Annotated in this window: 851 protein-coding genes, 22 tRNA genes, 8 pseudogenes and 2 riboswitches (2 of these 883 running past the window's edge); of the genes and pseudogenes, 497 read left to right on the forward strand and 384 right to left on the reverse strand. The window is 61.2% G+C overall.

What is annotated here, in order from left to right:
* Positions 1-274, reverse strand: partial view of a hypothetical protein gene (locus tag RB548_RS05125; RefSeq protein ID WP_331373949.1) — the 5' end (the start) only. It extends 920 nt beyond the left edge of the window; only the first 274 of its 1,194 coding nucleotides appear in the window; its start codon is at positions 272-274; its stop codon lies beyond the left edge, outside the window.
* Between the two features lie 504 nt (positions 275-778).
* Between RB548_RS05125 and parC the strand changes: the two genes are divergently transcribed.
* Complete coding sequence (gene parC / locus RB548_RS05130; RefSeq protein WP_331373950.1) at positions 779-3,055, forward strand: DNA topoisomerase IV subunit A; 2,277 nt, start codon at positions 779-781, stop codon at positions 3,053-3,055.
* Between the two features lie 268 nt (positions 3,056-3,323).
* Positions 3,324-3,653: an ArsR/SmtB family transcription factor gene (locus RB548_RS05135; protein ID WP_331373951.1), complete on the forward strand. Its 330-nt coding sequence runs from the start codon at positions 3,324-3,326 to the stop codon at positions 3,651-3,653.
* Between the two features lie 126 nt (positions 3,654-3,779).
* Here RB548_RS05135 and RB548_RS05140 read toward each other — a convergent pair whose 3' ends face one another.
* From RB548_RS05140 to hemB, 4 genes are all read right to left on the reverse strand, one after another.
* The gene (locus RB548_RS05140; protein ID WP_331373952.1) at positions 3,780-4,682 is read right to left on the reverse strand and encodes a DMT family transporter; all 903 of its coding nucleotides are present in this window, start codon (positions 4,680-4,682) and stop codon (positions 3,780-3,782) included.
* Between the two features lie 3 nt (positions 4,683-4,685).
* Positions 4,686-5,459, reverse strand: a complete 774-nt coding sequence (locus RB548_RS05145) for an arginyltransferase (protein ID WP_331373953.1) — start codon at positions 5,457-5,459, stop codon at positions 4,686-4,688.
* Between the two features lie 141 nt (positions 5,460-5,600).
* Positions 5,601-6,065 carry an RDD family protein gene (locus tag RB548_RS05150; protein WP_331373954.1) on the reverse strand — a complete coding sequence of 155 codons (465 nt, stop codon included), beginning with the start codon at positions 6,063-6,065 and terminating at the stop codon, positions 5,601-5,603.
* Positions 6,066-6,144: 79 nt separating this feature from the next.
* Positions 6,145-7,158: a porphobilinogen synthase gene (hemB, locus tag RB548_RS05155; protein WP_331373955.1), complete on the reverse strand. Its 1,014-nt coding sequence runs from the start codon at positions 7,156-7,158 to the stop codon at positions 6,145-6,147.
* Positions 7,159-7,385: 227 nt separating this feature from the next.
* On the opposite strand from hemB, the gene RB548_RS05160 reads away from it, so the two are divergent.
* The 7 genes from RB548_RS05160 (at position 7,386) to RB548_RS05190 (ending at position 13,956) form a co-directional block, all read left to right on the forward strand.
* A complete protein-coding gene (locus RB548_RS05160; protein WP_331373956.1) occupies positions 7,386-7,823 on the forward strand; it encodes a DUF6163 family protein in 438 nt (145 codons plus the stop codon).
* Positions 7,824-7,953: 130 nt separating this feature from the next.
* On the forward strand, positions 7,954-8,466 hold the full coding sequence (gene ldtR, locus RB548_RS05165; RefSeq protein ID WP_180940688.1) for a transcriptional regulator LdtR: 513 nt from the start codon (positions 7,954-7,956) through the stop codon (positions 8,464-8,466).
* A 473-nt stretch (positions 8,467-8,939) separates the two neighbouring features.
* Positions 8,940-10,265 (forward strand): L,D-transpeptidase family protein, encoded by a 1,326-nt coding sequence (locus RB548_RS05170; RefSeq protein ID WP_331373957.1) that lies wholly within the window; start codon positions 8,940-8,942, stop codon positions 10,263-10,265.
* A gap of 182 nt (positions 10,266-10,447) precedes the next feature.
* Positions 10,448-11,743, forward strand: coding sequence for a serine hydroxymethyltransferase (gene glyA / locus RB548_RS05175; RefSeq protein WP_331373958.1), 1,296 nt, complete (start codon positions 10,448-10,450; stop codon positions 11,741-11,743).
* 12 nt (positions 11,744-11,755) lie between these two features.
* Entirely contained in the window at positions 11,756-12,229 is a 474-nt protein-coding gene (gene nrdR, locus RB548_RS05180) for a transcriptional regulator NrdR (RefSeq protein ID WP_003529310.1), read from the forward strand.
* Between the two features lie 18 nt (positions 12,230-12,247).
* The gene (gene ribD, locus RB548_RS05185; protein ID WP_331373959.1) at positions 12,248-13,336 is read left to right on the forward strand and encodes a bifunctional diaminohydroxyphosphoribosylaminopyrimidine deaminase/5-amino-6-(5-phosphoribosylamino)uracil reductase RibD; all 1,089 of its coding nucleotides are present in this window, start codon (positions 12,248-12,250) and stop codon (positions 13,334-13,336) included.
* Complete coding sequence (locus RB548_RS05190) at positions 13,336-13,956, forward strand: riboflavin synthase (protein ID WP_331373960.1); 621 nt, start codon at positions 13,336-13,338, stop codon at positions 13,954-13,956. Before ribD ends, RB548_RS05190 begins: the two co-directional genes overlap by 1 nt.
* A 62-nt stretch (positions 13,957-14,018) precedes the next feature.
* Here the strand turns inward: RB548_RS05190 and RB548_RS05195 are convergent, their stop codons facing one another.
* The 3 genes from RB548_RS05195 to RB548_RS05205 form a co-directional block, all read right to left on the reverse strand.
* A complete protein-coding gene (locus RB548_RS05195; protein WP_331373961.1) occupies positions 14,019-14,369 on the reverse strand; it encodes a hypothetical protein in 351 nt (116 codons plus the stop codon).
* Positions 14,370-14,642: 273 nt separating this feature from the next.
* Positions 14,643-15,179 (reverse strand): GNAT family N-acetyltransferase, encoded by a 537-nt coding sequence (locus RB548_RS05200; RefSeq protein WP_331373962.1) that lies wholly within the window; start codon positions 15,177-15,179, stop codon positions 14,643-14,645.
* Between the two features lie 33 nt (positions 15,180-15,212).
* The gene (locus RB548_RS05205; protein ID WP_331373963.1) at positions 15,213-15,716 is read right to left on the reverse strand and encodes a cupin domain-containing protein; all 504 of its coding nucleotides are present in this window, start codon (positions 15,714-15,716) and stop codon (positions 15,213-15,215) included.
* Positions 15,717-15,993: 277 nt separating this feature from the next.
* Between RB548_RS05205 and ribH the strand changes: the two genes are divergently transcribed.
* The 4 genes from ribH (at position 15,994) to RB548_RS05225 (ending at position 20,509) form a co-directional block, all read left to right on the forward strand.
* Entirely contained in the window at positions 15,994-16,455 is a 462-nt protein-coding gene (gene ribH / locus RB548_RS05210) for a 6,7-dimethyl-8-ribityllumazine synthase (RefSeq protein ID WP_331373964.1), read from the forward strand.
* Positions 16,452-16,931 carry a transcription antitermination factor NusB gene (nusB, locus tag RB548_RS05215; RefSeq protein ID WP_331373965.1) on the forward strand — a complete coding sequence of 160 codons (480 nt, stop codon included), beginning with the start codon at positions 16,452-16,454 and terminating at the stop codon, positions 16,929-16,931. Before ribH ends, nusB begins: the two co-directional genes overlap by 4 nt.
* Before the next feature lie 29 nt (positions 16,932-16,960).
* The gene (locus RB548_RS05220; protein WP_408642411.1) at positions 16,961-18,166 is read left to right on the forward strand and encodes an MFS transporter; all 1,206 of its coding nucleotides are present in this window, start codon (positions 16,961-16,963) and stop codon (positions 18,164-18,166) included.
* A 207-nt stretch (positions 18,167-18,373) separates the two neighbouring features.
* The gene (locus RB548_RS05225) at positions 18,374-20,509 is read left to right on the forward strand and encodes a sodium-translocating pyrophosphatase (RefSeq protein ID WP_331373967.1); all 2,136 of its coding nucleotides are present in this window, start codon (positions 18,374-18,376) and stop codon (positions 20,507-20,509) included.
* A 280-nt stretch (positions 20,510-20,789) separates the two neighbouring features.
* On the opposite strand, the gene RB548_RS05230 is transcribed toward RB548_RS05225, so the two are convergent.
* Positions 20,790-21,299 carry an outer membrane protein assembly factor BamE gene (locus tag RB548_RS05230; protein ID WP_331373968.1) on the reverse strand — a complete coding sequence of 170 codons (510 nt, stop codon included), beginning with the start codon at positions 21,297-21,299 and terminating at the stop codon, positions 20,790-20,792.
* A 136-nt stretch (positions 21,300-21,435) separates the two neighbouring features.
* Here RB548_RS05230 and RB548_RS05235 point away from each other — a divergent pair, with 136 nt between their 5' ends.
* From RB548_RS05235 to RB548_RS05260, 6 genes are all read left to right on the forward strand, one after another.
* Positions 21,436-21,972 carry a ubiquinol-cytochrome C chaperone family protein gene (locus tag RB548_RS05235; RefSeq protein WP_331374887.1) on the forward strand — a complete coding sequence of 179 codons (537 nt, stop codon included), beginning with the start codon at positions 21,436-21,438 and terminating at the stop codon, positions 21,970-21,972.
* 86 nt (positions 21,973-22,058) lie between these two features.
* Positions 22,059-22,610: a YceD family protein gene (locus tag RB548_RS05240; RefSeq protein ID WP_331373969.1), complete on the forward strand. Its 552-nt coding sequence runs from the start codon at positions 22,059-22,061 to the stop codon at positions 22,608-22,610.
* 199 nt (positions 22,611-22,809) lie between these two features.
* Positions 22,810-23,853, forward strand: coding sequence for a phosphate acyltransferase PlsX (plsX, locus tag RB548_RS05245; protein ID WP_184108528.1), 1,044 nt, complete (start codon positions 22,810-22,812; stop codon positions 23,851-23,853).
* 18 nt (positions 23,854-23,871) lie between these two features.
* Positions 23,872-24,843: a beta-ketoacyl-ACP synthase III gene (locus tag RB548_RS05250; RefSeq protein WP_331373970.1), complete on the forward strand. Its 972-nt coding sequence runs from the start codon at positions 23,872-23,874 to the stop codon at positions 24,841-24,843.
* Between the two features lie 94 nt (positions 24,844-24,937).
* On the forward strand, positions 24,938-25,276 hold the full coding sequence (locus RB548_RS05255) for an integration host factor subunit alpha (protein ID WP_331373971.1): 339 nt from the start codon (positions 24,938-24,940) through the stop codon (positions 25,274-25,276).
* A 136-nt stretch (positions 25,277-25,412) separates the two neighbouring features.
* Positions 25,413-25,946, forward strand: a complete 534-nt coding sequence (locus RB548_RS05260; RefSeq protein WP_180940717.1) for a MerR family transcriptional regulator — start codon at positions 25,413-25,415, stop codon at positions 25,944-25,946.
* 57 nt (positions 25,947-26,003) lie between these two features.
* On the opposite strand, the gene RB548_RS05265 is transcribed toward RB548_RS05260, so the two are convergent.
* The gene (locus RB548_RS05265) at positions 26,004-26,399 is read right to left on the reverse strand and encodes a hypothetical protein (protein WP_331373972.1); all 396 of its coding nucleotides are present in this window, start codon (positions 26,397-26,399) and stop codon (positions 26,004-26,006) included.
* A gap of 336 nt (positions 26,400-26,735) precedes the next feature.
* Between RB548_RS05265 and RB548_RS05270 the strand changes: the two genes are divergently transcribed.
* Positions 26,736-26,812, forward strand: a tRNA-Pro gene (locus RB548_RS05270).
* A gap of 286 nt (positions 26,813-27,098) precedes the next feature.
* Positions 27,099-27,305, forward strand: a complete 207-nt coding sequence (locus tag RB548_RS05275; RefSeq protein WP_331373973.1) for a hypothetical protein — start codon at positions 27,099-27,101, stop codon at positions 27,303-27,305.
* Positions 27,306-27,493: 188 nt separating this feature from the next.
* Here RB548_RS05275 and RB548_RS05280 read toward each other — a convergent pair whose 3' ends face one another.
* Genes RB548_RS05280 through RB548_RS05300 form a run of 5 tightly spaced genes read right to left on the reverse strand, consistent with a single transcriptional unit; the run spans position 27,494 to position 33,282 of the window.
* Positions 27,494-28,666 carry a glycosyltransferase family 4 protein gene (locus RB548_RS05280; RefSeq protein ID WP_331374888.1) on the reverse strand — a complete coding sequence of 391 codons (1,173 nt, stop codon included), beginning with the start codon at positions 28,664-28,666 and terminating at the stop codon, positions 27,494-27,496.
* 2 nt (positions 28,667-28,668) lie between these two features.
* Complete coding sequence (locus RB548_RS05285; protein WP_331373974.1) at positions 28,669-29,913, reverse strand: O-antigen ligase family protein; 1,245 nt, start codon at positions 29,911-29,913, stop codon at positions 28,669-28,671.
* Positions 29,910-31,472 carry an undecaprenyl-phosphate glucose phosphotransferase gene (locus RB548_RS05290; RefSeq protein WP_331373975.1) on the reverse strand — a complete coding sequence of 521 codons (1,563 nt, stop codon included), beginning with the start codon at positions 31,470-31,472 and terminating at the stop codon, positions 29,910-29,912. Before RB548_RS05290 ends, RB548_RS05285 begins: the two co-directional genes overlap by 4 nt.
* Positions 31,473-31,531: 59 nt before the next feature.
* Complete coding sequence (locus tag RB548_RS05295) at positions 31,532-32,701, reverse strand: glycosyltransferase family 4 protein (RefSeq protein ID WP_331373976.1); 1,170 nt, start codon at positions 32,699-32,701, stop codon at positions 31,532-31,534.
* A gap of 5 nt (positions 32,702-32,706) precedes the next feature.
* Positions 32,707-33,282, reverse strand: coding sequence for a polysaccharide biosynthesis/export family protein (locus RB548_RS05300; protein WP_331373977.1), 576 nt, complete (start codon positions 33,280-33,282; stop codon positions 32,707-32,709).
* 196 nt (positions 33,283-33,478) lie between these two features.
* Here RB548_RS05300 and RB548_RS05305 point away from each other — a divergent pair, with 196 nt between their 5' ends.
* On the forward strand, positions 33,479-35,617 hold the full coding sequence (locus RB548_RS05305) for a GumC family protein (RefSeq protein WP_331373978.1): 2,139 nt from the start codon (positions 33,479-33,481) through the stop codon (positions 35,615-35,617).
* A gap of 24 nt (positions 35,618-35,641) precedes the next feature.
* Here RB548_RS05305 and RB548_RS05310 read toward each other — a convergent pair whose 3' ends face one another.
* From RB548_RS05310 to RB548_RS05320, 3 genes are all read right to left on the reverse strand, one after another.
* Positions 35,642-36,778 carry a GNAT family N-acetyltransferase gene (locus RB548_RS05310; RefSeq protein WP_331374889.1) on the reverse strand — a complete coding sequence of 379 codons (1,137 nt, stop codon included), beginning with the start codon at positions 36,776-36,778 and terminating at the stop codon, positions 35,642-35,644.
* Positions 36,779-37,133: 355 nt separating this feature from the next.
* Positions 37,134-37,874: a metallophosphoesterase family protein gene (locus tag RB548_RS05315; protein ID WP_331373979.1), complete on the reverse strand. Its 741-nt coding sequence runs from the start codon at positions 37,872-37,874 to the stop codon at positions 37,134-37,136.
* Positions 37,875-37,890: 16 nt separating this feature from the next.
* The gene (locus tag RB548_RS05320) at positions 37,891-38,103 is read right to left on the reverse strand and encodes a DUF2842 domain-containing protein (protein WP_180940733.1); all 213 of its coding nucleotides are present in this window, start codon (positions 38,101-38,103) and stop codon (positions 37,891-37,893) included.
* 267 nt (positions 38,104-38,370) lie between these two features.
* Here RB548_RS05320 and RB548_RS05325 point away from each other — a divergent pair, with 267 nt between their 5' ends.
* The gene (locus tag RB548_RS05325) at positions 38,371-39,474 is read left to right on the forward strand and encodes a COX15/CtaA family protein (RefSeq protein ID WP_331373980.1); all 1,104 of its coding nucleotides are present in this window, start codon (positions 38,371-38,373) and stop codon (positions 39,472-39,474) included.
* Positions 39,475-39,547: 73 nt separating this feature from the next.
* Here RB548_RS05325 and argC read toward each other — a convergent pair whose 3' ends face one another.
* The 3 genes from argC to RB548_RS05340 all read right to left on the reverse strand — a co-directional run bounded on the left by argC (position 39,548) and on the right by RB548_RS05340 (position 42,413).
* The gene (gene argC / locus RB548_RS05330; RefSeq protein ID WP_331373981.1) at positions 39,548-40,480 is read right to left on the reverse strand and encodes an N-acetyl-gamma-glutamyl-phosphate reductase; all 933 of its coding nucleotides are present in this window, start codon (positions 40,478-40,480) and stop codon (positions 39,548-39,550) included.
* 88 nt (positions 40,481-40,568) lie between these two features.
* Positions 40,569-41,525, reverse strand: a complete 957-nt coding sequence (gene speB, locus RB548_RS05335) for an agmatinase (protein WP_331373982.1) — start codon at positions 41,523-41,525, stop codon at positions 40,569-40,571.
* Between the two features lie 96 nt (positions 41,526-41,621).
* Positions 41,622-42,413 carry a phenylalanine 4-monooxygenase gene (locus RB548_RS05340; protein WP_331373983.1) on the reverse strand — a complete coding sequence of 264 codons (792 nt, stop codon included), beginning with the start codon at positions 42,411-42,413 and terminating at the stop codon, positions 41,622-41,624.
* Between the two features lie 112 nt (positions 42,414-42,525).
* On the opposite strand from RB548_RS05340, the gene RB548_RS05345 reads away from it, so the two are divergent.
* Positions 42,526-42,999, forward strand: coding sequence for an Lrp/AsnC family transcriptional regulator (locus tag RB548_RS05345; protein WP_331373984.1), 474 nt, complete (start codon positions 42,526-42,528; stop codon positions 42,997-42,999).
* A 113-nt stretch (positions 43,000-43,112) separates the two neighbouring features.
* Here RB548_RS05345 and rpsI read toward each other — a convergent pair whose 3' ends face one another.
* The 3 genes from rpsI to RB548_RS05360 form a co-directional block, all read right to left on the reverse strand.
* Entirely contained in the window at positions 43,113-43,580 is a 468-nt protein-coding gene (gene rpsI, locus RB548_RS05350; protein ID WP_136504255.1) for a 30S ribosomal protein S9, read from the reverse strand.
* A 2-nt stretch (positions 43,581-43,582) separates the two neighbouring features.
* Complete coding sequence (gene rplM, locus RB548_RS05355; RefSeq protein WP_064240798.1) at positions 43,583-44,047, reverse strand: 50S ribosomal protein L13; 465 nt, start codon at positions 44,045-44,047, stop codon at positions 43,583-43,585.
* 225 nt (positions 44,048-44,272) lie between these two features.
* On the reverse strand, positions 44,273-44,704 hold the full coding sequence (locus RB548_RS05360; protein ID WP_331373985.1) for a PaaI family thioesterase: 432 nt from the start codon (positions 44,702-44,704) through the stop codon (positions 44,273-44,275).
* A 150-nt stretch (positions 44,705-44,854) separates the two neighbouring features.
* Here RB548_RS05360 and RB548_RS05365 point away from each other — a divergent pair, with 150 nt between their 5' ends.
* Positions 44,855-45,676 (forward strand): enoyl-CoA hydratase, encoded by an 822-nt coding sequence (locus RB548_RS05365; RefSeq protein WP_331374890.1) that lies wholly within the window; start codon positions 44,855-44,857, stop codon positions 45,674-45,676.
* A 3-nt stretch (positions 45,677-45,679) separates the two neighbouring features.
* Here RB548_RS05365 and RB548_RS05370 read toward each other — a convergent pair whose 3' ends face one another.
* Positions 45,680-46,516, reverse strand: a complete 837-nt coding sequence (locus tag RB548_RS05370) for an EamA family transporter (protein ID WP_331373986.1) — start codon at positions 46,514-46,516, stop codon at positions 45,680-45,682.
* 198 nt (positions 46,517-46,714) lie between these two features.
* Between RB548_RS05370 and RB548_RS05375 the strand changes: the two genes are divergently transcribed.
* The 3 genes from RB548_RS05375 (at position 46,715) to RB548_RS05385 (ending at position 48,904) form a co-directional block, all read left to right on the forward strand.
* Entirely contained in the window at positions 46,715-47,143 is a 429-nt protein-coding gene (locus RB548_RS05375) for a CoA-binding protein (protein ID WP_331373987.1), read from the forward strand.
* A gap of 117 nt (positions 47,144-47,260) precedes the next feature.
* Positions 47,261-48,544, forward strand: coding sequence for an O-acetylhomoserine aminocarboxypropyltransferase (locus RB548_RS05380; RefSeq protein ID WP_331373988.1), 1,284 nt, complete (start codon positions 47,261-47,263; stop codon positions 48,542-48,544).
* Between the two features lie 15 nt (positions 48,545-48,559).
* The gene (locus RB548_RS05385) at positions 48,560-48,904 is read left to right on the forward strand and encodes a cupin domain-containing protein (RefSeq protein ID WP_331373989.1); all 345 of its coding nucleotides are present in this window, start codon (positions 48,560-48,562) and stop codon (positions 48,902-48,904) included.
* 23 nt (positions 48,905-48,927) lie between these two features.
* On the opposite strand, the gene RB548_RS05390 is transcribed toward RB548_RS05385, so the two are convergent.
* Positions 48,928-49,386, reverse strand: a complete 459-nt coding sequence (locus RB548_RS05390; RefSeq protein ID WP_331373990.1) for a MarR family winged helix-turn-helix transcriptional regulator — start codon at positions 49,384-49,386, stop codon at positions 48,928-48,930.
* Between the two features lie 221 nt (positions 49,387-49,607).
* On the opposite strand from RB548_RS05390, the gene RB548_RS05395 reads away from it, so the two are divergent.
* On the forward strand, positions 49,608-50,423 hold the full coding sequence (locus RB548_RS05395; RefSeq protein ID WP_331373991.1) for an SDR family NAD(P)-dependent oxidoreductase: 816 nt from the start codon (positions 49,608-49,610) through the stop codon (positions 50,421-50,423).
* 30 nt (positions 50,424-50,453) lie between these two features.
* Here the strand turns inward: RB548_RS05395 and RB548_RS05400 are convergent, their stop codons facing one another.
* A complete protein-coding gene (locus RB548_RS05400) occupies positions 50,454-51,701 on the reverse strand; it encodes a cytochrome P450 (protein WP_331373992.1) in 1,248 nt (415 codons plus the stop codon).
* 215 nt (positions 51,702-51,916) lie between these two features.
* Between RB548_RS05400 and RB548_RS05405 the strand changes: the two genes are divergently transcribed.
* The 7 genes from RB548_RS05405 (at position 51,917) to RB548_RS05435 (ending at position 62,602) form a co-directional block, all read left to right on the forward strand.
* Positions 51,917-52,774 (forward strand): endonuclease/exonuclease/phosphatase family protein, encoded by an 858-nt coding sequence (locus RB548_RS05405; RefSeq protein ID WP_331374891.1) that lies wholly within the window; start codon positions 51,917-51,919, stop codon positions 52,772-52,774.
* A 20-nt stretch (positions 52,775-52,794) separates the two neighbouring features.
* Positions 52,795-54,354 carry a phospholipase D family protein gene (locus RB548_RS05410; RefSeq protein ID WP_331373993.1) on the forward strand — a complete coding sequence of 520 codons (1,560 nt, stop codon included), beginning with the start codon at positions 52,795-52,797 and terminating at the stop codon, positions 54,352-54,354.
* A 249-nt stretch (positions 54,355-54,603) separates the two neighbouring features.
* Positions 54,604-55,236 (forward strand): ATP-dependent Clp endopeptidase proteolytic subunit ClpP, encoded by a 633-nt coding sequence (clpP, locus tag RB548_RS05415; protein ID WP_153436929.1) that lies wholly within the window; start codon positions 54,604-54,606, stop codon positions 55,234-55,236.
* A 289-nt stretch (positions 55,237-55,525) separates the two neighbouring features.
* Entirely contained in the window at positions 55,526-56,803 is a 1,278-nt protein-coding gene (gene clpX / locus RB548_RS05420; protein WP_136504267.1) for an ATP-dependent Clp protease ATP-binding subunit ClpX, read from the forward strand.
* A gap of 370 nt (positions 56,804-57,173) precedes the next feature.
* Positions 57,174-59,594, forward strand: a complete 2,421-nt coding sequence (gene lon, locus RB548_RS05425; protein WP_331373994.1) for an endopeptidase La — start codon at positions 57,174-57,176, stop codon at positions 59,592-59,594.
* Positions 59,595-59,815: 221 nt separating this feature from the next.
* Entirely contained in the window at positions 59,816-60,088 is a 273-nt protein-coding gene (gene hupB, locus RB548_RS05430; protein ID WP_136504269.1) for a DNA-binding protein HupB, read from the forward strand.
* A gap of 318 nt (positions 60,089-60,406) precedes the next feature.
* Positions 60,407-62,602, forward strand: a complete 2,196-nt coding sequence (locus tag RB548_RS05435; protein ID WP_331373995.1) for an esterase-like activity of phytase family protein — start codon at positions 60,407-60,409, stop codon at positions 62,600-62,602.
* Between the two features lie 222 nt (positions 62,603-62,824).
* Here RB548_RS05435 and RB548_RS05440 read toward each other — a convergent pair whose 3' ends face one another.
* Positions 62,825-63,298 (reverse strand): MarR family winged helix-turn-helix transcriptional regulator, encoded by a 474-nt coding sequence (locus RB548_RS05440; RefSeq protein ID WP_331373996.1) that lies wholly within the window; start codon positions 63,296-63,298, stop codon positions 62,825-62,827.
* A 391-nt stretch (positions 63,299-63,689) separates the two neighbouring features.
* Between RB548_RS05440 and RB548_RS05445 the strand changes: the two genes are divergently transcribed.
* The 3 genes from RB548_RS05445 to RB548_RS05455 are packed head-to-tail and all read left to right on the forward strand — an operon-like array spanning position 63,690 to position 68,903.
* Positions 63,690-64,967 carry a metallophosphoesterase family protein gene (locus RB548_RS05445; protein ID WP_331374892.1) on the forward strand — a complete coding sequence of 426 codons (1,278 nt, stop codon included), beginning with the start codon at positions 63,690-63,692 and terminating at the stop codon, positions 64,965-64,967.
* Positions 64,967-68,446: an ATP-binding protein gene (locus RB548_RS05450; RefSeq protein WP_331373997.1), complete on the forward strand. Its 3,480-nt coding sequence runs from the start codon at positions 64,967-64,969 to the stop codon at positions 68,444-68,446. The genes RB548_RS05445 and RB548_RS05450 overlap by 1 nt, the downstream gene beginning before the upstream one ends.
* Before the next feature lie 58 nt (positions 68,447-68,504).
* A complete protein-coding gene (locus tag RB548_RS05455) occupies positions 68,505-68,903 on the forward strand; it encodes a (R)-mandelonitrile lyase (RefSeq protein WP_331373998.1) in 399 nt (132 codons plus the stop codon).
* A gap of 66 nt (positions 68,904-68,969) precedes the next feature.
* Here the strand turns inward: RB548_RS05455 and RB548_RS05460 are convergent.
* Positions 68,970-69,045: transfer RNA gene (locus tag RB548_RS05460), tRNA-Val, on the reverse strand.
* A 445-nt stretch (positions 69,046-69,490) separates the two neighbouring features.
* On the opposite strand from RB548_RS05460, the gene RB548_RS05465 reads away from it, so the two are divergent.
* From RB548_RS05465 to RB548_RS05585, 25 genes are all read left to right on the forward strand, one after another.
* Positions 69,491-69,567, forward strand: a tRNA-Asp gene (locus RB548_RS05465).
* Positions 69,568-69,639: 72 nt separating this feature from the next.
* Positions 69,640-69,716 (forward strand) — tRNA-Asp (locus tag RB548_RS05470).
* 303 nt (positions 69,717-70,019) lie between these two features.
* Positions 70,020-70,385 carry an NADH-quinone oxidoreductase subunit A gene (locus RB548_RS05475; protein ID WP_180940768.1) on the forward strand — a complete coding sequence of 122 codons (366 nt, stop codon included), beginning with the start codon at positions 70,020-70,022 and terminating at the stop codon, positions 70,383-70,385.
* The gene (locus RB548_RS05480) at positions 70,376-70,954 is read left to right on the forward strand and encodes a NuoB/complex I 20 kDa subunit family protein (RefSeq protein ID WP_180940769.1); all 579 of its coding nucleotides are present in this window, start codon (positions 70,376-70,378) and stop codon (positions 70,952-70,954) included. Before RB548_RS05475 ends, RB548_RS05480 begins: the two co-directional genes overlap by 10 nt.
* A gap of 18 nt (positions 70,955-70,972) precedes the next feature.
* Entirely contained in the window at positions 70,973-71,578 is a 606-nt protein-coding gene (locus RB548_RS05485; RefSeq protein WP_331373999.1) for an NADH-quinone oxidoreductase subunit C, read from the forward strand.
* Between the two features lie 57 nt (positions 71,579-71,635).
* The gene (locus RB548_RS05490) at positions 71,636-72,826 is read left to right on the forward strand and encodes an NADH-quinone oxidoreductase subunit D (protein ID WP_331374000.1); all 1,191 of its coding nucleotides are present in this window, start codon (positions 71,636-71,638) and stop codon (positions 72,824-72,826) included.
* Positions 72,826-73,080 carry a hypothetical protein gene (locus RB548_RS05495; RefSeq protein ID WP_136504278.1) on the forward strand — a complete coding sequence of 85 codons (255 nt, stop codon included), beginning with the start codon at positions 72,826-72,828 and terminating at the stop codon, positions 73,078-73,080. The genes RB548_RS05490 and RB548_RS05495 overlap by 1 nt, the downstream gene beginning before the upstream one ends.
* Positions 73,081-73,096: 16 nt before the next feature.
* On the forward strand, positions 73,097-74,242 hold the full coding sequence (locus RB548_RS05500; protein ID WP_331374001.1) for an NADH-quinone oxidoreductase subunit E: 1,146 nt from the start codon (positions 73,097-73,099) through the stop codon (positions 74,240-74,242).
* An 11-nt stretch (positions 74,243-74,253) separates the two neighbouring features.
* Entirely contained in the window at positions 74,254-75,558 is a 1,305-nt protein-coding gene (gene nuoF / locus RB548_RS05505; RefSeq protein ID WP_225104942.1) for an NADH-quinone oxidoreductase subunit NuoF, read from the forward strand.
* Between the two features lie 6 nt (positions 75,559-75,564).
* On the forward strand, positions 75,565-76,200 hold the full coding sequence (locus RB548_RS05510; protein ID WP_331374002.1) for a helix-hairpin-helix domain-containing protein: 636 nt from the start codon (positions 75,565-75,567) through the stop codon (positions 76,198-76,200).
* 118 nt (positions 76,201-76,318) lie between these two features.
* Positions 76,319-78,400 carry an NADH-quinone oxidoreductase subunit NuoG gene (gene nuoG / locus RB548_RS05515; protein ID WP_331374003.1) on the forward strand — a complete coding sequence of 694 codons (2,082 nt, stop codon included), beginning with the start codon at positions 76,319-76,321 and terminating at the stop codon, positions 78,398-78,400.
* A 20-nt stretch (positions 78,401-78,420) separates the two neighbouring features.
* Positions 78,421-79,464 carry an NADH-quinone oxidoreductase subunit NuoH gene (gene nuoH / locus RB548_RS05520; RefSeq protein WP_331374004.1) on the forward strand — a complete coding sequence of 348 codons (1,044 nt, stop codon included), beginning with the start codon at positions 78,421-78,423 and terminating at the stop codon, positions 79,462-79,464.
* 65 nt (positions 79,465-79,529) lie between these two features.
* Positions 79,530-80,021: an NADH-quinone oxidoreductase subunit NuoI gene (gene nuoI, locus RB548_RS05525; RefSeq protein ID WP_331374005.1), complete on the forward strand. Its 492-nt coding sequence runs from the start codon at positions 79,530-79,532 to the stop codon at positions 80,019-80,021.
* 145 nt (positions 80,022-80,166) lie between these two features.
* On the forward strand, positions 80,167-80,781 hold the full coding sequence (locus RB548_RS05530) for an NADH-quinone oxidoreductase subunit J (RefSeq protein ID WP_331374893.1): 615 nt from the start codon (positions 80,167-80,169) through the stop codon (positions 80,779-80,781).
* Between the two features lie 28 nt (positions 80,782-80,809).
* Positions 80,810-81,118 carry an NADH-quinone oxidoreductase subunit NuoK gene (gene nuoK, locus RB548_RS05535; protein WP_180940777.1) on the forward strand — a complete coding sequence of 103 codons (309 nt, stop codon included), beginning with the start codon at positions 80,810-80,812 and terminating at the stop codon, positions 81,116-81,118.
* 7 nt (positions 81,119-81,125) lie between these two features.
* Positions 81,126-83,120: an NADH-quinone oxidoreductase subunit L gene (gene nuoL, locus RB548_RS05540; protein WP_331374006.1), complete on the forward strand. Its 1,995-nt coding sequence runs from the start codon at positions 81,126-81,128 to the stop codon at positions 83,118-83,120.
* The gene (locus RB548_RS05545) at positions 83,120-84,631 is read left to right on the forward strand and encodes an NADH-quinone oxidoreductase subunit M (protein WP_331374007.1); all 1,512 of its coding nucleotides are present in this window, start codon (positions 83,120-83,122) and stop codon (positions 84,629-84,631) included. The genes nuoL and RB548_RS05545 overlap by 1 nt, the downstream gene beginning before the upstream one ends.
* Before the next feature lie 19 nt (positions 84,632-84,650).
* On the forward strand, positions 84,651-86,096 hold the full coding sequence (gene nuoN / locus RB548_RS05550; protein ID WP_331374008.1) for an NADH-quinone oxidoreductase subunit NuoN: 1,446 nt from the start codon (positions 84,651-84,653) through the stop codon (positions 86,094-86,096).
* Positions 86,093-86,860: a biotin--[acetyl-CoA-carboxylase] ligase gene (locus RB548_RS05555; protein WP_331374009.1), complete on the forward strand. Its 768-nt coding sequence runs from the start codon at positions 86,093-86,095 to the stop codon at positions 86,858-86,860. The genes nuoN and RB548_RS05555 overlap by 4 nt, the downstream gene beginning before the upstream one ends.
* 25 nt (positions 86,861-86,885) lie before the next feature.
* The gene (locus RB548_RS05560; protein ID WP_331374010.1) at positions 86,886-88,553 is read left to right on the forward strand and encodes a ribonuclease J; all 1,668 of its coding nucleotides are present in this window, start codon (positions 86,886-86,888) and stop codon (positions 88,551-88,553) included.
* Between the two features lie 63 nt (positions 88,554-88,616).
* Positions 88,617-89,021, forward strand: coding sequence for a methylmalonyl-CoA epimerase (mce, locus tag RB548_RS05565; RefSeq protein WP_331374011.1), 405 nt, complete (start codon positions 88,617-88,619; stop codon positions 89,019-89,021).
* 236 nt (positions 89,022-89,257) lie between these two features.
* Positions 89,258-89,527, forward strand: a complete 270-nt coding sequence (locus RB548_RS05570; protein ID WP_331374012.1) for a DUF1467 family protein — start codon at positions 89,258-89,260, stop codon at positions 89,525-89,527.
* Between the two features lie 802 nt (positions 89,528-90,329).
* Positions 90,330-91,658, forward strand: coding sequence for a proline--tRNA ligase (gene proS / locus RB548_RS05575; protein WP_331374013.1), 1,329 nt, complete (start codon positions 90,330-90,332; stop codon positions 91,656-91,658).
* Between the two features lie 15 nt (positions 91,659-91,673).
* Positions 91,674-92,987, forward strand: coding sequence for a lipoprotein-releasing ABC transporter permease subunit (locus tag RB548_RS05580; protein WP_331374014.1), 1,314 nt, complete (start codon positions 91,674-91,676; stop codon positions 92,985-92,987).
* Between the two features lie 18 nt (positions 92,988-93,005).
* Positions 93,006-93,692, forward strand: coding sequence for an ABC transporter ATP-binding protein (locus RB548_RS05585; RefSeq protein WP_331374015.1), 687 nt, complete (start codon positions 93,006-93,008; stop codon positions 93,690-93,692).
* A gap of 79 nt (positions 93,693-93,771) precedes the next feature.
* Here RB548_RS05585 and RB548_RS05590 read toward each other — a convergent pair whose 3' ends face one another.
* Positions 93,772-94,239: a DUF5680 domain-containing protein gene (locus RB548_RS05590; protein WP_331374016.1), complete on the reverse strand. Its 468-nt coding sequence runs from the start codon at positions 94,237-94,239 to the stop codon at positions 93,772-93,774.
* 516 nt (positions 94,240-94,755) lie between these two features.
* On the opposite strand from RB548_RS05590, the gene dnaE reads away from it, so the two are divergent.
* Positions 94,756-98,250 (forward strand): DNA polymerase III subunit alpha, encoded by a 3,495-nt coding sequence (dnaE, locus tag RB548_RS05595; protein ID WP_331374017.1) that lies wholly within the window; start codon positions 94,756-94,758, stop codon positions 98,248-98,250.
* 176 nt (positions 98,251-98,426) lie between these two features.
* Here dnaE and RB548_RS05600 read toward each other — a convergent pair whose 3' ends face one another.
* A complete protein-coding gene (locus RB548_RS05600; RefSeq protein WP_331374894.1) occupies positions 98,427-99,653 on the reverse strand; it encodes a L,D-transpeptidase family protein in 1,227 nt (408 codons plus the stop codon).
* Between the two features lie 193 nt (positions 99,654-99,846).
* Positions 99,847-101,139 (reverse strand): DNA polymerase IV, encoded by a 1,293-nt coding sequence (locus tag RB548_RS05605; protein ID WP_331374018.1) that lies wholly within the window; start codon positions 101,137-101,139, stop codon positions 99,847-99,849.
* Between the two features lie 75 nt (positions 101,140-101,214).
* Between RB548_RS05605 and RB548_RS05610 the strand changes: the two genes are divergently transcribed.
* Positions 101,215-101,802, forward strand: coding sequence for a GNAT family N-acetyltransferase (locus RB548_RS05610; RefSeq protein WP_331374019.1), 588 nt, complete (start codon positions 101,215-101,217; stop codon positions 101,800-101,802).
* Between the two features lie 74 nt (positions 101,803-101,876).
* Here RB548_RS05610 and RB548_RS05615 read toward each other — a convergent pair whose 3' ends face one another.
* A complete protein-coding gene (locus tag RB548_RS05615; protein ID WP_331374020.1) occupies positions 101,877-102,533 on the reverse strand; it encodes a hypothetical protein in 657 nt (218 codons plus the stop codon).
* Positions 102,534-102,535: 2 nt separating this feature from the next.
* Positions 102,536-102,808 carry a DUF3572 domain-containing protein gene (locus tag RB548_RS05620; RefSeq protein ID WP_331374021.1) on the reverse strand — a complete coding sequence of 91 codons (273 nt, stop codon included), beginning with the start codon at positions 102,806-102,808 and terminating at the stop codon, positions 102,536-102,538.
* A gap of 156 nt (positions 102,809-102,964) precedes the next feature.
* On the opposite strand from RB548_RS05620, the gene RB548_RS05625 reads away from it, so the two are divergent.
* The gene (locus tag RB548_RS05625; protein ID WP_037382972.1) at positions 102,965-103,336 is read left to right on the forward strand and encodes a response regulator; all 372 of its coding nucleotides are present in this window, start codon (positions 102,965-102,967) and stop codon (positions 103,334-103,336) included.
* 17 nt (positions 103,337-103,353) lie between these two features.
* Positions 103,354-104,721 (forward strand): PleD family two-component system response regulator, encoded by a 1,368-nt coding sequence (locus RB548_RS05630; RefSeq protein ID WP_331374022.1) that lies wholly within the window; start codon positions 103,354-103,356, stop codon positions 104,719-104,721.
* A gap of 553 nt (positions 104,722-105,274) precedes the next feature.
* On the opposite strand, the gene rpmG is transcribed toward RB548_RS05630, so the two are convergent.
* The 10 genes from rpmG to RB548_RS05680 all read right to left on the reverse strand — a co-directional run bounded on the left by rpmG (position 105,275) and on the right by RB548_RS05680 (position 117,243).
* The gene (gene rpmG, locus RB548_RS05635) at positions 105,275-105,442 is read right to left on the reverse strand and encodes a 50S ribosomal protein L33 (protein WP_153436600.1); all 168 of its coding nucleotides are present in this window, start codon (positions 105,440-105,442) and stop codon (positions 105,275-105,277) included.
* A 93-nt stretch (positions 105,443-105,535) separates the two neighbouring features.
* The gene (locus RB548_RS05640) at positions 105,536-106,720 is read right to left on the reverse strand and encodes an MFS transporter (RefSeq protein ID WP_331374023.1); all 1,185 of its coding nucleotides are present in this window, start codon (positions 106,718-106,720) and stop codon (positions 105,536-105,538) included.
* Positions 106,721-106,733: 13 nt separating this feature from the next.
* Positions 106,734-107,450 carry an NUDIX hydrolase gene (locus RB548_RS05645; protein ID WP_331374024.1) on the reverse strand — a complete coding sequence of 239 codons (717 nt, stop codon included), beginning with the start codon at positions 107,448-107,450 and terminating at the stop codon, positions 106,734-106,736.
* On the reverse strand, positions 107,447-107,902 hold the full coding sequence (locus tag RB548_RS05650; protein WP_331374025.1) for a DUF983 domain-containing protein: 456 nt from the start codon (positions 107,900-107,902) through the stop codon (positions 107,447-107,449). Before RB548_RS05650 ends, RB548_RS05645 begins: the two co-directional genes overlap by 4 nt.
* 41 nt (positions 107,903-107,943) lie before the next feature.
* Positions 107,944-110,313 carry a ribonuclease R gene (gene rnr / locus RB548_RS05655; protein ID WP_331374026.1) on the reverse strand — a complete coding sequence of 790 codons (2,370 nt, stop codon included), beginning with the start codon at positions 110,311-110,313 and terminating at the stop codon, positions 107,944-107,946.
* 2 nt (positions 110,314-110,315) lie between these two features.
* The gene (topA, locus tag RB548_RS05660) at positions 110,316-112,991 is read right to left on the reverse strand and encodes a type I DNA topoisomerase (protein WP_331374027.1); all 2,676 of its coding nucleotides are present in this window, start codon (positions 112,989-112,991) and stop codon (positions 110,316-110,318) included.
* Positions 112,992-113,220: 229 nt separating this feature from the next.
* Positions 113,221-114,375, reverse strand: coding sequence for a DNA-processing protein DprA (gene dprA, locus RB548_RS05665; RefSeq protein ID WP_331374028.1), 1,155 nt, complete (start codon positions 114,373-114,375; stop codon positions 113,221-113,223).
* Positions 114,372-114,983: a glycerol-3-phosphate 1-O-acyltransferase PlsY gene (gene plsY / locus RB548_RS05670; protein ID WP_331374029.1), complete on the reverse strand. Its 612-nt coding sequence runs from the start codon at positions 114,981-114,983 to the stop codon at positions 114,372-114,374. The genes dprA and plsY overlap by 4 nt, the downstream gene beginning before the upstream one ends.
* A 29-nt stretch (positions 114,984-115,012) precedes the next feature.
* Complete coding sequence (locus RB548_RS05675) at positions 115,013-116,305, reverse strand: dihydroorotase (RefSeq protein WP_331374030.1); 1,293 nt, start codon at positions 116,303-116,305, stop codon at positions 115,013-115,015.
* Positions 116,302-117,243 (reverse strand): aspartate carbamoyltransferase catalytic subunit, encoded by a 942-nt coding sequence (locus RB548_RS05680; protein ID WP_331374031.1) that lies wholly within the window; start codon positions 117,241-117,243, stop codon positions 116,302-116,304. Before RB548_RS05680 ends, RB548_RS05675 begins: the two co-directional genes overlap by 4 nt.
* Positions 117,244-117,392: 149 nt before the next feature.
* Between RB548_RS05680 and RB548_RS05685 the strand changes: the two genes are divergently transcribed.
* Positions 117,393-119,045 carry an acyl-CoA dehydrogenase family protein gene (locus RB548_RS05685; protein WP_331374032.1) on the forward strand — a complete coding sequence of 551 codons (1,653 nt, stop codon included), beginning with the start codon at positions 117,393-117,395 and terminating at the stop codon, positions 119,043-119,045.
* Here RB548_RS05685 and RB548_RS05690 read toward each other — a convergent pair.
* The gene (locus RB548_RS05690) at positions 119,027-119,962 is read right to left on the reverse strand and encodes an AEC family transporter (protein WP_331374033.1); all 936 of its coding nucleotides are present in this window, start codon (positions 119,960-119,962) and stop codon (positions 119,027-119,029) included. The genes RB548_RS05685 and RB548_RS05690 overlap by 19 nt on opposite strands.
* Positions 119,963-120,187: 225 nt before the next feature.
* Positions 120,188-121,000: a hypothetical protein gene (locus tag RB548_RS05695; protein ID WP_331374034.1), complete on the reverse strand. Its 813-nt coding sequence runs from the start codon at positions 120,998-121,000 to the stop codon at positions 120,188-120,190.
* A 385-nt stretch (positions 121,001-121,385) separates the two neighbouring features.
* Between RB548_RS05695 and RB548_RS05700 the strand changes: the two genes are divergently transcribed.
* Positions 121,386-121,541 carry a hypothetical protein gene (locus RB548_RS05700; RefSeq protein ID WP_331374035.1) on the forward strand — a complete coding sequence of 52 codons (156 nt, stop codon included), beginning with the start codon at positions 121,386-121,388 and terminating at the stop codon, positions 121,539-121,541.
* A complete protein-coding gene (locus RB548_RS05705) occupies positions 121,538-121,876 on the forward strand; it encodes a DUF6105 family protein (RefSeq protein WP_331374036.1) in 339 nt (112 codons plus the stop codon). Before RB548_RS05700 ends, RB548_RS05705 begins: the two co-directional genes overlap by 4 nt.
* On the opposite strand, the gene ruvX is transcribed toward RB548_RS05705, so the two are convergent.
* Complete coding sequence (gene ruvX / locus RB548_RS05710) at positions 121,825-122,307, reverse strand: Holliday junction resolvase RuvX (protein ID WP_331374037.1); 483 nt, start codon at positions 122,305-122,307, stop codon at positions 121,825-121,827. The genes RB548_RS05705 and ruvX overlap by 52 nt on opposite strands.
* A gap of 147 nt (positions 122,308-122,454) precedes the next feature.
* On the opposite strand from ruvX, the gene RB548_RS05715 reads away from it, so the two are divergent.
* From RB548_RS05715 to RB548_RS05735, 5 genes are all read left to right on the forward strand, one after another.
* A complete protein-coding gene (locus RB548_RS05715; RefSeq protein WP_331374038.1) occupies positions 122,455-123,159 on the forward strand; it encodes a metal-dependent hydrolase in 705 nt (234 codons plus the stop codon).
* 94 nt (positions 123,160-123,253) lie between these two features.
* Positions 123,254-123,541, forward strand: a complete 288-nt coding sequence (gatC, locus tag RB548_RS05720; protein ID WP_331374039.1) for an Asp-tRNA(Asn)/Glu-tRNA(Gln) amidotransferase subunit GatC — start codon at positions 123,254-123,256, stop codon at positions 123,539-123,541.
* Between the two features lie 51 nt (positions 123,542-123,592).
* Positions 123,593-125,074: an Asp-tRNA(Asn)/Glu-tRNA(Gln) amidotransferase subunit GatA gene (gene gatA / locus RB548_RS05725; RefSeq protein WP_331374040.1), complete on the forward strand. Its 1,482-nt coding sequence runs from the start codon at positions 123,593-123,595 to the stop codon at positions 125,072-125,074.
* A 45-nt stretch (positions 125,075-125,119) separates the two neighbouring features.
* The gene (locus tag RB548_RS05730; protein WP_331374041.1) at positions 125,120-125,653 is read left to right on the forward strand and encodes a GNAT family N-acetyltransferase; all 534 of its coding nucleotides are present in this window, start codon (positions 125,120-125,122) and stop codon (positions 125,651-125,653) included.
* A gap of 293 nt (positions 125,654-125,946) precedes the next feature.
* Positions 125,947-127,290: a GGDEF domain-containing protein gene (locus RB548_RS05735; RefSeq protein WP_331374042.1), complete on the forward strand. Its 1,344-nt coding sequence runs from the start codon at positions 125,947-125,949 to the stop codon at positions 127,288-127,290.
* 74 nt (positions 127,291-127,364) lie between these two features.
* On the opposite strand, the gene RB548_RS05740 is transcribed toward RB548_RS05735, so the two are convergent.
* Positions 127,365-127,619 (reverse strand): YjhX family toxin, encoded by a 255-nt coding sequence (locus tag RB548_RS05740; RefSeq protein WP_331374043.1) that lies wholly within the window; start codon positions 127,617-127,619, stop codon positions 127,365-127,367.
* Positions 127,620-127,795: 176 nt separating this feature from the next.
* A complete protein-coding gene (locus tag RB548_RS05745) occupies positions 127,796-128,110 on the reverse strand; it encodes a DUF1294 domain-containing protein (RefSeq protein WP_331374044.1) in 315 nt (104 codons plus the stop codon).
* Between the two features lie 151 nt (positions 128,111-128,261).
* On the opposite strand from RB548_RS05745, the gene gatB reads away from it, so the two are divergent.
* The 5 genes from gatB to RB548_RS05770 all read left to right on the forward strand — a co-directional run bounded on the left by gatB (position 128,262) and on the right by RB548_RS05770 (position 132,105).
* A complete protein-coding gene (gene gatB / locus RB548_RS05750; RefSeq protein WP_331374045.1) occupies positions 128,262-129,764 on the forward strand; it encodes an Asp-tRNA(Asn)/Glu-tRNA(Gln) amidotransferase subunit GatB in 1,503 nt (500 codons plus the stop codon).
* Between the two features lie 7 nt (positions 129,765-129,771).
* A complete protein-coding gene (locus tag RB548_RS05755; RefSeq protein WP_331374046.1) occupies positions 129,772-130,269 on the forward strand; it encodes a GNAT family N-acetyltransferase in 498 nt (165 codons plus the stop codon).
* Positions 130,270-130,473: 204 nt separating this feature from the next.
* Complete coding sequence (locus RB548_RS05760) at positions 130,474-130,938, forward strand: GNAT family N-acetyltransferase (protein WP_331374047.1); 465 nt, start codon at positions 130,474-130,476, stop codon at positions 130,936-130,938.
* 108 nt (positions 130,939-131,046) lie between these two features.
* A complete protein-coding gene (locus RB548_RS05765) occupies positions 131,047-131,442 on the forward strand; it encodes an NADH:ubiquinone oxidoreductase subunit NDUFA12 (RefSeq protein WP_331374048.1) in 396 nt (131 codons plus the stop codon).
* A gap of 210 nt (positions 131,443-131,652) precedes the next feature.
* Entirely contained in the window at positions 131,653-132,105 is a 453-nt protein-coding gene (locus tag RB548_RS05770; RefSeq protein ID WP_331374049.1) for a DUF2155 domain-containing protein, read from the forward strand.
* Between the two features lie 175 nt (positions 132,106-132,280).
* Here RB548_RS05770 and aat read toward each other — a convergent pair whose 3' ends face one another.
* The 5 genes from aat to RB548_RS05795 all read right to left on the reverse strand — a co-directional run bounded on the left by aat (position 132,281) and on the right by RB548_RS05795 (position 136,131).
* A complete protein-coding gene (gene aat, locus RB548_RS05775) occupies positions 132,281-132,895 on the reverse strand; it encodes a leucyl/phenylalanyl-tRNA--protein transferase (protein ID WP_331374050.1) in 615 nt (204 codons plus the stop codon).
* A 9-nt stretch (positions 132,896-132,904) separates the two neighbouring features.
* Entirely contained in the window at positions 132,905-134,248 is a 1,344-nt protein-coding gene (accC, locus tag RB548_RS05780; RefSeq protein WP_331374051.1) for an acetyl-CoA carboxylase biotin carboxylase subunit, read from the reverse strand.
* Positions 134,249-134,260: 12 nt separating this feature from the next.
* Complete coding sequence (gene accB, locus RB548_RS05785; protein ID WP_331374052.1) at positions 134,261-134,737, reverse strand: acetyl-CoA carboxylase biotin carboxyl carrier protein; 477 nt, start codon at positions 134,735-134,737, stop codon at positions 134,261-134,263.
* A 24-nt stretch (positions 134,738-134,761) separates the two neighbouring features.
* Positions 134,762-135,208, reverse strand: coding sequence for a type II 3-dehydroquinate dehydratase (aroQ, locus tag RB548_RS05790; protein ID WP_331374053.1), 447 nt, complete (start codon positions 135,206-135,208; stop codon positions 134,762-134,764).
* A gap of 158 nt (positions 135,209-135,366) precedes the next feature.
* The gene (locus tag RB548_RS05795; protein WP_331374054.1) at positions 135,367-136,131 is read right to left on the reverse strand and encodes a DsbA family protein; all 765 of its coding nucleotides are present in this window, start codon (positions 136,129-136,131) and stop codon (positions 135,367-135,369) included.
* 335 nt (positions 136,132-136,466) lie between these two features.
* Here RB548_RS05795 and RB548_RS05800 point away from each other — a divergent pair, with 335 nt between their 5' ends.
* Positions 136,467-137,624, forward strand: a complete 1,158-nt coding sequence (locus RB548_RS05800) for a pyridoxal phosphate-dependent aminotransferase (RefSeq protein WP_331374055.1) — start codon at positions 136,467-136,469, stop codon at positions 137,622-137,624.
* Positions 137,625-137,876: 252 nt separating this feature from the next.
* On the opposite strand, the gene RB548_RS05805 is transcribed toward RB548_RS05800, so the two are convergent.
* Positions 137,877-140,663, reverse strand: coding sequence for an Rne/Rng family ribonuclease (locus RB548_RS05805; RefSeq protein ID WP_331374056.1), 2,787 nt, complete (start codon positions 140,661-140,663; stop codon positions 137,877-137,879).
* 829 nt (positions 140,664-141,492) lie between these two features.
* Between RB548_RS05805 and RB548_RS05810 the strand changes: the two genes are divergently transcribed.
* From RB548_RS05810 to prfB, 3 genes are all read left to right on the forward strand, one after another.
* Positions 141,493-142,650: an N-acetylmuramoyl-L-alanine amidase gene (locus RB548_RS05810; protein ID WP_331374057.1), complete on the forward strand. Its 1,158-nt coding sequence runs from the start codon at positions 141,493-141,495 to the stop codon at positions 142,648-142,650.
* A gap of 377 nt (positions 142,651-143,027) precedes the next feature.
* Positions 143,028-145,481, forward strand: coding sequence for a penicillin-binding protein 1A (locus RB548_RS05815; RefSeq protein WP_331374058.1), 2,454 nt, complete (start codon positions 143,028-143,030; stop codon positions 145,479-145,481).
* A 152-nt stretch (positions 145,482-145,633) separates the two neighbouring features.
* Positions 145,634-146,765 (forward strand): peptide chain release factor 2 gene (prfB, locus tag RB548_RS05820; protein WP_331374059.1). Its coding sequence is split into 2 segments (ribosomal slippage): positions 145,634-145,702 and positions 145,704-146,765, totalling 1,131 coding nucleotides; the frame shifts between segments, so codons are not numbered across the junction.
* A 122-nt stretch (positions 146,766-146,887) separates the two neighbouring features.
* On the opposite strand, the gene RB548_RS05825 is transcribed toward prfB, so the two are convergent.
* Together RB548_RS05825 and RB548_RS05830 are read right to left on the reverse strand one after the other, a co-directional pair.
* The gene (locus tag RB548_RS05825; protein ID WP_331374060.1) at positions 146,888-147,397 is read right to left on the reverse strand and encodes a hypothetical protein; all 510 of its coding nucleotides are present in this window, start codon (positions 147,395-147,397) and stop codon (positions 146,888-146,890) included.
* A gap of 89 nt (positions 147,398-147,486) precedes the next feature.
* The gene (locus RB548_RS05830) at positions 147,487-148,260 is read right to left on the reverse strand and encodes an NAD kinase (protein WP_331374061.1); all 774 of its coding nucleotides are present in this window, start codon (positions 148,258-148,260) and stop codon (positions 147,487-147,489) included.
* A gap of 154 nt (positions 148,261-148,414) precedes the next feature.
* Between RB548_RS05830 and RB548_RS05835 the strand changes: the two genes are divergently transcribed.
* Positions 148,415-148,490: transfer RNA gene (locus tag RB548_RS05835), tRNA-Thr, on the forward strand.
* 45 nt (positions 148,491-148,535) lie between these two features.
* On the opposite strand, the gene RB548_RS05840 is transcribed toward RB548_RS05835, so the two are convergent.
* Entirely contained in the window at positions 148,536-149,477 is a 942-nt protein-coding gene (locus RB548_RS05840; protein WP_331374062.1) for a LysR family transcriptional regulator, read from the reverse strand.
* Positions 149,478-149,611: 134 nt separating this feature from the next.
* On the opposite strand from RB548_RS05840, the gene RB548_RS05845 reads away from it, so the two are divergent.
* Positions 149,612-150,232, forward strand: coding sequence for an FMN-dependent NADH-azoreductase (locus RB548_RS05845; RefSeq protein WP_331374063.1), 621 nt, complete (start codon positions 149,612-149,614; stop codon positions 150,230-150,232).
* 109 nt (positions 150,233-150,341) lie between these two features.
* Positions 150,342-150,614, forward strand: a complete 273-nt coding sequence (locus tag RB548_RS05850) for a hypothetical protein (RefSeq protein ID WP_331374064.1) — start codon at positions 150,342-150,344, stop codon at positions 150,612-150,614.
* A gap of 13 nt (positions 150,615-150,627) precedes the next feature.
* Here the strand turns inward: RB548_RS05850 and RB548_RS05855 are convergent, their stop codons facing one another.
* A complete protein-coding gene (locus tag RB548_RS05855; protein ID WP_331374065.1) occupies positions 150,628-151,503 on the reverse strand; it encodes a TrmH family RNA methyltransferase in 876 nt (291 codons plus the stop codon).
* A gap of 214 nt (positions 151,504-151,717) precedes the next feature.
* Here RB548_RS05855 and RB548_RS05860 point away from each other — a divergent pair.
* From RB548_RS05860 to rpoC, 14 genes are all read left to right on the forward strand, one after another.
* Positions 151,718-151,802 (forward strand) — tRNA-Tyr (locus tag RB548_RS05860).
* A 23-nt stretch (positions 151,803-151,825) separates the two neighbouring features.
* Positions 151,826-151,899, forward strand: a tRNA-Gly gene (locus RB548_RS05865).
* Between the two features lie 262 nt (positions 151,900-152,161).
* The gene (gene tuf, locus RB548_RS05870; RefSeq protein WP_153442062.1) at positions 152,162-153,337 is read left to right on the forward strand and encodes an elongation factor Tu; all 1,176 of its coding nucleotides are present in this window, start codon (positions 152,162-152,164) and stop codon (positions 153,335-153,337) included.
* Between the two features lie 339 nt (positions 153,338-153,676).
* Positions 153,677-154,342 carry a hypothetical protein gene (locus tag RB548_RS05875; RefSeq protein WP_331374066.1) on the forward strand — a complete coding sequence of 222 codons (666 nt, stop codon included), beginning with the start codon at positions 153,677-153,679 and terminating at the stop codon, positions 154,340-154,342.
* Between the two features lie 121 nt (positions 154,343-154,463).
* Complete coding sequence (locus tag RB548_RS05880; RefSeq protein WP_331374067.1) at positions 154,464-155,357, forward strand: NAD-dependent epimerase/dehydratase family protein; 894 nt, start codon at positions 154,464-154,466, stop codon at positions 155,355-155,357.
* Between the two features lie 169 nt (positions 155,358-155,526).
* Positions 155,527-155,602 (forward strand) — tRNA-Trp (locus RB548_RS05885).
* 200 nt (positions 155,603-155,802) lie between these two features.
* Positions 155,803-156,003 (forward strand): preprotein translocase subunit SecE, encoded by a 201-nt coding sequence (gene secE / locus RB548_RS05890; RefSeq protein WP_331374068.1) that lies wholly within the window; start codon positions 155,803-155,805, stop codon positions 156,001-156,003.
* 16 nt (positions 156,004-156,019) lie between these two features.
* Positions 156,020-156,550, forward strand: coding sequence for a transcription termination/antitermination protein NusG (nusG, locus tag RB548_RS05895; protein ID WP_136504340.1), 531 nt, complete (start codon positions 156,020-156,022; stop codon positions 156,548-156,550).
* A gap of 217 nt (positions 156,551-156,767) precedes the next feature.
* Positions 156,768-157,196: a 50S ribosomal protein L11 gene (gene rplK / locus RB548_RS05900; RefSeq protein ID WP_283963208.1), complete on the forward strand. Its 429-nt coding sequence runs from the start codon at positions 156,768-156,770 to the stop codon at positions 157,194-157,196.
* Positions 157,197-157,200: 4 nt separating this feature from the next.
* A complete protein-coding gene (gene rplA / locus RB548_RS05905; RefSeq protein WP_331374069.1) occupies positions 157,201-157,899 on the forward strand; it encodes a 50S ribosomal protein L1 in 699 nt (232 codons plus the stop codon).
* Between the two features lie 328 nt (positions 157,900-158,227).
* On the forward strand, positions 158,228-158,746 hold the full coding sequence (rplJ, locus tag RB548_RS05910) for a 50S ribosomal protein L10 (RefSeq protein ID WP_331374070.1): 519 nt from the start codon (positions 158,228-158,230) through the stop codon (positions 158,744-158,746).
* A gap of 58 nt (positions 158,747-158,804) precedes the next feature.
* Positions 158,805-159,188, forward strand: a complete 384-nt coding sequence (gene rplL, locus RB548_RS05915; protein WP_012707747.1) for a 50S ribosomal protein L7/L12 — start codon at positions 158,805-158,807, stop codon at positions 159,186-159,188.
* Positions 159,189-159,453: 265 nt separating this feature from the next.
* Positions 159,454-163,596 (forward strand): DNA-directed RNA polymerase subunit beta, encoded by a 4,143-nt coding sequence (rpoB, locus tag RB548_RS05920; RefSeq protein WP_331374071.1) that lies wholly within the window; start codon positions 159,454-159,456, stop codon positions 163,594-163,596.
* Positions 163,597-163,779: 183 nt separating this feature from the next.
* Positions 163,780-167,985, forward strand: coding sequence for a DNA-directed RNA polymerase subunit beta' (gene rpoC, locus RB548_RS05925; RefSeq protein ID WP_331374072.1), 4,206 nt, complete (start codon positions 163,780-163,782; stop codon positions 167,983-167,985).
* Between the two features lie 111 nt (positions 167,986-168,096).
* On the opposite strand, the gene RB548_RS05930 is transcribed toward rpoC, so the two are convergent.
* Positions 168,097-168,393, reverse strand: a complete 297-nt coding sequence (locus tag RB548_RS05930; protein ID WP_136504346.1) for a transcriptional regulator — start codon at positions 168,391-168,393, stop codon at positions 168,097-168,099.
* A 573-nt stretch (positions 168,394-168,966) separates the two neighbouring features.
* Here RB548_RS05930 and rpsL point away from each other — a divergent pair.
* The 31 genes from rpsL (at position 168,967) to rplQ (ending at position 188,120) form a co-directional block, all read left to right on the forward strand.
* Complete coding sequence (gene rpsL / locus RB548_RS05935; protein ID WP_003507760.1) at positions 168,967-169,338, forward strand: 30S ribosomal protein S12; 372 nt, start codon at positions 168,967-168,969, stop codon at positions 169,336-169,338.
* Positions 169,339-169,395: 57 nt separating this feature from the next.
* On the forward strand, positions 169,396-169,866 hold the full coding sequence (gene rpsG / locus RB548_RS05940; RefSeq protein ID WP_153439690.1) for a 30S ribosomal protein S7: 471 nt from the start codon (positions 169,396-169,398) through the stop codon (positions 169,864-169,866).
* A gap of 30 nt (positions 169,867-169,896) precedes the next feature.
* The gene (gene fusA, locus RB548_RS05945; RefSeq protein WP_331374073.1) at positions 169,897-171,996 is read left to right on the forward strand and encodes an elongation factor G; all 2,100 of its coding nucleotides are present in this window, start codon (positions 169,897-169,899) and stop codon (positions 171,994-171,996) included.
* Positions 171,997-172,067: 71 nt separating this feature from the next.
* Positions 172,068-173,243, forward strand: coding sequence for an elongation factor Tu (gene tuf / locus RB548_RS05950; protein WP_153442062.1), 1,176 nt, complete (start codon positions 172,068-172,070; stop codon positions 173,241-173,243).
* 145 nt (positions 173,244-173,388) lie between these two features.
* A complete protein-coding gene (gene rpsJ, locus RB548_RS05955) occupies positions 173,389-173,697 on the forward strand; it encodes a 30S ribosomal protein S10 (RefSeq protein ID WP_003507767.1) in 309 nt (102 codons plus the stop codon).
* A gap of 119 nt (positions 173,698-173,816) precedes the next feature.
* A complete protein-coding gene (rplC, locus tag RB548_RS05960; protein ID WP_331374074.1) occupies positions 173,817-174,503 on the forward strand; it encodes a 50S ribosomal protein L3 in 687 nt (228 codons plus the stop codon).
* A 12-nt stretch (positions 174,504-174,515) separates the two neighbouring features.
* Positions 174,516-175,136 carry a 50S ribosomal protein L4 gene (gene rplD, locus RB548_RS05965; RefSeq protein WP_331374075.1) on the forward strand — a complete coding sequence of 207 codons (621 nt, stop codon included), beginning with the start codon at positions 174,516-174,518 and terminating at the stop codon, positions 175,134-175,136.
* Positions 175,133-175,426, forward strand: a complete 294-nt coding sequence (locus tag RB548_RS05970; RefSeq protein ID WP_066875657.1) for a 50S ribosomal protein L23 — start codon at positions 175,133-175,135, stop codon at positions 175,424-175,426. The genes rplD and RB548_RS05970 overlap by 4 nt, the downstream gene beginning before the upstream one ends.
* 43 nt (positions 175,427-175,469) lie before the next feature.
* The gene (gene rplB / locus RB548_RS05975; protein ID WP_283998176.1) at positions 175,470-176,306 is read left to right on the forward strand and encodes a 50S ribosomal protein L2; all 837 of its coding nucleotides are present in this window, start codon (positions 175,470-175,472) and stop codon (positions 176,304-176,306) included.
* Positions 176,307-176,321: 15 nt separating this feature from the next.
* Positions 176,322-176,600 (forward strand): 30S ribosomal protein S19, encoded by a 279-nt coding sequence (rpsS, locus tag RB548_RS05980; RefSeq protein ID WP_018239488.1) that lies wholly within the window; start codon positions 176,322-176,324, stop codon positions 176,598-176,600.
* Between the two features lie 2 nt (positions 176,601-176,602).
* Positions 176,603-176,992: a 50S ribosomal protein L22 gene (gene rplV, locus RB548_RS05985; RefSeq protein WP_136504353.1), complete on the forward strand. Its 390-nt coding sequence runs from the start codon at positions 176,603-176,605 to the stop codon at positions 176,990-176,992.
* Entirely contained in the window at positions 176,992-177,723 is a 732-nt protein-coding gene (gene rpsC, locus RB548_RS05990) for a 30S ribosomal protein S3 (RefSeq protein ID WP_180940843.1), read from the forward strand. Before rplV ends, rpsC begins: the two co-directional genes overlap by 1 nt.
* A gap of 38 nt (positions 177,724-177,761) precedes the next feature.
* The gene (gene rplP / locus RB548_RS05995; protein WP_011975175.1) at positions 177,762-178,175 is read left to right on the forward strand and encodes a 50S ribosomal protein L16; all 414 of its coding nucleotides are present in this window, start codon (positions 177,762-177,764) and stop codon (positions 178,173-178,175) included.
* Between the two features lie 12 nt (positions 178,176-178,187).
* A complete protein-coding gene (gene rpmC / locus RB548_RS06000; protein ID WP_153442057.1) occupies positions 178,188-178,388 on the forward strand; it encodes a 50S ribosomal protein L29 in 201 nt (66 codons plus the stop codon).
* Positions 178,389-178,400: 12 nt separating this feature from the next.
* Positions 178,401-178,637: a 30S ribosomal protein S17 gene (rpsQ, locus tag RB548_RS06005; protein WP_018239490.1), complete on the forward strand. Its 237-nt coding sequence runs from the start codon at positions 178,401-178,403 to the stop codon at positions 178,635-178,637.
* A gap of 178 nt (positions 178,638-178,815) precedes the next feature.
* Positions 178,816-179,184 (forward strand): 50S ribosomal protein L14, encoded by a 369-nt coding sequence (gene rplN / locus RB548_RS06010; protein WP_012707761.1) that lies wholly within the window; start codon positions 178,816-178,818, stop codon positions 179,182-179,184.
* A gap of 14 nt (positions 179,185-179,198) precedes the next feature.
* Positions 179,199-179,510 carry a 50S ribosomal protein L24 gene (gene rplX / locus RB548_RS06015; RefSeq protein ID WP_331374076.1) on the forward strand — a complete coding sequence of 104 codons (312 nt, stop codon included), beginning with the start codon at positions 179,199-179,201 and terminating at the stop codon, positions 179,508-179,510.
* Entirely contained in the window at positions 179,503-180,060 is a 558-nt protein-coding gene (rplE, locus tag RB548_RS06020) for a 50S ribosomal protein L5 (RefSeq protein ID WP_331374077.1), read from the forward strand. Before rplX ends, rplE begins: the two co-directional genes overlap by 8 nt.
* A gap of 34 nt (positions 180,061-180,094) precedes the next feature.
* Complete coding sequence (gene rpsN, locus RB548_RS06025; protein WP_153442056.1) at positions 180,095-180,400, forward strand: 30S ribosomal protein S14; 306 nt, start codon at positions 180,095-180,097, stop codon at positions 180,398-180,400.
* A 12-nt stretch (positions 180,401-180,412) separates the two neighbouring features.
* Positions 180,413-180,811 carry a 30S ribosomal protein S8 gene (gene rpsH, locus RB548_RS06030; protein WP_136504358.1) on the forward strand — a complete coding sequence of 133 codons (399 nt, stop codon included), beginning with the start codon at positions 180,413-180,415 and terminating at the stop codon, positions 180,809-180,811.
* Positions 180,812-180,851: 40 nt separating this feature from the next.
* Complete coding sequence (gene rplF / locus RB548_RS06035) at positions 180,852-181,385, forward strand: 50S ribosomal protein L6 (protein WP_153442055.1); 534 nt, start codon at positions 180,852-180,854, stop codon at positions 181,383-181,385.
* 12 nt (positions 181,386-181,397) lie between these two features.
* Positions 181,398-181,760 (forward strand): 50S ribosomal protein L18, encoded by a 363-nt coding sequence (gene rplR / locus RB548_RS06040; protein WP_136504360.1) that lies wholly within the window; start codon positions 181,398-181,400, stop codon positions 181,758-181,760.
* 134 nt (positions 181,761-181,894) lie between these two features.
* Positions 181,895-182,464: a 30S ribosomal protein S5 gene (rpsE, locus tag RB548_RS06045; protein WP_280659414.1), complete on the forward strand. Its 570-nt coding sequence runs from the start codon at positions 181,895-181,897 to the stop codon at positions 182,462-182,464.
* Positions 182,465-182,476: 12 nt separating this feature from the next.
* On the forward strand, positions 182,477-182,680 hold the full coding sequence (gene rpmD / locus RB548_RS06050; protein WP_026617379.1) for a 50S ribosomal protein L30: 204 nt from the start codon (positions 182,477-182,479) through the stop codon (positions 182,678-182,680).
* Positions 182,681-182,693: 13 nt separating this feature from the next.
* Positions 182,694-183,164, forward strand: coding sequence for a 50S ribosomal protein L15 (gene rplO, locus RB548_RS06055; protein ID WP_331374078.1), 471 nt, complete (start codon positions 182,694-182,696; stop codon positions 183,162-183,164).
* A 234-nt stretch (positions 183,165-183,398) separates the two neighbouring features.
* Positions 183,399-184,739 (forward strand): preprotein translocase subunit SecY, encoded by a 1,341-nt coding sequence (gene secY / locus RB548_RS06060; protein ID WP_331374079.1) that lies wholly within the window; start codon positions 183,399-183,401, stop codon positions 184,737-184,739.
* A complete protein-coding gene (locus RB548_RS06065; protein WP_331374080.1) occupies positions 184,736-185,314 on the forward strand; it encodes an adenylate kinase in 579 nt (192 codons plus the stop codon). The genes secY and RB548_RS06065 overlap by 4 nt, the downstream gene beginning before the upstream one ends.
* 233 nt (positions 185,315-185,547) lie before the next feature.
* Positions 185,548-185,916 (forward strand): 30S ribosomal protein S13, encoded by a 369-nt coding sequence (gene rpsM, locus RB548_RS06070; protein ID WP_136504365.1) that lies wholly within the window; start codon positions 185,548-185,550, stop codon positions 185,914-185,916.
* Between the two features lie 230 nt (positions 185,917-186,146).
* On the forward strand, positions 186,147-186,536 hold the full coding sequence (gene rpsK / locus RB548_RS06075) for a 30S ribosomal protein S11 (RefSeq protein ID WP_003536496.1): 390 nt from the start codon (positions 186,147-186,149) through the stop codon (positions 186,534-186,536).
* 103 nt (positions 186,537-186,639) lie between these two features.
* On the forward strand, positions 186,640-187,650 hold the full coding sequence (locus tag RB548_RS06080; protein WP_180940848.1) for a DNA-directed RNA polymerase subunit alpha: 1,011 nt from the start codon (positions 186,640-186,642) through the stop codon (positions 187,648-187,650).
* Positions 187,651-187,694: 44 nt separating this feature from the next.
* A complete protein-coding gene (rplQ, locus tag RB548_RS06085) occupies positions 187,695-188,120 on the forward strand; it encodes a 50S ribosomal protein L17 (protein WP_331374081.1) in 426 nt (141 codons plus the stop codon).
* Between the two features lie 44 nt (positions 188,121-188,164).
* Here rplQ and msrQ read toward each other — a convergent pair whose 3' ends face one another.
* Together msrQ and msrP are read right to left on the reverse strand one after the other, a co-directional pair.
* Entirely contained in the window at positions 188,165-188,821 is a 657-nt protein-coding gene (gene msrQ / locus RB548_RS06090) for a protein-methionine-sulfoxide reductase heme-binding subunit MsrQ (RefSeq protein WP_331374082.1), read from the reverse strand.
* A 2-nt stretch (positions 188,822-188,823) separates the two neighbouring features.
* Positions 188,824-189,765, reverse strand: coding sequence for a protein-methionine-sulfoxide reductase catalytic subunit MsrP (msrP, locus tag RB548_RS06095; RefSeq protein WP_331374083.1), 942 nt, complete (start codon positions 189,763-189,765; stop codon positions 188,824-188,826).
* 184 nt (positions 189,766-189,949) lie between these two features.
* Between msrP and RB548_RS06100 the strand changes: the two genes are divergently transcribed.
* From RB548_RS06100 to sugE, 3 genes are all read left to right on the forward strand, one after another.
* The gene (locus tag RB548_RS06100; RefSeq protein WP_331374084.1) at positions 189,950-191,347 is read left to right on the forward strand and encodes a DegQ family serine endoprotease; all 1,398 of its coding nucleotides are present in this window, start codon (positions 189,950-189,952) and stop codon (positions 191,345-191,347) included.
* A complete protein-coding gene (locus RB548_RS06105) occupies positions 191,344-192,654 on the forward strand; it encodes a replication-associated recombination protein A (RefSeq protein ID WP_331374085.1) in 1,311 nt (436 codons plus the stop codon). The genes RB548_RS06100 and RB548_RS06105 overlap by 4 nt, the downstream gene beginning before the upstream one ends.
* A gap of 259 nt (positions 192,655-192,913) precedes the next feature.
* Complete coding sequence (gene sugE / locus RB548_RS06110) at positions 192,914-193,228, forward strand: quaternary ammonium compound efflux SMR transporter SugE (RefSeq protein WP_331374086.1); 315 nt, start codon at positions 192,914-192,916, stop codon at positions 193,226-193,228.
* Between the two features lie 48 nt (positions 193,229-193,276).
* Here the strand turns inward: sugE and RB548_RS06115 are convergent, their stop codons facing one another.
* The 4 genes from RB548_RS06115 to crcB form a co-directional block, all read right to left on the reverse strand.
* A complete protein-coding gene (locus RB548_RS06115) occupies positions 193,277-194,062 on the reverse strand; it encodes an ATP12 family chaperone protein (RefSeq protein WP_331374087.1) in 786 nt (261 codons plus the stop codon).
* Entirely contained in the window at positions 194,055-194,720 is a 666-nt protein-coding gene (locus RB548_RS06120; RefSeq protein WP_331374088.1) for an HAD-IA family hydrolase, read from the reverse strand. The genes RB548_RS06115 and RB548_RS06120 overlap by 8 nt, the downstream gene beginning before the upstream one ends.
* Positions 194,720-195,712: an RluA family pseudouridine synthase gene (locus RB548_RS06125; protein WP_331374089.1), complete on the reverse strand. Its 993-nt coding sequence runs from the start codon at positions 195,710-195,712 to the stop codon at positions 194,720-194,722. Before RB548_RS06125 ends, RB548_RS06120 begins: the two co-directional genes overlap by 1 nt.
* Before the next feature lie 81 nt (positions 195,713-195,793).
* Entirely contained in the window at positions 195,794-196,171 is a 378-nt protein-coding gene (crcB, locus tag RB548_RS06130; protein WP_331374090.1) for a fluoride efflux transporter CrcB, read from the reverse strand.
* A 129-nt stretch (positions 196,172-196,300) separates the two neighbouring features.
* On the opposite strand from crcB, the gene RB548_RS06135 reads away from it, so the two are divergent.
* Positions 196,301-196,612 (forward strand): DUF1883 domain-containing protein, encoded by a 312-nt coding sequence (locus RB548_RS06135; protein ID WP_331374091.1) that lies wholly within the window; start codon positions 196,301-196,303, stop codon positions 196,610-196,612.
* Positions 196,613-196,751: 139 nt separating this feature from the next.
* Here the strand turns inward: RB548_RS06135 and fghA are convergent, their stop codons facing one another.
* The 5 genes from fghA to RB548_RS06160 all read right to left on the reverse strand — a co-directional run bounded on the left by fghA (position 196,752) and on the right by RB548_RS06160 (position 200,596).
* Positions 196,752-197,585 (reverse strand): S-formylglutathione hydrolase, encoded by an 834-nt coding sequence (gene fghA / locus RB548_RS06140; RefSeq protein WP_331374092.1) that lies wholly within the window; start codon positions 197,583-197,585, stop codon positions 196,752-196,754.
* A gap of 27 nt (positions 197,586-197,612) precedes the next feature.
* Positions 197,613-198,260: a DUF1345 domain-containing protein gene (locus RB548_RS06145; RefSeq protein ID WP_331374093.1), complete on the reverse strand. Its 648-nt coding sequence runs from the start codon at positions 198,258-198,260 to the stop codon at positions 197,613-197,615.
* Positions 198,261-198,400: 140 nt separating this feature from the next.
* Entirely contained in the window at positions 198,401-198,841 is a 441-nt protein-coding gene (locus RB548_RS06150; protein ID WP_331374094.1) for a YaiI/YqxD family protein, read from the reverse strand.
* A 78-nt stretch (positions 198,842-198,919) separates the two neighbouring features.
* Positions 198,920-200,047, reverse strand: a complete 1,128-nt coding sequence (locus RB548_RS06155; protein WP_331374095.1) for an S-(hydroxymethyl)glutathione dehydrogenase/class III alcohol dehydrogenase — start codon at positions 200,045-200,047, stop codon at positions 198,920-198,922.
* Positions 200,048-200,185: 138 nt separating this feature from the next.
* Positions 200,186-200,596: a helix-turn-helix domain-containing protein gene (locus RB548_RS06160; RefSeq protein WP_331374096.1), complete on the reverse strand. Its 411-nt coding sequence runs from the start codon at positions 200,594-200,596 to the stop codon at positions 200,186-200,188.
* A 281-nt stretch (positions 200,597-200,877) separates the two neighbouring features.
* Between RB548_RS06160 and RB548_RS06165 the strand changes: the two genes are divergently transcribed.
* Positions 200,878-201,771 carry a DMT family transporter gene (locus RB548_RS06165; protein WP_331374895.1) on the forward strand — a complete coding sequence of 298 codons (894 nt, stop codon included), beginning with the start codon at positions 200,878-200,880 and terminating at the stop codon, positions 201,769-201,771.
* A gap of 51 nt (positions 201,772-201,822) precedes the next feature.
* Here RB548_RS06165 and lipB read toward each other — a convergent pair whose 3' ends face one another.
* Positions 201,823-202,569: a lipoyl(octanoyl) transferase LipB gene (lipB, locus tag RB548_RS06170; protein ID WP_331374097.1), complete on the reverse strand. Its 747-nt coding sequence runs from the start codon at positions 202,567-202,569 to the stop codon at positions 201,823-201,825.
* A gap of 193 nt (positions 202,570-202,762) precedes the next feature.
* On the opposite strand from lipB, the gene RB548_RS06175 reads away from it, so the two are divergent.
* The 4 genes from RB548_RS06175 (at position 202,763) to RB548_RS06190 (ending at position 208,568) form a co-directional block, all read left to right on the forward strand.
* Positions 202,763-202,847: transfer RNA gene (locus RB548_RS06175), tRNA-Leu, on the forward strand.
* 870 nt (positions 202,848-203,717) lie between these two features.
* Positions 203,718-205,667 carry a PrkA family serine protein kinase gene (locus RB548_RS06180; RefSeq protein ID WP_331374098.1) on the forward strand — a complete coding sequence of 650 codons (1,950 nt, stop codon included), beginning with the start codon at positions 203,718-203,720 and terminating at the stop codon, positions 205,665-205,667.
* A 25-nt stretch (positions 205,668-205,692) separates the two neighbouring features.
* A complete protein-coding gene (locus tag RB548_RS06185; protein WP_331374099.1) occupies positions 205,693-207,018 on the forward strand; it encodes a YeaH/YhbH family protein in 1,326 nt (441 codons plus the stop codon).
* A 2-nt stretch (positions 207,019-207,020) separates the two neighbouring features.
* Complete coding sequence (locus RB548_RS06190) at positions 207,021-208,568, forward strand: SpoVR family protein (RefSeq protein ID WP_331374100.1); 1,548 nt, start codon at positions 207,021-207,023, stop codon at positions 208,566-208,568.
* A 7-nt stretch (positions 208,569-208,575) separates the two neighbouring features.
* On the opposite strand, the gene RB548_RS06195 is transcribed toward RB548_RS06190, so the two are convergent.
* The 3 genes from RB548_RS06195 to RB548_RS06205 form a co-directional block, all read right to left on the reverse strand.
* Complete coding sequence (locus RB548_RS06195) at positions 208,576-208,950, reverse strand: hypothetical protein (RefSeq protein ID WP_331374101.1); 375 nt, start codon at positions 208,948-208,950, stop codon at positions 208,576-208,578.
* A gap of 103 nt (positions 208,951-209,053) precedes the next feature.
* On the reverse strand, positions 209,054-209,314 hold the full coding sequence (locus RB548_RS06200) for a hypothetical protein (protein WP_331374102.1): 261 nt from the start codon (positions 209,312-209,314) through the stop codon (positions 209,054-209,056).
* A 254-nt stretch (positions 209,315-209,568) separates the two neighbouring features.
* On the reverse strand, positions 209,569-210,072 hold the full coding sequence (locus RB548_RS06205; protein WP_331374103.1) for a peptide deformylase: 504 nt from the start codon (positions 210,070-210,072) through the stop codon (positions 209,569-209,571).
* A 453-nt stretch (positions 210,073-210,525) separates the two neighbouring features.
* Between RB548_RS06205 and mgtE the strand changes: the two genes are divergently transcribed.
* Entirely contained in the window at positions 210,526-211,944 is a 1,419-nt protein-coding gene (gene mgtE / locus RB548_RS06210; RefSeq protein WP_331374104.1) for a magnesium transporter, read from the forward strand.
* Positions 211,945-212,017: 73 nt separating this feature from the next.
* On the forward strand, positions 212,018-212,404 hold the full coding sequence (locus tag RB548_RS06215) for a MerR family transcriptional regulator (RefSeq protein ID WP_136504391.1): 387 nt from the start codon (positions 212,018-212,020) through the stop codon (positions 212,402-212,404).
* Positions 212,405-212,566: 162 nt separating this feature from the next.
* Here the strand turns inward: RB548_RS06215 and RB548_RS06220 are convergent, their stop codons facing one another.
* The 3 genes from RB548_RS06220 to RB548_RS06230 form a co-directional block, all read right to left on the reverse strand.
* On the reverse strand, positions 212,567-213,040 hold the full coding sequence (locus tag RB548_RS06220) for a methyltransferase family protein (RefSeq protein WP_331374105.1): 474 nt from the start codon (positions 213,038-213,040) through the stop codon (positions 212,567-212,569).
* Between the two features lie 3 nt (positions 213,041-213,043).
* Positions 213,044-214,054, reverse strand: a complete 1,011-nt coding sequence (locus RB548_RS06225) for a heparan-alpha-glucosaminide N-acetyltransferase (RefSeq protein ID WP_331374106.1) — start codon at positions 214,052-214,054, stop codon at positions 213,044-213,046.
* 108 nt (positions 214,055-214,162) lie between these two features.
* Complete coding sequence (locus RB548_RS06230) at positions 214,163-214,867, reverse strand: DUF599 domain-containing protein (protein WP_331374107.1); 705 nt, start codon at positions 214,865-214,867, stop codon at positions 214,163-214,165.
* Between the two features lie 624 nt (positions 214,868-215,491).
* Here RB548_RS06230 and RB548_RS06235 point away from each other — a divergent pair.
* Entirely contained in the window at positions 215,492-216,892 is a 1,401-nt protein-coding gene (locus RB548_RS06235) for an L-serine ammonia-lyase (protein ID WP_331374108.1), read from the forward strand.
* 154 nt (positions 216,893-217,046) lie between these two features.
* Positions 217,047-217,484: a DUF1489 family protein gene (locus RB548_RS06240; RefSeq protein WP_331374109.1), complete on the forward strand. Its 438-nt coding sequence runs from the start codon at positions 217,047-217,049 to the stop codon at positions 217,482-217,484.
* 106 nt (positions 217,485-217,590) lie between these two features.
* Here RB548_RS06240 and RB548_RS06245 read toward each other — a convergent pair whose 3' ends face one another.
* From RB548_RS06245 to RB548_RS06270, 6 genes are all read right to left on the reverse strand, one after another.
* Positions 217,591-217,860, reverse strand: coding sequence for a hypothetical protein (locus RB548_RS06245; RefSeq protein ID WP_331374110.1), 270 nt, complete (start codon positions 217,858-217,860; stop codon positions 217,591-217,593).
* Between the two features lie 78 nt (positions 217,861-217,938).
* The gene (locus RB548_RS06250) at positions 217,939-219,429 is read right to left on the reverse strand and encodes a D-alanyl-D-alanine carboxypeptidase (protein WP_331374111.1); all 1,491 of its coding nucleotides are present in this window, start codon (positions 219,427-219,429) and stop codon (positions 217,939-217,941) included.
* A gap of 181 nt (positions 219,430-219,610) precedes the next feature.
* Positions 219,611-220,342 carry a hypothetical protein gene (locus tag RB548_RS06255; protein ID WP_331374112.1) on the reverse strand — a complete coding sequence of 244 codons (732 nt, stop codon included), beginning with the start codon at positions 220,340-220,342 and terminating at the stop codon, positions 219,611-219,613.
* A gap of 281 nt (positions 220,343-220,623) precedes the next feature.
* Positions 220,624-221,232 (reverse strand): transglutaminase-like cysteine peptidase, encoded by a 609-nt coding sequence (locus tag RB548_RS06260; protein WP_331374113.1) that lies wholly within the window; start codon positions 221,230-221,232, stop codon positions 220,624-220,626.
* A 609-nt stretch (positions 221,233-221,841) separates the two neighbouring features.
* The gene (locus tag RB548_RS06265) at positions 221,842-222,450 is read right to left on the reverse strand and encodes a PilZ domain-containing protein (RefSeq protein ID WP_331374114.1); all 609 of its coding nucleotides are present in this window, start codon (positions 222,448-222,450) and stop codon (positions 221,842-221,844) included.
* 93 nt (positions 222,451-222,543) lie between these two features.
* Positions 222,544-223,155, reverse strand: coding sequence for a PAS domain-containing protein (locus RB548_RS06270; RefSeq protein ID WP_331374115.1), 612 nt, complete (start codon positions 223,153-223,155; stop codon positions 222,544-222,546).
* A 345-nt stretch (positions 223,156-223,500) separates the two neighbouring features.
* Between RB548_RS06270 and RB548_RS06275 the strand changes: the two genes are divergently transcribed.
* Both RB548_RS06275 and RB548_RS06280 read left to right on the forward strand, forming a co-directional pair.
* Complete coding sequence (locus RB548_RS06275) at positions 223,501-224,232, forward strand: rhomboid family intramembrane serine protease (RefSeq protein ID WP_331374116.1); 732 nt, start codon at positions 223,501-223,503, stop codon at positions 224,230-224,232.
* A 536-nt stretch (positions 224,233-224,768) separates the two neighbouring features.
* Positions 224,769-225,197, forward strand: a complete 429-nt coding sequence (locus RB548_RS06280) for a CBS domain-containing protein (RefSeq protein ID WP_331374117.1) — start codon at positions 224,769-224,771, stop codon at positions 225,195-225,197.
* A gap of 127 nt (positions 225,198-225,324) precedes the next feature.
* On the opposite strand, the gene RB548_RS06285 is transcribed toward RB548_RS06280, so the two are convergent.
* The 3 genes from RB548_RS06285 to folE all read right to left on the reverse strand — a co-directional run bounded on the left by RB548_RS06285 (position 225,325) and on the right by folE (position 227,683).
* Positions 225,325-226,287, reverse strand: coding sequence for a patatin-like phospholipase family protein (locus RB548_RS06285; protein WP_331374118.1), 963 nt, complete (start codon positions 226,285-226,287; stop codon positions 225,325-225,327).
* 302 nt (positions 226,288-226,589) lie between these two features.
* A complete protein-coding gene (hisI, locus tag RB548_RS06290; RefSeq protein ID WP_331374119.1) occupies positions 226,590-227,042 on the reverse strand; it encodes a phosphoribosyl-AMP cyclohydrolase in 453 nt (150 codons plus the stop codon).
* A 23-nt stretch (positions 227,043-227,065) separates the two neighbouring features.
* Positions 227,066-227,683 (reverse strand): GTP cyclohydrolase I FolE, encoded by a 618-nt coding sequence (gene folE, locus RB548_RS06295; protein ID WP_225167185.1) that lies wholly within the window; start codon positions 227,681-227,683, stop codon positions 227,066-227,068.
* 340 nt (positions 227,684-228,023) lie between these two features.
* Between folE and RB548_RS06300 the strand changes: the two genes are divergently transcribed.
* The 6 genes from RB548_RS06300 (at position 228,024) to RB548_RS06325 (ending at position 232,962) form a co-directional block, all read left to right on the forward strand.
* A complete protein-coding gene (locus tag RB548_RS06300; protein ID WP_331374120.1) occupies positions 228,024-228,470 on the forward strand; it encodes an iron-sulfur cluster assembly scaffold protein in 447 nt (148 codons plus the stop codon).
* Between the two features lie 3 nt (positions 228,471-228,473).
* The gene (yidD, locus tag RB548_RS06305; RefSeq protein ID WP_331374121.1) at positions 228,474-228,824 is read left to right on the forward strand and encodes a membrane protein insertion efficiency factor YidD; all 351 of its coding nucleotides are present in this window, start codon (positions 228,474-228,476) and stop codon (positions 228,822-228,824) included.
* Positions 228,825-228,843: 19 nt separating this feature from the next.
* A complete protein-coding gene (locus tag RB548_RS06310; RefSeq protein ID WP_331374122.1) occupies positions 228,844-229,263 on the forward strand; it encodes a DUF2267 domain-containing protein in 420 nt (139 codons plus the stop codon).
* 7 nt (positions 229,264-229,270) lie between these two features.
* Positions 229,271-229,807 carry a DUF1697 domain-containing protein gene (locus tag RB548_RS06315; RefSeq protein WP_331374123.1) on the forward strand — a complete coding sequence of 179 codons (537 nt, stop codon included), beginning with the start codon at positions 229,271-229,273 and terminating at the stop codon, positions 229,805-229,807.
* A 130-nt stretch (positions 229,808-229,937) separates the two neighbouring features.
* On the forward strand, positions 229,938-231,920 hold the full coding sequence (gene thrS, locus RB548_RS06320; RefSeq protein ID WP_331374124.1) for a threonine--tRNA ligase: 1,983 nt from the start codon (positions 229,938-229,940) through the stop codon (positions 231,918-231,920).
* 202 nt (positions 231,921-232,122) lie between these two features.
* Entirely contained in the window at positions 232,123-232,962 is an 840-nt protein-coding gene (locus RB548_RS06325; protein ID WP_331374125.1) for a lysophospholipid acyltransferase family protein, read from the forward strand.
* 40 nt (positions 232,963-233,002) lie between these two features.
* Here RB548_RS06325 and RB548_RS06330 read toward each other — a convergent pair whose 3' ends face one another.
* Complete coding sequence (locus tag RB548_RS06330) at positions 233,003-234,004, reverse strand: hypothetical protein (RefSeq protein ID WP_331374126.1); 1,002 nt, start codon at positions 234,002-234,004, stop codon at positions 233,003-233,005.
* Between the two features lie 100 nt (positions 234,005-234,104).
* Between RB548_RS06330 and RB548_RS06335 the strand changes: the two genes are divergently transcribed.
* Positions 234,105-234,689 carry a nitroreductase family protein gene (locus RB548_RS06335; protein WP_331374127.1) on the forward strand — a complete coding sequence of 195 codons (585 nt, stop codon included), beginning with the start codon at positions 234,105-234,107 and terminating at the stop codon, positions 234,687-234,689.
* A complete protein-coding gene (locus tag RB548_RS06340; RefSeq protein WP_331374128.1) occupies positions 234,689-235,291 on the forward strand; it encodes a flavin reductase family protein in 603 nt (200 codons plus the stop codon). Before RB548_RS06335 ends, RB548_RS06340 begins: the two co-directional genes overlap by 1 nt.
* A gap of 32 nt (positions 235,292-235,323) precedes the next feature.
* Here the strand turns inward: RB548_RS06340 and RB548_RS06345 are convergent, their stop codons facing one another.
* Positions 235,324-236,061 (reverse strand): aldolase/citrate lyase family protein, encoded by a 738-nt coding sequence (locus RB548_RS06345; RefSeq protein WP_331374129.1) that lies wholly within the window; start codon positions 236,059-236,061, stop codon positions 235,324-235,326.
* A 72-nt stretch (positions 236,062-236,133) separates the two neighbouring features.
* Between RB548_RS06345 and RB548_RS06350 the strand changes: the two genes are divergently transcribed.
* The gene (locus RB548_RS06350; RefSeq protein ID WP_331374130.1) at positions 236,134-237,273 is read left to right on the forward strand and encodes a DUF2336 domain-containing protein; all 1,140 of its coding nucleotides are present in this window, start codon (positions 236,134-236,136) and stop codon (positions 237,271-237,273) included.
* 31 nt (positions 237,274-237,304) lie between these two features.
* Here the strand turns inward: RB548_RS06350 and RB548_RS06355 are convergent, their stop codons facing one another.
* Positions 237,305-237,742, reverse strand: a complete 438-nt coding sequence (locus tag RB548_RS06355; RefSeq protein ID WP_331374131.1) for a hypothetical protein — start codon at positions 237,740-237,742, stop codon at positions 237,305-237,307.
* 247 nt (positions 237,743-237,989) lie between these two features.
* Between RB548_RS06355 and RB548_RS06360 the strand changes: the two genes are divergently transcribed.
* The gene (locus RB548_RS06360) at positions 237,990-238,460 is read left to right on the forward strand and encodes a GNAT family N-acetyltransferase (protein WP_331374132.1); all 471 of its coding nucleotides are present in this window, start codon (positions 237,990-237,992) and stop codon (positions 238,458-238,460) included.
* An 81-nt stretch (positions 238,461-238,541) separates the two neighbouring features.
* On the opposite strand, the gene parE is transcribed toward RB548_RS06360, so the two are convergent.
* A complete protein-coding gene (gene parE, locus RB548_RS06365) occupies positions 238,542-240,605 on the reverse strand; it encodes a DNA topoisomerase IV subunit B (protein WP_331374133.1) in 2,064 nt (687 codons plus the stop codon).
* A gap of 211 nt (positions 240,606-240,816) precedes the next feature.
* On the opposite strand from parE, the gene RB548_RS06370 reads away from it, so the two are divergent.
* Positions 240,817-241,746 carry an alpha/beta hydrolase gene (locus tag RB548_RS06370; protein WP_331374134.1) on the forward strand — a complete coding sequence of 310 codons (930 nt, stop codon included), beginning with the start codon at positions 240,817-240,819 and terminating at the stop codon, positions 241,744-241,746.
* A 22-nt stretch (positions 241,747-241,768) separates the two neighbouring features.
* Positions 241,769-243,091: an FAD-binding oxidoreductase gene (locus RB548_RS06375; protein ID WP_331374135.1), complete on the forward strand. Its 1,323-nt coding sequence runs from the start codon at positions 241,769-241,771 to the stop codon at positions 243,089-243,091.
* A gap of 9 nt (positions 243,092-243,100) precedes the next feature.
* Here RB548_RS06375 and RB548_RS06380 read toward each other — a convergent pair whose 3' ends face one another.
* Complete coding sequence (locus tag RB548_RS06380) at positions 243,101-243,700, reverse strand: YceI family protein (protein WP_331374136.1); 600 nt, start codon at positions 243,698-243,700, stop codon at positions 243,101-243,103.
* Positions 243,701-243,703: 3 nt separating this feature from the next.
* Positions 243,704-244,324, reverse strand: a complete 621-nt coding sequence (locus RB548_RS06385) for a cytochrome b (protein WP_331374137.1) — start codon at positions 244,322-244,324, stop codon at positions 243,704-243,706.
* Positions 244,325-244,547: 223 nt separating this feature from the next.
* Between RB548_RS06385 and tpiA the strand changes: the two genes are divergently transcribed.
* From tpiA to RB548_RS06470, 17 genes are all read left to right on the forward strand, one after another.
* The gene (tpiA, locus tag RB548_RS06390; RefSeq protein ID WP_331374138.1) at positions 244,548-245,318 is read left to right on the forward strand and encodes a triose-phosphate isomerase; all 771 of its coding nucleotides are present in this window, start codon (positions 244,548-244,550) and stop codon (positions 245,316-245,318) included.
* Between the two features lie 133 nt (positions 245,319-245,451).
* A complete protein-coding gene (gene secG, locus RB548_RS06395; RefSeq protein WP_331374139.1) occupies positions 245,452-245,919 on the forward strand; it encodes a preprotein translocase subunit SecG in 468 nt (155 codons plus the stop codon).
* 137 nt (positions 245,920-246,056) lie between these two features.
* Positions 246,057-247,694, forward strand: a complete 1,638-nt coding sequence (locus RB548_RS06400; protein ID WP_331374896.1) for a CTP synthase — start codon at positions 246,057-246,059, stop codon at positions 247,692-247,694.
* 155 nt (positions 247,695-247,849) lie between these two features.
* Positions 247,850-248,740, forward strand: a complete 891-nt coding sequence (locus RB548_RS06405; RefSeq protein ID WP_331374140.1) for a VOC family protein — start codon at positions 247,850-247,852, stop codon at positions 248,738-248,740.
* Positions 248,740-249,582 carry a 3-deoxy-8-phosphooctulonate synthase gene (gene kdsA, locus RB548_RS06410; RefSeq protein WP_331374141.1) on the forward strand — a complete coding sequence of 281 codons (843 nt, stop codon included), beginning with the start codon at positions 248,740-248,742 and terminating at the stop codon, positions 249,580-249,582. The genes RB548_RS06405 and kdsA overlap by 1 nt, the downstream gene beginning before the upstream one ends.
* A gap of 130 nt (positions 249,583-249,712) precedes the next feature.
* Positions 249,713-250,987, forward strand: coding sequence for a phosphopyruvate hydratase (gene eno / locus RB548_RS06415; protein WP_331374142.1), 1,275 nt, complete (start codon positions 249,713-249,715; stop codon positions 250,985-250,987).
* Positions 250,988-251,268: 281 nt separating this feature from the next.
* Positions 251,269-251,589, forward strand: a complete 321-nt coding sequence (locus RB548_RS06420) for an FtsB family cell division protein (RefSeq protein WP_331374143.1) — start codon at positions 251,269-251,271, stop codon at positions 251,587-251,589.
* A gap of 134 nt (positions 251,590-251,723) precedes the next feature.
* Positions 251,724-252,770 (forward strand): pyruvate dehydrogenase (acetyl-transferring) E1 component subunit alpha, encoded by a 1,047-nt coding sequence (gene pdhA, locus RB548_RS06425; RefSeq protein ID WP_331374144.1) that lies wholly within the window; start codon positions 251,724-251,726, stop codon positions 252,768-252,770.
* A 17-nt stretch (positions 252,771-252,787) separates the two neighbouring features.
* Positions 252,788-254,161, forward strand: a complete 1,374-nt coding sequence (locus RB548_RS06430; RefSeq protein WP_331374145.1) for a pyruvate dehydrogenase complex E1 component subunit beta — start codon at positions 252,788-252,790, stop codon at positions 254,159-254,161.
* A gap of 15 nt (positions 254,162-254,176) precedes the next feature.
* Positions 254,177-255,514, forward strand: coding sequence for a pyruvate dehydrogenase complex dihydrolipoamide acetyltransferase (locus tag RB548_RS06435; RefSeq protein WP_331374146.1), 1,338 nt, complete (start codon positions 254,177-254,179; stop codon positions 255,512-255,514).
* 56 nt (positions 255,515-255,570) lie between these two features.
* Positions 255,571-256,212: an SGNH/GDSL hydrolase family protein gene (locus RB548_RS06440; protein ID WP_331374147.1), complete on the forward strand. Its 642-nt coding sequence runs from the start codon at positions 255,571-255,573 to the stop codon at positions 256,210-256,212.
* Between the two features lie 2 nt (positions 256,213-256,214).
* Positions 256,215-256,796, forward strand: a complete 582-nt coding sequence (locus tag RB548_RS06445) for a GNAT family N-acetyltransferase (RefSeq protein WP_331374148.1) — start codon at positions 256,215-256,217, stop codon at positions 256,794-256,796.
* An 18-nt stretch (positions 256,797-256,814) separates the two neighbouring features.
* Entirely contained in the window at positions 256,815-258,260 is a 1,446-nt protein-coding gene (lpdA, locus tag RB548_RS06450; RefSeq protein WP_331374149.1) for a dihydrolipoyl dehydrogenase, read from the forward strand.
* Between the two features lie 75 nt (positions 258,261-258,335).
* Complete coding sequence (locus tag RB548_RS06455; protein WP_180940923.1) at positions 258,336-258,587, forward strand: GlsB/YeaQ/YmgE family stress response membrane protein; 252 nt, start codon at positions 258,336-258,338, stop codon at positions 258,585-258,587.
* Between the two features lie 133 nt (positions 258,588-258,720).
* Positions 258,721-259,692, forward strand: coding sequence for a lipoyl synthase (lipA, locus tag RB548_RS06460; RefSeq protein ID WP_331374150.1), 972 nt, complete (start codon positions 258,721-258,723; stop codon positions 259,690-259,692).
* 76 nt (positions 259,693-259,768) lie between these two features.
* Entirely contained in the window at positions 259,769-260,326 is a 558-nt protein-coding gene (locus RB548_RS06465; RefSeq protein ID WP_331374151.1) for a P-loop NTPase family protein, read from the forward strand.
* A 9-nt stretch (positions 260,327-260,335) separates the two neighbouring features.
* Positions 260,336-260,785, forward strand: a complete 450-nt coding sequence (locus tag RB548_RS06470) for a type II toxin-antitoxin system RatA family toxin (protein WP_331374152.1) — start codon at positions 260,336-260,338, stop codon at positions 260,783-260,785.
* Here RB548_RS06470 and RB548_RS06475 read toward each other — a convergent pair.
* Both RB548_RS06475 and RB548_RS06480 read right to left on the reverse strand, forming a co-directional pair.
* Complete coding sequence (locus tag RB548_RS06475; protein ID WP_331374897.1) at positions 260,773-261,270, reverse strand: CinA family protein; 498 nt, start codon at positions 261,268-261,270, stop codon at positions 260,773-260,775. The two genes, RB548_RS06470 and RB548_RS06475, sit on opposite strands and share 13 nt — an antisense overlap.
* Entirely contained in the window at positions 261,270-262,505 is a 1,236-nt protein-coding gene (locus tag RB548_RS06480; RefSeq protein ID WP_408642398.1) for a bifunctional 2-C-methyl-D-erythritol 4-phosphate cytidylyltransferase/2-C-methyl-D-erythritol 2,4-cyclodiphosphate synthase, read from the reverse strand. Before RB548_RS06480 ends, RB548_RS06475 begins: the two co-directional genes overlap by 1 nt.
* A 248-nt stretch (positions 262,506-262,753) precedes the next feature.
* On the opposite strand from RB548_RS06480, the gene dusB reads away from it, so the two are divergent.
* From dusB to hflX, 9 genes are all read left to right on the forward strand, one after another.
* Positions 262,754-263,782, forward strand: a complete 1,029-nt coding sequence (dusB, locus tag RB548_RS06485) for a tRNA dihydrouridine synthase DusB (RefSeq protein ID WP_331374153.1) — start codon at positions 262,754-262,756, stop codon at positions 263,780-263,782.
* Positions 263,779-264,936 carry a two-component system sensor histidine kinase NtrB gene (locus RB548_RS06490; RefSeq protein ID WP_331374154.1) on the forward strand — a complete coding sequence of 386 codons (1,158 nt, stop codon included), beginning with the start codon at positions 263,779-263,781 and terminating at the stop codon, positions 264,934-264,936. The genes dusB and RB548_RS06490 overlap by 4 nt, the downstream gene beginning before the upstream one ends.
* Positions 264,933-266,387, forward strand: a complete 1,455-nt coding sequence (gene ntrC, locus RB548_RS06495) for a nitrogen regulation protein NR(I) (RefSeq protein WP_331374155.1) — start codon at positions 264,933-264,935, stop codon at positions 266,385-266,387. The genes RB548_RS06490 and ntrC overlap by 4 nt, the downstream gene beginning before the upstream one ends.
* A gap of 165 nt (positions 266,388-266,552) precedes the next feature.
* Positions 266,553-268,868, forward strand: a complete 2,316-nt coding sequence (locus tag RB548_RS06500; RefSeq protein WP_331374156.1) for a sensor histidine kinase NtrY-like — start codon at positions 266,553-266,555, stop codon at positions 268,866-268,868.
* Positions 268,858-270,222: a two-component system response regulator NtrX gene (gene ntrX, locus RB548_RS06505; RefSeq protein ID WP_153442334.1), complete on the forward strand. Its 1,365-nt coding sequence runs from the start codon at positions 268,858-268,860 to the stop codon at positions 270,220-270,222. The genes RB548_RS06500 and ntrX overlap by 11 nt, the downstream gene beginning before the upstream one ends.
* 167 nt (positions 270,223-270,389) lie before the next feature.
* Positions 270,390-271,766: a Trk system potassium transporter TrkA gene (gene trkA, locus RB548_RS06510; RefSeq protein WP_331374157.1), complete on the forward strand. Its 1,377-nt coding sequence runs from the start codon at positions 270,390-270,392 to the stop codon at positions 271,764-271,766.
* Between the two features lie 12 nt (positions 271,767-271,778).
* Complete coding sequence (locus tag RB548_RS06515) at positions 271,779-272,642, forward strand: D-amino-acid transaminase (protein ID WP_331374158.1); 864 nt, start codon at positions 271,779-271,781, stop codon at positions 272,640-272,642.
* 110 nt (positions 272,643-272,752) lie between these two features.
* The gene (hfq, locus tag RB548_RS06520) at positions 272,753-272,995 is read left to right on the forward strand and encodes an RNA chaperone Hfq (protein WP_003535434.1); all 243 of its coding nucleotides are present in this window, start codon (positions 272,753-272,755) and stop codon (positions 272,993-272,995) included.
* A gap of 6 nt (positions 272,996-273,001) precedes the next feature.
* On the forward strand, positions 273,002-274,399 hold the full coding sequence (hflX, locus tag RB548_RS06525) for a GTPase HflX (RefSeq protein WP_331374159.1): 1,398 nt from the start codon (positions 273,002-273,004) through the stop codon (positions 274,397-274,399).
* Between the two features lie 24 nt (positions 274,400-274,423).
* On the opposite strand, the gene mazG is transcribed toward hflX, so the two are convergent.
* Together mazG and RB548_RS06535 are read right to left on the reverse strand one after the other, a co-directional pair.
* Positions 274,424-275,257 (reverse strand): nucleoside triphosphate pyrophosphohydrolase, encoded by an 834-nt coding sequence (mazG, locus tag RB548_RS06530; protein ID WP_331374160.1) that lies wholly within the window; start codon positions 275,255-275,257, stop codon positions 274,424-274,426.
* A 3-nt stretch (positions 275,258-275,260) separates the two neighbouring features.
* Entirely contained in the window at positions 275,261-275,848 is a 588-nt protein-coding gene (locus RB548_RS06535) for a nucleoside deaminase (protein WP_331374161.1), read from the reverse strand.
* Positions 275,849-276,080: 232 nt separating this feature from the next.
* Here RB548_RS06535 and cysG point away from each other — a divergent pair, with 232 nt between their 5' ends.
* The 5 genes from cysG to RB548_RS06560 all read left to right on the forward strand — a co-directional run bounded on the left by cysG (position 276,081) and on the right by RB548_RS06560 (position 281,027).
* A complete protein-coding gene (gene cysG / locus RB548_RS06540) occupies positions 276,081-277,535 on the forward strand; it encodes a siroheme synthase CysG (protein ID WP_331374162.1) in 1,455 nt (484 codons plus the stop codon).
* A 15-nt stretch (positions 277,536-277,550) separates the two neighbouring features.
* A complete protein-coding gene (locus RB548_RS06545) occupies positions 277,551-277,865 on the forward strand; it encodes a DUF2849 domain-containing protein (RefSeq protein WP_331374163.1) in 315 nt (104 codons plus the stop codon).
* A 14-nt stretch (positions 277,866-277,879) separates the two neighbouring features.
* Entirely contained in the window at positions 277,880-279,553 is a 1,674-nt protein-coding gene (locus tag RB548_RS06550; protein ID WP_331374164.1) for a nitrite/sulfite reductase, read from the forward strand.
* Positions 279,554-279,568: 15 nt separating this feature from the next.
* On the forward strand, positions 279,569-280,069 hold the full coding sequence (locus tag RB548_RS06555; protein ID WP_331374165.1) for a DUF934 domain-containing protein: 501 nt from the start codon (positions 279,569-279,571) through the stop codon (positions 280,067-280,069).
* Between the two features lie 145 nt (positions 280,070-280,214).
* Positions 280,215-281,027, forward strand: a complete 813-nt coding sequence (locus RB548_RS06560) for a ferredoxin--NADP reductase (RefSeq protein ID WP_331374166.1) — start codon at positions 280,215-280,217, stop codon at positions 281,025-281,027.
* Positions 281,028-281,299: 272 nt separating this feature from the next.
* Here the strand turns inward: RB548_RS06560 and RB548_RS06565 are convergent, their stop codons facing one another.
* The 5 genes from RB548_RS06565 to RB548_RS06585 all read right to left on the reverse strand — a co-directional run bounded on the left by RB548_RS06565 (position 281,300) and on the right by RB548_RS06585 (position 286,450).
* Positions 281,300-281,917, reverse strand: coding sequence for a GntR family transcriptional regulator (locus RB548_RS06565; RefSeq protein ID WP_331374900.1), 618 nt, complete (start codon positions 281,915-281,917; stop codon positions 281,300-281,302).
* Positions 281,918-282,189: 272 nt separating this feature from the next.
* Positions 282,190-282,966, reverse strand: a complete 777-nt coding sequence (locus RB548_RS06570; protein WP_331374167.1) for an amino acid ABC transporter ATP-binding protein — start codon at positions 282,964-282,966, stop codon at positions 282,190-282,192.
* 13 nt (positions 282,967-282,979) lie between these two features.
* Positions 282,980-284,134 (reverse strand): amino acid ABC transporter permease, encoded by a 1,155-nt coding sequence (locus RB548_RS06575; protein WP_331374168.1) that lies wholly within the window; start codon positions 284,132-284,134, stop codon positions 282,980-282,982.
* 4 nt (positions 284,135-284,138) lie between these two features.
* Positions 284,139-285,332, reverse strand: coding sequence for an amino acid ABC transporter permease (locus RB548_RS06580; protein WP_331374169.1), 1,194 nt, complete (start codon positions 285,330-285,332; stop codon positions 284,139-284,141).
* 92 nt (positions 285,333-285,424) lie between these two features.
* Entirely contained in the window at positions 285,425-286,450 is a 1,026-nt protein-coding gene (locus RB548_RS06585; protein ID WP_331374170.1) for an amino acid ABC transporter substrate-binding protein, read from the reverse strand.
* Between the two features lie 337 nt (positions 286,451-286,787).
* Here RB548_RS06585 and RB548_RS06590 point away from each other — a divergent pair, with 337 nt between their 5' ends.
* Positions 286,788-287,978, forward strand: a complete 1,191-nt coding sequence (locus RB548_RS06590; protein WP_331374171.1) for a cystathionine beta-lyase — start codon at positions 286,788-286,790, stop codon at positions 287,976-287,978.
* Positions 287,979-287,982: 4 nt separating this feature from the next.
* On the opposite strand, the gene RB548_RS06595 is transcribed toward RB548_RS06590, so the two are convergent.
* On the reverse strand, positions 287,983-289,155 hold the full coding sequence (locus RB548_RS06595) for an FAD-dependent monooxygenase (RefSeq protein ID WP_331374172.1): 1,173 nt from the start codon (positions 289,153-289,155) through the stop codon (positions 287,983-287,985).
* A gap of 28 nt (positions 289,156-289,183) precedes the next feature.
* The gene (locus RB548_RS06600) at positions 289,184-289,429 is read right to left on the reverse strand and encodes a zinc-finger domain-containing protein (protein ID WP_180940950.1); all 246 of its coding nucleotides are present in this window, start codon (positions 289,427-289,429) and stop codon (positions 289,184-289,186) included.
* Between the two features lie 182 nt (positions 289,430-289,611).
* Here RB548_RS06600 and RB548_RS06605 point away from each other — a divergent pair, with 182 nt between their 5' ends.
* The 8 genes from RB548_RS06605 (at position 289,612) to RB548_RS06640 (ending at position 296,690) form a co-directional block, all read left to right on the forward strand.
* Positions 289,612-290,397, forward strand: coding sequence for an alpha/beta fold hydrolase (locus RB548_RS06605; RefSeq protein WP_331374173.1), 786 nt, complete (start codon positions 289,612-289,614; stop codon positions 290,395-290,397).
* Between the two features lie 103 nt (positions 290,398-290,500).
* The gene (gene cysE / locus RB548_RS06610) at positions 290,501-291,328 is read left to right on the forward strand and encodes a serine O-acetyltransferase (RefSeq protein ID WP_283964354.1); all 828 of its coding nucleotides are present in this window, start codon (positions 290,501-290,503) and stop codon (positions 291,326-291,328) included.
* 239 nt (positions 291,329-291,567) lie between these two features.
* Positions 291,568-291,771, forward strand: coding sequence for a DUF3126 family protein (locus tag RB548_RS06615; protein ID WP_034854672.1), 204 nt, complete (start codon positions 291,568-291,570; stop codon positions 291,769-291,771).
* A gap of 228 nt (positions 291,772-291,999) precedes the next feature.
* Positions 292,000-292,353 (forward strand): phasin family protein, encoded by a 354-nt coding sequence (locus RB548_RS06620; RefSeq protein WP_331374174.1) that lies wholly within the window; start codon positions 292,000-292,002, stop codon positions 292,351-292,353.
* A 238-nt stretch (positions 292,354-292,591) separates the two neighbouring features.
* On the forward strand, positions 292,592-292,945 hold the full coding sequence (gene clpS / locus RB548_RS06625) for an ATP-dependent Clp protease adapter ClpS (RefSeq protein ID WP_331374175.1): 354 nt from the start codon (positions 292,592-292,594) through the stop codon (positions 292,943-292,945).
* Positions 292,946-292,954: 9 nt separating this feature from the next.
* Positions 292,955-295,465, forward strand: a complete 2,511-nt coding sequence (clpA, locus tag RB548_RS06630; RefSeq protein WP_331374176.1) for an ATP-dependent Clp protease ATP-binding subunit ClpA — start codon at positions 292,955-292,957, stop codon at positions 295,463-295,465.
* 146 nt (positions 295,466-295,611) lie between these two features.
* Complete coding sequence (locus RB548_RS06635) at positions 295,612-296,349, forward strand: AzlC family ABC transporter permease (protein ID WP_331374177.1); 738 nt, start codon at positions 295,612-295,614, stop codon at positions 296,347-296,349.
* Positions 296,346-296,690, forward strand: coding sequence for an AzlD domain-containing protein (locus tag RB548_RS06640; RefSeq protein ID WP_331374178.1), 345 nt, complete (start codon positions 296,346-296,348; stop codon positions 296,688-296,690). Before RB548_RS06635 ends, RB548_RS06640 begins: the two co-directional genes overlap by 4 nt.
* Positions 296,691-296,705: 15 nt before the next feature.
* Here RB548_RS06640 and RB548_RS06645 read toward each other — a convergent pair whose 3' ends face one another.
* The 4 genes from RB548_RS06645 to RB548_RS06660 form a co-directional block, all read right to left on the reverse strand.
* On the reverse strand, positions 296,706-297,125 hold the full coding sequence (locus RB548_RS06645) for an HIT family protein (protein ID WP_331374179.1): 420 nt from the start codon (positions 297,123-297,125) through the stop codon (positions 296,706-296,708).
* Between the two features lie 166 nt (positions 297,126-297,291).
* Entirely contained in the window at positions 297,292-298,470 is a 1,179-nt protein-coding gene (locus RB548_RS06650) for a GNAT family N-acetyltransferase (RefSeq protein ID WP_331374180.1), read from the reverse strand.
* Between the two features lie 4 nt (positions 298,471-298,474).
* The gene (locus tag RB548_RS06655) at positions 298,475-299,200 is read right to left on the reverse strand and encodes a glycerophosphodiester phosphodiesterase (protein WP_331374181.1); all 726 of its coding nucleotides are present in this window, start codon (positions 299,198-299,200) and stop codon (positions 298,475-298,477) included.
* Positions 299,201-299,213: 13 nt separating this feature from the next.
* Positions 299,214-299,681, reverse strand: a complete 468-nt coding sequence (locus RB548_RS06660; protein WP_331374182.1) for a RidA family protein — start codon at positions 299,679-299,681, stop codon at positions 299,214-299,216.
* A gap of 145 nt (positions 299,682-299,826) precedes the next feature.
* On the opposite strand from RB548_RS06660, the gene RB548_RS06665 reads away from it, so the two are divergent.
* From RB548_RS06665 to lpxB, 14 genes are all read left to right on the forward strand, one after another.
* Entirely contained in the window at positions 299,827-300,654 is an 828-nt protein-coding gene (locus RB548_RS06665) for a cell envelope integrity EipB family protein (RefSeq protein ID WP_331374183.1), read from the forward strand.
* A gap of 182 nt (positions 300,655-300,836) precedes the next feature.
* Positions 300,837-301,604 carry a 30S ribosomal protein S2 gene (gene rpsB / locus RB548_RS06670; RefSeq protein ID WP_283965003.1) on the forward strand — a complete coding sequence of 256 codons (768 nt, stop codon included), beginning with the start codon at positions 300,837-300,839 and terminating at the stop codon, positions 301,602-301,604.
* A 343-nt stretch (positions 301,605-301,947) separates the two neighbouring features.
* Positions 301,948-302,871 (forward strand): translation elongation factor Ts, encoded by a 924-nt coding sequence (gene tsf, locus RB548_RS06675; RefSeq protein WP_331374184.1) that lies wholly within the window; start codon positions 301,948-301,950, stop codon positions 302,869-302,871.
* A gap of 192 nt (positions 302,872-303,063) precedes the next feature.
* Complete coding sequence (pyrH, locus tag RB548_RS06680) at positions 303,064-303,786, forward strand: UMP kinase (RefSeq protein WP_331374185.1); 723 nt, start codon at positions 303,064-303,066, stop codon at positions 303,784-303,786.
* Between the two features lie 49 nt (positions 303,787-303,835).
* Positions 303,836-304,396 carry a ribosome recycling factor gene (frr, locus tag RB548_RS06685; RefSeq protein WP_331374186.1) on the forward strand — a complete coding sequence of 187 codons (561 nt, stop codon included), beginning with the start codon at positions 303,836-303,838 and terminating at the stop codon, positions 304,394-304,396.
* Between the two features lie 37 nt (positions 304,397-304,433).
* Positions 304,434-305,177 carry an isoprenyl transferase gene (locus RB548_RS06690; RefSeq protein ID WP_331374187.1) on the forward strand — a complete coding sequence of 248 codons (744 nt, stop codon included), beginning with the start codon at positions 304,434-304,436 and terminating at the stop codon, positions 305,175-305,177.
* Positions 305,177-306,010: a phosphatidate cytidylyltransferase gene (locus RB548_RS06695; protein ID WP_331374188.1), complete on the forward strand. Its 834-nt coding sequence runs from the start codon at positions 305,177-305,179 to the stop codon at positions 306,008-306,010. The genes RB548_RS06690 and RB548_RS06695 overlap by 1 nt, the downstream gene beginning before the upstream one ends.
* Before the next feature lie 134 nt (positions 306,011-306,144).
* Complete coding sequence (gene rseP, locus RB548_RS06700) at positions 306,145-307,269, forward strand: RIP metalloprotease RseP (RefSeq protein ID WP_331374189.1); 1,125 nt, start codon at positions 306,145-306,147, stop codon at positions 307,267-307,269.
* Between the two features lie 402 nt (positions 307,270-307,671).
* Complete coding sequence (gene bamA / locus RB548_RS06705) at positions 307,672-310,002, forward strand: outer membrane protein assembly factor BamA (RefSeq protein WP_331374190.1); 2,331 nt, start codon at positions 307,672-307,674, stop codon at positions 310,000-310,002.
* Positions 310,003-310,048: 46 nt separating this feature from the next.
* Complete coding sequence (gene lpxD / locus RB548_RS06710) at positions 310,049-311,113, forward strand: UDP-3-O-(3-hydroxymyristoyl)glucosamine N-acyltransferase (RefSeq protein ID WP_331374901.1); 1,065 nt, start codon at positions 310,049-310,051, stop codon at positions 311,111-311,113.
* On the forward strand, positions 311,106-311,570 hold the full coding sequence (gene fabZ, locus RB548_RS06715; RefSeq protein WP_136504485.1) for a 3-hydroxyacyl-ACP dehydratase FabZ: 465 nt from the start codon (positions 311,106-311,108) through the stop codon (positions 311,568-311,570). Before lpxD ends, fabZ begins: the two co-directional genes overlap by 8 nt.
* Before the next feature lie 2 nt (positions 311,571-311,572).
* Positions 311,573-312,385: an acyl-ACP--UDP-N-acetylglucosamine O-acyltransferase gene (gene lpxA / locus RB548_RS06720; RefSeq protein WP_408642399.1), complete on the forward strand. Its 813-nt coding sequence runs from the start codon at positions 311,573-311,575 to the stop codon at positions 312,383-312,385.
* Between the two features lie 5 nt (positions 312,386-312,390).
* Entirely contained in the window at positions 312,391-313,257 is an 867-nt protein-coding gene (locus RB548_RS06725) for an LpxI family protein (protein ID WP_331374191.1), read from the forward strand.
* Between the two features lie 125 nt (positions 313,258-313,382).
* Complete coding sequence (gene lpxB, locus RB548_RS06730; protein ID WP_331374192.1) at positions 313,383-314,564, forward strand: lipid-A-disaccharide synthase; 1,182 nt, start codon at positions 313,383-313,385, stop codon at positions 314,562-314,564.
* 30 nt (positions 314,565-314,594) lie between these two features.
* Here the strand turns inward: lpxB and gltA are convergent, their stop codons facing one another.
* The gene (gltA, locus tag RB548_RS06735; RefSeq protein WP_331374193.1) at positions 314,595-315,884 is read right to left on the reverse strand and encodes a citrate synthase; all 1,290 of its coding nucleotides are present in this window, start codon (positions 315,882-315,884) and stop codon (positions 314,595-314,597) included.
* A gap of 356 nt (positions 315,885-316,240) precedes the next feature.
* On the opposite strand from gltA, the gene RB548_RS06740 reads away from it, so the two are divergent.
* From RB548_RS06740 to exoR, 9 genes are all read left to right on the forward strand, one after another.
* Positions 316,241-318,643, forward strand: a complete 2,403-nt coding sequence (locus RB548_RS06740) for a ComEC/Rec2 family competence protein (RefSeq protein ID WP_408642412.1) — start codon at positions 316,241-316,243, stop codon at positions 318,641-318,643.
* 181 nt (positions 318,644-318,824) lie between these two features.
* A complete protein-coding gene (gene exbB / locus RB548_RS06745) occupies positions 318,825-319,820 on the forward strand; it encodes a tonB-system energizer ExbB (protein WP_331374194.1) in 996 nt (331 codons plus the stop codon).
* 4 nt (positions 319,821-319,824) lie between these two features.
* On the forward strand, positions 319,825-320,250 hold the full coding sequence (exbD, locus tag RB548_RS06750; RefSeq protein ID WP_331374195.1) for a TonB system transport protein ExbD: 426 nt from the start codon (positions 319,825-319,827) through the stop codon (positions 320,248-320,250).
* Between the two features lie 323 nt (positions 320,251-320,573).
* Positions 320,574-321,233 carry a protein-L-isoaspartate O-methyltransferase family protein gene (locus tag RB548_RS06755; RefSeq protein WP_331374196.1) on the forward strand — a complete coding sequence of 220 codons (660 nt, stop codon included), beginning with the start codon at positions 320,574-320,576 and terminating at the stop codon, positions 321,231-321,233.
* 280 nt (positions 321,234-321,513) lie between these two features.
* Positions 321,514-322,884 carry an outer membrane channel protein TolC gene (gene tolC, locus RB548_RS06760; RefSeq protein WP_331374197.1) on the forward strand — a complete coding sequence of 457 codons (1,371 nt, stop codon included), beginning with the start codon at positions 321,514-321,516 and terminating at the stop codon, positions 322,882-322,884.
* Positions 322,885-323,060: 176 nt separating this feature from the next.
* On the forward strand, positions 323,061-323,864 hold the full coding sequence (locus tag RB548_RS06765) for a PopZ family protein (protein WP_331374198.1): 804 nt from the start codon (positions 323,061-323,063) through the stop codon (positions 323,862-323,864).
* A 130-nt stretch (positions 323,865-323,994) separates the two neighbouring features.
* Positions 323,995-326,838 carry a valine--tRNA ligase gene (locus RB548_RS06770; RefSeq protein ID WP_331374199.1) on the forward strand — a complete coding sequence of 948 codons (2,844 nt, stop codon included), beginning with the start codon at positions 323,995-323,997 and terminating at the stop codon, positions 326,836-326,838.
* A 484-nt stretch (positions 326,839-327,322) separates the two neighbouring features.
* Entirely contained in the window at positions 327,323-328,570 is a 1,248-nt protein-coding gene (locus RB548_RS06775) for an OmpP1/FadL family transporter (RefSeq protein WP_331374200.1), read from the forward strand.
* A gap of 478 nt (positions 328,571-329,048) precedes the next feature.
* Complete coding sequence (gene exoR / locus RB548_RS06780) at positions 329,049-329,855, forward strand: exopolysaccharide production regulator ExoR (protein ID WP_331374201.1); 807 nt, start codon at positions 329,049-329,051, stop codon at positions 329,853-329,855.
* Between the two features lie 13 nt (positions 329,856-329,868).
* Here exoR and xth read toward each other — a convergent pair whose 3' ends face one another.
* Positions 329,869-330,660: an exodeoxyribonuclease III gene (gene xth / locus RB548_RS06785; RefSeq protein ID WP_331374202.1), complete on the reverse strand. Its 792-nt coding sequence runs from the start codon at positions 330,658-330,660 to the stop codon at positions 329,869-329,871.
* Between the two features lie 310 nt (positions 330,661-330,970).
* On the opposite strand from xth, the gene RB548_RS06790 reads away from it, so the two are divergent.
* Positions 330,971-332,434: a phospholipase D-like domain-containing protein gene (locus RB548_RS06790; protein ID WP_331374203.1), complete on the forward strand. Its 1,464-nt coding sequence runs from the start codon at positions 330,971-330,973 to the stop codon at positions 332,432-332,434.
* A 139-nt stretch (positions 332,435-332,573) separates the two neighbouring features.
* Here the strand turns inward: RB548_RS06790 and erpA are convergent, their stop codons facing one another.
* Positions 332,574-332,906, reverse strand: a complete 333-nt coding sequence (erpA, locus tag RB548_RS06795; protein ID WP_225106111.1) for an iron-sulfur cluster insertion protein ErpA — start codon at positions 332,904-332,906, stop codon at positions 332,574-332,576.
* A gap of 213 nt (positions 332,907-333,119) precedes the next feature.
* Between erpA and RB548_RS06800 the strand changes: the two genes are divergently transcribed.
* From RB548_RS06800 to RB548_RS06870, 15 genes are all read left to right on the forward strand, one after another.
* On the forward strand, positions 333,120-334,337 hold the full coding sequence (locus tag RB548_RS06800) for a deoxyguanosinetriphosphate triphosphohydrolase (RefSeq protein ID WP_331374204.1): 1,218 nt from the start codon (positions 333,120-333,122) through the stop codon (positions 334,335-334,337).
* 98 nt (positions 334,338-334,435) lie between these two features.
* Positions 334,436-336,196 carry an arginine--tRNA ligase gene (argS, locus tag RB548_RS06805; protein WP_331374205.1) on the forward strand — a complete coding sequence of 587 codons (1,761 nt, stop codon included), beginning with the start codon at positions 334,436-334,438 and terminating at the stop codon, positions 336,194-336,196.
* A 63-nt stretch (positions 336,197-336,259) separates the two neighbouring features.
* Positions 336,260-339,229 (forward strand): SPOR domain-containing protein, encoded by a 2,970-nt coding sequence (locus tag RB548_RS06810; protein WP_331374206.1) that lies wholly within the window; start codon positions 336,260-336,262, stop codon positions 339,227-339,229.
* A 139-nt stretch (positions 339,230-339,368) separates the two neighbouring features.
* Entirely contained in the window at positions 339,369-340,385 is a 1,017-nt protein-coding gene (gene nagZ, locus RB548_RS06815) for a beta-N-acetylhexosaminidase (RefSeq protein ID WP_331374207.1), read from the forward strand.
* 73 nt (positions 340,386-340,458) lie between these two features.
* Complete coding sequence (locus RB548_RS06820) at positions 340,459-341,277, forward strand: segregation and condensation protein A (protein WP_331374904.1); 819 nt, start codon at positions 340,459-340,461, stop codon at positions 341,275-341,277.
* A complete protein-coding gene (gene scpB, locus RB548_RS06825) occupies positions 341,270-341,998 on the forward strand; it encodes an SMC-Scp complex subunit ScpB (RefSeq protein WP_331374208.1) in 729 nt (242 codons plus the stop codon). Before RB548_RS06820 ends, scpB begins: the two co-directional genes overlap by 8 nt.
* 79 nt (positions 341,999-342,077) lie before the next feature.
* Positions 342,078-343,187, forward strand: coding sequence for an ABC transporter ATP-binding protein (locus RB548_RS06830; RefSeq protein ID WP_331374209.1), 1,110 nt, complete (start codon positions 342,078-342,080; stop codon positions 343,185-343,187).
* Positions 343,188-343,279: 92 nt separating this feature from the next.
* Positions 343,280-343,486, forward strand: coding sequence for a twin-arginine translocase TatA/TatE family subunit (locus RB548_RS06835; protein WP_331374210.1), 207 nt, complete (start codon positions 343,280-343,282; stop codon positions 343,484-343,486).
* Positions 343,487-343,560: 74 nt separating this feature from the next.
* Positions 343,561-344,187: a Sec-independent protein translocase protein TatB gene (tatB, locus tag RB548_RS06840; protein WP_331374211.1), complete on the forward strand. Its 627-nt coding sequence runs from the start codon at positions 343,561-343,563 to the stop codon at positions 344,185-344,187.
* Entirely contained in the window at positions 344,184-345,026 is an 843-nt protein-coding gene (gene tatC / locus RB548_RS06845) for a twin-arginine translocase subunit TatC (protein WP_331374212.1), read from the forward strand. The genes tatB and tatC overlap by 4 nt, the downstream gene beginning before the upstream one ends.
* A gap of 152 nt (positions 345,027-345,178) precedes the next feature.
* On the forward strand, positions 345,179-346,462 hold the full coding sequence (gene serS, locus RB548_RS06850) for a serine--tRNA ligase (RefSeq protein ID WP_331374213.1): 1,284 nt from the start codon (positions 345,179-345,181) through the stop codon (positions 346,460-346,462).
* A 26-nt stretch (positions 346,463-346,488) separates the two neighbouring features.
* Complete coding sequence (gene surE / locus RB548_RS06855) at positions 346,489-347,259, forward strand: 5'/3'-nucleotidase SurE (RefSeq protein WP_331374905.1); 771 nt, start codon at positions 346,489-346,491, stop codon at positions 347,257-347,259.
* A gap of 35 nt (positions 347,260-347,294) precedes the next feature.
* Complete coding sequence (locus tag RB548_RS06860; protein WP_408642413.1) at positions 347,295-347,909, forward strand: protein-L-isoaspartate(D-aspartate) O-methyltransferase; 615 nt, start codon at positions 347,295-347,297, stop codon at positions 347,907-347,909.
* A 286-nt stretch (positions 347,910-348,195) separates the two neighbouring features.
* A complete protein-coding gene (locus tag RB548_RS06865; RefSeq protein ID WP_331374215.1) occupies positions 348,196-348,846 on the forward strand; it encodes a biotin biosynthesis protein BioC in 651 nt (216 codons plus the stop codon).
* Between the two features lie 153 nt (positions 348,847-348,999).
* Positions 349,000-350,538 carry a peptidoglycan DD-metalloendopeptidase family protein gene (locus RB548_RS06870; protein ID WP_331374216.1) on the forward strand — a complete coding sequence of 513 codons (1,539 nt, stop codon included), beginning with the start codon at positions 349,000-349,002 and terminating at the stop codon, positions 350,536-350,538.
* Positions 350,539-350,624: 86 nt separating this feature from the next.
* On the opposite strand, the gene RB548_RS06875 is transcribed toward RB548_RS06870, so the two are convergent.
* Positions 350,625-351,500, reverse strand: coding sequence for an ATP-binding protein (locus RB548_RS06875; protein WP_331374906.1), 876 nt, complete (start codon positions 351,498-351,500; stop codon positions 350,625-350,627).
* A 315-nt stretch (positions 351,501-351,815) separates the two neighbouring features.
* Between RB548_RS06875 and yajC the strand changes: the two genes are divergently transcribed.
* From yajC to RB548_RS06900, 5 genes are all read left to right on the forward strand, one after another.
* Positions 351,816-352,148, forward strand: coding sequence for a preprotein translocase subunit YajC (gene yajC, locus RB548_RS06880; protein ID WP_136504516.1), 333 nt, complete (start codon positions 351,816-351,818; stop codon positions 352,146-352,148).
* Between the two features lie 50 nt (positions 352,149-352,198).
* Entirely contained in the window at positions 352,199-354,769 is a 2,571-nt protein-coding gene (gene secDF / locus RB548_RS06885) for a protein translocase subunit SecDF (RefSeq protein WP_331374217.1), read from the forward strand.
* Positions 354,770-354,771: 2 nt separating this feature from the next.
* A complete protein-coding gene (locus RB548_RS06890) occupies positions 354,772-355,158 on the forward strand; it encodes an Mth938-like domain-containing protein (RefSeq protein WP_331374218.1) in 387 nt (128 codons plus the stop codon).
* Positions 355,159-355,176: 18 nt separating this feature from the next.
* Entirely contained in the window at positions 355,177-356,019 is an 843-nt protein-coding gene (locus RB548_RS06895) for a phytoene/squalene synthase family protein (protein WP_331374219.1), read from the forward strand.
* A gap of 96 nt (positions 356,020-356,115) precedes the next feature.
* The gene (locus RB548_RS06900) at positions 356,116-356,580 is read left to right on the forward strand and encodes a hypothetical protein (protein ID WP_331374220.1); all 465 of its coding nucleotides are present in this window, start codon (positions 356,116-356,118) and stop codon (positions 356,578-356,580) included.
* On the opposite strand, the gene trmFO is transcribed toward RB548_RS06900, so the two are convergent.
* The 3 genes from trmFO to RB548_RS06910 all read right to left on the reverse strand — a co-directional run bounded on the left by trmFO (position 356,577) and on the right by RB548_RS06910 (position 358,806).
* Positions 356,577-358,004, reverse strand: a complete 1,428-nt coding sequence (gene trmFO, locus RB548_RS06905; protein WP_331374221.1) for a methylenetetrahydrofolate--tRNA-(uracil(54)-C(5))-methyltransferase (FADH(2)-oxidizing) TrmFO — start codon at positions 358,002-358,004, stop codon at positions 356,577-356,579. The genes RB548_RS06900 and trmFO overlap by 4 nt on opposite strands.
* Positions 358,005-358,102: 98 nt before the next feature.
* On the reverse strand, positions 358,103-358,246 hold the full coding sequence (locus RB548_RS32135) for a DUF1127 domain-containing protein (RefSeq protein ID WP_408642400.1): 144 nt from the start codon (positions 358,244-358,246) through the stop codon (positions 358,103-358,105).
* A 416-nt stretch (positions 358,247-358,662) separates the two neighbouring features.
* Complete coding sequence (locus RB548_RS06910) at positions 358,663-358,806, reverse strand: DUF1127 domain-containing protein (protein ID WP_280732995.1); 144 nt, start codon at positions 358,804-358,806, stop codon at positions 358,663-358,665.
* Positions 358,807-359,778: 972 nt separating this feature from the next.
* On the opposite strand from RB548_RS06910, the gene RB548_RS06915 reads away from it, so the two are divergent.
* The 4 genes from RB548_RS06915 to tig all read left to right on the forward strand — a co-directional run bounded on the left by RB548_RS06915 (position 359,779) and on the right by tig (position 363,454).
* Positions 359,779-360,882, forward strand: a complete 1,104-nt coding sequence (locus RB548_RS06915) for a DUF2157 domain-containing protein (RefSeq protein WP_331374222.1) — start codon at positions 359,779-359,781, stop codon at positions 360,880-360,882.
* On the forward strand, positions 360,879-361,472 hold the full coding sequence (locus RB548_RS06920) for a GDYXXLXY domain-containing protein (protein WP_331374223.1): 594 nt from the start codon (positions 360,879-360,881) through the stop codon (positions 361,470-361,472). Before RB548_RS06915 ends, RB548_RS06920 begins: the two co-directional genes overlap by 4 nt.
* Positions 361,473-361,711: 239 nt before the next feature.
* A tRNA-Leu gene (locus tag RB548_RS06925) sits at positions 361,712-361,796 on the forward strand.
* A 176-nt stretch (positions 361,797-361,972) separates the two neighbouring features.
* A complete protein-coding gene (tig, locus tag RB548_RS06930) occupies positions 361,973-363,454 on the forward strand; it encodes a trigger factor (protein ID WP_331374224.1) in 1,482 nt (493 codons plus the stop codon).
* 109 nt (positions 363,455-363,563) lie between these two features.
* Here tig and sthA read toward each other — a convergent pair whose 3' ends face one another.
* Complete coding sequence (gene sthA, locus RB548_RS06935; protein WP_331374225.1) at positions 363,564-364,967, reverse strand: Si-specific NAD(P)(+) transhydrogenase; 1,404 nt, start codon at positions 364,965-364,967, stop codon at positions 363,564-363,566.
* Between sthA and RB548_RS06940 the strand changes: the two genes are divergently transcribed.
* Entirely contained in the window at positions 364,966-366,276 is a 1,311-nt protein-coding gene (locus RB548_RS06940; RefSeq protein WP_331374226.1) for a magnesium and cobalt transport protein CorA, read from the forward strand. The two genes, sthA and RB548_RS06940, sit on opposite strands and share 2 nt — an antisense overlap.
* A gap of 41 nt (positions 366,277-366,317) precedes the next feature.
* On the opposite strand, the gene radC is transcribed toward RB548_RS06940, so the two are convergent.
* The 4 genes from radC to phaC are packed head-to-tail and all read right to left on the reverse strand — an operon-like array spanning position 366,318 to position 370,550.
* Positions 366,318-367,106, reverse strand: coding sequence for a RadC family protein (radC, locus tag RB548_RS06945; protein ID WP_331374227.1), 789 nt, complete (start codon positions 367,104-367,106; stop codon positions 366,318-366,320).
* A complete protein-coding gene (map, locus tag RB548_RS06950) occupies positions 367,103-367,942 on the reverse strand; it encodes a type I methionyl aminopeptidase (protein ID WP_331374229.1) in 840 nt (279 codons plus the stop codon). Before map ends, radC begins: the two co-directional genes overlap by 4 nt.
* Before the next feature lie 29 nt (positions 367,943-367,971).
* Positions 367,972-368,691 carry a DNA/RNA nuclease SfsA gene (gene sfsA / locus RB548_RS06955; protein ID WP_331374230.1) on the reverse strand — a complete coding sequence of 240 codons (720 nt, stop codon included), beginning with the start codon at positions 368,689-368,691 and terminating at the stop codon, positions 367,972-367,974.
* Between the two features lie 11 nt (positions 368,692-368,702).
* The gene (gene phaC, locus RB548_RS06960) at positions 368,703-370,550 is read right to left on the reverse strand and encodes a poly(3-hydroxyalkanoate) polymerase subunit PhaC (RefSeq protein WP_331374231.1); all 1,848 of its coding nucleotides are present in this window, start codon (positions 370,548-370,550) and stop codon (positions 368,703-368,705) included.
* Between the two features lie 212 nt (positions 370,551-370,762).
* Here phaC and RB548_RS06965 point away from each other — a divergent pair, with 212 nt between their 5' ends.
* The 4 genes from RB548_RS06965 to recJ all read left to right on the forward strand — a co-directional run bounded on the left by RB548_RS06965 (position 370,763) and on the right by recJ (position 375,748).
* Positions 370,763-371,068 (forward strand): SHOCT domain-containing protein, encoded by a 306-nt coding sequence (locus RB548_RS06965; RefSeq protein WP_331374232.1) that lies wholly within the window; start codon positions 370,763-370,765, stop codon positions 371,066-371,068.
* A gap of 125 nt (positions 371,069-371,193) precedes the next feature.
* Positions 371,194-372,411, forward strand: a complete 1,218-nt coding sequence (locus RB548_RS06970; protein ID WP_331374233.1) for an LL-diaminopimelate aminotransferase — start codon at positions 371,194-371,196, stop codon at positions 372,409-372,411.
* Positions 372,412-372,490: 79 nt separating this feature from the next.
* Positions 372,491-373,813: a homoserine dehydrogenase gene (locus tag RB548_RS06975; protein ID WP_331374234.1), complete on the forward strand. Its 1,323-nt coding sequence runs from the start codon at positions 372,491-372,493 to the stop codon at positions 373,811-373,813.
* Positions 373,814-373,945: 132 nt separating this feature from the next.
* Positions 373,946-375,748, forward strand: coding sequence for a single-stranded-DNA-specific exonuclease RecJ (gene recJ, locus RB548_RS06980; RefSeq protein WP_331374235.1), 1,803 nt, complete (start codon positions 373,946-373,948; stop codon positions 375,746-375,748).
* Positions 375,749-375,803: 55 nt separating this feature from the next.
* Here recJ and RB548_RS06985 read toward each other — a convergent pair whose 3' ends face one another.
* The 7 genes from RB548_RS06985 to RB548_RS07015 all read right to left on the reverse strand — a co-directional run bounded on the left by RB548_RS06985 (position 375,804) and on the right by RB548_RS07015 (position 379,350).
* Positions 375,804-376,076: a hypothetical protein gene (locus RB548_RS06985; protein ID WP_331374236.1), complete on the reverse strand. Its 273-nt coding sequence runs from the start codon at positions 376,074-376,076 to the stop codon at positions 375,804-375,806.
* Positions 376,077-376,263: 187 nt separating this feature from the next.
* Positions 376,264-376,339 (reverse strand) — tRNA-Glu (locus tag RB548_RS06990).
* A 165-nt stretch (positions 376,340-376,504) separates the two neighbouring features.
* Positions 376,505-376,579 (reverse strand) — tRNA-Glu (locus RB548_RS06995).
* A 107-nt stretch (positions 376,580-376,686) separates the two neighbouring features.
* Positions 376,687-376,762: transfer RNA gene (locus RB548_RS07000), tRNA-Glu, on the reverse strand.
* Positions 376,763-376,935: 173 nt separating this feature from the next.
* A tRNA-Glu gene (locus RB548_RS07005) sits at positions 376,936-377,011 on the reverse strand.
* Positions 377,012-377,152: 141 nt separating this feature from the next.
* The gene (locus RB548_RS07010) at positions 377,153-378,499 is read right to left on the reverse strand and encodes a D-Ala-D-Ala carboxypeptidase family metallohydrolase (protein ID WP_331374238.1); all 1,347 of its coding nucleotides are present in this window, start codon (positions 378,497-378,499) and stop codon (positions 377,153-377,155) included.
* Positions 378,500-378,909: 410 nt separating this feature from the next.
* Complete coding sequence (locus RB548_RS07015; RefSeq protein WP_331374239.1) at positions 378,910-379,350, reverse strand: VOC family protein; 441 nt, start codon at positions 379,348-379,350, stop codon at positions 378,910-378,912.
* Between the two features lie 194 nt (positions 379,351-379,544).
* Here RB548_RS07015 and RB548_RS07020 point away from each other — a divergent pair, with 194 nt between their 5' ends.
* From RB548_RS07020 to RB548_RS07040, 5 genes are all read left to right on the forward strand, one after another.
* Positions 379,545-380,123 carry a cold-shock protein gene (locus RB548_RS07020; protein ID WP_136507073.1) on the forward strand — a complete coding sequence of 193 codons (579 nt, stop codon included), beginning with the start codon at positions 379,545-379,547 and terminating at the stop codon, positions 380,121-380,123.
* Positions 380,123-380,602, forward strand: coding sequence for a DUF192 domain-containing protein (locus tag RB548_RS07025; protein WP_331374240.1), 480 nt, complete (start codon positions 380,123-380,125; stop codon positions 380,600-380,602). Before RB548_RS07020 ends, RB548_RS07025 begins: the two co-directional genes overlap by 1 nt.
* Before the next feature lie 89 nt (positions 380,603-380,691).
* Positions 380,692-380,768: transfer RNA gene (locus RB548_RS07030), tRNA-Pro, on the forward strand.
* Positions 380,769-381,176: 408 nt separating this feature from the next.
* On the forward strand, positions 381,177-381,482 hold the full coding sequence (locus tag RB548_RS07035; protein WP_136507071.1) for an ETC complex I subunit: 306 nt from the start codon (positions 381,177-381,179) through the stop codon (positions 381,480-381,482).
* 37 nt (positions 381,483-381,519) lie between these two features.
* Positions 381,520-381,596 (forward strand) — tRNA-Arg (locus tag RB548_RS07040).
* Positions 381,597-381,692: 96 nt separating this feature from the next.
* On the opposite strand, the gene RB548_RS07045 is transcribed toward RB548_RS07040, so the two are convergent.
* Positions 381,693-382,724, reverse strand: coding sequence for a sterol desaturase family protein (locus RB548_RS07045; protein ID WP_331374241.1), 1,032 nt, complete (start codon positions 382,722-382,724; stop codon positions 381,693-381,695).
* A gap of 396 nt (positions 382,725-383,120) precedes the next feature.
* On the opposite strand from RB548_RS07045, the gene RB548_RS07050 reads away from it, so the two are divergent.
* The 7 genes from RB548_RS07050 (at position 383,121) to RB548_RS07080 (ending at position 387,250) form a co-directional block, all read left to right on the forward strand.
* Complete coding sequence (locus RB548_RS07050) at positions 383,121-383,255, forward strand: hypothetical protein (protein WP_331375057.1); 135 nt, start codon at positions 383,121-383,123, stop codon at positions 383,253-383,255.
* Between the two features lie 895 nt (positions 383,256-384,150).
* Entirely contained in the window at positions 384,151-384,912 is a 762-nt protein-coding gene (locus RB548_RS07055) for a DUF1236 domain-containing protein (RefSeq protein ID WP_331374907.1), read from the forward strand.
* A gap of 153 nt (positions 384,913-385,065) precedes the next feature.
* Positions 385,066-385,299 (forward strand): hypothetical protein, encoded by a 234-nt coding sequence (locus RB548_RS07060; protein WP_331374242.1) that lies wholly within the window; start codon positions 385,066-385,068, stop codon positions 385,297-385,299.
* Positions 385,281-385,481: a hypothetical protein gene (locus RB548_RS07065; protein WP_331374243.1), complete on the forward strand. Its 201-nt coding sequence runs from the start codon at positions 385,281-385,283 to the stop codon at positions 385,479-385,481. The genes RB548_RS07060 and RB548_RS07065 overlap by 19 nt, the downstream gene beginning before the upstream one ends.
* Before the next feature lie 159 nt (positions 385,482-385,640).
* On the forward strand, positions 385,641-385,973 hold the full coding sequence (locus RB548_RS07070) for a hypothetical protein (protein ID WP_331374244.1): 333 nt from the start codon (positions 385,641-385,643) through the stop codon (positions 385,971-385,973).
* A 456-nt stretch (positions 385,974-386,429) separates the two neighbouring features.
* Positions 386,430-386,888, forward strand: a complete 459-nt coding sequence (locus RB548_RS07075) for a BA14K family protein (protein ID WP_331374245.1) — start codon at positions 386,430-386,432, stop codon at positions 386,886-386,888.
* Between the two features lie 131 nt (positions 386,889-387,019).
* A complete protein-coding gene (locus tag RB548_RS07080; RefSeq protein WP_331374246.1) occupies positions 387,020-387,250 on the forward strand; it encodes a hypothetical protein in 231 nt (76 codons plus the stop codon).
* Positions 387,251-387,493: 243 nt separating this feature from the next.
* On the opposite strand, the gene RB548_RS07085 is transcribed toward RB548_RS07080, so the two are convergent.
* The gene (locus RB548_RS07085; RefSeq protein ID WP_331374247.1) at positions 387,494-387,757 is read right to left on the reverse strand and encodes a hypothetical protein; all 264 of its coding nucleotides are present in this window, start codon (positions 387,755-387,757) and stop codon (positions 387,494-387,496) included.
* A 247-nt stretch (positions 387,758-388,004) separates the two neighbouring features.
* On the reverse strand, positions 388,005-388,652 hold the full coding sequence (locus RB548_RS07090; RefSeq protein WP_331374248.1) for an outer membrane protein: 648 nt from the start codon (positions 388,650-388,652) through the stop codon (positions 388,005-388,007).
* Positions 388,653-388,928: 276 nt separating this feature from the next.
* Here RB548_RS07090 and RB548_RS07095 point away from each other — a divergent pair, with 276 nt between their 5' ends.
* Positions 388,929-389,969, forward strand: coding sequence for a GlxA family transcriptional regulator (locus RB548_RS07095; RefSeq protein ID WP_331374249.1), 1,041 nt, complete (start codon positions 388,929-388,931; stop codon positions 389,967-389,969).
* 3 nt (positions 389,970-389,972) lie between these two features.
* Here RB548_RS07095 and RB548_RS07100 read toward each other — a convergent pair whose 3' ends face one another.
* Positions 389,973-390,281: a hypothetical protein gene (locus tag RB548_RS07100; protein ID WP_331374250.1), complete on the reverse strand. Its 309-nt coding sequence runs from the start codon at positions 390,279-390,281 to the stop codon at positions 389,973-389,975.
* 497 nt (positions 390,282-390,778) lie between these two features.
* Between RB548_RS07100 and RB548_RS07105 the strand changes: the two genes are divergently transcribed.
* The 3 genes from RB548_RS07105 (at position 390,779) to RB548_RS07115 (ending at position 393,623) form a co-directional block, all read left to right on the forward strand.
* Positions 390,779-391,951, forward strand: coding sequence for a tyrosine-type recombinase/integrase (locus RB548_RS07105; RefSeq protein ID WP_331374251.1), 1,173 nt, complete (start codon positions 390,779-390,781; stop codon positions 391,949-391,951).
* A gap of 163 nt (positions 391,952-392,114) precedes the next feature.
* Positions 392,115-392,321, forward strand: coding sequence for a helix-turn-helix transcriptional regulator (locus RB548_RS07110; RefSeq protein WP_331374252.1), 207 nt, complete (start codon positions 392,115-392,117; stop codon positions 392,319-392,321).
* A 162-nt stretch (positions 392,322-392,483) separates the two neighbouring features.
* Entirely contained in the window at positions 392,484-393,623 is a 1,140-nt protein-coding gene (locus RB548_RS07115; protein WP_331374253.1) for a bifunctional DNA primase/polymerase, read from the forward strand.
* A gap of 396 nt (positions 393,624-394,019) precedes the next feature.
* Here RB548_RS07115 and RB548_RS07120 read toward each other — a convergent pair whose 3' ends face one another.
* The gene (locus RB548_RS07120; protein WP_331374254.1) at positions 394,020-394,295 is read right to left on the reverse strand and encodes a hypothetical protein; all 276 of its coding nucleotides are present in this window, start codon (positions 394,293-394,295) and stop codon (positions 394,020-394,022) included.
* Between the two features lie 558 nt (positions 394,296-394,853).
* On the opposite strand from RB548_RS07120, the gene RB548_RS07125 reads away from it, so the two are divergent.
* The 3 genes and pseudogenes from RB548_RS07125 (at position 394,854) to RB548_RS07135 (ending at position 399,259) form a co-directional block, all read left to right on the forward strand.
* Positions 394,854-396,521, forward strand: a complete 1,668-nt coding sequence (locus RB548_RS07125; protein ID WP_331374255.1) for an arylsulfatase — start codon at positions 394,854-394,856, stop codon at positions 396,519-396,521.
* 52 nt (positions 396,522-396,573) lie between these two features.
* A pseudogene (locus RB548_RS07130) lies at positions 396,574-396,761 on the forward strand (hypothetical protein); the annotation flags it as partial.
* A 200-nt stretch (positions 396,762-396,961) separates the two neighbouring features.
* A complete protein-coding gene (locus tag RB548_RS07135; protein WP_408642401.1) occupies positions 396,962-399,259 on the forward strand; it encodes a tetratricopeptide repeat protein in 2,298 nt (765 codons plus the stop codon).
* A gap of 1,154 nt (positions 399,260-400,413) precedes the next feature.
* Here RB548_RS07135 and RB548_RS07140 read toward each other — a convergent pair.
* Positions 400,414-400,489 (reverse strand) — tRNA-Lys (locus RB548_RS07140).
* A 302-nt stretch (positions 400,490-400,791) separates the two neighbouring features.
* Here RB548_RS07140 and RB548_RS07145 point away from each other — a divergent pair.
* Both RB548_RS07145 and RB548_RS07150 read left to right on the forward strand, forming a co-directional pair.
* Entirely contained in the window at positions 400,792-401,538 is a 747-nt protein-coding gene (locus RB548_RS07145) for a cytochrome c biogenesis CcdA family protein (RefSeq protein WP_331374257.1), read from the forward strand.
* A 27-nt stretch (positions 401,539-401,565) separates the two neighbouring features.
* Complete coding sequence (locus RB548_RS07150; protein WP_331374258.1) at positions 401,566-402,528, forward strand: AEC family transporter; 963 nt, start codon at positions 401,566-401,568, stop codon at positions 402,526-402,528.
* On the opposite strand, the gene RB548_RS07155 is transcribed toward RB548_RS07150, so the two are convergent.
* Entirely contained in the window at positions 402,496-403,710 is a 1,215-nt protein-coding gene (locus tag RB548_RS07155; protein ID WP_331374259.1) for a UbiH/UbiF family hydroxylase, read from the reverse strand. The genes RB548_RS07150 and RB548_RS07155 overlap by 33 nt on opposite strands.
* A gap of 383 nt (positions 403,711-404,093) precedes the next feature.
* Between RB548_RS07155 and pcsA the strand changes: the two genes are divergently transcribed.
* The 8 genes from pcsA (at position 404,094) to RB548_RS07195 (ending at position 412,983) form a co-directional block, all read left to right on the forward strand.
* On the forward strand, positions 404,094-404,819 hold the full coding sequence (gene pcsA / locus RB548_RS07160; RefSeq protein WP_331374260.1) for a phosphatidylcholine synthase: 726 nt from the start codon (positions 404,094-404,096) through the stop codon (positions 404,817-404,819).
* Between the two features lie 9 nt (positions 404,820-404,828).
* Entirely contained in the window at positions 404,829-405,806 is a 978-nt protein-coding gene (locus RB548_RS07165; RefSeq protein WP_331374261.1) for a quinone oxidoreductase family protein, read from the forward strand.
* Between the two features lie 49 nt (positions 405,807-405,855).
* On the forward strand, positions 405,856-407,430 hold the full coding sequence (locus RB548_RS07170; protein WP_331374262.1) for an ABC transporter ATP-binding protein: 1,575 nt from the start codon (positions 405,856-405,858) through the stop codon (positions 407,428-407,430).
* Complete coding sequence (locus tag RB548_RS07175; protein WP_331374263.1) at positions 407,420-408,514, forward strand: ABC transporter permease; 1,095 nt, start codon at positions 407,420-407,422, stop codon at positions 408,512-408,514. Before RB548_RS07170 ends, RB548_RS07175 begins: the two co-directional genes overlap by 11 nt.
* Positions 408,514-409,434, forward strand: a complete 921-nt coding sequence (locus RB548_RS07180) for an ABC transporter permease (RefSeq protein ID WP_331374264.1) — start codon at positions 408,514-408,516, stop codon at positions 409,432-409,434. Before RB548_RS07175 ends, RB548_RS07180 begins: the two co-directional genes overlap by 1 nt.
* A 44-nt stretch (positions 409,435-409,478) precedes the next feature.
* Positions 409,479-410,549, forward strand: coding sequence for a BMP family ABC transporter substrate-binding protein (locus RB548_RS07185; protein WP_331374265.1), 1,071 nt, complete (start codon positions 409,479-409,481; stop codon positions 410,547-410,549).
* 293 nt (positions 410,550-410,842) lie between these two features.
* The gene (locus tag RB548_RS07190) at positions 410,843-411,565 is read left to right on the forward strand and encodes a FadR/GntR family transcriptional regulator (protein WP_331374908.1); all 723 of its coding nucleotides are present in this window, start codon (positions 410,843-410,845) and stop codon (positions 411,563-411,565) included.
* Positions 411,566-411,690: 125 nt separating this feature from the next.
* The gene (locus tag RB548_RS07195; RefSeq protein ID WP_331374266.1) at positions 411,691-412,983 is read left to right on the forward strand and encodes a hemolysin family protein; all 1,293 of its coding nucleotides are present in this window, start codon (positions 411,691-411,693) and stop codon (positions 412,981-412,983) included.
* 306 nt (positions 412,984-413,289) lie between these two features.
* Here RB548_RS07195 and RB548_RS07200 read toward each other — a convergent pair whose 3' ends face one another.
* From RB548_RS07200 to RB548_RS07220, 5 genes are read right to left on the reverse strand one after another with little or no spacing between them, the layout of a single operon-like run.
* Positions 413,290-414,501, reverse strand: coding sequence for a molybdopterin molybdotransferase MoeA (locus tag RB548_RS07200; protein ID WP_331374267.1), 1,212 nt, complete (start codon positions 414,499-414,501; stop codon positions 413,290-413,292).
* The gene (gene moaC / locus RB548_RS07205) at positions 414,501-414,995 is read right to left on the reverse strand and encodes a cyclic pyranopterin monophosphate synthase MoaC (RefSeq protein WP_331374268.1); all 495 of its coding nucleotides are present in this window, start codon (positions 414,993-414,995) and stop codon (positions 414,501-414,503) included. The genes RB548_RS07200 and moaC overlap by 1 nt, the downstream gene beginning before the upstream one ends.
* Positions 414,995-415,810, reverse strand: coding sequence for an indole-3-glycerol phosphate synthase TrpC (gene trpC / locus RB548_RS07210; RefSeq protein WP_331374269.1), 816 nt, complete (start codon positions 415,808-415,810; stop codon positions 414,995-414,997). Before trpC ends, moaC begins: the two co-directional genes overlap by 1 nt.
* Before the next feature lie 15 nt (positions 415,811-415,825).
* Entirely contained in the window at positions 415,826-416,839 is a 1,014-nt protein-coding gene (gene trpD, locus RB548_RS07215) for an anthranilate phosphoribosyltransferase (RefSeq protein WP_331374270.1), read from the reverse strand.
* A 34-nt stretch (positions 416,840-416,873) separates the two neighbouring features.
* Positions 416,874-418,766: a peptidylprolyl isomerase gene (locus RB548_RS07220; protein WP_331374271.1), complete on the reverse strand. Its 1,893-nt coding sequence runs from the start codon at positions 418,764-418,766 to the stop codon at positions 416,874-416,876.
* Between the two features lie 381 nt (positions 418,767-419,147).
* Here RB548_RS07220 and RB548_RS07225 point away from each other — a divergent pair, with 381 nt between their 5' ends.
* The 5 genes from RB548_RS07225 to RB548_RS07245 all read left to right on the forward strand — a co-directional run bounded on the left by RB548_RS07225 (position 419,148) and on the right by RB548_RS07245 (position 425,492).
* Positions 419,148-420,794, forward strand: coding sequence for a Na/Pi cotransporter family protein (locus tag RB548_RS07225; RefSeq protein ID WP_331374272.1), 1,647 nt, complete (start codon positions 419,148-419,150; stop codon positions 420,792-420,794).
* 152 nt (positions 420,795-420,946) lie between these two features.
* Positions 420,947-422,317 (forward strand): bifunctional UDP-N-acetylglucosamine diphosphorylase/glucosamine-1-phosphate N-acetyltransferase GlmU, encoded by a 1,371-nt coding sequence (glmU, locus tag RB548_RS07230; protein WP_331374273.1) that lies wholly within the window; start codon positions 420,947-420,949, stop codon positions 422,315-422,317.
* A gap of 143 nt (positions 422,318-422,460) precedes the next feature.
* Positions 422,461-424,287: a glutamine--fructose-6-phosphate transaminase (isomerizing) gene (gene glmS, locus RB548_RS07235; RefSeq protein ID WP_331374274.1), complete on the forward strand. Its 1,827-nt coding sequence runs from the start codon at positions 422,461-422,463 to the stop codon at positions 424,285-424,287.
* A complete protein-coding gene (locus RB548_RS07240; RefSeq protein ID WP_331374275.1) occupies positions 424,284-424,781 on the forward strand; it encodes a GNAT family N-acetyltransferase in 498 nt (165 codons plus the stop codon). Before glmS ends, RB548_RS07240 begins: the two co-directional genes overlap by 4 nt.
* Positions 424,782-424,799: 18 nt before the next feature.
* Positions 424,800-425,492, forward strand: coding sequence for a DUF502 domain-containing protein (locus tag RB548_RS07245; RefSeq protein ID WP_331374276.1), 693 nt, complete (start codon positions 424,800-424,802; stop codon positions 425,490-425,492).
* A 112-nt stretch (positions 425,493-425,604) separates the two neighbouring features.
* Here RB548_RS07245 and recG read toward each other — a convergent pair whose 3' ends face one another.
* Positions 425,605-427,710, reverse strand: coding sequence for an ATP-dependent DNA helicase RecG (gene recG, locus RB548_RS07250; RefSeq protein ID WP_331374277.1), 2,106 nt, complete (start codon positions 427,708-427,710; stop codon positions 425,605-425,607).
* Positions 427,711-427,831: 121 nt separating this feature from the next.
* On the opposite strand from recG, the gene RB548_RS07255 reads away from it, so the two are divergent.
* Both RB548_RS07255 and mfd read left to right on the forward strand, forming a co-directional pair.
* On the forward strand, positions 427,832-428,137 hold the full coding sequence (locus RB548_RS07255; protein WP_331374278.1) for an FAD assembly factor SdhE: 306 nt from the start codon (positions 427,832-427,834) through the stop codon (positions 428,135-428,137).
* 9 nt (positions 428,138-428,146) lie between these two features.
* Positions 428,147-431,656: a transcription-repair coupling factor gene (gene mfd / locus RB548_RS07260; protein ID WP_331374279.1), complete on the forward strand. Its 3,510-nt coding sequence runs from the start codon at positions 428,147-428,149 to the stop codon at positions 431,654-431,656.
* 101 nt (positions 431,657-431,757) lie between these two features.
* Here the strand turns inward: mfd and RB548_RS07265 are convergent, their stop codons facing one another.
* Both RB548_RS07265 and RB548_RS07270 read right to left on the reverse strand, forming a co-directional pair.
* A complete protein-coding gene (locus RB548_RS07265; protein ID WP_331374280.1) occupies positions 431,758-432,423 on the reverse strand; it encodes a DsbA family oxidoreductase in 666 nt (221 codons plus the stop codon).
* A 186-nt stretch (positions 432,424-432,609) separates the two neighbouring features.
* Positions 432,610-434,424 (reverse strand): extracellular solute-binding protein, encoded by a 1,815-nt coding sequence (locus RB548_RS07270; protein ID WP_331374281.1) that lies wholly within the window; start codon positions 434,422-434,424, stop codon positions 432,610-432,612.
* Between the two features lie 406 nt (positions 434,425-434,830).
* On the opposite strand from RB548_RS07270, the gene RB548_RS07275 reads away from it, so the two are divergent.
* Entirely contained in the window at positions 434,831-435,454 is a 624-nt protein-coding gene (locus RB548_RS07275; protein ID WP_331374282.1) for an invasion associated locus B family protein, read from the forward strand.
* A 304-nt stretch (positions 435,455-435,758) separates the two neighbouring features.
* On the opposite strand, the gene hspQ is transcribed toward RB548_RS07275, so the two are convergent.
* The 3 genes from hspQ to RB548_RS07290 all read right to left on the reverse strand — a co-directional run bounded on the left by hspQ (position 435,759) and on the right by RB548_RS07290 (position 438,094).
* Positions 435,759-436,088 carry a heat shock protein HspQ gene (hspQ, locus tag RB548_RS07280; protein ID WP_331374283.1) on the reverse strand — a complete coding sequence of 110 codons (330 nt, stop codon included), beginning with the start codon at positions 436,086-436,088 and terminating at the stop codon, positions 435,759-435,761.
* Positions 436,089-436,259: 171 nt separating this feature from the next.
* A complete protein-coding gene (glnA, locus tag RB548_RS07285; protein ID WP_153436440.1) occupies positions 436,260-437,669 on the reverse strand; it encodes a type I glutamate--ammonia ligase in 1,410 nt (469 codons plus the stop codon).
* An 86-nt stretch (positions 437,670-437,755) separates the two neighbouring features.
* Positions 437,756-438,094: a P-II family nitrogen regulator gene (locus RB548_RS07290; RefSeq protein WP_003528058.1), complete on the reverse strand. Its 339-nt coding sequence runs from the start codon at positions 438,092-438,094 to the stop codon at positions 437,756-437,758.
* Between the two features lie 437 nt (positions 438,095-438,531).
* Here RB548_RS07290 and RB548_RS07295 point away from each other — a divergent pair, with 437 nt between their 5' ends.
* A complete protein-coding gene (locus RB548_RS07295; protein ID WP_331374284.1) occupies positions 438,532-440,007 on the forward strand; it encodes an NAD(P)H-hydrate dehydratase in 1,476 nt (491 codons plus the stop codon).
* 93 nt (positions 440,008-440,100) lie between these two features.
* Here the strand turns inward: RB548_RS07295 and gpt are convergent, their stop codons facing one another.
* Positions 440,101-440,598 carry a xanthine phosphoribosyltransferase gene (gene gpt, locus RB548_RS07300; protein WP_331374285.1) on the reverse strand — a complete coding sequence of 166 codons (498 nt, stop codon included), beginning with the start codon at positions 440,596-440,598 and terminating at the stop codon, positions 440,101-440,103.
* A gap of 201 nt (positions 440,599-440,799) precedes the next feature.
* Positions 440,800-441,546 (reverse strand): competence/damage-inducible protein A, encoded by a 747-nt coding sequence (locus RB548_RS07305; protein ID WP_331374286.1) that lies wholly within the window; start codon positions 441,544-441,546, stop codon positions 440,800-440,802.
* A gap of 499 nt (positions 441,547-442,045) precedes the next feature.
* Here RB548_RS07305 and RB548_RS07310 point away from each other — a divergent pair, with 499 nt between their 5' ends.
* Positions 442,046-442,288 carry a DUF2188 domain-containing protein gene (locus tag RB548_RS07310; protein WP_331374287.1) on the forward strand — a complete coding sequence of 81 codons (243 nt, stop codon included), beginning with the start codon at positions 442,046-442,048 and terminating at the stop codon, positions 442,286-442,288.
* A gap of 89 nt (positions 442,289-442,377) precedes the next feature.
* Positions 442,378-442,596, forward strand: coding sequence for a hypothetical protein (locus RB548_RS07315; protein ID WP_331374288.1), 219 nt, complete (start codon positions 442,378-442,380; stop codon positions 442,594-442,596).
* Between the two features lie 127 nt (positions 442,597-442,723).
* On the opposite strand, the gene RB548_RS07320 is transcribed toward RB548_RS07315, so the two are convergent.
* From RB548_RS07320 to RB548_RS07330, 3 genes are all read right to left on the reverse strand, one after another.
* On the reverse strand, positions 442,724-443,092 hold the full coding sequence (locus tag RB548_RS07320) for a VOC family protein (protein ID WP_331374909.1): 369 nt from the start codon (positions 443,090-443,092) through the stop codon (positions 442,724-442,726).
* A 186-nt stretch (positions 443,093-443,278) separates the two neighbouring features.
* Complete coding sequence (locus RB548_RS07325) at positions 443,279-443,452, reverse strand: hypothetical protein (RefSeq protein ID WP_331374289.1); 174 nt, start codon at positions 443,450-443,452, stop codon at positions 443,279-443,281.
* Complete coding sequence (locus RB548_RS07330) at positions 443,452-443,691, reverse strand: hypothetical protein (protein ID WP_331374290.1); 240 nt, start codon at positions 443,689-443,691, stop codon at positions 443,452-443,454. The genes RB548_RS07325 and RB548_RS07330 overlap by 1 nt, the downstream gene beginning before the upstream one ends.
* Positions 443,692-443,947: 256 nt before the next feature.
* Here RB548_RS07330 and RB548_RS07335 point away from each other — a divergent pair.
* Positions 443,948-444,032, forward strand: a tRNA-Leu gene (locus RB548_RS07335).
* 666 nt (positions 444,033-444,698) lie between these two features.
* On the opposite strand, the pseudogene RB548_RS07340 reads toward RB548_RS07335, so the two are convergent.
* Both RB548_RS07340 and RB548_RS07345 read right to left on the reverse strand, forming a co-directional pair.
* Positions 444,699-445,097, reverse strand: a pseudogene (locus RB548_RS07340) (ATP-dependent DNA ligase); the annotation flags it as partial.
* Positions 445,098-445,303: 206 nt separating this feature from the next.
* On the reverse strand, positions 445,304-446,044 hold the full coding sequence (locus RB548_RS07345; protein WP_331374291.1) for an SDR family NAD(P)-dependent oxidoreductase: 741 nt from the start codon (positions 446,042-446,044) through the stop codon (positions 445,304-445,306).
* A 133-nt stretch (positions 446,045-446,177) separates the two neighbouring features.
* On the opposite strand from RB548_RS07345, the gene RB548_RS07350 reads away from it, so the two are divergent.
* Positions 446,178-446,843: a TetR/AcrR family transcriptional regulator gene (locus RB548_RS07350; RefSeq protein WP_331374292.1), complete on the forward strand. Its 666-nt coding sequence runs from the start codon at positions 446,178-446,180 to the stop codon at positions 446,841-446,843.
* A 32-nt stretch (positions 446,844-446,875) separates the two neighbouring features.
* On the opposite strand, the gene RB548_RS07355 is transcribed toward RB548_RS07350, so the two are convergent.
* Together RB548_RS07355 and RB548_RS07360 are read right to left on the reverse strand one after the other, a co-directional pair.
* The gene (locus RB548_RS07355; RefSeq protein ID WP_331374293.1) at positions 446,876-447,583 is read right to left on the reverse strand and encodes an alpha/beta fold hydrolase; all 708 of its coding nucleotides are present in this window, start codon (positions 447,581-447,583) and stop codon (positions 446,876-446,878) included.
* 83 nt (positions 447,584-447,666) lie between these two features.
* Entirely contained in the window at positions 447,667-448,569 is a 903-nt protein-coding gene (locus tag RB548_RS07360) for a DMT family transporter (RefSeq protein WP_331374294.1), read from the reverse strand.
* A 91-nt stretch (positions 448,570-448,660) separates the two neighbouring features.
* On the opposite strand from RB548_RS07360, the gene RB548_RS07365 reads away from it, so the two are divergent.
* On the forward strand, positions 448,661-449,560 hold the full coding sequence (locus RB548_RS07365) for a LysR family transcriptional regulator (RefSeq protein WP_331374295.1): 900 nt from the start codon (positions 448,661-448,663) through the stop codon (positions 449,558-449,560).
* A 17-nt stretch (positions 449,561-449,577) separates the two neighbouring features.
* On the opposite strand, the pseudogene RB548_RS07370 reads toward RB548_RS07365, so the two are convergent.
* From RB548_RS07370 to RB548_RS07385, 4 genes and pseudogenes are all read right to left on the reverse strand, one after another.
* Positions 449,578-449,870: pseudogene (locus RB548_RS07370) on the reverse strand (winged helix-turn-helix transcriptional regulator); the annotation flags it as partial.
* A gap of 350 nt (positions 449,871-450,220) precedes the next feature.
* Positions 450,221-450,925: an HAD family hydrolase gene (locus RB548_RS07375; protein ID WP_331374296.1), complete on the reverse strand. Its 705-nt coding sequence runs from the start codon at positions 450,923-450,925 to the stop codon at positions 450,221-450,223.
* A gap of 3 nt (positions 450,926-450,928) precedes the next feature.
* Positions 450,929-451,519: a hypothetical protein gene (locus RB548_RS07380; protein WP_331374297.1), complete on the reverse strand. Its 591-nt coding sequence runs from the start codon at positions 451,517-451,519 to the stop codon at positions 450,929-450,931.
* 90 nt (positions 451,520-451,609) lie between these two features.
* A pseudogene (locus RB548_RS07385) lies at positions 451,610-453,051 on the reverse strand (TrkH family potassium uptake protein).
* A gap of 162 nt (positions 453,052-453,213) precedes the next feature.
* On the opposite strand from RB548_RS07385, the gene ilvA reads away from it, so the two are divergent.
* A complete protein-coding gene (ilvA, locus tag RB548_RS07390; protein ID WP_331374298.1) occupies positions 453,214-454,461 on the forward strand; it encodes a threonine ammonia-lyase in 1,248 nt (415 codons plus the stop codon).
* A 79-nt stretch (positions 454,462-454,540) separates the two neighbouring features.
* A complete protein-coding gene (locus RB548_RS07395) occupies positions 454,541-454,861 on the forward strand; it encodes an HlyU family transcriptional regulator (RefSeq protein WP_331374299.1) in 321 nt (106 codons plus the stop codon).
* Positions 454,862-455,042: 181 nt separating this feature from the next.
* Here the strand turns inward: RB548_RS07395 and RB548_RS07400 are convergent, their stop codons facing one another.
* Complete coding sequence (locus RB548_RS07400; protein WP_331374910.1) at positions 455,043-457,016, reverse strand: bifunctional 2',3'-cyclic-nucleotide 2'-phosphodiesterase/3'-nucleotidase; 1,974 nt, start codon at positions 457,014-457,016, stop codon at positions 455,043-455,045.
* Positions 457,017-457,199: 183 nt separating this feature from the next.
* Positions 457,200-457,661 (reverse strand): Lrp/AsnC family transcriptional regulator, encoded by a 462-nt coding sequence (locus tag RB548_RS07405; protein WP_225109939.1) that lies wholly within the window; start codon positions 457,659-457,661, stop codon positions 457,200-457,202.
* 156 nt (positions 457,662-457,817) lie between these two features.
* On the opposite strand from RB548_RS07405, the gene ald reads away from it, so the two are divergent.
* Positions 457,818-458,936, forward strand: coding sequence for an alanine dehydrogenase (gene ald, locus RB548_RS07410; protein ID WP_331374300.1), 1,119 nt, complete (start codon positions 457,818-457,820; stop codon positions 458,934-458,936).
* 69 nt (positions 458,937-459,005) lie between these two features.
* On the opposite strand, the gene RB548_RS07415 is transcribed toward ald, so the two are convergent.
* From RB548_RS07415 to RB548_RS07435, 5 genes are all read right to left on the reverse strand, one after another.
* Complete coding sequence (locus RB548_RS07415; protein ID WP_331374301.1) at positions 459,006-459,473, reverse strand: DUF1203 domain-containing protein; 468 nt, start codon at positions 459,471-459,473, stop codon at positions 459,006-459,008.
* A 169-nt stretch (positions 459,474-459,642) separates the two neighbouring features.
* Positions 459,643-460,206, reverse strand: a complete 564-nt coding sequence (locus RB548_RS07420; RefSeq protein WP_331374302.1) for a GNAT family N-acetyltransferase — start codon at positions 460,204-460,206, stop codon at positions 459,643-459,645.
* Positions 460,207-460,211: 5 nt separating this feature from the next.
* A complete protein-coding gene (gene sseA, locus RB548_RS07425) occupies positions 460,212-461,075 on the reverse strand; it encodes a 3-mercaptopyruvate sulfurtransferase (RefSeq protein WP_331374303.1) in 864 nt (287 codons plus the stop codon).
* Between the two features lie 18 nt (positions 461,076-461,093).
* Entirely contained in the window at positions 461,094-461,843 is a 750-nt protein-coding gene (locus tag RB548_RS07430; RefSeq protein WP_331374304.1) for an alanyl-tRNA editing protein, read from the reverse strand.
* A gap of 8 nt (positions 461,844-461,851) precedes the next feature.
* The gene (locus RB548_RS07435; RefSeq protein WP_331374305.1) at positions 461,852-462,892 is read right to left on the reverse strand and encodes a cysteine synthase A; all 1,041 of its coding nucleotides are present in this window, start codon (positions 462,890-462,892) and stop codon (positions 461,852-461,854) included.
* A 322-nt stretch (positions 462,893-463,214) separates the two neighbouring features.
* On the opposite strand from RB548_RS07435, the gene RB548_RS07440 reads away from it, so the two are divergent.
* Positions 463,215-464,060, forward strand: coding sequence for an SDR family NAD(P)-dependent oxidoreductase (locus tag RB548_RS07440; RefSeq protein ID WP_331374306.1), 846 nt, complete (start codon positions 463,215-463,217; stop codon positions 464,058-464,060).
* On the opposite strand, the gene RB548_RS07445 is transcribed toward RB548_RS07440, so the two are convergent.
* The 3 genes from RB548_RS07445 to RB548_RS07455 all read right to left on the reverse strand — a co-directional run bounded on the left by RB548_RS07445 (position 464,048) and on the right by RB548_RS07455 (position 464,878).
* Positions 464,048-464,374 (reverse strand): SMR family transporter, encoded by a 327-nt coding sequence (locus tag RB548_RS07445; protein ID WP_331374307.1) that lies wholly within the window; start codon positions 464,372-464,374, stop codon positions 464,048-464,050. The two genes, RB548_RS07440 and RB548_RS07445, sit on opposite strands and share 13 nt — an antisense overlap.
* Positions 464,371-464,727, reverse strand: coding sequence for an SMR family transporter (locus RB548_RS07450; protein ID WP_331374308.1), 357 nt, complete (start codon positions 464,725-464,727; stop codon positions 464,371-464,373). Before RB548_RS07450 ends, RB548_RS07445 begins: the two co-directional genes overlap by 4 nt.
* A gap of 76 nt (positions 464,728-464,803) precedes the next feature.
* Positions 464,804-464,878 (reverse strand) — tRNA-Asn (locus RB548_RS07455).
* Between the two features lie 139 nt (positions 464,879-465,017).
* Between RB548_RS07455 and RB548_RS07460 the strand changes: the two genes are divergently transcribed.
* Positions 465,018-465,311: a hypothetical protein gene (locus RB548_RS07460; protein ID WP_331374309.1), complete on the forward strand. Its 294-nt coding sequence runs from the start codon at positions 465,018-465,020 to the stop codon at positions 465,309-465,311.
* A gap of 159 nt (positions 465,312-465,470) precedes the next feature.
* Positions 465,471-465,544: transfer RNA gene (locus RB548_RS07465), tRNA-Cys, on the forward strand.
* A gap of 294 nt (positions 465,545-465,838) precedes the next feature.
* Here RB548_RS07465 and lexA read toward each other — a convergent pair.
* Together lexA and RB548_RS07475 are read right to left on the reverse strand one after the other, a co-directional pair.
* Positions 465,839-466,558, reverse strand: a complete 720-nt coding sequence (gene lexA / locus RB548_RS07470; protein ID WP_331374310.1) for a transcriptional repressor LexA — start codon at positions 466,556-466,558, stop codon at positions 465,839-465,841.
* Positions 466,559-466,738: 180 nt separating this feature from the next.
* Positions 466,739-467,680, reverse strand: coding sequence for a LysR family transcriptional regulator (locus RB548_RS07475; RefSeq protein WP_331374311.1), 942 nt, complete (start codon positions 467,678-467,680; stop codon positions 466,739-466,741).
* Positions 467,681-468,027: 347 nt separating this feature from the next.
* Between RB548_RS07475 and RB548_RS07480 the strand changes: the two genes are divergently transcribed.
* The 8 genes from RB548_RS07480 to RB548_RS07515 all read left to right on the forward strand — a co-directional run bounded on the left by RB548_RS07480 (position 468,028) and on the right by RB548_RS07515 (position 477,884).
* Positions 468,028-468,891 (forward strand): NAD(P)-dependent oxidoreductase, encoded by an 864-nt coding sequence (locus RB548_RS07480; RefSeq protein WP_331374312.1) that lies wholly within the window; start codon positions 468,028-468,030, stop codon positions 468,889-468,891.
* A gap of 42 nt (positions 468,892-468,933) precedes the next feature.
* The gene (locus RB548_RS07485) at positions 468,934-470,037 is read left to right on the forward strand and encodes a mandelate racemase/muconate lactonizing enzyme family protein (RefSeq protein ID WP_331374313.1); all 1,104 of its coding nucleotides are present in this window, start codon (positions 468,934-468,936) and stop codon (positions 470,035-470,037) included.
* Positions 470,038-470,053: 16 nt separating this feature from the next.
* On the forward strand, positions 470,054-471,256 hold the full coding sequence (locus tag RB548_RS07490; RefSeq protein ID WP_331374314.1) for a thiolase family protein: 1,203 nt from the start codon (positions 470,054-470,056) through the stop codon (positions 471,254-471,256).
* A complete protein-coding gene (locus RB548_RS07495) occupies positions 471,253-471,714 on the forward strand; it encodes a Zn-ribbon domain-containing OB-fold protein (protein ID WP_331374315.1) in 462 nt (153 codons plus the stop codon). Before RB548_RS07490 ends, RB548_RS07495 begins: the two co-directional genes overlap by 4 nt.
* Before the next feature lie 8 nt (positions 471,715-471,722).
* Positions 471,723-473,891 (forward strand): acetate--CoA ligase family protein, encoded by a 2,169-nt coding sequence (locus tag RB548_RS07500; protein ID WP_331374316.1) that lies wholly within the window; start codon positions 471,723-471,725, stop codon positions 473,889-473,891.
* A gap of 43 nt (positions 473,892-473,934) precedes the next feature.
* Positions 473,935-474,951 (forward strand): ABC transporter substrate-binding protein, encoded by a 1,017-nt coding sequence (locus tag RB548_RS07505; protein WP_331374317.1) that lies wholly within the window; start codon positions 473,935-473,937, stop codon positions 474,949-474,951.
* A 65-nt stretch (positions 474,952-475,016) separates the two neighbouring features.
* Positions 475,017-476,744: an ABC transporter permease gene (locus tag RB548_RS07510; protein ID WP_331374318.1), complete on the forward strand. Its 1,728-nt coding sequence runs from the start codon at positions 475,017-475,019 to the stop codon at positions 476,742-476,744.
* 24 nt (positions 476,745-476,768) lie between these two features.
* Entirely contained in the window at positions 476,769-477,884 is a 1,116-nt protein-coding gene (locus RB548_RS07515) for an ABC transporter ATP-binding protein (protein WP_331374319.1), read from the forward strand.
* A gap of 125 nt (positions 477,885-478,009) precedes the next feature.
* On the opposite strand, the gene RB548_RS07520 is transcribed toward RB548_RS07515, so the two are convergent.
* Complete coding sequence (locus RB548_RS07520; RefSeq protein WP_331374320.1) at positions 478,010-478,216, reverse strand: hypothetical protein; 207 nt, start codon at positions 478,214-478,216, stop codon at positions 478,010-478,012.
* A 317-nt stretch (positions 478,217-478,533) separates the two neighbouring features.
* The gene (locus RB548_RS07525) at positions 478,534-479,115 is read right to left on the reverse strand and encodes a hypothetical protein (RefSeq protein WP_331374321.1); all 582 of its coding nucleotides are present in this window, start codon (positions 479,113-479,115) and stop codon (positions 478,534-478,536) included.
* 696 nt (positions 479,116-479,811) lie between these two features.
* Between RB548_RS07525 and RB548_RS07530 the strand changes: the two genes are divergently transcribed.
* The gene (locus RB548_RS07530) at positions 479,812-480,108 is read left to right on the forward strand and encodes a hypothetical protein (RefSeq protein ID WP_331374322.1); all 297 of its coding nucleotides are present in this window, start codon (positions 479,812-479,814) and stop codon (positions 480,106-480,108) included.
* 239 nt (positions 480,109-480,347) lie between these two features.
* Here the strand turns inward: RB548_RS07530 and RB548_RS07535 are convergent, their stop codons facing one another.
* The gene (locus RB548_RS07535) at positions 480,348-481,883 is read right to left on the reverse strand and encodes a beta-ketoacyl-ACP synthase (RefSeq protein ID WP_331374323.1); all 1,536 of its coding nucleotides are present in this window, start codon (positions 481,881-481,883) and stop codon (positions 480,348-480,350) included.
* Between the two features lie 48 nt (positions 481,884-481,931).
* Positions 481,932-482,537, reverse strand: a complete 606-nt coding sequence (locus RB548_RS07540) for a TetR/AcrR family transcriptional regulator (RefSeq protein ID WP_331374324.1) — start codon at positions 482,535-482,537, stop codon at positions 481,932-481,934.
* Positions 482,538-482,991: 454 nt separating this feature from the next.
* Between RB548_RS07540 and RB548_RS07545 the strand changes: the two genes are divergently transcribed.
* The 6 genes from RB548_RS07545 (at position 482,992) to RB548_RS07565 (ending at position 488,833) form a co-directional block, all read left to right on the forward strand.
* Positions 482,992-484,185 (forward strand): tyrosine-type recombinase/integrase, encoded by a 1,194-nt coding sequence (locus RB548_RS07545; protein WP_331374325.1) that lies wholly within the window; start codon positions 482,992-482,994, stop codon positions 484,183-484,185.
* A complete protein-coding gene (locus tag RB548_RS07550) occupies positions 484,182-485,153 on the forward strand; it encodes a hypothetical protein (RefSeq protein WP_331374326.1) in 972 nt (323 codons plus the stop codon). Before RB548_RS07545 ends, RB548_RS07550 begins: the two co-directional genes overlap by 4 nt.
* Positions 485,154-485,298: 145 nt before the next feature.
* The gene (locus tag RB548_RS32140) at positions 485,299-485,511 is read left to right on the forward strand and encodes a helix-turn-helix transcriptional regulator (protein WP_408642414.1); all 213 of its coding nucleotides are present in this window, start codon (positions 485,299-485,301) and stop codon (positions 485,509-485,511) included.
* Between the two features lie 160 nt (positions 485,512-485,671).
* Entirely contained in the window at positions 485,672-486,070 is a 399-nt protein-coding gene (locus RB548_RS07555) for a hypothetical protein (protein WP_331374327.1), read from the forward strand.
* Positions 486,054-487,049, forward strand: coding sequence for a DUF7146 domain-containing protein (locus RB548_RS07560; protein WP_331374328.1), 996 nt, complete (start codon positions 486,054-486,056; stop codon positions 487,047-487,049). The genes RB548_RS07555 and RB548_RS07560 overlap by 17 nt, the downstream gene beginning before the upstream one ends.
* Positions 487,046-488,833: a DNA primase family protein gene (locus RB548_RS07565; RefSeq protein ID WP_331374329.1), complete on the forward strand. Its 1,788-nt coding sequence runs from the start codon at positions 487,046-487,048 to the stop codon at positions 488,831-488,833. Before RB548_RS07560 ends, RB548_RS07565 begins: the two co-directional genes overlap by 4 nt.
* A 271-nt stretch (positions 488,834-489,104) precedes the next feature.
* Here the strand turns inward: RB548_RS07565 and RB548_RS07570 are convergent, their stop codons facing one another.
* The gene (locus tag RB548_RS07570) at positions 489,105-489,314 is read right to left on the reverse strand and encodes a hypothetical protein (protein WP_331374330.1); all 210 of its coding nucleotides are present in this window, start codon (positions 489,312-489,314) and stop codon (positions 489,105-489,107) included.
* Positions 489,315-490,706: 1,392 nt separating this feature from the next.
* On the opposite strand from RB548_RS07570, the gene RB548_RS07575 reads away from it, so the two are divergent.
* The 3 genes from RB548_RS07575 (at position 490,707) to RB548_RS07585 (ending at position 494,003) form a co-directional block, all read left to right on the forward strand.
* Complete coding sequence (locus tag RB548_RS07575; protein WP_331374911.1) at positions 490,707-491,189, forward strand: BA14K family protein; 483 nt, start codon at positions 490,707-490,709, stop codon at positions 491,187-491,189.
* A 468-nt stretch (positions 491,190-491,657) separates the two neighbouring features.
* A complete protein-coding gene (locus tag RB548_RS07580; RefSeq protein ID WP_331374331.1) occupies positions 491,658-492,599 on the forward strand; it encodes a hypothetical protein in 942 nt (313 codons plus the stop codon).
* 54 nt (positions 492,600-492,653) lie between these two features.
* The gene (locus RB548_RS07585; protein ID WP_331374332.1) at positions 492,654-494,003 is read left to right on the forward strand and encodes an AlbA family DNA-binding domain-containing protein; all 1,350 of its coding nucleotides are present in this window, start codon (positions 492,654-492,656) and stop codon (positions 494,001-494,003) included.
* Positions 494,004-494,414: 411 nt separating this feature from the next.
* On the opposite strand, the gene RB548_RS07590 is transcribed toward RB548_RS07585, so the two are convergent.
* The 6 genes from RB548_RS07590 to RB548_RS07615 form a co-directional block, all read right to left on the reverse strand.
* Positions 494,415-494,999, reverse strand: coding sequence for a plasmid pRiA4b ORF-3 family protein (locus RB548_RS07590; RefSeq protein WP_331372419.1), 585 nt, complete (start codon positions 494,997-494,999; stop codon positions 494,415-494,417).
* A gap of 2 nt (positions 495,000-495,001) precedes the next feature.
* A complete protein-coding gene (tnpC, locus tag RB548_RS07595; RefSeq protein ID WP_331372418.1) occupies positions 495,002-496,654 on the reverse strand; it encodes an IS66 family transposase in 1,653 nt (550 codons plus the stop codon).
* 78 nt (positions 496,655-496,732) lie between these two features.
* Entirely contained in the window at positions 496,733-497,080 is a 348-nt protein-coding gene (tnpB, locus tag RB548_RS07600) for an IS66 family insertion sequence element accessory protein TnpB (RefSeq protein WP_041414013.1), read from the reverse strand.
* Positions 497,077-497,415 carry an IS66-like element accessory protein TnpA gene (gene tnpA / locus RB548_RS07605; RefSeq protein ID WP_331372417.1) on the reverse strand — a complete coding sequence of 113 codons (339 nt, stop codon included), beginning with the start codon at positions 497,413-497,415 and terminating at the stop codon, positions 497,077-497,079. Before tnpA ends, tnpB begins: the two co-directional genes overlap by 4 nt.
* A 30-nt stretch (positions 497,416-497,445) precedes the next feature.
* The gene (locus RB548_RS07610) at positions 497,446-499,347 is read right to left on the reverse strand and encodes an NACHT domain-containing protein (RefSeq protein WP_331374912.1); all 1,902 of its coding nucleotides are present in this window, start codon (positions 499,345-499,347) and stop codon (positions 497,446-497,448) included.
* Between the two features lie 370 nt (positions 499,348-499,717).
* Positions 499,718-499,807, reverse strand: a tRNA-Ser gene (locus RB548_RS07615).
* Between the two features lie 298 nt (positions 499,808-500,105).
* Between RB548_RS07615 and RB548_RS07620 the strand changes: the two genes are divergently transcribed.
* The 4 genes from RB548_RS07620 to RB548_RS07635 all read left to right on the forward strand — a co-directional run bounded on the left by RB548_RS07620 (position 500,106) and on the right by RB548_RS07635 (position 504,246).
* Positions 500,106-501,140 carry a septal ring lytic transglycosylase RlpA family protein gene (locus RB548_RS07620; RefSeq protein WP_331374333.1) on the forward strand — a complete coding sequence of 345 codons (1,035 nt, stop codon included), beginning with the start codon at positions 500,106-500,108 and terminating at the stop codon, positions 501,138-501,140.
* Between the two features lie 63 nt (positions 501,141-501,203).
* Positions 501,204-502,358 carry a D-alanyl-D-alanine carboxypeptidase family protein gene (locus RB548_RS07625; RefSeq protein WP_331374334.1) on the forward strand — a complete coding sequence of 385 codons (1,155 nt, stop codon included), beginning with the start codon at positions 501,204-501,206 and terminating at the stop codon, positions 502,356-502,358.
* 179 nt (positions 502,359-502,537) lie between these two features.
* Positions 502,538-503,218 carry a dTMP kinase gene (gene tmk / locus RB548_RS07630; RefSeq protein WP_331374335.1) on the forward strand — a complete coding sequence of 227 codons (681 nt, stop codon included), beginning with the start codon at positions 502,538-502,540 and terminating at the stop codon, positions 503,216-503,218.
* Positions 503,215-504,246: a DNA polymerase III subunit delta' gene (locus RB548_RS07635; protein ID WP_331374336.1), complete on the forward strand. Its 1,032-nt coding sequence runs from the start codon at positions 503,215-503,217 to the stop codon at positions 504,244-504,246. The genes tmk and RB548_RS07635 overlap by 4 nt, the downstream gene beginning before the upstream one ends.
* Here RB548_RS07635 and RB548_RS07640 read toward each other — a convergent pair.
* Complete coding sequence (locus RB548_RS07640; protein WP_331374337.1) at positions 504,241-504,546, reverse strand: nucleoside triphosphate pyrophosphohydrolase family protein; 306 nt, start codon at positions 504,544-504,546, stop codon at positions 504,241-504,243. The genes RB548_RS07635 and RB548_RS07640 overlap by 6 nt on opposite strands.
* 184 nt (positions 504,547-504,730) lie before the next feature.
* Here RB548_RS07640 and metG point away from each other — a divergent pair, with 184 nt between their 5' ends.
* The 6 genes and pseudogenes from metG to RB548_RS07670 all read left to right on the forward strand — a co-directional run bounded on the left by metG (position 504,731) and on the right by RB548_RS07670 (position 510,871).
* Positions 504,731-506,281 (forward strand): methionine--tRNA ligase, encoded by a 1,551-nt coding sequence (metG, locus tag RB548_RS07645; RefSeq protein ID WP_331374338.1) that lies wholly within the window; start codon positions 504,731-504,733, stop codon positions 506,279-506,281.
* A gap of 13 nt (positions 506,282-506,294) precedes the next feature.
* Entirely contained in the window at positions 506,295-507,074 is a 780-nt protein-coding gene (locus tag RB548_RS07650) for a TatD family hydrolase (RefSeq protein ID WP_331374339.1), read from the forward strand.
* 1 nt (position 507,075) lies between these two features.
* Entirely contained in the window at positions 507,076-507,912 is an 837-nt protein-coding gene (locus RB548_RS07655) for an MBL fold metallo-hydrolase (RefSeq protein ID WP_331374340.1), read from the forward strand.
* Positions 507,913-508,160: 248 nt separating this feature from the next.
* A complete protein-coding gene (locus RB548_RS07660) occupies positions 508,161-509,588 on the forward strand; it encodes an ISNCY family transposase (protein WP_331374341.1) in 1,428 nt (475 codons plus the stop codon).
* A 286-nt stretch (positions 509,589-509,874) separates the two neighbouring features.
* Positions 509,875-510,013 (forward strand): annotated as a pseudogene (locus RB548_RS32335) (helix-turn-helix domain-containing protein); the annotation flags it as partial.
* 438 nt (positions 510,014-510,451) lie between these two features.
* A complete protein-coding gene (locus RB548_RS07670) occupies positions 510,452-510,871 on the forward strand; it encodes a DUF4864 domain-containing protein (RefSeq protein ID WP_331374342.1) in 420 nt (139 codons plus the stop codon).
* A 15-nt stretch (positions 510,872-510,886) separates the two neighbouring features.
* On the opposite strand, the gene tgt is transcribed toward RB548_RS07670, so the two are convergent.
* From tgt to RB548_RS07710, 8 genes are all read right to left on the reverse strand, one after another.
* The gene (gene tgt / locus RB548_RS07675; RefSeq protein ID WP_331374343.1) at positions 510,887-512,017 is read right to left on the reverse strand and encodes a tRNA guanosine(34) transglycosylase Tgt; all 1,131 of its coding nucleotides are present in this window, start codon (positions 512,015-512,017) and stop codon (positions 510,887-510,889) included.
* On the reverse strand, positions 512,018-513,100 hold the full coding sequence (gene queA, locus RB548_RS07680) for a tRNA preQ1(34) S-adenosylmethionine ribosyltransferase-isomerase QueA (RefSeq protein WP_331374344.1): 1,083 nt from the start codon (positions 513,098-513,100) through the stop codon (positions 512,018-512,020).
* Between the two features lie 76 nt (positions 513,101-513,176).
* Complete coding sequence (locus RB548_RS07685; protein ID WP_331374345.1) at positions 513,177-513,686, reverse strand: peptidylprolyl isomerase; 510 nt, start codon at positions 513,684-513,686, stop codon at positions 513,177-513,179.
* 23 nt (positions 513,687-513,709) lie between these two features.
* Positions 513,710-514,282, reverse strand: a complete 573-nt coding sequence (locus RB548_RS07690; protein ID WP_331374346.1) for a peptidylprolyl isomerase — start codon at positions 514,280-514,282, stop codon at positions 513,710-513,712.
* 35 nt (positions 514,283-514,317) lie between these two features.
* Positions 514,318-514,812 (reverse strand): pantetheine-phosphate adenylyltransferase, encoded by a 495-nt coding sequence (gene coaD, locus RB548_RS07695; protein ID WP_331374347.1) that lies wholly within the window; start codon positions 514,810-514,812, stop codon positions 514,318-514,320.
* 520 nt (positions 514,813-515,332) lie between these two features.
* A complete protein-coding gene (locus RB548_RS07700) occupies positions 515,333-516,730 on the reverse strand; it encodes an MATE family efflux transporter (protein ID WP_331374348.1) in 1,398 nt (465 codons plus the stop codon).
* A gap of 250 nt (positions 516,731-516,980) precedes the next feature.
* Positions 516,981-518,270: a TCR/Tet family MFS transporter gene (locus RB548_RS07705; RefSeq protein ID WP_331374349.1), complete on the reverse strand. Its 1,290-nt coding sequence runs from the start codon at positions 518,268-518,270 to the stop codon at positions 516,981-516,983.
* Between the two features lie 157 nt (positions 518,271-518,427).
* On the reverse strand, positions 518,428-519,336 hold the full coding sequence (locus RB548_RS07710) for a LysR family transcriptional regulator (RefSeq protein ID WP_331374350.1): 909 nt from the start codon (positions 519,334-519,336) through the stop codon (positions 518,428-518,430).
* A gap of 118 nt (positions 519,337-519,454) precedes the next feature.
* On the opposite strand from RB548_RS07710, the gene RB548_RS07715 reads away from it, so the two are divergent.
* Positions 519,455-520,453: an aldo/keto reductase gene (locus RB548_RS07715; protein WP_331374351.1), complete on the forward strand. Its 999-nt coding sequence runs from the start codon at positions 519,455-519,457 to the stop codon at positions 520,451-520,453.
* 48 nt (positions 520,454-520,501) lie between these two features.
* On the opposite strand, the gene ypfJ is transcribed toward RB548_RS07715, so the two are convergent.
* Positions 520,502-521,446, reverse strand: a complete 945-nt coding sequence (ypfJ, locus tag RB548_RS07720) for a KPN_02809 family neutral zinc metallopeptidase (protein WP_331374352.1) — start codon at positions 521,444-521,446, stop codon at positions 520,502-520,504.
* A 387-nt stretch (positions 521,447-521,833) separates the two neighbouring features.
* Between ypfJ and carB the strand changes: the two genes are divergently transcribed.
* The 3 genes from carB (at position 521,834) to RB548_RS07735 (ending at position 527,370) form a co-directional block, all read left to right on the forward strand.
* A complete protein-coding gene (carB, locus tag RB548_RS07725) occupies positions 521,834-525,322 on the forward strand; it encodes a carbamoyl-phosphate synthase large subunit (RefSeq protein ID WP_331374353.1) in 3,489 nt (1,162 codons plus the stop codon).
* 357 nt (positions 525,323-525,679) lie between these two features.
* Positions 525,680-526,156, forward strand: coding sequence for a transcription elongation factor GreA (gene greA, locus RB548_RS07730; protein ID WP_180941283.1), 477 nt, complete (start codon positions 525,680-525,682; stop codon positions 526,154-526,156).
* 158 nt (positions 526,157-526,314) lie between these two features.
* Positions 526,315-527,370, forward strand: a complete 1,056-nt coding sequence (locus RB548_RS07735) for a glycosyltransferase family 4 protein (RefSeq protein ID WP_331374354.1) — start codon at positions 526,315-526,317, stop codon at positions 527,368-527,370.
* Positions 527,371-527,385: 15 nt separating this feature from the next.
* Here RB548_RS07735 and RB548_RS07740 read toward each other — a convergent pair whose 3' ends face one another.
* From RB548_RS07740 to RB548_RS07755, 4 genes are all read right to left on the reverse strand, one after another.
* The gene (locus tag RB548_RS07740; protein ID WP_331374355.1) at positions 527,386-528,408 is read right to left on the reverse strand and encodes a glycosyltransferase; all 1,023 of its coding nucleotides are present in this window, start codon (positions 528,406-528,408) and stop codon (positions 527,386-527,388) included.
* Positions 528,405-529,436, reverse strand: coding sequence for a glycosyltransferase (locus RB548_RS07745; protein ID WP_331374356.1), 1,032 nt, complete (start codon positions 529,434-529,436; stop codon positions 528,405-528,407). The genes RB548_RS07740 and RB548_RS07745 overlap by 4 nt, the downstream gene beginning before the upstream one ends.
* A 42-nt stretch (positions 529,437-529,478) precedes the next feature.
* Positions 529,479-530,291 carry a glycosyltransferase family 2 protein gene (locus RB548_RS07750; protein WP_331374357.1) on the reverse strand — a complete coding sequence of 271 codons (813 nt, stop codon included), beginning with the start codon at positions 530,289-530,291 and terminating at the stop codon, positions 529,479-529,481.
* A gap of 143 nt (positions 530,292-530,434) precedes the next feature.
* Positions 530,435-530,905 carry an Lrp/AsnC family transcriptional regulator gene (locus RB548_RS07755; protein ID WP_331374358.1) on the reverse strand — a complete coding sequence of 157 codons (471 nt, stop codon included), beginning with the start codon at positions 530,903-530,905 and terminating at the stop codon, positions 530,435-530,437.
* A gap of 613 nt (positions 530,906-531,518) precedes the next feature.
* Here RB548_RS07755 and trxB point away from each other — a divergent pair.
* The 7 genes from trxB to RB548_RS07790 all read left to right on the forward strand — a co-directional run bounded on the left by trxB (position 531,519) and on the right by RB548_RS07790 (position 538,250).
* Positions 531,519-532,493 (forward strand): thioredoxin-disulfide reductase, encoded by a 975-nt coding sequence (gene trxB / locus RB548_RS07760; RefSeq protein ID WP_331374359.1) that lies wholly within the window; start codon positions 531,519-531,521, stop codon positions 532,491-532,493.
* A 119-nt stretch (positions 532,494-532,612) separates the two neighbouring features.
* Positions 532,613-533,509 carry a LysR family transcriptional regulator VtlR gene (locus RB548_RS07765; RefSeq protein ID WP_331374360.1) on the forward strand — a complete coding sequence of 299 codons (897 nt, stop codon included), beginning with the start codon at positions 532,613-532,615 and terminating at the stop codon, positions 533,507-533,509.
* Positions 533,510-534,288: 779 nt separating this feature from the next.
* Positions 534,289-534,579 carry an ArsR/SmtB family transcription factor gene (locus RB548_RS07770; protein WP_331374361.1) on the forward strand — a complete coding sequence of 97 codons (291 nt, stop codon included), beginning with the start codon at positions 534,289-534,291 and terminating at the stop codon, positions 534,577-534,579.
* Positions 534,580-534,625: 46 nt separating this feature from the next.
* Positions 534,626-535,747 (forward strand): alkene reductase, encoded by a 1,122-nt coding sequence (locus RB548_RS07775; RefSeq protein ID WP_331374362.1) that lies wholly within the window; start codon positions 534,626-534,628, stop codon positions 535,745-535,747.
* A 71-nt stretch (positions 535,748-535,818) separates the two neighbouring features.
* On the forward strand, positions 535,819-536,613 hold the full coding sequence (locus RB548_RS07780) for an aminoglycoside phosphotransferase family protein (RefSeq protein ID WP_331374363.1): 795 nt from the start codon (positions 535,819-535,821) through the stop codon (positions 536,611-536,613).
* Between the two features lie 67 nt (positions 536,614-536,680).
* Positions 536,681-537,190 carry a GNAT family N-acetyltransferase gene (locus RB548_RS07785; RefSeq protein WP_331374364.1) on the forward strand — a complete coding sequence of 170 codons (510 nt, stop codon included), beginning with the start codon at positions 536,681-536,683 and terminating at the stop codon, positions 537,188-537,190.
* A gap of 73 nt (positions 537,191-537,263) precedes the next feature.
* A complete protein-coding gene (locus RB548_RS07790; RefSeq protein ID WP_331374365.1) occupies positions 537,264-538,250 on the forward strand; it encodes a transglycosylase SLT domain-containing protein in 987 nt (328 codons plus the stop codon).
* Here the strand turns inward: RB548_RS07790 and RB548_RS07795 are convergent.
* A complete protein-coding gene (locus RB548_RS07795) occupies positions 538,240-539,274 on the reverse strand; it encodes an NAD-dependent epimerase/dehydratase family protein (protein ID WP_331374366.1) in 1,035 nt (344 codons plus the stop codon). The genes RB548_RS07790 and RB548_RS07795 overlap by 11 nt on opposite strands.
* Positions 539,275-539,366: 92 nt before the next feature.
* Between RB548_RS07795 and RB548_RS07800 the strand changes: the two genes are divergently transcribed.
* Complete coding sequence (locus RB548_RS07800; RefSeq protein WP_331374367.1) at positions 539,367-540,260, forward strand: LysR family transcriptional regulator; 894 nt, start codon at positions 539,367-539,369, stop codon at positions 540,258-540,260.
* 71 nt (positions 540,261-540,331) lie between these two features.
* On the opposite strand, the gene gyrA is transcribed toward RB548_RS07800, so the two are convergent.
* Positions 540,332-543,112 carry a DNA gyrase subunit A gene (gene gyrA, locus RB548_RS07805; RefSeq protein WP_331374368.1) on the reverse strand — a complete coding sequence of 927 codons (2,781 nt, stop codon included), beginning with the start codon at positions 543,110-543,112 and terminating at the stop codon, positions 540,332-540,334.
* Between the two features lie 330 nt (positions 543,113-543,442).
* Between gyrA and RB548_RS07810 the strand changes: the two genes are divergently transcribed.
* Positions 543,443-544,072: a MarC family protein gene (locus RB548_RS07810; RefSeq protein ID WP_331374369.1), complete on the forward strand. Its 630-nt coding sequence runs from the start codon at positions 543,443-543,445 to the stop codon at positions 544,070-544,072.
* Between the two features lie 199 nt (positions 544,073-544,271).
* Here RB548_RS07810 and RB548_RS07815 read toward each other — a convergent pair whose 3' ends face one another.
* On the reverse strand, positions 544,272-544,796 hold the full coding sequence (locus tag RB548_RS07815; RefSeq protein WP_331374370.1) for a single-stranded DNA-binding protein: 525 nt from the start codon (positions 544,794-544,796) through the stop codon (positions 544,272-544,274).
* A gap of 283 nt (positions 544,797-545,079) precedes the next feature.
* On the opposite strand from RB548_RS07815, the gene uvrA reads away from it, so the two are divergent.
* The 6 genes from uvrA (at position 545,080) to RB548_RS07845 (ending at position 555,169) form a co-directional block, all read left to right on the forward strand.
* Positions 545,080-548,001 (forward strand): excinuclease ABC subunit UvrA, encoded by a 2,922-nt coding sequence (gene uvrA / locus RB548_RS07820; protein WP_331374913.1) that lies wholly within the window; start codon positions 545,080-545,082, stop codon positions 547,999-548,001.
* Positions 548,002-548,191: 190 nt separating this feature from the next.
* Entirely contained in the window at positions 548,192-548,995 is an 804-nt protein-coding gene (locus tag RB548_RS07825) for a DUF72 domain-containing protein (protein ID WP_331374371.1), read from the forward strand.
* Between the two features lie 738 nt (positions 548,996-549,733).
* A complete protein-coding gene (locus RB548_RS07830; protein WP_331374372.1) occupies positions 549,734-553,531 on the forward strand; it encodes a vitamin B12-dependent ribonucleotide reductase in 3,798 nt (1,265 codons plus the stop codon).
* Positions 553,532-553,807: 276 nt separating this feature from the next.
* Entirely contained in the window at positions 553,808-554,272 is a 465-nt protein-coding gene (locus RB548_RS07835) for a cupin domain-containing protein (protein ID WP_331374373.1), read from the forward strand.
* A gap of 266 nt (positions 554,273-554,538) precedes the next feature.
* A tRNA-Ala gene (locus tag RB548_RS07840) sits at positions 554,539-554,614 on the forward strand.
* Between the two features lie 126 nt (positions 554,615-554,740).
* A complete protein-coding gene (locus tag RB548_RS07845) occupies positions 554,741-555,169 on the forward strand; it encodes a GNAT family N-acetyltransferase (protein WP_331374374.1) in 429 nt (142 codons plus the stop codon).
* 766 nt (positions 555,170-555,935) lie between these two features.
* On the opposite strand, the gene RB548_RS07850 is transcribed toward RB548_RS07845, so the two are convergent.
* Entirely contained in the window at positions 555,936-556,877 is a 942-nt protein-coding gene (locus RB548_RS07850) for an alpha/beta fold hydrolase (RefSeq protein ID WP_331374375.1), read from the reverse strand.
* Between the two features lie 240 nt (positions 556,878-557,117).
* Between RB548_RS07850 and RB548_RS07855 the strand changes: the two genes are divergently transcribed.
* The gene (locus RB548_RS07855; protein ID WP_331374376.1) at positions 557,118-557,492 is read left to right on the forward strand and encodes a hypothetical protein; all 375 of its coding nucleotides are present in this window, start codon (positions 557,118-557,120) and stop codon (positions 557,490-557,492) included.
* A 16-nt stretch (positions 557,493-557,508) separates the two neighbouring features.
* On the opposite strand, the gene RB548_RS07860 is transcribed toward RB548_RS07855, so the two are convergent.
* Both RB548_RS07860 and RB548_RS07865 read right to left on the reverse strand, forming a co-directional pair.
* Positions 557,509-558,174 (reverse strand): copper chaperone PCu(A)C, encoded by a 666-nt coding sequence (locus RB548_RS07860; protein ID WP_331374377.1) that lies wholly within the window; start codon positions 558,172-558,174, stop codon positions 557,509-557,511.
* A gap of 77 nt (positions 558,175-558,251) precedes the next feature.
* A complete protein-coding gene (locus tag RB548_RS07865; protein WP_331374378.1) occupies positions 558,252-558,659 on the reverse strand; it encodes a hypothetical protein in 408 nt (135 codons plus the stop codon).
* Positions 558,660-558,821: 162 nt separating this feature from the next.
* A riboswitch (glycine riboswitch) is annotated at positions 558,822-558,909 on the forward strand.
* A 117-nt stretch (positions 558,910-559,026) separates the two neighbouring features.
* Between RB548_RS07865 and gcvT the strand changes: the two genes are divergently transcribed.
* Genes gcvT through gcvP form a run of 3 tightly spaced genes read left to right on the forward strand, consistent with a single transcriptional unit; the run spans position 559,027 to position 563,433 of the window.
* Complete coding sequence (gene gcvT, locus RB548_RS07870) at positions 559,027-560,190, forward strand: glycine cleavage system aminomethyltransferase GcvT (protein WP_408642402.1); 1,164 nt, start codon at positions 559,027-559,029, stop codon at positions 560,188-560,190.
* A 16-nt stretch (positions 560,191-560,206) separates the two neighbouring features.
* Entirely contained in the window at positions 560,207-560,569 is a 363-nt protein-coding gene (gene gcvH / locus RB548_RS07875; RefSeq protein WP_283965735.1) for a glycine cleavage system protein GcvH, read from the forward strand.
* A complete protein-coding gene (gene gcvP / locus RB548_RS07880; RefSeq protein WP_331374380.1) occupies positions 560,569-563,433 on the forward strand; it encodes an aminomethyl-transferring glycine dehydrogenase in 2,865 nt (954 codons plus the stop codon). Before gcvH ends, gcvP begins: the two co-directional genes overlap by 1 nt.
* 117 nt (positions 563,434-563,550) lie before the next feature.
* Here gcvP and sufA read toward each other — a convergent pair whose 3' ends face one another.
* The 7 genes from sufA to RB548_RS07915 all read right to left on the reverse strand — a co-directional run bounded on the left by sufA (position 563,551) and on the right by RB548_RS07915 (position 570,608).
* A complete protein-coding gene (gene sufA, locus RB548_RS07885) occupies positions 563,551-563,943 on the reverse strand; it encodes a Fe-S cluster assembly scaffold SufA (RefSeq protein WP_331374914.1) in 393 nt (130 codons plus the stop codon).
* A 97-nt stretch (positions 563,944-564,040) separates the two neighbouring features.
* A complete protein-coding gene (locus RB548_RS07890; RefSeq protein WP_331374381.1) occupies positions 564,041-564,421 on the reverse strand; it encodes an SUF system Fe-S cluster assembly protein in 381 nt (126 codons plus the stop codon).
* 10 nt (positions 564,422-564,431) lie between these two features.
* Positions 564,432-565,673, reverse strand: coding sequence for a cysteine desulfurase (locus RB548_RS07895; RefSeq protein WP_331374382.1), 1,242 nt, complete (start codon positions 565,671-565,673; stop codon positions 564,432-564,434).
* Positions 565,674-565,686: 13 nt separating this feature from the next.
* The gene (sufD, locus tag RB548_RS07900; RefSeq protein ID WP_331374383.1) at positions 565,687-566,964 is read right to left on the reverse strand and encodes a Fe-S cluster assembly protein SufD; all 1,278 of its coding nucleotides are present in this window, start codon (positions 566,962-566,964) and stop codon (positions 565,687-565,689) included.
* Positions 566,965-566,986: 22 nt separating this feature from the next.
* Positions 566,987-567,742 (reverse strand): Fe-S cluster assembly ATPase SufC, encoded by a 756-nt coding sequence (gene sufC / locus RB548_RS07905; RefSeq protein WP_225106978.1) that lies wholly within the window; start codon positions 567,740-567,742, stop codon positions 566,987-566,989.
* A gap of 77 nt (positions 567,743-567,819) precedes the next feature.
* Positions 567,820-569,289 carry a Fe-S cluster assembly protein SufB gene (gene sufB, locus RB548_RS07910; RefSeq protein WP_331374384.1) on the reverse strand — a complete coding sequence of 490 codons (1,470 nt, stop codon included), beginning with the start codon at positions 569,287-569,289 and terminating at the stop codon, positions 567,820-567,822.
* Positions 569,290-569,441: 152 nt separating this feature from the next.
* Positions 569,442-570,608, reverse strand: a complete 1,167-nt coding sequence (locus tag RB548_RS07915; RefSeq protein ID WP_331374385.1) for a cysteine desulfurase family protein — start codon at positions 570,606-570,608, stop codon at positions 569,442-569,444.
* A gap of 224 nt (positions 570,609-570,832) precedes the next feature.
* Here RB548_RS07915 and RB548_RS07920 point away from each other — a divergent pair, with 224 nt between their 5' ends.
* Complete coding sequence (locus RB548_RS07920; RefSeq protein WP_331374386.1) at positions 570,833-571,510, forward strand: alpha/beta hydrolase; 678 nt, start codon at positions 570,833-570,835, stop codon at positions 571,508-571,510.
* Positions 571,511-571,684: 174 nt separating this feature from the next.
* On the opposite strand, the gene RB548_RS07925 is transcribed toward RB548_RS07920, so the two are convergent.
* A complete protein-coding gene (locus RB548_RS07925) occupies positions 571,685-572,884 on the reverse strand; it encodes a GGDEF domain-containing protein (protein WP_331374388.1) in 1,200 nt (399 codons plus the stop codon).
* Positions 572,885-573,038: 154 nt separating this feature from the next.
* Positions 573,039-574,187, reverse strand: coding sequence for an anhydro-N-acetylmuramic acid kinase (locus RB548_RS07930; RefSeq protein WP_331374389.1), 1,149 nt, complete (start codon positions 574,185-574,187; stop codon positions 573,039-573,041).
* Between the two features lie 171 nt (positions 574,188-574,358).
* Between RB548_RS07930 and tyrS the strand changes: the two genes are divergently transcribed.
* Positions 574,359-575,609: a tyrosine--tRNA ligase gene (gene tyrS, locus RB548_RS07935; protein WP_331374390.1), complete on the forward strand. Its 1,251-nt coding sequence runs from the start codon at positions 574,359-574,361 to the stop codon at positions 575,607-575,609.
* A 130-nt stretch (positions 575,610-575,739) separates the two neighbouring features.
* Here the strand turns inward: tyrS and RB548_RS07940 are convergent, their stop codons facing one another.
* Positions 575,740-579,126, reverse strand: coding sequence for a YhdP family protein (locus RB548_RS07940; RefSeq protein ID WP_331374391.1), 3,387 nt, complete (start codon positions 579,124-579,126; stop codon positions 575,740-575,742).
* Between the two features lie 318 nt (positions 579,127-579,444).
* Here RB548_RS07940 and RB548_RS07945 point away from each other — a divergent pair, with 318 nt between their 5' ends.
* The 5 genes from RB548_RS07945 to RB548_RS07965 all read left to right on the forward strand — a co-directional run bounded on the left by RB548_RS07945 (position 579,445) and on the right by RB548_RS07965 (position 584,294).
* On the forward strand, positions 579,445-579,912 hold the full coding sequence (locus RB548_RS07945) for a peroxiredoxin (protein WP_331374392.1): 468 nt from the start codon (positions 579,445-579,447) through the stop codon (positions 579,910-579,912).
* A 17-nt stretch (positions 579,913-579,929) separates the two neighbouring features.
* The gene (locus RB548_RS07950) at positions 579,930-580,757 is read left to right on the forward strand and encodes a ferritin-like domain-containing protein (protein ID WP_331374393.1); all 828 of its coding nucleotides are present in this window, start codon (positions 579,930-579,932) and stop codon (positions 580,755-580,757) included.
* A gap of 93 nt (positions 580,758-580,850) precedes the next feature.
* A complete protein-coding gene (locus RB548_RS07955) occupies positions 580,851-582,170 on the forward strand; it encodes a M23 family metallopeptidase (protein ID WP_331374394.1) in 1,320 nt (439 codons plus the stop codon).
* Between the two features lie 196 nt (positions 582,171-582,366).
* Positions 582,367-583,875: a DEAD/DEAH box helicase gene (locus RB548_RS07960; RefSeq protein ID WP_331374395.1), complete on the forward strand. Its 1,509-nt coding sequence runs from the start codon at positions 582,367-582,369 to the stop codon at positions 583,873-583,875.
* An 11-nt stretch (positions 583,876-583,886) separates the two neighbouring features.
* Positions 583,887-584,294, forward strand: a complete 408-nt coding sequence (locus RB548_RS07965; RefSeq protein ID WP_331374396.1) for an NUDIX hydrolase — start codon at positions 583,887-583,889, stop codon at positions 584,292-584,294.
* Positions 584,295-584,327: 33 nt separating this feature from the next.
* Here the strand turns inward: RB548_RS07965 and RB548_RS07970 are convergent, their stop codons facing one another.
* From RB548_RS07970 to RB548_RS08000, 7 genes are read right to left on the reverse strand one after another with little or no spacing between them, the layout of a single operon-like run.
* The gene (locus RB548_RS07970; RefSeq protein WP_331374397.1) at positions 584,328-584,645 is read right to left on the reverse strand and encodes a TfoX/Sxy family protein; all 318 of its coding nucleotides are present in this window, start codon (positions 584,643-584,645) and stop codon (positions 584,328-584,330) included.
* Positions 584,646-584,647: 2 nt separating this feature from the next.
* Positions 584,648-586,264, reverse strand: a complete 1,617-nt coding sequence (locus RB548_RS07975) for a molybdopterin-binding/glycosyltransferase family 2 protein (protein WP_331374398.1) — start codon at positions 586,262-586,264, stop codon at positions 584,648-584,650.
* Positions 586,261-586,968 (reverse strand): XdhC family protein, encoded by a 708-nt coding sequence (locus RB548_RS07980; protein ID WP_331374399.1) that lies wholly within the window; start codon positions 586,966-586,968, stop codon positions 586,261-586,263. The genes RB548_RS07975 and RB548_RS07980 overlap by 4 nt, the downstream gene beginning before the upstream one ends.
* A 2-nt stretch (positions 586,969-586,970) precedes the next feature.
* Positions 586,971-587,303, reverse strand: a complete 333-nt coding sequence (locus RB548_RS07985; protein WP_331374400.1) for an XdhC family protein — start codon at positions 587,301-587,303, stop codon at positions 586,971-586,973.
* A gap of 23 nt (positions 587,304-587,326) precedes the next feature.
* Positions 587,327-588,583 (reverse strand): vWA domain-containing protein, encoded by a 1,257-nt coding sequence (locus tag RB548_RS07990; RefSeq protein ID WP_331374401.1) that lies wholly within the window; start codon positions 588,581-588,583, stop codon positions 587,327-587,329.
* 5 nt (positions 588,584-588,588) lie between these two features.
* Positions 588,589-589,518, reverse strand: coding sequence for an AAA family ATPase (locus tag RB548_RS07995; protein ID WP_331374402.1), 930 nt, complete (start codon positions 589,516-589,518; stop codon positions 588,589-588,591).
* 24 nt (positions 589,519-589,542) lie between these two features.
* On the reverse strand, positions 589,543-590,070 hold the full coding sequence (locus RB548_RS08000; protein ID WP_331374403.1) for a flavin reductase family protein: 528 nt from the start codon (positions 590,068-590,070) through the stop codon (positions 589,543-589,545).
* Between the two features lie 158 nt (positions 590,071-590,228).
* On the opposite strand from RB548_RS08000, the gene RB548_RS08005 reads away from it, so the two are divergent.
* The 7 genes from RB548_RS08005 to RB548_RS08035 all read left to right on the forward strand — a co-directional run bounded on the left by RB548_RS08005 (position 590,229) and on the right by RB548_RS08035 (position 596,214).
* Positions 590,229-591,317: a branched-chain amino acid ABC transporter substrate-binding protein gene (locus RB548_RS08005; protein WP_331374404.1), complete on the forward strand. Its 1,089-nt coding sequence runs from the start codon at positions 590,229-590,231 to the stop codon at positions 591,315-591,317.
* Positions 591,314-592,327: a P1 family peptidase gene (locus tag RB548_RS08010; protein WP_331374405.1), complete on the forward strand. Its 1,014-nt coding sequence runs from the start codon at positions 591,314-591,316 to the stop codon at positions 592,325-592,327. The genes RB548_RS08005 and RB548_RS08010 overlap by 4 nt, the downstream gene beginning before the upstream one ends.
* A 73-nt stretch (positions 592,328-592,400) precedes the next feature.
* A complete protein-coding gene (gene rpe, locus RB548_RS08015; RefSeq protein ID WP_331374406.1) occupies positions 592,401-593,078 on the forward strand; it encodes a ribulose-phosphate 3-epimerase in 678 nt (225 codons plus the stop codon).
* Positions 593,075-593,818: a DUF2259 domain-containing protein gene (locus tag RB548_RS08020; RefSeq protein ID WP_331374407.1), complete on the forward strand. Its 744-nt coding sequence runs from the start codon at positions 593,075-593,077 to the stop codon at positions 593,816-593,818. The genes rpe and RB548_RS08020 overlap by 4 nt, the downstream gene beginning before the upstream one ends.
* Positions 593,815-594,375 carry a hypothetical protein gene (locus RB548_RS08025; protein WP_331374408.1) on the forward strand — a complete coding sequence of 187 codons (561 nt, stop codon included), beginning with the start codon at positions 593,815-593,817 and terminating at the stop codon, positions 594,373-594,375. The genes RB548_RS08020 and RB548_RS08025 overlap by 4 nt, the downstream gene beginning before the upstream one ends.
* Before the next feature lie 62 nt (positions 594,376-594,437).
* Positions 594,438-595,739: an adenylosuccinate lyase gene (gene purB / locus RB548_RS08030; protein WP_331374409.1), complete on the forward strand. Its 1,302-nt coding sequence runs from the start codon at positions 594,438-594,440 to the stop codon at positions 595,737-595,739.
* Between the two features lie 166 nt (positions 595,740-595,905).
* Positions 595,906-596,214: a PilZ domain-containing protein gene (locus tag RB548_RS08035; RefSeq protein WP_331374410.1), complete on the forward strand. Its 309-nt coding sequence runs from the start codon at positions 595,906-595,908 to the stop codon at positions 596,212-596,214.
* A 103-nt stretch (positions 596,215-596,317) separates the two neighbouring features.
* Here the strand turns inward: RB548_RS08035 and RB548_RS08040 are convergent, their stop codons facing one another.
* Positions 596,318-597,133 (reverse strand): DUF2189 domain-containing protein, encoded by an 816-nt coding sequence (locus RB548_RS08040; RefSeq protein WP_331374411.1) that lies wholly within the window; start codon positions 597,131-597,133, stop codon positions 596,318-596,320.
* 158 nt (positions 597,134-597,291) lie between these two features.
* Between RB548_RS08040 and RB548_RS08045 the strand changes: the two genes are divergently transcribed.
* Together RB548_RS08045 and RB548_RS08050 are read left to right on the forward strand one after the other, a co-directional pair.
* On the forward strand, positions 597,292-597,846 hold the full coding sequence (locus RB548_RS08045) for an RBBP9/YdeN family alpha/beta hydrolase (protein ID WP_331374412.1): 555 nt from the start codon (positions 597,292-597,294) through the stop codon (positions 597,844-597,846).
* Positions 597,847-597,935: 89 nt separating this feature from the next.
* Positions 597,936-600,473, forward strand: a complete 2,538-nt coding sequence (locus RB548_RS08050; RefSeq protein WP_331374413.1) for a sensor domain-containing protein — start codon at positions 597,936-597,938, stop codon at positions 600,471-600,473.
* 98 nt (positions 600,474-600,571) lie between these two features.
* Here RB548_RS08050 and RB548_RS08055 read toward each other — a convergent pair whose 3' ends face one another.
* The gene (locus RB548_RS08055; RefSeq protein WP_331374414.1) at positions 600,572-600,886 is read right to left on the reverse strand and encodes a DUF1476 domain-containing protein; all 315 of its coding nucleotides are present in this window, start codon (positions 600,884-600,886) and stop codon (positions 600,572-600,574) included.
* A 232-nt stretch (positions 600,887-601,118) separates the two neighbouring features.
* Here RB548_RS08055 and purC point away from each other — a divergent pair, with 232 nt between their 5' ends.
* The 4 genes from purC to RB548_RS08075 all read left to right on the forward strand — a co-directional run bounded on the left by purC (position 601,119) and on the right by RB548_RS08075 (position 603,435).
* On the forward strand, positions 601,119-601,883 hold the full coding sequence (gene purC, locus RB548_RS08060) for a phosphoribosylaminoimidazolesuccinocarboxamide synthase (protein ID WP_180941342.1): 765 nt from the start codon (positions 601,119-601,121) through the stop codon (positions 601,881-601,883).
* 20 nt (positions 601,884-601,903) lie between these two features.
* Positions 601,904-602,146 (forward strand): phosphoribosylformylglycinamidine synthase subunit PurS, encoded by a 243-nt coding sequence (gene purS, locus RB548_RS08065; RefSeq protein ID WP_025427152.1) that lies wholly within the window; start codon positions 601,904-601,906, stop codon positions 602,144-602,146.
* A gap of 154 nt (positions 602,147-602,300) precedes the next feature.
* Positions 602,301-602,972: a phosphoribosylformylglycinamidine synthase subunit PurQ gene (purQ, locus tag RB548_RS08070; RefSeq protein WP_331374415.1), complete on the forward strand. Its 672-nt coding sequence runs from the start codon at positions 602,301-602,303 to the stop codon at positions 602,970-602,972.
* Positions 602,973-603,027: 55 nt separating this feature from the next.
* Positions 603,028-603,435 carry a hypothetical protein gene (locus RB548_RS08075; protein WP_331374416.1) on the forward strand — a complete coding sequence of 136 codons (408 nt, stop codon included), beginning with the start codon at positions 603,028-603,030 and terminating at the stop codon, positions 603,433-603,435.
* Positions 603,436-603,460: 25 nt separating this feature from the next.
* Here RB548_RS08075 and RB548_RS08080 read toward each other — a convergent pair whose 3' ends face one another.
* On the reverse strand, positions 603,461-603,772 hold the full coding sequence (locus RB548_RS08080) for a DUF1330 domain-containing protein (RefSeq protein WP_331374417.1): 312 nt from the start codon (positions 603,770-603,772) through the stop codon (positions 603,461-603,463).
* Positions 603,773-603,881: 109 nt separating this feature from the next.
* Positions 603,882-604,148, reverse strand: a complete 267-nt coding sequence (locus RB548_RS08085; protein WP_331374418.1) for a DUF1127 domain-containing protein — start codon at positions 604,146-604,148, stop codon at positions 603,882-603,884.
* 83 nt (positions 604,149-604,231) lie between these two features.
* On the opposite strand from RB548_RS08085, the gene RB548_RS08090 reads away from it, so the two are divergent.
* The 8 genes from RB548_RS08090 (at position 604,232) to RB548_RS08125 (ending at position 612,936) form a co-directional block, all read left to right on the forward strand.
* A complete protein-coding gene (locus RB548_RS08090) occupies positions 604,232-605,650 on the forward strand; it encodes an aminotransferase-like domain-containing protein (protein ID WP_331374419.1) in 1,419 nt (472 codons plus the stop codon).
* 86 nt (positions 605,651-605,736) lie between these two features.
* Complete coding sequence (locus RB548_RS08095) at positions 605,737-606,330, forward strand: acyloxyacyl hydrolase (RefSeq protein WP_331374420.1); 594 nt, start codon at positions 605,737-605,739, stop codon at positions 606,328-606,330.
* Between the two features lie 240 nt (positions 606,331-606,570).
* Positions 606,571-608,802: a phosphoribosylformylglycinamidine synthase subunit PurL gene (gene purL, locus RB548_RS08100; RefSeq protein WP_331374421.1), complete on the forward strand. Its 2,232-nt coding sequence runs from the start codon at positions 606,571-606,573 to the stop codon at positions 608,800-608,802.
* A gap of 126 nt (positions 608,803-608,928) precedes the next feature.
* Positions 608,929-609,162, forward strand: a complete 234-nt coding sequence (locus tag RB548_RS08105) for a BolA family protein (RefSeq protein WP_057248940.1) — start codon at positions 608,929-608,931, stop codon at positions 609,160-609,162.
* Between the two features lie 6 nt (positions 609,163-609,168).
* Positions 609,169-609,414 (forward strand): hypothetical protein, encoded by a 246-nt coding sequence (locus RB548_RS08110; protein ID WP_331374422.1) that lies wholly within the window; start codon positions 609,169-609,171, stop codon positions 609,412-609,414.
* 134 nt (positions 609,415-609,548) lie between these two features.
* Positions 609,549-609,884, forward strand: coding sequence for a Grx4 family monothiol glutaredoxin (grxD, locus tag RB548_RS08115; protein WP_153440927.1), 336 nt, complete (start codon positions 609,549-609,551; stop codon positions 609,882-609,884).
* 412 nt (positions 609,885-610,296) lie between these two features.
* Positions 610,297-611,535, forward strand: coding sequence for a multidrug effflux MFS transporter (locus RB548_RS08120; RefSeq protein ID WP_331374423.1), 1,239 nt, complete (start codon positions 610,297-610,299; stop codon positions 611,533-611,535).
* Between the two features lie 93 nt (positions 611,536-611,628).
* Positions 611,629-612,936, forward strand: a complete 1,308-nt coding sequence (locus RB548_RS08125) for a multidrug effflux MFS transporter (protein ID WP_331374424.1) — start codon at positions 611,629-611,631, stop codon at positions 612,934-612,936.
* Between the two features lie 143 nt (positions 612,937-613,079).
* Here RB548_RS08125 and RB548_RS08130 read toward each other — a convergent pair whose 3' ends face one another.
* A complete protein-coding gene (locus RB548_RS08130; RefSeq protein WP_331374425.1) occupies positions 613,080-613,529 on the reverse strand; it encodes a cupin domain-containing protein in 450 nt (149 codons plus the stop codon).
* Positions 613,530-613,652: 123 nt separating this feature from the next.
* On the opposite strand from RB548_RS08130, the gene RB548_RS08135 reads away from it, so the two are divergent.
* Positions 613,653-614,576 (forward strand): LysR family transcriptional regulator, encoded by a 924-nt coding sequence (locus tag RB548_RS08135; protein WP_331374426.1) that lies wholly within the window; start codon positions 613,653-613,655, stop codon positions 614,574-614,576.
* Between the two features lie 102 nt (positions 614,577-614,678).
* On the opposite strand, the gene RB548_RS08140 is transcribed toward RB548_RS08135, so the two are convergent.
* From RB548_RS08140 to RB548_RS08170, 7 genes are all read right to left on the reverse strand, one after another.
* Positions 614,679-615,503 carry an inositol monophosphatase family protein gene (locus RB548_RS08140; RefSeq protein ID WP_331374427.1) on the reverse strand — a complete coding sequence of 275 codons (825 nt, stop codon included), beginning with the start codon at positions 615,501-615,503 and terminating at the stop codon, positions 614,679-614,681.
* On the reverse strand, positions 615,500-616,384 hold the full coding sequence (ttcA, locus tag RB548_RS08145; RefSeq protein WP_331374428.1) for a tRNA 2-thiocytidine(32) synthetase TtcA: 885 nt from the start codon (positions 616,382-616,384) through the stop codon (positions 615,500-615,502). The genes RB548_RS08140 and ttcA overlap by 4 nt, the downstream gene beginning before the upstream one ends.
* Positions 616,385-616,492: 108 nt before the next feature.
* Positions 616,493-617,440, reverse strand: a complete 948-nt coding sequence (locus RB548_RS08150) for a glutaminase (RefSeq protein WP_331374429.1) — start codon at positions 617,438-617,440, stop codon at positions 616,493-616,495.
* A gap of 96 nt (positions 617,441-617,536) precedes the next feature.
* Positions 617,537-618,154, reverse strand: a complete 618-nt coding sequence (rpsD, locus tag RB548_RS08155) for a 30S ribosomal protein S4 (RefSeq protein WP_173513251.1) — start codon at positions 618,152-618,154, stop codon at positions 617,537-617,539.
* 342 nt (positions 618,155-618,496) lie between these two features.
* A complete protein-coding gene (locus RB548_RS08160) occupies positions 618,497-620,011 on the reverse strand; it encodes an ATP-binding protein (RefSeq protein WP_331374430.1) in 1,515 nt (504 codons plus the stop codon).
* 123 nt (positions 620,012-620,134) lie between these two features.
* Complete coding sequence (gene murI, locus RB548_RS08165; protein WP_331374431.1) at positions 620,135-620,932, reverse strand: glutamate racemase; 798 nt, start codon at positions 620,930-620,932, stop codon at positions 620,135-620,137.
* A complete protein-coding gene (locus tag RB548_RS08170; protein WP_331374432.1) occupies positions 620,919-621,749 on the reverse strand; it encodes an RNA methyltransferase in 831 nt (276 codons plus the stop codon). Before RB548_RS08170 ends, murI begins: the two co-directional genes overlap by 14 nt.
* 272 nt (positions 621,750-622,021) lie before the next feature.
* On the opposite strand from RB548_RS08170, the gene RB548_RS08175 reads away from it, so the two are divergent.
* From RB548_RS08175 to RB548_RS08185, 3 genes are all read left to right on the forward strand, one after another.
* Positions 622,022-623,236 (forward strand): NADP-dependent isocitrate dehydrogenase, encoded by a 1,215-nt coding sequence (locus RB548_RS08175; protein WP_331374433.1) that lies wholly within the window; start codon positions 622,022-622,024, stop codon positions 623,234-623,236.
* Between the two features lie 232 nt (positions 623,237-623,468).
* Positions 623,469-624,227: an HAD-IIB family hydrolase gene (locus tag RB548_RS08180; protein ID WP_331374434.1), complete on the forward strand. Its 759-nt coding sequence runs from the start codon at positions 623,469-623,471 to the stop codon at positions 624,225-624,227.
* Positions 624,228-624,429: 202 nt separating this feature from the next.
* Entirely contained in the window at positions 624,430-626,088 is a 1,659-nt protein-coding gene (locus tag RB548_RS08185) for a SulP family inorganic anion transporter (RefSeq protein ID WP_331374435.1), read from the forward strand.
* 148 nt (positions 626,089-626,236) lie between these two features.
* Here RB548_RS08185 and alaS read toward each other — a convergent pair whose 3' ends face one another.
* Positions 626,237-628,900 (reverse strand): alanine--tRNA ligase, encoded by a 2,664-nt coding sequence (gene alaS, locus RB548_RS08190; RefSeq protein ID WP_331374436.1) that lies wholly within the window; start codon positions 628,898-628,900, stop codon positions 626,237-626,239.
* A 224-nt stretch (positions 628,901-629,124) separates the two neighbouring features.
* Positions 629,125-630,216 carry a recombinase RecA gene (recA, locus tag RB548_RS08195; RefSeq protein ID WP_136505560.1) on the reverse strand — a complete coding sequence of 364 codons (1,092 nt, stop codon included), beginning with the start codon at positions 630,214-630,216 and terminating at the stop codon, positions 629,125-629,127.
* 269 nt (positions 630,217-630,485) lie between these two features.
* Between recA and RB548_RS08200 the strand changes: the two genes are divergently transcribed.
* Both RB548_RS08200 and RB548_RS08205 read left to right on the forward strand, forming a co-directional pair.
* Positions 630,486-631,433 (forward strand): carbohydrate kinase family protein, encoded by a 948-nt coding sequence (locus tag RB548_RS08200; protein ID WP_331374437.1) that lies wholly within the window; start codon positions 630,486-630,488, stop codon positions 631,431-631,433.
* 134 nt (positions 631,434-631,567) lie between these two features.
* Complete coding sequence (locus RB548_RS08205; RefSeq protein WP_331374438.1) at positions 631,568-632,497, forward strand: pseudouridine-5'-phosphate glycosidase; 930 nt, start codon at positions 631,568-631,570, stop codon at positions 632,495-632,497.
* A gap of 74 nt (positions 632,498-632,571) precedes the next feature.
* Here RB548_RS08205 and cckA read toward each other — a convergent pair whose 3' ends face one another.
* On the reverse strand, positions 632,572-635,175 hold the full coding sequence (gene cckA / locus RB548_RS08210; RefSeq protein ID WP_331374439.1) for a cell cycle histidine kinase CckA: 2,604 nt from the start codon (positions 635,173-635,175) through the stop codon (positions 632,572-632,574).
* Between the two features lie 373 nt (positions 635,176-635,548).
* Between cckA and RB548_RS08215 the strand changes: the two genes are divergently transcribed.
* On the forward strand, positions 635,549-636,553 hold the full coding sequence (locus tag RB548_RS08215) for a flagellar biosynthetic protein FliO (RefSeq protein ID WP_331374440.1): 1,005 nt from the start codon (positions 635,549-635,551) through the stop codon (positions 636,551-636,553).
* A 109-nt stretch (positions 636,554-636,662) separates the two neighbouring features.
* On the opposite strand, the gene dksA is transcribed toward RB548_RS08215, so the two are convergent.
* A complete protein-coding gene (gene dksA, locus RB548_RS08220; protein WP_136505565.1) occupies positions 636,663-637,082 on the reverse strand; it encodes an RNA polymerase-binding protein DksA in 420 nt (139 codons plus the stop codon).
* 402 nt (positions 637,083-637,484) lie between these two features.
* Here dksA and RB548_RS08225 point away from each other — a divergent pair, with 402 nt between their 5' ends.
* From RB548_RS08225 to RB548_RS08235, 3 genes are all read left to right on the forward strand, one after another.
* Complete coding sequence (locus tag RB548_RS08225; protein WP_331374441.1) at positions 637,485-638,021, forward strand: SixA phosphatase family protein; 537 nt, start codon at positions 637,485-637,487, stop codon at positions 638,019-638,021.
* Between the two features lie 162 nt (positions 638,022-638,183).
* Positions 638,184-639,680 (forward strand): YcjX family GTP-binding protein, encoded by a 1,497-nt coding sequence (locus tag RB548_RS08230; RefSeq protein WP_331374442.1) that lies wholly within the window; start codon positions 638,184-638,186, stop codon positions 639,678-639,680.
* The gene (locus RB548_RS08235; RefSeq protein WP_331374443.1) at positions 639,677-640,753 is read left to right on the forward strand and encodes a YcjF family protein; all 1,077 of its coding nucleotides are present in this window, start codon (positions 639,677-639,679) and stop codon (positions 640,751-640,753) included. The genes RB548_RS08230 and RB548_RS08235 overlap by 4 nt, the downstream gene beginning before the upstream one ends.
* Before the next feature lie 63 nt (positions 640,754-640,816).
* Here the strand turns inward: RB548_RS08235 and RB548_RS08240 are convergent, their stop codons facing one another.
* Both RB548_RS08240 and RB548_RS08245 read right to left on the reverse strand, forming a co-directional pair.
* The gene (locus tag RB548_RS08240; RefSeq protein WP_331374444.1) at positions 640,817-641,608 is read right to left on the reverse strand and encodes a molybdopterin-binding protein; all 792 of its coding nucleotides are present in this window, start codon (positions 641,606-641,608) and stop codon (positions 640,817-640,819) included.
* Positions 641,605-642,465 carry a cytochrome b/b6 domain-containing protein gene (locus tag RB548_RS08245; RefSeq protein WP_408642403.1) on the reverse strand — a complete coding sequence of 287 codons (861 nt, stop codon included), beginning with the start codon at positions 642,463-642,465 and terminating at the stop codon, positions 641,605-641,607. The genes RB548_RS08240 and RB548_RS08245 overlap by 4 nt, the downstream gene beginning before the upstream one ends.
* A gap of 239 nt (positions 642,466-642,704) precedes the next feature.
* Here RB548_RS08245 and RB548_RS08250 point away from each other — a divergent pair, with 239 nt between their 5' ends.
* A complete protein-coding gene (locus RB548_RS08250) occupies positions 642,705-643,256 on the forward strand; it encodes a hypothetical protein (protein WP_331374445.1) in 552 nt (183 codons plus the stop codon).
* A gap of 166 nt (positions 643,257-643,422) precedes the next feature.
* Here the strand turns inward: RB548_RS08250 and folK are convergent, their stop codons facing one another.
* The 3 genes from folK to folP are packed head-to-tail and all read right to left on the reverse strand — an operon-like array spanning position 643,423 to position 645,171.
* Positions 643,423-643,947 carry a 2-amino-4-hydroxy-6-hydroxymethyldihydropteridine diphosphokinase gene (gene folK, locus RB548_RS08255; RefSeq protein WP_331374446.1) on the reverse strand — a complete coding sequence of 175 codons (525 nt, stop codon included), beginning with the start codon at positions 643,945-643,947 and terminating at the stop codon, positions 643,423-643,425.
* Positions 643,934-644,305 (reverse strand): dihydroneopterin aldolase, encoded by a 372-nt coding sequence (gene folB / locus RB548_RS08260; protein ID WP_331374447.1) that lies wholly within the window; start codon positions 644,303-644,305, stop codon positions 643,934-643,936. The genes folK and folB overlap by 14 nt, the downstream gene beginning before the upstream one ends.
* The gene (gene folP / locus RB548_RS08265; RefSeq protein WP_331374448.1) at positions 644,302-645,171 is read right to left on the reverse strand and encodes a dihydropteroate synthase; all 870 of its coding nucleotides are present in this window, start codon (positions 645,169-645,171) and stop codon (positions 644,302-644,304) included. The genes folB and folP overlap by 4 nt, the downstream gene beginning before the upstream one ends.
* 204 nt (positions 645,172-645,375) lie before the next feature.
* Between folP and RB548_RS08270 the strand changes: the two genes are divergently transcribed.
* On the forward strand, positions 645,376-646,002 hold the full coding sequence (locus RB548_RS08270; protein ID WP_331374449.1) for a DUF922 domain-containing Zn-dependent protease: 627 nt from the start codon (positions 645,376-645,378) through the stop codon (positions 646,000-646,002).
* A 502-nt stretch (positions 646,003-646,504) separates the two neighbouring features.
* Here the strand turns inward: RB548_RS08270 and RB548_RS08275 are convergent.
* Genes RB548_RS08275 through RB548_RS08285 form a run of 3 tightly spaced genes read right to left on the reverse strand, consistent with a single transcriptional unit; the run spans position 646,505 to position 647,392 of the window.
* Positions 646,505-646,825, reverse strand: a complete 321-nt coding sequence (locus tag RB548_RS08275; protein ID WP_331374450.1) for a 2Fe-2S iron-sulfur cluster-binding protein — start codon at positions 646,823-646,825, stop codon at positions 646,505-646,507.
* Positions 646,822-647,004 (reverse strand): hypothetical protein, encoded by a 183-nt coding sequence (locus RB548_RS08280; protein ID WP_331374451.1) that lies wholly within the window; start codon positions 647,002-647,004, stop codon positions 646,822-646,824. The genes RB548_RS08275 and RB548_RS08280 overlap by 4 nt, the downstream gene beginning before the upstream one ends.
* A gap of 22 nt (positions 647,005-647,026) precedes the next feature.
* Positions 647,027-647,392, reverse strand: coding sequence for an Hpt domain-containing protein (locus RB548_RS08285; RefSeq protein ID WP_331374452.1), 366 nt, complete (start codon positions 647,390-647,392; stop codon positions 647,027-647,029).
* 516 nt (positions 647,393-647,908) lie between these two features.
* Between RB548_RS08285 and RB548_RS08290 the strand changes: the two genes are divergently transcribed.
* Positions 647,909-653,995, forward strand: coding sequence for an apolipoprotein A-IV repeat region-like domain-containing protein (locus tag RB548_RS08290; protein ID WP_331374454.1), 6,087 nt, complete (start codon positions 647,909-647,911; stop codon positions 653,993-653,995).
* A gap of 302 nt (positions 653,996-654,297) precedes the next feature.
* Complete coding sequence (locus tag RB548_RS08295; protein ID WP_331374455.1) at positions 654,298-654,720, forward strand: VOC family protein; 423 nt, start codon at positions 654,298-654,300, stop codon at positions 654,718-654,720.
* Positions 654,721-654,885: 165 nt separating this feature from the next.
* Here RB548_RS08295 and RB548_RS08300 read toward each other — a convergent pair whose 3' ends face one another.
* The 5 genes from RB548_RS08300 to RB548_RS08320 all read right to left on the reverse strand — a co-directional run bounded on the left by RB548_RS08300 (position 654,886) and on the right by RB548_RS08320 (position 661,898).
* Positions 654,886-655,758, reverse strand: coding sequence for a cytochrome c1 (locus RB548_RS08300; RefSeq protein ID WP_331374456.1), 873 nt, complete (start codon positions 655,756-655,758; stop codon positions 654,886-654,888).
* Positions 655,759-655,790: 32 nt separating this feature from the next.
* A complete protein-coding gene (locus tag RB548_RS08305) occupies positions 655,791-657,071 on the reverse strand; it encodes a cytochrome b (RefSeq protein ID WP_180937762.1) in 1,281 nt (426 codons plus the stop codon).
* A 14-nt stretch (positions 657,072-657,085) separates the two neighbouring features.
* Entirely contained in the window at positions 657,086-657,664 is a 579-nt protein-coding gene (gene petA / locus RB548_RS08310; RefSeq protein ID WP_331374457.1) for a ubiquinol-cytochrome c reductase iron-sulfur subunit, read from the reverse strand.
* Between the two features lie 362 nt (positions 657,665-658,026).
* Entirely contained in the window at positions 658,027-659,892 is a 1,866-nt protein-coding gene (locus RB548_RS08315; RefSeq protein WP_331374458.1) for an ABC transporter ATP-binding protein, read from the reverse strand.
* 152 nt (positions 659,893-660,044) lie between these two features.
* Entirely contained in the window at positions 660,045-661,898 is a 1,854-nt protein-coding gene (locus RB548_RS08320) for an ABC transporter ATP-binding protein (RefSeq protein WP_331374459.1), read from the reverse strand.
* 469 nt (positions 661,899-662,367) lie between these two features.
* Between RB548_RS08320 and RB548_RS08325 the strand changes: the two genes are divergently transcribed.
* Positions 662,368-662,829 (forward strand): tRNA (cytidine(34)-2'-O)-methyltransferase, encoded by a 462-nt coding sequence (locus RB548_RS08325; RefSeq protein WP_331374460.1) that lies wholly within the window; start codon positions 662,368-662,370, stop codon positions 662,827-662,829.
* Between the two features lie 17 nt (positions 662,830-662,846).
* On the opposite strand, the gene RB548_RS08330 is transcribed toward RB548_RS08325, so the two are convergent.
* Together RB548_RS08330 and RB548_RS08335 are read right to left on the reverse strand one after the other, a co-directional pair.
* A complete protein-coding gene (locus RB548_RS08330; RefSeq protein ID WP_331374461.1) occupies positions 662,847-664,085 on the reverse strand; it encodes an MFS transporter in 1,239 nt (412 codons plus the stop codon).
* Complete coding sequence (locus tag RB548_RS08335; RefSeq protein ID WP_331374462.1) at positions 664,082-664,657, reverse strand: NADPH-dependent FMN reductase; 576 nt, start codon at positions 664,655-664,657, stop codon at positions 664,082-664,084. Before RB548_RS08335 ends, RB548_RS08330 begins: the two co-directional genes overlap by 4 nt.
* A 78-nt stretch (positions 664,658-664,735) precedes the next feature.
* Between RB548_RS08335 and soxR the strand changes: the two genes are divergently transcribed.
* Complete coding sequence (soxR, locus tag RB548_RS08340; RefSeq protein WP_331374463.1) at positions 664,736-665,209, forward strand: redox-sensitive transcriptional activator SoxR; 474 nt, start codon at positions 664,736-664,738, stop codon at positions 665,207-665,209.
* On the opposite strand, the gene RB548_RS08345 is transcribed toward soxR, so the two are convergent.
* Together RB548_RS08345 and RB548_RS08350 are read right to left on the reverse strand one after the other, a co-directional pair.
* Entirely contained in the window at positions 665,206-666,387 is a 1,182-nt protein-coding gene (locus RB548_RS08345; RefSeq protein WP_331374464.1) for an MFS transporter, read from the reverse strand. The genes soxR and RB548_RS08345 overlap by 4 nt on opposite strands.
* A 153-nt stretch (positions 666,388-666,540) precedes the next feature.
* A complete protein-coding gene (locus tag RB548_RS08350; protein ID WP_331374465.1) occupies positions 666,541-666,801 on the reverse strand; it encodes a hypothetical protein in 261 nt (86 codons plus the stop codon).
* Positions 666,802-667,020: 219 nt separating this feature from the next.
* Between RB548_RS08350 and hemF the strand changes: the two genes are divergently transcribed.
* On the forward strand, positions 667,021-667,932 hold the full coding sequence (hemF, locus tag RB548_RS08355; RefSeq protein WP_331374466.1) for an oxygen-dependent coproporphyrinogen oxidase: 912 nt from the start codon (positions 667,021-667,023) through the stop codon (positions 667,930-667,932).
* A gap of 191 nt (positions 667,933-668,123) precedes the next feature.
* Positions 668,124-668,402: a BON domain-containing protein gene (locus RB548_RS08360; protein ID WP_331374467.1), complete on the forward strand. Its 279-nt coding sequence runs from the start codon at positions 668,124-668,126 to the stop codon at positions 668,400-668,402.
* 54 nt (positions 668,403-668,456) lie between these two features.
* Here RB548_RS08360 and RB548_RS08365 read toward each other — a convergent pair whose 3' ends face one another.
* From RB548_RS08365 to RB548_RS08380, 4 genes are all read right to left on the reverse strand, one after another.
* Positions 668,457-669,074, reverse strand: coding sequence for an ABC-type transport auxiliary lipoprotein family protein (locus RB548_RS08365; protein ID WP_331374468.1), 618 nt, complete (start codon positions 669,072-669,074; stop codon positions 668,457-668,459).
* Between the two features lie 85 nt (positions 669,075-669,159).
* Positions 669,160-670,530 (reverse strand): MlaD family protein, encoded by a 1,371-nt coding sequence (locus tag RB548_RS08370; RefSeq protein WP_331374469.1) that lies wholly within the window; start codon positions 670,528-670,530, stop codon positions 669,160-669,162.
* A gap of 300 nt (positions 670,531-670,830) precedes the next feature.
* Complete coding sequence (locus tag RB548_RS08375; protein WP_331374470.1) at positions 670,831-671,643, reverse strand: ABC transporter ATP-binding protein; 813 nt, start codon at positions 671,641-671,643, stop codon at positions 670,831-670,833.
* Positions 671,644-671,655: 12 nt separating this feature from the next.
* The gene (locus RB548_RS08380; RefSeq protein ID WP_331374471.1) at positions 671,656-672,810 is read right to left on the reverse strand and encodes an ABC transporter permease; all 1,155 of its coding nucleotides are present in this window, start codon (positions 672,808-672,810) and stop codon (positions 671,656-671,658) included.
* Between the two features lie 197 nt (positions 672,811-673,007).
* Between RB548_RS08380 and dgcA the strand changes: the two genes are divergently transcribed.
* Positions 673,008-673,991, forward strand: coding sequence for an N-acetyl-D-Glu racemase DgcA (gene dgcA / locus RB548_RS08385; RefSeq protein ID WP_331374472.1), 984 nt, complete (start codon positions 673,008-673,010; stop codon positions 673,989-673,991).
* Here the strand turns inward: dgcA and RB548_RS08390 are convergent.
* Entirely contained in the window at positions 673,943-675,163 is a 1,221-nt protein-coding gene (locus tag RB548_RS08390) for an MFS transporter (protein WP_331374473.1), read from the reverse strand. The two genes, dgcA and RB548_RS08390, sit on opposite strands and share 49 nt — an antisense overlap.
* A gap of 243 nt (positions 675,164-675,406) precedes the next feature.
* Positions 675,407-676,252, reverse strand: coding sequence for a UDP-2,3-diacylglucosamine diphosphatase (locus RB548_RS08395; RefSeq protein WP_331374474.1), 846 nt, complete (start codon positions 676,250-676,252; stop codon positions 675,407-675,409).
* A 175-nt stretch (positions 676,253-676,427) separates the two neighbouring features.
* Between RB548_RS08395 and RB548_RS08400 the strand changes: the two genes are divergently transcribed.
* The 4 genes from RB548_RS08400 to RB548_RS08415 all read left to right on the forward strand — a co-directional run bounded on the left by RB548_RS08400 (position 676,428) and on the right by RB548_RS08415 (position 681,764).
* Positions 676,428-678,740 carry an NADP-dependent malic enzyme gene (locus tag RB548_RS08400; RefSeq protein WP_331374475.1) on the forward strand — a complete coding sequence of 771 codons (2,313 nt, stop codon included), beginning with the start codon at positions 676,428-676,430 and terminating at the stop codon, positions 678,738-678,740.
* Positions 678,741-678,910: 170 nt separating this feature from the next.
* The gene (locus RB548_RS08405; protein ID WP_331374476.1) at positions 678,911-679,648 is read left to right on the forward strand and encodes a helix-turn-helix transcriptional regulator; all 738 of its coding nucleotides are present in this window, start codon (positions 678,911-678,913) and stop codon (positions 679,646-679,648) included.
* A 155-nt stretch (positions 679,649-679,803) separates the two neighbouring features.
* Positions 679,804-680,448: an acyl-homoserine-lactone synthase gene (locus RB548_RS08410; protein WP_331374477.1), complete on the forward strand. Its 645-nt coding sequence runs from the start codon at positions 679,804-679,806 to the stop codon at positions 680,446-680,448.
* Positions 680,449-680,594: 146 nt separating this feature from the next.
* Positions 680,595-681,764 (forward strand): DUF2865 domain-containing protein, encoded by a 1,170-nt coding sequence (locus RB548_RS08415; RefSeq protein ID WP_408642404.1) that lies wholly within the window; start codon positions 680,595-680,597, stop codon positions 681,762-681,764.
* An 82-nt stretch (positions 681,765-681,846) separates the two neighbouring features.
* Here the strand turns inward: RB548_RS08415 and bluB are convergent, their stop codons facing one another.
* The 6 genes from bluB to RB548_RS08445 form a co-directional block, all read right to left on the reverse strand.
* Positions 681,847-682,545, reverse strand: coding sequence for a 5,6-dimethylbenzimidazole synthase (gene bluB / locus RB548_RS08420; RefSeq protein ID WP_331374478.1), 699 nt, complete (start codon positions 682,543-682,545; stop codon positions 681,847-681,849).
* 44 nt (positions 682,546-682,589) lie between these two features.
* Positions 682,590-682,802: riboswitch (cobalamin riboswitch) on the reverse strand.
* Positions 682,803-682,879: 77 nt separating this feature from the next.
* On the reverse strand, positions 682,880-683,701 hold the full coding sequence (locus RB548_RS08425) for an SDR family oxidoreductase (RefSeq protein ID WP_331374479.1): 822 nt from the start codon (positions 683,699-683,701) through the stop codon (positions 682,880-682,882).
* 75 nt (positions 683,702-683,776) lie between these two features.
* A complete protein-coding gene (locus RB548_RS08430; protein ID WP_331374480.1) occupies positions 683,777-684,970 on the reverse strand; it encodes a phytanoyl-CoA dioxygenase family protein in 1,194 nt (397 codons plus the stop codon).
* A 74-nt stretch (positions 684,971-685,044) separates the two neighbouring features.
* Complete coding sequence (locus RB548_RS08435) at positions 685,045-686,784, reverse strand: ankyrin repeat domain-containing protein (protein WP_331374481.1); 1,740 nt, start codon at positions 686,782-686,784, stop codon at positions 685,045-685,047.
* Positions 686,785-687,136: 352 nt separating this feature from the next.
* Complete coding sequence (locus RB548_RS08440) at positions 687,137-687,961, reverse strand: TolB family protein (RefSeq protein ID WP_331374482.1); 825 nt, start codon at positions 687,959-687,961, stop codon at positions 687,137-687,139.
* A gap of 2 nt (positions 687,962-687,963) precedes the next feature.
* Positions 687,964-689,646, reverse strand: a complete 1,683-nt coding sequence (locus RB548_RS08445; RefSeq protein WP_331374483.1) for an NAD+ synthase — start codon at positions 689,644-689,646, stop codon at positions 687,964-687,966.
* Between the two features lie 267 nt (positions 689,647-689,913).
* Here RB548_RS08445 and RB548_RS08450 point away from each other — a divergent pair, with 267 nt between their 5' ends.
* Together RB548_RS08450 and RB548_RS08455 are read left to right on the forward strand one after the other, a co-directional pair.
* Positions 689,914-691,836 carry an LTA synthase family protein gene (locus RB548_RS08450; RefSeq protein WP_331374484.1) on the forward strand — a complete coding sequence of 641 codons (1,923 nt, stop codon included), beginning with the start codon at positions 689,914-689,916 and terminating at the stop codon, positions 691,834-691,836.
* Positions 691,837-692,339: 503 nt separating this feature from the next.
* Positions 692,340-693,245 (forward strand): hypothetical protein, encoded by a 906-nt coding sequence (locus RB548_RS08455; protein WP_331374485.1) that lies wholly within the window; start codon positions 692,340-692,342, stop codon positions 693,243-693,245.
* Between the two features lie 111 nt (positions 693,246-693,356).
* On the opposite strand, the gene RB548_RS08460 is transcribed toward RB548_RS08455, so the two are convergent.
* The 5 genes from RB548_RS08460 to rpiA all read right to left on the reverse strand — a co-directional run bounded on the left by RB548_RS08460 (position 693,357) and on the right by rpiA (position 698,493).
* Complete coding sequence (locus RB548_RS08460; protein WP_331374486.1) at positions 693,357-693,752, reverse strand: GFA family protein; 396 nt, start codon at positions 693,750-693,752, stop codon at positions 693,357-693,359.
* Between the two features lie 237 nt (positions 693,753-693,989).
* On the reverse strand, positions 693,990-695,363 hold the full coding sequence (locus RB548_RS08465) for a class II 3-deoxy-7-phosphoheptulonate synthase (protein WP_331374487.1): 1,374 nt from the start codon (positions 695,361-695,363) through the stop codon (positions 693,990-693,992).
* Positions 695,364-695,569: 206 nt separating this feature from the next.
* Positions 695,570-696,961, reverse strand: a complete 1,392-nt coding sequence (gor, locus tag RB548_RS08470; RefSeq protein WP_331374488.1) for a glutathione-disulfide reductase — start codon at positions 696,959-696,961, stop codon at positions 695,570-695,572.
* A 166-nt stretch (positions 696,962-697,127) separates the two neighbouring features.
* Entirely contained in the window at positions 697,128-697,676 is a 549-nt protein-coding gene (locus tag RB548_RS08475) for a DUF2059 domain-containing protein (protein WP_331374489.1), read from the reverse strand.
* Positions 697,677-697,797: 121 nt separating this feature from the next.
* Entirely contained in the window at positions 697,798-698,493 is a 696-nt protein-coding gene (gene rpiA, locus RB548_RS08480; RefSeq protein ID WP_331374917.1) for a ribose-5-phosphate isomerase RpiA, read from the reverse strand.
* Between the two features lie 325 nt (positions 698,494-698,818).
* On the opposite strand from rpiA, the gene RB548_RS08485 reads away from it, so the two are divergent.
* Complete coding sequence (locus RB548_RS08485; protein WP_331374490.1) at positions 698,819-699,502, forward strand: HAD family hydrolase; 684 nt, start codon at positions 698,819-698,821, stop codon at positions 699,500-699,502.
* A gap of 86 nt (positions 699,503-699,588) precedes the next feature.
* A pseudogene (locus RB548_RS08490) lies at positions 699,589-700,346 on the forward strand (IS5 family transposase).
* 131 nt (positions 700,347-700,477) lie between these two features.
* Here the strand turns inward: RB548_RS08490 and RB548_RS08495 are convergent.
* A complete protein-coding gene (locus RB548_RS08495; protein WP_331374491.1) occupies positions 700,478-702,376 on the reverse strand; it encodes a L,D-transpeptidase family protein in 1,899 nt (632 codons plus the stop codon).
* A 397-nt stretch (positions 702,377-702,773) separates the two neighbouring features.
* Here RB548_RS08495 and fumC point away from each other — a divergent pair, with 397 nt between their 5' ends.
* On the forward strand, positions 702,774-704,267 hold the full coding sequence (gene fumC, locus RB548_RS08500) for a class II fumarate hydratase (RefSeq protein ID WP_408642405.1): 1,494 nt from the start codon (positions 702,774-702,776) through the stop codon (positions 704,265-704,267).
* A 275-nt stretch (positions 704,268-704,542) separates the two neighbouring features.
* Positions 704,543-705,613, forward strand: coding sequence for a GGDEF domain-containing protein (locus RB548_RS08505; RefSeq protein ID WP_331374493.1), 1,071 nt, complete (start codon positions 704,543-704,545; stop codon positions 705,611-705,613).
* A 44-nt stretch (positions 705,614-705,657) separates the two neighbouring features.
* Here RB548_RS08505 and RB548_RS08510 read toward each other — a convergent pair whose 3' ends face one another.
* Together RB548_RS08510 and RB548_RS08515 are read right to left on the reverse strand one after the other, a co-directional pair.
* Positions 705,658-706,266, reverse strand: coding sequence for a pyridoxamine 5'-phosphate oxidase family protein (locus tag RB548_RS08510; protein ID WP_331374494.1), 609 nt, complete (start codon positions 706,264-706,266; stop codon positions 705,658-705,660).
* Positions 706,267-706,333: 67 nt separating this feature from the next.
* Entirely contained in the window at positions 706,334-707,251 is a 918-nt protein-coding gene (locus RB548_RS08515) for an alpha/beta fold hydrolase (RefSeq protein ID WP_331374495.1), read from the reverse strand.
* Positions 707,252-707,298: 47 nt separating this feature from the next.
* Between RB548_RS08515 and RB548_RS08520 the strand changes: the two genes are divergently transcribed.
* A complete protein-coding gene (locus tag RB548_RS08520) occupies positions 707,299-707,778 on the forward strand; it encodes a MarR family winged helix-turn-helix transcriptional regulator (protein ID WP_331374496.1) in 480 nt (159 codons plus the stop codon).
* Positions 707,779-707,787: 9 nt separating this feature from the next.
* Here the strand turns inward: RB548_RS08520 and RB548_RS08525 are convergent, their stop codons facing one another.
* On the reverse strand, positions 707,788-708,162 hold the full coding sequence (locus RB548_RS08525) for a DUF971 domain-containing protein (protein ID WP_331374497.1): 375 nt from the start codon (positions 708,160-708,162) through the stop codon (positions 707,788-707,790).
* A gap of 391 nt (positions 708,163-708,553) precedes the next feature.
* Here RB548_RS08525 and moaA point away from each other — a divergent pair, with 391 nt between their 5' ends.
* Positions 708,554-709,603, forward strand: a complete 1,050-nt coding sequence (gene moaA / locus RB548_RS08530; protein WP_331374498.1) for a GTP 3',8-cyclase MoaA — start codon at positions 708,554-708,556, stop codon at positions 709,601-709,603.
* A gap of 197 nt (positions 709,604-709,800) precedes the next feature.
* Here the strand turns inward: moaA and RB548_RS08535 are convergent, their stop codons facing one another.
* The gene (locus tag RB548_RS08535; protein WP_331374499.1) at positions 709,801-712,350 is read right to left on the reverse strand and encodes a methyl-accepting chemotaxis protein; all 2,550 of its coding nucleotides are present in this window, start codon (positions 712,348-712,350) and stop codon (positions 709,801-709,803) included.
* Between the two features lie 420 nt (positions 712,351-712,770).
* On the opposite strand from RB548_RS08535, the gene RB548_RS08540 reads away from it, so the two are divergent.
* From RB548_RS08540 to mobB, 3 genes are read left to right on the forward strand one after another with little or no spacing between them, the layout of a single operon-like run.
* Entirely contained in the window at positions 712,771-713,679 is a 909-nt protein-coding gene (locus tag RB548_RS08540; RefSeq protein WP_331374500.1) for a DMT family transporter, read from the forward strand.
* A gap of 12 nt (positions 713,680-713,691) precedes the next feature.
* Entirely contained in the window at positions 713,692-714,351 is a 660-nt protein-coding gene (gene mobA, locus RB548_RS08545; protein ID WP_331374501.1) for a molybdenum cofactor guanylyltransferase MobA, read from the forward strand.
* Positions 714,348-714,860: a molybdopterin-guanine dinucleotide biosynthesis protein B gene (gene mobB / locus RB548_RS08550; RefSeq protein ID WP_331374502.1), complete on the forward strand. Its 513-nt coding sequence runs from the start codon at positions 714,348-714,350 to the stop codon at positions 714,858-714,860. Before mobA ends, mobB begins: the two co-directional genes overlap by 4 nt.
* A gap of 145 nt (positions 714,861-715,005) precedes the next feature.
* On the opposite strand, the gene RB548_RS08555 is transcribed toward mobB, so the two are convergent.
* Complete coding sequence (locus RB548_RS08555; RefSeq protein WP_331374503.1) at positions 715,006-717,258, reverse strand: OmpA family protein; 2,253 nt, start codon at positions 717,256-717,258, stop codon at positions 715,006-715,008.
* 402 nt (positions 717,259-717,660) lie between these two features.
* On the opposite strand from RB548_RS08555, the gene RB548_RS08560 reads away from it, so the two are divergent.
* The 4 genes from RB548_RS08560 (at position 717,661) to RB548_RS08575 (ending at position 720,830) form a co-directional block, all read left to right on the forward strand.
* Positions 717,661-718,443, forward strand: coding sequence for an ABC transporter substrate-binding protein (locus tag RB548_RS08560; protein ID WP_331374504.1), 783 nt, complete (start codon positions 717,661-717,663; stop codon positions 718,441-718,443).
* A gap of 267 nt (positions 718,444-718,710) precedes the next feature.
* Positions 718,711-719,514, forward strand: coding sequence for an ABC transporter permease (locus tag RB548_RS08565; protein ID WP_331374505.1), 804 nt, complete (start codon positions 718,711-718,713; stop codon positions 719,512-719,514).
* Positions 719,511-720,341, forward strand: a complete 831-nt coding sequence (locus tag RB548_RS08570) for an ABC transporter permease (RefSeq protein WP_331374507.1) — start codon at positions 719,511-719,513, stop codon at positions 720,339-720,341. The genes RB548_RS08565 and RB548_RS08570 overlap by 4 nt, the downstream gene beginning before the upstream one ends.
* Before the next feature lie 222 nt (positions 720,342-720,563).
* Positions 720,564-720,830, forward strand: a complete 267-nt coding sequence (locus tag RB548_RS08575; protein WP_331374508.1) for an usg protein — start codon at positions 720,564-720,566, stop codon at positions 720,828-720,830.
* A 129-nt stretch (positions 720,831-720,959) separates the two neighbouring features.
* Here RB548_RS08575 and RB548_RS08580 read toward each other — a convergent pair whose 3' ends face one another.
* On the reverse strand, positions 720,960-721,691 hold the full coding sequence (locus RB548_RS08580) for a DUF2270 domain-containing protein (RefSeq protein ID WP_331374509.1): 732 nt from the start codon (positions 721,689-721,691) through the stop codon (positions 720,960-720,962).
* A 215-nt stretch (positions 721,692-721,906) separates the two neighbouring features.
* Between RB548_RS08580 and RB548_RS08585 the strand changes: the two genes are divergently transcribed.
* The 4 genes from RB548_RS08585 to RB548_RS08600 all read left to right on the forward strand — a co-directional run bounded on the left by RB548_RS08585 (position 721,907) and on the right by RB548_RS08600 (position 725,716).
* Positions 721,907-722,734 carry a methyltransferase gene (locus tag RB548_RS08585; RefSeq protein ID WP_331374510.1) on the forward strand — a complete coding sequence of 276 codons (828 nt, stop codon included), beginning with the start codon at positions 721,907-721,909 and terminating at the stop codon, positions 722,732-722,734.
* A 48-nt stretch (positions 722,735-722,782) separates the two neighbouring features.
* Positions 722,783-724,078, forward strand: coding sequence for an MgtC/SapB family protein (locus tag RB548_RS08590; RefSeq protein ID WP_331374511.1), 1,296 nt, complete (start codon positions 722,783-722,785; stop codon positions 724,076-724,078).
* A 73-nt stretch (positions 724,079-724,151) separates the two neighbouring features.
* A complete protein-coding gene (locus RB548_RS08595) occupies positions 724,152-725,021 on the forward strand; it encodes an NAD(P)-dependent oxidoreductase (protein ID WP_331374512.1) in 870 nt (289 codons plus the stop codon).
* Positions 725,018-725,716: a DNA alkylation repair protein gene (locus tag RB548_RS08600; RefSeq protein WP_331374513.1), complete on the forward strand. Its 699-nt coding sequence runs from the start codon at positions 725,018-725,020 to the stop codon at positions 725,714-725,716. Before RB548_RS08595 ends, RB548_RS08600 begins: the two co-directional genes overlap by 4 nt.
* Positions 725,717-725,904: 188 nt before the next feature.
* On the opposite strand, the gene RB548_RS08605 is transcribed toward RB548_RS08600, so the two are convergent.
* The 4 genes from RB548_RS08605 to RB548_RS08620 form a co-directional block, all read right to left on the reverse strand.
* A complete protein-coding gene (locus RB548_RS08605) occupies positions 725,905-727,254 on the reverse strand; it encodes a ferredoxin reductase family protein (protein WP_331374514.1) in 1,350 nt (449 codons plus the stop codon).
* A gap of 352 nt (positions 727,255-727,606) precedes the next feature.
* Positions 727,607-728,095, reverse strand: a complete 489-nt coding sequence (locus tag RB548_RS08610) for an Lrp/AsnC family transcriptional regulator (RefSeq protein ID WP_331374515.1) — start codon at positions 728,093-728,095, stop codon at positions 727,607-727,609.
* A gap of 64 nt (positions 728,096-728,159) precedes the next feature.
* A complete protein-coding gene (locus RB548_RS08615; RefSeq protein ID WP_331374516.1) occupies positions 728,160-728,798 on the reverse strand; it encodes a uracil-DNA glycosylase family protein in 639 nt (212 codons plus the stop codon).
* Positions 728,788-729,498 carry a thermonuclease family protein gene (locus RB548_RS08620; RefSeq protein ID WP_331374517.1) on the reverse strand — a complete coding sequence of 237 codons (711 nt, stop codon included), beginning with the start codon at positions 729,496-729,498 and terminating at the stop codon, positions 728,788-728,790. Before RB548_RS08620 ends, RB548_RS08615 begins: the two co-directional genes overlap by 11 nt.
* A 152-nt stretch (positions 729,499-729,650) precedes the next feature.
* On the opposite strand from RB548_RS08620, the gene RB548_RS08625 reads away from it, so the two are divergent.
* Positions 729,651-731,186, forward strand: a complete 1,536-nt coding sequence (locus tag RB548_RS08625; RefSeq protein ID WP_331374518.1) for a sensor histidine kinase — start codon at positions 729,651-729,653, stop codon at positions 731,184-731,186.
* Positions 731,187-731,198: 12 nt separating this feature from the next.
* Here RB548_RS08625 and RB548_RS08630 read toward each other — a convergent pair whose 3' ends face one another.
* Both RB548_RS08630 and cobT read right to left on the reverse strand, forming a co-directional pair.
* Positions 731,199-731,612 carry a diacylglycerol kinase gene (locus RB548_RS08630; protein ID WP_331374519.1) on the reverse strand — a complete coding sequence of 138 codons (414 nt, stop codon included), beginning with the start codon at positions 731,610-731,612 and terminating at the stop codon, positions 731,199-731,201.
* Positions 731,613-731,884: 272 nt separating this feature from the next.
* The gene (gene cobT, locus RB548_RS08635; RefSeq protein WP_331374520.1) at positions 731,885-732,901 is read right to left on the reverse strand and encodes a nicotinate-nucleotide--dimethylbenzimidazole phosphoribosyltransferase; all 1,017 of its coding nucleotides are present in this window, start codon (positions 732,899-732,901) and stop codon (positions 731,885-731,887) included.
* A 254-nt stretch (positions 732,902-733,155) separates the two neighbouring features.
* On the opposite strand from cobT, the gene RB548_RS08640 reads away from it, so the two are divergent.
* The 3 genes from RB548_RS08640 to RB548_RS08650 all read left to right on the forward strand — a co-directional run bounded on the left by RB548_RS08640 (position 733,156) and on the right by RB548_RS08650 (position 735,049).
* Positions 733,156-733,944 carry an adenosylcobinamide-GDP ribazoletransferase gene (locus tag RB548_RS08640; protein ID WP_331374521.1) on the forward strand — a complete coding sequence of 263 codons (789 nt, stop codon included), beginning with the start codon at positions 733,156-733,158 and terminating at the stop codon, positions 733,942-733,944.
* Between the two features lie 185 nt (positions 733,945-734,129).
* Positions 734,130-734,351, forward strand: a complete 222-nt coding sequence (locus RB548_RS08645; protein WP_331374522.1) for a DUF1289 domain-containing protein — start codon at positions 734,130-734,132, stop codon at positions 734,349-734,351.
* Entirely contained in the window at positions 734,348-735,049 is a 702-nt protein-coding gene (locus RB548_RS08650) for a TIGR02281 family clan AA aspartic protease (RefSeq protein ID WP_331374523.1), read from the forward strand. The genes RB548_RS08645 and RB548_RS08650 overlap by 4 nt, the downstream gene beginning before the upstream one ends.
* A 106-nt stretch (positions 735,050-735,155) precedes the next feature.
* Here the strand turns inward: RB548_RS08650 and RB548_RS08655 are convergent, their stop codons facing one another.
* The 10 genes from RB548_RS08655 to RB548_RS08700 all read right to left on the reverse strand — a co-directional run bounded on the left by RB548_RS08655 (position 735,156) and on the right by RB548_RS08700 (position 744,605).
* On the reverse strand, positions 735,156-735,917 hold the full coding sequence (locus tag RB548_RS08655) for an ABC transporter permease (RefSeq protein WP_331374524.1): 762 nt from the start codon (positions 735,915-735,917) through the stop codon (positions 735,156-735,158).
* A complete protein-coding gene (locus tag RB548_RS08660; protein WP_331374525.1) occupies positions 735,914-736,840 on the reverse strand; it encodes an ABC transporter ATP-binding protein in 927 nt (308 codons plus the stop codon). The genes RB548_RS08655 and RB548_RS08660 overlap by 4 nt, the downstream gene beginning before the upstream one ends.
* Positions 736,841-737,015: 175 nt before the next feature.
* Positions 737,016-737,489: a YeeE/YedE family protein gene (locus RB548_RS08665; protein WP_331374526.1), complete on the reverse strand. Its 474-nt coding sequence runs from the start codon at positions 737,487-737,489 to the stop codon at positions 737,016-737,018.
* Positions 737,486-737,893 (reverse strand): YeeE/YedE family protein, encoded by a 408-nt coding sequence (locus RB548_RS08670; RefSeq protein WP_331374527.1) that lies wholly within the window; start codon positions 737,891-737,893, stop codon positions 737,486-737,488. Before RB548_RS08670 ends, RB548_RS08665 begins: the two co-directional genes overlap by 4 nt.
* Positions 737,890-738,222 (reverse strand): sulfite-sensing transcriptional repressor BigR, encoded by a 333-nt coding sequence (bigR, locus tag RB548_RS08675; protein ID WP_331374528.1) that lies wholly within the window; start codon positions 738,220-738,222, stop codon positions 737,890-737,892. The genes RB548_RS08670 and bigR overlap by 4 nt, the downstream gene beginning before the upstream one ends.
* A gap of 12 nt (positions 738,223-738,234) precedes the next feature.
* Positions 738,235-739,347, reverse strand: a complete 1,113-nt coding sequence (locus RB548_RS08680) for an MBL fold metallo-hydrolase (RefSeq protein ID WP_331374529.1) — start codon at positions 739,345-739,347, stop codon at positions 738,235-738,237.
* A complete protein-coding gene (locus RB548_RS08685; RefSeq protein WP_331374530.1) occupies positions 739,259-740,080 on the reverse strand; it encodes a sulfite exporter TauE/SafE family protein in 822 nt (273 codons plus the stop codon). The genes RB548_RS08680 and RB548_RS08685 overlap by 89 nt, the downstream gene beginning before the upstream one ends.
* Positions 740,081-740,324: 244 nt before the next feature.
* A complete protein-coding gene (locus RB548_RS08690; RefSeq protein ID WP_331374531.1) occupies positions 740,325-741,566 on the reverse strand; it encodes an extensin-like domain-containing protein in 1,242 nt (413 codons plus the stop codon).
* A gap of 367 nt (positions 741,567-741,933) precedes the next feature.
* Positions 741,934-742,482, reverse strand: coding sequence for a Kazal-type serine protease inhibitor domain-containing protein (locus RB548_RS08695; protein ID WP_408642406.1), 549 nt, complete (start codon positions 742,480-742,482; stop codon positions 741,934-741,936).
* A gap of 308 nt (positions 742,483-742,790) precedes the next feature.
* Positions 742,791-744,605: a methyl-accepting chemotaxis protein gene (locus tag RB548_RS08700; RefSeq protein ID WP_331374533.1), complete on the reverse strand. Its 1,815-nt coding sequence runs from the start codon at positions 744,603-744,605 to the stop codon at positions 742,791-742,793.
* Positions 744,606-744,817: 212 nt separating this feature from the next.
* Between RB548_RS08700 and RB548_RS08705 the strand changes: the two genes are divergently transcribed.
* Positions 744,818-745,204 carry an acyl-CoA thioesterase gene (locus tag RB548_RS08705; RefSeq protein ID WP_331374534.1) on the forward strand — a complete coding sequence of 129 codons (387 nt, stop codon included), beginning with the start codon at positions 744,818-744,820 and terminating at the stop codon, positions 745,202-745,204.
* A gap of 4 nt (positions 745,205-745,208) precedes the next feature.
* Positions 745,209-745,799 carry a hypothetical protein gene (locus RB548_RS08710; protein ID WP_331374535.1) on the forward strand — a complete coding sequence of 197 codons (591 nt, stop codon included), beginning with the start codon at positions 745,209-745,211 and terminating at the stop codon, positions 745,797-745,799.
* A 178-nt stretch (positions 745,800-745,977) separates the two neighbouring features.
* Here RB548_RS08710 and RB548_RS08715 read toward each other — a convergent pair whose 3' ends face one another.
* Entirely contained in the window at positions 745,978-746,331 is a 354-nt protein-coding gene (locus RB548_RS08715; RefSeq protein ID WP_136505716.1) for a DMT family protein, read from the reverse strand.
* Between the two features lie 259 nt (positions 746,332-746,590).
* On the opposite strand from RB548_RS08715, the gene uvrB reads away from it, so the two are divergent.
* Positions 746,591-749,611: an excinuclease ABC subunit UvrB gene (uvrB, locus tag RB548_RS08720; protein ID WP_331374536.1), complete on the forward strand. Its 3,021-nt coding sequence runs from the start codon at positions 746,591-746,593 to the stop codon at positions 749,609-749,611.
* Between the two features lie 131 nt (positions 749,612-749,742).
* Here the strand turns inward: uvrB and RB548_RS08725 are convergent, their stop codons facing one another.
* A complete protein-coding gene (locus RB548_RS08725) occupies positions 749,743-750,360 on the reverse strand; it encodes a J domain-containing protein (protein WP_331374918.1) in 618 nt (205 codons plus the stop codon).
* Between the two features lie 503 nt (positions 750,361-750,863).
* Here RB548_RS08725 and RB548_RS08730 point away from each other — a divergent pair.
* Complete coding sequence (locus tag RB548_RS08730; protein ID WP_069458369.1) at positions 750,864-751,076, forward strand: cold-shock protein; 213 nt, start codon at positions 750,864-750,866, stop codon at positions 751,074-751,076.
* A gap of 481 nt (positions 751,077-751,557) precedes the next feature.
* Here RB548_RS08730 and dusA read toward each other — a convergent pair whose 3' ends face one another.
* Positions 751,558-752,697: a tRNA dihydrouridine(20/20a) synthase DusA gene (dusA, locus tag RB548_RS08735; RefSeq protein WP_331374537.1), complete on the reverse strand. Its 1,140-nt coding sequence runs from the start codon at positions 752,695-752,697 to the stop codon at positions 751,558-751,560.
* A gap of 495 nt (positions 752,698-753,192) precedes the next feature.
* Here dusA and RB548_RS08740 point away from each other — a divergent pair, with 495 nt between their 5' ends.
* The gene (locus tag RB548_RS08740) at positions 753,193-753,615 is read left to right on the forward strand and encodes a YciI family protein (RefSeq protein WP_331374538.1); all 423 of its coding nucleotides are present in this window, start codon (positions 753,193-753,195) and stop codon (positions 753,613-753,615) included.
* 34 nt (positions 753,616-753,649) lie between these two features.
* Here RB548_RS08740 and RB548_RS08745 read toward each other — a convergent pair whose 3' ends face one another.
* Positions 753,650-753,829, reverse strand: coding sequence for a hypothetical protein (locus tag RB548_RS08745; protein WP_331374539.1), 180 nt, complete (start codon positions 753,827-753,829; stop codon positions 753,650-753,652).
* On the opposite strand from RB548_RS08745, the gene RB548_RS08750 reads away from it, so the two are divergent.
* Positions 753,822-754,067 (forward strand): hypothetical protein, encoded by a 246-nt coding sequence (locus RB548_RS08750; RefSeq protein ID WP_331374540.1) that lies wholly within the window; start codon positions 753,822-753,824, stop codon positions 754,065-754,067. The two genes, RB548_RS08745 and RB548_RS08750, sit on opposite strands and share 8 nt — an antisense overlap.
* A 19-nt stretch (positions 754,068-754,086) precedes the next feature.
* Here the strand turns inward: RB548_RS08750 and RB548_RS08755 are convergent, their stop codons facing one another.
* Complete coding sequence (locus RB548_RS08755) at positions 754,087-754,518, reverse strand: DUF4174 domain-containing protein (RefSeq protein WP_331374541.1); 432 nt, start codon at positions 754,516-754,518, stop codon at positions 754,087-754,089.
* A gap of 415 nt (positions 754,519-754,933) precedes the next feature.
* Between RB548_RS08755 and RB548_RS08760 the strand changes: the two genes are divergently transcribed.
* The 4 genes from RB548_RS08760 (at position 754,934) to RB548_RS08775 (ending at position 757,225) form a co-directional block, all read left to right on the forward strand.
* Entirely contained in the window at positions 754,934-755,173 is a 240-nt protein-coding gene (locus tag RB548_RS08760; protein WP_331374542.1) for a DUF982 domain-containing protein, read from the forward strand.
* 306 nt (positions 755,174-755,479) lie between these two features.
* On the forward strand, positions 755,480-755,686 hold the full coding sequence (locus RB548_RS08765) for a hypothetical protein (protein WP_136510096.1): 207 nt from the start codon (positions 755,480-755,482) through the stop codon (positions 755,684-755,686).
* Between the two features lie 197 nt (positions 755,687-755,883).
* Positions 755,884-756,570: a fumarylacetoacetate hydrolase family protein gene (locus RB548_RS08770; RefSeq protein ID WP_331374543.1), complete on the forward strand. Its 687-nt coding sequence runs from the start codon at positions 755,884-755,886 to the stop codon at positions 756,568-756,570.
* 124 nt (positions 756,571-756,694) lie between these two features.
* Entirely contained in the window at positions 756,695-757,225 is a 531-nt protein-coding gene (locus tag RB548_RS08775) for a gamma carbonic anhydrase family protein (RefSeq protein WP_331374544.1), read from the forward strand.
* 10 nt (positions 757,226-757,235) lie between these two features.
* Here RB548_RS08775 and RB548_RS08780 read toward each other — a convergent pair whose 3' ends face one another.
* From RB548_RS08780 to RB548_RS08790, 3 genes are read right to left on the reverse strand one after another with little or no spacing between them, the layout of a single operon-like run.
* Positions 757,236-757,631 carry a Fur family transcriptional regulator gene (locus RB548_RS08780; protein WP_331374545.1) on the reverse strand — a complete coding sequence of 132 codons (396 nt, stop codon included), beginning with the start codon at positions 757,629-757,631 and terminating at the stop codon, positions 757,236-757,238.
* Positions 757,631-758,458 carry a zinc ABC transporter permease subunit ZnuB gene (znuB, locus tag RB548_RS08785; protein ID WP_331374546.1) on the reverse strand — a complete coding sequence of 276 codons (828 nt, stop codon included), beginning with the start codon at positions 758,456-758,458 and terminating at the stop codon, positions 757,631-757,633. Before znuB ends, RB548_RS08780 begins: the two co-directional genes overlap by 1 nt.
* Positions 758,451-759,359 carry an ATP-binding cassette domain-containing protein gene (locus RB548_RS08790; RefSeq protein ID WP_331374547.1) on the reverse strand — a complete coding sequence of 303 codons (909 nt, stop codon included), beginning with the start codon at positions 759,357-759,359 and terminating at the stop codon, positions 758,451-758,453. The genes znuB and RB548_RS08790 overlap by 8 nt, the downstream gene beginning before the upstream one ends.
* 149 nt (positions 759,360-759,508) lie before the next feature.
* On the opposite strand from RB548_RS08790, the gene znuA reads away from it, so the two are divergent.
* Entirely contained in the window at positions 759,509-760,489 is a 981-nt protein-coding gene (gene znuA, locus RB548_RS08795; RefSeq protein WP_331374548.1) for a zinc ABC transporter substrate-binding protein ZnuA, read from the forward strand.
* A gap of 214 nt (positions 760,490-760,703) precedes the next feature.
* On the opposite strand, the pseudogene RB548_RS08800 reads toward znuA, so the two are convergent.
* Positions 760,704-761,073: pseudogene (locus RB548_RS08800) on the reverse strand (RcnB family protein).
* A 129-nt stretch (positions 761,074-761,202) separates the two neighbouring features.
* On the reverse strand, positions 761,203-762,822 hold the full coding sequence (locus RB548_RS08805) for a glycoside hydrolase family 43 protein (protein ID WP_331374549.1): 1,620 nt from the start codon (positions 762,820-762,822) through the stop codon (positions 761,203-761,205).
* A gap of 471 nt (positions 762,823-763,293) precedes the next feature.
* Between RB548_RS08805 and RB548_RS08810 the strand changes: the two genes are divergently transcribed.
* Together RB548_RS08810 and RB548_RS08815 are read left to right on the forward strand one after the other, a co-directional pair.
* Positions 763,294-763,869, forward strand: a complete 576-nt coding sequence (locus tag RB548_RS08810; RefSeq protein WP_331374550.1) for a TRAP transporter small permease subunit — start codon at positions 763,294-763,296, stop codon at positions 763,867-763,869.
* Positions 763,866-765,656: a TRAP transporter large permease gene (locus RB548_RS08815; RefSeq protein WP_331374551.1), complete on the forward strand. Its 1,791-nt coding sequence runs from the start codon at positions 763,866-763,868 to the stop codon at positions 765,654-765,656. Before RB548_RS08810 ends, RB548_RS08815 begins: the two co-directional genes overlap by 4 nt.
* 236 nt (positions 765,657-765,892) lie before the next feature.
* Here the strand turns inward: RB548_RS08815 and RB548_RS08820 are convergent, their stop codons facing one another.
* From RB548_RS08820 to RB548_RS08865, 10 genes are all read right to left on the reverse strand, one after another.
* On the reverse strand, positions 765,893-766,999 hold the full coding sequence (locus tag RB548_RS08820) for a TRAP transporter substrate-binding protein (protein WP_331374552.1): 1,107 nt from the start codon (positions 766,997-766,999) through the stop codon (positions 765,893-765,895).
* A 282-nt stretch (positions 767,000-767,281) separates the two neighbouring features.
* Positions 767,282-768,310: an L-glyceraldehyde 3-phosphate reductase gene (mgrA, locus tag RB548_RS08825; protein WP_331374553.1), complete on the reverse strand. Its 1,029-nt coding sequence runs from the start codon at positions 768,308-768,310 to the stop codon at positions 767,282-767,284.
* A gap of 187 nt (positions 768,311-768,497) precedes the next feature.
* Positions 768,498-769,634, reverse strand: coding sequence for a Gfo/Idh/MocA family protein (locus tag RB548_RS08830; protein ID WP_331374554.1), 1,137 nt, complete (start codon positions 769,632-769,634; stop codon positions 768,498-768,500).
* A 14-nt stretch (positions 769,635-769,648) separates the two neighbouring features.
* Positions 769,649-770,410: a sugar phosphate isomerase/epimerase family protein gene (locus RB548_RS08835; RefSeq protein WP_331374555.1), complete on the reverse strand. Its 762-nt coding sequence runs from the start codon at positions 770,408-770,410 to the stop codon at positions 769,649-769,651.
* Between the two features lie 58 nt (positions 770,411-770,468).
* Positions 770,469-771,167 carry a D-lyxose/D-mannose family sugar isomerase gene (locus RB548_RS08840; protein ID WP_331374556.1) on the reverse strand — a complete coding sequence of 233 codons (699 nt, stop codon included), beginning with the start codon at positions 771,165-771,167 and terminating at the stop codon, positions 770,469-770,471.
* Between the two features lie 5 nt (positions 771,168-771,172).
* Positions 771,173-773,647 carry a beta-mannosidase gene (locus RB548_RS08845; protein WP_331374557.1) on the reverse strand — a complete coding sequence of 825 codons (2,475 nt, stop codon included), beginning with the start codon at positions 773,645-773,647 and terminating at the stop codon, positions 771,173-771,175.
* A 95-nt stretch (positions 773,648-773,742) separates the two neighbouring features.
* A complete protein-coding gene (locus tag RB548_RS08850; RefSeq protein ID WP_331374558.1) occupies positions 773,743-774,828 on the reverse strand; it encodes an ABC transporter ATP-binding protein in 1,086 nt (361 codons plus the stop codon).
* 6 nt (positions 774,829-774,834) lie between these two features.
* The gene (locus RB548_RS08855) at positions 774,835-775,716 is read right to left on the reverse strand and encodes a carbohydrate ABC transporter permease (protein ID WP_331374919.1); all 882 of its coding nucleotides are present in this window, start codon (positions 775,714-775,716) and stop codon (positions 774,835-774,837) included.
* Between the two features lie 55 nt (positions 775,717-775,771).
* Positions 775,772-776,680 carry a carbohydrate ABC transporter permease gene (locus tag RB548_RS08860; RefSeq protein ID WP_331374559.1) on the reverse strand — a complete coding sequence of 303 codons (909 nt, stop codon included), beginning with the start codon at positions 776,678-776,680 and terminating at the stop codon, positions 775,772-775,774.
* Positions 776,681-776,988: 308 nt separating this feature from the next.
* Positions 776,989-778,224 (reverse strand): ABC transporter substrate-binding protein, encoded by a 1,236-nt coding sequence (locus tag RB548_RS08865; RefSeq protein WP_331374560.1) that lies wholly within the window; start codon positions 778,222-778,224, stop codon positions 776,989-776,991.
* A gap of 504 nt (positions 778,225-778,728) precedes the next feature.
* Between RB548_RS08865 and RB548_RS08870 the strand changes: the two genes are divergently transcribed.
* Positions 778,729-779,790, forward strand: coding sequence for a LacI family transcriptional regulator (locus RB548_RS08870; protein WP_331374561.1), 1,062 nt, complete (start codon positions 778,729-778,731; stop codon positions 779,788-779,790).
* A 56-nt stretch (positions 779,791-779,846) separates the two neighbouring features.
* Here the strand turns inward: RB548_RS08870 and RB548_RS08875 are convergent, their stop codons facing one another.
* From RB548_RS08875 to ccoG, 6 genes are all read right to left on the reverse strand, one after another.
* Positions 779,847-780,203 (reverse strand): hypothetical protein, encoded by a 357-nt coding sequence (locus RB548_RS08875; RefSeq protein ID WP_331374562.1) that lies wholly within the window; start codon positions 780,201-780,203, stop codon positions 779,847-779,849.
* A gap of 307 nt (positions 780,204-780,510) precedes the next feature.
* Positions 780,511-781,941: an NADP-dependent phosphogluconate dehydrogenase gene (gndA, locus tag RB548_RS08880; protein ID WP_331374563.1), complete on the reverse strand. Its 1,431-nt coding sequence runs from the start codon at positions 781,939-781,941 to the stop codon at positions 780,511-780,513.
* Between the two features lie 177 nt (positions 781,942-782,118).
* Positions 782,119-782,277 carry a cbb3-type cytochrome oxidase assembly protein CcoS gene (gene ccoS, locus RB548_RS08885; RefSeq protein ID WP_331374564.1) on the reverse strand — a complete coding sequence of 53 codons (159 nt, stop codon included), beginning with the start codon at positions 782,275-782,277 and terminating at the stop codon, positions 782,119-782,121.
* A complete protein-coding gene (locus RB548_RS08890; protein ID WP_331374565.1) occupies positions 782,274-784,559 on the reverse strand; it encodes a cation-translocating P-type ATPase in 2,286 nt (761 codons plus the stop codon). The genes ccoS and RB548_RS08890 overlap by 4 nt, the downstream gene beginning before the upstream one ends.
* The gene (locus RB548_RS08895) at positions 784,556-785,050 is read right to left on the reverse strand and encodes a FixH family protein (protein WP_331374566.1); all 495 of its coding nucleotides are present in this window, start codon (positions 785,048-785,050) and stop codon (positions 784,556-784,558) included. The genes RB548_RS08890 and RB548_RS08895 overlap by 4 nt, the downstream gene beginning before the upstream one ends.
* The gene (ccoG, locus tag RB548_RS08900) at positions 785,047-786,621 is read right to left on the reverse strand and encodes a cytochrome c oxidase accessory protein CcoG (protein WP_331374567.1); all 1,575 of its coding nucleotides are present in this window, start codon (positions 786,619-786,621) and stop codon (positions 785,047-785,049) included. The genes RB548_RS08895 and ccoG overlap by 4 nt, the downstream gene beginning before the upstream one ends.
* Before the next feature lie 298 nt (positions 786,622-786,919).
* On the opposite strand from ccoG, the gene RB548_RS08905 reads away from it, so the two are divergent.
* The 4 genes from RB548_RS08905 to RB548_RS08920 all read left to right on the forward strand — a co-directional run bounded on the left by RB548_RS08905 (position 786,920) and on the right by RB548_RS08920 (position 789,333).
* Entirely contained in the window at positions 786,920-787,591 is a 672-nt protein-coding gene (locus RB548_RS08905) for a hypothetical protein (protein ID WP_331374568.1), read from the forward strand.
* A gap of 127 nt (positions 787,592-787,718) precedes the next feature.
* Positions 787,719-788,324: a BRCT domain-containing protein gene (locus tag RB548_RS08910; protein ID WP_331374569.1), complete on the forward strand. Its 606-nt coding sequence runs from the start codon at positions 787,719-787,721 to the stop codon at positions 788,322-788,324.
* Between the two features lie 216 nt (positions 788,325-788,540).
* Positions 788,541-788,942, forward strand: a complete 402-nt coding sequence (locus RB548_RS08915; RefSeq protein ID WP_331374570.1) for an SRPBCC family protein — start codon at positions 788,541-788,543, stop codon at positions 788,940-788,942.
* Positions 788,943-788,979: 37 nt separating this feature from the next.
* Positions 788,980-789,333 carry a VOC family protein gene (locus tag RB548_RS08920; protein WP_331374571.1) on the forward strand — a complete coding sequence of 118 codons (354 nt, stop codon included), beginning with the start codon at positions 788,980-788,982 and terminating at the stop codon, positions 789,331-789,333.
* Between the two features lie 405 nt (positions 789,334-789,738).
* Here the strand turns inward: RB548_RS08920 and ccoP are convergent, their stop codons facing one another.
* The 4 genes from ccoP to ccoN are packed head-to-tail and all read right to left on the reverse strand — an operon-like array spanning position 789,739 to position 793,135.
* Positions 789,739-790,602, reverse strand: coding sequence for a cytochrome-c oxidase, cbb3-type subunit III (ccoP, locus tag RB548_RS08925; protein ID WP_331374572.1), 864 nt, complete (start codon positions 790,600-790,602; stop codon positions 789,739-789,741).
* 3 nt (positions 790,603-790,605) lie between these two features.
* A complete protein-coding gene (locus RB548_RS08930) occupies positions 790,606-790,758 on the reverse strand; it encodes a cbb3-type cytochrome c oxidase subunit 3 (RefSeq protein ID WP_331374573.1) in 153 nt (50 codons plus the stop codon).
* 13 nt (positions 790,759-790,771) lie between these two features.
* Positions 790,772-791,503, reverse strand: a complete 732-nt coding sequence (ccoO, locus tag RB548_RS08935; protein WP_331374574.1) for a cytochrome-c oxidase, cbb3-type subunit II — start codon at positions 791,501-791,503, stop codon at positions 790,772-790,774.
* A gap of 12 nt (positions 791,504-791,515) precedes the next feature.
* Complete coding sequence (gene ccoN / locus RB548_RS08940; protein ID WP_331374575.1) at positions 791,516-793,135, reverse strand: cytochrome-c oxidase, cbb3-type subunit I; 1,620 nt, start codon at positions 793,133-793,135, stop codon at positions 791,516-791,518.
* A gap of 193 nt (positions 793,136-793,328) precedes the next feature.
* Here ccoN and RB548_RS08945 point away from each other — a divergent pair, with 193 nt between their 5' ends.
* Positions 793,329-793,847, forward strand: a complete 519-nt coding sequence (locus tag RB548_RS08945) for a hemerythrin domain-containing protein (protein WP_331374576.1) — start codon at positions 793,329-793,331, stop codon at positions 793,845-793,847.
* 81 nt (positions 793,848-793,928) lie between these two features.
* Here RB548_RS08945 and RB548_RS08950 read toward each other — a convergent pair whose 3' ends face one another.
* Positions 793,929-794,639: a PAS domain-containing protein gene (locus RB548_RS08950; protein ID WP_331374577.1), complete on the reverse strand. Its 711-nt coding sequence runs from the start codon at positions 794,637-794,639 to the stop codon at positions 793,929-793,931.
* Positions 794,640-794,732: 93 nt separating this feature from the next.
* Between RB548_RS08950 and RB548_RS08955 the strand changes: the two genes are divergently transcribed.
* The 3 genes from RB548_RS08955 to RB548_RS08965 are packed head-to-tail and all read left to right on the forward strand — an operon-like array spanning position 794,733 to position 799,436.
* Positions 794,733-795,032, forward strand: coding sequence for a hypothetical protein (locus RB548_RS08955; protein WP_331374578.1), 300 nt, complete (start codon positions 794,733-794,735; stop codon positions 795,030-795,032).
* Positions 795,029-796,411: a hypothetical protein gene (locus tag RB548_RS08960; protein WP_331374579.1), complete on the forward strand. Its 1,383-nt coding sequence runs from the start codon at positions 795,029-795,031 to the stop codon at positions 796,409-796,411. Before RB548_RS08955 ends, RB548_RS08960 begins: the two co-directional genes overlap by 4 nt.
* A gap of 28 nt (positions 796,412-796,439) precedes the next feature.
* Entirely contained in the window at positions 796,440-799,436 is a 2,997-nt protein-coding gene (locus tag RB548_RS08965) for an AAA family ATPase (protein WP_331374580.1), read from the forward strand.
* On the opposite strand, the gene RB548_RS08970 is transcribed toward RB548_RS08965, so the two are convergent.
* From RB548_RS08970 to hemN, 7 genes are all read right to left on the reverse strand, one after another.
* Positions 799,437-800,360, reverse strand: a complete 924-nt coding sequence (locus RB548_RS08970) for a lipid A biosynthesis lauroyl acyltransferase (protein ID WP_331374581.1) — start codon at positions 800,358-800,360, stop codon at positions 799,437-799,439. It lies immediately after the preceding gene.
* Between the two features lie 11 nt (positions 800,361-800,371).
* On the reverse strand, positions 800,372-801,400 hold the full coding sequence (locus tag RB548_RS08975; RefSeq protein ID WP_331374582.1) for a zinc-binding dehydrogenase: 1,029 nt from the start codon (positions 801,398-801,400) through the stop codon (positions 800,372-800,374).
* Positions 801,401-801,629: 229 nt separating this feature from the next.
* A complete protein-coding gene (locus RB548_RS08980; protein ID WP_331374583.1) occupies positions 801,630-802,913 on the reverse strand; it encodes a beta-ketoacyl-ACP synthase in 1,284 nt (427 codons plus the stop codon).
* A gap of 13 nt (positions 802,914-802,926) precedes the next feature.
* The gene (locus tag RB548_RS08985) at positions 802,927-804,129 is read right to left on the reverse strand and encodes a beta-ketoacyl-ACP synthase (protein WP_331374584.1); all 1,203 of its coding nucleotides are present in this window, start codon (positions 804,127-804,129) and stop codon (positions 802,927-802,929) included.
* 2 nt (positions 804,130-804,131) lie between these two features.
* Positions 804,132-804,608: a 3-hydroxyacyl-ACP dehydratase FabZ family protein gene (locus RB548_RS08990; protein ID WP_331374585.1), complete on the reverse strand. Its 477-nt coding sequence runs from the start codon at positions 804,606-804,608 to the stop codon at positions 804,132-804,134.
* 224 nt (positions 804,609-804,832) lie between these two features.
* On the reverse strand, positions 804,833-805,120 hold the full coding sequence (locus RB548_RS08995) for an acyl carrier protein (protein WP_010969581.1): 288 nt from the start codon (positions 805,118-805,120) through the stop codon (positions 804,833-804,835).
* 111 nt (positions 805,121-805,231) lie between these two features.
* On the reverse strand, positions 805,232-806,581 hold the full coding sequence (hemN, locus tag RB548_RS09000; RefSeq protein ID WP_331374586.1) for an oxygen-independent coproporphyrinogen III oxidase: 1,350 nt from the start codon (positions 806,579-806,581) through the stop codon (positions 805,232-805,234).
* Positions 806,582-806,796: 215 nt separating this feature from the next.
* On the opposite strand from hemN, the gene RB548_RS09005 reads away from it, so the two are divergent.
* Positions 806,797-807,534 (forward strand): Crp/Fnr family transcriptional regulator, encoded by a 738-nt coding sequence (locus RB548_RS09005; RefSeq protein WP_331374587.1) that lies wholly within the window; start codon positions 806,797-806,799, stop codon positions 807,532-807,534.
* A gap of 285 nt (positions 807,535-807,819) precedes the next feature.
* Here the strand turns inward: RB548_RS09005 and cbiB are convergent, their stop codons facing one another.
* The 7 genes from cbiB to RB548_RS09040 all read right to left on the reverse strand — a co-directional run bounded on the left by cbiB (position 807,820) and on the right by RB548_RS09040 (position 813,635).
* Complete coding sequence (gene cbiB, locus RB548_RS09010) at positions 807,820-808,803, reverse strand: adenosylcobinamide-phosphate synthase CbiB (RefSeq protein WP_331374588.1); 984 nt, start codon at positions 808,801-808,803, stop codon at positions 807,820-807,822.
* Positions 808,804-809,805, reverse strand: a complete 1,002-nt coding sequence (gene cobD, locus RB548_RS09015) for a threonine-phosphate decarboxylase CobD (RefSeq protein WP_331374589.1) — start codon at positions 809,803-809,805, stop codon at positions 808,804-808,806. It lies immediately after the preceding gene.
* A complete protein-coding gene (locus RB548_RS09020) occupies positions 809,802-811,106 on the reverse strand; it encodes a cobyrinate a,c-diamide synthase (protein WP_331374590.1) in 1,305 nt (434 codons plus the stop codon). The genes cobD and RB548_RS09020 overlap by 4 nt, the downstream gene beginning before the upstream one ends.
* On the reverse strand, positions 811,103-811,945 hold the full coding sequence (cobA, locus tag RB548_RS09025; RefSeq protein WP_331374591.1) for a uroporphyrinogen-III C-methyltransferase: 843 nt from the start codon (positions 811,943-811,945) through the stop codon (positions 811,103-811,105). Before cobA ends, RB548_RS09020 begins: the two co-directional genes overlap by 4 nt.
* A 136-nt stretch (positions 811,946-812,081) precedes the next feature.
* Positions 812,082-812,537 carry a cobalamin biosynthesis protein gene (locus tag RB548_RS09030; protein WP_331374592.1) on the reverse strand — a complete coding sequence of 152 codons (456 nt, stop codon included), beginning with the start codon at positions 812,535-812,537 and terminating at the stop codon, positions 812,082-812,084.
* A gap of 341 nt (positions 812,538-812,878) precedes the next feature.
* Complete coding sequence (locus RB548_RS09035) at positions 812,879-813,157, reverse strand: hypothetical protein (RefSeq protein ID WP_331374593.1); 279 nt, start codon at positions 813,155-813,157, stop codon at positions 812,879-812,881.
* Positions 813,158-813,359: 202 nt separating this feature from the next.
* Positions 813,360-813,635 carry a hypothetical protein gene (locus RB548_RS09040; protein WP_331374594.1) on the reverse strand — a complete coding sequence of 92 codons (276 nt, stop codon included), beginning with the start codon at positions 813,633-813,635 and terminating at the stop codon, positions 813,360-813,362.
* A 439-nt stretch (positions 813,636-814,074) separates the two neighbouring features.
* On the opposite strand from RB548_RS09040, the gene RB548_RS09045 reads away from it, so the two are divergent.
* Positions 814,075-814,341 (forward strand): hypothetical protein, encoded by a 267-nt coding sequence (locus RB548_RS09045; RefSeq protein WP_331374595.1) that lies wholly within the window; start codon positions 814,075-814,077, stop codon positions 814,339-814,341.
* Positions 814,342-814,499: 158 nt separating this feature from the next.
* A complete protein-coding gene (locus RB548_RS09050) occupies positions 814,500-815,285 on the forward strand; it encodes a TSUP family transporter (RefSeq protein ID WP_331374596.1) in 786 nt (261 codons plus the stop codon).
* 12 nt (positions 815,286-815,297) lie between these two features.
* Here RB548_RS09050 and RB548_RS09055 read toward each other — a convergent pair.
* The 7 genes and pseudogenes from RB548_RS09055 to RB548_RS09085 form a co-directional block, all read right to left on the reverse strand.
* A pseudogene (locus tag RB548_RS09055) lies at positions 815,298-815,705 on the reverse strand (EamA family transporter); the annotation flags it as partial.
* Between the two features lie 118 nt (positions 815,706-815,823).
* Positions 815,824-816,468, reverse strand: a complete 645-nt coding sequence (cobO, locus tag RB548_RS09060; protein WP_331374597.1) for a cob(I)yrinic acid a,c-diamide adenosyltransferase — start codon at positions 816,466-816,468, stop codon at positions 815,824-815,826.
* A 12-nt stretch (positions 816,469-816,480) separates the two neighbouring features.
* Positions 816,481-820,494 (reverse strand): cobaltochelatase subunit CobN, encoded by a 4,014-nt coding sequence (gene cobN / locus RB548_RS09065; RefSeq protein ID WP_331374598.1) that lies wholly within the window; start codon positions 820,492-820,494, stop codon positions 816,481-816,483.
* Between the two features lie 11 nt (positions 820,495-820,505).
* Positions 820,506-821,570: a cobalamin biosynthesis protein CobW gene (gene cobW, locus RB548_RS09070; protein WP_331374599.1), complete on the reverse strand. Its 1,065-nt coding sequence runs from the start codon at positions 821,568-821,570 to the stop codon at positions 820,506-820,508.
* A gap of 3 nt (positions 821,571-821,573) precedes the next feature.
* Positions 821,574-822,101: a bifunctional adenosylcobinamide kinase/adenosylcobinamide-phosphate guanylyltransferase gene (gene cobU / locus RB548_RS09075; RefSeq protein ID WP_331374600.1), complete on the reverse strand. Its 528-nt coding sequence runs from the start codon at positions 822,099-822,101 to the stop codon at positions 821,574-821,576.
* 627 nt (positions 822,102-822,728) lie between these two features.
* On the reverse strand, positions 822,729-824,486 hold the full coding sequence (locus RB548_RS09080) for an adenylate/guanylate cyclase domain-containing protein (protein WP_331374601.1): 1,758 nt from the start codon (positions 824,484-824,486) through the stop codon (positions 822,729-822,731).
* A gap of 129 nt (positions 824,487-824,615) precedes the next feature.
* Positions 824,616-826,088 carry a cobyric acid synthase gene (locus RB548_RS09085; RefSeq protein ID WP_331374602.1) on the reverse strand — a complete coding sequence of 491 codons (1,473 nt, stop codon included), beginning with the start codon at positions 826,086-826,088 and terminating at the stop codon, positions 824,616-824,618.
* A 351-nt stretch (positions 826,089-826,439) separates the two neighbouring features.
* Here RB548_RS09085 and RB548_RS09090 point away from each other — a divergent pair, with 351 nt between their 5' ends.
* The 4 genes from RB548_RS09090 to RB548_RS09105 all read left to right on the forward strand — a co-directional run bounded on the left by RB548_RS09090 (position 826,440) and on the right by RB548_RS09105 (position 830,578).
* Positions 826,440-826,583 carry a hypothetical protein gene (locus tag RB548_RS09090; RefSeq protein ID WP_331374603.1) on the forward strand — a complete coding sequence of 48 codons (144 nt, stop codon included), beginning with the start codon at positions 826,440-826,442 and terminating at the stop codon, positions 826,581-826,583.
* A gap of 832 nt (positions 826,584-827,415) precedes the next feature.
* Complete coding sequence (locus tag RB548_RS09095) at positions 827,416-828,414, forward strand: ABC transporter substrate-binding protein (RefSeq protein ID WP_331374604.1); 999 nt, start codon at positions 827,416-827,418, stop codon at positions 828,412-828,414.
* 216 nt (positions 828,415-828,630) lie between these two features.
* Positions 828,631-829,539 (forward strand): ABC transporter permease, encoded by a 909-nt coding sequence (locus RB548_RS09100; protein ID WP_331374605.1) that lies wholly within the window; start codon positions 828,631-828,633, stop codon positions 829,537-829,539.
* Positions 829,532-830,578, forward strand: a complete 1,047-nt coding sequence (locus RB548_RS09105; protein WP_331374606.1) for a quaternary amine ABC transporter ATP-binding protein — start codon at positions 829,532-829,534, stop codon at positions 830,576-830,578. Before RB548_RS09100 ends, RB548_RS09105 begins: the two co-directional genes overlap by 8 nt.
* 78 nt (positions 830,579-830,656) lie before the next feature.
* Here RB548_RS09105 and RB548_RS09110 read toward each other — a convergent pair whose 3' ends face one another.
* Positions 830,657-831,061, reverse strand: a complete 405-nt coding sequence (locus RB548_RS09110; RefSeq protein WP_331374607.1) for a tautomerase family protein — start codon at positions 831,059-831,061, stop codon at positions 830,657-830,659.
* A gap of 105 nt (positions 831,062-831,166) precedes the next feature.
* Between RB548_RS09110 and RB548_RS09115 the strand changes: the two genes are divergently transcribed.
* From RB548_RS09115 to RB548_RS09125, 3 genes are all read left to right on the forward strand, one after another.
* Entirely contained in the window at positions 831,167-832,042 is an 876-nt protein-coding gene (locus tag RB548_RS09115) for a LysR substrate-binding domain-containing protein (RefSeq protein WP_331374608.1), read from the forward strand.
* Between the two features lie 97 nt (positions 832,043-832,139).
* Complete coding sequence (gene bmt, locus RB548_RS09120; protein WP_331374609.1) at positions 832,140-833,156, forward strand: betaine--homocysteine S-methyltransferase; 1,017 nt, start codon at positions 832,140-832,142, stop codon at positions 833,154-833,156.
* 212 nt (positions 833,157-833,368) lie between these two features.
* Positions 833,369-833,716: a hypothetical protein gene (locus RB548_RS09125; protein ID WP_331374610.1), complete on the forward strand. Its 348-nt coding sequence runs from the start codon at positions 833,369-833,371 to the stop codon at positions 833,714-833,716.
* A 212-nt stretch (positions 833,717-833,928) separates the two neighbouring features.
* Here RB548_RS09125 and RB548_RS09130 read toward each other — a convergent pair whose 3' ends face one another.
* From RB548_RS09130 to RB548_RS09150, 5 genes are all read right to left on the reverse strand, one after another.
* Entirely contained in the window at positions 833,929-835,938 is a 2,010-nt protein-coding gene (locus RB548_RS09130; protein WP_331374611.1) for a vWA domain-containing protein, read from the reverse strand.
* A 2-nt stretch (positions 835,939-835,940) separates the two neighbouring features.
* Positions 835,941-836,468 (reverse strand): RNA polymerase sigma factor, encoded by a 528-nt coding sequence (locus RB548_RS09135; protein WP_331374612.1) that lies wholly within the window; start codon positions 836,466-836,468, stop codon positions 835,941-835,943.
* A gap of 89 nt (positions 836,469-836,557) precedes the next feature.
* A complete protein-coding gene (locus RB548_RS09140; protein WP_331374920.1) occupies positions 836,558-837,325 on the reverse strand; it encodes a phosphodiester glycosidase family protein in 768 nt (255 codons plus the stop codon).
* A gap of 251 nt (positions 837,326-837,576) precedes the next feature.
* Positions 837,577-838,275 (reverse strand): 4Fe-4S dicluster domain-containing protein, encoded by a 699-nt coding sequence (locus RB548_RS09145; RefSeq protein ID WP_331374613.1) that lies wholly within the window; start codon positions 838,273-838,275, stop codon positions 837,577-837,579.
* A gap of 107 nt (positions 838,276-838,382) precedes the next feature.
* Positions 838,383-839,957 (reverse strand): trimethylamine methyltransferase family protein, encoded by a 1,575-nt coding sequence (locus RB548_RS09150; RefSeq protein ID WP_331374614.1) that lies wholly within the window; start codon positions 839,955-839,957, stop codon positions 838,383-838,385.
* Between the two features lie 530 nt (positions 839,958-840,487).
* Between RB548_RS09150 and RB548_RS09155 the strand changes: the two genes are divergently transcribed.
* A complete protein-coding gene (locus RB548_RS09155) occupies positions 840,488-841,186 on the forward strand; it encodes a corrinoid protein (RefSeq protein WP_331374615.1) in 699 nt (232 codons plus the stop codon).
* A 123-nt stretch (positions 841,187-841,309) separates the two neighbouring features.
* Here the strand turns inward: RB548_RS09155 and RB548_RS09160 are convergent, their stop codons facing one another.
* A complete protein-coding gene (locus tag RB548_RS09160; protein WP_225107206.1) occupies positions 841,310-841,468 on the reverse strand; it encodes an entericidin domain-containing protein in 159 nt (52 codons plus the stop codon).
* Positions 841,469-841,507: 39 nt separating this feature from the next.
* Between RB548_RS09160 and RB548_RS09165 the strand changes: the two genes are divergently transcribed.
* The 10 genes from RB548_RS09165 to RB548_RS09210 all read left to right on the forward strand — a co-directional run bounded on the left by RB548_RS09165 (position 841,508) and on the right by RB548_RS09210 (position 849,867).
* A complete protein-coding gene (locus RB548_RS09165; RefSeq protein ID WP_331374616.1) occupies positions 841,508-842,128 on the forward strand; it encodes a DUF1638 domain-containing protein in 621 nt (206 codons plus the stop codon).
* A gap of 239 nt (positions 842,129-842,367) precedes the next feature.
* Entirely contained in the window at positions 842,368-842,565 is a 198-nt protein-coding gene (locus tag RB548_RS09170) for a hypothetical protein (RefSeq protein WP_331374617.1), read from the forward strand.
* Between the two features lie 370 nt (positions 842,566-842,935).
* Positions 842,936-843,124, forward strand: coding sequence for a hypothetical protein (locus tag RB548_RS09175; protein ID WP_331374618.1), 189 nt, complete (start codon positions 842,936-842,938; stop codon positions 843,122-843,124).
* A gap of 733 nt (positions 843,125-843,857) precedes the next feature.
* On the forward strand, positions 843,858-844,160 hold the full coding sequence (locus RB548_RS09180; protein ID WP_331374619.1) for a virulence factor: 303 nt from the start codon (positions 843,858-843,860) through the stop codon (positions 844,158-844,160).
* On the forward strand, positions 844,153-844,740 hold the full coding sequence (locus RB548_RS09185; RefSeq protein ID WP_331374620.1) for a methylenetetrahydrofolate reductase C-terminal domain-containing protein: 588 nt from the start codon (positions 844,153-844,155) through the stop codon (positions 844,738-844,740). Before RB548_RS09180 ends, RB548_RS09185 begins: the two co-directional genes overlap by 8 nt.
* On the forward strand, positions 844,737-845,828 hold the full coding sequence (locus tag RB548_RS09190) for a methylenetetrahydrofolate reductase (RefSeq protein ID WP_331374621.1): 1,092 nt from the start codon (positions 844,737-844,739) through the stop codon (positions 845,826-845,828). Before RB548_RS09185 ends, RB548_RS09190 begins: the two co-directional genes overlap by 4 nt.
* 114 nt (positions 845,829-845,942) lie before the next feature.
* Complete coding sequence (locus RB548_RS09195; RefSeq protein WP_066873494.1) at positions 845,943-846,905, forward strand: methyltetrahydrofolate cobalamin methyltransferase; 963 nt, start codon at positions 845,943-845,945, stop codon at positions 846,903-846,905.
* Positions 846,906-846,948: 43 nt separating this feature from the next.
* Positions 846,949-847,251, forward strand: a complete 303-nt coding sequence (locus RB548_RS09200) for a hypothetical protein (RefSeq protein ID WP_331374622.1) — start codon at positions 846,949-846,951, stop codon at positions 847,249-847,251.
* 41 nt (positions 847,252-847,292) lie between these two features.
* Entirely contained in the window at positions 847,293-847,634 is a 342-nt protein-coding gene (locus RB548_RS09205) for a hypothetical protein (RefSeq protein WP_331374623.1), read from the forward strand.
* A gap of 160 nt (positions 847,635-847,794) precedes the next feature.
* Positions 847,795-849,867: an ASKHA domain-containing protein gene (locus RB548_RS09210; RefSeq protein ID WP_331374624.1), complete on the forward strand. Its 2,073-nt coding sequence runs from the start codon at positions 847,795-847,797 to the stop codon at positions 849,865-849,867.
* Between the two features lie 57 nt (positions 849,868-849,924).
* Here the strand turns inward: RB548_RS09210 and RB548_RS09215 are convergent, their stop codons facing one another.
* Positions 849,925-850,404 (reverse strand): Lrp/AsnC family transcriptional regulator, encoded by a 480-nt coding sequence (locus tag RB548_RS09215; protein ID WP_408642407.1) that lies wholly within the window; start codon positions 850,402-850,404, stop codon positions 849,925-849,927.
* A 139-nt stretch (positions 850,405-850,543) separates the two neighbouring features.
* Here RB548_RS09215 and RB548_RS09220 point away from each other — a divergent pair, with 139 nt between their 5' ends.
* The 6 genes from RB548_RS09220 (at position 850,544) to RB548_RS09245 (ending at position 856,077) form a co-directional block, all read left to right on the forward strand.
* The gene (locus RB548_RS09220) at positions 850,544-851,758 is read left to right on the forward strand and encodes a diaminopropionate ammonia-lyase (protein ID WP_331374626.1); all 1,215 of its coding nucleotides are present in this window, start codon (positions 850,544-850,546) and stop codon (positions 851,756-851,758) included.
* Positions 851,755-852,990, forward strand: coding sequence for a Zn-dependent hydrolase (locus tag RB548_RS09225; protein ID WP_331374627.1), 1,236 nt, complete (start codon positions 851,755-851,757; stop codon positions 852,988-852,990). The genes RB548_RS09220 and RB548_RS09225 overlap by 4 nt, the downstream gene beginning before the upstream one ends.
* 12 nt (positions 852,991-853,002) lie before the next feature.
* Positions 853,003-854,157, forward strand: coding sequence for a M20 aminoacylase family protein (locus tag RB548_RS09230; RefSeq protein WP_331374628.1), 1,155 nt, complete (start codon positions 853,003-853,005; stop codon positions 854,155-854,157).
* 198 nt (positions 854,158-854,355) lie between these two features.
* Complete coding sequence (locus RB548_RS09235) at positions 854,356-854,961, forward strand: adenylate/guanylate cyclase domain-containing protein (protein WP_331374629.1); 606 nt, start codon at positions 854,356-854,358, stop codon at positions 854,959-854,961.
* A complete protein-coding gene (locus RB548_RS09240; protein ID WP_331374630.1) occupies positions 854,895-855,653 on the forward strand; it encodes a hypothetical protein in 759 nt (252 codons plus the stop codon). Before RB548_RS09235 ends, RB548_RS09240 begins: the two co-directional genes overlap by 67 nt.
* A gap of 58 nt (positions 855,654-855,711) precedes the next feature.
* Entirely contained in the window at positions 855,712-856,077 is a 366-nt protein-coding gene (locus tag RB548_RS09245) for a hypothetical protein (RefSeq protein ID WP_331374631.1), read from the forward strand.
* A gap of 36 nt (positions 856,078-856,113) precedes the next feature.
* Here the strand turns inward: RB548_RS09245 and RB548_RS09250 are convergent, their stop codons facing one another.
* The gene (locus RB548_RS09250; protein ID WP_331374632.1) at positions 856,114-858,099 is read right to left on the reverse strand and encodes a BTAD domain-containing putative transcriptional regulator; all 1,986 of its coding nucleotides are present in this window, start codon (positions 858,097-858,099) and stop codon (positions 856,114-856,116) included.
* Between the two features lie 171 nt (positions 858,100-858,270).
* Here RB548_RS09250 and RB548_RS09255 point away from each other — a divergent pair, with 171 nt between their 5' ends.
* The gene (locus RB548_RS09255; RefSeq protein ID WP_331374634.1) at positions 858,271-858,522 is read left to right on the forward strand and encodes a hypothetical protein; all 252 of its coding nucleotides are present in this window, start codon (positions 858,271-858,273) and stop codon (positions 858,520-858,522) included.
* A gap of 13 nt (positions 858,523-858,535) precedes the next feature.
* Here the strand turns inward: RB548_RS09255 and RB548_RS09260 are convergent, their stop codons facing one another.
* The 3 genes from RB548_RS09260 to RB548_RS09270 all read right to left on the reverse strand — a co-directional run bounded on the left by RB548_RS09260 (position 858,536) and on the right by RB548_RS09270 (position 860,455).
* Positions 858,536-859,003, reverse strand: coding sequence for an SRPBCC family protein (locus RB548_RS09260; RefSeq protein ID WP_331374635.1), 468 nt, complete (start codon positions 859,001-859,003; stop codon positions 858,536-858,538).
* Between the two features lie 26 nt (positions 859,004-859,029).
* Positions 859,030-859,341, reverse strand: a complete 312-nt coding sequence (locus tag RB548_RS09265; protein ID WP_331374636.1) for an ArsR/SmtB family transcription factor — start codon at positions 859,339-859,341, stop codon at positions 859,030-859,032.
* 217 nt (positions 859,342-859,558) lie between these two features.
* On the reverse strand, positions 859,559-860,455 hold the full coding sequence (locus RB548_RS09270) for a LysR substrate-binding domain-containing protein (RefSeq protein ID WP_331374637.1): 897 nt from the start codon (positions 860,453-860,455) through the stop codon (positions 859,559-859,561).
* A gap of 231 nt (positions 860,456-860,686) precedes the next feature.
* Between RB548_RS09270 and RB548_RS09275 the strand changes: the two genes are divergently transcribed.
* Entirely contained in the window at positions 860,687-861,034 is a 348-nt protein-coding gene (locus RB548_RS09275; RefSeq protein WP_331374638.1) for a hypothetical protein, read from the forward strand.
* A 123-nt stretch (positions 861,035-861,157) separates the two neighbouring features.
* Complete coding sequence (locus RB548_RS09280; protein WP_331374639.1) at positions 861,158-861,361, forward strand: hypothetical protein; 204 nt, start codon at positions 861,158-861,160, stop codon at positions 861,359-861,361.
* A 100-nt stretch (positions 861,362-861,461) separates the two neighbouring features.
* On the opposite strand, the gene RB548_RS09285 is transcribed toward RB548_RS09280, so the two are convergent.
* Positions 861,462-862,169: a DUF1194 domain-containing protein gene (locus RB548_RS09285; protein WP_331374640.1), complete on the reverse strand. Its 708-nt coding sequence runs from the start codon at positions 862,167-862,169 to the stop codon at positions 861,462-861,464.
* A gap of 108 nt (positions 862,170-862,277) precedes the next feature.
* Here RB548_RS09285 and RB548_RS09290 point away from each other — a divergent pair, with 108 nt between their 5' ends.
* Complete coding sequence (locus RB548_RS09290; RefSeq protein ID WP_331374641.1) at positions 862,278-864,212, forward strand: BTAD domain-containing putative transcriptional regulator; 1,935 nt, start codon at positions 862,278-862,280, stop codon at positions 864,210-864,212.
* Between the two features lie 9 nt (positions 864,213-864,221).
* Here RB548_RS09290 and RB548_RS09295 read toward each other — a convergent pair whose 3' ends face one another.
* The 3 genes from RB548_RS09295 to RB548_RS09305 form a co-directional block, all read right to left on the reverse strand.
* Positions 864,222-865,295, reverse strand: a complete 1,074-nt coding sequence (locus RB548_RS09295) for a GGDEF domain-containing protein (protein ID WP_331374642.1) — start codon at positions 865,293-865,295, stop codon at positions 864,222-864,224.
* A 255-nt stretch (positions 865,296-865,550) separates the two neighbouring features.
* A complete protein-coding gene (gene dmeF / locus RB548_RS09300; RefSeq protein WP_331374643.1) occupies positions 865,551-866,516 on the reverse strand; it encodes a CDF family Co(II)/Ni(II) efflux transporter DmeF in 966 nt (321 codons plus the stop codon).
* A complete protein-coding gene (locus RB548_RS09305; protein WP_331374644.1) occupies positions 866,513-866,803 on the reverse strand; it encodes a metal/formaldehyde-sensitive transcriptional repressor in 291 nt (96 codons plus the stop codon). The genes dmeF and RB548_RS09305 overlap by 4 nt, the downstream gene beginning before the upstream one ends.
* 438 nt (positions 866,804-867,241) lie before the next feature.
* Between RB548_RS09305 and RB548_RS09310 the strand changes: the two genes are divergently transcribed.
* A complete protein-coding gene (locus RB548_RS09310) occupies positions 867,242-868,246 on the forward strand; it encodes a GlxA family transcriptional regulator (RefSeq protein WP_180937943.1) in 1,005 nt (334 codons plus the stop codon).
* 256 nt (positions 868,247-868,502) lie between these two features.
* On the opposite strand, the gene RB548_RS09315 is transcribed toward RB548_RS09310, so the two are convergent.
* Positions 868,503-869,747 carry a GGDEF domain-containing response regulator gene (locus RB548_RS09315; protein ID WP_331374645.1) on the reverse strand — a complete coding sequence of 415 codons (1,245 nt, stop codon included), beginning with the start codon at positions 869,745-869,747 and terminating at the stop codon, positions 868,503-868,505.
* Between the two features lie 415 nt (positions 869,748-870,162).
* Positions 870,163-870,996 carry a response regulator gene (locus RB548_RS09320; protein ID WP_331374646.1) on the reverse strand — a complete coding sequence of 278 codons (834 nt, stop codon included), beginning with the start codon at positions 870,994-870,996 and terminating at the stop codon, positions 870,163-870,165.
* Positions 870,997-871,263: 267 nt separating this feature from the next.
* Here RB548_RS09320 and RB548_RS09325 point away from each other — a divergent pair, with 267 nt between their 5' ends.
* Positions 871,264-872,097: a Hint domain-containing protein gene (locus RB548_RS09325; protein ID WP_331374647.1), complete on the forward strand. Its 834-nt coding sequence runs from the start codon at positions 871,264-871,266 to the stop codon at positions 872,095-872,097.
* A gap of 316 nt (positions 872,098-872,413) precedes the next feature.
* On the opposite strand, the gene RB548_RS09330 is transcribed toward RB548_RS09325, so the two are convergent.
* Positions 872,414-874,030 (reverse strand): SMc04171 family calcium-binding repeat protein, encoded by a 1,617-nt coding sequence (locus RB548_RS09330; RefSeq protein WP_331374648.1) that lies wholly within the window; start codon positions 874,028-874,030, stop codon positions 872,414-872,416.
* A 287-nt stretch (positions 874,031-874,317) separates the two neighbouring features.
* On the opposite strand from RB548_RS09330, the gene RB548_RS09335 reads away from it, so the two are divergent.
* The 3 genes from RB548_RS09335 to RB548_RS09345 all read left to right on the forward strand — a co-directional run bounded on the left by RB548_RS09335 (position 874,318) and on the right by RB548_RS09345 (position 876,534).
* Positions 874,318-875,727: an adenylate/guanylate cyclase domain-containing protein gene (locus tag RB548_RS09335; RefSeq protein WP_331374649.1), complete on the forward strand. Its 1,410-nt coding sequence runs from the start codon at positions 874,318-874,320 to the stop codon at positions 875,725-875,727.
* Between the two features lie 84 nt (positions 875,728-875,811).
* A complete protein-coding gene (locus RB548_RS09340) occupies positions 875,812-876,057 on the forward strand; it encodes a hypothetical protein (RefSeq protein WP_331374650.1) in 246 nt (81 codons plus the stop codon).
* A 69-nt stretch (positions 876,058-876,126) separates the two neighbouring features.
* On the forward strand, positions 876,127-876,534 hold the full coding sequence (locus RB548_RS09345; RefSeq protein WP_331374651.1) for a GFA family protein: 408 nt from the start codon (positions 876,127-876,129) through the stop codon (positions 876,532-876,534).
* Positions 876,535-876,643: 109 nt separating this feature from the next.
* On the opposite strand, the gene RB548_RS09350 is transcribed toward RB548_RS09345, so the two are convergent.
* The 4 genes from RB548_RS09350 to RB548_RS09365 all read right to left on the reverse strand — a co-directional run bounded on the left by RB548_RS09350 (position 876,644) and on the right by RB548_RS09365 (position 880,313).
* On the reverse strand, positions 876,644-877,324 hold the full coding sequence (locus RB548_RS09350; protein WP_331374652.1) for a peroxiredoxin-like family protein: 681 nt from the start codon (positions 877,322-877,324) through the stop codon (positions 876,644-876,646).
* Positions 877,325-877,408: 84 nt separating this feature from the next.
* Positions 877,409-878,476, reverse strand: coding sequence for a cyclic nucleotide-gated ion channel (locus tag RB548_RS09355; RefSeq protein WP_331374653.1), 1,068 nt, complete (start codon positions 878,474-878,476; stop codon positions 877,409-877,411).
* 100 nt (positions 878,477-878,576) lie between these two features.
* Positions 878,577-879,140: a DinB family protein gene (locus RB548_RS09360; RefSeq protein ID WP_331374654.1), complete on the reverse strand. Its 564-nt coding sequence runs from the start codon at positions 879,138-879,140 to the stop codon at positions 878,577-878,579.
* Between the two features lie 93 nt (positions 879,141-879,233).
* Positions 879,234-880,313, reverse strand: a complete 1,080-nt coding sequence (locus tag RB548_RS09365; RefSeq protein ID WP_331374655.1) for a class I SAM-dependent methyltransferase — start codon at positions 880,311-880,313, stop codon at positions 879,234-879,236.
* 169 nt (positions 880,314-880,482) lie between these two features.
* Here RB548_RS09365 and RB548_RS09370 point away from each other — a divergent pair, with 169 nt between their 5' ends.
* From RB548_RS09370 to RB548_RS09380, 3 genes are all read left to right on the forward strand, one after another.
* On the forward strand, positions 880,483-881,532 hold the full coding sequence (locus tag RB548_RS09370; protein WP_331374656.1) for a GlxA family transcriptional regulator: 1,050 nt from the start codon (positions 880,483-880,485) through the stop codon (positions 881,530-881,532).
* A 221-nt stretch (positions 881,533-881,753) separates the two neighbouring features.
* Positions 881,754-882,413, forward strand: a complete 660-nt coding sequence (locus RB548_RS09375) for a dihydrofolate reductase family protein (RefSeq protein WP_331374657.1) — start codon at positions 881,754-881,756, stop codon at positions 882,411-882,413.
* Between the two features lie 147 nt (positions 882,414-882,560).
* Positions 882,561-882,980: a CBS domain-containing protein gene (locus tag RB548_RS09380; protein ID WP_331374658.1), complete on the forward strand. Its 420-nt coding sequence runs from the start codon at positions 882,561-882,563 to the stop codon at positions 882,978-882,980.
* A 268-nt stretch (positions 882,981-883,248) separates the two neighbouring features.
* Here the strand turns inward: RB548_RS09380 and RB548_RS09385 are convergent, their stop codons facing one another.
* Complete coding sequence (locus tag RB548_RS09385; RefSeq protein WP_331374659.1) at positions 883,249-883,512, reverse strand: hypothetical protein; 264 nt, start codon at positions 883,510-883,512, stop codon at positions 883,249-883,251.
* A gap of 459 nt (positions 883,513-883,971) precedes the next feature.
* Between RB548_RS09385 and RB548_RS09390 the strand changes: the two genes are divergently transcribed.
* Complete coding sequence (locus RB548_RS09390; protein WP_331374660.1) at positions 883,972-884,907, forward strand: FecR family protein; 936 nt, start codon at positions 883,972-883,974, stop codon at positions 884,905-884,907.
* A 57-nt stretch (positions 884,908-884,964) separates the two neighbouring features.
* Here RB548_RS09390 and RB548_RS09395 read toward each other — a convergent pair whose 3' ends face one another.
* From RB548_RS09395 to RB548_RS09420, 6 genes are all read right to left on the reverse strand, one after another.
* On the reverse strand, positions 884,965-887,127 hold the full coding sequence (locus tag RB548_RS09395) for a CHASE2 domain-containing protein (RefSeq protein WP_331374661.1): 2,163 nt from the start codon (positions 887,125-887,127) through the stop codon (positions 884,965-884,967).
* A 219-nt stretch (positions 887,128-887,346) separates the two neighbouring features.
* Entirely contained in the window at positions 887,347-888,501 is a 1,155-nt protein-coding gene (locus RB548_RS09400; RefSeq protein ID WP_331374662.1) for a transporter substrate-binding domain-containing protein, read from the reverse strand.
* A 104-nt stretch (positions 888,502-888,605) separates the two neighbouring features.
* Positions 888,606-889,205, reverse strand: a complete 600-nt coding sequence (locus RB548_RS09405; RefSeq protein WP_331374663.1) for a YdeI/OmpD-associated family protein — start codon at positions 889,203-889,205, stop codon at positions 888,606-888,608.
* Positions 889,206-889,729: 524 nt separating this feature from the next.
* Positions 889,730-891,958: a xanthine dehydrogenase family protein molybdopterin-binding subunit gene (locus tag RB548_RS09410; protein WP_331374664.1), complete on the reverse strand. Its 2,229-nt coding sequence runs from the start codon at positions 891,956-891,958 to the stop codon at positions 889,730-889,732.
* Complete coding sequence (locus RB548_RS09415; RefSeq protein ID WP_331374665.1) at positions 891,955-892,932, reverse strand: FAD binding domain-containing protein; 978 nt, start codon at positions 892,930-892,932, stop codon at positions 891,955-891,957. The genes RB548_RS09410 and RB548_RS09415 overlap by 4 nt, the downstream gene beginning before the upstream one ends.
* Before the next feature lie 2 nt (positions 892,933-892,934).
* On the reverse strand, positions 892,935-893,498 hold the full coding sequence (locus tag RB548_RS09420) for a (2Fe-2S)-binding protein (protein WP_331374921.1): 564 nt from the start codon (positions 893,496-893,498) through the stop codon (positions 892,935-892,937).
* 315 nt (positions 893,499-893,813) lie between these two features.
* On the opposite strand from RB548_RS09420, the gene RB548_RS09425 reads away from it, so the two are divergent.
* A complete protein-coding gene (locus RB548_RS09425) occupies positions 893,814-894,722 on the forward strand; it encodes a helix-turn-helix transcriptional regulator (RefSeq protein ID WP_331374666.1) in 909 nt (302 codons plus the stop codon).
* A gap of 76 nt (positions 894,723-894,798) precedes the next feature.
* On the opposite strand, the gene RB548_RS09430 is transcribed toward RB548_RS09425, so the two are convergent.
* Positions 894,799-895,425, reverse strand: coding sequence for a hypothetical protein (locus RB548_RS09430; protein WP_331374667.1), 627 nt, complete (start codon positions 895,423-895,425; stop codon positions 894,799-894,801).
* 229 nt (positions 895,426-895,654) lie between these two features.
* On the opposite strand from RB548_RS09430, the gene ppk2 (RB548_RS09435) reads away from it, so the two are divergent.
* A complete protein-coding gene (gene ppk2 / locus RB548_RS09435) occupies positions 895,655-896,575 on the forward strand; it encodes a polyphosphate kinase 2 (RefSeq protein ID WP_331374668.1) in 921 nt (306 codons plus the stop codon).
* A gap of 116 nt (positions 896,576-896,691) precedes the next feature.
* Here the strand turns inward: ppk2 (RB548_RS09435) and RB548_RS09440 are convergent, their stop codons facing one another.
* Positions 896,692-897,123 (reverse strand): DUF4168 domain-containing protein, encoded by a 432-nt coding sequence (locus RB548_RS09440; RefSeq protein WP_331374922.1) that lies wholly within the window; start codon positions 897,121-897,123, stop codon positions 896,692-896,694.
* Positions 897,124-897,664: 541 nt separating this feature from the next.
* Positions 897,665-900,193: a mechanosensitive ion channel family protein gene (locus tag RB548_RS09445; RefSeq protein WP_331374923.1), complete on the reverse strand. Its 2,529-nt coding sequence runs from the start codon at positions 900,191-900,193 to the stop codon at positions 897,665-897,667.
* Between the two features lie 656 nt (positions 900,194-900,849).
* On the opposite strand from RB548_RS09445, the gene RB548_RS09450 reads away from it, so the two are divergent.
* The 4 genes from RB548_RS09450 (at position 900,850) to ppk2 (RB548_RS09465) (ending at position 905,234) form a co-directional block, all read left to right on the forward strand.
* Positions 900,850-901,347 carry a hypothetical protein gene (locus RB548_RS09450; protein WP_331374669.1) on the forward strand — a complete coding sequence of 166 codons (498 nt, stop codon included), beginning with the start codon at positions 900,850-900,852 and terminating at the stop codon, positions 901,345-901,347.
* 3 nt (positions 901,348-901,350) lie between these two features.
* Entirely contained in the window at positions 901,351-902,580 is a 1,230-nt protein-coding gene (locus tag RB548_RS09455; protein ID WP_331374670.1) for an HlyD family secretion protein, read from the forward strand.
* A 16-nt stretch (positions 902,581-902,596) separates the two neighbouring features.
* Complete coding sequence (locus tag RB548_RS09460; RefSeq protein ID WP_331374671.1) at positions 902,597-904,297, forward strand: SulP family inorganic anion transporter; 1,701 nt, start codon at positions 902,597-902,599, stop codon at positions 904,295-904,297.
* A gap of 70 nt (positions 904,298-904,367) precedes the next feature.
* Positions 904,368-905,234, forward strand: a complete 867-nt coding sequence (gene ppk2 / locus RB548_RS09465; RefSeq protein ID WP_331374672.1) for a polyphosphate kinase 2 — start codon at positions 904,368-904,370, stop codon at positions 905,232-905,234.
* Between the two features lie 90 nt (positions 905,235-905,324).
* Here the strand turns inward: ppk2 (RB548_RS09465) and RB548_RS09470 are convergent, their stop codons facing one another.
* Positions 905,325-905,795, reverse strand: coding sequence for a histidine kinase (locus RB548_RS09470; RefSeq protein WP_331374673.1), 471 nt, complete (start codon positions 905,793-905,795; stop codon positions 905,325-905,327).
* 331 nt (positions 905,796-906,126) lie between these two features.
* Between RB548_RS09470 and RB548_RS09475 the strand changes: the two genes are divergently transcribed.
* On the forward strand, positions 906,127-906,294 hold the full coding sequence (locus RB548_RS09475; RefSeq protein ID WP_331374674.1) for a hypothetical protein: 168 nt from the start codon (positions 906,127-906,129) through the stop codon (positions 906,292-906,294).
* Between the two features lie 171 nt (positions 906,295-906,465).
* Here RB548_RS09475 and RB548_RS09480 read toward each other — a convergent pair whose 3' ends face one another.
* The 3 genes from RB548_RS09480 to RB548_RS09490 all read right to left on the reverse strand — a co-directional run bounded on the left by RB548_RS09480 (position 906,466) and on the right by RB548_RS09490 (position 908,249).
* Positions 906,466-906,930 carry a GFA family protein gene (locus RB548_RS09480; RefSeq protein ID WP_331374675.1) on the reverse strand — a complete coding sequence of 155 codons (465 nt, stop codon included), beginning with the start codon at positions 906,928-906,930 and terminating at the stop codon, positions 906,466-906,468.
* A 52-nt stretch (positions 906,931-906,982) separates the two neighbouring features.
* Positions 906,983-907,543 carry a DUF924 family protein gene (locus RB548_RS09485; protein ID WP_331374676.1) on the reverse strand — a complete coding sequence of 187 codons (561 nt, stop codon included), beginning with the start codon at positions 907,541-907,543 and terminating at the stop codon, positions 906,983-906,985.
* A gap of 232 nt (positions 907,544-907,775) precedes the next feature.
* A complete protein-coding gene (locus RB548_RS09490) occupies positions 907,776-908,249 on the reverse strand; it encodes an Lrp/AsnC family transcriptional regulator (RefSeq protein ID WP_331374677.1) in 474 nt (157 codons plus the stop codon).
* A gap of 211 nt (positions 908,250-908,460) precedes the next feature.
* On the opposite strand from RB548_RS09490, the gene RB548_RS09495 reads away from it, so the two are divergent.
* The gene (locus RB548_RS09495; protein WP_331374678.1) at positions 908,461-909,012 is read left to right on the forward strand and encodes an RBBP9/YdeN family alpha/beta hydrolase; all 552 of its coding nucleotides are present in this window, start codon (positions 908,461-908,463) and stop codon (positions 909,010-909,012) included.
* Positions 909,013-909,059: 47 nt separating this feature from the next.
* Here RB548_RS09495 and RB548_RS09500 read toward each other — a convergent pair whose 3' ends face one another.
* The 4 genes from RB548_RS09500 to RB548_RS09515 all read right to left on the reverse strand — a co-directional run.
* Positions 909,060-910,064 carry a FecCD family ABC transporter permease gene (locus tag RB548_RS09500; protein ID WP_331374679.1) on the reverse strand — a complete coding sequence of 335 codons (1,005 nt, stop codon included), beginning with the start codon at positions 910,062-910,064 and terminating at the stop codon, positions 909,060-909,062.
* A 482-nt stretch (positions 910,065-910,546) separates the two neighbouring features.
* Entirely contained in the window at positions 910,547-911,497 is a 951-nt protein-coding gene (locus RB548_RS09505) for an ABC transporter substrate-binding protein (protein ID WP_331374680.1), read from the reverse strand.
* Positions 911,494-912,354: an ABC transporter ATP-binding protein gene (locus RB548_RS09510; protein WP_331374681.1), complete on the reverse strand. Its 861-nt coding sequence runs from the start codon at positions 912,352-912,354 to the stop codon at positions 911,494-911,496. Before RB548_RS09510 ends, RB548_RS09505 begins: the two co-directional genes overlap by 4 nt.
* A 19-nt stretch (positions 912,355-912,373) precedes the next feature.
* On the reverse strand, positions 912,374-912,636 hold the 3' portion of the coding sequence (locus tag RB548_RS09515; RefSeq protein ID WP_331374682.1) for a DUF1636 family protein. Its footprint extends 148 nt past the window's final position; 263 of the gene's 411 nt are visible here — the last part of the coding sequence; the start codon falls outside the window, past its right edge; its stop codon occupies positions 912,374-912,376.

The raw sequence follows: 912,636 nt of genomic DNA on the forward strand, positions 1-912,636 counted from the left end.
CGCCATCCTCGCTCTCCTCGACACCTTCGAAGGTGACGTTACCGATGTTGGCTGCCTCTCCGGGATTTGCTGCCGTCTGCAGCTTGACGCCGGTCACCGTGACCACGTCGCCGTTCACGTCCGCCTTGTCGAAGCGGATCGACGTGCCGTTGGCGGACAGAGCCGCATCAAGCTTCTTCATCATGTCCGCGCCATCCAGGGCGAAGGCGGGGCCGGCAAGTGTGAGAAGGGCGGCGCTCGCCATCATCAGGCGGATCTTGCGCGTATGCGTCATTATCGAGTTCCTTATCAAAAATGTTTGATGTGAAGCTGTTTCTGGGATCGGTTATCGCTAATCTGAGTGATCTCTGCGCGATCCGTCAACTGCCCCGATGGAGCCTGAACGATCCCTGCGACGGTCGGCTTGCCCCTTGCGGACAGCCTGACATCTCGAACGCGGATACCCTCACTCGAATCCTCAATTTCAAATCGGCCAAATCAGCACACCCTGAAGCTAATACGAAACAGGGCAGAATTATATTCGCCAGATTGGATGGTGCTAGTTCCCCGCGGATCATCGTTTCCGGAACCTTACCGCTGTGGGCGGTCGTAGACACGACGCGTCCTACTGCATATTTACTTAAATCGTTGTCGATTTAAGTAAATATGCAGCGATTCAAAATGCTACAGCGTCCTTCGCGTGTTTCATAAGACGCGCGGCGCTGTAGAGGCCGTGTTCTCCACAACGCGGTGCCTTGAAATTCTTGCCGTTGGCGACCGGTTGCGGTAGCAAGAGGGCATGGGACAAAGCCTTTTGCCGCCATCGGGCGGGGACGACAACATTCAGCCGGTTGACCTCAAGGCGGCGCTGGAAGAGCGCTATCTCGCCTATGCCCTGTCAACCATCATGCATCGCGCACTGCCGGATGTTCGCGACGGCCTGAAACCCGTCCACCGCCGCATCATCCACGCCATGAGCGAGATGGGGCTGAGACCCAATTCCTCATTCAAGAAATGCGCGCGCATCGTCGGCGACGTCATCGGTAAGTTCCACCCGCATGGCGACCAGTCCGTCTACGATGCTCTTGTGCGCCTCGCGCAGGACTTCTCGCAGCGTTACCCGGTCGTCGATGGACAGGGCAACTTCGGCAACATCGATGGCGACAACGCTGCCGCCTATCGTTACACCGAAGCGAAGATGACGGAGGTTGCGGCCCTTCTCCTCGAAGGCATCGATCAGGACGCCGTCGATTTCCGCCCGACCTATAACGAGGAAGACCAGGAGCCGGTCGTGCTTCCCGGCGCTTTCCCCAACCTTCTCGCGAACGGCGCGTCGGGTATCGCCGTGGGGATGGCGACTTCCATTCCGCCGCACAACGCCCATGAACTTTGCGACGCGGCCCTTTATCTCATCCGTCATCCGGATGCGACGGTCGAGGACCTGCTGTTCGATCCCGCCAACCCCCAGAAGGGTGGCATCGAGGGACCGGACTTGCCGACGGGCGGCGTGATCGTCGAAAGCCGGGCAAGCATGATCGAGTCCTACCGGACGGGTCGCGGCGGCTTCCGGGTTCGCGCACGCTGGGTTTCGGAGGATCTGGGCCGCGGCGGCTATCAGATCGTCGTCACGGAGATTCCCTATCAGGTCCAGAAGTCGCGGTTGATCGAGAAGATCGCCGAGTTGCTGGTCGCCCGCAAATTGCCGCTGCTCGAGGACATTCGCGACGAATCGGCCGAAGACGTGCGAATCGTGCTCGTGCCAAAGAGCCGCTCGGTCGATGCTGGCCTGCTGATGGAGTCGCTGTTCAAGCTGACCGAGCTCGAAAGCCGTATTTCGCTCAACATGAACGTGCTCTCGATGGGCCGCGTGCCGCGCGTCATGGCGTTGAACGAGGTGCTGACGGAGTGGCTGGCTCATCGCCGTGAAGTGTTGCAGCGGCGCTCGCGCCATCGGCTGGCCGCAATCAACCGCCGGCTGGAAATTCTCGGCGGCTATCTTGTCGCCTACCTCAATATCGACGAGGTGATCCGCATCATCCGCGAGGAGGACGAGCCGAAGGCGGTGATGATGGAGCGTTTCACGCTCACCGATCTCCAGGCCGAATCGATCCTCAACATGCGGCTGCGCTCCTTGCGCAAGCTCGAAGAGTTCGAGATCCGCACCGAATTCGACGCGCTGTCGAAGGAAAAGGCGGAGATCGAGGCGTTGCTCGCATCGGACGAGAAGCAGTGGCAGGCCGTTGCCTGGGAAATCGGCGAGGTCAAGAAGAAGTTCGCGAAGGCGACTGAACTCGGCAAGCGTCGCAGCACTTTCGCCGATGCCCCGGAGGCCGATGTCGAGGCCATTCAGCAGGCGATGATCGAGAAGGAACCGATCACTGTCGTCATTTCGGAAAAAGGCTGGATCCGCGCCCTGAAGGGGCACATTTCCGACACGTCATCGCTCCAGTTCAAGGAGGGAGACGCGCTGAAAGTGGCGTTCCCGGCGCAGACGACGGACAAGATCCTCGTCTTCACGACGGGCGGCAAGGTCTACACCCTTGGCGGCGACAAGCTGCCCGGCGGGCGCGGCCACGGCGAACCCTTGCGCATCATGGTCGACATGGAGAACGATCAGGACGTCCTGACCGCCCTGGTCCATGATCCGGCACGCAAGCTCATCATTTCATCCGCTGCAGGAAACGGTTTTGTCGTCACCGAAAGCGATATCGTCGCCAATACCCGCAAGGGAAAGCAGGTGATGAACGTCGGCATGCCGGACGAAGCGAAACTCGTGGTTCCCGTCAAGGGCGATCACGTGGCGGTCGTCGGCGAAAACCGCAAGATGCTTGTTTTTCCATTGGTGCAGATCCCCGAAATGGCGCGCGGCAAGGGCGTCCGGCTGCAGCGCTACAAGGATGGCGGCATTTCCGACATTCGATGCTTTACGATTGCGGAGGGTCTCACCTGGGAAGACAGCGCGGGTCGCGTCTTCACCAAGATGAAGGATGAGCTGATCGAGTGGCTCGGCGACCGTGCCGCAGCCGGACGAACCGTGCCGAAGGGCTTTCCGCGGAGCGGCAAGTTCAACGGCTGATCCACCGCGCCATGCGTCTTCAGACGCATAAGGGTCGCACTACAGCGCCGTGCGTCCTTCAGGACGCACAAAGGACGCTGTAAGTCTTTGAATCTACGCATCGTGCTTTCCAAAAATCGATTCCGATTTTCGGGCCGATGCGCTAGCACTTTGAATTACTGCATATTTTGTCCTTAAATCGGCTCAGATTTGAAGAAATATGCAGTCGAAGGCGCCGCTGACGGATTGCCTTCGTGGTTCAATGTTCCTCTCCAGAGGGGTGAATGTCATGGCCTCCGCTCTTGACGCAACCTTGCTGGCTCTTGCCGATCCGATACGCCGCCGCATATTCGAGGTCTTGTTTGCGGGCGCGACGCGCGTCGCGGAGATCGCCGCTGCCGTCGGTATGAAACGGGATGATCTCTCCGGGCATCTTGCCATCATGGAAAGCGCAGGTCTGATTGCCCGGCAGCAGAGGGAGGGCGGGGAGATCGTCACCGCCGATCCGGCGCCGCTCGAGATCGCGGCAAAGTGGATCAATACCAATCGCGAACTCTGGACGATGCGTTCCCAGATGCAGGGCGTTTCGCACGAACCCGGACCCGGCGGGGCGCAGTGATCGGGCATTGCTCTGCAACGCCGCGCGTCTTGTCAGACGCGCAACGGACGCTGTGGCACTTTGAAACGCTGCATGTTTTATCCTTGAATCGGCTCCAGTTTAAGGAAACATGCAGTCGAGGTGAGCCTATCCCAGTTCCGCACATTGCATCTGCGCCTTCATCGCCCTGTAGCGCATCTGCCAGAGCGAATGGCCGATCAGGGCGAGGATGAGGACGGCTCCTCCAAGGAGCGTCTGCGTCGTCGGCGTTTCCGAAAAGACGATCCACACCCAGATCGGAGCGAGGATCGTCTCCAGCAGATAGAACATGCCGACCTCCGGCGCGGAAAGATACCGCGGGCCCGTCGCGAGGCAGAAGAAGGCGAGGGGGATCACCACCAAGCCGTTGAAGAGAATGTAGCCGGGTTCTGCAATCGAAAGGCCGCTCGACGGCAGGAGCAGGAAGGCGGCAACGGCGGGGAAGATTGCGGTCGTCAGCGGCACCAGCGCCATGTCTCGGCCGCTCTTGCGGGCGATGGTTATTGCGCCTGCCAGCAGGAAGGCCGAGCAGGCGGCCATCGCGTCGCCGAAGAGGTGTCCGCTTTCGAGCCCGTCCTGCACGATCACCCCGACGCCGAAAACCATAACGGCCATCGTCAGCAGCGTGGCGTTCGAGGGCCGTTCCTTGAGGAAGATCCAGGAGAGGATCGCCGCGAACATCGACGTGAAGGCAAGTACGAAGACGACGTTCGCCGTCGAGGTGTTGAACACGGCGAGCAGGAAGGTGAAGGAGTTGATGGCGTAGAAGAGACCGGCGATCAGACCCGCCTTACCGGGGATCAAGGCAACGCGGCGGCCAAGGACACGATTGAGCACGAACCAGGCGGCAAGTGCGACGAAGAAGGTTGAAAGACTGCGCAAGGCGAGAATCGACCACACCTCGCCGTTCGCCGAACGGATGAGCGGAATGTCGAAGGAAAGGGCGAGGCCGCCGAGGCCGGTGATGGCAAGGCCGCGCCGGTGCCGGGCGGCGTCAAAGGAAGGTGTCAATTCTCAGTCCGTTTCGGTGGATGCGTCATCGGCAGAATAGCGCTCCCAACCGCGGGCCATAAGGTGCTCCTGCGGCAAAAACTTTGTTTTATACCCCATTTTGCGCGACCCCTTGACCCAGTAACCGAGATAGACGTGGGGCAGGCCGCGCTCCTTCGCCCGGCGAATATGATCGAGAATCATGTACGTGCCGAGCGAACGCTCGGAGAGCGCCGGATCAAAGAAGGAATAGACCATCGACAGGCCGTCGCCCATTCGGTCGGTCAGGGCCGTGGCGATCAAGGGGCCTTTGGCCTTTTCGTTGACGCCGTCGCCTTCGATCCGCAAGCGGTATTCGATGATCTTCGTATGCACATGGGTGTCTTCGACCATCATGGCGTAATCGAGCACCGACATGTCGGACATGCCCCCCTTCTGATGCCGCCGGTCGAGATAGCGGCGGAAGAGGTTGTATTGTTCACTCGAGGGCTCGGCGGGGTATTCGGCCGAGATCACGTCGCGATTGGTGGCGAGCACCCGCCGCATCGAACGCGTCGGCGCGAACTCGTTCGCAAGGATGCGCACCGAGATGCAGGCGCGACAGGTTTCGCAGGCCGGCCGGTAGGCTATGTTCTGGGAGCGGCGGAAGCCTCCCTGCGTCAGGAGGTCGTTCAGTTCCGGGGCCCGTTCGCCCACCATGTGGGTGAAGACCTTTCGCTCCATCTCGTTCGGCAGGTACGGGCAGGGTGCCGGCGCAGTCAGGTAGAATTGTGGAGACGGTGCGGTCTGCGTGTTCATCGAACGTGGGGGCCACTCTTCGTGCGGTTACTCATCGCAATAGCATGGCCTAAGAATGAAAAACGTCAACTCACTCGTTTAGGCATTCCTCACGGAATTGGTGCCTTGCCGCCCGTAGGGCGCAGGGATAACCCGCAGGCATTAATACATATCACGGCGAACCGTGACCGTGCCGATCAGGAGGTCATGCAAAAGCCGGCCGCGGTCTGTGAAGAGACCGATGAGCAGGATGAGCGGTGTCAACAGCGCGTTGGCGATCCAGAAGATCACCAGATGGACGATCGCCGTCAGAAAATCCATCGGCCGTCCGTCCGTGCGGGCGATCGCCACGCCCATGATTCTCATGCCCGGCGAGGCTTGATCGCGGCCGCCGACCGTCAGCCCGAAATAAAGCATCGCCACAAGCGCAAAGAGCACGGGATAGAGGAGGAATCCGAGGCCGAGCGTGAGAATGCCCAGGAAAAACACGACGACCGCCGCCGGAATCCAGAGCAGGGCGATGATCACGTAGTCGATGATGAAGGCAAACACTCGCCGCGACAGCACGCCCTGATAGGCGCGCCAGTCATCGCTCGGGAATCTCACTTGTTCGTTATGCATGCTCATCAGCGTGCCTCACATTGTTGCCGATCAGATATGGGGAATGAGCCTCGACAAAACAACGCTCGCTGAATGCGGATGCCACTCAACGCTTTGCCAGGATGCGCGCCACTTCGACCGCAAAATAGCTCAATATCCCGTCGCAGCCCGCCCGCTTGAAAGCAAGCAGCGTTTCCAGCATGACTCGTTCGCCATCGATCCAGCCATTGGCCGCAGCTGCCTTCACCTGCGCATATTCGCCGGAAACCTGGTAGGCGAAAACCGGCAGGCCAAAGGCCTCCTTCATCCGCCAGCAGATGTCGAGATACGGCAGGCCTGGCTTGACCATGAGCATGTCGGCACCTTCCTCGACATCGAGCGCGGCATCGCGGATCGCCTCGGTACCGTTGGCCGGGTCGATGTAATAGGTCTTCTTGTCGCCCTTCAGCAGACCGCCGGTGCCGATTGCCTCACGGTACGGGCCGTAGAAGGCGGAGGCGAATTTCGTCGCGTAGGACATGATGCCGACATTCTGGTGGCCGGCGGCGTCGAGCGCCTCCCGGATCGCGCCGATGCGCCCGTCCATCATTTCAGACGGGGCAATGATGTCCGATCCGGCATCGGCCTGCGTCACCGCGGCTCTGGCGACGACCTCCACGGTTTCATCGTTTACGATCTCGCCGTCACGGAGGATGCCGTCATGGCCATGGCTCGTGAAGGGGTCGAGCGCGACGTCGGTGATGACGCCGATGTTCGGCACCGCCTTCTTGATCGCGCGGGTCGCCTCGTTGATCAGATTGTCGGCGGCGAGGCTGTTGGAGCCAGTTTCGTCACGCAGCGCCATGTCGATGTTCGGGAACGTGGCAACCGCCGGGATACCAAAGTCGGCCGCCTCTTTCACCGCCTCGACCGCCTTGTCGACGCTCATGCGGTTCACGCCCGGCATGGCGTCGATCGGCTGGACGATGCCGCTGCCCGGCACGATGAAGATCGGCCAGATCAGGTCGTCGACGGTCAGGCGGTTTTCCTGCACCAGCCGTCGCGTCCAGTCCGCCTTGCGGTTGCGGCGCATGCGGCGGTGTCCCGTTATCCTGTCCACAAGATTTGTCTTGTCGTTCATCGCGCCCCTTCCTTCTTCATTTGCACTGCAGAACGCGCTTTACCATGTACCGCCGTCGGTTGAAAACTGCACAGCCCCATCGTCGGCTGCGGCATTTGCTCCCGTCTTTCCCTGCGGCATGTTTTTCGTTGCGCGTCTGATTAGGCGCACGGCGCCGTAGGGCGGCGCGCGAGCCTCGCAGTACTTGCCGGTAGATCTGAGGAAGTACTCGGCCTATGTTGCCGCGCATGCTTCACGATTCTGCTCATGTGCCGAAGCCCTCGCTGACCGAAGTGCTCTTCGGCTGGTTCCTGCGCCTGGTGTCGGCGTCCTGCTTCTGGTTCGCCCTGAACTATTGGGCGATGCTCATCGGATTTTCCCACAACGGCGCCGGCCGGTTTGATCTGCTGCCGCCGGAGTGGCGCGCCGCGGCCACCGCCCTTGCCGTCGTCTATCCGGTCGCTGCAATCGGCCTATGGCTTTTGGTTTCCTGGGGGCCCGTTGTCTGGGTGCTCGCCGCGGCAATCGAAATCGCCGTGCATGAGTTCTACCCTGGCATTTTCGGCGCGCGGCCTTTGCTTTTCGTGCTCCACGGGGCTGTCGCCGTAACCTTCGTTCTTTTCCGCATTGCGCTTTTCGTGCAGCGACTGCGGCAGGCGCGGAAGGTAAGGGTTGATTCACCCTGAGACACGCTCGCCCGACGGTAAGTTCATGTTAAGGCTGCGGTTTAAGTAGAATTTTATACGTATTCGATAGGGTCTCACTCAAGGCGGGAAGACAAACAGACACCGCCAAACAAAACAGTGAGGCAGTCAAATGAACACGAAAATGAAGCCGCAGGCAGTTGCGCCCCGAGACCCGCAGGAAGAAACGATCCGTGGTCTTTACATGGAATCCCTTCACCTTGTCGAGCGTCTGCACCGCCGCCTGCTCGACGTCATCAAGGACGAGTTCGACCGTCAGGGCCGCAGCGACGTCAATGCCGTCCAGGCGCTGTTGCTCTTCAACATCGGCAACTCCGAACTGACCGCCGGCGAACTCCGCTCGCGTGGCTATTATCTCGGCTCGAACGTTTCCTACAACGTCAAGAAGCTGGTCGATCTGGGTCTCATCAACCACCAGCGCTCCCGTGTCGACCGCCGCTCGGTCCGCATCAGCCTGACCGAAGAGGGCCAGGACATCGCCGAAACCGTCGCGAAACTCTACGAGCGCCACATCGGTTCGATCCAGAAGGTCGGCGGCATCGGCTCCGACGAATTCACCCAGATGAACAAGCTCCTGCAGCGTCTCGACCGCTTCTGGAACGACCAGATCCTCTATCGCCTCTGATCAAATCGCAAACCTCCAGTTCAAGGGTCGGGCGCAACCCCTGCGTGTCCGACCTTTGCTGTGTTCTGTCGTCGTCGTCGCTCCCATAAGTCCGTCGCCGGGCGCGAATGTGGCTGGGATCGGCAGCCGTCTGAATCCCGAGACACGAATTGGCCATATTGCTGTGGGAGCGACGCTTCGATGCCGCAGGTTTGCTCTCGGGTTACGACGGGGATTCGTTTCGTGTTCCGCCTGCCGGCTGGATGCTTTCGCGCGCACTACTGCATGATTCCTTAAATCGGAATCGATTTTAAGGGCAAAATCATTGCAGCAGTTCAAAGTGCTACAGCGACCTCTCCGCGTCCGATTGGAGGCGCGGCGCTGTAACGTGAACCGACGTGAGAGCTAGGTGGCACAGGGGTTAACCTTTGTTAACCACGTTCGTGCTAGGGCTCGGGCAGCGCGCCTATCGGCGCATTGGGATGGTAGGGACTATGTCGAAAAAGAACGGGATTGATGCTTTCTCGCGCCGTGCATTTCTGCGCTCGGCCGCAAGTTTCGGCGCCGCCGCATGGGCGGGCGCCGCCAGCGCGCAGGATGCTCTGAACGAGATCATCAATTCACCGCGCCGCGGTTCCTGGGATGACCAGTTCGACGCCAAGGCATCGCGCACGGCGACGGCCGTTCTTTCCAACACGCCGGTCTTCGGGCCCGAAACGATCAGCCATCTCCAGCAGGCGATCTATGACTATCAGCAAATCGTTGCTGCCGGCGGTTGGCCGATGGTCACGACCTCGGTGAAGCTGGAGCTGGGGGTCACCGATCCCTCCGTTCAGCAACTGCGCCAGCGCCTGATGGTTTCCGGCGACCTGCCGCGTTCGGCCGGTGTCTCCTCTTCCTTCGATTCCTACGTCGACGGTGCGGTGAAGCGCTTCCAGGCGCGCCACGGCCTGCCGGCCGACGGCGTCATCGGCGAATACACGTTGAAAGCGTTGAACGTCGATGCGACGACTCGCCTTGGCCAGCTTGAAACCAACCTTGTTCGCCTCCAGTCGATGTCCGGTGATCTCGGTCGCCGCTATGTGATGGTCAACATTCCGGCCGCCTATATCGAGGCCGTCGAGAATGGTCGGGTGGTGCTGCGCCACACCGCAATCGTCGGCAAGATCGACCGCCAGTCGCCGATTCTCAATTCGAAGATCTACGAGGTGATCCTCAATCCTTACTGGACCGCGCCGCGCTCGATCGTCCAGAAGGACATCATGCCGCTGATGCGCAAGGACCCGACCTATCTCGAGCGCAATGCGATCCGTCTTTTCGATGGCAGCGGCAACGAGGTTTCGCCAGAGACGGTGGACTGGAACGCCGAGAAGGCGCCGAACCTGATGTTCCGGCAGGATCCGGGCAAGATCAACGCGATGTCGTCGACGAAGATCAACTTCCACAACGAGCACGCGGTCTACATGCACGACACGCCGCAGCAGGGCTTGTTCAACAAGCTGATGCGGTTCGAGTCATCGGGCTGCGTGCGCGTCCAGAACGTGCGCGACCTCTCGACCTGGCTTCTGAAAGAAACGCCTGGCTGGTCCCGTCAGCAGATGGAGGCGACGATCAAGTCCGGCGTCAATACGCCGATCACGCTCGCGGAGGAAGTCCCGGTTTACTTCACCTATGTCACCGCCTGGTCGGCAAAAGACCGGGTCGTACAGTTCCGCGACGACATCTATCAGCGCGACGGTGCTGCCGAGCTCGCGCTCCAGACGACAACGGGAATCGAGCAGTCGGCAGGCGCCATCGAACAGGACGCTTTGCCGCAATAAGCAAACTCCCGACTTCACCGACAAAGGCCGCGCATCTCAACGAGCGCGGCCTTTTTCTTGGCGTGCGCGCAGAGTCGTTCGGCGCGGCGGATGGTGGAAATGGCGCAAACCGCACAGCGGATATTGCTCTCCGCGTGCGAGGAAGCTAAAGAACGACCACCTTTGAGAGGAGCCTCGAGCCGATGCTTGCACAAACCAATGACGCCTTCTTCACCCGCTCTCTTGCGGAAAGCGATCCGGAGATCTTCGGTGCAATCGAGAAGGAGCTGGGGCGCCAGCGCCACGAGATCGAGCTGATCGCCTCCGAGAACATTGTCTCGCGCGCGGTGCTCGAGGCCCAAGGCTCGATCATGACGAACAAATACGCCGAGGGCTATCCGGGCAAGCGCTACTACGGCGGCTGCCAGTTCGTCGACATCGCCGAGGAACTGGCGATCGAACGCGCCAAGAAGCTCTTCGGCGTCAACTTCGCCAACGTCCAGCCGAACTCCGGTTCGCAGATGAACCAGGCGGTTTTCCTGGCGCTGCTGCAGCCGGGCGACACCTTCATGGGCCTCGATCTCAACTCCGGTGGTCACCTGACCCATGGCTCGCCGGTCAACATGTCCGGTAAGTGGTTCAACGTCGTTTCCTACGGCGTCCGCGCGGACGATCACCTGCTCGACATGGACGACGTCGCCGAGAAGGCCCGCAAGCACAAGCCGAAGCTCATCATCGCCGGCGGTACCGCCTATTCGCGCATCTGGGACTGGAAGCGCTTCCGCGAAATCGCCGATGAAGTCGGCGCCTGGCTGATGGTGGACATGGCCCATATCGCTGGTCTCGTTGCCGGCGGCCAGCATCCCTCTCCGTTCCCGCATTGCCACGTCGCGACGACGACGACGCACAAGTCGCTGCGCGGTCCGCGCGGCGGCATGGTGCTCACGAATGACGAGGACATCGCCAAGAAAATCAACTCGGCCGTCTTCCCCGGTCTCCAGGGCGGCCCGCTGATGCACGTGATCGCGGCCAAGGCCGTTGCGCTCGGCGAGGCCCTGCAGCCCTCCTTCAAGGAATATACGGCCCAGATCGTTAAGAATGCCCGCGCGCTTGCCGAAACGCTGAAGGCCAGCGGCCTCGACATCGTTTCGGGCGGTACCGACAATCACTTGATGCTCGTTGACCTGCGCAAGAAGAACGCGACCGGTAAGCGGGCGGAAGCCGCGCTCGGCCGCGCCTATATCACCTGCAACAAGAACGGCATTCCCTTCGATCCGGAAAAGCCCTTCGTCACGTCGGGCGTGCGCCTCGGTGCGCCGGCCGGCACGACGCGCGGCTTCAAGGAAGCCGAGTTCAAGGAAATCGGCGAGTTGATCGTCGAGGTGCTTGACGGCCTGAAGGTCGCCAATTCCGACGAGGGCAACGCTGCCGTCGAAGCTGGAGTGCGCGAGAAGGTGATCAAGCTCACCGACCGGTTCCCGATGTACAGCTACATGTGATCGGACGGCTGCATGCGCTGCCCCTATTGCGGTTCCGAAGACAGCCAGGTGAAGGATTCCCGTCCGGCAGAGGACGGGAATGCCATTCGCCGCCGCCGCATCTGCCCGGATTGCGGCGGCCGCTTCACGACCTTCGAGCGGGTGCAGCTGCGTGAGCTGATGATTATTAAGAAAACCGGCCGGAAGGTGCCTTTCGACCGGGACAAGCTGCTCCGTTCATTCGAAATTGCCCTCAGGAAACGCCCCGTCGATCGGGACCGCATCGAGCGCGCGGTGTCGGGCATCGTCCGCCGGCTTGAGAGTTCAGGCGAAACGGAAATCCCTTCCGAAGAAATCGGTCTGCAGGTGCTCGAGGCCCTGAAGAGCCTCGACGATGTCGCCTTCGTCCGCTACGCGTCGGTCTATCGCGATTTCTCGCACGCGGAAGATTTCGAGAAAGTCATCGCGGAGATCAGCGCCAAGATCGCGCGCGATCCCGGCGAATAGGCCCAAGCGGAGCAAAGCATGACAGCGCCGACGCGCGAGGACGAAAGGTTCATGGCGGCGGCGCTGCGCCTCGCCCGGCGCAATCTCGGCCAGACGTCGGCGAACCCTTCTGTCGCCTGCATCATCGTCAAGGACGGAACGATTGTGGGAAGGGCTGTTACAGCGCCGGGGGGACGCCCGCATGCCGAGACGCAGGCGCTCGCCGAAGCCGGGGAGAAGGCGGAAGGAGCAACCGCCTATGTCACGCTCGAGCCTTGCTCGCATCACGGCAAGACGCCGCCTTGCGCCGACGCTTTGATCGCCTCCGGTGTCGCACGCGTCGTCATTTCAATTCTCGACCCGGACGAGCGTGTTGCCGGACGCGGCGTGGTGATGCTGCGCGACGCGGGCATTGCCGCCGACATCGGCACGCTCCATCGCGACGGAGAGCGGGCGCTTGAGGCCTACCTCATGCGTCAGCGCATGAAACGCCCGCATGTGACCCTGAAGCTTGCGGTTTCCCGGGATGGAATGATCGGCCGCACGGGGGAGGGGCAGGTTCGGATTACTGGCACCGTTTCGCGTGCGCGAGTACAGGTGCTGCGCGCGGAGACCGACGCGATATTGGTCGGCATCGGCACGGCGGCCGCCGATGATCCGGAACTGACCGTGCGATTGCCGGGATTGGAAGACCGCTCCCCGATCCGTATCGTTCTCGATCGTCGTCTCGATCTGCCAGTCCGCTCGAATCTCGTCCGTTCGGCGCGAGATGTTCCGGTGATTGCCGTGGCCGATGCGAGGCTCGATGAGGAAGCTGCCAAGCGTCGCGCTGTGCTCGAGGCCGCTGGCGTGGAGGTGCTGGACGCCGACAGCATTCCAGACCTTTTGACGGCGCTTGCCTCCCGCGGCATTTCCTCGCTGCTGGTCGAAGGTGGCGCGCGGGCGGCGCGCGCGTTCCTCGATGCTGATCTTGTCGACCGTATCCTGCTCTTCGTCGGCCCGATCAGCATTGGCAGAGATGGGATTCGATCCCCATTTGATCGGCAGTCTGTTCCGGCCGGTTTCGTGCTTCGACGGACGGCGCGCTATGGCGACGATATTTTCGAGGATTATGAGAGAGACATCTGATGTTCACAGGCATTGTCACCGATATCGGTACGGTTGAGGCCGTCACGCCACTGAAAGAAGGCATCAAGCTTCGGGTTGCCACCAACTTTGACCCGAAGACGATCGATTTGGGCGCTTCCATCGCCCATTCGGGCGTATGCCTGACGGTCACCGCGCTGCCAGAGGCAGGCAGCAATGAGCGGTGGTTCGAGGTCGAGGCGTGGGAAGAGGCACTTCGGCTGACGACGATCGCCGGATGGCAAGAGGGCACACGCATCAATTTGGAGCGCTCCTTGAAGATCGGTGACGAGCTTGGCGGCCATCTTGTGTCCGGCCACGTGGACGACAGGGCCGAAATCTTCTCCGTCGAGCCGGAAGGCGACGCGGTGCGCTTCCGGCTACGCGCGCCGGAGCATCTTGCCAGGTTCGTGGCGCCCAAGGGCTCCGTCGCCCTCGACGGAACCTCGCTCACCGTCAACAAGGTGGACGGAGCCGAGTTCGACGTGCTCCTGATCCGTCATTCGCTCGAAGTCACCACGTGGGGCGAACGGCGGGCCGGCGATCTTGTCAACTTCGAGGTTGATACGATGGCGCGTTACGCGGCACGGCTGGCAGAATTTCCCGCGCCCAGGGCGGAATAACAATAGCGGAAATGAATCCGCCCCTGACAAGCGGGGGCGGATTCAGTTGCTAGGGCACGGTTTCAACGCACATAGAGCGTGAGACTACCGTCGGCCGCCTGCGCTGCGCCGGCGATGTTGTTCATCTCGACATCGCGTGCCTTCAGCTTGGCGGCGCGCGCCCTGTTGCCGTCGACCGCGGCATGGAGGGCTGCCATCTGTTGTGGCGTTTCCGCGTCGATCCTGGCGCGGGTTTCGCTCATCCGGCTTAGCGTGTCGACGTCGACGATCCTGAAATTGTCGCCCTTGAGGTTTCGAACGGTCCGATCGATCTGGTTCGGCCAGTTCATATAGACACCGGCCGCGTAAGAGATGCCGCCGAAACTCAAGGCGGAGAGGGTGGCGATGACGGAGATTTTCGCAAAGCGGTTCATAGTCATGCTCCTTTGAACGCCCGCGGGTCTCCGGCGCGTCTTCAACGGGCAGAGGCGTCCCGCGATGGCCAGCACCCATCCCTTGCGGGTGAGGTCACCCACAGCGAAAGAGGCGCGTGACTGTTTCGACTGGTTGAGGCGGCGCTCCCGTCGCGCGACCGAGAGTTACGTCGTTTCAACGTTGATACGCTGGGCCGGAATGTGGCCCTTTCGAGGGCATAACGCTCTGAAAAATAATTAAAATTTGTTCATGTTCGCGAACCGGGGGGCAGTCTAGGCCGCGGACTTAAGGCGCCGTTCGAACAAGATCACGTGGTTGCCGTGATAGGTTGTGCGCCAGAACTCCGCAAAGCCATGCTTGGCGGCCACCCGGATCGACGCCTGGTTGCCGATGTCGATGACACAGGTCTTCTTCAAGGCCGGAAATTGACGATCGGCCCAGGCGAGGGCCGCGGTCACCGCCTCCGTTGCCAGCCCTTGGCCATGCGTTCTGGGGGAAAGCGCCCAGCCCATTTCCATTGTGCCTTCGAGGGACGGCGTGATCATGCGATGGGCGTCGTGGAAGCCGGCTTCGCCGATGAAGGCACCGGTTGCCTTCTCCTGAATTGCGAAGAAGCCGAAGCCGAAATAGTGCCACATGCCGACCTGGCGCAGGAAGCGTGTCCAGGACTGTTCGCGCGAATAGGGGATGCCGCCGATGTAGCGCGTGACCTCCTCGTCGGCGAACAACGCGGTATAGGCGGCAAAATCGTCGCGCCGGTAGGGGCGCAGCAGAAGTCGTTCGGTTTCGATGGTGGGAATGCTGTGCATGTTTCGATCCAGATTCTTGCGGGGGAGTTAAAGTCAGGCGCCAGGTTCGCCGTCCCAGTAGTCGGTTGTGGATGCGGAGCGGCCGATAAACCGGAATGAAGCGGCTGGCGAACCGGGACGCCGTGTCTTTGCCAGGAATTTGCCGGAGTCGGGATATTCGCAGATCTCCGTGGCCGCCATCGTCGAGATGGAGAGGTATTTGAGCGCTATCGTGCCCGTGTTGATCAGATGATGCGCTGTTTCCGGCCCACCGGCCGGCGCGCCCAGCACGTCGCCGGGACCGACTTCGTGGCGTTCGTTGCCGAAGCGATAGGTTCCCTCTCCCTCCAGGATGATGAACAGCTCCTCCTCGACATGATGGTTGTGAAAGGGACAGCCGGATTTCCCCGGCGGCACCTCGCCGTAGCCGATGGCCAGATCCTTGAGGCCGAGGAGAGCGCCGAAAGAAACGTCGCTCGACTCGAAAAACGAGCCGCGCTGCCAGTGCTCGAGTTTGAGGTTCTTCAGGTTGACGATCGGCTTTCGCGCTTCCGTCATCGTGTTCCTCCTATTTTCGCAACGTCGCCATCGCCATCGCCATCGCCGAAAGTGGGACAGCTCCGCCTTGCAGAATCGACGCTACTGCACCTAAGGTTTAGGTGCAATCAAAGCTGTTGCAAGCGAATACGGTCCTGCGGGCGCCGGCGCCGCAAGGAGCACCGGCGCGGCAAATGGCCTCCGGCTGGCGGAATTTGCTTGCCATTCTCCGTCGGGCATGGTTTGACCGCCGCCTGCGCCGGTCAGTCCGGCCCAAATTTTCAAAGACAGGTGATCCATGGCGAAGACCAAGTCCGCCCACATCCTGATTGTGGAAGCGCGCTTCTATGATGATATGGCCGACGCCTTGCTCGACGGTGCAAAGCACGCGCTCGATGCGGCCGGCGCGACTTATGATATTGTGACAGTTCCGGGGGCGTTGGAAATTCCCGCGGCGATTGCCATGGCGCTCGACGGCGCCGACGAGGGCGGCACCGAATATGACGGCTTCGTCGCGCTCGGCATGGTTATCCGCGGCGAGACCTACCATTTCGACATCGTCGCGAACGAATCTTCGCGTGCCCTGATGGATCTCGCCGTCAGCGAAAGCCTTGCGCTCGGCAACGGCATTCTGACGGTTGAGAATGATGACCAGGCATGGGCACGCGCCCGCCGGTCGGAAGGCGACAAGGGTGGTTTCGCTGCGCGTGCGGCGCTGACCATGATCGAACTGAAAGAGAAATTGGGCGCAGAACAGTGACGAAGACTCCCTCGGAACAGCCGCTGAAGCAGGTCAACCAGCGTGGTGCCGCGCGCCTTGCAGCGGTCCAGGCGCTTTATCAGATGGATGTCGGCGGCACCGGCGTCTTGGAGATCGTCGCCGAATACGAAGAGCACCGGCTCGGTCGGGAACTGGACGGAGAGACATACCTGAAGGCGGACGCCTCGTGGTTCCGTTCTATCGTGTCCGGCGTCGTGCGCGACCAGCGCATGCTCGACCCGCTGATCGGCGCCGCCCTTCAGGACGATTGGGCACTGTCCCGGCTCGACTCCACCGTCCGTGCGATCCTGCGCGCCGGTACCTTCGAGATGCTCGAGCGCAAGGATGTCCCGGTTCCGGTAATCGTCACCGAATATGTCGAGATCGCCAAGGCCTTCTTCGAGGATGAGGAGCCCAAGCTCGTCAACGCAGTTCTCGACCGGATCGCCAAGCAGGTCCGCGGCCAGCGGAAATAGCAAAAATGGTGGCAGCGACTGCGGAAGACATGGGGGCGGTTCTCATCGAGGCACGCCGCAACGTCTTTCTCTTGACACTCGCGCAAGCGCTGCTCGGCGTGGTCGGGCCGATCAGCTTCGCCGTCGGCGGCGTCGCCGGTCACCAGCTCCTCGGCGAAGACAAGTCGCTTGCGACCGCACCGCTCACCGGCTTCAACGTGGGCATGGCGCTCGGTGTCGTTCTTGCTGCGACGCTGTCTCGGCTTGTCGGGAGGCGCTTCGCTTTCATCGGTGGCGCCGTCATCGCCGCATTCGGCGGGCTGATTGCAGCCGCGGCGCTCTTCCGCGACAGTTTCTGGCTGTTCACATTCGCCTTGGCTGTTCTCGGCTCCTCCAGCGGCTTCACGCAAAAACTCCGCTTCGCGGCAGCCGACGCATCGCCCTCCTTCTACAAGCCGAAGGCGATTTCCTGGATATTGGGCGGCGGCATCATCTCGGCGATACTCGGGCCGCAGATCGTCATTTTCGCCGGTGACTACTTCGCGCCCGTATGGTTTGCCGGTGCTTTCGTGGCCCTGCTGCCGGTCTGCCTTGCGGCCATTGTCTTTTTTGTGCCTCTTCGCCTGCCGGATACCAGAAGCGTTTCGGGTCTGCACGCCACCGCGCCGGTTCGGCCGCTGCGCGAGATCGTCGGTAACCAGCGCTTCCTGACAGGCATGATCTGTGGTGTTTCCGCCTATGCGCTGATGACCTTCATGATGACCGGGGCACCGGTCGCCATGGTCGTCGGCTGCGGTTTTTCGACCGACCTCGCGACACTCGGAATACAATGGCATGTGCTCGCGATGTTCGGCCCGAGTTTTGCGACGGGCTGGCTCATCGCCCGCTTCGGCGCGGAGCGCATCGTGGCCTGCGGCTTCATGCTGCTTCTGGCCTGCGCGGCGATCGCTCACATGGGGGTGGCGCTTTGGAATTTCTGGGGTGCACTCGTTCTCCTCGGGCTCGGCTGGAATTTCGCGTTCATCGGCTCGACCGCAATTGTGGCGCAGAGCTATCGGCCGCATGAGGCGGACAAGGTTCAGGGCTTCCACGATATCGTGCTGTTTTCGACGGTCGCCAGCGCGTCCTTCGCCTCAGGCAAGGTGCTTTCCGCCTATGGATGGGACGTGCTCAACGCCGTCATCTGGCCGGTTGCTGGCATCTGCCTCTTCCTCCTTTTCATGCTGATGCGGAGGAACCGGCGCGTTGCCGGCTGACCGCTCGCGCCTGCGGCTAACCAAAATCTTCCAACTCCCTCCAAACGGCATCACGCCGGTAATTTCAGGGGCTTGACGATCCACATTCGCGCCCGCACTCTGGCCGCGCCGCGAGGGGTGCTGCTCGAGGAGGCGGCGCGCGATTCGCGGATTGAGGGGCCTGCGGGAGGGAGTGAGCCTGCAGGTTGAAACGGAGGATAGTGCGAAATGACCTTACTTTTAGGCGTTATCGCATGCGGGTTGCTCTCGGTGGCCTATGCCATCTGGGCGACGCAGTCGGTGCTTGCCGCCGACCAGGGGAACGCCCGCATGCAGGAGATCGCAGGCTTTATCAGGGAGGGGGCGCAGGCCTACCTCACACGTCAATACAGGACCATTGCCATCGTCGGTGTCGTCGTTTTCATCGCCGCGTGGATACTTCTCTCGAGTGCTGCCGCAATCGGCTTCCTGATCGGTGCGGTGTTGTCGGGCGCGGCGGGTTTCATCGGCATGCATGTCTCGGTCAGGGCCAATGTTCGCACGGCCCAGGCCGCATCGGTCAGCCTTGCCTCCGGTCTCGATATCGCCTTCAAATCCGGCGCGATCACCGGCCTGTTGGTGGCCGGCCTGGCCCTGCTCGGTGTCTCGGTCTACTACCTCATCCTGACAGCGGGCTTCGGGCACGAGCCGGCCTCGCGTGAGGTTATCGATGCGCTTGTGGCGCTCGGCTTCGGCGCATCGCTGATCTCCATCTTCGCCCGCCTCGGCGGCGGCATCTTCACCAAAGGGGCGGACGTCGGCGGCGATCTCGTCGGCAAGGTGGAAGCGGGCATTCCGGAAGACGACCCGCGCAACCCGGCGACCATCGCGGACAACGTTGGCGACAATGTCGGCGACTGCGCAGGGATGGCGGCGGACCTCTTCGAAACCTATGCGGTTTCGGTCGTGGCGACCATGGTACTGGCATCGATCTTTTTCGCCGGTACGCCGCTGCTCGCTACGGTGATGATCTATCCGCTGGCGATCTGCGCGGCTTGCATCATCACCTCGATCATCGGTACGTTCTTCGTGAAACTCGGCGCCAACGGCTCGATCATGGGCGCGCTTTACCGCGGGCTGATCGTCACCGGTGCGCTCTCGATCATCGGTCTTGGCGCCGCGACATCGCTGACGATCGGCTGGGGCTCGATCGGGGCGGTCGCCGGCAAAGACGTCACCGGCTGGGGTCTGTTCATCTGCGGCATCCTGGGCCTTGTCGTCACCGCACTGATCGTCGTGATCACCGAATACTACACCGGCACCAACAAGCGGCCGGTGAACTCGATTGCACAGGCCTCCGTTACCGGTCACGGCACCAACGTGATCCAGGGACTCGCCGTCTCGCTGGAGTCGACAGCATTGCCGGCGATCGTCATCGTCGGCGGCATCATCGCCACCTATCAGCTTGCCGGCCTCTTCGGCACCGGCATTGCGGTCACTGCCATGCTCGGTCTCGCCGGAATGATCGTGGCGCTCGATGCCTTCGGTCCTGTGACAGACAATGCCGGCGGGATCGCCGAAATGTCGCATCTGCCGCCGGAAGTGCGCAAGTCGACCGACGCGCTCGATGCCGTCGGCAACACGACCAAGGCCGTGACCAAGGGCTATGCGATCGGTTCCGCGGGCCTCGGCGCTCTCGTGCTTTTCGCGGCCTATTCGAACGACCTTACCTACTTCGCCGCCAATGGCGACAAGCATCCTTATTTCGCCGATGTGGGCACGATCTCGTTTGATCTGTCCAACCCCTATGTGGTCGCCGGCCTGATCTTCGGTGGTCTCATTCCCTATCTTTTTGGCGGCATCGCAATGACATCCGTTGGCAGGGCGGCTGGCTCTATCGTCGAGGAAGTGCGCCGGCAGTTCAAGGAAAAGCCGGGCATTATGGAAGGCAAGGACCGGCCCGACTATGGACGCGCCGTCGATCTGCTGACCAAGGCCGCGATCCGCGAGATGATCGTTCCTTCTTTGCTGCCGGTGCTGGCACCGATCGTCGTCTATTTCGGCGTGCTGCTGCTTTCCGGCTCGAAGGCCTCGGCTTTCGCAGCGCTCGGGGCGTCGCTTCTCGGCGTTATCGTCAACGGCCTGTTCGTAGCCGTGTCGATGACCTCCGGGGGCGGGGCATGGGACAATGCCAAGAAGAGCTTCGAGGACGGTTTCGTCGACAAGAATGGCACACGCCACATGAAGGGTTCCGATGCCCACAAGGCTTCGGTCACCGGCGATACGGTCGGCGATCCCTACAAGGATACGGCTGGCCCGGCGGTCAACCCGGCAATCAAGATCACCAATATCGTCGCGTTGCTGTTGCTGGCTGTTCTAGCCTGACCACGCTGCGCAAAACAAAAACGCCCGCGAACGTTGTTCGCGGGCTCTTTGCGTGTCATGGCTCACTACTGCATGTTGCCTTTAATCGTAGCCGATTAAAGGACAAGAACATGCAGCAATTCAAAGCGCTACAGCGTCCTTTGCGCGTCTGAAAAGACGCGCGGCGCTGTAGATCATGATGACTTCAGGTCTAATCGACCTAAAGTCATAAACGTGATTAATTCTAATAAGTTAGAGCGGGATGCGGGCGGAAACCGCGCACACTTTTCCTCATCCCGCCCTAGTACTTGCCGAGGTCCTTGAACAGGTTTCGCGCCGCTGCCTGTCCGGCGCCTGGGCCGCTCAGGAGCTGGCCGAGGAAACTCGTTTCCTTGCCGCCGGTCGGCGTCGTGCGCGACAGCATGTCGAAGACCTTGCCGTCCTTCATCGTGTAATGGGCGAGCTGGCTGACGACGCCTTCCTTGTCGAAATAGACGGCGAGGATCGACTGGTCGATGAGCTTCGGCTTCATGAACGCGACCGGCCGCCTGCGCGTCTGCGAGATGTAATAGAAGACCTCGTTGTCGAAGGTGGCTGTCGTCGAAGGCGTGCCAAGAGAGAGCAGCACCTGCTCGCGGCTCGATCCGACCGGAACAAGATTCAGCGTTTCCTGGTCGACGACATAGCCCTGATGCAGGACCTCGCCCATATTCGCCGTCGTGCAGGCGGCAAGCGTGCTTGTGCAAAGGGAAGCCACGAGCACGGCACGGCCCAGAACATTCAGGTTTGATATCAAATACCGCTTCGACAAGGACTGTTCCCCTGGAGTAACGATGGCAGATCCGCCATTGCAATTCGTGCCTGCTTCGGTAAACCAGCTTCGGCTATCATGCAATAACGTCGTGGGCGCCGCCCACATTTCGAGAAAGCCAGAGCTGGGCTTTGTGATGATTTTTGGACTGTTCAAGAGAAAAAGCGGCAATATTGCGATTGTGGAGCGCCAATATGCGTTGCTGACCGCCGCCGCACGCCAGCCGTTTCTGTACACCGACCTTGCTGTCCCCGACACGGTCATGGGCCGCTTCGAGATGTTGTCGGCAATCCTGATTCTCTATTTTCGGCGGACACGCGCCTCCGCGCGCACCGGACACGAGATTGCGCAGGAAATCGTCGATGCCTTTTTCGAAGACGTCGACCACTCGATCCGCGAACTCGGCGTCGGTGACGTAGGCGTCCCGAAGAAGATGAAAAAGTTCGCCGGCATGTTCTACGGCCGCCTCGAATCCTACGCCGCCGCGCTCGAGCAAAGGGATGGCGAGGCCTTGGCCGCCGCGCTCCGCCGCAACTTCCATCCGGACGCCCCCGAAGGGCCGTCGATGGACGGACTGGCCGCCTATCTTCTGGCCACCGAAGCGGCCCTGTCCGAGATGCCGGAAGAGGTGGTCGAAGCGGGCCAGTTGCGCATACCGCCGGCGGGAGCGTAATAGGCCGATAGCGATGCCGCCCGAAGATTGCGCTCGGCGGTTTATGCGCGGCATGTTGCTCCGATGCCGCGAGGAAGGATCCTGTCATGAAAGACGATAGCAAACCGGCGTTCTCCTACCCGGTGAAGGTGGGACACATCTCGGCAAACGCGGTCAGCGTTCATCTTTGGGCGAACGAGGCCGAGTGCCGGGCGCTTGCCAAGCTCTGGAATGTCGAAGAAGTACTCTCGCTTGCCGCTGATCTACAGATTGCGCGCTGGAAGAAAGACGGAGTGAAGATCAAGGGTGACGTCGTCGCCCGCGTTGTCCAGTCCTGCGTGGTGACGCTCGAACCGGTCGAAGCGGAGATAAACGAGCCCGTCGAGGCGATTTTCGTGCCGGAAGGATCGCGGCTTGCACGCCAGGCGCACAATGATGGTGGCGAGATGGTACTCGATCCGGATGGTCCGGACATTCCCGACACCTTTGCCGGTGATACCATAGATGCGGGCGTTGTGGTCAGCGAACATGTCGCCCTCGCTATCGATCCCTATCCGCGCAAGGAAGGCGCGGCCTTCGGTGAGCGTATCGAAAGCTCTGCGGAGGATGACAAGCGACCGAACCCGTTTGCCGCGCTGAAGGACTGGAAAAAGGATTGAAACGGCGAAAGCCGCGCTTACAATTCGGTTGTCACGCAGACGAAAAGCAGTATTTTGGCCCGACTCCAGCCGATGGGGCCGATGCGCCGTGACGTCGCATGTTGGCTCAAGCGTCAGAAGGAACAAGGATCGCCCCGCGTGAAAAGAGATGCGCAGGGCGAGACGCGTTGCGTGGGCAGGAAAAAAGGATAAGACACGCGTGGTCAGAATTTCACTTGACGTGATGGGGGGCGACTATGGTCCTGAAGTCGTCATCCCGGGCGCAGCAAGAGCGCTCGAACGTCATCCGGACATAAGATTCGTCTTGTTCGGTCAGGAAGCGCGATGCGCCGAGCTTCTGGCCAAGTATCCGAAGCTGAATGCAGCGAGCACTTTCAACGATTGCGAAATCGCCGTCGGCATGGATGAAAAGCCCAGCCAGGCGCTCCGGCGTGGACGCGGCAAGTCGAGCATGTGGAAGGCGATCGACGCGATCAATGCCGGCGAGGCGGACGTTGTCGTTTCCGCAGGCAATACGGGCGCCCTAATGGCGATGTCCGTCTTCTGTCTCAGAACCATGCAGGGGATCCAGCGCCCTGCGATTGCCGCCATCTGGCCGACGCTCAAGGGGGAAAGCATCGTCCTCGACGTTGGCGCGACGATCGGCGCGGACGCACAGCAGCTCATGGATTTCGCTTTGATGGGCGGCGCGATGGCTCGCGCACTGTTCGAGGTCGAACATCCTTCGGTCGGCTTGCTCAATGTCGGCGTGGAAGAAATCAAAGGTCAGGAAGAGGTCAAGGAGGCCGGACGGCTCATCCGCGAGGCCAACATCGAGGGCATCGACTATTACGGTTTCGTTGAGGGCGACGATATCGGCCGTGGAACCGTCGATGTCGTCGTCACCGAAGGCTTCTCCGGCAATATCGCCTTGAAGGCGGCCGAAGGAACGGCGCGCCAGATTGCCGAATATTTGCGCGCGGCAATGTCGCGTACTTTGCTCGCGAAGATAGGTTACGTGTTCGCCAAGGGCGCCTTCGATCGGCTGCGTGAAAAGATGGATCCGCGGAAGGTCAACGGTGGCGTCTTCCTCGGCCTCAATGGTGTCGTCATCAAGAGCCACGGTGGCACCGACGCTGAGGGTTTCGCGGCCGCGATCGATGTCGGCTACGACATGGTAAAGAACGGCCTCAAGGCCAAGATAGAAAGCGACCTGGCGAAATATCACGGCGCGCAGCCGTCAGAATCCCTCCCGCCGGCATGAATGATGAGGTTTGAGTAAATGATCCGTTCCGTCGTTCGCGGCTTCGGGGCAGCACTGCCGAAGCGAGTGATGACCAACAAGGAAATGGAATCGAAGGTCGACACGTCCGACGAATGGATTGTGCAGCGGACCGGGATTCGCCAGCGTTACATCGCAGGCGAGGGCGAAACGACGGCATCGCTCGGAGAAAGTGCCGCGCGCGTCGCGCTTGCGAGGGCTAATCTGACGGCAGACGATCTGGACCTGATCGTCGTCGCCACATCGACTCCGGACAACACGTTTCCGGCGACGGCGGTGAACATCCAGAACCGCCTCGGCATGCGGCATGGAGCGGCCTTCGACCTGCAGGCGGTCTGTTCCGGCTTCGTCTATGCGGTGGCAACAGCGGACGCCTATATCCGCGGCGGCCTCGCCAAGCGGGCTCTGGTGATTGGAGCCGAAACGTTCTCGCGCCTCCTCGACTGGTCCGATCGCACGACCTGTGTCCTCTTTGGCGACGGTGCCGGCGCGATCATCCTTGAAGCCCAGGATGGCTTGGGCACGAATGCCGATCGCGGCGTGCTGACGGCCCAACTACGCTCCGATGGCATTCATGGCGACAAGCTTTACGTCGACGGTGGCCCGTCGACCACCGGAACCGTGGGCCATCTCAGGATGGAAGGGCGCGAGGTGTTCAAGCATGCCGTCGGCATGATCACGGATGTGATCGAGGCGGCTTTCGAAGCAACGGGAACGACCGCGGACGACGTTGACTGGCTTGTTCCGCATCAGGCCAATCGGCGCATCATCGATGGCTCGGCAAAGAAGCTGGGTATCCCGCTCGATAAGGTTGTGGTGACGGTCGACGTCCATGGCAATACCTCGGCTGCCTCCATCCCGCTCGCACTTGATACCGCGGCCGCCGACGGGCGGATCAAAAAAGGCGACCTCGTCATGCTCGAGGCCATGGGCGGCGGCTTCACCTGGGGCTCTGTTCTCATCCGGTGGTAAAGAAAATAATGAAGCACCGCAGGCGCTTGACCGCAAAAGGCAAGGGCAATAGTCTTCGTTCGCTGATCGGCATGCCAGACATCGGTGGGGGAAGATGAGCGGAAAAACAGTAACACGGGCGGACTTGGCTGAATCGGTTTTTCGCAAGGTGGGCCTGTCTCGGACAGAGTCGGCCGAACTCGTGGAAACGGTCATTGATGAAATATGCAACGCAATCGTGCGTGGCGAGAGCGTGAAGCTGTCTTCCTTTGCGACTTTCCAGGTGCGCGACAAGAATGAGCGCATCGGGCGCAATCCGAAAACCGGCGAGGAAGTTCCGATTTCACCGCGACGGGTGATGACCTTCAAGGCGTCCAACGTATTGAAGCAGCGCGTGCTGAAGGCCCATTTGAGCCGCAAGGCCAAGCAGAGGCCGGCCTCTCCGGCGCCCTGACCCCTTGCTGGAAACCACAAATGTGGTTGAAAACCTGTCCATAACCCATTGAAATGGGCGCGACTCGTGCGATCATCGCGCGGTGACCCGTCCATTGCGGTGCTGACAAGCCGCGTGTTCTGTAAATGGGGATGATATGGACAAAAGCCCGGACGCCTTCCGCACAATCAGCGAGGTCGCAGACGAGCTCGATCTGCCGCAACATGTCTTGCGTTTCTGGGAGACACGATTCCAGCAGATCAAGCCGATGAAGCGGGGCGGGGGTCGGCGGTACTATCGTCCGGAGGACGTCGATCTCCTCAAGGGCATTCGCCATCTCCTTTACGATCACGGCTACACGATCAAGGGCGTGCAAAAGCTCCTGAAGGCCAACGGCAACAAGTTCGTCGCGGCGATTGCAAGCGGCGATCTCGCGACTGTCGAAGCACTCGCTGCATCCAGCAACGAAGAGCCGCAACCGCCAAAGGTCGGTGTCGCCGACGAGGACCAGATTGTCGGCCGGGCGAAGGCTCCGGCAGGCCGGCGGTTTTTCTCCTTCGGTGGTGGAGGTGGCGACGACGCGGAGATATCGATCGGCAAGGCTTCCGTAAGCAAGGAAGACCGGGCGCTATTGCAGGAGGCGCTTTACGATCTTCTGGAATGCAAGCGGCTGCTCGATCAGGTGCGGTGAAACCGCGGTCGCCAGCGGCGTCCATTGATCGTGTGGTTGGCGGCTACCAGTGTCAGCTTATTTTGATCCGCGCGGCTTGGAAGTGCCGTCCGGTAGACCCGGGGTGAAGGCGAGCGCAGGGAAATGAATATGCTCAAGGATAGCAAAACCCTCTGCCGGAGGCTTCGCAGTAGGCGCGATTTGCATCGCCGCCGAGAGCTGATCGAGATATTCCAGCGCCTCATGAGCCGCCAGGACTGTTAGCATCCTGCCGTCAGCCTGGCCTGCCCGCTGCAGGTCGTTCCTTGTATTCTCCACCGTCTCCCGGACGAAGCCTCGCGGGTCTTCGCTCTGTGAGGCGGCCCATTGGAGCAGGTGGCACATCATGATTTCATTCACCCGCAAGGCGGCGACGGTTTGACCAAGCAGGAGCGTCAGTTTCTGAAGCTTGTCTTCGTTTACTTTCCGGGACATCTGTCTTTTTCCGCCGTTTGGTTTTCGTTCCTTTCTGGAGCTTCGCGACGGCCAGCGAAATGCGCGGCTGCTCTCAACGGCATGGACCGAACGGCACCGCGCCGGCTTTTGTTCCCCGTGGGTCGGTCGGGTGTCGCCCGGCCTCGATCCCGTAAGTGCCCGTCGGCAAACTTCGTCGCATCGCATTGGCGTGGGGCGATCGTGCGGTTGTTGGGCGAAGGCGCTTGGTCCATGAAGGTTCGTCTGACGTATCCACGCGGTTGGTTCGTTTTTCCTGTCGACATCGAATTTCGGGCTTGCGCTCCCAGCGTTGAGAATATAGGGGTTTTCTCGGTTCGGAGCGTAGCGCAGCCCGGTAGCGCACTTGACTGGGGGTCAAGGGGTCGCTGGTTCAAGTCCAGTCGCTCCGACCATTTAATCCCTTGGCAACGCCCTTCGCCATGACCGTCCGGCTACCGCGTCGTTGACGGTAAAACTCCATCAGTCCAAGCAAAACTCCCTAAGTCCGTGAGAAAACCCTGCGTCGCGCGACAGGCAGGCTCGCTGTACCGGCTGGGCGCGTGGTGCTTACCTGGGTCTCGCTGGCACTGCGGCGCATTTCTACGACCCCCGATCACAACCGAACGGAGAACGGTTTTGTGATTTGGTCGGGGCCGCGGCGGCGGATAGACTGCGGCCGCAACAACAAGGAGAAGCCTCATGAAGACGATCCTCGTATTTGCAGCCGCCTTTGCTTTATCGACAACAGTGGCTTCCGCCGAGTGTATCGGCCACTCCAAGACCACTGCCTCTGTAGACGAAGAGATGACCACGGCGAGCGTCACCAAGGCCGAACAGTCGACGCCGGCGGAGGAGATCCTTCTGCAGCAGAAACAGCAGCAGGAAGAGCGACAGGCGGAACAATAGGCCAAATAACGTCGGATGCCGGGCCTCCCTGACGGGCATGGCGTACAGCATCCGACGCCTCTCGACGAACAACCCCCAATCCCGTTTCGCCCCCGGGCGCTGCGTAGCAATTCAAAGTGCTAGCGTCGTTTTGCGCGTCTGATAGGACGCGCGGCGCTGTAGTGTCTGTCTTGCGGATAGGTGGTCGTTCAGGGTCGCTGGCGCGCCGACAAACGGCGGTATAATTCTTCCGTCCGGTCAAGCATCACATCGAGTGTGAAACGATCCGTGCGGACCTCGGCCGCCTTGAGAAGCGCGGGATAGCTTTCCGGATTTGCAGCCGCGACCATCGTTTTCGTGAGCTGCGAAACATCATCGCTGTTGGGAATGATGAAGCCGTTCTCGCCGTTGTCGATGACGGTTTTTGCGCCGCCGACATCGGAAATGATGATCGGTCTGCCCGCAGCCGCGGCTTCCAGCATGACATAGGACATCGCTTCATAGCGGCTCGGAATGACGACGAGATCAAAGGCGGCCATTGCCTGAGGACCGGTAAAGGCCGAGGTCAGGTGAATTCGGTTTTGCAACCCGCTTGCCGCGATTGCGCGGCGAAGCTCGTCCTCCAGTTCGCCGGAACCGACCATCACGAGATAGCTGTTCTTGACCGACGATACCGCGCCTTTGAAGGCGTCCATGAGCCGCTCCGGCGCTTTCTGGCTGGAAAGACGGCCAATGAAGCCGAAGACAAAGGCGTCTGCGGGAATCCCGAAGCTTGCGCGAACCGTCTTCGCCAAGTCGGGCGAGGGGGGCGAAACCCCGTTGACGATCACGGACATTCGTTGCTCGGGCATGCCGAGTGACAATGCATGTGCGCGCTCGTCGTCGGAAACGGTAATGAGGTGATCGGTGAAAAACCACGCCAAGGCCCACTCGATGGCGCCATAGATCAAACGCCCGCCACGATCAAGCGCCGGGTCCATCGTCCGGAAGGCATGTGGGGTGTAGATACGCGGAGCGTGACGCCCGGGCAGCCGCAGGCGTATGAGGGCGCCCGCCTTGGAGCTATGGCCGTGCACGATGTCGAACGGTCCCGCGGTACGGCTGATGCGCTGAATGGCGCGAAAGGCCGACAGGTCGGACGGTCCGGGCGCGCGCTCCATATCGACTGCGTGGACGGCGGGCAGGTCGATGGCCTTGAGTTCCCGGACAAAACCGTCTTCCGCCCGTACCGGCGAATAGATCGCCTCGACGTGATGGCCGCGAGCCTGCATGCCGCGGCAAATATCGAGGAAATGCCGACCGGACCCGCCTCCGCTTGGCTCCAGCACTTCGAGTAGGCGCAGCGGACGGGCCGACGAAGCGTCGGTTGCGGACGTGTCCATGGTCATGTTTGCCTTCCGGCGCGGGCGCGCCTTTGAAAGCGAAATTCGAGCGCGGCACATCCCCAGACGATGCCAAGCAGCATGTAGAAATGACGCCAATGGTCCGTGTCGATGACGTTGCCGACACCAACATGGCCGATCAGCGTGACCCACGCAATCATCAGGTACGGTTGCCATGGCCGGTCGAGCAGGAGGAAGCGGAAGCCCAACGAAAGCGTCCATGCGATCAGCGTCACGTAGGCGATCCAGCCGATCCAGCCGTAGGACGTCAGGCACTTCAGCCAGATATTGTGTTCGTCTTCCGGGAAGATGGTACTGAAGACCAGAGGCCCGATGCCGAGCGGCCTTTCCATAGCCATGAGAAACCCGATCCGGTGCCGGTCGAACCGCCCGAGATGCCCGCCATCATATTCCTGAACAAGCTGGGAACGGCTCGAGAAGAGGGTGGCGACCTGCTCGGACTGCAGGGCGGCCGCGAGTGCGGCGACGATGAAGAGCGCGCCGCAGAGCGCCAGCACCAGGATACGCAAGCGGAAGAGGCCGCTTCGCTCCTTTAGCAGCATGACGAAGACAAAGGCGACGACGCAAAAGAGATTGAGTGCCCAGGCCGCTCGCGAGAACGAGAGGAAAACGCCGAGCGCCAGGATGAGGAGTCCGACGATCTTCGCCGGAGCCCGGCGGATCGGCTGGGTAAGGAGGCCGTGGATGAGATAAAGCGCCGGCGCGGCGAGGAATGGGCCGAAAACGTTCGGGTCCTGGAACGCTCCCTTCGCGCGGTCGTAGAGCGTGAAGTTGGCGCCGCCCGGTATTGCCCCGAAATAGCCGAGAACACCGAGGAGCGCCGTGATGACCGCGGCAGCAACCCAAGCATTGAAGATCAGCCGCAGTCTTTGGTGCCGATCTTCGATGATCGCTGCGAAGAAGACAGCCGAGAGCGCGAGGAAGCCGGAGACGGCCATATACATCGGCCCGGTGGCGAGGTCCGCCATTACGGTCAGCGACAGCATGCCGCCAACCATGAACAGCACGAGCAGCGACAGCAGCGGCGCCACATAGCGGGAAATCTTCAGCCCGAAGAGTGCCCACAGGCCGATGAGGCACGCCATGAAGAGCTCGTAGGGCGCGGGCTCGGCGATGACGAAGCCGGAAAGAAAGACCGCGACCGTCACCAGGCCGGAACCGACGAGCGAAATCGTCGCGAACTGCGGGCGAAGGACGACTGGCGGGGATGCGCTCGCGGAGATCAATAGGCGTTGTCCGTGTTGAGCAACCGCAACGGCGTCAGGACAAGGATCTTCAGATCCAAGAGCAGCGACCAGTTTTCGATGTAGTAGAGGTCGAAAGCGGTGCGGAACCGGATCTTTTCGTCATTGTCGATCTCGCCGCGCCAACCGTTGATTTGTGCCCAGCCGGTCACCCCGGGCTTTACGCGATGGCGGGCGAAATAGCCCTCGACGACATCGGAATAGGTTCGGTTCCGGGTTTGCGCCAGAACGGCATGGGGCCGCGGGCCGACCAGCGAGAGTTCGCCCTTCAACACGTTGAAGATCTGCGGCAGCTCGTCGATCGAAGACTTGCGCAGGAAGCGTCCGACGGGGGTAACGCGCGGGTCTCCCTTGGTGACGGCGCTGCGAGCGGTCGGATCGCTCATATGCGCATACATCGAGCGGAACTTGTAAACCTCGATTGTTTCGTTGTTGAAGCCGTGTCGAGCCTGCTTGAAGATGATCGGCCCTGGAGACGTGACCTTGACGGCGACAGCGGCGGCAAGCATTACCGGCCATAGGAGAATAAGCGCGACCACGCTGAAAAAAATGTCGAAACAGCGCTTCGCCACGGAGTCCCAATCGGCGATCGGCTTGTCGAAGATGTCGAGCATCGGAACCTCTCCGACATGCGAATAGCTGCGCGGTCGGAAGCGTAGGTTGTTGGCGTGTGCCGCCAGCCGGATGTCGACCGGCAGAATCCAGAGCTTCCTCAACAGTTCGAGAATACGTTTTTCGGCAGTCAGCGGCAGCGAGATGATCAGCATGTCGATCCTCGCAAGCCGCGCGAATTCGACGAGTTCGTTGACCGTCCCCAATTTCGGGTAGCCGGCGATCATGTTTGGTGATCGCCGCTCGTCGCGATCGTCGAAGATGCCGCAGATGCGGATGTCATTGTCGGGCTGATGTTCGATCGTGCGGATCAGGTCCTTCGCCGGCTGACCGCCACCGACGATGACCGCACGACGTTCCATAGTGCCGTTTCGGGACCAGTGGCGGATCGAATAGGCGATGAAGGCGCGTTGGGCGATAAGGAAGAGCGCGCCGCCAATGAACCATCCCGCGATCCAGACGCGGGAATATTGATGCCCGGATTTCAGAAAGAAGAGCGCGAGCGCAATCGCGCCGAAGGCGGTCGCCCAGGCGCCAAGAACCCGCGGCGACATTCGCAGCCAGGCCCGGAGCGCCGGCACCTGATAGCCATCGGCGATCTGGACGGCCGCCACGGCGAGTGCCGAGCCGCCGGCGAGAATTGCAAGATAGACGGGCAGTTGTTCGACGGCCGGCTGCACATAGTAGGCGTTGATGCCATAACCGATGGCGAAGAGAACGCAGAAATCGAGCAGCCGGATCAGGCCGGTGATCATGGCAGGCGAATAGGTGTCGGCGCGAAACTGAAGGGCGATCTGTCGAGCCAGCGGATTAAGCTCCGTGGCGCCTTTCTCTCCGATCGTCTCTTCGGGGGCGGCCGTCCGAATCTCGGAGATCTTCTTGCGAAGCGCTTCCGGATTGAATGCTTCGGGCCTCTCGTAGTGGTTCATGGTCTCTTTCCGGCGCTGAAGTCCCTGCGCCCGGATAGCAGAAAGCCACTAAGAAACGCTTACGTTGTAAGCAACTGTCCTCGCGCACCGGCCGCACCGCCTGCCAGATCGCGATATAGCCGCATCACGCTCTTCGTCATAACCGACGCGGCGAAGCGGGATTTGAACGCCTGGGGATCCGGCATCATTCTTTCGGGCCAGTCCTCTTCGACGATCGTGGCGGCCATGATCGCAGCGAGCGAATCGACCTTGGGTTCGGCAAGAGCACCGCTGTCGGCGCCGAAAACCTCCGGGATCCCGCCGACCCTTGTTGCGACGACGGGTTTACCGGCAGCAAGCGCCTCGAGAACTATGTAGGGCATCGCTTCCGCCCGCGACGGGATGACGACCGTGCGTGCAAGTGCGAAGGCTTCTCGCGCCTTCATGGCCGGCAGCATCTTGATGCGCCGCCCCAGCCCCTTGCGCAGCTTCATCTCCGCGTATTGCTGCTGTTGCGGACCGTCGCCGATCATCAGGGCGGAGAGGGGGCGGCCGGCGATCCGCTCCGCCGCGGCAAAACTCTCCACAAACAGGTCGGGACCCTTGAGGTCCCGCATCATACCGATATACAGAAAATCCACTGCGTCGGGCGCAACCGGAACGGGATCGAATTCGCGGTCGTCGATGCCGTTGTAAATCAGTTCGCTACGACCGGGCGGCCGGCCTACCTTTGCGAAATAGGTTTGGCGTTCGTAATCGCAGACGAAGACGAGTGCGTCGGTGAGGCGCTCCTGCAGCCGCTCGAGACGGAAAATCGCTCGACCTTTCAACGATCCTGTATCGTAATGGAGGCTGCCGCCATGGGGCGAATAGAGGCGGGCTACGCGATACTTGTTGACCCGCAAGGCTGAACCGATGATGCGCGCAAGGACGCCACCTTTGGCGCCGTGCCCGTGCAGCACATCCGGTTGCAAACTTCTGATTTCCTTGTAGCTGCGCCAAAGGGCGACGATGTCGGATGGCCCGATGGCGCGGTGAATGGGCAGGCGCACGATTCCGAGCGCCAGATAGGGGCGGATCGCATCGAACAGGGCGTCCTCATGGGCGCCACCGGTCGTGCTGTCGCACAGGATTCCGACCTCGTGTCCGGCATCGGCGTGGGCTTCGGCAAGATCGCGCACGTGCCGGAATATGCCGCCGACCGGCGATCTGAAGCAATGAAGGATGCGCAGTGGACGTTCGCTCTGCATGGATGTCAGAACAGCCGTTCGCGGACATAGATCGTGTCGCCGGCCATGACCGGATCGGAAATCGGCACGCGGCCGGTAATGATGCGGCCGTTGATCTTGCGGGTGATATCGGCGTTCGACTGGTTCGCACGCGGCGAGAAGCCGCCGGCCACTGCGATCGCATTCTGGACCGTCATACCGGGAACGTAGCTATATTGGCCCGCCTGGCCGACTTCGCCCATGATGAACACCGAGCGATAGCGGTCCACCTCGATCGTGACGTCCGGATCCCGGAGAAAGCCTTCGCGCAGCTTTGCGGCGATCATGCCTTCCAGTTCCGGCAATGTATGGCCACGCGACGGTATGGCGCCGATCAGCGGGAAGGCGACATAGCCGGCCTGATCGACGGTATAGGTGCCGCTGAGACCGGCCTGTTCGAACACGTTGATGCGAAGGCGGTCGCCGCTGTCCAGCCTGTAGGGCTGAATGGTGGCCTCGCTGAACGCTTTGGGAGCCGGCTGGTAGCTCGTGCAGCCGCCGACCACTGCCGACAATATCGCCAATGCGATAGCGCGTGCTGTCTTCTTGCCTGCGGTCGACATGCGGGTCATGGGCTCCGGAAACGATCACCTCTGGCGACGTTATCGGTCCGTTAGGGTTAATAGCCGGTAAACTCGCCCAGGAATTTTGATAGGGCGTCGGCAAGGCGTGCCACCTTAGGGTTGTGTTCATCATTAACCCTTGCGTTACCATGTTCCTTTACTTTCCGGCCGAATGAAGAAGCTTCGGAGTTGAGGCATGTCGAGCATCGACGGCGGGCAGCAGGATGTGGATATAGATCTCGGTGGCCTCTTTCGTGCCGTTTGGGAGCGGCGAACCCGGGTTCTGCTCGCCACGGCGTGCGTCGCGGTCGCAGCTTTCGCCACCGCGACGATGATCGCTCCACAATATCAGAGTGAAGCGCGACTGCTGATCGAATCGCGCGAGCCGGAGTTCAGCGGAAGGAACCAGATTGCCCCCGCGGGATCCGAACGGGTTTTCGATGAATCGGGTATTTCAAGCCAGGTTCAAGTGCTGCGCTCCGCCGATCTGATCAAGCAGGTGGCGCGCAACATGAAGCTGCATGAACGCAAGGAGTTCGATCCTTCGGCCGAACCCTCGGCGCTCTCCGATCTTCTGGTGATGCTCGGCGTCAGAAAGAACCCCCTCGACTTGCCGCCCGAAGAGCGGGTGTTGAAGGAGTTCGACTCCAAGTTACAGGTCTATCAGGTCGAAAAGTCGCGGGTGATCGCCATCGCCTTCACCTCGAAAGACTCCAAGCTCGCGGCGGCCATCCCCGATGAGATGGCAAAGGTCTACTTATCCCTGCAAAGCGGCGCGAAACTCGACTCGAATTCGGAGGCAAGCCGCTGGCTGGAACCGGAAATCGCTAACCTTCGCGAAAAGGTGCGCGAGGCCGAGGCAAAAGTTGCGGCCTACCGTGCCTCGTCCGGCCTGCTGCCGACGGGCCAGACAGAAAACTTCGCCACGCGTGAGCTCACCGACATTTCGAGCGAGCTCGCCCGCGTGCGCGGCGAGCGGGCCAATGCCGAGGCACGCGCGAAAGGCGTGCGGACGGCGCTCGCCGACGGCCGTGCGCCGGACACGCTGACCGACGTCACCGGCTCGCAGATGATCCAACGGTTGAAGGAAAACGAAGCCAACGTCCGGGCGCAGATTGCGGATCTGTCGACGTCATTGCTCGACGGCCACCCGCGGCTCAAGGCATTGAAGTCGCAGCTTGAAGGCATCAGAGAGCAAATCCGCACGGAGACCCGCAAGGTTCTCGTCAGCCTCGAGAACGAAGCGAAGGTCGGGCAGTTGCGCGAAGAACAGGTGCTGCAGCGCCTCAACACGCTGAAGGCACAATCCGCGCAGGCGGGAGAGGAAGAGGTCGGCTTGCGCGCGCTGGAGCGCGAAGCAACCGCGCAGCGGCAGCTTCTCGAAACCTATCTCGCACGGTACAGGGAGGCGACATCGCGCACGGTTGCAAACGCAACGCCGGCGGATGCGCGCGTGATTTCGAATGCGGTTGTTCCAAGCACCCCGGACTTCCCCAAGATAATGCCGATCACGGTGGTCGCGGCCCTCGCCACCTTGCTGATCAGTTGTGTCGTCATCATGCTCGGCGAACTCTTCAGCGGACGGGCGCTTAAGCCCGTTTCGGTTGCGGAACCGGACGCTTCCGAACAATTGCCCGCCATTCCGGTGGAACCGGAGTCCGCGGAGCCGATGCTCGCGCTTGCGGACACCGAAGCGGCGGAACAAGACCGTGAATCCGCGGGGGATACGAAGGCAGCGGAGAGCGATTTCTCGATCGAGTTCGTTGCCGCTCACCTTCTCGACCAGAACGTCCGGATAGCCGTTTCCGTATCGCCGGGCGGCGACGAAGGGTCGACGGCGACTGTGATGCTGGCGCGGCTCCTGGCGGAGGACGGCCAGAAAGTCGTTCTCATCGATCTTTCCGGCTCGGCTTGCCCGACGCGGCTGATGGCACAATCGTCGGCGCTGCCGGGAATAACGAACCTGCTGTCGGGTGAAGTCGCCTTCGGCGAATCGATACACGCGGACCGCTTCTCGGAAGCGCATATCGTTCCCCGGGGGGATTCCGACCCGCGGACAGCAATGCGCGGCATCGAGCGGCTACAGATGATCATCGACGCGCTCACCAATGCCTATGATCTGGTCCTGATCGAGTGTGGGCCGGCGGACGCCGGCGCTGTATCCAGAATTGCCCGGCGAGAGGGGACGGAGATCATATTGTCGGCTTCGTCCGTCAGCGAAGAGCGGATTGTGGAGCTGCTCACAGATTTCGGCGAGGCAGGATACCGCAACATCGTGCTGATGACCGGTCAGCGCGAAAGCGACCCCGATTTTCCGGATCGCCACGCGGCCTGAAGCGCACGCGCGCCGTTCAGACGCTCAATGCTCGTCCGCCGCAACCGCCGGCTTCTGCACTGATTGACAGCGCTGGCGCAGCCGCTGGACGAATGCGTAGGATGCTTTGTTGGTCTTTATCAGCCGCTTGGCCAGCATTGCTCCGCGATAAAAATTGGCAGCCAGGTATCCGCGGAGCGTCACGGGAAGGACGATGTCCCGCAACCGGGTTTCGATTGTGCACCACGAGCGTTTGTAGGGCTGATCGCCAATCCCGAAATCGAAGAGCGCCACGCCTTCGAGACACAGCCGCTCGATTATCCTGTAAAATAACAACTCTCCCGGGCTGCTGTCGGCGGCAATCTCCTCGTCAATCGAGCCGAACTGGCAGATGACATGATCGCCCTTGCGCGAAAGGCCGGCGATCGCAAGGATCCGGCCCTCATGCTCGTCCTTGAGGCGAATCGCGTTTAGCTCCAGCAACTGGCCGTCCGCCGCCTGACCGCGCTGCGCAAGCTGACGGAAGAAGGCGCGTGTTTTGGCATCCTGAAACACGTCCGGCAGGCCATGCGCCTCGAAGCGTGCCGCCTTCTGGTGGAAAAAGGTTTCCAGAAGCGCGTGCGCTTCCGATGTCTCGCGGGCGACCACGTAGTCGTAGCCGCCAAGGACGGCGAGGCGCCGCTCCGATATCCGCATCTTCTTGCGTCGCCGCTTTGCGTTGAGCTGTGCCAGCGTACGTTCGATATTCCTGAGGAGCGGCAGTTGGAATGAGGAGTCGGCATTCTGCAAGGCGGGCAGCGCGGCAAGCGGGTGAACCTTCCCGCGCCACGTTTCCGGCGTCTTGTCGAGCGTGACGATATCCGCGAACCCTCGCAGCTGGCGTTTGATTCCGCAGGTGAGCACGCGCACGAGTTCCGTAGGCGGCGTTGCATCCTGATCGGCAAACAAACCGGTGTTGAGATTGCTGTGATCGGAGCCGATAAGCCGCGCCGTGCGGAAGAGGCGTCCCCGGTCGATTTCGAGCGGCAGGATAAAGAGCGTTTGCCGGCCGCGCGCAGCGCGAACGAACAGCGTCTGACGCTCGTGCGTTTTCCGCCATGCGGCGCACCAGTCGAAGCTCTGGTGCAGCGAGTTCTGGCCGTTCTCGTCCAGTACGCGCCACTCCGCTTCGAGCGTGTCCATGTCGGTGTGGATGGAGACCGTTATCTTTTCGGCGTCTTGTGCTTTTGAACACTGGGTCGAGACGCGATCACTCGGCAGCTGGTCGTCCAACGACGTCAAAGTAAAACAGGCATTCGTCATTTCATCTACCGTTCGGAAGCGGGCTCGTGCATCCATTGAAGCGTAGATGTCGCTACATTCGGCTTAATTTCGAGCCGAGTGGCGGCTCTTTCGCGGGCGACGGCAGAATGCGGTTAGCAAAGCATGAACCTCACGCCAGTAAGCTCGTGTTCCGCGGGGCGGTCGACAAGGTGACGCGAAACATAGCTGTAATCACCGGCGCGGACCTCCGCGCGTTGGAACACGCGCAGTAGCGTCAGTCGAGGAAGCCGGTCGCAAGCGCCCTTGCCCATTCGGGACGGTTGCGACATGCGGCAAGGCGCGACATGGTCATATGATCATAGCGTACGCAACGGAAGGTGACATTCCAGTCGCCGGCAGTGCGTTCGATGATGGCATAGCGCGCGTCCGGCGAACCGGTTTCGACCTTGTGGGGAACGGGCTCGTCGTCGTCATAGCCCGGGCAGCCGACGCTGCCGGGGTTGACGACGAGGCGGCCGTCGGCGAGCCGGACGGCCCGCGGAATGTGCGTATGGCCGCAAAGGATCACGGGATAGTCGATGTCAGCGGCGAAGCTCTCGATGATGTCGCGTCCCGCCATGTGGACTACGCCATCGGCCGTCAACGTTTCCAGCCAGTAGGTTTCATCGCTGCGCGGCGTGCCGTGACAAAGGAAAAGCGCATCTCGATAGACCAAGGTTTCAGGCAGAGCCGCAAGCCACGCAAGGTGAGACGGTTCAAGCTGGTCATGCGCGGCACGGTCGGAAGGCCCCATACGGGCGGGATCGAGCGTGAGGAGATAACGATCGTGGTTGCCGCGGATCGCGGGGATGTCGTGTTTGCTCAGGATATCGGCGGTTCGCGCGGCGTTGAGCGGACCGCTCAGATGATCGCCGAGGTTGACGATCTCCGCGATCCCCTGCGCGGCGATGTCGGCAAGCACCGCCTCGAGCGCGAGGTCGTTGCCGTGAATATCGGAGATAACCGCGATCCTCATCTCATGCCCCCGGCAATCAGCGGTTCTTGGCGGGCTTTTCCATCCACTTGATGATCAGCATCGCGGGGAGGATCCACAGCAGGCCCGTCAGGAAGAAATAGATGAGATGCACCCACCAGGGCGATGTTCCGAGCAGCAGCGAAGCGAAGGTTATGGCTGCCAGCGCGTAAACGATGACAAGGATGATGATGAGGATCGTGCCGATCAGTTTTCTGAGGCGTACGGGCATTTCATTTCTTTCGGATGGCTGCGCTTCACTACAGCGCCGCGCGTCTTATCAGACGCGGCAAGGACGCTGCAGCACTTTGAATCACTGCATGTTTCCTCAAATCGACTGGCGATTTAAGGAATCATGCAGTAGCCGCGACGGCATGCCGCAAAGGCCTCGGCCTTGTTTTGCACGGCACTCTGGTGCAAATCAACGGCTTTCGGGGCCGGCCGAGTGGCTACCTTGCCGCAGGTATGGCGGCGTCCCGGCGAGAAATGAGGAAAAGCCATGGCCCACGTCGAGTTGGCGACAGAACAGACGCTCCTGAGGGAGATCGGCAGGACAGAGCGCAACCGTCGGCAGATCCGCGGCTGGCTCGCGGTCGTTCTCTTCGCTCTGTTTGCCCTGGTGCTCGTCGGCGGTGCGACGCGCTTGACCGAATCCGGTCTATCGATCACCGAGTGGAAGCCCATTCATGGTGTCATTCCGCCGCTTTCCGCCGAGGAATGGGAAGAGGAGTTCCGCCTCTATCAGCGCATTCCGCAATACGAACAGCTCAACAAGGGCATGACGGTCGAGGAGTTCAAGACGATCTTCTGGTGGGAGTGGGCGCATCGATTGTTGGCGCGCACCATCGGCGTGATCTTCGCGCTGCCGCTTTTCTTCTTCTGGGTAACGGGTCGGATCGAACGACGCTTGAGGTGGCCTCTTCTCGGCATTCTGGCGCTCGGCGGCTTCCAGGGCTTCATCGGCTGGTGGATGGTCTCCTCCGGCCTCGTCGAACGCACCGAGGTCAGCCAGTACCGGCTGGCCACGCACCTCGTCATCGCCTGCCTGATCTTTGCGGGCTGCATGTGGATCCTGCGCGGTCTTTGCCAGCACTCGGGCGAGGCCGCCCCGACGAAAACGTCGCGATCGATGGCGGCAATCCTCGCTGTCATGAGCCTGTTCCAGATCTATCTCGGCGCGCTGGTGGCCGGTCTCGATGCAGGTTTCACTTACAATACCTGGCCGCTGATGGACGGCGCGATCATTCCGGGAGGGCTGTTCGTACAGCAACCCGCCTGGATCAATCTCTTCGAGAACCCGAAGACGGTGCAATTCTTCCACCGTGCCGGCGCCTATCTGCTGTTCGCACTGGCACTGGTGCACATGCTTGCTTCATTGCGGGCGGCGCCGGAAACGACGCATGCGCGACGCTCGGTGGTCCTCTTCGCCCTGGTAACGATCCAGGCGATGATCGGCATCACGACGCTCGTGCTGGAGGTGCCGATCGGCTGGGGCGTGCTGCACCAGGCGGGCGCGCTGGTCGTGCTCGGCTTCGCCATCGCCCATTGGCGCGGCTTCGTCGGCGAGTACCCGAAATCGACGGCGATCGAGCTCCGCAACTAAGCAAACGTGCAACGGCGAAAAAAAAGCCCCCCGGCAGGCGACTGTCGGGGGATCTGTTTTTTCACTGCTTCATTCAGGCCGAAAGCATCAAGTCCATGTTCTGGACGGCGGCACCCGACGCGCCTTTGCCGAGATTGTCGAGCAGGGCGACGAGGTTGACATGGGTCCCGCCGCTCGTTCCGAAGACAAAAATCTTCATCGTGTCCTTGCCTGCGAGTTCCGTCGCGTCGATGCGGGCGAGCTGCGCGCTTTCGGCAAGCGGGGCAACCTCGACGATCGACTGGCCGGCATAGTGCTCCACGAGTGCTGCATGGATGCTTTCAAGCGTCGCGCCGGCGGCGAGGTCATCGAGATACAGCGGCACCTGCACGATCATGCCCTGCGGGAATTTGCCGACGGACGGCGAGAAGATCGGCGCGCGTTCGAGCAGGCCGTGCATCTTCATTTCCGGGACATGCTTGTGCTTGAGCGTCAGGCCGTAGAGGAAATGCGGGGCGCTGATGTGGTCCGGGTTCTTCTCGTCCTCCATCTGCGCGATCATCTGCTTGCCGCCACCGGTATAGCCGGAAACCGCATTGACGGTCACCGGATAGCCGTCCGGCAGGATACCCGCCTGGCGCAGCGGCCGGATCAGGCCGATGGCGCCGGTCGGGTAGCAGCCGGGGTTTGCAACATGCCGCGCTTCGCGGATCTTGCCGGGCTGCGCCTTGTCCATTTCGGCGAAGCCATAGGCCCAGTCAGGCGCGACGCGATGTGCGGTCGACGTGTCGATGATACGTACGCGATTGTTGCCGGCGACCATCGATACGGCTTCGCGCGAGGCGTCGTCCGGTAGGCAGAGAATGGCGATGTCGGCACCGTTGAGCAGGTCCTCGCGCATCGCGGCGTTGCGGCGCTCCGCTTCCGGGATCGACAGCAGTTCGACATCCGTACGACCGGCCATGCGGGTGCGGATCTGCAGCCCCGTGGTGCCGTGTTCGCCATCGATGAAGATCTTCGGTTTCATGATTTACCTGTTCCTGCAGACGGTTACGGAAATTTTCCGGAATCAGTCTGGCATAGAATTGAATCAATTTCTTAGCGGTCGCTGCGAATTAGCCTCGCCTTTCCGCGAGCCATTCGGCGCGCAGGCCCAGCATATACATGGCGATGGTCGAGCCAGCAATGGCGGTCATGTCGGCGTGGTCATAAGCAGGCGCCACCTCGACGACGTCGCTGCCGGCGATGTGGAGAGCACCGAGCTTGCGCAGCACCGAAAGGATCTTCGCGCTGGACGGACCGCCCGCCACCGGCGTACCGGTACCAGGCGCGTAGGCCGGGTCGAGGCAGTCTATATCGAAGGTGAGATAGGCGGGCTGGCTGCCGACGTGCCGAACGATCGTGTCGGCGATCTCCTCGGCGCGCATGTCCTCGACCTCGTAGCCGTAGATGATCCTGATGCCGCAATCCTCGGGGGCGTGCGTCCTGATGCCGATCTGGATCGAACGCTCGGCGTCGATCAACCCCTCTCGCACGGCGCGACCGACAAAGGAGCCATGGTCGATGCGGCCCTTCTCGTCGGGCCAGGTATCCTGATGGGCGTCGAACTGAACGAGGGCGAGGGGGCCATGCAGGGCGGCGTGAGCCTTGAGTATGGGATATGTGACGAAATGGTCGCCACCGAGCGTCAGCAGGTAGGCGCCGGATTTCAGGATCTTCGCCGCCTCATACTCGATCGTCGCCGGCGTCTTGGTGTGATTGCCGTAGTCGAGCAGGCAGTCGCCATAGTCGATCGTCGCCATGTCGGCGAAGAGATCGCGCTCGAACGGATATTGCGGATCGTTGTCGAAGATCGCGGAGGCGCGGCGGATCGCCTGCGGTCCGAAACGGGCGCCGGGGCGGTTGGAGGTCGCTGCGTCGAAGGGAATGCCCCAGACGACTGTGTCCACGCCCTTCAATTGCTTGGTGTATTTCCGCCGCATGAAGGAAAGGATACCGGCATGGGTGGGATCGGACGCCGCCGCCGTCAGTGATCTTGCCGTGATCGCGTGGTCGATCGTCTTGTTTGCCATGCCCGTCTCCCGTCAGATTGACGGGACGTTGGACAATCGATGCCGGCAAGGCAAGAGCTTGCCGGCAAAATCATGTGCATTCGAAGGGGCAGGCCCCTAGGACGCCTTGGCCTCGAAGGTCGGCGCAAAATCGCCAAGCCTTTTGGCTTCATTGATCCGAGCCGCGATGTCCGCCTCGATGACCGTCTCGAGCTGGGCGAAGCTATCGATGACGTAGTAGATCGGCTGGACGATATCGATGCGGTAGGGCGTTCGCAGCACGCTCATCAGATCGAAGGGGCGGAATTCGCAGTCCATCGTCTCCATGGCATGGCGCGCCTCGCTCGTTGACGAGACGATACCCGCGCCGTAGCTGCGCCGGCCCTTCGGTGTGTTGATCATGCCGAACTCCACCGTGAACCAGAAGAAGCGGAACAGATGCCACGAATACTCCTTGCCGAGCTTGACCGCCTTCTGGCCGAAGCGCCGGACGAAGTTGGCATAGCTCTGGTTTGTCAGCAGCGGGCAATGGCCGAAGACCTCGTGGAAGAGGTCCGGTTCCTCGATATAGTCGATGTGCTCCCGCCGGCGCATGAAGGTCGCGAGCGGGAACTTGCCCTGCGACAGAAGCTCATAGAAGCGCGAAGGCGGAATGAGCGCCGGGACACCCTCGACGCCGAAGCCGGTGGTTTCGGCGAGTCTTCGGTTGACGTCCTTAAGCTGCGGGACATGGTCCGGATTGAGGCCGAGGGTCCGCACGCCTTCGAGATATTCGTCGCACGCCTTGTCGGCAAGCAGCTTGATCTGCCGCCGATAGAGTTCGCCCCAGACCGCATCTTCCTCCGGTGTGTAGAGATAGGTGCCGTCCGGTTCCGGCAGTTTCGCGGTGTAGGTGCTTTGCTTGGTCATGACGTCTCCTCATTCGTCAGAACAGATTACTGTTGCAATTGTATCCCCAACGGGCTGAGTATTTGTTTCACAGTTGCCGGTTGTCGGCTTCCTGGCGGGAGGAAATTTCGAAATGCCGTCAGAATTGAAGGAATCGTTCCAACCGTTGCGCCGATTGCTTCGCCTGATCCAGGCCGACGGCGGCCAGTCGCTCGCGGAACTGGCCGAGAAGGCCGGCATGTCGCAAAGCTCGGCCTGGCGTCGGCTGCAGGAACTCGAGGCGGATGGCGTGATCCGCAAGCGCGTGGCGCTGCTCGATCCGGCAAAGCTGGATCTGAAGCTTTGCATCATCGCCCATGTCACACTCGAGGATCACCACGACGAGGCGATCGCCTCGTTCTCGGCCGTGGTCAGGGACAGGCCGGAAATCATGGAATGTTACGCGCTCTCCGGGACGTTCGACTATATGCTGAAGATCCGGGCGACAGATGTGGAAAGCTACGACGCGTTCATGACGCGCTATCTGATGCGTAATCCGCATGTGCGGACTGTGGTGTCGAGCTTCGTGCTGAGGGAACTCAAGTCGACCACGGAACTGCCGATCTGACTTGAAGCTACCCAATTCCGGCTGGAGAGCCGCTGCGTGACTTTCCGGAATTGCTCTGAACGAAAAAAGGCCGGGACATGCCCGGCCTTTGCAAGTGCAGTAACTGCCAGCGATTAACGCTTGGAGAACTGGAACGAACGGCGTGCCTTTGCACGGCCGTACTTCTTGCGCTCAACCACGCGGCTGTCGCGGGTGAGGAAGCCGCCGCGCTTCAGAACCGAGCGCAGGCCCGGTTCGAAGTAGGTGAGAGCCTTGGCGATACCGTGACGAACGGCACCGGCCTGGCCGGAGAGGCCGCCGCCGGCAACGGTCGCGTCGATGTCGAACTGGCCGTCACGGGCAGCAGCGACGATCGGTTGCTGCAGGATCATCTGCAGAACCGGGCGAGCGAAATAAGCCGCATAGGGCTTGCCGTTGATGGTGATCTTGCCGGAGCCGGGCTTGACCCAGACGCGGGCGACAGCGTCCTTGCGCTTGCCGGTCGCGTAGGAACGGCCCTGCGCGTCGACCTTCTTGACGTGAACCGGAGCAGCCGGTTCCGCGGTCGTGGCGATATCCTTGAGAGCGGAAAGGTCAGCCATTATCAGGCGCTCCTTGTGTTCTTGCTGTTCAGCTTGGCGACGTCAAGGACGGTCGGCTGCTGTGCTTCATGCGGGTGGTTGGAGCCGGCGTAGACACGCAGGTTCTTCATCTGGCGACGGCCGAGCGGACCGCGCGGAACCATGCGCTCAACGGCCTTCTCGATGACGCGCTCCGGGAAGCGGCCTTCGATGATCTGGCGCGCGGTGCGCTCCTTGATGCCGCCCGGGTAACCGGTGTGCCAGTAGTACTTCTTATCGGTGTACTTCTTGCCGGTGAGAACGGCCTTCTCGGCGTTGATCACGATGACGTTGTCGCCGTCGTCAACATGGGGGGTGAAGGTGGCCTTGTGCTTGCCGCGCAGGCGATTTGCGATGATGGAAGCGAGGCGACCGACAACGAGGCCTTCGGCGTCGATGAGGATCCACTTCTTCTCCACCTCTGCAGGCTTCTGAACGAAGGTTGCCATATCTAAACTCTTTCTTTGGACCCGGAAGCGTACCGCCGGGCGTTTCTTGTTGCTTGGTTTGACCCGCGGGGCGGGTCAAAAAAGAAGGCGGCCCGAAGGGGACCGCGATCTGCGGGCAGCTTATACGCAAGTGCGAAAATGCCGTCAAGGACATCTTCTCGTACCACGGAAAAGAATACTTTTGAAAATCAACCACTTACATGTGTGGTGTGATGGTACCACAATTTAGCGCGGCGGAATCGAATAGGTGGCGGTGGCGTGAGCAACCAATTCGTCGCTGCCGACGGGCGTTATCGAAGCGTCGAGAACGGCAAGCCGCTTGCCAAGTTTCAGGATCCGGCAGGTGCATTCGAGCGGCTCCGGCTCCGGCTTTCTCAGGAAATTGATGTTCAGGTTGGTGGTGACGGCAAGAGCAATCGGGCCGATATGCGCAATCAACGCGATATAGGCGGATACGTCAGCAAGGGCGAACAATGTCGGGCCGGACACTGTGCCGCCGGGACGGATGTGTCGTTCGTTCGGATCGAGCCGCATCGTTGCAAAGCCCGGCCCGGCACCGGTCACGGCGAAGACCTTGCCGTCCGTATGGACTTGCGGAAAATCGGTATCGAGAAAGCTGTTCAACTCGTCGACGGTCATGATCGGCTGCAGCTTCATCGCCTTCCTCCTCTTATCTGCCCTCGTTACAGGATGTCCGCGCCGATCGCGCAAGCTGGAAAATGGTCTTAGGCCAAATGGCTTCGGGGTTGAAAGAGCGGCTTGAGCGGCGTACCACGCATCGCCAACGGCAATCATTCGGAGAAGGTTATGGCGGACGTCGTTTCATTCAGGAAGGAAGAGCCGAACGGCTTGCTGCTGCGCGAGGTAAACGGACCGGTCCTGCGGCTGACGCTCAACAATCAGCCGGCGAATGTGCTCTCGATTGCCTTGATGGAAGCACTTCTGGCCGAGTTGGATGCAGTCGGCGGCTCGAAGGACATCAAGGTGATCGTGATTGCGGCTGCGGGCAAGCTCTTTTCGGCCGGTCACGATCTCAAGGAAATGACCCTGCATCGCGCTGACGAAGATCGCGGCCGGGCCTTTTTTGAGCGCACGATCCGGCTCGCTGCGGACCTGATGTTGAAGATCACCCGGTTGCCCCAGGCGGTGATCGCCGAGATCGACGGTCTCGCGACGGCCGCCGGCTGCCAGTTGGTGGCAAGCTGCGATCTGGCGATCTGCACGGACAGTTCGACCTTCTGTACGCCGGGCGTGAATATCGGTCTGTTCTGTTCGACGCCGATGGTTGCGCTCTCCCGCGCCGCGCACCGCAAGCAGGCGATGGAGATGCTGTTGACCGGCGAAACGATCGACGCCTCCACAGCCAAGGATTTCGGCCTCGTCAATCGCATCGTGCCGCAGCAGTATCTGCGCCAGGTGGTGGACAAATACGCCGCCGTCATTGCCTCGAAGTCGCCGCAGGCGCTGAAAATCGGCAAGGAAGCCTTCTATCAGCAGGCTGAACTGCCATTGGCGGATGCTTATGACTATGCCGTCGGCGTGATGGTCGAGAACATGCTCGCGGGCGACGCGGAAGAAGGTATAGGAGCCTTTCTCGGCAAGCGCATGCCGGAGTGGAAGGAAGACTGATCGTCAGGCAAGCTTGAGGAGCAATGCGCCGAGCGCGATGGCCGATGCGGCAGCGATGCGCCAGATGCTGACGCGCTCCTTGAGGAACACCACCGAGATCACGACCGCGAAGAGGATCGATGTTTCGCGAAGCGCCGCGACCGTTGCGACCGGCGCCTTGGTCATCGCCCAAAGCGCGAGCCCGTAGGCGCCGATCGACCCGGCGCCGCCGATCAGTCCGCGCCGCCAGTAATGATGGACATGGCGCAGCACCGGCTTGACGCCGCGGCGGACAAACGCCCAGGCGAAGAGAAGCACCGGTGGCAGCAAAGCCATCCATAGCGTATAGGAAATCGCGTTGCCGGAAATCCGCGCGCCGATACCGTCGACATAGGTGTAGCATGCGATCACGCAGGCATTGGCGAGCGCCAACAGGATCGCATGCCTGCCGCCCTTGCGGGATTCGAATGCGAGTGTGAGGACGCCGGCGCAAATCGTCATGATTCCGGCGACGGCCCCGCGGCTCAGTTCCTCACCGACGACGATGCTGCTCGTCGAGGCGACGATGAGCGGTGCGACACCGCGCATCAGCGGATAGACGAGGCCGATGTCACCGGCGCGATAGGATGCCGCGACCAACTGGAAATAGACGAACTGGAAGACCGCCGAAACCAGGATGAAGGGCCAAGCTTCGGAGTTGGGGAGCGACAGGAACGGCAGGAAAGGCACGGCCACCGCCGCGGCGCCGAGCGCAACCATGGCGGCATCCAGCGACTTTTCCGAACCGGCCTTGACGAGTGCATTCCAGGTTGCGTGCAGAAGCGCCCCGAAGAGGACAAGCACGATAACATCAAGCGGCAAAATGAACCTCGGCGGGGACGATGTGAGCGCTCCCGGGTTGTGGAGCGGCGCCGGGCGAAAAGCAATCGGATTCGATCAGGCGAAGCCGAAATGCCGGCGCGGCTGTTGAAATGGTGAACGATCCCGCCCACGTTCGGTTGACTTGTCGGCGTGCGGGGCCAAGTATCCGCGCGTACGAACAATCCCTGGATGTGCAGCATGAATCACGACATCTATCCGGATTTTTATCTCGCCGACATCCTGCGCACGACGAAGACGATCGCCCTGGTCGGTGCCTCGCCAAAGAGCGAGCGGCCGAGTCACCGCGTGATGGCATTTCTGTTGCGCAAGGGATATCGCGTGATTCCGGTCAATCCGGGTCAGGCCGGCCGGACGATCCTTGACCAGCCCGTCGTGGCGAGGCTCGCGGATATCGACGAGCCTGTCGACATGGTCGATGTCTTCCGCGCCGCCTACGCACTGCCCGCGCTCGTCGACGAAATCCTCGAGCTTCCGTCCTTGCCGAGGGTGATATGGGGACAACTGTCCGTGCGGGACGACGAGGCTGCCGCCAAGGCGGAGGCCGCCGGGATCAAGGTCGTCATGGACCGCTGCCCAGCGATCGAGTATCCGCGACTCATAGGCTGACTGCATGATGCCGTAATCTGAGGCGTTCGACCGATAAATCATGCAACAATACAAAGTGCTCAGTGACCTTGCGGGTCTGATAAGACGCGCGGCGCCGGAGGGCTCAGGGAGGAATGAATGACGAAGGCCGGTCCCGGTTTCAGCACGCTTGCAATTCATGCTGGGGCCCAGCCTGACCCGACAACCGGCGCGCGGGCGACGCCGATTTACCAGACGACGAGCTTCGTTTTCGACGACACCGATCACGCCGGCGCACTTTTCGGCCTGCAGCAGTTCGGCAACATCTACACCCGGATCATGAATCCGACGCAAGCCGTGTTGGAAGAGCGCATCGCCGCACTCGAGGGCGGCACGGCTGCACTTGCTGTCGCTTCGGGACATGCGGCACAGCTTCTCGTGTTCCACACGATCATGGGGCCGGGCGACAACTTCGTCGCCGCGAAGCAGCTCTATGGCGGCTCCGTCAACCAGTTCGGCCATGCCTTCAAATCGTTCGACTGGCAGGTTCGCTGGGCGGACTGCGCGGATCCTGCAAGCTTCGATGCCAGGATCGATGAGCGAACCAAGGCAATATTCATCGAAAGTCTCGCCAATCCTGGTGGCACCTTCGTCGATATCGCGGCGATCGCCGAGGTGGCGCGCAGACATAGCCTGCCGTTGATCGTCGACAACACAATGGCGACACCCTATCTGCTGCGGCCGCTGGAGCACGGCGCGGACATCGTCGTTCACTCGCTCACCAAGTTCATCGGCGGCCACGGCAATTCGATGGGCGGGATCATCGTCGATGGCGGCACCTTCGACTGGTCGAAGCCGGGAAAATACCCGCTTCTTTCCAAACCGCGCCCGGAATATGCCGGCGTCGTGCTGCAGGAGGCCTTCGGCAATTTCGCGTTCGCCATCGCGGCGCGCGTGCTCGGCCTGCGCGATTTCGGGCCGGCGATCTCGCCGTTCAACGCCTTCATGATCCTGACCGGCATCGAGACGCTGCCGCTCCGGATGCAGCGCCACTGCGACAATGCCCTTGCGGTTGCAAGGTGGCTGAAGGAACACGACAAGGTATCCTGGGTTCGCTATTCCGGTCTCGACGATGATCCGAACAAGGCGCTTCAGAAGCGCTATTCCCCGAAGGGGGCGGGTGCGGTCTTCACCTTTGGTCTGGAAGGCGGTTACGAGGCTGGAAGACGCTTCGTCGAAGGGCTCGAACTGTTCTCGCACCTCGCCAATATCGGTGACACGCGGTCGCTCGTCATCCACCCGGCATCGACCACGCATCGCCAGCTCACGCCGGAACAGCAGGTCGCGGCCGGCGCTGGGCCTGACGTCATCCGCCTTTCCATCGGCATCGAGGACGTTGCCGACATACTTGCCGACCTTGAACAGTCCCTTGCGAAGATCTGAAGCGGTGGTGCACCCATGACCAGTTTCCTAAAGTTCGATCTGTCTTCCGTCGAAGCGGAACTTGGCGCGCCAGCGTCCGACCGGCTGATTTCCGGGAATCCCGAGTTTCGCACCTGGAACTTGGAGGAGGCGGGCGGCGCCCTCTATGCGGGCATATGGGAAGCGACGCCCGGAAAGGGGCGGATCGTTTACGACGAATGGGAGTATTTCCACATCCTGTCCGGTCATTCGATCGTAACCGAAGAAGGGCATGAGCCCGTTCACCTGCGGGCCGGCGACAGCATGGTCCTCAGACCTGGCTTCAAGGGAATCTGGGAAGTCGTTGAAACGACTCGCAAGGACTATGTCATCCGCCTGTAATCGCGCTACGCCGCGATCAATGCTCAGCCACTTCTATAGGTATCGGCAAAGCTGCTCGCTGCGATCAGGTTCAGGTCCTTGCGCAGCGCTTCGGACTGCGCCTTGCCGTAGCTTTTATCAAAACGGGCCTGCGCTTCCGTCCATAATGCCAGCGCTTCCTCTTGTTTCCTTAAGCCGAGTGGGGTGAGTTGCACCCGTTTCACGCGGCGGTCATTTCGATCGGGCACGAGTTCGACGTAGCCGTCGCGAACGAGCGGCTTCAGTGTGTGGCCGAGCGCCGAGAGATCCATGACCATGAGGTCGGCGAGCGTCTTTAGCGAGGCGTCACCGCTTCGCCAGATCTGGCTCAGCAGAGAGAATTGCGTGATCTTGAGGCCGCTTGCGGCGAGGACATCATCATAAAGCTGGCTCAGTTGGCGCGAAGCGCGCCTCAACGCAGTGTTGGTGCAGACGTCCCATACGCCGATATCGTCTTTCGTCACCGATCGCCTCCTCTGCGCTGCCGCGCTAGAGCATCCTGCTTTCACGTGGGTTCACTGAAAGCAGAAGGATGCTCTAGATTCAAAACTTTGGAGCGTCCGTTGCGCGTTCATTTGAACGCGCGGCGCTCTAGCACTTTCGTAGTGTCTCCCTTGTCGAGCGTCCAGTTGCGGCTTATATAGTGGCATATGCCAGTAAATCGAAGCCACGAACGGAGTGAGAAATGAATGCAGCAGTCTACAAGGGAACGGCGCTGGTCACCGGCGCCTCTTCCGGTATCGGCGCCACCTATGCGGACCGTCTGGCGCAACGCGGGCATAATCTCGTTCTGGTCGCACGTGATGAAAAGCGCCTGCGCGAACTCGCCGCCCGCCTTGGCACGCAATACGGCGTAAAAATCGATGTCCTCAGAGCGGATTTGACGTCGAAGGAAGATGTGCGAACTGTCGAGAAACGGTTGCGCGAAGACGAGGCGATCGAGCTTCTCGTCAACAATGCCGGTATCGGGCCGAAGGGACCGCTGTTGAACGACGACCCTGACTATCTCGACACCATGATCGACCTCAACGTCGTCGCCGTAAACCGTCTTGCAGTCGCCGCAGCCCAGGTCTTTGCCGAACGCGGCAGGGGTGCAATCATCAATATCGCCTCGGTCGTCGCGCTCGTTCCAGAGCGCTTCAACGGCACGTACAATGCAAGCAAGGCATTCGTGCTCAACCTCACGCAAGCGATCAATGCGGAAGTCGCCGACAAGGGCGTGAAGGTTCAAGCCGTCTTGCCGGGCCTCACCCGCACGGAGATCTTCGAACGCGCGGGCGTGTCGTCGAGCCGGTTCGATCCGTCGATGGTCATGGATGTGACCGACATGGTCGATGCGGCCCTTGCGGGCTTCGATCAGGGCGAACTGATCACGATTCCCTCACTGCCGGATCCGCGCGACTGGCAGGCTTTCTTCGAGGCGCGCATGGTGCTCGCACCCAATCTCTCTCACGACCGCCCGGCGGAGCGCTACGGCGTGCGGCGGGCCGAGGCTGTCTAACCCAATCTCTGCCGCCGCTCGATCCGCCGGCTACCAGATGAGATCCAGGCGATCCAGGCCGTGGAAATGGAAGCTATCCTTGACATGCGGCTCGTTCTTGAGCCGCATGCCCGGCAGGCGTCGGAAAAGGATCGGCAGGGAAAGCTTGAGTTCGAGGCGCGCGAGCGGCGCACCGATGCAAAAGTGCAGACCCGCACCGAACGAAACATTCGGGCCTTCGTCGCGATCCGGTCTGAACGTGCCGGGTGCCGAGAACTTCCGCGGATCGACATTGGCCGCACCCAGCATCAGCCCGATCTTGTCACCCTTCCTGAGGGCGATGCCGTCCTCGAGCTCGATATCCGCCAGCACATAGCGCTGGAAGATATGCAGCGGTGCCGCGAAGCGCAGGCATTCTTCGACAGTCCGTTCCGTCGATTCCTCGGTTGCGAAGAGTTCAGCCGGGGAAAGACCCGATTGAAGGATCGTGCGCACGGCATTACCGATCTGATGGACCGTTGCCTCGTGACCGGCATTCAAGAGCAACACGGTCGTCGAGATCAGTTCGGCGTCCGACAGTCGCTCCCCATCCTTCTCCGAAACGATCATATGCGTCAGCAGGTCGTCGCCCGGATCAGAGCGCTTTTCAGCGATGACGTCGCTCAGATAGGCGGCGAATTCGGCGGACGCCTGATTGGCGTCGAGCTCCGTTTCGAAGGTCGGATTGAAGACGTACATCCGGACCATGCGATGCGACCAGTCGAGAAGGCGAGGGGCCGCGTCCACTGGAATCCCCAGCATGCGCGCGATGATGGTCACCGGGATCGTCTCGGCATACGTCTTCAGCAATTCGACCTCGCCGTTCTTCTCGAAACTATCGATGACGGCGTGCGAAAGCGTCTCTATCTCGGGTCTAAGCTGTTCGATCTGCCGCGAAACAAAAGCGCGGTTGACGAGCGTCCTCAGCCGCGTGTGCGCCGGCGGCTCCAGTTCCAGCAGCGAATGCGCCTCCAGCGCATCGAAATCCTTCAGATGCGGTTTCGGCTCGGGCATTCCAAGTTCGTCGCGCGTCGCGACATGCAGGATCTGGCGACCGAAACGGCGGTCACGCAGAAGGCCGTTCACCTGATCATAGCCGGCAAAATACCATTGCTGCCGTTCCTCCCAGAAGAAGGCCGGACATTGCGCATGGAGGGCCGCATAGGCCGGGAGCGGATTGCGGAAGAAGTCCGGATTGCGAACGTCGAGAGAAACGCGACGGCTGGAACCGTTGATCGAAATACCGGGAACTTCGGGCATGACTCAACTCTTCACGTATGGGTAGACTCGCTGCTTCATCTGCATCTCTATTGCGCCGGACGCCGGTGCCGCAAGCGTAATCGGTCGACGCACGTGTGGTGCAGGCTGTCGATGTGAGATCAATGGTCCTGAACGAACAAGATGCGTGGCCCGGACTTTTTCGGTAGCACGGGCCTACCTATTTGAGCATGATGCGGCAGCAAGCAGGGAGCGGCATGGCAAAAGTTCATAACAGTTTATCCGCGGGCATCCTGGCGGCGATCCGCAAGCGACGGCCCACGGTCGTGGGGCGTGATGCGGCGGTGGATCGCGGGGACATCGTCATAGCTTCCTACAATATCCATAAATGCGTCGGCACCGATGGCCGGTTTGATCCGGCGCGCACCGGCCAGGTCATCAGCGAGATCGGCGCGGATATTGTCGCCCTGCAGGAAGCGGATCAGCGCTTCGGCGAACGTGCCGGCCTTCTCGATCTCGAACACCTGCGGCGTGAGGCGCATCTGGTATCGGTGCCGATTTCACCCTTTTCCGCCAAAGGGCACGGCTGGCACGGTAACGTCCTCTTGCTGAGAGAAGGGGCGGTTTCTGACATCCGCCAGTTGAAGCTGCCCGGTGTCGAGCCGCGCGGCGCCCTCGTGGTCGACCTCGACCTCAAGGCCGGACCGCTACGGGTGATCGCCGCCCACCTTGGACTGTTGCGTCACTCCCGAGCCCAGCAGGCCGAAGCCATTCTGCGTGCTGCCGCCGACGGGGTCGGTCGACCAACGCTGCTTATCGGCGACCTCAACGAATGGCGCATGGGCAAGCGTTCATCACTCAAGTTTCTGAGCCCGACCTTTGATCCCTCGCACGCGACGGTCGCCAGTTTTCCGTCGCGTTTTCCGCTGCTTCCGCTCGATCGGGTGCTTGGTAATCCGCATCATCTGGTGACGTCCGTGGCGGTGCATGACTCGCCGCTCGCGCGTATTGCCTCGGACCATCTGCCGGTAAAGGCATCGATTGACCTGAAGGCCGTTCACAAAAGCGAAAACGATCCGGGTCGCGCCGAGTTGATCGGGACGGATTCGGCTTAAGCAGGCTGAGGCGGCGTGCGATGGTGTCTTGGATTGCGGTTTCTCTCGCCGTTGTGATCGCCGTCGCCGGTGCGGCGATCCTCTACGTCTACGGGCGGCTCGGACGTCGTCCGCAGGCACAGCCCTCCTTTGCGCTGCCTGTCGCCGAGAACGAAACGGAGATCGACATGGACATCGGTCTGCTCCTGCTCGATCACCCTCACCAGAGCGGCGTGGCGTTGATATCCGACAACATAGAGGCCTTTGTCGCGAGGGCGCACGCCGCACGGCGAGCCGGGCGCAGCCTCGACCTGCAATATTATTACTGGAAGGACGATCTGACCGGGTTTCTGCTGACCCGCGAACTCGTCATGGCCGCCGACCGCGGCGTGCGTGTTCGATTGCTGCTCGACGATATCAATGCGGGGATCCATGATCGCCTGTGCATCTCGCTTGATGCCCATCCGAATATCGACGTGCGCCTGTTCAATCCAAGCCGGGCGCGGACAGACCGCTTTCGCCGCGGCTTCGAGATGGCTATCCGGGCGTTCAGCGCGACACGCCGCATGCACAACAAACTGTGGGTAGCGGACGGGCGGTTGGCGATTGCCGGCGGGCGCAATATTGGCGATGCCTATTTCGACGCGGCCGAACTCTCGAACTTTCGCGATCTGGATGTGTGGATGAGTGGACCGGTCGTCGATCAGGCGACAGAGATGTTCGATCGCTATTGGAACAGCGCCTCCGTCCTGCCGATCGCGGCGCTGCGTACGCCGCGCAAGCAATTTCTGCCGGCGCTGCGTGAAACGCTCGATGCGTTTGCCCGCATCCCCGCCGCGCGGTTCTACCTGGAACAGGTCGGCAAGGCGGTCGCAGAGAAGGGGTGCTTTCGGGGCAGCCGCCCGCTCCACCGGAGCGCGGATGTCCGTATTGCCTTCGATCCGCCTGAAAAGGCGCTGATGCAGAAGCGCCAGAACTGGCTGCTGCGTGAACTCTTTCCACTGATCAACGCCGCCAAGCGTGATCTGCGCATCATCTCCCCCTACTTCATCCCGGGCGCCGAAGGAACGCGCGAACTGACAGCGCTCGCCAAGAAGGGGGCGAAGGTGGCCGTGCTGACGAATTCGCTCGCCGCCACGGACGTCGCGGCTGTACATGGTGGCTATATGAAATATCGCAAAGGGCTGCTGCGCGGCGGAATAGATCTGTTCGAACTCAAGGAGCGTGGCGATTTCATCGACCGTCACCGCATGTCTCTGTTCGGCGCCCGCAATGCAAGCCTGCACACCAAGGCCTTCGTCATCGACGGGATGATCGGATATGTCGGCTCGATGAATTTCGATCCGCGTTCGGCCTCGCTCAACACGGAAATGGGGGTCGTATTTTCGGATGAGGCTCTGGCTAAAGAACTTCAGTCGATATTCGACGACGAGACATTGCCGGAGATGAGTTATAGGCTGGCGTTGGAGAATGGCAGGCCGGTCTGGCGTGATCGCTCGAACCGAACGGAAAGATTGCTGCGGCGCGAGCCGGATGCCGGTATTCTTCGGCGGCTGATCGCCGGAGCAATCCGCTTCTTGCCGCTGGAGTCCCAACTATGAAAGCGCGACGTTTCAAGCGCGGCGAGCTTTACCGATCGTTTACCGATGCGTCCGCAATGCATGTGAGCAATCGGGGAAGGCGGGCATGTGGAGGAGGGCGGACCTTGAGGCGGATGGCCCGCGACCATTATGCCTATCGAATGTTCGCGACTTGAAGTGAAGGGCATTGACACTCTATGTAAGGATAGAGGCTTATCCGATGATTCCCGGTCCGCGAGGGATTGCGGCCCCGATTGATGAAGGTTCGATATGAGAAATCCAGTTGATACGGCCATGGCGCTGGTGCCGATGGTTGTTGAGCAGACCAACCGCGGCGAACGTTCTTACGATATCTATTCGCGCCTGCTCAAGGAGCGGATCATCTTTCTGACAGGCCCGGTCGAAGATCAGATGGCAACGCTTGTATGCGCCCAGCTGCTTTTCCTCGAGGCTGAAAATCCGAAAAAGGAAATCGCGCTCTACATCAATTCGCCCGGCGGCGTCGTGACGGCCGGCATGGCGATCTACGATACGATGCAGTTCATCAAGCCGGCTGTCTCGACGCTCTGCATCGGACAGGCGGCATCCATGGGTTCGCTGTTGTTGGCGGCGGGTCACAAGGACATGCGTTTCGCGACGCCCAATTCCCGCATCATGGTGCATCAGCCTTCCGGCGGCTTCCAGGGGCAGGCGTCCGATATCGAGCGGCATGCGAGAGACATTCTGAAGATGAAGCGCCGGCTGAACGAGGTCTATGTCAAGCATTGCGGACGGACCTATGAAGAGGTCGAACAGACGCTCGATCGCGACCATTTCATGAGCTCCGAGGAGGCTCTGGACTGGGGTCTGATCGACAAGGTCATCACGTCGCGTGAGGCAGCCGAAGGCGCCGAACAGGCTTGATTTCAAGCTTTTGTGTCACCACCGATGCAATTGTGACACATTTGTAATAGCTAAGGGGCTTTATCGACAGGGTAAAGCCGTTAATATGAACCAAAGCGCTGTGTCGGAGTTTCGAAACACGGTGCTCGGGTTTCGGCGGGAGAGTCGTTGCGGCCGAAATTCAGGCGATTGCCTGGTACGGTGAGTACTCCCAAGAACCTTGCGATGGGTGGCAAGCTTTTACGCAAGGCGAATTGAGTGGTCCGGGATATCTTTCCGAAGGTGTCCGGCGTGCTGGAAGGAAGTGGAAATGAGCAAGGTCAGCGGTAGCAACGGCGGTGACTCGAAAAATACCCTCTATTGTTCGTTTTGCGGCAAGAGCCAGCATGAGGTTCGCAAGCTGATCGCAGGGCCGACCGTGTTCATCTGCGACGAATGCGTCGAACTTTGCATGGACATCATCCGCGAAGAGAACAAGACCTCGATGGTCAAGTCGCGCGATGGCGTTCCCACTCCGCAGGAAATCATCAAGGTTCTCGACGAATATGTCATCGGCCAGCAGCAGGCCAAGCGCATCCTGTCGGTCGCCGTTCACAACCATTACAAGCGCCTCGCGCATGCCGCGAAAAGCAGCGACGTGGAACTGGCAAAATCGAACATCATGCTCGTCGGGCCGACCGGTTGCGGCAAGACTTACCTGGCGCAGACCCTGGCGCGGATCATCGACGTTCCCTTCACCATGGCCGACGCGACGACCTTGACGGAAGCGGGCTATGTTGGCGAGGACGTCGAGAACATCATCCTGAAGCTGCTGCAGGCCGCCGACTACAATGTCGAGCGTGCTCAGCGCGGCATCGTCTATATCGACGAAGTCGACAAGATTTCGCGCAAGTCGGACAATCCTTCAATCACCCGCGACGTCTCCGGCGAAGGCGTGCAGCAGGCCCTCTTGAAGATCATGGAAGGCACTGTTGCGTCGGTACCGCCGCAGGGTGGCCGCAAACATCCGCAGCAGGAGTTCCTGCAGGTGGACACGACGAACATCCTGTTCATCTGCGGCGGCGCCTTTGCTGGGCTCGACAAGATCATTTCGGCTCGTGGTGAAAAGACGTCGATCGGCTTCGGTGCCACGGTGCGCGCTCCCGAAGATCGCCGCGTGGGCGAGGTATTGCGGGAGCTTGAGCCGGAAGATCTGGTCAAGTTCGGCCTGATCCCCGAGTTCATCGGCCGTCTGCCGGTTCTGGCAACACTCGAGGATCTCGATGAGGATGCACTGATCCAGATTCTTTCGGAGCCGAAGAACGCCCTGGTCAAGCAGTATCAGCGCCTGTTCGAAATGGAGGACGTCGAGTTGACCTTCCACGAGGACGCGCTGCGCGAAATCGCTCGACGCGCCATCGTGCGCAAGACCGGTGCTCGCGGCCTGCGCTCCATCATGGAAAAGATTCTGCTCGACACGATGTTCGAACTGCCGACCCTCGAAGGCGTTCGCGAGGTTGTGATATCGGATGAGGTGGTCAAGGGAACCGCACGACCGCTCTACATCTACTCGGAGCGGTCCGAAGAGAAGACCAACGTTTCGGCGTAGTCGCTCTCTCACGAATGTTTGAAAAGCCCGCCGCGAGCGGGCTTTTTCATTTCGTGCACATAGCTGTTGAGATGGGGCCTCTGCCCGTTCGATTTAATGAAACTTTGGTTGCTAAAGTGCAGTAACAACGCGATGATGCGACGATTCAGTGAAGGCCCGTTCGCTGCCTGTCGTTGATGTTTCGGCGTCCTTCCGCAAGGTCCGCAACAGCGTTCAAGCGTAAGGGACGGGAACTGTTCATGAAAGGGAGACTGCGCCGTACCTTGAAAAGGCCGCTGTTGCACTCCACTTTCATGAAGAAAAAATGACAGCCGGGAGTGCCATAGGGCTCCCGGGAACGGGCCCGAAATCGGGACGGAAAGGAAATGACATGACGAACAAAACGTCCTCGGCGACTGAAAGTGCGACCTATCCGGTTCTGCCGCTGCGTGACATCGTGGTCTTCCCGCACATGATCGTGCCGCTCTTCGTCGGGCGGGAGAAGTCGATCCGCGCGCTGGAAGAAGTCATGGGCACCGACAAGCAGATCATGCTTGCCACCCAGATCAACGCCACCGACGACGATCCGGAACCTTCCGCCATCTATCATGTCGGAACCATCGCAAACGTCTTGCAACTGCTGAAGCTGCCAGACGGGACGGTCAAGGTTCTCGTCGAAGGCCGTGCGCGTGCGGAGATCGATCGCTATACGCAGCGCGAGGAATTCTATGAAGCGCAGGCCCGTGCGCTCCACGAACCGGAAGAAGATCCGGTCGAGATCGAAGCGCTGAGCCGCTCGGTGGTGTCCGAATTCGAGAGCTACGTAAAGCTCAACAAGAAGATTTCTCCCGAGGTCGTCGGCGTCGCAAGCCAGATCGAAGACTATTCGAAGCTTGCCGACACGGTCGCATCGCACCTCTCCATCAAGATCGTCGAAAAGCAGGAGATGCTGGAGACGACGAGCGTGAAGATGCGCCTCGAAAAGGCGCTCGGCTTCATGGAAGGTGAGATTTCGGTCCTGCAGGTCGAAAAGCGCATCCGTTCGCGCGTAAAGCGCCAGATGGAGAAGACCCAGCGCGAGTACTACCTCAACGAACAGATGAAGGCGATCCAGAAGGAGCTTGGCGACAGCGAGGACGGCCGCGACGAGATGGCCGAAATCGAAGAGCGCATTGCCAAGACCAAGCTGTCCAAGGAGGCGCGCGAGAAGGCCGATGCGGAACTGAAGAAGCTGCGCCAGATGAGCCCGATGTCCGCGGAGGCGACCGTCGTGCGCAACTATCTGGACTGGCTGCTTGGTATGCCGTGGGGCAGGAAGTCCAAGATCAAGACCGACCTCAACCATGCCGAGAAGGTGCTCGATACCGACCACTTCGGCCTGGACAAGGTCAAGGAGCGCATCGTCGAGTACCTGGCGGTGCAGGCGCGTTCGTCCAAGATCAAGGGCCCGATCCTGTGCCTCGTCGGCCCTCCCGGCGTCGGCAAGACCTCGCTCGCCAAGTCGATCGCGAAGGCAACGGGCCGTGAATACATTCGCATGGCGCTTGGCGGCGTTCGCGACGAGGCTGAGATCCGCGGCCACCGCCGCACTTATATCGGCTCGATGCCCGGTAAGATCGTCCAGTCGATGAAGAAGGCGAAGAAGTCCAACCCGCTCTTCCTGCTCGACGAGGTCGACAAGATGGGCCAGGACTTCCGCGGCGACCCGTCCTCGGCATTGCTGGAAGTGCTCGATCCGGAACAGAACTCGACCTTCATGGATCACTACCTGGAAGTCGAATATGACCTCTCGAACGTGATGTTCATCACCACCGCGAATACGCTGAATATTCCGGCGCCGCTGATGGACCGCATGGAAGTGATCCGGATCGCGGGTTATACCGAAGAGGAAAAGCTGGAGATCGCAAAGCGGCACCTGTTGCCGAAGGCGATACGCGACCACGCGCTGCAGCCGAAGGAATTCTCGGTGACCGACGATGCGCTGATGGCCGTCATCCAGACCTATACGCGTGAGGCCGGCGTCCGTAATTTCGAGCGCGAACTGATGAAGCTCGCCCGCAAGGCTGTGACCGAGATCCTCAAGGGCAAGGCCAAGAAGGTCGAAGTGACGGCGGAAAACATCGCCGACTATCTCGGTGTGCCGCGGTTCCGCCACGGCGAGGCCGAGCGCGACGATCAGGTCGGCGTGGTGACGGGATTGGCCTGGACCGAGGTCGGCGGCGAATTGCTGACGATCGAAGGCGTCATGATGCCTGGCAAGGGCCGAATGACGGTGACCGGCAACCTGCGTGACGTGATGAAGGAATCGATTTCGGCGGCGGCATCCTATGTCCGTTCGCGTGCGATCGATTTCGGCATCGAGCCGCCGCTCTTCGACAAGCGCGACATCCACGTGCACTTGCCCGAAGGTGCGACGCCCAAGGACGGGCCGTCGGCGGGTGTTGCAATGGCGACGGCCATTGTCTCGGTGATGACCGGCATTCCGATCTCCAAGGACGTAGCGATGACCGGCGAGATCACCCTGCGGGGTCGCGTGCTGCCGATCGGTGGTCTGAAGGAGAAGCTGTTGGCGGCTCTGCGCGGCGGTATCAAGAAGGTGCTGATCCCCGAGGAGAACGCCAAGGATCTCGCCGAGATCCCGGACAATGTGAAGAACAACCTCGAAATCATCCCCGTTTCGCGGATGGGCGAGGTGCTCGAACATGCCCTGACGCGTCGCCCCGAACCGATCGAGTGGGACCCGGCGAACCAGCCGGCGCCGGTCGCATCGGTCGATTCGCAGGACGAAGCCGGCGCTTCGATCGCGCACTGATCAAGCCCGGGAAGGGGCGGGGGACTGTGTCCCGCTTGCGCCCCTCGCCAGAAAAACAAGGAAGACCGGCACTTTGCCGGTCTTTTTTGTTGTAAAAACCCTCCGCAAGCCTTGCATTCCAAGGGATTAGGCGCAATTGGGAATGGCAAGACGTGGGCGATGCGCAAGCTGCCCCGGCTTAACAAGACAGTCGTTTCGAACCAATTGAAAGGGGTGGAAACATGAACAAAAATGAGCTCGTGTCTGCCGTTGCTGAGAAGGCCGGACTTTCCAAGACCGATGCGTCTTCTGCAGTTGATGCAGTTTTCGAGACCATCCAGGCTGAACTGAAGAACGGTGGCGATATCCGCCTCGTCGGTTTCGGCAACTTCTCCGTGACCCGCCGCGAAGCCTCGAAGGGCCGCAACCCGTCCACGGGCGCGGAAGTCGACATCCCGGCCCGCAACGTGCCGAAGTTCACGGCCGGCAAAGGCCTCAAGGACGCTGTCAACTAATCTGGTGTTTGCGGGTTCCAGAACCCGGGCGAACATCTCATTATACCCTGTTTTGCCGTTTCCCTTGTGAGAACATAGGCAGCAGAGAGGTTCATGTTTCATCTGCCGCGGCGCCGCTTGATGGCGGAGGCAAGCAAGCAGATCAACTGAGGCCCGGTTCGCCCGGGCCTCTTTTCGTTTCCGCCTCCGTGTCATTGAGCTGTTACACGACGGTTGCAAAAGCCTCCCATCCGGCGCGTAAAACGATCAGCGATTCCGGATGCCAACAGCGGCACAGTGCAGGGGCTATTTGCCATGTGTCGCGACACGGAGGGACACATGAAGACATTTTCAATCACCACAGCATTGGCGGCAGCGCTCGCCGCATCGACGGCATCTGCCGTCCACGCAGACCAGGTTTTCAACCGCATCGCATCCTTTGCCGTCGCGGATAATCTTCCGGAAGGTGCGGATCGCAAAGCCGCGACCTCGGCCGAAATCATAACGGCAAGCGAAGACGGCAACACGCTCATCTATTCCGACAGTCCCGGAAAGCGCATCGGCTTCATCGACATCACCGATGCTAAGGCACCGAAGGCAGGCGGCATCGTATCTTTCGATGGCGAGCCGACGTCCGTTGCAGTCGCTGGCGCGAAGGCGCTTGTTGCCGTCAATACGCGCGAAAGCTTCACCAAGCCCTCCGGCCTCATCGCTGTCGTCGACCTTGCGACGAAGAAGATCGACACGACCTGCGACCTTGGCGGACAGCCGGACTCGGTTGCGGTCAACAAGGACAAGACGCTTGCCGCAATCGCGATCGAGAACGAGCGTGACGAGGACGTGAACGACGGCAAGATTCCGCAGATGCCGGCCGGCGATATCGTCATCCTCTCTCTGAAGGACGGCGTCGCGGATTGCTCGAGCATCAAGCATGTGGCGCTGACCGGTCTCGCCGAGATAGCCGGCGAAGATCCGGAGCCGGAATTCGTCGCCTTCAACGGCAAGGACGAAATCGCCCTGACGCTGCAGGAAAACAATCACCTCGTCATCATCGACGGCAAGTCCGCGAGCGTAAAGGCGCATTTCTCCGCAGGCACCGTCGATCTCAAGAACATCGACACCAAGCGTGACGGCGCCATCTCGTTCACCGGCGAGCAGGCCGGCGTAAAGCGGGAACCGGATGCCGTGAAGTGGCTCGACGACAACCGCCTGGTTGTTGCCAACGAGGGCGACTACGAAGGCGGCGCGCGCGGCTTCACCATCTTCGATACGACCGGCAAGGTACTGTTCGAATCCGGTGCAGCCCTCGAACATGCGATCGCGGCGATCGGCCACCACCCCGAGAAGCGGTCGTCGGCAAAGGGTGCCGAGCCGGAAGGCATGGAACTGGCGCAATACGGCGAAGACAGGCTCTTCTTCGTGCTCACCGAGCGCGCCTCGATCGTCGGCGTCTACAAGGACACCGGCGCCGAGCCGGAACTGCTGCAACTCCTGCCGTCTGGGATTGGACCCGAGGGCGCCGTTGCCATCCCGGGTCGCAATCTGTTTGCGACCGCCAACGAGACTGACCTCGTCGAGGACGGCGGTGCGCGGGCACACGTGATGATCTATGAACGTGGGGAGGGCGAGCCGGCCTATCCGCAGATCCGCTCGGCGGAGAAGGACGGCCTGCCGATCGGCTTCGGGGCGCTCTCCGGTCTCGCGGCTGTTGCAGAGAAGCCGGGTTTCTTGCGCGCTGTCAGCGACTCCGTATTTTCGTCGCAGCCGACGATCTTTACGATCGATGCCACGCAGAAGCCCACTCTGATCACGGAAGCGCTACGGGTCACCCGCGACGGCGCTCCCGCGCAGAAGCTCGACATCGAAGGCGTCGCCAATGATGGCGAAGGCGGCTTCTGGCTCGCCTCCGAAGGTGATGCGGACAAGCTCTACAGCCATGCGCTCTTGCACGTGAACAAGAAGGGCGAGATCAAGCAAGAAATCGCGATCCCGGCAGAGCTGCGTGCAAGCGAGACCCGTTCTGGCTTCGAGGGTATCGCGACGGTGGGCGAAGGGGACAACCAAGTCCTTTGGATGGTGGTCCAGCGTGAATGGAAGGATGACGAGAAGGGCTTTGTCAAGCTCGTCTCCTACAAGCCGGCGAGCAAGGAGTGGGGCGCCGTGCGCTATCCGCTCGACAAATCGGAAGAAGGCTGGGTCGGCCTTTCGGAAATCGCCGTCCACGGCGACTATGCCTATGTTATCGAGCGCGACAACCTGATCGGGCAAGCGGCCAAGCTGAAGAAGCTCTACCGCATCGCGCTTGCCGACCTGAAGCCGGCTGCACTCGGCGGCGAGCTGCCGATCGTCAAGAAGGAAGAGGTGCGCGACCTCATTCCGGAGCTCAAGGCGCTGAACGGCTACGTCGTCGACAAGGTCGAGGGCTTTACCGTCGACGCGGCAGGAAACGGTTATGTCGTGACGGACAACGATGGCGTCGACGACTCCTCCGGCGAAACCCTGTTCTTCTCCATCGGCGCCATCGACGCGATGTAAGCGTAGACGCCTGGAGAAAAGGAAGGGGCCGGACATGATGTCCCGGCCCCTTCCTGATTCTTGCGAGCGTTTCAGCGTCGTATGCCGCCTGCAGCACCGCGCGTAGACGCGCAAAGGACGCTAGATCATTTCATTGTTTCTTTGAAACAGTGAAATGATCTAACCATTTGAAATTACGCAATTCCGGACGGAAAACCGTTCCACACTTTTCCTGGAATTGCTCTACCGCGCGACGGCCACCTCTGCGTCTTCGGCCTCTTCCTTGCGTTTGCGGATTTCGTCGGTCTTTTCCACCAGCTTGCTGACAATGTCGTAAAGCTGGTCGAGTTGCTCGTCGTCGAGCGCCGAGAAGATTTCCTCGATGAGCTGCTTGCGCGGATGTTCGGCCGCTTCGAGCACGACCCGGCCGGTCTCGGTGATCGAGACGATCTTCGCGCGACGGTCCTCCGGATCAGGTTTTCTCATCACCAGACGGTCGCGCTCCAGTCCGTCGATCGCCTCGGTGACGGTCCGCGGCGCGAAGTTGAGCGCACAGGCGATATCCGTGGATCGGCAAGGACCGAGCTTGCTCAGAAAGAACAGGAACTTGCTTCGGGCAAGCGATACGCCTTCCTCCGTCATCGACTCGTTCACCAACCGATGAACGCGATGATAAAGTTCGAACAGCTTGTCGGAAACTTCGAATGTCTTCTTCATGACCTTCATAGATATATGTTGAGGTGCCATGTCAAATGGCAGTAACACTATTGATAGTTACAATTGGCACATTTGTCGACAAAAACCTCCTAATTCTTAAGGCGTGTTAGATCAGCGAAAAGAAACGGCGCGTTGTCGGGGCGATTGTGCGGTCGGCCAGCCAGATCGTACAGGCTTGGCGCAGTCACCAGACAAGCGATCATCGCCAGTGACGCCGAAGATTTTGCTGCTGCAAATCGACCTCGACTTAAGGACAAAGACATACAGCAATTCAAAGTGCTACAGCGTCCTTTGCGCGTCTGATAAGACGCGCGGCGCTGTAGTGTGATCATCTGTGGCCGACCGGTTGGGCGGCATTGACGGGCGAGGTAGCGCCGGGCCATGGTCGGCTATGCCCTTCCGCTTCGTCCACACAGCAGATCTCCACCTCGATTCACCCTTGCGCAGCCTGGCTCTCAGAAATGGGGAACTCGCCGACCTCGTGCGCGGAGCAACCCGCAGCGCATTGGCAAGCATCGTCGATCTATGCCTCGCCGAAAGCGTCGACGCGCTGCTGATTGCCGGCGACCTCTATGATGGTAGCCAGACTTCCATGAACACCGCGCTTTTCCTCGCCGGTGAATTGCGTCGTCTGGACGAGGCCGGGATCCGGACATTCGTCATTCGCGGCAACCACGACGCTCAGTCCCAGGTGACGCGTGAGTTGACCTTGCCACCGTCGGTTCACGTCTTCCAGGGGCGAAGCAAGCCGGTGCTTGCCAAGATGCTGGCAAGCGGCAGAACGGTTCACATTCACGGGGTGAGCTTCGCCAATCCGCATGCACCCGAGAGCCTCCTGCCGTCATTTCATCCGCCGATCGCCGACGCGATCAACATCGGCATGCTGCACACGAGCCTTTCCGGCTCGCAGGGCCATGATCGCTACGCGCCCTGCAGCGTCGCCGATCTCCAGCGGCACGGTTTCGACTATTGGGCGCTCGGCCATGTCCACCAGCGCCAGGTGCACAGCGAACAGCCCTTCATCGTCATGCCGGGCATGCCGCAGGGCCGCGACATCAACGAGGCGGGTGCCAAGGGCGTGACCGTCGCCTCGATCGACGATAACGGCCGCGTGGAGATAGAGGAGCGGCCGATCGGCGTGGCCGTGTTCGAGCGGCTATCCGTGGATGTCACGGGCGCGGTGGAGTGGCGCGATGTACTGGATCTGGCGACCCGTGCAGTCACTCGCCTTCGGCATGAGATATCGGCGCAGAATCTCATCCTGCGCCTATCGTTGGCGGGGACCTCTCCGCTTGCCTGGCGTCTGAGACGGGACGCCGATCTCCTGCAAACCGAACTCACAAACATTTCTGCCGGGCTAAGCGGATGCTGGGTGGAGAAAATCGACCTTCTCTGCCGGGAGCCGCGAGTGCAGGACGATCGGCCGTCCAGGGAGCCGGTGGAGGAACTTGCCTCCCTCGTCGAAAACGACGTGCTGCCGGCGTTCGGCTTTCGCGAAGAAATAAGAACTGTCGCCGAAGAACTCTTGCAGCAGCTGCCGCCTGAGTTGCGACAGACGCTGGCGCGCGATGAGGGTGCGCTTGAAGAACTGGTGATGAATGCCGGACTCATGGGAAGTGCGGATGTGCTGGCGCATCTCCACGGCGCCGCCGCGAAGGGTGGCGACTGATGCGGCTTCAGCAACTCGATCTGGTGCGTTACGGAAAGTTCACCGCGCGCAGCCTCGATTTCGGTAATGCCAAACCCGGGCAACCGGACTTTCATCTGGTTTACGGTCCGAACGAGGCCGGCAAGTCGACCTTGTTTTCCGGTTTCCTCGATCTGCTTTTCGGGATCGAGCGCCTCAGCCCCTATGGTTTCCTGCACCCCTATCAGACGATGCGCGTCGGAGGCATCGTGGAAACCGCCGGCCGGCGACATCACGCCTATCGCGTCAAGCGCAACGCAAACAGCTTGATTGGCCCCGACGAGCAGCCGCTGCCGGAAAATCTCTTTTCGGCCGCCCTCGGCTCTATCGATCGCGCAACCTATCGCATGATGTTTTCGCTGGACGATGACAGCATCGAAGAGGGCGGGGAGAGCATTCTGAAGAGCGAGGGCGAGCTTGGTTCGCTGTTGTTTTCGGCGAGTTCCGGCCTGCCGGACAGCAGTACCGTATTGGCGACCTTGCGCGCCGAGGCAGATGCCTTCTACAGGCCGCAAGGACGCAAGCACGAACTCGCCGAACTTAGGGGGGCGCTCGACACGCTGAAGGCCGAGCGCAACGCGATCGATATCAACGCCCGCGAATACGCGTCGCTTCGCAAGACGGTGGCAAGTGCCCGTGAGCGCCATGACGGCGCGACAGCGCAGCGCGCGGAACTGCGCGTTGCACGGGACCGGACACGCGCTGAGCTCGACTGCATGCCACTTCTCGGTCGGCTTCGCGGCGTGCGAGAAGATCTCGCCCGCCGAGAAGCTCTGCCGCTGCCGCCTTCGCAATGGTGGAGCGACCTACCGACGCTCCGCAAAACGGAAACGGAAATCGCCGCCCGGTTTTCGCAACTGAACGAAGAGTTGCGCCGCCGACGCGAAGAACTGGAAGGCCTGCCTCTGGACGAGCTGGCGCTGGCGCTTGCTGAGCGGTTCGATATGCTCCGCGAAACTGCGCTCGATGCGCGCTATCTTACGGCAGCGCGCGACATGCCGTCTCGTATCGAGGAGCTTGCCGTTACGTCAGCCGGTATCGAGGCCTGTCTTGTCCGCCTCGGTCAAAAAGGCCATCCCGATCCTGCCGCCCTCCTTCTGCCTGCGGCAGCCGGCGCCCGGCTGCAGGATCTCGTGCGGCGTCACGCGACGCTCGCCGAGAGGTTTTCGTCCGCGCGCGAGGAGGCGGGGAAAGCGAACCGTGAGTGGCAGGAGGCTGACCGGGATCTCGCCCGGCTCGATGGAAGCAGGAGAGACCTCAGCCATCTCGCGGAACGCCTGCGGCTGGCGCGACAGAGCGACTGCCTGCTTCGACAACAGGCAGCAAGCCGGGAAATCGATCGGCTGGAGGGGGAACTTGTCGACAAGCTCGATGGGTTGCGACCGTTTGAGGGAAGCGCCGACGAGCTTGCGGCGGTCTGTGTCCCGGCGCCTGGTGTGGTCGAGGCTTGGCGGGCGGAAGCGGCATTGCAGGCAGAACGGCGACTGCGTCTCGATGCCAGGATTGCAGACGAAAGCGAACGCCAGGCTGGAGACGAAGCCCGTTTTGCGGTGCTCAACTCTTTCGGCGGCGCCGTGGACGACGCGGCTGCAAGTGAGCTGCGCCAGCGGCGCGATCTTGCCTGGCAGGAGCATCGGCTCCATCTGGATGACGTCACTGCGGGAGCCTTCGAGACGCTGCTGAAGGAGGACGACCGAGCAATCGCGTTCCGGCTCGGACAGGCGGAACGGGTCGCGGAGTTGCGCGGCCTGACATGCATGATTACCGAACGTCGCGCCCGCCTGCGCGAGCTTGACGAGCAAAGACGCGTGGCGGTCAGCGAACGCCGGGAATTGGACGCGGCGGTGGGGCGGGCCGCCAGCGCTTGCGGTTTACCCAGCGTCACGCTGTTGCCGCAACTGGAAGCCTGGTTGGCGACACGTGCCGCCGCGCTCGAAATCCGGGCGGCTTTGCGCGCGACGCGTCTGCAGCACGAGCGGGCGGTGAGCGAAGAAGCGACAACGGTTCGCGCACTGCAGGACGAGCTTGCAGGCGTTGGAGCGAGCGAGAACTTGCCGGTGCGTCTCGATGGCTTGCTCGCCGCCGCGGAGCGTGTCGTCTCCGAGGCGCAGACGGCTGCCGCCGCCCATCGTGCCGCTGCTGAACAGCATCGCCGAGCCTCGGAATCGCTGGAAAACCGGGAGATTACGCTCGAGATCGCAGAGGCTGAAATGGCCGCCTGGCAGCGTGAATGGCACGAGGCGCTTAGAGGGACCTGGCTCGCAGGACAAATCGAGCAGCCAAATCCACAGGAGCCAAGTCCACAAGAGATTGGGCCGATGCTTGCAGTCCTGCAGGACTTCGACAAGCTGATGCAGCGCAAAGCCGATCTCGATCACCGAATCGCGGGCATGCGCAAGGACCAGATCGCGTTCGCTGAGGCGGTTTCAAATCTGGCTGAAGCATTCGGGTTGCGGGAGCGCACCGATGATCCCCTGATGCTCTTTACCGCCTTGCACGACCGGATCGGTCTCGCTCATCAGCAGCAAGAGCGCCGCGGGGCGGCGATCGTCAGCATCGAGCGAATGGAAGACGACCTGCAAAGGCTGCAAGCGGAAGAGCGGCGCCATATCTGCGCGAAGCAGGTCGTGCTCGATTTCTTCGGCTGCCTCACGCTTGACGAAGCCGGCGCTTGCCTTGACGCAGTGCGCGAGCAGGAGAGGTTGCGGCAAAGGCTCGCCGAACTCGAGGACGATCTTGTCACGCGGCTCGACGTCGGTACCTGTGACGAGGCCGAGGCGATGCTGGCAGCGGTTGACGAGACGGCCCTGCGGCACGAACTCGCCAGGTTGGAAGGAGCGATTGACGCTGCTGACCGCGATGTCAGCGAATTGCACGCGGAGGTATGGACGCGGGAAAAGGCGCTTGCAGATGTCGAAGGCGGGGACGGGGTCGCTGCATTGGAGCAGCGGCGCCGAACGCTGCTTCTCGACATCGAAAACAAGGCGGTCGGTTATTTGCGATTGAAGGCAGGGCTGATTGCGGCGGAGCAGGCGCTACGGCTGTTTCGCGAACGCCACCGCAGCGCCATGATGCAACGGGCGTCTCGGATGTTCATGCAGATCAGCGGCGGCGAATATTCCGGTCTCTCCACGCATGCGGACAAGGGGCAGGAGTTCCTGATCGCCAATGTCGCCTCGGGCGGTTCGAAGCTCGCCGGCGATCTTTCGAAGGGCACGCGGTTCCAGCTCTATCTCGCTCTTCGAATCGCCGGCTACCACGAGGTTGCTGCCGCCCGGGAGGCGCTGCCGTTTATCGCCGACGACATCATGGAAACATTCGACGACGATCGCGCCGGTCGTGCGTTTGAATTGATGGCGGAGATGGCACGCGTCGGACAGGTGATCTATCTTACGCATCACGAGCACCTTTGCGATGTCGCGCGGGACGCTTGCCCGTCGGTAACCATTCACAGGCTGTAGCGAAGCGCCGGCTTCACGCTGTCTTGGACGTTGGATCTACAATACGGAGGACCCACGGATGGAAATCATGGAATGTGGATCGCGGCCTTCGGTGCGGGGCGCGACGGAGTATTTCACCGGATCGGTGCGGCAAGACCCGGTACTGGAGGCACCTGAGCCGGCGTGCGTTCGTGTCGTCACCGTGACCTTCGAGCCCGGCGCACGCACCGCCTGGCATACGCATCCGCTTGGCCAGACGCTGATCGTGACGGCTGGCCGCGGACTGGCGCAAAGCTGGGGCGGGACGCTACGCGAGATTCGCGCGGGCGACGTCGTGTGGTTTCCTCCGGGCGAAAAACACTGGCACGGCGCCGGCCCGGACACGGCGATGACCCATATCGCTATTCAGGAGGCACTCGACGGCAAAGTGGTGGATTGGCTCGAACACGTGACAGTCGAGCAGTATAGCGGAACGTGATGGGCAGGGACTGTCGAAGCGGGTGCATGCCATCGCACTCAAATCGCTGACAATGTCGGAATGAAATGGTGGGCGATGAGAGACTCGAACTCCCGACATCCTCGGTGTAAACGAGGCGCTCTACCAACTGAGCTAATCGCCCTCTCGCGTTTCGAACAAGCGTGTCCGCCGCGTCGGTGGGCGTGATCTATGCGCAACCGGGAAAAACCGCAAGAGCAATTGCAAGGTTTTTTCGAATTTTTTTGTGAGCGCGGATTTCGCGCCGGGACGTATTGCTATCGCTTGTGGACAATTTCCCGCGGGATGTGCGGTTGTCTTCAGTGAGGGGCATGGCTCCCATATGGGCCGGCCGGCGCGCCCGGAGGAAAGCATGCAAAGATGTCGGATGGCGCTTGCCCAATGGCGTCTCGGGTCATGCCTGATTCCATGTCGCCAATCGGGCTGTGGATCAAAATCCGCTCCGTCACGGATTTGTCTTCAAACATGCTTGACACCCAAATGCGAACCGCTTAGTTAGCCGCTCATCGAACGGCAGGGCCGCTTTGATGCGGGGCGCACGAAAGTCGCTCCGGCCTAGTCAAGATGATGCGGGTGTAGCTCAGTCGGTTAGAGTGCCGGCCTGTCACGCCGGAGGTCGCGGGTTCGAGCCCCGTCACTCGCGCCACTCTTGAAAGGTAAAGCAGCGGCATTCTCAAAATGTGCCGATGATGTAATAATGGCCGCATGGCCATGATGCGCGGGTGTAGCTCAGTCGGTTAGAGTGCCGGCCTGTCACGCCGGAGGTCGCGGGTTCGAGCCCCGTCACTCGCGCCATTTCTCCTGTCTTTCGATGCGGTCTGGTGGCGCGGAATCCGGCGTTTCGCATTGCGGCAATCTGTCTCGGTGCGCCATGATCCGGCGACAAAGCTCGTCCATTGCCGCAAATGCGCGCTTTGACGCTCATGTGCCGAATGATGCCGCGTCATCCTGTGTCGCGAACCGGTTTAAATGCCCGTTGAAGGCTTGCGCGCGGGCGCGGCCTGCGCTAACCACTCTGGCGTTGCAACATATTTTTCGGCCTGCGATTTGTTGTTCTAGCGCTTCTCCGGCGCTCTCCGCAGGCAGGGACGGATAACAATGACTGAACTTCTCGGTTCCTATGTTCCGATCGCGATTTTCATTGGAATCGCTCTTGTGATCGGCCTCGCACTCTTGGTCGCCCCCTTTGCTGTTGCCTTCAAGGCGCCCGATTCGGAAAAGCTGTCGGCCTACGAGTGCGGCTTCAACGCGTTCGACGACGCCCGCATGAAGTTCGACATCCGTTTCTATCTCGTGTCGATCCTCTTCATCATCTTCGACCTGGAAGTGGCGTTCCTCTTCCCCTGGGCCGTTTCGTTCAGGGACATGGGCTGGTTCGGCTTCTGGTCGATGATGGTCTTCCTCCTGGTGCTGACGGTCGGCTTTATCTATGAATGGAAGAAGGGAGCGCTGGAATGGAATTGACCTCCGGCACCACGCTCGTTGCGCCGCAGCCGAAGGGGATCATCGATCCCGCGACCGGCAAGCCGATCGGCAGCAATGACGCTTTCTTCGGCGAGATCAACAACGAGCTCGCCGACAAGGGTTTTCTCGTTACCTCGACCGACGAACTGATCAACTGGGCCCGCACCGGTTCGCTGATGTGGATGACCTTCGGTCTTGCCTGCTGCGCCGTCGAGATGATGCAGATGTCGATGCCGCGCTACGACGCCGAGCGCTTCGGCTTCGCGCCGCGCGCCTCGCCGCGCCAGTCCGACGTCATGATCGTCGCCGGTACGCTGACCAACAAGATGGCGCCTGCGCTTCGCAAGGTCTACGACCAGATGCCGGAGCCGCGCTATGTCATCTCGATGGGTTCCTGCGCCAACGGCGGCGGCTACTATCACTATTCCTATTCGGTCGTACGTGGTTGCGACCGCGTCGTGCCCGTCGACATCTATGTGCCAGGCTGTCCTCCCACGGCAGAAGCGCTGCTTTACGGCGTGCTTCTGCTGCAGAAGAAGATCCGCCGGACCGGCACGATCGAGCGCTAAGGGCAGGGGGTCTTTAAGATGAGTGAAGCCCTGAACGAGCTTGCCTCCTATCTTCGCGAGACGCGCGGTGCGCTGATCGCCGATGCAGAGATCAAATTCGGCGAGCTGACGGTAACGGTCAAGGCAGAACATGTCGTCGCGCTACTGACGTTCCTGCGTGACGACGTGCAGTGCGCCTTCGTCAACCTGGTGGACGTCTGCGGCGTCGACTGGCCGCAGCGGCCGGACCGTTTCGATGTCGTCTATCACTTGCTGTCCCCGCGGCAGAACCTGCGTATCCGCGTTAAGGTCCAGACCGCTGAAGGCGAGCCTGTGCCGTCGGCGACTGCCGTCTATCCGGGCGCGGACTGGTTCGAGCGGGAAGCCTACGACATGTACGGCATTCTCTTTACCGGACATCCGGATCTGCGCCGCATTCTGACGGATTACGGCTTCGAGGGCCATCCGCTGCGCAAGGACTTCCCGGTGACCGGCTTCGTCGAGGTGCGTTATGACGACGAGGTCAAGCGCGTCGTCTATGAGCCCGTCGAATTGAAGCAGGAATTCCGGAATTTCGATTTCCTTTCGCCGTGGGAAGGGACCGAGTATGTCCTGCCCGGCGATGAGAAGGCGAAGGCACGGTAAGACTAAGTCGGCCCGTGACGATCCGCCGAGGATGTCATCCGGCCTGGAGCAATCGGTATGACCGAACACAACGTCCGCAACTTCAACATCAACTTTGGCCCGCAGCATCCGGCGGCGCACGGCGTTCTTCGCCTGGTGCTCGAGCTTGATGGCGAAATCGTCGAGCGCGTCGATCCGCATATCGGTCTGTTGCATCGCGGCACCGAAAAGCTGATCGAGACCAAAACCTATCTGCAGGCTGTGCCCTATTTCGACCGGCTCGACTATGTCGCGCCGATGAACCAGGAACATGCCTTCGCGCTTGCGGTGGAGCGGCTGACGGGCACGGAAGTGCCGATCCGCGGCCAGCTCATCCGTGTTCTTTATTCGGAAATTGGCCGCATCCTCTCGCATCTTCTCAACGTCACCACGCAGGCGATGGACGTCGGTGCGCTGACGCCGCCGCTCTGGGGTTTCGAAGAGCGCGAGAAGCTGATGGTCTTCTACGAACGCGCCTGCGGCGCCCGCATGCACTCGGCCTATATTCGGCCGGGCGGCGTGCATCAGGACCTGCCGCATCAGCTGGTCGAGGATATCGGCAAGTGGATCGATCCGTTCCTGAAGACCGTCGACGATATCGACGAGTTGCTCACCGGAAACCGCATCTTCAAGCAGCGCAACGTCGACATCGGCGTCGTCAAGCTGGAGGATGCCTGGGCCTGGGGCTTCTCCGGCGTCATGGTGCGCGGCTCGGGCGCCGCCTGGGACCTGCGCCGCGCGCAGCCCTATGAATGCTATTCCGATCTCGAATTCGATATCCCGATCGGGAAGAACGGCGACTGCTACGACCGCTACCTGATCCGTATGATCGAGATGCGCCAGTCGGCGAGGATCATGCGCCAATGCGTGAACCGTCTGCTCGGCGACGCGAAGGCGGGGCCGGTCTCGTCGATGGACGGCAAGATCGTGCCGCCGAAGCGCGGCGAGATGAAGCGCTCGATGGAAGCATTGATCCACCACTTCAAGCTCTATACCGAGGGCTACCACGTGCCGGCCGGCGAAGTTTACGCCGCAGTCGAAGCGCCGAAGGGCGAGTTCGGCGTCTATCTTGTCTCCGACGGTTCGAACAAGCCGTACCGGTGCAAGATCCGTGCCCCGGGCTACGCGCATCTGCAGGCCATGGACTTCATCTGTCGCGGACACCAGCTCGCCGACGTCTCGGCTGTGCTGGGCTCCCTGGATATCGTTTTTGGCGAGGTAGACCGCTGATGCGTCTGGCGCCGCTTGCCGTTCTAGGGCTTCTTGCGTTCACTTCTGCGGCTTTCGCGCAGGAGGACGTGAACAGCGCGTCGTCCGAGGCTTTGCGCGGCGGCTCCATGTCCGCGCTCCTGTCGAAGGGCTATGAGATCAAGGCCGCGGTCGCCAACGGCACGCGTTACATCGTATTTTTGCAGAAAGACCAGTCAGCCTATGCCTGCGAATTCGTCTCGGTGGCGAAATCGCGGTGCGGTTCGATTAACTGATAAGGTATTCACTAGAATGTCCGTTCGTCGACTAGCCGAAGACACTGTCCAGCCAGTAAGCTTTGCGTTCAACAAAGCGAATGCTGCCTGGGCCAAGGCAACGATCAAGAAATATCCGAAGGGCCGCGAGCAGTCGGCGGTCATTCCCTTGCTGATGCGCGCTCAGGAGCAGGACGGCTGGGTGACGAAGGCGGCGATCGAGTCGGTCGCAGACATGCTTGGCATGCCCTACATCCGCGTTCTCGAAGTCGCGACCTTCTACACGCAGTTCCAGCTGAAGCCCGTCGGTACGCGCGCGCATGTGCAGGTTTGCGGAACAACGCCGTGCATGCTGCGTGGCGCTGAGGACCTGATCAATGTATGCAAGGGCAAGATCGCCTCGGAGCCCTTCGCTCTGAACGAGAGCGGCACCCTGTCGTGGGAAGAGGTCGAATGTCAGGGCGCCTGCGTCAACGCACCGATGGTGATGATCTTCAAGGACACGTTCGAAGACCTGACGCCCGAGCGTTTGGAACAGATCATCGACAGTTTCGAAGCAGGTAAGGGCACAGAGGTCACGCCTGGCCCGCAGATCGATCGCGTCTATTCTGCGCCTATTGGTGGTCCGACCACATTGCTGACACGGGATCCGGCGACGAAAAATAACCCCGCACCGGCTAACGCCGCACTGGCCAACCCCGGCCGGGCGAAGAAGGCCCCGAGCGAGCCGGCCGTCAGCATCCCGCCGGCGAATGCGGCGAGGGCGAAGACCGCAAGCGCGGTTACCAACCCGACATTGAAGACGCCGGTCACCGCAAAGAAAGAAGCGGCCGCCATCGCCAAGATCGAAGGCGAGACCGTCGACAAGTCCAAGCCGGCGGTTGCGGGCCGGCCCTCGCTTGAAGACAAGAACCGCCCGGCGGGTATCGAGAAGCCGGTGGCCATCGACGATCTCAAACTGATCTCGGGCGTCGGCCCCAAGATCGAGGCCACCCTGCATGAGATCGGCATCTACACGTTTGCGCAGGTTGCCTCCTGGACAAAGGCCGAACGCGAATGGGTCGACGGGTATCTGAATTTCAAGGGCCGCATCGAGCGCGATGACTGGGTCAAGCAGGCCAAGGCGCTCGCCAAGGGCGGCGAAGCCGAATACATCAAGGTTTTCGGCAAGAAGCCGCGGTAAAGAGGTGAACCATGCTAAGAGATGAAGACCGCATCTTTACCAATCTCTACGGCCTCAAGGACAAGTCCCTGAAGGGCGCCATGGCGCGCGGCCATTGGGACGGCACCAAGCAGATCCTGGAAAAAGGCCGCGACTGGATCATTAACGAAATGAAGGCGTCGGGCCTTCGCGGCCGCGGTGGCGCCGGCTTCCCGACCGGGCTGAAGTGGTCCTTCATGCCGAAGGAAAGCGACGGACGGCCGCATTACCTGGTGGTCAACGCCGACGAGTCGGAGCCCGGCACCTGCAAGGACCGCGACATCATGCGCCACGATCCGCACACGCTGATCGAAGGCTGTCTGGTCGCGAGCTTCGCCATGGGCGCCCATACCGCATACATCTACGTGCGCGGCGAATATATTCGCGAGCGCGAGGCGCTGCAGGCGGCGATCGACGAATGCTATGACGCGGGTCTGCTCGGCAAGAACAACAAGCACGGCTGGGACATGGACATCTACGTCCATCACGGCGCCGGCGCCTATATCTGCGGTGAAGAGACCGCATTGCTCGAAAGCCTCGAAGGCAAGAAGGGACAACCGCGGCTGAAGCCGCCGTTCCCGGCGAACATGGGTCTCTACGGCTGCCCGACGACCGTCAACAATGTCGAATCGATCGCGGTCGCCCCGACCATCCTGCGCCGTGGCGCGAGCTGGTTTTCCTCGATTGGCCGTCCGAACAATGTCGGCACGAAGCTGTTCATGATCTCCGGCCACGTCAACAAGCCGTGCACGGTCGAAGAGGCGATGGGCATCACGTTCCGCGAGCTGATCGAAAAGCATGCGGGCGGTATCCGTGGCGGCTGGGACAACCTCTTGGCGGTCATTCCGGGCGGTGCGTCGTGCCCGGTCGTCAAGGCCGAAGACATCATCGACTGCCCGATGGACTTCGACGGTCTGCGCGAAGTCAAGTCGTCCTTCGGCACGGCTGCCGCGATCGTCATGGACAGGTCCACCGACATCATCAAGGCGATCGCCCGCATCTCGGCATTCTTCAAGCACGAGAGCTGCGGCCAGTGCACGCCTTGCCGTGAGGGTACGGGCTGGATGTGGCGGGTGATGGAGCGCATGGTGCAGGGCCGCGCGCAGAAGCGCGAGATCGACATGCTTTTCGACGTGACGAAGCAGATCGAGGGTCACACCATCTGTGCGCTCGGCGATGCGGCCGCCTGGCCGGTCCAGGGTCTCATCCGCAACTTCCGCCCCGAGATCGAAAAGCGCATCGACGAATACACACGCAACGCGACGTCGCACGGCGCGGTGCTCGAAGCAGCGGAGTAACGACCGATGGCCGGGACACGTAAGGACGGACAAAGCATGGAAAAGGCCGGCGTAGTCATTCCATTCGCGCGTTCCCTCGACGTAGACCCGGCCGATCCGTTCGGCATGGCCGAGTGGATGAAAAACATGCCGAACCTTCCGCTGCACCCGCTGATTGCGCACCCGACGGCGGCCGTCGCGGCCGCAACTGCGCTGGGGTTCGGCCTCTCGAGTCACATCGCCGGCATCATGTTCGGGGCCATGCAGGGCGCTGTCGGTGCGATGCAGAAAGGTATTTCGGCGCCGGCACAGCCGGAAGCCGCCGAGCCCAAGCCTGCGCCTGCGCCGACCAAGCGGGCGGTGCAGCAAGCTCCGGAAGCCTCGCCGGCTCCGGTTGTTGCGCGATCTCCCAAGGTGTCGAAGCCGAAGGCGAGGACGCCAGCCAAGGTGGCAAAGCAGGATGCCGCCGATGACCTCAAGCGGATTTCCGGCATCGGTCCGAAGCTCGAGCAGGTCTTGAACGCCAGGGGCATTCGCCGCTTTGCCGACATCGCCGCCTGGAGCGCGGCGGAGGTGGCGCGGTTGGACAAGGAACTCGGTTTCGATGGCCGCATCCTGCGCGACGATTGGGTAGGGCAGGCGAAGGCGCTCAAGGGCGCGTGATGAAAGATTAACAGGCGATGACCCTTGGTTAGCGGCCATCACCAGCAAGCCGCGTGGCTGTAAAGGAATTGTCTGCCGCCGAGGGGCAGGCGGACGGAAGACAGGATTGAGTGCGAAGATGGCAAAGCTGAAAGTCGACGGAAAAGAGATCGAGGTCCCGGATCATTTCACCCTGCTGCAGGCGTGTGAAGAGGCCGGCGCCGAGGTTCCGCGCTTCTGTTTCCACGAGCGGCTTTCGGTCGCCGGCAACTGCCGCATGTGTCTGGTCGAAGTGAAGGGCGGACCGCCGAAGCCGGCAGCCTCCTGCGCGATGGGTGTGCGCGATCTGCGCCCCGGCCCGAATGGCGAGGTGCCGGAAGTCTTCACGACCACGCCGATGGTCAAGAAGGCGCGCGAAGGCGTCATGGAATTCCTGCTGATCAACCATCCGCTCGACTGCCCGATCTGCGATCAGGGCGGTGAGTGCGACCTGCAGGACCAGGCCATGGCCTTCGGCATCGATTCGTCGCGCTACCAGGAAAACAAGCGCGCGGTCGAGGACAAGTACATCGGCCCGCTGGTGAAGACGGTGATGAACCGTTGCATCCACTGCACGCGCTGCGTCCGCTTCACGACGGAAGTCGCCGGCATTGCCGAGCTTGGCCTCATCGGCCGCGGCGAGGACGCCGAGATCACCACCTATCTCGAACAGGCGATGACCTCCGAACTGCAGGGCAATGTCGTCGACCTCTGCCCGGTCGGCGCCCTGACCTCGAAGCCCTTCGCCTTCACGGCCCGTCCCTGGGAACTGAACAAGACCGAGTCGATCGACGTCATGGACGCGCTTGGCTCGGCGATCCGCGTCGACACGCGCGGCCGCGAAGTGATGCGCATCATGCCGCGCGTCAACGAGGACATCAACGAGGAGTGGATCTCCGACAAGACCCGCTTCATCTGGGATGGCCTGAAGACGCAGCGTCTCGACCGTCCCTACGTCAAGAAGGATGGCCGTCTTCAGCCTGCAAGCTGGAGCGATGCGTTCCAGGCGATCAAGGCTGCCGTCGCCAACACTTCGGGCGACAAGATCGGCGCGATTGCCGGCGACCTCGCTTCCGTCGAGGAAATGTACGCTCTGAAGGAGCTCGTCGCGTCGCTCGGCTCTGAGAATGTCGACTGCCGACAGGATGGTGCCGCGCTCGACCCGTCGCTCGGCCGCGCCAGCTACATCTTCAATCCGACGATCCAGGGTATTGAAAACGCCGATGCGCTGCTTATCATCGGCTCCAATCCGCGCTTCGAAGCGTCGGTGCTCAATGCGCGTATCCGCAAGCGCTACCGCATGGGCAATTTCCCGATCGCCGCGATCGGCGAACAGAGCGAGTTGCGGTACGAATACGAATATCTCGGCGCGGGCAGCGAAACGCTTGCCGACCTCCTTTCCGGCAAGGCCAAGTTCTTCGCGACCTTGAAGAAGGCTGAGCGGCCGCTGATCATCATCGGCCAGGGCGCGCTGGCAGGGGAGGGCGGCGCAGCCGTCCTCGCCAACGCGGCAAAACTGGCGGTCGCGGTTGGCGCAGTCGGCGCGGACTGGAACGGCTTTGCCGTGCTTCACACCGCAGCCTCGCGCGTCGGCGGTCTCGATCTTGGCTTCGTCCCCGGCAAGGGCGGCAAGGCGGCGGCCGAAACGGTCGGCAGCGCCGACGTACTTTTCCTGCTTGGCGCGGATGAGATTGATCTTTCGAAGCGCAAGGCCGGCTTCACCGTCTATATTGGTTCGCACGGCGACAACGGCGCACATGCGGCCGATGTCATTCTACCGGGCGCGACCTACACGGAGAAATCCGGGACCTGGGTGAACACCGAAGGCCGGGTACAGGTTGGTAACCGCGCGGGCTTCGCCCCGGGCGACGCACGCGAAGACTGGGCCATCATCCGCGCGCTATCCGATGTGCTCGGCCGGAAGTTGCCCTTTGATTCGCTTGGCGAATTGCGCGCGAAGCTCTACGCCGCGCATCCCCATTTCGCGGAAATCGATGCGATCGCGGCCGGCGACAGCGATGAAATTGCCGCACTCGCGCAAAAAGCAGGTGAGATGGCGAAATCCTCGTTTGCGTCTCCGGTCAAAGACTTCTATTTGACGAACCCGATAGCGCGCGCATCCGCCGTTATGGCCGAATGCTCGGCTTTGGCACGCAACAATTTCAAAGCTGCGGCGGAATGAGCGCGAGGGAATAGAATATCATGGACGCTTTCGTTTCGACCTATGTCTGGCCTGCGATCATCATGGTCGCCCAGTCGCTGCTGCTGCTGGTCGCGCTGCTGCTCTTCATCGCTTACATTCTGCTGGCCGACCGCAAGATCTGGGCGGCCGTGCAGCTGCGCCGTGGTCCGAATGTCGTCGGTCCGTGGGGATTGTTTCAGTCCTTCGCCGACCTCCTGAAGTTCGTTTTCAAGGAGCCGGTCATTCCGGCAGGTGCGAACAAGACGGTCTTCCTTCTTGCTCCACTGGTCTCGGTGACGCTTGCGCTTGCTGCCTGGGCGGTCATTCCGCTCAACGCGAACTGGGTGATCGCGAACATCAACGTCGGCATCCTCTTCGTCTTCGCCATATCTTCTCTCGAAGTTTATGGCATCATCATGGGCGGCTGGGCGTCGAACTCGAAGTATCCCTTCCTCGGCGCCTTGCGTTCCGCCGCGCAGATGGTGTCCTACGAAGTCTCGATTGGCTTTGTCATCGTGACGGTTCTGCTTTGCGTTGGCTCGCTCAACCTGACGGATATCGTCACTGCGCAGACCGACGGCCTCGGAACGATGATCGGCCTGCCGGCTTCCTTCCTTGACTGGCATTGGCTGTCGCTCTTCCCGATGTTCATCGTGTTCTTCATCTCGGCCCTTGCCGAGACGAACCGTCCGCCGTTCGATCTGCCCGAAGCCGAATCCGAACTCGTCGCCGGCTTCATGGTCGAATACGGCTCGACCCCGTACATGATGTTCATGCTCGGCGAATATGCGGCGATCTGCCTGATGTGCGCGCTGACGACGATCCTGTTTCTCGGCGGCTGGCTCCCCCCGCTCGACGTGTGGTTCCTGAACTGGGTCCCGGGCATCATCTGGTTCGTGCTGAAGGCCTCGTTCGTGTTCTTCATGTTCGCGATGGTCAAGGCGTTCGTGCCGCGTTACCGCTACGACCAGTTGATGCGCCTCGGCTGGAAGGTCTTCCTTCCGCTCTCGCTCGCCATGGTCGTCATCGTCGCATTCGTTTTGAAGCTGATGGGGTGGGCTTGATGTCCGCTCAAAGCTTCGCTGCATACCGCCGGCTGCTCCCAGGCCGGCAAGTTTGGAGGTAAATGATGGCCGGTCTTTCGCAAGCCGTCAGTTCGCTTTTCCTCAAGGAGTTCGTCGGCGCTTTCTTTTTGTCGATGCGCTATTTCTTCGGGCCGAAGGCGACGTTGAACTATCCTTTCGAAAAGGGGCCAGTCAGCCCGCGTTTCCGCGGCGAACATGCGCTTCGCCGTTATCCGAACGGGGAAGAGCGCTGCATCGCCTGCAAGCTGTGCGAGGCGATCTGTCCTGCCCAGGCAATCACCATCGAGGCGGGCCCGCGCCGTAACGACGGCACGCGCCGCACGGTGCGTTACGACATCGACATGGTGAAGTGCATTTATTGCGGGTTCTGCCAGGAAGCCTGTCCGGTCGACGCCATCGTCGAGGGACCGAACTTCGAATTCGCCACCGAAACGCGCGAAGAGCTTTACTACGACAAGGAAAAGCTGCTCGCCAACGGCGACCGGTGGGAACGGGAAATCGCGCGCAACATCGCGATGGACTCGCCCTACCGCTGAGGCTATCTGCGTGACGCTGCATCGCGCCGCTTGAAGAGCGGCGCATGTGAAACAGGTATTGGGCGCTGGCCGGACCGTGTCCGGCTTTGCCCGTGGAGTGGGGGCAGGCGCCTTCACGCCGAGCAAGACGAAAAAGGCACCGATCATGGGTCTGCAGGCTCTTTTTTTCTATCTCTTTGCCTTCATTGCGGTGGCATCGGCATTCATGGTCATTGCAGCTAAGAACCCGGTTTACTCGGTTCTGTTCCTGATCCTGACCTTCTTCAACGCGGCGGGGCTCTTCCTGCTGACGGGGGCCGAGTTCCTGGCAATGATCCTGCTCGTCGTCTATGTCGGCGCGGTGGCGGTTCTGTTCCTTTTCGTCGTGATGATGCTCGACATCGATTTCGCTGAACTGCGCGCAGGTGTGCTTGAATATGCACCGATCGGCGCGCTGATCGGGTTGATCCTTGCGGCCGAACTTATCATCGTCGTCGGCGGAGCGACGTTCTCGCCGGAAATCGCCAAGGGCATCGCGATGCCGATCCCGCCGGTTGCCGAGCGGACCAATACGGCCGCGCTCGGCGACGTTCTCTACACGCATTACATCTACTTCTTCCAGATCGCGGGGCTCGTGCTGCTCGTCGCCATGATCGGCGCCATCGTGCTGACGCTGCGCCACCGCGAGAACATCAAGCGCCAGAGCATTCCGCGGCAAGTTGCCCGCGCGCCCGAGACCGCCGTCGAGGTGGTCACGGTCAAGCCCGGGCAGGGCATCTAATCCGGACGCGAGGTCGAGGAACTACAACATGGAAATCGGAATTTCCCACTATCTGACCGTCAGCGCCATCCTGTTCACGCTCGGCGTTTTCGGCATCTTTCTCAACCGGAAGAACGTCATCATCATCCTGATGTCGGTGGAACTCATTCTGCTCTCGGTCAACATCAATATGGTGGCCTTCTCGGCCTTCCTCAACGACATCACCGGTCAGGTCTTCGCGCTGTTCATTCTAACCGTGGCGGCGGCCGAGGCGGCCATCGGGCTTGCAATTCTCGTCGTCTTCTATCGCAACCGCGGCTCGATCGCCGTCGAAGACGTCAACATGATGAAGGGCTGATTGGGCTATGGACACCATTATCAAGGCAATCGTCTTTCTGCCTCTGATCGGCTTTCTCGTTGCTGGTCTTCTCGGCACGCAGATCGGTGCCAAGGCATCCGAATATGTGACCACCGGCCTGATGCTCGTTGCGGTCGCACTGTCCTGGCTCGTTTTCTTCAACATCGCGCTCGGCGAAGAGGAGATGATCAAGGTCTCGGTGTTGCGCTGGATCCAGTCCGGCGGATTGGATGTCGAATGGGCCTTCCGGGTCGACACCCTGACGGCCGTCATGTTCGTGGTCGTCAACACAGTCTCGTCGCTCGTGCATGTCTATTCGATCGGATACATGCATCATGATCCGAACCGGCCGCGCTTCTTCGCCTATCTGTCGCTCTTCACCTTTGCGATGCTGATGCTGATCACGTCGGACAACCTCTTGCAGATGTTCTTCGGCTGGGAAGGCGTGGGCCTTGCGTCCTATCTGCTGATCGGCTTCTGGTACAAGAAGCCTTCCGCCAACGCGGCGGCGATCAAAGCCTTCATCGTCAACCGTGTCGGCGACTTCGGCTTCTCGCTCGGCATCTTCTTGGTCTTCGTGCTCTTCGGTTCGATCAATCTCGAAACCGTCTTTGCCGCCGCGCAGAGTTACCTGCCGGCAGAAGGCGCCGAAGCGGGGGAAGCCGTCGTCACGCTCTTCGGCATGCAGCTCGACAAGGCGAATGCTGTGACGGCCGCCTGCCTGCTGCTCTTCATGGGCGCGATGGGCAAGTCGGCACAGTTCCTGCTGCACACCTGGCTCCCGGACGCCATGGAAGGCCCGACGCCGGTGTCGGCCCTCATCCATGCCGCAACCATGGTCACCGCCGGTGTCTTCCTCGTCGCCCGCATGTCGCCGCTCTTCGAACTCTCGCCAGATGCGTTGACGGTCGTCACGCTGATCGGCGCCATCACGGCCTTCTTTGCCGCGACCGTCGGCCTTGTGCAGAATGACATCAAGCGCGTCATCGCCTATTCGACCTGCTCGCAGCTCGGCTACATGTTCGTGGCTCTCGGCGTCGGCGCCTATGGCGCTGCCATCTTCCACCTCTTCACGCACGCTTTCTTCAAGGCGCTGCTGTTCCTTGGTGCCGGTTCGGTGATCCACGCCGTCGATGGCGAGCAGGACATGCGCTACATGGGCGGCTTGCGCACGCACATCCCGGTCACCTACTGGATGATGTTCATCGGCACGATTGCGCTGACGGGCGTCGGCATCCCCGGCACCGTTTTCGGTACGGCCGGCTTCTTCTCGAAGGACGCGATCATCGAGTCGACCTTCGCCTCGCATAGCGCCGTCTCCAGCTTCGCCTTCATCCTTCTGGTGATCGCCGCCCTGTTTACTAGCTTCTATTCGTGGCGCCTGACTTTCATGACCTTCCACGGCAGACCGCGGGCTTCTTCGGACGTCATGCATCACGTCCATGAATCTCCGCAGGTGATGTTGGTGCCGCTCTATATCCTGGCCGCCGGCGCGCTCGTCGCAGGCTTCCTGTTCCACGATTATTTCTACGGCCACCACTATGTCGAGTTCTGGCAGGGCTCTCTCTTCACGCTGCCTGAAAACGAAATTCTCGAGGAATACCACCACGTTCCGCTTTGGGTGAAATGGAGCCCGTTCGTGGCGATGGCGCTCGGCCTCTACACCGCCTGGTACATGTACATCCGCTCGCCGGAGACGCCGAAGTACCTCGCCAATCAGCACCGTGGTCTCTACCAGTTCCTGCTCAACAAGTGGTATTTCGACGAGCTCTACGATTTCCTCTTTGTGCGCACAGCGAAGCGTCTCGGCACCTTCCTCTGGAAGGAGGGTGACGGCCGGGTGATCGACGGCTTTGGACCGAATGGTGTTGCGGCGCGTGTCCTCGACGTGACCGATCGCGTCGTGCGGATGCAGACCGGTTACCTTTATCACTACGCGTTCGCCATGCTGATCGGCATCGCTGCGCTCGTTACATGGATGATGCTCGGGAGTTCCTTCTGATGACCGATTGGCCCGTACTTTCCGCGGTCACCTTCATGCCGCTGGTCGGCGTTCTGCTTCTCTTGCTGACAAGGGAAGACAGCGTCTACGGCCGCCGCAACATCCTGAACGTATCGCTGCTGACGACGATCTTCACCTTCGCCGTGTCGCTCTACATCTGGTACCAGTTCGACCCGTCGAACCCCGGCTTCCAGATGATCGAGAAGCGTGAATGGCTCGGCACAGGGATCTCCTATCACCTCGGCATCGATGGCATTTCCGTGCTGTTCGTTCCGCTGACCGCGCTCTTGATGCCGTTCTGCGTGCTGGCGAGCTGGCTCACGATCGAGAAGCGACTGAAGGAATACATGATCGCGTTTCTGATCCTGGAAACGCTGATGCTCGGTGTCTTCGTGTCGCTCGATATCGTGCTTTTCTACGTGTTCTTCGAAGCAGGCCTCATTCCGATGTTCATCATCATCGGCGTCTGGGGCGGCAGGGATCGCGTCTATGCGAGCTACAAGTTCTTCCTCTACACGTTGCTTGGCTCGGTGCTGATGCTGCTCGCCATCATGGCGATGTACTGGCAGGCGGGCACGACCGACATCACCGAACTGCTGGCCTACAAGTTCCCGCGCGGGATGCAGACTTGGCTGTGGCTCGCCTTCTTCGCCTCTTTCGCGGTGAAGATGCCGATGTGGCCGGTTCACACGTGGCTTCCCGACGCGCACGTTCAGGCGCCGACCGCGGGTTCGGTCATTCTGGCCGGCATCCTCTTGAAGCTCGGCGGGTACGGCTTCCTGCGTTTCTCGCTGCCGATGTTCCCGCTCGCTTCGGACTATTTCGCTCCGTTTGTGTTCACGCTGTCGATCATCGCGATCATCTACACCTCGCTGGTGGCGATGATGCAGACCGACATCAAGAAGCTGATCGCCTATTCCTCGGTGGCGCACATGGGCTATGTGACCATGGGCACGTTTGCCGCCAATACGCAGGGCGTGCAGGGCGCCATCTTCCAGATGCTGTCGCACGGCGTCGTCTCGGGCGCGCTCTTCCTTTGCGTCGGCGTCGTCTATGACCGGCTGCATACCCGCGAGATCGCTGCCTATGGCGGCCTCGTCAACAACATGCCGAAATATGCGGTCGCTTTCATGGTCTTCACCATGGCGAACGTCGGACTTCCCGGCACCTCGGGCTTCGTCGGCGAAGTGCTGACGCTCGTGGGCGCCTTCCGTGCCAATACGTGGGTAGCCTTCTTCGCGACCAGCGGCGTCATTCTCTCGGCCGCCTATGCCCTCTGGCTCTATCGCCGGGTGATTTTCGGTGCGCTCGAAAAGGAAAGCCTGAAGGCGCTCCTCGATCTATCGGCACGTGAGAAGCTTATCCTCTATCCGCTGGTGATCCTGACGATCTTCTTCGGTGTCTATCCGGCGCCGGTCTTCGATGCGACCGCGGCCTCGGTGGATCTGCTCGTCAACAACTACTCCGCAGCCCTGCAGGCAGCGCAAGACGTTGCGCTTTCGGTGCAATGACCACAGGACGTGACTGGACATGACTGCTGAAACCCTCTTCGCAAGCCTGCAACTCTCGGTTCCCGAGCTGATCCTCGCGGCCGGCGCCATGGTGCTGTTGATGATTGGCGTCTTTTCGAGCGAAAGGTCGGCCACGCCAACGGTAACGGGACTTGCCGTCGCACTGCTGATCATCGCCGGGCTGTGGCTCGTCCTGAAGACGGGCGAGGGTGAGGCCTATGGCGGCGCCTTCCTTTCCGATCCATTCGCCAGGTTCATGAAGGTCCTGGCGCTAATCGGCTCGATTACGGCGATGGTGATGACGGTCGGGCATGCCCGTTCGGCGCAGATCGATCGCTTCGAGTTTCCGGTACTGTTGGTGCTCGCGACCCTCGGCATGCTGCTGATGATCTCCGCCAACGACCTGATCTCGCTCTACCTGTCGCTGGAACTGCAGTCGCTGGCGCTCTACGTCGTGGCGGCGATCAATCGTGACAGCGTCCGTTCGACCGAAGCCGGGTTGAAATACTTCGTTCTCGGCGCTCTGTCGTCGGGCATGCTGCTTTACGGCATGTCGCTCGTCTACGGCTTCACCGGCCATACCGGCTTCGACGAGATCGCCGCGGCACTGACGGCGGAAGGCCGTTCGCTGGGCCTCGTTTTCGGCCTGGTCTTCATCCTCGCGGGCCTTGCCTTCAAGATTTCCGCAGTTCCTTTCCACATGTGGACGCCGGACGTCTATGAGGGTGCACCGACCCCGGTTACCGCCTTCTTCGCAGCCGCGCCGAAGGTGGCTGCGATGTCGATCCTCGTCCGCATCGTCATCAACGCCTTCGAACCGGTGGTGGCGGACTGGCAGCAGATCGTCGTCTTCATCTCGATTGCTTCCATGCTGCTCGGTGCCTTCGCGGCAATCGGCCAGAGGAACATCAAGCGGCTGATGGCCTATTCCTCGATCGGTCACATGGGCTATGCCCTGGTCGGCCTTGCGGCCGGCTCGATGGCCGGGGTGCGTGGTGTGATCCTCTATATGCTGATCTACATGATCATGACGCTCGGCACCTTCGCCTGCATTCTGGCCATGCGCCGCAAGGAAGGCGAGTACGTCGAGAATATCGATGACCTCGCCGGCCTCTCGCAGACCAATCCGTTTATGGCGTCGGTTCTCACGGTCCTGATGTTCTCGCTGGCAGGTATCCCGCCGCTTGCAGGTTTCTTCGCGAAGTATTTCGTGTTCGTCGCCGCAATCGAGGCGCATCTCTACGCACTCGCGATCATCGGCGTACTCGCGTCTGTCGTCGGTGCCTATTATTACCTGCGCGTCATCAAGGTGATGTGGTTCGATGAAGCCACGGGTGAGTTCGCGCGCACCGCCGGCGAGCTGCGTCTTGTCTTCGGCCTCTCCGGTCTGTTCGTTATCGGATACGTGCTGATCGGCGGACCGCTTGGAAGCGCCGCGGAAGCTGCGGCCCGGACCTTCTTTTGACCGGCCGGAAAGGCGGCGGCCGGATTTCGCCTGACGACTTCCGGCACGTCGCGCTCGCCGAGACCGTCTCGACCAACAGTGAGTGCCTGGCGAAGGCGCGCGAAGGTGATGCGGGCAATCTCTGGATCACTGCCGGGCGCCAGACCGGAGGCCGCGGCCGTCGAGGCCGCGCATGGGTTTCCGAACCCGGCAATCTCTACGCATCGCTGCTTCTCATCGATCCGGCGCCGATCGCGCGCTTGCATTCCCTGCCTCTTGCCGTCGCGGTGGCAGCGCATCGGGCGATCCGGACTGTGATGCCGCCGGCCGCAGCGCCGGTTGAGATCAAGTGGCCGAACGACATCCTCGTCGATGGCAAGAAGGTATGCGGCATTCTTCTCGAAGGAGAAGAGCTTGCTGATGGCCGCCGGGCACTGGTCGTCGGCTTCGGAGTGAATGTCGGTGTCGCGCCGGAGGGGGCGCTCTATCCAGCGACGTCTCTTCGTCGTGAAGGGTCGTCGGCGTCGGCAGAAGAGCTGTTTGCACACCTTTTTCTCGCCGTGGCCGAGATGCTCTCGCTCTGGGATCGCAGCGCGGGCATCGCCAAGATCATTGAGCTTTGGCGTTCGGCGGCGCGCGGGATCGGCGAGACGATCACCGTCAACCTGCCGGATCGGTCGATTTCGGGCCGCTTTGCCGGTATTGATCAGGACGGCCGATTGTTGCTCGACACGGGCGCCGGCACACAGCAGGCGATTGCCGCCGGTGATGTATTTTTTGGATGATTGAAGAATAGGGGCGCGCAAAGATATGGCGCAGGAAGAAGAACTGGTGTTCTTGCCGCTCGGCGGCGTCGGCGAAATCGGCATGAACCTTGGCCTTTATGGCTACGGCCGGCCGGGCAACCGCCAGTGGATCATGGTCGATTGCGGCGTGACTTTTCCCGGCCCGGAACTGCCTGGCGTCGAACTGGTCTTGCCGGATATCGCCTTCCTCGCCGAGGAGCGCCGCAATCTGAAGGCGATCATCATCACGCATGCGCATGAGGACCACTACGGTGCGCTGAACGACCTTTGGCCGGGTCTCAACGTTCCGGTCTATGCCTCGCCCTTTACAGCCGGCATGCTTGAGGCGAAGCGCGATTTCGAAAAGAGCCGTGGCGAAATTCCGATCACGATCTTCAAGCAGGGAGACCGGATCAATATCGGCCCCTTCAGCATCGAGGCGGTCGGGGTCAACCATTCGATCCCCGAGCCGATGTCGCTCGTTATCCGGACGCCGCTCGGCACCGTTGTGCACACCGGCGACTGGAAGATCGATCTCGAGCCGTCGCTCGGTCCGATCACGGATGAGGCGCGTTTCCGCCAGATCGGCGAGGAAGGCGTGTTGGCGCTCGTCTGCGACTCCACCAATGCGCTTCGCGACGGCGTTTCGCCCTCCGAACGGCAGGTTTCCGAAAGTCTCGCCAAGATCATCGCCGATGCCGAGGGTCGTGTTGGCATCACCACGTTCTCCTCCAACGTCGGCCGCATTCGCTCGGTCGCCGAAGCGGCGGAGGCAGCGGGCAGGGAGGTGCTGCTGCTCGGCAGTTCCATGAAACGCGTCGTCGACGTGGCGAGGGACCTTGGCCTGATGGAAGGGCTGAAGCCGTTCCTGGCGGAGGACGAGTTCGGCTATATTCCACGCGACAAGGTCGTCGTGATCCTGACCGGCAGCCAAGGAGAGCCGCGGGCAGCGCTCGCCAAGATCGCCCGGGATGAGATGCGCAATGTGGCATTTTCCGCCGGTGACACGATCGTCTTCTCTTCACGAACCATTCCGGGCAACGAGAAGGCGATCAACGATATCAAGAATGGTCTGATCGAGCAGGGCATTCACATCATCACCGACAGCGAGGCGCTGGTGCATGTTTCCGGCCACCCGCGGCGCAATGAGCTGCAGCAGATGTACCAGTGGGTCAAGCCCCAGATCGTGGTGCCCGTCCACGGCGAGGCAGCCCACCTGACGGCACATGCCGAACTGGCGCTGCATTCCGGGATCGCCAGCGTACCGCGGCTGCGCAACGGTGAAATCCTGCGCCTGGCGCCCGGCCCTGCGGAAGTGATCGACGAGGCGCCGCACGGTCGCATCTACAAGGACGGAACGCTGATCGGCGACTTCGATGAGATGGGCATCGGCGAGCGGCGCAAGCTCTCCTTTGCCGGCCACGTCTCCGTCAATGTCGTGCTCGATAACCGCTATGATTTCCTCGGCGATCCGGTCGTCGTACCGATTGGACTTCCGGAATTCGACGACGAGGGCGAGGACATGGGCGATACGCTCTACGATGCCGTGCTCGGCGCCGTGGAAAGCATCCCTCGGGCGAAGCGGAAGGATCTCGCTATGTTGCAGGAAGCGGTTCGTCGTGCGGTGCGCAGTACCGCCAATCAGGTGTGGGGCAAGAAGCCGCTCGTCACGGTCTTTGTTACAAAAGTCTGATTTCCTCACCGGAAGACGCGACGTAAACCCTCGGCCTTGGTCTTTTTGGGAAGGGAGCATGCGATGCTGGGAAGGGTAAATCACGTCGCGATCGCCGTGCCGGATTTGGCGGCGGCAGCTGAAAGTTATCGTGCGACGCTCGGTGCAAACATCACCGAGCCGCAGGCGCTCCCCGAACACGGTGTCACGGTCGTGTTCGTAACGCTCCCGAACACCAAGGTGGAACTGCTGGAACCCCTGGGCGAGGCATCCCCGATTGCCGCCTTCCTTGCGAAAAACCCGGCCGGCGGCATGCACCACATTTGTTATGAGGTGACAGACATCATAGCGGCTCGCGACCGGTTGAAGGCGGCGGGTGCGCGAGTCCTCGGCGATGGAACGCCGAAAATCGGCGCCCATGGCAAACCGGTCCTCTTCCTGCATCCCAAGGACTTTCAGGGCACCCTGATCGAACTGGAAGAGGTGTGACAGTCGGGCGCGGCCCACTTGTTTGCCGGTTGGGCCGAGTGGCGTTATAAGGCGGACGCGATGGCCTTGCGGCAATTTCGGCGGAAGCGCGCCGGCGCCACTGCATGTTTCCTTAAATCGCAGCCGATTTGAGGGTAAAGACATGCAGCAATTTAAAGTGCTGCAGCGTTCCTTTGCGCGTCTGATAGGACGCGCGGCGCTGTAGGTCCATCCAGCGATATGAATCGAGATCCGCAATGTCCGCTTTTTCGACCCTTGCCATCTACTTCATCATCTGGTGGCTGACGCTCTTTGCCGTTCTGCCGCTCGGAGTGCGGACGCAAGCGGAGGAAAACGACATTGTTCCTGGCAGTGTCGAAAGCGCTCCGGCGCGGTTTCGTGCATTGCGCGTCGTGCTGCTGACGACTGTCATCGCTGCTGCCATTCATCTCGGTTGGTACATCGTTTCGGTCAAACTGGGATACGGGATCGATTCCATCCCGCGGTTCGCACCGGAGTTTTACTGAACGGTGCCACGTCCTACCGCGCCGCTCGTCCAATCTGACGCGCGAAGGACGTTGCAGCAGGCGGTCGGGCAAAAAACGTGCCACCGGGCAAAAGCCCATCGCCGAATTCGTAGCCGGGCAATTATCTTTGGTGGTTCGGAGGGGCACAGACGGCGCTCCCGCCGGAGCCCCGGCGTCAATGGGAAATTCTCAACTTGACAGCCAGAGAATTGACATATTTTAAGAGTGCTTCGGTGAAGGGGACGGTCACGAAAAGCAAAAAAAAACAAGGCGTAAAGCCTTGTTTTTTAAGTTTCGCGTGATCTTCAATCCGTTTCCGGCGGCAGCGAACGAGCGCGCCTAAGATCTTATCCTCCCAAGACTTGACCGCGAATTTCGGCAAGAATTTGGTCTTCTTGCCTGTTTTGTGAGCCGAAATTAGCTCAAACATTGGGCGCTGTCATCTGCTTTTTTTGCATTTTTGCTACAGTCGGGCAATTTTTTTCCGTTGACAGGAGCCGCCCTTGTCCTGTTACTACCGTGCTCTTTTGACGCAGGCTAACGCTCAGCATTTCCTGTCAAATGCCATCTATTATGTGGTTTTCTTCCGGCCACGGCAGGGTTTTCATCCGCGCGCGAAGCGGTTATGAACGCTGAGCTCGAAATGCTTTCCGTCGGCCGTGTCGGGGGAGAAAATCAAGAGTACGATCTCCGTAAGGCAAAGCCGCTTCTCCCTGCTCAGGCGAAGACGGCCGCCGAAGCACAACGTCATTTCGCCCGAATCCGCCGATAGTGCGAAGTCCACCAAGTTCTGGAACCCGTCATGCGCCTGTCCCGCTTTTTCATGCCCATCTTGAAGGAAAATCCGAAGGAAGCGGAAATCGTTTCCCACCGCCTCATGCTGCGGACGGGCATGGTCCGCCAGCAATCTGCCGGCATCTACACATGGCTGCCGCTTGGCAAGCGCGTGCTCGACAAGGTCAACGCGATCATTCGCGAAGAGCAGAACCGCTCCGGCGCGATCGAGCTCCTGATGCCGACGCTGCAGTCGGCGGAGTTGTGGCAGGAGAGCGGGCGCTACGATGCCTATGGCAAGGAGATGCTGCGCATCAAGGACCGGCAGGACCGGCCGATGCTCTATGGCCCGACGAACGAGGAGATGATCACGGACGTGTTCCGCTCCTACGTGAAGTCCTATCGTGACCTGCCGCTCAATCTCTATCACATTCAGTTGAAGTTCCGTGACGAGATCCGTCCGCGTTTCGGCACGATGCGCTCGCGCGAGTTCCTGATGAAGGATGCCTATTCCTTCGATCTTGATCGCGAAGGGGCGGAGCACGCCTATAACCGGATGTTTGCCGCCTATTTGCGCACCTTCGCCCGCATGGGCCTGCGTGCCATCCCGATGCGCGCCGATACCGGTCCGATCGGCGGCAATCTCAGCCACGAGTTCATCATCCTTGCCGACACTGGTGAATCCGAAGTCTTCTGCCACAAGGACTTCCTCGGTTTCGACATTCCGGGAGAGGATACCAATTTTGACGACGTCGCCGGCCTGAAGGCGATCTTCGAGAAGTGGACGTCGCGTTATGCGGCAACCTCGGAAATGCATGACGAGGCGGCCTTCGACGCTGTTCCCGAGGGCGAGCGCCTGTCGGCGCGCGGCATTGAGGTCGGCCACATCTTCTACTTCGGCACAAAGTATTCCGAAGCGATGGGCGCGAAGGTACTCGGACCGGACGGCAAGGAGCACACCGTGCACATGGGCTCCTACGGGATCGGACCGACCCGTCTCGTGCCCGCGATCATCGAGGCGTCGCACGACGAAAACGGCATCATCTGGCCGAAGTCGATCGCGCCGTTCGATGTCGTCGTCATCAACATGAAAGCGGGTGATGCCGCTTGCGATGCGGCCAGCGGCACGCTCTACTCGGGACTCGGGAAGGCTGGATTCGACGTGCTTCTGGACGATACCGATGATCGCGCCGGTGCGAAGTTTGCGACCGCCGACCTTATTGGTGTTCCGGTTCAGATCATCGTCGGACCGCGTTCGGTTGCGAACGGCGAAGTCGAGGTCAAGGACCGCAAGACCGGCGAGCGCGAGATGATGACGATCGAAGCCGCGATCAACAAGCTGGCTGCGACGAGATAAAGGACGAAGGAAGCGATGATGGCCGCGGCGACGGAAGACCAGGTGCAGGCTGCTGCTCAGTCTGGGGTGCCTTCCAGCCGTCCCTTTTCCGCGTTCGAGCGCATGGTGGCCTGGCGCTATCTGCGCTCGCGACGGAAGGAAGCCTTCATCTCGGTGATCGCCGGCTTTTCCTTCATCGGCATCATGCTGGGTGTCGCGACGCTGATCATCGTCATGGCGGTGATGAACGGATTCCGCACCGAACTCATTTCCCGGATCCTCGGCATGAACGGTCATATCATCGTGCAACCGCTCGATGGCCCGCTGACCAACTATGCCGAGCTGGCCAACAAGTTTTCGGCCGTACCGGGTGTGACCATGGCGATCCCGATGGTCGAGGGACAGGTTCTCGCCCAGGGCTACGGTGACGCGTCGACAGGCGCCCTCGTTCGAGGGGTCCGTGCCGACGACCTCTCGAAGCTGAAATCCATCTCCGAGCACATTCAGTCCGGCGATTTGGTCGGCTTTGCGTCCGGCAGCGGTGTCGCAATCGGTTCGCGCATGGCCGAACAATTGGGGATCCGTGTCGGCGGCACGATCACGCTGACCTCGCCGAATGGCGATGTGACACCCATGGGCATGAACCCGCGTGTCAAGGCCTATACCGTCTCGGCGATCTTCGAAATCGGCATGTCGGAATATGACGCAACGATCGTCTTCATGCCGCTCGAGGAGGCGCAGCTTTACTTCAATGCCGAGGGTCTCGTCCAATCGATCGAAATTTTCGCCGAGCATCCGGACGCGGTCGATGCCTTGCGCAAGCCTATTGAAGATGCGGCCGGCCGGCAGATCTTCATCACCGACTGGCGCGATCGCAACAAAACCTTCTTCTCCGCGCTCGAGGTCGAGCGCAACGTTATGTTCATGATCCTGACGCTGATCGTGCTGGTGGCGGCCTTGAACATCATTTCCGGTCTCATCATGCTGGTGAAGGACAAGGGCAGCGACATTGCGATCCTCAGAACGATGGGCGCGACGTCCGGATCGGTGATGCGCATCTTCTTCATGACCGGGGCCGCCATCGGGGTTGCCGGCACGATCGCCGGCGTGCTCCTCGGCGTCGTCGTCTGCCTCAATATCGAATCGATTCGCCAGTTCTTCTCGTGGGCTTCGGGGACGACGCTCTTCAATCCGGAGCTCTATTTCCTGAGCCAGCTTCCCGCCGATATGAATGCGGACGAAACGATCGCCGTCGTCGTCATGGCAATCGCCCTTTCCTTCCTTGCCACGATCTTCCCGGCCTGGCGTGCGTCGCGCCTCGATCCGGTGCAGGCCCTGCGGTACGAATAACAAGGACAAGAACGCAAAATGAATGCGCGTGTGGCACTGCAGCTCTCTGGCATCGAGCGGCATTACGGAGAGGGCGAGACCTACCTGCCGATCCTCAAGGGGGTAGATTTCACGCTGCGAAGCGGCGAGACCGTCGCGCTCGTGGCGCCCTCCGGGACCGGCAAGTCGACGCTCCTACATGTCGCCGGCCTGCTCGAGCACCCCGACGCAGGCGAGGTCGTCGTGAACGGATTGGCTTGCAACGGGCTCAGCGACGACCGGCGCACGGCGATCCGGCGCAAGGAGATCGGGTTCGTCTATCAGTTCCACCATCTCCTGCCGGAATTCTCGGCGCTGGAGAACATCATGATGCCGCAACTGATCGCCGGCCTTCCGAAGGCGGAAGCGGCGAAGAGAGCCGCCGCATTGCTCGACTATATGCGTATCGGCCACCGTGGCAGCCATCGGCCGGCCGAGCTCTCCGGTGGCGAGCAGCAGCGTGTCGCCATCGCCCGCGGCGTGGCCAATGCGCCGCTCGTTCTCCTGGCCGATGAGCCGACCGGCAATCTCGATCCCGAGACCGCCGGTTATGTGTTCGAGGCGATGGAGGCGCTGGCGCGCCAGTCGGGACTTGCGGCACTAATTGCGACGCACAACCATGAACTCGCCTCCCTCATGGACCGCCGTGTAACGATCGAGGACGGGAAGGTCGTCGAACTGAAGTAGCCTCAAGGCGCCGCCCTACGCGGATTCGAAATGCTATGGCGCGCTTTGCGGGTCTGAAAAGATGCGCGCCGCGGCAGCGTCAGGGGACGATGAGTCCGCCGCGATAATCGAGCTCGTAGGCTTCTTCGCCATCGACGAAAATGACCTCGCGTCCGGAAAAGTGATCGGTGCCGCCGCGGCTGCTGTCGATATAGCAACCATAGGCGTGCTGGTATTCCATACCGCCGAGGAAATGGCGCTTGTCGTTATACATCGTCCGTAATGCCGCCTTGATGACGGCGCCGGCCCGTCGCGCATCGATCAAATCCGGACGAGTGATGCGGCCGAAATAATTCATCGCCCAGCGCGGGTTGCCATCGTGCCAGACAGCTTCCTGGCCGGCAAAATCCGTTCCGCCGAAATAGCTGTCGAGATAACGCCACGCGCCGCGCTGGTGCCCAATATCGCGCGAGCCGGGCCTGCAGGCGGGAAGTGCAGCTCCGTCGCCGACATAGGTCTTCGATTTCGCCTCGACAATAAAGTCGGTGAGTTCCTCGATGCTGAACATCAGCGTTCTCCCATTCTCGCCAGCGAAGATGCCGCAACGCAGCCAGCTTGTAAAGAACAAAAAGAGAACAAACTCTCGTATCTGACGCCCTTGCTTCGCGTCGATCGGTGAGTGGCGGCGACCTGATGCATTCAATGCGGGCCGGCTCACATGCTCACACTCGCGGTCCCCGATGCTGTTGCCGTGGCGTATTAACCATGAGCTTTGAATTGCGGGATCTTTTATGCGGGCTTGCTTGACTATGGAACAAAAATAGAACAAAAGAAAAACAATAGCGGAAAAGGAGCCATGTTATGACTGATTTCGTTCGTGATCTCGCCGCCTTCGCCTCGATGAGCTTGTTCATCGCCAGCATCTCGGTGATTGCGCTGGGGTTGTGACACTTCGGCCCCGGCACGCCGAATCAGCGCTTCCCGGATGCAATGTTGAAAAAGACGGCAGTTCCGGTCGTTACGCTGGACATCAAGGACCGGAAACGGGATATCCTCTGCTCCGAACGGGAATCGGAGTGCAACGATGGCGAATGACGAGAGCCTTGGGCAGGGCGCAACTGCGACGGATCCGCAGTTCGTACACTTGCGTGTGCATTCGGCCTTCTCGCTGCTCGAGGGTGCGCTGCCGCTGAAGAAAGTCATCGGCAAGGCTGTAGCGGATGACCAGCCGGCTATTGGCATCGCCGACACCAACAATCTCTTTGCTGCGCTCGAATTTTCGCAGAAGGCGGCGGATGACGGCTTGCAGCCGATCATCGGCTGCCAGTTGTCGATCGACATGGAAGACGAGGCGGAAGCCGAACGGCGCGGTCATCATCATCAGCTTGTGAAGCTGCCGTCGCTCGTGCTGATCGCCGCAACCGACACTGGTTACGTCCGGCTCGTCGACCTCGTCAGCCGCGCCTATCTCGACGGCGAGGGCAGCCAGGCAGCACGAATAACGCGGTCATGGCTGGCCGAGGGCGGGACGGATGGTCTGATCGCGCTGACGGGGGCGGCGAGCGGCCCGATCGACATGGCATTGAAGGCGGGCTCATCGGCTGTGGCCGAGTCCCGCCTCAAGGCGTTGATCGAGCTCTTCGGCGACCGGCTCTATATGGAACTTCAGCGGCACGGCAATTATGACCGGCGCCACGAGAGCCGTATGATCGAACTCGCCTATCGCCTTGATGTGCCGCTGGTGGCGACAAACGAGGCGTTCTTTCCCGCACCGGCTGACTACGACGCGCACGACGCTCTGATGGCGGTCGCGCACAACGCAATGGTTTCGGACGACAGCCGTTTCCGGCTGACCCCGGACCATTATCTGAAGAGCCGCAAGCAGATGGCGGCGCTCTTCGCCGATCTCCCGGAAGCCCTGGAGAACACGATCGAGATCGCCCGGCGCTGCTCCTTTATGCTGAAGACGCGCGGGCCGATCCTGCCGCGTTTCACCGGGGCTTCGGGAGACCCGGAGGAAGCAGAGCGTGCGGAAGCTGCGGAGCTTCGCCGACAGGCGGAGGAGGGGCTGGAGCATCGCCTGGCGAAGCTCGGAATGGCGCCCGGCTACAAGGAAGAGGATTATCGCGAGCGGTTGGCGTTCGAGCTCGGCGTCATCGAACGGATGAAGTTTCCGGGCTACTTCCTGATCGTTTCCGACTTCATCAAATGGGCCAAGCAGCATGACATCCCCGTCGGCCCGGGCCGCGGCTCCGGTGCGGGATCGCTCGTTGCCTATGCGCTGACGATCACCGACGTCGATCCGATGCGTTTCTCGCTGCTGTTCGAACGCTTCCTCAACCCGGAACGTGTGTCGATGCCGGACTTCGATATCGACTTCTGCCAGGACCGGCGTGAAGAGGTCATCCGCTACGTTCAGGGCAAATACGGGCGCGAGCAGGTGGCGCAGATCATCACCTTCGGATCGCTGCAGGCGCGTGCGGCGCTGCGCGATGTCGGCCGCGTGCTCGAGATGCCCTATGGTCAGGTCGACAAGATCTGCAAGCTGGTACCGAATAACCCCGCCAATCCGACGCCGCTTTCGAAAGCGATCGAGGAGGAGCCGCGGCTGCAGGAAGAGGCGGAGAAGGAGCCGGTCGTGGCCCGCCTTCTCGATATCGCCCAGAAGATCGAGGGCCTCTACCGCCATGCCTCGACGCACGCCGCCGGCATCGTCATCGGCGATCGGCCGCTCTCGAAGCTGGTGCCGATGTACCGCGATCCGCGCTCGGACATGCCGGTCACCCAGTTCAACATGAAATGGGTGGAGCAGGCTGGCCTCGTCAAATTCGACTTCCTCGGCCTGAAAACGCTGACGGTGTTGAAGACCGCGGTCGATTTTGTCGCCAAGCGCGGCATTCATATCGATCTTGCGAGCATTCCGCTGGACGACGTGAAGACCTACGAGATGCTTTCCCGCGGCGAGACGGTCGGCGTGTTCCAGGTCGAAAGCGCCGGCATGCGCAAGGCGCTGATCGGCATGCGCCCGGACTGCATCGAGGACATCATTGCCCTTGTTGCGCTCTACCGCCCGGGCCCGATGGAAAACATCCCGGTCTACAACGCCCGCAAGCACGGCGAGGAAGAGATCGAGTCGATTCACCCGAAGATCGATTACCTGCTGAAGGAGACGCAGGGCGTCATCGTCTACCAGGAGCAGGTGATGCAGATCGCCCAGGTGCTGTCGGGCTACTCGCTCGGCGAGGCCGATCTGTTGCGTCGCGCCATGGGCAAGAAGATCAAGGAGGAGATGGACAAGCAGCGCGCCCGCTTTGTCGACGGCGCCGTCAAGAACGAGGTGTCGAAACCCCAGGCCGACCTGATCTTCGACCTGCTTGCGAAATTCGCCAATTACGGCTTCAACAAGTCGCACGCGGCCGCCTACGCCATCGTCTCTTACCAGACCGCCTACATGAAGGCGCATTATCCGGTCGAGTTCCTCGCCGCGTCGATGACGCTCGATATGTCCAACACGGAAAAGATCAACGATTTCCGGCAGGACGCAATGCGCCTCGGTATCGAAGTGATCGCGCCGTCGGTGCAGACCTCCTTCCGCCCTTTCGAGACCGGCGACAACCGCATCTATTATTCGCTTGCGGCGATCAAAGGGGTAGGCGAGTCGGCCGTTGAGCATGTCGTTGCCGTTCGCGGCGAGCGGCCCTTTGCGAGCCTCGAGGACTTCTGCCTCCGGATCGACCCGAAGCTTCTGAACAGGCGCGTCTTCGAAAGCCTGATCTCCGCCGGCGCTTTCGATTGCTTCGGCTACGACCGGGCCGAACTCATTGGCGGCCTCGACCGGGTCCTGGGTTTTGCCCAGCGTGCGCAGGAAAACAAGATGAGCGGCCAGAGCGACATGTTCGGCGCCGGTGCCGCCACGGGACCGGAGAGGATCGCGCTGCCGGCCTATACGCCTTGGCTCGCGTCCGAGAAGCTTCACCGGGAGTTCCAGGTGCTCGGCTTCTATCTTTCGGCCCACCCGCTCGACACCTACAACAAGCTGTTGGCGAAGATGCGCGTGCAGACATTTGCCGATTTCGCCGCCGCCGTGAAACAGGGGGCGACCGCCGGGCGTCTGGCGGGAACGGTGACTTCGAAGCAGGAGCGCAAGACACGCACAGGCAACAAGATGGGAATCGTCGCCTTTTCCGATGCGTCGGGCCAGTTCGAGGCCGTTCTCTTCTCGGAAATGCTGAACCAGTATCGCGACCTCCTGGAGGCCGGGAAATCGCTGGTGATGACGGTAGCCGCCGAGGAGCGGCCGGAAGGCATCGGCCTTCGCATCCAGACTTTGCGATCTCTCGAGGAGGAATCGCTGCAGATGCAGAAGGCGCTGCGGGTTTTTGTGCGGGATGCCGGTCCGCTGCGCTCCATCGCCTCCCATCTCAACACGAAGGGCGACGGTCTCGTTTCCTTCGTGGTTATCAAGGAAAACGGCCAGCGGGAGATCGAGGTCGAGCTCAACGAGAAATACCGGATTTCGCCGGAGATCGCCGCGGCGCTGCGCTCGGCCCCCGGCGTCGTCGACGTCGAGCTTGTCTAGAGCGCCGTGCGTTCAAGTGAACGCACAAAGGACGCTCTAGCACTTTGATTCTAGAGCATCTTATCCGCTTTCAGTGAATCCACTTGAAAGCGGGATGCTCTAGCGCATCGGCCCAAAAATCGGAATCGATTTTCGGAAAGCACGATGCGTAGATTCAAAGAGCCGAGCTGGGGCCGTCAGCGCGCAGAAGTGCGTGTGATGGTGATGAAATCCGTTCCCTCGCCGGTTTCCTGTCCGCTCTCCGCATCGGAGATCGACAAGGACGATCCGTTGACGAGAAGACCTGCTATCCGCGCCCGCACGTCAGGGGACACCGCGAGCCGGCCCAGCGTCGCTTGGAGCGCATTGGGCGCCGAAGCATCAGCGTCAACCGAAATGCCGAGGCGTTTTTTCATCGACACCGGAAGGTGATTTTCCAGGGAAACGCCAAACCATTTGCCGATGCCGCTTGCTCCGTCGTGATGCTGGAACTGCAGGAAATGCGTTCCCAACGCGGCTTCCGGCTGCTCGATGTCGACGTCGGCGGAGAAGAGCGGTTGGAACCGCTGACGCACGAGCAAGATGCCGTTCGACGGCTTTTCGCGGCCGGCCTTGCGGAACACTTTGTCGATCAGGTCCGGCGTTATTTTGCCGTCAGGTGGAAGACCCTCGGCGGACTGGAATGCGCGCACTGCGTCAAACGTGGCGGGACCGGTCCAGCCATCCGGGACGCCGGCATCAAAGCCGAGGCTGTTAAGCAGCGCCTGCAACTCGCGGACGGTGTCGCGGGTGCTGCGCCGCGTGATCAAGATGCGGATCGGTGCCTGCGATTGGCTGGAAGCGGTCGGGACCGAAGCCGTCTTGATCATTGCCACTTCGAGTGAGTCGGTTTCCTTCTGGCTGAGCGCCGGACGCAGGGGAACGTCGGAAAGGGGTACCGGCCTTTCCTCAAGCGCCTGCTTCGGCTGGAAAAGCGTCGCACTCGAAACCTCGATAGGAACCACCTGTCGATCCGATATCAGAACGTGCATTCCGTGCCGGGTCATCCTGAACAGACTTGCCGCAAATTTGCTGGGCAGCCGCACGCAACCGTGGGAAGCCGGGTATTTCGGTACATGGTCTGAGCCATGGAGCGCAATTCCGGACCAGGTCAGCCGCTGCATGAAAGGCATTGGCGCGTTCGAATAGATGTTGGACTTGTGGCGGCGGCGTTTCTCGAGAATCGAGAAGATACCCGTCGGCGTCGAATGGCCGGCTTTTCCGGTCGATACCTTCGAGGTGGCTACGACGACACTGCCGTCGTAGACGACGATCGAGTGCTGCTGCGTCGAGATGATCACCTGCAGCGGTTGATCGCTGGCTGCAGTGACGGACGACGCCGACGCCAGCAGGAGGGCGAACCCGCCTCCGAGAGTGAAACGCAAAACCATACTCTCACTCCAACGCAAGAACTGTCGAGTGAGCGTATCCGCCAATATTTAAGGAATTCAATCAGTGCGAGCGAGCCTACAGCGCCGTGCTCCTTTCAGACGCACAAGGGTCGCTGTAGCACTTTGAATTGCTGCATGTTTTGGCCCTCAATCGGCTTCATCAAGGAAACTGCAGGAGGCGATCGCTTCATTGATCGCGGCGCCGGTGGCCGAAGGTGTAGCCGGTCTCGACGGTCGTCTTGCCGAACTTGTCGCGCAGCTTGTTGATGGCGTCTTCGGCGGCGGCACGCCTCGTCGCCGCCGGATCCACCAGATCCGGCGGGTCGGCAAGTCCGGGATCGGACAGGTCGCTGACGCCGATGCCGATCAGCCTGTATCGCGTGCCGTCGACTTCCTTTTCCAGAAGCTGGAGGCCGGTGCGGAAGATACGATCCGCCAGACGTGTCGGGCTGTCGAGCCGCCGGTTGCGCGTGCGAAGCTTGAAGTCGGCGGTTTTGAGCTTGAGGACGACGGTTTGTCCGGCGAGTTCTGACTTGCGCAGCCGCAGTGCCACCTGCTCGCTGAGCCGCCTGAGATGCGGCACCAGTTCCTCGGGGCGCGAGAGGTCATCGTTGAACGTGGTTTCCGACGACACGCTCTTGGCTTCCCCGTCGGTCTCCACGATCCGCTCGTCCAGGCCGCGCGAGAGGCGGTAGAGCCTTTGGCCCATCGTGCCGTAGCGGCGCATCAGGTCGGCCTCCTCCATCATCTGCAACTGGCCGATCGTGCGGATGCCGTCGCGTTCGAGTGTCGCGGCAAAGGCCTTGCCGACGCCCCAGATCAGTGTGACCGGACGCTCTTTCAGGAAGTCCACGGCCTCGGCCTGACCGATGACGGAAAATCCTCGCGGCTTCTGCAGGTCGGAGGCGACCTTGGCGAGGAACTTGCAGTAGGACAGACCAACCGAGACGGTGATGCCGATCTCCTGCTCCACCCGCTTGGCGAATCGGGCGAGCGTTCGGGCCGGCGGATCATGATGAAGCCGCTCGGTGCCGCTGAGGTCGAGGAAGGCTTCGTCGATCGACAGCGGCTGCACAAGCGGCGTCAGTTCCAGCATCAGCGACCGTACTTCGCGCCCGACACGCGAATATTTCTCCATGTTCGGCTTGATCACGACCGCCTGCGGACAGGCTTCCAGCGCCTTGAACATCGGCATGGCGGAGCGGACACCGTGAATGCGGGCGATGTAGCAGGCAGTCGAAACGACGCCGCGTTTGCCGCCGCCGATAATCACCGGCTTGTCGGCTAGCTCCGGATCGTCACGCTTCTCGATCGAGGCATAGAAGGCGTCGCAGTCGATATGCGCGAGCGTCAGCTTGTAGAGTTCGGAGTGGCGAAGAAGCCGCGGGCTGCCGCAGGATAGACACCGTCGCGCCCCGGCAGCCTGCTCCTTGAGGCAGTCTCGGCAGAAGCCAGGAATCGATGCAGCGCTGTCGGGCATATCCGGAACAAATGTTGAACGCGGCGACTTTACGCTCTACGCTACTGAGTCTCAAGGCGGAGATCGGAGGCCGTTTTGGATATCACCCTTGAATTCGAACCGGTCACGGCGCGGCGCTGGCGGGACTTCGAACAGCTCTTCGGCCGGCAGGGCGCCTTCTGCGGCTGCTGGTGCGTCGCACTGCGACTGCCGCACGCCATCCGCACCCGCATGTCCCCCGACGAGCGCAAGGGCTTCATCAAGGATCGGATCGCAGTTGGACCGCCGCCCGGTATCCTCGGATATTGCGAGGGCGCGCCGGTTGCCTGGGTGCAGGTCGGCCCGCGTCATGACGTCCCTCAATTCAATTCGCCGCGCACGGTCTCGCGCCCGCTTCGCGACCACGAGGCCGAGGATCCATCGGTTTGGGCGCTGAGTTGTCTATTTCTTCTGCCGCGGCTGCGCGGCAACGGATTGAGCCACCGCCTGCTTGGTGCGGCGATCGACCACGCGCGGGCCGGGCACGCCCGCTTTCTCGACGCATGCCCGATCGACCACGCCAAGCAGTCGAAATCGGCGACGCTCTGCATCGGCTCCACGGCGATCTTTGACATTGCCGGTTTCGCGACGGTTGCGCGGCGCAAGGACGGCAGACCGCTGATGCGATTGGACTTGAGCCGATGAGCATCGTCGCTGGAAATCGGCGGGCCTCCGACGTGGTGGCAGCAGCGCGCCGACAGAGCCGCTTGAAGCGTGGCTCAGCTCCGCGGCGCCCAGCGTCCGAAGTGAGCTCGGATCAGCGGCGCGGCCTCCGCCCAGTCCGCAGCCGCATGGATGCCGACATCGGGTACCGGGGCGAGAGCGCGAAATTCGGTGTTCGCCATCAGGTTTATCAGAAGACAGGAAGGTGCGTGATCCCTTACCGAATGGAGATTGCGCAGAATGTCGTCGATGAAGACGACAGGGAGTTCGCGGCCGCCGTGCAGGTGGTTCACAAGCGGGCCCTTGGGTTCCTCGGAGGCGAGCAGCGGATAGGGGAGGCCGAGGGCGTCGAGCAACGCGCGCCGCCTGGCTGCGTGCCGCGGTGGCATCGCGGTCAGAAACACGATGTCCGCCTCGGCGGAGAGTTCCGCAAGGGTGTTGACCACCAGCGCAGCCGGTGTCTGCCATTGCTCCTGCGCATCATAGAAGGCGTCGAGCAGCGCCTTCACAGTGGTCTCGCTCGCTGTTTCGCCGCTCTGCAGATCGACGATGTTGCCGGTCAGGCGGAAGGAGTGGGGCAACAGCCTGTGCTGACGGCTTTCGAGGAAGAGTTTGAACGGTGTCAGGAATTCAAGGACGACTTCATCGACATCGCTGACGATCAGGGGGCGGTGCCCCAGATGAACGACGTCTTCGGGTCGGTCAGCGGTCATGCTCAGCTGTCCTCGAAATCCGAGGCGCCGGAGAGAACGAGGTGTGCCCGGACCACGTCCTCCGGCCGCGTTTGCGTCGCTGCGCAAAAAGCGATCAGCGTCGGTTCGTGGTCCATCAGGAAAGCGACCAAACCGCCCATGAAACCCGGCTCACCGATTGCCGTGCGCAACGAACCGGGATCGGTGCCGGTCAGGGCGAGGAAGCGGGAGAGAAGGTCGGGTTCATCGGCGAGCCAGGCGAGGATGGCGATTGCAGTTTCGTCAGCGCTCTTCATGGTGTCGAACCTCTCGTCATCTTGCGCCCGGAATTACCTATTTTTCAACCAAATAGCGCTAGTCTTGCGACTGAGGAAATGGGCCGAGTCGTTGAGTGTGCAACTTATATGTCCTCAGTGGACTTGCAAGGCGGCGGCGGACAGCAAGGTATCGACATGCCCAAACAGGTGATGATTGTTGAGGACAACGAGCTGAATATGAAGCTCTTCCGCGACCTGATTGAGGCTTCTGGCTATCAGACGATCCAGACGCGCAACGGCATGGAGGCGCTCGAGCTTGCGCGCAAGCACCGGCCCGACCTGATCCTGATGGACATCCAGTTGCCCGAGGTTTCCGGTTTGGAAGTCACGAAGTGGCTCAAAGAAGACGACGAGCTTCACGTCATTCCGGTCATTGCCGTGACCGCGTTCGCCATGAAGGGCGATGAGGAGCGTATTCGCCAGGGTGGTTGCGAAGCCTATGTCTCCAAACCGATTTCGGTTCCGAAATTCATCGAAACGATCAAGACCTATCTGGGCGATGCCTGAGCGGCGGGAAACTTGAGATGACAGCACGCATCCTCGTCGTCGATGACGTACCAGCCAATGTGAAGCTCCTGGAGGCGCGGCTGCTGGCTGAATATTTTGACGTCCTGACGGCAGGGGACGGGCAATCTGCCTTGGCGATCTGCGAAAAGACGCCCGTAGACCTGGTGCTGCTCGATATCATGATGCCGGGCATGGATGGGTTCGAGGTCTGCGAGAGGCTGAAGGCGAACAGCCGGACCGCACATATTCCGGTGGTGATGGTGACGGCGCTCGACCAGCCGTCCGATCGGGTGCGTGGACTGAAGGCAGGTGCCGACGACTTCCTCACCAAACCGGTCAACGATCTGCAACTGATGTCGCGGGTCAAAAGCCTGGTACGGCTGAAGAATGTCAGCGACGAATTGCGCCTTCGCGCGCAAACGGCACATACGATCGGTCTGCAGGACCTTGAGCGCCCAGATCGCCCGGATGAGCCGGGTCACATTCTGCTGGTCGACGCGCGCGCCTCGTCCCAGGAGCGGCTTCTGCGGGCGCTGAAACCGATCGCCGACGTCTCGGTGATATCGGATCCTCAGGCGGCCTTGTTCGAGGCGGCCGAAAGCAATTTTGATCTCGTCATCGTCAACGCGAACTTTGACGACTACGATCCGCTGCGCTTGTGCTCGCAATTGCGTTCGCTGGAGCGCACACGCTTCATTCCGATCCTGCTGGTCACCGAGCAGGGGCGTGACGAGATGGTCGTTCGCGCGCTAGAGCTTGGCGTAACGGACTATGTGATGCGCCCTGTCGATCCCAATGAGCTTGTGGCTCGCTCGCTGACGCAGATCCGCCGCAAACATTGCAATGACCGGCTGCGGGCGAGCGTCCAGCAGACGATCGAACTGGCGATCACCGACGATCTCACGGGCCTGCACAACCGGCGTTACCTGGACAATCATCTGAAGCTGTTGATGGACCGTGCCGCTGCCCGCGGTCGGCCGCTTTCCATCTGCATTACCGATATCGACCGCTTCAAACACATCAACGATACCTACGGTCACGACGCGGGAGACGAAGTCCTGCGCGAGTTTGCCAATCGTGTGCGTGCGACTGTCCGGGGTGCGGACCTCGCATGCCGGTTTGGTGGCGAGGAATTCGTGATCGTCATGCCGGACACCACTCCAGAAATGGCGGCGATCGTCGCCGAACGCCTTCGTCTGATGGTTGAGAGCCGGGCGTTCGCCATTCCCCAGGCTGACACCGTTCATTCCGTCACGGCGTCCCTCGGCATCTCCAGCCTCAGAGCGGAGGGCGATACGCCGGAAGCGTTGTTGAAGCGCGCCGACATGGCGCTCTATCAGGCCAAAAACAACGGGCGCAACAGGGTTGTGGCGGCTGCCGCCTAACCTTGAAGGCAGCAAGTAACGCGGTCGATCGGCCGCGATTAGAATGCTCTTTTCAGGCTCTTGTTAAGTTTCTTTAAAGTTGTATTCTCCGCTGCGCCGCTGGTGCTGGGGCAAAGCATTTCCATAAGCGGCAGATTCGGCATTGTCCGAATATGAGACAGAATTAACCAAACGCCGAGCAACCTTGTTCCGGCGATTAAGAATTCGTTGATTTTTTTTTATTTTCAGGCAATGCTGATACGCATGGAAGCGTGACTTCCATCACCAATCGGTTACCCCATGATGCTCAGGTCCGCCGCATCTCCTGGGTCGTGGGGTCGGTCGGCTGTCTCTCGATGCTCGCGGATTCCTCGTGCCGCAGTCGGAAGGCAGCCGACCCCCTTTCAAAACGCCGCTTCGCAAGAGGCGGCGTTTTTCGTTTCAGTTCAGTAAGATAGAGCTGTTCGACGCTGCGGTTGGTGCGCCTTTTTGAGGCAGCGGCTGAAGACAACAGGCCAAAGAAAAAGCGCCGAACCTCGCGGCTCGGCGCTTTAAGGAGACTGAAACGCTGATCTTACTTGATCTTCGTTTCCTTGAACTCGACGTGCTTCTTCGCGATCGGATCGTATTTGGTCTTCGTCATCTTTTCCGTCATCGTACGGCTGTTCTTGGTCGTGACGTAGAAGAAACCCGTGTCGGCCGTCGACAGCAGCTTGATCTTGATGGTGGTAGCTTTCGCCATGGTCGTCCTGCCTTTATAAAAATGAAAGCCGTGGACAACCGGTTGCGGGCCACGGTCAAGGTTGGCGCGAAACTACAAATCGCGACCGAAAAGTCAAGGCCGTTTTGGATTCAAAACGATCCGGACCACCGAAAGCGCAACATAAAGCCCGAAGAATGCTGCGATTGCCCAGGCAAAGCCGCTGTTGCCGGTGACGTCGATTGCGGCGCCGATCACCTGCGGGCCGGCAACTGTGCCGACGGCGTAGGAGAAAACAAAGGCGGCATTGGCTGCCGCAAGATCGGCGCCCTGAAGCCGGGAGCCCAGGTGGCTCAGGCCGACTGTGTAGAGGCCCGAAACGCATCCGCCCCAGAACAACAGCACCAGGGCCATCAGGATCCAGCTTTCGACCAGCATCGGGAGACAGAGGGCGCCGATGAAGCCAATCAGCGTCATCGCCGAGAGAAGCGTACGGCGATCCTTCACGTGGTCGGAAAGCATGCCGAGAGGAATCTGGAAGATGAAGTTTCCGATTCCCATGACCGTCAACAGCAGCGCTGCCTGCGATTCGGTAAAGCCTGCCCGCGTGCCGAAAATCGGGAACAGCGAGAGACCGCCCGATTCGACGGCGCCGAAAATGAAGACCGCGGCGGTCGCCGTGGGCACGAGGAACACATAGCGCATGAAATGGCGCTCGGGCTTCTCGTCGAGGACGGGGCTTTCGTTACGCGCCAGAAAGATCGGTATGGCCGCAAGCAGGATCACGCCGGCGCCGACGGCGAAGGGCAATATCCCCTCGCTGCCGAGGATCGAAAAGAGCAGGGGGCCACTCGCGAAACCGAGCGAAAGCACAGTGCCGTAGATACCGAGCACGAAACCGCGCCGGTTTGGCGGCGCCGTCGCGTTGATCCAGAATTCCGATAGGATGAAAAGTACGGTGATCGCGCCGTGGAAGACGACCCGCAAGGGGAACCACAGCCAGAAATTCGTGATGTAGTAAAAACCGAGCGCGCTCGTCGCCGCAAACAGTATCGCCAGGAGCATTGTCGGCGCGACGCCGTGACGATGCGCGAACTTCGTCGTGAACGGGGCGGCCGCCATGGACGCGAGACCGGCCATTGCCGAGTTGAACCCGATCAGTGTCGAGGGGATGCCGCGCTTCTCCATGATGATGCTGAGCAACGGCAGCCCCAGGCCGATGGCAATGCCGACCGCCGAGATTGCAGCTACCGCCGCAATCAGCGAAAGCCAGTGAATTTCGTCAACCGGTGCAGGCGTACCGGACGGCGGCTTTGACATTCGAAAAGAACCCTTAGAGGAGCATGCGGACAAAGCGCCCACGGCGCATGAAGTAAAACGGCACCGACCTTTCACGAGGAAGGGAGGGATCCGATTCGAGGCTGCTCCTCAGGTCCGCAAGGATCGTGGCGGTGATTTCCGGTATTTGGAGGGGTGGAAGGTTGTTCACGTCGATCCACTGCAAATCCTGAAGCTCCCGGCTTTCCAGAATCAGCGAAGCGTCGATGTCGGCCTCATCCGCAAAAACCGCGAAGAAACGTGTGTCGAACCGCCTCGAGTGTCCCGGAGGAGTGATGGCCCGAGCCATATAGCGTAAGTTTGCGAGATCGGGAAGGAAGGGGAGGCCGGCGCCCGGTTCGAGGTTTGGCTTGCCGACGCGGACGCCGGCCTCTTCGTAAAGCTCCCTCAAGGCGGCCAGAGCAAGCGCCCGCGCCCGTGCGTCGGTCAGCGGTCGTCCTTCGACCGACTTCAGCAACTGCAAAACGGCGGGATGGAGATCGCCTGAAAAGCCCAGCCGATGGTCGGACGGATCGCGCCGGCCGCCGGGAAAGACATAGAGGTCGGGCATGAAGGCATGGGCGCTGTGGCGCTTTCCCATGAGCACACGAATGCGCGCGTCCGACCGGTCGAGCACCATGATGGAAGCGGCGTCCCGTGGTCTTACGGGCCGGCTTCCCGGGGAGCGGGATTGTGGCGAAGCTGCGTTGCCATCACGGCGGTCCGACGTCATGCCGAGGCGTCTCGCGGCGGGAGGACGTCTTCCGGAGCATCCTCCTTGCCGCCGAAACCATGCATCTTCAGTGCCCACTGCAGCCCAATGACGGCACCCTTGACCGGCTGCAGCAGTGCAACGGAGCTGGCAAGCGTGACCGGTGCCCAGATCGCCAGATGCTGCCAGGTCGAAAGCGGGAGCACGAGGTCGGTCATCATATAGCCGGCGAGCACGGCGTGGCCGACGATCGTGACGACGATATAAGGTGGAAAGTCGTCGGCGCGATGATGATCCATGCGCTCTCCGCACGCAGCACAGGCATCGACAGACTTGATGAAGGCCCGGAAAAGGCGCGCATCGCCACAGGCGGGGCAGCGGCCGATCAGGCCGCGCTTGATCGAGCGCATGACGGGACGGTCTTCGTCCTTCATTCCGCCAAGACGGAGCTCCTCGGTGGCCGCTGTCTTCATACCGATATCCTTCATATCCGACACCGCATTCCTGTCGGCTGCTATCGCCTGCCTCGCGGTGCCCGCGTTCCCGGTCGCTTGCGCGCGCCGGGTCGATCGCGACGGCCGGCCTTGTGGAAGGAGCGTGTTGCGGTCGGCATCTTTCGCCCTTCGCTCAACATCTCGAAGCGGAGCGCGCCGGCAAGCGGCACGGCCTCTTCCAGTTTGACGCGCACCGGATCTCCGAGGCGATAGCCGAGCCCGGATTTTTCGCCCGACAGGGCCTGATGGGCCTCGTCATAGATGTAATAGTCGCGTCCGAGCGTAGATATAGGGATAAAGCCGTCGGCGCCATAGGCGGGAAGAGTGACAAAAAGTCCCGCCTTGGTGACACCCGAGACGCGCCCGTCGAATTCCTCGCCGATGCGTCCGTTCAGGTGATGCGCGATCAACCGATCGATCGTATCGCGCTCGGCCGCCATCGCGCGCCGCTCGAAGGTGGAAATCTCCGCGGCGATATCGTCAAGCGCACCTCCCTCTTGCGGCGTCGTGCCGCCCGAGCCGAGGCCGAGCGCGGTGACGAGGGCGCGATGCACGACCAGATCGGCATAGCGACGGATAGGAGAGGTGAAGTGTGCATACTTCATCAGGTTCAGGCCGAAATGCCCGATATTTTCCGGGCTGTAGAGCGCCTGGCTTTGCGAGCGCAGCACCATTTCGTTGACCATCGTCTCGTAGGGTTTTCCCTCGGCCTTCGACAGGACGCCGTTGAAATGGTTCGAGCGCATGTTGCCGCCCTTGACGAGCGAGATGTCGAGCGTCGCCAGGAATTCGCGAAGCGTCTCCTGCTTTGCAAGCGATGGCTGGTCGTGAACGCGATAGATCAGCGCCTGCTGCTTCTGTTCCAGCGTCTCTGCCGCGGCGACATTCGCCTGGATCATCATTTCCTCGATCAGCTTGTGCGCGTCGAGGCGTTCCGGCACGAAGACGCGGTCGACGGTGCCGTCCGGCTTCAGGATGATCTTGCGCTCCGGCATGTTGAGTTCGAGCGGCTGGCGCCGGTCGCGTCCGCGCGTGAGTATGCGGTGGGCCTCCCAGAGCGGCTTGAGGATCGTTTCCAGGATCGCTCCGGTCTTGTCGTCCGGCGCCCCGTCGATTGCGGCCTGGGCCTGGTTGTAAGAAAGCTTGGCGGCGCTGCGCATCATGATGCGGTGGAACGTGTGTCCGGCCTTGCGACCCTCTTTCGAAAACCGCATCCGGACAGCGAGCGCGGGGCGGTCGACACCTTCCTTCAGCGAGCAGAGATCGTTGGAAATGCGCTCGGGCAGCATCGGCACGACACGGTCGGGAAAATAGACCGAATTCCCGCGCTTCAACGCTTCGAGGTCGAGTGCAGACTTTGGCTGGACATACCAGGAGACGTCGGCAATCGCGACAGTGACGACCACGCCACCCGGATTGTCGGGTAAAGGATCGGGCTCCGCATAGACGGCGTCGTCATGGTCCTTGGCGTCCGCCGGATCGATGGTGATCAGTGGCAGCGAGCGCCAGTCCTCGCGGTGTTCCATGGTCGCCGGCCGTGCTGCCTCCGCCTCTTTCAGCACCCGCTCGGAAAAGACGTAGGGAATCCCATGCGCGTGGATGGCGATCATCGAGATCGCCTTCTCCGATGCAACGGAGCCGATGACGTTCTGCACCTGTGCGCGCGGCAGGCCATACCGCCCGATGCGGGCAAGATGCACCTCCACGAGATCGCCGTCCTGAGCGTTACCGGTGAAATCCGGGTCGACGAGGATCTCTTCGCCGCGCTTGTCGATCGGCATCAGCCGCCCGCCGCCGCCAGGAGTGGGGCGAAAGACGCCGAGTACGGCATCCTTGCGCTTGTCGAGGACCTTGATGATGCGCGCCGTATAGGCGGGACCGCCGCGGTCCTTCGAGGGAAATATCTTCGCCAGCACACGGTCGCCGAGACCGCCGACGGGTGCCTTGCCCTTCGCCTTGCCGACAGCGGATTGCTTGATAAGGACCGCGGGGGCGACGCCGTTGTCGTCCAGCCACTCCGCCGGTCGGCCGATCAATTCGCCATCGATGTCACGTATTGTGATGTCGAGGACCGTGACGGGCGGCAGACCGCCCGGACGAACGAGCGATTTGCGCTTCTTCTCGACCAGGCCGTCCTCTTCCAGCGAGCGCAACAATGCCTTCAGTTCGACGCGTGCCTCTCCCTTCAGGCCGAAGGCCTTGGCGATTTCCCGCTTTGAGGCCTGCTGCGGGTTCTCGGCGATGAAGCGCATCAGCACATCGCGCGGCGGAACGGCGCCGTGAATGATCGTCTCCCTTTCGGCGGCAGGTGCCCCCTTGGCCGCCCGGCCGTTCTTCTTGACTGCGCCCTTTCCGGGCCGTTCGGTCGGGTCGCGCGGGATTCTGGTCAACGTCAGTCCTTCTTGGCCTTCGCGGCCGTTTTCGATTTCGCCTTGGCGGCGGTCTTCGGCTTCGCGGTTTTTGTTGCGCCGTTCGAAGCGGCCTTAGTGGTCTTTGCCGTCGTTGACTTCGCCTTGGTCGCCTTGCCTTTCGTCGCACCGCCCTTGGCCGCGCGTTCGGCAATGAGCGCCAGCGCCTCTTCGACGGTCACGGATTGTGGATCCTTGCCCTTCGGCAGCGTCGCGTTGACCTTGCCCCAGTTGACATAGGGGCCGAACCGCCCGTCGCGCACGGTGATCGCGCCTCCGTCCGGGTGTTCTCCGAGTTCCTTGAGCGCCGCGGCAGCGGTGCGCCCGCGGGAGCCGTTGGCGCCCTTCGACTGCTTGTCCGCGAGCACCGAAACCGCCCGGTTAAGCCCAATCGCGAAGACATCCTCGATCGAGTCCAGGTTGGCATAGGTGCCGTTGTGTAGCACGAAGGGTCCGTAGCGGCCGAGACCGGTGGAGATCATCTTGCCGGTTTCCGGATGCGCGCCGATGTCGCGCGGCAGTGACAGCAGCGCAATGGCCTTTTCATGGTCGATCGATGCCGGCGTCCAGCCCTTCGGCAGGCTCGAGCGCTTTGCATCCTTGCCTTCGCCCCGCTGGACATAAGGGCCGAAGCGGCCGCTGCGCAACGTGATTTCCTCGCCGGTATGTGGATCCTTGCCGAGGCTCAGAGGCTCGTTCGACGCGGAAGCTTCCGCATCGCCGTTGGTTTCGGAGGAAAGCTGGCGCGTGTAGTTGCACTCCGGGTAATTGGAGCAGCCGACGAACGCACCGTATTTGCCGAGCTTCAGCGAGAGTTTTCCTGTTCCGCAGACCTGGCAGATGCGCGGATCACTGCCGTCTTCCCGCTTCGGGAAGACGAGCGGCGCCAGTTCCTCGTTGAGGGCATCGAGCACGTTGGTGACGCGCAGTTCCTTGGTATCTTCGATCTGCGAGAAGAAGTCTTTCCAGAACTCGCGCAGGACGTCCTTCCAATTGAGGTCGCCGGCGGAAATCTGATCGAGCTTCTCCTCCAGAGACGCCGTGAAATCATATTCCACATAGCGCGTGAAGAAACTCTCCAGAAAGGCTGTTACAAGGCGGCCCTTGGCCTGGGGCACCAGCTTGCGCTTGTCGGTCGTCACATAGTCCCGGTCAAGGAGGGTCGTGACGGTTGCGGCATAGGTCGAAGGACGGCCGATGCCGAGTTCTTCCATCTTCTTGATCAGCGTCGCTTCCGAGTAGCGCGGCGGCGGCTCAGTGAAGTGCTGGGTGGCGTTGATCTTCTGCTTGGCGAGGTTCTCCCGCGCGTTGATCTCTGGCAGGCGGCCGCCCTCGTCACCGTCATCGGCCTGCTCGCCATCTTCCTTCATATCGGTGTAGGCGGCGATGAAGCCGTCGAATCGGATCACCGAACCGGTGGCCCTGAGGCCGGCCTTCTTGCCGCCGTTGTCGGCGATGATCTCGGCGGTCGTCCGCTCGATTTCGGCCGAAGCCATCTGGCTCGCAATGCCACGCTTCCAGACGAGATCGTAGAGTTTGAGCATATCGCCGTCGAGGAAGCGGCGCACCTGGTCGGGTGAGCGGTTGAAGTCCGTCGGGCGGATGGCCTCGTGCGCTTCCTGGGCGTTTTTCGCCTTGGTGGAATAGAAGCGCGGCTTCTCCGGCAGGTACCGCTCGCCGAACTGGCTGCCGATCGCCCGGCGCGCAGCGTCGATCGCCTCGGGTGCCATCTGTACGCCGTCGGTACGCATATAGGTGATGAGACCGACGGTCTCGCCGCCGATATCGACGCCCTCGTAGAGCTTCTGCGCCACCTGCATCGTGCGGGAGGCCGAGAAGCCGAGCTTGGAGGAAGCCGCCTGCTGCAGCGTCGAGGTGGTGAAGGGCGGCGCCGGATTGCGCTTGACCGGCTTTGCCTCGACGCTCTCGACCACATAGCTCGCGCCATCGAGAAGGGTCTTCAGCCGGTTGGCCTCATCGCCATTGCCGATTGCCTTTGGCTGCAGCCGCTTGCCGTCGGACGAGACGAGACGTGCTTCGAATTCGTCGCCGCGCGGCGTCTTCAGGAGCGCCGAAATATTCCAGTATTCCTCCGTGACGAAACGTTCGATTTCCGCTTCGCGATCGCAGACGAGACGCAGTGCCACCGATTGCACACGGCCGGCCGAGCGAGCGCCCGGCAACTTGCGCCAGAGGACCGGGGAAAGGTTGAACCCGACGAGATAGTCGAGCGCGCGTCTGGCGAGGTAGGCGTCGACCAGCGAGATATCGATATCGCGAGGCTCGGCCATTGCATCGAGCACGGCTTTTTTCGTGATCGCGTTGAAGACAACGCGCCTCACCGGCTTGTCGCCGATGACCTTCTTCTTCTTGAGAAGGTCCAGCACATGCCAGGAGATCGCCTCGCCCTCGCGATCCGGGTCGGTTGCGAGAATCAGGCCGTCCGACGATTTCACGGCGTCGGCGATGTCCTTCATGCGTTTCGCCGAAGCGCCGTCGACCTCCCAGGACATCTCGAAGTCTTCGTCCGGCCGCACCGATCCATCCTTGGCCGGCAGGTCCCGCACGTGGCCGAACGAAGCAAGCACCTTGTAGCCGGGGCCCAGGTACTTGTTGATCGTCTTGGCCTTGGAAGGCGATTCCACCACTACAACATTCATCGTCATTCTCTGAGACAATCTCTTTTGGCGAAGCGCAAATGCTGCGCGCCGGATGTTGACGCCACGAAATGGACAGGGATTCGGGCGCGGTCAAGGGGTTTCATTGAAAATAGCAACATCCCCATGGACCGCAACCAAATGGCAACATCCGAGATTTCGCAACCGAAGGTCGTTCTCTCGGCATGTTTGCATGTGCTTCGATGGCGCGTGACGTGTTTGTACCGGCTGGTCAATCTTTGGGGACGAGAGACACCAGGTTTGCCCCATGCCGGCAGAGTTGGCCCGCGAGATCCAGTTCCAGAAGCACGAGGTGGACCTGCGAGGCCGAGATCGCGGTGTGGCGGATGATATCGTCGATTTCGACCGGCGTCGGCCCGAGCGCTTCGATGATGCGGTCACGCTCGCTGTCGTCCGGTGTCGCGGGAGCGGTGCGTGTGGTCTCGACCGTCGGCTCCTTGATGTCCAGGCGCGTCAGGAGGTCGTGTCGCGTGAGCGGCGCCAGCGCCTCCAGAACGTCGGCAGAGGACGTCGTAACGGTCGCGCCCTGTTTCAAGAGATCGTTCGTGCCGTGGCAGCGCGGATCGAGTGGCGATCCGGGAACGGCGAAGACCAGCCTGCCGAAGTCGGCGGCATAGCGTGCGGTGATCAGCGAGCCCGACCGATTGGCCGCCTCGACGACGGTAACGCCAAGGCTGACGCCAGCGATAAGCCGGTTTCTCCGCGGAAAATCGCGCGCACGGGGTTCCCAGCCGAAGGGCATTTCACTGATCGCCAGTCCTTTGCCGGATGTGATCTCGTCCAACAGCCCGATATTCTCCGGCGGATAGGGCTGGTCGAGGCCGCCGGCGAGCGCAGCGATCGTGCCGGTCCGGAGACTTGCGCGATGCGCGGCCGTGTCGATGCCGCGGGCAAGCCCCGAGGTGATGACATAGCCTGCCGCCCCCGCATCGCGCGCGATCATGGCCGCGAACTTCGCTCCACTCACGGACGCATTGCGCGAACCGACAATACCGAGGGAGGGCCGCGTCGCTGCCCGGGCGTTGCCCTTCATGGCAAGCAGCGGCGGAGCGCCGTCGATCTCTCTCAATGCCTGCGGATAGTCCGGCTCGCCGATCCCGACGAAAACGGCACCAAATCGGTGCGCCGCCTCGAGTTCGCGTTCCGCATCTGCCGCGGTCGCTATGCGAAATGCGCGATCCGAGCCACCCCGCCGGGAAAGGTCGGGCAACGCGTCAAGTGCCGCCTCTGCCGTGCCGAAGTGATTGATCAGGTCCCGGAAGGTGGCGGGACCGACATTGTCGCTGCGAATCAGCCGCAGCCAGGCGATTCTCTGCCGTTCCGTCAGCGCGATTCCTGTTCGTTCGCCGCTGACGTTCAATGTCATCCCTTTTCTCCGATCCGGCTCTCGGTGCCGTTCAGCAATCGCTGGATATTGGTGCGATGCTTGATCCAGGTGATGGCGGTCATGATTGCGAACAGCAGCGCCACTTTTTCGTATCCGGTCGCATAAAGCGCCGCTGGCGTGACGACTGTCGCCGTGAGCGCGCTCAGCGACGAGTAACGCGTGATCTTGGCCATGGCGAGCCAGATTGCACCGAAGACGAGCACCATGACCGGTGCAAGGCCCAGCAACACGCCGATATAGGTTGCGACGCCCTTGCCGCCCTTGAACGAGAGCCAGACCGGATAAAGATGTCCGAGGAAAGCGGCAAGGCCGGCGGCAAGGCCAGCCTCGATGCCCCAAAGGGAGGCGATGGCGGCAGCGGCTGTGCCCTTGAGCGCATCGAGGAGGAGGGTCGCCGCGGCAAGCTTCTTGTTGCCGGTTCGAAGCACGTTCGTCGCGCCGATGTTGCCCGAGCCTATCTTGCGGACATCACCGAGGCCTGCCATGCGGGTGAGAATGAGGCCGAAGGGGATCGACCCTAGAAGATACCCGAAGACGAGACATGCAAATGTCGCGGGCAGCCCGAGCTGCCAGGATAATAGTTCCACCGGTTCCTCCCCGCCTAACAGCTCCGGTTTTACGCTGAATGCACCAGCTTGCCCGCAACATAAGTTTGGACGACCCGGCCGGTAAAGCGGGCATTTTCAAAAGGCGTGTTTTTCGAGCGAGAAACCAGCGCCTTCTCATAGAGGATCCAAGGCTCGTCGAGGTCGAGAACCGTGATGTCGGCCTTCGCTCCCGGCTTCAGCGTGCCCGCGTCGAGGCCGAAGATCGCGGCCGGGCGCGTCGACATCGCATCGATCAGCCGCATCAGCGGCACTTGGCCGCTGTGGTAGAGCCGAAGGGCTGCTGCCGCCAGGGTTTCAAGGCCGATCGCGCCGTCGGCGGCGTCGGAGAAGGGCAGGCGCTTCGTGTCGACATCCTGCGGATCATGCGACGATACGATGATGTCGATCGTCCCGTTTGCAAGTGCCTCGGCCATGGCGACGCGGTCGTCTTCGCCGCGCAGCGGAGGCGACAGCTTGAAGAAGGTCCGGTATTCGCCGATGTCGTTCTCGTTCAGCGTCAGATGATTGATCGAGATGCCACATGTGACGTTGGTGCCGCGCTCCCGCGCGACGCGCACGGCGTCTGCCGACTCGGGTACGGAAATCTCCGCGGCGTGGTAGGCGGCCTTGGTCAATCCGGCGACGCGAAGGTCGCGTTCGAGCGGAATGATCTCTGCTTCGCGCGGCACGCCCGGAAGGCCGAGCCAGCTCGCGAGCAAGCCTTCGTTCATGACGCCGTTGGCGCCAAGATATTTGTCGCGGGCCTCAAGCGCGACGACCGCACCGAATTCGCGCGCGTAGGTCATCGCGCGGCGCAGCACCAGCGTGTCGTGAACCGGTTGTCGGCCGTTGGTGAAGCAGACGGCGCCCGCGTCGCGAAGCAGTCCGATTTCGGTCATCTCTTCGCCGAGCAGCCCTTTGGTAAGGGCTGCAGCCGGGTGAATGTTGACGAGCGCCTTGTCGCGCGCCGTCTTCTGCACGAATTCGACGAGGGCAATTTCATCGATGACAGGGTCGGTGTCCGGCATGGCGATGAACGAAGTGACGCCGCCCGTCGCTGCGGCCCGGGAGGCCGACTCGATCGTCTCGCGATGCTCGCTTCCGGGCTCGCCGACGAAGACGCGCGCATCGACGAGGCCCGGAACGGCCGTGAGGCTGGCGCAGTCCTTGACGAAAGCGCCGTCCGGAGCGCCCTGGTTCTGGGCATCGCTGCCGGCTGCAAGGATGCGGCCATCGCTGCCGACGATGATCGTGCCCGTTTCGTCGAGATTGCGCGAAGGGTCGACAATGCGCAGGTTTTTCAGAACGAGTGGTCTGGTCATAGGCGCGGCCCCTGGTTCTGCGAGAGGAGAAGCGTTTCCATCACGGCCATGCGCACGGCGACGCCCATTTCGACCTGCTGTTCGATAACACTCTGCGGGCCGTCGGCGATTTCGGAGGCGATCTCCACGCCGCGGTTCATCGGCCCCGGGTGCATCACCAACGCATCGTCCTTTGCCGCTTTCAGCTTTTCAGCGTCGAGGCCGTAGTAGTGGAAATATTCCCGTACCGACGGCACGAAGGAGCCGGCCATGCGCTCGCGCTGCAGCCGCAGCATCATGACGACATCCGCGTCCTTCAATCCTTCTGCCATGGAATGGTAGACCTCGACGCCCATCTGCGCGATGCCGGAGGGAAGCAGCGTCGCCGGGGCGACAACGCGCACGCGGGCTCCCATCTCATTGAGCAGCAGGATGTTGGATCGGGCGACGCGCGAGTGCAGCACGTCTCCGCAGATCGCGACGATGATCCGCGAGAGCTTGCCCTTGGCGCGACGGATCGTCAGTGCGTCGAGTAGCGCCTGGGTCGGATGTTCGTGCTGACCGTCGCCAGCATTGACGACCGAGCAGGAGACTTTCTGGGCAAGCAGTGCCGCTGCGCCCGCCGAAGAGTGGCGCACGACCAGCACGTCGGGATGCATCGCGTTCAGCGTCATCGCCGTGTCGATCAGCGTCTCGCCCTTCTTTACCGAGGAATTGCCAACCGACATGTTCATCACGTCGGCGCCAAGCCGCTTACCGGCAAGTTCGAACGAGGATTGCGTCCGGGTCGAGGCTTCGAAAAAGAGATTGATCTGCGTCAGCCCACGCAGCGAGGAGGTTTTCTTCTCCCTCTGCCGGGAGATCTTGACGGCTTCGTCGGCGCGATCGAGCAGGAGCGTGATGTCCTGTTCCGTGAGGCCCTTGATGCCGAGCAGGTGGCGATGCGGGAAAGTGATCATGAGCCGCCCTTGCACTCTATAAATTGGCTCGCTCTATAAAGCGTGGTACCGGGCCGGGCAAGCGGCGCACGACCCCTTCCGCAGAAAACTTGCATGGGGCTTCCGGCCCGCCTGTTTCGCACCCACGAAACTTGCGCTAGAACCGGCCCATGAATCAGATGAACCGGACTGAACAGAAACTCGCCGAGCTGAACCAGCCCAAACCCTGGTCCGGTGTCAACGCCTATCGCTCCGATCCTCTCGTCGTCGATATCACGTCGAGCATGCCGAAGACGTTGCGCGACGAATTCGACGCGCTCGGGCGTTACGTCACCTCGCCGGAGGCGCAGGAACTGGCGCGCATGGCCAATGAGGGCGTGCCGAAACTGAAGACCCACGGCCCCCGCGGCGAGCGCCTCGACGTGGTCGAATTCCATCCGGCCTGGCACGCACTGATGCGCCGTTCGATGACGACGGGTCTGCATTCGTCCGCCTGGGAGAACCTGGCGGATGAAAGAGGCCGCTCGCACAAGGCGAGGGCGATCCGCTTCTACCTGACGGCACAACTCGAATGCGGTCATCTCTGCCCACTGACGATGACGAGTGCGTCGGTTGCCGCCATCACCGCCTCTCCGGCGGTCCAGAAGGAATGGGCGCCGAAGATCCTCTCGCGCAAATATGACTCCTCCAATCGCCCGTGGATGCAAAAATCCGCCGTCACCATCGGCATGGGCATGACGGAGAAGCAGGGCGGCACAGATGTCCGGGCCAACACGTCGACCGCAGAGCGCGTGGGAGAGGGCATCTACCGTCTGAACGGCCACAAGTGGTTCATGTCCGCGCCGATGAGCGATGCATTCGTGATGCTCGCCCAGACGCGCGACGGGCTCGGCTGCTTCCTGGTGCCGAGGCTGCTCGAGGATGGTTCCGCCAACGGACTGCGCTTCCAGCGCCTGAAGGATAAACTCGGCAATCGCTCCAACGCCTCGTCGGAGGTCGAGTTTTCCGACACGTTCGGTTTCGTGCTCGGAACGCCCGACGCTGGCATCCGCACGATTCTCGACATGGTGACATTGACGCGGCTCGACTGCGCGCTCGCTTCCGCCGGCATGATGCGGGCGTCGCTCGCCGAAGCGGTACACCATACCCGCGGCCGCAAGGTCTTTGGCAAGACGCTCATCAGCCAGCCGATGATGACGCGGGTTCTGGCCGACATGGCGCTCGACGTCGCCGCGGCAAGCGCGCTGTCGTTCCGCCTTGCCGATGCTTTCGACAAGGCCCATGGCAGCGCCGAGGATGCCGCCTATGCCCGCATCATGACGCCGGTCGCGAAATACTGGTGCTGCAAGATCGCTCCCGGTTTGATCTACGAGGCGATGGAATGCCTCGGCGGCAACGGCTATGTCGAGGAGCGCGCGCTTGCCCGGCATTATCGCGAGGCGCCGGTCAACGCCATCTGGGAGGGATCGGGCAACGTCATGGCGCTCGACGTGCTGCGTGTGCTCGGACGCCGCAAGGAGTTGTTCGAGCAACTCTTCGGCATCTTCAGCCGCGATCTCGGCCCGTCCGGCCGCAAGACGATCGACGTTCTGCGCGCCGCCATGTCGCTCTGCGAGCGCGACGAAGGCGCGGCCCGCATGCTGGTCGAGCAGCTTGCGCTCGCGGCCGCGGCTGCCGAGCTCTACCGGCTCGGCGCGGGACGCATCGCCGACGCGTTCCTCGAGTCGCGGCTCGCGGCGGGCTGGCGCTCGACCTACGGCATGCTCGATTCACGCTTCGACTCCGCCTACGTGCTCGACCTGCTCTATCCGGCCGCGACGTAGCCGGTAGCGGCAAGCACGAGCGGTATCGTGAAGAAGGATACGACCGTCTGAACCGTCGCGACCGCGGCATAGAGTTCTGCATCTCCCCCCATCTGCTTGGCGAGAAGATAGCCGTTCATGGCGGTCGGCACTGCCGCGCCGAGCGCGATGACGAGCAGCGCATCGCCGCGGATGCCGAGCAGGAGGCTTGCTCCGACCATAAAGGCCGGCATGACAATTAGCTTGAGCGCGACCGCCAATATCGCGGCGCCGCTCGGCCTCAACGCATCGGCAATCTTGAGACCGGCGCCGACCATGATCAGGCCCAGGCTGAGCGAGGCCGTCGCGAGCATACCGATCGCCGTCATCACCGGTCCATAGAGCTCTATACCGACGATGTTGAATAATATGCCGAGCGCCGACGAGATGATCAAAGGATTGGTGATGATCTTCAGGAAGAAGAGGCCGAGACCGCGACCGCCGCCGCCGAACCAGACGAGTACGCCGACATTGTAGAAATTGATCGGGATGATGATCAGCGTCATCACCAGCGCGGTCAAGCTGAGCCCGATCTCGCCGTAGAGCTTTTGCGCGATGGCGAGCGCGATGAAGGCGTTCCAGCGCGTTGCGGTCTGAAAGATCGATGTGAAGGTGGCGCCGGAGATCTGATGGCTGCGCAGGAGCGGCCAGCTCAGAAGGAGTGCGGCCGACATCGCAGTAACGCTGCCAATCGTCGCAATCGCGGTCGCGTCGGCCTTGATTCCGGTGAAATCCGCCTCGGCCAAGGTCGAGAAGAGCAGCGCGGGGAAAAGAATATAGTAGCCGAACTGCTCCAACCCGATCCAAAGCCCCTGGTCGATGAGTTTCGAGCGCCGAAGCCATACTCCGAGAAGCACGAGTACGAAGATAGGCAGAATGCTCTCGAAGATGACGGTCATGACGGGTCCATGCACAAACGAAGGGCCCACGCATAGTTCGCAGCATCGCCACTCGCAAGCCGAACTTGCTGCGGGCGCGATAAGCTATGTAGCGGTTCCGGCGATGACACGCTTGCCGGTCAACGAGGAAACGCTCTCCTCGATGGCGGTGCCGGGGGTCAACATCCTGCGGGGAGGTGCTGGCGTCGACACGCCGCCACAAGGCGGCGGGGTAATGCAGGATTATTATACCTCGGTCAGAGCCGCAGCTTCTCTGCTGTAAGCCTTCTGAACGCTTCCGTCTTCGTTGTAAGTCGTTAACGAGCCATCTTCTCCATAGCTAAGCATCTTCTGCCCGCTCTTGGAGTAAATCTCGAAGGGTTCGATTTTCGCCTCTCCTTTCTCATTATAAGTGAGCTTGAGGCTAGAACCGAAAATTTCAGAGAGGCGATCACTTGCTGAAGAAACGAACTGCTCAGCCCTGTAAGTTCTTTCAATCTGCATTGCGCTGTATGCAGCCTCTTTTTGATAAAGCGCATCGCTCGTAAAATATTTGACTTCCCGATCGACTTTTTCGGCGTCCTCGCCGTTAGCAATCCTGTCCGCACCCCACTGTGCGTATTTGGCATTATATTCCTCGCGCGTCGGAACAACGTTATCCGCATCAAAACGAGTGTTGTAAACTTCTACGCTCCCAATGGCCCGCCGTACAATCGCCTCGGCATTTTCCACCGATGGCTTGACGGGCGTGAAAGCAATCAACGGATCATCATAGTTGAAACTGTTGACGACTGCCGCGCTAGTTGCGCTCGTGGTGGCGCTGGAGATCTCCGAAGAGACGGAGCCACCGACCGCACGCGGAGCGTCGGCGACCTTCTCCGAAGCCTTCGCCTTCGCAGTCGCCGAGGCGACCGCGTCGGTTGCCGTGCCATTGGTTGTTGCCCGCCCGGAAACGATATCCAGAATGGCATCGGCAGCGTTGCCGGATGCGTTCTGCGCGAGGGATGTGCTCTGCGTGAGGATAGTCAATGCAGCGGAATTCGCGGAAATTACCGTCATTACGGCACCCATCTCTCGTCCCGGGAGGACCTTCATTGGGCCGGGATACTCGTGATGCCATCCGATATTCATTTCGGCTGCGTGGAGATTCGAGGCACAACCATGCGGGGAAGTTTCTTAAGGAAAGGTAACCGTGGCTATGCTCAGAATAGCCACCTGACACAGGAAACTCCAGCGCCTAGGTGCTCCGCAGTTCTGGAAAACCCACTCTCATGTCGGCCGTCTCAGCAGACGGACGCGCAGCACAATCGTGCGTCGCGCCTCGCGCCGTAAGCTACCGCGTCTCTGTGAATATTAACCTTAACAAATGGTTTACGTTGCGGGCGCGCGCCCAAGAGTGGAGATTGGCCGTGCAATTCGAGGAAATCGGGAACGGAGCGGTTCGGTGAGAACTGGCTTGCTGATTATCATGATGATGTTTTTCGCGGGACTGCCGCTCGACATCGGGAAGCTCGCGGCCGCCCTTTTGCTGTTCGTGATGGCCGAGCGGGCGCTCTATCCGCTGTTCCGCCGCCAGGTCGCGGAAAGGGGAAGCGCATGAAGTGGCTCCTGATCTTTTGGGCTGCCCCGGTCACGCTCCTGACCGGCTGGTACGGTCTTTCCTATTACGACATGAGCTTCGGCGTCTTCATGTTGACGCGTCAGGCGCATGACCTGGTGTTCGCGATCTACGGTCACGTGCTCGGAATTCCGCCCGAAACCATTCCGCCGCTGGTCGCACGGGCGATGGTGGTGGATAGCGCCATCGTATTCGCGCTTGTCGCCTTGAGGAAACGCCGCCAGATCGTCGCCTGGTACCGACGCCGTTTCGGCGCGCCGTCCGCTCAATCTCGGGAGGCGTTTGCGAGCGATGCCAATCTGTCGAGCGCTCCCTGAAGAATGAAGGAGGCGGCGGCGGAGTCGATGCGCTCGGCCCGCTTCTTCCGGGATACGTCCATCTCGATCAGCACCCGCTCCGCCGCGACCGTCGAGAGCCGCTCGTCCCAGAGCACGAAGGGAATATCCGTCTTCTCTCCCATGTTTCTGACAAAGGCGCGCGTCGCCTGGCAGCGCGGTCCCTCGGTCCCGTCCATGTTGACCGGCAACCCGATGACAAAGGCCGCGATCTTTTCCTTTGCTGCCACGGACAGAAGCGCTTCCGCATCGACGCCGAACTTGACGCGCCGGATCACGTCGCGCGGCGTCGCGAAGCGCCGTCCGAGATCGGAGACCGACAGCCCGATCGTCTTGGTGCCGAGATCAAGACCGGCAATCGCCTGGTTCGGCGGCAAAGACGCTGCCAGTTCTTCGGTTGTAAGAATTGCCATGGGATTTCCCGATTCGATCTTTCCACTTGTGTCGTTTGATCCATATGCTTGTCCGACACATAAATCATCAGAGCGGTCCGCCTGACCTTTAAAAACGATCATGTCATGTCGCTTCGCTCAAACGTACCGTGATCCAAGGAGAACGTCATGAAGATCAAATGGCTCGGCCATTCCGCCTTCCACGTCGAGACGGCGAAGGCCAAAATCCTGATCGACCCCTTCTTCACCGGAAATCCGGCATTTCGCGAAAGCGAGCGCAAGGCGGCAACCGCGGGGCTAACGCATATCCTGCTCACGCATGGCCATGGCGACCATGTCGGCGACACCGTCGCGATCGCCAAGGAAACCGGAGCCACGGTAGTCGGCAATTTCGACCTTTGCATGTGGCTCGGACGGCAGGGCGTGTCGAAGATGGATCCGGGCAACACCGGCGGGACGATCCAGCTTGGCGCTTTCTCGGTGACCTTCGTCACTGCGCTTCATTCCTCGGCGCAGATCACCGAAGACGGCGTTTCCCATTCGCTCGGAAGCGCCGGCGGCCTGGTGCTTCACTTCGACGACGAGCCGACACTCTATCATATGGGCGACACGGATATCTTCTCGGACATGGCGCTGGTCCACGAACTGCATGAGCCGGACATCGGCATCGTGCCGATCGGCGACCGTTTCACCATGGGCGGCGCCGTCGCCGCGCTTGCCTGCCAGCGCTATTTCAAGTTCAACACTGCCATTCCCTGCCATTACGGCTCGTTCCCGATCATCGACCAGACGCCGCAGACCTTCGTCGCCGGCATGGACGGTGCATCGACGCTGGTCGCGACGCCGGACGTCGGTGGGGTCGTCACTCTCTGAAGAACGACAAGGCCTAGTCCGGCGACATTCGCCCGTTGCACGTTGTGCAACTCGTCTTTATAGCGGGGGAAACTTTGAGATACCGGAGACGATCATGTCCGTAGACCTTGCCACCGTAAAGCGCGTCGCGCGCCTTGCCCGCATCGCTGTCAGCGAAGAGGAAGCCGCACGGATGATGGGCGAGCTCAATGGCATTCTCGGCTTCGTCGAGCAGCTTTCCGAGGTGAATGTCGACGGTGTCGAGCCGATGACTTCGGTCACGCCGATGAACATGAGGAAGCGCACCGACACCGTCGCCGACGGCGACAAGGCTGCCGACATCGTTGCCAATGCGCCGAATTCGGACCGCAACTTCTTCCTCGTCCCGAAGGTGGTCGAGTAAAGAAACCGCCTCACGCCCTGACGTTTCCGATTGCGAAAGCCCGATTGCACCATGACCGAACTTACCAGCCTCACGATCGCCGAAGCCCGCGCGAAGCTTTCCGCCAAGGAAATCACAGCGGTCGAATTGACGGATGCCTACATCGCCGCGATCGAGGCGGCCAATGACACGATCAACGCCTACGTCGCCGTGACGCCGGAGAAGGCGCGCGAGATGGCCAGGGCGTCTGATGCCCGTATCGCAAGCGGCAAAGCCGGTGCCTTGGAAGGCATTCCGCTCGGCATCAAGGATCTTTTCGGCACCGAAGACGTCCACACGCAGGCCTGCAGCCACATTCTCGACGGCTTCCAGCCGCGCTACGAATCGACCGTCACCCAGAACCTTTGGAACGACGGCGCTGTCATGCTCGGCAAGCTCAACATGGACGAGTTCGCGATGGGCTCCTCCAACGAGACGTCCTACTACGGACCCGTCAAGAACCCGTGGCGCGCCACGAGTTCCAACCTGGACCTCGTGCCGGGCGGCTCCTCCGGCGGTTCGGCGGCGGCGGTCGCGGCCCATCTCTGCGCCGGCGCGACGGCGACGGACACGGGCGGCTCGATCCGCCAGCCGGCCGCCTTCACCGGCACTGTCGGCATCAAGCCGACCTACGGCCGCTGCTCGCGCTGGGGCGTCGTCGCCTTTGCTTCCTCGCTCGACCAGGCCGGCCCGATCGCGCGCGACGTGCGTGACGCGGCGATCCTCCTGAAGTCGATGGCCAGTGTGGATCCGAAGGACACGACCTCCGTCGACTTGCCCGTGCCGGATTATGAGGCGTCGATCGGCAAGTCGATCAAGGGCATGAAGATTGGTATCCCGAAGGAATACCGCGTCGACGGCATGCCGGAGGAAATCGAGGCGCTCTGGCAGCAGGGCATTGCCTGGCTGAAAGACGCCGGTGCCGAGATCGTCGACATCTCGCTGCCGCACACGAAATACGCCCTGCCGGCGTATTACATCGTCGCGCCCGCCGAGGCGTCGTCGAACCTTGCGCGCTATGACGGTGTCCGCTATGGCCTGCGCGTCGACGGCAAGGACATCATCGACATGTATGAGAAGACGCGCGCTGCCGGCTTCGGCCAGGAAGTCAAGCGCCGCATCATGATCGGCACCTATGTGCTCTCCGCCGGCTACTACGACGCCTATTACCTGCGCGCGCAAAAGGTTCGCACTCTGATCAAGCGCGACTTCGAGCTCGTTTTCGATGCAGGCGTCGACGCGATCCTGACGCCGGCAACACCGTCCTCGGCCTTCGGGATTGCGGACGAGGACCTCGCGACCGATCCGGTCAAGATGTACCTGAACGACATCTTCACCGTCACGGTGAACATGGCGGGGCTGCCGGGCATTGCGGTGCCGGGCGGGCTTGATCGGAAGGGCCTTCCGCTCGGTCTGCAGCTCATCGGCAAGCCGTTCGAGGAAGAAACGCTGTTCAAGACGGCGCATGTCATCGAACAGGCGGCGGGCCGCTTCACACCGTCCAAGTGGTGGTAACGTCGAGCGGACCTGCTCGTCGCTGGCCACACTGCGGAATGAATGATGTGGTGGAGCGGAAAGGGGCCGCTCCATGTTAACCGTCCGCCACGCCGTCAAGGCGAAGTTCGACTTCTCGCGGACATCGGTCTCAGGGCCTGGGAACAGGCCGTTTCCGGGCTCGCCGACGCGGCGAAAATGCGCCGCCTTGCGGAGCAGGCTTTTGACACGTTCCTCGCTCGCCATTGGCACATCGTCCTGTTGATCGAAGGAGGCGGCTGCATCCGCGGCTGGGCGGCTCGCGAAGATCTCGATGAGACGATCTCCGACCTATGGATCGATCCGGAATCTCAGGGCAGGGGTCTCGGTGCCTTTCTGCTTGCGGATATCGAGCGGCGAATAGCGGCGGACGGATTCGCTGCCGCAATCGCCAGAACGCATGCGCAAAATGCTTCCGCCGTCGCTTTTTTTCAGAGACACGGTTATCGCGTGAACTGGCTATCGACCGCCTATTCGCAGAAACTCGATCGTGACGTCGAATTCATCGGCCTGAGCAAACCGTTCATTTCAGACTCGATCGAAGAACTTCCTCAGGATTAAATTAAGGAGAACGGAGCACCGGGGTGTCGCTCGACAATCCCGCTTTCACGGATGCTGCGTTTCCCAGATTGCATGGCTCGGGGCCACCTTATTCACACCTCGTTCACCAGTTCTGAAATATTAGGTCCCATGAAATTACGTAGCGACGTGGGGGACGCTCGTTGCAAGCATTTGATAATAGTATTGAACGATTGACGTTTGTTAAGTCTTGCTTTCATCCGTTTCTGATTGTCTGCCTCGGACTGATCGTATTCATCGCGTCTCTGCTCGGTATTTTCAGCCGACCGGTGGGAATGCTGGCTTCGATCTGGCCCGCAAACGCGATCTTGCTTGGTTTGATGCTGCGCATCCCGTCGCTGGCCTCGCCGGCGGGCTGGCTCTCGGCGGCGGCGGGCTATGTGATGGCCGACCTCGTCACGGGAACCGATTTTTGGCAGGCGATCGGTCTGAATGCCGCCAACCTGGTCAGCGCAGGCCTCGGCTATGGCCTTTTCATGCGCCTCCGCGAGGAGGATCGCCGTTTACGACGGCCGCTCTCCGTCCTCTACATGTTCGCCGTCGCAGTAGTCGCCGGTGTTTGCGCATCCGTGGTCGGCGCTGTTGCCAGCGTGCGATTTTTCGGTGAACCCGCCTGGACTGCATACCTTTCATGGCTGACAACGGATCTGGTCAACTACACAGTTGTGGTTCCAGTATTCCAAACCATGCCGTCTCTTGTTCGTAGATCGCGAAGGGCGGCGTTTCTGAAGCGCGGCCAGGCACTGGCAACACATCCGCTGCCCGTCATCCTTCTCGCACTCTCCTGCGGTGCCGCTTTGATCGTCGGCGGTCCGGGCGCCATCGCCTTCCCGGTTCCAGCATTGATTTGGTGCGCGCTGAGCTATGGTCTCTTCGCGACCACGACGTTGACGATGATCGTCAGCCTTTTGACACAGGTGGCCGTTGCCTCCGGCGCCTTGCGTCTTGGCGTGAGCGGGGTTGCCGAAGCGACGCTGACATCGACCCGGCTCGGGGTAACTCTGCTTGCCCTCGGGCCCTTGACGGTGGCGAGCATCGACACGGCGCGCCGCAGCCTGATCGCCCGTCTTTCGCATGCGGTCGACTACGATTTTCTTACGCAGTGTCTGGCGCGCGGGGCTTTCATGGCGCGTGCGAACAGCTTGATCGCGCGGCTGGAAAAAAGCAACGAACCTGCCTATGCCATGATGATCGACATCGATCATTTCAAGGCCATCAATGATACCCATGGACATGCTGTCGGGGACCATGTCTTGCAGATCGTGGCGCGGACCATCCGTGCCAACCTGCGGGCTGGTGATGTCTTCGGGCGACTTGGCGGGGAGGAATTCGCGGTGATGCTCGCGCGCCAATCTCCCGAGGACGCGAGGGATGTGGCCGAGCGCGTTTTGCACGCCGTACGGTCGGCGGCCATCGATCTTGCGCACGGCGGCAGGTTGAACGTTACAGCCAGCATCGGCATCGCAACGTCGGCACCGCCGGAGACGGGCCTTACGCACCTGCTGTCGCAAGCCGATGTCTGTCTCTATGGCGCCAAAGCGGCAGGACGGGATCGCGTCGTCGGACTGATTTCCACCGCGGAAAGAGGGACTTTCCGAGAGAAGACCGCCAAAAACTGAGGCCGGATGATGCGTGCCGCATTCACCGATGCCCCGGAGTTGGTAGCCTCCGGGGTAGAGTGGTCCTCGACTGCTCAGCGGTTGTTGAGTTCCGATCTGACGAGATAGAGGCCGCGCTCCGTGATGCGGTAGGGCTTGCCGCCCGAGGACTTGATCGCCCTTTTGCGTTTGAGCTTTCGGAAAAGCTCAAGGTCGACGCCGGGATAGACCCAGCCGTCGCGTGTGAAGCAGCGGATTTCGGCGATTGCCTTGCCGTCGCGGGTGATTTCGATGCGGCCGCCCTGGGCCAGATAATGAAGAATGCGCTGTTCGGCGCGCGAAATATCCATGGTTTGAGTGTTCCGGAATGGCGTTCGTGAGAACGCAGGAAAACGTTCCGCACATCCTGGGATGAGCGGGGTTCACGTTTCCGGCCCGTGCGCGCAAGTCATGGTGACTGCGGGCAGGGCCCTTACCGGGACTCAGACTGAAAGAACATCAAGACTCCATTCGGATGCCGACTCTTCTATGAAATGGTCGCCCAGGCGTCAAGAAGTGACAGCAACTCTGGATCTGTAAGAATAGTGGCGACAACCAGGCTGACGTGGAACGTGACAATGGCGAGAAGCAAGGTCCGGAACGGTTCCTTGCGTGTCTTGTGCCGATGAACATAACACGCGGCGAGCGCACCGAGAGAGCCGCCGGCAATGGCAACCGTCAGCAACATGCGCTCTGACACGCGCCAAGCGTTCCGTTGCGCCGCCCGTTTGTCCAGCCAGTACAAGCAATAGGTGGCGAGGTTGACACTCGCGAGCGCGATGAGGGGTATCGTTAGCGACATGAAACATATTAGGCACGAGGTCCCCAAGGCTTCATTAAACGCGGCCGGTGGTCGCGGCAGCCCGACTTCCCGGGCCTTACAAGCCTTGCACCGGAGGTCCAATTGCTCTACCGAGAAACCTCGTAATTCAGGCTTCAAAGAAGAGCATGACATGAGCATTGTCGACGTCCGCACTCCCGATCCGAAACGCTTCATCCCCGGCGCTACCGGCGACTGGGAAGTCATCATCGGCATGGAGGTCCATGCCCAGGTGCTCAGCAATTCGAAGCTGTTCTCGGGGGCGTCGACGGAATTCGGCAATGCGCCCAATGCCAATGTCTCGCTCGTCGATGCCGCGATGCCGGGCATGTTGCCGGTCATCAACGAGGAGTGCGTCAGGCAGGCGGTTCGCACCGGCCTCGGCCTCAAGGCCAAGATCAACAATCGCTCGATCTTCGACCGGAAGAACTACTTTTATCCGGACCTGCCGCAGGGCTATCAGATCTCGCAGTACAAGGATCCGATCGTCGGCGAAGGCAAGATCATCATCTCCATTGGGCCGGACCGCCAGGGGCAATTCGAAGATGTCGAGATCGGCATCGAACGCCTGCATCTGGAGCAGGATGCCGGAAAATCGATGCACGACCAGCATCCGTCCATGTCCTATGTCGATCTCAACCGCTCGGGCGTCGCGTTGATGGAAATCGTCTCGAAGCCGGACTTGCGGTCGTCGGACGAGGCGAAGGCGTATCTCACCAAGCTGCGTTCGATCGTACGCTACCTCGGTACCTGCGACGGCAACATGGACGAAGGCTCGATGCGGGCCGACGTCAACGTTTCTGTTCGCCGCCCCGGCGAAGCGTTCGGAACGCGCTGCGAGATCAAGAACGTCAACTCGATCCGCTTCGTCGGCCAGGCGATCGAATACGAGGCGCGCCGTCAGATCGCTATCCTCGAAGATGGTGGCGTCATCGACCAGGAGACCCGGCTCTTCGACGCCAACAAGGGCGAGACCCGCTCGATGCGTTCGAAGGAAGAGGCGCACGACTATCGCTACTTCCCCGACCCCGACCTCCTGCCGCTCGAATTCGACGACGCTTTCGTGGAGGCGCTCAAGACCGATCTGCCGGAATTGCCCGACGATAAGAAGGAACGTTTCGTCCGCGACCTGGGCCTCTCCGTCTACGATGCTTCCGTTCTCGTCTCTGAGAAGGCGATCGCCGACTATTTCGAGGCCGTAGCCGAAGGTCGCGATGGCAAGATAGCCGCGAACTGGGTCATCAACGACCTGTTGGGCGCCTTGAACAAAGCCGGCAAAACCATTGAAGAGACTCCGGTTTCGCCAGCCCAGCTCGGCGGCATCATCGACCTCATCAAGGCCGAGACCATCTCCGGCAAGATCGCGAAGGACCTCTTCGAAATCATCTGGAACGAGGGTGGCGATCCGGCGGAAATCGTCGAAGCCCGCGGTATGAAGCAGGTCACCGACACCGGTGCGATCGAACAGGCAGTCGATGAAATCATCGCCGCCAATCCGGACCAGGTGGAAAAGGCCAAGGCAAAGCCTTCGCTCGCCGGCTGGTTTGTCGGCCAGGTGATGAAAGCGACCGGCGGCAAGGCCAATCCGCAGGCCGTCCAGGCCCTCGTCAAGGCCAAGCTCGGCATCGAGGAGTGACGTGACGATGTTCTTCGTCCGCACGGCCAGCGAGCGCGACCTGGAAAAGGTCCGTGCCTTGCTGGCTGCGACGTGGCATGCGACCTACGACACGTATTACGGCGCCGACAAGGTCAATGAACTGACCGCCAGATGGCATTCGGTCGACGCGCTGAGAAAGCGGCTGCAACGAAAGAATGCCGAATTCGTCGTTGCCGATAATGGCAGCGAACTTGCCGGCATGGGTTATGCGGCGATGTCGGACACGCTGGCGAAGACGGTCGTCCTTCACCAGCTTTACGTCCTCCCGAAATATCAGAGGCAGGGCATCGGCCGCGATATGTTCGCCGAACTCGAAACCTGCTTTCCCGATGCGGAGCGCATGCGCTTGGAAGTCGAGCCGCAGAACCTTCCCGCTCTGGCGTTTTATCGGGCGCATGGTTTTGCCGAAGTCGGAACGGCGGCGAATTGCGGAGACGAGCAATCGGGCGTGCCCGCGCTGATCCTTGAGAAGAGGCTTTCCTAGAGCATCTCGCTTTCAAGCGGAATCACTGAAAGCGGATAAGATGCTCTAGAATCAAAGTGCTAGAGCGTCCTTTGTGCGTTCACTTGAACGCACGGCGCTCTAGCCGTCGCGATCGATAGGTACGCGATGCACGTCGGTTGTCATGAAACTGTTGCCTCCTGCTGATTGTTGCGCGGCAGGATGAAGAGCACAGGAAATCCGGAAATGATGATCGACCTCGAGATCCGCCAAGCCGAGCGCCGCGACCTGCCTGCGATCATTGCCCTCTTTGCGAACGACCGATTGGGCGGGCACGGCGACACGACCGACCCGGAAGCCTTCGGTGACTATCTTGCCGCATTCGAAGAGATCAGTCGATCGCCCCATCAGATGCTGTATGTGGCCCACCTCGGTGGCGAGGTCGTCGGGACGTTTCAGACTGCGCTTCTGACATCGCTTCCTGGCCGTGGCAGCTCGAGCCTGGTTATCGAGGCCGTGCAAACGCGCGAAGACATGCGCGGCCGCGGCATCGGCGAACGCATGGTTCGTCACGCGATTGCGCAGGCGCGGGCGCAGGGAGCGTCAAAGGTTCAGCTGACCTCCAACGTCGTGCGCGCCGATGCGCATCGTTTCTACGAGCGCCTTGGTTTCGAGCGCAGTCATTACGGCTTCAAGATGCGGGTGAAATGACTGGAGGCAAAGCGGAATCACTGGACAAGGCGGGAGTGGCGGGGCATAAGCGGGAGCATGATATTGATGTCCGGCTGCCTTTCCAACGGCCGGTGAAGGAAGACACTCATGAAGCTTCTGCTGCAGATTTTCACCTGGTGGAATGAACAGACGATCGCTACGCGTTTTCATACCTGGCGTTTTGGCAAGCGCGTGGGTGAGGACGAATTCGGCAACGTCTACTATCAGGGTGGCACGGATTCTGAAGGTCGCACGCGACGCTGGGTGATCTACAACGGGCCTGCCGAGGCTTCAGCTATCCCGCCCGGCTGGCACGGCTGGATGCATCACCGCACGGACATTTCCCCTGCTGACGAGAAATACGCCCCAAGGGCGTGGCAGAAGCCGCATCGTTCGAACCAGACCGGCACGCCGAACGCCTATCGCCCAAAAGGATCGATCGTCGGCGCGGGCGAGCGCCCGCGGGTGACCGGCGACTACGACGCCTGGACGCCGCGCTCCTGAGTTGCGGTTTCACCCACGCAGGATGCGAACGAATCCCGTCGATCACGGCGCAGCCACATTTCGGGTTTAGCGCCTGAACCTGGAGCAGCTCCGGGCTGGCGCAGGAGTCGGTTAGTCATCCGGAAAAGCGGAAACGAAGAGTTCGAGTTGGTGTTTTAATCGGAAACGAACGTTCCAAGGACGAATAGGACGCGCGGGAGACTGGCGAAAATGGCAGGTTTCTGTCTGCAGAATTGGATCGGCCTGGCGGCCCGTCGAGCAGGTCTTGCGCTTCTGATGGCGCTGCCGTTGATGTCCACCACCGACATCGCGCGGGCAACGCGACTTTCCAGTTCGGTCGCCGTCTTTTCCGGTATCGACAAGATCACCGGCCGCATCACCACGTTCGACGTCTATATCGGCGAAACCGTGCAATTCGGCGCGCTGCAGGTTACCCCGCGCGTCTGCTACAGCCGCGACGACACCGAGGCGCCGAAGACGACGACTTTCGTGGAGGTCGACGAGATCACGCTTGATCGCAAGATCAGGCGCATCTTCACTGGCTGGATGTTCGCTGACAGCCCGGGCCTGAATGCGGTCGAGCACCCTGTCTATGACGTTTGGCTGCAGTCCTGCAAGGCGACCTCCGACCTGCCGCCGCCGGACACGGCGGCGAAGCAATAATCCTCGGCGACAATCGGTAAACGCCGGGTTTCATCCGATAGGTGGGGATCGTTGCCCGCCGTTGGTCGGGCGGCTAGATCATTTCATTGTTTCTTTGAAACATTGAAATGATCTAACTCTTTGAAATTACGCAATTCCGGACGGAAAACCGTTACACACTTTTCCTGGAATTGCTCTAAAACGTCAGATCCCGCGAGGCCATCGCTTTCGCCAGCAAAATCTCGTACTCAGCTTTGGGCACGTCGATTGCACCGAAGGATTTCAGGTGCTCGGTCGTGAACTGCGTGTCGAGGAGTTGAAATCCCTTCGCCCGCAGCCGTTCGACAAGATGGACGAGGCAAATCTTCGAGGCATCGGTGCGCAGCGAGAACATGCTCTCGCCGAAGAAGGCGGCACCGAGCGAGACCCCATAGAGGCCGCCTACAAGGGCCTTATCCTGCCATGCTTCGACGCTGTGAGCGTAGCCCATACGGTGAAGGGCGGCGTAGAGCGAACGGATCTTGTCGTTGATCCAGGTCGTCGGCCGGTCCGGCGCGGGCCTCGCGCATCCATCGATCACTGCTTCGAAAGCGGTGTTGTAGCGGATCTTGAACGGGTGCCGACGGATAGTCTTCGCCAGGCTGCGTGAAATGTGAAAGGAATCGAGCGGTATGATCCCGCGTATTTCCGGCTCGACCCAGAAGAGTTCCGGGTCGTCGGCCGAGTCGGCCATCGGGAAGAGGCCGATCGAATAGGCGCGCAACAACATGTCCGGCGTTATGTCCGGTTGTTTGCTGCGCGTCCCTTTCAAGTCTTCGTCCTATGCGGATGTTGCGGCCAGATGATGCTCCAGCCAGTGGATGTCATAGTCACCGTTGGCGATGTCCTGATTATTGATCAGGTCCTGGAACAGCGGCAGCGTCGTCTTGATGCCGTCGATGACGAACTCATCGAGCACGCGGCGAAGCCGCATCATGCACTCGACGCGCGTCCGGCCGTGTACGATCAGCTTGCCGATCAGACTGTCGTAATAGGGCGGAATGCGGTAGCCCTGATAGGCGCCGCTGTCGACGCGCACGCCGAGGCCGCCCGGCGCGTGGAAATGCGTGATTGTGCCCGGGGAGGGAACGAAGGTACGCGGGTCCTCCGCATTGATGCGGCACTCGATCGCGTGGCCCGAGAAGACGACATCTTCCTGCTTGACTGAGAGACCGGCGCCGGACGCGACGCGAATCTGCTCGTGCACGAGATCGATGCCGGTGATTGCTTCGGTAATCGGATGCTCTACCTGCAGTCGCGTGTTCATTTCGATGAAATAGAACTCGCCGTCCTCGTAGAGGAACTCGATCGTGCCGGCGCCGCGATATTTCATCTTTTTCATCGCATCGGCACAGATCTGGCCGATCTTCATGCGCTGGTCGACGTTGAGGGCAGGGGAGTTGGCTTCTTCCCAGACCTTCTGGTGACGGCGCTGCAGCGAGCAGTCGCGCTCGCCGAGATGGATCGCATTGCCTTCGCCGTCGCCGACGATCTGGACTTCGATATGGCGCGGCTTGCCGAGAAACTTTTCCATATAGACGGCGTCGTTGCCGAACGCTGCTGCCGCTTCGGCGCGCGCCGTCGCGACGGCATGCTCGAGATCAGCTTCGGTTCTTGCAACCTTCATCCCGCGCCCGCCGCCGCCAGCCGTCGCCTTGATCAGCACCGGGAAGCCGATCTGGCGGGCAACCTCAAGGGCGTTCTCGGGCTTCACCTCGCCCTCGGAGCCGGGAACGACTGGAATGCCCAGCGCTTCGGCCGTCTTCTTGGCGGTGATCTTGTCACCCATCAAACGGATGTGCTCGGCCGTCGGGCCGATGAAAGTGATGTCGTGGGCGTCGAGGATGTCCGCGAACTTGGCGTTCTCCGACAGGAAGCCGTAGCCGGGATGCACGGCATCCGCGCCGGTGATTTCACAGGCGGCGACGATCTGATGAATATTCAGATAGCTCTCGCGCGACGGCGGCGGTCCGATGCAGACGCTTTCGTCCGCGAGACGAACATGCATCGCGTCGCTGTCAGCCGTCGAATGCACGGCAACGGTTGCGATGCCGAGCTCCTTGCAGGCGCGCAGCACCCGCAGGGCGATTTCGCCGCGATTGGCAATGAGGATTTTCGAGATCATCGCCACCGTGCCTTACTCGATCACGATCAGGGGTTCGCCATATTCGACCGGGGCCGCGTCCTGAACGAGAATTTCGGTGACCTTGCCGGCGCGTGGTGCCGGAATCTGGTTCATCGTTTTCATCGCCTCGATGATCAGGATTGTCTGGCCTTCCTTGACCATCGCGCCGACTTCGATGAAGGGGCGGGCGCCGGGGGCCGGAGACAGATAGGCCGTCCCGACCATGGGGGCGGTTACGGCATTCTTGGAGCTGCGGCCGCTCTCGGCAGCCGGCTGAGGTGCCACGGCGGGCTGCGCGGCGGCAACCGGGAGCGGGGCCTGGTAGGTGGGCATTGCCGGCATCGACATCGCGACAGGCGTTCCGTTGCGCGAAACGCGGATGCGCAAGTCTTCCTGCTCCACTTCGATCTCGGTCAGGTCGGTATCCTTGAGGATATTGGCGAGATCGCGGATCAGCGCCTGGTCGATACCCGGTTTCTTTTCAGCCATGGGAATATGAGCCTCGTGTTCTTCTTATTTCGACTTGTCCGTCAGGTTCTTTAGCGCATGCAGCGCCAGAATGTAACTCTGTGCGCCGAAGCCGCAGATCACACCCTTGACGGCTGGGGCGATCATCGACTTGTGGCGGAATTCCTCGCGCGCGTGGATATTGGAAAGATGCAGTTCCACCACGGGAACCGTAATCGCACGAATTGCGTCATGCATCGCAATCGACGTGTGGCCATAGGCGCCGGGGTTGATCGCGACGCCCGCGGCCTTGTCGCCGGCTTCGTGCAGCCAGTCGACAAGGGTGCCTTCGTGGTTCGATTGTCGGAAATCGACGTCGAAGCCCAGCACCTTTCCCTCCGACTTGCACATGGCCTCGATATCGGAGAGCGTTTGGCCGCCATAAATGCCCGGTTCGCGCTTGCCGAGCGCGTTCAGGTTGGGGCCGTTCAGCACAAAAATCGTCGAGGGCATAAGGGAGTCCGGTCCGATGATGGAGGGTTACCTATAGACTGATGGTCCCGCGAGGAAAAGCCCCTTGGGTCCCCGGGGGATTTGTCCACAAGCGATGGCGTTTTTGAGGGAGCGCGACCTGAGGAAGCCGCTTCGCATGCTTGCGGTGTCTCGTGGCTTCAGCAGACTGTCTTGCCGCAGCTGCGCATGTTTTCCACCTTCGTGGCGATCTCGTCGGCCCCAACGGCCCCGAAGACGGCTTCGTTGCCGATCACATAGGATGGTGTGCCGGTGATGCCGAGTTCATTTGCGAGCGAATAGGCCTCGCGCACCGCAGAGTCCTGCGGCTCCTTTTCCATTTTCGCACGCAGTTGCTCTTCGGTGACGCCGAGTTTCGCCGCAATGGCAATCGCCGTTTCCTCCGTCGCGCGTTCCTCGCCGCCGAGCAGAGCCCGGTGGAAATCACCGTATTTCTCGGGGGCGATCAGACGGAAAGCGGCGCTGACCTTATGGGCTGCAAGGGAATCGGGTCCGAGGATCGGCAGCTCTTTCAGCACGAAACGGACGTTCTTGTCCGTCTTGAGGATTTGATCCATGTCGGAGAGCGCCCGTTTGCAGTAGCCGCAATTGTAATCGTAGAACTCGACGATCGTTACATCACCGTCAGGATTGCCGAGGGTGATGTCGTATTTGGATTGGAAGATCGCCTTCTTGTTCGCGGCGATCGCCGCTTCGGCCGCTTCTTGCTGCTTGGCGCGCTGCTTGGCCGAAAGCGCCTCCTGCACTTCGAGCATGACCTCCGGATTGGCGAGTAGATACTCCTTGATGAAGGCGCCGAACTCTTCCTTCTGCTTTGCATCGAGCGCGGCGGCCGTCTGCGGCAAGGCTACGCTGGCAGCAAGAGCAAGCAGCGTTCCGACGGCAATCATCTTCTTGAAGGTCATTCTTTCCTCGTTGTCTTTCCGTACTCTGTCTGTCGTTCATTTCGCACGGCTGCGTCAATGTGCGTGTTTGAAAGACAACAATTTTCCAAGATTCGCGCACTCTCTTGCCGCGAGCATAGGGTGTGCCGCGGCGAAACGAAACGGCAAAATCGGCGGAAATGCGACACTCTCGCACTTGTGAAGGGCGAAATGATCAGGCAAAGGGGCGCGGACACGGTCCCGCTTCTACAGCGCCGCGCGTCTTATCGGACGCGCAAAGGACGCTGTAGAACTTTGAATGGCTGCATGTTTTAAGTCGACCACGATTTAGGGAAACATGCAGCAGAGGATTTCCATTGACACAAATGTCGAAACGCAGCGCCGTCGAGCCCTTTCATGCCATGGATGTGCTGGCGGAAGCCACGCGGCGGCGCGATGCCGGCCACCCAGTCATCTCGATGGCGGTCGGGCAACCGGTCCATCCAGCCCCGAAGGCGGCACTTGAAGCAGCAAGGCGTGCCCTCGAGCATGGCCGTCTGGGCTACACGGACGCACTCGGCACGCTGTCGTTGAAAACCGCAATTGCCCGCCACTATCACGGCCGCCATGGCATCACCCTCGATCCGCAGCGGATTGCGGTCACGACGGGCTCGTCGGCCGGCTTCAATCTGGCGTTCCTCGCGCTCTTCGATCCGGGTGATTGCGTCGCGATCGCCCGTCCGGGATATCCGGCGTATCGCAACATCTTGCAGGCGTTGGGTCTGACCGTCGTCGAGGTCGAGGCGGGCAGGGAGACCGGCTTCACTTTGAAGCCGGAAAGCCTCGCGCATGCGGCCGAGCGCATCGGCAGGCCGCTCAAGGGCGTCCTTCTGGCAAGCCCGGCTAACCCCACGGGGACGGTGACGGGGCGAGCGGGTCTCAAGGCGCTCGCGGACTATTGCCGGACCGAGCGGATCACCTTCATTTCCGACGAGATCTATCACGGGCTGACGTTCGTCGGCGAAGAGGCCACCGCGCTCGAGGTGACCGACAACGTGGTCGTGATCAACTCCTTCTCGAAATACTATTGCATGACCGGTTGGCGGATCGGCTGGATGGTATTGCCCGAGGCGCAGGTGCGCGGCTTCGAGCGCCTGGCGCAGAGCCTCTATATTTCGCCGCCGGAACTCTCCCAGATCGCCGCCGAGGCGGCGCTCAACGCACATGAAGAACTGGATGGCTACAAGGCAGCCTATGCCGCCAACCGCGAACTGCTGATGACGCGCCTGCCGCAAATCGGCCTTGCGATCGCCTCGCCGATGGATGGCGCTTTCTATTCCTATGTCGACGTCAGCCGGTTCACCAATGACAGCATGGCCTTTGCGCGCCGGATGCTGGCCGAGATCAATGTGGCGGCGACACCGGGTTTCGATTTCGATCCCGTGGAAGGGCACCGGACGATGCGCTTCTCCTATGCCGGATCCGCAGCCGAGATGTCGGAGGCAATGGATCGCGTCGCCCGCTGGCTGGCCTGATCGAACGCCGTTTCAATTGGTTACGGCCGGGCCGTGTCTGGAATCTTCGCGGCTCCACCGCATTGAAACACATGCGTCAGTTGCCGTAGCGGGCAAAGAAAAAGCCCGGAGGGAAGCCGGGCTTTTCGTATCCGTCACTCGGTCCTACAGCACCGCGCGTCTTATCAGACGCGCAAAGGACGCTGTAGCACCATGAATTGCTGCATATTTTTAGCCTTAAGTCGGTGGCGATTTAAGGAAACATGCAGTGGCTCAGAAGAAGCCGCGACGTTGCCACCAGCCGCCCTTTTTCGGCTTCGGAGGCTCCTCGTCGTTGTTCTCCGTTTTGCTCGAAACATTCGAGGTGATGACCGGTTCGGACGCGATCGTCGCCAAGTCACGATTGGCCCTGGTGGACTTTGTCTCTCCGAGATCGGCTTCGGCATCCTCGACGGCTTCTGCCGCGGGATCTGCAGTCTCCGACTGTGCTTCGACAGCTTCCTGGGCCGCCTCGTCAGCGTCCGCGTCGGAGGCTTTCGCCGCCTTCTTTCGAGTGCGCTTCGGCTTGGCCGGCTTTACTTCCTCCGACACCATTTCCACGAATGCAGCCTCGGCTGGAACCGCGTCTGCGACTACGGTTTCAGCTTCTACCGCTACGTCCACAGCTGCGTCTTCCTCGCCGGCCTCCGCGGCGAGGTCGCCAGTGGCTTCACCTTCAGTCGATTCCAGCTTGTTGCGGCGGCCGCCACGCTTGCCGCGGCGACGGCGCTTGCGCTTCTGTTCGCTATCGTCCGCTTCAGCGGCAGCCTCCAGGGCCTCATCCTCGCCTTCGGCATCCTCGGCTTCGTCGGCCACGCTCTCCGGTGACTCGTCAGCTTCGGCTGCGACTGCTTCTGGTGCCTGACCGCCGCCCTTGCCACGGCGGCGGCGACGGCGCTTGCGTTTGCGGCCGCCTTGTTCGTCGGCCTGCTGCGCCTTTGCCTGCTCCGGACGCTCGGCCGCGGCTTCTTCCGCTTCCTCCTCGTCCAGATCGTCCTCGATCACGATGTCTTCTTCTTCCGGTTCCGGTTCGAAATGCAGAAGCTGTTCGATCTTGACCGGATTCTCGACCGGCTCGCCCCGGTCGATCGCGAAATGCTGCGCGCCGACATGGGCATCGGCCTCGATGATGATCGAGACGCCGAAGCGCTGTTCGTAATCCATGATCGTGCCGCGCTTCTGGTTGAGCAGGTACAGCGCGATTTCGGGGATCGTGCGCACGGTGATGTCGTGCGTCGTGTTCTTGAGCAGGTACTCCTCGATGCCGCGCAACACGTGCAGCGCGACAGAGGACTGCGAGCGGACGTGACCGGTGCCGTTGCAGTGCGGGCAGGTCTGCATCGTGCTCTCGAGAACCGAGGCACGGATGCGCTGGCGCGACATTTCGAGCAGGCCGAAATGCGAGATCCGGCCGACCTGTATGCGTGCTCTGTCGTTCTTCAGGCAGTCCTTGAGCTTCTTCTCGACGGCGCGGTTGTTGCGCTTCTCCTCCATGTCGATGAAGTCGATGACGACAAGCCCGGCAAGGTCGCGCAGGCGCAACTGCCGCGCCACTTCCTCGGCAGCCTCCAGGTTGGTCTGGAGGGCGGTATCCTCGATCGAGTGCTCGCGGGTCGACCTGCCGGAGTTGACGTCGATCGAAACGAGCGCTTCGGTCTGGTTAATGATGATATAGCCGCCCGACTTCAGCGTTACCTGCGGCTGCAGCATGCGATCGAGCTGCGCCTCGATACCGGAGCGCGAGAAGATCGGATGCACGTCGCGATAGGGCTGCACGACCTTCGCATGGCTCGGCATCAGCATTTTCATGAAGCCCTTGGCTTCCTTGTAGCCTTCCTCGCCGGAAACGATGATCTCGCCGATGTCCTTGTTGTAGAGATCACGGATCGAACGCTTGATCAGGCTGCCTTCCTCGTAGACGAGGCACGGTGCCGTCGAATTCAGCGTCAGCGTGCGGACGTTTTCCCACAGGCGCATCAGATACTCGAAGTCGCGCTTGATCTCGACCTTAGTCCGGTTGGCCCCGGCCGTGCGCAGGATCACGCCCATGCCCTGCGGTACTTCGAGGCCGCGGGCGATTTCCTTCAGGCGCTTGCGGTCCTGGAGGTTGGTGATCTTGCGGGAAATGCCCCCGCCGCGGGCGGTGTTCGGCATCAGAACCGAGTAGCGACCCGCGAGCGAGAGATAGGTCGTGAGCGCAGCACCCTTGTTGCCGCGTTCTTCCTTGGCAACCTGGACCAGCAGGATCTGCCGGCGCTTGATCACTTCCTGAATGCGATATTGCTTGCGGGGTTTGCGGATCTGACGGTCCGGCACCTCTTCCATAGCGTCTTCGGCGCCGACGGATTCGATGATTTCCTTTTCGCCGTCATGGGCGTCGTCGTCATCATCGTCGTCGTCGCGGCGACGGCGTGTATCGACATCTTCGGAAATCGAATCGGTGTCGACCATGGCGGCCATCTCGCCGCCGCCCTCTTCGCCGGCGTCCTGGCTCTCGGCCGTCTCTGAAGCTTCCTCCGCGGCCTTCGCCTTGGTGCGGCGGGTGCGCTTCGGCTTTGCTTTCGCCTTCGGCTTTTCGACGGCGGTTTCGACTTCTGCCGGCGCCTCGGCGGTTGCTTCGACAACCTCGGACACCTCGGCAACCTCTGCAACGGTTTCCGGCTCGGCTTCGACCGGTGACGGCTTCTGCTCGCTTGCCGTGTCGACCGGCTCGACGTCGTCGTCGCGGCGGGCCTCTTCGGCCTCCGCCTTCAAAAGCGCCTGACGATCGGCGAGGGGGATCTGATAGTAGTCCGGATGGATTTCGGCGAAAGCCAGAAACCCGTGGCGGTTGCCGCCGTAGTCAACGAAGGCGGCCTGGAGCGAAGGCTCCACCCTGGTCACCTTGGCCAGGTAAATATTGCCGCGGATCTGCTTCTTATGTTCCGATTCGAAGTCGAATTCTTCTATGCGGTTCCCGCGAACGACAACGACGCGCGTCTCCTCTGCGTGAGACGCATCGATAAGCATTTTCTCTGCCATCTAAGCTGTGCTCCTCGGCGCAACAGTGAAACGGCAGACAGACCTGCTTCCTTGGGAAGGCTGTCAAACACGTCGAAAGCTGCGCCGGATGTGAAAGGTCCTGTTTGGTGCAGGCGATGGTGCAGCAGCCAGACGGCAGCCGGAACGGTAATGTCCCGGGGCCTCTTTACTGCTGACCGATACTGCTGAGTCACATCAAAGACCAAACAAGAATGCCAATGTCCTGGACCTCCAAGGGGAGGCCCGATGAATGCGCCCGCTTGCGGGCATCTGGTGAAAATCACCGTCAAGAACTCCGGCCACCGCCGGAAATTTGCGATCCAGTATACGGGGAGGAAATGCAGCGACGGCGGATGAATACCTGCGGCCGCGTAAGGCATGATACGTTTGCAACCGGCACTTCCGGTTCGATCATTCCTGGCGCAAAGCTTCTCTAAAAGCTCCGGCTGCCCGGCCGACGATTCTATCCCGTCAACACTTTCTCCTTGTGACGCTTTTATGGTTTCTATGTCACATTGGCAAGGGAAAAGCCTTTGCCGCCACAATATTGATCGATTCGCTTGCCCCGGTGAAATCAATCGATAAGGAACGCATTCGCACCGGCGAGTCGCGTTGCGACGGGCCATCATGAGGGTTTTGTCAAGATTTGGTTAACCATGAGGGCTCATTGGTTGAGGGGTTGATGGTTTTGCCGGAAGGCAGGCCGCTGGTATCTGAAGAAATTTGTGGGGAGCCCGGGGTGATGCCTTCGGCGAAACGTCTGTGTTCTTTGCGATCTGTAACGTCGTGGCGTCACGCTCTGCGTGCGGTCTTCTTTGCACTCGCTGCGATGACCGCCAGCGCCGCCGACTTGAGGGCCGCCGAACCGCTGCTCGCCTTCGGTGCCCGGATTGCTGGCGACGATGCCCGCACGCGCATCGTGGTGGAATTCGATCGCAAGCCGGAATTCTCGATCCATTACGTCGCAAATCCGGTCCGCGTCATCGTTGACTTGCCGGAGACGTCCTTCGGGCTGAAGCCGGAGAGCCTGGAACCACGCGGGCTTTTCGACGCCATCCGCTATGGGGGAATGGGGGTAGGCACGTCGCGGCTCGTCTTGTCCGCCAAAGGGCCGGTCGAAGTCAGCCATGTGGAAGTGAAGCCGGAAGAAGATGGCAAGAGCTTCCGGCTCGTCCTTGATGCCGAAAGGATCGACCAGGCCCGCTTCGATGAACTTCTCAACGGCCAGCAGTGGACGGGAACGATGCGTGCGGTAAAGACCGATCGGCCGGTCGCCGTCGTGAAGGATCCCGGCGCCTTTGTCATTGCTGTCGACCCTGGCCATGGCGGCATCGATACGGGCGCAATCGGCAACGTCACCAAGACCGAGGAAAAGCATGTGACGCTCGCCTTCGCTGAAGAACTGGTCGCGACGCTCAAGCGCGAAGCCGGTATCGAGGCATTCCTGACACGCGAGCGCGACGAGTTTCTGTCGCTGCCGCAGCGTGTGCAGATCGCGCGGCAGAAGGGCGCCAATCTGTTCATCTCCGTTCACGCCGACACGCTGAAACAGAAGGACATTCGCGGGGCCACGGTCTACACCATTTCCGACAAGGCATCCGACCATCTCGCAGCCAATCTCGCCGAACGCGAAAACCTGTCCGACGAGATCGCCGGCGTACCGCTGCAAAGTGAGCCGGCGGAAGTGGCGGACATCCTGATTGACCTTACGCGCCGCGAAACCCAAGCCTTCTCGGTCAATCTGGCGCGCACCGTCGTTTCGTCCTTCGAAGGCCAGATCAAGCTGATCAACAATCCGCATCGTCACGCGGGTTTCCGCGTCCTGCAGGCGCCGGACGTGCCCTCCGTCCTGCTCGAACTGGGCTTCCTTTCGAACAAGGACGATGAGAAGCAGTTGCTCGATCCGGAATGGCGCAAGAGGGTGTCGAGTCTGCTTGGGGTGGCCGTTCGACGCTATCGCGAGACGGCGGTCGCGAACGGAGGCTAGTCAAATCCAGGTTCGGCACACTCGGCTGCACCGGGCGGTGCGCGCGCGGCGTGCGGGAAGTGATTTGTGTCGCCCGGGTAACAGCGATATGCTTTTCAACAGGATGCGCACGGGATAATCGGAGACCAGCCCTATTTTACTCACAATCCGGGCACTTAGGAAAAAGGTGCCCGGATTTGTTGGGAAACAGTGTTGATGCTTGGCCTTCCTCGCCATATGAGGAAGCGGCAGAAACGCGTAGCCGCAATACCAGACGATTTCTGACGAACAGTTTGGCGAGGTCGATTTCGTTTACGAGAACACGAGGCCTTCGGGCCTTCGCATCATGCGACGACGACCTGGCAATGGGACGATAATTAGGTACCGGTATCTGACTGATGATCAGACTGATTGGATATTTTTTCGGCATTGGTGCGTTTCTGCTGCTTGGCATCGCGGCGGCCGTCGCGATCTACCTTGGTGCCATCACCAAGGACCTGCCGGACTACGAGGTATTGGCCAAATACGCGCCGCCGGTAACCACGCGCTTCCACGCCGGTAATGGCGCCCTGATGGCCGAATATGCCCGCGAGCGTCGCCTCTACCTACCGATCCAGGCGATTCCGGACCGCGTCAAGGCAGCTTTCATTTCTGCCGAAGACAAGAATTTCTACCAGCATCCCGGTGTTGACATCACCGGTCTTTTTCGCGCCATCGCCGTCAATGTACAGAACTTCGGCTCCGGCCGGCGCCCGGTCGGCGCTTCGACGATCACCCAGCAGGTCGCGAAGAACTTCCTGCTGACCTCTGATCAAACCATCGATCGCAAGATCAAGGAAGCAATCCTCTCCTTCCGCATCGAGCAGGCCTACAGCAAGGATCGAATCCTCGAACTCTATCTCAACGAGATCTTCTTCGGCCTGAACTCCTACGGGATCGCCGGCGCCGCGCTGACCTATTTCGACAAGTCGGTGACCGAACTGACCGTTGCCGAGACCGCCTATCTCGCTGCATTGCCGAAAGGGCCGGCCAACTATCATCCCTTCCGCAAGACGGAAGCGGCGATCGAGCGCCGCAACTGGGTGATCGACCGGATGGTGGAAAACGGCTACGTGACCAAGACAGACGGGGAAGATTCGAAGAGGCAGCCGCTTGGAGTCAACCCGCGTCGCGGTGGCGCTCATCTTTTCGCATCGGACTTCTTCGCCGAGGAAGTGCGCCGTCAGATCATCCAGAAGTATGGAGACAACGCTCTCTACGAGGGCGGCCTTTCGGTGCGCACGTCGCTTGATCCGCATTTGCAGATCGTGGCGCGCAAGGCGCTGCAGGACGGGCTCCTGAACTATGACGAGCGCCGCGGCTTCCATGGCCCGATCAAGACGATTGAGATCGGCGGCGACTGGGGCGAACCGCTCGGAACGATCGCCGCCCTCAGCGATGTGCCGGAATGGAAGCTGGCGGTTGTCCTTTCGGTCGATACGGAAGGGGCGGAGATTGGTATCCAGCCGGAGAAGGAAGCATCCGGCAAGATCGTTCCGGAGCGCGAGACGGGGCACATCTCGGCAAAGAACATGCAATGGGCCTACCGTTCCGCCGGTGGCCAGCGCAAGACCGCCAAGTCGCCGGAAGGCGTGCTCGGCCCGGGTGACGTCGTCTATGTCGAGCCGACAGGCGAAGAGGGCGAATATCGACTGCGGCAGCCGCCGAAGGTGCAGGGCGGGCTGGTTGCGATGGACCCGCATACCGGCCGCGTGCTGGCGATGGTAGGCGGCTTCTCCTATGGCCAGTCGGAGTTCAACCGTGCGACGCAAGCGATGCGCCAGCCCGGTTCGTCCTTCAAGCCCTTCGTCTACGCCGCCGCGCTCGACAACGGCTATACGCCGGCCTCGGTTATCCTCGATGCGCCCATCGAGATTGTTGCCGGCGGCCAGGTCTGGCGGCCCGAGAACTACGGCGGCGGCTCTGCCGGTCCTTCGACCCTGCGTCTCGGCATCGAGAAGTCGCGTAACCTGATGACCGTGCGCCTTGCCAACGACATGGGCATGAACATCGTTGCCGAATATGCCGAGCGTTTCGGAATCTATGACAAGATGCCGCCGCTGCTTTCGATGTCGCTCGGCTCGGGCGAGACCACAGTGCTGCGCATGGTTTCGGCCTATGCCGTCATTGCCAATGGCGGCAAGCAGATCAAGCCGTCACTGATCGACCGGATCCAGGACCGTTATGGCAAGACCATCTTCCGCCACGAGGATCGGACCTGCGACAACTGCAACGCCGATGACTGGGACAGTCAGGAAGAGCCGGTGCTGACGGACAACCGTGAGCAGGTCCTCGATCCGATGACGTCCTATCAGATCACATCGATGATGGAAGGCGTCATCACGCGTGGTACCGCGGCCGGCAAGATCAAGCTCGATCGTCCGATCGCCGGCAAGACAGGCACGACCAACGACGAGAAGGATGCCTGGTTCGTGGGCTATACGCCCGATCTGGTGGCCGGCCTTTATCTCGGTTTCGATGATCCGGCGCCGCTCGGTCGCGGGGCGACCGGCGGCAGTCTTTCGGCGCCGATCTTCAACGCCTTCATCCAGGAGGCGGTCAAGGGCACGCGTCCCAGCAAGTTCGTGGTGCCGGAAGGCATGAGCCTCATTCCTGTCAACCGAAAGACAGGCATGGCGGCGGTCGAAGGCGAGCCGGATACGATCATCGAGGCGTTCAAGCCGGGCACAGGCCCCGCCGATTCCTTCTCCGTCATCGGCGGTCTCGATCAATATGTGCCGCCGGAGGAGATCCTGAGGAACTCGCCGCAGGCGAACCAGGCGGTGACTTCCGGCTCGAACGGCCTGTTCTGACCCTTTCTTTCCAATACATGTCGCCCAAAAGTGTGCAGCGGTTTTGGGATAACGACATGCACAGATAAGATGCCCCGCCCGTCGCCTTTACATCGGCGGCGGGCGTCGCTATTTGAGCGTCACGTTTTTACGGGTTCACAAGAAGCAGGAACATGCGAAGCGAAATCGAGAACATTGTCGACGAAATCAAGCAGGCCATAAGCCTGCTGAGGAGGCATCTTTGACTGGGACCAGGCGATAAGACGACTGGACTGGTTGAACAACAAGGCGGAGGATCCGTCGCTCTGGAACGATGCCGCCGAGGCGCAGAAACTGATGCGCGAGCGCCAACAGCTCGACGACGGCATAAACGGTCTGCGCCGCTTCGAGCAACAGCTTAGTGACAATATCGAGCTGATCGAACTCGGCGAAGAAGAAGGCGATGCAGCGATTGTTGCGGACGCCGAGGAAGCCCTGAGACAGCTGCGCAACGAAGCCACGAAGAAGCAGGTCGAGGCCATGCTTTCGGGCGAGGCGGATCAGAACGACACCTATCTCGAAGTCCATTCGGGCGCGGGCGGCACGGAAAGCCAGGACTGGGCGAACATGCTGCTGCGCATGTATACGCGCTGGGCCGAGCGCCAGGGCTATAAGGTGGAGCTCATGGAAATCCAGGACGGGGAAGAGGCGGGCATCAAGTCCGCAACGCTTCTCGTCAAGGGTCACAACGCCTATGGCTGGCTGAAGACGGAATCGGGCGTGCACCGCCTTGTCCGTATCTCGCCCTATGACAGCAACGCCCGGCGGCACACGTCGTTCTCGTCCATCTGGGTCTACCCGGTCGTCGACGATTCGATTCAGATCGATATCAACGAAAGCGACTGCCGGATCGACACTTACCGTTCCTCGGGCGCTGGTGGCCAGCACGTCAACACGACCGATTCCGCCGTGCGCATCACGCACATGCCGAGCGGTATCGTGGTGCAGTGCCAGCAGGAGCGCTCGCAGCACAAGAACCGGGCCAAGGCCTGGGACATGCTGCGCGCGCGGCTTTACGAGGCCGAGCTCAAGAAGCGCGAGGAGGCGGCGAACGCCGAGGCGGCCTCCAAGACAGATATCGGTTGGGGTCACCAGATCCGTTCCTATGTTCTCCAGCCCTACCAGTTGGTGAAGGACTTGCGGACGGGCATCGAGAGCACGAGCCCCGGCGATGTGCTCGATGGCGAACTGAACGACTTCATGGAGGCGGCTCTTGCCCACCGCGTGCAGGGTGGTGCGGATGCCGTTGTCGAAGACCTGAACTAAAGCAGTTCCGGGAAAAGTGTGTAACGGTTTTCCGTCCGGAATTTCGTCGTTTCAACAGCTCATGTTCGACTGGATGATCGGAGGCCGGGTGCTTGCGCCCGGCCTTTTATATTGTCGCGATGTCAGTTTGTTGCACGCTCAATCTTGATGTCGCCGACATCGTCGATGACCACGGTCCAGGATTCCGGCTCCTTGGCCGAAGGGTCCGTCTTCAGATAGACGGTTGCGAACATCCCCGGTTGCGGGGTGATGCCGGTCGATGTTTCCGGCCGAATGTCGGTGACGTAAGGCTTCAATGCGGTGAATTCTTCCAGCTCCGCCGACGAAACCACTTCAGGGCCGGCGGGCGTCGAGGCGATTTGCTGAATGTGCACCTGGGCGGTGCCGTCGCTCTGGCGAACGGCAATTAGCTTGTAGTAGCCGCGCTTCCCGCTCGAGCTTCCCTGCGAACCGGAAGTAGTGCCGCCGGCGTTTTCCTCCGCACCATCCTGCAAAAGCGCGGCGCCGCTTTCCTCCCAATAACCGGTGCTGGTTACGAAGGTAATATTTGAGGGAAGCATGGCGGATTCTTGCGCCCGCAAGTTGCTTGTGGGCAGGGCGAGGCAAAGTGAGAGAAGCAGGGCTCTGTACATCGGTCGACGCATCCTCCTGAAATGTCTGATCAGCGGGGCCGGCGGCTACCGTTTTGGACCATATCACACCCGTCTTGCAACGTGCGATTTCAATTGGAGAATTGCTCGGCCAGAATGCGGTCGGACCAGGAGTGATCCGGGTCGGAGAGGATGCGGGCTGTCAGTTTTTCGGATTCGGCAATCCTAACCTTGACGACCGACTTTACCTCCTGGTGATCGGCGACCGCATTGACCGGCCGCTTGTCGGCTTCCAGGATCTCGATCTCGACGGTGACATGATTGGGCAGCAGGGCTCCGCGCCAGCGCCGCGGGCGGAACGGGCTGACGGGTGTCAGCGCCAGCAGCGGCGCTTCCAGCGGCAGGATCGGCCCGTGCGCGGAGAGGTTGTATGCCGTCGAGCCGGCCGGTGTTGCCAAGAGAAGGCCGTCACAGGTCAGTTCCTCAAGCCTCGTCTTGCCGTCGATGATGACCTTCAGTTTGGCGGCCTGATAGGATTGGCGAAACAGATAGACTTCGTTGATCGCCAATGCCGTGAATACGTTGCCGTTGACGTCGGTTGTCCGCATCTCAAGCGGGTGAAAGGCGTTCTCGACAGCCCGCTCGATGCGGCGATGCAGGTCTTCCGTGCTGTAGCGGTTCATCAGAAAGCCGACCGAGCCACGGTTCATGCCATAGACAAGCTTGCCGGTGTTCATCGTCTTGTGCAGCGTATGCAGCATAAAGCCGTCACCGCCGAGTGCGACGATCACATCGGCTTCGTCCGCTTCGTGATTGCCATAAATGGCCTTGAGATCCTTGGCCGCCTTTTGCGCCTCTGCTGCCGGAGAGGCGAGGAAGGCGAGTGAGTTGAACTTGCGGGCCATGAAACTCAGTCCGTCGTCGTGAAAGGGCAGGGCGATTGGGTTGCTAACCCCATTTTCTGGCACGGCCTTGCCGCGAACGCATCCGAAAAATTGGGAGAAGTCGCATTTTTGCTTTACACGGAATCAGAATATGATAACTGCCAGCGCGGCAAGTGCCCTTATAGCTCAGTTGGTAGAGCGGCTGATTTGTAATCAGTAGGTCGGGAGTTCGAGTCTCTCTGGGGGCACCATTTTTCAACGGCTTGGCCCCATTCCCATTCATTCAGCTTCTGATTTCAGATGTCGAACGATGCCGCCGGTCTCGGGTCGAACTCGCCGCAGCGCGCCATGGCAGTGAACAGGTTCTCCGCGAGATAGTCGATCAGCGCGCGCGTTGCGGGCAGCAGACCGCGGCGCGAGGGAAAGACGAGGTGGACCATCACATCGCCCGATGTCCATTCCGGCAGGACCGGAACGAGGACGCCGGTGCGGAAGGCGCGTTCGCAAATGTGGTCCGGCAAAAGCGCTATTCCCATACCCTCGATCGCGGCGCGCTCAAGAATGAGGAAATCGCTGCAACCGATGATAGGCCGGTGCGCGATTTCGATTGCGGTTCCGTCGGTATGAAGCAGTCGCCAGGTGTCGTTGGTGTGTTGCTCGTTCGTCGAAAGCGTTGGCATCTGGGCAAGATTGTCGATGGTGATGCCATTGAGACGTGCGAGAAGCGTCGGGCTTCCCGCAAGCCGCTGGCGTACCGTGCCGAACTGGCGCACGATCAATTGACTGTCGGTGTCAAGCTGTTCGCGGGCGCGCAGAGCGACATCGATTCGCTCTTCGACCAGATCAAGGCGCCTGTTGGTCGTCGTAATCAGCAAGCGAACGCCGGGATATCGGCGATGAAAGCCCGGCAGGATATCCGCCAGCATCGGCGTGAAGCCAAACGGGCAGCCGAGTCGGACGATCCCCGTCGGCTCGGCGCGAACCGCCGCAATTTCGGCTTCGGCCGCCTCGACGCCTTCCAGCAATCCCTGGCAATGCTCGTAAAAGACGGTCCCGATTTCGGTCATGCGCAGCTTGCGCGTCGAGCGCTCGAGCAGACGGACGCCAAGTTGTTCTTCCAGGCGCGAGACATGCTTGCTGAGCTTCGATTTTGGGATGTTCAGGTCTCGCGCTGCTGCGCTGAAGCCGTTGTTTCTTACGACGGCCGCGAAGAGAGCGATGTCATTAAGGTCCTGCAATCCTGCCTCCCAAGCCCTTTTTACGCGTTGATTGTTTCTATCAGGAAACAGAATGTCAAATATCTGCGCACTTATCCTGCGATTGTTTTCCGATCATATGAGGGACACCGCAACGCAACATAAAGGTGCCTCCCATGAAAGTCCTTCATATCGACTCCGGCATTCTCGGAGAACATTCGGTTTCCCGCCGCCTGACAGCGGCGATCGTCTCGCAGATCAAGGCCGACCGGCCGGATGCCGAGATCACCTATCGCGACCTCGTGGCCAACGGCGTGCAGCACCTCACTGGTTCGCAGATCATGGCCCCGGCCGACCTCGGTGGCGTCGAGCCGGCTCTCGCCGCCGACGTTCAGAGCGGTCGCCGGATGCTGGAAGAATTCCTGGCTGCCGACACGATCGTCATTGGTGCGCCGATGTACAACTTCTCCATTCCGAGCCAGTTGAAGGCCTGGATCGATCGCCTCGCCGTCGCCGGCAAGACCTTCCGCTACACCGAAGCTGGCCCGGAAGGGCTTGCCAAGGGTAAAAAGGTCATCATTGCCTCGACCCGCGGCGGACATTATTCCGCTGGCCCGGCTGCTGCCATGGACCATCAGGAGAGCTACCTGAGGACGGTTTTCGGCTTCTTCGGCATCACCGACGTCGAATTCGTGCGGGCCGAGGGGCTCAATCTCGGTGACGATTCGAAGCAGTTCGCGATTGCCGAGGCCGAAAAGGTGATCACTGCCGGCAACGTCCTTCGCCTGGCGAGCTAAGACGTTCATCTGGACCGTGGAATATCGGTTCGTTGCGGAGAATGCCGGCTGTGAAAGCAGCCGGCATTCTCCGTTTTTGCTGGTCGCCGTTTCGCGCTAATATCCGCATATGGAACGTCTGCGCGCGATGCCGATAGCAACGCTGTGGCTGGCGGCGATCATGGCCGCCGGAAGCGTTCTTGCGGCCCCTCCTGATCGGCGCTGCACTTGTCGCAATCGCGACGGATCAACATACGCGGTTGGTCAGACCGCATGCATCAGGGTGGGCGACGTCTCCTATCTGGCCCGCTGCGAAATGGATCTCAACGTGACGACGTGGAGGAAGGTGCGCGACGGTTGCCCGACCGCTCAAATCGGAACGGCGGAAGTCCCGCTTGATTGAAGCCCCGCGCCGTCTAAATCTTCAAAAACTGTCGTGCCGCATACATGGCGATCGCCGCAGCGTTCGAGACGTTCAGCGATTTGATTGCTCCCGGCATGTCAAGGCGAGCAAGCGCCCTTACCGTCTGACGCGTCTTCTGCCGCAATCCCTTGCCCTCCGACCCCAATACGAGGGCGATCCTGTTGCCGGCGAAAGTACCTTCAAGCGGTTCCGGGCCCTCCGAATCGAGACCGATTGTCAGAAAACCGAGCTTGTGCAGTTCGTCTATCGCGTCGGCGAGGTTGGTGATCTGGATGTAGGGGATCAGCTCCAGCGCGCCGGAAGCGGATTTTGCCAGGACACCCGACTCGGTCGGGCTGTGGCGCATCGTGGTAATGAGTGCCCCGGCATCGAAGGCGACCGCGGAGCGCATGATTGCGCCGACATTGTGGGGATCGGTCACCTGGTCGAGCACCAGAATCAGCGGGCAGTCGCGCAGCGCTTCAAGACTGCGGTGCGGCAACGGCCGCGTTTCCAGCATCACGCCCTGGTGGATGGCGTCCGGGCCGAGAATCCTGTCCAGGTCCTGCGGCGTCACGACCTCGGTCGGAAAGGGAAGCGCGGCGTGGTCGCCGAGTTCCAACCGGGCGGCCGCGTTCTGAGTTACCGAGAGGCGAACGATTTTCCGGTCCGGATTGTCGAGGGCGGCGCGAACCGTATGCAGACCGTAGAGAAGCACCTGCTCGGGCGCGAGCGCCGGAGGTTTCCAATCGGCAGGCATCTTCTTGCGTTTGTCCTGTCTGGGCGTGGGGATCTCGCCGCGCTCGCGCCGGGCGTCGCGGTGGGCGCGCCGGAGATTGGCATAATGGGTGTCCTTGGCGCTCTTGTCGCCGCTCTTGTCCTTGCTCATGTGCGTCTTATAGTGACGTTCGATCGCCGTTGGAAACGCTTTCGGCGATGTTCGCCGGCGCTGCTGTGGAGAATTTCTGAAATTTTGCGTTTCGCCGTGTTGACAGGACGAAGGAGGGCGGTCATATACCCGGCGCAGATCGCGAGGCGGCAGCAAATGTCGCCGCTTCCTTCACGATCTCAAATGCTTGGTCGATTGATCCCGACAGAATAATGGAGGGATGCCCGAGTGGTTAAAGGGGACGGACTGTAAATCCGTTGGCTCAGCCTACGTTGGTTCAAATCCAACTCCCTCCACCATTCTGTTTCAGGATCGAAGGCCCGCGGGTATAGCTCAATGGTAGAGCAGCAGCCTTCCAAGCTGAATACGCGGGTTCGATTCCCGCTACCCGCTCCAGCTCATTCCGTCATCGCAAAGACAGCTCAGACAGCGCTTCAAGTAAACGTCGCATGTCGATGATTGTGTTTATGTTCGCGCGTTCGAATTGTCGCTGCGCCGGTATCCGGCACGCCGTTTGATCCCGAAGCGCTGAGCGGCTGTGCAGCACCGTCCCGGCGCACACAATTAAGTCTTGCGCAAATCCCGCGAAACCCTTAAACGGCTCGACAAACCGGCCCAGCCGGCTGATCCATCTTATTTGACCACAGGAAACGTACCCATGGCAAAGAGCAAATTTGAGCGCAACAAGCCGCACGTTAACATTGGCACGATTGGCCACGTTGACCATGGCAAGACGTCGCTGACGGCAGCGATCACGAAGTACTTCGGCGAGTTCAAGGCGTATGACCAGATCGACGCTGCGCCGGAAGAAAAGGCCCGTGGTATCACGATTTCGACGGCGCACGTCGAATACGAGACGCCGAACCGTCACTATGCGCACGTCGACTGCCCCGGCCACGCCGACTACGTGAAGAACATGATCACCGGTGCGGCGCAGATGGACGGCGCGATCCTGGTTGTTTCGGCTGCCGACGGCCCGATGCCGCAGACCCGCGAGCACATCCTGCTCGCCCGCCAGGTCGGCGTTCCGGCGATCGTCGTGTTCCTCAACAAGGTCGACCAGGTCGACGACGCCGAGCTGCTCGAGCTCGTCGAGCTCGAAGTTCGCGAGCTGCTGTCGTCCTACGAATTCCCGGGCGACGACATTCCGATCATCAAGGGCTCGGCGCTCGCCGCGCTTGAAGATAGCGACAAGAAGATCGGCGAAGACGCGATCCGCGAGCTGATGGCCGCGGTTGACGCCTACATCCCGACGCCGGAGCGCCCGATCGACCTGCCGTTCCTGATGCCGATCGAAGACGTGTTCTCGATCTCGGGCCGCGGTACGGTTGTGACCGGTCGCGTCGAGCGCGGCATCATCAAGGTCGGCGAGGAAGTCGAGATCGTCGGCATCCGTCCGACGACGAAGACGACCTGCACGGGCGTTGAAATGTTCCGCAAGCTGCTCGACCAGGGCCAGGCCGGCGACAACATCGGCGCGCTCTTGCGCGGTGTCGACCGCAACGGCGTCGAGCGCGGCCAGATCCTGTGCAAGCCGGGTTCGGTCACGCCGCACACGAAGTTCAAGGCGGAAGCCTACATCCTGACGAAGGAAGAAGGTGGCCGTCATACGCCGTTCTTCACCAACTACCGTCCGCAGTTCTACTTCCGCACGACGGACGTGACCGGCATCGTGACGCTGCCGGAAGGCACGGAAATGGTGATGCCGGGCGACAACGTGACGGTTGACGTCGAGCTGATCGTGCCGATCGCGATGGAAGAAAAGCTGCGCTTCGCGATCCGCGAAGGCGGCCGCACCGTCGGCGCAGGCATCGTCGCCTCCATCATCAAGTAATGATCGCAAGGACGATGCCGTCAGCTGCCGACGGCAGCAAGGAAGGTGCAAATGGCGCGCAAGCGCGATTTGCAGGCGGCGCAGGCATCGTCGCCTCCATCATCAAGTAATTTCGGCTAGCCCGGATTTCGAAGGCCCCGCAGGCAACTGCGGGGTCTTCTGTCTTTGGTGGTGAACACCGAACCCGCGTCTGTTTTGGGCCCGATGTACGTAACAGCGCTCGCGGGATCCGCTGTGCGCGGTCGCCGACGAGCATAAGGTCGTCACAGATCTGATTTATCTTCCGAACCTTGCGATTTGCCGGAATGGCAACGGTTTTGACCGAGGATCGGAATCCCAATGAAAAGACGCATTGCTACGCGCCTTGCCGCGGTCGGCATCGCTTTTGTTTGTGTGTGGGCCGCCCCTCCGCGAACAGCGTCAGCCGCCGATGATGCCCCGCTTATCTGGGCGCCCGCAAAGACCGGGGCCAATGCCTACAGGCTGCGGCTCGGCGTGCGTTTCCCCTGGCGCTGGGATACGACAGCAGGGGCCGAGTTCTCGATGGGGGCGGCGCAGTCGGGGAAGATCACTCCGCCGGCCGCGCCGGTGCGCCTCTGGGGGGCGCTTTCGCGCAAGAGCGGGCGGGTGTCTACGCGCTCCTCGCAAGTCAGCTTGGACTTCAACGCCTTGAGTGGCGCCGGCAATGTGGGCGCCGCCACCGCGCGCACATGGATGGTGACGCCGACAGTCGATGCGGAGGTCCACCGTAGCATTGCCCTCCAGTGCAATGCCTACGAGAACAGTTGCGCCAAGCCGCGGCTGACGCAAACGGCCCGGCTGACGTCTCCGGCGACCCGGACGTCAATTGTCGCGCAGGGTGAGCTTTCCAGCGAGGGTGTCAACAGCGTGAGCCGCATTGGCTTCGAACAGAAGTTCGGCAATCTGCAGCTCGGCGCCGCTGTGGTCGACCCGTTGCTGGCGCCACGCAGCGTGTTCGATATCCGCTACAGCCTGAAATGGTGAGGCGGCGAACGCCCGCCCTTCAGGTATCGCGCGCGGTGCCCGGGGCGGTGCGCAAGGCAAGCGCATCTTGTGCAAAGGCGCAAAGCGCATAACTATTACTTTGTTTTTGTGGGGAGGCGTCATGAAGAAGCGGATTCTCTTTTCCGGCGGCGCAGGCAAGGCCGGGCGGCATGCGGTACCTTATCTCGTCGAAGCGGGTTATGAGGTGCACAATGTCGACCTTGTTCCGCTCGACAGCCCCGGTGTCACCAACCTGATCGCCGACATCACCGACAGCGGCCAGATGTTTAATGCGCTCTCGATGCATCGGGACTTTCCCGATCTCGATCAGGGGCCGCGGCCCTTCGATGCAGTCGTTCACTTTGCTGCCATTCCGCGCATTCTCATCAAGCCGGATAACGAGACCTTCCGGGTCAACGTTATGGGCACTTACAATGTGATCGAAGCGGCGGTGAAACTCGGCATACGCAAGATCATCGTTGCCTCGAGCGAGACGACCTACGGTGTCTGCTTTGCCGAGGGCCATCGCGATTTCCACCATTTCCCGCTCGAGGAGGACTACGACGTCAACCCGATGGACTCCTACGGTCTTTCCAAGGTGGTGAACGAGAAGACGGCCCGCGCCTTTGCGGAGCGCTCGGGGTTCGACATCTACGCATTGCGCATTGGCAACGTGATCGAGCCGCATGAATATGCGAACTTCCCGCACTACTTCGCCAATCCAGAAATCCGGAAAAGGATTGCCTGGAGCTATATCGACGCGCGCGACCTCGGCCAGATCGTCAAGCTCTGCATAGAGAAGGACGGCCTCGGCTTTGCGATATTCAACGCTGCGAACGACACCGTCTCGGCCAATACGCCTTCCCGTGAACTCGCCAAGCGGTTTTATCCGAATGTTCCCTTCAAGAAAGAGATCGGCGAGTTCGAAGGCCTTCTCTCGAACAGGAAGATTCGCGAGGTCCTCGGGTTCAAGGAGGAACACGACTGGCGGAAATACGTCCGGGTGGAGAACTGAAGCGCCGCGACCGTCTGCGGCCTCGACGATGTCTCAGGCGGTCCACGAAATTTTCTTCGAACTTTTTACCCTTTTGTCGCGAATGCGCTTGAAAGCGTGCGGCAAACTGAATAAGAAGCCGCAGACTTGAGACGCGTGCGGGCCTTTTGACCGGTCGTTGTCTCTGTCTAGGGGTATAGCTCAGTTGGTAGAGCGGCGGTCTCCAAAACCGCAGGTCGGGGGTTCGAGCCCCTCTGCCCCTGCCAGTTTTCGTCATTCTTGCCTCATCGTCGGAATTCGGCCAGAATGAACAGAGTAGGGCGGCGCGGCCGTCTTTTTATATTCACAAAAAAGACTGATTGGCTCTTGTGGTTTTCGGAATCGGTCTTTATGTAGGGTCCAAACAGACACGCGGTGCGTGGGGCTGAATCATCGGCTTTACGCGCCGTAATGGCGTGAGCATTTTATGGCATCCAAAACGAATCCGTTCACGTTTCTGCAGCAGGTTCGCTCTGAAACGTCAAAAGTGACTTGGCCTTCACGGCGCGAGACGATGATCTCGACGCTGATGGTCTTAGTCATGGTCTCTTTTGCCGCCGCCTTTTTCTTTGGTGCGGACCAGTTGATGGGCTGGCTGATGAGCCTCGTCCTCAACGTTGGCGCTTGATTGGGTGGAGAGTAGCATGGCTGCGCGCTGGTATATCGTTCACGCCTATTCGAATTTCGAAAAGAAGGTCGCCGAGTCGATCGAGGAGAAGGCCAAGCAGAAGGGTCTGGATCACCTTTTCGAGAAGATCCTGGTTCCGACCGAAAAGGTCGTCGAGATTCGCCGCGGCCGCAAGGTTGACTCGGAGCGCAAGTTCTTTCCGGGCTACGTGCTTGTTCGCGCCAATCTGACCGATGAGGCCTATCACCTCATCAAGAATACGCCGAAGGTCACGGGCTTCCTCGGAACCGACAGCAAGCCCGTTCCGATTCCGGATCATGAGGCCGAGCGGATCCTTGGTCAGGTCCAGGAAGGTGTTGACCGTCCCAAGCCGTCGGTTTCCTTCGAGATCGGCGAGCAGGTCCGGGTATCGGATGGTCCGTTCGCATCCTTCAACGGCATCGTTCAGGATGTTGATGAAGAGCGGTCACGTTTGAAGGTCGAGGTCTCGATCTTTGGTCGCGCGACCCCTGTCGAGCTGGAATATGGCCAGGTCGAAAAGGTCTGAAAAATACAGGTTTAAAAGGGATGGAGCGAGTCGATTGGCTTGTTCCGGCGGAGTGATCCGCATGCGCGTGGGAGGTGTCCGGTCTTAGCCGGGTCGGTTTATCCGCACCACGCAACCGCAGCCGCCGGTCGAAGGGCCGGCAAACGGCCGGGTGACCGGCTCAACAGCTCCTCTTCCGGTTTGACCGTATAGGGGGGGCATTCAGAGGCAGAGAGAAATGGCTAAGAAAGTTGCAGGCCAGCTCAAGCTGCAGGTGAAGGCCGGCTCGGCGAATCCGTCGCCGCCGATCGGTCCTGCGCTTGGTCAGCGTGGCATTAACATCATGGAATTCTGCAAGGCGTTCAATGCCGCCACGCAGGAAATGGAAAAGGGTATGCCGATTCCGGTCGTCATCACCTATTACCAGGACAAGTCTTTCACCTTCATCATGAAGCAGCCGCCGGTCAGCTACTTCCTGAAGCGTGAAGCAAAGATCCAGTCGGGCTCGAAGACCCCGGGCAAGGCCAAGGCCGGCTCGATCTCCAAGGCTCAGATCCGCACGATCGCGGAGGCCAAGATGAAGGACCTCAATGCGGCCGATGTTGAAGGCGCAATGGCAATGGTCGAGGGCTCTGCCCGCTCCATGGGCCTGGAAGTGACGGGCTAAGACCATGGCGAAGATTGCAAAGCGTGTACAGAAGTCCCGCGAGGGCATCGATCCGGCGAAGATCTACGGCCTCGGTGAAGCCGTAACGCTGGTCAAGGAGCGTGCGACGGCAAAGTTCGATGAAACCATCGAAGTCGCCATGAACCTCGGCGTTGACCCGCGCCATGCCGACCAGATGGTCCGCGGCGTTGTCAACCTGCCGAACGGCACCGGCCGCTCGGTTCGCGTTGCCGTTTTCGCGCGCGGCGCCAAGGCTGACGAAGCCAAGGCTGCCGGTGCTGATATCGTCGGCGCCGAAGATCTCGTCGAGATCGTCCAGGGCGGCAAGATCGATTTCGATCGCTGCATCGCTACCCCGGACATGATGCCGCTCGTCGGTCGTCTCGGTAAGGTTCTCGGCCCGCGTGGCATGATGCCGAACCCGAAGGTCGGCACGGTCACCATGGACGTTGCCGCCGCCGTCAAGGCCTCCAAGGGTGGTGCGGTCGAGTTCCGCGTCGAAAAGGCCGGTATCGTCCACGCAGGCGTCGGCAAGGCGTCCTTCGATGCCAAGGCACTGGAAGAAAACATCCGCGCCTTCGCTGATGCGGTGATCAAGGCAAAGCCGACTGGTGCCAAGGGCAACTACGTCAAGCGCGTAGCGATCTCCTCGACCATGGGGCCGGGCCTGAAGATCGATCCCGCGACCCTCAGCGTCGCCTGATAATTCCGGGCTTCGGCCCGAAACCGAATTTCCGGCCTTTCGGGGCCGGAAATATCCGGACCCAGGTCCGGAACTCCTGTCCGAGATTGCGGGTGGTTTTACCTTAATCACCATTGCCCGCATGAGACGGGTAAGACCTGAATTTTGAACAACGTCACTGGCGTCGAAATTCGGTTCGAACCTCGCTTGCCTTGTGTCAGACCCGGCTCTCCCGGGAACGCCAAGGGACAGGATCCTTAAGCGTTGCTTGGGATCGAGCATGATCCCGGGTGACAAAGGCAAACCCGGCAGGGCTGCTTGAAGCAACCCTGTCAACTGGAGACAGACAGTGGAAAGAGCGGAAAAACGCGAATTCGTCACGGAGCTGAACGAAGTCTTCAAGGCTTCCGGTTCGGTTGTCGTGGCCCACTATGCTGGTGTCACAGTTGCGCAGATGAACGACTTCCGTTCGAAGATGCGCGCTGCTGGCGGCACCGTCAAAGTCGCGAAAAACCGCCTGGCCAAGATCGCTCTTCAGGGCACGGAGTCTGAAGGGATGACCGATCTCTTCACGGGACAGACGCTGATTGCTTTCAGCGCCGACCCGATGACGGCTCCGAAGGTCGTCATGGATTTCGCCAAGACCAACGACAAGCTCGTTGTTCTCGGTGGCGCCATGGGTGCAACCACGCTCAACGCCGAAGCAGTCAAGTCGCTTGCGACGCTGCCTTCGCTGGACGAGCTGCGCGCGAAGCTGCTGGGCCTTCTCAATGCCCCGGCAACCCGCGTCGCGACGGTTGTCGCAGCACCGGCAAGCCAGCTTGCTCGCGTGTTCTCGGCCTATGCCAAGAAGGACGAAGCCGCCTGAGGCGGAATTTCGCTGTTGTATTTAAAACCAGTTCGAACCGAACAAAAGGAAAAGTAAAATGGCTGATCTCGCAAAGATCGTTGAAGACCTCTCCTCGCTGACCGTCCTGGAAGCTGCTGAGCTTTCCAAGCTGCTCGAAGAAAAGTGGGGCGTTTCTGCCGCTGCTCCGGTGGCCGTTGCTGCTGCTGGCGGTGCTGCTGGCGGTGCTGCCGCTGCTGCTGAGGAAGAAAAGACCGAGTTCGACGTCATCCTGACGGATGCCGGCGCGAACAAGATCAACGTCATCAAGGAAGTCCGCGCCATCACCGGCCTCGGCCTCAAGGAAGCCAAGGACCTCGTCGAAGGCGCTCCGAAGGCTGTCAAGGAAGCTGTTTCCAAGGCTGAAGCGGCTGACCTCAAGAAGAAGCTCGAAGACGCTGGCGCCAAGGTTGACGTCAAGTAATTCGACGAAATGCAAAGGAGGGGTGGCCGTATGGCCGCCTCTCTTTGACCGTTTTTGGAACATATTACCCAAAAGCCTGTCGAAAACGGCTTTTGGGTAATGGGTTCTTCAAGAGGATGGTCTCGAACGGAAGGCAGCACAGCAATCCGCGCTGGGCGTTTTCCCGAAGTTGGACGAGATTGAACAACTCATTGATTGACGGGGTCGACTGGCCATCGGTTCCCGTCCGTTGCAGGCCCGGATGCAAGATTGACAAGGAGCGACGATGGCTCAGACCCTTTCGTTTAACGGTCGCAGGCGCGTACGCAAGTTTTTTGGTAAAATTCCAGAAGTCGCGGAGATGCCGAACCTCATCGAGGTTCAGAAGGCGTCCTACGACCAATTTCTTATGGTTGAAGAGCCTAAAGGCGGACGCCCTGATGAGGGCCTTCAAGCCGTTTTCAAGTCGGTATTCCCGATCAAGGATTTCTCGGGCGCTTCGATGCTCGAGTTCGTATCCTACGAATTCGAGCCGCCGAAATTCGACGTCGAGGAATGCCGCCAGCGCGACCTGACGTATGCGGCACCGCTGAAGGTGACGCTGCGCCTGATCGTGTTCGATATTGACGAAGACACCGGCGCAAAGTCGATCAAGGACATCAAGGAGCAGAACGTCTACATGGGCGACATGCCGCTCATGACGGACAACGGTACCTTCATCGTCAACGGCACCGAACGCGTCATCGTCTCGCAGATGCACCGCTCTCCCGGCGTGTTCTTCGATCACGACAAGGGCAAGAGCCATTCGTCCGGCAAGCTGCTCTTTGCAGCGCGCGTCATTCCTTATCGCGGCTCGTGGCTCGACATCGAATTCGACGCCAAGGACATCGTGCATGCCCGCATCGACCGTCGCCGCAAGATTCCGGTGACGTCGCTGCTGATGGCGCTCGGCATGGACGGCGAAGAGATCCTCGACACCTTCTACACGAAGTCGCTCTACCAGCGCGACGGCGAAGGCTGGCGCGTGCCGTTCCAGCCGGATGCCCTGAAGGGTCAGAAGGCGATCACCGACATGATCGACGCCGATACCGGCGAAGTTGTCGTTGAAGCCGGCAAGAAGCTTACGCCGCGCCTGCTCCGCCAGCTGCAGGAGAAGGGTCTGAAGGCTCTCAAGGCCACCGACGACGATCTCTACGGCAACTACCTCGCCGAAGACGTGGTCAACTACGGAACGGGTGAGATCTATCTCGAAGCCGGCGACGAGATCGACGAGAAGACGCTTCCCGTCATCCTTTCGGCAGGCTTCGACGAGATCCCGGTTCTCGACATCGACCACATCAATGTCGGTGCCTATATCCGCAACACCCTTGCCGCCGACAAGAACGAAAACCGCCAGGATGCGCTGTTCGACATCTATCGCGTCATGCGCCCGGGCGAACCGCCGACCATGGATTCTGCCGAAGCCATGTTCAACACGCTGTTCTTCGACGCCGAGCGCTATGATCTCTCGGCTGTCGGTCGCGTGAAGATGAACATGCGTCTGGACCTCGACGTTCCGGACACCGTTCGCACGCTCCGCAAGGAAGACATTCTTGCTGTCGTCAAGATGCTCGTCGAGCTGCGTGACGGCAAGGGTGAGATCGACGACATCGACAACCTCGGCAACCGCCGCGTTCGCTCGGTCGGCGAGCTCATGGAGAACCAGTATCGCCTCGGTCTCCTGCGCATGGAGCGCGCGATCAAGGAACGCATGTCCTCGATAGAGATCGACACGGTCATGCCGCAGGATCTGATCAACGCAAAGCCGGCAGCTGCCGCCGTTCGCGAATTCTTCGGTTCCTCGCAGCTGTCGCAGTTCATGGACCAGGTGAACCCGCTTTCGGAAATCACCCACAAGCGTCGCCTTTCGGCTCTCGGCCCGGGTGGTCTTACCCGCGAGCGCGCGGGCTTCGAGGTGCGCGACGTTCACCCGACCCATTACGGCCGCATCTGCCCGATCGAAACGCCGGAAGGCCCGAACATCGGTCTGATCAACTCGCTGGCAACCTTCGCTCGCGTCAACAAGTACGGCTTCATCGAGAGCCCGTACCGCAAGATCGTCGACGGCAAGGTCACGAACGACGTCGTCTATCTGTCGGCGATGGAAGAGGCGAAGTACCACGTCGCGCAAGCGAACTCGGTGCTGGACGACGATGGCTCCTTTGCGGAAGAATTCGTCGTTTGCCGTCACTCCGGCGAAGTTATGCTGGCGCCGCGCGACAACATCAACCTGATGGACGTTTCGCCGAAGCAGCTCGTGTCCGTCGCCGCCGCGCTCATCCCGTTCCTTGAGAACGACGACGCCAACCGCGCACTGATGGGCTCGAACATGCAGCGCCAGGCCGTGCCTCTGCTGCGTGCGGAAGCCCCGTTCGTCGGTACCGGCATGGAACCGGTCGTTGCCCGCGACTCCGGCGCCGCGATCGCTGCCCGCCGCGGCGGTGTGGTCGACCAGGTCGATGCGACGCGTATCGTTATCCGCGCCACCGAGGACCTCGATCCGTCGAAGTCGGGCGTCGATATCTATCGCCTGCAGAAGTTCCAGCGCTCGAACCAGAACACCTGCGTCAACCAGCGTCCGCTGGTCACCGTCGGCGACGTTTTGAACAAGGGCGACATCATCGCGGACGGTCCTTCGACCGACCTCGGCGATCTGGCGCTCGGCCGCAACGCGCTCGTCGCGTTCATGCCGTGGAACGGCTACAACTACGAAGACTCGATCCTGCTTTCCGAGCGGATCGTGCGCGACGACGTGTTCACCTCCATCCACATCGAAGAATTCGAAGTGATGGCGCGCGACACCAAGCTTGGTCCGGAAGAAATCACCCGCGACATTCCGAACGTCTCGGAAGAAGCGCTGAAGAACCTCGACGAAGCCGGTATCGTCTATATCGGTGCCGAAGTTCAGCCGGGCGATATCCTCGTCGGCAAGATCACGCCGAAGGGTGAAAGCCCGATGACGCCGGAAGAAAAGCTTCTGCGCGCCATCTTCGGTGAGAAGGCCTCGGATGTCCGTGACACGTCCATGCGCATGCCGCCGGGCACCTTCGGCACGGTCGTCGAAGTGCGCGTCTTCAACCGCCACGGCGTGGAGAAGGACGAGCGCGCGATGGCGATCGAGCGCGAGGAGATCGAACGCCTTGCCAAGGACCGCGACGACGAGCAGGCGATCCTCGACCGCAACGTCTATGCACGTCTGGTAGACATGCTGCGCGGTCACGTCGCTGTGGCTGGTCCGAAGGGCTTCAAGAAAGGCACCGAGCTTTCCAACGCCGTCGTCAGCGAATATCCGCGCTCGCAGTGGTGGATGTTCGCCGTCGAGGACGAAAAGGCTCAGGGCGAGATCGAAGCACTCCGCGCCCAGTACGACGAATCCAAGTCGCGCCTTGAACAGCGCTTCATGGACAAGGTCGAGAAGGTCCAGCGCGGCGACGAAATGCCCCCGGGCGTGATGAAGATGGTCAAGGTCTTCGTCGCGGTAAAGCGCAAGATTCAGCCGGGCGACAAGATGGCCGGCCGTCACGGCAACAAGGGTGTCGTGTCGCGCATCGTGCCGATCGAAGACATGCCGTTCCTGGAAGACGGTACGCATGTCGACGTGGTGCTGAACCCGCTCGGCGTGCCGTCGCGCATGAACGTCGGCCAGATCCTCGAAACCCATCTCGGCTGGGCTTGCGCCGGCATGGGCAAGAAGATTGGCGCGATGCTGGACGCGTATCACGAGAACGGCGACATCAAGCCGCTCCGCGCGACGATCGATGACGTCATCGGATCGGGTCCGAAGGGCGAGCCGATCAAGCAGTACGACGACGAGTCCGTCGTTCGGCTTGCCGAGCAGACCCGCCGCGGCGTATCGATCGCAACGCCGGTCTTCGACGGTGCTGTCGAGGCCGACGTGAACGAGATGCTGAACAAGGCAGGTCTCAAGGTGACCGGCCAGTCGACACTCTTCGACGGCCGTACCGGCGAACCGTTCGATCGTCAGGTGACCGTGGGCTACATCTACATGCTGAAGCTCAACCACCTGGTCGACGACAAGATCCACGCCCGTTCGATCGGTCCTTACTCGCTCGTCACCCAGCAGCCGCTGGGCGGCAAGGCGCAGTTCGGCGGTCAGCGTTTCGGCGAAATGGAGGTCTGGGCGCTGGAAGCTTACGGCGCCGCCTACACGCTCCAGGAAATGCTGACGGTCAAGTCGGACGACGTTGCTGGCCGCACCAAGGTCTACGAAGCGATCGTCCGGGGCGACGACACCTTCGAGGCGGGCATTCCGGAGAGCTTCAACGTTCTCGTCAAGGAAATGCGCTCGCTGGGCCTCAGCGTCGAACTCGAAAACTCGAAAGTCGACGACGTCAGCGCCGCGGCGCAACTGCCGGACGCAGCAGAGTAAGACGACATCAGGTGCGTGCCGCTTCAGGCACGCACCGTTTCCGCCGCAGGGCAGTTTATTGTCCACGGCAGGAACAGGGCCGCACCCGATGCGGTTTTAGCTGTTTATAGGGCAGGGGCTGGCGCCCGGGATTTGCCGGCACCCCGCCAAGCTCAGGGCGTAATGCCCGCAAAGGAGACAGGCATGAACCAAGAGGTCATGAATCTTTTCAATCCGCAGGTGCCTGCACAGACTTTCGATTCCATCCGGATTTCGATCGCCTCGCCGGAGAAGATTCTTTCCTGGTCTTACGGCGAGATCAAGAAGCCGGAGACGATCAACTATCGTACCTTCAAGCCGGAACGCGACGGTCTGTTCTGTGCCCGCATCTTCGGTCCGATCAAGGATTACGAATGCTTGTGCGGCAAGTACAAGCGCATGAAGTACAAGGGCATCATCTGCGAAAAGTGCGGCGTCGAAGTTACGCTGTCGCGCGTTCGCCGTGAGCGCATGGGCCACATCGAGCTCGCAGCGCCCGTTGCCCATATCTGGTTCCTGAAGTCGCTGCCGAGCCGTATCGCCACGCTGCTCGACATGACGCTGAAGGATATCGAACGCGTCCTCTATTTCGAAAACTACATCGTCACCGAACCGGGCCTGACTTCGCTCAAGGAAAACCAGCTCCTCAGCGAAGAAGAGTACATGCTCGCCGTTGACGAGTTCGGCGAAGACCAGTTCACCGCGATGATCGGCGCCGAGGCGATCTACGAGATGCTCGCTTCGATGAATCTCGAGAAGATCGCCGGTGACCTACGTTCGGAAATGGCCGAGACGACCTCGGATCTGAAGCAGAAGAAGCTGATGAAGCGGCTGAAGATCGTCGAGAACTTCATGGAATCCGGCAACCGTCCGGAATGGATGATCATGAAGGTCGTTCCGGTGATCCCGCCGGATCTGCGTCCGCTCGTGCCGCTCGACGGCGGCCGTTTCGCGACGTCGGATCTGAACGATCTCTATCGCCGCGTCATCAACCGTAACAACCGTCTGAAGCGGCTGATCGAGCTGCGCGCGCCGGGCATCATCATCCGCAACGAAAAGCGCATGCTGCAGGAATCCGTCGATGCGCTGTTCGACAACGGCCGCCGCGGCCGCGTCATCACCGGCGCCAACAAGCGTCCGCTGAAGTCGCTCTCCGATATGCTGAAGGGCAAGCAGGGCCGGTTCCGCCAGAACCTGCTCGGCAAGCGCGTCGACTATTCCGGCCGCTCGGTCATCGTGACCGGTCCGGAACTCAAGCTGCACCAGTGCGGCCTGCCGAAGAAGATGGCGCTCGAACTCTTCAAGCCGTTCATCTACGCCCGCCTCGACGCCAAGGGTTATTCCTCGACCGTCAAGCAGGCCAAGAAGCTCGTCGAAAAGGAAAAGCCGGAAGTCTGGGATATCCTCGACGAGGTCATCCGCGAGCATCCGGTTCTCCTGAACCGCGCACCGACGCTGCACCGCCTGGGCATCCAGGCCTTCGAACCGATCCTGGTCGAAGGCAAGGCGATCCAGTTGCATCCGCTCGTCTGCACCGCCTTCAACGCCGACTTCGACGGCGACCAGATGGCCGTTCACGTGCCGCTGTCGCTCGAAGCCCAGCTTGAAGCGCGCGTCCTGATGATGTCGACGAACAACATCCTGCATCCGGCGAACGGTGCACCGATCATCGTCCCGTCGCAGGACATGGTTCTCGGCCTCTACTATCTGTCGATCATGAACCAGAATGAGCCGGGCGAAGGCATGGCTTTCTCCGACATGGGCGAACTGCACCATGCTCTGGAAACCAAGGCTGTGACGCTGCATGCCAAGATCCGTGGCCGTTACAAGACCGTCGACGCCGAGGGCAACCGGGTTTCGAAGATCTTTGAAACGACGCCTGGTCGCATGATCATCGGCGAGCTTCTGCCGAAGAACCCGAACATCCCGTTCGACATCTGCAACCAGGAGATGACCAAGAAGAACATCTCCAAGATGATCGACACCGTCTACCGCCATTGCGGCCAGAAGGACACGGTCATCTTCTGCGACCGGATCATGCAGCTCGGATTCTCGCATGCATGCCGCGCCGGCATTTCGTTCGGCAAGGACGACATGGTGATTCCGGACACCAAGGTGAAGATCGTCGGCGATACCGAAGCGCTCGTGAAGGAATACGAGCAGCAGTACAACGACGGCCTCATCACTCAGGGCGAGAAGTACAACAAGGTTGTCGACGCCTGGGGCAAGGCAACCGAAAAGGTCGCCGAAGAGATGATGGCGCGCATCAAGGCGGTCGAGTTCGACGATAACGGCCGCCAGAAGCCGATGAACTCGATCTACATGATGTCGCACTCGGGTGCTCGTGGTTCGCCGAACCAGATGCGCCAGCTGGGCGGCATGCGCGGCCTCATGGCCAAGCCGTCGGGCGAAATCATCGAAACGCCGATCATTTCGAACTTCAAGGAAGGCCTGACCGTGAACGAGTACTTCAACTCGACGCACGGCGCCCGTAAGGGTCTGGCGGACACCGCCTTGAAGACCGCGAACTCCGGTTACCTGACCCGTCGTCTCGTCGACGTCGCGCAGGACTGCATTGTCACGCACACGGACTGCGGCACCGACAAGGGCCTCACCATGACGGCGATCGTTGATGCCGGTCAGGTCGTTGCCTCGCTCGGCCAGCGCATCCTGGGCCGTACCGCGCTTGACAACATCGACAACCCGGTCACCGGCGATCGCATCGTCGACGCCGGCAAGATGATCCTGGAAGCCGATGTCGTCGAGATCGAGAAGGCCGGCATTCAGTCGGTTCGCATCCGCTCGGCGCTGACCTGCGAGATCCAGACCGGTGTCTGCGGTGTTTGCTACGGTCGCGATCTTGCTCGCGGTACGCCTGTCAACATGGGCGAGGCAGTCGGCGTCATCGCGGCGCAGTCGATCGGCGAGCCGGGCACGCAGCTGACCATGCGTACGTTCCACCTGGGTGGCACGGCGACCGTGGTCGACCAGTCGTTCCTGGAAGCGTCCTATGAAGGCACGGTTCAGATCAAGAACCGCAACATGCTGCGCAACTCCGATGGTGCACTTGTTGCCATGGGCCGCAACATGGCGATCCAGATCCTGGACGAACGCGGTGTCGAGCGGTCCTCGCAGCGTGTTGCCTATGGTTCGAAGATCTTCGTCGACGATGGCGACAAGGTGAAGCGCGGCCAGCGTCTCGCCGAATGGGACCCCTACACCCGTCCGATGATGACGGAAGTCGAAGGTACCGTTCACTTCGAGGACGTGGTCGACGGCATCTCCGTGCTCGAAGCGACGGACGAGTCGACCGGCATCACCAAGCGCCAGGTTATCGACTGGCGTTCGACGCCGCGCGGCACCGACCTCAAGCCGGCGATCGTCATCAAGGACAAGAACGGCGCCATCGCCAAGCTGTCGCGTGGTGGTGAAGCTCGCTTCATGCTCTCGGTTGACGCGATCCTCTCGGTCGAACCGGGGCAGAAGGTCAGCCAGGGCGACGTGCTTGCCCGTTCACCGCTCGAAAGCGCCAAGACCAAGGACATCACCGGCGGTCTGCCGCGCGTTGCCGAACTCTTCGAGGCTCGTCGTCCGAAGGATCACGCCATCATCGCGGAGATCGATGGTACGGTCCGCTTCGGCCGCGACTACAAGAACAAGCGTCGCGTGCTGATCGAGCCGGCGGAAGACGGTGTCGAGCCGGTCGAATACCTGATCCCGAAGGGCAAGCCCTTCCATCTTCAGGATGGCGACTACATCGAGAAGGGCGACTACATCCTCGATGGCAACCCGGCACCGCACGACATTCTGGCGATCAAGGGCGTGGAAGCGCTGGCTTCCTACCTCGTGAACGAAATCCAGGAAGTCTACCGCCTGCAGGGCGTTGTCATCAACGACAAGCACATCGAAGTCATCGTCCGTCAGATGCTGCAGAAGGTCGAAATCACCGACGCCGGTGACTCGAGCTATATCGTCGGCGACAACGTCGACCGCATCGAGCTCGAGGACGTCAACGATGCGCTGCTCGCGGAAGGCAAGAAGCCGGCCGTTGGCGATCCGGTTCTGCTTGGTATCACCAAGGCGTCGCTGCAGACGCCATCCTTCATCTCGGCCGCTTCGTTCCAGGAAACCACCAAGGTCCTGACCGAGGCCGCAGTTGCCGGCAAGATGGACGGTCTGCAGGGGCTCAAGGAAAACGTCATTGTCGGCCGCCTCATTCCGGCCGGTACCGGCGGCACCATGACGCAGATCCGCCGCATCGCCACGGCGCGCGACGAGATGATCCTCGAAGAGCGCCGCAAGGGCACCGGTGCGGATGCGGCGACCCCGATGCTCGCCGACATGGCGAACGAGAACGCCGCGGCCGAATAAGCGCAAGGGGAGGGCGCGACGAGCGCCCGCCCTTTAAAAAACGAAGAAGCCGCTCCGAGCGATCGGGGCGGCTTCATGTTTCTGGGCGTTGAGATCGCGCGGCGCGCCGGGTTATGCGAAGCGAATGATCGCTACCTCGCCCTCGAGCGCGCCCTGGTAGGCGGAGGCGTGCGGCTCCTCGTCCGGGATATCCGTCAAGGTTCCGATCTGGTCGAGATCTGCCTGGAGGAAGCCTTCTTCGGCTAAGGCGTTAAGTGCCTCGCGCACGGCGGTGTCGTCGTCGGGCGCCCTGAGCATCACATGGATGTCGATACCCTCGTCGTCGCCGTCGGCTTCATAGGCCTTGCCGATGATGATGAAAACCAGCGGTTCGTCTGGCACGTTGTCGTTGTCCGGCGTAACGGGCATGGGATGTCCTTTCGAGTTTCGACGATCTTAGCGTGCTTTTCGACTGCGCGCGAAAGAAATAGGAAAAATAGGATAAGCAGGAGAGAATCAGCCGACCGGCTTCGCCGGCCCATGATCGTGGAAAACGTTCAGAAAGAAGTTGCTGATTCCTTAATTGCGAAGGACAATACCCGGGTTAAGGCGCCACGTTTGCGACCACTGCCGGACCGAGGCGCTGCCAAAGCCTTGTTTTCCAGGCATGGCAGGGCTGCGCGAGCCAGAATATTTCTTAATTGCCCTTGACGGATGGCCCCGAAATCAGTACACCCCGCCGCATCGGAGCCCATGTGAGGCTGGCTGGTTCGGAACGTCGCGTTCTGGAGTTCGCCTCAAACAAGGTTCGAAACGCACGCTGAAGACAAAATGCTGCACGCAAGACGCGCGAAATAGTGCGTCCTCTGCTTTTGGTGGGGCCATCTGCGAAAAGGCGGATCGGCCCTCGTTTTGCGCATTTCATAGGCGTTCGAGACCGCCGGCGACGGCAACGATCCGCCCGAAAGGGTAACGAGACAAGATTTTGCAAGGGATGGTTACATGCCTACCGTAAACCAGCTGATCCGCAAGCCGCGTCAGGCACAGGTAAAGCGCAACAAGGTTCCTGCTCTGCAGGAAAACCCGCAGAAGCGCGGCGTTTGCACCCGCGTCTACACGACGACCCCGAAGAAGCCGAACTCGGCTCTGCGTAAGGTTGCAAAGATCCGCCTGACGAACGGCTTCGAAGTTATCGGCTACATTCCGGGTGAAGGTCACAACCTGCAGGAGCACTCCGTGGTCATGATCCGCGGCGGCCGCGTAAAGGACCTTCCGGGTGTTCGTTACCACATCATCCGTGGCGTTCTCGATACGCAGGGTGTGAAGAACCGCAAGCAGCGCCGCTCCAAGTACGGCGCAAAGCGTCCGAAATAACATCGCAACCGGCGCCATTTCGCTGGTCAAGTTTTTAAAAGTTGAGAGACGAGAAGTATGTCCCGACGTCACAGAGCAGAAAAGCGTGAGATCAACCCGGATCCGAAGTTCGGTGATCTGGTTGTCACGAAGTTCATGAACGCAATCATGCTGCACGGCAAGAAGTCCGTTGCTGAAAGCATTGTCTATGGTGCTTTCGATGCGGTCCAGTCGAAGCTGAAACAGGAACCGATCGCCGTGTTCCACTCCGCGCTCGACAACATTGCTCCGCACGTTGAAGTGCGTTCGCGCCGCGTCGGTGGTGCTACCTACCAGGTTCCGGTCGATGTCCGTCCGGAGCGTCGCCAGGCCCTCGCCATTCGCTGGCTGATTGCGGCCGCACGCAAGCGCAATGAAACGACCATGGTCGATCGCCTCTGCGGCGAACTCATGGACGCAGCGAACAACCGTGGCAGCGCCGTGAAGAAGCGCGAAGACACCCACAAGATGGCTGACGCCAACCGTGCGTTCTCGCACTACCGTTGGTAATCTGGAACAGGTCCTGAAAGGCAGTCTCTCATGGCTCGCGAATATAAAATCGAAGATTACCGAAATTTCGGTATCATGGCGCACATCGACGCCGGCAAGACGACGACGACCGAGCGTATCCTCTACTACACCGGCAAGTCCCACAAGATCGGCGAAGTCCACGACGGCGCCGCGACCATGGACTGGATGGAGCAGGAGCAGGAACGCGGCATCACGATCACGTCTGCTGCCACCACGACCTTCTGGAAGGGCCGTGACGGCAAGATGCGCCGCTTCAACATCATTGACACCCCCGGCCACGTTGACTTCACCATCGAAGTCGAGCGTTCGCTGCGCGTTCTCGACGGCGCTATCGCGCTGCTCGATGCCAACGCCGGTGTTGAGCCGCAGACCGAAACCGTCTGGCGTCAGGCTGAGAAGTATCATGTTCCGCGCATGATCTTCTGCAACAAGATGGACAAGACCGGTGCGGATTTCTACCGCTCTGTCGAGATGATCAAGACCCGTCTCGGCGCAACGGCCGTCGTTATGCAGCTGCCGATCGGCGCCGAAAGCGAATTCAAGGGCGTTATCGATCTGATCGAGATGAATGCTCTCGTCTGGCGTGATGAATCGCTCGGCGCCCAGTGGGACGTCGTCGAAATTCCGGCCGACATGAAGGAAAAGGCTGAAGAATACCGCGAAAAGCTGATCGAGACCGTTGTCGAGATCGACGAAGCGGCAATGGAAGCCTACCTGGAAGGCAACTATCCGGACAACGACAAGATCCGGGAGCTGGTTCGTCGCGGCACGATCGACGTGAAGTTCCACCCGATGTTCTGCGGCACGGCCTTCAAGAACAAGGGCGTCCAGCCGCTGCTCGACGCCGTCGTCGACTACCTGCCGTCCCCGGTCGATATTCCGGCGATCAAGGGCATCGACGTCAAGACCGAAGGCGAAATCACCCGTAAGGCTGATGACAACGAGCCGCTCTCGATGCTGGCGTTCAAGATCATGAACGACCCCTTCGTCGGCTCGCTGACCTTCGCCCGCATCTATTCCGGCAAGCTCGAAAAGGGCACGTCGGTCATGAATACGGTCAAGGAAAAGCGCGAGCGCGTCGGCCGTATGCTGCAGATGCACTCGAACTCGCGTGAAGACATTGAAGAGGCCTTCGCTGGCGACATCGTTGCGCTTGCGGGTCTCAAGGAAACCACCACGGGCGACACGCTGTGCGATCCGCTGAAGCCGGTTATCCTCGAGCGCATGGAATTCCCCGAGCCGGTCATCCAGATCGCGATCGAGCCGAAGACCAAGGGCGACCAGGAAAAGATGGGCCTCGCGCTCAACCGCCTGGCTGCAGAGGATCCGTCCTTCCGCGTCAAGACCGACGAGGAATCCGGCCAGACGATCATCGCCGGCATGGGCGAACTTCACCTCGACATCATCGTCGACCGCATGCGCCGCGAGTTCAAGGTGGAAGCGTCGGTTGGTGCTCCGCAGGTTGCTTACCGTGAAACCATCACGCGTCAGCACGAAGAAGACTACACGCACAAGAAGCAGTCCGGTGGTACCGGTCAGTTCGCGCGCGTCAAGATCGTCTTCGAACCGAACCCGGAAGGCGAAGATTTCGTGTTCGAATCCAAGATCGTCGGTGGTGCTGTTCCGAAGGAATACATCCCGGGTGTTCAGAAGGGTATCGAAAGCGTTCTGTCCTCGGGTCCGCTCGCTGGCTTCCCGATGCTGGGTGTCAAGGCGACGCTCATCGACGGCGCGTTCCACGACGTCGACTCGTCCGTCCTGGCGTTCGAAATCGCTTCGCGTGCCTGCTTCCGTGAAGCCGCAAAGAAGGCCGGTGCTCAGCTCCTCGAGCCGATCATGAAGGTCGAGGTTGTCACGCCGGAAGATTACGTCGGTGACGTGATTGGTGACCTGAACTCCCGCCGTGGCCAGATCCAGGGTCAGGAATCGCGCGGCGTCGCCGTGGTGATCAATGCCCACGTGCCGCTCGCGAACATGTTCAAGTACGTGGACAACCTGCGCTCGATGTCGCAGGGCCGCGCTCAGTACACGATGCTGTTCGATCACTACGCGCCGGTTCCGTCGAACGTCGCGCAGGAAATCCAGGCGAAGTATTCCGGTCAGAAGTGACCGGAATAACCTCGCGCTGAAACAGAATGAAAAGATTTCCCCTCTAGGGGACAGAAAACGGAGAGCCGGAAATGGCAAAGAGCAAATTTGAGCGCAACAAGCCGCACGTTAACATTGGCACGATTGGCCACGTTGACCATGGCAAGACGTCGCTGACGGCGGCGATCACGAAGTACTTCGGCGAGTTCAAGGCGTATGACCAGATCGACGCTGCGCCGGAAGAAAAGGCCCGTGGTATCACGATTTCGACGGCGCACGTCGAATACGAGACGCCGAACCGTCACTATGCGCACGTCGACTGCCCCGGCCACGCCGACTACGTGAAGAACATGATCACCGGTGCGGCGCAGATGGACGGCGCGATCCTGGTTGTTTCGGCTGCCGACGGCCCGATGCCGCAGACCCGCGAGCACATCCTGCTCGCCCGCCAGGTCGGCGTTCCGGCGATCGTCGTGTTCCTCAACAAGGTCGACCAGGTCGACGACGCCGAGCTGCTCGAGCTCGTCGAGCTCGAAGTTCGCGAGCTGCTGTCGTCCTACGAATTCCCGGGCGACGACATTCCGATCATCAAGGGCTCGGCGCTCGCCGCGCTTGAAGATAGCGACAAGAAGATCGGCGAAGACGCGATCCGCGAGCTGATGGCCGCGGTTGACGCCTACATCCCGACGCCGGAGCGCCCGATCGACCTGCCGTTCCTGATGCCGATCGAAGACGTGTTCTCGATCTCGGGCCGCGGTACGGTTGTGACCGGTCGCGTCGAGCGCGGCATCATCAAGGTCGGCGAGGAAGTCGAGATCGTCGGCATCCGTCCGACGACGAAGACGACCTGCACGGGCGTTGAAATGTTCCGCAAGCTGCTCGACCAGGGCCAGGCCGGCGACAACATCGGCGCGCTCTTGCGCGGTGTCGACCGCAACGGCGTCGAGCGCGGCCAGATCCTGTGCAAGCCGGGTTCGGTCACGCCGCACACGAAGTTCAAGGCGGAAGCCTACATCCTGACGAAGGAAGAAGGTGGCCGTCATACGCCGTTCTTCACCAACTACCGTCCGCAGTTCTACTTCCGCACGACGGACGTGACCGGCATCGTGACGCTGCCGGAAGGCACGGAAATGGTGATGCCGGGCGACAACGTGACGGTTGACGTCGAGCTGATCGTGCCGATCGCGATGGAAGAAAAGCTGCGCTTCGCGATCCGCGAAGGCGGCCGCACCGTCGGCGCAGGCATCGTCGCCTCCATCATCAAGTAACAAGAAAACGGCTTGGCCGTTTCGGCAGGGACATGGTCTCCCATGTCCCTGCGATTTTTGAAAGAAGCGGCAGAGCGTAACGAATTCAGAAGTTTAAGTGTGTGCCTTCAAGGGCATACCGGAAACACGAGCAAGGACAAGTCGAATGAACGGCCAGAATATCCGCATCCGCCTCAAGGCGTTTGATCACCGGATCCTCGATGCCTCCACGCGCGAAATCGTGTCGACGGCCAAGCGCACCGGTGCGAGTGTGCGCGGGCCCGTGCCGCTTCCGACCCGGATTGAAAAATTCACGGTCAACCGGTCGCCGCACGTCGACAAGAAGAGCCGCGAACAGTTCGAGATGCGCACGCACAAGCGCCTTCTCGATATCGTTGATCCGACCCCTCAGACGGTTGATGCGCTGATGAAGCTCGATCTGGCCGCTGGCGTCGACGTCGAGATCAAGCTCTAAGGTCCGGCGCAAGCCGAAATAACAAGGAAGGTACGTGGAGTTTTCCAACGGCTTCCAGGAACAGGAAACCGGAAGGTGCAAGGCACCGGACGGGAACCCTAAACAAGAGGCGTGAACCGATGCGTTCAGGTGTGATTGCACAGAAGGTGGGAATGACCCGCGTCTACAACGACGCCGGCGAGCATATCCCGGTAACAGTATTGCGGCTGGAGAACTGCCAGGTAGTGGCCCACCGCACGGAAGAGAAGAACGGCTATACCGCAGTTCAGCTGGGTGCCGGCCGTTCCAAGGTCAAGAATACGCCGAAGGCCATGCGCGGCCATTTTGCCGCTGCAAACGTCGAGCCGAAGGCGAAGCTCGTCGAGTTCCGCGTTTCCGCGGACAACATGATCGACGTTGGCTCCGAGCTGACGGCCAGCCACTTCGTCGCAGGCCAGCTCGTCGACGTCACCGGTACGACGATCGGTAAGGGCTTTGCCGGCGCTATCAAGCGCCACAACTTCGGCGGTCTGCGCGCCACTCACGGCGTTTCCGTATCGCACCGCTCGCATGGTTCTACCGGTTCCAACCAGGATCCGGGCCGTGTTTGGAAGGGCAAGCGCATGGCCGGCCACATGGGCCAGACCCGCGTTACCACCCAGAACCTGGAAGTCGTATCGACGGACGAAGACCGCGGCCTGATCCTGGTCAAGGGTGCAGTCCCCGGCTCCAAGGGGGCCTGGATCGTCGTTCGCGACGCAATCAAGTCCGGCACCCCGGAAGGCGCTCCGCGCCCGGCCGGCGTGCGCGCCGAAGCATCGAAGTAAGGGAGCCGAATAATGGATCTCACCGTCAAAACCCTCGAGGGCAAGGACGCGGGAAAGGTTTCCCTTTCTGACGCCATTTTCGGCCTCGAACCCCGTGAAGACATCATCGCCCGCGTCGTTCGCTGGCAGCTCGCCAAGAAGCAGCAGGGCACGCACAAGGCCAAGGGACGCGCAGAAGTTTCGCGCACCGGCGCCAAGATGTACAAGCAGAAGGGTACGGGCCGCGCCCGCCACCACTCCGCTCGTGCTCCGCAGTTCCGCGGCGGTGGCAAGGCTCATGGCCCGGTTGTCCGCAGCCACGCTCACGACCTTCCAAAGAAGGTCCGCGCGCTCGGCCTGCGCCATGCGCTCTCGGCCAAGCTGAAGGCAGAAGAGATCATCGTCATTGACGATCTCGTTGCCAAGGAAGCAAAGACGAAGGCTCTCGCCGGCGTGTTCGCGTCGCTCGGCCTCACCAACGCTCTGATCATCGGCGGTGCCGAGATCGAGAGCAACTTCAAGCTCGCAGCCCAGAACATCCCGAACGTGGACGTTCTGCCGGTTCAGGGCATCAACGTTTACGACATTCTGCGCCGTGGCAAGCTCGTACTTTCCAAGGCTGCCGTACAAGCTCTGGAGGAGCGGTTCAAATGACGGATCTTCGCCACTATGACGTGATCGTGTCTCCCTCGATCACCGAAAAGTCGACGCTGGTTTCCGAACAGAACCAGGTCGTCTTCAACGTCGCCAAGGGCGCTTCGAAGCCTGAGATCAAGGCTGCTGTCGAAGCTCTGTTCGGCGTCAAGGTCACGGCCGTGAACACGCTCCTCCGCAAGGGTAAGCTGAAGCGTTTCCGCGGTTTTGCCGGGAAGCAGAAGGACGTGAAGAAGGCGATCGTCACGCTCGCCGAGGGTCAGTCCATCGACGTCTCCACCGGTCTCTAACGGATAGGCCCATTAGGGTAAAAACCCAAAAGGGAACAAGAAAATGGCATTGAAAAGTTTCAATCCGACGACCCCGAGCCAGCGTCAGCTGGTCATCGTAGACCGGTCCGGCCTCTACAAGGGCAAGCCGGTCAAGGCGTTGACCGAGGGCCTGTCCTCCAAGGGCGGTCGCAACAACCTGGGCCGCATCACCGTCCGCTTCCAGGGCGGCGGTCACAAGCGGTCCTACCGTCTGGTCGACTTCAAGCGTCGCAAGTTCGACGTTGAAGGCACGGTCGAGCGTCTGGAATATGACCCGAACCGCACCGCCTTCATCGCGCTTGTCAACTATGCCGACGGCGAACAGGCCTACATCCTCGCTCCGCAGCGCCTTGCTGCCGGGGACAAGGTCATCGCTTCGGAGAAGGCCGTTGACGTCAAGCCCGGCAACACGATGCCGCTGCAGTTCATTCCGGTTGGTTCCATCATCCACAACGTGGAGATGAAGCCGGGCAAGGGCGGCCAGATGGCCCGCTCCGCCGGAACCTACGCGCAGCTCGTCGGCCGCGACCAGGGCATGGCGATCCTTCGCCTCAACTCGGGCGAGCAGCGCCTGGTGCACGGCTCTTGCCTTGCTTCGATTGGCGCTGTATCGAACCCCGATCACGGCAATATCAATGACGGCAAGGCTGGTCGTTCGCGCTGGCGCGGTAAGAAGCCGCACGTTCGCGGCGTCGTCATGAACCCGGTTGACCACCCGCACGGCGGTGGTGAAGGCCGCACCTCCGGTGGCCGTCACCCGGTTACCCCGTGGGGTAAGCCGACGAAGGGTAAGCGCACGCGCTCCAACAAGTCGACCGACAAGTTCATCATGCGCTCGCGTCACCAGAAGAAGAAGTAAGAGAGGAAGTCTCGAATGACTCGTTCAGTATGGAAAGGTCCGTTCGTTGACGGTTATCTTCTCAAGAAGGCTGAGAAGGTCCGGGAAGGCGGTCGTAACGAAGTGATCAAGATTTGGAGCCGGCGCTCCACGATCCTTCCGCAGTTTGTCGGCCTCACCTTCGGCGTCTACAACGGCAGCAAGCACGTCCCGGTCAGCGTCAACGAAGACATGGTCGGACATAAGTTTGGTGAATTCTCTCCGACCCGGACCTACTACGGTCATGGCGCGGACAAGAAGGCAAAGAGGAAGTAACAATGGGCAAGGCAAAAGCCGAACGCCGGCTGAAGGATAATGAGGCGCAGGCAATTGCGCGCACGATCCGCGTCAGCCCCCAGAAGCTCAACCTCGTTGCTGCGATGATCCGCGGCAAGAAGGTTGACCGCGCTCTGGCCGAACTCGAGTTCTCGCGCAAGCGCATCGCAGATACGGTCAAGAAGACGCTTGAATCTGCGATCGCAAACGCGGAGAACAACCACGATCTCGACGTTGATTCGCTGATCGTCGCTGAAGCTTACGTTGGCAAGTCGATCGTGATGAAGCGCTTCCACGCCCGTGGTCGCGGCCGTGCATCGCGCGTCGAAAAGCCGTTCTCTCACTTGACGATCGTCGTTCGTGAAGTGGAAGCCAAAGGGGAGGCCGCATAATGGGCCAGAAAATCAATCCGATCGGTTTCCGTCTCGGCATCAACCGGACCTGGGACAGCCGTTGGTTCGCTGACAACGCTGAATACGGTCAGCTGCTTCATGAAGACCTGAAGATCCGTGCATACCTGATGGAAGAGCTGAAGGCTGCCGGCATCGCCAAGGTGGTGATCGAGCGTCCGCACAAGAAGTGCCGTGTGACGATCCACTCTGCACGTCCGGGCCTGATCATCGGCAAGAAGGGCGCCGACATCGAAAAGCTGCGCAGGAAGCTTTCCGAGATGACCAATTCCGAAACGCACCTCAACATCGTTGAAGTGCGCAAGCCGGAAGTCGACGCAACCCTCGTTGCGCAGTCGATCGCCCAGCAGCTTGAGCGCCGCGTGGCGTTCCGCCGTGCGATGAAGCGTGCTGTTCAGTCGGCCATGCGGCTTGGCGCCGAAGGCATCAAGATCACCTGCGCCGGTCGTCTCGGCGGTGCGGAAATCGCACGTACCGAATGGTACCGCGAAGGCCGCGTTCCGCTGCACACTCTGCGTGCGGACATCGACTATGGCACGGCCGAAGCGGAAACCGCTTTCGGTATCTGCGGCATCAAGGTCTGGATCTTCAAGGGCGAAATCCTTGAGCACGATCCGATGGCTTCCGAGCGTCGCGCGACCGAGAGTGACAACCAGGGCCCTGGCAGCCGTGATCGCGACCGCGATCGTGACCGCCGTCGTGAAAACGCGTAACATTCGCGTTTGGCAGCCAATATCGGAGAAGTAAAAAAATGTTGCAGCCAAAGCGTACGAAGTATCGCAAGCAGTTCAAGGGCCGCATCAAGGGCGTAGCCAAGGGCGGGTCTGATCTCGCCTTCGGCGAATTCGGCCTGAAGGCTCAGGAACCGAACCGCGTCAATGCGCGCGAGATCGAAGCGGCCCGCCGCGCGATCACTCGCCACATGAAGCGCGCCGGCCGCGTTTGGATCCGTGTGTTCCCGGACGTTCCGGTCACCGCCAAGCCGACCGAAGTCCGCATGGGTAAGGGTAAGGGTTCGGTCGAATACTGGGCATGCAAGGTCAAGCCCGGCCGTATGATGTTCGAGATCGATGGTGTCAGCGAAGAACTCGCCCGTGAGGCACTTCGTCTTGGCGCTGCCAAGCTCTCTGTCAAGACGCGCTTCGTGCAGCGTATCGCAGAGTAAGGAGTGAAGCTCATGAAAGCCGCAGATGTTCGCGCTCTGAGCGCCGATCAACTCAACGAAGAGCTTGCCAAGCTGAAGAAGGAGCAGTTCAATCTGCGCTTCCAGAAGGCAACCGGCCAGCTCGAGAAGTCTTCGCGTATCAACGAAGTCCGCAAGGACATCGCACGCATTAAAACAATTGCCCGCCAGAAGGCGGCAGAAGCCAAGGCCTAAGGACCAGAAAATATGCCGAAACGCATTCTGCAGGGCACCGTCGTCAGCGACAAGAACGACAAGACCGTCGTCGTCAGGGTCGAGCGCCGCTTTGCGCACCCGATCCTCCAGAAGACCGTTCGCCGTTCCAAGAAGTACAAGGCCCACGACGAGAACAACCAGTACAAGGTCGGTGACGTCGTTTCCATCGAGGAATGCGCGCCGATCTCCAAGGATAAGCGCTGGACGGTGGTTTCCGCCCAGGCTTGATTTCTGCAGGTTTTGACCGCGAGACCCTTGCGTCTCGGGCAAATATCTGTATGAAGCACGCAATTAAAGCTGAGGAACGCTCGAGTCCGGGCGTTCTTTTGCTTTGAGATGAGCACAGTAAGCCGGGCGAGGGGGTTTCGACCCAACCGGCCTGGTAACAACAAGAAGGCGACCTGACATGATTCAGATGCAAACAAACCTCGACGTGGCGGATAATTCCGGCGCACGTCGTGTCATGTGCATCAAGGTGCTGGGCGGCTCCAAGCGCAAGTATGCGTCGATCGGCGACATCATTGTCGTTTCGATCAAGGAAGCCATTCCCCGCGGCCGCGTGAAGAAGGGTGACGTCATGAAGGCTGTTGTCGTTCGCACTGCGAAGGACATCCGCCGTCCGGATGGCAGTGTCATCCGCTTCGACACCAACGCAGCCGTTCTTATCGATAACAAGAAAGAGCCGATCGGCACCCGTATCTTCGGACCGGTTCCGCGCGAACTCCGCGCCAAGAACCACATGAAGATCATCTCGCTGGCTCCGGAAGTACTCTAAGGGAGCGTTGAGAGATGCAGAAGATTCGCAAAGGCGACAAGGTTGTCGTTCTCACCGGTAAGGACAAGGGCCGTACCGGCGAAGTAATCCAGGTCATGCCGAAGGAAGACCGGGCTGTCGTGCGTGGCGTCAACATGGTGAAGCGTCACCAGCGCCAGACCCAGAGCCAGGAAGCGGGCATCATCAACAAGGAAGCCCCGATCCATCTTTCGAACATCGCGGTCGCCGATCCGAAGGACGGCAAGCCGACCCGCGTCGGCTTCAAGATCGACGGTGACAAGAAGGTCCGCGTGGCCAAGCGTTCGGGAGTAGTGATCGATGGCTAAGACCGCTTATGAGCCGCGGCTCAAGAAGGAATATGTAGAGCGCATCCGCAAGGCGATGCAGGAGAAGTTCTCCTACGCCAACGAAATGCAGATCCCGCGCCTCGACAAGATCGTCATCAACATGGGTGTTGGCGAGGCGACCGGCGACTCCAAGAAGCCGACCGTTGCTGCTGCCGACCTCGCTGCGATTGCTGGCCAGAAGCCGGTGGTCACCCGCGCTCGCAACTCCATCGCTGGCTTCAAGGTCCGCGAGGGCATGCCGATTGGCGCCAAGGTTACCCTGCGCGGCGTTCGGATGTATGAGTTCCTGGATCGTCTCGTGAACATCGCTCTTCCGCGTGTTCGCGACTTCCGTGGCCTCAATCCGAAGTCCTTCGATGGTCGTGGCAACTTCGCCATGGGCATCAAGGAGCACATTGTGTTCCCTGAGATCAACTACGACAAGGTTGATCAGATGTGGGGCATGGACATCATCGTTTGCACGACGGCAACTAACGACGACGAAGCTCGCGCTCTGCTCACAGAGTTCAACTTCCCGTTCCGTCAGTAATCCGTAACGACAAGCGTAAAGAAGGATAACTGTTATGGCGAAAACGAGCGCAGTCGAAAAGAATAAGCGCCGCCGCAAACTGGTTGCCGGGCAAGCGTCCAAGCGCGCTGCATTGAAGGCAATCATCATGAACCAGTCTCTGCCGATCGAAGAGCGGTTCAAGGCAACCCTCAAGCTGGCAGAACTGCCGCGTGATGGCTCCAAGACCCGCATCCGCAACCGCTGCGAAGTGACCGGCCGTCCGCGTGCCTACTATCGCAAACTTCGTATGTCGCGTATTGCGCTTCGCGAACTGGGCAACCTCGGCAAGGTGCCGGGCGTCGTCAAGTCGAGCTGGTAAGGAGACGGGCACATGGCAATGACTGATCCCTTGGGCGATATGCTCACCCGTATCCGCAACGGCGCCGCGCGCCGCAAGTCCAGCGTTTCGACGCCGGCTTCCAAGCTCCGCGCACGCGTTCTGGATGTCCTTCAGGCTGAAGGCTACATCCGCGGATACTCCGAAGTCGAATTCGGCAACGGCAAGTCCGAGCTGAACATCGAACTGAAATACTACGAAGGCTCGTCCGTGATCCGCGAGATCGCACGCGTCTCCAAGCCGGGCCGCCGGGTCTATGTCTCGGTCAAGTCCATTCCGCAGGTCGCGAACGGCCTCGGCATCACCATCCTTTCGACCCCGAAGGGCGTGATGGCCGATCATCAGGCACGCGAACAGAATGTTGGTGGCGAGGTTCTTTGCTCGGTCTTCTAAGGCCGGGCAGGATCTCCATAGCGAACAGACAGGTATAAAAATGTCTCGTATCGGTAAGAAACCCGTTCAAGTTCCGGCAGGCGTCACGGCTAGCGTTGATGGCCAGAAGGTAACGGCGAAGGGTCCGAAGGGCGAACTGTTCTTCGTCGCAAACGACGAAGTCTCGGTAAAGCTCGAAAACAACACGGTTGTCGTTCAGCCGCTCAATGAGAGCAAGGATGCTCGTTCGAAGTGGGGCATGTCCCGCACGATGATCGAGAACATCTTCAAGGGCGTGAAGGACGGCTACGAGCGCAAGCTCGAGATCAACGGCGTCGGCTACCGCGCATCGATGCAGGGCAAGAACCTGCAGCTGGCGCTCGGCTTCAGCCACGACGTGGTCTACCAGACTCCGGAAGGCATCACGATCGCTGTGCCGAAGCCGACGGAAATCGTCGTCACCGGCATCAACAAGCAGCAGGTCGGCCAGGTTGCAGCGGAAATCCGCGAATACCGCGGCCCCGAGCCCTACAAGGGCAAGGGCGTCAAGTATGCCGAAGAGCGGATTGTCCGCAAAGAAGGCAAGAAGAAGTAAGGATCACGCGAAATGGCTAGCAGGAAAGATACTCTTGTGCGTCGCGCCAGCCGCGTGCGCCGTCAAATCAAGGCGGTCGCCAATGGCCGCCCGCGCCTGTCGGTTCATCGCTCGTCGAAGAACATCTATGCGCAGATCATCGATGATGTTGCCGGCAAGACGCTTGCTTCCGCATCGACCCTCGACACGGATCTGCGGTCTTCGCTGAAGACCGGCGCTGACACCGCAGCCGCTACGGCTGTCGGCAAGCTCCTCGCAGAGCGTGCATCCAAGGCGGGCGTCAAGGACGTTGTCTTTGACCGCGGCGCCTTCATCTACCACGGCCGCATCAAGGCGCTGGCCGAGGCAGCTCGCGAAGGCGGCCTGAACTTCTAACGTTCACCGCCCGAGCCGCAACGCTCGGGCGGAAACCGGCTTCGTAATACCCCCGGCCGCTTCGATTTCGAAGGAAGTGAAGCGGCCTTCGTCAATCTGCCGATTGCACCCGGAAAAGAAAAAGGAAAAGGACAATGGCACAAGAAAGAAGAGGCTCTCGCGAAGATCGCCAGAGCCGCGAAGAGCGCGACAGCGAATTTGTCGATAAGCTCGTCGCTATCAACCGCGTCGCCAAGGTGGTGAAGGGCGGTCGTCGTTTCGGTTTCGCAGCTCTCGTCGTCGTCGGCGACCAGAAGGGCCGCGTTGGCTTCGGTCATGGCAAGGCGCGCGAAGTGCCGGAAGCCATCCGCAAGGCAACGGAAGCCGCCAAGCGCGACCTGATCTTCGTCCCGCTGCGTGGTGGCCGCACATTGCATCACGACGTCCATGGCCGTCACGGCGCCGGCAAGGTGCTGCTGCGCTCGGCTAAAGCCGGTACCGGTATCATCGCCGGTGGTCCGATGCGCGCCGTCTTTGAAACGCTCGGCGTTCACGACGTCGTCGCCAAGTCGACCGGTTCGTCGAACCCTTACAACATGGTTCGCGCGACGTTCGACGCGCTCAAGAACCAGATGCACCCGAAGGACATCGCGGCACAGCGCGGCATGAAGTACGCCACGCTCCAGGCTCGCCGCGTTTCCGCCGGCGTTGCTTCCGAAGAATAAGGGAGCTGACTGATGGCTAAGAAAGAAGTTGCCAAGAAGACGGTTACCGTCGAGCAGATCGGTAGCCCCATTCGCCGTCCGGCCGTACAGCGTCAGACGCTCATCGGCCTGGGCCTCAACAAGATGCACCGGGTTCGCACGCTGGAAGACACTCCGGCCGTTCGCGGCATGATCCGGGCCGTCCAGCACCTCGTTCGCGTCGTCGACGAGAAGTGAGGGGGATCCAGAAATGAAACTGAATGAAATCAAGGACAACGAAGGCGCGACCAAGAACCGCAAGCGTCTTGGCCGTGGTATCGGTTCCGGCTCCGGCAAGACTGCCGGCCGCGGTGTGAAGGGTCAGAAGGCTCGTTCGGGCGTTGCCATCAACGGCTTCGAAGGCGGCCAGATGCCGATCTACCGTCGTCTGCCGAAGCGCGGCTTCAACAACATCTTCGCTTCGGAGTTCGTTGTCGTGTCGCTGGGCCGCATCCAGGCTGCCGTCGATGCCAAGAAGCTCGACGCGTCGAAGACCGTCGATGCTGCTGCGCTCAAGGCTGCCGGGGTTATCCGCCGCGAGAAGGACGGCGTTCGCGTTCTCGCTGATGGCGAACTGAAGGCGAAGGTCTCGCTCGAAGTTGCCGGCGCGTCCAAGTCGGCAATCGAGAAGATCGAAAAGGCCGGTGGTTCGGTCAAGCTGCTTGCAGCAGCCGCAGAATAATGTGACTGATGAACCGCCCGGGGTGCTTCACTCCGGGCGGTTTTGCTCCCATATGTGAGCCTCACGTCCGAGGCGGCGAATCGCTCGCTGTATCGGACATAACGGAAACCACGGTGAGGCATCCGATTGCAGCGACAATCGCCTCGCGTCCGGTTTTCAAGAACGAAGACTTTCTTTTTCCGGAACTGACCGGGTTTTCCCGCTGATTCCGAAATTTGGTACGCGGAGAATCGCATGGCTTCTGCAGCGGAACAGCTTGCCTCGAACCTGAATTTTTCGACTTTCGCCAAGGCGGAGGATCTGAAAAAGCGTCTTTGGTTCACTCTTGGCGCGCTACTGGTTTATCGCCTTGGCACCTATATCCCGCTGCCCGGCCTCAACCCGGATGCGTTCGCGCAGGCCTTCCAGGGCCAGAGCGGTGGTATTCTCGGCCTCTTCAACATGTTCTCGGGCGGCGCGGTTGAACGCATGGCGATCTTCGCGCTCGGCATCATGCCCTACATTTCCGCTTCGATCATCGTGCAGCTCATGACTTCGGTCGTGCCGGCGCTCGAGCAACTGAAGAAGGAAGGTGAGCAGGGCCGCAAGATCATCAACCAGTACACCCGTTATGGCACGGTGCTGCTCGGCGCGATGCAGGCCTACGGCATTGCCATTGGCCTAGAGAGCGGCAGCGGTCTGGTCATCGATCCAGGCTGGTTCTTCCGCATTTCCACCGTGATCTCGCTGCTCGGCGGCACCATGTTCCTGATGTGGCTCGGCGAACAGATCACCTCGCGCGGCATTGGCAACGGCATCTCGCTGATCATCTTTGCCGGTATTGTTGCAGCGCTGCCGTCGGCGCTGGCCGGCACACTCGAACTCGGCCGCACCGGCGCCCTTTCGACACCGCTTATTCTCGCGATCATCGTCATGGTCGTGGCTGTGATTGCGCTGATCGTCTTTGTCGAGCGCGCCCAGCGCCGCTTGCTGATCCAGTACCCGAAGCGCCAGGTGGGCAACCGGATGTTCCAGGGCGATACGTCGCACCTGCCGCTGAAGCTCAACACGTCGGGCGTCATTCCGGCGATCTTTGCGTCTTCGCTGCTTCTCTTGCCGGCGACCCTGGCTGGCTTCGCCAACGCTGCCACGCTGCCCGGATGGGCGACGGCGATCGTCAGCGCGCTCGGTCACGGCCAGCCGCTCTACATGCTGTTCTACGGCGGCATGATTGCCTTCTTCGCCTTCTTCTACACCGCGATCGTGTTCAATCCGAAGGACACGGCGGACAATCTGAAGAAGCACGGCGGCTTTATTCCGGGTATTCGCCCGGGCGAACGGACGGCGGAATACATTGACTTCGTGCTGACCCGCATCACGGTGATCGGCGCGATCTACCTGATCTTCGTATGCATCCTGCCCGAAATCCTCATCTCGCAGACCGGCGTGCCGTTCTACCTTGGTGGTACGTCGCTTTTGATTGTTGTCAGCGTGACCCTTGATACGGTAGCACAGATCCAGGGTCACCTCATTGCTCAGCAATATGAGGGGCTGATCAAGAAGTCGAAGCTGCGCGGAGGAAAGAGGGGACGATGAGATTGATTTTTTTGGGACCGCCGGGCGCTGGCAAGGGGACACAGGCCAAGCTTCTGACGGAGAGATACGGCATCCCGCAGCTTTCCACAGGTGACATGCTGCGGGCGGCCGTGGCTCAGGCGACCGAAGTGGGCAAGCGGGCGAAGGCTGTCATGGATGCCGGCCAGCTCGTTTCCGACGAGATCGTCAATGAAATCGTCTCTGACCGGATCGACGCGCCGGACTGCGCCAAGGGGTTTATCCTCGACGGCTATCCGCGCACCGTGCCGCAAGCCGTGGCGCTTGACCGGATGCTCGAAAGCAAGGGCCTGAAGCTCGATGCCGTCATCGAGCTGAAAGTCGACGAGGCAGCTCTTGTGCGGCGGATGGAGAATCGCGTAGCGGAAACCGTCGCGGCCGGCGGCACTGTTCGCTCCGACGACAATCCGGAAGCCTTCAAGTGTCGCCTGACGGAATATCGCGAGAAGACGGCGCCATTGTCGGAATACTATGCCGGTACCGGTCAATTGAAGACTGTGGACGGCATGGCCGACGTGAATACGGTCACCGCCGAAATCGAGAAGATTCTGGCTTAGACATTCGTCTTTGCCAAAATGGAACCGCCGGGGGAGTTGACTTTTCCGGCCGATTCCTCCAAAGACAGCGTCAACTCGCGACATGAGAAGCGATCGGCGCGGTCTTCAAAGCAATGAAGTCCGGGTACGGTCGTTTTTGACGTGTCTCGAACCTCAATTAACGTGCGGCTCTTCGAGGTCGCGTAACGAAGCACCTATTGCCGGATGGCAACTGGAACGCAAGGAGAATAGACGTGGCACGTATCGCTGGCGTCAACATCCCGACGGCAAAGCGCGTCGTCATCGCGCTGACCTACATTCACGGGATCGGCCCGAAATTCGCGCAGGAAATCATCGAAAAGGTCGGCATCCCGTCTGACCGTCGCGTACACCAGCTGACGGACGCTGAAGTTCTTCAGATCCGCGAAACGATCGACCGCGATTACCAGGTCGAAGGTGACCTGCGTCGCGAAACCGCGATGAACATCAAGCGCCTGATGGACCTCGGCTGCTACCGTGGCCTTCGCCATCGTCGTGGTCTGCCGGTGCGCGGTCAGCGCACGCACACCAACGCCCGCACCCGCAAGGGTCCGGCAAAGGCGATCGCCGGCAAGAAGAAGTAATTTCCCGAAAAGGGAAAGCGGGAGGCTGGCGTCGTGCGCCGGCCTCCTTTTTCAGTTTGGGAAGGCGATTTCGCCTGACTGTTGCGGACCGGGATCGGTACCGCGAAATCTCCGCCGGGCCGGCGCGCTGGCTCGGCAAGAAGTGAAGATGCAGGGCAGGGGACGAACAATCCTTTTCCCGGTGGAGCCGCTGGAATTACGGCGGTGCAGAGATCTAAGAAAGGGATCCAATGGCCAAGGAAGCCACCCGCGTTCGCCGCCGCGAGCGCAAGAACATCACGTCTGGCGTCGCACACGTCAATTCGTCGTTCAACAACACGATGATCACCATCACCGACGCGCAGGGCAACGCAATCGCCTGGTCGTCCGCCGGTGCAAAAGGTTTCAAGGGTTCGCGTAAGTCGACCCCGTTTGCCGCTCAGATCGCCGCTGAAGACTGCGCCAAGAAGGCCCAGGAACACGGCATGAAGTCGCTGGAAGTGGAAGTTTGCGGTCCGGGTTCGGGTCGTGAATCCGCACTTCGCGCGCTGCAGGCTGCGGGCTTCATGATCACCTCGATCCGCGATGTGACCCCGATCCCGCACAACGGCTGCCGCCCGCGCAAGAAGCGTCGCGTCTGATCATATGCATTCAACATCCCGGTGAGAGCGTCCAGGCGCTCTCCCGGTCTTCGGGGCTCGGTTGTCACGATTGGATGGTGGCAACGAACGGAAGGCAGAAAACATGATCCAGAAAAATTGGCAGGAATTGATCAAGCCGAACAAGGTGGAGTTCGCCTCCTCCGGCCGCACCAGGGCAACGCTGGTCGCGGAGCCGCTTGAACGCGGCTTTGGCCTGACGCTCGGCAACGCGCTTCGCCGCGTGCTCTTGTCGTCGCTGCGCGGTGCTGCCGTCACCGCAGTGCAGATCGACGGCGTGCTGCACGAGTTCTCCTCTATCCCGGGCGTCCGGGAAGACGTGACGGACATCGTGCTCAACATCAAGGAAATCGCCATCAAGATGGATGGCGACGACGCAAAGCGCATGGTCGTGCGCAAGCAGGGCCCGGGCGTTGTAACGGCCGGTGACATCCAGACGGTTGGCGACATCGAAATCCTCAACCCGAACCATGTGATCTGCACGCTCGACGAGGGCGCCGAGATCCGTATGGAGTTCACCGTCAACAACGGCAAGGGCTACGTGCCGGCTGACCGTAACCGCTCGGAAGATGCGCCGATCGGCCTCATTCCGGTCGACAGCCTGTACTCGCCGGTCAAGAAGGTCTCCTACAAGGTGGAAAACACCCGTGAAGGCCAGGTTCTCGACTATGACAAGCTGACGATGTCCATCGAAACGGATGGCTCTGTCACCGGTGAAGATGCGATCGCCTTTGCGGCCCGCATCCTTCAGGACCAGCTGTCGGTTTTCGTCAACTTCGACGAGCCGCAGAAGGAAGCAGAGGAAGAGGCAGTCACCGAACTCGCCTTCAACCCGGCGCTTCTCAAGAAGGTCGACGAACTGGAGCTTTCCGTCCGTTCGGCCAACTGCCTGAAGAACGACAACATCGTCTATATCGGCGACCTCATTCAGAAGACCGAAGCAGAAATGCTCCGAACGCCGAATTTTGGTCGCAAGTCGCTCAACGAAATCAAGGAAGTTCTCGCTTCCATGGGCCTGCACCTCGGCATGGAAGTGCCGTCCTGGCCGCCTGAGAACATCGAAGATCTCGCCAAGCGTTACGAAGACCAATACTAACCATTAGACTGCGGGCGGATGCCTGCAAGTGAAGGAGAATAGCCATGCGCCACGGTAAAGCCGGCCGCAAGCTGAATAGAACCGCCAGCCACCGCAAGGCGATGTTTGCCAATATGGCAGCTTCGCTGATCGAACATGAGCAGATCGTGACGACCCTGCCGAAGGCAAAGGAAATCCGCCCGATCGTTGAAAAGCTTGTCACGCTCGGCAAGCGCGGCGACCTGCATGCCCGCCGTCAGGCGATCTCGCAGATCCGCGACGTTGCCGTTGTCTCGAAGCTGTTCGACACGATTGCGTCGCGTTATGCCACCCGCAACGGCGGCTACCTGCGCATCATGAAGGCAGGCTTCCGTCACGGCGACAACGCCGCGCTCGCTGTCATCGAGTTCGTTGATCGCGATGTCGATGCCAAGGGTGCAAAGGACCGCGTTCGCGTTGCAGCCGAAGCTGAGGCAGCCGAAGCAGCCTGATCGGCAATACAAGCGATCAAAAAGTTGGAGCGGCCGGGTGATCGTCACCCGGCCGCTTTTTCCATTGCGGGACGTGCCGGAACAGCCTGCCGGCGCCTCCAACGAAGGAGGCGCGTTCGAACCGCCCTCCAGGCAAGCAGCACCGCAACGAGGCTGAGATAAAGCATCTGCTCCGGCCCTACGACCTTCACAGCCATAGCGAAATGAAGAGCGCCGGCGGCCGCGATCACATAGACGAGCCGATGAAGTTTGTTCCATCGCTGCCCGAACCGACGGATCGACCAGTTGTTCGACGTGGCCGCAAGGGGAAGCAACATGACGAGCGCGGCCATCCCGATGGTTATGAAGGGCCGGCGGGCGATATCGGCGATGATCGGCTGGATGCGCAGCGTCTGGTCCAGCACCATATAGGCCAGGAAGTGCATCAGCACGTAGTAGAAGGCGAGCAGGCCGAGGGCGCGGCGGTATCTCAGCCAGTTTATTCCGAAAAGGTCGCGGATCGGCGTGATCGTCAGCGTCGCGACGAGGAAACGCAGCGCCCAAAGGCCAAGAAAGTGCTCGAACTCCTTGACGGCGTTGCCGGGGAGTTGTCCGGTTGCGCCGAGGTAGAAGGCCGATATTGCCGGGCAGAAGCCGAGCGCATAGAGCACCCAGACAGAAGGGCCATGGAAGCGTTTCGGCAAAGCGGGGAGGGCGGCCATCGTCAGAAATTCGCCTTGAGGTCCATGCCGGCATAAAGGCCGGCGACTTCGTCTCCATAACCGTTGAAGGCGAGCGTATCGCGTCGGTTGGCGCCGAAGAAGCCGCCCTCGCCGATGCGGTTCTCCGTCGCCTGGCTCCAGCGCGGGTGATCGACAGCAGGGTTCACATTGGCATAGAAGCCATATTCGTTCGGTGCAGCGAGGTTCCAGGTGCAAGGCGGGGGCGTCTCGGTCAGCGAGATTCGCACGATCGATTTGATGCCCTTGAAGCCGTATTTCCAAGGCACCACCAGCCGAATCGGCGCCCCATTCTGGTTCGGCAGCGTCTTGCCGTAGAGGCCGACCGAAAGGATCGTCAGCGGGTGTCGCGCCTCGTCCAGCCTCAGGCCTTCGCGGTAGGGCCATTCCAGCGGCTGAAAATAGCCAGCCTGGCCGGGCATTTCTTCCGGCCTCACGACGGTCTCGAAGGCGACATATTTGGCGCTTCCGAGCGGCTCGACCTTGTCGAGAAGGGTCGCCAGCGGAAAGCCTATCCACGGGATGACCATGGACCAGGCTTCGACGCAGCGCATGCGATAGATCCGCTCTTCGAGCGGGAAGGCCAGAAGTTCCTCGAGCCCGAATTCCTTCGGTTTGCCGACCAAGCCGTCGACCTTTACCGTCCAGGGTGAAGGCTTGAAGCTTGCTGAATTGGCGGAGGGATCGCCTTTGCCTGTGCCGAATTCGTAGTAGTTGTTGTAGCTCGTCGCGTCTTCTTCGGACGTCGTGGCGTCGTCGAGCTTATAGGGGCTCGTCGCTGCCTTGAGGGCGGCCGCATGAGCGGCCGCCGCTCCGCCTAAAACCACGCCGCCGATCGCCGTCGCCAGAAACGTTCGTCGATTGAGGAAGAAGCGTTCGGGGGTGATCTCGGACGCAGCGATACGCGGCGGGCGGTAGGCGGGCATGGAACCTCCTCGGTGAAGATCGGCGTTTATGAGCGATCAGATGAGCAAAGTTTCAATCACTGGAAAAGGTGCGGGAAACCACGTTTTCGTGTGTCGTCCGTGAGCGTTAGCCTGTTCGGCCGTTTGCCTTTTTTCTTGCGAAATCCTATCTGATCGTAGCGGCAACGAAAGGGAGAAATGATACATGATCTTTGGCCGTCGAGCACTGGTGACACTTGTCCTTGCCGCTGCAATGTCCGTCCCTGCGGTTGCGCAGGACGCCAGGGCCGTGCCCGAATCCCGCGCCGAGATGCAGCTTTCCTTTGCGCCGTTGGTCAAGCAGACGGCGAATGCCGTGGTTAACGTTTATGCCGAGCGGGCCGTCGAGCGGCGATCGATTTTTGCCGGAGATCCCTTCTTCGAGGAGTTCTTCGGCCAACGCATGCCGAACAGGACCGAAAAGCAGTCGTCGCTCGGCTCCGGCGTGATCGTCGGCCGGAACGGCGTCGTGGTCACGAACAATCACGTTATCGAAGGGGCAGACGACATCAAGGTCGCGCTTGCCGACGGTCGCGAGCTCCCCTGCAAGATCATGCTCAAGGATGACCGCGTGGACCTTGCCGTCCTGAAGATCCAGTCGGACGGCCCGTTCGACATCATTCCGATCGGCGATTCCGATGCCGTCGAGGTAGGCGATCTGGTGCTGGCGATGGGCAATCCCTTTGGCGTCGGCCAAACCGTGACAAGCGGCATCGTCTCGGCGCTTGCCCGCAACCAGATCACGTCCGGTGATTTCGGCTTCTTCATCCAGACGGACGCCGCCATCAACCCCGGCAATTCCGGCGGCGGCCTGATCGACATGAACGGGCAGCTGATCGGCATCAATACCGCGATCTTTTCGAGGGGGGGCGGCTCCAACGGCGTTGGCTTCGCGATACCCGCCAATCTGGTCAAGGCCTTTGTCGCCTCCGCGGAGGGCGGCGGCGGCTCGTTCATCCGTCCCTTCATCGGCGCCACCTTCGAACCGGTCACGTCTGAGGTGGCGGAGGCGCTCGGCCTTGACCGGGCGCGTGGCGCATTGGTGACGGCCGTCGCCGCTGACGGCCCGGCCGCAGCCGCCGGCATGAAGCCGGGTCAGGTTGTTACCGCAGTCAACGGCATTTCCGTCGAACACCCGGACGCGCTCGGCTATCGTCTGACGACCGTCGGCATCGGTCATGAAGCCCGTGTGACGATCTCTGAAAATGGAGAGACGCGCGACGTCGTCCTCAAGCTCGAGCAGGCACCGGAGACTTCGCCGCGTGACGAGCGGCTGATCGAAGGGCGCAATCCGTTCGCCGGTGCTGTCGTGGCAAATCTTTCCCCGCGGCTCGCCGAAGAGTTGCGCATGCCGACTTCGCTCAGAGGTGTTGTCGTGACCGAGATCAACCGAGGCTCGCCCGCAGCCCGCATCGGCCTCGAGCCGAAGGACATTGTCCGGTCGGTCAACGGAACGGAGATCGATACGTCGAAGACGCTCGAGAGCGTCACGGCCGAAGACGCATCCTTGTGGCGAGTCGAGATCGAGCGCGACGGCCAGACCATTCGGCAGTTCTTCAAATGAGCGACCTCTTCTCTCCAGTTGAACCACCGGAAATGGCATCGGCGAGGCCGCTTGCCGATCGACTGCGGCCGCGCACGCTCGCCGAAGTCACGGGGCAGGAGCACCTGACCGGCGAGGATGGTGCTCTCACACGCATGATAGCGTCCGGTTCACTGGGGTCGATGATCTTTTGGGGGCCGCCAGGGACCGGCAAGACGACCGTCGCCCGCCTGCTCTCCGGAGAGGCAGGCCTCGCCTTCGAGCAGATCTCGGCGATCTTCTCCGGCGTCGCGGATCTCAAGAAAGTGTTCGATTCTGCGCGTGCGAGACGGATGTCGGGCCGCCAGACGCTGCTGTTCGTGGACGAGATCCATCGCTTCAATCGCGCCCAGCAGGATAGCTTCCTGCCGGTCATGGAAGACGGAACGGTGATCCTCGTCGGCGCGACGACCGAGAACCCGTCTTTCGAGCTCAATGCCGCGCTCCTGTCACGGGCGCGTGTCTTGACCTTCAAGCCGCTTGACGAGGCGAGCCTGGAGGAGCTCCTGCGACGCGCCGAGCAGGCGGTGGGCAAACCTCTGCCGCTTGACGAGGATGCCCGCGCCAGTCTCCTCCGCATGGCAGACGGCGACGGGCGTGCGGTGCTGACGCTCGCCGAGGAAGTCTGGCGCGCCGCGCGTCGGGATGAAATCTTCGACGCCAATGCCCTGCAGAACATCGTCCAGCGTCGCGCGCCCGTTTACGACAAGGGGCAGGATGGGCACTACAATCTGATCTCGGCGCTCCATAAATCCGTTCGCGGCTCGGATCCGGATGCCGCGCTTTATTATCTCTGCCGCATGTTCGATGCCGGTGAGGACCCGCTTTATATCGGCAGGCGACTGGTGCGCATGGCCGTCGAAGACATCGGTCTAGCCGACCCCCAGGCACTGGTGATCTGCAACGCAGCCAAGGATGCCTATGACTATCTCGGCTCACCGGAAGGAGAGCTTGCTCTGGCCGAAGCCTGTGTCTATGTCGCGACGGCGCCGAAGTCGAACGCGGTCTACACGGCCTACAAGTCGGCGATGCGCGCGGCGAAGGAAAATGGCTCGCTGCTTCCTCCGAAACATATCCTGAACGCTCCGACAAAGCTCATGAAGGGCGAGGGCTACGGCGAGGGGTATCGTTACGACCACGACGAGCCCGACGCATTTTCGGGGCAGGATTATTTTCCGGAGAAGATGGGCCGAAGGACCTTCTACGATCCACCTGAGCGCGGCTTCGAACGCGAGCTGCGCAAGCGGCTTGAATGGTGGGCGAAACTTCGGCGCGAGCGAAACTCTTGAGAGCAATCCCAGAAAAAGTGTGTAGCGGTTTTCCGTCCGGAATTGCGTAGCTTCAAAGAGTTGGGTCCTTTCACTTAATGAAACGATGAAATGATCCAAGGAGAGATTTGCCCGCGGTGCAGGGCAGGCTTGCCGGAAGACAACTTGCTGCCCGCGCTCTCTCGTGGCATAGAAACCGCATTGCAGACGGCTGCACGGGTACGATTTTGTCGCCCCGAACATCCGCGGGGACGGCCTCGCTCCAGAACAGGAGTTTGAAATGGCCTGGATCACCCTTCTGCTTGCCGGCATCCTCGAAATCGGCTGGGCAATCGGTCTCAAATACACCGACGGTTTTACGCGGCTCACACCAACGGTGCTGACCGTCGGATCGATGATTCTGAGCGTCGTGCTTCTTGGTATTGCCGTTCGTTCGCTGCCGCTCGGCACGGCCTATGCCGTATGGACCGGCATCGGCACTGTCGGCACCGTCGTGCTTGGCATTTTCTTTTTTGCGGAGCCGGCGACGTTCATTCGTCTTGGCTGCATCGGCCTGATTGTTGCCGGTATCGCCGGTCTCAAGCTTTTCGCCTAACTCTGCGTGATTTGCCTGTCTTTAGGGCAGGCAAATCCATGCTCGACGCTATCTCAAGGCGTCGAGCGCCGCTGCGGCCGCCTGCGTTTCCTGCCACCGGCTTTCGCGGCGCTGGAAGGCTTCTTCATCGGTTCCCCAATGTTCGATCTGCCAGTCCTCGTCGACATGAGCGGCAGTCCAGGCTTCCGCTGCCGTCAGTCGTCCCATGGCGAAGGCGAGCGCGAGCAGCGCGGATCCGGTGAGTGTCGTCAAAGTGTGCAAGCAAGTAAGTCCGAGCGGCGTCGCGAAGGCGCGCAGACCCTCGGCATAGGCCGAGATTGCCTCTCGAGGTTGCTCTTGGTGGATCACGCCTTCGATCAGAATGAAACGGGCGCCGAGCGATTGAGCGGCCCAGTCGAGGATCGGGTTCCAGAGATCGTGCTGACGTGTGACCAGCCCCTCGGGGCTGTCGGCACGATAGCAAAGGAGGTCGCTGCCGGCGAAACGCAGGATATCGTCGAACACTGCGCGGTGATCGAGCGCCACTCCGTCGATAGCGGTATTGACGATGCGTGTAATCGGCATTCCCGCCGGATCGATGACGTCGGACTGCGCATCCCACTCGGCCACCAGCAGTTCTGCAAGCTTGCGGGTCGGAACCGCAAGCGGATGCTTTGCCGGTGTGCGCACGGCGCGGCCGTCAAGGAGGACGGCATGAGCACCATCCTCCGCGGCGCGGACGCTCACGACCTTGTAGAAGCGCTTTGCCAGCGGCTTTTGCATCTGGATCTGTGCACGCCGCACGGGATCTTCGTGGCTCAAGGCCGCGCTCAACTCATCGCGTATATCAGGCATGGTTGCGCTCCATCCATTCGATTATGTCTGCCGGTACGTGGGCAACGTGGTCGGCGCCAGCTTCGACCAGAGCTGGCACGCTTGCGTAACCCCAGGCGACCCCGAGAGCATGCGCGCCGGCCGCCTTCGCCATCTGCATATCATAGATGGCGTCGCCGATGACGATCGTGTCCCTCGCATCGACGCCTGCTTCCGCACAACATTCCATGACCATGGCCGGGTGCGGTTTGGACGGGCAGTCGTCGGCGGTCCGGGAAACGAAGAAGATCTTGTCGAGGCCATGCGTGGCCGAAATGTGCGTGAGCCCCCGCCGCGATTTTCCGGTAACGGCGCCGATCAGCAATTCATCGCGCGCGGCAAGCGTCTGCAATAGCTCGGCAATGCCGGGAAACAGCTCTTCTTGAAAGCCCGCTTCAGCCCGCACCGAAGCGAAGATCTCCTTGTAATGTGCCGTCATTGTGACCGCATGGTCGTCGACATGTTCACGGCCCAACAGGCGGGCGATCGCGATGTCGAGCGTCAAGCCGATGATCGCCTTGGTCGCCTCGGTCGTCGGGCGGGGATGGTCAAAGGCCTCAAAAGTGCGAGCCATTACTTCATGGATCAGCGCGACGCTGTCGACCAGCGTCCCGTCGCAATCAAAAAGCACGAGCTTCATCAATCGTCCTCGTCGGCGGTGTTCTCGTCGAAACCGAGCAGGTTCCAGCTCTGCACCATATGTGGGGGCAGGGGAGCCGTGACCTTCAGCCGACCGCCGTTCGGGTGCGGAATATCGATATGTCGGGCATGCAGATGCAGCCGATTCTGGATGCCGCCGGGGAAGGTCCAGTTAATGTCCGCCTCGAAGTATTTCGGATCTCCAATGATCGGGTGCCCGATGTGGGCGGCGTGGACGCGGAGTTGGTGGGTGCGTCCGGTATAGGGCTCCATTTCGAGCCAGGCCAGATTTTGCCCGGCCTGCTCGACGATGCGATAGTAGGAAATCGCGTGGTCCGCGCCCTCGTCGCCGTGCTTGGCGATCCGCATGCGGTCGCCGTCCGGCGTCTGTTCCTTGACGAGCCAGGTGGAAATGCGGTCCTCGCGCTTGCGCGGTACACCCTTGACCAGGGCCCAATAGGTCTTCTTGGTGTCACGCTCACGGAAGGCGGCGGTCAATTGCTGCGCAGCGCCGCGCGTACGAGCGATGACGAGGACGCCCGAGGTGTCGCGGTCGAGACGGTGCACCAGTCGTGGCTTTTCACCCTTCTGGTTCGTCCACGCTTCGAGCATCTTGTCGATGTGGCGACTGACGCCGGAGCCGCCCTGCACGGCAAGGCCGGCGGGCTTATTGAGCACGATCACCTTGGCATCTTCGTGGAGCACCATGCGCGACAGCAGTTCGCCATCAGGCGAATGGCGCAGGTCCCGACCACCGATCGGGCCTGTCTTGGTATCCTTGGCATCGACGCCGAGGGGTGGAATGCGGATCGTCTGGCCCGGCTGCACACGCGTGTCGGATTTTGCCCGGGCGCCATCCACGCGGATCTGGCCGGAACGCAGCAGCTTCTGCAGCGGACCGAAGCCGAGCCCGGGGAAATGCACCTTGAACCAGCGGTCGAGGCGCATTCCCGCCTCGTCACCGTCGACTTGCCTGTGTTCTATGCCTGCCATCTGCCGAAATCCTGTTCTTCTACAGCGCCGCGCGTCTTGTCAAACGCGCGAAGAGCGCTGTAGCACATTGAATTGCTGGCTTTAGACCATTGCGCGCATCAGGGCCAGTCCGGCGAAGACTGCAAGGATGGAAAGAACGACGCTTGCCAGAATATAGGCGACCCCGAGCGCCGGTTGGCCGTGCTCCAGCAGCGTTATCGTGTCCAGCGAGAAGGCGGAGAATGTGGTGTAGCCCCCAAGCACGCCGGTGATCAGGAACACGCGCATCTCCGGAGACGCCCCCATCTTGTGCATGATCAACTCCGCTAGGAAACCGATCAGGAACGAGCCGCTGACGTTTACCAACAAGGTGCCCCAGGGAAAGGCGGGACCGAACCGATGGAGCGTCCAGAGGCCGACGAGATAACGTAGCACAGAGCCCAGCGCGCCACCGGCGCCGACGAGCAGGATATGGAACATGAAGCCGATTTCCGTTGGGGAAATGAGGATGGTGGTTGGGATGGCGCTACGCGACCGGTGCAAAACCATTCGTTAAGCGGCGCTCGCTAGCATTGTGAGAAATGTCTTATGTTTCCGGTCCAGGTGGCGATGACAAAAAGAGCATTGAACTATACCCATTACGACCTCAAGGAACAAAGGGCCGGCACCACGATCGAAGTGACGCTGTCCGCCGTCGCCAACGTACGGCTCATGACTGCGGACAACTTCACCCGTTACACGGAGACACTGAAGCATCAGTTTGTTGGCGGCGTCGCGCGAAAATCGCCGCTTCGCCTGACCATCCCGGCAACCGCCCATTGGCATCTCGTCATCGACATGGAAGGTCACCACGGGCTTGCCCAGTCGAGCGTGCGCTTGGTCGAGACGGCTGGCCAGCCACGCTTCCAATCCATGTCGTGACTACAGCGCCGCGCGTCCTATCAGACGCGCAAAGGGCGCTGTAGCACTTTGAATTGCTGCATGTTTTTATCCTTAACTCGGCTACGATTTAAGGAAATATGCAGTGACGCTGCCGGCTCGCATCCCATACGATCGTTTCTCAGCCGAGCCGCTCGGCATGCCACTTCAGATGATCGTCCATGAAGGTCGATATGAAATAGTAGGAATGGTCGTAACGCTCATGCATCCGGAGCGTCAGCCCGATTCCGGTTCCCTTTGTCGCCTCCTCGAACAACCAGGGGCGCAGGCCGTTCTCAAGGAACCCGTCCGCCTTCCCCTGGTCGATCAGGAACTCCGGGAAACGTGCCCCATCCTTGACCAATGCACAGGCATCGTACTGCCGCCAGGCGGTTTTGTCCGGGCCGAGGTATTTCTCGAAGGCACCGACCGACCAGTCGGCCGTCGATGGTTCCACGATCGGCGCAAAGGCCGAGCAGCTCTTGAACCGCTCGGGATGCTTCAGGGCGATCGTCATCGCCCCGTGCCCGCCCATCGAATGACCAAAAATGCCCTGGCGGCTCATGTCCATGCGGAAATGCTGGCTGGCGAAGGCGGGTAGCTCTTCGGTGATGTATGTGTACATTTGATAATGTTCGGCCCAGGGCATTTCCGTTGCGTCGAGATAGAAGCCGGCACCCTTGCCCATCTGCCAGTTGGTCAGTTCGTCCGGCACATCGCTGCCGCGCGGGCTTGTATCCGGGCAGACGACGATAAGGCCGAGCTCCGAGGCCATGCGACGATATTCTCCCTTTTCCATCACGTTCGCGTGGGTGCAGGTGAGGCCGGACAGGTACCATAGAACAGGGCGCGGCTCGCTGATCGCCTGCGGCGGCACATAGACGGCAAAAGTCATTTCGCCCCTGCAGGCAGCTGAATCATGGGAAAAGACGCCCTGCATGCCGCCAAAGGCCGTGTTTTGCGAGATAACTTTCATGGGACTCTCCTTGAAATGGATCAGGCGTCAGCCGGCTAGCTGGACAGCCGCATTGACGGCCGCGGCGACCAGCACGGTGTTGAAGAAGAAGGAAACAACGGCATGTGCCAGATTGATCCGACGCATCGCCGTTGTGGTGATCGCCACATCCGATGTTTGCGCAGTCATGCCGATGACGAAGGCAAAATAGAGAAAGTCATAACCGCAGGGCATGTCCGTTTCCGGAAACATCAGTCCGCGCGCTGGCTCCATCGGCTGGCGGGTTTCATCGGCCAACCAATAGACGTGCGCGTAATGCATTGCGGCCATGGTGTGGATCGTCGCCCAGCCGAGTGCGACGGAGGCAAAGGCGAGGGGCAGTTCGATGGCAGTGCCCTGATCCTGTCGATTGAGCGCCAGGAAAAGCGATAGCAGCGAGACGGCAGCCGCAGCAAGCGTAACCAGGAAAATCGCCGCTTCAGGTTCGTCAGTGCTATGCGCATGATGTTCGAGATAGGTTCCGGTCAAGCGCCTGAGCCGCGCGACCGCCTTGATAAGGTAAACACAGAAGAACGTGATTGCCGCGATCTCCAGGGAAAAACGTGGAGCAACCACCAGCGAGACCGGCAGGCTCGCCAAGGCGCAGCCAAGCGCAGTGTAGAATGGCCAATGTCGCAGCCGTGTCGTCCGTGTCATCGAGCGGCCTCTGATCTTCGCGGGATTCAGCCTGCATTGCCGCGCGTCTTATCAGACGCGCAAAGAACGCTGTAGCACTTTGAATCGCTGCATGTTTTTATCCTTAAATCGGCTACGATATAAGGAACATGCAGTAGCTCTCATCTTTTGGCTTGGCGGCAGAGCCGGTCAATCGTGACCAGGAAGGCTGAGCGGTCCCTTGGTGTGAAGGCTGCATTGTAGCCTTTGCTTTCGCCGGTTTCCCGTAAGTGTGCGCCGAGGTCGCGCATGGCCGAGGCCATGCCGATGTTGCTCTTGTCGAAGAGCCGACCGGAAGGTCCGGTGACGAGGGCACCAGCGGCGACACAGCGTGCGGCGAGCGGAACGTCCGCCGTAACCACGATATCGCCTTCTCCCGCGCGTTCGGCAATCCAGTTGTCGGCGGCGTCAAAGCCTGCCGAAACGATGACGTTATGCACCATCGGGTCTCGCGATGGGCGCAGGCCGGAATTGGCGACGAAGGTCACCTCGAAGCCGTGGCGTTCCGCTACCTTCAGAATTTCCGCCTTCACAGGACAGGCGTCCGCATCGACGAAGATCATCTTGTACACACTTCCTAATAGCCACAAAGCACCGGAATTCAACCGATTCCGGTGCTTTGTTGGTTTGAGGCCGACAGCTCAGTAGATCACGACCGAGCGGATGCTCTCGCCGGAGTGCATCAGCTCAAAACCCTTGTTAATGTCGTCGAGCGGCAGCGTGTGGGTGATCATCGGGTCGATTTCGATCTTGCCCTCCATGTACCAGTCGACGATCTTCGGCACGTCGGTGCGCCCGCGCGCGCCGCCAAAGGCGGTGCCCATCCAGGTGCGGCCGGTGACCAGCTGGAACGGCCGGGTGGATATCTCCTGGCCGGCGCCGGCCACGCCGATGATCACCGACTTGCCCCAGCCGCGATGCGAGGCTTCGAGCGCCTGGCGCATCACCTTGACATTGCCGGTGCAGTCGAAGGTGTAGTCGGCGCCGCCGAACTGGTCGGCGCCGCGCTTGGTCATGTTGACAAGATGGGCCACGAGGTCGTCGCCGACCTCCTTCGGATTGACGAAGTGGGTCATGCCGAACTTCTCGCCCCAGGGCTTCTTGTCGTTGTTCAAATCGACGCCGATGATCATGTCGGCACCGGCAAGGCGCAGCCCCTGGATGACGTTGAGGCCGATGCCGCCGAGACCGAAGACGATCGCGGTCGACCCCATTTCGACCTTGGCGGTGTTGATCACCGCGCCGACGCCGGTGGTGACGCCGCAGCCGATGTAGCAGATCTTGTCGAACGGGGCGTCGGGATTGACCTTGGCGACGGCGATCTCCGGCAGCACGGTGAAGTTCGCAAAGGTCGAGCAGCCCATGTAGTGGTGGATCTTGTCCTTGCCGATCGAAAAGCGCGAGGTGCCGTCCGGCATCAGCCCTTGGCCTTGCGTGGCGCGGATGGCGGTGCACAGATTGGTCTTGCGGCTGAGGCACGACGGGCAGGCGCGGCATTCCGGGGTGTAGAGCGGGATGACGTGGTCGCCCTTCTTCACCGAAGTGACGCCGGGGCCGACGTCGACGACGATGCCGGCGCCCTCGTGGCCGAGGATCGCCGGGAACAGCCCTTCCGGGTCGGCCCCCGACAGGGTGAAATCGTCGGTGTGGCAGATGCCGGTCGCCTTGACCTCGACCAGCACCTCGCCGGCCTTCGGCCCTTCGAGCTGAACCGTCATGATTTCGAGTGGTTTGCCGGCCTGAGTGGCGACGGCGGCGCGTACGTCCATGTCTCTTCTCCCTTTGATTTTAAATGCTTTGCTGGCAGCGGCTGCGATCGTCAACGTTGTGGCAGTCGGGTGCGCTAAGCTGGAATCGGCGATAGACTATTCTACTACGTTAAATGGAATGCGGGCGGAAAACGCGCTTCAGCCTCCTCTTGGACGAACGGTCTGCTGAATGCGATCGAGTTCCGCTTCGAGCGCGGCGATGGCTTCGCCGGTCTGAGCATGCAATTTCTTGACAAGATCGAGTTGCTCCCGAAGGGCCTCTTTCGAGCCCATGCCGGCATCGTCATCAGGGGCGCGGCCGATGCCGGCAATCAGCCAGGCCGGCGTGACCCCGAGTACGCCGGCCAGCATGAACAGGCGATTGGTGCGAGGTTCGGCACGGTCGCGTTCCCATGCCGCGACGGTTTCGCACCGCACGCCAAGCCGGTCCGCAAGTTCCCTCATGGAAAGATTCGCGGCGTCACGCGCTCTCCAGATGCGCCCCCCAAGCGTGTCGCCGTCTCCTGTCTCGCGAAGGCGGGCGATCATGGTTTCGGTGGATAAGCGCATGGCTCTCTCCTTTGGCACAGTTACGTTCAAAGGTTCCGGATGATTGCCGGAAGCGCCCCTGGCTTCCAGCTGCGGGGCGAAGGTGGAATCAGCTTATAGGCATTGCCGTGTCGACGGACCACCTCGGAACGTCAAAAACGCGGCCAAATGCGGCTGTCTGTCCAGCGCGTCGCCAAGGCACATTGAAACCTCGACGAAACAAGCTAAGTTTCGGCACCGAAATCGGAAATCTGCCTGTGAACGAGTATTCTCCAACGGCCGTCGCGCCGCACAATCCGGTCATGCGCGGCGTGGCGATCATGATCTTCGCCATGCTCATCCTGCCCTGCATGGATGCGATTGCGAAATATATGGCGGTCTATGAGGGCATGTCGCCCGGTCAGGTGACCTTCTACCGCTTCTTCTTTCAACTGATATCGACGGCGCCGTTGTTGTTTTCGGCCGGCGGGCTGCGGGCGTTTTATCCGAAGCGGCCCTGGCCGAACATTCTACGCGGTATACTGCTCGCCGCGGCGGCGCTCTTTTTCTTCGTTTCCGTGAAATACATGCCGCTCGCGGATGTGTTCGCCATCTACTTCGTCGAGCCGTTCATTTTGACATGCCTTTCGGCGCTGATCCTGCGCGAGAAAGTGGGATGGCGGCGATGGTCGGCGATCGCAGTCGGCTTCGGTGGTGCGATGGTTGTCATCCAGCCGAGCTTTGCCGTCTTCGGCCTGAAGTCGTTGCTGCCGGTCGCCTGCGCCTTCCTCTTTGCCTGCTACCTCTTCCTCAACCGCGCCCTTGGCAGCGCCGATCCGCCGCTGACGATGCAGACGATCGCAGGCATAGGCGGGACACTGTTCATGGCGGCGGTGATCGCCGTCGGCAATGGGTTCGGTGCCGTCGATTTCGTACCGTCGCTACCGCAATCGGCGCTCGGCTGGATGCTCGTCGTGGTACTCGGGACCATTTCCGGCTGGGGACATCTCCTTGTCGTCAAGGCATTTCAGGCCGCGCCGATATCGCTCCTGGCACCATTCCATTATTTCGAGATCGTCTCGGCGACGGCGCTCGGCTACATCGTTTTTGGAGATTTTCCGACGCCATCGAAGTGGCTCGGCATTCTCGTAATCGTCGCATCCGGGCTGTACATCATCTGGCGCGAGAGGCAGGTGCAGAAGCGAAAGCGGGCGTAAGTTCGCCGGCCACCATTACGAATATACCGAATTATGCGCCGATAGCCCGATCTAGGCGAGCGGCGCCAATGGTTGGCGACAGTCGCCTTCGACGCGTGTCGGCCCAAAGACTGTTTCGAATGCCTCCCTCAGTCGAATGTCGACGTCGGGCATCATGACCGGCAGGCCAAGATCGACCAGGCTGGTGACACCGAAGCCGCGGATGCCGCAGGGCACGATACCGCCGAAGTGATCGAGGTCCGGATCGACGTTCAGCGCGAGGCCATGAAAGCTCACCCATTTGCGCAGCCGGATGCCGATCGCGGCGATCTTATCTTCGGCCGCGGATCCGTCGGGCAGTGGCGGCTTTTCCGGACGGCGCACCCATACGCCCACCCGGTCTTCGCGGCGTTCGCCTTTGACGTTCATCGAATCGAGCGTGTTGATGATGACCGCCTCGAGTGCTGCGACAAAGGCGCGCACATCCTGACGGCGCCGCTTTAGGTCAAGCATGACATAGACGACTCTTTGACCCGGACCGTGATAGGTGTATTCGCCGCCCCGGCCGGTCGCATAGACCGGGAAACGGTCAGGCATCACCAGGTCCGAGACGTCGGCGCTTGTGCCCGCCGTATAAAGTGGAGGGTGCTCGACCAGCCAAACCAGTTCGTCCGCTGTGCCAGCGGCAATGGCCGCGGCTTCCCGTTCCATGGTTTCGACCGCTTCTGGATAGTCGACGAGGGAAGGGGCAATGCGCCAGCGCACTGCCGGCGATCCTGGCGGTGCAAACATGTTTTGGTCGAGATTGTCGCGCTGCATGAGGCCCTATTCCTGGTTTTTCCGCCTCCGTAAATGGGATGGCGCGCGCCAAGAGTCCAGCATTTCCAGCGCTTCGCGAGGGTGCTGTTGAAATAGTTTCTTTTCTCGTCAAATTTCTGTCGTCTTGCCCTTGTGCACCCCAAATGCTTTTGCTACATGCAGCCCCGCCGACGCAATCGGCACCTACCACGATGCGGTCGTGGCGGAATTGGTAGACGCGCAGCGTTGAGGTCGCTGTGGGGCAACCCGTGGAAGTTCGAGTCTTCTCGACCGCACCAAATTGAATTGAAAAAGCCCCCGTAACCGTCCGGTTCTACGGGGTTTTTTATTTCAGACTTCGAATTTGCATGCGCCGATGCATGATCCTTTAAATCGGAATCGATTTAAGGACAAATCATGCGGAAACTCAAAGCTCCGCAGCGCCCTTTGCGCGTCTGATTAGACGCTCGGCGCTGTAGTGCCGTTGTTCCGGCACCGCCGCGCAGCGCCGCAGCTGCAGGACGTCACTCCTACTGCGACGCCGGAGCTCAAAGCGAACGTCTCCGGTAGCACCCGCGACCAAAATGCCATATTGTGTTGCTAAGGAGATCCACAGGCGGCGTCGCCGACGCAAGTCTACGAGCAAGCGAGTGGGGTCGCCGCCGCGCTGTGCCAGATCTGGCCATGGGGTCTCTGCAGCATTTCCGCCCGGCCCGAGTTCGGGCCACGGAGACGAAGGCGAGTTGTGTTTCGCCCGCGCACCGGTTCTGCAGGGACTCTGCCGCGGGGGAAATAGCCGTTCGTCGAAAAATCGGAAAAGTGGACAGAGACTGGACGCGAATCCGCTCGCCATCGCGGAATTGTGAAAAGCGGTCAATATGATGGGGTGACAGAGCGGCGAACCTGCTGCATGATTTCCTATATCCGATTCGACTTTACGGATAAGACCTGTAGCAATTCAAAGCATTACGGTGCCCGTTGCGCCATTTGGAAAGCGCCGCGCGCCGTAAGGAAGATGCGGGTGCTCACCGTTGGCCACTGCTTAGGCATCCGCTAGCTAAACCGCAACGTGTTGAGGAACTTTGGAGGCAGGAAACAGTTCACTGTAAGCAGGGAGCCAACAGGCAGCGAACCCGTCTCGGTTGACCGGCCTCCCGCGGGAGAGCGTGATGACAAGGAGTGAATCTGACGTCTTCGATCTCTTTTCAGAGATCTATACGAGTGCAGCGCAGGAAGAGATAAGTCTGCAAGAATATCTCCTCGCCTGCCGCGACGACAAGAGTATGTACGCCACCGCGCAGGAGCGCATGGTGGAGGCCATCGGAGAGCCGACCCTCGTCGATACGAGCGCGGACGAGCGTCTCGGGCGAATCTTCGCCAATCGAACCATCAAGATCTATCCCTCATTCTCTGACTTCTATGGCATGGAGGATACGATCGAGCGGATTGTCGGCTATTTCCGCTATGCCGCGCAGGGCCTCGAAGAGCGCAAGCAAATTCTCTACCTCCTCGGGCCGGTTGGCGGCGGCAAATCCTCGTTGGCGGAGCGGCTCAAGAAGCTGATGGAGGCGCGCCCCATCTACACTTTGATGGTCAACGGCAAGATCAGCCCGGTCTTCGAATCCCCGCTCGGTCTGTTCCACCCGGAACGCATGGCCGATCTTCTCGAGGACAAGTATGGAATCGCCAGACGGCGGCTCACCGGCCTGATCTCGCCTTGGGCGGCCAAGCGGCTGGACGAAGTCGGCGGCGACATTTCGAAATTCAGCGTCGTCAAACTGATGCCATCCCGCTTGCGCCAGATCGCCATCGCGAAGACCGAGCCCGGCGACGAAAATAACCAGGATGTCTCCTCGCTCGTCGGCAAGGTCGATATTCGCCAGCTCGAAAACTACAGCCAGGCCGACCCGGACGCCTATTCCTACAGCGGCGGGCTGAACCGCACCACACAGGGGCTGCTTGAGTTCGTGGAGATGTTCAAGGCGCCGATCAAAGTCCTCCACCCGCTGCTAACGGCGACCCAGGAGGGGAATTACAACGGCACCGAGAATTTCGGCGCGTTTCCCTACCAGGGCACCGTCCTGGCGCATTCCAACGAATCCGAGTGGCTGCAATTCAAGAACAACAAGAACAATGAGGCGTTCCTCGACCGCATTCTGGTGGTCAAGGTGCCCTATTGCCTACGCGTTACGGAAGAGAAGCTGATCTACGAGAAACTCCTACGTGAAAGTGAGTTGGTCGACAATCCTTGCGCGCCGGAAGTTCTGGAGTGCTTGAGCCGGTTCACGGTGTCGACCCGCCTTGCTCCCCATGAGAACTCTCCGCTTTATACGAAGATGCGGGTCTATGACGGCGAGAACCTGAAAGACACGGATCCGAAGGCAAAGTCGGTGCAGGAATATCGCGACGCCGCCGGCGTCGACGAGGGCATGACGGGCATCAGCACCCGCTTTGCCTTCAAGGTGTTGTCGGAGACTTTCAACTACGACACCAAGGAGGTCGCCGCCGATCCCGTGCATTTGATGTACATCATGGAGCAGGCGATCAAACGCGAGCAGTTTGCCAAGGAAATCGAGGCAGGCTATCTCGACTTCATCAAGTCGGAATTGGCGACGCGCTATGCCGAATTCATAGGCCATGAGATCCAGAAGGCCTATCTGGAATCCTATAGCGAATACGGTCAGAACTTGTTCGACCGGTACATCGCCTATGCGGACGCATGGCTTGAGGACCAGGACTTCAAGGATCCCGACACCGGACAGATCCTCAATCGCAAGGTACTCGACAGCGAACTGTCGCAGATCGAGAAACCGGCGGGAATCGCCAATCCGAAGGATTTCCGTAACGAGGTCGTAAAGTTCACGTTGCGTGCCCGGGCCAAGAACAGCGGCCGCAATCCTTCCTGGACGAGTTATGAAAAGCTGCGCGAAGTCATTGAAAAGCGTATGTTCGGCCAGGTCGAGGATCTGCTGCCGGTCATCAGTTTCGGCTCCAAGAAGGACAGTTCCACCGAGAAGCAGCATGCCGAGTTCGTCCAGCGCATGATCGAACGCGGATATACCGAACGGCAGGTTCGGCGGCTCGTCGACTGGTACATGCGAGTGAACAAGGCGGGCTAAAGATGCGTACGTTGGGGGTTTGCCAATGCCGAATTTCATCGACCGCCGCCTTAATCCAAAGGACAAGAGCCTTGGCAACCGGCGGCGTTTCCTGAAACGGGCGCGGGAAGAGCTGAAACGGACGATCAAGGAACAGATCAAAGCAGGCAAGATCGCGGACGTGGATGCGGAACACCGCGTGCCCATGCCCGAACGCGGCGTCGGCGAACCATCCTTCCAGCCTTCCCCAAGCACCGGCGAGAGACAGTATATCCTGCCCGGCAATCATGAGTTCACGCCGGGCGATCGCATCCCGAAACCAAGTGCACGCGGCGGCGCCTCGGGCGCCGGCGCAGGAACTGGCGAGAGCGAAGACGACTTCCAGTTCGTGCTGTCGCGCGACGAAGTCCTCGATCTTTTTTTCGAGGACCTTGAGCTTCCGGATATGGTGAAGCTCAATCTCAAGGAGTCGGTAGCGTTCAAGCCTCGTCGGGCCGGTTTTGCGACATCGGGATCGCCCACCAATATCAATGTGGGGCGCACGATGCGCAACAGCTATGGCCGCCGTATCGCGCTCAGGCGGCCCAGCCGTGCGGACGTGGCCACGATCGCCGACGAAATTGCCAGGCTGGAGGCGGAATCGAATGCCAGTAGCGCCCACCAGAAACGCATCGAGGCGTTGCGCCAGGAACTGGACAAGCTAGAGCGCCGCCGCCGCCGCATTGCTTATGTCGACCCGGTCGACATCCGCTTCAATCGTTTCGAGCCACAGCCGCTGCCGAATGCAAGCGCGGTGATGTTTTGCCTCATGGATGTCTCTGCCTCGATGGGCGAGCGGGAGAAGGATCTGGCCAAGCGCTTCTTCGTCCTGCTGCATCTGTTCCTCAAGCGGCGCTACAAGCGAATAGACATCGTCTTTATTCGCCACACGGATGAGGCGGGTGAGGTCGACGAAAATACCTTTTTCTACAGCAAGCAGAGCGGCGGCACGGTTGTTTCCACGGCCATCGAGGAGATGCTCCGTATCATTGAGGAACGTTATCCGGCGCGTGAATGGAACATTTACGCTGCTCAGGCCTCCGACGGGGAGAACAGCGCCGGGGATTCGGACCTTTGCGTTTCGCTTCTCCACCGGCAGGTGATGCGCCTTTGCCAATATTATGCCTATGTTGAAATCATAGATGAGCGCGAGACGGAGATTTTCGGTACGACCGACAACGGCACGTCCCTCTGGCGCGCCTATCGCACGGTCGACAGTGAATGGTCGAATTTCCAGATGACCCGGATTGCGAGACCGTCGGACATCTATCCGGTTTTCCGGAAGCTTTTCGCCAGGCAGCCAACCATGCAACTGCGCACTGAAAGGCGATAGGAATGCCCAAGGGCGCAGCCTCAAACCTTCTGTTTCACGATTCCGATTGGAATTTCGAGACGCTGTCGCGCACCTATGATGCGATCGAAACGATCGCGCTGGATGAACTGCATCTCGACGTCTATCCGAACCAACTCGAGATCATCTCCTCCGAGCAGATGCTCGACGCCTATTCTTCGGTGGGGATGCCGCTGATGTACCAGCACTGGTCCTTCGGCAAGCGCTTCGTTTTCGAGGAACACCTCTATCGCAAGGGCCGCCGCGGCCTTGCCTATGAACTGGTCATCAACTCCAACCCCTGCATCACCTATCTGATGGAGGAAAACACCATGGCCATGCAGGCCCTGGTGACGGCGCACGCGGCCTTTGGCCACAACCACTTTTTCAAGAACAACTATCTGTTCCAGCAGTGGACCGATGCCAGCGCGATCCTCAGCTATATGGAGTTTGCCAAGAAATATATCACCAAATGCGAGGAGCGGTACGGAACGTCCGAGGTCGAGGTCATCCTCGATTCCGCCCACGCACTCATGGATCAAGGCGTCTTCCGATATCGTCGTCCACCGCGGCTTTCATCCGAGAAAGAGCGCGAGCGCGCCCGAGAGCGGCTCGAATACGAAGAGCAGACCTACAGCGATTTATGGAGAACGCTGCCGCCCTCACCGGACGGGCACAACTCCAAGGAGGCGGAGCGCGACGCTTCGGAGCGGAAGAAGGCGCTCAACCTGCCCGAAGAAAATCTGCTCTATTTTCTGGAAAAAACCAGCCTGATCCTGGAGCCCTGGCAGCGGGAGCTCCTGCGTATCGTTCGCGTCATCGCCCAGTACTTCTATCCACAGCGGCAGACGAAGGTGATGAACGAGGGATGTGCGACCTTCGTGCACTACACGATCATGAACAGGCTTTTCGATCAGGGCAGGATCAGCGAAGGCTCCATGCTGGAAATGCTCCACAGCCACTCCAACGTGGTCTTTCAGCCATCCTTCGACGACCCGCGCTTTCCGGGCATCAATCCCTATGCGCTGGGATTTGCCATGATGCAGGATATCCAGCGCGTCTGCACGGATCCGACACCGGAAGATCGTGATTGGTTTCCCGAGATCGCCGGCAGCGGCAATTGGCGGGAGACGCTGATCGACGCCTGGGCGAACCACCGGGACGAATCCTTCATCCTGCAATATTTGAGCCCGGCATTGATCCGCAAATTCAGGCTGTTCCTGCTGACGGACGAGGCCGGCGACAACTACTGCGAGGTTGCCTCGATCCATAATGAGCGCGGCTACCAGACCATACGCACTGCGCTTGCGCGCAGCTATGATGTCGCGGCGAACCAGTCGGACATCCAGGTCGTGGATGTCGATCTCCTGGGCGATCGCCACCTTCGGCTGCAGCACAACGTGAAGAACGGCATACTCCTGGACGAAGCGAGCCGCGACGCCACGCTTCGTCACGTGCGCCATCTTTGGGGGTACGACGTCAGCCTCGCCGGCGTCGATGCGGAAACGGACGACGTACTCTATGAGTGCTCGACTGCGCCGACTTCCGAATAGATGATCGTTATTTCCCCGTGCCGCCAGGCGAGGTTTGCTGCGACGGCCCAACGGTTCCCGACGGCGCGGCAGGATCCCTGTCGGTCGGGTAGGCTTGGCCGTCGGCGGGGGCGGGTGTCTGGTTGCCGACACTGCCGGTGCGCTCGGACGATGGAGCAGGCGGCGTCTGCTCAGTTTGCGTCGCCCGATCGCTATCGTTGCTTTCGCCCCAGAGTTCGACAGCGCCCCACGCAAGCAGGACGAGAAACAGTCCGCCTGTGAGCACCGCCAGAACACGGAGGCCGAGGCCGCCCGGTCTGGTTTCCTGGGCCGAGAATTCTTCCCTGTCCGCATCATGTGTTTTCGAGACCGGATCGCCGCGTTCATCGAGATACTTGGCCATCAGATAATCTCCATTGATCTCTACCAATGGAAAACGAGGCGGCGATCACAATGTTCCGGGCCGCGACGACGTCGTGACAGCTTCGCCCTTGAACGGCTCGCCGTCAGGGCGCCCAGCTGTCCTGGACGTTGCGACGAACGAGCTTGTAGGAATGATCCGGCTGGACTTCGTATGTTTCGAAAACCATGGTGCCCTGATGCAGGAAACGGTGCTGTATCATCGTGCCGGGCGCTGCTTGCGTTCTGCGCGACGCCGCCTTCTCGCCATAAGTGAAGCTGCCGGGGAGGGGCTCCAGATCAGGTGAAGCGGCCGTGCACCCGGCCAGGGCTAATGCAACAATGGGTATCAGGCGTAAGGCTTTCATTTTGTATCCTTGATGAATCGTATTGTCGGCGATCCCAGCTGGACTACAGCGCCGCGCGTCTTATCAGACGCGCAAAGTACGTGGTAGCACTTTGAATTGCCGCATGTTTTTATCCTTAAATTGGATACGATTTAATGCATGTCGCTCAAAAGTGTGCAGCGGTTTTGGGACAACGACATGCATGAAAACAAAGACCAAAAGCGCGTCGCATGAGGCCGTTTGAAGGCGACGCGCTTAGGGGAACTGCAGTAGGGTCACCGCTCACCTCTGGTCATTTTTTCGAACCGCTTGACCGCGCGTTCGCGTTTTAGCCGGGAGAGGCGCTGCGTCCAGAAAATACCGGCGAGCTGGTCGATCTCGTGCTGCAGGCAGATCGCCATCAGTCCTTCTGCATATTCTTGCAGCGTGTCACCGGATAGCGATTGATAGCGCACGCGCACCGCGCACGGCCGCTCGACTTCCTCTGAAATGCCGGGCATCGAGACGCTGCCTTCCGCGTGCCGCATCAGGTCATGGGATTGCCAGATAATCTCCGGATTGGCGAAGACCCGCGAGCCGCTTCCCCGATCCAGCTCGATCACCGTCAGCCGTCGCAGAACGCCTACATGATTTGCAGTAATGCCGATCCCCGGGGCGGCGTGCATCGTCTCGAGAAGGTCGCTTGCCAGTTGCCGAAGATCGTCGTCGAAATGTTCGATCGTTTCCGCCGCGGTGGCGAGCGCCGCGTGCGGAAAGCGTACGATGGGGAGAATAGCCATCCTGGCCCCTACTGCATGTTTCCTTATGTCCTAGCCGATTTAAGAATAAGAACATGCAGCAATTCAAGGTACTACAGCGTCCTGATAAGACGCGCGGCGCCGTAGTCTCGGCAGGCATCTGCCTTTTCGGCTCCTTGACCTACGGCTTTCATATGCGTTTGCAACAGCTTGCGCAAAACTTTCGCCGGCTCTTCATTCGCACCCTCTGCCCTGTGGACCTCGCGGAAGCTTTGCGCTACTGCATGACTTCCGGGGTCGGAATCGATCCGAGGATAAAATCACGCAGCAATTCAAAGTGTTACAGCGACTTTGCGGGGAGGAGGCGGGGGCGTTGTAGCAAGGCAGGTCGCCGTTGCCTTTCGAGGGCGTGGCAGTCATTTGGAATGGCGCGCTCGCCTTTCGGGATCTTCGTCCCATTTGATTCGGGCGGCTTTGTTTTTCGAGGGCGGCTCAATGAGCAATATCGGCGACGACGACCGTTCGGAAGAAACCACCGCCTATGACGGCTCGGATATCTATGCCGACGACGGCTCTGTGCGCTCCGACTTCCTCATGCATGTCGGCGCCGCGATTGCCGATCGCGACACGATCTATCTGCGTCAGCACGTCGCTGGCCTTCACGCTTCCGAACTTGGCGATCTTCTGGAAGCTATCCAGCCGGAACAACGGCTGGCGCTCGTCTCGCTGCTCGGCAAGGAGTTCGATCTCGCGGCGCTGACCGAGGTCGACGAGGCCATACGTCTTGACATCGTCGAGCACCTGCCCAACGAGCAGATCGCCGAGGCGATCGGAGAGATGGACTCCGACGACGCGGTCTACATTCTGGAGGATCTGGATCAGGAGGATCAGGAGGAGATCCTCGCCAAGTTGCCGTTCACCGAACGCGTTCGGCTGCGTCGCTCGCTCGACTATCCCGAAAGCACTGCCGGCCGGCGCATGCAGACGGAATTCGTCGCGGTGCCGCCGTTCTGGACGGTGGGTCAGACGATCGACTATATGCGCGAGGACGAAGACCTTCCCGACAGTTTCACGCAGATCTTCGTCATCGATCCGACGTTCAAGCTTCTCGGAACCGTCGATCTCGACCGTGTGCTTCGCACCAAGCGGTCGATCAAGGTCGATGCCATCATGCGCGACACCAGCCACGCCATTCCCGCCGAGATGGATCAGGAAGAGGCGGCTCAACTCTTCGAACAGTACGACCTCCTGTCGGCCGCCGTTGTCGACGACAACGAGCGACTGGTAGGCGTACTGACCATTGACGACGTGGTCGACGTGATCCAGGAAGAGGCGGAAGAGGACCTGCTGCGCCTGAGCGGCGTCGGCGACGAGGAATTGTCGGACTCCGTTGCCGAGGCCTCGCGCTCGCGGGTGCCGTGGCTCTTCGTCAACTCGATGACGGCCTGCATATCCGCCTCGGTGATTGGCCTTTTCGACGCGACCATCCAGCAGATCGTGGCCTTGGCCATCCTGATGCCGATTGTGGCCGGCATGGGCGGCAACGCGGGTTCGCAGACCATGACAGTGACCGTCCGTGCGCTCGCGACCCGCGGCCTCGACATTCACAATGCGCCGCGCATCATCCGCCGCGAAGCGGGGGTAGGGCTCCTGAACGGCATGATTTTCGGGACGTTCATCGGTGTGGTTGCGGGCCTGTGGTTTCAGGATCCGAATATAGGCGGCATTATCGCGACGGCAATGTTGATCAACATGATGGCGGCAGCGCTCGCAGGCATCATGATTCCGCTTCTCCTTGAAAAATCCGGTGCCGATCCGGCCGTTTCTTCGGCGGTTTTCGTGACGGCGGTTACCGACATAACCGGCTTCTTCAGCTTTCTCGGCATCGCCACCTGGTGGTTCCACATCCAGTGATGGCCGCTGCGTTGTTTGACTTTTACGTCAAAGTCAACGATAGTGATGCCTCGGAGTTTGATGGGACGGCGGCGTGAACAAATACTATAGCATCACCGAGCTAACGCGGGAATTCGGCATCTCAACCAGAACGCTGCGCTTCTACGAGGATGAAGGCCTTATTCATCCGGAGCGCCGCGGCCGCACACGACTCTTTCGGCCGGCGGACCGTCACCTCATCAAGGAAATCCTGCGCGGCCGGCGCATCGGTTTCACCATTGCCGAAATTCGCGAGATCATCCAGGTCTACAAGGATCCGCCGGGCGAGATGGGCCAGCTCCAGCTCCTGATGACGCGCGTCGAGGAAAAGCGCGAGGAACTGCGGCAGAAGCGCAAGGATATCGATGATACGCTCGCCGAGCTCGACAATGTCGAGGAAGCCTGCCTGACGCGTCTCGCGGAGATCGGCGTTGGCACCTAATGCATGTTGCCCAAAAGTGTGCGGCGGTTTTGGGGCAACGACATGCATAAAAAACAAAGACCTGAAGGGCGTCGCATGAACTCGATTGAATGCGACGCGCTTTAAGGCGGGCGAATTGGTTTGTTCAAAGGTGGCCGGGTGCCACCTTTTTTGCTTTCGGCCTCAGATCCACCGAGCGGTGCGACGGCAATAGCGTTCGAATTCGAAACCGAAGCGCGACAGCAGATGTCTCTCTTCATTGCGGATGACAAAGACGGTCATCAGCGCGACAGCCGCCATCGCCGCGATAAAAAGCCATGGGTTGGCCGTTATCAATCCAATGCCGATCATCAGCAGCGTGTAACCGAGATATATCGGATTGCGCGTGAAGCGAAAAGGGCCGCAGGTAACGAGGCAGGTGGCGCACCGGGTTGGCAGGATCGCGGTATGCCGGTCCAGCAGCGTCTTGACGGCCCAAAGGTCGATGGAGATCGCCGTGAAGATCAGTGCGCCGCCAATGAGCCACGCAAACCAGCCGTGCCCATTCGCCACCGGGATCGGGAAGAAACGATTGACCATCAAAGCAGTCAGGACTGCCGCGCCATAAAGCACGGCGGGCCAGGGGAAATTCAGCGGCTTGGCACGATAGGCATTCATGTCCTAGTCCCCTGATTGCACGTCCATTGTGCATTGACGGGCGATTCGCGCAATGCGTTCGTCCGTGTTCACGTCGATCTTGCCCATGTTTAAGTCCTGGAAAAGGCTTTGTTCTTTCAACCGGTCGAGCGTGCAGCCGCAGAAGGCTTCGCACGGCGCGGTGGGGTCTGCGCGGTTGCAGGCCGCCACGCAGTTTGCGCGGTAGGCTTGTTCCGGGTCGGGCGCTGCGGCGGGTGCGATCTGGGCAACGAGATAGACGAGGCCGATGAGCAGCGGCTGGTGTGCGAGGTATATGGCCAGACTGTGACGGCCGCCGAAGGCGAGCGGCCTGATCCACAGGTTGCTTTCCTCCCGTTTGGTGGACGTCCCTCGGTTGACAAGCAAGGGGTGAAGCAGCTTTGCCGTTCCGATGCCGATCAGGAAGGGGGCAAGCCAGGGAAGGAGAGGCACGTAGTCGTTCGAACGCGGGATCGTCTCGGAAAGCCCAACCCACCACAGCAGCGGCACATCGAAGATCGCCGAGCGCAGGTAGAGCGGCGCAGCGAAGGCCGCCGCGGCGGCAACAAAGGAGACGATCGCGGGAAGTGGCAGGAACAGGAGGCCGACAAGGCTTGCCGCCGCGATCGAATGAAGGATTCCGAAGAAGATGAAAGAATTCGGGATGGCAAACCAGGTCGCAACGCTGATCAGCAACGCAGCGCCAGCGATCTTCACGAAGCGGCGCGCAAAGGCGCGCGGACGAAAATTCGGCCGCTGGCCGAGCACCAGGCTGTAGCCCGCCAGAAACAGGAAACTGCTCGCGATGAGGCGGGCGAAAAGCCGCCAGCCGCCCGTCGCCGCCGTCCCCGCCGCCACATAACCGAAGAATTCGAGATCCCAGACGAAATGATAAATCGCCATGGCGACGAGCGCCGAGCCCCGGAGCGCGTCCAGAAGAGCGATCCGATGACGCTTTTTGGTCTCGGGCGATGCGCGTCGAGTCTCGGTAACCGTTGTTGCTGTGTTTTCCGACATCGGCTCTTGCCATCCTGTTTTCGCGATAAGTTCGCATGTCTGGCTTGCGCCGGCCACGCGTGGATGTTCTTCGAATGAGGAGCAGCGCGTATTACTTTGGCGCAGATCTTAGTGCTTGGAAGCCTCGGAGGCATCCTCGACGAGAGCGTCTCTCGCCTCGGAGAAGAACTGTCGACGGACCAGCACGAAGATGACGAAGCCGGTCAGAACGATGAAGACATAGGGGCTGATGAACCAGCCGAGATAGCCGATCGACAGGAAGATCGCCCTCAGTCCGGCATTGAAATGTTTGGCGGCCAGGATGTTCATGCGGATTGCCCGCTCGGCGGCCTGCTCAGCCGCTTGCCGGTCGCGCGTCATGTCCGCCGTCATCGGAACGCCGCCCATCAGGATGGAGCAATAGTTGAACAGGCGATAGGACCAGCCGAATTTGAAGAAGGAGTAGCCGAAGAGGCAGGTGAGGCCGCCGACCTTCAGCTCGAAACCTGTCCGGCCGCCGCGGAAAACCTGCGGAAGGTCGTTGAAGATCATCTGCACCTGGTCGGTCGCTCCGAGCAGCGCGAAACAGCCGCCGAGCGCGAAGATGGTGGTCGAGGCAAAAAAGGCGGTGCCCGCCTGCAACCCGGCGATGATCTGCGTGTCGATCATTTTCAGGTCGCGGTTGAGCGAGTTGCGAATCCATCGTCGGCGGTTTTCGTTCATCAGCCGGGTCAGGCTGACACGCTTGAATTTGCGCCGGGCGTCGGTTGCCCAGTTGAAGCCGCCCCATAACAGGACGAAGATGCCGAGTGCGATGTAATCTTCGAAGGTCATGCACGCGTTTTTGGCATGGCTGTTTGAAAATGCAAGATCGGCGCCCCTGTATGCCTTGCCGATCGACTCTGTTCGGCGAATTAGGCGCTCTCCCGTGCTGTTTGGGGCCTCTGTCGCCTTGACACGATTTTGCCATATTTCGACGTTGCGGCGCTACACATTCTTCAGTATGCATGGCGCATGCGCGGGCAGCGAATGCAACGCCCGCCGACCTCTGGGCACTCGGAGACATCATGGACAATACAATACAGAAGTCGTGCTGGGGCGTGACTGTTCGCGCCTTGGCTGGCTTCGTCGGCGTTCTCGTCCTGGCCTATCTTTTCGGCGGCCTTTGAGATCGAGGCATTCCATCAGGGCGACGCGGTCCCAAGGACCGCGTCGTTCTGATTCTATAGCGACCTTCTCGCGACGCGCTTTGCATCATGTCGCACGAACAGAATCGGATGTCGGTTGATCGCCTGATCAATGGGGATGGGATAGCTTACGGTTTGATCCTATATCTATGGAATAGCCGACATCGCTGGCTCTCGAAGAGGAGCCGAGTGGGCGTCGGCCTTGTAATCATCGGCTGGCGCTTCGGGTGGCGTACCTGACGGCGTTTCCGTGCTCCGGGGCAGGCAGTTTATGTTTCTTTCCGTCTTCGACGTCTTCAAGATCGGTATTGGTCCTTCGAGTTCGCACACGATGGGGCCGATGTCGGCGGCAAACAGGTTTCTCGACCTCATCCTTTCCGATGACTGGCCGCGACCGACACATGCCAGCGTCGCCGCCATCAAGGTCAGTCTGCACGGTTCGCTTGCCCATACGGGCATCGGCCACGGCACCGGCCGCGCGGTTATCCTCGGGCTGATGGGCGAGCGTCCGGATCTCGTCGATCCCGACAGCATGGATGCAATCATCGACGAGGTGGAACGCTCTGGCCGCATCACGCCCGCCGGACATCCGCCTTACGCGTTCCAACCGAAGACAGACCTCGTTTTCGACAAAAAAGTCCCTCTGCCCGGCCACGCCAACGGTATGTCCTTCTCCGCCCTTGATCGCGACGGGCGGCTGCTCTTGAAGCGGATCTACTATTCGATCGGCGGCGGTTTCGTCGTGACCGACACGGAGCTCGAGGCGATGCGCGCCGCCAAGAACAAGCCGGCGGCCGTAAAGGTGCCTTATCCCTTCGCGACGGCGCAGCAGATGCTCGATATGGCTGCTCGTTCGGGGCTCACCATTGCCCAGATGAAGCGGGCGAACGAAGAGGGCACTATGTCGAGGGAAAAACTCGACGCCGGCCTGGATCGCATCTGGGAAGCGATGAAGAGTTGCATCGACCGGGGTTTGAGCCAGGACGGCATCATGCCGGGCGGCCTGAAGGTTCGCCGCCGTGCGCGTTCGATCCACGACAAGCTTCAGGAGGAGTGGCGATCCAACAAGACCAACCCGCTGCTCGCAAACGATTGGCTGAGCGTTTATGCGATGGCGGTCAACGAGGAGAATGCGGCCGGTGGTCGGGTCGTGACCTCGCCGACGAATGGCGCCGCTGGCGTCGTCCCGGCGACCATCCGCTATTATCTCCATTTCCATGATGACGCCGATCAGGAGGGCATCCGCGATTACCTACTGACCGCCGCAGCCGTTGGCGGCATTATCAAGCACAATGCTTCGATCTCCGGCGCGGAGGTCGGCTGTCAAGGCGAGGTCGGCTCGGCTTCCGCGATGGCGGCTGCGGGCCTTGCCGCCGTGATGGGGGGCACGCCGGAGCAGATCGAGAACGCCGCTGAGATCGCGCTCGAACACCACCTTGGCATGACCTGCGATCCTGTCGCCGGTCTCGTGCAGGTGCCGTGCATCGAGCGCAACGCCCTTGGTGCCGTCAAGGCAGTGACGGCGGCCTCGCTCGCCCTCAAGGGCGATGGCAAACACTTCGTGCCGCTCGACGCCTGCATCGAGACCATGCGGCAGACCGGCGTGGACATGAATGAGAAATACAAGGAAACCTCCACTGGCGGTCTCGCGGTGAACGTCGTCGAGTGCTGACGCGTCCGCGTTGCGGGAGCGGTGAGGCGGGAGGCAACGCCTTTTCTGCCCCAATCCTGCCATAGGATCAGGAGGTCGGCTGGTGGGCGCTCCTGTGGACGAACTGGTTCAAGACGCTTGACCACGGTTGGCGGACGGGTGTTCAAAGTTTCTCATGGCGTTGCATCTCATAAAGCTCTGTGTCGGCGCAGAATCGGTCGAGGACTTGCGCGATTGGGTGTCGCGCAAGGCGCTGGCTGCGATTGCGGCCGGGCAGGAGCCCCACTCGTTCCATACGACCCGGATGGTTCCGAAACGTACTGAGGAACTCCTTGCCGGCGGTTCACTCTATTGGGTGATCAAGGGGCATGTGCAGGCCCGGCAGGCTTTGATTGGTATCGAAACATTCACTGACGGCGAGGGCATCGTCCGCTGCAATCTCATCCTCGGACCGGAAGTGGTTGAAACCGAACTCCAGCCGCGCCGGGCTTTCCAAGGATGGCGCTACCTGCAGGACAAGGAGGCACCGCGCGACCTGGCTTCGCTTTCCTCCGGCGAGGCGGACATGCCGCTGGAACTCAGGCGCGAACTGGCGGAACTCGGTCTTCTCTAAGCAATTTCAGGAAAAGTGTGTAACGGCTTTCCGTCCGGAGTTGCGTAATATCAAAGAGTTAGATCACTTCATGTTTCAGTGAAACGGTGAAATGATCTACTGCATGTCAGTGGATGCGCAATCGGAGCGGATAGCGACGGCCGGGCGCAGTCACATGCAGGTGGATGCCGGCGCGCGGCTGGGTCGAGCGCCATGCACGCGCACCATGCGTTAAAAGCATGCTGACGAGATCGCGCGTCTTCGCTTTCGAGCGGTTCAAGCCGATGTCGGCGATGCGCATTGCGGCCTCATGTAGGGGATGCAGACCAATGCGCGAAGACTTCATCTTCTTTCCCGGCATCGTGGTAACACCGGGAACATTCTCGTTCACTGCCATGACCAACCTCGTTACGCTGTACAAATCCGAGGAAGACGGCCGGGCGAAACGCACCCGGTCGTCAGAAAGTCGTGTTCGTTACTGCTGGCTCGCCCAGCAAGCGAAACCCTTCTTCTTCAAAACCTTGCATGCATTGACGGCCTTGTCCTGGTCGTCGAAGCCGCCGAAACGTGCGCGGTAGACTTGGCCACCGCCGTTCGAGAAGGCGACGGTAAACGGTGTCGCATTGCGCAGCATCTTGCCGCCCTTCTCCTTGGCGTTGCCGAGAAGCGTCATTGCCTGCGCTTTGTCGGGTGTAGCACCGATCTGGATGACCCAACCCTGCGGTTGCGCGTCTGCTTCCGGCTGGGTCTCAGCCCTGGCAGCAACCGAGTTGGTGATCTGCGTGTCGACATCCGCGGCCGCCGGCTGTGCGGCGAGCTTGGCGCTTTGGGCTTCGAGCGTGTTCGGCACGATCTTGCCGGTAAGCACCGGATTGTCGGACACCGGCTGCGTTGCCGCGTAGGCCATTTCCATACGGCTTGAGCTTTCGCCACTGTAGCGGAAATCCGGAACCGGGCCGGTGTTGGGCAGATCCATTGCAGCCGAGGCGACCGCGACGGGCGCTGCCGCCGGCTTCACTTCAGCCTGCGCGACGGCCGCGACGGGCGGTTCGGCGGTCGGCGCTTCCGCGATGAGGTTGCCCCCGCCGCGGCGTGAGGCGGCCGGCATGTATTTGGCGACGAGCTTGCGCATCTGGGCGTCGCGGGAACCACCGGACGTCCCGCCCAGTACGACCGCGACGATGCTGCGTCCGTCGAGCTGTGCCGAGGTCACCAGGTTGAAACCCGATGCGCGGGTATAACCGGTCTTGATGCCGTCGACCCCGCGGACACTGCCAACAAGGCGGTTATGGTTGCCGATGGTCTGCTTGCCGAAACGGAAGCTCCGCGTAGAGAAATAGTCATAATATTGGGGAAAGTGCTGCCGTAGTGCGATGCCGAGCCGCGCCTGGTCACGGGCCGTCGTCTTCTGGTCCGGGTTCGGTAGGCCGTTGGCGTTGCGATAGGTCGTGTGCGTCATGCCGAGCGCGCGCGCCTTGTTGGTCATCATCCGGGCAAAACGCTGTTCGGAACCGCCCAGAAGCTCACCGAGCGCCGTAGCAGCGTCGTTGGCGGAGCGCGTCACCAGCGAAAGGATCGCCTGCTCGACGGTGATCGACTGGCCGGCTCGCACACCCAATTTGGATGGAGGCTCTGCCGCGGCGTTCTTGGAGAACGTAACCGGCGTGGACTTGCTGATCCGTCCGGCTTCGAGCGCTTCGAACGCCAGATACAGCGTCATCATCTTGGTGAGAGAAGCCGGATAGCGCAACTCGTCCGCATCCTCACCGTAAAGCACCTTGCCGGTCTTGGCATCGACGACAATACCGGCGTATTTCGGATTGGCCATTGCCGGGGCGGTGAGAGCCAATACGGCAATGGCGCCGGCGAGGACAATCCGTCCTGCGATCTTTGAAAAGGCGCCAAGCGGGCGTTTCGCGATATCAAAAAAAACGGATTGAGACACTACGCTGCTCTTTATTCTCATGTCATGGATGCCGTCCGGACGCGTCGCCGGGAACGATCGTTCCTGCGACAGTATCGGGATAGCGTTACCAATCGGTTTATGATGAATGATTGGTTTCCCAGGGCGGGCCGTTTGTTCGGGAACGGCACCGGTCGACCCAAACGGGTCGGCGCTTCGCCTGCAACACGACTCTTGGACAAAATCAGGGCGCCAGTCGGCTGCGAACGAAGGTTTCCACGGAATCATCGATCATCCGCCATTGCGGCAGCAGCTTGCTTGAAAAGCGGTAGAGAACGGTGAGATCCTTGCCAACATGCACGTCGCGCTGGCAGTCGGCGCTGGTCGATGCCTCAGTGTCCGCGGGCAGGGTGCAGCGCAAGACGTAGGGCGATCGCCCGGCACGGTCCGCGGTGAAGAAAACTTCGCCAGCGTAGCTTGTAGTCGACTTGGCGTCGTGCCGGATCAGGTCGGCGGGGCCGGGCTGCACCTCTTCGCTGAGGATGTGGCGATATATAGGCTCCAGCCGTCCCGACATGTCTTGCGACATCGTGCTCTGCGAGAGTTGCAGAAAGATCAGGTTTTCCGGCCGGTTGATATAGTTGAACAGGTCCCGGCTGTTCTCGCCGTAGCCCTCTAGCGTCGGCCAGGTCAGGTAAAGGTCGATGCGCTCGGCAATGCTGGTCGCGCGCTGGCTTTCGAAGCGGATGATGTTGGCCGGTAGTCGCAGGTGATCCTGTCCGATGAAGATGTCGTAGATCTCTTGACTGGAGGTGTGTCCGGCGAGCACGAGCTTTTCTCCAAGCCGGTGTCCGGAAAACGAAACGATCGTGGTCAGTGCCGCCAGCAGAACGACGACGGCGGTAACCTTGTAGACAAAACGCGGCGAGAGGAGTGGCGAAAATTCCGGTTCGGGGCAACTCGATGGCGCATTCATGCAGGATCGTCCGTCGCGGCGGCTTGTTGCTTTTGTTGTGCGTTCTCTCCGGCCTTGAGGAAAGCAAGTGATCGGCCGGGGATGTCGCCATCGACGGTCGTTGAAGATGGTTAATTTTCGATGAAACGCGCCTCGGGTCAGGGCCGGCCGGGCGACGCCTTGGAAAAGAAAAAGCCGGTCCCGGGGACAACGGAACCGGCGGGCTTGGGTCTGACACGGGGACGCGGAATTGACCGAAGCCCGATAGTTTCGTCGGTGGATGGGAGTTCGATGGAGCGCCCCTATTGCGTCTTTACGCTGCCGACTGCCACGGCGCGGCCGTCCTGCAGTTTCACCCAACGCCCGGCATTTTCGGAAGACTGCCGCTTCAGGAACGTGTACTCGGTCTCCGACCAGCGAAGCACCTTGCTGCGCATGTTGTCGAGGATGAAGTCGCCGCGGTCGGTGCGAACGGTCAAAACCGCATGGCCGTCACCGTTCGGTTGCAGCACGACGGTGATCAACAGATCGGCGGCAGAAAAGCCGCTCTCGATCAGCTTGCGGCGCTTGAGGAGCACATAGTCCTCGCAATCGCCGACGGCGTCCGGATAGGACCATTCTTCTTCGACGCCATGGATTTCCATATCGGTCATCGGGGTCACGGCCCGGTTGACCTCATAGTTGACCTCGAGAATTTTCTGCCATCCCTCGCGGGTCAGCACCATCGGGCCGCCGTCGGTTCCATTGACGGTGCATTCGGACGCATTGCGCTTGCAAAATTCGTAGTGACCGATCGGCGGATTGGTGGTGCCGCCCACCGCGATGTTCGCCGGAAGGGCGAAGGCTGCCTCGGTCAGGAAGCCGACGAAAAGGGCGGCGACCGCAATCGTCTTGGTGATGGCTTTGTGCATTGTTGTCTCCCCGTTATGGTTCGACAATGGCACAGAGTTTTTTATCTGCGGCGAAGAAGCGAGGTAAAAACAAGTACAAATAAGAATAGTATGCGCAGAAAATAAGAATAAAAAACCGATCAAATAATAATAAATATCGATTCAAATTTTAATGAAATTTCCCCTGCTTGGAGAGCCTACGGAGCGGCGCAACATTGTTATCATGCTGAAAAACAGCGGTAATTTTAACGAGAAGAGCCGCTCGTGGCTGGAGTGGTTGTGCCGATGAGCTAGGCGTATTGCGAGATCTGAAGCCGCCGAAAGAGACTGCTAAGAACGGGATTTACGTCCAATTCTGCGCTGAAAGGGGCAAGACGCGGGAAATTATTCCGGAAAATATTTGAGAAACGCTCGACCGACATGTCAGGGTGGAGACATGCTCACGCCGGAAAAAGCTCATCGCGTTCACAATGGCTCCTATCGGACGGTCGCCGGTGAACGATCGTCATCGCGTGAAGACGCCATTGCCCGGCGGCCGCACCGTGGTGTCCACTTGGCGGAGCCGTGTGAAGCACGGGGAAATATCAGAGATATTCTCTGCGGCGGCCAACGGGGCATGCCGCCGATGGCTCAAAGGAATTCGGCCAGGGCTTCGCGAGATTGAATGCCGGAGAATTCGACCGCCACGCCTTCCTGGAAATGCCGGACGATCCTGCCCTTCATGTTGCCGAGCTTGACCGGGGTCCCGATCGCGGGCCGGGTTTCGATGTCGATCGCGGCGCCGGAGAGGGAGAGGTCAATAATGCGGCAGACGTATTTTTCGCCGGTACCGAACGTGAGTTCGGTCAGAATCTTGCGCGGTACGAGGCGGTCATGGCGCCGGTCCTCCGGCAGGCCGAGCTCATGCTTGTTGGCGATCCATGTGAGTTGCGCCGCCAGCTTCTCGCGCTTGCGCTCCGTCGCGTTGAGCTGGATGACGAAAGCGTGGTCAGCGAGCCGCGACACGGTGCCTTCGAGACGCCCGACATGCTCGATGTAGGCGATGATCCGCTCGCCGGCGCGTGGGCGGGCGGGCGAGGAAAAGAGCACGTCGCCTGGCGACATGTCGACCGCGGTGCAATCAAATTCATCGCGATTGGCAAGCATCAGCCTTCCCAAAAGATTTACCGAAACGCGCTGAAAGGCACTTTCCTGGTGCGGCTTCGGGCCGGTGTTTTGTGCGTGCTGAAACGAGAACATGGTCACTCTGCAATCGAAGTATCCTTGCCTGTGAAATTATAGGCGGTCTCGGTTAATAGAAGGTTGGCCCGCGATTGGCTGCCTTCTCAGGGCTCAGCGTTCCCGTCCGCCTTCGAAGATACGCAGATGCTGGACCTTGCGGCCGATTTCTTCACGTCGCGTTGTGGCACCGGCAGCATGGGCTGCCTCAGCCACGTCCGAACGACCGCCGCGCCCGCTGTCGAGAATTTGCAGGCCTTGTGCGACAAGGCATTCAATCGGCGTCATATGCAGCCATGAAGGGCGCGACAGCGGCGCCAGCGAACCGAGGATGCGGTCGCTGCCGCCCTGCGGCGATCCGAGCGGCGTCAGCAGCAACTCGGTCTCCAGCCGCTCACCGCCTGCCGTCAGACCGCAGGCAGAGAGGGCCGCGAGCGAGCGTTGCGTCATGACCTGATCGGCGATGCGGACGGCTTCGTTCGCTTCGCCGGCGGGCCACAGCGCGGCAAACGGCTGGCCACGCAATTCTCGACCGAAAAGAGCGCAGACATGGGTGCCGGCGAGCCGGAAGCGAATGTCACCGCTTGGCTGCCGTTCAAGGATGAACAGGCTTGGCAGCAACGCACAAATATCTTGAGGTTCTATCTCGTCGCGGCGGGGGAGGTCCCGTTCACCCCGCAATGTGTTCCAATATCGGAACAGCTCTATCGTTGTTTTGTTGCGCATGATGGCCCATTCATTCCGTCGATCCGGGCTCCGACTGCTCCTAATTGGCACAGCGGGCGCGGCCCCTTCGATTTCAGAAATGGTGGAGCGATTTTCGTGCCACGCCGATATTAAGGTTAACGATCGGTTTCGATTGCGCTCGGCGCCGCCTGCTGGCACTTAGACGTCATCACTTCACGAAGGTTTGCCTTCAGCACGCAATTGAAGCTCGGTATAAGGGCTTACCGGCCGTTCAGTTTTTACTGGACGGTCTTTTTTTGTTTGCATATGCCTTCGCGCTATCCGGTGGCGGTACTGCCGTAGAACCTGATCGCGAACGCGCAGCAGCGATGGAAGAGAGCAGGCATGGAACGAGATCAGTTAGCGACACCAGCGGAAACGGATGCCGAGAGTGACACGGCCCGCGGCCGCGAACCCGCGTTCAACCTGCCGGCGGGGCTAACCGGCATCCTCTTGTTTCTCATCGCTGTTCACGCGTTGAGAACCTATCTCCTCTCGGCGGCCGCCGATCAGGAACTGATCCTGAACTTCGCCTTCCTGCCCGTTCGTTACACCCTCCCGCTTTCGGAACAAGGGCTCGTCTGGCTCTGGACGCCGGTCACCTATTCGTTTCTGCATGGCAGTTGGGAGCATCTCATCTTCAATATCTTCTGGATGGTTGCTTTCGGGGCGCCGGTCGTGCGGCGCATCGGCATGGTGCGCCTGGCCGTGTTCTGGTGCCTTTCGGCGGCGGCCGCCGTTGCGTTGCACACGGTATTTCATTGGGGTGAAATTATCGTCGTGGTTGGCGCCTCCGGGGTTGTTTCCGGTTTCATGGGGGCGGCCGCACGTTTCGTGTTCTCGCCGAGCGGCCGCATCAGCCGCCAGTTCGCGCATCTCAACCGGCGACTTTCGCTAACCGAAACGCTTGCCAACCGCTCGGTGCTGGTCTTCACCGGTATCTGGTTCCTGACCAATTTTCTGGTCGGGCTCGGTGTGTTTTCCGTTGGCGGTGCCGGGAGTGTCGCCTGGGAAGCGCATATCGGCGGGTTCCTCTTCGGCTTTCTCCTGTTCGGGTTCTTTGATCCGCGCGACTAAGACTACGGATACCGCCCGCATCCGTGTATGGGCCTGGTCTGTCGCTGATGTCTGTCTGTAACCTGCGAAAAAACAGTCGCATTTATGATCCCGAATTGTTTCAAGACGGATTCACAAATGTGATGCCTGACGGACCCCGGCGCTTGAGTGACAAGGCTTGATTTCACAAGGTCGCTGGAGCACCATTCCCTACGGTCGCCTGCTGCATGTATCTTTAAATCGCAACCGATTTAAGGATAAACATGCAGCAATTTAGAGTGCTACAGCGTCCTTGTGCGTCTGATAAGGCGCGCGGTGCTGTAAACGGCGAGCGTGCAAGGCTGGGTGTCGGCCGGGTTTCGTGCAGGAGAGGCGCGAGGGCGATGATCGACATCGGATACTGGGGCGGGTTCCTGCGGCAACTCTGCATAGATCTTTGATTGTGCAGAGGCTCGGGGTGTTACAGCGACCATCAAGCTACGCTCGGCGCTGCAAGCACAAGAGACGGCCAGAACCTCTTCCCACCGGCCCGGCGTAGTATAACGGGAGATGTGTGGATGTCAGTAAGAGCGATTCTCAACGAAAAAGGCCACAACGTCGTGACTGTGACGCCCGATGTGACAGTTCATCAGGCTGCGACCTTTCTACATGACAATCGTATCGGGGCGGTCGTCGTTGTCGATCCGGACGATCAAATCGTCGGCATTCTGACGGAGCGTGATATCGTGGCTTCGATCGCCAAATATGGTGCTACCTGTCTCGATAGCCCGGTTTCTTCCGTCATGTGGCAGAACGTCTATTGCTGCCGGGAGGAAATGTCCATTGCTACGCTGATGGAAATGATGAGCAAGCTGCGCGCACGCCACTTGCCGGTGGAAAGGGAAGGTCGGCTGGCTGGCATCGTTTCTATCGGTGACGTGGTGAAGCACCATATCCGCGCAATGGAGCACGAGACCGAACAGATCAAGGCTTATATCGCAGGTTAAAGCGAAGGGCGGTGCGATGCCGCCCTCCACACGCACCTACAGCGCCGCGTGTTATCAGATCTCAATAGTGTCTCGAGACGCTATGCAGTTATGAAGATGCGAGGATCGGCCGGCGCGCTTCATGCGTTTAGCGTACCAGCACTTCCTGCATGCGTCGGATCTCCGCGAGCTTCGCCTTCGCTTCGTGATAGCCACGGTCGATCGCCTCGCCGGCGCGATGAAATTCCGAAAGACCTATGTCGTTGAGCTTTGGATGAAGGGCGAGATCGGGTGGATCGCCGGCAAGCCTGGCGCGCGAGATACGATCCTGGATGATGTTGAAGGCCTGTACCATGACGCTCGTCATGCCGAGACGCGCAGAGTAGGGGGTGCCGTCCTTGATCGGCGCATCCACGGCTTCCATGCCGGCGTTGTGCTTGACGACGGCCGACCGTCCGTAGAGATCGTAATTGAGGTTGACCGCGACGACGAGTTGCTGCTCGTGAGCGCGGCACACCGAAACCGGAACCGGATTGACCAAAGCGCCATCGACGAGGACGCGGCCATTGGCGCTGATCGGCTCGAAAATGCCAGGGAGCGCATAGGACGCGCGGATAGCGGTTATAAGCGAACCCTTTTCGATCCAGACTTCATGGCCGCTGTGAACTTCGGTGGCGACGGCAATGAAGGGACGATCGAGATCCTCGATATTGAAGCCCTTCAGGTGCTCCTGCATGCGTTTGGTCAGTCGCAGGCCGCCGAACAAACCGCCGCCCCCGATCGCAAAATCGAGCAAGCCGGCGATGCGCCGCACGGTGAGAGAACGGGCGAAGGCCTCCAATTCGTCCAGTTTGCCGGCGAGGTAGCAGCCGCCCACGAGGGCGCCGATGGACGTGCCGGCAATCATGCCGACCTCGATACCTTCCTCATCAAGTGCCCGCAGCACGCCGATATGCGCCCAGCCGCGCGCTGCACCGCCGCCCAGGGCTATCGCGATTTTCGGTTTCGTCGGTAGGGGAGCGGGTGCTGGTGGAGCAGTTGTGAGCGAAGATCCATCGGGGTCGGATAGATCGGTAATCTGGTTGCTACGCGTGAATGTCCAGTTCAACATCCGGCACCTCCAACATCGCCGAATAGACTAATAAATGCGCGCGTCTTGTAGGAGGCCCTGCCAAGCCGGCGATGGTGCCGTCTTGTTATAATTCATTGCTGAAAGACCGGCACCCCAACTGAGATATACCACCGATCCCGTCGTCAATCTTGGCGGGAGCGATAAACATTAGATACAGCCTGCAACACTTTTCGCTTCGCCGCAGTTTCGACGGTAACCGTCTTCATGATTAATGATTAGGCGCCCGTTTGGTTGCCAAAAAATAAATATAGCACGTGGTTGCACCAAGAAAACGCAGATGCTTAATTTTTGCTGTAAACCGTTGCCGGATCGAAATGCCGGTGGTTGTCCGTGATCGTCACCGTGGCTTTGCCCTCTTCGACGCCGACGGTGCGGTAGAAGCAAGAGCGGCGGCCCGTGTGGCATGTGGCGTCATGGCCGGCCACCGACACCTTCAGCCAAATGGCGTCCTGATCGCAATCGGTTCGTATTTCCTGAACGGTCTGCAGGTTGCCCGAACTCTCGCCCTTCTTCCACAGACCCTTGCGCGAACGGCTGTAGTAGTGCGCAACGCCGGTTTCAATGGTCAGGGCCAGTGCCTCGGCGTTCATATGGGCGACCATCAGCAACTCGCCGTCGTGCGCATCGGTGACGACAGCGGTAACGAGTCCTTTCTCGTCGAAGCGCGGGGTAAAGGCCGGCCCGGCCTCCAGCACGGCCTTGTCTTCCGAGGGGGCGTCGAAGGTGAGCGCCATAATTTAAGCTCCTTGGCTGGAGCTTACTTGAAGCCCCGCAGCATGGTCATGAAACGAGCCTGTTCGGCCGGATCGGTTTGGAAGCTACCGGTAAATGTCGTCGTCAGCGTTGTCGAGCCCTGCTTCTGAACGCCGCGCATCGCCATGCACATATGCTCCGCCTCGATCATGACCGCAACGCCGCGCGGCGCGAGCGTTTCGTCGATCGCCTTGGCGATCTGTGCCGTCATCGTCTCCTGCGTCTGCAGCCGGCGGGCATAGATGTCGACGACACGGGCGATCTTGGAAAGACCGAGCACACGACCGTTCGGCATATAGGCGACATGCGCCTTGCCGATGATTGGCACCATGTGATGCTCGCAGTGGGAGAAGAACGGAATGTCCTTCACCAGCACCATATCGTCATAGCCAGCGACTTCCTCGAAGGTCCTTCCGAGGACATCTTCTGCCGCGAGCTCGTAGCCGCCGAACAGTTCCTTGTACGCTTTGACGACACGTGCCGGCGTATCTTTGAGACCCTCGCGTTCCGGATCGTCGCCAGCCCAGCGCAGCAGCACGCGAACAGCTTCCTCGGCCTCCTTCTGGGTCGGCCGGCCGCTGGCATCATCGAGCAAAGGAAAATTCTTCACTATGGCGTCCATAATGGCCCCTTTAAGCAATACGGGATTGCTGACGTTTTATCTTTCGGACAACTCGCCACTGGCCATTCGCCTAACCCTGCAGGCTTGGGTTCCGTTGGCGGGCTCCGGGGCTTTCGGGTCCTGGCTTAGCAGTGCACTGGACCGTCCGGCACGGTTTCCCAAACAACAGGCGACTAGATGGTCCCTTGCGGAACTGTCGCCCCAACACGACATAGCATATAGTATGGTGCCACATGGATGAAAGAGGCCGGATGTGCAGTGCGGTGCTTTTTTCCTGTGTACCGGAGAAAATCATGCGCCAATTACCCAAAACCGCGAAAAATGAGCCGGATCGCGTCAAATGATGGATGACATCTACAACAACAGAATTCTCGAATTCGCTGGCAACATCCCCCGCATCGGAATGTTGGCGGAAGCCGACGCCGAAGCGGCGGCACATTCGAAGTTGTGCGGCTCGAAAGTAAGGATCTGGCTGAAGATGGAGGGCGACGTCGTGACCGACTTTGCCCACGACGTAAAGGCGTGCGCCCTTGGACAGGCTTCGTCCTCGATCATGGCGCGCCATGTCGTCGGCGCGAACGCCGGTGAAATCCGAAGAGCCCGAGAGGACATGCTGGCCATGCTCAAGGCGGACGGCGAGGGCCCGTCGGGCCGCTTCGAGGACATGCGTTTCCTGAGGCCCGTCCGGGACTACAAGGCGCGCCATGCCTCGACCATGCTCACTTTCGATGCCGTGGTCGACGCCATAGGCCAGATAGAAGCAAGGCGGCTTGCCGCCGCGGTCTGAGCAATGTGCGCTGAGCCTCACCACGATCATGCCGTCCGCCCGGCGGTTCGCACCAGGGGGCGGAACTGGTCCGGCCCGTTTCGCAAGACGCCGGGTCGGCTACTCGGCATGGCCCTCATTCGCGCCTATCAGCTGACGCTGTCGAGTTTCATCGGCAACGCGTGCCGGCATTTGCCGACCTGCTCGGAATACGGATTCGAGGCGATTGCCCGCCATGGCCTCTGGGCCGGCGGCTGGATGACACTCTTTCGCGTGGCGCGATGCGGCCCTGGGGGAACCCATGGATTTGATCCGGTGCCGGAAGAGCTGACATCAAGCCAGAACTGGTATGCGCCATGGCGCTACTGGCAGTAGACGAGGAGGCCCGGCTACCATGACGATACCGATGGAATACTGGCAGGCTTCTGCGGATTTCGACCGGTTTATTCTGGACGTGCGCGATATCGCCGGCCTTCAGACCACCAATGAGGCCTATACAATGGTGGAGGCGGTGCTGCAGACTTTCCGCCGGCGCCTCGATGTTCCCGAGGCGCTGCTTTTCGCAAACGTGTTGCCGCCGGTGCTTCGGGCGATCTTTGTCGCCGACTGGGATCTGGAGGAGCCGCAGATGCCCTTCGCCGGTCGCTTTGCGATGACGCGCGAGGTGCAATCGCTCCGCCCCGATCACAACCTTTCTCCGGATACCGCAATCGCTGACGTTGCGGCGGCGTTGCGTCGGAACGTTGACGAAACGACGCTGGATCGCGTGCTGGCGCGGCTGCCTGCGGGTGCGACCGATTTCTGGCGGGCGTGACCGGACGATGAGCTATGTGGCGTTGCTGCACAGCATTATCCTTGGCGACAAACGGCGTGTCGTCATGACTGACCTGCGGGCCATGGCGGAGCGTCTCGGCTATCTCGCGCCACGCACCCTTGTCGCCACAGGCAACATCGTATTTGACGCGCCCGACAAACCCATTGCCGACATCGAGGCCGAGCTGGATTCGGCGTTTGCCGTGACGTTCGGTCGCCACGTCGACATTATCGCGCGGCGCGGGGAGGATTGGCGGGGGCTTGTCGCCAGCAACCCGTTTTCCGCCGAAAGCGAGGCAGATCCGACCCGTGTCCATGTTCGGGTGATGCGCTCACCACTTCACCCGGACGTGCTCGAAATGTTCCGCGCCCATTGTTCGAGGGGTGAGCGTATGGAAATCGTCCGCGGCGACCTCTGGGTGGATTTCGGCGGAAAAGCAAGCGAGTCGAAGCTGCCTGGCATCTTGACCACCAAGCGGTTAGGCGTCGGTACATTCCGCAACTGGAACACGGTGCGGGGACTGCGCGACATGCTGTCCGGTTGAACGGGCTCTCCTTTACTCGACCGTCAAAAACATTTATCAGGCGCGCGTCAATAATCGGCGGCTGCAGTCATGCAGAAGCCCGGCAACCATACCACCCGCATTCGTTGGCGGGACTGGATAGGAGATCATAATGTCGCATACCGTTTCCCTTACATTTCCTGATGGCTCCGTTCGCGAATTCGCTGCCGGTACGACCGGTCGCGATGTGGCCGAGTCGATTTCCAAGTCGCTCGTCAAGAAGGCTGTCGCGATCGCGCTCGATGGCGAGCTGCGCGACCTTTCGGACGCCGTGACCGATGGTCGGATCGAGATCGTCACGCGCGAAGACAAGCGCTCGCTCGAGCTTATTCGTCACGACGCCGCCCACGTGATGGCCGAGGCAGTGCAGGAACTGTGGCCGGGAACGCAGGTGACCATCGGCCCTGTCATCGATAACGGCTTCTATTACGACTTCGCCAAGAACGAGCCCTTCACGCCCGACGATCTGCCCGTCATCGAGAAGAAGATGAAGGAGATCATCGCGCGCAACAAACCCTTCACCAAGGAGATCTGGTCGCGCGAGAGAGCGAAGGAGGTCTTTGCCGCCAAGGGCGAGGACTACAAGGTCGAACTCGTCGATGCCATTCCCGAAGGCCAGGACCTCAAGATCTACTACCAGGGCGACTGGTTCGACCTTTGCCGTGGGCCGCACATGGCTTCAACGGGCCAGATCGGCACGGCTTTCAAGCTGATGAAGGTGGCCGGCGCCTACTGGCGCGGCGACAGCAACAATCCGATGCTGACGCGCATCTACGGCACCGCATGGCACACGCAGGAAGAGCTGGACCAATATCTGCACGTGCTTGCCGAAGCCGAAAAGCGCGACCACCGGCGCCTTGGCCGAGAAATGGACCTTTTCCATTTCCAGGAAGAGGGGCCTGGCGTCGTCTTCTGGCACGGCAAGGGCTGGCGTGTGTTCCAGACGCTGGTCGCCTATATGCGGCGCCGACTTGCCAACACCTATCAGGAAGTCAACGCACCGCAGGTACTGGACAAATCGCTATGGGAGACCTCGGGTCACTGGGGCTGGTACCGTGACAACATGTTCAAGGTGACCGTTGCCGGCGACGAGACGGATGATGATCGCGTCTTTGCACTGAAACCAATGAACTGCCCAGGTCACATCCAGATCTTCAAGCACGGCCTGAAGTCCTACCGCGAATTGCCGGTCCGGCTCGCCGAGTTCGGCAACGTCCACCGTTACGAGCCGTCGGGCGCGCTTCACGGTCTCATGCGCGTGCGCGGCTTCACGCAGGACGACGCGCATGTCTTCTGCACCGACGAGCAGATGGCGGCCGAATGCCTGCGTATCAACGACCTGATCCTGTCGGTCTACGAGGACTTTGGTTTCAAGGAAGTCGTGGTCAAGCTGTCGACGCGGCCGGAAAAGCGCGTCGGCTCCGATGCCCTCTGGGATCGTGCCGAGGCAGTGATGACGGACGTGCTGAAGACGATCGAGGCGCAGTCCGAAGGCCGAATCAAGACCGGCATCCTGCCGGGCGAGGGGGCGTTCTACGGCCCGAAATTCGAATACACGCTGAAGGACGCCATCGGCCGTGAATGGCAATGCGGCACGACTCAGGTCGACTTCAACCTGCCGGAGCGGTTCGGTGCCTTCTACATCGACAAGGATTCGGAAAAGCGCCAGCCGGTGATGATCCACCGGGCAATTTGCGGGTCGATGGAACGTTTCCTAGGCATCCTGATCGAAAACTTCGCCGGTCACATGCCGCTCTGGATCTCACCGTTGCAGGTCGTGGTCGCGACGATCACGTCCGAAGCCGACGACTACGGCCGCGAGGTTGCAGCGCTTCTGCGTGAGGCGGGACTTACCGTGGAAACGGACTTCCGCAACGAGAAGATCAACTACAAGGTCCGTGAGCATTCGGTGACGAAGGTGCCCGTGATCGTCGTCTGCGGCAAGCGCGAAGCGGAAGAGCGTTCGGTCAACATCCGTCGCCTCGGCTCGCAGGCGCAGACGGCGATGTCACTCGACGAAGCGATCGCTTCGCTCTCGGCGGAGGCGATGGCGCCGGATCTCAAGCGCAAGGCGGAAAAGAAAGCCCGGGGCTAGCGCCCCGGACTTACTGCATGTTTCCTTAAATCGGAGTCGATCTAAGGACAAAAACGTGCAGCAATTCAAAGTGCTACAGCGACCTTTGTACGCCCGAAAAGGCGCACGGCGCGGTAGCTCTGTCAGAAAACTGTAATGTTCCGGGACTATTCCGATAAAGGGCGCCGCCCAGGACGGGCGGGCAAGTGTGAAGCGGTTTTCCGTGCAATTCAAAGAATTGTCCTATGCGAATGAGAATGATCCGCGCCTGAAGCGTTGGTTCATTCGTTCCGTCGAGGGCCTGTCCGGCCGCAACCGCTACGCCAGGCTCTATGCGCGCTGGCGCGCCGAAATCGTCGGCAAGAGCGATCGCGTCTTCGGCGACATGCTGCAATTGATCGACGTGCGCATGCGCGTTCAGGGTGAATGGCCGCCCCGCCAATTGCCCGATACGCCGCTCGTCATCGTCGCCAATCATCCCTTCGGCATCGGCGATGGCATTGCCGTTCTTTCTCTGGCCGAACAACTCGGCCGTCCGTTCCGGGTGTTGATTCACAACGAACTCCTCAAGGTGCCGGAGATCGCACCCTATTCACTCCCCGTATCGTTCGAGGAGACGAAGGAGGCGTTGGCGCTCAACATGGCGACGCGGCACGAGGCGGTGCGGCTGTTGAAGGAGGGGGTAACGATCGTCGTTTTCCCCGCCGGCGGCGTTGCGACGGCGAGGAGGGGATTCGGCAAAGCCGAGGATCTGCCGTGGAAGATGTTCCCGGCGAGGCTGATCCAGGCTGCCCGGGCAAGCGTCATTCCGATCTACTTCGAGGGGCAGAACGGGCGGCTCTTTCATCTCGCCAGCAAGGTATCGCTGACACTCAGGCTTTCATTGCTGATCCGCGAATTCCGGCGGCTGTCGGGCACGACGATCGCCGCTCGCATCGGCTGCGTCCTCCCTTGGGACGAATTGTGTGCACATGGCGATCGCAAGGACCTGCTTGCCCGGATCTACGATGCGGTGTTCTCGATGGCGCCGCCGCGCCGCCGTCTTCTCAAGCGCGCCGGGTGACGTAGCGTCAGTAGATTGCCGTTGGGAACGGTCGTTCGCGTCAATCTTGCGCTTCCGCGTCGGCGGCCGTATTGGCCGCGTCATTCCCGTTTAGCAGCACTTCCACGTCGGTGTTGACGCCGGCCTTCACGGCGAAATCGCGCTGATAGATCTTGTCCTTGTTGCGCGCCACGGCGGTGTAGCCCCCTTCGGCGAGAACGAGCGTCGGAAATGCGCCGACGCTTTCGCTGACGACGTCGCCTGAGGAGGTGAGGATCGACCAGGCCGTATCGGCGATCGCTTCGCCGCCCGCCTCCGAGACGAGCTTCAATGTCAGTTTCGCCGCGCGGTGCTGGATCGTCGCTTCGGTCAATTTGCCGCCTTCCACCTGAATGTCGGCGCGGATCACGGCATTGACCGAGCCGTAATCGGAGACGACGTGATAGGTTCCGGCATTGAGCCGGATGACGGTGTTGGGCTTGACGTCGGCGATGATCAGAGCGCGCTCCCCGTCTTCCTTCACGTCGGAGGAAAAGATAGAGAAACTGAGTTCGTTCGGCGGGATGCGGACGTCGCTGCCGGAGACGGCATTAAGCTTCACGCCGCCGGCGTCGAGCACCAGCACCTGCTTGTCGAGGTTGCCTTGTTCGGGAACGCGGATCTTGCGGGTGGCGCCCGCCCGGCCAAAGGCGACGTTGACGAAATATTCGCCCGGCACAAGCGTGAAGGCTGTCGAACCACCCTCGGACGTCGCAAGCAACGGCAGCTTTCCGTCGCTGCCGGGAATCGGGCTGAAGACCCGCCACGTCAGGCCCGATTCGACCGGCTCACCTTTCGCGGTCAACAAGGCCTCAAGCTTCACGTCCTTGACTTCACCGCCCTGAGTCGGGTCGGAAATCAGCGGGTTGAAACTTGTGAGCTTCGGCATTTTGCGAGTGCCGGTGATCGACGGGAAGCTCTTGAAGGCGTCGGTCGGATCTTCCGCAAGCGCATGTCCGACACCGGCACTGACGAGCATGATCGCCAAAACGGTACTCGGAAAAATACGATGACGGACGCGCATGAGACCTGTTGACTTCCTGACTGGGTGACTCCACTTGAGACGCCGGTATGGCATTTTCGTGGCTGTCGGTCCGGCGGCAAATTAGTGGAATTCAGGCAATATGAAAACCGAAATAAAACTTGTCGATTACCTCGCCTCCCGCAGGTCCATCCCCGCTTTCCAGATGGGCCTCCCGGGCCCAAGCAAAGCGGAAGTCGAAGAGATGCTGAAGCTCGCTTCGCGCGTGCCGGACCACGGCAAGCTCACCCCATGGCGCTTTATCGTCTACCGCGGTGAGGAAAGGGCACGCATCAGCGCCGAACTGAAGAAGATGGCGCTCGCCGCCAGGCCGGATCTGCCAGAGGATCTGATCAAGGTGGAAGAGACGCGGCTCACGCGCGCTCCGGTCGTTGTCGCCGTGGTCAGCAAGGCCGCGCCGCACTTCAAGATCCCCGAATGGGAGCAGGTGATGTCGGCGGGCGCTGTCTGCCTCAACCTGCTGATGGCTGCGAATGCGCTCGGTTATTCTTCCAACTGGCTCACCGAGTGGTTCGCCTTCGACGAAAGGGCCTATCCGCTGCTGGGTGTCGAGCCGGGCGAAAGGGTCGCCGGGTTCATTCATATCGGCACGGCCACGGTGCCGCCGACTGAACGCCCACGGCCCGAACTCGCCGACATCGTCACCTGGGTCGGAGACGAAACCTGATGTTCTACGACACGGCCGCGAATCGGCATGGCCTGCCGCACGATCCCTTCAAGGCCATCGTGTCGCCGCGGCCAATCGGCTGGATCGGCACACGGGCTGCGGACGGCTCGCAAAACCTCGCGCCCTATTCTTTCTTCAACGCAATCAGCGATCGCCCGAAGCTCGTGATGTTTTCATCGAGCACTTACAAGGATTCCGTGCGCAACATCGAGGAAACCGGCGACTTCACGGCAAGCTTTGCCAGCCGCAACCTGAGTGCGGCCGTCAATCTGACTTCGGTTGCCGCACCGCGCGGCGAAAGCGAGTTCGAAATCGCGGGTCTGACGCCCGTCGAGGGCACCCTTGTCAAGGCGCCGTTCGTCGGTGAGGCCTTCGCGGCACTCGAATGCCGAATGACGGAAATATTGCGGCCCAAGGGCCTCGATGGCGTGACCTCCGACAGCTACGTCGTTTTCGGTGAAGTCGTGGGCATTCATATCCGCGACGAGGCGATCCGCGACGGCCGGTTTGACGCAGCGACCGTCCGGCCGCTTGCTCGGCTCGGCTACATGGATTACTGCGACGGCGGCGACGTCTTCGAAATGGTGCGGCCCAGGCGCTGAAACCATATTGCTGTCGGCCTGCAGTGCCGGTTCTATCGATGGGCGGCGGGGCAGGGCGACAGCTGTGTCGATGCGCCGAGCAAGGTAACCTGCCGCGGCGACCGCGCTATGACGGCCGCAAAGCCGTTCCTTAGACTCATCGCGCAAAGCCGTCTGACGGCAGCCTCGTCGGTCGCGTGCTCCGGCAGCATGTCATAGGCTGCAATGCCGGCCTCCCGTGCCCTAAGCACGGCCGCCACGCGGCCGGCGACAATAACGGATACCGTGTCCCCTTCGTCGGACGGCTCGCTGCATCCGGCGGACTCGGCAAGCAATGACGCACTGAAGATGAGCGCCTTGAGGCGCGATGACGTTCCCGTCAGCGCGTGAGGCGACAACACGCTTTGCGGTGTCGTTGCATATTCCGGCAATATCGCCACGCTCCCGGCCGCGATACCGGCGATCGCTTCGGCGACGTTCAGAAGCACATCCAGCTTCTGGACATCGGCTGGCCCGCGACATCCGGCAAGGACGATGCCGTCGATCGTCGACGCAAGGATCCTGTCGAGTTCCGTTTCGGTGACGTTCTCGACCGGTCCGATCCGGACGAAACGGCGCGGCGAGGCCGTACGGGTGGCGGTCGTGTCTGAAGCCATATCCCGCATGGCGTCGCCGCCGGTCGCGTCGAACACGATGGCCTGAACTGCATCGAGGATATCCGCCTCCGGGAGCGATGCCGACGCTGGCAGGTAGAGGAGCGGCTTCATGGTTTGCTGGCGGTTAACAGACATGGTGAACCAATCTTAAACCTTTGACCGCTAGGCTTCGAACATTGGGGCTGTTCGGTGTCTAGTGGGGCATAGGTGATCATACAAGCATTTCTTCGCTGGGCGGAAACGGCGAGAACGAACGATCGCGCCCGCGCCGCAAGCGCGCTCGGCCGAGCCTATATCGAAGCAGAGACAAACGGGATCGACCGGCGCGCCGCCGAAATGGCGATGACCTTTCTGCTCGACGATCCTTCGCCGAACGTGCGGCGCTCCTTGGTCGAGGCGCTTGCCGATTGCTCCGCGGTGCCGCGTGCCATTATCTTGGCGCTCGCGGAAGACCAACCCGAGATCGCCTATGTCGCCATTTCCCGTTCGCCGGTGTTGACCGATGAAGACCTCGTTGATTTGGCAGCGCGAGGAACGGCCGAGACGCGCGCCTTGATCGCAGCCCGCAGTGTCGTGTCCCGCTCCGTCGCGGCGGCTATCGCCGAAATCGGCGGCGAGGAAGAGGTGTTGATCCTGCTTGAGAACGAAGGCGCGATGCTGTCGCGCTGGTCATTGAAGAGGATCGCCAACCGTCTTGGACATGCGGCGGCCGTGCGTGATCGATTGCTGGCACGCGCCGACCTGCCGGGCGAGGCCCGCCATGAGCTTGTCGAAAAGGTCGGCGCGGCGCTCGCGCTTTGCGGACTCGTGCAAGCCGCAATCGGGGAAGGGCGAGTGCAGCGCGTCGCCCGAGAGGCCTGCGACACGGCTGCCCTCGTCATCATCGAGGCGGCCTCGCAAAAGGAGTTGCCTGAACTTGCCGCCCATCTGCGCGAGGCAGGTCGCTTGACGCCCGCTTTCCTCCTGCACGCGCTCTGCAGCGGCAGAACAGAATTCTTCTCCGCCGCTATCGTCGATCTTTCAGGTGTCGCGGAAAAACGCGTGCGTGCGATCCTTTCTGGTGGTCGCGTCCATCCGATCCGCGCTCTTTTCGAATGTGCCGGGTTGGGTCGGGACGTGAGCGAAGCCTTCGCGGAGGCCGTGCTTCTCTGGCGAAAGGACTTGGGCGCAGACCCGTATGGCGCTCAGCAATCAGTGGCCGCTGCCCTCCTTGCGCACATTCGCCGCCAGCCGAGGCCTTCGGCAGCCTTGAGTGCGATAGCCGAACTCGTGGAACGCCTCGCCTTTGCCGAGCAGCGGCAAACGGCTCGCAACTATGCGCTCCTGGCTGCCCGCCACGCTGCTTGACCAGTTCGACTGCGGATTGAGGCTGAAAGTGTCAGTCGCCGAAACGGCGCGCGACCCAGGAATAACCATCCTCGATGTAGTGGACGGGCGCGCTGACGATCGCCCTTAGCCTCTCCCGATCCGGAACTGCGCCGCTGAGCAATGCCAAGGCGCGCTTCGGCATGCCCGGTTTCGCTCCGGTCGGCTGCGGTTGCGCTGGTGCTTGCGGCGGCAACGCGGCCGTCTGCTGCGGGGCGGCGGCAATGTCCGGTTGAGGGACGGTGGATGCCATCATATCCGGTCCCGAGGTCTCGCAGACGGCAACGACGACCGGATAGTTGTTGTTGGAAAACTTGGGAAGCTCCTGCTGGGATTCCGTGTCGCAATGGGCGATCGACTGCCAGCTGCCGTTGACGGTCGAGATATAGTGGCACTGGCTGACATTGTCGTCGCATCCGAGGATGGTCATGACGATGAGTGCGGCTTTCATGGTCTCTCCGGTGTTTGAGCGGCTGCGACTGCACAGTCTGGCCACCGTTATGACTGACCGATTCTCTCCGGAGTAGGGCAAAGTTATTGCGGTGCCAAAAAAAAATGTTTCCGCTTGTTATCCGTTTTGAGATCTCCAATCCGCAATCTTGCGTCATTTGTCGTATTGGACAGTTCGAAATCAGGAGCTATCCATTGCGGCGCGATCCAAGTGTCGCGCCGCAAGACTTCTGTTGAGGATATGAAAATTGACCGCTGTCACCATTGCCGAGGAAAACCCCCGCCAGCCGGCCGTCGTCCGTCTGCTTGAACTGTCCGATGCTTACGCGGCATCGCTTTATCCTGCCGAAAGCAATCACCTGGTCGATCTCTCCACGCTGGAAAAGCCGACAGTTTCCTTTTTCGTCGCGAGGCGGCATGGTGAAATCGTCGGTTGCTGCGCGCTCGTGGAAGCGGGCGACGGCACGGCTGAAATCAAGCGGATGTTCGTCGATCCCGAAGCGAGGGGCCTCAAGGTCGGCAAGCATCTCCTTGCGGCCCTTGAAGCCAAGGCCGAGGCGATCGGAGTTGGCGCAATCCGGCTGGAGACGGGCATCTACCAGCCGGAAGCAATAGGCCTCTACAAGGCGTTCGGCTACGTGGAACGCCCGCCGTTCGGCAGCTATTTGCCCGATCCCCTGAGCCTGTTCATGGAAAAGCCGGTGCGGCGGGCAGCCTGAACGCGAAGACAATCCTTACCGATCGCCCTCCGCCCCCAACCTCCTGACGGAAAACGGTTCCACGCTTTTCCTGGAATTGCTCTAGATGTCCAGATTGTCGGCAAATACGGCACGTTCCTGGATGAAGCGGAAGCGGGCGTCGGCCTTGGTTCCCATCAGATTGTCGACGGCCTCGCGCGTGCCCTCGAAATCGACGTCGTCGATCTCGACCTTGAGCAGCGTCCGGTTTGCAGGGTCCATGGTGGTTTCCTTGAGCTGCGCGGGCAACATCTCGCCAAGACCCTTGAACCGGCCGACTTCAACCTTGCCGCGGCCGTTGAACTCGGTGCGCATCAGTTCCTCGCGATGCGCATCGTCGCGCGCATAGAACGTTTTCGAGCCTTGGCTGAGGCGATAGAGCGGCGGAACCGCGAGGTAGAGGTGACCGCCGCGGATGAGCTCCGGCATCTCCTGATAGAAGAAGGTGATGAGCAGTGACGCGATGTGTGCGCCGTCGACATCGGCGTCGGTCATGATGATGACGCGCTCGTAGCGCAGATCCTCATCCCGATATTTCGATCGGGAGCCGCAGCCAAGCGCCTGGATCAGATCGGCGATCTGCTGGTTGGCGCTGAGCTTTTCGCGCCCGGCGCTGGCGACGTTCAAGATCTTGCCGCGCAGCGGCAGGATGGCCTGGTTTGCGCGATTGCGCGCTTGCTTCGCCGAGCCGCCTGCCGAGTCGCCTTCCACGATGAAGAGCTCGGCGCCTTCCGCCGTGTTCTGCGAGCAGTCAGCGAGCTTGCCCGGCAGACGCAGCTTGCGCACCGCCGTCTTGCGGTTGACTTCCTTTTCCTTGCGCCGGCGAACGCGCTCCTCCGCGCGCTCGATCACCCAGTCAAGAAGCTTCGCCGCTTCCGCAGGATTGTCGGCGAGGTAGTGGTCGAAGGGATCGCGCAGGGCGGTTTCGACGATGCGCTGCGCCTCGACGGTCGCCAGCTTGTCCTTGGTCTGGCCGACGAATTCCGGCTCACGGATGAACACCGAGAGCATGCCGGCCGCCGAGATCATCACGTCGTCCGTTGTGACGATCGCCGCCCGCTTGTTCTGGGTCAGCTCGGCGTAGTTCTTGAGCCCCTTGGTAAGCGCAATGCGGAAGCCCGCCTCATGCGTTCCGCCTTCCGGGGTCGGGATCGTGTTGCAGTAGGAGTGGATCTGCTGGTCGCCGCCATACCAGGTGACGGCCCATTCAAGTGAACCGTGGCCGCCGGATTTTTCCGATTTGCCGGCAAAGATTTCACGCGTGACGGTGAATTCCTTGCCGAGCGTCGCGGCGAGATAGTCCTTCAGACCGCCCGGGAAATGGAAGACCGCCTTGTCCGGGATCTCCGAACCTTCCGGCAACAGCGATGGATCGCAGGACCAACGGATTTCAACGCCGCCGAAGAGATAGGCCTTGGAGCGGGCCATTCGGAAGAGCCGCGCCGGCTCGAAATGCGCGTGCGGCCCGAAAATCTGCGGATCCGGATGGAAACGCACTTTCGTACCGCGACGATTGTGAACGTCGCCAAGGTCCTCGAGGCCGCCCTGCGGGATCCCGCGCGAAAAGCGCTGACGGTAGAGCTTTCGGTTGCGCGCGACCTCGACCTCGAGAGAGTCCGACAACGCGTTGACGACCGAGACACCGACGCCATGCAGACCGCCGGAGGTTTCGTAGGCCTTGCCGTCGAACTTGCCGCCGGCATGCAGCACCGTCATGACCACTTCGAGCGTCGACTTGTTGGGGAACTTCGGATGGTTTTCGACCGGGATGCCGCGGCCATTGTCGGTAACGGTCAGGAAGCCTTCGGCATCGAGGCTGACCTCGATGAAATTCGCATGTCCCGCGACCGCCTCGTCCATCGAGTTGTCGATGACTTCGGCGAAGAGATGATGCAGCGCCTTCTCATCCGTGCCGCCGATATACATGCCGGGACGGCGCCGCACAGGTTCCAGGCCCTCGAGCACCTCGATCGCCGAGGCGTCATAGTCGCTGCCATCGCTGCTCCTCGGTGCAGGGCGCGGTCCTTCGCCGCCGGCAGGTGGTGCAGGCTTGCGCGAAGGCGCATTGGCTTCCGCCGGCTTCGGCTTCGGGGGCATTGCGGAAAAGAGGTCGCTGCTGTCGTCCATGGGGTCGTTCGGATCGTTCCTGTCGTCTGGCGTCGCGAAGGCACATAGCAAGAGCCGGACGCTGCCGCCATCTTTGTGTCGCGCGAATCACCCGAATTTTGCCAGAGTATTGCGCCAGGCGCGAACAAAAGGCGAATTCCGGTATCTTGGGCAGGCAGAATACCGTAAGAGCGTCGGCAATCTGCTTCAGTGTTGCTTTGCGGAAATGGCAATGGCAAGGCACCTGCCTAATGAGGGAGCCCGTCGGCTGTTTATGTCCACAACTGTTTTTTCCGCCCGGCGCTTGATGCCCGCACTTATGCTCCCGAGCCTTCTTCTTGTCGGCTTCGCTGCCGAGGCGGCGGCCCTGAAGCCATACAAGGACGAACTGTTCGCCTATGGCAATGTGCTCGAAGAGGCCGATGGCGGCGATTTCCGTGTCATCGACTACAAGGAACTGCGCGATATCAACGGCCGCGACCAGATCCCGGAACGGCGCGTCAAGCGCGCCTACGTCTCCCTTGGCATCAAGAGCGCACAGGTCAATGAGACGCTCGACCTTGGGGGGCTCTCGCTCGATGTCATGCGCGTCGGCCCCGATCGCGGCGCCGCATTCACGGTGATCTTCATCCACGGCCGCGGTGGCGACCGGCGTCTCGGTGCCAACGATTTTTCCTTCGGCGGTAACTTCAATCGCCTCAAGAATCTCGCCGCCGCCAATGGCGGCACCTATTATGCGCCCAGCGTGCGGTCCTTCGATGCCGCAGGCGTGGCCGATGTCTCGGCGCTGATCCGCTTCGCGGCCGAGCGTTCCGGCGGCGGGCCGGTCGTGCTCTCCTGCGCATCGATGGGGAGCTTCATCTGCTGGGGCGTCGCGCGCGACCAGACAGCGGTGTCGGCTCTCGGTGGCATGATGATCATGGGGGGCGCCTCCGATCCGAGCTTTGCAGAGAGTGCCGCCTATAAGGCGCGGTTGCCGATGTTTTTCAGCCACGGCAGCCGCGACAGCGTTTATCGTGCCGAGGATCAGGTTGCGCTCTATCGCTCGCTCAAGTCGAAGGATTATCCGACACGCTTCGTGCTGTTCGAGACGGGTTCGCATGGCACGCCGGTACGCATGACCGACTGGCGCGATGCACTGAACTGGATCGCGAGCCGATAGGAAATTCTGAAGTGGACCCGCGATGAAGATGGATGAGTTTGGGCGTTCCGATCCGACAGAGCGTCGGCCGCAGCGGACCGTGTCGCCGGACGATTACGAGGATCGGATCGGCTCGATCGAACCGATGGCATACCTGCCTTTGGGCAGTGGTCTAAGTTTCGGCGACAGCCGCCGCAACGATCGCGGCACTCTCATTGACGGTTCGAGACACAACCGCATTCTGGCCTTCGATCCGGGAACGGGGCGGATTTCGTGCGAGGGTGGCGTCACACTCCACGACATCCTTCTGCGAGCGATCCCGCACCGCTTCTTTCTGCCGGTGACTCCGGGCACGGCTTTCGCGACAATCGGCGGTGCCGTCGCCAATGACGTCCACGGCAAGAACCACCATGCTCGCGGCACCTTCGGCAATCATGTCCAGCGCATTACGCTGCTGCGTTCGACCGGCGAACGGCTGGTTTGCTCAGCCGAGGAGAACGCCGACCTCTTTGCCGCGACGATCGGGGGCATCGGGCTGACGGGCCTGATACTTACGGTCGATCTTCGGCTGATGAAGGTGCCGTCGCCGCATATCCAGCAGCATGTGATCCGCTTCGACAACCTCGACGACTATTTCGCACGCGTCGAGCGCGTCGACGAAGAGCATGAATATTCAATGGCCTGGATCGACCAGCTCGCGACCGGGCGTCGTATGGGAAGGGGCCTTTTTCTTGCCGGTGATCACGCAGATGGATCCTGCGAGTTTCCCGATATTCCCAAGAGATTGCCGCTTTCCGTACCGTTCTCCCTGCCGTTCAATCCCCTGAACACGGTGACCATGAGGGCAGTGAACGAATACCGCTTTCGTCGGGAAAGGCGCGCTGAGACCATTTCGACGATGACATGGAACTCCTACTTCCATCCGCTGGATGAGATCGGTTCCTGGCATCGGCTCTATGGCCCAGGCGGGCCGCGCCAGCATCAGAGTGTCTATCCTTCGGAGAATGCGCCGGAAACCACCGCGCGGCTACTGGAGACAGCGCGCCGCGCCGGGCATGCATCGTTTCTGACGGTGCTGAGACGCTTTGGAGACATCGCCTCGTGCGGCCCTCTTTCATTTGCGCGACCCGGTTTTGCCTTGACGTTGGATTTAGCCAATCGAGGTGAAGCAACGGCTACCCTCTTGGATGCTCTTGACCGCATCGTCGTGGACGCTGGAGGCGCGGTAAATCCCTGCTTTGACACGCGGATGAGCCCGGAAGTCTTCGAAGCTTCGTTTCCCCACTGGGAAAAGCTCGAGGCGTTGCGCGACCCCGCCATGGCGTCGGACTTCTGGCGGCGCACTGCGCTGAGCTTGAAGAGATGAGGGCAGGGATCAACGCCTCTGCCCTCTTATGTTCATGTCGAACTTGACCACGTTGGAGTAGATCGGTGTTCCGACGTCCATGCCGTAGGGTGCGCGGCGGATGCTGCCGCGGATGGTAAAAGCGATCGAGCGCTTGTTCCAGTCGGTGAGCGTCACCTCAAAGCGCTCCTTGCGGGCCTTGCCGCGAGCCGTCAGCGTACCCACCACGGTTGCCGAATCGGCTCCGGTCTGTGTGACGCTGGTGGATCGGAAGGTCACCGTCTGATAGTTGGCCGTGTCGAAGACGGCGCTTGAGCGCAGGAAGTCCTCGACCCGTCGCTCACTGGACTTTACGCTCTCCGGATAGAGGGTGAACTCGACCGAAGACCGTTCGATGTTGCTGCCATCTATCCGGAAGCCGCCGGAGAACTTTGCGAACTTGCCGGCAATGCCGCCGCCGCCTCCGGCCTGCGCGACGCTGAACTGGACGGTCGAAGAGCTGGCGATGCGGTAGTTGCCGGCCGCGTCGGCAAGCGCCGGAGCGGCCGCTGCAGCCGCCGGCGTCGTTGCCATGGCGAGAAGCGCGAACGACCATATCGCATTAAAAAAAGGCCTGCGTGGAGTCATCATGGATCATTTCCTCTCGACGATGGTGTCGTCGTTCTCTTGAGTGTTGAATGTCTTGGCATCGCTTGGGCGGGGGCTAGGGCGAAGCATGCGGACGAGGACTTCGTCTCGCCGCAGGAAATGATGGTAGAACGCCGCCGCCGCGTGCCCCGCGACCAGCCCAAGCGTAAGATAGGCGAGCAGCGCGTGGGCGAAGGTCCAGAAAGCCTCCGAAGCTTCCGATTGCCGGAGCGGCAGATGCGGAATGACGATCAAATTGAAATAGAAGCTTGGGATATTCAGCGTCGAAGTCGACACGACGGCCCAGCCGCCCAGCGCCACGATCAGCGCGAGAACAATCAGCGCCCTATGCATGATCTGGGCCGCCGTATGCTCCAGCGGGCCGAGGCCCGGAGGGGGAGCCGGACTGCGTTCGATGGACCACCACACGGCCCGAAGGACCGCCAGTCCCAGCACGGTGAAGCCGAAGGATTTGTGCCACTGATAGAGGGAGAACTGCAAAGCCGGATCGATCTCGGTGCGTCGCATGACGAAGCCGAGAAGGATGAGGCCGAGGATCAGCACCGCAATCGTCCAGTGGAGGACGATCGTCACCGCGCCATATCCTCTCTCGCTGTTGCGCAACATAGCGCTCTCCGGGTGAAGAAGCCAATTCCTCCTCGCCACCGTACAGTCACCCTTATGAGACGCCCAAAGCTTGGCTTTTATTCGCTCCGTGGTTCAATTCGCGTTGAACGAACTGGCACAACGGCGGCGCGAAGGCCGGAATAATCCGGTCCGGGTGCTTTTTTTTGCCCGGGCGATTTGCTAGGCCGCTTGCCGGAGAAGAGACCCGACACGGAGGAATTTCATGACGCCCGATATCCGCCCGCTCGTTGCCGGAAACTGGAAGATGAACGGAACACGCGCCTCGCTCGGCCAGATCAAGGCGATGGCGGAGGGCGTCAAGGGCAGTCTGTCCGAGAAGGTGGAAACGCTGATCTGCCCGCCGGCAACGCTGCTCTACGTCGCAACCGCACTTTGCGACGACAGTCCTCTGATGATCGGCGCCCAGGATTGCCATCAGAAACAATCCGGTGCCCACACGGGAGATATTTCCGCCGAGATGATCGCCGATTGCTTCGGCACTCATGTCATCGTCGGCCATTCCGAACGCCGCACAGATCATGCCGAGAGCGACGCACTGGTGCGCGCCAAGACCGAAGCCGCTCATGCGGCCGGCCTTCTCGCCATCGTTTGCGTCGGCGAAACCGGCGAGGAGCGCAAGGACGGCAAGACACTCGACGTCCTGAAGCGCCAGCTCGCCGAAAGCGTGCCGGATGGCGCGACTGCGGAGAGCACCGTCATCGCCTACGAGCCCGTCTGGGCGATTGGCACAGGCCTGACGCCGACGGCGTCCGATGTCGAGGAAGCTCATGCCTTCATGCGCAGCGAACTGGTCTCGCGCTTCGGCGCCGCCGGCGCCAAGATGCGGATCCTCTATGGCGGTTCGGTCAAGCCCGGCAACGCCAAGGAGTTGATGGGAGTTGCCAATGTGGACGGTGCCCTGATCGGCGGTGCGAGCTTGAAAGCGGAAGACTTTCTCGCCATCTACAGCGCATATGAAGAATTGACCGCCTGATTGCTCTCCCGCGCCGGCAGGGGCTTGGAATAGCGAACGGCTTGGTATAAACAGGCGCCAAATTTGCGCCCGGCCTTGCCGTGTTTCGCGCCGGGTTTGATTCGTGTGCCCAAGAGGGCAGGACTGGAAGCTGATGCAGACCGTACTACTCGTCATTTATCTCATGGTCGTCGTCGCCCTGATCGGCGTCGTTCTCATCCAGCGTTCCGAAGGCGGCGGTCTCGGTATTGGCGGCGGTTCGGGCTTCATGTCTGCTCGCGGTACGGCCAACGCGCTGACCCGCACGACAGCCGTTCTCGCCTTGCTCTTCTTCGGCCTGGCGCTCGCAATGGGCATTCTCTCCCGCTATGAGCCGCAGGCGACTGACATTCTCGACCGGATTCCGGGCACGAGTTCGAGCGGCGGTGGTGTCCTCGATTCGCTGGGCGGTGGTCAGACGCCTCCGGCTGGCGGCAACACGCAGCAGCCGGCTAACGGCGCCGCGCCGACCGATGGTGCTGCTCCCGCGGGTCAGGCACCCGCCGGTGCCGCACCGGCGCCCCAGGCGCCCGCAAACGGCGCCAACGGCAATACGGGATCGCAAGTTCCGAGCGGCCAGTAACGCCGCAAATCAGAAGAACCCACCGGCGGATGCTTCATCCGCCGGTTTTGTTTTGTGTGAAATCCGTCCCCTCCCAAGACGAAAAATTCCTGAAAGCGAATTTTTCGGTGGCGGAATCGTTTGTGAAAAGGTATCCGGTGACTCCCATGGCGCGATATGTATTCATCACTGGCGGCGTGGTTTCCTCCCTCGGTAAAGGCATCGCTGCGGCCGCTCTTGGAGCGTTGCTGCAGGCGCGTGGCTACCGGGTGAGACTGCGTAAGCTCGACCCCTACCTCAACGTCGATCCGGGCACGATGAGCCCGACCCAGCACGGTGAGGTGTTCGTCACCGACGACGGGGCGGAGACAGATCTCGATCTCGGTCACTACGAGCGCTTCACGGGGCGTTCGGCCACGAAGACCGACAACATCACGACCGGTCGGATCTACAAGAACATCATCGACAAGGAGCGGCGCGGCGACTATCTCGGCGCGACGGTTCAGGTGATCCCGCACGTCACCAATGAAATCAAGAATTTCGTCACCGAGGGCAATGACGATTACGACTTCGTCATTTGCGAGATCGGCGGTACCGTCGGCGACATCGAAGCGATGCCGTTTATGGAGGCGATCCGCCAGCTCGGCAACGATCTGCCGCGCGGCACCGCCGTCTACGTCCATCTGACGCTGATGCCCTATATCCCGGCGGCGGGCGAGCTCAAGACCAAGCCGACGCAGCATTCGGTCAAGGAACTGCAGGCGCTCGGCATCCATCCGGACATCCTGCTCGTTCGCGCCGATCGCGAGATCCCGGAAGCCGAGCGTCGCAAGCTGTCGCTCTTCTGCAACGTTCGTCAGTCCGCCGTAATCCAGGCGCTCGATGTCGCCTCGATCTATGATGTGCCGATCGCCTATCACAAGGAGGGCCTCGACAACGAGGTTCTCGCCGCGTTCGGTATAGAGCCGGCGCCGAAGCCGCGCATGGAGGCCTGGGAGAACGTCGCCCATCGCATCCGTACGCCGGAAGGCGAAGTCACGATCGCCATCGTCGGCAAGTATACCGGCCTCAAGGACGCCTATAAGTCGCTGATCGAGGCGCTCTATCACGGCGGCATCGCCAATCAAGTCAAGGTCAAGCTTGAATGGATCGAGTCGGAAATCTTCGAAAAGGAAGATCCGGCGCCTTATCTCGAAAAGGTTCACGGCATCCTCGTCCCCGGCGGGTTCGGCGAACGCGGCTCCGAAGGCAAGATCAACGCCGCCCGCTTTGCGCGGGAGCGGAAGGTGCCCTATTTCGGCATCTGCTTCGGGATGCAGATGGCGGTGGTCGAGGCCGCCCGCAATCTCGCCGGCATCGAGAAGGCCTCTTCGACCGAATTCGGCCCGACCAAGGAGCCGGTCGTCGGCCTGATGACCGAATGGGTGAAGGGCAACGAACTTGAAAAGCGTTCGGCGTCCGGCGATCTCGGCGGCACCATGCGGCTCGGCGCCTATCGGGCAACCCTCAAGCAGAATACCAAGATAGCCGACATCTACGGATCGACGGATATCTCCGAGCGGCATCGCCACCGTTACGAGGTCAATATCGATTACAAGGAGCGGCTGGAAGCCTGTGGCCTCGTCTTCTCCGGCATGTCGCCAGACGGCGTCTTGCCTGAGACGGTCGAATATCAGGACCATCCCTGGTTCATCGGCGTTCAGTACCACCCGGAACTGAAGTCTCGGCCGCTCGATCCGCACCCGCTGTTTGCGAGCTTCGTCGAGGCGGCGCTGGAGCAGTCACGTCTCGTCTGACGCGTCACTGGTCAGGCTCTCGTTCTTTGCGGCCGGTCCTCGAGGACCGGCCGTTTCCGTTTTCGGTATGGCCCGGCGCCTACCGAACGGCCGCGCTTGCAATCAGCTGGCAAAAGTTGCAAACAGCGACGGAACCGGCCATCAGGGAACACGCCATGAGCTTATCCAAGCGCACCACCCGCCCGCTCGATCATCTCGTGCTGCCGGTGGTCGAGCTTGCGCAAGCGAGGCGGCGTTTGAGCGATCTCGGCTTTGTGGTCGCCGACGATGCACGCCATCCCTTCGGCACCGAGAATGCGTGCGTGTTCTTCGCCGACAACACCTATCTGGAGCCGCTTGCCATCGCGTCACGCGAGGAGTGTGAGGAGGCGGCGCTCGCGGGCAATGCCTTTGTCGCGCGCGACCAGGCGTTCCGCTTCCGTCAGGGCCCCGAAGGCCTGTCGGCGATCGTTGTTGGAACATCTGATGCCGCGTCCGATCATATGCGGTTTCGCGCAAGCGGCATCTCCGGCGGCGACATGCTGGAGTTCTCGCGGCCGATGCGGCTGCCGGACGGCCGGGAAGGCCTTGGCTCCTTCCGGCTGGCTTTTGCCGCCGATCTCCGCTCCCCGGATTTCTTCCTCTTCAGTTGTCAGCGCATTCGTGCCCTGCCGGTCGACCAGACCGCGCTTCAACGTCATGAAAACGGCGTCCTTGGCATTGCCGAAGTCGTGCTGTCGGAACCCAATCCCACCGATTTCCAGTATCTGCTGCAGGAGGGCGTCGATGACCGTGAGGTTTCGGCTCACTCCTTCGGCATGGATATTCAAACCGGCAATGCCAAGCTTACGGTGCTGAACGTTGCCGGAATGGAGGCCTTTTTCGGCCGTTCGGTTAATGGCGCCGAACGCGGCCTGCGCGGGCGCGCCGTCGTGTTCCGTGTCGCCGATATCGAGGCGACGCGCGCGCTCTTCGCCAGGAACGATATCGAGTTTGCAGAAATGGGCGGGCGCCTCATTGTCCCGGAAGCGCCGGGGCAAGGGGTGATTTTCGCATTTGGAGTGTGATGATGGAAACCAATGCCAGGGTTGTCGTCGGCGAGGGTGCCGGCCAGGTGGTCTTTTCGCAGAAGGAGCGGCTGGCGCTGATTGCCGGTCCCTGCCAGATGGAGAGCCGCGACCATGCCTTCATGATAGCGGGAAAGCTCGTCGAGCTCTGCAAGTCGCTCGGTCTCGGTCTCGTGTACAAGTCTTCTTTCGACAAGGCGAACCGCACCTCGCTCTCCGGCAAGCGCGGCATCGGACTCGAAAGCGCAATGGAGATTTTTGCCGACCTCAAGAAGGAGTTTGGCTTTCCGGTATTGACCGACATTCACACCGAAGAGCAATGCGCGATCGTCGCTGAGACGGTCGATATCCTGCAGATCCCGGCCTTTCTGTCGCGGCAGACCGACCTGCTCGTCGCGGCAGCCAATACCGGCCGCACGATCAACGTCAAGAAGGGCCAGTTCCTCGCGCCCTGGGATATGAAGAACGTGCTTGCCAAATTCACGATGAGCGGCAATCCGAATGTCCTTTTGTGCGAGCGCGGAGCTTCGTTCGGCTACAACACGCTGGTCTCCGACATGCGCTCGCTGCCGATCATGGCGGCACTGGGCGCGCCGGTGATCTTTGACGCCACCCATTCGGTGCAGCAGCCGGGCGGGCAGGGCGGATCGTCCGGTGGCCAGCGCGAGTTCGTCGAGACCCTGGCGCGCGCGGCGGTCGCTGTCGGCGTGGCCGGTGTCTTCATCGAGACCCACGAAGACCCTGACAACGCGCCTTCGGATGGCCCCAATATGGTGCACTTGAAGGATATGCCGCGGCTTCTCGAGAAGCTGCTTGCCTTCGATCGGATCGCCAAGGCCTGAGTGGGCCTTCGTGAAATTTTTATGAACCGCAAGGGCGCTTTGGCATTTGCATTCCGCGCGCCGTTGTAATTTCGGGGCCATGAATTAAGACAGGCCCGACCATACCGTCGTCCTAACCAGGGAAGAGATCATGACTGCAATCATCGACATCATCGGCCGCGAAATTCTGGATAGCCGCGGCAACCCGACCGTCGAGGTCGACGTTCATCTCGAAGACGGTAGTTTCGGCCGTGCGGCTGTTCCGTCGGGCGCCTCGACCGGTGCCCACGAGGCAGTCGAGCTGCGCGATGGCGGCACCCGCTACCTCGGCAAGGGTGTCGAGCGCGCGGTCGAAGCGGTCAATGGAGAGATCTTCGAGGCGATCGGTGGCCTGGACGCCGAAAACCAGATTCAGATCGACAAGACCATGATCGAGCTCGACGGCACGGCGAACAAGTCACGCCTCGGCGCCAACGCCATTCTCGGCGTCTCCCTGGCGGTTGCGAAGGCCGCGGCCGAAGCGGCAGGCCTGCCGCTCTACCGCTATGTCGGCGGCCCCAACGCACATCTCCTGCCGGTTCCGATGATGAATATCATCAACGGCGGTGCGCATGCCGACAACCCGATCGACTTCCAGGAGTTCATGATCATGTCGGTCGGCGCGGAAACGCTGAAGGACGCCGTGCGCATGGGCTCGGAAGTCTTCCACACGCTGAAGAAGCAGCTGGCTGCCGATGGCCACAACACCAATGTCGGCGACGAAGGTGGCTTCGCGCCGGGCCTGGCTTCCGCACCTGCTGCCCTCGACTTCATCATGAAGTCGATCGAGAAGGCCGGCTACAAGCCGGGCGAGGATATGTATGTTGCGCTCGACTGCGCCTCGACGGAGTTCTTCAAGGACGGCAAGTACGTGCTGGAAGGCGAGGGCCGCACGCTCGAGCCGGGAGCCATGGCGGAATATCTCGCCGAACTCGCCGCCAAGTATCCGATCATCTCGATCGAGGACGGTATGGCCGAGGACGACTGGGACGGCTGGAAGGCGTTGACCGACAAGATCGGCTCCAAGGTTCAGCTCGTCGGCGACGATCTCTTCGTCACCAACTCGGCTCGCCTGCGCGACGGCATCAAGATGGGCGTCGCCAACTCCATCCTGGTCAAGGTCAACCAGATCGGCTCGCTCTCCGAAACGCTCGATGCGGTCGAGACGGCCCACAAGGCCCGCTACACCGCCGTGATGTCGCACCGTTCCGGCGAAACCGAGGACTCGACGATTGCCGATCTCGCCGTCGCTACCAATTGCGGGCAAATCAAGACCGGCTCTCTCGCGCGCTCCGACCGGCTTGCCAAGTACAACCAGCTGATCCGCATCGAGGAGCAGCTCGGCCTGCAGGCAAAATACGCCGGCCGCTTGATCCTGCGCGGTTAATAGCGTCCGGCAGCAGAATCCGGGCATTCAGTCCGCTGATTGCCCCTCATCCCGCTGCCGCGACCTTCTCCCCGTCTAGACGGGGAGAAGGGACTCGTGGCGCTGCCTCAGTCCCCTCGGGGAGAGGGTTAGGGCGAGGGCGGAGTCACATCCGTTTCCGCTTGTCTTTATCCCGTCTGCCTCATGGCAGGCGGGTTTCCTTTTCCTTGCCATTCATGGTCAACGGTCGGTTAATCAATCGACGTTAGTCTTCCCTCGTATTGCGTATCAGGGCATGGACCATGTGGACACGGCATCACAAGAAACGGAGATTGGGGCGGCTGGTTGTGCCGGTCATGGCGGTCGCCTTTCTTTCCTATTTCGGCTATCATTCGATCCATGGAGGCTACGGCCTGAGGGCGACGGAGGAGTTCGACCGCCAGATTGCCGTGCGGCAAGCCCGATTGGATGAGCTCACTCATCAGCGAAAAATCCTGGAAAAGGAGGTCCAGCTGATGAGCGACGGTTCGCTGGAACGAGACATGCTGGATGAGAAGGCTCGCCTCGCGCTCAACATGTCGCGGAGCGACGAGATCGTTATTTTTCATCGCGAACAAAATTAACCTAAATTCGGTTAATTTAAAATTCAGAATGAAAATCAAATAGTTACACAGAATGATAGCCATGCAAATATGGCATTGCTGTGTTGCTCTTCTTTCCCTATGGTACGGCAAAGGCTAACCATTGGGAGGAATGAATGGCTCCGCGAAAAACCGCGTCCGTCTCCAGCCGCAAGACCGCTGCCAAGTCCGCAAAAAGGGACTTCGCCGGCGGCACGATCGCCGAATTCTCCAAGGAAGATGATCTCAAAGCCTACCGCGAAATGCTGTTGATCCGGCGTTTCGAGGAAAAGGCCGGCCAGCTTTACGGCATGGGCTTCATCGGCGGCTTCTGTCACCTCTATATCGGCCAGGAAGCCGTCGTGGTCGGCATGCAACTGGCGCTCAAGGAAGGTGATCAGGTCATCACCGGTTACCGTGATCACGGCCACATGCTCGCCTGCGGGATGAGCGCACGCGGCGTGATGGCGGAACTGACCGGCCGTCGCGGCGGCCTTTCCAAGGGGAAAGGCGGCTCGATGCACATGTTCTCCAAGGAAAAGCATTTTTATGGTGGCCACGGCATCGTCGGCGCGCAGGTGTCGCTCGGCACGGGCCTTGCCTTCGCAAACAAGTACCGCGGCAACGACAATGTCAGTCTCGCCTATTTCGGCGACGGTGCTGCCAACCAGGGCCAGGTCTACGAGAGCTTCAACATGGCTGCTCTCTGGAAGTTGCCGGTGATCTACATCGTCGAAAACAACCGTTACGCCATGGGAACGTCCGTGTCCCGTGCATCGGCGCAGACCGATTTCTCGCAGCGCGGCGCCTCCTTCGGGATTCCCGGTTATCAGGTGGACGGCATGGATGTTCGCGCCGTCAAGGCGGCAGCCGACGAAGCGGTTCAACATTGCCGTTCCGGCAAAGGTCCGATCATCCTCGAGATGCTGACCTATCGCTATCGCGGCCACTCGATGTCCGACCCGGCGAAGTACCGGTCGAAGGACGAAGTGCAGAAGATGCGCTCCGAGCATGACCCGATCGAGCAGGTAAAGGCCCGGCTTACGGAAAAGGGCTGGGCGACCGAGGACGAACTGAAGCAGATCGACAAGGATGTTCGCGACATCGTTGCGGACAGTGCCGATTTCGCCCAGTCTGATCCGGAGCCGGATGCGTCCGAGCTCTACACCGACATCCTGCTTTGATCCGGGGAGGCACAAACATGCCAGTAGAAATTCTCATGCCCGCCCTTTCCCCGACGATGGAGGAAGGCACGCTCTCCAAATGGCTGAAGAACGAGGGGGACAAGGTGTCCTCGGGCGACGTCATTGCCGAGATCGAGACCGACAAGGCGACCATGGAAGTGGAAGCGGTCGATGAGGGCACGATCGGCAAGCTCCTGATCGCCGCCGGCACCGAAGGCGTGAAGGTCAATACGCCGATCGCCGTGCTGCTGCAGGATGGCGAGGCTGCCGGCGACATTGCAACGGCGAAGGCCGAGGCGCCGAAGCCGGCTGTGAATGAAGCGCCCGCCGCGGCGCCAGCCCCGGCCCCTATTGCCGCTCAGCCGAAGGCGGAAATTCCTGCCGACCCGGCGATCCCCGCGGGAACGGAAATGGTGTCGATGACGGTGCGCGAGGCGCTTCGCGATGCGATGGCCGAGGAGATGCGCGCCAGTGACGACGTCTTCGTCATGGGTGAGGAAGTCGCCGAATACCAGGGCGCTTACAAGATCACCCAGGGTCTGCTGCAGGAGTTCGGCCCGCGTCGCGTGGTCGACACCCCGATCACCGAACATGGTTTTGCCGGCGTCGGCGTCGGCGCGGCAATGACGGGCCTGCGGCCGATCGTCGAGTTCATGACCTTCAACTTCGCCATGCAGGCGATCGACCAGATCATCAACTCGGCTGCCAAGACGCTCTATATGTCGGGCGGGCAGATGGGCGCGCCGATCGTCTTCCGCGGCCCGAGCGGTGCGGCAGCCCGCGTCGCCGCACAGCACTCGCAGTGCTATGCCGCCTGGTACAGCCACATCCCGGGCCTCAAGGTCGTCATGCCGTACACGGCCGCTGACGCGAAAGGCCTCTTGAAGGCGGCGATCCGCGATCCGAACCCGGTGATTTTCCTCGAAAACGAAATCCTTTACGGTCACTCGTTCGAGGTCCCGAAGCTCGATGATTTCGTGCTGCCGATCGGCAAGGCCCGCATTCATCGCTTCGGCAAGGACGCAACCATCGTTTCCTTCGGCATCGGCATGACCTATGCGGTCAAGGCAGCGGCCGAGCTCGAAGCGCAGGGCATCGACGTCGAGCTCATCGACCTTCGCACGATCCGCCCGATGGATCTTCCGACAGTGATCGAGTCAGTGAAGAAGACCGGCCGTTTGGTCACCGTGGAAGAGGGCTACCCGCAGTCCTCGGTCGGCACTGAAATCGCCACCCGCGTCATGCAGCAGGCCTTCGACTATCTCGATGCGCCGATCTTGACGATCGCCGGCAAGGATGTGCCGATGCCCTATGCCGCAAACCTCGAAAAGCTGGCACTGCCAAGTGTCGCCGAGGTCGTCGATGCCGTGAAATCCGTTTGCTACAAATAATGGGAGGGCGCTTCGATGCCAATCAACATCACGATGCCTGCCCTCTCTCCGACTATGGAAGAAGGCAATCTGGCCAAGTGGCTGGTCAAGGAAGGCGACAAGGTCAAGTCCGGCGATGTCATTGCCGAGATCGAAACCGACAAGGCGACCATGGAAGTGGAAGCCGTCGATGAAGGCACGGTTGCCAAGATCGTCGTGCCGGCTGGCACGGATGGCGTCAAGGTCAACGCCCTGATCGCCGTTCTGGCCGCCGATGGCGAGGACGTGGCGACGGCCGCGAAGGGCAATGGCGCGGCCGCGCCGGCACCCGCAGCAAAAGCCGAAGAACCAGCTCCGGCAGCACCAGCAGCTGCGCCGGCACCGGCCGCGGCACAGCCGGCAGTATCGCCCGCCCCCGCCCCCGCCGCAGCCGATGGCAAGCGGGTCTTCTCTTCGCCGCTGGCGCGCCGCCTTGCCAAGGAAGCGGGCATCGACCTCTCGGCAATCGCCGGGTCCGGCCCGTATGGCCGCGTCGTCAAGAAGGACGTCGAGGCCGCCGTCGTCGGCGGCGGCGCCAAACCGGCCGCAGCGCCCGCGGAAGCGGCTGCACCCGCTCCGGCGGCGCTCGCCAAGGGCATGTCCGAGGATGCCGTGCTCAAGCTCTTCGAGCCGGGTTCCTACGAACTCGTCCCGCATGACGGCATGCGCAAGACCATTGCCAAGCGCCTGCAGGAATCGAAGCAGACAATCCCGCATTTCTATGTTTCGATCGATTGCGAGCTCGACGCCCTACTTGCGCTTCGCGCACAGCTGAATGCCGCTGCTCCGGAGAAGGATGGCAAGTCCGTCTACAAGCTCTCGGTCAACGACATGGTGATCAAGGCGCTGGCGCTGGCGCTGCGCGACGTTCCGGACGCCAACGTCTCCTGGACCGACTCGAACATGGTCAAGCACAAGCACGCCGATGTCGGAGTTGCGGTCTCGATCCCCGGCGGTTTGATCACGCCGATCATCCGCCAGGCAGAGTTGAAGAGCCTTTCGGCCATCTCCAACGAGATGAAGGACTTCGGCAAGCGCGCCAAGGAGCGCAAGCTGAAGCCGGAAGAATACCAGGGCGGCACAACGGCCGTCTCCAACATGGGCATGATGGGCGTCAAGAACTTCGCCGCCGTCGTCAACCCGCCGCATGCGACCATCCTCGCGGTCGGTGCCGGCGAGGAGCGCGTCGTCGTCAAGAACAAGGAAATGGTCGTCGCCAACATGATGACCGTGACGCTCTCCACCGACCATCGCTGCGTCGATGGCGCGCTCGGCGCCGAGCTGCTCGCCGCCTTCAAGCGCTACATCGAAAACCCGATGGGCATGCTGGTCTGATGCGATCCGGACCGGCTATCCAAGCCGGTCCATTCCCCTAAATGCGGGCACAAGCGATGAAGACAGTCCTTTGCTATGGTGACAGTCTGACCTGGGGCTATGACGCGAGCGGCCTCGGCCGGCACGCGTTGCAGGATCGCTGGCCGAGCGTGCTGCAAAAGGCGCTTGGTTCGGACGTGCACGTGATCGCGGAAGGGCTGAACGGCCGCACGACAGCCTATGACGATCATCTCGCGGATTGCGACCGCAACGGGGCCCGCGTCCTGCCGACCGTGCTCCACAGCCACGCGCCCATCGATCTCATGATCTTTTTACTTGGCACCAACGACATGAAGCCGATGATCCACGGCACGGCCTTCGGTGCTGTCAAAGGGATCGCGCGCCTCGTCAATCTCGTCCGGCGGCACGACTGGCCGGTGGAGGCCGAGGAGGGGCCGGACATCCTCATCGTCTCGCCGCCGCCGCTTTGCGAAACCGCGAACAGCGCCTTCGCAGCAATGTATGCGGGCGCTATCGAGCAGTCGGCGATGCTGGCGCCGCTTTACCGCGATCTCGCCGACGAGCTCGATTGCGGCTTTTTCGATGCCGGCTCCGTGGCACAGACCACGCCGCTCGATGGCGTGCATCTCGACGCCGACAACACCCGCGCGATCGGCCGGGGATTGGAACCGGTCGTGCGGATGATGCTCGGGCTCTGACCATGACGGCTGGCGTGACCCTCAGGCCGGCAAGGCGAAGCGAGGCAGCGGAGCTCGCCGTCCTGATTGACATCGCCTCGCACGGATTTGCCGCGTGGCTCTGGTATGGCGGTGTTTTGCGCGGCGTTGCCGAGACGGCGTTCGAACACGGACGCAACAAGCTTCGCGAAGATGTGGGGCGGGGCACATGGTGCGACGCGATCGTTGCCGAAGTTGAGGACGAAATCGCGGGTGTAGCCGTCTCCTACGCAATCGACCCGTCCGTCCACGAAATCGAGGCGAAACATCAGGTGCTCGTCCCGCTGCTTGCTCTGCAGAAGCAGGTTGTCGGCCATTGGTTCATCGATAGCCTCGGGGTCTACAAGCATCGCCGCGGCCGGGGAATCGGCCGCGCATTGCTGGAACATGAGATTGCCCGCGCCGGATCGGCGCCGGTGAGCCTGATCACCGAAAGCCACAATGAAAGGGCTCAGGCGCTTTACAGGATCAACGGCTTCGAGGAGGTGGTGCGCATTGAAGCCGTGCCGCTTTTCGAAGACAGCAGGAAACACGACTGGGTGCTTTTCACCCGAAAGGTCGCTTGAGACAAAGGCAGGAAACATATGGCTGAGAATTACGACGTCATCGTTATCGGTTCGGGTCCGGGGGGCTATGTCACTGCCATCCGTTCGGCGCAGCTTGGCTTGAAGACGGCGATCGTCGAGCGCGAGCACCTCGGCGGCATTTGCCTGAATTGGGGTTGCATCCCGACCAAGGCACTCTTGCGCTCGGCCGAAATTCTCGACCATGCCAACCATGCCAAGAACTACGGCCTGACGCTCGAAGGCAAGATGACCGCCAACGTCAAGGAGGTCGTCGGCCGGTCGCGCGCCGTCTCTGCGCGGTTAACCGGCGGCGTCGCCTTCCTCATGAAGAAGAACAAGGTCGATGTGATCTGGGGCGAGGCGAAGCTCACCAAACCCGGCGAGATCGTCGTCGGTGCGCCCTCGAAGCCGGCGGTCCAGCCGCAAAATCCGGTTCCGAAAGGCGTCAAGGGCGAAGGCACCTATACGGCCAAGCACATCATCATTGCGACCGGCGCCCGGCCGCGCGCACTTCCCGGCATCGAGCCGGACGGCAAGCTGATCTGGACCTATTTCGAGGCGATGAAGCCCGAGGAGATGCCGAAGACTATGCTGGTCATGGGCTCCGGCGCGATCGGCATCGAGTTTGCAAGCTTCTACAAGTCGATGGGCGTTGACGTCACCGTCGTCGAGCTCTTGTCGCAGGTCATGCCCGTCGAGGATGCGGAGATTTCCGCCTTCGCCCGCAAGCAGCTCGAAAAACGCGGCATGAAGATCTTCACCGATGCCAAGGTGACGAAGGTCGAGAAGGGCGCGAACGACGTGACCGCGCATGTCGAAACAAAGGACGGCAAGGTCACGCAGATCAAGGCGGATCGCTTGATTTCTGCCGTCGGCGTCCAGGGCAATATCGAAAACTTGGGCCTCGAGGCGCTGGGCGTCGAGACCAGCCGCGGCTGCATCGTCACCGACGGCTACGGCAAAACCAATGTTGCCGGGATCTATGCGATCGGCGACGTCGCCGGGCCGCCGATGCTGGCACATAAGGCCGAACATGAGGGTGTGATCTGCGTCGAGAAGATCGCCGGCGTGCCGGGCGTTCATGCGCTCGACAAGAACAAGATCCCGGGCTGCACCTACTGCGACCCGCAGGTTGCCTCCGTGGGCCTCACCGAGGCGAAGGCCAAGGAACTCGGCCGCGAGATTCGCGTCGGCCGCTTCAGCTTCGGTGCCAACGGCAAGGCGATCGCGCTCGGCGAGGATCAGGGTCTGGTCAAGACGATCTTCGACAAGAAGACCGGCGAGCTTTTGGGTGCGCACATGGTCGGCGCCGAGGTGACCGAACTCATCCAGGGCTTCGTCGTTGCCATGAACCTGGAGACGACCGAGGAAGAGCTGATGCACACGATCTTCCCGCATCCGACTCTCTCGGAGATGATGAAGGAAAGCGTGCTCGACGCCTACGGCCGGGTATTGAACGCCTGATGACGTGCAGTCGCCCGGAACTTGCGGTATACTCACGCACTGATTGTGTGGCATCTTCAGTGCTCGGAGGTTGTCATGAGCGTGAACGGCGTGGGTATTCTGGCGGCGATCATCATCGGCGGGCTGGCGGGTTGGCTTGCGGAGAGATTTATGAACAGTCAGATGGGACTGTTCGCCAATATTATTCTCGGCATCATCGGCGCGGTCGTCCTGAACTTCATCCTGGCCGCCTTCGGCATGGCCTATACGGGCTGGCTCGCCTATTTGGTCATCGGCTTCATCGGCGCCTGCCTGTTGATTGCCGCTGGGCGCGCCGTCCGAAGGTAGCGCCACGCGAGCCATGCGTCTGCTGTCAGGCCGCCTTGCAACTGGTGGCCTGACTTTTCCTGTCGGGCCGTCTATATAGATCGAAAATGGGCAGTCGGCGCCAAGCCGCGCCCGCCGCGACAAAGGAAAACACATGGTAACGCTTTTCGATGCTGTTTCGGATCGGGCGCAACGCGTCCGTCACCCGGAAAAGGCGCACAAGCCCGACACGGAAGTCCTGCGCAAGCCGGATTGGATCCGCGTTAAGGCGCCGATGTCGAAGGGATACATGGAAACCCGTTCGATCGTGAAGGGCAACAACCTCGTCACCGTCTGCGAGGAAGCTGGCTGCCCGAACATCGGCGAATGTTGGGATAAGAAACACGCGACCTTCATGATCATGGGCGAGATCTGCACGCGCGCCTGTGCTTTCTGCAACGTCTCGACCGGCAAGCCGAATGCGCTCGACATGGAGGAGCCCGCCAACATCGCCAAGGCGGTCAAGCAGATGGGGCTCAGCCACGTCGTCATCACCTCCGTCGACCGCGACGATCTCGATGACGGTGGCGCCGAACACTTTGAAAAGGTTATCTTTGCGATCCGCGAGGCCTCTCCGGAAACGACCATCGAGATCCTGACTCCCGACTTTCTGCGCAAACCCGGCGCGCTGGAGCGCGTGGTCGCCGCCAAGCCAGACGTGTTCAATCACAATCTCGAAACGGTCGCCTCGAACTATCTGACCGTCCGTCCGGGCGCCCGCTATTTCCATTCGATGCGGCTCTTGCAGCGCGTGAAGGAACTGGATCCGTCCATGTTCACCAAGTCCGGCATCATGGTCGGCCTCGGCGAGGAACGGAACGAGGTGCTGCAATTGATGGACGATTTGCGCACCGCCGACGTCGACTTCCTGACGATCGGCCAGTACCTGCAGCCGACCCGCAAGCACCACAAGGTCGAGAAATTCGTGACGCCCGAGGAATTCAAGTCCTACGAGACGGTCGCCTACACGAAGGGCTTCCTGATGGTTTCCTCAAGTCCGCTGACACGCTCGTCGCATCACGCCGGCGATGATTTCGCACGGCTGAGGGCGGCACGCGAGAAGAAGCTCCTGGCCGAAGCGGAATAATTCAGTCTACTGCCGGTGAAAAACAGCCGCGGCGTATCTTCGTCGCGGTTCTTCTATTTGAGGCGAAAGCGGGCAGATGACGGACACGACGCGAGTTGCATCGATTCTCTCGGACGCAAAACGTGTGTTGGTCATTGGCTGCTCGGGCGGTGGCAAGACGACACTTGCCCGCCGGCTGTCGGAACACTGTGACCTCCCTTTTGTTTCGATGGACAGAGAATTCTTTTGGCTGCCGGGATGGACTTCCAGAGCGCGGGAGGAACAAAGAAACCTCATCGCCGCCAAGGTCGCTGAAGCGCGGTGGGTGATGGACGGGACCAATCCGTCGACCTTCGATCTGCGACTGCCTCGCGCCGACGTCGTGCTCTGGGTGAGAATGCCGCGCTTGCTGTGCCTGATAGGTGTGACGCGGCGTTGGCTGAAATGGCGAGGGGCGGCACGGCCGGAAATGGCCGAAGGATGTCCGGAGCGGGTGAGTTGGGAGTTCGTCCGCTACATCTGGACTTTCGAGCGCAAATCCGTTCCACGGATCGAAGAAGGCCTGCAGGAGCACGGACCAGGCGTTCCAGTCCTGCAGATAAGAAGCCGGGCACAAATGCGCGCGCTGCTTGAACTTCTCGCGGCGCGCGCTTAACTGCAAGTCATGCCGCACTTTGAAACCAACCACGTCGTCAAGCATTCGGCCGACCAGATGTTCGATCTCGTCGCCGACGTCGAGCGCTACCCGCAGTTTCTGCCGCTTTGCGAGGCCTTGAGCGTGCGCTCACGCAAGGAGCGCGATGGCAAGGTATTGCTGCTGGCCGATATGACGGTCGGTTACAAGGCTATCCGCGAGACCTTCACGACTCAGGTTCTGCTCAACAAGGCCGAGCGGAAGATCGACGTCAATTATATCGACGGACCGTTCAAATATCTCGACAACGAGTGGCGCTTCGAACCGACCAGCGAGAAGCTGTCGATCGTGCATTTTTACATCGATTACGAATTCAAGAGCCGGCTTTTGGGCGCCTTGATGGGTTCCATGTTCGACCGGGCGTTCCGCATGTTTTCGGAAGCCTTCGAAAAGCGCGCCGACGAGGTCTACGCTTGCTGAGAGATGTCTGCGAGGAGCTCGAGTGCGGTTCTGACGGTTGCCAGTCGAACCACGTCGCGGCCGACCTCGCCATAGCGCATCTCGCGGTGAAGCGTCGCGCCTTTCCGGCTCGCCGCGGCCAGGTGCACGAGCCCTACCGGTTTCTCCACCGAGCCACCACCGGGGCCGGCGATCCCCGTCACGGCGACAGCAACATCCGCCCCTGAATGGAAGACTGCGCCGCGTGCCATTTCGATAGCCGTCTCGCGCGAGACGGCGCCGTGGGCGGCAAGCGTCGCGAGTTCGATCCCGAGCATCTGTATCTTGGCGTCGTTGGAATAAGTGACGAAACCACGGTCGACGACGAGCGACGAGCCGGCAATTTCCGTCAACGCACCCGCAATCAGACCGCCCGTGCAGGACTCCGCCGTCGCGACCTTCAGGTTGCGTGCGGTAAGATCCGTGACGATCTCCCGCGCTTTCTGTTCTATATCGGCTGGCCACATCATGCGTTGCTCCCAGGTACATAGACGACCGTTGCAGTGGCGATTGCCGCGATACCTTCGTTGCGGCCGACGAAACCGAGCTTTTCGTTGGTGGTCGCCTTGATCGAGCAGCGGTCGATGGAGATGCCGAGCATTGCTGCCAGGTTCTCTCGCATCTGGTGGCGGTGTGGCCCGACCTTGGGCGCTTCGGCGATCAGCGATATGTCCGCATTGGTGATTATGCCGCCACGCTTGCGCACGATGCGCGCCGCGTGCTCCAGGAAGATACGCGAAGGCGCACCCTTCCATTGCGGATCCGACGGTGGGAAGTGATCGCCGATATCGCCTGCGCCGCAGGTCGCGAGAAGTGCATCGGTCAGCGCATGCAGCGCGACGTCGGCATCGGAATGGCCCGAGAGTTTGCGGTCGTGCGGGATGAATACGCCGCAAAGCGTGACGCCGTCGCCTTCGATGAGTTGGTGCACGTCGTAGCCATTGCCGGTTCGCACGTCGGGAATCGCGCTGCCTTTGAGCCTTTCATCAGCCATCGAAATATCCCTCCGCAGCGTCAGCTTGATATTGTCCACCGCACCCTCGACCAGGACAACGGGAATGCCCGCCCATTCTGCAATGGACGCATCATCGGTAAAATCCACTTTTGCGCCGGCATTGGCTGCGCGGTGCGCGGAAAGGATCGCTTCCAGCATGAAGCATTGCGGCGTCTGTGCCGCGTAGAGACCAGCCCGCGCGACAGTCTCCTGCACGACTCCATCTGCGCCGGCGCGCTTCAATGTATCGGCGACCGCTATCGCCGGTAGGACCGCATCGGCACCGCCCAGCAGCGCTTGACGGCAGCGATCGAGCAGCGCGTGGTCTGCAAACGGGCGCACCGCGTCGTGGATCATGACGTACTTGGCGCCGGCAGCCGCAATCGCCTCCAGGCCCGCAAGGACCGAAAGCTGTCGCGTCGCTCCTCCATGCACCACGATCAAATCAGCCGGCGCGGGCACGCCCTTCAGAGCAGAGGCAAAGAGTTCCGTGTCGTCCGGATGAATGACGACAACGATCGGTCCCGTTCCGGCCCATGTCGCGAAAGTGTCAAGCGTATGGGCGATAACGGGGCGCCCGCCGATCGTCCGGTACTGCTTTGGCCCTTCGGCCGATTGGCCGGCGCGCTCGCCGCGGCCGGCCGCGACGATGACGACACCACAGGAGAACTGTTCTTCAGGCTGCATCTTATGTATGTGGTCCCGCATTTCGACGCTCTTTCGCTCTGGTCTACCGCGACGGCCCGGCCATTGCCAGCCCTACAGCGCCGTGCGTCTTTTCAGACGCACAAAGGTCGCTGTAGCACTTTGAGTTGCTGCATGTCTTCGTCCTTAAATCGGCTCCGATTTAAGGTGGCATGCAGTACCCATTGCCGGCCATGTGGGGAATTTTGTCGGGGGCGTGGAAATCGCTTGGCAAGCCGAATAACAATGTCTAAAAATAGTGCAAGAAGAACATGTGCCTGAAAGATATGCATTTGCCACCATCGGCCCTGTCATCGTCGCTCCGGATTGGGAAAGTTGAAATCCGCAACCGGGTGGCGCTCGCGCCGATGTCGGGGGTGACCGATTTGCCTTTCCGTATGCTCGCCTGGCGTTTCGGCGCCGGATTTGTGGTGACGGAAATGGTCGCCAGTCGCGAACTGGTCTGTAACGCCACCGAATCCTGGGCGCGGCTGAAGAATTCCGGCATCGAGCCGCATATCGTCCAGCTCGCAGGCCGAGAGGCGCACTGGATGGCGGAAGCCGCAAGGATCGTCGAGGCGAATGGTGCTGACATTATCGACATCAATATGGGCTGCCCAGCCAAGAAAGTGACCGGTGGCTATTCCGGTTCGGCACTGATGCGGGACCCCGATCATGCCTTGTCGCTTATCGAGGCGACCGTCGGGGCCGTTTCCGTGCCGGTAACGCTGAAGATGCGGCTCGGATGGGATGAAAATTCAATCAATGCTCCATTGATCGCGCGAAGGGCTGAAGAGGCGGGTGTGCAGGCCATCACCATCCACGGACGCACCCGGATGCAATTTTACAGTGGCAAAGCGGACTGGGACGCGATCCGTGCGGTTCGTGACGTCATCTCGGTCCCTCTGATCGCCAACGGCGACGTCGATACCGTGGCGGATGCCACGGAAATCCTGCGCCGGTCGGGTGCCGACGCCGTCATGGTGGGGCGGTCATCGCAGGGGCGGCCATGGCACGCCGGTGTTCTTGCTGGCGCTCGTCTTCATCCCGATGCGTTGGAGATCGCGCGGATTTTCGCCGAGCACTACGACATGATGCTCGAATTCTATGGGCCTCAGATTGGCCTTCGGCACGCTCGCAAGCATGTCGGCTGGTACACCGAGCGTTTCGCGCCGAACCTCTCGTCCGCGGACAAGGCGGCGATCCTGACGTCCACCGATCCGGCTCTGGTCAGCGATCGGGCCGCTGCCGCGATCGCGAATTGCGACGTCGCACCGGTCAAGGAGGAGTTGGCGGCATGACGGACAAGGCAACGGCGATAGAGCCGACGGGCGATGCGAACGACCTTTCCATGGCGGTGCTGAACGCGATCCAGAACCCCGTCATCCTGGTCGATGAAAATGGCCTTGTGGCCTTCGCCAATTGGGAGGCCGAGTCCTTCTTCGGCGCCAGCGCCAATCATCTCGCCCGTCACAATATCAGCGCCTTCATTCCATTCGGCAGTCCGCTTCTGACTTTGATCGATCAGGTTCGCGAGCGGCGGGCACCTGTCAACGAATACCGCGTCGATCTGAGTTCGCCGCGTCTCGGCGCCGACAAGCTTGTCGATCTTTATGTCGCGCCGGTTCTTTCCACGCCAGGATCTGTGGTCATCGTCTTCCAGGAACGCTCGATGGCCGACAAGATCGACCGGCAACTGACCCATCGAGGCGCTGCGCGATCGGTGACCGGTCTCGCCTCGATGTTGGCGCACGAGATCAAGAACCCGCTTTCCGGCATTCGCGGTGCCGCGCAACTTCTCGAGACGTCGGTCAATGACGAGGACCGGGCCCTGACGCGGCTGATCTGCGACGAGACGGACCGCATCGTATCGCTCGTCGACCGTATGGAGGTCTTCTCTGACGAAAGGCCTGTCGATCGCGTACCGCTCAATATTCATTCCGTACTCGATCACGTGAAGGCGATCGCCAGGGCTGGCTTTGCCCGCGGGATCAAGGTTTCGGAGAACTATGACCCGTCGCTGCCGCCGGTCTACGCCAATCGCGACCAGCTCGTTCAGGTATTCCTCAATCTGATCAAGAATGCCGCCGAGGCGATCGGTGATCGGGCGGACGGCGAGATCATGCTGACGACGGCCTATCGCCCCGGCATTCGCCTTTCTGTTGCCGGCACCCGCGAAAAGATCTCGTTGCCGCTGGAGTTCTGTGTGCACGACAACGGACCCGGCGTTCCCTCGGACCTGCTGCCGCACCTTTTCGACCCCTTCATTACAACGAAGACGAATGGCTCGGGCCTCGGTCTGGCACTGGTCGCCAAGATCATTGGCGGCCACGGGGGCATTGTCGAGTGCGACAGCCAGCACAGCCGCACTACCTTCCGTGTTCTGATGCCGGCGTCCAAGGGACCCGCGGCGGATGACGACGAAATTCCGATGACAAAAGGAAACATTGCATGACGGGCGCTACGATTCTCGTCGCGGATGACGATGCCGCCATTCGCACCGTGCTCAACCAGGCCTTGAGCCGCGCCGGCTATGATGTGCGCATCACCTCCAATGCGGCGACGCTGTGGCGCTGGATTGCCGCCGGCGACGGCGATCTCGTCGTGACTGACGTCGTGATGCCGGACGAGAACGCCTTCGATCTCCTGCCACGGATCAAGAAGGCGAGGCCGGATCTGCCCGTGCTCGTGATGAGCGCGCAGAACACGTTCATGACGGCCATCAAGGCGTCCGAAAAGGGAGCCTACGACTACCTGCCGAAGCCCTTCGACCTAACGGAACTGATCGGCATCATCGGCCGGGCGCTCGCCGAGCCGAAGCGCCGTCCCTCCAGGATCGACGATGATTCGCAGGACGGGATGCCGCTTGTTGGTCGCTCGGCTGCAATGCAGGAAATCTACCGCGTGCTCGCGCGGCTGATGCAGACGGACCTGACATTGATGATCACCGGAGAATCGGGAACCGGCAAGGAACTGGTCGCGCGAGCATTGCACGACTACGGCAAGCGCAGGAATGGCCCCTTCGTTGCGATCAACATGGCGGCGATCCCTCGCGACCTTATCGAATCGGAGCTGTTCGGCCACGAGAAGGGTGCCTTTACCGGCGCCCAGACGCGCTCGACCGGCCGTTTCGAGCAGGCCGAAGGTGGGACGCTCTTCCTCGATGAAATCGGCGACATGCCGATGGATGCCCAAACCAGGCTCCTGCGCGTGTTGCAGCAGGGCGAGTATACAACCGTTGGCGGGCGGACGCCGATCCGTTCGGACGTGCGGATCGTCGCCGCGACGAACAAGGACCTGAAACAGTCGATCAATCAGGGGCTTTTCCGCGAAGACCTCTACTATCGCTTGAACGTCGTGCCGCTGCGCTTGCCGCCGCTCAGGGACCGGGCGGAAGATATCCCCGATCTTGTCCGCCATTTCGTCCAGCAGGCCGAAAAGGAAGGGCTCGACGTCAAGCGTTTCGACCAGGAAGCACTGGAACTGATGAAGACGCATCCGTGGCCCGGCAATGTGCGAGAGCTCGAAAATCTCGTGCGGAGACTGACGGCGCTTTATCCCCAGGACGTGATCACCAAGGAAATCATCGAGAACGAGTTACGCTCCGAGACTCCCGACAGCCCGATCGAGAGGTCGGCGAACCGCTCCGGTTCGATGTCGATCTCGCAGGCGGTCGAAGAGAACATGAGGCAGTATTTTGCCAGTTTCGGCGATGCCCTGCCGCCATCGGGCCTCTATGATCGGGTACTCGCCGAGATGGAGTATCCGTTGATCCTCGCAGCCCTGACGGCGACCCGAGGCAATCAGATCAAGGCCGCCGATCTTCTCGGCCTCAACCGAAACACACTGCGCAAGAAGATTCGCGAACTCGGTGTCTCCGTGTACCGCAGTTCACGCAGTGCTTGACTGAGATGCAACACCGTTGCATTTTCGCCACAATGCGTTGCTTGAACGTCCAATAGCGTCGATTCGTTGTGTTGTCATTGGAGGCGACCCAACCGGTTGAGGCACGCCGATGCTGTTTGGGGTTGGGCGTTACGGTCAGTTTCTTTGACCCGGGAAAGTTCGCATATGCCGGTGCCGTCGGGCGCCGGTTTGGGGGAAGCGTTTTACATGGTGGACGGAATGGCCCTGCCATTGGGCACAGAGGACAGGGTCGCAACTGTCCAGGATCGGCGGGCGTCCTTCGCCCTGCCTGGATTGATGCTCGCCACCGGCGCGCTGATCTGTGCCACCTTGTCGCTGCTCGTTCTCCTCGGCCTCACCCCCATTCGGCCGGAACGAAACATCGTCATCGCCTGCGCGGGCATCAACGGCGTCTTCGTCGTGGGCCTGATCTACCTGATCGCACGCGAAATCCTCAGACTGCTGAGGGCGCGCAGCAAGGGAAGGGCGGCAGCACGGCTGCATGTGCGCATCGTCGCGCTGTTTTCGATCGTCGCGATAACGCCGGCGATTCTGGTGGCAATCTTTGCCAGCATTACGCTCGATGTCGGGCTCGATCGCTGGTTCTCGCTGCGCACACAGGCGATTGTTCGCTCGTCGCTGAACGTTGCGCAGGCCTACGTGCTCGAGAACGCCAGCTACCTGCAAGGCCAGACAGTGTCGATGGCCAACGATCTCGAGCGCAACCGTCAACTCTACAGCCTCGATCGCACGGGCTTCACCGAATTGATGACGCGCCAGGCGAGGGGGCGCGGCATGCTTGGCGCCTTCCTGGTACGCGCCGACGGCAGCGCCATCCTTCAGGCGAATATCTCGACCGAGAAACCGCTGCCGGCTATTCCGGCCGATGCCCTCAAAAGCACCGTTTCCGGCCAGCCGACGCTTATTCCTCCCGGTGTGACAAACCTCGTCGGCGCCGTCATTCCGCTCGACAATATACCCGGAACGTACCTCTACACGGTCCGCAACGTCGATCCCGAAGTGATGCGTTCGATGCGGCTGATGGAGGAGAACACGGCCGAATACAAGGCGCTGGAAGCGGGCCGCACCTCGCTTCAGATCGCCTTCGGCGTCCTTTATATCGGCTTTGCTCTCATCGTCCTGCTGGCGGCGATCTGGACGGCGATAGCGGTTGCCGATCGCATCGTGCGGCCGATCCGGCAACTGATCGGCGCCGCGGACAGCGTTGCCTCCGGCAATCTCGATGTGGTCGTTCCTGTGCGTGCCGTCGACGGCGACGTGGGCAACCTGTCGCGCACCTTCAACAAGATGGTCAGCGAGATCCGTACGCAACAGGAGCAGATCCTCGTGGCGAAGGACGAAGTGGACCAGCGCCGCCGCTTTATCGAGGCGGTGCTTTCGGGCGTCACCGCGGCCGTCATCGGCGTCGGCAAGGACCGTCGCATCACCATTGCCAATCCCTCGTCGGAAGAGTTTCTGCGGAAGGCCGCGCCGGGACTGCTGGGCGCTAGCCTCAGCGAGGTTGCGCCGGAGATCGATGCCGTGCTGGTCGAGGCTGAAAGCCGGTATCGTAACGATTACCGCAAGCAGATCAACATCATGCGCGGCGGAACCGAGCGCACCCTGAACGTCCAGGTGACGAGGGAGGAGGGCGATGAGTCGCACGGTTCCTACGTCATCACCATCGACGATATCACCGATCTGGTGATTGCGCAGCGGTCGACCGCATGGGCCGACGTGGCCCGCCGCATCGCGCACGAGATCAAGAATCCGTTGACACCGATCCAGCTTTCGGCGGAGCGCTTGAGGCGCCGCTATGGCAAGCAGATCGACCAGCAGGACAGGGCCGTCTTCGACCAGTGCACCGATACTATCGTGCGCCAGGTCGAAGATATCGGCCGGATGGTCGACGAATTTTCCGCCTTTGCGCGGATGCCGAAGCCGACGAAAGAAAAATCCGATCTGCGATCGATCCTCAAGGATGCCGTTTTCCTGCGCGAGATGGGCAACAATCACATCACCTTCGTTCGCGATTTCGGCGACGAGCCGCTCGAAGGCCAATTCGACGGCCGCATGCTCGGCCAGGCTTTCGGCAACATCGTCAAGAATGCGGTGGAGGCGATCGAGGCTGTCCCTGCCGGAGCGTCGCGGGGGGCGCCGACAATCGCCGTCCGTTCCCGTCGCGACGGCGCTTCCGGCCGTTTCGTTGTCGACGTCATCGATAACGGCAAGGGGCTGCCGACCGAGAACCGGCACAGAATTCTGGAGCCATACATGACGATGCGCGAAAAGGGCACCGGTCTCGGTCTCGCAATCGTCAAGAAAATCATCGAGGACCATGGCGGACAATTGGAACTGCACGACGCACCGGTGGATTTCGACGGCGGCGTCGGGGCAATGATCCGCGTGATCCTGCCGCCTGCCGGGGAAACCGGGGGCGAAGGTACTGTAAAGGACAAGGGTAATACCAATGGCGGCTGATATTCTGGTTGTGGACGACGAGGAGGACATCCGGGAGATCGTCTCGGGGATCCTGTCGGACGAAGGTCATGAGACCCGGACGGCTTTCGATAGCGACAGTGCGCTTGCGGCGATCAACGATCGCGTGCCGCGATTGGTTTTCCTCGACATCTGGATGCAGGGCAGCCGTCTTGACGGACTGGCGCTGCTCGACGAGATCAAGAGCCGCCATCCCGATCTGCCGGTGGTAATGATTTCCGGTCACGGCAACATCGAGACGGCCGTTTCCGCCATCAAGCGCGGCGCTTACGATTTTATCGAGAAGCCGTTCAAGGCGGACCGGCTGATTCTCATCGCCGAACGGGCTCTGGAGAATTCCAAGCTGAAGCGCGAAGTCTCGGAATTGAAGAAGAAGTCCGGCGACCCGGTGGAACTCATCGGAACGTCCGTCGCCGTGTCGCAGTTGCGCCAGACGATCGAAAAGGTGGCGCCTACGAACAGCCGGATCATGATCCAGGGGCCTTCGGGTTCCGGCAAGGAACTCGTCGCGCGCATGATCCACCGCAAATCCACGCGTGCCTCCGGCCCGTTCGTCGCGCTCAACGCCGCGGCGATCACCCCGGATCGCATGGAGGTCGCGCTTTTCGGCACGGAGGGCACGCCTGGCCAACCGCGCCGCACGGGCGCGCTGGAAGAGGCCCATGGCGGCATTCTCTATCTCGACGAAATCGGCGAAATGCCGCGGGAAACGCAAAACAAGATCCTGCGCGTGCTGGTCGACCAGCAGTTCGAGCGCGTCGGCGGTTCGAAGCGCGTCAAGGTGGATGTGCGCATCATCTCCTCGACCGCCTACAATCTCGAGAATATGATTTCCGAAGGCCTGTTCCGCGAGGACCTGTTCCACCGGCTCGCGGTGATTCCGGTGCGTGTCCCGGCGCTTGCGGAACGGCGTGAGGACATTCCCTTCCTTGTGGATATGTTCATGCGCCAGGTGAGCGAGCAGGCCGGCATCCGCCCGCGCAAGATCGGCGAGGACGCGCTCGCCGTCCTGCAGGCGCATGACTGGCCGGGCAATATCCGCCAGTTGCGCAACAACATCGAACGTCTGATGATTCTCGCCCGCAGCGACGGCCCTGACACGCCGATCACTGCCGACATGCTGCCGACCGAGGTTGGCGACACGCTGCCCAAGATTTCCGCACAGGGCGACCAGCACATCATGACCTTGCCGCTGCGCGAGGCCCGCGAAATGTTCGAGCGCGATTATCTGATCGCCCAGATCAACCGATTCGGCGGAAACATCTCGCGTACGGCGGAGTTCGTCGGCATGGAACGTTCCGCGCTTCATCGCAAGCTGAAGTCGCTGGGCGTCTGATCCGGAGCGGCTTGCGGCGGTTTTTGCCGCTACAGCGCGGCGCGTCCAATCGGACGTGCAAACGCCGCTGTAGCACTTAGAATCGCTGCATGATTCTGTCCTTAAATCGGTTCCGATTTAAGGAATCACGCAGTAGCCGCTGCAGCGTGTGGGATGAAGGAACGGCGATGAAAGTGGTCATATGCGGCGCAGGACAGGTCGGCTACGGCATTGCCGAGCGCCTGTCGCAGGAAAACAACGACGTCTCGGTGATCGATACGTCCGCCGCACTGATCGCCCATATCACCGAAACCTTGGATGTGCGCGGCTATGTCGGCCACGGTGCGCATCCGGATGTTTTGGCGAAAGCCGGTGCCGATCAGGCTGACATGATCATCGCCGTGACGCTTTTCGACGAGGTCAATATCGTCGCCTGCGAGGTCGCGCACGCGATCTTCAACGTGCCGACAAAGGTTGCTCGGATCCGCGCACAAAACTATCTCGCACCGGAATATTCGGACCTTTTCTCGCGGGAGAATGTCCCGATCGACGTGACGATTTCGCCCGAGATCGAGGTTGGGCGTCTTGTTCTTCGGCGCATTTCCTTTCCGGGCGCGACCGACGTGGTCCGCTTCGCCGAAGACCGCATTGCGATGGTCGCGATCGAGTGCATGGAAGACTGCCCGGTCGTCGACACGCCGCTACAGCAGCTGAGCGAGCTTTTTCCGGACCTTCTGGCGACCGTTACGGGCATCTTCCGGAACGGAAAGCTCATCGTCCCCCACTCCTCCGATCAATTGCAGACGGGCGATCTCGCCTATGTCGTCTGCGATCGGGATCATACCCGCCGCACGCTGGGGCTGTTCGGACATGAGGAGCAGGAGGCGCGACGGATCATCATCATGGGCGGCGGCAATATCGGCTATTTCGTCGCGCGCATGATAGAGGAGCAGCAGCCCCGCATGCGCGTCAAACTCATTGAGAACGATCGCGACCGAGCGGTGCTTCTGGCCGACAAGCTCAGCAACACGGTCGTCTTGAACGGTTCGGCGATGGACCAGCGGATCCTGATGCAGGCGGATGTTCAGGAAGCCGATCTCGTGGTCGCCCTCACCAACAATGATCAGATCAACATTCTCGGCAGCATGATGGCGAAGCGCCTGGGCGCGAAGTCGACCCTGGTCCTGATCAACGAGCCGGCCTACCAGGGTTTCGCCGGCACGGCCGGTGTCGACGCGTATATCAACCCCCGGGCAGTGACCATCTCCCGCGTCCTGCAGCATGTCAGGAAGGGCCGCATCCGGTCGGTCTATGCGGTGCAGAACGGCATGGCGGAAGTGATCGAGGCCGAAGCGCTCGAGACGTCGCCGCTGGTTGGAAAGGCCTTGCGCGAGCTTGAACTGCCGGACGGCATCCGCATCGGTGCGCTCTATCGCGACAGGACTTTCATTCGGCCTGACGGCACTACGAGGATAAAGGCGAGGGATCGCGTCGTTCTTTTTGCAGCCGCCGACGCCGTGCGCCACGTCGAACAGCTTTTCCGAGTCAGTATCCAATATTTCTGAGGTCTCGCCCCAATGCCGAGAATTGCCTATGTCAATGGCGCTTACGTGCCGCATTCAGAAGCTGCCGTTCACGTCGAGGACCGCGGCTACCAGTTCGCGGACGGCGTCTACGAAGTTTGCGAGGTCCGGCACGGCTTTATCGTGGACCTCAGCCGGCATTTGAACCGCCTCGACCGATCCTTGAGGGAACTGCAGATCGGCTGGCCGATGAGCCGCGCGGCGTTGACCCACGTCATTCGCGAGGTGTTGCGCAGGAACCGGGTGCGCAACGGGCTTTTTTACCTGCAGGTGACCCGCGGCGTGGCGCGCCGCGACCATGCCTTCCCGGCAAAGGACACACCACCGTCGCTTGTCGTTACGGCCAAGCGGACGGATGCCGCCGCAATCGCGAAGAAGAATGCCGAAGGGATCGCGGCGATAACGGTGCCGGAAAATCGTTGGGATCGGGTCGACATCAAGTCGGTCGGTCTTCTGCCGAACGTGCTCGCACGCCAGAAGGCGAGGGAAGTCGGAGCCCAAGAGGCGATTTTCGTCGATGCCGACGGTCTCGTTAAAGAGGGGGCGGCGACGAATGTCTGGATCGTCGATGGCGACGGCACCCTGCGCACTCGTCCGGCGGAACATGGCATTCTACGGGGCATAACCCGGAGGACGCTGATGGACGTGGCGAAGCCGCTTGGCCTGAAGATCGAGGAAAAGCCATTCTCGGTGGAGGAGATGCTAACGGCACGCGAAGTGTTCGTTACCGCGGCGACCAGCATCTGCTTTCCCGTCGTCTCCATTGACGGAAAGACGATCGGCAATGGTCATCCGGGAAGCATAGCACAGAATATTCGCGAAGCCTTTTTCGACATTGCGGAAAAGACATTGATTTGATACCAAACTTGGAGAGGCGTCGGGGACGGATACTGTGACGCTTCGAAACGCAGAATTTGACAAAATGCACCGGCGTCAAAAAGGCCGGCAAATAAGAAAGAAGCGGCGCGATGGCGGAACGTTCTCAAAACTTGCAGGATCTCTTTCTCAATACGGTCCGCAAGCAAAAGATTTCATTGACCATTTTCCTGATTAACGGCGTCAAATTGACGGGTGTGGTCACATCTTTTGACAATTTCTGTGTATTGCTGCGCCGCGACGGCCACTCTCAGCTCGTCTACAAGCACGCCATCTCGACGATCATGCCGGGTCAGCCCTTGCAGATGTTCGAGAATGAGGAAGCCGCATCCTGACGGGACGTGAGGACCATTACCAAGCGTGATTCAAAATCGTCGTCGATCATCCCGGAGCTGGAACGGCTCCGTGATGACATGCGCGCGGTCGTCGTCGTTCCGGTCCTGAAGAAGACCGGAAAGCCAGCGGCCGAGATTCTGGCTGTGCCAGTGACGCGCTCCGACGAAAGCCGTCTGGAAGAGGCCACGGGCCTCGCGCTTGCCATCGATCTCGACGTCGTGCACGGAACGATCGTTCCGGTCGCCCAGCCGAAGCCCGGCACCTTGCTGGGCAGTGGCAAGATCGAGGAGATCGGCCATATCCTGAACGAAAAGGATGCCGGGCTCGTGATCGTCGATCATCCCCTGACCCCGGTGCAGCAGCGCAACCTCGAGAAGGAATGGAACGCCAAGGTCATCGACCGGACGGGCCTCATTTTGGAAATCTTCGGGCGGCGCGCCTCCACCAAGGAAGGCACGCTTCAGGTCGATCGCGCGCATCTCAACTATCAGAAGGGCAGACTGGTCAGAAGCTGGACCCACCTTGAGCGCCAGCGCGGCGGTGCGGGCTTCATGGGCGGTCCCGGTGAAACGCAGATCGAGGCCGACCGCCGCCTGCTGCAGGAGAAGATTGTTCGGCTGGAGCGCGAATTGGAGCAGGTGCGGCGCACCCGGCAGCTTCATCGTTCGAAGCGCAAGAAGGTGCCGCACCCGATCGTGGCGTTGGTCGGCTACACGAACGCCGGCAAATCGACGCTCTTCAACCGGATGACCGGCGCCGGCGTGTTGGCCGAGGACATGCTTTTCGCAACGCTCGATCCGACGCTCAGGCGTCTCAAGCTGCCGCATGGCCGAATGGTCATTCTTTCCGACACGGTCGGTTTCATCTCTGATTTGCCGACCCACCTTGTCGCGGCCTTCCGGGCGACACTTGAAGAAGTGCTCGAAGCGGACCTGATTCTGCACGTGCGCGACCTTTCCGATGCGGACAACCAGGCACAGGCGAGCGACGTATTGCGCATCCTTGCTGATCTTGGCATTGACGAGAAGGAAGGCGCTGCGCGCATCGTCGAGGTCTGGAACAAGATCGATAAGCTCGAGCCGGAGGTGCGCGAGGCGCTCGTGAAGAAGGCGGCAAGCACGCCGAATACGGTCGCCGCTTCTGCGGTGACCGGCGAGGGCGTCGATCACCTGCTCGCCGAGATCGGCCGCCGTCTTTCGGGTGTCTTGACCGAGTGCACGGTCGTACTCGGCCTCGACCAACTGCAACTGTTGCCCTGGGTCTATGAGCACTCGATCGTCGACGGCCGAGAGGACCTTGAAGACGGAAGGGTCAGCCTTGACCTGCGCCTGACCGAGGGCGAGGCTGCAGAGCTTGAACGGCGGCTCGGCAACGGACCGAAACCGGTCGAAGAGGACTGGTAAGGAAGCTGACGCACCGGCATCCCGTTACGTCAGCTGGCGCTCGATGGCCTTTGCTGCCTGCCAGAGTTCCTCCATGCGCTCCAGCGAGGCGGCGTCAAGCGTCTCGCCACCTGCTTCCAGCTCCTGTTCGATATGGCCGAAGCGGCGGCGGAACTTGGTATTGGTGCCGCGGAGCGCCATTTCCGGATCGGTGCCGACATGGCGGCCGATATTGACGACGGCGAAGAACAGATCGCCGAGCTCGTCGGCGACCTTTCGCTGGTCGCCATCCTTGAGCGCCTGCCGCAGTTCGGTGATCTCCTCCTCGATCTTGTCGAGGATCGGCTCGGGCTTCGACCAGTCGAAGCCGACTTTTGCCGCGCGTTCCTGCAGCTTGAGCGCTTCGACCAGGGCCGGAAAGCTGCGTTGCACGGAACCGAGGTGGCCGGCATCGGGATCCTGCGGCAGACCTCGCCGCATCCGCCGCTGCCGCCGGTCCGCCTTTTCCGCTCGCTTGATCTCATCCCACTGCAGCTTGACCGCCTCGGGCGTATCGGCGTCGGAGCGGGCGAAGACGTGCGGATGGCGACGGATCATCTTGCGGGTCACGGCTTCGACGACATCGCCGAACGAGAACTCGCCGGCTTCTTCCGCCATGCGGGCGTGAAAGACCACCTGGAGCAGAAGGTCACCGAGTTCGTCGCAGAGATCGTCCATGTCGTGGCGCTCGATCGCGTCGGCGACCTCGTAGGCTTCTTCGATCGTGTAGGGCTTTATCGTCTCGAAGGTCTGGACGATGTCCCAAGGGCAGCCCGTGTCCGGCTGGCGGAGCGCCACCATGATGTCGAGCAGGCGTTGAATGTCGCGAGAAGGTTCCATGGCTCAGTTCAGCGGTATGGCGTTCTGGTCCTTGCCGGCCTGATAGTCCTCAGACAGGCGGTGATAGCGCTCGCGGATACGAGCGTCCTGCGCGGCGAGTCTTTCCTTGGTCTGTGGGTCGGCGTCGCGCGTCAGTGCCGCTATCGACGCCGATTTCCAGAAGGCGTTTTCCTGTGCATAGCCGCCCGGCTCCAGCCGGAAGACCTCCTTCAGGATCTTCAGGTCGTGAGGGATAGAGAAGCTATCGCGCGAATCCTCGTGGCTGAAGAAATAGTAGAAATTGTCGAACCCCGCCCAGGTGATCGCGGAGAGACACATCGAGCAGGGCTCATGGGTCGAGAGAAAGATGAGCTCCCGCGTATCGGACTTGTCGGACATCTCGTAAAAGCGCTTGAGCGTATGGACTTCGCCGTGCCACAGCGGATTTTCCGTCTCGTTGTTGGTTTCGGCAAGCACCAGCGAAAGATCGGACTTGCGCAGGATCGCCGCGCCGAACACCTTGTTGCCGGCAGCAACACCCTTTTCGGTCAGCGGCAGGATATCGTCTTCGATTACCGTCAAGAGGCGTTCGGCCAATTCCGACTGTTTCATCTTCTCTGCTCCCCGCGAATATCGCCGGCATTTAACGGAGGTCGGCCCCCCGGCGCAATGGCCGAGCCCGGCCCGCAGCGCCCGTGTGTCGCCGGAGATATTTACTCAAAATGGCTGACTGTCGAGCAAAACAATACGTGGCCGGAAAAGCATTGAAATTTCTGTTTCTTCAATTGTTGCCGGCTATGGGAGATATTCGCCGCAGCCTGTAGAAGGAGCCGTTCTCTCAGTGATGTCGCAGCAACTGTCCTTTTTCCCGACATTCTTTAGCGTCGCGCAGAAGCGTGTGGCGGTGTTCGGCAATGGGGACGAGGCTTTCGCGAAGGTGCGGCTGCTTCTGAATACTGAGGCGCGCATCGTCGTATACGCGGATGCGCCGGAGAATGCCTTCGAGAAATTCCTCACGGCCAACGGCCTCGAGACCATCCGAGAAACCTTTGCCGCGCATCAGGTTGAGGGCGCCGTCCTGGTGTTTGCGGCGACTGGCGATGCATCTGCCGACCGGGCGATCGTCAGCGCCGCGCGGGAGCGAAAGATCCCCGCGAATGCCGTCGATCAGCCGGACTATTGCGATTTCCTGACGCCGGCACTCGTGAACCGGGCTCCGGTCGCCGTGGCGATCGGAACCGAAGGGGCCGGCCCCGTTCTGGCGCAGATGATTCGCGCCCAGATCGATCAATTGCTCTCCCCGTCGCTTGGCATGGTCGCGTCCCTGGCAGCGAACTATCGTGATGCGGTCGAGCGACTTGTGCCGCGCGGTGTTGCGCGCCGCGTCTTCTGGCGGCGTTTCTTTTCGGGGCCGGTCGCCGATCAGGTTGCGCTTGGCGATGTCGCCGCGGCGCGCCGCGAGGCGTCGCGGCTGCTCGATGGCGCGGGTAGCGTTCCTGGCCACGTCTGGTTGGTCGGCGCTGGTCCGGGTGCGGAGGATTTGCTGACGCTTCGCGCGCAGCGCGTGATGATGGAGGCCGATGCGATCGTCTACGATGCGCTCGTGCCGCAGGCGATCGTCGATATGGGGCGCCGCGATGCCGAGCGCCTTTCGGTCGGCAAGCGCAAGGGCTGCCACACTAAATCGCAGGACGAAATCAATCAGTTGCTGGTGAAGCTCGCCGGCGAGGGCAAGCGTGTCGTGCGGCTGAAATCCGGCGACCCGCTGATCTTCGGTCGAGCCGGCGAGGAAATGGCTGCCCTGCGGGACGCCGGGATCAGCTATGAGATCGTCCCCGGCATCACCTCTGCATTTGCGGCGGCAGCAGACTTCGAGCTGCCGCTGACGCTTCGTGGTGTCGCGTCGTCGCTGGTCTTCACGACCGGACATGACCTTGCAGGTGATGTGCTGCCCGACTGGGCGCGGCTTGCCGTGTCGGGTGCAACAATTGCAGTCTATATGGGGCGTAGCGTCGCCGCTTCGGTTGCCGGGCGGCTCATGCAGGCGGGCCTGCCTCCGGAGACGACTGTGGCCGTGGTCGAGAACGCCAGCCGCGCCGAACGGCGGCTGTTGCACGGAATTCTGCGTGACCTGCCGGACCTCGAGACCCGCACTGAACTCGACGGCCCCGTCATGGTGATCATTGGTGATGCGGTTGCGGGTGCAAATTTCGGCCGGTCGGAGCCGCTTGCTGCCGGGCGGCGGCAGGGCACTGGGGCCAGGGATGCTTCTGGCGCTGAACGCGCCGAACAGATTTGATTGAGGATGACGCGAATGGTGGACAAGGTCTTGACGGCAAACCGACTGGCGGATGGCATATCCGTCTGGCTCGACGCCTCCGGCAATTGGGTGGAGTCGCTACAGGAGGCCTTCGTCGCGCGCCATGCCGAGGCCGTCGCGGCGCTTGAAGCGACTGGAAGGCGCTCCTTCGACGAGAATAAAGTGGTAGACGTCAACGTTATCGACGTCGAGGAAGTCGATGGCACGCTTCGCCCGGTGCGCATGCGCGAGCGCATCCGCGCCGAAGGCCCGTCGATCGCCTATGCTCCGGGATATCGTGGGCTTTCCGGCCCGAAAGTTGCTGCCTGAGGACCTGACACCCTATGTACCGTTACGACGAATTCGATCACGCCTTCGTTTCTGCACGCGTCGAGCAGTTCCGCGATCAGGTCCAGCGGCGGCTGTCCGGTGAACTGGCCGAGGATGCCTTCAAGCCGCTGCGCCTGATGAACGGCGTCTATCTGCAACTGCATGCCTATATGCTCCGCGTTGCCATTCCCTATGGCACGCTGTCGAGCCGGCAGATGCGGATGCTCGCTCATATCGCCCGCAAATATGACCGCGGCTATGGGCATTTCACCACACGCCAGAACATCCAGTACAACTGGCCTCGTCTTTCCGACACGCCAGACATCCTCGAGGAACTGGCAAGCGTCGAAATGCACGCGCTGCAGACCTCGGGCAACTGCATTCGCAACGTGACGGCGGATCACTTTTCCGGCGCGGCTGTCGACGAGGTTGCCGACCCGCGCCCCTACGCGGAGATTCTTCGTCAGTGGTCGAGTGTGCACCCGGAATTCTCGTTCCTGCCGCGCAAGTTTAAGATCGCCGTGACCGGTGCCGAGCGCGACCGTGCGGCGATCCAGGTGCACGATATCGGCTTGCACCTGAAAAAGGACGAGCAGGGTAGGCTGGGCTTTGCCGTCTATGTGGGTGGTGGGCAGGGCAGGACCCCGCTGATCGCCAAGAAGATCCGCGACTTCCTGCCCGAAGAGGACCTGCTCTCGTACACGACGGCGATCATGCGCGTTTACAACCTCTATGGCCGCCGCGACAACAAATACAAGGCGCGCATCAAGATTCTGGTGCATGAAACCGGTGCCGAGGAGCTTGCTCGCCAGGTGGAGATCGAGTTCGCCAAGCTCAAGGACACCGAGCTGAAGCTGCCGGATGCCGACATCCAGGCGATTTCTGCCTATTTTGCGCCGGCAGCCCTACCGAACCGCCCGGAAGGCTGGGGCAATCTCGCGCGATGGAAGAAAGCCGATCCGGAGTTCGCGCGCTGGGTTCACCAGAACGTGCAGCCGCACAAGCATCCGGACTACGGCATGGTGACCATTTCGCTGAAGCCGATCGGCGGTATCCCGGGCGATGCGAGCGACGCACAGATGGATGCGGTCGCGGACATCGCCGAGGAATACGCGTTCGACGAAATCCGCGTCAGCCACGAGCAGAACCTGATCCTGCCGCATGTGGCGCTCGCCGACCTGGAGCCGGTCTACCGCGCGCTCGTCGCAGCGGGTCTCGCGACGGCCAATGCCGGGCTGATCACCGATATCATCGCCTGCCCGGGGCTCGACTATTGCGCGCTCGCCAATGCGCGTTCGATCCCGGTCGCTCAGGAGATCTCGAACCGTTTCGGCTCGCCCGAGCGGCAGGCCGAGATCGGGGAACTCAAGATCAAAATCTCCGGTTGCATCAATGCCTGCGGACACCATCACGTCGGCCATATCGGCCTCTTGGGCGTCGAGAAGAAGGGTGCGGAGCTCTACCAGATCACGCTTGGCGGCTCTGGAGACGAGAACACGTCGATCGGGGAAATCATCGGCCGCGGTTTCGAGCCGGAAACAGTCACCGATGCCGTCGAAACGATCGTCGATACTTATCTTGGCCTGCGCCGGGACAAGACGGAGACCTTCCTGGAGGCTTATCGCCGGGTTGGACCACAGCCGTTCAAGGATGCGCTCTACGGCGGCAGTGCTCAGGAAGCCGCTTGAGGCAGGGACGAGAACATGACGAAAATTTGGAAAGAAACCGGCTTTGTGAACGATGATCCCTGGGTCGTCGAGACGGAGGAAGCCAAGGCCGGGTCGAACGAAAAGGCGATACTCGGTCTGGACGCCTTCATCGACGTGGTCTCCACCAGCGACGCGCGTGAGCTAGGCGTATTGATCGCGCCCGCCGACGACGTCACGCGGTTGGCGCCACACCTCGATCGGATCGCCCTTGTCGCCGTTGCGTTTCCGGCTTTCAATGACGGTCGCGCCTTCAGCCACGCGTCGCTGCTTCGTTCGCGGCTTGGCTTCGAAGGGGAAGTCCGGGCGGTCGGCGATGTACTGATCGACCAGATCCCGCTGATGCTGCGTTGTGGTATCGGGAGTTTCGCGGTGACGAATGCGACGGCGATCAAGCGGCTCTCGGATGGCCGCTTGCCCGGCATCGCCAATCACTATCAGCCGACTGCCAGGCCATCTTCGGACGCCAAATCCTACAGTTGGCGGCGCGTTTCTTAAAAAAGACGCACCCGCGACAGTGTGAAGCAAGCCGAAATCTTCGAAAGCGACTATATTTGGAAGGGATTTCCTTTCAATCGAGTGCGGCTTGGAATATCCGCTCATACTTGATAGACAGGGTCACCATTACAGGACTGTAGCCACGATGAATGCTCCGGCAAAAACGGAAGATTTCGCGATCCAGGCACCGGCAGGTGTCTTTGTCGAGACGGTCACGAGTGTTGCGCACTATACGGACCGGCTCTTCCGTTTCCGTATGACGCGTCCCCAGGAGTTTCGTTTCCGCTCCGGCGAATTCGCGATGATTGGCCTGATGGTCGGTGACAAGCCCGTCTATCGCGCCTATTCGGTTGCGAGCCCGGCATGGGACGAGGAACTCGAGTTCTTCTCGATCAAGGTTCCGGACGGTCCGTTGACGTCGCACCTGCAGAAGATCAAGCCGGGCGATCAGGTCCTGATGCGCAAGAAGCCGACCGGCACGCTCGTGCTCGACGCGCTGGTCCCCGGCCGCAGGCTTTACATGTTCTCGACCGGTACCGGCATTGCCCCCTTTGCGAGCCTCATCCGCGACCCAGAGACATACGAAAAGTTCGAGGAAGTCATTCTTACGCATACCTGCCGTGACGTGGCGGAGCTGAAATACGGCTTCGACCTCATGGACGAGATTCGCAATCATGAGTTCCTGAACGAGATTGTCGGCGGCAAGCTTCGCCACTATGCGACGGTGACGCGCGAGGACTATCCGTTCAAGGGCCGGATCACCGACCTGATGACCAACGGTAAGTTCTTTGCGGATCTGGGTCTCCCGCCGCTTGATCCGGCGATCGATCGCGGCATGATCTGCGGCTCCACGGCAATGCTGAAGGACACCAAGGAAATTCTGGAAGCTGCCGGCTTGACGGAAGGTGCGAACAACAAACCTGCCGAATTTGTCATCGAGCGCGCATTCGTCGGCTGACGTCGTGGCTGCTGAGATATCGTATCAACAAAGAGGCGTGTCTCCGGATGCGCCTCTCTTCGTTTGTGCCCCCGGGGTTCACGTCCGTGGGGCCGCGCGCTGCAAGGGTGATCTGAAACTGTTGCCAGCGCGCGATGTCGGGGTCCTCATGGATCACCTCAAGAGCGCTGCGGCGCCGCGCAGCCGGGCGGCCGCCAAAATCGGTCTTCGGCCAGCATATGCGGGGCTGAAGATCGGCGGCCTGTTGTCGAAGGCTTGAGCCGTAGACGACATCAAGCCTTCGCCAGATAATCCATCAATCCGCACATAGCATCAGCGGCGCCGTCGCCGTCCGCCGCCTGAATCGCGCGCATCACCCTGACGTGGCGCTCTACCGATGCCTTCATTTTTTCCGGTGCGGCCGACGCGAACCATATGCGGCGCGCGTGGGTCTGCAACGGTGCGAGCGCCGCCGTCAAAAATCGGTTCGGACAGGCGTCTTCCATGATCTCGTCGAACATCTTGTCGGCGACGAGGAAACCCTCCATGTCCCCTTGATCCGAACACGTTGTCATCGCCCACTCGCAGCCGTTGATCGCCTGGCGAATCTCGGGGGACGCGTTCTGTGCCACAAGGGCGGCTGCCAGCGGCTCCAGCCGTTGGCGCGTCTCCATCACATGGGCACGATCCTCCGGCCGGATCGTCGTGATCTGCAGTCCCACTCGAGCACGAATGTCGATGAGCCCTTGCCAGGCCAGTTTTTGGATCGCTTCTCGGACGGGGGTGCGGCCATGCTCGGCAAGTTCGATGAGTTGGCGCTCGGTAACGAGTGATCCGGGCTTGAGCTTCAGCGTGACGATGAGGCGTTCGAGCGCGAGATAGGCGAGGTGGGCCTGGGACTGGACTAGCATATGCATCCCGCAGTTTCTGATATATCAGAGATTGGCACAGATTGGAAAGGGTAGCAAGCAAGCTGATATATCAGAGCCGAGGAGGCCTCTGGCGCGGAGTATTTCCGGCAGTAATCACCAAATTCACGCCCGAAGGCAAGTTCGACAGAGCGGAGATGGCGTGCCTTGCGCTGCAGTCCGACGCCCATGGCGAGGGCCGTGTGGCGACAATGAAACGAGAACGGCCCGCCAGGTGTTGGCGGGCCGTTCTCGTTCGACTCATATCGTCGATGTCAGTGCAGGATCTGACTCAGGAACAGCTTGGTGCGCTCGTGCTGCGGATGGTCGAAGAATTCGGCCGGCGAGTTCTGTTCGACGATCTGGCCCTGGTCCATGAAGATCACGCGGTTGGCGACCTGACGCGCAAAGCCCATTTCATGGGTCACGCAGAGCATCGTCATGCCTTCCTCGGCGAGGCCGACCATGGTGTCCAGCACTTCCTTGATCATTTCCGGGTCGAGCGCCGAAGTCGGCTCGTCGAAAAGCATGATCTTCGGATTCATGCACAGCGAGCGTGCAATCGCCACACGCTGCTGCTGACCGCCCGAAAGCTGGCCAGGATACTTGTGTGCCTGCTCGGGAATCTTGACGCGTCTGAGGAAATGCATCGCGATTTCCTCGGCCTGTTTCTTCGGCATCTTGCGCACCCAGATCGGTGCAAGCGTGCAGTTTTCGAGGATCGTCAGATGCGGAAACAGGTTGAAGTGCTGGAAAACCATGCCGACTTCCCGGCGCACTTCATCGATCTTTTTCAGGTCGTTGGTGAGTTCGATTCCATCGACGACGATCTTGCCCTTCTGGTGCTCCTCAAGGCGATTGATGCAGCGAATCATCGTCGATTTGCCGGAGCCCGACGGGCCGGCAATGACGATGCGCTCGCCGCGCATCACCTTGAGATTGATGTCGCGCAACACGTGGAAGTCACCGTACCACTTGTTCATGTTGGTAATTTCAATCGCAACATCCGTGGTGGACACGGTCATTTTCGACGCGGCGGCAGTGTTTGCCATTTGTTTCCCCTTTTTATCGTTGGCTCTTGTCGAGCACGCGTTCCATGAAGCCTGAATAGCGCGACATGCCGAAGCAGAAAAGCCAGAATACGAAGCCTGCGAAGATTAGACCCGTCAGCGGTGTTACAGCGCTCGACCAGTTTGTATCGGCAAAGTTCAGTTTGACGATCCCAAGCAAGTCGAACATGCCGATGATCGAGACGAGCGACGTGTCCTTGAACAGGCCGATGAAGGTGTTGACGATGCCGGGAATCACCAGCTTCAGCGCCTGCGGCAGAATGATGAGGTTCATCTTCTGCCAATAGCTGAGGCCGAGCGAATCGGCACCCTCGAATTGACCCTTCGGAATGGCCTGCAGGCCGCCGCGCACGACTTCCGCCATGTAGGCGGACGCGAAGAGCGACACACCGATGAGCGCGCGCAGGAACTTGTCGAAGGTGACGCCCTGCGGCAGGAACAGCGGCAGCATCACGCTTGCCATGAACAGAACCGTAATCAGCGGAACGCCGCGCACCATTTCGATGAAGGCGGTGCAGAGCATCTTGATCACCGGCATGTTGGATCGCCGCCCGAGCGCGAGCAGAATGCCCAACGGCAGTGATACCGCAATCCCGACAAACGAGAGCGCGAGGGTGACCATGAGGCCACCCCACAGCGGTGTCTCGACGTGCGCGAGGCCAAGCCAGCCGCCGGGCAGCAGGATGGTGGCGATGATCGGCAGGACGACCAGCAGCAGAACAGCGTTCAACCCCTTGTAGGGAACCTTCGGGATCAGCATCGGCACTAGGAACAGCACGAAAAGTATGCCGACGAGCGCCGGGCGCCACCGTTCATCGAGCGGATAGCGACCGAAGACGAACTGTCCGAACTTGGCATTGACGAAAGCCCAGCAGGCACCGCTCCAATCTTCCGGCTGCGAGCCGCCTTGCGCAAGGGTGGCGCAGACACCGCGACCGCCGCCCGTCCAGGCCGCGTCAATGAAGAGCCACTTAATCGCCGGCGGCACCAGCCATGCCAGGATGAGCAGGCTGATGATCGTCAGGATCGTGTCCTTCGGCGTGGCGAAGAGGTTCTTCCTGAGCCAAAGCGCAATGCCGGTCTCCAGCGCCGGGGCGGGTGAGGCTTCGACCATCGAAGCGCGAACGAAACTTGCTTCGTGTGTGCTCATGATCTCACCTCTCCACCAGCGCCATACGGGCGTTGTACCAGTTCATGAACAGCGACGTCGCAAGGCTCAAGCTGAGATAGACGATGAGCCAGATGCTGACCACTTCGATAGACTGTCCGGTCTGGTTGAGGATCGTACCGCCGACGGCGACGAGATCCGCATAGCCGACGGCAACCGCCAACGAAGAGTTCTTGGTGAGGTTGAGATACTGACTGGTCAATGGCGGGATGATGATCCGCATTGCCTGCGGCACGATGACGAGCCGCGTTGTCAGCCTCGGGCGGATGCCAAGTGCATGGGCCGCTTCTGTCTGCCCCTTTGAAACGCCGCGGATCCCGGCCCGCACGATCTCGGCGATGAAGGCAGCGGTGTAGAAGGACAGAGCGAGGTAAAGGGCCATGAATTCCGGCCCGACGACAGAGCCGCCCGTCAGGTTGAATTTGCCCGCAATCGGGACGTCGAACGTGAGCGGTGCGCCGGTGGCGAGGAACGTGACCAGCGGCAGGCCGATGACCAACCCGAGCACCGTCCACAACACCGGAAAGCGCTGCCCGGTCGCTGCTTGTCGCTGCCTGGCATACCGCGCGACGAGAAAGCTCGCAGCAACAGCAATAAGGAACGCGAGGATCGTATATTGAGACCCTTCTCCGAGGATGGGTCTCGGGAAGGCCACGCCGCGATTGCTCACAAAGATATTGAGGGGCAGGGCGAGCGCGTCCCGCGCCTGCGGCAGGATCGCCAGAACGCCGCTGTACCAGAAGAAGATGACAAGCAGCGGCGGGATGTTGCGGAACACCTCGACATAGGCAAGCGACAGCTTGGCGATGATCCAGTTGTGCGAAAGGCGTCCGATGCCGACGACGAAGCCGATGATCGTCGCGGTGACGATACCGGTAATCGCCACCAGCAGTGTGTTGACGAAACCGACAACCAGTGCGCGGCCGTAACTGGAATCGCTCGTGAAGGCGATCAGCGACTGTCCGACATCGAACCCCGACCGGCTGTTCAGGAAGCCGTAGCCGGATGCGATATTTGCACGCCTCAGGTTCTCGACCGTGTTATCGACGATCCAGTAGACGAGAGCCGCGAGTATGATGATGGTGATCGCCTGGTAGAATATTCCGCGCACCTGAGGATCGTTGATGATCGATCCCGAGGATTTGCTTTTGTCAGGCGCATTCGTGACGCCAATGGCCATGCAATGCCTCTTTCCCCAATCCGCCCTTGCCGGGCGTTCTTATTCTTAAAACGGAGGAGCGGCTTGCCACTCCTCCGAGATCGTGAGAGCGATCAGCGAACCGGCGGAGCGTACTGGATGCCGCCCTTGTTCCAGAGCGCGTTCAGGCCGCGCTCGATCTTCAGCGGGCTGCCGGCGCCGATGTTGCGATCGAAGATTTCGCCGTAGTTGCCGACGGCCTTGATGACGTTGACGGCCCACTCGTTGGTGAGGCCGAGGTCTGTACCGATCTTGCTGTCGGCTTCGACGCCGAGGAAGCGCTGTACGTCAGGGTTGGTCGACTTCTTCATTTCTTCGACGTTCGCCTGGGTGACGCCGAATTCCTCGGCCTGTAACAGCGCGAAGTGAACCCAGCTCACGATATCGAACCACTGGTCGTCACCCTGGCGGACGGCCGGGCCAAGCGGCTCCTTGGAGATGATTTCCGGCAGGATCACGTGATCGTCCGGCTTCGAGAGCGTCAGGCGCAGTGCATACAGACCGGACTGGTCGGTCGTGTAGACGTCGCAACGGCCCGCGTCATAAGCCGCGTCCACCTCTTCGAGCTTCTCGAAGACCACCGGATTGTACTGCAGGTTGTTCGACTTGAAGTAGTCGGCGAGGTTCAACTCGGTCGTCGTGCCGGTCTGGACGCAGACGGCGGCGCCGGAGAGTTCGAGCGCGGACTTCACGTTGAGTTCCTTGCGCACCATGAAGCCCTGGCCGTCGTAATAGTTGACCGGGCGGAAGTTGAAGCCGAGCGCCGTGTCGCGGTTGATCGTCCAGGTCGTGTTGCGCGCCAGGAGGTCGACTTCGCCGGACTGCAGCGCCGGGAAACGCTCCTTTGCGGAGGTCGGCGTGTACTTCACCTTGCTGCCGTCACCAAAAACGGCCGCCGCGATCGCCTTGCAATAATCTACGTCGAAACCAGCCCAGTTACCCGAAGCATCGGGTGCGGCGAAGCCGGCGAGACCCGTGTTCACGCCGCACTGGACGAAGCCCTTGGCCTTCACGTCATCAAGGGTTGCCGCAGATGCCGCATTTGCGCCAATCCCCATGACAGCAGCGCCAACAAGGGCTGTCAGAATTCTTCTTGCCATTTTTTTGAACCTTTTCGGTTGTCGTTTGTTCCCGTCTGCACAGGCGCGCTCCGTAGGCGCGTGCAGCCTCCGCCACCCTCCTGGCGTGAGTGCAATCTATCTCATGCTCAAAATCCACAAGGGTCAAGAGATGTTGCCGATTTTCTGATTTTGCATGTGAAAAACCCGAACTTCGCCAGAAGTTTAGGCAGTTTCTTGCCAGAAAATCGTTTTCTTTGAACAAAAAACGGCCAGTCCGGCATTTTGCAGAGACCTCGCCGTTCACAGGAATTTTCCCTTGACCCGGCGGGTGCCGCGTTCGATGAGTTAGCGTCGAATTTAAACAGCGGATTTTTCAATGGCAGACAAGATCAGCGCGCTCAAGGAATCGGGCATCAACACCCGTCTGGCGCACACTGGCAACAACCCCTCGGACTTCCACGGTTTCGTCAACCCGCCGGTGGTGCACGCTTCCACCGTGCTGTTTCCGAACGCCAGGACCATGGAAAGCCGGGCGCAGAAATATACTTACGGAACGCGCGGCACGCCGACGACCGATGCGCTTTGCGAGGCGATCAATGAGCTCGAGGGCGCTGCCGGAACGATTCTCGTGCCCTCGGGCCTGGCGGCGGTCACGGTACCGTTCCTGACCTATCTGTCGGCCGGGGACCACGCGCTCATCGTTGATTCGGTCTATTTCCCGACGCGGCATTTCTGCGACACGATGCTGAAGCGCCTCGGCGTCACCGTCGAATACTACGATCCGATGATCGGTGCCGGCATTGAAAGCCTGATCCGGCCGAACACGCGCCTGGTGCATACCGAGGCGCCAGGCTCGAATACGTTCGAAATGCAGGACATCCGCGCGATCGCAGCCGCGGCGCACCGCCACGGATGCGTCGTGACGATGGACAATACCTGGGCGACGCCGGTTTATTTCCGCCCGCTCGATCATGGCGTCGATGTTTCGATCCATGCGGCCACGAAATATCCGTCTGGCCATTCGGACGTGCTGTTCGGAACCGTGTCGGCCAACGTCGCCCATTGGCCGGCGCTGACCGAGGCGATGGTCACGCTCGGCGTTTGCGTATCGCCGGACGACAGCTACCAGATTCTCAGAGGCCTGCGCACGATGGGGATTCGCCTGGAACGGCATCAGGCGAGTGCGCTGGCGATCGCAGAGTGGCTGGAGAGCCGCGACGAGGTTGCGCGCGTGCTGCATCCGGCGCTGCCGAGCTTTCCGGGTTACGACCTCTGGAAGCGCGACTTCGGCGGGGCGAGCGGGATCTTCTCCTTCGTGCTGAAGGCCGACAGCCCCGAATTGTTCCGTGCCAAGGCCCATGCCTTCCTGGATGCGCTGTCGCTCTTCGGCCTCGGCTACTCCTGGGGCGGCTTCGAAAGCCTCGCCGTTCACGTCAACCTGTCCGACCGCAAGGTGGCGAAGGCTCCGTCGGAAGGGCCGGTGATCCGATTGCAGATCGGGCTGGAAGACGTTCCGGATATCCGTCGCGACATCGAAGCAGGCTTCGCTGCCGCCAACGCTGTCTAACAGTTCAGCGTTCCGGGGCACCGTAGCCGTAAAGCCAGTCGAAGTCGGCGGCGAGCGATTCGGGCCCCTTGAGCGCGAGGACCAGATCACGGCCGAGACGGACCGGCCCCCGGGCGTGATAGGCGAACCGGTTGAAGGCGGCCCGCTTTCGCACGCGATCGATCCGCGACCTTCGCGCGCGATCAAATCCGGCAAATGCGGAGGGGACATCCTGGCTTTCGGCGAGGCAGCGCGCGAGTTCCCGGGCATCCTCGATCGCCATCGCGGCGCCCTGGGCGGCAAATGGCGTCATCGCATGGGCTGCGTCGCCGATGAGGATGGTTCTCGTCCCGTCGTGCCATGCACCGTCCCCGACGGTGCACAAGGGCCAGTAGCTCGCTGCGGTCGCGTTCGTGAGCAGCGCGCGCAGCTTGGGATGCCAGCCGTCGAAGGCTGCTGCAAGCTCACGCCGTCTCTCCTCGGAATCCTTGCCGATCCACACGCTGTCGCCTGCCTTGCCCTCGACGATCGCCACCAGGTTGAAGGCGCCGACTTCCTTGATCGGATAGGCGACGAGATGCGCATTCGCGCCGAGAAAGGCGGTGACACGGTCCTCAGACAGAGGCGCGGTCACCTCCGCGCGCGGCACCATCAGGCGCCAGGCGATGTTGCCCGAGAACTGTACGGGGCCGGCGCCGGCGATGGACGTTCTTGTGCGTGACCAGATCCCATCGGCGCCGACGATTACCGACGGGCGTCGTGCCATCGCGCGATCGATTGCCGCTTCCGGGTCGCTCTCGATCCGGAATCCGAGGTGAACGCGGCAGCGTGGTTCGGCTGCAACTGCGTCCAATAGGATCTTTTGCAGGCTGGCGCGGTGCAGGACACCATAGGGAGCCGCCCAGCGGTTGCGGGCGAAGGAGGCGGCCGGCACGCTTGCGAGCGAGCGCAGCGAACGGCCGTCGAGAAGTGCGACCGAATCCGGCTCGCTCCAGACAGCTTCAAGGGCAGGGAGCAGGCCGAGATCGATCAGAACACGTGACGCGTTCGGCGACAATTGCAGCCCGGCGCCCACCTCTTTCAAGGAGTCGGCCTGTTCGAATATTTCCGTCTCGAAACCCTGCCGGGCGAGACAGAGAGCCGCCGTCAGGCCGGCGATACCGGCCCCGACAATCGCGACCGGACCAGCGTGTTGCATCGATCTCGTACCGCTAAGCTGCGACGACTTAGGCCGCCTTGCTGGTGAAGAGGCATCCCGGAGGGTTTGTCTCCGTTGCCTTCAGCGAAGGGTTGTAGCGATAGAGCGTCGAACAATAGGAGCAGACCTTCTCGTTGTCGTCGCCCATGTCGATGAAGATGTGGGGGTGGTCGAAGGGAACGGATGCGCCCGTGCACATGAATTCCTTGACGCCGATTTCGATCGCCTGGTGTCCGCCGTCATTCTGAAAATGGGGGATGCTGTGGCCGGCCATGTCATGCTCCGCTGAATGCAAGTCTTTGGATTATAAATTTGGCGGCACCATAGTGAGCTTTGCCGCAAATGTGTAGCGGCAAACATGCCGCGCCTGTGGGTTTTTGAAGGCCCGGGGGTTTCAAGCGACGGCGTTACAACCTAGTTTGCGCCAAAAACAGAACACCCTTCAGGAAATGAAACATGGATCTGACCCCGCCGCCATTTACGCGCTTCGTGCATGAGGGACTGGAGATCGCCTTTTTCGACGAAGGCGACCCATCGGGAGATCCCATCCTGCTCATTCACGGTTTCGCTTCGAGCGCCAATGTCAACTGGGTGTATCCGGGTTGGTTGAAGACGCTGGGCGATGCCGGCTACCGGGTTATCGCGCTGGACAATCGCGGCCATGGAAAGAGCAGCAAGCCTTACGATCCTTCGCTCTACCATCCGCAACAGATGGCAGGGGACGCTGCGGCACTTCTTGCGCATCTCGGGATCGGCGAAGCGCATGTCATGGGCTATTCGATGGGCGCGCGCATTTCGGCATTCCTGGCGCTGGCACATCCCGATCGCGTGCGCTCGCTTGTGTTTGGCGGCCTCGGTATAGGCATGGTGACCGGGGTCGGAGACTGGGACCCTATCGCCGACGCGCTGCTTGCGCCGTCGCTGGAGAGCGTGACGCATCCGCGCGGACGAATGTTTCGCGCTTTTGCCGATCAGACCAAGAGCGATCGCCAGGCGCTAGCGGCTTGCATTTCCACCTCGCGCGATCTTCTGTCGCCCGAAGATGTGGCCCGCATCGACGTGCCGGTACTGATCGGTGTCGGTACGAAGGACGAGATTGCCGGATCGGCGCAGGAACTTGCAGCGCTTATGCCGAAGGCAAAGGCGCTCGACATTCCTGGGCGCGACCATATGCTGGCGGTCGGCGACCGGGTGTTCAAGAACGCCGTGCTCGAATTCCTTGGCGAGGTTGGGCGAGCGTAAAGCCGTTCCACGACTCGTGGCTGAAATGTGGCGCACCCATTTATGTCGACCGGGAATTACCCTATATTCGAATAATTGATCGATCATGAAAGGGAGAGCGACTATGGTCGCCAAGACCGAACTGCGCCATACGGAATCGTTCAAGGCGATAGACCCCATCTGGGACAGCCTGCGCGAGGAAGCCCGCGTCGCTGCCGAGCGGGATCCGATGTTGGCAGCGTTCTTGTATTCGACCGTTGTCAATCAGCACTCCCTCGAAGAGGCTGTGATTTACCGGATCTGCGAACGGCTGGATCATCCGGACCTGCAGGCAAATCTGCTCCACCAGACCTTTTCCGAAATGCTGGAGGACTGGCCTGAATGGGGCACGATCCTTCGCGTCGACATCCAGGCCGTCTATGATCGTGATCCGGCGTGCACGCGGTTCATCGAACCCGTGCTCTATTTCAAGGGATTCCACGCAATCCAGACGCATCGCCTTGCCCACTGGCTGTGGAAGCGCGGACGGAAGGATTTCGCGTTGTATCTGCAGAGCCGTTCCTCGAGCGTTTATCAGACCGACATCAACCCTGCCGCCCGAATCGGGCGCGGCATCTTCCTTGATCACGCAACCGGGCTGGTGGTCGGTGAAACGGCAACCATCGGTGACAATGTGTCGATCCTGCATGGGGTGACACTCGGCGGCACCGGCAAGGAGGGCAGCGATCGCCATCCCAAGATCGGTGACGGCGTGTTGATTGGCGCGGGCGCAAAGATACTCGGCAACATCCACATCGGGCATTGCTCGCGCGTTGCGGCTGGCTCAGTGGTCCTGAAGCCGGTACCTCCAAAGACAACTGTGGCAGGCGTTCCGGCAAAGGTCGTCGGCGAGGCTGGATGTTCCGAGCCGTCGCGCCAGATGGACCAGATCCTGGCCAGTTTCGACATCTGAGCGCCGGCGCTGCCGCGCCTCGCAAATTCCGGCGACCGGATGCGATTAGGCGGCATGACGACCGTGCGGGCGGTTTTCCGCCCGCGTCGAGTTCGCGCTTTGCAGAAAATCGGACAGAAATTCAAAACGATAAGATGACTTCGCTAATCTGAAGGGGACGTCCGGCACTCAAGTGGGTTTACACTTGGTAATTCCGCATGCGAGAAGCGCCGCAAATCAAACATCTACGGAGAGAAGATTTGAAGCCCGAAGAGATCCGAAAGCTTGAAGCCTATTTCAAGCGCACCTTCAACCAGTCGATGGTCGTCAAGGCGCGGCCGAAGAAGGACGAGTCCGCGGAGGTCTATCTCGGCGACGAATTTCTCGGTGTCGTTTTCCGTGACGAAGAGGATGGGGAGCTTTCGTACAATTTCTCGATGGCAATTCTCGACATCGATCTGTGAGATTAAGATTATCCGTCGATCTTTCGACCCGGTTCTGAGCGATCAGGCCGGGTTTTTCATTAAAAGTCATATTAATGCGCCCGCGCGAAAAAAAATCGCAGGATTAGCTGCGGATTTTCATCAAGTCGTTGCAAGAACAGTGTTTTATTGCGTTGCACACAGAACTTGACTTTTTGTGCACCGCACATAGACTGACAAGCAGTTAAGCCGTCTAAAGGAGACACCCCGATGTTTAACTTCGACGATGCCAACAAGAAAAGCAAAGAAGCTATTGATGTCGCTGTCAAAAGCTATTCGGCCCTGACCAAGGGTTTCCAGGCCATTGCGACGGAAGCAGCGGACTATTCGAAGAAGTCCTTCGAAGACGGAATTGCCCATTTCGAAAAGCTTACCAATGCCAAGAGCATGGAAGCTGCTTTCGAGCTTCAAACCAATTATGTGAAGGCAAGCTACGAAGGCTTTGTGGCAGAGGCAACGAAGATCGGCGAGATGTATGCCGATCTCGCCAAGGATGCCTATAAGCCTTACGAGGCGCCGGTCGCCAAGGCGACCGCAGCAGTCAAGTCTGCCGCCGCGGCCTGACGACAAGGACCATCGCCATCGCAAGAGGGCCGGTCGCGGTTGCCGCGGCCGGCCTTCTTGCGTTTCGAAATACTGCCGCTTGTGACCGAAGAAAGTTGATCAATCTTGTGTTTCGCCGTGCGAATATGATTGCAGTGCGTTGGTTCGGCCTTAAAATTCAGAAACGAACCATTAGATAAGGACAAGCATGCCGCAGCCACGTTCGTTGGAAGCGCGGCTGTACGAGGAATGAACAAGAATGATCGCCATGCCGGTCCGGATGCAGCAGGGAAGCGAAGGAGACGGAGGCGGCGCCAGTCGTGGCACCTCCGTTATCACGCGCACCAAGCAGAAGACCAAAAAGCCGAGTTTGTATCGCGTTCTGCTTTTGAATGACGATTACACGCCGATGGAATTCGTCATCCATATTCTGGAGCGCTTCTTCCAGAAGGATCGGGAAGAAGCGACCCGCATCATGCTCCACGTCCACAACCACGGTGTGGGAGAGTGCGGCGTCTTCACCTACGAAGTCGCCGAAACCAAGGTGACGCAGGTGATGGATTTCGCCAGGCAGCACCAGCATCCGTTGCAATGCGTCATGGAAAAGAAATGAGGAACTAACGTGCCAACATTTTCGCCCAGCCTCGAAAAGGCGCTGCATCAGGCACTGACTTTTGCCAACGAGCGCCACCATGAATATGCGACGCTCGAGCACCTGCTACTGGCATTGATCGACGATGCCGATGCGGCTGCGGTGATGGGCGCGTGCAACGTAAATCTCGAAGCGCTTCGCAAGACCGTGACGGACTATGTCGACAACGAACTGTCGAATCTTGTCACAGGCTATGACGAAGACTCCAAGCCGACCGCCGGCTTTCAACGCGTGATCCAGCGTGCGGTCATCCACGTGCAATCCTCCGGCAGGGAGGAAGTGACGGGCGCCAACGTGCTGGTGGCGATCTTCGCCGAGCGCGAAAGCCACGCCGCCTATTTCCTCCAGGAGCAGGAGATGACCCGCTACGACGCGGTCAATTTCATTTCCCATGGCATCGGCAAGCGACCGGGGAGCTCCGAATCGCGGCCGGTGCGCGGCGCCGAAGATCAGGACTCCGAGCAGAAGGCGCCCCGCGAAAGCGATGAGGCCGGTCCGAAGAAACAACAGGACGCGCTGACCGCCTACTGCGTGAACCTCAACGAGAAGGCGAAGTCCGGAAAGATCGATCCGCTGATCGGCCGGCATGCCGAGGTCAATCGCACGATCCAGGTGCTTTGCCGTAGGTCCAAGAACAACCCGCTCTATGTCGGCGACCCTGGCGTCGGCAAGACGGCGATTGCCGAGGGCCTTGCCAAGCGCATCGTCGAAAAGAAGGTGCCCGAGGCGCTCGAGGACGCCACGATCTTCTCGCTCGACATGGGAACGCTGCTTGCTGGAACGCGCTACCGCGGTGACTTCGAGGAGCGCCTGAAGCAGGTCGTGAAGGAACTTGAGGACTATCCGGGCGCCGTGCTCTTCATCGACGAGATCCACACCGTGATCGGCGCCGGCGCCACGTCGGGCGGCGCGATGGATGCGTCCAACCTTCTGAAGCCGGCGCTCTCCACGGGGGCGATCCGCTGCATCGGTTCGACGACCTACAAGGAATACCGCCAGTTCTTCGAGAAGGATCGCGCACTTGTGCGCCGGTTCCAGAAGATCGACGTCAACGAGCCGACGATTGCCGACGCGATCGAGATCATGAGGGGGCTGAAGCCGTATTTCGAGGACTATCATCACCTCAAATACTCGAACGACGCCATCAAGGCGGCGGTCGAGCTTTCCGCCCGCTACATCAACGATCGGAAACTGCCGGATAAAGCGATCGACGTGATCGACGAGTCCGGTGCCGCCCAGATGCTGCTCCCCGCTGGCAAGCGTCGCAAGCTGATCACCGAGAAGGAGATCGAGGCGACGATCGCGACGATGGCGCGCATTCCGCCGAAGACCGTTTCCAAGGACGATGAAGCCGTTCTCGCCAACCTCGAGAAGGAGCTGAGGTCCGTGGTCTATGGCCAGGACCTGGCGATCGAGGCGCTCGCCTCGTCGATCAAGCTGGCGCGTGCCGGCCTTCGGGAACCGAACAAGCCGATCGGCTGCTATGTCTTCTCCGGCCCGACCGGTGTCGGCAAGACCGAAGTGGCCAAGCAACTGGCGGCGTCGCTCGGTGTCGAGCTTCTGCGTTTCGACATGTCGGAATACATGGAGCGGCACACGGTGTCGCGGCTGCTCGGGGCACCTCCCGGCTATGTCGGCTTCGACCAGGGCGGTCTCCTGACCGACGGCGTCGACCAGCATCCGCACTGCGTGCTGCTGCTCGATGAGATCGAGAAGGCGCATCCGGATCTGTTCAACATCCTCCTGCAGGTAATGGACCATGGTTCGCTGACCGATCACAACGGCAAGAAGATCGACTTCCGCAACGTCATCCTGATTATGACGACCAATGCGGGCGCCTCCGATATGGCACGGCCGGCGATCGGCTTTGGCTCGTCGAAGCGTGAGGGCGAGGACATCGAGGCGCTGAACAGGCTGTTTACGCCGGAATTCCGCAACCGATTGGATGCGGTCATTCCGTTCAGCTCGCTGCCGACGCCGGTCATCCACCAGGTCGTGCAGAAGTTCGTCATGCAGCTCGAGACGCAGCTTGCCGAACGCAACGTGACCTTCGACCTCGCGCCGGACGCCATCGCCTGGCTCGCCGAGAAGGGATACGACGAAAAGATGGGCGCTCGGCCGCTGGCTCGCGTCATCCAGGAAAACATCAAGAAGCCGCTCGCCGACGAAATCCTCTTCGGCAAGCTGAAGAAGGGTGGCGTCGTCAAGGTGACGATCGGCACGAAGGAGGACGGCAGCAAGGGGCTGATCCTTGATGCGGTGCCGGAAACGGCACCCATCAAGCCGAAGGCTGAAGTCTCGCGTCCGGCAGGCAAGGGGGCCAAGCCCAAGAAGGGCGACGAGAAGGAAACCGTTGCCGCCGACAGCGAGCCGAAGACAAAGGCAAAGAAGGGTGCGGCGAAGGCATCCTCCAAGGACAGCAAAGCCGGCGCGGCTCCGCTGAAGGGGCGGACGGTTCCCAAGGTACCGCGCAAGAAGTAACGCCATTGCCATTGAACCAGACAGTGCCGGGTGAAGCTCACCCGGCACTGTCGCGTTTTACAGTCATTCGAAGTGCTACAGCGACCCTTGTCCGTTTGATCGGATGCGCGGCGTTGTAGGTGAGTAAGCGTCGCTTGCAGGTATTCATGGAACGCGTTGAAGACGATCGATCATCTCTTGCCTGGTTCCTGACCGGCGCACGCGGCATTTTCAGCATGCCTGCCATCATCCTGATGCTTTCCTTTGTCGGGTTTTGCTCGCTGACTGCACAGGCCGGCATCCCGCCCGAGCAGGTGGTGTTCATGACGGGTATTGTCTGGGCACTGCCGGCAAAAGTTATCCTCGTCAGTTCGATCCTCAGCGGCGCGAGCCTCGCCACGGCGTTTCTCGCAGTGACGCTCTCGTCGGTGCGGCTTATGCCGATGGTCGCGGCCCTCGTCCCGGAACTGCGCACGCCGAAGACGCCGACATGGCTGCTGCTCGTGTTGTCGCATTTCATCGCGATCACAGCGTGGGTGTTTGCGATGGAGCACGTACAGCAGGTGCCGCGTGCGCACCGGGCAACCTTCTTCGCTGGCTTCGGGATCACGCTCGTCGCTGCAAACATGACGCTGGTGGCGGTCGTCTATAGTCTCGTTGCGGACTTCCCTCCGATCATTGCCGGTTGCCTCTTCTTTCTGACGCCGGTCTATTTCCTCACTTCGATCTGGAGTTCGGCGCGTCACCGGGTGGTCTATCTGGCGCTTGTCGTCGGCCTCGTTGCGGGACCGCTTTTCTATTGGCTGCTGCCGGAGTTCGACATCCTGCTCGCAGGCGTCGGCGGCGGAACGCTGGCCTGGTTCGTCGAACGGCGCTGGCGCTTGCGACGAGAGGCGGGCGCATGACGTGGCTGGAGGGTTGGTGGGCCTATATCTTCATTGCGATTGCAGGCTGGCTCGCGACCGATGTTTGGCGATGGCTAGGCGTGCTCGCCGGCAAGCGGCTCCGCGAGGATTCCGAGGCGTTGAACTGGGTGAGGGCGGTGGCGACGGCGCTGGTCGCGGCGGTGATCGCGAAGCTTGTCCTCTACCCGACCGGCGTGCTGGAGCAGTCACCTCTGTGGCTGCGCCTGGGGGCCGTGGTGCTTGGCGCAATTGCGTTTTTCCTCGCCCGTCAAAAGCCGGCGGTCGGCATCGCAACGGCAATCGCGACACTCGCCGCCGGACTCTGGTGGCTGGGGTTTTAGGCCGCTTCTCCCGCCTCAGAGAGCCTGTCGAATCTTTTCCGCGTTCGCCGCAAGCACCGCACCGTCTTCCATACTGCCGGAATGCGGCTTCAGCGGAATGCCGTGGCGGCGCGGGATGACATGGAAGTGCAGATGGAAGACCGATTGGCCGGCGGGCGCTTCGTTGAACTGCATGATTGTCACGCCGTCGGCGTCAAAGGCTTCCTTGGCCGCAATGGCAATCTTTTGAACCGTACCGATCAGCGAGGGCAGCGTTGATGCGTCGGCGTCGAGGATGTTGCGCGAAGGGGTTTTAGGCAGCACCAGGACATGGCCCTCCGCCTGAGGCATCACATCCATGAAGGCGACGGTGGCATCATCTTCGTAGACCTGGTGCGATGGAATTTCGCCCCGCAAGATCTTTGCAAAGATGTTGTTCGTGTCATACGCGCTCATTTTCGTTTCCTCGTATTGTCGCGCCGGCACCGGCCGGGGTCCCGTCAGTCGTCCCAGATCACGATGATTTTGGGTCGAATCGGCCTAAAATCAAAAACGTGATCGATTCTAATAAGTTAGAGCGGGATGTGGGCGGAAAACCGCGCACACTTTTCCTCATCCCGCGCTAGCGCTCACCTTTGCGGAAAGGTCCGTGCTCCGCAAGAAACTCGCTGGTTTCTTCCACATCGCGGCGTTCGCGTTCGAGATAATCGGCGACGGCGCGGGCGAGTCCCGGGTGAGTGATAAAGTGCGCCGAATGCGTGGTGACGGGCATGTAGCCGCGGGCAAGCTTGTGCTCTCCCTGCGCCCCCGCCTCGACGCGCTTCAACCCCTTGGCTATCGCGAAATCGATCGCCTGGTGGTAGCAGACCTCGAAATGCAGGAACGGGTGGTCCTCGATACAGCCCCAGTGCCGGCCGTAGAGTGCGTCACCGCCGATGAAGTTGATGGCGCCGGCGATATAGCGGCCGCCGCGCTTGGCCATGACAAGCAAAATGTCGTCGGCCATCCTTTCACCGATCAGCGAATAGAAGGAGCGAGTGAGATAGGGTCGGCCCCATTTGCGCCCGCCGGTATCCATATAGAAGGCGAAGAACTGGTCCCAGATCGCCTCGGTCAGGTCCCCGCCGGTCAACCAATCGATGGTTATGCCGTTTTCGACGGCTGTCCGGCGTTCCTTTTTCAGCGCCTTGCGCTTTCGGGATGCGAGGGTCTCCAGAAAGTCGTCGTAGGATCCGTAGCCTTCATTGGTGAAATGAAACTGCTGGTCGGTTCGATGAAGGAAGCCCGCCCGCTCGAAGGCCGGCATTTCGTCGGCCGGTACGAAGGTGACATGAGCCGAGGAGACGCCGTGGCGGCGCGCAAGCTCCTTCAGTCCTGCGGCGAGCGCATCGCGAACCGGACGCGGATCGCGCCCCTCTGTCGTAAGCAGGCGCGGTCCGGTGACCGGCGTGAAGGGTACGGAGGATTGCAGCTTCGGATAATAGCGGCCGCCCGCCCGCTCGAAGGCGTCCGCCCACCCATGGTCGAAGACGTATTCGCCCTGGCTGTGGCTTTTCATGTAGCACGCAAGGGCGCCGCGCAGGAAACCATCCGCATCTTCCATCAACAGGTGTTGCCCGAGCCATCCCGTTTCCGCGGTCGCGGAACCTGATTCCTCCAGCGCCGACAGATAAGCGTGCGAGAGGAAGGGATTGTAGGGAACGCTTGTACTCGCCTTCGAAGCACCGGCGAGCCGATTCCAGTTCGCCGGCGAGATCGAGGTGAAAGAGTGTTCTATGCGGATGTTGATGGCGTCTGTCATGACCTTAGGAAATCATGGTTTCCCTTGGATCGAAACCCTCGAACGTCATCTGGTCGGCATGCGCGAAGCTGTACTCCTCTGCCTGCCGATCGCGCACTGTCCAGGTAATGATGGTGCGTCCGAGCGCACGTTCCTTGCTGATAAAGGGGTTCGGCAGATCGCCGTAGAAATAGGAGATGAAATCGAGGCCGAGCTGCATCGCCTCCTCGTGCACGAAGAAGGTTTCCGGATCGCGGCCCCCTGCCGTGAGGCCGAGCGGATAGGGCGCCTCGAGCGCCTTCAGGTCCTTGAGCAGCCAATGATCGAAGCTCATCAGCGCCACGTGGCCCTTATAGCCCTCGAGCGTATCGAGCACCGCGGCTGCAAAGCCTTCGTCGTCGTCCCTTCGCCCCTTGAGTTCGATGATGAGCGGCACGCGACCATCGACGAGGCGGAGCATCTGCGACAGCGTCGGCACCTTGTCCTTGGTGCCGCCGACCGACATCAGCCCCAGTTCCCCCGCCGTCCTTGCCCGGACGTCTCCTTTGATTCCGCAGAGCCGCTCGGTGTTGTCGTCATGAAAGACGACCGGAACACTGTCGGCGGTATATTGCAGGTCGCATTCAATGGCGAACCCTGCTTCGGCGGCGCGGGAAAACGCCGAAAGCGTATTTTCCCAAACCTCCCGGTTCATGTCGTGAAAGCCCCGATGGGCGATCGGTTGGGCCTTGAGCCAGGAAATATCCTTCATGAGATTCCCCGGATCAGGCGATTTCGATGGCGGCATCGATTTCGACGGCCGCGTTGAAGGGCAGGGCAGCCATGCCCACCGCTGCTCGCGCATGTTTGCCGGCTTCGCCGAGCACGGTGGCGAGCAGGTTGGATGCGCCGTTGATGACGAGGTGTTGTTCGGCGAATTCGGGAACGGATGCGACAAAGCCGTTGATCTTCACGAGACGACGAATGCGCCCGAGGTCGCCGGAAAGCGCTGCCTTCGCCTGCGCCAGGATGTTGATCGCGCAGAGTTCTGCAGCACGCTGGGCGGTCGCGACATCGACATCCTTGCCGACATGTCCCGTTATGGCAACGTTGCCGCGTTCCATAGGCAACTGCCCGGAAATATAGAGCATCGAGCCGCTGATGACGTAGGGAACATAGTTCGCTGCAGGTGCTGCGGCCTGGGGCAGGGTGATGCCAAGGTCGGCAAGGCGCGTTTCGATCTCTGCGGACATGGAAGGCTCCGTTGTTGTCTTTTGTGATAAAATCCGGCATGCAAGCTGGATCGGGACAGGCATCATCTTTTTCGTCGCGGATCTGCCTCGCTTCTGCCGACAGTTTGTTTATAGCATTGCCGGCGAGTGCAACAGGAGGAAACGGATGTTTCGTACAGGCTTCGGTCTTGCCAGTTTTGGAAGCGTCTGTCTCGCGGCAATGACGGCCTTGGGCGCCGATGCTGCCGATGCGAGCGCGCTTGCGCCCCACCGCGCCGTTTACGATCTGGAGCTGAAGGATGCGTCCGATCGCTCGGGCATTTCGAGCATGTACGGTCGCATGGTCTATGAATTCAACGGCTCGGCCTGCGAGGGTTACACCGTCAGTTTCAGGTTCATGACCCAGGTCGATACCGGAGAGGAAGTTCGCCTCACGGACCAGCAGACGACCACCTACGAGGATATGCGCAACCGCAACTTCCGCTTTCTGACGCGTTCTTTCACCGACGAGAAGCTCGACAAGGAAGTCCGCGGCAGTGCGCATGAAGACAAGACCGGGGTCAAGGTCGAACTGACGGCACCGGACAAGCGCGAGGTGGCGCTCGCCGAAAGCCGTTTCCCGACCGAGCACATGTTGGAAGTGATCGCTCGGGCGAAGAAGGGTGACGCGTTTTTCGAGTCGCGCATCTTCGACGGGTCCGATACGGGCGACAAGACGCTGATCACTTCGACCTTCGTCGGCAAGCCGCGCAAGCCGGCGCCGGATGACGCCGATGTCGGCAAGGCCGGAAAGCTCGCGGCCGAGAATTACTGGCCAGTGACGATCTCCTACTTCAACGACGACAGGAGCGGAGACGCGCAGCCCATCTACAGCATGTCGTTCAAGCTTTATGAAAACGGAGTCACGCGCGACCTGACGATGGATTATGGAGATTTCGTGCTCAGCGGAAAGCTCGCCAACCTCGAAGTCTTCAACGCGGAAGACTGCAAATAGGAAAGAACCGCACAAAACTGACTTCCAGTCTTGATTTATCGGGCAGTTGCGGTTAAGGGGCTGCCCATTCCACACGTGAGGCATGGGATTTTCCGGGAGAAATCCGGATTGTTCCGCCGGTGGGCGCAGCAATGATGCGCTCGACGCCTTGCGGAGGTTCAACCGGAAAAGGAGACAAAGGCATGGCATTGCCTGATTTTACTATGCGCCAGCTTCTCGAAGCCGGCGTTCACTTCGGCCACCAGACGCATCGCTGGAACCCGAAGATGAAGCCGTACATCTTCGGCGATCGTAACAACGTCCACATCATCGACCTCGCCCAGACCGTTCCGATGCTGTCGCGCGCCCTGCAGGTTGTCAGCGACACCGTCGCCAACGGCGGCCGCGTGCTTTTCGTCGGCACGAAGCGCCAGGCTTCGGAAATCATCGCCGACGCCGCGAAGCGCTCTGCCCAGTACTACGTCAATGCTCGCTGGCTCGGCGGCATGATGACCAACTGGAAGACGATTTCCAACTCGATCCAGCGCCTGCGCAAGCTCGACGACATCCTCGCTTCGGAAGCCTCGGGCTTCACGAAGAAGGAGCGCCTGAACCTCGAGCGTGAGCGCGAGAAGCTGAACCGTGCACTTGGCGGTATCCGCGACATGGGCGGCACGCCGGACCTGATGTTCATCATCGACACCAACAAGGAATCGATCGCGATCGACGAAGCCAAGCGCCTTGGCATTCCGGTCGTTGCCGTCATCGACTCCAACTGTGATCCGGACCAGATCGACTATGCGATCCCGGGCAATGACGACGCATCGCGTGCCATCGCTCTCTATTGCGATCTCATCGCTCGCGCCGCCATCGACGGCATCGCCCGTCAGCAGGGTGCTGCTGGCCGCGATCTCGGTGCATCGGTCGAGGTTCCGGTCGAGCCGGCTCTCGACGAATCGTCCGAGGCCTGATCTGGCCGGACGGTGGCTCTACAGCGCCGCGCGTCCACCAGACGCGCAAAGGACGCTGTAGCACTTTGAATTGCTGCATGTTTTATTCCGAGATCGGGCTAAACACGCAGGGCCGCCGTACCCAATGACATGTCGGATGAGGCCGTTTGTGATGGAAATCTGAACGGCCTCGTTCTTTTCAGCCGGAAATGGCGCGATCGGGCCCGAGAATATCTCGCCCATGCATCATCGCGATGGAGCGTTCATCACGATGTCACATTGAAAAGCCATTCCCTGCCAAAACCTCCTGGCATTGCGCCACTGACAGTGAGCGCGCCAGCCAAACAGACAAAGAGGCAAAAAGATGAGTGTTACTGCCGCAATGGTGAAGGAACTGCGCGAAAAGACCGGCGCAGGCATGATGGATTGCAAGAAGGCGCTTGCTGAAACCAATGGCGACATGGAAGCGGCGATCGACTGGCTGCGCGCCAAGGGCATCGCCAAGGCCGACAAGAAGTCTGGCCGCACGGCTGCCGAAGGCCTCATCGGCATCGCCAGCGCCGGCAACAAGGCCGTAGTCGTCGAGATCAACTCGGAAACGGACTTCGTCGCCCGCAACGACGCCTTCCAGGACCTCGTTCGCGGCGTTGCAGCTGTTGCTGTCGGAACCGACGGATCGGTCGACGCAATCGGCGCTGCCAAGTATCCTGCTACCGGCAAGTCCGTTGCCGATACGATCACCGACGCGATTGCGACGATCGGCGAAAACATGACGCTGCGCCGCGCCGCGCTGCTGTCGGTCGACGATGGCGTCGTCGCGACCTACATCCACAATTCGGTTGCCGACGGCCTCGGCAAGCTCGGTGTACTGGTCGCTCTCAAGTCGACCGGTGACAAGGAAGCCCTGAACGTGATCGGCCGTCAGGTTGCCATGCACGTTGCTGCGACCAACCCTCTGGCGGTTCGCCCGAGCGAAATCGACCCCGCAGTCGCCGAACGCGAGCGCAACGTCTTCATCGAACAGTCGCGCGCTTCGGGCAAGCCGGACAACATCATCGAGAAGATGGTCGAAGGCCGCATGCGCAAGTTCTTCGAGGAAGTCGCCCTTCTCTCGCAGGCTTTCGTCATGAACCCCGACCAGACCGTCGAGGCGGCGATCAAGGACGCGGAAAAGACCGTCGGTGCGCCGATCGAGGTTGCCGGCATCGCGCGTCTGCTGCTCGGCGAAGGCGTTCAGAAGGAAGAGTCCGATTTCGCTGCGGAAGTCGCCGCGGCTGCCAAGGGCTGATTTCTTCACCCTTATTGGGAAAACATGGGGGCATCGCGTGACAACGCGATGCCCTTCGTGTATCCGGCATTCGTCAAAGCGTCGGACCCGCCGGTTTTTTGCCCGAGCGGTCGATACCGCGCAATACAATATATCCCTATGCCGCTGTGCACCCCCTTCCGCACAGGCGTGCCGATCTGTTCAGGAGCGATGATGTCGGCCAAGCCAATCTACAAGCGTGTTCTTCTCAAAGCCTCCGGTGAAGCCTTGATGGGAAGCCAGGGCTTCGGCATCGATGTGGCGGTCGCCGACCGGATCGCATCGGATATCGCCGAAGCGCGCGCCATGGGCGTCGAAGTCGGCGTGGTTGTCGGCGGCGGCAACATCTTCCGTGGCGTCGCAGTCGCCTCGAAGGGGGGCGACCGGGTAACCGGCGACCACATGGGTATGCTGGCGACGGTGATCAATGCGCTCGCCCTGGCGACGTCGCTGCGCAAGCTGGACATCGACACCGTCGTGCTTTCGGCCATCGCAATGCCGGAAATTTGTGAGAGTTTTTCGCAGCGCGCGACCCTATATCATCTCTCGCTTGGCCGCGTGGTCATCTTCGCCGGAGGCACCGGCAATCCGTTCTTCACGACGGATTCCGCCGCAGCGCTTCGCGCAGCGGAGATGGGCGCAGAAGCGATCTTCAAGGGAACGCAGGTTGACGGCATCTACTCGGCCGATCCGAAGAAGGACCCGACGGCTACCCGGTTCGATCGCCTCACGCACAGCGAGGTTCTGGAGAGGGGATTGGCCGTGATGGACGTTGCCGCGGTGGCTCTCGCACGCGAAAATGCCATTCCGATCGTCGTTTTCTCGATCCACGAGAAGGGCGGTTTTGCGGAGATATTGACCGGCGGCGGCCATGCCACCATCGTTACGGACAATTGACAGTTTGAAGGCCTCCGGGCCACTGAAGACAGAACGGGAGTCTTGAACCATGAGTGAAGGTGTGGACCTGAAGGAATTGAAACGCCGCATGGACGGAGCGATCTCCGCATTCAAGCATGACATCGCGTCGCTTCGCACCGGCCGCGCATCGGCCAATGTTCTCGATCCGGTAACCGTCGAAGCCTACGGCTCGCGCATGCCGTTGAACCAGGTGGCCAACATCACGGTTCCGGAGTCGCGGATGCTGTCCGTTTCGGTATGGGACAAATCCATGGTTGGCGCCGTTGAGCGCGCCATCCGGGAATCGAATCTCGGATTGAACCCGATCGTTGACGGCCAGAACCTGCGTATTCCGCTGCCGGAACTGAACGAGGAGCGCCGCAAGTCTCTCGTCAAGGTGGCGCATGACTACGCCGAGAAAAGCAAGGTGGCGGTCCGCCATGTTCGCCGTGACGGCATGGACGACCTGAAAAAAGCCGAAAAGGATGGCGAGATCGGGCAGGATATCCACCGCGCTCAGTCGGAACGCGTACAAAAGATGACCGACGAAACGATTTCCGAGATCGACCGCTTGCTCGCCGATAAGGAAAAGGAAATCATGCAGGTCTGACGCGTCGATGATCTGAGTCTCTTTTTTCGGACCGCCAATGCAAGAGTTCATCCCCGCAAACGTACCGAATCACGTTGCCATCATCATGGACGGCAACGGACGATGGGCGAACGCGCGTGGACTGCCGCGCACGATGGGACATCGAAAAGGCGTTGAAGCCGTGCGGGCCGCGGTAAAGACGGCCGCCGAACTCGGCATTCGCTATTTGACGCTTTTCGCATTCTCGTCGGAAAACTGGAGCAGGCCCGAGGCCGAGGTCACGGACCTCATGGGCCTGCTTAAGGCGTTCATACGACGGGATCTCGCCGATCTGCATCGCGAGAACGTCCGCATCCGCGTCATCGGCGACCGCGCAAATCTCAGGGGTGACATTCTGCCGTTGCTGATCGAGGCAGAGGAAACGACGAGTGCGAACACCGGGATCACCTTGGTGATCGCATTCAACTATGGCGCGAGAGACGAGTTGGCAAGGGCGATGCGCCGTCTAGCGACAGAGGTGGCAGCCGGTCGCCTCCGCCCGGACGAGATCACAGCGGAGACGATCTCCGCAACGATCGACACCGCGGGCATTCCCGATCCGGACCTCATCCTGCGGACGAGCGGCGAAGAACGCCTCTCCAACTTTCTGCTTTGGCAAGGAGCCTATTCGGAATTGCTGTTCATTCCCGAACTTTGGCCGGATTTCACGCGCGAGACATTCCTTGCCGCCATCGAAAAATATGCCAGCCGCGAACGCCGTTTCGGCGGCCTCTCGCAACCGACGCTGGCGGTCGGCTCCTGATGCAGGCTGAACTCAAGCTACGCATCGCCTCCGGGGTAGTGCTTGCGGCGGTCGCCCTTGGTGCGACTTGGGCGGGTGGCCTTGCCTTCCAGCTCCTGTCCGTCGCGATCGGCCTACTGGTCTATTACGAATGGTCGACCATTACCAAGCTCAGTGAGAGCGACTTTCAGGGCAATGCGTTCGGGTGGCTTTCCCAGGCCGTGATCGCAATCCTCGTCCTGTTTGACTATATCCATCTCAGCCTGCCGGTCCTAGCGGCCTGTTCGGTTCTCGCCGGGCTTTGGGTGGTGATCCGCAAGACGAGCTGGTGGCTACCCGGTGGCATCGTCTATGCCGGTTTGACGGCGGTTTCGCTCGCGGCAATCCGCGGCGCCGATTATCTCGGCCTGGTAGCGATGCTTTTCGTGTTCGCAGTCGTTTGGGGGACGGATATCTTCGCTTATTTTACCGGCAGGGCAATCGGTGGACCGAAGCTGGCGCCGGCCATCTCGCCTGGGAAAACCTGGTCGGGAGCGCTGGGCGGGACGACCTGCGGCGTCCTTGCGGGTGTTGTCGTCTTCATGGCTCATTTCTCCCTGCAGGATTTGCGCATTCCGATCATCGCGCTCGTGCTGTCCGTCGCCAGCCAGATCGGGGATCTGTTCGAGTCTTTCATCAAGCGTCGTTTCGGCGTCAAGGATTCGAGCCGGCTTATTCCCGGACATGGCGGGGTCATGGACCGGGTCGACGGATTGATATTCGCCTGTGTCGCCGCGTTGGTTCTGGTGTTGGCGCAGATCCTGTCTGCCGGCGGGCGCGCCGTCGCCTTCGGTTCGGTCCTGTTGGGCCTTTGAGGCCGGTTGTTTAATCCCTTAAGTCGAAATTGGATTGAAGGTAGATTATATAAGGATGCAACATGTGACAGCGGCGGCCGCGCATCTCGAGGACGCGCGCGATGCCGCAGCAGCGGATGCGTTAGGAAATGCCAATGAGCCTTCTGCTTGAAAATCTGCAATACGCTATGCCCACCTTCCTGTTCCTGCTGACCCTCTTGGTGTTCGTTCATGAGCTGGGACACTACCTGGTGGGCCGCTGGTCCGGCATCCGTATTCTCGCCTTTTCCGTCGGCTTCGGACCAGAGCTTTTCGGCTGGACCGATCGTCACGGCACCAGATGGAAATTCTGCGCGATTCCGCTCGGCGGCTATGTGAAATTCTTCGGCGACGACGATGCAGCGAGTACGCCCGACTATCGGCGTCTCGAGTCAATCGCGCCGGAAGATCGGGCGCGCACGTTCCTGGGAGCGAAGCTTTGGAAGAGGGCCGCGACCGTCGCCGCCGGACCAATTGCCAATTTCGTGCTGGCCATTGCAATCTTTGCCGTTCTCTTTTCCGTTTACGGGCGGGCCGTTGCCGATCCGGTCGTGGCCTTGGTCGCGCCGGGGAGCGCGGCAGAGAAGGCAGGCGTAAAGCTGGGTGACAGGCTTGTTTCAATCGACGGAACGCCGATTGTCACCTTTGACGACGTGCGACGTTACGTCAGTGTCCGCCCCGAACTGCCGATCACGGTGCGCGTTGAGCGCGATGGTTCCCCGATCGACCTGCAGATGGTGCCGCAGCGCACCGAATCGGTCGACCCGCTGGGAAACAAGGTGGAAGAGGGCAAGATCGGCATCGGTACCAACCAGGAGGTCGGCAACTTCCGAATCGAGACCTATGGGCCGCTGGAGGCGGTCGGGCAGGGAGCGCTGCAAAGCTGGCGCATTGTCACCGGCACGTTCGACTATCTGTCGAACCTGGTCGTTGGCCGGATGAAGGCCGATCAGGTGGGCGGACCGATCCGCATTGCCCAGATTTCCGGGCAGATGGCCAAGCTTGGCGTTGCCGAAGTGCTGAATTTCGCAGCCGTTCTCTCAGTTTCTATAGGATTGCTTAACCTCATGCCCGTGCCCGTGCTTGATGGCGGCCATCTCATGTTCTATGCGGTGGAGGCGTTGCGCGGCAAACCGGTCGGGCCTGCGGCACAGGACATCGCTTTCCGCATCGGATTTGCGATGGTGCTGATGCTTACGGTCTTTGCGGCGTGGAACGACATCAACTGGCTTTTCGGCTGAAACGGGATCCCGAAGACGTGAGGCGTTGTCTCTGAAACGCCGCGCGTCCAATCAGACTCGCAAAGGACGCTGTAGCACTTTGAATTGCTGCATGTTTCCTCAAATCGGCGACGATCTGAGGAAACATGCAGCAGGCTTTTGGCTCTTCCTGCCTTCCGGGGTCCTTGGGAGGGACGGAACAACCTTTCGGATATTGTGAACGAGCGACGCGCAATGGCTTGCGCGGCAAGGATTTGTTTACGATAAGTCGAATCCGTAGTGGCGGTTAAGCCACGGTTCGAATTGAAGTAAACAGAATTTAACTAGCTGGCTTGCTTGTATGGCAAAAGCGGGTAAAACGGCAACCGTGACCGGAGTCGGTACGAAATTGCCGCGGGACGTTGGGAAAAGGTAAGATTTAGCATGAAAGCTGGTTCAAGGTTTTTGAACGCGGTGTCGGCGTTTGCGCTGTCAGCAAGCATGGTTGCCACGGGTACCGGTGTTGGGGTGTTCGCAGGCACGTCCGTTGCACAAGCCGCGGTCATCAATCGGGTTGAAGTGCGGGGCGCAACGCGCGTAAGCGCGGACACCGTGCGCGCAAACATAACGATTGTCCCGGGTAGGAACTTCAGCAACGCCGATATCGATGCTTCGGTGAAGCGCCTTTATGCCACGGGATATTTCTCCGACGTGAGCATCAATGTCGCCGGCGGCACGCTCGTTGTCACCGTCAGCGAAAACCAGCTCGTCAACCAGGTCGTCTTCAACGGTAACCGCAAGATCAAGGACGATAAGCTCCAGGGTGTGGTGCGGACTCAGTCGCTCGGTCCTTACAGTGAGGCAACCGTCGAAAGCGATATCCAGGCTATCAAGGCCGCCTATGCTGCGATTGGTCGTAGCGACGTCACCGTCACGACGCAGGTCGTGCCGATTGCCGAAGGCCGCGTGAACATTGCCTTTGTCATCAACGAGGGCGAGCGCACGAAGATTTCCCAGATCAATTTCGTCGGCAACGAAGCTTACAGCGATGGCCGGCTGCAGTCGGTGATAGCGACCAAGGAATCGGGCATTTTCTCGTTCCTGACCCGTAAGGACGTTTACAATCCGGACAAGCTGCGCGCCGACGAAGAGCTGCTGCGTCAGTTCTATTACAACCGCGGCTATGCCGACTTCCAGGTTATCTCGTCCGACGCGACGCTGAATGAAGAGACCAACGAATACGCGGTGACGATCACCGTCGAGGAAGGTCCGCGGTACGACTTCGGTGCAGTCAATGTCGAGTCGACGGTCGAAGGTATCGACGCCGAAGAGTTGAGGGGGCTGATCCAGAGCCGGGAAGGTTCCGTCTATAAGGCGAAGGATGTTCAAGACACGATGAGCGAAATTTCGAAGCGTGTTGCTTCGGAGGGCTATCCGTTCGCTCGCGTGACGCCGCGTGGCAACCGTGACCTTGCCAATCACACGATCGCCGTCGACTATCTGGTCGACCAGGGTGAGCGCGCCTACGTCGAGCGCATTGAGATCCGTGGCAACACGCGCACGCGTGACTACGTTATTCGCCGCGAGTTCGACGTCGGTGAAGGCGATGCCTTCAACCAGGAGATGGTCGCTCGCGCTAAGCGCCGGCTCGAGGCTCTCGGCTATTTCTCGAGCGTAAACATTTCCACGCAGCCAGGCAGCGCTGCGGACCGTGTCGTGATCGTTGTCGATGTGCAGGACCAGTCGACCGGTTCGTTCGGCATCGGTGGTGGTTATTCCGCCGGCAGCGGCGGTGGCTTCCTCGTCGAAGCCTCGATCGAGGAAAAGAACTTCCTTGGTCGCGGGCAATATATTCGTCTTGCCGCCGGCAAGGGTGAAGACAGCCAAACTTACAACGTGTCGTTTACCGAGCCTTATTTCCTCGGTTACCGTCTGGCCGCGGGTTTCGATCTGTTCAAGAACGAAAACGACTTTGACGACGATAACTACAGCTACAACGACCAGGGCTTCAGCCTGCGCGTAACTGCGCCGATCACGGAGGCCCTGTCGACGACGCTGCGCTATAACTACACGGAGTTCGAATACTTCGGTGACAAGGACGAGTTGTCGACGCCCTATGACCGCGCGATCGATGGCAGCCCGTGGACCCGCTCGTCGATCTCGCAGTCGGTCACCTACAACACGCTGGATGACGCTCAGCTTCCGCACGAGGGTATCCTCGCGTCGGTCACGCAGGAATTCGCCGGCCTTGGCGGCACGTCCGATTTCTACAAGCTGACGGGTAAGGCCAAGTGGTATTACACGGTGAACGACGAGGCAGACATCATCGCATCGCTCAGCGGAAGTGCTGGTCACTTGTTCGAGACGTCCGGTTCGATGGAAGTCTTCGACCAATTCCAATTGGGTAGTAACGATATCCGTGGCTTTGAGCGCAACGGTCTCGGTCCGCGCGTCAACAACGGCGACGCGCTGGGCGGTACGACCTACTTTACGGCCTCTGCGGAAGCGTCGTTCCCCTTGCCTGGTATCCCACGTGATAGCGGTTTCCGCGGTGCGCTGTTCGTCGATGCCGGCACGCTTTATGGCAACGACGTCGACGTTGGTCCCGGCGAATCCGTTCGTGGTGACGATGCCTCGTTGCGCGCCTCTGTCGGTGTCGGCCTGATCTGGGCGTCGCCCTTTGGTCCGCTGCGTGTGGATTACGCTGTCCCGGTCGCGAAGGAAGATTTCGACGAAATCCAGAACTTCAAGTTCGGCATTAACTCGTCGTTCTGATAAAGAGCAGTCCAGAACTGCTGTCCAAAATCGTTCTGGAGTGTCTATGGAACAGAACTGGTTTTTTCCGCCCCATCAAGGGATTCGTTTGGGTGACCTGGCGAATCGGATTGGGGCGGAGTTGTCGGATGCCGCTGCGGCGGATCGCTTGATCCACGCGGTCGCGCCAGTTTACCGCGCCAAATCGGGCGATGTCTGCTATATGCTTTCGCGTAAGAACCGCGACGAGCTGAACGATTGTCATGCCTCGGCAATCATTTGCGACAAGGCGATATCTTCGATTGTTCCGGATCACGTTCCGGTTCTCCTGACCGCGAAGCCGCATACGGCCTTCGCTCTCGCGGGCGCCCTGCTCCATGAAATGGCCATGCGCCCATCCTACAACACAAGCGAGCGGGGCATCGCTGCGGGTGCGTTTGTCGATCCGACAGCCCGACTCGAGGCGGGTGTAGATATTGAGCCGATGGCGGTGATCGGTGCCGGCGCCGAGATCGGCGGCGGAACGCGGATTGCTGCGGGAGCCGTCATCGGGCCGAATGTCCGAATTGGCCGTGATTGCACGATTTCCGCCGGAGCCAGTGTTCTTTGTGCGCTGATCGGCAACAACGTCATCATTCATCCCGGCGCGCGCATTGGCCAGGACGGCTTTGGCTACGCACCAGGCCCCCGGGGCGGAATGATCAAGATCGTTCAGGTCGGTCGCGTGATCATCCAGGATCACGTCGAGATCGGTGCCAACACCACAGTCGATCGCGGCACCATGGATGATACCGTGATCGGCGAGGGCACGAAGATCGACAACCTCGTCCAGATCGGGCACAACGTCCGCATCGGTCGCTATTGCGGCATCGTCAGCCAGGTCGGCATCGCCGGTAGCACGAAGATTGGCGACGGCGTGATGATCGGCGGCGGAACCGGCGTCAATGGCCATATCACGATCGGAGATGGCGTGCAGATCGCCGCGATGAGCGGTGTGGCGAGCGACGTGCCGGCCGGAGAGCGCTACGGCGGCATTCCCGCACGCCCGATGCGGGATTTTCTCCGTGACATCGCCGAGATGGCGATGCGCGCCAGCGAACGACAGAAGAACAAGGGTGGCAAGGATGAATGAGGCTGCAACGGTACTCGGCACGGCGGATATTCAGGAAATCCTGACACTTCTTCCCCATCGCTACCCATTCCTGCTTGTCGATCGCATCATCGCGATCGACTCCGACAATTCGGCGATCGGGATCAAGAACGTGACGGCGAACGAACCGCATTTCACGGGACATTTTCCGGAAAAGCCGATCATGCCGGGCGTACTGCTGATCGAAGGCATGGCGCAGACCGCCGGCGCCATCTGCGCCCGCAAGACCGGGATCGGCGACAACCTCGTGTACTTCATGACCATCGACAATGCCCGCTTCCGCAAGCCCGTCGTGCCGGGAGACCGGGTCGAATTCCATGTCGTGAAGCAGAAGCAACGTGGCAATATCTGGAAATTTCACTGTGATGCAAAAGTTGACGGGCAACTTGTCGCGGAAGCTGATATCGGCGCGATGATTGTCAGCAAGGAAGACGCCTGAAAATGATTGCATCGACTGCCAAGATCCACCCGTCGTCTGTTATCGAAGATGGGGCGGTGATCGGAGAGAACGCGAAGGTCGGTCCGTTTTGTCATATCGGGCCGAACGTCGTTCTGGGAGAAGACGTCGAACTCCTGAGCCACGTCGTTGTCATCGGGCGTACGACGGTCGGCAAGAGGACGAAAATCTTCCCGTCCGCCGTCATCGGCGGTGACTCGCAAAGCGTGCATCACAGCGCCTTGAACACGACGCTGGTCATTGGCGAGAACTGCACCATCCGCGAAGGTGTGACGATGAACACGGGCACCGTTGAGCACGGGGGCACCACTGTCGTTGGCAACAACAACCTGTTTCTTGCCAATTCTCACGTCGCGCACGATTGCCGGCTCGGAAATAATATCATCCTGTCCAACAATGTGATGCTGGCGGGGCACGTGATCGTTGGCGACCGCGCCATTCTCGGCGGTGGGTCGGCGGTTCACCAGTTCACGCGCATTGGCAGGCAGGCCTTTATCGGAGGGCTCTCGGCCGTCAGCTACGATGTCATTCCTTATGGTATGCTCAACGGCAACCCCGGCGTTCTGAGCGGTCTCAATGTCGTCGGCATGACGCGCGCTGGCATCGAGCGCGCGACGATCCATGCCGTGCGGCGGGCGTACAAGCAGATTTTCGAGGGTCCGGAATCGATCCGTGCCAATGCTGCGGCGATCCGGCAGGAGTACCTCGATTGCGCGCCGGCGCTCGAGATCCTCGATTTCATCACCGCAGAAAGCGATCGCGCGCTGTCATCGCCGAACCGCGGCAATAGAGGTTGACTGCAGTGGTAGCCCGCACCCTGCCGGGTACAGGGGGCAGGTTGGCGATCATTGCCGGCGCCGGCGCGCTGCCGCATCACGTGGCGGAGGCCGCGCGGCGACAGGGCGAAGATCCCTTCATAATTGCGCTGTCGCGCGAGGCGGACGCCGACTGGACGGGGTTCGACCACTCCATTCTGGCAATCGGCGATTTTGCCGGGATCAGCCGAACCTTCGAGAAAGAGGGCATCGATCGCGTTGTGCTCTCCGGCGGGGTTCGACGTCGACCGGAATGGCGTGATATCCGCCCCACCTTAAGGACACTCGCCACGGTCCCGAGCGTGCTTCGGACTCTGATGTCTGGTGGTGACGACGCGGTCTTGCGAATGGCAATGGATCTCATCGAAGCGAGTGGCGCCCGCGTCATCGGCGCACAGGAGGTCGTGCCCAATCTTCTCGCAGACACCGGGCCGCTCGGAGCCCACATGCCGACGGATGACGATCGGCGGGACATAGAAGCGGGGATCGCCGCTGCCAACGCACTGGGGGCGCTCGACGTCGGGCAGGGCGCCGTCGCCGTCGGCGGCAGGGTGGTCGCACTCGAGGGCGCTGAAGGCACTGATGCGATGCTGGCTCGCGTTGCCGCGCTGAAGGTGGAGGGGCGGGTCTCGACCCGCCGTCGCGGGGTTCTCGTCAAGCTTTGCAAGCCGCAGCAGGATGAACGCGCGGATCTACCCTCTATTGGTCCCTCCACGGTCGCCGGCGCCGAGGCAGCAGGCCTTGCAGGCATCGCGGTCGAAGCGGGCAGGGCACTTGTTCTCGAGCGTTCGCAGCTCGTCGAGAAGGCGGATAAGGGTGGCCTGTTCATCCTGGGTGTCGAGCGTGGAGGCTAGAGCGGGATGAGGAAAAGAGTGTTCGGTTTTCCGCCCGCATCCCGCTCCAACTCTTTAGGATCGATGACGTTTATGATTCTGGGTCGGTTCGGCCCAAGATCATCGTGATCAAGGAGCCGTCGACGATGGGCAAGGGCTACAAACTGGCCGTAATAGCCGGAGAAGTCTCCGGAGACTTGCTCGGTGCCGATCTGGTGCGCGCACTTCGCCCCCGCCTTGGAGGCTCGCTTGAACTCGTCGGTGTCGGTGGCGAGGCGCTCGAAGCCGAGGGGCTGACATCGCTGTTCGACTATTCCGAATTGTCGATCATGGGCTTTTCGCAGGTCCTTGCACGTTTGCCGAAGCTCATCCTGCGCATCCGCCAGACAGCGCGCGCAATCATCGCGGCTCGGCCGGATGCATTGCTGATCATTGACAGCCCGGATTTTACCCATCGGGTGGCGCGGCGTGTACGCACCGCGCTGCCACATCTGCCGGTGATCAATTACGTTTGCCCGAGCGTCTGGGCGTGGAAGCCCGAGCGCGCGCCGCGCATGCGTGCCTATGTCGATCACGTGCTCGCGGTCCTGCCGTTCGAGCCGGAGGTGATGCGCGCGCTCGATGGCCCGCCGACTACCTATGTCGGGCACCGCCTTGCGTCCGACATCAATGTATTGGCGGTTCGCGCCCGCCAGCGCGAAAAACAGCAGGCGGAACGGCCGCAGGGGCCCGCGACCTGTCTCCTGCTTCCGGGGTCGCGCGGGAGCGAAGTCAGCCGCCTATTGCCGATCTTTGGTGAGACCGTCGAGGAACTGGCGGCGCGCCATCCACGCACGCGCTTTCTGCTGCCGACTGTTCCCCGGCAGGAGCGGCGCGTGAAGGAACTGACGGCATCGTGGAAGGTGCAGCCCGAAATATCGGTTGCGACGGACAGGAAGTGGGAGGCCTTTGAAAAGGCCGATGCCGCGCTTGCCGCTTCCGGAACGGTCGTTCTCGAGCTGGCGCTTGCCGGCATTCCCGTCGTTTCAACCTACAGAGCCGATTGGCTCGTCAGTTTCCTGCATTCTCGGATTCGGATATGGACGGCGGCACTTCCAAACCTCATCGCCGATTTTCCCGTCGTACCGGAATATTTCAACAAGACGATCCGGCCAGCGGCGCTGACGCGTTGGTTCGAGCGGCTTTCGAGCGACACGCCACAACGGCGTGCGATGCTTGACGGTTTTGCCATCGTGCAACAGCGCATGGCTACCGACCGCCCGCCCGGCGACAAGGCCGCGGAAATCGTCTTCGATTATCTCGAAAGGAAAAAGCCCGGCCATCTCTGACCGGGCTTCTTGATTTAAAGGGATATCCGCTCAGCGCTTCGAGACGGGGACGTAGTCGCGCTGCGGCGCACCGACATAGAGCTGACGCGGGCGACCGATGCGCTGTTCCGGGTCCTCGATCATCTCGTTCCACTGCGCGATCCAGCCGACGGTGCGGGCGAGGGCGAAGAGCACCGTGAACATGGTGGTGGGGAAGCCCAGTGCCTTCAGCGTGATGCCGGAATAGAAGTCGATGTTCGGATAAAGCTTCTTTTCGATGAAATATTCATCGGTCAGCGCGATGCGCTCGAGTTCCATCGCCACTTCGAGCAGCGGATCGTCCTTGTGGCCGAGCTCGGCGAGAACCTCATGCGTCGTCTTCTGCATGATCTTCGCGCGCGGATCGTAGTGCTTGTAGACGCGATGGCCAAAGCCCATCAGGCGGAACGGGTCGTTCTTGTCCTTGGCCTTGGCGATATATTCCGGAATGCGGTCGACCGTGCCGATTTCCGCGAGCATGTTGAGTGCCGCCTCGTTGGCGCCGCCATGCGCCGGTCCCCAGAGGCAGGCGATGCCGGCCGCGATACATGCAAACGGGTTTGCGCCCGACGAGCCGGCGAGGCGGACGGTAGAGGTCGATGCATTCTGTTCGTGATCGGCGTGCAGGATAAAGATCCGATCCATCGCGCGCGCGAGAACCGGGTTCACGACATATTCCTCGCAAGGAACCGCAAAGCACATGCGCAGGAAGTTCGACGCGTAGTCGAGGTCGTTCTTCGGATAAACGAACGGCTGGCCAATGTGATATTTGTAGGCCATGGCGGCAATCGTCGGCATCTTCGCGATCATGCGCAGCGACGCGACCATGCGCTGGTGCGGGTCGGTGATGTCCGTCGAGTCGTGATAGAAGGCAGACAAGGCGCCGACGCAGCCGCACATGACGGCCATCGGGTGCGCGTCGCGACGGAAGCCGGTGAAGAAGCGCGACATCTGTTCGTGGACCATCGTGTGGTGGGTCACGCGATAGTCGAAGTCGTCCTTCTGAGCCTTGGTCGGTAGTTCACCGTAGAGGAGCAGGTAGCACACTTCAAGGAAGTCGCCGTGCTCGGCAAGCTGTTCGATCGGATAGCCGCGATGGAGAAGCACGCCCTCGTCACCATCGATGTAGGTGATCTTGGATTCACACGACGCCGTCGACGTAAAGCCGGGATCGTAAGTGAACATCTTCGTCTGCTTGTAGAGCGATCCGATATCGACGACGGCCGGCCCAATGGATCCCGATCGCACTGGCAGTTCCGCCGATTTTCCATCGAATGTTACAACCGCGCCTTTTTCTGTCATGGGAGCCTCCGTCTTATGGCAACGTGACACAGCGAAATGCCACGAAAATTGAACGTTGCGAATTTGCTATATGATTTATTTTCGACTGCCAAGCTGTACGAAAGGCAAATTGGTGCGATGCGAAAACGTGCATATGGCGACGCAATAATCGCATGTTATGGGCAGATGTCCAATCAGATCAATGATCGTTAATCTGATAATGCGGTACCATTCTATATAGCTGTGCTGATTTTTTGTGCAGTTTATCTTCCGGTTGCAATGTGGCGACGTTGACTGCAGGATCGGCCGACAGCCGCAGTGGGGTAGAGCGGACGGGAATGGGGACGGAAGAGCGAGGGCCGACGACGCGCGACGCGATGTACTGTGCATCGCCTTTTATCGGCAGCCAAGTCGCCGTTCATGCCACCGACGCGCTGATAATGCGGGCCAGTCGCCGGCTGTCACTAGCACTGAATGGTTCGCCACTGGGGTACAGGATCCCTGCGGCTGCCGCTTCGATCGTCCGGCGATTGCGCGCTGCCGCAGAGGAGGAAGCCGATTTTGGGCACGGCTTCGTGCTGATCCCGGTGCTTCTGACGCTCGGCTCCCTCTTCTGGTTCGCGCTGCCGTATGACGTCGGAATCGCCAAACTTGCACCGCTGCTTTGCGTTTTCGGCATATCGGCGCTTCTCTGCCGAGGGGGCTTCGCGCCTTGGCGACCGATCGCGGTCGTGCCGTTCGCCGTCGTTGCCGGCATGTTGCTGGCAGCCGCGGAGACCGCGCGCCTCGGCACGGTCATTCTCGATGACCCGGTGACGACGAGCATTCGCGGAAGCGTGTTGTCGCGCGAGCAGGATGATAAGGGGCGTTGGCGATATCTGGTCGAGATCGAGGAAACGTCCAGACCGCGGCTGCGCAGGCCGCCCGCGAGGGCAACACTGCTGGCGCGAAGTCGCCACGAAGGGCTCCCGGTCGGGGCGATCATCGAGGGAAAAGCGCGCCTTTCTCGGCCTTCGGGACCCGCGCTGCCCGGCTTGAACGATTTTGCCTTCGACGCCTTCTTCAAGGGCGTTGGAGCGGTCGGGTTTTTCTACGGCGCTCCACGACAGATGCCGGACGCCGATGTTGCCTCGTCTCGCAGCGACACGTCGTCGTTGGCCCAAGGCAAGGCTTTTCTTGCTGGCGTGCGTGAAGCCGTTGGAGACCGGATCCGCACTGTGGTCGGCGGCGATACGGGTGCGATTGCGGCGGCGCTCATCACTGCCGAAGAGCGAGCCATCAGCCGCGATACCGTCGAAACCCTGCGAGCCGCCGGCCTGTCGCACGTCCTGGCTATTTCGGGGCTGAACATGGTCCTGGCGGCAGGGACCTTTCTCGTTGGCGCGCGGACGCTGCTAAGCCTGGTTCCGGGTCTCGCCGAGCGGCTGCCGGTCAAGAAGATCGCCGCAGCGGGCGCCCTGGTGATGGTCCTGCTCTATATACTGATCGCCGGTGGTGCAGTCTCGGCGCTTCGCTCCTGGATCATGATCTCCATCATGCTCGTGGCAGTCTTTTTCGACCGCGTTTCGATCAGCCTGCGGAATGTCGCCCTGGCGGCAATCGTCATTATCGCCTGGACACCGTCCGCGGTTGCCGGGCCGGGCTTTCAGATGTCCTTCGCGGCCACCCTGGCCCTTGTGGCGGGCTACGCTCGCTGGCGCGAATATCGAATGCGGGAACGGGAGAGCATGACTGGCGGGCACCGCTGGGAGCCGGCGTCCAATTTTGCCATAGGCAGCGTCGCCACGTCTCTCATCGGCGGCTTGGCGACGGCAGTCTATGCCGCCGCCCATTTTCATCGGTTGCCGGCCTATGGATTGATCGCCAACGTCCTCGCCACGCCATTGATAAGCATTCTCATCATGCCGTTCGGCTTGTTCGCCATGCTGCTTATGCCGTTCGGGCTTGAATACTATCCCCTGGCGGTGATGGGGCAGGGGCTGGATTGGATGCTCGCGGTGGCGCGCTACGTAGCGTCGTTCGATGGAGAGTGGGTGACGGGGCGGGTGGGCGCGACCGGTTTTGCGCTGACGGCGTTCGGCGGCATTGTGCTGTGTGTGCTGCGAACGCGGCTGGCGCTCTTTGGTGCGGTATTGATCGTGTTCGGCGGCACGGTGATCGCCTGGGAGCGCCAGGCCCAACGTCCCTCGGTCGTGATATCGGAAGATGGCCAGTTGGTTGGGCTGATCGCCGAAGACGCCATCGCCACCAACCGGCCCCGGCCGCCGGACTTTATCTTCTCGCAATGGCAACGGGCGCTTGCCGTCCGCAATCATGTTGCGCCTGTCGTCGAAATTTCCTCCGCTTCAGCTGCAAAATCGGAACCGCGTAGCCATACGGAAAGCGCAGCGAACGTGGCTGAAATCCTGTCGTCCGTCAAAGCGGGCGGCTTTCTCTGCCGCAAGGGCGAATGGTGCGTCGGCCGCAGCCACGAGGGCTGGACCATCGCCATCGTCGACGCCCCCGAACTCTTTCCGTCCTTATGCGAGGCAGCAGACATCGTCATCGCAGCCACCCGTCGGCCGTTGCCGGCCTGCAGATCGAGCCGGGCACTGATTGTGACAGCCGAGACTCTGCGGCGAAGCGGCGCGATCGAAATTTATGTCGATGAGACCCAGGCCGTAGCGCCGCCCCGCATGCGGGTGGCGAATTCGTTCGCGTCCACTGAGAGGCCATGGCAACGTCATCGCCGGTATGACTGGCGCAGCAACGACTTCCACGACGAGCAAGGCACTCTCTAGACTTGCCCGATAGCGTCGGAAGATGCGACCGGGTCATTATTCTTGATTATTTTACTCCACAAATCCTTGCCATTCGGTCATAGTTCGTCGTAAAGAGCCTGCGAAGGCACGCAGGCTTGGCCGTCCCCTGGTTGCATCGCAGCCAGGCGGCAACACAGGCGCACAATATGTGAGGAACGAGATGTCACACCGGACCCGGCCGCAATTGATTCTGTTGTTGGCGGCAACGCTCGCCATTTCACTTGTCGGCGCGGTTTCGACAGGCTTCGCCCAAGCGGTGCGGCAAGATCCCTCCGCAGCGGTTGCCGGGCAAACACAGGACGCGGCGGCGCCCGCCGTTACGGGACCGGCTGCCACCGACGGCGGCCAAGCGAGTGTCCCGGCTGCGCCAGCGCAGCCTGCGTCTGTCGACGCGTCGGGCGCAAGCGCCAATCCGGTCCTTCCGCATGATCTTTCGCCGATCGGTATGTTTCTTGCTGCCGATATCGTCGTCAAGAGCGTGATGATCGGCCTGGCGCTGGCATCGGTCATCACCTGGGCGATCTTCCTGGTGAAGACGATAGAACTCGTCGGTGCAAAATCACGGCTGAAGCGCGCGGTCCGAGTGCTCAGCGCAGCGAACGGCCTCGCCGAGGTCAAGATCGGGGTCGACCGCAAGGCCGGCGTTGCTGCGGAAATGGTCGCGGCAGCGGTCGACGAAATGGCCCGTTCGGAGGCGGTTCTGGATCATGCGCCGGCCACCGGCATCAAAGAGCGCGTGTCGTCACTACTCGGCCGCATCGAGATTCGCGCTGGCAAGAGGATGAGCGGCGGCACCGGCATTCTGGCATCGATCGGCTCGGTTGGTCCCTTCGTCGGGTTGTTCGGTACGGTTTGGGGGATCATGAATTCGTTTATCGGCATCAGCAAAGCGCAGACGACCAACCTGACGATTGTAGCGCCCGGTATTGCCGAGGCTTTGCTGGCGACGGCCATCGGCCTCGTCGCGGCCATCCCAGCGGTGGTGATATACAACTACTTCGCCCGGTCCGTGGGCGGCTACAAGCTCATCCTGGCGGATGCGGCAGCAGCGGTGGAGCGATTGGTGAGCCGCGACCTCGACCATCGACATGTGCGCAAGACGCAGCCGCACAGGCGCGACGGCTATGTCGACGCTTCGATAACCAGGATCGGATAAGGCGATGGCGGGAAGGATTTCCGAAAGCGGCGGCGATCTCGACGAGAACAGCGAGATCAACGTGACGCCCTTCATCGACGTCATGCTCGTCCTGCTGATTATCTTCATGGTTGCTGCCCCCTTGGCGACCGTCGAAATGAAGGTCGACCTGCCGCAATCCGTGGCCAAGCCCACGCCAAGGGACGACAAGCCGATTTTCGTGACGCTGAAGTCGGACTTGACGCTGGCGATCGGCAACGAGGAAACGGCGCGCGAAAGCTTCGTTTCGGAACTCAATCGGATAACCAACGGGAGCACCGAAACACGCGTGCTGCTGCGCGCGGATCGCTTGGTCGATTACGGCGAACTGATGACGGTGATGAATCTCATTCAAGGCGCAGGCTATGGCAAGATCGCCCTTGTCGGTCTCGAGGCGGCGCCCGGGCGCTAGGCACCCGCAGCCCTTGGCTTTGTTGTCGCGACGCTCCGAGGGAGTGTTTAATTGAAAGCGAATCTTTGAGCGATCCGCTCTGAGTGGCCGCCCGATTACCAGGCACGTCGTTGCCCTCTTTCGTTACAGAGATGCTGCGGTTTTTGTCATGAGCCGTTGCCATCCTTCCCTTTTTGCTAGCCGAAATGCCGCTGTCGCTTGAAACCGGCGGTGCGCCGATTTATGAGCTTAGGCAACGGGCTGCGCATCGGCAGCCAGATGCAAGATCGCGCGGAATTCCCGGACACCGGCGCCGCGCCTATCCGGGACACGAGGGCAGTATCATGAACTTCGAAGCAGCGCGCATTAAGATGGTCGACAATCAGGTCCGGACCACGGATGTGACCTCCCATTCGGTGCTGTCCGCCTTCCTTTCCGTTCCTCGCGAGGAGTTCGTGCCCGCGAAATTAAAGGAACTGGCCTATATCGATGCCGACATCGAACTCGTTGGCGGCACCGAGCCGCGCTATCTGATGGAGCCATCGCCGCTTGCAAAGCTGTTGCAGCTCGCCGGTATCTCCAAGTCTGACGTTGTGCTCGAGATTGGTTGCGGAACCGGTTACGCCTCGGCATTGCTATCTCTGATTGCCGGCTCGGTCGTCGCATTGGAGAGCGACGAGGGGCTGGCCGCGACGGCGACGGCGACGCTCGCGCGCCTGGGCTATGACAATATTGCGGTGGTGACCGGTAATCTTGCCGAAGGCTACGCCGCAGAATCGCCCTATGACGTGATTTTCGTCAACGGCGCCGTGGAAACGATACCCGCTGGCCTTTTCGGGCAACTGCGCGACGGCGGGCGCCTCGTGGCGGTTGAAGGATTTGGTAACGCATCTCGTGCGAAAGTTTATGTGCGCGGATTCGGCAGGATCTCGGAACGGTCGGACTTCAACACGGCCGTCAAGCCTCTTCCCGGGTTTCGCCGCGAGCGTTCTTTTATTTTCTGAGGCACCTCATATTGGTGACGCTCAACATAGAAGTGTTGTCACCAAAATCGCAATGTTGCCAATTGGCAACGTATCCTCTGTTTCTTTTTGAAATGACTGCTGAGAGCGTCAGTGGACTGTTGTCGCAAGACCGAATCCGGGGTTCAAAGAGCGCAGGGGTAGTGATTTGCTCGCCAACGGGTGGCACGAGCACGTCACCTCGGTAGTTGTGCAGGCCGCCCGGAGCGGACTTGCTGGTATTTGCGGGGCGGCGCAGCTGCCTCGGCTGATCGGAGGGAAGATGGTGTCGATTGTCCGCAAAGCAGCCTTGTGGGCGGCTGTCTCGACCAGTGTGCTGATCGCGCCGCACGCGGCGCTCGCAGAGACGATCGCCGGCGCAATGGCGAAGGCCTATGCGAACAACCCGGATCTCAACGCCGCACGCGCCGGACTTCGCGCCACCGATGAAGGGGTTCCGATCGCCAAGTCCGCCTTCCGGCCTCAGGTTGCGGCCTCCGCGACCGGCACGCTGACCCGTTCAGACATTGAGAAAACCGGCACGCTCGATACGCACAGCGGTCAGATCGGGATTAGCATCACCCAGATGATTTTCGACGGATTTCAGACGCTGAACAACGTCAGAGCCGCCGAATCGAATGTCTTCTCCAGCCGTGAGACGCTGAAGGCGAACGAGATCCAGATCCTCCTTGCAGCGGCGCAGGCCTATGCCAACATCGCACGCGACCAGCAGGTCGTTTCAATTCGCAGGCAGAACCTTGCGTTCCTTAGAGAACAGTTGAACGCCTCGCAAGCTCGCCTCGAGGTCGGTGAAGGCACCCGCACGGATGTGAGCCAGGCGGAGGCGGAACTCGCCAACGCGCAGTCCTTGCTGGTAAGCGCGATCGCCCAGTTGAAGCAGAGCGAAGCGGTCTACGTGCAGATTGTCGGCGCGGCTCCCGCGGGAATCAGGCAGCCGGCGCCGGCCAGCAAGAGCATGCCGAGATCCCTCGATCAGGCCGTGGCTACAGGCTTGCGGGAAAATCCGCAGATTTTGGCTGCGCAATACGCCGTCGATTCGGCAGGCTTCCAGGTGAAGTCGGCAGAAGGCACGATGCTGCCCGGCGTCGTCCTGCAGGGGGCGGTGACGCGCAACACCGGCAATGTCGGCAGCGGCTTGGACGATACCACCGCGAGCGTAACAGCGCGGCTGGAAGTGCCGATCTATCAGGGCGGCGCTGAATATGGACAGATCCGCCAGGCGAAGGAAATCCTGGGACAGCAGCGGATCCTCGTCGATTCCGCGCGCGCTTCAGTTCAACAGACCGTCGTCTCGGCCTACGCCCAGCTTGATTCCGCTCTCGCCCGAATCACCGCAAGCCGGTCGCAGATTTCGGCTGCCAATCTCGCCCTCGAGGGCGTCATCGAAGAACGAAAGGTCGGCCAGCGCACGACACTCGACGTGCTCGACTCACAACAGGACGTTCTGGACGCGCAAGAGGCGCTCGCTGGCGCGCAGCGCGACGCCGTCGTCGCGAGCTATTCGCTGCTCGCCGCCATGGGCCGGTTGACTGTCAAGACGCAAGGTCTCGCGGTTGCCGAATATCGCTCCGAAGAGCACTACGAAGCCGTCAAGGACAAGTGGTTCGGTTTGCGGACCGTCGATGGCCGCTGAGCGCATGTTATCGCGCGGGGGCAGACGGCATCTGCCCCCAAAAACAAATCTGTGCAAGAATCTCCATGGTTGATTCGTGACGTTTGTTTCGTTCGCGAACTCACCTAAGGTCTGTTTGAAATCGGCACGCGGACGCTTTGCAAGTCCGTGATTGGCCGCACCAAACGAGGATGGAAATGGCACAGCTCAATGTCGCGCGTGAACCTTCGATGGACGAGATTCTGGCGTCCATTCGCAAGATCATCGAGAACAACGAGCCTGGGCAGATAGGGTCCTCTGTCCGGCACGAGTTCGAAGACGAAACCGATGACGACATCGAACTGACAATCGACTCGGAAATCGAGGCCGCCGCGTTTGGCGCATCCGAAGAGCCCCGTCCGTCGACAAAGACGCAGCCCTATGTGTCTGCTGCCGATGCAACCGGCAATACGGCAGAAACCCAGGCTTCGCCGCAGCCGCCGCTTTCCCTCGCCGACGTCGCGGCAAGGGTGAGAGCCGCCTCCGAACGTCACGCGGTGAACTATGCTTCAAAGGATCACGTCGGCCCGGCCCCTACGTCTCCGGTGCAGGATAATCCGGTAATTACTTCGCGAATGGCGGCGGTCTCTTCGCCTGCGACTCCGGTAAACGCGGGCGTCAGGAAGTCGGAAGACGAGCCTGTCGGGGATGTTGCTGCAGAGCGGATGGTTCCCGAGCCCGGCGCGTCGTCACAGGCGGCGACCATTCGGGAGAAAGTGGCCGACACCGAAGAGACGCCGCTGGGCGCGATCGTGTCGCCGGCGGTCAGCCGCCAGGTGGCGCGCTCATTCGAAGACCTTGCCCATGCTGTCGAGCAGGGACCCAGGCGTTCCTTCGACGAGATTGCGGAAGCGATGCTTCGACCAATGCTGCAGGAGTGGCTGGATGATAATCTGCCAACCTTGGTCGAGCGTTTGGTGCGCGAGGAAATCGAACGCGTCGCGCGCGGTCCTCGTCGCTGACGCGGGCTTCTGCGGAGAGCCAAAGTCGCGGGCGTAATCGCTTGCGGCTTTTTTGCCGTTTGTGTTGACTTGCGCTGGGCCTTCCGGTTTACAAAACGCTGACATCAATCTCCAAAAAACTGGCCGAAAAATGCTTGATAAGACCTACGATTCCGCAGCCGTCGACCCGCGTATCGCCAAGAAGTGGGACGAAGAAAACGCGTTTCGTGCGGGCGCCGGCTCAAAGCCCGGCGCCGACAGCTTCTGCATTGTGATTCCGCCGCCGAACGTGACGGGCTCGTTGCATATGGGCCATGCGCTGAACAACACGCTGCAGGACATCATGGTGCGTTTCGAGCGTATGCGCGGTAAGGATGTGCTCTGGCAGCCGGGCATGGATCACGCCGGCATCGCCACGCAGATGGTCGTCGAGCGTCAGCTCGCGCAAAGAAAACTGCCCGGCCGGCGCGATATGGGGCGCGAGGCGTTCGTCGAAAAGGTCTGGGAGTGGAAGGCCGAGTCCGGTGGTCTGATCTTCAACCAGTTGAAGCGGCTGGGGGCGTCGTGCGACTGGTCGCGCGAACGCTTTACAATGGACGACGGTTTGTCCGAGGCCGTAATCGAGGTCTTTGTCAGCCTCTATAAGGAAGGCCTGATTTATCGCGACAAACGTCTTGTCAACTGGGACCCGAAGCTGCAGACGGCGATCTCGGATATCGAAGTCGAGCAGGTCGAGGTCAATGGCCATCTCTGGCATTTGCGGTATCCGCTGGAAGAGGGCGTTACATACCAGCATCCCGTGGCCTTTGATGAAGACGGCAACGCGACGGAATGGGAGACCCGCGACTATCTCGTCGTTGCCACGACCCGTCCGGAGACGATGCTCGGCGATACCGGCGTTGCGGTTCATCCGGATGACGTTCGCTATAAGGGTATTGTCGGCAAGCACGTAATCCTGCCGATCGTCGGGCGACAGATTCCGATCGTTGCGGATGAATACCCTGATCCGGCGACTGGCACCGGCGCCGTCAAGATGACGCCGGCCCACGACTTCAACGACTTTGATGTAGGCAAACGGAGAGGGCTTCGCCAGGTCAATGTCCTGACGGCGGACGGGCGGATCACGATCAAGAACAACGAGGACTTCCTTGAAGGCCTCGATCACCCGGCTGCGCTTCACGGCGCCTGGGATCAGCTCGAAGGCAAGGACCGTTTCGAGGCCCGCAAGCTGATCGTCGAGATCCTCGAAGAGGCGGGGCTCGTCGATCACATCGAGCCGCACAGGCACACCGTGCCGCATGGCGACCGCGGCGGCGTGCCGATCGAGCCGCGGCTGACCGAGCAATGGTATGTCGATGCCAAGACCTTGGCCAGGCCCGCGATCGCCGCGGTCAGGGAGGGCCGGACCAACTTCGTTCCGAAGAGCTGGGAAAAGACCTATTTCGAATGGATGGAGAACATCCAGCCCTGGTGCATTTCGCGCCAGCTCTGGTGGGGGCATCAGATACCCGCGTGGTACGGTCCCGACGGCCAGATCTTCGTCGAGAAGACGGAGGAGGAGGCGCTGCATGCCGCGATCCAGCATTACATCGCGCATGAAGGGCCGATGAAGGCCTATGTCGAAGATCTTCTCGAAAACTTCAAGCCGGGCGAAATCCTGACGCGCGACGAGGATGTGCTCGACACATGGTTCTCGTCGGCGCTCTGGCCGTTCTCGACGCTCGGATGGCCCAACGAAACGTCGGAACTCGAAAGATACTACCAGACGGATGTTCTGGTGACGGGCTTCGACATCATCTTCTTCTGGGTCGCCCGCATGATGATGATGGGTCTTCATTTCATGAAGGACGCCGACGGCACGCCCGTCGAACCGTTCCACACGGTTTATGTCCACGCGCTCGTTCGCGACAAGAACGGCCAGAAGATGTCGAAGTCGAAAGGCAACGTCATCGATCCATTGGAACTGATGGACGAATATGGCGCCGACGCGCTGCGCTTCACCTTGGCGATCATGGCGGCGCAGGGGCGCGACGTGAAACTCGACCCGGCCCGCATTGCCGGCTACCGCAACTTCGGCACCAAGCTCTGGAATGCCACGCGTTTCGCCGAGATGAATGGCGTGACGAGCAGCGAAGGGTTCATTCCCGAAGCTACGTCGCTGACCATCAACCGCTGGATTCTGACCGAGCTTTCGCGAACGATCCGCGACGTGACGGAGGCGATCGACGGATACCGCTTCAACGAAGCGGCCGGCGGCCTCTATCGTTTTGTCTGGAACCAGTTCTGCGACTGGTACCTTGAATTGCTGAAGCCCGTTTTCAACGGCGACGACCAGGAGGCCAAGCGCGAGTCGCAGGCCTGCGTCGCTTACGTATTGGACGAGACTTACAAGCTCTTGCATCCGTTCATGCCCTTCATGACGGAGGAGCTTTGGGAGAAGACCGCTGGCCCCGGACGCGAGCGTGATACGTTGCTGTGCCATGCCGAGTGGCCCTCCGCTTTCTACGCGGATGATGCCGCCGCCGACGAAATCAACTGGTTGATCGATTTGGTCTCGGGCATTCGCTCGGTGCGGGCGGAAATGAACGTTCCGCCGGCGGCGACGGCGCCGCTCGTGATCGTCGGTGCAAATGGACTGACGAGCGAGCGCCTTGACCGGCATGCCTCCGCAATAAAGCGCCTGGCGAGAGTGGAGAGCGTTGAGCACGCTGCTGTGGCGCCGCGCGGCAGCGCCCAGATCGTCGTTGCCGAAGCGACCGCCTGCCTGCCGCTCGGCAACCTTATCGATCTTGCGGCAGAGAGGATCCGGCTGGAGAAGGCAATCGCCAAGGTTGAGGTCGAGCGCGAGAGAATTCTCGTCAAGCTCGCCAACGCGAAGTTTGTCGCCAACGCGAAGGCCGAGTTGGTCGAGGCGGAGCGCGAAAGGCTCGTGGAACTGGACCAGCAAAAGGATTCGCTTGGGGTCGCGCTCAGCCGCGTGTCGGAAGCGGGTTAAAGCAAGGAACAGGCAACGTATTTTCGCCTGGAGTTTCGTCGCTTTACCACAATATGCAGAAGAAATCGCAATCCGCGGTAGAAATGCCGCGGATTTTCTATTCTGTACCAGGATATTCGAATCAGCCGTGGATCCAACGCGATTGAACGCTGCAATACACGCTTTAGTTTTATTGACCGCCTGTCCAAAGATGCTTGCGTCTTGATGGCGCAAAAAGCGAAATTGTTGTTCCTCGGTCACACTTCGGCGTAGAAGTGGAATATTTTTTTCAACTATCCCGTATGTTTGCCTGTCGGTTGGAAAACCGTTCCGGGATTCTCAGATTGTGTCTAGATCTTGAAATTCTTACGTAAATTTGATGGCCGATCCGCTGGCGAATCCCGTCAGTCCGCGGTTTGCCATTTCACGTAATCGTGAGGATACTCCCCGCCAAGCGCGACATGAGGTGGATTGTCGCACACTGAAAGTGCAGGGGAGGAGCTTAATGGCTCAAATTGGAATGAAGAAGGGCGTTTTGGCGATCGTCGCCGGAATGCTCGTGGTATCGGCTGCGCACGCTGGGGGGCTTGAGCGCAGCGGTTATAATATCGATCTGTTGTTCGACCCGTCGGATTATGCCGCCGAAGCAACGGCGACCTACGTCAATCCGCAGCGCGAACTGAACAACGTTACGGACATCAACCCTGCGAATGGTATCGGATCCAACGGGATAGGCGGCGGCAGCACCACCGTGGAAGATACCGAAAGTTATTGGGCGCCCCGCATAGGTGTAAAGGCTGGTTTGGGTGACAGTATTGACTGTATGGCGGACTACTCTCAGCCTTGGGGCGCCCACACCAATCCCGGCAAGAACTGGATGGGGGCGAACGACAATATTGAAACGAAGGTCGAAAGCGACAACTACGCGGCGACTTGCTCCTACAAATGGGAAATGGGGCCGGGCTTCGTTCGCGTTATTGGCGGTGGCTTCTACCAGGAAGTTAGTGGCTTCAAGGATCGGCTTGTCGCGCCGGCAATTGCAGTTGCGCCGCTGACCGGTATTGGTCGGCTCGAGCTCGAGGGCGACGGCTGGGGATGGAGGGCCGGTGTAGCCTATGAGATTCCGGAATACGCGATGCGCGCGAGTCTCGTTTACAACAGCAAGGTGGACCTGGACAATTTATCCGGATTCATCGACCTGACGCAGTTTGCATTTCCCACTCCGTTCGGCCCGATCAGGGGTACCAAGTACGACGTTTCCGGGTCGGCCTCGATGCCGGATTCGTTGGAGCTCAAGGTGCAGTCCGGCATCGCTCCCAACTGGCTGGCATTCGGTTCTGTGAAGTGGACCGATTGGAGCCAGTTGCAGGTACTTGAATTCTGCCCGGCGACGGTATCGCCACTCACGCCGTGCACGAGCCTTGATCTCTTGTATCGTGACGGCTGGACCATCACAGGCGGTATCGGTCACAAGTTCAACGACCAGTGGAGCGGCGCCCTCAGCCTTACGTGGGACCGTGGAACTAGTACAGGCGTCGGCACACAGACTGACACCTGGACCCTCGGCACCGGCGTATCGTACACGCCAACGGAGAATGTCGAACTCCGGCTTGCAGGTGCCGTCGGTATTCTGACAAGCGGCGAGTCCGGCCCGACGACCCACAATGGTGAGGTGTTCGGTGACGAGGTGACCTACGACTTCGACAACGATTTCGTCGGTGCGATCTCAACATCGCTAAAGGTCAGGTTCTGATCCCATCGATCGGAGTGTTTGAGGCCCGGTTTTCCCCGGGCCTTCCTTTTATCGGCGCGGGGTATTTTTCGGCTGACGGCACCACTTATGAGCGTTCGCGAATGTGACGATTCAGCAACACATTTGCTGCTATGGTTTGCTAGTATCGTGGCCGGTTCAACAATGTCCATTTCCCGCCACAAAATGAGAGCAGCGATGATAGCAGCAAATGTGCGATCGAGTGCAGTACCTGCGTTTTGAGGTGAATTGAGTTTGCGTGCTGTCATGACATCCCGTCGCAATTGGCATCAAACGCCTTGCCGATCGTTGGTCGGCGTTGGGGGAGGAGATGCGCGGGAAAATTTAGCGACAGATGCGCATGGTCTGAGCCTTGCTAGGGATTTGTGAGCACTCGAATGGCAAGCAACCGTGCACAGATTGATGTTTGCAGCGGTGGTGAGTTCGGCGTTGCCGGCTGGAACGGAAGAAATTGATTGTGATGCTCGCGGGTGAATTCAAGTCGCTTAGGGTTGCGGTACTCGGTGTGTCGCTGGCGGTTGGTGCCTCCACCGCAGGGCCGGCGCGAGCGTTCGATCCGGGAGCCGGCATTTCCAAGGAATCGGGCCCTTTTGCTCTCTTCAAGTTTGGCTTCTCCGCCTACAAGAACGGCAGGAAAGATGAGGCGGTCGAGGCCTATCGCTATGCCGCCGAAAAAGGGCATACGGGATCGCGCTGGGCGCTCGCAAATATGTACGCCTATGGCGACGGGGTCACCGAGAACGATCTAGAAGCGTTCAAGATCTACAGCGAAATTGCCCAGCAGGGCGTCGAACCCGGGTCTGAAGACACGGGTTATTTCGTCAATGCGCTGATCTCGCTTGCCGGATACTATCGGCGCGGCATTCCCGACAGCCCGGTGAAGATCGACCTGGCACAGGCCCGACAGTTGTATTTCCAGGCGGCGTCGACGTTTGGTGTCGCGGAGGCGCAGTTCCAGCTGGCGCGCATGCTGCTTTCGGGCGAGGGCGGCAACGTCAACGTTCAACAGGCCAAGAAATGGTTGAACCGCGCACGCAAGAATGGCCATGCCGGAGCCATGGGTGTTTTCGGAAACGTCATCTTTCAGGAAGGCCAGACCGTTCGTGGCCTTGCCTATATGACCGCCGCGCTCGACCAGTGTTCGCCGAAGGACAAGCCCTGGCTGCAGTCGATGCAGGAGCAGGCTTTCTCGCTGGCGACTGAAGACGACCGTCGCGTGGCGATCACCATGTCCCAGAACATGCACCTGCAGGGCGACGACGACTAGATCAGCCCTGCGGCTATGCCGGTTCGAAGGCGAATTCGCCTGCTACCGGCACATGGTCTGACGGTTTTTCCCAGGAGCGCACGTGCTTTTCTATCGACGTGGACAAGAGCTTGTCGGCTGCCTCGGGTGACATCATAAGGTGATCAATGCGAATGCCGAAATTTTTCGGCCAGCATCCGGCCTGGTAATCCCAGAATGAATAGAGCGGCACGTCGTCCGAGGTGGCGCGCACGGCGTCCGTGAATCCGAGATTGCGAAGGCGCCGGAAAGCCGCCCGCGTTTCCGGCAGGAAGAGCGCGTCGTTCTGCCAGACCTTGACGTCCCAGCAGTCGTGGGCTTCCGGTATGACATTGTAGTCGCCGGCGAGAATGAGCGGTTCTTCGAGCCTCAGCCTTTGCGCCGCGAAGGTCGCGAGACGCTGCATCCAACTCAGCTTGTAGGGGTATTTTTCGCTGTCGACGGGATTTCCGTTCGGCAGGTAGAGGCAACACACGCGGATCACGCCGTCCTTCACCGAGAAGACGCCCTCTATGAAGCGTGCCTGCTCGTCCAATTCGTCTCCCGGCAGGCCGCGGTTGACTTCGTCTGGCCGTATTTTCGAGAGCAGTGCAACGCCGTTGAAACCCTTCTGGCCGTGCGTTTCCACGTGGTAGCCGAGTGATTCGATCTCACTCCTCGGGAATGCCTCGTCCACTGACTTGATTTCCTGGAGGCAGGCAATATCCGGGTTCGATTCCTTCAGCCAGGCGACGAGGCCGTCGAGGCGCGCCTTGGCGCCGTTGATGTTCCAGGTGGCAATCTTCATGGGCCAGCATCGCCTTTCTTATCGCTGAATCCTTGCGGACGTTTCGTTGTAGCGGCTGCGGATTCTTTTGACAAATCCGATACCTGCAACTTCGGTGGCGCCTACAGCGCCGCGCGTCTAATCAGACGCGCAAAGGACGCTGCAGCACTTTGAGTTGCTGCATGTTTTTGTCCTTAAATCGGCTAAGATCTAAGGAAACATGCAGTAGAGACGCCATCGGACGCGGCGCGACCTCGCTCGCCGTCGCGTCGCATTTCTGCTCGCGGTTGCAGGAATTGATTCCGCCCTGTCTCGGTCTATAGTCCCGCGCATGATCGCGTTCGTCGAAAACTACTGGCCGCATTTTCTGGCGCTGCTTTCCTTCGCCTTGGGCATACCGGCGATCGTTCACGCAGCGATGACCAAGGACGATGTGCGTGCCGCCGCCGGCTGGGTCGGCGTCGTTCTCCTGTCGCCGGTGATAGGGGCGGTGGTCTACGCGGTTGCGGGCATCAATCGCATTCGTCGTACATCCATCGGCCTGCAGCGCTCGTTGTTGCGCCCGCGAGGTGCTGATCAATTCGGCCGTTACGACGTGACGCATGACGAAATCGCCAGCCGCTTCGGACATCGCTTCGCCGCAATGAAAATGCTGGGCGACAGGGTCGCGCGGCACGCGATGTCGACGGGAAACCACATTACCATGTTGGAAGGTGGTGACACCGTCTATGCCGCAATGCTTGAGGAAATTGCCGGTGCGCGCCGCAGCATCCTCATCGAAAGCTACATATTTGACAGGGATGCGATCGGCCTGCGCTTTGCCGATGCGCTTATCGCTACCGCTAAGCGCGGCGTCAGCGTCAGGGTTTTGATCGATGCGGTCGGCGCGCGCTATTCGGTGCCGAGCATCGTCAGCTATCTGAAGGAGGGCGGAGTACCGACCGCGGTCTTCAACGGCAACATCATCATGGGGCTGAGACTGCCCTATGCGAATCTCAGAACCCACCGGAAGATTCTGGTGGCCGATGGCGTTGTCGCGTTCGCCGGGGGCATGAACATTCGCGCAGGCTTCACGACCGAAGTGGCGGGAAAGGAGGCCTCGTTCGACACGCATTTCCGTGTCACAGGACCCGTTGTTGCCGACATTTTTCAGGTCGCTGCGGAGGATTGGCAATTTTCAAGCGGAGAGAGCCTCGAGGGCGACGAATGGAAGATCGGGGTGCCGGAGGACATACCGGATACGCCTCCGCTCCTCATGCGCGCGGTTCCGTCCGGACCGGACAGCACGAATGAGACCAATCACAAGATGCTGATGGGCGCCTTCTCGGTTGCGCGCAAGCATATTCGCCTGATGTCGCCGTATTTTCTTCCGGACAAGGAACTGGTCAGCGCCTTGGTGACCGCCGCCCGCAGGGGCGTGGAAGTGGACATCGTCGTGCCGGCAGTCAACAATCTGACGCTCATCGACAGGGCAATGACCGCCCAGTTCGACCAGGTTCTCAAGGGCCATTGCCGAGTGTGGCGGGCGCAGGGAGCGTTCAACCATTCCAAGCTGATGGTCGTCGATGAGCGTTGGACCTATGTCGGTTCGAGCAATCTCGACCCGCGCTCGCTGCGCCTCAATTTCGAATTCGATCTCGAGGTCCTCGACGACGCGTTCGCGCAGGCCGTCAGCAACAAGATCTGTGCGGCATTGACTTTGGCGCAGGAGGTTACCCTTGCGGGATTGCGCAATCAGCCTTTCCCGAATCGTCTGGCGAACCGCCTGCTTTGGCTGGGGTCACCCTACCTTTAGCCACTGCATGTATCCTTAAATCGAGCCGATTTAAGGATAAAACCTGCGGCAATTCAAAGTGCTACAGCGTCCTTTGTGCGTCTGGAAAGACGCACGGCGCTGCAGGCCTTGCTTGCGGGAGGTGAAGCGCTGACCTTCGTCAGATTGAAAAGCTCGTCCCGCAGCCGCAGCTTGCAACGGCATTCGGATTCTTGATCTGAAAGGACTGGCCGAGCAGGTTATCGACGAAATCGATTTCCGAGCCGCCCATATAGATGAGGGACAGGCTGTCGATCAGAACCTTGGCGCTTCCCTTTTCGAGCACCAGATCATCATCGTTTTCAGCGTCGACCAGATCGAATTTGTAGGAAAAACCGGAGCAGCCGCCACCTTCGACGGAGACGCGCATCGCGCTCTTGTTCTTCTCCGCCTGGAGAATTGCGGCGATGCGCTTGGCAGCCGCATCGGAAAGGGTGACTGTTTCCTGTGTCATCGGTGCCTCCTGCCGGGGTCAAGAACCGGAGAGATTCGTTTTCGCGCTTGGCCCCCAAGAGTTCAGCCGAAAAATCGGCCTGAAAACTTCCTGCCAAACCATTGATCTGTCTTCAGGACCCTCACGACAGTTCGCCGCGGCTTTCCTGTAGCGTACACTATAGGTATGAAGGCTTGAATGTCTCGTCAATGGGACGGCCGGCACAGGTGAGAAATGACTTTCGACAGACAGGCCCTCGGCTTCGGTTACGGCGAGCATGCCGTCTTTGCGTCTGATCCTTGGGTTACGCGCGGCAGGCTCTATCCCGAAGCGGGGAGCCCGACACGCTCCGATTTCCAGCGCGACCGCGATCGCATCGTCCATACGACGGCGTTCCGCCGGTTAAAGCACAAGACGCAAGTATTCATCGCTGCGGATGGCGACCACTACCGCACCCGCCTTACGCACACGATCGAAGTTGCGCAGATCGCACGCGCGCTGGCACGCGCCCTGAAGCTGGACGAGGATCTCGCGGAGGGCGTCGCCCTTGTACATGACTTCGGCCACACGCCCTTCGGGCATACCGGTGAGGACGCGCTGCACGAGGTACTGAAGCCCTATGGCGGCTTTGATCACAACGCGCAGTCGCTGCGCATCGTCACCAAGTTGGAGCGACGCTACGCGGAATTCGATGGACTGAACCTTACGTGGGAAAGCCTCGAAGGTCTCGTCAAGCACAACGGCCCGCTGATGACCCTGGCCAGTGAGGGCACGCGAGGTCCGGTCCCGCAGCCGATCCTCGACTATTGCGTCCTGCACGATCTCGAGCTTGCGAGCTTTGCAAGCCTTGAGGCCCAGGTCGCGGCCATCGCCGACGACATCGCCTACAATACCCATGACATAGACGATGGGCTGCGGGCAGGATATCTCACCTTCGATATGCTGCAGGAGGTTCCATTCCTCGCACGGTTGATGCGCGAGGTCCATGATCGCTATCCGGGACTGGAAAGCAGCCGCTTCACGCATGAGATCATGAGGCGCCAGATCACTGCGATGGTGGAGGACGTCATTGGCGTGGCTCAGGCGCGCCTGCGCGAGGTCCGGCCGCAAAGCGCGGGCGACGTGCGGCTGGCAGGCCGGGTGATCGCCACGTTCTCGGAGGAGATGAGCGAGACCGACCGGCAGATCAAACATCTTCTGATGACACGAATCTACCGCCATCCGGAGGTGATGCGGGTGCGGCAGGGAGCAGCCTCGATCGTCACCGATCTCTACTGTGCCTTCATGGCCGATCCGCTCTTGATGAAGGAACACTACTGGATCGACCAGATCGTCGGGATGGCGGAACCGGCCCGGGCGCGCCACGTGGGAGATTACCTCGCGGGGATGACGGACACTTTCGCGATCAGTGCGCATAGGCGCTTGTTTGACCACACGCCTGATTTGCGCTAGTGACGCCCCCGCCCGGAGGCTGCAGGTTCATAGGAACCCGGCCTCCTTTTGAATTTTGCGCCATTCTCCAGTTTGGCTGGAAAAAGCGGACGGATCAGATGAACCTTTTCACAGACTTCGAATCAAGAATTAAAAATATTCTAGAAGCGCTTGATATCGTGCGTGAAAAGCGATCTGAACTTGATTTCGGGCGTATCAATATCGAGCCACCGCGCGACGCAAGTCACGGCGATGTGGCGACCAATGCCGCCATGGTTCTCGCAAAATCGCTCGGCATGAATCCGCGCGCGCTTGCCGACCTCATCGTCGAGAAGCTGCGGCAGGATCCGGAAATCACCGAGGTTACCGTTGCCGGACCGGGCTTCATCAACGTTCGCTTGTCGGTTTCCTATTGGCAGAAGCTCCTGGCCTCCGTCGTGAGGGCCGGCACCGACTACGGCCGCAGCACCGTCGGTGCGGGACGCAAGGTGAATGTCGAATACGTTTCCGCCAACCCGACGGGGCCGATGCATGTTGGGCATTGCCGTGGCGCGGTTGTCGGCGATGCGCTGGCCAATCTTCTTGCCTTTGCCGGCTACGACGTGGCCAAGGAATATTACATCAACGATGCGGGCTCGCAGATCGATGTTCTGGCGCGTTCGGCGTTCCTGCGGTATCGGCAGGCACTCGGCGAGGAGATTGGGGAGATCCCGGCGGGCCTCTATCCCGGTGACTATCTCGTGCCGGTCGGTGAGGCGCTGGCGGATGAATTCGGCACAAGCCTGCGGATCATGCCGGACGACAAGTGGATGCCGCTCGTCAAGGAGCGCGTGATCGACGCGATGATGGCGATGATCCGCGAGGACCTGGCGGCGCTGAACGTCCATCACGATGTCTTCTTCTCCGAGCGGACGCTGCACGACAACAACGCAACGCGAATCCGCACCGCGATCAACGACCTGACTTTCAAGGGACATGTCTACAAGGGCACGCTGCCGCCTCCGAAGGGACAGTTGCCGGAGGATTGGGAGGACCGCGAGCAGACGCTGTTTCGTTCGACGGAAGTCGGCGACGACATCGACCGTCCTTTGATCAAGTCAGACGGCAGTTATACCTATTTCGCGGCCGACGTTGCTTACTTCAAGGACAAGTTCGACCGCGGCTTCAACGAGATGATCTATGTGCTTGGCGCCGACCACGGCGGCTACGTCAAGCGGCTGGAAGCACTGGCGCGCGCCGTGTCGGGCGGGACGGCGAAGCTGACTGTGCTGCTTTGCCAACTCGTCAAGCTCTATCGCGGCGGCGAGCCGGTGAAGATGTCCAAGCGGTCCGGCGACTTCGTGACGCTCCGCGACGTTGTCGATGAAGTCGGCCGGGATCCTGTTCGCTTCATGATGATCTACCGGAAGAACACCGAGCCTCTCGACTTCGATTTCGCCAAGGTGACCGAACAGTCGAAGGATAACCCGGTCTTCTACGTACAATATGCGCATGCACGCTGCAGCTCAGTGTTCCGCCAGGCGGCGGATGCGTTCCCTGATCTTGATTTCTCGTCGCTTGATCTTGCCGCGGCAGTGACGGGAGCGATCGTTGATCCTGCCGAGATGCAGCTTGTCGCCAAGCTCGCAGAATATCCGCGCGTCATCGAGGCTGCGGCACTCTCGCAGGAGCCTCACCGAATCGCTTTTTATCTGTATGATCTTGCCGCAGCCTTCCACGGACACTGGAACAAAGGTAAAGAAAATCCAGAATTACGTTTTGTTAACGATAAGAACAGAGAATTAAGCATTGCCAGACTCGGGCTGGTGCATGCTGTCGCCTCGGTATTGAAGTCGGGCCTGTCTATTACGGGCACCTCAGCACCGGAAGAGATGCGGTAGGTATTGTCACCATTTCCCCACAAAGCACTGGCAAACGAACGCAGGCAATTGTGAGTGGAGAGTATGGCAGACAAACAATTCGCACGAAGCGGGCCGGCAGAATTCGATGTTTTGGCCGACGATGATCCGTTGAGCGAACTTGCCCGCATTGTCGGTTACGATGCTCGGCCAGCCGTTCAGCAATTGCAGGAACTGCAGCGACACCAAGAGGCCGTTCGGCGGGACCCCGCGTTCGATCTCGAGGAAGAGCTTCTTCGCGAGTTTGATAGCTATGACGCTCCGCGTGCCGTTGCGGTTCACCCGGATAGCGGGCTTGTCGAGCATCCGGTCGCTGGCGGCGTGACGGAGCAGCATCGCGCCGACGCTTCCACTCCCGTTGAGCCCGTTGCCGAGCACGCTGTTGCTGCGGTTGAGGATCGCGGTTCTCCGGTTTCCGAACCGGCCGAGGATCGACACAACGACCTTGCTTCGCTTGCGCCCGCTATCGATGCGGTGACGCCGGCCGATCTCGATGCCGTCGACGTCGCGGACTTGGCGGAAGTCGATCCGCCGGTCGATCTGGAACGCGAGCTCGAACTCTCGCTCGGTTACGAAGATCTGTCGCTTCCGCAGGACACGCAAGCTTCCGAAGCCAGCGGCGCGAGCGGTACCATCCAGTCGCACTCTGCACGGAATGACGCGTTCGAAGCGCCCGCCTTTGAGGCCATGCATGTACCGCTTTCACTCCATGCAGCTGTCGCTTGGACCGCCGAACCTGCCGCGAGCTCAGACGCTCTCTTTATCGACATGGCTGATGAGCTTGCCAGAAGCAATGAAGCGGTGGTTGCGCCGGTCGACAATGCGGCCGCAGCACGGGCTGCGGTCTCGTTTGGCTCCGCGGACGAGGTCGACCAACTGCTTGCTGATGTCGAGCGTTTTCCTGTGCCGGTCGCGACAGGTCTGGTGGCGGCAGCCGTGGAAGCCCATCCGGCGATCCATGCACGCCCCGCTGCGCCTGTGAACGCTGCGCCCGTAAAGAAGAGCAGCTATCCTTTCAAGCCCACCTTCAGTCGTGCGACGCCGGTCGCGTCTGCCTCCGGCGCATCGCAACAGCGCGCCTTTGCCGCTCCGATCGTCGAGCCGGTCGTCGCAAAAGTTTCTGCCGCGCCAGCCGCTTCGACAGTGCCAACGCCGGAGCCGGTTCAGGAAGTGGCTGCGGTCGAGCCGGAACCCAGCTTCGACATCGAGGATTTCGAGCTGGAACTGTCGGATCTCGCCCTGGATATCGACCCGCCGAAGGCTGATGCACGGCAAGACGTCCAGGCAACAGTGGCGCAGCCCGTCGTCGCGCATCCTGCATTGGTCGAGCCGGCGGCGCAGCCCTTCCTGCAGGCGCTGTCGGTCCCAGCTGAAGCCGAAGTCCCCCGCGACGAGCCGCAGGCATCAACGGAGGTGATTGCAGAGGAAGAAGAACCCGCCGAAAGCGCGTTGCCGTTCGATCCCGCAATGATCGCCGAGCCGGAAAGCGGCGTGACGCCGATCGCGGAAGTCGACGTGCCGCAGTTGCCGGCGCTGGAAGTCGAAGAAAAACCAGCCGCCTATGCGACTGACTACGATCTCGATATCGACGCGGAAATGGCGCAGCTCTTCGGAACCCCTGCGGCGGCGCCCCGGGATGGTTCGCGCGTCGAGGATCACGGCGCTCATGCAGCAGCACTTCCAGCCGCAGCGAAGACAAGTCCTCAGGCGTCGGTAGTCGATGATTTCGACGAATTCGAAAAGGCGATGGAAGAGGACTTCCAGCGTTCGATGGCTGAACGTCAACACGCGACACAAGACACGGAGCGTTTGGCACCGGGACCGGGGCGGGCTTCGGAATATGCAGAGCAGGGCTATGGCCGCCGCGCCCAGCGCACGATGCTCTTGGCCGCCAGCGTAGCGGGCGTCATCATCCTCGGCGGTGCGGGGGTCTATGCCTGGATGGGGGGCAGCACTGCAGCCCTGACTGGTGACGGTCCGAAAATCATCCTGGCGGACAAGAACCCGGTAAAGGTCGTCCCGGAAGAAAAGGGCGGCAAGACCGTACCGAACCAGGACAAGGCCGTCTACGATCGGGTCGCCGGAGCTCAGGGAGATGCCCCGCGCCAGGAGGCGTTGGTCTCCTCGACCGAAGAGCCGATGGATGTGGTCCAGAAAACGCTGACGCCGGAGACTTTGCCGCTGGAAGGCAGCGATGATGCCGACGCAATGACGGCCCCGGCAGATGATGGGGAAGTGGCGCGCCTGCTGCCCGATGGAGACACGAGCGATGCCGCTACGGCCGAGGAGGAAAAAGCTCCTGCCGTGGCGCCGCGCAAGGTCCGTACGATGATCGTCAAGCCCGATGGCACGCTGGTCGCTCGCGAAGAGCCGGTGGCTCCGCCGACCAACGACGCGACGGCGAGTGTTGACAATCAATCCATTCCCGCGACCGCTTCCGGACAGGCTGCGGCTGTGGGGTCCAAGGGTGAGGCGATTGTCGCGGATGCCGGATCTGAACTGCGTCCCAGCGGGCAACAACAGGCCGCCGGTGTCGAAAAGGTTGCGCTGGCTGCGCCAAGCGATGCTCCCATCGAGGAGGTCGCTGTACGCAGCGTGAAGACAACAGCGATCGGTGGCCAACCGGCCCCTGTGCCACAGACGCGTCCGACGAGCCAAGCCGATGCCGGTGCCTCGGCGAATGTAGCGAAAACGCCGGCGGAAAACGAAACAGCGATGACAGCGGCGAATGCAGCGCCGGCCGCGCCGCTTGCGACCGCTTCCGTTCCCGCCGGCAGCTACGTGATCCAGATCGCCTCGCTGCCTTCGGAAGCCGAAGCGCAGAAGAGCTACAACAGCCTTTCCGCGAAGTTCGCCAGTGTCATCGGCGGCCGCGGCGTCGACATTCGCAAGGCCGAGATCGCCGGCAAGGGAACCTACTATCGCGTGCGTATTCCGGCCGGTTCTCGGGAGGAGGCCAATGCCCTTTGCTCTCGCTACAAGAGCGCTGGCGGAAGCTGCCTGGTTACGAAGTAAGTCCGGCAAAGATCAACAAGACGGGGCGCGGCAGAAATGTCGCGCTCTTTTCTTTTGGAACGACGCTTTGTCTGTGAATGATCGAGGAACTGCGGCTTTGTGACTTCGCGTCGAACGGTGCGCGCACTATGATTCTGACATGAGCGAATCAAAAGCATTTATCTCCGGCTGCAAAGGCCTTTCCCTGACCGATGAAGAGCGTAGGTTCTTCGACGGCGAGCGCCCGTGGGGCTTCATCCTTTTCGGCCGCAACATCGGCGAAGAAAATCAGATCTCCGATCTCGTCGCCGCGCTGCGCGACACCATCGGCAATCCGAATGCCCCGGTGCTGATCGATCAGGAGGGCGGCCGCGTCCAGCGCATCCGGCCGCCGCTGGTCCAGCAATACCCGAACGGTGCCGCGATCGGCGAGATATATCGCCGCGACCGGGAGCAGGGCCTGCGCGCCGCATGGCTCATGGGACGCCTCCATGCTTTCGACCTGATGCGGTTTGGAATCACGGTCGACTGCCTGCCGGTCCTCGACGTGCCGGTGCCTGGCAGCCACGATGTCATAGGCAACCGGGCCTATGGGCATGATCCGGAGACAGTGACCGCGATCGGCCGTGCGATGAGCGAGGGACTGAAATCGGGTGGCATGCTGCCGGTGATGAAGCACATGCCCGGCCATGGCCGCACGTTCGTGGATTCACACCATAACCTGCCGGTTGTGGAAGCTGGTCTCGAGGAATTGCAGCGAAGCGACTTTCTTCCCTTTATCGCCATGAAGGACGAAGTCATGGCCATGTCGGCGCATATGGTCTTTACTGCGATCGATCCCGACAATCCGGCAACGACCTCACCAAAGGTTGTCAGCGAAATCATTCGCGGCCATATCGGTTTCGACGGGCTTTTGATGTCGGACGATGTTTCGATGAATGCGCTTGCCGGGGACATGGCTGCTCGCGCCCGCGGCATTATTGGCGCCGGTCTTGATCTCGTCTTGCATTGTCATGGCATAATGGAAGAGATGAGGGCCGTTGCGGATGTCGTTCCGGTCCTGTCGGGCGATCGGCTGCGTCGGGCAAGGGCCGCGGAGGCGGCTTTCCGGAAACCGGACAATGCGGACCAGGATGCGTTAAGGGCGGAGTTCAACGCCATGTTCGCCTTGGCTTAGGGGAAGGCGACGGAAAGGCAAGTTGGTGAGCAATCCGGGCGAATGGCAGGGACAAGCTGGCACAAAGGCGCCGATGGAGCCTTTGTGGGAAGCCGAGGCGGCCGATCGCGGACTGCACGAGGAAGCCCTCGTCGTCGACCTTGCCGGGTTCGAAGGCCCGCTCGACCTGCTTCTGCATCTTGCGCGCAGTCAACGCGTCGATCTTTCCCGTATCTCCGTGCTGGCGCTTGCGGAACAATACATCGCCTTCATAGAGCGCGCCCGTTCGATCCGCATCGAGCTTGCGGCCGACTATCTCGTCATGGCCGCGTGGCTTGCCTACCTCAAGTCCCGCCTTCTGCTTCCGCAACAGGCCAAGGATGAGGGGCCCTCCGGCGAGGAGATGGCTTCGGCGCTGGCGTTCCGGCTGAAGCGCCTCGAAGCGATGCGCGATGCCGCAACGAGGCTCGTCAACGGAAACCGGCTCGGCCGCGATGTCTTCGCGCGCGGTGCGCCGGAACATATCGTTGCCGAAAAGAAATCGGGTTACGACGCGTCCCTCTATGACCTGCTGACCGCCTATGCGAGCCTCAGGCAGCGTCAGGCGATAACGCAGGTGACGATCGAAAAGCGCCATGTCTGGTCGTTGGCCGATGCACGCCTGATCCTGGCGCGGATGATCGGCGGTCTCGACGAATGGACTGCGCTCGATCATTTTCTCATCCGCTACATGACGAACCCGAAAGAACGCGCAACGGCGATTGCGAGCTCGTTTGCCGCGTCGCTCGAAATGGTTCGCGAGGGAAGGTTGGAAATCCGGCAGGACGGCGCCTTCTCCCCCATATATCTTCGGCGTGGACCAAAGCCGATCGACGCGGCGACCCTGGCGGAAATGGAGGCAGCGCGTGGCTGAAGCGCAGAAGTACTTGCCGGGAATGCCCGACGAAGAGGAGGCGCACGAAGCGATTACCCTCGATCCTAGGCTGGAACGGGAAGCTGAACGGATCGCGGAGGCGCTGGTCTTCGCATCGGCCCAGCCCGTTTCCGAGACCTATCTCGCGAGCCGGCTTCCCCGTGGCGCCGACGTCGGGCGGATCATGGCAAGGCTGAAGGCAGCTTATGCCTCGCGCGGCGTCAATCTTGTCCAGGTCGCCGACCACTGGGCGTTCCGCACCGCCGGCGATCTCTCCTTCGTCGTTCAGACGGACGAGCAGGAAGTCAGGAAACTGTCGCGGGCCGCCCTCGAGGTGCTGGCGATCATCGCCTATCACCAGCCGGTTACGCGCGCGGAAATCGAGGACATACGCGGCGTACAGACGTCGAAGGGGACACTCGACGTGCTGATGGAGGCGGGCTGGGTGCGTTTTCGCGGGCGCAGGCGGACCCCGGGACGGCCTGTCACATTCGGAACGACGCGGGATTTCCTCGATCAGTTCGGCCTCGAGGAAATTCGCGATCTCCCCGGTATCGAAGAATTGAAAGGTGCCGGCCTCCTTTCCGGGCGCGTTCCCTCCAACCTGCATATTCCGGTTCCCGCCAGCGAGGACGAACTCTCCGAGAACGAGGATCCCATTACGCAAATGGACCTTGAAGAACTCGGCCTCTTGACACCGAAGGCTGAAGAAGACGATTAAAATCCTGACTAGGAATATCGGCTTTAGATCCGGGTACCGGCATTTCGCCGCGAACCTTCGGTTCAAGGAATGAGTGAGCATGGTTTCAGACCCACACAACGGCGCCGTCATGGCAACGCGACGGTCCGGGGTGTCTTTCGCGGCAAGCCTGGCATTCGAGGATATCAGCCACCGCTATCATTCCAAGGAAACGATCAAGGGCGTCACACTCACGGCTAAAGCCGGCGAAGTGCTTTGTCTGCTCGGCCCGTCGGGATCGGGCAAGACGACATTGCTGCGCATCGCGGCAGGCATCGAGATGCAGACCGGCGGCCGCCTCCTCCTGAACGGACAGGAAATTTCCGGCCCGTCCGTCTTTCTGCCGCCCGAGAAGCGCGGCGTCGGATTGATGTTTCAGGATTTCGCGCTTTTTCCTCACTTGACGATCCGCGACAACGTCAGCTTCGGATTGACGGCCTTGCCCAAGAAGGAGGCGCTGATACAGGCGGATGCGGCTCTGGAGCGTGTTGGCCTCCTGCATTACGCCGACCGTTATCCTCATGTGCTTTCGGGCGGCGAGCAACAGCGCGTGGCACTTGCCCGCGCTCTTGCCCCGCGGCCTGCCGTGTTGCTGATGGACGAACCCTTCTCGGGTCTCGACTCTCGCCTCAAGGATTCAATCCGCGCCGATACGCTCGCCATTCTGCGCGAGACCCGTGCAACGGCGATCGTCGTGACCCATGACGCCGAGGAGGCGATGCGCATGGCCGATCGCATCGCCCTGTTGAAGGACGGGCGTCTGGTTCAGGTCGGTACGGCCGATGAGCTCTATCGCAAACCGCGCAATCTTTTTGCGGCCGGCTTCTTTTCCGAGATAAATGTCTTTGATGCGCGTGTGCAGGGCGGCCGCGTCGAAACGCCGCTCGGAGACGTGCCCGCGGGGCACTACAAAGAGGGTCAGCCCCTGAGCGTCGCAGTCAGGCTCTCGGGCGTTCACCTCAAGGAGGAGGGCGGCGACATTCCTGCGCGCATCCTGTCGAGGCGCTTTCTGGGCGTCGTCGAACTGTTGGAGCTTGCCGTGCCGCAATTCGAGCGTACAGTGCGGGCACGTATCCGCGCCGATCTGTTGCCGCAAGGATTGCGTGACGTCACGCTTTCCGTTAACGAGCGCGACATATTGCTGTTTGAAAAAGACGCCTCAACATCCTAGGGTCCGTCGGGAATGAGGGCTTGCCAGGGGCACGCCTGAAAATTGACAACGTGATGGGCTCTGATTGAATGAGGCCCTAAGGGAGTAAGTGCATGGGTTCCTTTAGCATCTGGCATTGGCTGATCGTCCTGGTGGTGATCCTGCTGCTGTTCGGCCGCGGCAAGATTCCGGAACTGATGGGTGATGTCGCCAAGGGCATCAAGAGCTTCAAGAAGGGCATGAGCGAAGACGAGGCCGCTCCGACCGACAAGACGATCGACGGCAAGACCGTCGAGCACAAGTCTGACGAAGTCCGCTAACGAACAAAAGCTGGCGAGACCAGGCGGACTATTCCGCCCGGTCGATCGCGTCACGGTTTTTTAGGGCACGTTGGATGTTTGATATCGGCTGGACCGAGCTTGTTGTTATCGCAATCGTCCTGATTGTCGTCGTTGGACCGAAGGATCTGCCGCCAATGCTGCGGGCCTTTGGGCGCATGACGTCCAAGATGCGCGGGATGGCCGCGGATTTCCGCCATCAATTCGACGAGGCCTTGCGCGAAGCCGATCTGGATGAGGTGCGCAAGACGATCAGCGATGCGCAGAGTCTCAATCCGACTACGGCGCTGCGGGACGCCATGAACCCGCTGCGCCAGCTCGGAAACGAGATCAAGTCCGATCTGCAGAGGGCGACAACGCCGGACAAGCCTGCGCAACCGGAGCCGGTGCAGCCTGCGGCCGCAGCGGCGAAGGCCGAAGCGCCCGTGGAGGCCACGGCAAAGCCTGCGGAGGTTCCCGCTGTAGCCGCAAGCGAACCGAAAATAGAAGCGAAAACGGCGAAAAGCGTCGGCAAGACCAAAGCCGCGCCCGCACTATCGAAGAAGTCTGCCGCGGTAACGGCCCGGAAAACCGCAACCAAGCCGCCGGCAAAGAAAGTAGCGCCGACCGGCGAGGGGCAGGCTGAGACCAAGACCAAGACGCAGAAGGCGCGCGCGACTTCGCGCAAGAAAGGTGACGCATGAGCGGCGATATCGAGGACCGGCCGCAGCCACTGATCGAGCACCTCATCGAGTTGCGCACGAGGCTGATGTGGGCGGTTGGCGCATTTTTTATCGCCTTTCTCGTATGCTTTTATTTTGCCAAGCAGCTGTTCAACTTTCTCGTCCTGCCGTTCAAGTGGGCGGTGAGCTGGGCCGGCCTCAGCCATCGCAATGTTGAGCTTATTTACACGGCACCGCAGGAATTCTTCTTCACCCAGATCAAGGTTGCGATGTTTGGCGCTCTGGTGATTGCCTTTCCGGTCATCGCCTCGCAGATCTACAAGTTTGTCGCGCCCGGTCTCTACAAGAACGAACGCGCAGCCTTCCTGCCGTTCCTGATCGCTTCGCCGGTTCTGTTTCTCATCGGCGGCGCGCTGGTCTATTTCTTCTTCACGCCCATGGTCATGTGGTTCTTCCTGGCCATGGAGCAGGGCGGCGGCGAAGGGCAGGTTGCAATCCAGCTCCTGCCGAAGGTATCGGAATATCTGAGCCTGATCATGTCGTTGGTGTTCGCCTTCGGCTTGGTCTTCCAGCTGCCCGTTGTCACCACGCTGCTAGCGCGCGTCGGTTTCGTCACGGCTCAGGGGCTCGCCGAGAAGCGCAAATATGCGATCGTCATCGCCTTCGTCGTCGCGGCCGTTTTGACACCGCCCGATCCCGTGTCACAGATCGGTCTTGCGCTGCCAGCCATCCTTCTCTACGAAATTTCCATCTATACGGCGCGACTCGTCGAAAGGCAGCGCGAGCGAGACGCTCTCGCACGCGAGGTCGCATCTTCGCAGGAAAGTTCCTCCGAGACGACCGGACCCGCGAAGGGCTGACTGTCTGACGTTCTCGCGCCGTGACCTACAGCACCGCGCATCTCTTCGGACGCGCAAACGTCGCTGTAGCACTTTGAATCGCAGCATGAGTTCTCCTTAAATCAGGCCCGATTTGAGGAGAACTCATGCCGTAAACAACGCGTGGGACGATTATGCTCGATATCAAATGGATCCGTGAGAATGCCGCTGCGCTTGACGACGCCTTAGCGAAACGGGGTGCGGAGCCGTTGTCTCAGTCCTTGATCGCGCTCGATGAGCGTCGTCGCGCCATTCTTCTGTCGCTGCAGGACATGCAGTCGCGCCGCAACGCCGCCTCCAAGGAAATCGGTGCGGCCATGGCGCAGAAGAACAGTGAACTTGCCGAAAAGCTCAAGGCCGAAGTTGCTGACCTCAAGGACACCATGCCTGCGGTCGAGGAAGAAAGCCGTCGGATCGAGGCCGAGCTTTCGGATGCCTTGTCGCGCATTCCGAATGTCCCGCTCGACGATGTTCCAGTCGGTGCCGATGAGGCGGCCAACGTCGTGACACGGATTGTCGGTGCAAAACCGACCTGGAACCACAAGCCGCTCGAGCATTTCGAAATCGGCGAGGCGTTGGGGCTCTTGGATTTCGAAGGTGCCACGCGGATCGCCGGCTCGCGCTTCACGATTGTGAAGGGGCAGCTCGCCCGCCTGGAACGGGCGCTTGGCCAGTTCATGCTCGACCTGCATACGCAGGAACACGGATATGTCGAGATCCAGCCGCCGCTGCTCGTCCGTGACGACGCGATGTACGGCACCGGGCAGTTGCCGAAGTTTGCGGACGATCTCTTCCGCACGACGGATGAACGTTGGTTGATCCCGACGGCGGAAGTTCCGTTGACGAACATGGTTCGCGAGCAGATCCTCGATGGAGAGAAGCTGCCGTTGCGGTTCACCGCCTTGACACCGTGCTTCCGTTCGGAGGCGGGTTCTGCCGGGCGCGATACCCGCGGAATGCTGCGTCAGCATCAGTTCAACAAGGTGGAACTGGTCTCGATCACCGATGCGGAAAGCTCGATTGACGAACACGAGCGGATGACCGCCTGCGCGGAAGAGGTGTTGAAGCGCCTGGGGCTGCACTATCGGGTCATGACGCTCTCGACCGGCGACATGGGCTTCGGCGCGCGCAAGACCTATGATCTTGAGGTCTGGCTGCCGGGACAGGATACCTACCGCGAGATCTCGTCCTGCTCGGTCTGCGGTGATTTCCAGGCGCGCCGCATCAACGCGCGATACCGCACCAAGGAGGAGAAAGGAACGAAATTCGTTCACACGTTGAACGGCTCCGGTGTTGCGGTTGGCCGCGCGCTGATAGCCGTCATCGAGAATTATCTGAACGAAGATGGCTCCGTCGCGGTGCCGGATGTTCTTGTTCCCTATATGGGCGGCCAGCGGCGCATCGAAAAAGCCGCCTGAACGCGAGGAAGCGGATGAAAACCGGAATGCGCATCCTGCTGACGAACGACGACGGCATTCACGCCGAAGGGCTCTCCGTGCTGGAGAGGATCGCACGGACGATTTCCGACGATGTGTGGGTGGTTGCCCCTGAAGTGGATCAAAGCGGTCTCGCCCATTCGCTGACGCTCTCGGAGCCCTTGCGCTTGCGGCAGGTTTCGGAGCGGCATTTTGCCCTCCGGGGAACGCCGACGGATTGCGTGATCATGGCGGTGCGGCAAATTCTCGACTGCAAGCCGGATCTCGTCCTTTCGGGAGTGAACGTCGGAGCGAACCTTGCCGATGACGTCACCTATTCCGGAACCGTCGCCGGGGCTATCGAAGGCACTCTGCAAGGCATCCGTTCGATCGCGCTCAGCCAGGCCTATCAACATACGACCGACAGGGCCGTATCATGGGATGTGGTCGAGACCCATGCGCCGGCCCTCATCCGTACGCTGATGAACGTTACGTTGCCCGACGGAACGTTGATCAATCTGAATTTCCCCAATTGTCCGGCCGACGCGGTGGCCGGAACGGACGTCACATCACAGGGGAAGCTTGAATTCGGATTGAGCATCGACGAGCGCGTGGATGGCCGCGGATTTCCCTATTTCTGGCTGCGCTTCGGCGAGCGCGCCGGCGATTTTCGCGCCGGAACCGACATTTACGCTTTGCGCGAGAATCGGATTTCGGTAACCCCGCTTAAACTGGATATGACCGACTATACCGTCCAGGATCGCATCGCGCGCGCATTGCGGGAAGGGACTGTCGCTTGAACGGACGCGTTTCGCAGCAGGAGGGCTTCGCAGCGATGGTGCTGCGACTGCGCGGAGAAGGCATGGCAAATCATGACCTGCTGAAGGCGGTGGAACAGACACCGCGCAGTCAGTTTGCCCCGCCGCAATACCAGGCTGATGCCTATTCCCAGCGATTGATACCGCTCGATTGCGGGTCGTTCATGGAAGGCTACGATTTCGCCGTGCGGCTGCTGCATTGCCTCAACATCAAGCCGGGGCAGCGTATCCTGGAGGTCGGCACAGGCAGCGGCTTCACCGCGGGGGTGATGGGGCGTATTGCCGAACGGGTATTGACGATCGATCGATATCAGACGCTGGTGAGTTCTGCGCAAAAGAACCTGGAAAAGGCCGGCATTCGCAACGTCGTCGTCAGGCAGGCCGACGGTAGCGCGGGCGTACCAGGTGAGGGCACGTTCGACCGCATTCTGATAACCACAGCATTCAACAGCTTGCCCCGCATGTTTTCCGACCATCTGGTCTCTGGCGGTACCTTGCTGGTCCCGATCATGATGAGCGAAACGCTCTGCCGGATCGTTCGCGTCAACCGCACCGGCAGCCGGTTCGATCGCGAGGATCTTTTCGACGCGCCTTACCTTCCGATCGTGCCGCAACTAGCATCATTTCTTTGATGCGCATGGCCGACCCTATCTACACAGATGACAGGCTGGCCGCACTCTACGATCACCTTAATCCCGCTGGGCCAGGGAGCTCGGAAATCATCGTGGTTGCCGGTTGACTCCGGTGGACACATTGTTCCTGGCCATTTCTCCGATAGCGAATGGTTAATGCGCTCTTAACAAAATACAGTTTCGCGCAAGCTTGCCGGCCTAGGCCAGAGTAGCACGACGGATTTTGGGCGCGATACGCGCTTGTTCTGCATTTCTTGTTGGATCGTGCATATGACGGAGACGGCAGATGCAGATTGCAAACAGGTTGACTGCGGCAACGGCCGGCGACGGCTTGGGCAATCTCGCTGGGCGCTCGGCCGGCCAGGTCGCAACCGGCAACAAAGATGAGAACAGCGCGCAAGCCGCGCAAACGGGTTTCTTCGATCCAACGCCGCGGATCTCTCTTTCGGTTGACGCACTCCTCTATCTCAGTCGAACAAAAAAATCGCCGGAACGATTGCCAGCCCTAACGAGGGAGGAGTGGAACAACAATCCTTCGCCCCAGTTGGCATCACGCGAGTACCAGGCCTTTGGTAGATTCGCGGAGACCGGCGACTACAAGGCTTACTATGGAGCCTTCATCGATTATTACGACAGTCTTCGTCCGGAGGACCAGAACAGCCTGCGCTATTTCGGGACACGCGAGGCAGCTGTTGCCGGTTTGCGATCGCTTGAATACGACGCCGAAAGCGGTCTCGATGTGGAAGCCAATTTCCAGGCCCTGGTCAGCGTTTTCCTCGACGAGGATAAGGCTGTCCATGCGGACGCACCGTCCTCGGCTTTGCGGACCGAAGGTGGGGGTCTTGACTGGAACAAATCCAACATCAGCTACGAAGACCAGCCGCCGGAGCCCAGATCCGTGTCGGAGATGGAGCGGCTTTATTCCAAGCTCTTCTAAGCCGTGTTTCATGTGTCTTTCCGCGCCAGGCAAGGAAAGACGCGCCGGCTATGGTTAGCATTTCGTCAAATTGAGTGCCGCCCTTAACCGGGCGGTAACTCTAATGCGCTTTAATCATTCCACAGCGAGTTGCGTTCGGAGTGGGTAAGCGTCATGCGTAAATTTGTATCTCCTAGTGCAGGGAAGTCCACGATCCGCCTGTGTGCGGCGATCTTGCTGGCAGGCGCTGCCACCGGTTGCAGCTCGGATGTCAGCCGCTTCAGCGGGCTTTTTTCAAGATCTGACGACATAACGACCAGTTCCATCCCGCAGAGTACGATGCCGGTGCCGCGCGGTGATGTGGCCGCCGGGCAGTTTGCGGCTGCCCCGTCTGGTGGAGCCGATGCGTCCTACGGTCAGCCATATCCGGTTGCTGGTCAGAACGCTGGTTATAATCCGGCGCCCGTCTCCAGTGCGCGTGTCGCCTCGACGCCGATGAGTGTTCAGCGCACGGTGCTGGCGGATCCCTCCACGACAGCGCCGCAACCGCAACCGCAGGCGCTTCCAACGCAACGGCAGGCGCAGCCGGTCGCCGTCGCCAAGGCCGAGACTCTACCTGCAACGACCAGGGAGGCGGCGAGCAAGGGCGGTTGGGGCACCCAGAACGCGCCCTCCGTCATGGTTCGTCCAGGCGATACCGTCGCCACCCTCTCCAAGCGGTTTGGAGTTCCGGAGAAGGAAATACTCAGGGTAAATGGATTGAAATCCGCCGGTCAGGTAGAGCCCGGTCAGCGCCTTGTGATTCCGACGTTCGGTGTCGCGAGCAGTGCTGCGAAGGCGGCCGCCTCCAACTCGATCGCCGATATCGAGAACGGAAAGCAGCGGCCGTCGCCGCTGCCGGCGGACAAGCGCGAAGCGGCGATCCTTCCCGGCCAATCGCAATCCCGTGAAAAGAACGAAAGCCGCAGCGATGTCGCCGCAGGCAAGCTTGCGTCCAAGGGCGAAGGCAGCGGCGACGGCCTCTATACCGTCAAGCCGGGCGACTCGTTGAACCGCATCGCCAAGGCGAACGGTGTACCTGTCAGCGCCTTGAAACAGGCAAACGGCCTGACCGCCGAGGCGATCCGCATCGGCCAGAAACTGAAGATGCCGGGTGCCGCCAATGCTGCGACGGATCCAATGGCGACGGCCTCGATGCCGACCAAGAAGGCGGAGACCAAAGTCGCTTCGCTCGACCAGGGCAAACCTGCGGAATACAAGCCGCCAGTGGCCAAAGAGAGCGTTTCGGAAGTCGCAACCAAGACGGATATCGACGAGGACCTGCCGAAGTCGACCGGTATCAGCAAGTACCGCTGGCCGGTGCGTGGCGCGGTCGTTGCCGGATACGGTGCGAATGTCGACGGCAACCGCAACGACGGCATCAACATCTCTGCGCCGCAAGGAACACCGATCAAGGCAGCCGAGAACGGTGTGGTCATCTACTCCGGCAGCAGTTTGAAGGAACTGGGCAACGCCGTTCTGGTGCGCCATGACGACGGCACGGTCACGGTCTACGGCAATGCCTCGGAACTCAAGGTGCAGCGCGGGCAGAAGGTGCAGCGCGGACAGACGCTTGCTGCCTCCGGCATGAGCGGCAGGGCGACCCAGCCGCAGGTGCATTTCGAGGTGCGCAAGAATGCGACCCCGGTGAACCCGGCGACCTATCTCGAATAGAGCAATTCTACAGCGCCGCGCGCCTTACCAAAATGTGTAACGGCTCTCTGCTCGGGAACTGCGTAGTTTCAAAAAGTTAGCCGAAGCTATGCCGGATCGTCGAGCTGCCGGCGGAGCCGGCCGGCCAGATCCTGAATGAACTGCCAGGCGACGCGGCCGGATCTCGATCCCCGCGTCGTTGCCCATTCCAGCGCGTCTGCATGGAGCATCTCTCGCTCGACGCTCAGATCGTAGTAACGGGCGTATCCGTCGATCATTGCCAGGTAATCGTCCTGGCTGCACTTGTAGAAACCCAGCCATAGGCCGAAGCGGTCCGACAGCGAGACCTTCTCCTCGACCGCCTCCGATGGATTTATCGCGGTCGATTGTTCGTTTTCCATCATGTTGCGCGGCAACAGGTGCCGGCGGTTGGAGGTGGCGTAGAGCAGAACGTTGGCGGGGCGGCCTTCCACACCGCCGTCGAGAACTGCTTTCAGCGACTTATATGAGGTGTCGTCGTGGTCGAAGGAAAGGTCATCGCAGAAGACGATGACAGGCATCGGCGCCGCCTTGAGGATCTCCATCAGTACCGGCAGAGTCGAGATGTCTTCGCGGTGCACTTCGACAAGTTTCAGGGCCGCGCCGGTTTCGCGTGCGACCCGCGCATGGACCGCCTTGACCAGCGAAGACTTGCCCATGCCGCGCGCGCCCCAAAGGAGCACGTTGTTGGCCGGATAACCTTCGGCGAAACGAAGCGTGTTGTCGAAAAGGATGTCACGAACGTGATCGACCCCCGTGATCAGGGTGAGGTCGATGCGGTTAGGCTTCGCCACCGCCTGCAGGTGGCGACTAACGGGCGCCCAGACGAAACATTCTGCCTGGCTCCAGTCGTTCACGGCAGGCGCCGGGCCCGCGATCCGTTCGATAGCCGCCGAAAGCTTCTGCATCTCGTTGATCAGTACGTCGATCTTGTTTTCCTGCATCTGCTTGTCTCCGGTATTCACTCGGCGCTCCACCTGGCGCTTCGCATATTTGTAATTCATTGAATTGCCGTACGGTTTACCTCCGGAAAGTGTCCGTGGAGGAAACCGCGCGGCAGCTTTTTTCCGGTAGCACGACGGTTTGCGCTGGAAAAGGCCAAGCACGAGTGCTCGGGGGGTTCTCCTCCCGCGGAATTTGTGTCAGAGGCAGGTGAAACGGATAGGGGGCCGCCGATTTGCGTCGCGGCATTGCGTCCCTATATTCCGGCGGATTTCGCGCGGGGAAGATCCGCGCAACTTGAACTCAAGGAGCGATCGATGTTCATTACCGAAGCTTTTGCGCAGACCGGTGCCCCGAGCGCGGGCGGTGCAGACATTTTGATGTCCATTCTGCCCTTCCTCCTGATCTTTGTTGTCATGTATTTCCTGATCATCCGGCCGCAGCGTGCGCAGATGAAGCGTCGCGAAGAGTTGTTGAAGAACATTCGTCGTGGCGATCAGGTAGTCACCGGTGGCGGCATCGTTGGCAAGGTTACCAAGGTGGTCGATGATGCGGAACTCGAAGTCGAGATCGCCGATGGCATCAAGGTTCGCGTCGTCCGCAGCGGGATTTCCGAAGTTCGCGTAAAGGGCGAACCGGTCAAGGAATAATCCGGGCACGAACCGCAACCGGCAGAGCCGGCGAATGGAGCATTCAGAGCATGCCCAAGTTCTCGCCGCTGAAAAACGCGATCATCTGGCTCGTCGTCCTGGCCGGTTTTGTTTTTGCTCTACCGAATCTGTTCTCCAGGGAAGAGCTTGCGGAATGGCCCGCGTGGTTGCCGCAACGGCAGGTACCGCTCGGGCTCGATCTCCAGGGCGGTTCCGACTTCACGCTGAGGGTGGTCCGCGACGACATCATCGCGGAACGGCTCGAAACCACGATCGACGCAATCGGCAAAGCGCTCCGGAATGCCGATATCGCCTATATGGGCCTGTCCGGCAGCGGCCAGGCGATCCAGTTCCGGGTTCGCGATGCGACGAAGGTCTCGGTCGCGCGCGATGCATTGCGCCAGCTGACCGCTCCCGTCGATAGCGCCGGCCTCATTCGGAATCAGATTCAAGAACTGGTTTCGGAAGGGGCGGAGCAGGGCGAGGCGGTTCGGCTGCGGCTTACCGACGAGGGGATCGACCTTAGGGTGGCGTCGGCGGTGACCGAAGCCATCGATGTAGTTCGCCGACGTATTGGCGAAGTCAGTATTGCTGAACCGTCGATACGGCGGCGCGGAAACGATCGTCTCGTCGTTCAAGTGTCCGGATTGGACGATCCGCAACGACTGAAGGATCTCCTCAGCCAGCGCGCCGAGCTCACCTTCCGGTGGCTCGATCCATCGATGCCGGTACAGCAGGCTGTCGATGCACGGCCGCCGGCGGCAAGTGAAATTCTCTATTCGCTCGACGATCCGCCGGTTCCCTATCTGGTCGAAAGACGAGCATTCGTCGCGGCCGACGATTTCGTCGAGGCGCAACCCGATTACGATCCGACAACCGGAGATCCAGTCGTCAGTTTCAAGCTCGGCGCCGACGCGCTGGCACGCATAACACCGCTTTTGGAAGCCGATTCCAGACGGCAGTTTGCGATCGTGCTCGACGGGCAAGTGGTGTCGACACCAGCGCTCGCCGACGCAATTACAGGCGACGTCGGCCGGATCTCGGGAAATTTGTCCGAGGACGGTGCTAAGAACCTCGCCGCCTTGATGCGCGCGGGACCGCTACCGGCGAACCTCACCGTGGTCGAGGAGCGTACCGTCGGCCCCGGTGTCGGAACTGACGCCATTACAAGCGCGCTCAAGGCCGGCATGATCGCCGCGCTCGCTGTCGCAGCGTGCATGATCGCGTTCTATGGCTTCTTTGGCGCGATCGCGGTGGTCGCGGTCATCGTGAACGTGGTGCTGATCATTGCGGCGCTCTCCCTTATCGGCGCGACTTTGACCTTGCCGGGGATTGCGGGGATCATCCTCACGATCGGCGTGGCGGTCGACTCGAACGTTCTCATCTACGAGCGCCTTCGCGAGGAGGCGCGCGGTCCCGGACCGCTGCGAAAGGCGCTCGACACCGGCTTTTCACGAGTCTTCAGCAGCATCGTCGATGCCAACCTGACGATGGCGATCGCCGGGGCCATTCTTTTCTATTTCGGCTCCGGCGCCTTTCGCGGTTTCGCCGTGACGCTTGCGATCGGAAGCGTGACGACGATCCTGACCGCCCACAGCCTGACTCGCCGTCTGGTCCGCGGATGGTATCGCCGCCGCCGGCCCCAGCGATTGCCGAGGGGCATCCGCACAGGCTTCTTCAGCGAGGCGGACTTTCGGTTCATGGCGATCCGTAATCCGGTCTTCATCCTGATGGCAGCGCTATCGCTTGCTTCGCTCATCTTGCTGGTCAGCCTAGGCCCCGACTTTGGGGCGGATTTCAAGGGCGGGTCGATAATCGAGCTTCGGGCGAAGTCCGGTGTCGCCGATAGCACGGATATCCAGGCTCGTCTTGACGAGTTGAACCTCGGGGAAGTCCGGGTTCAAGAACTCGGCACGGAACGAGACGTCCTCGTCCGCGTTCCCTCACAGGAGGCCGGTGACAATGCCGAGCAAACCGCGATCGGATTGGTGCGCGCTGAGCTGGAGGATCAATACACCTTTCGTCGGGTGGAGGTTGTCGGGCCGGCCGCTTCCGACGAGTTGACGCGAGCCGGCAGCCTCGGCATCGGTGCGGCGGTCTTGGCCATTCTGCTCTATGTCTGGATCCGGTTCGAATGGCGATTTGCGCTCGGCGCGATGATAGCAACCGTGCATGACGTGTTGCTGACCGTTGGCTTTCTTGTCGTCACGCGTACCGAGTTCAATCTTGCGAGCATTGCCGCTTTGCTGACCATCGTCTGCTATTCGCTGAACGATACCGTCGTGATTTACGATCGCATCCGTGAGAATTACGTGCGCTATCAAAGGATGTCGCTCTCGGTACTGATCGATGCGTCGATCAACCAGACGCTTTCGCGCACCGTTCTGACGGCTGTAACGACGATACTGGCGCTTGCAGCGCTCTATCTGTTCGGCGACGGCTTGCTTCGCTCTTTCGCCATGACGTTGCTTTTCGGTGTGGTTGTCGGAACGCTCTCGTCGATTTATATCGCTGGCCCGGTTCTCATACTCTTCAACCGCCGAGGCGGCCGGGCCAAGGGCGGGCAGAGTCCCGCTCGCGGTGACGATGAGCCGGCGAACACGGCAACAGGGACGGCCTGACAATGGCAAAAGGCATCGAAATTCGCGAAGCGCACTTCCCCGGGCGGGCGCCGATAGACGCTTATGGAAACGGCGGCTTCCGCTTCGCCGACATGTCTCACCGCGGTTCGGTCCTCATGTTGCCGTCCGGTATCTATGCGTGGGACGTGGTTGAGGGTGATCCGCTTTCTGTGGACAAATTCAAGCGTGTGCTGGACGAAGCGCGTGAGATCGAAGTGCTGCTTGTGGGGACGGGTCGCGAAATCCGCCCCTTGCCGGCGGAGCTGAAAGCGGCCTTGCGAGCGCAGAACATCTCCTCCGATCCGATGAGCACCGGGGCGGCGGTTAGAACCTATAACGTGATGCTCGCCGAAGCGCGTGCTGTCGCCGCGGCCCTGATCGCGGTGTGATTTCGAAGGAAGCTGTGCGTGCAAGAGGCCGATACCCAGATTCTCGCAACCTTGCGGGACACAGATCGCGATCGTTACCTGGCTTGCCTGCTTTCCCCACCTGAGAAGCGACGGTCGCTTGCGGCTCTCTATGCGTTCTACGCGGAAATCGCCCGGGTGCGCGACTTGATACACGAGCCGCTACCGGGCGAAATTCGCTTGCAATGGTGGCGTGACGTTCTCTCGAACGAGCAATCGAGCGGCGAGGGGCATCCGCTCGCGGAGGCGCTTCTGCAATGCGTCCGCGAACATCATCTGCCCGTCGCAGTGCTCGAGAACATGATCGATGCGCGAATTTTCGATCTTTACGACGATCCGATGCAGGACAGGTCGGCGCTGGAAGGTTACGCCGGTGAAACGGCATCTGCCCTCATCCAGCTTTCTTCGCTGATCCTTGATCCGTCGAACGCGGCGAAATCGGCTGAGGCCGCCGGGCATGCCGGTGTCGCGCAGACGATCGCCGGCCTCCTCTTGCTTATGCCAATTCATCACCGGCGCGGCCAGGTCTATCTTCCTGCAGATCTCCTGCGCGCGACAGGGTTAGACCGGGAAGCTTTTCTGGCCGCCGGCGACAGCCATGCCGTCGATAGGGCGATCCAGGCATTCTGCGGCCTGGGCAGGGATCATCTTACGAAGGCGCGTCAAGGCATCGGCTCGATCTCTTCGCAGAATTTCTTCGCCTTCCTTCCGGTGGCATTGGCCGAACCGGTGTTCGACCGGGCGGAAAAGGCGGGAGCGCGTCTCCTTGAGCAGCCTATCCAGCCGCCCCAATGGCAGCGGCAATGGCGAATGTGGCGCGCGACCCGGAGCAAGCGCTTCTGAGCCGGGCTTGGAGTTGCATTTGGTCAAGCTGGCGCAAGTCTCACATCGTATAGGCAGGAGCGACTGGATTCATGCCGTCCAAAAGGGGCCCGTGTGATGTTGTGGCTGTTGCTCATCGTGGTGGTCGTCGCCGTCGGAGCGTTCTACATCAGGATGAACGCCCGTGCCGAACGGGATTTCGACAATCCTGACGCGGGCTTGGCAATGGTGGAGTTTGGCCGCGCTTTCCCTGATGAGGCCATCCGCGCCTTGCATTCGACGATCGACCGGAAGGCGATCTTTCTTCGACTGCACGATGGCAAGGCCGGGTTTATCCAATCGCACGGCACGCATTACGTCTGCTACGTCATTCATCCGGGCAAGGTGCGGGTGAACAGTTCCGACAGCGGACGCGGATTGATCGTGCACTTTCCGGATTTCGCCTATCTGGATAACGACTTCGAGTTCCGGACCGCCGCCGAGGCGGCAGAGGTCTCGCTCTGGCTGCTCGGCAGCTTCAGCCCGAAATCGGAATTCAGCGATGAGCCGCCGGCAGCCCAGGCGGCCCAGGCGAGCGACTAAGCGGTCTTCAGTGCAGGAACGGCGAGCCAGTTTGCGCAATCGCTGAGCGCGCGCGATGCCGTCGCCTGCTTTTTTGCCAGGGCCTTCTCCTTGCCGCGAAAACGCTTGGCGCCTTCCGGCTTGGTCAACGCGCCCGGTTCCAGCGGCGGAAACAGACCGAAGTTGACGTTCATCGGCTGGAAGGAGCGCTTGCCCGGTTCGTCGTCGGAGACGATGTGTCCGCCGGTGATGTGATTGAGCAACGCGCCGAACGCCGTCGTTTGCGGCGGCGGCACTAACGGCTCGCCCTTTCGCTCGGCGGCCGCGAACCGACCGGCAAGCAGGCCGATGCTGGCGCTCTCCACATAGCCTTCGCAACCGGTGATCTGGCCGGCAAACCGTAGGCCCGGTCGGGACTTGAGCGCTAAGGTCGAATCGAGCAGCGTCGGCGAGTTGATATAGGTATTGCGATGGAGGCCACCGAGCCGGGCGAACTCGGCCTTCTCAAGCCCGGGGATCAGCCGGAAGACCTCCGCCTGCGCACCGTATTTCAGCTTCGTCTGGAAGCCGACCATGTTGTAGAGCGTGCCAAGCGCGTTGTCCTGCCTGAGCTGTACGACGGCATACGGCTTGACCGCGGGATTGTGCGCGTTGGTCAGCCCCATGGGTTTCATCGGGCCGTGGCGCAGCGTTTCGCGTCCGCGTTCTGCCATAACCTCGATCGGGAGGCAGCCGTCGAAATAGGGGGTGCCTTCCCATTCCTTGAACCCGGTCTTGTCGCCGGCGATCAAGGCATCGACAAAGGCGTTATATTGCTCCTCGGTCATCGGACAGTTGATGTAGTCCTTGCCGGTGCCGCCAGGGCCGACCTTGTCATAGCGCGACTGGTGCCAGCAGATATCCATGTCGATCGTATCGGTGTAGACGATCGGGGCGATTGCGTCGAAAAACGCGAGCGCATCGGCGCCTGTTTCCTCGCGGATCGCCTCAGCCAAGGCCGGCGCGGTGAGGGGACCGGTGGCGATGATCGCAAGATCCCATTCCCTCGGCGGCAGCCCGGTGACCTCCTCACGAACGACCGTGATCAGGGGGTGACTGTCTATCGCGGCGCTGACGGCCGCCGAAAAACCGTCGCGGTCGACGGCAAGCGCTCCACCGGCGGGAACCTGGTTACGGTCGGCAGCCTGCATGATCAGCGAGCCCGCGAGCCGCATTTCCGCGTGCAGCACGCCCACGGCGTTGCTGGTCGCGTCGTCGGAGCGGAACGAGTTGGAGCAGACGAGTTCGGCAAGGCCGTCGGTCTTGTGCGCGTCGGTGCCGCGCACACCGCGCATCTCGTGCAGGATTACCGGAACGCCGGCCTGGGCGATCTGCCACGCGGCTTCCGACCCGGCGAGGCCGCCGCCGACGACATGAATGGGGGAAAAGGAAGTGTTCGCTGTCATGGGCGGCTTCCTATCACAGCCGCCTCCCGGTTCCAATTGCGAAGAAACGAAAACGGCGCCATCAGGCGCCGTCTTGTATGATTGGATGTTCGCTCCGATTAGCGGAAGGAACGAGCCGCAATGTTGCGGATATCGTAGCGGGTGATGCCGATATCGCTGAGCGCGTGGTTCGAGAGATTGCCGAGCTCGGCGACGGTGCGGCGGTAGTTGATCCAGCTTTTTGCAATGCGAATCGGGTTCATCGTCGTGTCCTCAAGATAAGTTTGTCGCGACAGTGATTTGTCTGCGTCGTTGGGGTCCTTATACGCTTGTCTAATTGGAAGATGGAGTGCAAAGAAAATGCATCTGCTATGCGTTTGTGCAGAGCATCGCCGATTTCGTAAGCACCGCGCTCTCGCCGCTCGAAAACGCGTCACAAGTTAAAAGTTGGCTAAATTACTCGACTACGCGTTAATCTCTTGTGTTTTCGACAGTTTTTGCGCTGCGCCGGCGCCGAAGGCCTTTTTCAGAAGGGAGCGGCCGATGAGCGCTCGATCGGTGCGCCGAGCGACTTTTCGCAGTCGCAAAACGGCGGCGTGTACGCGTCGGCCAGGGCGAAAGAAAAACGCCCTCCGGCGGGACCGAAGGGCGTTCCAGAAATGGGTGGTCGTGCTTTGGCTTACTTGACAGCCTGACGAGCAACGTAGGGAATGTCGCCGCGGCCGATGCCGAGGTCGTTCAGTTCACGGTCGCTCATGCGGCCGAGTTCGTTGCAGGTCTGACGATACTTGCGCCAGTTGTTGAAAGAACGTGCGAGGTTCATGATCCTATCCTTTCTAGGGTCGTTTGCCAGCGCTTTGTCTCTCTTGCTGGCCGTCATCTGATGGTTTGAAATATAATCGATTTGATCGGCAGTTACAGAGACAATGCTGCATCGCACCCATGCGTCAATTGCAATCCTTTACCTTCCCGTTAACTCGCCTTTAACGATTGCCGCTTTGCCGCGTCGCCGGTGCGGTCCGACGGCTGCAGGAGCATGGGTTGAAAACGGGTGAAGACGCGCAAAAAACAACGCCCGCTGGGGGAGGAGGTCCAGCGGGCGTTGCTTGTCCTGATTGGCAACCGGGAGGAGGAGTGTCGCCAATCCGTATCGGGTTGCGCTGGGAGGAGGAGTGCGCTGCCCGATCGATGGTTGTAAAATATGCTGTGGTACGCGTTTTGTGTAGAGGCGCACACCGAATGGCACCCATGCATTTCACGCATGCCTTGAGCGCGCAACACGGCAAAACTGCTGCAATATTGTGCAATCGGGCAGGTTTCTCGCGACTTAATGGGCAGGCAGGAGGGGCAAAGCAAAACGCCCGCTGGGGGAGGAGATCCAGCGGGCGTCATGTAAGTGATTGGCAACCGGGAGGAGGAGTGTTGCCAATCTTATCGGAGAAGCGTTGGGAGGAGGAGTACGCTGCTCCGAATTCATCGAGCTTCCGCTCGGGTCTTTCCGGGTTCCGGAGGCGGGCGACCAGTCCCGCCGGCGTCCGTTTGGCTCATCACCTCTCGTCGCCTTGGATGGTGTGAATATAGCCATCCTAAATCGATTTGTGCAGTGCAATATATGCATGGAAGATATGCGGCGCGCGCAATCCCGTTGCAGGCTCGCATAAGTGAGGTGATCTCGCGGCAGCAACGAACGCCCCATTGTTTTCTCTCGCCATTTTTACTGATTTGTTATTCTCTAAAACCGGCTGAGGCGTTGGGATGGCGCCCACATGGCCGGGGGCACAGGTCCGGAGGTGAGATGTATCGCGGACGCATGGAACGAGATCTGAAGCGCTGGGTGGATCTCGGCCTGCTTCCCCAGTCGTCGGCTAGCGCGATGCTCGCAGAATATGATGCGCGCGAGTCCACTTTCAGCGTCGGCCGTGTCCTGTTGGCGCTGGCGGCGCTATTGCTTTCGGCCTCGCTCTTGCTGCTCCTCGCGGCGAATTGGGAAGCGCTGCCGCGTCTTGCCAGGGTCGCGGGCGTCGTCCTCTTGATCTGGCTCTTCCATTTTCTGGCTGCCTATTTCCTCGGGCGTGGAGCCAAGGCGGTTGGCGCGGCACTGCTCATTCTCGGCACGATGTCCTTTGGTGCCGGCATCGCGCTGGTCGGCCAGATGTACCATCTGTCGGGCGACGCGGCGGATGCGATGCTTCTGTGGTTCGCCGGGGCGTGCCTGTCAGCAGCGGCCTTCGCGTCGGCTGCCGTCACGACGATTGCCGCATGCCTTGCCTGGGCGTTTCTTGTTACGCTGTTCGAAAGCGGAGGACTTGTTCCGGTGGTCGAGTCCTATTTCTGGCTCGTGCCGGTCCTGGCGGTCATCGTGCTCACGCTGGTCCGCTACACCGATGCGGGGCGCACGCGCCATTTGGCTTATCTTCTAGGCGTCGCCTGGCTGGGCGCGCTCTACGTCGACAACCCGGAGATCTGGCTCGCAACCTCCTTCTTCGCCGCCGGCTTGATCGCCTTTCTGCTCGCGTCGCTGCCGCGATCGCCGCTGTATGGCCTGGCTTCCGAGGCTGGTTCCGCACCTTCGTTCTATCCGTTTGCGGTCGCCGTCATCGGGCTGGTGGCTTTGCAAAGCGAAGCAAGAGGCGCTTGGGCAGAGATCGCCGTCGGCGTCGGCCTGCTTGCCTTAGCGCTCGTAGGCATCGGTATTGCCGGTGCGCGCAACGGCGCAGTTCGGTACTTGGCCTACGCGGTATTTGCCGCGGAGATATTGTATCTGGCTTTCGAGACGCTTGGATCGATCCTTGGCACATCAGGATTCTTCCTCATTGCCGGAGTAGTCGTTGCGCTTGTGGCGTGGCTCGTCATCCGAGTTGAGCGCAGGCTTGGGCAAGCGGGGGAGGCTTCCCGATGAGCGGTGCTTGGTTTGTCGCGCGCCGGCGCAATCCCTTCGTGGCGGCCCTCGTGGTCGCTGTGCTGCAGACCGTCGTGCTTGGATACATGATCGAAAGCCGCGCTTCGATCCTGCGCAACGGCAAGGATGTGCATCTCAGAAGTGCGCCTATCGATCCGCGCGACCTCTTGCGCGGTGACTATGTGACTCTAAGCTACGATATCTCTCGCATTTCGCCGGACATCATCGCAGGCGGTTTGCCCGAGGAGGCCACGAGGGCGGTGCTCTTCGTGCGGCTCAAAGAGCAGCCGGACGGCTTCTGGGGGCCGGTAGAGGCATCGTTTGGTCCACTCGCGCAAGCCACGGACAGCATCGTGATCAGATCGCTGCCGTTCTCGTACTATCCCTCGTCCGGCGCGCCACCGCCAACGTTCTTTCCGAACTACGGAATCGAGCGCTATTACGTGCCGGAAGGCGAGGGCCGTGTCCTCGAAAACGCGCGCAGCACCCATGCGCTTTCGGTCAACGTGCGTGTGGATCCGGATGGGCGCGCCCAAATCCGGCAGGTTTCCATAGATGGGGCGCAGGCGTACGAGGAGCCGCTTTATTGATGGCGCACCGCCGCGAAGGAACTTCATTTTCTTGCCGGTTTCTTGGTTCAGAATAATCAAGGCAACGGCGAAGACGCGGGCGTGCATGGTCGCGCATTTTCTCTTTGATCCGGCATAAACGAGTGATATAGAGACGCCGCGCTCGGGAAAGCCCGAACCCTTCGCATGTCCAGAATATCCGCGGTGCTCCCGCTGGTTGTCTTGCGGGAAATGCGATCAGGCGGTGTGGTTGTCTGAACGCGGGTATGGTGAAATTGGTAGACACGCCAGATTTAGGTTCTGGTGCCGCAAGGCGTGGGAGTTCAAGTCTCTCTACCCGCACCAGGACAACAGGTAGCCAAACGTCGGAATTCGACGGTGAAGAGGGTAGGCGGAGTGCCATTTTGCTTGCAAAACGGTCAAGGAATTGCGTAAAGCCACTCCCGGCAAATGGATCGGCTCACGTGCTCGCCAGGCCTTTCGAGGCAAGAGCACTGTCAACGTGAAATGAAGGTTTGAACATGCAGGTTATCGAAACGCTCGCTCAAGGGCTGAAGCGCGAACTCAAGGTCGTTATCCCGGCCAAGGACATGGAAGCTCGGATGAATGAGCGTCTGGCCGAAGTGAAGGACCGCGTCCGCATCAACGGCTTCCGTCCGGGCAAGGTGCCGGTTGCGCATCTGAAGAAGGTTTACGGCAAGTCGATCATGGCTGATCTCGTCAACGAGATCGTTCGTGACAAGCCGACCGAAATCCTGACGGAGCGCGGCGAAAAGTCGGCAACGCAGCCGGAAATCGCGATGACCGAGGACGAGGCGGAAGCCAACAAGATCCTCAATGCCGAGGCCGATCTCGAATTCACGGTTGCCTATGAGGTTATCCCGAAGTTCGAGCTCAAGGATGTAAGCGGCATCAAGGTTGTTCGCGAAGTCGTCGATATCGCGGAAGACGAGGTCAACGAGCAGATTCTGCGCATCGCCGAAAGCGCCCGCACCTACGAATCCAAGAAGGGCAAGGCCGCCAATGGCGACCGCGTCACCATCGACTATCTCGGCAAGGTCGACGGCGTTGCCTTCGACGGCGGCAAGGATGAGGACGCGGAACTGGTGCTCGGCTCCAACCGCTTCATCCCGGGCTTCGAAGAGCAGCTCGTCGACGTCAAGGCCGGTGACGAAAAGACGATCACCGTAACCTTCCCGGCCGACTATCCGGCCGCAAACCTTGCCGGCAAGGAAGCAACCTTCGACATTACCGTGAAGGACGTCGCCGCCGCCGCTGCGCTCGAAATCAACGACGAACTCGCCACAAAGCTTGGCCTCGAATCGGCCGACAAACTGAAGGAAATCGTTCGCGGTCAGATCGAAAGCCAGTACGGCTCGGTCACCCGCCAGAAGGTCAAGCGCCAGATTCTCGACCAGCTTGACGAGCTCTACCAGTTCGAGACGCCGGAGCGCCTCGTCGACGCCGAATTCGAAAACATCTGGCGCCAAATCAACACCGATCTCCAGCAGGCCGGCAAGACCTTCGCCGATGAAGAGACGACGGAAGAGGAAGCGCGCGCCGAGTATCGCAAGCTCGCCGAGCGTCGTGTCCGCCTCGGTCTCGTTCTCTCCGAAATCGGCGAAAAGGCTGGCGTTCAGGTGAGCGATGACGAAATGCAGCGCTCGCTGTTCGAACAGCTGCGCCAGTTCCCGGGCCAGGAAAAGCAGATCCTCGACTACTTCAAGAACACCCCCGGCGCCGCCGCTTCGCTGCGCGCACCGCTGTTCGAAGAGAAGGTCGTAGATCACCTGCTTTCCGAAATCTCGGTAACCGACAAGTCGGTTTCCAAGGAAGAGCTGATGGCTGACGACGAGGAAGCCGAAGGCAAGCCGGCCGCCAAGAAGGCGCCTGCCAAGAAGAAGGCTGCGGCAAAGGCCGAAGCTGCTGAAGGCGAGGAAGCCGCGGCACCGAAGAAGAAGGCCCCGGCGAAGAAGAAGGCTGCTGACGAGAGCGCCGAATAATCGGTTCCTTCTGCGAGAATTCGAAGAGGCCGCCTTTCAGGGCGGCCTTTTTCTTTGTGAAAGAAGAAGCGCCGAAGCGGCGGCTGAAGAAGAAGCCATGAAAGCGGCGTTAGGCCGTCTTGATTTCGCCCATGCGGTTCCAGGCGTCGAGACCGGCGATCTTGTAGGCTTCGGCGAGCGTCGGATAGTTGAATGTGTTTTCAACGAAATACTCGACGGTGCCCTTCAGATTGAGGACCGCCTGGCCGATGTGCACCAGCTCAGTCGCGCCTTCCCCGATGATGTGGACACCCAGCAAACGCCGGGTCTTTAGCGAGAAGATCATTTTCAGCAGACCGGCATCAAGCCCCATGATGTGCCCGCGCGACGTTTCCCGGAACCGCGCGATGCCGCATTCGTAAGGAATACCACGCTCCTTGACCTCTTCCTCGGAGAGGCCGCAGGTCGAGATTTCCGGCACGGCATAGATGCCGTAGGGGAAATATTTCTGCGGCTCCTTGGCAATCGCCCCGACTGCGACGCGGGCGGCGACGCGCCCCTGTTCCATCGAGGTCGAAGCGAGGCTCGGAAAGCCGACGACGTCGCCGGCGGCGTAGATGTTCGGGACCGAGGTCTGGAACGTTTCCGGATTCACCTTCAGCCGTCCGCGGCTGTCCGCCGCGAGCCCGGCTGCGGGGAGGTTGAGCGCATCGGTCGCGCCGATGCGGCCAGCGGCAAACAAGACCATCTCCGTCGTGATCTTGCGGCCATTGTCGAGCGTAAGCAGAACCTTACCATCTTCGAGCCGCTCCACGTTCTCTGCCTTCTGGCCGAGATTGAGCTTCATGTTACGATCGCGCAGTTGGTAGATGAAGTCCTCGACGATCTCCTTGTCGATGAAGTCGAGCATTGTCGTCTTGGGATCGATGACCGTGACCTGCGTGTCGAGCGCGCTGAAGATCGTCGCGTACTCGATGCCGACGACACCCGCGCCGATCACGACCAGCGAACGCGGCAGTTCCTCGATATCGAGCAACTCATCGCTGTCGACGACGGTCTTGCCGTTGAAGGGAATGTAGTCCGGGCGGAAAGGTTTCGTTCCGACGGCGAGCAGGACGCTCGTTGCGGAAACCGGAATGCTCTCGCCGTCCTCCTTGAGGATCTCGAGCGTCGTCGGGTTCACAAAACTTGCGCGGCCGCGGATATGTTGGACGCGGTTTCGCGCGAACTGGTGTTCGAGCACCTCGACCTCGTGATTGAGAGTGATGATAAGGCGGCGGCGCAGATCTTCGGCGCTGATTTCCTGTTTCACCCGGTAAGAGCGGCCGTAGAAGCCCCGCTCGCGCCAGCCCGACAGGTTGAGCGCGGTCTCGCGGAGCGTCTTTGACGGAATAGTTCCGGTATGGACCGAGACGCCGCCGACGCGCTTGCCCTGCTCGACGACGAGCACCCTCTTACCGAGTTTCGCGGCCTGGATAGCACCCCTGCGCCCCGCTGGGCCGCTTCCGACGACGATGAGATCGAACTGGTTCATGAACGCTTCCCGTATGCTAGAGCAATTCCAGGAAAAGTGTGCAACGGTTTTCCGTCCGGAATTGTGTCATTTCAAAGAGTTAAGAATCGTTGTGCGATGCGGCAAATTCCACTCGCACGCGTTTATAGCGTCAATTGCGCGGTTTGATGAAGCACCATGCGCATTGTTCTATCGTGGATGCGCCTGTGCTGAAATAAAGCTATGTTTGCGTATGACGTCGCCCTTCGGTTTTTTCGCGGCAAAAGCAAGGTGGAGTCTAGGAATGGCATCGAAAGCGACGGCGCTCCCTGGTCATGCTGATCGCGTGGCGAAGGCCGACGCGGCAGTTCCAGCGACACGCCCGGGGGTCGTCGCTGCTGCGGTCTACCAGAACGGGAAGCGCCTGCGTGACATTCAGGTCGAAGAGGCGGGACAATGGCGGGGCCGCGAAAACGTCGTCGTCTGGATCGGCCTGCACGAGCCGGATGAGGCGCTGCTGCGCCAGGTTCAGGCTGAATTCGATCTCCACGATTTGGCGATCGAGGACGCCGGAAAGGCGCACCAGCGCCCAAAGCTGGAAATCTACGGCGACGCAATCTTCGTCGTGGCGCGCACCGCCCACATGGCTGACGATCAAATCGCATTCGGGGAAACGCATCTTTTCGTCGGTCGCGGTTACATTATTTCCGTTCGCCACGGGGCATCGACCTCTTATATGGCGGTCAGGCAGAGATGCGAATCCTCACCAGCAGCACTTGCCCATGGTGAGAATTACATCCTCTATTCGATCCTCGATTTCATCGTCGACAACTACATGCCGGTGGTCGAAACGATCCATGCGGAGGTCGAGGAACTCGAGGACAGGCTCTTGCGCGACCGGTTGGATAAGGCCGATATCGAACGGCTTTATCTGCTGCGCCGAAATCTGTTGCGCCTGCGCAATTCCGTGGTGCCACTGGTGGATGTGTGCCGAAGACACGAGCACCTCGAACTTCCAGGCATGGACGCGGCGATGCAGCCCCTGTTCCGCGATGTGACCGATCATGTTCGACGAGTTCAGGAAGACATCGATGCCTTGCGCGAAGTTCTTGCCTTCACCTTCGAGGCGAGCCTGATGATCGGCCAGTCGGAGCAGACGGAAATCTCGCGCAAGCTTGCTTCATGGGCAGCCATTCTTGCGGTTCCGACGGCGATTGCCGGAATCTACGGCATGAATTTCGAAGATATGCCGGAGCTTAGGTTCCGCTACGGCTATTTTGTCGTGCTGGCGGTAATTGTGGGGCTGTGTGCCACGCTCTACCGCTTCTTCCGGCGAGCTAGATGGCTTTGACTGGAAGGCTGAGCGGGTGGGATTTTCAGGCGCAGTACGCGTTAGAACAACCGAAGGCCCTTGAGGCTCGCGTGCCCGTCCTTGCCGATGATGATATGGTCGTGAAGAGCGATGCCGAGTGGCTTGGCGGCTTCGGCGATCAACTTGGTCATCTCGATATCTGCACGAGAAGGCGTCGGATCGCCGGAGGGATGGTTGTGGACCAGGATCAGCGCGGTCGCGGATAGCTCAAGTGCACGCTTGATCACCTCCCGCGGATAGACCGGCGTGTGGTCGATCGTGCCTCGCTGCTGGACTTCATCGGCAATCAGCACGTTGCGCTTGTCGAGGAAGAGAATGCGGAACTGCTCCTTGGTCTCGTGCGCCATCGCTGCATGGCAGTAGTCGATGACCGCGCTCCAGGATGACAGGACCTGCTTGTCGCGCAACTCGCTCTTCAGCATCCGGTGGCTGGCGGTGGCAATGAGCTTGAGATCAAGCGCGACCGACTCGCCAACACCCTTGACCTCCTGCAACAGATTGAGCGGCGCGCCGAAAACGCCTGCAAGTGTTCCGAAGCGGGCGAGCAGCGCCTTGGCGGTCGGCTTGGTGTCGCGACGGGGGATCAGCCTGAAGAGGATGAGTTCCAGCACCTCGTAATCCGCGAGCGCTGCATCGCCATGTTCACGGTAACGGTCGCGCAGGCGATCGCGATGGCCGTGATAATGTGCTTCCGCGGGAGGGGCAGCGTTTACTTCCGCGTCGCGGACGCGCGGCTTTTGCTGTGCAAAGAACTGCCGCTCGTCCGTCGGCTGCAGTTCGCCTTCGGAGAGGGGCGGGGTTCTCGTCACGCGTTGCCCACTGCAGCAATGCCGGGCTTGAACAGGCCGGCTGGTGAAAGCGTGAAGATCTCGCAGCCTTGCGCGGTGACGCCTACCGTGTGCTCGTATTGTGCCGAAAGCGAACGGTCGCGCGTGACGGCGGTCCAGCCATCCGACAGAACCTTCACGTGCGGCCGACCCAGATTTATCATCGGCTCGATCGTAAAGATCATGCCCTCGCGCAGCTCGGGGCCTTCATTGGCGCGACCATAGTGCAGGATGTTCGGAGCGTCGTGAAACAGCCGGCCAACGCCGTGGCCGCAGAAGTCGCGCACCACCGAACAGCGCTCGGACTCCGCATAGGCCTGGATGGCCTCGCCGATCGCACCGGTGCGTGCCCCGGGGCGCACAGCCGCGATGCCGCGCATCAGACATTCGTGCGTGACATCGAGCAGCCGTTCTGCGGCACGCTTGACCTCGCCGACGGGATACATGCGGCTGGAATCGCCATGCCAGCCATCAACGACATAGGTGACGTCGATATTGACGATGTCGCCTTCGCGTAAGGGCTTTTCATTCGGAATACCGTGGCAGACGACGTGATTGATCGACGTACACGACGATTTTGTATAGCCGCGATAGTTGAGCGTCGCGGGAAGCGCGCCATGGTCCATGCCGAATTCGAAAACGAAGCGATCGATCTCTTCTGTCGTTACGCCTGGCCTTACGCGGGGCACGAGTTCATCCAGGCAACGCGCGGTCACCTGACAGGCCTTGCGCATACCTTCGAAATCATCCGGCCCGTAAAGACGGATAACGCCGGTGTTCTTGTAGGGGGCAGCGCCGGCCTCGATATAGGTTACCATTACAGAACTTTCATTGTTTCATGCGCATGTCATAAATCAGCGAGGGCGGTTTCGTCCACTAACATTGCCGCCGTCGGTGCTATTTGCGAGGGCGATATCGCGCATTTGATGGCATAGGCCTCGACGCCGCGTTTGGCAGCGCGTTCGAATGCACGAGCATAGACCGGATCGAGTTCGCGGCATATCCGGAAGACATCGCAATCGTGTCTTTGGACAAGATAGAGCATGATTGCGCGGTGGCCGGCTTCCACCATGTCGCCGAGTTCTTCGAGATGTTTGGCGCCTCGCTCAGTCGGACTATCGGGGAATTCGGCGAGGCCCCGGTCGCGGCTGAAGTGGACGTTCTTCACCTCTACATAGGCAAGTCCCTTTGTCGGGTCGCTGAGAAGGATGTCGATCCTGGAGTTGCGGCCGTATTTCTGCTCGCGCCGAAGTGTCCCATAGGTGTGAAGGTCACCCACAAGTCCTGCAGCGATCGCTTCCTCGGCAAGCCGGTTCGGCAGTCCGGTGTTGATGCCGACGAGTGTTCCGTCGGCTTCGACGATCTCCAGCATATGGCGGTATTTCCGCGTCGGGCTGTCGTGCTCCGAGAGCCAGATCTGCGAACCCGGGGTGGTCAATCCGCGCATCGAGCCGGTGTTCGGGCACGAGCCGGTAATCCTCGTTCCATCGGTGAGAACGGCGTCGAATAGAAAGCGCTTGTAACGCTGCACGAGCGTGGCTGGAACGAGCGGGCGGGAGAAATTCACGTGTGATCCGATCAGGCCCGGGCGCGCACGTAGGAACCCGGTGCTTCCTCAAGCGAGTTGAGCGGGCCGCCAGGTTTACGGGCCGGAACGCGCTTCCTGTCGAGCTTTTCAACCCAGCCATGCCAGTGCGGCCACCAGGAGCCCGGTGTTTCCTTTGCCCTGCCCAGCCATTCCTCGACGTCACCCTTGGCCGGACCACCAGTCCAGTATTGATATTTGCCCTTGTCCGGCGGATTGACGACACCGGCAATATGACCCGAGCCCGACAGAACGAAGGTGACCTTGCCGCCGAAGGAACTACTGCCGAGGAATACCGATTTGGCAGGCGCGATGTGATCTTCTTTCGTCGCCAGGTTGTAGATGGGGATCTTGACGTCACCGAGCGATATTTTCCGGCCGGCCAGCACCATCTCTCCCTTGGAAAGCTTGTTCTCCAGGTAGCAGTTGCGAAGGTAGAAAGAGTGGTTGGCTGCCGGCATCCGCGTTGAATCGGAATTCCAGTAAAGCAGGTCGAAGGGGAGAGGTTCCTGTCCCTTCAGATAGTTGTTGACGAAATACGGCCAGATCAACTCGGACGCCCTGAGCATGTTGAAGGCGGTGGCCATCTTCGAGCCTTCGAGATAGCCGGTCGCACTCATCTTGCGTTCGATCTGGCTGATCTGGTCATCGTCGACGAAGACCTTGAGGTCTCCCGCATAGGTGAAGTCCACTTGCGTCGTGAACAGTGTCGCAGAGCGGATACGGTCATCGCCTTCGGCGGCGTGGAGCGCCAGCGTCGCAGCAAGCAATGTGCCGCCGACACAGTAACCGATGGCATTGACGTCACGTTCGCCGGTCGCCTGCTCAATGATGTCCAGGGCAAAGCCGATCCCTTCGCGCGCATAGGCTTCCCAGCCCTTCGAGGCATGGCGTTCATCGGGATTGACCCAGGAGATGACAAACACGGTATGGCCCTGGTCGACAGCCCATTTGATGAAGGATTTCTGCGGGTTGAGATCGAGCACGTAGAACTTGTTGATCCACGGCGGGCAGATCAGCAGCGGCCGCTTGAGCACTGTCTCCGTGCTCGCTTCATACTGAATAACCTGGCAGACATCGCTCTGAGCGATCACCTTGCCTGGTGTGATCGCAATGTTTTCGCCGATGGCGAACTTGCTCGTATCCGTCTGCCGCAACCTGAGATCACCGCGCCCGGCAGCGATGTCTTCCGCAAACATCTGCATTCCCTTGACGAGGTTGGCACCGCTGGATGCCACGGTTTCGCGATAGAGTTGCGGATTGGTCGTTACGAAATTGGTTGGCGACAGGGCGCTCGATATCTGGCGCACGTAAAATGCCGCCTTGTGCTTGGTGTGGTCGTCGAGCCCCTCCGCATCGTTGACCATTCTCTCCGCCCAGTCCGAGGTTGCGAAGTAGGCCTGGCGAATGAAATCGAAGAACGGATTCTTCACCCAATCCTCGTCCGCAAAGCGCTTGTCGGTGCGCTCGATGCTCGTCGGATCCGCGGCGATATCGCCGGCCATGCGCTGGATCGTACGTGACCAGATGTCAAAGAAGCTGCCCATGAGATGCGTCTGGGCTTCGAGTGTCCGACGCGGATCGGAAAGCCAATACTCCGAGATCTTGGAGAGCGTCTTGACCATGTCGGACACGGGCTCGGCAAACACATCGGTCTTCTCGCCGGTTTCGCGCGGGGCAAGCCATGCGGAGGCGGCCTTGCCGAGTTGTTCTGCTGCGCGGGCCAGGTTGACGGCCAGGCCTTCCGGATCCCTGACGATGTAAGGCTCGACCGATTTCGGATCAAAGCCGGCAAAACCGCTCTTACCACCGCCGTCCTCGGCCTTCCTGTCTGCTGTCACCCGGCGTCCTCCACAGCATCTTATCTGTTTTGCATTTTTACATTCTGCCCGAAAATGATTACAAGGGCTAGAGCGTTCAGCTTTCCAATGGAATCACAGGAAGCGAGTAAATCGCTTTGAATTCAAGCGGTTAAAGTGTCACCGGCGTGTCTTTTTCGGGCGTGGGTGCACTGGTCCATCGTCGCGCCGGAAAAACAGGGGTCATCGCCAGCATGCTTGTCGTCGGAAAACAGGGCTCGGGTTCTTGGGTTTTGGGGTTGCTTCTCGCGAGCGCCCTTGCCGGATGCAGTTCGACTGCCAATCTGGCTACCTTTCCATCCGTCTACGGGCAAAAGCCGGCCGCCGCCGCCCAAATGAGCGATGAGGACGCGGTCTCGATGCAAACCCGGTTGACGGCGCTTGCCGCTGCCCGCCAATCCGGCTCGATCTCCGAGGCCGAATACCAGCGGCGCTTGAAGGAATTGCAGTTGCTGGCCGAGCAGCACGGCGCCGACACGCTGAAACAGATCGAGAATTAGCGCTTGCCTTTCAAGTGATTTGGACGCAAAGCGTTGAATGGCCGCGATGACGGCCGTTCACCACCGCGTTTGCTTCCGCGAAAGCCGAACGGCTCGTGGAGGCTTGCGCCAAACGAGGTTTGGAGATGGAAGAGTTTCACAAAGTCCGGCGTTTGCCGCCCTATGTTTTCGAACAGGTCAACCGTTTGAAAGCAAGCGCGCGAGCGGCCGGTGCTGACATCATCGACCTCGGCATGGGCAATCCGGATCTTCCGACCCCGCAATCGATCGTCGACAAGCTTTGCGAGGTCGTCCAGGATCCGCGCACACATCGTTACTCGTCATCGAAGGGTATTCCCGGGCTGCGTCGGGCTCAGGCCGCCTACTATGCCCGTCGCTTCGGCGTCAAACTCAATCCCGAGACCCAGGTCGTCGCGACGCTCGGCTCCAAGGAGGGATTCGCCAATATGGCGCAGGCGATCACCGCGCCCGGTGACGTCATCCTGTGCCCGAACCCGACCTATCCCATCCACGCCTTCGGTTTCCTGATGGCAGGCGGCGTCATCCGCTCCATTTCGGTCGAGCCCGATGACAGCTTCTTCGGACCGTTGGAACGGGCCGTGCGGCATTCGATCCCGAAGCCTCTGGCGCTGATCCTCAACTACCCGTCGAACCCGACGGCACAGGTGGCCACGCTCGACTTCTACAAGGAAGTCATCGCGTTTGCGAAGAAGCACGACATCATCGTGCTCTCGGATCTCGCCTATTCGGAAATCTACTTCAATGACGCGCCGCCACCCTCCGTGCTGGAAGTGCCTGGCGCGATCGACGTCACGGTCGAGTTCACGTCGATGTCGAAGACGTTCTCCATGCCCGGCTGGCGCATGGGCTTTGCCGTCGGCAACGAGCGGCTGATCGCGGCGCTGACGCGGGTCAAGTCCTATCTTGACTATGGCGCGTTCACGCCGATCCAGGTTGCCGCGACGCAGGCGCTCAACGGTGACGGCAGCGACATTGCCGAGGTGCGCAACATCTACAGGCGCCGGCGCGACGTGATGGTTGAGAGCTTCGGCAAGGCGGGCTTCGAAGTGCCGCCGCCTCCGGCGACCATGTTTGCCTGGGCAAAGATCCCCGAGAAGTTCCGTCATCTGGGTTCGCTCGAGTTCTCGAAGCTTCTCGTCGAAAAGGCGGATGTCGCCGTCGCACCCGGTATCGGCTTCGGCGAGCAGGGCGACGATTATGTCCGCCTGGCGCTCGTGGAGAACGAACACCGGATCCGGCAGGCGGCGCGCAATATCAAGCGCTTCCTGTCTGCGGCCGATGAGACGATGCACAACGTCATCTCGCTTAACGCACACCGGTAGGAAATCGGGTAAGCCCCGATATCCAAACCAGAATAGCCCCGCCACATCTGGCGGGGCCTCTACATGTTAGGAACTTGCTATGTCAGATGCCCTCAAAATCGGCATTGCGGGCTTGGGGACCGTTGGTGCCTCGCTCGTGCGGATTCTCCAGGATCGTCATGAGATGCTGGCGACCACGTGCGGGCGGGCGATCGAGATCATGGCGGTGACGGCGAGGGACCGGTCCAGGGACCGTGGCGTGAACCTTGCAAATATCAAGTGGTTCGACGATGCGGTTTCGCTGGCGTCCGGGGCGGATATCGACGTTTTCATCGAATTGGTGGGCGGTGCCGGAGATCCGGCCTATTCCGCCGTCAAGGCCGCGTTGCAGCGGGGCATTCATGTTGTCACCGCCAACAAGGCGCTGCTGGCCGCCCACGGCATCGAGCTTGCAGGCATTGCCGAAGAGCATGGCGCATTGCTCAACTATGAGGCCGCGGTTGCCGGCGGCATTCCGGTCATCAAGGCACTTCGCGAATCGATGACGGGTAACACCGTCTCGCGTGTCTATGGCATCATGAACGGCACCTGCAACTACATCCTGACGAAGATGGAGAAGGAGGGGCTTTCGTTCGAAGATTGCCTGAAGGAAGCCCAGCGCCTGGGCTATGCCGAGGCGGATCCGGCCTTCGACATCGAGGGCAACGATACGGCGCACAAGCTCTCGATCCTGACCAGCCTCGCCTTCGGCACCGCAATCGCCGCCGATGACATCTATCTCGAAGGTATCACCAACATCTCGATCGAGGACATCCAGGCGGCCGCCGACCTCGGTTACCGGATCAAGTTGCTCGGTGTTGCGCAACGCACCGAAAGCGGCATCGAGCAGCGCGTTCATCCGACGATGGTGCCTTACGATTCCGTCATCGCGCAGGTCGACGGTGTAACGAACGCGGTCGCGATCGAGTCCGATATTCTTGGCGAGTTGCTGATGGTCGGCCCGGGCGCCGGCGGCAATGCGACCGCTTCGGCTGTGCTTGGCGACGTCGCCGATATCGCCAAGAGCCGCCCCGGCGCGCAACACGTACCGGCTTTCGGGCGCCCGGCGACCGCATTGCTGCCGTACAAGCGGGCCCGCATCCAAAGCCATGAAGGCGGCTATTTCATCCGGCTGAAGGTTCTCGACCGTACCGGCGTCTTCGCCAACATCGCGAGGCACATGGCCGAAAACGATATCTCGCTCGAATCGATCATGCAGCATTCCAAGCACTACGTGGATTCTGCAGAACCGAAGACGATCATCCTGGTCACCCATGCCACGCATGAAGCTTCCGTGCGCAAGGCGATCGTCGCCATCAAGGGCGAGGGTTATCTTGTCGGGGAGCCGCAGGTCATCCGTATCGAGCGCCCAAAGGCGGGCTGATCGCCGTCTGACGCATTAAAACTGTTGAGAAACGGCTCCGACAGGCCTTCGGCCCGCCGGAGCCTTCTTCATTCGGGTTCTTCCAGCCCGAAATGTCCGCTAAGAACAGAGGAATGCAGGCGGACAAATAGCATGGACGTATTGGCGGATCCGATCCAACGGGCATTTCTCGGCGTCGAGCGCTCGGTCAGCGGACAGCGTTGGGTATCGCGTCTGGATCAAGCCGGGCAGAACCGGGCGTTGGCGATCAGCCAGGTCCACGGCTATTCCGAGATGATCGCCCGCGTGTTGGCCGGCCGCGGCGTAGCGCTCGACGATGCCGCCGCCTTTCTTGACCCGACGCTTCGCGCGCTGATGCCCGATCCGGACACCTTGACCGACTGCCGCAAGGCGGCCGAGCGGCTGGCGCTGGCGATACGCCGCCGCGAGAGAGTGGTGGTATTCGGGGACTATGACGTCGACGGCGCCGCCTCCTGCGCGCTGATGGTCCGCTTCCTGCGCCATTTCGGAGTCGAGGCTGACATCTACATTCCTGACCGCATCTTCGAAGGTTATGGCCCTAATCCGCAGGCGATCGAGCAACTGCTCGACAACGGCGCCAATCTTATCGTCACCGTCGACTGTGGTTCGACCAGCCACGAGTCCCTCGCGGTTGCCGCCCACCGCGGTACCGATATCGTCGTCATCGACCACCATCAGGTGGGTTCTTCCCTTCCACCTTGTCACGCGCTCGTCAATCCGAACCGCGAGGACGACCTCTCCGGCCAGGGGCATCTGTGCGCAGCCGGCGTTGTCTATCTTGCGCTCGTCAACACCCTGCGGGTACTGCGCGGCCAAGGTGACCCGCGTGCAGTTTCCTTCGATCTGTTGGCGCAGCTTGATCTTGTCGCATTGGCAACTGTCTGCGACGTGGTGCCGCTCAAGGGGCTCAATCGCGCCTATGTGGTCAAGGGCCTGATCGCCGCCCGTCATATGGGCAATCCGGGGCTCGCAGCGCTCCTCCGCAAGGCTGCAATCGGCGGCCCTGTGACGCCCTATCACCTTGGGTTCCTGATCGGCCCGCGTATCAACGCGGGCGGACGAATCGGTGACGCCGCGCTCGGTAGCCGGCTGTTGACGCTCGACGATGCGGTGGCCGCCGAAGCGATCGCCGGCCGGCTCGATGAACTCAACCGCGAGCGCCAGGCCATGGAGGCGGCGATGCTCGCCGAGGCCGAAGCGGAGGTGCTGGCGGAATACGGGACCGGCGAGGGGGCATCGGTGATCGTCACGGCGCGGGAAAGCTGGCACCCTGGAATCGTTGGCCTCATTGCAGCACGCATCAAGGAAAAATTCCGCCGGCCGGCCTTCGCAATCGCCTTTGATCCGAGTGGACGAGGCACGGGATCGGGGCGTTCGATCAATGGTTTTGACATGGGCAGGCTGGTGCGGGCGGCGGTCGAAAGCGGTCTTCTCGTCAAGGGCGGCGGCCATGCGATGGCTGCCGGCTTAACGGTCGAACGCGCGCATCTCGGCAGGCTTCGTCAGTTTTTCGAAGAGCGGGCCGAATCGGTGGTGCGCGATCTTGTGTCCACGGAAACCCTGAAGGTAGACGGCGCGCTTGGCGCGTCGGGCGCTACGATCGAGCTGGTCGATCTGCTGGAGCAGGCCGGCCCTTACGGTTCCGGACATCCGCAGCCGGTCTTCGCCTTTCCGCAGCACCGGCTGCGCGACTCCCGGCAGGTCGGCTCCAATCACGTCAAGGTAACGCTCGAGGGCCAGGATGGCAGCCGGATCGACGGTATTGCCTTTCGCGCCGCGGAAACACCTCTCGGCGACTTCCTGCTCCGCGGCCGCGGCTCTACCATGCATGTCGCGGGATCGGTTTCCGCAGACCTCTGGCAGGGAACCCGACGCGTCCAGCTGCGCGTGACCGACGCAGCAAAGGCGATCTGACGAATTCGAGAATCGATGAAGGTTTTGCGCATCGTGCTCTTGAAGCGCGGCCGCATCATCGGAGATGGATGCCTTCGGGTGCCCCGATCTGCGGTACGATCGTTGGGTCGGAGAAATTGCGGTAGCCGAGAAGCGGAACGTCGCATTTCAGATCAAACTGGCCGACGGGGGCCTTGCGGACACAATCATTCATCGTTCGGTACGGATGGCCCGCTATCTGATGGGTTCCAGGCGTGGGCTTGATACTTCCTGTCATGGCGGTGCACGAGACGAGCGCCGCACCATAAAGCACGCAGGCAGCAATCAATCTCGAAGCGAGATGCTCCATGGATGGCCCCCTGTTTCAACCCGGCCGCGCTGGAGCCGGCCCGGGCCAAGCCTCGCAGTATATCAGAAAGCGCTCAAGATAGGGGCGTATGCGCCGAAAGGCGCAAGGTGTCCGGCTGCCTTGACCGGAATCTTCGGTCGGCTTGCGCCGAGCCCGTGTAACTATTTGATTTGATTGTATTGGAATATGGCACGCCCAACGGGACTCGAACCCGTGTTTCCGCCGTGAAAGGGCGGCGTCCTAGACCGCTAGACGATGGGCGCCCAAGACGAGGTGGCTTATAGAGAGCACTTCGGATTCCCGCAAGTGAGCGAGAGACATTAAGTTCAATTTTTTGCGGGAAACTTGTGGAGGTTCGGCGCGATCGGAAGCGGCAAGCGTTCGTTCGCTGCCACGTGTCATTTACATCGCCAAGAGCGAGATCGGATTGGTACGCCCAACGGGACTCGAACCCGTGTTACCGCCGTGAGAGGGCGGCGTCCTGACCGCTAGACGATGGGCGCGCTAGACGAAATGCACATATAGCTCAAGCTTTCGAATTTCCCAAGCCCCGCCGCAAGCGACGATGCGCAAAAACGCTTTGCAACATACAAAAAAGAAACGGAAGCAATGGCACGCCCAACGGGACTCGAACCCGTGTTTCCGCCGTGAAAGGGCGGCGTCCTAGACCGCTAGACGATGGGCGCCCAAGACGAGGTGGCTTATAGAGAAGCCTTTTGGTTCCCGCAAGTGATCAGCTGCCGCCAAATCGATTTTTCCTGCGGAAAAGTTCTTGAAAGTTTACGTCTTCTTCGGGCAAGCATAAACGCGATGCGAAAACGCACCCCAGAAGTATCCAGTAACTATATCGAAGAAAGAATGGCACGCCCAACGGGACTCGAACCCGTGTTTCCGCCGTGAAAGGGCGGCGTCCTAGACCGCTAGACGATGGGCGCCCAAGACGAGGTGGCTTATAGAGAGGCCTTTGGATTCCCGCAAGCGGCTAAATTCATTTTTTTAAAAAAAATGACAGCACGATCGGACGGGCTTTCTTCACGCTTTGCGAGCGCTTTTGCCAGCGCAACGATCGCGAGCCGTCAACCCTTACGCCGGCGGCAGCGCCAGTTCCAGTCGCGCTCGGGACCGATATCGATGTGAACCGATTCCGTGTGGCAATAGGTGCCGACGCCGCCTCGGCCCGGAATGCTGCGCAGGAAGCTCGCGAGCTCCCACTTGTTGACACCCTTGACCTGGATGTCGGCGGCTTCGCATCGCGTGTGGAGAGACTGGCGTTTCCGGTTGACCTTGATCGCCCTCAGGCCGGAGGTCACCATGACCCTCTGGCCGTAGTGTCTCTCGACCGTCCTCAACATCTCGAGAAGTTCCGGCTTGAAGCAGCCGGTCTCCACGCTCTCTGTCTGCAGCACAAGGCCGTTCGGCGCGAGACGGGCGAGACCGGATAGAGCCGCCGTCTGGACTGGTGCGTCCTCCTCGTCGGCGACGTGATCTTCATGCTCCATGCTGAAAAGCGGATTCATGTTGACGCCAGGCAACGAACTGTAGGCGAGCGAGGCGACTTGCGGCTGGCTCGCGTTGCTGGCCGTGATGGTCTTCTTCTCCGCCTGCTGGACGGTGCGTTCGCCGTCGGCCCGCGGCTTCTCCTTTCGCTTCGGCGCAAAGAGGCTTGCGAGCGTCCAGGTCTTTGTCCTTTGCTGCCTCTCGCCCTCTTTTTTCGCCGGATCGGCCGGTTGACCGGGATTCGCATGCGGAAGTGCCGCCGGATCCACCGAGGCAACTTCTACAGGCTGCAACTCCACTGGCATTTTGCCGGACAGTGCCGCTTGCGCGCTGAGCGGGAGCGGAACGACGAGAGGAAGGTCGTTTCCGGCGCCTGTCGCCGGTTCGCTCGCGGCCGGGTCTGCGACGGTCTGCACTGCTGCCGGCGTCTCGTTGCTGGCGCCCTCTTGCGATGGAGCGGCGGGCTCGGTCACGGTTTGCCCGTTGCTGAAGAGACTGTTGTTTGTGGCATTGACCGTTGTTGGTTGCGGCAGGATGGCGTTGCCGGGCGCTGCACCCGCCGCCTGGTTGGCATCCGGTTGCCCTTCAGCCGTGGCGGTGGGTGTTTGTCCGTAAATGCTGGACGAGGTGGCGCGCAGGCCCGTGCTTTGCATCGTCAACGATTGCTGTGTCGCCGCCGGATCGGCCTGGGCAGCAACGCTCGTAGCCTGCGGCGCGACTGTTCCCTGCTCAGCCGCGATCTGCGCCTCGCCGGCATCGCTTTCGGTCTCAGCGGTCTGCGACGGTGTCGCCGATTGCTGCGGCTTCAGGGAAGCCACCTCGTCGCCGGTAGACGACATGCAACCTGCCAATGCGAACAATGATACGGACAATGCGACCGCGCGTCCGAACGTCACGAACGAGCATTTCCCCTCCAGATGTTGCAACGTCTTATCCCCGCTCTCCGTGCAGGTCCGAGGCTTTCGCCGTCGCACATGCATTAAGTCTCAGTTCCGAAACATCGCCCCAGAACAAACAACTCATTTTCCTCGCGGTGAGCAAAAGCCACACCACGGGAAAGGTCAGGCCAAGTAAAGGGCTTTGACGCCGCAATTGATTGCGAAGCAGAACCCCGTTTCAACGTCTGGTGCGCAAAGTTAATGAACATCGCGCAATTTGTAAACCTGCACTAACCTTTTTGTGCCTTCACAATAGATACGCAAAGGCCCGGCATCCTGGCCGGGCCTAAGATCATTCGCCGATGTTTCCGATCTTTGGGGCTTCGCCTTGGGTGCCGTGCCAAACGGACCGAGCCGAAGGCACGGTTGGACGCTAGTCAGCCGAAATTGCGCGGAGCTTACCAGCTGCCGGTATTAGCCATCGAAGCCCAGGGCTCCTGCGCGGGCAGATGCTCGCCTTTCTGCAAGATCTCGATCGAAATTCCGTCCGGTGAGCGCACAAAAGCCATGTGCCCGTCACGCGGAGGACGGTTGATGGTCACGCCATTGTCCATCAGATGTTTGCAGAAGCCGTAGATGTCGTCCACTTCGTAGGCGAGATGGCCGAAGTTGCGGCCGCCGGTGTAGTCCTCCGTGTCCCAGTTATAGGTGAGTTCGAGGCAGGGGGAGCCCCCGTCCTTGGCCTGGTCGAGATCCGCAGGCGCGGTGAGAAAGACCAGTGTGAACCGGCCTTTTTCGTTTTCGTACCGACGGATTTCCCGGAGGCCGAAGAGCGTGCAGTAGAAGTGAAGAGCCTTGTCCAGGTCCTTCACACGAACCATCGTGTGCAGATAGCGCATTGGGTTGTCCCTGTTTCTGAGAATATGGCGTATACTTAGCCTGCAGCAAGCCAGAGGCAAGGCTGCGTCCCCATAAATGACCCCGGCCAAAATATGTCGAGGGACTTGCGCATGCGCGGCGGGACGATGTTATTCTGGTCAATAAGAATCAGTTAACCGTATCAAGAGTTGCGCGTAAACGAGGGGCTGGGAGAATGGCGGATAGAACATCTTCGAAAGACGTCATCCACAATGACGACTTTGGCAATGACGCCCTTGACCTCATCGAAATTACCGGCGTTATCAAGTGGTTCGACGTTGCAAAGGGCTTCGGCTTTATTGTGCCCGACAACGGCATGCAGGATGTATTGCTGCATGTTACCTGCCTGCGGCGCGACGGCTATCAGACGGTTCTTGAGGGTGCGCGCGTCGTCGCGCTTGTTCAGAAACGGGACCGCGGATACCAGGCTTTCCGCATTCTCTCGATGGATCAGTCGACTGCCGTTCATCCTTCGCAGCTTCCCCCGGTCAGAACACATGTTCAGGTCACGCCGACCAGCGGCCTGGAGCGCGTGCTCGTAAAGTGGTTCAACCGCACCAAAGGTTTTGGTTTCCTGACGCGCGGTGAGGGGACCGAAGACATCTTCGTGCACATGGAGACGCTGCGCCGTTTCGGGCTCACGGAACTGCGGCCCGGGCAGGTGGTGCTGGTGCGCTTCGGCGACGGCGAAAAGGGTCTCATGGCAGCGGAAATTCATCCCGACGGCCCGACGCCAACCAACCGGTCGCATTGATGGCTTCGTCTCTCAACATATTTGCAAGAAGCGCCGTCGCGGCGCTTTTTTTGTTGTCGCTGTTCGTTTCCGCGGTTTTCGCCGACGTTTCCTTTGGGCGTGACAAGGTCCGTCTTTTGACAGCGGCGGGCGCCCACGACCTGACGGTCGAACTCGCGGTCGACCCGGGCCAGCGCGAGCAGGGACTCATGCACCGCCGGCAGATGGCGCCCGACCACGGCATGCTGTTCGATTTTGGCGAGACGCGCCGGGTAATGATGTGGATGAAGAATACCTATTTGCCTCTGGATATGCTCTTCGTTGCGCACGATGGAACGGTACGCACGATTCATGAAAACGCGGTGCCGTTGTCCGAGGCGATCATCGATTCCGGCGAGCCGGTGGCATTCGTGCTCGAGCTCAACGCCGGTACGGTGAAACGACTCGGTATAAAGCCGGGCGACCGCCTCGAAGGTTCCCGGATCCCGGCCGCAAACTGAGCGCGACGGGTTTGCCGTGCCCTTCCGCCGAGCACAAAATTCATGTTGCAGGCACGAGGCGAAGCGTGTATCTCCGGGCCTCGTTGGTACGGAGTGTAGCGCAGTCTGGTAGCGCATCTGGTTTGGGACCAGAGGGTCGGGAGTTCGAATCTCTCCACTCCGACCACCTAATTTCATGAAATCATTGATATTTTGGCGTGTCGTTTTTAGCGACTCGCCTGCGCCCGTGTGAGAGAGCACGGCGCGCGCTCTGAGGCACAAGAGAAGCTCTGCTCTGATCCGTTCCCACTGGTTCGCAACCAACGGGTTGGACGCGCCGGTAGCGCATTTCCAGTCGGCACCGCAAGCTGTCGGAAAAGCGTCATTTTCCCATCATCGGTCATTCCGTTTTGGATCAATCTGCGCTAAGGGAAGACGCACGGCGGGACCAAAAGCCAGGCTGTGCTGCTGCACAATTCCTTAATTCGAGTCGATTTAAACTCAGGAATTATGCAGCAAATAAACGTGTTTCAGCGATCGTTGGCATGTGAAAGCCGCGGCGCTGCGATGGAATAAACGGGAGCCGTTCGAGACAATGTCCGCGAAGATCTATCGTCCTGCAAAGACAGCCATGCAGTCCGGCAAGGCCAAGACGCATCTGTGGGTGTTGGAGTTCGATCAGGAAAAACCGCGTACCATTGACCCGATCATGGGATATACGAGCTCCGGCGACATGCGCCAGCAACTGCGGCTCACCTTCGAGAGCGCGGAACAGGCCATCGCCTACGCTGAACGCAACGGCATCGACTACCGCGTGATCGCGCCGAAGGATTCGACGCGCAAGAATGTGTCCTATTCGGACAATTTCCGTTTCAACCGGATGCAGCCCTGGACCCACTAGAGGTTCCTGGTAAGTCCGCGAGAGGGCAACGCCCAACGGCCCCTTAGCTCAGCTGGATAGAGCACCTGCCTTCTAAGCAGGTTGTCGCAGGTTCGAGTCCTGCAGGGGTCGCCAAACTACCATCTAAATAATTGAGTTTGCTACAGGTTTGACTTTGGTGCAGCTAAAGCTTGTTCGTAAGGCCTTCCGAAGCGGCTCGCGAGACGCTCCCTATAGTCTTCCTTCGTGCAGACCTCGGCCATCGCGAGCCGGGTCCAACCGTACATGGCCATCGTCGGGCTGGCGTTCCCCTGTGGCTGGTCGCTCATCGTAGGGGCAGCCTTCTGGGCTGTGCCCGGCCGCCTGATGTAGATCGCCGTCTGCGGCCCGACTGAATTTGAGCGGCAGTTCCTCCTCCTCGAACTTCCTCACGCGCTGGTCGTAGTTCGGCGAAATCGTGCCCAGCACGCGATCCCAGAACGAGAAATAGTTGCCGTAGTTGTATCGAAATCCCGAATGATGCTGGTCGTGGAAAGTCGTGCACAGCAAGGGGGACGGATAACGGGTTGTCGATGAGGCGAAATATTCGAACCCGCAGTGTCCGAACATGCCGTTGAAATGTTCGAACAGCCTCTGTGCGATGAGAATCGCTGGCGGAAACGGCACAACGAACACGATTGCGGCTGAGAACCCCTGCAATAGAAAATTGTCGAAGACATCCTCCGAATAGGTGCTCCAGATCGTTGGCGCGACACTCTTATGATGAAGTGCGTGCAGCGGGTAGAGCCACTTCGTATGGAGCAATCGGTGCATGAAATAGAACCAGGTATCGTAGAGAAACATGCACAGGATAAAAAGCGGGACCGCGGCCCACCAAGTGAAAGCCCAGGGCGCCGGCGTCCAGCCCTTTTGCTGGGCGTAAAGGCCGATGGTCAGCGGCAGGCAAGCGCTGAACATTGAAGCCAGGCTCTGGCGGATTTCCGCATTGCGACGTTTGTCGGAACCGCGCCCCTTCTGAATCTTTCGTTCAGGATTGCGGTTGTTGACCCAGGTGAGACCATAACCAAGGGCGAAATAGGTAGCGACCGTCGTGGCGTAGAATCCGAACAGAAACAGAAGATGGGACAGTTCGTCCGACATCGGCACCCGCAGCCCCCGAGCTAAAATCGCGCCGCCGGAACATGCCATGCCGTTCTGGCAATTCAAAGTGGAAATGCGCGCGTCGGCAAGACTGCGGGAGGTCGCCTCGGCCGCGGCCTCCACGTGGAGGATCTTTATTTGGGAGATATTTCTCGATTCCCGCCTGCGCACCCTCCGGGCCGAAGCCGGCTTGCTGTTCCGGCTTGTTGGCGGCTGATTCGGGCTCCAGGGCCCGTCAACACGCAGCGACAGACAAAAGATCAGCCGTCATCGTGGCGCGAGAGGCTAGCCTGCGCAGTAGCTTCCGCTGTTCACGTTGACAAATCTAGATTTAGCGATCTCTAAACATTGAATGAACGCAAAGCGAACAATCGCCAAACGGTTGCAGAACATGACATATTCGTCACATTGGTGTAGTGTGTGCGCCCCTTCAGCGGCACTGAACCACTAAAATCTGAGAGTTGAGCCGACATGATCGAAGCGCCAATATTCCTTCTGCCTGAATTCGGGGAGATGACTATGGACGCCGATCTGACCGAGTTGTTCATGGGGATAGGTGCGGCATTGCTCGTGCTTGTGACATTGGTCGCGATTGCACCCGAGGTCGGGGGGCCGACTGATACCGTTGCAGTCTCTATTGCATCTGCATCGTAGAAAGTCTTTCCCGCTGGCGTTTTGACGTGTTGGTCGGCGTCAGACCCCTGCCTGCAACGGGAATGACCTCCGATTTCTCGCTTGTGTCCTTTGCGCCCAGTGGCTGAACGGTGGTCGGCGCGATCGACTTCGTCTGGGTGTTTCTTGCGACCAGCGGGTTGATGGACGCAGGCAGACTTTCTCTGCTCCGCTTGGTTTCCGCGGTGGCCCAACTTCTCCTTCTGAGTTGAGGAAGGCGAAGGCGGGTTGCTCATCGGCGACCCCTCCGCAGTGGCACCATTCAACAAAAAAGGCCGGGCTGAACCCGACCTTCCTGCAGCCATTGCCAGTACATCCGTGGTCAATGACAGTATGGCTATTTTCTTAGCTGCTGAACGTGACGTGAGCGTGACAGAGGCGTGATGCGATCAGTGGTCCCGATATTGCAGATCAATGTGGATGAAGCCGACGAGAGCGTCTTGATGCCGAGCCGCTGATCGACCATCACAGTTGAGATGAGCCCGCAGGCGCGTAAACGTTGCCCATGCGGCACCGCCGCTGGTCGAAGCTCGATATCGCGCCCGAGTTCGGCTTCCTGACGCACCGCGCCGAACCATCGCCTCGGCGCGAGAAAGAGATGGAGGTCCCAGAACGGGGCAGAAGGGACTATTGGGGCGTCGCTCTGGGACCTCGCGCGTTCACGCCGGCATTGGGGATAACCGCCGTTGGCGCTCAACGGCTGCAATATGTGTCAGGAGCGACATTCCGCAACGGCCTTAGGACCTATGGCTGTGCCGCGTGGGACTAAGGTCCGATACATGCCCTTTTTGGGGCTGCCTTCGACGGGATCGCCGGAACACTCTTGAACCCGACGGGTTCGGCTTCGGAAGGGATTTTATTTGGAGTGCTTCCGATGATGAAAGGTATCCTTATAAAGAGCGCAATTGCTTTGAGCCTGGGCGTCACCTACACGCCTGCTCTCGCGCAGACCGAGCAGCCGGCACAAGGTCAATCCACCGAATGCCCGGCAGGCACCGAATGTCCGCAAGGCGGTGCCCAGGGCCAGCAGCCTGATGCGCAGGGCGGCACAGTTCAACCGGACGGTGAAGGTACCGGACAGGGCCAGCAGCCTATGGACGAGCCGCAGCCTGACGCTGAGCAGGGCGGAACCGGACAGCAGCTGCAGCAGGATCAGCAATCGCAACCCGATACCGGCACGCCCGAGCAACAACAGCAGCAAGATCAAGTCGCGCCCGAACCAGAGCAGCCGGACCAACCCGACGCCGAACAGCAGCCTTCGGAAGGACAAACGGACCAACAGCAACCCGATCAGGGTCAGACCGAGCAGCCGCAAGGCGGAACCGGTCAGCCCGCTGAGGGTGAATCGCAGCAGACCCAGCAGGGTCAGGACTCTGATGGCGGCGATGTCAACGTGACGGTGGAGCAGAAGACGGAAATCACGCAGATCGTCAAAGAGGAGAACGTCGAGCCCGTCGACGTTGATTTCAACGTGACGATCGGCACGGCCGTTCCCGAAACCGTCGAACTGAGGCCTCTCCCGCAGCGTATCGTGAGGATCGTGCCAAGATACGAGGGCTACCGCTTCTTCGTCTTGGCCGATGGCCGGATCGTAATCGTTGAACCCTCGTCGCTTAAAATCGTCGTGATTCTGGCATAGCGCTTCCGGACCAGGACGCCCGTTACGATTTCAGCGGAGCCCGATTTCGCACCCGCCCATGTGGTTTTTCGGCCTTGGCGCATGGGCAGCTGCGGAGCAAGGCGGCGGAAGTTCTGGGCTTTGGTCTTGTTAGTCTGGTCAGGAGGAGTGCGCATGCCACCGCCAAAAGAGATGGATTTCGTGTTGGCCAGTCTTCCCTTGAGGATAGGGACCTACGTTCCCGATGATCTCATTGAGGACTGGTTCGGTCCAGGCACAGGAATGAATCCGCCGGCTCACGCGGCACTGGCGGAAGCTGCGTCCTATGGCCGGCGATTCGAGTGTGAATTCAAGCATTATCCCGAACGCAAGGAGGGCGTTTTCTGGAAATGGGTACCAGCGATTTAAATCAGGGCGCGTTGGAGGCGAAAGCGATCGCTGCGGTCGCTGAAGAACTTGAGCGGCAAGCCGCTGAAGATCCTTCGAAGCTGCGTGTCAGCCGAACCAGGGGCAAACTCACTGTCAATGGCGAAATCGATGTCGACGCGGTGGTGATGGTGGTCGTCGGATCAATGGCAGGTGGTCCGTGAGGCACAGAATTGACGGGCAGCCGGAGAGGCTGACGCGCCAATGCGGTGTTCATGCAGTGGTGGTCGGCGGACTGGCTTCGGGCGGCCGCACTGGAACTTTATCCGTCCAGCATCGTTGAGGTTTAGCAACGACTTAAATGAGGACATGGAGGAGAAGCCATGAACATCGGTAAGGTTCTTGCGACCGGATTGACCATGGCCGGCGCCCTTATGGCCCTGCCATCCGCTTCGCCGGCCCAGTCTCTGGACTTGTATATTGGCCCGGGCGGGCCTGACGTGCAAATGCGCGATCGGGAGTATGACCCCGACAACTATGGATCTTATCGCGGTTGCAGCGAACGCCAGGCCATTCGCCGCGCCTACAGGCTGGGGCTAAGTGATCCCGAAATTGAAGCCGTTACGCGCAGGCAGGTCGTCGTCGACGGCGTCGGACGCCGCGGCCTCACGACCGTATACTTTGCAAATCGGCCAGGCTGCCCCCGTATAGGCTGAGGCTGAGCGATCGCCTCCCGATCTGCTACCGAGCAGGGTCGGGGGAGTCGGTCACGTGTATCGAAAGGCCGCTGGCCGATCGAATGGAACCGGAAGGCCTGCCGTAGCGCTTGCGCGCAATGGCAGGCCTCTCACTGAGTCGACACTGCAGCGCCGCGCGTCGTATCAGATGCTCAAAGGTCTCTAAATCGAGGTCGATTCAAGGAGGCATGCAGTAGCAGCCAAGATATCGCCCGCTGCCAGGATATTGCGGATCCGAGCTGCAAATCACTCCGTTCGCCAGAAGTCTGACCGCAGTCGCGCCCGGCGATTCCACCGCACCGAGTCGCGAATGCAGCCTCATTGGTCTCCAATTTCCTCACGATGTGCATCGTCATCGACTTCTGTGGGCGTTCATGCCCGGTTCAGTCGCGGCAAGGAAAGATCGCCCGATCGGAAACAGATTCGGTGATATGAATGAAGAAGATCGGTGTATTCGTCCTTGCGGCGCTTACGGCATTCACCAGCTACGCGCCGGCGCAGGCCATGCCCTTTGCGCCGGTGTCGCAGCCGAACCCGAGCGGGATCGAATTGGTCCACCATAAGCCCTGGCACCATGGCGGACCGCGTCACGGTTGGCGCGGCGATCACGGGCCTCGTTACGGTCATTACAACGGCTATCGCGGTTATCGCCACCACCGGGACGGCTATCGTCGGCACAGTGACGGATGGTGGTATCCGGTGGCGGCGTTTGGAGCGGGCATGGTCATTGGGGGTGCGATCGCAGCGCCGCCACCGCCGCGACGCGTCTATGCGGATGGGAGCCGCGCTCATGTCGATTGGTGCTATGCGCAGTACCGCTCATACCGGGCATACGACAACAGCTTCCAGCCGTACTACGGCCCCCGCCAGCAGTGCGTCTCGCCCTACTACTGAGCGTGCCCAAGCTGATTGTTACGCGACGTACTGAATCGGATCAGCAGCTCAAAGTCACCGCGCCGTGCGTCTCAATGACGTGCGGCGCGGTCTCATCCGCCAGGCGAGCGCAGCGAGTAGGAAAGCCTACTGTGGTGTCGCGGGTTGCTGTGGCGTTGCCGGTTGGGCTGGCGTTTCCGGTTGCGCTGGCGTTGCTGGTTGCGCTGGCGTTTCAGGTTGTGCTGGCGTTTCCGGTTGCGCTGGCGTTGCCGGTGGCTCTGGTGTTGCCGGAGGCGTTGCTGGTTCCGTCGTCGTTGGAGCGGGAGTCGTTTCGGTTGTCTGTGGACCGGTTCCTGGCATCAGATATATTACGGCAAGGATGATGAGTGCGACAACGATGATGCCGATGACCACATTTCTGTTCATGGCGACTCCTCCTCAGGTTGGTCGTCTCAACGTGAATATTGGGCCAGAAGTCAGATTTTTCAACCAGTAGAATTAAAGGCGCCCTCAATCTACCGAAGACTGCAGCGGCGTTCTTAGGTCATGCTAGCAGTAGAGGGCCTTGATTTTACAATGATTCGCGCGGAACTTGTACTGCGGCGGCTGCCCCGCAGGCAGGATTCTTATTCGGTTTTTGGCGGAACTCGTCGATCCAAGAGCTTCTGGAAGATCTCCGCCTGTTTTTCCGCAGCTGAACGAATCGCGGCGAGATGATCGAGCATCGAGCCGAAGGCAACCAGAATGAGTCCGCCGGCTATTGCAGGGAACGCCCAGGGGAGCACGGTGAGCAGGGTCCTGATATCGAGAGAGGGTATCAGCGTCATTGCAAGCAAAGCGAGCGTGCCGATCGCGATGACGCCGCCCAGAAATTCGAGAAACTTTCCCATTGTTCCTCCCGGTTTTCATTTGCCTTCGTGCGTTGGTTCCCCGGGCCGCATCGCCCGCCACCTGGCGCCCGGCCGGTGGTCTTGTCCTCAGAAAAAACCCCCGGGAGTGGCGGCCGGGGGCGTCGATCGAAACGATCTTACTGCATGATTCCTTAATTCGTAGCCGATTCAAGCATAAAAACATGCAGCAAATCAAAGTGCTACAGCGTCCTTTGCGCGTCTGATAAGACGCGCGGCGCTGTAGACGTCAGAATTTCACGCCGACGCCCACGGTGAACTGATGTTGGTCGAGATCGACATTGACACCGTTGACGTCCTCGTCGCCGAAATCATTGTAACGATACTCGGCGCGACCGAAGACGTTGTTGGTGAAGCCATAGTCGACGCCGCCGCCGATGGTCCAGCCGTTGAAGGTCTCCTTCTCCTTCGGCGCGCCGGGAACATCGACGAAGCCGCGGGTCACCGCCCAGCCGCCGGTCGCGTACAGCAAGGCTTTTTCATTCAACGTGTAGCCGACGCGCCCGCGCACCGATCCGGAGACATCGGTTCCGACCTCGGTGTTCGCGCCAAAGACGTTGATGGTCTTGTCGTTCCAATTGTAGGTGACATCTCCTTCGATACCGAGAACCCAATCACCCTGCTGGTAGTTGTAACCGGCGAACGCGCCGAAGAGGCCGCCGCTGAAGTCTTCAGAGGCACTTGCCCCGGGGACACTTAAATCGCTGTTGAGCCATCCGCCGCCGCCCTGAAGGCCAACATAGCCGCCGGTCCAGACGAATGTGGGGGCAGCTTCGACAACCGGCGCTGGCGCTGGAGCCTCCGTCAGGTCTGCTGCGTTAGACGTTCCCGCCAGCAGCGACGCGCCGAAGATCGCAACAAGCACGGTTCTGCTCATTCCAGATGCCTCCTGTTGTCTAATTGCGGAGAGTATCAACTAATAGGGAACGAGTCTGCCAAAAATCAGTTCGGTCGCATCCCATGCATCGCGCAAAGAAAAAACGGACCGGCGGGTTGGATTCCGACCGGCCCGTCCCGGAAAAATCGCGGAAAGGGGAACGTCTCTGCGCGGGGCTGCAAAATGCCGCGCGAAGGGAGATCGATTGCCTATCGATAATGCCTGAATGGTGATTTTGGAATTGACATATCACGCATCAAATTTGACGTTATCCGCATGTCACAACGCGTCGAAAAACAATCTCCGATTGAGGTCGTGGTCGTCGTCCTGCCGGAGTCGTCGATCATGTCGCTGGCCTCGGTATTGGATCCTATGCGCGCAGCAAATCGCGTGGCCGGCAGACAGGTCTTTCGCTGGCGGCTCCTGTCCGGCGATGGAGAGGCGGCCATGCTGACCTGCGGCGTTCCGATCAATGTCGAAGGTCGGTTCGCGCCGCCGCTCGGCGGTGATCTTCTCCTGGTGATCGGCGGCTTCAATCTTCATAGGCACGCCGGGAAGCGGTTTCTGGCGACGCTGCAGGAGTGCGCCCGTCACTTCGATATCGTGGCGGGGATCGAATCCGGCTGTTGGCTGCTCGGGCGGTCGGGGCTTATCAATGGCCGCAGGGCAACGGCGCATTGGGAAGAACTCGAGGATTTCAGCCAGACTTTCCCGGCGCTTACCGTTATCGGTGACCGCTTCGTAACCGACGGTAAATATTGGACCTCCGGCGGCGCTTCACCGACATTCGACATGATGCTGCACCTGATCACCGAGAGGTTGGGGCCGGCCCTGGCGCTCGATGTGGCAAGCATCTTCGTTTACGACCAGATGCACAGTGCCACCGATGTGCAGCCTTTCGTGTCGCTTGGCCGCATCGAGGCGAGCGATCCGGAGCTTGCCGGCGCGATAAGGCTGATGGAGCGCACGCTGGAGCGGCCGTTGACCGTTGCGGCGTTGGCGCGGCGGCTATCCATCTCACGGCGCAAGCTCGAACTCCTCTTTGCAAGGGGGCTCTCGATCAGTCCCGCGGCCTATTATCTCCGCCTGCGGCTTCAGGTGGCGCACCGGCTTGTTCGCGATTCGGCGATTCCGATACGCGACATCGCCCTGCGTTGCGGCTTCGATAGCCTCTCGGCCTTCTCGCGCGCTTACAGCCGCGAATATCAATCGAGCCCGTTGAAGATGCGAAGTGTCAACCGCGGAGAAATTTCTCTACGCGGGGAAGTGGCACACGGTCGTGGAGGCAATTCGCTCCCGGCTTCAGACGCGGGATAGGCGTCAGCGGGGCGACCGGGACGACCGGGCCGACTCGCTCGCCGCGCAGGCCCGTTCGAACTCCTTGACCGTTTCGGGCGTGTTGTCCCCGGGCAATACGGCGTCGGCGGCGTCGGTCTGGGCCGTGGCGTCGCCTTCATAGACATAGGACTGTATGTAATAGGCGATTTCACCCTTCCAGACCTTGCGGCCGTCTATCTGCTCACAGGCGACGGCGTGTTCGAAATCCGCTTGCAAGTCGTCCACCGAGGCGACGTTCGAGAGCACGTTCGTGGGCGCCAGGAGCGAAGCGACGAACAGGGCGGTGAACATGGGGGCTGTCCTTTTGACGCAAGCTTGAGGGGAAACAGTTGGAGGGCTCATTGGTTCCAACTGATAGAGACCGGATTGCGCACGTAAGGAAGAGCGAATTTATCGAGCCCGAGCTTTATCCGCCGCGCGATGTGTATGAGCCACAGTTCGAGATTCGTCGAACGTTAGGTGTCATTTCGATCATCGTGATTTCGAAACACGGGACAATTGCCGGGTCCAATTGTTGTCCTGACGCGGAGCAAAGGTGATGCTTTACCTGAAGTATCTTCAGTAAACTATTGATATATTTGGTGAGCGCGCAGGGATTCGAACCCTGGACCTACTGATTAAAAGTTTGACGGTCCCGACGTGCTGCGATTGGATTGAAAATCAATAACACGCGGAAATGCTTTGAAAAACACGGGATTAATGTCCGTGTGGTTCCCGGAGATTCTTGAGCTTTCCGCCAGATTCGCTTACTATGTGCTTACTGAACCAATTCTAGTAAGCAGGATCACATGTCCAAGATTACGAAGCGGCTTGTCGAGTGCACAAACCCCGAAGCCAAGGACGTTTTTGTTTGGGATGAGGAGCTGGCGGGCTATGGCCTGAAGGTCACGCCGAAGGGGCGAAAGGTTTTCGTGCTGCAATACCGTATCGGACGACAGTCGCGGCGTATGACACTTGGCCTCTTTGGTCATATCACGGCCGATCAAGCCCGGTCGCAGGCACAGGCGGCATTGCGCAAGGTTTCCAGGGGTGAAGACCCCATGGCCGAACGAGAGGCGAAGCGGGAGGAGCAGAACACCGGCGAACTACTGGACCAGTTCCTAGCGCAACATGCAGACGCGAAGCTTAAAGGCCGCTCCAGTGAGGAATACCGGCGCCTAGTCGAGAAGCTAATCCCGAACAAATTGCGCCGAATGCCGATCACGGAGGTCTCGCGCCACAACATCGCGCAGCTCCACAATCAGCTTTCGGCCACGCCCTATCAGGCTAATCGCCTCTTGGCCGTGCTGCGGAAGTTCTTCAATTGGTGCGAAAAGAACGGATTTCGTGGCGATTTGACGAACCCGGCTCTTCACGTCGAGCTTTTTAAGGAACGGAAGCGGGAGCGGTTTCTTTCTCCGGCTGAACTTGCCCACCTGGGAGAGGTCCTGACAGAGGTCGAGCGTGAAGGAAGTGCAAGCCCGTTTGTCATTGCAGCAATCCGGCTTTTGATCCTGACGGGTGCCCGCCTCAATGAAATTCTGACGGTGCAATGGGATTGGGTAGATTTCGAAAATTCATGTGTCCGCCTGCCAGACTCTAAGACCGGCGCGAAGACCATTTATCTCAGCCCGCCCGCCTCACAGGTGCTGGCGTCAGTCCCGAGGCTTGAAGGCAATCCCTATGTGATCTGTGGCCAGCGCGTAGCCTCCTGCCTTGTAAACCTGCAAAAGCCATGGAGCGCCATACGGCAACGGGCAGGGCTGGGAAACGTCCGCATCCATGATTTGCGCCATTCCTTCGCGTCCATTGCGGTCGCCAGCGGCATGTCTCTGCCGATGATTGGAAAGCTTCTTGGGCATTCGCAACCGCAGACCACGGCGCGCTATGCACACTTGGCAGATGATCCGATGAAGCATGCAGCCGGCCAGATTGGGAAGCAGATCAGTATCCTTCCTGGGCTTCGCGTTGTCTCTTCTTAGTGTGCGAAGCAACATGACGAAAAGCTTATGTCTTTCTCGGTGGCTGCGTGAATCTTCGTGGGATAACTGGGCATAAAGCATTGATTTGGATGAAAAGTCCGCACGATTCTTCTATAGTCCTGGTGTTGCCGCCTCCCAAGGCAGACCGGAAAAAGGAAAATCGATGGACCATCTTATTAGCGCCGATGAAGCAGCGAACATCCTCAATATTTCACCTTCCACGCTGGCAAAAATGCGTCTCTCCGGCGCGTCGCCGCGTTTCGTGAAACTTGGAAGGCGGGTGGCCTATCGCCCGTCTGATCTGGAGGCCTGGATTGCAGCGCAAAGCTTCAATTCGACTTCAGAGTACGGCGGAAAAGCTATCGTCTGAAGTTCGCACCGGCCAGCAATCGGACGTCGCCAAACAGACCGATTGCCGCCGGAGGTCACAATCACCCCGCATTGGAAGAAAGGCTAAGTGCTTGAGTGCGTTAGCATTGTGTCCCGGTAACTGCAATAGAATTCAGGTCATTCTTGTTGCTGGAGGGTGCCGATGAACAGGCTCTCCCGCACAATTGAACAAAAGGTTTCCGCTCGGGTTCCGGTGGAGGAAATGGAGCGGTTGTTCTCGTTAGGGTATCATCTCATTCCCTGCGGAGGCGAAGACGGCAAGAAGCCGCTTCGCAGCGGTTGGAACGCTCCGAAATCCAGACGGATGCCGCTAGAGACCGTATTCAAGATCATGCGGAAGCATGACTCCTGTACCTATGGCGTCCGCTTGGACGGGTTGGCCGTTGTCGATTGCGACACCTGGGACGATGGAACGCGGGAATATGTTTCGAAGCGCTTTCCCGAGCCGAACGCTAGAGTTTGGACTTCGCGCGGTGCTCATCTTTATTTTGGCGCCGGTCAGGCGATGCCCACAAATCTGAGAACTGCTGAAATGAGCATCGACTTCAAGGCAGGTCACAATCATTTCGTTATCGGCCCCGGCTCCGTTCGCCCGGATGGGCGGACATACGATCCTGACGGACACCCGTTGCCGCCAATTCGGGAGCTGACGCGTTTTCGTGTCATCAATGCCGTTGGCGACACGCCGACTTCCGCGCTGCCCAATGTTGCCAACGTGGTGCCGACGCAGGCCTTTACTCGCCAACTGATCAAGATAGGCGACCGCAACGCCGCGCTACTCAAACATGCCGTTTCGCTCGGGCACGCCAGCGTTTCGTTAATCGAACTGGTCAAGGACGTGACACTATGGGCCAGCATCCATTGCGATAACCCGCAAACGGTAACCGTTGCTGAAATTAAGAAGGCTTGTTCTTCCGTTTGGCGAATGCGCCAAAGCGGCAAGCTTTATGCAAGCCGCCAATCTGAGTTCCGGATGCCGCGCGCGGCCTTCGATTTGATCAATGCCGGGGCCGGCTCGGGTGCCGGCAATTGCCTGCTGCTCTATAGCTATCTTGTGCAAAGCCACGGCCATACGGCCGCCAAGCCATTTGCCGTGGTTTCCGAGGCAATCGCCAGATCGAAAAGGGTTGCCCTGTCGAAGAGTACCATCGATCGCTGCAAACAGACCCTGCGCGACCTGGGTCTGATAAGGCTCTTGCGTAAAGGCAAGCACATGGAGCCCGATCTTTACATGCTGACGCCCGTATCCCAGATCGGAAATCCCATTCCCACCGCCCAATGAGAAAGAGGAGAGGGGGAGAAAGAGGAGAGGGGGAGGAAGAAGAGAGGGTGTCTATTTATATTGATCCCACCGATGGGAGCTTGGTTGTCGGGCGGTGGGGTAAAATCTAAAGTCGTATGAGATTCGCAGGCTTCTGGTTTTTACTGATTGCGGAGGCCCTTACCCATTTTAAAAACCGGTCCGCTCGGGCCATCGTGATTGGAACGGCATGTACGATAACGCATTCTGGTCGTTGCAATGAATGATGCAGGCCGGCGGTCGTTATGTAACCGAACCTCCGGCTGCTTCAGCGACCCTTGTGCGCTGGACGCACGCGGCAGACCGATGAACAGGGAGATCGGGCGGTCGGCGCGTTCGATCTCACCGTCTGCGCGGCAGTAGTCAGCCGGGGAGCGCTCATTTGATTTGCTTCACCTTCGCAGCCTGATCGGGAACCAGATGCACCTTGTAGGTCGCGTTCTCGCATAGCAGGACGTAGACCGGCTCGTCAGGGCGTGATTCTGCCGCCACAGGTTCCGCCGAGGTCGGATTTATGCAAGCATATCCCTGGCTGCGGATCTGAGCCGCAATGACGGTTATGTCGGCGTTCTCTTGCGCCTCGGTTGCGCTGACGATGCTCACGCACGCAGATACTGCGAGCGCCGCCGACAGGGCTCGGTAGACGAGCATCATCGAAGAACTCTCCTCTTAACCTCGGCCTCCAATCCCAGATTCGTATCATTCACTGCCTCAGCAATCAACGATCGGGGCCGGAACCTCTTTGACTGTTCGCCTTGGCAGAAACGGCGCGTCGTCGGCCAGATTGTTTCGCAGGGCGCTGCCGTGCGGCGTCTGACCTTCAATCTGGAAGCGAAGCCAGTTTTGTGCGATACTCTTACGAGAGGGTGTAAGCCAACAAAAGCGATTGCGATAGCATCTCCCTGTGGGGTCAAAGGCGAGGTTGAGAGCGAGGCCTGGGCTCCCATACCCGACAATCGCACGGATGTCCCAATGCGGCTGGTCACGGTGGCTGTTTCAGGAATTAGCCGCGAGCGCGCATTCCCACGATTCCTTGCGTCATACCAATGCGTTAGCAGACGGGAGGTCGAATGAGTGGAACAACGTATCTCTTTATTCTGACTTAATTAGTCTCAGCGATCCAAAGCCAGGTGAAATGCCAGACAATGCGGAGGAATACCGTTCGTCTCGGAGACTCTGGTCATTTTCTTGGCCCCATTGAGGGAGGGAAAGATGACGCGAAGAGCCGGCATCTGCAATCTCATTGCATTTACATGTGCAGCAGCTCTTTGGGGAGGGGGCGCGCAGGCTCAATCCCAAGAGTCGCGAAAACCCAACATCCTGTTCATCGTATCTGACGACACCGGGTATGGTGACCTTGGCCCCTACGGGGGCGGCGAGGGGCGCGGCATGCCGACGCCCAGCATCGATAAGTTGGCAAATGAAGGAATGACCTTCTTTTCGTTTTATGCGCAACCGAGTTGCACTCCTGGTCGTGCGGCTATGCAGACAGGGCGTATCCCCAACCGCAGCGGCATGACCACGGTTGCCTTCCAAGGCCAGGGGGGCGGGCTGCCAGCGGCGGAATGGACGCTTGCGTCAGTCTTGAAGCGTGGCGGCTATCACACCTACTTCACCGGCAAGTGGCATTTGGGCGAAGCCGACTACGCGCTGCCGAATGCGCAGGGCTATGACGAGATGAAGTACGCCGGGCTCTATCATCTCAATGCCTACACCTATGGAGATCCGACCTGGTTCCCGGATATGGATCCGGAACTAAGGGCGATGTTCCAAAAGGTCACCAAAGGAGCGCTCTCTGGCAAAGCCGGCGGGCCGGTGACCGAGGACTTCAAAGTGAACGGTCAATATGTCGACACTCCCGTGATCGACGGAAAGCCAGGTGTTGTTGGCGTTCCCTTCTTCGACAGCTATGTCGAGAAGGCGGCGATCGAATTCCTCGATGAAGCGGCAAAAACTCCAGATGAGCCGTTCTTCATCAATGTGAACTTCATGAAGGTTCACCAGCCAAATATGCCGGCTCCTGAATTCGAGCACAAATCGCTATCGAAGTCGAAATTCGCCGACTCGATAGTGGAACTCGACACACGCATCGGCCGGATCATGGACAAGCTGCGTGAAACCGGCATGGATCGGAACACCCTTGTCTTCTACACGACCGACAACGGGGCCTGGCAGGACGTCTATCCGGATGCCGGCTACACGCCCTTCCGTGGCTCAAAAGGTACGCTTCGCGAGGGTGGCAATCGGGTTCCGGCAATCGCGGTGTGGCCCGGCAAGATCAAGCCTAATGCAAAGAACCATGAAATTCTGGGCGGGCTCGACCTAATGGCGACTTTCGCCTCTGTCGCTGGCGTGCCACTTCCCGACAAGGATCGCGAGGACAAGCCGATCATCTTTGACAGCTATGACATGACGCCAGTTTTGCTGGGGTCTGGGAAATCACCGCGCAAAACGTGGTTCTACTTCACCGAGAACGAACTGTCTCCCGGTGCAGTCCGCGTAGGCAATTACAAATTTGTCTTCAATCTGCGCGGTGACGACGGTCGCGCCACGGGTGGCTTGGCGGTTGACTCCAATTTGGGCTGGAAGGGGCCGGAGAGCTACGTTGCCACTGTTCCGCAGGTGTTTGATCTCTGGCAGGACCCGCAGGAACGCTACGATATCTTTATGAACAACTTCACCGAACGCACGTGGATGGGTGTCGTCATGGGCGAGGAGATCAAGAAGATCATGGCGACATACGTCGAGTACCCCCCAAGGAAATCTCAAAGCCTGACGTATAACGGCCCCATCACGCTATCGGACTACGAGAAGTTTGAATGGGCACGAGAGCAACTGGCGAAAGAAGGCATTCGCATTCCCATACCGACAGGGAATTAACCATGGCAGGAGTGGCCCGATCGTGAGTGAGGGCCGCTTTGCTCTAGGTCACGCTGCGCGCGGCGGCTTCGGTGGTGTCGCAATGGCCGGCGGCGCCGGCTTTCATGCGCCGGTCTGGCATGGCGGCTGGTACGCCCATCCCGCGTCTATTACGGCGCGGGCATCGCCACCGGCGCTGTGATTGGCGCGGCGACTGCCTCGGCCGCTCGGCCGTATTACCCCTATCCTCCGTGTTATTAGGGCCCGTTAACACTACAGGATGAGATGAACGAGGCGAGATGTAGCAAGGCTCTTAAGGTCCACGTCGAGCTTTTCGAAACGCGGGAAGATGCGTTTGTTGCCCTTGAGCTTGCGGATGAGCCGTTGCGGCGCTTCAATGGATGAACAGTCACCGACATGAAATTTGGATGGAAAGAGATATTCGCTCTGTATAGATCGGGTTGCATCCGGGCGGAGGTGTGACGGTGATCAGAGCATGGTCCACGAACGTAAGAGATGCGCTCGTCGCCTTTCTTCTCCCCTTTGCCACCCTTGCCACGACAGTGGCCGCGGAGACCCGCTCGGTGTGGCCCGATCCGCTGGTCGCTCCTCACGTCGGGTTCGCTGACGAGACGATTTGCGCTTCCTGTCACGCTGAGCAGACAGCCGCGTTTGCAAGGTCCGACCATGCCAAGGCAATGGCCGTCGCCGATGAAACAACGGTGCGCGCCAGCTTCGACGACACCCGGTTCGAGCACGATGGCGTCGAGACCCGCTTTTTCAAGCGAGACAACCGCTTCTTCGTCCGCACCGAGGGATCCGACGGCGCGCTTTCCGATTTCGAGGTCAAATACACTTTTGGATACCACCCGTTGCAACAATACTTGGTCGATATCGGTGGCGGCCGGTTGCAGGCGCTGGACATCGCCTGGGATGCCGCAAAGGAAGAGTGGATCTGGCTCGGCAAGGGCAGCGCTCCCAAGCCCGGATCGACCTACCATTGGACCGGACCATTCTATCGTTGGAACCGCACCTGCATCGACTGTCATTCCACCGATGCGCGCAACAATTTCCAGCCAGAGACAGGCAAATACAAATCGACCTATGTAGCGACCAGCGTCGGGTGCCAGTCCTGTCATGGCGGCGGTGCCCGCCATGTGAATTGGGCGCAAAACCCGTCGATGGGCTCGGCAGCGCAGTCCGGAGCTGTCATGCCAAAGGGTGATGCGGGTACCTGCTACGCCTGCCACTCGCGACGCATCAAGCTTCTCGACGGTTTTGGGCCTGGAAAGGCCTATCTTGATTACTTCTCGCCAGCCCTGATGCGACAGGACCTGTATTTCCCCGACGGCCAGATCCTGGACGAGGTGTTTGAATACGGCTCCTTCCAGCAGAGCAAGATGGCCAGAGCGGGCGTGGTCTGCGTCGACTGCCACGATGCCCATGCTGGCACGGTGCGTGCGGAGGCAAACGCCCTGTGCACGCAATGCCACGCCGAGCCGGGATCGCGGCGATTTGCCGGCTACGACCCAACGGGTGCGTTCGACACGATTGCCCATACGCGTCATCCAACGGGATCGGAGGGCGCGCAGTGCGTGAATTGCCACATGCCGCAACGAACCTACATGAAAGTCGATCCACGTCGGGACCATTCCTTCGTCGTTCCTCGCCCCGACCTCTCGGAAAGGTACGGCATTCCAAACGCATGCACCTCGTGCCACGAAGGCAAGACTAACAGCTGGGCGGCCGCGCAGATGGACGCGTGGTATGGCAAGACGTGGCGCGATCGTCCGACGGTGGCCCATGCGTTCGCGTCCGCAGCCAAGGGCGATCGATCATCGGTCGAAGCCCTGCGGAACTTCCTGGCGGACCGGAAACAGTCGGGGTTCGTCAGAGCCAGCGCGGTTGCCGAGATTGCGCGGGTCGCTGGATCGGCGTCAGCCCCTGACGTCAAGGCGGCCGCGACAGACCATGATGCACTCGTCAGGTTGGGGGCTGCCGAGGCCGCGACCAACCTGCCGCCGGACTTTCGGCTCGACGCAATCGGCGTCCTGCTCGAGGACCAAGCTCGGGCGGTACGTGTGGCGGCTGCCACCGCGCTCGCCGGAACGCAGTTGGAACTGCTCGGAAACGAGCGGCGTGCCTTCGGCAAAGCCGCCGACGATCTGAAGGCTTACGCCGAAGCGAATGCCGACGTCGCTGAGGTGCAAGGCAGGTACGGACTGTTCCTGTCTGGGCAGGGGCGCGTTGATGAAGCCGAAAAGGTCCTTCTGCAGGCTATCGTGCTCGATCCGACGCTTGCAGGTTCCCACGTCAACCTTGCAGAACATTATCGCCTCGCCGGCCAGAATGACAAATCAGAACGTGCATATGCCGCGGCAGTCAGGAGCCTGCCCGACAACGCCGATCTGCGGTACGGGCACGGGCTGGCACTCGTTCGCACGAAGGTAATGACCGAAGCGATCGAAGAACTCGAAGCAGCTCTTCGCCTTGAGCCCAGCGACGCTCGGTATCGAACGACACTTGCACTTGCCCTCGATGCGGTAGGTCGGACGGAGGAGGCGTACGCACTGCTGGACAAAATCATCGTCGATCGGACGGAAGACCCCGACCTCATGGGCACCGCGATCGGATTGGCGTTGAAGCTCGGACGCCACGGCGAAGCTCTGACGATCACAGAGCGGCTCGCAAGGCTGCAACCGGACAACTCGAAAGTGGCTGCGCTCTTAGCGCGACTCCGCAATGCTTTGGGGAAGTAAAGCGATACGTCTCAGGCGCGAGGTCTGCTTTGGCCGACACCAGATATCCACGAGCGACCGCAACGGGTCGAAACCGGTATTTCGGCTCCGGTACCAAGCGTCAGATTTTTCACACTAGAGGTTTCGACGTTAGGTCTTTAGGTTACGGATAACAATGCGCTCACCTTTGCAGAGAATACATTGGCCACGTTCCCGCTCAAAATCGCTAGTTGTTCCAAGAGCACCGGTAATCTGGGCTGAATGCGCATGAGAATTGAATTTCATTGCAAGGCAAATGCACTTGTCGCACACAGCATTCGGGAAATGGGATGTAATGAAATCGTTTACCCGTTGAGCAACCAGCATAAATCCTAAACCTCAACTTTATTTGTTGCGGCAACCTTCTCGAAAGATCCCTTATTTAGCGACTTCATGCTAAAGTTGCCACAAGATTTCGGCAAAATCTGAGGTGGACGTGGGCGGCGTGGGATCGGGAAATCAATGGCGATGGAGTTCGCGTGCAACATGCGAAGCCAGCTTACGTATCGATATCCGCTACATGCGCGAACAGGGGATGTTGCGACCCGGCTCGCAAGGAACACTGTCCTGGTCCCGTGGCGGTGAACAGACCGGATGGATAGGATACAAGGTTCACGCGGAAACTCTGGAACTCGATTACAGAACGAGGCCGGCGGGTGGCGACTGGGTGCCGGTAAACGAACATATTTGGTTTGAGCGCTTAGAACAGCCGTTCGGGGGCTCGCGCCTATTCCTGAGTTGCCCACGCTGTCAGCGGCGTTGTCTGGTGGTTTATGGCGGTTGTCACTTCCGGTGCCGTAAGTGCTCGGGCCTAGCCTATGCTTCGCAAAACGAGGACGCATCCGGTCGTGCAATGTCCAAAGCGCAAAAGATACGAAAGAAACTTGGATGCGATGGCGGGTTTGACGATCCGTTTCCACCGAAGCCAAAGGGCATGCACTGGGCGACCTACGATCGAATGGAACGGGAATGCTCTGCTTATGAGGATAGAATCGCTGTCGAGCTGACAGGAATGATATTGCGGATGGGTAGATCATTGTAGCGAAAGCCAGCACCAAACTTTTGCAAGTTGCTTACTATGTGCTTGCTATGTGAAAATCAGCCAGCGGAAACGTCCGATAAGTGCTTGATTTTTATGGTGAGCGCGCAGGGATTCGAACCCTGGACCTACTGATTAAAAGTCAGTTGCTCTACCGACTGAGCTACGCGCTCCCGCGCCGCGGCCGCGAAGCCCGGCGGAAGTGGGCGGACATATGCACGCGAGCCCGGCTGCGGTCAACCTAAAAAATGCAGTTGCACATGCTTATGCATCAGGAGCAAAGCGATCGCAAATCGAGAATGCGGCCGATTCGCATATATGGCGTGGCTGCACGCCGCGGAGCCTGCTTCCATTGATCAGCTTTCCGGTCAGAGGCCGGACGCGTGCGGCAAAATGATCGCCAAAAGGTGATTGGTTTCACTGTATACGTATACGTATAGAAAGGGCGATATGCCGAGTGCCGGAGTTCTAGCCGTTGTCGATTGCCGATATTTCCATCTGGACCGCCATCCTTGCAGGCGCTCTGTCCTTTCTTTCGCCCTGCGTGCTGCCACTTGTCCCACCCTACCTCTGCTATATGGCCGGGGTCTCCGTTGACCAGTTTCGCGGTGGTGACGCCGTCGCGATTGCCAGCACCCGGCGCGCCGTGCTGCCCGCAGCATTGTTCTTCACGCTCGGATTTGCGACTGTCTTCGTGGCGCTTGGGGCGGGCGCCTCGTCGGTCGGCTTGCTGTTGCGGCAGTATATCGATCTGCTGTCGCGCATCGGCGGCATCATCATCATCGTCATGGGGTTGCATTTCCTCGGCGTCTTCCGCATCGGACTGCTTGCCCGCGAGGCGCGCTTTCAGGGCGGCGGCAAGCCCGCGACATTGTCCGGCGCCTATATCATGGGCCTGGCCTTCGCCTTCGGCTGGACACCCTGCATCGGTCCTGTTCTCGGTACCATTCTCGGGGTCGCTGCGGCGCGCGACACCGTAAGCGACGGGGCACTGCTATTGGCGATCTATTCGCTCGGCCTTGCCGTACCGTTCTGGATCGCGGCCGGTTTTTCCGGGGCGTTCATGCAGTTTCTCTCACGCTTCAAACGCCATCTCGGTCTCGTTGAAAAACTGATGGGCGCACTGCTCGTCGCCGCCGGGCTTGCTTTCCTTTTCGGCTTCATCAGCGCGGTGGCGATCTGGTTCCAGCAGACCTTCCCTGTCCTATCGCAAATCGGGTAAGCACGGGCACGGACAGGGGGAGGGGACATGACGGAAATTGCAGGCCTCGTGCTGCCGTTTTTCGGGCTGATCTTTCTCGGCTATCTCACTGCACGCCTTGTCGATCATCCCGGCGAAGCGATGGGCTGGCTGAACACGTTCATCGTCTACCTGGCCTTGCCGGCGCTCTTCTTCAAGCTGGTCTCGCGCACACCTGTCGAAGAGCTGACGCGCGCAGACTTTATCCTGACCAGTGTCGGGACGACCTATGTCGTCTTTGCCCTGATCTTCTCGGTCGGCCTGCTTCTGCGCCGGAACACCGTCGCGGAGGCGACGATCCAGGGATTTGCCGCGGCCTATGGCAACATCGGATACATGGGACCGGGGCTGGCGCTGCTTGCGCTCGGTGAGGCCGCGGCCGTTCCCGTCGCGCTGATCTTCTGCTTCGAGAATGCGGCGCACTTTACCGTTGCGCCGGCAATGATGGCGGCTACGGGTGGTCGTAAGGAGCCGCCCGTGGTTCTCGCGCTCGGCATTATGCGGAGGATCGCGCTGCATCCCTTCATTCTGTCGACATTGGCCGGTGTCGTCGCGGCGTTCCTTGCAATACAGCCTGCAGTGCCCTTTCAGCGGCTGATCGATTATCTGGCGCAGGCGGCCGCTCCTTGCGCGCTGTTTGCCATGGGCGTTACGCTTGCGCTGCGGCCGATCAAGCGGATCCCCGTCGAACTCGGCTACATCGTACCGGTGAAGCTCGTCCTTCACCCGGTGATGATGTATGTCGCGCTCAGCCTCGGCGGTGGCTATGATCCTATCTGGGTGCAGACGGCTGTGCTACTCGCATCGCTGCCGACGGCAACGAACGTCTTCGTAATCGCCCACCAGTATCACGTCTGGCAGGAGCGCGCCTCGGCGACAATCCTCATTACGACGCTGCTTTCGGTCGCGACCGTAACCGGCCTGCTTTTTCTGATCCGGTCAGGCGCTCTTCCGGCTGATGTTTTCCCGTAGAGCCTCCTTAAGCGCGTGAATGGCGCTGCCCGGATGAATGCCTTCGCGCATCAGCAGCCCACGAAGCGGACCGGCGGACGAGAGCAAGTGCAAGCCGACTGCACGCAGCGCCTGAACCGGAAGGAATCCCGACAGCAGAGAGCGATTGAGAAGATCGACGCTCGCGGTTCTGGTGACGATATCGACCCGCCTGCGGCTGTCGAACCGATCGCCGGTGTCCGCCGGCAGCCTGTCGCCGGTCGAAGATCCGACGAGTTCGACGAGCGTCATGACATCGCGCAGACTTAAGTTGAGGCCCTGGGCGCCGATCGGCGGGAAGGCATGGGCCGCCTCTCCGACCAGCATGGTGCGCCCCTTGCCGAAGCGGCGGGCCGTCATGCCCGAGAGCGGGAAGGACTGCGGGATGCCTTCTGCGGTAACCTTGCCGAGTATCGATTGCAGCCGATCCTCGATCGTCCGCGAAAGCACATCCGGTGCAAGCTTCAGCGTCTCTTCCGCATCGCGCGGCTTCTGCACCCAGACGAGGCTCGAGCGGTTGCCGGGAAGCGGAACCTGCGTGAACGGGCCAGCTTCGGTGTGGAACTCGGTCGACACGTCCTGGTGCGGAAGCTCATGGCCGAAATTCAGCACGACAGCCGTCTGCGGATAGGACCATGTGTGCACGGAAATCCCCGCCGCCTCGCGCACGGCCGAACGCCGGCCATCGGCACCGATGATCAGGTCGGCGGTGATCGTTCGCCCGTCGCCGAGGCCGATCCGGACTTCCTCCTCCTCCTCGAGGTCGAAGGCCGTTGCCGCCACCGTTATTCGGTCGAGCGTCGGCAGCCTGGCTTCATGCTTCTCGAGAATTTCGAGGAAGGGCGCGTTCGGAATATTGTAGCCGAAGGCGTCCAATCCAACTTCCGATGCCCTGAAGTTGACCGGCGGCGCACGCAGCAGACGCTTAGTGCCGTCGATGATATGAATGGCGACGAGCGGCGCCGTCAGCGGCACGGTCTCATCCCATAGATCGAGCTTCTTGAGATATTCGATCGACTGGTCCATGAGGGCGGTGGTGCGTCCGTCCGCGATCGCGGGCTTCGGCCCGACCAGCGCGACTCGGTGGCCGTTTCGCGCCAGCGCGATTGCGGCGAGCGAGCCTGCAAGGCCCGCCCCGATAATGACGATGTCATAGTGATCCATAGCCGACAGGGGCCTCTTCCCGTGCGCATCCCTGCGCATTCTCTTACTGCATGATTCCTTAAATCGGAATCGATTAAGGACAAAATCATGCAGCAATTCAAAGTGCTACAGCGACCTTTGCGCGTCCGATTGGACGCGCGGCGCTGTAAAGTCTCGGTAGTCGTTTCTACTCGTACAGCTCATTGAAATAAATGGGCAGAATCAACGCGGAGGCAAGCACCGCGTGTCCACAAGACAATTCCATCGCGATGCTTTTACAATTGAATTTTGCTGGCGATGCATTGCAAACGGTGCATATTACGGCCAAAGCGCCGCCGATGCGGTCAAAGTGTGGCTTCGGTCGCGCAAAAGGCGGGGAATGTAGGGGATAGGCGGCGTCGCCCATGAAGTTCTTTAATTACAGAAGAGTGCCTTACGCCGAGATAAGGGCCTTCTCCGTACACATTCTGACGGCCTCCGGTTCGTTCCTCGCCTTCCTCGGGGTCGTGGCCGCGGCTGAACATCGCTTCGTCGATATGTTCTGGTGGCTCGGGCTGGCGCTGCTTGTCGACGGCATCGACGGGCCGATCGCGCGCAAGGTTCAGGTCAAGGAAGTGCTACCCAACTGGTCGGGCGACACGCTAGACAACGTCATCGACTACGTAACCTACGTCTTGCTGCCCGCATTCGCGCTCTATCAAAGCGGCATGATCGGCGAACCGTGGTCATTCGTGGCCGCGGGCGCCATCGTCGTTTCAAGCGCCATCTATTATGCCGACATGGGAATGAAGACGGACGAGTATTTCTTTTCCGGTTTTCCGGTCGTCTGGAACATGATCGTTTTCACGCTCTTCGTCATCCAGGCGAGCGAAGTGACGGCGTCGATCGTCGTTTTCCTTTCCGTCGTGCTGACGTTCCTGCCGATCAATTTTCTCCATCCCGTGCGCGTCGAAAGGCTAAGGCCGCTCAATCTCGGCGTTTTCCTGGCCTGGTCCGCGCTCGGCATGTATGCTCTGCTTCTGCATTTCGAGACACCCGATTGGGTGGCCATTGGCGTGGTGGCGACCGGACTCTATCTCTACGTCATCGGTTTTGTTCTGCAGATATTTCCCAATCTCGGCCGCGCGTAGGAGTTGACCATGGCACAGGCGATCGTTGTTCGCGAACTCGGTGGACCTGAGGTCCTGAAGCTGGAAGGCGTAACGCTTTCGGCGCCCGGGCCTGGCGAAGTCCAGATCCGGCAAGTGGCGGTCGGCCTCAATTTCATCGACGTCTATTTCCGAACCGGCCTCTATAAGTCGGCGACCGGCTTGCCTTTCATTCCGGGCAAGGAGGGAGCGGGCATCGTCACCGCCGTCGGCGACGGGGTGAGCCTATTCTCGATCGGCGACCGGGTTGCCTACGCGTCGGCGGATGGCGCCTATGCAAGCGAACGCAATGTCGAGGCATCGCAATTAGTGAAGGTCCCCGACGGGATCAGCCTGGAAACGGCCGCTGCAATGATGCTCAAGGGCATGACGGCCCAGTATCTGCTCAACCAGACGTTCAAGGTTGGCCCGGAGACGACATTGCTCTTCCATGCGGCAGCCGGTGGTGTCGGCCTGATCGCCGGGCAATGGGCGAAGGCGCTGGGCGCGACCGTGATCGGCACGGCCGGCTCGCAGGAGAAGATCGAGCTGGCGCTCGCGCACGGTTATGACCATGTCATCAACTATCGGACGGACAATTTCGTCTCGCGCGTCAAAGAGCTGACCGGCGGCCGTGGCGTCGATGTCGTCTACGATTCGGTCGGCCGCGATACCTACCCGGCGTCGCTCGACTGCCTGAAACCACGCGGGCTCTGGGTCAGCTTCGGCAATTCGTCCGGGCCGGTGGAGGCGTTCAACATCGGTATCCTGGCGCAGAAGGGCTCGCTCTTTGCAACACGCCCGACGCTCTTCGCCTATGTCGCAACGCGACCGGCATTGGAGGCATGCGCAAATTCCCTGTTTGATGTTGTGCAAAGCAACAAAGTGCGTATCAATATCAATCAGACCTATCCGCTCGCCGAAGCCGGCCGAGCACATACGGATCTGGAAACAAGAAAAACGAGTGGAACGACGTTGTTGATTCCATGACCGAAACCTGAAGGTGGGCGGGGATCAATAGAGGGGAAAAGAGGGCAGCGTGCCTGGTAAGGGACAAATTGCGAGCGGTCCGTTGTTGACCGTGAGCAACCTGACGAAATTGTTCGGCTCGTTCGCAGCCTGCAACGCGATCAATCTGCAGATAGAGCCGGGAGAAATCCACGCCCTGCTTGGCGAGAACGGGGCGGGCAAGTCGACCCTGGTGAAAATGCTGTTCGGGGTGCTCGCGCCCACGGCCGGCGACATCACGTGGCAGGGTGAACCGGTCCGTATCGGCAGCCCCGGTGACGCGCGCAAGCTCGGCATCGGCATGGTTTTCCAGCATTTTTCCTTGTTCGAGGCGCTGACCGTCGCCGAGAATATCGCGCTTTCGATGGATCGGAACGTCTCGCTTGCCCGCGTTGCCGACGAGGCGTCGCGGCTTTCGCGTGCCTATGGCTTGCCTCTCGACCCGAAGGCGCATGTCGCGGACCTTTCCGTCGGCGAGCGCCAGCGGATTGAGATCGTGCGTGCGCTTTTGCAGAATCCGCGGCTGATCATTCTCGACGAGCCGACCTCGGTGCTGACGCCGCAGGAGGCCGACCGCCTCTTCGAGACACTGCAGAAGCTTAAAGCGGAAGGCCGCTCGGTCCTCTATATCAGCCATCGTCTCGAGGAGGTTCAACGCATCTGCGACCGCGCGACGGTTCTAAGACACGGCAAGGTGACGGGCGCTTGTGATCCCCGCGCCGAAACTCCGGCCTCGTTGGCGCGGATGATGGTCGGAAGCGATGTCGCGCCGGTAACCCCGGAAGGCACGAACACCAAGGGTGACGTGCAACTGGAGGCGCGCGATCTTTCGGTCGCAGCGCGCACGCCATTCGCGGTTTCGCTGAAGAACGTCTCTCTCAAGGTTCGGGCGGGAGAAGTGCTGGCGATTGCCGGCGTGGCCGGCAATGGCCAGAGCGAGCTTTTCGACGCCTTGTCGGGCGAATATCCGGTCGCGGATGACAACGCAGTGCTGATAAGGCAGAGACCCGTCGGAACAAGGAATATCAACGCGCGGCGTCTGATGGGCGCCGGCTTCGTTCCCGAGGAACGGCATGGACACGCGGCGGTCGCAGCGCTTTCCCTGTCGGACAATCTGGTCCTGGCACGCAATCAATCCGACAAGCGGGCGTTTCTCGGTGGTGGGTTCCTGAGGGTCATTCGTCAGAGTGCGGTGAAGGCCGCGACGCGGCGGATTTCCGAGGCGATGGATGTTCGTAAGAGCGGTGAGGACCCTCCGGCGGGTTCGCTCTCGGGCGGCAACCTGCAGAAGTTCATTGTCGGCCGCGAACTCGATCGCCAGCCGTCCGTACTGGTGGTGAACCAACCGACCTGGGGCGTCGATGCGGGGGCGGCAAGCCGCATTCGCCAAGCTCTGGTCGACCTCGCCAAAACAGGTTCCGCCGTGCTCGTCATCAGCCAGGACCTGGACGAAATATTCGAGGTGGCGACCGAGATCGCCGTCATCAGCGAAGGGCGTCTTTCCGATCCCTATCCGGCACGGGAACTGTCACGTGAGAAAATCGGTCTGTTGATGGGGGGCATGCACGCCAAGACGGAAGGTGCGGGAGCGGCACATGCGCATTGAACTCGAAAAGCGCGCGAAGGTCTCGGCGCTGTTCTCAATTCTTTCGCCGTTTATCGCTTTCGCGCTGACCATCTTCTTCGGCGGCATCATGTTCGCGCTGCTCGGCAAAAATCCGGTGACCGCGCTCTACAGCTTCTTCGTCGAGCCGTTGAGCGAAGTCTGGTCGCTGCACGAACTGGCGATCAAGGCTGCGCCGCTGATCCTGATCGGTGTCGGCCTCTCCGTCTGCTTCCGTTCCAACAACTGGAACATCGGTGCCGAAGGCCAGTTCATCATGGGGGCGATCGCCGGCTCGATCCTGCCCGTCGTCTTTTACGACTGGCAATCGCCGCTGACGCTGCCGATGATGATGCTGCTCGGCATGCTTGGCGGTGCTCTCTTTGCGGCCATACCTGCCTTCCTCAAGGCACATATGAACACCAACGAGATCCTGACGAGCCTCATGCTGGTCTATGTCGCCCAGCTCTTCCTTGACTGGCTCGTACGCGGTCCCTGGCGCAATCCCCAGGGCATGAACTTTCCGGAAACCCGCATCTTCACCGCCGATGCGATCCTTCCTGAAATGCTCGCTTCCGGGCGCACGCATTGGGGCTTCGCCTTCGCGATCATTGCCGCGATCCTCGTCTGGTTCATGATGCGTTACACTCTCAGGGGTTTCGAGATTACCGTGCTTGGTCAATCCGAGCGGGCAGGGCGTTTTGCTGGCTTCTCGTCTCGCAAGATGATCTGGTTTTCGCTGCTGTTCTCCGGTGCGCTGGCGGGCCTTGCCGGAATCGCGGAAGTCAGCGGCGCCATCCAGCAATTGCGGCCGGTGATATCGCCCGGCTACGGCTTCACGGCAATCATCGTCGCCTTCCTCGGTCGCCTCAATCCGCTCGGCATCATCGCCGCTGGTCTCGTCCTGGCTTTGACTTATCTCGGCGGCGAGGCAGCGCAGCTTTCGATCGGCGTGTCGGACAAGGTCACGCGTGTGTTCCAGGGGTTGTTGCTGTTCTTCGTGCTGTCCTGCGATACGCTCATTCACTATCGCATAAGGCTCGTGTGGGAGAGGTTAGCCGCGATAAAGACGGATGGAAACCGCTGATGGGCATCGTTGAAGCAATCCTTTTGAGCGTCATCACAGCCGCGACGCCGCTCGTCCTCGCGGCCATCGGCGAACTTGTCGCCGAGCGATCAGGCGTCCTCAATCTCGGCGTCGAGGGCATGATGATCATGGGTGCCGTCAGTGCCTTTGCCGCAACGCAACTCACCGGCTCGCCCTATGTCGGCCTGCTTGCCGGCATCGCTTGCGGGGCGCTGTTTTCGCTCCTCTTTGCCTTTCTTACGCTGACGCTTGTCGCCAATCAGGTGGCGACCGGCCTGGCATTGACGCTCCTGGGGCTCGGCGTGTCTGGCATGCTCGGCGAGAGTTTCCTCGGGATGCAGGGGATCAAGCTGCAACCGATCACCATTCCGCTGCTCTCGCAGATTCCGTTTCTTGGGCCGCTCCTGTTCCGCCAGGATGCGATTTTCTATCTGTCGATCGCGGTGGTTGCCGGCGTACACTGGTTCCTGTTCAGGAGCCGTGTGGGCCTGAAGTTGCGCGCCGTCGGAGACAGTCACGCCTCCGCGCATGCGCTCGGCGTCGATGTCATCAAAACGCGCTATCTGGCGGTCTTGTTTGGCGGTGCCTGTGCCGGTCTCGGCGGCGCGCAGCTGTCACTCGTCTATACGCCGCAATGGGTAGAGAACATGTCTGCGGGGCGCGGCTGGATCGCGCTTGCGCTGGTGGTCTTCGCGTCCTGGCGCCCCTGGCGTGTCGTCGCCGGCGGATATCTCTTCGGGGCGGTTTCGATCAGCCAGCTTCATGCTCAGGCTTTCGGCATAGGCATTCCCTCGCAATTCCTTTCTTCTCTTCCCTATGTTGCGACAATTGTCGTACTGATCCTTATCTCACACAACCGGCGCATGACCCTGATCAACACGCCGGCATCGCTCGGCAAACCGTTTGTGCCGGACCGATGAACAACGACGACCCAGACGGACGTACTCAACCGACAGAGGTAAAAATGAAAAAACTACTACTCGCCCTCGCAACAACAACTGCCGTGCTCGGCTTTACGTCCGCGGCAAGTGCCCAGGAAAAGGCGAAAATCTGCTTCGTCTATGTTGGCTCCAAGACCGACGGCGGCTGGACCCAGGCGCATGACCTTGGCCGCCAGCAGCTAGAGAAGGAACTGGGCGACAAGATCGAGACGCAGTTTCTCGAAAACGTGCCGGAAGGTCCTGACGCTGAGCGCGCGATCGAGCGGCTGGCGCGGTCGGGCTGCGGGCTGATCTTCACCACATCGTTCGGCTTCATGGATGCGACGGTCAAGATTGCGCAAAAGTTCCCGGACGTGAAGTTCGAACACGCAACCGGCTACAAGACCGCCCCGAACGTCGCGACATACAACAGCCGTTTCTACGAAGGCCGTTACATCCAGGGCCAGATCGCAGCGAAGCTTTCGCAGAAGGGCGTCGCCGGCTACATCGCTTCGTTCCCGATCCCGGAAGTCGTGATGGGCATCAACTCCTTCGTGATCGGCGCCCGCTCGGTCAATCCGGACTTCAAGATCAAGGTCGTGTGGGCGAACACCTGGTTTGACCCCGGCAAAGAGGCCGACGCCGCCAAGGCGCTGGTCGACCAGGGTGTCGATATCCTGACGCAGCACACCGATACGACCGCGCCGATGCAGGTCGCGGCCGAGCGCGGCATCAAGGCATTCGGCCAGGCATCCGACATGATCGCCGCCGGCCCGCAAACGCAGTTGACCGCTATCGTGGATACTTGGGGCGCTTACTATGTGAAGCGTACGCAGGACTTCCTCGACGGAAAGTGGGAAACGAAGTCGAGCTGGGACGGCTTGAAAGACGGCATCCTGACCATGGCGCCCTATACCAATATGCCGGACGACGTGAAGGCGATGGCCGAGGCGACCGAGGCCAAGATCAAGTCGGGCGAACTGAAGCCGTTCACCGGTCCGCTCAACAAGCAGGACGGCAGCGCCTGGCTGAAGGCTGGCGAAAGCTCGGACGACGCGACACTGCTCGGCATGAACTTCTACGTCGAAGGCGTCGACGACAAGTTGCCGCAATAAGCCGACCTGACACGCTCCAGGCGGTAACGTCACTGAGTTTCCAGAGCCGGCAAACCCCGCGTCGCCACGCGGGGTTTGCCAATTTTCGGAGGGCGATGTCCGGTGCGACAAACCGACCTTCGCCGTGGTGTCGGACCGGCTTTGAGGAATCGCTTATTCGAACTAGAGTTGAATTACTTTCGCGCCGGGGATGAAGATGGCGGTGAACGCCACCCATCGATTGACCAGTGCGCGGCCTCCGCGGAGGTATTCTTGGGAGGGGAAACGGGTTGAGCAAGAGCCTGTTTGAAACAATGATATCCGGTGCACCGAAGCGCACGAGCCATGCGCAAGTGGTGGACCAGCTCGGAAAAGCGATCGTCTCAGGGGAATTCCCGGTTGGCAGCATCCTGCCCGGCGATCCGGAGCTGGCGGCTCGCTTCAGGGTTTCAAGGACCGTCCTGCGCGAAGCGATGAAAACCTTGGCGGCCAAGGGGCTTGTGGTACCGCGCGCGCGCATCGGCACGCGCGTGAGGCCGAGAAATGACTGGAACCTCTTCGACAGCGACATCCTGACCTGGCATTTCGTATCGGGCGTCGATGACGAGTTCCTCTATCACTTGAGCGAGGTGCGGCTTGCGTTCGAGCCGCATGCCGCGGCGCTGGCGGCGCGAAACGCGACCGACGCGGAGATCGCTGGCATGATGCGCCTTGCCGTTGCCCTGGGTGACGCGAAGCATACCGCGGAAAGCCTCGCCGTTGCCGACCTCAAGTTCCACCTTTCCGTTCTGGACGCTTCGGGGAACCCCTTCCTGCGAACGGTCGGCAGCTTGATCGAGGCAGCACTTGTCGGCGTATTCAAGTTGAGCTCGCCCACGGCCGAAAAAAGCGGCATCGACGAGGTTGCCCGCAATCACATTCGAATCGTCGAGGAAATCGGAAGAAGGGACGAGGCGGGCGCGCGTTCGGCAATGGAGCATGTCATCCGGGTCGGGCGCGATCGCGTTCGACAGGCGCTGCATGCGGACACCGCATGAGAGGCGGCGCCTGCCGTCGCTCGCCATGAAATTGTAGCGTGACCTTGCCCGATCTCCGTGCGTAGCCTATCTGGGAGATGGTCGTTCCGTGCGGGGCGGCCCTGCACAACGGCGACCTGGAGACCATGTCCGAGATTTTTGTAATTTTCGTTTTGCTTTTGATCAACGCTTTCTTTGCGCTCTCGGAAATGGCAATCGTCTCGGCAAGCAAACCGCTGCTTCGCCAAATGGTCAAACAGGGAAATCGACGGGCGGAGGCCGCACTGAAGCTGGCCGAGGATCCCGGCAAGTTCCTGTCGACGGTGCAGGTCGGCATAACCCTTGTCGGCATCCTGGCGGGTGCCTACGGCGGTGCAACGATCGCTGCCAAGATAGCTCCGTTCTTCGATGGAGTGGCCTGGATCAAGCCCTTTGGCCACACGGTCTCCGTCGGCCTTGTGGTGACACTCATCACCTTCCTTTCGGTCGTCATCGGCGAACTCATCCCGAAACAGCTCGCGCTCAGGAACTCCGAGGCGCTTGCGATGTTCGTGGCGAGGCCGATGACGGTGCTCTCCCGCATCGTGGCACCCGTCGTCTATCTTTTCGAGACGTCGGCCGCGGTTGTCATGCGCCTGTTCGGTATGCGCCCGGACGATCCGGACCACGTGACGGAAGAGGAAGTTCAGGCGATCATGGCGGAGGGCGTGGAAAGCGGAGCAATCGAAAAGACGGAACATGAAATGCTCCGCCGGATCATTCGGCTTGGTGATCGCAACGTAAAGTCAATCATGACACACCGCACGGAGATGCGCTTCATCGACGTCAATGACGACCTTGAAGTGATCCGACGCAAGGTTCGCGAGTTCGGCCACTCCCGCTACCCCGTCGTCGATGGTCCCACAGGCGATGTTCTTGGCGCGATTCTGGCCAAGGAAGTTCTGAACATTCCCGCATCGGCGTCCTTCAACCTACGTGGCCACCTCCGCGAAATCCTGACGCTGCCGGAGACGGCCTCGTGCCTGAAGGCGCTCGATGCCTTCAAGACATCGAGCATTGACATGGCAATGATCGTCGACGAGTACGGCAGCACGGAGGGCATCATCACGACGGCTGACATCCTGGAGGCGATCGTCGGGGTGCTGCCGTCGAACTACGACGATATCGAGCACGCGCACATCCGGATGCGCGAGGACGGCAGCTATTTTGTCGATGGACGCACGCCGATCGACGAGATTCACCTGGCAATCGGCATCGAAGGCATCGACGCGGACGGCAATTTCGAAACGATCGCGGGTTTTCTCGTTCAGCAGCTGCGCAAGACGCCGGAGGAAGGCGACATCGCCGAGGCCCATGGCTATCGCTTCGAGGTGGTCGACATGGACGGACGTCGGATCGATAAGATTCTCGTCTCCCGTTATGTCGACGACGCAGCCTGATGCGCAGCACATAGCCAAAAAAGCAAAAGGCCGGGCAATACCCGACCTTTCCTCAAGCTGTCTTGGCGTCTGCTAGTCCATCCGTAGTCAGCCGCCGGGACAGATGACTGAGTGATTTCTTTCCTATACGCATTCCATGTCTGCCGTATGACAAGGCGGCGCAAATCTACCGCACATTTCCTTAAATCGTAGCGGATTTAAGGATAAAACATGTGGCATTTCAAAGTGTTACAGGTTCCTTTGCGCGTCTGGCACGACCCGCGGCGCTTTTACGGGGAGTGCGACAATGGGGGTTGGTGAGGGTGTTCAGCGCAGCCGCAGGACGTTGCATGGATCGCCGCTCGAAGCGGCCGTGGCATGCGGTGCGCGCACGATGAGCCCGTCGGATTGCGCGAAGATGTTCATCATCGAGGAATCCTGGCGCGCGAACGGATGGGCGACGAGCGAGCCGTCTGGCTCGACTGTCAGTCGCGCGCGGATATAGTCCTGGCGACGGTCGTTGGCCGGCAACGGGGTCGCAAGGCGCGCCGTCGTCGTGCGCGAACGAGGCGGCAGGTGCGCCAGATGCCGCGTCAGCGGCTCCAGAAAGAGCAATGCGCACACAAGGCTCGAGACAGGATTGCCCGGTAACCCGAGGACGGTCATGCCGGAGAGCTCGCCCACCATCAGCGGCTTGCCCGGGCGCATGGCGATGCGCCAGAAATCCAGCACCATGCCGCGCGACAGAAGAGTCGATTGAACAAGGTCATGATCGCCGACGGAGGCTCCGCCGAGCGTCACCAGCACGTCCGCTCCGGCTGCCTGAGCCTTTTCGACAGCGGCCGAAATTGCCGCCTCGTCGTCCGGCACGATGCCAAGATCAAGGACTTCGCCGCCGCTCTCGCGTGCAATGGCGGCCACGCCATAGGTATTCGATGCGATGATCTGGTCCGCACCGGGGACGCTTCCGGGTGGCAATAGCTCGTCCCCGGTGGCGATGATAGCAATCCTCGGTTTTTTGAACACCGGCAGGCGTTCGTGACTCATCGCCGCGGCGAGCGTCAGTCGCCCGGCGTCGAGCACGCTACCGGCGACCAGCGCAATGTCGCCCTCGACGAAATCCTGTCCCGCAAGGCGGATATGACGACCCTTTGCCGGGGCGAACAACGTGCGGATTTTCCCGCCCGAAAGCTTTTCAGTGTCCTCCTGGATGATGACGGTGTCTGCACCGGCGGGCAGGGGGGCGCCGGTGAAGATGCGAACGGCTTCACCGGCACGAACTCCTCCCCGAAATCCATGCCCCGCAGCCGACTGGCCGATCACGACAAGCTGCGCGCCAATGTTGACAATGTCCTCGTGGCGAACCGCATAGCCGTCCATCGCGGAATTGTCGAATGCGGGATGCGTGACGCGCGCCGCGATATCCTCGGCCAGCACGCGGCCGAAGCATTCGTGCAGAGCGAGCCTTTCTGTCCACCGGTGCGGGCGAGCCTTGTCAATTACCCTGGCGAGCGCATCCTCAACCGAAAGCAGCGACATCAGCGGTTATCTCCTTGGCGCCGGTAATCGCCGGAACGCCCACCCGATTTGCTGACCAGCCGTACGCCGCCGATCTCCATTTCGCGATCCGCAGCCTTCGCCATGTCGTATATCGTCAGACAGGCGATGCTGACGGCGGTCAGGGCCTCCATTTCGACGCCCGTCCGCCCCGTTAGCTTTGCCATCGCCTCGACTCGGAGCCCCGGAAGGGCGTCATCCGGCACGATGTCCACCGAGACCTTCGTCAGCATCAGCGGATGGCAGAGCGGAATGAGATTGGATGTCTGCTTCGCGGCCAGGATCCCGGCAAGCCGTGCGGTTCCGATCACATCGCCTTTCTTGGCGTTGCCCTCACGGATCAGGGCGAGTGTTTCCGGGCGCATTCGCACATAGCCTTCGGCGACGGCGACGCGTACGGTCTCGGTCTTGTCGCCGACATCGACCATGTTCGCTTCGCCGGCGCTGTCGATGTGGGTGAGGGATGGACCGCTCATTACTCTGCCGCCAATACGCTTCCGGAGCCTGTCAGCAGTGCCCGCGTCGCCGCCTCGACGTCATCCTTTCTCATCAGGCTCTCGCCGACAAGGAAGGTGGTTATGCTGCTCCGTTCCAATCGCCGGCAATCCTCGTGGGTGAAGATGCCGCTTTCACCGACGAGAAGTCGATCTGGTGGAACCATTGCCGCCAGCTGTTCGGACACGGCGAGGTCGACTTCGAATGTCCTGAGATTGCGATTGTTGATGCCAACAAGCGGGGAGGTCAACGCCAGCGCGCGTTCCATTTCCCGGGCGTCATGCACTTCGATTAAGACGTCCATGCCGAGCGCAAGGGCGGAGTCCTCTAGGCGGCGTGCATCGTCGTCGCTCAAGGACGCCATGATCAACAGGATGCAGTCAGCCCCCCAGGCTCGTGCTTCGAACACCTGGTAGGCATCGAACATGAAGTCCTTGCGCAACGCCGGCAGTTCACAGGCAGCCCGCGCTGCCGTCAGGAACTCCGGCGCGCCCTGAAAGCTCGGCTTGTCCGTCAAGACCGATAGGCAAGCCGCGCCGCCGGCCGCATAAGCCTTGGCAAGCGCCGGGGGATCGAAGTCGGGACGGATCAGTCCTTTCGAAGGACTTGCCTTCTTGATCTCGGCGATCAGGCCGAATTCGCCTTTCTTGCGGCGCGAGCCGAGGGCGGTGTGGAAGCCCCGCGGCGGCGATTGATCAGCGATCCGCGCCTTCAACTCCTCAAGCGGAACGCTCGATTTCGCTGAGGCGATCTCGTCGCGCTTGTAGGCTTCGATTTTGCGCAGGATATCCGTCATGGGGCCACCTTCTTCTCAAGCGGCATTGGAGACGCTGATCAGCCGCTGCAGGGCAGTTTTCGCCGCACCGCTCGAGAGCGACTGCGTGGCGAGCGCCATGCCTTCGGTGAGATCTTTGGCGCGCCCCGCTATCATCAATGAAGCGGCGGCATTCGCAAGCGAAATGTCCCGATAGGCGTTCTCCGCGCCGTCAAGAACGGCCTGCAACGCAACTGCATTATAAACTCCGTCGCCGCCTTTCAGCGCCTCGAGCGCGGCCGTCTGAAGGCCGAAATCGGCGGGCGTCAACTCGAAGCTCGTGATCTTCCCGTTCTGCAGCGCGGCGACCTTGGTCACGCCGGTCGTCGTGATTTCGTCGAGTCCTTCGCCGTGGACCACCCAGACGTTTTCCGAGCCGAGATCGCGCAGAACTTCGGCAAGCGGGTCCACCCATTGCGGCGCATAGACGCCGACGAGCTGCCGCTTGACGCCGGCCGGATTCGACAGTGGGCCGAGCAGATTGAAGATCGTTCGCGTACCGAGTTCGACCCGCGTCGGGCCGACATGCCGCATCGCCGAATGGTGCTGTTGGGCGAACATGAAGCCGACACCGGCCTCCCTGATGCAGCGCGCGATCGCTTCGGGTTCGATATCGAGTTTGACGCCCAGGCAAGACAGCGCGTCGGCCGTACCGGATTTCGAACTCAGCGCCCGGTTGCCGTGCTTGGCGACCGGGACGCCGGCGCCGGCGACGATCAGCGAAGCGAGCGTCGAGATATTGTAGGTGCCGGCCCCGTCACCACCCGTGCCGACGATATCGATCGCGTCTTCCGGGGCCTCGACCGGCAGCATGCGTGCGCGCATTGCGCCAACCGCCCCGACGATTTCGTCGACGGTTTCGCCGCGCACCCGAAGGGCCATCAGGAAGCCACCGATTTGCGAAGGCGTCGCTGCTCCGGACATGATGATCTCGAATGCCGCGCGCGCGTCTTCACGATTGAGTGCCTCGCGAGTTGCGACTTTCGCGACGAACGGCTTCAAATCACTCATGAGTTCGTCCCCCTGTCCGTGAGCTTCTTGTCCGTCAGCGTTGCGCCAATGCGGTTTCGGCGAGTGTCTGGTTGATAGCCACACCGTAAGCTGTCTGCAGGGTGGAGACCATCTGATCAAGGATGTCGTCTCCGCTCGCGCGAGCGATGGCCTCTATTTGACGGCTGTCGTTGTCGAGGACGTTTACGGGATCGCTATCGTCGACAGCCGTTACCTGGAGAAGGACCTGCCCTTCTCCGCCGATGCCCGGCGCGTTGGCAACATGGCCGTTGGCGCCGCCAAAGGCCGCCGCGACGGCGGCTGGGCTCAACGCAGCATCTTCGGTCGAGCGGGTCAGGCCAGCTTTCGTTTCTACGACAAGGCCAAGTTCGCTCGCAATGTCGGCCAGCTTCGCGCCCTTCTCGATGCGTTGCTTGAGTTCGGCTGCCTTGGTGGCGAGGGCTGCCCGCTGCTGTTCGGCAGTCCAGTCTGCCGCAACCTCGTCGCGAACCTCATCCAGCGTGCGGTCGCGGGCGGGGATGATCTCTTCGAGATCGAACCACGCAGAGCCGTCACGGCCGATGTTGACGGAAAGCGTGTCGAGCCCCACTTCCGCCTTGAAGACTTCCTGGACAAGCGCGCGCGCCTCCGGAATTCCCTGGACCTCATCGCCGTTTTGATCCTTGCCCGTGGCGTCGATCGCGTCGATCGTGACAAGCTTCAGTTTCATCTGATCGGCCACTTGCTTGACCGTTGCGCCGGCGGCGCGCTCGTCCTCGATCCGATCGTGAAGGTTGACGACCTCTTCGCGCGCTGCCGAAAGGGCGATTTCCTTCCGCAGTTGCTCCTTAACCTCGTCGAAGCTGCGCGTGGCTTCCGGCTTTATGTTGGTTACGCGCAGGATAACCGGGCCGAACGCACCTTCCACAACCGGCGTAACTCCCCCTTCGGCCGGAACGGCGAAGGCGGCATCGGCGATTTTCGCGTCGGGCATGCGATCCTTCGTGAATTCGCCGAGAAGAACGTCCGCCGCGGTCTTGCCTTCGGCCTTGACCAGATCGTCGAAGGAGGTGCCGGCGGAGAGCTTGGTTGCCGCCGCGTCCGCCGCCTCACGTGACGGGAAGGCGAGCTGCTCGACGGTTCTCATTGCCGCCGTGCGGAAACTCTCCTTGCGCTTGTCGTAGTCGGCGCGCAACTCCTCTTCGGATACCGTGTCGGTCGCGACCAGATCTTCCGGCACCAGCTTGATATAGCTGAACTTGCGATATTCGGGAGCGCGATAGTTCGCCTTGTGGCTTTCGAACCAAGGCGCAAGCACGTCGTCGCCCGGAGCCTTGACCGCATCGATATTCGCGTTCGACAGCAGCAGGTAGTCGATCGAGCGCTTTTCGTGGCGATACTTGCCGACGGCGTCGGTCAGTACCTTGGGAGCGGTGTATCCGTCGGACAGTGCATCGACGATCTGTGACCGGACCGCAACCTGGCTGCGGTTGTTGATGTAGTCCTGCTCACTTAAGCCCGCGTTGCGCAAAACGCTCGAGAAAGTCAGCCGGTCGAACTGGCCGTTGACACTGTGGAAGGCAGGATCCTCGCCGATGAGCTTCGCGAGCCGATCCTCGGAGAGGCCGAGGTTCATATCCTGTGCGAGCTGATCGAGCGCGGCACCGGCGACCAACTGGGAGTAAACCTGCGACTCGATGCCGAAGGCACGGGCCTGCTGGCGCGTCAGCGGTGTCCCGAGCTGCCTTGAAAGCAGGCTCAACTGGCGCTCGTATGCCAGACGAAAGTCGCTCGGAGAGACCTTGATGTCACCGACCGTCACCACCGCGTTGGGAGTGCTTGCCACCATCAACGTCTGACCGCCCCATACCATGAACGACATGACGAGAATGGCCATCAGGCCTTTGACGATCCATGTCTGGGAAGCTTTTCTGAGCGATTCGAGCATAGGGGCAGAAACCTTGTTGCAGTACGGTGGCGTCACGCCAAAAAACGAATTCGTTCCTTAGAACAAACCAAACAGGAATTGAAGGGCGCTTCGCGGCAAATTGCGACACGTCCGTTCGGGCCGCCAGCATTCATTGCTTCCCGGAGATTTTGCGGCGCCACAACGTCCGGCGATGTGCTCGCCGTACCGGGAAATCACCGAGCCCAGCAAGATCGGACGCGAACGAGAAAGTCGATGTCGGATTCGTTAGCCGGCAAGAGAAATCGATCTGCGAAATTGTCGGTTTCGAGCGGACATCGTGTGGCGACGAAACGGGAATCCTGTGCTCGATAATGGAGTAAACTATCCTGATTTCAGTGGCGGTTACGGGAAAATCATGCCATGCAGTCAACGATCGTGATGGTCAAATTGTTCGGTGCGGTGGCGCTGCTTTTATTCGGCCTGTCGCTCGTCAAGGACGGGGTCACGCGTGCATTCGGATCGAGGCTGCGCACCGGTCTCGCACAGGGAACGAGCGGCGCGGTTCGTTCTTTTGTGACAGGCCTGGTCGCGACCCTTGCACTGCAGAGTTCGACGGCCACGGCCTTGATGACGGCGTCCTTCGTGGAGAGGGGGCTGGTGCGCGCGCGAATGGCGCAGATCGTGCTTTTGGGTGCCAACGTCGGCACGGCGATGACGGCCTGGATCGTTGCCATCGGGATCGGGTGGCTGTCGCCGGCAATTATTCTCGCGGGCGTCGTTGTGCACCGGATGAGTCGGTCGAGTGCGCGTCAGGGTGCCGGCTTCGCCCTTGTCGGCATCGGTTTGATGCTGCTGTCGCTCGACTTGCTTTCAGCGGCAACGGAACCGATGCGCGAATCTCGCGCGCTCGCGGCGTTTCTCGGCATGCTCGACAGCGCCTGGCCGGTTGCCCTGATCATCTCGGCAGGCCTGGCCTTCGCGTCATCGTCCAGTCTGGCGATCGTGATGCTTGTGCTTTCCCTCTCGTCTGCCGGAGTGCTTTCCGCGGGACTGACCGTCGCATTGGTGCTTGGCGCCAATCTCGGGGGAGCGATCCCGCCGGTTATTGCCACCCTCGGTTCGGCACCCCCTGCGCGCCGTGTCACGCTTGGCAACCTCGTCGTGCGCGGCATGGGCTGCCTCGTTGCGCTTCCGATCGCAGGGATCGGCGCTGACTGGCTGCAGCATCTGCCTTTGCCGCGGCAGAACCTGCCGGTCGACATCCATCTCCTCTTCAATCTCGTTGTCGCGATTGTCGCCTGGCCGTTCGCAGGGTTGCTCGCACGCGTGATGAGCCGGTTCGTTCCCGACGAAGAAGCTGGGGAGACGGGGCCGCGTTATCTCGACGAAGCGACGCTCGACACCCCCGTGATGGCGCTTTCCGGGGCGACGCGCGAAGTGTTGCGTGTCGGGGATCTGGTCGAGGCGATGCTGACGCGCGCATCGAATGCCTTCAACAACAACGACCTCGGTGAGCTGCATGACATCGCGAAAATGGAGAAGCAGGTCGATCTCCTCCAGCAAGAGGTGAAGATATTCCTGTCCCGGCTCGGGCGCGACGGACTCGGTGCCGAGGACGGTCGTCGTTCGATCGTCATCATCGACTATGCGATCAATCTCGAGCACATGGGCGACATCATCGAAAAAGGCCTCTGCGAGCAGATCGGCAAGAAAGTCACCAACGGATTGAAGTTCTCCGAAGACGGCTATCAGGAGCTGAAAAGCCTGTTCAACCTGACGATCGACAACCTACGCATCGCGCAGTCGATCTTCGTCAGCCGCAATGCAGACCTCGCTCGCCACCTGGTCGAGGTCAAGGTCGACGTCCGCCATATGGAAAAACGCTCGGCAGAGCGGCATCTCGAGCGCCTACGCGACGGCCTGCTTCAGAGCCTGCAGACGAGTTCGCTGCATCTCGACATGTTGAGGGACCTGAAGCGCATCAACGCTCACATAGCGTCTGTGGCCTACCCCATTCTCGAAGAAAGCGGTCTTTTGACGGAAAGCAGGCTGCGTCCGGAGGCTTGAGTGCGCGGTCTGCGGCCTTTGTCAGGTTTTAACCAGGGGTTACGCGACGTGATTGTGAGAATTGTGTTTCTCGCAATACATTGCCTATAAGAGCATCGTCGAGTCAGGCGATAGGGCATTCCGCCTGCGATTAATACCAGGGAGAAATCAGAATGGAACGGACGTGCCTGGCAATCATCCTGGCGGCTGGAGAGAGCACGCGGATGAAATCGTCCGTATCGAAGGTGCTGCATCCTGTAGCGGGAAGGCCGATGATCGCCCACGTCGTCGACGCGCTCGCCAGCGCCTCGATCTCGGATGTGGCGCTCGTCGTCGGCCGCGATGCCGATGCCGTTTCCGCTGCCGCCCAGAAAGCCGGCGTTACCGTGGCCTCGTTTCTGCAAAAGGAGCGGCTTGGCACCGGCCACGCCGTGCTTGCGGCTCGCGAGGCCATCGCCAGGGGTTATGACGACATTCTAGTCGTCTTCGGTGACACACCGCTCGTCACGGCAGAGCCGCTCAAGGCGGCACGTGAGGGGCTCGCTGAAGGCAACGACGTGGTCGTCATTGGGTTCGAGGCTGCCGACCCGACCGGTTACGGGCGCCTGATCATCGAGGATGGAGCCCTGGTCGCGATCCGTGAGCACAGGGATGCTTCCGAGGCGGAGCGTCGGATCACCTATTGCAATGGCGGGTTGATGGCCATAAACGGCCGTACCGCCCTCGACCTACTTGGTCGCATCGGCAATGCCAACGTCAAGGGCGAATACTATCTGACCGACCTCGTTGAGATCGTTCGCACCATCGGGGGCAGGGCAGTCGCTGTCGAAGCGCCCGAGGAGGAATTAACCGGCTGCAACACGCGGGCGGAACTCGCTTATATCGAGCGTCTCTGGCAGCAGCGCCGACGGTACGAACTGATGCTTTCAGGCGTGTCGATGATCGCGCCGGAAACGGTTTTCCTATCATGGGATACCGAGCTTTCTCAGGATGTCCTGGTGGAGCCGAACGTCGTCTTCGGCCCCGGTGTGAGCGTTGAGAGCGGGGCCATTATCCACGCCTTCTCGCATCTCGAGGGCGCGTTTGTCCGCGCTGGCGCGACCGTCGGCCCGTTTGCGCGCCTTCGTCCCGGCGCCGAACTCGGCCCAAACTCGAAGGTCGGCAATTTTTGCGAGGTGAAGAAGGCTGAGATCGGTGCCGGCGCCAAGGTCAACCATCTGACCTATATCGGCGATGCCTTCGTCGGTGCCGGATCGAACATTGGAGCGGGAACTATCACCTGCAACTATGACGGGGTGAACAAGCATGTGACCCGCATCGGCGAGAATGCCTTTGTAGGCTCGAACTCGTCGCTTGTGGCTCCCGTCGCGATCGGCGATGGCGCGCTTGTTGCGTCCGGCAGCGTCATTACCGAGGACGTTCCCGCGGACGCAGTCGCCTTCGGGCGCGCGCGCCAGGACATCAAGCCGGGCAGGGCGCGGATCCTGCGTGAGCGCTACGAAGCGGAAAAGGCCGCCAAGAAGAAGGCGAAGGCGGCCGAATAGACCTCGTTAAATACTGAAATTGAAAGTGAAAACGAACCGGATTGCCTCGCGCGGCAATTTCGCTACCAAGGCCCAAGGGCGGCAAGGGTCGCCTCGGGTGACGACTGCGCTGTGACAGGCGCGAAGAGAACGCGGAGAGGGATATGTGCGGTATTGTTGGCATCGTGGGTAGTCAGCCGGTATCGGAGCGGTTGGTCGATGCGCTGAAGCGGCTGGAATATCGCGGCTATGATTCGGCCGGCGTCGCAACCATCGACGGGGGCCGGTTGAAGCGCCGCCGTGCCGAGGGGAAGCTGTTCAATCTCGAAGCGAAGCTGAATGAGGAGCCATTGGCGGGCAGCATCGGCATCGCCCACACGCGCTGGGCAACGCATGGCGCACCGACGGAACGCAATGCGCACCCCCATTTCACCGATGGCGTTGCCGTGGTCCACAACGGCATTATCGAGAACTTCGCGGAATTGAAGGATGAACTTGCTGCGTCAGGCGCCGAGTTCCGCACCGATACTGATACGGAAGTCGTGGCACATCTCCTGGCGAAATACCATCGGGACGGCATGGGGCGCCGGGAAGCGATGCATGCGATGCTGAAGCGCGTCACCGGGGCCTATGCGCTTGCCGTGCTCTTCGAGGATGATCCGTCGACGATCATGGCGGCACGAAACGGGCCGCCGCTCGCGATCGGCCACGGCGACGGTGAAATGTTCCTCGGGTCGGATGCGATTGCCTTGGCGCCCTTTACTAATGAAATCACCTATCTGATCGATGGCGACTGGGCCGTTATCGGCAAGAGCGGCGCGCACATCTTTGACATTGACGGCAACGCCGTCTCGCGGCCGCGTCAGATTTCGATGGCAGCGGCCTATATGGTCGACAAGGGCAATCATCGCCATTTCATGGAGAAGGAAATCTACGAGCAGCCGGAGGTCATCTCCCACGCGCTCGGCCACTACATCAACTTCATCGAAAACCGGGTAACGGCTGTTTCCGATACTATCGATTTTACCAAGGTGCCGAGTCTTGCTCTTTCCGCCTGCGGTACCGCCTATCTCGCCGGGCTGATCGGCAAGTACTGGTTCGAGCGCTACGCGCGCCTGCCAGTTGAAATCGATGTCGCGTCCGAGTTTCGTTATCGCGAGATCCCGCTCTCGCCGCAATCGGCCGCTCTCTTCATTTCGCAGTCGGGCGAAACGGCCGATACGCTGGCATCGCTCCGGTACTGTAAGGAACACGGCCTGAAGATAGGTGCCGTCGTCAATACCCGCGAATCGACAATCGCGCGCGAGTCCGACGCCGTCTTCCCGATCCTTGCCGGTCCCGAGATCGGCGTCGCATCGACGAAGGCCTTCACCTGCCAGCTTGCCGTACTTGCCGCGCTCGCTATCGGGGCGGGCAGAGCTAGAGGCGCGGTCAGCGAACAGGAAGAACAGGCGCTGGTGAGAAGCCTCGCCGAGATGCCGCGCATCATGGGCCAGGTGTTGAACAGCATCCAACCGAAGATCGAGTTCCTGTCGCGCGAATTGTCGAAGTGCCGCGACGTGCTCTATCTCGGCCGCGGTACCAGCTTCCCGCTGGCGATGGAAGGCGCGCTGAAGCTCAAGGAGATTTCCTACATCCATGCGGAAGGCTATGCGGCCGGGGAACTGAAACACGGTCCGATCGCTCTGATCGACGAGAACATGCCCGTCATCGTCATCGCGCCGCACGACCGTTTCTTCGACAAGACGGTCTCGAACATGCAGGAAGTTGCCGCTCGTGGCGGGCGCATCATTCTCATCACGGACGAGGCGGGGGCTGCCGCGTCGAAGCTCGACACCATGCATACGATCGTGCTGCCGAACGTGGACGAGATCATCGCGCCGATGATCTTCGCGTTACCGATCCAGCTTCTTGCCTATCACACGGCCGTGTTCATGGGCACCGATGTCGATCAGCCGCGTAACCTGGCCAAATCGGTAACGGTCGAATGATCATCCGGCCGGAGCGGAGCGACGATCACGAGGCTATCCGCGACGTAACCGCGGCCGCCTTCGCCGAACATCCGTACAGCGATCAGACGGAACCGCTCATCGTCGAGCGTCTGCGCGCCGCCGGCGCGCTTGCCCTGTCGCTTGTTGCGGAAGACGCGGGCGAGGTGATCGCGCACGTCGCTTTCTCGCCGGTGACGCTCACCCCCTCCGCCGCCGGATGGTATGGCCTTGGTCCCGTTTCAGTCCGGCCGGACAGGCAAGGGCGCGGTGTGGGCAGTGCGCTCATCCGCCAGGGCCTTGATATGTTACGAAAATCCGGTGCGTCGGGCTGCGTCGTCGTCGGCGAGCCGGAGTTTTATAAAAAGTTCGGCTTTCGACATGAACGCACTCTTGTTTTTCCGGGTTGTGCGCCGCAATATTTTCTAGTTCTGGCCTTGTCGGAGACGGCGGTTTCCGGCAAGGTCGCTTATCATCCGGCCTTTGGGCCGATGTAACGAATTGATGGCAACGGCATGACGGAAGGCTCCAAAAGCGGCATCATCGCAGCCCGGCTGCGCAATTATTTTCTGACCGGGCTTATCATCTGCGCACCCGTGGCGATCACGGTCTGGCTAGTTCGTTCCTTTATCGAATGGGCCGACAGCTGGGTCAAACCTTACCTGCCGAACTTCTACAATCCCGACACCTATTCGCCGGTTGCCATACCCGGCTTTGGCCTTCTCGTTGCTGTGATCGTCATAACGCTCGTCGGATTTATGACCGCCAATCTTGTAGGACGGTCGATCGTCGCTTTGGGCGAGTCGCTCCTCAACAGGACGCCGCTTGTCCGCACAATCTACAAATCGCTGAAGCAGATTTTCCAAACGGTTCTCCAGGAGCAGTCTTCATCCTTCAAGAAGGCAGGGCTGATCGAGTATCCGAGCCCGGGCCTCTGGTCGCTGGTTTTCATCGCGACCGACGTCAAGGGCGAAATCGCCGCGAAGTTCGATGAACGGGGCATGGACATGGTCACGGTCTTTCTTCCGCCCACGCCGATCCCGACCGCTGGCTTCCTGTTGTTCGTGCCGCGCGAGAAAATCATACCGCTTCAGATGAGTGCCGAGGACGCGGCCAAACTCCTCATTTCGGGCGGCCTTGTCGCGCCCGACCACAAGCCGCTCGCCAACGCCCCGCCGCGATCGATTCCCCATCAGAAGACCGCCTAGAGCATCCCGCTTTCATGTGGAATCACTGAAAGCGGATAAGATGCTCTAGGATCAAAGTGCTAGAGCGTCCTTTGTGCGTTCTCTTGAACGCACGGCGCTCTAGAACGTGGCGCTAACCGGCGCGCAGGAAACGAATCGCCTCGTCGCGTCGGTAAAGATAAAGGAGCGTTCGCAGCGCTTCGCCACGCTCCGAAGTCAGTTCGGGGTCGCGCGCTATGACATGGGCAGCGTCCCTGCGGGCGACCTCGAGAAGATCTCCGTGCGCCTCCAGGCTTGCGATACGGAAACCGGGCGTGCCGGATTGCCGCGTTCCAAGAAGCTCGCCTTCGCCGCGCAATTTCAGGTCTTCCTCGGCAATCAGGAAGCCGTCCTCGGTCTCGCGTAGAATGGAAAGACGCGCGTGTCCTGCTTCGCTAAGCGGGCTCTTGTAGAGGAGAATGCAGGTTGATGCCTCATCGCCTCGGCCGACGCGGCCCCTCAACTGGTGTAGCTGCGCCAGACCGAAACGCTCCGCGTGCTCGATCACCATGATCGTCGCGTCGGGAACATCCACGCCGACCTCCACCACGGTCGTCGCCACGAGCAGGCGAATTTCGCCGTTCTTGAAGGCAAGCATCACGGCATCCTTGTCCGGACCGGACATGCGGCCGTGAACGAGACCGACATCATTGCCGAAGCGCTGGACCAGAGTTTGATAGCGTTCATCGGCGGACATCACGTCGCTTTCCTCGGACTCCTCCACCAGCGGGCAGATCCAATAGGCTTTCTTGCCTTGGCCGAGCGCCGCATCGAGTCTGTCGACGATCTCGTCCGTGCGCTCGGTGGGAATGGTCACCGTCTGTATTGGCTTTCGCCCAGCCGGCTTCTCGGTAAGCTTGGAGACATCCATGTCGCCGAAGGCCGCGAGTACGAGCGTGCGCGGAATAGGCGTCGCCGTCATGACAAGCATGTGTGGCGAAATGCCTTTGGCGGTGAGCCGCAGCCGCTGGTGGACGCCGAAACGATGCTGTTCGTCGACGATGGCGAGCACAAGTTGAAGATAATTCACGGCCTCCTGGAACAGAGCATGCGTTCCGATCACCATCTGCGTTTCGCCGGAAGCAATGCGTTCCAAGATCGCATCGCGCTCCTTGCCTTTCGTGCGTCCAGTCAGGACATCGATGCCGATACCGGCCGGCGCGGCCATTTTGGAGAGCGTGGCATGATGCTGCCGCGCAAGGATCTCGGTTGGCGCCATCAGCACCGCCTGGCCGCCGGATTCGATCGCGGCGAGCATGGCCATCAGCGCCACCGCCGTCTTGCCGGAACCGACATCGCCCTGCAGCAGGCGCAGCATGCGATCACTGCCGGACATGTCGGCAAGTATGTCGCCGATCGCGGCCGACTGGCTCGCCGTCAGCGAGAAAGGCAGCGCCCGGATGACCGGCTCACTCAATTTACCGGTCGGATGAACAGGGGTTCCGGCGACCTTGCGCAGCCGTTGACGCACCAGCGAGAGCGACAATTGCCCGGCAAGAAATTCGTCATAGGCGAGCCGCCGCCGCGCGGGAGCCTGCGCATCGATATCGGTTTCATCGCGGGGTTCGTGCAGGCGGTGGAAGCTTTCCCTTGCGCTTTGAAAGCCTTGCTGACGGAGGAGCGCCTCGTCGAGCCACTCGGGCAGGTCCGGCACCCGCGCCACCGCCGCCTCGATGGACCGCCGCAACGTTCGCGGGGAGAGGCCGGCAGTCAGCCCATAGACGGGCTCGACGAGCGGCAGATTTTCCGCCTCGGCGACCCTCACCATATAGTCGGGATGCACCATCGACGCTCGACCGTTGAACCAATCGATCTTGCCGCTGACGATAACGGTTTCATCGACGGGTAGCGTCTTTTCCAGCCAGTTTCCCTTGACGCGGAAAAACGTGAGCGCCAGTTCGCCGGTGTCATCGTGCAGGAACACGCGATAGGGTACGTTCGGTCTGCCGCGAGGCGACGGCTGATGCCGGTCGACGCGGCCGGTGATGGTGACGACCGACCCTTGCGGTGCATAGGCAACACCAGGTTGCTGGCGCCGATCGATCAGCGAATGGGGCGCATGAAAGACAAGATCGATCACCCGGCAATCGTCGATCGTTTCGCGGCCAAGCAGACGTGCATAGAGCTCGCCGGTTTTCGGACCAATGCCGGGCAGCGTGTCGAGAGGCGAAAACAGCGGGTCAAGGAGGGCAGGGCGCATGACGATGAAATTGCGACGATAATTCCGGCTTTGGCAAGGCTGACAACCCGCCTTCCAGCGTTTATAGAGCCCAAAGACTAAAAACCCGCTGCCATGGCTGCGGGCGGCAGGAAGGATTTCCATGACCGGCATCACACGTACAAGCGCCGATCTCGACCCGCGTCGGCGCAGGATCCTCTTTCGCTCCTGGCATCGCGGCATTCGCGAGATGGATTTGATTCTTGGGCAATTCGCCGAAACGGAGTTGGCGAGCCTGTCGGATGCGGAACTCGATGAACTGGAAACGATCATGCGCGAGGAAGACAACGATCTCGTCAGATGGATCACCGGCGAACAGCCCCTGCCGGAGCGTTATGCGACGCCGTTGTTCAGCCGGGTCGCGGCTTATCGCCCGGACTTCGACAAGCTTCATCAGGAAACGAAATAGATTCAAGCGATGATATCTGGTCTTGACCCGAAGAAGATCCTTGCCGCGACACGGGAGGTGACGATCGGCCCGGTGCCGTCCGGCGCCGAGGCCCTGATACTTGCCGAGCTAGCGCGCGCGGGGAACCCGGTCGCCTACATCCTTTCCGACGGTCAGCGGATTGCGGACCTTGAGCAGGTTCTCGGCTTCGTGGCCCCGGACATTCCCGTTCTCACCCTTCCGGGCTGGGACTGCCTGCCCTACGACCGCGTGTCCCCGAGTGCTGACACATCCGCGCGGAGGCTCGCCGCCTTGAGTGCGTTGATAGCGCACCGGACGAAACCGCATCCGGCGATCGTGCTCGTCACCGTCAACGCGGCCCTCCAGAAAATCTCGCCGCAGGATGTGATTGAAAGCCTTGCCTTTGCGGCAAGGCCGGGCAACCAGGTCCGCATGGACGACATTGCGGCGCGACTGGAGCGAAACGGTTTCGAGCGCGTGCCGACCGTGCGTGAGGTCGGCGAGTTCGCCGTCCGAGGCGGCATTCTCGACGTTTATGTGCCCGGCAGCGGCGAACCGTTGCGCCTGGATTTCTTCGGCGACACACTTGAGACGATCCGCTCGTTCGATCCGGCGAGCCAGCGCACGACCGGCCAAGTGCGCTCGCTCGATCTCAACCCGATGAGCGAAGTGTCGCTAACCCCCGACACCATCAGCCATTTCCGCAAGCAATATTTGTCACTCTTCGGGGCCGCGACGCGGGACGATGCACTCTACCAGGCGGTATCGGAAGGGCGCCGCTACGCCGGCATGGAGCATTGGCTGCCGCTTTTCTATGGCGGCCTGGAGACAGCCTTCGATTATCTCGACGGTTTCCGCATCGTCACGGACCATCTGGTGCGCGAGGCGGCGGCGGAGCGGTCGAAGCTCATCCTCGATTATTATGATGCGCGCCTTGCCTCCGCATCACCGGGCAAAAGCCAGATCTCCCAAGGCACACCGTACAAGCCCGTGCCGCCGGAATTGCTGTACCTGAGCGCCGAGGGCTTTGGCGCGATGCTGTCTGAACGCAGCGCCGTCCGCCTGTCGCCATTTAACGAACATGAAGGGGAAGCGCGCCAGGTCGTTGCCATCGAGGCGCGCCAGGGACTGCGTTGGGCAAAGACGGCGGGCGAGGTCGAAAGTGACGGCGAACGTGCGAATGTCTTCGATCAAGCCGTGAAGCACATTGCCGAGAAGCGGGCGAGGGGCGCGAAGGTCGTCATTTCGGGGTGGACGGAGGGATCGCTCGATCGCCTTCTGCAGGTTCTCGCCGAACACGGACTTGCGAACATTCGTCCGATCAAGGCTTTGTCCGATATTCGCTCGCTGAAGCCGGGCGAGGCGGCCTCTGCGGTCCTCAGTCTCGAAGCCGGCTTCGAGACCAGCGACCTCGTGGTTATAGGCGAGCAGGACATTCTTGGCGACAGAATGGTGCGCCGGTCGAAGCGTCGCAAACGTGGCGCCGACTTCATCGCCGAGGTGACCGGCCTCGACGAGGGAAGCTATGTCGTCCATGCCGAACACGGTATCGGCCGTTTCGTCGGCTTGCGCACGATCGAGGCGGCCGGCGCGCCGCATGACTGTCTCGAACTCGTCTATGCGGAGGATGCCAAGCTCTTTCTGCCGGTCGAGAACATCGAGCTTCTGTCGCGTTATGGCTCCGAAGGCACGGATGCGATCCTTGACAAGCTCGGTGGCGTCGCGTGGCAGGCGCGCAAGGCCAAGCTCAAGAAGCGGCTGCTCGATATGGCCGGAGGCCTTATCCGCATAGCTGCCGAACGGCATACCCGCCACGCGCCTGTTCTGGTCGCCCACGACGGGGTCTATGACGAGTTCGCCGCGCGCTTCCCTTACGATGAAACAGAGGATCAGATGAACTCGATCGACGCCGTGCGCGACGATCTTGGAAGCGGTCGCCCTATGGACCGCCTGGTCTGCGGTGATGTCGGCTTCGGCAAGACGGAAGTGGCGCTGCGGGCTGCCTTCATCGCGGCGATGAATGGCGTGCAGGTCGCTGTCGTCGTTCCGACGACCTTGCTTGCCCGGCAGCATTTCAGGACGTTCAACGAGCGGTTCCGCGGTCTGCCGGTCCGCATCCAGCAGGCGTCGCGGCTCGTGGGCTCGAAGGACCTCGCGCTGACGAAGAAGGAAGTGGCCGACGGCAAGACCGACATCGTCGTCGGCACGCACGCGCTGCTCGGCTCCTCGGTCACGTTTGCCAATCTCGGCCTATTGATCGTCGACGAAGAGCAGCATTTCGGCGTCAAGCACAAGGAACGGCTGAAGGAGCTGAAATCCGACGTGCATGTGCTGACTCTGTCGGCAACGCCCATTCCGCGCACGCTGCAGCTTGCCTTGACCGGCGTTCGTGAATTGTCGCTGATCACGACGCCGCCGGTCGACCGCATGGCGGTGCGCACCTTCATCTCGCCCTTCGACGCCCTGGTGATCCGCGAGACACTCATGCGCGAGCACTATCGCGGCGGCCAAAGTTTCTATGTCTGCCCGCGCTTGAGCGATCTTTCGGAGATCCACGATTTCCTGAAATCCGACGTTCCGGAACTGAAGGTAGCGGTGGCGCACGGCCAGATGCCGGCGACCGAACTCGAAGACATCATGAACGCCTTTTACGAAGGACGCTATGACGTGCTCCTCTCGACGACGATCGTCGAGTCGGGTCTCGATGTGCCGACCGCCAATACCCTGATCGTGCATCGTGCCGACATGTTCGGCCTCGCCCAACTCTACCAGCTCCGCGGACGGGTAGGCCGGTCCAAGGTCCGCGCCTTTGCGCTCTTTACCTTGCCTGTCAACAAGACTTTGACAGGGCCGGCAGAGCGCCGCCTGAAAGTGCTGCAATCGCTCGACACGCTGGGTGCCGGCTTCCAGCTCGCCAGCCACGATCTCGATATCCGCGGCGCCGGCAACCTGCTCGGCGAGGAACAGTCCGGCCACATCAAGGAAGTCGGCTTCGAGCTTTACCAGCAAATGTTGGAAGAGGCCGTTGCCGAACTCAAGGGCGAGGAGGAAATCCACGACACCGGCTGGTCACCGCAGATATCGGTCGGGACGCCGGTCATGATACCGGAAGACTATGTGCCGGATCTGAACCTGAGGCTCGGACTCTACCGCCGCCTTGGCGAGTTGACGGACCTCAAGGAGATCGACGGCTTCGGCGCAGAGCTGATCGATCGCTTCGGGCCGTTGCCGACCGAGGTTCAGCACCTCTTGAAGATCGTCTACATCAAGTCGCTGTGCCGCACGGCAAACGTCGAAAAGCTCGATGCCGGGCCGAAAGGCGTGGTCGTTCAGTTCCGCAACAAGGAGTTTCCGAACCCCGCCGCTCTCGTCGGTTACATCTCCAAACAGGGGACGCTGGCGAAGATCCGCCCGGACCAGAGCATCTTCTTCCAACGCGAACTTGTGACGCCGGACAAGAGGCTTTCCGGCGCAGCTATGGTGATGACGCAGCTTGCCGGACTTGCTAAGCCCGCATGAAAACGAAGATGCCGCCCGGATTGCGCGGCGGCATCGTGATCGATTCCAATAAGTTAGAGCGGGATGCGGGCGGAAAACCGTCCACTTTTCTTGATCCCACTTTAATGCGTGGGGCCGCTGGCTTTCATCTGCGCGATCTCCCGCAATGCATTCGTCAGCACATCGACCGATTGGGCGCCCATCACCGCATATTGCTGGTCGATGATGAAGCAGGGGACGCCACTGACGCCCATCTCGCGGGCAATGTCGATCTCCTGCTTCACGGCATCCTTGTCCGCGTCGGAGGTCAGAAGGGCGGCGATGACCGGACCGTCGAGACCGGCCTGCTCGGCAATCTCCAGAAGCACGGCGTGATCGCCGACATTTCGGCCCTCTTCGAAATTGGCCTTGAACAGCAGGCGCACGACCTCCGCCTGGGTTTCCTCGCCATTGGTTGCCGCCCAGCGGATCAGTCGATGGGCGTCGAGCGTGTTGGGACTGATCTTCACGGCCTCGAAGTTGAAATCGATACCATCTTCTCGGCCGAGTCCTTCGAGCGTTTTGTGGGCCTTGTCGACCGCGTCCTGGCCGCCGAGTTTTGCGGCGAGGTGTCGCTTGTGATCGACGCCCTCTGCCGGCAGATCCGGGTTGAGCTGGTAGGGGCGCCATTGGATCGTCACATGGACGTCGCCGGCGACATTGGCAACGGCCTGGTCGAGGCGGCTCTTTCCGAGGTAACACCACGGACAGACAACGTCCGAGACGATATCGATTTTGACGGTTTCCATCGCTCCAGCCTTTCTTGCTTCATAAACCTGCGAGATAGGCCGGTTGGGCGATAGTTTCAATGCGTTACCAAAAGGGAACCTACAGCATGTTTCCCTAAATCGAATTCGATTTAAGGACAAAAACATACGGCAATCCAAAGTGCTACAGCGACCTTTGTGCGTCTGAAAAGACGCACGGCGCTGTAGTTACTGCGCGCGCTCGTCCCACCAGGTCGGCAGCTGGTAGCCGTAGAGCGGAACCGTGGCAGGACGCCCGATATGTTTCCATCGTGCGATCCATTGGGAGTCGAGATGGTAGAGCGGCACCACATAGGCGTTGGATACCAGCAGCCGGTCGTGGGAGCGGACCGCGGCTGTGAAGTCTTCGGTCGTGCGCGCCTGCAGGATGTTGCTGATCAGCCTGTCTACGTCCTTGTCGGCGACGCCGGCGAAGTTCTCGCTCCCCTGCCTGTCCCGCGATTGCGATCCCCAACGGCCGACTTGCTCGACGCCCGGAGAGAGCGAGGACGGGAATGATTTTATAATCACGTCGTAGTCAAACGATTGGCTGCGCTGCTGGTACTGGGAATCGTCGACCGTGCGCACGGTCGCGACGATTCCAAGCGGTGCGAGGAACCGCTGATAGGCGAGGGCGATCTTTTCCTGCCCGGCGTTCTGGCTCATGATTTCGAATGCAAGCGGCGTGCCTTTGGCGTCGACCATCTTGCCGTCCTTGATGGCGTAGCCGGCTTCGCGAAGCAGCGTCACAGCCTCCCGCAGCACATTGCGATCACGACCGGACCCATCGGTGACGGGCAGACGGTAGGTCCCATCGAGAATGGTCGGATTGATCCTCTCTCTGACGTCGCCCATGAGCCCAAGCTCACGGTCGTCTGCGGCGGCGCCGAGGAAGGAAAGCGACGAGTTCTGCCAGTAGCTCTGGGTTCGCGTATAGGCACTGTCGAAAAGATTCTTGTTCACCCATTCGAAATCAAAAACGAGCGCGAGGCCCTGGCGTAGCTTGATGTTGTTGAACATCGGCCTGCGCGTGTTGAAGACGAAGCCGAGCATTCCGGAAGGGGTTCTCGGAGTGAAACTGTCCTTGATCACGTCCCCCGAGCGCACTGCCGGAAAATCATAACCGCGTGCCCATTTGGTTGCGCTACCTTCCGGATAGACATCAACCTCGCCCTTCTTGAAGGCCTCGAAGAGCGAGTTCTCCTGGAGGAAATACTCGACGGAGATCTCGTCGTAATTGTCGAAGCCGATCTTGGAGGGCAGATCCTTGCCCCAGTAGTCGGGATTCCGGCGATAGACGATGCGTTCGCCTGCCTTCACGTCGGCAACACGATAGGGGCCGGAGCCGAGCGGCGGCTCGAGCGTTGTCCTGTCGAACGCATCGACATTGATCGCGTGTTTCGGCAATACGGGTGAAAGCGCGAGCAGCAGCGGGAATTCGCGATCGACATCCTCGTTGAAGGTAAAGCGGACACTGCGGTCGCCGACCTTTTCCATCTTCGAGACCTTGGAGAGGCGGTTGCTGAAGGGAGCGCGTCCCCTATCGCGCATCAACTCGAACGTGAAAATGACGTCTTCGGCGGTCACGGGCTGGCCGTCGGCCCAGCGCGCCCTGGGATTCAGGTTGAATTGGATGAAGGTGCGATCTTCGTCCCATTCGACGGTTTCAGCAAGCAGTCCGTACATTGTGAACGGCTCGTCCTGGGAGCGCTGCATCAGCGATTCATAGACGAGGTTGCCGAAGGCCGGATCCCACATCCCTCGGGCGGTCGTCCGCATGCTCTTCAGGATGAAGGGGTTGAGGCTGTCGAACGTGCCAACGACGCCATAGGAAATCTTTCCGCCCTTCTTCACGTTGGGGTTGACGTAAGGGAAGTTCTTGAAGTCGGCGGGCAGGGCAGGCTCGCCGTGCATGGAAATGGCATGCACGGGCGCCGCCAGGGCCTCATTGCCGAATGTGCTGGCGGCCACAAGCATGGCAAGGCCGGAAAGAACTGCGCGCAACTTCACCTCCCGAGGGATTTCTACAGGCCGATTCCCGTCACGTTACCAATGCGGGCCCACATTTCCAACCTGCACGAGGAAAAGTGTGAAGGTGCCTGCCGCCCAGGTCCCCCTTAGACTCTGATGCGGTTTTCCGTACGGGTCGCGCATACGATGCCCAAGAATCGGCCGTCGCGATTCCCGGTGGGTTCGATCGTGAAAGAACGCAAAACCCGGGTATTTCCCGCTTCGGCGGCTGCAAAAAATGCAACGAAACACTGGATAAACGCCACGAGCCAATGTAACAGGTGTTTCCGGAAACGGGGCCATTCAAATGCCTCATTTGGCCAACAGGACAACGGCGGCTGACGATATTCACCATCGGAACAGTTTGTTCCGGAACCGGATTTCAGGAGACGGAATCACAATGATCTTCAAGTCGAACTTCACCAATCGCGCGTCAATGGCAGCGCTGGCGCTCTCTGTTGCAGCCGCCGGCGCTCCGAGCGCTGCTTTCGCGCAGGCAGGCAAGCCGCCGCAGGGTTGGTTCAAGGTTTGCACCAAGCAGGAAGACAACGACGTCTGCATCGTTCAGAACCTGCTCACAGCCAACAATGGTCAGCTCATCACTGCTGTCGGCCTCATCACCGTCTCCGGCAAAATCAACCGCAAGGTTCTGCAGGTTTCCGTACCTTCTGCTCGTATGATTCCTCCGGGTGTCCAGATGCAGATCGATGGTGGCAAGGGTGTCAAGCTCGACTATGCGATCTGCATGCCGGACAAGTGTGTTGCCGAAGCACCGCTTTCCGATGCGCTGATTGCCAATCTGAAGAAGGGCAACGACGTCGTCTTCACGTCGGTCAACTTCCAGCGCGCCCCGAACCCGATCAAGATGACGCTGGAAGGTTTCACCGGCGTCTTTGACGGCGAGCCGATCGAACAGTCGCAGCTGGAAGAACGCCAGCGCCTGTTGCAGGAAGAAATGCAGAAGAAAGCAGAAGACGCCCGCAAGAAACTGGAAGAGGCCCAGAAGGCCGCTAAGCAGCAGTAATCGCGCTCATTCCTGGATCAAGAAACGCCCGGTAATTTGCCGGGCTTTTTTTGTCGGGGACCCATCGCCCGGTTCCCGAGATCATTTCATTGTTTCTTTGAAACAGCGAAATGATCCAACTATTTGAAATTACGCAATTTCGGACGGAAAACCGTTACACACTTTTCCTGGAATTGCTCTAGGTGGGCGAAGCTTGCGCCGACATCACGGACTGCTCCTGCCTCTGTCGGTCGCGCAACAAAACGCTCCGGGACCAAAGTGCCGGAGCGTCTCAGTTGGCAATCGGCGGAACGCCCCGATATCCTCAGTGCTGATAGGTCGCCTTCGGCTTGTAATGCCCGATGGCTTCCTTCTTGAACAAGGCGCTCACCTGCGGGTGGCGGATCGGCCTATCACTTTCGTCGGAAACGAGGTTCTGTTCGGAAACATATGCGACATATTCGGTGTCGTCATTCTCGGCGAAGAGATGATAGAAGGGCTGGTCCTTGCTTGGCCGAATTTCCGGCGGGATGGCATTCCACCATTCCTCGGTGTTGGCATATTCCGGATCGACGTCGAAGATGACGCCGCGGAACGGGAAGACCCGGTGGCGAACCACCTGTCCGATCTCAAATTTCGCGTTTCTTTGTTTCATGACGCAACACATCCTTTCAGACAATAATCTGGGTTGCCGCGTGCCGAACATCAATAGGTCTGCGGTGAACCGTTCTTAGAGGCACTGCCCATGAAAAAGGCGGGCTTCGAACGAGGCCCGCCTTCTTCTACTGTCGTAAACGGACCGGGCATGCCGACCGGTCCATTTTCTTTAGACCGAATAGTACATGTCGTATTCGACCGGATGCGGCGTCATTTCGAAGCGCATGACTTCCTGCATCTTCAATTCGATGAACGAATCGATCTGGTCGTCGTCGAAGACGCCGCCGGCCGTCAGGAACTTGCGATCCTTGTCGAGGCTTTCAAGCGCTTCGCGCAGACTGCCGCAAACCGTCGGGATTTTCTTCAGTTCCTTCGGAGGCAGGTCGTAGAGGTCCTTGTCCATCGCCTTGCCCGGATGAAGCTTGTTCTTGATGCCGTCGAGACCGGCCATCAGCATGGCCGCGAAAGCGAGGTAGGGGTTCGCACTCGGGTCCGGGAAGCGGACTTCGACGCGCTTGGCCTTCGGGTTGCTGCCGAACGGAATGCGGCACGAAGCCGAGCGGTTGCGGGCCGAATAGGCGAGCAGAACCGGCGCTTCATAACCCGGGACCAGGCGCTTGTAGGAGTTCGTCGACGGGTTGGTGAAGGCATTCAGCGCCTTGGCGTGCTTGATGATGCCGCCGATGAAATAGAGGCAGGTCTCCGAAAGCCCGGCATATTCGTCGCCGGCGAATGTCGGCTTGCCGTCCTTCCAGATCGAGAGGTGGACGTGCATGCCCGAGCCGTTGTCGCCGAAGACGGGCTTCGGCATGAAGGTCGCGGTCTTGCCGTAGGCATTGGCAACCTGGTGCACGACGTATTTGTAGATCTGCATCTTGTCGGCGTTGCGCACGAGCGCATCGAACTTGACGCCGAGCTCGTGCTGGGCAGCGGCCACTTCATGGTGATGCTTTTCAACCGTGACGCCCATTTCGGCAAGTACGGTCAGCATTTCGGAGCGCATGTCCTGGCAGCTGTCGATCGGCGGTACCGGGAAGTAGCCGCCCTTGATGCGCGGACGGTGGCCGAGGTTGCCGGTCTCGTAATCGGTATCGTCGTTGGACGGCAGTTCGGAGGAGTCGAGCTTGAAGCCGGTGTTGTACGGGTCGGCCTTGTACTTCACGTCGTCGAACACGAAGAATTCCGCTTCCGGGCCGACGAAGACCGTGTCGCCGATGCCGGAGGCCTTGAGGTAGGCTTCCGCCTTCTTCGCCGTGCCGCGCGGGTCGCGGTTGTAGGCCTCGCCCGAAACCGGATCGAGAATGTCACAGAGGATGACCATGGTCGACTGGGCGAAGAACGGGTCCATGTGAGCCGTCTCCGGGTCAGGCATCAGCACCATGTCGGACTCGTTGATAGCCTTCCAGCCGGAAATCGAGGAGCCGTCGAACATGACGCCGTCGGCGAACATGTCTTCGTCGACGCAGACGACATCCATCGTCACGTGCTGCAGCTTGCCCTTGGGGTCGGTAAAGCGCAGGTCGACGAACTTGACGTCGTTGTCCTTGATTTGCTTCAGAACTTCACTCGCAGTCGTCATTTTTTGTAAGTCCCTGTTTTGAGATGACGAGGTTTGAAAAATCGGGGCCGGACGGCCCCTCGGGATTTGATGGCGTGATTAGGTGATTAGATGGCGTCGAGGCCTGTTTCGCCGGTGCGGATTCGGATTACTTCTTCCACATTGGACACGAAAATCTTTCCATCACCGATGCGGCCGGTTTGCGCGGCATTGCGAATGGCCTCGATGACGGCCTCTGCGTTTTCGTCTGCCAGCACGACTTCGACTTTCACCTTCGGCAGGAAGTCCACGACATATTCGGCGCCTCGGTAAAGCTCCGTATGTCCCTTCTGTCGTCCGAAGCCCTTTGCTTCCGTGACGGTGATCCCCTGCAAGCCGACTTCCTGAAGAGCTTCCTTCACTTCGTCCAGCTTGAAGGGTTTTATGATCGCTTCGATCTTTTTCATGAGAAAATGTCTCTCCGCTTCTCCCTTTAAAGCAGGTTCATGCCCGCTCGGCCTCCAATATGCACGTAGCGTGCCAGTTTTGTCGCAGAATGAAACCCCGGATAGTGAATTTTCACAGCTTCATCCGGCCTACTGCATGTCTCCTTAAATCGACGTTGATTTGAGGACAAAGACATGCAGCAATTCAAAGTGCTACAGCACCCTTTGCGCGTCCGATAAGACGCGCGGCGCTGTCGGCGGGATTGCCCTCCACCTCCTTGGCCATTCTGCCTATTTTTTATGAAAGATGATCATTTGATGTTGGCAACATTGCTGCGACGTGCTCCATAAGCACGTTATTTGAGCACCAATAATGTGCAAATGCATAAAAAATTATCATTTGGTTTGGTGCGCACGCCTTCTTGCCTTGAGGCCTTCGGCGCGGTTAGATCTGCTTCATGCTTGACCCGCTCCGAGACGTTCTGGTGACCCCGGCCGAAATGACGGCGATCGACAATGCGGCCGCCGCTTCGGGCATCGATAGCTTCGCGTTGATGCGTTCGGCCGGAATGGCGGTGTCGGCAGCGGCCCTTCGGCTTTTTCCGGAAGCGCTTCGTTTCGTTGCGCTTTGTGGACCCGGCAACAACGGCGGCGACGGTTATGTCGCAGCTTCCGCACTCGCGGAAGCGGGTGCCGACGTGGCGGTGTTCGCGCTCGGTAATCCGGAAACGCTGAAAGGCGACGCCGCGCGAGCGCACGGTGCTTGCCCACTGGCCGTGCAACCGCTTGCTGCATACGAGCCTCAGCTTGGTGACGTTGTCGTCGATGCCTTATTCGGGGCAGGGCTTACGCGCGATCTTCCGGCAGAGGCACAAAGGACCATTGCGCGGGTGAGTGAGAGCCACGTGCCGGTAATCGCCGTTGACCTGCCCTCTGGTGTCGACGGGCGCACGGGGGAGATCTGCGGTGCGACCTTCGCTGCGGCACACACCGTCACATTCATGGCTCGCAAGCCCGGCCATCTGCTCATGCCCGGGCGCGTCCGCTGCGGCACCCTGGAGGTATTCGACATCGGCATCCCGGCGCGGCTGGTCAGCGAGATGGCCGGTGACTTGCGGCTCAATACACCAACCACATGGGGATCGCACGCCAGCGCCCTTGATCCGGCCACGCACAAGTACCGACGGGGCCATTTGGGCGTGCTTTCGGGCGGTTCACTCGCGACTGGTGCGGCGCGCCTGTCGGCGACCGCCGGCCTTGCGGCAGGAGCCGGTCTGGTGACGCTGGGGTCACCGGCAGAAGCGCTCGCTGTCAATGCGTCCCACCTTACGGCGGTTATGCTGAAGGAAATTGAGGGCGCTGAAGACCTTGCGGCTTGGCTCAAGGACAAGCGGGTGAACGCGTTCGTGCTGGGGCCTGGCTTCGGCGTCGGCAAGAAGGCGAGGGACTTTGCCCTGATGCTTTGCGATCGGGCGCTGGTCCTCGACGCCGATGGAATGACGTCTTTCGAGAAGAGCCGAACGGAACTCTTCGAACGAACCGCCGGCAGCGGGGGGCGGCTGGTGATGACGCCGCATGAGGGCGAGTTCGCGCGGCTATTCCCCGAGATCGCCGCAGACACCGCGCTGTCCAAGATTGAAAAAGCGCAAGCTGCCGCGAGACTGAGCCACGCGGTCGTCGTTTACAAGGGACCTGACACGGTCGTCGCCGCTCCATCGGGCCGCGCCGTCGTCAACGCCAATGCTCCGCCATCGCTTGCCACGGCAGGGTCGGGCGATGTCCTTGCCGGTATCGTCGGTGCTCACCTGGCGCAGGGCATGCCGGCCTTCGAGGCCGCCGCCGCGGCGGTCTGGCGTCACGGGGAAGCCGGTACGCGCGCAGGTCGCGGCATGACGGCGGAGACGCTCGTCGAATGCATTCCGCCGCTTCCGTGACTAGCGCATGTTTCCTTAAATCGCAGCGAAAGTGCCATCGTGTCGTTTGCGCGTCTGATTAGACGCGCGGCGCTGCCGTACCGCGAAGGAGCCTCAGCCGCGCGTGCCCTTGGCGATCGGCTCCTGATAGGTGAAGCCCATGTCCCAGGGGAAATAGATCCAGGTATCCTGGCTGACTTCCGTCACGAAAGTGTCGACGAGCGGGCGTCCCTTCGGCTTTGCATAGACAGCGGCGAAATGGGCTTTCGGCAGCATTGCGCGCACTTCGACGGCAGTCTTGCCGGTATCCGTCAGGTCATCGACGATCAACACGCCTTCGCCGCCATCCTTGGCGATTTCCGGGGAAATGCCCTTGAGGACCTTCATCTGCCCCTGCGTGTCATAGTCGTGATAGGAGGCAATGCATACGGTCTCGATCATGCGGATATTGAGTTCACGGCAGATAATTGCAGCCGGGACGAGCCCTCCGCGGGTGATGCAGACCATTGCACGCCATTCCTGTCCGTTGTCGGCCAGCCGCCACGCGAGCGCGCGGGCATCGCGGTGGAACTGATCCCAGGATACTGGAAAGGCTTTATCTGGAAGAGACATGTGCGGGCTCCGGCTTCAAGTCGAATACAGGTTGCGAAGCGCCGCGGCGGACCGAAGGGTCGCGCAGCGCGCTTCGCCACGATTTGGATATGCAATACTGAAAATGAAGCCCGGAACGCAAGGGGCGGCAAGAGTTGTCATCCATCGCTTGGCGTCCTGCGCTCGTCCGCTTGTCGAGCGCCGGACCGTGCTGGCTGACGGTCAGCGGGAACGGGCGATTGCCTCGATCATTGCCATGACATCGACTTCGGCCGCAGCGAGCACGGCAGCGTCGCGAGCGCGGATGACGATATCGGTCGAAAAGTTCTTGCCGTCGAACTTGGGGTAGGAGCCGATGCTCGTTTCCGGATGTTTCTTCTGGACCTCTGTCAAGGGGCCGCCAATTTCGCCTTCGCCATAGGGCGAACGGACGGTGCGTGAAAGCACCGGTGTCCCCGTCTGGAGGCTGGGCAGCAAGCTGTCGAGCATCGCCTGGAAGACCTGAGGCACGCCGGCCATGACATAGACGTTGGCGATTCTGAAGCCGGGCGCAGTCGACACGGGATTGGAAATATGGGTGGCGCCGACCGGCATGCGCGCCATCCGTCGGCGCGCATCGGTAAACTCCATGCCACGGCGTTCATACATGGCGCCGAGCAACGCCATCGCTTCGGGATCGTGCACGCATTCGACTCCGAATGCCCTGGAGATGGCATCTGCGGTGATGTCGTCATGTGTCGGCCCGATGCCGCCTGATGTGAAGACATGGTCATAACGGCCTCGCAACCCGTTGACCGCGTCCACAATTGCCTCCTCGTCGTCCGCCACGATGCGAACCTCACGCAGATCGATGCCGACCATGGTCAGCATCTCCGCCAGATGGCCGATATTCTTGTCCTTCGTTCGGCCGGAGAGAAGCTCATCGCCAATGGCAAGCATGGCTGCGGTGACGATCCTGGCAGTGGTCATTGGTGCTCCTGAATTGTTGGCGATCGTCCGGTCGATCTCATCGCTGTTGAAGAAGCTTGACAGTCCGTCGACCGCCCACGCTCTGGCGACGATATGCCATTTGATAAATCCTGTGCGAGGCGACGATCAAGTGGAATTGCCTGACAGGAGTATCATGATGGCTAAGATACTGGTTTTCCACTATTCGGCCTATGGGCATATCGAAAGATGGCTTATGCCGCCGCGGAAGGCGGTCTCGGGGATCGCTGCAAAGCTCGCGTCCTGATGGCTCCGTTCCAGGCACCTTTGGCACAGTCCGGCGAGGGCTGCGCCTTGAAATTTCACGAAGGTTCGAAAGGCGCCAAAATCATCGCGGAAGTGGCCTAGCGGCGTCATTCTGTGCTAACATCGCCCCCGCTCGGCATGAAAATGCCATTGATGAGGAGGAGCAGCAGGGACCGTGCGGCGACGGTCTGCCCCAGGGACAGGAACTGTCCCGGGAAATCCAGGGGAGTGAAGAATGGCGCGGATCACTTATTCGATCGTTCCACACGACGGAGGCTGGGCCTACAAGGCAGCCGACGCGTATTCAGAGCCCTTTCCCAGTCGCGAGATGGCGATGGCGGCCGCAAAAGCCGCAGCGGCCGAACAGCAAGTCGGCGGCGACGACGAGGAAATCAGCTTCCAGGATGAGAAGGGAAATTGGCATTTCGAGCACGCCGATGGGGGAGATCGACCTGAAGCAACCGTCGAGGATGGCTGAAGATGCTTGAAGGGGCAGTTGGGTTCGAGCGTATCTGCCCCTGACGACGCCATCCCGTACGCGGTGACAACGCGACGGAGGATTTCCAATTGCATTATAGCGTTCAAATCTTCACCTGGACCGCCCGGTTGGGCGTTCATCAGGTCGGATCGGTTATCGAAGTCGACGCACCCAACCCGAAGGCAGCGGCGGTGTCGTTGCTTGGGTTGAGGTTGGACGACAGCGGAAAATCGTCGAAACTGGCGGTCAGAGTCTGGCGCGGAGAAGACGCCTACAAGGCCGACTGCGACTGCTTTTATTACCACTGAGACCGGCCCGGAATCTCACCGCGAGATGTTGTGATGTGTCGCCTCGCGTCAGCCCGTTATCCCGCCATTCGTGCTGAGCGAATGACGGGACGTTTTCTGCGCGGCTGCTGAGCGCTGCCGCCGGCCTTCAACCGTCCGGCGTACAAACCCTAAGCCGATGGCCGTCGGGATCGAGAGCGACGAATGTGCGGCCGAAGACTGCCGTCATCAGTTCCTGTTCTATCGTCACGCCCTCTCGGCACCAGGCGTCGTAGAGCCGTTCAACTGCGGCATCATCCTCCACCATGAAAGCGAGTTCGGTGCGGTTGCCTTCTCCGGACGCTTGGAAGTTCTCAGCACTCATCGACCACAGCCCAAAACTGAGGCCGCCATCAAAATCAAACGCGACGTAGGTGGGAAACGACGCCGACGGTTGGCGGCCGAACAGGCGCGAATAGAACGCTGAGCTTTCCGCAGGATTTTGAACATATAAGAGGATGAGATTGGGCTTGAGCACAGTTGTCTCCCTTTTTCCAACGGCGGGGTTATAGGAGCCGATGCTGTCAATTTCTGTCAGCATTCCCGGCTGTGCCACAGCGATTTGCGATGATCGGTTCGCGTATAGATGGGTTATCTCGTTTTGCGAATAAAATCTCGCAAAACGTTGAATCTTTGAGAAAACCTTACAGCGCCTCGTGGCCGTTCATGATTTCTTGCCGAGGAGGAGGACCCTCCAGACCGAGCGCCGACGGAGCGTTTTCTGCGCGTGCAATTCTGCCTGGCGCGCAGCGATGGCGCTGGCAAAAGCTTCCTTCACCGCAACGATGCGACGGCGCCTTTCGTCCATTTCGTCGCGGTTGACCCGGACGTCCGTCATCACACGAAACTCCTTGCCTCGCGCGACCTGTTCACGAACAGGCGGCCGGCCATGAGAAGGTGACGCTCATTGGTGGTTCCGGCCTGATAGGCCTCGATCAGCATTCTGCCGTACCTTTGGGCAGGCGCGCTGTCGCGCGGCCATCGATGCTCGTCGCAGAGGCGATCGAATACACGCTGAAGCGTGTCCAGGTCTTCCGGAAACAAAGGCACATCAGATGACGCTTGCAGCGGACGCACGCCAGTACCCTCTGTCATCAATGTAAGGACAAAATTTCGAGGCAGCCTAGCTTGCCAGCAACGGGCGGTGATTGAACCCCTGGCGAATCAGGGGTTCGTGCAATTTTTCGCTCAGGATGATGACGCGGCATCTGGCCGGCGCTAGGGAGCCTCCATGGCCCGAACAGACTTCAGAATGGACGCCACAGAAAGCAAGGGCATAAGCCGCAAAACATTCGCTTGACTGAATCTCCTAAGTGTTTGATCTAGGCCGCAGGCGGACGTGGCGAAACTGGTAGACGCAAGGGACTTAAAATCCCTCGGGCTTGCCCGTACGGGTTCGATTCCCGTCGTCCGCACCATATTGAAATAATTACATAAAACGGAAACATTTGAGATCGCTTGCGAAGGCTCGAAAATTTCTAGGGTACGGATTAGGGTACGCCGAAGGGAGAAAAATATCTCCTGGTCCCTCTTTTTCGCCTCGCCGAACCGGGGCTTAGCGCATTTGACTCGGTTGGCGACCTTTGCGCCTCGACCAAAAGCGTTTCTTGCAAGCGCCTTGCGGCCTCGATCATCTGGCCGGTTCATGCAACAGCGCGCCCGCAGCCCCATTTCGTTGATAGGCCAGATTTAGCCACGGCCTAGCTCACCTGACTTGCCGGTCTCTGTCGCGGTGGCGCAATCTAAGGCTGCCGGGTAATATTTTCTTCCCGCATGGGGCTTTGCTTTTCCACCCAACATGGCAGTCATGTTGCCGAGACGCCCCTTGGAACCCAGAGGAGCCGAGCACCTAAATTTCGCTGTCTTCCCCTAATTTTCACTGTTTCAACGAGGCTGTCTCGGTGGCATAATATTAGGGACGGGAAATATTCTGCCCGCATCGCCCGCGTCGCGCCCGGCCCCTCCCGAAAGGGCGGCTGCACGGCGAGATCTTAGAGAAGCCCCGGCTTCCCCCCTCTGGCTGGGGCTTTTTCATGCTTTGTGGGATATCGGCACGGCGGCAACCCGCTACTTGGTTTTGCGCCGTCGAATGCCATCATGACCGCGACGTCTGAGGACTTCTTCCCGAGCCGTCCGCCGAGCGACTGCTGCAACTTGTCGAAGTTGGCACGTCCGAGTTTCATCCAGAACGACAGCCTCGGCATCTAGGATCGCAGTCCTTTCACACTGTCTTCGATGGCCGGGAACCGGTGCGTCCAATCGTGCCCATCGCGTGTCAGGGTTCGCACCTGCCGATTCTCGAGATGAACGCAGATTCTGCAACCGTCCCACTTGATCTCATATGTCCATTCATCGCCCCTCGGGGGTCTCCGTTTACTGAGGGCCAGGCAGGGTTCGATGCGCAAGGGCATCGGATCGAGAGGAAGGAGTGGCTGCGAAAGATCAGTCTTTAAAGGCGGGATGTTCAGCGGAAAGGTTCGAATTAGTCGCTGAAACGACCCGGTCCGGCGGTTTCGGGCCGCCGGGCCGGAATGTCATCATCATGAGGCAGTCAGGTCCTCGACCCAGGTGTTGAACAAACACGCTTACACCACCTGGCGGCGGCGAAGTCTGCGGTAATGATATCCAGGCCGTTTGCTACCGCTGCTGGGACCAACCTTCGTCGGTCCCGGTATCTCGCGCCGCCCGATCAGGTGGTTTGACCGCCGTCGACCGTAAGGATCGCGCCGGTGATCTGCCTTGCCGCGGGGCTTGCCAGGAAGGCTACGGCGGCGGCGATGTCATCCGGTTTGCCAAAACGGCCAAGGGGACTGAGCGAGCGCTGGAAATCGGCGAATTCACCATTGGCCGGGTTCATGTCCGTATCCGTCGATCCCGGCTGGACCAGGTTGACGGTGATGTCACGGGATCCGAGTTCGCGCGCAAGGCCGCGTGTGAAAGAATGCAGCGCGGATTTCGTCATGTAGTACACCGTGCCGGTGTCGCCGACGATGCGTTCGGCGCCGGCCGAGCCGATGGTGACGATACGGCCGCCTTCCTTGAGATGCGGAATGGCGGCCTGCGAGGCAAGCAGGGGCGACCGGACATTGACGCTCAGCAGGGCATCGATGTCGCCGACACTGATATTGGCAATCGTATCGTAGAGCGCAATTGCGGCGTTGTTGACGAGAATGTCGAGGCCGCCGAGCGCCTGGAACGCCTCATCGACCGATCGCTTCACCGCCGCCGGATCGGCGCTGTCCGCCTGGATGGCAACCGATTTGCGACCCTTGTTCTCGATTGCCCTGACGACCTCCGCGGCACGGTCCGCCGAACGCTCGTAGGTGATGGCGACATCCGCGCCCTTGTCGGCGAGCATTATTGCGATGGCGGCGCCAATCCCGCGCGAGGCGCCGGTGACGAGCGCCCGCTTACCACTCAATTCAGTCATCATTAAACCTTTCTGTAATGATCGACACATAATAACTGGGGCAACGGTTGCAGCGTGTCAAGATATTTATGTATCGATCAGCACAAAATGTGGAGCGTTGCCGACCGGAGGGCGAAAGATTATATAACGTTCGATGCAGAAATCTGACCAAGACCCTCGGAAATGCGAATCCTCGCCCACTCGCTCGCGGGGCCGCCGTCGCGCGTTTGATCGCGAAGCCGCCTTGGCTCAGGCCACCCGCCTTTTCTGGCTCAAGGGTTTCGAGGCCACCTCAATGGTCGATCTGACCGAGGCGATGGGGATCGGATCGCCCAGCCTTTATGCGGCCTTCGGCTCGAAGGAGGCGCTTTATACGGAGGCGCTGGGATTTTATCACCGGAGCAACGAGGCGCTGGTGTGGGGTGGGTTCTCCTCCGCGGCCACGGCACGCGAGGCGGTCGCCTCCTTACTCATGGACTCCGCTGCCGCCCTGACGGGCTGTGTCGCGGATCTTCCGCTGGGCTGCATGGTGACGCTCTCCTCCGTCGGCAGCGAAGGCCATGCGGAACTCGGCGAACGTGTTCGCACCGCGCGCGCCGCGACGCTCGAGCGCCTGGAGGCGCGCCTCGGCCGGGCCGTAGAGGATGGCGAAATTCCAGCCTCGACCGACATCCATGCGCTCGCTCGCTTCGTGCAGACCATTCAGTTCGGCATGTCCATCCTGGCGCGCGACGGGGTCGGGCGCGCCGAGCTGGAAGCGGTTGCGCAGGTCGCGCTGACGGGCTGGGACGCTCGCACCAGGCCGCTTCCGGCGTCTTGAGGGGGACTGCGACCCGGCGAAGCGGTGCGATCTCAGCGCGTTGCTTCTGCCAGGAGCAGCGCGGCCAGCTCCGCCGGACAATCGAGCATGATCGAATGGCCACACGGCACCGTGTGGACCTTCCACCGCGGATGGTCTTTCAGCCGGGCATGGGTCGAGACAAACCAATCTCCGCCGTTTGCGGTCGCGAATACGTAGGTGCGATTGGCGACAGGCGCCGAATCCGCGCCTGCCTGGACACCTTGAACGAACGTCGCAAGCGGCTGCGGCACTGACAGCGCATCGACCCAGGCAGCATCCGCCTCGTTCACGTTGAATATGGCAGCCGGAATAGGTGGGATCATGCCATTGTGTCCGTTCGCTTGGTCGAGAAAGGCCAAGGCGGTTTCGGCGCCTGTGATGTCGACGAGCGACTGCCCATCGGCCGGCGCATAGGCGTCGATGTAGAAGAGCGTACGGATGCGCTCACCGATTTCATGGGCGACGCCGGTTATCACCATACCGCCATAGGAGTGGCCGCACAGGATCGCATCGTTGATATCCTCGTATTTGAAGACATTGGCTATGTCCCGAATGTGTGTGTTGAGGTTGATCGCGCTGTCAGCCAAGTGGGACCGTTCGCCAAGCCCGGTCAAAGTCGGGGTGTAGACCTCGTGCCCCGCCTCCCGAAGGATACGGGCAATGCGCGCATAAACCCAGCCACCCTGGAACGCGCCATGTACCAGAACGAATTTCGCCATCGTTTTTCCTTTTGTTGGATATGATCAGTTGGATCCGCGGCCCGAAAGCCGGGGAGCTTCTGTGGCGTGGAGAATGAACCCCGTCATCTTTCCACGACCGGTTTTTTGCGCGGGCTTTCTGCAAGTCTTCTCCCGGCAAGGACAAGGGCGACCCCGAAGGTCACCAGGAATACGCCTGCGACGTTTCCCAAGTGCGGCGGTTCCCCCAGCACCGGTATTTCGAGCCCAAGCGTCACGACCGGGATGAGGGCTGGCAGGCTGGTTCCCGCGACAGGACCCAGCAGTTCTGCGGAGCGGCTGAAGGCATAGACCGCGATGGTGGTAACAAGGACGCCCTGAAAGCCGGCTTGCAGCAGGATAGTCGGCAACGATGCATCGGCGATCTGTTTCGGTAACGCCAGCACGTAGACCGGCAGATAAAGCGCTGCGGAACCGACAGCGACGAGAGCTGTCGCGGTGAGGGCCGGGACGCGTCTTGAACGCACAATGACCGCGTAGCCCGCCCACATGATGCCTGTGGCCAATAAAATAGCGTGGCCGAACGCAACATCTCCCTCGAAGAGGAAACCTACGACACCCAGAGCGGTTAAGGCGATGCCGAGCGCGCGCGCCGCCCCCAGCGTTTCGCGGTAGATCGTCCGGGCCATGATCACTGAAGCGATCGCCATGACACCTGGGTTGAGGGCGCCCGCCGCAGCGGCTGGCGCTGTCCTCACTGCCAGCGACAGCAGCAAGACGTAGGGTGCTCCGAACATGGTGATCATCAGCAGCACGCTGATCAGATTCGGCCTGTCGACTCCCGTACCTTTCCGGATCAAAACCGGCAGCAAGAGCGCCCCGGCCACGCCGAACCTCAGAGCCGTCAGGTCATAGGCCGTTAGGCCGGTGGTGACCCCCACGCGTAGAAGGACGAGTGAGCCGGACCAGATGAGGATCGCCAGCCAGGCCCAGAACAGGCCGAGAGCAATATTGCGAGAAGAAGTCATGTGTGCCTCCACGGGTTGGCAACGTGATAGGAGGCGACAAAGGATTATAAAAGCGATATTATATGGCTCTATAAATGAGAAAGACTCAATCATGAATGCGACACCGGCCCGGACCATGAACCTCGATGCCTTGCGCAGTTTCGTGGCCATCCATGAAACAGGATCGTTCCGGCACGCTGCGGAAAGGGTCAATCTGTCGCCATCCGCGGTCAGCCTCCAGATCGGCAAGCTCGAGGAGGTGCTGGGCTACAGGTTGCTGGAACGGAACGCGCGCCGGGTCGCGCTGACCGAGCACGGCGATCTGCTGTTGCATCAGGCGCGCAATCTCCTGTCTCTCAATGACGTGACATTGGCGCTGTTCCGCGGATCAGCCCTTGAAGGGCGGCTGGCGCTCGCGGCGCCACATGATCTTGGAATTTCACTTGTGCCGGACTTGCTTCGCAGGGTGGCGGAGCGCTATCCGCGCATCCGCGTAGATGTGCGGCTCGGCGCGTCTACGGACATCATGAACTGTTTTTCGGCAGGCCAAAGCGATGTCGTTCTCTTCAACGATGTCGGCCCGCCGGTCATAGCCTCCCGGAAAATATGGTCCGAACCGCTGGTCTGGCTCATGGCGCGCGGCGGTCGAGCCTCGTCGGAAAATCCGCTGCCGCTGGCCGTCGCTGCGACCGGATGCGCGTGGCGCGCGGTCGCGCTGAAGGCGCTGGATGCGTCGGAGCGGGCGTACCGGATCGCCTATGACAGTGATACGCTCATGGGACAGGCTGCGGCTCTCCGGGCCGATCTTGCCATTGCTCCGTTGCCCCTGTCTCTGGCGCAGGGTGAACTTGTCGAGGTGCCAAAAACCGTTGGCTTGCCCGACCTGCCTCAGGTTCATATCCGAGCGTCCCATAATGACGGGGAGCTGGCAAAAGCGGTCGTCTCAATGGTTGAGGAGGTCGCGAGGGCTAGACAGTCGCGGCAATTCACCAGTCTGGCTGATAGCACGTAAAGCGAGCAACAGAAAACTCAGGCCGCGATGGTGTCGATCGGCTTGCCGAAGCGACCGATATTGTCGTCACCCCAAGTCTTTAAGGCGTTGAGGATCGGTTCAAGGCTCCTGCCTAAAGGCGAAATGCTGTATTCGACCTTTGGCGGCACCTGAACGTAGACCTTCCGCTGGACGAGGCCGTCCTCTTCCAGTTCCCGCAATTGGTTTGTGAGCGTGCGTTGCGTAACGCCGCTCACCTGTCGACGAATTTCGTTAAATGGCATCGTCCCCCCAAGCAAATGGAAGAGGATGACGCATTCCACTTTCCGTCGCCTCCACGCGAAATATGCTGCCTGTCCGGGGGCCACGGGTGGGCATTGGTCAAGCTAAGCCAGAACAGCAGGCCGAGCGTGCCGAGGCAGGACTGTCAGACGATCGTCAGGACAGACGCAGGCGGAAAGGCGTTGCGCCTATGTTGGTTATACCCCGTGACACGGATAGCGTCCGCACAGCGCGATCCGTGTTCTGACACCAAAGCCGTCAATCCGGAGTGATCCTAGTGTAGGCTCGTGTGTGCTAGGACGTCCACCCACGTGGACATTTCAAGAATCGCCAGCCATAGTTGGTTCGAACTTTCTCCCGTTCGCTGCACCAAGGCCTCCTTGCACGGCCGGCCATCAATCATCTGGCAATTTTGCGCAATAGCGTTTCAAGCTGACCGAGGTCGGCGATTTCATGAAAACGCGGATGGGATTCCGGTCTCTCGTGATGTTCGAAGGACCAGGTGAGGGCGTGCGGGACATAGACGCCCCAGCTGCCCGCCGCCAGCGCAGGGACGATGTCCGACTTCAGCGAATTGCCGACCATGAGGCTCCTCGACGGTCCGTCGCCGTGTTGCGAGAATATCCTCTCATAGGTGGACGTGGTCTTGTCGCTGACGATCTCGATGGCGGCGAAGAAGTCGCCGAGACCGGAGGCGGACAGCTTTCGTTCCTGATCGAAGAGGTCGCCCTTGGTGATCATGACGAGGCGGAAGCGACCGGCGAGGGCCTCGAGCGTTTCCTGGACGTTCGGCAGCGGTTCAACCGGATGGCCAAGCATTTCCCGTCCGGCGGCGAGAATTTCGGCAATCACGGACGGCGGCAGGTTGCCGCCGGTTACCTCGAGCGCGGTCTCGATCATCGATAGGGTGAATCCCTTGATGCCGAAGCCATAGAGGCCGAGATTGCGCTTTTCGGCCGCGAGCAATCTCGCGGGCAACTCCTTCGGGTCGGTGTGGTCCTTCAGCAAATCGACGAAGCGCTCTTCGGTGAGGCGATAGAACTGTTCGTTCTGCCACAGCGTATCGTCGGCATCGAAACCGATTGTCGTAATTCTGTTCAGCATGACCTATTGCGCGGCGATCTTGAAGGGCTGGTCGACGGTCGCGCTCTTGCCGCTGTTGATATCATTGAAATGGAAGCGCAGCACATAGTCGCCGGCCGGCGCGCCGGTCACGTCGATTGTCAGGGTCGAGTAGATTTCCTGATTGCGCAGGTAACCGGTGAAGGTGAAATCGCCGAATGCCTTCTGACTGGCGAGGATTTCGCCCTTTGGGTTGAGGATATCGAAATCCACCGTGAAACGTGTCTGGATCTTGCCCTTGGCGCTCGCTTCCTTCCAGGTGAGCCCAACCGGCTCTACGTAGGATACGATTGCTTCTCCGGCCTTGAAGGTCGGGTCGGCCTTGGGCTCGTACATGGCATAGCCAGCCGGTTCGGCCGTGACGAAGACCGCTTTGCCGATCGCGAACGGAAGCGTTTGGGAAAAATCGCTCACTGCCTGCCTCAACGTCTCCCGCGCACCCGCCGCATCGCCCGAGGTCGCCTGCTGTTCTGCTTTCGTGGCGGCTTCAGAAAGCGGACCTGCCAGAGCTGCCACGTCGGGCGTCGCAATGCTCGCGGCAGTCACTGTTACAAGCAAGAGCAGGTGTTTCGGCATCGAGTTCCTCCCCTGTGCCCATTGCCTCAAGACTTTCGGTATTTGCCACGCCAAGTCAAGGCATTGCCAAGTCGATGCTAATCAAGGCACTCAGTGCTTCCAGAAGACCGGGGTCAGGATCACGAGAACGGTTAGGACCTCGAGGCGTCCGAGCAGCATCATCAGCGACAAGAGGTAGAGTTCGGGGTCCTCGAGCGTCGAAAAGTTGCCGGCCGGGCCGATAATGCTGCCGAGGCCGGGACCCACATTGGAGAGGCAGGTGATGACTGCCGAGACCGCCGTGATCAGATCATAGCCAAGCGCCCCCATCGCCAGGCTGCCGAAAACCCAGAGCAGAATATAGGTTATGAAAAACAGGAAGATCGCGCGCTGCGTATCCGCATCGACGGTGTTGTTGCCGTAGCGCACCGCATAGATCGCATTCGGATAGACGAGTTTGTTCAATCCGGAGCGGATTGCGTTGAAGAGCACGACGAATCGATAGGCCTTGATGCCGCCGGCGGTCGAGCCGGAACAACCGCCCATGAAGGTGGCGATAAACGCGGTCATGACGACGAAAGGCCCCCACAGGCTATAATCTTCGCTCGCATAACCGCTGGTCGACAGGATCGAACTGATATTGAAGAACGAGTGCGCCAGCGCGAGATGAAATTCGACGCCGTTCGCCAGCCGGTGATAGACCGCGACGGCCACCGAAAACACAGTGAGATAGCCGAGGAAGACGCTGATTTGCGGGTCGCGCAGTGCGTCAAGGCGCCCGCGGACGACGAGCACGATCAGGATGGAGAAGGGCAGGCTGCAAAGCGCCATGAAGAAAGTGCCGGTCCACAGCAGTGAAATGCTGCCGAAATAGGCGAATGACGCATCATGGGTCGAAAAGCCACCGGTGGCGACGGTCGACATCGCGTGATTGATCGCATCGAAGCGGTTCATGCCAGTCATATCGTAGCCGATCGCGCAGAGCAGCGTGATCGTCACATAGACGACGAGAAAGGCGCGGCTGAAGCTTGCGATGCGGGCAAACGGCTTGTCGCTCGTGTCGGAGGATTCCATCTTGAAGAAGGACATGCCGCCGACCCGCAGATAGGGAATGATGAAGAGACCGAGAACGACGATACCGATACCGCCGAGCCAGCAGAGGAGCGAGCGCCAGACGAGAAGGCCGGGCGGTGCGTTGTCCAGCCCGACGATGACCGTAGAGCCGGTGGTCGTAATCGCGGAAACGGACTGAAGAGCGCTTGAGCGAAATCAAGGTCGAGCGAGGAGAGCCAGAGCGGGATTGCGCCGACGACGGAGAAGGCGAGCCAGAGCAGGTTGACGAGAAGAAAGCCGAACTTTTTCGAGAACGGCGGAGGTCCCGCGCGGGTCGCCATGAAGGTCGCCGCCGACAGGCCACCGGTCAGGAAGGCCGTTACAGCGAAAATCTCCCAATCCGCATGTCCATAGTAGAGGTCGACCAGTGCCGGGACCAACATCGCGCCGGAAAGATAGAGGCCGAGGATCGCCGCGATGTGGACGGAACAGGGTTGCATTCAAGCTTCGATTTCCCGGAAACAATTGTCGAACAGGCCGGCGGTCGCCCGCAGCAGTGGGCATACTGGCTTGCCCTATCGATTCGTGTCAAATCGATGGCCTCGCGCGAGGCAATGTGCGATAGCGTCAGGCATCGGTAACGCAACGGATGACCCTAAGTGATGAAGCAGGATGTTGAAAATGCAGCGCTCGCGCTCCGTGAAATCTTTCCGGCGACGCCGCTGCAACTCAACGATCACCTCAGCGCCCGCTACAATGCGACCGTCTACCTGAAGCGCGAGGATCTCTCGCCCGTACGCTCCTACAAAATCCGCGGCGCTTTCAATTTCTTCCGCAAGGCTCTTGCCGCCGGGGCCGCGGGGAAGACCTTCGTCTGTGCTTCGGCCGGGAACCATGCGCAGGGCTTTGCTTTTGTCTGCCGCCACTTCGCCGTTCCGGGCGTCGTCTTCATGCCGGTGACGACGCCGCAGCAGAAGATAGACAAGACTCGCATGTTTGGTGGCGAGTTCATTACGATCCGCCTCGTCGGCGACATTTTCGACCAGTGCTATCAGGCGGCGCGCGATCATGTCGAAGCGATTGCCGGCGTCATGGTGCCGCCCTTCGACCATGCGGACATCATCGAAGGACAGGCGACGGTGGCCGCCGAAATCGCTGAGCAGTTGCCGGGAGGTGTCGTTCCCGATCTTGTCGCCCTGCCGGTCGGCGGTGGCGGGTTGTCCGCGGGCGTCACCGGCTATCTCGCCGACACGCTTTCGAGCGATCGTTTCGTATTTTGCGAACCGGCGGGAGCGCCAAGCCTGAAGCGGAGCCTCGAGACCGGCAGTGTCGTCACACTCGACCAGGTGGACAATTTCGTCGACGGGGCGGCTGTCGCGCGCGTCGGCGACCTAAACTTCGCTGCGCTGGCTGCCTTTGCGCCGGAGCAGGTGATGTTGCTGCCGGAGAATGCGATTTGCCTGACGATCATAGACATGTTGAACGTCGAGGGTGTGGTTCTGGAGCCCGCCGGCGCACTTTCCATAACTGCGCTGGAGGTCCTCGGGCGCGAACGGCTGGAAGGCAGGACGGTGGTTGCCGTCGTATCCGGAGGCAATTTCGACTTTGAGCGCCTTCCCGACGTCAAGGAGCGGGCGATGCGGCATGCCGGGCTCAAGAAATATTTCATCCTGCGCATGGCCCAGCGCCCCGGCGCGCTACGCGATTTCCTCAATCTGCTTGGCGACGAGGACGATATTGCGCGGTTCGAGTATTTGAAGAAGTCGGCGCGCAATTTCGGCTCGGTCCTCATCGGCATAGAGACCAAGCACGCAGAAAACTTCCCGGCCCTGAAGGCGCGCTTCGATGCGGCTGGCCTACGCTACCAGGACATTACCGAGAACGAGATTCTCGCCAATCTCGTCATCTGATCTCTGCGTCGAGCAGGTGGACGGCATTGCCGTGCACTTAGCCTTTGACAGCACCGGCGGCCACCGCTAACTGTGAGACATGGCATCGTTTTTCTCGAAATTGTTCGGCTTCTCCGGTGGTTCCAAAGAAGAAGCGGCGCAGGGCGCTGGCAAGACGGAATCCTATGGGGATTGCTTGATCCGCGCGACTCCGATGCGCGAGGGGCCGCAATATCGCCTGGCAGGCAGCATCGAAAAGACGATGCTCGATGCCGGCGTGAAAGTGCGCACCTTCATTCGCGCCGACCTTTTCGCGTCCGAACAGGATGCCATCGACGCGGCTCTGCGAAAGGGCCGGCAGATCGTCGACGAGCAACGCGCCGCGCTCTTTCAGGACGACTCGCCGTCCAGGCCGGTGTAACGCCACACTGCATGACGTCGGCCAACGAATATCATCGTATAATGGTGGCTTAGAGAGCTTTCCTCAACGTTTGCGTTAGCTTCCGGCCGCGGGTCGTATCCGGCGACAAGATACCGAATGCGAATACGGCGGGCCGGCTTCTCGCTATAGCGCGTGCCGGCCCACCTCCACGTTCGGTGCCTCAGAGCTTGATACGGAATCGGGCGAATCCCTCGGCGCCTTCGCCGGCGTCTTCGATCGCAACGGCCTTCACCTGTGACAGGAACTGTCTTGCCTTGGGGCTACTGTCGAATAGCACGCTCGTGTCCTTGAGCGGCACAAATCTCCAGTTCGCATCGGCCGACGGGTTGATCGTTCCCTGTTCGACGATGTAGCGGACGATGACATCGCGATTGGTGTCTGGCGCGACGAAGATCACCTTATCGGAAGCGATATCCGGGAAGTTGCCGCCACCGCCGGCCCGATAGTTGTTGGTCACCACCACGAACCTTTGCGTGGGATCGATCGCCTTGCCGTCATATTGCAGGTTCTGGATGCGCTTTGCCGCAGTGCTCACGAGATTGCCGTCCTTGTCGAACTTCGCCGGTTGTGAGAGGTCGATCTCATAGGTGACGCCGTCGATCACGTCGAAATTATAGGACGGGAAGCCCGCGTTGATCAGTTCCGCGTCGACGGATCCGGGAGCAACCTGATTGAAGATGCCGGCCGACATCTCGAGCCAGTTGGCCACTTGGTCGCCATTGATAACGACGGCCTGTACCGTGTTCGGATAGAGGTAGAGATCGGCAACGTTTTTGATGGCAATATCGCCTGCCGGCACATCGGTATAATAGTCGGCGCCGCCACGACCGCCTGCCTTGAATGGAGCCGCCGCGGACAACACCGGCAAGTCCTTGTGCTCGGTGTCCTTGAGCATGTCGCGGATGTACCAGATCTGCGCCTGGCTGACGATCTGGACCGAGGGGTCGTCGGCGACAAGGGCGAAATAGGAATAGAGCGGTGCCGAAGTCTTGCCGACCGGGGTGCGGACATAGGCAAGCGTCGCCTCGTGATCCTTCGCTGCGGCTGCCAGCACCTCCGGCTTATCGCCGACTTCGGCGATCACCTTCTTCTCTTCCCGCCGATAGATGGGGCGAGCTTCGCTCGTTGAACTGATCACCCGCCACGCGCTGCCGTCACGCTCGAGGAGCAGGTCTATCAGACCGAGATGCGAGCCCCAGAAGCCGCCCATCACACCCGGCTTGCCGGAAATCAGTCCCTTCGTATTGTCGACACCGGCGAAGCCCTCGAATTTCGGTCCGGGAAAGTCGAGGTGGCTGTGACCGGTCACGATGGCGTCGATGCCGTCGATGGCAGCCAGAGGCACCGATGCGTTCTCGAGGTTTTCGGCATAATTTTGCCGTCCCATCCCGGAGTGGGAAAGCGCGATGACGATGTCGGCGCCTTCCTCGCGCATCTGCGGCACCCAGGCTTCAGCCGTCTTCACGATGTCTCGCGCATTCGCCTTGCCCTCTAGGTTCTTCGCATCCCAGGTCATAATTTGCGGTGGAACGAACCCGATCAGGCCGATGCGAATTGTATGGTCCTGGCCGGCGCCATCCTTCACCTTGCGGTCGAGGATGACGTAGGGCTTGAGGAACAGCGCGTCCTGGCGTGCGTTCGCCGCAAGCGCGCCCTTGGTCAGGTTGGCGCAGACGATCGGAAAATTGGCCCCGTTCAGCACCTTGAACATGAAGTCCAGGCCGTAGTTGAACTCATGATTGCCGAGCGTGCCGCAATCATAGCCGAGCACGTTCATCGCGGCGATGATCGGGTGCAGATCGCCTTCCTTCATGCCGCGCTCGTAGGCGATGTAATCCCCCATGGGATTCCCCTGAAGGAAGTCGCCGTTGTCGACGAGAACGGAGTTCGTCGCTTCGGCGCGGATCGCATCGATGATGGAGGCGGTGCGGGCAAGGCCCACCGTGTCGTTCGGTTTGTCGCCGTAATAGTCGTAGGGAAAGACGTGCACGTGCAGGTCCGTCGTTTCCATGATGCGCAGGTGTGCCTGGTTCGCCGCTGCGCGCGCGGAAAAGGGATGAAGCATCGCGAGGGCAGAGGAGGCGGCGAGGCCGCCAAGCAGCGAACGGCGCGAAATGGGGGGAAGGGCAGTCATCGACGGCATCGCTGTCTCCATGTTGAAAAAACTCTCCGCGGACGCGTGGCAAGTCTGCAGCAAGTGGGAATACACTTGGAATACCGGAGACTATGGCGGAAGGCACCTGCAAGGCAAAGCGGCGGAATCTTGCCCATTCGACGCCGCCCCAGCGCGGAATGGGATTGGCGACGCTGGATACGCTCAAATGCCGACATTCGGCCGATCGATGACCTCGCGGAGCGAAAAGCTCGAATTGATCTTGACGACATGCGGCAGCGCCGACAGCCAGTCCCGGTGAATTCGCTCGTAATCCTCCAGATCCTTGGCCGCGACGCGCAGGATGTAGTCGTATTCGCCAGACATCAGATAACAGACCAGCACATTGGGGCAGAGTTTTACGGCAGCCTCGAATTCCGCAAGCGTCTTCGCGAACTGGCCCGACAGCGAGATGTGGACGATGACCATGATCTTGTAGTCGAGCGCCTTGTGGGCAATGCGGGCGTGGTAGCCGCTGATCGTGCCCGATTTTTCGAGGATGTCGACGCGTCTGGAGCAGGCAGAGGGGGAAAGGCCGACTTTCGCCGCGAGATCCGCATTGGATATCCTGCCGTTCTGCTGAAGGATGCGCAGAATCGCATGATCAATGGTGTCGAGCTCGCTCATTCGGGATTTCCTTCATCATTTTGCCTTGGCGCGCAACAATATTCGAAAACAATGCGGTGGTAGACATCTCTTTGCAAGGACATTCGCAAGACCATCTGTTTTGCTGGGCGCGTCATCAATGCGGCGCAAAGCCCACAGACAGGAGAGGAACGCTAGATGCGTGTCGGTTGCCCGAAGGAAATCAAAAACCATGAATACCGTGTAGGTCTGACGCCCGGTTCGGTACGGGAATATGTCGCCCATGGTCACGAGGTGATCGTCGAAAGCAAGGCCGGGGCAGGGATCGGGGCAGACGACGACGCTTATCGCGCCGCAGGAGCGCGGATTGTTTCGACGGCCAAGGAAGTGTTCGAAAAGTCGGACATGATCGTCAAGGTCAAAGAACCGCAGCCATCCGAATGGACCCAACTGCGAGCAGGCCAAATTCTTTACACATATTTGCATCTGGCGCCGGATCCCGAGCAAACCAAGGGACTTCTCAACTCTGGCGTTACGGCGGTCGCCTACGAAACGGTGACGGATGAACGCGGTGGACTGCCGCTGCTCGCGCCGATGTCGGAGGTCGCCGGGCGGCTTGCCATCCAGGCTGGCGCGACGTCGCTTCAGAAGGCGAATGGCGGCCGTGGTATCCTCCTTGGCGGCGTGCCGGGAGTGTTGCCCGCCAAGGTCGCCATCATCGGCGGTGGCGTTGTCGGGCTGCATGCGGCCAAGATGGCCGCCGGTCTCGGTGCGGACGTTTCGATCCTCGACCGCTCGATCCCGCGCCTGCGTCAACTCGACGATATCTTCAACGGCCGCGTTCACACCCGGTTCTCGACGATCGATGCGCTCGAGGAGGAAGTCTTTTCCGCCGATCTGGTGATCGGCGCCGTACTCATCCCGGGGGCGGCGGCCCCCAAGCTCGTCACGCGCGAAATGCTTTCCGGTATGAAAAAGGGTGCGGTCATTGTCGATGTCGCCATCGACCAGGGCGGTTGTTTCGAGACTTCACACGCGACGACGCATTCCGATCCGACTTACGAGGTGGACGGCGTCGTGCATTATTGCGTCGCGAATATGCCGGGCGCGGTGCCGGTGACCTCGGCACAGGCGTTGAACAACGCCACGCTTTACTATGGCCTGCAACTCGCCGATCGCGGCCTTAAGGCGATCGCTGAGGACCGTCACCTGCGTGCCGGTCTGAACGTGCACAAGGGCCGGGTGACGAACGGGCCTGTGGCAGAGGCGCTCGGCTATGATGCCTACGCGCCGGAGGCTGTTCTCAACGTCGCCTGACGCGATCCTTTGAAGGCCCGGCGTTCAAGCGCCGGGCCTTTGTGTGCCTCATAAGGCGCGCGCTTTTTCTCAGGCAATCTCGATACGGCACTGATAGCAATTGTATTTGGCGGAACGGACGTGCACGTAGGCGACGTCCGCCCGAGCCAGCAGTTCTTCGGCGCGCTCTGGCAGCCTATCCGCCGCAACGACGCCACCGGTTCCGTATACGATGCGATGGTCGATCCCATATCCCCGCAATAGATATTCCTTGCTGGATGCGAGAATGGGTGGCAGCGCATGTCTGTCGTGCGCGGCGCATTCGTCCGCGTGCAGGAAGATCGGTCCCGTCTCCGCGTAAGCCTGCACTGACGCAAAGGGTCGATAGGCGAGCACAAGGTAGGGCCGGCCGCGATCGACGTTGCGCAGGCAGTGCCGGCAGGGAACGCCGTCCCCGTCCGAGACGCGACGCTCAGGCGGATTGCCATAGGCATCAAGGCCGCCGTCGCGCAGTCGTTCCGCGTCACCGTCGGACATGGGGATGTAGCGTAGACTCATGGCGGTTCTCCTCGTCGAAAAGAAATCTTGAAGGAGATGGATGCGCCGTTTCGGTTCGTTTCGACACCCGAAACTTGCCTGCTGCACGTTTCCTTGACCCGGAGCCGATTCAAGGAAAAACAAGCAATTCAAAGTGCTGCAGTGTCAGGAGACGCACGCATCGTGGCCATCAGAGCTCTTTGGCCAAGGCAAGCAACTCGGCGTCACTCAACGGTTCGACGATTGCCTCCCGCGTCGCGACCGGCGAAAAACCGAACTGCTGATAGAGCTGAAGAGCGCGCGGGTGGTCGAGATTGTTCGTCGTCACCCTGACCTTGCTCGGGTTCATCGCCCAGGCCGCCAGCAACGTCTGCAGCAGGAACCATTTGCCCAGGCCGAGACCGAGCGCGTGTTCCATGAGGCCGAAATGGGTGAGTTCAATGACTTCGTTCTCGCGTTCGTGCAGTTCGAAGAAGCCTGCCGGCGCACCGTTGACGTAGAGTACGGTGACCGTCGTCGCCTTGTTGTGGAGCACATCCGCCAGTTCCTCGTCGCTCATACGCAGGCGCTCCGTCCAATGCCAGCGCTTGCCGACGCGAAGGTAAAGGAAGCGATAGTAGGCGAGCGGGATGTCCGATACACGCAATACGGCCGTGTGGATGTTGACGGGTATCGGCAGGCTTTGTTTGGGCGGTGACGTCATCTCGAGTTCGGTCACGTGCGCCGTGATCGCTGCAGGCTTCGATCCTTGCATGGCATTCACTCTCTGCCGGTCGCTACCGGCGTGTCGGGCCGCCCGCCCCATTCCGACCAGGAGCCATCATAGAGCGTATTGTCCGTGTGCCCCAGCGACTGAAGGGCAAGAGTTATGATTGCCGCGGTGACGCCGGACCCGCAAGTGGTGACGACCGGCTGTGTCAGGTCGACGCCGGCATCGCTAAAGGTCTGGCGCAAGGCGTCGAGGCTCTTGAGCTTGCCTTCTTCGGAAAAAACGCCGGATGGCAGGTTCCTGGCTCCAGGCATATGCCCCGAGCGCATGCCTGCTCTCGGCTCCGGCTCCTCGCCGGTGAAGCGGCCTGCGCCGCGCGCATCGGCAATCTGCAGGAGCCGCTTTTCTACGACCTCCTTCATGCGCTCGAAGGAGGTGACGGCAGCCGCATCGAACGTAGCGTTGAAAACGCGTGGCGTCGGGGTAGGGATTTCCGTGGTCGCCGGCCGCCCCTCCATCTTCCAACCATCCATCCCGCCATCGAGAACGAAGACGTTCCTTGCGCCCATGATCCGGAACATCCACCAAACACGCGGCGCGGTGAAGATGCCTGGCCCGTCGTAAACGACGATCGTATCGTCGTCGCCGATGCCCATGGCGCCAACGGCCTGGGCGAAGGCTTGCGGTGAGGGGAGGGTATGCGGCAGACCGCTTGATTGATCGGCGATGGCGTCCTGGTCGAAGAATATAGCACCGGGGATGTGCGCGGCCGCGTATTCCGACTTCGGATCCCGGTTCTGCGCCGGCAGGTACCAGGCGGCGTCGAGGATCTTCACCGACGGATCGGCAAGGCGCTGCTGGAGCCAGTCCGCAGAGACGACGAAAGCACTCTTGTTCTCGTTCTTGTTATCCATTGTCGTCACTCCACAGACTCAAACAGCCGGACAATCTTCCGGCGTTCCGAAGCGTATCCGAAAACGCCGATTCTCCTTACCCTTCTTTTCTATCTTGGCGATGTGAATCGCGCCTACTTCCTGGGTCTCGGAAACGTGTGTGCCACCGCAGGGTTGGCTGTCGACGGCGGAGTCTTTTCCGATGCAGACGAGGCTCACCCTGCCAAGACCCATCGGCGGGCGGACATTCTTCGATTTGACGATGCCCGGGTTGGCGGCGAGTTCCTCGTCGGTGATCCATTGCACGTAAACGGGGTGGTTCTCTTCGACGAGTTTGATGAGCGCTGCCGTCACCTGGTCCTTGTCGATCGTTTCGCTCATGTCGAAATCGACGCGGCTTTCGTCCTCGCCAACAGCCGCCCCGGTGATCGGGAAGGGGCAAACGACGGAAAGCAGGTGGCAGGCGGTGTGCATGCGCATCAATCGGTACCGGCGCGGCCAGTCGATGTGGAGGACGAGCTTTTCGCCGATCGCCGGCGAAGGCTGACCTTCCGCCGGGACGTGTATGATGACGTCCTTGGTGGCGCCGTGCCGGGTGCCTGCGATCGCGATTCGGCCTCCGTCACCACGCTCGAGAAAGCCGGTATCCCCCGGCTGCCCGCCGGAGGTGGCGTAGAAGCATGTCTGATCAAGCTCGATTCCGCCATCATCGAGAATTCCGGTCACGCTTGCCTCGCAGGTCGAGAGGTAGAAGTCTTCTCGGAAGAGGGCGGTAACGGTCTTGGTCATCGCGAATGTTATCCGACGGGTTCGTATGGCACGGTGATGTTCGAAGTGGTCTTGAGCCAGCTTGGCACCGGCAGGCCCTTGGAGGTCAGAAAGTCCGGGTTGAAGAGTTTCGACTGGTAGCGGTTACCATAGTCGCAGAGAATCGTCACGATCGTGTGGCCGGGGCCCAGGTCCTTGGCGATCCGTACCGCGCCGGCAATGTTGATGCCGGTTGAGCCCCCGACGCAGATCCCTTCCTTTTCGATCAGGTCGAAAACGTAGGGCACGGCTTCCGAATCGGGAATCTGGTACGCGAAGTCCGGCGTGAAACCTTCAAGGTTGGCGGTGATGCGGCCCTGCCCGATCCCCTCGGTGATCGAGCTTCCGTTCGCCTTGAGCTCGCCATGTGCATAGTAGTTGTAAAGTGCGGCCCCTTCCGGATCGGCAATACCGATCTTGACAGCAGGATTCTTGGCCCGCAACCCTTGAGCCACGCCGGCGAGCGTGCCTCCAGAGCCTACCGCGCAGATGAAACCGTCGACCTTGCCGTCTGTGTCGCGCCAGATTTCCGGCGCTGTCGTTTCCACATGCGCGTCGCGGTTTGCGACGTTGTCGAACTGGTTTGCCCAGATCGCGCCGTTCGGTTCTGTCTTGGCAAGTTCGGCGGCCAGTCGGCCCGAAACCTTCACGTAGTTGTTGGGATTTTTGTACGGCACCGCGGGAACTTCGACTAGCTCGGCACCCATGAGGCGCAACGCGTCCTTTTTCTCCTGAGTCTGCGTTTCGGGAATGACGATGACCGTACGGTATCCGAGCGCGTTGCCTACGACCGCGAGACCGATTCCGGTATTGCCGGCAGTGCCTTCGACGATGACGCCGCCGGGTTTCAACTGCCCGGATTTTTCCGCCTGCCGGATGATCCACAAGGCTGCGCGGTCCTTCACCGATTGCCCCGGATTGAGAAATTCCGCTTTGCCCAGGATGGTGCAGCCGGTGGCTTCGGAAACGGCTTGGAGCCGGATCAACGGCGTGTTGCCGATCGCTTCGAGCACGGACGGAAGAACGGTCATTCTGAAAACCTCACGCTGGACGGAACGGACGCCGGGTCCGAACCCAGCATAATCCCTGATGAACGGCGATCCGATAAACATTTGGTTTACAGGCAAGATCGCCGAAATATTGGCGTGTTTTCGGCTCAGCCTGTGTACGAGGCAAGAAATAGCGTTTCGCAGCTTACCTGTCCCGGGCAAAATTCGTCTCGGTCGTCAAAAGATCGGTCGAAAGAGAAAAATGTGGGCAGGCGTTGCCGTCGGAGAGGTATTGAGCCCGGGCCGGGGGAGACAGCCACGGGTCTTGGAAGGCAAAGCCCTTCCCGATGGACGCGAGGACAAAATGACGACTGCATTCACAGCCCGACCCGAGCATGGACTGGTGTGGATAACGGGGGCGAGTTCGGGCATCGGCCGCGCCGTGGCCCTCAGGCTGGTGGAGGAAGGCTACTCGGTGGTCGTCACGGCGCGCAGCCACGAGAGGCTGGTGGCACTTCAGCATGAGGCGTCGGGCCCGGGTAGGATTGTCGTTCTCGATGGGGACGTCGCCGATCCGCGTGATATGGAACGTTTGCTGGCAGCCGTCGAATACGACCACGGGCGGGTGGCTCTGGCCGTGCTCAATGCGGGGGTGGCGATTCCGGTGCGTGGCGATGATCTTGGTCGGGAAGCCTTCGATAAGAGCTTCGCCGTCAATCTTCATGGTGTGGTCAATTGCCTCGTGCCCGTTGTGGAGCACATGAAGGCGAACGGGCATGGCCAGATCGCCGTCGTCTCGTCAGTGGCGGGATACTGCGGCCTACCGATGAGCGCCGCTTACGGAGCGACCAAGGCGGCGCTCATCAATATGGCGGAGAGCTTGAGGTTCGACCTCGATCGTATCGGCATCCGCGTGCAGTTGATCTGTCCGGGCTTTGTCGATACGGCCGCTTCGGCGAGAGGCAGGTTCCCGCGACCGGCGATGGTGAGCGTGGACGAGGCGGCGGAGCGCATATGCCTCGGCTTGAAATCCGGGCGCTTCGAGATCACCTTCCCGAAACGCTTTGTCTATGCCGTTAAGCTGCTGCGGTTCCTGCCTTATGGCGCCTACTTTGCGCTTCTCAACTGGCTCGTGCCGGGGCGTGCACCCGCCACCGCCGCAAAGAAAGAGCGCTCCGGTTCAAAAGGCAGGCCGCGTCAGGCGGTGTGAAGCACCAGAACCGCACCAAAGACCAGCGACAGGCCGACCCAGCCGACTGGCCTTAGCTTTTGGCCGAAGAAAAGGCGCCCGCAGATCGCGGTGCCGAAAATGCCGGTGGCGCCAAGTACCGCATAGGCCATGGCGAGTTCCATACCCTTAATCGCTTTCGCGAGCAGTGCGAAGGCGGCCAACACCAGGAGAATCGAAAGCGCGCCCCAGCCGCGCCGGGCAAAGCCGTTCGACTTCGTGGAGGCCAGATTCGCTGCGACGTCGAGAATGCCGGCCATAACCGCGAAAGCGAAATAGAAGCCATCGGCGCTCATCGGGCGGCTTCTCCCGCCGCTTCCTCTTGCTCGACCTCACCGGCGTTGACGAGCAGTATGCCTGCAACGGCCATCGACAGGCCCAGCATCTCGCGGCCGCTGAGTGCATGGCCGAAGACGAACACGGAGACGATCGTGATGAGGGCCACACCGGACCCTTCCCAGATGGCATAGGCGACGCCGACGGAGATCGTCTTCACGGCCTTGGCAAGGAACACGTATGAGAGTGCAATCGATGCGTACATGATCGCATGCCCGGCATAGGAGCCGGAGGCGGAAGCAGCTTTCATCGCCGTGAGGCCGGCGACCTCTGTCGTGATCGCGAGAACCAGGAAAAGCCATGCAACACGCATGAGGAACCTTCAGAGACTATGCCGACAAACGAAAAAAGAGCCACTCGGGCCTTTGCCGCGAATGGCTCTTTGAAACTGGCTCCCCGGGCCGGATTCGAACCGGCGACCTATCGATTAACAGTCGAGTGCTCTACCGCTGAGCTACCAGGGATCATCTGCGCCGCAGAAGTGAGGCTGCTAATACAAATGCTTTTTCGATTTGCCAAGCGGTTTTTCAAAAAAAATGACAACGTCCGTTGCGCGGCTGTGGAGAAGGCCCCAATTCTGGGGAGGAGCATGAAAGAGGAATAATGACGAACGGCAGGAAAGAACGACATTTCGGCATCGACCCGCAGACCCACGAGCTCGTCCTCGGCAAATGGCGTATGAACTTGCCCGACTCACCGGTGCTGCGAATTCTTGTTGGGACGCTCCTTGTGGTGGGCGGCGTATTGGGCTTCCTGCCGGTGTTAGGCTTCTGGATGATTCCTCTGGGGCTGCTCGTGCTTTCTCACGACATACCGGCCATCCGCCGTCGTCGCCGCAAGCTGGCGGTCTGGTGGGCGCGCTGGCGCGGCCAGCAAAATTCTTCCGACAAATCCTGAAAGGCACATGCGGCCGCGGGGTGCCAAGCGCGCATTAGCGGAGCGCTGGGGGGAACGTGGATGACCTGGCGCCGTCCCACCTTTTTCGAACCACTCCCCTTGCACTCCTCATAGATTCGTTCTAAACGCCGGCCATCGCTTGATCGATCGAGCGTGAGAGGCCTCGTGGCGGAGTGGTGACGCAGAGGACTGCAAATCCTTGTACCCCGGTTCAATTCCGGGCGAGGCCTCCAAAGCTTTTACTTCAAGAAAATCAACGATGAATGTGTAGCCGGACGCTGTGTGAGTGTTTGGCTTACGGCAAAACCGTTTGGCCCGCGCAAACGCGATTCGCGGCGATCAGTGCCATCATTAACGGATTGGCCCTCTGCAAGGCGGTAGAGCAGGGCCTTTGGTTTTGGCCACCCGAGTTGCAGTGTGATTTTCTCCAGCGCCGCGCGTCTGCTCAGGTGCGGAAAGGGCGCTGTAGCAATTTGAATCACTGCCGCAAGTCGCATTGCTGAGCCCGACTCACCAGCCCGTCTCAACTAGTGATAGCGGCGAATAAGGCCGACGAGCTTGCCTTGGATCTTGACGCGGTCCGGTCCGAATATCCGCGTTTCATAGGCCGGGTTGGCCGCTTCGAGCGCGATGGATGCGCCCTTTCTGCGGAACCGCTTGAGCGTTACCTCCTCATCGTCGACAAGCGCAACGATGATGTCGCCGGGATTGGCCGTGTTCGTGTTCCGAATGATCACGGTATCGCCGTCGAAGATACCCGCCTCGATCATCGAGTCGCCCTTGATCTCGAGCGCGTAGTGTTCGCCGTTGCCGATCATCTCGGCCGGGATGGAAATGTCATGAGTGTTGTTCTGGATCGCGGAAATCGGGACGCCGGCCGCGATCCGCCCCATGACCGGCACGGAAACCGATGCAGTATCGCTCGGTGGCGCCGATTTCGTCGTGGCGGCAGGCGCGGCAGGTGGCTTGCCCAGGCTGCCTTCGATCACGCTTGGCGAGAAGCCACGCCGTGGCTGCGGGCTCGTGGTGTAGGCCTCGGGCAGCTTGATGACTTCGAGCGCGCGCGCCCGGTTGGGAAGACGGCGAATGAAGCCACGCTCTTCAAGCGCGGTGATCAACCGGTGGATGCCCGACTTGGAGGCGAGGTCCAATGCGTCTTTCATCTCGTCGAAGGACGGCGGCACCCCGGATTCCTTCATTCGCTCGTGAATGAACAGAAGCAATTCCTGTTGCTTGCGGGTTAGCATGGCGCGTCACTCCAGAGTCGCGAAACAAATCAAGAACAGACACTATCTGTTCCATATGTGTTCCGCAAGTACCTAAAATTCCGTGAATTTCCCTGGCCGTTGCGAAATCCTCCGGCAAAGCGGGCGGTTGCTCCGCCGACGCCTCGCCGTGAACCACGTAAAGGGCGGGCTACGCCGGTTTCACATCTCCGTCAGCTTGGTGAGAGCTCCGGAGTTTGCGCGTGTTGCGGCTGTGATCTCCTGGATCAGGGCCTGGCTCGCCACCGGAATCGAGACGTCCGATCGGAAGATCAGTCCCACCTTCTGCGGCGGCACGAACTCGTGGATGTCGAGCTGAGCGGATATGTCGATCTCGACCAATGAACCTGTCTCGAGCTCGATGCGTACGGCGTCCTGGCGCACAAGGCCGATGAACTCGCTCTTCTGGAGAATGTTCTTGACGAACATCGGGGAGCCGCTGCGCAAAACCGATCTCTTGAATTCCATGCCTACAAGCTTGCGCAGCGCGCCTTCGAGATCGCGGTTGCCGGTCAATACCACCCAAGGATACTGCGCCAGTTCGTTGAGTTCGATCTGATGACCGTCAAGCATCGGGTGACCGGCGCGGACGACGAGGATCATGGAATCGAGATAGAGTTCGCTCTGTTCGACATCGGGTGGAAGGTCCTCCGGCTCGAAGAGGGTCGCGATCAGGAAATCGAGATCCCCCAGCAGCAATGGGCGGATCAGGTCGCTGCGGGTGCCATTGGCAATGTTGATGGTGAGGCGCCGCTCGTCGGTCACAAGTCTGAGGATCGCGAATGCCAGCGTGCGGCTGTCCGGGCCAAGCGGAGCGCCGACGTTGATCTCGCCTGATCCAAGTGTGCGGATCGCTTTGATATCGCTCTCCATCTTGCGCATCTCCGCCGCAATGCGCCGGGCATGATCGAAGACCGCCTCGCCGAAAGACGTAAGCGTGATGCCGCGCGGCCCGCGATCGAGCAGCGGCACTCCAAAAGCATATTCGAGCATCTGGATGCTTTTCGAAAGCGCCGGCTGGGAAAGATTGAGGCGTTGCGCAGCCTTGTTCAGGCTCCCCAGTTCAGCGACTGCAAGGAATCGATTGACCGAACGCAGATCCATATTTCACCTCCCCGAGAAACTGGATTTGACGATAATCAGTTCTAACTTTTGGTTTGAACGATATCAAATCATTCTTCTTGATTTTAGAACTTCCGGCCCGCAGACTTCGATCATTCCCGGCGGCTACCAACGATTTGCGCACGGGAAGGCCGAAGCGAGAAGTCCTTCAGGACGGGGTTGTACGAAGCCGTGAGGAGACGGCGTCGCACAACCGAAGCGACGGTCGAGGAGGAGCATTTCCGGACAGTCCGGATTCAATCATCGCCTGATCATGGTCGGCCTTCAGGGAGCGCGCCGCGCGTCCCAACGGTTTCGGCTGGCTTTTTTCAAGGCACGGGGAGGATTGCATGTCAGTAAGAGTTGGATTCGTGGGCGTCGGCGCAATGGGATTGGCCATGGCATCACACGCGCTGAAGGCGGGATTCGCAGTAGCGGCCTACGACCTCGACGCGGAATGTCTCGCCAAGGCGTCGGCCGCGGGTATCACGGCTGCGAAAGACCTCGCTGATCTTGCCACGATGGCCGACGTCTTCATCGCCGTCGTCGCGACCGATGACCAGTCGCGCGCCGTGACCAGGGAACTGGCGCTCCACGTCAAGAAGAGCTCGGTCATTGCGATCGCCGCCACCAACAATCCGGGCACGATGCGCGAACTCGGAGAGTATTGCGACAGCTATGGCGTAAACTTCATCGACGCGCCGGTTGTCTACGGCCTGGAGGGCGCGCGCGAGGGGACGCTGCTTTCGCTTTGCGGTGGCCGGGAGGACGCCGTCGAAATGGCGCGTCCGGTGCTGATGAGCTACAGCCGCGATGTTCTGCACGTCGGCGATCTCGGCTCCGGACAGCTCGCCAAGGCCTGCAATAATCTGCTGCACTGGATCCATTGTGTCGGCAACTACGAAGCGCTGCTCCTTGCCAAGCGCTACGGCGTCGATGCGCAGCGCATGCGCGAGATTCTGCTGAAGAGCCCCGGCTACAACAATACCTTGGAGCGCTGGGACGGAACCCGCTTCACCTGGCACGAGAAAGACATGGACGTCGTTCTCGACCTTGCGCAGGCGGGCGGGCTGGTGCTGCCGCTGAGCGGCCAGACAGACCAGCTCATCAAGTTGCTGTCGCCAGCCGATGTGCGCGACCTGCTCTACGGTCCCGAGGCTCACTATCTCGGCCGCCGCGTCGTTCCGTTCAACAGCGAGGCCCGAACCGCCTGAGAATTCTGCTCTGCCGACGTTTTGCGCAACGGGAGCTGAATCATGGAAATTGTCGCATTCGATATCGAGCCGGTGGTCCTGAAGAAGGACGATCCGGAATGGAAATTCGCGCTTGGCGCCAATCCGAACACGGAAGGCGTGATCCTGCGCATCGCAACGGCAGATGCCGAGGGGTTCGGCTATGCCTCGGCCACTGCCCATATGGGCTCGATCAAGTCCACGCTCGTTGCCGAACTCGGTCATTTCCGTCCCCTGGTGCTCGGCAGGCACGCTGACGAGATCGGCGCCATCATGCAGGGGCTCGACCGCAGGCTCCGTGGAGCTCCGCAGGCCAAGGCCGCTGTCGACTGCGCGCTCCACGACCTTCTGGCACGGACGCTGAATGTCCCGCTGACGACGCTGCTAGGCGGTAAACTGCGCAGCGAGGTGCCGATCCTGCGCATTCTTGCCATCAAGTCACCGGATGAGATGGCCGCTCAGGCGAGGCGCCTTGTCGACCAGGGATACCGTTACCTGAAGATCAAGGTGCACGGCCATGTCGACGAGGATGTCGCGCGGGTCGTGGCTATCCGTGCCGAGGTCGGCCCGCACGTGCACCTGACGATCGATGCCAACCAGTCATATTCGCCGAAAGATGCGGTAACCGCGATCCTCAAGATGGCGGATCATGGCATCGAGCTCGTCGAGCAGCCGGTGCCAGCCGAGGATCGCGAAGGCTTGTCGCTCGTGACGAGGATGGTCCCGATCGCCGTCGAGGCCGACGAGGCGGCAGGCTCTCTCGCAGAAGTCTACGACCTGGCAAAACACCGGCGCGTGGATGCGATCAGCCTGAAGATCCCGAAGCTCGGCGGGATCCGCAATACGCTCACGGCGGCTGCGCTCTGTGAAGAGGCGGGCATCCAGTACCGGATGGGTGCCGCTGTCGGCAGCCGGCTGCTCTCCTCCTTCGCCATTCACCTCGCCTGCGCACTTCCGGGAGCCGAATACGCCTGCGAGCTCGGCGAGTTCGAGCGGCTGCTCGGCGATCCCTTTGGCGGCCTGTCCGTCGACGGCGGAATGCTCCGACTACCGTCCGGCCCTGGAACCGGAGTGCAAAAGGCCGATGCCGGGGACAGGGCGACCGAGAATTACGAAGCTTCACGATGACGAAAGGATGACCGAGGTGGGAAAGCATGCATCTTCCGGAAAATACGCGATCGTTGGCCTCGGCGTTGTCGCCGGGCCGCAGCCGGACCGATCGGAACGAATGATCGCGGCAGAGGCGGCGAGGCTTGCGATCGCCGATGCGGGCCTGACAAGGGCCGATATCGGTGGCGCGATCGATCTTAGACGTACGGGCGGCGGCGGTGATCGCGCCAGTTATTCGGACGCCTTTACGCGTGTTCTCGGCATCAAGAACAATTTCTATTTCACCTGTGGGCGCGGCGGCGCGCTGGCCGGCCTCGGCATGGCTGCCACCATGTCCTATCTCGATAGAGGCATCGCGGACTACGTCGTGCTGATGGGTGCCGTGACGGACTGGTCGCAGTCGCAGGAGACCCGCAAGAAGGGGTTTCGCGGCATGGCGCATGCCGAAAAGCGTGGCTACTGGGGCAAGCCGCTCGGTGACTCCCGCGCCGTCAGCCACCATAGTTGGATGGCGGCTCGCCACATGGCCGTCTACGGCACGACGAGCGCCCAACTCGGCGCCATTTCCGTCGCCGAACGGCAATGGGCCTGCATGAATCCGGAAGCCAAGATGTATGGCCGGCCGATCACTGTCGAGGACCATCAGAACTCCCCGCTGGTCGCCGAGCCCTATCACCTGCTCGACATGAGCCAGGTATCCGATGGCGGGATCGCCTTTATCCTCACGACGGCGGACCGCGCCAAGGATTGCGCCAAGCCGCCGGTCTATGTGCTCGGCCAGGGATTTGGAGAAGTCTCCGCCGACTTGTGGTGGGAGAAGAAGAATTTCACCCACATGGCCGTCGAGCCAGCCAAGAAGCAGGCGTTCGGTCAGGCCGACATTACGCTTGACGATGTCGACTGTGCCCAGCTCTACGACTGCTTCACGGCAGAGGTCCTGTTCCAACTCGAGGACTACGGCTGGTGCAAGAAAGGCGAGGGGGGTGCCTTCGTCGCTGACGGCAACATGGCGCCCGGTGGCTCGATCCCGGTCAACACCGGCGGCGGCCTGCTCTCCTGCTACCACCTCGGCGATCTGACCGGACTGGCCGAGTCCGTCCGGCAGCTTCGCGGCGAAGCCGGCGAACGCCAGATCGAGGATTGCGACATCGTTCTCACCACCGGCCATGGCGGCGAACTCGTCTCTCCCGGCATGTGCTCCATCCACACCTGCACGCTGCTCGGGAGGCACGCATGAACATCAATCCGCAATCCTACACGGTCGACCTCGACTGGAAGAAGCCCTATCCTAGCATCGACCATGACAATGAAGCTTTCTGGGACGGGCTCAAAGAGCACAAGCTGCTCGTCTGGAAATGCAAGCAATGCGGCGCGGTCTACTGGCCGAAGGCCTATTGCCAGAACCACGACAACGAGCCCTTTGCCGCGAATTGCGAATGGACGGAGGCGTCCGGGCGCGGAAAGATCTTCGCCTTCAACATCCATCACTGGGCCTTCCATCCGGGGTTCAAGGAAGAGGTGCCCTACGTCTATGCGCTGATCGAGCTCGACGAAGGGCCGTTGATCAGCTCCCAGCTCGTCGGCGGTGACCTGCCGACCGACATCCACACAGTCGGGCAGACGGTCGAGATCGTCTACGAGGACCATCCCGCTCAGGGCTTCACGCTCCCCAAGTTCCGTGTCGTGAGGGAATGAGGAAACACATGGCTGGCCAGATACACTCCCTTCCTGCCAGGAGCCTGCTTGCGCCTCGTTCCGTTGCCTTTGTCGGGGTATCCGCCAAGGGTGGCGCTGGCAACAAGATGCTGAATTCGGCGCTGCGCTCCGGGTTCGCGGGCGAGATCTGGCCGGTCAATGCCAATGCCGGGGAGATCGCCGGCGTACCCTGCGTCCCCAGCCTCAGTGCGCTCCCTGCCGTGCCGGACTGCATCGTCATATCGGTTCCGGCCGAAGGCGTGCTCACGCTTGTCGAGGAGGCCGCATCGATTGGCGTTCGCGCCGCTCTCGTCGTGTCCGAAGGCTTTGCCGATGCGGGCACGCCCGAGGGCCGGGAGCGACAGGAACGTCTTCAAGCCATTGCGAAGGCTTCGGGCATGGCGGTCGCCGGACCCAATTGCATGGGTATCGCGACGCTCGCCCACCGGTTTGCGGCGACCATGGCCGACATTCCCGCAAAGCTCGATGCCGGCGGCATTTCGCTCGTCTCGCAAAGCGGCGGCCTGCTCAATGCGGTTGCCGAGCTCAGTGCCAATCGCGGCATCGGCATGAACTATCTGATCTCCATCGGCAATCAGGCGGTGCTGGACCTCGCGGACTATATCGACTTCCTTGCGGATGACCCGAAGACGAGCGTCATCGCCTGCATCATGGAGGGTGCCAAGGACGGGCGACGGTTCCGTGCCGCCGTCGAGCGGGCCTCGAGGGTCAAGCCGCTGGTCATCCTGAAGCTCGGCCAGAGCACCGCCGGCCAGGCCGCGACCTTCGCCCACACCGGCACGCTTGCCGGCCGGCACGAGGCGTATGAGGCACTGTTCCGCGCAAACGGCGTCGCCGCCGTTTCGAGTCTCGACGATCTGGTGGAAACGGCAGCGCTTCTTGCGACGGCGCCCCTGCCTGCGGGGAACCGTGTCTGCCTTCTGACGGTCTCGGGCGGCGCCACGTCGCTGATCGGTGACCTCGGCGAGCGGGCCGGCGTCACCTTCGGGCGGATCGACGAGGAGACCAGCCGCCGCGTCGGCGAGGCGCTCGGCGTCGCACGCGACTTCGGCAATCCGCTCGATACGGTCGGCATGCCGCGCCTGCGCCAGGATGGCGCGATCGAAGGCGTCGTCGGCGCGCTTCTCGATAGCGCCGAGATCGACGTCATCGGTCTTGTTCTCGGCATGCGCCTCGAGGGCGCCGAGAATCACGACAAGCTCGTCGGGCGCGTGGCCGAGATCGCCAGGACGGCAAGCAAGCCGTTGCTCGTCCTGTCCTTTATCTCGAACAGCCTGACCGCGCATTGGCGCGGCTATGCGGGAGAGAAGGGGCTACCGCTGGTCGAGGATGTCGAGCTCGGATTGCGCGCGATCCGCCACCTGACCGATTACGCGGCATTTCGGCACAACATGTCCGCTGGCCGCGAGCCATCGCAGACGCGCCGCGCGCCTGGGAATGGCCGCGCCGGCGTTGCCCTCAACGAGGCGGAAAGCAAGCGCATCCTCGGGCGGGCCGGCCTTCCGGTAACGCGGGAATATCTCGCAGCGACGCCAAAGGAAGCAAAAGCGCTGGCTGAAAAGGTCGGCGGCCGCGTCGCCCTGAAAATACAATCGCGCGACATTCCGCACAAATCGGATGTCGGCGGCGTCCATCTTGGCGCGACCGTCGACGATGCCGAAACGATGTCGCTGAAGATTTTGACGAATGCCAAAACGGCCTGTCCAGAGGCCGCCATCGACGGTATCCTCGTGCAGGAAATGGTTGGTGAAGGCGCGGAATTCATTATCGGCATGACGTATGACGAACAATTCGGCCCGCTGGTTGTCGTGGGCGGCGGCGGCGTAATGGTCGAGGTGTTCAAGGATGCAAGTGTCGGTTTGGCTCCGCTAACACGTCAGCAGGCCACGGAAATGGTCGCCCGGCTGAAGATTTCCGTTCAGCTTGACGGTTTCCGCGGCACTCCCCCACTCGATAGAGAAGCCCTGATTGATTGTCTCGTCGCGTTTTCGAACTTCGTGGCGTCGACCGATGGCCAGTTTGCGGCCATCGATCTCAATCCGGTCTTCGTTCGCATCCGCGGGAGGGGTGTGAAAATAGCCGACGCCCTCATCATCACCAGCGGTCTTTGGGAGGAAGACAATGAACAGACGGAGCCACATTACGCAGTCAGTTAGCTTATTTATGGCGTTCCCGCTCTTGGCGGGTCTCGGAACACCGGTGTTTGCGCAGAGTCAGGAGGAGATCCTGCATTATGCCGGTGCCGATCGAGAGAAGGTTCTCGCGGAAGGTGCTGCCAAGGAAGGCGAGCTCGTTGTCTATTCGGCAATGATCGCCGATCAGGCCCTGCAGCCGCTCACCGAGGCCTTCATGAAGAAGTATCCCTCGGTGAGCGTGACCTTCTGGCGCGGTGACTCCGAGGATATCGCGCAGCGTGTGCTTGCCGAAGAACGCGCCAACAATGTCGTCGTCGACGTCGTCGAAGGCACCAGCGTCAGCGAGAACCTGATCAAGGCCGAAGCGGTTCAGACCTTCACCTCGCCGATGCTCGATCAGTATCCGGATTCCTACCGCGATCCCAACCACCTGTGGGCCGCGACACGGGTGAGCTATTACTGCATGGCCTATAACACCGACATGGTGAAGGCGGCCGACGTTCCGAAGAGCTACGAGGACCTTCTCGATCCGAAGTGGCAAGGCCAGATCGCCTGGCGGATCGGCAGCGAGAGCGGCACGCCGTTGTTCATCACGAATCTTCGTTCCGCCTGGGGCGAGGAAAAGGCGGAAGACTACCTCAAGAAACTTTCGGCGCAGAAGATCGTGAATTTCGGTGCCGGCAGCGCACGCACGCTCGTCGACCGGGTGATCGCCGGCGAATATGCGATGGCGCTCAATGTCTTCTGTCATCATCCGCTGATCAGTGCGGAGGACGGCGCGCCCGTCGCGTCGCAGCTCATGAGCCCAGTCGCCTCGACGACGGCTACGCTGCTGATCCCGAAGAACATCCAGCATCCTTACGGCGCGGCGCTCTTTACCGATTTCCTCCTGTCGGAAGACGGTCAGAAGATCCTGCTTGGCGCGGACTATTTCCCCGCCCATCCGAAGGTGCTGCCTTCGGAGATGCTTCAGAAGATCGTGCCGCATGAAGTCGGCTACGAGGAAAACCTCGTTCGCCCGGAGGCGCTCGTCAACAACGGCAAAAAGTCGGACGAACTGTACCAGACGTATTTTAGATGATTGGAGCGAGGCCGCCGATCGGGCGGCCTCTCTGACCGGCAATAGACGAGAGAGTTCTAAGCGATATGAAAACGCTTCAATTATCCGCCGCAACGGTGCCGACGGTCAGGAAGATCAATTTTTCGCCCGTCGTGCTCATTCTGGCCGCCATTCTGTTGGTGCTCATCATTCCGCCGGCCGCCTACCTGGTCGCCTCGAGCCTCTACACGACCAATTTCGACGGTTCTTTCGATCAGTTCACCTTTCAGTTTTTTGCCGATCTCCTTCGCAATCCCTATTTCCTGCGAAGCCTCGTGCACACCGCCGTCTATTCGCTCGGTTCCGGCTGCGTCGGGATCGTCCTCGGTACTGTGCTCGCCATCATCGTCGAACGGACCAATACGCCGGGCCGCAAATATGCCTTCCTCGGTGCCGTCATCTCGCTTGCGATCCCGCACGTGCTCTACACCGTTGCCTGGCTCATGATTCTTGGCAAATCAGGCCCGTTCAACCAGATGCTGAAGGCGATGTTCGGGGCGTCGGCGCCGACATTCGACGTCTATTCGCTGCCAGGGATGATCCTGATTGAAGGCGTCGGATTCGTGCCGCTGACCTTCCTGATGATGTCCGCGGTCCTGCGCTCGACGGATGCCGCCTTCGAGGAAGCATCGATGATGAGCGGGGCAGGGCCGATCGCGACCTTCTGGAAGATAACTCTGAGGATGGGCATGCCCGGCGTGCTGGCGTTGCTGCTGTTGAGCTTTATTCGTGCCTTCGAATCCTTCGAGGTTCCGGCAATCGTCGGTCTTGCAGGAAATATCGAGGTCTTGAGCACGAGCATCTACCAGAGTTCGCGTGCGACAACGCCGCCGAATTTCGGTCAGGCCGGAGCCTATTCCGTCTGTCTGCTCGCGTTCCTTGCCTGCCTGCTCTATTTCTACGGGCGCCTTTCCCGGCACGCGCATCGGTATCAGACGATAACCGGCAAGGGATACCGTCCGCGCGTGATCGATCTCGGGCGTGGCCGCTATGTCAGCATGCTGGCCCTCGTCGCCATCCTGCTCTTGGTCATCGGCCTGCCGCTGGCGATCATCGTCTTCGTGTCCTTCCAACCCTTCTTCGGAAGTTTCAGCATCGCCAGCCTCTCGCGCTGGACGCTGAAGAACTACGCGACGGTGATCGGTCCAGGCTTTTTCCGCTCGACGCTCGTCAACACGCTGGTGCTAGGTACGATCACGGCGAGCCTTGTCGTGCCATTCACGGCCCTTTGCGCGTGGCTCGCCGTTCGCCGCAAACCTGCAGCATGGGTGCTTGACCAGCTCGCCACCGCGCCGCTGACATTTCCTTCGATCGTCATGGGCGTCGCTTTCCTGCAGGTCTTCGTCAATCTGCCGTTCCCGTTCTACGGGACGCTGAGCTCGGTGATCGTTGCTTCGGCCGTCGCCTATCTGCCCTACGGCATGCGCTATGCCTATGCCGGCGTGCTGCAGATCCATTCCGATCTCGAAGAGGCTTCGACAGCTTCCGGCGCGCCACAGATGCAGACCTTCATCAAGATCGTCCTGCCGCTGCTGTCGGCATCGATGATCAGTTGCTGGCTGTTCGTCTTCCTGCTTGCTGTGCGGGCCATGTCGCTGCCGCTTCTTCTCGTCGGACCCGGAAGCTCGCTCGTCGCCGTGAGCCTGTTCGATCTCTGGCAGAACGGGCAGGTCACCGAGCTCGCCGCCATGGGCACGGTCTGGGTTGCCCTCATGACATGCGTTAGCGGATGCTTCTATCTGGTGGCGCGCCGTTACCGGATTCTCACTGCATAGTCGCGTTCCAGGGAGGTGGATTTTATGCTGAGGGTTGCCAATCTCGTAAAACAATACATCAACGAAGCAGGGGAACAAAAAGGCGGGGTGTCCGGCGTCAGCTTCGACGTCAAGGAGGGCGAACTCTTCACGCTTCTCGGCCCCTCCGGTTGCGGCAAGACGACCACGTTGCGGTCGATCGCGGGTCTCGAACATCCCGATGGCGGGGTGATCCAGCTTGACGGCCGCGACCTCTTTGACAGCCGTTCCGATATACAGTTGCCGATGTACGAGCGCGACATCGGCATGGTCTTCCAGTCCTATGCGATCTGGCCGCATATGAACGTCTTCGAAAATGCAGCCTATCCCTTGCGCACCCGCCGCAACGGTCATCTTTCGCGCGAGGAGATCGAATCCCGCGTGATGCGCTCGCTCGAAATGGTCGGGCTTTCCGAATACCGCAACCGTTCTGCTACGAAGCTTTCAGGCGGGCAGCAGCAGCGCCTTGCGCTCGCCCGCGCCCTGGTGCGCGAGCCGAAGCTGCTGCTGCTCGACGAGCCGCTCAGCAATCTCGATGCGCTTCTTCGCGAGCAGATGCGCTCTGAAATCAAGCGCCTGCAGACCGAATGGGGGGTCACGACGATCTACGTGACCCATGACCAGAGCGAGGCGATGGCGCTTTCCGACCGGGTGGCCGTGCTGAACAACGGCGTGATCGCGCAGATGGGAACGCCCATCGATATCTACGACAGGCCGAGATGCGAGTTTGTCGCCAACTTCATCGGTCGGACAAATCTTCTGCGCGGCAAGCTCGCAAGTCAGGTGAGGGCAGGCGACATCGCCGCCGTTCACACGTCGATCGGCGCGATCAGATGCATGTTTTCCTCGAGCATGACGGCCGGCCACCAGATTTCCTTCGTCATCCGGCCGGAGAACATTGAGCTCCAGCCGCTCAACGGCATCGCGAGTGATGCGGCGCCGAACAGTGTCAACGGCCGCATTCAGGGCAAGGTCTTCCTGGGAGAGGTCGCCGAATATACGATCGGTGTCGACGGCGATCAGAACCTGATTGCTCGCACGCATCCCTCGATCGGCCTCAATCGCGGCGACCACGTTCGCGCGTCCTTCCCCGAGAATAAGGTGATCGCGATCTGCGACTGAGTTAATGTCTTTCGGCGCTCGCTAATGCATGTCGCCCAAAAGTGTGCAGCGGTTTTGGGACAACGACATGCATGAAAACAAGGAGCTAATGCGCGTCCCATGAGGCCGCTTGAACGCGACGCGCTTTAGATCGTGCGGATCATCTGCCAAATCTGATCGGGGTCCCTGACGCCGGTCTGGTAAAGCTTGATGATTCTTTGGGCGACTTCTTCAGCCTCGTCACTGCCCGCCGTCAGGTTGCGTTCTTCGAGCGCCTTGTGCAGAACGCCATCCAGGACTGCGACTTCTCCGGGAAGTATGGGATAATCTCGGAAGTTATTGAAAGGGTTCATGGCCGATCTCCTCTCGGGGCAAATCTGCCGGTGGAAACAGTCTACGCGCTTTTTGAGAGGGTGCGAACGGGAAACAGTCGCGGACATGAGAGCACTTCGGGCTTATCGGCGTTGCCGCAATGGCGTTTGGCGCGACCACAGCGCCGATAGGACGCGCGGCCCTGTAGGTGTGCTTTCAATGCGCAAACGTCCACACTGCGAAGCGAAAGCCCTCTCGCGTCGCGAACGCTATCACTCCCATGCCTCCGCACCCTGCTCCGGGACAGCGCGGAGGGGTTTGGCGGGCGCTGTCCCAAATTCGCCTCTTGCAACGACCCTTATTTGCTCGACGCTGGATGAGGCAGCATCTTCGGCATCTCTTCCAAGAAGGTATAGGGTCCTTCGGGGCACTTGACGTCCGGGTTCACCGGGTGGAACAGGCCGAGCGGGTTCGGTTTGAAGATCCACGCATGCAGGTCGTAATGGTGGAGCTGCGCCGGCAGAAGCGGTTCATGCCCCTCCATGGGGCCGTCGAAGGGATGCCCGAAGAGTTCGGGATTCGGTTTGACGCCAGTGGCGAGCGGGATCAGCCACTCGACGGCAACGAGTTCCAGCTTGTCGCCAGTTGGCTCATACACCAGCAAGGTTGGCTTCATTGGATCGGGCACCGGACCGATCAGCGCGGGGTTCAGAAAGTGCACCCCCATCGTGCCCGACGCGTAGGTGACACATCCCAATGTCGAGAAATAGCCGTCGTGCACAGCGGCGACGGGGTCCTTGTATTTCTCAAGTGCCGACTTCAGCTTCTCCAACTCGGGTGGAAGTGGGTCGTTTGCAATGACCAATGGTGCAGACATGAAAGAAGCACCCGCTGCAAGACAAACTGTCCGCAGCAAACGCAGTACCGAAGACATACGCATGGCTTGTCCTCCCTCGCTCAACTCGCCTCCCGCGAGGAGCATGGCCGGCATGATACAGCGGGCGAGATCGCCGTGCTATTCGCGAAAGGGGATTAGGGACGCGCGCAATTAGGGAGAACCGGGAACCGGCGCAGCTGGGTGATCCGGCGCCGCACGTCGACGGAAAACATACGGCAATACGCCTAAGACCTTTGCCGACATTGCGCCGGACTAAGGTCCCATAGATCGACGATCACGACACCCTAGGTTTTCGTGGGTTGTCGGCAATGCGCACGTACAAGAACCTAATTATTTCAGAAGCGATTTAGGGCGGGGCCTGTCCGTAGAAGCATAGGCCCCCGCCTGTGTTCACTGCCGGCAAAATATGCGACCCGCAACAAAAAAGCCGGGCGGACCCGACCTTTCGTCGTCACCCCATGCCGCTGCCAGTACATCCGTGGTCAACGGCACGGGGGACGCTCTGAGAATGAATGTAGGCGCCGATCATGACAGTGGCAAGTCGGGGTTTCGACACCTTGACAGCTGCGCGCCATCCGCGACTTCCAAGGGGCGACCGGTTTTGCGGATCCAACGTCACTGGATGTCTGACACTGCGCGGCCGGTTGCCAATTGTCCTGCGACGGTAGGGCGCGCAACCATTCATCGGAGGTTCAGGCTCGGTGGCTCAAGCTGGTAGCCAGAGAGGAGGAGTTTACTATGAAGAAGCTCTCATCCGCCCTCACAGCCGCAGTCCTGGCTGCGTCTTTCGTGTTACCGCTAAACGCCGCGCCGATCTTCGTGCCGACACCCGAAGTACAGGCCGGCGCTGTCGAACAGGTCAGTCACTGGCGCCATCGTCACTGGCGCGCGGATCGCCACTGGAACCGGCGGTACGCTTGGCGTTCCTGCCGTTACTACGGCAGGTGCTACCCTCGCCAATACGGGTATTATGGCTATCGCGACTATTACCGCTACCACCGGCGGCCCGGAGTCAGCCTCTATTTTAATTTCTAACCGGCAGCCCCCCGCAGGGTAGGGAAGTCGCAATAGTCGCAGCTCAAGCGGCGATCCAGAACGCTTCGCCGCTCAATATGGCCGTTGCGCTTGCAATACTGCTTCCGAGGCCGTCATCCGGGGGCTTTCATGGACTGCGGGAGGCGTGATTTCATCATCGGCCCGCATGCCCGGAAGTCGCCGAGGCGGGGGATCTGGACTTGGCAAGAAAGCACCGGAATGCAAGCTCCGTGTTCCGATCAACCGATCCACCGGCGGAGCAGAATGCTGGCATTTACGCCACCAAAACCAAATCCGTTTGAGATGGCATATTCACACGACATTTCCCGTGCTCGCGCAGCGACAAAGTCTATTCCATCTGCAGCGGGATCGGGTGTTTCAAGGTTCAGGGTCGGAGGAGCGATCTGATCGCGTAAAGCAAGTAAGGTGAAGATCGCTTCCAGACCTCCCGCTGCCCCAAGCAAATGTCCGGTCGCGGATTTCGTCGCGCTGACGGCGATTCCGCCGTCGCCGCCAAAGACCGATTTGATTGCCACTATTTCACCCCTGTCACCGACCGGCGTCGAGGTCGCATGAGCATTGAGGTGGCCAATGTCGCTTGGCTGGATACCCGCCTGCGCGATGGCGAGTTCCATGGCGCGCCGAGCTCCGGCGCCATCCTCCGGACCGGACGTGATGTGGTGGGCATCGGCCGTCGTGCCATAGCCGACCAGTTCTGCGATGGGTACGGCCCCTCTCGCAAGGGCGTGGTCGAGCGCCTCTATCACAATGACACCGGCGCCTTCACCCATGACGAAGCCGTCACGGTCGGCATCGAAGGGCCGGGAGGCACGGTGGGGCCTCTCGTTGAAGCCCGTCGACAAGGAGCGTGCCGCCGCGAAGCCGCCCAGGCTGACGGTGTTGATGCAAGCTTCCGCCCCGCCACAGACGGCAATGTCCGCCTCGCCTGCCCGGATAAGTCGCGCGGCGTCGCCAATCGCCTGGACGCCCGCGGCACAGGCCGTCACCGGTGCGCCTATTGGTCCTTTGAAGCCGTAGCGGATCGAGACCTGACCAGCGGCGAGATTCACGAGAAACGAGGGGATCGTGAAGGGCGACAGCCGCCGCACGCCGCGCTGGTCCGCCGTGCGCACTGCCTCTGAAATAGCCGGAAATCCGCCGATACCGGACGCAATCACCGTGGCCGTTCGGTGCTTTTCGCGCGCCGTTGCGGATTTCCAGCCAGACTGCTCGATCGCCTCCTCCGCCGCTGCCAGAGCGAAGAGGATAAAACGGTCCATCTTGCGTTGATCCTTCGGAGGAACGATCCGATCTGGGTCAAAGCCGGCTGTGGGATCATCCGTTCGGGAAGGCACGACTCCGCCGACCTTGCAGCCGAGATCAGCAACAATTTCCTCCGGCGCGTTCGACATCGACTCCATGCCGCCGGCGACGACGATACCTGCTGATCCGGCGCGAATGAGATCATGCGCGAGCATGGTCGCCTTGATGCCCGAGCCGCAGACTTTATTGATCGTGGTGGCGCCGACTGCGTCGGGCAGTCCGGCACCGCGCGCGGCCTGGCGGGCTGGGGCCTGCCCCTGGCCCGCGGGAAGCACGCAGCCCATGAGCACCTCGTCTGCCCGTTCGGGGGCGAGACGCGCGCGTTCGAGGGCGGCGCGGATGACATGGGCGCCGAGCGCACTCGCCTCTATCGGCGCAAGATCTCCCATGAAGCGACCAAGCGGCGACCGAACGGCGGATACGATGACGATGGGATCGGATAGGTTGGACATGCATGGCCCCTTCCGGCTGGAGCGATGAAGGTCTTGTCGGACTGCCCGTCATTGGACCGAGCCATGCGGAGCACCGTCGTCGGCCCTTTCCAGAAGCATGCCATCTGCGGCGGCCTGCAGGATCCGTTTTGACAACCGCTCGTCGTCCACGGCCCGCGAGAGGACCAGCGCACCCACCATGGTCGAGAGCGCGACGATCGACCGGTCTCGAACATTTTCGCCTGGAGTAGGCGAAAGCAGACCGTCGAGAATGTCGAGATGGTTCTTGATTCCAGTCTCAAAAGCCTGACGTAGGGCGGGGCTGCGGCGGGCAGCATCGGGACCAAGCGCGGCCAAGGCGCACCCTTCCGCTTTCGCGTGGCAATGCCGCTCGGAGAGATAAAAGCGAACGAGAGCGCGAAGCGGTTTTCGGGCTGCCTTGGCGACGACCGCGGCCCAAGTCGCTGCGCCGTTCTCAAGGGCCTTGGCAGACGCCTGAACGACGAGATCGTCCTTGGATTGGAACTGCTTATAGAAGCCGCCTTGTGTAAGGCCGGCGCCTTTCATCAGGTCATTCAGGCCAATGCCGTCAAAACCGCGCTCCCGAAAGAGGCGACTTGCAACGTCAATGACCGTTCGGCGGTTCTCGTCCGCCTGAGCGCGGCTGACTCTCACGGCTAACTCCTGCAAAATGTGCTCAACGATATATGGCAATCACCATCTATCAGTCATAGATGGTGATTGCAATCTTATAGAGCGCTGCCGGGGCGGCGGACCGGTCGGGCTACTTGCTTTTTGAGGGATTAGGTGACTGACGGTGGGAGGCGGTGTGAAATACAGAATCCGGAAAAGTCCTCGTGTTCAAGGCTAATCGGATGTCGATGGGGCTTGGGAAGGTCTGATGGCGGAGGAGGTGTCCGTTTCAGACTACTGGCGATCGTCGTCTTCTGATGTTCGGTGAGGTCGATTGCGGTAAATAGGTTAAATAATTTCAGCACGTTAGCACTGAAGCATATAGCCTGTTTCGTTGACGTAGGTTCACCTTTGTTTGCAGCAGTCTTGAGATTGTGCTAGGGAAATCGCTAGGGACAATTTGTCTGTCAGCCTATGCGGAGCCAATCTTCGATTCATGATTTACAGCACTGATCTCCAGGCAAAATCGCTGCTCAATTCTGAACACCCCAGGTACCCAGCCTATCCCTGCTTTGGGAACAATCTGCACCTGCGGGTATCTAAGAAGGGTGTGGCTTCATGGATATTCAGGTGGAAGAGCGGGGGGAAACAAACCGACTTGGGACTGGGCTCTTTCACCGGCAAAGGAAAGGCGGGCCGTGTCTCATTGGCTGTCGCGCGCAGGAAGGCTGACGCGATTCATGAAATGATTGCTAATGGTATTGATCCGAAGGCACAACGTCGGAAGGATAAGGGTCCGACGTTCGGCAAATGCGCGGACGAATATATCGAAAAGGAGAAACCCGCGTGGAAGTCGGCGATCCACGCTCGGCAATGGGAGACAACGCTACAGGTAGATGCTGCCGCGCTCAGAGGAAAGCGCGTGGCCACCATTCAGGTTGAAGATGTTCTTGAGGTCTTGCAGCCGATCTGGCTCAAGAAGCCCGAAACTGCCAAGCGACTTCGCGGTCGAATTGAGAGGGTATTGGATTTCGCGAAGGTGAGGGGATTGAGGGAGGGCGAAAATCCCGCCCGTTGGAAGGGTAATCTCGACCACGTTCTCGCTCGCAAGCAAGAATTGGTGCGCGGACATCATCGCGCGATGCACTACGATGACGTGCCGGATTTCATGAAGCGCCTGCGAATGACAGCAGGTGCCGGAGCGCGGGCCTTAGAATTCACTATTCTGTCTGCCGCCAGAACAAGCGAAACACTCGGGGCCCGATGGTCTGAATTTGACCTGGAGCGAAAATTGTGGGTCGTTCCTGCTTCCCGAATGAAAACCGGAAAAGATCATGTCGTTCCGCTGACTGAAGGGATGCTGGCGATCATCGCGAGGGTGCACGCGGAAGATTCCAGCGGCTTTGTGTTCAGATCGGGTGATGAAGATAAGCCGTTGAGCAACATGGCGATGACGGCAGTCTTGCGGCGGCTGAACGTTCAATGCACGACCCACGGCTTTCGCTCTTCGTTTCGCGATTGGGCGGGCAATAAGACCGCGCATCATCGCGAAACGGCGGAAGAATGTTTGAGTCACCTTGTGGGGAACAAGGTCGAGCGTAGCTACCGACGCGAACAGGCAATCGACAAGCGGCGCGAGCTACTCGGGGCCTGGGGACAGTATGCTACTGAGGCGGGACGGGAAGGATGAACATCTGGGAACAGTTCTACACAGACCTCCGGCCCGAAGAGCGGCAGAAGGTCGATCGAGTGGCGCAACTCATTGAGGCTAGCGAGCGCGCGGCACCGAAAACCGGCGAAAGTGAGCTTGGGCTGTCCAGCGCGAAACAACGTCGAGCAGAGCTACGGGCGCGAGCAGGCCATCGACCAGAGGCGCTTGAGACCTGGGAAGAATTCTACGCAAATTTTCCGCCCGAGGAGCGGCAGAAGGTCGATCAGGTGGCGCAACTCATCCGGGCTAGCGAGGGTGTGGCCTTAAGAGCCGGCGAAAGCGAGGTTGGGCTGTCCAGCGCGAAACAGCGTCGAGCAGAGCTACGGGCGCGAGCAGGCCATCGACCAGAGACCCTTGAGACCTGGGAAGACTTCTACGCAGACCTTCCGCCCGAAAAGCGGCAGAAGGTCGATCGGGTGGCGCAACTCATCCAGGCCAACGAGGGCGCGGCACCGCGAAGCGGCGCAGCCATGCTTGCGCCGTCCAGCGGGAAACAAAGTCGGGCAAAGCTACGTGCGCGAACAGGACATCGACGTGCGACGCTGAAGACTTGGGAGAAGTTCTACGCGGACCTTCCGCCCGAAGAGCGGCAGAAAGTCGATTTGGCAATGGCACTCCTTGTGTTTGACCAGGGGACGCCGGACGAGAAGCTTCAAAGTATTATGACGTGCCTGAGGGTCAACCACCACGCGGCGGCCTTAATGGGAGTCAAACTAAAATTAATCGAGGCTCCCAAGAAGCGTGGCCCTAAGCCGCAGAAAATTGATGAGCTTTTTGTTCCCGACCGGAAGTTCGAGGCAAATATCGCGCGTGTCAGGGCTTTATATGGAGTTTCCCGATCTACCGCCTGTCGCATGTTCCGGAACTGGCGGCTGGAAAGGCGATATCAGAAAGCCAGGGAACGGTCCTTAATTAATTCTGAGAATTCTGAACCCGAATATTACTGACGACGTCAGACTTACCTGTTTATCGTTGGACGATCCAAAACAGATCTGGATGACGACAATGGCGAAAAGAGCTGACAGTAGTGCCGTGGCTGCCGGCGAAGAACGTGAACGCCTCGTTTTGGTGCCTCAGCGCGAGGCTTGCGCGATGGTCGGTTTGTCTAGGGCAACCATTTGGAATCTGAGACAGACAGGGAGCTTTCCTGAGCCAGTTCCTCTCGTGGGGCGACGTGTCGCTTATGTCCTTGGAGAATTGCAGGATTGGATGCGGTCGCGCATCAAAGACCGCGAGCGGCTGAAATCCCAGAATAGAACGTCCTCACCGGAAGGTGACCAAACGGTGGACCATCCAGACACCTAGGCAGCAGCTATTTTTGCGGCCGGGAGTGATGAACCAAATGAAGCAACGCGGCACCTGTTGGCGCGCGTTGCAGGTGTTAAAGCTGCGCTTATGGATGCGTTTTGCAACACGACAGCCGCGGCGAGATGTGTGCCGCGGCACCTCCGACGGAGGAGTTCACATGGTGACCATTTCTCGGAAGAATTCCAATCGGGTCTTCTCCATTGGTAAAACGACGATTGCGGTTAGAAGTCCCCTGCAGCGTAACGCCACTGGATTGCAGCGGGAGGAGACGCAGCACGCCTTGCTCGATGTTGCGCAGAATGATCTGGACCGCCTTTTTGTCCGCAATGCCGATCTACAGGCCGAGAAAATCGCTGTAGTTGAAAAGCTTGCCGAGAGCGAGCGTGAGCGCGACGGGCTTTCCGCTATTCGGCTCGTTGCCGCTCGCGCACTCCGGAACGGACTACGGGAATCTTCGTTGCAGGGTTGCCGCCATGCCATGCAACGGGCGCTGTTCCATCTAGAGGGGCCCATGAGCGCCTCAAGTCGGGCAAAGGGCGATGGCCGGGAACAATGACCAGAGCCTGCCGTTTTCGGTCTGGCAAGCGAGGGTTCTGGAGGTGGCGAAGGAGCATGCGGCCGAACTTGGCGAAAAGATCATGGGGCAAGCGCCGGTTGCTGTGTCGGGCGAGCTCAGATGGCGCAAGAACCTGTCGCTATCCCTAAATCCGCGAACCGGTGCTTGGTACGACTTCGTCGCGCAATGCGGCGGTGGCCTGCGCGAGTTGGTTATGCATATGCACGGGCTAGATAAGGATCGAGCAACCGAGTGGCTTGCGCGCGAGCTCGCAGCGCCCCCCGCCGTCAGCGCCGCACCGAAGCCGCATCTGGGAGCGATCTTCCCAAAGGATGGAGCCCAGAAGATAGAGGCGGCGCGCAAGCTCTACATGCAGGCTCGGCCGTGGCAAGGGACGCCAGCTGAGAGCTATCTGCGTGGCCGGGGGCTGTCGACACCCGAAAGCGCGCTGACCGATTTGCGATTTCTGTCGCATTGCCGTATCGCGGGGGAGACGCGGCCTTGCCTTATCATGCCGTTTCGCCATCCGCCGTCTTTTGAGATTCGTGCCGTCCAGAGGATCGCATTGCATCCGGACGGCTCGGCGGTGCGATCGGCGACCGGTCACAAGTTGAAAATGGCGGTCGGCCTGGTCGCCGGCTCGGCCATGATGCTCGGTCGGCCGGGGTCTGAGCTCGTCATTTGCGAGGGGCTCGAAACCGGGCTTGCACTGCTAAATTCACCCTATGGGCAGACCCACGACGGGAGTTATAGGCCAATCTGGGCTGTCGGCGGCGCGACCTTTCTGAAGCTTATCGAGCCGGTTGCAGGGGTAGAGCGGGTTCTTTTTGCCGCCGACAATGACACTTCGCGGGTTGGTTTCAAAGCGGCGATGAAGGGATGCCGCAGGTGGCTACGAGCCGGCTGCGACGCCTATGTGCGCGAGCCAGACACGCCAGGAACCGACTTCGCCGACCTCTATGGAGGGCGGCAGCTATGACCCGAGGGGCCGAGGAACCCGACATAGAACGCTTCATTGCGCGGGTCGTGGAGAAGCTCGACACACAGGGGAAGAGGAAGAAGGAGCCGCGGGAAGCAACCGAACACGCACCTGATTTCTTCGAGATAGACGAGAGCGATCGGGTTCTAATGCTTGTCGACCAGTTGCCGCCGATCGATCCGGGAAAGGAATCGACGTCGCCCTTCGATTTTGCGAGCCGCATCCGGGCAGCGCTCAAGGGGTCGGCCGTGTACGACTCAGAACACGAGCGCTGGTATCTCTGGAGCGGTGAGATTTGGATACGCGACGATGCGCGCAACCTCAGATTCGCAAAGGTGCTGGACATTGCGCTGTGGCGTCTGACGGAAAAATTCGTCGGCTCAAAGCGGGTTGCGGCATGCTCACCTGAGTTTCGCGGCAAAGTCGAAAAGGCGTTGCGACCCGTCTGCAAAGCCTACCCGCCGTATCGTGGACCGCAGCGACCGGACATTAGGCCGCGCCAAGAGGATTTGGCCGGCGTTGATGTGTGGGACGGCAATCCGGTGCTGGTTGGCATTCCTGGCGGCGTGGTAAACCTCTACAGGCTTGGCCGCGACGGTTACGAAAGCGATCTCCCGATCCGCTCGGAAATGATGACCAAACAATTGCCGGTTGGATCGTCGAAACGTCCGGTGCTTATTCCTGAGCGTCGCCACTTCTCCAGCGATCCGGAGGTGAATTGTGCTGAGCTCGATGCAGCGGACGCGACTAACGAGCCGCCACGGCTGGTCTACCCGCCGGATTTCTGCCCGTTGTTCCGCGGGCTATTGGCGACGGCGACTGGGGGCGATGAATCGGTGATCCGTTCGTTGCAGATGTTTTGCGGCTACGCTTTGAGCGGGCTCACCACCGAGCACGCGTTTTTGTTCCTGATCGGCCCCGGCGGCAACGGCAAAACGCTGTTGCTCAACATTCTTTACCGCATCCTCGGACCCTATGCGATCGGTGCCGACATAAGCACCTTTACGACCGGATCGCACGGCAACGGCTATTCAGCGGATCGGGCGCGCCTGCGCGGCGCGCGCCTGGTGACAGTGTCCGAAAGTGGCAAGGAAAACCAATTCGATCAGGGGTTTCTAAAAGCGCTGGTCGGCGGCGATCCGATCGTTGCGCGATCGCTGTTCACGAACCCGGCAGGCTTTCGGCCGCAGGCAAAAGTAATTTTTGCTGGCAATACGATCCCCTCGATCGCTACAACCGATCGTGGTATGCGCCGCCGCATGCTCGTGCTGCCGTTCCGGGGGATGCCGGGCGCGATCGATACCCAACTGGAAAGCAAGATTCTGGGCGACTGCATCGATAAGGGGATTTTGGGTAACGAAGCGGCGGACATAGTGCGGTGGCTTTTCGACGGCTGGGAAATGTTCCGCGATAACGGCTTCCGGCTCCACGTTGCTGAGGGTATCGAGGATGAGACGGGAAGGTATTTCGACACACAAAATCCGTTACATGCCTGGATCACAGAACGGTGCGAGTTTGGCGACAATTTCAGGGAGGCCGAGGCCGATCTTTACGCGAGTTATGAAAGCTTTGTCTACGAGAGAAACAAGGCATTGCCAGAGGTGTTCCTTAGTGAGCCGCCATTGAAACGGGGCGATTTCTTCGATCGGCTCTATGCGACCTATCCGCAAGTCCTGCGGCTTGGTCGCAAGTCTTATCGCAGGCCAGGTGCGAAAAATCCAAGCGCTCAGGCGATGGCGTCGGGAATCCAGGTTCGGCGGCGGCGCGACAGTGACGAGAGCTGACGTTCGAGGGTTGCTTCTCGTTTGAGGAACCCTTAGCCGCGCCTGCATTGGCGCTGTATGTAAGTTTATTCAATGTGTTGAGCGGTTAGCCTCATGGTTCGCGCTAGAGGCGATCCGGCCGCACAGGCAATCGCGAAAGTCTCGTTGGATGTTAGGTGGGTCGCCTTTTCGGTGCATTTCCCGCTTTAGCCCTTCCTTCGACGTTCGAGTTCCCGCCGCCGCGCTGCGTCCGCTTTCTGCCGCCGCAAATCTCGTTCCTCGGTGCCATTCGTCATTCGAGCCTGGAGTCGGCTTCGATAGGCCGGCGGCGACCGTCGCCGCGATCGTCGAGAAGCACGGTGGTTACTCCATAGACCATCCTTTTTCCGTAGAGTCGCCGGCGCGGCCAGTGGTGTTTCGCCGCAAGGTTCATTACCTGCCGCCGCTGGATTCCGAGCCGCGTGGCGATCTGCTCGACGGTCAAATATTCGAGCCCGTCCATTGCACTTATCTCCTTTCGCCTTGGAGGGGGGGGAGGCGTAGTCTGCCATAAGATCTAGCGTTTCTGAATCAGTCACGCCCGGCTGGTTTGTTGCGCATCGCAGCACGTTGTCGCGCAGTTGTAGCGCATTCCGCGCCATAGCTTGTCTCCTCCTATCTATTTAATTTCCCATATATTTTTTCTAGGAGGGCGATTTGTAGCGCAGATAGCGGATAAGGAGCGTTCGCGCACGCGCAAACCGTTGCGTCGGCGGTCAGGCACCGCATGGGCACGGCTGCGCTACATGCGCAGCACCGTGCGAACGTAGAACGGACAGAAAATTGGTAAGGACTTGAAAATAAAGACTTGTTCACGTTCAGTATCGAGGTGAATCGTGTGCTTTAGTCCGCTACGCATCAACGCTGTCCGTCTGCCACGATCTCCACCTCCCAGGTGCGGGGTGGCGGTGTGGCTTGCGTCGCGTTCATGGCGCCGACTGAAAAAGACAGACGGCAGCGGGCCGCTAAGTGACAGCCTGATGCTGCATTCATCCAACAAGGTCGCTGTCTCGGTACTGAACTGAATTCGACTTTTCCGAGTGCGCTTACCTTGCTTCATAGAAGCGAAGGTGAGGTTGGAGTCTACGTTGCGCCGCTTGAATCCATCCGCGCCGCCCCTATATCAATTGATAGGCGACGTTCGAAGCGGTTCCCTTGGATGGAACAGGGCGAGTAAGCCCCAAGCTACACGAAGAATACGTCGCGATCGGAGCTGCAGGGACCGACACCCTCTGCAGCTCTATTCGTCTCTGTCGGACACCTTCCGCTCGAATTCCTCGTTCTGCTTTCTGGCATATTCGCAGATCCGCTGAGCGCAACGCCTAGCCCGATACAGTGAGCGTCACGAGCACAAAGGTCGTGAGAGCTACAATCAGGACGATGAAACTGAGAACGAAAGCGTCCCGCATCCATAACCTCTAAGCGGGCGGGTGAGCGATGCCAGCGGGGTTTGCTGCGGCCAACATCGCTCTTGCCGGTTCCGGTCTGAGACCGGCATCCTCCTGCGGGAGGATCGCTAACAGCGGCGGAGTTCAAACGCTGTGCCCGATGTATGGTTCCGCGCCCAAAGGCGGTTGGGACCTTTGCCTATCTGTATCGGACTTTAGTCCGTGGGTAACCGTTTGCTATCGTGGCAATATCGCTATCGATTACGCGAGGAGGCATCGCGAGGGATCAGAGCCACCAGCGACATCGCGAAATCCCAAGAGCGAGTCCCAGCGGCTCGATGTCCCAAGCAACGTAATCCGGGCTCGGCAGGCCGCGGTCGCCGGGCCTTTTGCTTGTCTCGGGCCGCGCGGTAGCGAAGAAAACGAAACTGATGAATCCACGGATGCAAAACAGTATGGTTATGTTGATGAAGAAGATTGGTGCATTGTTAATCGCGGCTGCTACGGCATTTGCCGGCGCGGCCCCGGCCCAGGCGCTGCCTGTTTCGATGGTTCCGGCGCCGGATTTGAGCGCTCAGGGCGTGGACTTGGTCCACCACAAGCCCGGCCACCGTGGCGGCCCGAAGCACGCGCGTGGGTATGGTAGGTATGGCGGCCCGCGATACAGCGCCGGTCCGCGCTACGGCTACTACAATGGCTATCGAGGTTATCGATCCTATCGACATGGCTACCATCGGCACAATGACGGATGGTGGTATCCACTGGCAGCGTTTGGAACAGGACTGATTATCGGCGGAGCGATTGCGTCGCCATCGCGTCCGGTCTACTCGAACTCAAACTCGGCCCACGTTGACTGGTGCTACTCGCGCTACCGTTCGTATAGTGCCTACGACAACACATTCCAGCCCTACTATGGGCCGCGTCAGCAGTGCATTTCCCCGTACTATTGATGCAGTTTGGCTGAAGGGCGACCACCAAATGACCGCCGTCCATGCGGTAGGGTGGTCGTGGTCGCCTTAAATGCACTGGTAGTCGGTGGAGTCCCGGGAGCAGAAAGCGCGATGCCAGCCCAAGAGTTGGAGGAGCTGACATCGCTAATTGCCGGCCCTGATCGGACCGGCAGCCTCCGTGAGGATCGCTAGTGACAGCGACCCATCCTTTAACAAGTATATTCGGCGCATCGTTCCGTAATTGAAGGCCCGCAGGACCTTTGGCCGATCTATGCCGGACTTAAGTCCCATCGATCGAAACTAGAAGAAGGTGTTGAGGTATTCGAGCTCGGCGCAATGCTGAGGCGGCCCGACCGGCTAGGGCGCCGCGGTGGTCACTAGGTCGTAGAGATATCGATTGGTCGGCTTTTGGTTGTAAACACTGCGACAAGCAGATACGGGAATCCCATTAACGCAGGATCTCGTACGTTGTCAGAAACTGAAATATCCCGTGAGAGCACCGGGCAGGGGCTACTCAATTATTTCGATGAATGGTGGGCCAGCGTGGATTGGTTGGCCCTGCAACAAGCTATAGAAAACACCGCAGTAAGACTGTGGGAGATTTTGAGGACGCCAGGATCAGAGTTTTGGTCGGCAATCGCCGGCGCTGTGGTAGGTGGCCTGATCGCCTATTGGATTCAGGTCAAATCACTGAAAGAGGCACGGAACGAACGCGACAATGAGCGGCTGCAGGCTGAGAAGTCCCTAGCTTACTCCTTGCTGTTCAAGGTAATTAAGATTCACAACAGTCTTGAACACATTCGGCGTCACGTCGAAACACTAAAAGCACTGCATGGGAGTTCAACGCAGCCATCGGGATACCTGCTTCCGCTCGCAAATCTCCCTTCGGCGGTCGAGTTTTCTCCCGATGAAATGTCCATGCTTCTGTCATTGAGAAACGACGATTTATTTAACCTGGTGCTTTCATTAGACAATATTCATAACAGTATTATTCCGGTTTGGGAGTATTATGCTGCCTCAAGAGAAACAGTAAAGCAGTTGACGCACAGTATCCAATTTGATCCTGAGTTAGGGAGGAGCGAATTCGAGGTCAAAAAGGACAGCCCGCTCTCTGTAGCAATCTTCGAGGCTGAGCAGATTGCCCGCGAACTGATCAAACGGGCATACAGGGACGCGACCGAGGCGAAGCAGGCGCTTGATAATCTCGTTAGCTTCTTCCGTTCGCGGTTCGGCTTTACGATTAGCATAGTCAATGCCGAAAAAAGCGCCGAAGAGCAGGGCGATGTGAGCGCAGCAAGAGAGCAATCGCCCCAAACGATATGGCCGGGGAAGCTGCAGTACAACTTGCACTATAACACTGCACACCGTCAGTCGGTTGGTTCCAGTGGGCAGGCAGAAACTACAGCTTGAGCGGGATCACAACCACGCGTAGCCTACCCTTGGTAAATACGGGCGAGGGCAAACGTGGACGAGATTCAGGAACTGGTAAACAATCCCTATGAAACGCTGACTGCTGAATACAAGGACTGGTTGGATCTGAGCGAAAATGTTCAGCGCGCAAAGCTCGCCCGCCATGTTGCTGCCCTGGCGAATACTGGAGGAGGTAGGATTATCTTCGGTTTCCGTGACACGGATCTCGCGCCCTCCGGCCCCAATCCCTTTTTGAAGAGCCTCTACAGCCGAGACGCTATAGGCTCAATATCTCGAAAATACCTCGACCCCTCCCCGGAATGTATTGTTAATATTGCTGTTTCATCAGCAGGCAACGAGCATGTCGTGATAACCGTCCCGCCTCACGGTGCTGTCCCGGTATGCGTTAAGGCGAGTGGCCCAGAAAAGAATGGTAAGCCAGAAGGGGTCTCGGTCGGCACCTATTATATACGGAAGGTCGGGCCCGAAAGTGCTCCAATCTTGAGCCCCTTAGAGTGGCAGCCGGTGATTCGTCGGTGCGTGCTGCACGACCGGAACACGCTACTAGGCGCCATCAACAATGTACTTACGCCGCAATCCCCCTCAGCGACGATCTCTGATCGCCTCGCGAAGTGGCATCAGGCCGCACGATCTGCTTATGAGCGTGCCCTGAAAGAGTCGGCGGTAAGGGATAGCATTCTGGAGAACAGCGTTCATCTAAGCTACTTGATCGCCACTGACAATGAAGAACGGCTTCCACCTGATAGCTTATTGGAAGTAGCACGTCAGGTTAACTATGAGATGCGAGACCGCGTCAACACCGGCTGGAGCATCTTCTTCCCTTTCGATCGTCGGCCCATAAGTCCTTACTTCACGAGCGACGGCAATATCGGTGACCAAGAGCAATTTCTTGAGGCAAACCTCCTCTTGGACGCGGACTTTAGCATCACGGATTTTTGGAGACTGTCTGGTGACGGTCGCGCAACGACCATCAGAGCGTATCGGTCCGACTCGTGGGGAATGCCAGGATGGGACGATCGGGAACTATTCAGCCTGAATGTCGCCGCGCGCGAAGTCGGAGAGTTGGTTCGTCACGCGCAGGCTTATAGCGAGCGCTTTACCACCCCACTTTCAATTAGCTTCCGATGCGAATGGACAGGTCTAAAGGGACGGAGCCTGTCCCACCCCGATAGAGATTGGAGGCCTGGCCAAACTTCGCGAACAGAAAGCGTCATAGGCCAGGGGGAATGGCCGTCGGTGCAACTATTGGAGGATTGGCCAGTCGTTGTTGCTACACTCGTCGAGCCGCTAGTAAGGGCGTTCTCTCCCACGCTTCGACTGGGTGAAGGGTGGGTTGCACGTGAGGCCGAAACCTGGCGGCCGATTGGAAATCAGTACCCCTAGAGGCGATCCGGAGCGTCGGCTCAGATTGGCCTTGAAGGCTGGCAAGATAAAGTTGTGTGAGGGGCCTATAGACGTCGTACTCTGTGGGTGCACTGTGGGTGCAAATGTCAGGCTACTTCAGGTGTTCTGGGTGGTTTTCCGGGAATGTTCCGGGCGTGAGGGGCACCCCCGGAAAACCGGTTGGGGACCAGAGGGTCCGAGCCGGCACTCGTGGTTGGCGTCGAATATCGCGCCTGGACGGATGATGAAAGGCTGCAGCATCCGTCGCTCAAGGGATCAGGGAGCGCGAAGATAGCTCAACATTGCACGAACTTACGTGGGTTCTTATGTCTCGCTCACAGACCAAGGATAGCGTCGAGTGATTTTTCCCGCTTAGTAAGCATCCGGCAAAGACCGCAGGCTGAAGGACTTTCAGATTTTTCGGCGTGATTTGCGGGCCCACTTTGCCGCCAGATCATCGACGGCTTTGTTGAGCTCGGCGAAGTTGCCCTGGTCCGGATCGTATTCGTTGCTGCCCCACCATTCGACGAGCTCGGCGTGCCGCTCGTGGGTCGGATCGGCGAGAGCCTCGCGGAACTCCTGATAGCCCCATGGCCCGCCGATGTCCTCGGGAGGGCAACGTCCGGCTGCTTCGAGAAGCATTGGCTCCGCAGGGCCGATGACGGGGAACGTGCGCTCGATCTTGATGCTGTGCGTCCAGCCGTCGCCGAAGTCGTAAAGGTACTTGAACGATTTCGCGCCGATGTCTTCGACTGCCGCCAGCAGCGAGATCTTGCGCGCATCGAGCGGGCCATCTCCCCAGTCCTGATCAGGCAGACCAAAGCCGACGTCGCGGATGCGGAATTCGTAAAGGTGGCTGTTGCTCCAGCCCATCGCCGCCTGCAGCACCTCATGAAGGCGATGGAGCTTGATGCGGAACGGCACCACAACGCGCCGCATCACCGTCGGTTCGACGTGGTCGAGGGTGATCTTCAGGCGGACCAGAGAAGCCGGCATCTTCAGGCTGCCAGCTTGTGCGCCACTGGCGACGCGCTCTTCCAGTTCCAGGGCAGGAGCTCATCGAGCCGATGCGCGGGATAACCGGCAATGCGGTGAAGCACGTCGGCGAGCCAGGCTTGCGGATCGACGTCGTTCATCTTGGCCGAGACAATCAAGCTGTACATAGCGGCGGCGCGCTGGCCACCGCGGTCCGATCCGGCGAACAACCAGGATTTCCTGCCCAAGGCTATGCCGCGCAGGGCGCGTTCGGCGGCATTGTTCGACAGACAGACACGCCCGTCGTCGAGGAAGAGGGTGAAGGCAGGCCAGCGTTTCAGCAGGTAATCGAAGGCCTTGGCGAGATCATCGTTGCGAGACAGCTTGGCACGCTGAGCCTTCATCCATGCTTCCAGCTCGAGGACCAGAGGCAGGCTCCGATCCTGACGAGCGGCCTTGCGGAGCTCCACGCTCTGACCGTTGATCTCGCGCTCGATGTCGAACAGGGCATCGATCCGCTCCACCATTTCCAGCGCGATCGGCGAGATGACGGCCGCCTTCTTGCCCTGCGCTTTTCGGCGCGCATTCGCCTCGACGTCGGCCATCGCAAAAAAGGGCCGCCTCGCATGGACCCAGCAGGCTGCTTCCGTTATCGGGCCTGGCCGTCGATCCGGAAGATAGAGTTTGGTGTAGCCGGTATAGGCGTCCGCCTGCAGAATGCCGCTATAGCCGGCAAGATGCGCCTGCGGGTGCTCGCCCGCGCGATCACGGGAATAGTAGAACATCGCCGACGGTGCGGCTGTGCCGCCGAACGGTCGATCGTCGCGGACATAGACCCAACTTCGGGCGATATCGGTCTTTCCTGCCGCCAGAACCGGGACCGTCGTGTCGTCGCCGTGCAATCGATCTGCCCCAAACGTATGGGCCTCGATCCGTTTGATGATCGGATCGAGTACGGCACAGCATGCGCCGATGCTATCGGCCACCGTCGACAGGCTGAGGGAAACGCCTTCGCGTTCGAAGCGCTCGACCTGACGATTGAGCGGCAGATGCTGGCCGAACTTGTCGAACAGGATCATCGCCAGGAGATTGGGGCCGGCCCATCCGCGCGGGATGGCATGGAAAGGGGCCGGAGCTTGGCTGATCTTCTCGCAATCGCGGCAGGTGAACTTCTCGCGCACCGTCTGGATCACTTTCCATTGGCGCGGAATGACCTCGAGGGTCTCGGTGATGTCCTCACCCAGCTTGCGCAGTCGGTCGCCGCCACAGCATTGGCAGCTCACGGGACCGGGCACGACGACGCGTTCGCGCGGAAGATGATCGGGGAAAGACTTCTTCGCCGGCCGGCTGCGGGTAAAGCCGGCGACATTGACGGTGGCCGCGACCGCCATTTCGGCCGCGAGTTCGTCCTCGGTCACCGCCATCTCCAACTCTGCCAGTTGGAACTCCATCTGATCGATCAGCCGGGCGCGACGCTCTGCCTTCGGGCCATAGAGCTGCCGCTCGAGCTTTTCGATGCGCAGCTTCTGCCGGGCAATGACGGCAAGATCCTCCGACGCCTTGGCCTTGGCAACGGCAAGTTCAGCCTCGATCTGTGCGCCCTTGGCGCGTACCGCGATGAGCTCTGCCCGCAGGGCGGCAACATCGTCGGGAAGCAAATCAGGGCTGTTTTCCATGCCCGAAGTGAATCACAGAAGTCCTGATTTGCCTAGTGTTTCAAAGGACTTGCCCCGGAATATTCGCGTTCGGGCGGCTCACCCGGCACTCGTCGGCCGCCATGTCTGCTGCGGATTTCGCCAATCAATCCCCTCCAGCAGATAGGACATCTGACCGGCGGTCAGCGCGATTGCGCCACTCTCCGTCGCCGGCCAGATGAAGCGGCCGCGCTCGAGCCGTTTCGCATACAACGATAGGCCGATCCCATCATGCCAAAGGGCTTTTATCAGTCGGCCGCTACGACCGCGAAAGACGAAGACGTCGCCCTTAAACGGATCGCGACCGAGGCCCTCCTGCACCAGCAGAGCCAGACCCTGCATGCCCTTGCGCATGTCGCAGTGACCGCTCGCGATCCACACCCGCACCCCGGAACTGATCGGGATCATTTGAGCGCCCGCATGATCGCGGCTGCCAGGTCGCATGGCGCTGCTGAGCCAATTCTCACCTTGACGCCGTTCGGGAAGTCCACCGCCATGGCCAATTCGACTGCGTCACTGCTGGCAGAGTCAACGAGCTTTGCCGGCACAAAGGCGGGCTCGGCCTCTTGGACCAAAGCCTGCCGCCGCCATGTGTAAATCAGGCCGGTCGAAACCTCGAAGCGGCGTGCAACTTCGGAAACAACCGCGCCTGGGGCGAAAGCCTCTGCCAGTATCTGCGCGCGATCTTCCAACGACCACCGCCGCCGCCGCTCTGGTCCGGTCAGCAAAACTGCATGTCCCATGAATTGCTCAGTGCGCTCTTAAGTCCACTCTTAAGAGCGCAGACTCACGGGATAAGCGGAACTTCGCAAGGCGGTCCCCGCCGGAGGGATACCCCGCTTACTGTTTTGGTCAATCTCTTTGCTGCACCACTTGCGCAATTTTTCCAGCTCCTGCGCGACACGTTCTTCAAGAGGGGCAAATTTGTTCTGCTTCTTGTTCACAGCAGCGAGAACTTCGTCAACTATGTTTTCGCTAGCTTCGCCTTCAGTAGTCACACTGGCTGAAATCTCATTTGGCATGAAATGCAGGCTGCAAGTTAGATCGCACTCTTTACCAATGGCCTTTGAGATTTCGTGAAACGCCGAGAACATTTCAGGGTGGTATAGTATTGAACCGGTATAATAAAGAGTGTTTGCTTTATACCCCATTAACCTGCTGACATTATTGAGTAGCTCTTCAATGTCTTCATCAACAGAGAAACTCATTGACAAAAGTTCCCTCTCGTTATTTAGGCCGTTACGAATGCGTACCAAGTATAGTACATCAATACTGCTTAGCACGCCGAATTTTTCGGCGCCGGAACGTTTAAATGTGCCGCGTTCGTTTAGCTTTTTGTATAGAGGCCTCACATACTCGTCCAAAACGATATTTTTGTTCATCTCAAAGCACATTAGAAGTACATTGTCGTTGTACCGCTTGCGTATTCCTGAGAATATTTCCGAAAACTTTCCCGGTATGATTCGCATCAGAGCGTAGGCGCAGAAATATTCCTGAAATGACCTGTGGATAAAGATATAATTCAAACCTTCTTGCTTAAGCAAGTTTACAGTCTCTTCGTAATCTTTCAGGATTAGTTCAGACTCTTTTGTGATGCCGCAGATCTTGCTGCTCTTGTTAATCAGGTCTATCACTTCTGATTTCGTAAATTCGAACTTCTCTTGGTGATAGCTTAGCAGACAGAACATTCCAAAAGAGCGCTGGAACTCATCGATATCAAGGGTCTTCGCTCTATTGAATGCCTTTGTTGCATCGTGCCATTGGAAGAGGGTCGTGAAGGCCTGATCGTAAAAAATGTTCATCCGCCTAGGAATGTCCATATTTTCCTTAAAGGTCATCATCATCATGATGGCCAGGAGCGGATTTGAAAGGAAACTCTTGTTCTGGGCGTAGAATTCCGCATCCAATTGCTTCAAGAAGAGTTTCTTTGCCGCGGGATCGAAGGGAACGAGTCCAACCAGTTTCTTCACTTTCGGCAAGTCAAAGGGCTGCGACTCGTATAGCTCGAAGTTCTGCCACCCGGCGAATCTGCGTTCATATCTGCTGGAAACCACGAATCTGCATTTGGGAAAATCGCTGCTCAGTTGCAGAATTTGGCTTTGCACCAAGTCTCTTTGACCGTGAACAATTTCATCAAAGCCATCCAGAATAAAGCAGAAGCGTCCGGAATTGCAGAAGTAAGAAAATAGGTCGTCACTCAGCTCTTTTTTTCTCGATATCGATATTCTAATAAATGATTTCAGATCTATGCTTGTCAGTTCGTTTAGTTTCCTAAGCTCAATAAATATTGGAGTGTATTCGTGGTTTCCTTCGAATAATGTTAACCAAAGATGACGCATAAAAAATGTCTTTCCGGCTCCACCATTGCCGTTTATAACAACATTTTTACCCTCAACAATCGTGTAAATAAGTTTATCTTCTTCAACCTGTTTATCTCCGCATAAGAAAGAAGATTTTACGTAAACGGAGTACAAATCGACATCTTTCTCCTTCTGGGATAGTAGGCGGACAAAAGCATTCTTCTGATATGCGTCCTTCATGAACGGTTCGAAGTCTTCAAATATCTTTGCCCACGCATCTTTTGCAGCGGATGTAGCCTTGGAGCTAACACTGTTAAATGCCTTCGCCACGAGGCTTGTGACCACGGACGCAGCCACTTTGTTACCGTCAATCATCTCAGCCACACTATACCCCATCAATAGATTGCGTATTTTGTAGAGCGCAACCTTCCCGAAAGTGAAGAGGATTTCAATCGCGCAAACGAGCAATCAGGCGTTCTCAACAGTTCCTTCTGAAACGGACTGTCCTGCTGAACAGGCGAGCAAAAGGATGACGAACATTTCCCGGCTCAGAATAAATACGAACCAGCGCAATGACTTCGTGCGGCCTGAGGCTGTTGGTATCGCGGAATCCAGGTGGGAATAGGCATCATCAGCGCCGACTAAGCCGAAAACACAAAGTGGCCGTGGTGTCTAGGATTTAGAGTAGGGACAGTTGCATCCTGCCCGGCGATGAGCAACGTATTCAGTCACTTAGAGAAACGAATGGCGGAGGAGGTGGGATTCGAACCCACGGTACGCTTTCACGCACGCCGGTTTTCAAGACCGGTGCCTTAAACCGCTCGGCCACTCCTCCGGGCAGCGCGTTATTGCGCGAAGCGCGAGGTCTTTGCAAGGTTTAACGTGCCCGGCGCTTGGAAAATTTCTGGTGTACGGCGAAGAGGCCAATGTCCCCACGACGGGCCTCGCGGACGGGATATACGTTTTGTAAACCATAACGGAAGATTTTTGCCTCGCTTCGGGCTCCCCGTTCGCAATTTTGCCGTCTTGCTGACATGATTAATCGACTGTCTCGTTTCGAGACGCCGAGCTTTCCGCGGGGGCTAGAGCGGAATGTTTTCGAAGTACGGCTTTGCGAACGATATTGGGGACAGATGATTTTTAGTAGAGATGCAGCACTTCTTTCGAGGGGTCTACGTGTTGCTGCGGTTCCGTTGCTTTGCGCGACGCTTGCCGCCTGTGGTTCGGCGTCGAGCGTCAAGACGAGCAAGGCGCGGAGCAAGGAATACTTTGCCGAATCTGTCTATGGCGTCAAAGCGAGTCCCCGGGTCGCGACCGGGCGGAACATCCCGAAGGGGGGTGGGCGCTACCAGGTTGGCAATGCCTATCAGGTCAAGGGCAAGTGGTATCAGCCGAAGGAGGATTTCGGCTACAACAAGACAGGCGTCGCTTCCTGGTATGGCTCCGCCTTTCACGGGCGACTGACGGCGAATGGCGAAGTCTACGACAAGTATCACTTGTCCGCCGCGCACCCAACTTTCCCGTTGCCGAGCTATGCACGCGTCACCAATATGGAAAATGGCACATCGGTCATCGTTCGCGTGAACGACCGCGGCCCGTACGAGTACGGCCGCATCATCGATGTCTCCTCAAAGACAGCCGATATGCTGGACATCAAGGGTAAGGGCAGTGCCAAGGTACGCGTGCAATATGTTGGCCGCGCGCCACTCGAAGGCAACGATATGCCCTATCTGATGGCCTCCTACGTCAAGAAGGGTGACCGTAGCCCCGGCGTGATGCCGGAGGGACAGATCGCGACCGGTGTCATGGTTGCGTCGAACGAGCCGTTCCGCAATCAGGTGCCGGATCTCGCCAGTGTGCCGGTCCCACAGAGGTCGATGCTGGATGCGGGCGTCCCGGTGACGGCGCTGGCCGAGCCGGCGCCGCAAGTCGCCATGCCTCAATCTTTCGGCGAATTTGTTGCTCTCCCGGAGATCGGGCCGATCCCCACCGAGCGGCCGGAGCTGATCCCGATGCCTGACGGCAGCATGGCTTATGCCGCTGCCTACGTCGAAGTCCGCGTGAGCGACAAGGCTTCGCCCTTCGAGGCGATCATGGTCGATCCGTACCCGCTGACGGCCGATTCCATCGTCGCCTATGCAAAGCGCCACTACAGGGATGGTGTCTAGCGCTAACTTCGGTTGAAGAGACTTGTGCGCGCTGCTATGCCCATGAAGAAGCCGGAGTTTCTCATGCGCATAAAGTTGCTCGCGGTCGTGGCCTTTCTTGCGGCGACCGTCTCGACAAATGCGGTCGCCCAGACGCCCGCATTCGATACCAAGGCGAAACAGATCTATCTCGTCGATGGGGAGACCGGCACAGTGCTCTTCGCGCGCGGCGAACACGAGCCCGTGCCGCCGGCATCGCTTGCCAAGCTGATGGCGATGGAGGTGGTCTTTGAGGCCTTGGACAAGGGCGAGCTGAGCCCAGAGACGACGTACGAGGTCTCTGAGCACGCCTGGCGGACCGGGGGCGCACCGTCCGGAACCTCCACGATGTTTGCCGCCATCAAGTCGAGGATCCGCGTCGCGGATCTCATTCAAGGCGCAACCGTACAACTGGCAAACGATGCCTGCATCATCCTCGCGGAGGGCATGACCGGCAGCGAAGCTGCCTTTGCCAAGCGCATGACGGCGCGGGCGCGGGAACTCGGCATGCCCGTTGCTTCCTTCAACAACGCCACCGGTCTCCCGGATCCTGCCAACAAGGTGACGATGCGGGAACTGGTGACGTTGGCGCGGCATCTGCGCGAGGCTCATCCGAATTTCTACCGGCTCTATTCCCAAGCCGAATTTGAATGGAACAAGATCCTTCAACGCAATCGCAACCCGCTGATCGCCGCCAATGTCGGCGTCGATGGGCTGGCTACGGGATTTGCGGAAGGTTTCGGCTTTTCGATGGCGGCCTCGATGCAGCGCGGCGACCGTCGCGTCTATCTTGCCATGGGCGGGCTCGAAAGCGACAAGGAACGCACGGAAGAAAGCCGCAGGGTACTCGATTGGGCGATGTCCGCCTTCGAGAAACGGCGCATTTTCGGCGACGGGGAGACCATCGGCGAAGCAAGCGTCTATGGTGGCGCGGCATCGCATGTCGCGCTTGTCGCGAGCGGGCCGATCGATGTGCTTCTCCCGGTCAACAATGCTGAACGGCTGACCGCGCGCATCGTTTACAAATGGCCGCTGACTGCGCCGGTCGCCGCCGGTCAGGACGTCGGCGTCATCAAACTCTGGAATGGCGAGCGGTTGTTGCTGGAGGTCCCGGTGAGGACCGGCAGCGCTGTCGAGGTCGGTACGCTCACCAGCCGCGCGATCGACGCGCTTCAGGAGCTTCTCTTCTTCTGGCTGTAACAAATGCGCGCGCGCCCGTTCCTTCCGGCGAACCAATCGGCTAAACAGGGCCGATAGCTACAGCGCCGCGCGTCGGATCAGACGCGCAAGGAATGCTGTAGTACTTTGAATTGCTGCATGTTTTTGACCGCTAGTCGGTACGATTTAGGGAAGCATGCAGTTGGCCGATTTGGGAACGCATGTCGCTGACGAAGGGTCTGTTTGTAACGTTTGAGGGCGGGGAAGGGGCCGGCAAGTCGACCCAGATGCGCCTGCTGGCCGATTCGCTGCGCGCGCGTGGTTACGATGTGCTGACCACGCGAGAGCCTGGCGGCTCCGTCGGCGCGGAGGCTGTCCGCCACGTGCTGCTGTCGGGGGCGGCAGAGTCTTTCGGTATTCGCATGGAGGCGATTCTTTTCGCGGCCGCGCGCAGCGATCACGTCGAAGAGGTGATCCGGCCGGCGCTTCAGAAGGGTACCATCGTCCTGTGTGACCGCTTCATGGATTCCTCGCGTGTTTACCAGGGCATCACCGGCAACCTCGAACCGGCCTTCGTGGAAACGCTCGAACGCGTGGCCGTCAACGGTGTGATTCCGGACCGCACTATTATTTTCGACCTGCCTGCCACCGTTGGGCTCGAGCGCGCGCGTCGCCGCGCTGCCAGCGGCAGTCCCGATCGTTTCGAGAAGGAACAGCTCGAAACGCATGAGAAACGGCGCGAGGCCTTCCTTGACATCGCCGAAGCCGATCCTCGGCGGTGTCGTGTCGTCGATGCGGCACGGTCGCCGGACGTCATAGCGGCCGAGGTTCGCGAGATTATGGAGGCGTTGCTGGCGGACGGTGACGAACCACGGTCGTCAAACGCGGAAGCTGCGTCATGACGATGGAACGTCCCGGTCTGCTCGAAGGAGCCGTGGCCCCTGCCGAAAACAGCAAGCTGTTCGGCCATCTTCAGGCAGAGGAGTTTCTGGCCCAGAGCTACAAGTCTGGCAAAGGGCACCATGCGGTCCTTATCGAGGGACCGGAGGGCATCGGCAAGGCGACGCTTGCCTTTCGCTTCGCGAACCACATTCTGAATCATCCCGAACCGGCGACGGCGCCCGATCAGCTTGCCGATCCGGATCCCGCTTCCATCGTCACTCGGCAGCTTGCCTCCGGCGCATCGCACAACCTGCTTCATCTCACCCGCCCCGTGGACGAGAAAACGGGTAGGGCAAAAGGGGCAATCACCGTGGACGAAGTGCGCCGCGTCGGAAAGTTCTTTGGCCAAACATCCGGCACGGGGAACTGGCGCATCGTCATCATCGACCCGGCGGACGATCTCAACCGCAACGCCGCCAACGCCATCCTCAAGATACTTGAGGAACCGCCGCGCCGCTCGCTCTTCCTGGTGCTCACGCACGCGCCTGGGAAACTGCTGCCCACCATCCGCTCGCGCTGCCTTCCATTGCGGCTGAAGCCGCTGGACCGCGAGCCGATGCGCCACGCGCTTGGCCATCTCGGCTTCGATATGACGGGGCCGAATGTCGAGCGGATTCTCGCTGCGGCAAACGGCAGTGTTTCCGAGGCACTAAAGCTCATAAATTACGGCGGCCTCGATATCGCCGCCGCCTTCGAGGACATCCTGGCGGGTGAGGGACCTGCGGTGCGCAGGCAGATGCACAAGCTTGCGGATATTCTCGCAGCAAGGGACAGCGAAACGATCTTCGATTTCTTTTCGTCCCTGTTGACCGGGCGCGTCATGCAGCAGGCGCGGGACGCGGCGCTCGCCGGCGATATCGGCAGGGCCGAGCGCCTTGCGAGCCTCTCCAGTACTTTCGCGGAGCGTCTGACAGTGAGCGACGCCTATAATCTCGATCGAAAACAGACGATCCTGTCGCTGCTCGAAGATCTGAAGGACGCGCTATAGGTCGGGAGCGAACCTCCATTTTCGCTCGATCGCCGCAGCCAGGTCTAAATCGTTGTGGTGGGCGAAGAGGAGCACATGGCCGAGGAGGTCCGCGGTTTCGTCAGCGAGCGACTGGCGCAGTTCCTGCGGCGACATGGTACGAGCGCGGCCCCTGCCGCTTACCTTATTCCAGGCTTGCGTCAGTTCACCCACTTCTTCCTGCAGTTTCAAGATGTACCAATCCGGGTCGCGCACGATGCCATGTTCTGTTGCATAGGCGACCGAGGCCGCCTCGAATTTTCGCTTGAGCTGGCCGAGCACGTCACTTCCCTCCGTTTGTTTCCGTTTTGTTCCTGATCGTCGTCTGTGTCAATCCGATTTGTCGTTCGATCGTCGCTGCCACTGCCCGAGGGCGGGCTTTTTCTTTCCCCGGCGGTTTCCTACCTGAAGGCGATGCGCTAATAGCAGCCGTAGTTTCCCGATCCGAGATATGTCGAAGCCCACCATGAGAGACACTTCCCCCTTCTACATCACCACCGCGATTTCCTATCCGAACGGCCGGCCGCATATCGGCCATGCCTATGAATTGATCGCGACGGATGCGATGGCGCGCTATCAGCGACTGGACGGGCGCGACGTCTTCTTCCTGACGGGAACTGACGAGCACGGCCAGAAGATGCAGCAGACGGCAAAGAAGGAAGGCATTTCCGCGCAAGAGCTCGCCGATCGCAACTCGGCCGAATTCCAGAAGATGGCGGTGCTTCTCAACGCTTCCAACGACGATTTCATCCGCACGACGGAGAAACGTCACCACCAGGCCTCGCAGGAAATCTGGATCCGCATGGGCGAGGCGGGCGATCTTTATAAGGATTCCTATGCGGGGTGGTACTCCGTCCGCGACGAGGCCTATTATCAGGAAAACGAGACGGAGCTGCGCGACGACGGCGTGCGCTACGGGCCGCAGGGCACTCCGGTCGAGTGGGTGGAAGAGGAGAGCTATTTCTTCCGCCTCTCCGCCTATCAGGAAAAGCTCCTCAAGCACTACGAAGAGAATCCGGATTTCATCGGGCCGGCCGAGCGGCGGAACGAGGTCATTTCCTTCGTCAAGTCGGGGCTGAAGGATCTCTCGGTTTCGCGCACGACCTTCGATTGGGGCATCAAGGTGCCGAACGATCCGGCCCACGTCATGTATGTCTGGGTGGACGCGCTGACGAACTACATCACTGCAACGGGCTATCTCACCGATCCGACCGGTCCGCGCGCAAAATTCTGGCCGGCGAATATTCATATCATCGGCAAGGACATCATCCGCTTCCATGCTGTCTACTGGCCGGCCTTCCTGATGTCCGCCGGTCTGCCGCTCCCGAAGCGCGTCTTCGCCCATGGCTTCCTGCTCAACAAGGGCGAGAAGATGTCGAAATCGCTCGGCAACGTCGTGGATCCGTTCAATCTGGTCGAACACTTCGGGCTTGACCAGATTCGCTACTTCTTCCTGCGCGAAGTTTCTTTCGGCCAGGACGGCAGCTACAGCGAGGAGGGGATCGCGACACGCATCAACTCGGATCTTGCCAACGGCATCGGCAACCTCGCCAGCCGTTCGCTGTCGATGATCGTGAAGAACTGCGACGGCCAGATCCCAGTCTGCGGGCCGCTCACCGACGAGGACAAGGCAATGCTGGCCTCTGCCGATGCCTTGCTCGAGGCGACGCGCGAGGATATGGGCAAACAGCTCATCCACCGGGCGCTCGGCGCGATCATTGCTGTCGTTTCCGAAACCGACCGCTATTTCGCCGGTCAGGAGCCCTGGGCTTTGAAGAAGACGGATCCGGAGCGGATGGCGACGGTGCTTTACGTCACCGCCGAAGTGGTCCGTCAGGTCGCGATCCTGCTGCAGCCGTTCATGCCGGATTCGGCGGGCAAGCTTCTCGACCTCGTCGCCATACCGGCCGACAAGCGTGATTTTGCTCATCTTGGTGAAGCCGGACGTCTCGTCTCCGGAACGCCGCTTGAGGCACCGAAGCCGGTCTTCCCGCGCTACGTGGCGCCCGAAGTATAAGCGAGTGCAACGCATGCTGATCGACACCCATTGCCATCTGGACTTCCCGGACTTCGAGGCGGAGCGCGACGCGATCATCGAACGCGCTGCCGCGGCCGGCGTGGCGCAGATGGTGACGATTTCGACGCGTGTGAAGCGGTTCGACACGATCCTTGCGATCGCCGAGGCCTATCCGAATGTGTTTTGTTCCGTCGGTACCCATCCGCACAACGCGGACGAGGAACTCGACATCACCACGGAAGATCTCGTTAGGCTCTCGGCGCATCCCAAAGTGGTTGCGATCGGTGAGGCGGGGCTCGATTATTTCTACGACAATGCACCGCGCGACGCGCAGGCTGAAGGGCTGCGCCGCCACATCGCGGCCGCGCGGGAGACAGGGCTGCCGCTCGTCATCCATAGCCGCTCGGCGGACGACGACATGGCGGCGATCCTGACCGAGGAAAGCGGGAAGGGGGCCTTCCCTTTCCTCCTCCATTGCTTCTCCTCGGGCCCGGACCTCGCGCGCATCGGCGTCGAGCTCGGCGGCTACGTGTCCTTTTCCGGCATTCTGACGTTCCCGAAGTCGCAGGAGATCAGGGATATCGCGAAGACGATCCCGCGCGACCGGATGATCGTCGAGACGGACGCACCATATCTCGCGCCAAAACCGTTCCGCGGCAAGCGCAACGAGCCGGCCTTTGTCGCGCATACCGCTGAGGTGCTGGCGGAAACCATCGGCGTTTCACCCGAGGAAATTGCCGAGATTACGACGGAGAACGCCTTGCGCATCTTTTCGAAAATGCCGAGGCTCTGACGTGGCATTTCGGCGGGTCTTCACCATTCTCGGATGCGGTTCCTCGCCAGGGGTACCGCGTATTACCGGCGATTGGGGGGCCTGCGATCCGTCAAATCCGCGCAACCGCCGTATGCGAGCGGCGCTGCTCGTCGAGCAGTTCGCGCCAGACGGCGGCAAGACGACCGTCGTTATAGATACCGGCCCGGATTTCCGCGCCCAGATGGTTGCCGCCGATGTTCGCCACATCGACGCCGTGCTTTACACGCACGCTCATGCCGATCATCTGCATGGGATCGACGATCTACGCGGCTTCGTGATCGAAAATCGCAAGTGCGTGCCGATCTGGGCGGATGCATCCACGATGAGTGCAATCCGCGAGAGGTTTCGCTATTGCGTGGAATCACTAACAGGAAGCGGCTATCCGCCGATCGTCGAGCCGCGTCTCTTCACCGAAGATCTGTCGCCGGTCACCGTTCACGGCGCTGGTGGGCCGATTTCGTTTACACCGTTGATGCAATTTCACGGCAATACCCATTCTCTCGGTTTTCGAGTTGGTGATTTTGCCTATTGCAGCGACGTGAGCGATTTTCCGCCGGAGACCGTCGGAAAGCTGCTGGATCTCGATCTCCTTGTCCTCGACACGCTGCAGTACAAGTTGCATCCGAGCCATTTGTCGCTGGTGCAGTCGCTCGGCTGGATCGCGAGGCTTCAGCCGAAGCGCGCTGTGCTGACGCATATGCACGTGCCGTTGGACTATGAAACGGTGCAGAACGAAACGCCGGATCACGTCGAGCCGGCTTACGACATGATGCGTCTCGAGTTCGAGATCGCCATGCCGTCCACCGAAGAAGCGTAACATCCGACGTTAGGACGCGGCTTCAAGGCGTTGATTTCGCGCTAGTCAGCGAGTTCGGCGCTATGCGGACAAGTTCCATAATCTATCTTATGCGATAATTGTATGTAGCGGCAGTTTAGAGATGCGACATATGAGCCAGTTAGAGATGCGACAGTCGTCGCCTCTTGGGATGCTGGTCAAACGTCAACGTTTGGAAGGAAGACTGGCGACGTGAAGCGTGGTTGAGACCATGAGCGTTCGGAGTCGTCATGTCTTGTTTGATCACCATGTCGCAGAAGGAATTGCATCGTCTTGAACTGATCCAGCGGATTCGCGGTGGCGGCCTGACCGTCGTCGAGGCGGCCGCGTTGCTTCGTCTCAGCCGCAGTCAGGTTCACCGGCTGTTGCAGGCCTATGACCTGGCCGGCGCCGACGGTCTCGTCTCGAAGAAGCGCGGCCGTCCGAGCAATCGACGTCACAGCGAGGATTTCCGCAACCTGGTGCTCGACCTGGTGCGTGAGCATTATGGGGATTTCGGACCAACGTTGGCGGCTGAGAAGCTGCTCGAACGCCACCGGATTGCCGTTAGCAAGGAGACGCTGCGTCAATGGATGATCGAAGCCGGCATCTGGGTGTCGCGACGCGAGCGCAAGAAGCGGGTCTTCCAGCCGCGCGGCCGGCGCGATTGTTTCGGCGAACTCGTTCAGATCGACGGCTCGCTTCATTGGTGGTTCGAGAACCGCGGTCCCAAATGCGCCCTGCTGGTCTACATCGACGACGCCACCGGCAAGCTGTTGCATCTGCGCTTTGCGGCCTCGGAGAACACCTTCGACTATCTGCACGCGACGAAGGCCTACTTGCAGCAATGGGGCAAGCCGATCGCGTTTTACAGCGACAAGCATGGCATCTTCCGCACCACCCATGCTTCCAAGCAGGACAGAACCAGCGGCCTGACGCAGTTCGGCCGGGCCCTTTATGAGCTCAACATCGACATCATCTGCGCCAATACTCCGCAGGCCAAGGGCCGCGTCGAGCGCGCCAACCAGACGCTGCAGGATCGCCTGGTCAAGGAACTGCGGCTGCGCGGCATCGACACGATCGCGGCGGCCAATGCTTATGCGCCGGAGTTCATGGCCGACTTCAATCGTCGCTTTGGCAAGGCGCCGCGCAATCCGAAGGACATGCATCGGCCGTTTGCCGCGCATGAGAACCTCGATGGCGCCATGTGCCGCAAGGAGGTCCGCAAGCTGTCGCAGTCCCTGACGCTGCGCTATGACAAGGTGATGTTCCTCCTCGATCCGACCGACCTCGCCACGGCGCTCGCCGGCAAGAAGCTTATTGTCTGCGATTATCCCGATGGTCGCCTCGAGATCACCCATCAGGGGACGTCCCTGCCCTACAGAACCTTCGACACCTTACGGTCGGTCCATCGCTCGGAGGTGGTCGAGAACAAGCGCCTTGATGACATGCTGGCGGTGGTGGCCGAGATGCAGGCCGGGCGAGAACAACAGCGCAGCAAGAGCGGGCCGCGTCGCACCGGCCAGACGGACCATATGTTCGGGATTCGCGACGGCAGCCAGAGCAATGGCTACCAGAAGCGCGGCACGAAGCCTGGCCGGAAGACGGACTTTACCAAGGATCCGGTGGTCATCGCCAAGCGCCAGCAAGCCCTTGCGCAGCTGAAAGCGGCGGAGTGATCGGGCTGTCAAAGCTAAAGTTTATCTTGCAGCTGGAGCCATCCGCCGCCGACCGGGTTGCGCAACCCTGACCAGCTCCACCCGGACGGCGGCTTGCGTCTGTGTATTAATCAAATATGCCCGCTTGAAATCGCAGTAATAAACGATAGGATGATGTCGCGTTTCTAAGTTGACTACTTTGTCTCATCTTTAAATAGCTGTGACATTGTATGTAGCCGGGTGGGTTCGGGGATGAAGTGCGACTTGCGAGAGATGCCAATGGTTTGTCACTTGCAAGGAATGTCTCATGAGGCGCACCTACTCCCCAGATCGACATGGATGAACGTCGTAGGATCGCTCGTTGGCGAGCGGCCGGCCTGGGCGCCACCGTCATCGCCGGGAAATTCGGCCACCATCGACCGACGATCTATCGCGATCGGCGTCGTCTAGCGATCCGCTCAAACCTGATCAGGCTCTGCTGCCGTACGCTGTCGACGACGATCAACGGCATTATTGTGTGCCACAGACCTCCGTTGAGCCGATGGTTCGTGTTTTCGTCCGCCAGAAACAATGCGGGTTCGCCTTGTGGGCTGCCGGTCTCGTCTCAATCAGCAGCGCGACGCATCCCTTGAGAGCCGCCACGTTGGCTGGCGAAGATGGTCGCGTGTGCTGGGGATCTGCGTTGCACAACCCTTTTCGCAGTCGCGGCATCACGAAGTTATGATGTCTGCAGGTCTAGTTTAGGATTATTGCCTATAATATTGAAATTGCACACATATGTGTATATTAGGAAAGAATAATTCGTCGACTTTGAGGTCACAAGGTACTTACCGGCGTCAGCATGAGGCCTATCCTTGATGACAAGAGGTGGATGGAGGCCAGCAATGGTCAGGATCGTTCTTGTTGCGCTTTGTCTCACGCTCTCGATTGGAGCGGGCCCCGCCCTCGCAGATGAACCTGTCGATACGGTGCAATCCGTCATCCGCGCTCAGATCAAGGCTTTCCTGGAGGATGATGCGGATACGGCCTATTCCTTCGCCTCGCCGGCTATCAGGACTAAATTCCCGGACAAGATCATCTTTTTCGACATGGTCAAGCGCAGCTATCAGCACCTCTATCGTCCGGGCAATTTCGCCTTCGGTCGATCGAAGGTGGTCGGCGAAGAGGTGTTCCAGGAGGTCCTTATTTCGGGATCGGACGGCAAGGACTGGACGGCGGTCTACGATCTCGTTCACCAGCCGGATGGCAGCTACAAGATCAATGGCGTGATGATGTTGCAGACCGCGTCCGGTCCGCAGCTCTGACAGGTTGAAAAGAAGTCAGACGGGCGGCAAGTCACCGCGCTTCCAATTTTCCTGGGTTTCCGCCATGAAATCGGCGTAACGCCCCTCCTCGATCGCCTTGCGGATGCCCGCCATCAGCTCCTGATAATAGGCCAGGTTGTTCCAGCTGAGTAGCATGCCTCCGAGCGATTCATTCGAGCGGATCAAGTGATGCAGGTAGGCGCGGGAATAGTCGCGCGTTGCCGGGCAGGACGATTGCTCGTCGAGTGGGCGCGTATCTTCGGCGTGGCGTGCGTTTCTAAGGTTGATGCGGCCGTAGCGGGTGAAGGCCAGGCCATGGCGGCCGGAACGGGTCGGCATGACGCAGTCGAACATGTCGATGCCATGCGCGACGGATTTCAGGATGTCGTCCGGTGTACCAACGCCCATCAGATAGCGCGGCTTTTCGGTAGGCAGCGCCGGGCATGTGACGTCGAGCATATCGAGCATGACCTCCTGTGGTTCACCGACAGCCAGGCCACCGACCGCGTAGCCTTTGAGGTCAAGATCTCTTAGCACAAGAGCCGAGCGCTCGCGCAGTTTCGGAATGTCGCCGCCCTGCACGATACCGAACATGGCCTTGCCCGGCTGATCCCCGAACGCCACTTTGCAGCGTTCCGCCCAGCGCAGCGACATTTCCATCGCCCGTTCGATTTCGTCGGGTTCGGCTGGCAGAGCCACGCACTCGTCGAGCTGCATCTGTATATCGCTGTCGAGCAATCCCTGGATCTCGATCGAACGTTCCGGCGACATGTGATAGAGCGCGCCGTCCACATGGCTCTTGAAGGTCACGCCCTGCTCGTTGAGCTTGCGCAGGCTGGAGAGCGACATGACCTGGAAGCCGCCGCTGTCCGTTAGGATCGGCCGTTCCCAGCGGATGAAGTTGTGCAATCCGCCAAGCCGCGCAACGCGTTCGGCGCCGGGCCGCAGCATCAAATGATAGGTGTTGCCAAGGATGATGTCGGCGCCGAGTTCGCGCACCTGGTCGAGATACATGGCCTTGACCGTGCCGACGGTTCCGACAGGCATGAATGCAGGCGTGCGAATCGTGCCGCGGGGCATCGAAACCTCGCCGCGGCGCGCCCTGCCGTCGGTTGCAAGCAGCTTGAATTGGAACGTCTCGGTCATCTAGTCTTTCCGGAAAAGCAGGCTTGAATCGCCATAGGAATAGAAGCGGTAGCCGCCGGCGATTGCGTGAGCATAGGCGGCACGCATCGTGTCGAGCCCGGCGAAGGCCGAAACAAGCATGAAAAGCGTCGATTTCGGCAGATGGAAATTGGTCATCAGCATATCGACCGCGCGGAAGCGATAACCCGGCGTGATGAAGATGCCGGTCGCGCCTGACCAGGGCCGGATTTCGCCTTCTTTCGTTGCCGCGCTTTCGATCAGTCGGAGCGACGTCGTGCCGACGCAAACGATGCGCCCGCCCCTCGCCCGCACCGCATTCAGGCTGTTCGCGGTCGCCGCGCTCACATGGCCGATTTCCTCGTGCATCACGTGATCGTCGGTGTCATCCGTCTTGACCGGCAGGAAGGTCCCCGCACCCACGTGCAGGGTTACGAAATGGCGCTCGACGCCGACCTCGTCAAGCCTTGCGAAAAGGCGTTCGGTGAAATGCAGTCCGGCGGTCGGTGCCGCGACGGCCCCCTCTTCCCGCGCATAGACGGTCTGATAGTCGGTGCGGTCCCGCGCGTCGTCCGGACGTTTGGATGCGATATAGGGGGGCAGCGAGGTATGGCCCACGGCCATGATCGCTTCGTCGAGCGCCGGTCCGGAAAGGTCGAAGCGAAGCGTAACCTCGCCGGCGTCGGCCTTTTCCTCGACCGTGGCGTCGAGCGTGCCGAGCAGGCAGCTGTTTCCGCCGTGGCCAAACGAGATCCGGTCACCGGGTTTCAGCCGGCGCGCCGGTCGCGCGAAAGCCTTCCAGCGGTCGGGGGCGACGCGCATATGCAGCGTCAGAGAGACCTGTGTGACGACCTCTTCGCTACGCCTGCGAAGGCCTTCGAGCTGCGCCGGTATCACCTTCGTGTCGTTGAAAACCAGCGCGTCCCCGGGCCGCAGGAAGGACGGCAGGTCGAGAACGTCGTGATCGCTGAGGACCGGCTCGCCGTCCGGCCGCACGACAAGCATGCGGGCGCTGTCGCGCGGGTTTGCGGGCCGCAGCGCAATGGAAGTTTCCGGCAGGTCGAAGTCGAACAGGTCTACGCGCATCGATGGTGTCAGACAAAAGCAAACCCGCCCCGGCGTCCTTTGACGCGACAGAGGCGGGTCTGTGCATTAGCGCAAATCAGGCGTCGGCGGCAACCCGCATCGACACGATCGTATCGGGATCACGCACCGGCTCGCCGCGCTTGATCTTGTCGACGTTCTCCATGCCTTCGATCACCTGGCCCCAGATCGAGTACTGCTTGTTGAGCCAGGGTGCGTCGGTGAAGCAGATGAAGAACTGGGAGTTTGCCGAGTTCGGCATCTGGCTGCGGGCCATCGAGCACGTGCCACGCACGTGGCTCTTGTCGGAGAATTCGGCCTTCAGGTCGGGCTTGGAGGAGCCGCCCATGCCTGCGCGGCCTGGATTGAATTGTTCACTGCCGGTCTTTCCGTACTGCACGTCGCCCGTCTGTGCCATGAAGTCCTCGATCACGCGATGAAACACGACTCCATCATAGGCACCCTCGCGCGTCAGCTCCTTGATGCGAGCGACGTGACCCGGAGCGACGTCCGGCAGAAGCTCGATCACGACCTTGCCCTTCGTGGTCTCCATTATGATCGTGTTTTCCGGATCCTTGATCTCGGCCATGGTTCTTCTCCTTCTGTTTGACTTTACTTGCCGACCTTGACGCTGATCATACGGTCTGGATCGGTGACCGCGCCGTTGTTGGCGTCATCACCAAGCTTGATCTTGTCGACATTCTCCATGCCTTCGACCACCTTGCCGACGACCGTATACTGGCCGTTGAGGAAGTCACCCGGCGCGAACATGATAAAAAACTGCGAGTTGGCGCTGTTCGGATCCTGCGAGCGCGCCATGCCCACTGTACCACGCTCGAAGGGCACGTCGGAGAATTCCGCCGGCAGGTCGGGTTTGGAGGAGCCGCCCGTTCCAGCCAGTTCGGCCTGATAGCCGTCTTTCATGTCTCCATATTGCACGTCGCCCGTCTGGGCCATGAAGCCCTTGATCACGCGATGAAACGCAACGTTGTCGTATTCGCCTGCAGCCGCGAGCTCCTTGATCTGCTGAACGTGCTTCGGCGCGATGTCCGGACGCAGCTCGATAACGACCGGGCCTTCCTTCAGCTGAATCGTGATCACATTGTCGCTCGACTGCGCGAAAGCCGTCCCTGTCAGGGTGGCGAGCGCCAGTGCCCCTGCTAAAGCGAATTGGAGGATTTTCATGGTTTCTCCCTGAGTGGTGTGAGCTGTCGGCGCGTTCAGGCCTTGCGTTTCGCCTGCAGCGCCTGATGGACCGCACGGGGCACGAAGGCGCTTACATCGCCGCCCATCGCCGCGATCTGGCGGACCAATGTGGCCGTAATGGGCCGCGATGCGGTACCCGCCGGTAAAAACAGTGTCTGGATGTCCGGAGCCATTTGCCGGTTCATACCCGCCATCTGCATCTCGTAATCGAGGTCCGTGCCATCGCGAAGGCCCCGCACGAGCAGGTTCGCGCCATGATGGCGCGCCGCATCGACCACAAGGTTATCGAACGAAACAACGGCGATATCGCCTGCCCTTTCAGGCAGAAACTCGCTCAGCGAGCGGCGGATGAGGTCGGCGCGCTCTTCGAAGGAAAAGAGCGGCGTCTTTCCCGGATGAATGCCGATCGCCACGATGACCTTCTCCGCGACGTTGAGTGCTTGCACAAGCACGTCGAGGTGCCCGTTCGTCATCGGATCGAAGGAGCCGGGATAGAAAGCCGTGGTCATCGCACCTGTTTCCGTTTGGTGAAGCCTTTTGTCATGGACAGCGGCCGACCGCAAGGGCAGCGCGACCGGCGTCTCGCGTGTTCCCTCGGAAACAGCACGCGGGAAAGAATGAATGCTAGATGAATGCAGTGTTCAAGATCGTTTCACACCGGAAGTTGTACTGTGAGGCACGAATGAACGGAACCTTTTTGGAGACATGCCGTTTTAGGAAACTGAAAGGATTACGGCCATGGGACTTGCTCTGTTTTCGATGACGATGTTTTTCGCGATGTCCGTTGCTGCAATCCATGCGCTTCGCAGCGAAGTGAGTGTCCGCAACGAGCAAGACCGCGGCTTTAATCTGTGAATGCCTCCAGGAACTTCTTGCCGGAAGTTTCAAATAAGCGGCCTCATATCTTCCCCTGCTGAGGTCGCTCTTGTAAGCCGGACGGTCTCCCCTGCCCGTCCGGCTTTTTCTTTTCATCCCGTAGGTAGGTGTAAGCCGAGCCGGCTGGTTTGAGGCTTGCCACGAGGCCTTGGTTCAAAAGGCCTTCGCCTGGATCGAGCGAAGCAGACAGAAGAAACGACAATTGAGCGAAACGGCCGCCGCGGCCAGCCCGAGCACAAAGCCGAACCACACGCCGACGCCGCCGAAGTTCAGCGGAAAGGCAAATGCCCAGGCGCAGAAAAAGCCGATCGGCCAATAGGAGATCATCGCCAGGATCATCGGTACCGTCGTGTCCTTGAGGCCGCGCAGCATGCCGGCCGCGATGGCCTGGAGACCGTCGACAAGCTGGAAAGCACCGGCGATGACGATCAACGGACCCGCAAAGGCGAGCACTTCCGCCGCATCGGGACGACTCGTATCGAGATAGAGCGCCGCAAGCTGGCGCGGGAAGAGCGCAAAAATCGTGCTGCCGACGGCGGCAAATAGACAGCCGAGGACGAGGACGGCGATGGCGGCCCGTCTGACGCCCAACAAGTCGCCGCTTCCGTAGGCAAGTCCGACACGCACTGTTCCAGCCTGCGCGAGACCGAGGGGGATCATGAAGGCGATCGAGGCGAATTGAAGCGCGATCCCGTGCGCAGCCAGCTCCATCGTGCCGATATTGCCCATAAGCAGCGAAGCGGCCGTAAACAGGCTGACTTCGGCAAGGATCGTCATGGAGATCGGAACGCCGAGATGGATCACCTCGCGGAACGCCGGCCAGTCGGGCCGCCAGAAGCGCACGAAGAGTTCGTACCGGTTGAGTTCCGGCCTGCCGCGGATATAGGCGATCGTGAGCGCCGCACCGAGCAAGGCGACGCCGAGGGCTGCCAGCGCTGCACCGAATATGCCGAGCGCCGGAAAGCCGAAATGCCCGTAGATCAGCACGTAGCAGAGCAGCGCGTTGAGAACGAGCGTCGCAAGCGTCACGTAGAGAATGATCCCGGCCCGCTCCAACCCGCTCAGGAAAGCTCTCAGCACCATGAAGATGAGGCTCGGAAAAATCGCCCATTGCGCGATATGCAGGTATTCTCCGGCGAGCTTCGCGACCTCGGGTCTTTGGCCAGCAAAAAGAAGAATGGGTTCTGCCATCCAAAGGAGCGGCGCCGTAAGGACGCCGTAGAGCAGCACCACCCACATGCCCATCCTTACCGAGCGGCGGACGGAAACCTTGTCGCCCCTGCCCTGCGCCTGTGCGGCCATGGGTACCACGGCATTGGCAAAGCCGCTGCCGAAAATGAAGACGGTGAAGAACGTCTGCGTCGCAAGGATGATCGCCGCGAGCTCGGTAGCACCCAGCTTGCCGACCATCAGCACGTCTGTGGTATTGATCGCCAGCTGTGCAAGCTGCGCACCGATGAAGGGCACGCCGAGATAGAAGCTTGCACGATAGTGGTTGCTCCACGAATTGTCGTTCTGCAGCTGCATTTGGCTCGTGTTCGTGGTCAGCATGGGAAACCTGGCTCCAGATCACGTTCATGACCTTGGACGCATCCAAAATCATAAATGACTTCAATTTCAAAAAGTTAGAACAAGGTGCAGGCGGAAAGCCGCTCGCGCTTCTCGTCGTTCCGTTCTGTTGCGGCAGATCGGCTGCAAATCAACTCGGTGGAAGAACATCCGAGATAGAGCAGCGCCGATGAAAGTGCCAGCGAGAAAGGCCTAACTGCTCAATTTTTCATCGAAGGATCAAAAAAATTGATCAATTTGAAGGCGTTGCCTCGCCCGGAGCCAGGCCTGCCGTTGGTTTCGGCACGCTATCTTGAAATGCTTTGTCCGGTAGAGATCGCACCCGAAGCAGGAAAACCGCAAGCCCCGCGACAATGAGGCAACTCGCCAGGACGTAGGGTGCACCGGAAAACGAGAAGGTGGCCGCAGGGCTGGTGAAATATCCGAAGATCTGCGTGAAGATAAGCGGCCCGACGATCGTCGTGATGCTCGAAATGCTGGTGAGCGCTCCCTGCAGTTCGCCTTGGGCCGACGGCGGGACGTGGGCAGAGGCGATGCTGCGCAACGGAGGATCGGCCAGGCTTTCAAGTGCCGTCGCAACGATCACGGCATACACCATCCACCCCTGCCAGGCGGCGGCATAGCCGGCCATTCCGAGCGCTGTAAAGATGAGACCAAGCGCAGCGGTTCGCCGTTCTCCGAACCTCGTCACGACGCGCGGCAGGACAACGGCCATGACAAACGCTCCGCCGATACCGAAGATCCCGAGCGACAATCCGATCTGCCCCTCGCTCCAGCCGTAACGATAGGATGAGACGAACGACCAGACAGCCGGGTAGACCGCATGGGCAAGCCAATAGAGGAAGAAGACAAGACCAATCCAGCCAATACCCGGATAGTTTCGCATCTGTTTGAGCGCGCCGAGGGGATTGGCGCGCCACCACTCGAACCGCCGCTTGTTGGCGCGATCCAGGGTCTCGGGCAGGAAGAACACACCGACCATGAAGTTGATGAAGGAGAGCGCTGCGGCGCCGTAAAACGGCACTCTCGGACCCAGCTCTCCGAGAAAGCCGCCAATGACCGGGCCGAGCGCGAAGCCGGTGCCGAAAGCGATGCCGATCAAGCCGAAATTCTTCGCCCGACTGCTGTCGTCGCTGATGTCGGCGATGTAGGCGGACGCCGTTCCGAAGCTCGCGCCGCTGATGCCGGCAAGGATACGCCCGATGAAAAGCATCCAGTAGCTCGTTGCAAGCGCACAGATCAGGTTGTCGATCGCGAAGGTGAGAACGGAAGCAAGCAGGATCGGCCGCCGCCCGAAGCGATCGCTCAGGTTGCCTATCAGCGGCGCAAAGAGAAACTGCATCGCTGAATAGACGAGCAGCAGCCATCCGCCGTCGATGGCTGCTTCGCCAACGCTTGCGCCGGTCAACTCCTTAAGAAAGGTCGGCAGCACCGGCACGATGATGGCGATGCCCATGATGTCGAGAAAGAGGATGAGAAAGACGAGAAATAGTCCACGCCGCACGAATTTCTTGTCGAGCATGAAGCCCCTCCCCGCTGTGTATCGTCAGTGTGGAGACAGAACGTGAACGACGTCACCAAATAACGTGTATCGCATTGTTAAAATCGAAACAATGCGTGAACATTTCAAAGTTTATGATCGAAACGATCGCGTCCGCTGATGCTTGCTGCTCGTAGCCTTACGGTTCCGAGCGTCGTTGTTCCACCTTCAGGAAGTCGACGAAGGCCCTGAGCGGGGCCGGCATATGACGACGGCTGGCATAGTACAGGAACGGCCCCGGGAAACTCGTCACCCACGATTCGAGAATTGGCACAAGCCGCCCTGCTTTGATCTCCGGTGCCAGAAATTCCTCGAATGTTCGAATCACTCCGAGACCGTCGATCGCTGCGCCGACTTCGAGATCGATCACATTGGCAAGGATGACTGCGGGCGGTGCGATGGTCAGGGCGGCGTCGCCTTCTCCAAACTCCCAGGTCAACGCAACGCCGCTTGGGAAACGGTGGCGGATGGTGGCGTGTTCGAGAAGATCGCGCGGATGTTGCGGTACGCCATGTCGCGCAAGATAATCCGGGGCAGCGGCGGTGATGTAACGCTGTACGCGCGGGCCGATCGGGATGGCGATCATGTCTCGCTCAAGTCGTTCCTCGTAGCGCACGCCGGCGTCGAATCCGGCGGCGAGAACATCGATGAAGCCATCCTCTGCTGTGACCTCCAGCGTAATTGCCGGATTGGCTTTCATGAACCGACCGACAAGTGGCGGCAGGATTTCACGGGCGACGATTGTCGGCACATTCAGCCTGAGCGTGCCCGCAGGGCTGTCGCGGAGGCTGCCCACCTGATCGAGCGCTCCGGCGATCTCTCCAAGCGCCGGCGACAAGCGCTCAAGCAACCGCATGCCCGCCTCGGTCGGCGTGACGCTGCGGGTCGTCCGATTGAGCAGTCTCACGCCCAACCTTGTCTCCAGTCGGCGCAGTGCCTCGCTGAGCGCAGAGGCTGAAACGCCGCGTTTGCGCGCGGCAGTCCGGAAACTGCGCTCGCGGGCAACGGCGGCAAAGGCATCAAGTTCTGCGAGCGGGAGGTCGTTCATTGTGCGGAATTACGGACAAGCTGTTTGGCTTGTGGCGGATTATCGCACACTGCGCGCTGAAGTAAATACGGCGGCGAACGAAATGGCCGGACAACGGCCGCATCGAAGGAGAAGTGAGATGCAAAAGGTTTCACTTGGAAAGTTAGGCCCGGAGGTTTCCGTGATCGGGCTTGGCTGCATGGGTATGTCGGGCATGTACGGTCCATCAGACCGCGCAGAAAGCATCGCCACCATTCATGCCGCGCTCGATGCGGGTATCACCTTGCTCGACACCGGTGATTTCTACGGCATGGGTCACAACGAGATGTTGATCGGAGAAGCACTCAAGGGACGCGATCGCGATCAGGCGCAGTTGAGCGTCAAGTTCGGTGCACTGCGCGATGCTGCCGGCGCGTGGGTCGGTTACGACGGCCGCCCGAAGGCAGTGCGCAACTTCCTTGCCTATACGTTGCAGCGCCTTGGCGTCGACTACATCGACATCTACAGACCGGCCCGCCTCGATCCCGATGTCCCGATCGAGGACACCGTTGGTGCGATCGCCGATATGGTGAAGGCTGGCTATGTTCGCCACATCGGCCTTTCCGAGGTCGGTGCCGATACGATCCGGCGCGCGGCCGCCGTTCATCAGATCGTCGATCTTCAGATCGAGTACTCACTGATCTCGCGGGGGATCGAGGAGGAGATCCTGCCGACATGCCGCGAATTCGGTATCGGCATCACGGCCTACGGCGTCCTTTCGCGCGGCCTGATCAGCGGACACTGGCAGAAAGGTGCAATCAAGGGTGGCGATTTCCGCGCCATTAGCCCGCGCTTCCAGGAAGGCAATGTCGAGCAGAACCTGGCTCTCGTCGAGGCGCTGCGGCGCGTCGCAGACGCAAAGGGCGTTACCGTCGCGCAGATCGCGATCGCCTGGGTCGCTGCGCAAGGCGCCGATATCGTGCCGCTTGTGGGCGCACGCCGCCGCGACCGACTAGCCGAAGCGCTTGCTTCGCTGGCTGTTCGCCTCGATGCGGACGATCTGGCGGCAATCGAGCGTGCCGTGCCGAAGGACGCTGCCGCCGGTGCTCGTTATCCGGAAGCACAACTCGCGCATATGGACAGCGAACGGCACGGCTGAACGGCCGTTGTCCGGATCGGGCTCGGCGGCCCGGTCCGGACGATCCGATCAGACGGATCCGGAGAAGGTGTCGCAGGCCGACATCTGGCCGCTGTCAAAGCCGCGCTGGAACCATCTCATCCGTTGCTCCGATGTGCCGTGGTTGAAGCTCTCCGGGACGACATAGCCTTGCATGCGCTTTTGCAGCGTATCGTCGCCGATCTGCGTGGCGGCATTCAACGCCTCCTCCAGATCGCCGCGTTCCAGCAAACCCTTCTGCTCCGTATACTTGCCCCAGATTCCGGCGAAACAATCAGCCTGCAGTTCGACGCGGATCGACATCTGGTTCGCCTCGACCTCGCTCATGCGTTGCCGCATCTGGTTGAATTTCGGCAAGACACCGATCAGGTTCTGCACGTGATGGCCGACCTCATGGGCAAGGACATAGGCCTGGGCGAAGTCACCGGCGGCATCGAATTTATGAGCGAGTTCGTCGAAGAAGCTCATGTCGAGATAGACCTTGCGGTCGCCCGGGCAATAGAACGGCCCCGACGCGGCGGAGGCAAAGCCGCAGGCCGATCGGACGGAGTCACTGAACAGCACGAGCTTCGGTTCCTGATACTGTTCGCCGCTCGCCTGGAAGATGCCGTTCCACGTGTCTTCCGTTTCAGCAAGTACCGTCGCCATGAAGGCTTTCATCTCTTCCTCTTCGGCCGAACCTTGTGGCACCTGTGAGCCGTCGCTCTGCTCGAAGCCAGGCATGCTCATCGGGCCGCCGCCCTGGAGGACCTGGAGCATGTCGATGCCCATGGCCCGCAGCACGAAATAGAGAATCACGAGAAAGATGATCGTGCCGAAGCTCATTCCGCCGCCGGCGCGGCGCATGCCGCCTCCCCCGCCCGGCAAGCGGAACCCACCGCCACGGCCGAACGGGCTGCCTCCGGGCCCGCCTCCGGGGCTCGCCCCGCGCTGATCTTCAATGTTTCCGGATTGGCGGCGACCCTTCCATTCCATGATCAGTCCTCCAGGCGTCGCATCGGCTTAATGCATTGAATGATTTATATGCCCGAGCGACGATCCTTGTAAAACGCTATCGCCACCATCCTGTTTCGTCGGGCCGATCTTTTTTGATTTGGCAAGCCGATCGCGGAGGCATGGAGTCGAGTTCGACCCCGTCGCAAAATTCCGGGCTTCCCCATGGTCCTGTGGTCGTTCGGCGGGTGCGGGAGTGGCACCCCAAATATCTTCGCTTTATTGTCGATTCCGAAATTTTCGGGGTTTCGCTTGCAGAAACATTTGCCTATAAGCCGCTTCTAGCCTGAAAAGACCATAAATGCGCGCCCCGGCCGGTGACCTCCCACCCTGGCCGGTTTTTCGCGCAGCTAGAAACGGATAAGAGCCATGCCGAAGCGCCAAGATATCAAATCGATCCTCATCATCGGCGCGGGGCCGATCGTCATCGGTCAGGCATGTGAATTCGACTATTCCGGCACGCAGGCCTGCAAGGCGCTGAAGGAAGAAGGCTACCGGGTCATCCTGGTCAATTCCAACCCGGCAACGATCATGACCGACCCGGGACTGGCCGATGCGACCTACGTCGAACCGATTACACCGGAAGTCGTCGCCAAGATCATCGCCAAGGAGCGTCCCGACGCGCTGCTGCCGACCATGGGTGGGCAGACGGCGCTCAACACGGCGCTCTCGCTGCGCCGCATGGGCGTGCTCGACCGCTACAATGTCGAGATGATCGGCGCCAAGCCGGAGGCGATCGACAAGGCCGAGGATCGTGCCCTCTTCCGCGAGGCCATGGCGAAGATCGGTCTTGAAACGCCCAGATCGCGGCTTGCGAACGCCACCGACATCAAGGATCTGGATCGCAAGGCGCACGAGGCGGAACGGGCGGAGCTGAAAGCCAGGCTCACCGGCCCCGAACTCGACAAGGCTCTCGACGAGCTGGAAAATCAATGGAACCTCGGTGAAGGCGATCGCAAGCAGCGCTATCTCAACCACGCCATGGCGATTGCCGCGCAGGCGCTCGACGACGTCGGCCTGCCCGCGATCATCCGCCCGTCCTTCACGCTCGGCGGCACCGGCGGCGGCATCGCCTACAACCGTTCGGAATTCTTCGAGATCGTCGGCAGCGGTCTCGATGCGTCGCCGACGACGGAAGTCCTGATCGAGGAGTCGGTCCTCGGCTGGAAGGAATATGAGATGGAGGTCGTCCGCGACAAGGCGGATAACTGCATCATCATCTGCTCGATCGAGAACATCGACCCGATGGGCGTCCACACGGGTGACTCGATCACGGTCGCGCCGGCGCTGACCCTGACCGACAAGGAATACCAGATCATGCGCAACGCCTCGATCGCGGTGCTGCGCGAAATCGGCGTCGAAACCGGCGGATCGAACGTGCAGTTCGCGGTCAATCCGGCGAACGGCCGCCTCGTCGTCATCGAGATGAACCCGCGCGTGTCGCGCTCCTCTGCGCTGGCGTCCAAGGCAACCGGCTTCCCGATTGCCAAGATCGCCGCCAAGCTCGCCGTCGGCTACACGCTCGACGAGCTGGAGAACGATATCACCGGTGGCGCGACGCCGGCATCGTTCGAGCCGTCGATCGACTATGTGGTTACGAAGATCCCGCGTTTCGCCTTCGAAAAGTTCCCCGGCGCCGAACCGACGCTGACCACTGCGATGAAGTCGGTCGGCGAGGTCATGGCGATCGGTCGTACCTTCGCTGAATCGCTGCAGAAGGCACTTCGTGGTCTCGAAACGGGATTGACCGGCCTCGACGAGATCGACATCCCGGATTTCGACGAGAATGGCGACGGCCGCAATGCCATCCGTGCGGCGATCGGCACGCCGACGCCGGACCGCCTGCGTATGGTCGCCCAGGCGCTCCGTCTTGGCATGAGCGAGGCGGAGGTGCACGAGGCCTGCAAGATCGATCCGTGGTTTATCGCCCAGTTCCAGGCGATCGTCGACATGGAGGCCCGCATTCGCGAGCATGGCCTGCCGCAGGACGCAGAAAACCTGCGTATGCTGAAAGCCATGGGCTTCTCGGACGCGCGCCTTGCGACGCTCACCGGCAAGCGCCCGAAGGAAGTGGCGGAACTGCGCAACTCGCTCAACGTCCGCCCGGTCTACAAGCGCATCGACACCTGCGCGGCCGAGTTCGCCTCGCCGACCGCATACATGTACTCAACCTATGAAACGCCCTTCGTCGGCACTGCGCGCTCGGAAGCTCAGGTTTCCGATCGCAAGAAGGTCGTCATCCTCGGTGGCGGGCCGAACCGGATCGGCCAGGGTATCGAGTTCGACTATTGCTGCTGCCACGCGGCCTTCGCGCTGAAGGATGCAGGCTACGAAGCGATCATGGTCAACTGCAATCCGGAAACAGTTTCGACAGACTACGATACGTCCGACCGGCTGTATTTCGAGCCGCTCACCGCCGAAGATGTCATCGAGATCATGCGCGCCGAACAGCAAAACGGCACGCTGCATGGCGTCATCGTACAGTTTGGCGGCCAGACGCCGCTGAAGCTCGCCGAAGCACTGGAAAAGAACGGCATCCCGATCCTCGGTACGGCTCCCGACGCGATCGACCTCGCCGAGGACCGCGATCGCTTTCAGAAGCTCTTGATGAAGCTCGATCTCAACCAGCCGAACAACGGCATCGCCTATTCCGTCGAGCAGGCCCGCCTCGTCGCCGCGGAAATCGGTTTTCCGCTAGTCGTGCGACCGTCCTATGTTCTCGGCGGGCGCGCGATGCAGATCATCCATTCGGAAAGCATGCTGCAGACCTACCTGCTCGACACGGTCCCGGGGCTGGTGCCGGAGGACATCAAGCAGCGTTATCCCAATGACAAGACCGGTCAGATCAACACGCTGCTCGGCAAGAATCCGCTGCTTTTCGACAGCTACCTGACGAACGCGACCGAAGTGGACGTCGACTGCCTGTGCGACGGCAAGGACGTTTTCGTCTCGGGCATCATGGAGCATATCGAGGAAGCCGGTATCCATTCCGGCGACTCCGCCTGCTCGCTGCCGGTTCATACGCTCGACAAGGACCTTGTCGACGAGCTTGAACGCCAGACGACAGCGCTCGCCAAGGCGCTTAACGTCGGCGGCCTGATGAACGTGCAGTTCGCCATCAAGGACGGCACGATCTACGTGCTCGAGGTCAACCCACGGGCGTCGCGTACCGTCCCCTTCGTGGCGAAAACCATCGGTGCGCCGATCGCGAAGATCGCGGCACGGGTGATGGCGGGCGAAGCGCTGGAGACAGCGATTGCCGCCTATGGCCGGAAACCGGACCCGCGCAATCTGAAGCACATCGCCGTCAAGGAAGCGGTTTTCCCGTTCGCCCGGTTCCCCGGCGTAGACACGCTGCTCGGGCCGGAAATGCGCTCGACCGGCGAAGTTATCGGCCTCGACACGGACTACGCGCTTGCCTTCGCCAAGTCCCAGCTCGGCGCGGGCGTCGACCTGCCGCGCGACGGAACGGTTTTCGTTTCCGTTCGCGACGAGGACAAGGCGCGCGTGCTTCCGGCAATCCGCATCCTCGCCGAGATCGGCTTCAAGGTGATGGCGACGGGCGGTACGGCCCGCTTCCTCGGCGAGCAAGGCATTACGGCTACCAAGATCAACAAGGTTCTCGAGGGCCGACCGCATGTCGAGGATGCGATCCGCAACCGACAGGTCCAGCTGGTCATCAATACGACGGACGGCAACAAGGCGATCTCCGACTCGAAATCGCTGCGTCGTGCGACACTGATGCAGAAGGTGCCTTACTACACCACGATGGCCGGTGCCGAAGCGGCGGCGCTTGCGATCAAGGCCCTGAAGGCAGGAAACCTCGAGGTCCGTCCGCTGCAGAGCTATTTCAACTAGGCCTGTACTGCATGTTTCCCTAAGTCGTACCCGATTTGGGATAAAAACATGCGGCAATTCAAATAGGTACAGCGCCCTTTGCGCGTCTGACAAGGCGCGCGGCGCTGTACGAAACCCGCGGTGACGATGATCGGTTGGGGGGTGTTTCCGCGCCTGTCGCGGCTCGTGCATTGATTGCCGACGTCGCCGTGCAGCGACCTTCCGCCGATTGAAAAATCTGGCAATGGCAATTGGCTTTCTGCTATAAGTGCGGTTCGGATGTTTCGGACGGTTCCGACGCTCGCGCGCCGGAGACCGTTTTCTTTTGCGTTGGCGCTGCCGAAAGGCGGCGCTGCGTGTTTGATGAAGGATGATGAAATGGTCGACAAAGTGCCGATGACACAGGGTGGGTTCGCCAATCTGCAGGAGGAGCTGCGCTGGCGCCAGCAGGGAGAACGCCCGCGAATCATCGAAGCGATCGCCGAGGCTCGCGCCCATGGCGACTTGTCGGAAAACGCTGAATATCATGCTGCCAAGGAAGCGCAGAGCCACAACGAGGGCCGGATCACCGAGCTCGAGGATCTGATCGCGCGCGCCGAGGTTATCGATCTTTCGAAGATGTCCGGGTCGAAGATCAAGTTCGGCGCCAAGGTCAAGCTTGTCGACGAGGACACCGACGAGGAGAAGACCTACCAGATCGTCGGTGATCAGGAAGCCGATGTCAAAGCGGGTCGCATTTCTATTTCCTCCCCCATTGCTCGTGCGCTGATCGGCAAGGAAGTCGGCGACTCGATCGAGGTCAACGCACCGGGCGGCTCCAAGGCCTACGAAATCCTCGCCATACACTGGGGCTGACCGGCTCCGACGTCACGATGATTTTGGGTTGTGACAACCCAAACGTGACCGATGTTACCAGGGCGGGGTGCGCTCATCCCGCTCAAGGGACGTGAGGCTCGCTCCGTCCCCTTCCCTTTGCAAATGATGATTGTCGCATGCGCGAGGAGAGCGCTCACGTGGCCGATATCCGGAACATCGAGGTCATTGCGCCCAATTTCAAGCAACGCCTCTCCGGCGTCACTTCGACCATCATTCAACTCGTTCCGATCCAGCGTGCGCTCGGCCAGAAGATTGCGGTCCTTGGCCCTGGACTTCCTGCGACATTGCCGTCGATCCGGTTTCGCGATCTGATCCATTTGTGGAAAGCTCCGGCGGGTCGGCCTTGCCGCGTGTGGCACGCGCGCCGCAATGTTGAAATGCTGCCGGCGATCATCCTGCGCGATCTTCTGCGCATGAAAATCAGGATCGTCTTCACTTCCGCCTCACAACGGCGGCACACGGGATGGAGCAGGTACCTTATCGGCAGGATGGATGCGGTGATTGCGACAAGCAGCAAGACGGCCGCCTATCTGCAAGTGCCCAACACCGTGATACTACACGGCATAGACACCAAGCGCTTTCGCCCGGCGACCGACAAAGCGGAAGCAAAACGTGCACTCGGGCTGGATCCTGCCAAGAAGATTGTCGGCTGTTTCGGACGCGTGCGCCGTCAGAAGGGCACGGATCTTTTCGTAGACAGCATGATCGCGCTCCTCCCCAGCCGGCCCGATTGGTGCGCCGTCGTAGCGGGACGCGCGACCGGACAGCATCTCGCCTTCGAGTCGGAACTGAAGCAACGGGTCGCCAAGGTGGGCCTTGCGGATCGCATCCTCTTTGCCGGCGAGCACACCAACATCCCGGATTGGTACCGGGCGCTCGACCTGTTCATTGCGCCGCAACGCTGGGAGGGTTTTGGTCTGACTCCGTTGGAGGCAATGGCAAGCGGCGTCCCGGTCGTGGCAACCGACGTCGGTGCTTTCTCGGAACTGATTGCCGGCGGTGGCGCGGAAACGGGCGTTGTCATTCCAGCCGACGATGTGAACGCCATGGTCGACGGTGCCGCCGCCTTCATGGATGATCTGCCGCGACTCGCGGCCGCCGGCGCCAATGGTCTGTCGCGGACCTCGAATAGTTTCGCGATCGAAGGCGAGGCGCGGGCAATAGGCGCCATCTACGAAAGGCTCATGCGCTGAGCAACAGGACAAAGACTAACGCTTCGAGGCGAAGAGCTTCAGGTAGGCGTCCGTGATGGCCTCTTTGGAGAACTGCCTCATCAGCGTCTCGTGCCCGCGCTCGGCAAGGTTTGCCCGCAGCGCATCGTCGTTAGCAATGCGCTCGACCGCATGCGCAAAACCCTCCGCATCGCCGATATCGACCATCAGACCGTTTTCGCCATCGCGCATGAACCATTGAGGCCCCTCCGAGCGGCTCGAGACGACCGGTGTTCCCTGCGCCCATGCCTCCAGAATGACATTGCCGAGCGGCTCGTGGCTCGAAGCCATCACGAATATATCGGCTGCCGCGAGGAATGGCCTCGTGTCCTTCTGCCACCCCGCGAAGCGCACCCGGGCGGCGACACCGAGATCGGCGGCAAGCTTGTGAAGGTTGTCCCGCTCCTCTCCATCACCGAGCAGCCAGAGGTAAGCGCCCGGCACCTTGGCGATCGCTTGGATCAACGTGTGGAAACCCTTGCGTTCGACAAAGCGCCCCATCGACATGACGACCGGGGCTCCCTCAGGTGTGTCGAGCGTTGACCGGGTGACCGGTTGGACTCGCTCGGTGCTGGTGAAATTCGAGATGATCTCGATATCCCGCTTCCAGCCGAGCTTGCGAACATGCTCGGCGATGCCGGGCGTATTGCAGACGAGGCAGTCCGTGTTGCGGAAATAGTCGAGGCGTGGCGGGTAGTCGCCGAGCCGGGAAATCTTGATGCAGCCTTTGTAGGCCGGCATCAATTCGCTGGCCCGCGGTGCCCAGGCCATCAGGGCGTTCGGCCTCTCGCGCCGCGCCATGTGCATCACCTTGCGCGGTAGCAGCAGGCGATCCAGCGACAAGTTCCGGAAGTGGCTCTCCACAATCCTGGTTGCGCCTTCGATTTCCGGGCGCCAAAGACGGCGCGGTCGGATGACGGATGTCTGCTCCACACCGCGTTCGGCAAGCGCGTTGACGAGATGGACGAAGAAACGCTCGGCGCCGCCATCCTTGCCGAAATGGAAGTGCATGACCTTCATCGCTGCGCCGCACCTCTGGAGAAGAGTTCGAGATAGGCGTCGGTGATCGCCTGCTCGGAAAAGCGTGTGCGCAATGTTTCGCGGCCGCCGGCACTCAATCGTTCCCGAAATTCCGGATCGTCGCGCAGCCGGCGGATTGCATTTGCCAGACCCTCGTCGTCGCCGCGGTCCACCATCAGCGCGTCGACTTCGTCCGTCATCACCCAGGATGGCCCCTCGGCACGCGAGGAGATCGTCGCCTTTCCGGCGCCCCAGCCTTCGAAGCACACGTTGCCAAGTGGCTCATGCGAAGAATTGATGACGAAGACGTCACCGGCCGCGAGATAGCCGTAGGCATTGGTCTGCCAGCCTGCAAAACGGACGCGATCGCGCAGTCCCAACTCGTCCGTCAGAGCTTCGAGCCGCTCGCGCTCCGGTCCGTCGCCGACGAGCCAAAGATGGGCGCCGTCGACCTTCTTGACCGCGCGGATGAGCCCATCGAAGCCCTTGCGCTTGACGAACCGACCCATGCCGACGACCACGAATGCGTCGGCCGGTGTCCGCATCTCCTTGCGCGCGATCGGAGCGACCGGCAACGCCCGGGTGAAATTCGCTATGACCTCAATGCCGCGTTTCCATCCGAGTTCACGAACCCTCGCGGCCATGTCCGGGGTGATGCAAACCAGCGTCTCCACATTGGTGTAGTAGCCGAGATGCTCGGGGTAATCGCCGAGGCGAGAGATGCGCAGCGCATCCTTGTATGCCGGCATGAAGCGGCTCGCCCGCAACTGCCACGCCATGATGACGTCGGGCCGGAAATCGCGCAGGATGCGCCGCATCCGCCACTGCAGAAGGAATCGCGAAAGCGATATCCTGCGGAAGACACCTTCGTAGATTGTCGCGCTGCCTTCGATATCCTTGCGCCAACTGCGGTCAGGGCGGATGAGCACGCGCTGTTCGACGCCCCTGTCATGCAGGGCATTGACGAGGTTGACGAAGAATCGCTCTGCCCCGCCTTCCTTGCCGAAGTGAATATGCATGACCTTCATGGATTACCTTTCGAGGCTTCGGTCACGCTTCCCGGAATTGACCTAGTGGGAAAGCGCGTCGTCGGTATTCGGCCGTGCCTTGAGAGCGTGCCTTTGGTAGATCTTGGCCGCCGTCAGAAAAGCATAGACCGCTCCGGTCATCGCCTCGATGAATCCAGGCAGGCCGCAGCGCCAAAGACCGTTGCGAAAATAGAGGCGAAAAAAGTAAAGCGCTGGACCGAAGACGAGCTTGTAGGACCTGGGCGGCTTTCCGGCTTCGAACTGTTGGTCGGCTTTCAGGCTTGAGTACTTGTTTTCCTTGAGGATCTGCTCGTCCATCACCAGCGGCCGGAAATGAAGAAGGCTGCCGGAGCGGGCATTGTCAACCCTGCCGTCCGGTACGATGCCTTCATGCACCTTCTGGCTCAGATCGTATCGCCCCCTGCCCCGGCGGATCAGGCGCAGGTTCCGCCGCTCATGCACCTGTACCGGCGTGTAGCCGTAGCCGATCAGATAGGGGCGACGTGCGACGCGCCACCCCACCGTCTCTGCGGGGGCTCGAAGAAGATCCGGCAACAACTTGCGCAACGGTGCGTCGAGCCGCTCGTCCGCATCGATGTTGAAGCACCAAGGCTGGCTGCATTGCTCCAGCGCGAACTGTTTCTGCCCGGCGTAACCGCGCCACGGTTCATACATAAAGCGGATCGGCCAGCCCTTGTCGATGTAGGACTGCACCAGGGGCGCCGTACCGTCGGTCGAGCCGGAATCGACGATGACGATCTCGGCGCACTGATCGAGGCTTTCGATGCAATTGCCCAGATAGCCTTCTTCGTTGAGGCAGATAATGAAAGCGGAAAGCGGAAGCTTGGAGGTCACGCCGACGCCTTTTCAAGCTGTTTGCGAAATGGTCCGGTCCGGCCTACGAAACATTCCGGTACTTTCCCCGAGCGGGAGCGCGTTTTCACGAGTACTTTTCCTACAGGGCCGCAAGCTCAATGCGGTGAGTGCCGGCCGCGCGGCTAGATTTCCACTTGGCACGCGTCCTTCACCTGGCGGATCGTCAGCATCGTGCGCACCGTATCGACATTGTCGGTTGCCGTTAGTTCCTCAATAACGAAATCCTGGAACCTCGCAAGGTTCTCGGCCACGCACTGCAGCAGAAAGTCGGATTCGCCCGAGACCATCCAAGCCTCGCGGACGAGCGGCCATGAAGCGGTGCGGGCGGCAAATGCCTTGAGGTTCGCGTCCGATTGATGCTTGAGGCCGACCATGCAGAAGGCAACGAGGTCGTAGCCGAGCGCCGATGCGTTCAGGAGCGCGCGGTAGCCGCGAATGACACCCGCCTCCTCCAGCTTGCGGACGCGGCGTAGACAAGGGGGCGCCGAAATGCCCACGCGCTCGGCGAGCTCGACATTCGTCATCCGGCCGTTGCTTTGCAGTTCGCGCAGTATTTTCATATCGATGGCATCGAGCTCGACGCGTATGACCATTGCCTAGCATCCCCATTTTGTCATCGGCCTTGGCGAGGAGGCCTTATATGCCCGCCAGCAGGATCGTCGACCGGAGAGGCAGCCATCGCTGCAACTGCCCTGACGAGATGTTGCACCAATCGCGCCTCTCAAACCCGCAAGTGGACGATAGCGCCGTCGCCACGAATGCGACAGGTCTGCCATTCCTGCAAGCGGCTAATTTCGTACCGGTGAGTAACATGCAACCTGACGCCAAAACGAGAGCACTCGCTGACGCATGCACAAAAACCTTCGTATGGACGTCTGGGCGAAAACCGAGAGAAACAATCGTGGCCTCTAAGGGCGGTCGCGTAGTCGACGCATGGCGATCTCCTCCAGAACGGAGACAGTGCAAACAAGGCGGGTTGCCGTCGCGGCGGATTCGCACACCATGGTTGGCAGAAACGTTGAAAACGATGCAAAAATGCCCGATCTGGTGCCAAAACGCTGCCTGTGGCCCAAGCACTTGTGTGTATCGGCGGCCGTACCCTTGAAAGTACGAGTGGGGAATACCTAAAGTAAGGCAATATTTTGCCAGTAACCACGGAACCGGATGACGCTGCCTCGGCTCTCCGGCCTTTTCAAGGACACGTTCATGACCGCCCGCCATACCAAAGTGCTGATCATCGGCTCCGGCCCTGCTGGCTATACTGCGGCGATCTATACGGCACGTGCCATGCTTTCGCCGGTACTGATCGCGGGCTTGGAACAGGGCGGCCAATTGATGATCACCACCGATGTGGAGAACTATCCCGGCTACGCCGATCCAGTGCAGGGGCCCTGGATGATGGAACAGATGCTGAAGCAGGCGACGCACGTCGGCGCGGAGATCGTCAATGATCTCGTGACCGATGTCGACATTTCCGTCCGTCCCTTCCGCATCAAGACCGATAGCGGCAACGACTGGACGACGGACGCATTGATCATCGCCACCGGCGCCAAGGCGAAGTGGCTCGGCATCGAAACCGAACCGACCTTCATGGGCTTCGGGGTTTCGGCATGCGCCACCTGCGATGGTTTCTTCTACAGGAACAAGGATGTAATCGTCGTCGGCGGCGGTAATTCGGCCGTGGAAGAAGCGCTCTACCTTTCGAATCTGGCAAAGACCGTCACCGTCGTTCACCGGCGCGACACGTTCCGCGCGGAAAAAATCCTTCAGGAGCGTCTTTTCGCCAAGCCGAACGTGAAGGTCATCTGGGATCACGAGGTCATCGAATATCTCGGCACGCCCGCAAAGCCGCCGATGCCCGCTTCGGTCAACGGCGTGAAGCTTCGCAACACCAAGACCGGTGAAACCACGGACATGGTCACCGATGGCGTCTTCGTCGCGATTGGCCACGCGCCGGCGGTGGAATTGTTCAAGGGTAAGCTTCGCCAGAAGCCGAACGGCTATCTCTGGACAGCGCCGGATTCGACGGCGACCGATGTCGCGGGTGTGTTTGCTGCCGGCGATGTCACCGACGACGTCTATCGCCAGGCAGTCACGGCGGCCGGCATGGGCTGCATGGCGGCGCTCGAGGCGGAGAAATATCTGGCGGGTCATATGCCCGTCGCAATTGCAGCCGAATAGAAGCTGCGAATCGGGGTGCGCGCCGGAAGGCGCCGCGTCTCGTGTGGGAACAGATGCATCAGCCACAACCGGAGGACGATCAGTCAGTCCCCCGGGGGTGGTCGTTTATGGGGGCTTTCATGTCGTTAGACTGGGATAAACTGCGCATATTTCATGCGGCGGCCGAGGCAGGCTCGTTCACGCACGCGGCAGACAAACTCCATCTTTCGCAATCGGCCATAAGCCGTCAGGTCAGTTCGCTCGAACAGGACGTCGGCATCAAGCTGTTTCATCGCCACGCGCGCGGCCTGATTCTGACGGAACAGGGCGAAATCCTCTACCGCACCGCGCATGAGGTGCTGATGAAGCTCGAGAGCGTCAAGGTGCAATTGACCGAGACGACTGACAAACCAACCGGTAAGCTGCGCATCACCACAACGGTCGGCCTCGGCCAGGGTTGGTTGACCGACAAGATACAGGAGTTCATGTCGCTGCACCCGGACGTGCAGGTCCAGCTCATCCTGGACAACGAAGAGCTCGACGTGAACATGCGGCACGCCGATTGCGCGATCCGGCTGCGCCAGCCACAGCAGTCGGATCTGATCCAGCGCAAGCTCTTCACGGTGCACATGCACGTGTATGCCGCTCCCTCCTACATCAACAAATACGGTGAACCCCAATCCGTCGAGGATCTGGACAATCACCGGATCATCACTTTCGGCGAGCCGGCGCCCAACTACCTGCTCGATGTGAACTGGCTGGAGATCGCCGGACGCGATCATGACAATCCGCGTATCTCGCATCTGCAGATCAACAGCCAGACGTCGATCAAGCGCGCCTGCCTGCTCGGAATCGGCATTGCCATGCTTCCCGATTACATCGTCGGCCGCGATCCGGGATTGATTCAGCTTCCGATCAGCGCGGACATCCCCTCCTTCGATACATATTTCTGCTATCCCGACGAAATGAAGAACGCCGCGAAGCTGAAAGTCTTCCGTGACTATATCGTTGCCAAGGCGCGCAATTGGAATTTTTAACGCCTGCTTCAGTTGCTTGAATTCTGGGCAATTGCTCACTGCAGTCGTAAATCGTTGTTTTGAAAACATATATTCTAGCGTCGAAGAAGACCTTCGTAGATCGGGAGCATTGTGCGCCGCAAAAATGTGCAGGAATGCGCGCACGACATGGCTGTCATGCATATTAAATGATTGCTGCGCGCCCAAAAAAACAGCATACCAAACCCAGCTGATGCATCTTTGGTGGCTTCTCCTCCCAGTGCCACCGCAGCAGCTGTTCCCCTCTGGAGGTTCTTATTACCTTCACAACTACAAGGGCCCAAGTTTTCTTGTGGCCCTCTTTTTTTGTCCGCCGTTTAGAGCAATTCCAGGAAAAGTGTGTAACGGTTTTCCGTCCGGGATTGCGCAGATCCAGTCACAGCCATCAGTTGAGAAAAACGCAGAGCGAGCTATTGAAAGCCGGATTTGCGCTCCCCATATGCCGTTGGCTGATGCATTTGGCGGCATTCTCCTCCCAGCCGCCGCAGCAGCTGTTCCCCTCTGGAGGTTTTGAGACCTTCACAACTGTAAGGGCCCAAGTTTTCTTGTGGCCCTCTTTTTTTGTCGTTGACGCAGCGTGATTGGGGGCAGCAATTCAAAGTGCTGCAGCGTCCTTTTGCGCGTCTTTACGCGCGCGGCGCGCTGGAGAAGATCTGCGTGGCGGCTCCCGTCGCTCCCTTCCACGAAATCACGGGCATGTGATTTGTATATCGAGTTTTCCAGATACATATATTGATACAACTAGGTATGGCGATTTTACGATGGACAAAGACGAAATCCTGAAGGCGTTGGCGCATCCTGCCCGTATGGACATCCTCACATGGCTGAAGGAGCCAGAGATGCATTTTTCCGGTCAGGAGCATCCTCTTGAGATGGGGGTCTGCGCCGGCCAGTTCGAACGTTGCGGACTGTCGCAATCGACCGTGTCGTCTCACCTCGCCGTGCTGCAGCGCGCCGGCTTGGTGACGACCCGCCGTGTTGGCCAGTGGGTCTTTTACAAGCGCAACGAGGAAACGATCGCCGAGTTCCTGAAGGCTATCGGCAACCTCTGATGCCATACTTCCTCCCAAGCTTCAACCGAAACGGAAAGGACATTTCATGGCTTCTCTTTTCGACCCGATCACGATCGGCGACATCACGCTCAAGAACCGGGTCGTGATGGCCCCGCTTACCCGCAATCGCTCGCCGAAAGCGGTCCCGAATACGCTCAATGTAACCTACTACGAGCAGCGCGCTTCCGCCGGCCTGCTGATCACGGAAGCGACGGCGATCACCCATCAGGGACAAGGCTATGCGGATGTTCCGGGCCTCTATACGCCCGAGGCGCTCGAAGGATGGCGCAAGGTGACGGATGCGGTTCACAGGGCCGGCGGCAGGATCGTCGTTCAGATGTGGCATGTCGGCCGCATCTCGCACACCTCCCTCCAGCCCAATGGCGGTCACCCCGTGGCTCCGTCGGCGATCCGGGCAAAGTCGAAGACCTATCTTGTCAACGAAGACGGAACCGGCAGCTTTGCCGAAACGTCCGAACCGCGCGCGCTGGACCTGGCGGAAATTGCCGGCATCGTCGAAGACTACCGCAAGGCCGCACGGGCCGCGATCGATGCGGGGTTCGACGGCATCGAAATCCACGCCGCGAACGGCTACCTGATCGACCAGTTTCTTCGCTCCGGCTCCAACAGGCGCACCGACGCCTATGGCGGCCCGATCGAGAATCGCGCACGCTTTCTCTTCGAGGTCGTTGAGGTGATCACGAAGGAGATCGGCGCGGGCCGTGTCGGCATTCGTATTTCTCCGGTCACTCCGTCCAACGATGCCTTTGACCCGGAGCCGCAGGCGGTCTTCACCTACGTGGTGAAAAAGCTCGCCCGTTATCCGCTTGCCTATGTTCACGTCGTCGAAGGCGCAACCGGCGGGGCGCGCGATCACCAGCAGGGCGATCTCCCCTTCGACTACGCCGGGCTGCGCGCTACCTACACGGCGGCCGGCGGCAACGCTGCCTGGATGGCGAACAACGGATACGACCGCGACCTAGCCGTCAGAACCGTCGAAAGTGGTGAGGCCGATCTGGTCGCTTTCGGCAAGCCGTTCATTGCCAACCCGGATCTCGTCCGCCGGCTCAAGGATGGCGCACCGCTTAATGCGCCCGACCAGGCAACCTTCTACGGCGGCGGCGCCAAGGGATACACCGACTATCCGCTGCTTGAGCAGGTGGCTTGAGACTTAAGCCGGACGAAGGGCCCTGCGTAGTGCGGGGCCCTTTCGCATGAAGAATCGCCTATCCTGCCCCGATGTTCGCTCCTTGGATTGAAAGATGGTCGCTTGCGCCTGACGGAGAGGCAATCACGACCCGTTCGAGCCACCTGCTGCCGGTACGCTGGCGCGGCCTGCCGGCTATGCTCAAGATTGCGCAAGAAGCGGAGGAAAAATTCGGCGGGCGGCTGATGCAGTGGTGGGATGGTCATGGAGCCGCACGCGTCTATGCCGAGGAGGGCGACGCAATCCTCCTGGAACGCGCCGAGAGCCGACGGTCCCTTTTCCACATGGCGATGACCGGCGGCGATGATGCTGCAACCCGTGTGATTTGCCGCACGGTCGCCGCGCTGCATGCTCCACGCCCAGCGCCGCTTCCGGAACTCGTCCCGCTCGAGCGATGGTTTGAAGCTCTGGAACCGGCAGCCCGTGCCGAAGGCGGTCTGTTCGAGATCTGTGCTGGCGCAGCAAGGGCGCTTTTCGCCGATCCTTATCCGCCGGGCGTGCTGCACGGTGACATTCACCATGGGAACATTCTCGATTTTGGCGAACGCGGCTGGCTCGCGATCGATCCGAAGCGCCTCCATGGTGAGCGTGGCTTCGACTATGCGAACCTCTTTTGCAATCCCGAGTTGCCGATCGTCACCGCTCCCGGCCGATTGGCGAGACAGCTCGCCACCGTAGCAGATGAGGCATCGCTCGATCCGCGGCGGGTTCTTCACTGGGTCCTCGCCTACGCAGGCCTGTCTGCAGCCTGGTTTCTGCAGGACGGCGAAAGCGCCGAACATCCGCTTGCAATGGTGGAGATTGCCGCGGCTGCACTGAACAGTTAAAGCTCACGGCGTTCTCGACGGCGCTGCTTCGCGGCGCTGTTGATCGAGAGCAGGCAGGGAGAGCAACATGCAAATCAGGGATGCGGCCGACAGCGATCTCGAAGCCATTCGCGACATCTACAACGACGCGGCGGCGAACACGACAGCGATCTGGAACGAAACGCTCGTCGATGTCGCCAATCGTGCAGCCTGGCTCAAGGCGCGAAAATCGGCCGGTTTTCCTGTGCTCGTTGCGGTCTCCGACGCGAGCGAAATCATCGGCTACGCTTCATTTGGCGAATGGCGTGCTTTCGACGGCTATCGCCATACGGTCGAGCATTCGGTCTACGTGCGCAGCGACCGGCGCGGCGGCGGCATCGGCCGGGCGTTGATGGTCGCGCTCATCGAACGCGCCGAGGCGCTTGGCAAGCATGTGATGGTCGCCGGGATCGAATCGAGCAACCTCCCCTCGATCCGCTTGCACGAGCAGTTGGGCTTCGAGCAAACCGGCCATATGAAGGAAGTCGGCACGAAATTCGGCCGCTGGCTTGATCTGACCTTCATGCAACTGGTCCTGCGTACCGGTTCGCCGACCTGAGATTGTCTTCGCCTGTTTTTCGTTATTGACGAAGATGCTATGTATGCTCACTCGTTCGTTGCTGAGGAGCCGCATGGTCGAACAGAGCAGAGCGGGCAGATGCCGCATCTGGGGCAACCGAATGGGACGTCTGGCGCGCGCTGCGGGGGCTGCGTTGGTCGCAACAGGGCTTTGCGCCATTGTCTCCGAGGTTGCCGAGGCCCGCACCGATGCGCCACCGGTCCCTCCGCGAAAGTGCCTCTATTCAGGCGTCTCCGCAGCGAACCCGTCGCTTCGTCTCTGCATCAGCCCCGACAATTTTGCCCGTGATGTCTGTGGCATCATTGAGCACTATGCCGTGGCGAACGACCTGCCCGCCCCTTTCTTTGCCCGGTTGATCTGGCGCGAAAGCCTTTTTCAACCGGACGCCATCAGTCCGAAGGGCGCGGAGGGAATTGCCCAATTCATGCCGGCAACGGCAAAGCTGCGCGGCTTGTCGGACAGTTTCGATGCTGTGGCGGCTCTCGGCAAATCGGCCGAGTATTTAAGCGAACTCAAGTCGCGCTATGGCAATCTTGGCTTTGCCGCGGCAGCCTACAATGCCGGCGAGGCAGGCCTTGAGCGCTTCCTCGAAAACGACCGGTTACCGTACGAGACGCGCGATTATGTCTTGGCGATCACAGCCTATCCCGTCGAAGACTGGCGCGATAATCCACCGAAGTTGCTCAATCTTGAACTCGAAAAGAACAAGAGCTTCCTGGACGGCTGCGTCGCGCTGGCCAACACCCGTCGCTTGCGCGAGCTCGTCATCGCCGATGAGGCGGTCTGGGCGCCCTGGGGTGTCCAACTCTCGGCGCATTACCAGAAATCCGTTGCGCAGCGCCTGTTCTTGCACGCGGTGAAAAGACTGCCGGCGCCAATCAACACTGAAAAGGCAGTCCTCGTGCGGGAGCGCAATGGCGCTTTTGGAGCGAGAAGACGGTACGCTGCCCGCATCGGGCGGCAGACGCGCGCCGAGGCAAACGAGCTTTGCGCCGCCATTCGCAAGAGCGGCGGCGCCTGCGTCGTTTTCAAGAACTGACGCTCGGGCTTTGCGACGCAGCGGAGCGGCGATCGGCAACGCATGTTTCAACCGCCGGAAGGCAATCGAGCGACGCAAGCGTCGCCGTGACAGCGTCATCTAACGCCGTCTGCGGCTCCTCGCCGAGCGTGGCGATCAGTCGATCATTGCGCATCTCGAGCGGTTCGCGCCAAACATAGCGCATTTCCTTGAGTTCCTTGAAAAATGGCACGAAGGGTGATGCGACGGTCACGAGCCACCAAGGAAACCTCTTGACCTTGAGATCAGGCTTCCCGAGGGCGCGTCGGATCGCCGCAATCATCTTCGTGCCTTCGTCATCGACGAAACCGCGCATATGGTAGACCGCAAATGGCGGAAGGTTTTCCGCCTGCTCGATCAGCCTGATCATCGTCTCTGCCACATCCGGCAGATAGGCCCATTGGTGGGCAGTTCCCGCCTTCCCGGGATAGGTGATCGCCGTCACCGGCTTTCCGGGCTTTACCAGCCCTTGCGAGAACCAGTTGTTGGCGGCATCCGGTCCGAAAAAGTCCCCTGCCCGCAGAATGATGACATGAACACCAGCTTTGGAAGCAGCCTTCAGCCTGGCTTCCATTTCCTTGCGGATGGCGCCCTTTTCCGTTCGCGGGTTCTGTGGTGCATCCTCGTCAAGCACCGGGAAGGCGTCTGGCCCAAAATTGTAGATCGTACCGGGCAGGACGATGCGCGCACCGACAGCTTTGGCGGCCGCGATCGTGTTGTCGAGCATCGGCAATACGAGTTTGCCCCAGTCGCGATAGCCGGGTGGATTGACCGCATGGATGATGACCGCCGCGCCCTCGGCCGCACCTCTTACGTCGGCGGCGTTCATTGCGTCGCCCTGGATCCATTCGAACGCCGATGCCTTCCTGGAGGCCTTCGCTGCGTCCCGGTTCAAGGCTCGGACCGCCCACCCGCGAAGGTGAAGGCCTCGGGCGATCGCTCCACCTATACCGCCCGTCGCACCCAGCACGAGAACCGTGCCTGTCTTTTCCTGCGCTTTCGTCATGTCTCTCTCTATCGGTTCGGATGGATCGAGCATCGCCCGCTGCGCGGTAGAACGAAATTGTCTAAATACCTATGGCTGCTATACCTAAATTTATGAGCAGGATCGAACCTAACTGGGATTTCTATCGCACCTTTCTGATGGTGCTAAGCGAAGGCTCGCTGTCGGCGGCCGCGCGCGAACTTGGACTGACGCAGCCGACCGTTGGCCGTCACATTGATGCATTGGAGGAGGCCCTCGGTTTTGCGATGTTCACGCGCTCGCCGCAGGGGCTGCTGCCGACCGAAGCGGCGCTGGAACTCAAGCCCTATGCTGAGACCTTGGCGGCCACGTCCTCCGCTCTGCTTCGCGCCGCCTCCGGTCAGCATGGCGCGATTGGCGGAACCGTGCGCATCAGTGCCAGCGAGATGATCGGCATTGAGGTCTTGCCGCCGATCCTTGTGGAACTTAACCGGGAATATCCGGACCTTTCCATCGAGCTTTCCGCGTCTGACGCGGTGGAGGATCTTTTGCGCCAGGAGGCCGACATCGCCGTGCGGATGGTCAGACCGGCGCAGGAAGCGCTGGTCGCTCTCCATATCGGCGCAGTGCCGCTCGGTTTCCATGCGCATCGGTCCTATCTCGACCGCCGCGGCGTGCCTGAAACGATCGATGATCTCTCCGGCCACAGCCTGATCGGTTTCGATCGGGAAACGGCAGCGATACGCAGCATGATGGCGCGGGCGCCGGATCTGCCGAAGGTGCGATTTTCGCTGAAGACCGACAGCAATGTCGCGCAGCTTGCGGCGATACGCGCCGGATTCGGCATCGGCATCTGCCAGAACGCCCTTGCAACTCGCGATCCGCAGCTTGTCCACGTGATTCCCGACGCCTTCGAGTTGAAGCTCGATACCTGGCTCGTGATGCACGAAAACCTGCGCGCGAGTCCGCGCTGCCGCGTCGCGTTCGACGCGTTGGCGAAGGGACTCAAGGCCTATATGCGGCAGTAACGCCAACGGATGGAGGCCAACGAAAAGCCCGCCGGCGAGGGCGGGCTTTTTAAGTCTGACAAGTAGTGCGATCAGTCTTCGGAAGTCTCGGGTGACTCCGGCGCGGCACCTTCGCCAAGCGCGGCGTCCACAATCTCGTCCTCGCCGTCAGGCTCGCTGATCCCTTCGACCGATACGACCTTCTCGTCCTTGGCGGTCGAGAAAATCGTCACGCCCTTCGTCGCGCGGCTGGCCAACCGGATGCCGTTGACCGGCACGCGAATGAGCTGACCGCCATCGGATACGAGCATGATCTGGTCGTTGTCCTCGACCGGGAAGGCTGCGACCAGTTCACCGATCTCCGCCGTCTTCGACGTGTCGGTGGCGCGGATGCCCTTGCCACCGCGGCCGGATGTGCGGAAATCGTAGGAAGACGAGCGTTTGCCGAAGCCTTTCTCGGAGACCGTCAGCACGAACTGTTCGCGTACCTTCAGTTCCTCGTAGCGTTCGTTGGAAAGCTCGCCGCCGTCGGTGACCTCTTCGCCGACCAGCGCGATTTCCTCTTCTTCGCCGTTCGTCGTGCGCCGCTCGGCCGCTGCGCGCTTCAGATAGGCCGCCCGCTCCCAAGGCTCGGCTTCAACATGGCCGACGATCGCCATCGAGATGATCCGGTCGTTGTCGCCGAGCGAGATGCCGCGCACGCCGATCGAATTGCGGCCAGCGAAGACACGCACGTCGGAGACAGGGAAGCGGATGCATTGGCCGAGCGCAGTCGTTAGTAGCACGTCGTCGAACTCGGTGCAGGTGTCGACCGACAGGATCTGGTCGCCCTCTTCATCGAGCTTCATCGCGATCTTGCCGTTGCGGTTGACCTGGACGAAGTCCGAGAGCTTGTTGCGGCGGACCGTGCCACGCGTGGTCGAGAACATGACGTCCAGGTTTTCCCAGGTCGTTTCGTCCTCGGGCAGCGGCATGATCGTGGTGATGCGCTCGCCGGGTTCGAGCGGCAGCATGTTGATCAGCGCCTTGCCGCGCGATTGCGGCGTGCCGATCGGCAGCCGCCAGACCTTCTCCTTGTAAACGATACCGCGCGACGAGAAGAACAGCACCGGCGTATGGGTGTTTGCAACGAATAGCCGGGTAACGAAATCCTCGTCCCGCGTCGCCATGCCGGAGCGTCCCTTGCCGCCGCGACGCTGCGCCCGATAGGTTGTGAGCGGCACGCGCTTGATATAGCCGAGATGGGACACAGTGACGACCATGTCCTCCTGGGCGATCAGGTCTTCGTCATCCATATCCGGACCGCCCTCGGCGATCTCGGTGCGGCGGGGCGTCCCGAACTCGTCACGGACGGCTTCCAGTTCCTGTTTGACGATCGACATGATGCGCAGGCGCGAGGAAAGGATATCGAGGTAGTCCTTGATTTCTTCGCCGATCTTGTTGAGCTCATCGCCGATTTCATCGCGGCCGAGCGCGGTCAGGCGCTGCAGGCGCAGGTCGAGAATGGCGCGGGCCTGCTCCTCCGACAGGTTGTAGGTGCCGTCCTCGTTGATGCGATGACGCGGATCGTCGATCAGCCGTATCAGAGCATCGACGTCATGCGCCGGCCAGCGGCGCTCCATCAACTGCTCGCGCGCCGTCTGCGGATCGGGCGCGTGACGGATCAGCTTGATGACTTCGTCGATATTGGCGACCGAGATGGCGAGGCCGACCAACACATGCGCGCGCTCGCGCGCCTTGCGCAGCAGGAATTTCGTTCTCCGGCTAACGACGTCTTCGCGGAAGGAGACGAAGGCCCGCAGCATGTCGAGCAGCGTCATCTGCTCCGGTTTGCCGCCGTTGAGCGCCACCATGTTGCAGCCGAACGAGGTCTGAAGCGGCGTGTAGCGGTAGAGCTGGTTGAGGATGACCTCGGCATTGGCATCGCGCTTCAGTTCGATGACGACGCGATAGCCTTGGCGGTCGGATTCGTCGCGAAGGTCCGAGATGCCTTCGATGCGCTTGTCGCGCACCAGCTCGGCCATCTTCTCGATCATCGTCGCCTTGTTCACCTGATAGGGGATCTCGGTGATGATGATCTGCTCGCGATCGCCGCGCATCGGCTCGACATGGGCACGTCCGCGCATGATGACGGAGCCGCGGCCGGTTTCATAGGCCTGGCGTATGCCCGAGCGACCGAGGATCAGCGCGCCGGTCGGAAAATCCGGCCCGGGAATGATTTGCATCAGTTCCGGCAGTTCGATCGCGGGATCGTCGATCAGTGCGATGCAGCCGTTGATGACTTCGCCGAGGTTGTGCGGCGGGATGTTTGTCGCCATGCCGACGGCAATGCCGCCCGCGCCATTCACCAGGAGATTTGGGAACTTCGCCGGGACGACGACCGGCTCGTGCAGCGTGCCGTCGTAGTTGTCGCGGAAATCGACCGTTTCCTTGTCGAGATCGTCGAGCAGCGAATGCGCCGCCTTCTGCAGCCGGCACTCGGTATAGCGTTCGGCTGCCGGCGGATCGCCGTCGACGGAACCGAAATTACCCTGGCCGTCGATCAGCGGCAATCTGAGCGACCAGTCCTGCGCCATGCGGGCCAGTGCGTCGTAGATCGCCATGTTGCCGTGTGGGTGATATTTACCCATCACGTCGCCGGTAACGCGGGCGCACTTGACGTATTTCTTGTTCCAGTCAATGCCGAGTTCGCTCATCCCGTAGAGGATGCGCCGGTGAACCGGTTTCAGACCGTCGCGCACATCGGGAAGCGCGCGGGAAACGATGACGCTCATGGCGTAATCGAGATAGGACCGCTGCATTTCCTCGATGATGGAAATCGGCTCGATGCCTGGCGGATTCTTTCCGCCGCCGGGATTGCTTTGTTCAGTCAATGTTGATCACGATCTTTGTTCAGAATCAGTCGATTTTTTATAGCCGAATGCGGCTCTAAGCGCCAATTTTTGCAGTTGGTTGTGAACAGTCTTTTGCCGCCAGAACAGGCTTTTCTAGGGCATTTGTCCGGAAAACGGAATGAGTTTCACCGTCATCGATCAGTATGCCTCCGTCTGTGCCGACCGAAGGCCATGAAGCCATGCCCCAAGCCGGTTTAAGCCATTGATCGACCCTTGGCTAGCCGCCCCTTTCCAAGCTCGCCGCGCTTGCCTAACAATGCGTCCATGCCACCGGCAAAACCCGGGGTAGCAATCCGGAAGGGGAAACGGATGTTCAATGTCGATCTTTTGATCAATGCACTGACGACTTTGCTTGTCACGCTCGATCCGCCGGGCCTGGCGCCGATCTTCCTGAGCCTTACCGTGGGGCTGAGCCGCCAGGAACGTTTTCAGGTCGCCACCCGCGGCTCGATGATCGCCTTTTTCATCCTTGCCGCCTTCGCCCTCTTCGGTGATGGCATCCTCGGTTTGCTCGGCATTTCGATTGGCGCCTTCCGTATCGCGGGCGGTCTGCTGCTGTTCTGGATCTCCTTCGAGATGATCTTCGAGAAGCGTCAGGAACGGAAGGAAAAGACCGGCGAAGTTGCAGTGACCAAGGACCATCTTCACAACATCGCGGTCTTTCCCCTCGCCCTGCCATTGATTGCCGGTCCGGGGGCGATTTCGGCCACGATCCTGCTCGGCAGTTCGTTTCCTTCCGTCATCGACCGGGTCCAGCTACTCGTTGTTATCGCCGCGTCGATGGCGCTCTTGTTTCTGGCACTCGTCATCGCCGAACGCGTCGACCGCTTTCTCGGGGTCACCGGACGCGCGATCCTCACCCGTCTTCTTGGTGTCATCCTGGCTGCACTGGCAGTGCAGTTCGTCGTCGACGGTGTGCGCTCGGCCTTTCTGGCGTAGCGCGCCTCGCAGAACCGAAGTCCGGCAGCGAAGCGATTTCGTGCGCACCGACAACTGCATTGTCCGCTGGCCGGCGCGCCCAAGCGTAATGGACTGAAAAGTCAAAACGTCGAAAGCCGGCCCTTGGGACCGGCTTTCGGATGCTTCAATGCTTACCGTGTTCAACCAGACATGAGCCGCCCTTGCGAGCGGCAGCGCATCAGAACGGAATGTCGTCGTCGAGATCACGCGAGAAGTTGCCGCCGCTCTGGCCGCCTTGACCACCGCCGGAGCGTCCGCCGCCTGAAGACTGGCGCGGCTGATCGTAATCCTCATAGCCGCCGCCGTAGTCATTGCCGCCGCCACGGCTGACACCAGAGCCGCCGCCCTCGCCGCGACCGTCGAGCATCGTCAGCGTCGAGTTGAAGCCCTGCAGTACGATTTCGGTCGAATAGCGGTCGTTGCCATTCTGGTCCTGCCACTTGCGGGTCTGCAACTGGCCCTCGATATAGAGCTTCGCGCCCTTCTTCACATATTGCTCGACCACCTTGCAGAGGCCCTCGCTGAAGACGACGACCGTGTGCCATTCGGTCTTCTCGCGACGCTCGCCGCTGTTGCGGTCGCGCCACGTTTCCGAGGTGGCGATGCGCAGGTTGGCGATCGGGCGGCCATCCTGCGTGCGCCGGATTTCAGGGTCGGCCCCGACATTTCCGATCAAGATCACCTTGTTGACGCTACCAGCCATATCGCTTTTCCCGTGTTTTCCGCCGAACCGCCGGTCCGGCTCTCCAATATTTCAAGAACGCGCATCTTAGCGGTCCGCCGCCGTCGATACGCCCTGCATCGCGCATAATCCACAACTGATTTGTGAGATTACCTCTGACATCTGTTCTTTTTTTGTTCTATTGTTTCTCTATTATCCTGTCAACCGAATCGCAATTGAGCCGCCTCTTTGCCGATTGCGCCTCGACATGGGCGTTGTCGTCATTACATAGGAGGCTTTCAACGACATGCAAAGCTGGCTTCCGATGAGCGAACTCAAGACCATCTCCATTCGCGGTGCGCGCGAGCACAATCTCAAGGGTATCGATCTTGATCTGCCGCGCAACAAGCTCATCGTGATGACCGGGCTCTCCGGCTCCGGCAAATCCTCGCTCGCCTTCGATACGATCTACGCCGAAGGCCAGCGCCGCTATGTCGAGAGCCTTTCGGCCTATGCCCGCCAGTTCCTCGAAATGATGCAGAAGCCGGATGTCGACCAGATCGACGGCCTGTCACCGGCGATCTCGATCGAGCAGAAGACGACCTCGCGCAACCCGCGCTCGACGGTCGGCACGGTTACCGAAATCTACGACTACATGCGCCTTCTGTTCGCGCGCGTCGGCGTACCCTATTCGCCTGCCACCGGCCTGCCGATCGAGAGCCAGACTGTCAGCCAGATGGTCGATCGCGTTCTGGAGTTCGGCGAAGGAACGCGACTCTATATCCTCGCGCCGCTCGTGCGCGGCCGTAAGGGCGAGTACAAGAAGGAACTCGCCGAGTTGATGAAGAAGGGCTTCCAGCGCGTCAAGGTGGATGGCCAGTTCTATGAAATCGCCGACGTGCCGGCTCTCGACAAGAAGTACAAGCACGATATCGATGTGGTCGTCGACCGCGTCGTGGTGCGGCCCGATCTTGCGACGCGTCTTGCCGACAGCCTCGAAACCTGCCTGACGCTTGCCGATGGCCTGGCGATCGCCGAATTCGCTGACAAGCCCCTGCCGCCGGAGGAAACCGCTGCCGGCGGCTCTGCCAACAAATCATTGAACGAGACGCACGAGCGCGTCTTGTTTTCGGAAAAATTCGCCTGCCCGGTCTCCGGTTTTACCATTCCGGAGATCGAGCCGCGGCTCTTTTCGTTCAACAATCCCTTCGGCGCCTGCCCGACCTGCGATGGGCTCGGCAGCCAGCAGAAGATCGACGAAGCGTTGATTGTTCCCGAGTCGAACCGGACCTTGCGCGACGGCGCGATTGCGCCCTGGGCAAAATCCTCCTCGCCTTACTACAATCAAACGCTGGAGGCGCTGGGTAAGGCCTTCGACTTCAAGCTCGGCAACCGCTGGAGCGAACTCTCCGATGAGGCGCAGCGCGCCATCCTGCACGGCACGGAGGAAAAGATCGTCTTCCACTATGTAGACGGTGCGCGTTCCTACAACACGACCAAGACCTTCGAAGGCATTGTGCCCAATCTCGAGCGTCGCTGGAAGGAGACCGACAGCGCCTGGGCGCGCGAGGAGATCGAGCGCTTCATGTCGGCAGCCCCCTGCCCGGCCTGTGCCGGTTATCGGCTGAAGCCGGAGGCGCTTGCCGTCAAGATCAACAAGCTGCACATCGGCGAAGTTACCGACATGTCGATCCGCGTCGCCCGCGATTGGTTCGATGTCTTGCCGGAGCACCTCAGCGCCAAGCAGAACGAGATTGCAGTTCGCATCCTCAAGGAAATCCGCGAGCGGCTGCGCTTCCTCAACGATGTCGGGCTTGAATATCTCAGTCTTTCACGCAATTCAGGGACGCTCTCCGGTGGCGAAAGCCAGCGCATCCGGCTCGCTTCCCAGATCGGTTCCGGGCTAACCGGCGTGCTCTACGTGCTCGACGAACCCTCGATCGGTCTGCACCAGCGCGACAATGCCCGCCTGCTCGACACGCTCCGGCATCTGCGCGACATCGGCAACACGGTCATTGTCGTGGAGCATGACGAGGACGCGATCCTGACCGCCGACTACGTCGTTGATATCGGCCCGGCGGCCGGCATCCACGGCGGCGAGATCGTTGCGGAGGGCGCGCCGTCCGACATCATGGCCAATCCGAAATCGCTCACCGGAAAATACCTCTCCGGCGAGCTCGCCGTTGCCGTTCCGAGCGAACGGCGAAAGCCGAAAAAGAAAAAGGAAATCACGGTCGTAGGCGCGCGGGCCAACAACCTGAAAGATGTTTCAGCCTCGATCCCGCTCGGTGTCTTCACGGCAGTCACAGGCGTTTCGGGCGGCGGCAAGTCGACCTTTCTCATCGAAACGCTCTACAAGGCGGCTGCACGCCGCATCATGGGCGCCCGCGAAAACCCTGCCGAGCACGACCGGATCGACGGCTTCGAGCATATCGACAAGGTGATCGATATCGACCAGTCGCCGATTGGCCGCACGCCGCGCTCGAACCCGGCGACCTATACCGGTGCGTTCACGCCGATTCGCGATTGGTTTGCCGGACTTCCCGAGGCGAAGGCGCGCGGCTACCAGCCGGGGCGCTTCTCCTTCAACGTCAAGGGCGGCCGATGTGAAGCCTGCCAGGGCGACGGCGTCATCAAGATCGAGATGCACTTCCTTCCGGACGTCTATGTCACTTGCGACGTCTGCCACGGCAAGCGCTACAATCGCGAAACGCTGGACGTGCATTTCAAGGGCAAGTCGATCGCCGACGTGCTCGATATGACGGTCGAGGAAGGCGTCGAGTTCTTTTCGGCGGTGCCGTCCGTGCGCGACAAGCTCGTGACGCTGAACCAAGTGGGGCTCGGCTATATCAAGGTCGGCCAGCAGGCGAACACGCTGTCAGGCGGCGAAGCGCAGCGCGTGAAGCTCGCCAAGGAACTGTCCAAGCGCTCGACCGGTCGCACGCTCTACATTCTAGACGAGCCAACAACAGGGTTGCATTTCCATGACGTAGCCAAGCTTCTTGAAGTTCTGCATGAGCTCGTCAACCAGGGAAATTCGGTCGTGGTCATCGAGCATAATCTCGAAGTCATCAAGACAGCCGACTGGATCATCGACTTCGGCCCGGAAGGCGGCGACGGCGGAGGTGAAGTGATCGCCAAGGGTACGCCAGAAGATGTCGTGAAGGAGCCCCGTTCGTACACCGGCCATTTCCTCAAGGAACTGCTGGAGCGCCGGCCGGTCAAGAAGGTCGAGGCGGCGGAGTGACCGGCTCGCGGCCGATCCGCATCTCTGACAATAGCCTGGAGCGCGGATCACGGCGCTCCTTTGGGACCGATGCTCGCCTGGAAACGGGTGGCCGTGCTGACAGGGATGGGCGACGCTGATTGTGCGGTGTCGTCGAGCCGCTGGTGACAAACAAGATCAATCGCCCGGAAGGGGCCTTGAGGAGGAGACGATGACACAATCCGGGAAAATCCGCATCGGCATCGGCGGCTGGACCTTCGAGCCCTGGGAAGGCACCTTCTATCCTTCCGACCTTCCAAAGAAGCGGCAGCTCGAATTCGCCGGCAAGGAACTGCGCACGATCGAGATCAACGGCACCTATTACAGTTCGCAGAAGCCGGAAACTTTTGCCCGGTGGGCGGCGGACGTTCCGGATGGTTTTGTCTTTTCGCTGAAGGCCAGCCGCTTCGTGACGAATCGCAAGATTCTCGCCGAAGCCGGTGAATCGATGGAGAGATTCCTGACGCAAGGCCTCACGGAACTGGGCGATCATCTCGGCCCAATTCTCTGGCAATTCGCGCCGACCAAGAAGTTCGAGCCGGAGGATTTCGAGGGTTTCCTGAAGCTCCTGCCGGAGAAGCAGGACGGCCTGAAGCTTCGTCATGTGGTCGAGGTTCGCAACCCGTCCTTCCAGGCGCCAGACTTCGTCGAGCTTCTGAACAAATACAACGTGGCGGTCGTGCTCGCCGAACATGCGGACTATCCGATGATCGCCGACGTCACGGCGGACTTCGTCTATGCGAGGCTGCAGATCGGCAGCGACGACATAAAGACCTGCTATCCGCCCGAGGGGTTGGATCTCTGGGCTGAGCGGCTGAAGACCTTTGCGGCGGGCGGCGAGCCGAAAGGGCTTGAAAAAAGCGCGCCGGACCGCAAGGCGGATAAGACGCCGCGCGACGTCTTTGCCTTTTTCATTACCTCCGGCAAGGTCAATGCGCCGAATGGCGCAAGGGAGTTGCAAAAGCGGGTGGGTTAGCCCCCTCCGCCGCTGTCTCGAACGGCGTGGCTCCGGCACACGTAGATTCGTTGCGGCCGTGACGGCCACAGTGACACTAGATGTTGTGGCGCTCTGTCAAATCGCCTCGGTGCGGCCTCATCGATGTCGCTGCGCAGCCGAATCACCAGGGCACGCGTCACATCCAGGCCGCCGTTGCAATCGCGGGTAGCGCTGCGGCATAGACTTCATCTGCTTTTTTACCCTTGAAAATTTTGATCTAGCGCCTGCCGCTGCGGCATTGTCGCAGGCAAACAGCGGAAGTCCCTGATTTTCAACGGGTTGAACAATGTCCCCGTTTTCCACAGTCGATCCACACAACATATAGCGCCCAAACTTCCGTCACAAACCACCCCTTGACGCCCCAAGCCGATTCACGGTTAATGGATCTCACGTTGCGACGGCGGCGGACCGGGAAGTTAAGAGGCCGGTTCATCCCCCCAAATCGTCGGTCCTGGCATGCGATCCGCACGGATGATCCGTGTGGCCGCGGCGGAGGAGTTTTGCGCGATTTTTTGGGCCGCCGGGACAACATTCAGGCTGGCATAAATGACTTGTTAATACTATATTTAGTGTTTGCAGCCAGCATCATCACAAGATACAGGGTGACCCAGGGCATGGGTTTCCTTCAAAGACGGAAGCTGGAGCTGGCTGCGGGCACCCTCGCGGCCGGGCGGGGTTAATTGCGCGTTGGCGCATGGCAACAAAGGATACGGGACAATGAAGATCGAACGCCGTTTCACGAAGGCCGGGCAATCCGCCTACGCCGAGATCGATTTCCGCAAGGCGACGAGTGAGATCAAGAACCCGGACGGGTCGATCGTTTTCCGCCTCGAGAACATCGACGTTCCCGCGCAGTTCTCTCAGGTTGCCGCCGATATCCTGGCGCAGAAGTATTTCCGCAAGGCCGGCGTGCCGGCCAAGCTGAAGCGTGTCGAGGAAAACGACGTGCCCTCCTTCCTGTGGCGCTCAGTGCCCGATGCGGATGCGCTGAAGGCACTGCCGAAGGATGAGCAGTACGGCTCCGAAACGGATGCGCGCCAGGTTTTCGATCGCCTGGCCGGCACCTGGACCTATTGGGGCTGGAAGGGCGGCTATTTTGACACGGAAGAAGATGCTGCCGCTTTCCGCGATGAACTTGCCTACATGCTCGCCACCCAGCGCGTCGCGCCGAACTCGCCGCAATGGTTCAACACCGGCCTGCACTGGGCCTACGGCATCGATGGCCCCGGCCAGGGCCACTTCTATGTCGATCCGTTCACGGGCAAGCTGACGAAGTCGAGGTCCGCTTACGAGCACCCGCAGCCGCATGCCTGCTTCATCCAGTCCGTTGCCGACGACCTCGTCAACGAGGGCGGCATCATGGACCTCTGGGTGCGCGAAGCGCGCCTCTTCAAATACGGCTCCGGCACCGGCTCCAACTTCTCGCACCTGCGTGGCGAAGGCGAGAAGCTGTCGGGCGGCGGAAAGTCCTCCGGCCTCATGAGCTTCCTGAAGATCGGCGACCGCGCCGCCGGCGCCATCAAGTCGGGCGGCACGACCCGGCGCGCCGCCAAGATGGTGGTCGTCGACATCGACCACCCGGATATCGAGGAATACATCAACTGGAAGGTCAAGGAAGAGCAGAAGGTGGCGGCCCTTGTCACCGGCTCCAAGATCGTCGCCAAGCACCTGAAGGCGATCATGAAGGCCTGTGTCAATTGTGACGGCAGCGACGACGCCTGCTTCGACCCGAAGCAGAACCCGGCGCTGAAGCGCGAGATCCGCGCCGCCAAGCAGGCGCTGGTTCCGGAAAACTACGTCAAGCGCGTCATCCAGTTCGCGCGCCAGGGCTACAAGGACATCGAGTTCAAGACCTACGACACGGACTGGGATTCGGAAGCCTATCTCACCGTCTCCGGCCAGAACTCCAACAACTCCGTTTCGATCAAGGACGACTTCCTGCGTGCCGTCGAGGCTGATGGCGAGTGGAACCTTACCGCCCGCAAGGACGGCCGCGTGCTGAAGACGCTGAAAGCCCGCGATCTCTGGGAATCGATCTCCTACGCCGCCTGGGCGTCGGCCGATCCGGGCCTGCATTTCAACACGACGATGAACGACTGGCACACCTGCCCGGCAGTTGGACCGATCCGCGCGTCGAACCCGTGCTCGGAATACATGTTCCTCGACGACACGGCCTGCAACCTCGCCTCGCTGAACCTGATGCAGTTCAAGGACGCCGCCACCAAGCGGATCAACATCGGCGATTACGAACATGCCGTCCGTCTCTGGACGATCGTTCTCGAAATCTCGGTGATGATGGCGCAGTTCCCGTCCCGCGAGATCGCCGAACTCTCCTATGAATACCGCACGCTCGGCCTCGGCTACGCCAACATCGGCGGCCTGCTGATGTCGTCCGGCATTCCCTATGACTCGGCCGAGGGCCGCGCCATCGCCGGTGCACTGACAGCGATCATGACCGGCATTGCCTACGCGACTTCGGCTGAAATCTCGGCCAAGCTCGGCCCGTTCCCGGGCTTTACCCCGAACCGCGACAACATGCTGCGCGTCATGCGCAACCATCGCCGTGCGGCCTACGGCGAAGCCAAGGGCTATGAGAGCCTGTCGGTCAACCCGGTTGCCCTCGTCCACGCCGATTGCCCGGACCAGGACCTGATCGCCCACGCCAAGAGCGCCTGGGACAAGGCCGTCGAGCTCGGCGAAAAGCACGGCTACCGCAATGCCCAGGCAACCGTTATCGCGCCGACCGGCACGATCGGCCTCGTCATGGACTGCGACACCACGGGCATCGAGCCTGACTTCGCGCTGGTCAAGTTCAAGAAGCTCGCCGGCGGCGGCTACTTCAAGATCATCAACCGCGCCGTTCCGGATGCGCTGCGCACCCTCGGCTACTCGGAAAGCCAGATCGCCGAGATCGAGGCTTACGCCGTCGGCCATGGCAACCTCAACCAGGCGCCGGCGATCAACCCGACAACGCTCAAGGCCAAGGGCTTCACCGATGAGAAGGTCGAGGCCGTCAACGCTGCGCTGAAGTCCGCCTTCGATATCAAGTTCGTCTTCAACCAGTGGACGCTCGGCGCCGATTTCCTCAAGGGTACGCTGAAGGTCACGGACGAGCAGCTTGCCTCGATGGACTTCAACCTGCTCGAGCACCTGGGCTTCTCCAAGAGGGACATCGAAGCCGCCAACATCCACGTCTGCGGCGCGATGACGCTCGAAGGCGCACCGTTCCTCAAGGCCGAGCACCTGCCGGTCTTCGATTGCGCCAATCCCTGCGGCAAGATCGGTAAGCGTTACCTTTCGGTCGAGAGCCACATCCGCATGATGGCGGCCGCCCAGCCCTTCATCTCCGGCGCGATCTCGAAGACGATCAACATGCCGAACGAGGCGACGGTCGAGGATTGCAAGAACGCCTACATGCTTTCCTGGAAGCTGGCGCTGAAGGCGAACGCTCTTTATCGCGACGGTTCGAAGCTGTCGCAGCCGCTGAACGCTTCGCTGATCGAGGACGACGAGGAAGAGGAAGCGATCGAAGAACTGATGCAGGCACCGGCGGCCGCCCAGGCTGTCGCCGTCACCGAGAAGATCGTCGAGCGCGTGATCGAAAAGGTCGTCCGCGCCCGTGAAAAGCTGCCGAACCGCCGCCAGGGCTATACCCAGAAGGCGATCGTCGGCGGCCACAAGGTCTATCTGCGCACCGGTGAATTCGGCGATGGCCGCTTGGGCGAGATCTTCATCGACATGCACAAGGAAGGAGCCGCCTTCCGCGCGATGATGAACAACTTCGCCATCGCCATCTCGCTCGGCCTGCAATATGGCGTGCCGCTCGAAGAATATGTGGAGGCTTTCACCTTCACCAAGTTCGAGCCGGCCGGCATGGTCCAGGGCAATGACGCGATCAAGAACGCGACGTCGATCCTCGACTACGTGTTCCGCGAGCTCGCCGTCTCCTATCTCGGCCGCCACGACCTTGCGCACGTCGACACCTCCGACTTCGGCAATACCGCACTTGGCCGCGGCATCCAGGAAGGCAAGACCAACCTCGTCTCGACCGGCTGGACCCGCGGCTACAAGCCGACCATCGTCGGCGGCACGGCCGATCGCCAGCTCTCCGAGCCGAAGGGTGCCTCGACCGCCGCACCGGCGCGGGCGTCCGGTGGTGCCACGATCACTTCGATCGCCGGCAACGCCGCCCGCAAGCTGGAACCGGCCGTAGCGGCGGCTGCATCGGAAGTCCTGGCCTTCAAGCGCGACTATGAGGAGCGAGCCGCCGAGCTTGCCGAAGACGTTGCGGCCGAATCGGTTGAGGACGTAACCGCCCTCTTCTCCGACAAGGCCGCCGCCGAAGCAGCCTCCGCCAAGGCCGACGCCAAGAAGGTCGAAGCCGAACGCCGCGCCCGCTCGATCATGCAGGGCTACACCGGCAACATGTGCTCCGAGTGCCAGAACTTCACGATGGTGCGGAACGGCACCTGCGAGAAGTGCGACACGTGTGGTGCGACCAGCGGATGCAGCTGATTACACTTGCCCCGGCTGCTGCTGCGGCGGGGCGGGCACCTAGACTAGAAAAGAAAAGTCAGAGAGCGGCCACTTGGCCGCTCTTATGCGTTATATCGCGTGTTTGGCTCAGTTTATTCGCCGCGCCACGTTATAGGTGCAGCCGGAGTCTGATCACGGGCATGCGGCTTCAGGGAAGGACTTGCACCGCCTGCGCCGGCGACGATGCTGCCCTATCCAAACTCGCTGAATGGAGGTCCAGCGTTCATCTGCCCAAGCCGTGGAAAGGAAACGACAATGAGCGATATCGACGGCAAAGAGTTTGTTCTCGCGGGCGTCGTCATGAAACGCCTGCTGTCCGCCGAACAGACCGTGGGGCAGTTCTGCCTCTTCGAGAATAAAAGTGACGGAAACACGAGGACGCCGATCCATGTCCACGCCAAGGATGACGAGACGGTTTACATCATTGAAGGCGAACTGACGGCGGCGGTCGACGGCCAGCCTCGGCGCCTGACTGCAGGCGAGAGCATCTTCCTGCCGCGCGGCGTTCCGCACCAGCTTTTGAACATGAGCGGCAATCCTTGTAGATATATCTTGATCGGGACCCCCGCTCTGTTCGACCGGTTTATCGAGGAAGCCGGCCACGAACTTCAACCGGGCGAAGTCGTGGGACCGCCGACACCCGAGGAGATCGAGCGCCTGCGTGAGGCTTCGTCACGGTTCGGCATCACTTTGCTCTCGGAGTGGCCCCAGCCAGAGTGACGCGGCGTCCTGGGCATCAAGACGTCTCCTGACGAAGAGAGCAATCCCGCTCACCGTCGTGTCACTGCCCGAGCGATGCTGGTCGCGATGTGCTTTCGGACCAGTATCAGGGAAAGCGAGCCGACGCCTTTGCGGACTCACTGTCTTCGAACTTGAACCCACAAGCCGAAAGGCCCCGCCATTTCCAGAACACGAGATTCATAGCCTCGATGGATGCACAGGACACTGGCGCGCCCGGCGGATTTCTCTTATACACGTCAGCTGACGGGGTCGTAGCTCTGTTGGGAGAGCGCCGCAATCGCACTGCGGAGGTCGAGGGTTCGAATCCCTTCGACTCCACCAAGGCTTTCAGTGTCCATACTGGAAACATAGGCAACAACTTGTACCTAAGAGACAGGGACATATCATGCCGAACGGGTTGTCGATAGCTACTCGTCCGGGCCGACATCCTTGACGCGGCTTTGTTAAATGTCTGAACCGATTATTGAAAGCATCCTGAGCGATCCCAGTGCGGACGACGTTCGCGCTGTCGTCACAGCACTTGATGCCTACAACAACGCCAACAGCGGCATGGCCGACCAGTCGGGTTTTGCCGTCATCATCCGAGACCCGGAAACGCGCGCAGCCGTCGGCGGGCTTTATGCCACGGATGGCTATCGCTGGGCCTTTGTCAGATATCTGGCGATCCCGGAGGAATATCGCGGGTTAGGCCTTGGCAGGCGGCTCATCGCCGATGCTGAGAAAATTGCAAAGGCGCGCGGCTATATCGGCATGTGGCTCGACACGTTCGAGTTCCAGGCTCGACCGTTCTATGAAAAGCTCGGATACGAGATCTTCGGGGAGTTGGAAGGCGCGCCCGGCGCTATCCCTCGCTATTTCCTGAAAAAGCGCTTCTGACGGTCGCGGCTTGCAAAACGAGGGACACGCGCAATTCGCGCGCGCCATTCTCAACCGCGCCTCTGGTTTCGGTCAGGAACGCCATGAAAACGCCTAACAATCACCGCGGCGGAACGATGCCCTGGTAATACTCGCCTTCGCCTCCGACGTGGACGGTCTGCGAGCACGCCGCGAGAGTGGCGATCGCGAGCAACAACAGGATCTTGCGCATAGGCCTCGTACCTTAACGGATTGACGATCATTGATATTCCGGCATTGGCGCGGGATCAATTGCCTACCGGTGATCGCGAACCATTCTTTTAGGTGTGCTCATCCATCGGCCGAAGACTTGCGGCGAGGTATCCGCTGTGCCGCAGACGGAGCGCATCCATTCTAGAGACCGCGAAAAGGGGAGCAGGAAGCCCGGCCGAGGCCTCCTGAGTGGCGGCTCCCCCGACGCGAATACGGGTGGCGTTCTAGAATGGGGTCGGCGGTACGATACCCGGATAGTAGTCCCCTTCCCCACGTTCGTAGCGGTCGACCATGCTCGACCTCGATGTTTGTGAGCACGCGCACAGTGCAGAAAGCGCTACCAACAACACGATCACGCGCATAGACCTTCGTCCTTTCCCGGCTGAGTGATGTCCCCCGATGCTCATGCATTTGCGCAGGATCTGGCGGCCTCTTTTCTTCATTGCGACTGTGATTGTACTATGTTGCTCAACCGAGGGTATAGAAATTATTGGGTGAATTCGGGCACCCATCGCAGCACGGCGAATGCGGCGGCCTATTTCCCCTCGACCTCTTCCGCCCAGGTCTTCGCGCCGCTCTCGCCGTTGAGGAAGGGCAAGGCCGTTTCCAAAAGCTTCGGCGAGACGAAGATGTCGTAGTGGGTGAGATCAGGCAGGATCGCGAGCCGGTTCTTCGACATGTTCTCGCGCATCCAGCCGGCGTCCTTCAGACCGCCGCCGAGTTTGTGGTAGAAATCGATGATGTGCTCCAGCCGGAACATGTCGCTGTCGCCATAAACGAGCATGACCGGCATGGTGAGCTTGGCCACGGCTGCAGATCCGTCATAGTCGCGTCGCATCAGGTCACCCATTGCGTCGAGTAGTTTCGGGAACTCCGACACGTTCGGCGCGACGGCAGCGTAGGACTTATACATCGGCGTTTCCTTCATCATCTCGACCGCACCTGCACCGACCTGGGCCTGCGCCGCGATCATTTCCGGATAGAAGCCATCCTTGGCGTAAGGCGTCGAGACCAGCACCAGCCGCCGCACGGTCCTGGGGGCCTGCGCTGCCATCTGCAGAGCGACGCCGCCGCCCATCGAATAGCCGAGCACATCGACCCGTTCGTAGCCGAGCTCCTTGACGAGCGCGTCCATGTCCGCGCCCATCGCGGCGAGATCGATCGGGCGGTCACCGAGTGGCGTACGGCCGTGTCCCTGGAGATCGACGCCGACGACCTGGCGACTCTCGGCAAGCTTCGCAAGGTTCGGTCCGAACATTTCGATGATCCCGAGGCCGCCGTGGAGCAGCAGCACCGGCTCGCCCTCGCCATAGACCTGATAATAGTAGTTGATGCCGTTCACGTTGAGGTGCCCGCTCTTCGTCGGCGCCGGGGTTGCCGCCTGTTCCATTGTCGCCTCCTCGGCAGCGCTTGTCGCAGGCGTGCAAAACGCGCCTATTGCCGCGACGATCAGGCTGATCAGGGTTGTCTTCGGCATGTCTCATCCTCCGGTTTGGGGGTCGCCAAGGCGACGGGGCATGCCTCAAGGACGGTCTTGCAGGTAACCTGCCGACAGCGCAGCGGTATTTTTTTGCCGCGCGCCGTTCCGTCCGCCGCAAACGTTAAGATTTGCATAAAATCCGCCCGCCCGATTTCACCGCCTCGCAAGCGAAATCTGGCACAGAGGAAGGATTATTGAGGTTCGAAATGGCGCTTGGCGCCGACGAGGCGGAATATCTTGACCCAGGTCGTGTCCATCTCCGCGACAACGGCGGCATACGCGGCGGAAGCCGTCAAGCCGTCGGCCCGCGTGCGTGGCGACGGCCCGACCGACGAGGCGATCACGCTGCTTTCGGTGCGCAGGGAGGAACAGGCCAGGCCAGCGCCAATTGCGAAGGTCAGGGGTGCCCTGCCCCTCGGCCTGATGCTGATCGGCGCCGATGGCCGCCCGCCGCAACAGACGCAGGCGGAAGCGCTGCGCCGCTATCTCGAATTCATGCAGGAAGAAACGGGCGAGAAACAGCAAAGCCGGCAGGACGATCCTGCCGGCGACGAAAGAGAAGGCGACGACGAGCTCGCCGCGATCCTGGATCAATTCATCCAGGGGTCGTGACGGTCGAGGCCTGATCTTAATTGTGCTTGTGGCCACCGACGGCGGCGCCGACTGGCAGCAGATAATCGACCTTGCCCGCCTTCTCGAACGTGAGGGTCACAGGTACGGCGTCGCCCTCGGCAAAGGGCTTCTTCACCTCCATGAACATCAGATGCAGACTGCCGCTCTTGAGTTCGACCGTCCCGCCCGCGGGAATGGCGATACCGTCCTCAAGCTTGCGCATTTTCATCACGTCGTTTTCCATCTTCATTTCATGCAGTTCGACCCGCCCTGCGGCAGAGCTCTCGACAGCGAGCAGCCGATCGTCGGTGCCGCCGGTATTCTTCACGACAAAGCCGCCGCCGCCGACCTTCGCGCCCGGCAGCATCGCCTTCACGCCGCCGCCGGAGATTTCGAGCTCGCCGACCTCGATCGGGCCGCCGGCGGTCTGATGGTTACCGTGCCCGCCGTGAGCATCTTGACCGCTTGCGAGCGTAACGGTGACAGTCGGCGTCGGGCTTTTGAGATCATTGGCGCTCTGGCCTTCGGCCCTGCCGTCGCAGCCGTGCGGCACCTGGAGAACGACCTTGGAAGTCGTTTCGGCGCGTGCACTGTCGGTTTCGAAGGTGGAGTGTGCATGCGCCATGCTGGCGGCAGCAAGGGTGAGGCCGGCGGCAAGTAGGGTGAATTTGGTCTTGGTCATGTCGTAATCTCCGAACCACGCGGGCTTCGAACCCTTGTGGTCAACACCGCCTTGGCGGCTGTATAAAATGGAATGCGTCAGGAGGCGGTTACGACAGCTGTTGGCGGGCCGCGTGACGGCGGCAGCAGCCGCAATGGGGGAAGCGCCACTTCGGTCTTGATGACCGGTGTCTTGGCAAGCCAGTTGCCGTTTTCGGCGGGCGCGCTTTCTTCGGGGGGCGTTGGGAGAAGCACAGATCCGGCGAGGCGGCAGGCTTCACAAATGGGGGCGATCGCGGGGGCTTTGTCCCGTCCGGCATCATGATCGAGACCGTTCGTGCCGAAGCAGATATCCGCGAATGTGCCGTCGGGCAGCAGATAGTCGGCAGCAGCCGCTGGGCCCAGCGTCTTCGGGAAAGCCGGCTTGTGGGCGAAAGACAGGAAAACGAGCGCAAAGGCGGCGAGCACCCGCACCGCAACCCGCCATTTGTCCACGCGCCTTGCCATGATCGCCCCTTGGTCGGCCAATTCGTTAATCCCAGCCGATCAGAATTGCAAAGACCGAATTGCCGCACGTCGCTAGCGTCGGTGATGAAGCCCCCGCGACAAAAATATGTTCGGTCGCGACATAGGCTCTTGCCAAGTTCCGGCCTTCGCCGTTATCTGGAGACGATCTTGTTGGGAGAAACCGGTTCAATCCGGTGCCGAAGGAGCAACCGCCCCGGAAACTCTCAGGCCAAAGGACCAGCAAGGTGCCGGTAGGACTCTGGAGAGAAGCGGTCACGCTCGCCGAAGGGATAACAATCTCAGGCAAAGGGACAGAGGGGGCTCAAATTTCTCGGCGCTTGACGCCGGTAGTGTGAGCCGGCGCGGGATGCGCCAGACCTGGGGGCCGGATTTGGAAGATATTTCCCATTTGAAGCACACACCGCTCAACGCGTTGCACCTTTCACTCGGTGCGCGCATGGTGCCCTTTGCCGGCTACGACATGCCGGTGCAATACCCGGACGGTGTGCTCAAGGAGCACCTGCACACCCGCGCCGCGGCGGGCCTCTTCGACGTGTCGCACATGGGCCAGATCGTCGTCCGGCCGAAGTCCGGTCGCATAGGGGACGCGGCACTGGCGCTCGAAAAGCTGGTGCCCGTCGATATCCTTGGACTGGCGGAGGGCCGCCAGCGCTACGGCCTGTTCACCAATGACGAAGGCGGCATTCTTGATGATCTGATGATCACCAATCGCGGCGATCATCTCTTTCTCGTTGTCAATGCCGCCTGCAAGGAGGCGGATTTCGAGCACCTGAAGAAGGGCCTCGGCGATACTTGCGACGTCAGGATGCTCGATGACCGCGCCCTCGTCGCGCTGCAAGGGCCGCGCGCGGAGGCGGTCCTTTGCGAGCTCTGGGCAGACGTTGCCTCCATGCGCTTCATGGATGTTGCAGAGGCCGACCTCCACGACGTGAGCTGCATCATTTCGCGCTCCGGCTACACCGGCGAGGACGGCTTCGAAATCTCGATCCCCGTCCAGTCGGCCGTCGACGTGACCCAGCGCCTGCTCGAACATCCGGATGTCATGCCGATCGGTCTCGGGGCGCGCGATTCGCTCCGTCTTGAAGCGGGCCTTTGTCTTTATGGCAACGATATCGACACCGGCACAACGCCGGTCGAGGCTGCGCTCGAGTGGGCGATCCAGAAGAGCCGCCGTTCGGGCGGCGATCGCGCTGGCGGTTTCCCGGGTGCCGAGCGCATCCTCTCCGAATTCGCCAATGGAGCCAAGCGCCGCCGTGTGGGGCTGAAGCCTGAAGGCCGCGCGCCGGTTCGTGGCGGCGCCAAGGTTTTTGCGGATGCTGAAGGCAAGATGGCCGTGGGCACAGTCACCTCCGGCGGCTTCGGCCCGAGCGTCGATAGTCCCGTTGCCATGGGCTATGTCGACGCCGCCCAGGCCGGAAACGGCACGAGACTTTACGCGGAGGTGCGGGGCAAATATCTGCCGCTTGTCGTCACCTCCATGCCCTTTGTGAAACAAACTTACAAACGCTGATCAGGAGAGAGCGCCAATGCTGAAATTCACCGAGGAACACGAGTGGCTGAAGATCGAAGGTGACGTCGCGACCGTCGGCATCACCGAGCACGCAGCCGGGCAACTCGGCGATCTCGTCTTCGTGGAACTGCCGGAAGCCGGCGCCTCCTTTGCCAAGGGCGATTCTGCGGCGACCGTCGAATCCGTCAAGGCGGCCTCCGATGTCTATTGTCCGCTCGACGGAGAGATCGTGGAGGTCAACCAGGCGATTGTCGACGACCCGTCGCTCGTCAACAGCGATCCGCAGGGTGCCGCCTGGTTCTTCAAGCTGAAGCTCGCCGATCCGAGCGCCGCCAACGCCCTTCTCGATGAAGCGGCCTACAAGGAGCTCGTCGCCTGATGAGCATGCCCAAGGACTTCACCTTTACGGACTACAAGCCTTACGACTTCGCCAATCGGCGTCACATCGGCCCCTCGCCCGCGGAAATGGAAGAGATGCTGAAGGTCGTCGGTTATCCGAGCCTCGACGCCCTCATCGACGATACGGTTCCGCCGGCGATCCGTCAGGAGACGCCGCTCGTCTGGGGTACGCCGATGACCGAGCGCGAGGCGCTCGACAAGCTGCGCGAAACGGCGAACCGCAACCAGAAACTCGTCTCGCTGATCGGCCAGGGCTACTACGGCACGATCACGCCGCCGGTCATCCAGCGCAATATTCTGGAAAATCCCGCCTGGTACACGGCCTACACGCCTTATCAGCCGGAAATCAGCCAAGGCCGCCTCGAAGCCCTGCTCAATTACCAGACCATGGTCTGCGATCTGACCGGGCTCGATGTCGCCAATGCTTCGCTGCTCGACGAGGCGACCGCGGCCGCGGAAGCGATGGCAATGGCAGAGCGCGTTGCGAAGTCGAAGGCAAAGACCTTCTTCGTCGACGAGAATTGCCATCCCCAGACGATTGCGCTTCTGAAGACCCGCGCCGCGCCGCTCGGCTGGCAGGTGGTCGTCGGCGATCCTTTCGCGGATCTCGATGCCGCCAATGTTTTCGGCGCGATCTTCCAGTATCCGGGTACCTATGGTCATGTTCGCGACTTCGCGACGGTGATCGCCAGGCTGCACGAACAGGGTGCGATCGCCGCTGTCGCGGCCGACCCGCTGGCGCTGGCGCTGCTCAAGTCGCCTGGTGAGATGGGCGCCGATATCGCGATTGGCTCGACGCAGCGCTTCGGCGTGCCGGTTGGCTACGGCGGTCCGCACGCAGCCTATATGGCGGTCAAGGATGCCTACAAGCGCTCGATGCCCGGCCGGCTTGTCGGCGTTTCGGTCGATTCGCGCGGCAACCGCGCCTACCGTCTGTCGCTGCAGACGCGCGAACAGCATATTCGCCGTGAAAAGGCGACGTCCAACATCTGCACGGCGCAGGTGCTGCTTGCCGTGATGGCGTCGATGTATGCCGTTTTCCACGGTCCCAAGGGCATCAAGGCGATTGCGCAGAGCGTCCACCAGAAGACGGTGCGTCTCGCCATGGGGCTGGAGAAGCTCGGCTACACCGTCGAGCCGGACGTCTTCTTCGACACGATCACCGTCGAGGTCGGCAAGCTGCAGGGCATCATCCTGAAGACGGCCGTGGCCGAGGAAGTGAACCTTCGCAAGATCGGCAGCACGAAGATCGGCATCAGCCTCGACGAGCGCTCGCGGCCGGTGACGCTGGAAGCCGTCTGGCGCGCCTTCGGCGGTGATTTCAAGGTGGAAGAGTTCGAGCCGGGCTATCGCCTGCCGCAGCCGCTGCTGCGCACCAGCGAATACCTGACCCACCCGATCTTCCACATGAACCGCGCCGAAAGCGAGATGACGCGCTACATCCGCCGTCTCGCGGACCGCGACCTCGCGCTCGACCGGGCGATGATCCCGCTCGGTTCCTGCACGATGAAGCTCAACGCTACGGCCGAAATGCTGCCGATCAGCTGGCCGGAGTTTTCAGAGATCCATCCCTTCGCTCCGGCAGACCAGGCGCTCGGCTATCGCCACATGATCGAGGATCTGTCGCAAAAACTTTGCGCGGTCACCGGTTATGACGCAATTTCGATGCAGCCGAACTCAGGAGCGCAAGGCGAATATGCCGGCCTTTTGACGATTCGCGCCTATCACATCGCCAACGGCAACGGCCATCGCGACGTTTGCCTCATTCCGACCTCGGCGCACGGCACCAACCCGGCCTCCGCGCAGATGGCCGGCATGAAGGTGGTGGTCGTCAAGGTCAGCGACATCGGCGAAATCGACATGGACGACTTCCGCGCCAAAGCTGAGCAGCATGCCGACAACCTCTCCTGCTGCATGATCACCTACCCGTCCACGCATGGCGTGTTCGAGGAGAACGTGCGCGAAGTCTGCGAGATCGTCCACAAGCACGGCGGCCAGGTCTATCTGGATGGCGCCAATATGAACGCCATGGTCGGCCTTGCCCGGCCCGGCGACATCGGCTCCGACGTCAGCCACCTGAACCTGCACAAGACCTTCTGCATTCCGCACGGCGGCGGTGGCCCGGGCATGGGACCGATCGGCGTGAAGGCGCATCTTGCTCCCTTCCTTCCGGGCCATCCGGAAACCGACGGTCATGATGGCGCGGTGTCCGCGGCTCCTTTCGGTTCGGCTTCGATCCTGCCGATCTCCTGGAGCTACTGCCTGATGATGGGTGGTGAAGGCCTGACCCAGGCGACCAAGGTGGCGATCCTCAACGCCAACTATATCGCCGCGCGGCTCAAGGGTGCCTACGATGTGCTCTACAAGTCGGCAAAGGGCCGTGTCGCCCACGAATGCATCATCGACACGCGTCCGCTTGCCGACAGCGCAGGTGTCACCGTCGACGATGTCGCCAAGCGCCTGATCGACTGCGGCTTCCACGCGCCGACCATGAGCTGGCCGGTCGCCGGGACGCTGATGATCGAGCCGACCGAGTCGGAAACCAAGGCCGAACTCGACCGTTTCTGCGATGCGATGCTGGCGATCCGCGAGGAAGCCCGCGCCATCGAGGAAGGCCGGATGGACAAGGTCAACAACCCGCTGAAGAATGCCCCGCACACGGTCGAGGACCTGGTCGGCGACTGGGACCGGCCCTATTCGCGCGAACAGGCCTGCTTCCCGCCCGGCGCTTTCCGGGTCGACAAATACTGGTCGCCGGTTAACCGTGTCGACAACGTCTATGGCGATCGCAATCTCGTCTGCACTTGCCCGCCGATCGAGAGCTACGCGGAAGCGGCGGAATGATGTGATGCGGCGGAGCGTGCCTGGCGCACGCCGGCCGGTACGTCTACGACAACGCCGATGAAACGAAAAAGCCCGGTTGAAACCGGGCTTTTTAAATTCATTGCGTTTGCAAAACGGTCAGTTCGCGCGAACGACCGCATCGCCGCGGGCCCCAAGCGCCGCCAAATCGGCCGGCTTGAGCTCGACGGACTCGCCGCAACCGCAGGCGGACGTCTGGTTGGGGTTGTTGAAGGTGAAGCCGGACCGCAGCGGCGTCACTTCGAAATCCATCTGAGTGCCGAGCAGGTACAGCACGGCCTCGGGTGCAACCCAGACCCTGGCATCGAGGTGCTCGACCAAGTCGTCCTTGCCATTGGGCTCGGTCACCAGGTCAACGGCATATTCCATGCCGGCGCAGCCGCCTTTCTTGATGCTCACGCGGATGCCCTTGGCATCGCCTCCAGCATTCTCGACGATCGCCCGCACCCGGCCTGCGGCCGCATCGGTCAAGCTCATCACGGCAAAGCCCATCGGCTTTTTCTCCTTCATATCACCGGGGTAAAGGCCCGGCGCTTTCCAGAATCTAATGTAGTGCCCGCGCCTTAACGGATCAATATCAGGCTGAAGCTCAGTACCAGCCGAGCGCAACCTGCGCCTCTTCCGACATGCGGTCCGGCGTCCACGGCGGGTCGAATGTCATCGTCACCTCGACGCCCGAAACACCCTCGACGGCGCCGACGGCGTTCTCGACCCAGCCCGGCATCTCACCCGCGACGGGGCAGCCCGGAGCGGTCAGGGTCATCTCGATCTTAACCATCCGGTCGTCCTCGATGTCGATCTTGTAGATGAGACCTAGTTCGAAGATATCGGCCGGGATTTCCGGGTCGTAGACTGTCTTGAGCGCCGCGATGATGTCGTCGCTGAGGCGCGCCAGTTCCTTGGCCGGAATGGCCGAGTGAACGATGCCTTCGCGGACATCGATCTTTTCTTGCGTTGCGTCCAGACTCATATCGGCCTCCTTAGGCAAAAAACTTGCGCGCGTGGTCCAGCGCCTCGGCGAGCGCATCGACCTCGGCCCGCGTATTGTAGAGACCGAAGGACGCACGGCATGTGGAGGTGACGCCGAAGCGTTTCAAGAGCGGCTGCGCGCAATGTGTTCCGGCTCTGACTGCAACGCCGGCACGGTCGATCACCATCGAAACATCGTGCGAGTGAATGCCGGCGATCTCGAAGGAGAAGATGCTGCCCTTGCCCGGCGCATCGCCGAAGACCCTGAGCGAGTTGACCGCCGACAGTCGGTCGCGCGCATAGGCGGTAAGATCCGCTTCGTGCGCCCGGATCGCCTCGCGGCCGACCTGCTCCATGTAGTCGAGCGCAAAGCCGAGCCCGATCGCCTGCACGATCGGCGGAGTGCCGGCCTCGAAGCGGTGCGGCGGGTCGTTGTAGGTGACTTCATCTTCGGTCACCACCTCGATCATCTCGCCGCCGCCCATGAAGGGACGCATCTCCTTGAGGCGATCCATCTTGCCGTAGAGCACGCCGACACCGGACGGGCCGTAGAGCTTGTGGCCGGTCATAACGTACCAGTCACAGTCGATGTCCTGAACATCGACCGGCATATGCACAGCGCCCTGGCTGCCGTCGACGATGACCGGAATGCCGCGCTCACGAGCGATACCGCAGATCTCTTTTACGGGCACGACCGTGCCGAGCGCGTTCGACATATGAGTGATGGCGATCAGCTTCGTACGTTCCGTCAGGCACTTGACGAAGTCCTCGATGTGGAACGCGCCGTCGTCGTCGATGGGCGCCCAGACGAGTTTCGCGCCCTGGCGTTCACGGATGAAATGCCAGGGGACGATGTTGGAGTGGTGCTCCATGATCGAGAGCACGATCTCGTCGCCCTCTCCGAGTTTCGGCATGCCATAGCCGTAGGCGACCGTATTGATGGCTTCGGTCGAGGACTTGGTGAAGATGATATTGTCGGCCGACGGCGCGTTCAGGAAGCGCCGAACCTTCTCGCGCGCCGCCTCATAGGCTTCCGTCGCAGCGTTCGACAGGAAATGCAAGCCGCGATGGACATTGGCATATTCATTGGCATAGGCATGGGCCACGGCGTCGATGACGAGCTGCGGCTTCTGTGCCGATGCGCCGTTGTCGAGATAGACAAGCGGCTTGCCATAGACAGTCCGCGAAAGGATCGGGAAATCCTTTCTGATGGCTTCAACGTCATAGGCTGGCACCGGCACAGTATGTTCCATGTCTTTCGTCCAATCAGGCGTGCTTTTCGAGCCAGGCCGAGATTATACCTTCCAGCGCTTCGACCAGTTCCTCATCGTCTTCCAGTTCCTCGACGATCTCGGCGACGAATGCGTTGACGAGCATCGCGCGCGCCTTCTTTTCCGGAATGCCGCGGGCAAGCATGTAGAAGAGTTGGGTGTGGTCGATATCGGTTACCGTTGCGCCGTGACCACATTGGACGTCGTCAGCGAAGATTTCGAGCTCGGGCTTTGACGAAAAATCGGCATCGTCGGAAAGCAGCAACGTGTTGCAAGACATCTTCGCGTCGGTCTTCTGCGCGTCCTTGGCGACCAGGATCTTGCCCTGGAATACGCCCCTCGCCCGGTCGAAGACGACGTTGCGGATGATCTCGCTCGAGGTCGTGTGCGGCACGTCGTGGCTGAGCGTGAAGGTCACGTCCGTGTGGCTCTCGCCGCCGAGCAGGTTGATGCCGCGCAGCGTCAGATCGGCGCCCTCGCCGCTCGCCTTCCCGTGGATTTCCTGGCGCACCAGCTTGCCGCCGGCATTGATGACGAAAAGGTGTAGCTTCGCGTCCTTGCCGAGGTTGAAGCGGATCTGGCCGAGATGTGTATCGGCCGCGCCTTGCTGCTGCACGATGATCCAGATCACGTCGGCACCCTCGGCGAGCGTGACGTCGCTCACCGACGAAACGAAGCTCGGTTCCGCATTTGTCGAAAGGTGCCGTTCGATAACCGTCGCCTTGGAGCCGGCGCCGAAGGACACGGGAAAGCGCGTGTGCGCTTGGCCATGGCTCTGGACGACCTGAATCTCGAGCGGGGCTTCCAGTTCGGCGCCTTCCGCAAACTCGATCTCGAGACCACCGCGGACGAGTCCGCTGTTGATCCGGCCGATTGCGTCATCCGTACCGAGAACGGCGAGACCGGCGACAGCCGAACCGTCAATCAGGCTCTCGGTGTAGGAGCGTGCCGTCACGCCTTTGGGAAGGCTCTTGAGATCGGCCTGGCCGCTCCGAACCGAAAGCACCGACGAACCCGGAACGACCGAATCGACCCGATCGGCAAAGGCGGACGGATCGGCGTCAGGCACCGCGCGCAGCAGAGTGCGCAGGTCCGTATAGTGCCAGGACTCGATGCGGCGAGTCGGCAATCCGGCCGTCCTGAGTTCGTGGACGAGCGTGTCGCGGAGCGACAGCACGGCTCCGTCGCCGGGCAGATCACCGATCTGCGCGGTATAGGCATCGACCAGCGCCGTTTCGGCGGCCGTCATCTTGATGGCCTGTTGCATATTCATTCGAACACTCCTTCAACAGGCGTCAGGCTGCTGCCTCGATGAGATCCGCATAGCCCTTGGCTTCAAGTTCATGCGCCAGCGTCTTGTCGCCGGACTTGATGACCTGGCCCTTGTAGAGGACGTGGACGGTATCCGGAACGATGTAGTCGAGCAGGCGCTGGTAGTGCGTGATCACGACAACGGCGCGATCCGGCGAACGCAGCGCATTGACGCCGTCGGCTACGACCTTCAGCGCATCGATGTCGAGGCCGGAGTCGGTCTCGTCGAGAACGCAAAGCTTCGGCTGGAGCAGCGCCATCTGCAGGATTTCGGCGCGCTTCTTCTCGCCGCCGGAGAAACCTACGTTCAGCGGACGGCGCAGCATTTCCGGCGCGATCTTGAGGTCACCGGCCGCTTCCTTGACGAGGCGCATGAATTCCGGTGTCGTCAGTTCGTCTTCGCCGCGATATTTGCGCTGTTCATTCATCGCCACTTTCAGGAACTGCATGGTGGCAACGCCGGGGATCTCGACCGGATACTGGAAGGCGAGGAAGATGCCCTTCGCCGCACGCTCGGAAGCGTCGAGCTCCAGAATGCTCTCGCCGTTATAGAGGATGTCACCTTCGGTTACTTCATAGTCTTCGCGGCCGGAAAGCACATAGGACAGCGTCGACTTGCCGGAGCCGTTCGGTCCCATGATGGCGGCGACTTCGCCCGCCTTCACGGTGAGGTTCAGGCCGCGGATGATCTCGGTGCCGTCTTCGGCGATGCGTGCATGCAGGTTCTTGATTTCAAGCATTCAAATCGTCCTCTCGGGAAACGAATAATTGTCGCGCGCAGATTCTGGTGCGCGCCGGTTCCTTAATCAGTCCGCGCTTAGCCTACGGAGCCTTCAAGCGAGATGCCGATCAGCTTCTGCGCCTCGACAGCGAACTCCATCGGCAGTTCCTGGATGACTTCCTTGACGAAGCCGTTGACGATCAACGCGATCGCCGCCTCCTCCGGAATGCCGCGCTGCAGGCAGTAGAACAGCTGGTCCTCGGAAATCTTGGACGTCGTTGCCTCGTGCTCGAACTGCGCCGTCGAATTCTTCGCCTCGATGTAGGGCACCGTATGGGCACCGCACTTGTCGCCGATCAGGAGCGAGTCGCACTGGGTGAAGTTGCGGGCGTTCTCAGCCTTGCGGTGGGCCGAAACCTGACCACGATAGGTGTTGTCCGAAACGCCGGCGGCGATACCCTTCGAGATGATGCGGCTCGACGTGTTCTTGCCGAGGTGGATCATCTTGGTGCCGGAGTCGACCTGCTGGTGACCGTTGGAAACGGCGATCGAGTAGAACTCGCCGCGCGAGCCGTCGCCACGCAGGATGCAGGACGGATATTTCCAGGTGATCGCCGAGCCGGTCTCTACCTGCGTCCAGGAAATCTTCGAGTTCTTGCCGCGGCAATCGCCACGCTTGGTGACGAAATTGTAGATGCCGCCTTTGCCGTCCTTGTCGCCCGGATACCAGTTCTGCACCGTCGAGTACTTGATCTCGGCGTCATCGAGCGCGATCAGCTCGACGACCGCGGCGTGAAGCTGGTTCTCGTCGCGCTGCGGCGCCGTGCAGCCCTCGAGATAGGACACATAGGCGCCCTCGTCGGCGATGATCAGCGTACGCTCGAACTGGCCCGTGTTCTTCTCGTTGATGCGGAAATAGGTCGAAAGCTCCATCGGGCACCGCACGCCCTTCGGCACATAGACAAAGGAACCGTCGGTGAAGACCGCGGAGTTCAGCGTCGCATAGAAATTGTCCGACTGCGGCACGACTGAGCCGAGGTACTTCCTGACCAGATCCGGATGCTCGCGGATCGCTTCCGAGATCGACATGAAGATCACGCCGGCCTTCTTCAGCTCTTCCTTGAAGGTCGTGACGACCGAGACAGAGTCGAACACCGCGTCGACGGCGATCTTCGACTTCTGCACGCCGGCAAGGATTTCCTGCTCCTTGAGCGGGATGCCGAGCTTCTCATAGACCGCGAGCAGTTCCGGATCGACCTCGTCGAGCGACTTGGGACCCGTCGTGCCCTTCGGCGCGGCATAATAGTGGATTTCGTTGAAGTTGATCTTCGGATATTTGACACGCGCCCAGCTCGGCTCGTCCATGGTCAGCCAGCGGCGATAGGTGTCAAGACGCCACTCCAGCATCCACTCCGGTTCGTTCTTCTTGGCCGAAATGAAACGGATGATCTCCTCGGACAGGCCCTTCGGTGCCTTTTCCATCTCGATATGCGTTTCGAAGCCGTATTTGTACTGGTCCACGTCGATCTTGCGGACCTGATCAATGGTCTCCTGCACGGCAGGCATGTCGTTCTCCAATCTTGCCGGATCCAAGGTCCGGCAGCTTGTCAGCACGATGCGAACTTTGCGCACCGCTTATGTAATGGCTAAAAGGCGCTTTTCACCCCGTTTGCCAAGCGGAAAGTTGCTTTTCCGCAAATTCATTCAATCGTTTTGCCTCATGCGGCCTGTCCGGTTGAGCGACGGCGGGCCGCCACTTTCGCAAACACGGTCGCACAACGCTCGATTTCGGCCTCCGTCGTTGCCCCGCCGATCGAAATACGCAACGCGCCCTGGCGAGGATCGTAGCCCATCGCCGTCAGCACATGGCTCTGCCCAACCTTGCCGGAGGAGCAGGCCGATCCCGCCGAAAGCGCCACGCCCTCGAGGTCGAAGGCGATCTGGCCGGTTTCAGCTTTCAGGCCCGGAAGCGTGAAATAGGTCGTGTTGCCGATGCGCGAAACATCGCGTCCATGGATCACTACATCCGGCGCCGACGACTGTATTTCGGCCTCGAGCCGATCGCGCAACGCGGAAATGGCGGCCATACGTCCGTCTATATTGCCGGCAGCCGCACGGGCCGCCGCTCCAAAGCCGGCAAGTGCGGGCGCATTTTCCGTACCAGAACGGTGACCTTTCTCCTGTCCACCGCCGTGGATCAGCGCCGAAGGCATCATGACTTCGCCACGCGCGACGAGCGCGCCCACGCCTTTCGGCCCGCCGATCTTATGCGAAGAGACGATGAGGAAATCCGCGCCAAGCGCTTCGATCGACAAAGGCAGACGCCCGGCCGCTTGTACAGCATCGACGACCAGGAGGCCACCATGGGCGCGAACGATAGCGGCCACCTCGGCGATGGGCTGGATGATGCCGCTTTCGTTGTTGGCAAGCATTACGGCGACCATCGGCAGTCCGGCCTGGCGATCATGGGAGGCAAGCAGTGCTTCCAGCACAGCACAATCGACGACACCGGCGGCCGTCACCGGCACCTCGCAAACATCTTCGCGCGCGAAACGCCCGCCCTCACGGACTGCCGGATGCTCGATCGCCGACGCGTAGAGCTTGGCGATCCTGAGCGGCGTGCGTCCCATGCGGAAATTCGGGGTCAGCACCATATTGGCGGCCTCGGTCGCGCCGCTGGTGAAGGTGACCGAGGCGGCGTGCGCGCCGCAAAGCGCAGCGACATCGCGCCGCGCGCTTTCGACAAGCGCACGTACGGCCCTGCCCTCGCCGTGAACCGACGACGGATTGCCGACCTGATCAAGCGCCGACAGGAAAGCCTCGCGCGCTTCAGTGAGAAGCGGCGCCGTGGCGTTCCAGTCCATATAAATGCGCGATCCCGACATCGTTTCTTTCGCTAGGACAAACGGCTCGGCCGTTACAATCGGTGCCGTTGCATTTTCCTTGAATTTTCCGCGCCGCTTGCCTTAAGAGACGAAGCACAAGGCGAAATGCCCGCACCGAAGTTTTGAACGGTTCTAAACTAGGTTTTAGAAAAGCTGACTGCTTTCGTCAAGACAAGATCGGCACTGAAACCGCAATTCGAACCAGAAACATTCCCGGAGAGCCAATGCCCGAGATTATCTTCAACGGACCAGCCGGTCGACTGGAAGGTCGCTACCAGCCTTCGAAGCAGAAGAGCGCCCCGATCGCCATCATCCTGCACCCGCACCCCCAGTTCGGCGGCACGATGAACAACCAGATCGTCTACCAGCTTTTCTACATGTTTCAGAAGCGCGGTTTCACGACGCTCCGGTTCAATTTCCGCGGCATCGGGCGCAGCCAGGGTGAGTTCGATCATGGCGCCGGCGAGCTTTCTGACGCAGCCTCCGCGCTCGACTGGGTGCAGAGCCTGCATCCCGATTCGAAGAGCTGCTGGGTTGCCGGTTACTCCTTCGGCGCCTGGATCGGCATGCAACTGCTGATGCGCCGCCCGGAGATCGAAGGCTTCATGGCGGTCGCGCCGCAACCGAACATCTATGACTTCTCGTTCCTCGCCCCTTGCCCCTCGTCCGGGCTGATCATCAACGGCGATGCCGACAAGGTGGCGCCGGAGAAGGACGTCAACGGTCTCGTTGATAAGCTCAAGGCGCAGAAAGGCATCCTGATCACACACAAGACCGTGCCCGGCGCGAACCATTTCTTCAACGGCCAGATCGAGAATCTGATGGCCGAGTGCGAGGACTATCTTGATCGCCGCCTCAACGGTGAACTGACGCCGGAGCCGGCCGCCAAACGCATCCGCTGACATATCGGCCGCGGCCAAGCCGTCCTCGCGTGCAGTTCAGCAGGCGAGGACGCGCCGAGGATGTGTCGCGTCTAGAGCGCCGTGCGTTCAAATGAACGCAAACAGGACGCTCTAGCACTTTGATTCTAGAGCATCTTATCCGCGTTCAGCGATTCCATTTGAAAGCGGGATGCTCTAGCTTCGTCCCACCCAATGGGGGACTGCAGGCTTGACGACATGTTCGGGTGTTGCGGCGCACTCCACCCTGTTCCGGCCAGCCGCCTTGGCGGCATAAAGCGCCTTGTCCGCTCGCTGCATGGCCAATTCGAGCGGCTCGTTTGTGACGACTGCCGCGACCCCGAAGCTGGCGGTAACCGTCGCCGTCTCAGGCAGGCCGTCAAGCTGCATCGATGCCATCGCCGCGCGGATGCCGTGGGCGAGCACACGTGCCTCCGACAGGCTCGTCAGGGGAAGAAACACGGCAAATTCCTCGCCTCCGAGGCGCCCGGCAACGGCCCGGCTCGGCATCAGGTCGCGAAGGAGGCGGGAAAACCGCCGGATCACCTCGTCCCCGGCATGATGGCCGTAACTGTCGTTCACCTGCTTGAAATGATCGAGGTCGGTAAGGATGAGCGCGCCAGGATTTTCGGCGCCCCGTCGTTCCAGCAGCGGAGCAAGACGGTCCATCAAGCCCCGGCGATTGTAAAGGCCGGAAAGGGCATCGATTTCGGAACTCGCCCGGACGTCGTCGATGATTTCCTTGACCATGACCCCAAGCATCGCCAGGCCGGTTCCGACGATCAGCATGGCTCCAAGAGCCTGTGAGATCAGCGCGAACGGGCTGGTGAGATAGTCGGCCGCAGTTCTGCCGGCGCCTGCCGCCATCGCCGCGTAGATCTTCACGAGGTAGTAGGCCGCGCTCAAAGCCAAGAGCGAAAGCAGGATCCGATCGGCATAGCTCTGCCGCCTGGACCGGAGGATCGTCGAGGCGCACCACGCCTGAATGACGAAGAATGGCATCTGATAGAAGAAGGCGTGCTGCAAGGTCCCGCGCGGAAGCTCGTAGATCAGGAGATCGACGATGACCGAGCCGACGAAGAAAGCAAAAAGTACCGCCGGCTGCACCGGTACCTGATAGAACTGCCCAAGTCCGACGCGAAGGAGGCTGAAGCCTCCGAGGACGCAGGCGAACGCGCCGATCGCAAACAAGCGGGGAAACGGGCTGAAAGGCAGAACGGCTTCAAACACCGCCGACAAGGAGGCGACAGCGAAACAAGCGGCTATCCAGATCGCCGGCTGGCCCGAGCGGCTCTTCGCCGCGACAATGAGAAATGCGACCACAAAAATCTGGGCGACAATGAAATTCACGGCCAGAAGGGAAATCGCACCACCCATTCGACAGCTTCCGAACAGTTCCGATCGCGAATCACGGATCCGCATAAGTCTCACGCACCGAAAGCTATCCTAACGGCGGAGTACGAAGAAACAATTAGAGCAAGACAAGGAAAAAGGTGAAATTGCTGTCAAGGCCGTTCGACTCAGCTTGTCCTTACCCGACTTCGGCGTCTGCTGCCTTCGCAGCAAATCGACCACCACTCACGGGACGATTAACGCCGGTCGTTTCGGGATAGGTCAACGGCAAGCCGCGCAGTGATCTCACCGCCAGATAGGCCCACGCCTCGGCCTCCATCGAATCTCCGTTCAATTCCAGTGCTTCAGCAGCAAGTACCCGGCCGTGCGCGGCATCGGCGAGCTTCGTCAGATCCTTCATGATGATCGGGTTGAGGCGACCGCCGCCGCAGATCACATAGGTCGCCGCCGCCTCCGGAAGATGCCCTGCCGATTTGAGTATCGCCGCGGCGGTGACGTAGGCGAGCGTGCGAGCGCCGTCTTCCAGGCATGCGTCGGTGCCCGAGGGTGGCGCGAAGTCGTTCCGGTCGAGCGAGCGGCGTTTCTCCGCAGTGAAGAAGGGATGAGAAAGATACCGGTCGGCGAGTTCTGGCACAATCGTGCCTTCGCTTGCGATCATGCCGCCCTGATCATAGGGGACGCCGGCATGGGCCTCCACCCACTGGTCGATCAGCGTGTTGCCGGGGCCGCTGTCATAGGCGACGATTCGCCGGTCGGCGCCAACGAAAGTGAGGTTGGAGATACCGCCTATATTGACGAAGACAACCGGCGCGTCGATCTCCCGCTTTTCCGACAGGCCGTGGGCTAGCGCGGCGTGGTAGGCTGGAATGAGCGGCGCTCCCTGGCCGCCATGGACCATGTCGTTGGCCCGCATATCGTAGACGACGTCGATTTTTGTTTCGCGGGCCAGCAAGTCTCCATCGCCGATCTGCACCGTCAACGCCTCGTCGGGGCGGTGCAGGACTGTTTGTCCGTGGAAGCCTATTACATCAATGTTCCTCGGCAACAGATTGTTTTCGTGAAGGAATGCCTTGACTGCCTCCGCATGGCGCAGCGTCAAATCGTGCTCCAGTTGGGCGAGTGTCCCCGGCCTCTCCGTCCGTGCGGTGATCGATTTGGCGTCCTCAAGCCCCTGTTTCAGGCGTGCTCGAAAACGCGCGTCATAGGCGTATCCGGCCGAGGGGCCACGCTGCACGACATTCTCACCGTTGGTCTGGAGCAGCGCGACGTCGATGCCGTCCATGCTCGTGCCGCTCATCACGCCGATTGCCGTCAAGAGCTTGCCCATTGATTTTCCTCCGCGCTGGTCGCCTCGATCGATGCCGGCAGGAACCATGCGCTGTCCCTCGTCCGCCTCGCCTTTCATAACAAAATGCCCGCCAACCAAAAACGTGCACTTTCGACAAAACAATGATAAACGCCGGCCGCAGACGTCCTACCCAGCCGAAAGAAACAGGTCATGTCCGAGTTCAAGTCCGATTTCCTCCACACGCTCAGCGAGCGCGGTTTCATCCATCAGACCTCCGATGATGCCGGACTCGACCAACTGTTCCGTACGGAAACCGTGACTGCCTATATCGGCTTCGATCCTACCGCACCGAGCCTCCACACGGGCGGTCTCATTCAGATCATGATGCTTCATTGGCTGCAGGCGACCGGGCACCGGCCGATTTCGCTGATGGGTGGCGGCACCGGCATGGTCGGCGATCCGTCCTTCAAGGACGAAGCGCGGCAACTGATGACGCCGGAGACGATCGCGGCCAACATTGCCAGCATCAAGACTGTGTTTTCCAACTACCTGAAATACGGCGAAGGCCGGACTGACGCATTGATGATCAACAATGCGGACTGGCTGCTTGGCATCAACTACCTCGAATTCCTGCGTGATGTCGGCCGCCACTTCTCGGTGAACCGCATGCTATCGTTCGACAGCGTTAAGATGCGGCTCGATCGCGAACAGTCGCTGTCGTTCCTCGAATTCAACTACATGATCCTGCAGGCCTATGACTTCGTGGAGCTTCACAAGCGCACGGGCTGCCGCCTGCAGATGGGCGGCTCGGACCAATGGGGCAACATCGTCAACGGCATCGATCTCGGCCACCGCATGGGCACGCCGCAGCTCTACGCGCTCACATCGCCGCTTCTGACAACCGCATCCGGCGCCAAGATGGGTAAGTCTGTCAGCGGCGCCGTCTGGCTCAATCCCGATATGCTCGGCGCCTACGACTTCTGGCAGTACTGGCGCAATACCGAGGACGCGGACGTCGTGCGCTTCCTGAAGCTCTACACGACCTTGCCGATGACGGAGATCGGTCGTCTCGCGAAGCTTGCCGGTTCCGAGATCAACGAGGTCAAGAAGATTCTCGCGACGGAGATCACCGCCATGCTGCATGGACGCCCGGCGGCCGAGCAGGCGGCCGAAACGGCGCGTAAGACCTTCGAGGAAGGCGCCCTTGCCGAGAACCTGCCGTCGATTGAGGTCCCCGCCGCCGAACTCGATGCCGGCGTCGGGTTGCTGACGCTCATCGTGCGCGCCGGCCTTGCGGCTTCGAACGGCGAAGCGCGGCGTCACGTCCAGGGCGGTGCTGTGAGAATCAACGACGAAGCGATCAGCGACGAACGTCGGGTGGTTGCCTATGACGATATCGCCGGCGGCGTCATCAAGCTGTCGCTCGGCAAGAAGAAGCATATCCTCGTGCGGCCGGCCTGAGCCGCATTGAAGGCGTTATTGAACGGGATGGGAAGCGTGCAGTTTCCCATCCCGTTCGCGTTTGCATCTGCGGTGGACGACAGCACCTGATCAATACACGGCACGAGCACCGAGATTCAGTGCGACCGCCTCACTGAAACTCGAAAATGCTGCGAAACACGCCAGGCGCGATGATCGACAACGGGTTGATCGTAAGCTGCGGTTGCGTGAATTGGCCGGTCAGCTTGAAGGTGATGCCGAGCAAGCCGCGATCACGGCCGTTGCCGAGGAGAACTCCGATCAGCGGCAGTTCGCCGAACAGCCGGTTCAGCCCGTAGGCCGGCATGAAGGTACCCGTCATGTCCATTCGGTCCCGCGAGTCACGGACGGTGCCCTGGAATGTCGCGCCGACATTTACGCCGCGCAGGATGCCGCCTTCGACGCGGATCGTGCCCTGATCGAGGAAGAGTTGAGCGAAGCCGCGGTCAAACTGGGCCGTGCTCACGTCGATATCACGCCGAACCGCCTCGTTGAGGCTGCGGCCATCCTCTCCCGCCGGCGTCGACACCATGGATTGCAGCCGCTGTTCACCGACGAGCGAGAATTTGCGCACATCCACAGCACCGCGCCAGGAACGCGCTCCACGGTCGCGCAGTCTCAGGTTCATCAAGCCGCCGCGCATGTTGCGATAAATATCGGCAAAGCGCGCCAGCGAGCCCGCGTCACCGGTTGTCAGTTCCAGTATGTTGTCGGCGCCGGATTTGGCGGTCTTGGCCACAACCGCTTGCCCGCTGCCGGTCACAGCCGAAAAGTCGATATCGTCGATCTGTTGCCCGTGGGCCGAATAGAAGAAACGCACGTTGGACAAGACTTCGCCGTTGAAGCCCGTGACCTGGTCAAGCCGCGCATTGACCATGATATTGCCGCTATCAGCCGAACCGGATCCGGCTTTCGCTCGTACCAGCGCCGGCCTGATGTCCGCGGCCCCGCCGGTCAAACCGACGGCATAGCCGCCCTTGTTGCGATCGATCGTGACGGCGAAATTGTCTCCGCCTGCAAGGCGCACGCCATTCAACTCGGCCGATGCGAGGCCCGCGTCGTCAACGCGCAGACTACCTGCAGCGCCGAACCCGTCGCCAGCGATATCAAAATCGCCGATCTCCGTTACACCGGCGCTTGCCTTGACAGTGAATTGGGCTTTTGCGGGGATGCCGGCCCCCTTGCTCCAGCCGATCCAGGGCAGTGACAGCGACGCCTTGCCGAGGTCAGCCTTGACGGATTGGCTGCCGTCGTCCGCCATCGACACGTCGACACCGACCGGCCCGCTGACGATGCCGGACAAGGCCGGAGCGATCTTCCGTCTGGCGGCGTCGTCGAGCGTCCCGGAGATTTCGCGTGTTCGCTTGACGTTTGCCTTGCTGTCCACCGGCTCGGTCAGTGCGATCCGCATCTTGGAGCCGTCGATCAGTACATCGGCGTCAAGCACCGCCTGGGCGTTGTCGATCCGCATGGTGCCCGCCAGGTTGGCGATGGAACGACCTGAGATGGGACGGTTAATCGTCACGTCCTGTAGCTGCATCTCCGCCTGCCAAAGAGGCGACGGCGGCTTCTGATCCGAAATCAGGCCGAATCGCGCGCCAACCAAGGCCGTCATCGGCCCGGTGAAATCCTGCGGCACGAATGGGGTCTTCTGGAGCGCACGGATCGGTTTGTAGGCGACCAGTTCGGCAATTGCGTCGGCCTGCCCGCCGACTTCGATCTTCATTTCCGCCATCAACGGCTTCGCATAGACGTCGGGTATGATGAAGTCACCGCCGTTCAACGCGACAGAGCGACCGGACGGGAAATAGGCGGCGCCCCGCTCGACGTCGACGACCATGCGTTCGCCGCTGAGCTTGAAACGCCCCGCCGTGTCACGAAGCGGCGGGATATCGCCGGCGATATTGATCCGGGTGTCGTCGATGGCGAAGGTTATGTTGAGCTCATGCTCGTTGAGCCTTAGGTCGCCCTTGTTGTTGGCGATCCGCCCCTCGGCTATCGAAACCTCGATGCGCGCATCGGTAACCGTGCCGCCGAAGAGATTGCCGATGGCCCACCGTCTCGCTCCCTTGGCGACCCACCAGGGCCACAATTGCTTGACGGCGGTGGAATGCATCTGCTCGCTGAGTGCGACGAAGCTGATCTGCGGCGACGTCTTGCCGAAGGCGACCGAAAGCGAACCGGCCATGGAACCAAGCGGGCTCGATATCGCCAGTTGGTCGAAAATAAGCCGGTGGCTGCCGGCCTCGAACCGTCCGCTTGCCTTGGCATCAAAGGCAAGTGGTGTCTCCTGCATGTCTTCAGGGTCGGCGCTTGCGTTCGTCAAGAGAAGGTCGACGGCGAAGCCGTTTTGGCTGGCTTCTGCAACCTTGTCGAGATCGATGAGGGCGCCGGTAAAAGGAAAGCTCGAGCGTCCGATCTTGACGATCGATGGCAATATTTCGACCGAGGCGCGGTCAAAATCATAGGAGACATTCAGTTCGGAGGGATTGAGAACGGAAACAAGGCCACCGGCATGGAACGACCCTTGCGATGTCCTGACGCCGACGACCAGCGCCGGCTTCTGGCCGTCGGCCGCTCGGGTGGCCTTCAGGCTGACGTCCGCCGCCGCCTCGATCCCGAAGGCCTCTTCGCCTCCCGATTTGCCGTGATAGAAAAAGGGAGAGAGCGGCAAGGCGCTGACGGTCCCTTCGAAGCCGCCGATGCGGCCGTTCTCACCGAGAGCCTTGGCGGTCAGTCGCGCCTCGATCCCGTCGATCGCGACAGTTCCATCGACGCGCATGGAGCTGTCGGGGTCGTGCGTGAACTCCAGCGTTTTCACTTCGACGGGGACGACGCGACCGCGCGTTCCCGTGACCGAGAGGCTGAAATCCGACAGCAGCACGGTTTGTGTCGCCCTGCCTGCGGTCAATCGCGACATGCGGTCGACCTGTCCGAACAAGGTCTCGAGTGCATCGCCCACATCGGCGATCCGGATCTCGGTGAGGTCGATCGGTTCGCCGCGCGGCAACAGGCCCGTATCAAGCTGACCCTCTTCCGCCTCGAGTCGTGACACCGCGATGCGTCCGGTCATAAGAGCGAAGGGATCGAGCGCGATCGAAATCGCGCCGAGTCGAGCGAGGTGGCGACCCGAATCGCTTTCCACGAGCGTCACCCCGCGCGCCTTCAGGGCAAGAGCGCCTCCGCTCGTCATGCGGAGGACCGTGCTCTCGACATCGGCGTTGTAGTTCTCGCCGAGGGCGGCATTTAGCGCCGTGCGCGCCCGCGCGTTGAGCGGCCCATCGACAAGGCCGCTTTCGATAACCGCGACAAGGGACGCCACGACGACGAAAGCGAGCAGCGAGCAGCACAGTATGATCTTGCCGAAAAGACGCAAAGCACCGCCCGGCCGAGGCGCATGCACGATGACCGGCTCGTGGGCTTGCGCCGAAGGCAGCTCGTGCAGCGCGATGATGTCTTCCTTGCGAAAGCAAATCCTTTCGCCGCGGATATCGCTCATCGGTGCCGGCGCCCTCCACCTAAGTGCGGCATTGCAAATTTCCTTGTAAGGCCAGTCGCCGCGCGCGAGTGCCGGACCTTTTGTTCACCATGTAGATCACAATTTGTCGAGCCAAGTCACCAGGCGTCCCTGCCGATGCTGTGGAAAGGCTCGCTATCGCCCCGGTTTTCTACGACGAAACGCCGACTAGACTCCTAGCCACGGAAGCCGTCCGCCGCCTGTCAAATCTATCACAAATGCGCTGGACGGCCGTCGTCGATTTTCGATATGCCCTAGCTGCGGAATGTCTGCAAAACTTGGCGTAAGAAAGGTTAAATCATGGCACGATTGGGACCAGGTGATGTCGCCCCCGACTTCGAGCTTCCTCGCGACGGTGGCGGGTCGATCTCGCTCTCCGCTCTTCGCGGCAAGCCGGTGGTGCTCTTTTTCTATCCCAAGGACGATACCAAGGCCTGCACCGAGGAAGCGATCTCCTTCTCCGGCCTCGCTGACGATTTCGCGGCGGCGGGCGTCGTTCTGATCGGGCTCTCTCCCGATTCGGTCAAAAAGCACGACCGCTTCGCCAAGAAGCACAATCTCACCGTTACTCTGGCGGCTGACGAAGAAAAGAACGTCGTCAACGCCTACGGCGTCTGGGTGGAGAAGACGCTGTACGGGCGCAAATACATGGGCGTCGAGCGTACGACATTCCTGATAAACCCGGACGGGACCATCAGCCGGGTCTGGGAAAAGGTCAGGGTTGCCGGTCACGCGAGCGAGGTTCTGGCGGCCGCAAAGACGCTTTGAGCCGAGAGGAGCGAGGGATGACCGGCCTTCCGCAATTCCACAGCCTGCGCGGCGCTGCCGTCGAGGCGATCCGCACACCGGACCTCCACCTAAAGACTGAGCTGGCGCAGGCGGCGGCGCGACGTTGGCAGGGGAGAAAGCTGTCGTTGCGCTCCCCGCGGGATCGTCCGGTTCCTGAGCGGCCAGGACGTCCGGAGAGGCCCGTGCTCACACCACCGACCCAGGTCAAGCGGCGCTCGCTCGGTTCATTGAAGGGGCGCATCGCCCTCCTCCATGCGATCGCCCATATCGAATTGAACGCCGTCGACCTGGCGCTCGATATCGTCGCCCGCTTTGCCTCGGAGCCTGTTCCCAATTCTTTCTTCGATGGATGGATGCAGGTCGCCTTCGAGGAGGCGAAACATTTTCGGATGGTGCGGCAGAGGCTGAACGACCTCGGTGCGGACTATGGCGATCTGCCCGCGCATGACGGGCTGTGGCAGGCCGCGCATGACACGCGGAACGACCTGACCGCGCGCCTTGCCGTCGTGCCGCTCATACTCGAAGCCCGCGGTCTTGACGTCACGCCGGCGCTGCAGGCGAAAATGCGCGAAACCGGTGACCATGACAGTGCCGCCGTCCTCGATGTGATCTACGAGGATGAAAAGGGCCACGTCGCCGTCGGTGCAAAATGGTTCCGCTTCCTTTGCGCCCGGCAAAAGAAGGATCCCGCCGCAACCTTTCAGGCGCTCGTACGGGCGAATTTTCGTGGGCCGCTCAAGGCTCCGTTCAATGACATTGCGCGTGCGGAAGCCGGTTTGACGCCGTCCTTCTACCGCTCGATGACGGCGTCCACCAACATTTGATGTCGTCCCTCGTTCAATGGTTTATTAACCCTAATAAAGTGTAATTGCTCCCGGGCAACGCGAGCTAGTTCGCATCCGGCTGGGGGTGATGTGGTGTCTGTTCGTTCGGCAAACGGCGCCTTTCGAAAGCGCAGGCAAAGCCACGTGCTTATCCTGGCAAGCGGCGACAAGGTGCGGCATATGACCGTTCGCCCGTGGATGGCGGCGCTTGCCACATCCGTCGTCGGGGTCTTCAGCATCGGCTACCTGGCGGCCACGACCTATCTGGTCCTGAGGGACGACCTGATCGGTGGCACGATCGCTCGACAGGCTCGTATGCAGCACGAATACGAAGACCGAATCACTGCGCTCAGGGCGCAAGTGGACCGGGTGACGAGCCGGCAATTGCTGGACCAACAAGTCGTCGAGGAGAAAGTCGAGAAACTCCTGCAGCAGCAGTCGGCGCTATGGTCGCGCAGCGACAAGCTTGGTGCCTTGGCTGCAAATGACGATTCCTCCGAAAAGCTAGGCGAAGCTGCGTCGCCCGCGGTTGATCCCCTCGCTTTCGAGAAGCCGGCGGATGCGCATGGTGGCGTGAAGGCAATTGAAGAAATCATGGGCTTGAACGGGGAAGCCGGCGCAACGCCGACGCGCGCCCTCGCCTACGCACCTGTCCTCCCTGACGGCAGCGAAAGGGAAACGCCATCGGACAGAGCGGACCGGATTTTTTCCAAGGTCACGCTTTCGCTGAAAGATGTCGAACGCGCTCAGATGGCGCGCATGGAGCATCTGACGAGCAGTGCGACCCGGGCGTCCGAAGCGATCAGGACCATCGTCGAACGCACCGGCGTCACGCTGTCAGCCGGCACAACGGAGGCTGCTGCGAACGAAGCCGATGGAAACGCGATAGGCGGACCGTTCGTCGAGCCGCAGGATGAGGATCGGTTCGGGAGATCCCTTGCTGCTCTCGATAGTGCGCTTCTGGAATTGGAGGAAACCCGCGACGCCGCCCGCAAGCTGCCGCTCCTCAGTCCGGCACCCACCAGCGATGTGACCAGCAATTTCGGCAATCGGCTGGATCCGTTTCTCGGGCGACTGGCGCTCCACGCGGGCATCGATTTTCGGGCACCGATCGGAACGCGCATACGCTCTGCAGCGGCCGGGACCGTCACAACGGCCGGGCCGACAGGCGGATACGGCAACATGGTCGAGATTGATCATGGCAACGGCGTCATAACCCGGTATGCCCACCTGGCGGTCATTCTCGTCAATGTCGGCGACCATGTGCGAGCAGACGACGTCATCGCCAAGTCCGGAAGCACGGGGCGGTCGACGGGGCCGCATCTGCACTATGAGGTTCGCGTGAACGGCCGCGCCGTCGATCCGGTGCGTTTTCTGGGTGCCGGCTCGAAGCTCTCGGGCTTGATAAACTGACCTTTGCGGGCGCCAGCATTGTCTCCTTCCGCTTGACAAGAAATGGGAAGATTCGCACTCGTTTACCTTTCATTGCTTCAACGTGCTGGATTTCTTGACTTTCGGCGCCTTTCGGCTTAAAGCGCCGCCACGTGGTGGCGCATTTTCCATCGATCGATCAGTGTTCTATTGAACCGGAACGGAAACAGTTTCCCCTTTGACCAATTTTGCTGACCTTGGCCTGAGCCAAAAAGTTCTCTCCGCCGTTACTGATGCGGGCTACGCAACTCCTACACCGATCCAGGCCGGGGCCATCCCTCCGGCGCTGCAGCGCCGCGACATTCTGGGTATCGCACAGACCGGGACTGGCAAGACGGCGTCCTTCGTTCTGCCGATGTTGACCCTGCTGGAAAAGGGGCGCGCCCGCGCCCGCATGCCGCGCACACTGATCCTCGAGCCGACGCGCGAGCTCGCCGCGCAGGTCGCTGAGAACTTTGATAAGTATGGCAAGAACCACAAACTCAACATCGCGCTGTTGATCGGTGGTGTTTCCTTTGATGAACAGGACCGCAAGCTCGAGCGTGGCGCCGATGTGCTGATCTGCACCCCTGGCCGCCTGCTTGACCATTTCGAACGCGGCAAGTTGCTGATGACGGGCGTCGAGATCCTTGTCATCGACGAGGCGGACCGCATGCTCGACATGGGCTTCATCCCGGACATCGAGCGCATCGCGAAGCTCATCCCCTTCACCCGCCAGACGCTCTTCTTCTCGGCGACGATGCCGCCGGAAATCCAGAAGCTTGCCGACCGCTTCCTGCAGAACCCGGAGCGAGTGGAGGTGGCCCGTCCCGCCTCTACGGCGAACACCGTGACGCAGCGGTTCGTTGCCTCGCACGCCAAGGACTATGAAAAACGCGCCGTCCTGCGCGATCTGATCCGAGCCCAGGACGAATTGAAGAACGCAATCATCTTCTGCAACCGCAAGAAGGATGTTGCCGATCTCTTCCGCTCGCTCGACCGCCACGGCTTCTCCGTCGGCGCACTGCACGGCGACATGGACCAGCGTTCGCGCATGGCGATGCTCGCCAATTTCAAGGACGGCAATATCAAGCTGCTCGTCGCTTCGGACGTCGCCGCGCGCGGGCTGGATATTCCGGACGTCAGCCATGTCTTCAATTTCGACGTCCCGATTCACGCCGAAGACTATGTTCACCGCATTGGCCGCACCGGCCGTGCGGGTCGTTCCGGCGCGTCTTTCACGCTCGTCACGAAGCGCGACACGAAATTCTCCGATGCCATCGAGAACCTGATCGGCCAGAAGGTCGAGTGGCTGAACGGCGATCTTTCCGAGCTTCCGGAACCGATGGAAAGCCATGACGCCGGCCGCAAGGATCGCGGCCGCGATCGCCACAAGGATCGCAAAAAAGGTGTGGAACGCTCCGGCAAGGGCCGCTCCGAACATAGATCTGATACCGCCTATGCCGATAGTGCGGCTGAACTCGAACCAGTCGTGGAAAGGGCCGAAGCGGTGAAACCGGAACGCAATGCAGACAATGGGCGCGGCCATGCCGGCCGCAATGATCGGCCGGGCCGGGCGCAGCATGCCGCCAATGACGACAATCGCGACCGCCGCAACCGGCATCGTCGCGATCATGACGACGGTCCGACGCCGGTTGGCTTTGGCGATGAGATTCCGGCCTTCATGCTGATCGCCGGCAAGGCCTGACTTTCGGCCCGATGGCTCTTCCCGGCGTCGATTTCCCCGGTGTTGGTTGCGGCCTCGCGATCATGCGCGACGGCAAGATCCTGCTTTGCCGTCGCCTCAAGGCGCCAGAGGCGGGCCACTGGAACATCGTCGGGGGCAAGGTCGACCATATGGAGCGCGCCGAGAATGCGGCGCGCCGGGAGGCGGAAGAAGAAAGCGGCCTTTCCATCCACTCGACCCGCTTTCTCTGCATCAGCGAGCAGGTGATCGAAGCCGACCAGCAGCACTGGATTTCGCTCATTTACGTGACAGAAGATTTTTCAGGCGAGCCGCGTCTCACCGAACCGGACAAGCTCTCCGACATCGGCTGGTTCGATCTTTCCGCCCTGCCCCAGCCGCTCTCGCGTTTCGCCGCGGATGCGGTTCGAGCGCTCGCCTGAGCTGCCGGCCCCGTCAGTCCGGGCCGCACCACTCTATTTTCTTGTTCTGAGCGCCGCCGCGTAGGCAATCCTCACCCAGCGGGCCATCTCATCCGGATCATCAAGCGCCGGATCAGGAATGCTCCAATAGGGCATCTTCACCGGCTTGCCTTTCCCGTCATACGACCATTGGCGGCAGCCCGCCTGTTCGTATTCCGGCGCCGATTCGGCATCGCCTTTGAGAAGGATTTCTGCGTCGACCTCGAGCGCGAAAATGACGCCTTCGAAATAGATGCCCTTACCGCCGAACATACGGCGGATCGTCACCGGTCCCAGCGTCTCGAACATCTCCTCGATTGCCGCGTTGTCCATAATCACTCCTTCAGTACGCCGCCAGCGGCGATGATCGCTTCCGGGGTGTCGAGATCAAGGCGCGCCGCTTCGCCGAGCTCGACGTCGATGACCGGAAGCCCGCACCGCTCCACGATATGCCGTGCTCCGACATCGCCGACGAGCTGCCTGACCGCGGCGAAGGTCTCTTTCGGCAGAATGACTGGATTGCCGCGCTGGCCTCCCGAGACTGCGCGCACGACCGCTTGCCTGCCTTCGCCGTCGAAAACTTCGATCATCTTGCGCAGGTGATCGGCAGTAATGCCCGGCATGTCCGCCAGCATCACGAGAGCGCCGCCCACCTCCGTTCCGAGTGCGGTCACGCCTGCCACCAGCGAAGAGGCCATGCCGGCGGCGTAGTCCGGATTCGACACAAACTCCACGGGCAGGCCGGCGAGCGCGGCGCGAATGTCCGCTTCGCGATATCCGGTTACCACGACCACCTTCCCGGCATCCGCCGCGAGTGCCGCTTCGACGGTGCGCCGAACCATTGGAACGCCATCGAACTCGGCCAGGAGCTTGTGACCGCCGCTCGCCCCCATTCTGCTTGCCCGACCTGCAGCCAGGACGACGATCCGTGCCGGACCTCGCGCTGGACTGACGGTTTGCTCCCGCGGTTGCGGCCGGGTCGGAATCTCGTTCAGAAGGCCGCCGACACCGAGGCCGGTTATATCCTCAGAATTCGGCCATTCGCCGGCAAGCAGGCGGTCGAGAATCCAGTCGAACCCGTTCTCCTTAGGACTGCGTGCGCAACCCGGTGCGCCGACGACAGGAAGCTCGGCAATTCGACCCAAGACCAGAAGGTTGCCTGGATCGACCGGCATTCCGACATGTTCGACGACCCCTCCGGCGCGCCGGATTGCCGCCGGAATCACGTCGTCCGGATCGGAGACTGCCGAAGCACCGAAGATGATGATCAGGTCATGGGCCGGCTTGAGATCGGCGATGGCAGCGGCGACGGCCGCCTCCGAATGCGCTACACGACGTTCCGTGACGAGATGGCTTCCGGAACGTAAGAGCCGGGCAGCGAGAACCATATGGGTCTTGTCCATGACCTGCCGCTTGAGTGACGGCAACTCGGTTGCGATCAGGGCCGCACGCTGCGCCACAAAGGGCTTCACCTCGAAGGCTGCCTCCGCCCGCAGCATATTCTCCGCCTGTTCGACGAACCGCTCCGGTACCGCCAGAGGAATGATCTTGATCGTCGCCACCATATCGCCCGCTGCGACTGCCGTGTGGTCGCCGAGGCAGGCGAGCGTGACCGCCGGATCGATCCGGTTCACCCGGTCGACGGCGGCGCGGTTTGCGACGAAAAGACCAGAGACGGTGGCGTGGATGTTCACCCGGCCGGTAGCTGCTTGTGAAAAGCGCAGGTGGTCGGGAGCAATCGCCGCGGCGATGCGCGCCGCCGCCTCGTTTTCGAGCAGGTCATCCGCATCGAGGCGGGCGACGATGACCTCCTCCACACCGGCTTCGGCAAGCGTCGCGACGTCCGCTTGGCTCAGCCGGTGGCCTTTCGGCAGTCTCGATGCTCCAGTTTTCATTGCATGTGCAAGAACAGCGCCCTCGGCATTGGCGAGCGGTACGGGACCGAACTTCATCTTGTACCTCCCACCCCGCCCGTCGGATCACGGCGGCGCAGGGCTTCGATGATCTCGGCGAGGATGGCGACGGCGATTTCGGCAGGACTCGCCGCGCCGATGTCGAGGCCGATCGGAGCTTTGATCCGACCAATGGCGTCCGTGGCCACGCCTGCTTGTCCCAATCTTTCGACGCGCGCCGCATGGGTCTTGCGGCTGCCGAGCGCACCCACATAGAAGCAGTCCGCTTCCAGGGCCGCCCGGATCGGATAATCGTCGATCTTCGGATCATGCGTGAGCGCGGCGAGTGCCGTGTAACGGTCGAGTGGCCTCGAGGGCAGAATGTCTTCCGGCCATTCAGCCAGGAGTTCGACAGCGCCGAACCGCTCCACTGTCGCGAACGCGGTGCGTGGATCTATGATCGTCATGTCGAATCCGGCAACCGCCGCCAGCTCGGCAAGCGCCTGGGAGATGTGAACGGCACCGATCGCAACGATGCGCGGTGGCGGCAGATGAACATTGACGAAGAGCGATCGTCCTTCAACCGTCGCAACACCGGCGCGTCCCGAACGCAACGCTTCGACGATCAGGCTATCCCATTCCGGTGGAAAGCTCGCGCTTTCCAGAAAGACCTGGCTGGCGCCGTCCGAAAGATCGGTAACGACTGCAGCCGCCCGTCGCGCGGCACGCGCCGCATTGATTGCTTGAAGGGTGGAGCGTTCCATCGTCAGCCGTCAATTCTTTCGACATAGACCCGAATGCGGCCGCCGCAGGAAAGGCCGACGCGCCATGCGGTCTCGTCGGCAACGCCGAATTCGAGGACCTTGGGTGTTCCCGATTCGATGATCTCCACTGCCTCGGCGATGACGGCGCCTTCAACGCATCCGCCGGAGACGGAACCCTGGAAATTTCCTTCCTCATCGATCACCAGATGGCTGCCGATCGGACGCGGTGCCGAGCCCCAAGTCTCGATGACAGTCGCAAGCGCCACTTTTCGTCCGTCACTGCACCAGGTTTCGGCGATCTCCAGCGGCTCAAGAATATTGGGCTCTTTCGACATGTTGGCTACCTGTTGTTTGTGTCTCATGCCATTCGTGCGTGCAGGAAGCGCCGCGGATCGGCGTCTTGCGCACCTTGACCGGACAGCGATTTCACCAGCTCGGCCACAGACTCAAGATTGTGCACCGCCCGGAATTCGTCAACATGCGGCAGCATGGCCCGGACGCCCCGGGCGCGCGCTTCAAATCCGTCGAAGCGCAACAGCGGATTGAGCCAGATCAGGCGCCGGCAAGAGCGATGCAGGCGATCGATCTCGACTTCGAGTTCTGCCGTGTCATCGCGCTCGAGGCCGTCGGTGATCAGGAGGACAATGGCGCCCTGCCCGAGCACCCGGCGCGACCAGCGCCGGTTGAATTCGTGCAGCGTTTCGCCGATGCGTGTGCCGCCAGACCAATCCTTGACTGCCGCCACGCATTCGTCGAGCGCTTCGTCGGGATCGCGGTTGCGCATCTGGCGCGTGACATTCGTCAGCCGCGTCCCGAAGAGAAACGTGTGAACGCGTTGTCGCTGTTCCGTCAGTGCGTGCAGGAAATGCAGGAAAATCCGCGTGTACTGGCTCATCGATCCGGAAATATCGGCGAGCACGACGAGGGGCGGATGAACAAGGCGCGGCTCGCGAAAGCGCGGCAGGATCAATTCGCCGCCAAAGCGCATGGCATCGCGCATGGTGGCGCGCGGATCGATCCGTGCCGGCCGATGGGTGGCGCGAAAGCGGCGGGTCCGCACACGATCCAGCGGCAAAATCAGCGATGACAAGGCCTTCCTGGCCTCGGCGATCTCCGCGGCGGTCATCTGCGCGAAATCCGCCTTGCGGAAAAGCTCGCGGCCCGAGACCGTGTAGCGCGCATCGACCTCGATTTCCGGCTCGTCGCGCGACGAACGGGGATCTTCCCTTCCTGCAAGGAGTGCCTCGCGGAGGCGTTTCTCGCCGGCGCGCCTGGTCTGATCTTCACCCGGCCGCTCGGGCGCAATCGGCGACAGCAGCGCGATCATCTTCTGGACGAGGTCGTGCGAGCGCCAGAACAGGTGGAACGCTTCGTCGAACAGAAGCTGATCTTCACGACGCTTGACGAACGTGCATTGAAGGGCGGCATAAAATTCGCTGCGGGACCCGATCCCGATCAAGGTCACGGCGTCGATGGCGTCGGTAATGGCAGCGGGACCTATTCTCATTCCCGCCCTTCGGAGCGCGCGGGCAAAGAAGACGATGTTGTCGGCAAGTTTGCCGTTGCCCAGCGTGATCGGAGAGACTGCCGTGCGATCAAACTGCTGTTCCACCATGACGGTCAGCCCTGCGCAAGCAGTTCGGCCTTGACCTCGGCAAGCAGCTTGCGCCCCTCTGCGCCCTCGATCCGGGCGATATCGTCCTGGTATTTGAGCAATGTGCCGAGCGTGTCGGCGATCTTTTCCGGATCGAGCGCCAACCGGTCAAGTTCGGTGAGTGCCGTTGCCCAGTCGATCGTCTCCGCTACGCCGGGGTTTTTGAAAAGATCGATCGCCCGCAGTCTTTGGACATAGGCGACGATTTCCCGCGACAAGGTGGCGCTACAGCCTGGCACCTTGCGTCGGATGATCTCCAGTTCCTGTGCTGCCTTCGGATAGTCGACCCAATGATAGAGGCAGCGTCGCTTCAAGGCGTCATGAATTTCGCGGGTGCGGTTGGTGGTGATGATGACGATCGGCGGCTCATCCGCTTTGATCGTCCCGAGTTCGGGGATGGTGACCTGAAAATCGGAAAGTACTTCGAGAAGAAAAGCCTCGAAAGCTTCGTCGGTGCGGTCGAGCTCGTCGATCAGGAACACCGGGGCCCGGCCCGCGGCAGCGGATATCGCCTGAAGCACCGGGCGGCGGATCAGAAACCGTTCGGAGAAGATGTCGCCCTCGATCCTTTGTCGGTCGACCATGCCGGCCGCTTCCGAAAGGCGAATCTCCAGCATCTGCGCCGGGTAGTTCCATTCATAGACGGCCGACGAGACGTCGAGCCCTTCGTAGCATTGCAGCCGGATCAGCGGTCGATCGAGCGAACGGGCCAGGACCTTCGCGATCTCGGTCTTGCCGACGCCGGCCTCGCCTTCCAGAAACAGCGGGCGTTTCATTTTCAGCGCCAGGAAAAGCACCGTCGCAAGTTGAGTTCCGGCGAGGTAATTTTGTGCTTCCAGCATTGCCATCGTCTCGTCGATGGATTGCGGCAGCTTTCCCGTCTCGTGTTTCGCCATGTTTCCTCCGCAGCCGAAGAAAACTTATAGCGTGTGATATCCCCGGTCCACATAAATGAGCGGCGACTGCTTCTCTCCCAGGCGGAGATCGACGACTTCGCCGAAGAGGATGAGATGGGTCGCCATGACCTTGACCTCGATGAGGCGGCAGTCGAAGGCGACGACGGCGTCGGTAAGAATGGGCGCGCCGGTCGTGAGCTGCGTCCATTGGCCGAACGCGAAGCGCCGGTCCATGTCGAGCTGGTCACGGCCGGAGAAAGCATGGGCCAGCGCCCTGTGCGGCTCGCCAAGCACGTTAAGCGCGAAAGCACCGGAGCGCGCGAAGATATCGTTGCGCGGATTTGCTGCATTGAGGCAGGCAAGGATCGTCGGCGGATCGTCAGACACCGAGCAGGACGCGGTGATCGTCACGCCGCGCCGCGCACGCCCATCGGCCGTGGTGATGAGCTGAACATGAGCGGACATGCGGCTCATCGCGTCACGGTAACTTATTGGGTCCAGTCGGGTCTTCTCCAACACATCTCTCTCCGGATCGATGTCTTGCACATACATAGACTCTCGCGGAAAATATGAAACCCGGCCGCGCGAGATTCTTGCGGAGCAGCGGCATAGTCATGGCGTGATCGGAATGGCGAGCTCTTATGTGCGATCTTTTCCTTTGACGGAGAGAAACACATCCTTAAAACATGGCGTCGTTGCGGGAAAAATGCATGTTTAGATTGATTGTCAAGAGCATCTTCGTCGCCGGATTGATATCGGCCTCCCCTGCCCTTGCGGCGGGCCTGAAAGTTGCCGTCGTCGCTCCTGCCGATGGGCCTTTCGCCGCGCTTGGAAAGCAGATGGCGGACGGCGCCGCTTTTCAGGCGGAGGATCGCGGAAGTCAGATTATCCCGATCGCCGAAAGCTGCGATCCTGCCGGCGGCGAGGCGCTGACGAAGGCGCTGCTGGCTAGCGGCGCAGAGGCTGCGATCGGCTTTCTCTGCACGGAGAGCCTCGAAGCTGCCCTGCCCGCCCTCGCCGAGGCTCGCATTCCCGCCATCACGCTTAGCGTCCGCTCCGACATTCTGATGGAGGACGCCCTCAAGAAGAAGTGGCCGTTTTTCCGGCTGGCGCCCAGTGGAAAGGCCGAAGCCGCGGCGATCACCGACGTCATCGTCGCGAACTGGAAGGGCAAACCGCTCGCGCTCATCGACGACGGCACGATCCATAGTCGAGAGCTTGTCGAAAGCGTTCGGAACGGGCTCGCAGAGATCGGCGTGACACCCGTGTTCACCGACACGTACCGCCCGGCACAGGAGCAGCAGGTTGGCCTCGTCCGTCGACTGGCGAAAAGCGGCGCCACCCACATCTTTACAGGAGGCGACCGCTACGACACCGCCGTGATCGCGCGTGATGCGAAGGCGGAAAGGGTCCCGATCACCCTGCTTGGCGGCGACGTACTGAATGCCGCCGACCTTGAGGTACCGCTCGAAGACGGAGTGCTTGCCGTGACGGTTCCGGAGGCGTCTCGGTCGAGCGAAGCGGAAGCCGTCGCCAAGGCAATGCGTGCAAGCGGAATCGAACCCGAGGGTTATGTCCTGCCGGCCTTTGCCGCAATGTCGCTGCTCGAACAGGCGAAGGATCAGGCTGCCAAGGACGGCAGCGCGCTTCGCGACGCTCTGCTGAAAGGGCCCTATGCAACGATCCTGGGGCCGATAAAGCTCAATGCCAGCCACGAGAGAACCGACACTCCCTATAGACTGATGGAATGGCAGGACGGCCGATTTGTCGCCACCACGGGCGCAGGCGGCGCGGAGTGATGCGCAAGGGGCCGAACAATCTGATTACCGATGTCGCGGGCCTGTTGGTCGGCAACGCCGAGGACCATCGGCTGAAGTCCGGTGTCTCGGTCGTACTTTGCGAACAGCCGGCAACGGCAGCGGTTCAGGTTCTCGGGGGCGCGCCGGGCACACGGGAAACGGATCTGCTCGCGCCCGAAAATACTGTCCAGAGCGTCGACGCCGTCGTGCTCTCGGGCGGTTCGGCCTTCGGTCTGGACTCGGCCTCCGGGGTGCAGGCCGCCCTTCGGGAGATGGGACGCGGCTTCGAGGTCGGTCCCCACCGCATTCCGATCGTTCCGGCCGCAATTCTCTTTGATCTCGTCAATGGCGGCGACAAGGATTGGGGGCGCTTTTCGCCCTATCGCGACCTCGGTTACGATGCCGTCCGGGCTGCCGGCCCCACATTTCTGACCGGGACAGCCGGTGCCGGTACGGGCGCACTGACCGCCACCTTCAAAGGCGGCCTCGGTTCGGCATCGACTGTGCTGGCCAATGGCATCACGGTCGGCGCACTTGTCGCCGTCAACGCGCTTGGATCGGCGACGATTGGCAGCACGCGCCATTTCTGGGCCGCGCCTTTCGAGTTGGACGACGAGTTCGGCGGGCTCGGCTATCCGGCCCCGATGCCACAGGACGCGACGCTGCCGCGCCTTAAGTTCCGTGAGAAGCAGTCGGCCGCTGCGAATACGACGATCGCAGTCATCGCCACCGATGCGGTGCTCAGCAAGGCCGAGGCGAAGCGACTGGCCATCGCCGCCCATGACGGCTTTTCTCGCGCGCTCTGGCCATCGCATACGCCGCTCGACGGCGACCTTGTCTTCGCGCTGGCGACTGGAGCGAGCGGCAAGGCGCCGCTGCTTGAGGATTTCATCGATCTCGGCGCTGCCGCCGCCTCGACGATGGCGCGTGCGATCGCACGTGGCGTCCACGACGCAGTCGCGGCCGACAACGATACGAAGCCGTCCTGGTCGCAACAGGCAAGGCGCTGAGCCGCAAGGCTCGCCTCGGATGTTGTTTGCGCGCCGGGGGGATGCTATGGCGCGGGAAACATCGGAGCCTGTCATGACCTATCCCATTCGCATTGCCCCGTCGATCCTGGCGTCCAACTTCTCCAAGCTCGGTCAGGAGGTTCGCGATGTCGTCGAAGCCGGCGCCGACTGGATCCATCTCGACGTCATGGATGGTCATTTCGTACCGAACATCACCTTCGGCCCGGACGTCATAAAATCGCTGCGCCCCCACACGAATGCGACCTTCGACTGCCATCTGATGATCTCGCCCGCCGATCCCTATCTCGAAGCCTTTGCCAAGGCCGGCTGCGACATCATAACGGTGCACGCCGAGGCCGGCCCGCATTTGCACCGGTCGCTGCAAACAGTGAAGTCGCTCGGCAAGAAGGCCGGCGTCTCGCTCAATCCGGCGACCCCGGAAAGCGCTATCGAATATGTGCTGGACACGGTCGATCTCATCCTCGTGATGACGGTCAATCCGGGCTTCGGCGGACAGAAGTTTATCCATGCCACCGAAGAGAAGATCCGGCGGATCAGAGCCATGGTCGGCGAGCGGCCGATCGAGATCGAGGTTGATGGCGGTATCACGCCCGAGACAGTTGCGCTGCCCGTCAAGGCCGGTGCCAACGTGCTCGTCGCCGGTTCGGCCGTCTTCAAGGGCGATTCCGTCGAGACCTATCGCAGCGCGATCGAGGCGATTCGCAAATCAGCGGAGAAGGCGCGCGGATGAGCATGCGGGCGGTAGTCATCACAACGCTTCTGGCAGCGGCGACGATTGCGGCCGCTGACGTGCGTGCTGGAGACTTTGCCGCCTTGCAGCCAATCGGATTTTCGTCTGATGGCAATGTCTTCGCCTTCGAGGAATACGGCGTCCAGGACGGTTCAGGCTTTCCCTACTCGACGATTTACGTCCTCGATACGCGCAAGGACACCTTCCTCCCTGGCGCACCTGTCCGCGTCGTTATCGAGAAAGACGGCGGCGCACTGCACGAAGCGCGCCGCGAGGCGCACGGCCGTGCCGCACCACTGGTCGACGCTTACCGCTTGGCGGACACGCCCGGGATCTTGGCGGCATACAACCCTATAACCGAACGAAGCAGCGCGGCCCACACGCTGAGCTATGACGCGTTTCCGGCCAATGAGCCGTTCCGCAGGAGCTACGCGCTTATGCTCGAGGAGAAGAGCTTCGAGCCGCAGGGCGTGTGCGGCAGTTTTTTGAAGGAGGTCAAAGGCTTCCGGCTGGAAATGACGGAGAAGGCGGGGAAACCCGCGACGGACGTGTTGCAGGAGGACACACGCATCCCTGAGAGCCGTCGCTGCCCGACGGGTTATCGCATAGGTGGTGTCGTGACCCGCATGAATGATGACGGATCCGAGGTCCACGTGGTGATGATCCTGGTCAAATCGCTCGGTTTCGAAGGCTCGACCGATGGCCACTGGATTGCGCTGCCCGTCCGGCTTCCCAAATGACGAGTGACGAGCAGGCCGCCAAATCGCCAGCGCTCTTTTCGGATGTCGCACCGTCGAAACGATCGAGGTTTGTGCACTCCCTCCCCAAGCCGCAGGAAGTGCTGATCGGTGCCCCCGGCTGGGCCTTGGCAATGGCGATGTCCGCCTGGCTGGCGCTTTGGTTGCGCGGAAACGAGGCGGCCATCCACCTCAGGGAAATCCTGCTGCTTTACGCACTCGGCGGCCTGCTGGCCTGGCCGCTTTCGCTGTTTGCGGCGCGTTTTGCAGCACATGAACGAGCGGTCGAGGCGCGCTTCTCGGCCTTTCTACTGTGCCTCATCGCAGGCACGGTCGCTACTACGGCATGTCTCTTCGCCTTCGACTACCGGATATTCTATGCGCAGTGGCATGCGGCGACGGGCACGCGCACGTGGCTATTCCAAGTCCTGTTCACGTCGCTCGCCGCGCTGTATCAGTTCCTGGTCCTGGGAGTTCGGCTCTACCTGCCGCTCGGCCTCGCCGCCCTTGTCATCGCCAGCCTGTGGCTTGCGCAATCGGACATGCGCCAACGGCGTTGAGCTTAAGCGCCATCTTTGATAGAGGCACAGCCATCCTCCACTGAAGACGAAAGCTTAAGCCCATGATCCCCCGTTACTCCCGGCCGGAAATGGTGGCCATCTGGTCGCCGGAAACGAAATTCCGCATCTGGTTCGAGATCGAGGCGCATGCCTGCGATGCCCTCGCCGAAATCGGTGTCATCCCCAAGGAAGCGGCGAAGACAATCTGGGAAAAGGGCGGCGCAGCAAAATTCGACGTCGCCCGGATCGATGAAATCGAGGCTGTCACGAAGCACGACGTCATCGCCTTCCTCACCCATCTTGCCGAATTCGTCGGGCCGGACAGCCGTTTCGTCCACCAGGGCATGACCTCGTCGGACGTTCTCGATACCTGTTTCAACGTGCAGCTCGTTCGCGCGACGGACCTATTGCTAGCTGACCTCGACAAGCTGCTCGAGGCGCTGAAGCGCCGTGCTTTCGAGCACAAGGACACGGTCACCATCGGCCGGTCGCACGGCATCCACGCCGAGCCCACCACCTTCGGCATCAAGCTGGCGCTTGCCTACGCGGAATTCGATCGCTGCAAGCAGCGCCTCCTGGCCGCACGCGAAGAAGTTGCGACCTGTGCCATTTCCGGTGCTGTCGGCACCTTTGCCAATATCGACCCACGGGTCGAGGAGCATGTCGCAAAGGCCCTCGGCCTGAAGCCGGAACCAGTCTCGACGCAGGTCATCCCGCGCGATCGCCATGCCATGTATTTCGCGACGCTCGGCGTCATCGCCTCCTCGATCGAGCGCCTTGCGACGGAAATTCGCCATCTGCAGCGCACCGAAGTGCTGGAGGCCGAGGAATATTTCTCCCCTGGCCAGAAGGGCTCCTCGGCCATGCCGCACAAGCGCAATCCGGTGCTGACGGAGAACCTGACCGGTCTTGCCCGCATGGTCCGCGCCTTCGTCGTGCCGGCCATGGAAAACGTGGCACTCTGGCATGAACGTGATATTTCGCACTCCTCGGTCGAGCGCATGATCGGACCGGACGCGACGGTGACGCTCGATTTCGCACTGGCACGACTGACCGGCGTGATCGACAAGTTGCTCGTCTATCCCGAGAACATGATGAACAACTTGAACAAGTTCCGCGGCTTGGTTCACTCGCAGCGCGTACTGCTCGCGCTGACCCAGGCGGGCGTTTCGCGCGAAGATGCCTACCGGCTCGTTCAGCGCAACGCCATGAAGGTCTGGGAACAGGGCAAGGATTTCCTTGAGGAGTTGCTGGCTGACTCTGAAGTTCGGGCCGCACTTTCGGAAGAGGAAATCCGCGAGAAGTTCGATCTCGGTTACCACACCAAGTACGTCGACACGATCTTTAAGCGTGTCTTTGGCTGACAGGAATAAGACGGCCTGTCACGCCACGGCACATAGTGAGGTTGCTGCGTAAGCACAAACGCTCGCACTCGATGCATTTTGTTCGAGTGTGGGCGAGTTTATTAGCAAGTTATTCATAAGTGGTGTGAGAGCTTCCATACCTGTCTAATCGGGTTTCGAGGAAGCCATGACTTACAGGGACAGTGTTCAGCGCGCATCACCGCGCACGCAGACGAAAATAACCGGTAAAGTTACTTGCAAATTCGGGTCGAGCAACGGCGTTGTCAGAGACCTTTCCGACGAGGGTATCTGCTTCCAACTCCTGTTCGACATCGGTGCCCAGACCGGACAGGAGGTCACCATTCAGAGCGAAGAGCTCGGCTTCCTCACCGGGATTGTGCGCTGGTACCGCGGCGACAAGATCGGCATCAAGCTCAAGCTCTCGTCGAACACCGCGGCGCAGATCTCATCCTACTACAAGTTCTTCCGCCAATGACCGCGGCCGCTGTCGAGCGGCGAACCGGTAAATTCTCGTAAAAACAATCGCGGCGGTCTTGGGTCATTCAAGATCGCCGCGATGTCGTTGGAGGACCTGCCGTTCAGGCCTTGCGGCCGGCCGGATCCGGTTCCACCATCTTCCGATAGAGATGCCATGTGGCGTGGCCAAAGATCGGCATGATCACGGCCAGGCCGACGAAGACCGGAATCGAGCCGATCACCAGTCCCGCTGCGATGATGAGGCCCCAGCAGGCGACCGGCACCGGATTGGTAAGCGTCGCGCGGATCGAAGTCTCGACCGCCGCGACTGCGCCGACATCGCGGTCGAGCAGCAGCGGGAACGAAACCACGCTGATCGACAGCACGATCACGGCGAAGACAAAGCCGACGGCGTTGCCGACAACAATGAGATTCCAACCCTCTTCCGTGCCGATAATGCTGTTCCAGAAGGCCGAAATCGAATTCGGCGGTACCGTTCCGAAAATCCTCACATAAAGCGCCTGTGCAACCAGAAGCCAGGCAATGAAGATAATGAACAGCACGCCAGCAACCGCCAAAATCGAGGGCAGCGCCGGCGAACGGTGCAGCCGCAAGGCGTGCGGCCATGACGCATCCATGCCCAACTCACGGCGCCGGCTGATCTCGTAGAGGCCGATTGCCGCGACAGGACCGATGAGGGCGAAGCCGGAAGCAAGCGGATAGAGCAGCGGCAGCATGTTTGCGCCCGCGCTCCAGGTTATCAGTACTGCACCGGCGATAGGGTATATCAAGCACAAGAAAACATAATGCGACGGCTTCTCGCGAAAATCATTCAGCCCGAGACGCAACGCATCGAACACATCCGCAATGCCAATCTTTCGTATTCCGGGATGCGAGACTCTCGCATTCGCCCCCGACAGGACATGGAAGGTTGTCATGGCTCACACTCCTCAACGAACCAGAGCGGCCACGGAGCCGCGACAACGGCGAAACTAGCCGCTGCCAGCCGCGACCGGCATTTCGATTATACAGAAAATGCGGCCTCTGTCGCCTGTGCCTTGACTTCGGCGCTTTTCACCTCCAAATCGCCGCAATCATGAAGGTATCCGAAGCTGACATCCTGATCGTGCCGGGCTACACCAATTCCGGCCCGGCCCATTGGCAAAGCCGCTGGGAGCGAAAGCTCTCGACGGCACGCCGTGTCGAGCAGGCCGAGTGGTCGAAACCTGTGCGCGAGGATTGGGTGGCGCGGATGGTCGAGGCCGTCAATTCGGCCGAAAGGCCTGTCGTCATCGTCGCGCATTCCTTGGGTGTCGCCACAGCGATCCATGCTCTGCCCCATTGCGCGAAGAAGATCGCAGGCGCTTTCCTGGTCGCGCCGCCGGACGTCGCCAATCCCAAGATACGCCCGAAGCATCTGATGACCTTCGGCCCCTACCCGCGCGATCCCCTGCCCTTCCCGTCGCTAGTGGTGGCAAGCCGCGACGACCCGTTCGGATCCTACGAGCACGCCGGAGACATCGCCAACGCCTGGGGCTCGTTCTTGGTCGATGCCGGCGAGGCCGGACATATCAATGCCGAATCCGGTCACGGCCCTTGGCCCGAGGGCACGATGGTGTTTGCGCAGTTCCTCAGCCGGCTGCGGCCGTAGAGATCATGCGCAGCAGGCCGCGCGCCATTAATCCGAATTTCATTGCTGTAGATCATTATCGGCTGGCAACTCTCAGGATCCGGGGATAAGTGACCGAGCCGCGGAAACCAATCGACATCGGCAACGGGCCGACGACACAAGACAGCTTGGCGCCGGACGCGATGGATCAAGTCCCGGCGGGTGTCATCCGTGTCGATAGAGGCGATGTCATATGCGCCGCCAATGCGCCCGCACTCCGGATGCTCGGGCGGACAGCCGAAGAGGTTATCGGCGCACCGATCTCCGCATTCGTTCATGGCGAAGATTTTCCGACAGTCGTTGCATTCGAGCGAGCGGAGGAGCCGACGATCGTCCGCTTCCTCGGTGCATCGGGCGCGCTTTCCATGCTCGTTTCGCTGGCCCGTCTGCCTGAAGCACCAGGAGCCGACGCGCAGACTATACTGACAATGCTTCCGGCCGACGGCCTCGTTTCGGAAATCGCAAGCCTGCGTAAGGACGAGACACGTTGGAAATATGCCCTTGAAAGCGCGTTGGAAGGCGTCTGGGATCACGACTTCGAAACCGGCAATCTGTTCTATTCCTCGACCTGGCGGCGCCTGCGAGGACTGGCGGACGACGCGGAGGTCGACGGCACGCTCCACAAGTGGATCGAAAACGTCCATCCGGACGACCGCGCGCACGTGCTCGCGTGCATTGAGCGGCAGGACTCCGGTGAAGTCCAGTTCAACACATTCCAATACCGGGAGCGCCATGCGGACGGACGCTGGGTCTGGATCGAGAGCCGCGGCGCATCGGTCGCTTACGGCCCCGACGGCAAGCCATGCCGCATCATCGGCACCGACACCGATATAACCGCGCGCAAGGAAGCGGAGGCCCGGCTCGCCGAAGTTTCGCGCCGCCTGCAATTGGCACTCGACATTTCAAGGATCGGCGTCTTCGAGCACAATCTCGACACGGGCGTTTCGCACTGGGACGAGGCCATGTTCCGGATGTACGGCCTGGACCCTGCCGGCCAAGCGCCCTCGTCTGCCGGTTGGGAGAGCGTTTTGCATCCGGATGACAAGGCCGCCGCGATCAGACGCGTCAACGACGCGATTGTCAGCGGCACGCCTTTCAACAATGCGTTCCGCATTATCAGGCCCGATGGAGCCGTCCGTCACATTCGCTCCAATGCCGCTTTCCACACCGACCTGGACGGTGCAACGAGGCTCGTTGGCGCCAATTGGGACGTGACGGATGATATCGCGCTGCAGGAGGAATTGAGGCGGGCAAAGTCCTTTGCCGAGGCGCGCAACTGTGAACTTGAGGCGGCGCGTGTCAGCATCGAGTACAACGCGCTCCACGACCATCTGACGGATCTGCCGAACCGCCGCTATCTCGATCGGGTCCTGACGGAAGCGCGTGTCGTCAACGCCATTCTTCATATCGACCTGGATCGCTTCAAGCAGATCAACGATACGCTCGGTCACCAGGCCGGCGATGCCATGCTCGTTCACGCGGCGAGCGTGCTGAGTTCACACGCCGGGAGCGACGATTTCATTGCCCGCATCGGTGGCGACGAATTCGTCATCGTGTGCCGCAGCGGCCGGGATTCGACGGAGCTCGCAGAGCTTGCCGGGCGCATCATCCAGGCATTTCGCCGTCCCGTCCCCTACGCCGGTCAATTGTGCCGCCTCGGCGCGAGCATCGGCGTTGCCCTGGACGGAGGCAGGCTCACCCATCCCCGGCAGCTCCTGATGGATGCCGACATCGCGCTTTATCGCGCCAAGAGCCTTGGCCGGGACCGGTTTGAACTCTTTTCCGACGAGATGCAGAACCAGATTCTGACCGCAAAGCGGATCGGCGACGAGCTGCGCGAGGCGCTCGAAAGAAGGCAGTTCATTCCCTATTACCAACCTCAGTTCGACGCCCGAACTCTGGAGATCACGGGCGTTGAGACCCTGGTGCGTTGGAACCATCCGCACCGCGGCGTGCTGGCGCCCATGCAATTCCTGAAAGTCGCCGAAGACATCAATCTTCTCGCAGCAATAGACCGGATGGTGGTCGAAATGGCTCATGCCGACTTTGGTGTCTGGCAGCGCCGGGGGCTCGCCGTCCCCAAGATTTCGGTCAACATATCCTCACGCCGCCTGCGCGACCCTCAACTGGTGTCGGACCTGCGGGAGATGAAGATCCCGCATGGCGTCATGTCGTTCGAGCTGCTCGAATCGATCTTTCTCGACGAGTTCGAGGATGAAGTTGCGGAAACGATCGCGGCCTTGAACGACCTCGGCATAGACATCGAGATCGATGATTTTGGCACCGGTCACGCGTCGATCATCGGGCTCCTCAAGCTCAACCCGGCGCGGCTCAAGATCGATCGCGCACTGGTAGGGCCGGTCACGCAAAACAGCAAACAGCAAAAGCTGGTGCGCGCCATCATCGACATCGGCCATTCGCTGAACATCAAGGTGGTCGCCGAAGGGGTCGAAACCTGGGCCCACGCCGCGCTTCTCGCCGATATCGGCTGCGACGTCCTGCAAGGCTATGCACTGGCGAAGCCAATGAGCCGGCAGGATTTCGAGAAATTTGCCCAGGGCGGGTTCAGCGTTCCGCGCAGCCTTTCAGAAGCGCGCCGGATGCGGTGACGTATCGGCGTACCGCAATTCCAGCGTCGCGCCTGGCACAAAAAAGCCGCCCGACTGTGCTAGTGGGCGGCGCGGTGTCCCTCTCGCGGACTGCGATCTCAGTCGTTCTGAATCTGCTCCATCGCCTGAGCGAGAAACTCCATCATCCGAAAGCGGATTTCGTCTTCCGACTGTGCGACGCCGGCGGCATCGAAGTCGGCCTTGATCTTGCGTACCACGTCCTCGTGACCGGTCGCTGCGAGGTCCATGGTGATGATCTCCGTTGCATAGGCTTCCGGATCGGCCTTGTTCAAGAGACCAGCGGCCCAAAGACCGAGCAGCCTGTTGCGGCGTGCTTCCGCCTTGAACTTCAGCTCTGCGTCCAGAGCAAACTTCGCCTCGAAGCCCTTTTCGCGATCCTGCATCGTGGTCATAGACTAATCTCCCTCAGAATTCCTTGCCGGAACCAGTTATCGCCATAAACCAAAACACCGCTGAAAGTGCAATGCGAAGTTTTCGCCTTTGGTGACTTTCATGATACCCTAATCTAAATCGGGGGATGCGAAGATACGCCGATTGTGAAATGCGTTCTTTTCAGATATGCACCCGCTGAGAAAATTCCAATTGCGCGACCCAAGAGCGCCACCAACCACAGAGATAAAATCCATGAATCGTCGCCGCCGTATCTACGAGGGCAAGGCCAAGATCCTTTACGAGGGTCCGGAACCGGGCACGCTTATCCAGTTTTTCAAGGATGACGCGACCGCTTTCAACAAGAAGAAGCACGATGTCATCGACGGTAAGGGTGTGCTGAACAACCGGATCTCCGAGTACATATTCACCCATCTGAACAAGATCGGCATTCCGACGCATTTTATCCGCCGTTTGAACATGCGCGAGCAGTTGATCAAGGAAGTGGAAATCATTCCGCTCGAGATCGTCGTGCGCAATGTCGCCGCCGGTTCGCTCGCGAAGCGCCTCGGCATCGAGGAAGGCACCGTGCTGCCACGCTCGATCATCGAATTCTACTACAAGGCCGACGCGCTCGACGACCCGATGGTGTCTGAAGAGCACATCACCGCCTTTGGCTGGGCAAGCCCGCAGGAACTTGATGACATCATGGCGCTCGCCATCCGCATCAACGATTTCCTGTCCGGTCTTTTCCTCGGCGTCGGCATCCAGCTCGTCGATTTCAAGATCGAATGCGGACGCCTGTTTGAAGGCGATATGATGCGCATCGTCCTTGCCGACGAGATTTCTCCGGATAGCTGCCGCCTCTGGGATGTCGAAACCAAGGAAAAGATGGACAAAGACCGGTTCCGCCGCGACATGGGCGGCCTCGTCGAAGCCTATCAGGAGGTGGCGCGCCGCCTCGGCATCATCAACGAGAACGAGCCGCCGCGCGGCTCCGGCCCGGTGTTGGTCAAGTAATTTCGGGGATATTAAGCAAAGTGATCAAAGCACGTGTAACCGTGACGCTCAAAAACGGCGTTCTCGACCCTCAGGGCAAGGCAATCGAGGGTGCGCTCGGTGCGCTCGGTTTTGACGGCATCGGCCAGGTTCGCCAGGGCAAGGTCTTCGATCTGCAGATCGAAACAGGCGACAAGGCCAAGGCGGAAGCCGACCTCAAGGCCATGTGCGAGAAGCTGCTGGCCAATACTGTCATTGAGAACTACACCATCTCCCTCGCCTGACGGCGGGGGAATGGCCTTCGCTGGTGATCGGCCGGTCGCCTGCCTAAAGTCCTTTTGGCGGCTCAGCCGGATTGACTGACCAGCGATCCCACTGCGCATTAAAACCGCCTCGAACTGCTCAGGCGCCGAGGCCAAGGCAAGGTATGAACGTCCCATGAAGTCTGCCGTCGTCCAGCTCCCCGGTCTCAACCGCGATCGCGATATGATCGCGGCGCTCACCAAGATCTCCGGCCATAAGCCTGTGACCGTTTGGCAGACGGAAACGGAAATTCCGGACGTCGACCTGATCGTCATACCGGGCGGCTTTTCCTATGGCGACTACCTGCGCTGCGGTGCGATCGCCGCGCGCATGCCGGTGATGCAGGCGATCAAGGCCAGGGCCGATCAGGGCGTCAAGGTTCTCGGCGTTTGCAACGGCTTCCAGATCCTGCTTGAAGCAGGCCTCCTGCCCGGCGCCCTGATGCGCAATGCCTCGTTGAAGTTCGTCTGCCGCGAGGTCAAGCTCGAAGTCGTCAACGCCGACACGGATTTCACGCGCGCCTATTCGAAGGGACAGGTCATCCGCAGCCCCGTTGCCCATCATGACGGCAACTATTTCGCCGATGCAGAAACGCTGAAGGCAATCGAGGGCAGCGGTCAGGTTGTGTTCCGTTACGCTGACGGCACCAATCCGAACGGATCGATCAACGACATTGCCGGCGTCATGAATGCGAAAGGCAACGTGCTTGGGATGATGCCGCATCCGGAAAACCTGATCGAGGCGGCACATGGCGGTTCAGACGGACGCGGGATCTTCGCCTCCGCCCTCGATGTAATCGCTGCTTAACCATCGCGCTGATAGAAGACGGCCTCCCGCCACCCACCGACGATCGAGACCGCCGATGCCTTCATTTTCCTCCGCACGCCTCTCCGTGCTTGCCTGCGCCGTCGCGAGCTTCACGCTTGTCGCCGGTTGCCAATCGAATCGTCCGGCCACGCCGCCTGCGAGTTCCGCCGCATTGCCGACGATGGAGCGCGTGGCGCTCGGCGCCAATGGTTGCTGGTTCAAATCTGGCGACCCGGCCTTCAAGGCCTATCGCCTCGCGCCGGAGCTCAACTCCTTCTCGGGCCGTCCGCGCATTCTGATCGTACCGCGGAGATCGCCCGAGGCGCGTCCGCTTGCTGTCATCCAGGCTGAGGGCCACCCTGCCCGCCTGCAGGCGTTCGGTCCGCTCCTCAGCGAGCCGGTGGGCACACGCATGACGACGGATGTCCGCCGCTGGGCGGCCGGCGACGAGGGCTGCAATTGATCACGCGCCGCTGGAATCCCACGGCTCAAGACGCTGACGGCTGCGGGCTGTCGTAACCTTCGACGATTGCCAGATCCATCACCGACTTGCCCAGTCTCAGCGCCATGGCTTTCGCGTATTCCGGCGAACGATAGCACTCCAGCGCCGCGCTGTAGGTGGGGAACTCGATCACAACAACGCGCGAGCGCAGCTTTCCCTCGGGCATCTCGCACTGACCGCCGCGGGCGAGAAAGCGTGCACCGTACTTTCGAAAAGCATTCGCATTCTCGGCAATGTATGCTTTGTACCCCTCTGGATCGGTAACATCGACCGAGGCCACCCAGTATCCTTTCGCCATCGCTCTTCTCCCATTCCCCCAAAGGAAACATGCAATGGAACGATACCATTGCGGCGGCCTCAGCGACATATGCCGACCGGAGAGCGAGAACCGGGTATGGGCGGGAATCTCAGAGCCGCGAGCGCCAGAAAGGAATGGCCGCCTCTCGCCGTGCTTCCTCCTCCGTCACGCCGATATCGTTGAGCTGGTACCTGCTCAATTCTTCAAGCGCCAGGCGACTGCGCCTCTTCGCGGCCAGTGCGCAATAGTGGTGCCAGAGCCGTGAGAACACATTCCGTGCCGGGCTCTGATGCTCGTAAACGAAGCGCGCCTTGCGGGGCGCCAACGCCCGCGGCCGCACGGATTGAATCGCAACAATTGTATTCGTTGTATACATTGTTAATCACCATTGCACCCATCTCAGCTATTGATTCAGAGATAATTGACATGGCTGGTGATGCAATATAGACAATTGTCACTATGACAACTTGGCTGCCCGATATACAGCAGGGCCAAGGCCCCCTCTACGCCCGGATCGCCGATCAAATCGAGCAGGCGATCGGCAGCGGGACCTTGCCTGTGGGAAGGAAGCTGCCGCCACAGCGCAATCTTGCCTTCGACATCGGCGTGACGATCGGCACGATCGGTCGGGCCTACAACATTGTCCGCGAACGAGGACTCGTCAGCGGTGAAGTCGGCCGCGGCACCTATGTCCTCGATCACCCGGAAAGCCGCCCGCCCGAGCAGGCCGATCCTTTGACAACGTCACTGGCTGGAACGCGGCCGATCAACGCGCCGGCGGGCAAGTTGCGTTTCGACAGCACGGCGGCGCCGGACGTCGGCCAGGGTGACGTTCTGGCGAAACTGCTGGGTGACATCAGCCGCGAGCACCATGCGGATATCGCGAGCTACGCCCGCAATTTCCCGGACGACTGGTTCGAGGCGGGCTGCCAGTGGCTCGCGCGCGGCAATTTCCGGCCCGCCCGCGAGACCATCGTGCCGACGCTCGGTGCCCATGCCGCCGTCATTGCAGTGATCTCAGCTGTCACCTCCCCCGGCGACCGGATTGCCTTCGAAACATTGACCTATTCACAGGTCAGCCGCAGTACGGGCCTGATCGGTCGTCGGACGGCACTGGTGGAAAGCGACGAATTCGGCCTCGTTCCGGACGACTTCGAACGCGTCTGCGCCCAGCAACATCCGAAACTCGCCTTCCTCATGCCGAGCGCCCAGAACCCGACCGTTGCCGTCATGCCGCTGGACAGGCGCGTGGCGGTGGCCGAGATCGCGCGAAAGTACGGCGTTTGGCTGGTCGAGGATGAAGTTTATGGTTCGATGACGGGTGATCGCGTGCCGTTGGTCGCAGAACTGGCACCGGAACGGACCTTCCTCGTTGGAGGCCTGTCGAAGTCCGTTGCGGCCGGCGTTCGCGGCGGCTGGGTCGCCTGTCCGCCGCATTTCAGCCAACGGGTCCGCATCGCGCACAAGATGGTGAGCGGCGGGCTTCCCTTCATTCTTGCCGAGCTTTGCGCGCGCTTGGTTCTATCAGGCGCCGCATCCGCCTTGCGTAACCGCGCCGTTGAGGAAATCACTGCGCGTGAAACGATGGCGCGCGAAGTCTTTTCCGGACTCGAGTTCAATTCCCACCCGAAGGTGCCCTTCCTCTGGCTGAAGTTGCCGGATCCCTGGCTTTCGGGGACCTTCAAGCAGGCGGCGCTGCAGGAAGGCGTGCTGGTCGACGACGAGGACGAGTTCAAGGCTGGGCGCGCGGAGCGTGCCTTCCATCGCATCCGCGTCGGCTTTTCTTCGCCGCCCGAGCGGTCCGAAGTGCGTAGAGGATTTCAAGTCCTACGGCGACTGCTCGACAGCGGCCGCACCGGCTACGACAGCTTTGATTGAAGTCAATTTTTGGAGATGACTTTCGCGCAAGCCACGGCAATCTATTGCTGTGCTGCGTTAAAATTGATTCGGTTGAGGGATTTTGCATGGCGCACCCACGCTCGTTTGCAGGTCAGGGCAAGTTTTCGCATTTCGCGGTCGCCCTGTTCTTTTCGACCGGGCTCGCGGCGCACGCATCTCAAGCGAAGGCGGCAGAAGGCATCTTCGATGAAATACGCTTCGGCGCCACCACATCGATTGGGGACGGAGACAATCACGAGAGCGGCGTCTTCCCGTCCTTCACGATCTTCTTCGATCCTCTCGGAGCCGACAGCGCGACTGGTATTGCCGAAAAGATCCTGCGGCCGCGTATTCACGCCGGTGCGTCGATCGCAACGTCTTCCAGCGGCGTGAACGAGGTCTATGGTGGTTTCAGCTGGGATGCCGATCTCACTGAACGGCTTTTCGTCGAACTTGGCGTCGGTGCCACCGTTCACGACGGCGACTTGAACGATGACGGTACGAGCGGGCCGAAGCTTGGCTGTCGCTTGCTGTTTCGCGAATACGCGGCCGCCGGCTATCGCTTCGACGATCATTGGAATCTCTCGGCCACGCTAGAACATGCGTCGAATGCCGATGTTTGCAACGGCCCCAATGACGGCCTGACGCGTGCGGGCCTGATGCTCGGCTACAAGTTTTGACGCCTCGCTTTTTTCCTGCCGTTGCCCTCGGATGTACGCTCTGGCGCCCTGTTGATTGACCTTATTTTTCTGTCGCGCCGCGTCGCAGCATAGGCTAAAGAAGCCGCAAAGCGCCCCCTGCAGTGCCGCGCGTTGTACCAGACGTGCAAAGGTCACTGTAGCAGTTGTGTCTGTTGCGGTTCGCACGCGCCGTATCCCTTTAGAAGGGTTGCGCGCCGCCCGAAGGATTGACGGTCGACGATGACGATTTCCAACACCCGCCCCATCACCCCGGATCTTATCGCCTCGCACGGGCTGAAGCCCGATGAATACGAGCGCATTCTGAGCCTGATCGGGCGCGAGCCGACCTTTACCGAACTCGGTATTTTCTCGGCGATGTGGAATGAACACTGCTCCTACAAGTCGTCGAAGAAGTGGCTGCGGACACTCCCGACCAAGGGGCCGCGAGTCATTCAGGGACCGGGTGAAAACGCCGGCGTCGTCGATATCGATGATGGCGACTGTGTCGTCTTCAAGATGGAGAGTCATAACCATCCCTCCTATATCGAACCATACCAGGGGGCTGCGACCGGCGTCGGCGGCATCCTGCGCGACGTCTTCACCATGGGCGCACGTCCGATCGCCGCGATGAACGCGCTGCGCTTCGGCTCGCCGGATCACCCCAAGACCCGCCATCTGGTGTCCGGCGTTGTGGCTGGTGTCGGCGGTTACGGCAACTCCTTCGGCGTCCCGACGGTCGGCGGCGAGGTTGAGTTCGATGCGCGTTACAATGGCAACATTCTCGTCAACGCCTTCGCCGCCGGTCTGGCGAAGAGCGATGCGATCTTCTATTCGAAGGCCGAAGGCGTCGGTCTGCCCGTTGTTTATCTCGGTGCCAAGACCGGCCGCGACGGCGTCGGCGGCGCGACCATGGCCTCGGCCGAATTCGATGAGTCGATCGAGGAGAAACGCCCGACCGTGCAGGTCGGCGATCCTTTCACCGAGAAATGCCTGCTCGAAGCCTGCCTCGAACTGATGCAGACGGGCGCTGTGATCGCGATCCAGGACATGGGCGCGGCAGGCCTTACCTGCTCGGCGGTCGAGATGGGCGCCAAGGGTGACCTTGGCATCGAACTCGATCTCGACAAGGTGCCGGTGCGTGAAGAACGCATGACGGCGTACGAGATGATGCTTTCCGAAAGCCAGGAGCGCATGCTCATGGTGCTGCGCCCCGAAAAGGAAGGGCAAGCCAAGGCGATCTTCGTCAAGTGGGGCCTCGATTTTGCAATCGTCGGCAAGACCACGGACGACCTGCGCTTCCGCATCCTGCACCAGGGCGAGGAAGTGGCGAACCTGCCGATCAAGGAACTCGGCGACCAGGCGCCGGAATACGATCGTCCCTGGACGCCGGCAACGACCGCCTCGCCACTCGCCACCAACGACGTCCCGCAGGCCGATGTGGCCGAGGCGCTTCTGAAGCTGGTAGGCTCGGCCAACAATTCCTCGCGCCGCTGGGTGTATGAGCAATATGATACGCTGATCCAGGGCAATTCGCTGCAATTGCCGGGCGGTGACGCCGGTGTGGTCCGCGTCGAGGGCCATGAGACCAAGGCGCTTGCCTTCTCCTCGGACGTCACCCCGCGCTATGTCGAAGCCGATCCGTTCGAGGGCGGCAAGCAGGCCGTGGCCGAGTGCTGGCGCAACCTGACAGCGACCGGCGCCCTGCCGCTCGCCGCGACCGACAACCTGAATTTCGGCAACCCCGAGCGCCCTGAGATCATGAGCCAGCTCGTCCATGCGATCAAAGGCATCGGCGAAGCCTGCCGCGCGCTCGACTTCCCGATCGTTTCGGGCAACGTGTCGCTCTATAACGAGACCAATGGCCAGGCGATCCTGCCGACCCCGACGATCGGCGGCGTCGGTCTCATCAAGGACTGGTCGAAGATGGCGCGCATCGCCTTTGCCGCGGCGGACGAGACCATCGTGCTCGCCGGCGCTACGGAAGGCTGGGGTACGCATATCGCCCAATCGGTCTACATGCGCGACGTCCATGGCCGCACCGACGGTCCGGCGCCGCATGTCGATCTCACGCATGAACGCAAGGTGGGCGATTTCGTCCGCACCCTGATCGAGGACGGATTGGTCACGGCCGTGCACGACTGCTCCTCGGGCGGCCTGGCGCTTGCCGTTGCGGAAATGGCGATCGCCTCGGGCATCGGCGCGACGGTCGAGGCACCCGCGGGACGCGATCCCATCCCGGTGTTCTACGGCGAGGACCAGGGCCGCTACGTCCTGACCGTCGCTGCAGACAAGGCCGACGTGGTTGCGGCGCGGGCAGATGCCGCCGGCGTTTCCTCGCCGGTCATCGGCAGGACAGGAGGCACTGCGGTGAAGCTCGGTGACGCGCGAGCGGTTGCCATCAAGGACCTGCGCTCGGCGCACGAAGCATGGTTCCCGGAATACATGGGCGGCGATCTCGCGCCGGACAACTAAGGCGCGGAGACTTCGGGAACAGGCAGATTCACCATTTGCTTTCCGCACCTGAATCGTGGTTCCCTGAAGACATGAAAGGCGCCGGCAGCGCTGTCGGCGCAGAATAAAAAAGGGAGTTGGCGTACCATGCCCATGACACCAGGCGACATCGAAGACATGATCAAGGCCGGGATCCCCGGCGCAAAGGTCACGATCCGCGATTTGGCCGGTGACGGCGACCACTATGCCGCCGAAGTCGTGGCCGAAGCGTTTCGCGGCAAGACCCGAGTGCAGCAGCACCAGATGGTCTACAACGCATTGAAGGGCAATATGGGCGGCGTGCTTCACGCGCTCGCCCTCCAGACCAGCGCGCCGGAGTGAGCCGGAATGGCGGATCTGATCAAGGAGCTCGTCAGCGGTGTCGTTGACAGCGCGCTGAAGGAGATCCTGAAGAAGACCGGCGCGAGGCGTACTGCGACGAAGCGGACGAAGCGCCGGACCAGGAAAGCCGGTTCGGGTGGCGGTCTGCTCGCGGAGATCATCGAAGCTGCGACGCGCAAACCCGCGAAAAAACAGGTAAGCCGTCGCCGCACGGCGGCCGCGAGGAGCAAGCTGCGCCGCCGTTCCTCGTAACGAGTGGTATCAAAGCCACATTTTGAGGACCATCAATATTTGTTGCGATTGGGTGGTGAAAATCACGCGCACGCATGCTATCTAAGCCTCAATCGACATCCGGTCCTTGAAGCCGGCGCAGGAAGGAAGACAAAATGAGCGGAATTCACGATTTCATCGATAACGAAGTCAAGACGAACGACGTCGTTCTCTTCATGAAGGGCACGCCGCAGTTTCCGCAGTGTGGCTTCTCCGGCCAGGTTGTCCAGATCCTCGATTATATCGGCGTCGACTACAAGGGCATCAATGTGCTTGCCGATGCGGATCTTCGCCAGGGCATCAAGGACTATTCCAATTGGCCGACCATTCCGCAGCTTTATGTGAAGGGAGAATTTGTCGGCGGCTGTGACATCGTCCGCGAGATGTTCCAGGCCGGCGAATTGCAGTCGCATCTTCAGGGACAGGGTATTTCTGTGAAGGGTGCCGCCTGACCCGGAAGGCATCCTTCCAAATATCGGGAAAGGCGGGCGACCGCCTTTTTTGATTCTGAAGCTATATTTCGACTGTCTAATTTCTAATGTGCTTCTTGAGCGACTGGCAATTTCCGGTTGCGAGGGAGCCTTCTCGATAGCCTGATAAGCTGCCCGCGAGGGGCACCTATTCAAGGGCACAAGAAAGCGGGTACCGCTTCGCCCGGACCTCCGCTCGCCGCCCGTTTTGACGAGCGAGCGCGTCCTACCTTCACACCTGATGTGACGACCGGCCTTCGCCGGTCGCCAGTCCGTTCGGAACCTCCGACCGTATCGTTCGGGCCAGACACGGCCCGTTCCAGATGCGGAAATTCAACGCGTTGCAGTTTCAAGACCCGATTGCCTTACCCCGGCCATCAGCAGGACAAGTGACATGACGAGGCCCATTGATCAGACCGCCACTCTCTCGGGACTGACGAAGTTCCAGTTCATCGCGCTGATGGCAATGCTGATGTCAATCAACGCGATTTCGATCGATATCATGCTGCCCGGCCTGCAGGAGATTGGCGCGAGCCTCGGCGTTGCCGACGAAAACGACCGGCAGTTTGTCATCACCGCCTACCTCATCGGCATGGGCTTTGCGCAACTGTTCTTCGGCCCACTTTCCGACCGCTTCGGGCGAAAGGGCCCGCTGTTGGGTGGGCTCGCCCTGTACGGCCTCTGCGCGCTTGCGATCGCGTTCGTGCCGACGTTCACCGCGCTCCTTTTCTTTCGGTTTGTGCAGGGTGTGGGCGCGGCCGCAACCCGCGTCATCACTGTTTCGGTCGTACGTGACGTATATGGCGGCCGCCAGATGGCGGAGATCATGTCGCTGGTCATGATGGTGTTCATGATCGTTCCGATCGTCGCGCCGAGCATCGGTCAGTTGATCATGCTCTTTTCGGAATGGCACATGATCTTCGTCGTGATCGCGCTGTTCGCAGTGACGATCGCCGTACCGGTAGCCCTTCGGCTTCGGGAGACGTTGGCACCTGCCAATCGGCGCGCCTTCACGGCTTCATCGATACTGGACGGCTTCCGCATCGTGCTGACAAACCGGCTCGCTCTTTGCTACACGCTGGCGACGTCCGTGTTGCTTGGAGCTCTTTTCGGCTTCGTCAATTCGGCGCAACAAATCCTCGTCGGCATCTACGAACTCGGTGTCTGGTTTCCCGCCGTCTTCGCAGCCTTCGCCGGGATGATGGCGGTTGCCTCCTTTACCAACTCGCGCCTCGTCCAGCGGTTCGGCATGCGGGCGCTCTCCCATGCCGCGCTTCTCGGTTTCACGCTCGCGAGCTTCGTCCTGATGTTCGTCTCGCTGACGGGGCCGTTGCCGCTGCCGCTCTTCATGATCCTCTATGCGGGAGTGATGTTTCAGTTCGGCCTGATCGCCGCGAATTTCAATGCGATGGCGATGGAACCGCTCGGTCATGTGGCCGGAACCGCGTCTTCCGTGCTGGGCTTCACCCAGACGATCGGCGGCGGGGTCATTGGTGCGCTCATCGGCCAGGCCTTCGACGATACCGTGACGCCGCTTGCTATCGGATGCTTCACCGTCGCCATTTTCGCCCTCGCATTCGTTCTGATTGCCGAAGGTGGCAAGCTTTTCAGACCGCACAACCCGGCGGGTTAGCCCGAAACACGGCATAGAGGTGCAACCGCTTCACCCGCCGCGGATCCGCCGGTCCGATTTCTCCTCCCAAGCTCTTTTTATGGATATCCGACAATGTCCTCCGTCTCAGAACGATCCTCCATTCGCCAACAATCCGAGCATGTCGATGGGGTTTCTGGCGCAGCACGCATCCGTATGGGCCTCGCCGAGTTCATCGTGACGATCGCCCTCATGACCGCCAGCGTCGCGCTTGCGATCGACAGCATGCTGCCCGCCCTTCAGAGCATCGGGCAGTCGTTCGGCGTCGCAAATGCGAACGACGCGCAGCTTGTCATCGGCATCTTCCTGCTCGGATTCGGCCTCTCACAGATCTTCTTCGGCAGCCTTTCCGATGCCTTCGGTCGGCGGATTGTCCTGCTCGGCGGCCTGGCCTTCTTCACGCTCACCTCATTCACGGCGTCGCAGGCCTCGAGTTTCGAAGCCTTGCTTGTCATGCGCTTCGTCCAAGGGATCGGTGCAGCCGCCATCCGCATCACGACGATGGCAATCGTGCGCGATTGTTTCGGTGGCCGCGAGATGGCACGGGTCATGTCTTACGTGATGATCGTCTTCATGATAATTCCGATCGTCGCTCCGTCTCTCGGTCAACTTGTGGTCGTCTCTGCGAGCTGGCACTGGATCTTTATCCTGATTGGCGGCATTGGTGCCGTCCTGTTTATCTGGGCGCTTACCCGGATGAAGGAGTCCCTGCCGCCAGAGGAGCGTCTGCCGCTTTCGGTCGGCGCCGTCCTCTCTGGATTCCGCACGGTGCTGACGAACCGCATAACCTGCGGCTATATGATCGGGCTTACGCTCTTCTCCGCCGTGATCTGTGCCTATATCGTCAGCGTTCAGCAGGTCTTCGGAGAGGTCTACGGTCTTGGCGATTGGCTGCCGATCGCCTTTGCAGGGACCGCGGGCGGCATCGCAGTTGCCAATTTCGCCAACGGCTTCTTCGTCCGCAGCTTCGGTATGCGCCGCATCTCACATGCGGCGATGATCCTCTTCACGTCGCTGGCGTCGATCGGTTTCTTGCTGTCGCTCGCCGGCACGCTCCCCTTCGTCATCAGCTATCTGCTGTTTTCGATACTGCTGATGTTCTTCGCCGTCATCGCGACGAACTTCACCGCCATCAGCCTTGAGCCGATGGGGCACCTCGCAGGGACGGCAACCGCAGTCACCGGCTTCGTATCGACGACGGGCGGGACACTGCTCGGCGCCGCCGTTGGCCAGCTCTTCAATGGCACGCTGCAGCCACTATTCGGTGGCTTCGCTCTGTTCGGCCTGCTCACCATTCTCGCCACGCTCTGGGCGGAGAACGGCAAGCTCTTCACCCATCCCGGCGACAAGGACATGGCGCACGACCACGGCGGTCACATCTAAAGCATTTCACCTAAAAAGCGGCAGAGGTCTGAAGCGCGTCGCTGAATCCCAGTGGACACGGGCGCGCTTCAGGCGCGAGGACCGCGCGAGTCTGACGGCCGGCCGCTAACAAGGGGCGTGCCGGCCTGTTCAACGCCATACCCTCAGTTTATATCCAGCGGCGGTCCGGTGAAACGAAGATTATGCCGGCCCGCGGCCGCAAGGATGGCCGGCATGTCGTCGGGAATGGAGAACTCGCCCGCTGCCATTTCCGCGAAAAAGTCTTCGAAGCCGCCGGGTGTCAGAATCACGAGATGGCGGCAAGGAATGTTTCCCAAGATCTGGAACGTATGTTCCGATCCGCGGGGGATAAACGCCGTCTCACCCGGTCCTCTCATGAACTCTTTGCCCTCTATCCAGAATTTGCACTGGCCCCCGAGGATCACGAAAATCTCGTCTTCGGCTTCGTGAACGTGACGGGGAGGCCCGCTTCCGACCGGCGAAAGGCTATCGACTATCGACATCTTGCCGCCGGTCGCTCGGGTGGACAGAATTGTCCTGTATTTAACCCCATTCCAGTCGATGGCATCGCCGTAGAGAAATTCGCTTTCCATTTTTTTCTCCCTTAATTCGTTCTTATTGACTCGAGCTTATGCGCCAGCGCAGTATCGGTCCAACCGATTGTTCCGATACAGGTTATCGCCATGGTCAATTTCGCAACCTTCGATCTGAACCTGATGCGCGTGCTCGACGCCATTCTGCGCGAGGGGTCAACTGTTCACGCGGGCAAGCGGCTGAACATGTCCCAATCGGCAGTGTCGGGCGCGCTGGCAAGGCTGCGGCACGCGCTGAAAGACGAACTGTTCGTGCGCCACGGCAACCGTTTGGTTCCAACCGATTATGCTAAGTCCATCGAACTGCCGCTCAGGGAGGAATTGGATCGAATTGCGGCCCTTCTTGCCCCGGCGCGCACGTTCGACCCTGCAGCCGCCGAGGGAACCTTTCGGATCACGGCAAGCGACTTCTTCGCCGAGATGCTAATGCCGGCGCTCGCTGACCTGCTACGCAAGCAGGCGCCTAACATCAGGGCGCAACTCGTCGATCTCGTTCCGAACAGCTATATCGATAGCATCGAGAAATATCACGCCGATCTTGCTTTGATCCCGAACCAGCCCATTCCGGATTGGGCCAGCAGCCTGCCGCTCTTCTATTCGACCTTTGTCGTGATCACACGACGAAGTCATCCTCAACTGGCAACGGCGGGGGTGCGACCAGGCGAGATCGTTCCGATGGACCTGTTCTGCGAGATTGGACACGTGCTTTTTTCGCCCGAGGGAAATTTCTCGGCCATGGGAGACGCCGCCCTGGCCCGGGTGGGCCGGCGGCGGAAGGTCATGATGACCTTACCAGTGTTCTCGGGCGTTTGCCGTGCTGTCGCGGAAAGCGACCTAATCGCGCTGGTGCCGCGTCAGCTGGCCGAGCGGATCGGTCCACAGATCGGCTTGGAAACCTACCGCTCGCCAGTGCCGATGGATCCGCCATTGATCATTGCGGTCTGGCACCGACGTTCGGCGTCCAGCCCGTTGCACAGATGGATGAGGGAGAAGATCATCGAATTGATGCGCATCCTCAACGAAGGCGAGCGGACCGCCATCGGCTAGATCATTTCATCGTTTCTTTGAGACAGTGAATGGGCCTAACAGCCTGCACCACGCAGTTCGGGAACGAAAACCATTGCACCCTGGAATTGCTTCGGATGCTTGTCAGACGATGAAAACCTCGCGGCGCAACACGTCCCAGCTTTCCTTGTCGGTCGCCAGAAGCAGGCCGCCGTTCGTATGGGCGGGCCGATAGCGCGAGCCATCGAAGCGCGCCGCATAGGCGCCCGCCTCTTCCGCGATCAAGGTGCCAGCCAGGTGGTCCCACGGCATCAGCTTCTGGTACATCAGGAAGTGCAGATGGCCGCCAGCAAAGATCCGATATTCATGCGCAGCGCAACGGTAACTGGTCGCGATTCTGACCCTGGCCAAATTGCCCATGACGATCCGGCGGTCTTCTTCCTTGTAGAAGCCCGTCGAAGCACCGCCGACCATGTTCTCGAGCGGCACGCCGGCAGTCACCGCCAATTTCTCCTGCGATCCGTCCGGCCGGCACAGCCAGGCGCCCGCCCCCTTCTCGGCAACGACCCAATCGTTGCCGAGCGGATCATAGATGATCCCGGCGACGGTCTCGCCTTTGGCAACCACGCTTGCCATCACGCCAAAGAGCGGCAAGCCGGCCGCGAAATTAAACGTTCCGTCGATCGGATCGACAACAATTGCCAGATCGGCACCGGCGAGCTTGTCGAGAAGCGCCGGGTCAGCGGCGACAGACTCTTCACCGATGAAGACGGCGCCGGGCGCGATCGCGTCGATCCTGGCCTTGATGAGCCTTTCCGCCGCTTCATCTCCCTCGGTGACGAGATCGATCGCCTCCGACTTCATACGTACATCACCTGAGCCAAGATTGCGGAAGCGCGGCAGGATCTCCTTGACCGCCGCCTCCTGCAGAAGGTTGGCAAGCGCGGCGATGTCGACGGAATGACTCATTCTTTGGGCTCCGGAGCAAGGGATTGGAAATCGAAAAGATTTGGATCAAGCAGGTGCGACGGGTTCACGTGGCCAAGCGCACGCAACATCGTGTCCTTGCGGCCAGGCATGCGCCGCTCGATGTCGGCAAGCATCGCCTTCATCGCATTGCGTTCGAGACCGTCCTGCGAACCGCAGAGATCGCAAGGGATGATCGGAAATTCCATGGCTGCCGCGAACTTTGCGAGATCGTCTTCCGCCGCATAGGCAAGCGGCCGCAGCACCATGAGATCGCCTTCGTCGTTGAGAAGCTTGGCCGGCATCGATGCGAGCCGTCCACCATGGAAGAGGTTCATGAAGAAGGTTTCAAGAATGTCCTCGCGATGATGACCGAGGACCAGGGCATCACACCCCTCCTCTCGCGCGATGCGATAGAGATTGCCGCGCCTCAGCCGAGAACAGAGCGAGCAGTAAGTCGCGCCGGTCGGCACCTTTTCCTTCACGACGGAATAGGTGTCGCGGTACTCGATGCGGTGCTTCACGCCTATCGAAGTCAGGTATTCCGGCAGGATATGCTTCGGGAAGTTCGGCTGGCCCTGATCGAGATTGCCGGCGATGAGCTCGACCGGCAGTAACCCACGCCATTTGAGGTCCATCAGCAGAGCGAGCAGGCTGTAGCTGTCCTTGCCGCCGGAAAGACCGATCAGCCAGCGCTTCGCGCCCTTCAACATGCCGAAATCGTCGAGCGCCTGACGCGTCTGCCGCAGGAGGCGCTTGCGAAGCTTGTTGAAGGAAACAGACGATGGCATCCGGGCAAAAAGCGGATGGGCCGCCTCAAACCGGGTATCGTCGTCAACGGCGATATCCATCGTGTCGTGCAGGGACGATGCTGAAAGTTCCATGGCAATGGTCTCGGAATGTGTAGGCGAAAACAAGGCGCCCGAAGCCAGAACCAGCACTTGCCCTGTCCGGCGCCGGAGATCAAGGGGAAACGGTCCGGAACGGGAAAATCAAGGGCCGAAGACGGACCAGCCGGTGCGCGCCGCAAGCATTTCGAGCGCCAGTGAACCGAGCAGCGAATTGCCGTTCTGGTTGAGCCCCGGCGACCAGACGGCGATGGAAGCCCTGCCCGGCGCGACCGCCATAATCCCTCCGCCGACACCACTCTTGCCTGGCAGGCCGACGCGATAGGCGAAATCGCCGGAGCCGTCATAGTGGCCGCAGGTCAGCATCAGAGCGTTGATGCGGCGCGCACGTTGACGCGAGACGACCGAATGCCCTGTCAGAGGGTTGGCCCCACCGGCTGCCAGGAACAAGCCGGCCTTTGCGAGCTGCACACAGGTCATCGCCAGCGCGCAATGATGGAAATAGACGCCGAGGACGTGTTCGGCCGGATGATCGAGCCGGCCATAGGAACGCATGAAGTTGGCAAGAGCGACATTGCGGAAACCGGTCGCCGTCTCCGAGCGCGCCACCTCGTGGTCGATCACGATAGTGTCGTCGTCGGCAAGATAGCGCACGAACTGCACGATTTCACCGATCAGCTCCTTCGGCGTGTGGCCTGCGAGGATGAGGTCGCTGATGGTGATTGCGCCGGCATTGATGAATGGATTGCGCGGCTTGCCGCCTTCGTGCTCCAGCTGCACAATCGAATTGAAGGCCGAGCCCGAGGGTTCGCGCCCGACCCGGTGCCAGATGTTCTCGCCATGCTTGCCGAGTGCCAGTGTCAGCGTGAACACCTTGGAAACGCTCTGGATCGAAAACGGCATCTCGGCATCGCCAACCCGGTGTATCTGACCGCTCGTCGTCACGATTGCCATGCCGAAACGGCGAGAGTCGACGCGCGCGAGTTGCGGGATGTAGTCGGCTACCTTGCCCTCGCCGAGCCGCGGCGTCAGTTCACGGTAAATGTCATCGATGATCGCCTGCAGATCTTGCGGCGCTTGCTGCTCCGGCATGCGGCATCCCTCGATACGGATTGATCGGCACATCGTACAAAAAAACCGCCCGTCGCCGGGCGGTTTTTCGAAAGCTCACAAGGCCGGAGCCTCGGATTAACGCGAATAGAACTCGACGACCAGGTGCGGTTCCATGACGACCGGGTACGGAACGTCGGTGAGAACCGGAACGCGGACGTAGGTCGCGACCATCTTGTTGTGGTCGGCGTCGATGTAGTCCGGAACGTCGCGCTCAGCGAGCTGTACGGATTCGAGAACCGAAACGAGCTGCTTGGACTTTTCCTTGACTTCGATGACGTCGCCCGGCTTGCAACGGTAGGAACCGATGTTGACGCGGACGCCGTTGACCTTGACGTGGCCATGGTTGACGAACTGGCGCGCAGCGAAGACGGTCGGAACGAACTTGGCGCGGTAGACGATCGCGTCGAGGCGCGATTCGAGCAGGCCGATCAGGTTTTCCGGAGTGTCACCCTTGCGACGCGAAGCTTCGGCGAAGATTGCACGGAACTGCTTTTCACGGATGTCGCCGTAGTAGCCCTTCAGCTTCTGCTTGGCGCGCAGCTGCACGCCGAAGTCGGAGAGCTTGGACTTGCGGCGCTGGCCGTGCTGGCCCGGGCCGTATTCACGACGGTTTACCGGGGACTTCGGACGGCCCCAGATGTTTTCGCCCATACGGCGGTCAATTTTGTACTTGGACGATTCGCGCTTGCTCATCGTATTTCCTTTCAAACGGTTACACCGGCCTGTTGCCAAGCCGGATCAAGGAAACACGCCCTCCTCTGAACCTATTTTCTTGAGTTCTGACAGGCCTCTCACGATCACGCGGACGCAAGAAACCACGGGACATGTCAAATGAAACACCGGACATTGCTGCCCGGCGTTGGGCGGGTCTTTACGCACCGGTCGCTGATTTGTCAACGGAATATGACAGGAATATAGCGATTTCCGCAACTGCATGTATCCTCAAATCGAGCCGATTTAAGGAAACATGCAGCAACTCAGTGTTCTACAGCGACCTTTGCGCGTCTGATCAGGCGCGGGCGCCGTAGGTTGCCGTCACTCGGCGGCTGCCCGTTCGCCGTTACCGATGTCCGGACCGTTTGCGTCGCCCGGCGCGGTCTCGCTCCCGAGATCGGGGAAGGCCACGATACGCTTGCCGGAGAAATCCGCATGTACGACGACCAGCCCGTGCTCTTCGAAGTAGCCGAGCAGCCGCCGAGCGCGGCGGGCGGAATGGGTTCCGTAAGCGCGCGCGATCATCGCGTCCGAAGGACATGGCAGGCCGCGCACAGCCGCCTGCGCCATCATCAGAAACACCGCTTGCAAGTCCTCGCTCACGCGGTCGGCAAGCCGGAGCGCCGATGCCCATGTCTCGGTCGCAGCCGTCTCGCCATCGACGCCGGACCGGGCGGCGGCCATCTTGCGGCGGAATGCACTCAGCGAGAGCGCAGGCCCGGGCACGCGGCGGATACGGCAACGAACGAGAAAATCCTGGAAGAGTTCGGCATCAGGCCGAAAGGCCGCGTCCGGATTGGCGAGGATCTCGGCGAACAGGCTGTCGAGCAGCGCGTCGCGCTCCTCCGCCGACATTTCCGGCGGAGCAGGTTTGATTTCCACCGGCGCTAAGGGCTCGGGACGCGGCCGCGACAGCTCGGCGAGGATGTCGGTCGCCGGGCGTGGCTGGGGGGTCGGGCGACGCATGATCGGCCGCGTCAACTCTTCCGGGTCCGGCGTGAAGATCAGGTCCTCGACATCCTGCGGCGCTTCCGGGAGCGGCATCAGCTTCGGGCTGGTAGAGCGGGCGGAGGTCTCGACGGAGCCGATCGTCACCTTCATTGGCCGGCGTGACAGCGCCGGCCCGAGCGCAACGAATGAGCCGCGCTTCAGGTCGCGGAACATCTCGGCGGTGCGCCGGTCCATACCCAGGAGATCGGCGGCGCGCAGCATATCGATGTCGAGAAAGGTGCGCCCCATCAGGAAATTCGAGGCTTCGGCCGCGACATTCTTCGCGAGCTTCGCCAGGCGCTGTGTGGCGATGACGCCGGCAAGCCCCCGCTTGCGGCCGCGGCACATGAGATTGGTCATCGCACCCAGAGAAACCTTGCGCGCTTCCTCCGATACATCGCCACCTACGGAAGGCGCGAACATCTGCGCCTCGTCGACGACGACCAGAACGGGGTACCAGTATTCGCGGTCCGCATCGAACATGGCATTGAGGAAGACGCCGGCACTACGCATCTGCTGCTCGATATCGAGACCTTCCAGCGAAAGGACGCAGGAGACGCGGTGCTGGCGGATGCGCGTCGCGATGCCGATCAGCTCGGCGTCCGTGCGTTCGCCGTCGATGACGACATGGCCGAACTTGTCGGCGAGTGTGACGAAGTCACCTTCGGGATCGACGATGCACTGCTGCACCCATGGTGCGGACTGTTCCAGCAGGCGGCGCAAGAGGTGCGACTTGCCGGAGCCGGAATTACCCTGCACCAGAAGGCGCGTCGCCAAGAGCTCCTCGATATCGAGCGAGGCCGAAGTCCCTTCGGACGTCGTTCCCATGTCGATGCCGACTTTCATCCGTACCTCGTCAAGAAATGTGTATACGCTCCAACGGGACAACCGCGGGCACGTATCAGCGTCTAGCACCCTTCCCGACGCTTTGCTCGACGCAATGGGCAAAACCCACAGATAAGAGTTTGTTTACCTTACCGTCAGGCCAAAGCCCTGCATCAGCCGGCGCGTGGCGAAATCGGGTTTGCCGGAAGTGAAAATGGCGGGATCCTCGCCGTTAAGCGGCTCGAAGCCGTTCGGCAGCGGCACCAGCGAGCGGGCGCGCCGCGCAATCGCCTCTGCCGGATCGAGCCAGTCGACAGGCCAGGGCGCGAGCCGCCGGAAAACGTTCGCCATTAAGGGGTAATGCGTGCAGGCGAGCACCACAATGTCGGTTTTTCGCCCGTCCATCTCGACGAAACAGGGGGCGATCTCTGCCGAGACCGCCTCGTCATCGAGTTTCTCGCCGCGAATATACGTTTCCGCCATGCGCGCCAGATTTTCCGAGCCGACGAGCCGGACATGGCACTGCGATGCAAACGATTGGATCAGATCGCGCGTATAGGCGCGTTTGACCGTGCCCGGAGTCGCGAGCACCGAGACCAGCCCGGAACGCGTGCGCTCCGCCGCCGGTTTGATCGCCGGCACCGTGCCGACGAAGGTCATCTGCGGATAGGCGGCGCGAAGATCGGCGCCGACGAGCGTAAAGGCGGTGTTGCAGGCGATGATGCAGATTTCCGGGTCGTGCGCGGTGAGCAGTTTGCCGAAGAGCGCGATCACGCGCTCCTTCAATGCGCCCTCCTCCCAGCCGCCATAGGGAAAGCCGGCATCATCGGCGACATAGATGAAATGCCGCTCCGGCATCAGCACGCGCGCCTCGCGCAGTACCGTCAGCCCCCCGATCCCGCTGTCGAAAACGAGTATGGGTTTCAGTTCACTCGTTGTCACCGCCGCCTTGCACTTTCCTGTTGCGGCCCGCCGGCGCGCCGGAGCCGCGCGGATTTTCGCGCGTGAACCGGTCGAGCGAAGAGATGACGCCGCGCAACACCTGGATTTCGGATTCGGTAAAGGATGGTCTCGTCAGAACAGCGCGGAGATTTTCGACCAATTTCGGCTTTTTGTCGGCGGAGCGGAAGTAGTTGCGTGCTTCCAGGGCATCTTCCAGATGATCGAACAGGCCTTGCAGATGTTCCTTGGTCGCCGGACGCTGTGCGATCGCCTGGAACGACGTTTCGTCTTCCGATTCCATGCCGGTCTTCATCCACTCATAGGACATGAGCAGTACGGCCTGCGCGAGGTTCAGCGAGGCGAAGGCCGGGTTGACCGGGAATGTCACGATCTCGTCGGCCAGCGCCACTTCCTCGTTGGTGAGGCCTGTGCGTTCGCGGCCGAAGATGATGCCGACCGCCTCCCCGCCTTTAAACCGTCGGCGCAGCGTCCGTGCCGCGACGATCGGCGAGCGGACGGGCTTGTAACCGTCACGGTCACGCGCCGTGGTCGCGTAGACGAAGTTCAAATCCGCGATCGCGTCCTCAAGCGAGCCGTAGAGCTTGGCGCCATCGATGACATGGTCGGCGCGACTTGCGGCGGAGCGCGCCTTTTCACTCGGCCAGCCGTCGCGCGGATTGACGAGGCGCAGTTCCGACAGTCCGAAATTGGCCATGGCCCGCGCCACCATGCCGATGTTCTCGCCGAGTTGGGGGTAAGCGAGGATAATCGCCGGACCTTCCGTCAAGAGTTCGCGCTCGCTGTTCGTACCTGCCATTGCCGTCGCCTTCTGTTCGGCGCTTCCCTCGCACAATTGCTCGCGAATTTAAAGCCTGCCGTCCATCGGCCTTGAGGACGATTACCCTCTGTGGCGTGAAGGCGCTCCAGCGATATGGATGCTCGCGGACGGGGTGAAGCAATGGCCCCCAACCCATCCAAAGTTTCACCTAAGCATGCTTTGCCTTGCCAGTTCACAATGCTATAGGGCTCTGGATTTCTCCCACCGGGGGGCATCGCGTCCGATGCTCCGCAAAGCTACGAGGCATATCCATGGCAAAGATCAAGGTCGCCAATCCGGTCGTCGAACTCGACGGCGACGAGATGACCCGCATTATCTGGCAGTTCATCAAGGACAAGCTGATCCATCCTTATCTCGACCTCGATCTCGAATATTATGACCTCAGCGTCGAAAACCGCGACGCGACCGAAGACCGGGTTACAATCGACGCGGCCAACGCCATCAAGAAGCATGGCGTCGGCGTCAAGTGCGCGACGATCACGCCGGACGAGGCCCGCGTAGAGGAGTTCAAGCTGAAGAAGATGTGGAAGTCGCCGAACGGCACGATCCGCAACATCCTGGGCGGCGTCATCTTCCGCGAGCCGATCATCTGCAAGAACGTGCCGCGCCTCGTTCCCGGCTGGACCAAGCCGATCATCGTCGGCCGTCACGCCTTCGGCGATCAGTATCGCGCGACGGACTTCAAGTTCCCGGGTAAGGGCAAGCTTTCGATCAAGTTTGTCGGCGAAGACGGACAGACGATCGAGCACGACGTCTATGACGCCCCCGGCGCCGGCGTCGCAATGGCCATGTACAACCTCGACGAGTCGATCACCGAATTCGCCCGCGCTTCGTTCAACTACGGCCTGCAGCGCAAGGTTCCGGTCTACCTCTCGACCAAGAACACCATCCTGAAAGCCTACGACGGCCGCTTCAAGGACATCTTCCAGAAGGTGTTCGAAGAGGAATTCGCCGAACAATTCAAGGCGGAAAAGCTCTGGTATGAACATCGCCTGATCGACGACATGGTGGCCTCGGCCCTCAAGTGGTCCGGCGGTTATGTCTGGGCGTGCAAGAACTACGACGGTGACGTCCAGTCCGATATCGTAGCCCAGGGTTTCGGCTCGCTCGGCCTGATGACCTCCGTGCTGATGACGCCGGACGGCAAGACGGTCGAAGCCGAAGCCGCGCACGGCACGGTGACCCGCCACTACCGCCAGCACCAGAAGGGCGAGGAAACCTCGACCAACTCGATCGCCTCGATCTTCGCCTGGACCCGTGGCCTTGCACACCGCGCCAAGCTCGACGGCAACGCCGAACTCGCGAAGTTCGCCGAGACGCTTGAGCGCGTCTGCGTCGAAACGGTCGAAGCCGGCTTCATGACCAAGGACTTGGCTCTGCTGATCGGCCCTGATCAGCCGTGGCTTTCGACCACCGGCTTCCTCGACAAGATCGACGAGAACCTCAAGAAGGCAATGGCTGCGTAAGCCTGCCAACCTGATAGCAAGTCTTGGAACCCGGCCATGCGCCGGGTTTCTTGCATTTATCGGTTCCTTTAGGGCGGACTGCCAACGGGGGAGCGAGTGTCCGACACACCCATCATAATGCCCTCACCCGCCTCTGTGCCTGCGCGCCGCAGCGGGGACGGCAAGCGGCCGATGGAACGCTTACGGCACTCGATCATTTCCCGATGGTCGTATCCAACCATGGCATGAGCGGATGGACCAAGCGGGACCAAAGCCGGTAAGGCTCGTCGCCTTCGATATAGACGGCACGCTTCTTGGCGATGATGGAGCGGCGGATCGCTTTCGTTCGGCCTGGCAGGCGCTCGCCGAGAGCAAAAGGCCGCTGCTTATCTACAATAGCGGCCGACCGATCAACGACATATTGGCGCTCGTGGACGTCGACCAGTTGCCGCCGCCTGACTACGTGATTGGCGGCGTCGGTACGATGATAGCCGACGGGCGTAAAAGGAAACGGTTGCAGGCGTTCACCGAGGAGCTTGGCCCTCCGATCGACGTCACGGCCGTCACGGCGATCATGGAGACGGTAGAAGGCGCAGTTCCGCAGGCGGCAGTCGACCAACATGCTCACAAGGCGAGTTGGCGTTTGCCAGAGGCACGCGACGAGGAAATCGGTGCCATCGGGCAACGGCTGGCGTCCGCCGGATTGGACGTGAAGCTCATCTATTCCAGCAGTCGGGATCTCGACATATTGCCGCGCGCCGGCGGCAAGGGCAGCGCGCTGGCCTGGATCTGCCGCGAGCTTACGGTCGATCTCGACGAGGTGGTCGTCGCCGGCGACACCGGCAACGACCGCGAAATGTTCGATATGCCACGTGTGCGCGGCGTGGTGGTCGCCAATGCGCTTGCCGAACTACGCCAGGCCATCGCGCACGAGAAGCGGCATTTTCTCGCGCGGAATTCCCATGCGGACGGCGTGCTCGAAGGTCTGCGCCATTGGGGCGTTATCGGATAGGTCCGGTCCTTCGGCCCACCCCGGCATCGCCAGTCATTTCAGCGGAAGAAAGATTTCCGTGAAGAGTTAAGCCAATAAAGCATAGATGGAATCCGTGACATCAAGCGCTCGATTGCAGCTGCTTGTTCGGCGTAGCGACTCATATAGTCTGGCGGTGTCCAGTACGCGTTGCCCGCCATAGTGGTTCCCGAAAGTCTCGTAGATGCCCGATTCTCTCGTCCCCAAAACGGTAAGCGTCTTTAGAGAAGGATATGGTGGCGCTCGCCTGAAGGTGGACGCTTTTGCCGGGCTTACCGTCGCCATCGTCGCCCTGCCGCTGTCCATGGCCGTCGCGATCGCCTCGGGTGTTACGCCTGATCGCGGGCTCTACACTGCGATTGTCGGCGGTTTTCTGGTCTCGCTCCTCGGCGGCAGCCGCGTGCAGATTGGGGGGCCCGCTGGTGCGTTCATCGTACTCGTGGCTGCCACCGGTGCCAGGCACGGCCTCGATGGCCTGCTGCTGGCTACGGCGATGTCCGGCGTCATGCTCGTTGCCGCAGGCTACTTGCGACTTGGCAACTACATCAAGTTCATCCCCTACCCGGTGACCGTGGGCTTTACTGCCGGGATCGCGGTGATCATCTTCGCCAGCCAATTGCGCGACCTCTTCGGCCTGACTCTGAGCGGCCGCGAGCCCGGGCCCATCATCGGGAAAGTCGCGACCCTTGGACTTGCCGCCGGTACGGTCAACTGGGCAGCAGTTCTGACAGCGGCGCTAACGATCGGCGCCATTCTCACGCTGCGCAGGCTGCGACCGCACTGGCCCGGCATGCTGATTGCCGTTGCCGCCGCTTCTGCCTTCGTCGCTCTGCTGCAATTGCCGGCGGAAACGATCGGCACCCGCTTTGGCGGCATTCCGCGTGGCCTGCCTTCACCGACACTTCCGCCTTTCTCGCTCGAGAAGGCGGCTGCCGTCTTTCCGGATGCCGTCTCCTTTGCGCTCCTCGGTGCAATCGAGTCCTTGCTGTCGGCCGTCGTCGCCGACGGCATGACCGGCCGCCGCCACCGTTCGAGCATGGAATTGATTGCGCAAGGAATCGCGAACTTCTGTTCAGCGCTCTTCGGCGGCATCTGCGTTACCGGGACGATCGCCCGCACGGCGACGAATGTGCGTGCAGGCGGAACCAGTCCGGTTTCCGGCATGCTGCATTCCATCTTTCTGCTTCTATTCATGGTTCTCGCCGCTCCGCTCGCGAGCTACATCCCGCTCGCCTCGCTGGCCGGCGTGCTCGCTATCGTTGCCTGGAACATGATCGAGAAGCCGGCGTTCATGGCGCTGCTGCGATCCTCCTACGGCGATGCGGTCGTGCTTCTGGCGACCTTTATCATCGTCGTCTTCCGCGAGTTGACGGAAGGCATCGTGATCGGCTTCGCCCTTGGCGCGGTTCTTTTCATCGACCGCATGGCAAAGAGCATCTCGGTCGGAGAAACAAAACCGCTGGAGGCCCTAAAAGACGGGAATGGAGAGGAAGAACATCCGGTCGTCGCGGACGATCCGGATACGGTCATCTATCGAATTTCGGGCATCTTCTTCTTCGGCTCGGCCGCAACCGTCGGCACTGTTCTCGACCGCATCGCCGACCAGCGTCGGAATTTCATCCTCGATTGCTCGGAAGTACCCTTCATGGACTCGACCGCAGCCAATGTCATCGAGGGAACGCTGCGGAAGGCCGAAAGGACGGGCGTCCGTTTCTTCATCACCGGCGCCAGGTCACAGGTGCGCCGCGCGCTCCGCCAGCATGACGTTCGCCCGCCGCGTGTCGTGATGCGTGCCTCGGTTCAGGCGGCGCTCGCCAGTATCCGCAGCGAAAAGAGCGCATGAAAAGGGGCGCCGCGGCGCCCTTTCCTTCGGTTGCCTGGGCTTACAGCGCCGCGCGTCTTATCAGACGCGCAAAGGACGCTGTAGCACTTTGAATTGCTGCATGTTTTTATCCTTAAATCGGCTACGATTTAAGGAAACATGCAGTAAGTCAACCGGCGAGCGCCACGGCGACCGCTTCGATCGCTTCGGCTGCACGGTTGCCATCCGGTCCGCCGGCCTGGGCCATGTCCGGGCGTCCGCCGCCCCCCTTGCCGCCGAGTGCGGCCGAAGCGACGCGCACTAGATCGACGGCGCTGACCTTCGAGGTGAGGTCGTCGGTCACGGCCACCACCGCACTCGCCTTGCCGTCGCCGGAAACACCAACGAAGGCGACAACGCCCGAACCGAGCGTCTTCTTGCCGTCATCGGCGAGGCTCTTCAGGTCCTTTGGCTCGACGCCGGACACGACCCTGCCAAGGAAGCGGACGCCCGCGATATCGCGGGCGGCATCGGCCGAACCGTTCTGGCCGTCACCGACGAGAGCAAGCTTCTTCTTGGCCTCGGTCAGTTCCCGCTCCAGCTTGCGGCGCTCGTCGAGCAGGGCCTCGACCCGGCCGAGAACATCCGCCGGCTGGACCTTGAGCGCGGATGCCAGCGTCTTCACCCGCTCGTCCTGCTCGTTGAGATAGGCGCGAGCCGCCTCGCCCGTCAGTGCCTCGATTCGACGCACGCCGGCACCGACCGCACTTTCAGCAACGATCCGCACAAGACCGATGTCGCCGGTTGCCGATACATGCGTGCCGCCGCAGAGTTCGACCGAATAGGGCTTTCCGGCTTTCGACCCGCGAACGCCTTGCCCCATTGCGACGACGCGGACCTCGTCGCCATATTTCTCGCCGAAGAGCGCCATTGCGCCGTCCGCAATCGCGTCGTCGACGGTCATCAGTCGCGTCGTCACCGGCGAATTCTGGACGATGATCTCGTTTGCCATCTCCTCGACGACCTTCAATTCGTCCGTCGTCATCGGCTTCGGATGCGATACGTCGAAGCGCAGCCGGTCCGGCGCGACAAGCGAGCCCTTCTGTGCCACATGCGTGCCGAGCACCTCGCGCAGCGCCTCGTGCAGCAGGTGCGTCGCGGAGTGATTGGAGCGGAGCCGGGTACGACGCGTATGGTCGACGGTTAGCGCGGCCGCCTCGCCGATCTTCATATTTCCTTCGGCGACTACGCAGTAATGGACAAAGAGCCCCTCGCCGCGCTTCTGGGTATCTGTGACCGTCAGCTTGCCAGTGTCGGTCGCGATGAGGCCGGTATCGCCCATCTGACCGCCGGATTCGCCATAGAAGGGTGTCTGGTTCAGGATCACCTGAACGCTCTCGCCCTTCACTGCGGATTCGACCACCGCACCATCGCGGACGATCGCCTGGATTACGCCTTCGGCGGCCTCGGTGTCATAGCCGAGGAATTCCGTCGCGCCGTGCTTTTCCTTGAGCTCAAACCAGATCGTCTCGGTCGCGGCCTCACCGGATCCGGCCCAGTTGGCGCGGGCCTCCGCCTTCTGCCGTTCCATTGCCTTGGAAAACGCGTCGGTATCGACCGTGATGCCCTTGGCGCGCAGCGCATCCTGCGTCAGGTCGAGCGGGAAGCCGTAGGTGTCATAAAGCTTGAAGGCTGTTTCGCCGTTGAACTGGTCGCCTTCGGAAAGATCTGCTGAGGCGTCTGAAAGGAGGTTCAGACCGCGCTCCAGCGTCTTGCGGAAACGGGTTTCTTCCAGCTTCAGCGTCTCCGAGATCAACGCTTCGGCGCGGGCGAGTTCCGGATAGGCGCGGCCCATCTGGTTGACGAGCTCCGGCAGGAGCTTCCACATCAGCGGCTCCTGCGCGCCGAGCAGCTGTGCGTGGCGCATGGCGCGGCGCATGATTCGGCGCAGCACATAGCCGCGGCCTTCGTTCGAGGGAAGCACGCCGTCGGCGATCAGGAAGGCCGAGGAACGCAGATGGTCGGCGATGACGCGGTGGCTAGCACGGCGGTCGCCCTCGGCCTTGACGGCGGTTGCTTCCTCGGAAGCCGCAATCAGCGCACGGAAAAGATCGATGTCATAGTTGTCGTGCTGGCCCTGCAGGACGGCCGCAACACGCTCCAGTCCCATGCCGGTATCGATCGACGGGCGCGGCAGATCGATACGCTCTTCCTTGGTGACCTGCTCGTACTGCATGAAAACGAGATTCCAGATCTCGATGAAGCGGTCGCCATCTTCATCGGCCGAACCGGGCGGTCCGCCCCAGATCTGGTCGCCGTGATCGTAGAAAATTTCCGAGCACGGGCCGCAGGGGCCGGTATCGCCCATTGCCCAGAAGTTATCGCTGGTCGGAATGCGGATGATCCGGTCGTCGCTGAAGCCGGCGATCTTCTTCCAGAGGCCATAGGCTTCGTCGTCGGTGTGGTAGACGGTCACCAGCAGGCGCTTGGCGTCGAGCCCGTACTCCTTGGTGATCAGGTTCCAGGCAAGCTCGATCGCGCGTTCCTTGAAATAGTCGCCGAAGGAGAAGTTGCCGAGCATTTCGAAGAAGGTGTGGTGCCGGGCCGTGTAGCCGACATTGTCGAGGTCGTTGTGCTTGCCGCCGGCGCGCACGCATTTCTGCGCGGTCGCGGCCGTCGAATAGGGGCGCTGCTCGAGGCCGGTGAAGACGTTCTTGAACTGCACCATGCCGGCATTGGTGAACATCAATGTCGGGTCGTTGCGCGGCACCAGGGGGCTCGACGGCACGATCTCGTGACCGTTCTTGCGGAAATAGTCGAGAAACATCGACCGAATTTCATTCACGCCGCTCATCTTGCGTCCTATCTGTGCCATTCCCGGTCGCGACCGCACTTTGCCGGGCCGCGCACCGCTCTCTTCAATCCCGCGTCTATCGGCAATAGACACGCCCCCCAGCAACGTCGGTCGCCGGAACCACAGGCTTTTATCTTCCGTGTCTCACGCTGTCCAGACGGCAGCAAAAAACCGGCCGTCTGGAAAAACGACCGGCTTTATCCAAAACTTGCCCGCCTCAGATCTTACATTTCGGCGGCTGCATCGCCGTCGTCATCGCTCTCCGGTCCGCCGTTCTCCAGGAACTTATCAGCGATCAGGCCGGCATTCTGCCGCAGAGCCATCTCGATTTCACGCAGAAGATCGGGATTGTCGCGTAGGAAAAGTTTCGCATTCTCCCGGCCCTGGCCGAGGCGCTGGCTATTGTAGGAAAACCAGGCGCCGGATTTTTCGACGATGCCGGCCTTGACGCCGAGATCGATGAGTTCACCGGTCTTGGAAACGCCCTCGCCATACATGATGTCGAATTCCACCTGCTTGAAGGGCGGCGCCATCTTGTTCTTGACGACCTTGACGCGGGTCTGGTTGCCGACGACCTCTTCGCGCTCCTTGACCGAGCCGATGCGACGAATATCGAGGCGCACCGACGCATAGAACTTCAGCGCGTTGCCGCCCGTCGTCGTTTCCGGCGAACCGAACATGACGCCGATCTTCATGCGGATCTGGTTGATGAAGATCACCATGCAGTTGGACTTGGAGATCGACGCGGTGAGTTTGCGCAGTGCCTGGCTCATCAGGCGGGCCTGCATGCCCGGCAGACTGTCGCCCATTTCGCCTTCGATTTCAGCGCGCGGCACGAGAGCTGCAACCGAATCGACGACGAGGACGTCGATCGCGCCTGAACGGACCAGCGTGTCGGTGATTTCCAGCGCCTGTTCGCCGGTGTCCGGCTGCGAGATCAAGAGGTTTTCGAGATCGACGCCGAGCTTGCGCGCATAGACCGGATCGAGCGCATGTTCGGCGTCGACGAAGCCGCAAATGCCACCTTTCTTCTGCGCCTCGGCGATGGTCTGCAGCGCCAGCGTTGTCTTGCCCGAGCTTTCCGGGCCGTAGATTTCAATGATGCGCCCTTTCGGCAGGCCGCCAATGCCGAGTGCGATATCGAGGCCGAGCGAGCCGGTCGAAACAGTTTCGATCTCGATTACGCTGTCCTTCGAGCCGAGCTTCATGATCGATCCCTTGCCGAACGACCGTTCGATCTGGGAGAGAGCCGCTTCAAGTGCCTTGCTTTTATCCACCGATTTGTCCTCTACGAGCCGCAAAGAGTTTTGTGCCATTTGGTCCCACCTTTAGGTTATTGAAGCTACCGAGGCAATGAAGCCGCCGCAGGAGTTTTTGTACATGTTTTGTTCTGCTTTGGCAATAGAGTGGCAACCAATTGAATGATAACGGTTATTCTCGTTGCGTTCGATTCTTGTTCACGGGCATTGTACCACGTTTCCGCGAAGCCCATGCCGAAGCTCGGCCAGGCTTGGCGACACCAGCGCGATTCGCGACCGTGCCGCCTCTGTGATTTTGGATTGAAGCAGTCCAAAGAGGAGCTTTTATGAAGAAACGGGAAATCGCCGTGTTCGGCGGCGCCCACATCGACCGTCGCGGCCGCATCAGCGGCGTGACCGCTCCTGGCGCAAGCAATCCCGGTTCGTGGTTCGAGGAAGCGGGAGGCGGCGGCTTCAACGCGGCGAGAAACCTCGCGCGCCTGGGTCACAGCGTGCGAATGATCAGCCCGCGTGGCGGCGACGCCGCAGGCGAGATGGTGGCGGCAGCCGCGGTCGCAGCGGGAGTGATCGATTGCCCCTTTACCTTTCTCGACCGGAAAACGCCGAGCTACACCGCCATTCTCGAATGCGACGGCAACCTTGTCGTCGCACTTGCCGACATGGAGCTCTACCAGTTGTTTTCGCCGCGCCGGCTGCAGCAGCGCGCGATACGCGAAGTGTTGGCGGCGAGCGATCTGGTGCTGATGGATGCGAACCTGCCCGAGGAGACGCTCGCCGCTCTGGTCAGCGTGGCGTCCAGAGACGATCGAATTGTTGCCGGTATTGCCGTGTCGCCGGCAAAGGTGGTGCGTTTCAGGAAATGCCTCGGCGGCCTCAGTTTCCTGTTCATGAACGAGGCGGAAGCGCGTGCCCTGACCGGGATTGACGCCAGCAAGGCCGCAAACTGGCCATCGCTGTTGCGGGAGGCCGGTCTTACGGGTGGCGTCGTAACACGCGGCGGCGCCGCTGCGGTCGCCTTCGATCGCAGCGGGGCAAGCCTCATTGTCCCGCCGGCTCTCCCGGCGCTTGCGGATGTCACCGGCGCCGGCGACGCATTGGCCTCGGGGTTCCTCATGGCGCGGCTTTCGGGTCTCGATCTTGCCGGATGCCTGCGCCATGGCGTTGCCGCGGCGGGGATAGCGCTTCGCTCGCCTTTTGCCGTTTCGGAAGAAATGTCCGCAGGCAATCTCGAACAGGCGATTGCCCTTGTGCCGGCGCCGCAAATGCTGTCATGAGAGCTGACGTTGAACGCGGGACGAAAGTGTGCGCAGCTTTCCACCCCACATCTCGCCTCGAACATTTTTAGAAACGATCTCGATGACCTTTGGTTGATTTAAGCCAGACATGATCGCGATTTAAGGATAGATTCATGACCAGATCCTCCTCCCCGTCCCTGCCGATCGAATACTCCGATGAAGTCTCGGCCGCCAAGGCACGCGGTGCGCCGATCGTCGCGCTGGAATCGACGATCATCACCCATGGCATGCCATACCCCGGCAACCTCAACATGGCCCGAAGCGTCGAGGCGATCATCCGTGAACAGGGCGCCGTGCCCGCAACGATTGCGGTCATTCACGGTGTCCTTCACATTGGCCTCGACGACGCGAAGCTGGAAGCACTTTCGAAAACGGAAGGCGCGATGAAGCTGTCGCGTGCCGATCTTGCCTTCGCGATCGCCGAACGCCGCACGGGCGCCACGACCGTGGCTGCGACGATGATCGCCGCGGCGCGCGCCGGCATCAGCGTCTTTGCCACCGGCGGCATCGGCGGCGTCCACCGCGGCGCGGAAGAGAGCTTCGATATTTCCGCCGATCTCGATGAACTCGCCCGCACCGGCGTCATCGTTGTCTGCGCCGGCGCCAAGGCCATTCTCGACATTCCGAAGACGCTCGAGGTGCTGGAGACTCGCGGCGTTCCGGTCGTCACCTATGACAGCGAAGCCTTCCCGGCCTTCTGGTCGCGGGATTCCGGCATCAAGAGTCCACTGATGCTCAACAGCCCCGCCGCGATCGCCAATTTCCAGAAGATGCGCGATCTGCTCGACATCGACGGCGGTATGCTTGTTGCCAATCCGGTTCCCGAAGAGAGCGAAATTCCGCGCGAGGAGATGGAAATCTACATCACCCGTGCGCTCGACAATGCGGCGAGCGACGAGATCTCCGGCAAGGCCGTCACGCCTTATCTGCTCGATAACCTTTTCCACATGACCGACGGTCGCAGCCTCGAAACCAATATCGCGCTCGTGGAGAATAATGCTCGTCTCGCCGCCGAAATCGCGGTTGCACTGACGGCGAAGTAAGTGAAGCAAGCTGGCTGACAGGAGGGCCCCGGCGCTGGACCGGGCCTTCTTCCGCGTCAGGTATCAATCCGCGCTCAGGAATCCAGCATCTCGCGAACGGCCACGGCCAGTTGTTTCAGCGAGAATGGCTTCGGCAGGAAACCGAATTTCGCATCGGCCGGCAGGTTGCGCGCGAAAGCGTCTTCCGCGTAACCCGACACGAAAATGAACTTCAAGTCCGGATATTTCTTGCGCAGTTCGCGCAGCAGCGTCGGTCCGTCCATTTCCGGCATCACGACGTCCGATACGACGATGTCGACCGCGCCGTTGAGCTCGTCCATGATGTCGAGCGCTTCAACGCCCGATCCGGCCTCGTGAACGGTGTAGCCGCGCGTTTCGAGCATGCGCTTGCCGCCGCGGCGCACCGCTTCCTCGTCCTCGACAAGGAGAACGACGGCGGAATCGCCGGTGAGGTCCGCAGGCTCCGATTCTGCCTTGGGCGCGGGCGTCACGACCAAATCGCTGGCCGCCGGCATCGGGACTTCGGTTGCGACTTCCTCGCGGATTTCCTCGACGTGGCGCGGCAGCAGAATGCGGAAAGTGGTGCCCTTTCCGACTTCCGACTCCGGATAGATGTAGCCGCCGGACTGCTTGACGATGCCGTAGACCATCGAAAGGCCGAGGCCGGTACCCTTGCCGACCTCCTTCGTCGTGAAGAAGGGCTCGAAGATCTTGTCCATGATCTCCTGCGGAATGCCGGTGCCCTGGTCGGCGACCTCGACCATGACGAAGTCGTCCTCCGGCAATTCCCGTCGTCCGAGTGCCGCCACCTCGCTTGCTGGCAGATTTCGCGTCCGCAGCGTGATCGTTCCGCCTTCAGGCATGGCATCGCGCGCATTGACGGCGAGATTGAGCAGGACCTGCTCGAACTGGCCGAGATCGGTCTTCACCGGCCAGAGGTCTCGGCCGTAGTCAACCTCGACCTTGACATTGGTACCGGTCATCCGGTCGACCAGCATGCGCAGGTCGCCGATGACATCGGTAAGGTTGAGCACGGTCGGGCGCATCGTCTGCTTGCGCGAGAAGGCAAGCAGTTGCCGCACGAGCACGGCGGCCCGATTGGCGTTGCGCTTGATTTCCATCAGGTCGGCGAAGGTCGCATCCGCGGGCCGCGCCGAGAGCAAGAGGTGGTCGGAGGAAAGCAGGATCGCGGTCAGCACATTGTTGAAATCGTGTGCGATGCCGCCCGCAAGCGTCCCCACGGCATTCATCTTCTGCGTCTGCGCCATCTGAGTCTCGAGCGCCTTCTGCTCGGTGATCTCCAGCGCATAGATGATTGCTGCCTCCTCGGGCGCCTGATCGCTCTGGTCGATCACGGCGTTGACGTAGAAGCGGAAATGCCGTGCCTCGTCGCTCGGATGCAAGGCGTCGATCGGGGCGATGTCGCTCTGCCGGTCTTTCGCCGCGGCAAGAGCTTCCTGAAGGCGGTCTTTTTCGGATTCGTGCACGACCGTTTCGATCAGTGCACCGCGCTCGACGTCGTCCTGAGAAACAAGACCAGCAAACAGCTTCAGGAAAGGAGCGTTGGTCCTCAGGATCCGCCCGTCGCCGTCGACGGAGGCGATCGCCATCGGGGTGTTGTTGAAGAAGCGCGTGAAGCGCATGGCGGCATTCGAGGCCGACTGATCGCCATCGTCGCCCTCACGCGACATGACGATCGTCCGGCTTTCGCCGGGCGCACCGTCACGGGTCGACGAAACGCGATGGATCAGACGTACCGGCAGGCTCTGGCCGCTGGCCTTGCGCAGGTCGAGATCGAGCACCTTCGTCTTCTTGAAGCCTGGTTCCGCCTGGACCGACTGGACGAGCGCGAGGCCCTCGCCCGCGACCACATCGGCAATACTGACCGATCCCGGTTGAAACTTGGTGAGATCGATGCCGAGCCAATCGGCAAGGGTGGCGTTGATATAGAAGATCTCGCCCTTGCGGCCGGCCGAGAAGAAGCCTGCCGGGGCGTGGTCGAGATAGTCGATCGCGTTCTGCAGTTCCTTGAAGAAGCGCTCCTGGTCGTCACGTTCGGCCGTGATGTCGGCGATCTGCCAGAGATAGAGGGGGTTCCTGTCGCTGTCCTCCAGGGGCAGCACGCGAGCCTTCAGGCGGAACCAGTGGGCGCCTGAGGCGATTGACGCACCGTTTGCGAGCGGCTTCAGCAGCCGGAATTCCTCGTGTCCCTTCTTGCCTTCGTGGAGGCCGTTGGTGAGCCGATAGATCGCTTCGGTCGCCTCGCGGTTCCTGGAGAGAATGGTCTCGAGCGACTGGATGCCGGCGGCGCTCTTGGCGCCGGTCAGAGCGCCGTAGGCGGCATTGGCATAGATGATGCGCCCCCTGCGGTCGGTGACGATCGTGCCATCTTCGTGGGCATCGAGAAAGGCACGCGCGAGCTCGTCGGGACGCGTCTGCGGCATGACCTCGATGAAACCGATCACCGACGAGACCAGGAAGAATATGCCGACCATCGCCAGCACGCCGAGGATGCCGAGGACGATTTCGTTTTCGAGCTGGTTCTTGAAGACGACGAAGGCGGCCGCCGACGCGGTGAGGACGATCGCCAGCAGGATGATCCGCAGGACCGTGCCCGGCCGGACGCCGCGGTCAACGACCGGCATCTGGTAGTCACCTGATTGCCGCAATTTCGTCATCGGGTCCTCACCTGCGGCTGCGGCCGCGCGCGACCACCACTGCATATCTTAGACAGCGCCGTGCTCCTTGTTCAGGCGTGCAAGGCTCGCTGCAATCCTTTGCGTTGCTGCATAATCTATCCTCAAATCGATCCCGGCTTAAGGAATCATGCAGTGGCCGGCGTCCGACCACCGTTTCGCGAAATCCGCAGTTGCCTTTCCCGCGTTCGGATCATCGAACTGGAATCATCTTTAACAATCAGAGATAACAGCAAAAAGCGTCTCTGCGGAAGCATCGCGGTCAATTCACAGGGAATGTCGGGCGCGAGCTTGTACCGGCCTGAAAAAAGCCGTCAAATATTGACATGCGGGGGAGGCAGAAGGAGTTCAGCCTATGATCGAAACCATTGTCGGGGACAACGGCAGCCGATTCATCATCGCCGCTGCGGCCGTTGCCGTCGGGCTCTTGTGCCTTGTAGCCGTGCTCTGGATCATGCGCCACAGACCCTCCTCCCCCTTTGTGCGCGGCGGCAAGAACAGACAGCCGAGACTCGCCGTCCTCGATGCCGCTGCCGTCGATGCGCGCCGCCGCCTGGTGCTTGTTCGCCGCGATGACGTCGAACATCTCATCATGATCGGCGGCCCAACGGACATTGTCATCGAAAGCCGAATCGCACCGGAAGGGACCTCACCGGCAGAGACGAGCGCCGCCGTCGCCGCTGAGCAAGAGGCCGTTGAGGCGCCCAAGGCCGCCCCGAGACCTGAACCGAGACCTGCTCCGGCTCCGATTCCGGCGGAACCCGCAGCCGCTGTCCAGGTGCGCCCAGCAGCGCGCACGGAAGAGCAGGCGCAACCAGCGGCTCCCCGCGTGGAGCCGGCACCGCCGATCCGCATTGCTGCGGAGCAAAGACCCGCGACGGCGGCGCAACCACCGCAGCAACAGCCGTCCGCCAGGGTTCCGACGCCGGTGTCCCCGATTCCCAGCGCCTCCGCCATAGAACGTGCGGAAGATGTTTTCGACGTCGCCCGCGAACGGGTGCTGCCAATCGCGCCGCGGCGCGAGCCGACGCCAATACAGCAGGGCTCATTACAAGCGACTTTCGTGCCGGCGGCGCAGACACAGGGGATGCCGGTTCAACCGGTGACGCCGGACAGGGTTTCGGAATTCGAGCGGATTCTCGACGCGGAGATCAGCGGCGATCTCCAGCGCCTGGCGCCCACTGGCGATCTCCAGCGGCTAGCGCCCACTGTTGGGCCTCAGGCCGAGAGCCGGCCGATTGCGGGTGGCCGCCAGGAACCCCTGCTCGGTGGGACCCCGGACAATGTCCGCAGGGAGCCGACGATCGAAGACGAAATGACGCGCATGCTCGCCGACATTTCCGCCGGGCGTAAGCCCTGAGCGCGAACGATCAGGATAATACTGAAGGTTGTTGGCCCAAGTGACACTATAAAGAAAAACGGCGCGGTTAACCGCGCCGTTTTTTCAGATCAGGAAGAACCTGTATCCGTTATTCGTCCCGATAGACTTTCTCGCGACGTTCGTGACGTTCCTGCGCCTCGATCGAGAGGGTTGCAATCGGCCGGGCGTCCAGACGCTTCAAACCGATCGGTTCACCCGTTTCCTCGCAGTAACCGTAAGTGCCTTCGTCAAGCCGCTGCAACGCAGCATCAATCTTGGCGATCAGTTTCCGTTGCCGGTCCCGGGCCCGCAATTCGATGGCTCGGTCAGTTTCGGAGGAAGCTCGGTCCGCGAGGTCCGGATGGTTGGCGCTCTCCTCTGCCAAGTGGTCCAGTGTCTCGCGGGCTTCGCGAAGGATATCATTTTTCCAGGCGTTCAGCTTTGCACGAAAATACGCCCGGTGGTTGGCATTCATGAATTCCTCGTCCTCGGAGAGGACAAAGGTACTAAGATCGATCTTCTCACTCAACGCGATTCTCCTGAAGAACATCTCATTGCGGCGGTGTATAGACCTATGGAAGCTCTGATTCAAGCCTTGTGCCAGACACTCAACCGCATTTTAACAATGCTTGCATTTCAGGCTAACTGGCGAATATTTCATCAAAATTACACACGAAGTCTTGATCGCCGATTAAGGTCGGCCGCTCTACCTGCAAACCGCCGGTCAATGCCGGTGAGATTTCAGATTGCGACATCTGGTGTGCCGCGGGCGCCAATTCAATAGGCTTGGGTTCCACGGAAAACGTAAGCCGACGGCTTGATCTTTGCTGCGGCAGCGGGACAAGGTACCCATCCTGCCGGACTCGCGACTGGATCCGGCCACAAGAGATACCTCCAACCCTCGGGCGACCTGATCGCCCCCGGACGATATATGCAAGACAGCGTCGCCCCGGCATTTCGCCTCTTCCTTCTCCGCCACGCCCGTTCGGGCTGGGCGCTGCCAGGTCAGCGGGATTTCGACCGCACGCTTGACGATACCGGCTATGCCGAGGCGGAACTGATCGCCCAGAGCGCCGCCGACCATGGCATTCGACCGGAACTGATCCTGTGCTCGACCGCGGTGCGGTGTCGCCAGACCGCCGAACCCCTCTACCGAACGCTCGGCGAAGACATCGATCTTCGTTATATCGATGGGCTCTATACTGGATCGATGAACGTCTACGCCGAGCTTCTCGAAGCAAATTCCAGCCTGGCCTCGCTGATGCTCATCGGTCACAATCCGATGATCGAGGAACTGTTTCGGCGACTCCTCGGCGACGACGCTGCGGACAGGGTCCTCGCGGACGGCTACCCTCCGGCCGGGTTGGCCATCATCGATTTTTCGGCACCCCCAAGCGCCGGCGCCAGATGGTTGGCGAGGCTTTCGACGCTGTTGCTGCCCGTACCGGAGGAGCCGGGAAGATCGTGACGAAAACCTGCCCGCCAACTGAAAATCCGGCTATCTCGTTGCAGTGGCGGAAAGATTTCCTATATCGCACCACGGCCAAAGCATGTGCGCGGCGTCTTTAATGGCTGCAGGTGAGCAGAAGATTCTCATAGCGACGGAATCAATCCCGAGGAACGGAAAGACTTGGCGCCCATTTTGAGCAGCTTCAAAGATGATGCCCTGATTGCGCTGGACAATCTTGCCGATCGCGCATCCGGGCTCGTCAATCCCGCAGTCCGGCTCGGAGTGACCGGCCTGTCACGTGCGGGCAAGACAGTCTTCATTTCGTCGCTCGTCCATAATTTGTTGAATGGCGGTCGCCTGCCCGTGTTCGAAGCCATCCGATCCGGGCGGGTCTCGAAGGTCCGGCTGGAGCCGCAGCCTGACGATGCGGTGCCGCGCTTCCAATACGAGGATCATATCGCCGCCCTGGTCAGGGATCGGGTCTGGCCGGATTCGACGAGGGCGATTTCGCAGCTGCGCATCACGCTCGACTATGAAAGTGCCAGCGGCTGGAACCGGATGTTCTCGCCCGGGCGGCTCTCTATCGACATCGTCGACTATCCGGGGGAATGGCTGCTCGACCTGCCCCTGCTGGCGCAGGATTTCCGGCAGTTCAGCGAGAGCACGGTGCGGCGGGCGCGCGCCGGCATGCGCGCAGGCCTGTCGCGCGAGTGGCTGGCGCTTGCGTCGGTGAGAGGTGCCACTGCGGCAGCCGACGAGGGCGGCGCCCGGCGCCTTGCCGAAAGCTTCACCGCCTATCTGCAAGCCTGCAAGGCAGACGATCGGTCCCTCTCGACGCTGCCGCCGGGCCGTTTCTTGATGCCCGGAGATCTCGAGGGTTCGCCGGCGCTGACCTTTTCGCCGCTTCCGGATCTGCCTGCGGGTCGCGCCCCGAAAGGATCGCTCTGGGCGATGATGGAGCGTCGGTACGAGGCCTACAAGACCCACGTCGTAAGCCCATTCTTCCGCGAACACTTCGCCCGTCTCGACCGCCAGATCGTCCTCGTCGACGCCTTGCAGGCGATCAACCGGGGGCCGGAAGCGCTGAGTGATCTGGAACAGGCACTTGCCGACGTGCTTGCCTGCTTCCGGCCCGGCGCCAATTCGTGGCTTTCGGCCCTGTTCACGCGCCGGATCGATCGGGTGCTGATCGCCGCGACCAAGGCCGACCACCTGCACCACGAAAGCCACGACCGGCTCGAACGCATCACCGCGCGGCTCGTCAGCCGCGCGGCCGAGCGGATCGGCATGAGCGGCGCAGGTCTTGAAGTGATGGCGCTTGCATCCGTCCGCGCGACGCGCGAGGCGACGGTGAACCACGACGGCCACACGCTGCCGGTGATCGTCGGCACCCCGATCGCCGGAGAGAGGATAAACGGCGACGTATTCGACGGAGAAAGAAAGACAGCGATATTTCCCGGTGATTTACCGGAAGATCCTGAAGTTCTTTTTGAGCCAGTGGACGGGCATCCTAAGGCCTCGAAACCCAAGGAAGCGGAGCGCGCGATGCCTGAGCTGAACTTCGTGCGCTTCCGCCCACCGCATCTGGAAGAGACGCGCGGCGGGTTGAAACTCTCGGTACCGCATATCCGGCTTGACCGTGCGATGCAGTTCCTGCTCGGAGATCGCCTGGCATGAGCGACGATTTCAAGAACCATGGGCGCAAGCCGGCCGCATTCTCCGTCGAGCCTGACGAGCAGGCCAAAGGCGCGGAGCGACAACCACAACGGCGTGCGCCGGCAAGCTACAGCGACCGGGTCGTCATGACGCCTGATGCAGACGATCCCTTCATCGAGACGACTGCAGCGATCGAGGGACTCAACCTGCCGGAAGCAACGCCGCGTCGACGACGGCTGTCCTTCGGCAAGGTGGCGGCGGGCGCGCTGGGAATACTGCTTTCGCTTGCCTTGGGATTGTGGGTAGATCACCTGGTTCGCGACCTCTTTTCCCGTGCCGATTGGCTTGGCTACGGCGCGATCGCCGTCGTCGCGATCGGCGCCCTCGCCTTCCTGGTCGTCATTGTGCGCGAACTGTCCGGCATGATGCAGCTGACGGCGATACAGCAGTTGAAAAAGGATGTCGGTGAAGCTGCAGCCAGCACCAGGACCGCGCGTGGCGCAACGGCAAGGCTCGTTCACCTGCTGGCCGCCAATCCCCGCACGGCGAAAGGTCGGGCGCGGCTTGCGGAAACAGAGGGCGAGATCATCGACGGCCCTCATCTCATCGAGTTGACCGAGCGGGAATTGCTGACGCCGCTCGACCGCGAGGCGCGCCGGATCATTCTGGCCGCCTCGAAACGCGTGTCGATCGTGACCGCCGTAAGTCCGCGCGCGCTCGTCGATTTAGGCTATGTTCTCTACGAATCGGCTCGGATGATCCGTGCGATGGCGGAACTCTACGGCGGTCGCCCAGGCACGCTTGGCATGCTGCGGCTCATGCGCGACGTCATCGCACATCTCGCTGTCACCGGTTCGATCGCCGCCGGCGACAGCCTCATCCAACAGGTCTTGGGCCACGGCCTCGCATCCAAACTCTCCGCGCGGCTTGGCGAAGGGGTGATCAACGGGCTGATGACCGCGCGCATCGGGATAGCGGCGATGGATCTATGCCGCCCCATGCCGTTCCGCGCGCTGAAGCGACCGGGGATCGGGGACTTCCTTTCCGATCTCGCGCCCGGCGCATCCCGTTCGGAAAATCGATCCGGGAACTGATTGCCGGCAGTGGTGACGGCGTCAATCGTGCCTGTTCACGGAGGTATTGCGATCCTGGCGGCGCTATATGCCGGCATACCAGTCGTAGCCGAGGTCCTCCCAGAAACCGCCGTTTCCCTGACCGTAGGGTGCGAGGTCTGAGGCGAGCTCGATCGAGCGAACGTATTTCGCCATCTTGTATCCGAGCTGACGCTCTACCCGCACACGCAACGGAGCGCCGTTCGCGACCGGGAGCGGCGCGCCGTTCAATCCATAGGCCAGGATCGTCTGCGGATGGCGGGCATCCAGCATATCGATCGATTCGTAATAGGCGACCTCCCCGGATAGGCCGAGATTCATCGTGTCGAAGCATCGAAAGACGACGTAGCGCGCGTCCGACTTCGCCCCGGCCTCGTCCAGCACGGCGGCGAGCGGAACACCGGTCCACTTGGCGATGCAGCTCCATCCTTCGACGCAATCGTGCCGGGTGATTTGCGTGCGTGACGGCATATTGCGCAACTCATCGAGCGATAGGCTCAGAGGCCGGTCGACAAGGCCGCCGACCTCCAGCCGGTAGCCGGCGAAACTTGCGTCCCGAAGAGCGGCGTAGATGGAGTCCGTGGGGTCGGTTGAGCCGTTCGGCTTTTGGCCCTGACGGATCTCGCTCTCCGAAAATTCCTTCGCCAGACTGTCGGCACCGACCAGGAATCGCTGGACGCGATAGGTCAGGCCATTCGCCCTAGCCATTGCGTTGCGCACGGTCGCATCGCTCGACAGCATGCCGTCCAGCGCGTCGCACTCAACCAGGGGCATCGTCGAGACGGCAACACCCGCGGCGGTCAGAAAGCGTCTGCGGTTGATGATGATCCGGCTCATCGTTCGGGTTCTCCTTCGGTCGCCTCCCCGTCGATCCGGTACCGTCCGGTCACCATGGAGCGCATCTCGTTGATCGGTCCGGCCGCAAAGACCATGAAGATGTGGATGGCGAAGAAGCCGACGAGCAGCATCATGACAACAAAATGGATGGTGCGTGCCGTCTGGCGGCCGCCGAAGATCTCCGTGAGCCAGGGCACGGCGGCGTTCATTGCCGGCGACATCGTCAGTCCCGTCAGGAACATGAGCGGGAAAAGGCCCAGAAGAACAACCGCATAGGAGATTTTCTGAAGACCGTTGTAAGAGCGGCCATGATGAAAACGGAACCGTAAATGCTCGACGACACTGCCCGGCAAGCCGCGAATATCCGAAAGGGTCGGCAGAATATCGCGCCGCAGATGGCCGGTGATCAGGCTTGCAGCAAACCACGAGGCGAACGTGGCCGCGAACAGCCAGGCGAAGAAGAAGTGGACGACCCTGCCAGTCGCGAGATCATGATAGGAGGGCACAGTCAGCCAGGCCGGAAATGCCTGGTACGCCCGGCTGTCCTCCGGGCCGCTGACACCGAGCAGGCCGGTTGTGTCGATGGGCCGACCGAACAGGGTCGTCAGACCCTCGGCATTACCGTCGGCTCCTCTGACTGCGCGGATCGACAGCACACTGTTGTCGAATGCGAAACCGGATTGCTCGCCGATATAAAGCGATGGGTGGGCATTGAAGATCTGCAATCCGCTGAGGAGCAGGAAGAACAGCGCGACCGCCCATATCCAGTGCGTGATCCGCGTCGCGAGGCCGTGCCGACGAATCGTCGTCCGCTGCATGTCAATGTCGTGCTTTTGCTTGTCTATCGCCGTTGCCATGTCCGAGACCTCCCGCGATATGACGATGACGTAGCAGGCGGCAATAGAGTTTCAAAAACACGTCTGCCCCGACCGACGCAATTCCCGGTGAGGCCCGCGTGAGCCGCGTAAACGGCGCTTTTGACAGGCCGCTTTCCAGGTGGATTGGCATGTATATGAGCAACAAAGAAACCGTCCATTAACCATTTGAGCGCAAATGTGGTTACCAGTTTCGGACGTTGACCCATCAAGGATCGATTATGTTCTCGCGCCCTTCTTTGATCGTTCGCGGCGTTGCCGCTTTTGCGCTTGCTGCCACTGTCGGCCTTGCGTCGCCGGCGTCTTCCGGCGCCCGCGACAAGGCGTTTTTCGAGAAGGTGGCCGGCCAGTGGAAAGGTCCCGGCGAGATCGTCGCCGGCAAATACAAAGGCACGAAATTTACCTGCGACCTCATCGGCGAACCGACATCGGGTGCAGACGCCGGGATCAAGCTTGACGGCTTCTGCCGGGTCGGCGTCTTCAAGCAGGCGATGTCTGCCATGATTACGCAGAAGGGCAGCAGCTATACGGGCAAGTTCCTCGATGGCGCCGACGGCAAGGGGCTCGACGTGGTCTCCGGTAATGTCGCCAAGGACAAGGTCGTCGTCGGGATCAACCGCAAGCAGCTCAATGGCGCAATGATCGCCCGGCTGCAGGATGCGGAGACGATGAACATCACGATCTCCGTCAAGGTCGAGGAGACCATGATCCCGGTTATCGGCGTCAACCTCAACCGGCAAATGGACAAGATCGCCGTCGGCTCGATCAAGTAGCGACGGAAGCCTACAGCGCCGCGCGTCTTATCAGACGCGTAAAGGTCGCTGCGCTTTGAATTGCTGCATGTTTCCTTAGATCGGCTACGATTTAAGGAAACATGCAGTAGGCAAACGGCCCGGCCTCAGCGCCGGGCTTTTATTTTCCGGAAGGAGCTTCCCGCGTTCAGGTGCGCCTGCGCCACCAATCGGCGTCGCCATCCGCCACCTCAATTCCGGTGATATCGGCATCGTTCAGCCATTCGCGGACCATTCGCCCCTCTATGCAAAGGTCGGCTGCGAAGTCGGCAAGCGGCATCAGCACGAAACCGCGCATCGTCATGCGCGGATGCGGCAGTTCCAGCTTTTCGCTCGCTGAGATCACTTTGTCAAAGGTCAGCAAGTCGATGTCGATCGTGCGCGGCCCCCAGCGCTCCTTGCGGATCCGCTTCATCGCCCGCTCGATATCAAGACAGGTATCGAGCAGCGCCTCGGGATCGAGCACCGTCTCCACCTCGGCGCAGGCGTTGAAGAACCAGGCTTGATCGGTCTTGCCCCAAGGGGGGGTTCGGTAGAGCCGCGACACGGCGGCAATCTTGCAGTCCGGTCTTTTATCGAGTGCGCGCAATGCCTCCGCCATAGCCCGCGGCGGATTACCGAGATTGCCGCCGAGACCGAGCGTAGCGTGCCGCCAGGTCCTATTCTGCGACATGCTCGACCGTGACTTCCACATAGTCCAGCACGCCCGGGACCGGCGCGTTCGGCTTGCGGATGGAAACCTTCGCGCGCCGGATTTGCCGGAAGCGTGCGCAAAGGGTCTTTGCAACCTCAAGCGCCAGCGCCTCGATCAGATAGCGCCGGCGCCCGGTGACGATTCTCTCGATTTCCGCAAAGGCGATACCGTAATGCACGGTGTCGTCGATGCAATCCTCCGCGAGTGCGGTGCCCTGCTCCACCTCGAGCTCGGCATCAACGAAGAAACGCTGTCCGAGAAACTCCTCCTCGTCGAGCACGCCGTGGCGGGCGAAGAAAGCACAATTCTTCAAGGTGATGATGTAGGTCCCGGTCATGGCTTCGTATCCCGTCGGCTGTTCTTTGCGGCCAGCATAGCATCTGCCAATACCAGTGCATCCCTGTTGATTGCGACATCATGCACTCGAAATATCGCAGCGCCCGCAGCCCTAAGCAGCGCGGTCGTCGCCGCCGTTCCGACGTCACGCGCCGGTGCATCTCGTCCTGTGACGGCGCCGATGAAGCGCTTGCGCGAAGTTCCGACCAGAATCGGCAAGCCGAAGCGATGCAACTCGCCGAAACGTGCCATCAGTTCCAGATTTTCGTCGGTGTCCTTGGCAAAGCCGAAACCCGGATCGAGTACGATTCTTTCCCGGGCGATGCCGGCCCCGGCTGCGATCGCAAGCGATCGGTCGAGAAAATGAAACTGATCATCGACGACATCATCGAGTTTCTGCCGGTCACGGCCCGTATGCATGATACAGAGCCCTGCGCCCGTCGCTGCCGCGACATCCGCGATCGCCGCTTCACGCTGCAGCCCGTACACGTCATTGGCGATGTGGGCGCCCGCTTCTACGGCGAGCCGCGCCGTTTCGGCACGGTAGGTGTCAACGGAAATGATCGCGTCGGTTTCGCGAGCCAGCCCGGCGATCACCGGAAGGATGCGCGCTTGCTCCTCCACGGCGGTCACCGGCGCTGCGTCCGGACGGGTGGATTCACCACCGATATCGAGGATTTCCGCGCCCTGCTCCACCGCACGCAGGCCCGCGCTTACGGCCGCAGCGGCATCGATGAAACGCCCGCCGTCGGAGAACGAATCCGGGGTAATGTTGATGATCGCCATCAAAACGCCACGCGGCCCTAGTTCGAGACTGCGCCCGTGCGCCAATTTCCAGCGAGACGCCTGAAATGGAGTGTTCGTCATGGTCCCATGATCCCGCGATGCCGAGAAGTGCGCCATATTCCATGGCCCACCAATCAAATTCAGCCTGTTGAATATCAAAGAGTTGCGAAGTTTTCTTCAAGCCACTCCGAGGTTCCGAGCGCCCTCCGCAGTCGATTTGTGTTGCGCTCGCGCTGGCTATGCCCCAAGCTTCAACGAACTTCAACTAAAGAGAACCACGTATTGATGTACCGAGTACGCGTTTCGCTGAAAGCCGCTCTCGTCGCGCTCCTCGTCGGCCTTCCGCTGGGGAGTGCTGCGGCAGAGACTGTGTTCAGCAAGAGCTTCACCTATTTCTCGATCGGCGGTCGCACGGCTGCCGAACTCGACAAGGCACTTGCTGCGGCCGGCCCTGTGATGACAAGCACGGGCGCGCGCCATCCCGGAGCGACGCGGATCAAGTTCGGCGGCACGATCACCTATGTCAGCCGTGGCGGGCGCTGCGCCATCGGCACGGCGCGTGTAACGCTCAGCACGCGTATCATCCTGCCGCGTTGGAAATATCGCAAACAGGCGGGGCGCGATCTGGCATTGGTTTGGGACACGCTCGCGAGCGACATAAAGCGCCATGAGGAACGGCATGCGGAGATCGCCCGCAATCATGCGCGCCAGATGGAAAAGGCGTTTCTAGCCCTGAAGCCTGAAGCGGATTGCGAGCGTATGCAAGCCAAAGTGGCTCGAACAAGTGCGACCGAAGTCGAAAACCACGACAAGGATCAGGCACGCTTTGACCGCACTGAGGCCGCAAACTTCGATCGCCGCATGATCCGATTGTTGCAATACCGGCTGGAAGGCCTCAAGGACGGGCGCTGAGGTTATCGCCTCCTGCCCTTCGCGCACGATGCACTGCGATCCACAGTGCGACTCCTTGGCTTTGTTTTAGAAGCAAAAAATCGCCCCCCAAGAACAGGGTGACTATAATCCGGCAGCGCGCAAGGCGACTGCTCAAAACCCACGGTATTTTATTGGCGAATTCTAACGATGGCAGTGAGAGGCCGACTCAGCTATATCGATACTATGAAGTGAGCGGTAGAATTGAAGTTCAACCTCTCGACGAGATGAGCGTTTAGCTATGAGTCGATAGTAAGACGCTTTGCTCGGATGGGACTTTATTTTGGTTTCGCGTCGTTGCTTCAGGCCTTTAATACAGCGCCGAAGCAATGAAGCAAAAACAGGTTCTCCTGGCGTGTCCTGGTGCAGCAGATGCTCCCTCCCTCATCTGTTTGCGATACGCCCTCCTTGCCTCGCTCGTCGACGCGACCAGCGAGGCATTTTTTTGTGTGCTGTGTTGGAGTAGCCGAGAACGGCCCCGGGGTCAGGCCTGGCGCTCCGGAACATGGACGACCAGCCCGTCCAGAGCCTCACTCATCTTGATCTGACAGGAAAGCCGCGACGTCGGACGTACGTCGTAGGCGAAGTCCAGCATGTCTTCTTCCATTGCCTCCGGCGCGCCGACGGCTGCCGCCCATGCGTCGTCGACATAGACATGACAGGTCGCGCAGGCGCAGGCGCCGCCGCATTCGGCTTCGATGCCCGGCACAGAATTACGAACCGCATTCTCCATGACCGTGGAGCCGTTCTCGACGTCGAGTTCGTGGCGCGTGCCGTCAAAGGCTACGATCGTAAGTTTTGTCATTTCACTTTCCGGAATGGATTGGTAGGAGTGGCCGCCAGCGCAAGTTCCTGCTGCAGCAGGCGGCGACGGCGCGGATTCAGCGCACGTTCTTCCAACAAATTGGCCAGCCAGTCAACAACGGCCGGTCGCGCCCCGTGGGACACGCCCGTCAGCGCGGCCGCGAACGGCTTCTGATACACGAGGCCCCGCAAGGGATTGAAGTCAGCGGCAAAGCTTCAGAATAAAAAGCTCGGTCACGAGCACAGCCGCGCCGAGCGCGCCGGCAAGGATCGCGTTCCCTGGTTCGCGCTCGATCGCGGCCGCCGCCTCCGCAACGTCAACGGCGCCGACGGCAAGCGCGGAACCCTTCAGCCGATGCGCAGCCTGGACGCGCCGATCCGCGTCACCGGCAGCGATCTCGCCGACCGCTTGCCGCGACTGCCGCGCGAAAAGCTGCAGGACCTCAATCTCCAGTTCCTTGTCCCCCATCGTCTGCTGGCCGAGTTGGGCGAAGTCGATGGGCTTTCTGCCGAGGGAGGAGCTTCCCGGGTTATCCGGTGCCTCGAAGGCTATCTTGAGTGCCGCCATGGGCCAGTTTCCTGTCGAAAGGTGTCACGTTCGCCGGCGTTGTCGCATCGCGAGTGCATGCGTTGATTATCAACCGCCGCCCGCTGCCATCGGCTTAAAGCGCGATGCAGTCGACGCAGGAATCTGAGGAAATGGTTAACGCATGTTAAACGGGCTGATTTCCTTGGCTTTTCCCGCCGGAAGGCCGTCATTCTGTTAAGAAATCATTAGGATTTTAATGAATGCGGATTGCGCTTAATTGTAAGAACCTGGCTAATGTGTCACTACGATACGGTTAGGAACGTGTTTGCGTACGAAAGTGGCAACTGTTCCGGTGGATAAGCTCTGTGCTCGGTGCCGAGAGGCCTTAGTTCCGGCTATCCATCGAGGCAATGGAATGGGTGATCAGGCAGGGTATGGCGCAGATGTGGTGCGTAGTGCCCTGGCGTCACCGCCCTGTTTCGGATGTCTTCGGGATTGCCTGTGCGGCGCCGCGGAGATGGCCATCGGCGGGCAATAGTAGTGAGGCGTATCCCTATGGCGACGAAAAAGAGCAGTGAGTCGATCGACGAAAAGGCGTTCCAGGCACTGGAAGCGGCCCTGAAAATCGACTTTGACGACCTTAAGTCGGCTCTGGATGACAAGACTTCCTTGGATGAACCGGAGGAAACCGTGTCTGAGCCCAGCAAGCAGGCGGCGGCATCTGATCAGGCGCAGGCTCCAAAGGCGCAGCCGGAAGCGCCGAAGACGGTGCGCAGCCTCGCGCCCGAGCCCGCTCCGAAGCAACCGCCGCTTTCGCCGGCAAATGACGATACACGGCGATCGCCGGCCGCGATGCTGCGCTCCCTCGAAGTCCGCACCAGCCGCGCGGCAATCCGTACCGCTGCGCTGGTGTCGCTGCTTTGGGCCTTCGCTGGTCTCGCCGTCGCCCATCTTCTCTACGCACCGCAGATCTGGCAGATCCGCTCGCTCGCCGATCTCGCCGCCACGCCGGGTGCAATCGGTGTTCTTATCGGCATCGCCCTGCCCGTGATGCTGTTTTTCTCCTTTGCCACCATGCTTGCGAGAGCGCAGGATCTGCGTAATGCGGCGCGCTCGATGGCGGAGGTCGCCCTCCGTCTTGCCGAGCCGGAAACAACCGCCGCGGACCGCGTAATGACCGTTGGCCAGGCCGTCCGTCGCGAAGTGTCGGCGATGAACGAAGGCATCGAGCGTACCATCGCACGTGCGACGGAGCTCGAAACGCTGGTTCACTCCGAGGTCAATGCGCTTGAACGCAGCTACAGCGAAAACGAACTTCGCGTTCGCACCCTCGTGCAGGAACTGGGACTGGAGCGGGAAGCGATCATCGGGCACGCCGACCGTATCCGCACCTCGATCGCCGGTGCGCACACCAAGCTGAAAGACGATCTGGAACTGGCGAGCGAGGATATAGCTTCGCGCATCGCTGTGTCCGGCGAAGCCTTTGCCTCTTTGATCGATACGCGCTCGGCCGCACTCACGGAAAGGTCGGAAAACGCGCTGCAGACCATCAGCACGATGCTGTCGACCCGCACCGATGCGCTCCTTTCCGGACTGACGACGGCGGGGGTTGCGCTCAGCAATGAGTTCGATGCGCGGCTCGATGCCCTCAGCGAAACCCTGGAAAAACGCGGCGAGCAATTGCTCGGCCAGTTCGAGACCCGCGCTTCGAGCCTGGATGCCAACACCGAGAAGCTGAACGCCGCCCTCAACGAGCGTGCACGCCAGCTCAATGAAACGCTGATCGCACGGACCCGCGACCTCAACGAGAGCCTGAGTGTCGGCCAACAGGCAATCGCTGGCGGGCTCGACGACATGCTTGCCACGCTCAACGCCGCCCTCGACGAAAAGGGCGCAAGCTTCAGGCAGAGCCTGAAGTCGAGCGCCGACGATGCAATCATGGATCTCGATCTTCGCGGCGGTTTCTTCGAAGAGAAGCTGCAGACAACGGTCGGCCAGTTGGCGACGGCCTTCGACGAACGCTTCCACGAGTTCGCAAGTGCTTTCGACAAGCGCGCGAGCCTGCTCGACACCAAGCTGATGGAAAGCCTTCACCGCATCAACGAGACCGTTTCCGGTGGCTCTGAGGCGATCGGCAGCGCTCTCGATAGCGGCGTCGAGAAGATCGGTTCGGCCCTCTCCGACCAGTCGCTGACGCTTGCCACGGCACTCGGCGCGACACAGGATTTCATCGAGGAAAGCATCGGCGGCCGTACGTCAGAGCTCAGCAATCTCATCGGCAGTGCGCAGAACCGGATCGAGAGCGTGCTTTCCGACAAGACCGGATCGCTGATGGGGGCGCTCACCGAGGCACAGGAACGGATCGAGAGTGGCTTCGGCCGGCGTGCCGATGCGCTTGCCGATGCGCTCACGACCAGCGAGCAGCGCCTGACCGAAGGGCTCGATTCGCGCACGGCTGCCTTCATCGACGGCTTGCAATCCGCGCATGCGCGGATCGAACAGACCCTCACGGGCACGACCGACGAAATCACCAGCGCAATCGCGGCAAGCCAACATCGCCTGGACAACACGCTTTCGGAGCGCACTGCCGCCATCTCGACCGCCCTCACCTCCGGCGCGAGCCTCGTCGAGGGTGCTGTCGCCGGTACCGCTGATCGGCTGGAGCGCGTCCTGTCCGAGCGCGGAGAGGCGATCTCCGAAGCGCTTGGCAGCCAAACCAAAACGCTCGAAGGCGTGCTGTCGCAACGTGGGGACGCGATCACCGACGCGCTCACCAACCAGACGACGGCGCTCGATGGGATCCTTTCGGAGCGCGCGACGCAGATCAACTCGACGATGTCGGCCCGCGCCAATGAAATGGCGGACACGCTCAGCCGCCACGCCGAGGACGTTGCCGACAACCTGACGTTCCGCGCAATGGCCGTTGCCGAGACGATGACGGACCGGGTGGGCGAGATCGAGAACAAGCTTTCACAAAGCGTATCCGAGGTAGCCGAGAACCTCGGCAGCCGCGTCAGCCAGATCGCCGGCACGCTCACCGAAACAAGTGCCCGTATCGCCGAAGATCTGAGCGGCCGCGTCGGCAAGATTTCGGACGCCTTGACCGGCACCAGCGCCGAGATCGCGGAAGCGCTCACTGCCCGCACGTCCGAGGCGACCGCCTCGCTCGCCGGCAAGGCTGCGGAAATCGAGCAGGCGCTTTCCGGCAAGACCGAGCATCTGCGCGACACCCTCACGACAACGCATGATCAGATACGGGCGACGCTCGACGATCGGATCCACGCGATCAATCTGGCGGTCGGCCAGGGCCGCGAGCAGCTTGATGATCTGCTGTCCGATCAGTCCTTGGCGATTGCAACGACGCTCGCAACCAGCGCCAGCATGTTGGAAATGTCGCTCGAGGAGCGACAGACGTCGATTGCCGGCGTCATCGACCGCAGCGCCGAAGCGCTTGACGCGCGCATGCGTTCCACCACGGGCAATATCGCAGAGCGGCTTGCCGAGACGGCCGACCAGATCAGCCTTGCGGCCGACACGCTCACCAATCGCGTAGACATTTCGATCAACGGCATCAATAACCGTCTCGACGACACCGGCGCCCGCATCGAGGCGAGCCTCGGCTCGCTCGAAGATCGCGTTCAGGGCAGCGTTGGTAGCGTCAACGCATTCGTCGATGAAACCGGCGCGCGTATCGAAACGAGCCTCGGTTCGCTTGAGGAGCGTATTCGCGGCACCGTCGGTACCGTCGGCGGCATCGTCGACGATACGGGTATCCGCATCGAGAACCGCCTCGGCGCCGTGGAAGAGCGCATCCGCGGCAGCGTCGGCAATGTCAACGCGATCGTTGACGACACCGGCGCGCGCATCGAGACGAGTCTCGGCTCGCTCGAAGAGCGAATTCGCGACAGTGTCGGCAGTGTCAACGCCATCGTCGACAGTGCCGGACAACGGATCGCCGATAGCCTTGGCGAGCGCGCCGGGGAGATTGATCGGGTCAGCGAGATGGCGGCAGCCCGCATCTCGACGGCAATCGAAACCGGTACGGGCCGTATCGAAGAGCGGCTCGGTACGATGGACCGTGCACTCAACATCGGTCTCGAAAACGTCAACCGGACGATCGAAGGCAAGGCAGCCGCCCTCGTCACGAGCCTGCGCGGCGCGGTAAGCAGCGCGGCGCAGGAGCTCGACGCAGAAGCTGCCCGTTCGGCCGATCTGTTGTCCAAGGCTGGCGTGGATTTCGCCGACGCGCTTGCCGCCCGCAACGCCGAATTCGCGAACTCGATCGAGCAGACCGCATCGACGACTGCCGCCCGCCATGCCGACCTCGTCCGCTCGGTTACGGACGCCGCGGATACGGCAACGGCCCGGCTTGCCTCCACCCATAACCAGGTTGCAAGCCACGCTCTGGGCATCCAGCAGAGCCTCTCGGATGCGGAAAAGGCTCTTGATGCCCGGGGCCAGGCCATCCGCAGCACGCTTGACGAACGCACCCGCGAACTCAATTCGATGCTTGCCGGCCGTTCGCTCGAGTTGTCCCGCCTTCTCGACGAGCAGGCACGGCCCGTGATCGAGCAGTATGCGGCTACCGGCAAGGAGGCCGCCGAACGGATCGCCGCCCTCACCCAGGAAAGCGCGGATCGCCTGCGGGCCGAAAACGCGGCGCTCATCAATGCCATTACCGAGCGGACCGACGAAACGCTCAACGCCATCACGCTGCGTGCGGAGGAGACGGCCAAGGCCATGAAAATGGTCGAGAACCGCCTTCAGTCGACGGCGATGGGCCTTATCGACCAGCTTGCCGCCAACAATTCGGCGATCTCGACCGTTATCGACCAGGCGAACGACAATCTCGGCGACATGGATCAGCGTCTCGAGGCAACGGCATCGAAGTTCTCGGAAACGACGCGGCAGGCGTCCGACATGCTGTCGAGTTCCACCCGCCTCATCGAAGGCCGGGTCGACAAGCTGTCCGACATCGCAGGCTCGACGCTTTCTCAGATCGGCGGGATCGTCGGGCGTTTTGAGGACCATTCGAAGGTTCTCGGCCAGGCGTCCGATTTGCTGGCAGCCGCCCAGTCGAACCTGGTCAGCACGCTCGAAGAGCGTCAGGGCGCATTGCGGACCCTTTCCGTCGGCCTGGTGCAGCGCTCGGAGGAAATCGAACGCACGATGCGGGCACTGGAAGGCTTCGTCGATGGTGCCTTCCAGCGGGCCGAAGAACGCTCCGGCCAGGTGGCCGGCAATCTTCGCAGCGGCATCCAGTCTTCCTTCACGGACGTCGGCCGGTTGCTGTCGAGCACCGAACAGCGTGCGAACGAGGCTGCCGAAGCTATGCGCAACGCGCTGGCGCAAGCCGGCGAGGAAGCCGGGGCGTCGGTCGAAGGCGTCTTCGCGCAGGCCGAGGAACGGACCCGCCAGATCGCCGATACGTTGCGCTCGGGCGTAGAGACCTCGTTCGCCGACGTCAACAAGACCCTGTCGCAGGTGGAGGGCCGCGCGCTCAGCGCCTCCGAAGCACTTCGCCGCGCGATCGCCAAGGCTGGCGAGGATGCCGGTCAATCGATCGAAGGCGCCTTCGCGAATGCCGAGGAGCGTTCGAAGGAAGTTGCGTCCCGCCTGCGCGGCAGTGTCGGGGCCTCGGTGTCCGACATCGAGCGCATGCTGGCCGAAAGCGGCAAGAAGTCTGACGGCGTCGCCGCCCAACTGCGCGAGGCCGTCCGTCAGGCAATCGATGAGGCGATCAACCGCTTCAGCGGTGCGACCGACGATATCCGCCGCTCCGCCAACGAGATCCGCAAGGAACTCGACATGACCCGCGAAGAGTTGAAGCGTGGCGCTTTCGATCTGCCCGAAGAGGCAAAGGAGAACGCATCGATGATGCGGCGCGCCGTCTCCGAACAAATCAAAGCGCTGCAGGAGCTTTCCGAAATCATCGGCAAGTCCTCCACGCAGCTCGAGGTCGCGCAGCCGGTTCGCCAGCAGGCCGTTTCGAATTCACGGGCCCCTGCTGCCCCTCGCCCCGCCGTCCAGCAACCGGTCGCGGAGGAGCGGCGTGAGCAGCCGGCCCCCGCTCCAGCGCCGGCTCCCGCGTTGCGTGGAAGCCTTGGCCTGGAGCAAGCCACGCGCCCGCAACCGCCTGGCCGCCAGGATGTCGCCGAGGACCGCGCGGAAGAAGGTGGCGGCTGGATGCGTGATCTGCTTCGCGCCGCCTCGCGTGAAGAAGCTCCCGCCACCGCGCGCCAGCGGCCGGCGGAAAGCCAGCCTTCGGTGCGCCCCGGCGACAGCCGCAATCCACGCCATGTGGTCGAATCGTTGAATTCGCTCTCGGTCGACATCGCCCGGGCGATCGACCACGACGCATCGGTGGATCTCTGGCGGCGTTATCAACGTGGTGAACGCGATGTGTTCACGCGCCGGCTCTACACGCTCAAGGGCCAGCAGACGTTCGACGAGATCAAGCGCAAGTATGATCGCGAGCCGGAATTCCGGACGGCGGTGGACCGTTACATCGCCGATTTCGAAAAGCTCCTCGCCGATGTCGCGCGGAACGATCCCGACAAGCGCATTACGCAGACCTATCTGACGTCCGATACGGGCAAGGTCTATACGATGCTCGCCCACGCGGCCGGTCGCTTCAACTGATCCACCAGAGAGTTCCTGCAAGCAACGGCCCCCTCGAAAGACGGGGCCGTTTTCGTATCCGCCGTATCGCAAGCGGCCATACTGGTCCTCGCAGGCGAGCGATGTGGCGTCGCCAGTGTCGACCCGGTTGCCTACAGCGCCGCGCGTCTTATCAGACGCGCAAAGGAGGTCGTAGCGCTTTGAATTGCTGCATGTCTTTGTCCTTAAATCGGCTCCGATTCGGGGACAAAGTCATGCGGCAATTCGAATGCTGCAATGAGCTTCGCGCGTTGGATGCACGCGCGGCGCTCAAGGAGGCGGAAATGAAACCGCGGATTAAAGTCCTTACCCTTGGCGTGAGCGATCTCGAAAAATCTCTCGCCTTTTATCGCGACGGAATGGGGCTGCCGACGGAGGGGATTGTCGGCCAGCAATTCGAAGATGGTGCGGTGGTCTTTTTCCATATGGGCGAGGACCTGATCCTGGCGCTATTCCCGACGACTTCACTTGCCAAGGATGCGAAGATCGCCGCTACGCCAGTGCGGCTCGGTGCGGTGTCGATCGGGCACATCGTCAAATCGAAAGAAGAGGTCGATGCCGTCATGAAGCAGGCCGAGAAAGCCGGCGCAACCATCACCGATCCGGCGCATGAACGCTTCTGGGGCGGGTATTCGGGCTATTTCCACGACCCGGACGGCCATCTCTGGGAGATCGTCTGGAACCCGCAATGGACGGTCCCGGACTGAAGTGCCACGCACGGAAGAGACTGTCGCCGCGCTGAGGGCTTGACGGATGAGCCATGCGCCCTGGGGTCTGGCAGAGTGAACATCATCCAAGAAAAGAAAAGCCCCGGCTGAAACCGGGGCCTACTAAGGTCTGCTGATGATCGAGCCGGAGCTTTCGGGATTCGATCAATGCTCCTTGTTTGCGTAAACCGACTTCTTCGTCAGGTAGATGAGGCCGGTGAAGATGAGCAGGAACACCATGACCATGAAGCCGGTGCGCTTGCGGTCTTCCAGATGCGGTTCGGCCGCCCACATCAGGAATGCCGAGACGTCCCGGGCATACTGGTCGACGGTCTGCGGCGTACCGTCGTCATAGGTGACCTGGTCGTCGGAGAGCGGTTTGGCCATGGCCAGCGCTGCCGCGTTCGCGAAGTACGGGTTGTAATGCGTTCCTTCAGCGACCTCAACGCCTTCCGGCGGCTCCTGGTAACCGGTCAGCAGCGCATGGATGTAGTCCGGTCCGCCTTCCTGATAGGGCCAGAACATGTCGAAGACGAACTGCGGAAAACCACGCTCAATCCCGCGTGCCTTGGCGATCAGCGAAAAGTCCGGCGGTGCGGCACCGTTGTTGGCGGCAGCAGCGGCTTCCTTGTTCGGGAACGGCGACGGGAAGTGATCCGACGGAACTGCCTTGCGCGCGAACATCTCACCGTCGGCGTTCGGTCCGTCCTGCACTTCGTAGTTGCCCGCGAATGCCTTCACCTGAGCCTCGGAATAGCCCAGATCTTCCAGGGTGCGGAAAGCGACGAGGTCCATCGAGTGGCAGGCAGAACAGACTTCGGTGTAGACCTTGAGGCCGCGCTGGAGCTGGCCCCTGTCGTAGTGGCCGAAGAGGCCGGCGAAGGTCCAATCCTGCTGTTCCGGCTTGTGGATCGGAAAGTGCGGCGTGCCGCTTGTGGCGTGCTCCTCCCCGCCTGCCGCTTCCTGGGCGACGGCGGCGCCCAGGCCGAGACCGGCGACGACAGCGAGTGACAGAATGCCTGTAACAAGCTTTTTCATTGTTGTGGGTTCCTTATCAATCACTGTTCTGATCAAGCGCGTACGGTTGCCGGCTGCGCCTTTGCATTCTGCTTTTCCAGCACCGCTTCGGTGATGGAGTTCGGAATGCGCTTCGGCGTTTCGATCAGGCCGAGAACCGGCATGATGACGAGGAAGAAGGCGAAGTAGTACAGCGTGCCGAGCTGCGACATCACGACATAGAGGCCTTCCGCAGGGCGCGAACCCAGCCAGCCGAGCATGATCGCGTTGGCGACGAAGATCCAGAAGAACAGCTTGTACCACGGGCGGTAGACGGCCGAGCGGACCTTGGACGTGTCGAGCCAGGGCACGAAGAACAGGACGATGATCGAGCCGAACATCACCAGAACGCCGCCAAGCTTGGAGTCGATCGGTCCGATGCTGAAGGTGATGGCGCGCAGCATCGCGTAGAACGGCAGGTAGTACCATTCCGGAACGATGTGTGCCGGGGTCTTCAGCGCGTCGGCCGGGATATAGTTGTCCGGATGGCCGAGGAAGTTCGGCATGTAGAAGACGAACCATGCGTAGACGATCAGGAACACCGATACGCCGAGCGCATCCTTCAACGTCGCATAGGGGGTAAAGGCGACGGTGTCGGTCTTCGACTTCACTTCGACGCCGGTCGGGTTGGTCTGGCCGACGACATGCAGAGCCCAGATGTGCAGGACGACAACGCCGGCGATCATGAAGGGCAGCAGATAGTGCAGCGAGAAGAAGCGGTTCAGCGTCGGCTGGTCGACGGCGAAGCCGCCAAGCAGGAACTGCTGGATCCACTCGCCGACCAGCGGGAAGGCCGAGAAGAAGCCCGTGATAACGGTCGCACCCCAGAAGGACATCTGACCCCAGGGCAGAACGTAGCCCATGAAGCCGGTTGCCATCATCAGAAGATAGATGACGACGCCGAGGATCCAGAGGATTTCACGCGGCGCCTTGTAGGAGCCGTAGTAGAGACCGCGGGCGATGTGGAGGTAGACCGCGATGAAGAAGAACGACGCGCCGTTGGCGTGCAGGTAGCGCAGCAGCCAGCCGTGGTTGACGTCGCGCATGATCTTTTCGACCGAGTTGAAGGCGACGGAAGTCTCGGCCGCATAATGCATGGCCAGCACGACACCGGTCAGGATCTGGACGATCAGCATCACGGACAGCATGGCGCCGAAGGTGTAGGCGTAGTTCAGGTTGCGCGGAACCGGATAGGAGACGAACGAGTCGTGGACAAGACGCGGCAGCGGAAGACGGGAATCAACCCACTTCTCGATGCCTGTCGTTGGCGTGTAGGTTGAATGATCAGCACTCATTATCAGTAGTCCCCTCAACCGATCTTGATAACTGTGTCGGAAACGAACGAGAAGGTCGGCACGGGGAGGTTTTCCGGTGCCGGGCCTTTGCGGATACGGCCGGCCGTATCGTAGTGCGAGCCGTGGCAGGGACAGAACCAGCCACCGAAGTCACCGGCCTGACCAAGCGGAACGCAGCCGAGGTGGGTGCAGGAGCCGATCATGACGATCCAGTTCTCCTTGCCCTCGCCGGCCGAGCGGTCGAGATCGTTGGCCTGCGCATCGGCAGCGAGATTGGCGTTGCGGGCAACCGGGTCCTTGAGGTCGTCCAGAGAAACGGCCTTGGCTTCTTCCACTTCCTTGTCCGTGCGGTTGCGGATGAAGACCGGCTTGCCGCGCCATTTCGCCGTCAGCGACATGCCGGGCTGCAGGCTGGCAACATCGACCTCGATCGAAGCGAGCGCGAGCGTCGATGCGTCGGGACGCATCTGGTCGATGAACGGCCAGGCGGCGGCAGTAGCGCCGACGACGCCGGCCATGCCGGTGGCCAGGTAAAGGAAATCGCGGCGAGTGGGCTCGCCCAAGGTCTCGCTTGAAGTGTCGTGTTCGCTCACGGCTAAACCATCCTCTCACGCAATGTTGCGGAAACCGCATCCGCCCCGGCGAGATTCCTGTGCAGGCCTTTGCCCAAGCCAAGGAATCACGCCCTCTCAACTCGCTGGCGCCCTGGCCGGCCTGCCAAGACAAGCACTGACCGGACACCAGTATCCGGAAATCATACGTACGCACTGCACGCAGATTCCCCGTCAATCGGGCGCGTTCTATGCTTGATCGCAAATTATGTCCAGCCTTGACAAGGGGATGTGGGCAGATTGTCGCGGGTAAAAGCGCGACCAATTGGCACAAGGACTTGACGGGGTTGCGGGCCTTTTCCCGGGAGCTGTCGCGGACGGTCAGCGGGCGGCTTTCAAGCGCCCTATTCCGCCGCTTCTTCGCGCGCCAGAAATCCGCCTGACTGACGTGACCAGAGGTCGGCGTAGAGTCCGCCGCGGGCGATCAGCTCCGCATGGCTGCCGTCCTCGACGATGTGCCCCCGGTCCATCACGACAAGCCGGTCGAGCGCGGCAATCGTGGATAGCCGATGGGCGATCGCGAGCACCGTCTTGCCCTCCATCAGGCGCTCCAGATTCGACTGGATGGCGGCCTCCACTTCGGAATCGAGCGCGGAGGTCGCCTCGTCGAGAACGAGGATCGGTGCATCCTTCAGCATGACGCGGGCAATCGCTATTCGCTGCCGCTGGCCGCCGGAAAGCTTGACGCCGCGTTCGCCGACATGCGCATCGAACCCCCTTCGGCCACGCTGATCCTGGAGGTTCACGATGAAATCGTATGCCTCCGCCTTGCGGGCCGCTTCAATCAACTGCTCTTCAGAAGCGCCGGGCCGGCCAAAAAGGATGTTGTCGCGGATCGACCGGTGCAGAAGCGAGGTGTCCTGGCTGACCATGCCGACATGGGCGCGCAACGATTCCTGGCGGACGGTCGCAATGTCCTGGCGGTCGATCAAGATGCGGCCGCCCTCGAGGTCGTAGAAGCGCAGCAGCACGTTGACGAGCGTCGACTTGCCGGCACCGGACCGACCGACGATTCCGACCTTCTCGCCGGGCCGAATGGTGAGCGAGAAATCGTCGATGACACCGCCACCTTTTCCGTAGTGGAACTTCACGTGCTCGAAGCGGATCTCCGGTCGGTGCACCGTCAGGTCGGGTGCGCCGGGTCGGTCGACGAGCCCGATCGGCTGGGAGACGAGCTCGGCGGAATTCTGCATTGTGCCGATATTGCGCATGATTGCGTTGAACTGCGACATCATGCGGCCGAGCAGCATGTTGAGGCGCAGCACCAGCGCCAGCGTGAACGCAACGGCGCCGGAACTGACGGAGCCGGCGAGCCACAGATGGATCGAATAGACGGCGATTGCCGTGATCATCAGGCCTGAAAGCAGCGCCAACGACGACCGCACGGCCGTCAGCAACCGTGTGAAGGGGATCACCGCTCCCTGGAATCGGTCGAAGCCGCCGCGAATATAGCGGTCGTTCTCCTCGTTACTGCCGAAGAGCTTCAGCGTCTCTATGTTCGAATAGGCGTCGACCATGCGGCCACTGAGCATCGACGCCATCTCGGCCGTTTCGCGGGCGTGCTTGCGTACCCGGGGGACGAAATAGCGGGCAAGCGCAAGGAATACCACGATCCAGAACGCCACCATTGCCGCGAGCCGCCAGTCGAGCTGGGCTATCAACGCCATGGTCGAGGCCGTATAGATGACGATGAACCAGACGACCTGCAGCAGCGAGACGATGAGGTCGCTCGTGGCCTGCGCGCCGGACCAGACCTTCGTGACGATGCGGCCGGAAAAGTCGTTCTGGAAGAAGGTCAGCGACTGGCGCGCGACGTGGACGTAGGATTGCCAGCGCACGAGGTTGAGAAAGCCGGTGATGATCGCCTGTTCCTCGACGAGCGCGGCGAGCGCAACCGCGAGAAAACGGAACACCAGCACCGTCAACAGCATGAAGAGCAGTTCCGGTCCGTTGGTGGCAATCAGCCCGCTCCACCCGGCCTCCGGCTTCACCGTGTCGAGGACGTCGACCAGCCGGCCGACGAAATAGAAAAGCCCGGCTTCCAGCATCGCCACCAGGCCGCCGAGTGCCGCCATGGCGAGGAACGGTCCCTTTGCCTGGCTCGCATAGAACCAGGCGAAGCCCCACAACGATTTTGGCGGCTGCAGCCTCTCCCGCGGTGCGAACGGCTTGATCCAGTTCTCGAAGATGGTGACGATGGCCCGCAGCATGTTTTCCGATATAGGTGGTTCTGAAACAGCGGCAAACGATTTCCGATGCCGGCGACATTACAAAATTCGTAAGTTCCGCAGCGCACTCGCCCGAAAGAACTCGAAAAAAACGCGTTAACTGTTTGTTGCCAAAGGCCAATGGAAGCGGCGGATTACTCCGCCGCTTCTTCCTTCTCCAGGTCGTCGGCAATGAAGCCGCCGGACTGGCGCGACCAGAGATCGGCATAGAGCCCGCCCTTGGCCACCAGTTCTTCATGAGAGCCGGTTTCGACGATTCGACCGGCCTCGAGGATTACCAGGCGATCCATCTCGGTCAATGTCGAGAGCCTGTGCGCAATCGCGATCACCGTCTTGCCGGCCATCAGCGCGAACAGGTTTTCCTGGATCGCGGCCTCGACTTCGGAATCGAGCGCCGACGTTGCCTCGTCGAGGATCAGGATCGGTGCATCCTTGAGGAAGACGCGGGCGATCGCGATGCGCTGGCGCTGGCCGCCGGAAAGCTTGACGCCCCGCTCGCCAACCTGCGCATCGAGGCCGCGCCTGCCAAGATTGTCCTCCAGCGTCTGGATGAAGTCCCAGGCATTCGCCTTTTTTGCCGCGGCGATGATGTCCGCATCGCTCGCTTCCGGATGCCCATAGGCGATGTTGTCGCGGATCGAGCGATGCAACAGTGAAGTGTCCTGCGTAACGACGCCGATCTGTGCGCGCAGGCTATTTTGGGTGACGGTGGAGATATCCTCGCCGTCGACCCGGATGGAACCCGACTCCAGGTCGTAGAAGCGCAGCAGCAAGTTCATCAGCGTCGTCTTGCCGGCGCCCGACCGCCCGACGAGGCCAATCTTCTCGCCCGGGCGGATATCGAGCGACAGCCGATCGATGACACCCTTCGCCTTGCCGTAGTGGAAGCGAACGTTGTCGAAGCTGATCGCGCCCTTGTCTGCCTTCAGCATGGTCGCATTCGGCTGGTCGACGATGTCGTGCGCCTTGGTCATCATGCCCATGCCGTCATAGACCGTGCCGATATTCTCGAACAGTGCGGAGACCTCCCACATTATCCACTGCGACATGCCGTTGATGCGCATCGCAAGGCCGACCGCGATGGCGATTGCGCCCACCGAGATCGCGCTCGTCAGCCACAGGTGGATGCCAAGGGCGCTGATGGCGAAAAGCGCCAGGCTATTGTTCGCGTAAACGAACACATGGAAGAGAGTGACCTTACGCATCTGCCGGTGAACGGTATCGAGGAACTCGTCCATCGCCGTGCGGGCGTAGGTCTCCTCGCGACCTGCGTGCGAGAACAGCTTGACGGTACCGATGTTGGTATAGCTGTCGACGATACGGCCCGTCATCATCGAGCGCGCATCGGCCTGCTCCTTCGAGATCTTCTGCAGCCGCGGCACGAAGTAGGTGACAATGCAGATATAGACCACGACCCAGACAGCGAGCGGCGCAACCAGCCGCCAGTCGGCCGTCGCCACGACGATCAGCATCGTCACGAAATAGCTGACGACATAGACGAAGACGTCGAGGATCTTCATCACCGTCTCGCGCACCGCAAGCGACGTCTGCATCACTTTCGTGGCCACGCGTCCTGCGAATTCGTTGGCGAAGAAGGTCATGCTCTGGCGCAAGAGGTAACGGTGCATCTGCCAGCGCGCGATCATCGGGTAGTTGCCGAGCAGCACTTGATGCATGACGAAGGAATCGAGAGCGACCAGACCCGGCAGGCCGATGAGGACGAGCGCCGCCATCCAGAACAGCTTGTCGCCTTCGGCCGCCAGGAAGCTCTCGCGGTTGGCACTGGAGAGCCAGTCAACCATGTTGCCGAGGAACTGAAACAGCGCCACCTCACCGATCGCGATCAGCATGGTGCAAACCGACATGATCAGAAGCCATGGAACGGCAGGCTTTGTGTAGTGCCAGCAGAAGGCAAAAAGGCCCTTCGGCGGAAGCGTCGGCTCTTCCGTCGGATAGGGATTGAGGCGGGATTCAAACCAGCCAAACATTATCGAGCTCCTTCAGAGTATTTTTGAAGGAAGGCGGGTCGCCCCGCATTCTTATCTGGAAAAATCGAAACCGGAAATGGACCAGTAATACAGGCTACGACCTCCGGAGAACCGGAGCGCGCGTCAATCGATCGACAGAAAGAATAGGCGCGGAACCGGTCAGACCAGGAATGACCTGGCCCAGAGGCGTGTCATCACGGGAATATGCATGCATGCCTCCATTAGTTCGCGTTGAAGATGAGCGAGCTTTAAACCTGTTCGCGCGCCCGCGCCAGATTGTCGCGGGTATTTTATTGCCCATTTGGTAATCATCGTGCTGGCTGTTGCCGATACGGCACAAATTAGCGAGCGCAAAACCAGCGACACCAAATGTGTCCTCCGATGGCGGGGCCACGGGTGGATCGTGTGCCGATTCACTGTCATAGAAACCGTCGCTTTTGCACGCTCCGTCACGTTCCGGTGAAGGTCCATGAACAATCTCCGCATCGCGCTCTACCAGCCGGATATCCCGGGCAATACCGGCACGATCCTGCGGCTTGCCGCCTGTCTGGGACTCGCGGTCGACATCATCGAGCCTGCCGGCTTCGATCTGTCGGATCGTAACCTCAAGCGCGCCGGCATGGACTACATTGCGGCCGTCACCCTCACCCGCCACGTCAATTGGGAGCGCTTCGAAGCCTGGCGGGCGACCACCGGCAGGCGGCTTGTGCTGGCCTCGACCAAGGCGGCGCAGCGCTACACGCGCTTCAGCTTTCGCGCCGATGACATCCTGCTGTTCGGACGTGAAAGCGCCGGCGTGCCGGACCACGTGCACGAGCGGGCCGACGGCCGCGTCGTCATCCCGATGGCCCCCGGTCAGCGTTCGCTCAATATTGCCATCTCGGCCGCCATGATCGTCGGCGAAGCAATCCGCCAAACCGAGCCTGACTGACCGGGCCGCGAGAAGCGTCATGCCCTGCCCTCTTGTTGTCGGGGACGCACGGCGAGCAGCATCCGGCTTACGAGGCAGATCAGGGCGAGCACGCCGAGCAATGCGCCGGCGCCCGTAAAGGCGGCCGCATAGCCCCAGTCGCGGACGAGCGGCTGGCTTGCGAGCGGTGAGACGAACTGGCCGGCAAAGATTGCCGCGATCAGGGCTCCCGAAAGTCGTCCGCGCAGCGCTGGCGGCGCGATGGCGAGCAACGAAGCCGAGAGGTTCGGCGTCATCAACCCCATGCTGATCCCGGTTATCGCCGTTGCGGCAAGGATGCCGGCATAGGATTGGGCGCTTCCCAATCCGATGTAGCCGGCGCCGAGCGCTGCGAAACCGAGGGCAAAGACGCCCATCCGGCCGATCTGGCTCCTCACCCGCGAAAAGGAAAGCGCCGCGAGGACGCCAACCACCTGCCCTGCTCCGATCGCGATGCCGGCGCGGCTTGGCTGGGCGATGCCGAGGCTCTTCAGATAGAAGGGCAGCTGTGTCGGTAGCATGTAGAAGATCGCAAAGTGCAGGCACGCCGCAAACAGCACGAGGACAAGAGGCAAAGCGAAACCATGGCGAGGCGCCGCTTTGACCTCTACAGAGTGCGACACCGCTGTCCTGTGCGGTTCCGGAATGAGCGCCAAGACTGCCGGCAATAGCGCAAAAGCCAGGCAATAGATCGCGAAGGGCCCACGCCAATGGATGTCGGCGAGCAGACCGCCGCCCGACAGGAAGATGGCGCCGCCGATTCCGACGAAAGCGGCCTGAAACCCCATGTAGCGGTCGCGCGCCGCACCTTCGAAGAAGTCGCCGACAAGCGCGGTAGCTGTCGTCATGATGCCTGCGACGGAAATGCCGAGCACCGCGCGGCCGGCAAGCAAGGCCGGCAGGTTGTCGAGGACGAGACCGGATGATCCGGCGAGCGCAAAGACGACAAGCGAAAGAAGCAAGAGCCGCTTTCGGCCGAACCGGTCGGCAATGACACCGGCAACGGGCGCGAGTGCGGCGATGAAGATCGCCGGCAGCGTCAGCATCAGCCGGCTGAGCAGGGCTGCCCCCTCGGTCTCGGCGAAGCGAGCTTCGATGCCGGGCAAGGATGCGGAGATTGTCGCGCCCGACATGATCGTCAAGGCGCTCACGCACAGAAGCGTGAGATTGCGGCCCCTGGTTTCCGCAGAAGGAACCCCCTCTGCGGCAGTTGATACATGGAAGCTTGGGTCGCTCATGCCGCGATCTCGTTGTAAGGCGTCGTCTTGCGGGCGCTCTTCAGAGTGCGTGCCCACCAGGTCAGTCGATCCATCATCAGGAACAACGGCGCTCGCAATTCATCGGGCTTGTAGAGATTTCCGGCTGCATCGAATTTCGACCAGGCTTTTGGGAAAGCGATGCCGTCGCGCAAGGTGACCGTATGCAGTTCGCCAAAAACCTGACGGAGCTGTTCAACCGCTCTGATGCCACCGGATGCGCCACCATAGGAAACGAAGGCAACCGGCTTCGCGTGCCACGGTTCGTAGACCGAATCGATCAGCTCCTTCAGCGCGGCGGGATAACCATGATTGTATTCGGGCGTGACGACGATAAAGGCATCCGCCTCGGCGACCTTCCGTTCCATCCATTCGGCAGGATCGATCGCCTTTTCGACCCCGCGAGAAGTCCTCAGTCTCACCGGATCGATGATCGTCAGGCTGAAGACGCTGGATGCCGAAAGTTCACGGATGAGCCAACTGGCGACGGTATCGCAGAATCGGCCCTGCCGTGCGCTGCCATAGATCACGGCGAGGGTCAGCTTCTCTGTCATGGGTATCAGCTCCTTGTTGTCGCTATCAGGGAGCTCATGCTATAGAACCTCAACCATAGTTTAGGTCAATAGCATCCCATGGAAAAAAGCAGGGTCGGTGATGTTGCGCGGGAGTTGACGGTCGGCGAGGTCGCAGAACGCAGCGGTCTAGCGGTGTCGACACTCCATTTTTACGAAACCAAGGGGTTGATCAGAAGCAACCGCAGCCGCGGCAACCAGCGGCGCTATCCGCGTGCAGTGCTCAGGCGCGTAGCCGTCATCAAGGTCGCTCAGCGTACCGGCATTCCGCTGGCCGAAATCCAGTCGGCGCTTTCCGTTTTGCCACATGATCGGCCGTTAACGGTCGAGGACTGGGCCAAACTCTCCATGACGTGGCGACACCAGCTGGACGAGCGCATCGCAAAGCTGACGGCGCTGCGCGACCATCTGACGGGGTGCATCGGCTGCGGCTGTCTTTCGATGCGCGAGTGTCCCTTGCGCAATCCATACGACGTGCTCGGCGGCGAAGGAGCCGGTCCGCGTCTGATCGACCCGATGGATAGGACGGATTAACGCTCTACCGGCCTCATGCGGCCCAGCGCCACCATGCTTGCCAGCGTGCCAAAGGAGCAGAGAAGCGCGATCGACAAAGCCCACCAATTCCCAGCCGCGCCGAGAATGAATGAAAAGAAAGGCGGAGCGGCCGCGAAGGCGAGATTGAGAGGGAGACCCAGGCGCGCCACCACGGAAGCGTATTGCCCTGACGTGAAGAATACGAGCGGCATCGTTGCCCGACTGACCGACATGGCGCCGCTCGAAAGGCCGTAGAGCACGAGAAACAGGATGATCGACCACTCGGCTCCATTACCGAAAATCAATGCCAGCAGCGCGAGCGGCATGATTGTTGCCGCGACCAGGCCGGTCGTCAGGCCGTTCCAGCGGTTACCGCCCAGAAAGTCAAAAAGCCGCGCGGACAATTGGATGAAGCCGATTGCCGAACCGAAACCGACGGCGAGATAATCCGGCACTGCGAAGCTACGGAAAAGGTCGATCACCACCAGTTGGAAGCCCCAGGTGACGAATCCGTTCAGCGCGACGGCGGTGGTGATCAGCGCTGTGACGAGGTGGTTGCGACTTGTGTCGTGCGGGAACGAAGCTTCTGGCGATGGGCTCTTGGGCGCATGGACATGACCCACAGTTTTTGGCAGCCCAAAGAAATGCAAGGGCGCGCAGACAAGCAGCATCACCGCGCCATAAAGCGCGAAAGTGCCGCGCCAACCGAGCAAAGCTTCCAGATAGACGGTGGCCGGCCAGGCAAGGCTCGGCGCGAGTGCCATGGCGAGCATCTGCGCGCCGATCGCACGGCGGGCGCCCTCGCCCGCTATTTCGTTCAGGAAGACATGGGCGGAGGTCGTCAGGGTCGCGGCACCTGCCATTCCAAGGACGGTCCAGGCGGCAAAATAGGAAAACGGCTCCTGCGCTGCTGCAAGCAGCCAGAGACTGGGCGCAGCGAAGAGCGAACCGAGCGCCAACACCAGCCGGGCACCATGACGCGCATAGAATGAGCCGAGCGGCGGCGAACACAACGCCATCGCCACCAGCATGACGGTTGGACCGAGATAGACGCTCGATGGGTTGAGGCCGAGATCGTCGGCCATGTCTGCTGCCGTCACCGAAACCGCCATGAACATGGCGCCCCAGGCAGTGATCTGCGTTGCGGACAGAATAGCGACCGAGCGGAAGACAAGCATGAAACACGATGCCGGGAGGGAGGACGGAATGGCTTGGAGAGTGCCGCCTGTCCTTATAGCGCAGAGGTTGCGCTCTGGCGACCATATTTCGGGACAAGTCGCTGGTTTTTGCGAGCGCTCTACGACCGGAGCGTGCAAAGGCAAAGAGGAAGATCAGTCGGCGCTCGGCAACCGGCGCATGGTGAACTCGATCTCATCGCCGTCGAGCTGGCGCCAGCTTTCCACCTCGGTCCAATAGGCCGCCTTGGGCCAGGTCTCGAACCACTCGCGCGCCTTGGCGCGCGCCGCGCTTCGCTCGAGCCGAAACGTCTCGCGCACGAAGAGCCTGTCGCTCCGCGTGGGTTTTTCCCGGCGGTGCCGGGCAATCTGACGCCGCAAGCCTTCAAGCGGCGGTGCCGCGGGTATCCTTGCCATGGGCCATACCTCTGTAACGAAGATAGGATGACTGCGACGCCATTGCCAGCCCTCGCCCCGCACTCGCCAAATCATTCCCATCTCGGGCTAAATCCTGCGGTAGACTGTCGATGGGGTCGCGTCGCCGTTGCCATCCGGGGAAAAATATGAACTGTGGCGAAACCACTCGAATCGGCGGCTTTTCCTGTGCGAGAAGCCGCGAATGGAAGCTGAACTCCCATGGAAAGACCGCAATTGCCGCAGGGCCTGCCTGCCGACATCGAAGAGAAAAAGGCCGAGGCAAAGGCCTGGTTCGAAAGTCTGCGCAACACGATTTGCGCGGCCTTCGAGGCGCTTGAGGACGACCTGGCCGGACCGCTCTCCGACCAGCCGGCGGGCCGGTTCGTCGGCAAGGATTGGCTGCGCGAGGGCGGATCCGGCGGCGGCGGCCGCATGTCGATGATGGAAGGTCGCGTCTTCGAAAAGGTCGGCGTCCACACATCGACCGTCTATGGTGAGTTTTCTCCCGAGTTTCGCGAGCAGATTCCCGGTGCCAGCGAGGATCCGCGTTTCTGGGCGTCCGGCATTTCGCTGATCGCCCATCCGGTCAATCCCAACGTCCCCGCCGTGCATATGAATACCCGCATGGTCGTAACGACCAGCCACTGGTTCGGCGGCGGCGCCGACCTCACGCCGGTTCTTGATCGCCGGCGTGTGATGACCGATCCAGATACGATGCTCTTCCACCGGGCGATGGAAATCACCTGCAGTCGCCACGCGGTCGCCGATCACGCGAAGTTCAAGGCATGGTGCGACGAGTATTTCTTCCTGAAACACAGGAACGAACCGCGTGGCACCGGCGGCATCTTCTACGACTGGCTGCATTCGCCCGATGAACTCGGCGGCTGGCAGGCGGATTTCGCCTTTACCCGCGATGTCGGAAAAGCCTTTGCACTCGTCTATCCGAAAATCGTCCGCGCGAACTTCAATACGCCGTGGACGGAAGCGGATCGCGACGAGCAGTTGGTCCGCCGTGGGCGCTATGTCGAATTCAATCTGCTCTACGACCGTGGTACGATTTTCGGCCTCAAGACCGGCGGAAACGTCGAATCGATCCTCTCCTCCCTGCCTCCGGTCGTGCGCTGGCCTTGACGCGAAGCCGCGTCGCGAGCGTCGAACAGGACCATGTGAACAAAATCCCGCGACCAGCGTTCTTCCCGCTAGAGCATCCCTCCATCAAGTGAAACCACTGAAAGCGGATAGGATGCTCTGGAATCAAAGTGCTACAGCGTCCTTTGCGAGCCTGATAAGGCGCGCTGCGCTGTGGAGAGAAGGACCGGCGCATGATTTTCAAGAAACGAACGTTCTTCGGCGACGACCCGGAGAGACAACCGGCCGAGCACCCCGCTGAACTCGAACGCCGCGTCGCGCACTTTCTTGCGGTCTCGCCGGGGCTCGACGCGATTGATGTCACGGTCACCTGCAGGGGCAACACGGTCGTGCTTGGCGGAACGGTGGCGACCAGGGAGGAAGTCGCGCGCGCGGAGGAAGCGGCAGCGGCGGTCGAGGGCGTTGCCGAAGTGGTCAACCACATCGAGATTTCGAAAGTCGGAACGGGCTGAGCGTCTTACCAACCGAGCTCAGCTTGTGAGGGGCGAAGAACCGAAATTCGGAGCTCATATCGAGCCGAGGGTCCAGCCGACGATCTCCGCGGCGACCTGGGCAAAAGCCGCATCGAGGGCGGCGACGAAGGCGGAGCTGTTCGCGCTTCGCGCGGGCGCAGCCGCACGGAAGGCCCTCTGCGTCCGGACAGTGCCGTCTCGATCGTTGAGCAGCTTGGCGTAGATCTCGACGACCGCCGTGTCCGCCCCCTCTGTCGAGATTTCGAAGGAACGGATTTCGGTGATGAGCTGGTAATCGATCGCGAGGCCTTGCCCCGGCTTGCCGACACCTCCCACCTTCCCGGTATTATCGAAGGTCTGGACGAGCTTGTCCTGCACCATCCTCGGAAGCCGGTCGCCCCATTGCGCCCTGGCGAGAAATTGCAGTTCCGATCTGGACAGCCGGATTACGATCCGGTCGTTGTTGATAGTCTGGAGCGCGGTCGGCTCGGGCACGAGGATCTGTCTGTTGGTCGACGCCTGCCCTATAACAAGCGGCGCCGTTGCAAGACTGAACGTATCATTGACGGCCGCGCGCGTGCCGCAACCCGCGAGCGCCAGCGCCAAAGAGAATATTGCGGCAGACCGGGTCGCCCTCCCCCTACGCACAACTACCAGCCCCCGAAAATCCATACTGCCAATATCCCCATCCACTCAGGCGCAATTTCCAGCGTAGCCCGTTGGGTGCATGTCGCTTGCAACACTCGACCGACGCGAATCACCGCCGCGTGCGGCCATCATACTGCTTTACCGTTTCGCCCCCGAAAAGCAGTCTCTGCGGATTTCTATCGAAGTTTGAAATCGTGCTCTCCAGGCCCTGCACCGTGCGGCGCGTATCGGTGACCAGCGCCTCCACGTCGCGCAGCCCCGAATTGGAGAACCGTCTGAGGTTCTCCGTGATCGGACCGATCTGTGCATTGAGGCTGTCGGCAACCTTGCGGAATGCCTCGAGCGTCGAACGCGCCTCGGCGGAGAGCGACGGCGCGTCGGCATCGCCCAGGAAGCCATCGATTTTCACCAGAATGCCGTCGACCCGGTTCGACGCTGCGTTCAGCTTGTTCGACATCTGCGTGAAATCGGTAATCGTCTGGTCGATGTCTTCCTGCCGTGCGGAAATCTTCGCTGCAAAGTCCGATATCCGTGCGACAGTCTGGCGGGCGTCGGCGCTCGCGGCCGAGATGTCGTTGACGACCAGTTCGACCTTCTGGGTATCGACCGATGCGATCAGCGTATCGACGCGCTTCAGCGACTGCTGGGCGTTCCTGCCCACCTCCTGATAGGTTTCCACGGTCCGCCGGAAAGCAGAGATCGTCTCGGAAACGCCGCCGGAGGCGTTCTTGAGGTCATTGCTCACCTGCTCGACATTGCTGACGATGCGGTCGATTTTCTTCGGGTCCACCGATTTGATCAACGTGTCGGCGCCCGCAAGTGTCGAGTCGAGCTTCTGGGATGCGGCGCTGATCGTTGTCGAGAGCTCCCCGACGCTCTTCAGGAACTCGTCGATCGCACCGGAATTGTCGGCAAGCGCCTTGGAAAAGCGCTCGGCATTGCCGATCGTCGCGGTGAGCGGGCCGCGCACATCCGTGACGAAGCCCTGTATATCGCTGATGGCGCCGTTCGCGCGGTCGAGGATCTGGTCCGCGGTCGCCAACAGACTGGTAACGCTCGACTGATCGGCGAGGATGCGCGCCTGTGTTCCGTTTTCAAGAGCGGTTTTCAGGATGTTTTCGTCGCCCTTGTTGCCGCCACTGAGCTCGATATAGGCGGCACCGGTCAAGCCCTGCACCTCGAGCGTGGCCCTGGTGGATGTCAGTACGGGCGCGTCGGCGGAAACCTCGGTGACGGCAAGCGAAAAGCGCGGATCGTTCGCATCGATCGCGAGGTTGCGGACGGTGCCGACGTTGATGCCGTTGAATCGCACCGGCGAGCCCACTGAAAGGCCATTGGCCGAACCTGGGATATTGACGATGAGTTCGACCATCTGGCCGCTTCGCCCATACTGTGACATCCAGTAGACGAATCCGAATGCGGCCGCGATGACGAGCACGGTGAAGAAGCCGACAATGGCATAGTTCGCTTTGGTTTCCATTGGCTCCGACTACCTTCGCGACTTCTACAGCGCCGCGCGTCTTATCAGACGCGCAAAGGACGCTGTAGCACTTTGAATTGCTGCATGTTTTCGTCCTTAAATCGGCTACGATTTAAGGAAACATGCAGTAGAGCGCCGTGCGTTCAAGCCAACGCACAAAGGACGCTCTAGCACTTTGATTCTAGGCCATCTTATCCGCTTTCAGTGATTCCACTTGAAAGCGGGATGCTCTAGCCGCTCATTCACACTGCTTCGACAAGCGCGCTTGCCCGAAGCTTGTCACCATGCACGCTGCGAGCATCAGTCGTGCTCGCGAACGATCGACCTTGCCCGCTTGCCTCGGAAATAGGACTTCACCCATGGCTCTTCGCAGGCGAGCATGTCCTCGATCGTGCCGGAAACCAGAACGCGCTTCTTTCCAAGAACCGCAATCCGGTCGCAGACCGAGAACAGGCTGTCCAGATCGTGAGTCACCATATACACGGTCAATCCAAGCGTGTCGCGCAACTTGGCAATCAACTCGTCGAACTCCGCAGCGCCGATCGGATCGAGACCCGAGGTCGGCTCGTCGAGAAAGACGAGATCCGGATCGAGGGCGAGAGCGCGCGCAAGTGCCGCGCGCTTGATCATACCGCCTGACAGCTCCGATGGATACTTATCTGCGGCCTCCGGCGCGAGGCCTACCAATTCGACCTTGAGCCGCGCAAGCTCGTCCATCAGGTCCTGCGGCAGATCGAGATATTCGCGCATCGGCACCTGGATATTCTCCCGCACCGTTAGGGCGGAGAAGAGCGCGCCATGCTGGAAAAGAACGCCGAGCCGCATGTCGAGTGCCATGCGATCGGCCTCGCTCATCTTGTCGTATTCGGCTCCAAGGATCTCGATCGTGCCGGAACGCTTCGGCAAGAGCCTGAGCACCGTGCGCATCAGCACCGACTTGCCGGTACCGGACGCGCCAACGAAGCCCAGGATCTCGCCGCGCAGCACTTCGAGATTGAGCTTGTCGAGAACGATGTTGTCGCCGAAACCGACCGTAAGGTCGCGAACGGAAAGCACGGCTTCGCGCTGTTCCACCGCGTTGTCCGGTTGTTTTTCCATGACTGCCTGAACCATGTTCCGTCCGCCTCAGAAGTCGATTGCCGCATAGAACATGGCGAACAATCCGTCGATAAGGATGACGACGAAGATCGATTTGACGACCGACGACGTCACGCGACGTCCGAGTGACTCGGCGCTGCCGCCGACCTTGAGCCCCTCGACGGCAGCAACGACGCCGATGATCAGCGCCATGAACGGTGCCTTGATCATGCCCGCAGCTACCGACGAGAAGTCGACGGCTTCCTGCAGCCGCGAGAGGAATGTCGCGAACGTGATGCCCGAATAACTCCACGCCACAAGCGCCGCACCGGCTAGCGCCGCGAAGTTTGCGATGATCGTCAGGAGCGGCAGCGCGATCGTCAGCGCCACAAGGCGCGGAAAGACCAGAACGCCGACGGGGCTCAAGCCCATGACCTTCAGCGCATCCACTTCTTCGCGCATCTTCATCGAACCGATTTCGGCCGTGATCGCACTGCCGGAACGGCCGGCAATCATGATCGCGGTGAGCAGCACGCCGATTTCGCGCAACTGCAGAATACCGACGAGGTCGACGACGAAGATCTCGGCGCCGAACGACCTGAGTTGGAAAGCTCCTTGCTGCGCGATGATGGCGCCGATCAGAAACGACATCAGCGTAATGATTGGCACCGCCATGACGCCCATGCGGTCGATCTGATGCACGATCGCTGCGGGCGAAACCCCCGCATGACGCCCGAGCTTGAGTTGAGCACCGCGGACGGCCGAGCCCAGGATGAACATGGCCGCAACCGTATCCGTCCATATTGACACGACCACCTCGCCGAGCGGTGCAAACAATCGCTGGAAAAGTGGAGGTCGCGCGGTGTCGTGCTCGGGAGGGCGCAACTTCGCCGGCAGCGCCTGCACCAGTTCAACATAACGCTGGCCGCCGCTTGCGAAATGCACTTCCGCACCCGCCTCGCCGCCAATACCGTTCATGAAGCGGCGGATGATCCAGGCGCCCGCCGTATCCATCGCCGTGATCCCGGAAAAATCGAACTCAAACCGACCGCCCGAGGGGCGCCCAAGCTTCTTCAGCTTCGCGGCCATCGCCTCGGCTGTCTCATGTCGCCAGCTGCCGCTGAAGACGTAGCGTCGGCCTTCTGCTCCGGCGCTCTCCTCAAGCGTGACATCTGCAACGATCTGGGTTTGGGAACGCGTCACGTGATCCTGGTCTTCCCGGTTGGCTTTTCCATAATTCCTTAAACCAGATTCGATCTAAGGACCAAATCATGCAGAAATTCAAAGTCGTAAAGCGCGCTTTGTGCGGCTGAAAAGCTACACTGGTCAAATAAGTTCCCAAAAAAAGCAGAGCGGGTGATGGCGAAGATGTCGCCCATGGACCCGGCGGAGAAGATCCAATGCCACTTTCGCTTATCGCAACCGTCCAACACTTTCCGATCGCCGGTGTCTTCACGATTTCCCGCGGTTCGAAGACGACGGCGAGCGTCGTCACCTGCCAAATCAGCGACGGCGAGGTGACCGGCTGGGGAGAATGCGTACCCTATGCCCGCTATGGCGAATCGCTCGAATCTGTCCTGGCTGCCATCGAGGTTGCGCGTTCGTCGATCGAGGCCGGCTTGACGCGCATGGATCTCCAGCAGGCGATGCCGTCTGGCGCCGCTCGCAACGCGGTCGACTGCGCCCTTTGGGACCTTGAGGCGAAGCAAAGCGGCAAGCGCGTCCATGCACTGGCCGGCATCGCCACTCCCGGCCCGTTGACCACCGCCTACACGCTCTCCCTCGGCGAGCCGGAGGAGATGATGAAGCAGGCACATAAATATTCCCATCGCGCGCTGTTGAAGGTGAAGGTCGGTACTGCCGACGATACATCGCGCATTCGCGCTGTCCGCCAGGGCGCGCCGGAAAGTCGGATCATCCTCGACGCGAATGAGGGCTGGACGGAGGACAATCTCGCCGTCCACTTCGCCACCTGCGCGGAAAATCGTATCTCTCTCATCGAGCAGCCGTTGCCGGCCGGCCGCGACCACGCGCTTGCTTCTATCGCGCACCCGGTTCCGGTCTGCGCCGATGAAAGCGTGCACGGAACAGACGATCTCAAGGGATTGGCTGGATGCTACGATGCGGTCAACATCAAGCTCGACAAGACCGGCGGGCTGACTGAGGCGCTTCGCATGCGCGCCGCAGCCGAGGCGCTCGGGCTCAAGATCATGGTCGGCTGCATGGTCGGTAGTTCGCTCGCCATGGCGCCGGCGATGCTCGTCGCCCAGGGGGCCGATTTTGTCGATCTCGACGGCCCGCTCCTGCTCGCGGAAGACCGCGAGCCGGGCCTGCGCTACGAAGCCTCTCTCGTCTTTCCGCCCGAGGCCAGCCTCTGGGGCTGAAGATACCAGCCGGCAAAGGCGAAACAGCAGCCGGTGAAGGCGACGGCCGACATCGAATAGAAGCCGTCGACGCCGAACCAGGCGTAGAAATAGCCCGAAAGGAACGTGAATATCGCCGTGAAAAAGCCGGTGTAGAAGAAGTAGAGGCCCTGCGCCGAAGCCTCCTGCTCTTCGGCTACCCTCTCCACCAGCTTGTGCTGCATGCCCGTATGCATGATCGCATAGGTGAAGGCGTGGAAACACTGCAGGACGAAATAGCCGGAGAAGCCGAGTTCCATAGGGAAGATCAGCCAGCGCACGACGGCAAGTCCGCAGCCGGAGAAGATCATCGTCCATACGCTGAAGCGCCGGATGATGGCCTTGGCGAAAAAGAACATCAGCACTTCGGCTGCCACGCCGGCGCTCCAGAGAGCCCCTATCTGCGTGCCGCTGAAGCCAATGTGCTGCCAGTAGATCGCCGAGAAGGCGAAGAGCATGGCGTGGCTGCTGTTGACCAGTGTGACGCCGATCAACAGCAACTGCAGGTCAGGCTGGCGCAGCGATTTCGGCGGCGGTTCGGTCAGCGCCGTGATCGGCGAAGGACGGCGCGGCCGGCCGACGCGCGGCGCCAAAAGAGCGATTAGGATCATCAGTCCGAAGCCAACGGCCATCGCCGGCAAGACCATGGGGCCGCCAAATCTGCCGATCATCCAGCCGCCCAGCATGGTCGCACCGATAAAGGCGACCGATCCCCAGACGCGCATATGCGCATAATCGAAGCCCCAGCGCCTCACGCCGGACAGCGCGATTGCCTCCACGATCGGCACATAGGGCGAATAGACCGCCGATTGCAGCGCGTAGATGAGGAGAACCGGCCAGAAGCTGTGCGCGTAGAAAAGAATGAAGGCCGTCGCAAGAGACAGAACTGCCGACCAGATGAGCACGATCACCCGCTCGCCGATCCGATCCGCAAGCACGCCGGCGAGCGGCGCGGTTATGACGCGAATGAACATCGGAACGGCGAGAACGACGCCGATCTCGAAATCGCTCATGGACAGCGTGCTGAGCCAGACGGGAAAATACGGCATGGCAAAGCCGTTGACGATCAACGGCGCGCAAAAGAGCAGCGCTATGCGGAGCGCGAAACGACGCGGCGGAGGCCCCACATTCGAGGGCGCGGATGAGGGAATCATGGAGTGACCTGATGGCTGTAGGCCATCCTCTAGCACAACCGCGCCGCGGCGCACCATAAGCTAGTTTTCGCCACAGGTGGCTCTCTGGAAACGGCGAGGAAAAAGGTACGAAACCGTCTTGCGCCGAGTTGCGCTACTGCATGTTTCCTTAGTCGGAGCCGATTTGAGGACAAAGAACATGCAGCGATCCAAGTGCTGCAGCGACCTTTGCGCGTCTGATCAAGACGCGCGGCGCTTTAGGAATCAGGCTGCCTGCGGCGCGAGGATATGCGCCAGCATCTTTTCAGCCTCATCCGAGCTTTCCACCTCGATCATGCCGCCACGCATCCGGTGCCAGGTGATAAGCTCCATCCGGCCATCGTGATGCTCGGCGATTGCCGTGCAGCTTTCGACCCAATCGCCGGTGTTGATGTAGCGGACATCGCCGATGTCCTCGATCACCGCGTGGTGAATATGGCCGCAGATGACACCCTGCGCGTCGTGACGGCGCGCCTCATCGGCGACGACCTTCTGGAACTCGCCGATGAAGTTCACCGCATGCTTGACCTGCAGCTTTGCCCAGGAGGAGAACGACCAATAGGGCATGCCGAGACGGCGGCGGATCGCCGCCAGCCCGATATTGATGGCGATCGCCATGTCGTAGGTCCAGTCGCCGAGATAGGCGAGCACGCGTGCATTGCGCACCACGACGTCGAATTCGTCGCCATGCAGGACGAGATAGTTGCGCCCGTCTGCGCCTTTGTGCATGTGGCGCTGCGCCACCTCTATGCCCCCGAAATGCACGCCCGGAAAATCCCGCATGAACTCGTCGTGATTGCCGGGAATGTAGATGATGCGAGAGCCTTTGCGGGCCTTGCGCAGCAGCTTTTGGACCACGTCGTTGCAGGGCTGCGGCCAATACCAGCTGCGCTTCAGCCGCCAGCCGTCGACGATATCTCCGACGAGGATGATGGTTTCGGCCTCGTGATGGCGCAGGAAGTCGAGCAGGTAGTCGGTCTTCGCCGCCTTTGAGCCGAGATGGACGTCGGAGATGAAGAGCGTCCGCAGTTTTCGAACCGAGTTCTGTTGGGATACCGATGCCGCGGTCATGCGAGCCTCGTCTTGGTTGATCCTTTTGATCACCGTCAAAACCAGACTCGTGTTTCAGGAAGATGACACGGCATACGCATGCGACAAATCGGGCGTCGGAAATGAGCCAGAGCATAACTATACGCCGCCCGCAATTCATGCCAAAAGGCCTCGACCACGAACAAGGAATGCAAGCATGAATACGGGCGACAAAGTGAAATCCCAATCGGTTCCGGCAAGCGGAGACATCGATCAGCAGGCACTTTTCTTTCATCGCTACCCGCGCCCGGGCAAGCTTGAGATCCAGCCGACCAAGCCGCTCGGCAACCAGCGCGATCTCGCGCTCGCCTATTCGCCGGGCGTCGCCGCGCCCTGTCTCGCCATCAGGGACAATCCGGAATCAGCAGCCGACTTCACGGCCCGCGCCAACCTGGTCGCGGTAATCTCCAACGGCTCGGCCGTTCTCGGCCTCGGCAACATCGGCCCGCTCGCCTCCAAGCCGGTCATGGAAGGCAAGGCCGTGCTCTTCAAGAAATTCGCCGGCATCGACGTCTTCGACATCGAGATCGACGCGCCGACTGTCGATCGCATGGTCGATGTCGTCTCAGCATTGGAGCCGACCTTCGGCGGCATTAATCTCGAGGACATCAAGGCGCCGGAATGCTTCGATGTGGAGCGGCGCCTGCGCGAGAAGATGGAGATACCGGTCTTCCACGACGACCAGCACGGGACCGCGATCATCGTAGCCGCCGCCGTTCTGAACGGCCTCGAACTTGCGGGCAAGGATATTGCCGAGGCGAAGATCGTCGCATCCGGCGCTGGCGCGGCCGCCCTCGCCTGCCTAAACCTTCTCGTTACGCTCGGTGCAAAGCGCGAAAACATCTGGGTCCACGATATCGAGGGTCTGGTCTACAAGGGTCGTGAAGCGCTGATGGACCAGTGGAAGTCCGTCTATGCGCAGGACAGCGACAAGCGCGTGCTTGCCGACAGCATCGGCGGCGCCGATGTCTTCCTCGGGCTTTCGGCCGCGGGCGTGCTCAAGCCCGAACTGCTTGCCCAGATGGCCGAGAAGCCGCTGATCATGGCGCTCGCCAACCCCACTCCCGAGATCATGCCGGAGGTTGCCCGCGCGGCGCGCCCCGACGCCATGATCTGCACTGGACGATCCGATTTCCCGAACCAGGTCAACAACGTTCTCTGCTTCCCGCACATCTTCCGTGGCGCGCTGGATTGCGGCGCACGCACGATCAACGAAGAAATGAAGATGGCGGCGGTGCGGGCAATTGCCGGACTTGCGCGCGAGGAGCCGTCGGATGTCGCCGCCCGCGCCTACTCGGGCGAAACGCCGGTCTTCGGGCCCGACTACCTCATCCCCTCGCCGTTCGACCAGCGGCTGATCCTCCGCATCGCTCCGGCCGTGGCGAAGGCGGCGGCCGAAAGTGGCGTCGCGAACCGTCCCATTCAGGATTTCGACGCCTATCTCGATAAGCTGAACCGCTTCGTCTTCCGTTCTGGCTTCATCATGAAGCCGGTCTTCGCGGCAGCCAAGAACGCCGCAAAGAATCGCGTCATCTTTGCTGAAGGAGAAGACGAACGGGTGCTGCGCGCCGCTCAGGTGCTGCTGGAGGAAGGCACCGCCAATCCCATCCTGATCGGCCGCCCTCAGATCATCGAGACGCGTCTGCGGCGCTATGGTCTCCGGATCCGCCCGGATGTGGATTTCGAGGTCGTGAATCCTGAAGGCGACCCGCGCTACCGCGACTACGTCGACGACTATTTCGCGCTCGTCGGCCGCCGCGGCGTCATTCCTGAAGCGGCGCGTACCATCGTGCGCACGAACACGACGGTGATCGGCGCTCTTGCGGTCAAGCGCGGCGAAGCGGATGCGCTGATCTGCGGCGTCGAAGGACGCTACAGCAAGCACCTGCGCGATGTTTCGCAGATCATCGGCAAGCGTGCAGGCGTTCTCGATTTCTCGGCGCTGAGCCTGCTCATCTCGCAGCGCGGTGCGACCTTCTTCACCGACACCTATGTGAGCTACAATCCGAGCGCCGAGGAGATTGCGCAGACGACCGTGATGGCGGCCGGAGAAATCCGCCGCTTCGGCATCACGCCGCGTGCGGCACTCGTGTCGCATTCGAATTTCGGTTCGCGCGACTCCGAAAGCGCTTCGAAAATGCGCGCGGCGCTGCAACTCGTGCGTGACCTTGCCCCCGACCTCGAAGTCGACGGTGAAATGCACGGCGACTCGGCGATCTCCGAAATCCTGCGTCAGCGTGTGATGCCGGACAGCGCCCTGAACGGCGAAGCCAACCTGCTGGTATTCCCCAATCTGGATGCAGCCAACATTACGCTCGGTGTGGTCAAGACCATGACGGACAGCCTCCATGTCGGGCCGATCCTTCTGGGCTCCGCCCTGCCCGCACACATTCTTTCGCCGTCGGTCACATCGCGCGGCGTTGTCAACATGGCTGCTCTTGCCGTCGTGGAGGCAAGCCATCCGGTGTAACGGATTGACACATGTCGGGCCGCCGACCCGCAGGGCCCGACGTTTACCCCGATCAAAATTCAACCATGAATTTAGAAAGGGCAATAGTTTGCAGCGTTTACGAAATATTGCACTAGACAAAGCATGCCCCCATTACCATGCTTATCTAGGGGCAAGACTCGGTGTTGGGCATGACGGATCAACAGGCTGTCCTCGATCTATTGGACATTGTGGAGTACGGGGGCTGCGCTGAACCCGAGCAATTCTTCGCGTTGATGCGCCGCACTTTCAAGATCGCACATCTGCTATACCTGGAAGCGGAGCCCCTTGCCGACGGCCTGAAGGTCTGCCGTTTGCACCATACGTTCGGCGCCTATGCAGCCGAGATCTATCGCGCGAGAGCTCTCCACCGCATCGACCCCATCCTGCGGCTTGCGCTCGGTGGCGTGAGACCTGTCGAGTGGACGACCGCCCGCCGACGCTTTCCGGAGTGCGAACCGCTCTTTCATGCAGCGGAGGAGATCGGGCTTTCGACAGAAGGCGTTGCGCTGCCGCTGCCGTCACCTGCCGGACGCATGGCGCTTCTCGCCATCAACGCCAACATGTCGCCTGCGGAATGGTCCATCTACCGGCGTTGCCATTTGCGCGACTTCCAGCTGGCCGCCAATCTCTTCCACGCATCGATGTTGGAACATGCGGCCACGGCCGGCGCGATCGATGAGCGCGACATGAGGCTGACAGGCCGCGAAACCGAGGTGCTGACCTGGTCGGCGGCCGGCAAGAGTTACTGGGAAATCGCCACGATCCTCGGCATTTCCGAGCGCACGGTCCGCTTCTTCATGACCAATGCGCGCCGCAAGTTGAATGTCGTCTCCAATACGCAAGCCGTGGCGCAGGCGGTTCGTCACGCTCTGATCCCCACCATCTGACGGGTCAAATTAACCATTACCGTCGCCCCTCCGACAAAAGCCCCGCAAATTTAGTAGGAAAAAATCGGCTTTTGAACTGTCACTACCGACAGTTACATCTGTCATTTGAGCCTGACAGCATCGCCCCATATCGCGCAATAACGATGGAGCGAAAGATGATCAGGATTGTGAACGGTAACGCTCGCGGACGGCACCCGCAGGCCATCGACGAAATGTTCCGGCTGCGCAAGCGCGTGTTCCACGACTTCCTGAAGTGGGACGTGAAGACGGACGGCGAGTGGGAAATCGACCACTACGACAAGGCGAACCCGCTCTATGTAATGTCGTACTCGCCGGATACCGGAAAATTACGCGGATCGCTGCGGCTCCTGCCGACCCTCGGACCGAACATGCTGGACGATACGTTTCCGATCCTGCTCGGCGACAACCCTGAGATCCGCAGCGCCTCCGTCTGGGAATCGAGCCGGTTCTGCATCGATCCGGACATTTCGCAGGATCGCGCATCGAACCAGGTAACGGTCGCGGCCGCGGAACTCATGTGTGGTGTGGGTGAACTGGGCCTTGCCTCGGGCATCAGCCACATCGTCACGGTTACCGACGTCTTCCTGGAAAGAATGTTCCGTCGGATGGGTTGCCCCGGGGAACGCATCGCCGACCCGCACCGCATCGGCTCCGTCTACGCCGTGGCAGTGGCGTGGGAAGTGACGCGGGAACTGCTCGAAACGATGAAGCAGGTCGCCGCGATCGAGGGCACCGTGCTCGAGCGCCCGATGTCGCTCGAAACAGCACGGGCCGCCTGATCGGCTTCGCCGGACCGCTGTTGCGGTCCGGCTTCTTCTCTCTTGCTGCGGTTGGCTTGTTAACGCAAACTCTCCCTTGACGTTGCGCTGTTATGACAGCGTCTTATGATATGGGAAACAGGAGTTGGCGGCGCGGATATCCTTGAATGACGTTCGCGCGCGATTGCAGGAAGAGACGAGAGCCAGTGTCCCGGAGTGTCGTATCCTGGAACTTGAAACATGCGGCGGTCGCCCTGCTTCCGATGCTGTTGGCGATGCCTGACGTGGCGTCGGCCTCGACCGTTTGCGAACGTCTGAATGCACGCCTGACTGACCTTTCCGCGGTCGTGAGCCCGACCGCCAATCTGCGCGATTTCACGGGCGCCGTCTCCCGCCAGAACATCGAGCTCCGCCGGGCCAAGAACGAGCGACGCCGGATGGAATGCAGCACCGGCAGCGTCGTCGTCATTGGTGGCGACAACGACGATGCATGCGCGGCGCTCGATGAGACCATCGCCAGCATGGAGGTCAACCTTCAAAGGCTCAAGGCGCATCGCCGCTCGTTGATATCGGGCGACACCGGCGGCACCCGTCGGCGCATTCTCGCGGCGCTGGAATTGAACGGCTGCCATGACGAGGCCAGCGACGCTCCGGATCCAATCGAGGAGCAGGACGAGTTCGCCAGCGCGGCAGTCGACGAACCCGAGATCCATCGCAACATCCTCAGGGATCTTCCGCCGGATGGCGAGGATTATCCGCTGCTGAGTGACGACAGCGACATGCAGGATTTTCCGCTGCTTCACGAGGAACCGATTGGCAGCCTTAGGACAATGTGCGTGCGCACCTGCGACGGGGCCTTTTTCCCGATCTCGTCAAATGCGACGCCATCCGACTTTGCCCGTGATGCCGAGCTTTGCGAGGCACGCTGCCCTGGTGCGCAGACGGAACTCTATTACCATGTCCTCGAGACGGAAGAGACCGACCAGATGGTTTCCGCCTCGACCGGAAGGCCTTATACCGAGCTGCCAACGGCATTTGCCTACCGGGCGCGTGGCGTCGGTGCGCCTGGGGTCTGCGGCTGCCGGATTCCGAATGGAGCGGCTACACAAAATGCCGACAAGGCGACGGCCGGGAGCGAGCCGTCTGTCATCATGATCAATGGCGACCGGCAGCCGGCTGCGGAATCAGCGCAAGCAAAGCCCGTGCGGGAGAGGCCCTACGACCCGGCGAACAGTAAGGTCCGTGTCGTGGGCCCAACATTCCTGCCGCAAGAGAAAAGCGCGATTGATCTGAAGAATCCGCTCGGTCCGGGTTACCAGCCGATCCAGGGCAATTGACCGGTGCCGCGGCGACTCGACCGACCAATCCGCCACCCCATGCTCTCAAAGCGGTTCAGATATTGCGTTTATCGTATTGAATTCAGGGTCTGTTCGGTTTTGGTGTGCCCCACGCTTCCTCGAAGACAAGGTCCTCGAGCGGCAGGCGCTGACGCCATCCTTTAACCGCGAGTTCCGGCTGCTGATAGAGCCGGTCGACAAATCCGAGGCAAAGCCACGCTATGATTTCGATGTGGTTAGGTATGCCAAGGATCGACTTGATCTCCGGCTCGTGGAAAATACTGACCCAGCCGACGCCGACACCTTCCGCGCGCGCGGCGAGCCACAAGTTCTGAACCGCGCACACGGTCGAATAGACGTCCATCTGCGGATTGTGCGTCCGTCCGAGCACCACCGCTCCACCGCGCGTGCGATCGCAGGTGACGCAAATGCTGAGCGGTGCCTTGCGAATGCCTTCAAGTTTCAGCGAGCGGTATTGCGCCTGTCTCTCGCCGGAAAACATCAGCGCGGCTTCCTTGTTGGCGCGCACGAACGCCTTCCAGACCTGCTCTCGCGTCTCCTTCTGGCGGACGAGCACGAAATTCCAAGGCTGCATGAAACCGACCGACGGCGCCTGGTGGGCGGCACCAAGCAGACGGGCAATGAGTTCGTCCGGCAGCGGATCGGGAAGGAATTCGTCGCGTACGTCGCGGCGTGTTTCAATGGCGCGGTAGACGGCGGCACGCTCGTCCGGCGAAAAGGCTCCGGCCGCCGTCAGGCAGCCGCTCAGGTCAGGCAGCATCGTTCGATCCCCAACAATGCACAACCTCCCGCCGTCCGCGCGGGGCCGGTCTATCTTGCCAGGCCGGTCTTCTGACTCTGGATCATCCAGCCGCGCCGCCTTCCCAAATCACTTCAAGATTCAGTGGCAATATCCTGAGAAAAATTCAGGACCTATCTTCGCGCGACCGTCCCCATCACAGCGTTGGGCACGTTCCGGGCTTGCACCGGATTCCCGATTCTCCCGCCGTGGCGGGCACCTGACGACCGCATATGGGCACAGCCGCCGGCGAAAGGCAAGCCGAGCCGAACGGCTCGCCTTACCCGGGGACCTCGCGCCGCATGTCGAGTTTGCGTCAGAGCGGCGCCGCCGGATGGGGAGAGCCGTCGTAGGCGCCCCAGATCGATTGGTCGAAGCAGATCACCGAACCGGTCATCAGGCCGGATTCCGCCGAGGAGAGATAGGCGCAGGCACGCGCGACCTCGACCGGATCGACAAGGCGGCCGAAAGGCTGGTTCGCTGCAACCTTCTCCAGCCAGTCCGAGGGTGCGTCATGGAATTCGCGCTGGATGCGATCCTCTCCCTCCGATGCCATCCAGCCGATGTTAAGGCCGTTGACACGGATGCGGTTGCGCAGAAGCGCGTAGGCCGTGTTCTTGGTCAGGGTCTCCAGCGCGCCTTTCGACGCACAATAAGCGGCGATGAAGGGCTGGCCCGCCTTGGCCGACATCGACCCGATATTGACGATTGTGCCCTCGATCTTCTCGCGCCGCATCACCTTCACCGTTTCCTGCATGAGGAAGAAGGGCGCGCGGACGTTGACCGCAAACATGCGGTCGAAGAGTTCCGGCTTGGTGTCGAGGATCGTGCCACGGTCGGTAATGGCAGCGGCATTGACCAATGCGTCCACCCGACCGAACTCCCTGTCGCAAGCCGCGACAACCTCGCGGGCATCCTCGACCCGCTCGAGATCGGCCGCCACGTAGACCACCTTGGTACCGGTCGTCTTGCTGATCTCGGCTGCTTTTGCCGTTCCTTTGGGAGCATTGCGCCCGCAGATGACGATACCGGTTGCACCGCGCTCGGCAAAAAGCGCGGCGATCGTCGCACCGAGCCCTTGCGTGCCGCCGGTAACGATCGCAATCTTGCCGTCGAGACGGCCATAATCCGTGCTCATGAATCTCCTCCTAGGACTGTTGCGTTTCCAAGTTCCCGCACTCGAAGCGTCGGGAACATCGCTCGGTTGCGTTCCTCAGCTTCTCTTTTTCTCGGCTTGCGCGGCCAGTGCCTCCACGAAGGTCTCCGTCTCCGAATCCGATGCAAGCGCTTCATACATCAGCTGTGCCTGCGTTTTCGGCGCCAGGCCGCCCAGCGGCGGGTCGCGATCGAGATTGGTCGGGAACGAATAGCCTTCGGCGCAGGAAGCAATCGCGTTGGCAATCTCGCCGGCCGAGAGCGTTCCGTCCTTAGCAAAGGCTCTCAGGACCGGATAGAGGACGGCGGACATTCGCACGCGATCGACCGTTTCCATCGCGCGTCCGAAGGCGGAGGAGACCTGGAGGAGATTGGCGACACGCTTGATGTGCACCGAGCGGTTGGTCCCGGCCGCATGGAAGAGCGCCGGATTGAAAAACACCGCATCGCCCTTTTCAAGCGGAAGCTGGACGTGGTTCTCGTCGAAGTATGCTCTGAACTCCGGCTTTTTCAGCGCGAGATAGCCGGGCACATAGCTCTGGCTGTAGGGCAGGAACAAGGTCGGCCCGCTTTCGAGCGGCATGTCGCAATGGGCAACGGCGCCTTGCAGCGTCAGGACGGGAGAGAGCTTGTGCACATGTGCCGGATATTGCTCGATGAGCTCCGACGTCTGGAAGCCGAGGTGGTAGTCCCGATGCGCCGACTGCGCCGCTCCGCCCGGATTGACGCGGTTGACCTGTGCCGTCATCTGGTAATTCGGCCCGAGCCAGGATTCGCTGACGAGCGCGACAACCGAGTTGCCATAGTAGGCCGCGAAATTATCAGGAGAGCGCAGACAATGCTTCTCCAGTGAATTCCAGATGCGGTCGTTGGCGCCGGGCTTGGCGAAATGGTCGCCGCCGCCACTGTTGGTGCGGTGTTGCTCCTCGATGATCTCGTCGAAGATGCGGCTTGCCTCGTCTATAACGCTCGCGTCGGCGAAGGCGCGCTTGAAGACGGCAACGCCCGGTCCTTCGGCAAGAACCTCGCAAATCTCCGCCAGAGCCGCGCGCCGGCCGTCATCCGTCCTGCAATCGGCAACAAGGCTGGCGCTGTCGTAGATCAGGACGTTCTTCTGGCAATCGGCCGCATGCGGATAGTCGGCCGGATTGGTGCGGCGCTCGACCTCGGCGCGGAAAGCCTCGATGCTGCAGGATTCCTCCGTCAGCCATACGCATTCGACGCGCCTCCTCGCCGTATTGCCGGTCTTCATCGGGTCTCCTCCTACTGCATGCTTCCTTAAATCGTAGCCGACTTGAGGATAGAAACATGCAGCAATTCAAAGTGCTACAGTGTCGTCGTCAAGACGCCTGAAGCCGCCGCGTTTTCGCGGTCGAGGTGATCACACGCTACAATCTGCCGGGCCACTGCAAAATTCCCCGAATCGCAGCTGATGCTGAAATGCGTAACACCGCCGGGACCGGCCGGCGGTGTCGATTCGCGATCGGCCCATGTTCGGTGCTGTGCCGATGCTGCCTCGCTCACGAACTGAATGAGATCGCTGTCTCCCGTCTCGCGCGCGAGTTCGCGGATGGAGCGCCCACCCGGACCGCGGAGCTTCACGTTTGCGCCATTCTGGACCAGAAACTCGGCCACGTCCCTGCGACCGTTGACGACAGCAAAAGCGAGTGGCGTCATCCAATCGTACTGCGTGTCGGGCTTGCCGCGACCGCGAAAATCGCCAAAGGCGACATCGAGTTGCTCCGGCCGCTCATCGAGCAACGATGCGATGCGGTCGAGCCCGCCGAAGACAATGGCCGCAAACAGGTCCAGCGGTTGCTCGGTCAGGAATCGGACCATCTCGTCCTTGCCATTATACTGCGCCCAGCCGATCGCCGGCGCATGGTGGTAGGGATCGCGGATCGTCGGATCAGCGCCCTCTTCGATCAATAATCTCGCCATGTCGATATGGCCGTGCAACGCGGCCTCATGCAGCGGCGTGCGCGAGGTGATGCGGTTGACGTCGAAACCAAGCGCCAGCACCAGTCGTACCTGTGCCCGTCGGTCTTCTCCCGCCGCTTCATGCATCAAAGCCGGGTGCGCTGCTTCAACCCGGGCGACCAGACCCGGATCGGCATCGACCAGTGCGCTTGCCGTCTCGCCATGCTCGTCGCCAATGGCGCGGACCAGGCGATCCACGTCCGAGAGTTCGACGCGGCGTGCGCCATGGTTGGTGAGGTAATCCGCAAGCGTATCGTCACCGCCGAGCTTTGCCCACTGGTACGGGCTCCGCCCGCCGACCGCGCGGTTCACATCCGCTCCATGCTGCATTAGGAGGCGAACGCGTTCCGGCATCCTCCTTTGAAGCGCCCAGGCAAGCTGATAGTCGAATACAGTCTTGCTGTTTTCGACGAGGCGGCCATCCTCACGCACGAGCCAATTGTTGCGATGGTTGGAATGCAAGGCATATTGCAACAGCATTTCGAGGCAGGAATTGTCCGGTTCGAACATCCGGTTGTAGAGCGCCTGACTGTCATTCGGGTCGGCGCCGGCATCGAGGAGAAGCTGGGCAAAGGCGAGGCAATCCGGATGCTCCGGCTGACGCTCCTTACCGGCCTCGCCCTCACCAAAGACCCCCGTCAACGCGGTGAAACGATATTGGCCTCCGTCGAGCCAGAACGCGTTGGAGTTTGCGCCGCGCGCAATCAGCCGGCGGCCCGCCGCCAATGTCGAGCGGCCGGGAACACGGGCATAAGCGGCATAGAGCAAGGGTTCCCAATCGAAGGGGCCGCCCCTCGCCTCGACCAGTCTCGGGTCTCGGACGATCCATTCGTCTATTGCCTGCGCATCGCCGAGCGCCGAGGCGACATGAATACTTTCCCCGGCGATCTCGGGATGCGCCTCGAGCAGGTCCAAAGCCTGTGCGAAGCGCTTTGGATCCGCAGGGACATCGGCAAAATAGGAAACCGTCGCAAGCGAGAGAAAGCGATTGGCAATCTGCTCCCGCGATGCCTCGCCCGCCCGGCCGCTTTCGATATGGGACTTCATTCTGGTCCAGCTTGAAAAGCCGAACTCCCGGGCGAGCACGAGTTGCACTTCCTGCAGGCCGATAGCGGCGGGATTGTTGAAATACGGCTTCGCTCGCGCAAAAGCAGCGGGATCGCCCGCCTTGAGCGCCTTCAGAAGGGCCTTCGCCTGCTTACGGGATGGTTTCGAGATTGGCGTTCGCGGAAAGATCGCGGGTGATCATGAAAGACCTCCTTTCATTCACGTCCGGTATCCGCGCCCACAGACTGAAAAGAGGTGTGGCAACTTTGCGTAGGTAGACAGGTGGGCTTCGCCCTTCCCGCGGATCGGATGCGCCCTGCGAACAAGGCAACCGCTATCATGCGTGCACTGCCCTGTCCAGCATCCCCGATACGTCGCCCACGCGACGCAATTACTCCGGCTGATATCGCACGAATGCAAATGCCTCGCCCGTCGGCGACCAGTTCGGGACATTCATCGTCCCCTGCCCGCCGAAGAGCTCGAACAGCACGCGCGCATTGCCGCCCTCCGGGTCCATAAGGCGAAGCCTGACGTCGAGGTCGCGCGGGTGATCGAAGACGTCGCCATCGTAAGAGAGCACCAGCAGGTGCCGGCCATCGGGCGACGGGTGCGGAAACCAGTCGCCATAAGGGCTGTCGGTAATGCGTTGCACGTCGCTTCCGTCGGGGCGAATCCGCCAGATCTGCATGGGGCCGGTGCGGCTCGAATTGAAATAGATCCAATGTCCGTCCGGCGACCAGTCCGGCCCGTCATTGCGCCCTTCGCCGTGGGTCAGGCGGCGCTCCTCGCCGCCTTCGGCGGGGATCGTGTAGATGTCGAAGACCTGATCGCGGATACCGCAATAAGCAAGCGTCCGCCCGTCCGGCGACCAGCCGTGCCAGTAGGACGGCAGATTCGGCGTCACCAAACGGGGCACTCCACCCCCGATCGGCAGGACGTAGATCGCGGACTTGCCGAATTCGCTCTTGTCGCTGATGACGAGCACTCGGCCATCCGGGGAAATGCCGTGGTCGTTGTTGCACTGGCGGGCAAAGCCGGTGTCGATCTCAACCGGTTCGGAACCGTCGAGCGCAAGACGATAAAGCCGGCCGTCGCCGTTGATGACCAGATGGCGCCCATCCGGCGACCAGTTGGGCGCCTCGATCAGACGCTCCGTCTGCCAGACGATGCGCGTCTCGCCGCTGCCGATGTCGAAGATCTCCACCGAGCTGCGCATCACTACCCCCTGTCACGGAAGCGATTGGTAATCGGATAGCGCCGGTCGCGACCGAAGTTCTTCTTGGTGATCTTCACGCCTGGGGCTGACTGCCGGCGCTTGTATTCGGCGATGTAAAGCAGATGTTCGACGCGATGCACGGTCGGTTCGTCATGTCCGCGCGCGACGATTTCCTCCGTGCTCATCTCCTTTTCCACCAGGCATTCGAGAATGTCGTCGAGCACCGGATAGGGCGGCAACGAATCCTGGTCGGTCTGGTTCGGCCGGAGTTCGGCTGACGGCGCCTTGTCGATGATGTTCTGCGGAATGACTTCGCCCGAAGGCCCGAGTGCCCCCGGCGGCACGACGCCGTTGCGCCAGCGCGACAGCGCGTAGACCTGCATCTTGTAGAGATCCTTGATCGGGTTGAAGCCGCCGTTCATGTCGCCGTAAAGCGTGGCGTAGCCGACCGACATCTCGGACTTGTTGCCGGTCGTCGCCACCATCGAGCCGAACTTGTTGGAGATCGCCATCAGGATCGTCCCGCGCGTGCGGCTCTGGAGGTTCTCCTCGGTGATGCCGGACTCGGTGCCCTCGAACGCATCGGAGAGCGCGTTGAGGAAGCCCTCGACGGGCTCTTCGATCGCAACGGTGTCGTAGCGGCAACCGAGCGCCTTGGCACAGGCCTCGGCATCCTTCAGCGATTCTTGCGACGTGTATCGATACGGCAACATCACGGTGCGCACCCGCTCCTCGCCTAGCGCATCGACGGCGAGCGCCGCGCAAATCGCCGAATCGATGCCGCCCGAAAGGCCGAGCACGACATTCTTGAAGCCGTTCTTGTTGACGTAGTCCCTGAGCCCCAGCATGCAGGCGCGATAGTCCGCCTCGTCGCTCTCTGGTATCCGCGAATTGAGCCCGTTCTCCGCGGTCCAACCCTCTTCGCCTCGCCTCCATTCGGAGATTGCGACCGCTTCCTCGAATTGGCTCATCTGGAAGGCGAGAGACTTGTCCGCGTTGAAGGCGAAGCTCGCGCCGTCGAACACCAGCTCGTCCTGACCGCCAAGCTGGTTCGCATAGATCATCGGCAGGTCCGTCTCGATCACCTGCTTCAGGACGACCTGATGGCGGACATCGACCTTGCCGCGGTAATAGGGCGAACCGTTCGGCGAAAGCAGGATTTCGGCGCCGCTTTCCTTGAGTGTTTCGCAGACGCCGAGCTCGCCCCAGATGTCCTCGCAGATCGGTATGCCAATGCGCACGCCGCGGAAGTTGACGGGCCCGGGCATTGCACCGGCGTCGAACACCCGCTTCTCGTCGAACTCGCCGTAGTTCGGCAGGTCCACCTTATCGCGGATCGCGATGATCTTGCCTCCGTCCAGGACCGCAATTGAATTGTGACGGAGCGCTCCTGCCTGACGGGGAAAGCCGATGACCACGCCCGGGCCTCCATCAGCCGTATCGGCGGCGAACCGTTCGACCGCCTGCAGGCAGGCCTTCAGAAATGCCGGTTTCAGAACGAGGTCTTCCGGCGGGTAACCGGAAATGAAGAGTTCGGTGAACAGGAGCAAATCGGCGCCCTGGCGCGCCGCGTCCGCGCGCGCCTCGCGTGCCTTCGCCAGATTGCCGGCGACGTCGCCGACGGTCGGATTGAGCTGGGCCACGGCAATCCGTAGCGTTGAGGGAGCGGCGTTCGGTGCAGTCATGAGCGGGGCCTGTGGGTCTTTTCTCAGCGAAAACTTCTGACGTACGCCCTGTTCTTACCGCATACCGCGACAAAAAACCCACAGCCAATCGCGATCAACTCAAAAATTCCGAAAATTCTGCATTTCCCGCCCCTTACACGGCGCGGCAACGATCTTTTTGCGCGCGTGGAACTTGCGGCCATCCAAGCTGGTTTAGCCATTCATCCCCTGTTCAAGATGACAGTCGTATGACAGTGGGACGACAGATTTATGAAATTGGAGACGCCGTTGGCCAGTATCGATTCCGCCGCCGCGAGACGCTCCCAGACCTTTATCGATAGGTCTGGGTCTTCCGTCAGAAACGCCAAGGCGCTGGCTGGCACGCGCAGCGCGTTCTTCTCTCTTTTTATGGCTGCCGCTCTTGTTTTCGCGATCGAACTCATCGTGCGCCAGTCCCTCGCCGAAACCGTTGCCTATTTCATCGACCCCATGCGTCCGGCCTGGACGACGATCGCTGTTTTCTTCCTGATTCTGCTTGCTGTCGACGCACTCTTTGGCCGCGAGCACAAGGCGGCCCTGCTTGTCGTGCCGCTCGCCATTCTGCCGGCCTTCATCAGCGAGCAGAAGCAGGTCTTCCTTTCCGATCCGCTTTATCCGACCGATTTCCTTTTCGGCCGGCAGATCATGGAATTGATGCCCGTCCTTGTGAAGGACCGCCCGTGGACCGCCGTCGCGGTCGTGGTCGGACTGATCGCCATGATCGCCACCATCGGCCTGCTCCTGCGTTATGCCTGGCGGAACTTTCCCAAGCTGACGCGCAGGGAGCGTCTCGTTCGCGTCGGCTTTGCCCTGCCGCTGCTCGTCGCCTTCTGGCACATCATGGACTACAACCAGTTCTCGTGGATCCGCGACCGCTTGCGGGTGATTCCGATCATGTGGGACCAGACCGAGAACTATCGTCACAACGGATTTGCCCTCGCCTTCGCGATCAACTTGCCGATGGCCAATGTCAACGCGCCGGCGGGCTACATGGCCGATGCGATCGACCGCATTCCGGTGAAGCCACTGCCTGCCGGAACGACGCATCGCGGCAAGCCGGACGTGATCGTGGTCATGAGCGAATCCTTCTGGGATCCGACTCGCCTGCCGAACGTGAAGCTTTCGCCCGATCCGATGCCGACGGTCCGTGAACTGCAGGTGGGCAACGTCCTCTCGCCGGAATTCGGCGGCATGACCGCCAATGTCGAATTCGAGGCGCTGACCGGCTTTTCGAATGCGTTCCTGCCCTATGGCAGCATTCCTTATCAGCAATACATCCGCAATCCGATCCCCTCGCTTGCAACGTTCTTCCGCAGCGAAGGTTATGTCGCGCGCGCCATCCATCCCTTCCAGGGCTGGTTCTGGAACCGGAACGCCGTCTATAAGGCCTTCGGCTTCGACGCGTTCCGCTCGGAAGAGAACTTGCCGGCGATGCAGAAGCGCGGGATCTTCGCCTCGGACGAATCGCTGACCAAGGAAATCATCCGCCAGGCGGATGCCATGGAAGACCCCTTCTTCTTCTTCACGGTGACGCTGCAGGGCCATGGACCCTACGAACCGAACCGCTACGCGAAGAACACGATCAAGGTCGAGGGCAACCTCCCGGAAGGCGACCGCCAGGTGCTCGCGACCTATGCCCAGGGCATCAAGGAAGCGGACGACAGCCTGAAGATGCTGATGGACTGGGCGAAGAAACGCGATCGCGAGACGATCATCGTGCTCTTCGGCGATCACCTGCCGCCGCTCAACACGGTCTACACCAACACCGGATACATGAACGACGTGACAGCATCCCGCAGGGGCTCGAAGGAACAGATGAAGGCGCAGCATGAAACACCGCTCGTCATCTGGTCGAATAAGACCGGCCCGAAGAAAAACGTCGGGACGATCAGCCCGGCCTTCCTTTCCTATCAGATCCTGAAGCAGGCCGGTTACGAGCACCCGTATTACACCGGCTTCCTGGGCAAGGTTTACGACCAGTACCGCGTTGTCGACCGCTATATGCTGGTCCGCAAGAACGGCAAGGACGTTGCGGAGTGGTCGCGGCAGCCGAAAGTACCCGCATCGCTACGCGATTACCGCTTCCTCCAGCATGACATCATGTTCGGCAAGCGGTACAGCACGGAACGCTTCTTCAAGTCCCACGCCGAGCTTTTCCCCGCCGGTTCCTGAATCCCGACGGTCGGGGCGCCACCCCGACCGTCGCCGTTCAGCAGGCCTCCGCGCCGCAACTGAGCTGGGGCACATACCCGCGTCCTCTCCAATTCAACGCGAAAATGAAGCGGCGTACGATGCGGTGAAGCTTCGCAACTTATTGGAGTATGAAAAAATTAACCTTTGAGGCGCACCCTGCAAAATGCAGGGTATAGAGATGCAGCGACCGTTACTGTTCAGGACCGCTGCGTGCTCCAATCTGGAGTGCTAATACAGTTGCCCTGCAAGCGGCCCGCGATAGAGCGGGACTACGAGAACATGACGAGCTCTCCGCCAGCTTAGTGTAAATATCCGCCGCTGCGGTGTTCGTGGCGTGGATCTTCGCCTGAAACAAACAATCAACTTGCGCGTTAGGCGCAAGGTTGAAATGCTATTGAATTGTCAGAGCAAGGCTGTGTGTTGCCCGGAACACGCGTCGATTGCCGTGTTCCGTTGCAGCGCCATTGGGGACATGCGCGCAGATGCAGCGGGTTGCGGGAAAGGGAAGCGTTGAGCAAAAGAGCCCACCGGGTTTCACGGTGGAGGCCTTGCTGCGAAATCCGGAGTTCCGGCCTGCCTTGCAGGTGGGCGCGCGCAACCTCATCTCGCTGAACGATCTCTTCCCGCGTGTCGCACGCATGGTGGCGGCCCACCAGAAGTGGATACTCACGCACGCGGCCTATGCCCTCCACCTTGAACGCGACCGCAGCGATCCCGACTCGGGCGTTACGGCGGCGCGCTTGCTGAAACTGATGCGCGAATCCGGCGGGGCGAGTCGGAATACTGCGACTGCGTTTCTTGCCGAATTGCTCGCCTATAAGCTGCTCCGACCGGCCAGCGGCGGCCGAACCAGGAGGACGCGCCCGCTTGAGCCGACGGAGGTCAGCCAACATGCGATGCAGCTCTGGTTCAAAAGCCAGATGAGAACGCTCGACCTCCTGGACGGCGGAACCAGAGTCGAGCGCATTGAGGCCGACATCGCCATTTTCGAACGCGCTCAGCCGATTGCCGCACGGCGCCTCCTCGCTGACAGCAAGTGGACGCAGCCTCCACAAGGCGTCGCCGTGTTCGTCTGGTCGGGGTCTGGCGGAATACTGCTCGACGACCTGATGGCGCGCCCGTCAAGCCTTATTCCGGAGAACGGAAGAGTATGGATCAACGTCAACCTGGCGGCACTCGCAGAGCACTACGCTATATCGAACACCCATGTCCGCCGCCTGTTTTCGAACGCGGAAAAGTCCGGCCTTATCGGTAGGCCCGATGATGGGACGCGTGGCCAATTCTGGCTAAGCGAACGGCTGGTCGAGGAATATGCCTTCTGGCAGGCCGTGAAGTTCGAAGCCCTGGCCGGCGCTTTCGATCGGGCAGCGACGACGCCGGGACAATAGGCAACTGCATGCCTCTTTAAATCGTAGCCGATTTAAAGATAAAAACATGCAGCAGTTCAAAGTGCTACAGCGTCTTTTGCGCGTCTGACGAGACGCGGCGCCGGATCGTCGTCACGCGCGGCCCTGGTCAAACCTCGGCAGTTCGTCGTCGATATCGTAGTAATCGCCCTTGTCGGCACAATAGATATGATAGCCGGGTTCAAGCCGCGTCGGCTCCTCGAAGGTGCCCGCAAGAATTGACGTGTAGTCGAGCGCGTCGGCCCTCCAGAAAAGTGCCGATCCACAGAACCGGCAGAAGCCGCGCTGTGCCTCCGGGCTCGAACGATACCAGGTGACATTGTCCGCGCCTTCGACATCGATATCGTTGTTCTGCACATTCGTGGCGGCGTAATAGAGGCCCGTTTGTTTCCGGCACTGCGAGCAATGGCAGAAGATGACCTCCCTGAGCTTGCCGCGCGTCTTGAATCGCACAGCGCCGCAAAGGCAGCCGCCCTCATGAATGTCCATTCTTCTCCTCCCCCTTCTTCAAATTCACGCTCGAACAAAAAAGCCGGGCCAGCTTTATCGGCTGGCCCGGCCCTGTCAAATTCAGATGACACGCCGATCGTTCAGAAAATTTGAACTACAGCGCGCGCGTCTGATCAGACGCGCAAGGGACGCTGAAGCACTTTGAATGCTGCATGCTTTTATCCTTAATTCGGCTACGATCTAAGGAAACATGCAGCGGGCCTTCTCTTTCTCCGATCAGCCGTTGACGACCATTTTCTTCTCGTCGCGGCCGCCCTTCATGCGCTCGGCAAGCAGGAAGGCAAGTTCGAGCGCCTGATCCGCATTCAGGCGCGGATCGCAGTGCGTGTGGTAGCGGTCGGCAAGATCGTCGCCGGACAGCGCGCGGGCACCGCCGGTGCATTCGGTGACATCGTTGCCGGTCATCTCGATGTGGATGCCGCCCGGGTGCGTGCCTTCCGCGCGGTGAATCTGGAAGAAGCTTTCTACTTCCGACAGGATCCGTTCGAAGGGTCGGGTCTTGTAATTGTTGAGCGTGATCGTGTTGCCGTGCATCGGATCGCACGACCACACGACCTTCTTGCCCTCGCGCTCGACCGCCCGGATGAGGCGCGGCAGATGCTCGGCGACCTTGTCGTGACCGAAACGGCAGATCAGCGTCAGGCGGCCTGCCTCGTTTGCCGGGTTAAGGAGGTCGACCAGTTCCAGCAGGCCGTCGGCGGTCAGTGACGGGCCGCACTTCAGGCCAAGCGGGTTCTTGATGCCGCGGCAATATTCGACATGCGCATGGTCGGGCTGACGCGTGCGGTCGCCGATCCAGATCATGTGGCCCGAGGTCGCATACCAGTCACCGGAGGTCGAGTCGACGCGGGTGAGCGCCTGCTCGTAGCCGAGCAGCAGCGCCTCGTGGCTGGTGAAGAAATCGGTCTCGCGCAGGCTCGGGTGGTTTTCCGAAGTGATGCCGATCGCCTTCATGAAATCCATGGTCTCGGAGATCCGGTCGGCGAGCTTGCGGTAGCGCTCGGCCTGCGGGCTGTCCTTGACGAAGCCCAGCATCCACTGATGCACGTTCTCAAGGTTGGCGTAGCCACCCATCGCGAACGCACGCAGCAGGTTCAGCGTTGCGGCGGACTGGCGGTAGGCCATGATCTGCCGCTCCGGATTGGGCACGCGGGCCTCTTCCGTGAACTCGATACCGTTGATGATGTCGCCGCGGTAGCTCGGCAGCGTCACGTCACCCTGCTTTTCCACGCCCGAGGAGCGCGGCTTGGCGAACTGCCCGGCGATGCGGCCGACTTTTACGACCGGTTGCTGTGCCCCAAAGGTCAGGACGACGGCCATCTGCAGGAAGGCGCGGAAGAAGTCGCGGATCGTGTCCGCGCCGTGCTCGGCGAAGCTCTCCGCGCAGTCGCCGCCCTGCAGCAGGAAACCACGGCCCTCGGCGACATTGGCAAGCGCAGTCTTCAGACGCCGTGCCTCGCCGGCAAAGACGAGCGGCGGATACTTCGCGAGGCGCGTTTCCACTGCCTCAAGCGCTGCGAGGTCCGGATAATCCGGCACCTGCTGAATGGGTTTCTGCCGCCAGCTGTTCGGAGTCCAAGTCTGTGCCATTTCATCACCTGTTGTCTGGCGCGGGAGCCCCGCGCACGTCGCGCCTGCCGTCTTGCCGCCCGGTATTCGGATTTCCCTGATCCAAGCCGTCGCGCCCGCCCCCGAGCCGATGACTTCGCGGATGCGGGCTTATAAACGTTAACATGGGGCTTGGAAAGCCATTCTACCAGAAAACATCGGTGGTCGGGTGCCGCCTGCAAGCCGGCTCAAGCGACCCTTTCGCCCTTTCTGACCCGGTAGGAAGGCTGATACATGGTGACCAGTTCCTCGGAGGCCGTCGGATGTACGGCCATGGTGCGATCGAAGTCGTCCTTGGTGCAACCGGCCTTCAGCGAAATTCCGAGCAGCTGCGCCATTTCGCCGGCATCGTGGCCGAGGATGTGTGCACCCACCACCTTGCGGTCGGCGGCGTTGACCACAAGCTTCATGATCATCCGTTCCTTCCGTCCCGAAAGGGTCGCCTTCATCGGGCGGAACTCGGCGCGGTACACTTCGAGCTCATCGAACTTGCGCGCCGCATCTTCTTCCGTCATTCCGACCGTGCCGATCTCCGGCTGCGAGAAGACGGCCGTCGCGATCAGGTCGTGATCCGGCGACGTCGGGTTGTTCTTGTATTCCGTCTCGATGAAGCACATGGCCTCGTGGATCGCCACCGGCGTCAACTGTACGCGGTCGGTCACGTCGCCGAGCGCGTAGATGCCCGGTGCGCTCGTACGCGAGAAGGCGTCGACGATGATTGCGCCGCGCTCGTTGACCTTGACGCCGGCGTTCTCGAGGCCGAGACCCCTGGTATTTGGCACGCGCCCCAGGGCGAGCATCACCTGGTCGACGACAAGTTCGCCATGCTTCATCGTCTGGGCGACGCGTCGGCCCTGTGGCTCGGTCGATACCGACTGGATGATGTCCTCGCAAAGGATGCGGATGCCCTTCTCTTCCATCGCCGCATGCAGGCCGCGCCTCAGGTCCTGATCGAAGCGAGAGAGAATTTCCTTGCCACGATAAATCAGCGTCGTCTCGACGCCCAAGCCGTGGAAAATGTTGGCGAATTCGATAGCGATATAGCCACCGCCGGCGATGAGGATCGATTTCGGCAGTTCGGCGAGATCGAAGGCCTCGTTGGAACTGATGCAGAGCTCGTGCCCCGGAAGCGCATCGTGCGGGCTCGGATGCCCGCCGACTGCGATCACGATGCGCTCGGCGGTGACGGTCTTGCCGCTCGCCAGCAGGCGCACCGTGTTGGGGCCTACGAGTTCGGCGCGGGTATCGAGGATTTCGGCGCCGGAATTCGCGAGCCCCTTGCGATATAGGCCCTCGAGGCGGGAGATTTCCTGTTCCTTGGCCGCGACCAGCTTCGCCCAGTCGAAGCGGCTTTCGCCAACCGTCCAGCCGAATCCCGCCGCATCCTCGAAATGCTCCGAATATTGCGACGCATAGACATAGAGCTTCTTCGGCACGCAGCCGCGGATGACGCAGGTGCCGCCATAACGAAACTCCTCGGCGATCGCCACCTTCTTGCCGAGCGCCGCCGCCAGCCGCCCGCTTCTTACGCCACCCGAGCCACCGCCGATCACGAAGAGGTCATAGTCGAAAGCGGTCATGGCGAGCTCCTGAAGTGAAAATCGTATCAGTCGAAAAATGTCGGATTGGAGGATGGGAGGCACGGACCCGCCTCACCCTTCGCCACTGATATAGTATTGCGACGCAAAAAAAGAAAAGCCCGGATCGCTCCGGGCTTTGTCGATGTGTCGCCAGCCTTGCGGCAATTTACTGCTGCGCCGGAGCGGCGGTACCAGCGTCGGCTGCAGGTGCTGCCGCGCCGATGGTCGCATCGAGCGACTTGGTCGCGTCATTGGTCAGGTCGCGCGAAACGCCGGCGGCCCAGATATCGGCTGCCTTCAGCAATTCGCGGGAAGCGATCGGCCCATTGTCCAGCAGCTTCTTGCCGGCCGGCGAGCTGTAGAACTCGGTGATCGCGTTCAGCTCTTCGACCGAGAAGGTCTTGGCGTAAATGGTTGCGGCCTCGCGCTCCAGATCCGCACGCCGCGCTGCAAGAGCGAGCGCCTTCTCGTCGACCGTCGCGGTGATCAATTCCTGGTGGTTCGGCGAGGACTGGATCAGCGTATTCTTCAGTCGCTCGGCCAGACGCGGCAGAATGTTGTCGAAAGTGTTGGTCACGCCAAGCGCTGCGATGGTCGCGCGGGCCGTCTTGATCTGATCTTCGGTCACGTCCTGGGCGCGAACCGCCGGAACCGAAACCGAAACGAGAACGGCGGCAGCTGCGAAAGTGCGGGCAAGACCTGTGAGTTTCTTCATTGTTATCCATGCTCCTGTGTTGGCACCTGTCGCCCGGCCGATCGCCGCCGCCAGGCAGACATGTGCGGAAATCCTATTTTCTGCGCCGTCCGCAACGCTTCGTCGAAGCGGCGGCATCGGCTCAGGACGCCGTCAGGGTACGGGCTCCCTCCGGACCGGCGATGATCGCCAATGACGCAATCCCGATAAACAGCCCGTGCTCAACCACCCCGGGGATGGCATTCAGCTCTGCCGCGAGCGCATCTGCATCAGGAATACGGCCAAAAGATGCATCGAGTATGAGGTGTCCCCCGTCGGTCATGAAGGGGCCGTCGCCCGATGCACGAACGACGATTTCGCCCGTCATTCCCATCCGGGACGCCACCTTCTCTATCGCCAGGCGCGTTGCGACCTGGCCGAACGGGTTTACCTCGATCGGCAGCTTGAAGGCGCCGAGTACGTCGACAACCTTCGATTCGTCGGCAATGACGATCATCCGCTCAGAGGCGCTGGCGACGATTTTCTCACGCAGCAGCGCGCCGCCACCGCCTTTGATCAGCCTCAGCTTCCCATCGAGCTCGTCGGCACCGTCGATCGTCAGATCCAGGTCCGGCAGTTCGTCGAGCGACTTCAACGGCACGCCGAGCTCGAGGCAAAGCCGGGCCGTGCGCTCGGACGTCGGCACCCCCACGATCTGGAAGCCCGACGCAACCTTTTCGGCGAGCAGCCGGACGAATTCTTCGGCAGTTGAACCGGTACCGATTCCAAGCCGCATGCCATTCTCGACATATTCAAGCGCTGCGGCTGCGGCCTTGATCTTCATTTGGCGGGCGTCCATGCGCCACTCGCTCCCTCGTGATCGCTCAGATGGCGAGGCCAAGCAGGCCAGCCACTGTCCAATTTCCGCTGAGACACTTACACGCCCGTCGCCGCAAACAAAAGCCAAAATAAGAGCGCTTTGCCGGATTCCCGCGAGCAGCCTGCGCTGATGCGCACCGTTGCATTCCTCGCCCACTTCGCTTACCCGAACAGCCAATGCATGTCGCCCAAGCGTGCACAGCGGTTTTGGGGCGACGACATGCATGGAAACAAAGCCGCAAGCGCGTTGCATGAAGGCGCATCAACGCGACGTGTCCCAGATTTCCGCCAACGCGAGGTCCCCAGTGTCTCCTCCCATTGTCGTCTTCGATCTCGACGGTACGCTTGTCGACACCGCCCCGGATCTCGTCGCCAGCCTCAACCACGCAGTCACACAGGCTGGAGTCGAGCCTGTTACCTATGCGGACCTGACCCATCTCGTCGGCCACGGCGCGCGGGCGATGATCGAGCGCACCTTCGCACTGCGCGGCAAGGCACTCAGCGAAGAGGACCTTGCTTGGCAGATGAAGGAGTTCGTGGATTTCTACCACGGCTCGATGCCGGGGGATTCGCTGCCGTATCCGGGCCTCGTCGCGGCACTCGATCGTCTGCAGGATGCCGGCCTTAAGCTCGCTGTCTGCACCAACAAACCGGAAGCGCTCGCAACGCGCCTTCTCGAAGGGCTTGGGCTGCTCGGCCGGTTCGCTGCCGTCGCCGGCGGCGACACTTTCGCGGTCCGCAAGCCGCATGCGGAACATCTGCTTTCGACGGTTGCCAATGCCGGCAGCATCGCCGAGCGCGCCGTAATGGTCGGCGACAGCCTCAACGACATCCTTGTTGCGAGAAACGCGTCAGTACCCTCGATTGCAGTGCCGTTCGGCTATTCCGACGTGCCGATCGAGAGCCTCGGTCCCGATCGCGTCATCCAGCATTTCGACGAACTGACACCCCATCTGGTAGAAACGCTTCTTTCGCGAAAGCACAAATGAGAAAGGACCGCACTAAGGTCCGTACTCAATCATGGCTATGAATTTGCGTTGAAACGTGATTCTCTGTCGCGACGGAGAGGTGAACCATGGCAAACGCGTTCTGGCTTGACGACGAACAATGGGCGGCGATCGAACCCTGCCTGCCGAAGAACCAGCCCGGCGCCCGGCGGGTCGATGACCGGCGTGTTCTCAGCGGCATCATTCATGTGTTGCAATCCGGCTGTCGCTGGCGGGACTGCCCGACTGTCTATGGTCCCTATACGACGGTCTACAACCGTTGGAACCGCTGGTCGCGGCGCAAGGTCTGGCGCGCCCTGTTCGAGGCGCTGTGCGCGGTCTCACCAAACGACGACTTTCACGCCATCGATTCCACCACCGCCAAGGCCCATCGCGCCGCGGCCGGCGGAAAAGGGGGGCGGAGACGCAAGCCATCGGCCGCTCGCGCGGGGGCAGGAGCACGAAAATCCATGCGGTCTGCGACAGCCGTGGCAGAGCGATCGCCCTCGAAGTAACGCCCGGCCAGCGCGGCGATGTGCGCGTTGCCATCCCGTTGCTGGCGGCCTTGCCGCCGCCGCGCGTTTGTGCGGCCGATACCGCCTATGACGCCGACGGCTTACGCTCATTCCTGATCGAACGCGGCACCATCCCGGTCATTCCCAACAACCCCACCCGCAAGCGCCGCCATCCCTTCGATCGCACCGCTTACAAGCGGCGCAACCTCGTCGAACGGAGGTTCTGCAGGCTCAAGGACTGGCGGCGCATCGCCACCCGCTACGACAAGCTCGCGCGAAACTTCATTGCCGCTGTCCAACTCGCCGCAACAATCATCTGGTGGGCTGATTGAGTCCAGACGCTAGAGCGCTGTGCGTCCTTTCGGACGCACAAAAAGTCGCTGTAGCACTTTGAATATTGCTGCATGTTTTTGTCCTTAAATCGGCTCCGATTTAAGGAAACATGCAGTAGCGGCCCTTTCCTTTATCCCTCGGCGCGGCGAGCGTTGCGCGTCGCCTCCAATGCCCGGTCCATGTACATGTCGCGGTCATAGACGTCGTCGAAGTATTCTACGGCACCGGTCTTGTTCGGCCATGCGGTAAAATAGGAAACATAGACCGGCACCTTCTGCGGCACCTGCAAGGCCTTGTTGCTGCCGCTCGCTATTTGTTTGCCGACTTCGTCAATGCTCGTACCAAGAACCGCAGCGGCCATGCGGCGCGGATCGGCGAGGCGCACGCAGCCGTGGCTGAGCGCCCGCTGGTCGCGCTTGAAAAAGCTCTTCGACGGCGTGTCATGCATGTAGATCGCATGGGCGTTCGGGAAGAGGATCTTGAGTTCGCCAAGCGCGTTGTCGCTGCTCGGTGGCTGGCGCACCGCGACCGAGGAGGTCGATCCGTACCAGTTGACGGCGGACGACGACACGACGCGGCCACCGACCTCGACCTGATACCCCATGCGGTCGAGATAGCCGGGATCGCTTCTGAGCTTCGGCAGCATCTCGTTGACGATGATCGACTGCGGCACGCCCCAGTAGGGATTGACCTCGACCGTCTGGATCTCGTCCTGGAAAAAATAGGTCTGGTTCGTCTTCGAGCCGACGACCACGCGCATGGAGAACTGCTCCACGCCCTGGTCCGTATAGGAGGCCGTGAAAGCGGGCTGGTTGATGAAGACGTAGCGGCTGCCCAATCCATCCGGCAGCCAGCGCGCCTGCTCCATCGCGATTTCAATCTTGTTGATCTTGCCGGCGGTGGTGTCGCCACCCGTCAGCACACGGATCGAGGCCTGGCCGACGACGCCATCGGCCTTCAGACCGTGTTCCTTCTGGAAGGCCTCGACGACGGAAACCAGCTCGGGCGTATAGTCCGGCGTTCCCTGGTAGCTCGCGAGCACGACGGCGTGCTCGGTTTTCAGCGATTCGGACGCCTTGAGCTTGATACCGGCGATGACGTTGGCGAGCTCCGGATTGCTCTCGCCGGGTTTCAGCAGCGTACCCGGGGCGATTTCCACACGCGGGGTCGCATCCGTCTGCGCGTGCAGGCGTTCCAGTTCTGTCTTGAGGGCCAGGAATTGCGCACTCTTGGGGTTCTGGCTTTCGATGAGTGCCGCAACGTCGTCGCTTGCCGCCATCTTGTCGAGGAATGCGAAGAGGTCGACGCTCTTGCGCTTGAAGTCGTGATAACCCGAGATCTTGTTCGGGTCGATGCGGCCGCGCACCGTATCCTGAACATAGGTCAGCGTCGCGACCGACATCGCTATTTCAAACTGCACGAGTTCCTTTTCGCGGGCGATCATGTCGCCTCGATCGAAGGTGTCGGACGGTACCCGAACCGCATAGTCCTGCGGATCGAGGCCGACCTTCGCGGCTTGCGCGAGTACCGCAAGGGCCGACTTGGCGTGCACGCTGACGCCGCTGCCATCGATCCACACGAAATCCGTCCGGGCGCCATAGTAGTTCTCAACCGCCTTTGCGACGTTGTCCGTGGCGCGGACTTTGATTTCGGGGAGAAACTGCCTCGCATCCGAAAGCGGCGGGCGCAGCATCGGCGGCAAGGCGCCGTTTTGCACTGAACCGGTCACGATAGGATCGAGCAGGTGGTCCGTGGCGATCCGGCGCAGCGGCTCGGCCTTGTAGGTGTAGTACCGCGGCCCGGTGACGCGCGGCGGCTTTGCGGCGGTTCTCGGATCGATCTGCTGCGGGACCATCATGCCCATGCCCGGCAGCGGCTGGCCACGCTGGATGTGCTCTGGCGACGTTCGTTTCTTGCCGCCACGGATGAAGTCCATGAGGGTGAGCGCCGATGCCGGCCGTACATCCATGGTTGCAATCGCGCACCCGCTCATGAGCGCCACAATCGCTGCCGATCTGATAATTTTCATAAGAACAAAGATCCCCGTCTTGCGTTGTCGCCGAATTCGACCGCTGCCAGATTCTCGCCACGCCCTCGTGCTCCACGACTTATAGAAAAGGATGGTGAATGAAAAGGAAACGGCCTGCCTTCCCTCGGCCGAAACCTGTCACAAAACACCTCATTCGAAGGCTGCGTGAAGCGTCTTAAAAAATTGATTCGTATTTGTTTTGCGCCCGTAGCGCTTGCATCGGTGTTTCCCGGGTTACAATTTGTCCGGCAAGAGGAAAACGCGCAATGTGACGGAAAGGTCACAACTCCCACGGTTGCAGGCCCCACGGATCAGCGCAAGCAGATCGTATGCCGCGCTGCAACAATTCAAACGATTGTAGGCGCGGCCGTAGCTTTGCGGGCCTTTACAAGCTTGTGTGACCGGGGCAGAGAGGTGCCCGGCACCGGGGCGTAACGACCGGCTGAGACAACGTTTCTCGCCTCGGCTTGATGAACCGCAGACGAAGGCAGGTATCACGATGACATCGACCCGCACGGAAACAGATACGTTCGGCCCCATTGAGGTGGCGAGCGACCGCTATTGGGGCGCCCAGGCGCAACGCTCGCTCGGGAACTTCAGAATCGGCTGGGAAAAGCAGCCTGTCGCGATCGTCAGGGCCCTCGGCATCGTCAAGCAGGCAGCGGCACGCGCCAACATGGCGCTCGGTCGCCTCGACTCCGCGGTTGGCGATTCGATCGTCAAGGCGGCGCAGGAGGTCATCGACGGCAAGCTCAACGATCACTTCCCGCTCGTCGTCTGGCAGACCGGTTCGGGCACACAGTCGAACATGAATGCGAACGAGGTCATTTCCAACCGGGCGATCGAACTGCTCGGCGGCGTCATGGGCTCGAAGAAGCCCGTTCATCCGAACGACCATGTGAACATGAGCCAGTCGTCGAACGACACCTATCCGACGGCCATGCACATCGCCTGCGCCGAGCGCGTGACCCATGATCTGCTGCCGGCGCTGAAGCACCTGCACAAGGCGCTCGAAGAAAAGGTGAAGGCGTTCGACCACATCATCAAGATCGGCCGCACCCACACGCAGGACGCAACGCCGCTGACGCTCGGCCAGGAATTTTCGGGCTATGCCGCGCAGGTTGCGTCCTCGATCAAGCGCATCGAGATGACCCTGCCCGGCCTCTGCGAACTTGCCCAGGGCGGCACTGCCGTCGGCACCGGTCTCAACGCGCCGATCGGCTTTGCCGAGAAGGTTGCTGAGGAGATCGCCGGCATTACCGGCATCGCTTTCACTTCGGCGCCGAACAAGTTCGAGGCGCTGGCGGCTCACGATTCGATGGTCTTCAGCCACGGCGCGATCAACGCCACGGCAGCCGCACTCTTCAAGATTGCCAACGACATCCGCTTCCTCGGCTCCGGACCGCGCTCCGGCCTCGGCGAACTGGCGCTGCCGGAAAACGAGCCGGGCTCGTCGATCATGCCGGGCAAGGTCAATCCGACTCAGTGCGAAGCGCTGACTCAGGTCTGCGTCCAGGTGTTCGGCAACCACGCGGCGCTTACCTTCGCCGGCAGCCAGGGTCATTTCGAGCTCAACGTCTACAATCCGCTGATGGCCTACAACTTCCTTCAGTCGGTACAGCTTCTCGCCGACGCGGCGGTCTCCTTTACCGACAACTGCGTCGTCGGCATCGAGGCGCGCGAGGACAACATCAAGGCGGCGCTCGACCGCTCGCTGATGCTCGTCACCGCGCTGGCGCCGAAGATCGGCTACGACAATGCCGCGAAGATCGCCAAGACCGCGCACAAGAACGGCACGACGCTGCGCGAGGAAGCCGTCGGCGGCGGTTATGTGACGAACGAGGAGTTCGACGCGATCGTTCGCCCGGAAACGATGATCGGCCCTGCCTGATCGATCTCGATTGCCGCGGCGCGATCACCGGCGCCGCGGCACACTCGTCGTCGCCATTTCCTTAAATCGCAGCCGATTTAAGGATAAAACATGCAGCAACTCGAAGCGCTACAGCATGCTTTGCGCGTCTGATAGGACGCGCGGCGCTGTAGGCGTATCAGCCCGAAATTGGTCGAATTGTATCGATGCGCTCAAGCAATTGTTAAGACTTCACAAATCATTTCTCCCTAAAAATTGCCAGACTTTAGAATTGGATAAATAAAGGAGGTTTGCATATGCAAACGGCAACCTCGAATAAGGCGCCGGCGCCGGATATCGCCGCGCAGATCACCCACGCCATGCGGATGATGGGGGTGGCGCCAATACCGCGCAATTACGAGCTTTATTACGAGGCCTACCTCGGTTCGAATCCGCAACTGTCCAAGGAGCTTGCGGCGCTTGGAAGCCGGGCGACACAGGAAGAGCTCGACGCGATCGGCGCACAATATTTCAGCCACATTCACCGCCCGAGCGGCATCGAGCGGGCTCACAACACGCTTGCGGCCAAGCTGAGCGAGCTCGTCAACCTCTTGAAGGACGAGCAATACGCGCTCGAGAACTACAACAAGGTTCTCGATGAAGCCTATCTCAACATGACCAGCAAGAGCGCCGCGAGCGCCGACATTCTGCGCCACGCCATCGGCATCCTGACCGAAGCGACCGTCGATACGATGAACCAGGGCAAGGAGCGCGTTCAGAGCGTCGTCCAGAAATCCTTCGAGATGGAGGTAATCCGGCAGGAGCTCGATGAATACAAGCGCATCGCCAACACCGATTCCCTGACGCGCCTCGCCAACCGGCGGGCCTTTGATGATGCCCTGGCCGCCGTCTACAACAGCGAACATCGAGTCAACTTCACCGGCCTGCTCGTCGCCGATATCGACCATTTCAAGAAGGTCAATGATACGTTCGGTCATCCGGTCGGCGACAAGATTCTTACCAGCGTCGGCAGTGTCATCAGAGCGAACTTACGCCGGGATGCGTTCGTCGCGCGCACCGGCGGCGAGGAATTTGCCGTCATTCTCAATGATATCACGCAGGAGGAATGCCTCCAGGCGGCCGACCGGATCCGCACCGTGCTTGCCGGCACCCCCTTCAAGAACTCCAAGACGGGCGTCAACTACGGCCCGATCACCCTATCCGTCGGCGTTTGCATGGCGACCGAGGCGGACGATCCGGTCGATCTTTACAACAAGGCCGATGTGGCCCTCTATTCTGCCAAGAATGCCGGCCGAAACCGGACGGTCCTCTTCGAGGAGGGAATGCGCAAGGATTCCGGTCGCAACTGGCTGATCTATCGGCGATAGGCACCGCCCGCAGTGTCGCCTGTTGCCAGAAGGATCGGCAGCGCCTACCACATCGTCTTGGCGGCGCGCCCGGGCCATTCCCGGTCGTAGGTTTCGTTGTCGAAATCTGCCTTGGCGGCTTTCAGCAGCGCGCCGGGGGTCGGCAACGACGCCGGATCGACGAAGCGATCCGAGCTCCAGAGCTGCGAACGGATGAGCGCCCGCGCGCACTGGAAATAAACCTCTCCGATTGTGATCACGATAACGCTGCGCGGATGCTTGCCGTCGACCTCGAACGAGCCTGTGAGCGTCGGATCGACACTGACGACCGCTGTGCCGTTGATGCGCATAGTCGTATTCGATCCGGGAACGAGGAACAGCAGCGCCACCCTCGGATCGCGGACAATGTTGGCAAGCGAATCGACGCGGTTGTTGCCACGCCAGTCGGGCATCAGTACAGTCCTGTCGCCCGCGACCCGGACGACACAATGATCGTCGCCACGTGGAGAGCAATCGAGCCCCTCGGGCCCGACGGTCGCGAGCGCAGCAAAAGGCGATGCCTCGATCATCTGCCGGTATTCCACCGTCAGTGCCTTCGTCACTTTGACGATCGACGCGTCGCTCGTCTCGCCGTAAAGCGCCTTCAGTTCCTCGACCGTGCCGATGACTGTCATTCCATCCTCCGTGACGCCTGCTCTTGCATGCGCTTTCAACGGATAGCATGACGTCTTGATGACAGCATCAGGCGATTCTTCTCAAGTGAGCAGCTTTCCTGCCTTCGCCAAGGAAGGACTTGATCCTGTCAATGACCGGTTCGGCGGACACGATGCGGCGATGGCCGAAACCGTTTGCCCAGTACAACTCGACGTTCGGCCCGGCCGTGTCGTAGCGGCGGGCGTGGCTGGCGGAAACCTCCTTGTCGTCCTCCGCGTGGATGACGAGCACCGGCCTTCGCAGCATGCCGAGAATGCGGGCTGCGTCAAAGCCATCGACCGGGCGACCGGAGAGGCGTTCGACCATGCCCTCGAAGGCGGCCTGGGCGGCCGGCGCAAGAGCCATCATCTTGCCGAAACCCTTGAAGAGCCAGGTCATTTCGCTCGGCGCGCCGATCAGCACCAGTTTTCCAGGCACCCGCGCAGGCACATCGCAGACGACGGCGCCCGCCGCGCAGGCGAGGCTCGCGCCGCCGAAGGAATGGCCGATTGCGACGTCGAATCCATCGAAGTGGCGCCAGGCCGCATCGATCGCCCTCACCGCCTGCGGCATCGTCAGCGACCGTCCCGGCGAAGCGCCGTGCCCCGGCCAGTCGAGCGCAACCACCTCCGCACCGGCAGCAAGCAGGCCATCGATCAAGGTCGCGAGATAGTCGCTGCGCGATCCCCAGCCGTGGGCGAGCAGGATACGCGGGCCTTCAGCGCCTGGGCGCCGCGGGAAATGATGCGCGACAAACCAGCCACCGGCGAAGGACAGGGTGACCTTTTGCGAGCGCTCCATCGTCGACACCGCCGCCTTCAGCAAGGCTGCTTCCTTGGCGCTTTTCGGCTTGCGGCTCGGTGTGAGACAGAAGATCCTGAAAGCGAGCCTGCCGGCAGCTTCGGCGGAGACGGCAGACACGGCTTTCAGCGCGGGACGGATGACCTTGACTCCGAGGGACGCCATAGTGAAACTCTCTTGAAACGTTCAACTATGAACATCATTGTGCAACGATGAACAAAAAGCAAGTGACAACAGAACAACACCATTTTCCCTGGGATCATCCGCGGTTTCGAAGCTGGATCGCCGTCGCCCGCGCCTGCCAATTGATGCAGCAGACATTGACGCGGGAGCTCGCCCATCTAGACATCAAGCCGCCGCATCTCGATATCCTGATCAACCTCTATCGCTTTGACGGCATCACGCAGCAGGAACTCGCCCGCAAGTTGCTCGTCGGACGATCCAACATGAGCATGCTGCTGCCGCAGCTCGAGAAGCGCGGCCTGATAGAGCGCCGAGGAGACGAGCGCGACAAGCGCGTCTTGCGGCTCTCGCTGACACCGGCCGGCCGTACGCTCACCGAGGAGGCAATGGAGATCCAGACGGCGCTTATCGAGAAGTCGCTGACAGGCTCGCCGATCGAGGACTGCATGACGGTCGCTCAGTCGATGGAGCGGGTCATCGCCTTCCTGCTGAAGGAAGGTAGCGATTGAGAACGCGGGTCAGCGCGGCTTTTCCGACTTGTCGCGCGACATGCCCTTTTCGACCAACTCCTGCTCATAGGCAGCGAAGAGTTCCGCGCCCTTCTCTCCCAATTCGCGCAGGTAGCTCCAGGTAAAGATTCCCGTGTCATGGAAATCATCGAAGCCGATGCGCACGGCGTAATTGCCGGTCGGCTGCACAGAAATGATCTGGACATTGCGCTTGCCGGGTACGGTCACCCGTTGGCCAGGCCCGTGCCCCTGCACCTCGGCCGAAGGCGAAAGCACGCGCAGCAGTTCCGCTGACAGGTCGTAGGAGGCGCCGTCGTCGAAGGTGACGGTGAGGCGGTGACGGTCCTTCGATACGCGCAACTCAGTCGGCCAGAATTCACTCATGATACTCACTCCGCATTCATCCGCTGGGCACTGCAGCGCCGCGCGTCTTGTTAGACGCGCAAAGGACGCTGTGGCATTTTGAACCGCTGCATGTTTCCTTAAATCGACTGCGATTTAAGGAAACATGCAGTACCCCAGATCATGCCCAGGACCTACTAAATTCGTCCGCCCGCGAGCGCAGATCCTCTCCACGGAAAAGGGGAAGGATACGCTGATAAAGCGGAAACATTTTCAGATCGTTCGAGCCTATTCGGACGCAAATGCGCGTCTTCCTTCGAATTCTACCCAGCAACAACTTCCGATCGACCGCCACATCACCGAAATTTGCGACAGTATGCGCCTTGACGCGAGGGTTTTTGCCCACGACATTGAAAGCGCTGGGAGAAAAGCCTTGAACAATGCCGCGATAGACAGAACCGGCGCACAGCCGCTTGACAGTGCCACGACGCCGATGATCGATCCTTTCGGTCGGACGATCACCTATTTGCGCGTGTCAGTCACGGACCGCTGCGATTTCCGCTGCACCTACTGCATGGCGGAGCACATGACCTTCCTGCCGAAGAAGGATCTGCTGACGCTCGAGGAATTGCATCGGCTCTGTTCCGCCTTCATCGCCAAGGGCGTGCGCAAGCTCCGGCTCACCGGCGGCGAACCGCTGGTGCGCAAGAACATCATGTTCCTCGTCCGCGAACTCGGCAAGGAGATCCAAGGCGGCCACCTCGACGAGTTGACGCTCACGACCAACGGTTCGCAGCTGTCGAAATTCGCGGCTGAACTCGCCGATTGCGGCGTGCGCCGCATCAATGTTTCGCTCGATACCCGCGACCATGACAAGTTCCGCCACATCACCCGCTGGGGCGAGCTTTCGAAGGTCCTCGAGGGCATCGATGCGGCTCAGGCCGCCGGTCTCAAGGTGAAGATCAACACGGTGGCGCTCAAGGGCTTCAACGATGCCGAGATTCCCGAGCTGATGCGCTGGGCGCACGGGCGCGGCATGGACCTGACGCTGATCGAGACGATGCCGATGGGCGAAGTGGACGAGGACCGGACCGACCACTACCTACCGCTTTCCGAGATGCGCGAGCGTCTGGAAACTCAGTTCACGCTCAGGGATATTCCCTACCGCACCGGTGGCCCTGCCCGCTACGTCGAGGTGGCGGAAACCGGTGGACGCCTCGGATTGATCACGCCGCTAACCCACAATTTCTGCGAAAACTGCAACCGCGTCCGTTTGACCTGCACCGGCACCCTCTATATGTGCCTCGGCCAGAACGATGCCGCCGATCTCCGCGCGGCGCTGCGCTCGACGGACGACGACGCCTACCTCTCTCGCGTCATCGACGAGGCGATTTCCCGCAAGCCGAAGGGCCACGACTTCATCATCGACCGCGAACACAACCGCCCGGCCGTCGCACGTCATATGAGCGTAACCGGCGGCTGAGCGGCGTCGAGGGGCGTTCAAGCACTGCCCCTCATCCGCCTGCCGGCACCGTCTCCCCGCAGGCGGGGAGAAGGACGCTTGCCGCACCGACCTGCTTCCTCTCTGGCGATTAAACGGGAACGTCGCAGCACGTCATCCGCTGATGTCCCCTCGCCCCGCTTGCGGGGAGAGGGCCAGGGTGAGGCGCAGTTCCCGGCTTAGGCGGCGTATGTCGAGCCGTACCGGACCTCACCGTAATCGCCCACACCGCCGGTGCCGGTCTTGAAGCGTTCGATCTTCTCGTTGAGTGCTTCCACCTGCCGGCGCAGGCCATGGATTTCCGCCGTGTTCTCCTCGACCATCGCGGCGTTCTGCTGCGTGATCAGCTCGACCTCGTGAACGGCGGAATTGACCTCACTGAGACCGGTATACTGGTCAGCCGCGGACGCCTCGATATTGCTGACGAGCTGGTGAATGGTGGCGATATGCTCGTTGATGACCGTCAGCGCTTCGCCGGTCTCCTGCACCAGTGCCACGCCGCTGCGCACCTGGGCGGAACTCGCCGAGATCAGCCCCTTGATCTCGCGGGCGGCTCCTGCGCAACGCTGCGCCAATTCGCGCACCTCCTGGGCCACAACCGCGAAACCGCGGCCCGCCTCGCCGGCGCGCGCCGCCTCGACGCCCGCGTTCAGCGCCAGAAGATTGGTCTGGAAGGCGATCTCGTCGATCACGCCGATGATCGTGCCGATCTTTTCGGACGAGCGGTTGATTTCCGCCATGGCATCGATCGCCTTGGCGACGACCTGGCCGGAGTGCTGCGCATAGTTGTTCGTCTCATCGACCGACACCGTCGTGCGGCGGGCGCTTTCGGCGGTCGAGCGCACGAGCTCAGTCAGTTGACGGAGCGCACGCGAGCTCTCTTCAAGCGCCGCTGCCTGCTGCTCGGTACGGCGTGCAAGATCGTCGGCCGAAGCCGAGAGATTGCCCGTCCCACCGGAGATCTCTTCCGCGACGAGACGCACATCTGTCAGCGTCGCACGCAGCGCCTCGACGGCGTTGTTGTAGGTGCGGGCCATGATGACGTAATCCGCCGGCAGGTCTTCCGCCATGCCTTCCTCGAGGTTGCCGGCAGCAAGCTGGGCAAGAACATCGGAAAGAGCGTTGAGCGCCTGCATCTGCTCAGCTTCGATGCGCGCGCGTTCCTGCGAGCGCCGCGCCTCCTCTTCTGCAGACAATGTGCGCGCTGCCTCCGCCTCGCGTTCCAGCCTCACGTTTTCGAGTGCGTTGTCGCGGAAGACGGCAACCGAGCGCACCATGTCGCCGATTTCGTCGCCGCGGTTGCGGCCTTCAATCGCCACTTCGAGATCACCGTTGGCGAGCCGCGTCATGGTTTCGGTCACGCGCTTCAGCGGGCCGCGCAGTGTCTCGACCAGCATCAGGCCGCCGATTATCGCAAGCAGCGTTCCGGCGACCATTGCGACGATCGAGACCGTCGCCGAGCGCTGGCTGTCCTGCTTTCCGGCTTCCTGCGCGCTGCTGACGAAGTTTTCGAGCGTACGGCTCGCGTCAGCGACAAGCGTTGCGGCCTCGCTCTTGGCGGCCTGCCAGCGGCCGCCAACGTCGATCAACGCGGCCGTGCCCTTGTCGATGTTGTCGAGCGAGGGGCCGAGCTTCGCCGGCAGATCGCGGAGCGCTGCGTTCTTGCCGCCGAGCTCGGAAAGCTTCCCGGCTGTCTCGCGTACGGCGTTGATATCTGCAATCACGAGGTCGCGGCTCGCTGCATCGAGCGAGCGGTGCAGCTCGCTGATATGGAAGCGGGTATTGTCGAGGCCCTTGAAAGTATCGCTCATCAAGGCGATCAGCGTCTTCAGCGTCGAGATTTCCTCGTCCATGCCAACGAAGCGCTTGGCTGCGGTGTCTGAATTCTTGACCGCCTCCTTGGCAAAGTCGGCCTCGTATTTCGAGAGCTTGCTGAGGATCGGTACGAGGGCGTTCTTCTTCGCTTCATTGTCCTCGGCACCGGCGAGGATTGTCTGGATCTTCAGCGCCTGTTCCTTGAGTTCACCGATCGGCTTCTGGACCTTTTCGGAAGCAATCTTCTCGGCTTCCCCGATCTGCTTCAGCAGATGCGGCAGCAGTTTGTTCGCCTGATCGATCTTGGCGTCGGGATTGACCGCCATGGTTACCGGCAGGCGAAATTTCTTGATGCGTTCGGCAACGCCCTGATAGGCGGCTGCATCAAAGAGCAGCGCCTTGGCGAAGGCTTCCTTTTCACCCGATTCGCTCCGGATGATATCGATCTGCTTGTAGGCGCCGTTACCCTTCTCGCTCATGTCAGCAAGCGCCGCTTCCAGCGACGTCGTTACCGAGTCCTGCTCGACCTTGACCGCCCAGAGCTTGTCGGTCTGGTTGCGCATCTGGCCACCGAGTGCAACGACCGAGGCGATCTCAGCCTTGTCCGTGTCACGCGCCAGCAGCCCTTCGAGGGTTCTGACCCCCTCCTCCTGCTCGCCGACCTCTTTCGCAAGGACATCGCGCGTTTCCTCGCTCGGGTTATCGGCGAAGGCCTGCAAGGCACTGCGCAGAGCCTGGAAATCCGAGAGATTGTTGATGGTCTCGCGCGTGACGGTCATATGCCCATTGAGCGTACGAGCCGTGAAAAAGCCGACGAGACCGATCCCGGCGATCAGGGCCACGAGCGGAACCACGAAAAGGAGGACTTTTGTGACGATACGCAGGCGCTGTAGAAGGCGATCGATCAAAGACATTGCGGACCCCAGGTTCTTATTATGAGGAACATGCCCGCACGGTGGCTTCTCTTGGTGTTGAAATGCCGGCGGAAGCACCTCCCAGGCTCCGGCGGACACATCACGGATCGACGGTGCCAAAGAAGATTTGAGGCCCGTCATCCACCGATCGCTTCATGCGATTGCACTGCGGAATCATCGGGACGATAGGCAGCGAAACTTAAGATTCCGCGAATAAAGCTCCGAAGGCACGATCGCCCCTCGAATCTCGCGTCGGGCGGCTCGCTCTTCAAATGAAAAGCGATCCTGTACAAACGATGCTTGAGTTTGCGTGAAATGGCAGTCAATGCTTGGACAAGGAGCGCACCTCTTTGGATGGATTCGCCTCCTCCCGCCAAGCACCGCATTTTGGCCTCGGCCGAGGGCCACCAGGAAAGACGAATGCATTCATCTGCCAATGTCCGCGGCATCGTTTTCATGTGCCTTGCCATGGTCAGCTTTGCCTGCAACGACGCGCTCGTAAAATCCGTGACGGGCGTAATGAACACCGGCCAGATCATGTTCGTCCGCGGTTTGCTCACCACGCTGATGGTGCTGGGGTTCGCCGTCCACTTTCGGGCATTCCGGCCGATCCGAACGATCCTGCGGCCGGCGGTCCTGCTGCGTATCGCCATGGAGGCGCTGGCGTCGATCACCTATATTTCTGCGCTCGGGCAGATACCGCTCGCCAACGCCTCGGCGATCATGCAGGCGCTGCCGCTGGCGGTCACGCTCGGCGCGGCGCTTTTCCTGCGCGAACCAGTCGGATGGCGTCGCTGGACGGCGATCGCCGTCGGCTTCCTCGGCGTGCTGATCGTGCTGAGACCCGGGCCGGAAGGCTTCACACCGGCAGCGTTGACCGTCGTCGCCTGCGTTTTCTGCACCTCGACGCGCGATCTCTGCACCCGCCGGATCGGCAGCGACGTGCCCTCGCTCTTCATTACCGTTACCACCGCCACGGTGACGACGCTGGTCGGCGCTTTGCTGATCGTGCCGTTCGGCGGCTGGCAACCGATGTCGACCACTTCGCTGACCCATATTGCCGGTGCCAGCATTCTCCTGATGCTCGGCTACCAGACGATCGTGCTGGCGATGCGCGACGGCGACATATCGGTCATCGCGCCGTTCCGCTACACGAGCCTGCTCTGGTCGATCGGTATCGGCATTTTCTTCTTTGCGGAGACACCGGATCGCTGGATGCTGACGGGGGTCGCCATCATCGTCGGCTCCGGCCTCTATACCTTCTATCGCGAGAGCCTGCGCGGGCGGAAGGCCGTCGCCCAGAGCTCCCTTGCGGGCCCCCTCGAATAGAGGAACGCGTCGATGGTCACGAATGCCCCTCACACACCGCAACGCCCGCCCGCCGTCATTCTTGCCGGCGGAAGGTCCTCGCGCATGGGGCGCCCGAAGGCGGCCCTCGTACTCGATGGCCGGACCATGCTCGACTACATCATCGAACGGCTCGCCCCGCAGGTGGGCAGCATCGCTCTCAACCTCAATGCCGATCCCGGCATCGACCTGCCGCAGGGCCTTCCGGTACTGACCGACATGGTGCCCGGTTACTTCGGACCCCTTGCAGGCATCCTCACCGCCATGCGCCACGCTGCAGAGGTTGCGCCGCATGCGGCCCATGTTCTGACCGTGCCGACCGACACGCCGTTTTTTCCCGACGACCTCGTCGGCCGGTTTTCCTCCGCACCGGACCTGGAGGGGAAGATTGTCGTCGCTTATTCCGGCGGAGAGATGCATCCGCTTTTCGCGCTCTGGCCGGTCGCGATCGCCGATGATCTCGAGGCCTGGATCCGCACCGACACCAAGTTGCGCGTGCGCGCTTTCATTGCGCGCCACCCTTCGGCAGCGGTAGACTTCCCGATGATCGCGACGAAGGCTGGTCCGCTCGACCCATTCTTCAACATCAACACCCCCGAAGAACTTCAGCAGGCCGAAGCTTGGGCGCAACGCCTCAAGGATCGCAAACCATGACCCAACCCAGAATATTCGGCATTGCCGGCTGGAAGAACTCCGGCAAGACCGGGCTTATGGTCCGTCTTGTCAGCGAAATGACGCGGCGCGGCTATGTCGTGTCGACGATCAAGCACGCTCACCACGACTTCGACATCGACAAGGTCGGCGCCGACAGCTACCGCCACCGGGAGGCCGGCGCGCATGAGGTCACGATCGTCTCCTCGACGCGCTTCGCAATCATGCACGAGCTGCGCGGCGCGCCGGAACCGTCTTTCGAGGAAGTGCTGGCGCGACTTGCGCCCTGCGATCTCGTGCTTATCGAAGGTTACAAGCGCGAGCCGATCCCGAAGATCGAAGCGCGGCGGATGGATTCGGCCAACCGTGAGCCCCTGGCGCCGAGCGACCCGCACATTGTTGCCATTGCCGCGGATCATCCGGTGACCGATACCGATCTTTCAGTCTTCGAGCTCGACGACACGGCCGCGATCGCCGATTTCGTGGAAAAGGTTACGCGACTGCGCGGCTGAGCCTCCGGATCGTGCTTTCCGCTGCACCTGCTCAACGGCATTGCAGTGCTTCCGACGCCAGACATAGGAACGGGGCCGGTCTCCCGGCCCCGTTCTCGTCAAACAACGAGTGGCGGCGAAAACCTCTGCCGCCCCGCTGCAGTGCTTACCGCTGCGCGACTGGCCGGACGAGCGGCGTCACGCGGCGAATAGTCACGCGCCGGTTCTCCTCCTCGGCCTCCGATGTGCGCACCTTCAGGAAGCGCTCGCCGTAGCCTTGCGTCACGAGGTTTTCGGCCGGCACGCCATAGACTTCGCTGAGGAGCACGGCGACCGACTCCGCACGCTGGTCGGAAAGAACCAGGTTGTCGCGGTCGGAGCCGACGGCGTCCGTGTGGCCCTCGATGAAGAAGGTTTCACCCGGATCCTTCTCAAGGACCTTCGACATCGCGTCCGCGACGCCGCGCAGCGTCTTGGCCTGTGACATCGACACCTCGGCGCTACCCGTCTCGAAGTGGATCGTGTCGAGGTCGATACGGCGAACCTTGTCACGCAGGCGGGCGGAGTTGCGCACCTCATCGATCGTGTAGACGCGCTCGACCTGCTCGACCGGCGGCTCGGACAGGAACTCGTAGTAGTCCCGATCCGGATCATCGGCGTAGTCGACGATATAGTCCTCGACCGGTATCGTCAGGCGCATCGGCGGCAGATCATAGCCGACGTCTACAATCGCCGGACGGTTATCATCCTCATCGTACTCGGGCGCGTAGATCATCAGATACTCATTGCCGTCGCGGTCAATACGCGAGCGCTGCACGATATCGCCATAGCGGTTGTAGATCGTGACGATTTGATAACCACCGGGGCGAACGATCGTCTCGCGCACGCGATCGCGCGGCAGCTGGTCGTAGTAGGTTTCCTGCGAGTCGCGCCGCAGACGGGGCCGGTCGTCGCCGCGAACGAAGATGCGGTCGCCGACGCCGAGGATCACCCGGTCTTCAACTTCCTCGACGACCTGCACCTCGGTGACTTCGGTCGTCGTGTTGTTGATCACCGTATTGTTGACGATCGTGTTGTTGACGATGTTGGTCGTCTGAGGGACGGCGAAGGCCGGAGCTTCCTCGATGCGCTGCCCCTCTTCCTTGAGATTGGCCTCGATCCTCTGCGGAAGTTGTTCCCGAACCTCGGTCGATATTTCCGCCTGGGCGGCGGCATCGTCGGTCGGCGGCGCTACGCTTTCTTCCTTGGCACGCAATTCCTCGCGCTGCTTGCGCCGCGCTTCGCGCGCACGGTTGCCGCCGACATTGTCGGCATCCTTGTCGCTGTCGAGAACGGCCGCACCGTTTTCGACCGGAAGCACAACCGTGTCGTCTGTTGCCGCCGGATCCTTGGCGATCTTGACCTTCTCTTCCTCCGTGCGCTTATCCACGACTTCCGGAGCGGGGCGAGCCTGCGGCTGTTCGCCCGTCTCCTGCTCTGCCGTCGCGGGCGGCGCCACTCCAAGAGTGGGCTCGTCGCCCTGGCGCTGTTCTTCAGCCTGCTGCTGGCGCTTCTTGCGTGGAGCCTGCTGCTCCTCGGCCTGCTGCGGAGCGCCCTCCTCGGCTGCTGGCTGCTGTTCTTCAGCCTGCTGCTGACGCTTCTTGCGTGGAGCCTGCTGCTCCTCGGCCTGTTGCGGAGCGCTTTCCTCGGCGGCAGGCTGCTGTTCTTCAGCCTGCTGCTGGCGCTTCTTGCGTGGAGCCTGCTGCTCCTCGGCCTGCTGCGGAACGCCCTCCTCGGCGGCTGGCTGCTGTTCTTCAGCCTGCTGCTGGCGCTTCTTGCGCCTTGGAGCCGGCTGCTCCTCGGCCTGCTGCGGAGCGCCCTCCTCGGCGGCTGGCTGCTGTTCCTCAGCCTGCTGCTGGCGCTTCTTGCGCCTTGGAGCCGGCTGCTCCTCGGCCTGCTGCGGAGCGCTTTCCTTGGCGGCCGGCTGCTGTTCTTCAGCCTGCTGCTGGCGCTTCTTGCGCCTTGGAGCCGGCTGCTCCTCGGCTTGCTGCGGAGCGCTTTCCTCGGCGGCCGGCTGCTGTTCCTCAGCCTGTTGCTGGCGCTTCTTGCGCCTTGGTGCCGGCTGCTCTTCGGCCTGCCGCGGAGCGCTTTCCTCGGCTGCAGGCTGCTGTTCTTCAGCCTGCTGCTGGCGTTTCTTGCGCCTCGGAGCCTGTTGCTCTTCGGCCTGCGGTTGCTGTTCCTCAGCCTGTCCCTGGGATTCCTGGGCTTGCTTTCTGCGCTTCTTGAGCAACAGCAAATCCTCAGGCGACGGTTCCCCCGCGCCTTCCTGAGCAACTTCGAACGGCGCCATCAGGCTCTCGGCAAGCGCAGGCTGTACGGCAAAAGTCGCCGCGAATACCGGCAAGGCCACCGTCGCGAAAAGTCTGGATCGAATCGACATTGTTTTCCTTCCTCTTATTGGGAGGCTCGGCTCGCTGCGCGTCCTGATCCGATTGAACGGTCACGCCTGCAAGCCTGCTCCCACAGGGCCATGATCCGCGGTTTCCGACTTTTTTGTGGTCAGTCGCGTTCGTAATCGCAACGCTGCAGTCGCGGATCGGTTCCGCTTCAAGGGCTATCGGACGCGACATTAACCTCGCCTGAACAAGCCGTTCATCTTTCTCTCGCGCCATCGAAGAGGACGAAAGACGCGTGAATCCCCTTTCGCGGTGGGCGATGGCGCTTTCCAGTTGATTTTTACAGGAGAAGTACGAATATCCCGGCAACCGTGGCGGAAGCCTCGGCCCTATTTGGCACCCGCGAATAAGAAAAAAACGGGTGTCAGCCAACAGAGAGGATAATCATGCGTATTTCCAGACGGCTGGCAGCCGCCGCATCGGCTGCCGTTTTCGTGCTGATGGCCAGCACCGCCATGGCAGATGGCGAAAAGGTCGTTATCGGCACGGAAGGCGCCTACCCGCCCTTCAACAATCTCGAAGCGGACGGCTCGTTGACAGGTTTCGACATCGACATCGCGAAGGCCCTTTGCGAAGAGATGAAGGCTGAATGTACATTTGTGACCCAGGATTGGGACGGCATCATCCCGGCGCTCATCGCCAAGAAGTTCGACGCGATCGTAGCTTCCATGTCGATCACCGCCGAGCGCAAGGAGAAGGTAGACTTCACCAACAAGTACTACAACACGCCGCCGGCGATCGTCGTTCCGAAAGACTCGCCGATCACCGAAGCGACCGAAGCCGCACTTGCTGGCAAGGCGCTTGGTGCGCAGGGTTCCACTACCCACTCCAACTATGCCGAAGCGCACATGAAGGAGTCGGAAGTGAAACTCTATCCGACCGCGGATGAGTACAAGCTCGACATCGCCAATGGCCGCGTCGATGCCGTCATCGACGACGTTGTCGTACTTTCGGAATGGCTGAAGACCGAGGATGGCGCTTGCTGCAAGCTGCTCGGCACGCTGCCGATCGACCCGGTCATCAATGGCGAAGGCGCGGGCATTGCCGTTCGCAAGGGCGACGACGCGCTGCGCGAAAAGCTCAACAAGGCAATCGAAGCCATCCGTGCAAACGGCAAGTACCAGGAAATCAACGAAAAGTACTTCCCGTTCGACGTCTACGGCAGCTAATCGACGCGACTACAGCGCCGTGCGTCTTTTTCAGGTGCACAAAGGTCGCTGTAGCACTTTGAATGGCGGAATGTTTTTAAATCGGCTCCGATTTAAGGAAACATGCAGTAGGCTCGATTTTCGCGCCGGTCATGCCGGGGAAATCTCGGTTGATGAAAAAAATGCAACGGCGGATGGCTTGCCCTTCCGCCGTTTTTGTTTGACAAGAACCCTCGAAAATAAGCGTCATTCGCCCAAAAAAGAACGCTGCAAGGGGAATCTATTGGCATGAGCGGACTGTTCGCCGCCTTTTTCTCCGTTTTCGCCTGGATCGGGTCGGTCATCGATCCGCTCTGTGGCCCGATCGGAGTGTTTCATTGGTTCGGCTCAGGCACGCTTCTGGCGTGTGGCGATGCCGGATGGGGCGACGAGATCGCCTACGGATTCCTGGTGACGGCGAGCCTCGCGATCGCCACCCTGCCCATCGGGCTGGCGGCCGGCTTCTTCATCGCACTCGCGAAGCAATCGAAAGAACGGTCGCTCCGCCTTGCGGCCAATATCTATACGACGATCTTTCGCGGCCTGCCCGAGCTCTTGACGCTCTTCATCGTCTACTACGGCCTGCAGATCCTGGTGCAGCAGTTCCTTGCCGGCGTCGGCTACGAGGGCCCGGTGGAGATCAACGCCTTCGTTGCAGGCATGATTGCACTCGGGGTCGTCTTCTCCGCCTATTGCTCGGAAGTACTGCTCTCGGCCTTTAAGGCGATTCCGCATGGACAGTACGAAGCCGGCGACGCGCTCGGCTTCCATCGCGGTAAAACGATGCGATTGATCATCCTGCCGCAGCTCGTGCGCATCGCGCTTCCGGGCCTCGGCAACCTCTGGATGGCACTGCTCAAGGACACCGCCCTCGTCTCGGTCGTTGGCCTGCCTGACATTCTCCGCCAGACGGGCGTCGCCGCTCGAGTCACCAAGCACGCGTTCGAGTTCTTCGGCATCGCCTGCATTCTCTTCCTGATCCTGGCGATGATTTCATCCGTCGTCTTCTCGGCGCTCGAGCGCTGGACCAAACGCGCGGAGATGAGCCGATGAGCATTGCCGAAACCATGATCCCGCCCCAGGCACCGCCGCCGGCACCACCGAAACCCTACACCCTGTCGCGCTTCATCGGCAGCGTCACGCTCGGTGTCTGGCTCGCGCTTGCCGTCGGCATCTTCCTCACCGTCGTCAACGGCTGGGACCCCGAGAAATTCTCGAAATACGGGCCAAGCTTCGTGTCCGGCCTCGGCGTTACGCTGACGCTGGTGATCTCTTCGATCGTCATGGGAGCGATCCTGTCGCTGCCCGTGGCGATTGGGCGTATGTCGAAGAACAAGATATGGTCCTGGCTTTCCTATGCCTATGTCTATTTCTTCCGCGGCACGCCGCTGATCACCCAGCTCTTCCTCGTCTACTACGGCCTCGGCAGCTTCCGCCCGCAGCTCGATGCGATGGGACTCTGGTGGTTCTTCCGGGACGCCTGGAACTGCGCGCTTTTTACGTTCACGCTGAACACCGCCGCCTACCAGGCCGAAATCCTGCGCGGCGCCATCCAGAGCGTGCCGCGCGGCCAGCACGAAGGAGCCGCGGCACTCGGGCTGTCGCAGCGCGTGGCTTTCTTCAAGATCATCCTGCCCCAGGCGATGATCGTCGCGCTCCGCCCCTACGGCAACGAGATCATCCTGATGATCAAGGGCTCGGCGATTGTGGCGATCGTGACCGTCTTCGACCTGATGGGCGAGACGCGCCGCGCCTTCTCCCGCACCTTCGACTATCAGATGTATGTCTGGGCCGCGGTTCTCTACCTGCTGATGGTCGAATTGCTGCGCAACGTCTGGGCTTTGCTGGAGGCGCGGCTGACGCGGCATCTGAAACGATAGCGCAGCGGCTGACGGGCAGCGGCTTTCCGATCGCCATTCGCATTCCCGACGCTCGTGCGGCCGGATCGCTTGTTCTTTGAAGGCTTGGCAGCAGCGGTTGACGAGTGCTGCCAAGCCTTTGTTATTCTGCAGGAAATCCCGTTTCCGCACAAATATTAGGACTTGATTAATAGATCAAGCGTTTCATCATAGAGACCAACCTTTGCGAGAAGTGAGGTCCTGATGACGAACGAGATGGAACTGCAGCTCAAGGGTTACGGCCTGACGACGGCCCAGATTCTCTACCGGATGCCCGATCATCCGGCCTTCCTCCAGAGCTATATCTGGCAGCACTACGACATCGCGCCGGACTTTCCGGAGATGCGCCACTTCCTGAAGTTCTGGCAGGAGAAACTGGACGGGCCATTGCATTCGGTGCACTACGTGCATCGCAAGCTGATATCGGCCACCGAATGGCGGTCACTCAAGGGCGAATTCATTCTCCACTGAAGCGGGCGACGGCTGCATTCCAACTGAGCATCCCATTCCCGAACGGATGCGGTCACGGCAATTCGTTGCTCTCGAACTTGAGTTTCTCACAGCGGCAAGTGCGGACGTCCTCATGCACCATCTGCGACTTCAAACGTGCACCTCACCGTGAGCGAGCTCGCCCTCGTGCAGTTCCTTGTGCAGCGACGCATAAAGAACAAGGACGTAAAAGAGCGCGACGCCGATCATCACCGCCCAACCCGGTAGCGGCCCAAGCGCGGCATTTTCAGTGACGTCGGCCCAGGAACGAACGTGGCCGAAGGGTTCGCCATTGGTGGAAATTTTCGGTGACGAGATTTTCAGGGCCCAGGCCAAAAGCAGGATCAGATACATCCAGCAATAGTTGCGTTGAAGCCTGCGACAGACGGCCTCGCGGTAGCTCATCAGAAAGGCCGGCTTGCGCAGGCTCATTGCGATCGACACCGACCATTTGACGCTTGGCGTCCCCTCCGGCGAAAGGATTTGAGCGAAATAGCCACGCTCGAGTTGGCGCACGCGTGCGCGATAGACATCGAAGAAACGATAACGCCTTGCCTCGATCAGCAGCAGCAAGGTGATCAAGAGCATCGCGAACAGCAGAACGCCATGATGCGAGGACGGCGTCGAGAGCGACACGGAAAGCATCGCCGCGACAACGGTGATCGCCCAGTTCGACGTCCGGTCGATGCGGTCCCGCCATCCGGCCATTCGGCCCATTTCGCCGCGATAATAGTGCACGATCGTGTTGATCGTCTCCTGTGTCGTCTGCGGCAGCGGCGGCGCCTGCGCTTGGCGCTCGGGCAATTCCTTGTCCAATGTCAGCGGGCTGAGTTCAGCGGACATCGGCATTCCCTCCCGGCTTTCGTTGTTGAATGGATGATGACTCGTTTCCGGCCCCGGATAAATCCCGCCGAGCTTGCGCATCGTCATTTTTTTACCGAATGCTAAAGGTTCGCCTTTCGTTCCATAGGGTATTATCTGGCGCATGGATTTTGCGATCGAGAACACCCTCTGCACGGCGGATTGCCAAAGGCTGCGGACGGTCGTAAGAAGCGCCCATGACCCAACAGACGAAGAAGATCGACGAAGAAGCCCTGGCGGAGGCGTACAATCGCGCGCTTTCGCTGGAGAAGTCCGGTAATTTCGACGCAGCCGCAACGGCTTACGCGGAAGTCCTGGCGCTCGACCCCGAAGATCACGGCGGCGCCGCTGTTCGCCTCGCCTCGATAGGACGCGGCGAAACGCCGTTGAAGGCGCCCGACGCCTATGTCGCGACGCTCTTCGACCAGCATGCCGATGTCTTCGAGAACGTCCTCGTCGACCAGCTTGACTATTGCGTCCCGCTGCTGGTGCGCCAGCGCCTGCAGGCTCTGGGACTGGGCCCCTTCCAGCGCGTTCTCGATCTCGGCTGCGGCACGGGCCTCACCGGCGGCGCGCTCCGCGACATGGCGGAAGACATCACGGGCATCGACCTCTCCGAAAACATGGTCGAGATCGCCCACGAAAAGGATCTCTACGAGACGCTCTACGTTGCCGAAGCGATCGATTTCCTGGACGACAACGACGAAGCCCCCTTCGACGTGATCGTCGCAACCGACGTGCTGCCCTATATGGGCGCGCTCGAAGCGCTTTTCTTCGGCGCCGTCGACAATCTCGTTCCGGGAGGTCTGCTGATCTTCTCCAGCGAAACCCTTCCGGTGGAGGCCCTTGCCGGCCGCGACTACATGGTCGGCCCGCATCAGCGTTTTGCCCACTCGGAAGCCTACCTGCGCAATCGCCTGACGGTGACCGGTTTCGAGATCAAAGAGATCGGCGACATCACCGTGCGCATGGAAGAAGGCGAGCCGATCGCCGGGCAGTTGGTGGTCGCTCGTTTCAAGCCCTGATTGCAGTACAACTCTTGTCGGCGCGCGCCGGGGCGCTATCCTGTTTGAATGGACTTTGTTGAGATTTTCCAGCGCCTCGGCGTGGCGCTAGCCATCGGCCTGCTTGTTGGCTGCGAGCGAGGTTGGCAGGAGCGCGACGAACCCTCCGGCGGCAGGACCGCGGGTATTCGCACGTTCGCCCTTTCGGGCCTCCTCGGAGGGCTCTCCGGCTACCTGCAAACGCTCACCGGCCCCGTCATGCCGACCGCGCTGCTGCTGCTCTTCGGCACTGCCTTCGTCATTTTCAGACGACGGGAGGCTAAGGAAGAGGGCGATTACGGCGTTACGACCGTCGTCGCGGCTTTTGTCGTTTTCGCGCTAGGCGCCATGGCGGTCGTCGGCGACCTGCGGCTCGTCGCGGCTGGTGCCGTCGTCACGACGGCGCTGCTCGCCGCCAAACGCAGCATGCACCGCTTCCTGCAGCTATTGACTTGGCTGGAAATCCGGGCGGCCCTTATTCTTCTGGCGATGACCCTGGTCGCTCTGCCGCTGCTGCCCAACGAGACCGTCGATCCGTGGAATGTCCTCGACCCCTTCGACCTGTGGCTTTTGACCATCACGATCGCTGCGATTTCCTTCGTCGGTTATGTCGCCATTCGCGTTGCCGGCCCCAGTCGCGGCATCCTGTTTGCGGGCGCGGCCGGCGGGCTGGTTTCCTCGACGGCGCTGACGCTCTCCTTTGCACGCTTCGCGACTAAGGCGCCGGAGAGCGCCCGCCGGCTGGCGTCCGGCGCCGCCATTGCCGGCGCGTTGTCGCTCATTCGCGTTCTCGTCATCGCCGGGGCGCTGGCATGGTCCCTTCTGATACCGCTGGCAATTGCGTTGGTCCCCTCCACGCTCGTTCTCGTGGGCGCCAGCCTAATGGTCATCCGCGGCGACGATGGCAAGAAGGGCGCTCCGGACCTTCGGCTCGAAAACCCCTTCGAACTTGGCGAGGTGCTGCGATTCGGCGCCCTGCTTGGCGCTGTTATGCTCGCCTCAAAACTCCTGGTCGAAAGAGTCGGTCAGACCATGCTTTTTGTCGTTGCCGCCGTATCCGGCCTCATGGATGTCGATGCAATCACGCTCTCAACGGCGCGGCTCACCGGAACAGCCGTCGATGTCACGACCGCCGTTGCCGCGATTCTCATCGCGGTAGTCGTCAATCTGCTGACAAAAGCGGTTCTTGCTTTCACCGCCGGCGGCAAGGGACCGTACGCCATCACGCTTGCTCTGGCGACGTTGGCCTCGATCGCGGCCGGTGCGCTCGCCTATTTCACGCTGGGCTCTCTGGTTCCCGCATCCTGGTTACAGCCCACGGATTAAACCGGCGCGCCGCCCTTCCGCCTCCCGCTCGTTTCCGCTAAACCTCTCGCGACATGAGGTAAGGAGAATTGCAATGGCCAAAGTCGCATTCATCGGTCTCGGCGTCATGGGATACCCGATGGCCGGTCACCTCAAGGCCCGCGGCGGACATGACGTGACGGTCTACAACCGCAGCGCAGCCAAGGCGGAACAATGGGCAGCCGCCTTCGGCGGACGGACGGCCGCTACGCCGGCCGAAGCGGCAAAGGGCCAGGATTTCGTTTTCTCTTGCGTCGGCAACGACGACGACCTTCGCTCGGTGACCATCGGCAAGGACGGCGCCTTCGAGGCGATTGGCTCCGGAGCGATCTTCATCGACAACACGACCGCGTCCGCCGAAGTTGCCCGCGAGCTTAACGCCGCGGCCCAGGCAAAGGGCGTTCACTTCATCGATGCCCCGGTTTCGGGCGGCCAGGCCGGCGCCGAGAACGGCGTGCTCACCGTCATGTGCGGCGGCGACGCTGACGCCTTCGAGAGAGCCAAGCCCGTCATCGAATCATATGCCCGCATGGTCGGCCTGATGGGCCCCGTCGGAGCCGGGCAGCTCACCAAGATGATCAACCAGATCTGCATTGCCGGCCTCGTGCAGGGGCTGGCCGAAGGCATCCACTTCGGCAAGAAGGCGGGCCTCGACATCGAGAAGGTGATTGACGTCATCTCGAAGGGTGCCGCCGGATCCTGGCAGATGGAGAACCGCCACAAGACGATGAATGCCGGCAAATACGATTTCGGCTTCGCCGTCGACTGGATGCGCAAGGATCTCGACATCGTGCTGGCCGAAGCCCGCCGCAACGGCGCCAAGCTCCCGGTCACGGCCCTGATCGATCAGTTCTACGCCGATATCCAGGCGCTCGGCGGCAATCGCTGGGATACGTCATCTTTGCTCGCCCGCCTCGAAAAATGACGCTTTCGCCCGCGTCCACGGCCGGCGAAATCATCGAGCACCTGAGGACACTCGGCTCGGAAGAGAACGTTGCTGGCATGGCGCGGTTCGGCATAGAGACCGGAACGGCGCTCGGCGTTTCGAATGTCGAACTTCGTCGAATCGCCCGACGGGTGAGGTCCGACCACGCCCGCGCGCTCGAACTCTGGAAGTCGGACATCCGCGAGGCACGCATACTTGCTGCCTTCACCGCCGATCCCAAGGCGCTGACGCGCGAGGAGGCGCGCCGCTGGGCGGCCGACTGCGATTCCTGGGAAGTCGTCGATACGATTGCCGATCTCTTTCTCTCCGCGCGGTTCGAGCAGGCGCTCGTCACGGAATTTGCCGCTGACGACCGGGAATTCGTCCGCCGCACCGCCTTTGCGATGATCGCGACGGCCGCCGTGCATCTCAAAGAAGAGCCGGATGCAACGTTGCTTGCCTGGTTGCCGCTGATCGAGGCACATGCCGAGGACCGGCGCAACTACGTAAAGAAGGCGGTCAATTGGGCGCTAAGGCAGATCGGCAAGCGCAACGCCGCCTGCCACGGACCGGCCCTGGCGCTTGCGCAAAAGCTTGCCGCAAGCGAGAACCGCACGGCGCGGTGGACCGGTAGGAACGCGGAGCGCGAATTGAACGGCACCCAGGTCCGCGGAAGACTCGGCCTCCGGGCGTAACCGGACCGGCGATGCCGGCCCGCGGACGAATCATCATGAATGCCGGTGAAGAAACGTAGCGATATGGCTTGACGCTACATCGTCACATGAAAAGAGCGGCGTGCCGCTTTCCACCCGCATACCGCTCCAGGTATCAGAGCCGATCACGTTCATAATTTTGGGTCGGTACAACCCAATGTTATCGTGATCTAGCGCATGTCGAAAAGTTCCTGGTGGAAGCGCTGCTTCACGGGAAAGCCCTGTGCGGCGAAATCCTGCCGGAGCGCTGCGCCCAAACCCACCGGCCCGCAGAACCAGATGCTTGCCTCGCGCCAATGGGGCACATCCTCGCGGATGCGCTGGCCGTTCAGGCGGCCATCGCGAGCATCGATCAAAAGATGCAGGCGGACATTTGCGGCCTTCGCATCCGCGGCAAGCTTGGTGAGCGCATCCTCGTCGACTTCGGCCGTCGGGTGGAAAAGATCGACCGTCTGTCCTTCCGGCCAATCGGGCGTCTGTTTCGAGGCCATGTGTTTCATGCGCGCGACGAAAGGTGTGATGCCGATGCCACCGCCGATCCAGATCTGGTGTGAACAGTCGTCGTCGAAGGTGAAACAGCCGTAAGGGCCTTCGATACTGACTTCCTGGCCGATCTTCAGCTTCTCGGGAAGGCCGCTGGTATGGTCGCCCAGAGCCTTGGTGATAAAGGTTATCCTGGGGTCTTCCGGGTTCCAGTTGGATGCGATGGTGTAGGGGTGCGCCCCTTCGGAGGCATTGGACATGGCGAAGGCGAACTGGCCTGGCTTGTGACCCGGCCAGCCGGTGGGCACTTCCACAACGCCTTCGAGCGACCTGACGCCGGGATAATACTGCAGGAAGGAGATCCTGCCTTCGACTTTCCGGCCGGCCCCCACCCGACGCAAAAGGACGACTACCGACGCCCACGTGCCGCAGGCAAGCAGCAGGGCTATCACCCAGCCGATCGGCGACGTCCAATAGCTGAACTTGAACAGGACTACCGCATGGAAAACCAGCACCATGTAGGCGACGGCGAGAAGCCGGTGCGTCTTGTAGAAGAGCCGGTAGGGAAAATAGTGGACGAGCGCTAGCGCGATCAGCAGCGCGGCGGCATAGAATGCCCATTCGCCCCAGCCTTCCGCCGCACTGCGCAGGCTCGAGAAGAACGCCTCGACCGGGTTCTCGATCGGGGGCCGCTCGCCGCGCTGTGGCCGCTCGAGCAGAGCCCAGCCGGCCGCCCATTTGGGTCCCTTCGCCCAAAGCCAATGGATGACGCCGATCGCGAGCGCAGCGATGCCGAGCCATTTGTGTAGGCGGTACATCTTGTCCAGTCCGCCGAGCCAGGTCTCTGGCCACCGCGGTCTGAGCGCTAGAAACATCGCCACGCTCATCGCGCCGATGGCGAGGATACCGCTATATTGCACTGCCATCGCACGGATTGCGAAGAAGCCCGTTGCCTGCAGCGTCGACGGTTCCGCTGCAAGCCACAGGACGGTCAATAAAACAAGGAAGCCCCAAAGTGCGATCCTGATGTTCTGCATGACCACCACGCTTTTCGGTTCAATGAACGCGCCAGGAAGGGGGCTTAGTCTATATCATTCCGAGCCTACAACCAATAGTCGAGGGGGCACGCATATGTCTTTGACATGACGCAAAATACTCCCGAGCAGCGCAAAGGTGGCCGCGACACGCGCAGCTCCCGGCGTCGCGAGCCCGATGGACAAGCTCGCAACAAACTTCCAAGCGGCAATCCTCGTCGCCACAATCGTTATCTGGTGGGCTGATTGAGTCTGGAGCCTAAAGTCCGTCGGATGAAATGGAATTCACACGACGGATGGGCCATTGTTACGCATGTCGTCCCCGAAAACCGCTACGCACTTTGCGCGACATGCACTATTCCTCGCTCGCCTTTGCCTGGTCGACCACCATGTAATCGAGCGGCAATTCGGTCGTGTACTTGATCTGCTCCATCGCGAAGGCCGAGGACACGTCACGGATCTCGATCTTGGCGATCAGCCGCTTGTAGAACGCGTCATAGGCGCCGATGTCGGGTACGACGACCCGAAGCAGGTAATCCACGTCGCCGCTCATGCGGTAGAATTCCACCACTTCCGGAAAGTCGGCGACCACTTCGGAGAAACGGCGCAGCCACTCCATCGAATGCGAATTGGTGCGGATCGAAACGAACACCGTCACCTTGGTGTTGATCTTCACCGGATCGAGCAGAGCGACGCGGCGGCGGATGACGCCGTCCTCCTCCATTTTCTGGATACGCCGCCAGCAAGGCGTGGTCGAAAGACCGACCTTCTTGGCGAGGTCGGCAACGGCCAGAGTCGAGTCTTCCTGCAGAAGCCGCAGGATCTTACGGTCTAGGCGATCCATGAAAAAACCTCTCGAATATTTTTCCCTTCATAACGCGGATCTTGTGAAAATAAAGAAAATTGTTTCAAGAAATCAACCGGGCGACACGGGCGCGCAGGAACGGCAGCAAGTCCGTTTCAAACCAGGGATTTCTCCGCAGCCAGGCGGTATTGCGCCAGCTTGGGTGGGGAATCGGCAGGACGGCCGGGCCGGCATTGCGCATCACGTACCGCTGCCAGTTCTGCACCGTCTCGGTCATAGAGGCCGGGCAGTCCTGCCCGATATGCCAGCGCTGCGCGTAGTGGCCGATCGCGAGCACGAGCTCGATCTGTGGCATGGCGTCCATCACCCGCTGCCGCCAGAGCGGTGCGCACTCGCGCCGCGGCGGGAGATCGCTGCCGTGTCGGTCATAGCCCGGGAAGCAGAACCCCATGGGGACGATCGCGAATTTTTTCGGGTCGTAGAATGTCGGCCGGTCGACGGCGAGCCACTGGCGCAGCCGATCGCCTGAGGCATCGTTGAAGGGCAGTCCGCTCTCATGCACCCGCAGTCCGGGCGCCTGGCCTGCGATCAATATCCGCGCCGAATCCGATATGACCGCGACGGGCCGTGGTTCGTGCGGCAGCCGATGCGCCTCGCCGCGCGCTGGGCTGTCGCGACAGATGCGGCATGCGGCAATTGCTGCGCGCAATTCTTTCAGATGATGTGCGCCGCTATCCGCCATTGACGAACTTCCTGAAAATCTCTCGGACCTGCTCCTCCAGCCATTGAAGGATGAACCCCGACCAATTGTCCGTCTGATGCGGCGTTTCCTCCGCGCCACCATTTGACCGGCGCCATGCCTGCGGACGAAGGAAATCACCGCTCCAGACGCCGACGCCGCCTTTGCGCGCCATGTCTTCCTCGTTCTGGTAGCGGCCATAACTGACCGCATAGCCAGAGAGAACCATCTCGCGGCCGAGATCACGCTGACCGGCCTCGCAGACACCGAGGTCGCGACCATATCGGTCGTGGCCATGCAGGCGGCAGGCGGTCGTGAGGCCACCGGTAAGCCTCTTCAGACGCTCGCGTGCTTCGCCGCCGCAATCCCATGCCGCCTCGCCACGCCGGCAGGTCTGGCCGATCTCGGGCGCGTCGATGCCTTCGAGCCGTATGCGCCGCCCGTCGAGCCTCAGGCTGTCGCCATCGCTTGCGGTGGCTGCACCCTGCAACTCGCCGGTCACCGTCCGTTCCGGCGGCGGCAGCTTCGCGGCAACATAGGCGCCGATGCTGAGCAGAATGAGGAAGATCCAGCCGCCCATCATCCCAGAACCTTTTCTGGGTTCGACGGCCGCTGAACGGTTAAATCCGAACCGTCGCCTCGGTGTAGGCGACCTTGCTCCCGCGCCACTGATGATGCGGAACCTCCGCTTTCCCGATCTCACCCACGCACCTCATCACTCGACACTGCCAGCCTCACTCTGCCTCTCCAAAAAACGCAATCGCGCCACAATGGTTTTCGAATCCTTGCCGGGCAGCAACTTCTTAAGGATTGCACCCTAGACTGCAAGCTGGACACAATCCCTTGATCAAGAGCATGAGTATCGTCGCCAGCACATCGACAGATAAGATCATCGTCGACAAGTCGCGAAGTCATCGAAACAAGGCCGTTTCGAAGACCGTGCGGGCGACGCGCGAGCGGCTGCAGACGGGCTCGTCCGCCCCGACCGGCTTCGAGCGGGAAATGCTTCTCCTGCACATCGATTCCGTCCTGCATGGGGCGATTGCCCTGCCCTTCCTCGTCGCGCTGATTGCGGCCATCGGCGTCTATCTTTCCGGCGAGCCGGACATCCTCGCCTGGGCGTTGGCGACGCTCTCCGCCCATGCCGTGATCGTATTCCTCGCACGCAAGGCGAAGCGGGAGGACATCGGCGCTGAAAAGGTTGCCGTCTGGCGCCGCCGCTTTCTCGTCGGCCAGCTGCTGATGGGGCTTTGCTGGGCGATTTTCGCCACCCAGGATTGCGCCTCCTGTGGCGATATCCGCTTTGGCTTCTTCGAGGGGACTGTCCTGCTGATTGCGCTCGCTGCAACCGCCATGGGCACCTTATTGTTGCGAAACGCCCTGCTCTACACGTTTCTGCCGGTCGTTGCCGCGCTTGCCTTCTCGTCGGCGACCACCGGCGATCCCGTCCACGTCGGCCTCACCGGAATCCTCTCGCTTTCGCTCGTCTTCCTCGTGTTCATGACCGGCCGTATGAACCGCGCCAACGTTCACATCCTTTCCGTCCAATCGGAAAAGGACGACCTCATCGCCGAGCTCGAAGTGGCAAAATCCATGTCCGACGAAGCCCGCCGGCGCGCTGAGGAAGCCAATCTCGCGAAATCCCGGTTCCTCGCCTCGATGTCGCACGAGCTGCGCACGCCGCTGAATGCCATTCTCGGCTTTTCCGAGGTCATGTCGACGGAGGTGCTCGGGCCGCTCAGCAATCCGACCTACAAGGAATATACGTCCGACATCCACCGTTCCGGCGAGCATCTGCTCAACCTCATCAACGAGATCCTCGACCTCTCACGTATCGAGGCCGGCAAGTACGATCTCAACGAGGAAGCGGTGAATCTCGTCGAGATCGCCGAGGATTGCATCGGCATGGTGCAGCTTCGCGCGCGTTCAAAGAACATCTCGATCGGTGAGCAGCTCGAACAGGGCATGCCCGCCGTCTGGATCGACGAGAAGGCAATCCGCCAGGTGACGCTGAATCTGCTTTCTAACGCGGTGAAGTTCACGCCATCGGGTGGCGAGATCACCGTCAAGGTGGGCTGGACCGCGGGCGGCGGACAATATCTGTCGATCAAGGACAATGGCCCGGGCATTCCCGAGGAAGAAATCCCGATCGTGCTTTCCGCTTTCGGTCAGGGCTCGATCGCGATCAAGAGCGCCGAACAGGGTACCGGGCTCGGCTTGCCGATCGTCCAGGCGATCCTCGCCAAGCACAATGGCCAGTTCATCCTCCGCTCGAAGCTTCGCGAGGGCACGGAAGCCATCGCGATCCTGCCGCCCCGTCGTGTGCTCGAGAGCGTTCCGCCGGTCGAGGATGTCCGGGCGTTGGAACCGCGCCGCAAGAGCTTCGCCTGATCTGCGCGCAGGTCAGTTCATGAACCCGGCAAGAAAGACCACGTAAAAGGCATAGGCGGCATTGGCCAGGATAAGGCAGAGGCAGGCGAAGGACCCGAGGTCCTTAGCGTTCTTTCCCATTTCCGAGATTTCCGGCGAGACGCGATCGACGATCTCCTCGATCGCCGTGTTGATCGCCTCGAAAGCCATCATGAGGAGGAACAGGATCGCCATCGCGACGTATTGAAAGAGGGTCGCGCCGGCGATGAAGAAGGCCACCATGGCGATGGCAAACGCGATGAGCTCGTGCCTGAACGCCGCCTCCCCGATCAGTCGCTTCGCCCCGCCGAGCGAATAGCTGGCTGCTGCAAAGAGGTGCCGTATGCCGGTATGCTTGTCGGCAGCTCCGGAGCGGCCGTTGCGCGGGGTGGTGTTGTTGGCGTCCATTTTATCTCGACAGGCTCAAAACTGCGGAAGCTACGATATCGCGATTGAGGCGAATAAAAGGCCGCCCGAACTTTAGACCTGCAACCATCGCTCGTCGCGTGCCTCTGGATAGGAGAGCCGGCTGCCCCGATCAAGCCCGCCGAGACGGTGCTTTCCGGGTCCGACAGCCTATCGACAGCAACGGTGGCACGTGGTCGAGCTGCGCGCAAGGCTGCCGCACCGACCGCCAAGCGGACCTGAACGCGGCAGCCTTGGTGACTAAACGCGCGCGACTACTCTTTGTTGCTGACGCCGGCCTGAGCGAAGGTTGCCATGCCGCTGTGGCAGGCGGCCGCGGCCTTGACGATGCCCGCGGCGAGCGCGGCACCCGTGCCTTCGCCGAGCCGCATGCCAAGCGCCAGAAGCGGCGTCTTGCCGAGCTTCTCGATCGCGCGCATATGTCCGGGCTCTCCGGAAACATGGCCGATCAGGCAGTGGTCAAGGGCCGCAGGGTTGGCGGCCTTCAGGATCGCTGCCGCCGCCGTCGCGACGTAACCGTCGATGATAACCGGAACCTTCTGCATGCGTGCGGCGAGGATCGCACCGGCCATCGCCGCGATTTCGCGGCCGCCGAGCCGGCGCATCAGTTCGAGCGGATCGGAGAGGTGGTCGCGATGGAGCGCCACAGCCTTCTCGACCGCGGCGATCTTGCGCTTCAGCACCTCGCCTTCCGAGCCTGTTCCTGGTCCGACCCACTCTTCCGCAGCACCGCCGTAGAGGCCGAGGTTGATCGCGGCCGCGATCGTCGTATTGCCGATCCCCATCTCGCCGATGCAGAGAAGATCCGTTCCGCCGGCGATCGCCTCCATGCCGAAGGCCATGGTCGCCGCACAATCGCGCTCGGAAAGGGCAGCCTCCTCGGTGATGTCGCCGGTCGGATAGTCGAGCGCAAGGTCGAACACTTTCAGGCCGAGATCCTGGCTGACGCAGATCTGGTTGATCGCCGCGCCGCCGGCAGCGAAATTCTCCACCATCTGTGCCGTTACCGACGGCGGAAAGGGTGTCACGCCCTGGCGTGTCACCCCATGGTTGCCGGCAAAGATCGCGACCAGAGGTCGGGTGACGGTAGGCGGGCGACCGGTCCAGGCGGCAAGCCAGAATGCGATTTCCTCAAGACGCCCAAGCGCGCCCGGTGGCTTCGTCAACTGCGCATCCCGTTCACGCGCCGCCACGAGCGCCGCCGAATCCGGACCTGGCAGGTTGCGCAACAATTCGCGGAAGTCATCGAATGGAAGGCCGCTGGCACTCATGGAGAATCCTTGCATGTAAAAAGCGTCGGTTGGCGCACGTCATAGTGTGTGGGGCCGCGTCCGGCAACGGCATTTGCGCCAGATGCTGTCGCCGGAGCATGATCGGAAGAAGCACGACGATTCGACCTGCTGCATGTTTCTTTAAATCGCAGTCGATTTAAGGATAAGAACGTGCAGCGATTCAAAGCACTGCAGCGTCCTTTGCGCGTCAGATTGAGACGCGCGGCGCTGTAGATGGGCCCGCGGGAGGGGGAATGGCAAATATCGGCGATCTCTGGGACGATGTGGCGCGTGCGGTCGCCTTCCTCAGCCGCATTCCCGTCCCGCAACGCCATTTCTCGGACCATGACGGGCGCCTCGATCGTGCCGTGCGTGCCTTTCCCTTTGCCGGCGTACTGATCGCCCTGCCCGCAGCGGCGCTCGCGGCACTCCTGATTGCGCTTCATACGAGTTCGCTCTTCACCGCCTTCCTTGTCGTGGCCGTGCAAGCCCTCGTCACCGGAGCCCTGCACGAGGACGGCCTCGGCGACACCGCCGACGGCTTCGGCGGCGGACGCGACCGCGAAAGCGCGCTCGCGATCATGAAGGACAGCCGCGTCGGAACCTACGGTGCCCTGGCGCTTATCCTGTCCGTCGGCCTGCGTGTTTCCGCGCTCGCGTCCTTCTTGCCGCTCTTCACGCCGATCGGTGCAGGGCTCATGCTCCTCGGCGTGGCGGCGCTCACCCGCGCGGCCATGGTTTGGCATTGGTCTCGCCTGCCGCCTGCGCGTCCCGGCGGTGTGGCCGCATCGGCCGGCACGCCCGATCCGCAAGCGACCTCCGTCGCGCTCGGTTCCGCCGTTCTTTTCGCGCTGCTCCTGTTCTACACGGCCGGCGTTCCTGCTGTCGCGGTGCTGCTCGCGCTGGCCGCCTTCGCGCTGACCGTAAAGGCATTTGGAAAGATCGCATCGCGCAAGCTTGGCGGCCATACCGGCGATACGATCGGTGCGACGCAGCAACTGACGGAGATCGCCATTCTCGGCGCCCTTGCGCTGACGATCTGAAAGCCCAATATTGTGCTAGCGCCGCGCGTCCTATTAGACGCGCAAAGGACGCTGTAGCACTTTGAATCACCGCATGTTTTTATCTTCAAATCGGCTATGATTTAAGGAAACATGCAGTAGATGCGAAGTGAAAACGGGATACTGGCCGGGAACCACTTCCGGCGAAAACGGAGTAAGCCCCGACTGTGGAATCCCCCTGTATTCTCGTTTGTTCGATCGACGAAAGGACCGGCTACTGTTTCGGCTGCGGCCGCACGCGTGAAGAGATAGGTGCCTGGACGCTTTACACCGATGCGGAGCGGCACAGCATCATGGTGGCCCTGCCCGCGCGGCTCGACACAGTGGAACGCAAGCCGCGACGGGAAACGCGCCGGTCGCGCATGGCACGGGAACGAGATGGCGCATGAGTCGTCTGATATTTTTGCTGGCAATCCTCGCGGTCGGCCTCGCGCTCCTGATCTTCAATCACGTGAGCGGCGAAACCTTCGGAATCAACAACGATGATTTCGGGAGGCTTGTCGCACTCGGCGCGATCGCTGCCCTCCTGAGTGCGGCCATTCTCCGCGGCCGCGGGCGGCTCGGCGAGGGTTTGCGCCAGATCTTCATCTGGTTCCTGATCGCCCTCGCGTTGGTCTCCGTCTATGTCTACCGTTTCGAACTGCAATCCGTCGGCGACCGGCTGCTGGCGGGCCTGATTCCCGGACGGGCAATGGTGATTACCGACAGCGAGGGCCAGCAGGAGGTGGTGCTGCATCGCCGGCTCGACGGCCAATTCGCCGCGGACGCGACGATCAACGGCCACGAGGTCAGCATGCTGGTCGATACCGGCGCGAGCAGCATCGCACTCACCTACGAAGACGCCGAGAGGATCGGTCTCGATCCCGCGAACCTCAGCTACACGGTAGCGGTCCTGACGGCGAATGGTCGGGCGCTTGCAGCTCCGGTCACCCTGTCGGATATCGCCATCGGGCCAATCGAGCGCCGGAATATCCGGGCGATGGTCGCGGCCGAAGGAAAGCTCGACCGGAGCCTTCTTGGCATGAGCTTCCTCTCGACCCTCGATTTCCTCCAGATGCGCACGGACCAACTCCGGCTGCGCGATTAGAGCATCCGGCTTTTAAGTGGAATCACTGAAAGCGGATAAGATGCTCTAGAATCAAAGTGCTAGAGCGTCCTTTGTGCGTTCACTTGAACGCACGGCGCTCTAACCGTCAGTTCCGAAGCCTGTAGCCGGTGTGGAAAATCCAGGTCAGCACCGACATGCAGACAAGCAGGAAGACGAGAATGATGACAGCGCTCGCGACCGGATTGACGTCGGAAATCTCGAAGAAACTCCAGCGGAAGCCGCTGATCAGATAGAGCACCGGGTTGAAATGACTGACCGCCCGCCAGAACGGCGGCAGCATGTCGATCGAATAGAAGCTGCCGCCAAGAAAGACGAGTGGCGGAACGACCAGCATCGGGATGAGGTTCAACTGTTCGAAATCCTTGGCCCAGATGCCGATGATGAAGCCGAACAAGCTGAAGGTTATCGCCGTCAGTACGAAGAAAAACAGCATTACGAACGGATGGGCGATCGAAAGATCGACGAAGAGCGAGGCTGTCGCGAGGATGATCGTGCCGATCATCAGCCCTTTGGTTGCCGCCGCACCGACATAACCGAGGACGATCTCCAGCATCGATATCGGCGAAGACAATAACTCATAGATCGTGCCGGTGAACTTCGGGAAATAGATGCCGAAGGAGCCGTTGCCGATGCATTGGGTCAGAAGCGTCAACATCATCAGGCCGGGCGTGATAAAGGCGCCATAGGAAACACCGTTTATCTCCTGAATGCGTGCCCCGATCGCGGCACCGAAGACGATGAAATAGAGCGACGTGGATATCACCGGCGAAACGACGCTCTGCAGAAGCGTGCGGCGGGTGCGCGCCATCTCGAAGAAATAGATCGACTTGACTGCCTCGATGTTCAACGTTCCGCCCCCACGATCTCGACGAAAATATCCTCCAGCGAACTCTGCCGCGTGGAAATGTCCTTGAGCCGGATTCCCGCCTCCGCGAGCGCGGCAAGCAGCGCCGTGATCCCGGTCCGCCCGGCGCTCGTATCATAGTCATAGATCAGACAGTCGCCGTCGCCCTCGAGCGTCAGATTGTAGGAGGATAAAGTATCGGGCACGCGTTCCAGCGGTTGGGCGAGGTCGACCCGCAGTTGCTTGCGGCCGAGTTTCGTCATCAACGCCGCCTTCTCCTCCACCAGCAGGATCTCCCCGCCATTGATTACAGCGATCCGGTCGGCGATTTCCTCGGCCTCTTCGATGTAATGCGTGGTCAGAATGATCGTCACGCCCGAGGCGCGAAGCCCACTCACGACGTCCCACATGCTCTTGCGCAGATTGACGTCCACGCCGGCCGTCGGCTCGTCCAGGAAAAGCACCCGCGGTTCGTGCGACAGCGCCTTGGCGATCAGCACTCGCCGCTTCATCCCGCCCGAAAGCTCGCGCAGCATGTTGTCTTTCTTGTCCCAGAGCGACAGGTCCTTCAGCACCTTCTCGATATGGGCGGGATCCGGTTTCTTGCCGTGCAGCCCGCGCGAGAAGGAGACGGTATTCCATACCGTTTCGAAGGCATCGGTGGTGAGTTCCTGCGGCACAAGGCCGATCATTGCCCGCGTCTGGCGGAAATCGTGCACGACGTCGTGGCCATCGACCGTCACATGGCCCCCGCTTGCATTGACGATGCCACAGATGATCGAAATCATCGTCGTCTTGCCGGCCCCGTTCGGCCCCAACAAAGCGAGGATTTCGCCTTGCTCGATATCGAGGCTGACGCCTTTCAGCGCCTTGAAGCCCGATGCATAGGTCTTCGAGAGATTGGAAACGGAAACGATGGGCGCCATGCAAACGGGTCCGGGAATGGTGCGGGTTGGGCAGGATGCCGCTCTATATGGGCCAATTCGTACGGAATTGCAGCCCATGCCGGTCAAAATTCCCCGCGACACACCGTAAACCGGTCGCGTTCGCGAGCATCGGCATTTCCAAGTCGGAGCACCTTTCTCTGCAGACTAGCCGAGGTTAGGTAACCTGCCCCGCGTCGCGCGGCGATTTTCGCAGCCAAGACCGCGCAACCTCCAGGCGATCATACGCTGTCATTCCGGCAAACATCGCGGCGACGAACAGAAAGGTCGCAGGGAGGCCAAGGGCGAGCGAGGCGAGCGCGGGACCGGGGCAGAGCCCTACCATGCCCCAGCCGATGCCAAAAATCGCCGAACCCGCAATCAGGCGCCGGTCGACGACGCTCGTCGCCGGCAGGTGAAAGCGCTCGTCGAACAGCGGTTTCCGCATCCGGCGGGCAACGACAGCGCCGACGGCCGCCACTGCAACGGCGCCGCCGAGCACGAAGGCGAGGCTCGGGTTCCAGTCTCGCGCAATATCAAGAAAACCGCGTACGCGCGCAGGATCGAGCATGCCGGAGAGCGAGAGGCCCAGGCCGAAAATCACGCCCGAAGCGAGCGACGCGACGATCCGAAAACAGTTGCCGTTCGTCATGCGAAAATTCCCATCACGTAAACCGTCAGGATCGCCGTAGTCATGAAGGTCGCGACTGCCACTATCGAGCGTCTTGAAAGTCGCGCCAATCCGACCACGCCGTGGCCACTCGTGCAGCCGGACCCCATGCGAGAGCCGAAGCCGACCAGGAAGCCACCGACGACCAGGATCGGCCACGAAGCCGTCAGCGTCACCTCCGGCCATTGCCCGGACAAGAGGCGGAACAGCACCGGGCCGCAGGCCAAACCGACGACAAAGGCGGCTCCGGCGGCCAGCTGCACGCCCTGCAACAGTCGGCCGGCGATCCCGCTGATGCCTGCCACCCGGCCTGTGGCGAGCACCAGCACCGCCGCGGAAAGGCCGATCAACATGCCGCCCGCAAGCGCATTCCAGTAGTCGGTCAACGTTTCTCTCCGTCGCGGCAGAAGATCTCGTAGAGCGCCATCACCAGCCGCGAGGCTTTCTCCTCGGCGAGACGATAGAAGATCTGCTTGGCGTCTCGCCGCGTTGCGACGATGCCGGCCTCGCGCAGCACCGTCAGCTGCTGCGACAAGGTTGGCTGGTGAATGCCGAGCATCTCCTCCAACTGGCTGACCGAATGTTCGCCTTCAACGAGGGTGCAGACGATCATCAGTCGATTCGCGTTGGCGAGCGTCTTGAGCAGCGTCGTAGCGTCGCCGGCTCGCACGCTCATGTCCGGGCGCACGTTTCGAAATTTCATCACGGTTCCCATCGCCTTCTCCCGTCAGTTCCACGCAGCGCCCAGCAGCGCATTGAGCGGAAACTTCAGATAGCGCGCGCCGTTCGATTCCGGCTCCGGCAGCCGGCCGCCGCAAATATTGACTTGCAACGCGTGCAGGATGAGCTTCGGCATCGGCAGCGTCTTGTCACGCGCCTCGCGCAGCCGAACGAAGTCGTCCTCCGTCAATCCGGCCAGATGCGCATTGCAGCGCTCTTCTTCACCAACCGTACTTTCCCAACGTGCCTCGCGGCCGTTCGGCCGGTAGTCATGGCCGGTGAAAACGCGGGTTTCGTCGGGCAAGGCAAGGATCGTATTGATCGAGCGCCATAACTGGCGCGCATCGCCACCCGGAAAATCCGTCCGGGCAGTGCCGCTATCTGGCATGAAGATCGTGTCGTGCACGAAGGCCGCGTCGCCGATGATATAGGTCACGGATGCCAGCGTATGGCCCGGCGAATGCATGACCGAGGCCGCGATGGAACCGACGGAAAAGCGTTCGCCGTCGACGAAGAGATGATCCCACTGCGAACCATCCGTCGCCAGGTCCGGCCAGTTATAGATCTCCTTCCAGAGACACTGGACCTTCCGAATCTCGGCGCCAATCGCGGTTGGCGCGCCGGTCTTTTCTTTCAGATGGGCAGCCGCGGAAAAATGGTCCGCGTGCGGATGGGTGTCCAGGATCCATTCGACGGTCAATTCGTTATCGCGGACATAGTCGAGGATCAGGTCCGCTTGCTCGGTCGCCGTCGCCCCCGATTTTTCGTCGAAATCGAGCACGGGATCGATGATCGCACAGCGCTTCGTCGCGGGATCCGAAGCAACATACTGGATACTTCCCGTTCGGGGTTCGTAGAAACCTTTCACGTCCGGTCTTGCAATCGGGTCCACAGGCATGATCCCCCCCATAAAGTCATACAATATATAATTAAGTATATTATATATTGTAGACATTACAAGCGAAAAGCCGCGATCCAGCGCCGCGACGGCCGAAATGACAAGGTATGGAGGAGCTGACGCTTCGTTCCCGTCAGCCGTAGAGGCTGTAGAAGAACCGGGCAGCGATGAGCACCATGAAAACGCCGAATCCCGCCTCGAGCTGTCGCCTGCCCATGGCATGGGCAAGCCGCACGCCGAGGGGCGCGACGAGCAAGGTTATCGGGATGATCAGCGCCACGGCAATCCAGTTGATGAATCCGGTCGAAAGCGGCGGTAGGCCCGACGCACCCCACCCTGCCCAAATGTAGCCGAAGAGGCCCGGGATCGAGATCAGCACGCCAACGCCGGCGGAGGTGGCGACCGCCTGGTGAATCGGTCGGCTGTACAAGGTCATGAAGGTGTTGTTGAGCACGCCGCCGCCGATTCCCATGAGACCGGAAAGAATGCCGATCCCGACTCCGACCAGCCACTTGATCGGGTTCCTCGGGAGATCCGTGCCGATGTTCCAGCTCGCGCGGTTGAAGATCATCCGGAAGGCCAAGGCGAGCGCGATCACGGCGAAGATCAGGCGCAACGTCTCGCTGCCGACATGGGCTGCGATCACCGAGGCGAGGATCGCGCCGAGCGGCACCGCCACGATCCAGTTGCGCAGCAGGTCGATATCAACCACGCCGCGACGGTAGTGCGACAGGAACGAACGGACCGAAGTCGGAACGATGATCGCGATCGACGTGCCGACGGAAAGATGCATTCTGACCGCGTCATCGATGCCGAGCAGGCCGAAAACCTGATAGAAGACCGGCACGAGAATGGCCCCGCCGCCGATGCCGAAGAGGCCGGCGAGCACTCCGGCGACGACGCCGGCCGCCGCCAGCGCCAATGCAAACATCATCAATTCCGAGGCCGGCGGCATGAAGAAACTCGATTTTGCTGGATTCCGGCAAAGACGAATCCGGATCAGGGCTGCTTGCCTATCACTGTCATGAAACGGTGATGCTTTTCAATCACTTTGACCCGGCGTGGAGCGCCCTCGCTCTCCGTGATTTGCACTCCGGAGTCCCCTATTCTCCGGTATTTGGCCGGCTTTCCCCGCCGGCCTCTTTTTTTGCCTGCGTGGCGTCGCGGCCGCGATTCGGGAATTGCCCGAGTTTCAGAGGTCAGTCGCAATGCCGATAACCGGACTTGCGCGTTCTCAGGTCGAAGTGGAAGTGATCCTTGTGGAACGGGTCGCTGCCCGGGCCGAGCACGGTGTTGAAATACTTGCAGCTGTCGGAGCGCACGGCCTTCAGCAGGCCGCGTTCGCGGAAAGCAAAGAAGCCCTTCCTGCGAACATCGATCTCCTTGCCGTTCTTCAGGACGAACTTGCCGACGTCGATGGCGTTGCCGCGCGCATGTTCGGACATCGGATTGCCGCGGCGCGAATTCATCGTGCGGCAGGAATAGCCGCCGAGCGGCTTGATCGTCTTGACCCCGGACCAGTAGCGGTAGCGCGAGGACGGGGCGAGCTCGTATTTGACCCATTGGGCGAAGGCCTCAGTCACCTGGCAATTGAGCTTTACCGCGGGTTTGACCGCGATGCCGCCGGAAAGGCCGCTAAGCTCGATCGGGTAATCGATGCCGCAGGACGGTCCGTTGCTGATGCGCTGGACATCGCGGAAGACGACGCCGAGCTTCTTCAGGCGCTGGCGGCAGGCGACTTCCGAGCGAGGCATCTCACCAGTATATTCCGGCGCGGACATCGGATTGCGCACGCGCGGCAGGAAAGCGACCTGCTGCGGCTCCTGCGTCGGTCGGGCGGTTCGCTGGCGCTCTATGTAACGCGGCTTTTTCGCTTCCTCCGCCGAGATCTTCTCCGGCGCCAGCGGCGGCAGGTCAGGATCATAGCCGAGGTTCGGTTCGGATACGGGCGCCGGACCGGCCGGTCCGCCGAGTTGATGCACATTGTCCTCACCGATGCCGGCGACCACCGGCTGACTTGCATTACCCTCGGCAATCTCATTGCTCTGCTCTTCGGCGAGCCCGACGACGGGCTCTACCCCAAGCATGGCGTCCATGTTGACCCCTTCGGGAGGAATCGTCATTGGAGCGGCGCTTGCCATCTGCGTCTCGGCCGCCGGCATCGGTTCGCTGTCGATCATCGCTAGATCGCGATCCGCCTGCGCATCAGGACTGGCTGGCACAACATTCCCGCTTGAGACCGCGACCGGTTCACCCGATGGGTAAGCGGCCGCCATTTCCTGCCGCGAACGCGCGGTGGAACGCATGGGCTCTATGGCGCTGACACGAGCGCTGCCGTCGATCCGGGCAGATGGTGCGAGCACGTCGGTCGTGCAGGCGACCAGCGAAGCGGACAGCACCAGCGCGGTCAACGGTCGATGGAGAAGAGAAACACACGCCATACTCACTGCCGCCTTCGTCCACGACAAAGCGGAAGCCTTGTCGATGCGCTGCCGTTCCCACAGCGCAGCCCGTCCGGTCAGACGCGCAAAGGCCGCTGTAGCACCTTGAATTGCTGCGTGTTCTTATCCTCAATCAGCTATGACTGAGGGAGCCATGCAGCAGCCAAAACCCTGGCTGCCGCCTGTGTCGTCAAACGGGCGCACGGCTGAAAAAATCGGATCTCGATCGGACTTTATGCAAACAGGGTAAACGAAGCCTTTCCGGCGCCATACCAGATCCGGCAATCAACCCCGCGAGTCGTATGAGAATGGCCCGCATCCGTTCGCATGCGGGCCATAGAACTCCAGATCGATACCTGACAGGCCGTCAGCGGCATTCTCCGCGATGGACAATACTGAAACCGCCAACGCCAGCCTCGCAAGCATTTGGGAAGGTGCGCATGCGCCCGCCGCGCACGCCGCAGACCGGGGCAAACTCCATCGTGCAGGCCTGTGGCGCAGGAGGACGACCGCCACCGCGGCATTCGCCAGGCGCGATGACGCGGAACCCTTCTGCGCGGGCCATGCAGGCATTCGAAAACGTTTGCGTCCGTCGGCCGCGCTGGCCGCAAACCGGCGCGAACTCGCGCGTGCAGGCTTGTTGTGGTGGACGAGCGGCGGGACGGCATTGACCGCGATGGACCACCCGGAAGCCTTCCGCCCGCGCCTGGCAAGCATTGGGGAAAGACCTCAGGCGATTGCCGCGTTCACCGCATACCGGGTCGAATTCCATTGTGCAGATTGGCGTCGGGCGGCTGGGCCTCGGGCCGGGGCGCGGTTCGTCGACGACAACCGTGCAGGCCGAAAGGAAGCCTACCGCCATGAGGATCACAGCGGAGAGCCGCGAGATAAAAGGCTTGAGAAGCGACACAGGCATACCCCTCCCAATCGAATCGTTGGATCGCTTCATTGTCCTGTTGAAACAGTGGAACGATCTCACGCTTTGAAACGACACTATTAAGGACGGAAACCGTTACACACGTTTCCCGGGATTGCTTTAGCCCCAAGCGACCGGCCTGCCACGGCCAATCCTCTGCCGCACCATCTGACGCCGCCCGCGGTATTACGTCAAGTCCCGCGAGTTGCGTGCGCTTCCATACAACTGCCGATAGGGTCGGTATCGCATGAAAAAAGCCCGCGTCCGTTTGAACGCGGGCCAGTCTTTGCAAGAAGTCTTCTTCTCTGTCAGGCGGCCCTGCCGTAGACCGCGCGACGATCCCTTTCCTGCAGGCAGAACTTCGCGAGCAGCGCCTTCAGTTCGCGGCTCTCCTGTGCGAGCGTCTGGCTCGCGGCGGTGGTTTCCTCGACCATCGCAGCGTTCTGCTGGGTCATCTGGTCCATGCTGTTGACTGCGGTGTTGACCTCCTGAAGGCCGGTCGCCTGCTCCCGGGCGGCCGTCGCGATCGAGGCCACCTGCTCGTTCACGCGATTGACCAGGGTTTCGATTTCCATCAGGGCGTCGCCGGTCGAGCGCACCAGTTCCACCCCGGCGCCGACTTCCTTCACCGACGCGCCGATCAGATCCTTGATCTCCTTGGCGGCGCCGGCCGAGCGCTGCGCAAGCTCGCGCACCTCCTGGGCGACGACGGCAAAGCCGCGACCAGCCTCGCCTGCCCGCGCCGCCTCGACGCCGGCATTGAGCGCAAGCAGGTTGGTCTGGAAGGCGATTTCGTCGATCACGCCGATGATCTGGCTGATCCGGCTGGAGGACGCTTCGATGCGGCCCATGGCGTCGATCGCATTGCGCACGATGCCACCGGATTTCGCCGCGCTCGCCTTCGTCTCGTTGACCATGTCACGGGCCTCGTGGGCACGGTCGGAGGCATGGCGAACGGTCGAGGTGATCTCGTCGAGCGCCGCCGCGGTCTCTTCGAGCGCGGCCGCCTGCTGTTCCGTCCGGCGGGACAGGTTATTGGCGGCCTCGGAAATATCCCCGGCGCTGCCGTGGACGACCTCGGTCGACTGCGAGATTGCACCGATGACGTCGCGAAGTGCCGCAACGGCCGTGTTGAAGTCCTGCTGCAGCTTGGCATATTCGGGAGCGATCTCCTCGACTTCGGCCGTCAGGTCGCCGCTCGCCAGCCGCTCCAGCGCCGCGCCGATCGTGTCCATCGCGTCGGCTTGCGCCTCGGCGGTCGCGCGCTGGCGCTCCTCGTTGCCGCGCCGCTCCGCATTCAGCCTGTGCTGCTGCTCCTCCTCGCGCGAGCGCAATTCAAGCCGCTCCCGGACCGAATCGCGAAGCACGACCAGCACCTTGGCCATCTGGCCGATTTCGTCGCCGCGATCGGTTTCCGGCACATCGGAGGAAAGGTCCTCGTCCGCAATCGCACGCATCGAGACCTTCAGCTTCTCGACCGGCCGCACGACGCTGCGCACGATCGCCAGCGCCGCCATCAGGATTGCCAGCGCCGCTGCAGCGAGAATGCCGGCCATCTGCCAGGCGCGCTCGCGGAACATCGCCGCGAGATCGTCGGCATAGACGCCGGTGCCGACCACCCAGCCCCAGGGCTCGAAGCCGGCCACATGGGAATATTTCAGTACCGGCTCGTCGGCCCCCGGCTTCGGCCAGTAGTAGTCGACGAAACCCTTGCCGTGCGCCTGCACCGTCTTGACGAATTCGACGAAGAGATGCTTGCCGTTCGGGTCCTTGTTGGCGGTGAGGTCCGTGCCGTCGAGCTCCGGCTTGATCGGGTGCATTACCATGGTCGGGTGCATGTCGTTGACCCAGAAGTAGCCGCTGCCCTGGTAACGCATTGCCCTGACAGCTTCGAGCGCACGCTTCTGTGCCTCCTCGCGCGGAAGCGTTCCGGCCGCCTCCTGCTTGTAATAGGCGTCGAACACCGTGACGGCGTTCTCGTTCATCGCCGCGAGCATCGCCTTGCGTTCCGCGACCAGCTTGTCCTGCGCCTGAACCAGCCCAAACGTCAGTGCCGCCGCCATTGTCAGCAGCGCAAACCCCACCAGCGCGTAGAGACGCGCCGAAATCCGAAACTTTCTCATCCCCAGCCTCCAATTTGAGGCTGCAGGATAGGTGCAGGTCTTTGCAAAGCTCCTAACAAAGGATTGCTAAATTTTGCGGTACTCAATTAACGATTTGGGAACCGCTAACGGCCTTCACAGCACTCTCGCTCCACGCGGAATTGTCGGCAGGCACTCTTTCCTTGCCGACCGACCATGCGGTAGATCTTGTTTGACAACAGGGAGACGGGCCGATGACCGAAGCGATCAAGCCGAACGGCGAGCTTACCTTGCGCACACTCGCCATGCCAGCCGACGCCAATGCCGCCGGCGATATCTTCGGGGGCTGGGTCATGGCCCAGATGGACCTTTCCTGCGGCATTCGCGCCGCTGAACGCGCCAGAGGCCGCGTGGTGACGGCCGCCGTCAAGGAAATGGCCTTCGCCCTGCCGGTGAAGATCGGCGACACGCTTTGCGTCTACACCGACATCGTCAAGGTCGGGCGCACGTCGATGACGTTGAAGGTGGAGACCTGGGCGCAGCGCTACCTCTCCCACGTCATGGAGAAGGTCACGGACGCAATCTTCGTGATGGTGGCGCTCGATTCAACCGGAAAACCGACGCCGGTACCGGAAGAATAGGCAGATGGAAGCGCCCGCGCCTGATCCGGCGATCTTCTCCCATATCCGCATCGTCATGGGCATGATCATCAGCCTCAGCCTGGCGCGGCTGCTGAGCGGTGTCGCACTTTTCGTCCAGCACCCCGGCAAGACCAAGGTCTACTGGATCCACCTTGGCTGGGTGTTGTTCATGTTCGTCTTCCTGCTGCATTTCTGGTGGTGGGAATATTACCTGCACGCACTCGCAGTGATCGATTTCAGCGTCTACCTCTTCGTCATTCTCTACGCCTGCATCTACTTCTTCCTCTGCGTCCTGCTCTTTCCGACCTCGCTGGACGAATATGCCGGCTACGAGGAATATTTCCTGTCGCGGCGGGCGTGGTTCTTCGGTTTCCTCGCGGTCGCCTTTGCGGTCGACCTCCTCGATACGGGTCTCAAGGGCAAAGCCCATTTCGAAAGCTACGGCCTCGAATATCCGCTGCGCAACGCGGCCTATATCATCCTGTGCATCGCCGCCGCCTGGACGCCGAACAGGCATTTTCATGCGATCTTCCTCGTCGGTGGTCTGCTCTACCAACTGATCTGGATCTATCGCGCCTTCGACCTGCTTAGCTGATCGCGCTGAAATTCAGCTTCGCATTCGGAGACGCGCCGTGGCGCGCGCTTTCGCCCCTCACCCTAACCCTCTCCCCGCACGCGGGGAGAGGGAACTGGAGAGCGTGCAACTTGTCCCTTCTCCCCGCCGGCGGGGAGAAGGTGCCGGCAGGCGGATGAGTGGCAAATTGCGAACAATCTCACCCCTTGAAAATGAACGAGGCGCCGGCGGCGATCAGCGCGAAGCCGATGACGTGGTGCCAGCCGATCGACTCCTTCAGCCAGAAGATCGAGAAGATGACGAAGATGGTGAGCGTGATCACCTCCTGCATCGTCTTCAGCTGCGCTGCCGAATAGACCGAGTGGCCGATGCGGTTGGCCGGCACCGCCAGCCAGTATTCGAAGAAGGCGATGCCCCAGCTCGCGACGATGACGATGTAGAGCGGTGAGGACGTGAACTTCAGGTGACCATACCAGGCAAAGGTCATGAAGACGTTGGAGACAAGCAGAAGCAGCACCGGCCAGACATAGGCGGGATTGATGGCGAACGGCATGAAGACCTCAGGAGGGAGCGAATCGTTTTCCCGAGGATGAGCCGATCGATATCGCCACCGCAAGCGCCCTCGCCGTGCCGACACCGCGCTTTCCAGGGTCTCCTCAGGCAAAACCCCTTCCCGACCGATCTGGCCACTAGCGGCCCCTATGCAGCCGCCGAGCGCCAAGCCCATCACGGTTGCGGGAAACGCCCGTTTCGTTTCCCTTTTGTACTCATTCCCCCTTCACATTCGGGCTGACTCTGTCCATATTCCGGCCATGGCCCAAAATCCGAAGAACTCTCCGAAGAAATCGTCAACACCCAGCGGTTTCGAAGAAGCACCGCAGGCGCCGCTTTCCGGCACGCCGCTGTCCGGCAATGTTTCCGACTGGGTAAAGCAGCTCGAGGCGGAAGCCGAAGCCAGTACCTTCGAAAGCCAGCGCGAGATCGCCTCTAAGGCGGGCAAGCATCGCAAGAAGGTCGAGATCGCTGCGTCCAAGAAAGCAGCAGCGGACAGCCCGCGCGGCGGCAAGGGCAAGCCGGAGATCGTCGGCGGCAAAACCGCCCGCGGCACGTCGATGGGCGGTAGTCACGACCCGAAGACGCGCGCCGCCGCGGGGCTCAATCCGGTGGCCGGCCTTGATGTCGCGCTGGAGGATGCCGACAAGCTGACCGCCGGTTCGGGCGTCACGGCCACCGTCGAAGCGCTCGCCAAGCTGATCGAGAGCGGCAACCCGCTGTTCAAGGACGGCAAGCTCTGGACGCCGCACCGCCCTGCCCGGCCCGAGAAATCGGAAGGTGGCATTTCGCTGAACATGGTTACGGACTATCAGCCCTCCGGCGACCAGCCGACGGCGATCGCAGACCTTGTCGATGGCCTTTCCTCCGGCGAGCGCAACCAGGTGCTGCTCGGCGTCACCGGCTCGGGCAAGACCTTCACCATGGCAAAGGTGATCGAGGCTACGCAGCGCCCGGCCGTCATCCTCGCGCCGAACAAGACGCTCGCCGCCCAGCTCTATTCAGAATTCAAGAACTTCTTCCCGGACAACGCGGTCGAGTATTTCGTCTCCTACTACGACTACTACCAGCCGGAAGCCTATGTGCCGCGCTCGGACACCTATATCGAGAAGGAATCCTCGATCAACGAGCAGATCGACCGCATGCGCCATTCGGCGACGCGCTCGCTCCTGGAACGCGACGACGTGGTCATCGTCGCCTCTGTCTCCTGCATCTACGGTATCGGCTCGGTCGAGACCTATACGGCGATGACTTTCCAGATGAATGTCGGCGACCGGCTCGACCAGCGACAACTGCTGGCCGACCTGGTGGCGCAGCAGTACAAGCGCCGCGACATGGATTTCCAGCGCGGCTCGTTCCGCGTGCGCGGCGACACCATCGAGATTTTCCCCGCCCACCTGGAGGATGCCGCCTGGCGCATCTCCATGTTCGGCGACGAGATCGACTCGATCACCGAGTTCGACCCGCTGACCGGCCAGAAGACCGGCGACCTGAAATCGGTGAAGATCTACGCCAACTCGCACTACGTGACGCCGCGCCCGACGCTGAACGCCGCCATCAAGTCGATCAAGCAGGAACTGGCTTTTCGGCTCGAGGAACTGGAAAAGGCGGGCCGCCTTCTCGAAGCGCAGCGGCTGGAGCAGCGCACCCGCTACGACCTCGAAATGCTGGAGGCCACCGGCTCCTGCCAGGGCATCGAGAACTATTCGCGTTATCTCACCGGCCGCAAGCCGGGCGAGCCGCCGCCGACGCTGTTCGAATATATTCCCGACAACGCGCTGATCTTCATCGACGAGAGCCACGTCACCATTCCGCAGATCGGCGGCATGTATCGCGGCGACTTCCGTCGCAAGGCGACGTTGGCCGAATATGGCTTCCGCCTGCCCTCCTGCATGGACAACCGCCCGCTGCGCTTCGAGGAATGGGACGCGATGCGCCCGGACACGATCGCCGTCTCGGCAACGCCCGGCGGCTGGGAGATGGAACAGTCCGGCGGCGTCTTTGCCGAACAGGTGATCCGCCCGACCGGCCTCATCGACCCACCGGTCGAGGTGCGTTCGGCGAAGACGCAGGTCGACGATGTGCTCGGAGAAATCCGCGAGACCGCCGCCGCCGGCTACCGCACGCTCGTCACCGTGCTCACAAAACGCATGGCGGAGGATCTCACAGAATATCTGCACGAGCAGGGCGTGCGGGTGCGCTACATGCACTCCGACATCGACACGCTGGAGCGCATCGAGATCATCCGCGACCTGCGCCTCGGCGCCTTCGACGTGCTGGTCGGCATCAACCTGTTGCGCGAGGGCCTCGACATTCCCGAATGCGGCTTCGTCGCCATCCTAGACGCCGACAAGGAAGGTTTCCTGCGCTCGGAAACCTCGCTGATCCAGACGATCGGCCGCGCCGCCCGCAACGTCGACGGCAAGGTCATCCTTTACGCCGACACCATCACCGGCTCCATGCAGCGCGCGATGGAGGAAACCGCCCGCCGCCGCGAGAAGCAGATGGCCTACAACCTCGAAAACGGCATCACGCCGGAATCGGTGAAGGCGAAGATCTCCGACATTCTCGACAGCGTCTACGAGCGCGACCACGTGCGCGCCGACATTTCCGGCGTCTCCGGCAAGGGTTTTGCCGACGGCGGACATCTCGTCGGCAACAATCTGCAGGCGCATCTCAACGCGCTCGAAAAACAGATGCGCGACGCCGCCGCCGACCTCGACTTCGAAACCGCTGCACGTCTCCGCGACGAGATCAAGCGCCTCAAGGCCGCCGAGCTCGCCGCGCTGGATGATCCGCTGGCACGCGAAGAGGCAAGGTCGCAGGAAAGCGGCAAGCGGGCCAGCAAGGGCACGGCATACGCGACCGACTCCCTCCCCCCTGTGGGGAGGGTTGGGGAAGGGAAAAACCAGGAAGCCCCTCCCGGCCCTACGGGCCACCCTTCCCACAAGGGGGAGGGAAAGACCGGCGGCTACTTCGCCAAGCCCTCGCTCGACGAGATGGGGCCAGGCACCGACACCGAACGCCCGCTCTTCCGCAAGCCCGACCTCGACGAAATGGGCCACGACGTCGCCGTCCCTGCCGGCAAGGGGCAATCGCTCTTCCGCAAGAACACGCTCGACGAGATGACCGTCGGCCGGACGGAAAAGCCGGTAGCGGGAAAGGTGCCGGAGAAGCCGCTGATCCGGGCAAAACCGGGTGTTGGGTCGTATGAGGACCCGGCGGAGGAGAAGCGCCGCAAAGGGCGGACGAAGGGCAAGACTGGGCGGCCGGGGCGGTGAAGCCCCGCCTATTCTGAGTGGCTGCATACCACTTTCGCGGGAAGGCATATAGAGACTCAATCTCTATCAAATTCGGTGTTCAACAGTTTTCCGCGACGTTACTCAGAGGGGCTGCAAAATCGCCTGCTTTCCTACTCCGCCGCGCGCGCCTTCACCTCGATCGCCTCCAGCTCGTACGAATACCCCTCCAGCATCGTATAGGCCTGTTCGATCGCCTCGATCTGCGCTTCGGCGTTCTTGATCGCCTCGGCGATCGACTGGCTGCGGGCGCGGAGCATCGAGCCGAGCACGTCGGTCTCCGGGCGGCGGCCGAGGCGGTCGAGGTGTTTGCGGACGCGGGAGCGGTGGCGTTCGAGTTCGAGGATGTGGAAGCGGTTCTTGACGATGTCGTCGGAGAGTTTTCGGCGCATGGCCGCGACGGGATCGAAGGTGCCGGGCTCGCGCTCGTCGAGGATGAACTCGTTGACCAGCGCTTCGAGCATCATCAGCCCCTTGAGGTCCCTGGGATCGGCGAGCTGCGGATCGTAGCCGGTGTCGTCATAAACCTTGCGGCGCACCGGATCCTTGAGCAGGTCATAGGCCGCCTGCAGCTTGCCGAACTGCTCGGCATCGCCGCCGCGGTCCGGATGCGCGGTCTTTACCGCCCTTCGATAGGCGGTCCGGATCGCCCGCTCGTCGGCGTCGCGCTCAATTCCGAGGAGGACGTAGGGATCGATCACGCCGGACACCTGTTCTTCATCAATGGCAATGTTCCTCTCCGGCCAGACCTACCGGTTCGCTGCGTCGGCAGCAAGCCCGTGATGGTTGCATCCGGGCTCGCTACGCTCAGCCGAGCGTCGGGACGAAAATGTGGTCAGAAAAAGGCAATCCACGACTTTTCGGGATCGACGTGTGGCCGAGCCAAGCGGCACAAAAGGCCGGGGGCAAGGCATTGCGCCCGGCTTTGCCGCATCCGGAAACTCCGCTTGCCTTTTTTCGCAAATACTGCCACTTCTAAGTTGTTCGGGCGTTTTCAATCCCGGAGACTGGACTTTCGTTTGAGCCCGGCCATTCCGCCGGGACTGCCGCAAGCGGCATCGTTGACGTCTTTTCCCCGATATCGTGACCACTCGACGCCTTTCAGTGCCTCTAGCGCTGAAGACGACCCGTTCGCATCCCTCCGGGGGCGCGGACACTACCTGCGGCAGCCGATGCGTGTTATTGAAGCGCTGGGTTGCGGCAAAAGACAGACTGAAGGAAAAGGACTTCTTCCATGGCCACCAAGGGCACCGTAAAATTCTTCAACCAGGACAAGGGTTTTGGTTTCATCACGCCGGAAGGCGGCGCGAAGGACGTTTTCGTCCACATCTCCGCCGTTCAGGCCGCAGGCCTCGCAACCCTGAAGGACGGCCAGCAGGTCTCCTTCGACACCGAGCCGGACCGCATGGGCAAGGGCCCGAAGGCCGTCAACCTCCAGGCTATCTAAGCCGGACGTTTCTGTTCGAATTTAAAGAACGGCGCTTCGCAAGAGGCGCCGTTTTTTTGTTGGGCCGGACTTGCGAAGTACGCACCGCGCCATCGTGCTCGCATTCCCGTGCTTGTCACGGGAAACCGGTCAAAGCGTTCGTGCGGGGGGCACATCGCGGAGCTGGTCGGGGCGGCGCCCCCCTCTGCCCTGCCGGGCATCTTCCCCACAAGGGGCGAGATCGGCAAGCGGCGATGTCCCGTTCAACCGATTGCGCTGTGCTCCGTTGAATCGGGTGTCCGCGAGTTCCCTGTCAGGCAGGACCTTGCTTCTGGCCGATCTCCCCCCTTGTGGGGGAGATGCCCGGCAGGGCAGAGGGGGTATTCACACCCTGCAGCCTCATCGGATTTGGCTTTCGCCTAAGCATTTCTCGTGCCCAAGGACTTGGGACGCGCTGGCTTCCCGTGACGAACCGAGGAATAGGGGACAGGAGGAGCGCGCCCTACTCCGCCGCCTGCCTTGCCATCGCGGCTTCCAACACCGCGTCGAAGGCCGCGTGGATGACCTCGGGGCCGGCGCCCTTGCGGGTGGCGTCGGCGGAAAGGAGCTGGCGGAAGCGCCGGGCGCCGGGCCAGCCCTGGAACAGGCCGATCATGTGCCGGGTGACATGGATCAGCCGGCCGCCGCTGGCGATGTGGGCGGCGGCATAGTCCGCCATGACGTCCCGGACACCGGCCCAGAAATCGAGCGACAGGCGATGGTGGCGATCCGAAAAGGCGTGCGGCTCGATCGGCTCGGGCGCGGCGCCGGTCAGGGGATGGGCGAAATAGCCGTCGGCGGCGGTCAGGAGGCCGCTGTCGTGATAGGCGGCACGGCCGAGCATGACGCCGTCGAGGGCCGGCCCGTTTCCGGCTTCGACGACAGGCTCCAGCGCGGCGCCGGGCGGCAACAGGCGGTGATCCAGATGCGAAAGCGCCTGATCAAGAGTCTGAAGACCGCCGTTGAGACCGATGAAAAGATTCGGATTTTCCGCTTTCAGCCGATGCACGAGGCCATAGTCTAGCGGCGGGATCTCGCGGTTCTCCCGTGGGCTCAGGCCTTGCAGCCAGGCCTTGCGCGCATGCACCCAGACGGCATCCGTGCCGGCATCGTTCACGCGAGCGACAAGGTCGCGCAACGCCTGTTCCGGATCCTGATCGTCGACGCCGATACGGCATTTGACGGTGACGGGAATTCCGACGGCCGCCTTCATCGCCGCGACACATTCGGCAACGAGCGCCGGCTCCTGCATCAGGCAGGCGCCGAAAGTGCCCGACTGCACCCGATCGGACGGGCAGCCGACATTCATGTTGATCTCGTCATAGCCGAAGCCTGCGCCGATCCGGGCCGCCTCCGCCATCTTTGCCGGATCATTGCCGCCAAGCTGCAGGGCGACCGGGCTCTCCGAGTCATGGGAGCCGAGCAGCTTGTCCCGATCGCCCCGCAGGATCGCGTCGGCGACGATCATCTCCGTGTAAAGCAGCGCATGGCGCGAGAGCTGCCGCGCGAAGAAGCGGTAGTGACGGTCGGTCCAGTCGATCATCGGCGCCACGGCGAAGACCGGCGCCTTGAAATCGTAAAGTTTTCTCGGTTTCTCGGGCATTTCCAATGCTCTCTTGTCGTACCATTTTCCAGCGTTTAGCGACGTTCTCTACTGCTTTTGTACAAATGTACGTCAGCTGTCATGGCAAATTGCCATCAGTGGTCCCGGTGGCATGCCAGTGGGAACTATCGTCGAGCACAAGAAGGCCGATGGATCGGCCGCCTACGTAGCGCAGATACTGCTTCAACAGAAGGGGGAAGATTGTGTTCCGGGAGTGACGCACCTTCAAGAGGCGGCCGGCTGCCAACGAATGGATGAAAGCGCGAGAGGTGGAACTGAAGAAGCCCGGCGGATAGACGATAGCCAGAACGGCCTTCGGCGACGGCGAATATTGCCGATGCAAGCGGGAACCCGCCGGGGATCGGTGAAGGCGTAGCAAAGGGCCACGTGCGCGGCGACGGCAGAAATTTTGTGCCACCGCTGTCGGCTTTTACCAACATCGCGCGTTCCTATGTCCGAGGCTGATTGGGCCGAACGAACAAGGGAGATCAAGCGATGCGTGTCTTAGTCATGGTAAAGGCCACGAAGGACAGTGAAGCGGGCATCATGCCCACGACAGAACTGCTCGAAGCCATGGGCAAGTACAACGAAGAGCTGGTGAAGGCCGGCATTTTGCTGGCGGCCGAGGGGCTGCATCCCTCCTCCAAGGGAAAGAGGGTAGCCTTCGACGGAACCCAGCGGCTCGTCATCGACGGCCCCTTCGCCGAAACCAAGGAAGTGGTCGCCGGCTTCTGGATCTGGCAGGTGAAGGACATGGACGAAGCGATCGCCTGGGTGAAGCGCTGCCCGAATCCGATGCCCGGCCCGAGCGAGATCGAGATCCGCCAGGTTTTCGAGCTGGAGGATTTCAGCGAGGCGCTGACGCCCGAAGTCACCGAGCTGCTTGAGGGCGTCCGTGACAAGCTTGCCAAGCAGTAGCCCTGCGCCAGCTCAAACGGTACTCTGACAAAGTTCAGAACTTTGGAAGCCCTGCAAACGCGGGGCTTTTTGCTTCAAGTCGCTCAAGCGACACCGCCGCGCCTGCAACCATCTCGCCATCGATCACGTATTGTCCAGCAAAAGGATTTTCCGTGATGGAACCACGCGGATGCTCCCGGAGTTCATTTTCCGAGTGAGGAAGAACGATGGCCAAAGCGCTAGCACAATACATTCGCAACGATCATCGCGACCGCGATCTCGAATGCCAACGTGCCATGGGTGACGATTTCGAGCTGCTGATCGCCGTCGCCGAAAGCGAAGGCTGGACATGGCAGGAGATCGCGCTGGCTTTGATGGAACTCACCGAAGAGTATGTGGCAGCGATGCGCGTCGATGCCCAGGTGAAGGAAGGCGCCTCGGTAGGACTGCCGATTTCAAAGACATTGCATTGACCTGCCGCGGTCGAGGACCTCAGTTCCTCGACGCATGATAATTTGCTGGCGTGGCGCCGCCCCTGAAAAGCGCGAAAAATTCAGCCGGCCTTTTCGGTTCGTTGGCATGAAGTCTCACCGATCCGTCCTTCCCTACAACCACAACGGTGAAGTCGCGAACCTCGTTGACGTCGAGGTCCTCGCGAATTTGGCGAGCGTCGAGGTCGCCGCCGGCTCCGTATAGCGGCACCGCGCAACCGTCCCTGACACGCAGGACGACAACGTCGTGACGCGCGAGATCGCGGTGCTCCGCAAGCAGCAGTTTCTCCTGACGCTCCGCTTTCTCGTTCGTCAGGTCGCAGAAGATGACGACGACGCGATTTTTCCATTCGAATTGGGCGAGACTGCTGCCTGCATACTGCGACAGCGAAGGCTCACCAAGAATTTCGGCCACCAGCGATTTGGTCCACATTGTTCCTTCCTAACCCGACAGAAGACCGTCGCGCCGTCCCAACTCGGCGCGCGATCGACCACGATGAACTCGTCAGGGGATTTTCGTCCGGTTCGCCAACGTCCAGGGCAATCGTCCGGCCGCTCCCCTCAGAGCATACGGAAACGAAACCCCTGTAGGGCCCGATTGGTTCCTCCGGCCGACGAAGGTCCGCAATATAGCGGACAAACCGCAATTCCTGCGCTACATTGAAGCGCTTGGCTCTACAGCGCCGCGCGTCCTGTCCGGCGCCGAGAGGACGCTGTAGCACTTTGAATTGCTGCATGTTTCAAATCGACTAAGATTTGGGGAGGCATGCAGTGGGTGCACGTCCGCGGAGTGCGGAACCTGGGCCCACCCGACGACGTTGTTGTACATGATCTCAAGGAGGAGAAGCATGCATCAAGTGTTGTGGAGCCATCCCATCGAGGTTGGATTGACCGGTAACGACGTGCGTACGGTCAAGGGACCGTCCGACGCGCTGAGGTGCCTGGCGGACCAGTGGCCCCACCGTGGACCTTACTATGTCGCCGCCCGCAGCGCCTGCCGTGCAGCAATCGCGGGCCGCCGCACCGTCGAGGAAGCGCGCAAGCTCTTTATTTCCGCCGCAAAAGAGGCGCATCTAGAGACGCATTGAAGCACCGGCGCACGACGCCCAGATATTGCTCGCATCGGCGAAGGTATTTTTGTTTCCGCGGCAGCCTGTTTCCGGCTCCGTCTATCTGCGTATAATATCAGTTTCCGTCCAAAGCCACCGTCGGCGGAACCCGCTACTATTCGTACCCGCTTATCTCGAAATGAGACAGAAATCTCCGCGAAACCGCCCGATTTCTGTCGCGAAGCGTTCATTTCTCTCAGTTATATTCTGAGGTGCCTCACAAAAACCAATTTCGGAGAGCTTTAGTCCACACCAAAAGGGAAAAAATAAAACGGGAGAGCCAGCATGAGCGAGAGCCATCTCTATCGCATAGTCGAAGTCAGCATGAAGCGCGAAAGCGGCCGCAAGGACATCGGCATCATGACAGTCCGCCAGGCCCTTGAACTTCCCGAAGTACCCAGCCTCGAATACAGCCACCCGGAACTCAACTCGCGCTCGGACGGCCGGTTTCTGACACGCGACCAGCTTAAAGCCTACGTGCGCTGCGCCTGATTGCAGCCGCCGTGTCGAACCATCGGCATAACTTTGCCTCTTGCGGCAGCCCTTCCGGCTGCTAACGTCCAGCTTCAGATTCGCCGCAGTGCCGCGTGTCTATCGACATGCAAGGTCGCTGCGGCGTTTCGAATTTCCGTAGGATGGCCCCGGGATCGATTTTCGCCGCCGGGTCGACCACGGTAGAAGGGACGATCATGGATACAGTCATACCGCCCTCGCCACCCGTGCTGCTACCGATTTCCGGCAGCCTCGTGGGCTTCCCCGTCCGGCGCGTCTATTGCGTCGGCCGCAACTACGCGGCTCACGCGATCGAGATGGGACATGATCCCGACCGCGAACCGCCCTTCTTCTTTCAGAAGAATCCGGACAACCTGCTGCCGCCGGGCGAGAACTTCCCCTACCCGCCGCGTTCCTCCGATGTCCACCACGAGGTTGAACTGATCGTCGCCCTGCGCAGCGGCGGCGCCGACATTCCCGTCGAGGAAGCGCTCAACCATGTCTACGGATACGCCGTCGGCATCGATTTCACGCGCCGCGACCTGCAGGCGGAAGCCAAGAAAGCCGGCAAGCCTTGGACGGCGGCCAAGGCCTTCGAGCACTCCGCACCGGTTTCGGAGCTCGTACCGTCGGAGGCGATCGGCCATCCGGTCAACGGCAATATCTGGCTGAAGGTCAACGGCGAAACGCGCCAGCAGGGCGATCTCGACCAGATGATCTGGAAGGTCCCGGAGATCATCGCCGAGCTTTCGACGACCTTCAGGCTTGCGCCGGGCGACGTGATCATGACCGGAACACCCGCAGGCGTCGGCGCGGTCGAGCGCGGCGACGTCGTCACTTGCGGCGTCGACGGCATCGCCGCACTCTCCGTCACCGTGGTCTGACCTACAGCGCCGCGCGCCTAATCAAACGCGCAAAGGACGCTGCAGCACTTTGAATTGCTGCATGTTTTGCCCTTGGATCGGTTAGGATTTAAGGAAACATGCAGTAGCCAGGAAGGAAAAACGCATGCCATTCTTCGCACTCGGTTCGCTGCGGCCGCAAACACCGGCCGAAGGCCGCTATTGGGTCGCGCCCGACGCCAATCTCATCGGTCATGTGGAAATCGGCGAGGATGTCGGCATCTGGTTCGGCGCGACGCTGCGCGGTGACAACGAGCCGATCCGCATCGGTGCACGCACCAACATCCAGGAAGCGGTGATCATCCATGTCGACCCCGGTTTTCCCACGACGATCGGCGAAGGTTGCACCATTGGCCACCGGGCGATCATCCACGGCTGCTCGATCGGCGACAACTCGCTGATCGGCATGGGCGCGACCGTGTTGAATGGTGCGCAGATCGGCAGGAACTGCCTTGTAGGTGCCAATGCACTCATCACCGAAGGCAAGCAATTTCCAGACAATTCGCTGATTGTGGGCGCGCCAGCCAAGGCGATCCGTACTCTTGACGACGCCGCCGTCGAGAGGCTCAAGCGTTCCGCCGAACATTACGTGAAGAACTGGCAGCGCTATGCCGCCCAACTCACGCGGCTGGACTGACGGCTACAAATCAGGCGCAGCTCTTGCAGTGGCCGCGGATCTCGATCGTCGTCTTCTCGGTTTTGAAGCTCTGCGCGCGCACGAGCGCCGAAAGCCGCTCCTCGATCGCCGCGTCGTGGAACTCCGTCACCTGGCCGCAGCCCTCGCAGATGGTGAAGGCGGTGACGCCGCGGTCATGCTCGTGCTCGTGCGGGCAGGTGCAGGCCACGAAGGCGTTCAGGCTTTCCAGCCGGTGGACAAGACCGTATTCCAGCAGCTTGTCGAGCGCGCGATAGACCTGCAGCGGCGCGCGAAAACCCTGGTCTCGCAGCTTGTCGAGAATGGTATAGGCGCTCATCGGGCCTTCCGAATGGGCCAGCGCTCCCATCACCAGCGACTGGTTTTTCGTCAGTTGCGGCGTGCCCATCAGTGATGCCCTCCGTGCGAAAAATGTGAAGCGCTTTCGAGCCTTCTGCCGATCGGCAGGAGACTGAGCACGAACAGCGCCAGCGCCGCGACGACAATAGACGGTCCCGACGGCGTGTCGAAGTGGAGCGAGCCGAAAAGGCCGCCGCCGACGGCGAGCGCACCGATCAGCGAAGCGAGAACGGCCATGATCTCCGGCGAGCCGGCAAAGCGGCGCGCGGTCGCCGCCGGTATGATCAGAAGCGACGTGATCAACAGGATGCCGACGATCTTCATGGCGATGGCGATCACCAGCGCCATCAGCAGCATGAAGAAGAGCCGTGCCCTCTCCGGCTGCAGGCCTTCTGCTTCCGCCAGCTCGGGATTGACGGTCGAGGCAAGCAGCGGCCGCCAGAGATAGACGAGCGCGAAGATCACCAGAATGCCGCCGCCCCAGATGATGTCGATGTCGGCCTCGGACACGGCGAGGATATCGCCGAAGAGAAAGCCGACGAGATCGATCCGAACCCAGGTCATGAAGGCGACGATGACGAGGCCGATCGACAGTGCGGAATGCGAAAGTATGCCGAGCAGCGCGTCCGTCGACAGCGCACCGCGCTTCTGCAGAAAGAGCAGCAGCAGCGAGACGACGGAGGCGACGATGAAGACACTGACCATCAAATTGAGCTCAAGCAGCAGCGATAGCGCCACGCCAAGAAGCGCCGAGTGCGCCATTGTATCGCCGAAGTAGGCCATGCGCCGCCAGATGACGAAGCAACCGAGCGGGCCGGCAACCATGGCAATGCCGATGCCGGCGACCAGCGCGCGGATGAAGAAATCGTCAAGCATCGCGCTTCTCCGTCTGCTCGAAGCCCTGGAGTCGCGTGTGATGGCCGCAGCCGCAGTCCGGATCGTGATCGTGCACGTCCTCGGTTTCCTCATGGTGATGGTGCCCGTCGCCGGGGAAGCAGCTTTCGGTGATGCTGCCGTCCGCGTGCAGCACGCGGCCGTCAGGCAGGTGCGTATGGTCGTGATGGTGGCTGTAGACCGCGAGTGCGCCAGCCGCTCGCCGGCCGAACAGCTTCAGATATTCCGGACTCTGGCTCACCGCCTGCGGCGTGCCGCGGCAGCAGACGTGTCCGTTTAGGCAAACGACAGTATCGGTCTCCGCCATGACGATGTGGAGATCATGCGAGATCAGCAGGATGCCGCAGCCGGTGCGGTTACGGATCTGTTTGATGAGTTCGTAAAGTGCAATCTCGCCGGAGAAGTCGACGCCCTGCACCGGCTCGTCGAGAACGAGCAGATCGGGCTTGCGGGCGATCGCGCGGGCGAGCAGCGCCCGCTGGAACTCGCCACCCGAAAGATGCTGCACTTCCGCTTTCGCCATGTGCAGCATTCCCGTTGCGGCAAGCGCCTCCTCGATCTCACGACCCTTCAGAGGTCCCGTCAACGTCATCAGTCGCTCGACCGTCAAGGGCAACGTCCAGTCGACGGCGAGCCTCTGCGGCACGTAGCCGACCTTGAGCCCAGCGAGCCGCTCGACATGGCCTTCGTCCGGCTTCAGCACGCCGATCGCCGTCTTCGCCGTCGTCGATTTTCCGGAGCCGTTCGGGCCGATGAGCGTGACGAGTTCGCCGCGGCTGATCGAAAACTCGACGCCGCGCACAAGCCACCGCCCGCTCCTGCGCACCCCGGCATTGTTGAGGCTGACGAGCGGCCTCGTTTCTGGCGATCGGAAATTCAGCATCAAAAAATTCCGGATTGATGGTTGCCACTGGCTATCGCACACGTTATAGCATAACGCAATTGATGTAATAACATTACATAACGACATTGCGCAAGTCCGATGCGCGGTGGCGGCGTAACTATCTGAACCTGTGAAGCCCGGAGACCCCGATGACATCGACGCCTGCCCTCTTCTTTGCATCCACCGTCCTTTTGTCCGCGCCGGCCTTGGCGGCGGGACCGAATGTGGTGGCTTCAATCAAGCCTGTCCACTCGCTGGTCGCATCGATCATGGAGGGAGTCGGCGAACCATCACTCATCGTCGAGGGCGGCGCCTCGCCGCACACCTACAACATGAAGCCCTCGAATGCGGCGGCGTTGCAGGCGGCGAACGTGGTGTTCTGGGTTGGCCACGGCCTCGAAGCCTTCCTGGAAAAGCCGCTCGAAGCACTCGGCAGCAGCGCCAAGGTGGTGGAACTCAGCGAAGCGCCCGGCCTCGAGAAGCTGAAATTCCGCGAGGGCGGTGCGTTCGAGGCACACGCGCATGAGGACGAAGATCATGAAGGCGAGGCGCATGGTGCCGAAGAAGCCGTGCATGATGGGCACGAGCACGAGGAGCATGCAGAGGGCGAGTTCGACATGCATATGTGGCTCGACCCGATGAACGCCAAGGCGATGGCCGCCGAGATCGAAAAGGCGCTCACCGAGGCCGACCCGGACAATTCCTCTGCCTATGAGGCCAATCTGGCCAAGCTCAGCCATCGGCTGGACGCCCTGAACAAACAGCTCGCCGAGACGGTGGCGCCGGTCCAGGACAAGCCTTTCGTCGTCTTCCACGACGCCTACCAGTATTTCGAGCATCGCTACAAGGTGCGGGTCGCCGGCTCCATCACCGTCAGCCCCGAAGTGCTGCCCGGCGCGGAACGGCTTTCGGAAATCCGGGCCAAGATCAAGGAGCTGGGCGCGACCTGCGTCTTTGCCGAACCGCAGTTCGAGCCGAAGCTGATCAACGTCGTCATCGAGGGCACTCCGGCAAAATCCGGAACGCTCGACCCGGAGGCGGCAACGCTCGATGCCGGGCCGGATCTCTATTTCCAGCTGATGGAGAACATCGGCGCGTCTCTGAAATCCTGCCTCGCTTCGGCGAGCTAGAGCGGGATAAGGAAAAGTGTGTGCGGTTTTCCGCCCGCATCCCGCTCTAACTTATTAGAATCGATCACGTTCATGATTTTAGGTCGATTCGACCTAAAATCATCGTGATCTAAGGTCGTCCTCCATGACGGCGAAGGCGGGTCCTCGGGTCCCGCCTTTTCTCTGCCCTGAAGGAGGCGGCTAATAGGCCGCCGCCTCTTCAAACTTCTGGGGGTCAGTGAGTCGCGGCGAGACCGACGATCACGCCGGTCGCCAGGCTGATCAGCAGGAAGTCATTGTCGACGCGCACCCATTGCTGGCCGCGTGGCGGCGTACGCAGCTTGTAACGGCGGTAGTCACGAACGTAGGCCATGTGGCGACGCTCGGCCGGGCTCAAGCGATGGCCGCGCGCCCAGCGATGCTTCTTGATGATCACCCGCTTTTCGACAGTCTTGTCGACGTGCTTGTACATGTGGCGGTCGACAGACCTGGACCGGTAACGGTCATGCGCCTGCGCAAACCTCGAAAGATCCGGACGATTGGGCGAAAGCCATTGGGCTCGCCAGGAAGGAACTGGCCACCAGGGCAATGATGAGACGTTTCATGAGGGGCTTCCTTTCGTTGTCTGCCCCTCGAAACTAAAGGTCCCTTCCTGAACCGAACATGAAACGTCGCATTACATTTATGTAATGATAACCGTCGCTTATGATTGTTTCCTTATAAATTGAATTCGCTCAAACAAGCGGCTGATAACGAAAATGATCGAAATCGGCCGGCAGTGCGCTGCCCGAGGTGTCGAAGGCGAACATGCCGGCGAAAGCGCCGGTGAACGAGCCGTGCTCGCCCCGCCCGCCTTCGTCGGAAACGACGCCGGCGTCGAGCACCGGGCCGATCGCCTGCCATGTGTCGCGCTCCGTCGCCCGCCAGAAGAACTGGAGATCGTTGTCGCGCACTTCCATCGCGAGTTGGATCGGTCCATCCGGAACCGCGACGCCGCTGCCCGCCGGGAACGCCAGCCGGCCATGCGGAAAATCGCCGGGGCACGAGAGGATCGTTACGACCCGTCCGAGCTTTTCATGCCAGGTGACGCCCAATGCGTGGAACTTGTGCCTGTTGTAGTAATGCGTCAGGCCGGCCACCTGCTGGTAGGTCTCGGGCGCAAACTCGACGACGGTCTCGGCCCGGAACGAATGATGCTCCTGCCGCCGCGCCACCAGTGCCTGCTCGAACCAACTGCCGATGCTTTCCCGGCCAAAGAGCCTGAGGTGCCCTCCCCGCCACGTCAGCGAGAAGATGCGCTCGGCGAAAGGCGTGCGCAGCCACTGCAACTCGACGGGAAGCTCGGCCTCGTCGAAATCGCTCTCGACCACGCCTGGCCGCGCGACGACGCTCGTGCCCGCCGGCGCCGGAACAGTGACGTCCGGGACCGTGCCGCCGTTTTCAAGGTAAAGCCAGCCATCCTCGCGCCAGACGCATCTCTGCAGCGCCGTCTCGCGGCCGAGGGTGCAGCGGCGCTGCGGAGGCAGCGGACGCCCGCAGAGATGGGTGTGATAGGCCTGACCGTCCGGCGTCTCGACATACTGGCCGTGCCCCGCCCGCTGCAGCGCGGCCTCGGGATGATCCTTCGAGGTGATGAGATGGGTGTTCGGATGCATCTCGTAGGGCCCGTCGATGGTGCGCGAGCGCGCCATCGTCACCGCATGGTCATAGCCGGTGCCACCCTCGGCAGTCGTCAGGTAATACCAGCCGTTGCGCTTGAAGAGATGCGGTCCCTCGACGAGACCGAGCGAACTACCGGCGAAGATGTTCTTGACCGGACCGACGAGGCGGCGGGTGCGCTCATCCCACTCCTGAAGGAGAATGCCGTCGAAAGCCGGGCTCTTCGGCGCGCCGCCGAAACTCTCGGTGCGATGATTCCACTGCATGTTGATGAACCACTTGCGACCGTCGTCGTCGTGGAAGAGCGAGGGGTCGAAGCCGGAGGAATTCACATAGACCGGATCGGACCAGGTCGCCTCCACCGCCTCCGCCGTAACGATGTAGTTGTGCGCGTCCTTGAAGTTGCCATCGAAGCGCTTGACGTCAGTATAGACCAGCCAGAACAGCCCACCTGAATAGGACAGGCACGGCGCCCAGATGCCGCAGCTATCGGGATTGCCGCGCATGTCGAGCTGACTTGCCCGCTCCAGCGGCCGGCGCACGAGCCGCCAGTTCACAAGATCGCGTGAGTGGTGGATCTGCACGCCCGGGTACCATTCGAAGGTCGAAGTGGCGATGTAATAATCGTCGCCGACGCGGCAGATCGACGGGTCCGGGTTGAAGCCCGGAAGGATCGGGTTTTGGATCGCAGCCATGTCTTGCCTCTTCCCTAGATCACGATGATTTTGGGTCGAATCGACCAAAAATCATAAACGTGATCGATTCTCATAAGTTGGAGCGGGATGCGGGCGGAAAACCGCGCAAACTTTTCCTCATCCGCTCCAGATTCTCGGCGAGCGCATCCAGCCTGAAACTCCGAAGCGTTTCAAGACCCCGTCACACGGTGCCTGTGCAGAAAGGAGCAGGTCGAAAGGTCCTGCTCCCGAATCGCGTCAAGCATGAAGGAAACCGATGACCATTCTGTGGAGCGCGACTGTGGAGAAACAGCGAACGCCACGTTCCCCTGCCTAAGACTTGGGCATTTTCCATCGACCCATATTCGACTTTCGTCTGAGACCGTCTCGCTATCCCGGAAAATCGGGCATCGGGCTTGAAAGGAGGCTTGAAATCGGCACTGTGACTGTGCTTGGCGAAAGATAAAAACAGCCATTGCGGGGAGGAACTTGATGAAACCGTTACTCGGCTTCAGCCGATTGATCGACACCATCACCGAGAATATCGGCAAGGCGGTCGGCTGGCTCATTCTGGTCGCCGTGCTCGTCAGCGCCGGCAATGCCGTCATCCGGAAAATCTTCAACATGTCATCGAATGCCTGGCTTGAGGCACAATGGTACCTCTTCGGGGCAGCCTTCATGTTTGCTGCGGCCTATACCCTCAGCCAGAACGAGCACATTCGCATCGACGTCGTCTACGGCAGTTTCTCGCGCCGCGTGCAGCATTGGATCGACCTCTTCGGTCACGTCTTCTTCCTGATGCCGTTCGTGCTGCTCATGCTCTATTATCTCGTACCCTACGTCCGCATGTCCTATGTGTCCGGCGAAGTCTCGTCGAGCGCAGGCGGGCTGATCATCTGGCCCGCCAAGGCCATCCTGCTCATCGGTTTCGTGCTGCTCGCACTGCAGGGTGTTTCGGAAATCATCAAGAAGATCGCGATCATGACGGGAAATATGGAGGATCCGACCCCCTATGCGGCGACGCACGCGCCGCTTGACGAAGCTGTAGGTCCGGAGGTGCGCTCGTGATTGAGTTCATTGCTGAAAACCTGGCACCGATCATGTTCGTATCGCTGATCGTGTTCCTGATGCTGGGTTATCCCGTTGCCTTCTCGCTCGCCGCCAACGGCCTCCTGTTTTTCATCATCGGCGTGGAACTCGCACCGCTTTCGGATTCGATCAACCTCTCCTGGCCGCTGCTCAACGCGCTGCCGGAACGGTTCTGGGGGGTGATGTCCAACGACACACTGCTGGCCATCCCCTTCTTCACGTTCATGGGCATCGTGCTCGAAAAATCCGGCATGGCCGAGGACCTGCTCGACACGATCGGCCAGCTCTTCGGCCCGGTCCGCGGGGGTCTTGCCTATGCGGTCATCTTCGTTGGCGCGCTGCTTGCGGCAACCACCGGCGTGGTGGCGGCCTCGGTCATCGCCATGGGTTTGATCTCGCTGCCAATCATGCTGCGCTACGGCTACGACCGGCGCGTGGCGTCCGGCGTCATCGCCGCCTCCGGCACGCTTGCCCAGATCATTCCGCCGTCGCTCGTGCTGATCGTCCTTGCCGACCAGCTCGGTCGTTCTGTCGGCGACATGTATGCCGGCGCGCTTGTTCCAGGTCTCGTGCTGACCGGCCTGTACATGCTGTATATTCTGCTGATGTCGTTCCTGAAACGCGACTCGATGCCGGCGCTGCCGCTCGAAGCGCGCACGCTCGGATCCGGGGTCACGTCGCTCGCCATCGCGTTCATCGTCGCGGCCGGCATCGCCTACGCGGCTCACGTCTATCTCTCGCCGACGCAAGGCGAGAACGCCGACATTCTCGGGGCGACGGTTGGCGTCGCGTTCATCTACGTCGTCGCTCTCATCGACCGGGCACTCAAGATCAATGCACTGTCCCGGCTGGCCCAGCAGGTCATCATCGTCCTGATCCCGCCGTTGGCGCTGATCTTCCTGGTGCTCGGCACCATTTTCCTCGGCATTGCGACGCCGACGGAAGGCGGAGCCATGGGCGCGGTCGGCGCCCTGATCATGGCGGCCGCCAAGGGTCGGCTCGGTCTCGATGTCGTCCGCGGGGCGCTGACGGCCACGACGCGCCTCTCCGCCTTCGTGCTGTTCATCCTGATCGGCGCGCGCGTCTTCTCGCTGACTTTCTACGGCGTCAACGGGCATATCTGGGTGGAACACCTGCTGACGGCGATGCCGGGCGGCGAAACCGGCTTCCTGATCGCTGTCAACCTGCTTGTCTTCTTCCTGGCGTTCTTCCTCGATTTCTTCGAGCTCGCCTTCATAATCGTGCCGCTGCTCGCACCGGCGGCCGACAAGCTCGGGATCGACCTCATCTGGTTCGGCGTGCTGCTCGGCATCAACATGCAGACGAGCTTCATGCACCCGCCGTTCGGCTTCGCGCTCTTCTACCTGCGCTCGGTCGCGGCCAGGGTGCCCTATCTCGACAAGGTGACCGGCAAGATGACCCAACCGGTCACCACCGGTCAGATCTATTGGGGTGCGGTGCCTTTCGTCGGCATCCAGATCCTCATGGTCGCTCTGACGATCATGTTCCCGCAGATGGTCATGCACTACAAGGGAAGCGGCGCGGCCGTCGATCCGTCCACAATCAAGATCGAGGTGCCGGGCTTCGGAACGGGTGGCGGCGGACTGACCCTCCCCGACAACGGTGGCCTCGGTCTTCCGGGTGGCTTGCAACTGCCAGGCGGCAGCCCGCTCGACGGCGGTCAGCAGCCGGCCCAGCCGAACAATCCACCCGCCCAGGAGAACAAGCCGGCGACCGATCTCAGCGCGCCGCCCAAGTTCAACTGATGAGGCGATCCGGCCTGAATGTCGCAATGCAGGCCGGCCGACAATAACGAGGCCTCCGAATGTCGACGTGGCATTCGGGGGCTTCTTTTTCGCCTGCAATCGCCCCCGCAGTCGCGAATGAGCCCTGATGAGCCTGTCCCAGCATGGCATACCGGTATCTCGAAACACCCTGCAAAAGAAAAACCCCGGAGCCAAGCCCCGGGGTTTTCCGTTTTTTGATGATGATATGGAGCCGCTCAGACCTTGCCGTTGCGCTGCTGGATCATCATGAAGGTGTCGTAGTTGTATTCGGCGATCTGTGCGTTGAGGTAGTACTCGGCGCGGAACGCCTTGATCGAATCCCAGATCTTCTTGAAGGTCGGGTTCGAATCTTCCATCTCCGCATAGACTTCGTTCGCCTTGTCGAAGCAGGCCGACAGGATTTCCGGGCTGAACGGGCTGAGCTTTGCGCCGGCAGCCACAAGGCGCTTGATGGCCGACGGGTTCAGGTAGTCATACTTCTGCAGCATGTTCGCATCGGTAGCCTGGCAGGCTGTGCGCAGCAACGACTGATAGTTCTTCGGCAGGCCCTCGAAAGCCGCCTTGTTGAACATGGCATGCACCGTCGGGCCGCCTTCCCACCAGCCGGGATAGTAGTAGTACGGCGCGACCTTGTAGAAGCCGAGCTTCTCGTCGTCATACGGACCGACCCATTCTGCGGCGTCGATGGTGCCCTTTTCGAGGGCCGGATAGATGTCGCCGCCGGCGATCTGCTGCGGCACGACACCGAGCTTTTCGACGACCTTGCCGGCGAAGCCGCCGATACGCATCTTCAGGCCCTGCATGTCCGCAACGGTCTTGATCTCCTTGCGGAACCAGCCGCCCATCTGGACGCCGGTATTGCCGCCCGGGAAGCCGACGAGGCCCTGGGTCGCCAGGAACTCGTTGAAGAGGTCGATGCCGCCGCCGTGGTAGTGCCAGGCGTTCATGCCGCGCGCGTTGAGCGCGAAGGGCACGGCCGCGCCGAGCGCCCAGGTCGGGTCCTTGCCCCAGTAGTAATAGGCAACCGTGTGGCAGGCTTCGACCGTCCCGGCGGCGGCGGCGTCGGCTGCCTGCAGACCGGGAACGATTTCGCCGGCGGCGAAAACCTGGATCTGGAAATTGCCGTCAGTCGCTTCGGAAACGTATTTCGACAGTACCTCACCGCCGCCGTAGATCGTGTCGAGCGACTTCGGGAACGACGAGGCAAGACGCCAGTTGATCTTCGGATTTGCCTGCGCGATGGCCGGCGATGCGAGCGCCGTGGCAGCAGCCGCACCCAGGCCGCCGATGCTCGCGTGTTTGATGAATGAACGGCGATCCATAATACCTCCCTATTGCCCGCCATGACGGTTGGTCGCGATCGCGACATCTCCCGTCGAACTCTCCTTCGGCTCCTTGCGGCGCGTCGAGAGCTCACTCCTCCTCGTTTTGCCGCCCGCGCACAGGAAAACGTCTGGCAGGCGGGACCGGCACAACTGCACCATACATATTCGCAAATGCATGTCCAGCAGCGGTTTCCCGGCGCCCTCTTCGACTTTTGTCTAAGGCGCCAGAGATCAGTCAATATCGCCTAAAATCGAGGAAAATCAATGAATTCGCTCTGTTTAGAGCTCCGCCGACTTGGCCCAGAGGTTGATATCGGCCTCGCGCGCATAGAGATCGATCTCGGCCAGTTCTTCCGCCGTGAAGCTGTCGTTTTCGAGCGCCTTGACGCAATCGAAGATCTGCGCGGACCGGCTGGCGCCGATCAGAGCCGAGGTAATACGCCCGCCGCGCAGCACCCAGGCAAGCGCCATCTGCGCCAGCGTCTGGCCTCGGCGTTCGGCAATACCGTTCAACTTGCGGATATTGTCGATGATCGCCGGACGGATGAAATCCTTCTTGAGGAAGTGGTTCTGGGCCGCGCGGCTGTCCTGAGGGATCCCGTTCAGATACTTCGTCGTCAGCATGCCCTGGGCGAGCGGCGAGAAGACGATCGAGCCGATGCCGAGATCTTCGAGCGTATCGATTAGCCCGTCGTCCTCGACCCAGCGGTTGAGCATGGAATAGCTCGGCTGGTGGATCAGGCACGGCGTGCCGAGATCCTTGAGGATTGTTGCCGCCTCACGGGTGCGCTGTGAATTATAGGACGAGATGCCGACATAGAGCGCCCGACCGGAACGGACGATATGGTCGAGCGCGCCACAGGTCTCCTCGAGCGGCGTATCCGGATCGAAGCGGTGGGAATAAAAGATGTCGACATAGTCGAGACCCATGCGCTTCAGGCTCTGGTCGCAGGAAGCGATCAGATACTTGCGGCTACCCCACTCGCCATAGGGTCCCGGCCACATGTCGTAGCCAGCCTTGGAGGAGATGATCAATTCGTCGCGCAAGCCGGCGAAGTCGGCGCGCATGATTTCGCCGAAGGCCGTCTCAGCCGATCCGGGCGGCGGACCATAGTTGTTGGCGAGGTCAAAGTGGGTGATGCCGAGATCGAAGGCCGTGCGGCACATGTCGACCTTGCGCTCATGCGGCGTGTCGCCGCCGAAATTGTGCCAGAGGCCGAGCGAGATCGCCGGCAATTTCAGCCCGCTCTTGCCGCAGCGGTTGTATTTCATCTTCTCGTATCGGTTTTCCGCCGGTTGCCAGGCCATTGTCGTATTCCTCTGTTTCGGGTGGGTGTTTGGATAGCCCTCCCCACCCCTTCGCCACAAGAGGGAGGAGCTTGTGGTGCCCGAACTTTTGCCTTTGGGCCTCTCGCTTCCTGGGGTGGGCTGCGGCGAAGGTGAAACGCCGCAGCCGCTTTCTTCTCGGGTGTTCCTCGTACCTTGGATTTCTTGTTCAGCGCAGCAGCGCCTGTGCCTCTTCGATGCCAAGAGCGGCCGGCTGCGTGCAGGTGGTCGAAAGCGTCACGAACCGCCCCTCCTCACCCGACTTCAGGATCGACACCATCACGTCGACGCCGTGCAGCGCGCGGTCCAGCGAGCAGCGCGCATCGCGGCCGTTGAGGATGGCGTCCGCCATGTCAGCGAGGCCCGCCGTGCGGTAGTTGGCGATCGGCCCCGCCGGGTGATCCCAGTTGTTGACCGCAAAGGGATGCTCCCACATTTCGAGGGGCTCGATGTTCTTGTCGCGCCCGCTCCCCTCGACCGTGCCGCCGAAGAAGTTGGGATCCGGCACGAACAGCGATCCTTCGGTGCCATAGAGCTCCATGTTGGCGTGGCGGTGCGACCAGACATCCCAGCTTGCGGAAAGCGTGATCGTCGCCCCGTTCTGAAACTCGAGCAGGGCATGGATGTTGGTTGGCGTCTTGACCGGGATGACCTCGCCATTGCGCGGCGCACTCGTGATCGTCCGCGTCTCGTTGGCCATAGACGAGAGCGCAGCGACACGCTTCACCGGACCGATCAGGTTGATGAGGTTGGCGATGTAATAGGGCCCGAGGTCGAGCACCGGACCACCGCCCGGCAGGAAGAAGAAATCCGGGTTCGGATGCCACATCTCCATTCCAGGGCTCATGACGTGGCAGGTTCCCGATGTAATGCGGCCGATCTTGCCGGCGTCGATGTAGTCGCGGGCGAGCTGGTGCGCACCGCCGAGGAAGGTATCCGGCGCACAGCCGACCGTAAGACCCTTCGCCTTGGCGATTGCCCTGAGTTCCTCGCCCTGCTCCAGCGTCAGGACCAGAGGCTTCTCCGAATAGACATGCTTTCCGGCTTCGAGGATCGCCTTCGAGACCGGAAAATGCGCGTCCGGGATTGTCAGGTTGACGATGATGTCCACTTCGGGATTGGCCAGCAGCGCCTCGATGCTCTGCGCCGTCACGTCATATTCGGCGCCCCGCGCCTCGGCCGCTGCCGGATTGATGTCGGCGCAGGCGACCATTCTGATGCCCTTGAAGAGCGGTGCGAGCCTGAAATAGGTGGTGGAGATGTTGCCGCATCCGATGATGCCGACGCCAAGTTCCTTCGTCTTCATGGTTTTTCCGTTGCTCAATAGGATTGGATGGAAGCCAGCGAACGTTCTGCGAAGCGCCGGAAGTCGCTGGGATTGTCATGTTCGGCAATGAAATACTTCACCGAAGTTGCGGAAAGCGCCTTTACGAGCCCCTTCCAGTCGATCGTACCGTGGCCGACATCGGCCCAACCGTCCTCATCCGTCTTCTCGCCCTTGGGCGCGATGTCCTTGACGTGCACGGCGGTGATACGGCTGCCGTGTTTCGCGATCCAGGCGAAGGGATCGGCGCCGCCGCGGACAATCCAGGCGATATCGGCTTCCCAGGAAAGATCCGGGCCGCCGGCGAAGATGTGGTCCAGCGGTATGGAGCCGTCCGCAAGGGCATGGAACTCGAAGTCGTGATTGTGCCAGCCGAAGTCGAGTCCGGCATCCCGGAAAGGCTTGCCCGCCGCTTGCAGCCGCTGACCGAAGGCGCGCCAGCCGGCGGCATCGCTCGGGCGCTGGTCCGGCATCAGGTAAGGGCAGTAGATTGCCCGGATGCCGAGCGCATTGGCGATCCGCAGCACCCGTGTCGGCTCCTGTTCCAGCATATCGATCCCGAAATGCGCGGTCGGCATGCTGACGCCGTTGCGTTCGAGACCGCGCTTGAAATCAGCGACCTCTTCGTCGGTCAGTGATGCGTAAAGCGCGCCGTAGCCCTCGACCTGGGTATAGCCGGCCTTGCCGACGGTCGCGAGCACGTCGACGAGCGGCGGAAAATTGCGGGCGCTGTAGAGTTGGAAGCTGACGTCTTTCATCAAAAATTCTCCTCGTTGAGTGCCAGGAATGGTTGTTGGAAGGAGGGGTCGGGGCGTTTCAACCCGATGCCTTCAGCCAGTTGCCGTAGTCCGATACGAGCAGATGGAGCGGATGTTCGTCCTCCTCGATTGCGGAAAAGCGGCCCACCGGCTCGCGGAAGTAATTGTCGGTAAGGTCGTCGTTGACCGTCGAGACCTCACCCATCAACACGTCGTCTCCCACCGCCCAGAAAGCATGCCAATTTCCGGGCGGCAGTGTGACGCTCTCGCCGGGTTCGAGCTTCAGGAGGTCGCCCGCCCGCTGCCGGCGCAGGCGGGCGTCACACGCCACTTCCACGTCGCTTTCCTCGTCGACCGAGCCGTCGGGCAGCGAGTTGTACATCTCAAGCACCAGCGTGCCGCCGCCGCGATTGATGATGTCCTCCGTCTTCACCGCGTGACGGTGCAGCGGATTGACCTGGCCGGCGCGCGTGATCATCAGCTTCTCGGCATAGACCATGCCCTTGCCCTGGCCGAGATTGGCCGCGGCACCGTTTCTCAAGGTAAAAAGGACGAGACCGAATTCAGCGAAACGGCCCTTGCCGTAGTCGGTAATGTCCCAGCCGAGCCGCGCCTCGAAAATAGTCGGACTGTCGGACGCAATGCGCGTCTTCAATTCCTCCGGCGACCAATAGGCAAAGGGTGGCAGCACGAAGCCGTGGCTGCGCATGAAGGCGTCACTTTCGCGGATGATCTCGTTGACGTGGCTGCGTTTCATCCGGCTCACCCTTTTCCCTGGCAGGATTCGAGGTCGTAGGCGCTGAAACTCGGCACGATGCCCTCGGCAAGCGGTGCCTTCGGCGTGAAGCGGATCACCTTCGTCTCGCCGGCTGTCAGGTCGAAGGCATTGTCGGAGTAGCGCCCATCGATGTCCGCCTCGACCATCACGTGCAGCGCGAGACCGCTCGCCGTCACAATCACGTCGAAGGCGCCATCCAGTCGCGGCACAGTCTCCAGCGTTAGGCCGGACGGCGTAAGATCGAGAGCCTTGTAGGTGCCCTGGACATGATGCCCCTCGCCGCGCATGCCGTTGGAGGCTTCAAACGACCAGAAGAGCAATGTTCCCTCCGGGACGTCGCCGCTCGCGATGGTGACGACCGTGGCGGCTCCGTCCGGCGCACAGGAACCGGCGGCGGCTGCCAGTGTGCGACGCTCGCCGTCAAGTGAAACGAGGAAGATCTGGAGTTCGACCGTCACCGGTCCGGCGGTGTCGTTCACCATCGAGAAGGTGATTTCCTTGCCGTCCGTGGAAGGAATGGCGGCAACCGCGACCGGCTGGAAGAAGCGGCGGGCCATATAGTGCATGGCCTTCCAGTTGCCGCCGTAGTCCAGGCTCGACCAGGAGGCAACGGGCCACGTGTCATTAAGCTGCCAATAGAGCGTGCCCATGCAGTGCGGCTTCAGCGACCGCCAGTAGTCGACGGCAGTACGGATCGCGAGCCCCTGCTGGATCTGGCTCAGATAGACGAAGCTCGGAAAGTCCTTCGGAAAGCGGAAGTAGCGGAACATGGTCCCGGCGATCCGCTCGTTGCCGCCGGCATTCTTCTGATGCGCCTCCATCACCGGCGAGGCGATGTTGAGATCGCGTGCTTCGGCGAATTGCCGGACGACCGGCATCGAGGTGTAGGACTGGAAACCGAACTCCGAGCAGAAACGCGGGCGCACGGTGCGATAATTGTCGAAAGACTTGTTCTCGTGCCAGACCGACCAGTAGTGCATGTCGCCCGCACCGTCCGCATGCCAGGCATCCCCGAAATTGAGGTAACCGACAGACGGGCTCGAGGGCCACCAGATCGCCTCCGGGCAAGCCGCCTTCATTGCTTTCTCGACCGTGCGGTTCAGCCGGTCATAGGAGACGAGGTATCGGTCGCGATCCTTGCGACTCTCGTCGAACCAGGTGAGCGCGCCGACGAGCTCGTTGTCGCCGCACCAAAGCGCAATCGACGGGTGGGACGACAGCTGCTTGACCTGATAGTCCACTTCGGCCGCGACATTGTCGAGAAAATCCGGCGTCGAGGGGTAGAGGTTGCAGGCGAACATGAAGTCCTGCCAGACGAGCAGTCCCAGCCGATCGCAGAGATCGTAGAACCAGTCGGGCTCGTAGAAGCCGCCGCCCCAGACGCGGATCATGTTCATGTTGGCATCGACGGCGGACTGCAGGAGGTCCTCGACCCCTTGCGGCGTCACGCGCGACACCAGCGCATCCGCCGGGATCCAGTTCGCCCCGCGGCAGAAGATCTCGCGGCCGTTGATGCGGAAGGCAAAACGGCTGCCCGTCTCGTCCTTGTCGGTGATAAGCTCGATCGTGCGGAAGCCGATCTGCCGCGTCACGCTCTCATCCGGCAGTTCGACGTTGAGGATGGAAAGCGCCTGTTCTCCGCTGCCCGCCGGCCACCACAATCCTGGCTTTGCGACCGCGAAGACGTGGGTGATCCGGGTCTCGCCGGCAGCGACCGCGCAGTCCAGGCGCTCCCGGACGCCATCGAGCTCAAAATAAACGGGTACGATGCCCGGATCGCGGGCAAAAAGCGTGACGGTGACCTGCAGGTCGACCGAACCGTCGGTAAACCAGAGTTGACGCGTCGTGACGTGTTCGATGCGCGCCGTCTCAAGTCGGCAAAGTGCCAGCGCCCCATAGATGCCGAGCGGCGCAATCGCGATGTTCCAGTCCCAGCCGAAGTGGCACTGGGGCTTCCGCAGCATGTTGCCGTTGGCGATCGGCGAATTCCCGTCGTGATAAGGCACGTAGAAAGGCTGCGCCGCCTGCCGGCGTGCGCCTTCGGCAATCGAGGAATGCAGCACGACGCGGATGCGGTTCTCACCGACGACGAGCGCACTCGATACCTCGGGGCGATAGCAGCGAAAGCAGTTTTCCGCCTGCAGCACCAACCGATCGTTGACGAAGACCGAGGCGATCGTGTCGATGCTTTCGATATCGAGATACCAACACCCGTCGAGATCGTCCGCGTCGACGACAATCGTGCGCTCCAGCACCCAGTCCTTGTGCGCGACCCATTGCACCTCGGCCTCGTTCCGGCCGGCATAGGGATCTGCGATGATGCCCGCCTGCTGCAGCGCGCTGTGCACATCGCCCGGAAGCGCAATGGTGAGCGCGTGGCTGTTGTCGGTCGAGGCAAGCAGCCAGTCACCGGACAAGTCGATGCGGATGGAGTCACGGCTCAAGGTTTCGGAGGGCATTTCCTCAAATCCATTCACGGGCCGGCGATCGAGGCCGACATCATTCTTGTTTATAGTGAGCCCGGACGGCATCGCCCGGGCTCCGATATCGGTTCTTAAAGACGGTTTTCGCTGGCAGCGTCGAAGATCGAGGCGACCCCCATGTCGAAGGAAAGGCGCACATTGGTGCCCGGCTTGTAGCGCCGCTGGCCGGCAATGCGCACGGACATCGATTGGCCGGCCAAAGTCAGCCACAAAAGGTTGTCCGCGCCCATCGGCTCTTCGATGTCGACGACCGCTTGATGCGCTGCATCCCCTGCCCCGGCTTCATCCACCTTGACGTGCTCCGGCCGGAGGCCGAGCACGACCTTCTGGCCGGGCTGCAATCTTGAGCGCCCCGGATAGGCGGTGACGTCGAAGGCCACGCCGTCGACCTGCACAAAGCTGCGGCCGTCCTTGGCAGCGACCTCGCCACGGAAGAAGTTCATCGATGGCGAACCGATGAAGCCGGCGACGAAAAGGTTCTCCGGCGCGTTGTAAATGGTCATCGGATCCGCGAGCTGCTGGATCACTCCGCCCTTCATGACGGCGATGCGGTCGGCGAGCGTCAGCGCCTCGATCTGGTCGTGCGTGACATAGATCATCGTGTTCTTGAGAGATTGGTGCAGGCGCTTGATCTCGACGCGCAACTCCGACCGCAGCTTGGCGTCGAGGTTCGACAAGGGCTCGTCGAAGAGGAAGACGTCGACGTCGCGCACCAGCGCGCGTCCGATCGCCACGCGCTGGCGCTGGCCGCCGGAAAGCTCGGCGGGCTTGCGCTTCAGAAGCGGCTGGATCTGCAGGATTTCCGCCGCCCGCGCCACGCGTTTGTCGATTTCCGGCCGCGGCACCCTGGCAACTTGGAGCCCGAAGGAAAGGTTCTTCTCGACCGACATCTGCGGGTAAAGCGCGTAGGACTGAAACACCATGCCGATGCCCCGGTCCTTCGGCTCCTCCCATGTGACATTGCGGTCCTTGATGAAGATCTGCCCTTCCGAAACGTCAAGCAGGCCGGCGATGCAGTTCAAGAGCGTGGACTTGCCGCATCCGGACGAGCCGAGCAGGACAAGGAACTCGCCATGATTGATGTCGAGATTGAGCTTGTCGAGAACGGTGACGGCGCCGAAGTTCAGCGACAGGTCCCTGACTGAAACACTGGTCATGCTTGTTTATCCTTTCACTGCGCCGGCGGCGATGCCGCGCACGAACAGGCGGCCGGAGATGAAGTAGATCGTCAACGGCACGAGGCCGGTCAACAGCGTCGCCGCCATGTTGACGTTGTATTCCTTCACGCCCTGCACCGAGTTGACGATGTTGTTGAGCTGCACGGTCATCGGGTAGTACTCCGGCCGCGTGAAAACCACGCCGAACAGGAAGTCGTTCCAGATGCCGGTCACCTGAAGGATCATCGCAACGACGAAGATCGGCAGGGACATCGGCAGCATGATCCTGAAGTAGATCGTCCAGAACCCTGCGCCGTCGACGCGCGCCGCCTTGAACAGCTCCTCGGGCAAGCCGGCGAAATAGTTGCGGAACAAGAGCGTCAGGATCGGCATGCCGAAGATCGTATGCACGATGATGAGGCCGGTCAGCGTCCCGTAGACACCCATTTCTCTGAGCACGATCACGATCGGATAGATCATCACCTGATAGGGAATGAAGGCGCCGACGATGAGGATCGTGAAGAACAGATCGGCCCCCTTGAAACGCCAGTTCGCGAGCGCGTAGCCATTGATCGAAGCGACCGCGATCGAGATGATCACCGAAGGAACGGTGATGCGCACCGAATTCCAGAAACCGCGCGAAAGCCCGTCGCAATTAAGCCCGGTGCAGGCCTCGGCCCAGGCTTTCACCCAAGGTTCGAAGGTGATCTCGATCGGCGGCGCGAAGATATTTCCGACGCGGATTTCCGGCATGCCCTTAAGCGACGTCATGATCATCACGTAGAGCGGCAGCAGGTAGTAGAGAGCGACGACGATAAGCGTGCCGTATACGACGATGTTGCGGCGCGAGAGAGTCCGGCGAGGCTTGCGGCCGCTCGGGCCGGACATGATCCTGCCGGGAGCCGCGTCGTATTCGGCAACGGTGCTATTGTTGGCGACGAGATTAAGCACGCTTGCGACCTCCTCCGAATTCCAGATACGCCCACGGCACGATGATGATTGCGACGGTCACGAGCATCATGGTGGAGGCGGCAAAGCCCTGTCCCAGGTTCTGCGCCTGGAACATGTAATCGTAGACGTATTTCGCGGGCACTTCGGAGGCGATGCCGGGACCGCCGCTCGTCTGCGCCACGACGAGGTCGTAAACCTTGACGATGCCGCTCGCGATGATGACGAGCGTCGTGATGAAGACGCCGCGCATCATCGGGATGATGACGAGCACGTAGGTCTTCCACATCGGGATGCCATCGACCCGCGCGGCTTTCCAGATATCCTCGTCGATGCCGCGCAGGCCCGCGAGCATCAGACACATGACAAGGCCGGTGCCCTGCCAGAGCGCCGCGATCAGGATGCCGTAGATGACGATGTCCGCATTATAGAGCGGGTCGAAGCTGAAGCTCGTCCAGCCAAGCGACCGTACGATCGACTGTATTCCGTATTGCGGATTGAGCAGCCATTGCCAGACGAGGCCCGTGACGATGAACGACAGGGCGAAGGGGTAGAGCATGATCGTCCGAAACGTATTCTCGAAACGGATCTTCTGATCCATCAGCGCGGCCAGCACGAAGCCGATAACGAGGCTGAAGATCAGCGAAAAGATGCCGTAGATGGCGAGATTCTCGATCGAGACGAGCCAGCGTGGCGCCGCCCATAGCCGCTCGTATTGGTCGAGGCCGACGAACGAAAGGCGTGGCAGCAGCTTGGAATTGGTGAACGAGTAGAGGACGGTCCAGGCTGTGCCGCCAACGAAGATCACCACGGCTGTCAGGATCATCGGAATCGAGGCGATCTTCGCATTCAGGTTCCGCAACCACTGATTGGGGCGAGCCGAGCCGTGTGTTTGGCCTGTCATGTTTGCTCCTCCGGAACTGCAATATTTTCGATGGGCGGTACACGCGGCGAAACACGCCACCGATACCCGGCCGCCTCACCATCGTAGCTGCCCCTCTCGGCACTTCGTGTTCACGCGAACGTACAACGAACGCTCAGAACACTTTGATTCCAGAACATCTTGTCCGCGTTCCGCAGTTCAGTTCGAAACGAGATGCTCCTCTTGCGCCGACGCCAGCGAACATCGCATGCGTGCCCGGTGCGAACGCGTCGTGCCGAATGGGGCAGAGGGTGGCCCCGCGAGGGCGCGGGGCCTTCATGCGGCAGCTATCAATCCGCCGCTGCGATGATCTCGGCGAAGCGCTTCTGCGCATCCTCCGGCGTTATCGACGGATTTGCGAAAAACTCCGAGAAGAGGTCTTCCTTCTGCTTCTGGCTGTCTTGCGAGAGAAGCTGGTCGGTGCTCTGGATCACGTTGCCCTTGGCAAGGATATCGAGCCCCTTCTTCATGCAATCATTGGCGGTTGCGAGGTCCACGTCGCCGCGCACCGGCAGCGAACCCTTCTTCAGGTTGAAGGCCACCTGCGTCTCCGGCTTCAGCAGCGTCGATGCCAACGCCTCCTGGGCCTTCGACTTTTCCTCGTCCTCCAACAGCGGGAAGTAGAAAGCGTCACCACCGGTCGAGATCACCTCGTTGACGCCGAGCCCCGGAAGGCAGGTGTAGTCGACGCCGGCCTTCTGGCCCGCAAGCTGGAATTCACCCTGGGCCCAGTCGCCCATGATCTGTCCGCCAGCCTTGCCGGTGATGACGAGGTTCGTCGCCTGGTTCCAGTCCTGAACATTGCTGCCCTTCGACATGCGGCGTGCATTGTCCGCAGCCTTGAAGACCTTGGCGATCTCCGGGCCGGCAGCCACTTCCTCGTCCTTCTGGGCGAAGACCTTCTCGAAGGTGTCCTTGCCGGCGATCGCCACCATCAGCACGTCGAAGGCGCCCGATGCCTGCCACGGTTGACCGCCGACGGCGAGCGGGACGATGCCGGCCTTTTCGAGCGCCGGTGCCGCAGCGACGAATTCATCCCAGTTCTTCGGAACCGGAACGCCCGCCTGCTTGAAGGCGGCATTGGAAAGCCACAGCCACTGCCAGGAATGAATATTGACAGGGGCGCAATAGATCTTGCCCTCGATCGTGCAGGACTCGAGCAGGCTTGCCGGCTTGACGATCTCCTTCCAGTTCTCCCGGGTGGCGAGATCCGTCAGGTCGCGCATCAGGCCCGACTGCACCAGTTCCTCGGCCTGACGGCCGTGGTTGAACTGTGTCGCGCCCATCGGGTCGCCGCCGGTGATGCGGCTGACCATGATCGGACGCGCGGTCCCGCCGGAACCCGCGATCGCACCATCGACCCATTTGTTGCCGGTCGCATCGAAGGCCTTCGCGAATTCGGCGACCGCAGCCGCCTCGCCGCCGGATGTCCACCAATGCGTGACTTCCAGATCGGTGGCACTGGCCACGCCGAATGGCAGGGCGACGGTTGCAGCCAATACGGCGGCCATGGAACGCAATTTCATGAGTTCTCCTCCCTCACTGTAACGTTGCCGTAAAAACTTAGTTCAAACAATTTTCCGACGCAACTCCCACAACGGTTAATTCCGTATATAATTTTTTACACGCCTTATGCGTGTACCAGACACCTCTTCGAAGACGACACCATTGAGGCGCGATGCAGTCGTATTGATAACCAAATCTACGTCATAAAGCATTGATATACAGCGTATTTTGGCAAAGCTCGGTCAAGGAGTGCCTGGAGTCGGCTTCGCAAACGCAACATCCCGCTTCGCAAATGCGGGATTCAACCAGATGGTTACATTCTTCGCAGTGCAGCAACGAAAAAGCTCGACATCGCTACTGTATCGTTACAGATTTTAATCAGCGACGCGGCCCCCGGCAAATATGGTCACCTGTCACATTTCGTATATAAGGCGGGAGACGAGACGGACAGGGGCGTGTTCGCTTCGATGCTGGATTCGAGCGAATCCGGATCGTGCGCAGGACAAACGGGGCTGGTGACGGGAATGGAAGGTAAGACGAAGAACAGGCCGGCGGCAGCGCCGCCACCGGACGGCGCCAGGCCGACGCTGAAAACGATTGCCTTCATGACCGGTCTAGGGATCACCACGGTTTCCCGGGCATTGAAGGATGCGCCCGATATCGGCGCCGAAACCAAGGAAAGGGTACGCCTCGTCGCCAAGCAGATCGGCTACCAGCCGAACCGTGCCGGCGTGCGCCTCAGAACCGGTAAGACCAATGTCATCAGCCTCGTGCTGACGCTCGAGGAAGAGATCATGGGCATCACCAGTCCCATGGTCGTTGGCATCACCGAAATCCTCGCGGGCACGCAGTATCATCTCGTGGTTACCCCTTACAGCTCCACAAAGGACCCGCTCGGACCGATCCGTTATATTCTCGATACCGGTGCCGCCGACGGCGTCATCATCTCGCGGACGGAGCCGCACGACGCGCGCGTGACGCTGATGACTGAGCGTCGCCTGCCCTTTGTCACCCACGGCCGCACGGAAATGGGGATCGCCCATCCGTTCCACGACTTCGACAACGAACGTTTCGCCTATGAGGCGGTGCGCCGGCTTACCGAGCGCGGCCGGCGCCGGCTTGTGCTGTTGGAGCCGCCGCCGAACCTCACCTTTCATTCCCACATGCGCACAGGCTTCGAGCGCGGCCTTAAGGATTTCGGCGCGGAAGCGGTGAGCTTCCACCACGTCAATATCGATCACAGCCTTGTCGCCATCCGCGACGCCTTCGAGCAACTGATGCACTCGGTGGACGCCCCGGACGGCATCGTTTCCGGCAGCGGCGCCGGCGCGATTGCATTGATCGCGGGGATCGAATCTGCCGGCAAGAAAGTCGGCGAGGATGTCGATATGGTCTCCAAAGCGCCGAGCGACTTCCTGCGCTGGCTGCGCCCCGAGGTAATGACCATGTACGAGGACATCCGCCTTGCCGGCCGCGAGCTCGCCAAAGCCGTGATCGGCCATATCGAAGGCAAGCCGCCCGAGACGCTGCAAAGCCTCAGCCAGCCGGAATTCCAGCGGCCCGTGTCTTTGTCGCGGAAGGTGTAGAAGCGGCGACCGAGAGAAGGCCTTATAGCCTCGCGTTCAGATGCTTCCGCGACGGGTCAGCTTCCCGGAAGTGGCAAGCATTCCATGATCTCCACCGAATCGCCCGGGAAGATCGCGAAGTGCGGGTGTCTCTCGAACAGTCTTGCGGCAGCTTCGTGCGATTCGGCCTGAACGATTACATAGCCCGTCATGATGTTCTTGATATCCGAGAGGCCTTCCGGGGACACGCGTTTCGTCTTGCCGAGAGGGTTGCCCTGATCGACGATCGAGGCCGAATTCACCCTTCCCCATTCCATCCACGACTCGACGCCCGCCGTCTCACGCGCCTTGCGCGCTTCGTCGTCCATCTTCTTCCACTCTGATCTCTCGAGCGCGGCTTCCGTACCTATGTAAATAGCCAGGAATCTCTTCATCTTCGATCCGCTCCTCATTCGGATTGAGGGTCCGGGAAGTCCGTTCACCACCTCGCGACCGATCTCGAAGTGAGCGGACAGCTGAGCATAGCACCAAAGGAAAAGTACAGCGCCGCGCGTCTAATCAGACGCGCAAAAGGACGCTGTAGCACTCTGAATTTGAGCCGCACCGCTTCGTTGACGGCACGGCCGATGACAGTGAGATCCCGCCGCTCGTCGGTGCCGACATTACCGTTGAGGCTCGGTCGCCGCAGCCGGACGAACGGGCGGCCGAGACCGCCCGTCGTCCGTCAAAGATGATCACGGATCAACCGTTCAGGCCGCTCCCCCACGGGCCGTGGTGGCTGTCGGCGCCGTCGATCCGGTCGAAACCGTGGGCGCCGAAGAAGTCGCGCTGCGCCTGGATGACGTTCGCTGTGCCGCGGCCGCGGCGGTAGCTGTCGAAATAGCCGAGCGCCGAGGCAAGCGCCGGCACCGGCAGGCCGCCGAGGACGGCGGCGGAAACGACGCGGCGCAGCGCACCGTCGGTTTCCTTGACCATCGCCGCGAAGGCCGGTGTCACGATCAGGTTGGCCGCGTCCGGCGCCTTGGTGAAGGCTGTGGTGATCTCGTCGAGAAACTGCGACCGGATGATGCAGCCGGCGCGCCAGATCTTTGCGATCGTCGGCATCGGCAGGTTCCAGCCGAATTCCTTCGAGGCGGCCGACATTACCGCGAAACCCTGCGCATAGGCGCCGATCTTGGCGGCAAGCAACGCGCTTTCGAGATCTTTGAGGAACGCATTCCTGTCGGCCACCGCGAACTCGCCGACCGACGGCAGGCCGAGGATCTTCTCGGCCGCCTCACGCTCTTCCTTCATCGAGGAAATGCTGCGGGCGGCGACGGCGGCCTCGATGCCGGTCGCCGGGATGCCCATGTTCTGCGCCTCGATCACCGACCATTTGCCGGTGCCCTTCTGGCCGGCCTTGTCGAGGATCAGGTCGACGATCGGCTTGCCGGTCAAGGGATCGGCGGCTTTCAAGACCTTTTCGGTGATCTCGATCAGATAGGAGTTGAGCCGACCCTTGTTCCAGGAGCCAAAGACTTCACCGATTTCGGCAGCGCTCATCTTCAGGCCGTCGCGCAAGATGCCGTAGATTTCGGCGATCATCTGCATGTCGGCATATTCGATGCCGTTGTGGATCGTTTTGACGAAATGGCCGGCGCCGTTTTCACCGAGCCATGCGACGCAAGGATCGTTCTCGTATTTCGCGGCGATCGAGGTCAGCACCTTTTCGACACGGCGGTAGGAGTCTTCCGTACCGCCGACCATGATCGACGGACCGTGACGGGCGCCCTCCTCACCACCGGAGACACCCATGCCGATGAAGGTAAGACCGGAGTCCTTCAGCGCCTCGAAACGGCGCATCGTGTCGCGGAAATTGGCGTTGCCGGCGTCGATCATGATGTCGCCCTTGGCAAGATAGGGCTTCAGGATTTCCATCTGCTGGTCGACCGCTTCGCCGGCCTTGATCATGATGATGATCGGCCGCGGCGGGCGGATGGCGGCGACAAATTCCTCGATCGTCTCGCAGGGAACGATCTGCTCCTTGAGCGCGCCGGCTTCCGCATAGAACTTGCGCGTCGCCTCGACCGTGCGGTTGAAGACCGCGATCCTGTTGCCCTTTTCCGCGATGTTGAGCGCGAGGTTCGACCCCATGACGCCGAGGCCGATAAGCCCGATTTCCGCCTGTGACACGTGATTGCCTCCGTTGGAAAGAAGAGCCGCCGCGATCAAACAAACACGCGGATGGCCCCTCGATATTGATCTGCGCATGTTCGGCCCACACCGGGAGAGGATGGGCGACTGGGACATACGGCGGTGGAGGCTCTTTTGGCACCCAAATCGATTTACGACAAGCCACTCCTGTGAAAATCAATCCTTTTCAGGCTTGCCGTCGCCATCGTCGAGGACACGCCAGGAGGCTCCATCCAGGTCTTCGTATTGTCCGCTCTTCAGCGCCCAGAGAAACGCCGCAAGCCCCAGGCCTCCGAGAAAGAGCGCGATTGGGATGAGGTAGATGAGCGTGCTCATGGCAGGCTCCGTACCGTTTGCAACCCTGCCGCATGCGGCGGCGACGCTGGGGCCGAGGCAGTGCCGAGCCCCTTCAGGCGCAATGCATTGAACACAACAATCAGCGACGAGGTCGACATGGCGACGGCGGCAACGAGCGGCGTCGCATAGCCGAGAATCGCGACCGGCACGGCGATAACGTTGTAGCCGATCGCCAGCGCGAAATTCTCCCGGATCAACCGGCCGGCGCGACGCGAGGTCTCGATGGCGAAGGGAACGGCGCTGAGGCTCCGATGCATGAAGACGAAATCCGCAGCCTGCCGGCCGACATCGGCCGCGGTCGCCGGCGCCATTGAGACGTGGGCAGCCCGAAGTGCCGGCGCGTCGTTGATACCGTCGCCGACCATCAGAACCCTATGCCCCCCTTCGGCGGCAGCGGCACAGGCGTCGACCTTGCCGCGCGGCGAAAGCTCGGCGCGCCATGTCGCAATGCCGAGCCTGCGGGCAAGTGCGGCGACGACCGGCTCGCGGTCACCGGAAAGGATGCCCGTCGTAAGCCCCAGGCGAGAGAGGTCCTCGACGGTTTCGCGGGCGGCGGGACGCAGCCGGTCCTCGAAGCGGAAGCAGGCAAGCTCGCGGCCATCAAGCGACAGGATCGCTTCCGACTGGCCGCTGGCCGCGCCGGCGTCGCCGCAGGCAAAGGCGCGACTGCCGAGGCGGTACATGCCGTCGCTCGTCTCCCCCTTGATGCCGGCGCCCGGTATTTCGCGGATTTCGCCCACGAGCGGCTGCACCGCCCCCGACGCCTCATGGAGCGCCGTTGCGATCGGATGGCGCGAATGGAGAGCGAGGGCGGCGGCGGTCGCGAGCGCGCCCGGATCGACCTCGCTCGCATTGACGAGCCGCGGCTCGCCCATGGTGAGCGTGCCGGTCTTGTCGAGCAGCACGGCGTCGATTTCGGCAAGGCGCTCCATCGCCGATCCGTCCTTGACCATGACGCCGCCCTGGAAGAGCCGGCCGGCGGCAACGACCTGAACCACCGGCACGGCGAGACCGAGGGCACACGGGCAAGTGATGATGAGAACCGCCACCGCGATCAGCATCGCGTGGCGGACGTCGCCCTCGACCAGCATCCAGCCGATGAAGGAAAGCAGCGCCAGCAAGTGAACGGCCGGCGAATAGTAACGGGCCGCGCGGTCGGCAATGCGGCGATAACGCGCCCTGCCCCCTTCGGCAGCCTCCATCAGCCCCGTGATCTCGGCCAGGAACGAGTCGCGTGCCGCTGCCGTCGCCTCGAGCGTCAGCGGCCCGGTCAGATTGAGCGTGCCGGCCTGCACGCTGTCACCGGCGCCCACCGCGACCGGCGCGCTTTCGCCGTTGACGACCGAGCGGTCGAGATCGCTCGCGCCGGAAAGCACGCGCCCGTCCACCGGAATGCGCTCGCCGGCGGCAACGAGCAGGCGCTCGCCGGGCTTGATCTCGTCGACCGGACGATAATCGCGCGAGCCGTCGGAATTGACCACCGTCGCGCCGCGTGGCGACAGCCGGGCAAGGCCGCTGATCGCCGAGCGCGCCCGCCCGCGCATCATGTGATCGAGCGTGCGGCCGATCAGCAGGAAGAAGAGCAGCGTCACCGAGGCATCGAACCAGGCGTGTGCGCCATGGCCGATCGTCTCATGGAGCGACATACCGTAGGAAAGCGTGACGGCGAGCGCGATCGGCACATCCATGTTGGTGCGGCCATGACGGAGTGCATTCCAGGCCGACTGGTAGAAGAAACGTCCCGAATAGATCATCGCCGGCGCCGCGATCATCGCCGAGACCCAGTGAAAGAGATCACGCGTTGCCGCATCCGCACCTGACCAGACGGAAACGGACAGCAGCATGATATTGGTGGCCGCGAAACCGGAAACGGCAACGGCGCGGATCAACTGCTTGAGCAGGACGTCGCCTTCCTCCTCGCCTGCGGCGAAGAGATGTGATTCGTAGCCGCAACCCCGGATGGCGCGCGCGATTTCGAGCGGGTCGCTTCGCTGGCCGTCGACCTCCTCCTTCCAGACGACGGACACACGACGCGACGATAGGTTGACGCGCGCACGCTCGACTTCGGGCCTCTTGCGGAGCGCCCCTTCGATTGTCGTGATGCAGGCACCGCAGTGGACGCCGGGCACGCTGAGATCGGTTTGGCGCAGACCGTCTCCAAGCGCGCGGCTCGCAAGCCACAGTTCCTCGGAAGCAGGCAGCCCCTGCCCGGCCCGTTCGATCTCAAGTGCGCCCTCGACGCCTGTGGCACAGCAGCTCATTTGCGGTCTCCCGGCACCACGAACCGGATCGCCTGGCGAAAGACGACTTCCTCACCCGCCATCGCCGTGATGTCGGCGATCCACTGGCCGGGCTTGAGTGTCCGTGCGGCGACAAAGTCGCCAGGAGCCTCACGATCGAGTTCGACGCGCACGTCTTCATGTTCCTCGACGGGGCGCTTGAATACCGCGACCACCCTCTCGGCCGTCCGGTCTACCTCGCCGTTGCGCGTCAAAGTATAGCGGATGGAAACCGGCTCTGCGACGAGCGCGCCCTCGATGCCGCTCGCAGCAAAGGCACGCGTCTCAGCCACCTTGCCGTTGAACCGCTGGCTGGCGACATAGGTGTTCTCGACCACAAGGCCGCTCCAGCTACGGCTGGCGTTCCAGGCCATGACCAGATTGGCGGAAATGATGGTGCCGAAGAAAAGGCCCATCACGCCCAGCATGTGCCACCCAGTAAATTCCCGCGGCGCGCTCTGCTCCTTCGTCATCTTGCTGCTCCAGGGCGGTTGAAGTTGGCCTGATAGGCATCGCGCTCATGACTGGACGGATCTTCGGCGGTCAGTATGAAGCCCTCGTCCGCCTCGGCAAGCTTTTCCTTCGGCAAGGTGACGAAAACCTTGAGCGCGGTGACCTTGTCCGGATCGACGCCGACTGCGAAGCGGCGGCCGTCTCCCGGCGCCTGTCCGGCGATCCGCATCGTTGCCGACCGCATGCCATCGAGTGTCAGCATGATCGTACGCTGCTCCGGTATCATGTTGAGCAGCTTGACCATGTAGCCATTGCGTACCGAGCCGTCCGACTCGAGCACGAATTGCGGATTTCGGTCGTGCAACACATTGAGCTCCAGCCGGTCGCGCGACACCAGCGCATAGAGCAGGCCAATACCGACCAGCGCCCAGACGCCGAAATAGAGAAGAACGCGCGGCCGGAAGATGATCCGCCAATTGAAGTGACGGACCTTGTCGACGAAGGCGCCATCCGCATCACGCACGCGGGTCGGGTCGATCGCCGTCGTCCCGTTGTTTGTGGCGAGAGCCATGTTCGACGCATAGTCGCTGAGCGTCGCATAGGCGATCAGGCCGCGTTCGCGCCCGAGCTTGTCCATCACGCCGTCGCACGCGTCGATGCAGAGTGCGCAGGTGATGCATTCGAGCTGCTGGCCGTCGCGGATATCGATGCCCATCGGACAGACGGCGACGCACGCGTTGCAATCGACGCAATCGCCGACCACCTCACCCGCTGCCGCCGCTTTCTTGGCGTGGCGCGAGCGCGGTTCGCCGCGCCAGTCGTTATAGGTGACGACGAGCGAATTCTCGTCCAGCATCGCCGCCTGGATGCGCGGCCACGGGCACATGTAAGTGCAGACCTGCTCGCGCATCAGCCCCCCGAAGACGTAGGTCGTCGCCGTCAGGATCGCGACAGTCATGTAGGCGACCGCGGGCGCTTCCAGCATGACGAAGCTCTTCAGCAGCGAGGGCGCGTCGGCGAAATAGAAAATCCAGGCGCCGCCCGTCGCGATGCCGATCAGCAGCCATGTCGCGTGCTTGACGACGCGCTTCCAGATCTTGTCCAGTGTCCAGGGTCCCGCGTCGAGCCGCATGCGCGCATTGCGGTCGCCCTCGATGAAGCGCTCGACTACAAGGAAAAGATCGACCCAGACGGTCTGCGGGCAGGTGTAGCCGCACCAGGCACGCCCGACGGCGGTGGTAACGAGGAAGAGGCCGAAGCCTGCCATGACGAGCAGCCCGGCGACGAAGAAGAATTCCTGCGGCCAGATCTCGATGAAGAAGAAATAGAAGCGGCGGGCAGCAAGATCGACGAGCACGGCCTGATCCGGCGCATGCGCACCGCGATCCCAACGGATCCACGGCGTCAGATAATAGATGCTCAGTGTGACCAGCATCACCAGCCACTTGAATCGCCGGAAGCGGCCTTCGGCTCTCTTCGGAAAGATCTTACGGCGCTTCTCGTAGAGCGGTTTGCGGTTATGCGCGGCATTGACCGGTTCGGCTTCGAGCCGTTCGACGGACGCAGCTTTGGTGACAGGCTGGGGACGCATTATTGGGAATCCGAAAATGGCTTCTATCCGAGCCGCGTTTTGCCGGATCTGCCCGCGTCAAACCTTGATCTGCGTCAACTTTGCGCCCTAATGCCGCACGGTGCGTCGAAACGTCCAGACCCGGAATTTGGCACCGGCGTGCAATCTCCAATCGCCAGCTTTTTGAACGCCATCTTCTGGGACGCGCCCGAGCCAGTGCCTCCGCTCGCGTTCGAAATCTGTTCAAGTCGCCATATGGCGACTTGAAAATAGAAAGGCGCTTCGACAGTCTGCTCCAAGATCTGGGCGTGGGGCGACGATGGAAGGCAACTGGAGCGACGGCCTGGGAGAATTCTGGGCAGCAGCTTATTCGGTGGCATGGCTGGAGTGGGCGAAGGCCATTTTCGACCTTCTGAAGGGTGTTGCGTGGCCGCTTGCCGTATTCATGCTCGTTTGGTTGTTCCGACACCAGATCCGAGAACGTATCAAGGATCTAGTTTCTGCCGGTCCAGCCGGAGTAGTACTGCAGGGCGCCCAATCGACACAGACAAGTTCCACCTCGCTGAGCACCACCACAAACCATCCTATGCAGACTGTAATGACCACGATGGAGAGGATCGAGAGCGAATTGGCATCCTATCAGGAGAGCTTGAAGATACCCACATTGATTCGGGCTCTTGCAGAGGTGCAGGTTGCTCGCCTCTTTGAAGTGGTCTTCTCAGATATCTACGGGAGTCAGATAACCGCACTCCGCCACCTGAAGGCTCAAAAGGAGATTTCCGTCGACGATGCCAAGAAATTCTTCGACGACGTTGTGAAGCCTATGAACGAAGATCTGTACTCCATCTGGGGATTCGACGATTGGTCTAGCTTTCTTTTTCGCCAAGAACTTGCGAGGCGCGAGAACGGCAAGATCTTCGCAACCGACAGGGGCATCGACTTTGTCTATTTCGTGGACAAAGCAAAGCCCGGTATCCCACGACCAAATTGAAGGCTTTGTGCGAAAGCCACGAGTGCGCGCCGTCGTGTGTTGTCATCATTTCATCTTGCAGTAGACGCTTGATTGACTTTAGCGTGTGGTTGACTAACGTTTCCCGCAAAAGGGGAAGGCGTGCGAAATGAGCGATGCATTCTATAATCAGGTCGGCGGCGATCGCATTACGAGCCGACAGATCGATGAACTGATTGGGCTGGCGCGGGGCCTTGTAGCCGACGGTGCAATCAATCAGACCGAGGTGGAATTCTTGCAGAAATGGCTGGTGGCGAACAGCGCAGCCAGTGACCAGCCAGTTCTCAGGACACTCTACCGTCGGATTAGTGAAATCCTTGCCGATGGTCACGTCAACGAAGACGAGAAAACGGAGCTGCTGGACACGCTAGGCCGATTCGCCGATCGAGATTTCGAACTCGGCGAAACGCTCAAGGCGACAACGCTCCCCTTGTGCTCACCGGCGCCCCTTCTGACGTTTCCCGGTGTAAGCTACTGCTTTACCGGGACGTTCAATTACGGGCAGCGCAAGCACTGCGAACAGGCCGTCATCGATCGCGGCGGTGAGGTCGGCGGCCTCACGAAGAAAACAAGAGTGCTGGTGATTGGTGTCTATGCTACCGATTCATGGAAGCACTCATCCTTCGGCAATAAAATCATCAAAGCGTGCGAGATCCGCGACGCCGGATTGCCTATTCGCATAGTCTCAGAAAAGCATTGGGTGCAACACTTGTGAAATCAAGACTTAACGATATTTCATCATCATCGCGGATCCCGCGCGAGATCCAGAGGCAGTTCGCAGGCATCAGCCCCACTCACCGACAGCTTTAAATAATCTCATTAATATACTGGTTTATATATTTATGAGAACTGGCGCCCGCGCAGACTGGCCGTTTCATTCAAGACCTCCGTCCGGCGACGTGCTATTCATGAAGCCAAAGGGAGTGAACGCATGGCAACCATGGCGGCAAAGATCATCCACACATCGATCGCGCGCGACTGGCGCGAGGTCTACGCATTCATGGCCGACCACGAGAAGATGCCGCTTTGGGCCGCCGGACTTTCCACCGGTCTCACCCGCGATGGCGACGAATGGATCGCACCCGGTCCGCTCGGTAACGCGCGGGTGCGCTTCGCTCCGCACAACGATTTCGGCGTGGTCGATCATCTGGTGACGCTCGAGAGCGGGCTCAAGGTCCACAACGCATTGCGCGTGGTGCCGAACGGCGACGGCGCCGAGGTCATGTTCACCCTGCTGCGGCAGCCGGACATGAACGACGAGCAATTCGCCGCCGACGCGGCGGCCGTCGAAAAGGATCTGGCGACGCTCAAGTCCATAATGGAATCCAGGTAGTGAACGGAAAGGCTATAACAGGAGGAACGGCACGCAGATGAGCAACAAGGGCAACAATCGCCGCATCGACTACATCGAGTTCAACGTGGCAAGCATCGACGCGAGCAAGGCCTTTTACGGCGGCGCCTTCGGCTGGACCTTCACCGACTACGGACCGGAATATTGCGAATTCGCCGACGGCCGCCTGACTGGCGGCTTCACGACGCTCGGGCCGGTCAGAAGCGGCGGGCCGCTCGTCATCGTCTACGCCGACGATCTTGAGGACGCAGCACGGCGGGTCGAGGCAGCCGGCGGCAAGATCGTCAAGCCGATCTACTCCTTCCCCGGCGGCCGCCGCTTCCATTTCGCCGACCCGGATGGATACGAGCTCGCGGTCTGGTCGGCCCAATAAGAGGGCTGCTACTCGCCGAACCGGATGAACAGCGCGCTGACGAGGCCGAAGACGACGATGCACTGTAGAATGAACATTGGCCACTCTGGTGACATCTCGATTTCTCCTCTCTACAGCGCCGCGCGTCTAGTTGGACGCGCATAGGTTCCTGTAGAACTTTGAATCTCCGCGTGATTTTGTCCCTAAATCGATTCCGATTTAAGGATCATGCAGTCGCAGGCATGCGCTTCTCGCGCCGCGTTCCGCGCATAGCCAGAACGTCCATCCCCAACGAGGTTCCAATTGATGATGAACCGAACCGGCAACAATAGCGAGTCCAACGTCCGGGGTACGCTCGCAACAAGAGGCCTCGCGTCCTTGTAAGACGCGTGGCCTCTTGCCCCTCAGCCGCGAAGTGCCTGTCCCCTATTCACCGCCACCAAGAGAGTGAACAAAGACGGCGAGCTGCTTGACGGTCGTGTCGCCGATGCGAGGCAGCCACGCAGGCATGACGCCGTGCTTCGGCGCCTTCATCTGGTTGATGATCGCCTGCTCGCCCTCGCCCTTTAGCCAGATGGCGTCCGCAAGATCGGGGGCGCCCATCTCGCGGCTGCCTTTCGCGTCGGCGCCGTGGCACGAAGCGCAATTATCGGCGAAGAGCTGTTTGCCGGGCTCGACCAGCGCTGGGTCCGACGGCATGCCGGTGAGGCTCACCACATAGGCCGCCGTCAGCTTCATCTGCTCGGGGTCCAGCATCTCCGCAAACGACGGCATCTCCGAGACGCGGGTCTCGCCGTCGGCGGCATGACGAACACCGTGCGCGATCGTCTGGTAGATCTCATCCGGCTTGCCGCCCCACAGCCAGTCGTCGTCGTTGAGGTTCGGGAAGCCTTGTCCGCCGGCGGCACCCGAGCCATGGCACTGCGCACAGTTGACTTTGAAGGCGGAAGCGCCGGCGGAAACGGCAAACTGCTGCAATTGCGGATCGGCAATGATTTCGTCGAGCGAACTCGAAGCGATCCGCTCCAGGTTGCCGGCCTGTGCCGCCTTGGCGTTGGCAAGCTCGACGCTCACCTCGGAGCGGCTCGAATAGCCGAGCACACCCTTGGTCGCTTCGGTCAGCATCGGCCATGAGGGGTACGCGATTGCGTAGCCGATTGCCCAGATGATCGTCGCGTAGAAGCTGTAGACCCACCAGCGCGGCATCGGGTTGTTGAGTTCGCGAATGCCGTCCCACTCGTGACCGGTGGTCTCGACGCCGCTGATCTCGTCAATGTGTTTGTCCGCCATGGATCAGTCCTCCTTCAGAGGGATAAAGGCGGCCTGATCGGCGGCCTTCTTGGCGCCCGGCCGGAAGATGAAAGCGACGACGCCGAGGAAGAAGACCATCATGGCGACGAGGCCCCAGCTGTCGGCGAAATGACGCATGAGCGTGTAGGTTTCCATGTCGGCTCCCTCCTTAGCGATAACCGGTGGTGTCGTCGTAGGTGGAGAAGTCGACGAGCGTGCCGAGCATCTGGAGATAGGCAATAAGCGCATCCATCTCCGTCAGTCTCTGCGCGTCACCGTCGAAATCGCCGAGCTTGGCCTTCGGGTAGCGCGCCTCGATGCCGGACGTGTCGGCATTGGGATCGGCCTGCGCCTTGAGGTCCGCGGCCGCGTTGTCGATCATCTCATCCGTGTAGGGAACGCCGACCGCCAGGTTGGCCTTGAGGTTCATGGCCACGTTCGTCACCTCGAGCGGCGTTTCCTTCAGAAAGGCGTAGCTTGGCATCACCGATTCCGGCACCACCGAGCGCGGCTCGATCATGTGCTGGACGTGCCATTCGTTGGAGTAGCGATCGCCGACGCGGGCGAGGTCCGGCCCGGTGCGCTTCGAGCCCCACTGGAACGGGTGGTCGTACATCGACTCCGCGGCGAGCGAGTAATGCCCGTAGCGCTCGACCTCGTCGCGGAACGGACGGATCATCTGGCTGTGGCAAACATAGCAGCCTTCGCGGACATAGATGTCGCGCCCCGCGAGCTCCAGCGGTGAATAGGGCCGCATGCCTTCGACCTTCTCGATGGTGTTTTCGAGATAGAAGAGCGGCGCGATCTCCACGATGCCGCCGATCGAGACGACGAGCAGCGAGCCGACCAGGAGGAGCGTGGCGTTGCGTTCGAGTATGGCGTGTTTGTCGAGAATGGACACGGGTCTGTCCTCCTATTCCGCAGGCTGCGGCACCGGCGTCGCACCGAGGATCGGGGCTTCGTCGCGCACGCGTCCGAGGATCGTCATTGTTACGTTGAAGGCCATGAGCAGCGCCCCGGCGAGGAACAGGCCCCCGCCTGCGGCACGCAGCACATAGTACGGGAACATGGCAGCGACCGATTCCGCGAAGGAATAGACGAGGAAGCCCTGGTCGTCGTATTCGCGCCACATCAGGCCCTGCTGGATACCGGCGACCCACATCACGGCGGCGTAGACGACGATACCGAGGGTGGCGAGCCAGAAGTGCCAGTTGACCATGCGCACGCTGTAGAGCCGCTCGCGGTTCCACAGCTTCGGGACGAGATAGTAGATCGCGCCGAAGGTGATGAGCCCGTTCCAGCCGAGTGCACCGGAATGCACGTGGCCGATGGTCCAGTCGGTGTAGTGGCTGAGCGAGTTGACCGTCTTGATCGACATCATCGGACCTTCGAAGGTCGCCATGCCGTAGAAGGCAACGGCCATGATCATCATGCGCACGATGGGGTCGGTGCGGATCTTGTCCCAGGCGCCCGAGAGCGTCATCAGGCCGTTGATCATGCCGCCCCAGGAGGGCATCCAGAGCATCACGGAGAAGACCATGCCGAGCGTCTGCGCCCAGTCGGGCAGCGCGGTGTAATGGAGGTGGTGCGGACCGGCCCAGATGTACATGAAGATCAGCGCCCAGAAGTGGATGATCGACAGCCGGTAGGAATAGATCGGGCGGTTCACCTGCTTGGGGATGAAGTAGTACATCATCGCCAGGAAGCCGGCCGTCAGGAAGAAGCCTACGGCGTTGTGCCCGTACCACCATTGCGTCAGCGCATCCTGAACGCCCGAGAAGGCCGAATAGCTCTTCGAACCGAGGAAGGACACCGGCACCGCCAGATTGTTGACGATGTGCAGCATGGCAATGGTGACGATGAAGGCGAGATAGAACCAGTTCGCCACGTAGATATGCGGCTCCCTGCGCACGAGGATCGTGCCGAGGAAGGCGATGAGATAGGCGACCCAGACGATCGTCAGCCAGAGATCGACATACCATTCAGGCTCGGCGTATTCGCGGCTCTGGGTGATGCCGAGCAGGTAGCCGGTTGCCGCCAGTACGATGAAGAGCTGATAGCCCCAGAATACGAACCAGCCGAGATTGCCGCCGAAGAGACGTGCACGGCTGGTGCGCTGGACGACATAAAACGAGGTGGCGATCAGCGCGTTGCCGCCGAAGGCGAAGATGACGGCCGAGGTGTGGAGCGGCCGCATGCGGCCGAAATTGAACCATGGCTCGATGTTGAGGTCCGGGAAGGCGAGCTGCAGCGCCACGATGACGCCGACCAGGAAGCCGACGACGCCCCAGAATACCGTGGCGATCACGCCGTACTTAACGACCTCGTCGAAATATTCCGACTGCGGGGGTGCCCTGCCTGCGACAGCCGGGCGGAAGTCGATCCGTCGCAGGAGCACGATCGTTCCGCCGAGCAGCACGAAGAACAGCACCCACATATGTGCGCCAAAAAGGCGGTCCTGAGCGAAGCCGGCCCCAACCAGCGCCAGGAAGGCGCCGACCCCGAGCACGATCATCTCGAATGTATATTTCATGGTTGGGTCCCCCAACTTTCTCAAATCGCTGACGACGGTGCACCGAACGACGCAGGCCGCCGCAACCTGCCCTGATCTGTCAGAATCGCTCTTCGCCAACCTTGATTCAGATCAAGGCTGGCCCTGACGCTTCGACGCATCCTTGCGAGCATGGAGGCTTGAACGTGAGGCGATGGTGGAAGGGCCCGAGCGCATGAGAGCAAAGATCAACGGCCGAACGCTATCGATCGGGACGCGGCCCCCTACATCAGGAGAACCGCCGATCGAACCGCTGGCCTGGCTGGCTGGCGCACATCATGACCAGCTGGCGCTCTGCGACAGTCTGGAAGCGATTGCCGACAGCCTCCCGGAAGAGATCAACCGCGAGACCTGCGCCTACGCGGCGAAGGTGATCGGACCGATGATGCGGGATCTCCATGCCGGCGAGGAACGGTGGGTTTTTGCCTGGATCGAGCAACGCTTCGCAGACGACGCTTCCGTGCAAGCTCTGCTGGAGCGCCTGAAATACGAGCATTGCGAAGACGAGTGTTTCGCCGAGGAACTGACCGAAATGCTCGATCGCCTGGGCGCGGCCGACAGGACGGTCAATGCCGAGACCGCCGGCTACATGTTGCGCGGCTTCTTCACCAGCGTGCGACGGCACATCAGCTTCGAGCAGGAATGCTTGCGGGGGATCCTCGTCCAGCACCTCAGTGGCAAACCGACGGTCTAATCCCTATCCGCCTGTTCCCCTACCGCGCCGTGCGTCATATCAGACGCGCAAAGGACGCTGCAGCACTTTGAGACGCTACGCTCAGGCCGCAATCGCCCTGCGCCGGTCCGCATGTTCCTGGATGACCAGGATCGCGCCGATCAGCTTGCCGTTGCTCGACAGGCAAGGCGTCAGCCGACAGCGAACCACAACGGTGCGCGCATCGACATTCTTGGCAAAAGTGTAGTCGACGACTTCGCCGCCGAAGCAACGGTCGAGATAGGCCTTCACCCGCTGCTCGAAGCGCTGGAGACCGATGAACTCGACGATATGTCGCCCGATGAGGTCCATCGGCCTGCTTTCCAGATGGCTCGCATTCGCCGGGTTTGTGTAGAGATAGCGATAGTCCGGCGTTATGACGGCGATCCGGTCGGTGAGGCAGTCGAGAATCGCCTCGTTGAGCAGTCCCTCGTCGGCGAGCCCCTTGCTAGGCAATCTCGCCCGGCGGTCGAGGTCAAGGCCGGCGAGATCCGCCACTCCCGCCGCCGCGAAATAACGATCGATCAGCGATTGAAGCAATTTTGAATGGCGCAAAACGCTGGACGTGTCGCCCGACTCGGCGCGCAAGATGTCGATAAGGAAGTGAAACTGCAGACGGGCGTCTTCCACGCTCGTCGCCCTCTGGTCGTAAACCGCCCTCAGAATAGGATCAAGCTCACGATCCAGAATCCCGATCAGATGTTCGTCCGCCACTTTTACGGCATACTGCAACTGTGAATACTTGAACCAGAACAGCTCAATCAGTGCGTTCAATTCGAATCCCCATTCCCCCACGGCAAAGCCGCGTCGATGCACTTCAAGATAGACGGTGTTTCAGACAGTGTCAGATTTTGACGATTTCCCTCAATGCCACGCGAAACCGCGTTGCGCTCGTTACCCAAAGCGCTTGCAGTTGCCCCAAACCACAACGATGAGTTTACACGCATTGCGGTATCGTTCAACAGGAGAAAGCCGGGCGATCGGGTCCCCGGCATTCTCGATGATGCGGCGTCGGGAGACACCGGACGAAGGGGCCGGCTTTCTAAAGCCGGCGAGGATAGCGATATGTTTCGCCACCTCCTCCAGTTGAAGATCGCGCTGGCGCGCGTGATCTTCCGTGATACATTGCAATCCGTGAATATATCCGGATCGAGGGGGCACGCATGACGCGGGAACTTCATCGGCATTGCATTCGGATTTCAGCGCTCGCAATATTTCTCCCGGCAGCCCTGTGGTGCTTGCCGGCATCCGCAACGGATCCTTACGCCTCGAACAATGGCCTTTATCCGACCGACAACGAATGGAGCGGGCCTTATCGCAGCTTGAACTACAACTATCCTGAAAGGGCCGAGAACAAGTGGTTCACGGTCGCGCCGCGCGCGCCACTGACCATTCAAAATGCCGGCGACTACGTGACAAAGCTGAAGACCTTCCTCGAGCCGAACATGCGGGCGATGATCGACGCACCGGACACGTGGGATCCCGCCGCCAACGGCTGGTATGGAATGATCTGGCAGGGCGCCGGCGCGACAGGCCCGAACGGCGTCACTGATCCTGAGAGCGGGCAGGAAGCCATCCTTGGTTCGTTTTCTGGCCAGATCATCACGCAGGGAACCTTTCAGGACTCCGGCCTGACGGTCAACCTGCAGAACCACACGGTCATCTACTACGATGCCCTCTCGGCCACGATGCTGAAGAAACTTTGGGCCGATCCGTTCAAGCCGAACCGGACGGCGGTCTCGTTCCCCGAGGGCGGCATGGTGGTAAAAGCCGCTGCGGTGACACCGACGCCGCAGCAATGGCCTGTAGTCGAGGGTTCCGCGATCTGGAACGTATACCGTCCGACCGTCGAGTCGCTCCAGGGACCCGACTACAATCCGTACACCAACGCCAAGGCGGTGGTCGTGCCTCTCAGGGTGCTGCAATTCGACATCATTGTGAAGGACACTGTCGTCTCCCCGCAGACGGGCTGGGTCTTCGTCACCTATGTGTACGACAGGGATGCTCCTGGCACGACCACCTGGGACAAGCTGGTGCCGCTCGGCGCAATGTGGGGCAACGACCCGGCCTTTGCGCGCGAACCGAACGGCACGGATCCGAACGGTGGCCCCCTGCAGGAGACGTGGATCAACCAGAAGGCGCCCGCCTACGCTCTCTCTTCCCTCGGTTGGGGCGGCCGGTTATCCGGCCCGATCGACGTCTCGGAACGCCACAACGTGCTTTTGACCGACGGTAGCCGGGTTCCCGTGCAGCGGGCCTCGTCGTGTCTGAGCTGTCACGGCACCGCGCAGTTTCCGTTTGTCGCCAACCTTTATCCGTCACCGAACAAGACATTTCCGCGCGAGGGAACACTCTTTCCGATGTATCCGCCGGGTTCCGAGATGTGGGCACACTGGTTCCAGAACAGACCGGGCTCAAAGCCGCAGAACGACAACGACAACGCGGTTGCCCTCGACTACGACATGCTGATCATGTTTGCCCTCAGCGCCTACGACGCCGCCGCGGGCAGCGACCTTTTCGTTCAAGAACATGTCGACGTCCACTAGTCATCCGAGCGATCGGCTCGGCGCGCTGATGGCACAAGGGTCCGTGGAGCCGTCCGACACGCCCTCGCAGCACCGGCAACTGACGGTGATGTTCGCCGATCTCGTCGGTTCGACCGCCCTCCTCGAGGAGCACGGGCCGGAGGCATTCAGCGATCTGCTGCGCATCTACCACAACCTCTGCACGGAGGCGACGCGGCTGCAGGACGGCACGGTGGCGAACTATCTGGGTGACGGCGTGATCAGCTACTTCGGCTATCCCCGCAGCACCGAGGACGATCCCTTGCGGGCCGTGCAGGCAGCGTGGACGATCCTGCAGAACCTCGATCAGCTCAATCGCAAACTGGCGGGCGCGCGGCTTGCGGCCCGGATAGGCATTGCGACCGGGCGCGTCATCATTCACCAGAAACCGGGCGATCATTACGGCGAGAACGTCGTCGGCGCCTGCCTGAACAAGGCGGCGCGTTTGCAGGTGCTTGCCTCGGCGAACACGGCGATCGTTTGCGCCGCCACGCGCAAGCTCGCAGGAAAGGCATTCGATTTCGAGGATCTCGGCCCACAGGACCTGAAGGGGTTCGAGCAGCCGGAAACTGTCTTCAGGCTGCGGCCGCGGCGGCGCAAGGGGCTCAGCCGTTTCGAGGCGTTGCGCGGCGAGCGCCGCACGCCACTCATCGGCCGCGACCGAGAACTCGCGCTGTTGCGCCAGAGAATGGCGCGCGCGGCCGGCGGCTCAGGTGGCGCCGCGGTACTCGTCGGCGAACCCGGCATTGGCAAGTCGCGACTGATCGACGCGCTCCGGCACGGCGAGGCACAGGAGAGCGTCCGCTATCTTTCCTTGCAGTGCTCACCCACCCATCAGTTTTCGTCGCTTCATCCGGTGAAGGACTATCTCGACTGGGTGTCCGGCGTGAACGCCGACGATCCGCGCGACGTGCGGCGTGACAAGCTTCGGCGGCTATTCCAATCGGCCTGGCAGACGGACGAGGAGCAGACTGCAGTGCTGATGGACGTCGTGGCGTCGAGCGGTCCGGAACAGGAGGCGAATGCCGATATCGGCATCCTGCTCAAGAGGCGCATGGCCTTCCAGATATTGTCGAAGAAGGTGTTCAGTACGGCGGTGCCCGGGCATCCGCTGCTGCTCGTCTTCGAGGATGTGCACTGGATCGACCCGACATCGGCGGAGTTCGTTGAAAATCTGGTGAGGAACGCCGCAAACCATGCCTGTACGGTGCTCAGCACGACGCGGCCGGAGGGTCCATTCGCCGGTCGATTGAACGCGCTCGGCGAGGTCGTGCCGCTGGAGCGACTGAGCGATGAGCAGTCCGTAGAACTGGCAAAGGCGACCGGCCTTGCTGCCGGCATGGACAATGAAACGCTCAATGTCATCGTCGAAAAGTCGGATGGCGTCCCGCTCTTCGTCGAGGAATATGCCTCGATGCTTGCGGAAAATCTCGGCGCGAGAGAGAAGGCCGAAGGCCCGGAGGAGCGGCGTGACGTACCCTTGACACTCGGGGGGCTTGTGCAGAACAAGCTGGACCGCCTCAATCCCCATGCCCAGAGGGTCGCAAGGATCGGCGCGACTGTCGGACGCGTCTTCGACCTGCAGCTGGTGCGCTCGCTGTCGGCCCTCGGTCGGACGACCTTCGACAAGGCGCTTGCCACCCTCGAAGCCGCCGACATCGCTCGCCGCGGCGCGGGATCTGCCAGTCAGCCGGCCGCGAGCTTCAAGCATGCCTTGGTGCAGGACGCCATATACGGATCGCTGAGCACTGCCGAGCGGCGCCGGCTGCACGGCCGCGTGGCCGATGCAATGCTTTCGGACAAGGGCGGGCGCCGGATCAACGCCGAGGTGCTGGCCGAACACCTGCTTGCTGCGGGGCGCAACCGGGAGTCGGCCGAGTGGCGCCTGACGGCAGCTATGGCCGCGGCCGGGGAAGGCAGCGCGGCGGAGGCGCTGGCGCATATCACCCGCGGTCTGGCAGCGACGGAGCTATTGCCGGCCGGCGGCGAGCGCGACGACCTCGAACTGCGGCTGCGGGCGATCGAAGGTCCGACGCTGATGGTTACCCGCGGTCCGGGTAGCCCAGCCTTCGGCGCCGCCCAGGCCCGCGCGCTGGACCTGCTGCGCGGCCGTGACAAGCCGGACAACCTGATCCCGGTCATCTACAACACCGCCCTGCATGACTGGGCCTGCGGCAGGCTTGCCGAGGCGGACCGGGTAACGGACGAGATTTTCGCGATATTGGAAGCCGAGCCATCGGACGCAGCCTACCTCGGAGCCCACACGATGCGCGGCCTCGTCGCCTGGCATCGCGGCGACAATCCGACGGCACTCGAACACCTGAGCGCCACCGTCGAGCGCTACGACCCGACGCTCCACCGCGAGTTCTACATGCGCTTCCTCAAGGAGTTCGGCGTCTTCGGCCGGTTCTATCTCGGCCTGACACACACCGTCATGGGCAATACCGCCGAGGGCGCGAAGCATGCAAAGGCGGCGCTCGAGCTCGCAAGGCTGGTCAAGCGCCCGCACGCCTACGGGTTCGCGCTGCTTGCCAACTTCGTCACCGCCATGCTGCGCGATGACGTACGCAGTGCGTCGCGCTACAGCGAGGAGAGCATCGAATTCGCGACCCAACAGGGCTTTCCCGAATTTGTCGCCATGTCGATGATCTGCCAGGGCTGGGCCAAGGTGAAACGGGGCGCCATCGACTCGGGGATCCATGAGATTGAGGAAGGCTCCGCCCTCTGGGCGATGACCGGATTCGAGAACTGGCAGGCCTATTTTGCAAGCATACTTGCCGACGCCTATGTGGCGGTCGGGCGTCTGAGCGATGCACGCGCGCTGCTCGACCGCCATGATGAACGGGTGGCGCGTTTTGGAGAGGCTCAGTTCGAGCCGCTGCTTGCAAAATCGCGGGCAACGCTCCTGTCTGCGGCAGGCGACGCCGAGGGCGCGGCTGCCTCCATGCGGGTCGCGCGGGACCGCGCGGTACGCAACAAGGCGGCTCTTTGGGCGAGCGAACGCTGATTAAAGACTGCGCTTGATGTTCCAGCGATCGTGATACCAGAGCCATTGGCCTGGATATTCACGGACCCAGCTTTCGACCTTGTCGTTCAGCATCTGCGCCGTCGCATTGACATCGACGCTGCCGTCCGTCCTGCGCGGGATCGTAATCGCCGGTTCGAGCTCCAGCCGGAATCGGCCGCCGGGCAAACGGATGCAGCGCGCCGGATAGACCTCGCAGTTGAACTGGCGGACGAGCTTGGCAAGCAGCGGATTGGTCTGCACATCCCTACCGAAGAACTTCGTCTTCAGCCCCTTGCGGAACTTCTGGTCGACCAGAACGCCAACCCCGCCGCCACGTTCGAGCTGACGGGCGAGCGCGAAGGAGGAACCGGCGTGGGAGGGCACGAGGTTACCCATCCGCGACTTGCGGAACTCAAACACCTTGTCCGCCATGTAGGGATTGTTCGGCGGGCGGAAGAGGACCGTGACCTCCAGCCCGAAGGCCGAGCCCGCAACAGGCAACATCTCGAAATTGCCGCTATGGGCGGTGAAGACGATGAAGGGCCGCGGATTGTCGCGCAGGTCCAGGAAGAGCGGAATGCCGGAGACCTCCACCCTGCCCGGCTCCGGCCGAAACGGATCGAAGTCGAAGAGCTGGTCGAGAAAGACGTATTCCGCCGCCATTCGGCCCATATTGCCCCAGCTGTCGAGCGCGATCTTCTGAAGCTCAGCCTCGCTCTTTTCCGGGAAGGCGTTGCGCAGATTGGTCAGCGTCAGCTTGTGACGTCCGGTCTTCGGACCGATCCAGCGGGCGACGCGGTCCATGAAGTTGATCGCCGTGTCCGGCGGAAAGAGCTTCAGCACCGTCAGCAGCAGGAACACGAACTGCGCAATCAGCCATTGCCGAAAATGGTTGGCGGCCAGCACCAGCCGTGTGATCACCATCCGCACGATGTTCAGTCCATCCGCAGGATGATCTTGCCGAATACCTGACGCGATTCCATTCGCTCCAGGGCGCGGTCGATGTCGCTGAAGCCGACTTCCGTATCGATCACCGGATGCACGAGCCCGCGGCCCATCTTCTGCATCGCGTTCGCCATGTTCTCCATGCGGCAGCCGAAGGAGCCGAGCAGCTTCAACTGCTGCTGGAAGAGCATCATCAGGTTCATGTCGGTGGAAACGCCGGAGGTCGAGCCGCAGGTGACGAGACGCCCTCCCCGCTTCATCGACAGCATGGAACCTGCCCAGGTGTCCTTGCCGACATGTTCGAAGACGACGTCGACGCCCTTCTTCTTGGTGAGCTTGCGCACCACTCCCTCGAAACGGTCGGTGCGGTAGTTGATGACATGATCGGCGCCGAGCGCCTTCGCCCTCTCGATCTTGTCATCCGAGCCGACCGTGGTGATGACCGTGCAGCCGATCTTCTTGGCAAGCTGGATCGCAGCCGTGCCGATGCCGGAACCTCCGGCATGGACGAGGATCGTTTCGCCCGGTTCGAGCTTGGCGTTGTCGAAGAGCATGTGCTCGACCGTGCCGAAGGTGACCGGCGCCAGCGCCGCACCGACAGCGTCGACGCCCGGAGGCGCTGGGACGAGAAGACGCGCCGGCAAGTTCACCAGTTCCTGCGCGAAACCGTCGAGGTGGAAGCCGTGCACGCCGCCCACGTGTTCGCAGAGGTTGTCGCGCCCCTCGCGGCAGGGGCGGCAGAGCCCGCAGGTGCGCGCGCCGTAGATCGAAACGAGCTGTCCGGGCAGGACATTGGCAACGCCGGGGCCGATGCTCTCGACCACGCCCGACGCTTCCGCGCCGATCACCAGCGGCATCTTGCGCTTGGCAAAGGCCATGCCGCGCCAGCCCCAGACGTCGATGTGGTTGAGCGCGACGGCCTTGACGCGAAGCGTGACTTCACCGGGACCCGGCGTTTCCGGCTCCGGGAGGTCTGTGATTTCAAGCTTGCGGTCATCGAGCAGTTGCAGGGCGCGCATGATCTTTCCTTCAGATATTTTGTTATCGAGCGGCTAGGTCGCTACCCCCTCTGGCCGGCAGGCCATCTCCCCCACAAGGGGGGGAGAATGCAAGCGGCCTGCCCCTCGCTCCGACTGAAACCTTTCCGCAAGCGGGACGTTCGCTGGAGGCGCAAAGGGCGCTACATCTATTCTCCCCCCTTGTGGGGGAGATGGCCGGCAGGCCGGAGGGGGCATTTCGCTGCCATCCTCAAGCCGGCTCGGCGGTCATGACAAGGCTGGCATTCTGACCGCCGAAGCCGAAGGAGTTCGACAGCACGGCAGTGACCTGCTGGCTGCGCTTCACGTTCGGCACGACATCGAGAACGATAGCCGGATCGGGATTCTGGTAGTTGATGGTCGGCGGCAGCGTGCCGGTCAGCATCGTCTGGAGCGAGAAGACCGCCTCGACCGCACCGGCCGCCGTCAGCGTATGGCCGATCATCGACTTGTTCGACGAAACCGGGATTGTCGGCAGCCGGTCGCCGAAGACGGACGACATCGACAAATATTCCATCTTGTCGTTCTCCGGTGTCGAGGTGCCGTGGGCATTGATGTACCCGATGCCGCTCTCGTCGATGCCGGCGTCCTCGAGCGCGGCGCGGATCGTCGCGATCGCCGGGCCGCCATCCGGCGACGAGCGCGTGCGGTGGAAGAGGTCGGCCTTTTCGCCGCAACCCTTGAGGATGCCGTAGATGCGCGCTCCGCGTGCGATTGCCGCCTCCAGCGATTCAAGTACCAGTGTTGCAGAACCTTCCGCAATGACGAAGCCGTCGCGATCCTTCGTGAAAGGCTTCGAAGCCTTTTCCGGCGGATCGTTCTGGGTCGAAAGCGCCGAGAGCAGCGAGAAGCGGATCAGTGCCTCGGCACTGACCGAGCCGTCGGTCGCGACCGTCAAGGCGCGATCGGTACGGCCCTGGCGGATCGCCTCGACACCAAGCTGGATCGCCGTCGCACCGGAAGCGCAAGCCGTCGAAAGGGTGACCGGCAGGCCGCGTGTACCGAAGCGGTCGGCAAGGCGCTCCGAGATCGAGCCGAAGAGCACGGCCTCGTGAAACACCGGATCCGCCTTCTGACGCATTGCGGCGAGGAAGCGGTTGTAGGCGTCGCCCGGGCGCTCGGACGGCGGTGAACGGTCGGCAAGCTCGAAGCGTGCACTCCACTCAGGCTCGATCGGCGGAGCAGCCAGGAACAGCGGACCGTTGAAATCGCCGGAAAGACCGGCCTGCGCCAAGGCCTCCAGCGTTGTTTCCCGCGCCATCGCATAGGAGCGCTCGACCGCATTTTCGGCCGGCAACTCGATGAAATCGACCGTCCCGCTGATGCGGGTCGAAAGCCCCTCGGTCGGGAAGCGGGTGATTTTGTGGATGCCGGAAACGCCGCCGGAAAGCGCCGCCCAGTTGTCTTCGAGCCCTTGGCCCAGCGAGGTGATGACGCCCATGCCGGTAACGGCGACGATCGGGCGGCCGAGATGATCCGTATATGCCTTGCTCATGGTTCGAGCCCCCTTATTCCGCAGAAAGCACGGCGACGCCTTCGCCGCGGGCGTGGCCGATCGTCGTGACGATCGCCGTCCTGGCCGGTGCCGTCATCGCGGCTTCAGCATCGGGATCGAAGGGCGGGACTTTTGCCGCGTGGCCGAGAGAGAGCGCCGCAAGCGCCAGGCCCACCGGAAACTGTGCCTCGATGCCATGCCCGACGAGACCGCCATAAGCGCGAACCGGTCGACCGGAGAGTTCCGTTTCAAGAAATGCCTTCTCACGGCGGGTAAGATCGTGGAAACCCGAGGTTCCGGAAAAGACGACGGTCGATTGCGGCTCGAACGCGGCCGCCGGCGCCGCGAGATCGGCAAGACGTGCCTCGAGCCGCCCATCCTGGCGGCTGCCGCGATCGCCGCCGACCGCCTCGATCGAGGCATAGATGCGGGCGCCGCGCGCCTCGGCATATTGGCGCGATTCGAGCACAAGGAAGGCGCCGACCGAACCGAGGATCAGGCCGCCGCCGTCCTCCGGCTTGCGCGACCAGATGGGATGCCAGTCGCCAACCGTGCAGCCCTGGATGGCTTCGATCAGCAGGATGATATCGATTCGCTCGGCCGAAAACGCGCCGCCGACGAGCGTGTGGCTCGACTGGCCGGCCTTGATGCGGGCGAAGGCGGTTTCGAAGGCCGAAATGCCGGCGGCCTCCTCGCCCATGAATGTGCGTGAAGAGCCCGTCACCTTGTGGACGATGGAAATATTACCGGCGAGCAGGTTGGAAAGCTGGGCCAGGAAGAGCGTCGGACGCAGTTCCGTCGTCAGCTTCTCGTTCAGGAGCTGCTCGCGGTCGTTGCGCTTCAGGCCTTCGTCCACGATCAGCGAGTCGACGTTGATGTCGCGCTCGCCGCCGCCGGCGGCCACAATCATGTCCATGCTGCCGCAGGCTTCAAGATTGTCTTTCAGACCTGCGTCGTCGAGCGCCAAACCGGCGGCAAAGACGCCGAGGCGCTGCCAGTTTTCCATCTGCCGCTGGTCGCCACGCTTGGCGATCTGCTGGGACCAGTCGATTTCCGGCAGCGGATGAACCGGATAGGGCGCGAAACGTTCGGTCTCGACGCGCACTTTCGGCGGTTCGGCGGCGCTCAAGAGCGCCACATGCGGCTCGACGCCCACCCCCTGGCTCGTCACGATGCCGACGCCGGTGATCACCACGTCGTTTGCGGATTTCGTCATCTTCACTTCTCCGAACCGGCCGTCGCGGCCATCAGTCCCAGCTCCTCGGCGCGTTTGCGTACGATATCGCCGAGCGGCACCTGGTCGAACGGCATCGTCCTCAGCTTCAACTGGGCATCGCATATCTTCTTGCCGCCCGACGCGATCTTCGCCTTCGTTACGGCAAAGCCAGATCCTTCATGCTCCAGCACGGCCTCGATCTCAAGCTCGGTAGAAGGCTCTACGAAAGTGCGCATCTTGGCGCCGTCGACCGACATCAGGAACGGCATCGCCGCGAATTTCGTCGCGGCCAGTACGAGGAATCCGGAGGCCTGCGCCATGGTCTCGATCAGGAGCACACCCGGAACCAATGGATAACCCGGAAAATGCCCCTCGAACACGGGGCTCTTTTCCGGAACGACGGACCGTGCCGTCAAGCGGCCCGCCGCAAGATCCACCGTTTCGACGCGGTCGATCATCTGGAAATATTCAAGGAGCATGAAGGCTGGTCCCCGTTTGGTTTCGGGCTCAAGTAAAAACGCCGATGCCGCCTGTCAAGCGCGGGACGCGACAGGCGGCATCGTGAAACGGGTCGAACCGCGTCAGCGGAAGCTCGATCAGGTTCTAGATCACGTGATTTTGGTTTGAAAAACCAAAATCGTAAACGTGATCGATTCCGACAAAGTAAAGCGGAATGCGGGAGGAAACCGCTTCACACTTTTCCTCATCCCGCTTTGGCAGCCCGAAGTTCGTCGATCTTCGCACAGAGGTTCTTCAGCACGAAGTATTCTTCGGTCGAAACCTTGCCTTCGTTGACTTCCTGGGTCCACTGCTCAAGCGGGATCTTGATCCCGAATTCCTTGTCGATCGCAAAAACGATGTCTAGGAAGTCCAGGCTGTCGATGCCGAGATCATCGATCGTGTGGCTTTCCGGCTTGATCGTCTCGCGATCGATCTCGCTGGTTTCCGCAATAATATCGGCGACCTTGTCGAATGTTGCTGTCACGCGCATACCTCATGAAAATCGAGTCTTGGCGATCCCTATAGAAAAATGCACGGCAAAAGCCAATGCCTCTTGGCTTTTGCCATGCCGATTGCTTTGGCGATTCAAAAAACGGTGTTGCTAAACGGCGACCGAATGGCGGCCGCGGCCGTTCGAAAGATGGGCGTCGAAGGCGGCCGCAACCGAGCGGGCGAAGGGCCGACCACGCGCCGTCAGCTTGAAAACGCCGGCCTCAATCGTCGAAAGGCGATCGCCATCGCGCGCACGGAAAAGCCGTGCCTCCTCGATGACCAGTGCGGCTAGCGCCGGGAATTCCGCGTCGATGCGCTCGAAGGAGAAAGCGAACTCGCACATGACGAGCGAGATCACCCGCGCCCGCAACCGATCCTCGGGCGTGAGCGCATAGCCGCGGACCGCGGCAAGGCCGCCCTGCTCCACCCGGCGCAGATATTCCCCGGTCGCCGGCATGTTCTGCATATAGCCCTCGCGGAACTGGCCGATCGCCGAAGCCCCAAGGCCGATCAGCGTTTCTGCCGCGTCATCGGTGTAACCCTGGAAATTCCGTCGCAAGCGCCCTTCCCGACTGGCAACGGCGAGCGTGTCGGAGGGCCGCGCGAAATGGTCGATGCCGATCGCCTCGTAACCGGCCGCGACGAGCATCTCCGCTGCACGCGCCATCTGGGCGTAGCGGGCGACAACATCCGGCAGGCATTCCTCCGGGATCATCTGCTGATGCTTCTTCATCCACGGCACATGGGCATAGCCGAACAGCGCGACGCGGTCGGGGCCGAGGGACAGCACCGCGTCGATGGTTCGCTTAAGCGTTTCCATCGTTTGATGCGGCAGACCGTAAAGCACATCGCAATTCACGGAACGCACGCCGCGCGCCCGCGACGACTCGATCGCGTCGCGCGTCTGCTCATAGGTCTGGATGCGATTGATGGCCTTCTGCACGACCGGATCGAAATCCTGGATGCCGAAGCTCGCCCGGGTCATGCCGATCGCCGCCAGCGCATCGTGGCGCGCCTCGTCGAGGTCGTTCGGGTCGATCTCGACGCTGATCTCGCAATCCTCGGAAAAGGTGAAATGCCGCGACAACTGGCTCTTCAGCGCGATCAGATCGTCCGGCCGGACGAGCGTCGGCGAGCCGCCGCCAAGGTGCAAGGCAGAGACCGGCGCACCGCCTGTCACCCGTCGACCGATCGCCTCGATCTCTCGATGCAGGCCCACCAAATAGGCGGTCACAGGATCATAACGCAGAGTCTGCTTCGTGTGACAGGCGCAGAACCAGCAGAGCCGGTCGCAATAGGGAATATGTGCGTAAAGCGACAGGCCCTCACCCTCGCCGATCGCGCCAAGCCAACTCCCGTATTCCGCATTGCCGATCACTTCGGAAAAGTGTGGCGCGGTCGGATAGCTGGTATATCGCGGCACCGGCGCCGCATACTTCAGAACGAGTGCGTCTTCCATCTTTCTCTCCAGGCTGGTCACGGAGAGATAAGGGAGCGTCGCGCGGCCGCCTTTGATTTTGATCAAGTGAGCCGCAAAACCGCCCGCAAATTGACAATTCGCAATTTTGTCTGAGACATAGTTTCGCGGTTCAGGAGTTGGCACCCGTCAACTCTTGCTTTGCGCGCGTCAATCCTTTCTTGTTCTTTTGGCACACAAAGCGGGGAACGGAAGAATTGCAAATCGTGAGCGAACAAAGCCGCAAGGACATTCATAATTCGGAGATTCCGGTCGTCTGCGCCGCCTGCGAGGCGCGCCACGGCGGCGTCTGCAGCACACTCACGCCGAGCCAGTTGACCGAACTCAGCCGCCATTCGACACGCCGGCGCGTCGATCCGGGCAGCGAGATGGTCGGCCAGGGCGAAACGACAAACAACTATGCGAACATCATTCGCGGCGTGGTGAAACTCAGCAAGATGCTCTCCGACGGCCGCCAGCAGATCGTCGGCCTGCAGTTCGCGCCCGACTTCATGGGCCGGCCCTTCACCCGCGAAAGTGCGCTGAGCGCCGAGGCGGCAACCGGTATCGATATCTGCGCTTTCCCGCGTGCCGTTGTCGAGCGTCTGGTCGCGGAAGTCCCGGGCCTCGAGCACCGGCTGCACGAGCAGGCTCTCAAGGAGCTCGACGAGGCACGCGACTGGATGCTGACGCTCGGCCGCAAGACCGCGCAGGAAAAGGTCGCGAGCTTTCTCTACCTCATCGCCACCCACATCGATCCCGAGCATGGCCGTGCGAGCGAATTCGACCTACCACTCTCTCGCGCCGATATCGCCGACTATCTCGGCCTCACCATCGAAACGGTGAGCCGCCAGATCACCAAGCTGCGCAAGGACGGGGTGATCCTCGTCGAGAACAGCCGCCGCGTTGTCGTGCCCGACATCGACCGGCTGACGCGCTTCGCCGGAATGGATTAATGCAACGGCACCGCCTTGCATCGCAGTCAGCTTCTATCTGACGACGCCTGCCGTAGCCAAACGCGGATCATCGAGAAGAATTGCGTCCGGTGCAATCGTTCGCAGCCTTTCAAGGCCTTCCTGATCGACCTGACCGACAGGAAACGGCGGATATTCGGCACGAGGGATCGTCCGCGGTTGACCAACCATCACGGCAAGACGCATGCCCGCATTACGCACGGCGGCAGCGCGTTCGGCCGTCGCATCACCCTGCCACAGCCTAAACCAGCTTGCGCCCGCTGAAACTTAGAACAACGACGCGACCAAAGCCGCGACGCCAAAGACGAGCGTCATCGCCGAGCAGGCGCCATAAAAAACGGAAACGGCGTCATCGATGTCTTCAGGTGTCGCGATCGATCTGCCGGGCTCGTTGATCATCGGCTCGTCGACCTTCACGCCGGCATAGGTCCGCGGCCCGGCAAGCTGGATATTCAAGGCCCCCGCCATCGCAGCCTCGGGCCAACCGGAATTCGGCGACCGATGGAGACCGTGGTCGCGCCGTGCCACATCGATCGCAGTTCTCGCCTCCTCCGCACCCTGTTTGAAATAGGCCCCGGCGGCTACCAGCAGGATCGAAATGCGCGCCGCCGGCAGGTTGGCAAGGTCGTCCAGCCGTGCCGCGGTCCAGCCGAAATGCAGATATTTCGGGCTCTTGTGACCGATCATCGAGTCGGCCGTATTCAGCATCTTGTAGGCGAACAGACCCGGAAGCCCGGCGATTGCGTACCAGAAGGCGGGAGCCACAACGCCATCGGAGAAATTTTCCGCGAGGCTTTCGATGGCGGCCCGGCAGACGCCCGGCTCGTCGAGCGTCTTCGGATCGCGGCCGACGATCATCGATACGGCCGCCCTGCCGCCTTCAAGCCCGTCTTGACGCAGGGCCTGCGCCACGTGCCTCACGTGATCGGCGAGGCTCTTCTGTGCAAGGAAGACGGCAACGACGATGGCTTCCAGCAGGAAGCCGATGGCGCCCAGCACATCGAAAAGGCGATGAAAAACGACGCCAACCGCGATGCTTGCCGCGAGCAGGAGCAGGATCGCCGCCAGCCCCCTCACCTTCAGGGCGAGCGCCCCCGCGCTGCCGCGATTGAGTACCTCGTCGAGAAGCCCGATGGCCTTGCCAAAAAAGACGACCGGATGCGTCACGCGCTCCCAGAGCCAGTCGGGATCGCCGACCAGACGATCGATAACCAGTGCAACAACGAGGATGAGGAAAATTTCAACAGTCAATTACACACCTGTCCGCTGCAAAGCCTCGGCAAGCCGCCGATCGCCGTTTTCGTCCGGGGTGAGTCCGATCCTGAGCCAACGCGGATCGTAGTCGAACTTGCGTGTCAGGATGCGCGCTTCGCAAAGCGCGGTGTGAAGGTGGCATGCCCGCTCGTTCTCGACCAGCGCGAAAAGACCCGTGCCGCCCGCGATTTTCAGGCCGGCTGCTCTGAGTACCGTATCGAGCCCGGCCTTGCGCAAGGCGATCCCTCTCGCGGTTGCCTCAGTGTCGCCTTCCATGAGCTTTGCCGAAACGGCGAGTGCCGGGCCGGAAACCGCCCAGGGACCGAGCCATTCGCGGAACGCTGCAAGCACAGAAGGACGAGCGATGACGAAGCCGAGCCTCAGGCCTGCAAGCCCAAAGAACTTGCCGAAGGAGCGGAACACCAGGAGATTGTCGGAGGTCGCTGCATAGCGGGCAACGCTGGCACCCGGCTCAAGATCACCGAAGGCCTCGTCGACCACCAGCAAGCCGCCATGCGCATTCATGGCCTCCGCCATGGCAAGGATTTCGTCAGGGGAGAAGAGCCGCCCGGTCGGGTTGTTGGGATTGACGACCACCGCGAGGCCGTGGGCGGCGGCAAGATCGTCGGCGCGCCGGACGGGATCGACCGCGACGCCGGCGGCAGAAAGCACGCGAGCGTATTCGCCATAGGTCGGCGCGAAAACGGCGGCACGTCTCCCGGCTTCGACCAGACGCGGCAGCAACTGGATCGCGGCCTGGGTGCCGGGTACCGGCAGGGGCATGGCATCACCGGTTCCATAGTAGCGGCTCGCGGCGAGACGGGCCGCCTCCTCGACGTTCCGGTCCGGGAGGCGATGCCAGACGCTGGGATCGATCACCGGCAATGAAACCGGGCACGGGTTGATGCCGGTCGAAAGGTCGAGCCATTCGGCCGGCGCACCGCCGAAACGCTCGGCGGCCTCGGTGATCCCGCCGCCATGAAGGATGGGAGCGGTCATTGTCTGCCCGAGAGATCGATGAGATGCATGAAGGAACCGGCGACATTCCGGCGCCTGAGGCCCACCTTGCCGAGATCGTTGCCCGCGGCGTCGTGGGCCGCAAAGAGCGGTTCGGCCGCCCCTTCGGAGACAATGGTCGCGTAGTGGAACTCGTGCGCCGTCATCGGTCCATCGAAAAATGCGTTGTCGAGCGGCGCGACGCGCCGGTAGCCGAGGTGCCGCTTGCGTTCAGCAAAACTGGTCACCAGCGGCAGAAGGCCAAGCATTTCGTAACGCCTGCCATCCGCGGCGACAAGCCCCTCGCCGAGCGTCATGTAGCCGCCGCACTCGCCGAAGATGCGCACGCCCGCCTCCGCCGCACCTTGCATTGCCTTGCGGAAATGCGTCGCCCCGGCAAGTTTTTCGCCATGCAATTCGGGATAGCCACCCGGGAGATAGATCGCGTCTGCGGCGCTCACCGGTGCTTCATCCGCAAGCGGCGAAAAGAAGGAAACTTCCGCACCCTGCCTGCGCCAACCGGCAACGAGATGCGCATAGCAGAAAGCGAAGGCGACGTCGCGGGCGATAGCGATTCGCTGGCCGAGCGGCTTCAGCGCGGCAACGCTGGGCTCGGCCGGCGGTTGCGATGAGGGCGTTGTGACGGCCAGGATGGCGTCGAGATCGCACTTCGCCTCGATGAGCGTCGCGGCATAGTCGATGAAGGATTCAAGGCTGCCGTGTTCGCCCGCTTGCACGAGGCCTAGGTGACGCTCCGGCAGCTTCAGCGAGCTGTCCTGCCGCAGGACGCCAAAAATCGCCACGCCGGAACGGTCGAGCGCATCGCGCAGCATGAGCTCGTGGCGATCGCTGCCAACCTTGTTGAGGATGACGCCGACGACGCGGATGTCGTCGCGGTAGTCGGCGTAACCGCGCACCAGCGCAGCAACCGAATGGGACAGGCGGGCACAATCGACCACGAGAATCACAGCGAGTCCGAGCGTCGCGGCGAGATCCGCCGGCGCGCCCGTGCCGTCGACGGCGCCGTCGTGAAGCCCCATCATCGCCTCGACGACAAGCGTGCGACCGGCTGCCACCGCCTGTTCGGCATTGGCGACGAGTAGTTCGGGGCGCATCGCCCAAGGGTCATAGTTGAAACACGGTTCACCGCTTGCGGCGGTGTGGAAGGCAGGATCGATATAGTCAGGCCCGGCCTTGCCGGGTGCGATGGCGATGCCGCGCCGCCTTAGCGCCCGCATCAGCCCAAGCGTCACCATGGTCTTGCCCGAGCCGGAGCTCGGGGCGGCAATCAGAAGACCGCTCATGCGCGATCCCGCAGAGCACGGTTCGCAAAGGGATCCGACGCCAGCACGCGCCCATCGCGTGCCCCGAGCCAGTCGAGTGCCGCGCGTAGGCGAACGACCTCGCCGACGACAACGATTGCCGGCGGCTCGAGGCCGGAGGCCGCGACATCGGCTTCGGCGCGCGAAAGAGTCGTCTCCAGCACCACCTGCTCTGGTGTCGCGGCATTGCAGACGAAGGCAACCGGCTCCTCCGGCGAGCGGCCGCCGGCGATGAGATTGGTAGCAATCTGGCCGATATGTTTCATCGCCATGTACATGACGATCACCGGCGAGCCCTTGGCGATGCCCTCCCAGTTGATTCGGTCCGGCACGACACCGGAGGAATCGTGCCCGGTCAGGAAGGTCACGGCATGGTTGACCTCGCGATGCGTCACCGGAATACCGGCATAGGCAAGGCCGCCGATGCCGGCGGTGATGCCCGGTACGATGCGGAACGGAATGCGATGTTCCACGAGCGTCAAGGCTTCCTCGCCGCCCCGACCGAAGACGAACGGATCGCCGCCCTTGAGGCGGAGCACGCGGTTTCCGGCGCGTGCCAGTTCGACAAGGCGCAGCGAGATATCGCGCTGCTTCGGGGAAGGTTTGCCGCCACGCTTTCCGGCATATTCGAGGGCGGCACCGGGCTTTGCGAGCTTCAGGCAATCGCCGTTCACCAGTGCATCATGGACGATGACGTCGGCCTGACGCAGCGCATTGGCGGCATGCAACGTCAAAAGACCGGGATCGCCCGGCCCGGCGCCGACCAGCCAGACGGAACCGGGTTCGAGTTCGGGTAGACCGGCAAAAATTGCATCCGTCATGGCATGATCCTTGAGGTCTCACGGGACAGCAGACCTGCTTCAACCTGCGAGGCAGGTAATTCACTTTGATAGAAATCGGCGACAGAGCATTGAATCTGCTCTTCAAACGAAATATGCCGACAAACCGAGAAAGCCATCAGGCGGCCCCCGCACGCTTCGTGCGAATAGCGGCACCTCCGGTTGCGCGTGCGGGACCGGCGATCGCCGCTGTCGCGCGGGCCGAGCGGATTTTTGGCACGATCAACACCGCATACTGGCCTGCGCCGGCAAGTGCTGCGCCTTCCGCCACGCCGTGGCAGCCGGTATGCGCAAAGACGATGTCCGACGGGTTCTGCAGTCGCCCGGTTTCCGCCTCCAGCGTCGAGGCGTCGAAGAAGCGCAGCGGCACGGAAAAATGACGCGCAGCGGCATGGATTGCCGGCTCTTCAATACGGGCGTCGAGCGAAGCGACCAAATCGATGTCACCCTTTCCGAGACCAGCTTCTGAAAGTGCCTGCTCCGCAAGCGCAATCACTTCCTCGGACGCGGCGTTTCGTTCGCAGCCGAGGCCGAGTACAAGATTGGTGACAGTTGGTCCGTTGACCGAAGGCATATGCTGTGCGGCTCCCCCGCAGCCCCGCGCATCCGCCTCGATACGCACGCTGCTCTGTGATTTGCTGCACAGCTTCCGGAAACCTCCGGATGCCGGCAGCGGTCGGCGTTCCATACGAAGCGCCGGCCTGGGCAGACAGCCGCACCGGTCTGGACAGCACCGGATCAGGCCCCCTGTATGGGTCGGCCGCACCGGACGCTCTTACAGTCCGCTCGAAGCAGACGCCGTCGCATGATTGTCATTTTTACCGGAGCCCATCAGGGCGGTCAAACCAGATCGCGCCATCGGGGTGTCGTAAACGGCGCGGGGTCGAACTCGTTCCGCTCAGTCCATCCCTTTGTTCAGAAGTTCGCTGCGATATTGTGCTGTGCGCAGATGATCCGGGCCTTCAACGAAGATAGGAAGGGATCATCGGCGATACGCCGCAGACGTGACGCGCCGCGGCTTTCGCGCACCACCAGCGACGAGTTGCCCTTGGAGAATACCTCCTTTGGGATGCGGAACAGGTCGCCTGAGGCCTCGTCCACATAGCAGCCGGGCTGGGTGATGTCGGCCCAGTCGATTTCTGGAAGGGTTCTGCGGCGCCGGCTTTCGATCGATTGATTAACAGTTCTTGCCATGAGTTCCTCCGAATTTTGACTTCAGGGCCTGCGGACAAACCCCTTGTCATCGCGATACCGGGCGTTTCAAGTGCACTAGGAGGGGGCATTCGTAATGCCCGGTACAGTCAAGCTCATCGCCCCATGAAGCATCCACAAACACCCTGGGATCTATGCGCTTGGCGCCGGCACGGCTCGCCGACGCCGCCCTGAATTCAAGCCCTCAGAAGTTCGGCTCGATATTGTGCTGAGCGCACAGGAGCCGAGCCTTCAACGAAGACATGAAGGGATCCGTGCTCAACTGACGCAGACGAGACGCCCCGCTGCTTTCCCTCACCACCATAGGAGAGCCGCCAGCGATGAGAGCCTCCGCCGGTATGCGGAACAGGTCGCCCGATGACTCGTCGACGTAGCAACCGGCTTCCTTGACATCCTCCCAATTGATCTCTGGAAGGGTCTTACGATGTTGGGCTTCAATGGATTGACTTGCTTGTGCCATGTCACATCTCCATGCTTGATGTGCAGGTCACACCCGTTGACAGAGAAACGCTCCGGTCACCGCGGCACACCGCCGCCGCCCGGCTTTCTCATGCAGACCGATCGTTTTGCTGATGATCATGTTTCGAGTGATCAGGAGTTCAACGTGAGGCCCCGGGCAGACCACTACTGTTTTATTATACTCCTCCATTAGCGCTAAAATGTGGCTGTGGCAGCAGAATGCAGGCGCATTTTTCAGCAACTGCCTATTGCAACAGCAACACAGTGCAAAATTTAATCATATTGAATTACTTTTGGCACATAGGCGCCGAAAATCGTCGAAAATTCAATGTTGGCCCTGTCTGAGTCGATTGGCACGGCAGTTGCCTGACATCCTGCAGATGTTGCCGGGTCGGTCAGGCCCAGTAGCGGCAGGTCGGGCAGAAGAAGGTAAGGCAAATATGGCGGAATACATAGTCGGCCGCGAAACTGTAGCGCGCGTTACGCCTGAAATCTGGTTGGGACAATACTGGTACTCGGTCAGGACATTACGTGGCGAAGACACGGGCCTCACGCGGGCGCGGGCGGGCGAATTCCTGCGCAACCAGGCGCTGGGCAACCCGAGCCAGGTATTCCGCCGCCGATGCTGGCTTGCCATGGAGGAACACGGCATTAGTGGCATGGACGCAGACAACGACGTCGATTTGAACTACAACCGGAGGGAATAGCCGCCGGTCGTGCGCTGCCGGGATGCGGCGGCGAGGAGAACCATATAGCCGGCATGCTCCTCTTCTGTCGAAGTCTCAAATCCTGTCTTTGCATTTCCCGCCAAGCTCTGGCACAAGGCAGAAACAATTCCGCTGCCACTCCGCTTACTGAGCCTCCCGTGCACGACCTCGCCCTCCACATCCTGCTCTTCCTCTTTGCCGCCGCCTTCATTGCCGGGTTCATCGATTCGATCGCCGGCGGCGGGGGAATGATCACCATTCCCGCCATGCTGATCGCGGGCATTCCGCCGCTCGAAACGCTCGGCACCAACAAGCTGCAATCGCTCTTCGGTTCCGGCTCTGCGAGCCTCGCCTATGCCCGGCATGGGCACGTGAGCCTGAAGGAGCAGCTGCCGATGGCGGCAATGGCGGCGCTTGGCTCCGTCTTCGGCGCCCTGCTCGCCACGGTCGTTCCCGCGGACGCGCTCAAGGCCGTTTTGCCCTTCCTGCTGATCGCAATCGCCGTCTATTTCGGCTGCAAGCCCAACATCGGCGACGTCGAAAGACATCACCGTATCTCGAGACTTGCCTTCACGCTCACCTTCGTGCCGCTCATCGGCTTCTATGACGGCGTCTTCGGTCCCGGGACCGGCTCCTTCTTCATGCTCGGCTTCGTCACGCTCGGCGGCTTCGGCATCATCAAGGCGACCGCCCACACGAAGTTCCTGAATTTCGGCTCCAATCTCGGCGCCTTCTTCGTTTTTCTTGCCTATGGCGTGGTGCTCTGGAAGGTCGGCCTGACGATGGGCGCGGGCCAGTTCCTCGGCGCGCAGGTCGGCTCGCGTTTTGCGATGGCGAAGGGCGCGAAGATCATCAAGCCGCTGCTCGTCATCGTTTCGATCGCGCTGGCAATCCGGCTGCTCGCTGACCCGGCCCACCCGCTCAGGATCTGGCTGGGCATGTGACGGCGGCCCTAAAAAAAACGCCAGCAGCAAAGCGCCGGCGGCGATCAGGCCGACGCCGAGCCAATTCATCAGGTTGAGCTTCTCACCCAGAAATAGCACGCCGAACATCGCGACGAAGACGATCGAGAGCTTGTCGATCGGGGCTACGCGAGCGGCGTCGCCGAGTTTCAGCGCCCGGAAATAGGCAAGCCATGAGGCGCCGGTGGCAAGGCCGGAAAGCGCGAGGAAAAGCCAGGTGCGCCCGGAAATTTCGGCCGGCCTTTGCCACTGTCCGGTCGCAGCGACGGTCGCGACCAGCACCGCAAGGATGACGACCGTGCGGACGAGCGTCGCGAAGTCGGAATTGACATTGGCGACCCCTACTTTGGCAAAAATGGCAGTGAGCGCCGCGAAAACCGCTGAAAGCAACGCGCGCCGCATGTTTCCTTAGATCGGAACCGATTTAAGGAGAAGATCATGCAGCAATTCAAAGTGCTACAGCGACCTTTGCGCGTCTGAAGAGGACGCGCGGCGCTGTAGAACTGCCAGCTTTGCATCGTCAGAATTCGATGCCCTTCTGTGCCTTGATGCCGGAGCGGAACGGATGCTTGACGAGTTCCATCTCGGTCACCAGATCGGCGATCTCGATCAGATCTTCCTTGGCGTTGCGGCCGGTAAGCACCACATGCGTCATATGCGGCTTCTCTTCTTTCAGAAAGCGCACGACCTCCGCGACATCGATGTAGTCGTATCGCAGAGCGATGTTGATCTCGTCGAGCAGCACCATGGAGTTGCGCTCGTCGCGGATCAGTTCCTTGGCCTTTTCCCAGGCTTTCTCGGCCGTCGCCACGTCGCGGGCGCGGTCCTGCGTCTCCCAGGTGAAGCCCTCGCCGAGCGTGTAGAACTGGCAGAGATCGCCGAAATGCTTCTCGATCAGGTCACGCTCGCCGGTCTGCATGGCACCCTTGATGAACTGCACGACAGCGCAGGGCATGCCGTGGGCAATGTGGCGGAAGATCATGCCGAAGCCGGCGGTCGACTTGCCCTTGCCCTTGCCGGTGTGGACGATGATCAGGCCCTTTTCGTCGGTCTTCGTCGCCATGATCTTTTCGCGCGCGGTCTTCTTCTTCGCCATCTTCATGGCGTGGCGGGCTTCGTCCTTTTCCGGCCCGGCTTCGCCGCTGGTTGCCGTTTCGTCGCTCATGGTGATCTCTCCCTATTCGTTTCCAGCGCGTAGCCGACGGGCGGCAGCGTCACCGGACAGGCTGTTCAATTCAAAACGCGCGGAGTTGGAGCGCGGATTCCAGAGGCCGCGATCGAGCGCTTCCAGGAAACGTTCCGACATTTCGGCAAGCGCGGCCGGGTTCTTGTCGCGCAGGAAATCGAGGACCTTCTCGTCGGCGATGAATGCCTGGTAGGCGGCCTCGAAGTGGTGGTCGCGCACCGCACCGGTGGTTGCGGCGAAGGCGAACATGTAGTCGACGGTCGCTGCGATTTCGAAGGCGCCCTTGTAGCCGTGGCGCATGACGCCATCGATCCACTTCGGGTTGACGACGCGGGCGCGCACCACGCGGCCGATCTCCTCTTCCAGCGAGCGGATCATCGGCTTTTCGGGGCGCGAATGGTCGTTGTGGTAAATCGCCGGGCGCTGGCCGGCGAGGTGCTCCGCCGCAGCACTCATGCCACCCTCGAACTGGTAATAGTCGTCGCTGTCGAGCAGATCGTGTTCGCGATTGTCCTGGTTCTGAACCACCGCTTCGATGGTTCGCAGCCGCTCCTCGAACAGTCCGCGCTCGGCCTTGCCGTCCTCGCCGGCACCATAGGCATAGCCGCCCCAGGTGAGATAGGCTTCAGCAAGATCGCCGCGCCTGTCCCAGCCCTTCTCGTCGATCAGCGCCTGCAGGCCCGCGCCATAGGCACCTGGCTTGGCGCCGAAGGCGCGATAGGAGGCGCGCCGCGCGGCCTCCTTCGGCTCCACGCCCTTCTCCTCGAGTCGCCTCGTCTCGGCACGCATGCGCGCGGCGATCATGTTGTCGGCGTCGTCCTCGTCCAAGGCCCCAACGGCGCGGATCGCCTTGTCGAAGAGCGCGATCTGTTCCGGAAAAGCGTCGCGGAAGAAGCCGGAGATCCGCAGAGTGACATCGACGCGCGGACGACCGAGCAGCGCAAGCGGCACGATCTCGTAGCCGGTGACGCGACGCGAGGCCATGTCCCAGACCGGCTTGGCGCCGATCAGCGCCAGCGCCTGGGCGATGTCGTCACCGCCGGTGCGCATGTTGGAGGTGCCCCAAGCGGTGAGCCCGAAGGAGGATGGCCATTCGCCGTGGTCTTGCAGATAGCGGCGGATGAGCAGCTCGGCAGATTTCTTGCCAAGCTCGTAGGCCGCCGGCGTCGGTACCGCCCGGCTGTCGACGGAATAGAAATTGCGGCCGGTTGGCAGCACGTCGGGACGGCCGCGCGTCGGCGCGCCGGATGGACCGGGGGCCACGAAACGACCGTCGAGCCCGGTAAGCAGGCCTTTGATTTCCGCCTCCCCGGAGCCTTCGATCGAGGGTTTTAGTCGAGTGTCGATCTCGTCGAGCACAGCGCGCGTCGAGCTCCAATCCGCCGGGCAGGCCATTTCGCCGGACACCAGTTTCGCGGCGAGAAGTTCGATGCGCTCGACCGTATCGCCGGCGGTGCGCCAGGGTGCCTCCGAAATGGCGGCGAGAAGCGCGGGCCTCGAGTCTATCCACGGCGCGGACATGACGCAGTCGAGCGGGTCGAAGGGTCGTGCCGGGTGAGAAACCCCTAATCCCAAATCCGCTGCAATCGCCCGCTGCAAGCTCTGGTCACCGCCCTCGCCCAAGCCGCGCGGCACCCGCGCCAGTGCCACGGTGAGGTCGGTCAGCAAACGCCCCTCCGGCGCAACGCCGAAAATATGCAGCCCGTCGCGGATCTGCATTTCCTTCAAATCGCAGAGATAGGCGTCGAGCTTTTCCAGCGCCTTGTCGTCGCTGTCGGCCTTTTCGATGCCGGCATCGTGATCGAGGCCGATGTCGCGGACGAGGTCGAGGATCTGCCGGCTGAGGAGCCTGAGCCGTCGCGGGTCGCCGCCGGCCGCCTCGTAATATTCGTCGACCAGCGCCTCCAGGTCCTTGAGCGGCCCATAGGACTCCGCCCGCGTCAAAGGCGGTGTCAGATGGTCGATGATAACGGCGCTGGTGCGGCGCTTGGCCTGCGTACCCTCGCCCGGATCGTTGACGATGAAGGGATAGAGATGCGGTGTCGGGCCGAATACGACCTCCGGGTAGCAGGTTTCCGAAAGCGCCAGAGCCTTGCCGGGCAGCCATTCGAGATTGCCGTGCTTGCCCATGTGGACGATCGCGTCGGCTTTGAAGACCTGCCGCAGGAAGGCATAGAAGGCGAGATAACCGTGCGGCGGAACGAGGTCCGGCGCGTGATAGGTTTCCTTCGGATCGATGCTGTAGCCGCGGGCCGGCTGGATGCCGACGAGGACGTTGCCGAAGCGCGCGAGCGGCAGCGCGAAGAGGCCGTCGAGGAAGAACGGATCGGCTTCGGGGTCACCCCAGCGCGCCGTCACCTCTTCCTGAATCTGCTGTGGAAGAGAACCCAGGAAATCCTTGTATTGCGCGAGCGGAATGACCTCACGGATTTCCCGGTCGCCGCTTGCCGCATTGGTCGGCCCGGCCATCAGGAAGCGCATCAGCGCGTCGCCGTCCTCGGGAAAACCGTCAATGGGATAACCCTCCGCGGCCATCGCCTTCAGCACCTCGATGGTGCCTGCCGGCGTATCGAGTCCGACGCCGTTGCCGAGGCGCCCGTCGCGGTTCGGATAATTGGCCATGACGATGGCTACGCGCCGCTCCTCGGGTTTTGCCCGGCGTAACTGCACCCAGTTGGCGGCAAGCCGCGCGGCAAAGCGGACGCGATCGGCAAGTGGTTCGTGCCCGACGATGTTGGCTTCCACCGCCGGATCATAGACGGACGCCGCCTTGAAGGAGACGGCGCGAGAGAGAATGCGGCCGTCCACCTCCGGCAGTGCGACGTTCATGCCGAGATCGCGCGCCATCAGCCCTTGCGGCGAAGCCTCCCAGGCGGCGCGCGAGGAGCCGGAAAAGATAACTTGCAGCACCGGCGCGCCGGTCGATTCGAGCACCGTCGGCTGGCGGTCGGCACCGGGCGCGGAAACCGCAAAGCCGGTGGCGTTCATCACTACGTCCGGCGCGGCTTCAGCGAAGATCGCCTGCAGCGTGCCGATCGAGACCTGATCCTTGAGGCTCGAGACGAACACCGGAAGCACCCGCATGCCTTCGGCTGCAAGCGCCTCGATCAAGGCTTCGACGGGTTTGGCTTCGCCGCTCTGGACGAGAGCGCGGTAGAAGCAGATGGCGACGGTGGGCGCGGCTTCCTTCTTCTCCTCCGCCGTGCTCGCCGCACCCCCCTCTGTCCTGCCGGACATCTCCCCCACAAGGGGGGAGATCACGGAGGCAACCGCCTGCGTTTCGGCGACTACTGGGTTGGAGAGCTGCCCAGCAGACGGAGTCACTTCTGAGGGAGCTTGAGGAACGGGGCCTGGCCGCGAGTCAATCTCCCCCCTTGTGGGGGAGATGCCCGGCAGGGCAGAGGGGGGTATCTCGTCGCCACCGGCAAGACGCTGCCACTCGCCGATCCCGATCACCCCCGCGCCCGGCCACCAGATGCCGGCCTTCAGAAGCGGCCGCGCCGGCTGTGGCTTCTCGCCGCCGGAAATCAAAGCTTCGGCATAATCGAGGAAGAGCCCTGCATTGTCGGCGCCGCCCTCGGTGAAATATGCCCAGAGGCGCTTGCGGTCCTCCGCAGACACCGTGGAAAACGGGTCGAGGCCCGGATCAGGCTTGTCGTCGCCGGGGAGCACCGCGATCTGGAATTTGTTCGCAATCGCTGCCGCATGCAGCGCCTCGAGCACGTAACGGAAATAGCTGGCGCCGCCGAGCGGGCGCACGACGATCAGCTTCGCATGCCGCGCCGTGCGCTCGACATAGGTGTCGACCGACATCGGATGCATCAGGTTCATCAGGCTGGCGATGCGCAGCGTTCTCGCCCCCGTCCGCCGGCCATACGCCGCCGCGATCGAGGCAAGCTCGGTGTCGGCGGCCGAGAGGAACAGGATGTCGGCCGGGCTCTGCCCGAGATCGATCGCCTCGTTACCATCGGCGATCGTGCCTTTCTGGGCGAGAAGCAGATGCATTTTCTATCCGATCACAGCAGCGCCGAGATCGCTGCGCGAACCGCCGCCTCGTCCATGTCGTGCAGGCCGATGACGACAAGGCGCGTGCCGCGTGGCTCGCCAGCCGCCCAGGCCCGGTCGTAATACTGATCGATGCGGCTGCCGACCGCCTGGATCAGAAGGCGCATCGGCTTGCCGGGGACATCGGCGAAGCCTTTGAGGCGCAGCACGTCGTGCTCGGCGATCACGCCCTTCAGCCGATCGATGAAGGCGGCGGGATCGCTGATCGCGCCGAGCTCGACGACAAAGCTGTCGAATTCGTCGTGGTCGTGCTCATCGCCGGCCTCGTGCTCCATTTCGTGATGCGACTTGCGGTTGGCGATCTCGCCCTCGGTGCCGACGCCAAGACCGAGCAGGATGGCGGCGGCCACCTCGCCGTTCTTCGCCTCGATCATCGTCGGCTTGCGGCTGATGCGCGAAGCCACTTCGTCGCGAACGGACTTGAGGCCCGAGGCGTCGATCAGGTCGGTCTTGTTGAGGACGATGAGGTCGGCGGCGGTCAACTGGTCCTCGAAAAGCTCTTCGAGCGGGCTTTCATGGTCCAGGTTGTCGTCGTTGACGCGGAGCGCATCGACCTTGTCGTGGTCGTCCGCAAAGCGGCCGGCGGCAACCGCGGCGCTGTCGACGACGGTTACGACGCCGTCGACCGTCACTTCGCTGCGGATGTCCGGCCAGTTAAAGGCGGCGACCAGCGGCTGCGGCAGGGCAAGGCCGGAGGTCTCGATCACGATGTGGTCGGGCCGGTTCTCGCGTTCGAGCAGCTTCGTCATGGTCGGGATGAAATCATCGGCGACCGTGCAGCAGATGCAGCCGTTGGTGAGTTCGATGATGTCGTCCTCCGTGCAGGCCTCCGCGCCGCAGCCCTTCAGCACATCGCCGTCGACACCAAGATCGCCGAACTCGTTGATGATCAGCGCAATGCGCTTGCCGTCGGCATTCTGCAACAGGTTGCGGATCATCGTCGTCTTGCCGGCACCGAGAAAGCCGGTGATGACTGTGGCCGGGATCTTGCCGTGGTGGGCCTTGGCGAGTGTCATGGATCAACCCTTCATTTTCAGCGGCAATCCGGCCGCGACAAAGTAGACTTCGGCGGATTTCTCCGCAACGATCTGGTGGAGGCGGCCGGCGTGGTCGCGAAACTCGCGCGCCATCCGGTTTTCCGGAACGATGCCAAGACCGACCTCATTGGAAACGAAGATGAGGCGCGCCCGCGCCTCGGGCAGGAAAGCGGCGAGCGCCGCGAATTCCGCGGTTATGTCGCGCTCTTCCATCATCAGGTTGGTGACCCAAAGCGTCAGGCAATCGATGAGGATCGCGCAAGCCGGGTCGTCGATGCGGCGAAGCAAGCCGACGAGATTGAAAGGCTCCTCATGCGTCGTCCAGCCCTTGCCGCGCCGCGTGTCCTGGTGGTGGCGGATACGATCGCGCATCTCGTCGTCCCAGGCTCGGCCCGTGGCGGCGTAATGCAACGGCAGTCCGGAGGCTTCGGCGAGCTTTTCCGCGAAGGAGGATTTGCCGGATCGGGCGCCGCCGAGGACGAGGATCGGTCCGGCATTGGGAATGGTCATTCGGCCGGCCTCAGTTCACTGAAGGCTTCAACCGGAAATGGGCGGGCAACGCGCTTGTCGCACGTTCAAAAGACAGTTTGTAAGCCACGACAACCTCCGTGCTGGCATCGGGGAACGGTCCCCCTTCGGGCGGAATGCCCTGACGGACGGCAGGTCTCCTGGCTCACGGCGTCACGACCTTCAGGAGATTGCGTTCAAACGATCGCTGAACACAAGCTGCTGAAAGCCGAACGGGCCCGCCTCGCCTTCCCGGCATTTTCGACATCATGAAAGGCGGACGATTCGTAGAAGAAGAGGCGTCCAGCCCGGCTGATAACGATGCCATGCCAGTGGCTTTTCCGGCCTGCCGTCCGATCCCGCGAGACTGCCCCATGCAGATCGTCGGTAGAAGGCGACATGCCCGATGGCGAACCCTGACCGTTCTACAGTCGCGGGGTCGGCTGCGATAAGGGCGCCCGGTTTGGGTCCGCCCCGTCACATTCCCATTTACTCCCCCGTTCCGCTCCGGCGCGGGGGAACCATCCATAGACGTTAATTATGAAGCGGCATCGGCAAAGTCAATCGACGGCCTGCGACATGCGCAGCCGCGAAAACGGAAAACCGCTATACACTTTTGCTGGAGTTGCTTTAGGCAACGAGCGGGAATCCGGCCTTGCGCAGCCCATCGATGAGATGCGCGTAGTGGCTGGGATCCACGTACGGCGTGAGGATCTTCCAGTAATGGGCGATGTCGGCCGGCACATTGGCCATGATTTCCGGAATGAGCTCGCGCGCCTCCTCGTCGTGGCCAAGCTGCCCAAGGCTCGCGAGAAGCACGACACGGTTGAAGTAGGCCCGGCGGAGCGAAATGCCGCGTTCCGAATAATGCAGCGCCTCCTCGTAATTGCCGAGATGATAGTGGGCAAGCGCCATGTGGTTGAGGAATAGATAGGTCAGCGGATCGTGCGGACTGAGTCTCAGGGCCATTTGGAGCGGGTCGAGCGCCTCGGCGAAACGTCCCGCGAAAATCCGGGACCAGCCAAGTCCCATATGCGCGAGCGCCAGGTTGGGGTTGAGGTCGATCGCCCGCTGCGCCTCTTCCACGGCCGCGGGCGCACGGTGCATCACGAAATGGGCAAGGCACATGGCGTAGTGTGAATAGGGGTCGCGCTCGTCCAGCGCGACGGCACGCTCGGCTGCCGCACAGAGCTCGGCGCTGTCGCGGTCGACATCGTCGCTGAAGCCGTGGAAGCAGCGCGCATAAAGGGCGCGGGCAAGCATCATGTGCGCGCGGCCGAAATCGGGATCGAGAGCGATCGCCCGCCGTTGCCAGACAATCGCTTCCCTGAAGTGCTCCGCCGTGTCCTGCACATTGTGATGCCACGTGCCGCGCATGTGACATTCATAGGCGTCAAGGTTGTTGGTGGGATTGAACTGGGCACGCCGGCTCTCCCCGATGAGGATTTCCGGTTCGATGGCGCCGACGACATTCTGTGTGAGTTCGTCCTGGATGGCGAAGATATCCGCAAGTTCGCGGTCGTAGCGCTGGGCCCAGAGATGGACGCCGGTTTCGGCTTCTATCAGCTGGCCGGTCACGCGCAGGCGCGTCCCGGCCCGGCGCACGCTCCCCTCGACGATATAGCGCACACCGAGATCGCGGCCGACCTGCTTCACGTCGACCGCGCGCCCCTTGTAGGCGAAGGACGAGTTGCGGGCGATGACGAAGAACCAGCGATAGAGCGAGAGCGCGGTGATGATGTCCTCGGTGAGCCCGTCGGCAAAATATTCCTGCTCCGGGTCGCCCGACATATTGACGAAGGGAAGGACGACGATCGAGGGCTTGTCCGGAGGGTTGAGCGGCCCGCCGAGTACGCCCGCCTCGACCGGATCCTCGCCGCGCCAGTCGACCCTGTGCACCGGCACGGGACGCGGAATGTTCTTGAGGTTGCGGTCGCCAAGGTGGACCAGCGGGAAATCGAGCTTGCCCTCGATCTGGTCGTGAAGCGCGCCCGAAATGCAGATGCCACCTGGCAGCGCAACATCCTGCAGCCGGGCTGCTACGTTGACGCCGTCGCCAAGAAGATTGTCGCCCTCGACGACGACATCACCGAGGTTTAGTCCGATGCGGAACTCCATCCGGTGGTCGGGGGTGAGATCGGCATTGCGGCGATAGAGCGCGCGCTGGATGGCGACGGCGGCCCGCACCGCCTGCACGGCACTGTGGAATTCCGCCACGACGCTGTCGCCGGCCGAGCCGAATACGCGCCCGCCATGCTCGGCGACGAAATCGCCGATCGCAGCGCTGTAGGTGCCGAGCGTCGCAAGCGCGCCTTCCTCGTCGGCAGCGACAAGCCGGCTGTAGCCAGCGACGTCAGCGGCAAGGATCACTGCGAGCTTCCGTTCCACGGGCACAGCCGCTCCTGCGGCGTATAGCCAGGATATTTCAACCGTAGCTTAAATGCCGAAGGCGGAGAAGCAACAAAATGGTACCACGCGGCACCGCGCACTGGTCTCTTCGGCACTTTGCCGCCTGCCTCACCCGGGTCCGTGCTCGCCGCTGAGCAGCCGGTCCAGCCAAACCGGATCGAGCACCGCTTCGAGTTCGCCGGCGATATCATCGAGCGCCGCATCGACCGATTGGCGATAATTGCGGCCGCCACCCTCGATGCCAAAGCTCTTGAGCAGGGCGGCCCGGTAGGCGTCGCCGCCGAAAAGCCCGTGCAGGTAGGTGCCCATCACCTTGCCGTCGGCGGAGATCGCCCCATCCCGGCGACCGTCGATGGAGACCGGCGCGCGGTCGCAATCGGTGCCCGTGGTCTTGCCGAGATGGATCTCGTAGCCGTCTAGCGGGACGTCATGTTCGAGCGACCAGGCGCGGCTGTTGCGGACTGTCTTTTCCGGCGCCATTTCCGTTTCGACCGCAAGCACGCCGAGGCCGGCGATCTCGCGTTCGCTGCCTTCGATGCCGAGCGGATCGGTGACGCGGGCACCAAGCATCTGGTAGCCGCCGCAAATTCCGATCACCCGGCCGCCGCGCCGCAGGTGGCGCTCAAGGTCCCGGTCCCAGCCCTCGGCGCGAAAATCCTTGAGGTCGGCAATTGTCGATTTCGAGCCGGGAATGACGACGAGCCCGGCATCGTCGGGAATCGGCGTGCCGGACCGGACGAAGACGAGATCGACGTCCGGCTCGGCCATCAGCGGATCGAGATCGTCGAAATTGGCGATCCGCGACAGGACCGGCACCGCGACTTTCAACGCCTTGCCGCCGCCGCGCGCGAGCCTTTCCAGCACCACCGAATCCTCGGCCGGCAGCCGCGCGGCGCTCTTCAGCCACGGCACCACGCCGAAACAAGGCCAGCCGGTGAAACGGTGAATGGCGGCAATGCCATCGTCGAAGAGCGTCACGTCGCCCCGGAACTTGTTGATGAGATAGCCGCGGACCATCCGCCGATCCTCTTCCGGAAGAATCGCATGGGTGCCGACGAGCGAGGCGATGACGCCGCCGCGGTCGATATCGCCGACAAGCACCACCGGCACGCCGGCACGCGTGGCAAAACCCATGTTGGCGATATCGCCCGCCCTCAAATTGACTTCCGCCGGCGAACCTGCTCCTTCGACGATGACAAGATCCGCGCCGGCGGAGACCAGCTCGAAACTTTCCATCACCGCGCCGAGCAGCTTCGGCTTCAGCGCCTGATATTCCCTGCCCTTCGCCTGACCCGCGACCTTGCCCTGCAGGATGATCTGGCTGCCGGTGTCCGACTGCGGCTTCAAAAGCACCGGGTTCATGTGCACGGAGGAAGGCACGCGCGCAGCCAGCGACTGCAGCCATTGCGCCCGGCCGATCTCGCCGCCGTCATCGGAAACGGCGGCGTTGTTCGACATGTTCTGCGGCTTGAACGGCCTGACCTTCATCCCGCGATTGGAGGCGAGCCGGCAGAGCCCGGCCACCAATACCGATTTTCCGACATCCGAGCCGGTCCCCTGCAGCATGATTTTCTGTGTCATGCGGCCTCCCGTAGCATCGAAACCATCGACGGCAAAGGCCGTTTTTCGACGGGATTCAACCTCATTTCGCCACTGCATGTTTCCTTAAATCCTAGCTGATTTAAGGATGGAAACATGCAGCGATTCAAAGTGCTGCAGCGTCCCTTGCGCGTCGGATTAAGACGCGCGGCGCTGCAGCATAATCACGGCCCGTTTCGGGCGCTCACGAACGTTGTTCGAAATCGCGACAGGACTTGCGGAATTGCGACATGCGATGGCGACATTGGCATTTAAATTCCACCCACTCGCGCCTATATCGACGCCATCGAAACAACTCCGGGCAAAGCCCCGGACTCCCAAGGTAGAAAAGTCATGCTGTTCGTCTTCAGCAAACCAAATTTCGTTCAGATCGCCTGGAACTCCAAGGCGCCGTCGAGCCAGTCCCGCGTGCGTAATGTCGAGATGGACGCACCTCGCGGCCCGCTCGGTTTCATCCGCACGTACAGCATCGGATAATCAGGCGTTTTTCCGCTTCAAGCCGCTCCTTTCGGGGCGGCTTTTTGTTGCCCGCTTTACCGGCGAATGGGTCCATAACGCGAAAGCCGCACCCGACCTCGTGCGAGGGGATGCGGCCGCCGAAATAACGCATGGTCTCTCCGGCACAACACACCGGAAATCGCTGCACTCTTCGCGTTCGAGAGCGCTCTCCCCGTCCTACGGCGCCGCGCGTATAATCAGATGCGCAAACATGAGTAGCAATGCGCCGAACGCGGGATGTCCAGGTCCGGTACGCAACACCTGATCCGGACCTGCGGCAGTCGCCCGCCGCAGGCAAACAATTAGCCTGACATCGTTACCGGATGGTTATTGATGGCTTAAGCAATGGTGAATCGCGCATTTTTTTGATTTTTTTTCGCGACATCCTCGGGCGGATTCCCGGGCGCAATCGCGACAGGAAACGTCCCGATTGAAACAGGCTCGCAGGGGAAGCCGTGCTCTGGGCCGCATTTTGCGGCAATTTTGTCGTAAATGCTCAGATTGTGGCCAGACCAAAACAAGAAATGCACGCGCGACGACGACGCCGTTCGACACGGCAGTCCGATTGAAGAGGTTGATTTCTCTTCGGGAATACTTAGGCTTGCCGTAGCGGTGAAGAGGAGATCCGGCTGGCGACAGGGTTCCGCGGCCAGGATTTGAAAGAACTCCCACACTGCCGCAGCGGGGGCATGATTTTGGCCTTCCGATGCCGAACCTCGGGCTGCTCACTGAATAATCGGGTGTCGGGACAGCATAACCCCTGCGGCACCCTCGATCGTTGGCTGCACAAAGACTGGGAGGTCTTGCAAACATGAAGAAACTCCTCGCGTCCACCTTTCTCGCCGTGGGCCTTTATGCCGTGGCGGGCTCGGCGCAAGCCGCGGAATGCGGCGAAGTCAGTATTGCCGAAATGAACTGGGCCTCGGCGGGCGTCGCCGCCCATGTCGACAAGTTCATCCTCGAAAACGGATATGGTTGCACCGTGGAGCTCGTTACCGGCGACACGATGCCAACCTTCGCCTCGATGAACGAGAAGGCGCAGCCCGACATGGCGCCGGAACTCTGGGTCAACGCCGTGCGCACGCCGCTCGACGCAGCGATCAAGGAAGGCCGTCTGATCCAGGCCGCGCCTCTGCTCAGCGAAGGCGGCGTCGAGGGATGGTGGATACCGAAGTTCCTCGCCGATGCACACCCCGACATCAAGACCGTGCAGGACGCTCTGAAGCATCCGGATCTGTTCCCGGCACCGGAAGATCCGTCCAAGGGCGCCATCCACAATTGCCCCTCCGGATGGAACTGCCAGGTCTCTACCGCCAATCTCTTCAACGCGCTGGAAGCCGAAAAAGCCGGCTTCGAACTGGTCGATACCGGCTCGGCCGCCGGCCTGGACGGCTCAATTGCCAACGCCTTCGAGAAGAAGACCGGCTGGCTCGGCTACTACTGGGCTCCGACCGCCATTCTAGGCAAGTACGAAATGACCCGCCTCTCCTTCGGTGTCGACCATGACAAGAAGGAGTGGGACGCCTGCTCCGCAGTTCCCGATTGCCCGAACCCAAAGGTCAACTCCTACCCGGTCTCGGACGTCTTCACGGTCGTGACGAAGTCCTTCGCCGATAAGGCCGGCGTCGCCATGGACTACGTCAAGGTACGCAAGTGGGACAACGGCACGGTCAACAAGGTTCTGGCCTGGATGGACCAGAACCAGGGCACCAACGAGGACGCCGCCAAGCACTTCCTCGAGAACTATCAGGACATGTGGACCCAATGGGTCAGTCCCGAAGTGGCCGAGAAAGTCAAGGCAGCGCTCTGACAGAAGCGTCCCAGCGGGACGGCCGCCGGACCTCCGGCCGCCGCCTCGTGCCCCGGCAAACGTCGCAAACAGTAAAGCGGGAACGTTGTTCCGCTGTCACATTTCTCACGTCGGGACACGCAAGAGGTCACGAGCAAGTCTGCGCAGGACGGCCGCATGCGGTCGTTCCAACGACGCAGCCGGCGGCATAAGACTTCCGGCCAGAAGGGGGAAAACATGGCTATCTGCAGTTTCCTGCCGGACCTGCTTTGCAAGTTCCCGGCCATAGACGATGGCACTATCCGCATGGCGCGCAAGAGCGTCGACGACGGATTCAAGGGATTCGTGCGCAGTTACGGCGATGCGATCGACGCAGTGGTCCAGCCATTGCAATGGTTCCTGAACTACCTGGAACGGGCCTTCGTCAGTTCGCCCTGGATCCTGATACTGATTATCATGGTTGCCATCGTCTATCTCGGCAGCCGCAACGTGAAGATCACTATCGGCACGGCGTTTTCTATGGTGTTGATCGGGCTCGTCGGGCTCTGGAACGACACGATGATCACGCTCGCCATGGTTACCGTCTGTACGCTGATTTCGATCGTGATCGGCATCCCGATCGGCATCCTGATGGCCCGCTCCGACCGGGTACAGGCCTTCGTCAACCCGATCCTCGACGTCATGCAGACGATGCCGAGCTTCGTCTATCTCATTCCGGTGGTGATGATCTTCGGCATCGGCAAGGTGCCGGGGCTGATCGCCGTCGTCATCTACGCCGTGCCGCCGATGATCCGGCTTACCAATCTCGGCATCCGGCTCGTCGACAAGGAAGTACTGGAGGCCGCCGACGCATTCGGCTCCTCCGCCTGGCAGAAACTGAAGAACGTGCAGATGCCGCTGGCGCTGCCGACCATCATGGCCGGCATCAACCAGACGATCATGATGTCGCTGGCAATGGTCGTCGTCGCCTCGATGATCGGCGTGGGCGGGCTTGGCAAAAACGTGCTCCAGGCGATCGCCAATCAGTTCTTCACCGTCGGTTTCCTTAACGGCTTTGCCCTCGTCGGCATCGCCATCATTTTCGATCGTACCAGCCAGGCCTTCGGAAGGCGGCTGCAAAAGCACTCGGAGGTTATTCATGGTTAGTCATGCAATCGAGGTGAAGAACCTCTACAAAATCTTCGGCCCCCGCGGCGAGGACTTCGTCGATGTCGTCAAGAAGGGCATGGGCAAGGCCGAACTCAACGAGAAACACGGTCACGTGCTCGGCCTGCAGGACATCAATATCCTTATGCCCGGCGGCTGCATCACGGTGGTCATGGGACTTTCCGGTTCCGGCAAGTCGACGCTGATCCGCCACATCAACAGGCTGATCGATCCGACGGCGGGCGAAGTGCTCTATGACGGCACCGACGTCTGCAAGATGAACGAAAACGACCTTCGCCAGTTCCGTCGCCACAAGACGGCTATGGTGTTCCAGAAGTTCGCGCTGCTGCCGCACCGCACCGTCCTCGAGAACGCCGTATACGGCCTGGAGATCCAGGGTATCGAACGGCGCGAAAGCGAAAAGCGCGCGCTCGGCTGGATCGAGCGCGTCGGCCTCAAGGGGTTCGAAAACCACTATCCGAACCAGCTGTCGGGCGGCATGCAGCAGCGTGTGGGCCTCGCCCGGGCGCTCACCAACGACGCCGATATCCTGCTTATGGACGAGGCCTATTCGGCACTCGACCCGCTGATCCGAGTCGACATGCAGTCGGTGCTGCTCGACCTGCAGAAGGAACTGAAAAAGACCGTCGTCTTCATCACCCACGACCTCGACGAAGCGCTGAGGCTCGGCGACAAGATCGCGATCCTGCGCGACGGCCGGGTCGTGCAGCAGGGTACCGGCCAGCAGATCGTGCTTTCGCCGGCGGACGACTACATCACCGCCTTCGTCAAGGAAGTGAACCGTGGCCGCGTCGTCCATGTCGAAACGATCATGCGTCCGCTCTCGGGCAATGCGGAAGGCCTGCCGCTTGCGGCCGGCACGGTTCTGGAAGCGGCCGCGCGCGCGATGACCGGCGCGCGTGTCGGCACCGCCCACGTCGTCGATGAGAACGGCCGGCCGATCGGCGCGGTCGACCTGCAGACGATCATCGCCGCCATGGTGACGCCGACGAGCCACACCGACCGCCAGGCGGCATGACAAGGCGCGGATTTCTCTGCGCACGGACGAGGGGCGCTCGCGAGAGCGCCTCTTTTTCTGTCCTGTTTCCTTGCCCCGCTATGCAGTCAGCTTGCCGCTGATAAAGCGGAACTCCTGCGTCTTGCCGCCATAACCATAGGCTGCTGCGGAGACTTCGTGAACGAGCACATAGCTTTCCGGATGAACCTTTCCGAGAAGCTTCCCGAAGCCGCCGTAGATCGCTTCGATGTAGGCGGCCATTTCCTGCTTTGTGTTCGTGCCGTCGACGACCTTGATGTCCAGCCAGAAGCTGTTTGTCTCCTGCGACGCGATCGACTTTCCGCCGGCAAACCAGTGCTGCGGGTCGACATAGCCGACCGCAACCGCGGTGACGGTCGGATCCTTGCGCAGGTGCGCTTGCGTCAGTTGGCTGACCTCCGCCGCGATTCTTGCGGACAGTTCCGGGTCCGGACGGCCCGCGACAGTGACGTTGATGATGGGCATGGCAAGCACCTTTCGACTGCAGTTGTTCTTGACGTTCAGCTTGCCATCACCAACACATCAATAAAATCAAATTGTCTTGCATGATTAGTTCTGTATCATAGAACTATGAATCCCATCGATCCCGATCTCCTGCGCACATTCCTCGCCTTCGCCGAGGGCGGTTCGCTTGCCCGCGCCGCAACGGCAGTCAATCGTTCCCCTTCCGCCGTGACGGCGCAGATGCAGCGCCTCGAAACACTGATCGGCGAGCCGCTTCTGGCCCCGGCCGGGCGCGGGCGCACGCTGACGCCGGTCGGCGAGGAACTCGTGGATCACGCCCGCCGCATCCTCGACGCGCATCGCGATGCCTGGCTCAGCCTCCGGGGCGCGCGCGCCGACGGACGGATCTCGCTCGGCAGCACGCAGGATTTCGCCGATACGACGCTGCCCGACATCTTGCGCCGCTTCGCTCGCTCGCATCCGCGGGTTCGCCTCGACCTCAGGATTGGCAGGTCGAAGGAACTGGCCACGGCCTTCGATCAGGGCCAGGTCGACATTCTGCTGACCATGCGGCAGGCGCCCGCCGCCGACGAACTGCTCTTTTTGAAAGAAGAGATGATCTGGCTTTGCGCCGACAAGGGGCTGGCAACGGCCGACGCCGAAGTTCCGCTGGCTGTGCTCGACCCGCCCTGCGGCTTTCGGGCAGCGGCGATCTCGGCGCTCGAAGCGGCCGGCCGCCCCTTCCGGATCGCTGCGACGAGCCCGAGCCTGTCTGGCCTGCGCGCCGCCGTCATGAGCGGCATTGCCGTCACGACGCGCACTGCAAGGTTTCAGGGGCCTGGAATAGAGCAGGCGCCCGCGCATCTCGACCTGCCGCCCCTGCCCGCGGCCGAATTCAGCCTGCGCCTGCGAGCACATGCTGACAAGCCCGCGACAGATCTCGCGGCTGTTCTGGCGGACGAACTGCCGCGCCGAGGCAGTCGCCAAGGGCCTGACGCGTGAAGCACCGATTTTTCCGGCATGCTCCGGCGAAGTCTGTTGCAATCACATAAAGATATCTTTATATCTTATTGCAATTTCATTCAGCCGGGAAAAACCGATGTCCGCTTCCGATGCCCTTTCCGATCTCCTTGCCCAGAAGGGCGTGCTGCTTGCCGATGGTGCGACCGGGACGTCGCTCTTTGCCATGGGGCTCGAGGCCGGCGAAGCGCCGGAGCTCTGGAACGAGGCGAAGCCGGAAAACATCACCAAGCTGCATCAGGATTTTGTCGATGCCGGCGCCGACATCATCCTCACCAATTCCTTCGGCGGCACGCGTCATCGGCTGAAGCTGCACCAGGCCGAGGACCGCGTCCATGCGCTGAACAAGCGCGCAGCCGAAATCGCCCGCGCCGTTGCCGACAAGGCGCCGCGCAAGGTCATCACCGCCGGCTCCGTCGGCCCGACCGGCGAACTCCTGATCCCGCTCGGCGCGCTTTCCTATGAGGATGCCGTTGCAGCCTTTGCCGAGCAGATCGAAGGCTTGAAGGCGGGCGGCGCGGAAGTCGCCTGGATCGAAACCATGTCCTCGCCGGACGAAATCCGCGCGGCGGCCGAGGCGGCCACCAAGGTCGGCCTCCCCTACGTCTATACCGGCTCGTTCGATACCGCCGGCAAGACGATGATGGGTCTCCACCCCGGGGACATTCACGCGGTCGCCGGCGACATCGGCGAAGGCCCGGTCGCGGTCGGCGCCAATTGCGGCGTCGGCGCCTCCGATATCCTATCCTCGCTGCTCGACATGACCGCGGCGGCCCCGGAGGCAACCGTAGTCGTCAAGGGCAATTGCGGCATCCCGGAATTCCGCGGCTCCGAGATCCATTATTCCGGCACCCCGCCGCTGATGGCGGAATATGTGCGGCTGGCGGTCGACGCCGGCGCGAAGATCATCGGCGGCTGCTGCGGCACCTCCTGCAACCATCTCGCCGCGATGCGCCTCGCGCTCGACAACCACGCGAAGGGCGAGCGCCCGACGCTCGACGTCATCGTCGAAAAGATCGGCCCCTTGCGCAACAAGACCGCCAACGAAGGCGCCTCCGCCCCGACGCGCGAACGCGGTAGCCGCCGCCGCGCCTGAGACGGCCAGACTGCGCAGCACGAAACGACAAACGCTCCGGTGCGGAATGCCCGGAGCGTTCTTCTTTGTTCTTCGACGAACGTCGGGCGCGGCGGCGTGCAGCACCGTCGCGAAGACGGGCGTCGAATCCCGGCCCATATTCTCCGCCTCGCTTGCGGATGGCCGACGGCTGACCTATCCCCGAAGGATGTTTCGATTCGAGGAGACGAACGATGAACGCCGGGCCAGCCGCCTTTCCGGACAGGGACACGACCGCCGCCAAGCTTTCGAGCTTCGGCGAGGCCGACCGATCCTTCGTCAAGCTTCTGATGGAAAACGCCGAGCAGGATGAGAACCTGATGGAAGGCCTGCAACGCCACCTCGACCTCGCCGTAGAGGCCCGTTTCCTGAACTCGCTGAAGCTGGAGAAACTCGGTGAATGGCTCGGCAACGAGGCGCCCGCCCGCCTGCAAATGCGCCTCATGGAAGCTGCCCGCTCCAGCGAGCATCCGGCCTATCAGGCGTTCAAGAACGGGCTAACGAAATCCGGCGGCCTGCAGCGGGCATTTCCAAGGGCGTAGCAACTTCGATTCACCAACAGCTGTCCCGCCCCTCACCCTGCCCTCTCCCCGCAAGCGGGGCGAGGGTGAGTCGCGCTCGCGGCCCGTGACGCACCCCCGTCACCAGCCCTCGTAGAATAGCTTGGAACTTGGCGGAGCCGGTGCAGCGTCGCCCTTCTCCCCGCCTGCGGGGAGAAGGTGCCGGCAGGCGGATGAGGGGCGGCACCGCGGCGTCATTCCCCCGAAAGCCCTTTCGCCAGCCGTACCAGATTGACGAACTCCCCGCGGTATCCGAACGGGTCTGCCCCCTTGGCGCCCGCGGCAAGATCGGCGATCGCCGTGTAGGAATAGCCCGAAAGCGCCGGATTTCCCGCAAGCGTCTGGCCGAAAGCAGCGACGGCGGTTGAGAAACGGACGTCCACAGGAGCTTCGGCGAGCGACGGCACGGCATTCGCCTCCGTGACTGGCGTGGTGATCAACTCGCTCTTGTCGCCATCCGGCTTCTTGTAGCGGATCTTGAGATAGGCGAGTTCGCCCGAATGCGCTGTCGCGTTCGCCGCCGGCTTTTCTACCGTCGCATAGCGCAGGTCGTCGTTGAGGACCGCCGGGCTTCCCTTCGGCGTCACTTCGTAGATCGCGGTGACGCTGTGACCCGAGCCGATATCGCCGGCATCCACCCGGTCGTTGTTGAAATCCTCGCGTTTCAGCGCCCGGGTCTCGTAGCCGATGAGACGATACTCCGCGATTGCCGCCGGGTTGAACTCCACTTGCAGCTTGATGTCCTTGGCGATCGGGAAGAGCGACGAGCCCGCTTCCTCGACCAACGTCTTCTGCGCCTCCGCAAGTGTATCGATATAGGCGGCAACGCCGTTGCCGTTCTGGGCGATCGCCTGCATCAGCGCGTCGTTGTAATTGCCACGACCGAAGCCGAGCACCGAGAGGAAGATGCCCGTTTTGCGCTTTTCCTCGACCAGCCGTTTCAGCTCCTCGTCGCTCGACGGGCCGACATTGAAGTCGCCGTCGGTCGCCAGCAGGATGCGGTTTACGCCGCCCTTCACGAGAGCCTTTTCGGCCAGTTGATAGGCCTCGTCGATGCCGGCAGCGCCGGCCGTGGAGCCGCCGGGCGCCAGCGTATCGATCGCCGCCAGGATCTTCGCCTTGTCCTTGACCGCCGTCGGCTCGAGGACCGTCCCTGCATTCCCGGCATAAGTGACGATCGACACCGTGTCGTCAGGCTTCAGCCCGTCGACAAGCAGGCGGAAAGCGTTCTTCAACAGCGGCAGCTTGTCCGGCTCGTCCATGGAACCGGAAACGTCGATCAGGAACACGAGGTTCGCCTTCGGCGCTTCCGCAGGCACGACCTCATAGCCCTTGATCGCCACATGCATCAGGCGCGTGCCCGCGTTCCAGGGGGTCGGCGTGACGGTGACAGTCGCCCTGAAGGGTACCGCAGCCGACGTCGGGCGCGGCCAGTCATAGGGGAAATAGTTGACCATCTCCTCGATGCGCACGGCATCGGGATTGGGCATCTCTCCTGCCATCAGCGAGCGGCGGACGAAGGAATAGGAGGCCGTATCGACATCGGCGGAGAACGTCGAGACCGGCTCAGTCGCCGCACTGTTCACCGGATTGGCATCGGCGTTGCCGAAGCGCTCGCGGCTCTCGGCCGGCGGCGGAAGAATGTCGGCCGGTGTCGTCGGCGACGGCATGATCTCCATGCGTCCCCGCGCCGCAAAGCCGGCCGTGCCACCGAGCGTGCTCATGGGAGCCGCCGTGTCGGCGGCCGTTCGGCTCGCCATCGCGTCGACTTCTGCGGCCGCCGGCGCTTCGCTTTTCACCTCTTCCGCAAGTTTTGCAGCGGCCTGTGCCGCCTGTGAGCGCGCCAGCGACGCGCCGCTCTCCGCCACAGGCGCGGCCGACTTCGGTTCGGGCTTTGCTGCAATCGCGGTTTGCTGCTCGGGCAGCCGATCATTACGGATCATTTCCACGGTCAGGAAGGCAGCGGCGGGCACAACGATCAGGGTTGCCAGCGCCGATCCGGCAAGCAATTTCCGGTTCATGATGGGGCTCCATATCCGGTTGAGGATGGAGCTTGGACGAGCGGGCACTACTGCTCCTTGGGCGGCGCTCGAATTTTCCGCCGTGTCATAGGCTTCCATCGCGGCGGCGAGCGCGCGCGCCCGCGCTTCGCTCGAAGGCGTCGGCGGCAGCTTTGCGGCAAGCGTTTCGAAATCGTCGGTCATGATCACACAGCCTCCTTGCCGAGCATGGTCCGCAGACGCTTGCGCGCCTCATGGACATGCCAGGAGATGGTCGCTTCGGAGCAGCCGAGCACGTCTGCCGCCGCGGCATGGCTCAGGCCTTCGGCGTAGACGAGCAGGACGGCATCGCATTGTTTTTCCGGCAGCGCCCGGACTGCCGTCCAGAGCGCTTCCCGCCGGTCCTCGTCCTCTCTGTCAGGCGTACGCTGCGCCGCTGGATCCGACGCATAGGCCGCAATCTTGCGCTCATCGCGCACCCGGCGGCGGCGATGGTCGCGCGCGGCGTTGAGCGTCAGCGTATAGAGCCAGGTTCGAAAACGGCTCGTGCCACGAAAGCCGCGGATAGCGGAACCGAGCCGAATGCAGACATCCTGCGCGATATCCTCCGCGTCGGTCACGTTGCCGGACCAGCGCCAGGCAACGGCGTGCACGAAATCATAGTGGCGCTCGACCAGAAGGCTGAACGCCTCCCTGTCGCCCCTCACCGCCCTCTCAACGAGTTCCGCGTCCAAGTCCGTGCCCGCTTTTGACCTGTTTGCCCGTTAGACGTCCGCCGGCAGCCATTCCTTGGGGCCGCGATCAAAAAAATCACGCTGCCGATTCAGCGCGGAAACCGGTCAACGACGGCGATGATCGGCCCGAGCGGAAACAGCCGATCGTGGCGATTGATCTCCGGCGCATAGAGGCTCGAAATCGTACCATCGAGAAAGAGTGCATTCGGGCAATCAAGGGCGTCGCGAAACAGCGTCGCGAAATCGTGAAAGCGCGCCGGCCGTTTCGACACCGCGAAGACCACCTCGCCCGAAACCGTCACGCCAACTCCGTTGCGGGTTTTGAGACTGTCGCTGTTTGGCAGGAAGCGCGGATGCAGCGCCCCGTCGATCACCAGCATCGGACCGGATTGCGTCGCGAAGCGCGGCTTGATACCGGCGGCGCGATAGGCCTCCGCCGCCATCACCCCCGCCTTGCCGTCTCCGACATAGAAAACGCCGTTCGGCAACAGATGGAAATTCCCCCAACCGGAATTGGTGTTGAGCGGCGCCTGCTCCACGCCCTCTTCGACATGCAGGCCGACCGGGGAAAGATCCTCGTGGTACATACCGCCATTCATGGCGAAGACGAGATATTCGTCGCGCTGGCGCAACTCGAGCGACAGCGCCCTGAAGGACTTGAACGGCACGCCCGCCTGATCCTTGTTGTAGAGGCGAATGTCGCTCGCCGCCGGGTCGAAGCTGCAGGCGATATAGTCCTGCCCGAGGTGGCTGACGCTGCGGCAGGCGGCATATGCTGCGTCAGCCGGCGAGGGTTTGGCGAAGCCAGCCATGAAAACGGCGGCACCGACGAGGAAGGCTTTCGGAAACAGTGGCATGGTTCGCGACTCGAAGCGGATCGTGACGCGTAGCATCGCACGGATTGCGGCGAAAATTGATGTTTGCATTCGCGATCGCGGAAAGCCCCTCATCCACCTGCCGGCACCTTCTCCCCGCAAGCGGGGCGAAGGGACCCGCCGCGCCCGCTCGCCCGGCTAGCCGAACTGGAAGAAGGGACAACCGCGCGCCCTTTAAGTCCCCTCTCCCCGCGTGCGGGGAGAGGGTTAGGGTGAGGGGCAATTCGGGTCGGCTACAAACTCAGCGCCGCCATATGGAAACGCAGTTGCTGAACTGGATAGCGATAACCCATCCCCACCGGACAGGCATCGCGCGAGATGCATCCTTGCGTGTGACAACCGACTGCCCCCGCCTGCGTCCTCAAATGGGCACGGCAGCGCCCGACATCGAATGTGCGGGCGGCCAAGGCGTCAGCTGGGCAGGCGGAGACGCACGGCTTTTCCACACAGGCATCGCAAGGATGGCCAACTGAAACTTTTCCCGTCTGCGGCAACACCCGATCAAAACCGAGCGCGGCGCGATAGCCGTGCCACAGCCCATAGTGCGGATGAATAAGAATACCGAGCGGAGAAGCCTGCAGTCCCTCGGCGCGCATCGCCCATTGCTGAAAGGGCTGCCACGGCGGATCGGAGGGGAAATAGGCGGTGGCGCCGGCCGCATCGGCAATCGGCTGGATCACGCATTTGGACCAATTGTCGAGCGGATCCGTTCCACCGCGATCCGTCTCATGCTCGCGCCAGCGGTCGAACGGCTTCCACAGCGAGCCGCCGATATTTCCGATGAGCACGACACTGGCGGTGGGCTTGCCGTCTGCAAGCATCGGAGCGGCCTCGCCATCGAAAAAATTCACTGTGCCGCGCAAAAAAAGACCGTGCGGCGCGAGCGCCGCACGGATCGTTTCAAGCAATTCGCCCGCCGAAGGATCCGTCATTTCGGTTTCGGCCCCTGAAGTTCGTAATGCGGGCGCCAGACCTCCTTCTGGATCATGTCGGCCACCTGCGCCGCGCCGCCTTGCTCCCTGGCTCGCTCGGGAGCCTTTCAGGTGAAGGCGTCCGGCATCGAGTCCTTGCGCTTGGCGATATAGTCCTTCAGCGCCTCGTCGATTGCCGGATCGAGGTAAGGTGCCTCGTAATGCTCCAGCCAGCTGCGGGCCAGCGCATTGGCGCGCTGCTCGATCCGCTTCTCGCCTTCGATTTCCCACTGCTCGAAGGAATTGTTGTCGGCGAGCGGCGAGCGGTAGAAGGCGGTCTGGAAATTCGCCTGGGTATGGGCGCAGCCGAGATAGTGGCTGCCCGGACCGACTTCGCGAATCGCGTCCAGCGCCTGGGCGTTTTCGGAAAGGTCCACGCCTTCGGCCATCTTCTGCATCATGCCGAGCTGGTCCTGGTCGATCATGAACTTCTCGTAGGACGAGACGAGACCGCCTTCGAGCCAGCCGGCCGCGTGCAGCACGAAATTGGTGCCGGCGAGCAGCGTCATGTTCAGCGTGTTCGCCGATTCATGCGCCGCCTGCGCATCCGGAACCTTGGAGCCGCAGAGCGAGCCGCCGGTCCGGAAGGGCAGCCCGAGGCGGCGGGCAAGCTGCGCTGCGCCGTAGGAGACGAGCGACGGCTCCGGCGTACCGAAGGTCGGCGCGCCCGACTGCATCGAAATCGACGCCGCGAACGTCCCGAACAGCACCGGCGCACCCTTGCGGATGAGCTGGGTGAAGGACGCACCCGCGAGCACTTCGGCAAGGATCTGCGTCAGCGTGCCGGCGACGGTGACCGGGCTCATCGCGCCGGAGAGGATGAACGGCGAAAGCACGCAGGCCTGGTTGTGGCGTGCATAGACCTTGAGCGCGCCCACCATGGTCTCGTCGAAAACCATCGGCGAATTGGCGTTGATGAGGTTCAGCGTCACCGTATTCTTTTCGACGAAATCGTCGCCGAAAACGATCTTCGCCATGGCGATCGTGTCTTCGGCGCGTTCCGGCGCCGTAACCGAGCCCATGAACGGTTTGTCGGAATATTTGATATGGCTGTAGACCATATCGAGATGGCGCTTGTTGACCGGGATGTCGACCGGCTCGCACACGGTCCCGCCCGACGAATGCATCGACGGCGCCATGTAGGCAAGCTTCACGAAATTGCGGAAATCCTCGATCGTCGCGTAGCGGCGGTTGCCGTCGAGATCGCGCACGAAGGGCGGGCCGTAGACCGGTGCAAAGATCGTTGCCTTGCCGCCGACGTGCGCACTGCGCTCAGGATTGCGCGCATGCCAGGTGAAGTCCGACGGCGCGGTCTTCAAGAGTTCGCGGCAGAGCCCCTTCGGGAAATGAACACGCTGCCCGCGCACGTCGGCGCCGGCTGCCTTCCAGAGATCGAGCGCTTCGGCGTCATCGCGAAACTCGATGCCGATTTCCTCGAGCACGGTGTCGGCGTTGCGCTCGATGAGCTGCAGGCCTTCCTCGTCGAGCACTTCGTATTCGCGAATCTTGCGCTGGATATAGGGCAGAGACGGTCCCGGACCGCCGCCGGTGCGTGACGCCCGGCGCGCCGCCGCTCCCCGTCCCTCGCCACGCGCGCGGCGTCCGCCGCCTTCGACCGCGCCTTGTTCTGTCACGTCGCTCATTCGCTCATTCCTCTCCCGCCGCGCCCTTCTGGCTCTCCAAGGGACGCGGCAACGCTTTGATTAAGTGGCGCATCTTCCCTCCGAAGGTCGAGGCCAACGGGGGAAACCATGCACCGGGATCGATTTTGGGCTAATGCTACCAAGCCGCCGAACCGGTACGGGTCTCAATGCGCCAACGCGTGGCGCATCTCAGACACTCAACCTTGACACCCGTCAAGGCCCGACATGCGGCGAAAACGGGCGCCACGCGCGCAAAAACTGTTGTCCGAAGCCGATGCTGCCCGATGTAACAACTTGAACTGTTGCAGAAATTTACCGCACGCCCGATTCCGAATGCGGCCGAGATACGGTAGGACTATGGATGCGCGGACGAACCAACGGTGCCGTCGCTTTTCATCATATGCGACGTCGCTTTCAAAAAGAGATTTTTAGCTTTGGGCCGTTAAGGATGAGCAACGCGTCCGGATCGTGCCCGATCGAGCCAGATCACCGCGCGAAGACTACCGTGCCAGGAACCGAGGAACCCTACTATGGCAGACGATGAAATCATTCTCGAGGACCTTTCCGACGAGGAACTCGTGCAGCAGATGCATGATGACCTTTATGACGGTCTCAAGGAGGAAATCGAGGATGGAACGAACATCCTCCTCAAGCGTGGCTGGACCCCTTACGACATCCTGACCCAGGCGCTCGTCGAAGGCATGCGCATCGTCGGCATCGACTTCCGCGACGGCATTCTCTTCGTGCCGGAAGTTCTGCTTTCGGCCAATGCGATGAAGGCCGGCATGTCGATCCTGCGTCCGCTGCTCGCCGAAACCGGCGCGCCGAAGCTTGGCAAGATGGTCATCGGCACCGTCAAGGGCGATATCCACGACATCGGCAAGAACCTCGTCGGCATGATGATGGAAGGCGCCGGCTTTGACGTCGTCGACCTCGGCATCAACAACCCCGTCGAGAACTATCTGGAAGCGATCGAACGCGAGCAGCCGGACATCCTCGGCATGTCGGCACTGCTTACGACCACCATGCCCTACATGAAGGTCGTTATCGACACGATGAAGGAAAAGGGAATGCGCGACGACTACGTCGTCCTTGTTGGCGGCGCGCCGCTTAACGAGGAATTCGGCAAGGCCGTCGGTGCCGACGCCTATTGTCGCGATGCCGCCGTCGCCGTCGAGACTGCCAAGGACTTCATGAAGCGCAAGCACAACCGACTGGCAGCCGGCTAAGACCGAGGGCGTTTTGGCAAAGAAGCCGGCTGCGTGGGTGAACACCGCAGTCGGCTTTCCTATATTCAGGGGCAGATAGGATGGCGCCGCTCTCAGGGGTGCCCGTCCTGCCCGGCGAAGCCGTCAGTTGGCTGCCTTGGCAACCCGATGGCCGGCCCCCTGTGTGGCGTTCACGGCATTTGCAGTATCCTGCCCCATGCCGCGGATCGTGTTGGCGCAGGAACTCAGGGTTGCCAGCGCTAACAGAACGGCGCCGATCGTCGCGAGAGTTTTTGTTGTCATGACCATGATTCCTTCATGTTGCTGCAAGGCGGAATAAAGATGGAAAATGCACCGTCGGCAAGAGAACGTGCACAACCGCAGAAAGTTCACGTCATTGGTTGTGGAGCGATCGCGCGCGAAATCCTTGCCATCTGCGAGGCCAACGGGCTCGACCACATCGATCTCCATTGCCTGCCGGCCATCTGGCACAACACCCCGGAAAAGATCACACCGGGCCTTCGCGAGGCGATCGCCCGGGCGCGCGCGGACGGCTTCGAGCGCATCTTCATCGCCTATGCCGATTGCGGCACCGGCGGCGAACTCGACCGGCTTTGCGAGGAGGAAGGCGTGACCCGCATTCCTGGTCCGCACTGCTATTCCTTCTTCGCCGGCAACGCCGATTTCGCAAAACGCTGGGACGACGACATCAGCGCCTTCTTCCTCACCGACTTCCTCGCCCGCCAGTTCGAAGCCTTCGTCATCGAACCGCTAGGCCTCGACCGGCATCCGGAACTGCGCGACATGTATTTCGGCCACTACCGCAAGCTCGTCTATCTCTCGCAGGTAGAGGACAAGGCGCTACAGGAAAAGGCCCGCCGCGCCGCCGACAGGCTCGGCCTCGAATACGAATATCGCTTCACAGGTTATGGCGATCTGACGCGGTCGTTGATCGAGGCGTAATCGATTCGCCGGGAAAATTCCTTGACGGAGTCATTCACGGCGCGGTCGTGCCGTGGCCGGCAACTGTGTATGTCAGCAGCGCCGCGTCGGCGGAGCGCGGAGTCTTATAACCTCAAGCCAGCCCGATCGATCTCGCGGGCATCATGGCGACAATGGCATCATCCCACGCTCTGGACCTGTGTTTGCAATGGCTTGCGACGCCGAATCTGCTAAACAGGTGTGAAAGTGGGGAGAACGCAATGTCACAAGAGCGCTATGAACTTGTTCTCGATCCGACCGACCATTGGACGGTGTGGGACAATGTGACCGGCGTGCCGGTGGTGTTTGCCGATCAAATCCTTGGAGGTCTCAGCGAAGAAGAGGCGGAGGCGGCCCTGAGGGTCCTGATCGAACTTGACCGGACTCGTGCGGCGACAGCCGTCGTGGACGCCGCGTAGCTGTAAGAGCACGCCAGGCGCGTTTCGCTGGCCTCCGACCGGTCGGCGTTCGCGTGAGCGCGAAGCCTGCCCTTCCTATTGTGCGCCTGCCCGCAAGACGCGGTCTGTGGCGCCTCCGAAGGCGAGACCCGTTTGCTCGCTGTCCTGCTTGAAACCGCGAACAGTGTTCGCGCAAGACGAAAGCGCGACAAGCCCCAGGCACATTATTGCGATCACGGCTTTTGACATCGTCATCTCCAGAATGGACGCGTGATCCCAAGGAGATGATCCGCGCCGTCCCGAAATCAATCCCTGCGCGACGCCATGTTTTTGACCAGCAAGTGGCGGAACATGACGGGCTTCGCCATATCCTCCATGATTGGAGAAGACCATGGACCGCAAATTCCTTGTCGTCGCGATTGCGACAGCGCTCCTGGCGGTTGCGGGATGCACGACCAGTCAGACCAGCCAGAACACAGCCCCTCCTCCGCCCAGTCAGGCCGGCAGCGCCGGTTCCTCAGGAAGTGGCGGTTCCTCGGGAAGTGGCGGCATGGGCGGAGGCGGAAGCTCGGGCTACTGAGGTCGCCCGCGGCTTTGTTGCATGTTTCCTTAAATCCAAGCCGATTTAAGGATAAAAACGCGCATCAAATCGAAGTGCTACAGCGTCCCGTGGCGTCTGATAGGAAGCGGCGTGCAGGACCCGGCATCACTCTATGAGCGCCACGACGGCGAATACGAGGATTGCGACAATGATCGCCAGCACCACGATTGATAGCAAATTCCCGTCACGCATGTTCAGAGCCTTCAAGCTCTAAACGAGCGAGGCAATCCACTGTTCCGTGCGCGACGTGTTCCCCGTGCAACGGGGTTCTTCCACGCGAGGCACACGGTCGCAACAGCCCGCAATCGCCGCCAAGCCCTTTCCACGGCTGGCTCGAAGCCGGTGCCGCCACCGCCGAAAGGGCGCGGAGGGCTAACCACGACGAATGGACACCCGCTCGGATACACGATTGGGGAGCGTCGTTTTTGGACATATCCAACGTCGTGACAAGGTGAGCGACAGCGAATGGACATGCGCATTGTCGGCATTACAGCGCCGCGCGTCGGAACTGACGCGTAAAGACGCTGTAACACTTTGATACGTCGCATAAGCCTTTCCGAAAATCGATCTCGGTTTTCGGGGTTATGCACCTTGCATGTTTCCTTAGATCGCAATCGATTTGAGGATAAAAACATGGAGCAATTCAAAGTGCTACAGCGACCTTTGCCCGTCTGACAAGACGCGCGGCGCTGTAGAGGAGAACAGGAATCCCATGGCAGATCGCATCATTGTCTACTGGCGCGACATTCCCGCCCAGGTCATCATCAAGCAGGGTCGCAAAAACGCCAAACGCGAACTGTCGCTGCGCTTCACCGAGGCGATCGACATGTGCGCGATGCGCACCGGTGCGGCCGAGACCGACGATTACCTCGCTGAATGGCGCAAGGCCGATCCGGTTCCGGTTTCCGACGACCTGGAAGCGGAGGCCGACAAGGCGGCGGCGGAACTCGAATCCGCCTACGATCGGGAGCGGCTGGTCGCGCTCGTCAAGGCCGGAGGCCGGGACAATGCCTGACCCGAAGGTCGTCACCGGCAACGCCCAGCCCGCCAAGAAGGCGGCGACCGGCGCCTATACCCCGACGAATGTCTCGCCGAGCCGCCGCTCGCGCCACAAATATACCGTGCGTCTCTGGGCCGTGCGCAATTCGCGCTTCCTCGAATGGTTCTACAACCGTTTCGCCGACATGTTCCTGACGCTCCATCCGCTGTGGAACGCCATCGGCTACGGCCGCGTTGAACGGCCGGTGACCTTCGTCGAGCGCCACGTCAAGGGCTTCCTCTTCGACTGCCGCATGTGCGGCCAGTGCGCGCTGTCCTCGACCGGCATGTCCTGCCCGATGAACTGTCCGAAGCAGCTCAGGAACGGGCCGTGCGGCGGTGTGCGCGCCAACGGCAATTGCGAGGTGGAGCCGGACATGCCCTGCGTCTGGGTGCAGGCGTGGAAGGGCTCGCAGAATATGGTGAAGGGTAATGCGATCATGAATGTGCAAAAGCCGGTCAACCAGTCGCTGCGCGAAACCTCGTCCTGGTTGCGGGTGACGGCGGAAGCTGCGGCCGCCCGCGACGCGGCGAAGAAGGAAGGCCAGCAGCAATGAGCCCGGATATCAATCCCCACGATCCCGGCGCGCCGCTCGATCCCCTGCCCGGCCATTCCTCGCGCGGGCGGCTGGAGCGCGTGCTGCGCCGTGGCGAATTCGCCGTGACCGCCGAACTCAACCCGCCGGACAGCGCCAATCCCGAGGACGTCTACGAACGCGCGGCGATCTTCGACGGCTGGGTCGACGGCATCAACGCGGTCGACGCTTCCGGCGCCAACTGCCATATGTCGTCGGTCGGCATCTGCGCCCTGCTGACGCGCATGGGCTATGCGCCGATCATGCAGATCGCCTGCCGCGACAAGAACCGCATCGCCATCCAGGGCGATGTGCTCGGCGCCTCCGCCATGGGCGTACAGAACATCATGTGCCTGACCGGCGACGGCGTGCAGGCCGGCGACCAGCCCGGCGCCAAGCCCGTGTTCGACCTCGACTGCATGTCGCTGCTCGAGACCGTCCGCATCATGCGCGACAATTCGAAATTCCTGTCCGGCCGCAAGCTGACGACGCCGCCGCACGTCTTTTTGGGCGCCGCGATCAACCCCTTCGCGCCGCCTTACGATTTCCGCCCGTACCGGCTCGCCAAGAAGATCGAAGCCGGCGCGCAGTTCGTCCAGAGCCAGTACTGCTTCGACGTGCCGATGTTCCGCGAATACATGAAGAAGGTGCGCGACCTCGGCCTGCACGAGAAGTGCTTCATCCTCGTCGGCGTCGGGCCGATGGCATCCGCCAAGACCGCCCGCTGGATCCGGTCCAACGTGCCGGGCATCCACATTCCCGACAGCGTCATCACACGGCTCGAAGGCGCGCAGGATCAGAAGAAGGAAGGCAAGCAGCTCTGCATCGACATCATCAACGAGGTGAAGGAGATCGAGGGCGTCTCGGGTGTCCACGTCATGGCCTATCGCCAGGAGGAATATGTCGCCGAGATCGTCCACGAGTCCGGCGTGTTGAAGGGTCGCAAGCCATGGAAACACGAAGCGACGCCGACGGAAACGCTCGTTGCCGAACGACTCGAACATATCCGCGAGGGCATCGAGGAAAACCAGCAGCAGATGGCGGAAGCCGCGGCGCACCATCCACATTAGGATGCCACTTCCATTCGATATCAGAGGAAAACCGGCGCTTCGGCCCGTCCAGCGCCTTACAAACGAAGACCGGGCCTATTACATAGCCCCACGCTCAGGATCAAAGGATCTTACATGACCCGCACCATCGTCGCTTCCGCCACCCGCGAGATCGTCATCGGCTTCGACCAGCCCTTCTGCGTCATCGGCGAGCGCATCAACCCGACCGGCCGCAAGAAGCTCGCCGCCGAGATGATCGAAGGCAACTTCGAGACCGTGATCAAGGACGCGCTCGAACAGGTCGCTGCAGGCGCGACGATGCTCGACGTCAATGCGGGCGTCACCGCAGTCAACCCGAACGAAACCGAACCGCCGCTGCTCGTCAAGACGCTGGAGATCGTCCAGGGCCTCGTCGACGTGCCGCTGTCGATCGACAGCTCCGTCACCGCCGCGATCGAGGCGGGCCTTCGCGTCGCCAAGGGCCGGCCGCTGGTGAATTCGGTCACGGGCGAAGAGGAAAAGCTCGAGGCGATCCTGCCGCTCGTCAAGAAATACGACGTCCCGGTCGTCGCGATCTCCAACGACGAGACCGGCATTTCCATGGATCCGGACGTTCGCTTCGCTGTCGCCAAGAAAATCGTTGAGCGCGCTATGGATCACGGCATCAAGCCGCACGACATCGTCGTCGATCCGCTCGTCATGCCGATCGGCGCCTTGGGCGATGCCGGCCGGCAGGTCTTCGCCCTTCTGCGGCGCCTGCGCGAGGAGCTGAAGGTCAACACCACCTGCGGCCTCTCCAACATCTCCTTCGGCCTGCCGCATCGCCACGGCATCAATGCCGGCTTCATCCCGATGGTGATCGGCGCCGGCATGACCTCGGCGATCATGAACCCCTGCCGCCCGCAGGAAATGGAAGCCGTGCGCGCAGCGAACGTCCTGAACGGCACCGACGCGAACTGCACCAACTGGATCATGACCTATCGCGACCACAAGCCGGCCGAAGGCGGCCATGCCGTGGCTGCTGCTGCACCGGCTGCCGGCGGCGGACGGCGTGGTGGCCGCGCGGCCCGCGCCGGTGCTGGCGCAAGGGCGGAGTAGTGCTTTCGGTTCGGCGCAGCGTTGCACTTCAAGGGGAACAGCAATGAGAAGCCAACTGCGGCTCATTGCCGTCCTCATCCCCCTGATCCTCATTGCCAGATATACGCTGTTTGAGGATGCGGACGAGTTTCAAAAGTTCTACGCTGCGCTCCGGACTTATGTTCTGCCGATTGTATTTCTGAACCTCGCAGTGGTTGCGGTCATGCTCGGCCTTGCTTTGACGAATAAAATCAATTCTGGGTCCCGAGAGCGGGTTATAAACGTTTGCTTTTGGGGTAGTTCGATGGTGTTGGCCGCGGCGGTTGCCTATGCATTCGCAGTTGTGAAGTTAACCGTGGCACTGTAGCGAGGTATCCCGAACTCTCATTTGAGCAGTGGAGATCCCCAATGACACCGCGTCGGCTCCGCGTGGACACTGCCACGCTTTGGTTCGAAGCTCCGTTCGTGATAGCGCTTCGGCTGCAAGAGATGCAGCTTGCGGCAATGACCGGCAAGACGCACGACGTAGCCGAGCTCCAACGCATGGTTTCCGAAAAGGTTGCGGCCGCGGCCGAGAGCGGGATGGCCGTGAACGTAGCTCTCTGGAAGGCGACACTCGACAGCACGATGCGGCTGATGACCGGCGCCAGTGGTTCCGGATACGGAGCGGCGATTGCCGCCGCGGCCCTCAAGCCTTATGGCAAGCGGGTGCGCAGCAACGCGCGGCGGCTATCGCGCAAGAAACCGTGACCATCCTGTTCACCAGCGCGGTACAGCCCTTCTGAAATGTGCTGGCAGATCTTTTCATGTCGGGATCTGACAACTATCAGGCGTCATTCCGGTGCAGTCTGAAGCCGTCGATCCGCGCTTCGCTCCCGGCTGAAGCGAACATGACGAAAGACGGAACAGCATGCGCATTGACAGCACTTCCGAACTCGAGACCAATATGCCTGAAGCCGCGCGCAAGGATCCTCTGGTACTGTTCATGCCGTCGGGCAAGCGTGGGCGCTTCCCGGTCGGCACGCCGATCCTCGACGCCGCGCGTTCGCTCGGGGTCTATGTCGAAAGCGTGTGCGGCGGACGCGCGACCTGCGGACGCTGCCAGGTTTCCGTGCAGGAAGGCAACTTCGCCAAGCACAAGATCGTTTCGTCGAACGACCACATCTCGCCGATCGGCCCGAAGGAGCAGCGCTATGCCAGCGTGCGCGAACTGCCGGATGGCCGCCGCCTTTCCTGCTCTTCCCAGATTCTCGGCGATCTCGTCATCGACGTGCCGCAGGACACCGTCATCAATGCGCAGGTGGTGCGCAAGGCCGCGACCGACCGGGTGATCGAGCGCAATGCCGCCGTCCAGCTTTGCTATGTCGAAGTCGACGAACCGGACATGCACAAGCCGCTCGGCGATCTCGACCGAATGAAAGCCATGCTGGAGAAGGATTGGGGCTGGAAGGATCTGCTGATCGCGCCGCATCTGATCCCGCAGGTGCAAGGCATCCTGCGCAAGGGCAACTGGGCCGTCACCGCCGCGATCCACCGCGACATGGATTCCTCGCGCCCCTTCATCGTCGGCCTCTGGCCAGGCCTCAAGAACGAGGCCTACGGCGTCGCTTGCGACATCGGCTCGACGACGATCGCCATGCACCTCGTGTCGCTCCTCTCCGGTCGCATCGTCGCCTCCTCGGGCGCGTCGAACCCGCAGATCCGCTTCGGCGAGGATCTGATGAGCCGCGTCTCCTACGTGATGATGAACCCCGACGGCCGCGAGGCGATGACCAAGGCCGTGCGCGAAGCCATGAACGGCCTGATCGGCAAGGTCTGCGCCGAGGGTGAGATCGACCGCCACGACATCCTCGACATGGTGGTCGTCGGCAATCCGATCATGCATCACCTCTTCCTCGGCATCGATCCGACCGAACTCGGCCAGGCGCCCTTTGCGCTCGCCGTCTCCGGCGCGCTGCAATACTGGGCGCACGAGATCGACATCGAAGTCAATCGCGGCGCAAGGCTCTACATGCTGCCCTGCATTGCCGGCCATGTCGGGGCGGACGCCGCGGGTGCGACACTTTCGGAAGGCCCGCACCGGCAGGACAAGATGATGCTGCTCGTCGATGTCGGCACCAATGCCGAGATCGTGCTCGGCAACCGACAACGCGTCGTTGCCGCCTCCTCGCCGACGGGCCCGGCCTTCGAAGGTGCTGAAATCTCCTCCGGTCAGCGCGCCGCGCCCGGCGCGATCGAGCGCGTGCGCATCGACCCCGAGACACTGGAGCCGCGCTTCCGCGTGATCGGCGTCGACAAGTGGTCGGACGAGGAAGGTTTCGCCGAGGCCGCCGCCGCGGTCGGCGTCACCGGCATCTGCGGCTCGGCGATCATCGAGGTGGTCGCGGAGATGTATCTGACCGGCATCATTTCTCAGGACGGCGTGGTCGACGGCGCCATGGCCGCGAAAAGCGCGCGCATCGTCCCGAACGGCCGCACCTTCTCTTACCTCCTGCATGACGGCGAACCCCGCATCACCGTGACGCAGAACGACATCCGCGCAATCCAGCTCGCCAAAGCGGCGCTCTATGCCGGCATCAAGCTCTTGATGGAAAAGCAGGGGGTCGATCATGTCGACACCATCCGCTTCGCCGGCGCCTTCGGCTCGTTCATCGATCCGAAATACGCCATGGTGCTGGGCCTGATCCCGGATTGCGACCTCGACGAGGTGAAGGCGGTCGGCAATGCCGCCGGCACCGGCGCGCTGATGGCTCTCCTCAATCGTGGCCATCGCCGCGAGATCGAGGAAACAGTCAGGAAAATCGAGAAGATAGAGACGGCTCTTGAATCGAAATTTCAGGAGCACTTCGTCAACGCCATGGCGATGCCGAACAAGGTCGACGCCTTCCCGAAACTCGCCGAGGTGGTCACCCTTCCGGAGCGGAAGGTGATGGCCGATGATAGCGAAGGTGGCGGCCGCAGAAGGCGCCGCAGCCGGGAATAGGCGCTATCGCCTTTCCCTCGCTGCCGCTGCCACCCGAGATCACCGTGCCTTTGAGTCTCAAAGCGGCACCGTCAGCCCCACCTTGACCCGGTCCATGGCGACGAAGGTGCGGAATTTCTTGACATTGTTGTTACCGAAGAAGAGGCGTCGCGTCAGCGCCTCGTAATCGGCCATGGTCGCGACGACGATGACCAGGATGAAATCCGCCTCGCCGGTGACATAGTAGCATTGCTGCACTTCGGGTGCGGCCGAAAACTCCGCCTTTGCCGCATCGATCAATTCGGCCGTCTCGCTGATCACTTCGACCTCGACGAAGATCGTGATCGGCTGGCCGACGCTGGCCGGATCGACGATGGCGCAATTGGCCGCGATGACACCCGCCTCCTCCATGCGCCTGATCCGCCGCTGCACCGCCGGCGCCGAGAGATTGACCGCCTCGCCGATCGTGCGCTGCGGCGTGGCATTGTCCTTCTGCAGGATCTTCAGGATTGCGAGGTCGAAGGAATCGAGGGCGATTTCGGGAGCGGTTTTCGCCAAAGCTGACATACCTCGTGAAACAAACTTGCATTTCGAGGCCTAGAATACAGCGCAATTTTCGCGCTCTGTGCAATATATATTCGCCGATCCAGGAGTTTGAGACGCGGGATTCATCCCGCTTAGATCAACGAGGACGGCTATGTTTCTTCTGAATACCCATCCCGACCACAACCGCCCGCTCGACCCCGTCGATGCGGAAACTCTTGGAGAAGGCGCCGCCGATACGGTCGAGCGCTTCCTCGCCCATCGCGCCAATCATGCCGAGACGCCGCTGCACGCACTGCCGGCACTCGCGCGCGAGCTCGGCGTCGGCGCGGTCCATGTCAAGGACGAGGGTCATCGGCTCGGCCTCGGCAGCTTCAAGGCGCTCGGTGGCGCCTATGCGGTGATCCGGCTGGTGCTGGAAGAGGCGGAACGGCGCCTCGCGCGCCCGGTCGATGTCGCCGAACTGCATTCGTCGGAGGTCAAGGCCGTGGCGGCGACGATGACTTTCGCCTGCGCGACCGACGGCAATCACGGCCGCTCTGTGGCGCAAGGGGCCGAGCTCGTTGGCGCGAAGGCGGTGATCTTCGTTCATGGCGGCGTCAGCGAGGCCCGTGTGGCGGCGATCTCCCGCTTCGGTGCCGAGATGGTCCGTGTCGACGGCACCTACGATGATACCGTTGCCGAAGCGGCGCGGGTCGCGACCGAGAACCGCTGGACGATCGTCTCCGATACGTCCTGGGCAGGCTACGAGCGCATTCCCGGACTGGTGATGCAGGGCTACACGGCAATGGTCCGGGAGGCGCTGCGCCGGCTGCCGGAGCCACCGACGCATGTGTTTGTCCAGGCGGGTGTCGGTGGCGTCGCCGCTGCCGTCAGCGGTCATCTCGCGCTCGCATTTGGCGACCGGCGGCCGACCTTCACCGTCGTCGACCCGGTGCGCGCTGCCTGCATCTTCGAGACGGCGCGTGCCGGGCATCCGGTGAAGATCGCCCATGGCGAGCCGACGGTGATGGCCATGCTCGAATGCTACGATCCCTCGCTTGTCGCCTGGCGCGTGCTGAAGCACGTCGCCGACGTCTTCATGACTGTCGACGAGCAGGACGCCATTGCCGCGATGAACCGTCTGGCGCGCCCGTCCGGCAACGATCCGGCGATTGTTGCGGGAGAAAGCGGCGGCGCCGGATTGGCGGGCCTCGTCCGGGCGGCGACCATCCCCGCCGTCAGGGCGGCGATCGGCCTCGATGAAACCTCTCGCGTCCTGCTTTTCAACACCGAGGGCGCGACGGACCCGGCGCGCTATGCCGAGTTCGTCGGCATGACCCCGGCGGAAGTCATCGGCAACCGGCGGGCACAGGGAGCAACAGCATGAGCGCCCTATCGATCGATGCGGACCGGCTGCTCAGCCGCATCCGCGCACTCGGCGACATCGGTCGCGACAGCGGCGGCAGATTGACCCGGCTCGCAGCCTCGGACGCAGACAAGGCAGGTCGGGACCGGCTTGTCCAGTGGCTTTGCGAGGCGGAACTGGAGGTCGTGGTCGACCGGGTCGGCAATATCTTCGGCATCTGGCGCGACGCCGGCAATGCCGCGAATGCGCCCGTCCTCATCGGCTCGCATATCGATACTGTCATCGACGCCGGCATCTACGATGGCTGCTACGGGGTGCTTTCCGGCCTGGAGGCGATACAGACGTTGAGGGAAGCCGGTACCGCCCTCGCCCACCCGATCGCCATCGCTGCCTTCACCAATGAGGAAGGCGTGCGCTATGCCCCCGACATGATGGGCTCGCTCGTCTATGCCGGCGGGCTTTCGGTCGACGAGGCGCTTGCGACGGTCGGCACGGACGGCAGCGTACTTGGCGAGGAACTGCGACGCATCGGCTATGCCGGCGCGGATGGGCCGGACTTTTCAAAGCCACATGCCTATGTCGAACTCCATGTCGAACAAGGTCCGGTCCTGGAGCGCGAAGGCGTGCCGATCGGAGCCGTCGAGAACCTGCAGGGCATTTCCTGGCAGCGGATTACGATCGAGGGCGTCGCCAACCACGCCGGCACGACGCCGATGTCGATGCGGCGCGACCCCGGCTACGCGGCCGCCCGCGTGATCGGCTTCCTGCACGATCGCGCAACGACCTCCAATACGCCGACCGTCGCCACCGTCGGCTGCATTGCCTTCGAGCCGAACGCGATCAACGTAATCCCGTCGCGCGCCACTTTCACAGTCGACCTGCGCGATCCTGACACGGAACGGCTGAAAGCCGAGGAAGCCGCGCTCGCTGGCTATCTGCAGGACCTGGCGGCTGTCGAGGACATGACCATAATGACGGAGCGCCTGGCGCGGTTCGAGCCGGTGACCTTCGACGCAAGGATTGTCGGTATCGTCGAGGAGGCAGCCCGCATGCGCGGCCTCGCCTCGAAGCGGATGACCTCCGGCGCCGGCCATGACGCGCAAATGATTGCGCGGGTCGCGCCGGCGGCGATGATTTTCGTGCCGAGCGTCGGCGGCATCAGCCACAACCCGCGCGAATATACAGCCGACGTCGATCTTGTCGCCGGCGCCAATGTCCTGCTCGATGTCATCCAACGCCTGGCTGCAGACTGAAGGAACGATCCGATGACTGATCTTGAGATGCTCGAAAAGCAGATGACGGAATGGCGGCGCGACCTTCACGCCCATCCTGAATTCGGCTTCGAGGAAAAGCGAACCTCCGCCTTCGTGGCGACGAAGCTCAGGGAGTTCGGGCTCGATGTCGCCGAAGGCGTCGGCGGCACCGGTGTCGTCGGCACGCTGAAACGCGGTAGCGGCAACCGGGCCATTGCGCTTCGCGCCGACATGGACGCGCTGCGCATTCCGGAACAGGGAGCGGCCGAATATCGCTCGCAAAACCCGGGCGTGATGCATGCCTGCGGCCACGACGGCCACACGACCATGCTGCTCGGCGCGGCGAAGCTGCTCGCGGAAGACGGAGGCTTCGACGGCACCGTGCGCTTCATCTTCCAGCCGGCCGAAGAATGGGGCAAGGGCGCCCTCGCCATGCTCGACGACGGCCTGATGGAGCGATTTCCCTTCGAGGAGATCTACGGGCTGCACAACATGCCGGGGCTTGCCGTCGGTCATTTCGAGACGCGTTCCGGCGCGATCATGTCAGCGGAAGACAATTTCGAGATTGTGCTCACGGGCGTCGGCGGCCATGCCGCGCGTCCGCACGCCGGCAACGAGGTGCTGGTTGCCGCTTGCGCTCTCGTCACCAACCTGCAGACGATCGTCTCGCGCCGCCTGAGTCCGGCCGATATTGGCGTCGTCTCTGTAACGGAACTTCTCACCGATGGCACCCGCAACGCGCTGCCCGGCCTTGCCCGCGTCCTTGGCGATGCACGCAGCTTCCGGCCGGAGGTCAGTGCCGAGATCGAGAAGCAGATGCGCGTGATCGCGGAGGGCACGGCGTTGACCCACAACGTCTCCGCCGAAGTCACTTACACGCGCGAATTCGTGCCTCTCCTCAACGATGCGGCCCTGGTCGAGGAAGCCTTCGCCGCCGCAAGAACCGTGTTCGAAGCCGATCATATCGCCACGGCCCTTGAACCGATGACGGGCTCCGAAGATTTCGCCCGCTTCCTTGAACACGTTCCCGGCTGCTTCGTCTTCCTCGGCAACGGCCGCGATTCCGCGCCGCTTCATAATCCGACCTACGATTTCAACGACGCCGGGCTCGTTCACGGCGCCCGTTTCCATGCCGCGATCGTCAAGCAGCGTCTGCCGTTGGCGTAGAGCATTCCAGCAAAGATGTGTAACGGTTTTCCGTCCGGTCGGACTGAGCACGGACTGCACGGTCTCGGCTGCGCTCATGAATAAGCTTCGCTTACTCGTCGCCCGGTCATAACGGGCGAAGACTTCGGTTGTGTGCCGTCGCCTTCTGTCGCAGTTTCGAATAGAATGATCCTGGCAGGTCACGTTGTCGGAGCGGGGATGATCAATTCTACCGATCACGAGGTTCGAAGGCGTCTCGCCGCGATCCTGGCTGCCGATGTCGTTGGATATTCGAGCTTGATGGGCCGGGATGACGAAGGCACGCTCGCGAGGATCAAGGATCTTCGCCGTGACGTGATCGATCCGACAGTGACCCGACATCAGGGGCGGATCTTCAAGACGACCGGCGACGGCATACTGGTTGAGTTCCCGAGTCCTGTGGAAGCCGTGCGCTGTGCCGTGGAGCTCCAGCAAACGCTGGCAAAGGCCCCATCCCAGGTTATCCAGCTTCGCATCGGCATCAATCTCGGCGACATCCTCATCGATGAGGACGGCGACGTTTACGGAGACGGCGTGAACGTCGCTGCCCGCCTCGAACGACTGGCGAACCCGGGAGGTATCTACTGTCGGCGAAGGTCTACGAGGAAGTCCGCGACAAGCTGTCCTACAGTTTCGACGACCGCGGCGAGCAGCAGGTCAAAAACATCGCACGGCCAGTTAGGACCTACAGCCTGTCGCTTCAAGAGAAAGCCCCTCGGATGGCGCTCGGCCCCGGCAATGGTGGCGAGCGGCCGGCCGTCACCGTCCTCCCCTTCCTCAACATGAGCGGAAACCCAGAGCAGCAATATTTCGCGGAGGGCCTTACCGAAGACATCGTCACAGCCCTTCTGCGCGTTTCAGGCATCGTCGTTGTATCAACTGCCTCGCACTCCTGGCGACCGCATTCCGAACAGCAGGCCCTTCGCTTAGGCACGTCCTTTCAGCTCGAAGGCAGTGTGCGACGCTCCGGCAATCGTGTGCGTGTTAGCGCACAACTGACAAGTCGTACCGGAGAGGGATTGTGGGCCGAAAAGTATGATTTTGAACTGGATGATATCTTTGCAGTTCAAGACGATCTGGCACGCAGCATAACCGCTGCCTTGAAAATCAAGCTTGAGGAACATGAACGCCACCATGCCCTGACCAAGCCCCCGGCAAACCTGAGCGCCTACGACTATTGCCTGCGCGGACGCCATCTGGCTCGAAATTTTGATCGAAACGAGCGCTTGCGAGCGAAAGAAATGTTTCTATCGGCCATTGAAGCCGATCCGCTCTACGCGCGCGGATATATTGAACTTGCCTGGTTTGACATCCGCAGGCTCAAGTGGGGCGAGGCAACGGACCCGGAGGCAGCACTTGCTCGGGCATCGGATGCCGCCGAGGTCGCGACAACGCTGGACCCGAACGATGCGGACTGCCATTGGCTGCTGGGCCTGATCCATCTTTGGAGGAGAGATCACGGAAAGTCGATGGCGTGATACGAGCGCTCGAACACTTAGTCCGAACCATCCTGATCTGCTCTCCGAGATGTGCGATATGTTGACCTACGCCGGGAGGTCCGAACAGGCCGTTCAGATCGGAGAGATGGCGCTAAAGCTGAACCCGAACACGCCCGACTGGTATCTCTGGAACGTTGCCGCGGCATACTACTTTCTTGCCGACTACGAGACCTCGCTGGGCTATCTCCAAAGAATGGTACAGCCGGGGCCTGCCTATCGCCTCATCGCCGCGACCTATGCCCGGCTCGGCCGACGGGAAGAGGCGTCGAAGGCCGCTTCAGAACTGCTCAAGATCAATCCCGAATTTTCGATCAGCAGGTTCGAAGCCCAAGCTCCTTACCTTCGGCAGGACGACCACGATCACTATATGACCGGGCTACGCATGGCGGGGCTTCCGGAGTGACGCGCAGCACCTAGAGACCAGTACAGTGGATCCACGCTAATTCTCCGGCAGGCCCGCCTTCTTCATGCCAGCCGCCATCGTCTCGCGGAAACGGCTGACGTCACGCAGCGAGGGAAGCGCGACATATTTGGCGATCGTGTAGTCGGGCTGAATGGCGAGAAATCGCTCGGCCGCCCAATGGGCGGTCTTCAGGTCGTCGTTCATGGCTGCCCAGGCCGCCAATTGACGATAGGCCCAGGTGACGTTCGTATGGCGTGTGACCACGTCCCGGGCGATCGCGGCCGCTTCCGAAAACCGGCCGGCGAGCGCGTAGGCAGCCCCGAGCCCCATCCGCATATTGAACACGAAGGGATCGAGCGGGCTCAGCCGCATCGCCCGCTCGAACCGTTCCTGTGCCTCGACCGCCTGGTCCTGATAGATCCCGACCCAGCCGTAACGGGTCCAGGCCCAGGCATTGTTCGGATCGAGCGCCAATGCGCTCTCGATGAACGCGGATGCTCTTTGCTGATCGCCGGCAAGACTGGCAGCTGCCCCACAAGCGGTCAGCGCCGTCGGGTCGTCGTCTATCAGGCCGGATGCCCGATCTACGGCCTCGAACGTGGCCCGCAGTTCGGAGGCCTGGTCGGGCGACCAGAGATAGGTGATGTTCAGCGCGTGGCACCAGGCAAGCAGCGCGTGCGCCCGACCATATTTCGGATCGAGTTGCAGCGCCTCCCCGAGCGTCGCCATAGCCTCGGCGATGGCGACGGCATTTTGCCCCCAGAGTTTTGGAAAGGCGCGCATGACCAGGTCGTAGGCCCTGAGATTTGCGGGCGGCTTGCGCGTCGCGGATTCGATCTCCGCGTGGCGGACGGCCGGATGGATGGCGCCGGCGACCTGAGCCGCGATCCGGTCCTGGAACTCGAACAGGTCCGCGCTCGCCCCCTCGTAGCGATCCGACCACAATTGCTTGCGCGACTCGGCATCGACCAGTTGCACGGAGATGCGCAGACGATCGCCACCACGACGAACGGTGCCCTCGACCACATAGGAGACCCCGAGCTCGGCTCCCACTTCGCGGACATCGATGAAACGACCCTTGTAGGTGAAGGCCGACTGGCGGGCGATGACGAAGAAATCGCGAACGCGCGACAGCGCCGCGGTGATCTCCTCGACGACGCCATCGACGAAATAGTCGTCCTCCTCGCTGCTCAGATTGTCGAACGGCATGACGACGACGGAGGGCTGCTCCCTCTCGCGCGGCACCGGGGCGGGGGTGTCATTTTTCATGGGCGCGATGGGTGTCGCTGGCGGCACCTCGGAGGGTGTTTCGATCAGCGCCCGCGTTGCCGCCTCCGGTTCGACGCCGAGTTCGCGCTGAAGCGCCTCGCGACAGAGGAGATATTGCCGCATGGCAGCATTCGCCTTCCCGCGATGCTGGCAGATCCGAATCATGGCGCGGTGCGCTTCCTCGGCGGCGGGCTCGGAAGCCAGCAGCCGCTCCGCCAGCCGCTCGCAGGCCTGCACTTCCGCCGTGCCGCCGTTGGCCTTCAGCTCGCGGCTTAACCGATCGACGAGTTGCAACGCCTTTTGCCGATAGTTGCTGCGGTGCGGTTGGAACCATTGTTCGAGCTCGTCGGGAATCGAGATCTCAGAGAGGAGGTCGCCACGATAAAGCTCGGCCGCCGCCGCAAGGTTACCGATCCCGCCCTGCTCGATCAGGTGATCGAAGACCCAAAGGTCGGCCTCGCCGGGGCCGGCGGCAAGTCCGACGGTCTCAAGGTCGGCCTCGATCTCGATCGCTGCGCCGTTACCGGCCGGGAAAGCGCGCCGGATATCGACGAGCGCTTGGCGCAGGCTGTTGCGCGCCTGCGCCTCGCCACGGCCCGGCCAGAAGCCATCGGCGAGCAAGGCCCTGCGCACGCCGCGACGCCCCGCCAACACCAGGGTGGCAAAAACGAGCGCGGTCTTGCGCGTCGTGAACCTGACCGGTTTGTCCGACGGCGAAACGACGGTGAACTCCCCCAGCAATCGAATGCGCATGCACTTGCTCCATTTCACAAAATGCGAGCCACGTTAGCATTGATTGCTTTCGATTTAACGCAGATTTAGCGCTTGTCCCCTTCGGCCTCACCCGCATTTCACTCCCGCCTGAACAGCGGTAAAACGCGGCCATGGCAATCTCCCTCCATCAGTTCGAAGATGGAGGCCGAGATGGCTACCGCAGACTATCACTCCGGATACGCAGCCCACACCGGCGATATCGTCCACGCCCTCGCAGAGCGGTTTGCGAATATTGCTTCCGCCTTTGCGAAGCAGCACCGGCACGCCCAGACGCTGAAGGCACTCGAAAGCCTCAGCCACGACGAGTTGAGAGACATCGGCTATCCGGCAGGCGCGCTCGAAGCGAAACCCGCGCTGGAAATCACGGCCGGCCTGATGACCACCTTGATGTCCATGCGGTGAATGGGGCCAGACCTCACGCCACCTTGGCGACATAGGAGGCGAGCAGTCCGCCCCAACCGTTTTCTGAATCGAGCACGCCGCGCAGTTCCTCGGCCTTGGCGCCGTAGTTGGCGAGTTGGCGATGTTCGAGCACAACGGTCGTCTCGTTCGCCCCCTTCGCCTCAAAGAGCACTTCCACCTCAGTGCGGAACGCGGGGTCGAAATCGAAATCGGCATTGAGTTGCCAGGCGAAGAGGATGCGGTTCGGCCGGTCACAGGCGATCACGTGACCCCACTCCCTCTCCTCACCGGCATTGCCGATCTCGTACCAGCGACCGCCGGCGACCGCCTCGACGACAACCGTCTTCTGGCCGGATTCCGTGAGGCTATGGCCCTTGATCCACCAGCTTCCCATGCCGTTGACAAACACGTCAAAGGCCCTTTCCGCCGGCGCGCGGACGGTGACGGACTTGCGGACTGGAGCGGGGTCGATCGTGTGCATGCTGCTTCCTCCCATTGCACCGAATCTCAGGATTCGTCCGCCGTCTCGACCACACCCTTGAAGGCGGCGAGTTGCTCGCTCCAGAAGCGGTCGAGCCACGCCCGGAGAGGCCCTAACCCCTCCGGATCGATCGAATAGATCCGGCGCGCGCCCGAGGGCACGTGACGCACGAGCCGCGCCTCCTTCAGAACCTTCAAGTGCTGCGAAATCGCCGGCTGCGACACCGGCATCGTCCTTGCGAGTTCGGCGACGGACTGCCGCCGCCCGGCGATATGCTCGAAGATCGCGCGTCGCGTCGGGTCGGCAAGGGCTGCGAACAATCTATCTTCATAAGCCATAGCTTATTATAAGCCACCGCTTATCATTTTCAAGCGGCCGCGGTGAACGATCCCGCAAACGAAGCGCCGCGAATTCGGCTGAACACGCGGCGCTCCGAATAGGTTGACGTTTGAAATCGCGCAATTCCGGATGAAAACCGTTACACACTTTTCCTGGAATTGCTCTAGCGGTGAGCCAGGGTCTCGCAGCTTCCTCAGGCCGGTTCAGTCCAAGGAATCATGCCGCTTGCATCTGCAACTCGGCGAAGGCCTCACGCACATGATCGGCGACCGCGAGCACCGGCGCCGGCGCGTCCTCGATAACCTTGAGCCCGATGTCGTAGTGCCCGAGATCCGGCAAACCGTCACGCTCACCGAGCTGGACCATGTCGCCCTGGACCAGGTAGCGCGGCAGCGGAGCGATGGCGAGGCCGGCGAGAACCGCCGCCCGCTGACCGGTCGTATAGGCGCTGAGGAAGGCAACGCGGAACTTGCGGCCGGCCCGGGACAGTTTCTCGACCGCATCGGCGCGCCAGACGCAGCCGTCTTCCCACATGGAAACCGGCAGGGGATCGCGCAAATGCGCATTGCCGCATTTCGCGCCCGCCCAGACGAGCTTCTCCTGCAACAGGATTTCGGCGTCCTTCGACGTTTCATCGGTCAAGCTGTTGAAGATGGCTATGTCCAGCCGGTGCTCGTCGACCCGCTTGCGCATGGCGTTGCTCATGCCGATCGATACGTCGACGGTGACATTCGGGTAGGATTCCGCAAAGCGCTTCAACACGTCCGGCAGGATCCGCTCGCCGACATCCTCCGGCGCGCCGACCCGGACTACGCCGTTCATGTCGGGCAGAAGGAAGCGCGACACCGTTTCATTGTTGAGCGACAGGAGCCGACGGGCAAAGCCGAGCAGCAACTCGCCCTTCGGCGTCAGCGACACCGAGCGCGCGTCACGCAGGAAAAGCGTGCACCCGAGCAGTTCCTCCAGCTTCTTGATCTGCATCGAGACGGCCGACGGCGTGCGGTAGACCGTCTCCGCCGCCGTGGTGAAGTTGCCGGTTTCGGCGATGGCGACAAAGGTCTTCAGCACATCCATCTCAAGCAGCGGAAGCGCGTGGCGCAGCATCATGTTCATGGCGGTATCCTCATTCAGAAAAACTGAAAGATAACATGATTTCATTTCGTTTGATTGAACATCAAGCGTGAGCGATAGTCAAGCTGCAAGGAAGATCCAGGGCAGAATCGGGATTAGGGCGCAGCGGGTTTACCGCCTCGCATCCGCCGAAACTCAAGAGGAACCGATCCCGTTCATGCTTCTGGGTTGGCCCAAGTCCAAGGCAGTGCGATCTCGGAAAGGAAGAAGCTCATGTCCGCGTTGACACTGGTGATTACGCCGCACGGCAATGCCTCATACATAAAGATCGACGGGCAGATGGCCGCGACCACGGTCAAACAGGACACGGTCATCCGGCTTCAACCGGAAACCGTGGCGCTCTCCTCGATGATCCCTGGCGACGGCGACATCGTCCTCGCCATCCTGTCGCACGCCCGGTCCTTCATCGACCGGATCGCCACGAGGCGGCGCGCCAACAACCTCGCCAGGAATCGGGTGGAAACCCGCCGCGAATTGGCGAAACTTCCCGCGAGGGTCAGGAATGACCTGTTACTCGCGGAACAACAGCCGGTGACGCTTTCGGATAGAGTTGTTTCGTAAGGCGGCAACCGATCACCATGTTTGATGAAAAGCATCAAACATATTCGTTGGAATGATGAATGGGGTTGCACCATATTAGCTTTCATGGTCGCGACCTTTTGAGAAGCTCAGAAGGAACCAGAAATGTCTACGAACCAGTTTTCATCATCGAGCCACGGGCTGTCCGCCCTGCCCGGCCTTTTCAATCTGCGCGCACGCGCCTGGGCCGCATGGAAGCGGCACCGCAATGAAGTCGTCCTGGAAAGCCTGTCCTACGACACGCTGAAGGATATCGGTTTCCCGTCCGCTGACGACGAGGTCCACGAGGTGCAGAAGACCCAGCAATGAGCGCCGATAGCAAATATCCTCCCGCCCGATGTCGGGCAATACTTGACCTCTGAAGGGCATTCCCGCAACGGAATGCCCTTTTTGTTTGGGCGGACGACTTTCAGTCATGCAAACGGGCAACGATCTGCGGCGACAGTTCCCTGATCAGTTTTCTCCGGATGGCCGCCGCAAAATCGGCCTCGTTCCTCACATCCATCACAAAGGCATCAGCGCCGAGAATCACCTCGCTGGCATAGTAGCTTGCCAGGTCCTCCTCCTCATCCGAGATGGTCAGTGCATTGACGGTGACGCCCATTTTCCGAGCGCGCAGGCGCGCCGCATATAGGGAAGCACGCTGTCGCTGCTTCGGAGCGACCGTTTCCTTGCCGTCACCCGAGATGTTGACGATCGATCTCTCGGCGCAAAAGCGCGGATCGGCCAACAGATCCAGCGCCGACCAGATGCCACTGCCGATATCGGTATTGCCGAAGACCAGCCGCTGGTTACCTTCGATCTCGCGCGCGAAGGTCTCCGCGCCGTGTCCGTGGTAGACCACGTGCCAATCGAGCTTCTGGACCGCAAATTCGCCATCACCCCAGAAGACCGCCGACAATGCCACGACGCCCGCCCTGTTCAAGGCCGACTGGACGCCGTTGTCCCGGAAGGCCGCCGCGATCGCCGATTTCTGGAAGGCATATTCCTCCTCGGAGATGCTGCCGGATCCGTCGACGGCAAGCACCAGCGCAACGTCGACGCAGGCATGCGGCTCGGACGCCGCCGGCGTGCAAAGGAACAGAGCCGACATGGCGGCCGCCAGCGCGTTGCGCATGTCCCCCTCCTGGCCTGACGCTCCCCAGCATCACCCGAATTGACTATGGCAGAAGAGCGCTTCCTTGCTGTTATAGTGCCGTTACACTGTCCGTTAGAGGTAGCTTAATTGGCATTCAGGTTGCGCCTGCTTGGCCGTTTCCAACTGCTTTCGGCGACCGGCGAAAGCATCGCCATAACTTCGCGCAAGCATCAGGCCCTGATCGCCATGCTCGCGCTCTCGAATGGCAAGCCGATTTCGAGGTCCAAGCTGGCCGGGCTCTTGTGGGCGGAGCGGCCGGAAGACCAGGCCCGCAACAATCTCCGCCAGGCCTTCTTCACCATCAGGCATGCGGTCGAGGGGCACGGCCCCTCGCCGTTCCTGATCGACAATGAGAGCGGCTGGATCGCGGACGGAGAAGTCGTAACCGACATCCAGGGGCTTATCGAGGGCGCAAGGATGGGCATCGTCCCGCCAGAACCGGACGCTTTCGATGGCGAATTTCTTGAGGACCTGAATTTCAAGGATGAAACGCTCGAGGCATGGCTCCGCATCGAGCGGGATCGGCATCACAATTTGCTGGTTGATTGTCTCACAGGCCTGACCGAACGCCTCGAGAAGGCGGGCGATGCTGCTCGGGCGCTGCTGGCCGCACAATGCCTGCTGCGTCACGATCCCTATCACGAACCGTCTCACCGGGTCGTTCTGCGCCGTCATCTTGCGCGCGGCGATCGCGCCCGGGCAATCAGATATTACGACACCCTGAAGACGCTCTTCGAAACCCATCTGGGCGTGCTGCCGGATGCGGAGACGCAGCAGCTCGTCAATCGGATCCGCGACCATCAGAGCCCATCGCGGGCGGTGGATCTCGCCAACAGCAAGCCAAGGGTGGCGATCCTGCCGATCATCAGCCTGTCCGCCGGCAGCGACCACGATATCGTCGACGAGTCCCTGACGCGAGAGCTCATCGGCGAACTCGGCCGCTTCTCGCCGATCTCGGTCGTCGCAGCGGCGACGATGCTTGCCGTCGGCGCGAGGCAACACACGATCGAGGAGATCGGGAAGCAGGTTGGTGCGGACTACGTCGTTGAAATCGCGTTCCAGGGGCTCGGGGAAGCGGGATGGACCTTGGTACAGCTTATCGCCGTGCAAAACGGAACGCAGATATGGAGCCGGAAATATTCCGCCGTGGCGGCCGACCCGTCTGACGCCCAGGATGCGCTTGCGCGCAGGATCAGCGGCAATCTCTACCAGACCATAATGCGGCACGCGGCGAGCCGATCGGCCATGGAGCCCGAAGATACGATGGCCGGGGAGAAGCTCTATCTTCAGGTCTTCTCTCATGTCGAACGGCCGACACTGAACGGCATGATCCGGGCGCGGCGGCTGTGCGACCGCCTGCTGGCGATCGATCCCAATCACGTGCTCGTTCGCGAAAGCCTCGCTTGGATATCCTTCCATTGCTGTTTCAACGGCTGGCTCGCTGATCCGCTGCGCGGCTTCTGCGAGGCGCGCGATGCCGCGCTCACCGGATTGGCCCTCGACGACCGCGAACCCTACCTCCTGAGCGCGCTCGGGCTTGCGGAAACCTATCTCGGAAATATCCGGTCCGGCCTCGACAGCTTAGGAAGGGCCGTCGAGCTCAATCCGAACGACGCCGAGTTTCACACATGGCTCGGCATTGGACTCACATTCGCCGATCGGATCGATGAGGCGCATGCCGCCTTCGACGAGGCGGATCAGGCGAGCCCCGACTATCCGCCGATCTTCCTGTTCCGCGGCGACGCCCATCTGGCCGCCGGAAACGACGAGGCAGCCGTTTTCTATCTGGACCGCTTCCTGACCGTGCTTCCGGAATATCACTGGGGCCGGCTCCTCAGGGCAGCGGCGCACGAGGCGCTCGGCGATGCGGCAACGGCCCGACAAGGGGTGTCGCATGTCCGCGCGAATGCCGCGCGGCTGAACGGCCATTACATCGAAAGACTGCTGCAGGCACGCGCAACCGAATTCCGGCAGAAACTCTGGTCGCGGCTGGAGGCGGCGGGCTTGCCGTGGTCCGGATGATATCGGCATTTAGGTCGGGCTGAACTCTACCCTGTTGCGGCCGCTTTCCTTCGCCCTGTAGAGCGCGACGTCCGCCTGCTTCAGCGCCACGGCGAGGTCGACGATGCCGTGATGCCAGTGTCCGCCGACACTGGTGGTGACCCTGATTTGCCTGCCGTCGACCTCGACGCCTGCCCCTTGCACATTCTGCCGTATGCGCTCCGCCAAAAGCCTTGCGTTGCCGAGTTCCGTGTTCGGCAGGAAAACGACGAACTCCTCGCCGCCTATTCTGGCTACGACATCGCTTTGCCGCACTGTTTCGCTCAAAAGGCGCCCGACGGATTGCAGCACGATGTCGCCGACGTCGTGGCCATTGGCATCGTTGACGTGCTTGAAATGGTCGAGATCGACCACCAGCAGCGCCGAACCGGTACGGTTGCGTTCCTGCGCCTGGCGTTCGTACCGCTCCTGGAAGCTGCGCCGGTTCAGAAGACCGGTCAGGGGATCGGTCTTTGCTTCATTGCTGAGCCTTGACTCGCGCGCCGCGTGCCGCCGCTCCCTTTCGATGAAGCTACCGAGAATGACCGCACCCAGGAGATTGAAGCCAGTGCTGAAGAGGCCGACCTCCGTGAGCAGCTTCATTCGCAGATCAGCGGGTAGCAGCACAGTGCCGAGCAGGCTCACGGAAATCATCGCGCCGAGCACAAGAAAGCTCACGAAGGTGCCCTTCAAGCGCGATCGCACCGATCGCTCCCACACCGCTCCCATAAGATAGGCAATCACCATCGATGCCAGGCCTGCCGGCATCCCGACGCCGCCGGCATGGATGCGCGCGATCGCCGTAATGACCAGGGTTGCGGAAGCGCCGAGCGGACCGAAGAAAGCACAAGCGCAGCCGACGATGAGGTTGCGCGCGTCGACCAGCACCCCGGAGCCGATATAGATCGGCTGTAGAACCGCGATCGCCGCGGCACCACCGAACAGCACCCCCATGACCGCCTTATGGAGCGCCTTCGACATGCGCCGGCGCAGCAACGAGCCGTAGAAGATGGCCAGCAACGCCATCAGACCCAGACTGTTGAAAAAATGCATCGTACCGTTCACACACGTCTTCCTTACGGCGCCTTGGTACGCTCGATAGCCTAACGGATGCTTGCGTTCCAGATGCAACTTCCTGCGACTTGCCGACGCAACCCGCGGTCGCGTCGGTAGACGACGGCCGGGGCCTGCCGCCGTCAACGGCGCCGTGCGTCTTTTCAGACGCATGGAGGACGCTGTAGCACTTTGAATTGCCGCATGTTTCCTTAAATCGGTTACGATTTAAGGAAACATGCGGTCGGCTGGCGGGGCGCGCCGAAGTCACGCCGCCCGGCGCTCGACTTCGACGGTGACGTGGGACAGCTCGTGCAGATGCGCGAGCTTGTCGCGGTAGAGCGACGGGCTTTGCGGATTTTCCGTCAACAGCGAGACGATGGCGCCGTGATGGCCTGGGCCAAGCTGCCAGACGTGGAGATCGGTGATGCGGTCGCCGTCCTTCTCGATCGCGGCGCGGATCTCGTCCGGCAAGTCCTCGCCGGTCGGAATGTAATCCAGGAGGACGCTGCCGGCATCGCGGATCAGGCCGACGGACCAGCGGGCGATCACCACTGCGCCGACCACGCCCATCAACGGATCGAGCCAGATCCAGCCATAGACGCTCCCCGCCGTCAGCGCGACGATTGCCAGAACCGAGGTCAAGGCATCCGCGAGCACATGCAAATAGGCGGCGCGCAGATTGTTGTCACGGCCGCGGCCGGCAGCGCCGTGCTTGTGATGATGATCGTCGTGATGGTGATGATGATCGTGAGCGTGATGATGATGCGAGTGATCGTCGCTAAGCAACCACGCGCTGACGAGATTGACGGCGAGGCCGAGGACGGCGACGGAAATCGCCTGCGGGAAGCTGATTGCGACCGGGTTCATCAGACGGAGAAGGCTTTCCCAGCCGATCAACAGCGCAATCAGTGCCAGCACGATCGCGCTCGCAAAACCGGCGAGATCGCCGAGCTTGCCGGTGCCGAAGGTGAAACGGCGGTTGCGGGCGTTGCGTCGGGCGTAGAGATAGGCGAGCGCAGCGATCAGCATGGCGGCCGCATGCGTGGACATATGCCAGCCATCGGCGACGAGCGCCATCGAGCCATAATACGTGCCCGCCGCGATCTCGGCGATCATCATACCCGCCGTCAGCGCAATGACGAACCAGGTGCGGCGCTCGTTGCGCCGGTGATCGTCGCCAAGAAAGACATGGTCGTGCCCGGTCGAGGCGGAAGCGTGCGCCCTGCTCATTTAAGGTACCTCCTGACAACTTCGATCAGTTCGTCGGCGCCCTGCTCGCGAGCGCGCTGTTCCTGCTCACGATCGTCGCCCGTGCCCGGGGCGGCCACATGCTCGCGAATATGATCCTCGATCAGTTCGACAGTTAGGCCCTGGACCGCGCCACGCACGGAGGCCACCAGATTGAGAACTTCGCCGCAGGGCCGCTCAGCCTCGAGCGCACGCTCGATCGCCTCCATCTGTCCCCTGAGGCGACGGACGCGGGCGAGCAGCTTGGCCTGGTTGCGGATCGTATGCATAGCATAGGGGAGTACCCTATATTCGTCTTATATGCAAGCGTGTCGGAAGCGGAGGCGCAGCCATAAGGGGGCGGCTCAGCAAGCATCCAGTAGCGTGAGGTCGCGATGCAACCTTGGCCCACACGACCCTTGTCAGATACCGACACAGCCCGCACCCGCTGCGAGGACGTCGCAATCGGCAATGCTGCAACCACAAGCCGCAGGCGCGACCACCACTCAGCCTGAGCGGCGTTTGCCAGATTGCGCCATGCGCTCCGGGCATTGTGTCGCTTTTTCACAAAACTGCCGGAAAGCCGCTCCAAATGACCGAGATCGCCGCCATGTCGCAATGGGAAATCCCTTCCCAGTCGCGGCTTTCCATGTCAATGTCGCAAATTGACAAGCCGAGCAAGCTGTTCCAAGCGACCAATATGCGTAGCTTAGAGCCTGGGAGGACTCATGAACAAACCCCTGACCAAAAAGCGTTCGCTCGTTTTCTTTCTGGTGCCGAACTTTTCCATGCTGCCCTTCTCGGCAGCGATCGAAACGCTCCGCATCGCCAACCGGATGCTCGGTTACGAGGCTTATACATGGCGCCTCGCCTCGACCGATGGTCAGAAGGTCTTTTCCTCCGCCGGCATAGCTCTTGAGGTCAACACCTCGCTTGCCGACGAGCGCAAGTTCCTCGCCGGCGAGAACCGGCCCTCGATGGTGCTCGTCTGTTCCGGCATCTATGTCGAGGATTTCCAGAACAAGTCGGTCAATGCCTGGCTGCGCGAGGTCTATAATCGCGGCGTCGCCGTCGGCAGCCTCTGTACCGGCGCCCATGTGCTGGCGTCCGCCGGGCTCCTGACGGGCAAACGCTGCGCGATTCACTGGGAAAACCTGCCCGGCTTCTCCGAAAGTTTCCCCCAGGCCGAGGTCTATGCCGACCTCTACGAGATCGACAGCAACATCTATACCTGCGCCGGCGGCACCGCCTCGCTCGACATGATGCTGAACCTGATCGACCAGGATTTCGGCGAGAACCTCGTCAACAGGGTCTGCGAACAGGCGCTGACCGACCGGGTGCGCGGGCCGCATGACCGCCAGCGGCTGCCGCTCAGGGCCCGCCTCGGCGTGCAGAATTCCAAGGTTCTGTCGATCATCGAGCTGATGGAGAGCAACCTCGCCGAGCCGCTGTCGCTGCTCGAGATCGCCGAGAACGCCGATCTTTCACGTCGCCAGATCGAACGGCTTTTCCGCCAGGAAATGGGCCGTTCGCCGGCGCGCTACTATCTGGAGATCCGGCTCGACCGCGCCCGTCACCTCTTGATCCAGTCGTCGATGCCGGTGGTGGAAGTGGCCGTTGCCTGCGGCTTCGTCTCGGCCTCGCACTTCTCCAAGTGCTATCGAGAACTCTACAATCGCTCGCCCCAGCAGGAGCGCGCCGAGCGCAAGCTGACGCTGCAGATGGCGCGCTGAATTTCCAGCACCGTACCCCGACCTCGCAGGGCCGTCTGCGGCCTTCCTACGGCAATCTCTTCCGACATGAAGAGATCGCCGTAATAGGCTGAAGTATTTGCAACATCGTCTCGTTTAAGCCATCGAAGGCGATCACGGCGCGGAAGACCCTTCGGTCACATCAAACAGGATCACGACGATCTTTGGCTGGACTCAACCCGCTTTGAATCAACACGCTTCCAGGCAGAGGCCGCTATAGGCCTTTTCGGGGAAAGCCCTACGACGCCAGCGTGTCGAGCAGCGTCAATTCTGACATCACCCGGTTTCGCCCGGCATGTTTCGCCATGTAGAGGAACTGGTCGGCCGCGTGCAGGTAGTTGTCGAAGGCTTCCGGGACCTCGATGGTCGCAAGCCCGATCGAGATCGTGATCGTCAGTTCCTCGTCGTCGGCGACGATCTTCGACCGTTCCAGTTCAACCCGCAGCCGCTCACAAAAGTCGTAGGCGCGCCGCGCGTCAAGCCCGTTGAAGAGAATGCCGAATTCCTCGCCGCCGAGGCGCGCCAGCAGATGCTCCTCTCCAACGAGCGCCTTGAGCCGCCGCGCCACGTGTTTCAGCACGATGTCGCCGATCTCGTGGCCGTAGGTGTCGTTCAGGCGCTTGAAATGGTCGATGTCGAGAACGGCAATCGAAGTGCTGTCGCCGCGCCGCAGGCATTGCTCGACAAGCCGCGGGCCGGTGAGGAAGAAGTGGCGGCGGTTGTAGATGTTCGTCAGATAGTCGCTCGCCGCCAGGCGGCGCAACGCCTGCAAGCGCTTCTGCATGGCGGCGGCCTGCCCTACCCTGGCGCTGAATTCCGCCTCGAGGAATGGCTTGCGGATGAAGTCCACCCCGCCCGCCTCCAGGAAACGCGCCGCCAGACGGGCGTCGCCGTGATCGGAGAGGCCGATGATCGGGGTGGCCTCCTCGCCCTGGCGACTGCGGATTTCGGCGATGAGTGCCGTGCCGGTCATGTCGTCCAGTTCGGTATCCGTGACGATCAGATCGATCGCCTCGCCCGCATCGAGCAGCTGCAACGCGTCGCCAGCCGCGGACGCCTCGATGACGGAGAATCGCTGTCGACGCAAGAGACCGGCGAGATCGCAGCGGGACGCCTCGTTGCGATCTACGAGAAGCACGGTCGTCCGGCCCTCGGTCAGCGCCCGGTCGACGGCGGCGATCAGGCGCTCGATTGATTGCGGTTCGTGCTTGACGATGCAGCCCAGCACGTCCTTGCTCAGGATTTGCTCGCGCGTCCCGTCGTTGAAGGCACCGGTAAAGACGATCGCCGGTATGTTGGTGGCGAGAACGAAATCGAGCGCCTCGCAATTCGGCGCGTCGGGCAGGTTGAGGTCGACCACTGCCAGCGAGAATTCGTCGGGCCCTGCGGCAAGCTCGCTCTTCACCGCTTCGAGCGTTCCGCAATGCGTGACCCGGGCACCGAGCGTGGTTTCCAGCCCGTATTTCAACGCCGTCGCGAACATGCGCGAATCCTCAACGAGCAGCAATCGCTTGTCGCGATGCTTCTGCGCGCTGTTCGCCTGCCCCGACGTGCGACGTAGTCTCACGGTCCCAGCAACCCCACCCCTGCAGCACCGGTATCTCGCCCCCGAGATGCCTGAAAACTGCAACCAATTGAATTCATGCACGTTTCCTGATTTCTGTTCAGTGATACATGCACTGGCCGCAGGCGTGCTCCATGAGGGTGACGCTGGCCAAAGAGTAACGCTTGCTCCGGCACGCACCTGCCGAGTTGCCATCCGGCAGCGCGCGCGCCCATCTTCCCCATTATTTTAAGTGGATTGAAAGGCCTGCCGGTTGCGATTCCGTTAACGCAGCAACCGGCAGTGCGAAATCCACAGCCGCAGGCCTGCCGCGGAACCTGAACGTGGCACGGGCTCAGGCCGGGATTTTAACCTTTCCGCTCAAGGTGCGGATCTTCGTCAGCGTGTCGAGGTTCTGGTTGACGCGGCAGTAGAATTCCTCGTTGACGAAGGGACGCACGACAAAATCGTTGCCGCCGGCCTTGAGGAAGCGTGCGGAAAGCAGCCGGTTGGTCGAGGACGAGACGCCGATGATGCGCAACTGATGCGGGCCGTGCGCCGCCCGGATCCGGCGCGTCAGCTCGAAGCCGTCGATGTCCGGCATGTTGTAGTCCGTGATGACGAGCGCGATGTCGGGATTGTTCTTCAGGATCTCGAGCGCCGCGGCACCGCTCTCGGCCGCGCTGGTGCGGAAATTGTAGCGTTTGAGTTGCGTCGTCAAAAGCGCCCGCGCCGTCGGGCTGTCGTCGACGATCAGCACGTGATGTTTCTGGTTGGTCAGGAACCGGCAGACAGACTCCGCCAGCATGTCGACGGCGAAGACGCTGTCCTTGATGACGTAATCGACAAGGTCCTTGGCAAGGATCGCCTCGCGCGTGCTCTCCTGGAACGAGCCGGTGAAGACGATCGTCGGCACGCTCATGTCGATCAGATAGTTCAGCGCTTCGCCGTTTTCGGCACCGGGCAGATTGATGTTGGAGATAGCGAGGGAAGCCGGAAAGGAGGCGTTCTCAACGGCGAACTGCAGATCCTCGTAGTCGCGGCAGACAATCACGTCGATGTCGAACAACTCCTTCAGCCGCTTCGAAACCATCGAGGCAAAGAGGTTTGAGTCCTCGGCAAGCACGATGCGGTGTTCGCCGAGGGATTCGCCGGAATAGTACATTCCGGAAACGCCGAAAAATGACATTGATCGCCTATGAGAAAGAGTGTCCCCGGCACGCATGCTAGGGGGAAAAGGCTTTATTGCGTGTTAATGCCGATCGACACCGGCCCGCCTTAGTTCCAGCTTCTCCCCTCTCCAAAAGCATAGTTCACCTCCACCTTGGTGGCAGTGAGTACGTCCGTTGCCGTATGCTTCAGAACGAATATGCGAATTTTCTCATTTGATGATCTGCGTCAGGATAGGCTGCGGTCGGTCTCGGGAAGCCGTGTGATGGAAAAGCGGGAGAGAACCATGCCATCAGCCAGAGAGCAGCGCCCGCAGCTCAATCGGGCAAGACGGCACTTCCTCGGTCTGGCTGCCGCGACAGGCGGCAGAATCGCCGCAATGGGCACGCTGGCCCTGACGACTTTCTTTCCGTCTTCGACAGCCCAGGCCCAGGCCGCAAAACCGGGAAACGGGCCGAAACCCGGCAAGCCGCCGGGGAACAACCCCGCTCAGGGCCCCAGATGTCTTCTTCGCGGCACGTCCATCATGACCCCGACGGGCGAGGTCCGGATCGAGGATCTCCGGATCGGTGATCTCGTGGAAACGGTGCGCGGCGAAGCCCACGCGATCAAATGGATCGGCCGCGATCTCTACCGGCGCAGCGGGGGCACCTGGAGCGACAGTGTCGTGCCGATCCGGATCTGCCGGCATGCCCTCGATGAGCATACGCCGCATCGGGATCTCTACCTCTCTCCCGGCCACGCCCTGTTCATCGACGGCGTCCTGATCAGAGTGCAGGATCTCATCAATGGGGCGTCGATTGCCCCTGCCCTCCCTCAAGACCAGCACGAGATCGAGTATTTCCATATCCTGCTCGATACGCATGAAGTGATCCTGGCGGAGGGCACCCCCGTCGAAACCTTCCTTCTCGAGGCTGGCAACCACGAGGATTTCACCAATTTCGCGGAATTCGCGCGGCTCTATCCGCGGCCGCAACCAGCGATGACGCCCTTTGCGCCGATCGTCGGCTATGGTGGGCGCGCACATCTGAAGGCTCTACTGCGCCTTGCAGCGGGCCGCTTCGCTCGGGAGCGCGGGCCGATCGAACAGGCCTATGAGAGAATTGCCGCACGCGCCTGACCGCTCGTCTGCCGATTGCACGCGCGGTTCTCGATGACTGCACCTTGCCGCCCGCCTTTGCTCCAACTCTTGGAACGATCTTGGGTCGGGTCGACCCACGATCGTCGCCAGCTACTGCATGTTTCCTTAAATCGTAGCCGATTTAAGGACAAAAACATGCAGCGATTCAAAGTGCTACTGCGTCCTTTGCGCGTCTGATAAGACGCGCGGCGCTGTAGAGCAATTCCAGGAAAAGTGTGTAACGGTTTTCCGTCCGGAACTGCGTAATTTCAAAGAGTTAGATCATTTCACTGTTTCAGAGAAACAATGAAGTGATCTAAGCGAGGACGATGTCGTCCGCCGAGAGGTCGGACAGCGAAACGTTGTCGAGCATGAGGCCAAACGTGCTGGATCCATTGAAGGCGATGTAGAGTCCGTCGGCCGTCTCGGTCGCCGCCGCAAGGAGGTCGGCGAAGCTGTCGATCCCGGTGACTGTGGAGGCGTGGCCGATGAACCGCAGCACGTCGCCCCCGTCAGCATCGAAGTCGGTGATATGGTCGACACCGTTGCGGGAAAGCGTATCGGAAGACCACAGGAAGGTATCGGCATCGATACCGCCCGTCATCACGTCACTGCCGGCACCGCCCCAAAGCAGGTCGTTGCCCGCCCCGCCGTCGAGGCGGTCGTTGCCGCCATTGCCGGTAAGCTGATCATTACCAGCAAGGGTTCGGATGAAATCGTCGCCGGAACCACCCTCGACCTGGAACGTCTCGATGTTGGTAAATATCAGCGTCTTGCCGAGCATGCCGGTCGCCGCGTCGAAACTGGTCGTCCCCGGAAGCGGCTGCGTCACATGGAGCGTATCGTTTCCTTGCCCGCCATCGATGATGCCGGATGGAGCGCTCACCAGGATCAGATCATCGCCGGCGCCGCCGTCGATGATCGTCTCGCCGTCGTCGAAGCTCGTTCCCGCGTCGTGGATCTCATCGTTGCCGGCGCCGCCCATCAGCACATCATTGCCGCCGACGCTGATCAGGATATCGTCGCCGGCGCCGCCATAAAGGGCGTCATCACCACCTCCGGAAGCTATGTAGTCCCTCCCGCCACTACCGAACACGTAGTTGTCGCCCTCGCCCATGTGGGCGCTCAGCGAGGACAGATTTCCGCCGATCAGCGTATCGTTGCCACTGCCGAGATCCACGGTGGCGACCTCGATGCCACTGATCCGCGTACCGGTCGAGGCAAAGCCCTGCGCGAAATCGACGGTCACGTCCTCGGTCCTTCCTTCGTCGGCCAGCGTGAGCGTATCCCGGCCGTTCCCGCCGTCGATTACCGCTGAGGAAAGAGTGGTGACGATGTTGTCGCTGTCGTCGCCGGCGTAGATGCGGTTCGCGCCACTCGTGTCGACAATGATGTCGCCGCCGCTGCCCGTGTCGATCGCGTCGTCGCCGAACATGCTGGTGCCGTCGTCGAGGTCGGTGCCGTAAGGACCGATAATGTCGTTTCCTGCCCCGGTCGAGATGACGTCGTCGGAGGCGGCCCCGAAGATCCGGTCGTCGCCGCTTCCGGTGGTCAGCACGAGCCTCTCGATACGGTTGAAGAAGATGTGGTCCCAATTGGACGTGTTGTAGCCGATGACGCCGTGGCCGTGCTCGCCGCTGAACCGGACCGTGGTGCTGACGCTGGAGAGGTCGACCACCAGCGTATCGAGGCCGGCCCCGCCGGTAACCGCGCCGCCGGTGCCGATCAGGGCGATCTGGTCGTCGCCCTCGCCACCGTCGAGGCGGTCGTAGCCGGCCCCGCTCGTCAGACGGTCGTCTCCTGCGCCAGCGTTGACGAGATCGTCGCCCTCACCCGCGTCGATCTCATCGTCCCCGATGAGGCTCCAGATGCGATCCTTCTCGTCGGTTCCTAGTAACGCGTCATTTCCGGCAGTACCCACGATAGTGGTCATGTTGCGCTCTCCCAGCCCAAAAATATAACTGCGAGAGCTCATTACTGTATTTTCAGTTGAAACGCCATACATGATTGAAACATACCTTTAGAAAACAACACACTAATTACTTTACTTCAAAATTTCAATTAGTATAACCAAATATATACTTGTCGAACCGCCAGCATCGTCGCGCTTAGCACGCCAGGTACCGTCGACAGCAAGATTTCGACAGCTTTTCGCCAAGGTCTGCACGGCGCCCGATCAAATCCCCTGACCACGCGCCGAATTCCGTATAGAATAGCGCGATGAATGAAGCTCAGACTCTGTTCGATGCGCTGCGCCAGTCGGTGAAGCCGGAGATTGTCGATGCCTTCGAGCGGTTCGTGCGGGATGCGCCGGACCGCAAGCTCTGCCGCATCAACGCGCTCGCGTTCGCGCGAGCCGAGGGGCTCAACGAGGAGCAGACGATCGCGGCCTTCCTCCATGCGTCCCATCACGGCATCTTCGAACTGTCCTGGAACGTGCTCTGCCCGGGTTGTGGCGGCGTGCTCGACGCCAATACCTCGCTCAAGTCCCTGCAGCAGGAGGAATATACCTGCGCGCTCTGTGCCGCCGGCTACGAGCCGACGCTCGACGAAATGGTTGAGGTGACCTTCACCGTGAGCCCGCGTGTGCGCCACATCGAGGCCCACAATCCGCACGAGCTGCCGCCGGCCGAATATTTCCGCCAGATCTACTGGGGCTCGGGCGTCGACTTGCCCGAAGAGGGTTATGAAGACAGGGTCGACGAGTTCATGATCGAGGCGCTCGAATTGCCGCCCGGCGACAAGGCGGTCATCGCGCTGCAGCTTCCGGCGGAATTCGTGATCATCTTCGAGCCTGTGACGCACGCGGCGCAATTCGTCGAGGTGGCCGGGGAGCCGACCAAGGAGCGAAGGAACCTCGCCCTGGTCTTTGACCGCGGCCACCGCCACGGCGAGACCTTGCGCCTCCAGCCCGGGCCGCTCAGGATCCAGGTGGAGAACCACGCCGAAGTGCGCACCCTGCCCTCGGTCTGCATCGCGAACGACGCGCTCCACGGCATGCTCGGCCGCCGCCGGCCCTTCCTGACGGCCAAGCGCCTGCTTTCCAACCAGACGTTCCGCGATCTCTATCGCACCGACACGATCGACGTCGACCAGCGGCTGAAAATCACCAGCCTCACCTTCCTTTTCACGGACCTCCGCGGCTCGACCGAGCTTTACGAGCGTGTCGGCGACCTTGCGGCCTTCGATCTCGTCAGAACGCATTTCGCTGTCTTGAACGAAATCGTCGCGGCCGAAGCCGGCGCGGTCGTCAAGACGATCGGTGATGCGGTGATGGCGACCTTCCCGACACCGGACCGGGCAGTTGCAGCGGCGATGCGGATGCGCGATGCGATGCGCGAACTCAACGAAGAGCGCGGCAGCGAGGACCTGCTGCTAAAGATCGGCATCCACGAAGGGCCGTGCATCGCCGTTAACCTCAACGAGCGTCAGGACTATTTCGGCCAGACCGTCAACATCGCCTCGCGCGTCCAGCATCTCGCCACCTCGCGCGAGATCTTCGCCACCGGTTCGGTGGTGGAGGATCCGCGCGCATCGAGACTCCTCAGCGACCGCGGCCTCAATCCCATGTCGCACAATGTCACGCTTCGCGGCATCACCAACGAGATCAGCATTTTCGCGATCCCGTGAACGCAGACGCTGCTACAGCGCCGCCCCGTTCATCACCAATTCAGGCGCGGTGGCTGAATATTACGGCGATGGAAGGAGAGCGATATGCGCATCCAGCTTGTCCTGCTTGCGGCCGTGACGATAACTGCCAGCGCGGCGGTGGCCGGGAGCCAATCGTCGAATTCGAGTTCGAACAGTTCGTCCAACAACGGCATCGTCAGCGAACGGGTCGTTGAAACCCACTGCGAAGATGGCCGTTGTCAGCGCTACCTTCTACGCCGGCTATATCGCGATGACGACTACTCCGACGACCGACGCTTTCGCGAACGCTACCATGACGACGACGATTGAGGTCATATCTAATCACGGGCATCTTCTTGGCCCTGAATAGGCTGAGAACAACGCCCCACGAGGTGCGCCATGCGTTCCCGAACAGCCTCCTGCGCCTGCGGGCAATTGCGGATTGAAGTCCGGGGCGAACCGCTCGGCGTCGGCGTTTGCCACTGCTTCGCCTGCCAGCGCCGAACGGGCAGCGTCTTTGCGGCGCTCGCGGCCTTCGCCGTACCCTACGAGGTCACCGGCACCGCGACCGAATATGTGCGCGTCGGCGATCAGGGTGCGCGGTTCAGGTTCCGCTTCTGCCCCGTCTGCGGGACGAACCTCTTCCACACCGAGGAGGGGTACGAAGAGTCCTCGGTGGCGGTCGCCGTCGGCGCCTTCGCCGACCCCAGCTTTCCGCCGCCCGAAGATTCGGTCTATGACTGCCGCAGACATTCCTGGGTGCAACTGCCGGAGGGGATAAGGACTTACGAAAAGGATCCGACTTAGATCATTTCATTGTTTCACTGAGAAGATCTAACTCTTTGAAATGCCGCAATTCCGGACGGAAACCGTTAGACGCTTTTCCTGAAATTGCTCCAAAACACGCGCCGCAAAGTCAGTGTCCGAGATTGTCGGCGGCCGCGATGATCTCGGCCGCGGTCGGGAAGGTGCAGAGGCCGTCCGGTCCCTCGCGCGCCTCGAGCTGAGCCCAGTGGATGATGCCGGCTGCGTCGACGAGGAAGTGCCCGACGAGCTGCGTGCCGTGCTTTGCAAAGATCGCATTGTCGGTTTCGTCCGGCTCGAAACCATCCTTGGCGTTGAGCACGCCGTTGGCTTCCATCGGCTGCAACGCCTGCGGCAGCTCGCCGGTCGGATTGATTCGCGCCGCCTGGAACTGCTCGACCTTCGCGCGGGACGGCCATTCCGCCGCTTCGTCGCTGCCATCGGCCAGGAACTCGACGCGCCGCAGGCCGAAGGCCCTGTGCGTGTGGCAATCGGGATCACAAAGAAGCGTTACCGGCGTCGGCTGGTAGCGGAAATAGAGGCGCGCGCGCTCGACAGGCGTGTTGATCACGGCGAGCGTCTCGACCCCGGTGGCGTGAAGCACAGGCTGGACACGGGCAAGCTGCTTCACCTGGCGCCGGCAGAACGGGCAGTGCAGCCCGCGAAAGAAACCCATCAGAAACGGGCGACCGCGCAGGCTGTCGAGGGAGACTATCCCTTCGGCATTCGCGGCGGGCAGCGCGAAGCCGGGCGCCGGATCTCCGGGCCGCAGCGGACCTGTCGGTTCTGCCATCGGATCGTTCCCCCGTTGCGTCGCTGAGACGAAGCGTGACCGTAGCACGTGTCGCGGGAAGGCACAGTGCCGAATCCGGTTCCATCAAGCCTTCGGGATCGCGCTGCGCCGTTCGAGCGCGGTCTTGCGGATGATGTCAGAGATGTCCGGGTTGCTGGCGGACAGCATCTGGAAATCCTCCGCGTGCAGCGACAGCAGCGAGACCTCGGTCGTGGCGCTGACGGTCGCCGAGCGGGGCTCACCGCTGATCAGCGCCATCTCGCCGAAAAAGCTGCCGGGGCCGAGCTCGATCGGGTCCGGCGTCGCGACGCAAACGCGGCCCTCGACGATGAAGTACATCTGGTCGCCCGCCTCGCCCTTGCGGCAGATCACGGCGCCGGCCGGCACGACACGCGGCCTCAGCGCTCTGACGATCTCGACCAGCGCGGACGAGCCGAGGTTCTGGAACAGCGGCACGGCGGCGACCAGCTGCCAATTGCGCACGAAGTCCTGGCGACGGACTTCGGCGTAGAAGCCGGTTGCAAGGAGGCCGGCCCAGAGCGCGAAGATGCCGATGCCGCACATCATGACCAGCCCGGCCAGCACGCGGCCGGCGAAACTATGCGGGATCGCGTCGCCGTAACCGGTGGTCGACAGCGTGACAACGGCCCACCACATCGCCTGCGGAATGCTGCCGAATTTATCCGGCTGGACGTCGCGCTCGATGATATACCCCGCGAGCGCCGCAGCGAACAGCACGAGGCCGAAGACCGATGTGACGCCAATCAGGTTTCGCGCCTCGTTGACAATCACCCTGCCCATCAGCCGGAAGAACGTGGAATTTCTGAGCGGCTTAAAGAGCCAGATGGCGCAGAAAAGGTCCTGATTGCGGGTGGAGGCGAACAGGAAGCCGGCCATAGGCACCAGAACGGCCAGCACATCGATGGCGACCGCCGGTGTGCTGTCCTGGCGACCTTTCGCGCGCCGCACGACCAGCGTCTCGATCAGTTGCAGGACATAGACACCCCAGATACCGACGAGCAGGACCTGCAGGCCGAGCCTCACCCGCTCGGTGATATCCGGTGTGGTAAGCGCAGCAACCGCCACCAGCCCAACCGCTGCGAGCAGCCCGTTGAACGGCGCGGAAATCTTCGAGAAAGGCCGTGCCGACATCAATGCCCCCGAGCGACGGACGACAGTCCTACAATAGGACGCCTTGGGGCCGAGCGCAAAGGCTGCGAGACGGTCCGCGGCTACGAGGCTGTCGGTCGCCCTATCGCGTCAGCTGAGCTTCGGTCCAACCCATTGCCTTGAGGTCCTCAGCTCGCGCCGCGCCGTTGTCGGTAAGGATGAATTCGTCGATCTGCGGTGGGGGGACGCTCGTTCCCGATAGCATCGAATGGATCTGGCCGCGGTGGTGCTGGCCGTGCATGAAAACGTGAAGCAGCGTATCGGCGACGGTTTCGGCGATTGTCCTTTCCGGCCAGGGAATGCTGATCTCGCGTGAAAGTTCCTCTGCCGTCAGGCTCTCGCTGAAATCGACCAGCCATTCGTCGACCTCTGCCCGTTCGATCGAAAATTCGTCCGCCGTGGCGCGGCTCCCCGGCGGTCTCGCCAGGCCGCGCCGTTCGCCGCGCAGCGTGTCGATATAGTATCGATCGGCATTCAGAAGATGGACCATCGTCTCCTTGAGCGACGGGAAGAACGATGTTCGGGACGCCTCCCATTCACCGGGGTTGAGCGCCATGCAGGCGCGATCCAGCCGCGCATTGGCGAGACGAGCATTGCGCGCAAGCTGGCGATAGGGCCGGCATATCAAATCCTGCGAAGAGGTCATGGCGGGCATAGTGAGATGTTTGCGACGGCGCGTCCAGCTGCCAATTGTCTGTCTTGTGGTGCGCCGCTCGGCGCGCCACAAGACAGTATCGTTTCAGAGCCGCGCCTCGAGGATCAGGTTGAACGGCGTCTCCAGCGCCCGGCGGAAGCGGCTGAAGCCGGCCTTGCGGAAGACGTCCGCGAGCCGTGCCTCGCCGGCCTGGGCGCCGAGCACCAGATGGCCGCCGTCCGAGATCGCATGGGCGCAGCAGATCGTCGTGGAGGCTGCGTAGTAGATCCGGGCGACCGGCGACACGTTGTCTTCGACCCGATCATTGGCAAAGGGCTCCACCAGCATTACCGACCCCTCGCCTGCAATCGCCTTTACCGCATGCGCCGCCGCGGCGACCGGGTTGCCCATGTCATGGAGGCAGTCGAAAAAGCAGATGAGATCGTAGTCCGCGCCCGGGTAACTGTCCGCGCGCGCGCTCGCAAAGGTGACCCGATCCGAAACGCCGGCTTCTTCCGCGACCTTGCGCGCCTCAGCAACCGATTCCGGGTGGATATCGAAGCCATGGAAGCGTGATGCCGGAAAGGCCTTTGCCATCAGCACCGTCGAATGCCCGTGCCCGCACCCGACATCGGCGACACGCGCGCCGGTCCTTAGCTTCTTCTCGATGCCGCCGCTGAGAGCGGGCAGCCACTCGGCCACCAGGCTGGCCTTGTAGGCGTTCCTGTAGAAGGCCGCGACGCCGCAATAAAGCCGGCCGTCGTGATCTCCCCAGGCAATGCCCTTGCCGCTGCGGAAGGCCTCCACCGCCTTGTTCTCGTCCGCCCACATGGACGCAGGAACGGCCCAGGCATGGGGGATGAAGACAGGACTGTCTTCCTCGGCCAGCACAAGCGCCTGCTCCGGCGAGAGCTCGTAAGTGCCGCTGCTGGCATGGTAGGTCACATAGCCGCCTGCCACCTGGGAGCCGAGCCATTCGCGCACATAGCGTTCGGCGCAATCCGCACGGTTCGCCAGTTCATTCGAGGTCAGCGGGCCGGCGCCGGCCAGCGCCTTGTAGAGGCCGAGGCGGTTGCCGAGGCTCACCATCACGCCGCCGTAACCCGCCGAGAGATCGCCGATCGCCCGCGAGACGATCGCATCGAGCTTCGCCTGGTCGATCTTGTTATTTTCTACGTTTGCCATGTTCTTGCTCCTGTCATCGGTCTGAAGGTCCAAGGATTTGCAGAGGATCGCATCTGATGTGACCGAGCGGCAGAGCGGAATTGTCCGGAACCGGGCCATTTGCGCCATAAGCCGTGCCGCGGTAGAACTCGTTTGCCGACGTGGCGCCACCCGTCCGATGGGATTCGAGATGCCGCGCAACACCGCCGAGACCGGATCGAACCCGCTTCACGTGAGCCTCATCGCCATTCCCGAGGCCGTGGTGTCGACGCTGAGCGGCATCTTCGACGTGATGAACGCCTTTGCTATCCTGCCGTCTCCCGGCCAGGCATCGGTTCCCGCGCCGCCGTTCCGGGTCGAGATCGTGGGGTTGTGGTCCGGCCCGCTGGAACTCGCCAGCGGCGTGCCTGTGATGGTGCAGCGTGGCATCTCCGCCATCGAAACCACCGACATCGTCATCGTCCCCTCGGTCCTGCTCGGGCCGGACGGCTGGCAGACAGGCCGGCATCCGGAACTGGTCGATTGGCTGAGCGCCATGCATCGCCGCGGCGCGCTCCTGTGCTCGGCCTGCTCGGGCCTTTTCCTGCTTGCCGAGACGGGGCTTTTCGATGGCGTCGATGCCACGGTGCATTTCGGCTATGCCCACGCCTTTCACAACGCCTTCCCGAAGGTGACGATCCACCCCGAGCGCGTGCTGGTCGTTGCCGGGGACCGCGAGGAGTTGATTACCTCAGGCGCCTCCATGACCTGGCACGATCTGGTGCTCTATCTGATCGCCCGCCACGCCGGAGCAACGGCGGCCCAGGCGGTCGCCCGCTATTTCGCTCTGCAATGGCATCAGGACGGGCTCGCACCTTACATCGTCTTCGAGGGGCGCAACGACCACGGCGACGTCGCGATCCAGACGGCGCAAGAATGGATCGCAACGCATTTCTCGGTCGCCAATCCGCTGGAGGAGATGGTCCTCCGCGCCGGGCTTGCCGAACGCACCTTCAAACGCCGCTTCACCGGCGCCACCGGCCTCAGCCCGATCGCCTATGTCCAGCGCCTGAGGATCGAGGATGCCAAGCGCCGGCTCGAACGGACGGAAGCCCCAGTCGATGAGATCAGCTGGCAGGTCGGTTACGAGGACCCGGCCTTCTTCCGCCGCCTGTTCAAGCGCGTCACCGGACTGACGCCGGGAAGCTATCGCCGGCGCTTCATGATTCCCGACTACGCCCAGCCGCCGCGGAAGGAATAGGCGCTTCGCGGAGCTCCGCTACCGAAGATGCGCTCGCAATATTTTCGCGAGCCGTGTCGGTTTCATTCGCCGCCGGGCGTCCTACTGCATGTTTCCTTAAATCGCAGCCGATTTGAGGATAAAAACATGCAGCAATTCAAAGTGCTGCAGCGTCCTTTTGCGCGTCTGAATAGACGCGCGGCGCTGTAGATACTGACACAAGGATCACGAAGGAGAACGCAATGAGAAAGATCGTTGTTGGTGCATTTGTAAGTCTCGACGGAGTGATGCAGGCGCCGGGCGGGCCGGAGGAGGACCCGATCGGCGGCTTCAAGTTTGGCGGCTGGGTGGCCCCCTATTTCGACGAGACGATGGGTGCGGCAGTGGACGAGATGTTTGCCAAGCCGTTCGATCTTCTGCTCGGCAGGAAGACCTACGACATTTTCGCGGCGCACTGGCCTTATGCCGGCGCCGACGATCCGATCGGCACCTTGTTCGACCGCATCACCAAATTTGTCGCAACGCGCAATCCGGATTTCAAGCTCGGCTGGCAGAACAGCCAGACCCTCGGCAGCGACGTTGTCGCGACGCTCCGGAAGCTGAAGAGCGAGGACGGGCCGGATCTCCTGACGCAAGGGTCGACCGACCTGCTGCAGACGCTTTTCCGCAATGATCTCGTCGACGAGATGTATGTGTCGATTTTCCCGGTCGTGCTCGGCAAGGGCAAGAAACTGTTTGGCGACGGCGCCTCCCCGATGGCGCTGAAGCTCGTCAGTTCGAAGGTCTCCGGCTCTGGAGTGACCGTGAACAAATACGTGCGCGCCGGCGAGATCGTCACCGGCTCGTTCGAGTTCGAGCAGCCGACTGAAGCGGAACTGGAGCGGCGGAGAAACCTGACCTGAGCGGAGCGCTCATCGACCGCGCCGACCCTTTCGGGACCGCTCCGCCGATGGCGCGGGCGGTCCCGCCCTTGTGAGAATCCGACCGATATCAACGATTAGCCATGATTTCCGCCTATGCTTCGCCTTTGCCGAACAAGGGAGGTTACGATGAAAATTTCGGAAGCCATGCATTCTGGAGTACGTTGGATCTCGCCGGATACGGACCTGCGCACGGTGGCGCACATCATGAAGGACGAGGACATCGGCGCCCTGCCCGTCGGCGAAAACGACCGCCTGATCGGAATGGTCACGGATCGCGACATGGCGCTGCGCGCCTTCGCCAACGGCCATGATCTCGACGCGCTCACGGTGCGCGACGTCATGACGAACCAGATCGTCTTCTGCCGCACGAGCGAATCCCTCGAGGACGCCATCCGGCTGATGGAGGAAAAGAAAATTCGGCGGCTGCCGGTGATCAACGACGACAAGCGCATGGTCGGCATGCTGTCGCTCGGCGATATTTCCCATAGCAGCAGCCGGGAAATGACGGGCGAACTGCTCAAGGCCGTCAGCGGCCATCACGCCTAGACGCGGCTCATCGCGCAGACGCGCCCTGCTGCATGTTCCTTAAATCGGAGCCGACTTAAGGATGAAAACATGCAGCAACTCAAAGTGCTACAGCGTCCTTTGCGTGTCGGACAAGACGCGCGGCGCAGTAGAGATGTCGATGGTAAGGAGACGGCGCGCGGTGCCGCCTCCTTCGAGACGGCACGTGGCGCACGTCTAATTAATTGCAAGAGTTTCCCGCGCCGACGCCGCAAGACCGCTTGATCGCGCAAAGCGCGGCGACGATCGCCTATTTGAACAACACGGAGCCGTTGAGGATCTCGATCGTTTCGTCGCCTTGGAGGCCGATGCGGTCGCCGCTCGGCGCCGTGACGAAGCAGCCGCTCGGGCAGATCATTTCCGTCGCGCCGGATCCGATCGCAACTTCCATCCGGCTCTCGCCCTCGACGACGACCAGCACGGCGGTGTCGCCGTCCTTGTTCGTCACGGACGCAGCAAAAGCCGTTCCCGTCATAAGAATGCCGGAAAGCACCGCAATCAGAGTTGTCTTCATTGCCCACCGGCGCTGCCTGAGCGCCGCCCCTATACTGCCGGCCGCCGCGTCGTGTCGCGACCTCCGGCCCCCTCTTCAGTCCGCGCCAGCCTAAACCTGAGCGAGGCGAATTGCATGCTTTTTATCTCCGGACGGCTGAATGCCTCCTGAACGGCGGATCGGCGCGGGGAATTCATGCGGGGGGAGCACCGGCCCAATCGCGCCGGGCCACCCGATGCGGTCCGTAAAGCATTGATTTGCCGACGATTTTTCGATTTTTATTTTGGCCTGCGTGACTGGTAATCCGAACGGATTAGGAGACACCCTGCCCTGTCGCATGGTAAATAGTTAAGCAATTGCGAGCGGGGCCTAAGAACAAATGCCTCAAATATTTCAGTAAATCCCCGCTCTGACGAGTGATCACGCAGAACGACTACAGATTGTTTCAATCCAAAGTCGCCGTGATCCAGGAGGGGTGCCATGTCCTATTTGCGTGGCGCTGCAATCGTTGCACTCGGCTTGATTTTTTACAGTCCGGTGTCAATGGCCGCTGAAGCGATCGGTGAAGCGGTTCGGATCAGGACTGAAGTCAGAGGTGCGGGCGGTCCGCTGGCGGTCAAAGACCCGGTTTATCGGGACGAACGGATTCTCACCTCGAAATCCGGGCTGGGACAATTTGTGTTCCGCGACGGCACCAAACTGGCGGTCGGCTGGGGCTCGTCGGTCGTCATCGACAAATTCGTCTTCGACGACTCCAACAACTTGCAGAAGCTCAGCCTGAGGGCGACGAAGGGCACGTTCCGCTGGGTCAGCGGAAAGTCGAAAAGCACTGCCTACGAGATCCTGACGCCGGCCGGAACGATCGGCGTCCGCGGCACCGCCTTCGACTTCTATGTCGGCGGCGACGGAACGACGGCTCTCGTTCTGCTCAACGGAGAGGCCAGTTTCTGCGGCCCCGGCGGTTGCAAACAGCTGACAAGGCGTTGCGACTGCGTGGTTGCCAACCGCAACGGCAACGTCACCGACACGCGCCGCGTCAACCGCCGCATCCTGGAGGCCCTTGGGAACGAGGGAGCATTGCCGTTCCTTTCCGGCAACCAGCAGCTTTCCGGCGGGCTGGGTTGGGTCGGCGGCGGCTGCAGCATTCGTGCGGCGCTCCCAATTCCGCCAACACAGCCCGAGCGGTTCAAGCCCGAGAAAAAGCAGGCGCAGCAGCAGAAGCCGCCTCCGAAGCCGGACAAGCCGGACAAGCCGCCTCCAAAGCCGGACAAACCGGACAAGCCGCCTCCAAAGCCGGACAAACCGGACAAGCCGCCTCCAAAGCCGGACAAGCCAGAGACGCCGCGCCCGGATAAGCCGGAGAAGCCGCGTCAAGACCAGGACCGGCCGCGAGACGGCAGCCGCAACAACGGTTAGCAATTCCAGGAAAAGTGCGTAACGGTTTTCCGTCCGCAATTGCATAGTTTCAAAGGGTTAGACTCGTTCGGCCAATCCTGATTTGCCGTGATCTGCGAAGTGGTCGGCCCGGCGCGATATCCGTCGGTAGAACTCCGTCAGCCCCGGGAGCGTCGCTGCCTTGAGCTTTGCCGCGTTCAGGATCTTGCGGTTCGGCACACGGGCCCGCAGGGCGTCGATAAGTTTCAGATGGAGGCATCTGAGTTCGGCGAATTCGGCGGAAGCGCCGAGTTTTTCGTCGCCCACGACGGCGAAGAGCCTTGTCCGCGTGCTCTTTCCCTTGAGCGCCAGCATCCCCGCCTCGAGCAGGGCATGGCCCGGCAGCACCTTCGCGGTCTCCTCGGACACCAGAATGTCGAAGTGGACATCCTTGCACGACGCCTCTATTCGCGCCGCGACGTTGACCGTGTCGCCGACGGCGGAGTAGTTGAAGTGGGCCTCGGCGCCCATGTTGCCGACGCAGGCGATGCCGGTGTGAATGCCGACCCCGATCGCGATGGCTTGCTCCTTTCCGAAGCCGAAGGCGTCGTCGGCATTGAGGCGGAGCAGCGTCTCGCGCATGCCAAGCGCCGCGCGAACGGCCTTGCCCGGGTGTCCGGCGACGTCGACGGGGGCGTTCCAGAATGCCATGATCGAATCCCCGATGAACTTGTCGAGCGTGCCTTCGTTGGCGATCACGTGGCGGCTCAGCGCATCGAGCAGCGTGTTCAAGAAGCCGACGACGGCGGTCGGCGCCAGCCGTTCGCTGATTTCGGTGAAATTCCGGACGTCGACGAACATCACGGTCAGCTCGCGGTCGTCGCCGCCGAGGCGCAGCGCATCGCGCGTGTGCTCGATGCGGTAGAGCAGCGACGGCGAAAGATACTGGCCGAAGGCCCGCCGGACCGCGCGACGCTCGCGGTCGGTGACGAGGAAGCGGAATGCGGTGGCCGCGAAATGGGTGATCGACGCGCTGACGATCGGGGCCAGTGGATCAAAAAGCAGCCCGCCATAGAGGAAGGCGAGCCAGGAGGCGATGAGGGCAAGCGCGGTGATGGCCAGGCCGCAGGCGAGCGCGACCGCCGGGCTGACGAAGGTGGTGAGCACCACGAGCAGCGTGCCGGCGACGGCAATGGACAGGATCTCGAGGCCATCCGCCCAGTCCGGGCGCGAGAGAAAATGGCCGGACAGGATCTGCTCCACCGTTTGCGCGTGCAGCGAGACGCCGGGAACGTTCTGCCCGAGGGCGGTCGTGCGAATGTCCTGCAATCCTGCCGCCGACGTGCCGATAAACACGATACTGCCCTCGATGGCAGACCTCACCTCCGGCGGCGCCCCAGCGGGGGCGAGCACGTGCCTGGCCGAGACGTAGCGTTCCACCCTGTCCGGGCTGACATAGAGCCAGAGCTCTCCGGCCGCGGTCACCGGAACCACGAAGTCCCCGATCTTGGCGTCCGTCAAGGTATCCGTCACCTCCGGGGCAGCGGCGAGCACATAGGTCGAGGCGCCCTGCGCCACCCTCAGCGCTTCGAGCGCGAGGTTCGGATAGAACTGTTCGCCGTCGCTTAGAAATAGCGGAACGGCGCGCACGACCGCCGACGTCGCGCCGGGATTGAGGCTGATATGGCCGATACCGGCGGCATTGGCCTCGAGTTGTGGCCTGAGTGGCGTCGCCGCCTTAAGATGCGGAGGCGCGCCGAAGGGGCTTTCGCCGGTAAAGGCGAAGCCGGCCTTCACCGGCGGGCGATAGTTCCCTTCGTTGGAAATGCCGAAGCCCAGCACGACAGGTCTGTCCGCGATCGCCTGGGCGAAGATCTCGTCGTTGTCGGGCATTTGACGAAGCAGCGACGGGTCGATCCCGCCAACGTCGCGCACCACGTTGCGCGGCGACAGGCGATCGGGCTCGGCAAAGAGAATGTCGAATGCGATCGCCGACGCGCCCATCTCCGACAACCGGTCAACCAGGGCGGCGATGCGATTTCTCGGCCACGGCCACTGACCGAGCTCCCGGAGCGACGCCTCATCTATGTCGACGATCCGCACCGGCATGTTCTCGAAGGTGCGCGGCTTGATACGCTGGTACTCGTCGAATGTGAGATTGCGGGCGAGCCGCAGCAACGGCGGATCGCTTGCCCGCAGCATGGTCAGAGCCGCTACAATCGCCAAGCCGATAATGACGCCCACCTGCTGCGCGCGTGTCATGCAGCATCCGCCCCCCTACAGCGCCGCGCGTCCAAACAGACGCGCAAAGGACGCTGCAGCACTTTGAACCGCTGCATGTCTTATCCTTAAATCGGCTACGATCTAAGAAAACATGCAGTAGCGCGGGCAAGCTTACTGCATAATCCGGCAAATCGGAATCGGATAAATTATGCGGCAATTCAAGGCGTTACGGCGCGACGACTGGACCTTGGTGCGCGTTCAGCGTTTCTCGCCAAGATAGTTGAACAGAGTCTGCTTCCATTTTTCGCTGCGGATCGCTTCAAGGAGGGCCACATCGGTCGCATTGCGGTAACGGCTCCCCGTCGGCATGGCAATGCCGTAGCTCTGCGGTTCGAAAGTCACATCGAGGACTCCGACCGAATTCGAAAACTTCTGTGCGACAAGCCACGCAAGCAAAGGTTTGTCGTACACAAAGGCATCGATCGAGCCCGACATCAGCATGCTCAGCCCGTCCTCGACGCGGTCGAAATCGCGGTGCGCGATGCGTTCCCGGTCGAGAAATCCGAGCGTTGCCGATCCCGCCAATGCACCGACACGCACGCCGGGCAGGTCATCGACACCGTTCACGACGCCGCGGATCTGTCGCGTCGTCAGCGCCGACGTCACACTCGCGGTAAAGACGGCGATGGTTATGATCGAGACCACCATCCAGATGATCGCAAGCGCGCGTCCCGCGAGCGTTCTCGGGCCGCGGTGACCGGTACTGGCCTGCGTCATCACCTCGGCGGACCACCAGATGCTGGCGCCGAGCCCCTTGGCTGCGCTGCCGCCGAATTCCTCGTTGTGCCGGCGTTCGAACAACCAGATCAGAGCGCCGACCAGAAACGAGATGCCGATGAGCGCACCGGCTGCCTGGAGGAAACCGAGCGAGCTCATTGTCCGGACGATTTCGCGCCATATCGAAACCCGGGTGAGCGAGACCGCGATACCGAGCCCCGTGTTGTAGAAGGGCTGCGAGAAGTCCACGCTGCGCTCGCGCTCGGGCGAGATGGTTATCGCCGCGACCGAGAGGTCATAGTCGCCCCGTGCCGTCGCCTCGACGAGGCTCTGGACCGATGGCTCTTCGACCAGGCGGAACTTGAGGCCGTGTTCCTGAGCGATCTGCCGCCAAAGTTCGATGGAAATGCCGGTCCAGTTGCCGTCCGGTTGCTTCATCGAGAACGGCGGCGCCTCCTTGGTGCCGACGACAAGCTCGCGATCCGGGAAGTCCGCCGCCGGGCCGCTGGCCGGTGCCTGACGACCGGTCTGCGCCGCAGCCGCGACCGCGATGACGGTCACCATCGCGAAAACGAGCGCCGGCAGAAGACGAGAGAAACGTCTGCCTGTGCGTTGCCGGTTTCTGAAGGTGTGCATCACCCCCCAATTCCTTCCCATCCGACGCCATGTCCACACTGTCAGACGAAGTCCGATCCTTACGTGCCCAAGCGCCGTTGCGGGACGGGACCTGAGCAGAGTGGTTATCTCCTCCCCTGCGGGTAGATCGTCTCGCCGCGCTTCAGCATTTCGACGAAAGTCTCGATCTTCTTCTTCCGCCCGGCTTCGGTCTTCATGTTGTGGGTGCGGAATGCGAGCGCAAAGCGGTTCTGTTCGCTGAGCTTCGCGAGCATTTCCCTGGCCTTGGGTTCGGCGTCGATGGCGGCCTTCAGATCGTCCGGGATCCTCATGTCCTTGCCGCTCGCATAGGCGCGCTCCCAGCGCCCGTCCGCCTTTGCCGCTTCCACCTGCCTCAACCCATGCTCGGTCATCCGGCCCTCCTCGATCAGCCGGGCGACATTGTCGACATTGATCTGGCTCCAGGTGCTTTTCCTGCCGCGCGGCGTGTAGCGCTGGAGGAAGCTCTTGTCGTCGAGCCCCTTGCGCAGGCCATCGATCCAGCCCCAGCACAGGACGACGTCGATCGCTTCCTTGGGTGTGATCGAATTGAGCCCTGAGCCCACCTTGTGAATCTTGATCCACACTTCGTCCGCCGTGTCGTGGTGGCTGCCGAGCCACCGGTAGAAGCTATCGGCGTTCTCGAACTCGCGGATCTTTTCCGGATCGACCGTCACCGCCGCCATCGGCCGACCTGCCGTTTCACTACCGCCATGCTGTGTATCGCCTCCACCAAAATCGCGTCGCCATCATCACGCAGCGGGCGCCAGAGTGCAACGCGTAGTGGTTATAGCCGATGCGGTCGCTTGGCGTGGCAGGCTTTTCCAGCCTAAGATTGTCCCACGCGCGGCGCTGTAGGCGCGGGAGAAAACGATGGACGATCCGGGACTGCGCTTTCGCTCGGGCAAAGTCGATGAACCGCTTCCTTCACCCGTCAAGCCTCTCCAAACCCAAAAGCGAGCCATTCACGGTGCGGACGCACGTGGCTGGATCCCTGTGACGAGCACAGGGATGAGGTGCCTGGGGCGGCCGTACGGAACAGCCAACTGAGTGACGTGGGCGAAAAAGCATCCGCCAAACCCATTACGCTACTACCGCGTGCCGTGGCACCTGAAAAGACGCACGGCACTGCAGTAACCGTCCGGAATTGCGCAAAGGCGAGAAACTTCCACGTCCGGCCGGCGGCACCGGCCGGATGCGTCTTCTGTCATCAGGCGAGCATATCCTCAATCCGGATCGGCAGTGTGCGCACGCGGATGCCGGTCGCGTGGTAGACCGCGTTGGCGATGGCGGGCGCCATGCCGACGAGCGCGATTTCGCCGAGACCCTTGACGCCGAGCGCGTTGACGTGCGGGTCCACCTCGTCGACGAAATGCGCTTCGATGTCCGCGATATCGAGATTCACGGGCACGAGGTAATCCGCCATATGCGCATTGACCGGACGGCCGTCGCGCTGATCGAGCACGGTTCGCTCCATCAGCGCCATGCCGATACCGCCGACCATGCCGCCGGTACACTGGCTGGCTGCAAGGCGCGGATTGACGATGCGACCGGCCCCATAGGTGCCCAGCGCGCGGCGCACCCGGATCGTGCCGACATCGGGATCGACGGCCACCTCGGCAAAGACAGCACCGAAAGCATGCATGGAATATCGGCTGGCAATATCGGGATCACGGCTGGCTGATGCATTCGCCTCGATCGGTCCGCCGGCACTCGCGACAATGTCGCCATAGGTCTGGCCGGGCGCGGTATCGCCGCGACGGCCAAGACGCCCCTCCTCCCACACGACCCCATCGATCGAGGCGCCGAAGACCGGCGAGCGCTGGTCGGCGATGGCGCGCCTTGCGGCCTCTTCCTGCACCGCGATGCAGGCGGCGCAGATCGCCGAGCCGACGGACGCCATCGTCCAGGAGCCGCCATGGGAGGGAGCCGGCGGAAAATCCGAGCGACCAAGGCTGAAGCGGACGCTGTCGACCGGCAGGCCGAGCGTCTCGGCGGCAACCTGCGTCATCGACGTGTAGGTCCCCGGCCCCATGTCGCTTGCCGCCACCTCGATTTCGGCCGTGCCGTCGGGAAGGAGCCGCGCGAGCGCGCTCGACGGAGCGTGAAACGCAGGATAGCTCGCGGACGCGACACCCATGCCGATCAGCAGCCGCCCATCGCGCATGGAGCGCGGTTTCGGATCCCGCTTCGACCAGCCGAAGCGCTCGGCACCGGCATCGTAGCACTTCATCAGCGACCGGCTCGAGAACGGCTTATCCGCCGCCTCGTCGATCTCAGGCTCGTTCAGGCGGCGCAGTTCGATCGGGTCGAGGCCGAGCTTGTAGGAAAGCTCGTCCGCTGCGCATTCGAGCGCGAAGACGCCGCTCGCTTCCCCCGGGCCGCGCATGTAGGTGGGCGTGCCCGTGTCGAGCTTCACGATCCGGTAGCCGGTGCGCACATTGGGGCAGGAATAGAGGAAGCCCGTGACCGAGGTCAGCGCCTCGATGAACTCCTCGTAGCGGCTCGTCTCTCCGACGCCCTCGTGGATCAGGCTCTTGAACTTGCCGTCTTTCGCCGCCCCGAGCGCGACACGCTGGAGCGTGCGCGGACGGTGGCCGGTGGTGTAGAACATCTGCTTGCGGGTCAGCACCAACTTGACCGGCCGGCCCACCTCGCGCGCCGCGATGGCCGCGAGCGTGACATGCGGCCACGTCCTGAGGCTGGTGCCGAAGGCGCCGCCGACGAAGGGACAGATCACCTGCACGTTCTCCACCGGCAGGCCGAAGATCGCCGCGATCTCGGCCTGTTCGTTGACCACATACTGGCTCTTGCTCCAGAGCGTCAGCCGGTCGCCGTTCCAGGCCGCGATGGTGGCGTGCGGTTCCATCGGATTGTGGTTTTCGCGAGCGATGTCGTAGCTCTCGTCGATTTTCACCTCTGCACTCGCGAGCGCGGCGTCCGCGTCACCCCGCGCGGCGTCGGCGAGCGTGCGCGCGCCCTCTTTCCTGGCGGCCTCCGGAACGACGGCATTCGCGATCAGGCCCGACGGGTCGACCACCGGCCGCTCCGCCGTGTAGCCGACATTGAGCGCCGCGGCGGCACGCTCGGCATGGTCGAGCGTGTCAGCAACGACGATCGCCACCGGCTGGCCCCAGAACCGCACCTGATCGTCCTGCAGCACATGCAGGCGCTCGCCGATGGCGGGATCAATCACGCCCTTGTGCTCGCCATAGGCAAGGCGCGGCGCATTGAGGTGGCTGATTACGGAAATTACGCCCGGCATGGCGGAGACGGCGTCGACGCCGATCTCGGTGATGCGGCCAAGGCCGGCCGTAGCGCTGACGATCACCGCATAGGCCTGGCCCTTCTGGTTGAAATCGGCCGCGTAGCGCGCGCCGCCGGTTACCTTGGCGCGGCCGTCGATGCGGGGAAGCGGTTGTCCGATGACGTTCGTCATGCCAATTCTCCAACCATTTCGAGCGTGCGGACGATCGTCCGCTGCAGGAGTTCGACCTTGTAGTGATTGCCGGCTGCCGGCCGTGCGCCTTCCGCCGCCAGCCGCGCAGCTGCCTCGAAGACCGGGCGGGACGGCTCCTTGCCGATCAGTTCCGCCTCCGAGGCGCGCATCCGCCACGGGCGGGTTCCGACCCCGCCGCAGGCGATCCGCACCGAGCGGATCACGCCGCCCTCCGTTTCCATGGCGACGGCCGCCGAGACCAGGGCGAACTCGTAGGACTCGCGGTCACGCACCTTGAGGTAGCGTGCGCGACGGCTGTGGGGGCCGCCCGGCACGCGCACGTCGAGGATCAGTTCGCCCGGCTCCAGCGTGTGTTCGAGATGCGGCGTATCGCCCGGCAGCAGAAAGAGATCCTCGACGGGAAACGTGCGCTCGCCTTCCGGCCCGCGCACGCTCATCGTCGCGTCGAGCGCAATCAGCGCGACCGCAACGTCCGACGGGTGGGTGGCGATGCAATGACCGCTGACGCCGAGGATGGCGTGGCCGCCGTTGAGCCCATCGATCGCAGAGCAGCCCGAGCCCGGCTCGCGCTTGTTGCACGGGGCATCGAGCATTCGGAAATAGGGACAGCGCACGCGCTGCAGGAGATTTCCGCCGATCGAGGCGACGTTGCGCAACTGCGGCGATGCGCCTTCGATCAAGGATTCGGCGACAAGCGGCTGCAGACGCAAGGTGTCGGGATGGGCGGCGACCTCCGTCATCCGGGCAAGCGCGCCGATGACGAGATCGGAGCCTTCGATGCGGATACCTCCGAGCGGAAGGGCGTTGATGTCGACGAGCCGTTCGGGACGCTCCACCTCCTCCCGCATGAGGTCGATGAGCGTGGTCCCGCCGGCGATATAGCGTGCGCCCGCGGCCGCGGCGGCGATCGCCTCCTGCTCGCTGCGGGCCTTTTCGTAGCTGAATGGCAGCATGGTCAGGTCCTCCCGGCGGCATCGGCGACAGCGGCAACGATGCCCGGATAGGCCCCGCACCGACAGATGTTGCCGCTCATCCAGAACCTGATCTCCTCCGGTGAATGGGCGTGGCCCTCGGCGATGCAGCCGACGCCGGACATGATCTGGCCGGAGGTGCAGAAACCGCACTGGAGGCCATCATGCTCGATGAAGGCCGCCTGGAGCGGATGGAGTTCGTCGCCTTTCGCCAGCCCCTCGATCGTGGTGATCTCGGCGCCGTCATGCATCACCGCGAGCGTCAGACAGGAATTGATCCGCTTGCCGTCGACCAGGATGGTGCATGCCCCGCAAGCACCCTGGTTGCAGCCCTTCTTCGTGCCGGTGAGGTCAAGCGTTTCGCGAAGGACGTCCAGCAGCGACTGGCGCGGATCGAGTTCCAGTTCGCGCGAATTCCCGTTGACGGTCAGTCGTATGCGCGCTGGCGTCATGCTCGTGCCCTCCTGGTTTGCGGTAGTAGCGGCGGATGATGCGGCCAGCGCCGTGCCGGATGGGATGGCCGCTAGCGTCGCGGCTCCTGCTGCCATCTGTAGAACGTCGCGTCGGGAAAGTTCGTAATGGACGGTCTCTGTTCCGCCCGATAATCGCGCTTCCCCGCTTTCGGGTTTGTCATGTCCGGACATGGTAACGCAGACTCCTTGCTGGGGAACGGCGTGTTCGCTCTTTGAGGTGATTAATCGATTTACGGGAGTGACAACGCACCAAGCTTATGCAGGCATCCCAAACGCGCCAGCGCCCGTATTGCTGCGTTTTGTACGAAAGTGCTATGTATTTGCGGGGCGCGCCCGAGAACAAAACAGCGTTGGGCTCGACCGGAAATTCCTCATGATCGGAGTTCGCGGATGGCCAGCGGAGCTTATGGCGAGCGGTTGGGCGAGGCTGTCGGGGCCGAATCGCCGCCGAGCATTCTTGTCCAGCGACTGCAAAGAACGGACTTCGCCGCCACGCGCGTCAGTTGGGACAAGAGGGAAAGCGGGCGCCTGGGCCGGATCGAACGGGAGGACGGCTATCTTGTCTGTCTGCAACTGCTCGATCTTGAGCCCCACCCCTACTGGGTGGAGGGTCGCCCGGTGACGATTGCGCCGATCAGGAGCGGGCAGTTCACGCTTCTGGACCTGAATTGCGAGCATTCCTCCGTCCTCGCCGATCCCATCGACTGCCTGGCGATCTACATATCGCGCCAGGCGCTCGACAGGATCGCCGAGGAGCGCGGCGTTTCGCGAATGAGCACAATCGGTATTGCGCCGGGCGTTCCCCTCGACGACGTTGTCGTCCGCAGTCTCGGCAGCAGCCTGCTGCCCGCATTACAGAGGCCCGAACAGGCCAGCCAGCTGTTCCTCGATCATGTCGGCATGGCCCTGCTCGCCCATCTCGGCAGCGCCTATGGCGACATGCGGGCTGCACACAGGCCAAAGCGCGGTGGCCTTGCGCCCTGGCAGGAGCGGCGCGCCAAGGAGATCCTCATGGGGCATCTCGACGGCGAAATCGCGCTCGAGGACCTCGCCCATGAATGCGGCCTATCGCGCAGCCATTTTGCCCGCGCCTTCAAGGAGACGACCGGCGCCCCACCGCATCGGTGGCTGCTGGCCCGCCGCATCGAGCGCGCCCAGGACCTGCTCTTGAACTCGAACCTGTCGATCACCGAGATCGCCAGCAGTTGCGGCTTCGCCGACCAGAGCCACTTCACCCGGGTCTTCGCCAAAATGGTCGAGACAGGCCCCGGCGAATGGCGGCGATGTCGGCGGTGGTAGCAGCAGTTTCGACAAGCGCCTCCGCCGCCGGTCTGCCGATCATGGCGCCGGCGGCGGAAGCATGAGCTGCGGCCGCTCAGTTCGCGGCGAAGCAGTAGAAAAGGCCGTCGCCGCCGGTGGTCTTGAACGCCTCCACCGTGCAGCCGCCGCGCGTCTTGTGCAACGAATTCCAGGATTTGGCCGCGGCGGATTCGTCGAGGCCCATGCGGTCGCTGTGGCCGACGATTGCCACACCCTCCGCTCCACCCATCGTCCAGTTGCCGCAGGTGTCCGCTGCGGCCGTGCCATCGGGGTTCGACCCGGTCAGGATGTCGTGGCGGTTCGGCGTGTCACCGCGGCCGTTGATGACCTCGCCCTTCTCGTTGAGCGCGGTCTGCTTGGTCAGGTTGTTCTTGTCGCTGTGGAGCGATGCGACGTCGTCGGCGATCTTTTCGCCCTTGGCGTTGTACCACGGGCCTCCGCCGATGCGGTCCTTGGCGTTTTCCGCATCGGTGGAAAGATAGGCTTTCCAGGTCTTGCCGGACGAGCCGCCGGCGATTGCGAGCTGCGCGCAATAGGCGTCGGCCCCTGCAAGGCCGCCAAGGTCGCCGCCCTTGCCGGGATTGGCGCTGGTGACGAAGAAGCTCATGCTCGTGTCCTGGGCATGGGCGGACACGACCGAACAGGCCAAGGCGGCCGCGAAAAGTGCAACTGCGCGATTCATAGTCTCCTCCCTGATGCAGGTTCAAACCGGCGACGAAGAGCCTATGGCGGCAAAGACGGGAGTAAAATCAAAACCTTGTGATACGGTTCTGGAGTGCTGCCCATGGCCTGGCGAGCGAGCGGCCCCGGCGCGGGTGGCCGCCCGCCGTTCAAATTACTTTCATGCGGTTGTGGAATAAGACGCGACACAAGCGCATCATGCCGCGGCCCCGCAGCGCCGGAGAGATGACATGAACAAGTCGACGACCGAAACGGAAGGCCCGGACTGGCTGGAGGCCGAACTGGCCGACACGCTCGACGAGGACTATGAACTCGAGCTTTCCGAACCGGCCCTTTCCGAAGAGATCCGCAAGATCTACCGAAAGGCGCACCCGCCCTCGATCCCGCGCATCGAATACTTCCGCGCGCTGCTCAAGCTACAGGCGGAGCTGATCAAGCTGCAGGACTGGGTCGCTTATCACAAGGAGAAGGTCGTCGTTATCTTCGAGGGGCGTGACTCAGCCGGAAAGGGCGGCGTGATCAAGCGCATCACCCAGCGTCTCAACCCGCGCATCGTGAAGGTCGTGGCGCTGCCGGCCCCTTCCGACCGCGAAAAGACGCAATGGTATTTCCAGCGTTACGTGCCGCATCTGCCGGCCGGCGGCGAGATCGTGCTCTTCGACCGATCCTGGTACAACCGCTCCGGCGTCGAGCGCGTCATGGGCTTCGCAACCGAGGACCAGGTTGAGCAATTCTTCAACGACGTGCCGGAGTTCGAGCGCATGCTCGTGCGCTCGGGCATCAGGCTCGTCAAATACTGGTTCTCGATTACCGACGAGGAGCAGCAGATGCGGTTCCTGGTGCGCATCCATGACCCGCTGAAGCAGTGGAAGCTGTCGCCCATGGACCTGCAGTCGCGGGTGCGCTGGGAGGCGTATACCAAGGCTAAGGAAGAGACCTTCGCCCGCACCAACATCCCGGAAGCGCCGTGGTACATCGTCGAGGGCAACGACAAGAAGCGCGCTCGGCTCAACTGCATCGACCACCTGCTCCAGCAAATCCCCTACGACGACGTGCCGCACGAGGACATCACCCTGCCCGAGCGGGTGTTCAATCCGGACTATGAGCGCAAGGTATTGCCGCTGGAGCTCTACGTTCCGTCAAAATACTGACGGGCAGCCACGGCGCGGCTTCCGGGCGCGGAAAGATACGCTGGACTTTGCAAGAGTGCCCGCGCTTTCGCGGGCACTCCATTTGATGCGCGTTGTGGCGGTAGGTACCGTACCGGCTATTGCTGCGCGGGTGCCTGCGCCGGTGCGGAGCTCTGGATCTTCTCCTGAACCTTCTTCGCCAAAGCCGGATCGTTCTGCGCGGCCGTCAGAATCGATGTGTATTCCTCGACCGAGATGCCCTGAGATGCTTCAACGGCCTGGACCATCTGCTGGCTGGCTTCGGTCTTCAGCTTGTCCTTGGCGGTCTCATCCGCTGTCGCCTCGATCTTCGCCGAATACTCCTGCCTGACCTTGTCGACTTGCAGATAGGCCACGGCAAAGGCCTCGATCTTCTGATCGCTTACGGCCCCGCCGCTGCTATCGGGCTGACCTTGCATCGGCTGCGTCTGTTGCGCTTGAGCCACTTCCAACGCGAACGCCGGGCTGTAAGCCATCATGCCGAAGACCGCAGCGGTCAACGTTGCAACGGTTTTATAACGAGTGATCATGTTCATTCCTCTGTAACGTGCATGACTTGATCGGCAGCAATACCGCCTGACAGCGCCGCGCGTCGTTCCCAGACGCATAAAGGTCGCTGTAACACTTTGAATTGCTGCATGGTTTGTCCCAGGTCCGTTACGATCCGAGGACCATGCAGCTGTCGCTCGTGCCTCGCACCAACGCGATGACGAGTTGGTTACGATGAACCGCTTAAGAGTGCTCGATGGGGCGGTACCGGGGCGATTTGCTGACAATTGAGCGGCAGCTTTGTGGTCATCGATGCCAGGCGGAGATGGCGAGTTCCGCAATGCACACCTCATTCCTGTGCTCGTCACAGGAATCCTGCAGCGCCGCGTCGGCGGCGCGGGAGACTCCTCTGGATCGACCTCGCGTATGGCCGCCGGTCACCCGCCGCGCGCCCGACCGGCACCTCCTCCGTCTCACACACTGGTGGCCACGTCATTCACGGCGCAGACGCGCCGTGGCTGGATCCCTGTGACAGGCACAGGGACGAGGAGCTCTGAGTATCTGCCTCGGAAAAAGCAGCCGTCATCCCCTGCGGGAACCGCGCTTGGCGATGCTGCGCGGCGCAGTTTCCGGCGCCTCTTCCGGTTCGGCAGAAGGCTCGGGCTCTGCCGCGAGCGAGGGCTCGGCCTCGGCCGGCGCCTCGTCCTCCGGCGTCGTATCCTCGATCTTCAGCGGGAACGGCGCGCCGATGCCTTCGTCGCGGAAGCGCTCGTAGATCGTGACGCGGATATCGTTGCGCACGTTGCCCGCCGTCAGCACGTCGGCAACATAGATGCGCAGTTCGAAGGTCATGCGCTCGTCCCCAAAGGCCGTGAAACCGACCGTCGGCGCCGGGTTCTTCAGCACCATCGGATGGGCGGCGGCGATCTCCTGCAGGAGATCGATGACCCGGCGCGGATCGCTGGCATAGGTGACGGTGACGGTGATCTCCGACCGGCCGAGCTTGTTGCGGTGCGTCCAGTTGCCGACCGAGGCGTTGATGAGCAGCGAATTCGGCATCATGATCGACTGGTGCTGGAAGGTCTCGATCTCGGTCGCGCGCACCGAGATGCGTCGGACAAAACCTTCGGTCGTGCCGCTGACGATCCAGTCGCCCACCTTGAAAGGCCGCTCGACGAGCAGGATCAGGCCTGAGACGAAGTTCGAGACAATGTTCTGCAGGCCAAAACCGACGCCGAGGGAGAGAGCACCGGCGACGAGCGCGAGGCTCGAGAGGTCGATGCCCGCTGCCGAAAGGCCGATGAGGCCGGCAAGCCCGACGCCGACATAGCCGATGCCGGTGCGGATCGAGTTGCGCACGCCCGCGTCGACGCGGCTGCGCGCCATGACGTTGCCGTCGATCCAGCGCTGCACCCAGCGCGTGACGACGAAGCCGAGCGCGAAGAACAGGACACCGGCAAGCAGGCCGACCAGCGAGATGGTGATCGTGCCGATCCTGATCTCGGTCAGCACGCGATAGGCCCAGGACTCGATGTCGGCGGGCTGGAAACCCCACTGCAGGAGGATCAGCGGAATGAAGAACAGCACGACGAGCGCGTAGATGCCGAGCCCGGCCGCAAGTCCGATCTGGTCGAGCCCCACCTGCTCCAGCTGGAAGCGCCGTTCGAGATAGCGCCCCCCCAAGGTTTCCGCGAAGGCGCCCTGCTTGGAGACCGATTTGCCGGTGAGAATGCCGATATACATGGTCACCAGGATCGCGCCGGTGACGATGATCTGCGTGGCAATGAAGCGGGCAAGGCCGACGTAGCCGGCAAGCGGGATGGCTATGAGCAGCGCCCCCATGAGAAGAAGCGAAATCCAGATGAGGCGGGGCCAAGGCCGACCCGGCGCATCGTAGGGTTCGTCCGGCCTCAACATCGGCCGGATCCAGGCCATCGACATCAGGATGAGGCCGATGATGATCGAGGCCACGAAGCTCTTGGCGACGGTCAGGATGACCGGCGAGCCGAGGGACTCGCTGATGCTTCCGGCGAGGTAATCGAGGACGTTGACCACCGCCATGGCGCAGATTGAAATGAACAGCATGCGGGCGCCGCGATCCGAAACGCGCACGAGACGCCAATTCGATTGCTGCGGAGACAGCACCGCCTGAGCGAGGCTGGTGATGAAGAGCAGCACGACGGCGACCGCCAGCGTGATCGCCAGGATCGGCGCAATATCCGGCCGCAACACATTGAAGCTATTGAGGAAAAAGTAGCTCGACGCTGCAAAGGCGGTCGCCGACACTGTCGGGATCACCGTGGACCAGAAGGCGACCGAAAGCTGCCTGAAATAGTTCGGCTCCTCCTCGTCGCCATTGTGCCGGAGGAACGGCGCAAAGAGACGGCGGCTGCCGGCCAGAAAGATCAGCGCCGCACAGAGCGAGAGGAAGATCGCGATGAGAAGCGGCACGCGCTTGTAGTTCCACGCAAAGGTCAGCCAGCTGCCGACGCTGCGCGACAAAGCCTGGGTCTCGCCGATCGTCGTCTTCACCGCCTCGGCGAGCGTCGCCGCCGAGATTTCCGTGTGCTTCAGCAGCGTATTGGAGAACAGCGCCCGCCTTGTCGCCGTGATGCCGTTGGCGAGTTTCCTCGCCTCGACCGAGAGGTTCTCCGCGCGCCCCGTCAGCGCGTTTATCGCGCCGCGTTCGGCGATCAGGCGCTTCCTTTCTTCCGTAACGATTGCCGCTTCCGGCGGCTGCCCTTCGCCGGGCGGCTCGCCGAGCTCGGTCAGCCGTCCCTTGATTTCTTCGAGCCTCGGCCGCGTCGCAACTGTGGCGGCGAGGATCTGTCCGGAAAGAGCATCGACCTGCACCTTGAGCTCGGCAAGCAAGGTATCGTCTTCCTTGGCGCCTTCGACGCGCCCGCTGAGCCGCTTGAGCTCGCGGTCGGCTGTGGCGAGTTGATCCTCCGCCTGCTGGAGAGCCGGAGAGGCAGCCGCTGCGCCGTCATCGGGCAGGTCCTGTTGCGTGGGTTCGGTCTGTTGCGCCGGCTGGGCGGGCTGCACCTGCGGCGCCGGCTGAGCCGGCTGGGCCTGCTGGGCGCTCGCGGGTCCGTTGCCGGCAAGCGCCATGGCTCCGGTGAGGACGACAAGCGTAACGGCGGTCAACTTTGCAATAAAATTCAATTCGACACCCTTCGAAGCCCCGGAATGGCGACACGGAATCACGTCGAGCACTAGATCACGATGATTTCGGCTTGAATCAACCGAAAACCGGATAACGTGCCCTGCCCCCGGCAGTTCCCGCGCACGATCACGCCGCGTGACGCCCGTGAAGATCTGCTCTGCATGCGCAACACGGCAAAAAGATGCGGACCGGAGCGGATCGGCATGTTTTTTTTGCTGAATTGACGCGCAGGTCCGGCAAACCCTCCGCTACTACAGCCACGCGCGTCTCACCGGACGCGCAAAGGTCGCTGTAGCACCTTGAATTGCTGCATGTCTTTGTCCTTAAATCGAGGTCGATTTAAGGAGACATGCAGTAGACGCCCTGGAGGGTCGCAACGACATTGGTTTGCACTCCGGCCGGCAACCGACAACCATCACTGTTCCACCCTAGCTTGGCCACTCAGCGAGCCGGACGGGCACAACCCCGGCGCAGCAGCCCCCTTTTCCTCCCGTAGCGTGAAGCCGCCCTTTCTTTTTGACCACCCGCAATAACGCTATGAAATCCAAGTCCAATGCGTATGATGGGGCGTTGGCGTGTTCTGTGTTTCGGGGGAAATGAGATGGCAGAAACGTTGCATCCGGCGGCAGTGGATCATCTGCCTGTCTTCATCACCGCGCCGGGACAGACGGACGTCCTGTTCAATGTAATGGTCGTCTTCGTGCTGCTCATGGTCTTCCTGGTCGGCATCTTCTACCTTCGCCTGCACGCGCTGCCCGAACACATGGCGCACGGCGCCAGCAAGGCGCAGCTGCAGATCATCGGCGTGCTGGCGCTGATCGCGCTCTTCACCCACAATCATCTGTTCTGGATCGCCGCGCTGCTGCTTGCCATGATCGAGTTTCCGGACTTTGCCTCCCCGGTCAAGTCGATGGCGCGCTCGCTCGCCAGGATTGCCCGCCGCGATGAAAGGGAGGCGCGCGAGCGGCAAGAGAACGGAGCAGCCCCCTCGGAGCCTCCGCCGAAAACGCCGCCTCCAGAAGCCCCAAGAGCGGAAGGGTCGCAATGGGTGCCGCTCGAAGTCGCCCAGGGCGATGACAAGATCGAGCGCAGGAGGTGAGCCATGCTGGAATTCCTGATCTGCTCGATGCTCACCATCTTTCCCGACTTTCTCTTCCGCCGCTATGTGCAGGGCAAGCGCATCGGCCGCGAGATCAATCTCTATTCGATGTGGTTCGAGCTGCGCTACGGCATCACCGCCTGCGTCATCCTCACCGTGTCGCTGATCACGATGATCTTCTACTTCCACCCCTCGACAACAAATGTCACCGCCGTGTTCCGCACCGTCACGATCCTGCCTGAGTCGAACGGGCGCGTCGCGGAGGTCTTCGTCGGCACCAACGAGAAGGTCGCGGCCGGTGCGCCGCTCTTCCGTCTCGACAATACCGAGCAGCAGGCGGCGCTTGAAACCGCACGCCGGCGCGTCGTGGAAATCGAAGCCGAGACAACGGTGGCAGAGAGCGAGCTCGCCTCAGCCGACGGCCTGATCGCACAAGCCGAAGGCGCCTATCTCCAGGCTCAGAACGAACTGCAGACCCAGGTCGAATTGAACGAGCGCAATCCCAACATTGTCGCAAGGCGGGAAATCGAGCGACTGCAGGTCGCCGCCGACGGCCGCAAGGGCGCGCTCGCCGCCGCCGTTTCCAACAAGCAAACGCTGCAGACGAAGATCTCCTCGCTGCTGCCGGCGCAGAAGGCAAGCGCCGAGGCAGCGCTCGCCCAGGCACAGGTGGATCTGGACAAGACGACCGTGCGCGCCGGCGTGGCCGGGACCGTGCAGCAATTCTCGCTTCGACCCGGCGACGTCGTCAATCCGATGATCCGCTCGGCCGGCATCCTCGTGCCGGAAGAACGGCGCATCGGCCTGATCGCCGGCTTCGGCCAGATCGAGGCGCAGGTGATGAAGGCCGGAATGATCGCCGAGGCGACCTGTATCGGCAAACCCTTCGCCATCATTCCGATGGTGGTCACCGAGGTCCAGGACGTCATCGCCGCTGGCCAGTATCGGCCGACGGACCTGCTCGTCGACGTCCAGCAACTGGCACGTCCCGGCACGCTGACGACCTATCTGGAGCCGCTCTTCCAGGGCCAGGCGTTCGACATCCCGCCCGGCAGCAGCTGCATTGCCAACGCCTATACCAGCAACCACGACGCGCTGCATGAGCCCGGCATCAGCACGTGGCGCTGGGCGTACCTGCATGTCATCGACACGGTCGGTCTGGTGCATGCGGCGATCCTCCGGCTGCAGGCGCTGCTCTTGCCCGTCCAGACCCTGGTGCTCACGGGCCATTGATCCGGAGGTGACGGGGATGCAACTCACCCTCCCTCGCCTGCCACTGATTGCCAATCTTGCCGGCTACCAGGCGAGCTGGCTGCGCAACGACGTTTCCGCCGGGCTCGCCATCGCCGCAGTCGGCCTTCCGAGCGCCATCGCCTATCCGGCCATCGCCGGCTTGCCGCCGGAGACCGGCCTCTACGCCAGCATCCTGCCGCTCATCGCCTATGCGCTCTTCGGCCCGTCGCGGCGCCTGATCGTCGGGCCGGACGCCGCGACCATGACGGTTCTGGCCGCGGTGCTGACCACGGTCTATGCGGTGCCCGGCGTCAGCGCGGATCGGGTCACGGTGGCCGCGTTGCTGGCGCTCGCCGTTGGCGCGCTGTGCCTGATCGCCCGGGCGGTGCGGCTCGGCGTGCTCGCGACTTTTCTGTCACGCCCGATCCTGATCGGTTTTTTCGCCGGCATCTCGCTTTCGATCCTGATCGGCCAGATCGACCGGGTCACCGGCATCGACATCGAGGGTGACGGCCTGATCGCGCCCGTCCTCGAACTTGTCAGCAAGGCCGGATCGATCCATTGGCCGTCGCTGCTGCTTGCCGCCGTGTCCTTCGCACTCCTGCAGGCGGCGCGCGTCATGCAATCGCGCATTCCCGGGCCGGTGCTGGTCGTCGCGCTCGCCGTGTTGCTATCGGCCCTGTTCGATTTCGAAGGGCACGGCATCAAGGTGGTCGGCGATATCCCGCGCGGCCTGCCATCGCTGACGCTGCCGCCGGTGTCTGGCCTCCCCTTCCAGTCGCTCCTGCTTGGCGCCGGCGCCATCTTTCTGGTGAGCTTCGGCTCCGGCATCATCGCCGCCCGCAGCTTCGGGGCCAAGGGCGGTTACCTGGTCGACCCGAACCGCGAACTCGAAGGCTTCGGTGCGGCGAACATCGCCGCCGGGCTCTTCGGGACCTTTCCCGTCACGGCTTCGGACTCGCGCACAGCGGTGAACTTCAGCGTCGGGGGCCGGTCGCAGATCGCGAGTATCGTGGCGGCCGCGGCGCTGATGGCGGTTCTCCTGTACCTCGGCGATGTCCTGCGCATCCTGCCGATCCCCACGCTCGGCGCGGTGCTGGTGGCAACCGCGCTCAGCCTGATCGATATTTCCGCCCTGAGGGAGATCTGGCGTATCAGCCGCGTCGAATTCGTCTTCGCGCTGATCGCGATGTCCGGACCGATCAGCTTCGGCGTTCTGGAAGGCGTGGCCACGGCAATCGCCGCGACGCTGGTCTACGTATTGCACAAGACGATGTTTCCGCGCGACGCCCTGCTCGGCAGGCTTGCCGGCCATGACGGCTTTTACAAGCTCCACCGCAACCCGGCGGCACGGCCGGTGCCCGGCTTTGCCGTCTTCATGGTCCAGGGCAGCCTGCTGTTCTTCAACACCGATTACGTCCAGACGCGCCTGCGCGCCGTCATTGATGAGCTGCCCGCGGACACTCGCTGGTTCGTGATGGATGCGAGCGCGATCGCCCAGATCGACAGTTCCGCAGCCGCCATGCTCGACGAGGTTCATGACGATCTCGGCAGGCGCGGCATCGCGCTTGCGATCGCCGAGTTGCATTTCGGAGCGCGCGAGATCCTCGAACGGGCCGGCGTGATCGCGAAAATCGGCCCCACGATGATCTTCGAGGATCTCGACGACGCGCTGGACGCCTTCGAGAAAAGCGGTGCGGAAAGAGCCGCGCAGTAGAGCCATCCTCCGCTGCGCCGACATCGCAACTTTTGAAAACAAGCAGGCAACGGCCAGATGGGAGAGCAGCATGGTCAAGAACGGCAAGAACGGCAAAAAGGACAAGAATAAAAATAAGGACAAGGAAAAGAACAGGGAAGTCGCCCAGTTGCATGAGCCGGCGACGAAGTCGAGCGGCGACTATGCGAAGGAACTCGCCCGGCTCCACGTCGAACTCGCCCATCTCCAGGCCTGGGTGAAGAAGACCGGAGCCCGCGTCGTCATCGTGTTCGAGGGCCGTGACGCAGCCGGCAAGGGCGGCGTGATCAAGCGGCTCACCGAGCGCGTCAGCCCGCGCGTCTTCCGCGTCGTCGCCCTGCCCGCTCCGACCGACCGGGAGAAGACGCAGATCTACATGCAGCGCTATATCCAGCACCTGCCGGCGGCAGGCGAGGTCGTGATCTTCGACCGCTCCTGGTACAACCGCCCGGGCGTCGAGCGCGTCATGGGCTTCTGCACCGAGGAGAAGGCGCGGCGCTTCCTCGAACTTGCACCGCGGTTCGAGGCGGCAATGATCGAAAGCGGCATCGTGCTGCTCAAATTTTTCCTCGATGTCAGCGAAGAGGAACAGGAACGGCGCTTCCGCCAGCGCGTCGACGACCCGACCCGCCAGTGGAAATTAAGCCCGATGGACGTCGAATCCTATCGCCGGTGGTGGGATTACACCCGCGCCTATGACGAGATGATCCGCATGACCGATACCGACTTTGCCCCCTGGTGGATCGTGCCCTCCAACGACAAGAAACGCGCGCGCATCAACTGCATCTCGCACATCCTGGCCTCGATCCCCTATGAGCGGGTGAAGTTCCCGGAACCCGAATTCGGCAAGCGGCAGAAGCGCCCGAACGACTACGTCGACGACACTCACATCCGCCGGACCGTACCGGACGTTTTCTGAAAGGAAGCGCCTGCTCGCCGCATCTGCGTGCAGGCGCGCCGCCTGATAAGACGCGCGGCGCAGTAAGCGCCGCGCGTGAACAGGCCGCGCTCAGGCCTTGTCGGGCGACCAGTCGAGGAAGAAGCCGACATCGCCCGGCATGCCGCCGGGGAAATTGATGATCATCGCCTTCAGCTTGTAGCCCTGCGGCTTGCCGAAGGTCTGATAACGTTCATAGAACTCCTTGGCCTTGCCCTGCAATGTTTGCGGCCAGTCGCGATCGGAGCTGTTGATCGCCCGGCCGCTGTCTGTGCAGAGCGAGGACGGGAAGCTGTAGACCATGGCTTCGAATTTGCCGTCCTTGACGGCATTGGCAACGAGGCGGCGGACAACCGCGATTTCCTGCTCGGTGACATGTTTTTCAAGGAAATCGGCGGCGAAATCGGCAAGCTTCTGCTCTTGCAGCGAGCGGAGCTTTCGCTCCTTCTCCATTTCCGCCATTTCCCGCTCCAGCATTTGCATGCGAAGCTGCTCGGCACTCATCGGCGCTCCGTTCGAAGCGGCATCTTTGTTTTCCGGCATCCTGTTGATCCTCCTCAAGTCTATGGTGAACACTGTCGGGAGTGAATTGCGGAACATCGGGTTACGTCGAATATGCTTTCCAGATCCCTCGAAGTATATCCCTTATTAGGCAAGAGATAATTCGCTTATCTTCGGTGAGAAACCAGCAAAAAGATTGATTATTAAAAAACAATTCTGTCAATCGATAAGCTATTACGATCGCGCCCGGCCTGCATCACCTCGGAGATCGTGAAGGCTTTTGCCGACAACGCCTGTGCGTTTTCTCTCGTCTTGTTAAGGCCACAAAGGTCATAGAAAGAATTTGAACGAATACTACCGCCACGCAGGCATCATGACAAGTATAGCGTCGACATTGATTTCGCTTGAGAAAGCGCCGACGGAACGGCTGCTCGCCCTTGTGAAGCCGATCGAGGAAACGGTCGAGGGCAAGAACAACCAGCTTCGAACCGTTGTGGAAACGCTCCGGTCGCGACGCGTCAGCTGGGCCCAGATCGGCTAGGCGCTGGGCATATCGCGGCAAGCGGCCTGGGAGCGGTTTTCCTGAATCACTGCAATTCAAAGCGACGGCATCCTTGGCGCGTCTGATCAGACGCGCGGCGCTGTAGTGCACTCCGCTTGCAGTTCCACCGCTTCAACGAAACGGTAACGCTCCAACGCCTCGCCCGTCCGGCTATGCCGGGCTTCCAGCCTGTTTGCGATATTCCTCCAACAGGCCCTCGTAAGCCTCCAGGGGCGGCAGCGCCTCGTAGCTGTGGTTGGCGGGCGTCGTCGCCCAGGGCAGTTTCTCGCTCGTCCAGGTTTCGATGAACGGCGCGAACCAGCCCGGATCGTCGAGCATCGTCGCGCGAACGTTGACGAACCAGTCCATGCCCTCCGGCCGCGTGAACATCCAGCTCATGCAGTGCGGGCAGAAATAGTGCCGGGTCGCGCCGTGCAGGCCGCCGATCACCGGCTCGCCCTTCGTCACGGCAAAGCCTTCGCTCGGGATCGCGACGCTCAGCGAGAAGGCGCTGGCGGTCATCCGCTGGCAGCCCGCGCAATGGCAGGCCATGGTGAGCAGCGGCGGCGCACTGACCTCGAACCGCACCCCGCCGCAGCGGCATCCCCCTTCCCAGGGCAAGCTGTTCTTGTACATGGTTTCCTCCGTTAATGTCGTTCGGCAGCGTGCGCCCTGGCCTCAGCACCCCTCAAAACCCCGCGCCCGGCTCGGCCAGATAGGCCTCCTCGGCCGGCGTCGAAACCCGGCCGAGGATGACGTTGCGGTGCGGAAAGCGACCGAATTGCTCGATCACCTGGCGGTGGCGGATGGCATAGTCGAGATAGTCGGCGTCCCCGAGCTCGGTGAAAAGTTTTACCGCCATCGTCTGGTCGGTCAGGTTCTCCGAATGCTCGAAGGGCATGTAGAAGAAGGCGCGCCATTCCTTCGGCACCGCGAGATCCGCACGGGCGCCGATCGCAAGCTTCGCCTCGCGCAGCGCCAGGCAATCGGTGGCGTAAGCGAGCGGCGAGCCGCGATACATGTTGCGCGGCAACTGGTCGAAGAGAAGGACGGCCGCAAGCCAGTGTTCGGGCGTTGCCCGCCAGGCGTCGTCGAGCCTTCTCGAAAGCGCCAGATGCGAGGCCTGGAAACGCTGCATGCATTGCCGGTCGAGCTCTGCGCTCGGCGTAAACCAATCGTCGTAGGAAAGCTCGCCGAACCAGAATTTCAGGACCTCTTCCGGCGTGCAGATCGCGATCTCGTCAGTCATTCAGTGCCTCTCGTCAATTCCGGGCATCAGATAGGGGGCGATCATGCGGTTTCCACCGTCGATCGGCAATGCTCGCGCCGATGGTGCACGAAGAATTGCGGGCAGCACGGCGGGGACGCCGGTCGTGTCAACGGACGCCGGAGCCTCCGGGCGGCCAAGGTGCCATGAATGACTCCTGGCGGTCGATTAACGCGCGGGCAAACTGTCCCGCGCCGCGGCGGACATGCCGCCCTCACCGCCGCTGCAGCAGTGCCCGCCCGATGGGTTTCGGCGGCTCCGCGCGCAGTACCAGCGAGGTCGTCACCGCCCCGAACCTGGCGATCGCGTCGACGATCGTCTCCAGTTCTCCGGGCGATGGCACGAGCACCTTCAGCAAAAAACAATCCTCCCCGGTCAGCCGCAGCACTTCGACAATATGTGGCATCTCGGCGAACTGCTTGAGGCATGGCCGGATGTTTTCATGCGTCGTACGCAGCCGGATGACTGCCATCATGCCCAATCCAAGCGCGGCGGGATCAACGCGGGCGCCGTAGCCGAGGATGAAGCCGCGCTCCTCCAGCCGCTTGACGCGCTCAGACGTTGCCGGCTGAGAGAGCCCCACCCGTCGCCCCAGTTCCGAAATCGCGATGCGCCCGTCCTCCTGCAGCGTTTCGAGGATGGCGATATCGATTGGATCGAGCGCACGATGATTTTCCTGCACTATCATGTTCGGCCTTTAATTCATCGGAAATTGGAGACGTTTTCCGATAGTTCCGCATTCCTGACGAAAAAGAAAGCCGTCATCATCCTCCCCTGCAGCGCCGTGCGTCCTTTCAGACGCACAAGGGTCGCTGCAGCACTTTGAATCGCTGCATGTTTTTTTCCTTAAATCGGCTCCGATTTAAGGAAACATGCAGTAGACAGCGACAGGAGAGATCATGACGAGCATCATCATACTGCCCGGGATCGGCGGCTCGGGCGAGGCCCACTGGCAGACGCTCTGGGAGAAGGAAAATTCGCGCATGCAGCGGTTCCGGCCGACGAACTGGGACGAGCCGGATCTCACCGACTGGATTTCCGCGCTGGAGCGTTCGGTCGCAGCGGTGCCCGCGCCGCCGATCCTCGTGGCGCACAGCCTCGCCTGCCTCCTCGTCGCCCACTGGCAGCAGGCTTCCACGCTGCCGGTCGCCGGCGCGTTCCTCGTCGCGGTCCCGGATCCGCAAGGAGCCGCGTTTCCGAACGAGGCGAAGAGCTTCGCGAACCCGCCGACGGAAGCGTTTCGTTTCCCCTCCCTCATCGTCGCCAGCGCCGATGACCCCTACGGCACCCTCGACTACGCCTGCGCCCGTGCCCGCCAATGGCGAAGCCGCCTCGTCGAAATCGGCGCCCGCGGCCACATCAATGGTGCGAGCGGCCTGGGCGACTGGCCGGAGGGGTCGAGCCTGCTGACGGAGTTTGCCGCGGAATGTGCACCGGAGCGAACTGTCTGACGAGGACGACCGCACCATCAACGCGCACCTCACCCTGTGCTCGTCCCTCACCCCCGCCGCTTGAGAATGGCGATGAACGCGAGGCCGCCGGCAAGGCCGGTGACGACGCCGATCGGCATGTCTTCGGGTGCCATGACGACACGGGCGACGAGGTCGGCGAGGATCAGCGTGAGCGCGCCGGCAAAGGCGGAGAGCGGGATGACGCGGACATTATCGCTGCCGGCAAAGAGGCGGACGAAATGCGGGATCATCAGGCCGACGAAGCCGATCGCGCCGGAGAACGCCACCATCACGCCCGTGAGCAGCGCAGTGATGATGAAGAGCATCAGGCGGAAGCGACGCACCGGAATGCCAAGCGTCATCGCCGTCTCGTCGCCCATGGCGAGCGCATTGATCTCGCGCGCCCGGACTGTGAGCCAGCCGAGTGAGACGGCGAGCGCCAGCGCCGGATAGACGAGATGCGGCCATTGCGCGAGGCCGAGGCCGCCGAGCATCCAGAAGATCACCGTGTGCACGGCGCGCGGATCGCCGAGGAAGATCAGGAGGTTGCCGGCCGCCGTCAGCGTGAAGGCGACCGCGACGCCGGAAAGCACGAGGCGATCGGCGCCGGTGCCGAGCACGCGGGTGACGAGCGCCACCAGCGCGGTGGCGCCGAGCGCGCCGGCGAAGGCAAAGAGCGGCACCGTCGCGAGACCGAGGAGAAGACCGGTGTGGAGCAACGCGACGATCGCGCCGAGCGCCCCGCCCGCCGAGACGCCCAGGAGATGCGGATCGGCAAGCGGGTTGCGCGTCACCGATTGCAGCACCGCGCCGGTCACCGCAAGCCCGGCACCGACGATCCCGGCGAGCGCCACGCGCGGCAGGCGCACGTCCCAGACGATGCTTTCGCGGCCGGCCGACCACAGGACCTCGACACTGCCCGGCGCGACCTTGGCGACAATGATCGACCAGACGGTCGCGACCGGGATAGGCGCCGAACCGAGCGAGACGCCGGCGGTGACGGTGAGGCAAAGCAGAAGCAGTGCCGCGAGGATGAAAAGTGCGGTTTTCACGTCGGGTTGAAGCTTTCGGGTTTTCTCGGGGTCGAGGGACGGATGCCCAATCATAAAATTGATGAAAATCATATGGTTGTACTAATTCATTCTATGTCATCGTCAGCCGCCGCTTGTGGCCCTCATCAAGTGAGTTGCTTTGTTGATGCGTGGCAAAAAGATCAACTCCGTCATCCCTGTGCTTGTCACAGGAATCCAGCCGCGCCGCGTCGGCGGCGCGGGAGACTCCGCCGGCCCGATTGAGGGTTAGATTCGGGTTGCTCCGCAAGCCCTCCGACAGCCATCTCCTCCGCGGCGTCCAACCACTCAAGGCGCGTCATTCACGGCGCGACGCGCCGTGGCTGGATCCCTGTGACAAGCACAGGAATGAGGTTCTGGTGGGAACCATCATCTGCCAGCGCCGTGAAGCCGAACATTTCGACAGCCGAGATGCGGACGCGCCATCTCCCTTACGCGATGCTTCTTCACACGCCCCGGCCCACTCACATCGCCTCGGCGTGAAAACTCCTCGCCAGCCGCCTGATCGTCTCGATGTTGCGCGGGCCCGGCGTCGCCTCGACATATTCTAGCACGACGAAGCGGTCGTCCTTCACCGCGTCCACGTTCCTGAAGGCCGGATTGCTCTTCATGAAGGCGATCTTCTGGTCTGCGGTCACCTCGCCGTAGTTGACGATGACGACCACTTCCGGGTTGCGGTCGATCACCGGCTCCCAGGAGATTTCCGTCCAGCTCTTCTCGACATCGTCCACGATGTTGACGCCGCCCGCCGCTTCGATCATCGCGGTCGGAATGCCGTAGCGCCCGGAGGTGAAGGGCTTTTCCTCGCCGGAGTCGTAGACGAAGACGCGCACTGGCCGCCGCTCGGCTCCCTTGATCCTGGCAGTGATCTCGGCGAGCTCATTGCGATAGCCCTGAACCAGCGCCTCGGCCCTCTCCTCGACCCCGAAGATGCGGCCGAGGTTCAGGAGGTCGACGAACATGTCTTCCATCGTCGGTTTGCCCTTCGCCATGATGTGGATGCAGCTCTCGGTCAGCTCATAGACCTTGATGCCGAGGGGCATCAGCGTTTCCGGAGTCACCTCGCCGCCGACCTTCATGCCGTAGTTCCAGCCGGCGAAGTAGAAATCCGCATCGGCATTCAGCAGCACTTCCTTCGTCGGATATTTTTCCGCGAGTTCGGGCAGTTGCTTGACGCCCTCGCGCAGCCGCTCGTCCAGCGTCTTCCAGCCGGAAACGCCGGTGTAGCCGACCATGCGATCCTGCAGCTTCAAGGCCAGCATCATCTCGGTGAGATTGACGTCGTTGGAAATCGCCCGCTTAGGCGCGGCATCGAAGGTGACCTCGCGGTTGCAGCTCTTGACGGTGACGGGATGGGCGAGCGCCGGCACGGCGGCAAGGACGAGCGCGCCGGCGGCAAGAAGAAGTCTGTTCATTGGATTACTCCTGTGGAACGGGACGGTCGCGCGACGGGCATTGCGTCGGACCGCGAGAGCGTGAAGGAAAAGCGGGAAACCTGGCCCGCAGCATCGCCATGCGCGGTGGCATGGACGCCGAAGGCGGCCGAGAGCGCCGAAGGCTTCAGCACCGTCTCCGGCGGGCCGAAGGCGGCAAGCCGCCCCTCGGTCAGGATCGCGACTTCGGTCGCGAACTCGGCCGCGAGATTGATGTCGTGCAGCGTCGTGACGATCGTCAGCTTCAGCGTCTGCAGGAGATCGAGGATTTCGAGCTGGTGGCGGATGTCGAGGTGGTTGGTTGGCTCGTCGAGGATGATGATCTTCGGTTCCTGGGCAAGCGCCCGGGCAATCAGCACCCGCTGCTTCTCGCCGCCCGAAAGCGTGGCGAACTGGCGGCGCGCCAGATGGGCAAGGTCGAGATGCTCGAGCGCATGCGCCACCCGCTCGCGGTCGCGATCGCTCCAGCCGCTGATCCCCTCGCGACGCGGGATCCGCCCCATCATCACCACGTCGCGGACGCTGAAGGGAAAATCGCCCGGCATTTCCTGCAGGACGACCGCAATCGTCCTTGCCGCCTCGCGCGCACTCATCGCCCAGAGGTTCACGCCGTCGATCTCGATACGGCCGGCGATCGGCTCGACCGCCCGATAGAGGCAGCGCAACAGCGAGGTCTTGCCGGCACCGTTCGGGCCGATGATCGCGAGCCGGCTGCCCGGCGCGATGGAAAAACCGATATCGCGGACGAGCCGGAGGCCGACGCGCGGCCCCCACACCAGTCCTTCGACGCGCAGGCTGGCGCCCGCGCCCCGCTGCAAGCTACTGAATTTGTCGCTCATGAAAATGCCCTCCCCGCGCTCACTGCAGCAGCCCCGCGGTGTCCTCGGAAACGAGGAGCGCCGCCGGAACGCGCGCAAGGCCCTTGCCGTTGGCGCTGAACGCCGCAGCAGGGAAAGCGTCAAACACCTCGCCCCCGGCGCAGGCGGCGGCGAAGCTGACAAGATCGTCGATGTCTTCCTCCGGCGAGATGTCGCCGAAGAGATAGGTCGCCTTGCCGGTCGCTTGGAAGGCTATCGTGCAGGGCCGCGTGCAGGCGGTCATCGCGACCGTGCCGGCGATCG

This window comes from Sinorhizobium chiapasense, from assembly GCF_036488675.1.
GTDB lineage: Bacteria > Pseudomonadota > Alphaproteobacteria > Rhizobiales > Rhizobiaceae > Sinorhizobium > Sinorhizobium chiapasense.

Bases quoted from the DNA above. Each gene is read 5' to 3' on its own strand.
- parC (WP_331373950.1), top strand. From the start codon at position 779: ATGGGACAAAGCCTTTTGCCGCCATCGGGCGGGGACGACAACATTCAG.
- RB548_RS05135 (WP_331373951.1), top strand. From the start codon at position 3,324: ATGGCCTCCGCTCTTGACGCAACCTTGCTGGCTCTTGCCGATCCGATA.
- RB548_RS05145 (WP_331373953.1), bottom strand. From the start codon at position 5,459: ATGAACACGCAGACCGCACCGTCTCCACAATTCTACCTGACTGCGCCG.
- RB548_RS05150 (WP_331373954.1), bottom strand. From the start codon at position 6,065: ATGAGCATGCATAACGAACAAGTGAGATTCCCGAGCGATGACTGGCGC.
- hemB (WP_331373955.1), bottom strand. From the start codon at position 7,158: ATGAACGACAAGACAAATCTTGTGGACAGGATAACGGGACACCGCCGC.
- RB548_RS05160 (WP_331373956.1), top strand. From the start codon at position 7,386: ATGCTTCACGATTCTGCTCATGTGCCGAAGCCCTCGCTGACCGAAGTG.
- ldtR (WP_180940688.1), top strand. From the start codon at position 7,954: ATGAACACGAAAATGAAGCCGCAGGCAGTTGCGCCCCGAGACCCGCAG.
- RB548_RS05170 (WP_331373957.1), top strand. From the start codon at position 8,940: ATGTCGAAAAAGAACGGGATTGATGCTTTCTCGCGCCGTGCATTTCTG.
- glyA (WP_331373958.1), top strand. From the start codon at position 10,448: ATGCTTGCACAAACCAATGACGCCTTCTTCACCCGCTCTCTTGCGGAA.
- nrdR (WP_003529310.1), top strand. From the start codon at position 11,756: ATGCGCTGCCCCTATTGCGGTTCCGAAGACAGCCAGGTGAAGGATTCC.
- ribD (WP_331373959.1), top strand. From the start codon at position 12,248: ATGACAGCGCCGACGCGCGAGGACGAAAGGTTCATGGCGGCGGCGCTG.
- RB548_RS05190 (WP_331373960.1), top strand. From the start codon at position 13,336: ATGTTCACAGGCATTGTCACCGATATCGGTACGGTTGAGGCCGTCACG.
- RB548_RS05195 (WP_331373961.1), bottom strand. From the start codon at position 14,369: ATGAACCGCTTTGCGAAAATCTCCGTCATCGCCACCCTCTCCGCCTTG.
- RB548_RS05200 (WP_331373962.1), bottom strand. From the start codon at position 15,179: ATGCACAGCATTCCCACCATCGAAACCGAACGACTTCTGCTGCGCCCC.
- RB548_RS05205 (WP_331373963.1), bottom strand. From the start codon at position 15,716: ATGACGGAAGCGCGAAAGCCGATCGTCAACCTGAAGAACCTCAAACTC.
- ribH (WP_331373964.1), top strand. From the start codon at position 15,994: ATGGCGAAGACCAAGTCCGCCCACATCCTGATTGTGGAAGCGCGCTTC.
- RB548_RS05220 (WP_408642411.1), top strand. From the start codon at position 16,961: ATGGGGGCGGTTCTCATCGAGGCACGCCGCAACGTCTTTCTCTTGACA.
- RB548_RS05225 (WP_331373967.1), top strand. From the start codon at position 18,374: ATGACCTTACTTTTAGGCGTTATCGCATGCGGGTTGCTCTCGGTGGCC.
- RB548_RS05235 (WP_331374887.1), top strand. From the start codon at position 21,436: ATGATTTTTGGACTGTTCAAGAGAAAAAGCGGCAATATTGCGATTGTG.
- RB548_RS05240 (WP_331373969.1), top strand. From the start codon at position 22,059: ATGAAAGACGATAGCAAACCGGCGTTCTCCTACCCGGTGAAGGTGGGA.
- RB548_RS05250 (WP_331373970.1), top strand. From the start codon at position 23,872: ATGATCCGTTCCGTCGTTCGCGGCTTCGGGGCAGCACTGCCGAAGCGA.
- RB548_RS05255 (WP_331373971.1), top strand. From the start codon at position 24,938: ATGAGCGGAAAAACAGTAACACGGGCGGACTTGGCTGAATCGGTTTTT.
- RB548_RS05260 (WP_180940717.1), top strand. From the start codon at position 25,413: ATGGACAAAAGCCCGGACGCCTTCCGCACAATCAGCGAGGTCGCAGAC.
- RB548_RS05265 (WP_331373972.1), bottom strand. From the start codon at position 26,399: ATGTCCCGGAAAGTAAACGAAGACAAGCTTCAGAAACTGACGCTCCTG.
- RB548_RS05275 (WP_331373973.1), top strand. From the start codon at position 27,099: ATGAAGACGATCCTCGTATTTGCAGCCGCCTTTGCTTTATCGACAACA.
- RB548_RS05280 (WP_331374888.1), bottom strand. From the start codon at position 28,666: ATGGACACGTCCGCAACCGACGCTTCGTCGGCCCGTCCGCTGCGCCTA.
- RB548_RS05290 (WP_331373975.1), bottom strand. From the start codon at position 31,472: ATGAACCACTACGAGAGGCCCGAAGCATTCAATCCGGAAGCGCTTCGC.
- RB548_RS05295 (WP_331373976.1), bottom strand. From the start codon at position 32,701: ATGCAGAGCGAACGTCCACTGCGCATCCTTCATTGCTTCAGATCGCCG.
- RB548_RS05300 (WP_331373977.1), bottom strand. From the start codon at position 33,282: ATGTCGACCGCAGGCAAGAAGACAGCACGCGCTATCGCATTGGCGATA.
- RB548_RS05305 (WP_331373978.1), top strand. From the start codon at position 33,479: ATGTCGAGCATCGACGGCGGGCAGCAGGATGTGGATATAGATCTCGGT.
- RB548_RS05310 (WP_331374889.1), bottom strand. From the start codon at position 36,778: ATGGACACGCTCGAAGCGGAGTGGCGCGTACTGGACGAGAACGGCCAG.
- RB548_RS05315 (WP_331373979.1), bottom strand. From the start codon at position 37,874: ATGAGGATCGCGGTTATCTCCGATATTCACGGCAACGACCTCGCGCTC.
- RB548_RS05320 (WP_180940733.1), bottom strand. From the start codon at position 38,103: ATGCCCGTACGCCTCAGAAAACTGATCGGCACGATCCTCATCATCATC.
- RB548_RS05325 (WP_331373980.1), top strand. From the start codon at position 38,371: ATGGCCCACGTCGAGTTGGCGACAGAACAGACGCTCCTGAGGGAGATC.
- argC (WP_331373981.1), bottom strand. From the start codon at position 40,480: ATGAAACCGAAGATCTTCATCGATGGCGAACACGGCACCACGGGGCTG.
- speB (WP_331373982.1), bottom strand. From the start codon at position 41,525: ATGGCAAACAAGACGATCGACCACGCGATCACGGCAAGATCACTGACG.
- RB548_RS05340 (WP_331373983.1), bottom strand. From the start codon at position 42,413: ATGACCAAGCAAAGCACCTACACCGCGAAACTGCCGGAACCGGACGGC.
- RB548_RS05345 (WP_331373984.1), top strand. From the start codon at position 42,526: ATGCCGTCAGAATTGAAGGAATCGTTCCAACCGTTGCGCCGATTGCTT.
- rpsI (WP_136504255.1), bottom strand. From the start codon at position 43,580: ATGGCTGACCTTTCCGCTCTCAAGGATATCGCCACGACCGCGGAACCG.
- rplM (WP_064240798.1), bottom strand. From the start codon at position 44,047: ATGGCAACCTTCGTTCAGAAGCCTGCAGAGGTGGAGAAGAAGTGGATC.
- RB548_RS05360 (WP_331373985.1), bottom strand. From the start codon at position 44,704: ATGAAGCTGCAGCCGATCATGACCGTCGACGAGTTGAACAGCTTTCTC.
- RB548_RS05365 (WP_331374890.1), top strand. From the start codon at position 44,855: ATGGCGGACGTCGTTTCATTCAGGAAGGAAGAGCCGAACGGCTTGCTG.
- RB548_RS05375 (WP_331373987.1), top strand. From the start codon at position 46,715: ATGAATCACGACATCTATCCGGATTTTTATCTCGCCGACATCCTGCGC.
- RB548_RS05380 (WP_331373988.1), top strand. From the start codon at position 47,261: ATGACGAAGGCCGGTCCCGGTTTCAGCACGCTTGCAATTCATGCTGGG.
- RB548_RS05385 (WP_331373989.1), top strand. From the start codon at position 48,560: ATGACCAGTTTCCTAAAGTTCGATCTGTCTTCCGTCGAAGCGGAACTT.
- RB548_RS05395 (WP_331373991.1), top strand. From the start codon at position 49,608: ATGAATGCAGCAGTCTACAAGGGAACGGCGCTGGTCACCGGCGCCTCT.
- RB548_RS05400 (WP_331373992.1), bottom strand. From the start codon at position 51,701: ATGCCCGAAGTTCCCGGTATTTCGATCAACGGTTCCAGCCGTCGCGTT.
- RB548_RS05405 (WP_331374891.1), top strand. From the start codon at position 51,917: ATGGCAAAAGTTCATAACAGTTTATCCGCGGGCATCCTGGCGGCGATC.
- RB548_RS05410 (WP_331373993.1), top strand. From the start codon at position 52,795: ATGGTGTCTTGGATTGCGGTTTCTCTCGCCGTTGTGATCGCCGTCGCC.
- clpP (WP_153436929.1), top strand. From the start codon at position 54,604: ATGAGAAATCCAGTTGATACGGCCATGGCGCTGGTGCCGATGGTTGTT.
- clpX (WP_136504267.1), top strand. From the start codon at position 55,526: ATGAGCAAGGTCAGCGGTAGCAACGGCGGTGACTCGAAAAATACCCTC.
- lon (WP_331373994.1), top strand. From the start codon at position 57,174: ATGACGAACAAAACGTCCTCGGCGACTGAAAGTGCGACCTATCCGGTT.
- hupB (WP_136504269.1), top strand. From the start codon at position 59,816: ATGAACAAAAATGAGCTCGTGTCTGCCGTTGCTGAGAAGGCCGGACTT.
- RB548_RS05435 (WP_331373995.1), top strand. From the start codon at position 60,407: ATGAAGACATTTTCAATCACCACAGCATTGGCGGCAGCGCTCGCCGCA.
- RB548_RS05440 (WP_331373996.1), bottom strand. From the start codon at position 63,298: ATGAAGAAGACATTCGAAGTTTCCGACAAGCTGTTCGAACTTTATCAT.
- RB548_RS05445 (WP_331374892.1), top strand. From the start codon at position 63,690: ATGCCCTTCCGCTTCGTCCACACAGCAGATCTCCACCTCGATTCACCC.
- RB548_RS05450 (WP_331373997.1), top strand. From the start codon at position 64,967: ATGCGGCTTCAGCAACTCGATCTGGTGCGTTACGGAAAGTTCACCGCG.
- RB548_RS05455 (WP_331373998.1), top strand. From the start codon at position 68,505: ATGGAAATCATGGAATGTGGATCGCGGCCTTCGGTGCGGGGCGCGACG.
- RB548_RS05475 (WP_180940768.1), top strand. From the start codon at position 70,020: ATGACTGAACTTCTCGGTTCCTATGTTCCGATCGCGATTTTCATTGGA.
- RB548_RS05480 (WP_180940769.1), top strand. From the start codon at position 70,376: ATGGAATTGACCTCCGGCACCACGCTCGTTGCGCCGCAGCCGAAGGGG.
- RB548_RS05485 (WP_331373999.1), top strand. From the start codon at position 70,973: ATGAGTGAAGCCCTGAACGAGCTTGCCTCCTATCTTCGCGAGACGCGC.
- RB548_RS05490 (WP_331374000.1), top strand. From the start codon at position 71,636: ATGACCGAACACAACGTCCGCAACTTCAACATCAACTTTGGCCCGCAG.
- RB548_RS05495 (WP_136504278.1), top strand. From the start codon at position 72,826: ATGCGTCTGGCGCCGCTTGCCGTTCTAGGGCTTCTTGCGTTCACTTCT.
- RB548_RS05500 (WP_331374001.1), top strand. From the start codon at position 73,097: ATGTCCGTTCGTCGACTAGCCGAAGACACTGTCCAGCCAGTAAGCTTT.
- nuoF (WP_225104942.1), top strand. From the start codon at position 74,254: ATGCTAAGAGATGAAGACCGCATCTTTACCAATCTCTACGGCCTCAAG.
- RB548_RS05510 (WP_331374002.1), top strand. From the start codon at position 75,565: ATGGCCGGGACACGTAAGGACGGACAAAGCATGGAAAAGGCCGGCGTA.
- nuoG (WP_331374003.1), top strand. From the start codon at position 76,319: ATGGCAAAGCTGAAAGTCGACGGAAAAGAGATCGAGGTCCCGGATCAT.
- nuoH (WP_331374004.1), top strand. From the start codon at position 78,421: ATGGACGCTTTCGTTTCGACCTATGTCTGGCCTGCGATCATCATGGTC.
- nuoI (WP_331374005.1), top strand. From the start codon at position 79,530: ATGGCCGGTCTTTCGCAAGCCGTCAGTTCGCTTTTCCTCAAGGAGTTC.
- RB548_RS05530 (WP_331374893.1), top strand. From the start codon at position 80,167: ATGGGTCTGCAGGCTCTTTTTTTCTATCTCTTTGCCTTCATTGCGGTG.
- nuoK (WP_180940777.1), top strand. From the start codon at position 80,810: ATGGAAATCGGAATTTCCCACTATCTGACCGTCAGCGCCATCCTGTTC.
- nuoL (WP_331374006.1), top strand. From the start codon at position 81,126: ATGGACACCATTATCAAGGCAATCGTCTTTCTGCCTCTGATCGGCTTT.
- RB548_RS05545 (WP_331374007.1), top strand. From the start codon at position 83,120: ATGACCGATTGGCCCGTACTTTCCGCGGTCACCTTCATGCCGCTGGTC.
- nuoN (WP_331374008.1), top strand. From the start codon at position 84,651: ATGACTGCTGAAACCCTCTTCGCAAGCCTGCAACTCTCGGTTCCCGAG.
- RB548_RS05560 (WP_331374010.1), top strand. From the start codon at position 86,886: ATGGCGCAGGAAGAAGAACTGGTGTTCTTGCCGCTCGGCGGCGTCGGC.
- mce (WP_331374011.1), top strand. From the start codon at position 88,617: ATGCTGGGAAGGGTAAATCACGTCGCGATCGCCGTGCCGGATTTGGCG.
- RB548_RS05570 (WP_331374012.1), top strand. From the start codon at position 89,258: ATGTCCGCTTTTTCGACCCTTGCCATCTACTTCATCATCTGGTGGCTG.
- proS (WP_331374013.1), top strand. From the start codon at position 90,330: ATGCGCCTGTCCCGCTTTTTCATGCCCATCTTGAAGGAAAATCCGAAG.
- RB548_RS05580 (WP_331374014.1), top strand. From the start codon at position 91,674: ATGATGGCCGCGGCGACGGAAGACCAGGTGCAGGCTGCTGCTCAGTCT.
- RB548_RS05585 (WP_331374015.1), top strand. From the start codon at position 93,006: ATGAATGCGCGTGTGGCACTGCAGCTCTCTGGCATCGAGCGGCATTAC.
- RB548_RS05590 (WP_331374016.1), bottom strand. From the start codon at position 94,239: ATGTTCAGCATCGAGGAACTCACCGACTTTATTGTCGAGGCGAAATCG.
- dnaE (WP_331374017.1), top strand. From the start codon at position 94,756: ATGGCGAATGACGAGAGCCTTGGGCAGGGCGCAACTGCGACGGATCCG.
- RB548_RS05605 (WP_331374018.1), bottom strand. From the start codon at position 101,139: ATGCCCGACAGCGCTGCATCGATTCCTGGCTTCTGCCGAGACTGCCTC.
- RB548_RS05615 (WP_331374020.1), bottom strand. From the start codon at position 102,533: ATGACCGCTGACCGACCCGAAGACGTCGTTCATCTGGGGCACCGCCCC.
- RB548_RS05620 (WP_331374021.1), bottom strand. From the start codon at position 102,808: ATGAAGAGCGCTGACGAAACTGCAATCGCCATCCTCGCCTGGCTCGCC.
- RB548_RS05625 (WP_037382972.1), top strand. From the start codon at position 102,965: ATGCCCAAACAGGTGATGATTGTTGAGGACAACGAGCTGAATATGAAG.
- RB548_RS05630 (WP_331374022.1), top strand. From the start codon at position 103,354: ATGACAGCACGCATCCTCGTCGTCGATGACGTACCAGCCAATGTGAAG.
- rpmG (WP_153436600.1), bottom strand. From the start codon at position 105,442: ATGGCGAAAGCTACCACCATCAAGATCAAGCTGCTGTCGACGGCCGAC.
- RB548_RS05640 (WP_331374023.1), bottom strand. From the start codon at position 106,720: ATGTCAAAGCCGCCGTCCGGTACGCCTGCACCGGTTGACGAAATTCAC.
- RB548_RS05645 (WP_331374024.1), bottom strand. From the start codon at position 107,450: ATGACGTCGGACCGCCGTGATGGCAACGCAGCTTCGCCACAATCCCGC.
- RB548_RS05650 (WP_331374025.1), bottom strand. From the start codon at position 107,902: ATGAAGACAGCGGCCACCGAGGAGCTCCGTCTTGGCGGAATGAAGGAC.
- topA (WP_331374027.1), bottom strand. From the start codon at position 112,991: ATGAATGTTGTAGTGGTGGAATCGCCTTCCAAGGCCAAGACGATCAAC.
- dprA (WP_331374028.1), bottom strand. From the start codon at position 114,375: ATGACATTGAACGTCAGCGGCGAACGAACAGGAATCGCGCTGACGGAA.
- RB548_RS05675 (WP_331374030.1), bottom strand. From the start codon at position 116,305: ATGACCAGACCACTCGTTCTGAAAAACCTGCGCATTGTCGACCCTTCG.
- RB548_RS05680 (WP_331374031.1), bottom strand. From the start codon at position 117,243: ATGATCACTTTCCCGCATCGCCACCTGCTCGGCATCAAGGGCCTCACG.
- RB548_RS05685 (WP_331374032.1), top strand. From the start codon at position 117,393: ATGAATCAGATGAACCGGACTGAACAGAAACTCGCCGAGCTGAACCAG.
- RB548_RS05690 (WP_331374033.1), bottom strand. From the start codon at position 119,962: ATGACCGTCATCTTCGAGAGCATTCTGCCTATCTTCGTACTCGTGCTT.
- RB548_RS05695 (WP_331374034.1), bottom strand. From the start codon at position 121,000: ATGACGGTAATTTCCGCGAATTCCGCTGCATTGACTATCCTCACGCAG.
- RB548_RS05705 (WP_331374036.1), top strand. From the start codon at position 121,538: ATGAAGTGGCTCCTGATCTTTTGGGCTGCCCCGGTCACGCTCCTGACC.
- ruvX (WP_331374037.1), bottom strand. From the start codon at position 122,307: ATGGCAATTCTTACAACCGAAGAACTGGCAGCGTCTTTGCCGCCGAAC.
- RB548_RS05715 (WP_331374038.1), top strand. From the start codon at position 122,455: ATGAAGATCAAATGGCTCGGCCATTCCGCCTTCCACGTCGAGACGGCG.
- gatC (WP_331374039.1), top strand. From the start codon at position 123,254: ATGTCCGTAGACCTTGCCACCGTAAAGCGCGTCGCGCGCCTTGCCCGC.
- gatA (WP_331374040.1), top strand. From the start codon at position 123,593: ATGACCGAACTTACCAGCCTCACGATCGCCGAAGCCCGCGCGAAGCTT.
- RB548_RS05730 (WP_331374041.1), top strand. From the start codon at position 125,120: ATGTGGTGGAGCGGAAAGGGGCCGCTCCATGTTAACCGTCCGCCACGC.
- RB548_RS05735 (WP_331374042.1), top strand. From the start codon at position 125,947: ATGCTGGCTTCGATCTGGCCCGCAAACGCGATCTTGCTTGGTTTGATG.
- RB548_RS05740 (WP_331374043.1), bottom strand. From the start codon at position 127,619: ATGGATATTTCGCGCGCCGAACAGCGCATTCTTCATTATCTGGCCCAG.
- RB548_RS05745 (WP_331374044.1), bottom strand. From the start codon at position 128,110: ATGTCGCTAACGATACCCCTCATCGCGCTCGCGAGTGTCAACCTCGCC.
- gatB (WP_331374045.1), top strand. From the start codon at position 128,262: ATGAGCATTGTCGACGTCCGCACTCCCGATCCGAAACGCTTCATCCCC.
- RB548_RS05755 (WP_331374046.1), top strand. From the start codon at position 129,772: ATGTTCTTCGTCCGCACGGCCAGCGAGCGCGACCTGGAAAAGGTCCGT.
- RB548_RS05760 (WP_331374047.1), top strand. From the start codon at position 130,474: ATGATGATCGACCTCGAGATCCGCCAAGCCGAGCGCCGCGACCTGCCT.
- RB548_RS05765 (WP_331374048.1), top strand. From the start codon at position 131,047: ATGAAGCTTCTGCTGCAGATTTTCACCTGGTGGAATGAACAGACGATC.
- RB548_RS05770 (WP_331374049.1), top strand. From the start codon at position 131,653: ATGGCAGGTTTCTGTCTGCAGAATTGGATCGGCCTGGCGGCCCGTCGA.
- accC (WP_331374051.1), bottom strand. From the start codon at position 134,248: ATGATCTCGAAAATCCTCATTGCCAATCGCGGCGAAATCGCCCTGCGG.
- accB (WP_331374052.1), bottom strand. From the start codon at position 134,737: ATGGCTGAAAAGAAACCGGGTATCGACCAGGCGCTGATCCGCGATCTC.
- aroQ (WP_331374053.1), bottom strand. From the start codon at position 135,208: ATGCCCTCGACGATTTTTGTGCTGAACGGCCCCAACCTGAACGCGCTC.
- RB548_RS05795 (WP_331374054.1), bottom strand. From the start codon at position 136,131: ATGACCTTCAAGAAGATGATTGCCGTCGGAACGCTGCTTGCTCTTGCT.
- RB548_RS05805 (WP_331374056.1), bottom strand. From the start codon at position 140,663: ATGGCAGAGAAAATGCTTATCGATGCGTCTCACGCAGAGGAGACGCGC.
- RB548_RS05810 (WP_331374057.1), top strand. From the start codon at position 141,493: ATGACCGCCAGCGCCGCCGACTTGAGGGCCGCCGAACCGCTGCTCGCC.
- RB548_RS05815 (WP_331374058.1), top strand. From the start codon at position 143,028: ATGATCAGACTGATTGGATATTTTTTCGGCATTGGTGCGTTTCTGCTG.
- RB548_RS05825 (WP_331374060.1), bottom strand. From the start codon at position 147,397: ATGTACAGAGCCCTGCTTCTCTCACTTTGCCTCGCCCTGCCCACAAGC.
- RB548_RS05830 (WP_331374061.1), bottom strand. From the start codon at position 148,260: ATGGCCCGCAAGTTCAACTCACTCGCCTTCCTCGCCTCTCCGGCAGCA.
- RB548_RS05845 (WP_331374063.1), top strand. From the start codon at position 149,612: ATGAAAGTCCTTCATATCGACTCCGGCATTCTCGGAGAACATTCGGTT.
- RB548_RS05850 (WP_331374064.1), top strand. From the start codon at position 150,342: ATGGAACGTCTGCGCGCGATGCCGATAGCAACGCTGTGGCTGGCGGCG.
- RB548_RS05855 (WP_331374065.1), bottom strand. From the start codon at position 151,503: ATGAGCAAGGACAAGAGCGGCGACAAGAGCGCCAAGGACACCCATTAT.
- tuf (WP_153442062.1), top strand. From the start codon at position 152,162: ATGGCAAAGAGCAAATTTGAGCGCAACAAGCCGCACGTTAACATTGGC.
- RB548_RS05875 (WP_331374066.1), top strand. From the start codon at position 153,677: ATGAAAAGACGCATTGCTACGCGCCTTGCCGCGGTCGGCATCGCTTTT.
- RB548_RS05880 (WP_331374067.1), top strand. From the start codon at position 154,464: ATGAAGAAGCGGATTCTCTTTTCCGGCGGCGCAGGCAAGGCCGGGCGG.
- secE (WP_331374068.1), top strand. From the start codon at position 155,803: ATGGCATCCAAAACGAATCCGTTCACGTTTCTGCAGCAGGTTCGCTCT.
- nusG (WP_136504340.1), top strand. From the start codon at position 156,020: ATGGCTGCGCGCTGGTATATCGTTCACGCCTATTCGAATTTCGAAAAG.
- rplK (WP_283963208.1), top strand. From the start codon at position 156,768: ATGGCTAAGAAAGTTGCAGGCCAGCTCAAGCTGCAGGTGAAGGCCGGC.
- rplA (WP_331374069.1), top strand. From the start codon at position 157,201: ATGGCGAAGATTGCAAAGCGTGTACAGAAGTCCCGCGAGGGCATCGAT.
- rplL (WP_012707747.1), top strand. From the start codon at position 158,805: ATGGCTGATCTCGCAAAGATCGTTGAAGACCTCTCCTCGCTGACCGTC.
- rpoB (WP_331374071.1), top strand. From the start codon at position 159,454: ATGGCTCAGACCCTTTCGTTTAACGGTCGCAGGCGCGTACGCAAGTTT.
- rpoC (WP_331374072.1), top strand. From the start codon at position 163,780: ATGAACCAAGAGGTCATGAATCTTTTCAATCCGCAGGTGCCTGCACAG.
- RB548_RS05930 (WP_136504346.1), bottom strand. From the start codon at position 168,393: ATGCCCGTTACGCCGGACAACGACAACGTGCCAGACGAACCGCTGGTT.
- rpsL (WP_003507760.1), top strand. From the start codon at position 168,967: ATGCCTACCGTAAACCAGCTGATCCGCAAGCCGCGTCAGGCACAGGTA.
- rpsG (WP_153439690.1), top strand. From the start codon at position 169,396: ATGTCCCGACGTCACAGAGCAGAAAAGCGTGAGATCAACCCGGATCCG.
- fusA (WP_331374073.1), top strand. From the start codon at position 169,897: ATGGCTCGCGAATATAAAATCGAAGATTACCGAAATTTCGGTATCATG.
- tuf (WP_153442062.1), top strand. From the start codon at position 172,068: ATGGCAAAGAGCAAATTTGAGCGCAACAAGCCGCACGTTAACATTGGC.
- rpsJ (WP_003507767.1), top strand. From the start codon at position 173,389: ATGAACGGCCAGAATATCCGCATCCGCCTCAAGGCGTTTGATCACCGG.
- rplC (WP_331374074.1), top strand. From the start codon at position 173,817: ATGCGTTCAGGTGTGATTGCACAGAAGGTGGGAATGACCCGCGTCTAC.
- rplD (WP_331374075.1), top strand. From the start codon at position 174,516: ATGGATCTCACCGTCAAAACCCTCGAGGGCAAGGACGCGGGAAAGGTT.
- RB548_RS05970 (WP_066875657.1), top strand. From the start codon at position 175,133: ATGACGGATCTTCGCCACTATGACGTGATCGTGTCTCCCTCGATCACC.
- rplB (WP_283998176.1), top strand. From the start codon at position 175,470: ATGGCATTGAAAAGTTTCAATCCGACGACCCCGAGCCAGCGTCAGCTG.
- rpsS (WP_018239488.1), top strand. From the start codon at position 176,322: ATGACTCGTTCAGTATGGAAAGGTCCGTTCGTTGACGGTTATCTTCTC.
- rplV (WP_136504353.1), top strand. From the start codon at position 176,603: ATGGGCAAGGCAAAAGCCGAACGCCGGCTGAAGGATAATGAGGCGCAG.
- rpsC (WP_180940843.1), top strand. From the start codon at position 176,992: ATGGGCCAGAAAATCAATCCGATCGGTTTCCGTCTCGGCATCAACCGG.
- rplP (WP_011975175.1), top strand. From the start codon at position 177,762: ATGTTGCAGCCAAAGCGTACGAAGTATCGCAAGCAGTTCAAGGGCCGC.
- rpmC (WP_153442057.1), top strand. From the start codon at position 178,188: ATGAAAGCCGCAGATGTTCGCGCTCTGAGCGCCGATCAACTCAACGAA.
- rpsQ (WP_018239490.1), top strand. From the start codon at position 178,401: ATGCCGAAACGCATTCTGCAGGGCACCGTCGTCAGCGACAAGAACGAC.
- rplN (WP_012707761.1), top strand. From the start codon at position 178,816: ATGATTCAGATGCAAACAAACCTCGACGTGGCGGATAATTCCGGCGCA.
- rplX (WP_331374076.1), top strand. From the start codon at position 179,199: ATGCAGAAGATTCGCAAAGGCGACAAGGTTGTCGTTCTCACCGGTAAG.
- rplE (WP_331374077.1), top strand. From the start codon at position 179,503: ATGGCTAAGACCGCTTATGAGCCGCGGCTCAAGAAGGAATATGTAGAG.
- rpsN (WP_153442056.1), top strand. From the start codon at position 180,095: ATGGCGAAAACGAGCGCAGTCGAAAAGAATAAGCGCCGCCGCAAACTG.
- rpsH (WP_136504358.1), top strand. From the start codon at position 180,413: ATGGCAATGACTGATCCCTTGGGCGATATGCTCACCCGTATCCGCAAC.
- rplF (WP_153442055.1), top strand. From the start codon at position 180,852: ATGTCTCGTATCGGTAAGAAACCCGTTCAAGTTCCGGCAGGCGTCACG.
- rplR (WP_136504360.1), top strand. From the start codon at position 181,398: ATGGCTAGCAGGAAAGATACTCTTGTGCGTCGCGCCAGCCGCGTGCGC.
- rpsE (WP_280659414.1), top strand. From the start codon at position 181,895: ATGGCACAAGAAAGAAGAGGCTCTCGCGAAGATCGCCAGAGCCGCGAA.
- rpmD (WP_026617379.1), top strand. From the start codon at position 182,477: ATGGCTAAGAAAGAAGTTGCCAAGAAGACGGTTACCGTCGAGCAGATC.
- rplO (WP_331374078.1), top strand. From the start codon at position 182,694: ATGAAACTGAATGAAATCAAGGACAACGAAGGCGCGACCAAGAACCGC.
- secY (WP_331374079.1), top strand. From the start codon at position 183,399: ATGGCTTCTGCAGCGGAACAGCTTGCCTCGAACCTGAATTTTTCGACT.
- RB548_RS06065 (WP_331374080.1), top strand. From the start codon at position 184,736: ATGAGATTGATTTTTTTGGGACCGCCGGGCGCTGGCAAGGGGACACAG.
- rpsK (WP_003536496.1), top strand. From the start codon at position 186,147: ATGGCCAAGGAAGCCACCCGCGTTCGCCGCCGCGAGCGCAAGAACATC.
- RB548_RS06080 (WP_180940848.1), top strand. From the start codon at position 186,640: ATGATCCAGAAAAATTGGCAGGAATTGATCAAGCCGAACAAGGTGGAG.
- rplQ (WP_331374081.1), top strand. From the start codon at position 187,695: ATGCGCCACGGTAAAGCCGGCCGCAAGCTGAATAGAACCGCCAGCCAC.
- msrQ (WP_331374082.1), bottom strand. From the start codon at position 188,821: ATGGCCGCCCTCCCCGCTTTGCCGAAACGCTTCCATGGCCCTTCTGTC.
- msrP (WP_331374083.1), bottom strand. From the start codon at position 189,765: ATGCCCGCCTACCGCCCGCCGCGTATCGCTGCGTCCGAGATCACCCCC.
- RB548_RS06100 (WP_331374084.1), top strand. From the start codon at position 189,950: ATGATCTTTGGCCGTCGAGCACTGGTGACACTTGTCCTTGCCGCTGCA.
- RB548_RS06105 (WP_331374085.1), top strand. From the start codon at position 191,344: ATGAGCGACCTCTTCTCTCCAGTTGAACCACCGGAAATGGCATCGGCG.
- sugE (WP_331374086.1), top strand. From the start codon at position 192,914: ATGGCCTGGATCACCCTTCTGCTTGCCGGCATCCTCGAAATCGGCTGG.
- RB548_RS06115 (WP_331374087.1), bottom strand. From the start codon at position 194,062: ATGCCTGATATACGCGATGAGTTGAGCGCGGCCTTGAGCCACGAAGAT.
- RB548_RS06120 (WP_331374088.1), bottom strand. From the start codon at position 194,720: ATGAAGCTCGTGCTTTTTGATTGCGACGGGACGCTGGTCGACAGCGTC.
- RB548_RS06125 (WP_331374089.1), bottom strand. From the start codon at position 195,712: ATGGCAGGCATAGAACACAGGCAAGTCGACGGTGACGAGGCGGGAATG.
- crcB (WP_331374090.1), bottom strand. From the start codon at position 196,171: ATGTTCCATATCCTGCTCGTCGGCGCCGGTGGCGCGCTGGGCTCTGTG.
- RB548_RS06135 (WP_331374091.1), top strand. From the start codon at position 196,301: ATGACAAAAAGAGCATTGAACTATACCCATTACGACCTCAAGGAACAA.
- fghA (WP_331374092.1), bottom strand. From the start codon at position 197,585: ATGAAAGTTATCTCGCAAAACACGGCCTTTGGCGGCATGCAGGGCGTC.
- RB548_RS06145 (WP_331374093.1), bottom strand. From the start codon at position 198,260: ATGACACGGACGACACGGCTGCGACATTGGCCATTCTACACTGCGCTT.
- RB548_RS06150 (WP_331374094.1), bottom strand. From the start codon at position 198,841: ATGATCTTCGTCGATGCGGACGCCTGTCCTGTGAAGGCGGAAATTCTG.
- RB548_RS06155 (WP_331374095.1), bottom strand. From the start codon at position 200,047: ATGGACGTACGCGCCGCCGTCGCCACTCAGGCCGGCAAACCACTCGAA.
- RB548_RS06160 (WP_331374096.1), bottom strand. From the start codon at position 200,596: ATGCGCTTATCCACCGAAACCATGATCGCCCGCCTTCGCGAGACAGGA.
- RB548_RS06165 (WP_331374895.1), top strand. From the start codon at position 200,878: ATGCGCGGCGTGGCGATCATGATCTTCGCCATGCTCATCCTGCCCTGC.
- lipB (WP_331374097.1), bottom strand. From the start codon at position 202,569: ATGCAGCGCGACAATCTCGACCAAAACATGTTTGCACCGCCAGGATCG.
- RB548_RS06180 (WP_331374098.1), top strand. From the start codon at position 203,718: ATGACAAGGAGTGAATCTGACGTCTTCGATCTCTTTTCAGAGATCTAT.
- RB548_RS06185 (WP_331374099.1), top strand. From the start codon at position 205,693: ATGCCGAATTTCATCGACCGCCGCCTTAATCCAAAGGACAAGAGCCTT.
- RB548_RS06190 (WP_331374100.1), top strand. From the start codon at position 207,021: ATGCCCAAGGGCGCAGCCTCAAACCTTCTGTTTCACGATTCCGATTGG.
- RB548_RS06195 (WP_331374101.1), bottom strand. From the start codon at position 208,950: ATGGCCAAGTATCTCGATGAACGCGGCGATCCGGTCTCGAAAACACAT.
- RB548_RS06200 (WP_331374102.1), bottom strand. From the start codon at position 209,314: ATGAAAGCCTTACGCCTGATACCCATTGTTGCATTAGCCCTGGCCGGG.
- RB548_RS06205 (WP_331374103.1), bottom strand. From the start codon at position 210,072: ATGGCTATTCTCCCCATCGTACGCTTTCCGCACGCGGCGCTCGCCACC.
- mgtE (WP_331374104.1), top strand. From the start codon at position 210,526: ATGAGCAATATCGGCGACGACGACCGTTCGGAAGAAACCACCGCCTAT.
- RB548_RS06220 (WP_331374105.1), bottom strand. From the start codon at position 213,040: ATGAATGCCTATCGTGCCAAGCCGCTGAATTTCCCCTGGCCCGCCGTG.
- RB548_RS06225 (WP_331374106.1), bottom strand. From the start codon at position 214,054: ATGTCGGAAAACACAGCAACAACGGTTACCGAGACTCGACGCGCATCG.
- RB548_RS06230 (WP_331374107.1), bottom strand. From the start codon at position 214,867: ATGACCTTCGAAGATTACATCGCACTCGGCATCTTCGTCCTGTTATGG.
- RB548_RS06235 (WP_331374108.1), top strand. From the start codon at position 215,492: ATGTTTCTTTCCGTCTTCGACGTCTTCAAGATCGGTATTGGTCCTTCG.
- RB548_RS06240 (WP_331374109.1), top strand. From the start codon at position 217,047: ATGGCGTTGCATCTCATAAAGCTCTGTGTCGGCGCAGAATCGGTCGAG.
- RB548_RS06245 (WP_331374110.1), bottom strand. From the start codon at position 217,860: ATGGCAGTGAACGAGAATGTTCCCGGTGTTACCACGATGCCGGGAAAG.
- RB548_RS06250 (WP_331374111.1), bottom strand. From the start codon at position 219,429: ATGAGAATAAAGAGCAGCGTAGTGTCTCAATCCGTTTTTTTTGATATC.
- RB548_RS06255 (WP_331374112.1), bottom strand. From the start codon at position 220,342: ATGAATGCGCCATCGAGTTGCCCCGAACCGGAATTTTCGCCACTCCTC.
- RB548_RS06260 (WP_331374113.1), bottom strand. From the start codon at position 221,232: ATGCACAAAGCCATCACCAAGACGATTGCGGTCGCCGCCCTTTTCGTC.
- RB548_RS06265 (WP_331374114.1), bottom strand. From the start codon at position 222,450: ATGTTCTCGTTTCAGCACGCACAAAACACCGGCCCGAAGCCGCACCAG.
- RB548_RS06270 (WP_331374115.1), bottom strand. From the start codon at position 223,155: ATGCGCAACAAAACAACGATAGAGCTGTTCCGATATTGGAACACATTG.
- RB548_RS06275 (WP_331374116.1), top strand. From the start codon at position 223,501: ATGGAACGAGATCAGTTAGCGACACCAGCGGAAACGGATGCCGAGAGT.
- RB548_RS06280 (WP_331374117.1), top strand. From the start codon at position 224,769: ATGTCAGTAAGAGCGATTCTCAACGAAAAAGGCCACAACGTCGTGACT.
- RB548_RS06285 (WP_331374118.1), bottom strand. From the start codon at position 226,287: ATGTTGAACTGGACATTCACGCGTAGCAACCAGATTACCGATCTATCC.
- hisI (WP_331374119.1), bottom strand. From the start codon at position 227,042: ATGGCGCTCACCTTCGACGCCCCCTCGGAAGACAAGGCCGTGCTGGAG.
- folE (WP_225167185.1), bottom strand. From the start codon at position 227,683: ATGGACGCCATAGTGAAGAATTTTCCTTTGCTCGATGATGCCAGCGGC.
- RB548_RS06300 (WP_331374120.1), top strand. From the start codon at position 228,024: ATGATGGATGACATCTACAACAACAGAATTCTCGAATTCGCTGGCAAC.
- yidD (WP_331374121.1), top strand. From the start codon at position 228,474: ATGTGCGCTGAGCCTCACCACGATCATGCCGTCCGCCCGGCGGTTCGC.
- RB548_RS06310 (WP_331374122.1), top strand. From the start codon at position 228,844: ATGACGATACCGATGGAATACTGGCAGGCTTCTGCGGATTTCGACCGG.
- RB548_RS06315 (WP_331374123.1), top strand. From the start codon at position 229,271: ATGAGCTATGTGGCGTTGCTGCACAGCATTATCCTTGGCGACAAACGG.
- thrS (WP_331374124.1), top strand. From the start codon at position 229,938: ATGTCGCATACCGTTTCCCTTACATTTCCTGATGGCTCCGTTCGCGAA.
- RB548_RS06330 (WP_331374126.1), bottom strand. From the start codon at position 234,004: ATGCGCGTCCGTCATCGTATTTTTCCGAGTACCGTTTTGGCGATCATG.
- RB548_RS06335 (WP_331374127.1), top strand. From the start codon at position 234,105: ATGAAAACCGAAATAAAACTTGTCGATTACCTCGCCTCCCGCAGGTCC.
- RB548_RS06340 (WP_331374128.1), top strand. From the start codon at position 234,689: ATGTTCTACGACACGGCCGCGAATCGGCATGGCCTGCCGCACGATCCC.
- RB548_RS06345 (WP_331374129.1), bottom strand. From the start codon at position 236,061: ATGTCTGTTAACCGCCAGCAAACCATGAAGCCGCTCCTCTACCTGCCA.
- RB548_RS06355 (WP_331374131.1), bottom strand. From the start codon at position 237,742: ATGAAAGCCGCACTCATCGTCATGACCATCCTCGGATGCGACGACAAT.
- parE (WP_331374133.1), bottom strand. From the start codon at position 240,605: ATGGACGACAGCAGCGACCTCTTTTCCGCAATGCCCCCGAAGCCGAAG.
- RB548_RS06370 (WP_331374134.1), top strand. From the start codon at position 240,817: ATGGCAAGGCACCTGCCTAATGAGGGAGCCCGTCGGCTGTTTATGTCC.
- RB548_RS06375 (WP_331374135.1), top strand. From the start codon at position 241,769: ATGAAGATGGATGAGTTTGGGCGTTCCGATCCGACAGAGCGTCGGCCG.
- RB548_RS06380 (WP_331374136.1), bottom strand. From the start codon at position 243,700: ATGATGACTCCACGCAGGCCTTTTTTTAATGCGATATGGTCGTTCGCG.
- RB548_RS06385 (WP_331374137.1), bottom strand. From the start codon at position 244,324: ATGTTGCGCAACAGCGAGAGAGGATATGGCGCGGTGACGATCGTCCTC.
- tpiA (WP_331374138.1), top strand. From the start codon at position 244,548: ATGACGCCCGATATCCGCCCGCTCGTTGCCGGAAACTGGAAGATGAAC.
- secG (WP_331374139.1), top strand. From the start codon at position 245,452: ATGCAGACCGTACTACTCGTCATTTATCTCATGGTCGTCGTCGCCCTG.
- RB548_RS06405 (WP_331374140.1), top strand. From the start codon at position 247,850: ATGAGCTTATCCAAGCGCACCACCCGCCCGCTCGATCATCTCGTGCTG.
- kdsA (WP_331374141.1), top strand. From the start codon at position 248,740: ATGATGGAAACCAATGCCAGGGTTGTCGTCGGCGAGGGTGCCGGCCAG.
- eno (WP_331374142.1), top strand. From the start codon at position 249,713: ATGACTGCAATCATCGACATCATCGGCCGCGAAATTCTGGATAGCCGC.
- RB548_RS06420 (WP_331374143.1), top strand. From the start codon at position 251,269: ATGTGGACACGGCATCACAAGAAACGGAGATTGGGGCGGCTGGTTGTG.
- pdhA (WP_331374144.1), top strand. From the start codon at position 251,724: ATGGCTCCGCGAAAAACCGCGTCCGTCTCCAGCCGCAAGACCGCTGCC.
- RB548_RS06430 (WP_331374145.1), top strand. From the start codon at position 252,788: ATGCCAGTAGAAATTCTCATGCCCGCCCTTTCCCCGACGATGGAGGAA.
- RB548_RS06435 (WP_331374146.1), top strand. From the start codon at position 254,177: ATGCCAATCAACATCACGATGCCTGCCCTCTCTCCGACTATGGAAGAA.
- RB548_RS06440 (WP_331374147.1), top strand. From the start codon at position 255,571: ATGAAGACAGTCCTTTGCTATGGTGACAGTCTGACCTGGGGCTATGAC.
- RB548_RS06445 (WP_331374148.1), top strand. From the start codon at position 256,215: ATGACGGCTGGCGTGACCCTCAGGCCGGCAAGGCGAAGCGAGGCAGCG.
- lpdA (WP_331374149.1), top strand. From the start codon at position 256,815: ATGGCTGAGAATTACGACGTCATCGTTATCGGTTCGGGTCCGGGGGGC.
- RB548_RS06455 (WP_180940923.1), top strand. From the start codon at position 258,336: ATGAGCGTGAACGGCGTGGGTATTCTGGCGGCGATCATCATCGGCGGG.
- lipA (WP_331374150.1), top strand. From the start codon at position 258,721: ATGGTAACGCTTTTCGATGCTGTTTCGGATCGGGCGCAACGCGTCCGT.
- RB548_RS06465 (WP_331374151.1), top strand. From the start codon at position 259,769: ATGACGGACACGACGCGAGTTGCATCGATTCTCTCGGACGCAAAACGT.
- RB548_RS06470 (WP_331374152.1), top strand. From the start codon at position 260,336: ATGCCGCACTTTGAAACCAACCACGTCGTCAAGCATTCGGCCGACCAG.
- RB548_RS06475 (WP_331374897.1), bottom strand. From the start codon at position 261,270: ATGTGGCCAGCCGATATAGAACAGAAAGCGCGGGAGATCGTCACGGAT.
- RB548_RS06480 (WP_408642398.1), bottom strand. From the start codon at position 262,505: ATGCGGGACCACATACATAAGATGCAGCCTGAAGAACAGTTCTCCTGT.
- dusB (WP_331374153.1), top strand. From the start codon at position 262,754: ATGTGCCTGAAAGATATGCATTTGCCACCATCGGCCCTGTCATCGTCG.
- RB548_RS06490 (WP_331374154.1), top strand. From the start codon at position 263,779: ATGACGGACAAGGCAACGGCGATAGAGCCGACGGGCGATGCGAACGAC.
- ntrC (WP_331374155.1), top strand. From the start codon at position 264,933: ATGACGGGCGCTACGATTCTCGTCGCGGATGACGATGCCGCCATTCGC.
- RB548_RS06500 (WP_331374156.1), top strand. From the start codon at position 266,553: ATGCCGGTGCCGTCGGGCGCCGGTTTGGGGGAAGCGTTTTACATGGTG.
- ntrX (WP_153442334.1), top strand. From the start codon at position 268,858: ATGGCGGCTGATATTCTGGTTGTGGACGACGAGGAGGACATCCGGGAG.
- trkA (WP_331374157.1), top strand. From the start codon at position 270,390: ATGAAAGTGGTCATATGCGGCGCAGGACAGGTCGGCTACGGCATTGCC.
- RB548_RS06515 (WP_331374158.1), top strand. From the start codon at position 271,779: ATGCCGAGAATTGCCTATGTCAATGGCGCTTACGTGCCGCATTCAGAA.
- hfq (WP_003535434.1), top strand. From the start codon at position 272,753: ATGGCGGAACGTTCTCAAAACTTGCAGGATCTCTTTCTCAATACGGTC.
- mazG (WP_331374160.1), bottom strand. From the start codon at position 275,257: ATGGAACCTTCTCGCGACATTCAACGCCTGCTCGACATCATGGTGGCG.
- RB548_RS06535 (WP_331374161.1), bottom strand. From the start codon at position 275,848: ATGAAACAGTCGGAATTGGCCGAACGCCTCTTGACGGTAATCGAAGAC.
- cysG (WP_331374162.1), top strand. From the start codon at position 276,081: ATGTCGCAGCAACTGTCCTTTTTCCCGACATTCTTTAGCGTCGCGCAG.
- RB548_RS06545 (WP_331374163.1), top strand. From the start codon at position 277,551: ATGGTGGACAAGGTCTTGACGGCAAACCGACTGGCGGATGGCATATCC.
- RB548_RS06550 (WP_331374164.1), top strand. From the start codon at position 277,880: ATGTACCGTTACGACGAATTCGATCACGCCTTCGTTTCTGCACGCGTC.
- RB548_RS06555 (WP_331374165.1), top strand. From the start codon at position 279,569: ATGACGAAAATTTGGAAAGAAACCGGCTTTGTGAACGATGATCCCTGG.
- RB548_RS06560 (WP_331374166.1), top strand. From the start codon at position 280,215: ATGAATGCTCCGGCAAAAACGGAAGATTTCGCGATCCAGGCACCGGCA.
- RB548_RS06565 (WP_331374900.1), bottom strand. From the start codon at position 281,917: ATGCTAGTCCAGTCCCAGGCCCACCTCGCCTATCTCGCGCTCGAACGC.
- RB548_RS06570 (WP_331374167.1), bottom strand. From the start codon at position 282,966: ATGGCAAACACTGCCGCCGCGTCGAAAATGACCGTGTCCACCACGGAT.
- RB548_RS06575 (WP_331374168.1), bottom strand. From the start codon at position 284,134: ATGAGCACACACGAAGCAAGTTTCGTTCGCGCTTCGATGGTCGAAGCC.
- RB548_RS06580 (WP_331374169.1), bottom strand. From the start codon at position 285,332: ATGGCCATTGGCGTCACGAATGCGCCTGACAAAAGCAAATCCTCGGGA.
- RB548_RS06585 (WP_331374170.1), bottom strand. From the start codon at position 286,450: ATGGCAAGAAGAATTCTGACAGCCCTTGTTGGCGCTGCTGTCATGGGG.
- RB548_RS06590 (WP_331374171.1), top strand. From the start codon at position 286,788: ATGGCAGACAAGATCAGCGCGCTCAAGGAATCGGGCATCAACACCCGT.
- RB548_RS06595 (WP_331374172.1), bottom strand. From the start codon at position 289,155: ATGCAACACGCTGGTCCGGTCGCGATTGTCGGGGCCGGTATCGCCGGC.
- RB548_RS06600 (WP_180940950.1), bottom strand. From the start codon at position 289,429: ATGGCCGGCCACAGCATCCCCCATTTTCAGAATGACGGCGGACACCAG.
- RB548_RS06605 (WP_331374173.1), top strand. From the start codon at position 289,612: ATGGATCTGACCCCGCCGCCATTTACGCGCTTCGTGCATGAGGGACTG.
- cysE (WP_283964354.1), top strand. From the start codon at position 290,501: ATGGTCGCCAAGACCGAACTGCGCCATACGGAATCGTTCAAGGCGATA.
- RB548_RS06620 (WP_331374174.1), top strand. From the start codon at position 292,000: ATGTTTAACTTCGACGATGCCAACAAGAAAAGCAAAGAAGCTATTGAT.
- clpS (WP_331374175.1), top strand. From the start codon at position 292,592: ATGATCGCCATGCCGGTCCGGATGCAGCAGGGAAGCGAAGGAGACGGA.
- RB548_RS06635 (WP_331374177.1), top strand. From the start codon at position 295,612: ATGGAACGCGTTGAAGACGATCGATCATCTCTTGCCTGGTTCCTGACC.
- RB548_RS06640 (WP_331374178.1), top strand. From the start codon at position 296,346: ATGACGTGGCTGGAGGGTTGGTGGGCCTATATCTTCATTGCGATTGCA.
- RB548_RS06645 (WP_331374179.1), bottom strand. From the start codon at position 297,125: ATGAGCGCGTATGACACGAACAACATCTTTGCAAAGATCTTGCGGGGC.
- RB548_RS06650 (WP_331374180.1), bottom strand. From the start codon at position 298,470: ATGACAGACGCCATCAACATCCGCATAGAACACTCTTTCACCTCGATC.
- RB548_RS06655 (WP_331374181.1), bottom strand. From the start codon at position 299,200: ATGAAGGATATTTCCTGGCTCAAGGCCCAACCGATCGCCCATCGGGGC.
- RB548_RS06660 (WP_331374182.1), bottom strand. From the start codon at position 299,681: ATGTCCGCAGAGATCGAAACGCGCCTTGCCGACCTTGGCATCACCCTG.
- RB548_RS06665 (WP_331374183.1), top strand. From the start codon at position 299,827: ATGTTTCGTACAGGCTTCGGTCTTGCCAGTTTTGGAAGCGTCTGTCTC.
- rpsB (WP_283965003.1), top strand. From the start codon at position 300,837: ATGGCATTGCCTGATTTTACTATGCGCCAGCTTCTCGAAGCCGGCGTT.
- tsf (WP_331374184.1), top strand. From the start codon at position 301,948: ATGAGTGTTACTGCCGCAATGGTGAAGGAACTGCGCGAAAAGACCGGC.
- pyrH (WP_331374185.1), top strand. From the start codon at position 303,064: ATGTCGGCCAAGCCAATCTACAAGCGTGTTCTTCTCAAAGCCTCCGGT.
- frr (WP_331374186.1), top strand. From the start codon at position 303,836: ATGAGTGAAGGTGTGGACCTGAAGGAATTGAAACGCCGCATGGACGGA.
- RB548_RS06690 (WP_331374187.1), top strand. From the start codon at position 304,434: ATGCAAGAGTTCATCCCCGCAAACGTACCGAATCACGTTGCCATCATC.
- RB548_RS06695 (WP_331374188.1), top strand. From the start codon at position 305,177: ATGCAGGCTGAACTCAAGCTACGCATCGCCTCCGGGGTAGTGCTTGCG.
- rseP (WP_331374189.1), top strand. From the start codon at position 306,145: ATGAGCCTTCTGCTTGAAAATCTGCAATACGCTATGCCCACCTTCCTG.
- bamA (WP_331374190.1), top strand. From the start codon at position 307,672: ATGAAAGCTGGTTCAAGGTTTTTGAACGCGGTGTCGGCGTTTGCGCTG.
- lpxD (WP_331374901.1), top strand. From the start codon at position 310,049: ATGGAACAGAACTGGTTTTTTCCGCCCCATCAAGGGATTCGTTTGGGT.
- fabZ (WP_136504485.1), top strand. From the start codon at position 311,106: ATGAATGAGGCTGCAACGGTACTCGGCACGGCGGATATTCAGGAAATC.
- lpxA (WP_408642399.1), top strand. From the start codon at position 311,573: ATGATTGCATCGACTGCCAAGATCCACCCGTCGTCTGTTATCGAAGAT.
- lpxB (WP_331374192.1), top strand. From the start codon at position 313,383: ATGGGCAAGGGCTACAAACTGGCCGTAATAGCCGGAGAAGTCTCCGGA.
- gltA (WP_331374193.1), bottom strand. From the start codon at position 315,884: ATGACAGAAAAAGGCGCGGTTGTAACATTCGATGGAAAATCGGCGGAA.
- RB548_RS06740 (WP_408642412.1), top strand. From the start codon at position 316,241: ATGTACTGTGCATCGCCTTTTATCGGCAGCCAAGTCGCCGTTCATGCC.
- exbB (WP_331374194.1), top strand. From the start codon at position 318,825: ATGTCACACCGGACCCGGCCGCAATTGATTCTGTTGTTGGCGGCAACG.
- exbD (WP_331374195.1), top strand. From the start codon at position 319,825: ATGGCGGGAAGGATTTCCGAAAGCGGCGGCGATCTCGACGAGAACAGC.
- RB548_RS06755 (WP_331374196.1), top strand. From the start codon at position 320,574: ATGAACTTCGAAGCAGCGCGCATTAAGATGGTCGACAATCAGGTCCGG.
- tolC (WP_331374197.1), top strand. From the start codon at position 321,514: ATGGTGTCGATTGTCCGCAAAGCAGCCTTGTGGGCGGCTGTCTCGACC.
- RB548_RS06765 (WP_331374198.1), top strand. From the start codon at position 323,061: ATGGCACAGCTCAATGTCGCGCGTGAACCTTCGATGGACGAGATTCTG.
- RB548_RS06770 (WP_331374199.1), top strand. From the start codon at position 323,995: ATGCTTGATAAGACCTACGATTCCGCAGCCGTCGACCCGCGTATCGCC.
- RB548_RS06775 (WP_331374200.1), top strand. From the start codon at position 327,323: ATGGCTCAAATTGGAATGAAGAAGGGCGTTTTGGCGATCGTCGCCGGA.
- exoR (WP_331374201.1), top strand. From the start codon at position 329,049: ATGCTCGCGGGTGAATTCAAGTCGCTTAGGGTTGCGGTACTCGGTGTG.
- xth (WP_331374202.1), bottom strand. From the start codon at position 330,660: ATGAAGATTGCCACCTGGAACATCAACGGCGCCAAGGCGCGCCTCGAC.
- RB548_RS06790 (WP_331374203.1), top strand. From the start codon at position 330,971: ATGATCGCGTTCGTCGAAAACTACTGGCCGCATTTTCTGGCGCTGCTT.
- erpA (WP_225106111.1), bottom strand. From the start codon at position 332,906: ATGACACAGGAAACAGTCACCCTTTCCGATGCGGCTGCCAAGCGCATC.
- RB548_RS06800 (WP_331374204.1), top strand. From the start codon at position 333,120: ATGACTTTCGACAGACAGGCCCTCGGCTTCGGTTACGGCGAGCATGCC.
- argS (WP_331374205.1), top strand. From the start codon at position 334,436: ATGAACCTTTTCACAGACTTCGAATCAAGAATTAAAAATATTCTAGAA.
- RB548_RS06810 (WP_331374206.1), top strand. From the start codon at position 336,260: ATGGCAGACAAACAATTCGCACGAAGCGGGCCGGCAGAATTCGATGTT.
- nagZ (WP_331374207.1), top strand. From the start codon at position 339,369: ATGAGCGAATCAAAAGCATTTATCTCCGGCTGCAAAGGCCTTTCCCTG.
- RB548_RS06820 (WP_331374904.1), top strand. From the start codon at position 340,459: ATGGAGCCTTTGTGGGAAGCCGAGGCGGCCGATCGCGGACTGCACGAG.
- RB548_RS06830 (WP_331374209.1), top strand. From the start codon at position 342,078: ATGGTTTCAGACCCACACAACGGCGCCGTCATGGCAACGCGACGGTCC.
- RB548_RS06835 (WP_331374210.1), top strand. From the start codon at position 343,280: ATGGGTTCCTTTAGCATCTGGCATTGGCTGATCGTCCTGGTGGTGATC.
- tatB (WP_331374211.1), top strand. From the start codon at position 343,561: ATGTTTGATATCGGCTGGACCGAGCTTGTTGTTATCGCAATCGTCCTG.
- tatC (WP_331374212.1), top strand. From the start codon at position 344,184: ATGAGCGGCGATATCGAGGACCGGCCGCAGCCACTGATCGAGCACCTC.
- serS (WP_331374213.1), top strand. From the start codon at position 345,179: ATGCTCGATATCAAATGGATCCGTGAGAATGCCGCTGCGCTTGACGAC.
- surE (WP_331374905.1), top strand. From the start codon at position 346,489: ATGCGCATCCTGCTGACGAACGACGACGGCATTCACGCCGAAGGGCTC.
- RB548_RS06860 (WP_408642413.1), top strand. From the start codon at position 347,295: ATGGTGCTGCGACTGCGCGGAGAAGGCATGGCAAATCATGACCTGCTG.
- RB548_RS06865 (WP_331374215.1), top strand. From the start codon at position 348,196: ATGCAGATTGCAAACAGGTTGACTGCGGCAACGGCCGGCGACGGCTTG.
- RB548_RS06870 (WP_331374216.1), top strand. From the start codon at position 349,000: ATGCGTAAATTTGTATCTCCTAGTGCAGGGAAGTCCACGATCCGCCTG.
- RB548_RS06875 (WP_331374906.1), bottom strand. From the start codon at position 351,500: ATGCAGGAAAACAAGATCGACGTACTGATCAACGAGATGCAGAAGCTT.
- yajC (WP_136504516.1), top strand. From the start codon at position 351,816: ATGTTCATTACCGAAGCTTTTGCGCAGACCGGTGCCCCGAGCGCGGGC.
- secDF (WP_331374217.1), top strand. From the start codon at position 352,199: ATGCCCAAGTTCTCGCCGCTGAAAAACGCGATCATCTGGCTCGTCGTC.
- RB548_RS06890 (WP_331374218.1), top strand. From the start codon at position 354,772: ATGGCAAAAGGCATCGAAATTCGCGAAGCGCACTTCCCCGGGCGGGCG.
- RB548_RS06900 (WP_331374220.1), top strand. From the start codon at position 356,116: ATGTTGTGGCTGTTGCTCATCGTGGTGGTCGTCGCCGTCGGAGCGTTC.
- trmFO (WP_331374221.1), bottom strand. From the start codon at position 358,004: ATGACAGCGAACACTTCCTTTTCCCCCATTCATGTCGTCGGCGGCGGC.
- RB548_RS32135 (WP_408642400.1), bottom strand. From the start codon at position 358,246: ATGAACCCGATTCGCATTGCAAAAAGCTGGATCAACTACCGCCGCACC.
- RB548_RS06910 (WP_280732995.1), bottom strand. From the start codon at position 358,806: ATGAACCTCGCACGTTCTTTCAACAACTGGCGCAAGTATCGTCAGACC.
- RB548_RS06915 (WP_331374222.1), top strand. From the start codon at position 359,779: ATGTATCGCGGACGCATGGAACGAGATCTGAAGCGCTGGGTGGATCTC.
- RB548_RS06920 (WP_331374223.1), top strand. From the start codon at position 360,879: ATGAGCGGTGCTTGGTTTGTCGCGCGCCGGCGCAATCCCTTCGTGGCG.
- tig (WP_331374224.1), top strand. From the start codon at position 361,973: ATGCAGGTTATCGAAACGCTCGCTCAAGGGCTGAAGCGCGAACTCAAG.
- RB548_RS06940 (WP_331374226.1), top strand. From the start codon at position 364,966: ATGAACGCTTCCCGTATGCTAGAGCAATTCCAGGAAAAGTGTGCAACG.
- sthA (WP_331374225.1), bottom strand. From the start codon at position 364,967: ATGAACCAGTTCGATCTCATCGTCGTCGGAAGCGGCCCAGCGGGGCGC.
- map (WP_331374229.1), bottom strand. From the start codon at position 367,942: ATGGTAACCTATATCGAGGCCGGCGCTGCCCCCTACAAGAACACCGGC.
- RB548_RS06965 (WP_331374232.1), top strand. From the start codon at position 370,763: ATGCTTGTCGTCGGAAAACAGGGCTCGGGTTCTTGGGTTTTGGGGTTG.
- RB548_RS06970 (WP_331374233.1), top strand. From the start codon at position 371,194: ATGGAAGAGTTTCACAAAGTCCGGCGTTTGCCGCCCTATGTTTTCGAA.
- RB548_RS06975 (WP_331374234.1), top strand. From the start codon at position 372,491: ATGTCAGATGCCCTCAAAATCGGCATTGCGGGCTTGGGGACCGTTGGT.
- recJ (WP_331374235.1), top strand. From the start codon at position 373,946: ATGGACGTATTGGCGGATCCGATCCAACGGGCATTTCTCGGCGTCGAG.
- RB548_RS06985 (WP_331374236.1), bottom strand. From the start codon at position 376,076: ATGGAGCATCTCGCTTCGAGATTGATTGCTGCCTGCGTGCTTTATGGT.
- RB548_RS07015 (WP_331374239.1), bottom strand. From the start codon at position 379,350: ATGCGCTATCTGCACACGATGGTTCGTGTGAAGGACCTGGACAAGGCT.
- RB548_RS07020 (WP_136507073.1), top strand. From the start codon at position 379,545: ATGGCGGATAGAACATCTTCGAAAGACGTCATCCACAATGACGACTTT.
- RB548_RS07025 (WP_331374240.1), top strand. From the start codon at position 380,123: ATGGCTTCGTCTCTCAACATATTTGCAAGAAGCGCCGTCGCGGCGCTT.
- RB548_RS07035 (WP_136507071.1), top strand. From the start codon at position 381,177: ATGTCCGCGAAGATCTATCGTCCTGCAAAGACAGCCATGCAGTCCGGC.
- RB548_RS07050 (WP_331375057.1), top strand. From the start codon at position 383,121: ATGGACGCCGATCTGACCGAGTTGTTCATGGGGATAGGTGCGGCATTG.
- RB548_RS07055 (WP_331374907.1), top strand. From the start codon at position 384,151: ATGAAAGGTATCCTTATAAAGAGCGCAATTGCTTTGAGCCTGGGCGTC.
- RB548_RS07060 (WP_331374242.1), top strand. From the start codon at position 385,066: ATGCCACCGCCAAAAGAGATGGATTTCGTGTTGGCCAGTCTTCCCTTG.
- RB548_RS07065 (WP_331374243.1), top strand. From the start codon at position 385,281: ATGGGTACCAGCGATTTAAATCAGGGCGCGTTGGAGGCGAAAGCGATC.
- RB548_RS07070 (WP_331374244.1), top strand. From the start codon at position 385,641: ATGAACATCGGTAAGGTTCTTGCGACCGGATTGACCATGGCCGGCGCC.
- RB548_RS07075 (WP_331374245.1), top strand. From the start codon at position 386,430: ATGAAGAAGATCGGTGTATTCGTCCTTGCGGCGCTTACGGCATTCACC.
- RB548_RS07085 (WP_331374247.1), bottom strand. From the start codon at position 387,757: ATGGGAAAGTTTCTCGAATTTCTGGGCGGCGTCATCGCGATCGGCACG.
- RB548_RS07090 (WP_331374248.1), bottom strand. From the start codon at position 388,652: ATGAGCAGAACCGTGCTTGTTGCGATCTTCGGCGCGTCGCTGCTGGCG.
- RB548_RS07095 (WP_331374249.1), top strand. From the start codon at position 388,929: ATGTCACAACGCGTCGAAAAACAATCTCCGATTGAGGTCGTGGTCGTC.
- RB548_RS07100 (WP_331374250.1), bottom strand. From the start codon at position 390,281: ATGTTCACCGCCCTGTTCGTCGCTTCGCTCCTGGCGCCCACGAACGTG.
- RB548_RS07105 (WP_331374251.1), top strand. From the start codon at position 390,779: ATGTCCAAGATTACGAAGCGGCTTGTCGAGTGCACAAACCCCGAAGCC.
- RB548_RS07110 (WP_331374252.1), top strand. From the start codon at position 392,115: ATGGACCATCTTATTAGCGCCGATGAAGCAGCGAACATCCTCAATATT.
- RB548_RS07115 (WP_331374253.1), top strand. From the start codon at position 392,484: ATGAACAGGCTCTCCCGCACAATTGAACAAAAGGTTTCCGCTCGGGTT.
- RB548_RS07120 (WP_331374254.1), bottom strand. From the start codon at position 394,295: ATGATGCTCGTCTACCGAGCCCTGTCGGCGGCGCTCGCAGTATCTGCG.
- RB548_RS07125 (WP_331374255.1), top strand. From the start codon at position 394,854: ATGACGCGAAGAGCCGGCATCTGCAATCTCATTGCATTTACATGTGCA.
- RB548_RS07150 (WP_331374258.1), top strand. From the start codon at position 401,566: ATGACGGAAATTGCAGGCCTCGTGCTGCCGTTTTTCGGGCTGATCTTT.
- RB548_RS07155 (WP_331374259.1), bottom strand. From the start codon at position 403,710: ATGGATCACTATGACATCGTCATTATCGGGGCGGGCCTTGCAGGCTCG.
- pcsA (WP_331374260.1), top strand. From the start codon at position 404,094: ATGAAGTTCTTTAATTACAGAAGAGTGCCTTACGCCGAGATAAGGGCC.
- RB548_RS07165 (WP_331374261.1), top strand. From the start codon at position 404,829: ATGGCACAGGCGATCGTTGTTCGCGAACTCGGTGGACCTGAGGTCCTG.
- RB548_RS07175 (WP_331374263.1), top strand. From the start codon at position 407,420: ATGCGCATTGAACTCGAAAAGCGCGCGAAGGTCTCGGCGCTGTTCTCA.
- RB548_RS07180 (WP_331374264.1), top strand. From the start codon at position 408,514: ATGGGCATCGTTGAAGCAATCCTTTTGAGCGTCATCACAGCCGCGACG.
- RB548_RS07185 (WP_331374265.1), top strand. From the start codon at position 409,479: ATGAAAAAACTACTACTCGCCCTCGCAACAACAACTGCCGTGCTCGGC.
- RB548_RS07190 (WP_331374908.1), top strand. From the start codon at position 410,843: ATGATATCCGGTGCACCGAAGCGCACGAGCCATGCGCAAGTGGTGGAC.
- RB548_RS07195 (WP_331374266.1), top strand. From the start codon at position 411,691: ATGTCCGAGATTTTTGTAATTTTCGTTTTGCTTTTGATCAACGCTTTC.
- RB548_RS07200 (WP_331374267.1), bottom strand. From the start codon at position 414,501: ATGTCGCTGCTTTCGGTTGAGGATGCGCTCGCCAGGGTAATTGACAAG.
- moaC (WP_331374268.1), bottom strand. From the start codon at position 414,995: ATGAGCGGTCCATCCCTCACCCACATCGACAGCGCCGGCGAAGCGAAC.
- trpC (WP_331374269.1), bottom strand. From the start codon at position 415,810: ATGACGGATATCCTGCGCAAAATCGAAGCCTACAAGCGCGACGAGATC.
- trpD (WP_331374270.1), bottom strand. From the start codon at position 416,839: ATGAGTGATTTGAAGCCGTTCGTCGCGAAAGTCGCAACTCGCGAGGCA.
- RB548_RS07220 (WP_331374271.1), bottom strand. From the start codon at position 418,766: ATGCTCGAATCGCTCAGAAAAGCTTCCCAGACATGGATCGTCAAAGGC.
- RB548_RS07225 (WP_331374272.1), top strand. From the start codon at position 419,148: ATGCAGTCAACGATCGTGATGGTCAAATTGTTCGGTGCGGTGGCGCTG.
- glmU (WP_331374273.1), top strand. From the start codon at position 420,947: ATGGAACGGACGTGCCTGGCAATCATCCTGGCGGCTGGAGAGAGCACG.
- glmS (WP_331374274.1), top strand. From the start codon at position 422,461: ATGTGCGGTATTGTTGGCATCGTGGGTAGTCAGCCGGTATCGGAGCGG.
- RB548_RS07240 (WP_331374275.1), top strand. From the start codon at position 424,284: ATGATCATCCGGCCGGAGCGGAGCGACGATCACGAGGCTATCCGCGAC.
- RB548_RS07245 (WP_331374276.1), top strand. From the start codon at position 424,800: ATGACGGAAGGCTCCAAAAGCGGCATCATCGCAGCCCGGCTGCGCAAT.
- recG (WP_331374277.1), bottom strand. From the start codon at position 427,710: ATGCGCCCTGCCCTCCTTGACCCGCTGTTTTCGCCTCTCGACACGCTG.
- RB548_RS07255 (WP_331374278.1), top strand. From the start codon at position 427,832: ATGACCGGCATCACACGTACAAGCGCCGATCTCGACCCGCGTCGGCGC.
- mfd (WP_331374279.1), top strand. From the start codon at position 428,147: ATGATATCTGGTCTTGACCCGAAGAAGATCCTTGCCGCGACACGGGAG.
- RB548_RS07265 (WP_331374280.1), bottom strand. From the start codon at position 432,423: ATGGAAACCGTCAAAATCGATATCGTCTCGGACGTTGTCTGTCCGTGG.
- RB548_RS07275 (WP_331374282.1), top strand. From the start codon at position 434,831: ATGATCTTCAAGTCGAACTTCACCAATCGCGCGTCAATGGCAGCGCTG.
- hspQ (WP_331374283.1), bottom strand. From the start codon at position 436,088: ATGAAACAAAGAAACGCGAAATTTGAGATCGGACAGGTGGTTCGCCAC.
- glnA (WP_153436440.1), bottom strand. From the start codon at position 437,669: ATGACGACTGCGAGTGAAGTTCTGAAGCAAATCAAGGACAACGACGTC.
- RB548_RS07290 (WP_003528058.1), bottom strand. From the start codon at position 438,094: ATGAAAAAGATCGAAGCGATCATAAAACCCTTCAAGCTGGACGAAGTG.
- RB548_RS07295 (WP_331374284.1), top strand. From the start codon at position 438,532: ATGCTTGACCCGCTCCGAGACGTTCTGGTGACCCCGGCCGAAATGACG.
- gpt (WP_331374285.1), bottom strand. From the start codon at position 440,598: ATGTCTCTTCCAGATAAAGCCTTTCCAGTATCCTGGGATCAGTTCCAC.
- RB548_RS07305 (WP_331374286.1), bottom strand. From the start codon at position 441,546: ATGACCACTGCCAGGATCGTCACCGCAGCCATGCTTGCCATTGGCGAT.
- RB548_RS07310 (WP_331374287.1), top strand. From the start codon at position 442,046: ATGGCGCGGATCACTTATTCGATCGTTCCACACGACGGAGGCTGGGCC.
- RB548_RS07325 (WP_331374289.1), bottom strand. From the start codon at position 443,452: ATGACGGACGTCCGGGTCAACCGCGACGAAATGGACGAAAGGCGCCGT.
- RB548_RS07345 (WP_331374291.1), bottom strand. From the start codon at position 446,044: ATGACTGAATTGAGTGGTAAGCGGGCGCTCGTCACCGGCGCCTCGCGC.
- RB548_RS07350 (WP_331374292.1), top strand. From the start codon at position 446,178: ATGCAGAAATCTGACCAAGACCCTCGGAAATGCGAATCCTCGCCCACT.
- RB548_RS07355 (WP_331374293.1), bottom strand. From the start codon at position 447,583: ATGGCGAAATTCGTTCTGGTACATGGCGCGTTCCAGGGTGGCTGGGTT.
- RB548_RS07360 (WP_331374294.1), bottom strand. From the start codon at position 448,569: ATGACTTCTTCTCGCAATATTGCTCTCGGCCTGTTCTGGGCCTGGCTG.
- RB548_RS07365 (WP_331374295.1), top strand. From the start codon at position 448,661: ATGAATGCGACACCGGCCCGGACCATGAACCTCGATGCCTTGCGCAGT.
- RB548_RS07375 (WP_331374296.1), bottom strand. From the start codon at position 450,925: ATGCTGAACAGAATTACGACAATCGGTTTCGATGCCGACGATACGCTG.
- RB548_RS07380 (WP_331374297.1), bottom strand. From the start codon at position 451,519: ATGCCGAAACACCTGCTCTTGCTTGTAACAGTGACTGCCGCGAGCATT.
- ilvA (WP_331374298.1), top strand. From the start codon at position 453,214: ATGAAGCAGGATGTTGAAAATGCAGCGCTCGCGCTCCGTGAAATCTTT.
- RB548_RS07395 (WP_331374299.1), top strand. From the start codon at position 454,541: ATGGCATCGTTTTTCTCGAAATTGTTCGGCTTCTCCGGTGGTTCCAAA.
- RB548_RS07400 (WP_331374910.1), bottom strand. From the start codon at position 457,016: ATGACTGCCCTTCCCCCCATTTCGCGCCGTTCGCTGCTTGGCGGCCTC.
- RB548_RS07405 (WP_225109939.1), bottom strand. From the start codon at position 457,661: ATGAGCGAGCTCGACACCATTGATCATGCGATTCTGCGCATCCTTCAG.
- ald (WP_331374300.1), top strand. From the start codon at position 457,818: ATGCGTGTCGGTTGCCCGAAGGAAATCAAAAACCATGAATACCGTGTA.
- RB548_RS07415 (WP_331374301.1), bottom strand. From the start codon at position 459,473: ATGAGTCTACGCTACATCCCCATGTCCGACGGTGACGCGGAACGACTG.
- RB548_RS07420 (WP_331374302.1), bottom strand. From the start codon at position 460,206: ATGCAAGGATCGAAGCCTGCAGCGATCACGGCGCACGTGACCGAACTC.
- sseA (WP_331374303.1), bottom strand. From the start codon at position 461,075: ATGGATAACAAGAACGAGAACAAGAGTGCTTTCGTCGTCTCTGCGGAC.
- RB548_RS07430 (WP_331374304.1), bottom strand. From the start codon at position 461,843: ATGACCAAGACCGTTACCGCCCTCTTCCGAGAAGACTTCTACCTCTCG.
- RB548_RS07435 (WP_331374305.1), bottom strand. From the start codon at position 462,892: ATGACCGTTCTTCCGTCCGTGCTCGAAGCGATCGGCAACACGCCGTTG.
- RB548_RS07440 (WP_331374306.1), top strand. From the start codon at position 463,215: ATGACGACTGCATTCACAGCCCGACCCGAGCATGGACTGGTGTGGATA.
- RB548_RS07445 (WP_331374307.1), bottom strand. From the start codon at position 464,374: ATGAGCGCCGATGGCTTCTATTTCGCTTTCGCGGTTATGGCCGGCATT.
- RB548_RS07450 (WP_331374308.1), bottom strand. From the start codon at position 464,727: ATGCGTGTTGCATGGCTTTTCCTGGTTCTCGCGATCACGACAGAGGTC.
- RB548_RS07460 (WP_331374309.1), top strand. From the start codon at position 465,018: ATGACGAACGGCAGGAAAGAACGACATTTCGGCATCGACCCGCAGACC.
- lexA (WP_331374310.1), bottom strand. From the start codon at position 466,558: ATGCTAACCCGCAAGCAACAGGAATTGCTTCTGTTCATTCACGAGCGA.
- RB548_RS07475 (WP_331374311.1), bottom strand. From the start codon at position 467,680: ATGGATCTGCGTTCGGTCAATCGATTCCTTGCAGTCGCTGAACTGGGG.
- RB548_RS07480 (WP_331374312.1), top strand. From the start codon at position 468,028: ATGTCAGTAAGAGTTGGATTCGTGGGCGTCGGCGCAATGGGATTGGCC.
- RB548_RS07485 (WP_331374313.1), top strand. From the start codon at position 468,934: ATGGAAATTGTCGCATTCGATATCGAGCCGGTGGTCCTGAAGAAGGAC.
- RB548_RS07495 (WP_331374315.1), top strand. From the start codon at position 471,253: ATGAACATCAATCCGCAATCCTACACGGTCGACCTCGACTGGAAGAAG.
- RB548_RS07500 (WP_331374316.1), top strand. From the start codon at position 471,723: ATGGCTGGCCAGATACACTCCCTTCCTGCCAGGAGCCTGCTTGCGCCT.
- RB548_RS07510 (WP_331374318.1), top strand. From the start codon at position 475,017: ATGAAAACGCTTCAATTATCCGCCGCAACGGTGCCGACGGTCAGGAAG.
- RB548_RS07515 (WP_331374319.1), top strand. From the start codon at position 476,769: ATGCTGAGGGTTGCCAATCTCGTAAAACAATACATCAACGAAGCAGGG.
- RB548_RS07520 (WP_331374320.1), bottom strand. From the start codon at position 478,216: ATGAACCCTTTCAATAACTTCCGAGATTATCCCATACTTCCCGGAGAA.
- RB548_RS07525 (WP_331374321.1), bottom strand. From the start codon at position 479,115: ATGCGTATGTCTTCGGTACTGCGTTTGCTGCGGACAGTTTGTCTTGCA.
- RB548_RS07530 (WP_331374322.1), top strand. From the start codon at position 479,812: ATGAAGAAGCTCTCATCCGCCCTCACAGCCGCAGTCCTGGCTGCGTCT.
- RB548_RS07535 (WP_331374323.1), bottom strand. From the start codon at position 481,883: ATGTCCAACCTATCCGATCCCATCGTCATCGTATCCGCCGTTCGGTCG.
- RB548_RS07545 (WP_331374325.1), top strand. From the start codon at position 482,992: ATGATTTACAGCACTGATCTCCAGGCAAAATCGCTGCTCAATTCTGAA.
- RB548_RS07550 (WP_331374326.1), top strand. From the start codon at position 484,182: ATGAACATCTGGGAACAGTTCTACACAGACCTCCGGCCCGAAGAGCGG.
- RB548_RS32140 (WP_408642414.1), top strand. From the start codon at position 485,299: ATGGTCGGTTTGTCTAGGGCAACCATTTGGAATCTGAGACAGACAGGG.
- RB548_RS07555 (WP_331374327.1), top strand. From the start codon at position 485,672: ATGGTGACCATTTCTCGGAAGAATTCCAATCGGGTCTTCTCCATTGGT.
- RB548_RS07560 (WP_331374328.1), top strand. From the start codon at position 486,054: ATGGCCGGGAACAATGACCAGAGCCTGCCGTTTTCGGTCTGGCAAGCG.
- RB548_RS07565 (WP_331374329.1), top strand. From the start codon at position 487,046: ATGACCCGAGGGGCCGAGGAACCCGACATAGAACGCTTCATTGCGCGG.
- RB548_RS07570 (WP_331374330.1), bottom strand. From the start codon at position 489,314: ATGGACGGGCTCGAATATTTGACCGTCGAGCAGATCGCCACGCGGCTC.
- RB548_RS07575 (WP_331374911.1), top strand. From the start codon at position 490,707: ATGAAGAAGATTGGTGCATTGTTAATCGCGGCTGCTACGGCATTTGCC.
- RB548_RS07590 (WP_331372419.1), bottom strand. From the start codon at position 494,999: ATGCCGGCTTCTCTGGTCCGCCTGAAGATCACCCTCGACCACGTCGAA.
- tnpC (WP_331372418.1), bottom strand. From the start codon at position 496,654: ATGGAAAACAGCCCTGATTTGCTTCCCGACGATGTTGCCGCCCTGCGG.
- tnpB (WP_041414013.1), bottom strand. From the start codon at position 497,080: ATGATCCCGATCAGTTCCGGGGTGCGGGTGTGGATCGCGAGCGGTCAC.
- tnpA (WP_331372417.1), bottom strand. From the start codon at position 497,415: ATGGGACATGCAGTTTTGCTGACCGGACCAGAGCGGCGGCGGCGGTGG.
- RB548_RS07610 (WP_331374912.1), bottom strand. From the start codon at position 499,347: ATGATTGACGGTAACAAAGTGGCTGCGTCCGTGGTCACAAGCCTCGTG.
- RB548_RS07620 (WP_331374333.1), top strand. From the start codon at position 500,106: ATGATTTTTAGTAGAGATGCAGCACTTCTTTCGAGGGGTCTACGTGTT.
- RB548_RS07625 (WP_331374334.1), top strand. From the start codon at position 501,204: ATGCGCATAAAGTTGCTCGCGGTCGTGGCCTTTCTTGCGGCGACCGTC.
- tmk (WP_331374335.1), top strand. From the start codon at position 502,538: ATGTCGCTGACGAAGGGTCTGTTTGTAACGTTTGAGGGCGGGGAAGGG.
- RB548_RS07635 (WP_331374336.1), top strand. From the start codon at position 503,215: ATGACGATGGAACGTCCCGGTCTGCTCGAAGGAGCCGTGGCCCCTGCC.
- metG (WP_331374338.1), top strand. From the start codon at position 504,731: ATGAGAGACACTTCCCCCTTCTACATCACCACCGCGATTTCCTATCCG.
- RB548_RS07650 (WP_331374339.1), top strand. From the start codon at position 506,295: ATGCTGATCGACACCCATTGCCATCTGGACTTCCCGGACTTCGAGGCG.
- RB548_RS07660 (WP_331374341.1), top strand. From the start codon at position 508,161: ATGTCTTGTTTGATCACCATGTCGCAGAAGGAATTGCATCGTCTTGAA.
- RB548_RS07670 (WP_331374342.1), top strand. From the start codon at position 510,452: ATGGTCAGGATCGTTCTTGTTGCGCTTTGTCTCACGCTCTCGATTGGA.
- tgt (WP_331374343.1), bottom strand. From the start codon at position 512,017: ATGACCGAGACGTTCCAATTCAAGCTGCTTGCAACCGACGGCAGGGCG.
- queA (WP_331374344.1), bottom strand. From the start codon at position 513,100: ATGCGCGTAGACCTGTTCGACTTCGACCTGCCGGAAACTTCCATTGCG.
- RB548_RS07685 (WP_331374345.1), bottom strand. From the start codon at position 513,686: ATGGCCGAGATCAAGGATCCGGAAAACACGATCATAATGGAGACCACG.
- RB548_RS07690 (WP_331374346.1), bottom strand. From the start codon at position 514,282: ATGAAAATCCTCCAATTCGCTTTAGCAGGGGCACTGGCGCTCGCCACC.
- coaD (WP_331374347.1), bottom strand. From the start codon at position 514,812: ATGACCACGGCTTTCTATCCCGGCTCCTTCGATCCGATGACGAACGGG.
- RB548_RS07700 (WP_331374348.1), bottom strand. From the start codon at position 516,730: ATGCTGACCACGAACACGAGCCAAATGCAGCTGCAGAACGACAATTCG.
- RB548_RS07705 (WP_331374349.1), bottom strand. From the start codon at position 518,270: ATGCTCGACAAGAAATTCGTGCGGCGTGGACTATTTCTCGTCTTTCTC.
- RB548_RS07710 (WP_331374350.1), bottom strand. From the start codon at position 519,336: ATGAACGACCTCCCGCTCGCAGAACTTGATGCCTTTGCCGCCGTTGCC.
- RB548_RS07715 (WP_331374351.1), top strand. From the start codon at position 519,455: ATGCAAAAGGTTTCACTTGGAAAGTTAGGCCCGGAGGTTTCCGTGATC.
- ypfJ (WP_331374352.1), bottom strand. From the start codon at position 521,446: ATGGAATGGAAGGGTCGCCGCCAATCCGGAAACATTGAAGATCAGCGC.
- carB (WP_331374353.1), top strand. From the start codon at position 521,834: ATGCCGAAGCGCCAAGATATCAAATCGATCCTCATCATCGGCGCGGGG.
- greA (WP_180941283.1), top strand. From the start codon at position 525,680: ATGGTCGACAAAGTGCCGATGACACAGGGTGGGTTCGCCAATCTGCAG.
- RB548_RS07740 (WP_331374355.1), bottom strand. From the start codon at position 528,408: ATGAAGGTCATGCACTTCCATTTCGGCAAGGATGGCGGCGCCGAGCGT.
- RB548_RS07745 (WP_331374356.1), bottom strand. From the start codon at position 529,436: ATGAAGGTCATGCATATTCACTTCGGCAAGGAAGGCGGGGCAGAGCGA.
- RB548_RS07755 (WP_331374358.1), bottom strand. From the start codon at position 530,905: ATGGTCATACGCGTCGAGCTCGATGCCATCGATATGAAAATACTGCGC.
- trxB (WP_331374359.1), top strand. From the start codon at position 531,519: ATGACCGCCCGCCATACCAAAGTGCTGATCATCGGCTCCGGCCCTGCT.
- RB548_RS07765 (WP_331374360.1), top strand. From the start codon at position 532,613: ATGTCGTTAGACTGGGATAAACTGCGCATATTTCATGCGGCGGCCGAG.
- RB548_RS07770 (WP_331374361.1), top strand. From the start codon at position 534,289: ATGGACAAAGACGAAATCCTGAAGGCGTTGGCGCATCCTGCCCGTATG.
- RB548_RS07775 (WP_331374362.1), top strand. From the start codon at position 534,626: ATGGCTTCTCTTTTCGACCCGATCACGATCGGCGACATCACGCTCAAG.
- RB548_RS07780 (WP_331374363.1), top strand. From the start codon at position 535,819: ATGTTCGCTCCTTGGATTGAAAGATGGTCGCTTGCGCCTGACGGAGAG.
- RB548_RS07785 (WP_331374364.1), top strand. From the start codon at position 536,681: ATGCAAATCAGGGATGCGGCCGACAGCGATCTCGAAGCCATTCGCGAC.
- RB548_RS07790 (WP_331374365.1), top strand. From the start codon at position 537,264: ATGGTCGAACAGAGCAGAGCGGGCAGATGCCGCATCTGGGGCAACCGA.
- RB548_RS07795 (WP_331374366.1), bottom strand. From the start codon at position 539,274: ATGACGAAAGCGCAGGAAAAGACAGGCACGGTTCTCGTGCTGGGTGCG.
- RB548_RS07800 (WP_331374367.1), top strand. From the start codon at position 539,367: ATGAGCAGGATCGAACCTAACTGGGATTTCTATCGCACCTTTCTGATG.
- RB548_RS07810 (WP_331374369.1), top strand. From the start codon at position 543,443: ATGTTCAATGTCGATCTTTTGATCAATGCACTGACGACTTTGCTTGTC.
- RB548_RS07815 (WP_331374370.1), bottom strand. From the start codon at position 544,796: ATGGCTGGTAGCGTCAACAAGGTGATCTTGATCGGAAATGTCGGGGCC.
- uvrA (WP_331374913.1), top strand. From the start codon at position 545,080: ATGAGCGAACTCAAGACCATCTCCATTCGCGGTGCGCGCGAGCACAAT.
- RB548_RS07825 (WP_331374371.1), top strand. From the start codon at position 548,192: ATGACACAATCCGGGAAAATCCGCATCGGCATCGGCGGCTGGACCTTC.
- RB548_RS07830 (WP_331374372.1), top strand. From the start codon at position 549,734: ATGAAGATCGAACGCCGTTTCACGAAGGCCGGGCAATCCGCCTACGCC.
- RB548_RS07835 (WP_331374373.1), top strand. From the start codon at position 553,808: ATGAGCGATATCGACGGCAAAGAGTTTGTTCTCGCGGGCGTCGTCATG.
- RB548_RS07845 (WP_331374374.1), top strand. From the start codon at position 554,741: ATGTCTGAACCGATTATTGAAAGCATCCTGAGCGATCCCAGTGCGGAC.
- RB548_RS07850 (WP_331374375.1), bottom strand. From the start codon at position 556,877: ATGCCGAAGACAACCCTGATCAGCCTGATCGTCGCGGCAATAGGCGCG.
- RB548_RS07860 (WP_331374377.1), bottom strand. From the start codon at position 558,174: ATGACCAAGACCAAATTCACCCTACTTGCCGCCGGCCTCACCCTTGCT.
- RB548_RS07865 (WP_331374378.1), bottom strand. From the start codon at position 558,659: ATGGCAAGGCGCGTGGACAAATGGCGGGTTGCGGTGCGGGTGCTCGCC.
- gcvT (WP_408642402.1), top strand. From the start codon at position 559,027: ATGCGCCAGACCTGGGGGCCGGATTTGGAAGATATTTCCCATTTGAAG.
- gcvH (WP_283965735.1), top strand. From the start codon at position 560,207: ATGCTGAAATTCACCGAGGAACACGAGTGGCTGAAGATCGAAGGTGAC.
- gcvP (WP_331374380.1), top strand. From the start codon at position 560,569: ATGAGCATGCCCAAGGACTTCACCTTTACGGACTACAAGCCTTACGAC.
- sufA (WP_331374914.1), bottom strand. From the start codon at position 563,943: ATGGGCTTTGCCGTGATGAGCTTGACCGATGCGGCCGCAGGCCGGGTG.
- RB548_RS07890 (WP_331374381.1), bottom strand. From the start codon at position 564,421: ATGAGTCTGGACGCAACGCAAGAAAAGATCGATGTCCGCGAAGGCATC.
- RB548_RS07895 (WP_331374382.1), bottom strand. From the start codon at position 565,673: ATGGAACATACTGTGCCGGTGCCAGCCTATGACGTTGAAGCCATCAGA.
- sufD (WP_331374383.1), bottom strand. From the start codon at position 566,964: ATGAATATGCAACAGGCCATCAAGATGACGGCCGCCGAAACGGCGCTG.
- sufC (WP_225106978.1), bottom strand. From the start codon at position 567,742: ATGCTTGAAATCAAGAACCTGCATGCACGCATCGCCGAAGACGGCACC.
- sufB (WP_331374384.1), bottom strand. From the start codon at position 569,289: ATGCCTGCCGTGCAGGAGACCATTGATCAGGTCCGCAAGATCGACGTG.
- RB548_RS07915 (WP_331374385.1), bottom strand. From the start codon at position 570,608: ATGTCGGGATCGCGCATTTATATGGACTGGAACGCCACGGCGCCGCTT.
- RB548_RS07920 (WP_331374386.1), top strand. From the start codon at position 570,833: ATGCCCGAGATTATCTTCAACGGACCAGCCGGTCGACTGGAAGGTCGC.
- RB548_RS07925 (WP_331374388.1), bottom strand. From the start codon at position 572,884: ATGGGTGGTGCGATTTCCCTTCTGGCCGTGAATTTCATTGTCGCCCAG.
- RB548_RS07930 (WP_331374389.1), bottom strand. From the start codon at position 574,187: ATGGGCAAGCTCTTGACGGCAATCGGCGTGATGAGCGGCACGAGCATG.
- tyrS (WP_331374390.1), top strand. From the start codon at position 574,359: ATGTCCGAGTTCAAGTCCGATTTCCTCCACACGCTCAGCGAGCGCGGT.
- RB548_RS07940 (WP_331374391.1), bottom strand. From the start codon at position 579,126: ATGAGCGATATCCGCGGCGAAAGGATTTGCTTTCGCAAGGAAGACATC.
- RB548_RS07945 (WP_331374392.1), top strand. From the start codon at position 579,445: ATGGCACGATTGGGACCAGGTGATGTCGCCCCCGACTTCGAGCTTCCT.
- RB548_RS07950 (WP_331374393.1), top strand. From the start codon at position 579,930: ATGACCGGCCTTCCGCAATTCCACAGCCTGCGCGGCGCTGCCGTCGAG.
- RB548_RS07965 (WP_331374396.1), top strand. From the start codon at position 583,887: ATGGCTCTTCCCGGCGTCGATTTCCCCGGTGTTGGTTGCGGCCTCGCG.
- RB548_RS07970 (WP_331374397.1), bottom strand. From the start codon at position 584,645: ATGGACAACGCGGCAATCGAGGAGATGTTCGAGACGCTGGGACCGGTG.
- RB548_RS07975 (WP_331374398.1), bottom strand. From the start codon at position 586,264: ATGAAGTTCGGTCCCGTACCGCTCGCCAATGCCGAGGGCGCTGTTCTT.
- RB548_RS07980 (WP_331374399.1), bottom strand. From the start codon at position 586,968: ATGGAACGCTCCACCCTTCAAGCAATCAATGCGGCGCGTGCCGCGCGA.
- RB548_RS07985 (WP_331374400.1), bottom strand. From the start codon at position 587,303: ATGTCGAAAGAGCCCAATATTCTTGAGCCGCTGGAGATCGCCGAAACC.
- RB548_RS07990 (WP_331374401.1), bottom strand. From the start codon at position 588,583: ATGGTGGAACAGCAGTTTGATCGCACGGCAGTCTCTCCGATCACGCTG.
- RB548_RS07995 (WP_331374402.1), bottom strand. From the start codon at position 589,518: ATGGCGAAACACGAGACGGGAAAGCTGCCGCAATCCATCGACGAGACG.
- RB548_RS08000 (WP_331374403.1), bottom strand. From the start codon at position 590,070: ATGTATGTGCAAGACATCGATCCGGAGAGAGATGTGTTGGAGAAGACC.
- RB548_RS08005 (WP_331374404.1), top strand. From the start codon at position 590,229: ATGTTTAGATTGATTGTCAAGAGCATCTTCGTCGCCGGATTGATATCG.
- rpe (WP_331374406.1), top strand. From the start codon at position 592,401: ATGACCTATCCCATTCGCATTGCCCCGTCGATCCTGGCGTCCAACTTC.
- RB548_RS08020 (WP_331374407.1), top strand. From the start codon at position 593,075: ATGAGCATGCGGGCGGTAGTCATCACAACGCTTCTGGCAGCGGCGACG.
- RB548_RS08025 (WP_331374408.1), top strand. From the start codon at position 593,815: ATGACGAGTGACGAGCAGGCCGCCAAATCGCCAGCGCTCTTTTCGGAT.
- purB (WP_331374409.1), top strand. From the start codon at position 594,438: ATGATCCCCCGTTACTCCCGGCCGGAAATGGTGGCCATCTGGTCGCCG.
- RB548_RS08035 (WP_331374410.1), top strand. From the start codon at position 595,906: ATGACTTACAGGGACAGTGTTCAGCGCGCATCACCGCGCACGCAGACG.
- RB548_RS08040 (WP_331374411.1), bottom strand. From the start codon at position 597,133: ATGACAACCTTCCATGTCCTGTCGGGGGCGAATGCGAGAGTCTCGCAT.
- RB548_RS08045 (WP_331374412.1), top strand. From the start codon at position 597,292: ATGAAGGTATCCGAAGCTGACATCCTGATCGTGCCGGGCTACACCAAT.
- RB548_RS08055 (WP_331374414.1), bottom strand. From the start codon at position 600,886: ATGACCACGATGCAGGATCGCGAAAAGGGCTTCGAGGCGAAGTTTGCT.
- purC (WP_180941342.1), top strand. From the start codon at position 601,119: ATGAATCGTCGCCGCCGTATCTACGAGGGCAAGGCCAAGATCCTTTAC.
- purQ (WP_331374415.1), top strand. From the start codon at position 602,301: ATGAAGTCTGCCGTCGTCCAGCTCCCCGGTCTCAACCGCGATCGCGAT.
- RB548_RS08075 (WP_331374416.1), top strand. From the start codon at position 603,028: ATGCCTTCATTTTCCTCCGCACGCCTCTCCGTGCTTGCCTGCGCCGTC.
- RB548_RS08080 (WP_331374417.1), bottom strand. From the start codon at position 603,772: ATGGCGAAAGGATACTGGGTGGCCTCGGTCGATGTTACCGATCCAGAG.
- RB548_RS08085 (WP_331374418.1), bottom strand. From the start codon at position 604,148: ATGTATACAACGAATACAATTGTTGCGATTCAATCCGTGCGGCCGCGG.
- RB548_RS08090 (WP_331374419.1), top strand. From the start codon at position 604,232: ATGACAACTTGGCTGCCCGATATACAGCAGGGCCAAGGCCCCCTCTAC.
- RB548_RS08095 (WP_331374420.1), top strand. From the start codon at position 605,737: ATGGCGCACCCACGCTCGTTTGCAGGTCAGGGCAAGTTTTCGCATTTC.
- purL (WP_331374421.1), top strand. From the start codon at position 606,571: ATGACGATTTCCAACACCCGCCCCATCACCCCGGATCTTATCGCCTCG.
- RB548_RS08105 (WP_057248940.1), top strand. From the start codon at position 608,929: ATGCCCATGACACCAGGCGACATCGAAGACATGATCAAGGCCGGGATC.
- RB548_RS08110 (WP_331374422.1), top strand. From the start codon at position 609,169: ATGGCGGATCTGATCAAGGAGCTCGTCAGCGGTGTCGTTGACAGCGCG.
- grxD (WP_153440927.1), top strand. From the start codon at position 609,549: ATGAGCGGAATTCACGATTTCATCGATAACGAAGTCAAGACGAACGAC.
- RB548_RS08120 (WP_331374423.1), top strand. From the start codon at position 610,297: ATGACGAGGCCCATTGATCAGACCGCCACTCTCTCGGGACTGACGAAG.
- RB548_RS08125 (WP_331374424.1), top strand. From the start codon at position 611,629: ATGTCCTCCGTCTCAGAACGATCCTCCATTCGCCAACAATCCGAGCAT.
- RB548_RS08130 (WP_331374425.1), bottom strand. From the start codon at position 613,529: ATGGAAAGCGAATTTCTCTACGGCGATGCCATCGACTGGAATGGGGTT.
- RB548_RS08135 (WP_331374426.1), top strand. From the start codon at position 613,653: ATGCGCGTGCTCGACGCCATTCTGCGCGAGGGGTCAACTGTTCACGCG.
- RB548_RS08140 (WP_331374427.1), bottom strand. From the start codon at position 615,503: ATGAGTCATTCCGTCGACATCGCCGCGCTTGCCAACCTTCTGCAGGAG.
- ttcA (WP_331374428.1), bottom strand. From the start codon at position 616,384: ATGGAACTTTCAGCATCGTCCCTGCACGACACGATGGATATCGCCGTT.
- RB548_RS08150 (WP_331374429.1), bottom strand. From the start codon at position 617,440: ATGCCGGAGCAGCAAGCGCCGCAAGATCTGCAGGCGATCATCGATGAC.
- rpsD (WP_173513251.1), bottom strand. From the start codon at position 618,154: ATGAGCAAGCGCGAATCGTCCAAGTACAAAATTGACCGCCGTATGGGC.
- RB548_RS08160 (WP_331374430.1), bottom strand. From the start codon at position 620,011: ATGAAAGTCGGCATCGACATGGGAACGACGTCCGAAGGGACTTCGGCC.
- RB548_RS08170 (WP_331374432.1), bottom strand. From the start codon at position 621,749: ATGGCAGGTACGAACAGCGAGCGCGAACTCTTGACGGAAGGTCCGGCG.
- RB548_RS08175 (WP_331374433.1), top strand. From the start codon at position 622,022: ATGGCAAAGATCAAGGTCGCCAATCCGGTCGTCGAACTCGACGGCGAC.
- RB548_RS08180 (WP_331374434.1), top strand. From the start codon at position 623,469: ATGGACCAAGCGGGACCAAAGCCGGTAAGGCTCGTCGCCTTCGATATA.
- RB548_RS08185 (WP_331374435.1), top strand. From the start codon at position 624,430: ATGCCCGATTCTCTCGTCCCCAAAACGGTAAGCGTCTTTAGAGAAGGA.
- alaS (WP_331374436.1), bottom strand. From the start codon at position 628,900: ATGAGCGGCGTGAATGAAATTCGGTCGATGTTTCTCGACTATTTCCGC.
- recA (WP_136505560.1), bottom strand. From the start codon at position 630,216: ATGGCACAAAACTCTTTGCGGCTCGTAGAGGACAAATCGGTGGATAAA.
- RB548_RS08200 (WP_331374437.1), top strand. From the start codon at position 630,486: ATGAAGAAACGGGAAATCGCCGTGTTCGGCGGCGCCCACATCGACCGT.
- RB548_RS08205 (WP_331374438.1), top strand. From the start codon at position 631,568: ATGACCAGATCCTCCTCCCCGTCCCTGCCGATCGAATACTCCGATGAA.
- cckA (WP_331374439.1), bottom strand. From the start codon at position 635,175: ATGACGAAATTGCGGCAATCAGGTGACTACCAGATGCCGGTCGTTGAC.
- RB548_RS08215 (WP_331374440.1), top strand. From the start codon at position 635,549: ATGATCGAAACCATTGTCGGGGACAACGGCAGCCGATTCATCATCGCC.
- RB548_RS08225 (WP_331374441.1), top strand. From the start codon at position 637,485: ATGCAAGACAGCGTCGCCCCGGCATTTCGCCTCTTCCTTCTCCGCCAC.
- RB548_RS08235 (WP_331374443.1), top strand. From the start codon at position 639,677: ATGAGCGACGATTTCAAGAACCATGGGCGCAAGCCGGCCGCATTCTCC.
- RB548_RS08240 (WP_331374444.1), bottom strand. From the start codon at position 641,608: ATGAGCCGGATCATCATCAACCGCAGACGCTTTCTGACCGCCGCGGGT.
- RB548_RS08245 (WP_408642403.1), bottom strand. From the start codon at position 642,465: ATGGCAACGGCGATAGACAAGCAAAAGCACGACATTGACATGCAGCGG.
- RB548_RS08250 (WP_331374445.1), top strand. From the start codon at position 642,705: ATGTTCTCGCGCCCTTCTTTGATCGTTCGCGGCGTTGCCGCTTTTGCG.
- folK (WP_331374446.1), bottom strand. From the start codon at position 643,947: ATGTCGCAGAATAGGACCTGGCGGCACGCTACGCTCGGTCTCGGCGGC.
- folB (WP_331374447.1), bottom strand. From the start codon at position 644,305: ATGACCGGGACCTACATCATCACCTTGAAGAATTGTGCTTTCTTCGCC.
- folP (WP_331374448.1), bottom strand. From the start codon at position 645,171: ATGACGAACACTCCATTTCAGGCGTCTCGCTGGAAATTGGCGCACGGG.
- RB548_RS08270 (WP_331374449.1), top strand. From the start codon at position 645,376: ATGTACCGAGTACGCGTTTCGCTGAAAGCCGCTCTCGTCGCGCTCCTC.
- RB548_RS08275 (WP_331374450.1), bottom strand. From the start codon at position 646,825: ATGACAAAACTTACGATCGTAGCCTTTGACGGCACGCGCCACGAACTC.
- RB548_RS08285 (WP_331374452.1), bottom strand. From the start codon at position 647,392: ATGGCGGCACTCAAGATAGCCTTCGAGGCACCGGATAACCCGGGAAGC.
- RB548_RS08290 (WP_331374454.1), top strand. From the start codon at position 647,909: ATGGCGACGAAAAAGAGCAGTGAGTCGATCGACGAAAAGGCGTTCCAG.
- RB548_RS08295 (WP_331374455.1), top strand. From the start codon at position 654,298: ATGAAACCGCGGATTAAAGTCCTTACCCTTGGCGTGAGCGATCTCGAA.
- RB548_RS08300 (WP_331374456.1), bottom strand. From the start codon at position 655,758: ATGAAAAAGCTTGTTACAGGCATTCTGTCACTCGCTGTCGTCGCCGGT.
- RB548_RS08305 (WP_180937762.1), bottom strand. From the start codon at position 657,071: ATGAGTGCTGATCATTCAACCTACACGCCAACGACAGGCATCGAGAAG.
- RB548_RS08315 (WP_331374458.1), bottom strand. From the start codon at position 659,892: ATGCTGCGGGCCATCGTCACCATCTTCGAGAACTGGATCAAGCCGTTC.
- RB548_RS08320 (WP_331374459.1), bottom strand. From the start codon at position 661,898: ATGTTTGGCTGGTTTGAATCCCGCCTCAATCCCTATCCGACGGAAGAG.
- RB548_RS08325 (WP_331374460.1), top strand. From the start codon at position 662,368: ATGAACAATCTCCGCATCGCGCTCTACCAGCCGGATATCCCGGGCAAT.
- RB548_RS08330 (WP_331374461.1), bottom strand. From the start codon at position 664,085: ATGAGCGACCCAAGCTTCCATGTATCAACTGCCGCAGAGGGGGTTCCT.
- RB548_RS08335 (WP_331374462.1), bottom strand. From the start codon at position 664,657: ATGACAGAGAAGCTGACCCTCGCCGTGATCTATGGCAGCGCACGGCAG.
- soxR (WP_331374463.1), top strand. From the start codon at position 664,736: ATGGAAAAAAGCAGGGTCGGTGATGTTGCGCGGGAGTTGACGGTCGGC.
- RB548_RS08345 (WP_331374464.1), bottom strand. From the start codon at position 666,387: ATGCTTGTCTTCCGCTCGGTCGCTATTCTGTCCGCAACGCAGATCACT.
- RB548_RS08350 (WP_331374465.1), bottom strand. From the start codon at position 666,801: ATGGCAAGGATACCCGCGGCACCGCCGCTTGAAGGCTTGCGGCGTCAG.
- hemF (WP_331374466.1), top strand. From the start codon at position 667,021: ATGGAAAGACCGCAATTGCCGCAGGGCCTGCCTGCCGACATCGAAGAG.
- RB548_RS08360 (WP_331374467.1), top strand. From the start codon at position 668,124: ATGATTTTCAAGAAACGAACGTTCTTCGGCGACGACCCGGAGAGACAA.
- RB548_RS08365 (WP_331374468.1), bottom strand. From the start codon at position 669,074: ATGGATTTTCGGGGGCTGGTAGTTGTGCGTAGGGGGAGGGCGACCCGG.
- RB548_RS08370 (WP_331374469.1), bottom strand. From the start codon at position 670,530: ATGGAAACCAAAGCGAACTATGCCATTGTCGGCTTCTTCACCGTGCTC.
- RB548_RS08375 (WP_331374470.1), bottom strand. From the start codon at position 671,643: ATGGTTCAGGCAGTCATGGAAAAACAACCGGACAACGCGGTGGAACAG.
- dgcA (WP_331374472.1), top strand. From the start codon at position 673,008: ATGCCACTTTCGCTTATCGCAACCGTCCAACACTTTCCGATCGCCGGT.
- RB548_RS08390 (WP_331374473.1), bottom strand. From the start codon at position 675,163: ATGATTCCCTCATCCGCGCCCTCGAATGTGGGGCCTCCGCCGCGTCGT.
- RB548_RS08395 (WP_331374474.1), bottom strand. From the start codon at position 676,252: ATGACCGCGGCATCGGTATCCCAACAGAACTCGGTTCGAAAACTGCGG.
- RB548_RS08400 (WP_331374475.1), top strand. From the start codon at position 676,428: ATGAATACGGGCGACAAAGTGAAATCCCAATCGGTTCCGGCAAGCGGA.
- RB548_RS08405 (WP_331374476.1), top strand. From the start codon at position 678,911: ATGACGGATCAACAGGCTGTCCTCGATCTATTGGACATTGTGGAGTAC.
- RB548_RS08410 (WP_331374477.1), top strand. From the start codon at position 679,804: ATGATCAGGATTGTGAACGGTAACGCTCGCGGACGGCACCCGCAGGCC.
- RB548_RS08415 (WP_408642404.1), top strand. From the start codon at position 680,595: ATGACGTTCGCGCGCGATTGCAGGAAGAGACGAGAGCCAGTGTCCCGG.
- bluB (WP_331374478.1), bottom strand. From the start codon at position 682,545: ATGCTGCCTGACCTGAGCGGCTGCCTGACGGCGGCCGGAGCCTTTTCG.
- RB548_RS08425 (WP_331374479.1), bottom strand. From the start codon at position 683,701: ATGAGCACGGATTATGGCCGTCTCGACGGCAAGATTGCGATCGTTACC.
- RB548_RS08430 (WP_331374480.1), bottom strand. From the start codon at position 684,970: ATGAAGACCGGCAATACGGCGAGGAGGCGCGTCGAATGCGTATGGCTG.
- RB548_RS08440 (WP_331374482.1), bottom strand. From the start codon at position 687,961: ATGCGCAGCTCGGTGGAGATCTTCGACATCGGCAGCGGCGAGACGCGC.
- RB548_RS08445 (WP_331374483.1), bottom strand. From the start codon at position 689,646: ATGACTGCACCGAACGCCGCTCCCTCAACGCTACGGATTGCCGTGGCC.
- RB548_RS08455 (WP_331374485.1), top strand. From the start codon at position 692,340: ATGCAGCGGGTTGCGGGAAAGGGAAGCGTTGAGCAAAAGAGCCCACCG.
- RB548_RS08460 (WP_331374486.1), bottom strand. From the start codon at position 693,752: ATGGACATTCATGAGGGCGGCTGCCTTTGCGGCGCTGTGCGATTCAAG.
- RB548_RS08465 (WP_331374487.1), bottom strand. From the start codon at position 695,363: ATGGCACAGACTTGGACTCCGAACAGCTGGCGGCAGAAACCCATTCAG.
- gor (WP_331374488.1), bottom strand. From the start codon at position 696,961: ATGACCGCTTTCGACTATGACCTCTTCGTGATCGGCGGTGGCTCGGGT.
- RB548_RS08475 (WP_331374489.1), bottom strand. From the start codon at position 697,676: ATGAAGAAACTCACAGGTCTTGCCCGCACTTTCGCAGCTGCCGCCGTT.
- rpiA (WP_331374917.1), bottom strand. From the start codon at position 698,493: ATGGACGCCCGCCAAATGAAGATCAAGGCCGCAGCCGCAGCGCTTGAA.
- RB548_RS08495 (WP_331374491.1), bottom strand. From the start codon at position 702,376: ATGAAAATTATCAGATCGGCAGCGATTGTGGCGCTCATGAGCGGGTGC.
- RB548_RS08505 (WP_331374493.1), top strand. From the start codon at position 704,543: ATGCAAACGGCAACCTCGAATAAGGCGCCGGCGCCGGATATCGCCGCG.
- RB548_RS08510 (WP_331374494.1), bottom strand. From the start codon at position 706,266: ATGACAGTCATCGGCACGGTCGAGGAACTGAAGGCGCTTTACGGCGAG.
- RB548_RS08515 (WP_331374495.1), bottom strand. From the start codon at position 707,251: ATGGCGTCCCTCGGAGTCAAGGTCATCCGTCCCGCGCTGAAAGCCGTG.
- RB548_RS08520 (WP_331374496.1), top strand. From the start codon at position 707,299: ATGAACAAAAAGCAAGTGACAACAGAACAACACCATTTTCCCTGGGAT.
- RB548_RS08525 (WP_331374497.1), bottom strand. From the start codon at position 708,162: ATGAGTGAATTCTGGCCGACTGAGTTGCGCGTATCGAAGGACCGTCAC.
- RB548_RS08535 (WP_331374499.1), bottom strand. From the start codon at position 712,350: ATGTCTTTGATCGATCGCCTTCTACAGCGCCTGCGTATCGTCACAAAA.
- RB548_RS08540 (WP_331374500.1), top strand. From the start codon at position 712,771: ATGCATTCATCTGCCAATGTCCGCGGCATCGTTTTCATGTGCCTTGCC.
- mobA (WP_331374501.1), top strand. From the start codon at position 713,692: ATGGTCACGAATGCCCCTCACACACCGCAACGCCCGCCCGCCGTCATT.
- mobB (WP_331374502.1), top strand. From the start codon at position 714,348: ATGACCCAACCCAGAATATTCGGCATTGCCGGCTGGAAGAACTCCGGC.
- RB548_RS08555 (WP_331374503.1), bottom strand. From the start codon at position 717,258: ATGTCGATTCGATCCAGACTTTTCGCGACGGTGGCCTTGCCGGTATTC.
- RB548_RS08560 (WP_331374504.1), top strand. From the start codon at position 717,661: ATGCGTATTTCCAGACGGCTGGCAGCCGCCGCATCGGCTGCCGTTTTC.
- RB548_RS08565 (WP_331374505.1), top strand. From the start codon at position 718,711: ATGAGCGGACTGTTCGCCGCCTTTTTCTCCGTTTTCGCCTGGATCGGG.
- RB548_RS08570 (WP_331374507.1), top strand. From the start codon at position 719,511: ATGAGCATTGCCGAAACCATGATCCCGCCCCAGGCACCGCCGCCGGCA.
- RB548_RS08575 (WP_331374508.1), top strand. From the start codon at position 720,564: ATGACGAACGAGATGGAACTGCAGCTCAAGGGTTACGGCCTGACGACG.
- RB548_RS08580 (WP_331374509.1), bottom strand. From the start codon at position 721,691: ATGTCCGCTGAACTCAGCCCGCTGACATTGGACAAGGAATTGCCCGAG.
- RB548_RS08585 (WP_331374510.1), top strand. From the start codon at position 721,907: ATGACCCAACAGACGAAGAAGATCGACGAAGAAGCCCTGGCGGAGGCG.
- RB548_RS08590 (WP_331374511.1), top strand. From the start codon at position 722,783: ATGGACTTTGTTGAGATTTTCCAGCGCCTCGGCGTGGCGCTAGCCATC.
- RB548_RS08595 (WP_331374512.1), top strand. From the start codon at position 724,152: ATGGCCAAAGTCGCATTCATCGGTCTCGGCGTCATGGGATACCCGATG.
- RB548_RS08600 (WP_331374513.1), top strand. From the start codon at position 725,018: ATGACGCTTTCGCCCGCGTCCACGGCCGGCGAAATCATCGAGCACCTG.
- RB548_RS08605 (WP_331374514.1), bottom strand. From the start codon at position 727,254: ATGCAGAACATCAGGATCGCACTTTGGGGCTTCCTTGTTTTATTGACC.
- RB548_RS08610 (WP_331374515.1), bottom strand. From the start codon at position 728,095: ATGGATCGCCTAGACCGTAAGATCCTGCGGCTTCTGCAGGAAGACTCG.
- RB548_RS08615 (WP_331374516.1), bottom strand. From the start codon at position 728,798: ATGGCGGATAGCGGCGCACATCATCTGAAAGAATTGCGCGCAGCAATT.
- RB548_RS08625 (WP_331374518.1), top strand. From the start codon at position 729,651: ATGAGTATCGTCGCCAGCACATCGACAGATAAGATCATCGTCGACAAG.
- RB548_RS08630 (WP_331374519.1), bottom strand. From the start codon at position 731,612: ATGGACGCCAACAACACCACCCCGCGCAACGGCCGCTCCGGAGCTGCC.
- cobT (WP_331374520.1), bottom strand. From the start codon at position 732,901: ATGAGTGCCAGCGGCCTTCCATTCGATGACTTCCGCGAATTGTTGCGC.
- RB548_RS08640 (WP_331374521.1), top strand. From the start codon at position 733,156: ATGGCAAATATCGGCGATCTCTGGGACGATGTGGCGCGTGCGGTCGCC.
- RB548_RS08650 (WP_331374523.1), top strand. From the start codon at position 734,348: ATGAGTCGTCTGATATTTTTGCTGGCAATCCTCGCGGTCGGCCTCGCG.
- RB548_RS08660 (WP_331374525.1), bottom strand. From the start codon at position 736,840: ATGGCGCCCATCGTTTCCGTTTCCAATCTCTCGAAGACCTATGCATCG.
- RB548_RS08665 (WP_331374526.1), bottom strand. From the start codon at position 737,489: ATGACGAACGGCAACTGTTTTCGGATCGTCGCGTCGCTCGCTTCGGGC.
- bigR (WP_331374528.1), bottom strand. From the start codon at position 738,222: ATGGGAACCGTGATGAAATTTCGAAACGTGCGCCCGGACATGAGCGTG.
- RB548_RS08680 (WP_331374529.1), bottom strand. From the start codon at position 739,347: ATGCCATGGGCAGGCGACAGCTCGAGGCGGGATTCGGCGTTTTCATGG.
- RB548_RS08685 (WP_331374530.1), bottom strand. From the start codon at position 740,080: ATGCCGCCGGCCTCGGAATTGATGATGTTTGCATTGGCGCTGGCGGCG.
- RB548_RS08690 (WP_331374531.1), bottom strand. From the start codon at position 741,566: ATGGCGTGTGTTTCTCTTCTCCATCGACCGTTGACCGCGCTGGTGCTG.
- RB548_RS08695 (WP_408642406.1), bottom strand. From the start codon at position 742,482: ATGCCTGTGTCGCTTCTCAAGCCTTTTATCTCGCGGCTCTCCGCTGTG.
- RB548_RS08700 (WP_331374533.1), bottom strand. From the start codon at position 744,605: ATGAGAAAGTTTCGGATTTCGGCGCGTCTCTACGCGCTGGTGGGGTTT.
- RB548_RS08705 (WP_331374534.1), top strand. From the start codon at position 744,818: ATGACCGAAGCGATCAAGCCGAACGGCGAGCTTACCTTGCGCACACTC.
- RB548_RS08710 (WP_331374535.1), top strand. From the start codon at position 745,209: ATGGAAGCGCCCGCGCCTGATCCGGCGATCTTCTCCCATATCCGCATC.
- RB548_RS08715 (WP_136505716.1), bottom strand. From the start codon at position 746,331: ATGCCGTTCGCCATCAATCCCGCCTATGTCTGGCCGGTGCTGCTTCTG.
- uvrB (WP_331374536.1), top strand. From the start codon at position 746,591: ATGGCCCAAAATCCGAAGAACTCTCCGAAGAAATCGTCAACACCCAGC.
- RB548_RS08730 (WP_069458369.1), top strand. From the start codon at position 750,864: ATGGCCACCAAGGGCACCGTAAAATTCTTCAACCAGGACAAGGGTTTT.
- dusA (WP_331374537.1), bottom strand. From the start codon at position 752,697: ATGCCCGAGAAACCGAGAAAACTTTACGATTTCAAGGCGCCGGTCTTC.
- RB548_RS08740 (WP_331374538.1), top strand. From the start codon at position 753,193: ATGCGTGTCTTAGTCATGGTAAAGGCCACGAAGGACAGTGAAGCGGGC.
- RB548_RS08750 (WP_331374540.1), top strand. From the start codon at position 753,822: ATGGCCAAAGCGCTAGCACAATACATTCGCAACGATCATCGCGACCGC.
- RB548_RS08755 (WP_331374541.1), bottom strand. From the start codon at position 754,518: ATGTGGACCAAATCGCTGGTGGCCGAAATTCTTGGTGAGCCTTCGCTG.
- RB548_RS08760 (WP_331374542.1), top strand. From the start codon at position 754,934: ATGCATCAAGTGTTGTGGAGCCATCCCATCGAGGTTGGATTGACCGGT.
- RB548_RS08765 (WP_136510096.1), top strand. From the start codon at position 755,480: ATGAGCGAGAGCCATCTCTATCGCATAGTCGAAGTCAGCATGAAGCGC.
- RB548_RS08770 (WP_331374543.1), top strand. From the start codon at position 755,884: ATGGATACAGTCATACCGCCCTCGCCACCCGTGCTGCTACCGATTTCC.
- RB548_RS08775 (WP_331374544.1), top strand. From the start codon at position 756,695: ATGCCATTCTTCGCACTCGGTTCGCTGCGGCCGCAAACACCGGCCGAA.
- RB548_RS08780 (WP_331374545.1), bottom strand. From the start codon at position 757,631: ATGGGCACGCCGCAACTGACGAAAAACCAGTCGCTGGTGATGGGAGCG.
- znuB (WP_331374546.1), bottom strand. From the start codon at position 758,458: ATGCTTGACGATTTCTTCATCCGCGCGCTGGTCGCCGGCATCGGCATT.
- RB548_RS08790 (WP_331374547.1), bottom strand. From the start codon at position 759,359: ATGCTGAATTTCCGATCGCCAGAAACGAGGCCGCTCGTCAGCCTCAAC.
- znuA (WP_331374548.1), top strand. From the start codon at position 759,509: ATGACATCGACGCCTGCCCTCTTCTTTGCATCCACCGTCCTTTTGTCC.
- RB548_RS08805 (WP_331374549.1), bottom strand. From the start codon at position 762,822: ATGGCTGCGATCCAAAACCCGATCCTTCCGGGCTTCAACCCGGACCCG.
- RB548_RS08810 (WP_331374550.1), top strand. From the start codon at position 763,294: ATGAAACCGTTACTCGGCTTCAGCCGATTGATCGACACCATCACCGAG.
- RB548_RS08820 (WP_331374552.1), bottom strand. From the start codon at position 766,999: ATGGATCGCCGTTCATTCATCAAACACGCGAGCATCGGCGGCCTGGGT.
- mgrA (WP_331374553.1), bottom strand. From the start codon at position 768,310: ATGGCCTGGCAACCGGCGGAAAACCGATACGAGAAGATGAAATACAAC.
- RB548_RS08830 (WP_331374554.1), bottom strand. From the start codon at position 769,634: ATGAAGACGAAGGAACTTGGCGTCGGCATCATCGGATGCGGCAACATC.
- RB548_RS08835 (WP_331374555.1), bottom strand. From the start codon at position 770,410: ATGAAAGACGTCAGCTTCCAACTCTACAGCGCCCGCAATTTTCCGCCG.
- RB548_RS08840 (WP_331374556.1), bottom strand. From the start codon at position 771,167: ATGAAACGCAGCCACGTCAACGAGATCATCCGCGAAAGTGACGCCTTC.
- RB548_RS08845 (WP_331374557.1), bottom strand. From the start codon at position 773,647: ATGCCCTCCGAAACCTTGAGCCGTGACTCCATCCGCATCGACTTGTCC.
- RB548_RS08850 (WP_331374558.1), bottom strand. From the start codon at position 774,828: ATGACCAGTGTTTCAGTCAGGGACCTGTCGCTGAACTTCGGCGCCGTC.
- RB548_RS08855 (WP_331374919.1), bottom strand. From the start codon at position 775,716: ATGTCCGGCCCGAGCGGCCGCAAGCCTCGCCGGACTCTCTCGCGCCGC.
- RB548_RS08860 (WP_331374559.1), bottom strand. From the start codon at position 776,680: ATGACAGGCCAAACACACGGCTCGGCTCGCCCCAATCAGTGGTTGCGG.
- RB548_RS08865 (WP_331374560.1), bottom strand. From the start codon at position 778,224: ATGAAATTGCGTTCCATGGCCGCCGTATTGGCTGCAACCGTCGCCCTG.
- RB548_RS08870 (WP_331374561.1), top strand. From the start codon at position 778,729: ATGGAAGGTAAGACGAAGAACAGGCCGGCGGCAGCGCCGCCACCGGAC.
- RB548_RS08875 (WP_331374562.1), bottom strand. From the start codon at position 780,203: ATGAAGAGATTCCTGGCTATTTACATAGGTACGGAAGCCGCGCTCGAG.
- ccoS (WP_331374564.1), bottom strand. From the start codon at position 782,277: ATGAGCACGCTCATCTACCTCATCCCAATCGCGCTCTTTCTCGGAGGC.
- RB548_RS08890 (WP_331374565.1), bottom strand. From the start codon at position 784,559: ATGAGCTGCTGTGCCACAGGCGTCGAGGGCGCACTTGAGATCGAACGG.
- RB548_RS08895 (WP_331374566.1), bottom strand. From the start codon at position 785,050: ATGACGAAGGAGCAGAGCGCGCCGCGGGAATTTACTGGGTGGCACATG.
- ccoG (WP_331374567.1), bottom strand. From the start codon at position 786,621: ATGCGTCCCCAGCCTGTCACCAAAGCTGCGTCCGTCGAACGGCTCGAA.
- RB548_RS08905 (WP_331374568.1), top strand. From the start codon at position 786,920: ATGGAAGGCAACTGGAGCGACGGCCTGGGAGAATTCTGGGCAGCAGCT.
- RB548_RS08910 (WP_331374569.1), top strand. From the start codon at position 787,719: ATGAGCGATGCATTCTATAATCAGGTCGGCGGCGATCGCATTACGAGC.
- RB548_RS08915 (WP_331374570.1), top strand. From the start codon at position 788,541: ATGGCAACCATGGCGGCAAAGATCATCCACACATCGATCGCGCGCGAC.
- RB548_RS08920 (WP_331374571.1), top strand. From the start codon at position 788,980: ATGAGCAACAAGGGCAACAATCGCCGCATCGACTACATCGAGTTCAAC.
- ccoP (WP_331374572.1), bottom strand. From the start codon at position 790,602: ATGGCGGACAAACACATTGACGAGATCAGCGGCGTCGAGACCACCGGT.
- RB548_RS08930 (WP_331374573.1), bottom strand. From the start codon at position 790,758: ATGGAAACCTACACGCTCATGCGTCATTTCGCCGACAGCTGGGGCCTC.
- ccoN (WP_331374575.1), bottom strand. From the start codon at position 793,135: ATGAAATATACATTCGAGATGATCGTGCTCGGGGTCGGCGCCTTCCTG.
- RB548_RS08945 (WP_331374576.1), top strand. From the start codon at position 793,329: ATGAGAGCAAAGATCAACGGCCGAACGCTATCGATCGGGACGCGGCCC.
- RB548_RS08955 (WP_331374578.1), top strand. From the start codon at position 794,733: ATGCCACGCGAAACCGCGTTGCGCTCGTTACCCAAAGCGCTTGCAGTT.
- RB548_RS08960 (WP_331374579.1), top strand. From the start codon at position 795,029: ATGACGCGGGAACTTCATCGGCATTGCATTCGGATTTCAGCGCTCGCA.
- RB548_RS08965 (WP_331374580.1), top strand. From the start codon at position 796,440: ATGGCACAAGGGTCCGTGGAGCCGTCCGACACGCCCTCGCAGCACCGG.
- RB548_RS08970 (WP_331374581.1), bottom strand. From the start codon at position 800,360: ATGGTGATCACACGGCTGGTGCTGGCCGCCAACCATTTTCGGCAATGG.
- RB548_RS08975 (WP_331374582.1), bottom strand. From the start codon at position 801,400: ATGCGCGCCCTGCAACTGCTCGATGACCGCAAGCTTGAAATCACAGAC.
- RB548_RS08980 (WP_331374583.1), bottom strand. From the start codon at position 802,913: ATGAGCAAGGCATATACGGATCATCTCGGCCGCCCGATCGTCGCCGTT.
- RB548_RS08985 (WP_331374584.1), bottom strand. From the start codon at position 804,129: ATGACGAAATCCGCAAACGACGTGGTGATCACCGGCGTCGGCATCGTG.
- RB548_RS08990 (WP_331374585.1), bottom strand. From the start codon at position 804,608: ATGCTCCTTGAATATTTCCAGATGATCGACCGCGTCGAAACGGTGGAT.
- RB548_RS08995 (WP_010969581.1), bottom strand. From the start codon at position 805,120: ATGCGCGTGACAGCAACATTCGACAAGGTCGCCGATATTATTGCGGAA.
- hemN (WP_331374586.1), bottom strand. From the start codon at position 806,581: ATGGAAGACGCACTCGTTCTGAAGTATGCGGCGCCGGTGCCGCGATAT.
- cobD (WP_331374589.1), bottom strand. From the start codon at position 809,805: ATGACCGCTCCCATCCTTCATGGCGGCGGGATCACCGAGGCCGCCGAG.
- RB548_RS09020 (WP_331374590.1), bottom strand. From the start codon at position 811,106: ATGAGCGGTCTTCTGATTGCCGCCCCGAGCTCCGGCTCGGGCAAGACC.
- cobA (WP_331374591.1), bottom strand. From the start codon at position 811,945: ATGACGGATGCAATTTTTGCCGGTCTACCCGAACTCGAACCCGGTTCC.
- RB548_RS09030 (WP_331374592.1), bottom strand. From the start codon at position 812,537: ATGCCTTCGGTCAACGGACCAACTGTCACCAATCTTGTACTCGGCCTC.
- RB548_RS09035 (WP_331374593.1), bottom strand. From the start codon at position 813,157: ATGGCAAGAACTGTTAATCAATCGATCGAAAGCCGGCGCCGCAGAACC.
- RB548_RS09040 (WP_331374594.1), bottom strand. From the start codon at position 813,635: ATGGCACAAGCAAGTCAATCCATTGAAGCCCAACATCGTAAGACCCTT.
- RB548_RS09045 (WP_331374595.1), top strand. From the start codon at position 814,075: ATGGCGGAATACATAGTCGGCCGCGAAACTGTAGCGCGCGTTACGCCT.
- cobO (WP_331374597.1), bottom strand. From the start codon at position 816,468: ATGAGCGACGAAACGGCAACCAGCGGCGAAGCCGGGCCGGAAAAGGAC.
- cobN (WP_331374598.1), bottom strand. From the start codon at position 820,494: ATGCATCTGCTTCTCGCCCAGAAAGGCACGATCGCCGATGGTAACGAG.
- cobW (WP_331374599.1), bottom strand. From the start codon at position 821,570: ATGACACTCGCCAAGGCCCACCACGGCAAGATCCCGGCCACAGTCATC.
- cobU (WP_331374600.1), bottom strand. From the start codon at position 822,101: ATGACCATTCCCAATGCCGGACCGATCCTCGTCCTCGGCGGCGCCCGA.
- RB548_RS09085 (WP_331374602.1), bottom strand. From the start codon at position 826,088: ATGACACAGAAAATCATGCTGCAGGGGACCGGCTCGGATGTCGGAAAA.
- RB548_RS09090 (WP_331374603.1), top strand. From the start codon at position 826,440: ATGCTGTTCGTCTTCAGCAAACCAAATTTCGTTCAGATCGCCTGGAAC.
- RB548_RS09095 (WP_331374604.1), top strand. From the start codon at position 827,416: ATGAAGAAACTCCTCGCGTCCACCTTTCTCGCCGTGGGCCTTTATGCC.
- RB548_RS09100 (WP_331374605.1), top strand. From the start codon at position 828,631: ATGGCTATCTGCAGTTTCCTGCCGGACCTGCTTTGCAAGTTCCCGGCC.
- RB548_RS09105 (WP_331374606.1), top strand. From the start codon at position 829,532: ATGGTTAGTCATGCAATCGAGGTGAAGAACCTCTACAAAATCTTCGGC.
- RB548_RS09110 (WP_331374607.1), bottom strand. From the start codon at position 831,061: ATGCCCATCATCAACGTCACTGTCGCGGGCCGTCCGGACCCGGAACTG.
- RB548_RS09115 (WP_331374608.1), top strand. From the start codon at position 831,167: ATGAATCCCATCGATCCCGATCTCCTGCGCACATTCCTCGCCTTCGCC.
- bmt (WP_331374609.1), top strand. From the start codon at position 832,140: ATGTCCGCTTCCGATGCCCTTTCCGATCTCCTTGCCCAGAAGGGCGTG.
- RB548_RS09125 (WP_331374610.1), top strand. From the start codon at position 833,369: ATGAACGCCGGGCCAGCCGCCTTTCCGGACAGGGACACGACCGCCGCC.
- RB548_RS09130 (WP_331374611.1), bottom strand. From the start codon at position 835,938: ATGACCGACGATTTCGAAACGCTTGCCGCAAAGCTGCCGCCGACGCCT.
- RB548_RS09140 (WP_331374920.1), bottom strand. From the start codon at position 837,325: ATGCCACTGTTTCCGAAAGCCTTCCTCGTCGGTGCCGCCGTTTTCATG.
- RB548_RS09145 (WP_331374613.1), bottom strand. From the start codon at position 838,275: ATGACGGATCCTTCGGCGGGCGAATTGCTTGAAACGATCCGTGCGGCG.
- RB548_RS09150 (WP_331374614.1), bottom strand. From the start codon at position 839,957: ATGAGCGACGTGACAGAACAAGGCGCGGTCGAAGGCGGCGGACGCCGC.
- RB548_RS09155 (WP_331374615.1), top strand. From the start codon at position 840,488: ATGGCAGACGATGAAATCATTCTCGAGGACCTTTCCGACGAGGAACTC.
- RB548_RS09160 (WP_225107206.1), bottom strand. From the start codon at position 841,468: ATGACAACAAAAACTCTCGCGACGATCGGCGCCGTTCTGTTAGCGCTG.
- RB548_RS09165 (WP_331374616.1), top strand. From the start codon at position 841,508: ATGGAAAATGCACCGTCGGCAAGAGAACGTGCACAACCGCAGAAAGTT.
- RB548_RS09170 (WP_331374617.1), top strand. From the start codon at position 842,368: ATGTCACAAGAGCGCTATGAACTTGTTCTCGATCCGACCGACCATTGG.
- RB548_RS09175 (WP_331374618.1), top strand. From the start codon at position 842,936: ATGGACCGCAAATTCCTTGTCGTCGCGATTGCGACAGCGCTCCTGGCG.
- RB548_RS09180 (WP_331374619.1), top strand. From the start codon at position 843,858: ATGGCAGATCGCATCATTGTCTACTGGCGCGACATTCCCGCCCAGGTC.
- RB548_RS09185 (WP_331374620.1), top strand. From the start codon at position 844,153: ATGCCTGACCCGAAGGTCGTCACCGGCAACGCCCAGCCCGCCAAGAAG.
- RB548_RS09190 (WP_331374621.1), top strand. From the start codon at position 844,737: ATGAGCCCGGATATCAATCCCCACGATCCCGGCGCGCCGCTCGATCCC.
- RB548_RS09195 (WP_066873494.1), top strand. From the start codon at position 845,943: ATGACCCGCACCATCGTCGCTTCCGCCACCCGCGAGATCGTCATCGGC.
- RB548_RS09200 (WP_331374622.1), top strand. From the start codon at position 846,949: ATGAGAAGCCAACTGCGGCTCATTGCCGTCCTCATCCCCCTGATCCTC.
- RB548_RS09205 (WP_331374623.1), top strand. From the start codon at position 847,293: ATGACACCGCGTCGGCTCCGCGTGGACACTGCCACGCTTTGGTTCGAA.
- RB548_RS09210 (WP_331374624.1), top strand. From the start codon at position 847,795: ATGCGCATTGACAGCACTTCCGAACTCGAGACCAATATGCCTGAAGCC.
- RB548_RS09220 (WP_331374626.1), top strand. From the start codon at position 850,544: ATGTTTCTTCTGAATACCCATCCCGACCACAACCGCCCGCTCGACCCC.
- RB548_RS09225 (WP_331374627.1), top strand. From the start codon at position 851,755: ATGAGCGCCCTATCGATCGATGCGGACCGGCTGCTCAGCCGCATCCGC.
- RB548_RS09230 (WP_331374628.1), top strand. From the start codon at position 853,003: ATGACTGATCTTGAGATGCTCGAAAAGCAGATGACGGAATGGCGGCGC.
- RB548_RS09235 (WP_331374629.1), top strand. From the start codon at position 854,356: ATGATCAATTCTACCGATCACGAGGTTCGAAGGCGTCTCGCCGCGATC.
- RB548_RS09240 (WP_331374630.1), top strand. From the start codon at position 854,895: ATGGCGCTCGGCCCCGGCAATGGTGGCGAGCGGCCGGCCGTCACCGTC.
- RB548_RS09245 (WP_331374631.1), top strand. From the start codon at position 855,712: ATGTTGACCTACGCCGGGAGGTCCGAACAGGCCGTTCAGATCGGAGAG.
- RB548_RS09250 (WP_331374632.1), bottom strand. From the start codon at position 858,099: ATGCGCATTCGATTGCTGGGGGAGTTCACCGTCGTTTCGCCGTCGGAC.
- RB548_RS09255 (WP_331374634.1), top strand. From the start codon at position 858,271: ATGGCTACCGCAGACTATCACTCCGGATACGCAGCCCACACCGGCGAT.
- RB548_RS09260 (WP_331374635.1), bottom strand. From the start codon at position 859,003: ATGCACACGATCGACCCCGCTCCAGTCCGCAAGTCCGTCACCGTCCGC.
- RB548_RS09265 (WP_331374636.1), bottom strand. From the start codon at position 859,341: ATGGCTTATGAAGATAGATTGTTCGCAGCCCTTGCCGACCCGACGCGA.
- RB548_RS09270 (WP_331374637.1), bottom strand. From the start codon at position 860,455: ATGAACATGATGCTGCGCCACGCGCTTCCGCTGCTTGAGATGGATGTG.
- RB548_RS09275 (WP_331374638.1), top strand. From the start codon at position 860,687: ATGTCCGCGTTGACACTGGTGATTACGCCGCACGGCAATGCCTCATAC.
- RB548_RS09280 (WP_331374639.1), top strand. From the start codon at position 861,158: ATGTCTACGAACCAGTTTTCATCATCGAGCCACGGGCTGTCCGCCCTG.
- RB548_RS09285 (WP_331374640.1), bottom strand. From the start codon at position 862,169: ATGCGCAACGCGCTGGCGGCCGCCATGTCGGCTCTGTTCCTTTGCACG.
- dmeF (WP_331374643.1), bottom strand. From the start codon at position 866,516: ATGAGCAGGGCGCACGCTTCCGCCTCGACCGGGCACGACCATGTCTTT.
- RB548_RS09305 (WP_331374644.1), bottom strand. From the start codon at position 866,803: ATGCATACGATCCGCAACCAGGCCAAGCTGCTCGCCCGCGTCCGTCGC.
- RB548_RS09310 (WP_180937943.1), top strand. From the start codon at position 867,242: ATGAACAAACCCCTGACCAAAAAGCGTTCGCTCGTTTTCTTTCTGGTG.
- RB548_RS09315 (WP_331374645.1), bottom strand. From the start codon at position 869,747: ATGTTCGCGACGGCGTTGAAATACGGGCTGGAAACCACGCTCGGTGCC.
- RB548_RS09320 (WP_331374646.1), bottom strand. From the start codon at position 870,996: ATGTCATTTTTCGGCGTTTCCGGAATGTACTATTCCGGCGAATCCCTC.
- RB548_RS09325 (WP_331374647.1), top strand. From the start codon at position 871,264: ATGCCATCAGCCAGAGAGCAGCGCCCGCAGCTCAATCGGGCAAGACGG.
- RB548_RS09330 (WP_331374648.1), bottom strand. From the start codon at position 874,030: ATGACCACTATCGTGGGTACTGCCGGAAATGACGCGTTACTAGGAACC.
- RB548_RS09335 (WP_331374649.1), top strand. From the start codon at position 874,318: ATGAATGAAGCTCAGACTCTGTTCGATGCGCTGCGCCAGTCGGTGAAG.
- RB548_RS09340 (WP_331374650.1), top strand. From the start codon at position 875,812: ATGCGCATCCAGCTTGTCCTGCTTGCGGCCGTGACGATAACTGCCAGC.
- RB548_RS09345 (WP_331374651.1), top strand. From the start codon at position 876,127: ATGCGTTCCCGAACAGCCTCCTGCGCCTGCGGGCAATTGCGGATTGAA.
- RB548_RS09350 (WP_331374652.1), bottom strand. From the start codon at position 877,324: ATGGCAGAACCGACAGGTCCGCTGCGGCCCGGAGATCCGGCGCCCGGC.
- RB548_RS09355 (WP_331374653.1), bottom strand. From the start codon at position 878,476: ATGTCGGCACGGCCTTTCTCGAAGATTTCCGCGCCGTTCAACGGGCTG.
- RB548_RS09360 (WP_331374654.1), bottom strand. From the start codon at position 879,140: ATGACCTCTTCGCAGGATTTGATATGCCGGCCCTATCGCCAGCTTGCG.
- RB548_RS09365 (WP_331374655.1), bottom strand. From the start codon at position 880,313: ATGGCAAACGTAGAAAATAACAAGATCGACCAGGCGAAGCTCGATGCG.
- RB548_RS09370 (WP_331374656.1), top strand. From the start codon at position 880,483: ATGCCGCGCAACACCGCCGAGACCGGATCGAACCCGCTTCACGTGAGC.
- RB548_RS09375 (WP_331374657.1), top strand. From the start codon at position 881,754: ATGAGAAAGATCGTTGTTGGTGCATTTGTAAGTCTCGACGGAGTGATG.
- RB548_RS09380 (WP_331374658.1), top strand. From the start codon at position 882,561: ATGAAAATTTCGGAAGCCATGCATTCTGGAGTACGTTGGATCTCGCCG.
- RB548_RS09385 (WP_331374659.1), bottom strand. From the start codon at position 883,512: ATGAAGACAACTCTGATTGCGGTGCTTTCCGGCATTCTTATGACGGGA.
- RB548_RS09390 (WP_331374660.1), top strand. From the start codon at position 883,972: ATGTCCTATTTGCGTGGCGCTGCAATCGTTGCACTCGGCTTGATTTTT.
- RB548_RS09395 (WP_331374661.1), bottom strand. From the start codon at position 887,127: ATGACACGCGCGCAGCAGGTGGGCGTCATTATCGGCTTGGCGATTGTA.
- RB548_RS09400 (WP_331374662.1), bottom strand. From the start codon at position 888,501: ATGCACACCTTCAGAAACCGGCAACGCACAGGCAGACGTTTCTCTCGT.
- RB548_RS09405 (WP_331374663.1), bottom strand. From the start codon at position 889,205: ATGGCGGCGGTGACGGTCGATCCGGAAAAGATCCGCGAGTTCGAGAAC.
- RB548_RS09410 (WP_331374664.1), bottom strand. From the start codon at position 891,958: ATGACGAACGTCATCGGACAACCGCTTCCCCGCATCGACGGCCGCGCC.
- RB548_RS09415 (WP_331374665.1), bottom strand. From the start codon at position 892,932: ATGCTGCCATTCAGCTACGAAAAGGCCCGCAGCGAGCAGGAGGCGATC.
- RB548_RS09420 (WP_331374921.1), bottom strand. From the start codon at position 893,498: ATGGCAGCAGGAGCCGCGACGCTAGCGGCCATCCCATCCGGCACGGCG.
- RB548_RS09425 (WP_331374666.1), top strand. From the start codon at position 893,814: ATGGCCAGCGGAGCTTATGGCGAGCGGTTGGGCGAGGCTGTCGGGGCC.
- RB548_RS09430 (WP_331374667.1), bottom strand. From the start codon at position 895,425: ATGAATCGCGCAGTTGCACTTTTCGCGGCCGCCTTGGCCTGTTCGGTC.
- ppk2 (WP_331374668.1), top strand. From the start codon at position 895,655: ATGAACAAGTCGACGACCGAAACGGAAGGCCCGGACTGGCTGGAGGCC.
- RB548_RS09440 (WP_331374922.1), bottom strand. From the start codon at position 897,123: ATGATCACTCGTTATAAAACCGTTGCAACGTTGACCGCTGCGGTCTTC.
- RB548_RS09445 (WP_331374923.1), bottom strand. From the start codon at position 900,193: ATGGCGCTTGCCGGCAACGGACCCGCGAGCGCCCAGCAGGCCCAGCCG.
- RB548_RS09450 (WP_331374669.1), top strand. From the start codon at position 900,850: ATGGCAGAAACGTTGCATCCGGCGGCAGTGGATCATCTGCCTGTCTTC.
- RB548_RS09455 (WP_331374670.1), top strand. From the start codon at position 901,351: ATGCTGGAATTCCTGATCTGCTCGATGCTCACCATCTTTCCCGACTTT.
- RB548_RS09460 (WP_331374671.1), top strand. From the start codon at position 902,597: ATGCAACTCACCCTCCCTCGCCTGCCACTGATTGCCAATCTTGCCGGC.
- ppk2 (WP_331374672.1), top strand. From the start codon at position 904,368: ATGGTCAAGAACGGCAAGAACGGCAAAAAGGACAAGAATAAAAATAAG.
- RB548_RS09470 (WP_331374673.1), bottom strand. From the start codon at position 905,795: ATGCCGGAAAACAAAGATGCCGCTTCGAACGGAGCGCCGATGAGTGCC.
- RB548_RS09475 (WP_331374674.1), top strand. From the start codon at position 906,127: ATGACAAGTATAGCGTCGACATTGATTTCGCTTGAGAAAGCGCCGACG.
- RB548_RS09480 (WP_331374675.1), bottom strand. From the start codon at position 906,930: ATGTACAAGAACAGCTTGCCCTGGGAAGGGGGATGCCGCTGCGGCGGG.
- RB548_RS09485 (WP_331374676.1), bottom strand. From the start codon at position 907,543: ATGACTGACGAGATCGCGATCTGCACGCCGGAAGAGGTCCTGAAATTC.
- RB548_RS09490 (WP_331374677.1), bottom strand. From the start codon at position 908,249: ATGATAGTGCAGGAAAATCATCGTGCGCTCGATCCAATCGATATCGCC.
- RB548_RS09495 (WP_331374678.1), top strand. From the start codon at position 908,461: ATGACGAGCATCATCATACTGCCCGGGATCGGCGGCTCGGGCGAGGCC.
- RB548_RS09505 (WP_331374680.1), bottom strand. From the start codon at position 911,497: ATGAACAGACTTCTTCTTGCCGCCGGCGCGCTCGTCCTTGCCGCCGTG.
- RB548_RS09510 (WP_331374681.1), bottom strand. From the start codon at position 912,354: ATGAGCGACAAATTCAGTAGCTTGCAGCGGGGCGCGGGCGCCAGCCTG.